A 922,746-nucleotide genomic window follows, 5' to 3' on the forward strand; every position below is an offset into this window, starting at 1 on the left:
AGGCATCCGGCTCCCCCGCGACATGGCGGGCCAGGAGTGCGGCGTCGTCGGCACTTTCCGTGGGGTTGCCCCGGGTCACGTCGTTCTCCCGCGCGAGGGTGGCCGCGGCCACCGTCCAAGCCATGGCGACCGGCCACCGTGGCGGCCGGTCGTGCCACCGTAGGCGTTCCGGGGCCCCGCCGTCACCGGGCCGTGCCGCTTGTCACTGACCGGTGAACGAGACCTCGGTGATGCCCTGCTTGTAACCGGGCTTGGAGTAGTTGTCCTGCCCGAAGTAGGGCATGGCGGTCAGCCAGATCACCAGGTAACGCGCCTGCGCCGGCTGACCGAGCTGGAACTTGGCCGTGTTGTCGCTGGTCTGGACGGTGCCCAGCTTCCGCATGGAGGACATCGACGCCGCGGAGGAGTATTCGTCGGAGGCGTAGAGCGACACCGTGGTGTGGTCGCCGCCGAACTTCAGGCCGATCTCCGCCCCGGTCACCTTCTGCGTGGAGCCGAGGTCGTAGATGAGGCCGACGCCCTTCTTGACCGAGGGCTGGAGCTCCGGGCCGTCGTCGAAGCTGTGGCTGTGCCAGTAGGTGTCCGGCTTGCCGTCGTAGGTGGCCCGGGCGTCGCCCTCGTCCTGGAAGGTGCCGTCCGGCGCGTACTCCAGGGCCCCCACGATCGGCAGCGGCTTGCCGGTGCGTTTGGCGGCGGTGCCGCCACCGCCGCTGTGCGTGGTGGGCTTCTGGTTCTGGGAGTTGGTGGTGGGCGCGCCGTTGTCGCGGTTCATCAGGGTGTCGGCGATCTGCCAACTCCCCAGCCCCAGCGCGGCGATGAGCAGCGCGGCCACCCCCCACTTCACGGCGGTGCCCGTGCGCCCGGGCAGGGCGGGCGGCGGCGGGGCCGCGGGAACCGGCCGGGCCTGCTGCGGCTGGGCCGGCCGCGCGGGCGGCTGACGGTAGCCGACCTGCGGGAACGGCGGGGCCTGCGGCTCCGGCGGCCGGATCTTGGGCAGCCCGGCGACCGCCTTGGCCAGCTCCTCCGGGGTGGTGACCGGCTTCTCCTGGCGCGACGGCGTCGCCCCGTCGTTGACCAGGGCGCGCATGGCGATGTCGGACAGGCCGCGGTGCACGCCCGCCCGTACCTGGTCGGGGGCGACCAGCCCGAGGCCCTTGGGGAGGCCGGTGAGCCCGTGGGCGTCGTCCGGATAGGGCCAGCGGGCGGTCAGCGCGGCGTAGAGCAGGGCGCCGATGGCCTCGGTGTCGGTGCGCTTGGGGCGGTCGGACTCCACGCCGCGCAGCGCGGCGGCGACCGCCAGGCCGCGGATGCGGTACTGGCCGGTCTCGGTGCGCAGCACGGCGCCCGGGTTGAGCCGCAGATGCGCCAGGCCCTCGCGGTGCGCCACCGCCATCGCCTGGGAGAGCTGGCTGACCAACTGGTAGGCCTCGTGCGGCTCCATCGGACCGGCGGCGAGCAGCGGGGTGAGTTCGGTGGCGTCGGGGAGCCATTCGTGGACGACGTAGACCAGGTCGTTCTCCTCGACCGCGTCGAGGACCTGGACGAAGCGGGGGTCGCCGAGGAGGGCCGCGGAACGGGCGGCGGCCAGCACGTTGCGGGCCCGGGGGCTGTCCGCGGGCATGACGTGGACGCCGACCGCGCGGCGCAGCTTCTCGTCGACGGCCCGCCAGCTGCTGAAGCCGGCGGCCTGGGTGAGACATTCCTCCAGCCGGTACCGCCGGGCGAGTTTGTGACCGCTGTGGAGCTCCGGCGGTTCGGTGGTGGGTGTGGCCTCGGCGCCCTCCTCGGGGTCGCTCCGGTCAGCGTCCTGCGCTCCGCTCTGGGCCGTCGCCCCGTCGACCGTGGCCCCGCCCGCGCCGGCGGTGAGCGGCGGCGCGCCGCTCTCGTTGGCCACGTCGACGGCAGCCGTGCTCCGCTCCGCCACCGTCGTTCCTGCCTCCCCATCCGTTGCACCGCTCCGGCTTCGGAGAGCCGACTCCGAAGCCAAGGACAATTGTGCCCACAGTCCGCCGCTATGCACGACACGCAGCGAGCTGCGATGGTTGCCCGTGCCCCGCACGGGCGGCCGGAAATCAGCGGCCGAGCCGGCCGCGCACCATACCCACCATCGCTGTCATCTCCTCGATCCGCATCCGCCGGGCCGCCACGTAGAAGACGACCAGCAGCACGATCCCGCCACCGACCACCGACGCCAGCGAACCGACGGCCCCGTCGCCGAGCACCGCCGTGACCCCGTAGGAGGCCGCCCAGCCCAGCGCCGCGGCCGGCACGCTCGCCCCGATCAGCCGGGCGTAGGTGCGCCGGACCCGGGCCCCGTCGAGGTCGCCGCCGAGCCGCCGGCGCAGCCGCTTGACCGCCACCCCGACGCCGATCGCGTACGCCAGACCGTACGAGGCGGCCATGCCGGTCACCGCCCAGCGGGCCGGCAGCACCACGTAGCACAGCGCCGAGGCGGAGGCGTTGACCGCGGCGACGATCACCGTGTTGTAGAACGGCGTCCGGGTGTCCTCGTAGGCGTAGAAACCGCGCAGCACCACGTACTGGATGGAGAACGGGATCAGGCCGAGGGCGAACGCCATCAGCACGTAGCCGATGTTGTGGGCGCCGGAGCCGGAGCCGGAGTACATCAGGGTGGACAGCGGGACGCCGAGCGCCAGGAAGGCGAAGGCGCACGGCACGATGGCCACCGCCGAGGTGCGCAGGCCGTAGGAGATGTCGTCGCGGACGGCGGCGGCGTCACCGTCGGAGGCCGCCCGGGCGATCCGCGGCAGGACCGCGGTCATCACCGAGACGGTGATGATGGCCTGCGGCATCTGCCACAGCTGGAGCGAGTAGTTGTAGGCGGTGATGCCGGTGCCCAGGTGGCCCTGGGCGTTGGCGGTGACGCCCGCCGCGGTGGCCAGCCGGGTGACCACCAGCAGACCGGCCTGGTTGGCGAGGACGAACAGGAACGTCCACTTGGCGAGCTTGGCCGCGTGCCCCAGGCCATGGCCGCGCCAGTCGAACCGGGGCCGGATGCGCAGCCCCGACTCGCGCAGGTACGGGATCATCGCCAGCGCCTGCACCATCAGCCCCAGCAGGGTGCCGATGCCCAGCAGCCGGACGCCCTCCGGGGGGATGGACGCCGGGTCCATGCCGGAGCTGCGGGCGCTGCCGTAGACCCAGATGAACGCGCCGAAGGCGGCGATGATCACGACGTTGTTGAGGACCGGGGTCCACATCATCGCGCCGAAGCGGCCCCGGGCGTTGAGGATCTGCCCGATGACGACGTGCACGCCCATGAAGAACATGATCGGCAGGCAGTAACGGGTGAAGGCCACCGTGACGTTGATGGTCGCCGGGTCGGTGGCCCCCGACATCATCTTCACCAGGAGCGGCGCGGCGGCCACCATCACCGTGGTGACCGCGGCCAGGCCGACCACGACGAGGGTCAGCAGCCGGTTGGCGTACGCCTCGCCGCCGTCCTCGTCCTCCTTCATGGACTTCACCAGCTGCGGGATGAAGACCGCGTTGAGCGCGCCGCCGCCGACGAGGATGTAGATCATCGTCGGCAGGGTGTTGGCCACCTGGTAGCTGTCGTTGAGGGTGGAGACGCCGATGGCGCCGGCCACCACCAGGTTGCGCAGGAAGCCGGTGATCCGGGAGACGAGGGTGCCGGCCGCCATCAGCGCGCTCGACTTCAGCAGGGCGCTCGCCTTGCCGCCGGTGCGGGCCGCCGCGGGGGCCTCGGGCTCGGCCGGCTCGGGCTCCTCGGGCTGCTGGACGTACGGCTGCTGCGGGGGCGCGTACGGCTGCTCGGCGGCGTACGGCTCGGTCGACGGATCTCCGGGGTAGTCGTACCCCGGCGCGCGGGCGGCCGAGGCGGGTTCGTCGCGGAAGAAGTGGGCGTACGGGTCGTCGGCTGCCGGGGCACCGGGGACCGGCGGGAGGTACTGGGTGGCCGCGGCGTCCTCGCCCTCGGGGGCCACGGAGGCGTGCGGCAGGTACTGGGTGGCCGCGTCGTCGCCGTAGGGCTGCTGCGGGGCCGGATAGGCCGGCGCCCCGAATCCGCCGCCGTACCCCGGCTCCGCGGGCCGTCCCTGACCACCGTACGCGTCGTGCTGCTGGGCGTACGGGTCGTGGGCGTACGGCGATGCCGGGCGGGGCCCGGGGGTCGAGCGGGGCTCGGGCGGAGGCGGCGGGGAACCGGCGCGGGCGTCGTCGTAGGACGCCGCCCGGTCCTGCTCTCCGTCGTACGGCGCGTTCGTCACTGCCCCACCTTATTGTCCGCGGCCCAGGACCTGCCCCTGGCTATCTGTCCACCTTCTCACCCGGCTCCGAGGGGCCGGCCTCACCGGCCGCGGTGTCCGGCGCCGGGTCACCCGGCTGCTCCGGCCGCGTCGGCTCGTCCCCCGCGGCGTCGTCCGGGGCCGGTGCCGGGGCGTCCCCGGTGGCCGGGGCGTCGCCGCCGCCCTCCTCCTCGGCCCGGCGCTGTGCCAGCCGCTTGCGCTGCCGGTACATCCGGACGCCGGCCAGCACCAGCAGCAGCAGGCCGCCGGCGATCACCAGCATCACGGTGTCGGTGATCGAGGTCACGTTCACCTGGAAGACCATGGCCTCGCCGTAGGGGGCGCCGTCCCTGGTGTACAGCTGGGCGGAGATCCACGCCTTGCCGTTGGCGCGGGCCGTGGTGGCGAACTTCAGCGAACGGTTGTGGCCGCCGTCGATGTCCACGTTCTGCGGCTTGCCGACCGAGAGCCGGTTGGGCTGGGCGGAGGTCAGCCGCAGCTCCAGCCCGGTGACCTGCTGGGCCAGGCTGTTCTGCACGGTGACCGGGATTATGGCGCTGCGCCCGGAGAGGGTGATCGAGTCCTTGTCGCTGATGCGCACGTCCTGCCGCAGATCGCTCAGGTACGCCGAGACGTCGTTGCGGAACGCCGCCGCCTGCGCGCCCGCACCGCGCCACTGGGTGGACATCGCCCGCAGCACCGCGTTGCCGAACGGCGTGGTGACCCGGTCCTTGCGGGAGAGGATCACCTCGAAGCCGTCCAGGGACTCCTGGACGGACTGGATCTGCTGGAAGGCGTCGGTGCCCAGCTCCTGGCCGCGCAGCGCGCCGGGGTAGGAGTCGCCGCCGGGCACCGAGCGGTTGGCACCGGGGTCGGGGGTGGCCGCGGCGGCGGCGCCGAGGCCGGCCGGCTCCACCCAGGTGCCCGAGCGCAGCGCGCCGATGGCCGCCGCCATCGCCTGGGCCTGGCCGGTGGTGGGCATGCGCTGCGGGGCGACCACGATGCTGCGCTGCCGCTGCGGCTCCTGCTCGGTGATCATCAGCGACTGGGCGAGGAACCGCTGCACGGCCGAGGTGACCGAGCCGGCACGCGTCATATCACCGGTGAACGCCTTGGACAGTCCGGCGTCGGCCACGACCGCGGTGGTGCCGCCGCCGATCGGCCGGGCGGCGGTCGGGGTGTAGTTGAGCTCCGTCTCGTGCAGGCTGTCGCTGCGGGCGATCACCTTGTCGGCGCCGGCCGCGGTCGCCACCCCGATGATCGAGGGGTCCACGGCGCCCTCCGCCGGCCAGGCGAAGTCGGTACGCGGGGTCACCCCCAGCACGGTCTGCACCGTCACCGAGGCGAGGTCCGTGGCGGCCTTGAGGTGGCCGATGGTGCCGGAGACGTCCTTGCCGTGGTGGGCGATGGCGGCGATGTCGGGGTCGCCGAAGGGGAGCGCCACCACCTCGTGGCCCTTGACCGCGGTCTGCAGCTCGTCCAGCCAGCGCTTGGCGTAGTCGCTGCCGGTGCCGGGCGTGGTCCGCTTGGGGTCGCCGTCCGCACCGAGCACCCGGTAGGGCTTGGTCATGGCGTCCACCGAGGCCAGCAGGTCGGGGTCGACCACCCAGGTGACCGGGAGGTCCTTGCCGAGCGAGACCAGCTCGTCCAGCCGTCCGCCGGGGGCCAGCTCCGAGGCGAGGTCGTCGTCGCGGAAGAGCGGCGCCTGCTGGTTGTCGCCGGGCGGGCGGATGTCCAGGTGCGGCCGGTCGATCAGCGGCCACAGGAAGGCTGTGCCGGTCTTCTGGCCGCCGCCTTGCGCGTACCAGGGCAGGAAGGTGCGCTCGATGCCGAGGACGTGGTCGTAGCCGGTGTCCCGGGTGGTCCCGGAGGCGGTGACGCCGAGCTGGTAGACACCGTCGCTCCCCAGCCCGAGCGCGCTCACCGGCACCGAGAGGGTGAACGGGACGCTGACGCCGGCCGGGATGTCGGCCAGCTTCGTGGTGTGTCCGGACACCTCGGGGCCGTCGGCGCCGGGGTTGAAGTCGTCGTCGGAGGAGGTGTCGGTGATGGCGCTGCGGCTGCCGAGCGGCCCCCCGCCGCCGACCCGGACGCCCACGTGGCCGCCGGTGATGGTCTCGTCGCCGGTGTTGGCGACGGTGCCGGAGATCTGGAGGGTGTCGCTCTTGCCCGGAACGGCGGGGGCGAGGGAGTCGATGGAGACGGCCGCCGCCGAGCCGTGGGCGGACTCGGTGCGCGACGGCGCCGCCTGCGCCCGGGAGGCGCCCGGGAGCTGCGCCGGCAGGGCCAGCAGGGCGGCCCCGAGCAGGAGCGCGGCGACCCGGCGCAGCCGACCACGGCGGACCGGCGGACGGGGGGCCGGGCCGGAGCGGGCGGCGGTGTTACCGGCGGGCAGGCAGGCGGGGAGAGAAGTGGTTCCCGGGTGCTTCGCCGCATCGCGCACGCGCTCGTCCGTCCGTCCCTCGTCGCCATCGGAAACTGCGTCCTGGCATGGTAACGATGGGCGCTGGGGCAAAGTGCTGCGGAGCCGGTACAAGATCACATCGGCGGTCGCCGTACGGGACGGCCGCCGCGGGCCCCCCGGGGGCGGCCCCTCGGGACGCAGTCGCGCGCCGGCGCGCCAGGGGCCACGTATTCTGTTCTGTTGTGCCGAACCCCACCAATGACCAGCAGACCGTGGCCCCCGCCGAAGCGAGCGCGCTCAACCAGGTGCAGCGCCGTGCCGTCGGCGAGCTGCTGAGAGTCTCGCCCGTCGCCGACGACCTGGGCCGCCGCTTCGAGCAGGCCGGCTTCCGGCTCGCGCTGGTGGGCGGCTCGGTACGCGACGCGCTGCTGGGCCGGCTCGGCAACGACCTGGACTTCACCACCGACGCCCGCCCCGAGCAGGTCCTGAAGATCCTACGGGGCTGGGCGGACGCGGTCTGGGAGGTCGGCATCGCGTTCGGCACCGTGGGCTGCCGCAAGGCCGACGCGGCCGGCAACGACTTCCAGATCGAGGTGACCACCTACCGCTCGGAGGCGTACGACCGCGACTCCCGCAAGCCCGAGGTCTCCTACGGCGACACCATCGAGGAAGACCTGGTGCGCCGGGACTTCACGGTCAACGCGATGGCCGTCTCGCTCCCCGGGATTGAGTTCGTGGACCCCCACAACGGTCTCGAGGACCTGGCCCGCCGGGTGCTGCGGACCCCGGGCACCCCGCAGGAGTCCTTCTCCGACGACCCGCTGCGCATGATGCGCGCCGCCCGCTTCGCCGCCCAGCTCGACTTCGACGTGGCCCCCGAGGTGGTGGCCGCGATGACCGAGATGGCTGACCGGATCTCGATCGTGTCGGCCGAACGGGTCCGCGACGAGCTGAACAAGCTGGTCTGCGGCGCCTACCCGCGCAAGGGCCTTCAGCTCCTGGTCGACACCGGGCTGGCCGACCGCGTCCTGCCCGAGCTGCCCGCGCTGCGTCTGGAACGCGACGAGCACCACCGGCACAAGGACGTCTACGAGCACACCCTGACCGTCCTGGAGCAGGCGATCGCGCTGGAGGAGTCCGGCCCCGACCCGGTGCTGCGGCTGGCCGCGCTGCTGCACGACATCGGCAAGCCCAAGACCCGGCGTTTCGAGCCGGACGGCCGGGTCTCCTTCCATCACCACGAGGTGGTGGGCGCCAAGCTGACCAAGGCGCGGATGACCAAGCTCAAGTACCCCAACGACGAGGTCAAGGCCGTCTCCCGGTTGGTCGAGCTGCATCTGCGGTTCCACGGGTACGGCAGCGGCGAGTGGACCGACTCGGCGGTGCGCCGTTACGTACGCGACGCCGGCCCGCTCCTGGAGCGGCTGCACAAGCTCACCCGCTCCGACTGCACCACCCGCAACAAGAAGAAGGCCGCGGCGCTGGCCCGTACCTACGACTCCCTGGAAGCGCGCATCGCGCAGCTGAAGGAGCAGGAGGAGCTGGACGCCATCCGTCCCGACCTCGACGGCAACGAGATCATGGAGATCCTCGGCGTCCCGGCCGGCCCCGTCGTCGGCAAGGCCTACAAGCACCTGCTGGAACTGCGCCTGGAGAACGGTCCGATGGCGCACGACGAGGCGGTGGCGGCGCTCAAGGAGTGGTGGGCCGGCCAGCGGTAGGCGGCCGGACGCTGCCGTGTTTCACGTGAAACACGGCAGCGTCGCCGTTTCACGTGAAACAGCGCGGGGAGATGGCGGCGGTTTCACGTGAAACACACCTCACCCGGCCCGCTCCTCCGGCTCCCACTCGGCCTGCCGCGGCTCCGCCTCCGGCGCGGCCCGCCGGGCGCCCTGCCGGACGAAGCGGGCCATGGTCACCGCCACGGCCACGTAGACGGCCGCCACCAGCAGCAGCAGCGCGGGTGAGCGGCCGTCCGGGGGGAGCAGCAGGGCGGCCAGCGCGGCGGCGGCGACGAAGGCGGCGTTGAAGGTGACGTCGTACAGGGCGAAGACCCGGCCGCGGAAGGCGTCGTCCACCTCGGCCTGGAGCACCGTGTCGGTGGCGATCTTGGCGCCCTGGGTGGCGGCGCCCAGCAGGAAGGCGGCGACGAGCATCGGCGCCGGTTCGAAGGGGAGGCCGAGACAGGGCTCCAGCACGGCCGCCGCCGCGGCGCACACCGTAATCCACCCGGTGGTGCCGCACCGTGTGGTGGCCCACGGGGTGATCACCGCCGCCGCGAAGAACCCGGCCCCCGAGACCCCCACCGCCAGCCCCAGCAGCGCCAGCCCGCCCGAGGCGTTCCCCGGCGGGCTCCAGGCGTTGCGGGCCAGCATCAGCAGCGTGACGAACAGCGCGCCGTAGGCGAACCGCAGCACCGTCATGGCGGCCAGCGCCCGGGCGGCCTGCGGACGGGCGGCGAGATGACGCAGCCCCGCGACGAGTCCGCGGACGGTGCCGGCCACCGCGCCGGCCAGCCGGGGCCGCAGCAGCTCGGGGTCGGGGCCGAGCCGGTCGGGGTCGAGCGCCCGGGCGGAGAGGCCGGCGAACAGGTAGATCACGGCCGCGAGGACCACCACGGCGGCGTCCGAACCGGGGCCGGGACGCAGCACCAGATGGACCGCGAACGCCGCCGCACCGCCGACCGTGGCCGCGATGGTGCCGACCGTCGGGCACAGCGAGTTGGCGACCACCAGCCGGTCGCCGTCGACCACCCGGGGGAGCGCCGCGGAGAGCCCGGCGAGCACGAAGCGGTTGACTGCGGTGACCGAGAGGGCCGACAGGTAGAAGAAGACGTCGGGGACGTGGACGAGGACCAGCACCGCGGTGCCGGCCGCGAGCACCGAGCGCAGCAGATTGCCGTGGAGGAGCACCTGCCGGCGGCGCCAGCGGTCCAGCAGCACACCGGTGAACGGCCCGAGCAGCGAGTACGGCAGCAGCAGCACCGCCATGGCGGCGGCGATGGCGCCCGGGGACGCCTGCTTCTCCGGGGAGAAGACCACGTACGCGGCGAGCGCCACCTGGTAGACGCCGTCGGCGAGCTGGGAGAGCAGCCGGGCCGCGAGCAGCCGCCGGAAGTCGGGAAACCGCAGCAGCGCGCGGAGATCTTCTATGACGGCCATGCGCACAGCCTCACACACGCCTCAGGCCCCCGGGGTGGAATTCCCGGGGGCCTGGACGGTCCATGCCGTCGACGGCGGCGGGCTACGGCGCCCTCGTCATGGGTTCAGCGGCCTCCCCGGCCACGCTGGACCCTGTCGGGACACCGGTCCCGGCCGTTTACGCCGACCGTGGGTCGGACGTCGCCGGCCGAGGTCAGCGCTCGACCTCGCCGCGGATGAACTTCTCGACGTTCTCGCGGGCCTCGTCGTCGAAGTACTGCACCGGCGGGGACTTCATGAAGTACGAGGAGGCGGAGAGCACCGGGCCGCCGATGCCGCGGTCCTTGGCGATCTTCGCGGCACGCAGGGCGTCGATGATGACACCGGCGGAGTTCGGGGAGTCCCAGACCTCCAGCTTGTACTCCAGGTTCAGCGGGACGTCACCGAAGGCGCGGCCCTCGAGACGCACGTAGGCCCACTTGCGGTCGTCCAGCCAGGCCACGTAGTCGGACGGGCCGATGTGGACGTTCTTCGCGCCCAGGTCCCGGTCGGGGATCTGGGAGGTGACGGCCTGGGTCTTGGAGATCTTCTTGGACTCCAGCCGGTCGCGCTCCAGCATGTTCTTGAAGTCCATGTTGCCGCCGACGTTGAGCTGCATCGTGCGGTCCAGGACGACGCCCCGGTCCTCGAAGAGCTTGGCCATCACACGGTGCGTGATGGTGGCGCCGACCTGGGACTTGATGTCGTCACCGACGATCGGCACGCCCGCCTCGGTGAACTTGTCGGCCCACTCCTTGGTACCGGCGATGAAGACCGGCAGCGCGTTGACGAAGGCGACCTTGGCGTCGATGGCGCACTGGGCGTAGAACTTGGCGGCCTCCTCGGAGCCCACCGGCAGGTAGCAGACCAGGACGTCGACCTGGCGGTCCTTGAGGATCTGCACCACGTCGACCGGCTCCTCGGCCGACTCCTCGATGGTCTCCCGGTAGTACCGGCCCAGACCGTCGAGGGTGTGACCGCGCTGGACGGTGACGCCGGACGGCGGCACGTCGCAGATCTTGATGGTGTTGTTCTCGCTGGCGCCGATGGCGTCCGCGAGGTCGAGGCCGACCTTCTTCGCGTCGACGTCGAACGCCGCGACGAACTCGACGTCCCGGACGTGGTAATCGCCGAACTGCACGTGCATCAGGCCGGGCACGCGGCTGTCCGGGTCGGCGTCCTTGTAGTACTCGACGCCCTGCACCAGCGACGCGGCGCAGTTGCCCACGCCCACGATGGCTACGCGAACCGAACCCATTCCGGTTGCTCCCTGTGTACTCGGTTACTCTGCGGCCCTGCCGGAGCCGGGCCTCAATTGGTGGTGTCGGTCGGATCCGTGTCGTCGCGACCTTGGTCGTCGGCGGGGCGGCCCTTGGCGCGGTCACGACCCGCCCGCTCCGTCTCGATCAGCTCGTTGAGCCAGCGGACTTCACGTTCCACCGACTCCATGCCGTGCCGCTGCAGTTCGAGGGTGTAGTCGTCGAGCCGCTCGCGGGTGCGCGCCAGTGAGGCACGCATCTTCTCCAGGCGTTCCTCCAGGCGGCTGCGGCGTCCTTCCAGGACCCGCATCCGTACGTCCCGTTCGGTGTGTCCGAAGAAGGCGAAGCGGACTCCGAACTGCTCGTCCTCCCAGGCCTCGGGGCCGGTCTGGGCGAGCAGGTTCTCGAAGTGTTCCTTGCCCGCCGCGGTCAGCCGGTAGACGATCTTCGCCCGTCGGCCGGCCAGCGGCGCCGCGGTCCCCGGCTCGTCAGCGGGGGGCTCCTCCACCAGCCAGCCCTGGGAGACCAGGGCCTTCAGGCAGGGGTACAGCGTCCCGTAGCTGAAGGCACGGAAGACGCCGAGCGAGGTGTTGAGCCGCTTGCGCAGCTCGTAACCGTGCATCGGTGACTCGCGGAGCAGACCCAGTACGGCGAATTCGAGCACGCCGGAACGCCTGCTCATCCTCGCCTCCTCGGGTCCCGGACTGCCCTGTGCACTTCGCCTTGCCTTCCGGGGGTGAGTGGGGCTCCCCGGGAAGACACGGCACTTATGTCGTTCTGATGTATCGATTCGATACATCGCGACGATAGAACGGCAGTCTGCATCTCGCAAGGCGGCGAGCGGTGAACGGCATCACATCCGGTGACCCCCGGGCGTCAACTGTCCGTTATGCGTAGATCGTTGGCGGACCGTGCCGTGACGCGGTGCGTACTCTGTTCGCCATGCATACCGACGGGAACCATGAGCCGCCCGCGCGCGTCATGGTCCTGGGTGCCGTGTGGCCCGGCGGGGCCGCAATCCGGGGGGACCGGAAGTCAACTGCCGCCTTCAGGCCGTGCCGCCTGACCGAGGAGTAGATGGAAGCATGAGCGAGCACCGCCGAAAGCCGCCGCAGCCGAACGGCAGCGGACGCGCCGCAGACCGGCGCGGAGCGCCGCCGCCAGGGAACGGCCACCGCGGCGCACCGCCCGGCCGGGGCGCGGACGGATACGGGACGGGCGCGCCGTCCGGGCCGGACCGCTCCTACGGCAGCGCCCCCTCCCCTGGATCCGGCCCGTCCTACGGCGGCGGTTCCCCGTACGGCTCGGCCCCGGGCGGGGAGGGCCGGGCGGCCAGACGCCGGGCCGCCGGTTCCGAGGCCGGAACGGCGAGCGAAGGGGTACCGGAACGTCCGTACGGCGGACGCGCGGAGGCCCGGCGGGCCGCCAAGGGCGGACGCCGGGCGGCGGGCGGCGCGGGTTCCCGTGGCGGCGGCGGCCGGCGGGGCACCGGTGGCGGCGGGTCCGGGCCGGGTGGACAAGGGCCGGGCGGCCAGCGTCCCAAGCGCTTCATCGACTACCCGCGGTGGGGCAAGACCGGCTGGCGCCGCTGGATGCCGTCCTGGAAGCAGGTCAGCGCGATCTGCGTCGCCTTCCTCGGCACCCTCGTCGGGCTCGTCGGCATCGCCTACGCGATGGTGGACGTCCCCAACCCCAACGCCGCCGCCAAGCAGCAGAAGAACGTCTACTACTGGGCCGACGGCTCCCGGATGGTGGTGGCCGGCGGCGGCGACTACAACCGGCAGATCGTTCCGCTGGACAAGATCTCGATCCACATGCAGAACGCGGTGATCTCCATGGAGAACGCCTCGTTCTACCACGACGCGGGCGTCGACCCACAGGGCATCCTCCGCGCCATCCTGCGCATGGCCCAGGGCGGTGAGACCCAGAGCGGTTCGACCATCACCCAGCAGTACGTGAAGAACACCTACCTCGACCAGTCGCAGACCCTGACCCGTAAGTTCAAGGAACTGCTCATCTCGGTCAAGGTCGGCGCGACGGTGGACAAGAAGGACATCCTCGCCGGCTACCTCAACACCGCGTTCTACGGCCGCGGGGCGTACGGCATCCAGGCCGCCTCGCAGGCGTACTACGGCGTGGACGCCGACAAGCTCAAGCCCGACCAGGCGGCCTTCCTCGCCGCGGTGCTCAACGGCCCCAACCTCTACGACCCGGCCGGCGGCATCGGCGACGGCGCCACCCCCGAGGAGAACACCAAGCGGGCCGTCCAGCGGTGGAACGAGGTGCTCGACCGCGAGGTCAAGACCGGCGACATGACCCAGCAGGAACGGGCGAAGTACACCAAGTTCCCGATGCCGCAGAAGCCGAAGCGCTCCACCGACAAGGCGGGCCAGATCGGCTACCTGACCGACCTGGCCAACAAGTACATCCTCAACAACACCAACATCAGCCAGCACAACCTGGACAACGGCGGCTACCAGATCCACACCACGTTCGACAAGAACAAGGTGCGCGCCCTCCAGCAGGCCGTGGACTCGGTGCGCAAGAAGAACCTCAAGCCCGACGTCCGGTCCGCCGACAAGTACGTGCAGTTCGGCGGGGCCTCGGTGGTGCCCGGGGACGGGGCGATCGTCGCCATCTACGGCGGTGAGGACTACCTGAAGCACTTCACCGACAACGCCGACTACACCGGCGCCCAGGTCGGCTCCACCTTCAAGCCGTTCGTGCTGGCGGCGGCGATGCAGGACGGGGTGCGCAACCCCTCCCTCGGCCCCGACCAGGGTCCCTCGGAGCGGACCAAGGTGTCGCTGAAGAGCATGTACACCGGCCTGAACAAGTGGAAGGTGCTCAACTACAACCGCACCGTCTGGCAGGACCCGGACGGCAAGGAGTGGTTGCAGGTCAACGACGACAACGAGTCGATCCCCACGGTGGACCTGAAGACCGCGATGGCCCAGTCGCTCAACTCCACCTACGCCCAGCTCGGCATGGACGTCGGCATGGACAAGGTGCGGCAGGCGGCGATCACCGCCGGGCTCCAGGACGACCAGAGCATGGTGTCCACCAACGGCCCCTCGTTCTCGCTCGGTGTCTCCTCGCCCAGCGCGATCCGGATGGCCGACGCCTACGGCACCTTCGCCCACGGCGGCGTCCAGGCCGACCCGTACTCGGTCACCCGGGTGGAGTACCAGGGGACGGTCAAGTACCAGCACGAGACCAAGACCAAGCAGGCGTTCGACCCGGCCATCGCCGGCAACGTCACCGACGCGCTGCAGGCCGTGGTCCAGGAGGGCACCGGCACCGCGGCCAAGGCGCTCGGCCGGCCGGCCGCGGGCAAGACCGGCACCACCGACGACAACAAGTCGGCGTGGTTCACCGGCTACACCCCGGAGCTCGCCACCTCCATCGGCATGTACCGGATGGACGACCACGCCACCAACCCGACATTCCTGAAGATGTACGGAGTCGGCGGTCTGGACAAGATCTACGGTGCTTCGTTCCCGACCCAGATCTGGACCGAGTACATGAAGGACGCGCTGGCCGGAAAGCCGGTGCAGGACTTCCCGCCGGCGTCCGCCTACGGCACCGTGGTGCACGGCCCGGGGGCCACCGAGTCGGCGCCGCCGTCCGCGCCGCCGTCCAACTCGCCGTCGGTGACCCCGAGCGCACCGCCGTCGAAGTCCCCGTCGCACTCGCCGTCCCCGTCCATCACGCCGACCCCGACCCACTCCTCCTGCGGTCTGTTCGGCTGTGAGCCGGGCGGCACCACCACCGGGACGGGCAGCAACAACGGGAACGAGAACGGCGGCCCCGGCAGCAACACCGGGACCACCAACGGAGCCGGGAACGCCGGCACCACCAGCGGCACCGGAAGCAGCCGCGGCAACGGCAACGGCGGTCCGGGCGGCAACGGCAACGGCAACGGAAACGGAGGGGGAGGCATCTTCGGCTGACCCGGTCCACCGGTGAGCCACCGATGACCTGACGACCCGTGGCCGCGAAGGGCGTACGTCCCTTCGCGGCCACGGGTTTTCCACAGGCACGACGGGTTTTCCACACCGCGCCCGGCGGCCTGACAGTCCGGTACGGCAGGATGTCCGCCATGACGACCGCGCGTAAGAACGCCGAGAGCGCAGCGGCAGCCCCGAGCACGCCGCCCACCTGGGACGACCCGGTCGCCCGGGCGGGCAGCGAACTGCTCGGCGGCCCCGCCGGGCGGCGGATGGGTGCGGTGGCCGGCCGGTGGTGGAATCCGCTGCGCGTGATCGTGCTGGCCGCCGTCGGACTGTTCGCCCTGGGCATGGTGCAGAAGCTGCCGTGCTACGACAGCGGCTGGTTCTTCGGGGCCAACGACCAGTACACGCACGCCTGCTACTCGGACATCCCGCACCTGTTCTACGCCCGTGGCTTCGCCGACGACGTGGTGCCGTACTTCGGCCACATCCCGGACAAGGTCTCGGGCGGCATGCCGTACCTGGAGTACCCGGTGCTCACCGGGCTCTTCATGGAGATCGCCTCGTGGTTCACCCCGCACGGCGCGGACCTGATACGGCGTGAGCAGATCTACTGGCTGGTCAACTCCGGGATGCTGCTGGTCTGCGCGGTCGTCACGGTGGTCGCGGTGGCCCGCACCCACCGCCGCCGTCCCTGGGACGGGCTGCTGGTCGCCCTCGCCCCCGCCGCCGCGCTCACCGCGACCGTCAACTGGGACCTGCTGGCGCTCGCCCTGACCGCCGTCGGCATGCTGCTGTGGGCCCGCCGCCGCCCGGTCGCCTCCGGGGTGCTGATCGGGCTGGCCACCGCCGCCAAGCTCTACCCGGCGCTGCTGCTCGGGCCGCTGCTGCTGCTGTGCCTGCGGGCGGGACGCATGCGGGCGTTCACCAAGGCGCTGGCCGGTGCGGTGGTCGCCTGGCTGGTGGTCAACGTGCCGGTGATGCTGGCGCACGACGCCACCGGCTTCCACATCCGCCCCGGCTGGGCCCAGTTCTACAGCTACAGCCAGACCAGGCCGGTGGACTTCGGCTCGCTATGGCTGCTGATCTCCCAGCAGACCGGCAACCCGCTGCCGGACGCCAACACCTACGCCATCGTGCTCATGCTGCTGCTGTGCGCCGGTCTGGCCTGGCTGGTGCTGTACGCGCCGCGCCGGCCCCGGTTCGCCCAGACCGCGTTCCTGGTGGTCGCCGCGTTCGTGCTGACCAACAAGGTCTACTCACCGCAGTACGTGCTGTGGCTGGTGCCGCTGGCCGCGCTGGCCCGGCCGCGCTGGCGGGACTTCCTGGTGTGGCAGGCCGGCGAGGTCATGTACTTCCTGGGCATCTGGATGTACCTGGCGTTCACCACCGGCGGCAACAACAAGGGGCTGCCCGAGGGCGGCTACGACCTGGCGATCGCGCTGCACCTGCTGGCCACCGGCTACCTGTGCGCCTGCGTGGTGCGCGACATCCTGCGGGCCGAGCACGACCCGGTACGGCAGGACGGCTCCGACGACCCCTCCGGCGGCGTGCTCGACGGCGCCCCCGACGTCTTCGTGCTCGGCACGGCGGGCGCCCGCCACGCCGCCCGTTCCTCCGGCACCGCGGTGCGCTGGGGCACCCCGCCGGACCAGGCGGCCTAGGCCCTGTCGTCAAAATCTCGCCTGCCCCGCGGCGCCTGGCACGCGCGCTCGCGGCGTTTTCGGTCGTCGGCGCAGCCCGCTGCGCTCTCCTCCCTCCGCCTTGCGATCACACGCCCCAGACGCCGCGGGGCACCGCCCTCCGGACGGCCGGCGACCTTTTGACGACAAGGCCTAGCGGTCGACCATGCGGTCCGGTTGGGTGGTGGTGTGCCGCAGGTGGGCGACGAGTTCCTCCCCCATCTGCGGCGGGGCCACGTCGCCGGGGAGGAAGAGGATGGAGACCTGCATGTGCGGCGGCTCGGCGAACCACCGCTGCTTGCCCGCCCACACGAACGGCGACAGGTTGCGGTTGACGGTCGCCAGCCCGGCCCGCGCCACGCCCTTGGCCCGCGGCATGACGCCGTGCACGGCCTTGGGCGACTCCAGGCCCACGCCGTGCGAGGTGCCGCCGGCGACGACCACCAGGTGGCCCTCGCCGGCCGCCTTCTGCTGCCGGTATCCGTAGCGCTCGCCCTTGCCGACCCGGGTGACGTCCAGCACCGCGCCGCGGTACTCCGTCGCCTGGTGGTCGCCGAGCCACAGCCGGGTGCCGATCCGGGTGCGGAACCGGGTCTGCGGGAACTGCCGCTGGAGATGGACCAGTTCGTCGGCCTTCAGATGGCTGACGAACATGGTGTGCAGCGGGAGCCCCGCCGCCCGCAGCCGCTCCATCCAGCCGTGGACCTCCTGCACCCCGTCCGAGCCGTCGGTGCGGTCCAGCGGCAGATGGATCGCGAACCCCTCCAGGCGCACGTCCTCGATGGCGCCGCGCAGCCGGCCCAGCTCCTCCGGGAGCACCCCGTGGCGCCGCATCGAGCTCATCACCTCGACGATCACCCGGGCGCCGACCAGGCCGCGCACCCCCTCCACCGAGGAGACCGAGCGGATCGCCCGGTCCGGCAGCGGCACCGGCTCCTCGCCCAGCCGGTACGGGGTGAGCACCAGCAGGTCCCCGCCGAACAGGTCCTTCATCCGGGCGGCCTCGTACGTCGTACCGACCGCGATCATGTCGGCGCCGAGCCGGGCGGTCTCCTCCGCCAGCCGCTCGTGCCCGAAGCCGTATCCGTTGCCCTTGCAGACCGGGATGATGCCGGGGAACTGGTCCACCACCGTCTTGTGGTGGGCACGCCAGCGCGCGGTGTCGACGTACAGGGTGAGCGCCATGGGCCGGTCAGGACCTTTCCGTGGATCAGGGGGAACGGTAACGGGAACGGGTCGGCTCAGCGGCGGGACATGTAGATGTCGAGCGCCTTGTGCAGCAGCTTGTTGAGCGGGAAGTCCCACTCGCCGAGGTACTCCGCGGCCTGGCCGCCGGTGCCCACCTTGAACTGGATCAGCCCGAAGAGGTGGTCGTTCTCGTCCAGCGAGTCGCTGATGCCGCGCAGGTCGTAGACGGTGGCGCCGAGCGCGTAGGCGTCGCGCAGCATCCGCCACTGCATGGCGTTGCTCGGCCGCACCTCACGCTTGTGGTTGGCCGAGGCGCCGTAGGAGTACCAGACGTGGCCGCCGACGACCAGCATGGTGGCCGCCGCCACCGCCTCGCCCTCGTGCACGGCGAAGTAGAGCCGCATGCGGTTGGGGTCCTCGGAGTTGAGGGCGGTCCACATGCGCTGGAAGTACGACAGCGGGCGCGGGCGGAAGTGGTCGCGCTCGGCGGTGATCTCGTAGAGCTGCTGCCAGATCGGGAGCTGCTCGTAGGTGCCCTGGACGACCTCGACGCCCGCCTTCTCGGCCTTCTTGATGTTGCGGCGCCACAGCTGGTTGAAGCCCTTGTGGACGTCCTCCAGGGTGCGCCCCTCCAGCGGCACCTGGAAGACGTAGCGCGGCTGGACGTCACCGAAGCCGGCGCCGCCGTCCTCGCCCTGCTGCCACCCCATCTTCCGCAGCCGGTCGGCGACCTCGAAGGCGCGCGGCTCGATGAAGGTGGCCTCGACGTCCCGCAGCCGCTTGGCGTCCGGGTCGGCGATGCCGTTCTTCACCGCGGCGGCGTCCCAGCGCCGGATGACCACCGGCGGCCCCATCTTCACCGAGAAGGCGCCCTGCCGCTTGAGGTGGGCCAGCATCGGCTGGAGCCATTCCTCCAGGTTGGGCGCGTACCAGTTGATGACCGGGCCCTCGGGGAGGTAGGCGAGGTACCGCTTGATCTTGGGCAGCTGGCGGTAGAGCACCAGACCCACGCCGACGAGCTCGCCGTTCTTGTCGAACCAGCCCAGGTTCTCCGAACGCCACTCGGCCTTCACGTCGGCCCAAGCGGGAACCTGCATGTGGCTCGCCGAGGGCAGGCTCTGGATGTAGGCCAGATGCTGCTCACGGCTGATGGTCCTCAGGGTCAGGCTCATTCGGGGCGCTCCCCATCGCTGCGGGTTCTACCGGACTTCCCGGCGAACTCTACTGCGACCGGGCGCCGGGGCGGCCTGAAGCCCTGCGCCGTGAACCCCGCCGAGCGCCGCTCCGCGCGCTACACGACGCCGCCGAACAGGCCGCCGTGGGCCATGCCGATGAAGAACCCCACGGCTGCCGCGCCGAGCCCGATGACCAGCAGGAAGCGCTCGGCGGTGGTCGCCGAGATGTACTGGCCGTAGGCGCCGGAGACGATGCCGAGCAACCCGGTCCACGAACTGACCAGGTGCAGGCCGCGGGAGAGCGAGGTGAGAGCGGCGACGGCACCGAGCACCACGGTGATCACGGTGAGGGTGTTCTCCACCGGGTGCGGCCGGCCGTCGGTGTTGAGGGTCAGAACGTGACGCTGCCGGAATTGCCGGAATGTCTGTGCCATGGGGCACCTCCGTGAGCCGACGCGGTAGCGCGCCGTAGCCTCGTGCACACCCTTGGATACAGATTGTCCCGGTTCTTCGGCGGATTTCAAGCGGGGGGACGAGTCCGGGTAGTCTGTACCGTCTGCACCGGTGTCTGCCCTTCACCCGTCGGCCGTTCCCGGCCGGATGTCAGTGGGCGGCGATACCGTTGCGACGCAATGCATGACCCTCCTGCCACGGAAACGCCGTGGCCGCTGAGTCCAAAGGAGGTGGGTTCCATAATGCGTCACTACGAGGTGATGGTCATCCTCGACCCCGATCTGGAGGAGCGCGCTGTCTCCCCCCTGATCGAGACGTTCCTCGCCGTGGTCCGTAACGGCGGCGGCAAGGTCGAGAAGGTCGACACCTGGGGCCGTCGTCGTCTCTCCTACGAGATCAACAAGAAGCCCGAGGGCATCTACTCGGTCATCGACATCAACGCCACGCCCGATGTCGTCAAGGAGCTCGACCGTCAGCTCAACCTGAACGAGTCGGTTCTGCGGACCAAGGTCCTTCGTCCGGAAACGCACTGACGCGTTAAGCGTCGGAGCTGAGTACGGCTACCGAGCAGCCAGCAGCACAGCACACCCGCCGAGAGGTCACCCACCATGGCAGGCGAGACCGTCATCACGGTCGTCGGCAACCTTGTCGACGATCCCGAGCTGCGCTTCACCCCTTCCGGTGCGGCGGTCGCGAAGTTCCGCGTCGCGTCCACCCCGCGCACCTTCGACCGGCAGACCAACGAGTGGAAGGACGGCGAGAGCCTCTTCCTGACCTGCTCGGTCTGGCGGCAGGCGGCCGAGAACGTGGCCGAGTCTCTTCAGCGCGGCATGCGCGTCATCGTGCAGGGTCGGCTGAAGCAGCGTTCCTACGAAGACCGTGAGGGCGTCAAGCGGACGGTCTACGAACTCGACGTCGACGAGGTCGGCGCCTCGCTCCGCAACGCCACGGCCAAGGTCACCAAGACCAGCGGCGGCCGGGGCGGCCAGGGCTACGGTGGTGGTCCGGGCGGCGGCCAGGGTGGCAACTGGGGCGGCCCGCAGGGCGGCTCCGGCGGCGGTGCCCCGGCCGACGACCCGTGGGCGACCGGTGCCCCGGCCGGCGGCGGCCAGGGTGGCGGTGGCGGCTGGGGCGGAAGCTCCGGCGGCGGCTACTCGGACGAGCCGCCCTTCTAAGGGCGGCAAGCGACACACTTCTTGATCACACTGGAGTACAACCATGGCGAAGCCGCCCCCGCGCAAGCCGAAGAAGAAGGTCTGCGCTTTCTGCAAGGACAAGGTCACCTACGTCGACTACAAGGACACCAACCTGCTGCGGAAGTTCATCTCCGACCGCGGCAAGATCCGTGCCCGTCGCGTGACCGGCAACTGCACGCAGCACCAGCGTGACGTCGCCACCGCCGTGAAGAACAGCCGCGAGATGGCGCTGCTGCCCTACACCTCGACTGCTCGCTGAGAGAGGGTGACCGAAGCATGAAGATCATCCTCACCAACGAGGTCAGCGGCCTCGGTGCCGCCGGCGACGTCGTGGACGTCAAGGACGGCTACGCTCGCAACTACCTGATCCCGCGGAGCTTTGCCATCCGCTGGACCAAGGGCGGCGAGAAGGACGTCGAGCAGATCCGCCGTGCGCGCCGGATCCGCGAGATCGCCACGCTGGAGCAGGCCAACGAGATCAAGGCCCAGCTGGAGAACGTCAAGGTCAAGCTGGCCACCCGGGCCGGCGAGGCCGGGCGCCTCTTCGGTTCGGTCACCCCGGCCGACATCGCTTCGGCGATCAAGGAGGCCGGTGGCCCGGCGGTCGACAAGCGTCGTGTCGCCGTCGTGTCGCCGATCAAGACCGTCGGCTCGCACCAGGTGACCGTCAACCTCCACCCGGAGGTCTCGGCCAAGCTGGACGTCGAGGTCGTCGCGGCCTGACGCCTGCCGCTCAGCCGGTAAGCCTGGGAAGGGCCGGTACCCCGCAGGGGGTACCGGCCCTTCCGGCATGCCGCACGTGCGTGTTTCACGTGAAACGGGCGGCGGGGGCTGGTGGCCGTTTCACGTGAAACAGCCGTCGGCCGGGGGTCAGCCGCCGCGGACCGCGCCGGTCACCACCCAGTGTCCGGAGCGGGCCCGTGCCCACAGGAACGCCATCCGCGACACCATGAACAGGGCCATGGCCCACCACAGCACCGTCAGCCCGCCGCCGATCGCGGGGACGGCGAGCGCGGCCGGGACGAAGACGGCCAGCGTGCCCAGCATCGCCCAGGCCAGATAGCGGCCGTCACCGGCGCCCATCAGTACGCCGTCCAGGATGAAGACCACCCCGGAGACCGGCTGGGTGACCGCCACCACCAGCAGCGCGGTCATCAGCTGGGCGCGGACCGCCGGATCGCCGGTGAACAGCGGGATGAACCACGGCCGGGCGACGGCGACCAGGGCGCCGAGGACCACCCCGGAGGCGATCCCCCACTGCACCATGCGCCGGCACGCCGCCCGGGCGCCCGCCGCGTCCTCCGCGCCCAGGTAACGGCCGATGATCGCCTGGCCCGCGATGGCTATGGCGTCCAGCGCGAAGGCGAGCAGGCTCCACAGGGTGAGGAGCACCTGGTGGGCGGCGATCTCGGTGTCGCCGAGGCGGGCCGCGACCGCGGTGGCGACCATCAGGATCGCGCGCAGGCTGAGGGTGCGGACCAGCAGCGGTACGCCCGCGGTGGCGCAGGCCCGGATACCGGCCGCGTCGGGGCGCAGCCGGGCGCCATGGCGTCGCGCGCCGCGCACCACGACGGTCAGGTACGCCGCCGCCATGGCCCACTGGGCGATCACGGTGCCCCAGGCTGAACCGGCGATGCCGAGCCCGGCGCCGTACACCAGGCCCACGTTGAGTCCGGCGTTGGCGGCGAATCCGGCGACCGCCACCACCAGCGGGGTGCGGGTGTCCTGGAGGCCGCGCAGCACGCCGGTGGCGGCCAGCACGACGAGCATCGCGGGGATGCCGAGCGCGCTGATCCGCAGATACGTCACGGCGTACCCGGTCGCCCGGCCGGAGGCACCGAAGAGCTCGGCGAGCGGTCCGGCCCCGGGCACCACCACGGCGACCACGACGGCGCTGAGCAGCAGGGCGAGCCAGATGCCGTCCATGCCCTGGCGGATGGCGGCCTGCCGGTCACCGGCGCCGATCCGGCGGGCGACGGCCGCGGTGGTGGCGTAGGCGAGGAAGACGAAGACGTTGACCGCGGTTGTCAGCAGGGAGGCGGCGACACCGAGTCCGGCGAGTTGCCGGGTACCCAGGTGGCCGACGATGGCGCTGTCGGCCATGACGAAGAGCGGTTCGGCGACCAGGGCTCCGAAGGCCGGGACGGCGAGCGCCAGGATCTCCCGGTCGTGGCGGCGCCGGACCTCCCGGGGCAGCCGTGGGGAACCCTGGGAGCGGTTGCGGGCGGGGGCCGAGGACACCCGCTTAGGATAATCGTCCACAGGTAAGGGATGCAATGGCAAAGTGGCCATTACATTCCGTGGCGCTGAGTGATCGTCTCCGCGCCGTTTGTCGCGATCTCGCGCCAAGCGGGAAAGTTTTTCTCCTACACAGCCAGTGGATGATGAAATCGCAGGTCAGGGCGGTTTCCCCAGGGTGACTGTGGCGTTGTCCACAGCGCTGTCCCCCGCACTGTGCACAGGTTTGGCGGGCTTCTCCACAGGCTGGGGGCCGTCATCCACATGGCCTGTGGATAACCATCTTGGCTGACGGCGCCGCCGGCCCTACCGTTGACCGGCACCCGCGCTGTCCTCCGGCTTCCCCGGAGCCGTCAACCGGTCCCGTCCTCGACGCGCCGGAAACTCGGCGGGGTGCCGTCCAGGTGTCAGAGGCGTGCCGTAGGAATGTGGCACGGAACCGGGGGTCCGCAGGACCGGGAGGAGGTGCGGGGGGTGAGCCAGCCCGAGCCCGTCGACGGCCACTGGAGCGAGGCTCCGCCGGCCGAGCCGCCCTTCCCCGACGGCCCCGGCGACCGGCTGCCGCCCCCTCGCTTCCGGCGCGGCGGCGACCAGCAGCGCGGCGGACGCGACCACGGCGGCCGTGACCGGGACGGCTGGGACGAGGGAGCCCGGGAGCGCGGCTGGGGCGATTCCGGCTTCGAGCGGGTCCCGCCGCAGGACATCGACGCCGAGCAGTCCGTGCTCGGCGGCATGCTGCTGTCGAAGGACGCCATCGCCGACGTGGTCGAGGTGCTCAAGGCCGGTGACTTCTACCGCCCCGCGCACGAGACCGTCTACAACGCCATCCTCGACCTCTACGCCCGTGGCGAGCCGGCCGACCCCATCACCGTCGCCGCCGAGCTGACCAAGCGCGGCGAGATCACCCGGGTCGGCGGCGCGGCCTATCTGCACACTCTCGTCAACGCCGTCCCCACGGCGGCCAACGCCGAGTACTACGCCGAGATCGTCCACGAGCGCGCGGTCCTGCGCCGCCTGGTCGAGGCCGGCACCCGCATCACCCAGATGGGTTATGCCGCCGACGGTGACGTGGACGAGATCGTCAACTCGGCGCAGGCCGAGATCTACGCGGTCACCGAGCAGCGCACCTCCGAGGACTACCTTCCGCTCAGCGAGATCATGGAGGGCGCCCTCGACGAGATCGAGGCGATCGGCTCGCGCAGCGGCCAGATGACCGGCGTGCCCACCGGCTTCACCGACCTCGACGCGCTCACCAACGGCCTCCACCCCGGCCAGATGGTCGTCATCGCGGCGCGTCCGGCGATGGGCAAGTGCCTGGCGGCCGGCAGCCGGGTGCTGGAGGCCCGCTCGGGGGAGTGGATCACCGTCGAGGAGTTCGTCCGGCGTGGCACGGCCGGCGAGGACCTCCAGGTGCTCACGCTCGGCGGCGACTGGAAGCTGCGCGCGGCCCGTCCGTCGGCGTACCACCACAACGGGGTCAAGCCGGTGCGGAAGCTGCGCACCGCGGACGGCGCCACGCTGCGGGCCACCGGCAACCATCCGATGCTCACGCTGCGCGGCTGGGTTCCGCTGGAGCGGCTGCGCCCCGGCGACCACGTCGCGGCCCCCGGCGGGCCGTCCGGCGCGGAGGGGCGGCCGGTCCCGGAGCCGGTGTGGGAGCTGATCGAGGCCGAGAAGGCCGGGCTGACCTGGGCCGAGGTCAACGAACGGGCCGGGCTGCCGGCCGGTCACGACTGGCGGCCCGGGAACCCCGTCGACCGGGCCCGCCTGCTCGACCTGGCCAAGGCGCTCGACTCGCGGGCGCTGGTGGACCTCGCCGAGTCCGACGTGCGCTGGGACCGGGTGGTCTCCAACGAGCCGGACGGCACCGAGGCGGTCTACGACCTGACGGTCGAGGGCACGCACAGCTTCGTCGCCGAGGGCCTGGTCGTCCACAACTCCACGCTCGCCCTGGACTTCGCCCGCTCCGCGTCGATCGCGCACGGCCTACCGAGCGTCTTCTTCTCGCTGGAGATGGGGCGCAACGAGATCGCCATGCGCCTGCTGTCGGCCGAGGCACGGGTGGCCCTGCACCACATGCGGTCGGGCAACATGACGGACGACGACTGGACGCGGCTGGCCCGCCGGATGCCCGAGGTCTCCGCCGGTCCCCTCTACATCGACGACTCGCCCAACCTGTCGATGATGGAGATCCGTGCCAAGTGCCGCCGCCTCAAGCAGCGCAACGACCTGCGGCTGGTCGTCATCGACTACCTCCAGCTGATGCAGTCGGGCGGCTCCCGGCGCCCCGAGAGCCGCCAGCAGGAGGTCTCGGAGATGTCCCGTAACCTCAAGCTGCTCGCCAAGGAGCTGGAAGTCCCCGTCATCGCACTCTCCCAGCTCAACCGTGGCCCCGAGCAGCGCACCGACAAGAAGCCCATGGTCTCCGACCTGCGCGAATCCGGCTCCATCGAGCAGGACGCCGACATGGTGATCCTGCTGCACCGCGAGGACGCCTACGAGAAGGAGTCCCCCCGGGCCGGCGAGGCCGACCTCATCGTCGCCAAGCACCGCAACGGCCCCACCGCCACCATCACGGTGGCCTTCCAGGGGCACTACTCCCGCTTCGTGGACATGGCCGGAAACGTCTGACCGGAGCTGTAGGTTCCCATTTCTTGTGTCCCATTCTCATTCTCTGTGTCCCGTGTCTGGCCCGTAGGACATGTAGATGAGACGTACTGGTCGAGGTGACTGAGTAGTCCGCCATCTTCCACGCGATGGCAACTGAAGAATCTAGAAAGGAGCAGGAATGGGAGTCGATGGAGTGAACGTCGAGACCGGTAGTGCCTCTCACACCCCCTCGGGGTCGCACTGGATCACAGATGAGGAGACTCAGAGGATCGCCGAGACGTTTGTGGCTGCTTCTCCCTATCTCGGTGATATCGCTTGGTCTCAAGCTCCGGTCGGGGAGAATGCGGCGTACCTGTACGGCTTTTCAGGAGAGCTGCCGGAGGACCTTGAACCAGGTGATCCGCTTCCCGAAGGCTGCCGGTGGAGCTGGCAGCTTTCCCTCACTGATCCGTCTGGGCGAGACTTCCGCCTCCACCACAACCAAGTCGTGTCAGCCATCACGAAGGTGGTGTACGAGGGAGACGGTCGGCAGGACAGCATGCGGGCTCTCCGGCTGGGGTGCATCGAGCAGTGGTACACCGAGCCGGCTGACTCCCGTCGTGCTCTGAAACTGGGCCCCGAGGCGGCTGTCACTATTTGTCAGATTGCCTTGTGGGAAAAGGTCGCCTTCCCGTACGAGGACGCGAACGGTCCGTTCGGGACGGGGCGCATGGACTTCTTCGAGGAACAGCGTTGATGGGCCCTGCCTGGCTCGCGCATAGTTTCGATGGTTCATGCGGAGGGGGCGCGTCGGCATGCCCATCGCTCCCAGTGGGCACTTCTGTGTGGGGCAGGGGCACGGTAGTTAGCGATCTCTAGTCTGATCCCGTCATCGCTCGTCCCCGCTGTTGGGGGTGGGTATGCCGCGTGTGCTTGGCGAACTCTCGATGAGCCTTCGCTATTCGGACGGGCAGGTCGACGAGGACCGGCTCTGGCCGACGACAGGCATCGATATCTTCGAGTCATCGGTGCCGTGGCGTACGTTCCGTTGGCGGCACGGCCAGAAGCACTACTCGGGTGCCTACTGGTCCTCCACGATGCGTGACCACGTTGTCTACGAGTCGCGGCTTGAGCTGACGCGCCTGCTGTACGCCGACTTCGACCGGGATGTGACGGCGGTCTTCGCCCAGCCGTTCCTTCTCTCCACCACGGTGGACGAGCGACTGCGGCGCCACGTGCCGGACTTCCTCGTTCTGCGGGAGAGGGACGTACCGCTGGTCGTCGACGTAAAGCCGCGGCACCTGCTCAGCCGGACGAAGGTGAACTTCGCGCTCGGCTGGGCCCGCGAGGTCGTTCTGAGTCGCGGCTGGGACTTCGAGGTGTGGTGTGAGCCTCCGGAGACGGAGCTGGCGAATCTGCGCTTCCTCGCCGGGTACCGGCGCGACTGGTTCTTCAACGAGGACCTGCTTGCGGAGATCCGGGAGGCAGATTTGTACGGGGCCTCGCTCGGCGAGGCGTTCCGTGCCTTTCCGCACCATCCGGAATGGAGGGTCCGGGCGGCTGTCCTGCGGCTGCTGTGGTGCCAGCACTTCGTGACGGATCTTGCTGTGCCTCTGTCCGAGCGACACGAGCTTCGGCAGGGGACGGCTGCCGTGACGGGCTCCGGCAGGTACGAACTTCCCCCGGTCGTCGTGGACGGTGAGCAGGGCATCGACGCCTCGGAGAGCGAAACGACGGTTTATGGGCGGGAGCCTCGCTCGGGAGGTCGGGTGAACGAGTCCGCGGTACGTGTCGGCGTGGGCACGAGGCTGAAGTACAACGGCGAAGTCGTCACGGTGGAGGAGATGTTCGCCTCCCCGGCCGGCAACGAGGTCCTGGTGCGCGACGGTCGGGGCCGCCGACTCCGGTTGTCACTACGGGAGGCACTCGCCTCCGGACGCGCCGGGATCATCCCGGAAGGGCCGGGGCCCGGGGCCGATGAGCCACGCGAGGCGGCCTCTGTGGTGCTGGCACAGCTCACCGACGAGGAGTTGCAGGCAGTGCGTGAGCGCGCCGCCCACATCAACGAGGTCCTCTACGGCTTCCGGTCGGGGAACGCCGAGTTCCCAGAGGAGGGGGAACCGAGAGCGCCGTACGCGGCGACAGTTCCCAAGCTGCAGCGGTACGCGGCCAAGGCCGACGAACTCGGGGTGAGCGTACGCACCATCAAACGGTGGGTTCGGGCCTTCCGGGCAGATCGGGAAGCCGGTCTCGTTCATAACAGGCCAGATCATGGTGACGGCACCATGGGCGGGCTGGGGCGGGCCGATCCGCGGTGGGTGGAGATGGCCCTGGAGATCATGGCCGAGCATGAGAAGGACTCACAGCCGACCCGGGCCAAGGTCATCCGTACCATCGGACCCCGGCTTGCCGCCCGCTATGGCGGCGGCGAGGTGAAGCTGCCGACTCGTGCGACGGCGTATCGCTGGCTCGAGGAGCTGGAGCGGCGCAAGCCGACCTTCAGGCTGAGCACGAAACGCAACCGGGACATCGCCGCAAGGCCGACGGGTGCGTACGGGAAGCTGCGGCCGACGAGGCCGGGCGAGTACCTGCTGATGGACACCACGCGGCTGGACGTCTTCGCGATGGACCCGATCACGCTGAAGTGGGTGCAGGCTGAGTTGACGGTTGCGATGGACTGGTACGACAGGTGTGTCACGGGGATCAGGGTGACCCCGGTTTCCACGCAGTCCATCGACGTCGCGGCGGTGTTGTTCCAGACCTACCGTCCCCGTCCGGCGGGCAAGGACTGGCCTGCATCGGCGGTCTGGCCCGATCACGGCATTCCCCGCACGGTCTTCGTGGAGCGTGAAGCTCTCGAAGCAGGCGGCGGAGACGATAAGGCCGGCGGAGAGAGGGGTGTCGCGGGGCCGGCCATCGTGCCGGAGACCATCGTGGTCGACCACGGCAAGCCGTTCATCAGCGAGCACGTCACTTCGGTCTGCCAGCGTCTCGGCCTGTCGATCCAACCGGCCCGTCTGCGAACGGGCCGGGACAAGGGTCCGATCGAGAGATTCTTCAAGACCCTGCGCGAAGGTCTGCTGGAGTCACTGCCCGGCTACAAGGGACCGGATGTGTTCTCGCGCGGAGAACGGCCGGAAGAGCAGGCGTTCTTCTTCCTCCACGAGCTGGAGGCGATCATCCGCGAGTGGGTGGCCTGCGTGTATCACGCGAGGCCCCACGACGGGTTGCTCGATACGTACGTGCCGGGGCTACGGCTGTCGCCGTCCGCGATGTTCGAACACGGGATCGCTCGCGCCGGATACATCGAGGTGCCGCGCGACCCGGCGCTTGGCTTCGAGTTCCTGAAGACCGAGTGGAAGCCGATCCACCACTACGGCGTCGAGATCCGCAAATGCCGGTACAACGGGGAGGGCCTTGACGGCTATCGCGGTGAGACGAGCCCGTACACGGGGGCGAAGGCCAAGGGAATGTGGCCCATCCATGTCGACCCCGACAACATCAACTACCGGCGATGAAGTTCCCGATCAGCGGTCAGGCGATCGAGCTCGCCCGGAAGCTAGCGGGTAAAAAGTACCGCTTTCCCGACGACGAGACCGCCGTCGCCGAGCTTCTGGAACGCTGGCACCTCGGCCTGGGACTGACCATGGCCGAGCGGCGCATCGCCCTGCGACAGGCCCGCGAACAGTCCGTCTTCGACCTGCCCGCCACCGAGGACGACGACATTCGCACGCTGCCGTCGGTCGCCCGGATCTTCGCCGACGCCCGCGCCCTCGACGAGGAGACCGTCGAGGGCGCGGGCGTTGACGAGGCCGAGCCCTACGAAGGCCTCGCGCCCAGCGATGACGACGAGGAGGACGAACTTGACGGCCCGGATGCGGCCGATGACTTCTACGCCGACGCCCTGGAGGACGCATGATGCCGCCCTGTCCCACCGAGCCGGCCGAAGGTACGCGTCCCCGGCTGGACAACCTCACGCTCTCCCGCAAGGAGGGGCTGAGGGCCCTGGCCGAGGCACCCCGCCGCGTCCAACCGGAGATCTTGACCCCCAAGCAGATCGCTGCCCTCGGCGAGGCGGCGCGGCTGGAGTACGACCACCTCCGCAGCGTCTGGCACGCCAACCTCGGCCCGCTCAAGACGCCGCAGCTCGAAGCACTGCATGAGGACCTGTGGGACATCATCGCCAGCAATCAGCAGGACGGAGACAAGGCCAAGGGAGCCGTCGCGGTGGACGCGTTCCCCGGACTCGGGAAGACCACGGCAGTACTGGACTTCGCCCTGAAATACCACCAGAAGGAGATCGCCCGGGCCGGAGCCTTCACCGCCTCCGGGCACGAACGGTGGCCCGTCTGCCGAGTCGGCCTCACCAGCAACATCGGCATGAAGTGAGCTGCACTGATCTTCGTGGAGTCCTTGAAGCCTGGGTTACGATCCAGGCGTAAGGAGAACCACCTGCAGTGCCAGCACCACGTAAGTACCCCGATGAACTCCGCGAGCGCGCCGTCCGCGAGGTCCGCTCGACCGGCCGCCCAGTGACGCATGTCGCCCGCGACCTCGGCATCCACAAGGAGGCCCTGCGGTCATGGGTTCGCCAGGCCGAGGCCGACGCCGGCGAGCGCGACGACCGCCTGACCAGCTCCGAGCTGGAGGAGCTGAAGCAACTCCGGAAAGAGAATGCCGAGTTGAGGCGGGCCAACGAGATTCTCAAGGCCGCCAGCGTGTTTTTTGCCCAGGAGATCGACCGTCCCCGGACGAGGCCGAGCAGGTGATCGACCACCTGCGAGACAAGGGCCTCGGGGTCGATCCCGTCTGCCGGGTGCTGGGCTTGTCTCCCTCGACGTACTTCGCGCGCAAGACGCGACCGAAGTCCGCCCGCCGGTTGCGTGATGAAGAGCTGATTCCGCTGGTCACAGCCGCGTGGGAGGACTCCGGCCGCACCTACGGCGCCCGCCGGGTCACCCGCGCGCTGGTCCGCGCCGGCCACGCGGTGGCCCGCTGCACGGTCGAGCGGCTGATGCGGGAGCTCGGGATCGAGGGCGTCATCCGCGGGCAACGTCGTCGCACCACGGTCCCCGAGCCGACCGCGCCGCGTCCGCCGGATCTGGTCAACCGGCGGTTCACCGCCGAGCGGCCGAACCAGCTGTGGTTGGCGGACCTGACCTACATCCGCACGTGGTCGGGCTGGGTCTACGTGGCGTTCGTCCTGGACGCGTACTCCCGCCGGATCGTGGGCTGGCAGGCCGCCACCCACATGCGCACGGACCTGCCGCTGGACGCACTGGAGATGGCGCTGTGGCGGCAGCAGATCAAGAAGGACGCCGGCCTCATTCATCACAGCGACCGCGGGTCGCAATACGTGTCCATTCGCTATACGGAGCGATTGGCCGAGGCCGGCGCCTCCGCGTCCGTGGGCTCCGTCGCCGATTCGTACGACAACGCGATGGCCGAGGCCTTGAATGGCACATTCAAGGCCGAACTGATCGAGCATCAGGGCCCGTGGCGGGACTTCGACGAAGTCGAGCGGGCCGTCTTCCAGTGGGTCGCGTGGTACAACGGTGAACGACTCCACTCCGCCCTCGGCTACCTGCCACCCGACGAGTACGAACAGGCGTACTGGGCGAGACCGGAGCAAGTCCCACAGACCGCTTGATCACACGATCGCGGACTCTACGAAAGTCGGGGCAGCTCAAAGGACTTCAACCGAGCCCTGCTGGAGTTCTTCGCACACCCCGGCCGCAAGAGCGGCACGGCCGCGCTGTTCGTCCAGCGTGCCCTGGACTGCGTCCTGGAATGCGAGACCAAACTACTGATCATCGACGACCTGCACTTCCTCAAGTGGCAGGACAAAAACGGCAAGGAGGTCAGCAACCACTTCAAGTACATCGCCAACGAGTTCCCGGTCACCCTCATCTTCATCGGCGTCGAACTGGGCAACCGAGGCCTGTACTCCGAGTCCGACGCCCGCGGCGACATCACCCTCGCCCAGACCGCGCGCCGCACCACCCCGCTGACCATGGACGCCTACTCGGTGCGCAACGACAAGGAACGACGACAGTGGCGCAAGCTCATGCTGGGGCTCGAACAGCGCCTCGTCCTGGCCCGAAAATATCCCGGCATGCTCGCTGACGACCTGACTGACTACCTCTACACCCGCACCACCGGCCACATCGGCTCGTTGATGACGCTCATCAACCGCGGCTGCCAGAGAGCAGCCCGCACCGGCGCCGAACTCCTTGACGAGGACCTGTTGGATCAGGTGAAACTCGATGCCGGGGCGGAGCGGGCGCGCAAGGCGCTGCAGAAGAAGTTCGAGCGCAAGCGGATGACGACCAAGCCCCGCTCCCGCACCGCGAAGACCGCGTCGGCCAAGAACTTGGCATGAGCCCCGTCCGTACGCTGCCGCTGCGTCAGGCCCCGCTCGCCGGGGAGGCCCTGGACTCCTGGATCGAGGCTCTCTCCGTGAGGCTTCGGACACCGCTGGGTGAAGTGATGCAGAGTGTAGGTCTGCCACTTCTGCGGAAGACCGGCAACCAGCTGCTCGGCATTCCGCCGGACTGGACGATCCTGTTGGGCTCGCAACAGACCGCCGCCTTGTCCGTGGCGACGGGCCTGGACGCGGCCCGACTCCGTGAAATGACGCTGCTCCACTACGACCAGCGGGCCCTGGAGATCAACCACGAGCGTCACTTCGTGAACCGCCGGGTGCTCTGGGGACGGGGCGGCGGCTCCCGCTTCTGTCCCGACTGCTTGGCGGAATCCGACGGGCGCTGGATGCTGTCCTGGCGGCTGGGCTGGTCCTTCGCCTGTCTACGCCATCGCCGGCTGCTGGCGGACAACTGTCCAGGCTGCGGGCGCGTCCCTCGTCTGCGACCCCGAAGCTCGCAATGCATTCCCAGGCCCCGGTACTGCGGGAACGCGCCCGCAATATCGGACGGTTCCTTCACCAGCGGTTGTGGCCTCGACCTCGCGCAGACGCTCACCCTCCGTCTGCCCGTCGGCCATCCGGCTATGGCCGCGCAGAGCCGCATCACGGACATCGTCGAGAGCGGCACCTCTACCTTCGGCGTCTACGCCCTCATGCCGCAGCCGGCGCCGGGCGCACTCAGCGACATCCGTGCCCTCTGCGGACGCGTGCTGTCCGACCTCTCCGCCGAGGACCTCATCCGCCGGGCCCCGTACGACATCGCCGGAGCTCACCTCCGTCCCGATGCAGGCTGCACGCTCGCCGGCCGGGCGGGGGATCGACCCGGCTTCATGGCCCCGGCCAGAGCCGTGAGCGTGGCGAGCGCCGTCACCGTCGCGCTGGGCATCCTCGACCAGCCGGACATTCACCAGGCCGGCGAGGCGATGCGGGACCTGCTCACGGATCTGCACGACGACCTTTCCGAGGTCAGCATCGGCCAGCTCAAGAACTGGGGGACCCGAGTGACCCCCGTTTTCACTGGCATCCAGCTAGTGTCCTGAGTCGTTAATTCGTGTGCAGTATGCGGCGAGAGTGCCGAGGATGTCGTCGGCGGTCTTCGTCCAGACGAGCGGCTTGGGGTTCTTGTTCCATTCGTTGATCCAGCCGCGGATGTCCCGTTCGAGTTCGACGACGCTGTGGTGGGCCGAGCGGCGGAGTTTGCGGCAGGTCAGCTCGGCGAACCAGCGCTCGACGAGGTTGAGCCAGGACGCCGAGGTGGGGGTGAAGTGCAGGTGGAAGCGGGGGTGCCGGAGCAGCCACTTCTTGACCGGCTCGGTCTTGTGGGTGGCGTAGTTGTCCAGGACCAGGTGCAGGTCCAGGTCCTTGGGTACGGCGGCGTCGATGGTCTTCAGGAAGCGGAGGAACTCCTGGTGGCGATGGCGTCGGTAGTGCTGGGCTATGACCGAGCCGGACGCGATGTCCAAGGCGGCGAACAGGCTGGTCGTGCCGTGCCGGACGTAGTCGTGCGTCATCTTCGCCGGCGTGGCCGGCGCCATCGGCAGCACCGGCTGGGTCCGGTCCAGGGCCTGTATCTGCGACTTCTCGTCCACTGCCAGGACCAGGGCGTTCTGCGGCGGGGACAGGTAAATGCCCACCACGTCGCGGACCTTGGTCACGAACTGCGGGTCGGTCGACAGCTTCCAGGTCTCCACGATGTGCGGCTTGAGGCCGAACGCCCGCCAGATCCGGGAGACAGCCGACTGCGACATCCCCACCGCCTCGGCCATCGAACGCGTCGACCAATGCGAATCTCCTGTCGGCGGCGCCTGACCGAGCGTCCTGGCGACCAGGGCCTCGACCTGCTCGTCCGTAATCTTCCGCGGCGCCCCCGAACGCGGCCGGTCCACCAGGCCCTCCAGCCGGTCCGCGGCAAACCGGGACCGCCACTTGCGCACCGTCTCCCTCGAGACACCCAGGTCATCCGCGACCTGCGCGTTCGGCCGGCCCTCCGCGCACGCCAACACGATCCTCGACCGCAGCACCAGCGCCTGAGAGGCGGTCTGCTTGCGCATCCAACCCCGCAGCACCCGGCGTTCGTGATCGGACAACTCCAGCGGCAACGGCTTCGGACCAGGCACCGCCCCACCCTACAACTGCAAGGGAACTAACGACTCGGGACACTAGTGTCCTGAGTCGTTAATTCGTGTGCAGTATGCGGCGAGAGTGCCGAGGATGTCGTCGGCGGTCTTCGTCCAGACGAACGGCTTGGGGTTCTTGTTCCATTCGTTGATCCAGCCGCGGATGTCCCGTTCGAGTTCGACGACGCTGTGGTGGGCCGAGCGGCGGAGTTTGCGGCAGGTCAGCTCGGCGAACCAGCGCTCGACGAGGTTGAGCCAGGACGCCGAGGTGGGGGTGAAGTGCAGGTGGAAGCGGGGGTGCCGGAGCAGCCACTTCTTGACCGGCTCGGTCTTGTGGGTGGCGTAGTTGTCCAGGACCAGGTGCAGGTCCAGGTCCTTGGGTACGGCGGCGTCGATGGTCTTCAGGAAGCGGAGGAACTCCTGGTGGCGATGGCGTCGGTAGTGCTGGGCTATGACCGAGCCGGACGCGATGTCCAAGGCGGCGAACAGGCTGGTCGTGCCGTGCCGGACGTAGTCGTGCGTCATCTTCGCCGGCGTGGCCGGCGCCATCGGCAGCACCGGCTGGGTCCGGTCCAGGGCCTGTATCTGCGACTTCTCGTCCACTGCCAGGACCAGGGCGTTCTGCGGCGGGGACAGGTAAATGCCCACCACGTCGCGGACCTTGGTCACGAACTGCGGGTCGGTCGACAGCTTCCAGGTCTCCACGATGTGCGGCTTGAGGCCGAACGCCCGCCAGATCCGGGAGACAGCCGACTGCGACATCCCCACCGCCTCGGCCATCGAACGCGTCGACCAATGCGAATCTCCTGTCGGCGGCGCCTGACCGAGCGTCCTGGCGACCAGGGCCTCGACCTGCTCGTCCGTAATCTTCCGCGGCGCCCCCGAACGCGGCCGGTCCACCAGGCCCTCCAGCCGGTCCGCGGCAAACCGGGACCGCCACTTGCGCACCGTCTCCCTCGAGACACCCAGGTCATCCGCGACCTGCGCGTTCGGCCGGCCCTCCGCGCACGCCAACACGATCCTCGACCGCAGCACCAGCGCCTGAGAGGCGGTCTGCTTGCGCATCCAACCCCGCAGCACCCGGCGTTCGTGATCGGACAACTCCAGCGGCAACGGCTTCGGACCAGGCACCGCCCCACCCTACAACTGCAAGGGAACTAACGACTCGGGACACTAGCCGCGGCAAAAGGCGGCCTGCGTCCCGCCAACTATCTGCGGCATCGCATGACGTCACCGGTGCCAAGGCGACCGATGGCGAACAGCGAGGACATCACACGGCGGAGCCGGAAGGTACCCAGTACCTTCTGGAACCTGTGGACCCTGCGGCTCACCCCGCCCGACGGCACCGTCCCGCGCATCCTGGCTCCCGCCCTGGCCGCCGCCCTGCTGACCGTCGACAGCCGCACCGACTTCGACACCGCCACGGAACTCATGGGATCGGTGGCCGACCGTATGGACGTCTCCCACGCCCTTCAGCGCTTGGACGATCAGCCGCAGTGGCCCCACATCGCCACCGCCCTGACCAGGCTGGCCGACTACCTCGACACCTCGGACGTCCCCATCGACTACGCGCGGCGACGCAGTCTCGACTACACCACACTGCTGCCGCCGGGACGCTGGGGTGAGATCTGCCGCCGCACCGGCACACACCCCGGAGGCGAGCGCCGAGAACAGATCATCCGCTGCCACCTCTTCCAGCGCATCAGCGGATTCCCGCCCGAATTCGCGCCTGGCGCCCCGACCCTTGGTGCGGCGTTGTTCCGTACGGAATACTTCCGCTTCCTCGCCCTGCAGAGCCCGCAGTTGGCGGAGGCACTCGATGTCGAGGCGCAGGCCTTCCTCGCCACCCGGCACATCCACGACGAGCCGGTCGCCTGGCAACCGCCCAAGGCCCTCCTGGACGGACTCGCCCTCCCCGGCCTCGACCCAGACCAAGTCGACCTACCACAACTGCATCGCCTCATCCGCCAGCGCAGGCACGCTGTCCAGTACGCGGCCGACGTCCTCGGCACTTCCGTCGAAGCCGTCCGGTACCTCCTGGGAGGACATCCCGCCCGACTGCCCCCGCCGACGACATCCCAGGGCACGGCCAGGGAAGACTACGCCAGGGCCATGCAGACCCTGCCGAAGGAACGCATGGCCCGTCTGTACCTCGACGAGCACCGTTCTCTGTCGCAGATCTCCGAGCTCACCGGCTTCTCCTACAGGGTGCTGACCCGTCTCGCCCGTGAGTACGCGATCCCGATGCGCAGGCGCGAGGATTACAAGAAGCATGCACCGGTCGAACGGGACTGGCTCTACGACCAGTACGTCGTGCACCGTCGGCTCTTGTCCGATCTCGCTCGCGAGAGGGGCATGCACACGAAGACCATGGCCGACTGGGCGCGTCACCACGAGATTCCACTTCGCCATGGCGGAGCACCCCCGGCTGCGTATCGCGCGCCGGACTGGGCTGCCCGTGTTCCGGCGGCCGTGCGGGACGCTCTGACCGCCCCCTACGCCTGGAAATGGTTGGAGATCGTCGTTGCCGCACTGCCGTACGCCACGATGAGGGAGGCAGCCCAGGCCCTCGGTGTCCACCCTTCCACGCTGATCAAGAAGATCAACGAATTCGAAAGGGAGCTGGGCCACGCCCTGATCGAACGTGCTGAACGTGGCCGAGGGATGCGACCGACCCCGTTTGGTGCCGAGGTAGCGCAGGCCGTTAGGACGGCCATCACAGGCTCCAACAGAGCGGGGCCGCTCAGTTCCCCTGCATGAGGCTCGTCTAGGCCGTTTATCAAAAGTGGATCTTGGGTTCTGAATGATCACGCTTGATGGGAAGGGGGCGAAGGCGGGGTGGCCGCCCGTCTGGCCTCGGCGGCGGCTGATCGACGGCATACGGTTTCGAGTCCGGACCGGTGTTCCCTGGCGGGATGTGCCCATCGAGTGGGGGCCGTGGGGCCGGGTCTACGACCTGTTTCGCCGGTGGCCGGGTGACGCCCCGTACGCCGGAGGCGGCCCCTGCCGGGATGGCTGGGCTGGCGTCACGACGTACATCACCGGAACACACCTGCACGGGCCGGCCGCAGTCCGGCTGCCGCACGCGGCGGCGGGGTTTGACCACTGCACGACTACGGACGGATGGTGCGGGAGAGCGCGACAGGCTGCAGCCCTCTCGCCAAGACGACCTGCATGCCTGGAGCGTGACCCGCAGGTTTCGCGCGATGGCCGTGCTGCGCGGTGGACCGAATTTGAGAGTACGTTCCACTTCTTGATCAGACGAGGACCGTTGGATACGCTCCACCGATACGGTGTGTGACGCTCAGGGAACATCCGGTGTGCAGCCACCGGTGCAGGGGGTGGGTGGGCTGTGCCTGACTCGATAGCCGTGCCGACGGGTGTCCAACCAATTAGCTTCGACGTGCACGCAGTCCGCGGGGGAAGTCCCGGCGGAGCCCGCGACGACTTCGAAACGATGATCGCTCAGCTTGCCGCCGCGACGACCCCAAACGTACGGTCCATCGCTGCCAACCCGGGCGACTGGGGTATCGACGCCTTCGCCGGAAACCTCGGCGGGGCGATCACAGTGTGGCAGTCCAAGTACTTCATGCCGGTCACCACCAAGAAGCACGTACAGCAGGTCAAAGACTCGCTCGACAACGTGCTGAAGGCAGCCGTCAAGAACGGCCACACCATCGCCAGCTGGATTCTGTGCATCCCCTCCAGCATGGACGGCCCCATGACGGCATGGTGGGACACGTGGACGAAGGCGAGGGAGAAGGAACACAGCCTCGTCATCCAACTCTGGGACGAGACCGCCCTCCGGAAGAAGCTGCTTAGCCCCGAGGGCGACGACGTGCGTCGCGGCTTCTACGAGACGTACGCTCAGGCCGTCCCTGCCCCCGTGGAGCAGCTTCGGCTGGTACTCGAAGTCGAGGACGACAAGGCAGCCGCCCTTGGCTCCGCCTTGTTCATTCGGCAGATGACTGAGGCCGGCCACGTGGAGCTGGACTCGGCCAAGAGGCAGTTTTTCAATGCCGATCTGGTGGCTCGAGAGATCGCGCACAAGGATGTTCCGGCGGAGGTGGCGGCGCTCAGTTCCGCCGATGCGACGCTCCACGGTCTATGGGAGATGCAGTTCAACGAATGCGTGGCCGAGGACGCGCTTCGGGTTCTCCATACCCGTGTCTGGCGGGACGTACGCAACGAGCACGACAAACTGCCGAAGTCGCTCCGCCTGGAGCTGGTGCACAGCTGGGGGCTGGTCCACCGGCTCGTGGACAACCGCAAAGCGGGCTGGGTCAAACACTGGCGGCAGATCGCCGCCGAGCACTCCGACGGCTGACACGCCGTCTCCTGTCCTGTCAGACCTACGAGGAGTTCGCTGTGGAAGCACACCGGCCGGTGATGATGCCGGAGGACGAGGTGACCTTCCGGCTGGCGCAGCTGCTGCTTCTTCTCGACGCTGTCGCCGAACAGGACGTGAACGGGGCGAGCCTGGAGCGCATCGGGTACTACGACTTCCTGTCGGCGAATCCCTTCCTCGTCGTTGATTCCGACGGTCGGGAGGGCAATATGCTCAGGCTGGCCGGGTTCGATCCGCGGGTGCTCTCGTACGCGTCATCCTCGCAGCGCTTCACTAGTCGACGCGAGCGCATCCAGCACGATCTCGGACTGCTCGTGGCTTACGGGTGTTGCGAGGTCCACAACCGCAACGGCGCCTTCGCCTATTCGATCAGCAACCGCGGTCGGGAAATCGGGGCTCGCTTCACCGCCACCTACGCCGCGTCGTTCACCACTGCGGCGTCCATCGTCGTGCGTCGCCTCCGCAAGCTCAGTGACAAGGCGCTGCGGGAACAGACCGCACGGTGGCTGCGACCGGATGGAGAGGGCGGGCCAGGTGCCGCGCTCCTCAGCGTGCTGGGGCCGGGACCGCAGGCACGTGACATGCCCTGGGAGGGATGACCACCATGCAGCCTCTGCCTGGCATCCGGATCCGGCGACTGCGCCTTGCTGGCGTCAGCCGGAATTATGACGTCGATTTCACGCAGGACCAGCGGGTGCGGGACCTGTCCGTGGTGGCCGGAGCATTTAGTTCGGGTAAGACCGCGGTGCTGGAGTTCATCGCCTACGGCCTCGGTGGGAAGCGCCATCCACGGCATCCTGAGGTGCTGCGAAAGGTCCGTTCCTGCCTTCTGGAAGTCGAGCTGTCCGGCGAACCGCACGTCATCGAGCGTCCGGTCGGGGAGCCATCGAAGGTCGCCTACGTACGCCGGGGGACGCTGGACAGTCCGCCGCTCTCCAAGCCTGAGAGCAGGACCATCGAGCCGGCGGGAGCGCCCGAGAGCCTCTCCGCTCTGCTGCTGGGGCACTGCAAGCTCGAAGGTGTCCAACTGCGGGAGGCCCCCTCCAGCCGTGAGTCCCGGACCGACCCCCTGAGCATCCGCGACCTCATGAACCTTGCGTTCTTGCCCAACGAGCGCATCGCCTCCAAGAACTTCCTGTTTGAGAACGAGTACATGAAGAAGCACAAGCTGAAGCAGGTGGTCGACGTCGTCTTTGGCGTTCACGACGACCGTGCTGTCGAGCTTGGGCAACGCATCAAGGAACTGGGCACCCGACTCACCCAGGCACGCTCCGAACTCGCCGCAGCACGGGCGTTCGTCGATGAGCAGGACGTTCCCACGGTCGGCGCGCTGACCGCTGAGCAATACCAAGGCGAGCTGCGGGAGCTGACCGAGCAGCTACGGGCCCTCGATGAGGCAGCGCAAGCCGGCACCACCTTCGCTGGGCGTCTGCGCCGCGAGCACCAGGAAGCTGCCCAGCGCGCCCGGCGAGCCGCTGGCGTGGTACGTGACTGCGAGACGCAACTCACCCGGATGATGCCACTACGGGCGCAGTACGCGGACGACCTTGTCAAGCTCAATATGCTGGCCGAAGCGCAGCGCCTGTTTGACCCCCTCAGCGTCACGACCTGCCCGGCGTGCCTGAATCGGCTGCCCGCCCCCCCGTCGGTCGAGAACGGCTCGTGCAGTCTGTGCAGCCACGAGCTACCCCACGGCGACGAGCACCTGACGCTCGGCACCGCCACAGCCGAGCACTCGTCGGATGAAGGGCGGTTGGATGTCGCGGCCGAGATCAGGGCCACCAAGGCCCGTTTGCAGGAGATCACTGCCTACGTTGAGGGCCTGGACAGCTCGCTCGCCACGTTGAAGCTCCAGGCGGAAGACGCCGCCATCGACGAAGAACGTGCCGCGGCCGCTGTCGACGAAGCCACTTCGCCCACCGTCACCCCGTTCCTCGCCGCTCGCGACAACCTCCAGCGCCGGCGCGAGGAAGTCCTCCGTCATCTCCAGCACGCCGAGAACGCGACGAAGCTTCAGGCTGGCCTGGAGAAGCGTGCCGCGCTCGTGGAGCGGCAGGAGGCACAGATCGAACGCCTGCGGGAGGAACGCGACCGGCTGGGAGATGCCGCACAGGACCGGGACCTGGCCGTCGGCCGAATCAGCGGCCGGTACGGCGAACTCCTGCGGCAGTGGCGCTACCCGAAACTCAGCCAGCCGGTGATTGACACGAACCTGGTTCCTCACGTACGCGGCGACTCCTACCGCGAGGCATCATCCGGCGCCCGAACGCTCCTGACCTTGGCCTGGCAGCTGGCCGTCTTCGAGGTGGCCGTCGAAACATCGGCCGCCCACCCCGGCTTCCTCATGATCGACAGCCCGCAGAAGAACCTGGGCCACGGCGCCACCCGGGACGCGGTAATCGCGGACGCGATCGCCATCGACGACTTCTACCGCCACCTGACCAGATGGCTGGGTGAAAAGGGCGCCGGTGCCCAGGTGATCATCGTCGACAACAGTCCGCCCATGCTCGTGGAGGAGAACGTCGTGGTCCGGTACAGCCGCAATGAGGACCTGCCCCCCTACGGGCTGATCGACGACGAGACCACTACAGACGAAAGCCGCCCCGAATAACCTCCTCACCCCGTCGAAGCCATTCGCCTACCCGCCCCTGCGTCTGCCGCGGCGTTGGAGATCGGCCGCCAGTAGTCTCGGGGCGCGCCCGCGCGCCCTGGTGGTGTTGTGGTCATTTGGTTGTGGATCGTCGGGTTCGCCGGCGCTGACGGTCAGTAGTCGGAAGATCAGGTAACTGAGCCCTTTCAGCTGCCACTCGACGATCCCAAGGCCTGCTTTTGATGCACGCCTAGCAGTCCCAACTCCTGTATTGAATAGTTCAGTTTGGAACGGTCGGAAACCCTGAAGACTGCCGGAGTGTGGGCTAGATCAAGCCGACCGCGGACAACGAAGCGCCCACAGCGGCATCGGGCAGAGTGTGACTATGGTCAAGGCTTTTCAGGACAGCCCCGCTGCGAGGAACTTGATCAACATGAAAAGTTGACCAGTTCCGGCACTTTGGGCACGGGCGGCCAATCAGAAACGGACGTAGGAGATGCAGTCCGTGCTCGCGATCAATCAGATACAGGCTGTCGGGCTCAAGGTCGTTGCGGCTGCTCGACATGGTGTTGGTCGGGACTACCGGGTGGTCGCCCATCATGCTCCGATAGTCCACAGTCGCAGACCCTAGCAACTGGTCCCATCGCACGTCCGTGAAGTGCGCCAGGCGTAGGTCGGCGAGAAAGCGTGCCCGGCCCAACAGCTTGAATAGATCAGCATGAGCGCTGCTCAGGGCAGCAGGAAGTTCTACCTGATCGGGGCCACGGTGGTGTGCAACGGCATTGCGCTGATCGTAGAGCCGCTTGCGCGCTGCTACGGTCTCGGAACCTGCGAGCAGGGAACCGAACTCTTGGAGAGGGTGTTCTGCAGGTAGCGTCCTCCGCTTACGCCCGCTGACGATCTCCTCAAGAACCGCAACCCATTCCCCGAACCCGGGACCTGTGCGCCCCCCTGCCAATTTCTCCCGGATAGCGCGAACGGAGCTGAGTTCAATGCCCGCCTCACGGGCGAGCGCCGAGACTATCAGGGCACTGTAGCCGCACAGGATCTCAGCCGTGGCAAGTACCGCCTCATATGCCTCCTTCGGTTCGCCGGCACTCATCCGTACTTCTACTTCTCGCCAACGCGCGGCAATCGGAAATGGGAAACGTGTACGAATCGTGTAGCTGAACTCATCCAGCTGCGTGGCAGCTTCGACTCGCAGCCGCAGTGTCTGTCCAGAAGCGATGATCCGCTCACGCGCCTGAACGACGTTGCGGTCGCGGAACGCCGACTGCAGTAGCTGAGTCGCGGCACGTTGCCAATCGCTCATCCGCTCTCGGACGATGGCCAGATCGTCCAGGGCCGCAGCTAGAGCGTCGTCCAGAAGTGGAATTTCGAGGTTGACCAGCTCGCTCCGCTTCACACGGACAAGCCCGACTGTTCCGATGGCGATCGCCCGGAGGTCCGACGAGCGCAAGAAGGCGAGAATCCACCGCACATACCCGGGATCGAGTGGCGCGCGGGCGCGCAGTACCAGCACGTTGTCACTCGCAACAGCTGGTAGGTCTGCCTCTGTAGCCACTGCGGCCCTGATACTGCCGTCCGCAGCGAGAATCTCAGTCGCGATCACGTCACCGACCTCGAGCCGCGGGAGGCTATCCGGAGGCACCACCCAACTGCTCGTCGGATCGGGGGCGGCAAGTGAACCGTCGTGTCCGATGTCGCGGGGCACCACGATGCGAATCGCTCCTGACGTGCCCGCAGGGACTTTTTCGCGTTTGAATCGGAGCCCCCCCACTTGGCTAAGGGCTGTCCCGTAAATGATCTCTGACGGGTCTGGTGGCCTGCTGGTTTCTGCGTCACCCGGCAAGGACGAGGTTGTGCAGGCGGGCGATGCCGAGCATGGCGTGCTGGACGCCGTCGCCCTTCAGCCGGCAGTCGCGAAGGATCTTCCAGCCCTTCATCCGGGCGAAGACGTGCTCTACACGGGCGCGGACTTTGCGGTGGGAGGCGTTGTGCTCCTCCTTCCATTCCGGGAGTTCGGTCTGGCCCTTCTCGCGGCGGTGCGGGATGACCAGGCCGGTGCCCCGGTAGCCGCCATCTGCGATGACCGTGGTCTTGCCGACGGCGTCTTTCGCGCCGGACAGCTCCCACGCCTTGCAGTCGTTGCGGTTGCCTGCGACTGGTCGGCCGACCGCGACGACGAGCCGGGTGTCGGCGTCGATGACGACCTGGTGGTTGGTGGAGTACCGGTAGTTCTTGGACTGCTCGGCGATGGTGTGGTCACGGGTGGGAACGAGGGTGCCGTCCACGATGAGCACGGTGTCCTTGCGGAACCGCTTGCGCTGCTGGAGCGCGAGCGCGGGCCCGAGGTGGTCGATGATGCGGTCGGCCGCCGACTTGGACACCCCGAACAGCGGGGCCAGTTGGCGCAGGGTCAGGTTCGTCCGCCAGTACGCGGCGATCAGGAGCACGCGGTCCTCCAGCGGCAGGCTCCATGGCCGACCCTTGCGCACCGGGTCCACACCCTCACGCCGGAGCGCGGTGATCAGCTTGCCGAACTGGCGCGGGCTCAGCCCAGTGAACGGGGCTATCCAGGAGGGCTCAGACGCCGTGATCACACCAGACACAGCCAGATCATCTCACCCGTGACCAGCAGTTACGGGACAGCCCTTAAATAGCGAGCCCAGCGGAGTTCCGCTGGCCTGAACGACTCCACCTGAGTCACTGCTCTGCACGGTGCCCCCGACATCTCGCCCTACCTACGGCCAGCCTATTCCAGTTGATCGCCGAGCAGGATCAATATGCCCGTGAAGCTAGGTCTGGCCAACGCCTGGGAGGACCTGGAGACGATCCCACTCCGCACGGTGTAGAGGGACCCTGCCTCTGTGTAGTCCCTGCTCCCTCGACCCCGAGCAGGGACAAGATCCTGAGACAGGACGCCATGGCCCCTGAATGAGACGTGCTGAGAATGCGCAGGTCGCTACAACGGAATGGGACATTCCGATTGAGGGCCTACAGGAGCCGACGCGGCGCGGGGAAGGTGTGAGGTACCGCTGTTTCACGTGAAACAGCGGTACCGGACCGTTTCACGTGAAACACCGCTCGCTCCGGCGGAAACCGGCTGGCAGCCGCCGGTCGAGGGGCCGTCGGTTGACCTTCAAGCGACCTGAAGCCCCACAATCGCCGCCATGGACGACACGGGAGCACTCTTCGCCATCGGTGCCTTCGCCCGGCGGGTGGGGCTCACCCCCAGCGCGCTGCGGTTCTACGACGACTGCGGGGTGCTGCGCCCCGCCGAGGTGGACGCGGTGACCGGGTACCGCTATTACGCCGCCGAGCAGGAGCCGAGGGCGGTTCTGGTGCGGCGGCTGCGGGAGGCCGGGGTGCCGCTGGTGGACGCGGCCGTGGTGCTCGACGGCCCGGCCGAGCGTGCCCGCGACGTGCTCCACGCCCATCTGCGGCGCACCCGGGAGAGCGCCGCCACCACGCAGTCGGCGATCGAGACCGTGCTGCGCGAGCTGTCCGGCGACGGCGCCCCCGGCACCCTGGTCCGGCTCGGCGGGGCCGAACTGGCGCGAGCGGTACGGCAGGTGACACCGGCGGCGGCCACGGGCGCGGCACGAGAGGGGTTTCCGGTGCTGGGCCACGTACTGCTCGACGCCGGGTACGACGAGGTGTGCCTGGTGGCCACCGACCGCTACCGGCTGGCGGTCCGCGCGCTGCGGCCCGTCTCGTTCGAGGGAGAGCCGGTGCGGCTGCTGCTCGACGCGGACCGCTTGCGTCAGATGGCGGCCTGGGCGCTGCCGCTGACCGAGGTCGTGGTCGGCACGGACGGGCGGACCGTACGGTTCGGCGGCGCCGGTGAGGAGCGCGAACTGCGCGCCGGGGAGGGAGAGTTCCCCGACTACCGGCTGGTGCTCGACGCCACGGCGCCACCACGGCACCGGGTCGTGGCCGACCGCCGAGCGCTGTGCGAAGCGCTGGTCGGCGCCGGCCGCGTGCCCGGTGCGCCGGTGACTTTGCGCGCCGGAGCCTCGGGGCTGGTGGTCGCGGGGGCGCCCGGTACCCCGGCGATCGACGTGGCGGCCGTGCGTACCGGTCCCGTCCCGTCGGTCGCCTTCGACCCTCGGGTGCTGCTCCCCGCCCTGGAGGCGAGCGTCGGCCCCGACGTCCTGCTGGAGGTCTCCACCGCCGATCAGCCCGTCGTCGTACGCTCCGCCGACCAGGGCGGCTTCACCACGCTGGTGATGCCGGTCCGCCCGGCGCCCGTCGGTGGCCCCGGCGGGTCGGCCCCCACGGCTTGAGCACCGAGACCGCGGTGAGGAACGTGTACAGGCACAGCGCCACCGAGGGCGCCGCGAGCAGGGTGCGCGCGGTGGACCCGACCGGCTTCCCGGCGGTCACCGCGTCCGCGGCCTCCCCGATGACCAGGCGCAGCGCCAACGCCGACGCCGCGGTTGCCGCGAGGGTGAGCCAGAACTTCACCACCACCCAGCGGTGCCTGGCCAGCCCCCAGCGCGTACCCAGCGCCAGCGCCACCCCGCTGACCAGCGACGACACGCTCACCACCGGCAGCAACCAGTCGGCGACGACCCGCATGGCACGGTAGGCGGCGGCCACCGTCGCCGGATCCCGCGCGGTGGCCCCGGCGATCGCCAGCGTGAGCAGGGTCAGCGTCGTCCCCAGCCAGCCGACGGAGACCACGACGTGGGCCACGAGCAGGGCGCGGCGCACCGGACGCGTGAAAGTCATGGCGTCCACGGTCGCCCGCCACGGCGTCCGGCGCGTCGCATCCGTGGAGTATCCCCCGGGCCTCCGCCGGGAGCAGCGTCGGGCCGGTTTCACGTGGAACCAAGGAGCCACCGTGCGCCACGGCCCGGTAGGTTGCCAGTCCGGCGAGGCGCGTATGACAGGGAGGGGCCGGTGGCACGGCTGCATCTGTTCGACATGGACGGCACCCTGTTGTACGGGTCGTCGGCCAACGTGGAACTCGCTCGGCAACTGGACCTGGTGGCGGACTTCGAGGCGCTGGACGCGGATTTCTCCGGCGGACTCATCGATACGGTCGAGTACGCACGGCAGGCATATCGGATGTGGCGGGATCTCACGGCGAACCAGGTCGAAATGGCGTTCGACGCCGCCCCGTGGCTGACGGGGATACGCGAGGTCTGGGCGGATATCCGCGCCCGTGGCGAATACTGTGCGGTCATCTCCCTGTCGCCGGACTTCTTCGTGTCGCGCCTGATGGGATGGGGTGCGCATGCCGCGTTCGGCGGGAGATTCCCGGAACTGCCGTTCCGCGGCAAGCCGTTGGACCCCGCCGGACTTCTCGACCCGGCGGCCAAGGTGCGCATCGCGGACGAGCTGTGCGAACGCTATGGACTGACCCGTGACGACTGCGTGGCCTACGGCGACTCGTCCTCGGACACCGCGCTGTTCAAGGCCGTTCCGGTGTCCGTCGCGGTCAACGGCGACCGGCACGTCGAGGCGCTGGCGTCCTTCCGTTATGCCGGCCGTGATCTCCGTGGGGCCTACGAACTCGCGCTCGATTGAATGCTTTACGGGGGTTGTGTATTTCGCGGTGCCCGGTATGGTCGGGGGCGATCGTTGTCCGTCGGCCCGTCAGGTGGAAACGCATGCCTATCCGGTCCAGTTCCGAAGCCGTGCGCCGATCCACCGTGACGTGAACGGGTCTGCCCCTGCCCGGCTTTCCGGTTGTCCGTCCGAAGCGTCCGTGCCCTGTGCCACGCTTTCATCCCTCCGGTGCCCGGCGAGGAACGGAAAGGCAGATCGTCCCCGCGGCGCGGAACTCGCGTATCGCGACCGTCCCGTCCCGCGGATAGCGCGGAAGAGCGGGCCTGCCATGACACGGACGCGGGGAAACCGACCGGGAGATGTGCGAGGCGAGGCAGGCGATGGACGCTCTGACCACCAGACCGGCCGACCGGGAGACCGGGTCCGGCGAGGGCCGTTCCGCACCGGCGGCCCCTCCGGCGCACCGGGGCGCCGGCCCCGGCCGCGACGAGCCGGGTGACGCGGGCGGCTGGAGCTGGTTCAGCCCCGCCCGGCCGACCGGCGCCAAGCCGGAGCCGGCCGACGGCGACGGGACCGGGCCGGAGCCGATGACCGGCGGGGAGGGTGAACCCGAGGGCGTACAGGGAGGGTCACCGGGCAGCGGGCCGCACGCCCCGGGCCGTGGCGCCACCGGTGCCTCCTGGTTCGGCGCGGCCCCCGCCAACCCGGCCGCAGCGACCCGGACGTCCGCGACCACGGTCTCGTCGGCCGCGGCCTTCTCCTCGGCCGCCCGCTCGGCCACCGCCCCGCCGCCTCCGACCCGGCCCCCGACCGCGGCCCCACCGGCCCCGGCCCCGGCTCCGTCCCGCCCGGCCACCGCGCGGGAAGACACCGACGCCGACCTCATCCGCCGCACCATGGCCGTCGTCGAGCCCATCGCCGACCGCACGACCTCGCACTTCTATGCCCTGTTGTTCCTGTCCCACCCCGAGATACGCGAGCTGTTCCCGGCCGCGATGGACGTGCAGCGGGACCGGTTGTTCACCGCGCTGGTCACCGCAGCCCGCCTGGCCGACCAGCCGCAACGGCTCACCGAATACCTCTCCCAACTCGGCCGCGGCCACCGCAAGTACGGCACCCGGCCCGAGCACTACCCGGCGGTGGGCGAAGCGCTCATCGGGGCGCTCTCCCGGTACGCCGCCGAGATGTGGAACGAGGAGGTGGAGGCCGCCTGGGTACGGGCGTACACCACCATCTCGCAGATCATGATCGACGCCGCGGCCCGCGACGAGCGCACCGCACCGGCCTGGTGGCAGGCCGAGGTGGTCGGCCACGAACTGCGTACCCCGCAGATCGCGGTGATCACCGTCCGCCCCGACCAGCCGTACCCGTTCCGGGCCGGACAGTACGTCGCCGTGGAGACGCCGTGGTGGCCCCGGGTGTGGCGGCACTACTCACCGGCCTCCGCGCCCCGCCCCGACGGGCTGCTGACCTTCCACGTCAAGGCGGTGCCGGCCGGCTGGGTCAGCACCGCGCTGGTGCACCACGCCCGGCCCGGCGACGTGATCCGGCTGGGGCCGCCGGCCGGCTCGATGGTGGTGGACCACACCAGCGACGACGGGCTGCTCTGCCTCGGCGGCGGCACCGGCATCGCACCGATCAAGGCGCTGGTGGAGGACGTGGCCGAACACGGCCGCGCCCGCCCGGTGGAGGTCTTCTACGGCGCCCGGCACGACGACGACCTCTACGACCTGGACACGATGGTCCGGCTGGCGCAGCGGCACCGCTGGCTCTCGGTGCGTCCGGTGGTCTCCGCGGGCGGGGCCGGGCTCGTCGGCGACCTGCCGGACATGGTGCGCAGACACGGACCGTGGCCCTCCTACGTCGCCTATCTGTCCGGGCCGCCGGGGATGATCCGCGGCGGCGTGGACGCCCTGGTCGCCACCGGGATGCCCACCGAGCGCATCCGCCACGACGCGCTCGACGAACTGGTCACCGGCCGAGGCCCGGGCCTGCCAGGATCACCACTCGGGAGAGAAGTTGACCCCTGACCCATACCACCCGGGCCTCCGGCCGGACCGCCCTGGCAGCGACGGGGAACACCTGGTGCAGCGGGAACTGGGCACCGTGGACCGGGCCGACCGGTTCTACCAGGACCAGGTGCGCGACCGGCTCAACGCGCGGATGCGGGAGTTCATCGGGGCCCAGGAGATGTTCTTCCTGTCCACGGCCGACCGCAACGGCGAGTGCGACTCCTCGTTCCGGGCCGGTCCCGCGGGCTTCCTGCGGGTGCTGGACGACAAGACGCTGATGTACCCCGAGTACCGCGGCAACGGCGTGATGGCCTCGCTCGGCAACATCCGGGAGAACCCGCACGTCGGCATGTTGCTCATCGACTTCGCCCGGGACCGCGTCGGGCTGCACGTCAACGGCCGCGCCCAGGTGGTCTCCGACGAGGCCGCGCGCTGCCTCCACCCCGACCTGCCGGTGGACCCGGTGCCCGGCCGCCGGGCCCGGGTGTGGGTGCGGGTCGAGGTGCTGGAGGCGTACATCCACTGCTCCAAGCACATCCCGCGGCTGGTCAAGGCGCCGCTGCGGGAGGACCCCGGGCGGACGCGGACCCCGCCCGACGGCGAGCGGGCGTGGGGCACCGACGACGTCCGACGCAAGGGCGGTGACTACTTCGGCGCGGCGGCCGAGGCCCGGGCGGAACGGGAGCGCACGGCGGCGTACCGGGCGATGTCCCTGCCCCCGCAGGCGCCGCTCCCGGACCGGCACGTCTGGCGGCGCGAGGCGGAACGGGCGCTCGCGCGGGCCTGGCAGCGGGCCCGCCCCGGCCGGCGGGACGCCGACGGACCCGGCGACGAGGACGGCGGGTTCCGCGGCTGGTTCGGCTGACCCCGGGGCGGACGGGGCCGGCTCAGCCGAGGTCGCCGGCGAGCAGCGCCCGTACCCCCTCGATGTTGGCGTCGAGGTAGGACCGCAGCGACGGCGGCACGACCTCGACCGAGGCCACCCCGGCACGGGTGAAGGGCACCCGGACCACCTCGTACTCCCCGCTGGGCTCGTCGACCTCGGGGCCGTGGCGGCGGCTGAGGTCCATCGACTCCAGGCGGCACACGAAGAAGTGCTGGACCTTCACCCCGCAGGCGCCGTCCTCGCGGACGTGCTCGACGGTGTCGACGAAGGCCGGTACGACGTCGGTGACCTTGGCGCCCAGTTCCTCGTCCACCTCGCGGTGGAGCGCGTCAACGACGGTGGCGTCCTCCGGTTCGACGCCGCCGCCGGGGGTGATCCAGTACGGGGGCTGGCCGGGCTTGGTGCGTTTGATCAGCAGCAGGTCGGCGCTGTCGAGCAGGATCGCGCGGGCGGTCCGTTTGACCACCGGCCGTGTGGTGTGGCCCCGCAGATCGGCTGGCATGCAGGGACCATGCCGCGACGCGGCCCTGGTGAAACGCGGTGGCGGGGGGCAATCGGAACACGGCCGTCCAGCCGGTGGGCGGGGCGCTCCGGCGTACGCCACCGAAGCGTTCACCACGTGGCGGCGGCGTCCAGCAACTGCCGGTGGGCCCGGTACAGATGCGGCAACGCCAGCGTGCCGGCCCGTACCACCAGGTAGTACGTGCGCAGCGGGGGCAACGCGGGCTCCACCAGCGTGGTGATCTCCCCGGCCGCCAGCGCGTCGTGGCACAGGTAGCGCGGCAGCACGGCCATGCCCGCCCCGGCGCGGACGCACTCCAGCACCCCGCGCTGATCGGGGACGATGACGGTGGCCACCGCGCTGGGGGCGCTGCCGAAGACCTCCGTCCAGTAGCCGACGAGCATCGGCAGCTCCTCCTCGTGGCCGACCACCGGGATGCCGTCCAGCTCGCCGGGTTCGCCGCGCGGGGAGCCGATGCGTCCGGCCCAGGAGGGCGCGGCCACCAGCACCTGCTCCTCGTCCCACAGCGGGGTGGCGTGCAGCAGCCGGGCGCGGGGGCGGATGGTGGCCACGGCCAGGTCGTGACGGCCGTCGGCCAGCCCGGCCAGGGCTTCGTCGCCGCCGCCGAGCGCCACGCGTAACGCCAGGCCCGGGCCGGTGAGCGGGGCGAGGGCGGGCACGATCCGCGTGGTGAGGAACTCCGGGGGGCCGGCCAGGTGCAAGGTGCGTTCCGGTGAGGCGCCGTCCAGCTCGTTCTCGGTGATCCGGTGGAGGGCGTCGAGGTGCGGGGCCACCTTGTGGGCGAGTTCGTCGGCGACCGTGGTGGCGGTGACGCCGCGCGGCAGCCGCTGGAAGAGCTGGCGGCCGAGCTGGCGTTCCAGGTTGCGTATCTGCCCGGTGACGGCGGGCTGGGAGAGGCCGAGAAGCTGAGCGGCCCTGGTGAAAGAGCCGGCCCGGTGCACCGCCAGAAAGGTGCGCAGCAGGGCCAGATCCATGGGTTCCCCTCCTTCGGGCACGCGTCGTCCGGTGGCGATTGCCCTGAGCAACACCACGTATAAATATGCCGATAGCTCGTCGGTCCAACTGTGATTGGACACTGACGCAGAGTCAACTAGCCTTGTTCATCGCGTCGCTTGCGTACGCGACCGGTGGTCGGAGCCACGAGGGGGGAGGCTCCGGCCACCGTCTTTCGGTGTTCCGGGACGGTGTCACCGCGCTTCGTCCAGCGCGCGGAGCACGTCGGCCACGATGTCCTCGGCGTCCTCCACGCCCACCGAGAAGCGGATGAACCCCGGCGACACGGCGTCCCCGCCCCAGCGGGCACGGCGTTCGGCGGTGCTGGTGACCGAGCCGAAGCTGGTGGCCTCGGCGGTCAGCCGCAGCGCGGCCAGGAAGCGTTCGGCGTGCGCCTGGTCGGGCAGCGTGAAGGAGACCACCGAGCCGAACCGGCGCATCTGCGCCGCGGCGATCCGGTGCGCCGGGTCGTCGGGCAGGCCGGGGTGGCGCAGGCCGGTGACCTCGGGGCGCTCCCGCAGCGCCGCCGCGAGGGCGAGCGCGTTGGCCGCCTGCCGGTCCACCCGGAGCTGGAGGGTGGCCAGCGAACGGTGGGCCAGCCACGCCTCCATCGGCCCGGGGACGGCGCCCACGGTCTTGCGCCACAGCCGTACCGAGTCCGCCAGCTCGGGATCGCGCGCCGTGACGTAACCGAGCAGCAGGTCCCCGTGGCCGGTGAGCGCCTTGGTGCCGCTGGCCACCGAGAAGTCGGCGCCGAGGTCGAGCGGGCGCTGCCCGAGCGGGGTGGCCAGGGTGTTGTCGACGGCGACGAGGGCCCCGGCCGCGTGTGCCGCGTCGGCGAGCCGGCGGATGTCGCACACGTCGAGCCCGGGGTTGGAGGGGGTCTCGATCCACAGCAGCCGGGCCCCGTCCAACGCGGTCAGCTGGGCGTCCCCGGCGGTCGCGGCGAGCCGCACGGTGACCCCGTAGGACTCCAGGCGCCCCTGGAGCGAACGGGTCGCCTGGTAGCAGTCGGAGGGGAGCACCACGGTGTCGCCGGAGCGGACCTGGGAGAGCAGCACCGCGGCGACCGCCGCCATGCCGGAGGCGAAGCTCACGGTCGACGCGGGGCGTTCCGGGGACTCCAGCGCGGAGACGGCCTCCTCCAGCAGGGTCCAGGTCGGGTTGTCGTCCCGCCCGTAGCCGTAGGGCGCGAGGACGTCGCCGGGCAGGTGGTAGTGGGAGACGAAGGTGGGACCGGGGAGCGAGGGCATGTGTGCCTCGGCGGGCGGCCGGCCCGCGTGCACGCTGCGGGTGCCGTCTCCTGCCGACGCCTGCGGTCCGGTCATCGCTGCCTCCTCGGGGCGGTCGTGTTTCACGTGAAACACCGGTCGGGGCCGGGGTGGCCCGTGCGGTGTTTCACGTGAAACCTTGCCCTACGCCGCCGTGCGGGGCGGAGGGGGCGTCAGTCGTCCTCGTCGGGCAGCACCATGTGCATCGCCCAGGCGACCACGCTGACGATCAGGCCGCCGATGAGCGCCGCCCAGAACCCGCTCACATGGAAGGCGAGGTGGAGCCGGCCCGCCAGCCAGGAGGTCAGCAGCAGCATCAAGGCGTTCACCACCAGCGTGAACAGCCCGAGGGTGAGGACGAACAGCGGGAAGGAGAGCACCTTCACGATCGGCTTGACCAGCCAGTTCACCACCCCGAAGACGAGCGCGACGAGCACCAGGGTGAGGACCTTGCGGCCGGTGCTCGTCCCGGTCAGGGTGATCCCGCTGATGAGCCAGACCGCCACCCCCAGCGCCACGGCGTTGGCCAGCGTCTTGACTACGAATCGCTTCATGCTGGGATGGTCGCAGAAGCGACCCCGGTGACAAGGCACCGGGCGGGAGAAGGCGAGGTAGCGGGCGCATGAAGGTGTTCCGGCTGGACGATCTTGACGCCGAGCGAGCCGCGAACGACGGTGCTTACCTGCGCTTCCTGCGCGAGCGGAACATGTCGGCGGGGCTGTACGCGCTGCCGGCCGGCGGCACCGACCCGCAGGGCCCGCACGCCCAGGACGAGATCTACCTGGTGGTGAGCGGCCGGGCGTCGATCACGGTCGGTGAGGAGACCACCCACGTGGCGCGCGGCAGCGTCGTCTACGTACCGGCGAACACCCCGCACCGTTTCCATCACATCACCGAGGATCTGCGGGTTCTCGTGGTCTTCTCGCCACCCGAGGGGTGACCCGCGGCGGCCCGCCGCCAGGGACGCGGACGCCGGTCCCTTAAGGGTCCGATCAGGGGGCTATGGGGTCCGCGGAACCTCCGCGGCGGGCGGTGCCGACCGTAAGCTCGACGACAGGGAAGCCCGCAGGGGGCGGAGGGAGTCGGACATGAGCGGCAAGGGCAACGGGAACGGGTTCTTCGACGGCGTGCCGTGGTGGGTGAAGTGGATCGCGGTGCCGGTCATCGCGGTCATCGTCTTCGGCGGGCTGATCGCCAGCCTGATCGGCTTCGTCTTCGGCCTGCTGTTCAAGGTGGTGCTCTTCGCTGCCCTCGTCGGCGGCCTGGTCTACCTGGTCAAGCGCTTCACGTCGTCGTCCTCGTCCCGGGACTGGTAGCCGCCGCCGGGACCGGCGGCGGGACGACCGTGACGGCCGTCCCGCCGTGGCCGGCAGACCGGCCGTACGGGTCACACGGTGCCGGCGTCGTCCTGGAGCGGCACCCGTTCGGCGCGCGCCGGCCTTCCGTTGGGCCTGGTCGCCGGGGTGACCGCGGTGCCCGCACCGGCGGTCTTCCCGGCGTCCTTCGCCGGGCCGGCCGCCGCGGTGTCGCCCGGGGCGTTCATCGCGGCGATCAGCTGACGGGCGAGGCCCAGTCCAGTGCCGCCCATGGTGAGCGCCTTGGCGAACATGTCCGCCATCCCGTCGGCGCCGTTGAGCAGCACCATGTGGTCCACGTTGCCGAAGGCGGCGGCGCCGGCCTTGACGATCTCCGGCCATTTCTCGGCGAGTTGCTGGGCCACCACGGCGTCCTGGTTCTCCGCCAGCGCCGTCGCCCGCGCCTTGATCGCGTCGGCCTCCGCCAGACCCTTCGCCCTGGCCGCCTCCGCCTCGGCGAGCCCCTTGGCCTTGGCGGCTTCCGCGGCGGCGAGCCCGTGGGCCTGGGCCGCGGCGGCCTCCGCCTGACCGGTGGCCCGGGTGGCGTCGGCCTTGGCCAGACCGCGCGCCTTGGTGGCCTCCGCCTCCGCGGACGCGGCGGTCTTCACCCGGGTCGCCTCCGCGGCGGCGGCCAGCTCGGTCTCCTGGGCGTTGGCCTGGGCGGCGGAGATCCGCGCGTCGCGTTCGGCCTCGGCAAGGGTGCGCTTCTCGTACGCCTTGGCGTCGGCGGGCTTGCGCACGTCGGCCTGGAGCTGCATCTCCCGGCGGTGCGCCTCCAGTTCGGCGACCCGGGTCTCCTGCACCACCACTTCCTGGCGGGCGGCGGCCTCGGCCAGCGGTCCGGCCTGCTTGGCGGCGGCTGCGGCCTTGTCCCGTTCGGCCTGGTAGCCGGCCTTGAGGATCTCGCTGTCCCGGGCCGCCTCGGCCATCAGCGCGTACGCCTGCTGCTCGGCCTCGGTGGCCAGCCGGTCGGCCTCGGCCTGGGCGATCCTGGCGTCCCGCTGGACGGCCGCGGCGTGCGGCGCGGCCAGGTTCTGGATGTATCCGGTGGGGTCCTCGATCTCGTGGATCTGGAGCGAGTCCACGATCAGCCCGAGCTTCTCCATCTCCGTGCCCGACGCGGAACGGGTCTGCGCGGTGAGCTTCTCGCGGTCCCGGATCATCTCCTCGACCGTCAACCCGCCCACGATGGACCGCAGATGACCGGCGAAGACGTTGTGGACCCGGTCGCCCATCATCTTCTGCTGGTCCAGGAAACGGCGGGCGGCGTTGGCGATCGACACCAGGTCGTCGCCGACCTTGAAGATCACCACGCCGCGGACCTTGAGCGGGATCCCCTGCTTGGTCACGCAGTCCACCAGCAGATCGGCCTCGTTGAGGTCGAGCGACAGCTTGCGGACGGCTTGCAGACCGGGGAGCACGAGCGTTCCGCGACCGGTGACGATCCGGAAGCCCAGCCCCTCCTCCAGCCCCTCGGTGCGGTGCTTGGAACCGGAGATGACCAGCGCCTCGTTGGGCTCCGCGACCCGCCAGCAGAGCTTGAAGAGCGTGATCAGAACAATGACAGCGACGAGTGCAGCACCCGCCGCGACGCCGATGACCATCGGCACCTGCCCCCTACGAACAACGGCCCCCGAGCGGGGCCGACGCGCGGCCCCCTTGTGGGACCGCGAAGGGAGTCTGCTCCCGTGCAACAACCACCGGAAGACGCTGACGCGTTGTTGTCGAAATCTTGACGTCAAGAAGACTTCGGACCGTTACCGCCTCCGGCGTTTACACCACCGCGGCGACGTAAACGGTGCGTGGCGCCTGGTACTCGACGATCACCACCGGCGTGCCGGGCTCGATGCGTTCGCCGGGGACCGCCGGATAGGCGAGGAAGTGCTCGGCGCCGCCCCGGATCCGTACCATCACCTCGCCGACCAGCCCCGGGCCGACCGTCCCCGTCACCCGTCCCTGAGACCCTTCCATGCGCGGAGCGTAGCGCGCGCGGGCCGCAAGCGCCCGCCCCGCCGGTCCCCGCTACCGGCCGCCCGGGAGGGGCCCCTGGCGTCGTGGCCGTCCCACCCGCTAGCGTGTGAGGCACCTTTGCAATCGCGGGAGCTCGGAGCACCGGGCTGAGAGGGCGCTGAAGGACGCTGCGCCGACCGCTGAACCTGTTACCGGGTAATGCCGGCGTAGGGAGTGGGTCTCATGACCATGCAGGATGCACACACGCCTGTCTCCGGGTCGTCCTCGGACAACGGCGGCGGCGAGCGGCAGATCGGCTGGCACAAGGGGTATCTCACCGGCAGCAGGCCGGACATCCGGGTGCCGGTCCGCAGGGTGCACCTCACCAACGGCCGGGACGTGACGCTGTACGACACCTCCGGCCCGTACACCGACCCCCAGGTGGAAACCGACGTGCGGCGCGGGCTGGCCCCGCTCCGCGAGAACTGGATCATCGCGCGCGGCGACACCGAGGAGTATCCGGGGCGTGCGCCGCGCCCCGAGGACGACGGCCTCAAGCACACCGCGCCGCGCGGCGGGCTGCGCAACCTCGACGCGGTCTTCCCCGGCCGTCCGCGGCTGCCCCGGCGCGGGCGCGACGGCCAGGCGGTGACCCAGCTCGCCTACGCCAAGCGGGGCGAGATCACCGCCGAGATGGAGTACGTGGCGCTGCGCGAGGGCGTGGCCCCCGAGGTGGTGCGCGAGGAGATCGCGGCCGGCCGGGCCGTACTTCCGGCCAACGTCAACCACCCGGAGATCGAGCCGATGATCATCGGCAAGCGGTTCCTGGTGAAGGTCAACGCCAACATCGGCAACTCGGCGGTCACCTCCTCCATCGAGGAGGAGGTGGAGAAGATGACGTGGGCCACCCGCTGGGGCGCCGACACCGTCATGGACCTGTCCACCGGCCGCAACATCCACACCACCCGCGAATGGGTGCTGCGCAACTCCCCGGTCCCCATCGGCACCGTCCCCCTCTACCAGGCGCTGGAGAAGGTCGACGGCAAGGCCGAGGAGCTGACCTGGGAGATCTACAAGGACACCGTCATCGAGCAGGCCGAGCAGGGCGTCGACTACATGACGGTGCACGCCGGCGTGCTGCTGCGGTACGTGCCGCTGACCGCCCGCCGCAAGACCGGCATCGTCTCGCGCGGCGGCTCCATCATGGCCGCCTGGTGCCTGGCGCACCACCAGGAGAACTTCCTCTACACCAACTTCGAGGAACTCTGCGAGATCCTGCGCGCGTACGACATCACGTACTCGCTCGGGGACGGGCTGCGCCCCGGCTCCATCGCGGACGCCAACGACGAGGCGCAGTTCGCCGAGTTGAAGACGCTGGGCGAGCTCAACCGGATCGCCAAGTCGCACGACGTGCAGACCATGATCGAGGGCCCGGGCCACGTCCCGATGCACAAGATCAAGGAGAACGTCGACCTCCAGCAGGAGGTGTGCGAGGAGGCCCCGTTCTACACCCTGGGCCCGCTCACCACGGACGTCGCCCCCGCCTACGACCACATCACCTCCGGCATCGGCGCGGCGATGATCGCCTGGTGGGGCACGGCGATGCTGTGCTACGTCACCCCCAAGGAGCACCTGGGGCTGCCGGACCGGGACGACGTCAAGACCGGCGTGATCACCTACAAGATCGCCGCCCACGCCGCCGACCTGGCCAAGGGCCACCCCGGCGCCCAGGAATGGGACGACGCCCTCTCCGACGCCCGGTTCGAGTTCCGCTGGGAGGACCAGTTCAACCTGGCCCTCGACCCGGACACCGCGCGTTCCTTCCACGACCAGACGCTCCCCGCGGAGCCGGCGAAGACCGCCCACTTCTGCTCGATGTGCGGGCCGAAATTCTGTTCGATGAAGATCTCGCAGGACATCCGGCGGGAACACGGCGCCTCGGCGGAGGAGGTCGAGGCCGGGATGGCCGAGAAGTCCAAGGAGTTCGCGGCGGCGGGGAACAGGGTGTACCTGCCGTTGGCGGACTGACGCACGCACGCGGTTCGACGGGCGCCGCTTTCGGAGGATGACCTCCGTGGGCGGCGTCCGGCGTTTTCCGGCCCGCCGCTGATCGGCCGCCGTTATATTCAGAGGTGTTGTTGGTCTTATATATCGGAGGCATGTATGAGCGTGACAACCATCGACCTGGACGATGATGCCCTGGCGAAGGCCATGCGGTTCTCCGGAGGCGCGACCAAGAAGGACGTGGTGAACGAGGCCCTCCGCGAGTACGCCGAGAGACACGAACGTGCTGCCCGGCGTGCTCGGCACATGGAGGCCGCCAAGGAATGGGACTACGAGGGCTGGCAGCAGCTCCACGACGCGGAGAAGCGGGAAACGGAGTGATCCGGTACCTCGCGGACTCCACCGCCGTGTGGCGCCTGCTGCGTGAGCAGCATCTGAACGAGGTGTGGGGAGAGGACATCGACCTGCGGGTGATCGGGTCGTGCGCTCCCCAGCGCACCGAATTCCGGCGTTCCGCCCGCAACCTCGTCCATTACGAGCAGATGGGCGAGATGTTCGCCGACCTGTACCCCGACGTGCCCCTGCCGAAGAACATGTGGGGCTGGATCGAGTCGGCTCAGTTCCGACTCGCCCGAAGCGGAGGAGCTGTCCGGGCGCTGTCCACCGTCGACCTGATGATCTGCGCCACGGCGGCTTACCACGGGTTGATCGTGCTGCACGACGACAACGACTTCGTCACCGCCGCCGGGGTGCTGACCGACGTTCTTCAACGTAGCGTCCGCGACGTTCCGCGCTAGGCGCCCGATCGTCGTGCGGTGCTTGCTTTCATGGCCCTTGAACGGGGGAGGACGGGGTTTCGGCGGCGGGGGAGTCGCCGGGGCCACCCGTGCGAGGGGTTTCTGACCGCGCCGGGATGTTGAGGCTCTGGTGCGGGATTCTCCTCGCTTAGTGTGACCGTGCGAGCGAGTGGTGGGGGTAGGGTCCTCTGCCTGCCACCACTCGCTCAGCCCTCCGCTATTTGTTGATCTTGGTCACCTGGCCGGCGCCGACCGTCCTGCCGCCTTCGCGGATGGTGAAGCGGAGCCCTTCTTCCATGGCGACCGGCTGGATGAGCTGCACGGACATCTCGGCGTTGTCCCCGGGCATGACCATCTCGGTGCCTTCCTTGAGCGTGACGACGCCCGTCACGTCCGTGGTGCGGAAGTAGAACTGGGGACGGTAGTTGTTGAAGAAGGGGGTGTGGCGGCCACCCTCGTCCTTCGACAGGATGTAGGCGGTCGCCTCGAACTCGGTGTGCGGGGTGACGGAACCCGGCTTGATGATGCACTGGCCGCGCTCGACGTCCTCGCGCTTGATGCCGCGGAGCAGCAGACCGACGTTCTCACCGGCCTGGCCCTCGTCGAGCAGCTTGCGGAACATCTCGATGCCGGTGACCGTGGTGGACGTCTTCTCCGTCTTGATGCCGATGATGTCCACGTTCTCGTTGACCCGCAGCACGCCCCGCTCGATGCGTCCGGTGACCACGGTGCCGCGGCCGGTGATCGTGAAGACGTCCTCGATCGGCATCAGGAACGGCTTGTCGACGTCGCGCTGCGGGGTCGGGATGTTCTCGTCGACGGCGTTCATGAGGTTCATGACCGACTGGCCCCACTCGGGGTCGCCCTCCAGCGCCTTCAGGGCGGAGACCTTGACGACCGGGCAGTCGTCGCCGGGGAACTCGTACTCGTTGAGCAGCTCGCGGACCTCGAGTTCGACGAGTTCGAGGATCTCCTCGTCGTCCACCATGTCGGCCTTGTTCAGGGCGACGACGATGTACGGGACGCCGGACTGGCGGGCGAGGAGCACGTGCTCCTTGGTCTGCGGCATGGGGCCGTCCGTCGCCGCGACCACGAGGATGGCGCCGTCCATCTGGGCGGCACCGGTGATCATGTTCTTGATGTAGTCCGCGTGGCCGGGGCAGTCGACATGGGCGTAGTGACGCGCCTCGGTCTGGTACTCGACGTGCGCGATGGAGATGGTGATGCCGCGCTGACGCTCCTCGGGAGCCTTGTCGATCTCGTCGAACGGCGTGAACGGGTTCAGCTCCGGGTGCGCGTCGTGCAGCACCTTGGTGATCGCCGCGGTAAGAGTGGTCTTGCCGTGGTCCACATGCCCGATGGTGCCGATGTTGACGTGCGGCTTCGTCCGCTCGAACTTCGCCTTGCCCACGCGATCCTCCTCTGGTCGGGAGCAGGACGGCCGTCCGCCTCCCGGGTTTCACTTGCGTTGACAGCACTGCGCCGGGTCCAGCGATCACCTCGCGGTGATCAGGCGAGTGCTCTGGGTCACAGTAATGGATCCGCTCACACGTCACCCGGGCGCCGTGAGTCACCTTCGTGGCCCGTCGGCGCGGCCCGGTTGACCACGGCGCCGCCACGGACCCCGGAACGGGGACGCGCCGCACCTGATGGGACGTCAGGTGCGGCGCGTCGCCCGGGAGACGGTGGTTACCGCTGACACAGGCGCGGGGTGGAGCCCACGATCCTGACGAAACGGCCCGAGATCCAGCCGGAGTTGTGGCGGCCGAGGCGGTACCAGACGTCGTTGCGGTCGACGGGGCTGCCCTTGGAACGGCAGGCCAGCTCGACCATGGTGCCGTTGCGGAAGCTGCCGAGCATCCGGCTGCCGATCCGGGACTCGTTGCGGATCCGCAGGCCCTTCTGGGCCTCCACCCGGCCCCGGTAGAGGTCCCGGCCGGTCATGGGGTCGCTCTTGCGGCCGTTCGCCGGGTCCATCCGGCGGCCGTTCATCGCCGTCTTGTCGCCCTTGGCCATCAGCTTGTCGCCCTTGGCCGTCGTCTTGTGGCCCTGCGCCATCATCTTGTGGCCGCGGGCCGGCATCCGGTGGCCGGCCGACGAGGACATACGGCCGGACATCGCGGAGTGGTGGCCGGCGGCCGGGCGGGAGACCTGGTGGCCCGCCATGGCGCCGTGCGCGTGCTTGGCCGGGTGGGCCATGGTGTTGTTGGCGCCGGGGCGCGCGTGCGGACCGGGGTGGTCGGTGGCGAAGGCGGTGCCGCCGACGGCGGCGGTGACCAGCGCCCCGCTGACGGCGGCGAGCGCGACCTTGCCGATTGTGGACTGCAGAAGCATCTGCTGCCTCCTGGGGAGGAATAGGCCCGAGGGCCATGAGGTGACGCTTGTGACGCTAGGTCCGTGACCTTCCGCGTGCAACTCATCGCCGTGCGTGACGGGCCAACGGGTGACCGCCGCACCGCCGCACCGCACCGCACCGTCGCCCCGACAGGCCGGGCGCGCCCCGGCGGACGGTCAGCGGGCGCCCGGGTCCTGCTCCCGGAAGTCGGAGCCCTCCCGGTGCTCGGAGGTGGAGAAGTCCGGGCTGGAGAAGCGCGGACTGCTGTAGTCGGGGCTGCTGAACCGGGGCGCCCCGGAGTCCGGTTCCTCATGGCCGGGACCGGTGAAGCCGGGCCGGGAGTAGCCCAGCCGGGGCGGTGGCAGCAGCCCGTCGTCCTCCTCGGCCCCGGGGTCCTCCGGCACCGGCGGCGCCCCCGCGCCGGCCAGCACCTCGCGCAGGAACGGCAGCATCCCGCGGTGCAGCAGCGCGGTGAGCCACGCCTCCCGCGCCGCTGTCAGATCCGCCTGCTCCCCGGGGCGGGCGGCCCGGGTGGCGGACGAGCTGTTGCGGACCGCCGCCAGCACGATGCTCACCGCCCCGACGACGACGCCCAGCCCGGCCACCGCCAGGAAGAGCCAGCCGGCGGTGCGCAGCGGTGCCCCTATGGCCGGCTCCGGGTCCATCGCCGCCAGCACGTAACCCACCAGCAGGAAGATGAGCCCGGCGGTGCCGGCCAGGATCGGGGTGAGGACGGCGACGGTGGGCAGGACGCCCGCGCCGGAGGTGTGGTCGCCGGCGCCGCCGCCCGCCGTGACGGGCCCGCGGTTCCCCGTGCCGCCCGCCGCCTCGGCCCGCAGCCGTGCGCGTACGGTGACGTAGCTGAGGTACTCGGCCGCGGCGCACGCCGAGATGGCCGCCGTCGCGCTCAGCGCCATGGCGCGCAACTGCCCGGTGCCGAGCCGGGTTCCGGGAACGGCGGGGTCCTCCGCCGTCATGCGCAGCGCCTCGTCGAGGACCCGCTCGAAATCCGGGACGTCCTCGGTGAGCAGGTGTGAAGCGCCTTTCATGTACATCCCCCGATGCTCCGATCTCCGGCGGTCCGGGCCGGGCCGCCCGGGCGGGCGGGGGTGCGGAACCGGAGGCGAGCCTGTGACGGACAACCCCGATGGTAGAGCGCCGGAGTGAGGCGGTGACAGAGTGTTTCCGGAAATTGGGGGCAACGCGGCTTCGGTGCGGTAAAGCCGGATCACCGACCGGGCCGGTCCCGGCCGCGTCGCGCCCGTACGGGACGGCCTCAGCCGCGCAGCGGGAGTTGGGCCACCAGCAGCCGGCCCTCCATGGTGACGCCGCCGTCCATCGCCAGCGCCAGGTCCTCGGCGTACAGATGGGGGCCGGTCACCACGGGGGCGCCGCCCTCGTTCTCCTCGTCCACCTCGCCGAGCAGGTACGGGATCGGGCTGTGGCCGTGCACGACCCGGCCGCCGCCGTAGGCGTCCAGCAGCTCGCGGGCGGCCGTCGCGCCGGATTCGCCGCGGAAGGCGAAGCGCTTGGTGAACTTGCGGAACAGCTCCCAGCACTCGTCCGCGTCCGACCGCTGGAGCACGCCGGTCACCGCGTCGTTGACCTCCTCGATGCTGGAGCCGTACTCCAGGTACGCGGTGGTGTCGGAGTGCAGCAGCAGGTGGTTGTCCTCCAGGGCGATCGCGTCGAGACGGGACATCCACGCGATGTGGTGGTCCTGGAGGCGTTCCATGTCGGTGGGCTGGCCGCCGTTGAGCCGCCAGGCGGCGAGGAAGGAGGCGGTGCCGGCCGCGGAGTTGACGGGCGTGTCGTCGAAGCGCTTGGCGCCGATCAGCAGCAGTTCGTGGTTGCCCATCAGCGCCTTGGCGTAGCCGCCGGCCGCCGCGGCCTCCGCGGAGAGCTGCATCACCAGGTCGATGACGCCGACCCCGTCCGGCCCGCGGTCGGTGAAGTCGCCCAGGAACCACAGCCTGCTCTGCCCCGCCGACCAGTGGCCCTCGGCGTCGATCAGGCCGCGCTCACGCAGCGCCGCCTTCAGCTCGTCCAGGTAGCCGTGGACGTCGCCGACCACGTACAGCGGCCCGGGCGGACCGCTGGGCTCGTGGTCGCCGACCGTGGTCAGCCGTACCGTCGGGTGGTCCTCGACGGGGCGGAGCACGGGGATGTCGTGCGCGGTGGGGGTGTACTCCGCCGGCGGCACCGTGGCCCCGGCGGGCTGCGGCGCCCCGGCCGGCGGCGTGGTGGCGGCCGGTACGTACGGCTGGTCGGGCTCCCCTGGCTGGTAGGGCTGGAACGGCACCGGGGGCACCGGTGGAACGGGGTGCTGGGCGGCCGGGACCGGGGCCGGGGCGGGCGGCTGGGGTGCGGCCGGAGGCGGCGCGGGCTGCTGCGCGCCGGGGGTTTGCGGGGGGCGCCAGCCCGCCGAGGTACTCGTCACGGGCGTTACGGGTCCTTGACCGGCCCCCTGAGTCATCGACCCCTCCACCATCGCGCCGCTGTGCACCGGTGGCGCGCCCGGCGCGGCCTGCGCCGACGCGTCCTGCGGTGTCATCCGCCCATCATAGGAACGCCGCTGTCGCCGTGCGACGCACCCGCCACCTGCCAATTGGGGCGCTGCCGACAAATCGCGCGAAAATTTCCGGCCCGGACCGCCCGAAGCGGGACCGGGAGCCGTACCCGAAGTGGGGACACGGCCCAGCGGGACGACGCATCAAGGAGATGACGGGGGACGTGGCGGGCTCACGGTGGTGCGCGGCGGGCGCCGTTGGGACGAGGCGCGCACGATCAGTTCGGTCGGCATCACCTGCTCGACCGGCTGCCGGCCGCCGCACCCCTCGATCGCGTCGATCAGCAGCTGGACGACGGCGGTCCCGATGCGCCCCGGCTTGAGCGACAGGGTGCTGATGGGCGGTTCGGTGGTGGCGTAGGCGGCCCGTTCGCTGCAGCAGACCAGCAGCAGGTCCTCGGGCACCCGCAGCCCGTAGCGGCGGGCGGCGGCCAGCAGGTCGGTGCCGTTGGGGTCGAAGAGCCCGTAGACGGCGTCCGGGCGGTCCGGGCGGGCCAGCAGCCGGTCGGCGGCGACCGCGCCGGCACACGGGTCGTGCGCGGGGTACGCCTCGTACACCGGCTCCTGGCCGACCCGCCGGCACCAGGCGAGATAGGCCGAGGTGGACAGCCGGGTGTAGGTGTCGGTGCTGGTCCCGGTGAGCAGGCCGATGCGGCGTGCGCCGGCCGCGGCGAGGTGGTCCAGGATGCCGAGGACGGCCTGCTCGTGGTCGTTGTCCACCCAGGCGTGCACCGGCAGGTTGCCCGCCGGGCGGCCGTCGCTGACCACCGGGATGCCCTGGCGCACCAGGTCGGCGACGACCGGGTCGGCGTCCGAGGGGTCGATGACCACCGTGCCGTCCAGCGCCACGTTGCTCCACACGTCGTGGCGGGAGGACGCGGGCAGGATCACCAGCGCGTACCCCCGGGCGAGGGCGGCGGAGGTGGCGGCCCGGGCCATCTCGGCGAAGTAGGCGAACTCGGTGAAGGTGAACGGTTCTTCCCCGTAGGTGGTCACCGTCAGCCCGATCAGGCCCGATCTGCCGGTGCGCAGCGTGCGCGCGGCGGCGGACGGGCGGTAGCCCAGCCGGTCGGCGACCTCGCGGACGTGACGGCGGGTGGCATCGGGCAGCCGGCCCTTGCCGTTGAGTGCGTCGGAGACAGTCGTGATCGAGACCCCGGCCGCGGCGGCCACGTCCCGGATCCCTGCGCGCTCCAACCGGCGACCGGAGGCCCGGCTCGCCTGGTGGTTACCTGCTGCTGTCATGGCGAGGCTGATAGTAGGGCTCGGGAGCGTCCGCCACAGGGGTGACAAACCGCCCTTCCGCAGTGACGTTTATGCAAGACGAAACGGGCTTTTCACCCTCACGATGCCAGGCGGTGACCCCGGATCACATGAGGTGTGGGGCATCGGCACACGGTGGAGTCGTCGGACGGTGCCGTTGCACCCCTGTCAGCACCTCACCTGTACGAGGGATGCGCGCCAGAGCGCACGCCACCAGCGCGCATCTGTGAGATTCGACCCTCCCGCTACCCGTACGCCCCCTCATAAGGTGTGGGACAAGGGGGTCGGCGGGCCACGAGCCCGTACCGGCTCCAGGGGCCGCGGGCCACGAGCCCGTGCCACCCACGGGGATGGCGGAAGGTCGAGGAGGACCTGGTGACTGAAGCACAACCGAAACTGCGTGCCGCGCTCGACGGCATCCCGGTGTACAAGCCGGGGCGGCCCGCCGTGTCGGCCGGCGGCGCGCCCGCGTACAAGCTGTCCTCCAACGAGAACCCGTATCCGCCGCTGCCCGGGGTGCTGGAGACCGCGCTGGAGACCGCGCGCTCCCTGAACCGCTACCCGGACCTGGCCTGCTCCGCCCTCACCGCGGAGCTGGCCAAGCGGTTCGACGTGCCCGAGTCGCACATCGCCACCGGCACCGGCTCGGTGGGCATCGCCCAGCAGCTCGTCCAGGCCACCGCGGGGCCCGGCGACGAAGTGGTCTACGCCTGGCGCTCCTTCGAGGCGTACCCGATCGTCACCCAGATCGCCGGGGCCACCTCGGTGCGGGTGCCGCTGACCGACGGCGAGGTGCACGACCTGGACGCGATGGCGGACGCCGTCACCGACCGCACCCGGCTGATCTTCGTGTGCAACCCCAACAACCCGACCGGCACCGCCGTCCGCCGTGCCGATCTGCTCCGCTTCCTCGACCGCGTCCCCTCCGACGTGCTGGTGGTGCTGGACGAGGCGTACCGCGAGTTCATCCGCGGCGCCGAGGTGCCGGACGGCATCGAGCTGTACCGGGAGCGGCCCAACGTCTGCGTGCTGCGCACCTTCTCCAAGGCGTACGGGCTGGCCGGGCTGCGGGTGGGCTTCGCGGTGGGCCACGAGTCGGTGGCCGCCGCGCTGCGCAAGACCGCGGTGCCGTTCGGGGTGAGCCAGCTCGCCCAGGACGCGGCGGTGGCCAGCCTGCGGTCCGAGGACGCGCTGCTGGAGCGGGTGGAGGCGCTGGTCGCCGAGCGCACCCGGGTGCGGGACGCGCTGCTGGCGCAGGGGTGGACGGTGGCGCCCACCGAGGCCAACTTCGTCTGGCTCCGGCTCGGCGACCGCACCGGTGACTTCGCCGCCGCGTGCGAGCGGGCCGGGGTCGTGGTGCGTCCCTTCCCGGACGAGGGCGTCCGCGTGACGATCGGCGAGCGGGAGGCCAACGACATCTTCGTGCGGGTGGCGGGGGAGTTCCTGAAGGGCTGACCGCCCCGAAGAGCCGACTGCTTCGAAGAGCTGACCGCTGTGGAGAGCTGACCACGCGCCGCGGGAGCCGTTCCCGCGGCGCGTGTCCGGTGTCCCGCCCGGTGCGGGCGCCGTCGGCGGTCCGGGCCTGGGGCGGAAGCCCTGCCCGGGCCGCCTTTCGCATGTCCGTTCCCGGTGTCCCCTTCGCCCTCGTGACCTGCGCGATCCGCTGTGAACGGGCTCACGTACCCCCCTGTGCGACGACTCCGGGGCCCTGAGCCATACTGGGCTTGTGAATGTGAACGCTTTCACAAGCGCGCACACTCCGTTGATCCATGTCCCAGCAGTACGCCATCGATCCGGCTGCGACAGAAGGAGACCGACGTGGACCTGGCCCTGGCGCCGGAGACTCTGGCGCGGTGGCAGTTCGGCCTCACGACCGTCTACCACTTCCTGTTCGTCCCCCTCACGATCAGCCTGTCGGCCATCACCGCGGGCTTCGAGACGGCGTGGGTGCGCACCCGCAAGGAGAAGTACTTCCACGCCACGAAGTTCTGGGGGAAGCTCTTCCTGATCAACATCGCGATGGGCGTGGTCACCGGCATCGTGCAGGAGTTCCAGTTCGGCATGAACTGGTCGGACTACTCGCGCTTCGTCGGTGACGTCTTCGGCGCCCCGCTGGCCATGGAGGCGCTGCTCGCGTTCTTCTTCGAGTCCACGTTCATCGGGCTATGGATCTTCGGCTGGGACAAGCTGCCCAGGAAGGCGCACTGCGCGTGCATCTGGATCGTCTCGCTGGGGACGGTGCTGTCGGCGTACTTCATCCTCGCCGCCAACTCCTGGATGCAGCACCCGAACGGCTACACCCTCAACCACCACACCGGCAAGGCGCAGTTGACCAGCATCTGGACGGTGCTGACCCAGAACACCGCGCTGGTGCAGGCGGCCCACACGCTCACCGCCTCCTTCCTCACCGGCGCCGCCTTCGTGGTCGGCATCGCCTCGCTCCACCTGTGGCGGGCCAAGCGGGCGCAGCGGGCCGGCCGGGAGACCGACCCGAAGAAGATCGGCGTGATGCGCAGCTCGCTGCGGACCGGACTGGTGCTCGCGGTGATCTTCGGCCTGGGCACCGCGGTCAGCGGCGACAGCCTCGGCAAGGTGATGTTCGAGCAGCAGCCGATGAAGATGGCCGCGGCCGAGGCGCTGTGGGAGACCCAGGCCCCCGCCCCCTTCTCGGTCTTCGCGGTCGGCAACGTGGCCAAGGGGCACAACACCGTCGAGCTGTCGGTGCCCGGGGTGCTCTCCTTCCTGTCGCACAGCAACTTCCACGACGCCGTGCCCGGCATCAACGACGTGGCCAAGCAGGAGGCCGCGAGGTTCGGCGGGAGCCCCAAGGACTACATCCCCAACATCTTCGTCACCTTCTGGGGATTCCGGCTCATGATCGGCTTCGGGATGTCCTCCTTCGTCGCCGGGCTGATCGGGCTGTGGACCACCCGCCGCAAGCGCTGGCTCGACCCGCGGTTCCGCACCGGGGACCACGAGGTGCCGCGGCTGATGCTGACCCGGCGGCGGGAGATGAGCGACTTCTTCACCACCTGGTCGTGGCGGATCGGCGTGTTCACCATGGGGCTGCCGCTGATCGCCAACTCCTTCGGCTGGATCTTCACCGAGATGGGACGCCAGCCCTGGGTGGTCTACGGGCTGATGAAGACCCGGAACGCCGTCTCGCCCGGGGTCGGCAGCGCCGACGTGCTCATCTCCATCGTCGTCTTCGCGGTGCTCTACGCGGTGCTCGCGATCGTCGAGGTGCGGCTGATGGCCCGTTACGCCACCGCCGGGCCCAACACCGACGAGCTGCCGCCCGTCCGCGACCCCCGGCTGCGCGGCCCCCGCGACCCCGGCGCCACCGACGGCGACGGCGGCACCGCGGACGCCGACAAGCCCCTCGCCTTCGCCTACTGACCCGCGCCACGGCAACGGGAACCGGAGCAATCGACCATGCACCTTCACGACGTCTGGTTCGTGCTGATCGCCGTCCTGTGGACCGGCTACTTCTTCCTGGAGGGGTTCGACTTCGGCATCGGCATCCTCAGCAAGCTGCTGGCCCGCGACGAACGCGAGCGCCGGGTGCTGATCAACACCATCGGCCCGGTCTGGGACGGCAACGAGGTCTGGCTGCTCACCGCGGCCGGCGCCACCTTCGCCGCCTTCCCCGACTGGTACGCCACCTTGTTCAGCGGCTTCTACCTGCCGATGCTGCTCATCCTGGTCTGCCTGATCGTGCGCGGCGTCGCCTTCGAGTACCGGGCCAAGCGGGACGACGAACGCTGGAAGCGCAACTGGGAGAACGCCATCTTCTGGGCCTCGCTGCTCCCCGCCTTCCTGTGGGGCGCCGCCTTCGCCGACATCGTGCGCGGCGTGCCGATCGACGCGTCCAAGAACTTCACCGGCGACCTCGGCGACCTGGTCAACCCCTACGCGCTCCTCGGCGGTCTGCTCACCCTGGTGGTCTTCACCTTTCACGGCGCCGTCTTCGCCGCGCTGAAGACGCTCGGCGACATCCGGATGCGGGCCCGGCGCGCCGCGGCCGGGCTGGGGCTGGCCGCGCTCGCCGTGGCGGCCGGCTTCCTGGCGTGGACGCAGGCGTCGCACGGCAACGGACGCAGCCTGATCACCGTGGTGGCCGCGCTCGTCGCACTGGCCGCCGCCTGGGCGGTGGGCCGGCGCGGGCGCGAGGGGTGGGCCTTCGCGCTCTCCGGGGTGGCCATCGCGGCCACCGTCGCCACCTTCTTCCTGGCGCTCTTCCCCAACGTGATGCCCTCCACCACCAACGCGGCCTGGAACCTGACGGTGGCCAACGCCTCCTCGGGGCCCTACACCCTCAAGGTGATGACCTGGATCGCCGGCTTCGCCACCCCGCTGGTCGTCGCCTACCAGGCGTGGACCTACTGGGTCTTCCGCAAGCGGCTGGGCACCCAGCACATCCCCGGTCCCGCCGTCCACTGAACCCCTCCTTCCCGACGGCCACCGCCGTCCTCCCGTCCCGACAACCACCCCCGCCGTTCCGCCACCCCGCGAGGCACCCATGCGACCCGTCGATCCGCGACTGCTCCGGTACGCCCGATCCACCCGCGTCTTCCTCGCCGCGACGGTGGCCCTCGGGCTCGCCGGGGCCGGCCTGGTGGTGGCGCAGGCCATGCTCATCGCCGGGATCGTGGTCGGTGCCTTCCAGCACCACGCCGGCCTCGACCGGCTCGCCGGCGACGTCGCCCGGCTGGCCGCCGTCGCGGCCGGCCGGGCGGTGGTCGGCTGGCTGACCGAGCTGGCCGCCCACCGCACCAGCGCCACGGTCAAGTCCGAACTGCGCCGCCGGCTCCTCGACCACGCCACCGCGCTCGGCCCCGGCTGGGCCGACGCCCGGCGCACCGGCGAGCTGACCACGCTGGCGCTGCGCGGCGTGGACGCGCTCGACGACTACTTCGCGCGCTACCTGCCGCAACTCGGGCTCGCCGTGGTGGTGCCCGCCGCCGTGCTGGCCAGGATCGCCACCGCCGACTGGGAATCGGCGCTGATCATCGTGGTCACGCTGCCGCTGATCCCGGTGTTCATGGCGCTGATCGGCTGGTACACCGAGGCGCGGACGAAGCGGCAGTGGCGGCTGTTGGCCCGGTTGTCCGGCCACTTCCTGGACGTGGTCTCCGGGCTGCCGACGCTGAAGGTCTTCGGCCGGGCCAAGGCGCAGGCCGCCGCGATCCGCCGGATCACCGACGACTACCGCCGGGCCACCTTGTCCACCTTGCGGGTGGCGTTCCTCTCCTCCTTCGCGCTCGAACTCCTCGCCACCATCTCGGTGGCGCTGGTCGCCGTCGGCGTCGGCTTCCGCCTGGTGGGCGGTGAACTCGACCTCTACACCGGGCTGCTGGTGCTGGTGCTGGCGCCGGAGGCGTATCTGCCGCTGCGGCAGGTGGGCGCCCAGTACCACGCGGCGGCCGAGGGGCTGGCGGCGGCGGACGAGGTCTTCGCGGTGCTGGAGACCCCGTTGCGCGAGCCGGGCCGTCAGGCGGTGCCGGACGTGCGCCGCGCGGAGCTGAGCGTGGAGCGGCTGAGCGTCACGCACCCGGGGCGCGCGGTGGCCTCGCTGCCGGAGACCACCTTCACCGTCGGCGCCGGTGAGACGGTGGCGGTCACCGGACCCTCCGGTGCGGGCAAGACCACGCTGCTCGGCGTGCTCCTCGGCTTCACCCCCGCGACCAGCGGGCGTATTCGGATAGCGGGCACGGACCTCACCTCCCTGGACCCCGACGGCTGGCGCTCCCAGATCGCCTGGGTGCCCCAGCATCCGTACCTGTTCGCCGGAACCGTCGCCGAGAACGTGCGGCTGGCCAGGCCGGACGCCACCGACGACGAGGTGCGTGAGGCGCTGCGCGACGCCCACGCCCTCGACTTCGTGACCAGCCTGCCACGCGGCACTGACACCCGGCTCGGCGAGGACGGCGCGGGGCTCTCCGCCGGGCAGCGGCAACGCCTCGCGCTGGCCCGGGCGTTCCTGGCCGACCGGCCGCTGCTGCTGCTCGACGAGCCGACGGCCGGCCTGGACGGGGAGACCGAGGGCGAGATCGTCGAAGCCGTCCGCCGGCTCGCCCGCGACCGCACGGTCGTCCTGATCGTGCACCGTCCCGCGCTGCTCGCGGTCGCCGACCGGATCGTCCGCATCAACGCCCCGGCACCGACGGGGGCCCCGGGGGACCGGTCCCTCGGCGCGGACGGTCCTGGTGCACGGGAGCGCGCGGGGGTGCCCGGAAGCGCGGAAGCGGCGCGGGACGAGGTTCACGACCGGATGTACGCGGGGGCGCGCGATGGTGTGAATGCGCCGGTATCGGTGACGGGGCCGACGGGTTCGCCGGATCCGGCGAACCGGGGCGGAGCCGGGGGCGATCGGGAGCACCCCGGGGGCGCACTGCGGCGGGTACGGCGGATGGCACGCCCCCTGCGCGCCCGCTTCCTGCTGGCGACCCTGCTCGGCGCGCTCGCCCTGGGCAGCGCCACCGGGCTGATGGCCACCTCCGGCTGGCTGATCTCCCGGGCCGCCCAGCAACCGCCGGTGCTCTACCTGATGGTGGCGGTGACCGCGACCCGCGCCTTCGGCATCGGCCGGGCGGTCTTCCGGTACGCCGAGCGGCTGGTCGCGCACGACGCCGTCTTCCGCGCCCTTGCCGATCTGCGGGCGGCCGTCTACCGGCGGCTGGAACGGCTGGCCCCGGCCGGGCTGCGTGACGTACGCCGCGGCGACCTGCTCTCCAGGCTGGTCGCGGACGTCGACTCGCTCCAGGACTACTTCCTGCGGCGGCTGCTGCCGGTCGGGGCGGCCGTGGTGGTCGGCGCCGGGGCGTCGGCGTTCCTGTGGTGGCTCCTGCCGGCCGCGGGCGCGGTGCTGGCGGCGGGCCTGCTGGTGGCGGGGGTGGCGGTGCCGGCCCTGTCGGCGGCGCTGTCCCGGCGCACCGAGGGGGAACTCGCCCCGCTCCGTGGCACGTTGTCGACGCGGGTGGTCGATCTGCTGGGCGGCGTCGCGGAGTTCACCGTCGCGGGCGCGCTGCCCCGGCGGGCGGCACGGGTGGCGGAGGCCGACCGCGGACTCACCCGGGCCGCGGCCCGTTCGGCTGCCGTGTCCGCGCTGGGCGCCGGGCTGATGGCGCTGGTCAGCGGGGTCACCGTGGCCGCCGCGGCCTGCGTGGGGGTGGCCGCCGCGCACGCCGGACGGCTGCCCGGGGTCGACCTGGCGGTGGTCGTGCTGACGCCGCTGGCCGCCTTCGAGGCGGTCGGCGGGCTGCCGCTCGCCGCGCAGTACGGCCACCGCGCCCGCCGTGCCGCGCACCGCGTCCACCAGGTTCTGGACGCCCCCGTTCCGGTGAGCGAGCCCGAGCGGCCGGCGCCGGCCCCCGAGTCCCCGTTCCCGCTGGGCGTACGGGGGTTGACGGTGCGGTACGCGGGACGGGAGCGGGCCGCGCTGGACTGCTTCGGCCTCACCCTGACGCCCGGTCGCCGGGTCGCGGTGGTGGGCGCCTCGGGGGCCGGCAAGACCACGCTGGCCCAGGCGCTGCTGCGGTTCGTGGACGCCGAACGGGGGACGTACACGCTCGGCGGTACGGAGGCGTCGCGGCTCGACGGGGACGACGTACGGCGGATGGTCGGACTGTGTGCCCAGGACGCGCACATCTTCGACAGCACGATCAGGGAGAACCTGCGCATGGCGCGTCCGGACGCGGACGACGCGCTCCTGCGTGCCGTTCTCGCGGACGCGCGCCTCCTCGGATGGGTGAATTCGCTCCCGGAGGGTTTGGACACCTTCGTGGGCGAGCACGGTGCCCGCCTCTCCGGCGGCCAACGGCAACGCCTCGCCCTGGCCCGGGCCCTGCTGGCCGGCTTCCCCGTCCTCGTCCTGGACGAGCCCGCCGAGCACCTCGACCTCGCCACCGCCGACGCGCTCACCGCCGATCTGCTGCGGGCCACAGCGACCCGCTCCGCCGAAGGGCGCGCCACCGTACTGATCACCCACCGCCTGGCCGGACTGGCCGGGGAAGGCGCGGTGGACGAGATCGTCGTGCTCGACGAGGGACGGGTGGCGCAGCGCGGCGGTTTCGCCGAACTCGCCGCGGCGGACGGCCCGTTCGCGCGGATGCTGGCGAGGGAACGCGAGGCGGAGCCGTTGCGGTCGCCGGTGGGGGTCGGTTGAGGGCGGCCCGGCCCGGCCCGGCCCGGCCCGGCCCGGTAAGGGTTGCGGGCGGGTGAACGGGGGGCGCGGGAGGGCGTGCGGGGTGGGTGGTCGGCGGGTGGGGTGTTGCTGAGGCGCACGGGGGCGTTGTGGGGGCGTACGGAGACTTGCGCGCCGGAGTGTGCGCCGGGCGTTTCCGGGGTGGCTGAGGTGGAACGTTTCGCCTCAGCCGTCGGCCCGGTCGACTCCGCCGGCCTCGTCAGCGGGCTCAGCGGGCTCAGCGGGCCAGGATCTCCTCGATGGCCTGGGCCACGCCGTCCTCCTCGTTGGCCGCCGTGTGGTGCGTGGTGGCCGCCAGCACGTCGGGGTGGGCGTTGGCGACCGCGTAGGAGGTGCCCGCCCAGCCGAGCATCTCCAGGTCGTTCGGCATGTCACCGAAGGCGACCACCTCGTCGGCGCCGATGCCGCGATCGGCGCAGCAGCGGGCCAGCGTGGTCGCCTTGCTCACCCCTCGGCCGCTGATCTCCAGCAGCGCGGACGGGCTCGACCGGGTGAACTCCGCGTGGTCACCGGCGGCGTTCCGTGCGGTGGCCAGGAAGACGTCCGGGTCGGCCGAGGCGTGCTTGGCCAGCAGCTTCAGCACCGGCTCCGCCGGGCGCGCGGCCAGCAACTCCTCCGCCGGGCCGACCATCGAGTCCGGTTCGGCCCACAGCGCGTCGTACTCGGGCTCGTACTGGAAGCTCCCGGTGCGCTCGATCGCGAAGCAGGCCCCGGGGACGGCCGTCCGCAACGTCTCGACGACCGCGCGGGCATCCTCGACACGCAGCGGGTACGCGGCCAGCAGCCGCTCCCGGTGCAGGTCGTAGACGCCGGCCCCGTTGGCGCAGATGGCCACGCCGTGGCGGGCGGTGTGCTCGGCGACCACGTCCATCCAGCGGGCCGGGCGCCCGGTGACGAAGAACACCTCGATACCGGCCTCCTCGGCCGCCGCCAGGGCGGCCACGGTGCGCGCGGAAACGGTCTTGTCGTCCCGCAGCAACGTTCCGTCCAGGTCGGTCGCGATCAGCCGGGGCTTGGGCGGCTCGGACCGCCCGGCGGCATCCCGCGGGGTGTGTCGAGGCGTCGGACAGGTCGAGGTCACGGGGACCATACTGACGCAACGAGGTGCACAGGTGTGCGGTCGGGGCGCGAGGGGGTGACCGCGCGCCGGGCGGCGCCGGGGTTTTCGCGGTGGTGCCGTAGGTGCTTCCGGGGCGGCGGGGGCGGGTGGGGTTGGGCCTGGTGGTCAGGGTGCTGGGGCTTCGGTCCGGTCCGGGAGGCGGCGCCGCGATGGCGTGCCCGTACCGTTCTCGCGGGGCGGTCACGGTGCGTATGCCGCTGTTCCGGTGCGTCACTCCGGAAGGCGTGGCCGGTCAGGGGCGTGAAGAGTGATCTTGCGCGGGGGCCGCGCCGAGGTTTTCGTGGTGGTGCCGTAGGTGCTCCCGGGGCGGCGGGGCGTGGGGGTTGGGCCCGGCGATCATGGCACTCGGGCCTCCGTTCCGGCCGCAGGAGACGGCGCCGCGTTGGCGTGCCCCGTACCGTCCTCGCGGGGCGGTCACGGTACGTATGCCGTCGTTCCCGGGCGTCACTCCGGCAGGCATGGCCGGTCAGGGGCGTGAAGCGGGTGACCGCGCGCCGGGGCCCCGAGGGTTTCCCGGTAGTGCCCCTGGGGCGCGGCGCCGGGCTCGGGGGTTATGGCGCTCGGCCTCCGTCGCGGTCCGCTGGAGACGGCTCCCCGTGCCGTCCTCGCGGGGCGGTCACGGCGCGCACGCCGCCGTTCCGGCGGCGTCACCCGGCAGGCGTGGCCGGTCAGGGGGCTGATCGCGGAGCCGTGGTCTTTTCCGCGCCGTCCGAGGGGGAACGTACGCTCGGGGGCATGCGACTGAGCACTGTGATCCTTCCCGTCCACCCCTGGCAGCGGGGGCGGGAGCTGTGGACGGGGGCCGAGCAGCTCGGGTTCCACGCCGCGTACACCTACGACCACCTGTCGTGGCGGTCGTTCCGGGACGGGCCGTGGTACGGCGCGCTGCCGACCTTGACCGCGGCCGCCGGGGTCACCTCCACTCTGCGGCTGGGCACGCTGGTCACCTCGCCGAACTTCCGGCACCCGGTGACGCTCGCCAAGGAACTGATCACCCTGGACGACATCAGCGGCGGACGGATCACGCTCGGCATCGGCGCCGGCGGCTCCGGCTTCGACGCCACCGCGCTCGGTCAGGAGGCGTGGACGCCCCGGGAGCGCGCCGACCGGTTCGGGGAGTTCCTGCCGCTGCTCGACCGGCTGCTGACCGAGGACGTGGTCTCCGCCGAGGGCACCTACTACCCGGCCCACGAGGTCCGCAACATCCCCGGCTGCGTGCAGCGCCCCCGGCTGCCGTTCGCGGTGGCGGCCACCGGTCCGCGCGGCCTGCGCCTCGCCGCCCGGTACGGCCAGGCGTGGGTGACCTACGGCGACCCGCGCGGCCCCCGCGACGTGGCCGTGGAGGACTGCCCCGGGGTGATCCGCGCCCAGCTCGGCAAGCTGGAGGCGGCCTGCGCCGAGGAAGGGCGCGACCCGGCCGGGATCGACCGCGTCCTCCTCCAGGGCTCGACCCGGGAACGCCCGCTGGAATCCGTGGACGCCTTCGTGGACTACGCCGGCCGCTACGCGGAACTGGGCATCACCGAGATCGTCCTGCACTGGCCGATCCCCGACTCGGTGTACGCCGCCGACCTGGCGGTCTTCGAGAAGATCGCCGTCGACGGTCTGGCGCAGCTGAACGGCTGACCTCCAACGGCGCCCCTCAGCGGATCCGGCTGCCGAGCCAGCGGTTCAGCGGCCCGAATATCGTCTCCTTGTACGTCTCGTCGCCGGGCAGCGGCACCACGAGCTGCTGCCGCGGCGGCCAGAAGCCCACCTTGACGTGGGCGAGGCCGCGGTAGAGCACGCTGAGGAAGGCGGGCACCGAGTCCCACGGGACGTCGTGGAACGGCACGCCCTCCACCGTGATCAGCGCGTCGCCCTCCGAGAACAGCTCGACGCTGACCCGGGGCGATCCGCCGAGTTCGCAGAACGCCTCGTGCGGGAGGCTCCCGTCGGGGTCGGTCACCGCGAACGCCCCCGCCGACAGGCGGCGCCCCGACCGGTCGGCGCCGATGTCGTGGGTGACCTCCACCTCCCGCGCGTACTCGGCGGCCACCGCGCGTACCGCTTCGACGGCCGCCTCGGTGCTGGCCAGGCGTGGTCACGTCATGGTTCCCCCTTCGTCGTGGCGCCGCCCTCAGCTTCGTGCGCCCTCGTCGTCCTCATGGTGCGGTCGCGGCCGGCGGCCCGCCGCGGCGAGGTCGTCCATGGTGCGCGCCCGTACCTCCCGTTCGGCCGCCGCCGCGATGAACGCCGCCGTGTTCCGGGCGCCCACCAGTGCCCGCACCGAACGGACCGTCCCGGCGGGCAGCGCCACCGGCACGGTGTCCGGCACCCCCGATGCCCACGGCGGACCGGCGTCCCGCGCGCCGGGCCCGGCGACGGTCGCCGGGCCCGTGACGGTCGCGGGGCCGGCGAGGGCGGCCGGCAGCGGCAGGTCACCGAGGTGGCGCTGCACCATCCGGGTCGCCAACGTCCGCATGGCGCGCGCCAGTTCGGCGTCCATCGTCTGCTGGGCCAGCGGTCGCAGTCTGCGGACCAGGCCGGCCGCCTCAGTGGCCTCGTCCTCGGTCGGCGGGTGGTCCAGGTAGCGGTGGAAGACGTGCTCGGTGGTGAACTCCAGGAAGCGTTCGGCGATGTGCTCGACCTGGCCGCGCAGCTCCCGCAGATGCCCGGAGATCGCCGACAGCGGTACCCCGGCCGCGTACAGCTCGGCCGCCGCCGCCAGCTCCAGCGGGCTCGGCACCAGGAACTCCGCCGCGTCGGCCGCCGCGCCCCCCTCCTCGGCCCCGGGCTCCGTCACGGGTTCGAGCACGCCCAGCTCGACGGCCTCGGCGATCGCCCCGTCGTCGGCGACCCCGCCGAACCGCGCTATCAGATCCGCGCGGCCGATCCTGGCCGGCCGTTCGTCCGACCAGGGCCGGTCCACCTCGCTGACCAGGCCCAGTACCCCGCCGAGCCCGGTGCCCGCGTCCCACGCCTCCAGCAGCTCCTTGATGCTGGCCAGGGTGTAGCCGCGTTCCAGCAGCTCGCCGATCTGCCGCAGCCGGGCCAGGTGCTCGGCGCCGTAGACGTTGGCCCGGCCCCGCCGCTCCGGCTTGGGCAGCAGCCCGCGGTCCTGGTAGGCGCGGATGGTGCGCACCGTGGTGCCGCTGGCGTGTGCCAGGTCCTCGATCCGGTAGTCCGGCCGCGCGGCCGGTGCGGCGGTCCGCGGCGCCCTCCCGGGAACGTTCCCGGGCACCGTGTCCTCGGCCACGACGGCCTCCTTTCCCTCGGCGCCCGAAGCCTTCCGTCGCTCCGGTGCGCCGCACTCGCCTTCGCGGCCGTCACGTCCCGGGCCGGACCGGACCGGTTCCCCGGCACCTGCCGCGGTGTCCTACGAGACGGCCGCCCGGGCCACCGCGCCGGCCGCCGCCCGCGCGGCTGGGGACGTGGCCAGGTAGGCGACGGCGTTGCGCAACGACCCCTCCTGGGAGGGATGGTACGACCGCCGCAGGTAGCGGGGGATCGCCGCGCCCAGCTCGCCCCAGGTCGGCAGCAGTCCCTTGCGGACCGCCTTGTTGTGCTCACGCAGCGTGTACCCGAGCCGGCCCCGCAACTGCGGATCGTGGCGTATGAGGTACGCCGCGCCGAACGCCCACAGCCACAGCAGCACGGGTGCGGTGACCGCCATGCCGTACACCCGGCGCAGATAACGCGGCAGGCCGCTGCCGCCGGCGTGCTGGTACATGTCGAACGCGACCGCCCGGTGCTCGACCTCCTCGGCGCCGTGCCAGCGCAGCAGGTCCAGCATGACGGCGTCGGGGTCGGCCCGGTCCAGGCCGTCGGCGCGCAGTATCCAGTCGCCGAGCACCGCGGTGAACTGCTCTATCGCCGCTATCAGCGACAGCCGGAAGCGCAGCCACTCACGCCGCGACAACGGCAGCCCGGCGGGCGGTTCGTCACCGAGCAGCACGTCGAACATCCAGTCCACGTGCCGGGTGTAGGGGTGGGTGTCCAGGCCCTGCTCGGCCAGGTGGTCCAGGACGTAGGAGTGCTGGACGCTGTGGGTGGCCTCCTGGCCCATGAACCCCTTGACGTCGCCCAGCAGTTCGGGGTCGGTGACCAGCGGCAGCGCCTCCTTGAAGACCTTGACGAACCACCGCTCACCGGCCGGCAGCAGCAGGTGCAGGACGTTGATGACATGGGTGGCGACGGGCTCGTCCGGGATCCAGTGCAGCGGGGTGTCCCGCCAGTCGAACGAGACACGGCGCGGCCTTATCGGGTACGGGGTCGGGGTGTGCATGGCGGACGGTCCTTCTCGTGTCGGGCTCGGTACCGTGCGGGCGGGCGGATCACAGCGGCGGGTCGAGCCGGGCCAGCGCCCGGATGGCGGCGGGGGAGAGCCGGGAGAGCAGCCGGGCGCCGCGGGCCTCGGGGGTGACCGGGACGACGGCGGTGTTGTCGAGCACCCCGCGCAGCAGGGCGGCGGCCACCTTCTCCGGCGGGTAGGCGCGTATGCGGTACAGCCGGGAGGACTTGGCCCGCATGCGTTCCTGCTCCTGGTCGCTGACGCCGGTGAAGCGGGTGGTGGCGGTGATGTTGGTGTCGACCAGGCCGGGGCAGACCGCGGTGACCCCGATGCCGTGCGGCGCCAGTTCGGCCCGGAGGCATTCGCTGAGCATCAGCACCGCGGCCTTGGAGGTGCTGTAGGCGGGCAGGGTGCGGGAGGGCAGGTAGGCGGCGGCCGACGCGGTGTTGACGATGTGCCCGCCCTGACCGCGTTCGGTCATCCGCTGTCCGAAGAGCCGGCAGCCGTGCAGGACGCCCCACAGGTTGACGTCGAGCACCTTGCGCCAGTCGTCGGCGGTGGTGTCCAGGAAGGAGCCGGCCAGCCCGATCCCGGCGTTGTTGACGAGCACGTCGACCACGCCGTGGCTGTCGGTTACCCGGTCGGCGAGCTTCTCCATCGCCCGCTCGTCGGAGACGTCGGTGACCTCCGCCCAGGCTTCGGGGGCGCCCAGCAGCCGGGACAGCTCGGCCGTCCTGGCGGCCCCCTCCGGGTCCCGGTCGACGGCCACGATCCGCGCGCCCGCCTCGGCGAAGGCGTACGCGGTGGCCCGGCCGATCCCGCTGCCGGCGCCGGTGACCAGGACGAGCTGTCCGGCGAACCGTTCGGCGGCGCGGGCCGTGAGCCGTTCGGCGGCCGACGTCCGGCTCCGCGCGCCGGGCCGGCCCGTGCGCCCGGCGCCGGACCCGGCCGGTGCCGTCTCCGTCGCGGCCCCGGTGGACGTCCCCTCGTGCGCATCGGCGAACTCGGCGATCCACGCGGCGAGTTGATCGGGCCGGGTGCGGGGGACCCAGTGCTTGGCGGACAGCGTCCGGCGGCGCAGCCCCGGCGCCCAGCGCTCCAGGTCGTCGTAGAGGCGTTCGGAGAGGAACAGGTCACCGGAGGGGGTGATCAGCTGCACGGGGACGTGGGCGTAGGCGTCCGGGCGCGGGCGGCGCAGCCGTTCCCGCACGTTGTCGCGGTAGAGCCAGGCGCCATGGGCCGCGTCCTGGCGCAGCGACGCGGTGGGGTAGCCGGCGTCCTCGGGGAGGCGTTCGACGCGGGCGAGCATCGCGGGCCACCGCCGCCCCAGCACGCCGCGCCACGCCAGCTCGGGGAGGACGGGGGTGTGCAGCGCGTAGACGTACCAGGAGCGGGCGCCCTGGCCGAGGAGCTGGGCGGTACGCCTCGGGGTCGGGCGGGCCACGCGTTCCTTGATCCAGTGGCCGAAGTGGTCGAGGCTCGGGCCGGACACGGAGGTGAAGGAGGCGATCCGGCCCTCGGTGCGGCGCACGGTGGCGAACTCCCAGCCCTGTACCGAGCCCCAGTCGTGGCCGACCAGGTGCACCGGGCGGTCGGGGCTGACCGCGTCGGCGACGGCGAGGAAGTCGTCGGTCAGCTTCTCCAGCCGGAACCCGCCGCGCAACGGCTCCGGCGCGCTGGACGCGCCGTGTCCGCGCACGTCGTACAGGACCACGTGGAAGCGGCCGGCGAGGCGGTCGGCCACCGGCTGCCAGACCTCCTTGCAGTCCGGGTAGCCGTGCACCAGGACCACGGTCGGCCGCGCCGGGTCCCCGTATTCGGTGACGCTCAGGTCGACCGTGCCGGAGCGTACGACGCGGTGGCGGCCGGTTGCCGGGGCCGTGGTGGACGCCTCGGTGCCGTTGTCGTGCCCGGTCATCTCTCCCCCTGTCGGACGGTGGGTCATGCGGCGGTCCCGGTGGCGGCCCGGGAGGTGGCGGAGGGGTGCGCCCGCCACCGCTTGACGTGCGGAAGGTCGTCGTCGAGCCAGAAGGCGCTCTCCGCCGGGTCGGCCGAGTCGGTGACCACGAGGATCTCCTCGAACTTGGCGCCGATGCCGCGGAAGCCCAGGTGCGGCTCGACCGCCCACAGCCCGGGGTGCGGCGGGTGGTCCGACATCCGGTAGGGGCTCCACAGCGGTGACCAGCCCTCACGGTGGCCGCGCAGGGCGTCCTTGGCCAGCCCGCGCAGGCTCTGGGTGCCGAACCCGGCGACATGCGGTGACCAGCGGCGCTGCCGTACCCGGTCGACCTTGTGGGCGATGACGCCGAACGGGTAGGCCCGGTGCCGGTTGGTGTAACCCTGCCGGGCCATCAGCCGGTCGACGTCCTCGTATATGTCGCGCAGCGAGCGGCGCTGCCGTACCTGTTCGAGTATCAGCTCGCGGTGGGCGCGCAGGTCGGCGAGGAGCCGGTCGTGCAGGGGATGGGGGCCGAGGCGGCCGGAGTAGCCGATGTCGGCGGTGAACCCGCCGTGCACGGGGGCCAGGTCGAGGATGAACGGCATGCCCGGCTCCAGCCGGCGCGCGGTGGGGAAGAACTGCGTCGGCACCTTGAAGCCGGTGAACGCGGTGCGGTCGCCGAACCAGGCGAACGGCAGGTGGAACCAGTCGCGCACTCCGCGCCGGGCCGCGCACTCGCGGAGCGCGCGGGCGGCCTCCCGCTCCGTGACGCCCGGCCGGAGCCCGGCGGCGACCTCCTCGGCGCAGGCGTACGCCAGGCGCTGCACCTCCCTGAAGCCCGTGAGCTCCGCCGCGGACACCCGTCGCGCGCCGGGTGGTGCGCTCGTGGTCGGTCGAATCCCCATCGCGCCGTCCCGTCCCCTCGGTCAGCCACTCCAGAACACTGACACCGATGAATGTGACAACGCTTCATGGCTGAGTCAAGGGGGTTGCGCGCAGCCTGTGGAAAACTCCCGTTTCGACGGCCGGTTCGACAACTCGCGCGAATTGCCCTGTGGATAACCGAAGAAGGCCCCTTTTCCGGTGCCACCCTGAAAGCGCTACGCCCCAGGGCGGCACCGACCCCTACGGGACGTGCGACCCGAGGCGTAGACGCCAACGCAACCTGGGGGTGACGACGTGGCCCTGAACGGCACCTACGGTCGGAACGTGACTGTCATCGAGACCGAGAGCCTGACCAAGCGGTACCCACGGGTGACCGCGCTGGACCGGCTGACCATGGGCATCGCCCCCGGCGTGACCGGGCTGGTGGGCGCCAACGGGGCCGGCAAGTCGACGCTGATCAAGATCCTGCTCGGGCTGGCCCCGGCCACCGAGGGCACGGCGTCCGTCCTCGGCCTCGACGTCCGCACGCACGGGGCGCAGATCAGGGCGGGCGTCGGCTACATGCCGGAGCACGACTGCCTGCCGCCGGACGTGTCGGCCACCGAGTTCGTGGTCCACATGGCCCGGATGTCGGGGCTGCCGCCCACCGTGGCGCGGGAACGCACCGCGGACACGCTGCGCCACGTCGGCCTGTACGAGGAGCGCTACCGGCCGATGGGCGGCTACTCCACCGGCATGAAGCAGCGGGTGAAGCTGGCCCAGGCGCTCGTGCACGACCCGCGGCTGGTCCTGCTGGACGAGCCCACCAACGGCCTCGACCCGGTGGGCCGGGACGAGATGCTGGGGCTGATCCGCCGGGTGTGGACGGACTTCGGCATCTCGGTGCTGGTCACCTCCCATCTGCTGGGCGAGCTGGAACGCACCAGCGACCACATCGTCGTCATCGACGGCGGCAAGCTGCTGCGCTCCTCCTCCACCCGGGAGTTCACCCAGGCCACCGCCTCCCTCGCGGTCGAGGTCACCGACAGCGACCGGCACCCGGACGGCACCCGGGCCACCCTCGACGCGCTGGTCGCGGCGGGGCTCACCGCCCAGGCCGACGGCCACCGGCTGCTGGTCGACATAGCGGACGAGTCCACCTACGACATCGTCCGGGACGCCGTCGCCGGTCTCGGGCTCGGACTGATCCGGATGGAACAGCGGCGCCACCGCATCGCCGAGCTCTTCACCGACCGGGACGCCGCCGCGCGGCCGCGCCCCATGGAAGGAGGCGGCCGGGATGCCGCATGAGTCCGTCGGCGCCACCGGGCGCCCCGCGTCCACCGCGCCCACCCCGTCGGCACCCGCGCCGGCCGACCCGCGCGGCGACTCGCGGATTCACGACATCGGCTACCGCCACTACGACGGCGAGCGGCTCGGCCGTTCCTACGTGCGGCGCTCGCTGTTCACCCAGAGTCTGCGCGGTGCCTACGGGCTGGGCCGGTCGGCCAAGTCCAAGGTGCTGCCGATGATCCTGTTCGCGGTGATGTGCGCCCCCGCGCTCGTCATCGACGCGGTGGCGATCTACACGCACATGACCAAGCTGCCGATCCAGTACACCAGTTACCCGATCTACCTCCAGGCGGTGATCGGCCTGTACCTGGCGGCGCAGGCGCCCCAGTCGGTCTCGCGCGATCTGCGGTTCAAGACGGTGCCGCTGTACTTCTCGCGGCCGATGGAGCGGGTGGACTACGTGGTCGCCAAGTTCGGGGCGATGGCGTCGGCGCTCTTCCTGCTCACCGGTGTGCCGCTGCTGATCCTGTACATCGGCGCGCTGCTGGGCAAGCTCGACTTCGGCGCGCAGACGGCCGGGTTCGGCAAGGGGCTGCTGGGGGTGGCCCTGCTGTCGCTGCTCTTCGGCGGCATAGGGCTGGTGCTGGCCGCGCTCACCCCGCGCCGCGGGTTCGGGGTGGCGGCGGTGATCGCCGTGCTCACCATCTCCTACGGCGCGGTCTCCAGCATCCAGGGGGTCGCCTTCGAGCAGGGCAACCACGCGGTCATCGGATGGCTCGGCCTGTTCTCGCCGATCACCTTGATCGGCGGGGTGCAGAGCTGGTGGCTCGGCGCGCAGTCCGAGTTCGTCGGTGGCCAGGGACCGGGCAGCGCCCTGGCCGGAACCGTCTATCTGCTCGTCGTGCTCGGCCTGATCGCCGGCTCGTTCGCCCTGCTGATGCGCCGCTACCGAAAGGTCGGGCTGGGATGACCACGATCTCCATCGACAACGTCTCGCGCTGGTTCGGCAACGTCGTCGCGGTCAACGACGTGACCATGACGATCGGCCCCGGGGTCACCGGGCTGCTCGGGCCGAACGGCGCCGGGAAGTCCACGCTCATCAACATGATGGCCGGCTTCCTGCCGCCGTCCACCGGCACCGTCACCCTGGACACCACCCCGGTCTGGCGCAACGAGCAGGCGTACCGGCACATCGGCATCGTGCCGGAACGCGAGGCGATGTACGACTTCCTCACCGGCGCCGAATTCGTGCTCGCCAACGCCGAGTTGCACGGCCTGCCCGACCCGGGCGCGGCGGCGCGCAAGGCGCTGGCGACCGTGGAGATGGAGTACGCCCAGGGCCGCCGGATCGAGACCTACAGCAAGGGCATGCGGCAGCGGGTGAAGATGGCCTCCGCCCTGGTCCACGAGCCGTCGGTACTGCTGCTGGACGAGCCGTTCAACGGGATGGACCCACGGCAGCGGCTCCAGCTGATGGACCTGCTGCGCCGGATGGGCGCCGAGGGGCGCACCGTGCTCTTCTCCTCCCACATCCTGGAGGAGGTCGAGCAACTGGCGCGCCACATCGAGGTGATCGTCGCCGGCCGGCACGCCGCCTCCGGGGACTACCGCCGGATACGCCGGCTGATGACCAACCGGCCGCACCGCTACCTGGTGCGCTCCAGCGACGACCGGGCGCTCGCCTCGGCGCTGATCGCCCACGGCTCGACCAGCGGCCTCGAACTCGACGCGGCCGAGTCGGCGTTGCGGATCCAGGCGGTGGACTTCGCGGGCTTCACCGAGCTGCTGCCCCGGGTCGCCCGGGAGCACGGCATCCGGCTCTACGAGGTCTCACCCTCCGACGAGTCGCTGGAGAGCGTCTTCTCCTACCTGGTCACCGCGTGAGCGGCCAACCGGGCCCCGCGTAAGCCACCGTCCCCACCGCTGTCACAGCCGCCATAGGGAGTGTCCGACCCATGTCCTCGGTGTATCACCCCACCGTCGCCCGGCTCACCTACCGGGCCCTGCTCGGCAGGCGCCGGGCACTGATCCTGTGCGCCCTGCCGCTCCTGCTGCTCGTCATCTCGGTGGCCGTGCGGGCCTTCAGCGGGGCCGACGACGCCACGGCACGCCAGGTGCTGGAAGGGTTCGCGCTGGCCACGATGGTGCCGTTGATCGGCGTGGTGGCCGGCACCGGCGCCATCGGGCCGGAGATCGACGACGGTTCGATCACCTACCTGATGGCCAAGCCGGTGCGGCGGCCGACGATCGTGGTGACCAAGCTGCTGGTGGCGATGGCCGTCTCGGTGGCGTTCGCCGCGATACCCACCTTCGTGGCGGGGCTGATCCTGGACGGCAACAGCCGGCACCTGGCGGTGGCCTTCGGGGTGGCGGCGGCGGTCGCCTCGCTGGCCTACAGCTCGCTGTTCCTGCTGCTGGGCGTGGTCACCCGGCACGCGGTGGTGGCCGGTCTGGTGTACGCGCTGGTGTGGGAGGCGCTGGTCGGCAGCCTGGTGCCGGGGGCCAAGACGCTCAGCGTCCAGCAGTGGGGGCTGGCCCTGGCGCAGAAGGTGGCCGACGCCGGAGCGGTCTCCTCCGACGTCGGGCTCGGTACCGGGATCACCTTGCTGGTGGCGGTCACCCTGGTGGCGGCGGGGCTGGCGGCGAACCGGCTGCGGTCGCTGACGCTGGCGGGCGAGGAGTAGGACGGGGGACTACCGGCGCCGGGGGCCGCACCGCCCCCCGGCGCCCCGCCGCCCCGTCACCTCACGCCGCCCGGGCGTTCTCCCCCCGCGCCACACCACCGGGGGCGGTGGGTCAGGAGGCCAGGGCCTTGAGGACTTCCTTGAGCACGGTCTGGTTGTAGGGCATGGAGACGTGCGGGGTGTGGTCGTTGGGGTCGATGTCCTGGAGGACGATGTTCTTGACGTAGTGGCCGTCGCCGCCGTTGAGGGCGCACGAGGTGTAGGGGGTCACCACGTCGTCGTACTGGGTGGCGATGACCGTGTAGCGGACGCCGTCGGTGGTCTCGCCGAGGTCGGCCAGTGCCTTCTGGAACGCGTGGTCGTGCTGGAGCTGGGGCCAGGCGGGGATGACGGTGCCGACGGCGCCCTGTTCGACGAGTTCCTTGGCGCCGGGGATCTGGCGGGCGAGGTTCATCAGGCCCTGGGCGGTGATGCCGTGGTTGCTGGGGGAGATGCCGATGAAGTTGCGGACCTTGGGGCCGCCGCCGAGGGCGTTGAGGTAATAGCGGGGCATCATGCCGCCCTGGGAGAAGCCGACCATGTCGACCTGTTCGGCGCCGGTGCGGCGGAGGACCTCGTCGACGAATTCGGCGAGTTGTTTCGCGGATTTCTTGATGTCGCCGAGCCCGAAGATCACCGGGTTGTTGTACTGGCCGTAGTCGAGGCGGAAGACGCGGTAGCCGTTCTGCCGCAGCAGCGGGGTGGCAGAGGTCCAGGTGTAGCCGCGGTTGCCGAAGGTGCCGTGGACCAGGACGACCGGGCGCGGGTGCTCCTTGGGCAGGGGTTTGTCCCAGTCGTCGGCGCCGCCGTCGACGTCCACGGTGGAGATGAAGCCGGCCCAGCCCGCCTGGGCGACGCTGTGCAGCCGGTGGGGGGATTCGGTGATGTCCTTGACGAGGTCTTCGCTGTTGAGCCCGGGGATCTTGGGGTTGAGCAGACTCATGGCTGTCCCCTTTCGAAGGAAGGCCGGGGGTGCCGACCGGTGCATCAGTGTTGCTTCCAGGAAAGGGGGAGTGCGATCACTCGATCGGGTAGTAAATTCACTCGATCGTGTAAGTAGTGCTCGTCAATTCGGCTCTGCCGCGTAGCCTTGTCGGCCGCGCCGCCCGGTGGCACCCGTCCGCCCGGCCGCCACGCCCGACGCCCGGACCACACATCCGCCACCCCGACCACACACCCGCGCCCGGCGGCCAGGACCACCGGGCGCGGATGCCGGACGCAGGCGCCGGCGCGGGGTTCAGCTCGGTTCCGCGACTGGCTGCGCGAACTGCGCCGCGTACAGCTTCGCGTAGGCGCCCTGCGCCGCCAGCAGGTCCTCGTGGGTGCCCTGTTCGACGATGCGGCCGGACTCCATCACCAGGATGACGTCGGCGTCCCGGATGGTGGAGAGCCGGTGGGCGATGACGAAGCTGGTGCGGCCGGTCCGCAGATGGGCCATGGCCTGCTGGATCAGCACCTCGGTGCGGGTGTCCACCGAGCTGGTGGCCTCGTCCAGGACGAGGATCGCGGGCTCGGCCAGGAACGCCCGGGCGATGGTGATCAGCTGCTTCTCACCGGCGCTGACCCCGGTGCCCTCCTCGTCGAGCACGGTGTCGTAGCCGTCCGGCAGGGTGCGGACGAACCGGTCGACGTGGGTGGCCTTGGCCGCGGCCACGATCTGCTCACGGGTGGCGCGTTCGGCGCCGTACGCGATGTTCTCCGCGATCGTGCCGCCGAAGAGCCAGGTGTCCTGGAGCACCATGCCGATGTTGGCGCGCAGTTCCTCACGGGACATCGCGGCGATGTCGGTGCCGTCCAGGGTGATCCGGCCGCCGGTGACCTCGTAGAACCGCATCAGCAGGTTGACCAGGGTGGTCTTGCCGGCGCCGGTGGGGCCGACGATGGCCACCGTCTGGCCGGGGCGCACCGACAGCGACAGGTCCTCGATGAGCGGCTTGTCCGGGTCGTAGGAGAACGAGACGCGGTCGAACTCCACCGTGCCGCGCACCGCGGCGGGGCGGGGGCCGTCCACCGGGTCGGCGCTCTGCTCCTCGGCGTCGAGGAGTTCGAAGACCCGCTCGGCGGAGGCGACCCCGGACTGCACCAGGTTGGCCATCGAGGCGACCTGGGTCAGCGGCTGGCTGAACTGCCGGGAGTACTGCACGAACGCCTGCACGTCACCGATGGACAAGGCACCCGAGGCGACCCGCAGCCCGCCGATCACGGCCACCAGCACGTAGTTGAGGTTGCCGATGAACATCATCGCCGGCTGGATGATCCCGGAGATGAACTGGGCCTTGAAACCGGCCTGGTAGAGCGCGTCGTTGTGCTCCCGGAAGGTCTCGGCGGACTCCTTGGCGCGGCCGAAGACCTTCACCAGCGCGTGGCCGGTGTACATCTCCTCGATGTGCGCGTTGAGCTTGCCGGTGACCTTCCACTGGGCGACGAACTGCGGCTGGGCGCGCTTGCCGACCCGGGTGGCCACCAGCACCGACACCGGCACGGTGAGCAGCGCGACCAGGGCGAGCAGCCAGGAGATCCAGAACATCATGGCCAGCACGCCGACGATGGTCAGCAGCGAGGTCATGATCTGGCTGAGGGTCTGCTGGAGGCTCTGGGCGATGTTGTCGATGTCGTTGGTGGCCCGGGAGAGCACCTCCCCGCGCGGCTGCTTGTCGAAGTAGCTCAGCGGCAGCCGGGCCAGCTTCTCCTCGACCTGCCGGCGCAGCCGGTGCACCGAGCGCTGGACGACGTAGGTGGATATCCGCGCCTGGCCGAAGCCGCAGGCCGCGGCGGCCAGGTAGATCACGGCCACCCACAGCAGCACGGTGCCCACGGCGCCGAATTCGATGCCGTGGCCGGGGCGCACGTGGTGCATCGAGGCGACGATGTCGGCGATCTTGCCCTGGCCGTGCGCGCGCAGGCCCGCCACGGCCTGCTCCTGGGTGGAGCCGGCGGGCAGCCGGCGGCCGATGACGCCGGCGAATATCAGGTCGGTGGCCTGCCCCAGGATCTTGGGGCCGAGCACCGACAGCGCCACGCCGACCACCGCGAGCAGCAGCGCGCCGCAGATGGCGGCCCGCTCCGGGCGGAGCGTGCCGAGCAGCCGGCGACCGGACGCCTTGAAGTTCATCGACTTCTCGAGGGACGGCCCGTTCATGAAGCGGGCGGGCCCGGTGGCGGGGGCGGGGCCCCGGCGCGGGGCGGCCTGGGTGCCCGTGCTCCCCTGTTCGCCGCCCTCGTCGGGGCCTTTGCCGGACTGCGGTCCGGGGTGCCCCCCTCGCGGCGCGGTCACGCTGCCTCCTCCTCGGTGAGCTGGGAGAGGACGATCTCCCGGTAGGTGTCGTTGCCGGCCATCAGCTCGGTGTGGGTGCCGGTGCCGACGACGCGTCCCTCGTCGAGCACGATGATCTGGTCGGCGTCGCGGATGGTGCTCACCCGCTGGGCGACGATGAGCACGGTGGCGTCGGTGGTCTCGCGGGCCAGGGCGGCGCGCAGCCGGGCGTCGGTGGCGTAGTCGAGGGCCGAGAACGAGTCGTCGAACAGGTAGATCTCGGGCTTGCGCACCAGCGCGCGGGCTATCGCCAGGCGCTGCCGCTGTCCGCCGGAGACGTTGCCGCCGCCCTGGGCGATCGGCGCGTCCAGGCCCTCCGGCAGCCGTTCGACGAACTCCCGGGCCTGCGCGATCTCCAGCGCGTGCCACAGCTCCTCGTCGGTGGCGTCCGGACGCCCGTACCGCAGGTTGGAGGCGATGGTGCCGCTGAACAGGTACGGCTTCTGCGGCACCAGGCCGACGGTCTCGGCGATCACCGCCGGGTCGAGTTCGCGTACGTCCACGCCGTCCACCAGCACCGTGCCGCTGGTGGCGTCGGAGAGCCGGGGGATCAGGCTGAGCAGGGTGGACTTGCCGCTGCCGGTGGAGCCGATGACGGCGGTGGTGCGGCCCGGCCGGGCGCTGAACGCGATGTCCTTGAGCACCGGCTCCTCGGCGCCGGGGTAACGGAACTCCACGCCACGCAGTTCGAGGTGGCCGCGGGGACCGGCGGCGTCCACCGGGCGCAGCGGGGGCACCACGCTGGTCTCGGTGGCCAGGACCTCCTGGATGCGCTCGGCGCACACCTCGGCGCGCGGGATCATCATGAACATGAAGGTGGCCATCATCACGCTCATGAGGATCTGCATCAGGTAGCTGAGGAACGCGGTGAGCGCGCCGACCTCCATGCCGCCGTCGTCGATGCGGTGTCCGCCGAACCACAGCACGGCCACGCTGGAGAGGTTCACCACCAGCATGACCAGCGGGAACATCAGCGACATCAGTCGGCCGGCGCGCAGCGAGACGTCCATCAGGTCGTCGTTGGCGACCCCGAACCGGCCGCGCTCGTGGGTGTCGCGGACGAAGGCGCGGATGACCCGGATGCCGCTGATCTGCTCGCGCAGGACGCGGTTGACCGTGTCGATACGTTCCTGCATGCCGCGGAAGAGGGGGCGCATCCGGCGCACGATCAGCGAGACGAGCACGCCGAGCACCGGCACGATCACCAGCAGCAGGGCGGAGAGCGGCACGTCCTGGTTGAGCGCCATCACGATGCCGCCGACGCACATGATCGGCGCCGAGACCATGAGGGTGAACGTCATCAGGACCAGCATCTGGACCTGCTGGACGTCGTTGGTGGTGCGGGTGATCAAGGAGGGCGCCCCGAAACGGCCGACCTCGCGGGCGGAGAAGGACTGCACCCGGTCGAAGACGGCGGCACGCACGTCCCGGCCGAGCGCCATGGCGGTACGGGCGCCGAAGAAGACGGCCCCGATCGCGCAGACGATCTGGAGAAGGGTCACCGCGATCATGAATCCGCCGGTGCGGAGGATGTACGCGGTGTCCCCCTTGACCACACCGTTGTCGATGATGTCGGCATTGAGCGTGGGCAGGTAGAGCGTCGCCAGAGTCTGGACGAGTTGCAGGAGCACCAGCAACGCCATGGGTTTCGTATAGGGCCTGAGATACGCCCGCAATAGTCGGACCAGCACACGAGAACATTACGGGTCCGGAGAGCGCCTCGCGCCGGGATTTTCCTTGGGGCGCGGGGGCTCGCGGGGGCGCGTGGGGCGCGGTTGGCACGGGTGCCGTTCTCAGCGGGGCGGCGGCATGGTTTCGTTGATACTGGAATGAGGCTGATACTGGAATGAGGCCGGCATTCACGACCGCGGGGTCGTCCGGCGTCCCGGAAAGCGGTCGCCCGACCGCTGGTGAACGACGGAAGGTAGGGGAGCCGATGCTGCGCAACGGCCTGGAACCCTGGCATTTGATCATCGTCCTGGTGGCGGCGTTCCTGCTGTTCGGCGCGAAGCGGCTGCCCGACACCGCGCGGGCGCTCGGCAAGTCGCTGCGGATTCTCAAGAGCGAGACCAAGGCGCTCAAGGAGGACTTCAAGGAGGGCGCGGCCGGTGAGTCGTCGGCGGCCGGCGGCGCCCAGGGCCCGGCCGGTACGCCGGCGGCGCAGCGCACCATCCAGGCGGCCCCCGGCGACACCGCCAGCGCCCGCCCGGTCGGCGAGAACAACGCCGCGCAGGGCTGAGGCGGCGCGGGACGGCGCGCGGCCCGGGGCACGGGGGCGGGCGCGCCCCCTGCCCGCCTCCGCGCGCGGCGGATCAGGGGGAACGGGTGAACCGGTGGGAACCTTTGTGCTTGCTGTGTCGTCCTTCCGGTAAGGCGCCGGTTCGGACGAAGGCGTACAGGTACCGCGCGGTGCGTGCGTACCGGAGCCGGAGCAGCACGACCCGTTCACCATCCAAGGAGACGCGCTCCCATGGGCGTTGGCCTCGCCAGAGACACCTCGACCCCGCGGCGGGCCGCGAGCCTGCTCGCGGCCCTGCTTCTCGCCGCCCTGACCATGGCCGGCGCCCTGCTGGCACCGCCCGCGCACGCCGCCGGTACGGGGCTGGACGCGGCGGCCGACGCGCTGAAGAAGAGCCCGGTCTACGTCGACCCGCGGGCCTCCGGCCAGCTCTCCTCGACCGACGCGGACGCGCTGGCCAAGAAGATCAAGGACGCCGGCAAGCCGGTCTTCGTGGCCGTGCTGCCCCGCACCGCGGAGTTCCCGCCCCAGACGCTCCTGCGGGACCTGCGCACCAAGGTCGGCATCGCCGGCGTCTACGCCGTCCGGCTCGGCACCGGCTTCAACGCCGGGGCCGACCCCTCCGTGATCCGGCACACCGCGCTGACCAACCTGGTCGGCGCGGTCAAGCGCAACGACGCCGCCGGCGCCGCCACCGAGCTCAACGCCTTCGTCGACCAGGCCGACCAGCAGGCCCGCGGCCACGCCCCCGACTCGTGGGGCGGCGGCTCCGGCTCCGGGGCCGGTGGCGCGATCGCCGCGGGCGTGGTCGTGGTCGCCGCGGCCGGCGGCGGCTACGCGCTGTACCGGCGCAACAAGAAGAAGAAGGAAGAGCGGCAGCGCGCCGAGCTGGAGACCGTGCGCCGGGTGGTCGATGAGGACATCACCGCCTTCGGCGAGGAACTCGACCGCCTCGACTTCAACCCCTCCGACCCGCGGGCCACCGACGCCATGCGGCAGGACTACACCCACGCGCTGGACGCCTACGACCGCGCCAAGGCGCTGATCGAGGCCGCCCGCGGTCCGGCCGATGTCCGGCCGGTGTCCGAGGCGCTGGAGGACGGCCGCTTCTCGCTGGCCACGCTCGCCGCCCGGCGCAACGGTACGCCGCTGCCGGAGCGGCGCGTCCCGTGCTTCTTCGACCCGCGGCACGGCCCCTCCGTCGCCGACGTGCAGTGGGCGCCCCCCGGCGGGGTGCCGCGTACGGTGCCGGCCTGCGCGGCCGACGCCGCCCGGCTGGCCGACGGCCACGAGCCGATGACCCGTACCGTGCAGACCGCGACCGGCCCCCAGCCGTACTGGGACGCGGGTCCGGCGTACGCCCCGTGGGCCGGCGGCTACTTCGGCGGCGGGCTGCTGCCCGGGCTGCTGGTGGGCACCCTGCTCGGCAGCGCGCTCAGCTCCCCCGCGTACGCCTACGGCGAGCCGATGGGCGGCTTCGGCGGCGGCGAGATGGGGGGCGGCCCGGAAGGCGGTGACTACACCGGCTCCGACTTCAACCCGAACGACTTCGGCGGCTTCGGCGGGGACGGCGGTTTCGGCGGCGGCTTCGGTGACGGCGGCGGGAACGACAACGGGGGCTTCGGCGGCGGCGACTGGTGACCGGCCGGGCCCGGCGCGCTTGGACGTGCCGGGCCCGGGTACCCGAGCGGCGCGGGACCCCGGCAGCCGCACGGAAGGACGCCACCGATGGCCGGCACCCCGGCATCCGCCGACGAGCGCTACGACGCCTCCCCCTTCGTGCCGTCCGGGGCCGGGCTGGACGAACTGCGGCGGGCCGCGGCCGGCTGTGAGGGGTGCCCGCTGCACCGCGACGCGACGCAGACGGTCTTCGGCGAGGGCGACCCCGCGGCCCGGGTCGTCCTCGTCGGTGAGCAACCCGGCGACCAGGAGGACCGGCGCGGCCACCCGTTCGTCGGCCCGGCCGGCAAGGTGCTCACCCGGGCGCTGGACGACGCCGGGATCGATCCGGCGCTGGCGTACGTGACCAACGCCGTCAAGCACTTCAAGTACACCCGGGCCGAACGCGGCAAGCGGCGCATCCACAAGGCGCCCAGCCTGCGCGAGACGACCGCCTGCCGGCCCTGGCTCGCCGCCGAGCTGCGGCTGGTCGACCCCGACGTGGTGGTCGCGCTCGGCGCCACCGCCGGCAAGGATCTGCTCGGCCCCTCCTTCCGCGTCACCACGCAGCGCGGCGTCCTGCTCCCGCTGCCCGCCCTCGACGGCGGCGACCCGCCCGGGGCCGAGGTCCTGGCCACCATCCACCCCTCGGCGGTCCTGCGCGCCACCGACCGCGACGAGGCCTACGCCGGCCTGGTGACCGACCTCCGCACCGCCGCCCGGGCCCTGGCCTGAGGCCGCTCCCGCAGGGCGGCCGGGCGGACGGCGCCGCCGGGTGGTGGAAGCGGACGTCGTGCCCCGCGCCCGCCCCGGGCGCGGCGAAGCGGGCGTTGCCGGCTCGCCCCGGAGCGCGCGGGCCCCGGTGGAGTGTCCGCCGCCGGCATCGCCCCCACGCGGGCGCTGCCCCCGGCCCGCGCCGGCCCCCCACGCGGGCATGACCCGACGGCACCCCCCACGGGAGCGTCCGGTTGTTGGACATGGCCTGCTCAACTTCCTTGTCAGTTGGGTAACATGAGCGTTCTCGCGCGCGGTGCGGCGCGTTCCGGTTTCTGGTGTCCGCGGGGGAGCGGGGCTGGGGCGGGCACGCCGTTCGGCTCTTTCGCCCGACGCCCATGAGGACTTGATGTCAGCAACCACCGCCACTCGTCCCCACCGGGCGCGTCCGCCGCTCGGCCGGGCGCTGCTCACGGCTCCGGTCACGGCGCTGGTCACGGCCGCCGCCTGCTACCTGGTACGGGAACTCGCCCCGGAGGACGGACGTGCCGGGGCGACCGTGGTCGCGGTGACCGCCGCCGTCCTGGTGACCGTCTGCGCCACCGCGGCCGCGTACGGGCTGCGGGCCGCCCGGCACTTCCGGGAGCAGGCCGACGAGGCCCGGCGGGAGGCCGCCGCGCTGCGCGACCGGCTCGGCGGACTGGAGACCGACGCCGCGCAGCTGGCCGCCGAGACCGTACCGGCCCTGGTCACCAAGGTGCGCGGCGGGATGTCGGCGGGGAGCGCGCTGGCCGAGGTGGAGCGCCCCGGCAACCCGACGTTCCAGCACGTCCTGCGCGTCCTCGGCGAGGAGATCGCCCGGGGCGAGCGGATGCGCACCGCCGCCATGACCGCCTGCGCCAGCGCCGCCGGGCGGGTCCAGGCGCTGGCCACCAGCATGCTCGCCGACCTGCGCGAGATGGAGATGCGCCACGGCGAGGAGGTCCTGGGCGACCTGCTCGCCCTCGACCACTCCACCGCGCAGGCGGGCCGGCTGGCGGACAGCATCGCGGTGCTGACCGGCGGACGTTCCGGCCGGCGCTGGACCAAGCCGATCGTGATGGAGTCCATCCTGCGCGGCGCGGTCGGCCGGATCAGCGCCTACCAGCGGGTGCGGCTGCACTCGGCGAGCACCGCGGCGGTGGCCGGACACGCCGCCGAGGGCGTGATGCACGCGCTCGCCGAGCTGATGGACAACGCCACCAACTTCTCCCCTCCCACCGAGGAGGTCCACGTCTACGTGGAGGAGCTGACCACCGGGGTGGTCGTCACCATCGAGGACGGCGGCCTGGCGATGAGCCCGGAGAAGCTGCGCCGGGCCGAACACGCGGTCTCCGCCGAGCGGTTGGACCTCACCACGCTCACCGGCACCCGGCTCGGGCTGCCCGTGGTCGGCTGCCTGGCCCGCAAGCACGGGCTGAAGGTGAGCTTCCGGCCCTCCTCGCGCGGCGGCACCGGGGCGGTCGTGCTCATCCCGCGCGAGCTGATCACCGAGGTGCGGCAGCGTGAACGCGTCAGCGGGACCCGGTCGCAGGCCCCCGGCGACTCCGGCACCGCACGCCCGGTGCCCGCCCGCCGCACCGCGACGGCGGCCACGCCCGAAGTCCCCGCCGCCGAGCGGACGTTGGAGCTGACCGCCGTCCCGCGGCCGGCCCCCGCACCGGAGGCGGACCCCGCGCAACCGCTGCCCAAGCGCCCCCGCGGCCGTACCCTCGCCGCCGCCCGGGCGGCGACCGCCGCGGCGGCGGAACGGCCCAAGCGGGCCCGGGCGAACGACGCCGGCGCCCGGTTCAGCGCGTTCCGCCAGGCGAGCCGGGACGCCGCCGCCGCGTCCGCCGACCGGCCGAAGGACCACCCCGGGACCCCGCCGCACGGCACCATCACGCCGCCCGGTCCGGACTCGGCGGAGCACGGCGCCCCGTGACCGTCCCCGGCGGCCGGCCGCCGACCGCTCACCGGGCGGCCCGGCCGCACCGCAGTACCACCACACCGAAAGGGAGGCAGGGGGCCGCACCGCAAGGACGCCACGCCCCCGCAACCGCGATGTCGCAGACCGAGACCCGTGACCTCGACTGGCTGCTGGAGAACCTCGTGCAGCGCACCCCCGGCACCCGGCACGCCCTGGTGCTCTCCCGGGACGGCCTGAAACTGTGCCGGACCTCCGGGCTCACCGTGGACCAGGCCGACCAGCTCGCCGCGATCGCCTCGGGCATCCAGAGCCTGGCGCACGGCGCGTCCGTGGAGTTCGGCGACGGCAGCGGCGGGGTGCGGCAGTCGATGACCGAGTTCCACGGCGGGCTGCTGTTCATCGTGGAGGCCGGCCACGGCGCCCACCTGGCGGTGGTGGCCGAGGACGACGCCGACGCCGGGGTGATCGGGCACAACATGACCGAGCTGGTGGAGCAGCTCGGCGAGTACCTGAGCACGCCGCCCCGGGTGCCCGGGGCGGACGCCCGGTCCGCGTGATGCGGCGGCGGATCGACAGCGAGGATCCGGACCGGCTGTACACCGTCACCGGCGGGCGCAGCCGTCCGGACGACGCCTTCGACCTGGTCACGCTGATCGTCAGCGAATGCGGGCCGGCGCCGGGCATGCAGTCCGAGCACGCCCGGATCCTGCGGATGTGCGAACGGCCCACCGCCGTCGTGGAGATCTCCGCGGAGCTGGGCATGCCGGTGAGCGTGGTCAAGATCCTGCTCGGTGATCTGCTCGCCACCGGGCGGATCACCGCCCGCCATCCGCAGGTGGCCACGGTGGCGCCGCCGTCCGGCACCGGCGGGACGGCCGCCGAGGCGCCGCTGCCCGACCCCGAACTGTTGAAGCAGGTGCTCGTTGGACTACAGAACCTCTGAAGCGGACGCCCGGACGGCCGCGCCCGCTCCGCCCGCGCCGACCGCCGGTACCCGGGAGCACGTTCCGCTGCGGGCCACCGCCGACACCGGCCTGAAGATCGTCATCGTCGGCGGGTTCGGGGTGGGCAAGACCACCATGGTCCGCTCGGTCAGCGAGATACGCCCGCTGAACACCGAGGAGACCATGACCCGGGCGGGCGTGGGCATCGACGAGCCGGGGGTGGGGACGAAGACCACCACCACCGTGGCCTTCGACTTCGGCCGGATCAGCCTGGACGAGCGCAACGTGCTCTACCTGTTCGGGGCGCCCGGGCAGGAACGTTTCTGGTTCCTGTGGGACCGGCTGTTCAGCGGCACCCTGGGGGCGGTCGTCCTGGTCGACACCCGGCGGCTGGCCGACTCCTGGTACGCCATCGACCGCCTGGAGCACCACGGGATGCCGTTCGTGGTGGCCCGCAACAACTTCGGCGAGCCGGCGCACTCGCTCCAGCAGGTGCGCGACGCGCTCTCGCTCGCCGACGACGTCCCGGTGGTCGACTGCGACGCGCGGGACCGGGCGTCGAGCAAGGCGGTGCTGATCGCGCTCGTCAATCACCTGTACACGCTGTCCCTGGCCCGGGAGAAGACGCCGTGACCGACCCGACCCCCGCCACCGGATGCCCGGCGCACCCGGACGCGCTGCCGCTCAGTGGTCCGCGCTACCAGCAGACCCCGGCCGAGCTGTACCGCCGGATGCGCCACGAGTACGGACCGGTGGCCCCGATCCTGCTGGACGGCGGGGTGCCGGCCTGGCTGGTGCTGGGCTACCGCGAGGTGCTCCATGTCACCGGCAACGACCAGCTCTTCGCCCGGGACTCGCGGCGCTGGCACGCCTGGTCGCGGATCCCGCCCGACTGGCCGCTGCTGCCGTTCGTGGGCTACCAGCCCTCGGTGCTCTTCACCGAGGGCGCCGAGCACCGGCGGCGGGCCGGGGCGATCAGCGAGGCGCTGTCCGGGGTGGACCAGTTCGAGCTGCGGGCGCACTGCGAACGCGTCGCCGACGAGCTGATCGACGCCTTCGCGGGCAGCGGCGAGGCCGACCTGATGGCCGATCTGGCGCACCCGCTGCCGCTGCTGGCCGCGATCTGGATGGTCGGCCTGCCCGGCGCGGCCACCCAGGACCTGGTCCGCGACCTGACCGCCTCGCTGGACGTGGTGGAGGGCGTCGACCCGGTGGCCGCCTACCAGCGGGTGCAGGACCGCATCCAGCACCTGGTGGCGCAGCGGCGGAGCGGTCCGACGGCGGACGTCACCTCGCGGATGCTGGAGCACCCGGCCGGGCTCACCGACGACGAGGTGGTCCAGGACCTGATCTCGGTGATCGCCGCCGCCCAGCAGCCCACCGCCAACTGGATCGGCAACACGCTGCGGCTGATGCTCACCGACGACCGGTTCGCCATCACCCTGTCCGGCGGGCGGCGCAGCGTCGGCCAGGCGCTCAACGAGGTGCTGTGGGAGGACACCCCGACGCAGAACTTCATCGGCCGCTGGGCGGTGCGCGACACCCAGCTCGGCGGGCGGCGCATCAAGGAGGGGGACTGCCTGGTGCTGGGCCTGGCGGCGGCCAACACCGACCCGCAGGTGCGCCCGGACGCCCACGCCGGTCCCGGCGGCAACCACGCCCACATGTCCTTCAGCCACGGCGAGCACCAATGCCCGTACCCCGCACCGGAGTTGGCCGAGGTGATCGCCCGGACGGCGGTCGAGGTGCTGCTCGACCGGCTGCCGGACGTGGTGCTGGCGGTGCCCGCCGAGAGGTTGGTGTGGCGGCCGTCGGTGTGGATGCGCGGCCTGGAGGCGCTGCCGGTGGAGTTCACCCCGTCGTACGCCGTCGGCCCCGCCCGCTAACCGGCCGCCGGGGTGAAGCGGACCCGTACCGACTCCGGGCCGCGGGTGAAGACGCCGCGTTCGACCGGGAGGTGGCCGTCGGCGAGGCGGACGTCCGGCATGGCGTCCAGCAGCAGGCCGACGCCCGTCTCGACCTCGGCCTTGGCGAGCAGCGCGCCGACGCAGAAGTGGCGGCCGAGGGCGAACGCGAGGTGGTCGGCGGCGGCCGAGAAGGCGTTGTCGGTGGCGAGGTCGGTGCGGAAGATGTCGAAGGTGTCGGGGTCGGCGTAGCGTTCCTCGTCCCGGTTGGCGGCGCCGATCAGGCAGGTGACGGTGGCGCCGGCGCGGATCACGCCGCCGCTGACCTCGACGTCCTCGGCGGCCTGCCGCATGATCATGTGCACCGGCGGGGTGTAGCGCAGCGTCTCGGCGAACGCCCGGGCGATCAGCGACCGGTCCGCGCGGACCGCGGCGAGCTGCTCGGGGTGGCGCAGCAGGTTGGCGAAGACCGAGGCGATCGCCTTGTCGGTGGTCTCGCCGCCGGCCGCCAGCAGCAGGCTGCAGAACGCCTTGACGTCCTCGTCGCTCATCCGGGTGCCGTCCACCTCGGCGGCGCACAGCGCGGAGAGCAGGTCGTCCCCGGGGTGCGCGCGGCGCTCGGCGATGACCGGCAGCAGGTAGGCGGCGAACTCCTCACGGGTACGCGCCCCGGCCGCCGCCACCTCCGGGTCGCCCGACAGGTTGCCCAGGAACGCGATGACCGAGGTGTACCAGGTGTGGAAGCGGTCGTGGTCCGCCTTGTCCAGGCCGAGCATGTCGGCGATGACGTTCACCGGGAAGCGGGTGGCGAACTGGGCCACCAGGTCGGCCTCGCCGGCCGTGCGGAAGGCGTCGATCAGCTCCCGCGCGTTGCGTTCGATCACCGGCAGGAACTTCTCCTGGAGTTCCCTGCCGCGGAACGCGGGGGCGACCAGGGCCCGCCGTACCGCGTGTTCGCGCCCGCTCATCTGGAGGATGGTGCGGCCGTGCACCGGCTCGATCTGCCACTGGTAGTTGTCGGTGGTGAACACCGGGTCCTTGAAGGCCCGGGCGACGTCCTCGTAGCGGGAGAGGATGTAGCTGCGGGTGGGCTCGTGCCAGATCAGCGGGGCCTCGCGGCGCATGACGCGGTAGGCGGGGTAGGGGTCCGCGGCGAACTCGGGCGACAGGATGTCGGCCACGTGCCGTTCCGTTGTCATGGCGCTCCCTCAACTCGTACATGCCGGTGGGCCGGACACCGCAAGGCTAAGGAGCGGTGATCGCGGCCACCAGAGGGAGATCGGGGAAAATGCGGGCCGGTCAGGCGCGGCGGGAGCGCGGCAGGGCGAGGGCGGCACCGGCGGTCGCCACCAGCAGCACGGCGGAGACGAGGACGCTGAGGTGCATGCCGTGGACGAAGGTGGCGCGCTGGGCGACCAGGGCCCCGAAGGCGGCCACCGCGAGGGCGCCACCGGTCTGCCGTCCGGCGTTGAGCACCCCGCCGGCGAGCCCGGCCCGCTCCGCGGGGACGTCCCCGAGCATGGCCGCGGTCAGCGACGGCACCGCGAAGCCCAGCCCGACGCCCATCGGCACCAGCAGCAGCGCGGTCAGCAGCCGGGGGGTGTGCGCGTCCACCGCGAGCAGCGAGAACAGCCCGGCGGCGCAGACCAGTTGGCCGATGGCGATCGGCACCCGCGGACCGAACCGGGCGGCGGCCCGGGCCGACCCCACGTTGGCCAGCGCCACCAGCGCCGTCATCGGCACGAACATCACCCCGGCGCCGACCGCGGAGAGCCCGAGCACCTGCTGGAAGAAGAGGCCGACGACGAAGACGGTGCCGTAGAAGGCGGCGTTGACGGCGAAGCCGATCAGCAGCGAGACGCCGACGGTACGGGAGCGGAACAGGCTCAGCGGCACCATCGGGTCGGCCACCTTGGCCTCGACGGCGACGAAGGCGGCCATCGCCAGCACCGCCAGCGCCAGCGAGCCGATCACCTGCGGCGAGCCGAAGCCGGCGCCGCCGCCCTCGATCACCCCGTAGGTCAGCGCGGCCAGCGCGACGACGGCGGCGAGCTGACCGGGCAGGTCGAGCGCGGCGTGGCGGCGCGGCGATGCCGGCACCCGGGCCAGCACCAGCAGCGTGACCAGGCCGACCGGCAGGTTGAGGAAGAAGATCGAGGGCCACCCCAGGGAGCTGGTGAGCGCCCCGCCCACCACCGGCCCGGCCGCGGTGGAGACGGCGCCGCCGACGGTCCACAGCGCGATCGCCCGGGCCCGCTCGGCCGCCTGCGGGTACGCCTGGCGTACCAGGGCGAGCGAGGAGGGCAGCATCACGGCCGCCGCGGTACCCTGCACGATGCGGGCGCCGATCAGCAGCGACAGCGAGGGGGCCAGGCCGCAGGCGGCGGAGGCCGCGGTGAAGACGGCGAGGCCGGCGGCGAAGACCCGGTTGGCGCCGAGCCGGTCCGACAGCGCGCCCGCCGACAGCAGCAGCGCGGCGAACATCAGGGTGTAGGCGTCGACCACCCACTGCAGGCCGGTGGTGGCGCCGCCGAGCGAGCGGCCCATGGCGGGCAGCGCCACGTTGACCGCGGAGGCGTCCAGCCCGATCACGAAGAAGCCCAGCAGCGCGGCGCCGAGGACGAGGGCGGCCGGGGGCCTGCGCGTCCCGCCGGTGCCGTCCGCCGCCGTGCCCCGCCGGGTGGCCGGGTCCGCCGCCGTGCCGCCGTGTGTGGCCGGTGTCCGTTGCAGTGTGCTGCCGCCCATCGGTGTCCTCCCGTTCCCGCCCGGCGTTTCTCACCGGGACGGCACCAGCCTCCCGGGATCCGGCCGCCGCAGACAGACCGGGAACATCCGGGGAGCGCCGTGCCGGGGTGTGGCACGGCCCCCCTGCGGGCCACCCGCGCTGGCAGACTGGAACGCATGAACGAGCAGAGCGAGTTGGGGCGTTTCCTGCGGGCGATACGGGAACGGACCCGTCCGGCCGACGTGGGCCTCCCGCCCGGCTCGGGGGTCCGCCGCACCCCCGGTCTGCGCCGCGAGGAGCTGGCGACCCTGGCCGGGGTGAGCATCGACTACTACACCCGGCTGGAGCGCGGCAGGGAGACCCGGCCCAGCCCCGCCGTCGTCCAGGCGCTCGCCGACGCGCTCCGGCTGGACGACGACGAGCGCGACTACCTCCAGGGGCTGGCCAGCCAGGCGGCGCGGCGGGCCCCGCAGCCGCGGCGGCGGGCCGCGCGCACCGTGCGCCCGACGCTCCACCTGCTGCTGGAAAGCGTCCGCCCCAACCCCGCCTACGTGGTCAGCCGCACCAACGACCTGCTGGCCGCCAACCCGGCCGGGATGCGGCTGCTGCACGGCATGGCCGACTGGCCCGCCCGGCAGCGCAACACCATCCGCTACACCTTCCTCCACCCGGCCGCCCGCACCCTGTGGCCCGACTGGGACGCCAAGGCCAAGGGGTGCGTGGCCCATCTGCGCGCGGTGGCCGGCACCGACCCCGACGACCCCGACCTCGCCGCGCTCGTCGGCGAACTCCTCGTCAAGAGCCCGGAGTTCGGCAAGCTGTGGGAACGGTACGAGGTGCGCACCATCGGCGACGGCGCCAAGCGCTTCCTCCACCCCGAGGTGGGCGACCTGACGCTCTGCCACGAGGTGGTCAACCTCAACCGCACCGACGGCCAGCGCCTGGTGATCTACCTCGCCGAGCCCGGCACCCCGGACCACGACGCGATGACCCTGCTCGACCTGGCGGTGGACGGGCTGCCGGCCGCCGACGACATGCTGGACGCGGTCACCGGGGCGCAGGACGCGCCGCACGGCGGATGAGCGCGGCCGTCCGCGTCAGGTGGACGCGGGGGGCCGCCGGCCGCGTTCCAGCAGCCGCAGCGCGCGCACGGTGACCTCGGTGGCGAACCGTTCGTCCGGGTGGGTCAGCTGGTGGCCGAAGGCCCGGTCGAGCAGGCGCAGCCGGTAGCGCACGGTCTGCGGGTGCACCCCGAGGGCGTCGGCGACCTGGGCCGCGGTGCCCCGGGTGGTCAGCCAGGTGCGCAAGGTGTCCAGCAGCCGGGCGCGCTGGGTGGGGGTGAGCCCGGTGAGCGGGGCGAGGTACTTGCGGGCGAGCTGGTCGATCAGGGCCGGGTCGCCCAGCAGCCACAGCGACAGCAGATGGTCCTCGGCGTGGACCAGCGGCGCGTCGCCGATCACCCCGGACTCGGCCAGCGCCAGGGTGTGGCGGGCCCAGCGCAGCGAGTGGGCCGCCTCGCCGAGCGCGGTGGTCAGCCCCACCGCGGCCCGGCAGCCCCGCAGCGCCGTCTCCAGCGCGGCACGGCGGCCGTCGGCCAGCGGGCCGGGGACGAGCAGGTGGGGTTCGGAGCCGGTGAGGTCGACCAGGACGTCGTGGTCGAGCGCGGTGCGGTCGGGCTGGGCGCCGGGGGCGAGCGCGACCAGGGTGACCTCGTCGGGGAGGCGCCAGCCGGCGTGGTCGGCCAGTTCGGACAGGGCGCGGCGGGAGACCGCGGGGCCGCTGAGGATGCGCCGCAGCAGCCGTCTTCGGCGGTTGTCCGGGACCTCGCCGAGTTCCGCCATGGCCTGCTGGTAGCCGGCCCGGGAGAGCTCCACCATCTCGCCGAGGTAGCCGAAGAGGGCGTCGGCGAAGGCCAGGATCACGGTGGCCGACAGGTTGTGCCGCCGCCCGACCGTCCTGGCCCGGCGTAACGCCACCTGGCAGCCGATGCGGTAGGCGGTGTGCAGGTTGTCCAGGCTGCGCCCCTCGTACGCCTCGAAGCGGCCGAACTGCTGGCAGATGTCGTCGCGCAGCGCGGTGGTGGCGGTGGGGGCGGCGATCTGGTCGACGAAGGTGGCGATGTTCTGCTCGATGCCCACCCGGATGATCCGGCCGTAGGGCCCGTCGAACAGCGGCGCGTACTCCGGCACGGCGGCGGCGATCTCGGCGGTCATCTCCCGCCACAGGCTGGGCAGTTCGGGCCGGATCATGGCGGCCAGCTCACGGGGCAACGGACCGATCGGCTCGACCCGTTCGGGGCGCCGCTTGGTCTCGGTCACACCATCCCCCCTCACGTGGCACCGGTCGGTTGTCACCGGTGTGAGGACTCCTCGCGCCATCGGCACGTCATGGCTGGCTGAAACATAGACCACCCGGCTCCGGAACGCAGCAGCCGGGAACCGAAACATTCCCCGCGGTACGCACCGGCCCCGCGCGCCCCTGACGTCCCGGGGGGTGGAAAACCACTCACTTCCGTATGACGCGCCACCGAATTCTGTTGCGCCGCTCATAAGAAAGAACTCGGTGCCCGGTTCCCCGGTCGAATCTGGAACCCGAGTATTGCGGCGCTGGGTTACCCATGCGTAACGTCGTTTTTCGCGAAGGGCAGCCGATGGGATTCGGTGCCACGTTCCAGGTAGTGAGTCGCAACCGGAATGCCACCTGCGGGTGACGCCTATTTCGGTTTGTCGGGTACGTCAGCTCCCAGGAAAGGATCAGCCCGTGCGCAAGATGACCAAGAGCGCCTTGGTGGCCGCCGCGGTGGCCGCGTCGGCGGGCCTCGCCATGTCCCCCGCCTCGGCCTCGACCACCGCGACGTGGACGGTGACCCCCGGTGGGGCGTTCACCGCGACCGCCTCGTCGCCGACCCTGACCGACAACAGCACCGGAACGCAGCTGAGTTGCACCTCGTCCGCCGCGAGCGGCACGCTGAAAAGCGGTTCCGGGCTCTCCGGCACCGGATTGGCGAGCGTCAATTCGGTGAGCTGGAACAGCTGTGTCGGCCCGCTCGGCATCACCTTCACGGTGACCGCGAAGAACACCCCGTGGTCGCTCAACGGAACCTCGTACAACTCCTCGACGGGCGTCACCACCGGCACCCTCACCGGCGTCGAGGCGCACATCAGCGGCTCCGGCTGCACCGCCGACTTCGGCAGCACCAGCGCCACCACCCCGGCCACCCTGACCGGCAGCTACTCCAACTCCACCCACACGCTGTCCATCAGCGGCGGCAACCTGACGGCGTACAACGTCTCCGGGCTGTGCCTCGGGCTGCTGAACAGCGGCGACTCCGTCACCTACCAGGCCGACTACGTTCTCAACGGGTCCCAGACCGTCACCTCGCCCTGACGTGACGGCGTCCCCGGCCCCGGTCCGCCCGCGGACCGGGGCCGGCGGTGGCCGGCCGTCCGCCGAATACGCAAGGGAATACGAGATTCCGGCCGGGATCTGTCAATCGGTGACAAGAAATCCAGCGCCACCGGATCGGTGCGCAATTCCTGCGCGCGATCACTTGTCCTGGCTTGTTACCCGACCGTAGTGTCCTGCGCCCGAAGAGATGTCCGGCCCGCTTGGCCCGGCACGACCGGCGCGGAACGGCCCGAGGAGGCCAGCGAATGACAGGTGGCGCCCTGCGGTGGTCCGACGGCGCCCGGCGGGCCCGGCGGCCGGCCGCGGTGGCCGTGGCCATCGCCCTGGCCGGGGTGCTCCCGGGCACCGGCTCGGCCGCCGGCGGCACGGAGCCGGCGCTGACGGTGGCCTACTCCTGCGCCACCCCCACGGCCACCGCCGACGCCGAGGTCACCCTCGCGCAGAGCTACCCTGCCACCGGCACCGCCGGCCACGCCATCCAACCCGGACCGCTGACCGCCCGGGTCACCCTCGGCCACGCCACCGCCGCCTGGCTGCCCGCCGGAACCGTCCAGGTCACCGCCACCGCGACGCTGACCGCCCACGTCACGCAAGGGCCCGCGCGCGCCGACGCCACCTGGCCGGGGCTGGCCGCGCCGCCCGTCACCGTCCCCGCCGACGGCGACCTGACCCTCGCCGCCACCGGTGCGGTGACCCCGGTGACGGTGGACGGCACCGGCGAGGTGGCCTTCGACGCCGGGACGCTCACCCTGGCGCTGCGCACCCAGCGGGCCGACGCCACCGCGACCACGCCCGCCTCGGTGACCGCCGCCTGCACCCCGAAGCCGGGGCAGGACACCCGGCTCGGCACCGTCCCGGTACCGCCGGCCACCGGACCCTCCGCGCCGCCGACCGCCGGCCCCTCCGGCACCCCGGCCACCCCGGCGCCCTCCGGGACCCCCGCCCCGGGCACCGCCCACCGACGGCACGCCATCGAGGTGGCCCGTCCGGCCGATGACGGCGACGGGCTGTGCCCGCCCGCGCCCACCGACCCGCCGGACCCCGCACGGCTGCCGAAGCCGCCCACCGGGGCGATCGTGCTCCCCGCCCCCGGCGCCCCGCCACTGCCGGTCACCGCCGGCTGCGCCTACGTCGCCGGCTACGCCAACGTCCGCAAACTCGACGGCGCCGCCCTCATCAACGACCCGCACCGGCACCCCGCGCTCGCCCGGGTCAGCATGGGCGTACGCCGCGTGCTGCGGCTCCACGCGCCACCGGGCGAACAGCCCTACATCGAGTACGACTCGGTGGCCGCGCTGAAGCTCCCGCCCGCCGACACCACGTTCCTGACCTACGGCTTCATGCCCACCACCGCCACCATGGAACTGGTGCCGGACGGCCCGATGACGATCGTGCAGACCGGCTACCCGTTCTTCAAGCAGCCCACCTTGACCACCATCGGCGGCTACCAGACGATCCGCCTGCGCGACGTGCGGGTCAACGGCACCCCGCTGGACGTCGGCCCCGACTGCCGCACCGTCCGCCCCGTCGACGTGGTGCTCCACGGCCGCCAGGACGCCTACCTGCCCGGCGGCGGCGACGGCAAGCCGGACTACACCATCCAGACCGGCGGACCGCTGGCCGCGAAAGACCTGGTCATCCCGGCCTTCACCGGCTGCGGGGCGCACGGCGAGAACCTCGACGCGCTCTTCACCGCCGCCATCTCCGGCTCCGGCAACTCGCTCAACTTCGTCCAGGGCCCGCTGTGCGTCCCCACCGACGACCCCAGCCAGCGGGCCTGCCCCGCGCCGCTGCCGCAACTGCCGCACCACTGACGGACAAGCCCACCGGGAGGTGAGATGGGAATCGAAGTAGTCGTCGAGGGGCTGACCAAGTCCTTCGGCAGCCAGAACGTATGGCAGGACGTCACCCTCACCCTGCCGCCCGGCGAGGTCAGCGTGATGCTCGGCCCCTCCGGCACCGGCAAGACCGTCTTCCTCAAGTCACTGATCGGGCTGCTCAAGCCGGAGCGCGGCCGGGTGCTGGTGGACGGCGTGGACATGGTGGGCGGCCGGGAACGCGACATCTACGAGGCACGCAAGAAGTTCGGCCTGATGTTCCAGGACGGCGCCCTCTTCGGGTCGATGTCGCTCTACGACAACATCGCCTTCCCGCTGCGCGAGCACACCCGCAAGACGGAGTCGGAGATCCGCCGCATCGTGATGGAACGCATCGAGACGGTCGGACTCCTCGGCGACGAGGGCAAACTGCCCGGCGAGATCTCCGGCGGCATGCGCAAACGCGCCGGCCTCGCCCGCGCCCTCGTGCTCGACCCGCAGATCATCCTGTGCGACGAACCCGACTCCGGACTCGACCCGGTGCGCACCTCGTACCTGTCGCAACTGCTGATCGACCTCAACGCGCAGACCGACGCGACGATGCTCATCGTCACCCACAACCTCGAGATCGCCGCCACCGTGCCGGACAACATGGGCATGCTCTTCCGGCGCAACCTGGTCACCTTCGGCCCCCGGGAAGCGCTGCTGACCAGCGAGGAACCGGTGGTACGGCAGTTCCTGACCGGGCACCAGGCCGGGCCGATCGGGATGTCGGAGGAGAAGGACGAGGCCACCCTCGCCGAGGAGGAGGCGAGCGGGGCCGCCGCCGGCGTCGCGCCGCGTGGCATCGTCCCGCAGTTGCAGCCCTCGCCGGGGCTGCCCGCCCGGCAGGCGGTGGTGCGGCGCCGGGCCCGGCTGCTGGCGATGTGGGACACCTTCCCGCCCGCCACCCGGGAGGCCATCGGTGCCGGGCCGGCCGCGTCCCAGGGGGGACCGGCATGAGCCGTACGGCACCCGCGCCCGCCGGGGAGGCGGCGCCGCCCCGGCCGCGCCGCCGGATACCCGGGCTCGGCGCGCTGCGGGAGTCCGGGCGGCTGTTCGCGCTGGCCGGGACGACGGTGCGGGAGGCGTTCCGCCGCCCGTTCCAGACCCGGGAGCTGATCGAGCAGTTCTGGTTCGTGGCCGCGGTGACGATCCTGCCGGCCGCGCTGGTCTCCATCCCGTTCGGCGCCGTCATCGCGCTGCAAGTGGGCTCGCTGGCCCAGCAGTTGGGGGCGCAGTCGTTCACCGGCGGGGCGAGTGTGCTGGCGGTGATCCAGCAGGCCAGCCCGCTGATCGTGGCGCTGCTGATCGCGGGCGCGGGCGGCTCGGCGATCTGCGCCGACCTCGGCTCGCGCACCATCCGCGAGGAGCTGGAGGCGATGGAGGTGATGGGCGTCTCGCCCGTCCAGCGGCTGGTGGTGCCCCGGGTGCTCGCCTGCATGCTGGTGGCCGTCCTGCTCAACGGGCTGGTGTCGGTGGTCGGCACGCTCGGCGGCTACTTCTTCAACGTCATGCTCCAGCACGGCACCCCGGGCGCCTACCTGTCGAGCTTCTCCGCCCTGGCCCAGCTCCCCGACCTGTACATCAGCGAGATCAAGGCGGTGGTCTTCGGCTTCATCGCCGGGGTGGTCGCCGCCTACCGGGGGCTCAACCCGCGCGGCGGCCCCAAGGGCGTCGGCGACGTGGTCAACCAGTCCGTGGTCATCACCTTCCTGCTGCTGTTCGTGGTGAACGTCGTGCTCACCGCGATCTACCTCCAGCTCGTGCCGCAGAAGGGGGCCTGAGGATGACCACGGCCCGCCCGAGCAGATGGCTGCACTGGCTCGACGAGACCGGCGACCACCTGCTGTTCCACCTCGCCGCCGTGGCGTGGACCCCGCGCACCCTGCGCCGCTACCTCAAGGAGATCCAGCGGCTGCTGGCCGAGGTGGTCTTCGGCACCGGGGGCCTCGGCGTCATCGGCGGCACCATCGGCGTGATGATCGGCATGACGCTGGCCACCGGCACCGTCGTCGGACTCCAGGGGTACGCGGCCATGAACCAGCTGGGCACCACCGCGTTCACCGGGTTCATCTCCGCCTACTTCAACACCCGGGAGATCGCCCCGCTGGTCGCCGGGCTCGCCCTGTCGGCCACCGTGGGCGCCGGCTTCACCGCGCAGCTCGGCGCCATGCGCATCAACGAGGAGGTGGACGCCCTCGAAAGCATGGGCGTCCGCAGCCTGCCATACCTGGTGACCACCCGGGTGGTGGCCGGGGTGGTGGCCATCGTGCCGCTGTACGGCATCGGGCTGCTCAGCTCGTACGTGGCCTCCCGGGTGGTGACGGTCTTCGTCAACGGGCAGTCGCAGGGCACCTACGACCACTACTTCAACCTGTTCCTGTCCCCGCAGGACGTGCTGCTGTCGGCGCTGAAGGTGCTGATCTTCAGCGTCATCGTGATCCTGGCCCACTGCTACTACGGCTTCCACGCCAAGGGCGGCCCGGCCGGGGTGGGGATCGCGGTGGGACGCTCGGTGCGCAACGCCATCGTGATCATCAGCGTCACCGACTTCTTCCTCAGCCTGGCGATCTGGGGCGCCACCACCACCGTCCGGGTGGCGGGATGAGCGCCCCGGCCCCGCACCGCCGGGGAGAACGCGCGGCCACGCTGCGCCGCCGCACCGCCGGGGTGGTCTTCCTGCTGGTCCCCGCGCTGCTGGCGTGGCTGGCGGTGGCCGTCTACGACAAGTCGTTCAGCGACACCGCCACCGTCACCGTGGAGACCGGCACGGCCGGCAACGAGATGCGGGTGGGCGCCGATGTGAAGCTGCGCGGCGTGGTGGTCGGCCGGGTCTCCCGGATCACCGCCGACGGCGGCGGGGCCCGGCTCACCCTCGCCCTCGACCCGGGCCGGCTGCCCGCCATCCCGGCGGACGTCTCCGCCCGGATGCTGCCCACCACCTTGTTCGGCGAACGGTACGTGGCCCTGGTGCCCGCCCCCGGCACCACCACGGCCGGCGCCCGGCTGGCGGCCGGCACCGTCATCCCGCAGGACCGCTCCGCCGACGCCGTCGAACTGCAACAGGTCCTCGACCACACCCTGCCGCTGCTCACCGCCGTCCAGCCGCAGAAGCTCGCCGCCACCTTGAACGCCGTCGCCACCGCGCTGCGCGGACGCGGCACCGAACTGGGCACCACCTTGCTGCGCCTCGACTCCTACCTGCGCGAGCTCAACCCCGAACTGCCCGCCCTCAACGCCGACTTCCACGAACTGGTGCGGGCCAGTGACGTCTACGCCGACGCCGCCCCCGACATCGTCCAGGCGCTCACCGACTTCACCACCACCAGCGGCACCCTGGCCGAACAGCGCGCCCGACTGGCCACCGTCTACGGCGCCGCCACCACCACCGCCCAGGACGTCACCACCTGGCTGCGGAACAACCGGGAGAACGTCATCCGGCTCGCCGCCGACAGCCGCGGCACCCTGGAACTCCTCGCCCGCCACGCCCCGGCCTTCCCCTGCACCCTGCACACCCTGGCCGCCTTCGTCCCCGTCATGGACACCGCCCTCGGCAAGGGCACCGACGAACCCGGGCTGCACGTCACCGTCACCACGGTGCCCTCCCGCGGCCGTTACCTGCCCGGCGCCGACACCCCGCGCTACGACGCGAGCGGCGGCCCCCGCTGCTACGCGGTGCCCTACACCGGCGACCCGGCGCCCACGGCGGTCTCGGGCAACGGCACGTCAAGCACCCTCGGGCTGCCCAACTCCCCGCAGGAGAACGAACTCGTGGACGAACTGCTGGCCCCCGGGATGAAACGCCCGGCCGCCTCGCTGCCCGACTGGAGCAGCGTGCTGGCGGGGCCGGTGTTCCGCGGCGCGGAGGTGACGGTGAAGTGACACGCCGGGGCATCACCGCACCGCTGGTCAAGTCGCTGGTCTTCATCGCGGTGACCGCGCTGGCCACCACGGCGCTGGCGCTGGGCATCGCGGGCGGACAGGTCGAGGGCACGGTGGCGTACCGGGCCCGGTTCACCGACGTCACCGGGCTGACGGTGGGCGACAGCGTACGGATCGCCGGCGTCACGGTGGGCCAGGTGGACGGCGTCGGGGTGGTCGACCACCGGATCGCCGAGGTGCGCTTCTCGGTGGCCCGCGACCACCCGCTGCCCGCCTCCGTCACCGCCGCGGTGAAATACCTCAACCTGGTCGGACAGCGCTACGTCGACCTGGGCCAGGGCAGCGGACCGGTCGGCCGCACCCTGCCGCCCGGCTCCGTCATCCCGCTGGACCGCACCAGCCCCGCCCTCGACCTCACCCAGCTGTTCAACGGGTTCCAGCCGCTCTTCCAGGGGCTGTCGCCCAGGGACGTCAACCAGCTCGCCACCGAGATCGTCCAGGTGCTCCAGGGCGAGGGCGGCACCGTGGACACCCTGATCGGCACCGTCGGCTCGCTGACCACCACCCTGGCCGCCAAGGACAAGGTGATCGGCGAGGTGATCGACAACCTCGGCGCCGTGCTGAAGACCGTCGACGACCACCGGGCCGGCTTCGACGACCTGGTCGCCACCCTGCAACAACTGGTGACCGGGTTCGCCGCCGACCGGGAACCGCTCGGCGAGTCGATCACCGCCGTCTCCCAGCTGACCACCAGCACCGCGGACCTCCTCCAGCAGGGCCGGGCCCCGCTGAAGGACTCCATCGCCCAGCTCGGCCGCCTCTCCGGGAACCTGGCCGCGGGCACCCCGCAACTGGAGGGCTTCTTGCGCAACACCCCCGCCAAGATGCGTGCCGTCGGCCGCCTCGCCAGCTACGGCTCCTGGCTCAACCTCTACCTGTGCCAGGCGAAGGTCACCGGGGTCACCACCGCCGACGGCAGCAAACCGCCCACCGGCATCCCCGTCACCCAGCCGAGGTGCCGGTCATGAGGGCCCCCTGGCGCCGCGCCGGACGGCGGCGGGGCCCGCTCTTCACGCCGCTGCGGGAACGCAACCCGGTGCTCGTCGGCGCCGCCGGACTGCTGGCGCTGGCGCTCGCCGCCACCCTGGCCTGGAACGCCGACGCGCTCCCGTTCATCGGCGGCGGCACCACCTACCACGCCGACTTCACCGAGGCCGCCGGGCTCACCCCCGGCAACGAGGTGCGGGTCGCCGGGGTGAAGGTCGGCAAGGTCACCGGGGTCGCCCTGGACGGCGCCCGGGTGGAGGTCACCTTCGAGGTGAAGGACACCTGGATCGGCGACGCCAGCACCGCCGCCATCGGCATCAAGACCCTGCTGGGCGAGAAGTACCTGGCCCTCGACCCGCTCGGGGCCGCCCCGCAGAACCCCGCCACCCGCATCCCGGTCACCCGCACCACCTCCCCGTACGACGTCACCCAGGCGCTCGGCGGACTCGGCAGGACCCTCGGCGCCCTCGACACCCGGCAGCTCGCCCGCAGCTTCCAGGCGGTCTCCGACGCCTTCCGGAACACCCCGGCCTCGGTACGCGGCGCGGTCACCGGACTGACGGCGCTCTCCCGGACCGTGGCCAGCCGCGACGCCCAGCTCGCCCGGCTGCTCGACGCCAGCAAGGACGTGACCCGCACCCTGGCCGGCGACGACGACCACGTCGAGAAGCTCATCGGCGACGGCAGCGCCCTCCTCGGCGAACTCCAGCGCCGCCGCGACGCCGTCCACGCCCTGCTCACCGGCACCCGCGACCTCGGCACCCAACTCACCGGGCTGGTACGGGAGAACGAACGGCAGCTCGCCCCCACCCTGGACGCCCTCGACCGGGTCACCTCGGTGCTCCAGGCCAACTACGCGAACCTGCAACAGGTGCTCGCGCTGGCCGGCCCCTACTACCGGCTGATCGGCAACACCCTCGGCAACGGCCGCTGGTTCGACACCTACCTGTGCGGACTGGTGCCCAAGGACTACCTGCCGCCCGGCACGCCCCCGGCCACCGGGTGCATGCCGCCGAAGCCCGCGGGCGGTGGGCGATGAGGAGGTGGACGCGCGTGTGGCGGATCCGGCGCCCGAGGCCGGGCCGATGGCGGCCGGTCGCCCTGGTCACCGCGGCCGTACTGGTGGTGGCCGGCGGCACGGCGGCCGGGCTGGCGCTGACGTCCGGGCCGCCGGACCTGCGCGTCACCGCCTGGTTCGACCACACCGTCGGCGTCTACCCCGGCTCCGACCTGCGGGTGCTCGGGGTGAAGGTGGGCACGGTGGACGCCGTGGTGCCGCAGGGCCGACGGGTCCGGGTGACGCTGACGCTCGACCACGGCGTCCCGGTGCCGGCCGGCGCCCACGCCGTGGTGGTCGCCCCCAGCGTGGTCGCCGACCGCTACATCCAGCTCACCCCGGCCTGGACCGGCGGCCCCCGGCTCGCCGACCACGCCGTCATCCCGGTCGAACGCACCGCCACCCCGGTGGAGATCGACCAGCTCTACACCAGCGTCACCGACCTCGCCGACGCCCTCGGTCCCAAGGGCGCCAACGCCACCGGCGCCCTGTCGAGACTGCTCGATGTCGGAGCCGCCAACCTCAAGGGCAACGGCAAGGCCATGGGCGAGACCATCGACCAGCTCGGCCAGGCCGCGAGCACGCTCGCCGGCCACCGCGACGACCTCTTCGCCACCCTGTCCTACCTCCAGACCTTCACCGCCATGCTGAAGAAGAACGACAGCCAGGTGCGCACCGCGGTCAGCCGCCTCGGCGACGTCAGCACCTTCCTCGCCCAGGACCGCCGCGACCTCGGCGACGCGCTGCGCCAACTGGCCACCGCGCTCGGCGAGGTGAAGGGCTTCATCCAGGACAACCGGGCCCGGCTCAGGACCAGCGTCGACAAGCTCACCCCGCTCACCCAGGCCCTGGTCGACCAGCGCGCCTCCCTCGCCGAACTCCTCGACACCGCGCCGCTCGCCGCCGACAACGCGCTGAGCGCCTACGACCCCGCGCACCGCACCCTGGACGGCCGCGGCGACCTCAACGAGCTGAGCATGGGCCCCGGCGCCAAGGCGGACACCGGCCCGCCGCTGCCACTGCCCGGCGTCGGCACCCCGCGCACCGGGGCCGCCCGATGAGGCGCCGCACGCTCACCGCCGCCGCGCTCGCCCTCGTCCTGTCCGGGGCGAGCGGCTGCTCCGCCACGCTCGGCACCGCCGGTGACCTGCCGCTGCCCGGCGGCGCCGACCTCGGCGGCCACCCGTTCCGGATCACCGCCGAGTTCACCGACGTCACCAGCCTGGTGCCGCAGGCCGCGGTCAAGGTCAACGACGTGGCCGTGGGCCGGGTGACCGGCGTCGCGGTGACCCCGGGCAGGTGGACGGCGACGGTGACCATGAAGGTCAACGGCGCGGTGCGGCTGCCTGCCAACGCCTACGCCCGGGTGGCCCAGTCCAGCCTGCTGGGCGAGAAGTACGTGGAGCTGTCCGCCCCGCCGGACGGGCGCACGGCGACGGGCCGGCTGACCGGCGGCGCCGCCATCCCGGTGTCCCGCACCGACCGGGACCCGGAGGTCGAGGAGGTCTTCGGCGCCCTGTCGATGGTGCTCAACGGCGGCGGGGTGGCCCAACTGCGCACCATCACCACCGAGTTGAACAAGGCACTGGCCGGCAACGAACCCCAGGTGCGGTCACTGCTGGGCCGGCTCGCCACCCTCACGAGCGACCTCGACGCGCACCGCGGCGAGATCACCGCCGCCCTCGACGGGGTGGACCGGCTCTCCGCCACCCTGGCCACCCGCGACCGGCAGATCGGCACCGTGCTCACCGGGCTGAGCCCCGGACTGAAGGTGCTGGACCAGCAGCGCGGCGCCCTGCTGACCATGCTCCGCTCGCTCGACGCCCTCTCCTCGGTCGCCGTGGACACCGTCAACCGGAGCAAGGACGACATGGTCGCCGACCTGACCGCGCTCGCCCCGACGCTGCGCCGACTCGCCGACGCCGGCAAGGACCTGCCCGACTCGCTCCAGGTGCTGCTGACGTATCCGTTCACCGACGAGGTGCTGCGCGGCATCAAGGGCGACTACCTCAACGTCTACCTCGACCTGACGGCCGCCCCGGGCACCCGGGTGATCCCGCCGATGGACCCGGACGACAACGTCTACCCGCAGGCTCCGGCCCGGCGCGGCGCCGCCGCGCCGCCGCTCCCGCTGCCGTCGACGGTCACCCCGGCGCCGTCCCCGTCCCCGTCCGCGTCCACATCCCCGCCCCCGTCCCCGGCGAAGTCCCCGTCCTCGTCCTCGTCCGCACCGGCGGGAGGCCACTGATGCTCACCCTCGCCGCCCGGCTGAAGAACCTGGCCTTCCTGGTGATCGCGGTGCTGGTGCTCGGCTACCTCGCCGTCCGGTACGCCGGGCTCGGCCCCTACCTGGGGATGCGCGGCTACTACGCGGTCAGGGCCGAACTGCCCAGCAGCGGCGGGCTGTTCGAGCACGCCGAGGTCACCTACCGCGGGGTGCGGGTGGGCACCGTCGGGCCGATCACGCTCACCGCGGACGGCGTGGAGGCCCAGTTGCGCATCGACGACTCGGCGCCGCCGATCCCCGCCCGGCTGCACGCCGTGGTGGCCGACCTGTCGGCCGTCGGCGAGCAGTACATCGACCTGCGGCCCACCACCGACGGCGGCCCCTACCTCGCCGACGGCGCCCGGGTCCCGGCCGCCGAGACCAGCGTCCCGGCACCGGTGACCAACCTGCTCACCAGCGTGGACAACCTGACCGCCTCCGTCCCGCTCACCTCGCTGCGCACCGTGGTCGGCGAGCTGGGCGACGCCTTCGCCGGACAGGCCGGCAACCTCCAGGCGCTGCTGGACAACGGCTCGAAGTTCGTCGCCTCCGCCGACCAGGCGCTCCCCACCGACCGGACGCTGATGCGCGACGGCGCCACCGTGCTGCGCACCCAGGCCGACGAGGGCCAGGCCATCTCCGGCTTCGCCACCGGCGCCCGGGAACTGGCCGGGCAGCTCGCCGCCTCCGACACCGACCTGCGCCGCGTCATCGCCGCCGCCCCCGAGGCGGCCGGCCAGGTCAGCGCGTTGCTGCGGGACCTCGACCCCGACCTCAGCGTGGTGCTGGCCAACCTGCTGACCACCTCCGAGGTGGCCGTCACCCGGCAGCACGGCACCGAGGAACTCCTCGTCCGGCTGCCCGCGCTGGCCGCCGCCGGCTCGACCGCCGTCACCCCCGCCGGTGCCCGCTTCGGCATGGCCGTCACCTTCTTCGCCCCGCTGCCGTGCACCGCCGGATACGCCGGGACGACCTACCGCAACGGCCTGGACGTGAGCCCGGGCCCGGCGTGGAACACCGGTGCGCGCTGCACCGCGCCGCCGGGCAGCGGGACCGACGTGCGGGGGTCGGCCAACGCCCCCTCCGGCGGCCCGGTGCCCTCGCCGGCCCGGCCCGGGTCACTGCTGCCGCACGCCGCCGGTGCCCAGGGACTGCCCGGTGCGCTGTCGTTGCCGGCGCTGCCGTCGGGCGGGCCGTCCGGCATGGCCGGGCTGCTCGGGCTCGGGGGCGGACGGTGACCCGGCGGCGGGTGGCCTGGTGGGCGGCGGGCGCGGTCGCGGTGGCGCTGTGCGCCTTCTCCGGCTGGTGGTACGCCGCCGCCCGCACCGATTCCGCGCTCTCCTACGGCACCGCCCGGGACGCCGTACTGGCCGCCGCCCGCCTCCAGATCACCCGGCTCGGCAGCGTGGACGCGGGCCATGTGGACGCCGGGCTCGGCCAGTGGCTGGACGCCACCACCGGACCGTTGCACGACCAGCTCGGCCGCACCCGGGCGAGCGACGCGGCCGGTCTGAGGAAGTCCGGCAACTCCGCCCGCACCACGGTCACCGACGCCGCCGTCACCGAACTGGACGACCGGGCCGGCACCGCCCGGGCCATCGCCACCGTCACCGTACGGATCACCCCGCGCGACGGCACGGCCACCACCGACCGCAAGCGCTTCGAGGCCGCGCTGGCCCGCACCCCCGCGGGGTGGAAACTCACCGCGCTCTCCGCCGTACCGGTCGGCGGAGGCTGACCGTGGACACCGGAGAGGAACGCGAAGGCGTGACCACCGTCGACGACCCGCCGCAGGCCCAGGCCGCCCCCGACGCCGGACGGCCCGTCCGCGTCCGATGGCGCCGCCCGCTGCTCGTCCTCGCCGCGCTGGTGGTGCTGGTCGGCTGCGGAACGCTGCTGTACGAGGGGTTCCGGCTGCGCGCGGCGCCCGCGGTGACCAACCGGGCGCTCACCGACGCCGCCGCCACCGACGCCGTGGCCGGCGAGGTCGGCGACGCCCTGGCCAAGGTGTTCTCCTACGGGCCCGACAGCACCGAGGCCACCGGCGGCACCGCCCGGGACCTGCTCGCCGGCCCCGCCGCCGACCAGTACCGGGCGCTCTTCGCCCAGGTCGCGCCACGCGTCACCGAACAACGGCTCACCCTTACCACCCACGTGGTGCGCACCGGGGTGATCCGGCTCACCGGCGACCGCGCCGACCTGCTGGCCTTCCTCGACCAGCGGGCACAGCGGCAGGGCAAGGCGGCCACCACGGCCGCGGCACAGCTCTCGGTCACCGCGCGACGCGTCGGCGGCCACTGGCGGATCACGGACCTGCGGGCCCGGTAGGGGAGGAGGAGACGGATGGGGCGATGGACGCGACGCGGCCCGCTGCCACTGGTCGCCGCGTGGCTCGCGGTGCTGGCCGCGGTGGCCGCCGGCTGGGCCGGGTGGACCTGGTACGCGGCGGCGCACGACACCTCGGCCGCCTACGCGGCCACCCGCGACCAGGCGCTGGCCGCCGGAGAACAGGCGGTGCTCAACCTCAACACCCTCGACCACGACCACATCGACCAGGGCCTGGACACCTGGGACCGTTCCACCACCGGCGACCTGCGCAGCCAACTCGCCCAGGGCCGCGCCGAGTTCACCAAGCAGGTACGCCAGGCCGGGACGACCACCTCGGCCAAGGTGCTCTCCGGCGCCCTGACCGAACTCGACGACCACGCCGGCAAGGCCACCGTCATGATCGCCCTGCGGCTGACGGTACGCACCGGCGGCGGACAGCCGGTCATCAAGGACAGCCGCATGCTCGGGGAACTGGCCCGCACCCCGCAGGGCTGGAAGCTCAGCGCCCTCGGCCAGGCGCCCACCGGCGACACCGCCGACCCTTCGGCCGCCCCGGCCACCCCGTGACCCCCTTGAGGACGTGAAGGACCGCCCCGATGTCCACCACCCGGCACGTGATCAACCGTCAACGCCGACTGGCCGCCGCCGCGACCCGCCGCCCCGCCGTCCCACCGCCCCGGCCCGTCCCTTCGGCCGCGCCGCCCGTCGCCCGTCCCGCCCGCCCGTCCCGCGCCCGGCCCGTCGTCGCCGCGCTCGCCGCCCTCACCGTGTGCCTCGGTGCCTTCGCCGGCTGGGCCGCCGGCCACGCGGGCACCCTGCGCGACACCTCCGCCACCCGCAACTCCGCCCTCACCGACGCCCCCCGCACCAGCGAGGTCAAGGGCGCCATCACCCAGGCGGTGAACACCCTCTTCTCCTACGACTACGCCGCCACCGCCAAGACCACCGACGCGGCCCGCCAACTCCTCACCGGCAAGGCCGTCCAGCAGTACGCCACCCTCTTCACCGCCGTCCGCGCCCAGGCCCCCGCCCGCAAACTCGTCCTCACCACCACCGTCACCGACGCCGGAGTCACCCGCCTGACCGGCGACCGCGCCCAACTCCTCGTCTTCGTCGACCAACGCAACACCAGCGCCGCCGCCGCGTCCTCCACCGACCAGACCGCCAGCTCCCCCGCGATGTTCACGGTCGACGCGGTCCGGCAGGACGGCAGGTGGAAGATCTCCGGTATCGACACGTTCGGCTGACCGGGGTCACTGCTGATGCGGAGGACGACTGAGCCGGATCCCCCGCCCCCGCCGACGCAGGAACTGCGCGTACGGCCCGTCCGGCGAGTTGTCCGGAAAGCCGAACTCCCGGAAATTGTCGATCGGGTCCCCGGCGAACGACATCTGGATCGCGCACTCCGTACACCACACCAACGACCGCGGCAACGGCGTCCCCGGCGCCTGCCACACCATGTCCTCGGGCTCGTACCGCTCCAGGTCGATCAACAACGTCACCAGCCGCCCCTCCTCCCCCAGGTCGCCCTCCTCCTTGCCGCACGTGTTGCAGCGAACCTGCCGCCTGTGCTTCCCCGCCATACCCCAACCACCCCGACCCGGACCCCCGTTGACCCGTCACCCTACTGAGGCGAGGTTATGCGTGGGCGGGGGGTTCATCCTGTTGGAGTAGTCCGGTGGGGACGTGCGGCAGCCGGACGGACCACCGGCCGCGCCGCAGGGTGCACATCCCGTCGGGGGTGAGGGTCGCCGTGGCTCCGTACGAGCCGGCATTCCGGCCGCGTTCCTGAACACGAGTTCGCCAACGACAACGAGCCATCGCGCGCTGCCAATTCGACCGAATGCCCTCTGTCGAAACGCCGGAACACGGCGCGAAACTGTGCGCCGAAAGCCACGAGCACCGGAGGTGTAAGTGAGTGGGACCGCCGCGCCCTGGGGCGTGACTCGCATGAAACCCTATCCGGAATCAGTCGTTCTCCCGGCTGCGACGGTCGTTCTCGATCCCACGACGCAGACTGGGCGATGGGTCGGCTCCGACGGTCTGGACGCGCCTCTTTCCGCGCGGCACAAGAGGTCCGAGACGAACAAGGAGACCAGCACCAGGACCAGTCTCGACGGCAACGCGGATCAGGGCAACGATCAGGAAGGCGACACGGATTGACGACAGCCACTCCTGTTGTCGTCGTCTCGCGGGTCGATGATGTGACAGCCGACGCGGTCACCGAGGAATTGAACCGGCGGCGCGTTCCTGTTGTACGTCTCGATCCAGGAGACTTCCCGGGGGACCTGTCCGTCGCGGCCCGTCTGGACGAGGACGGGATGCGTGGGTACGCCCGAACCCGAACGCGCGTCGCCGACCTTGATCGTGTCCGATCTGTGTACTGGCGCCGACCGCGCCCGTATACGGCTCCCTCCGGGACGGGGGAGCAGGACGCCCGCTGGGCCAGGGAAGAAGCGCGTTACGGGCTCGGGGGCGTCCTTGCCTCGCTCCCCGGGGCGCACTACGTGAACCACCCGTGGCGGAACCGGGACGCCGAGTACAAGCCCGCGCAACTCACCGTCGCGGCGCGCTGCGGCTTCAGCGTTCCGCCGACCCTGCTCACCAATGACGAGACCGCTGCCCGTGACTTCATCCGCGAACACGGATCCGTCGTCTACAAACCGCTACGGAGCACCGACTATTTCAGTGCCGACGGCCGAGCGCTCACGGTATGGGTCGAGGAAGTCGCCCCCACCGAGTTGAACGCCGGTATCGCCCACACCATGCACCTGTTCCAGAAGCGCGTACGGTCTGTCGCCGATCTCCGGGTGACAGCCGTGGGAGAAGGGGTCTTCACGGTTCGAATCGACGGTTCGCCCGGCCTGGACTGGCGGCGACACTACGACATTCTTTCGTACTCGCTCATCGAGACCCCGCCGGACCTGGCGAAGAGTGTGCGGCGGTATCTGAACGCCTTCGGACTCGTCTTCGGAGCCTTCGACTTCGGCATGGACCGGGATGGCCGTATCTGGCTGTACGAGTGCAATCCGAACGGGCAATTCGCCTGGTTTCCGGAACCGATCACCGGCAGGATCGTCACCGCCGTCGCCGACCAGCTCCAGCACGCAGGAGAGCACCGTGCCCGCTGACCCCGCCGCGCTCCGCCTCGCCCTGGCCGAGGACATCGCCACCGCCGATCCGACCCTCGACCCGGGGTGGCGCGATGCCGTGGCGGCCGTCCCCCGGGAGCTGTTTCTCGGCTCCTCGGTCTTCCGCCCCGCCGACGGCGGATGGCAACCCGTCCACCGGGCGGAGACCGGAGAAGACGAGTGGCTGCGGATGGTCTACTCCGACCGGACATGGGTCACCCAGGTCGGGGAGAAGAACGCAGCCGACGCCACCGGCCCGGTCTCCGGTAGCCCCACGTCCTCGGCCACGCTTCCTTCCCTGGTGGTACGCACGGCCCACCTCGCGCGACTGCGTCCCGGCCAGAAGGTCCTCGAAGTAGGCACCGGCACCGGCTACTCCACCGCTGTGCTGTGCCACCGGCTGGGGCCCGGCAACGTCGTCAGCATCGAGTACGACGCCGACGTGGCGGCGAGCGCCTCCGCACACCTCAAGGAGGCGGGATGCACGCCGACGCTCGTGGTCGGAGACGGCCTGCAAGGCTGCAAGGAGTACGCCGACTACGACGCGATCATCGCCACCTGCTCCGTGCGGTCCGTCCCGCCCTCGTGGTTCTGGCAACTCAACGACGGCGGTTCGATCACCACCACCATCTGCGGATGGATGCTCGCCGCCGGTCTGATCCGCCTCGTCCTCGACGACGAGGGAACCGCACACGGCCGCTTCACCGGCGACACCATCACCTACATGCTCGCCCGGCCCCACGAGCGCCCCCTGGCCCCGGTCTTCTTCCGCCTGGAAGGCGATACCCGCCGCACACGGCTGGACCCCGGCCTCCTGGAGGAATGGGCAGGTCGATTCGTCGCCCAGCTCGCGGCCCCCTCCGCGGAACTGCTGACCACCGGTTCCGGCATCGTTCTCCGCGACGTGGCCACCGGCTCGCAAGCGTGGACCCAACCCGAGGGCAAGGGGTCGACGGTGCACCAGCACGGCCCCCTCCGCCTGTGGGACCAGGTCGAGGAAGCCCTCACCCGCTGGCAGGACGCGGGAGCCCCCGCCCTGACGGAGTTCGGAATGACCGCCACCCCGTTCGACCAGAAGGTGTGGATCGGTTCCCCTCGGGGACCGAGCTGGCGGCTCCCCGTCTGACGCCGAGGCCATGGGTGCCGATCCTCGTCGGCGCGGCCAAGCGGTGCGGGCTCGCCACGTGATGCGGCCAGGGCCACGCGGGTGAGGTGGTGACGGCGATCGGCCCCCGCACCCACCCGCGGGGGCCGTCGCCTTTCCGGCCGGTGGCCTCGTCAGGGGCGGAGGCGGAGATCCGGGGAGAGGATGAGGGGCGGGTACGGTGCGCCGTCCGCTCCGACCTGGATCCCGCCTTGCAGCCCGGTCCCGTTGCACTCCAAACAGTTGCTTTCGAGCACCTGCCCGCCATGCAGGTGCATCCGCAGCCACTTCGAGCCCCGGCAGTACCAGCAGGCTCCTTCGGGCTCCGGGTCGAGGACGCGGCGGTAGGCGGTCACCTCGGACAACGCCTTCACGACGGCCCACCCGCAGTGCGCCGGCTCCTGGTGTGCCGGACGCGATACGGGCCTCACTTGGACGGCCCGTTGCAGGCCGGGCAGTTGAGGCCGCCGAGCCAACCGGTGCCGCCGCAGGTGGTGCAGTTCGTGTCGACCGAGGTACGGAAGACCTCGCTGATCTCGCGGATGAACCTCATCGTCCTCTCCTCCTGTGCCGGTGAGGAGCGGCGGGGCGGGCGCCTCGTCCGGTCCCGCCGCTCCTGGACGCGATGGTGCCCCCGTCCACGTGTCCCGCAGCCTGGGCCCGGGACGGCCATGGCCGAAGCCGGCGGGAGGTGCCCCACGCTACGAGTCATTCCATGATCAAGTCGGGCTTTCGTTCTCTTTCCGACCTACCGAGGGACACCCTGGTGACGCGGCCACGCACAAGACGCCCTCGCCCGGTCCCGGAGGACCGGGCGGGTCGTCAGTCCCCTCGCACGATGTGCTGCCGCCGCACCGGCGGGAAGGCGTAGCGGTAGTCCGGCCGTGACCGGGGGAGCACGTCGGTGAACCGCGCTCGTGGCAGTCCGTCGGTGAACGGGCTCTCCGCGCGGGAGATGAGCTGGTGCGCGGTCCGGCAGTCCCGGCAGGCGTAGTAGGAGGGGCCGACGATGGTGGAGCATCCGTTCATCGCGGCAGCGGTGCCCCCGGCAGGAGCCCGGCCGGCTCGCTGCGGCCGTCCGGCAGGATGCGTTCGCCGAAGCATGTCTCCACGCGGGCGCCGAGCGCCAGCAACCGTTTGACGAGGATCGTGCGTTTGGCCCGGTCGTGGCTGATGCGGTCCCAGTCGTGGACGAGGCACACGCGGGGGCGTTCCTTGTCGGCTGCCGCGAGGGTGCGCATCAGTCGTTCGAAGTTGGGCCGCTGGTTGAGGAGCAACGCGGCGTCGCCGGTGTCGACGAACCATCCGCCGATCTCCCACCGCTGCCGGTCGGCGTGGTCGGCGCAGACCCGGGCCCGCCGTTCCAGTACGCCCCGGGGCCCCGCCAGGTGCCGGTCGTAGACGAACGCCACCGGTGCCCGGGCGGTCACCGGACGCCTCCGCGGATCCGCGTCAGCGCGGGCTGCACCTGGTGGATGTCCGCGCGCCACTCGGTCCCGCCACCGAGGGGGCGTAGGTAGACCACGTCGGGCGGTCCGGGCAGCGTGTACGGCTCGCCGATCCCGGCGACGGTGCCGTGCAGGCCGGTGGCGGGGTCGTAGGCGGGTACGCCGTGGCGGATCCAGGGTGGGGTGCGGGGGGTCATCGGATGCCTCCGGTACGCGTGGCGGTCATCCGTGCCCGAGAGGGCTCGTCCACCGTGTGCGTAGGCGAGTCGCGGGGGTACGGGTCCTCACCGGTGGCGGGACCCGAGTCCATGACGTGCAGGAAACCCCCTGCGTTTTCGACCTCGCGGGCCACTTCGGCGTATTGCTGCGGAGTAGTCGAGATCATCGAGCGCCGCGCCGTCAGCAACGCCTTGGCGTGGCCGCTCCTGACCTGCTCGACGGCCTGCGCCAGCCCGGTACGTGCGTGGGGTGGCAGCAGCCCCGCGTGTTCCTCGATGACGTCGGCGATCTCCCACCCGAACGCCTCGGCGTAGCCCGTGCATTCCTTACGGCGGGCTGCCGTGTCCGTGGGAGGCTCGCCGCACAGATAGATCACGCAACGGAACCGCTCGACTTTCGCGGCCTTGGTCGGTACGTCCGCCTCGCCTGTCGTGATGCCCGCTGCCGCATCCGCCAGCGCGCGACGCCGCCTTAGATCGCCTTCGCTCCGATGAGCCTCGACCCGTCGCTGTCTCTGCATGCCTTCGACGCTGACCATGCGTCAATCGTGTCGGCCCGAACACGTACCGTGAAGAGACGGGGCGTAGGACCGGGCGAGATTGCCCGGCCCGCGCTCGTACGCTCCGTAGGACTCACGCGATCAAGGGCACGCCGATGAGTTCGCTGATGTTCCGCACGCGGGCCGTGGACACCTTTGCCAGGCGCTTCCCGATGACTCCGGGCAGCGCCTGATGCCTGACCCACTCCGGGGCGTCGAGTCCCACCTCGACCAACGTGTCTCCGGCCTGGTCGTACAGGCCGACTGCGCACTGGGCGAGTGCGACGTCGAGCTTGTAGCGGTTGCGGGCCACCTTCGACATGGTCGTGGGGAGCTGTTTCATGTCGGGCTGACTGGCGAGCTTGAGTGCGCGCCCGTAGTTTTTCAGCGCCACGTGGATTCCAACCGCCTCGGCCTTCGCGGAGGTTGGGCCGAAGCTGGTTCCGTACAGCTTCTCGTCCCGACCGAGCCGCGCCGCGGCGGCGTGCGCTTGAGAAATGTAGTCGTCGGCGCCACGCTCGTCCTCGCGTCGTGACGCCGCGACCGCTGCGGAGATCATCAGCCGCCCGTAGGCGATCAGTTGTGGACGGGAACTGCTGCTGAACGACGGTTCGATCGCCAGGGCCGCACGCTCGGCCACGGCCACGGCACGGGGCAACTTCGCACCACGTAGGTGAATCCATGACAGCGTGGAATCAAGCAGCGCGGACATCACCGGATCGTCGGTGTCCTTCGCGTGGTGTTTCGCCGACGTGAGAGCACTGAGCGCGAGATCGCGTTGCCCGAATCCGTTCGAGCACGAAGCAGCCACGCGGTACGTGCTGGCCAGGATCAATCCCAACTGCTTACGCTCGCGACCGGTAGCTGCGGCGTATCTGACCTGCCCTTCCATGAGGACTTTCGAGGCGTAGCTGCTCACCATCGCCGTGTCGCTCGCCCAGTACGCATTCCACGCGCGGTCGCGGGCCTCGCTCAGTTCCTCGACCGTGCTCGGCTCGTCGATGCCTTCCCACTCGCCCAGGGCGCTCTCGTGGACAGCATCGGAGAGTTGGCGCAGCGCGGCCCGGTCACCCTGGTTCATGCCTCGGCGCGGGGCCTGCTGCCCCAGGATCACCGACACGTCTGTGTTCAGCGCATGGGCGAGTTTGAGCAGTGACCCGACGGACAACTCTCCTCGGTCCTGCTCGGCTTTCTGCACCAGGGCGAGGGAAAGCCCCGCGGCGTCCGCAAGCCCCTGCTGTGTCAGATCGGAGCCTCGTAGGTGCTTGATGCGCTTACCGTTCGTAAGGTCGGCCCAGTTGCTCACGATCACCCCAGTGCGTTCGCTTCAGGCTGCTGTACTTCGATGGTAGGTCCATGCGCCCTGAAGCCTGGGGCGAATGGAACGGTCCGAAGGTTCCGACGAGCAACGCCCCTGCCGAATCCGCCTGTTTGAAGTGCACTTCCTCACCGGCGCCCTCGTGGACCACCCACGCGTAACCCGTACGGGGGGTGGTCGCCACCACGGCTGCGTACTCGGGCCGCACGCCCGCGCCGCCCGCGCTACGCTCCCAGCGCCAACTGGCCGACCACCCCGGAGGCGTAACGGTGACCACGCTTGCCGTGACCGGACACATGGATCTCACCGAGGAATCCGTACCGCTGGTGCGGGACAGCCTTCGGGGGGTCGTCGCGACGTATGCCGGGCCGGGCCTGTACGGAGTTTCGTGCATCGCTCGGGGAGCCGACTCGCTCTTCGCCGACGCCGTTCTCGCGGCCGGGGGACGCCTCGTCGTGGTGTTGCCGTCGCGGGACTACCGCCAGGCCAAGGTGAAGCCGGATCACGCCGCGCAGTTCGACCGCTTCCTGGAGGCGGCGACCGAGGTCGTCGTCATGCGGTACCCGAACGCGAACCGCGAGGCGTACGAGGCCGCCGACAAGGCGCTCCTGGCGCGGGCCGACCGGCTGGTCGCCGTGTGGGACGGCCTCTCCGCGTCGGGCAGAGGAGGAACGGCGGACGTCGTGGCGCAGGCGCGGGAGGCCGGGCTCCCGGTGGACGTCATCTGGGCGGACGGAGCGGCACGCGCCCGGGGGCTCACCGCGTGACCGAGCGGCGGATCAACATTCGTAAGCCCTACTTCGACCTGATCAAGAACGGCGTGAAGACGGTCGAGGTCCGCGTCGGCTACCCCGGCATGAGGAAGATCGCCGCAGGACAGGTACTGGTGTTCCGCTCGGGCGACGAATCGTGCCGCACCGAGGTCGTCAAGGTCGTCGAGTATCCGTCCTTCGAGGCCATGGCCGACGCGGAAGACATCGCCGCGATCGGCGGAGACATGGGCCGCGGCGAACTGCTCGCGGCCTGCCGCGACATCTACCCACCGGAGAAGGAAGCCCTCGGCGTTCTGGCCATCCATCTGCGCCGACCCACCACCTGACTCCCGCATCCGTACACCGTGGTGCGACTCGTTCGGGCGCAATGCGCCAATGCGCCCTGTCGGCGCCCCGGCTCGGCCAGTTGAATCGGCGACCGGACCGTCCAACGCGGAGAGGGAATCGTCATGGGTGAGCACGAGAAGCCGCCGCCGGACCCGAGTCAGGGAACGCCGCCGCCCGGGAACAGCGACGGGCAGGTGCCGCCTCCGCCGCCGTCCGACGGCAAGCACCGCAAGTGACGTTGGAGGAGGGGCGTCGGCGCCTGGCCGAGGCGATGGCGGACCGCGGCGCCTGGCCGGCGCGGTCTCCGTGGATCCGCCAGGCCGTCGACGCTCTGCCGCGGCACCGGTTCGCCCCCGACCGGCTGTGGGAGTGGGACGGCCACGCCTACGTCCCGGTGGATCGCGGCGTGGACGAGGAGCGGTGGGCGTGCCTGGTGTACGGGAGCGTGGACGACGCCGCGGTCACCCAGGTGACCGATGGTCTGCCGTCGTCGAGTCTGTCGTGTCAGGGCGTGGTCGTCGACATGCTGGACGCGTTGCGGCTGGAGCCCGGGCACCGGGTGCTGGAGTTGGGGGCGGGGGCGGGGTGGAACGCCGCTTTGATGGCGTGGCGGGCGGGCCGGGGGCGGGTGACGAGCGTGGAGGCGGACCCGGAGCTGGCCGCGTCGGCGCGGGCCCGGCTGGACGCTGCCGACGCCGGGGTGGCCGTCGTGGTGGGGGACGGGAACGCGGGTCGGCCGGAGAGCGTCCCGTACGACCGGGTGATCGCCACGTACGCGGTGGAGACGGTGCCGTGGGCGTGGGTGGAGCAGACCCGGCCCGGTGGGCGGATCGTGTTCCCGTGGGGACCGTTGGGGCACCTGGCGCTCACCGTGGCGGACGACGGGCGGTCCGCCGAAGGCCGGGTGCGGGGGCTGGCGCAGTTCATGCCCGCGCGCGGCAGCCGTACGGGCCGGGGGTGGAGCGAGGTCCGCGGGGACACGGCGGCGGAGGCGGAGCGGCTGGTGGAGCGGGATCTGCGGCCCCTGCGAGACGATCCGCACCTGCGGTTCGCGTTGCGCGTGGAGCTGCCCGAGGTCCGCGTCACCACGAGCGTGGACGACGACGGGGTGAACGCGTGGCTGCACGACGGCCGTTGCTCGTGGGCGGCGCTGTCCGCCATGGGCGGCGGCCGGGTCGTCGTGTACCAGGGAGGGCCGCGTCGGCTGGCGGACGAGGCCGAGCGGGTGTGGGACTGGTGGCGGGCGGCCGGCTCGCCGGAGCTGTACGAGTGGGGGATGACGGTCGAGCGCGGGCGGCAGCGCGTGTGGTGCCGGGATCCGGTGACCGGCCCGCGCAGGGTCGCGTCGCCCCGGCACGCGCCGTTGCCGCCCGGCTGACGGACGCCCGCCCCGCACCCGTGGTGCCGACACCACGACGGCCTCCACGTGTGGAACGTGGAGGCCGTCGTCGAGGCGTACCCGGGCGGGGGTCAGCGGACGCGCACCGTCACCACGTCGGAGGCGTGCAGGCGCTTGGGGTGGTGGTCCTTCTTGCTGGTCAGACCGTAGAGGACGGCGCGGAACTTCAGGTCGCCGCGGCGGGCGGAGGTGCCGTGGGCGGTGACCTTGGCGGCGCCCTTGGCGGGGGTGCTGCAGGACTCCTGGTGCCAGCCCTCGCCGAAGCCGTTCTCCTCGATGCAGAGCTGGTGCAGGAAGCCGGCGCTGTCGTCGTTGCCCTGGGCCTTGACGGTGATGGTCTTGCCGACGTGCGCGGTGTGCGGCGCGGTGATGTCGACGGTGCCCTTGGCGAACGCCGGCCCGGCGGCCAGGGCCACCGAGGCCAGACCCAGCGCACCGAGCACGGCCACCCGGCCGCCCCGCGCCTTCATCCCGCTCTTCTTCGTCCTGGTCATGGACTTTCCCTCCCGCGGATCTCCCCCCACACGGTGAGACCCGCCGTTTTCGCGAAGGCGCCCGATGCGCCTTGCTGATCACCCACACGATCAGGCCGGCCCGCCCGGTTGCGCCCCGCCCGGCGCCGTTACCGATCTACGACAAAACCCGCCTGCCAGCCACGACAGACACACCAGCCACGCTGGTCACGTGTCGGTCGACAGCCACGGCCCCGGTTCCGGTGACAGCGGAACGCTCACTCCCACTCCCACGCGATCCCGACCACCCCCGGCCGGATCTCCTCCTCCACCAGGTGGGCCGTGCCGTGCGCGTTGAGCGTCAGCTCGGTGACGGCGGCGCGGGGCGCGGAGGCCGACGGGCGGGCGAAACGACGGCAGCGCACCGGCAGCGCGGCCCGGTCGAAGGCGACCTGGAGCACGTAGTGGCCGCCGCCGAAGGTGAAACCGCGTACGTACTCGTGGCTGGGCGCCCCCGAGGCGTCGTCGAACCGGTACTCCAGCACCGCAGTGTCACCGTGCCGCAGTCTCGCGTCGAAGAGCAGCTCCGCCACCACCACCCCTGACGCGAGATGTCTGCGCACCCGGCCCAGGCGGCAGTTGGCCAGCGCGCGCACCCGTACCCGTTCCGCGTCGCACCCGGGGTCGCCGTGGTGGATGGCGAGGTAGCGGTCGACGCCGTCGCGGTGGGCGCGGACCACGTGCTGGGTGACCCGGGTGAGCAGGTCGCGCCGGGGCCCGATGGTGACCCGTTCGTACTGCATGGCGGTGTGCAGTCCGCCGTCCGGCGGTGCCTGGAGGCTCTCCAGTACGGACTCCAGCGCGGCGGCCGGTTCGAGGACGTCGCGGTAGGGGCGGGCCGGCGGGTGGCCGGCGGTGGCGCGCGGGCCGAGCAGCCGGGTCAGCGCGTGCGGTGGGAGCTCCAGCACCTCTTCGAGCGCGGCGACGGCGCGCAGCGACTCGGCGCGGTCGGGGCGGCGGACGCCGCGTTGCCAGTAGCTGAGGCTGGTCACCCCGACCCGGATGCCGCGCAGCGCGAGCCGGTGCTGCACACGGTGCAGGGCGAGGCCGCGGGCGGCGAGCGCGGTGCGCAGGGCCGCGGGGAACGGGCCGGTGCGCAGCGCCTCGGCCAACTGGGCCTCGGTGGGGCGCTGTCCGGCACGGGTGGCGCGCCGGGCGGGCACGGTGTCCGGCGAGGTTCCCGTCAAGGCTCCCGGCGGGGCGTCCGGCAAGGTGTCCTCCCGCTGTCCGGCAGGTGAATGTTCACGTCCGTATCCCCGCCGGTACCGGGTACGGCGGCGGTCACCTGGGGTTCTTCCGGTCGGCGTTCACAACGGTACGGGCGGCGTTCACATCCCGCCAGCCCCGGCCCCGGGGACGTTGACCGGTCACCGACAACGGGCCGATGCTGCTGCGCAGCGTCCGGACGCTTCTCCTCCCACGACCCTGACGAGGAAGGACGCCCCATGTCCCCGACCTTCCGCCCCCGCCCCGGCGGACGCAGACGCGGTGCCGTCGCCGCCGCGCTGCTCGCCGCCGCCCTCACCACGGGCCTGGCCACCGCGCCCGGCGCCGCCGCGTCCACCGGCTCGAAACAGCTGAACATCACCATGCAGGCGCAGACCAAGTCCAACTGGTGCTGGGCCGCCACCGGCAACACCATCGCCACCTGGTATGGCCGCGGCTACAGCCAGAACGCCTTCTGCGACGCCGCCTTCGGCTACCCCCAGGGCACCTCCTGCCCCAACGACCAGGCCACCCTCGCCGACGACCAGAACGCCTACGACTGGATGGGCATCGACCCCGGCTCCTACATCCGCGGCCGGATCGGCTACGGCACCCTCCAGTCCGAGATCGACAACAACCGCCCGGTGCAGACCCGCATCCAATGGAGCTCCGGCGGCGGCCACATGGAGGTGCTCTACGGCTACGACACCTCCAACAACTGGGTCTACTGGGGCGACCCGTGGCCCTCGGACTACCGCTACAACTGGGCCGATTACGGCTACTACGCCGGCAACGACCAGTTCACCTGGACCCACACGCTCTACGGGATAGGGGCGTGACCGCCATGCCGAGAACCCTGCGCACCACCGTGACCGCCGTCGGCGCGCTGGCGCTGGGCGCCCTGTGCGGGACGGCCGGCGCCGCCACGCCCGCGGTGCCGGCGCCGTTCACCGCCGCCCAGGCCGGCCAGGCCCGTACCGTGGTGACCGCACCGGCCACCACCGACCTGCTGACCCGGTTCTTCGCCGCCGACGCGGCCCGCCGCCACCTGCGCGTCCCGGCCGCGGCCGGCGCCGCCGCGCCGCGCACCACCGGGCCCACCGTCACCGTCTACACCCTCGGCCCCGGCTTCGTCGCCGGCCGCCCCGGCGCACCCGTGGCCGACCCCGACTTCCTCGCCACCGAGGCGGTCGCCCCGGACGGCCGCACCGCCTCGGTCTGGACGGCGCGGACCACCACCGGCTGGCGCGTGGTCAACGTCGCCACCGGCGCCGACGAGACCGACTACACCGCCCGCGCGCACGGCGACGGCACGGTCTTCCGCGAACCCCAGATCCACGCCTGGTACGTCCTACGGGCCGGCCGCGTCCTCCCCCTCAACGCCGAGGCCCGCGCCGCCGTCGGCCCCTCCGGCCGCCCCCTCGCCGACTACCAGCGCCTGGTCCACCGCGAATACGGCGACAAACTCCCCGGCTCCGCCTACGACCGAGCCGGCCTGGCCGGCGGCTTCGACGCCCGTACGTCCCCGGTGCCCCGGTCGGCCTCCGTCGCGTCGGCCGCGTCGGCCCCTTCCGCTCCGGCGTCCGGTTTCCCGGCGGCCCCGGTGGCCGCGTCGCTGGGGGTGGCGGGGTTGGGGGTGTGGAGGTGGCGTCGCCGGGCCAACGGATGACGCCGTCGAGGTGACGGCGACCAGCCCCTGCGGTGGTGTGGCGGGGGCCGGTCGCCTACCCGAGGCACATGTGATGCAGGAGCATCAACGCGGCGGCGGCGTTCGCCGCGCGTACCTCCCCTCCGGCGATCAGATCCGGAACGTCACTCAACGGCACCCACTCACGACGGGATGACTCGAAATCGTCCTCGGGCTCCCCAACGTGTTCGGCGCTGCGGGACCAGTACACGTGATGTGCCGCGTCCGCCAGGCCGTTCTGGGGTTCGAGCGTCATGAGATGACGGAGCGGGCCTGGCCGCCAGCCGGTCTCCTCCAGCATCTCCCGGGCCGCCGCGGCAGCGACGTCCTCCCCGTCCTCTACCACCCCGGCGGCCAGCTCCCACCCCCACGTGTCCGTGATGAACCGGTGCCGCCAGATGAGCAACGCCTCATCGGCCTCGTTCACGGCCGTGGCCAGGGCGACGGGACGTTGCCGGATCAGGTAGTGGTCCAGGTGACGGCCGTCCGGCAGTTCGACGTCGGCGAGGTTCACCCGCAGCCATCGGTTCTCGTACACGGTGTGTTCGCCGAGGTTCTTCCACTCCATGCCGCCGGTCTGCCTCTCTGTTCAACGAGTGTTGGTGTTCCGCCCGCGGCCGACCGGGGCCGGGTTCGTCCGTGGTCGGGCGGGGGTACGGTGCCGGTGTCGACGCCGAACGGTTGGAGCCGGTATGCCGGATGAGACCCATCCTCACATCGGTGCGCGGATGAGAGAGGTCCGCAAGCGGCGCGGGCTGACGCAGCGGGGGCTCGCGGAGGCGTCCGGTGTCTCCCTGTCCCTCATCCGGAAGCTGGAGCAGGGCGAGCGGAACGACACCCGGCTGGAGACGGCCAGGCAGCTCGCGGTCGCGCTGGGCGTACCGACGTCCCGGTTGGTGGCCGCCCACCCCGAACAGGGCGCCGATCCGGCGACGGCCGAGCGCTGGGAGTCGGTGCGGCAGGCGTTGCGTTCCCCGGAACCCACCGGCCCGGACGAACCGCCGACCGTCGAGGGTGTGCGCCGCGCCGTCGACGCGTCCGTACCGCTGTTCGCCTCCGACCGGTTCGCCGAGTTGGCGGTGATCCTGCCGGGGCTGTTGCGGGACGCCGACGTTCTCGCCGGGATCTCGCCGGAAGGCCGTTACGTACGCGGCCGGCTCCTCCATCTCACCGGTTGGCTGCTCACTCAGACCCGCCAGTTCGAAGACGCGGCCACCACGCTCACGCGAGCGCGGGACGATGCCCACGACCGGCTGGACGCCGCCGCGATGGTCAGCACGGAATGCTGGCTGCTGTTGCGGCGAGGTCGGATCGCGGACGCCCGGGGGCTGGCGATCCGGTGGGCGGACGAGGTGGAGCCGCGCATGTCCCGGGCGACGCCGGAGGAACTCGTTGCCTGGGGATGGCTCCTGCTGCGCGCTTCCGCCGCGTCGATCCGCGACAACCGGCCCGACGAGTCCGAGAACGCCCTCCGGCTCGCCACGTCCGCCGCCGTGGCCATCGGACGGGAACGCACACCGGGCGGAGACTTCCTGCGTACATTCGGACCCGTCACGGTGGCGTTCAAACGGGCGGAGACCGCGATGATCGCCGATCGGCCCGACAACGTACTCAAACTCGCCGCCGCCGTGTCCCCCAAAGGGCTGCGCCCCTCGTCCAACAACCTCAACCGTCACCGCCTCGACGTGGCCAACGCCCACGTCCGGCAACGCCAGTACGCCGAGGCGGTGGACGTGCTCAACGTGATCCGGGGCGTGGCGCCCCAATGGCTGACACACCAGCGATACGCCCGCGACATCGTCGAGCGCGTCATCACCGGGCGGCGCACGCTGACCGGTCCGATGCGCGAGCTGGCCGACGCGGTCGGCCTGCGCGTGTAACGCCCTGTGGCACTTGCCCTCCCTGGGCGCCGAAAGTGCCATTGAGCCCGGATTCGCCCAACGCTTACGGTCGGTTACCCACCGTCGATCACCGTTGTGTACGGAGCCGACCATGACTGCTCTTCCCCCACTCGCCTTCGTCTACGACCGGCATCTCTCCGGTCCCCGAGCCCAACTCGCCGTCCGGGCGCGGACCTGCGCCGACTACGCCGACCGGCGGGGCTGGGAGGTCGGCGGGTGGTTCGTGGACACCGGGGACGCGGCGTTGACGTTGAATCACCGGCCGAATTTCGAGCGGTTGATGCGGGCGCTCGTGGGGGTGGAGGAGGGGCGGGTGCGGGTGTGTCTGGTGCTGGACTGGGACCGGTTCAGCAGTGACCGGGCGAAGCGGGACATCCTGGTGCGGCGGTTGGTGGGGTTGGGGGCGCGGGTGGAGACGTGTTTCGGCGAGTGCGTCGTGCCCGGGGGCCGGGCGGGATCGGTCGTGCCGCGATGACGTGTTCGTGGTGCGCGGGGGCGGAGGACCTGGTGCTCGTCGGGTTCGAGCAGCGGGCCAACACCGCGGGGCCGTCGTACTGGGCGTGCGGTGCCTGTCGTAGCGCGTTGCGGCTGATACCGCTGGCGGAGAGCCCGTTCAGGGACGGGGTTCCGCGGACGCGGCCGGACATGGCGTGGGCGTTCCCGCCGTGGCCGCGGAGGGGCCGGGCGGGGCGGAGGAAGTGACGGCGGGCGGGCTCGGGGCGCTGACCGCGCCACCGGAGTCCGCCCGCCGGGGGCTGGGGCCGTCAGCCGATGACGTCGCCGGGGGTGGCCGAGTCCTCGGGGGAGAGGAGGTGGACCAGGCCGTCGGCGTCGTAGGAGCCGAGGACCAGGAATTCGCTGGTGAAGCCGGCGATGCGCTTGCGGCCGAGGTTGACCACGCCGATGACGAGGCGGTCCTTGAGGTCTTCGGGGCGGTAGTTGGTGATCTGGGCGCTGGTCTGGAGGATGCCGACGGGGCCGAAGTCGGCCTTGAGCTTGTAGGCGGGCTTGCGGGCCTCGGGGAACTCCTCGACCGACAGCACCCGGCCCACCCGGATGTCGGCGTCGAAGAAGCCCGTGGGGTCGCAGTCCGGCTTGCGCTGTTCGTTGGTCATGCGGCTGGTCTTCCTTGTGTCAGGGCAGGTCGAAGGGGATGTAGAGGCCGTCGAGGGCGGTGGCGCACCGGCACCGGCGCTGCTCGGGCAGGAGCGCGACGGCCTCCAGCACGATGCCACGCAGCCGCTCGATGTTGCGTGCGAACACCGCGAAGACCTCCTCCTGAGCCACGCTCTCCGCGGCGTCGATCCCCGCGTCGAAGTCGGTGACGAGGGCCAACGAGGTGTAGCACATGGCGAGTTCGCGGGCGAGTACGGCCTCGGGGTGGCCGGTCATGTTCACCAGGGACCAGCCGGCGGCGGCGAACCACCGGGACTCGGCGCGGGTGGAGAAGCGCGGGCCCTCGACGACCACCATGGTGCCGCCGTCGGTGGCGGCGGTGCCGGTGGCGGTCGCGGCCCGGACGGCGGCGGCGCGTCCGTCGGCGCAGTAGGGGTCGGCGAACTGCGCGTGCAGCGCGCCGGAGTCGAAGTAGGTCTGCACCCGGCCGCTGGTGCGGTCCACCAGTTGGTCGGGGACGACGACGCTGCCCGGCGGCAGGTCGCGGCGGAGCGAGCCGACGGCGCAGGGGGCGAGGATCTGGCGGACGCCGAGCGAGCGCAGCGCCCACAGGTTGGCCCGGTAGTTGATCCGGTGCGGGGGGAACGCGTGGTCGCGGCCGTGCCGGGGCAGGAAGGCCACCGTTCGGCCGGCCACGGTGCCCACCGAGACGACGTCGGACGGCGGGCCGTAGGGCGTGTCGACCTTCACCTCGCGGGCGTCGGCGAGCAGCGAGTAGAAGCCGCTGCCGCCGATGACGCCTATCCCGGCGGCCTGGTCGTCGTCGGGGGGCGGGGTCGGTCCGGTCATGCTGTGCCTGCCTCGTGGTGGTGGGGGCCGGTCAGGGCCGTGGCGTCCAGGGTGGTGATCCAGGGGTGGGCGGTGCCGGTGGGGGGCCGCTCGGGGGCGCGGGCCACGCCGACGGTGTGCCAGCCGGCCGCGGCGGCGGCGTCCAGTTCGGCGGTGACGTCGCTGAGGAAGACGGTGCGCTTCGCGGGGACGCCGATGGCAGCGGTGATCGCCCGGTAGGAGTCCGGTTCCTTCTTGCCGCCGGCACTGGCCAGGTCGAAGTAGCCGTCGAGCAGTACGGTCAGGTCGCCCCGGCCGCTGTGCCGGAACCAGGCGCGCTGGGCGGGTTCGGCGCCGGAGGAGTAGACGTACCGGGCGATGCCGGCCCGCCGCCACCGTTCCAGCGCGCCGGGGACGTCGGGGTAGACGTGGCCGGTGAGGGTGGCGTCGGCGTAGCCGGCCGCCCAGATGCGGGCCTGGACGGCCTTGAGCGGCGGGGCCTTGACGTCGGCGTCGCTCCAGGCGGTCAGCGCGGCCACGGCCGCCGCCTCGTCGAGCGCCGGGTCGCCCGCGAACTCCCGTACCGCCTCCAGCAGTTCGGCGTGCTCCCGGGTGCCGCGACGGGCGGCGAACCAGGGGCCGAGACGGGCCCGGGCGTAGGGGAAGAGCACATCGTGCACATGGCGGGCGGAGCCGGTGGTGCCCTCGATGTCGAGGACCACGGCGTCCGCCCGTACGGTGAGGGCGCCCGGGGTCATCCGGCCGCCGCCAGCAGGTCGTCCAGGCGGGGGAAGCGGCCGGCGATCGGGTCGCCGGTGAAGTCGCCCACCCAGCCGTCCTCCTCCTCGAAGAAGCGGATGGCGCAGAACTCGGGCACCGGGCCCATGTCGAACCAGTGCCGGGTGCCGGCCGGCACCGACAGCAGGTCGCCGGCCTCGCACACCACCGCGTACACCCGGTCGTCCAGGTGCAGGTAGAAGCAGCCGGTGCCGTGTGCGAAGAAGCGGATCTCGTTCTCGGCGTGGCGGTGCTCCTCCAGGAAGGCGCCGCGCGCGTCGGCGGCCCGCTTGCGCCATTCCTCGGTGTCCTCCGGCAGCAGCTGGGCGACGTCGACCAGGCGCAGTGCCTCGGCGGCGCAGAGCGCGTCCACCTCGGCGCGGTACCGGGCGAGCACGTCGTCGCCGGTGGTGCCCTCGGTGACCGGGCCGCGGGTCGGCCAGTGGCGCAGCCGTACCCCGCGGGCGGCGAGGGCGTCGGCGATGGCGGCCTCGTCCCGGGTGCGCAGCAGCACGGTGCCGGGGGCGTCCTCGGGCATCACCTGGAGCAGGGTCATGGCCGGTGTCTCCTCTTCGTCGCCGGGCGCGCGGTCCCGGTCATCCGGTCACCCCGGGGCCGGCGGCGTCCAGGGCGAGCTGGTGGCAGATGGCTTCCAGGCATTCGAGCCGGTTGCGGGCCTCGGCCAGGGTGGCGCCCCACACGGTGACGCCGTGGTCGGTCAGGAGCAGGGCGGGCGGGCCCTGCGGGTGGTCGGCGAGGTGGGCGGCGACGTCGCGGGCGATCCGGGTGACGTCCGGCCAGTTGGGGAAGACCGGCAGGGCGGTACGGGAGGGGTCGGCCAGGCCGAGGCCCTTGAGGAGTTCGAAGCGGGCCAGCTCCACCGTGGTGACCAGGGACCGGCCACCGTGCCGGCGGGCGACGGCGGTGGCGTAGGGGGCGTGCACGTGGATGACGGCCGCCGCGCCGGTGGCCCGGTAGACGGCGGTGTGGATCGCGGTCTCGGCGGAGGCCCGCAACGCGGTCTCCTCGGCGACCTCGTCGGTGGCGACGCGCACCGCGACCACGTCGGCGGCGGTGAGCGAGCCCTTGTCCCGGCCGCTGGCGGTGATCAGCGCCAGTCCGTCGGAGCCGGGCAGCCGCACCGACAGGTTGCCGGAGGTGCCGGGCATCCAGCCGCGTTGGTACAACTCGCGGGAGAAGGCGGCCAGTTCGGTGGCGAGGCGGCCCCGGGTGGCGTACGGGCGCACCACGGCGTGTTCGGAGACGATGGCGGTGACCAGGTCGCCCGGGGTGACGTCGAAGGCGGGGTTGTGGACGCGGGCGCCGGCCGGGGCGACCGGGGTGCCGAGCACCGAGGTGACCTCGGCGGGGTCGCGTTCCTCGACCACGATGCCGGTGCCGTCGGCGAGTTCGCGGTCCCAGGTGGACTCGGGGGCGACGACGACGAAGGGTATGCGGTGGCGGGCGGCGGCCACCGCGAGGGCGTAGGTGCCGATCTTGTTGGCCACGTCGCCGTTGGCGGCGATCCGGTCGGCGCCGACCAGGACGCAGTCGACCAGTCCGCCGGCCATCGCGGCAGGCGCGGCGGAGTCCACGCACAGCCGGTAGGGCACCTCGGCCTCGCCCAGCTCCCAGGCGGTGAGCCGGGCGCCCTGGAGGAGCGGCCGGGTCTCGTCCACCAGCACCTCCGCGATCCGGCCGCGGTCGGCCAGCTCCAGAATCGCGCCGAGCGCGGTGCCGGTGGCGGCGGTGGCCAGCCGGCCGGTGTTGCAGTGCGTCAGCACCCGCAACGGGCGGTCGGGGGTGAGGGATTCGACCAGGTCGGCGGCGCGGGTGACGGCGGCGCGGCCGGCCGCCACGTCCTGGGCCAGCAGGGCGGTGGCCTCGGCGAGGAGGGCCCGCGGCCCCTCGGGGAGCCGGGTCAGGACGTGGCGTACGGCCCAGGAGAGGTTGACGGCGGTGGGGCGGGCGGCGGCGATCCGCTCGGCGTCGGCGCGGACCGCGGCCTCGTCGAGCCCGTCCGCGGTGTGGTGCCGGTACGCGGACAGGGCGACGCCGAGGGCGCCGGCCAGCCCGATGGCGGGGGCGCCGCGGATGGCCAACGTCTTGATGGCGTCGACGAGTTGGTGGACGGTGGTCAGCCGCAGGGTGCGGTGCTCGTGCGGCAGGTAGCGCTGGTCGACGGTGAGGATGGCGCCGTCGTCCCAGGTGAGCGACGGGGTGGTGGCACGCCGGGGCATGGGGCCTCCGTGGGTCGGCGAAGGTCGCGGCGAGCGGGTGGTCATCGCTGGGCCGGCCCGTCAGCCGAACCGCACGGTGACGCACCGCCCGAGTCTATTGGTCCGTGTCCCGACGGCGCTCGCCCCGGCGGCGTCCAGCAGCGCGGCCATGCCCTCGGTGCCGAAGGACTGCGACCGGAAGCCGCCCACCCCCCGGAAGAGCACGCCGCCGTAGGCGCCCCGGACCTCCTCCAGCACGGTGATCCCGCAGGCCGTGTAGTAGGCGCGGCGCACCTCGGTGGTCCAGGGTTCGTCGTTGAAGACGGAGATCACGGCCAGCTCGCCGACCTCGCGCAGCCCGGCCACCGCCTTCTCCGGCTCGGCGAGGTTGCCGGCCAGGTTGAACGGCAGCAACTGCAACGGACGGCGGCCCGGCACCGCGGAACGCCATCCGTCGGGACACAGGATGTCGCCGACGACCCCGGCGGCCCGTCCGGTCAGCCCCTCGTCGGCGATCCGGCGTTCCAGCGCGGCGACGGCGCCGTGGCTGACGTCCACGCCCAGGTAGCCGATGCCGGCGGCGCGGGCCACCTCCAGCGAACGCCCGTCGTAGCAGCCCAGTTCCACCAGGCTGTCGCAGCCGTTGCGGGAGGCGGCGTCCAGCACCGCGAGCCCCTCCATCTGGAGGAACGACAGCAGCTCGTCCGGGAAGTGCGCGGCACGCATGATGGCCCCCGCGCCCCCGTCCCGGTAGAACGACTGCGAGTCGCGGGTGGCGGGGGCGTCGTCGGCGGTCACGGGGCTCGCTTCGACGGATGTCGCGGGTTGCAACGGATCTTCACCTTTCACTTGGCCCCGGCCGCTGTCGGGTCATCGCTGTACGGTCCGCTCCGCGGGCGCGTTCGGCGCGTCACGGCTGTGCTTTTCGGTCCGCTCCGCTGACGCGTCACGGCTGTGCTTTTCGGTCCGCTCCGCTGACGCGTCACGGCTGTGCTTTTCGGTCCGCTCCGCTGACGCGTCACGGAACAGGTCGATGGCGTCGATGTGCTTGGCGCGTGTCTCGTGGTCGCGGACGCCCATGCCTTCTTCGGGGGCGAGGCACAGGACGCCGACCTTGCCCTGGTGGACGTTGCGGTGGACGTCGTGGGCGGCCTGGCCGGTGTCTTCCAGGCGGTAGGTCCTGGAGAGGGTGGGGTGGATCTTGCCCTTGGCGATGAGGCGGTTGGCTTCCCAGGCTTCGCGGTAGTTGGCGAAGTGGGAGCCGATGATGCGCTTGAGGGACATCCACAGGTAGCGGTTGTCGTATTCGTGGTTGTAGCCGGAGGTGGAGGCGCAGGTGACGATGGTGCCGCCCTTGCGGGTGACGTAGACCGAGGCGCCGAAGGTCTCGCGGCCGGGGTGTTCGAAGACGATGTCGACGTCCTCGCCGCCGGTCAGTTCGCGGATGCGCTTGCCGAAGCGCTTCCACTCCCTGGGGTCCTGGGTGTGTTCGTCCTTCCAGAAACGGTAGTCCTCGGCGGTGCGGTCGATGACGGCTTCGGCGCCCATGGCGCGGCAGATGTCGGCCTTGGCGGGGGAGGAGACCACGCAGATGGGGGTGGCGCCGCCGGCCAGGGCGAACTGGGTGGCGTAGGAGCCCAGGCCGCCGCTGGCGCCCCAGATCAGGACGTTGTCGCCCTGCTTCATGGCGGCGCCGTTGCGGGAGACCAGCTGGCGGTAGGCGGTGGAGTTGACCAGGCCGGGGGCGGCGGCCTCCTCCCAGGTCAGATGCTTCGGCTTGGGCATCAGCTGGTTGGACTTCACCAGCGCGATCTCGGCCAGACCGCCGAAGTTGGTCTCGAACCCCCAGATCCGCTGCTCGGGGTCGAGCATCGTGTCGTCATGCCCGTCGGCCGACTCCAGCTCCACCGACAGACAGTGCGCCACCACCTCGTCCCCGGGCTTCCAGGCGTTCACCCCGGGACCGGTACGCAGCACCACCCCGGCCAGATCGGAACCGATGACGTGGTAGGGGAGGTCGTGGCGGGCGGCGAGCGGGGAGGTCCTGCCGTAGCGCTGGAGGAAGGTGAAGGTGGGCAGCGGCTCGAAGATCGCGCTCCACACGGTGTTGTAGTTGACGGAGCTGGCCATGACGGCCACCAGGGCCTCGCCCGGGCCGAGTTCGGGCACCGGCACCTCGTCGAGGTGGAGCGACTTGCGCGGGTCCTTGTCGGCGCCGGCCATCCCCTCGAACATGTCGGCCTCGTCGGCGTGGAGCGTCACCGCCCGGTAGGACTCGGGGAGTCGCAGCGCGGCGAAGTCGGCGGCCGTGGCGTCGCCCGCCCGTATCGCGTCGAGCACGTGCCTCACGCCGCGGCCTCCCCGCTGCTCGGGCGGCGGGTGAGCCGTACCCGGGCCGGGCCCGCGGCCCGCATCGTCATGCCCAGTTCCAGCGGCACCTCGGCGTCGACCGCGGCGAACTCGTAGGACTGAAGGAAGGTGGCGAGTCCGATGATGCCCTCCAGCATCGCGAAGTACTGTCCGATGCACGACCGCGGGCCGCCGCCGAACGGGAACCAGGCGTACCGTGGCCGGGCCGCCTCCAGATCGGGGGCGAACCGGTCGGGATCGAACGCGTCCGGGTTCTCCCAGTAGTCGGGGTGGCGCTGGGTCACCCAGGGGCTGACGTAGACGTCGGAGCCGCCGGGGATGTGGAAGCCGCACACCTCGCTGTCGGCCACGCTGCGGCGGCCCATGATGGCCACCGACGGATACAGCCGCATGGCCTCCTTGAACACCCTGGTCAGATAGGGCAGCCGCTCCAGGTCGGCGGCGCTCGCCGGCCGTCCGTCCAGCACCGCGTCCACCTCGGCGCGCGCCGCGTGCTGCGCGTCCGGGTGGCGGGCCAGCAGGTGGAGGCCGAAGGCGAGCGCGGTGGCCGTGGTCTCGTGGCCGGCCAGCAGGAAGACCAGCACCTGGTCCCGGACGGAGTCCGCGTCCAGCGCCGACCCGTCCTCGTCCCGGGCCCCGATCAGCAGGCTGATCATGTCGCCCGAGTCGTCGTGGCCGGCCGCGGTGCGCTCGGCGATGATGCGGTCGCAGATCGCGTACAGCTCGCGCTGGGCGGTCGCGGTGCGCCGGTTGGCCGGGGTGGGCCAGGTCCGCGGGATGCGCAGCGGTGCCACCCCGCGCCGCAGCACGCTCTCGCCGATCACCGGGAAATTGCGGCGGACCACGTCCACCGCGGATTCGATGTCGGAGCCGAAAAGAATACGGGTGACGCTGCGCAGCGCGAATTCGGCCATTTCCGGAACGACGTCCACGACGTTTCCGGAGGCGGTCGTCCAGCGGTGCGCGGTGGCCGTCGCCTCATCGTGTACGGCGCCCGCGTAGGCGTCCACCCGGCGGCGGGTGAACAGTGGCTGAATCATCCGGCGTTGCCGGATGTACTCCTCGTCCTGGCTGGTCAGCAGGCCATTTCCGATCGATTCGCGTATCTCGGTGTAGACGTCGTTCTCCTTGCGGAAGTTCGACGCCTCGGTGCCGAGTATCTGCTGCACGCCGTCGGCCGAGAACACCGCGTACAGGCTCGCCCGCAGTCCGGGTGGACCGGCCTCGAACCGGACCACGTCGCCGTGGTCCCGGCGGGCTCTGAGGTAGGCACCCAGAGTGTCGTCGCGCAGGTCGGGCAGTGATCCGAGCAGTGGATGGCCGGCGACCAACGGCGCCTGCTTGCTCATGGGGGGCTTCCTCCCTGGCCGGCCCTAAGCGGGCTCAAGGGCTTGTGGGAAAGGATTCTTGCCGTATCCCCGGGGTTTTCGCCAGTGCGGCCGGAGGGTTTTCTGATTTCTCCGGCTTGATCCGGGATGCGGTCAGCCGGGAGCCGGCCAGCGGGGTACCGGCAGCCTGGAATCAGGACTACCAGGCTGGAGGCTTTCTGGATGACCGGCGGTTTCCGGGCCATGGTGCGCGTACCGAGATTGAACTCCGAGGCGACCTGAGCAGAGGGCATCTTGAATTCATCCGAGTGGTCACCGCTGACGGCTTACCAACGGGATATATGGGTGGCGCACGCCCTTTTTCCGGAGCTTCCGCAGTTCAATCTCTTCCTGGCCCGCCGGTTCACCGGGCCGGTGGACGCGGCGCGGCTGGCTCAGTGCCTGCGGGAGGCGGCCGGCCGCAACGACGCCTTCGGGCTGCGCTTCACCGAGCGGGACGGGGTGCCGCTGCAACGCGCCGTGGCCGACCGCCCGGCGGTGGAGGTGGTCGACCTCAGCGGCGCGGCCGACCCGCGGGCGCGCTGCGAGGGGTGGATCGCCGAGGCGTACGACCGCCCCTTCCCCCTCGCCGACGGCCCGGCGTACCGGCTCGCGGTGCTCGTCGAGAGCGACACCGCAGTGCACGCCTGCGTCGTCGCCCACCACATCGTCGCCGACGCCTGGGCGCTCAACCTCTTCTTCGAGCAGGTGGCCGCCGGGTACGCCGGCGAGCCGGGCCCGGAGCCGGCCGACTACCTCGCCGTCCTCGACGACGAGCGCGGCTACCGGGAATCCGAGCGGTACGAGCGCGACCGCGAGCACTTCCGCACCGTGCTGCGGGAGATCACCCCGCCGCTGTTCACCCGGCGCGCCGACAGCGGACGGCGGCGCAGCGCCCGGCACTCCTTCACGCTGCCCAAGGACGCCGTGGAACGCATCCGGGCGCGCGGCCGGTCCCCGTTCGCCTTCATCGCCGCCGCCTTCGCCGTCTACCTCTCCCGCGTGCACCGCACCGACGACGTGGTGCTCGGCGTACCGCTGTTCAACCGGCGCGGCCAGGCGCAGCGGCGTACCGTCGGCCACTTCGCCAACACCCTTCCGCTGCCGGTGCGCGCGGCCGGGGAGCTGACCTACGCCGAGCTGGTGGCCGCGATCCAGGACGGCTCCCGCACCCTGCAACGCCACGAGCGGCTGCCCCTCGGGGAGGTGCTGCGCGACCTGCCGCCCGGCCGCCCGCGCGAGCTGTTCGACGTCACCCTCTCCTACGTCCAGCTGCCCACCCCGCGCGAGCTGCCCGGGATCCGGCAGGAGGCGTCCGGTGCCACCCGGGCGCACGACCAGGACGTGCTCGCGGTCGCCGTCACCGAGACCGACGCCACCGGGGACGTGGTGGTCGACCTCGACCACGCCCTGGACGTCTTCGACGCCGACCTGCCCGTCGCCGACCTGGCCCGGCACATCCGCAACCTGGTGCTGGCCGGGCTGGACGCCCCCGACACCCCGGTCGCCCGCATCCCGATGCTCGATGCCGCCGAGCGCGCCGGACTCGTCGAGGGCCACAACCGCACGGCCGCCGACTTCCCCGACGAGACCACCGTGCACGCCCTCTTCGCCCGGCAGGCCGCCCGCACCCCCGACCAGGTCGCGCTGCGCGCCGCCGACGGCACCACCGTGACCTACGCCCGGCTGGACGCGGACGCGAACCGGCTGGCCCGGGCGCTGCGCGCGGACGGCGTCACCACCGGCGACCGGGTGGCCGTGGTCATGGAACGCGGCGTGCCGATGATGACCGCGATCCTCGCGGTGCTCAAGGCCGGCGCCGCCTACGTGCCGGTGGACCCCGGCTACCCCGCCGAGCGGATCCGCTTCCTGCTCGCCGACAGCGCCGCCAAGGTGGTGCTCACCGGCCCCGGCACCCCCGCGCTCCCCGACGGCCTGGCGGCGGTCGTGCGCCGCGCCGACGAACCGCTCACCGGCTCCGCCGAGCCGCTGCCCGACGCGGCCGGACCCACCGACCTCGCCTACGTGCTGTACACCTCCGGCTCGACCGGGCAGCCCAAGGGCGTCATGGTCGAGCACCGCTCGGTGGTCAACCGGCTCGACTGGATGCAGCGCCGCTACCCGCTCGGCGTCGGTGACGTGCTGCTCCAGAAGACCCCGGTCTCCTTCGACGTGTCGGTGTGGGAGCTGTTCTGGTGGCCCCTGGCCGGGGCGTCGCTGGCGCTGCCCGCCCCCGGCGCGGAGAAGGACCCGCAGGAGATCCTGGCCGCGATCGACCGCCACCGGGTGACCGCCGTCCACTTCGTGCCGTCGATGTTCGCCCCCTTCCTCGACCTGCTGGAGTCCGACCCCGCGGCGCTCGCCACGGCGTCCGTGCTGCGCCGGGTCTTCTGCTCCGGCGAGGCGCTGCCGCCCGGCCAGGTGGACCGCTTCAACCGGCTGCTCGCCGCCGCCGGTACCCGGTTGGTCAACCTGTACGGGCCCACCGAGGCCACCGTGGACGTCTCGTACCACGACTGCCCCGCCGACCCCGGGCGTCCGGTGCGCCGGGTGCCGATCGGGCGGCCCATCGACAACATCCGGCTGCACGTGCTCGACCAGCACGGCAACCCCCAACCGACCGGCGTCCCCGGCGAGTTGTGCGTGGCCGGCGTCGGGGTGGCCCGCGGCTACCTGGGGCGCCCGGAGCTGACCGCCGAGAAGTTCACCGAGGACCCGTTCACCCCCGGCGGGCGGCTGTACCGCACCGGTGACCTCGCCCGCCGCCTCGCCGACGGCACCCTGGAGTACCTGGGGCGCATCGACGGCCAGGTGAAGATCCGCGGCAACCGGGTCGAGCTCGGCGAGGTCGAGCACCGGCTCGCCGCGCTCCCCGGGGTCCGCGCCGCCGTGGCGGTGGCCGTGCCCTCCCGCACCGGCGGCACCACGCTGGCCGGCGGCTACCTGGCCGACGCCCCGCTGGACCCCGCCGCGATCCGCGCCCGGCTCGCCGAGACGCTGCCGGAATACATGATCCCGGCCCGTTTCACCCGCCTGGAGGCCGTCCCGCTCACCCCCAACGGCAAGACCGACCGGGCCGCGCTGGTCCGGCTGCTCGCCGCCGACGGCGAGGCGGGCACCACCGCGTACACCGCGCCGCGCGACGCCACCGAGCGCGCCCTCGCCGAGGTCTGGCAGCAAGTGCTCGGGGTGGAGCGGGTCGGCGCCCACGACGACTGGTTCGCCCTCGGCGGCGACTCCATTCTGATGCTGCGGGTCCGCGCCGGGGCCGCCGCGCGCGGGCTGCGCGTCGCCCTGCCCGACATGGTGCGCCACCCGCGCCTTTCCGACCTCGCCGCGCACACCGGGGCGATGACGGACGGCGAGCCGGAGGCCACCGTCGCCCCCTTCGAACTGGTCGCCGGCGTCGACAAGGCACGGCTGCTGGGCCTGGGCGCCACCGACGCGTTCCCGGCCACCCGGCTCCACCTCGGCATGCTCTACCACAGCACCGAGGACGAGAACTCCACCGTCTACCACGACGTCTTCCACTACCGGCTGGCCGTCGCCTGGGACGAGGACGCCTTCCGCGCCGCGCACGACCGGCTCACCGCCCGCCACCCGGCGCTGCGTTCCTCGTTCGCCCTGGGCGGCTACTCCGAACCGCTCCAGATCGTCCACCCGCACGCCACCGGCACCCTGTCCGTCGCCGACCTGCGGGAGACGGACGACGCGGCCGGGGACGCCGCCGTCCGCGCCCACATCGAGGAACGCCGCCGGCACGCCTACGACTACGAGACGCCCGGCCTGCACCACCTGCGCGCCCACGTCCGCGCCGGAAACGTCCTCGACCTGGTGCTCAGCTTCCACCACGCGATCCTGGACGGCTGGAGCGTGGCCGGGGTGATCTCCGAACTTCTCCAGGACTACCTGCACGCCCTGGGCGCCGACGTCCCCGCGGTGGCCGGGACCGAACCGCCCTCGCCCGCCCTCCACGTCCGCGACGAACGCGCGGTGCTCGCCTCCGCCGCCGCCCGCGACCACTGGCGCGACCGGCTGGCCGGTGCCGAACTCGTCCAGCTCGACCCGTTCGTCCCCTACGAGGCCCCCGGCGACGGGGGCAGCGTGGTCCACCACATCGAGCTGCCGGACCAACTCGACGCGGCGCTGGGGCGGTTCGCCCGCGACCACGCGGTGCCGCTGCGCCTGGTGCTCTTCACCGCCCACTGCCTGACGCTGCGGCTGCTCTCCGGCCGCGAGGACGTCACCACCGGCCTGGTCACCCATGGCCGCCCCGAGGCCGTCGGCGCCGACCGGATCGCCGGCCTCTTCCTCAACACCATGCCGGTACGCCTCACCCCCGGCCAGGCCACCTGGCTCGACGCGGTCCACGACGTGGTCCGCGCCGAACGCGACGCCCACCCCTACCGCGCCTACCCGCTCAGCGCCATCCAGGACGACCGCGGCGGCGCCCCGCTGCTGGACACCGCGTTCACCTTCGTGCGGCTGCACAACCTCGAACCGCTCCTCGGCCGGACCGAACTGGACCTGCTGGAGCTGACCACCTACGAGGAGACCAACTTCGGGCTGCTGGTCAACGCCATCGTCGACCCGCGCGACGGACGCACCCGGCTGCGGCTCAACTGCGCCGGCCGCTCCTTCACCGCCGTCCAGGCCGCCCTGCTCGCCGACACCTACACCGCGATCCTGCGCCGCGTCGTCGAACACCCGGAAACGGCGGTGGACTTCGACTTCCTCGCGCCCGCCGCCGAACTGCCCGCCAACCCCGCCCCCGAACCGCTGGACGTGGTACGCCGGTTCACCGCCATGGCCGCGGCCCGGCCGGACGCGGAGGCCGTGGTCTTCGGCGACGTCCGCTGGACCTACCGGGAGTTGGACCGGGCCACCCGGCGGATCGCCGGACGCCTGCGGGACCTCGGCGTCGCCCCGGGCGCCGGCGTCGGCATCGCGCTGGACCGCTCCCCGGAGATGATCGCCACCGTCCTGGGCATCCTGCGGGCCGGCGCCGCCTGCGTGCCGCTGGACGTCAGCTACCCGCCCGAGCGCATCGCCCGCATGGTGGAACGCGCCCGGCCGTTCCGGGTCGTCGCCCACGAACGCCACGCCGCCCTGGTGCCCGACCCGGCGCTGGTGCTGCCCGTCGAGTCGATCCCGCTGCCCGGCCCGGCGGACGACGAGGCGCCCGAGGAGACCGCGCCGCTGCCGCTGGACTCCCTCGCGCTGATCCTGTTCACCTCCGGCTCCTCCGGCGAACCCAAGGGCGTCGAGCTGCCGCACCGGCTGTGGGCCAACTACACCCAGTGGCAACTGCGCGCCGAGACCAACGCGCCCGGCGCCCGCACCCTGCAGTTCGCGCCGCTCAGCTTCGACGTCTCCTTCCAGGAGATCTTCTCCACCATGGCGGCCGGCGGCACCTTGCACCTGGTCTCCGACGCCGACCGGCGCGACCCGGCCACGCTGCTGCGGATCCTGGACGAGCAGGCCATCGAGCGGTGGTTCATGCCGTTCGTCGCCCTCCAGGGCATCGCCGAGGCCTCCGAACTGCTCGGCATCCGCCCGAAGGCGTTGCGCATCCTGATCTCCTCCGGCGAGCAGCTGCGGGTCACCGAGGAGATCCGCCGGCTGTGCGCCGCCCGCCCCGGCACCCTGCTGGAGAACCAGTACGGGCCCACCGAGACCAACATCGCCAGCGCCTACCTGCTCTCCGGCGACCCGGCCGGCTGGCCCGCGCTGCCGCCGATCGGCACCGCCATCGACGGCGCCGAGATCCACGTCCTCGACGACCGGCTGCGCCCGGTGCCCACCGGCGTCCAGGGCGAGATATACCTCGGCGGAGCCTGCCTCGCCCTCGGCTACCGGGGCCGCCCCGACCTCACCGAGGAACGCTTCGTCCCGCACCCCACCCGCCCCGGGGCCCGGCTGTACCGCACCGGCGACGTCGGCCGGGTGCTGCCGGACGGCGACACGGTGTGGCTCGGCCGCGCCGACAACCAGGTCAAGGTGCGCGGCTTCAGGGTCGAGCCGGCCGAGGTGGAGATCGCCATCACCGCGCTCTGCGACGACTTCCCCGGCATCCGCGGCGCCGCCGTGGTCGCCCGCACCCGCGGCGACGGCCTCGACTCGTTCCTCGTCGGCTACCTGCTCGGCGAGGAGGGCTCGGCCGACCTGGAGGAGGTCCGCAAGCGGCTGCGGGCCGTGCTCCCCGAGTACATGGTCCCCGCCCACCTCGGCTGGCTGGAGAAGCTGCCGCTGACGCCCAGCGGCAAGCGCGACGACGCCGCGTTGCGCCGGCTGCCGCTGGACATTGGCCCGGCCGCCGACGCCATCGCCCCCCGGGACGCCTACGAGCGGGCGCTCGCCGACATCTTCGGCGAGATGCTGGCCAGCCCCGGCTTCGGGGTGCACGACGACTTCTTCGAGCACGGCGGCACCTCGCTCACCGCGATGCGGCTGGTGGTCACCATCGAGAAGCGGTTCGGGGTACGGGTGCCGCTGACCACGTTCGTGGCCGCCCCGACCGTCGCCCGGCTCGCCGAACGGCTGCGCTCCGACGAGGCGGTGGCCGCCTTCGACCCGGTGGTGCCGGTCAAGCGCGGCGCCGAGGACCGCCCGCCGCTCTTCCTCGTCCACCCGCTCGGCGGCAACGTGCTGTGCTACGTGCGCCTCGCCCGCCACCTGCCCGACGAGCAGCCGCTTTACGCCCTCCAGGCGGGCGGCGCCGAGCCGGGCACCGAACCGGTGGCCACCATGGGCGCCCTGGCCAAGAGCTACCTGGAGGCGATCCGCCGGGTGCAGCCCGAGGGCCCGTACCACCTGGGCGGCTGGTCCTTCGGCGGCTTCGTCGCCTTCGAAATGGCCAAGCAGCTCATCGCCGACGGCGGGCCCGGACAGGTCGCCTCGCTGATCCTGCTCGACTCCATCGCCCCCACCCCGGGCGACCGCCCCGACGTGGCCGAACAGGCCATGATGGAGTGGTTCTTCTGGGAGCTGATCTGGGTCGACCGCGGCGGCAGCGCCCCGGTCGAACGGATTCCGGCCGAACTGACCGGCGACGATGCCCGGTTGGACTTCATCGCCGAACGCGCGGCGGCCGTGGGCATCGTCCCCGCCGACACCGCGCGCTCCACGGTCCGCCGGATGTTCGAGGTCTACAAAACCAACTGGGCCTCGCTGCGCGACTACGAACCGGCCCCGGAGCCGGTGGACCTCACCCTGGTCAAGGCCACCGCCCCGCTGCCCGACGTGCTCAAGCCGATGCACGGCGCGGCCCGCACCCTGCACGACGCCCCGGCCAACGGCTGGGCGACCCTCACCAGCGGTCACCTGGACGTCGTCGACGTCCCCGGCGACCACCTCATGCTCCTGGACGAGCCGTACGTCGGCACCGTCGGCGAGGCCATCGCCGACGTGCTCGCCGGACGGCGCGGCGGGCGGCGCAACGACGAAGGAGCGGCGCAGTGACAGCACGCCGGGCCGGCAAGGCCATCGTGGTCGGAGCGGGGATCGGCGGCCTGACCGCCGCCGCGGCGCTGCGCCGCGTCGGGATGGACGTCGAGGTCTACGAACGCGCCCGGGAACTGCGCCCGGCCGGCGGGGCGCTGTCGTTCATGACCAACGCGGTGCTCGCGCTGCGCACCCTCGGCATCGACCTGAAGCTGGAGGAGAACGCCGAGATCCTGGAGCGGCTGCACTTCCGCACCGCCCGCGGCGGCCTGATCCGCACCCTGGAGTTCAAGGCGCTCTGCGAACGGCTCGGCGCCCCCAGCTTCGGTATCGCCCGCACCCTGCTCCAGCAACTGCTGCTGCGCGAGGTCGGCGACGACTGCCCGGTCCACCTGGGCGCCGCCGCCACCGGCTTCACCGCGCACGGCGACGGCGTCGAGGTGGCCTTCGCCGACGGCCGCCGGGCCCGCGGTGACGTGCTCATCGGCGCCGACGGCTTCAACTCGGCGATCCGCCGCCAGCTCACCGGCCCCGAACAGCCCCGCGAGAGCGGCTACCTGTGCTGGGTGGCCACCCCCGAGTTCACCCACCCCAAGGTGCCCAAGCAGTACGGCGCCCACTACTGGGGCCGCGGGAAGCGCTTCGGCATCGCCAACATCGGCGGCGGCCAAATCTACTGGTGGGGCACGAAGAACATGCCGGTGGAGCGGGCCAGGGACTGGCGCGGCACCAAGGACGAGATCGTCCACGCCTACGCCGGATGGGCAGACGAGGTGCGGGCGGCGGTGGCGGCCACCCCCATCGAGCAGATCACCGCCTTCCCGGCGCGCGACCGCCCGTTCCTGGAACGGTGGGGCACCGGCCCGGTCACCCTGCTCGGCGACGCCGCCCACCCGATGATGACCAGCCTCGGCCAGGGCGCCTGCATGGCCGTGGAGGACGCCGTCGTCCTCGCCCACCACCTCGCGGCCCGCCCGGACGACCCGCAGGCGGCGCTGCGCGGCTACGAGGCCGAACGGCGCCCCCGCACCCGCAGGATCGTCGAGGGCGCCCACGCGCTCAGCGCCCTGGAGCAGACCGAGCAGCCGCTGCGGATCCTCGGCCGCGACCTGTTCTTCCGCTTCGCGCCCGGCTCCGTGCTGGACAAGCAGAACGCCGAGTACCTCGACTTCCCCGGCGTCAGCGCCGCCGCCGACCGCACGATGGAGGTACAGCCGTGACGCCCGCCCTCGCACCGACCGTGGCCGCCCGGCCGCTCAGCCCGCTGGAGCGCTGGTACTGGGTCTGCGACCAGATCGCCCCGCTCAACGTGATCGGCCACGTCCGGCTGCGCGGCGCCCTCCCGGAGGAGCTGCTAGCCCAGGGGCTCGACGCGCTCCAGCGGCGCCACCCGCTGCTGCGCGCCGCGATCCGCGCCGACGCGGCCGGCCGCAACCCCCGCTTCGTCCCCGTCACCGGGCGCCCCATCCCGCTGCGCGTGGTGGCCGCCGACGACCCGGACACCGGCTGGCAGCGCGTCGTCGACGAGCAGGAACTCAACACCGCCGTCGACTGGCAGGGCGGACCGCTGGCCCGCGCGGTGCTGGTCACCACCGAGGCCGCCGGGAACGGGACGGCGGACGTGCACGACCTGGTGCTGACCGTGCCGCACTGCGTCGCCGACGGCACCACCGTCCTGACCCTGCTGCGGCAGTGGATCGAACTGGCCGCCGAGATCGGCGCCGCCGGCCCCGACGACCCGCCCGCCGTCTGCGCCGAACGCGCCCTGCCCGCCCCCGACACGTTGCTGCCGCCCGCCTTCCGCGGCCTGGCCGGCACCCGCCGCGTCCTCGCCCAGCAACTGTCCGACCAGGCCACCGCCCGCCGCCGCAAGCCGCGCCGGATGGAGGCCGGCCGCCGGGTGCCGTTCCGCGACCGGGCCACCCGGCTGCTCCACCGCGAACTCGGCCACGAGGCGCTCGCCGACCTGATCGCCGCCTGCCACCGCGAGCAGACCACGGTGCACGGCGCCCTCGCCGCGGCCATGGTGACGGCGGTCGCCGAGGACGCCGGCGGCCACCCAGGACCGGTGATGATCGGCTCCCCGGTCAACTTCCGCGACGACCTGGTGCCCGCGGTCACCGACCGGGAGGTGGGCACGTACGTCGCCTCGGTGCCCACCCTCGTCGACTACCGCCCCGGCGCCCCGCTGTGGCCGATGGCCCGCGCCGTCAGCCGCGACCTGGTGCGCCGCAGACAGCGCGGCGAACAGCTCGCCGCGGTCGCCGCCATGGGCCTGGTCGCCCCCAAGTCGGTCGCCAAGAGCCGCCGTTTCCTGACCTTCATGGAGAACAAGGGGCCGCTGACGCTCTGCCTGTCCAACATCGGCCGCCACGACTTCCCGGCCGCCGTCGGCCCGTGGCAGCTGTCGGAGGCCGAGTTCATCGCCGGCCTGTCGGTCAACGCCCTGTACTGCGCCACCGTCAACACCAGTCACGGCCGCATGGCGTGGAACTTCACCCACATCGACGGCGCGGTCCCCACCGAACGCGCCACCCGGATCGCCGACGCCTCGATGGACGCGGTGCTCGCCGCCGCCAAGCCGTGACGCCCGCCTGGGCCCCTCGAACCAGCAACCGCCCCACCCCGGAGGAATACGTGTCGAACTGGACGGGTCTCGTGTCGCCCAGGGGACGCTTCGTCGTCGTCACCGGAGCCTCCTCGGGGCTCGGCGAGGCCACCGCCCTGCACCTGGCCCGGGTGGGCTTCCACGTCTTCGCCGGGGTACGCCGCACGGCCGACGGCGAACGGCTGGCGGCCACCGCGGACGGCGGCCGGCTCACCCCCGTCTCCCTGGACGTGACCGACCCCGAGGCGGTGACCCGCGCGGTCGCCGAGGTCGGCGGGGCGGCCGGGGACGCCGGGCTGTGGGGGCTGGTCAACAACGCCGGGATCGCGGTGACCGCCCCGCTGGAGTGCGTACCGGCCGACCTGCTGCGCCGCCAGCTCGACACCAACGTCACCGGACAACTCGCCGTGATCCAGGGCTTCCTGCCCCTGCTGCGCACCGGCGGCGGACGCGTCGTCAACGTCACCTCGGGCCTGGGCAACGTCGCCATCCCCTACCTCGGCGCCTACGCCGCCGCACAGTTCGCCAAGGAGGCGCTGAGCGACGCGCTGCGCCGCGAACTGGCCCCGCAGGGCATCCCGGTGACCGTGATCCAGCCCGGCGCCATCATGACCCCGATCTGGGCCAAGATGTCCGCCGAGGCCGAACGCACCCTGGACGCCGCCCCGGAACCGGTGCGCGAGCTGTACCGCGACACCTTCCTGCGGTTCCTGCGCACCAACGAGAACGCGGCGCGCACCAGCCGCACCACCCCCGACGACGTGGCCCGCACGGTCTTCCGCGCCCTGGTCACCGCCCGCCCCCGGACCCGTTACGGCGTCGGCCGGGACGCCACCGGCGGGCGGCTGCTCGCCCGGCTGCTGCCCGACCGCGCCGTCGACCGGGTCTTCGGCGGCATCGTCACCCCGTCCCGCTGACCCCCGGACCCCGCAACCCTCCACGCACAGAAAGCGAGCCGTCATGGCCAACCCCGCCCCGCAGGAACTCAAGGAACTGTTCGCGCACAGCCTGCGGCTGCTGGCGGACCGGAAGATCGAGGAATGGGTCGACCTGTTCGCCGAGGACGGCGTGCTGGAGTTCCCCTACCCGGCCATCGGGTTCCCCTCGCGGATGCAGGGCCGGGAGGCGCTGCTGGCCCAGATGACGATGTTCGGCGAGCAGTTGCGGGTGGACTTCTCCGCCCCCGAGTTCTACGCCGTCACCGACGACGGGCTGCTGGTCGCCGCGTTCACCGGGGAGTGCACCCTGGTCGCCACCGGCGGGCGGTACCACCAGACGTACCTGTCCGTGGTGCGTTTCGAGGACGGCGAGATCAAGCACTTCCGTGACTTCTGGAACCCCTGGCTGGTGATGGAGGCGGCCGGCGGCGAGATCGCCTGGAAGCAGGCGCTGGCCGCGCTCGCCCAGGGCTGACCCCCGCACCCCCCTTCCCCCGTTCCGGCCCGGCACCCCACGGGTGCCGGGCCCACCGCCATCCCACCGCACCACGACCTTCGAGGGCAGGCAACGCATGACCGACCACAGCCGTGACGGCAGCCCGGCAACGACGGCGTCGGACGAGCCGATCGCCGTGATCGGCATGGCGTGCCGACTCCCCGGGGCGGACGGCCCCGAGGCGTTCTGGCGGCTGCTGCGTACCGGCACCGACGCCATCGGCGAGGTCCCCGAAGGCCGTTACGACCCCGCCGTGCTCGCCGGGCCGGACGGCGACCGCATCCGCCACGGCGGCTTCATCGACCGCCCGGAGGAGTTCGACGCCGCGTTCTTCGGCATCTCGCCCGCCGAGGCGCTCGCCATGGACCCGCAGCAGCGCCTCGTCCTCGAACTCGCCTGGGAGGCGCTGGAGGACGCCCGGATCGTCCCGGCCCGGCTGGCCGGCGCCGACACCGGTGTCTTCATCGGCGCCACCTGGGACGACTACGCCCGGCTGCTCCACGAGTACGGCCCCGGCGCCCTCGACCACTACCGCCTCACCGGCGTCAACCGCGGCCTGCTCGCCAACCGCGTCTCCTACGCCCTCGGGCTGCGCGGCCCCAGCCTCGCGCTGGACAGCGCCCAGTCCTCCTCGCTGGTGGCCGTGCACGCCGCCTGCGCCAGCCTGCGCTCCGGGGAGTCCACCCTCGCCCTGGCCGGCGGGGTCAACCTCAACCTCGTCGCCGACAGCGCCCTCGCCCTCGCCCGGCTCGGCGCGCTGGCCCCGGACGGCCGCGCCCGCGTCTTCGACGCCCACGCGGGCGGCACGGTACGCGGCGAGGGCGGCGCCGTCGTCGTCCTCAAGCCGCTGACCGCCGCGCTGGCCGACGGCGACCCGGTGTACTGCGTCATCAAGGGCAGCGCGGTCAACAACGACGGCGCCACCGACGGGATCACCACCCCCGGCCGACAGGCCCAGAGCGCCGTCCTGCGCGCCGCCTGCCGCCGCGCCGGGGTCGACCCGGCCCGCCTCCAGTACGTCGAACTGCACGGCACCGGCACCGCCGTCGGCGACCCCGTCGAGGCCCGGGCGATCGGCGCCGTCACCGCCCCCGGCCGCCCCGCCGGCCACCCGCTGCGGGTCGGCTCCGTCAAGACCAACCTCGGCCACCTCGAAGGCGCCGCCGGCATCGTCGGCCTGCTCAAGGTCGCGCTCACCATCCGCCACCGCCAACTCGTCCCCAGCCTCCACTACGACACCCCCAACCCCGCCATCGACCTCGACGCCCTCCGCCTGCGCGTCCAGACCGCCACGGAACCCTGGCCGGCCGCCGACCAGCCGCTGCTGGCCGGGGTGACATCGCTCGGCATCGGCGGCACCAACTGCCATGTGGTGCTCGGCGAGGCGCCGTCAGCGGCGGCCACGCCGGACACGCCCGCCGGGGTCCACGCCGCCGTCCCCTGGGTGATCTCCGGGCGCACCGACGCCGCCGTGCGGGCCCAGGCCGGACGGCTGGCCGAGTACGTGGCGGGGCGGGACACGGCGGGGCCGGCCGAGGTGGGGCTGGCGCTCGCCACGACGCGTACGCATTTCGAGCACCGGGCCGCCGTCGTCGGGGCGGAGCGGGACGAACTCCTCGCGGGGCTGCGCGCGTTGGCCGAGGGTACGCCGGAGCGGAACGCCGTCACGGGCCGCCGGACTAAGGGGCGGCTCGCGGTGCTCTTCGGGGGCGGCGGGAGCCAGCGGGTCGGGATGGGACGCGAACTCGCCGCCGCGTACCCGGTGTTCGCCGCCGCGTTCGACGAGGTCTGCGACCACCTCGACCGCCACCTCGACCGGCCGGTGCGGGGGTTGATCCACGCCGCGCCCGGCACCCCCGAGGCGGAGCTGCTGGACCGCACGGACTACGCGCTGCCCGCCCTGCTCGCCGTCGAGGTCGCCCTCTACCGGCTCTACGAGAGCTGGGGCGTCACCCCCGACTACCTCACCGGCCACTCCATGGGCGAGCTGGCCGCCGCCCACATCGCCGGGGTGCTGACGCTGCCGGACGTGTGCGCGCTGGCCGTCGCCCGCGCCCGGCTCATCCAGTCCCGGGCCGGCGGCGCCATGGCAGCCGTCCAGGCGGGCGAGGAGGAGATCCTCGCCCACCTCGACGAGTACGCCGACGCCGTCTCCGTCGCCGCGGTCAACTCCCCGGACGGCACCGTGATCTCCGGCGACGAGGACGCCGTGGTGGCGCTGTGCGCCCGGTGGCGGGAACGGGGCCGCAAGACCAAGCGGATCGCCGTCACCGTGGCCGGCCACTCCCCGCACATGGACGCCATCCTGGACGACTTCCGCCAGGTCGCCGCCGCCCTCGACTACGCACCGCCGACGATCCCGGTGGTCTCCAACGTCACCGGCCGGATCGCCACCGACGAGGAGCTGACCTCACCCGACTACTGGGTGCGGCACATCCGCGCCACCGTGCGGTTCGCCGACGGCATCCGCACGCTGGGCGACGCGGGCGTCACCACGTACCTGGAACTGTCGCCCTCACCGGTGCTCACCCAGGCCGTCACCACCACCCTGGAGGGACGGCAGCCGCGCCCGGTGACCGTCCCCGCGCTCCAGGCCGACCGCCCCGAGGCACACAGCGCCGTCACCGCCCTCGCCCGGCTGCACACCGCCGGCGTCACCTGGCGTCCCGACGCCCTCTTCCCGGCCGGCACCGCCCCGTGCGACCTGCCCACCTACGCCTTCCAGCGCCGCCGCTACTGGCCCGACCCGGCCGGCCGCACCCGGCACGCCACCACCGGCGCGCTCACCGCCGACCACCCCGGCGACGTCACCGGATCCGCCGACGAACCCGAGGCCACCTCGGCGCTGCGCCACCGGCTCGCCGGACTCACCGACAGCGCCGCCCACCGCCTCCTGCTCGACCTCGTCACCTCGACCGCCGCCGTCGTCCTCCAACGCCCCGACACCGAACCCCTCGACCCCGAACTCCCCTTCCGCGACCAGGGCGTCACCTCCCTGACCGCCGTCGAACTGCGCAACGCCCTGGAGACCGCCACCGGCCTCGCCCTGCCCGCGACGCTCGTCTTCGACCATCCGACGCCGTCGGCTCTGGCGGGTTTCCTGCGGGGTGAGGTGACGGGTGCGGTGGAGGCGGCCGAGGCCGTTGTGGTGGCTTCGGTGGACGAGCCGATCGCCATTGTGGGCATGGGGTGTCGTTTCCCGGGTGAGGTGTCGTCGCCGGAGGGGTTGTGGCGGCTGGTGGCCGAGGGGCGGGACGCGATTTCGGGGTTCCCGGAGAATCGTGGGTGGGATCTGGAGGGGTTGTACGATCCGGATCCGCAGCGGCGGGGGACGTCGTACACGCGGCATGGTGGTTTCCTGCATGACGCGGACCGGTTCGACGCGGAGTTCTTCGGTATCTCGCCGCGTGAGGCGTTGGCGACCGATCCGCAGCAGCGGTTGTTGCTGGAGACGGCGTGGGAGGCGGTCGAGCGGGCCGGGATCGACCCGACGACGCTGCGTGGTTCGCGTACCGGTGTCTTCGCCGGGGTGATGGCCCCCGACTACGGCCCCCGGCTGCACGAGGCCGGCTCCGGCACCGACGGATACCTGCTCACCGGCAGCGCGGGCAGCGTGGCCTCCGGCCGGATCGCGTACACGCTGGGTCTTGAGGGTCCGGCGGTGAGTGTGGACACCGCGTGTTCGTCGTCGCTGGTGGCGATGCACCTGGCGGCGCAGGCGCTACGGCAGGGCGAGTGCACCCTCGCGCTCGCCGGTGGTGTCACCGTGATGGCGACACCGGGCACCTTCGTGGAGTTCAGCAGGCAGCGCGGGCTGTCGGCGGACGGCCGCTGCAAGGCGTTCTCCGACGACGCCGACGGCACGGGGTGGGGTGAAGGCGTCGGCGTACTGCTGTTGGAACGCCTCTCCGACGCGCGGCGCAACGGTCATCGGGTGCTCGCGGTGATCCGGGGGAGTGCGGTCAATCAGGATGGTGCGTCCAACGGGTTGACGGCGCCCAATGGTCCGTCGCAGCAGCGGGTGATCCGGCAGGCGTTGGCGGCGGCCGGGTTGGACGCGGTTGATGTGGATGCGGTGGAGGCGCATGGTACGGGGACGCGTCTTGGTGATCCGATCGAGGCTCAGGCGTTGTTGGCTGCGTATGGCCAGGGGCGTGGGCGGCCGTTGTGGTTGGGGAGTGTGAAGTCGAACATCGGTCATACGCAGGCCGCCGCTGGTGTGGCGGGTGTGATCAAGATGGTGATGGCGATGCGGCATGGTGTGTTGCCGCGTACGTTGCATGTGGATGCTCCGTCGTCGCGGGTGGAGTGGTCGTCGGGTGCGGTGGAGTTGTTGACGGAGGCGGTGGCCTGGGAGCGGGAGGGGGGTCCGCGTCGGGCGGGTGTGTCGTCGTTCGGGATCAGCGGGACCAACGCGCACGTCATCATCGAGGAACCCGAGGACACCGCCGAGCAGGCCGAAACGCTCCCCGAGCCCGGTGACCGGGTCGTGCCGTGGGTGGTGTCGGCGGCCACGCCGGAGGCGTTGCGCAGGCAGGCCGCGCGGCTGCGGGACGCCCTCGGCCAGGACCCCGAGGCGGGCCCCGACGCCGTCGCCCACGCCCTCGCCACCACCCGGGCCGCCCTCGACCACCGTGCCGTCGTCGTCGGCGCCGACCGCGCCGCGCTCCTCGCCGGCCTCGACTCCCTCGCCCAGGGTGCGACCACCCCGGACGTGCGCACCGGCCAGGCCCGCCGTCCCGGGAAGACCGCCTTCGTCTTCTCGGGGCAGGGGAGTCAGCGGGTGGGGATGGGGCGTGGGTTGTACGAGGCGTTCCCGGTGTTCGCGGCGGCGTTCGACGAGGTGTGTGCGGGGTTCGAGGGGCTCGTCGACGTCCCGGTGCGGGATGTTGTGTTCGGTGATGACGCCGAGGTGTTGGATCGGACGCGGTCCACGCAGCCGGCGTTGTTCGCGGTACAGGTGGCGTTGTTCCGGTTGGTGTCGTCGTGGGGTCTGGTGCCGGATGCGGTGATCGGGCATTCGGTGGGTGAGGTGGCGGCGGCGTTCGTCGCGGGTGTGTGGTCGTTGCCGGATGCGTGTCGGTTGGTTGCGGCGCGTGGTCGGTTGATGGATGCGGCGCGCTCGGGTGGGGCGATGGCCGCGGTGCAGGGTCCGGAGTCCGAGGTGCGTTCCGCGTTGGTGGCGGGGGTGGAGGTGGCCGCGGTCAACGGGCCGGAGGCGACGGTGGTCTCGGGTGACCGGGAGGCGGTCGAGGCGCTGGTCGCGGCGTGGAAGGGGCGGGGTCGTCGGGCGTCGTTGCTGCGGGTGAGCCACGCGTTCCATTCGGCGCACATGGACGGGGTGTTGGAGGAGTTCCGTTCGGTTGTCGGGGGGTTGGGGTATGCGGAGCCTTCGGTGCCGGTGGTCTCCAACGTCACCGGTGAGGTCGCCGGGCCCGGGGTGCTGACGTCGCCGGAGTACTGGGTGCGGCACATCCGTGAGGCCGTGCGCTTCGCCGACGGGATACGCGCCCTCAACGACCAGGGCGTCACCACGTTCTTCGAGGTGGGCTTCGACGCCACGCTGACCCCGGCGGTGGCCGCCTCGGCGCCGGACGCGGGGACGGCCGCCATCGCGCTGGTGCGCCGGGACGAGCCCGAGCCCGTCTCCCTGCTGACCGCGCTCGCCGACGGCTACGTACGCGGGGCCGGCGTCGACTGGCCGGCGGTGCTGGGCCCCGGACGGCGCCGCCCGGTCGAGCTGCCCACGTACCCGTTCGCCGGGGAACGCTACTGGCTCGCGCCCTCCGCGCCGGGCGGCGACGCCACCACGCTGGGCCTGGACGACACCGGTGAGCACCCGCTGCTCGGTGCCGCCGTCTCCGCCGCCGACGGTGACAGCCTGCTGCTCACCGCGCGGTTGTCGCTGCGCACCCATCCGTGGCTGGCCGACCACACGGTGGCCGGGGCCGTGCTGCTGCCCGGCACCGCCTTCGTGGAGCTGGCCCTCCAGGCCGCCCGCCGGGCCGGCTGCGACGAGGTGGAGGAGCTGACCCTGGAAGCCCCGCTGGTGGTGCCGGAAACCGGCGCCGTACGGCTCCAGGTGGCGGTCGGCGCCCCGGACGCGGCCGGACGCCGCCCGGTGACCGTCCACTCCCGTCCCCAGGGCGCCCCCGACGACCCGCCGTGGACCCGGCACGCCACCGGTGCCCTCGCCCCCGCCGGACCCGCGCCCGCCGCCGAGGCCCCGGCCGCCTGGCCGCCCGCCGGTGCCGTACCGGTGGACCTCACCGACGCCTACCCGCGCCTGGCCGGACTCGGCTACGCCTACGGGCCGCTCTTCCAGGGGCTGACCGCGCTGTGGCGGGACGGTGCCGGGCTCTGCGCCGAGGTGCGGCTGCCGGAGGCGGCGGCGCCGGACGCGGAACGGTACGCCCTGCACCCCGCGCTCCTCGACGCGGCGCTGCACGCCCTCGTCCTCGACCCGGCCGACCAGGCGGCCACCAGGCTGCCGTTCGCCTTCACCGGGGTCAGGGTGCACGCCGTCGGCGCCACCGCGCTGCGGGTGCGGCTGACCCCGGCCGGCGGCTCGCACACCGCGCGGCTCACCCTCACCGACGGCGCCGGCCAGCCGGTGGCCTCGATCGCCTCGCTGGCGCTGCGCCCGGTCGATCCGGCCGCGCTCGCCGCCGCGCGCCGCGCCGGCCGCGCGCTGTACGCGGTGGAGTGGGTCCCGGCGCCCCCGTCCGACGGCACGACGGCGCCGGAGCTGACGTTCATCGAACCCGTCACGGCCACCGGTGACGTCCTCGCCGACACCCACTGCTCGGTGCCGGCCGCCCACGGTGCGCTGCGCGCGTGGCTGGCCGGCGACCCCGCCCCGGGGGCCCGGCTCGCCGTGGTCACCCGCGGCGCCCTGGCCGACGGCCCCGGGGCACCGGCCGCCGCCGCGGTGTGGGGCCTGGTGCGTTCCGCGCAGAGCGAGCACCCGGACCGCTTCGTGCTGGTCGACATGGCGGACGACACCGAGGTGCCGCACGACCTGGTGGCCGCCGCGGTGGCCGCCGGGGAGAGCCAACTCGTGGTGCGCGAGGGGGCGTTGTCCGTCCCCCGGCTCATCCGGCTCCCCGCCGCCGACGACCCCGACGCGCCCGCGCTCGACCCCGACGGCACCGTGCTGATCACCGGCGGCACCGGCACCCTCGGCGCGCTGGTCGCCCGCCATCTGGTGACCCGGCACGGGGTACGCCACCTGCTGCTGGTGGGACGACGTGGCCGCCAGGCCCCCGGGGCGTCCCAACTCGCCGACGAGCTGCGGGCGTTGGGCGCCTCCGTCGAGGTGGCCGCGCGCGACACCGCCGACCGGGACGCGGTGGCCGCGCTGCTCGCCTCGGTCCCCGCCGGCCGTCCGCTGACCGCCGTGGTCCACGCGGCCGGGGTGCTCGACGACGGCACGCTGGAGTCGCTGACGCCCGAACGGCTGGCCGGGGTGATGCGTCCCAAGGCGGACGCCGCCTGGCACCTGCACGAGCTGACCCGGGGGGCGGACCTGGCGGCCTTCGTGCTCTTCTCCTCGGTGGCCGGCACGCTCGGCACCGCCGGCCAGGCCAACTACGCCGCCGCCAACGCCTTCCTCGACGCGCTCGCCCGGCACCGCCGCGCCCTCGGGCTCCCGGCCACCTCGGTGGCGTGGGGTCTGTGGGCCGAGGCCAGCGGGATGACCGGGGGGCTCGGCGACGCCGACCAGGCCCGGCTGCGCCGCGCGGGCGTCGCCGCCATGCCGACCGAGCAGGGCCTCGCCGCCTTCGACGCGGCCCTCGCCGGAACCGGCCGGCCCGACCCGGTGGCGGCCCGCCTCGACCCGGCGGGGCTGCGCGCGGGCGCCGGGAACCGTCCGCTGCCGGTGCTCTTCCGCACCCTGTTCCCCGCCGCCACGCAGCGCCGCGCGGCCGACGTGCCCACCGCCGGATCCTGGGCCGACCGGATCCGCGCCCTGCCCGCCGCCGAACGCGACGCCGCCCTGCTCTCCCTGGTCCGCGCCCAGGTGGCCACCGTCCTCGGCCACGCCCGCGCCGAAGCCGTCCCCGCCGACCGGGTCTTCAACGACCTCGGCTTCGACTCGCTGACCGCCGTCGAACTACGCAACCGGCTCGCCGAGACCACCGGCCTGCGACTGCCCCCCTCCCTCCTCTTCGACCATCCGACGCCGTCGGCTCTGGCGGGTTTCCTGCGGGGTGAGGTGACGGGTGCGGTGGAGGCGGCCGAGGCCGTTGTGGTGGCTTCGGTGGACGAGCCGATCGCGATCGTGGGGATGGGCTGCCGTTTCCCGGGTGACGTCTCCTCACCCGAGGAGTTGTGGCGGCTGGTGGCCGAGGGGCGGGACGCGATCTCGGGGTTCCCGGAGAACCGTGGGTGGGATCTGGAGGGGTTGTACGATCCGGATCCGCAGCGGCAGGGGACGTCGTACACGCGGCATGGTGGTTTCCTGCATGACGCGGACCGGTTCGACGCGGAGTTCTTCGGTATCTCCCCGCGTGAGGCGTTGGCGACCGATCCGCAGCAGCGGTTGCTGCTGGAGACGGCGTGGGAGGCGATCGAGCGGGCCGGGATCGACCCGACCACGCTCCGAGGCTCACGTACCGGTGTCTTCGCCGGCGTGATGTACAACGACTACGGGTCGCGGCTCCAGCCGGCGCCGGCCGGGTTCGAGGGGTTCCTGCTGGCCGGCAACACCGGCAGCGTGGCCTCCGGCCGGGTCGCGTACACCCTCGGCCTGGAGGGTCCGGCGGTGAGTGTGGACACGGCGTGCTCGTCGTCGCTGGTGGCGATGCACCTGGCGGCGCAGGCGCTACGGCAGGGCGAGTGCACCCTGGCGCTCGCCGGTGGCGTGGCCGTGATGTCCACACCCAACACGTTCATCGAGTTCAGCAGGCAGCGCGGGCTGGCGGCGGACGGCCGCTGCAAGGCGTTCTCCGACGACGCCGACGGCACCGGCTGGGGCGAGGGCGCCGGCTTCGTCCTGCTCGAACGGCTCTCCGACGCCCGCCGCAACGGCCACCCGGTGCTCGCCGTCATCCGGGGCAGCGCGGTCAACCAGGACGGCGCCTCCAACGGGCTCACCGCGCCCAACGGCCCCTCCCAGCAACGCGTCATCCGGCAGGCCCTGGCCGCCGCCGGGCTGACCGAGGCCGACGTGGACGCCGTCGAGGCGCACGGCACCGGCACCCGCCTCGGCGACCCCATCGAGGCCCAGGCGCTGCTGGCCACCTACGGCCGCCACCACGACCCCGAGCGGCCGTTGTGGCTGGGCAGCATCAAGTCCAACATCGGCCACACCCAGGCCGCCGCGGGCGTGGCCGGCGTCATCAAGATGACGATGGCGATGCGGCACGGTGTGCTGCCGCGCACGCTGCACGCCGACACCCCCTCGTCCCGGGTGGACTGGTCCTCCGGCGCGGTCGCGCTGCTCACCGAACCGGTGCCGTGGCAGCCCGGTACCCGTCCCCGCCGCGCCGCCGTCTCCTCGTTCGGCATCAGCGGCACCAACGCCCACCTCATCCTGGAGGAACCGGCCGAGGAACCCGCCGAGCGGCCCGCGGCCAAGGCCACCGGCCCCGTCCCGCTGGTGCTGACGGCCCGCGGTGAACGGCCGCTGCGCCAACTGGGCGAGCGACTGCGGGAGGTGCTGGCCGAGGACTCCGGCGCCGACCCGGCCGCCGTCGGCCGCGCGCTCCTCACCGGCCGGAGCGTCTTCGACCACCGCGCGGTCGTCCTCACCGACGACACCACCGGTCACCTCGACGCCCTCGCTGCGCTCGCCACGGGACGCCCCCACCCGGCCCTCGTCACCGGCACGGCCCCCGCGACCGGCGGCGGCACCGTCTTCGTCTTCCCCGGCCAGGGCTCGCAGTGGACCGGCATGGCGCTCGAACTCCTCGACGCCTCCGAGGCGTTCCATGAGCGGATGCGGCAATGCGCCGACGCGCTCGCCGAGTTCACCGACTGGGACCTGTTCGAGGTGCTGCGCGGCGCCCCCGGAGCGCCCGGGTACGACCGGGTGGACGTGGTGCAGCCGGTGCTCTTCGCGGTGATGGTGTCGCTGGCCGCGCTGTGGGAGTCGGCCGGGGTCCGGCCGGACGCCGTGGTGGGCCACTCCCAGGGCGAGATCGCCGCCGCCTGCGTGGCCGGGGCGCTCACGCTGCGCGACGCCGCCCGGGTGGTCGCGCTGCGCAGCCGGGCGCTGGCCGAACTGGCCGGCACCGGCGGCATGGTCTCGGTGCCGCTCCCCGCCGAGGACGTCGAACGGCGCATCCGGCGCTGGAACGGCCGCCTCGCCGTGGCCGCCGTCAACAGCCCCGGCTCCGCCGTGGTGGCCGGCGACCCCGAGGCGCTGGACGAACTCCTCGCCGCCTGCGCCGCAGGCGGGGTACGGGCCCGCCGGATCCCGGTCGACTACGCCTCGCACTCACCGCACGTCGAGGCGATCCGCGACCGCCTGCTGGACCTGCTGGCCCCGGTGGCACCCCGCCCGGCCGACGTCCCGTTCTGCTCCGCCGTCACCGGCGCCGTCCTCGACACCACCGTCCTCGACGCCGCCTACTGGTACCGCAACCTGCGGCAACCGGTGCGCTTCGACACCGCCACCCGCGCCCTGCTGGACTCCGGCCACCGTACCTTCGTCGAGGTCAGCGCCCACCCGGTGCTCACCATGGCGGTGCAGGACACCTTCGCCGCCCACCCCGACCCGAAGGTGCCCGAGGAGGCCACCGCGCTGGGCACGCTGCGCCGCGACGACGGCGGCCCGGACCGCTTCCACGCCTCGGCCGCCGAGGGGTACGTATGCGGCCTGCCGGTCGACTGGGCCCGGCTCACCGGCGCGACCGCCCCCGGCCGCCACGTCGACCTGCCCACCTACCCGTTCCAGCACGAGTCCTACTGGCTGGAGCCGGCCCCGCGCACCGGCGACATGGCCGCGGCGGGGCTGACCACCGCCGGCCACCCGCTGCTCGGCGCCGCCGTCGACCTCGGCGACGGCCACGGCACCGTCTTCACCGGCCGCCTCGCCACCCGCACCCACCCCTGGCTCGCCGACCACGCCGTGGCCGGCACCGTGCTGCTGCCCGGCACCGCCTTCGTCGAACTCGCCCTGCACGCCGCCCGCCAGGCCGGCTGCGACCGCCTCGACGACCTCACCGTCACCGCGCCGCTGGTGTTCCCGGACGGGGCCGCGGTACGCCTGCGGATCACCGTGGACGGACCCGGCCCGGACGGCCGGCGCCACCTGACCGTCCACTCCCGCCCCGACGACGACACCCCGGACGCCCCCTGGACCCGGCACGCCACCGGCGTCCTCGCCTCCGGACCCGCGCCCGCCGCCGAGGGGACCCCGGCCGCCTGGCCGCCCCCCGGCGCCGTCCCGGTGGACCTCACCGACGCCTACCCCCGGCTCGCCGCCCGCGGCTACGCGTACGGCCCCGCCTTCCAAGGGCTGCGCGCCGCCTGGCGGACCGACGGCGAGGTGTACGCCGAGGTGACGGCGGCCACCGGCGTCGACGGCTACGGGCTCCACCCCGCCCTGCTCGACGCCGCGCTCCACCCGGTGGTGCTCGGCGCCCTCGGCGACCTGGACGACGACGTGCTGCCGTTCTCCTGGAGCGGGGTGACGCTGCACGCCGTGGGCGCCACCACGCTGTGGGTACGGCTGCGTGCCGCCGGATCCGGCACCGTCGCCGTCGACGTGGCCGACGCCACCGGCGCCCCGGTCGCCCGCGTCGAGTCGCTGGCGCTGCGCCCGCTGGACCGCGCCGCGCTGAACGAGGGCGCCCGGCCGCGGCTGCCGCTGCTCCGTCTCGCCTGGGAGGACGCCCGGCTCGGCGCCCCGGGAGCGGACCGCCCCGACCTGCTGACGGCCACCCCGGACGGCGGCGACCCGGCGCGGGCGGCGCGCACGGCGACCGCCGAGGTGCTGGCGGCGCTGCGGGAACGGGTGGCCGACCCCGACGCCGCACCGCTGGCCGTGGTCACCCGCCGCGCGGTCGTCCTCCCCGGCGACGGCCACGCCCCCGACCCGGCCGCCGCCGCGGTGTGGGGACTGGTGCGTTCCGCGCAGAGCGAGCACCCCGGCCGCTTCCTGCTGGTGGACACCGCCGACGACACCGAGCCGGCGCACGACGCGCTCGCCGCCGCCCTGGCCGCCGGAGAACCCCAACTCGCCCTGCGCGGCGGCACGTTCACCGTCCCCCGGCTCACCCGGCTCCCCGGCGCCGACGACCCCGACGCGCCCGCCCTCGACCCCGACGGCACCGTGCTGATCACCGGCGGCACCGGCACGCTCGGCCGGCTGATCGCCCGCCACCTGGTCACCCGGTACGGGGTACGGCGGCTGCTGCTGCTCAGCCGCCGTGGCGCCGAGGCGCCCGGGGCCGCCGGACTCGTCGCGGAACTGGCCGCGTCGGGCGCCGAAGCCGTGGTCGAGGCGTGCGACACCGCCGACCGCGACGCCCTCGCCGGGGTCCTCGCCCGGATCCCGGCCGGCCACCCGCTGACCGCCGTGATCCACACCGCCGGCGTCCTCGACGACGCCACCCTCGAAGCGCTCACCCCCGAACGCCTCGCGACCGTCCTGCGCCCCAAGGCGGACGCCGCCTGGCACCTGCACGAACTCACCCGAGACGCGGACCTGGCGGCCTTCGTCCTCTTCTCCTCCGCCGCCGGGGTCCTCGGCACCGCGGGCCAGGGCAACTACGCGGCGGCCAACGCCTTCCTGGACGCCCTCGCCGCGCTGCGCCACGCCCAGGGGCTCCCCGCCACCTCGATGGCGTGGGGGCTGTGGGCCGAGGCCAGCGGCATGACCGGCGCGCTCACCGGCGCCGACCAGGCCCGGCTCGGCCGCGCCGGCATCGCCCCGCTCACCGAGGAACAGGGCCTCGCCCTCTTCGACGCCGCGCTCGCCGCCCCGGAACCGCTCACCGTCCCGGCCCGGCTCGACACCGCCGCCCTGGCCCGCGCCACCGGCCCGGTCCCCGCCGTGCTCCGCGCCCTGGTACGGGTACCGGCGCTGCCCACCGCGAACGGCGCCGGCACCCCCGCCGCCGCGACCGGGCTCGCCGGACGCCTGCGCGACCTGTCCGAGGACGAGCGGCGCCGCCTGCTGCGCGACCTGGTCAGCGGCCAGGTGGCGACCGTCCTCGGCCACGCCGACCCGGACTCCGTACCGGCCGACCGCCCCTTCACCGAGCTGGGCTTCGACTCGCTGATCGCGGTCGAGCTGCGCAACCGGCTCGGCGAGGCCACCGGACTGCGGCTGCCCGCCTCGCTGGTCTTCGACCACCCGACGGTGGCGGCGCTCACCGCCTTCGTGCACGGGGAGCTGACGGGCGCGGCACCGGCCGCCGAGGCCGTTCCGGTGGTGTCGGCGGTGGACGAGCCGATCGCCATCGTGGGCATCGGCTGCCGCTTCCCCGGCGACGTCTCCTCGCCCGAGGAGCTGTGGCGCCTGGTGGCCGAGGGACACGACGCCGTCTCCGACTTCCCCGAGGACCGCGACTGGGACCTGGACGCCCTATGCCACCCCGACCCCGACCACCACGGCACCTTCTACGCCCGCCACGGCGGCTTCCTGCATGACGCCGCCCGCTTCGACGCGGAGTTCTTCGGTATCTCGCCGCGTGAGGCGTTGGCGACCGATCCGCAGCAGCGGTTGTTGCTGGAGACGGCGTGGGAGGCGGTCGAGCGGGCCGGGATCGACCCGACGACGCTCCGAGGCTCCCGTACCGGTGTCTTCGCCGGAGTGATGTACAACGACTACGGCTCCCGGGTCACCGACCCGCCGAAGGACCTGGAGGGCTACCTCGTCAACGGCAGCTCCGGCAGCGTGGCCTCGGGCCGGGTCGCGTACACCCTCGGCCTGGAGGGGCCGGCGGTGAGTGTGGACACCGCGTGTTCGTCGTCGCTGGTGGCGATGCACCTGGCGGCGCAGGCGCTACGGCAGGGTGAATGCAGCCTGGCGCTCGCCGGTGGTGTCACCGTGATGTCCACCCCGACGACCTTCATCGAGTTCAGCAGGCAGCGCGGGCTGTCGGCCGACGGCCGCTGCAAGGCGTTCGCCGAGAGCGCCGACGGCACCGGCTTCTCCGAGGGCGCCGGACTGCTGCTGTTGGAACGGTTGTCGGACGCGCGGCGTAACGGTCATCGGGTGCTCGCGGTGATCCGGGGGAGTGCGGTCAATCAGGATGGTGCGTCCAACGGGTTGACGGCGCCCAATGGTCCGTCGCAGCAGCGGGTGATCCGGCAGGCGTTGGCGGCGGCCGGGTTGGACGCGGTTGATGTGGATGCGGTGGAGGCGCATGGTACGGGGACGCGTCTTGGTGATCCGATCGAGGCTCAGGCGTTGTTGGCTGCGTATGGCCAGGGGCGTGGGCGGCCGTTGTGGTTGGGGAGTGTGAAGTCGAACATCGGTCATACGCAGGCCGCCGCTGGTGTGGCGGGTGTGATCAAGATGGTGATGGCGATGCGGCATGGTGTGTTGCCGCGTACGTTGCATGTGGATGCTCCGTCGTCGCGGGTGGAGTGGTCGTCGGGTGCGGTGGAGTTGTTGACGGAGGCGGTGGCCTGGGAGCGGGAGGGGGGTCCGCGTCGGGCGGGTGTGTCGTCGTTCGGGATCAGCGGGACCAACGCGCACGTCATCATCGAGGAACCCGAGGACACCCCGGTGGCCGTCGTCGGTACGGCGGAGGAGCCCGAGGCGCCGGTGATGTGGACGGTGTCCGCGCCCACCGAGGCCGGGCTGCGCGCCCAGGCCGCCCGGCTCGCGGAACACGCCGAGGCCCACCCCGACACCCCGGTCACCGCCACCGGCCTCGCCCTGGCCACCACCCGTACCCTCTTCGCCCATCGCGGCGCCGTCGTCGGACGCAACCACAAGGAACTGACCGACGCCCTGCGCGCCCTCGCCGAAGGCCGCACCCTCACCCACGCCGTCCACGGCACCGCCGCCGACACCCGGCTCGCCTTCGTCTTCTCGGGGCAGGGGAGTCAGCGGGTGGGGATGGGGCGTGGGTTGTACGAGGCGTTCCCGGTGTTCGCGGCGGCGTTCGACGAGGTGTGTGCGGGGTTTGACGGGCTTGTTGATCTCCCCGTGCGGGATGTGGTCTTCGGCGCGGATGCCGAGGTGTTGGATCGGACGCGGTCCACGCAGCCGGCGTTGTTCGCGGTGCAGGTGGCGTTGTTCCGGTTGGTGTCGTCGTGGGGTCTGGTGCCGGATGCGGTGGTGGGGCATTCGGTGGGTGAGGTGGCGGCGGCGTTCGTCGCGGGTGTGTGGTCGTTGCCGGATGCGTGTCGGTTGGTTGCGGCGCGTGGGCGGTTGATGGATGCGGCGCGCTCGGGTGGGGCGATGGCCGCGGTGCAGGGTCCGGAGTCCGAGGTGCGTTCCGCGTTGGTGGCGGGGGTGGAGGTGGCCGCGGTCAACGGGCCGGAGGCGACGGTGGTCTCGGGTGACCGGGAGGCGGTCGAGGCGCTGGTCGCGGCGTGGAAGGGGCGGGGTCGTCGGGCGTCGTTGCTGCGGGTGAGCCACGCCTTTCATTCGGCGCACATGGACGGGGTGTTGGAGGAGTTCCGTTCGGTTGTCGGGGGGTTGGGGTATGCGGAGCCTTCGGTGCCGGTGGTCTCCAACGTCACCGGTGAGGTCGCCGGGCCCGGGGTGCTGACGTCGCCGGAGTACTGGGTGCGGCACATCCGTGAGGCCGTGCGCTTCGCCGACGGGATACGCGCCCTCCACGACCAGGGCATCACCACCTACCTGGAGCTGTCCGGGCACCCCGTGCTCGCCCACGACATCGGGAACACGCTCCAGGAGGCGGCGCCCGGCGGACGCACCACGGTGATCGGTGCCCGGCCGACCCCGGACGGCGTGATGACCGCGCTCGCCCAGGCCCACGTGGCCGGCGTCGCGTTCGACCGCGCCGCGCTCCACCCGGCCGGTACGGTCCCGGCGGAGCTGCCCACGTACGCGTTCGGCGGCCGGCGTTACTGGCTGGCGGCCACGCCCGCCGCCACGCCGACGGCCCCGGCGGCACCGGAGGACGGCGGACACCCGCTGCTCGGCCCGGCCACCGAGCTGGCCGGCGGCGGCACCGTGCACACCGCACGGCTCTCCCGGCGGACCCACCCCGGGCTCGGCGACGCGCCGCCGGCCACCGGGACGCTGCTGCCGCCGGACGCGGTGCCCCTCGTCCTCGTCCGGCGCGAACCGCTGCGGCTGCCCGCCGAGGGCGCCCTCGACGTCCAGCTCACCCTCGGCGAACCGGACGCGGGCGGCCACCGCCCGGTGACCGTCCACTCCCGCCCGGCACCGGCGAACGGCGCGCGCTGGACGCTCCACGCCGAGGGCACCCTCGCCGCGCACCCGGCCCCGGCCGACCCGGCACCCGCCCTCCACCAGGTGGACTGGGTGCGCGTCCCCTCCGCCCGAACCGGCCAATCCGCCGAATCCGCCGAATCCGTCGAGGAGTTCACCTACCGCCCGGCCGACCCGGCCGCCCTCCACGACCTGCTGGAACGGGTACGACGCCACCTCGCCGACGGTCGCGCCCGGCTCGCCGTGGTCACCGAAGGCGCCGTCGCGGTGGGCGGCGAACCCGTCGCCGACCCGGCCGCCGCCACGGCGTGGGGGCTGGTACGGGCCGTGCAGAGCGAACACCCCGGACGCCTGGTGCTGCTCGACACCGACGCCGCGGCGGCCTCCCGGGCGGCCGTGGCGGACGCCCTGGCCACCGGCGAACCCCAGCTCGCGCTGCGTGACGGCACCGTCCACGCGCCCCGGCTGGTCCGCGCCCCGGCGGCGGCCGGCACCCCGGCGGCGTTGCGCCCCGACGGCACCGTGCTGATCACCGGCGGCACCGGCGCCCTCGGCGCGCTGGTCGCCCGCCACCTGGTGGCCCGGCACGGGGCACGCCACCTGCTGCTGGTGGGACGACGCGGACCCCAGGCCCCCGGGGCGTCCCAACTCGCCGACGAGCTGCGGGTGTTGGGCGCTTCCGTCGAGGTGGCCGCGTGCGACACCGCCGACCGTGACGCGGTGGCCGCGCTGCTCGCCTCGGTCCCCGCCGACCGTCCGCTGACCGCCGTGGTCCACGCCGCCGGGGTCCTCGACGACGCCACCGTGGAGGCGCTGACGCCCGAACGCCTCGACGCCGTACTGCGGCCCAAGGCGGACGCGGCCCGGCACCTGCACGAGCTGACCCGGGAGGCGGACCTTGCGGCCTTCGTGCTCTTCTCGTCCCTGGCCGGGGTGGTCGGCAACGCGGGCCAGGCCAACTACGCCGCCGCCAACGCCTACCTCGACGCCCTCGCGCAGCACCGGGCCGCCGAGGGGCTGCCCGGGCTCTCCCTGTCGTGGGGGCTGTGGCACGGCGACGCCGAGGGGATCGGCATGGCCGCCACGCTGAGCGGCGCCGACGCGGAACGCATGGGCCGTTCCGGGGTGGCGCCGATGGCCGCCGAGGAGGCGTTGGCGTTGTTCGACGCCGCGCTGGCGCACGGGCGAGCCCATCTGGTGCCGGCCGCGTTCGACGGCGCGGCGCTGGCGGCCCGGGCCGCCGCGGGGACGCTGCCGCCGCTGCTCACCGGCGTGGTGCCGCCGACGGCCGAGCCCGCCGGGTCCGCCCCGGAGCCGGAAACCGCACCGCGTCCCGCGCTGGACCCCGCGGCCCTCCACGACCTCGTCCTGACCACCGTCGCCGACGTCCTCGGCTTCGACTCACCGGAGGAGGTGGACACCGAGGAGGAACTGGTGGACCTCGGCATCGACTCGCTGATGGCGGTCGAACTGCGCAACCGGCTCGCCGAGGCGACCGGCGTCCAGCTCCCCGCCTCGATGGTCTACGACTTCCCCACGGTCGACGCGCTGGCCGAACGGCTTGCGGAAGGCACCGGTGACCCGGCCGCCGGCTGACGCGGAAGGGCCCGGCACCCCGGTCTCCCGGGGCACCGGGCCCTTCACGGCCGGCCGGTCGTCACCGCACGGTGCGCGACAGCCCCGGCAGCTGGCCGAGGCCGGGCAGCGACGGGACGCCCGACGCCACCCGGTCGCCCGCCGTCCGGGCACCGCGCGCACCGCCCAGGTACGTCAAGTCGTTCCTGGGCATGTGGATGACGACCTTGGCGCAGCCCAGCAGCTCCCGGTAGAGCAGCTCCACGGTGCGTACCGTGACCACGCCGTCCGACGGATGGCGCATCAGGTACTCGGCGCTGTCCGGGCCGGCCACCTCGTGCTCCTCCCACCAGCCGCGGAAGAGCGGGCTGCGCTGCGACAGATCGCGGACCAACTCGGCCACCCGGGACGTCTCGTGGGCGGTCGCCACCTCGGCACGGAACCGCGCCACCAGGTGGCGGCAGCGGTTCTCCCAGTCCACGAAGCGGTCCCGGGCCTCCTCGGCGGTGAGCATCCACACCAGGATGTTGCGCCGCTCGGCGGGCACGTCGGTGAAGTCGGCCAGCCAGTCGGCCGCCGCCCGGTTCCAGCCGAGCAGATCACCGGAATGCGAGCAGACGTAGGCCGGAATGGGATCGATGGCTGCCGTCAGATCCGTCAAAAGCAGTTGGAATTCCGGGCAACAGGCGCTTTCCGGCTCGTCGGCCGACTCCTGCGAGAGGTTGTGGAGGTATTTGCGCTCATAGGGCGTCAGACCGAGCACGGTGGCCAGATTGTCCAGGACTTCCGCCGAGGGCGAAACGTCCCGCGCCTGTTCCAGGTAGGTGTACCAGGTGGGACTGACCCCGGCGAGCACGGCGACTTCCTCGCGGCGCAGACCTGGTGTCCGGCGCCTGACTCCGCCAGGTAATCCGACGTCGACCGGCATGACCTTTTCGCGCCGCTTGCGTAGGAAGTGGGCACGTTCACGTCTGCGGGCATCGTCAACAGGCAAGGCTGCCCCCCGTAAGCATCCCGTAGCTTGGCTGCGAGTGTAAACCCCTGTGTCGATCAAGGACATGGGGCGGAGTCAATGAACCGGAGTGGTGTGTTCCTCGCCATTCCACCGTCCCGTCGCCGCGTCGTCACCGGCGTCCGGGGCGGTGTCGCGCGGGTGTCGCGGGAGTGGTGTTGTCGCTGCCCAGCAACCGTTTCCTCGGTGCGCTACGAGCGAACAGCGAGGCCGCCTACGGGCGGTGTGCCGCGTGCTACGGTCGGGCGACAAGTATCGGTGGTGGTAGGGAGGTTGACGTGGCCGCTGGTTTAACTCGGCGCCGCTTGGGCAGCCTCCCGGCTGTTCGAAAATGAGTTGGGGGTCCAGTGGCTTACCAGGACGGCCGAGTTGCGGCCGCGGCGGCTGACGAGGTGCGGGCCGACGGCGGCTCGCCCGCTTGGGCGGTCAGCGACCAGGTCTTCAACCGCCTACTGAAGGACCGGATCATATTCCTCGGCCAGGCCGTCGACGACGACATCGCCAACAAACTCACCGCCCAGTTGCTGATGCTCGCCGCCGACTCCCAAGAGGACATCTACCTCTACATCAATTCCCCCGGCGGATCGGTCACGGCGGGCATGGCGGTCTACGACACCATGCAGTACATAAAGAACGACGTGGTGACCATCGCGATGGGATTCTGCGCCTCCATGGGCCAGTTCCTGCTCACCGCGGGCACCGCGGGCAAGCGTTTCGCGCTGCCGCACACGAAGATCCTCATGCACCAGCCGTCGGCCGGACTCGCCGGTTCGGCCAGCGACATCAAGATCTACGCGGAACAGCTGATCCGCACCAAGAAGGAGATGGCCGAGCTCATCGCCGTCCACTCCGGCCAGGACGTCGAGAAGATCACCAAGGACTCCGACCGCGACCGCTGGTTCACCGCCCAGGAGGCCAAGGAATACGGCCTCATCGACGAGGTCATGACCTCGACCGTCGGCGTCCCCGGCGGCGGCGGCACCAAGACGGACTGAATCCGCACCCGACGGGAGGGACCGGCAGTGCCGCGCCAGCCAAGGTTCGCCTGGTAAGGAGCGGCGTCCGGTGCGGTGCATCGCAAGGCGCCGGATCAGCCTCGTAGTGGGCCTACTCGGCTGGTCCGGCAACGCCGCGAGGTGCCGTGCCGGGCGCCGCGACGGGGCAAACCTTGACTGGTGCGGCACTGGGTCCCTCCCGCCCGTGCGTCCGTCCTCCCTGCGTCCGCCCTCACCGCGGCCGTCCGGCCGCGGACCGCTCGCGTCCAGCGTCCCTCGTCCGGAGAGGTTGACTACCCATGGCACCGCACTCGCACCCGGCCGCGCCGCACCCGCAGGGCCCCGGGGCGCCGTTCCAGGCCCTCGCCCCGGCCGGGCACCTGATGCCGCAGGCGCGCTACGTCGTCCCGCACTTCGTGGAGCGCACCTCGCAGGGCGTGCGCGAGTACGACCCGTACGCCAAGCTCTTCGAGGAGCGCGTGGTCTTCCTGGGCACCCAGGTCGACGACACCTCGGCCAACGACATCATGGCCCAGTTGCTGTGCCTGGAGTCGACCGACCCGGACCGGGACATCTCGATCTACATCAACTCGCCCGGCGGCTCGATGACCTCGCTGATGGCGATCTACGACACCATGCAGTTCATCCGGCCGCAGATCCAGACGGTGTGCATAGGCCAGGCCAGCTCGGCCGCCGCCGTCATCCTGGCGGCCGGCACCCCCGGCAAGCGCTGCGCGCTGCCCAACGCCAAGATCCTCATCCACCAGCCGGCCAGCCAGGGCTCCGAGGGCCAGGTCTCCGACCTGGAGATCCAGGCCGCCGAGATCCTGCGGGTGCGCTCGCTGGTGGAGACCATCCTGGCCAAGCACACCGGCCGCGAGGTCGAGCAGGTCCGCGAGGACATCGAGCGGGACAACATCCTCACCGCCCAGCAGGCCATGGAGTACGGCATCGTCGACCAGGTGATCTCGCCCCGGGCCATGGCGTCCTCGGAGGTCGCCGGGCGCCATGTCTGAGCCGGCCGCCGCGACCACCGTGGACGTCGGCGGCGCCGCCGCGACCGCCGCCGCCCGCCATCGCTGGCTGGTGCTGGCCGTCATCGGGCTGGCCCAGCTGATGGTCATCCTCGACTCCACCATCGTCAACATCGCGCTGCCGTCGGCGCAGCGGTCGCTGGGGTTCTCCACCGGGAGCCGGCAGTGGATCGTCACCGCCTACGCGCTCGCCTTCGGCAGCCTGCTGCTGATCGGCGGACGCGTGGGCGACCTGTTCGGCCGCAAGGCGACGTTCGTGATCGGGCTGGCCGGCTTCGGACTCGCCTCGGCGGCCGGCGGCGCGGCCGGCGGTTTCGACACGCTGGTCACCGCCCGCGCGCTGCAAGGTGTCTTCGGCGCCCTGGTGGCCCCGTCCTGCCTGGCGCTGCTCAACACCACGTTCACCGACCCCCGGGAGCGCGGCAAGGCGTTCGGCGTCTACGGCGCCATCTCCGGCACCGGTGCCGCGGTCGGCCTGCTCCTCGGCGGCCTGCTCACCGAATACCTCTCCTGGCGCTGGTGCCTGTACGTGAACCTGGTGATCGCGGTGCCCACGCTGCTCGGCACCGCGCTGTTCATCCGGGGCAACGAGCGCGCCGCCGGCCGGGCCAGGCTCGACCTGCCGGGCAGCCTGCTGGTCTCCGCCGCGCTGTTCTGCCTGGTGTACGGGTTCGCCAACGCCCAGAGCCACTCCTGGTCCACCCCGTTGACCTGGGGCGCGCTGCTGGCCGGCGGGGTGTTGCTGGCGGTCTTCGCGGCGTGGCAGACCCGGGCGGCCAACCCCGTGCTGCCGCTGCGCATCCTGCTCGACCGGGACCGCGGCGCCTCGTTCATCGCCCTGCTGATCTCCGGTGCCGGGCTCTTCGGGGTCTCGCTCTTCCTGACGTTCTACCTCCAGCAGAACCTGGCCTACTCGCCGGTGCAGGCGGGCCTCGCCTTCCTGCCGATGAACGGCGGCATCATGATCAGCGCCATCGGGGTGGGCAACGCGCTGCTGCCCCGGCTCGGCCCCCGGGTACTCGTCCCGGCCGGCATGGCGGTGGCCGCGGCGGGGCTGGCGCTGCTCACCCCGCTGGACGCCGGCAGCTCCTACCCGCTGCACATCCTGCCGCCGCTGTTCGTCATGGGGCTGGGCATCGGGCTGATCTTCGCCCCCGCGATGAGCCTGGGCACCGCAGGGGTCGCCCCGCAGGACGCGGGGGCCGCCTCCGCCTCCATCAACGTCATGCAGCAGGTCGGCGGTTCGCTGGGGATCGCGGTCCTCTCCACCCTCGCCGCGAGCGCCACCGCCGCCCGGCTGTCCGGCCACCGCCCCACCCCGGCGCTGGTCGCCGACGCGGCGCTGCACGGCTACGCCACCGCCTACTGGTGGGCCGCCGGCTTCTTCGCCGTGGGCGTGGTGGTCACGGCGGCGCTGTACCGGGGGAGGACGGCGACGGGCTGAGTCAACCCCCGTACCCGTCAAGGGCGTCCAGTCGCGTGGGAGCGGCCGGGCGCCCTTCTCCGTCGCGGTGTGACCGCCGTCACGACGCGTCCGCGGCAGGCAACCCCGGGCGGTATACCACGCGTGTATACCCCCAACGCATAGCCCGCTGGGCCGCTACCGCGACGGACGACGGAAAGGCACGCATGTACGGCAAGGCATTCGCCCCGGAGTACCAGGGCGCCCTCAGCTCGCTGTCGGTCAACTCCTCGCTGACCCAGGTGCTGGCGGCGGGGGAGGAGCGGATGCGCGCCGCCGAACGCGACGGATCACCGGCCGAGGTGGCCCGGGCCGGGCTCGCGGTGGCGGAGGCGCACCGGCGGCTGGGCAACGTCGCCGAGGCCGACCGCGCCTGGAAGGCGGGGTACCGCGCCGCCCGTACGGCGGGCGACCGGGCCGCCATGGCCTGGGCGCTGTGGAGCGGCGGCACCCTCGCCCGGCAGCGCGGCGCCCTCCGTCTGGCCCACCGTCTCCTCGGCCTCGCCGCCGCACTGGGCGAGGCGTCCGGGGACCCCACGGTGCGCGGGTACGCCCTGGCCGGCCTCGCCGAGACCGGCCGCGTCCAGGGCGACTACGCGGCCGTCACCGCCCTGCACGAACAACTCCTGGCCGAGGCCCGCGAGCGCGGCGAGGCCCGCCACACGGTATGGGCGCTGGAGGGCATCGCCCAGATGCACCGCAACACCGGCTCGTACGACACCGCGCTGGCCATGTTCGAGGAGGCCGCCGAGATCGCCCGCCAGGGCGACGACATGCGCGGCCACGCCTGGGCCCTGCGCGGCATCGCCGACGTCGTCTCGGTCCGCGACGGCGACACCGGGCGCGCCCTGCGGCTGCTCACCGAGGCGGAATCCCTGTGCCGCCGGATGGCGCTGTCGAGCGCGCTCGCCTACAACCACAAGATGCGCGGCAACGTGCTCTACCGGGCCGGGCGCTACGAGGAGGCCCGCGCCGTCTACACCCGGGCCCTGGAGGAGTTCCGCGCCATGGGCGAGCAGCGCGGCGAGTCGCTGGCCCGCCTCGGCCTGGCCAAGACCCGCGCCCGGCTCGGCCGCGACCCGCGCGAAACCGCCGCGGAACTGGCCGAGTTGGAGCACCGGCTGAGCCGCATCGGCCTCCACCACGTCCACCGCATGGTGCGCGAGGCCTACGCCGAGCTGGACATCGCCCCCTAGCGGCGGACGGCCAGCGCGGCCCCCAGTAAGCGGGCCAGCACCGCCACCAGCGGTACGTCCTCCGGGCTGAGGTCGCCGGGGCACATGGCGTCCACGTACAGCACCCCGGAGGCGTCGTTGCCGGCCGCGGTGACGGTGACCGCGATGTAAGTCCGGTAGCCCTCGCCGACCGGCCGGAAGGCGGTCGGCAGCCGGTGGACGTCGGGGACGAAGGTGTCCTTGCGGGCGTCCATCATGGCGAACAGCTCCTTGCCGAGCGGTTCGTCCTCGCGGTAGACGGTCATCGGCGCCTCGCTCCGGCCGCCCCACAGCCCGTTGAGGCACTTCAGCTCGCGCTTGGGGGCGCTGGAACCGGGCACCGGCTCCAGCAGGCAGGCACGGGTGTCGTCGCTGCCGATGAGCTGCGCCGCGAGGGTGACGATCGCCTGCTTCATCTGCTGCTGGAGGGGGGCGCGTTCGGCCTTGGTGCTCTTGCTGACGATCTCGCCGAGGTGGTGCACGAGCGGGACGAGGACGTCCTGCATCGCCTTGCGCTGGTTCTTGGTCGCCGCGAGGGCGGCCTCCTCGGCGGTCTGGATCCCCCGCTGGGCCAGGAAGATCGCCACCAGGGTGGCGAGCGCGCCCGCGCAGGTGACCAGGACGAACGCCCAGAACGGCATGTGCATGCCGATCACCATCTGCGCCACGTACGCGAGACCGCTCAGTGCTCCCGCCGCGAGCGTCCCCCGAGTCACCCGTAAACCGGCCGCCATAGCGACGGAGCATACACGCAGAGTGAGATCTTCGGGAGGAGATGACGTTTGAAACCTTGTGCGCGCGGGTAAACGTCTTCATGAGGCTTTACGGGCGGCCCGTGACCACGCGCCCGGGCACGTCGTTGCAGAAGGGGCGGCATTCCGCTCGCGCCCCAGCCGCGTCCGGCCAACCGCGGTTCCTGCGAACCTAGTTGACGTCCCACTTAGCCGCACCTTACTGTCAGCATTGGGAGACTTATGTCAACCGAGGCGGACGGGGAATCTTCGTCGCGCGAATCCAAGCTGTGGGGGAGTCCGATCATGAGCACGGCTCACGTCAGTGCCGGAGAGGTCTGGAACGGCATAGCGTTAGACACCGATCCTCGGGTGCGGGAGTTCGCCCGGGATCCGGTCGAGTACATGGAACGGCGCGCCCAGGCGCTGCGCACCGGAAACTTCGAGGCCGTGCGGGATCAGCTCACCAAACAGCGGCACCCGTTGATCGAGAAGTTCCGGAAAGCCCTCTCCGCCAAGCGCCACAAGGCGTCCTGAGCCATCGGCGCGGCCCCCGCGACCACGGGGGCCGGCCGGGCGCCTACGCCTCGAAGCGCTTGTCCAGCACCGCGTCGAACTCGGCCAACCACGTGGTGCGGGCCGCCCGGTCAGGGGCCGTCACCTCGGCGTCGTAGCGCCGCCGTTCCGTGGTGTACACGGTGACGCCGAATCGCCGGGCGAAGCGCGGGGTGTCCACCTCCACCGCGCCGATCTCGGCCCAGCGGAACTCCGCGGTCTCCCCGTCCAGCCGGAACCGCAGCCCGGCCGGCCCGGCCGCGATCGACCCCCGGTGATCCGCCGCCTCGAACTCCACCCCGGCGTCCTCGAACGCCTCGACGGCCTCCGCCTCGGGCTCCGGCTCCGGTTCCGCGTCCGCCCGGACGGGCTCCGCGACGGCCTCCGCCGCCGTCTCCCGCCGCCCCGCCACCGGCCCGATCAGCCCGGGCACGAACGACGGATCGGTCCCCGCACCACTCAGGGCCGCCACCACATCAGTACCAGTACGCTGCTCCACGCCGGGCAGTATGGCGGATCGGGCTGTGCGCACGTCAGCCCCCGTCCGCGACCGCCCCACAAGGAGAGGGGAAAGCGATCTCGTCGGTGTTGCCGGACATCGCGACCGGGCTGGTGACCAGCGCGATCGGAGCCGGGTGCGGTTGGCTGTGGGAACGGGCCAAGGGCCGGCGGACGCCGACTCGCGACGGGGGCGCGGGCCGGCGGGGTCTCAGGATGAGGGGCTGGCCCCCGTTCGGCGGGGATTCACGCGTCGCCCGCTGCGATGCGCTCGGCACGGGTACGGGTCACCGTCAGTCGTCCGGAATCCTCGGCCGGCCACTCGCCGCGTCCGGGACGCCTCAGCCAGGTCACGCCGCGGCGGATGTCGGTGACGATGGCGCGGGTGCCGTCGTCCATGACCTCGTCGCCAACTTCGGGCAGTTGTCCGGTCGCGGTCATGACGTCACTTTCAGCTCAGCCCATACGCATTTGCCCCACGGCTTGGTGATGGAACCCAGCAGGTCGTAGCCCCACTGGTCGGCACACTCCTTCACCAGCAGCAGCCCACGGCCGCAGACTTCTTCCGGGCCGGGCGTGCGCAGTTCCGGCAGCCGACGGGGCGCGCGGTCGACCACGGCCAGGCGCACGCGGTCATCCGCAGGGCGGTCGACGGCGATCCGGACCGAGGCACCCCAGGCGTGCCGGACGGCGTTCGCCACCAGTTCGGACAGCACCAGCTCTGCCGTTTCCGCCTCGGCCTCCAATCCCCAGGCGGCCAGCGCCACCCGGGCCAGACGGCGCGCGTCCTCCGCCGTGGCCGCCTCGCGCGGCTTGGTGAGGTTGTATCCGGGGTGCCCCGAGCTGCGGGGGCGTACTTCGGTCATCGCGGTCATCGCCAGGTCTCGTCGTCGGGGGGGGCGCCCGGCCCGCCCACCTCGGGGGTTCGGGGTTGCTGGGCGGACCGGGCCGTCAACGGCCGTCCGGGGAGCGAGCACCGAACGGCCGGTAATCACTCAACCCCGCTGCGCGACGCCGGGTAAGGGAGGAGAGTGGACTGACGGTTGAACTGGTTGAACGCACTCGGGGGTTCATCGATGGGACGTCGACCGCGCACGCCGAACACCGCCCTGGCGGCCTTGATGCAGTCGGGAGGAATCGGAAACGCACAGCTCGCCCGCCGGGTGAACGCCACCGGCCGGGAACTGGGGATCACCCTGCACTACGACAAGACCTCCGTCTCGCACTGGCTTTCCGGGTCCGTGCCCAGGCCCGAGGCGCGGCCGGCGGTCGCCGAAGCGATCTCGCGGCTGCTCGGCCGCCCCGTGACGTGCGCGGAGATCGGCTGGACTGACGAGCCGGTGGCGGCCGAAGTGCGCGATGTGGTGGCGGGAGTGATCGACTTGAGTCGGGCAGACATGGACCCCTCGCGGCGCGGGGTGCTCAGGGCCGGGATGTACGCGGCGGCGCTGGTGGTGCCGCGGTTCGAGGACATGGCCGGCCGGATGGACGCGGCGCGGGCCGGGCGCACGGTGCATATCGGCCACTCCGACGTCGAGACCGTGCGCACCATGACGGAGAAGGTCGCCGACATCCTGGACCAGGTCGGCGCCGGCCATGCCCGCCCGATGGCCGCAGCTTTCCTGGTCAACACCGCCGGCCCCTTCCTGCGCGCAAGCGGCACGGACAAGGTCACCCGCCAGATGCGGGCGGCCGTCGCCGACTTCGTGTACCTCACGGGCTGGATGGCCATGTACGAAAACCAGCAGGGCCTTGGGCAGCACTACTACCTGCGTGCGCTGGAGCTGGCCGGAGCCGCCGAGGACCACGTCACCTACTGCCGCACTCTGCGCGGGATGAGCCTTCAGGCATCCCACCTCGGGCACGGCCCGAAGGCGCTTCAACTGGCGGACGCGGCGGCCGAAGCCGCCCCGGCGGCCGGCCCGCGCCTGGTGGCGTTCCTGCGCGGCCAGCAGGCCGCCGCCGCCGCGATGACCGGCAACCGGCACACCGCCACCGCCCGGCTACGCGAGGCCGAGACGGCGCTCTCCCGCGCCGACGACCGCCGGGACGCCGTGGGCGGCTACGACACCGCGGCGTTCCACTTCCACGAGGCGCACGTCCGCTGGCACCTGGGCGACCAGGCCGGGTCCATCACCGCCCTACGCCGCTCGAACGCCGCCCGCAGCCCGCTGGAGCGCCAAGGCCGGCTGCACTGCCTCGGCGTGATCGCCGAACGGCAGTTCCGCATGGGACACATCGAGGCCGCCTGCACCACCTGGGCCGCGTTTCTCGACGAGCACGTCACCCTCTCCTCCGCCCGCGGCGACGAACACCTCAAGACCATGCTCAAGGCGCTGCCCGCCCACCGCGACGTCGCTGGCGTAACGGAACTGGAAGAACGCGCCCGGCACGTCGCCACACTCAAGACAGCCTGACCCTACGCACCCATAAGCCCGCCCGCCTCCCCAGGGAAGGCGGGCGGGCGCCCGATCCGCCGCCCCGCCACCGGCCCGGTCAGCCCGGGCACGAACGACGGATCGGTCCCCGCACCACTCAGGGGCGCCACCACATCAGTACCAGTACGCTGCTCCACGCCGGGCAGTATGGCGGATCGGGCTGTGCGCACGTCAGCCCCCGTCCGCGACCGCCCCACAAGGAGAGGGGAAAGCGATCTCGTCGGTGTTGCCGGACATCGCGACCGGGCTGGTGACCAGCGCGATCGGAGCCGGGTGCGGTTGGCTGTGGGAACGGGCCAAGGGCCGGCGGACGGTCAACCGGCGGGCGGCCTTCTTCGGGGTGCGCCCCGGGGAGCACTGCCTGATCGTGCTGGGCGCCAAGCACGACGCACCGCGCGCCGCCGCCTACCGCGACGTACGCACCGTGGTCGAACTGGCCCGGCTCACCGGCGAGTTGGGGTGCGACATCACTCTCGAGACCGGGGACTTCCGCGGCGGCAACGGCGACCGCACCGAGTTCTGCGTCGGCGGACCGCTGCCGGGTGCCAACCCCCGCACCGCCGGCCACCTCGCCACCCATCTGCCCGGGGTCGTCGTCCACGGCTTCGACGCCGCCGACCCGGACCCGGCGGCCATCGAGGTCGGCGGGCGCACCTACCGGTGCCGCCGGGGCGACGAGGAGTACGCCCTGGTCGCCCGGTTCACCCCCGCCGAGTCGGCCCGCCCGGTCTTCCTGATCGCCGGCCAGACCTCCATGGCCAACCTCGCCGCCGTCCACTTCCTGCGGCGGGAGCACGCGCGGCTGGCCGGGCGGCTGTCGTCGGCTGAACGGTTCTGCGCGCTGATCAAGGTGTCCGGTGTCGGAACGTACGCGTACCACCACGCGGAACTCGAAGCGGAGGTCACCGCGGCGGCGTTCGCGCGGTGAACCGGCGCTGTCCGGCGCTCGCGCTAGGGTGCCGCGCGTGAGTCTTCACGTCGTCATAGGATTCGGGCCCGCCGGCGCGGCCACCGCGCGGTCGCTGGCCGGACAAGGGCATTCGGTAAAGGTCGTGACCAGGTCGGGCGGGAGCCCGGAACCCGGCATCGAGCACGTGGCGCTGGACGCGTCCGACAGCGAGCGGCTGATCGAGGCCGCGCGCGGCGCGACGGCGCTGTACGCGTGCGCCGCGCCGCCGTACCACCGCTGGGCGCGCCACTGGCCGCCGCTGGTCTCCTCGCTGTGCGCGGCGGCCGAGGCGACCGGGGCCGTCCTGGTCATGCTGGGCAACCTCTACGGCTACGGGCCGGTCGACGGCCCGCTGACCGAGGAGCTGCCGCTCGCCGCGAACGGCACCAAGGGACGGGTACGCGCGGCCGGCTGGGAGCGGGCACGCGAGCTGCACGACAGCGGCCGTATCAAGGCGGTCGAGGTGCGGGCCTCGGACTTCTTCGGCCCCGGCGTGACCGACGGCGGCCACTTGGCCGGACGGGTCGTGCCCCGGCTGCTGGCCGGCAAGCCGGTCTCCGTACTGGGCGACCCGGACGCCCCGCACAGCTGGACCTACCTGCCCGACGTGGCCGCCGCGCTGGTCGAGACGGCCGGCGAGGAACGGGCCTGGGGACGCGCCTGGCACGTGCCGACGCTGCCCCCGCTCTCCGTCCGGGAGATGACCGACCGGCTGGCCGCCCAGGCCGGCACCGCACCGGTCCCGGTACGCCCCATGCCGCCGGCCGCGCTCGCCGTCGCCGGGGTGTTCTCGCCCCTGATCCGTGAACTGAGGGAGATCCGCTACCAGTTCGACCGGCCCTTCGTCGTCGACTCCAGCGCCTACGAGGCCGCGTTCACGGTGCGCGCCACACCCCTGGACGAGCAGGTCGAGGCGACCGTGGACTGGTGGCGCGCGCGACTGGCCGGCGGCCGGTGACCTCCGTGACCGCGAACGACTCCCCGGCCGGCCCCGCCCCGGCCCGCCATGACGACGTCGCCGTCGTGGGGATGGCCTGCCGCTACCCCGGGGCGCGCGACGTCAACCAGTACTGGCGGCTGCTGACCGACCCGCGCCCGCAGTTCGCCGCCGTCCCCGACAGCCGCTGGCGCGCCGCGGCCTTCCTCGGCGGCCCGCGGGACGCCTCCGCGGCCTACACGGACACCATGGCCCTCCTGCCCGACGTGGGCCACTTCGACGCCGCGTACTACGGCATCCCGCCACGGCGGGCGCGCTCGATGGACCCGCAGCACCGGCTCCTGGTCGACCTGGCCCGCGAGGCGATCCAGGACGCCGGATGGGAGGCCGAGGGGTTCGACCGCGAGGAGACCTCGGTCATCACCTCGCTCACCGACAGCGGCTACCGCGAGATCAGCCTCCTGCAGATCCGGATGCGCCAGATCGCCGGCGGCGAGTTCGGCGCGGCGGCGGCCGATCCCCGGGCGCTGGAGATGGTCCGCGGGGTCGACGGGCTGCACGGCACCTCGGTCGCCGGACTCCTGCTCAACATGGGGCCCAACACCATCAGCTCCGTCTTCGACCTGCACGGCGAGAGCTACGCGCTGGACTCGGCGTGCTCCGGCGGGCTGATGGCGGTGGCCAACGCCGTCCACGCGTTGCGGGCCGGCCGCACCCGCGTCGCGCTGGCCGGCGGCGCCCAACTCGTCCTCACCCCCGACCTGTTGGTGGGGCTGTGCCGGGTCGGCGCCATCTCGCGCAGCGGCCGGTGCCTGCCGTTCGGCGCGGAGGCCGACGGGTTCGTGCTGGCCGAGGGCGCCGGCGTCCTGGTGCTGCGCCCGCTGGCCGACGCGCTGGCGGCCGGCGACCGGGTCTACGCGGTGATCCGCGGCGTGGGCACCGCCAACGACGGCACGGTACGCGGCGGTATGCACCCCGAGGCCGCCGGTCAGCTCAGGGCGCTGCGCCGGGCCTACCGGGACGCCGGCCTGCCCCCGGACTCGGTGGGCTACCTGGAGGCGCACGGCACCGGCACCACGGTGGGCGACCCGGTGGAGATCGGCGTGCTGCGCGAACTGCGCGGCGCGGACGGCGCCCCGGCCTACCTCGGCGCGGTCAAGGCGGTGGTCGGCCACTCGCTCAACGCCGCCGGGATCGCCGGACTCGTCAAGGCGGTGCTCGCCGTGCACCGGGGCGTGATACCCCCGCAGCCGGAGTTCGGCCTGGCCGATCGCGGCGCGCTGGAGGCCGCGCGGCTGACCGTACCGGTGGTGCCGGTGGCGTGGCCGCCGTCCGCCGGGCCGCGCCGGGCCGGGGTGAGCGCCTTCGGCTTCGGCGGCACCGGCGTCCACCTGGTGGTGGAGCAGTGCCCCACGGCACCGGCCCCGGCCCCGGAGCGGGGGCCACACCTGCTGGTGCTCACCGCCCGCGACCGGGCCGGACTCGCCCGCCACGCCCGGGAGTTGGCGCACGCCGTCGCCGCCGACCAGCCGTCGCCGGCCGCGGTGGCCGCCACCCTGGCCGGCCGTACGTTCCTCCCCGAACGCCTCGCCGTGGTGGCCGAGGACGCCGCCGACGCGGTCGCCAGGCTCACCGAGGCCGCCGACGCGGTGGCGGCGGGGCGCACCGGGGACCTCGGGCCGGGTCTGGTGGCCGGTACGGTGCCCTCCGGCGAGCCGCCGCGCGTCCCGGTGCCCGCGCCGGGCGAGCTGTCCGCCCAGGACCGTACGGCCGCCCTGGGGCGTCTCGCGTGGCAGGCGGTCACCGGCGCGGGGCTGCGTCCGGTGCCGGAGCGCACACCCCCGTGCACCCTGCCGCCGAGCCCGCTCGCCCCGCGCCACCACTGGGTGGTGGACGAATCCGCCCGCGAGCCCGTACACCGGCCCGCGCCGCCGGCCGGACCGGAACCGGCCGCGACCCCCGCCGGACAGGCGCCCGTCGCCACCGCCGTCCTGGAGGAGGTCGCCCGCACCGGCGTCTTCCCGCTCGCCGAACTCACCGGGGACATGGCGCTCGTGACCGACCTCGGCTTCGACTCGCTGATGCTCCAGGAGCTGGCGGTGAACCTCGGCAGGCGAATACCCGGCTTCCGCACCGACGACCTGCTCGCCCCCGGCCTGACCATCGAGGGGCTCGTCGGGCTCGCCGGCCCGCACCCTGCCGGACAGTTCCCGGCCGCCGGTGAGCCGCTGCCCGGACCGGCCCCCGCGCGCTGGGATGCGGGCAGCGCGCGCGTCGACGACTTCCCGGAGGTGCGCCGGTTCGAGGAACGGCTGGCGGCGATCAACGGCAGCGGCGCCGACTTCCCGTACTTCCGGGTCCACCAGGGCACCATCCGCGACACCACGGTGATCGGCGACCGGTCCTACCTCTCCTTCGGCAGCTACAACTACCTCGGGCTCTCCGGCCACCCCGCGGTCACCGAGGCCGCGCACCGGGCGGTGGACCGGTACGGCACCTCCGTCTCGGCCAGCCGGGTGCTCTCCGGCGAGCGGGAGCTGACCGTACGCCTGGAGCGGGCGCTGGCCGGATTCCTCGGCGTGCAGGACTGCCTGACGCTGGTGAGCGGCCACGCCACCAACGTGACCGTGGTCGGACACCTCGTCGGCCCCGGGGACCTGGTGGTGCACGACGCGCTCGCGCACGACAGCATCCTCCAGGGCTGCGTGCTCTCCGGGGCCGCCCGGCGCCCCTTCGCCCACCACGACATCGGGCAGCTCGAACACATGCTGCGGCTCAACCGCTCCCGGTTCCGGCGGGTGCTGATCGCCGTCGAGGGCGCGTACAGCATGGACGGCGACCTGGTCGACCTGCCCGCCGTGGTGGAGCTGAAGAAGCGGTACGGCGCCCTGCTCATGGTCGACGAGGCGCACAGCATCGGCACCGTGGGCGAACTCGGCCGTGGCGTCGGCGAGTTCCACGGCGTCGACCGGGCCGACGTGGACGTGTGGATGGGCACCCTGTCCAAGGCGTTCGCCAGTTGCGGCGGATACCTCGGCGGGTCGGCCCGGATGGTGCGGTGGCTGCGGCACACGCTGCCGGGGTTCGTCTACAGCGTCGGCCTCACCCCGGCCAACGCCGCCGCCGCGCTCGCCGCCACCGAGCTGATCACCGCGGAACCGCAGCGGGTCCGCGCCCTGCGGCGCAACGCCGAGCTGTTCCTGCGCCTGGCCACCGAGGCCGGCCTGCCGACCGGCACCAGCGCCCACACCCCGATCGTGCCGTGCGTCATCGGCGACTCGGCGAAGACCCTGCACGTCGCCGACCGGCTCTACGCCCGGGGTGTCATCGCCGACCCGATCTTCCACCCCGCGGTCGAGGAGGGCCTGGCCCGGCTGCGGTTCTTCATCACCAGCGAACACCGCGAGGACGACATCCGACGGGCCGTGGCGGTGCTGGCCGAGGAGGTGGCGGCGGTCCGGGGGTGAGGGGCGCACGTCAGATCAGGGTGCGTTCGATCCGGCTGAGCATGGCGTCGCCGTCGGTCCGCGCGGCGCCGGTGGCCTCGCCGTCCGACGCCGTCCGCTGCCGTCCGGCGCCGCCGACCCGTTGGGAGAGCAGGTAGGCGATGATCTCCGCCTCCTGTTCCTGCACGTCGTCGTAGGTGGCGCGGAGCAGCATGTCGCGGACCAGGTCGGGGTCGAGGTTGGGGAAGAGGAGGCGGGCGCTCGCCTCGTCCAGCCAACCCGCCCCGCGATGGCAGCAGATGATGTGGCCCAGCTCGTGCAAGATGATGTGCTCCTGATGCGCGCTGGTGGTGTTGGCGTCGTAGAAGATCAGGTCCTCGTCGCGTGCGGCGACCCACATGCCGCACGGGTACGACGCGGGCATCTGCATCGGCACCAGCGTGATCGGGCGCCCCCGTACCTCACCGAGATAACGGCAGAGTTCGGCCACGTCGGCCACCTGGGGCAGGCCCAGCTCGGCGATGCGCCGGGCGCCGGCCTTGCGGAGCTTCTTGAGCCGGCTGCGGCGGTCGTGGTCGGCTGACCGCCCGGTCCGGCCGCCCTTCACTCCGCCTCCGGGGGGTCGGTGACGGGGGGCAGGCCCTGCATCTGCCGGTACTGGTCCATGATGGCCGTGATGGCCTGGAGGTTCTCCGACTTCATGCCGGCCGCGCGCATCGCCACCGCGCGCACCCCGGCCTGCCGCAGCGCCTCGATGGCGGCGACCTCGCTGAGCACCGACTCGGCGACCTTGTCGTCGAAGAAGTAGGCGACCGACACCCCGAAGAAACGCGCCAGGGCGGCCAGCAGGTCCGGTGAGGGGTTGGAGCGCTTGCCCGTCCGCAACTGCGACAAGTACACACCGCCGACCCGCAGATCGGGGTTGGCCCGCTTCAGCTCCTCGGCCACCTCGGCGTTGGTCCAGTGCTTGCCCTTGGGGCGCACCGTCTTGAAGAGGTTGTCCAGACGAACTGCCAGCATGGGCCGGTCGTCGGTGTCGGACATCGCCGGTCTCCCTCCCGTCACCTCCCAGACTTGCTGTCGGCTAATTCGCAGTCTCGCAGATTAGCGGGCAGTTGACAATCAGCCCGGACTCCGCCACCGTGGACCTCGTCGTTAGCTGACAGCTAACTCTGCTCACGGGGGGAGCCGAGTTGGCTGTTGGCCGACGACCTGGACCGGCCCCCGGGGAGGGCGGCACGGGACAGTCGGGCCGGGGCCGTCAACGCCCGGCCGAGCAGTGAACAACGGGGGAAATCACGGGGGAAACGGGGGAACGCATCCCGCCCGGTCCGACGGGGGCGGACCGGGCGGGATCCCTCAACCCGCCTTGGCCAGCCGCCGGTACGCGGACGCCACCTTGGTCAGCCAGGCGACCTCCGCGGTGAAGTTGTCCGGGTCACGGTCGTCGAAGTCGCCGACGTCCTTGTTGTGGTCCGGGATGGTCCCGGCCCGCTTGGCGTGCAGGGCCTGCCGGATCTGCGCCGCCTCGGCCAGCGCCTGCCGCGACTCCTCGCTCGTCCCCGCCCCGTCCGCGCCGGCCCCGGCGCCCGCGGCCGTACGGTCGATGTACGGGCGCAGGTCCCGCCATCCGTCCCGTATCTCGATCACCCGCCGGTGCAGCCGGTAGTCGAGGTCCGACACCGACGCCCCCGGCGGCTCCAGCACGATGTCCGGGGACGACTCGTACAGGTCCCGCCAGAGCGGGTAGAGCGACCGGTACGCACGGTAACTACGCGCCCAGTGCAGCAGTTTGGCCGCCGACGCGCCCCAGGAGGGGATGGTCAGACTGAGCGAGAGCACCACGATCCCCAGCGCGCTGAAGACCGACGCGGCGAGCTGCCACCCGCCGATGTCGACCCCGCACGCGGCGGTGACGATGTTGACCGTCCTGGCCAGGCAGTAGAGGAAGAGGATCACCGCGGCCACCGACAGCAGCCGCAACGCCTGCCGCAGTGACGCCTTGCCGGCCATCCGCGCGTAGGGGCCGCACTGGCGGAAGATGGTCACGCACGGGACCGCCTGGGAGACGATGAAGACCAGGAGGTAGATGAGGACCAGCGGCTGTCCGCTGCCGGTGTTGAAGTCCGACGCCGGCCGCCCGGTGCCGTCGGCGACGAAGAAGAGCGCGGCCAGCAGCGCGTCGAGGGCGACCCCGGTGACGAGCCAGTAGCGGGTCTTCCGTACCGCCTCGGCACCGTCGACCGCCCAGTGCAGCAGGATGATCTGCGCGCTGACGCAGAAGGCCACCGCCGCCAGGTGCATCAGCAGGATGGCGAGGTTGCCGACGCCCAGGAAGCTCCCGCTCCCCATGGCGACGGCACCCATCGTGAAGGTGAGGCACTGGAACGCCAAGGTGATCACCAGCGTGCGGTAGGCGCTCTCCCGCCAACTGCGCCGCACCTGGCACAGCCGGTAGCCGAGCGCGGCGTACGAGGTGAGCGCCTCGATGACGAAGCAGAGTGTTCTGGTGGTGTTCACGGCCTGAATTCTCCGCCGGTGTCACGCCACGCCGTGCGGCGGGCGGCTATTCGGCGTCCTCGCCGGCCGGGACGGTGAGCCCGATGCCCTCGGCCGCCACGGCGATGGCGTAGTCGAAGAACGCCGACTCGTCCCGGACGCTGTCGTGGGTACGGCTGAAGACCTGGAAGATCAGCAGCCCGATGAGGTTGCTCCACAGCACGATGCCGCGCTCGATGATGTCCGAGAACGGGGCCTCGGGCACCCCGCCGAAGAGCTGCACGGCCTCCGGCAGCAGCAGCGGAGGCCCGGGCACGGCACGCCGCGGCGGGGTCAGCTCCCCGCCCTCCAGCGCCGCCCGCACGATGGCGGCGAGCACCGCGGGGGTACGCGAGGCGGCCGGCACGGTCTCCTGCGGGGCGTGGTACCCCGGCACCGGAGAGCCGTAGATCAGCGTGAACTCCTCGGTGTGCTCGAACGACCAGCTGCGCAGCGCCCGGGTGACCGCCAGCAGCCGCGCCCCCGCCGACGCGCCCGCCTCCCGGGCCGCCTCGTCCGCCCGCTCCATCGCGGCCCCCGAGGCGTTGTACGCGTCGATCACCAGCGCGGTCAGCAGATCGTCCCGGTGCGGGAAGACCGCCTCCACCTCGGCGACGGCGACGCCGCGCTCCCGCGCGACGGCCTCCAGCGTCAGCCCCGCCGCGCCGGCCTTCCCCAGCACCCCCCGGGCAGCTTCCTTGACGCCGCCCGGCAGCCCGTCCTTCGCATCACTGGCACTCGTTCCGGAAACATCCATGGCCGAACGGTACCGGTCGGGGTCGAACGGCAGGTTGCGGGCGGTGGTCGCCCGGAGTCGGGGACGGCGTGATCCGGCCACGGGCGCATCGTGGCGGCGCCCGGCGCGGGGTGGAGGACGCGCGTGGTCGGGGAGCGGTGCCCGGCGAACGGCGGACGCGCGGGGACCGGCCCCGCTTCGTGTCGTCGCCGCTCCGGAACCGAGGCCTCGCGGCCGTACGTCAGCTGGAGCCGGCGCTGCCCGCCGATTCGGCGGCGCGGCGGTATTCGGCGTTGATGCGCTGCGCTTCCTCGAGCTGGTCCTCGAGGATGACGATGCGGCACGCGGCCTCGATCGGGGTGCCCTTGTCGACGAGTTCGCGGGCGCGGGCGGCGATCCGCAGTTGGTAGCGGGAGTACCGGCGGTGTCCCCCCTCCGAGCGGAGCGGAGTGATCAGACGAGCCTCGCCGATGGCTCGGAGGAAGGCCGGGGTGGTGCCGAGCATCTCGGCCGCGCGGCCCATCGTGTACGCGGGGTAGTCATCATCGTCCAGGCGGTCGTTCAGGGGGTTGTCCGATGTCATGTCACCTCACTGTGCAACGCGTCGAGGGGCCCTGGTGCCGTACGGCACCAGGGCCCCGAAGGAAATTCAACACCATCTGTCGGCTCTACCACCGTGCCGACCTCTTGTTTCCGCTACCCGGGCCGCGTGCTTCCGGGGCCCAGGGGTTCCTGATGGCGTTCGCTCCTCCGTTCCTCTCCGCCAGTTCATGTCTGGCGAAGCTCCTTCGACCGTGTCTACGAGAAGCAGCGTACCCACGCCAGCAGCAAAAGTCTACAGTCGCAACGGTAGATTTCACTCTCCTGGTGGGCGAGGAATCCTTCCGCGGTCAGCCCGCACCGGTGCCGGAGGCCCGCCGCCCGCCGAGGGCACGACCGCTTCGGCCCCGGGGACGGTACGGCCACGGGCGGGCGGCATAAGCTCTGCTGTCATGTCGAACCCTGATGAGCTGCTCGTCGCCCTCTCCGCCGCGGTGGAGTCCGAGCGAAGCAATCAGATGTCGCTGACCGTGGTCGTCGGCGGCGCCGTCCTCACCGGCCGACTGGCGCCGGAGGCCGTGTGGAGGGAGCGGGTGGCGGAGGTCCTGAAGGACTCGGACCGTCTCGGCGCGTTCGCGGACGTCTTCGCCCGCGGTCCGCGCGGGCACCGGCCCGGTGGCGAGGCCCCCACGCATCTGCACTTCCACCTCGCCCGGATCCTCCAGGGCAGCCTCGGGATCCCGGAGACCGGCGGCATGTACCGGGTCGCGATCAAGGACGTCAGCGCGTGGACGGTGGGTGATCTCAGCTACTCCGACCGGTGAGGCCCCGCCGTCCCGCCCGGCGGCCTCCGGACGGACGGCGACACAGCGGTGGGGGCCCCGCCGACACGCGTCGGCAGGGCCCCCACCGGGGTCCCGAAGCGGTTCGCCGCCCGCCCTCACACCTCCACGGAGGCGACCTCGGGGCGGTCGTGGCAGGTGAAGCCCAGGCGCGTCATGGCCCGCGTGACCTCGCCGGCGGTGAAGTCACGCGGGTCCTGCCGCGTGAGGACCTGGCCCACCTGCTTGACCGGGTAGCAGCGGCGGCCGATGGTCACGGACTCCCCCGTGACCGGTTCGGGCCTGACGCCCTTCATCGAGGCCAGCACCCCGGCCCTGCTCAGCTCGAACGGGTACCGGGCGATGACACAGCGCATGATGCCTCACAAGGGGAGAAGTCACGGGGAACAGCACGAGAAGACGGGTACGACCGGAAGCCGGCCGTACCCACCGCCGCCGGAGCGGGCGCCGGACGAGGGAAGCGATCCGCCGAGGACGTCCCGCCAAGGGACCCGGTCCCGACGGCCGTCACGGCCCCGGCAGGCCACCAGGGCTCCCGGGACCGCGCGGGACTCACGCGGCCGAGTCGTTCGGCCGCCGCTGCGCGCCGCGGCGCACCCCCGCGCCGGCGGGGCGTCCCCGGCCGGCGCGGCCCCGGGGGTTCCGGGACGGCGACGCTGCGCGGCGGGGACGTTCCGCGGCGGGCCCGGTGATGACCACCGGGACCCCGGAGGGCGCCTGGGCACCGGTGATGCGGCTCAGCTCCGCCTCGCCCGAGCGGACCGGGGTGATGCGCGGGGTGATGCCGGCCGAAGCCATCAGCCGGGTCATGTCGCGGCGCTGACGGGGGGTGACCAGGGTGACGACGCTGCCGGACTCCCCGGCGCGGGCCGTACGGCCGCCCCGGTGCAGGTAGTCCTTGTGGTCGCTGGGCGGATCCACGTTGACGACCAGGTCGAGGCTGTCGACGTGGATGCCGCGGGCGGCGACGTTGGTGGCCACCAGGACGGTGACGTGACCGTCCTTGAACTGCGCCAGGGTCCGGGTGCGTTGCGGCTGGGTCCGGCCGCCGTGCAGGGCCGCGGCGCGGACACCGCTGTTCAGCAGGTGCTTGGTCAGCCGGTCCACGGCGTGCTTGGTGTCCAGGAACATGATGACCCGGCCGTCCCGGGCCGCGATCTCCGTGGTCGTGCGGTCCTTGTCCGCGTCGTGCACATGGAGCACGTGGTGTTCCATCGTGGTGACGGCACCGGCCGACGGGTCGACGGAGTGGACCACCGGGTCGGTCAGGTAGCGGCGGACCAGCAGGTCGACGTTGCGGTCCAGGGTGGCCGAGAACAACAACCGCTGGCCGTCCGGGCGCACCTGGGCGAGCAGGGCGGTGACCTGGGGCATGAAGCCCATGTCGGTCATCTGGTCGGCCTCGTCGAGAACCGTGGTGGCGACGTCGGCGAGCAGGCAGTCGCCCCGGTCGATGAGGTCCTTGAGGCGGCCGGGCGTCGCGACGACCACCTCCGCGCCGCTCCGCAGCGCGCCGGCCTGCCTGCCGATGGACATCCCGCCGACGACGGTGGCGAGCCGCAGGCGCACGGAACGGGCGTACGGCGCCAGCGCGTCGGTGACCTGCTGGGCCAGCTCACGGGTGGGGACGAGGATCAGCGCCAGCGGCCGGCGGGGCTCGGCACGCCGTCCGGCGGTACGGGCCAGTACGGCGAGGCCGAAGGCGAGGGTCTTGCCCGACCCGGTGCGGCCCCGGCCGAGCACATCCCGTCCGGCCAGGGCGTTCGGCAAGGTCGCCGCCTGGATCGGGAACGGAACGGCCACCCCTTCATGGCCGAGCGTGGCCAGCAACGGGGCCGGCATGGCCAGATCGGCGAACGACTCGACAGCGGGCAGCGCGGGCGTGACCGTCTTCGGCAGGGCGAACTCGCCCCGCCCCGGCGGCCGGTTTCCGTGACCGGCGGAACGGCGCGGAACGCTGGAACGGTCGTACGCGCCATTGCCGCGGGCGCGGGTGGTACGGGTGCGGTTCATGCGGAACCTTCCTTGATGCGGGCTCGATGCGGGCGCGTATCAAGGGATTTCCGCAGCGGAACGAGCGGCGCAGGGAATCGCGAGAAACGGGCCGGAAACGACGGGGCGGAATCGCCCCGGGAATGAAGCGAGCTGGGGCCCGCACCCCAAGGTGCGGGCCCCAGCTGCGACGTGCGTATCAGTGCCGGTGCGTCAGGCAGGCACGATGTTCTCGGCCGTCGGGCCCTTCTGGCCCTGCGCGATGTCGAACGACACCTTCTGGCCTTCCATCAGCTCGCGGAAGCCCTGGGCAGCGATGTTCGAGTAGTGCGCGAAGACGTCGGCGCCGCCGCCGTCCTGCTCGATGAAGCCGAAGCCCTTTTCCGCGTTGAACCACTTCACGGTGCCACTAGCCATGTCATTTCTCCTTCGGGAGGCGGTGTCGAGAATTCGCTCCGTGCGAACCCTGAGTCGCCGTGATGATTACCCCGTCGGGAATGAACCTTCTGGCAACCACACCTGCAACTGACATCGACAGTAGCACGCTACGCTCGCCCCTGCACGGTCGGTAATTACACTCCGGCCACCGGCCGAGAAATACTCGCCGCCGCCCCGGCTGAAATCTCATTCGGCGAGAACAGATATTGCTCCCTGTGGGTGTGGATTTTCGGTGGCGCGACCGTCTGTCCGGCGGCCGCGGCGGTCTGTAGCGTCGGGGTCATGATCTCTGGTGACGACGGGGCCCCGAGCGGTGCGGCGGAGTTCACTGCGGAGACGGCGGGGGAATCCTTGCACGAGGCGTGCCGGGGTGCGGGCCTCGACTGCGGGGGCGCGAAGCTGCTGCGTCTGGGGTCCAACGCCGTGTACCGGCTGGCATCGTCTCCCGCCATCGTCCGGGTGGCGCGCGATCCGGACAGCGCCGCCGGGATGGAACGGGCGGTCCGGGTGGCGCGGTGGCTGGAGTCGGAGGGCTTCCCCGCCACGCGGGTTCTGCCCGGTGTCCGGCAGCCGGTGACCGCCGCCGGCCGGGTGGTCACCTTCTGGGAGAGCGCCCAGGACGCCGAGGAGTACGGCACCGTGAAGGAGCTGGCGGAGTTGCTGCGTCGGCTTCACCGGCTGGAGCAGCCGAAGTCCCTCGGGCTGCCGTACTTCGACCCTTTCGCCAAGGTGGGGACGTACTTCGCCGGGCTCGACGGAGTCGGTGACGAGAACCGCGCCTTCCTCGCCGAACGCGCGGCCGGGCTTGGCAAGGCATACGACCGGCTGGACTTCGTCCTCCCGTTCGGGCTGATCCACGGGGACGCCAACATAGGGAACCTGCTGCGCGACCGTGACGGACAGGCGATCCTGATCGATCTGGACGGCTTCGCCGTCGCCCCGCGTGAGTGGGATCTGATCCTGACGGCGATGTACTACGACCGGTACGGCTGGCACACCCGCACCGAGTACGAGGCGTTCGTCCATCACTACGGCTTCGACGTGATGAACTGGCCCGGCTATCCCGTTCTCGCCGACCTGCGCGAATTGATGATGGTGCTCTGGATGGGGCAGCAGGTTTCCACGGACACCAAGTCGGCGGAGGAGTTCGCCAGGCGGGTTACCGCGTTGCGTACCGGTGGCAGCCGAAAGGACTGGCGGCCGTTCTGAGCCGTCTAGCGCCGCATGCGCTTCTCGGTGGCGGCCCACAGCCGGTGGTCCGCCACCTGCTCGTGGAAGTCTCGGACAGCGGCGCAGTCGCCGACGGAATCGAGGTGGCCGCGGAACTCGGCGAGATACGCCACGCAGCGTGCCGACCGTAGCTGTTCGCCCAGGTCGAGGGCGTCCAGGGCCACGCGGCACGCTTCTTCGGGATCTTTGGCGTGCAGGTGGGCGTCGGCGAGCACCATGGTGGCGAAGAAGTCGCTGCGGACGTGGCTGCCGCTCATGGCGTTCTCGGCGTAGGCGACGGCCTGACGGGCGCTGCGCACGTCACGGAAGCAGTGGGCGGCTTCGGCGGCGAGTTCGGCCTCGTCGAAGTACGTGATCCACTCGGGTTCGTCGTCACTGTTGCGGCTCTCCAGGTGCTTGGCGGCCTGGGCGAGTGCCGCCTCGCATCCGCGCCGGTCTCCTGTACGGGCCAGGGCGCGGGCTTCCATGGCGTGGAACTGTGCGCGAAGGGTCGGGGTGGCCACCCCCGAGATACCCATGAGCGCGGCGCGGGCCAGCGTCGCGGCGTGGACGAACTCGCCGACGAAGGTGGCCTGATGGCTCATGGCCGACAGGATGCTTCCGGCGAGGCGGCGGTCGTTGCCGTCCTGGGCGAACCGGAGGGCTTGGAGGAAGTACCGCTGCGCGAGTCCGTGGTGGCAGGCGTCGTAGGACATCCAGCCGGCCAGGAGCGTGCACTCGGCCACGGTCGAGAACAGGGCCCGGCCCACCGACTCCGTGTACGTCCCTTTGAGCAGCGGCGCCACGTCCTGGCTGAGGTACTGGATGACCGACTGCCGTGCGTGCTCTCCCCCGAACCGGTCGTCGAGCTGGGCGAACATGTCGCTGGTCGACTTGACCACGGTCACATCACCAAGGCCGACACGTGGTGCCTCGGGGCCCCGCGCGGAGGGGAAGGACGCTTCCGGGGCGACCAGCCAGCGCAGTGACGCCTCGCTCCAGGCGTGCTCGGACGGTCCGGCCTCAAGCAGTGGTTCGTAGCCGTTGAGGTCGGCCCGCCACAACCGGTCCACACCGGCGATCGCCGTATCCGGGCTTGCCGGATAGCTGGTGTCCAGCAGTGCCGCGTCCTGCCCGGTCAGGTGCTTCAACCCGAGCGCGGCAGCGGTGAGTCCGAACGCCTCGCACAACAGCGGCCCGTAGAACTCCTCCGGTGCGCTGTGGCCGTTCTCCCAGCTCGCGATCCGGCGCTTCACGCTTGAATCGGCGGGCAGCGTCCGGCCGTGTCGTCCCGCGATGCGGCGCAGCTCGATGGCGAGCCTCGGCTGGCTCCAACCGCGTCTCTTGCGGGCGTCCCGTAGGAGGGTGCCGCACGACTGCGCGGGTTTCGTCGCGATCACCATCCGGACCACCGCCCGTAGTGCCCTTACGGATCCGAATGTACCGATCACCGTGAGGAGTTGGCGGGGATTCGCTTCTGATCAGATGCCGACGGGGGATGACGCGCCTGAGCGACGGTCGTCATCCCCCGTCATCTGTCGTCATCTGCCCAGGTCACAGGCGGGCGCTTGATTCTTGAAGCCCGACGGCCGACCGGGCTGTCGGGCAGTCGAGCGAGAGGGACGACATGCACAGGATGACGAGGCGGGGCGTCCAGTGGCTGTCCGCCGCCGCCGACGACCCGGAGGCGTGCCGCGCATGCTGGGCGGACGATCCGCGCCTGCCGTACCCGCTGGCAACCGGCACGTTCTTCGACGTGGTGGTGATCGACCAGCGTCTCGGGATAGAGACGTTCGGTCAACTCGACCGGCACAAGATGCCGGTGGGGCCGGTCTTCATGGACTGGGGCGCCACGTGCGTGGGCTTCTTCCTGCCCCACCGGTCCCGCGAGCGATTCGCCCGCTTCCTGGCGCGCGAGACGGACGACCCGCCCGAATACCGGTACCTGGACGAGGGTTCCTCCGTGGTCGTGCCGGGCCCGATGCCCATGCCGACAGACCGGCACCAGTGGCTTCGTGCCCCGATCGGACGACCGGAGGTCTCCCCGCTGCGCGCGGTCGCCCTGGCCGTGATGTCCGTGGCCGCCGCCGAGTTGATCGCCGCCGCCGACCGCTACGGCCGCGATCACCCCAACGTGGAAGCCGCCTACGCCGAGGAATGGAAGCGGGTGAACGGCCATGCACTCCGATGACGCACCCAGCGACACGGCCCACTGGTCCCCGCTGGAAACCAATGAGTGGTACGCGGCCCGCAACGCCACCACGACCCTCCGGGACGTCCTGACCGCGGCCGGCATGGCACGCGAATTCCCCTGCCTGCGCGCCGAACTGAACGCCTTCGGGCAAGGGCTGATCGAACTGGGCCGGGTATCCCCATCGACCGCCGAACGCCTGGCGGAACTGCTGCGCCGGGCAATTGCCTGCATCCGCGACCCGCATGACACGGCGGACGGCTGCGGCCGCACGACCGACTGACGCAGGCACACGGGCTGAACAACGTGACCGATCCACGCACTCCGATCCGGCGGGTGATTCACCAGCTCCACGACCTCCGCACGCTGCTGAACCCGCACCGCACCTACCTGCCCGTGCGCGACTACCTGGAGCGCTTCGACGAGGCCGTCAGGTTCAGAATGCTGTTGCTCGCCGACATCGTCACGTCGTCCCGGGGAGGTACGCCGGTATGAGGCCCACACCTGCCGATCCGGCCGCTCGGAACGCCTACCTCGCCGAGGGCAACGCGACGCAGGCACGCAAGCGCGTCGCCGCCGACGTCCTGCTGCGTGATCCGAACGGTCGGGTGCTGCTGGTCAGACCGACGTACAAGCCCGGATGGGACCTGCCGGGCGGGATGGCCGAGGCCAACGAACCGCCGCATGACGCGGCGACACGCGAGCTGAGGGAGGAGCTCGGCCTCGCCGTGACGCTCCGAGACGTGCTGGTCATCGACTGGGTCGCTCCCCATGGGCCCTGGGACGACCAGATCTCCTTCATCTTCGATGCCGGCACCCTCGGCGAGGACCAGGCAGCCGGCATACGACCGCGTGACGACGAAGTCGCCGAGGTGGCTTTCCTCTTCCCGGAACGAGCCGGTGAACTCCTGCCGTCACGGCTACGCGACCGCTTCCATGCCGCGTTGCGGGCCCTGGCGGACGGACGCCCGAGGTACCTGCACGATGCGCAGCCGATCCGGTGAGCCCGGCCTGACGCCCAACGTGGCCAGACAACACACAAGGCCCAGGTCAACGACCTGGGCCTTCGCTATGGAGCGGGTGACGGGAATCGAACCCGCGCTCTGAGCTTGGGAAGCTCATGTTCTACCATTAAACTACACCCGCGGAATCGACGACGCCCCTGGAGGCGTCGCGTTGTCGCTCACTGTACCTCATGCGGAGCCCCCGGTGCATGCGCCGGGGGCGTTGGTGTGGGTGGGGGAAGGGCGGGGCGGGAGGGGGGTGTTGGGGGTGGTGGGGCGTACGGTGGGGGACGCGCCTTCCGGGGTCCGTGAGGGTGGTGTGGATCATCCCCTAATGTGGCTTTTGTCGTTGACGTGGATGGGTGGTCGACGACGGACCTCGTGGGCGGAGAGAAGGGGAGCGATGGAGCGCACCGTCGTTCGTTGTGCCGATGGGCATCTGTTCAGCACCACTGTGTTCCCGTTGCAGCGGTTGGGCGCCGAGCGGCTCGGGCCCGGGCGGTTGATCCGGTGCCCGCGTTGCGCGCGGCTGCGGCATGCCGTGCCGGTCCAGGGGGCCGGGCAGGCGCACGGGTAGCGAGGAGTGCGGAAGGGCGCGGGTGCCGTCCCGGGATCGGGGCGGGCCCGCGGTTCCCGTCGCGCCACGTATCCTCGACACGTGCTTCTCTCTGACAAGGACATCCGGGCCGAGATCGATTCCGGGCGGGTCAGGATCGACCCGTTCGACGAGTCGATGATCCAGCCGTCCAGCATCGACGTGCGACTCGACCGCTTCTTCCGGGTGTTCGAGAACCACCGTTACCCCCACATCGACCCCGCCGTCGAGCAGCCCGATCTGACGCGGCTGGTCGAGCCGGACGGGGACGACGCGTTCATCCTGCACCCGGGCGAGTTCGTGCTCGCCTCCACCTACGAGGTGATCTCGCTCCCCGAGGACGTGGCCTCGCGACTGGAGGGCAAGAGCTCGCTGGGCCGGCTCGGGCTGCTGACCCACTCGACGGCCGGCTTCATCGACCCCGGGTTCTCCGGACACGTCACGCTGGAGCTGTCCAACGTGGCCACCCTGCCGATCAAGCTGTGGCCCGGGATGAAGATCGGGCAGCTGTGCCTGTTCCGGCTGACCTCGGCGGCCGAGTTCCCGTACGGCTCCGGGCGGTACGGCTCCCGCTACCAGGGGCAGCGCGGGCCGACGCCGTCCCGTTCCTACCTCAACTTCCACCGCACCGAGGTGTGACCCCGCGCGCCAGGGCCCCGCACCGAGGTCTTCGCACCACGTGACCGACAGGAACCACCACACCGCCATGACCACTGCCGCCGAAGACCGGGAAAACCTGACCTACCCCCTGTTCGGGCAGGCGGTGCGCGAGCTCGCGCAGACCGTCGCCGACGACGGGTTCGAACCGGACATCATCCTGTCCATCGCCCGTGGCGGCCTGTTCGTGGCCGGCGCGCTCGGCTACGCGCTGGACGTGAAGAACCTGCACGTGATGAATGTCGAGTTCTACGCCGGGGTCGGGGAGACGCTCGACATGCCGGTGATGCTGCCGCCGGTGCCCAACGTGGTGGACCTCAGCGAGAAGAAGGTGCTGGTCGCCGACGACGTCGCCGACACCGGCAAGACGCTCAAGCTGGTGCACGACTTCTGCGCCGGGCACGTGGCCGACGTTCGGTGCGCGGTGATCTACGAGAAGCCGCAGTCGCTGGTGAAGTGCGAGTACGTCTGGAAGCGCACCGACCGGTGGATCAACTTCCCGTGGTCGGTCGAGCCGCCGGTGGTGCGCCGCGCGGGCCAGGTGCTCGACGCCTGAGCGGGGTCCCGCGGACCAACGCGGTGGGGCCGGGTCGGAGATCTCCGACCCGGCCCCACCGCGTTCGCGGCACCGTCGCCTACAGCACCGGCAGCTTGAAGAGCACCAGCAGCGCCACCAGTTGAACCGAGGCCGCGCCCAGTGCCTTGGGCCACGGCAGGTCGTGCGACCGGCTGACCATCGAGGTCAGCAGCGCGCCGCAGGCCAGCCAGGTGAGCCAGCCGAGGACCTGGACGAAGCCGTTGGCACCGCCGAGGAAGACGGCGAACACCAGCCGCGGGGCGTCGGTGAGCGAGGTGATCAGCATGGCCAGCCCGATGGTGGGCGCCCAGCCGCCGTCACCGCCGAACTGGCGGGCCAGCGCGTGCGTGACCGCACCGGTCATCAACGCGCTCATCACCACGGCGACCGCGGTGATCACCACCCACGGGATGCTGTTGGAGAACGCCGAGTCGAGCACGTCCTTGCGGGCGCTGTCGAAGCCGAAGACGGCCAGCATCCCGTAGACGAACGTGACGATCAGCGCCGGGCCCCACATCTGGTGGTCGCGCATCTGCCAGAAGGTGCGCCCCGGGCGCAGCACGATGCCGGCCAGCAGCTCCCGCCAGCGCAGCCTGGGGCCGGCCGGCGGGGCGCTGGTCTGGCCCGCGCGGTAGGTGGCCACCTGGCCGTCGTCGTACCCGGGGCCGTGGGCGTCCCCGTACCCCGCCGGCGGGTAGCCGGGGGCCTCGTCGACGGCGAAGGTACGGGTGTGGCCCGCGGCGTCGTCGTAGCGGGGATCGCGGCCGTAGCCGGCGGGGGCGCCGAAGTACTCCGGCTCGCCGACCGGGCCTGGCGGCGGCATGACGGGCGCGGCAGGGCGCTGCCCGGGGTACGGCGGCTGCCCGCCGTCGTTCTGCTGCGCGGAACGTCCGCCTGCGGCGCGTCCGCGTCCGATCCTGAATCCAGCCACGTCCTCGAAACTACCCGCTGCCGGGGCGCGGTACGGCGGGGCCCGGGGCTCGGGGCCGGTTTGCCGCCAAGCTGTGACACGCCCGGGCGAACCACCACGAGCGCCCCCGGGGACGCCGACGGCCGGTGCCCCCCTGACCTTCGGGCACCGGCCGCCGTGTTCACGGGTGGGTCACTTCGCCGGTTCGGGCTCCGGCTCGACCGCCGTCTCGGGGTCCCCGGCCGGGTCGGCGGGGGTCTTGACGGACTCCAGCAGCAGCTGGGCGACGTCGACGACCTGGATCGACTCCTTGGCCTTGCCTTCGTTCTTCTTGCCGTTGACCGAGTCGGTCAGCATGACGAGGCAGAACGGGCAGGCGGTGGAGACGATGTCGGGGTTGAGCGAGAGGGCCTCGTCGACGCGCTCGTTGTTGATGCGCTTGCCGATGCGCTCCTCCATCCACATCCGGGCGCCGCCGGCGCCGCAGCAGAAGCCGCGTTCCTTGTGGCGGTGCATCTCCTCGTTGCGCAGGCCGGGCACCTTGGCGATGATCTCGCGCGGCGGGGTGTAGACCTTGTTGTGGCGGCCGAGGTAGCACGGGTCGTGGTAGGTGATCAGGCCCTCGACGGGGGTGACCGGGATCAGCTTGCCCTCGTCGACCAGGTGCTGGAGCAGCTGGGTGTGGTGGATGACCTCGTACTCGCCGCCGAGCTGCGGGTACTCGTTGGCGATGGTGTTGAAGCAGTGCGGGCAGGTGGCGACGATCTTCTTCGCCGCCTTCGGCTTCCTGGTCGACTCGTCCTCGTCGTCCTCGCCGAAGGCCATGTTGAGCATGGCGACGTTCTCGGCGCCGAGCTGCTGGAAGAGGAACTCGTTGCCCAGGCGGCGGGCGGAGTCGCCGGTGCAGTTCTCCTCGCCGCCCATGATGGCGAACTTCACGCCCGCGATGTGCAGGAGTTCGGCGAAGGCCTTGGTGGTCTTCTTGGCCCGGTCCTCCAGGGCGCCGGCGCAGCCGACCCAGTACAGGTACTCGACCTCGGTGAGGTCCTCGACGTCCTCGCCGACGACCGGCACCTCGAAGTCGACCTCCTTGACCCACGCCAGGCGCTGCTTCTTCGGCAGGCCCCAGGGGTTCCCCTTCTTCTCCAGGTTCTTGAGCATCGTGCCCGCCTCGGACGGGAACGAGGACTCGATCATGACCTGGTAGCGGCGCATGTCGATGATGTGGTCGACGTGCTCGATGTCGACCGGGCACTGCTCGACGCAGGCGCCGCAGGTGGTGCAGGACCACAGGACGTCGGGGTCGATGACGCCGTTCTCCTCGGCGGTGCCGATCAGCGGGCGCTCGGCCTCGGCCAGCGCCGCGGCGGGCACCTGGGCGAGCTGCTCCTCGCTCGCCTTCTCCTCGCCCTCCGCCGACTTGCCGCCGCCGGCCAGCAGGTACGGGGCCTTGGCGTGGGCGTGGTCGCGCAGCGACATGATCAGCAGCTTGGGCGAGAGCGGCTTGCCGGTGTTCCACGCCGGGCACTGCGACTGGCAACGGCCGCACTCGGTGCAGGTGGAGAAGTCGAGGATGCCCTTCCAGGAGAAGTGCTCGACCTGGGAGACGCCGAACTGGTCGTCCTCGCCCGGGTCCTCGAAGTCGATCGGCTTGCCGCCGGAGGTCATCGGCTGGAGGGCGCCGAGGGAGGTCCCACCGTCCGCGTCGCGCTTGAACCAGATGTTCGGGAACGCCAGGAAGCGGTGCCAGGCCACGCCCATGTCGGTCTTCAGGGCGACCGTGATCATCCAGATGAAGGAGGTCGCGATCTTCAGGCCGGCGAAGAAGTAGGTGAGGTTGTGGAGCGTGGCGACGCTCATGCCCTTCAGCCACGCGACGACCGGGTACGAGATGAAGAAGGATGCCTCGTAGCCGTTCACGTGGTGCTGGGCGCCCTCCAGGGCGTGCAGCATGAAGATGCAGACGCCGACGATGAGGATGACGGCCTCGACGAAGTACGCCTGGCCGAAGTTGGAGCCGGCGAAGCGGGACTTGCGGCCCGGGGCGCGCGGGTGGCTCAGCTGCCGGATGACGATCAGGACGAGGATGCCGATCGTCGTCATCGTGCCGAGGAACTCGACGAAGACGTTGTACGGCGCCCAGTCGCCGATGACCGGCAGGAGCCAGTCGGCCTTGAACAGCTGCCCGATGGCGTTGACGATCGTCAGCAGCAGGGAGAAGAAGCCCACGGCCACGAACCAGTGCGCCACACCGACGACGCCCCAGCGGTTCATCCGGGTGTGGCCGAGGAACTCCCTGGCCACGGTGACGGTGCGCTGGACGGGGTCGTTGGTCCGGGTCCCGGCGGGGACCGGCTGGCCGAGCCGCATGAACTGGTAGATCTGGAGGAGAGCGCGGCCGAACAGTGCCACGCCGACCACGATCAGGACCAGCGACACGATGATCGCGGCGAGTTGCATGGGGGCTCCTCGGGCCTGCGAGAGCGGAGGCTCACTAACGATTACTAAGCAGTAACTTATGTGGTCTTCCGAGATTACCCGTTATCCACAGCCTCATACAGCCGGGACGGCGGTGATCTGTGTCGCTGGCAGGAGGGTGACAGGGGGCCCGGCCGGCGGGGAGGAGGGGGGTGGCGGACCGGCCCGGGGCGTACTTATGCGTTTCTTACTCGCAGACAAGTTGAGTCGGCCGGACTCATGTCAGTTGACGCCCTCCGGATCGTCCGGCACTCTTGAGTCAGTTCCACTCAAGTTGGCTGGAGGATCTAACCATGGCACGTGCGGTCGGCATCGACCTGGGCACGACGAACTCCGTCGTCAGTGTTCTCGAAGGCGGTGAGCCCACCGTCATCACCAACGCCGAGGGCGCCAGGACCACGCCGTCCGTCGTCGCCTTCGCCAAGAACGGTGAGGTGCTCGTCGGCGAGGTCGCCAAGCGCCAGGCGGTCACCAACGTCGAGCGCACCATCCGGTCGGTCAAGCGCCACATGGGCACCGACTGGAAGATCGGCATCGACGACAAGAACTTCAACCCGCAGCAGATCAGCGCGTTCATCCTGCAGAAGCTGAAGCGGGACGCCGAGGCGTACCTGGGTGAGAAGGTCACCGACGCGGTGATCACCGTCCCGGCCTACTTCAACGACTCCGAGCGCCAGGCCACCAAGGAGGCCGGTGAGATCGCGGGCCTCAACGTCCTGCGCATCGTCAACGAGCCGACCGCCGCCGCCCTCGCCTACGGCCTGGAGAAGGACGACCAGACCATCCTCGTCTTCGACCTCGGCGGCGGCACCTTCGACGTGTCGCTGCTGGAGATCGGCGACGGCGTGGTCGAGGTGAAGGCCACCAACGGTGACAACCACCTCGGTGGTGACGACTGGGACCAGCGCATCGTCGACTACCTGGTCAAGCAGTTCCAGTCCGGGCACGGTGTCGACCTGTCCAAGGACAAGATGGCCCTCCAGCGGCTGCGCGAGGCCGCCGAGAAGGCGAAGATCGAGCTGTCCTCGTCCTCCGAGACCTCGATCAACCTGCCGTACATCACCGCCTCCGCCGAGGGGCCGCTGCACCTGGACGAGAAGCTCACCCGCTCGCAGTTCCAGCAGCTCACCGCGGACCTGCTGGAGCGGTGCAAGGTGCCGTTCCACAACGTGATCAAGGACGCGGGCATCCAGCTCTCCGAGATCGACCACGTGGTGCTGGTCGGCGGCTCCACCCGGATGCCGGCCGTGGCCGAGCTGGTCCGCGAGCTGACCGGCGGCAAGGACCCCAACAAGGGCGTCAACCCGGACGAGGTCGTGGCCATCGGCGCCTCGCTCCAGGCCGGTGTCCTCAAGGGCGAGGTCAAGGACGTCCTGCTGCTCGACGTCACCCCGCTGTCCCTGGGCATCGAGACCAAGGGCGGCATCATGACCAAGCTGATCGAGCGCAACACCACGATCCCGACCAAGCGCTCGGAGATCTTCACCACCGCCGAGGACAACCAGCCGTCGGTGCAGATCCAGGTCTACCAGGGCGAGCGCGAGATCGCCGCGTACAACAAGAAGCTCGGCATGTTCGAGCTGACCGGCCTGCCGCCGGCGCCGCGCGGCGTCCCGCAGGTCGAGGTCACCTTCGACATCGACGCCAACGGCATCATGCACGTCTCCGCCAAGGACCTCGGCACCGGCAAGGAGCAGCGCATGACGGTCACCGGCGGCTCGGCGCTGCCCAAGGACGACATCGACCGCATGATGCGCGAGGCCGAGCAGTACGCGGAGGAGGACCACAAGCGCCGCGAGGCCGCCGAGACCCGCAACCAGGCCGAGCAGCTGGTCTACCAGACCGAGAAGTTCCTCAAGGACAACGAGGACAAGGTGCCCGCCGAGGTCAAGACCGAGGTCGAGGCCGCGGTCGCCGACCTGAAGGAGAAGCTCAAGGGCGAGGACACCGCCGCGATCCGCGAGGCCACCGAGAAGGTCGCCGCGGTCAGCCAGAAGGTCGGCCAGGCGATGTACGCCGACAGCCAGGCCGCGGGTGCCGCCGCCGGTGCCGGTGCGGCCGGCGGTGAGAAGGTCAACATGTCCAAGGACGACGACGTGGTGGACGCCGAGATCGTCGACGAGGACAAGAAGGATGGTGCCGCGTGACGGAGGAGTCGCAGGGCTTCGCCCAGGAGCCCTCTGACGTCCCCGCCGACGCCGAGGCCGCCGCTGCCGACGACGCGGCGCAGGCCGCCGGACCCGCCGACCAGGCGGGCCCGGCGGCCCCGGCCGAGGGGTCGGGCGGAGGACGGGACAAGGAGCTGGAGACGGTCCGCGGGCAGCTCGCCGAGCGCACCGCCGATCTGCAGCGCCTCCAGGCCGAGTACCAGAACTACCGGCGCCGGGTGGAGCGGGACCGGGTGTCGGTCCGCGAGGTCGCCGTCGCCAACCTGCTCGGCGAACTGCTGCCGGTGCTCGACGACATCGGCCGCGCCCGGGACCACGGCGAGCTGGTCGGCGGCTTCAAGTCGGTCGGCGAGTCGCTGGAGACGGTCGTCGCCAAGCTGGGGCTGCAGCAGTTCGGCAAGGAGGGCGAGCCCTTCGACCCGCTGGTGCACGAGGCGCTGATGCACAGCTACTCGCCGGACGTCACCGAGACCACGTGCGTGCAGATCCTGCAGCCGGGGTACCGGATCGGCGAACGCACCATCCGGCCCGCCCGGGTCGCGGTCGCCGAGCCGCAGCCGGGCAGCCAGCCGAAGGAGTCGGCCAAGGAGGCCGCGGAGAAGTCGCCGGACGGCAAGCCGGGGGACGAGGAGAACGGTGGCCCGGAGCAGGGCTGACGCGGGGCGGCCGGCGCTCGTCGGAGGAGAGGAGGGACGCCGGGGATGAGCACCAAGGACTTCCTGGAGAAGGACTACTACAAGGTCCTCGGCGTGCCCAAGGACGCCACCGAGGCCGAGATCAAGAAGGCGTACCGCAAGCTGGCCCGGGAGAACCACCCGGACGCCAACAAGGGCGACGCCAAGGCGGAGGAGCGCTTCAAGGAGATCTCCGAGGCCGCGGACGTCCTGTCGGACGCCAAGCGCCGCAAGGAGTACGACGACGCGCGGGCGCTCTTCGGCAACGGAGGCTTCCGTGGTCCGGGCGGCGCCGGCGGTCCGGGCGGCTTCAACTTCGACCTCGGTGACCTGTTCGGCGGGGGCGGCCAGGGGGGCGGCGGCTTCGGCGGCGGCCTCGGGGACGTCTTCGGCGGGCTCTTCGGCGGCCGGGGCGGGCCCACCCGTACCCAGCCGCGGCGCGGCCAGGACATCGAGACCGAGGTGACGCTGAGCTTCACCGAGGCGGTGCACGGCGAGACGGTCCCGGTGCGGCTGTCCAGCCAGTCGCCGTGCAAGGCGTGTTCGGGCACCGGCGACAAGAACGGCACGCCGCGGGTGTGCCCGACCTGCGTCGGCACCGGACAGGTCTCGCGCGGTGGCGGTGGCGGCTTCTCGCTGACCGATCCGTGCGTGGACTGCAAGGGGCGCGGGCTCATCGCCCAGGACCCGTGCGAGGTGTGCAAGGGCAGCGGGCGCGCCCGCAGTTCGCGCACCATGCAGGCGCGGATCCCGGCCGGGGTCACCGACGGCCAGCGGGTCCGGCTGCGCGGCAAGGGCGCCCCGGGCGAACGCGGCGGCCCGGCCGGCGACCTCTACGTGGTCGTGCACGTCCAGCCCCACCCGGTCTTCGGCCGCCGGGGCGACAACCTCACGGTCACCGTGCCGGTCACCTTCCCGGAGGCCGCGCTCGGCGGGGAGATCAAGGTGCCCACCCTCGGCGGGCCCCCGGTCACCCTGCGGCTGCCCCCGGGCACCCCCAACGGGCGTACGCTGCGCGCCCGCGGCAAGGGCGCCACCCGCAAGGACGGCACTCGCGGAGACCTGCTGGTCACCGTCGAGGTCCAGGTACCGTCGGACGTCGAGGGCAAGGCGCTCGACGCACTGGAGGCGTATCGCGAGGCGACCGCGGACCTCGATCCGCGGGCGGAGCTGTTCAAGGCCGCGAAGGGAGCATGAGATGGACGGCCGGGGCGCACGACGCAACCCGTACGAGCTGACGGACGAATCGCCGGTGTACGTGATCTCGGTGGCGGCCCAGCTCTCCGGGCTGCATCCGCAGACGCTGCGTCAGTACGACCGCCTCGGTCTGGTCTCCCCCGACCGTACCGCCGGCCGGGGCCGCCGCTACTCGGCCCGGGACATCCAACTCCTGCGCCAGGTCCAGCAGTTGAGCCAGGACGAGGGGATCAACCTCGCCGGGATCAAGCGCATCATCGAGCTGGAGAACCAGGTCGCCGCGCTCCAGGCGCGGATCGCCGAGCTGGAGGCCACGCTGGACGGCGCCGCCGCGGCCATGCGCCAGCGGGAGGCCGCGGTGCACGCCTCGTACCGCCGTGACCTCGTGCCCTACCAGGACGTGCAGCAGACCAGCGCGCTGGTGGTGTGGCGGCCCAAGCGTTCCGAGTGACGCCCGCCACCGACGCGCAGGGACGTTTCACCGCGGGTCCGGCATCCGTCACGGGTGCCGGACCCGCGGTGTCTCGGGGGACGTTCATTCCGGTGGCCACAGTGCGGAGCGCAGTTCGCGGGCCCAGAACAGGTCGGCGGCGCGGGCCAGCCGGGTCTCGGGGGCGTACAGCTCGAACAGGTGCCAGGCGCCGGGCAGGTTGCGCGTGGTGACCGCGACGCCGGCGTCCATCAGGCGGCGGGCGTGGTCCAGGGCCTCGTCCCGGGCCGGGTCGAGGTCGCACACCAGCAGCGAGGTGGCGGGCAGGCCGGTCAGGTCGGCGGCGCGGGCCGGGGCGGCGTAGGCGTCCGGGGCGGCGCCGTCCAGGTAGTGGTCCCAGACGGCGCGTACCGTCGCGGAGTTGAACAGCCGCGGATCGGTGGCATGGCGGGCGGAGTCGGTGGCCTGCCGGTCGTCGAGTAGCGGGATGCGCAGCGCCTGGTGGGCCAGGGCGGGGCCGCCCCGGTCGCGGGCCATCAGGGCCACCGCGGCGCTCAGGCAGGCGCCCGCGGACTTGCCGGTGACCGCGATCCGCGCCGGGTCGACGCCGAGGAAGGCGGCGTTGCCGGCCACCCAGCGCAGCGCCAGGTAGCAGTCGTCGACCCCGGCCGGGTACGGGTGCTCGGGGGCGAGGCGGTATTCCACCGCGACGGCGACCGCCCCCACCTCCTGACAGATCATCAGGGCGATGCGGTCCTGACCGGGGCGGGAGCGCCCGTAGGCGAAGGCGCCGCTGTGGAAGTGGAGCACCGCGGGCAGCGGCGGCCCGGCGGGACCGGCCGGCGGGCGGTAGACCTCCAGGGTGAGCGGGGTGCCGTCGCCGCGCCGCACGATGAGGCGTTCGGTGCGCACCCCCGGCACGCGGGGCAGCGGCCGGGCGGTCTGGGCGGCGAGGAACCGGGCCCGGGTGACCTCGATGTCGGGGAAGTCGGCGGGGCGTTCGGGCAGGACGTCGAGGACGGGGGCGAGTTCGGGGTGGACCGGGAGGAGTTGGTGCACGGTGGCCTCACAAACCCGCGGGCCGGGGTGGCTGCCGGTAGACGGCGGGGTGTCACGGGCGCGGACGCGGTGGCCCCTGCGGCGGCGGCTCGCGGGACCGCCGGATCGCCCGGGGTCCGCCCGTTCGGCTCCGGTGGCCGTCAGGGGCGCCGGTGCGGGTACGGCGGGGTGCGCCCGCCGGGGCCGGGGTGCCGTGGCGTTCGCCGTGCCGACGGCGCGTCCGGCCGGCGTGGGCGGACCGGTGCCGTACGCCCCCGCGCCGCACGCTCCCCGACGGCACGCAAGGGCGGACCTGCCGGGTTGGTACCCCGCCCGGCGGCCCCGCACGCGTGCGGGAGGGTCAGCGGACGGGTGAACGCAGGTTGCCCAGGGCGGAGGTGAGGGCGATCTCGATGACGACGCGGTCGGGGTTGACGCGCGGCGGGCGGTAGCGCTCGGCGTACCGGCGTTCGGCCTCGGCCACCGCGGCCGGGTCGGCGTTGACGGTGGCGACCCCCTCCAGGGTGGCCCACCGCGCCCGGTCGACCTGGCAGACGGCGACCCGGGCCCCGTCCGGCCCGGCCGCGAGCACGTTGCGCACCTTGGTGCTCGACTTGGCGGCGATCACCCGGGCGAGGCCGGCGTCTGGGTCGTAGGTGACGCCCACCGGGACGACGTGCGGGGTGCCGTCCGGTCGGGGCGTGGTGAGGGTGCACAGGTGGTACTCGCGCCAGAACGCCAGGTACTCGGGGGAGGGCCGCAACGGATCGATCGCCATGCTCCGACCGTACCGGGCGGCCGGGGCGGGGGCCGCCCTCCCCCGGGGCCCCTCTCTGGGGGGTCCTTCGCCAGGTCCCTCTCCCGGATAAAGGTTGAGCGGAATAGACTCAACTTGTCTTACGCTGAATGTGGCAGGACAGCAGGAGACCCACCGAGGAGGTCCGGGCAGCAGTGAACGCAGAGCTGACCAACAAGAGCCAGGAGGCGCTGAGCGCCGCCAACAGCCGCGCGGTCTCGGCGGGCCACGCGGACCTGACCCCCGCACATCTGCTCACGGCCTTGCTGGAGGCGCCGGAGAACGACAACCTCAAGGACCTGGTGACCGCCGTGGGCGCCGACCCCGAGGCGCTGCGCAAGTCGGCCTCCGCCCAGCTCGACGCGTTGCCCAGGGTGCAGGGGGCCACCGTCGCCCCGCCGCAGCCCTCGCGCGACATGCTCGCCGTGCTCGCCGACGCCTCGCAGCGCGCCCGGGAGCTGGGCGACGCCTACGTCTCCACCGAGCACCTGCTGATCGGGCTCGCCGCCAAGGGCGGTAGCGTCGCGGAACTGCTGGACCGGCAGGGCGCCGGCGCCGCCCGGCTGCTGGACGCCTTCGAATCCGCCCGTGGAGGCACCCGCGTGACCACCCCCGACCCCGAGGCGACCTACAAGGCGCTGGAGAAGTACGGCACCGACTTCACCGCCGTGGCCCGGGAGGGCAAGCTCGACCCGGTGATCGGCCGGGACAACGAGATCCGCCGGGTGGTCCAGGTGCTCTCCCGGCGCACCAAGAACAACCCGGTGCTCATCGGCGAACCCGGCGTCGGCAAGACCGCCGTGGTGGAGGGGCTGGCCCAGCGCATCGTCAAGGGCGACGTCCCCGGCTCGCTCAAGGACAAGCGGGTGGTCGCCCTCGACCTCGGCGCCATGGTGGCCGGCGCCAAGTACCGCGGCGAGTTCGAGGAACGCCTCAAGGCCGTCCTCAACGAGATCAAGGAGAGCGACGGCCGCGTCATCACCTTCATCGACGAGCTGCACACCGTGGTCGGCGCGGGCGCCGGCGGCGACTCGGCGATGGACGCGGGCAACATGCTCAAGCCGATGCTGGCCCGCGGCGAGTTGCGCATGGTCGGCGCCACCACGCTGGACGAGTACCGCGAACGCATCGAGAAGGACCCTGCGTTGGAGCGCCGCTTCCAGCAGGTGCTGGTGGCCGAGCCCACCGTCGAGGACACGGTGGCCATCCTGCGCGGCCTCAAGCCCCGTTACGAGGCCCACCACGAGGTGCGCATCGCCGACTCCGCGCTGGTGGCCGCGGCCACCCTCTCGCACCGCTACATCACCTCGCGCTTCCTGCCCGACAAGGCGATCGACCTGGTGGACGAGGCGGCCTCCCGGCTGCACATGGAGATCGACTCCTCGCCGGTGGAGATCGACGAGCTCCAGCGCTCGGTGGACCGGCTGCGGATGGAGGAGGAGTCGCTGCTGGCGATCTCCGGCGCCAAGGACAAGAAGGCCGACAAGCAGCTGGAGAAGGAGGAGGCGCTCGCCCCGGACGCCCGGGAACGCCTGGAGGCGCTGCGCCGGGCCCGCGCCGAGAAGGAGGAGGAGCTGCGCGGCCTGACCGCCCGCTGGAACAAGGAACGGGAGGTCCACAACCGGGTCGGCGAGCTGAAGAAGCGCCTCGACGAGTTGGAGAGCGAATACCAGCGCGCCGAGCTGAAGGCCCCCGAGACCGGCGACTGGGTCACCCCCGGCCGGATCCGCACCGAGCAGATCCCGCAGGCCGAGAAGGAGCTGGCCGAGGCGATCGAGGCCCAGCGGGCGCTGGAGGGCATGGTCAGCGAGGAGGTCACCGCCGACGACATCGCCGCGGTGGTCGCCGCCTGGACCGGCATCCCGGCCGGCCGGATGCTGGAGGGCGAGAGCCGCAAGCTGTTGCGCATGGAGGAGGAGCTGGGCCGCCGGCTGATCGGCCAGGGCGAGGCGGTGCGGGCGGTCTCCGACGCGGTACGCCGCTCCCGCAGCGGCATCGCCGACCCCGACCGGCCCACCGGCTCGTTCCTCTTCCTCGGCCCCACCGGCGTCGGCAAGACCGAGCTGGCCAAGGCGCTGGCCGACTTCCTCTTCGACGACGAGCGCGCCATGGTCCGCATCGACATGAGCGAGTACGGCGAGAAGCACTCGGTGGCCCGGCTGGTCGGCGCTCCCCCCGGCTACGTGGGGTACGAGGAGGGCGGCCAGCTCACCGAGGCGGTCCGCCGCCGCCCCTACACCGTGGTGCTGCTGGACGAGGTGGAGAAGGCCCACCCCGAGGTCTTCGACGTGCTGCTCCAGGTGCTGGACGACGGCCGGCTCACCGACGGCCAGGGGCGCACGGTGGACTTCCGCAACGCCATCCTGATCCTCACCTCCAACCTCGGCTCGCAGTTCCTGGTGGACCCGCAGCTGACCGAGGCCCGGCGGCGCGAGGGCGTGCTGGAGACGGTACGGGCCTCGTTCAAGCCGGAGTTCCTCAACCGCCTCGACGACATCGTGGTCTTCTCCGCGCTCAGCGAGGAGGAGCTGCGGCAGATCGCCCGGCTCCAGATCGACCGGCTGCGCGGCCGGCTGCGGGAGCGCCGGCTGGAGCTGGAGGTCACCGACGCCGCCCTGGGCTGGCTGGCCCGGGAGGGCAACGACCCGGTCTACGGCGCCCGGCCGCTGCGCCGGCTGGTGCAGACGGCCATCGGCGACCGGCTGGCCCGGGAGATCCTCGGCGGCGAGGTGCGCGACGGCGACACGGTGCGGGTCGACGTGGCCGGCGCCGGCGCGGAGGCCGGGGCGGCCGGGCTCACGGTGACCCCGGTGCGCTGAGCGCGCCGCGCGGGCCGTCCCGGTGCGGGGGACGGCCCGATGGCCGGGTCGGGCTTGCCAGACCCGGGCGGCCATGGGGGAGGATGGCGGTGAATCGTCCGAAGGGAACCACACAGGTGAGCATCGACCCGTCCTCGATCCCGAACTTCGGCGGCAGTCCCGCCAACCAGCCGCCCGCCGGGCCGCCCGGAGGCGGTGTGGTGCGCCCCGACCAGGACCTGGTCAAGCAGCTCCTCGAACAGATGGAGCTGAAGTACGTCGTCGACGAGGAGGGCGACCTCGCCGCCCCCTGGGAGGACTTCCGCACCTACTTCATGTTCCGCGGTGAGGGCGACCAGCAGGTCTTCGCGGTGCGGACGTTCTACGACCGGCCCTACCCGATCGACGACAAGGGCAAGCTGCTGGAGATCGTCGACGGCTGGAACCGCCAGACGCTGTGGCCCAAGGTCTACACCCACACCCACGACGACGGCTCGGTGCGGCTGATCGGCGAGGCGCAGATGCTGCTGGGTCTCGGGGTCGGCCTGGAGCACTTCGTCTCCTCCACGGTGAGCTGGGTGCGCGCCTGCATCGAGTTCGACCGGTACGTGGCCGACCAGCTCGGCCTGGAGAAGTCCGCCGAGGAGGGCGAGGGCCCGGAGGCGGACGCGGACGGCGAGTGACCGCGTGACGAGGGCCCGGGACGCGTACGTCGTCCCGGGCCTTCGGCGTCCGCGGCCTACAGCGCCATCGGCGCGATGGCCAGCAGATAGGTGCCGTAGAAGCAGGTGATCCCGGCGAGGGAGACCACGGCCACCGCGGCCGTCCGCGGCCGGGCCCGGGCCAGCGCGATGGCGGCCGGGATCAGCAGCGGGAAGGCCGGCATCAGGAACCGCGGCTTGCACTGGAAGAAGCCGGCGCCGCCGATGCCGATCAGCATCAGCACCGCGCAGTAGGCCAGCAGCGCCACCGGGATGCGGTCGGTGATGCACAGCGCGAAGAGGATCACCGCGGCGGCCACGATGCCGGCCGCCACGTAGTAGGCGAAGTAGTCGGTGCCGGTCACCAGGTGCTTGAAGAAGCGCAGCGCGGACCAGCCGAAGTCGTACCGCGACCCCCAGCGGGCCTGCACCTTGAAGTAGCCCTTGAGGTCACCGGTCTGCCACCCGACCCACAGCACGTAGCCGAACCAGCCGCAGGGCGCGATCACCGCGCCGGCCCAGGCCCGCCAGTTGACCGGTTTGCCCGCCCGGTGGCGGCGCCAGGCGTCCATCAGTACCCCGGCGCAGACCCCGGCGGCCACCGCGACCCCGTTGGGCCGGGTGCAGCCGGCCAGGGCGGCGAGCGTGCCGGCGTAGAGCCACCGCTTGGTGAGCACCGCGTAGAGCGACCAGGCGGCGAAGGCCGTCATCACCGGCTCGGTGTAGGCCATCGTCTGGATGACGGCGTGCGGCAGCAGCCCGTAGAGCAGCACCAGCGCGGTGCCGACCCGGCGGCCGTAGAGGCGGGCGCCGATCAGGAAGATCGCCCAGGCGGAGAGCAGGGTGGCGACCCAGGCGACCAGGATCGCCATGTTGATGGTGCCGATCGGCACCACGGTGGACAGCGCCCGGACCACCGTCGGGTACAGCGGGAAGAACGCCAGGTCGTTGTAGAGCACGGTGTGCTGGGTCGCCGAGGGGATCAGCGTGCCGTAGCCGTACTCGGCGATGCGGTGGTACCAGCGGCCGTCCCACGCCAGCCCCAGGATGCTGCGCGGGTGCTGTCCGGCGTACCAGGCGTAGGCCGACAGGCACAGCAGCCCGGAGAGGCGTACCGCGGCGTAGAGCGCCAGGGCCGGCGCCGCCTTGCGCAGGGAGGCGACGGCCCGTTCCCGGCGGGTGCGCGGCGCCGGACCCGTGGCCGGTTTTCCGGACGTGGGACGAGGAGGGGTCGAGACCGGCTCGGCCGTATACACCTGTTCCGCTCCTCCCGGGGCGACCGTTCATCGGCGACCGTATGTGGCTGTGACGACCAGCGTGAATGAGACTGGCCTTGCGCGCATTGTCGGACCATACGGAGCCGTTGTACCGAGCAGCGCCGCAATCCACCCCCACGAGTGAAAGACGGCGTAAAGCGGGAGATGGTTGCTTCGTGTCCGGCGGGTTCCACATGCGGTTCCGTTCAGGAGCGTAGCCGCTTCAACCGGGAGATCGCATCGTGCAGGACTTCTGTTCGCTTGCAGAACGCGAACCGTACGAACGAAGTTCCCGCTTCCTTCGCGTCGTAGAAGACCTCGTTCGGGATGGCCACCACCCCGCAGCGGGCCGGAAGTTCCCGGCAGAACGCGACGCCGTCGGTTGCTCCGAGCGGGCGGATGTCGGTGGTGACGAAGTAGGTGCCGGCCGGTCGGAACACCTCGAAGCCGGCCTCCGCCAGCCCGCTGGCCAGCAGATCGCGCTTGGCCCGGAGATCGGCGGTGAAGCCGGTGAAATACTCGTCCGGCAACCGCAGCGCGGCGGCCACCGCGTATTGGAACGGCCCGGACGACACGTAGGTCAGGAATTGTTTCGCCGTTCGCACCGCGTTCACCAGATCGGGTGAGGACGTTACCCAGCCGACCTTCCAGCCGGTGAACGAAAACGTCTTGCCGGCCGAGGAGACGGTCACCGTACGCTCCCGCATGCCGGGGAATCCGGCCAGCGGCAGGTGTTCGCCCTCGAACACCAGGTGTTCGTAGACCTCGTCGGTGATCACCAGCAGATCGCGCTCGACCGCGAGGGCGGCGACGGCGGAGAGCTCCTCGCGGGTGAGGACGGTGCCGGTGGGGTTGTGCGGGGTGTTGAGCAGCAGCAGCCGGGTGCGGTCGGTGACGGCGGCGCGCAATTCGTCCAGGTCGAGCCGGAAGCGGCCGTCGGACGGGCGCAGGGTGACCGGCACCCGGGTGCCGCCGGCCATCGCGATGCAGGCCGCGTAGCTGTCGTAGTAGGGCTCCAGCGCGATCACCTCGTCGCCCGGTTCGACCAGGGCCAGCAGCGCGGCGGCGATCGCCTCGGTGGCGCCGGCGGTCACCAGCACCTCGGTGTCCGGGTCGTAGCCGAGCGCGTAGCGGCGCCGCTGGTGCTCGGCGATGGCGGTGCGCAGTTCGGGCACGCCGGGGCCGGGCGGGTACTGGTTGCCCCGGCCGTCGCGCAGCGCGCGCACCGCGGCCTCCCTGACCTCCTCGGGGCCGTCGGTGTCGGGGAAGCCCTGACCGAGGTTGACCGAGCCGGTCGCGGTGGCCAGCGCGGACATCTCGGCGAAGATCGTCGTGCCGAAGCCGGCCAGGCGCCGGTTCAGCAGCGGGCGTGGTGAGGGTGTCATGCCCGCCATCCTCCGCGGAACCTCTGGAGTTGCTCAACTCCCCTTTGCGGGCGGCCGGGAACGGGCATCAAGGAGGGGCTACGACGGAGCGCCTCGCTTCGGGGGACACAAGAAGGTGAGGTGGCGGTATGCCGATCCTCGCGGGAACGGTCATCCTCGCGTGCATCGCGGTGCTGGTGGTGGGGGGCGTGGTCAGCGCCTCGCGGCCGGGGACGCGCCCGCGCCCGCCGCGGGGCCGGCGGCCGGCGCGCGGCAGGGCCACCGCGGTCGGCGGGCGGCGGACCGGGGACGACGGCGCGCAGGGGGCGGGTACCAGCTGGTGGGCCGGGGACGCCGGCGGCGGCCACCACCACGGGCACCACGGCGGCGGCCACCACGGCGGGGGCCATCACGGTTGCGGCGGCCATTCCTCCTGCGGAAGTTCGTGCGGCGGGTGATAAACCGGCGCGCGGACGCACCCGCGTTTTCCGGTTGTCCGACGGCGGCGCCGTGGGCAATCGCCGCTCGCCCGCGCGAGCGGTCGTATGCCGCCGCTCATGCCGCCCCGCATATGCGCCCGGCCTGCGACGGGGCGTGAACCGGCGGCGGGGTGTGAACACCTGACCGCTTACCTGCCCGTGCGGATGTAAGGCGGGTACGAATGGGTAAAAACGCTGTGGCCCCAACACAATTCGTGATTTCGTATTCCCGGACCCCCCGTGGACACGAGCCGGCGGACGTTCCCTACGGGTCCGTCCTCCACCGCCCCCACACGAGCGTGAGACGTCACGGCGGCGCGCGGGGGCAACGGGGGCGGGCCGGCCACCCACCACTGCGTGCTTGCGGAGCCGACCCATGCTCACCACCATCGAAACCGCCTACACCGACACCCGGGCCGGGGATCTGGCCTGGCGCCTGGGCAAGAAGCCGTTGCCCGCGCTGGCCGTCCTCGACCTCGCTCTCGACCTCGGCCCGTCCGGGTCCCGCCGGGCGCCCCACCGCCCCGCCGTGATCCAGGTGCAGATGCGCCTGCTCGGCGCCTCCCACCAGGTGCTGCTGGACGCGCCGGGCGGCGGCTGTTCGGAGACCGTCGCCTGCCTGCCCGGCAGCCGCACCCCGCTGCCGCTGGGCGTGGCCGAGCGGGTGGGGGACTGGGAGTACGAGTTCGCCGCGCGGGTGGAGACCCTCTCGCGCGGTTCCTTCGCCGGCCGGGCGCAGGAGCTGCTGGCGCTCGTCGCCGACCACCCGCACGGCCTGGCCGGCCGTTTCCCCGGCGACCCGCACGCCTTCACCGCGCTGCTCGTCCAGCGCGCCCCGGACCGTCCCGGCGAGGTCCACTGGCGCACCTGGCACGCCTATCCGCAGGAAGGGCGGCTGGTGGCGACCCGGTCGCGGGTGACCGGGCTGCGGTGAGCGTCCGCGCCACCGACGCCCCGTCGGGTGCGGCCCGGGACGGCTTCGGCATGTCTGTTCTCGCAGGCACTGGGTAGGCTCCAGGACCATGGAGCATGAGGCGTTCGTCCCGTTCCCCCTGGAGACCGTGCGGCTGGCGCTGGGTGAGCCCGACCGGGTGGCGCGGTGCGTGTCCGGGCTGCAGCTCGACGTCGACCCGCCGGCCGGATCCGCCGGCACGCTCACCGGACGCCTCCGGCTGCGCATCGGCAACTCCACCATCACCTACCGGGGCAACGTACGCATCGCCGAGTGCGACGGCGGCTTCGAGATCGAGGGCGAGGGCGTGGAGGCCCGCGGTTCCGGCACGGTCAAGGCCGCCCTGGTGATCGGGGTGGAGCCGGCCGAGGACGGCACCCGGCTCGGCTTCTCCGGCGCCGTCCAGGCCGAGGGGCGGCTCACCGAGTACGACGCCGACACCGTGGACGCCGCCGGACGCCGCCTCCTCGACCGCTTCGTCGCCGACCTCGTCACCGACCTGGAGGCCGAGCCGCCCGCCGTCCCCTCCGCCGCCGCCGAGCAGCCCTCGGTCACCTTGCCGGAGGAGACCGTGGACGAGGCCGACGACACCCTGCTGCCGGGCGAGGAGGAGGGGCTGGACGTCGTCGAGTTCGAGGTGCCCGGGATCGAGGTGCCGGAGAACGTGGCCGGGCTGGAGGAGGGCACCGGGCTCGGCGCGCAGGCCCACTCCGCGGAGGCGGCGCACGCCCGCCGCACCATGATCGGGCGCAGCGCGGAGGAGGTGGACCACGCCCCGCCGCGCGGTCGCTACGCCCCGGTTCCGGCGCCGCCGGCCACGTCGGCCACCGCGACCCTGCGCTGGGCGGCCCCGGCCGCCGCGGCGCTGGTGGCCTCGGCGGTTGTGGTGGGCCGGGTGCTGCGCAGACGGCGGTGACGACACCGCCGGTCGGTCGCCGGATGGCGGGCGGGCGCGGGTAGATTCGGCGCCATGAGCGAGAACCCGCGCGAGACCACGCCCAGCAGCGACGACGTCGGCCCGGCCGAGCCCGGCGGCCCCGAGGCCGGGGTGGTGCTCACCGCGGGCGAGGCGGAGGCCGTGGTGCTGCCCGAGAACGGCTGCCGGATCGGGAGTCTGCGGATCGCCGGCACCGAACTGCTGCGGCAGGGCGCGCGGTACGGCTCGTTCCCGATGGTGCCGTGGTGCGGGCGGACCGGGTACGGGCGCTTCCGCAACGGCGGCGTCGTCCACGAACTGCCGGCCAACGCCGCCCCGCACGCCATCCACGGCACCGGCCGCGACACCGTCTGGCGGCAGAACCCCGGCACCACCGACCGGGCCGTCTCCTTCTGCTACGACCTGACCGACCCCTGGCCCTACCCCGGCCGGGTGACCCAGGTGTTCGAACTGGGCGAGTCCGAGCTGCGGATCACCATGTCGGTGGAGGCCACCGAGGACTCCTTCCCGGCGCAGGCCGGCTGGCACCCGTGGTTCCTGCGCAACCTCGGCCGGGGCGGCGAGGATGTCACCGTCGACTTCCGTGCCGCCTGGCAGGAGGAGCGCGGCGCCGACCACCTGCCCACCGGCAACCGGATCGAGCCGCTCCGCGGCCCCTGGGACGACTGCTTCGGGATGCCCGACGGGGTGGACGTCGCCCTGACCTGGCCGGGTGAGCTGCGGCTGCGGCTGACCAGCCCGGCCGAGTGGGTGGTGGTCTACGACGAGCAGCCGGAGGCCGTTTGCGTCGAGCCGCAGTCCGGGCCGCCCAACGGGCTCAACACCGCGCCCCGCCTGGTGACCCCCATCGACCCGCTGGAGGTCACCACGGTCTGGCGCTGGGAACGCCTCGGTTAGTCTCGTGCCCATGACCAACCCCCGTGACGCCCTGCTGGAACAGATCAAGACCAAGGCCGTGGTGCACGGCAGGGTGACCCTCTCCTCCGGCAAGGAGGCCGACTACTACGTCGACCTGCGCCGCATCACGCTCGACGGCCAGGCGGCCCCGCTGGTGGGCCAGGTCATGCTCGACCTCACCGAGGGCCTGGAGTACGACGCCGTGGGCGGGCTGACGCTGGGCGCCGACCCGGTGGCCACCGCGATGCTGCACGCCGCCGCCGCGCGCGGGCGTGCGCTGGACGCCTTCGTGGTGCGCAAGGCGGGCAAGGCGCACGGCCTCCAGCGCCGGATCGAGGGGCCGGACGTCGCGGGCCGCCGGGTGCTGGCGGTCGAGGACACCTCCACCACCGGCGGCTCGGTGCTCACCGCCGTCGAGGCGCTGCGCGAGGCGGGCGCCGAGGTGGTCGGGGTGGCCGTCATCGTCGAGCGCGGCGCCGCCCCGGCGATCGAGGCGGCCGGGCTCCCCTACTACCAGGCGTACGGCCTCTCCGACCTCGGTCTGGACTGATCGTCACACCGCGGGTTGCGCGGACTTTTCCGGACGGGTGGCTGTTTCACGTGAAACAGCCACCCTTCGCGGTTATATGCGTCGGGCGGAGTGGGGGAGGCCGTACCGAGTCTGCGAAGATGAGGACGACGACGACGTCAGGCCACGTCAGTACGGACCGCACACCACAAGGAGCGGACAGATGCCCATCGCAACCCCCGAGATCTACAACGAGATGCTCGACCGGGCGAAGGCCGGCAAGTTCGCCTACCCGGCGATCAACGTGACCTCGTCGCAGACGCTCCACGCGGCGCTGCGCGGTCTCGCCGAGGCGGAGAGCGACGGCATCATCCAGATCTCCACCGGTGGCGCCGAGTTCCTGGGCGGTCAGTACAACAAGGACATGGTCACCGGCGCGGTCGCGCTGGCCGAGTTCGCGCACGTCGTCGCCGACAAGTACCCGGTCCACGTGGCGCTCCACACCGACCACTGCCCCAAGGACAAGCTGGACGGCTACGTCCGCCCGCTGCTGAAGATCTCGCAGGACCGGGTGGCCGCCGGCCGCAACCCGCTGTTCCAGTCGCACATGTGGGACGGCTCCGCCGAGACCCTCGCCGACAACCTCGCCATCGCCCAGGAACTGCTCGCCGAGGCGGTCAAGGCCAAGATCATCCTGGAGATGGAGATCACGCCGACCGGCGGCGAGGAGGACGGCGTCTCGCACGAGATCAACGACGAGCTGTACACCACCGTCGAGGACGCCATGCGCACCGCCGAGGCCGTCGGCCTGGGCGAGAAGGGCCGCTACCTGCTGGCCGCCTCCTTCGGCAACGTGCACGGCGTCTACAAGCCGGGCAACGTCGTGCTCCGCCCCGGCCTGCTCAAGGACCTCCAGGTCGCGGTCGGCGAGAAGTACGGCAAGGCCAGCCCGTTCGACTTCGTCTTCCACGGCGGCTCCGGCTCCACCGTCGAGGAGATCAACGAGGCGCTGGAGAACGGCGTCGTCAAGATGAACATCGACACCGACACCCAGTACGCGTTCACCCGCCCGGTGGCGGCGCACATGTTCACCCACTACGACGGCGTGCTCAAGGTGGACGGCGAGGTCGGCAACAAGAAGACCTACGACCCGCGCACCTGGGGCAAGGCCGCCGAGGCCGGCATGGCCGCCCGCGTCACCGTGGCCGCCCAGAACCTGCGCTCGGCCGGCAACAAGCTGAAGTAGGCACCGCCCGCTGTACGGGGACCCGGTGGCCGCCCGGCCGCCGGGTCCTTCGCGTTCCCGGGGAACGGGCAGACTGGTGACCATGGCCATTCACGAGAACCTGCTCGGGGGACCGCCCCCGACCCATCTGCCCGACGACCCCGGTCCGCGCGAACTGCTCGCCTCCGGCGCCGCGCCCTCCGAGGTGGCCGCCCAGTACCCGGCGTCCTCGCTGGCCTGGGCCCAGCTCGCCGACGACGCCTTCGCGGGCGGCCGGGTGGTCGAGTCCTACGCCTACGCCCGTACCGGCTACCACCGCGGCCTGGACGCGCTGCGCCGCAACGGCTGGAAGGGCCACGGTCCGGTGCCGTGGGAGCACGAGCCCAACCGCGGCTTCCTGCGCGCCCTGCACGCACTTGCCCGCGCCGCCGGCGCCATCGGCGAGCAGAAGGAGTACGAACGCTGCACCGCCTTCCTGCGGGACTCCTCGCCGACCGCGGCCGACACCCTGAGCTGACCGGCCCTCCGCGTCCGTCACGAGGCGGCACCGGCCTCTTGCGGCAGCGCCGGGCCACGCAGAGGATCTTTGCGTGGCCCGGCCACCCCGGGCCGTGAGGAGGAGACAGCGATGGAACGATCGCCGTACGAAGGGCACGACGAAGCCGGGCCGGAGAACCCGAACCTGGACTTCAAGGGCACCACCCCGTACGAGGACTACGTCAAGGCCGACGTCCTCACCCATCTCCAGCAGCCGCTCTCCGACGACCCGGGCGAGATGGTCTTCCTGGTGACCACCCAGGTGATGGAGTTGTGGTTCACCGTGCTCGTCCACGAGTGGGAGACCGCCTCGGCCGCGCTGCGCCGGGACGACCTGCCCGCCGCGCTCGCCGCCCTGGCCCGCAGCCGCCACGAACTGGAGGCGCTCAACGCCTCCTGGCGCCCGCTGGCCCATCTGACGCCGGCCCAGTTCAACTCCTACCGGGGGGCGCTCGGTGAGGGGTCGGGCTTCCAGTCGGCGATGTACCGGCGGCTGGAGTTCCTGCTCGGCGAGAAGTCCGCGTCCATGCTGGTGCCGCACCGCGGCTCGCCGCGCAACCACGACGAGCTGGCCAAGGCGCTGCACGAGCCCAGCCTCTACGACGAGGTGCTGCGCTTCCTCGCCCGCCGCGGCTACGACATCCCCGAGCGCGCCGACCTCTCGCAGCGCTACGAGCCCCACCCGGCGGTCGAACGCGCCTGGCAGGAGATCTACTCCGGGCCCCAGGACAGCGAACTGGTCACGCTGGGCGAGGCGTTGACCGAGGTGGCCGAGCTGGTGTGGCGGTGGCGCAACGACCACCTGGTGGCCACCCGGCGGGCGATGGGCGCCAAGACCGGCACCGGCGGCTCGGCGGGCGTGGCCTGGCTGGAGAAGCGGGCGTCCAAGGAGGTCTTCCCCGAGCTGTGGACGGCCCGCAGCCATGTCTGAGACGACGACCCCGGCCACCGCCGCCGCCCTCGACGACCGGGCCGCCGCGCTCGACGCCGCCGACCCGCTGGCCGCGCTGCGCGAGCGCTTCGTCCTCGACGACACCGTCTACCTGGACGGCAACTCCCTCGGCGCGCTGCCGAAGAACGTGGCCGGCCGCCTCGCCGAGGTGGTGGAGGACGAGTGGGGCCGGCTGCGGATCCGTTCGTGGGACGAGAGCGGCTGGTGGACGGCGCCGGAACGGGTCGGCGAGCGGATCGCGCCGCTGGTCGGCGCCGCCCCCGGGCAGATCGTGGTGGGCGACTCCACCAGCGTCAACGTCTTCAAGGCGGTCGTCGCCGCGACCCGGCTGGCCGGCCCCGGGCGCGACGAGGTGCTGGTGGACGCGGCCACCTTCCCCACCGACGGCTACGTCGCCGCGTCGGCGGCCCGGCTGACCGGGCACACGGTACGCCCGGTGGCCGCCGGGGAGATGGCCGCGGCGGCCGGGGCGCGCACCGCGGCGCTCCTGGTCAACCACGTCGACTACCGCACCGGGGAACTCGCCGACCTGCCCGGCATCACGGCCGCCGCGCACGCCGCCGGGGCGGTCGCGGTGTGGGACCTGTGCCACAGCGCGGGCGCCCTGCCGGTCGGGCTGGACGAGCACGGGGTGGACCTGGCGGTCGGCTGCACCTACAAGTACCTCAACGGCGGCCCGGGCGCGCCCGCGTTCCTCTACCTGGCGCGGCGGATCCAGGACCGTTTCGACTCGCCGCTGCCCGGCTGGAACTCGCACACCGACCCGTTCGCCATGCGCCCCGGGTACGAGGCCGCCCCCGGCGCGGTACGCGGCCGGGTGGGGACCCCGGAGATCCTCTCGCTGCTCGCTCTGGAGGCGGCGCTGGAGGTGTGGGAGGGGGTGGACGTCGCCCAGGTGCGCGCCAAAAGCCTGGCGCTGACCGACTTCTTCCTGGAGTGCGTGGCCGCCCTGGTGCCGGACGGACGGCTGGAGCCGGTGACCCCGGCCGAGCACGCCCGGCGCGGCAGTCAGGTCTCGTTGCGCTGCGCGGACGCCGGCGCGGTGATGGCGGCGCTGATCGAGCGGGGGGTGGTCGGCGACTTCCGGCGGCCGGACGTGCTGCGGTTCGGTTTCACCCCGCTGTACACGGGCTTCGCCGACGTGCTGCGGGCGGCCCGCGTCCTCGCGGACACCGTGCGGTGACCCCGCGGCAGGAGGAGGCGGCGCTGCTGGGGCTCGCCCCGGTCGCGCCGCACGCCACCCGCCGTTACGGCCCGCACCCCTCCCAGGTGGTCGACTACTACCGCCCCGACCCGGACGACCCCGGGGCCGGCCGGCTCACCGTGCTGCACGGCGGCTTCTGGCGCGAGGCGTACGACCGCGCGCATCTGTCGGCGACCGCCGCCGCGCTGGCCCGCCGTGGCTTCGCGGTGGCGCTCGCCGAGTACCGGCGGGTGGGCGGGGGCGGTGGCGTGCCGGGGACGTTCGAGGACGTGGCGGCCGTGGTGCGGACGGCGTGGCCGGGCGAGCCCCACGTGCTGCTCGGCCACTCCGCCGGGGGCCAGCTCGCGCTGTGGGCGGCGGTACGGGCGGGGCGGGCGGAACGGGTGGCCGGGGTGGTGGCCGTCGCCCCGGTGGCCGACCTCGGCGAGGCGCACCGCCTGCGGCTGAGCCGGGACGCGGTCGCCGGACTCCTCGCCCCGGCCGGCCCCGGCGACCCCGGGGTGGCGGCCCGCTACGACCCCGTCCGCCTGCCGTCCCCTCCCGTTCCGGTCGTCCTGCTGCACGGCACCGCCGACCCCGACGTCCCGCCCGTCCTCTCCCGCCACTACGCCGCCACCCACGACGCCGTGCTCCACGAGCTGCCCGGCGCCGGCCATTACGCGGCGCTGCTGCCCGGCTCCCCGCAGTTCGAGCGCCTGGTGTCCGTGCTGCGTGAACTGGCGGCGTCGGCCTCATAGCTGACGGTACGTCAGAAAACGTCGCGGCGGCGCAGGGCGGTCAGGGAGGCCGCGGTCAGGGCGAGGGAGGCGAGGGTGAGCCAGAGGTAGGGGGCGGGCGGGACGGGGACGGGGGAGGGGAGACGGGGGAGGTGGGTGAAGGGGGAGAGGTCCATCGCCCAGCGCGGGGCGCCGAGTACCGGGCCGAGCTGGCCGAGGAGCAGGGCCCCGGCCGGCACCGCCCAGGCCGCCTGCGCGGCGCGCGGGACCGCCCCGGCCAGCAGCGCCGCCACCGCACCGGCCACCCAGACCGCCGGCACCTCGGCGAGCGCCGCCGCCAGCAGCCGGGGCACCCCGGACCCGTACGCCAGCCCGGTGGCCACCCCGCCGACGGCCAGCGCGACGGCGGGTCCGGCCATGGCGAACGCCAGATGGCTCAGCGCCCAGCGGACCCGTCCCACCGCGCCCGCCAGCACCGGTTCGGCCCGCCCCGACGTCTCCTCGGCGCGGATCCGCAGCACCGCCTGCACCGCCTGGACGGCGGCCACCAGTCCGAGCAGCCCGGTCATGGCGGACAGGTAGGCGTCGTCCAGCCGCCGGGTGCCGCCGAGGGCGCGGATCAGGTCGCCCACCCGCGCGTTGCCCTCGATAAGACCCGCGGCACCGGAGGCGGCCCCGCCCGCCAGCGCGCCGGTGACCGCGAACGCCACCGTCCACCCCGCCAGCGCCCCGCGGTGCAGCCGCCACGCCAGCCCCAGCGGACCGCGTAGCCACCGCCCGGCCACCGGCGCCCCGGGTCGGTCCCCGAGCAGCCCGGCCCCCAGGTCGCGGCGGGCCGCCAGCCGGAAGGCCACCGCCGTCAGCACCCCGGCGAAGGCGGCCATGGCGGCGAAGAGCCACCACCGCTCGGCGGCGAACGGACGCGCGTACGCCGTCCAGCCCAGCGGTGACCACCAGCCCAGCGCGTCGCCGCGCGCGTCACCGGCGACCCGCAGCAGGAACGCCGCGCCGAGCACCGCACCGCCCACGCCCCGGGCGAGCCGGCCACCCCGGGCGAGCTGCGCGGCCACCGCCGCCACCGCGGCGAACATCACCGCCGCCCCGCCCAGCGCACCCCCCAGCGCCAGCGACCCCGCCGCGCCCTGCCCGAGCGCCACCAGCGCGGCGAAGACCGCCACCGCCAGGGCCCCGGCCGCGGCGCACCCGGCCAGCAGGGCGGCGGTCAGCGGCGCGTACCGGCCGACCGCCCCGGCGGCCAGCAGCTCCAGTCGGCCGCTCTCCTCCTCGTCCCGGGTGTGCCGGACGACGATCAGCACGCCCATCAGCCCGGCGAGCGCGGCGCCGAGCGAGCCCATGCGCCAGGCGGTCAGGCCGCCGGTGGTGGCCGGGTCGAGGACGGGGCCGTAGAGCGCGCGCAGCGTGCCGTCGGTGGCGACGGTGCGGGCGAACGAGGCCCGGGCGGCCGGGGTGGGGTAGAGCCGGCGCAGGGAGACGGCGGTGCCGGCCACCGAGGCGGTCAGGGCGTAGACCCAGACGGCGGCCATCACCCGGTCGCGCCGCAGCGCCGCGCGCAGCAGCGTCCCGGTGCCGGTCCAGGCGGTGTCGCGGGCGCTCATCGCACCGGCTCCGCGGCGGCCGGGACGGGGGCGTAGTGGCGCAGGAACAGCTCCTCCAGGGTGGGTGGCCGGCTGGTGAGGGCGCGGACCCCCGCCCGGGTGAGGTGGCGCAGCACCTCGTCGAGCCGGTCGGCGTCCACCTGGAGGGCGACCCGGTGGCCGTCGACGGCGAGGTCGTGGACGCCGGGCAGGGCGGCGAGCCCGTCGGGCGGCGCGGCGAGTTCGGCGGTGAGCGAGGTGCGGGTCAGATGGCGCAGCTCGGCCAGGGTGCCGCTCTCCACGCTACGCCCGGCCCGCACGATGCTGACCCGGTCGCAGAGCGCCTCCACCTCGCTGAGGACGTGGCTGGAGAGGAGGACGGTGCGTCCGGCGTCGCGGGCCTCGCGCACGCAGGCGACGAAGACCTCCTCCATCAGCGGGTCGAGGCCGGAGGTGGGCTCGTCCAGGACGAGGAGTTCGGCGTCGGAGGCGAAGGCGGCGACCAGGGCGACCTTCTGGCGGTTGCCCTTGGAGTAGCCGCGGCTCCTCTTCGCCGGGTCGAGGCCGAACCGGTCGAGGAGTTCGCGGACCCGCTCCGGGCGCGGCCGGCCCCGCAGCCGTCCCAGCAGGCCGATCACCTCGCCGCCGGTCAGGCCGGGCCACAGCGTGACGTCGCCGGGGACGTAGGCCAGGCGCCGGTGCAGGCGTACCGCGTCCCGCCAGGGGTCGCCGCCGAGCAGCGCGACCCGGCCGCGGTCGGCGCGCAGCAGGCCGAGCAGGATCCGGATGGTGGTGGACTTCCCGGCGCCGTTGGGCCCGAGGAACCCGTGCACCTCGCCGGTGCGGACGGTGAGGTCCAGCCCGTCGAGGGCGCGGCTGCGGCCGAACGACTTGCGGAGCCCGGCGGCGTCGATCGCGAGGGTCATGACGCGAACGTACGCCGATTTCACAAATTTGTGAAGTTAGTGGAATGCGGCCCGTATAGTGATCGCATGGCGGAGCAGCGGGACGAAACGGCGGCGGACCGGTTCGTGGAGCGGTTCGCGGCCGAGCTGACCCAGGCGGGGATGCAGCGGATGTCCTCCCGGGTCTTCGCCGCGCTGCTGGCCAGCGACTCGGGCATGCTCACCTCCGCCGAGCTGGGCGAACGGCTGCGGATCAGCCCGGCCGCGGTCTCCGGCGCGGTCCGCTACCTCGCCCAGGTCGGCCTCATCAGCCGGGAACGCGAACCCGGCTCCCGGCGCGAGCGCTACCGGGTCCACCCCGACCAGTGGTACGAGACGTTCCTGCGCCGCGACCAGATGCTCACCCGCTGGGAGAGCACGCTGTGGGAGGGGGCCGAGGCGCTCGGGCCCGGCACCCCGGCCGGGGAACGGATCGCCGAGACCGCCGAGTTCTTCGCCTTCCTCCAGCAGGAGATCGCCGCCTCCATGGACCGCTGGCGGGAGCAGCGGGAACGCGGCGCCGCCGGTCAGCCCGCCGGGTGGGGCACCGTCAGCCGCCAGGCGGCCGGCTCCACGGTCCAGGTGCGGCGGCGCACCGGGCCGGCCGGGGAGTCGTCGGCCCGGTAGCGGAAGTCGCGGCCGGAGACGGTGACCGCGCGGGCCCGCACCCGTACCGGCCGTTCGTCGTGCGGGCGGTGGACGAGGACCTCGGCGAGGCCGTCCGCCGGAACCCGCACCGAGACCTCGTGCAGCGGACGGTCAAGATCGGTCAGGACGACGCCGTCGGCCTCCACCCGCAGCCGGTGGACGCCGTCCGGGGCGGGGCGGGCGGGCAGCGGACCGGTCAGCGCGCGCAGCAGGGTGCGCGCCCCCCGGCCCGGCCAGCGCCCCGGGCCGGCCGGACGGTCCGGCTGCGGGCCGGGGATGCGCAGCCCGCTGAGCACGATGCCGCCGCTGTCGTCCACCAGCAGGTCGACCGGGCGCTCGGCGCCGTCCAGCACCGCCCGCGCCGCCGCCACCGCCGACTGCGGCACCCCCAGCGCCCGGGCCACCGCCAGCCGGGGCCGCTGCCCCACCGGGACCAGCGACAACGGCGCCTCGCCCAGCGCCCGCTGCCGGTGCAGTATCCGCACCGTGTGCAGCAGGGCGCGGTCGTCGCCGACCACCACGGGGTGACGTCGGCCACGATGGGCCAGCACCCTGCGCAGTTCCTCGCCGGACTCGGGAAGACAGATCTTCAGCGAAGGCGCCCCGGCCCGCAGGACGTCCTGCGCGATCCGTACGGATTCGCCGTCCGTCGTACGGGCCGCCGGGTCGATGACCACGAGCAGCGGGTACCCCCGCGGTGTCGGGGGAGGATGTCCGGCCGAGGCTTGAGCCGACACCTTGGTCCTTCCTCGGGTAAAATCTCGGTGCAAGAGCCCCTTGCGCCTTTGCGCCAGGGGCTTCGTCTATTCCGGGGCACCGGTTCGACGGCTCTTACGCACGTTGGACATGCCCCGGACGGAAGGGGTGTACGCCTGTGCCCGCACTTGTGCTGCTCGGTGCTCAGTGGGGTGACGAGGGCAAGGGGAAGGCCACCGACCTGCTCGGTGGCTCAGTGGACTACGTGGTGCGTTACCAGGGCGGCAACAACGCCGGCCACACGGTCGTCGTCGGCGACCAGAAGTACGCACTCCACCTGCTCCCTTCCGGGATCCTGTCGCCGGGATGCACGCCGGTGATCGGCAACGGTGTCGTCGTCGACCCCAAGGTCCTGCTCTCCGAGCTGAGCGGGCTCCAGAAGCGGGGCGTCGACACGTCCAAGCTGCTGATCAGCGGTAACGCCCATCTGATCACCCCGTACCACCAGACCATCGACAAGGTGACGGAGCGCTTCCTCGGCAAGCGGAAGATCGGCACCACCGGCCGCGGCATCGGTCCGGCCTACGCCGACAAGATCAACCGGGTCGGCATCCGAGTCCAGGACCTGTTCGACGAGTCGATCCTGCGCCAGAAGGTGGAGGCCGCGCTCAACGACAAGAACCAGATCCTGGTCAAGATCTTCAACCGCCGCGCCATCCAGGCCGACCAGGTGGTCGAGGAGTACCTGGAGTACGCGGAGCAGATCAAGGACTACGTGACCGACACCGCGCTGGTGCTCAACAAGGCGCTCGACGAGGACAAGGTCGTGCTCCTCGAAGGCGGCCAGGGCACCCTGCTCGACGTGGACCACGGCACGTACCCCTTCGTGACCTCCTCCAACCCGACCGCGGGCGGCGCCTGCACCGGGGCCGGCATCGGCCCGACCCGGATCACCCGCAGCATCGGCATCCTCAAGGCGTACACCACGCGGGTGGGCGCGGGGCCGTTCCCGACCGAGCTGTTCGACGAGGACGGCGACAAGCTGCGCACCATCGGCGGCGAGCGCGGCGTGACCACCGGCCGGGACCGCCGCTGCGGCTGGTTCGACGCCGTCATCGCCCGCTACGCCACCCGGGTCAACGGGCTGACCGACTTCTTCCTCACCAAGCTCGACGTCCTCACCGGCTGGGAGGAGATCCCGGTCTGCGTGGCCTACGAGATCGACGGCAGGCGGGTCGAGGAACTCCCGTACAGCCAGACCGACTTCCACCACGCCAAGCCCGTCTACGAGACGCTGCCCGGCTGGTCCGAGGACATCAGCAAGGCCAAGTCCTTCGACGAACTGCCGAAGAACGCGCGGGCCTACGTCAAGGCGCTGGAGGAGATGTCCGGCGCCCCGATCTCCGCGATCGGCGTCGGCCCGGGCCGGGACGAGACCATCGAGATCAACTCGTTCCTGTGAGCCTGATGAGCCGCTGAGCCGCCGAGGGCTCCTACGCCCCGGCGGCCGGTCCTTCGCGACGGCCGCCGGGGCGTTCCCGTTCCACCGGTCAGCCGGAGATCCGGACGTAGGTGCGGGCGTCGGAGGTGTCGCCGCCGAGGAAGTCACGGGTGAGCTGGTCGCCGGAGACGGTCAGCTCGGAGGCGCCGCCCGGGGCGCAGCCGGCCGCGGAGTGGGCGGTGTCCACCACCGACGGGCCCACGACGAGCTTGCCGTCGGCGGAGAACAGGTCGGCGTAGGCCTCGCAGTGCTTGCCGGCGGCCGGCGTGTCGGAGGTGCCGGGGTTCGCCTTGGGCTTGGTGGACGCCTTGGGGGTGGCCTTGGCGGTCTTCTTGGCGGAGGCGTCGGCGGACGGCTTCGGCTTGGTGGTGGCCTTGCCGCTCGGGGAGGGCTTGACGGTGGTGTCGGCGACCAGGGTGACCACCGGAGCGCCGAAGTCGCCCTGCCGGATGGTGATCGTCTGGGTGTACCCGGAGCCCAGCGACCGCTGCCAGGTGCCCAGGAACTGCTGCGGCACGCTGATCGGGCCGGACTTGCGCAGCACCGCGCTGTGGCCGCCGGCGCTCCAGGTCAGCGAGCCGTCGGAGGCGGTGGCCAGGGTCTGCGCACCACCGCCGCCGCACCCGGAGGCGCTGGGCACGCCGCCGGTCACCCGGGCGTCCAGCTTCACCCCGGTGGCCGCCGCCGCCACCAGCTTCGCGTCGCCCTCGCACTGCGCGTCCGCGTCCACGCTGTAGCTGTGCACCACCACCTGGCCCACGTCACCGGCCTTGATCACCAGCCGCAGCCGGCTGCCCTGCCAGATGCCGACGTACCCGGCCGGCATCGAACGGCCCGGCGTCGCCGACGTGCTGGGGGCGGAGGAGGTCGCGGGGGCGGAGGAGGCGACGGCCACCGGACGCGTCGAGCCGCCGGAGCCGGACACCAGGGCCCAGGTCGCGCCGCCGGCGACGACCAGCGCCCCGGCCGCGCAGGCGGCGATCACCGGCGGTTTCATCCGGCGCCGGGGCCGCGGGGCGGCGGGCTCGGCGGGGGCGGGCGCCGGACGGGTGGGCGCCTCGGCGAGCCCGGCGGCCTGCGGTGGCCGCCAGCCGCCCCGGCCCTCGGTGCCCGGACGTCCGGCGCCCGCGGTGGCGGGGGCCGGCCCCGGGTAGCCGTAGGCGCCGGCCGGCTGCGCGGGCGGACCGCCCTGGCCCGCCCCGAACGCCTGCGGCACCGGCGCGGCCAGCCCGTAGGAGGTGGGCGCCGGATCACCGGGACGCGGCGTGCCGAACGGCGGCGCCCCGTACGGCGGAGTGGCGGCCACCGCGTGCGGGCCCGGGGTGCTGTACGGGGTCGTCGCGGCCCGCCCGGCGGTGTCGCCGAAGGCGGCCGGCGGGCCGAAGCCGGCCTGGGGGGCGGCCGGCGGCTCGGCGTTGAGCAGCGAGACCGCGTGCCGGCCGAGCTGGGCCAGCAGCGGCGCGGGCAGCCACGGCTCCCCGGCCGGCTCGGCGGCGGCCTCCATGGCCTCGCTGCGGGCGAGCACGTCGTCCACCGAGGGCCGCTCGCCGCTGCTCTTGGCCAGGCAGTCGGCGATCAGCTCGGCCAGCGGTCCGGTCAGCCCGCTCAGGTCGGGCTCGTCGTGCGCGATGCGGTAGAGCACCGCGTGCACCCCGCCGCCGGAGTCGCCGAACGGCAGCCGCCCGGTCGCCGCGTACGCCAGCACCGCGCCCAGGCAGAACACGTCGGCCGCGGTCGTCAGATGCTGCCCCAGCACCTGCTCCGGGGACATCCAGCCGGGGGAGCCGACCACCATGCCGGTGCTGGTCAGCCCCTCACCGGTGGCGGCGTCCAGGGCGCGGGCGATGCCGAAGTCGATCACCCGGGGGCCGTCGATGGTGAGCAGGATGTTGGAGGGCTTCAGGTCGCGGTGGAGCAGCCCGGCGCCGTGGATGGCGCGCAGCGCGTGCGCCAGCCGGCCCGCCAGCACCGTCACCGAACGCTCCGGCAGCGGCCCGTGGTCGCGTCCCACCACCACGTCGAGCGCGGGGCCGGCCACGTACCCGGTGGCCACCCAGGGCGCGGCGGTCTCGGTGTCGGCGTCGAGCACCGGCGCCGTCCACTCGCCGCCGACCCGGCGGGCCGCCTGCACCTCCTGGCGGAAGCGGTTGCGGAACTCGTCGCGTTCGGCCAGCTCCGGTCGGACCAGCTTCACCGCGACCGTCCGGCCGCCCTCGGAGCGGGCCAGATAGACCCGGCCCATGCCGCCGGTGCCCAGCAGCCCCAACAGCCGGTAGGGGCCGATCCGTTGCGGGTCGTCGGGCGTCAGGCTCTGCATGCGACGTTCGCTCCTCCGGGTGATGACGAGCTTTGAGCATATGGGCGGAGCCCCGTCGCCCCCACGGGCGGGCACGGCTTTCCCCGGTATGCGGCGGTACGCGAGAGCCCGACACAGTGTCGGCGAAAGCGGCCCACGGCATACACCCTGCACATTCCGGGGCCGCCGGGTGGTCCCTACGCTGACCGCATGACGACTGCCAGCCCCTCGCCCGCCGCCCCCGACCCGCAGCGCGGCGCCGCCGTCAAGGCCGCCGACCGCGCCCACGTCTTCCACTCCTGGTCCGCGCAGGAACTCATCGACCCGCTGGCGGTCGCCGGGGCCGAGGGCAGCTGGTTCTGGGACTACGACGGCAACCGCTACCTGGACTTCGCCTCCCAGCTGGTCAACACCAACATCGGCCACCAGCACCCCAAGGTGGTCGCCGCCATCCAGGAGCAGGCCGGCCGGCTCGCCACCCTCGCCCCCGGCTTCGCGGTGGACGTCCGCTCCGAGGCCGCCCGGCTCATCGCCGAGCTGACCCCGGGCGACCTGGACAAGGTCTTCTTCACCAACGGCGGCGCCGAGGCGGTGGAGAACGCGGTGCGGATGGCCCGGCTGCACACCGGCCGCCACAAGGTGCTCTCCGCCTACCGCTCGTACCACGGCGCCACCGCCGCCGCGATCAACCTCACCGGCGACCCGCGCCGCTGGCCCTCCGACACCGGCGCGGCCGGCGTCGTCCACTTCTGGGGGCCGTGCGCCTACCGTTCCGCGTTCCACGCCGCCGACGAGGCGCAGGAGTGCGAGCGGGCGCTGGCCCACCTGGCGGACGTGATCGCCTTCGAGGGGCCGCAGACCATCGCGGCGATCGTGCTGGAGACCGTGGTCGGCACCGCCGGCGTCCTGATCCCGCCGGCCGGCTACCTGGCCGGGGTGCGCGAGCTGTGCGACCGGTACGGGATCGTCTTCGTCCTCGACGAGGTGATGGCCGGCTTCGGGCGCACCGGCCGCTGGTTCGCCGCCGACCACTGGGGCGTCGTCCCCGACCTGCTGACCTTCGCCAAGGGCGTCAACTCCGGGTACGTGCCGCTGGGCGGCGTCGCCATCAGCGAGAAGATCGCGGCCACCTTCGCCACCCGCGCCTACCCCGGCGGGCTCACCTACTCCGGCCACCCGCTGGCCTGCGCCGCCGCCGTCGCCACCATCACCGCCATGCGCGAGGAACGGATCGTGGAGCACGCCGCCGAGATCGGCGAGCGGGTGCTCGGCCCGGGCCTGCGGGAGATCGCCGAGCGCCACCCCTGCGTCGGCGAGGTACGCGGCCTGGGCGTCTTCTGGGCGCTGGACCTGGTCAAGGACAAGGAGACCAGGGAACCGCTGGTCCCCTACAACGCGGCCGGCGCCGACAACGCCCCGATGGCCGACTTCGCCGCCGCCTGCAAGCGGCGCGGACTGTGGCCGTTCGTGAACATGAACCGCACCCACGTCGTGCCGCCGTGCACCATCACCGAGGCCGAGGCGAAGGAGGGGCTGGCCGTCCTCGACGAGGCGCTCTCCGCGGCCGACGCCCACTGCCGCTGACCGGCCCTGGGCCATCCGCCTTCGGTCGCGTAGGTTGTCCGGGACCAAACATGGACCGTCCGTACCGGAACGGTCCCGGAACAGTGGTTCGCGGGAGGCGGAGATGCCGGGCAGCACGCCGGTACGGCGCAGCAGTCTGCGGCAGCAGATCGCCGACGCGCTGCGCGACGAGGTGCTGACCGGCCGGCTGCCCTCGGGCCGGCGCTTCACCGTCAAGGAGATAGCCGACCTGTACGGGGTCTCGGCCACCCCGGTCCGCGAGGCCCTGGTCGACCTCGCCGCCCAGGGCCTGCTGGAGGTCGAGCACCACCGGGGCTTCCAGGTACGGGAGTTCACCCACGCCGACTACCGCGGTCTGGTGGAGGCCCGGATCCTGGTCACCGAGGGGATCTTCCGCCGGCTCACCGACCGCGGCCTGGCCGCCTTCCCGCCCGAGGCGATGGCCTCGGTACGCCGCCGGGCCGAGGCCGCGGTCAGCGCGGTACGCGCCGGGGCGCTGGACGTCCTCATCGGCTGCGACCAGCGCTTCTGGCGGGAACTGGCGCTGCTCGCCGAGAACTCCCACATCAGCGAGTTCCTGGAACGCCTGCGCGCCCAGTCCTGGGTCTTCGCCGTGCCCTTCCTGCGCGCCGAACGCGACCTGTCCCAGGTCTGCTGGACCGGCCACGTCGTCCTCGCCGACGCCATCCGCGACGGCGACGCCGAAGCCACCCGCCGCCTCGTCTCCGCCTACAACGAGCACGCGCTCACCCTGATCGACCGGCTGACCGACCGGGGGTAGGCCCACCTGACCCGGAGCCGTGGTGGTGACTACCCTGGTCATCCCTTCGACTGCGACCCGCTGGAGCGCCCGTGGCCTGTGATCTGTGGCTGGTGCCGTTGGTGGATGTGCTCTGCCACAGTCCCGACAACCCGTTCGCCGAGGAGATCGCGGCGTACGACAAGGCGCTGGGCGCGGCGGGGTTGCCGCCGGTGCCGGTGCACGGCTACATGCCGGGGCTGACCGGGGACGTCGCGCCGGTCGCCGGGTTCGACTACGACGCGCTGCACTTCCTGCGCCGGGCCTACATGCTGCTGCTGTGCGGTCTGGAGGTGACGCCGGTGGGTGAACTCGGCGGAGACTACGAGCAGTTGCTGGAGATGTTCGAGACGGCCGCCCGGCAGTCGCACCTGGTGTGGCACTACGACCACGCCGGCGCCTACCTGCCGCTGGACTTCCCGGCGCCGCTGGCCGACGACGAACTCCTCGCCGGGGGCGGCCCGTTGGGCTCCAGCCACGGACTGCTGCGCGAACTGCAGGCGGTGGCCCCGGCGATCGGCATCGACCCGGCCAACCCGCCGGCCCCGCCCGCCCCGCCGGACCGGCCCACCGAGCTGGACGAGCCGGCCCGCACCCCGTACGACGGCAGCCCGTTCGCCCGGGAGCGGCACGTGTGGCTGGGGCTGCACCGGGCGGCCACCCGGAGCCTGGCCCAGGGCTCGATGATCATGTTCAGCTGACCGGCGCCGGCGGTCCGCCGGTCAGCGCGGCGGGCCCTCCGGGGGGCGCTGCCGCGGCATGCTGGGCCGGCCGCCGGGCGGCAGCGGGAACCGGCTGGGCCCCGAGCCCTCCGGCCGCCGGGCCCAGCCGGTCAGCGACTGGGTGTACAGCGGCCCGCTGCCGGCCCCGAACTCCACCAACCACTCCGCGGTCTCGCCGCGCACCAGGTCCGAGACGTCCTCGCAGAACCGCCGCAGCACCGCCAGGCAGCGCTCGGCCGCCTCGCTCGCGGTGCCCTCGGTGGGCCCCAGCACCTCCCGTACGCTCTCCGACGCCCAGTCGAAGCGCAGCGCCTCCAGCCGCCGCTGCACGGCCTGCGCGGTCGCCACGTCCCGCATCCAGCCCGACGAGAGGCCGAACCAGCGGTCCACGCCGACGCAGACCACGGCCGCCAGCAGCCCGAGGTAGCCCCAGCCGGCCAGCGCCCCGGGCACGTCGGTCAGGCGCAGCGCGGGCAGAGCCACCCCGCCGGCCGCGCCGAGCACCGCCCCGCCGCGCAGCACCCGCGCCCAGCGCCGTTTCCACACCCGGTCGGCCAGGTACCAGTCGGCGGTGCGCACCGCGGTGCCCTCGGCCCAGCGGTACAGCTCGTCCAGGCGCACCGCGGGGTCGCCCCAGTCGCCCACCGGGAACGGCGCGGTGCGCAGGTCCTCCCGGCGCTCCCGGTGCGGCCGGGGCGGACGTCCGCGGCGGTAGAGACCGCCGGCGCGGCCCGGCACCGGGCGGCCGAACCACGCCGGCACCCCCGGACGGCCCAAGGCCCCCGGGACGTGCCCTGGCGGGCTCTCCTCCCGAGGCGCCCCCTCGGGGTGCTTGTCCGGTTGGCTCACCCGCGCACTTCCTCTCCCACCCGTCGCCACCGCCGAAGGCGCCCCGCGGCCGCTGCCGGAGCGCGCCGCCGGGCCCACCCCCGTGGGTTCGAAGCCCACTTCTTACCGCCGAACGGCTGACCCCCGCGGACCCGATCCGGGCCAAACCCGCTGAATGTGCCCCGTCAGCGGCCTGACCCCGGGCCCGCGGGCCACTCGAAAGAGTGACCCGAGTGGCCGCCGGGGGTCACCTGGCCCGGCGGGGGCGGCGGGAGCGGGCCGTAGGCTAGGTTCCCGTGAAGGTCCTCGTTATCGGCGGTGGCGCCCGCGAACACGCCCTGTGCCGCTCCCTGTCCCTCGACCCCGACGTCACCGCGCTGCACTGCGCCCCCGGCAACGCCGGGATCGGCGAGGTCGCCGAGTTGCATCCGGTGGAGATCCTGGACGGCGCCGCCGTCGCCGACCTGGCCGTCCGGCTCGGCGCCGACCTGGTCGTCGTCGGCCCGGAGGCCCCCCTGGTGGCCGGCGTCGCCGACGCGGTACGGGACCGGGGCATCGCCTGCTTCGGCCCGTCGGCGCGGGCGGCGCAGCTGGAGGGGTCCAAGGCGTTCGCCAAGGACGTGATGGCGGCGGCCGGGGTGCCGACCGCCCGCGCCTACGTGTGCGCCACCCCCGAGGAGGTCGACGCGGCGCTCGACGCGTTCGGCCCGCCGTACGTGGTCAAGGACGACGGCCTGGCGGCCGGCAAGGGCGTGGTGGTGACCGAGGACCTGGCCGCCGCCCGGGCCCACGCGCTCGCCTGCGACCAGGTGGTGATCGAGGAGTACCTGGACGGCCCCGAGGTCTCGCTCTTCGCGGTGACCGACGGCGAGACCGTGGTGCCGCTCCAGCCCGCCCAGGACTTCAAGCGGGCGCTCGACGACGACCAGGGCCCCAACACCGGTGGCATGGGCGCCTACTCGCCGCTGCCGTGGGCCGGCCCGGCGCTCGTCGAGGAGGTCACCGCCACCGTCCTGCAGCCCACCGTGGACGAGCTGCGGCGGCGCGGCACGCCCTTCGCCGGGCTGCTCTACGCGGGGCTGGCGATCACCTCGCGCGGGGTGCGGGTGATCGAGTTCAACGCGCGCTTCGGCGACCCGGAGACCCAGGTGGTGCTGGCCCGGCTGAAGACCCCGCTGGCCGGGGTGCTGGCGGCGGCGGCCACCGGACGCCTGGCGGAGCTGCCGCCGCTGCGGTGGCGTGACGAGGCCGCGGTGACCGTGGTGATCGCCGCGCACAACTACCCCGGCGCCCCGCGCACCGGCGACCCGATCGAGGGACTGGCGGACGTGGCGGCCGGCCCCGACCACACCTACGTCCTGCACGCGGGCACCCGGACGGACGAGGACGGGCGGGTGGTGAGCGCCGGAGGCCGGGTGCTCTCCGTAACGGCGCACGGTCAGGATTTGGCCATTGCTCGGGAGCGGGCGTACACCGGGGTTGGCCGGATCCGGCTGGCCGGCTCCCACCACCGCGGCGACATCGCCCGCAAGGCCGCCGAGGACGCGCAGACCCCGGCCGACGCCCGCTGACCCCTCGAACACCCTCGAACAACCGGTATCGAACGGTGGAAACCGGGCGGGAGCCGGGCACCCCGCCCAGCGCCCGTCCGGCGCCGTGCGTTGCCCAAAGCCATTCCATCGAGTGACCGCTTGGCCATACGGCTGACGCGGCACCCCGGCCCAACTATGGTGCGGCGCAAGCGGACTGCGGCCGGCGCCGCGCCATTGGGGCAACTGGCCGTACGGACATTGCGATGTCGGTGGCGGGTGCCAGAGTGGGGGGACGGGACACCGCCGTCGGCCGGTGTCCGCCGTCGTCTCAGGTATGGGGGTGAACAGCTCGGTGGCCGGTGCAGACGCAGCTCGTTCCCGCGCCCTCGCGGTGCTCCGCATCCGCGGTGCCGCGCTGGCGGTCGCCCTCCTGCCCGCCGCGGTCGCCGTCGTGCTGCTGGTCGCCGGTGCCACCGGGCGGATCGGCGGTGACGGCTGGGACGCGGTGCGGTGGGCCGTGGTGGCCGGCGCGCTGGCGGTCCTGGTGCTCGCCTTCGGGGTGGCCGCCGTCATCGTCCGCGCCCGCCCGGCCGTCAGCCCCACCGTCGAGGTCACCGAGGAGGCCGCGCCCGAGCTCTACCGCATGGTGCGCGACCTGGCCGGACGCCTGGAGGTGCCGGCCCCCTCGGCCATAGCGCTCACCCCCGACTGCGACAGCTGGCTGGAGGACCGCAGCCACCGCAGCCGCCGCCGGCCCCCGCGTCCGGACGGCGGCGCCCGCGCCCCGCGCCCGCACCGCCGCGTCCCCGACGCCCCGGTGCTCGTCATCGGCTCGCCCTTCATGTGGTGGATGCGCGTCGCCGAGCTGCGCGCCCTGCTCGCCCCCGTGGTGGCCGGCACCGGACCCGCCGCCGACCCCGACATAGCCGCCGCCCGCCGGTTCCTGCGCGGGCTGGACGCGGCCGTGGCGGTGGCCGCCTCCGGCCGCCGGACGGGCCCCGGGCACGGCGGGCCGCGGCTGCGTGGCCTCGCCCGCCTGGCGCGCCGTCCGGCGCTCGCGTTCGTCGGCTGGGTGGCCCGGCTGCTGCTGCGCCGCTGCCGCGGCCACGCCGCCGAGATGGAGCGCGCGGTGGCCGCCGCCGCCTCGGAGCGGGCCCAGGCGGTCGACTACGGGCTGCGGATCGTCGCCCAGGAGCAGGTCGGGCTGGCCTACGCGGGCTGGGACCGGCTGCTGACCCGGGTGGCGCTGCCCGCCTGGCGGATGGGGCGCTGGCCCTCCCAGCTGGACGCCGGCGTGGTGGCCGCGCTCACCGAGCTGTCCCGGCGCGACCGGCTCGCCGAGGGGTTCGAGACCCGGCTCGGCGAGCGCCCCGCGTGCGACCTGCTGGAGGAGCCCGGCGCCATCGACGCAGCCGCCTCGCTGCTGGCCGCCCGGCTCTTCCACGGCGGCCCGAACCGCCCCGGCCGCCCCTGGTCACCGGTGGCCTGGGAGTCCTACCCCGAGCAGGTCGTCGACCGCATCTGGCGCAGCGACGCCGCCCGGCTCCACCGGGTGCTCGACGAGCTGGCCCCGGTGCCCGACGGCGGTCCGGCCGAGACGGCGGGCGGCCCCGGCCCGGCCAAGGCGACCCTGGCCCGGGTGCTCGACCGGCTCGCCCAGGGCGGCAGTGACGAACTCGCCGCGCGGATCAGCGCCCACCAGGAACGCGAGGTCCACGACGGCCCCGGCGACCCGGCCGGAGATCCGCTCGGCGCCGCCCCCGCCGAGTCCGCCGCGGGCCCCGCCGACCCCGTTCCGCTGCCGGTGCCCACCTCCATACCCGCCGGGCCGGTGGGCCCCGAGGGCGATCCGCCCACCCCGGTCTACCAGTTGCTGCCGCCGCGCACCGGGCGGGAGCTGCTCACCGACCACGTCACCGCGATGGTGTGCTGCGCCGCCGTGGACACCGCCGGCGCCGCCCCCGGCCTCGACTGGCTGGACGGGCCGACGCTGCTGGTCGGCGGGGTCCGCAAGGCCGATCTGGCCTGGCCGGTGCTGCGCCTGGTGGAGAACGGCGACCCGGGGCCGCTGCGCGCCTGGCTGGCCACGGTGGGGGTGCGACTGGAGACACCGGTGCGCCTGGCGTGAGGGGCGCGCGCCCGGGCGCACCCCGGTGCCCCCGCCGGGCCACCCGTCCCACCGCATGTTTTCGTACCGGTCACCGATGACCGGATACGCATCATCCGGAGGGATTCTGTTCCGAAAAATAGCCACTAAGGGTGACGGTGACAGCGCAATGTGTGATGTCCTGGAAATGCACCGGCGCCCACCGAAGCGACCGTCGGACGACCACGCGCCGAGGGCGGGGGAGGGATACTCGTGGGAACGGACCAGATCCGCCGCTGGGACTCCGGCGCACTCGCACACGCCGTGACCGACCCCTTCGGCCAGGGCCCGCTGCCCTGGCTGCGCGGACGCGAACAGTACCTGGACGACGGCCAGTTGCTGCCCTGGTACGCCGGACGTTCCCTGCCCGACGACGGCGCCGACCGGCTGCCGGGCCAGCGCGCCGGACGCCGCCGCCGCTCCACCGGGCTGCGCAACGCCGACGACGTGGGCCTGCAGATCAAGGGGTTCACCTCCGGCGGCTCGGTGACCCCGGGCGGCTCGGTCGACTTCCACGTCACCGTCGACCCGCCGCAGGACTTCGTGGTCGACATCTACCGGATCGGCCACTACGGCGGCGACGGCGCCAACTACATCACCAGCAGCCCGCGGCTCTCCGGCGTCGTCCAGTCCGGGCCGCTCACCGCCGGCCGCACCGTCTCCTGCCACCACTGGTGGCTCTCCTGGCGCCTCCAGGTCCCCTCCTACTGGAGCACCGGCGCCTACGTGGCCGTCCTCACCACCCCCGACGGCTACCGCAGCCACATCCCGTTCACCGTGCGCGACCTGCCTCCCGACCCGCCCCGCGACCCGGCCGTGCGGCAGCCCCCCGACTACGAGGCCGACCTGCTGCTCCTGCTGCCCGACGTCACCTGGCAGGCGTACAACCTCTACCCCGAGGACGGGCGCACCGGTGCCAGCCTCTACCACGCCTGGGACGAGGAGGGGCGGCTGCTCGGCGAGGAGGCCGCCGCGGTCACCGTCTGCTACGACCGCCCGTACGCCGGCGCCGGGCTGCCGCTCCACGTCGGCCACGCCTACGACTTCATCCGCTGGGCCGAACGCTACGGCTACGACCTGGCCTACGCCGACGCCCGCGACCTGCACGCCGGACGCGTCGACCCCACCCGCTACCGGGGCCTGGTCTTCCCCGGCCACGACGAGTACTGGTCGGTGCCGATGCGCCGGGCCGTCGAGCGCGCCCGGGACCATGGCACCTCGCTGGTCTTCCTCTCCGCCAACACCATGTACTGGCAGGTCGAGTTGAGCCCCTCCGCCAGCGGCGCCCCGGACCGGCTGCTCACCTGCCGCAAGCGCCGCAGCGACGCCCGCGGGCGCACCGCGCTCTGGCGTGACATGGGCGAGCCGGAGCAGCTGGTGCTCGGCGTGCAGTACGCGGGCCGGGTCCCCGAGCCCTCCCCGCTGGTCGTCCGCAACGCCGACCACTGGCTGTGGGAGGCCAGCGGGGCCGGCGAGGGCGACGAGCTGCCCGGCCTGGTGGCGGGCGAGGCGGACCGTTACTTCCCGCGCACCGCGCTGCCGGCGTACACCGCGCGAAGACTCCTCGCCCACTCGCCCTACCTGGACTCCACCGGCGTCCGCCAGCACCAGGAGACCTCGCTGTACCGGGCGCCCAGCGGCGCGTACGTCTTCGCCTCCGGCACCTTCGCCTGGTCGCCGGCGCTCGACCGGCCCGGCCACGTCGACCCCCGGATCCAGCGGGCCACAGCCAATCTGCTGGACCGTATCTGCAAGCGCGACTGACCCCGCCGCACGCGGCCGGTGCGGCCATCGGGGAGAATCGGGGCAGCTGGGTCAACCTACGTGGAGGAAGCGTGTCCGGATTCGTGGAAAAGCCCGAGCCGGTGTCGGTGCCGGGTCTGGTGCATCTGCACACCGGCAAGGTGCGCGAGCTGTACCGGGACGGGCAGGGCCGCCTGGTGATGGTGGCCAGCGACCGGATGTCCGCCTTCGACTGGGTGCTGCCCACCGTCATCCCGGACAAGGGGCGCATCCTCACCCAGCTGTCGCTGTGGTGGTTCGAGCAACTCGCCGACCTGGTGCCCAGCCACGTGATCTCCACCGAGCTGCCCGAGGGCGCCCCCGCCGACTGGGCCGGGCGCACCATGGTGTGCCGTTCGCTGGAGATGATCCCGGTCGAGTGCGTGGCCCGCGGCTACCTGACCGGCTCCGGGCTCGCCGAGTACCGGCGCGACCGCACGGTGTGCGGGCTGGCGCTGCCCGAGGGGCTCACCGACGGCTCCGAGTTGCCCGCCCCGATCTTCACCCCGGCCACCAAGGCGGAGGTCGGCGAGCACGACGAGAACGTCTCCTACGAGGAGGTGGCCCGGCGGCACGGCGCCGAGACCGCGGCCGAGCTGCGCCGGGTCACCCTGGACGTCTACGCCCGCGGCCGGGACATCGCCCGGGAACGCGGCATCCTGCTGGCGGACACCAAGTTCGAATTCGGCCGCGCGGACGGCGAGTTGGTCATCGCCGACGAGGTGCTCACCCCCGACTCGTCCCGGTTCTGGCCCGCCGACCAGTGGCAGCCGGGGCGCGCCCAGCCCTCCTACGACAAGCAGTTCGTCCGCGACTGGCTCACCTCCCCGGCCTCCGGCTGGGACCGGGCCGGCGAGCAGCCCCCGCCGCCGCTCCCCGCCGAGGTCGTCGAGCGCACCCGGGCCAAGTACGTCGAGGCCTACGAGCGGCTGACCGGCACCCCTTGGGCCTGACCCGCCGCCCGCCCCGGACACGTCCCCCGCGCCCCCCGGCCGCGACGGGCCGGGGGACGCGGTACGGGTCTCAGGCGGCCGGCAGGTTCTCCGGGCGCGGGGAGCCGGCGCCGCCGGGGGAGCCGAAGCGCACCCCCTTGGCCTCCTTGCCCACCGCGCTCAGCACGATCACCACCACCAGCGTCGGGAAGACGGTGGCCATCAGCGCCGTCGGATAGCTGTACGCCTTCGCCAGCGCCTCCTGGATCGGCAGGTTGAGGGCGGCGATCAGGTTGCCGAGCTGGTAGGTGACCCCCGGGTAGAAACCGCGGATGGCGTCCGGGCTCAGCTCGTTCAGGTGCGCCGGGATCACGCCCCAGGCGCCCTGCACGCACACCTGCATCAGGAACGAGCTGAACGCCAGCCAGCCCGCCGTGGTGGACAGGGCGAAGATCGGCACCACCAGGATGCCCGCGCCGGCCGAGATCATGATGATCCGGCGCCGCCCGAGCCGCTCCGAGTAGGCGCCCAGCACCGTGCCGCCGACCATCGCCCCGATGTTGTAGACGACGGCGATCAGGATCGCGGTGTCCGGGGAGAGCCCGAGCCCCTTCTTGATGAAGGTCGGGTAGACGTCCTGGGTGCCGTGGGACATCCAGTTGAAGGCGGTCATCAGCAGCACCAGGTAGCCGAAGCGGCGCAGCACGGCCGGGTTGCGGAGGACCGCCCGCACCGGGGTGTCGGTCAGCCGCACCGCCCGTTCCCACACCTCGCTCTCCCCGACCCGGCTGCGTACCCACAGCGCGACCAGCGCCGGCACCAGGCTGAAGGCGAACAGGCCGCGCCAGCCGAAGGCCGGCTCGATCACCAGGAAGGCCACCGCCGCCAGCAGATAGCCCAGCGAGTAGCCGCCCTGGAGGACGCCGGACCAGAAGCCGCGCTTCTCGGCCGGGATCTTCTCCATCGCCAGCGCCGCGCCCAGCCCCCACTCGCCGCCCATCCCGATCCCGTACAGCAGGCGCAGCACCAGCAGCACGGTGTAGTTGGGGGCGAAGGCGCAGGCGAAGCCGACCACCGAGTAGAAGAGCACGTCCACCATGAGCGGCACGCGCCGGCCGCGTTTGTCCGCCCACAGCCCGAAGACGAAGGCCCCGACCGGGCGCATGATCAGCGTCGCCGTGGTCAGGAACGCCATGTCGGTCAGTGAGACCTTGAACTCGTCGGCGATCTCGCTGTAGACGAGGACGACGAGGAAGTAGTCGAAGGCGTCCATCGCCCAGCCCAGGAAGGCCGCGACGAACGCGTTGCGCTGGTCCTTGGTCAGGCCGCGCGCTTGCTCCCGTACCGTACTCAGCATCTGCGGAACCTACGGCCGGGCCGGTTGGCTGTCAACGGTCGTGATCATGACCGGGGAACGCGGAAGGGCCCGGCCCCCTCACGGGGACCGGACCCTTCCGGCACGGAGCGGACGACGAGGCTCGAACTCGCGACCTCAACCTTGGCAAGGTTGCGCTCTACCAACTGAGCTACGTCCGCGTGCGCGGTGCGCTGCTGTGCCCCATCATAGCCAACCGCGGCGGCGTGCGGCACGGACGGCCGCGTGCCGGTTCTCGGCGCCCAGCTTCGCGGTGGCCGAGGAGAGGTAGTTGCGGACCGTCCCCGGGGACAGGCAGGCCCGCGCGGCGATCTCCGCGACCGGGGCGCCGTCGGCCGCCAGCGTCAGCAGCTCGGCCTCCCGGGCGGTGAGCGGCGACTCCCCGGCGCTGATCGCGTCGGCCGCCAACTCCGAGTCCACGTACCGCCCTCCGCCGTGCACGGTGCGGATGATCTCGGCGAGCCGCTGGGCGGAGACGGTCTTGGGCACGAAGCCGCGCACCCCGGCCGCCAGCGCCCGCTTCAGGTGGCCGGGGCGCCCGTGGCCGGTGACGATCATGACCCGGCACTCCGGCACCTCGGCGCGCAGCGATGTGGCCACTGTCACACCGTCCGCCCCCGGCATCTCCAGGTCGAGTACGGCGACGTCCGGCCGGTGGGCCCGGGCCATGGCGAGCGCCTCGGGGCCGGAGGCGGCCTCGGCCACCACCCGCAGATCGTCCTCGAAGGAGAGCAGCGCCGCCAGCGCCCCCCGGATCAGGTGCTCGTCGTCGGCGAGCAGCACCCGTACCGTCCCGGTCACGAGGTCACCGCCGGCTCCACCGGGTCCGTGGCGGGGCGGGACGCCTCGTCCGCCGCCGTACCGGACGGCCACGGCACCGTCGCCGTCAGCCGGAAGCCGTCCGGGGCGCAGGGGCGGGCGGCGAGCGTGCCGTCCAGGGCCGCCAGCCGCTCGCGCAGCCCGGCCAGCCCGCTGCCCGAACCGGGCGGGCGGGCGGCGTCCACCCCGTCGTTCTCCATGGTCAGCACGGCCGGACCGGGCGGCCCCGCGCGCAGGCCGATGACGCAGGTCCGGGCGTCCCCGTGGCGCAGCACGTTGGTGGTCCCCTCCCGCACCACCCAGGCCAGCGCCGACTGGACCACCGGGGGCAGCGCCGTGCCGTCGTCCCCCTCGATCCGGGCGGCCACCCCGGCGGCCCGCAGCACCGACAGGGCGCCGGTCAGCTCCGAGCGGAGGCCGGCCGTGCGGTAGCCGCGCACCACCTCCCGCACCTCCGCCTGCGACTCCTGCGCGATCCGCTGCACCTCGACCATCTGCTCCACCGCCTCCGGGCGCCCCCGGCGGGCGAGTTGGACGGCCAGCTCGCCCTTGAGCGCGATCACCGCGAGGTTGCGCCCGAGCACGTCGTGCAGGTCCCGCCCGAACCGCAGCCGTTCCTCGGCGACCGCCAGCCGCGCCTGCGCCTCCCGGGCCGCCGCCAACTCCCGCACCACCGAGACCACCCAGGCCGAGCAGCGGACCGTGGCCGCCGTGGAGGCGGTGGAGAACGCCCCCACCAGCAGGCTGACGACGACCCCGTAGACGTTGAGCCCCAGCCCGGCCAGCAGCACCGCGACGCAGACCGTGGGGACCGCCGCGATCACGGCCACCGTCCGCCGCCGGGCCACCAGCAGCGCGTACGAGCCGGTGAGGACGGACGTCACGAAGGACAGGCCGGCCGGGAGGAGGTAGACCGCGACCAGCAGCCCGGTGCCGGCCAGCGCGCCGAACCCGGCCAGCAGCAGCGCGGTGACCACGCCCAGCGCGCACACCGGCCACGGGTGCGGCCGGGGCGCGGTGGCCGCCAGCCGCCGCGTCATCGCCTGCCCGGTCACCACGACGGCCAGCACGCACTGAGCCACCGTCAGCGGCACCAACAGCCAGGGGAGTACGGAGTCCCACCGGCGGCCGATACCGGGGAGCGCCAGTACCAGTTCCGAGCAGCCGAAGACCACGTAGGTGGCGTTGACCGACTTCCTGGTGTACGACTCCACCCGTTCCGCGCTGCTGCGCCGCTGCCGCCGCACCCCGGCCCCCTCCACGCGCCCGTCCGCTCCGCCGCCGTCCCGTCGACCACCGTCCGGCCCAAGCGTCCCGCGTGGCAAGGGGGTACGGCGGTGCGCGGTGTCATCGGCGCGGATGACATTTGTCACCGGAACCCCGGGCGAATAGCCGTAGGGCCCGATCCGGAAGGATCAGGCCCTACGTTGTGGAGCGGACGACGAGGCTCGAACTCGCGACCTCAACCTTGGCAAGGTTGCGCTCTACCAACTGAGCTACGTCCGCAGGTTGCCCCCGAGCGGCTCTCACCGCCCGGTGCGCTGACCACTCTACCTGATCGATGGACCCGGTAGGGCTGTCGGAGCGGGTGACAGGAATTGCACACTGCGCCTCCCCTTTGGAAAAGGGGCGCTCTGCTACTGAGCTACACCCGCGCGGTTCGGTTGCCCGGCCCTTCGGCCTCGCCCCCGGCGCGCTCCAGACTTTAGCGGATCACCGGGGGTGGTTGTCCAATCGGCTTCCGGGGCCCTCGCCGCGCCCCCGACCAGGGGCGCCGCGAGGGCGGGCGGCGGCTCAACTCGCCGCTTCGAACGCCTCGTAGACCTTCTTGGGGATCCGGCCGCGCGGGGGCACGTCCATGCCGTTGGAGCGGGCCCAGGCGCGCACCGCCGCCGGGTCGGGGGCGACCGAGGTGCGCTGGTACGCCTTCCCGGAACGGCTGCGGCGCCGGCCGGCCTTGAGGTAAGGCGTCAGCGCATTGCGCAGCTTGTCCGCGTTGGCGGCGGAGAGATCGATCTCGTACGCCTTCCCGTCGAGGCCGAAAGCGATCGTTTCCGTGGCCTCGCCGCCGTCGATGTCGTCGGAGAGTGTGACCACCACGCGCTGCGCCATGGATATCGGTCCTTTCGTTCGGCAACGGCCGGGCGACGGATGGCCAACCGCATCCGCCGAGCCGTTCTGACGTGCGGCAATGTGCCAGAGTCCGCGGGCCCAAGTCAATGGTCCGGTATTTCTTCGGGAGAACGATTACAGGCCGCGACCGTGAGTTATTTCCCAACGGTGCCGGAACGTAATCGGAACCTTGAGGTTTTCCTCGCGTTTTTCCTGGCAGGTTAGCCCGGTCGATGCATAACCGTGATGGGGTGACCGGCATATCTATGCGCGTAGATTCTCCGGCCGGGTACGCTGAAGGCACCTCACGCACCACACCACCGGGAGTGCCAGTGGCACGCGTCGTAGTCGACGTCATGCTCAAGCCGGAGATCCTCGACCCCCAGGGCCAAGCGGTGCAGCGCGCGCTTCCGCGCCTGGGCTTCGAGGGGATCTCCGACGTTCGTCAGGGCAAGCGCTTCGAACTCGAAGTGGAAGGGGCGGTCGACGACGACGCCCTGGCCCGCATCCACGCGTTGGCCGAAACGTTCCTCGCCAACACCGTGATCGAGGACTTCGTCGTAAGGGTCGAATCGTGACCCACCCGTCGCCCGCCACCACCCTCGACGGAGGCCCTACGGGCCGCGGTGCCAAGCGGATCGGTGTCGTCACCTTCCCCGGCACCCTGGACGACCGGGACGCGCTGCGGGCGGTCCGGGTCGCGGGTGCCGAACCGGTGCCGCTGTGGCACCGGGAGAAGGACCTGCGGCAGGTCGACGCGGTGATCCTGCCCGGCGGCTTCTCCTACGGCGACTACCTGCGGGCCGGGGCCATCTCCCGGTTCTCGCCGATCATGGAGAAGGTCATCGAGGGCGCCCGTGAGGGGCTGCCGGTACTCGGCATCTGCAACGGCTTCCAGGTGCTCACCGAGAGTCACCTGCTGCCCGGCGCGATGCTGCGCAACAACCACCTGCACTTCGTCTGCCGCGACCAGAGGCTGCGGGTGGAGAACGCGGAGACCGCCTGGACCTCCGAGTTCACCGCGGGCCAGGAGATCCGCATCCCGCTGAAGAACATCGACGGCCGCTACACCGCCGACCGGCGCACCCTGGAGGAGCTGGAGGCCGAGGGCCGGGTGGTCTTCCGCTACCTCACCGACGGCGACCCCGCCGACGGGTACGGCAACCCCAACGGCTCGCTCGACGACATCGCCGGCATCACCAACGAGGCGGGCAACGTCGTCGGCCTCATGCCCCACCCCGAGCACGCCGTGGAACCGCTGGTCGGCACCGGCGGCACCGACGGCCTCGGGTTCTTCACCTCGATCCTGAGGAAGCTGGTCAGCGCATGACCCTGGACACCACCAAGCACGCAGCCCAGACCCCGGACACCGCGCTGCCCTGGGCCGAACTCGGGCTCAAGCCGGACGAGTACGAGCGCATCGTGGACATCCTGGGCCGCCGGCCCACCGGTGCCGAACTCGCCATGTACTCGGTGATGTGGTCCGAGCACTGCTCGTACAAGTCCAGCAAGGTGCACCTGAAGCAGTTCGGCGAGAAGGCGCCGGACAGCTCGGCCATGCTGGTGGGCATCGGCGAGAACGCCGGCGTGGTCGACGTCGGCCAGGGGTACGCGGTCACCTTCAAGGTCGAGTCGCACAACCACCCCTCCTACATCGAGCCGTACCAGGGCGCGGCCACCGGGGTGGGCGGCATCGTCCGTGACATCCTGGCGATGGGCGCCCGTCCGGTGGCCGTGATGGACCCGCTGCGGTTCGGCGCCGCCGACCACCCCGACACCAAGCGGGTGCTGCCCGGCGTGGTGGCCGGCATCGGCGGCTACGGCAACTGCCTGGGCCTGCCCAACATCGGCGGCGAAGTGGTCTTCGACCCCTGCTACCAGGGCAACCCGCTGGTCAACGCGCTCTGCGTGGGCGTGATGCGGCACGAGGACATCCACCTGGCCAAGGCGTCGGGACCGGGCAACAAGGTGATCCTGTACGGCGCCCGCACCGGCGGCGACGGCATCGGCGGCGTCTCGGTGCTCGCCTCCGAGACCTTCTCCGACAGCGGCCCGGCCAAGCGCCCCGCGGTGCAGGTCGGCGACCCGTTCCAGGAGAAGCTGCTCATCGAGTGCACCCTGGAGATCTTCGCCGAGAAGCTGGTGGTGGGCATCCAGGACCTCGGCGGGGCCGGGCTGTCCTGCGCCACCAGCGAGCTGGCCTCGGCCGGCTCCGGCGGCATGCGCGTCGAGCTGGACCGGGTGCCGCTGCGCGACTCCTCGCTCTCCCCCGAGGAGATCCTGATGAGTGAGTCGCAGGAGCGGATGTGCGCCGTCGTGGCGCCGGAGAACGTCGACCGCTTCCTGGAGATCTGCGAGAAGTGGGACGTCATCGCCACCGTCATCGGTGAGGTCACCGACGGCGACCGGCTGGAGATCTACTGGCACGGCGAGCAGATCGTGGACGTCCCGCCGCGCACCGTCGCCCACGAGGGCCCGGTCTACCACCGGCCCTACCAGCGCCCGAGCTGGCAGGACGACCTCCAGGCGGACGACCCGGCGAAGCTTGCGCGTCCGGCCACCGGGGACGAACTGCGCGCCGCCGTACTGGAGTTGATCTCCTCGCCCAACCAGGCGTCCAAGTCCTGGATCACCGACCAGTACGACCGCTTCGTGCTCGGCAACACCGTCCTCGCCCAGCCCGAGGACGCCGGCATGGTCCGCATCGACGAGGAGACCAACCTCGGCGTGGCGGTGGCCACCGACGGCAACGGCCGGTACGCCAAGCTCGACCCGTACACCGGCGCGCAGCTCGCGCTGGCGGAGGCGTACCGCAACGTCGCCGCCACCGGGGCCCGGCCGCTGGCGGTCTCCGACTGCCTCAACTTCGGCTCGCCGGAGGACCCGGCGGTGATGTGGCAGTTCGCCGAGGCCACCCGGGGGCTCGCGGACGGCTGCCAGGCGCTGGGCACCCCGGTCACCGGGGGCAACGTCTCGCTGTACAACCAGACCGGCGAGACGGCCATCCACCCGACGCCGGTGGTGGCGGTGCTCGGGGTGATCGACGACGTCACCCGGCGCACCCCGGTCGCCTTCGCCGAGGAGGGGCAGCTGATCTACCTGCTCGGCGAGACCCGCGACGAACTCGGCGGCTCGGCCTGGGCCCAGGTCGCCCACGGCCACCTCGGCGGGCTGCCGCCGGCGGTGGACCTGGAGCGGGAGAAGCTGCTCGCCGAGATCCTCATCTCCGGCTCCCGGGACGGCATGATCGACGCCGCCCACGACCTGTCCGACGGCGGGCTGGTGCAGGCGCTGGCCGAGTCGTGCCTCAAGGGCGGCAAGGGCGCCCGGATCGTGCTCCCGGAGGGCGCCGACCCGTTCGTGACGCTCTTCTCGGAGTCGGCGGGGCGGGCGGTGGTCGCCGTGCCGCGCAGCGAGGAGCTGCGCTTCACCGACATGTGCGCCGCGCGCGGGCTGCCGGCCGCCCGGATCGGCGTGGTGGACGGCGACACCCTCGACGTGCAGGGCCAGTTCGCCATCCCGCTGGCCGAGCTGCGCCAGGCCCACGAGGCCACCGTCCCGGCGCTGCTGGCGTAAGGCCACGGCCGCCACGGCCCCGTACCCCACGCGCACGCGCCGGGGTACGGGGCCGTGGCGCGTCGGTAAGGTCGGCGGCATGGCGACGACGGCTCGGCGCAAGGCGCGTTCGTACGATCCGCGGCGGACCCGGGGGGCGCTGACCGCGCAGACCGCTGCGGTGCTCACGGCGGCCCGCGGGCTCACCCCCGGGCAGCTCGACGCGCCCTGCGGCCTGCCCGGCTGGGACGTGCGCGACCTGCTGGCGCACCTCGCGGCGCAGATCGACGCCGTGCCGGCCGCGCTGGCGCTGCCCGCGCCGCCGCCCGGCACCCCCGTCACCGACGTCACCGGCCTGCCCGCCTCGCCGCCGGCCCCGGCGGGTTCCGCCGCGCGCACGGCCGACCCGGTGGCCGCCGTCGAGGCCGCCGCCGCCCGGCTGGAGCCGGTGCTGGACGAGGCGGTGCGCGCCGACCGGATCGTCCCCCACCCCGGCGGCGCCGTGCGCGCCCTGGACCTCACCGTGACCCGGCTGCTCGAACTCGTCGTCCACGGCGACGACCTGGCCCGGGCCACCGGCGTCGACGTGCCGCCGGACCGGCAGGCGCTGGCCGCCGCCGTACGGCTGCTGGCCGACGCGCTGGCCGCCCGCGCCCCGGGCAACTCCGTGGAGCTGCGGGTGCCGCCGTTCGCCGCCGTACAGGCCGTTCCCGGGCCCCGGCACACCCGTGGCACCCCGCCGAACGTGGTGGAGACCGACCCGCTGACCTGGCTGCGGGTGGCGACCGGACGGGAGAGCTGGGCGGCGGCCTGCGAGCGGGCGGCGATCAGCGCCAGTGGCGAACGCGCGGATCTGTCCGGTTTCCTGCCGCTTCTCACGTGACCGCTGCCACCACGCACCTGGGGCCGGGGGCACCGGCGGGGCCAGTAGACTCGTACTCGTGCCACGTGGCGACGGACGACTCAACCACGATCTCCTTCCCGGCGAGAAGGGCCCCCAGGACGCTTGCGGTGTCTTCGGTGTCTGGGCTCCGGGTGAAGAGGTCGCCAAGCTCACCTACTTCGGGCTGTACGCCCTGCAGCACCGCGGACAGGAGTCCGCGGGCATCGCAGTGAGCAACGGCTCCCAGATTCTGGTCTTCAAGGACATGGGACTGGTCTCCCAGGTCTTCGACGAGACCTCGCTCAGCTCCCTCCAGGGCCACATCGCGGTGGGCCATGCCCGCTACTCCACCACCGGTGCCTCGGTGTGGGAGAACGCCCAGCCCACCTTCCGGGCGACCGCGAACGGCTCCATCGCGCTGGGCCACAACGGCAACCTGGTCAACACCGCGGAACTGGCCGAGCTGGTCGCGGCCCTCCCGCAGGGCGACGGCCGGGCCACCAACGTGGCGGCCACCAACGACACCGACCTGGTGACCGCGCTGCTGGCCGGCCAGGCCGACGAGGACGGCAAGCCGCTCTCCGTCGAGGAGGCCGCGGCGCGGGTGCTCCCGCAGGTCAAGGGGGCCTTCTGCCTGGTCTTCATGGACGAGCACACGCTCTACGCGGCGCGTGACCCGCAGGGCATCCGGCCGCTGGTGCTGGGCCGGCTGGAACGCGGCTGGGTGGTCGCCTCCGAGACCGCCGCGCTCGACATCGTCGGCGCCTCGTTCGTCCGGGAGATCGAGCCCGGCGAGCTGATCGCCGTCGACGAGAACGGCCTGCGCACCTCCCGGTTCGCCGAGGCCCGCCCCAAGGGCTGCGTCTTCGAGTACGTGTACCTGGCCCGCCCGGACACCGACATCGCGGGGCGCAACGTCTACCTCTCCCGGGTCGAGATGGGCCGCCGGCTGGCCAAGGAGGCCCCCGCCGACGCCGACCTGGTGATACCCACCCCGGAGTCCGGCACCCCGGCCGCCGTCGGCTACGCGGAGGCCAGCGGCATCCCGTACGGCTCCGGCCTGGTGAAGAACTCCTACGTCGGCCGGACCTTCATCCAGCCCTCGCAGACCATCCGGCAGCTCGGCATCCGGCTCAAGCTCAACCCGCTCAAGGAGGTCATCCGCGGCAAGCGGCTGGTGGTGGTGGACGACTCCATCGTCCGCGGCAACACCCAGCGCGCCCTGGTGCGGATGCTCCGCGAGGCCGGCGCCGCCGAGGTGCACGTGCGGATCTCCTCGCCGCCGGTGAAGTGGCCGTGCTTCTTCGGCATCGACTTCGCCACCCGGGCCGAGCTGATCGCCAACGGGATGTCGGTCGAGGAGATCGGCAAGTCGCTCGGCGCCGACTCGCTGGCCTACATCTCCATCGACGGCATGGTGGAGGCGACCACGATCGCCAAGCCCGACCTGTGCCGGGCCTGCTTCGACGGCGAATACCCGATGGAACTGCCCGACCCGGAGCTGCTGGGCAAGCAGTTGCTGGAGACCGAACTGGCCGGCGGTCCGGACGCGGCCAACGCGCTGCGCCGCCCGTAACCCCGCGCGCTGTCGTACATCACTACCGAAAGATCCCAGCCATGTCTGAGACCACGAGCACCGGTGCGAGCTATGCCGCGGCGGGTGTCGACATCGAGGCGGGCGACCACGCCGTCGAGCTGATGAAGGAGTGGGTGGCCAAGGCCACCCGCCCCGAGGTCGTCGGCGGCCTGGGCGGCTTCGCCGGTCTCTTCGACGCCTCGGCGCTCAAGCGCTACCAGCGTCCGCTGCTGGCCTCCGCCACCGACGGGGTGGGCACCAAGGTCGACGTCGCCCGCCGGATGGGGGTCTACGACACCATCGGCCACGACCTGGTCGGCATGGTCGTGGACGACCTGGTGGTGTGCGGCGCCGAGCCGCTGTTCATGACCGACTACGTGTGCGTCGGCAAGGTCCACCCGGAGCGGGTGGCCGCCATCGTCAAGGGCATCGCCGAGGGGTGCTCGCTGGCCGGCTGCGCGCTGGTGGGCGGCGAGACGGCGGAGCACCCGGGGCTGCTCGGCCCGGAGGAGTTCGACGTGGCCGGGGCGGGCACCGGCGTGGTCGAGGCCGACCGGCTGCTCGGTGCCGACCTCATCCGTACTGGTGACGTGGTGATCGCCATGGAGTCCTCCGGACTTCACTCGAACGGGTACTCGCTCGTGCGGCACGTGGTCTTCGACCGGGCCGGCTGGGCGCTCGACCGCGAGGTACCGGAGCTGGGCCGCACCCTCGGCGAGGAACTGCTGGAGCCGACCCGGATCTACGCGCTGGACTGCCTGGCGCTCACCCGCACCACCGAGGTGCACGCCTTCGCGCACATCACCGGCGGCGGACTCGCCAACAACCTCGCCCGGGTGATCCCGGACCACCTGCACGCCACGGTGGACCGCGGCAGCTGGGCGCCGGCCCCGGTCTTCGGCCTGGTCGGCTCGCTCGGCGAGGTCAGCCGGCCGGAGCTGGAGAAGACCCTCAACATGGGCGTCGGCATGATCGCGGTGGTGCCCACCGGTTCGGTGGACGCGGCGCTGACCACGCTGGCCGACCGCGGGGTGGGCGCCTGGGTGGCCGGTGAGATCACCGACCGCGGCGACCGCGCCGAGGCCGTGACGCTGACCGGGGGGTACGCCGGGTAACCGGGGGCACGCACGACGAAACCCGGTCCGGGCAGGCCCCGGACCGGGTGAGCGAGACGCGGTGAAAGACGGAAGCGTCAAGCGCGACGACGTTGCGAAGAGTGGTGCTGGCTCTCCTCGTCCTCGTCGTCCTCGTCGTTGTAGAGATCCGCGTACCGTGCGTACGGGTCGTCGTTCAGCTCATCGTCTTCCACGTGCTCCGGCTTCGCCGGCTGCGTCGACGATGCGCCCAGCTCCTCGGCCAGACGTGCAAGATCAGTACCGCCGCTGTTGTACTTCAGCTGGCGGGCGACCTTTGTCTGCTTGGCCTTGGCCCGGCCGCGCCCCATGGCTCGACCCCCTCAACGGCGGGGCTCAACGGCCCCGAGTCTTGACACGCGTTCATGAAGTGGAACGGTCTTCAACCACCGAAGACCGGTCCGTAGGGCTTCAACGGTACCTGCTTCTGTGGCCGCACGGTACGCCGCCCGCACGACGCGCGTCGAAGCAGGGGCCGTAAACGCCCCCGTCCTAGCTGGTCAGCCCTGATTTTACCTTCTTCTGTGCACGGATCGCCGCCGGGGCGTGGTACGGGTCGCACTTCGCCGGGTGCACGGCGCGGGCACGGACCGCCACCACGGTCCCCCGGACGGCCGACCCTCAGCCGGCCAGCGCCGCCGGACCGTCCTGCACACCCCCCGCGGCCAGCCACGATTGCGCCGGGGTGCGCTCGGCCATGCGCGTTTCGGCCAGCCGGTCGGCGGCGACCGCGGGGGGCACGCCGTCGGCCGCGGCCCGTTCGAAAATGGCCAGGGTGGTGTCGTAGATCCGGGCCGCCTTCGCCTTGGCGCGCTCGAAGTCGAAGCCGTGCAGCTCGTCGGCGACCTGGATCACCCCGCCGGCGTTGACCACGTAGTCGGGGGCGTAGAGGATGCCGCGATCGGCGAGGTCCTTCTCCACCCCGGGGTGGGCGAGCTGGTTGTTGGCGGCACCGCAGACCACCGAGGCGGTCAGCTGCGGGACGGTCTCGTCGTCGAGGGCGCCGCCGAGGGCGCAGGGCGCGTACACGTCGAGGCCGGCGCGGATCAGGGCGGTGGTGTCGGCGACCGCCTCGACCTCGGGGTGGCGCTCGCGGATCGCGGCCACGGCCTCGGCGCGCACGTCGGTGACGACCACCCGGGCGCCGTCCGCCAGCAGGTGCTCCACCAGGTGGTGGCCGACCTTGCCGACCCCGGCGACGCCGACCCGGCGACCGCTGAGGGTGGGCTCCCCCCAGCGGGTGGCGGCGCTGGCCCGCATGCCCTGGAAGACGCCGAACGCGGTGAGCACCGAGGAGTCGCCGGCGCCGCCGCCGGCCACCGAACGCCCGGTGGTCCAGCGGTTCTCGGTGGCGACCACGTCCATGTCGGCGACGTAGGTGCCGACGTCGCAGGCGGTGACGTACCGGCCGCCGAGGGAGGCGACGAAACGGCCGTAGGCGCGCAGCAGTTCGTCGGTCTTGTCGCTGACCGGGTCGCCGATGATGACGGCCTTGCCGCCGCCGTGGTCCAGGCCGGCGAGGGCGTTCTTGTAGCTCATGCCGCGGGCGAGGTTGAGGGCGTCCTCCACGGCCTCGTCCTCGGAGGCGTAGGGGAAGAAGCGGGTGCCGCCGAGCGCGGGGCCCAGGGCGGTGGAGTGGATGGCGATCACGGCCTTCAGGCCGGTGGAGCGGTCCTGGCAGAGCACGACCTGCTCGTGTCCCCCCTGTTCCGATCGGAACAGCTTGGAGACCACGGAGTTCGTCTGACGTACGTCGGTCACGGTGGTGACTCCCGAGGTCGGTGGTGACCCTCCGGATGGGTGGGGAGGGCTCGATGACGAAAGCGTAGAGCCAGCGGTGCCCGCGAACCACGGCGTGTCGTGGATCAGTACCTTGTGGGTGACATCGTCCGGTGACCGGGGGCGGCAGACGCACACCGCGGCGGCGTGGGACGATGCGCGTACAGGCGGCGACGGAGCGATGGGCCGACGCGCCCGCTGGGCGGGCGAGGAGGGGCACGCGCCGGCGGGAGCACGAGGGAGCGGGTGTCGGTCTTGGCTTCGGTGGTGGTCCCGTACACGGCGTACCTGCGCGTCTACGAGCCGTTGTCGGCCTTCCCCGAGCCCGAGCGCACGCACTGGAAGCGGTACGCGGCGGCCGGCGCGGCCCCGACCGCCCAGGACGAGCTGCGGCAGTCGCTCGCCGGGCTGCTGCCGGTGCCGCCGGTGGCGGTGCCGGTGCACGAGAGCCGGGACGCCTTCGTGGCGGTGGTGGACGACGTCACGCACATCTGCCCGTGGCGTACCCGGTTGCGCGGCTGGCTGGCGCTGGAGCGGCTGGCCGAGGAGTTCCCGGCGCCGGTGCTGGACGCGGTGCTGCCGCCGGTGGTGCGCCGGCAGGCGGAGGCCGACTTCGAGCAGTGGCGGGCCGCGCACCCGGACGACCGGCCGTGGATCCGCACCGCGACCTGGCACGTGCCGGTGCGGTGGTTCGCGCTCTTCGACGACTCCGAGCGGGTGTTCGAGCCCGGGGGACCGGTCGCGGTGGAGGATTCCTCCAGTGAAGGCGATCGCAAGCGGCGTACCGAGCCGGTGATGCGGTACCGCACGGCGATGGTGCAGGCCCGCCGACGGGTGGCGCGCACCCTGCGGGTGCTGCGGGACACCCTGGAGGAGGGGCCGCTCATCGACGGCCTGGTGGACGTCGGGCGCTGGCTGGAGGAGTTCCACCCCCGGTCGCTGGTGGAGCTGGACTACGGCGGCCTGGTCCATGTGATCCCGGAGGGCGGGCTGGCGGCGGACCACAGCGCCGCGGAGGTCGCCGAGGGCGTGGCGGCGCTGCGGGAGGGCGACGGCGCCCGGGCCGGGGAGGCGTACGGGCGGCTCACCGAGCGCTGGCGCCGGGTGCGGGAACTCCAGTTCGCCAACTGACACGATCGAGCCAATCTCGCGCCACCGATGCATTCCGGCCACCGGTCGGTGGGCCGTCCACGGTGCGGATGGCCGGCCGGACCGCGCGCCGCGTATGAGTACCCTTACCGAACGCTGATGCCCAGGCCAGAACCTTGGCCACTATCCAGGCCAACGTGTCAAGCGTGACGCAGAGCACGTTTCCGGACTCTTGCCCTTATAGCCATTGCTCGTGTCAAAATAGGACAACGGGTCCAGGAATGGCTCGTTCCGCCCGAGGTGGGGCGGAATGCCCGACATTGCTGCTCTTGAGGCGTCTGGGGTCGCGTGATCGGTCTGTGACTGATCGTCACGCCTGCGTGACTGTCCGTTATGACACGGTCCATCGGCTTCCGTCGAGCTTGAACACCTGAGAGGGCAATTCCATCGGTTTGGCCGACGCGGCTGGACGGATGGTGTAGTTGTAGTGCCGAGGACAAGCCGTTCGTCCTATTACCGACTCGGCTCGCGTCCGCCATTTCGGGCAACGCGGGTCAAGGTGCAGAATTTAGAGGAAAGAACCGTGATGGTTCGGTTCTCCCGAGGAGGCCGCTCATGACCGCTCGCACCCCTGATGCCGAGCCGCTGCTGACCCCCGCTGAGGTCGCCACCATGTTCCGCGTGGACCCGAAGACCGTCACGCGCTGGGCCAAGGCCGGCAAGCTCACGTCCATCCGCACCCTCGGTGGCCACCGCCGCTACCGCGAGGCGGAGGTTCGTGCCCTGCTCGCGGGCATCCCGCAGCAGCGCGCGGAGAGCTGAACGACCTCGTCCTACGGGTGATTCCGGGTCCCCCAGCCCGGTTCCGCCCCTTTTCCCGCAACACTTCCAGCCCCCCGCTCCGGTCGGGGGCTGTGGCAGATCGCGTCGGACTCCGCCGGGTCCGGCGCGATTTTCATTGCCCGGAACGGCTGCCGGGTCCGCCCACACGGGCCCCGCGAGGGCCCCGCAGACGGCCCTGTGTGCCCTTCCAGGCCCCCCGCACGGCCCCGACGGCCCCTCAAGGCCCGAGGGGCCGTTGTGCGTTCATGTGCGGAGGTGTCCGGCCGTGCCGCCCGCCGGGGTGTTCCGGGGGGTATGGGAGCGGCGGTGCAATTGCACATATTAAATTGAGGCCCCCTGGCAAGGGCGGAAGTTCCACCGGCCTGCCAATATTTTGGGTGACTCCCGTCACACGCATCACTCTTGCCGCCCGAAGTAGGCGTGCGGTAGAGGGGGTTGGCGCCTCGCGGGGGCGCCGGGCCGCGGAACGTCCGGCCGCCTCAAGTCCCCGCCGGGCGTGGGGTGTTGGGGTCGCGCGGCTCCATCGCCAGCCGCAGCAGACGGTGGCAGACGGGGCAGTGGCGGGTCAGGTGGCCGCGTCCGGCTATGGCCGCCAGATGGGCGCGCAGCAGCGCCCGGGTCTCATGCCTGTCGCGCTCCGGCACCTCGCCCCACCGCCTTCCGGCTCGGCCGTTGTGCCAGGGGTACCGGGGCCGCGCCCCGCCCGTCAAGACGGTACCCACGGGTATGCCCCGCTGCGTCCGGAGTGCACGGTTCCAGCGCGCCCGCCGCACACCCCGGCGTGCGCCCGTCGCACGGTGCCCCCCGCGGGGCCCCGGACCCTGGACCCCCGGAGCCCACCCGGGAACGACGAAGGCCCGGCATCCTCACCTTCCGTTCTAGTGGTCGTCGCAACACCCCAGTTCAGGGGATGCTGCGATGGACTTCAAGATCCGGGAGATCCGGACGGTGGCTCAGGGGCCCAAGAAGCTGCTGCGTGAGCGGGAGGCATACTCCCAACTCATGCAGCAGGGCCTGAGCAACAAAGAGGCGTGCCGGATCGTCGGTATCAACGAGAAGACCGGCCGGCGATGGCGGAACGGCCGCAGCGCGGACCGCCGGCAGAAGGCGGCGCCACCGATCCACGCGGTGGTGCCGCCTTCTGGTCCGTCCCGGTACCTGCGCGAGGACGACCGGATCTACATCGCCGACCGGCTGCGGGAGAAGGCCACGGTTCGGGCGATCGCGGCCGAGCTGGGCCGCAGCCCGTCGACCGTCAGCCGCGAGATCCGCCGCAACCGGCATCCGGGCAACGGCCAGTACCGACCACACGCAGCCCAGGCCCGTGCCGATGCCCGCCGGCCCCGCCCCAAGCCGGGGAAGATCAGCCAGAACCCCGAACTGCGGCGCTTCATCCAGGATCGCCTGCATCTACGGTGGAGCCCCGAGCAGATCTGCCAGGCTCTGCGGGCACAGTTCCCCCAGCGGCCGGAGATGCACGTGGTCCACGAGACGGTCTACCAGGCCCTCTATGTCCAGGGCCGGGGAGAGCTGCGCCGCGAGCTGGCCCGCGCCCTGCGGACCGGCCGCGCCCGGCGCAAGCCTCGCCGCCAGGCCCAGCAGCGCCAACCGCGGTTCTCCACTCCCATGGTGATGATCAGCGAACGGCCCGCCGAGGCGGAAGACCGGGCCGTGCCCGGCCACTGGGAGGGCGACCTCATCATCGGCAAGGACGGAGCCTCCGCCATCGGCACCCTGGTCGAACGAGCCACCCGCTACGTCATGCTCCTGCACCTGCCCGACGGCCGCAGCGCCGAGCACGTCCGTGACGCCCTGACTGACACCGTCCAGACGCTGCCCGCCCACCTGGTGCGCTCGCTGACCTGGGACCAAGGCGCGGAGATGGCCGCGCACGGCGCGTTCACCATCGCCACCGACATCCCGGTCTACTTCTGCGATCCGGCCAGCCCCTGGCAGCGCGGCTCCAACGAGAACACCAACGGCCTGCTGCGGCAGTACTTCCCCAAGGGCACCGACCTGTCCGTCCACACCCGCGAGCACCTGGACGCCGTCGCTGCCGAACTCAACGGCCGCCCACGCAAAACGCTCGGCTGGGAAACCCCAGCCGAGCGCCTGCATAAACTGCTCGCGGCCTGATCAACACGACCACGTGTTGCGACGACCCCTAGAAACCGCCCACCGGATGCCGGGCCTTCACCAACGTGCGGTCCTGACGGGATTTGAACCCGCGGCCTCCACCTTGACAGGGTGGCGAGCACTCCAAACTGCTCCACAGGACCAGGCGGGGGGCTTTGGGGCCCTCCTTGCGCTGCGTGGACGACTCTACAGCAGGTCAGGCCCTCAGGTCGAACCCGCCCCGGGGACCCCGCGACGCACGCCCGGCGCTCACGGCCAGGCCGCGTCGATCGCCTTGAGGATCCGCTTGTCCGAGACCGGGTAGGCGGTGCCCAGGGCGTGGGCGAAGTAGCTCACCCGCAACTCCTCGATCATCCAGCGGATCTCCCGCACCTCGGCCGGGACGGGGCGCCCCTCGGGGAAGGCGGCCAGCAGCTGCGCGTACTCGTCCCGCATCTCGTGGACCTTCTCCATCCGCGCCCGGTCCCGCTGCGCGCCGGAGGGCATCTGCTGGAGCCGGCGGTCCGCCGCGACCAGGTAGCGCAGCAGGTCCGGCAGGCGCCGTACCCCCGCGGCGGTGACGAACCCGGGGTGGATCAGCGCCGCCAACTGCTCCTTGACGTCGGTGAGGTTGGGCACCAGCACCAGGCTCGTGGTGGCCTTCAGCCGGCGCTCGCAGGAGTGCCAGGCCGCCAGCACCCGCTGCACCGCCGAGACGGTCTCCAGCGTCGCGTCGGTGATGTCGGCGCGCACCGAGTCGAAGAGCTTGCGGAACCCCTCCTCGTCCCACGCCGGGCCGCCGTGCGCCGCGATGAGCCGGTCGGCCGCCGCGGTCAGGCAGTCCTCGAAGAGCGCCTGGACGCTGCCGTGCGGGCTGCGGGAGAGCGCCAGCTTCTCGGCGTTGCCCATCCGGTCCTGCGCGAACTTGGCCGGATTCGACGGCAACCCGAGCAGGATCAGCCGCCGGGTACCGCGCCACATCGCCTCGGACTGCTCGATCGCGGTGTCGAAGAGGCGCACGGCGACCGAGGCGCCCTCGTCCACCAGCGCCGGGTACGCCTTGACCGGCTGGCCGCCGCGGCGTACCTCGAAGGTGCGCGGCAGCGTGCCGACGGTCCACGCGGTGAGCCCGCCGCGCTGCTCGATGCCGACCGATCCGGCGGCCTTGGTGATCGCCTCCCGGGTCCTGGGCTTGAGCCGCAGCTTGAGCGCCTCCAGGTCCTTGTCCTCGGCGATCTTGCGCTTGCGCTCGTCGACCACCCGGAAGGTGGGCTTGAGGTGGTCGGGGACCTTGGACCGGTCGAAGTCCTCCGGGGCCACCGAGGTGCCGCCCATCCGGTGCAGCTCCCGGGCGAGCGCGGTGGTCAGCGGCTCGGGGCCGGCGGCCACCCGGTCCAGGAACGCCCTGGCGAAGTTGGGCGCCGGCACGTAGTTGCGGCGGATCGGCTTGGGCAGTGACCGGATCAGCTCGGTGACCAGGTCCTCCCGCAGCCCCGGGATCTGCCAGTCGAAGCCGTCCGGGGTGACCTGGTTGAGCACCTGGAGCGGGATGTGCACGGTGACCCCGTCCGCGTCCGCGCCCGGCTCGAACTGGTAGGTCACCTTGAACTTCAGCGCGCCCTGCCGCCAGGAGTCGGGGTAGTCGGCCTTGGTGACCGCCTCCGCCGATTCGTTGATCAGCATCGACTGCTCGAAGTTGAGCAGCTCGGGGGCCTCCCGGCGCTTGTGCTTCCACCACGAGTCGAAGTGGGCGCCGGAGACGACGTGTTCGGGGATGCGCTCGTCGTAGAAGTCGAAGAGCGCCTCGTCGTCCACCAGGATGTCGCGGCGGCGCGCCCGGTGCTCCAGCTCCTCGACCTCCTGGAGGAGCTTGCGGTTGTCGTGGAAGAACTGGTGGTGGGTGCGCCAGTCGCCCTCGACCAGGGCGTTGCGGATGAACAGGTCGCGGGAGACCTCGGGGTCGATGCGGCCGTAGTTCACCTTGCGCTGGGCGACGACCGGGACGCCGTAGAGGGTGACCCGTTCGTAGGCCATCACGGCGGCCTGCTTCTGCTCCCAGTGCGGTTCGCTGTAGGTGCGCTTGAGCAGGTGCTGGGCGAGCGGCTCGATCCACTCCGGCTCGATGCGCGCGTTGACCCGGGCCCACAGCCGGGAGGTCTCCACCAGCTCGGCCGACATGATCCAGCGCGGCGGCTTCTTGAAGAGCGCGGAGCCGGGGAAGACGGCGAACTTCGCGCTGCGGGCGCCCAGGTACTCGTTCTTCTCCGTGTCCTTGAGCCCCACGTGCGACAACAGCCCGGCCAGCAGCGCGGTGTGGATGTGCTGCGGGTCGGCGTCGGCGTCGTTGATGTGGACGCCCATGGACTTCACGACCGTGCGCAACTGGCTGTAGATGTCCTGCCATTCGCGTATCCGCAGGTAGTTGAGGTACTCGCTGCGGCACATCCGGCGGAACGCGGAGGAGGAGAGCGCCTTCTGCTGCTCGCGCAGGTAACGCCACAGGTTGAGGTAGGCGAGGAAGTCGCTGTTCTCGTCCTTGAAGCGGGCGTGCTGCTGGTCGGCCTGCTGCTGCTTGTCGGAGGGGCGTTCGCGCGGGTCCTGGATGGAGAGCGCCGCGGCGATCACCATCACCTCGCGTACGCAGCCGTTGCGGTCGGCCTCCAGCACCATGCGGGCCAGCCGCGGGTCGACCGGGAGCTGGGCGAGCTTGCGGCCGAGCGGGGTGAGCCGCTTGCGGGCGTCCTTCTCCTTCGGGTCGAGCGCGCCGAGTTCCTCCAGGAGCTGGACGCCGTCCTTGATGTTGCGGCTGTCCGGCGGGTCGATGAACGGGAAGCGGGAGATGTCGCCGAGGCCGGCCGCGGTCATCTGGAGGATCACCGAGGCCAGGTTGGTGCGCAGGATCTCGGCGTCGGTGAACTCCGGGCGGGCCAGGAAGTCGTCCTCGGAGTACAGCCGGACGCAGATGCCGTCGCTGGTCCGGCCGCAGCGGCCCTTGCGCTGGTTGGCGCTGGCCTGGCTGACCGGTTCGATCGGCAGCCGCTGCACCTTGGTGCGGTGGCTGTAGCGGGAGATGCGGGCGAAGCCGGGGTCGATGACGTACCGGATGCCGGGGACGGTCAGCGAGGTCTCGGCGACGTTGGTGGCGAGCACGATGCGGCGGCCGGTGTGGGGCTGGAAGACCCGGTGCTGCTCGGCGTGGGTCAGCCGCGCGTACAGCGGCAGCACCTCGGTGAACGGCAGCTTCTTCTTCTCCAGCGCGTCGGCGGTGTCCCGGATCTCCCGTTCCCCGGAGAGGAAGACCAGGATGTCGCCGGGGCCCTCGGCCCGGAGTTCGTCGACGGCGTCGCAGATCGCGGTGATCTGGTCGCGGTCGGGGTCCTCGGAGCCCTCCTCCAGCAGCGGGCGGTAGCGCACCTCGACCGGGTAGGTACGCCCGCTGACCTCGACGATCGGGGCGCTGGGCGGGGTGGCGCCACCGCCGCCGTCCGGGCCGACGACGGCGAAGCGGCCGAAGTGCCGGGCGAAGCGCTCGGGGTCGATGGTGGCCGAGGTGATGACGACCTTGAGGTCCGGGCGGCGGGGGAGGAGCTGGGCCAGGTAGCCGAGGAGGAAGTCGATGTTGAGGCTGCGCTCGTGGGCCTCGTCGATGATGATCGTGTCGTAGGCGCGCAGCTCGCGGTCGGTCTGGATCTCGGCGAGCATGATGCCGTCGGTCATCAGCTTGACCAGGGTGGACTCGCTCACCTGGTCGGTGAAGCGGACCTTCCAGCCCACCACGTCGCCGAGCTGGGTGCCCAGCTCCTCGGCGATCCGCTCGGCCACGGTGCGGGCGGCGATCCGGCGCGGCTGGGTGTGGCCGATCAGCCCCTTGACGCCACGCCCCAGCTCCAGGCAGATCTTGGGGATCTGGGTGGTCTTGCCGGAGCCGGTCTCGCCCGCCACGATGACCACCTGGTGGTCGCGGATGGCGGCGAGGATGTCGTCCTTCTTCTGGCTGACCGGCAGCGACTCGGGGTAGCGGATCTCGGGCACGGCGGCCCGGCGCAGCGCGATCCGGCGCTCGGCCTCGGTGATCCGCTCGTCGATCTCCGCGAGCACCGCCGCGCGGGCTTCCGGCTTGCGGACCTTGCGGACGCCGTCGAGGCGGCGGCCGAGACGCTGCTGGTCGAGCAGGGTCAGTTCGGACAGGCGCGCCAGCAGGGCGGCCAGGGCGGGGGCAGGCGCAGTGGACATACGGACCCCAGGATCTCACCTGCGGCACGGCGGCGGCGAATAGCTTTTCCGCGCCCGCCGCGCGGTGGCGCCCCGGGCGGACGGGATGCGAAGCCGCGCCACGTACGTATGGTGATCGTATGAGTGCGGAGCGGGACGGAGGCGCCGCCGACGGCGCGGACCGGCACGGGGCCCACGCCCGGCGCCGCGCGTTCCGCGACCGCCGGGCCGCCTTCCGCCGGTCCCCGTTTCTCCCGGCCACCGTGCTGACGCTGCTGGTGGCCGCGGCGGCCGGGCTCTTCGCCGGCTCCTACACCTACGCCATGGCCAACCCCACCCCGCACCGCATCCCCACCGCCATCGCCGGGGCGCCCGCCTCCGACAGCGCCCATCTGCGCTTCGTCCAGGGGATGGAGAAGGCGCTCGGCGCCTCGCTGCAACTGCGCGTCTACCCCACCTACCGGCGGGCCCAGGAGGCGCTCGCGCAGCAACGGGAGTTCGCGATCCTGCGCAACCGCCCGGCCGGCGTCGAGCTGGACGTGGCCGGCGCCTCCGGGGCCTCGGTGGCGCAACTGCTCGCCGAGACCGCGCCGAAGGTCGGGGCGGCCACCGGGGTGACGGTCGCGGTGCGGGACGTCATCCCGTTGCAGCAGGGCGATCCGCGCGGCCTGGCGCTGTTCTACGTCTCGCTCGCCGCGGTGATCCTCGGCTTCGTCGGCGCCATCCAGCTCAGCGTGCACGCCAAGGCGCTCAACCCGGCCGAGCGGATCGCCTTCACGGTGGCCTACGCGCTGCTCGGCGGGTTCACCATCGCCGCGGTGGTCGACTGGGTGCTCGGCGCGCTGCGGCTGCCGTTCACCGAGTCGTGGCTGATCCTGGCGCTGACCATGTTCACCTCGGGGATGGTCTTCACCATGTTCAACACCCTGATCGGACGCTGGGCGATGCTGCCGACCTGGGGACTGATGGTGCTGCTGGGCAACCCCTCCTCGGGCGGCGCGGTCTCCTGGCCGCTGCTGCCCTCGCCGCTGGGCACGATCGGCCGCTGGCTGCCCCCGGGTGCCTCGGTCAACGCCCAGCACACCGCCGTCTACTTCCGCGGACACCAGCACTTCTTCCCGTTCGGGGTGCTGCTGGCATGGGCGGCGGTCTCCTGCGCCGTCTTCTGGGTCTGGCGCCACCGCCACCCGGGCGGCCGTACGGTGCTGCGCGCCCACGCCGCGTGACCCGGGCCGGAGAACGACGAAGACCCCGCCGGAGCGGGGTCTTCGTCGCGCGGTGGCTGGGGCCGGGGTCGAACCGGCGACCTATCGCTTTTCAGGCGATCGCTCGTACCAACTGAGCTACCCAGCCGCAGCGGTCCTGACGGGATTTGAACCCGCGGCCTCCACCTTGACAGGGTGGCGAGCACTCCAAACTGCTCCACAGGACCAAGCTTGTGCGAAACCTAGTCTCGCACATGGTGGTGCGTGCCCCCAACGGGATTCGAACCCGTGCTACCGCCTTGAAAGGGCGGCGTCCTGGGCCACTAGACGATGAGGGCTGATGGCCCGCCTATGGCGTGTTTCTCGCCGTCGGGGACGTGAGAAGCATATGGGATGCGCGGGGGTATCGCCAAAACGGTTGTCCGCGCCCGCGTCGGGACGGCCGCCCCTGGTCACCCCCAGCCCAGCTCGTGCAACCGGTGGTCCTCGATGCCGAAGTGGTGGGCGACCTCGTGCACCACGGTGGTGGCCACCTCGTGCACCGCCTCGTCGCGGTTGCGGCACAGGCGCAGGGTGGGCCCCGCGTAGACGGTGATGCGGTCGGGGAGCACCCCGGCGTACCACTCGCCGCGTTCGGTCAGCGGGATGCCCTCGTACAGCCCCAGCAGCTCCGGGGTGGCCGGGTCGGGCTCGTCCTCCACGAAGACGGCCACGTTGTCCATGATCCGGGTCAGCTCCGCGGGGATCAGGTCCAGCGCGTCACCGACCAGTTCCTCGAACTCCTCGCGTGACATCTGCACCCGGTCATTGTCCCCGCGCGGCGGCTCAGCCCGCCAGCCACGCCCCGGCGAACGCCGCCGCCAGCCCCACCGCCACGCTCCCCGCCACGTTGGCCACCGCGTACCGCCCGGCGCCCTCCTTGGCCAGCCGCAGCGTCTCGTACGAGAACGTGGAGTACGTGGTCAGCGCCCCGCACAGCCCGGTGCCCAGCAGCAGCTGGAGGTGGGAGGAGGCGGCGCCCGCGGCGGCGGCGCCGGTGAGCAGGCCCAGCACCAGGCAGCCGGCCATGTTGACGGTGAAGGTGCCCCACGGGAAGAGCGAGTCGTGGCGGGACTGCACCGTCCGGTCGGTCAGGTAGCGCAGCGGGGCGCCCACCATCGCGCCGACGATCACCAGCAGCCAGTTCACCGGGGCTCCTTCGGGCCGCGTCCGACGTAACGGACGACCTCGCAGTCGTCCAGGATCACCAGGCCCTCGGCGACCAGCTCGTCCAGCTGGGGCAGGAAGGCCCGCACCCGTTCCTCGGTGTCCACGATCACCACGGCCACCGGCAGGTCCTCGCTGAGCGACAGCAGCCGGGAGGTGTGGATCAGCGAGGAGGCGCCGAACCCCTCGATGCCGCGGAAGACCGAGGCGCCGGCCAGCCCGGCGGCGTGCGCGCGGTGCACGATCTCGCTGTGCAGCGGCTTGTGGTGCCAGGTGTCGTTCTCCCCGATGAAGATCGTCACCCGCAGTGCCGGACCGGTCGGCCTCATCGCATCCTCGCCCTCATCACGCCCCGGGTGGCGGCGGCGGCGAGGGCGACGCCCAGCAGCGCCGCCGTCACGGTGCCCGCCAGGTAGAGCACGGCCGCCCGCACTTGATGGTGGGTCAGCAGGCGCTGGGTGTCCACGGCGAAGGTGGAGAAGGTGGTGAAGCCGCCGAGGACGCCGGTGCCGAAGAACGGGCGCACCAGGCGGTGGGCCGGGCGCACCTCGGTGATCACCACCATGAAGACGCCGATCACCGCGCAGCCGAGCGCGTTGACCACCAGCGTGGTCCACGGGAAGGCACCGGGCGCGGTGGGCCACAGCAGCCCGGCGCCGTACCGGGCGCAGGCGCCGAGCGCGCCGCCGACCGAGACGACGGCGACCACCGCGGACTGCCCGCGCAGCGGGGAAGGGCGCCGGGGCCCGGGCGCCGGGCGCGGTCCCGCCCCGGCCCCGGCTCCGGTCGAGCCGCCCGTCAGGTGCGTTCCGGCCGTGTCCACTCGTGCCTCGCCTCCTACTCGTACCGCCGCTCCGTGCGCCCGTGGCCTGGACCACGGCAGCGTTGCGGGAACGTTCCGTCACAAGTAGGGACCGTTGGCGGTGAGGACCGCGATTCCTTGCGCGGCGAGCCCCACCGCCGCGCGGGCCGAAGCGCCGCTGCCCCCAACTGTAGTGGGGCGGGCGGCACGGGGCTCCCCGAGGCCCGGCGCGTTCGACCGCTGCCTGGGCGTGTCCTGACCGGGGGCGGGGGCGTTGGGAAGGTGTGAGCGAGCCAAACTCCCGGCGGGACGCGCGGGTACGCCGTGCCGTCGCCGCGCTGCCGATCGCCTTCGTGCTCGCCGGGGCCACGGGGTGCATGCGGTTCTCCGAGCCGGCGGCGCCGCGGCCGTCGGGGTCGGCGAGCGCGGTCCCGGCCGCGGTGAAGGACCGTACGGTGCCGCAGGGCGGCGTGCTCCGGGGCCGCGGGACGCTGCCGGGGGCGCCCGCCTCCGGAGCCGCGCCGCAGCCGGGCCACCCCGCGCCCTCCGCCTCCGCCGCCGGCCACGCCGGGGACGGCCGTTCCGCGCCGCCGGCCCCGCCGGCCGGCCCGCGCCGTCCCGAGCCCCGCCCGCCCCAGTCGGGCCGCCCCGCGCCGCCCGCCTCCCCGCCGCCCGCCTCGGCCCCCGCGCCCGTACCGTCCACCGCCCCCGCGCCGCCCCCGCCGAGCCCGAGCCAGGCGCCCCCGTCGCCGGCCCAGCCACAGGCGCAGTCGCACGCCGGAGCGGCGTGATTTTGCGCTTTCGGGGCTGGTGCGTATCCTGGTAGATCGTTTGATCCCATTGCCCGGCGCCGCATAGAGCGCCGCGTGGCGCGTTCCTTTTCTCCTGTGGCTGACCGCATCGAGGCGGTCGTATGCGAATCCGCGGAGCTGGCGCGTGCCCAGTCCTCCGAGAGGTTCAGCTTCAGCATGGCTTTTGACATCGCCGACCGTTCCGGCCTGCCCGTGACCGACGAGACGACCGACGTGACGACCGACGTGACCGTCGTCACCGACGAGACCACCGCCCCCGTCACCGACGACACCACCACCGGCGGCAACGGTGAGGCCCCCGAGGCCCCGGCCGCCGACACCGTGACCTTCGCCGACCTCGGCCTGGCCGAGCAGGTCGTGCGCAAGCTCGCGCAGAACGGCGTGACCACCCCGTTCCCGATCCAGGCCGCCACCATCCCGGACGCGCTGGCCGGCAAGGACATCCTCGGCCGCGGCCGTACCGGCTCCGGCAAGACGCTCTCGTTCGGCCTGCCGCTGCTGACCACGCTGGCCGGCGGCCGTACCGAGGCCAAGCGCCCGCGCGGCGTGATCCTCACCCCCACCCGCGAGCTGGCCATGCAGGTCTCCGACGCGCTCCAGCCGTACGGCGACGTCCTGGGCCTGAAGCTCAAGGTGGTCTGCGGCGGCACCTCGATGTCCAACCAGATCTACGCCCTGGAGCGTGGCGTGGACATCCTGGTGGCCACCCCGGGCCGGCTGCGCGACCTGATCGACCGCGGCGCCTGCGCGCTCGACGCGGTGAAGATCGCGGTGCTGGACGAGGCCGACCAGATGGCCGACATGGGCTTCCTGCCCGAGGTCACCGAGATCCTCGACCTGATCCCGCCGGGCGGCCAGCGGCTGCTGTTCTCCGCCACGCTGGAGAACGAGATCGACACCCTGGTCAAGCGGTACCTGGTCGACCCGGTCACCCACGAGGTGGACCCGTCGGCGGGCGCGGTCACCACCATGACCCACCACGTGCTCGTGGTGAAGCCCAAGGACAAGGCGCCGGTCACCGCGGCCATCGCGGCCCGCAAGGGGCGCACCATCATCTTCGTCCGCACCCAGATGGGCGCCGACCGGGTCGCCCAGCAGCTCGTCGAGGCGGGCGTGCGGGCCGACGCGCTGCACGGCGGCATGACGCAGGGCGCCCGCACCCGCACGCTGGCCGACTTCAAGGACGGGTACGTCAACGTCCTGGTCGCCACCGACGTGGCCGCCCGAGGCATCCACGTGGACGGCATCGACCTGGTGCTCAACGTGGACCCGGCCGGCGACCACAAGGACTACCTGCACCGTTCGGGCCGCACCGCGCGGGCCGGCCGCAGCGGCACCGTGGTCTCCCTCGCCCTGCCGCACCAGCGCAAGCAGATCTTCCGGCTGATGGAGGACGCGGGCGTCGAGGCGAGCCGGCACGTCGTCGGCGGCGCCGGCGCCTTCGACGAGGACGTGGCCCGGATCACCGGCGCCCGCTCCCTCACCGAGGTGCAGGCGGACGCGGCGGTGAACGCGGCCCAGCAGGCTGAGCGCGAGGTGGTCCAACTCACCCGAGAGCTGGAGCGCGTTCAGCGGCAGGCGGCCGAACTCCGCGAGGAGGCCGACCGGTTGACCGCCCGTGCCGCCCGCGAACGCGGCGAGGTCCCGCAGGACGCCCCGGCCGCCCCGGTCGCTCAGGCCGCCGACGAGGCCCCCGCCGCCGTCACCGAGCCCGTCTCCGCCGAGGCCGCGACCGTCGCCGCCCCCGCCGCCGCCCCGTCCCGCACCACGGACGAGCCGCGCGAGCGCGGGTCGTACGAGCGCCGGCCCGAGCGCCGTCCGTACGACCGGGACCGCCGTGACGACCGTCGCCCGTTCGACCGTGACCGTCGTGACGACCGTCGTCCCTTCGACCGCGACCGCCGTGACGACCGCCCGTCGTTCAGCCGGGACCGGGACCGGGACCGCCGTGACGACCGTCGTGACGACCGCCGTCCGTTCGACCGTGACCGTCGTGACGACCGTCGTCCCTTCGACCGCGACCGCCGTGACGACCGCCCGTCGTTCAACCGGGACCGGGACCGGGACCGCCGTGACGACCGTCGTGACGACCGCCGTCCGTTCGACCGCGAGCGCCGTGACGACCGTCCGTCCTTCAACCGCGATCGGCGTGAACACCGCGGCAGCGACCGTCCGTTCAACCGTGACCGTCGTGACGAGCGTCCGGCCTTCGGCCGGGACCGGGACGCGGACCGCCGTCCGTACGGCCGCCGCGACGACCACCGGGGCGGCTCCTCGTTCGGCCCGGGCAGCCGTGGCCACGACCGGCGGGCCGACAAGCCCCGCTGGAAGCGGAACGGCTGATCCCACCCTTCGGGCCCGTCCGGCGCACCTCGCGCCGGGCGGGCCCGTTCGCGTACCGGGGCGCGCCCGGGGGCATGGACGCCGGGCGGCGAGGGAATCGCTGTGGGCATGACAGACGATCAGGGTGGCGGCGGGCCGGTCTCGGACGAGGAGCGGCTACGGCAGCTCGGATACACCCAGGTGCTGGCGCGGCGGATGACCGCGTTCGCCAACTTCGCGGTCTCCTTCACCATCATCTCGGTGCTCTCCGGCTGCCTCACCCTCTACGGCTTCGGGCTGACCACCGGCGGCCCGGCCATGCTGATCTGGGGCTGGGTGGCGGTCGGCGCGATGACGCTGGTGGTCGGGGCGGCCATGGCGGAGGTCTGCTCGGCGTACCCGACCTCGGCGGGGCTCTACTTCTGGGCGCACCGGCTGGCGCCGCCCCGCTCGGCCGCCGCGTACGCCTGGTTCACCGGCTGGTTCAACGTGCTCGGCCAGGTCGCCGTCACCGCCGGGATCGACTTCGGCGCGGCGAGCTTCCTGGGCGCCTACCTCAACCTCCAGTTCGGTTTCACGGTCACCCCGGCGCGGGTGGTCGGGCTGTTCGCGGTGATCCTGCTGGCCCACGGGGTGGTCAACACCTTCGGGGTGCGGCTGGTCGCGCTGCTCAACACGGTGAGCGTGTGGTGGCACGTGCTGGGGGTGGCGGTGATCGCCGGCGCGCTCACCTTCGTCCCGTCCCGCCACCAGTCGGCCGCCTTCGTCTTCACCCGTTTCGTCAACCTCACCGGCTGGCACAGCGGTTTCTACGTCGGGCTGCTGAGCCTGCTGGTGGCGCAGTACACGTTCACCGGGTACGACGCCTCGGCGCACATGACGGAGGAGACCCGGGACGCCTCGGTGGCCGGCCCGCGCGGCATCGTGCGCTCCATCTGGCTGTCCTGGATCGCCGGACTGGTGCTGCTGCTCGGCTTCACCTTCGCCATCCAGTCGTACCAGGGCACGCTCACCACGCGGACCGGCGTGCCGCCGGCCCAGATCCTACTGGACGCGGTCGGGGCGACCGGCGGCAAACTCCTGCTGCTGGTGGTCATCGGCGCCCAGCTCTTCTGCGGGATGGCGTCGGTCACCGCCAACAGCCGCATGATCTACGCCTTCTCGCGCGACGGCGCCCTGCCGTTCTCCGCCGTCTGGCACCGGATCAACCCGCGTACCCGCACCCCCACCAACGCGGTCTGGCTGGCCGCCCTCGGCGCGCTGGCGCTCGGCCTGCCGTACCTGATCAACTCCACCGCCTACGCGGCGGTGACCTCGATCGCCACCATCGGCCTGTGCCTGTCCTACGTCATCCCCACCTACCTCCGGCTGCGCCAGGGCTCCCGCTTCGAACGCGGCCCGTGGCACCTGGGCCGCTGGTCCACCCCGGTCGGCGCGGTGGCGGTGGGCTGGGTGACGGTGATCACCGTCCTGTTCATGCTCCCCCAGTCGAGCCCGGTCACCCCCGAGACGTTCAACTACGCCCCGCTGGCGGTCCTGGCCGTCCTCGGCTTCGCCACCACCTGGTGGATCGCCTCCGCCCGCCACTGGTTCCTGCGCCGCGACACCCCCGCCCCCGTCCCCCGAGCGCCCCACACGAGCGACCAGAACCCCCTATGAGATCGAACGCGACGCCCCACCCCGGCTATGCTGCGGTGTGCGGGCCATTAGCTCAATTGGCAGAGCAGTGGACTTTTAATCCATTGGTTCAGGGTTCGAGCCCCTGATGGCCCACCGATCTTGACCGGGGTCGCCTGGTGTGACCTGGGTCGGAGCGTTTCCGGGCGCGTGCGGGTCGCGGTTGGTGCCGCCCCGCTGGAGGTGCGCTGTCGGTACGAGGGTGTCAGGCGCCCTCGTACTCCCAGGCCCGCCCGGTCTGCCGGTACTCCTCCACCGGAATGATGCGCTCGGCTCCGTCGCGTTCGGCGGGCAGATCGAAGGCGCGGGCCGGTTCGGCGAGGATCCCGGCGCCGCCCTGGACGACGCCGAGGTCTCGCATGCGCTGGCTGGGCCGTACGTCAGTCATGTGAGGTCCTCTTCACCGGGTGTCGCGTTCGGGGCCGGGTGAACTGCCGGGGCCGGAACGATCTCGATCTCGATGGCCAGGGCGCCGAGCGCTTCCTTTTCGGGCGGGTAGATCGCCCGGATGTTGGCGAGCTGCTCGTCGCGGCCGGCGGTCGGGTTGACGTTCGCGGGCCCTTCACCGTCGAGCAGCGCTTCGAAGCCGTCGTACGCCGTGACCCGCTTCACGCGGACGTCGCACGTCTCGTCGGTGCCCTTGATCCGGAAACGGATCACATCCTCGGCCGCCAGGTCTTCGAGATGCGGGTACCGCACCCGTACCTCGATCGTCTTGCGGCCGGTGGCTACCAGGTCGAAGTACCGGCGGTAGAGGTTGAGCTCGTGGATCCGAGCGGCGGTTTCCGTCATGGGGAGGGGACGCTCCTGGTGGCTGGCGCGGTCATCAGACGGCCGATTTCTGCGGCCGAGTACGAGCGGAAGAAATGCCGGGGGTCGCTGAGCAGTACCTCGGCCGTGGCGAGCAGCCGCTCGACGTACTCGGACAACGATCCGGACCATGTACGGGTGTCGAGCATCCACGGCGCGGCGCCGTCGGGCAAGGACGCGTGTCCTTGCCCGATGAGGGACTTGGAGAGCTTGGCGCCGGTGTCGGTGACGACCTGCGGGCAGAACAACCGAGCGGGAAGCCGGTCGCCGACGGTCCCGACGGCCTGAAGGGCGCCGTCGACGAGCTGCGAGCCGAACACCCAGTCACCGCCCTTGACCATCACGTACAGCGTGTCGAAGGTGCTGGTGAGCGCGAGTTCCTTGACCAGGTTCCGGTACAGGGTCGCCAGGCCGAGGTACCCGCCCCCTGTCGGCTCGACGGCGACCTCGTACGGTCCGTGGTGGAGGCAGACCGCGCTGATCTCGGCGCGCTCGACGCCGACCGGGTGTACGCGCGTGCGCTCGGCGTACTTCTCGGCCCATCCGCAACCTGGCCGCGGGCAGGGGACACGGACGTGTGGAACCCCGGTGGAGGGAGCCAGCCACCAGCGGGCCGCGTCGAGTCGGGGCAGCACGCGCAACCAGGTGCGTCGGTAGTGCTCGTCGGCCTGCTGACGTGAGTACGTCTCGATGCGGTACGGGATACGCAAGTTCTCGGACAGCTCGGCGAACAGGGGCCGGTAGAGGGCGTCCACCTGCTCGGTCACGGCCCGCTCGCCGAGTGCCTGCGCGTAAGCGCGCTGGTACCGGTGACCGGTGACGGCGTCGGTGACGACCTCGCGCGGGGCGTTGTCGAGAGCGCCGAACACGACCTCGACAGGAACGCCGAAACGGTGCCGGATGCGTTCCGCGGTGGCGAACGTGAGGGACTGGACGAGCGAGGTACCGATGTGCGGGGCGCCGTTGATCTGGGTCCCCACCACGAACACGACACGTTCGGGCATCGCGGCGTGGATGCGGGGGGCGAGGACGTCCTCGGCGTTGATCAGCGCGTTGGCGAGCACGGTGCTCGGCGAGACAGGGTGAACGGTCACCGATCGGTCTCCTCGGTCAGGTGGACGGAACTTCGGCGAGATGCTGAGCAGTGATCGTGAACTCGATCCACACGACTTTCCCGCGCGGTGCGCGTGGCCTCACCCCCCACTCGTCCGCGAGTGTTTCCACCAGGAGCAGGCCGCGCCCCGTGGGGTCCTGCGTGTTCGGGTGGCGTGGGCGTGGGCGCCGACGGCTTGTGTCGTGCACCTCCACGCGCAGTCGTCCGCCGTCCATTCCAGCCTTGACGAGAAAGTGGTCGTCGGCCCGTAGCCCATGCCGTACGGCGTTCGTGGCGAGTTCCGTCAGGCAGAGCAACACGTCGTCGGAGCGGTCGATGACGTGCCATTGAGCGAGGGCGTGTCGCACCAGTGAACGGGCCGCGGGCACGGAGACGTCGGTGCGCGGAAAACGTCCGGTCACGGGTGCCGTCCGTGAGCGCGCTGCCGAAGGGGCGTCGCCGGGCATCGCCGGTGGGCTACCGTCGGTGTCGTTCCCCATCGGTGCAACTCCCTTGCGCCCGTGACTGGTTACTGCACTCAGGCAACTGCTGTCGTGAGCGCGGGGGTACCGTCAGGAGGGGTCTCGAAGGGTGTCACTTCCGCTACCGCCCGTGCCGAGGGGTAAGAGGTCGACATGAAAGAGCCGAACACGGATCTCGCGCAAGCGCTTCAGCGATCCGGGTTGAGCAACAAGGAGCTGGCGCGTCGCATCAAAGCCGCAGCTCAGGCGTGGGGTGAGCCGCACGTCAACCCGAACGCGACCGCCGTGCGGCGCTGGCTCGACGGCCAGGAACCGCGTCCGCCGGTGCCCGACATCCTCGCCGATGTCTTCTCGGCGCACTTCGGATACCGGGTCACAACGTACGATCTCGGCCTCGGCAGGAGCCGGAGCGCTGATCGTTCGCTCGTTTACAACACGTCGTACGCCGTTACCGTGGAAGCTGTCGCCGACTTGGGGAGAGCGGACGTGGACCGTCGAAAGTTCTTGGCAGCGGCGCCCTTCGCCGCGGTGGCAGCCGTCGGGCCCTCCCGCGACTGGCTGCTCAACACCCTTGACCAGCAACCCGAGCCGGGGCCGCGGGTGCGCCTGGAAGACGTCGCTTCGGTCCGGAACATGTTCGGCGAGTTCCAGAAGATGGACGTCCTCCAGGGCGGTGGCTCCGGGCGGCTCGTCCTCGCCGAGTACATGAACCAGCACGTCTACCCGCTGCTTCGCCGCACCCACACCGAGGAGGTGCGGCGGGCGCTGTGCGAGGCCGCCGCCGAGCAGACGTATCTGCTCGGTTGGATGGCGTACGACAACGGCGAGCACGGTACGGCGCAGCGGTACCTGATCCAGTCTCTGCGGCTCGCCGAAGAGTCACGGAATCCGGCGCTCGGCGCGCATGTCCTGGCGGGCCTGGCCGACCAGGCGACTCTCCTGGGCAACCCCGAGGAAGGACGTCGCCTCGCGCAGGCCGGACGCGCCGGCCTCGGCCCGCGGACATCCGCGGCCTGCCTGGCCGACCTGTGGGCACTGGAGGCGCGCGCACTGGCCAGGCTGGGGGACAGGAGCGGGGCCACGCACGCGGTGGCCCAGTCGGAGGCGGCGTACACCCGGGTGCGCGTCGAGGAGGAACAGGAGTGGGCCGCCTTCATCGACCCCGCCTACCTCCACGGCGAACACGCCAACACCTTCCGCGACCTGGGCCAGGCCGCGATCGCGGAACAGCACGCCCGCCGGTCGATCGACCACGCCCGTCGGCAGCGACGCGCCCGGCGCGGCGCGATGTCCCACGCCGCCCTCGCCGCCTCCCACCTCCAACGGCGGGACCTGGAAGCCGCGCACGCCGCCGGACTGCGGACGCTCGCCTTGTCGAAGCAGGTCAAGAGCTCGCGCTGTGTCGAGGCCGTACAGGATCTCCAGCGGCGCATGAAGCCCTTCGGCCGGCACCGTCTCGTCGCCGACTTCACCGAACGCGCCCGCGAACTCGTCGCTTCCTAATGCTGTTGTCAAGCAGCCGTAGTCACTGGAGGTGCGACTTGATAGCACCGTCGGTCACGGATCAGGGCCCACAGAACGTTGACGCGTCGGCGGGCGAGGGCGAGCACAGCTTGGACATGCTTCTTCCCCTCGGCGCGTTTGCGGTCGTAAAACGCCCTCGAGTTCGGGTCGTACCGGACGCTGACGAGCGCGGAGGTGTAGAAGACGCGCTGAAGTCTTCGGTGATAGACGGCAGGCCGGTGGAGGTTGCCGCTGACCTTGCCCGAGTCGCGGGGTGCGGGAGCGACGCCGGCGAAGGCCGCCAGGGCGTCCGGGGAGTCGAAACCGTCCAGACTGCCGCCGACGGCGGCAAGGAACTCCGCACCGAGCACGGTGCCGATGCCCGGGACGCTCTGCACTATGTCAGCGAGTTCGTGCTCGCGAAACCGGCCCTCGATGAGCTTGTCCATCTCGGAGATCTGCTCGTTGAGGGCCATCACCTCCTCGGCCAGGGTGTGGACCAGCCGCGCGATGGTCTTCTCCCCGGGGACGGCCGTGTGCTGGCGCTCGGCTGCCTCGACGACTGCTTCGGCGAGGGCTCTGGCGTTTCGGACCTTGCGGTTGGCCAGCCATTTGGTCAGCCGCGTGACGCCGGCGCGGCGGATCGCGGCCGGGGTCTGGTAGCCCGTCAGCAGCTTGAGCGGGCCGGTGTTGGTCAGGTCCAGGGCCCGTTCCAGGGCAGGGAACATGCCCAGCAGCGTGCCGCGCAGGCGGTTCACCGAGCGGGTGCGGTCCTCGACGAGGTCGCCGCGGCGGCCGGTCAGCAGCCGCAGTTCGATGGCGGCTTCGTCGCCGGGGCGGACGGGCCGCAGGTCGCGGCGCATCCTGGCCTGGTCGGCGATCACGTAGGCGTCGCGGGCGTCGGTCTTGCCCTCTCCGCGGTAGCCATCGGAGGCCCGGTTCACCAGTCGGCCGGGGATGTAGAGGATCTCCTGGCCGTGGCTGACCAGCAGGGCCAGCAGCAGCGCGGGTTCCCCGCCGGTCATGTCGATGGCCCAGGTGACCTGACGGCCGTCGGCCAGGTCCAGGACGTCGCCGATCAGCTTCAGCAGCTCGGGCTCGTCGTTGGCGACCCGCCGCGACAACAGGGTCTTGCCGTCTGCGTCCAGTGCGAGGCCGTGATGGTGGCCCTTGCCGCTGTCGATCCCCGCCCATATCCGGCTCATCGTGCTCCTGACGTGCGTGTTCGTTCTGTTCGTGCCACGGACGACCTCGCCGGCATTGCTCTACTCAGCGACTTGTTCGCCGCCTGACGGCCACCGAGCGTGTCGTCCCCTCGGCTCCGCGAGCCGGACGGAGGACGATGGCCGGGGGAAAGGGGAGAGATGACAGTCAGCGAGCCCCGGACGTCCGGCGCCGCAAAGGGCACCGGAGTGGCCGTCCTCATCACCAACAGCCAGGGCGAGTACCTGCTGCACCTGCGCGACGACATCGAAGGGATCTGCTGGCCCGGCTACTGGGCGCTGGTGGGCGGAAGTCCCGAACCCGGCGAGCCGTTGGCGGACGCCATCGCGCGGGAGTTGAAGGAGGAGACCGGACTCACCATCGCGCTGGAGGAGTTCGCCACCGTTGCGCAGCGGGGTGCCGAGGACCTCGGCAAAGGTCCCATCGCCGTCTATCAGGGGCATTGGGACGGTGACGCCCACGCCCTCCCGCTCACCGAGGGCGTCATGCTGCATTGGTTTCCGGTGACGACGATTCCCCGGCTTCGGGTTCCGCCGTGGTGCCGGGAAGTGATCGGCCTCCATCGGGCGCGTTGACCGCCGGGCGCACTCCTCGGCGTAACGGGTCGATCACACCCACCCCCCGGGTGGTTCGCCCGTGTCAGGCTGCGTCTGGCGGATGTGTCGTGAATGTGTGGGGGTGGGTCGTGGGTGGGGCGCGGATATCGGGGGGTTCGGGGCGGCGGGGGAAGAAGGTCGCGTGGGGGGTGGGGGGCGCGGTGGGGGTGTTGGTGGTGGTCGGGGTGATCGGGAACGCCGTCGATCCGCGGCCGGACAAGGTGGTGGACGCGGGGCCGGCGGTGGCGTCGCCGTCGCCGACGCCGTCGGGGGAGTTACCGGTGCTGACGGGGCGGATGCTGACCGACGCGCGGCTGGCGGCGCGGGAGGCGGGGTTCACGCGGCTGGTCACGCATGACGCGACGGGTGCCCGGCGCGGGCAGGGGAGCGCGGCGGACTGGAAGGTGTGCTTCCAGCGGCCGGTGCCGGGGCAGGCGCGTACCGACGCCGCCGTCGATCTGGCCGTCGTGCTCGCCACCGAGCGCTGCCCCACCGCCGACGGCCGCCCGGCCCCGGTCCGTACCCGCGCCACGCCGCCCGTGGTCGGGACCCCGGCGGCCCCGTCGCAGTCACCGACACCGACACCGACCGACGACGGCACGGGCGACGACAGCGGCCCCACCGCCGCGTGCAACGACGGCACCCTCTCCTACGCCGTCCACCACCAGGGCGCCTGCTCGCACCACCACGGCGTCGCCGAGTGGTACCGCTGAGGGGCTACCGAGGTCAGCCCTGTTCCTCGTCGAGCCGGAAGCCCACCTTCAGCGCCACCTGGTAGTGCTCGATCCGGCCGTTCTCCAGTTGGCCGCGTACCTGGAGGACCTCGAACCAGTCGAGGTTGCGCAGGGTCCGCGCGGCGCGCTGGACGGCGTTGCGGATCGCGGCGTCGACGCCTTCGTGCGACGAGCCGACGATCTCGGTCACCCGGTAGACGTGTTCGGACATCGGGCCTCCGTAAGTTGTGGGGGGGCGGATGTCACCTTGCCCCGGTTCGTCCCGTTCCGCATGTGCAAGCGGGGCAGTGTGCGGGGTTGGCCGGGGAACCACCGAGAACCACCGATTCGCAGCCCCACCGTGCGACAATGCGACCGCGTCGGCGGGGCCACGCCGGTCCGCCGGACGCCGGGGCACCCCGAACACGGCCGCCGGACGCCAGTGCCGCATCAGCCGAGGTTCGCCCCGTCGCGACGCCCGGCAACGCCGCGAGGCACCGCACCGGACGCCGTTCCTTACCGGGCAAACCTTGGCTGACGCGGCACTAGGGAGAGCACGTGGGGGAGACCACCCCGGGCATCGTGACCCGGCGCAGGAACACGGAGCTGGCGCTGACCGTCCTCGCCGTGCTGCTCGGCGTGGCCGGATCCGCCACCGCCGGGCTCGCCCTCGACGGCCGGGTGCCGGCCCGGCTGCCCACCGCCGCCGCCGTCCTCGGCGCCCTCGCGCTCGCCGCCCACCTCGCCGTCCGCCGCTTCGCCCGCTACGCCGATCCGCTGATCCTGCCGCTCGCGGTGGTGCTCTCGGCCCTCGGGGTGATGCTCATCGCCCGGCTGGACCCCAGCTACGCGATGGCCTACGGCTCCCCGCCCAAGGCGCCCAACCAGGTGATGTGGCTGGCCGTCGCCGGGGTCGGCTTCATCGCCGTGGTCGCCCTGCTGCGCCACCACCGGCTGCTCCAGCGGTACTCGTACGTGACGATGGCCGGCGCGCTGGTGCTGCTGATGGCCCCGGCCTTCTTCCCCGGGGACGTCTACGGCGCCAAGCGGTGGATCCGGCTGCCGGGGATGACCGTGGAGCCGGACGAGTTCGTCAAGCTCGCCATCACCGTCTTCTTCGCGGCCTATCTGATGGCCAACCGGGACGCGCTGGCGCTGGTGGGGCGCCGGGTGTGGGGGCTGAGCCTGCCGCGGGGCCGCAACCTGGGGCCGGTGCTGGCGATCTGGGCGGTCAGCCTGCTGGTGCTGGTCTTCGAACGCGACCTGGGCACCTCGCTGATCTTCTTCGGGATCTTCGTGATCATGCTCTACGTGGCCACCGAACGCACCGGCTGGGTCGTCTTCGGCCTGCTGATGGCGGCGGGCGGGGCCGTGGTGGTCGGCTCGCTCGAACCCCATGTGCACGGCCGGGTGGTGGCGTGGCTGCACCCGATGGCCGCCCTGCTGCCGCAGAACCAGGCCAGGGGGATGAGCCAGCAGGCCGCGCAGGCGCTCTTCAGCTTCGGCAGCGGCGGGGTGCTCGGCACCGGGCTGGGCCACGGCCACCCGTGGCTGATCGGCTTCGCCGGCCAGTCCGACTTCATCCTCACCACGGTCGGCGAGGAGCTGGGGCTGGCCGGGGTGACCGCCGTGCTGATGCTCTACGTCCTGCTGGTGGAACGGGCGGTGCGCACCGCGCTGGTGCTCACCGACCCGTTCGGCAAGCTGCTGGCGGCCGGGCTCGCCACCTCGCTGGCGCTCCAGGTCTTCGTGGTGGCCGGTGGGGTCACCGGGCTGATCCCGCTGACCGGCAAGGCGCTGCCGTTCCTGGCCGCCGGCGGCTCCTCGATGGTCTCCAACTGGCTGCTGGTGGCCATCCTGGTCAAGCTGAGCGACGCCGCCGGGCGCACCCGGTACGCCGACGCCGTGCCCCGCCCGGTCAGTGCCGCGGAGGCGCTGACCGCTGCGGTGCCGAGAGTTGTTGGCTGAGCCAGCCGAACGCGGCCGGGTACTCGCTCGTCCAGGTGCCGTAGTTGTGGCCGCCGGTGGGCACCAGGACGACCTTGACCCGTACCGGCCCGCCGGCCGCGACCTGCTGGAACTGGGTGAGGTAACGCGGCGGGCTGAACCGGTCCTGGCGTGAGGTGGCCAGGAAGATCCCGACGTCGGCGGTGGAGTGGCGGACCAGGTAGGTGGGGGCGTTGGCCTCCCGCACCGCACGGTCCGGGAGCACCGAGGGGTCTCCGGTGAGCCGGTCGGGGTCGAGCGCCGCCCCCGCCCCGAAGACCCCCGGGTACTGCAACGGCAGCTTGGCCGCGCAGTAGCCGCCGGTGGAGAACCCCAGCACGCCCCACGCCTTGGGACCGGGCAGGGTGCGGAACTTGTGCCGGATCAGCTCGGGCACGTCGGACGCCAGCCAGGTGGCCACCTTGCGGTCCGGCAGGTCGGTGCAGTCGGTGTCCACCCCACCCGGGTTGATCGCCGGCATCGCCAGGATGAACGGGTGCGAGGTGCCCGCCTCCATCAGCTGCTGGACGTCACCGGGCACCCCGCCGTGCTCCAGCCAGGACTGCGGCGACCCGGGGACGCCGTGCGCGAGGAGCAGCACGGGGAAGCGGGTGTCGCGGTAGCGCGGGTCGTCGTACTGCGGCGGGGTCCACACGATGACCTCGCCGGAGAGCTTGGAGTGCGGTCCGTGGACGTAGGTGTCGAGCAGGCCGTTGCCGGTGCGGTTGAACTTGGCCCGGGACGGCGGCGGGCCCGGCATGGCCACCGTGTTGGCGTTCTTGTCGGTGCCCAGCAGGTCGTCCCACGAGGCGTACAGGCCGTAGCTGGTGTTGATCCACACGGCGACCACGGAGATCGCGGTGAGCTGGCACAGCCCGATCATCACCAGCCGCGCCGCCAGGCGCACCACCCGTGGCCCCGGCACCCGGGCCCACAGCACCAGCGTGCCGACGACCATCAGGACCGTCGCGGCGATCAGTACGGCCAGGAACGGCGTTCCGGTGAGGCTCACGCGACGGACTCCCGCGGACTCGAAGGGCGTCCGCTCCATCCGCGGGACCCTTGGTTTCATCGGCTGAACTACAGCGAGGATCCAGCATCACCAGGCACCTGGGCAACAAAACCGGGGAAATGTAACGAACCTGGGCGTTGGTAGTGCGTATTTCGCAATACGGTCGGCGCAACCGCCGCCCGAGGCCCCCGGGCCTACCGGAGAAGACGACGTGGCGGCCCGAGACGTTGCGCCCCGACCGGTCCCGTTCGTCCGCCGCCCCGGTCCCGCCGCCCCCGGTCCCGTCGTCCGGCCCGTCCCGCCCTTCGCCCGCCCGGCCCAGCCGGACGGGACGCCCCGCGCCCCGGGTGGCAGCGTCGGAACCACCCCGTCCGCCGCAGCCCCGCACCGTGAGGAGGCCCCGGCATGAAGCCCAGTGGCCGCGTACGGTCGGTGCTGCTGTGCCTGCTGGTGTGGGCGGCCGTGACGGCGGCGCCCGGGGCCGCCGCGCCCGGGGCCGACCCGGTGGGGCCGTGCGCGCTGCCGCGGACCGACGCCTGGCTCTCCGAGGGGGTCACGCCCTGGGACGACGCCCATGTGCGCCCGCTGGGCACGGTGCGGGCCGCGATGGTCTTCGTCCGCTTCCCCGACCACGTACCCCGGCGGGCGCCGCGGCAGGTCGAGTCGGCGTACCTGCCCTCGGTGCCCAAGTTCTACCTCGACGCCTCCTACGGCAAGGCCCGGCTGGCGATCGACCCGGTCGAGCGGTGGATCACGCTGCCCAGGACGGCCGCCGGGTACGGCATCCACCGCGGCACGCCGTACGACCGTACGGTGGCGTACCTGCGGGACACCGTACGGGCGGCGCACCGGGCCGGGGTGGGCTTCCCCGGCGACCGGCTGCTCTACGTGGTCGCCGACCCGGACGCCCCCGGGGTGGACCACGACGCCACCGCCGCCGTCACCCTCGCCGCCCGCGACACGCTCGCGGTGGACGGCACCCGCATCCGCAACGTCGCCCTCATCTGGGAGGCGGCCACCCCGGACCGCAACGTCGTCGCCCACGAGACCGGCCACCTGTTCGGCCTGCCCGACCTGTACGTCCAGCCGCAAGGGGCGGGCGGCGACTGGGACTCCATGGTCGGCGACTGGGACCTGATGGGCGACCAGCGGGCGGCGGCACCGGAGTTCCTGGCCTGGAACAAGTGGAAGTTCGGCTGGTTCGACCCCGGCCAGGTGGAATGCGTGGCCGCCCCCGGCGTCAGCCGGCACACCCTGACGCCCACCGAAGTCACCGGCGGCACCAAGCTCGTCGTGGTCGCCCACGGCCCCACCGACGCGTACGCGATCGAGGCCCGCAGCCCGTACGGCAACGACCGCGGGCTGTGCGCGCCCGGCGTGCTCGTCTACCACGTGCGCACCACCGTGGACTCCACCCTCGGCCCGATCGACGTGCGCAACGCCCACCCCGGCACCGTGGCCGCCGACCTCCCGGCCACCGCCGACGGCCCCTCCGGGGTGCCCGGGGTGCCCCGCAGGTGCGCCCGGGTCCAGGAGCCCTCGATGGCCCGGGCCACCCTCCAACCCGGCGAGAGCTACACCGCCGACGGCGGCGCGCTGAAGGTCACGGTGGTCGCCGAGCGCCCCGACGGCGACTACCTGGTGGACGTCACCGCCGGCCCGCCCGCCCCGCCGCCGGGCCGGGGTGGCGGGCCCGTGGCGCGTTGACCGATGCCGTGACGGGCCATCAACTCCCGTGGGAGAATCGGCGCGTCGTTGACCCGCGAGGGGACGGGGGAACGCAGTGGGAGACGATGTCGTCATCACGGTGAGCGGGGTCAAGGCCCCGGACACCGAACTGGCCGCCCTGGAAACCTGGCTCCGCTCCGAGGACGAACTCAAGCAGAGCGTCAAACGGGAGGAACGCACCCCGCAGGAGGCCATGGGCATCGCCTACGACCTCCTCGTCCAGATCGGCGGCGAGGCGGTCTTCGCCACCGCCATGGTGCTGCTGCGCTCCATCCGCAACTTCCGCGGCAACCGGCACTCCCAGCGCGGCGGCGACGGCTTCACCGTCACCCTGCGGCTGCCCGAGCGCGACCTGGAACTCGTGCTGCGCTCCGGCGACGACCTGACCACCCGGGACCTGGAGGAGTACGGCCGCCGCATCGAACGCGCCCTGACCGGCGGCGACGGCGACGGCCGGGGCGAGGACCCGCCGCGGTCCGGCACGACGCGACCGGCGCGGCCCACGGAGTAGGCGGTGGCCTACGAGCCCAACGCCTCCCGCTCGCGGGCGGTGCTCATCGGCGTCTACGCCTACGAGCACCGGGCGGACTTCGCCAACCTGCCCTCGGTGCGCACCAACGTCCGCAAGCTCCACGAGGTGCTCACCGACCGCACCCTGGGGCGGATGCTGCGCACCACCGTCGAGGCGCCGCGCGAGTCGTGCACCCGCGACGAGGCGTTGCGGCTGATACGCACCTCCGCCGCGCAGGCCACCGACCTGCTGCTGGTCTACTTCGCCGGCCACGGCTACATGGACGTCCTGGGCGACGAGCTGTACCTGATGACCCGCGAGTCGTCCCGGCGGACCGCCCGCACCACCGGCATCCCCTACACCGGCCTCCTCGCCGAACTGGCCCGGTCCCGTGCCGAACGGGTCGTCCTCATCCTGGACTGCTGCTGCTCCGGCAACGCGAAGCTCGAATCCCTCGACGACCGGAAGTTCTCGCTGCTGGTCTCCTCCCGGCCGCGCAGCATCATCTACGGCGGCGACGGCATCGCCCCGACCCCGTTCACCGCCGCCCTGCTCAAGCTGCTGACCACCGGCACCCACGAGGACGGCTCGGTCACCGTGCAGAGCCTGGGCCAGGGGCTGAAGGAGATCGCCGAGGCCGAGGCGGCGGCCATCGACCCGGACGCCGACTACGACCCGTGGGTGCCGCGCGAGGTCTCCAGCGGCGGGGCGGGCGACACCGTGCTGTCGGCGGCCCGCCACCACCACGCCGAACCGTGGTGGCGGGCCGCCGCGTCACGCGCCGGGCAGCGGCTGCGGCGCGTCATCGGCTACCTGGGCTTCTGCTGGAAGACGTGGGCCTGGGGGCCGGGCCAGCCGTGGTGGCACCGGCTGCTGGCCGGCGTGGTGATCACGGCGGCGCTGGCCGGCCTCGGGATGGGCGTGCTGACCGCCACCCGCCCCGAACCGCTGTGCCCCACCCCGCTGGAACTGCGGGCGCTCACCTCACCGGAGACCCGCGACGCGCTGGCCGCGGTGGCCGACGCCTTCCGGACCAGCCAGGAGGACCTGCGCCCGCTGGGCGGACGCCCGGCCGGCTGCTACCAGATCAACGTCACCGTGCAGGCCGCCCCCAGCGACCAGACGGTGGCCGCCTTCTCCGACTCGGCGGCCTGGGCCGAGCCCCAACTCGCCTGCCCGCAGCCCGGATCGACCGCCTCCCCCTGCCCGGAACCGCTGCGGGACGTCGGCCCCCACCCCGATGTGTGGCTGCCCGCCTCGGCCACCGAGTACCAGCGGGTGGCCGACGCCGTGCGCCGCCCGGAGTCCGCGGTGAGCCTCGGCGTACCGTTCACCGTCGCCCGTTCGCCCGCCGTCCTCGCCGTCTCCCGCCGGGACGGGCTGACCGGCCGCGCCAGGGCCGGGGAGACCGACGCCGATCTGGTACGGGCCGCCACCGCCCAGGGGTTCACGGTGCGCGGCGCCGCCCCGCTCTCCTCCGACACCGCCCTCGTCCACGCCCTCCACCTGCCCGCCGGCACCGGCACCGACGACCCCGCGCCACGCGGCGACGACACCGCCGTCATCTGCGACGCCGCCACCGCCACCGGACAGCGGCGGGCGCTGCTGATCACCGAGGCCGAGGCGGCGGCGCTCTTCGACCCCACCATGCCCGGCCGCCCCTCCTGCCTCGGCCAGTACGCCGACCCGTACACCGCCTACTACCCCCGGGACGTCCCCGGGCTCGACCTGACCTTCGTACCGGTGACCTGGCGCGACGCGCACGCCGACACCGCGCAGCGCACCGAGGCGGTACGCCGCTTCGCGCAGTGGCTGCGCTCCCCGGACGGTCTGCGGGAACTGGGCCGGGAGGGGTTCCGCGGCGCCGACCCGAAGGCGCGGCCCACCACCGCCCCGCTGCTGCGCGACGTCTTCGTCCGCGACCCCGGCCCGCCGCCCCCACCGCCCCCGGCCGCCGACGTCGACGCCCTGGTCCGCCGCTACGGGCAACCCGGCGGCCGGCGCGACGTGCTCTTCGCGGTGGACGTCTCCACCTCGTCCTACTCCGGCAGCCGGGCCGCCACCATCAGGTCCGTGCTCTCGGCGGCCGTCGGCGGCCTCGCCGCGGACGACCGGTACGGCATCGCCGCGATCCCCGGCTCGACCGGAACCGACGGCCACCCGGCCGCCCCGCTGCCGCTGGGCACCCACCCCGCGGCCGACGCGCACCGGGCCATCGGCGCGCTGACCGCGGTCGACGACGACGCGCCGATCGCCGCCGCCCTGACCGGCTGGTCCGACCAACTCGCCCGGGACCACGCCGGGTTGCCACTGCTCGTCCTGATCACCGACGACGAGGACAGCCGCGGCATCAGCCGGCCGCCGCGCGGCGACGTCCCCGTGGTCGTCGTCTCCACCGAGGAGTTCGGCTGCAAGCTCGACTTCAACATCGAGCTGACCCGCGCCAAGGGCGCCTGCCTGGACGCCTCGCAGGACCTGCCGGGCCGGATCGGCCGCACCATCGCCCAGCTCACCGCCACGGGAGGCACCGGATGAGCCGCGTCCCGACGACCCGCCGCCGGGGCCGCCTCGCCGGGCTGCTGCTCGCCGCGGCGCTCGCCCTGCCCGCCGGATGCGGCTCGGGCCCGTCCGCCGCGCCGCCCCGCCCGCTGGACGACGGCCGGCCCCTCGTGGTGGCCAGCGGCGCCGACCTGACCACCGGTTCCGGCGCCGGGATACGCAGCCACCTGATCGACCGGTGGAACGCCGACCCGCACCACCGCAAGGCGGTCCTGGTGGAGCTGCCCTGGGCCGCCGACGGCCAGCACAGCGAACTCGTCGGCGCCCTCCAGTCCGGCGCCGCCGACTACGACGTGGTCAACCTCGACATCACCTGGATACCCGAGTTCGCCGCCGCCGGACTGATCCGCCCGCTGCCGGACACCATGGTGGACTCCGGCTTCCTGCCCGCCGCGGCGGCCACCAGCCGCTGGCAGGGCCGCACCTACGCCGTACCGTTCAACTCCGACGTCGGCCTGCTCTACTACCGCACCGCAGACCTGGCGGAGGTCGGCCTGAAACCGGCCGACCTCGGCGGCTACGCCTCCGTCGGCGACCTGCTCTCGGTGATCAACCAGCACGGCCGCCCGATCTACACCACCCAACTGCGCGAGTACGAAGGGCTCACCGTCAACACCCTGGAGGCGTTCTGGGACGCCGGGGCCGACCTGGTCGACGCCAAGGGGCGCTACATCGGCACCGACAACGGGCTGCGCAAGGGGCTGGAGGCGCTGCGCGGCCTCGGCGTCGGCGGCACCACCGACCAGCGGTCGCTCGACGCCGACGAGTCCGACTCGCTGGCCATGTTCGTCCAGGGCAAGCAGGGCGCGGGCATGCTGATGCGCAACTGGCCGTACGCCTTCAACCGGCTCGACGCCGGCCTGCCGCCCGGCACCGGTTTCGGGGTGACCCGGCTGCCCGGCGTCGCCGCGCTGGGCGGGCAGAGCCTCGCGGTCACCACCGGCAGCGACCACCCCGACGACGCGCGGGAACTGATCCGCTTCCTCACCGGCGACAGCAGCGAACGCGCCCTGCTGGACGCCGGACTCCCCGCCGCCCGTACCTCCGCGTACGACCCGCGCGGGATCACCTGCGGCACCCCCAGCACGTCCTCGGTCGAGGTCGACCGGCAGGGCGGCAAGGAGCGTTCGGCCGTCACCGCGGCGGTACGGCGGCGGTGGACCGAGGTGCTGTGGTGCGCGCTGCGGCAGGCGCGGGCACGGCCCGCCTCGACGCACTACGTCCCCTTCAGCCGGGTACTGCAACGCGAGGCCCACCGCTTCCTGCTCAACCCCACCGGCACCGCCGAACAGCAGGCCGTCGACGACCTCCCCGGCGAACTGGGCAAGGCGCTCGGCGGTCGATGAGTGATGCCCCGGTGGCCCACGGTGAGCCAAAGGGGGGATTCGGGCGAACGGCTTGGATTCAAACCCCGAGTCTATTAACGTTCGATAACGCAACGCGGTCGGAAACGTCACCGACTCGGTGGCACCGTGCGCCGTCGCCGAATCCCGCGCGCTCACCGCGCCGTGGGAACCGGGGAACCACCTTCTGGGGTGAATCGGGCTGATCAGAGGCGACTCTGACGGCCCGTAGGAGACCTTCCTGCTCCGAACCCGTCAGCTAACCCGGTAGGCGGAAGGAAGGAAAGGAGTGCGCCAGCAGTGGCGTCGATGGAGCCTGCCGTAGCGGAACCCGCCCAGGACGAACCGGCGGTGACCCCGGACCCGGTCCCGGTCCCGGGTCCCGGGGACGGTGATCGGGGGCGGCACCGGCTGCCCAAGCAACGTACGGTCTCCCGTGGTTCGACGGTGCTCGGCGTGGCGGCGATGGCCGCCGTGGGCGCCGGCGGCGTCGCGGCGGCCCAGGGCAAGTCCCCGGTGCCCGTCTCCGTCCCCGACCTCGTGCCGGAGGGCGTCAAGCAGGCGTTCACCGGCGAGTCCGCGGAGCAGTCCGCGCAGCCGGCCGCCGCCGACGAGCCGGTGGCCGTCGCCGACCCCGGCGAGGCGCTGCGCAACCGCATCCTCGCCCAGGTCGACCAGCAGAAGTCCGCCGCCGAGCGGGCCGAACTGGAGAAGCGGGCGGCGGCCGAGGCCAAGGAGGCCGCGGCCCGCCGGGTGCGGGAGGAGGCCGAGGCCAAGCGCCAGGCGGTCGCCGAGGCCGCGCGGAAGGCCGAGGCGGAACGTATCGCCAAGCTGGCCAGGAGCTACGTCAAGCCGGTCGCCTCCTACACCCCCAGCTCCCACTTCGGCGAGGTCAGCTCGTTGTGGGCCACCACCCACACCGGCCAGGACTTCGCCGCCCCCACCGGTACGCCCGTGACGGCCGTCCACTCCGGCACCATCACCTCGGCCGGCTGGGCCGGCTCCTACGGCTACCGCATCGTGCTGCGCCTCGACGACGGCACCGAACTGTGGTTCTGCCACCTGTCCTCGATGGTGCGCACCTCCGGCCAGGTCACCACCGGCGACGTGATCGGCCGCGTCGGCGCCACCGGCAACGTCACCGGCCCCCACCTCCACCTGGAGGTCCGCCCGGACGGCGGCGCCCCGATCGACCCGGTGGGATGGCTGGCGGAGCGTGGCCTGACGGTGTGAGGGCGCGCGGCGCGGCGGTGTCCTGACAGGGGCGCGGGTTGCCGCGTCCTGCCGCCGTGTGCGGGGGCTCGTCGCGGCGTGGCCGTCGTAACGGGCGTGCCCGTCGTGGCCGGGCGTCCCGGAATCCCGCCGTGTGAGGCATGCCGTGGCGGACGCCCCGTTCCCCCGCCGCGTATGAAGCCGTCGGCGGCCCTGGTGCCTTCCCCCGACGCCAGGGCCGCCGGCCTCATCCGGCCGTACGGACGGTCACGCCTTGCGGTCGGCGACCAGCCAGGAGGTGACGGCGACCGCGCCGGCCACGGTGAAGACCGCCGGCCAGGCGCCGACCTTCTTCGCCAGCGGGTGGGAGCCGGCGAAGGCGGCGGTGTAGAGACCGGTCAGCGCGGCGGCCTTGCCGGTACCGGCCTGGCGCTGCCACTGACGGGCCGCCACCGTGCCGGCCGCGGCCAGTGCCACCCCGCCGAGCTGCCGCTTCTTCGTCCAGCGCGCCACCCCGTACCCCCCGACGAGCCCGCTCGCCGCGACGACAGCACCCGGAATCTTGGCCATGGCCACACCTTCCATTTCCACTGGAAATTCTTAGGGTGAGGCTAACTCCCGGCGCTCGACGTGTTCATACCAGGTCCGGGTCGGTGATCTGTTCGGCGTAGTACGTGGCGAGCGGCTGCGGCCCCACGTACTGCTGGCACGCGCACGGCCGCGACTCGTAACTGAGCGGCTTGCGCTCCCGGTCCCACGCCGCGGGCACCTCCACCGTCTCGTGGCACCTGCCCTGCTTGTCGTGTTTCGCCAGGTGATGCGTACAGCCGCACACCGGCTCCGGAGCCTTCCCCGCCGCCTCGATCTCCGCCCTCCTGCGCTCCTCGAACGCCAACCGCTCCATCCGCCTGCTGTGCCGGGTCCGCAACGCCCCGCGCACCCACCCACCCCCCATCACGGCCACCCACACAACCGCCCACCACGGCACCCCCGAGACATGCATCCCCGTTCCCCCGTCTTCCCCGCTGTTGTGTTCTCCCTGTGGTCAGTGCAGTATCGCAGCGGCTTCCCCGTCAGCGGAGCCCCCCGCCCCGCACCGCCGCGACGAACGCGTCCCACGCCTGACGGCTGAAGGTGAGGACGGGGCCGTTCGGGTCCTTGGAGTCCCGGACGGCCACCGGGCCGTGGCTGTCGGCCACTTCGACACAGTTACCGCCGGTGCCGTTGCTGTAGGAGGACTTGAACCAGGTCACTGTGGCTTCGGAGGGCGAGGTGGAGGTGCGCATCACGGCTCCTGCTGGGCGGCGCTTCAGCTCAGTGTGTCTTCCCGGATGGCGTCCAGGAAGTCGGCCCATGCTCCCGGCGCGAACGTGAGCACAGGGCCTTCGGGGTCCTTGGAGTCTCGGACGGCCATCCCCTCCGTGAGGACGGCGGCCTCGACGCATTCGGTACCGGATCCGCCGCTGTAGGAGGACTTGAACCAGGTGGTGGTGGCTTCGGAGGAAGAGGTTGGGCGGCGCATCACAACTCCCGCTCGGCTTGTCGGATCAGGGTGATGGATGATTCGGGATCGAGTGCCCGCGCTTTGAGGTAGATGAAGGCGCGTCGGTAGCGATCCAACTCCGCCTCCGTCTCAAGGAACAGCGCTCCGGCGAGGGTGTCGAGGTAGACGACATCCAGCGACGGCTCGGCTCCGCCGAGGACCACGAAGCTACCGCTGGCCGACGCGTGCGCGCCAGTGGAGAACGGCAAGACCTGAACGGTGACGTGCGGACTGTCCGCGCACGCCGACAGGTGGGCCAACTGCTCGCGCATGACCCCGCCACCACCTACAACTCGGCGGATCACGGACTCGTCCAGAACGGCCCAGATGTGAGGCGGTCGCGGTCTCCTGAACAGCTCTTGGCGTCTCATGCGGATGCCGACCATGCGCTCCACTTCCGCGTCCGGCACGCTTCTCTCCGACGCGCGGTGCACCGCCTCGGCATAGCGTCGGGTCTGGAGCAGGCCGGGGACGTACATGGTGGCGAACTGATCCTCACGCGTGGCTTCGTTTTCCAGGGTGAGCATGAGGTTCATCCACTCCGGGATGGTGTCGGTGTACGGGGTCCACCAGCCTTGCAGCTTCGCGTCCTTCGCCATCTGGACGATGGCTGTGCGTTCCGCCTCGCTCGCTCCGTACTCACGGCACAGGGCGTCAACGACGAGCCACTTCACCGGGCCCTCAGTCGTCTCGTAGCGGCTGACCGTGGCCTTCGACACGCCCACGAGACGACCGGCCTCCTCAAGGGTCATCCCCTTCCGGGTGCGCAGCTTCCGCATCGTCGCGCCGAGCTGGCGCCGACGGGTCGTTGGTCCATTCCGCATGGCGTTCGTCCTTTGGTCAGCGCGTACGTGGGAGGAAGACGCTTGGTCGCTCAAGAGGCTATTGGCTGACGGGAGTTGAGAGGCGTGAGGTTCACTCGATCGATTCGGGCTGAGAAGTTACATTCGGCAACTTCTCCCTGCCATACTCGACCGCGAAGAGCGATGGGTGCGGCGCGCTCTGTAACCGTCGATGGCCGAGTGAGAGGACATACACCCATGTGCCTCCGACAAGAAGAACCTCCACGTCAGCAGTGCGTCCTTCCTTTCCGTGCGACCCCGAGAGCCGTGGGCGAGCTGCGTCGAGTCGTCCGCGCCCAACTCGGCGCCTGGGGCCTGGGGAACCTCGCCGACCTGGCGGAGTTGGCCCTCTCCGAACTCGCGACCAACGTCGTTCGGCACGTCGGCGACGGCACGCCTGCCGCGTGCACGCTGGAGGCCCACCACGACCGCGTGCGTCTCACCATGCATGACGTCAGCGCGACGCTTCCGGCCCAGCGGCAAGCCACGGTCTTGGACGAGAACGGTCGCGGGCTCGACCTGGTCGCGGCCGTATCAAACGCGTGGGGAGCGTCCCCCGGCCCGGCCGGCAAGAGCATCTGGTGCGAGTTGGCGGACTGGACGAGCCCGGAAGACCGCATGCTGCGCCGCCGTATCCAGCGGGCGTCTCGCGTGGTGGAGTCATACCGGCGGGAGTACAACAGCGACCGCCACCTGCTCGCTCACGTCCCAACCGCGGAGGAGACCACGACCGCCCTGATCTCTGACCTGCTCCGCTGGCTCGACGCTCAGGGAGGAGACCCCCGAGAGGTGGTGGAGCAGGCATGCATCCACCACTTCGGGAGGTTTGAGAAGGGTTGGTAGCCCTAGGCGAGAACCGTCAACTCGCGTTCATCGCCGAGTAGGACCAGACGTCAGCGGGAAGCTCGTGGCGTAGTCTCCACACGACGCCCATCGGCTTGCTGCCTTCATGGGTGACGTACTCGGCAGGGCCTAGAAGCATCCACGGCTGAGGGCCGCCTATGTCGGTCTTCTTGTAGCGACGGATGAAGAGCAGGACGTCTGTTCCCCGCTCCCGGTGTTCTCTGTAGCGCAGGCCGGTCGGCGACTCGCTCGACGTCCGGTTCTGGGACTCCCAGTGGAAGAGGGACTCACTCATCGCGTAGTCCTTGTAGCGCGTTTGCGGGGAGAAATCCTTTTCGTTCTTCTCGTGCGTGATCAGTAGAGCGTCTGTTTGCACGTTTTCACACCAACAGACGCCCGCTTGGAAGTGCCCGGGAAGGTAACTTCCGAGGGACGCTTGCCCGAGGGCCGGAAGAATCTCTTCACGGCTGTAGTAGGCATGCACGGTCAGCGGCAGAGGGTGGTTCATACCCAGCAAGGGCACGGGTACATGCTCGGCGTGCTCCAACGCGTACGAAAGTACCTGTGTCACCTCGTCTCGGAAGGCCGCGTGTGGGCGCAGGGCGTCGAGTCCTTCGCGGTAGCTGGTGAACCCGCCGCCGAGCGGCCAGATCGAGAAGAAGAGCATGCGGGCAAAAGCCTGATCTCGCTCGTTCAAGTCGTCGTACCCAGGCGCGTCGTCCGCGAGGATCCGCTGGTAGGCGTCGACTCGGGCAGGGTCGCTGGCGTGCAGGAAGGCAGGCACGCGCCGGAGCAGTGCGGCTTCTCCCTCCGGGGCGGGGGAAGGCAGGAGGTTTGCTGTGCGCAGCAAGCCGGTCCACGAGTTGTCTTTGCCTCGGTAGAGATCCTTGATCTCCCGGGTGCTCTCTTCGAGGTATCCGGCAAGTCGCAGCTTGCCGTAACTACGGACCTCGCGTACGAGTTGTCTCGCATTAACCCGGAGTTGACTCCGGATGTTGTTGAGGATCTCATCCTTGGCTTTCGGCTCAAGGATGATCTGGCAGCCGGACGGGAGTTGTGGAAAGTCTCGCTCGATGTTGTCCAACAAGCGATTGCGAGTAAAGCTTGTCAATGCTTGGAAGGGTTCCTCGAAGCGGAATTCCTTCCGGTGGTGTCCGATGAAATCAAGGACGGTGAGCACTGCCTTGCCTTCGCTACGCCGCAAGCCTCGTCCGAGCTGCTGAAGGAAGACGGTGGCGCTGGAAGTCGGCCGTAGCAGCAACAGTGTATCGACGTCCGGAATGTCGAGTCCTTCATTGAAGAGATCGACGGAGAAGATCACCTGAAGGTTGCCGTTCTTGAGCTCTTCAAGTGCTGCCTTTCGCTTCTCCTTGGGTGTTTCTCCTGACAGTGCTACGGCGTTGAGGCCTGCTTTGCGGAAGTAGTCGGCCATGAAGTGCGCGTGTGGTACGGAGACGCAGAAGCCCAGTGCACGCATGGAGCCAGGGTCTGCGATCTTGTCCTTGACCGCCTGCACCACAAGGCGGGCTCGGGCGTCGTTGCCGGTGAACAGGTTGTCCAGGGCGCCGGGGTCGTAGGAACCGCGCTTCCATTCGATCGCCGTCATGTCCGTGTTGTCGGCGATACCGAAGTAGTGGAAGGGACAGAGGAGATCGTTCTCCAAGGCTTCCCAGAGCCGCATTTCTGCGGCGATGCGACCGCCGAAGAACTCGTCCTGAATATTGCGGCCATCGGTTCTTTCAGGAGTCGCTGTCAGGCCCAGGAGTTCCATCGGTGTGAAGTGATCCACGATCTGACGATAGGTGCGGGCCGTGCCGTGATGGAACTCGTCGATGACGACCACGTCGAAGTGGTCTGGCGCTAGGTTCAGGACGCGATTGGTGAGTGACTGGACGCTGGCGAATACGTGTGTCCACTCGGTAGGCGCTTCACCGTCCGCCAAGAGTTCCCCGAAATTGGCATCGATCAGCACATCCTGGTAAGTGCGTAGCGACTGCTCCAGGATCTCCTTGCGATGGGCGACGAAGAGCAGCTTGAGGTCACGTCCGTGTTTGGCTCGTAGGCGCTTGTAATCAAGAGCGGCCATGACCGTCTTGCCTGTCCCCGTGGCGGCGACGAGAAGATTGCGGTGCAGCTTGTGGATCTCCCGCTCGACCTCTAGACGCTCCAACATGTCGCGTTGGTGTGGGAACGGACGGATTTCCAGGCCGGAGAGGGTGATGCGTCGGGTGGCGCTTGCTCCGCTCAACGGTCTCCCGGCCGCAGTGAGTGCCTCGTCGAGGCGCTGGGCATCCCGATCGGGGTCGTAGGGCTCGAAGGCCGGTTCGCTCCAGTAAGAGTCGAAGGTGGCCTCGAATTTCTTCAGCACGGCGGGGGTGGCTACGGATGACAGCCGTACGTTCCACTCCAAGCCGTCAAGCAGGGCCGCCCGGGACAGATTGGAACTGCCTACGTAGGCGGTGTGGTAGCCCGTATCGCGCCGGAAGAGCCATGCCTTGGCGTGTAGGCGGGTGGAGCGCAACTCATAGTTGATCTTCACCTCGGCGCCGAACTCGCGGACGAGGCGGTCAAGGGCACGGCGTTCCGTTGCGCCCATGTAGGTCGTGGTGATGACCCGTACGGGCACACCACGGGACTTGGCCGCCTGGAGTGACCGTTCCAGCACACGCAACCCGTGCCATTTGACGAAGGCGCAGAGCAGGTCGATGCGGTCGGCGGTGGCCAGTTCGGCCCGCAACTCGTAACCGAGGTTGGGGTCCTCCGGCGCGTTGGTGATCAGCGCTGTCTCGGATAGGGGGGTGGCCGGACGGATGGCGTAGACGCCTGGGGCCTCCTGCTCAGCGAGCGCGAGGAGTTGGCGTGGCCCGTCGGCGACCGGATCGATCCACTCTTCGGCGCCCTTTATGGTGCTCAGTGAGTGCAACACCGCGTTGGCTGCGGTGACTTGGTCCTCTGGGTCCAAGTGTCGGATGACGTTCTGTACCGTGTCGCCGATGTGGCGGGAGAGTACGTGCGGCGACGACTCTTTGGTCACCACTTCGTCGACGGCATGCCATCCCTTGCCGTTCAGTTCCTTGATGCGTTTGGCAAGCTGGCTGGTGATGATCTGCTCGTAGAGCCCCGCCACCGGCTTGCCGTCTCGCTGTACCGCGTCCGTCACAGCAGCCCCCCTGCTTCGCGTCGTGTGCTCAATTTCTAGCAGGGGCCACCGACAAGCAGCATGCGGTGGCGAGCCGTCGAGACGCGTTCCAGCACCGGGAAGCCGCGCTCACCGACCATACGGCCCCGCCCCCGGCCCCCACCCCTGCCCCGGCACCCCACCCTGCCCCGGGAACGGCCCCTGCCCACCCGGCGGGGGACCGTACGGACCCGAGCCGTACGGACCCGAGCCGTACGTGGCTGGACCCGGCCCATACGGACCCGGACCCGGCCCATACGGAGCCGGACCCACCCCATACGGGCCCTGGGCCGGCCACTGCGGGGGCATCGGGGGATGGACGGCGTAGGCGGCTTGGACGAGGACGGGCTGGGCCAGGGCTTTGCGTTGCCACATGTGGTGGAGGAGTTCCTGCTCGCGGAGGGCGAAGTCGGGATCGACGGTGCCGCGGGCGGCGCGGGCGCGGAGGAAGGCGAGGGAGGTGGCGAAGGACTCGTACTCGCGGACGGCGCGGGCGTCGGCGGGGCCGCGGGCGCGCAGGGCCATGTCGCGGGCGAGTTTGCGGGCGCGCAGGGAGGACAGGGCGAGGGGTTCGAGGGGGGAGAGCCAGCCGGCCATGGCGTAGGCGGGCAGTTGGGTGCGTATGGTCTTCAGTTCGTTGCCGCGGGACCAGACCGCGAGCCATATCAGCAGGCCGAAGACGGGCACCATGAACGCCGCGTAGACCACGAGGAAGCCGAACGGGCCGAGGGTGGACGAGCCGTTCCATATGCCGTGCATGGTCATGGCGAGCAGCCAGCCGCCGAGCGGGGCGAGCCAGCGGCGTATCTGGCCCCGGCGGGCGGCGGCGGCGATGCCGAAGCCGATCCCGGTCATCGAGGTGAACAGCGGGTGGGCGAACGGGGACATCACGACGCGGATGAAGAACGTGCCCAGCAGGGTGACCGCCGGGGCGCCGGTGTGGCCGGCCGCCTGGTCGTGGCCGAAGGCGGAGCCGAGGTAGAGGATGTTCTCGGTGAACGCGAAACCGGTGGCCGTGGTCCCGGCGAGGACCACGCCGTCGACGATGCCCTGGAAGTCCCGGCGGCGGAAGAGGAAGAGCAGCAGCACCGCGGTGCCCTTGCAGCTCTCCTCGACCAGTGGGGCCACGAAGGTCGCCCCCCAGGCGTCGCTCTGCCTGGGGGTGGCGGTGAACGTCGTGGCCAGCAGGTGTTCGGCGTAGCTGTTGGCCAGGATGGCGATGAGGGTCGCCGCGCAGGCGCCCCAGGCGAAGGCGAAGACCAGGTGGCGGAAGGGCTGCGGTTCGACGCGGTCGATCCAGCGGAACGTCAGGATCAGCAACGGCACCGGAAGCACCGCCAGCGCCAGGCCGACCCCGAGGCCCGCGGTGCCCGTCTGGCGGCGCACGATCGCCAGGATCAGCAGCCCGCACAGCGCGAGCAGCACGGCCATCGCGCCCACCCGCACCGCCTTGGACTCCCAGAACGCCCGGCGCGGCTTGTAACGCCACCGCGAGGGCAGGGTGAACCGCGGCTCGGGGTCGTACGAGGGGACCTCCGGTCCGCCGGGCGCCTGCCCGTCCGGCACGTCACCGGTGACGGCGGCTGCGGGGGCGGGCGGCTGGGGGCCGAAGGCTCCGGGCGGGGCGGACGGTCTCGGCGGTTCGGACGGGCCGGACGGATGCGACTGCGAGAACACCCGTCGAGCGTAAGGCCGGTGGACGGTCCGCGCGACGAGACCCCGGGTACGCCGGCGCACTCCGGTCACCCCCGCCGGCGGGCCGGGGACGTCAGCGGCGGACGAAGATCACGTCGTGGACGACGTGGCCCTTGGCCAGGCCCTGGCGTTCGAACTTGGTCATCGGGCGCCAGTCGGGGCGCGGGGCGAAACCGTCGTGCGCGTTGCGCAGCGCGGGCTCGGCGGAGAGCACGTCCAGCATCTGCTCGGCGTACGGCTCCCAGTCGGTGGCGCAGTGGACGACGGCGCCGGGCGCGAGCCGGGAGACGGCCAGGCGCACGAAGTCGGGCTGGATGAGCCGGCGCTTGTGGTGGCGGGCCTTGGGCCAGGGGTCCGGGAAGTAGACACGCAGCCCGGCGAGGGAGTCCGGCGGCAGCATGTCGCGCAGCAGGATCACCGCGTCGCCGTTGGCCACCCGGACGTTGTCGAGCCCGTCGCGTTCCGCGAGGTGCAGCAGGTTGCCCTGGCCGGGGGTGTGCACGTCCACCGCGAGGATCCCGGTGGACGGATCGGCGGCGGCCATCCGCGCGGTGGCGTCGCCCATGCCGAAGCCGATCTCCAGCACCACGGGGATCCCGGTGCCGCCGAAGAGCGCGGTCAGGTCGAGCGGGGTGCCGTCGATGTCCACGCCCCAGGCCGGCCACAGCCGGTTGATGGCGTCCGCCTGGGCCCCGGTGACCCGGCCGCGCCGCGGGTGGAAGCTGCGGATGCGCCGCTCATGGTGGGAGCCCGCCGGATCCGCGGCCGGCCCGTCCGGGAACATCGGCGCGCCGGCGGTGCGTGACCTGTTGCCGTCCGCCGTGGTGTCGGTCGCCGTGGGGGAAGTGGACATGGGGTCCAAGTCTACGGGCCCGTGCGGGTACGCCCGGCGGCGCGGTCGAGGCGGCGCGGGGCCGGTGGGGGACGCTTCGGGCGAGGGCTCCGGCGTCGGCGCCCGGGGTGTCAGCGGCTGGCGACGCTCGGGCGGGGCGCGCCGGTGAGGGATCCCAGCGCCCGGGAGGCTATCTCGCGGCCGATGGGGAGGGCGGCGGTGGCGGCGGGGGAGGGGGCGTTGAGGACGTGGACGAAGGGGCCGGAGCCGGTGAGGAGGAAGTCGTCGACGAGGGTGCCGTCGGCGAGGACGGCCTGGGCGCGGACGCCGGAGGGGGCGGGGCGCAGGTCGTCGGGGGTGACGTCGGGGAGCAGGCGGCGTACGGCGGCGGTGAAGGCGCGCTTGGACAGCGAGCGGTGGATCTCGTCGACCTCGTACCGCCAGTGGCGGCGGGCGATCCGCCAGGTGCCGGGGAAGGCGGCGGTGCCGGCCAGGTCGCGCAGGTCGACGTCGCGCCAGCGGTATCCCTCGCGGGCGAGCGCGGGGACGGCGTTGGGGCCGATGTGCACCGTGCCGTCCACACCCCGGGTGAGGTGGACGCCGAGGAACGGGAAGGCCGGGTCGGGCACCGGGTAGACCAGGCCGCGCACCAGGTGCCGGCGGGCCGGGGCCAGCGCGTAGAACTCCCCGCGGAACGGCACGATCCGCATGCCCGGGTCGGTGCCGGCCAGCCGGGCCACCCGGTCGCAGTGGAGGCCGGCGCAGTTGACCAGCACCCGGGCCCGTATCTCGGCGGGGCCGGTGCCGACCACCACGCGGCCGGCGTGCCGGGTGATCGAGCGCACCTCGCACCCGTACCGCACCCGCGCGCCGGCCTCCTCGGCGAGGCGGGCCAGGGTGCGGGCGACGGCGGTGAAGTCGGCGACGCCGGTGGTGCCGACGTGGATGGCGGCGACCCCGCGGACGTGCGGCTCGTATTCGGCGATCTGGGACGGGACGAGTTCGCGCACGGGTATGCCGTTCTCCCGGCCGCGCTGCACCAGGGCGTGGAGCCGGGGCAGCTCGGCGCGGTCGGTGGCGACGATCAGCTTGCCGGTGACCTCGTGGGCGATGCCGTGCTCGGCGCAGAAATCGACCATCTCGGCGGCGCCGCGCACCGCGTAGCGGGCCTTGAGGGAGCCCGGGCGGTAGTAGACGCCGCTGTGGATCACCCCGCTGTTGCGCCCGGTCTGGTGGCGGGCCGGGGCGGGCTCCTTCTCCAGCACGGTGACCCGGGTGCCGGGGGCGGCCCGGGTGATCGCGTACGCCGTGGACAGGCCGACGATCCCCCCGCCGACCACCACCACGTCGCACTCGTGCGCCATCGGGCACCTCCCCGGGTCCAGTACCGCCGCCGACCATCCCCATCATGGACTGGCCCACTGACAACGGCCCCAAACCCGTTTCCCGGCGGCATCCCGGCCGGGCGGACTACGCCGGGGCGGCCAGCAGCGGCCTGGCCCGCTCGCGCAGCTCCACCACGCACGGCTCGTTCCCGTACCGTTCCAGCCGGTGCAGCAGGTCGCGGACGTACTCGGTGGTGCGGGCCGAGGAGATGCGGCCGGCCACCTCGACGGCCCGGGCGCCGGCCGCGCAGGCGGCGTCCAGGTTGCCGGACTCCAGCTCGGCGACGGCGGAGACCACCAGGCGCAGCCCGTGCGAGCGGACGAAGTCCTCGGTGGGGCGGGCCAGCGCGGTCTCGGTGAAGCGCCGGACCTGCCGGGGGACGCGCAGGTCGCGGTAGCACTCGGCGGCGTCGGCGGCGAGCCGGTCGTAGGAGTAGAAGCCGAGCCAGGCCGGGTCCTGGTCGCCGTCGCGGGAGCGCTCCAGCCAGCTCTCGGCGGCCGACAGCGCGGCGGCGCAGGCGGCGGCGTCCCCGGCCTTGGCGTGCGCGCGCGCCTCGACCATGTGGAAGAAGCTCAGGGTGCGCGCGGTGGCCAGGCCCCGGTTGCGTTCCACGGCGGCCTGGGCGAGGTCGACGCCCTCGTCCGCGAAGCCGCGGTAGATCGCCTGGAGGCTCATCGAGGCGAGGACGTAACCGCCCAGCGGAAGGTCGGCGGCGGCCCGGGCCAGCCGCAGCGCCTGGATGTAGTAGCGCTGGGCGGCCTCCTGCTGGCCGGTGTCGAAGGCCATCCAGCCGGCCAGCCGGGTCAGCTCGGCGGTGGCGCCGAAGAGCGCGCGGCCCACGTCGTCGCTGTACGAGCCGAGCAGCAGCGGTGCCGCCTCCACCCGCAGGCACTCCGGGACCATGCCCGAACGCCAGTCTCCGCCGCCGTACTTGGAGTCCCAGCGGCGGGCGTCGTCGGCCGCCTCGCGCAGCTTGGTGACGTCGGAGTGGCCCACCCGGACGGCCCCCGGCCCGGTCGGCTCGCGGGCGACCGAACCGTCCGCGGGGGTGATCAGCCAGCGGGACGCCGGGGTGGCGTAGGCGGTCACCGCGAAGGAGCCGGTGAGGAAGTCGCGGCGGCCCGCGAGGTCGAGCCGCCACAGATCGGTGGCGCTCTTGACCGCCTCGCCCACGTCGCGCGGGAAGGCCAGCCCCACCTCGGGCGTGGGATCGGCGTCGGCGAGGCCGATCTCGTGCAACGGCACCGGGCGGCCCAGCTTGCTGCCGATCGCCGCCGCGATCAGATGGGGCGCGGCCCCCTGCGGCACCATGCCCTTGGCGACCCAGCGGGCGACCGAGGTCTTGTCGTACCGGAGGGTGAGCCCGCGCTGGGCGCCGAGATCGTTCACCCGCCGGGCGAGACCGGCGTTGCTCATGCCGGCCAGGGCGAGCATGGTGCCGAGCTTCTCGTTCGGCCCGCGGTGTTCTCTGGGCATGCGCACTCCTCGTCGCGCTCGCCGGCCCGTCCGCCGCGGGCCGCGGCTCGATCCGATCGCTCCGACCGGCTGCCCTGTGCGGCCGGCAGCATCGGCCGGCCGTCGGTCGCCCCCCAGGGGCCGTGGCCGAGCCCCGAGCCGTCGGGACGTCCGCTCCTCGGGTAAACCCAGCGTAGTTCGCCGCATCCCGACCGTTAAGAGGCCGTGTTTCGGATGGCGAGATTCCTGCCAACCGAACGATCGCCGGCCGCATCGCAAAAGCCCCGGTACGGCGGGTCGGGTGGGTACTGGTGTACGTGCTACCGGTCCGTGTGGCCGTGCGCCCGGCCGTGCGCTCTGTGCCGTGCGGGACGTCGGCGCTTGAGTGGAGGGCGTGGGTCGGCCCCCGTCGAAACTGCGGCTTCGGACAATTCGGCGGAGGCCAGGGGACACCGTCGCCTCATTCCCCGCGGGCGGCGGATCCGGTCCGGGGGGCGTGCCGACGCCCCCCGGACCGATGAGTCGGACCGGATGCCGATGGCCGGTGGACGCGGTATCACTTTGGCGTGAAACCGCCGGTTTAGGGCTCCGGTTCGTGGCGTACCGCCCGTTTCCGGACCGTCGGAGGGGGAGGCCCGGCCCGGGCGGTACGCCACCCGACGCACCGCAAAGCCCCTGAGAACGGACGAAACAGTCCGTACGGGATGAGGCATTTGGCATACGGCACTTGGCATACCGCGAACAGGGATGTATGCCGTATTCCGCCGCATAATGTCCGATCCTTCCCTCGCACCGGCACACCGCCCGCCGCTCGCCGCCCGTCCGCCCCCGAAGCCGCGTGGCAGCATGGTGCCTTTACGGCGCGGCAGTTCACGGGCGCCGGGCCAGTTGCCCATGGCCGGTGGAGGCTGCGATGCGGTGGTTGGTGGGATGGGGCGGCGCCCCCGGGCGGCCGTCGGACGCCACCCCGTTCGCCGCGCCCCGGGACGTCGTCCCGATCGGCGCCCTGCCGCTGTGGGCGGGGCCCGACCCGCTGTGGGCGGTGGGCGACTGGCGGTCGGACGAGATCCGGGTGGTGGCCCGCGGCGACCGCCACGCCGCCGCCGGAGGCGGTGGACGGTACGGGGACCGGGTCGCGCGGCTGGCGGTGTTCGGCCGCTGCGCCGCCTCCGACGACCAGCTGCGCGCCGCGCTCGGCGCGGCCCGCGGCGGCGCCCTGCGCCACCTGACCGCGTGGCCCGGCAGCTACACCGTCGTCCTCCAGACCGGACGCCGGATCACCGTGCTCGGCGACCTGGCCGGCGCCCGCCCCGTCTTCCACACCCCGTGGGCCGGCGGCACCGCCTACGCCACCGCCGCCCTGCCCCTGGCCGACCTGGCCGGCTCCACCCTCGACACCGGCCACCTCGCCGCCCGGCTGGCCTGCCCCGACGCCCCCGAGGCGCTGCGCGACGGCACCCCCTACACCGGCGTACGCCGCCTGCCGCCCGGACACGCGCTGACCCTGCGGGCGGGCGGCGCCCCGCAGATCACCGGCTACGAACCCGCCGCCTCCCTCGCCCTCGGCGCCCCGCACGACGGCACCGACCCGGACGCGGCCGTCGCCGGGGTGCGCGAGGCGCTCGTCGGGGCGGTACGCGCCCGGCTCACCGCCCCCCGCCACCCGCCCGGCCCGGACGACCCGCCCGCCCCCGGCGTCGGCGCCGACCTCTCCGGCGGCAGCGCCTCCGGCACCGTCGCGCTGCTCGCCGCCGGACTGCCCGGACCCCTGGGGGCGCCGCCCGGCGACGGCCACCGGCTGCTCGCGGTCACCTTCAACGACCTTGCAGGAACGGCCGGTTGGGGCCCCGACGTACGCGCCGCCGAACTCGACCGGGCCCGCCGCATGGCCGCCGACCCCCGGCTGCGCCACGTGGTGGTGGCCGGCGGCGCCGAGGCGCTGCCCTACGCCGGGCTGGCGGCCGGGCCGCTCACCGACGAACCCGGCCCGGCGCTGATCACCGCCGCCCGCCACCGCGCCCGCCTCGCGGCCGGCGGCGCCGACCACCTCACCGGGCACGGCGCCCGCCACGTCCTCGACGGCCACCCCGCCCGCCTCGCCGACCTGCTGCTCGACCGGCACCGGCGGCATCTGCTGCGTCCGGTGACCGCGCTGGCCCGCGCCGAGGGCGCCCCGGCCCGGGCGGCGTTCGTCCCGCTGACCGTCTACCGGGCCGCCCGGCGGCTCGCCCGCACCAGCCGTCAACAGGGTGTGGAGGACGCGGCGGCCCGGCTGCTGCAACGCCGCTTCGACGACGACCCGGCCGGCAGCGGCGTCGCTGCCTCGGTGGCCGCGCTCACCTGGTGCCGCCCCGGCCCCGCCGCGCGCTGGCTGACCGGCGACGCGCTGGCCGAAGTATCGATTCGTCTCCAGGACGCCGCCGCCCGCCCCGGCGCGTCCGGCCGCCCCGGGGAACGCCGCGCCCGCGCCGCCCTCGCCCGCGCCGCCGCCGACCACCGGATCTACGAGCAGGCCGTCGAGGTACGCGGCCAGCGGCTGCACGCGCCGTTCCTGGACAACGAGGTGGTGCGGGCGGCGCTGGCGCTGCCGGAGACTCTGCGGGTGCGGCCGGGGGCGCGCACCTCGGTCCTGCGCGCGGTGCTCGCCGGCTCCGGGGTCCGCGACCTGCCCCCCGGCTGGGGCGCCCCCTCCTACCCGGCCGGCGGCCCGGCCCTGCGCACCGGACTGCGCGTCGCCCTCGACGAGGTTCTCGACCTCTTCCAGGCCCCCCTGCTGGCCGAGGCGGGCCTGGTGGACGCCTCCGTCGTGCGCCACGCGCTCCGCGCGGCGGCACACGGCGCGCCCATCGCCCTGGAGGGGCTGGCGGACGTGGTGGCCACCGAGGTCTGGCTGCGGCGGTTGGCCGCGCGGCGCGGCTCCTGCTGGCAGGGCCCCGCCTCGCCGAAGGCGAGGCTCGGCCGAGCAACGTTCCCCTCCACGGCCGAGCCGGCCATGACCCCCTGGCCGGTCCGCCCGTCCTAGACCGCCGGGGTGACCCCGGCAGCCCTGGTGTGGTGGGGGTGCCCCCGGATTCCCGCGGTGTGCGGCTGGCGTTGGCCTTGGCGTGGTGGCCGGTTCGCCCGTTTCAGGGTGCGGGGGTGCCTCCGGCGGGCCCGGGGTGGTGGGGGTGCCCCCGGATCCCCGCGGTGCCCGCGCTGGCGTTGGCCTTGCCGTGGTGGCCGGGTTCGCCGGATTCGGGTGCTCGGGCGCACCGCTTCCCTCCTGCCCGGTGGGGGGTGGGGGTGGGTTTTGGTTTGGTTCGGCACGGGGTGGGTTCGCCTATTGCCGGTGCGGGGTCGGGGGCGCGCCGGGGGTGACTCCTCGCTCCCCGTATCCGCCAAGGCTTGGCTCCGGCTGTTGGGTCGCTGCGGGGACACCCCCGGCACACCCCCTTCTGTCCGGTTGGCGGGTGCCTCTCTTCGCGGGTGGGGGTGAGTGAGGAGGTTGGGGTGACCCCGGTCTTTTTCTCACCCCCTCCGTGCCGCAGCGCGGAACGAGACCGGACGGGGGCGTGCAGGGGTGTCCCCGCAGCGACCCAGCAGCCGGAGCCAAGCCTTGGCGGATACGCGGAGCGAGGAGTCACCCCGGAGGGCCCCCGGACCCCAGGCAGACAGTGCGCACCCCGCGCTATACGCCTACAGCCACGGGTGGGCGGGGGGAAACACTGGACGCCAGCCACGACGAAACGGAAACGGGCGCACCCCGGGGAGGTAATGGCTGACCGCCAGCGCGAGCGAACCCTCACCCCGGAGGGCCCCCGGACCCCAGACGGACAGTGCGCATCCCGCACTGTACGAACACAGCCACGGGTGGGCGGGGGGAAACATCCGTGACGCCAGCCACGACGAAAGGGAAACGGGGGCACCCCGAGGAGGTAATGGCTGACCGCCACGACGACCGCACGGCGACAATGGCTCTCGTGCGATACCTCATCCTCGGCGTCACCGCCCTCCGCCCCGCCGGGGACGCCCCCCTCGGGGGGAACGAGTCTCCTCCCGCGTCGGGATCGGGGGCACCGGGACCCCTCGGGGCGAACGAGTCTCCTCCCGCGTCCGGATCGGGGGCGCCCGGACCCCTCGGGGGGAGCGAGACTCCTTCCTCGGCCGGTCCGGGGGCGCCCGGGTCTCTCGGGGGGACGGGGGAGCCCGACGGGGTCGGGGGGGCCGGTGTTTTGCGGGGGGCGCGGTTGCGGGCGCTGCTCGCTGCGCTCGCGTTGCGCCCGGGACGCTTCGTCCCCGTCGAGTCCCTCGTCTCGGACGTATGGGGCGACACCGACCCCCCGGCCGACGCGGTCGGCGCCCTCCAGGCACTCGTCGGCCGGCTACGCCGGACCCTCGGGCGCGACGCGGTGCGTTCCGGCCCCGCCGGATACGCCCTCGACGCCACCCCGGACGACGTCGACCTGCACGTCTTCGAGCGCCTGGCGCGCGCCGCCGGCCAGGCGCTGGACGCCGGCGACGCGCCGACCGCGGCCCGTACCGCGGAACGGGCGCTCGCCCTGTGGCGCGGTCCCGCCCTCGCCGACCTGCCCGACCGCTCCGCCGCCGCCCGCGTCGAGGCGCTGCGGCTGACCGTCGCGCACCGCCGCAACGACGCCTGGCTCGCCCTCGGCCGCGCCGCCGACGTCGTCCCGTACGCCGAGGAACTCGTCGCCGCGCATCCGCTCAACGAGACGTTCCGCGCGCAGCTCATCCGCGCCCTGCGGGACGCCGGGCGGCCGGCCGACGCGCTCGCCGGGTACGAGGACGCCCGCCGGACGCTCTCCGAACGCCTCGGCGCCGACCCCGGCCCCGAACTGCTCGGGCTGCACGCCGAGTTGCTGGCCGGCGCCCCGGCCCCGCCGCCGCCGGCGGTGGCCCCCGAGCCGCCCGGCGCGACCAACCTGCGTCCGCGCCTGACGAGTTTCGTCGGGCGCCAGGACGACCTGCGGGCGATCCGCGCCGCGCTCGCCGGCCACCGCCTGGTGACCCTCACCGGCACCGGGGGCGCCGGCAAGACGCGGCTGGCGGAACGGACCGGCTCCGCGCTGCTGGACGCGTACCCGGACGGGGTGTGGGTGGCAGAGCTGGCCCCGGTGGAGGAGCCCGGCGGCGTACCGCGGGCGGTGCTCAACGCGCTGGGGCGCAGCGACACCACCGTCTTCCCGGCCGCCGGACGCGAGCCGGCCGACCCCACCGCGCGGCTGCTGGAGCACTGCGCGCACCGCCGGACGCTGCTGGTGCTGGACAACTGCGAGCACCTGATCGGCGCCGCCGCCGAACTCGCCGAGGCGCTGCTCACCCGCTGCCCCGGGGTCACCGTGCTGGCCACCAGCCGGGAGCCGCTGGGGGTGCCGGGCGAAGTGGTCTGCCCGGTCGGCCCGTTGCCGCATCCGGTGGCCATCCGGCTGTTCGCCGAACGGGCCGAGGCGGTACGTCCCGGCTTCGCCGCCGACCCAGACGCCGACCCAGACGGCGACCCAGACGCCGACCCAGACGCCGACGCGGACCGGGAGGCGGTGGACGAGATCTGCCGCCGCCTGGACGGGCTGCCGCTGGCCATCGAACTCGCCGCGGCCCGCCTCCGTATCCTGACGCCCCGTCAGATCGCGGACCGGCTCGACGACCGCTTCCGGCTGCTGACCGGCGGCAGCCGCACCGTACTGCCCCGCCAGCAGACGCTGCGCGCGGTGGTCGACTGGAGCTGGGAACTGCTCACCCGGCGGGAACGCACCGTGCTGCGGCGGCTCGCGGTCTTCTCCGGCGGCTGCACGCTGGCCGCCGCCGAAGCGGTCTGCGCCGACGGCGAGGAGGTGACCGGGGCCGAGGTGCTCGACCTGATCGGCTCGCTGGTCGACAAGTCGCTGGTGGTCGCCGACCCGCTGCCGGACGGCACCCGGTTCCGGCTGCTGGAGACCATCGAGGAGTACGCGGCCGAACGCGCCGCCGAGCACCCGGCCGACCGGCAGGCCACCGCCGCCCGCCACACCGCCTGCTACCGCGCCCTCGTCGAGTCCACCGCCCCCCGGCTGCGCACCGCCGACCAGCTCGCCCGGCTCGACACCCTGGAAACCGAGATGGACAACGTGCGGGCCGCGCTGGGCCGCGCGGTCTCCGCCGGGGACGAAGCGACCGCGCTGGCCTTCACCGGCTCGCTCGGCTGGTTCTGGTGGCTGCGCGACTACCGCGAGGAGAGCGTCACCTGGCTGACCCGGGTCGCCGCCCTCGCCGAGGTGCCGGAGGACGAGGACGACCCGATGTTCTGGCCGCGGACGGACCTGCGGCTGACACTGTTCCTCCTCGCCTCCGACCGCGGGCACGTCCCCGGCATGAGCGACGAGGAGGCGCACGAGGCCGCCCGGCGGTTCCAGGCGGTCTACGGCCGCCCCGGCCCGCAGGCCGCCCGCTTCCCCGGACTGCTGTGGCCGTTCGCCGTCCTCCACATCGACGATCGGCACGACATGGGGGACCTCATCGGTGACGTGGTCGCCAACTGCCGTGCGTACGGCGGCGACTGGGAACTCGCCTGCGCGCTGGTCTTCCGTACCCACGTGACCGCCGACTCGCCCGGCGGCCTGACCGGGGCGGCGGCCGACTGGGCCGAACTCGACCGGCTCACCGCCCGCGTCGGCGACCGCTGGCTGCGCGCCCAGGTGCACGGCGCCGGTGCCGACGTGGCGCTCCACCGCGGCGAGTACGCCACCGCGCGCACCGAGTACGAGGCGGCGCTGCGGCTCTGCGCCGAACTGGGCGCGCACGGCGAGGTCGCGTCCCTGACGGCGCGGATGGGGGAGCTGTCCACCCGGCAGGGCGACGACGCCACGGCGACCGAACTGCTGGACCGGGCCGAACAGGCCGTCGAACGGTACGGCATCGGGGACAGCCGCACGTACATCCGGTGCGTCCGCAGCGGGATCGCGCTGCGCGCCGGCGACGTGGCGGGCGCCCGCGCGCTGTGCGACCTCGCCCGGGAGGACGCCGGCCGGGGCACGCCGCCGGCGCTCCTCACCGCGGTGCTGCGCGGCATCGAGGCCGAGATCCTGGTGGCCGAGGAACGGCCGGCCGAGGCGCTGCGGGCGGTCGGCGAGGCGGTACGGACGGTGGCGCCCGGGCACTGTCCGGACACCGTGCTCGCCTGGCTGGCCGAGGGCGGCGCCGGGGCGCTGCTCGCCCTCGGACGCCCCGGCCCCGCCGCCCGGCTGCTCGGCGCCGCCGACACGCTCCGCGGGGAGCTGCCCCGTTCGGTGCCGGAGGAACGTTCCGTCGCGCGCACCCGGCGCGGCGCCCGCGCGGCGCTGGGCGAGCCGGCGTACGCCGAGGCGCACGCCGGCGGCGTCCCGCTGGACATGGCCGGGGTGGCCGAAACCCTCCGACGGGAGGCCGGGTCAGCGGCAGTTGATGCGTGACGCCGCCCAGTCGGCCATGTCCACCATGCCCTCCCCGTCGGCGCGGGCCACCACCAGCCGCAGCGTGCGGTGCCCGGTGAGGTCGGCGTGGACCGGCACCGCGCCGGAACCGCCGTCCGCCACCCGCGAGGCGTACAGCAGCGACTGGTCGCCGTAGACGAGGAAGCGCACCGCGCCCAGCCCCATCGACAGCCGGTCGAGCCCGGCCACCGCGTCGAAGGAGGTGCACGCGCGGTTGAGGTCGATCAGGACGGACGAGGGCGCGTGCACGATGGCCAGCCCGTCGCGCTGCCACATCCAGCCGGACTCCGAGGGGCGCACGGTCGGCGCGTCGGCCCCCGAACCGGACCCGGCGTACGCGAGCCGCTCCACCGCGAAGACGACCGGCGCCGGGGTTCGGGGCGGGGTGGGCCGGGGCCGCGGTGAGGGCGGCGCCGGCGTCGGTGACATCGGGGGCGATGCGCTGGGGCGCGGCTCCGCACGGTGCGACGGAACGGGACGCGCGACCGCCTGGCGGACCGGCGGCCGGGTCACCGGAACCGCGAGCCGCGCGGGGGCGGACGCGGACGGACCGGCCGGGATGGCCGGGGCGGACCCGGCCGGACGGGTCACCGGCGCCGCCACGGACGGCCGGGCCTGCGGCTTCGGGACCGGCCCGGACCCGCCGAGCAACCCCACCGCCAACGCCGCCCCGGCCGCCGCCACCACCAGCCCCCCCGCGATCCCCGCCTTGGCCCCCCCGCCCAACCCCCCGACACCCCCGGTGGTTCCGCTTGCCCCGGCGCTCCCGGTCGCGCCGGTGGCAGTGGTGGTTCCGGCGGTGCCGGTCGCGCCGGTGGCAGCGGCGGTTCCGGCTGTCCCGGCGGCGCCGGTCGCGCCGGTTGCGGCGGCGGCGCCGTGGGCTCCCGCGGCCCCTGCGGCGGCTCCGGTGCTTCCGGTGGCCCCCGCCGTACTCGCCGCACCGGCGATGCCGTGGGCACCCGCAGCGCTCCCGGCCGCGCCATGGGAGATCGCGCTGCTTCCGGCGGCTCCGGCCGCGCCGGTGGTCCCGGTGACACCGGCGATGCCGTGGGCTCCGGCGACGGCTCCGGTGCTTCCGGTTGCTCCCGTGGCCCCGGCAGTCGCCGCCGTACTGGCTGCTCCAGCGGTACTGGCGGCCCCGGAAGCACCTGCTGCACCGGAAGCTCCCACGGCCCCGGCGGTCCCCACCGTGCTGGCTGCCCCACTGGCCCCGGCGGTCCCGGAAGCACCCACCACACCGGAGGCTCCGGCGGCTCCAGCGATGCCATGCGAACCCGCGACGGCTCCGGCGGCACCGGTGCTCCCGGCTGTTCCGGCGGCCCCGGCGGCACCGGACGCTCCCGCCGTGCCGGACGCCCCGGCCACCCCGGCGGCGCCGTGGGCCCCCGCGACGGCTCCGGCGGCTCCAGTCGCACTGGACGCTCCGGCGGCACCGGCGGCTCCGTGCGCCCCGGCAACGGCTCCGGCGGTCCCGGTTGCTCCTCCCGTCCCCGTCGCGGTGGCTCCTGCGGCACTGGCCGCCCCCGCGCTCCCGGAAGCTCCCGCCGCACCGGCGACGCCGTGGGAGCCCGCAACGGCCCCCGCGCTCCCGGCGCTTCCGGCTGCTCCGGCGGTACCCGCGGCCCCGCCGGCCCCGGCCGCCCCCACCACACCCGACGATCCGGCAGCACCAGACGCACCGGCGGCGGCCGTCGCACCGGAAACCCCCGCGGCACCCCCGGTTCCAGCGGCGCCCGCCGCACCCGCCGCCCCAGACGCTCCGGCCACGCCCGCGGCCCCGGTCGCCCCGGAAACCCCTGCGGCTCCAGCGGCTCCCGCCGCCCCGGAAGCACCCACAACGCCCGTGGCCCCGGCCGCACCCGCGGCCCCCGCCGCACCGGCCCCCGCCGCCCCGGCGGCTCCCGCCACCCCCGCCGCGGCCCCCTTCACCACCCCCACCCCCGCGAACCACCCGATCACGGCAACCGGAAGCACGCTCTTCAGGCGGGCGTTGAGGTCCGCCAGGTCGGCGGCTGCCGCGCGGCAGCGGGGGCAGTCGGCGAGGTGTTTGCGGAGTTCGCGGTCGGCGCGGAGGCGGAGGGCGCCGCGGGCGTGGGCGCCGAGGCGGTCGGCGTAGCGGGCGCAGGCGCCGCCGGCGGTGAGTGAGGCGTTGACGTGTGCCTGGAGGTAGGCCTGGCGCAGCCCTTCGCGGGCGCGGTGGGCGAGGACGGCGGTGGCGTTGGCGGTCAGTCCGAGCAGGGGGGCGACCTCGCTGGGCGATTCGTCCTCGACGGCCGTGTGCCACAGCACCGCCTGCCATCGTTCCGGCAGGGTGCGGAACGCCTGGACGGCGAGGGAGCGTTCGGCCTGCCGCATGGCGCGGACGTCCGCGCCCGGCACCGTGGTGCCCGCCGCCGCCACCGAGAACGTGGCGAAGTCTTCGACCAGTTGCTCCCGTTTGGCGGTGCCGGCCCAGGAGGCCGCGACCCGTCGCACGGTGGTGAGGAGATACGCCCGCACCGCCGACTCCGGTCCGCTGCCGCCGCGTACCGCCTGGAGCGTGCGGGCGAAGACCTCGCCGGTCAGATCCTCGGCGGTGTGCGCGTCCCGGCAGCAGCCACGGGCGTACCGGCGTACGGCGTCGGCGTGCCGCCGGTACAGCTCCTCGTACGCGCTGTCGTCCCCGCCGCGCACCCGGGCCACCAGGTCGGCGTCGGACACCGTGCCGTCGGGGTGCTCGCGCTGCGCCGGGACCAAGCCGTCGACCAGGCCGTCGGCCAAGCCGTCCGCGTCGTCTCCCGGAGTCCGACCGGGCTCCTCAACGCCCATCCGACCCGCCCCCGCCCGCACCCAAGCACCCGACCACCGGCACAGGTTGGCACAGCGACCGCGTCCCCGCGCCCCCTGTGCGGGAGAACCACCCGTCCGGGGTGACTTCCCCGCAACGGCACCCCGGACCTACCCGGGAGAGTGGTATTCAGGGCACGCGATTGACGACGGGGCCGGACCCCACGAGCGGTACGGGGCTCAGGCCCGCACCGCCGGACGGGACCGCAGCCCGTCCAGCAGGATCTCCAGCAACCGGGCCGAGGCCGCCGCCTGCTGGGCCGGATCGGGCAGCGCCGGCGCCGGCGTCGCGATCACCAGCAGCACGTCGGTGACGGCCACGTCGGCACGCAACTCGCCCGCCGTCCGCGCCCGTTCGACCAGCTGGCCCACCACCGACAGCAGCGCGGCCACCCCGGCGTCGTCGTGCTCCGGCCCCAGCGGCGCGGCCGGCCGCCGGCCGAGCGGGAGGGACGGATCGGCCTGCGGCGCCTCCCGCTGCTGCGGCACCCGGGCCGCCGCCGTACCGTTGGCCGCCGCCACCGGCTCCGCGTCCACCCGCAGCACCTGCGGCGGCAGCAGCCGCCCGGCCCCGGACGCCGCCGAGGTCCGCAGGAAGCGGGAGAGCGCGGCCCACGGATCGTCCTCCTGACCCAGCGCCGCCCGCGCCTGCTCGGTCAGCCGCGCCGTCTCCTCCGCCGCGATCCGCCGCACCAGCACGTCCTTGCTGGGGAACCGCCGGTAGACGGTGCCCACCCCGACCCGGGCCCGCCGCGCCACGTCCTCCATCGGCGCCCCGTAACCCAGCTCGCCGAAGACCTCGCGCGCGGCCCGCAGCACGTGTTCCAGATTCCGCTGGGCGTCCACCCGCAGCGGCGCCGTACGGGTCCCGACGGGCCGCGTGCCGAAGACCGGCCGCTCCCCGTTGGTGCCGATGGCCGCCGCGGTCGCCCACTGAGGGTCCTGAATGTGCATGTACGTATCCCCCGGTTGTGACGTCTCCCCCCGGAGACTCCCCGCCCCACCTGAAGGCCGATGTGGTCCGACGCCCCTGGGCGGACGGACGCACTCCGGCGGAGTACGAACATAGTTGAGCGCGAGTCAAGAATGAAGGGGGTGAATCCACCCCGATTCCCCTCGATCGGAGTACGTCCCGGTCCGGGTGGGTACGCGCCCACATTTGAGCCCCGCTCCGGCCGCGTGCGCCGGGGGCCGCGCGGGGACGACGGGACGGACGGGAACCCCGAGGCACTGTGGACAAACGTCCCGCCGTGGGGCGTCATGGTGGGGTGAAGGAGCCCGCACGGATTCTCGTGGTCGGCGGCGGATACGTCGGCATGTACACCGCGCTGCGCCTCCAGCGGAAACTGGCGCGCGAGCTGCGGGACGGCAGCGTGGAGATCCTGGTGGTCTCCGCCGACCCCTACATGACGTACCAGCCGTTCCTTCCCGAGGCCGCGGCGGGCTCGATCGCGCCCGCGCACGTCGTGGTGCCGCTGCGCCGGGTGCTGCCGCGGTGCACCGTCGTGGTCGGCGACGCCCGCCGGATCGACCACGCCCGGCGCACGGCCTGGGTCTCCACCCTGGCCACCCGCAGCGAGGGCGGCGGCGACCTGGAGATCGGCTACGACGAACTGGTGCTCGCCCCCGGCTCGGTCTCCCGCACCCTGCCCGTCCCCGGCCTGGCCGACCACGGCATCGGCTTCAAGACCGTCGAGGAGGCCGTCGGGCTGCGCAACCACGTCCTCGCCCAGCTCGACCTCGCCTCCTCCACGCGGGACGTCGAGGTGCGCGACGCCGCGCTCACCTTCGTCTTCGTCGGCGGCGGCTTCGCCGGGGTGCAGGCGCTGGGGGAGCTGGCGGACATGGCCGGGTACGCCACCCGTTACTTCCACAACGTCGCCGCCGACGACCTGCGCTGGGTGCTGGTCGAGGCGGCCGACCGCATCCTGCCCGAGGTCGGCGAGGACATGGGCCGCTGGACGGTACGCCAACTGCGCGGCCGGGGCGTCGACGTACGGCTGGAGACCCGCCTGGAGAACTGCGAGAAACGCGTCGCCAGCCTCAGCGACGGCGCCCGCTTCCCCACCCGCACCCTGGTGTGGACCGCGGGCGTCAAACCCCACCCGGTGGTCGCCGCCACCGACCTGCCGCGCGACACCGCCGGCCGGCTGCGGGTCACCGCCACCCTGCGGCTGGCGGAGACCGAACACGCCTGGGCGGCCGGGGACGCCGCCGCCGTACCCGACCTCACCGCCGGTCACCCCGGCGCGGTCTGCCCGGCCACCGCCCAGCACGCGGTACGCCAGGCGAGGACGCTCGCCGACAACCTGGCCGCCACCCTGCGCGGCCGGGAACCGGCCGAATACCGCCACCGGGCGGCCGGTGCCGTCGCCTCGCTCGGCCTCCACAAGGGCGTGGGCCATCTGTACGGCCGTCAGCTCAAGGGCTACCCTGCGTGGCTCATGCACCGCGTCTACCACCTGCGCCGGGTGCCCACGGTGAACCGCAAGGCCCGGGTCCTCGCCGACTGGACCCTGGCCGCCCTCTTCAAACGGGAGATCGCCGCCCTGGGGTCGTACGAGAACCCGCGTGCCGCGTTCGAGCTGGCGGCGGGCGGCGAGAGACATCCGGAGGGCTGACCGGCCGACCCGGTGGCCGCCACGCCTCCGGCCGGGTGCCCGGCGCCGGTGCCGACTGGGCGCGCGCCCGGGGCGCCACTACGCTCCGAACGGTGACGCTGTGACCGCACGTACCCCCCCGTGCGCGAAGAGTGACACATTTGTACGGGATGTCCTGCCGCGGACCTCTCCCGGACAACCGGAACCGCATGTTCAACTGAGCCCGCCGAACCGTCCCCCGTCCGATTGACTCCGCCCGCCCTCCGTGACCACCCTCCCTCGACGGCCCACGACCCCCCCTTCCGACCGGCCGGACCCCGAGCCACCCGGTACGACAGCACGAGGCATCAATTCTGTGAATCTGACGCGCTGGAGCGCCCGGCTCCCCGGAACACAGCGACGCGCCGCCGCCAAGTCGCCGGCCACCCCGTCGCCCGCCACCGGTTCCGTCCCCGCCGCCCGCGGCACCTCGCCCGACCGGCCCGGCGGCCCCGGGCAGCTCTCCGTCCACGACGTCCTGGGCCGCGTGCCCGCCCTGATCGCCGTCACCCACGGCCCCGACCACCGCCTCGCCTACGTCAACGACGCCTACACGGACGTCTTCGGCCCGCGCACCGCCGGCGAACCCGCCTGCGACGCCCTGCCCGAACTCGCCGAACTCGGCCTGCTGCCGCTGATGGACCAGGTGCACCGCAGCGGCCGGCCCCGCACCGTCAAGGCCCGCAAGGTCACCTGGGTACCGCACGCCGACGGCGAGGCCCGCGGCTCCGGCGCCGAAACCGGCCGCGCCGCCCTCGGCCGGGGCCGCCCCGGCGCCGAACGCCACGGCTACTTCACCTTCACCTGCACCCCGCTGGAGAACGGCGCCGACGGCGGGGTCCTGGTCTTCGCCGCCGACGTCACCGACCAGGTGCGCTCCGCCGAACGCCTGCGGGCCGGCGAACGCCTCCAGCGCGAGGCCGCGGTCACCCTGCAACGCAGCCTGCTCCCGCAGGAACTCGAACAGCCAGACGACCTCCGGGTGGCCGCCACCTACCAGCCCGGCGGCACCGACGCGGCCGTCGGTGGCGACTGGTACGACGTCATCACCCTCGGCGCCGGCCGCACCGCCCTGGTCATCGGCGACGTGATGGGCCGCGGCGTACGCGCCGCCGCCGTCATGGGCCAACTACGCACCGCGGTACGGGCCTACGCCCGGCTCGACCTGCCGCCGCACGAGGTGATCCAACTCCTCGACGGCCTCGCCGCCGAGATCGACGCCACCCAGATCGCCACCTGCGTCTACGCCGTCCACGACCCCAGCGAGGGCCGCCTGACCTACGCCTCCGCCGGCCACCTGCCGATCCTGGTACGCGACCCGGACGGCACCGTGCACCGCACCGAGGGGCCCACCGGACCACCCCTGGGCACCGGCGGCTGGCTGCACACCTCCGGCTCGCTGCCGCTGGAACCCGGCGCCACCGCCGTCCTCTACACCGACGGCCTGGTCGAACGGCGCGACGCCGACATCGACGAGGGCGTCACCGCCCTGGAACGCGCCCTGGCCGGCGCCACCGGCACCCCGCAGGTCATCTGCGACCGGCTGCTGCGCGCGCTCGGCGTCACCGCCGACCACGACGACGACGTGGCCGTCCTCGTCCTCCAGCACCCCCGCCGCGGCGGCGCCGAGGCCGAACTCTTCCGCAACGCCACCCTCGAACTCCTCGGCGGCGTCGAAGCCGCCCCACGCGCCCGCGCCTTCGCCACCGGCGTCCTCGCCTCCTGGCGGTTCCCGGTGGAACTGCGCGACCTCGGGGTGCTCGCCGCCAGTGAGCTGGTGGCCAACTCGTTGCAGCACGGGACGCCCCCCATGCGGTTGCGGCTCCGCCGCACCGACCGGCGCCTGATCATCGAGGTCACCGACGGGGACGACCACCTCCCCCGGCGCCGCCGCGCCGACCCGGCCGACGAGGCGGGCCGGGGGATCGCGATCGTCGCCACGATCGCCTCGGGGTGGGGGTCACGGCGGACGCCGGGGGGTGGGAAGACCGTCTGGTGCGAGTTCGCCCTCCCGCGGGGATAGCCCCCTCCACCCCGTTCCAGGTTGCCGGGGCTCCCCCGGCGACCCCGGGGTGCCGGGGTGGTCCCCGTTCCCCCTGCCCGGTGGGGGGTGGGGGTGGGTTTTGGTTTGGTTCGGCACGGGGTGGGTTCGCCTATTGCCGGTGCGGGGTCGGGGGCGCGCCGGGGGTGACTCCTCGCTCCCCGTATCCGCCAAGGCTTGGCTCCGGCTATTGGGTCGCTGCGGGGACACCCCCGGCACACCCCCTTCTGTCCGTTCGCGGGTTCCTCTCTTCGCGGGTGGGGGTGAGATAGGAGGTTGGGGTCACCCCGATCTCCTTCTTACCCACCCCCGTGCCGCAGCGCGGAACGAAGCAGAACGGGGGCGTGCAGGGGTGTCCCCGCAGCGACCCAACAGCCGGAGCGCAACTGTGGCGGATACGCGGAGCGAGGAGTCACCCCGGAGGGCCCCCGGAAACCCAGGAAGACAGTGCGCATCCCGCACTAAGGGCTGTCCCGTAACTGCTGGTCACGGGTGAGATGATCTGGCTGTGTCTGGTGTGATCACGGCGTCTGAGCCCTCCTGGATAGCCCCGTTCACTGGGCTGAGCCCGCGCCAGTTCGGCAAGCTGATCACCGCGCTCCGGCGTGAGGGTGTGGACCCGGTGCGCAAGGGTCGGCCATGGAGCCTGCCGCTGGAGGACCGCGTGCTCCTGATCGCCGCGTACTGGCGGACGAACCTGACCCTGCGCCAACTGGCCCCGCTGTTCGGGGTGTCCAAGTCGGCGGCCGACCGCATCATCGACCACCTCGGGCCCGCGCTCGCGCTCCAGCAGCGCAAGCGGTTCCGCAAGGACACCGTGCTCATCATGGACGGCACCCTCGTTCCCACCCGTGACCACACCATCGCCGAGCAGTCCAAGAACTACCGGTACTCCACCAACCACCAGGTCGTCATCGACGCCGACACCCGGCTCGTCGTCGCGGTCGGCCGACCAGTCGCAGGCAACCGCAACGACTGCAAGGCGTGGGAGCTGTCCGGCGCGAAAGACGCCGTCGGCAAGACCACGGTCATCGCAGATGGCGGCTACCGGGGCACCGGCCTGGTCATCCCGCACCGCCGCGAGAAGGGCCAGACCGAACTCCCGGAATGGAAGGAGGAGCACAACGCCTCCCACCGCAAAGTCCGCGCCCGTGTAGAGCACGTCTTCGCCCGGATGAAGGGCTGGAAGATCCTTCGCGACTGCCGGCTGAAGGGCGACGGCGTCCAGCACGCCATGCTCGGCATCGCCCGCCTGCACAACCTCGTCCTTGCCGGGTGACGCAGAAACCAGCAGGCCACCAGACCCGTCAGAGATCATTTACGGGACAGCCCTTAGACGAATACAGCCACGGGTGGGCGGGGGGGGAACAGTCTGTGACGCCAGCCACGACGAGACGGGGGATCGGGGGAACCCCGGGGAGGTAATGGCTGGCGCAGCCGCGAGGGGAACCCTACGCGGGGCTGGTGATGGGCTCCGGGCGGGACGGCACCGTACCGCGCGGCGGAAGGTCCTGCGCCGCCGACAACCGCTTACCGAGCCGCAAGGCCAACGCCGTGATCCCTAGCGAGCACACGAGCAACAGCACGATGTACGCCCCGTACAGCCCCGCTCCGGCCAGCGCACCGCCGACCGCCGGGCCGACCGCCAGCGCGAGCTGCTTCACCAGCGCGAACGCGGAGTTGTACTGCCCGACCATGCGTGCCGGCGCGAGGTCCGCGACCAGCGGGGCCATCGTCGGCGACAGCAGCGCCTCGCCGAGCCCGAACAGGGCGTACGTCGAGATGATCGCCCCCGTCGCCCACGCCCGGTGACCGTGGATGAGGCCGGAGACCCCGGCCGCGGCCCACGCGACCGTCCACAGCAGGCCGACCGCGGCGATCACCCGGCTGCGGCGGCGCCGCTCGACCGGGCCGAGGACGACGAACTGGGCGATCACGATCACCGCGGTGTTGGCCGCCAGCGCGACACCCAGCGTGGCCGGACGGATCCGGGTGACCTCGGTGGCGAACGCGGAGAGGCCGGACTCGAACTGGCCGTAGCAGGCGAAGAACATCACCGCGCCCAGCACGCACAGCTGCACCATGGCCCGGTCCGCGAGGAGCGCCCGCCAGCCGCGGGTGGCCTTCTCCGCCGGGGCGTCGGCGATGTCCTCGATCGTCGCGGTACGTGGCAGCCGAACGGTGGCCACCACCGCGGCCAGCACCAGGAACATCGCCGCCTCGATGGCGAACAGCCGGGTGAACGAGGACGGGTGGGCGGTGTCCACGATGAGCCCGCCGAGCAGTCCGCCGATGCCGAGCCCCAGGTTGTTGAGGAAGAACTGGGTGGCGAAGGCGCGCGACCGGGTGGCGGTGCTGGAGCACCAGACGATGAGCGTGGCCAGCGCCGGCTGGATCACCGCGATCCCGGCACCGAGCACCGCCGAGCACAGGACCGCCATCGGCGCGTCGCTCGACAGCCCGAAGCCGAACGAGCCGACGGCGGAGACCACCGCGCCGACGAGGACCACCGGCACCGGCCCCCGCCGGTCGATGGTCCGGCCGGTGAACGGCAGGACGACGAGCGCCGCGGCGGCGAAGGCCGACAGCACCACTCCCGCGGTGCCGGCCCCCAGCCCGCGCACTTGGGCCACGTAGACGAAGAGGAACGGAACGGTGAATCCGTTGCCGAACGCGCTCAACGCGTTACCCAGCTGGATCCGGCGCAGCGCTGCGCCCATCGCGGTGGTCACACTCACCTACCTAGGTCGGGCACCCGGGCATCCCCGGACGTCCCGGGGCGGGTGCGGATGGAGTACGGGTCTGAAGACTTCAGGCGTAAACTTCGAAACTAAAATATACACACCCGAAGACTTAAGAGCGAACGAGTTTCGTGCGATACTCGACACATGACCTCAGCGGACGACACGGCCGCAGTGCCGAACGAGATCGACCTCGACGAGCAGATCGCGATCTACCAGCGCGAGTTCCCCGAGGTGGACCCGCGCATCGAGAAGGTCGTGTCGGCGCTCCAGCGCCTGAGCCGGCGCATGAACGTCTCCTACGGGCGCCAGGTCGCCGAGCTCGGCATCAGCAACGCCGAGTGGGAGGTGCTCAAGGCGCTCGTCCTGGTCGGCAAGCCCTATCGGCTCGGCCCCGGCGACCTCGCCAAGCGCCTGTGCCTCACCCCGGCCGCGATGACCCACCGCATCGACCGGATGGTCGCCGAAGGGCTCGTCACCCGGGAACGGGACGAGAACAACCGCGTCCGCGTCATCGTCGAGCTGACCGACGAAGGACGCGGCAAGTGGCTCGACGCCATGCGCATGGCCGCCGGCTTCGAGGCCGAACTCCTCCAGGACCTCTCCTCCGAGGAGCTCGCCGGCCTCGGCGACATGCTCAGCCGACTGCTCCAACGCCTGGATCCCGACGGCAGTTGACACCGGCCCCACCGGTCCGTACTGTTCTCCGAGTTGTCCGACGTGAGCGCCGACCTCGGTCGGTCCCCGGACAGCCATTCCGCAGAACACACCCGACGGGTAACCGTGGCCTCGGCTGCGCGCGCTTCGTCGTGTGCGTTTTCGAAATGGGAACCGGAATTCGCTCGATTAGACCGAGCGGCCAAGGATCCGCTAAAGTCTCACTCGTCGGAACGGCCGCCAGGCCGGAAAGACAAAACCCCGCCAGCGGGGATCGGATCCGAAAGGATCTGATAAGCTGGAGACAACGAAGGGAAAGCCCGGAGGGGCCGGAAACGGCAACGAAGGAAGCTTCCGTTCCTTGAGAACTCAACAGCGTGCCAAAAGTCAACGCCAGATATGTTGATACCCCGTCCGCCGGGCCTGACGGCCTGGATGGATGAGGTTCCTTTGAAGAAAACACAGCGAGGACGCTGTGCACGGACCGGATTATTCCTCCGGCCCGTGCCGCTCTCGTGACTGTGTCACCGGGATAGCCCGGAAGCATTCACGGAGAGTTTGATCCTGGCTCAGGACGAACGCTGGCGGCGTGCTTAACACATGCAAGTCGAACGATGAAGCCCTTCGGGGTGGATTAGTGGCGAACGGGTGAGTAACACGTGGGCAATCTGCCCTGCACTCTGGGATAACTCCGGGAAACCGGGGCTAATACCGGATACGATCCTGGGGCGCATGCCCTGGGGTGGAAAGTTCCGGCGGTGCAGGATGAGCCCGCGGCCTATCAGCTTGTTGGTGGGGTAATGGCCTACCAAGGCGACGACGGGTAGCCGGCCTGAGAGGGCGACCGGCCACACTGGGACTGAGACACGGCCCAGACTCCTACGGGAGGCAGCAGTGGGGAATATTGCACAATGGGCGAAAGCCTGATGCAGCGACGCCGCGTGAGGGATGACGGCCTTCGGGTTGTAAACCTCTTTCAGCAGGGAAGAAGCGCAAGTGACGGTACCTGCAGAAGAAGCACCGGCTAACTACGTGCCAGCAGCCGCGGTAATACGTAGGGTGCGAGCGTTGTCCGGAATTATTGGGCGTAAAGAGCTCGTAGGCGGCTTGTCGCGTCGGATGTGAAAGCCCGGGGCTCAACCCCGGGTCTGCATTCGATACGGGCAGGCTAGAGTTCGGTAGGGGAGATCGGAATTCCTGGTGTAGCGGTGAAATGCGCAGATATCAGGAGGAACACCGGTGGCGAAGGCGGATCTCTGGGCCGATACTGACGCTGAGGAGCGAAAGCGTGGGGAGCGAACAGGATTAGATACCCTGGTAGTCCACGCCGTAAACGTTGGGAACTAGGTGTGGGCGACATTCCACGTTGTCCGTGCCGCAGCTAACGCATTAAGTTCCCCGCCTGGGGAGTACGGCCGCAAGGCTAAAACTCAAAGGAATTGACGGGGGCCCGCACAAGAGGCGGAGCATGTGGCTTAATTCGACGCAACGCGAAGAACCTTACCAAGGCTTGACATACACCGGAAACATCCAGAGATGGGTGCCCCCTTGTGGTCGGTGTACAGGTGGTGCATGGCTGTCGTCAGCTCGTGTCGTGAGATGTTGGGTTAAGTCCCGCAACGAGCGCAACCCTTGTCCTGTGTTGCCAGCATGCCCTTCGGGGTGATGGGGACTCACGGGAGACTGCCGGGGTCAACTCGGAGGAAGGTGGGGACGACGTCAAGTCATCATGCCCCTTATGTCTTGGGCTGCACACGTGCTACAATGGCCGGTACAATGAGCTGCGATGCCGTGAGGTGGAGCGAATCTCAAAAAGCCGGTCTCAGTTCGGATTGGGGTCTGCAACTCGACCCCATGAAGTCGGAGTCTCTAGTAATCGCAGATCAGCATTGCTGCGGTGAATACGTTCCCGGGCCTTGTACACACCGCCCGTCACGTCACGAAAGTCGGTAACACCCGAAGCCGGTGGCCCAACCCCTTGTGGGAGGGAGCTGTCGAAGGTGGGACTGGCGATTGGGACGAAGTCGTAACAAGGTAGCCGTACCGGAAGGTGCGGCTGGATCACCTCCTTTCTAAGGAGCACATGGCCGGATGCGAGCGAGTGTCTCGCACGGTTGCTCATGGGTGGAACGTTGACTATTCGGCATGGCCTTGTGATGGGCACTAGTACTGCTTCGGCATGGAACGTGGTCCTTGAGCGGGGTGGTGTCGGGCACGCTGTTGGGTCCTGAGGGAACGATGAGTCCCCTCGGACATGAAGACCGGTCTCGCCGAAGGCGCCGTGAGGTGTTGGGTGTGGGGGATGGGTCGTTGCTTGAGAACTGCATAGTGGACGCGAGCATCTGTGGCCAAGTTTTTAAGGGCGCACGGTGGATGCCTTGGCACCAGGAACCGATGAAGGACGTGGGAGGCCGCGATAGGCCCCGGGGAGCTGTCAACCGAGCTGTGATCCGGGGGTGTCCGAATGGGGAAACCCGGCAGTCGTCATGGGCTGTCACCTACTGCTGAACACATAGGCAGTGTGGAGGGAACGCGGGGAAGTGAAACATCTCAGTACCCGCAGGAAGAGAAAACAACCGTGATTCCGGGAGTAGTGGCGAGCGAAACCGGATGAGGCCAAACCGTTTGTGTGTGATACCCGGCAGGGGTTGCGCAGGCGGGGTTGTGGGAGCTTTCTTGACCGGTCTGCCGGCCGGTCGGCGAGTTATAAACCGTTGGTGTAGGCGAAGGGCATGCGAAAGGCCCGGCGTAGAGGGTAAGACCCCCGTAGTCGAAACATCAGCGGCTTGCTTGAGAGCCACCCAAGTAGCACGGGGCCCGAGAAATCCCGTGTGAATCTGGCGGGACCACCCGCTAAGCCTAAATATTCCCTGGTGACCGATAGCGGATAGTACCGTGAGGGAATGGTGAAAAGTACCGCGGGAGCGGAGTGAAATAGTACCTGAAACCGTGTGCCTACAAGCCGTGGGAGCGTCGCCGTCAGCTTGCTTGGCGGTCGTGACTGCGTGCCTTTTGAAGAATGAGCCTGCGAGTTTGCGGTGCGTGGCGAGGTTAACCCGTGTGGGGTAGCCGTAGCGAAAGCGAGTCCGAACAGGGCGAGTCAGTCGCGCGCTCAAGACCCGAAGCGGAGTGATCTAGCCATGGGCAGGGTGAAGCGGAGGTAAGACTTCGTGGAGGCCCGAACCCACCAGGGTTGAAAACCTGGGGGATGACCTGTGGTTAGGGGTGAAAGGCCAATCAAACTCCGTGATAGCTGGTTCTCCCCGAAATGCATTTAGGTGCAGCGTCGTGTGTTTCTTGCCGGAGGTAGAGCACTGGATAGGCGATGGGCCCTACCGGGTTACTGACCTTAGCCAAACTCCGAATGCCGGTAAGTGAGAGCGCGGCAGTGAGACTGTGGGGGATAAGCTCCATGGTCGAGAGGGAAACAGCCCAGAGCATCGACTAAGGCCCCTAAGCGTGTGCTAAGTGGGAAAGGATGTGGAGTCGCAGAGACAACCAGGAGGTTGGCTTAGAAGCAGCCATCCTTGAAAGAGTGCGTAATAGCTCACTGGTCAAGTGATTCCGCGCCGACAATGTAGCGGGGCTCAAGTACACCGCCGAAGTCGTGTCACTCACACAATACCTCCAACGAGGGTGTGGGTGGGTAGGGGAGCGTCGTGTGCCGGGTGAAGCAGCGCCGGAAGGTAGTTGTGGACGGTTCACGAGTGAGAATGCAGGCATGAGTAGCGATACAAGAGTGGGAAACTCTTGCGCCGATTGACTAAGGGTTCCTGGGTCAAGCTGATCTGCCCAGGGTAAGTCGGGACCTAAGGCGAGGCCGACAGGCGTAGTCGATGGACAACCGGTTGATATTCCGGTACCCGTGGCAGTGCGCCAACGCTGAATCCTCGAATGCTAAGGCCGTGAAGCCGCCTCTGATCTCTTCGGAGTGAGGGGGAGTGGTGGAGCCGCCGGTCCAACGTGGTAGTAGGTGAGCGATGGGGTGACGCAGGAAGGTAGTCCAGCCCGGGCGGTGGTTGTCCCGGGGTAAGGGTGTAGGACGTCATGCAGGCAAATCCGTATGACACATAGTCTGAGACCTGATGCCGAGCCGATTGTGGTGAAGTGGATGATCCTATGCTGTCGAGAAAAGCCTCTAGTGAGTGCTGTTGCGGCCCGTACCCTAAACCGACTCAGGTGGTCAGGTAGAGAATACCGAGGCGTTCGGGTGAACTATGGTTAAGGAACTCGGCAAAATGCCCCCGTAACTTCGGGAGAAGGGGGGCCATTCCTGGTGATCCGTCGTGCACGGTGAGCTGGGGGTGGCCGCAGAGACCAGCGAGAAGCGACTGTTTACTAAAAACACAGGTCCGTGCGAAGCCGTAAGGCGATGTATACGGACTGACGCCTGCCCGGTGCTGGAACGTTAAGGGGACCGGTTAGCTCTGATTCGTCAGGGCGAAGCTGAGAACTTAAGCGCCAGTAAACGGCGGTGGTAACTATAACCATCCTAAGGTAGCGAAATTCCTTGTCGGGTAAGTTCCGACCTGCACGAATGGCGTAACGACTTCTCGACTGTCTCAACCATAGGCCCGGTGAAATTGCATTACGAGTAAAGATGCTCGTTTCGCGCAGCAGGACGGAAAGACCCCGGGACCTTTACTACAGTTTGATATTGGTGTTCGGTTCGGCTTGTGTAGGATAGGTGGGAGACTGTGAAGCTCAGGCGCCAGCTTGGGTGGAGTCGTTGTTGAAATACCACTCTGGTCGTGCTGGATGTCTAACCTGGGTCCGTGATCCGGATCAGGGACAGTGTCTGATGGGTAGTTTAACTGGGGCGGTTGCCTCCTAAAGGGTAACGGAGGCGCCCAAAGGTTCCCTCAGCCTGGTTGGCAATCAGGTGTTGAGTGTAAGTGCACAAGGGAGCTTGACTGTGAGACTGACGGGTCGAGCAGGAGCGAAAGCTGGGACTAGTGATCCGGCGGTGGCTTGTGGAAGCGCCGTCGCTCAACGGATAAAAGGTACCCCGGGGATAACAGGCTGATCTTCCCCAAGAGTCCATATCGACGGGATGGTTTGGCACCTCGATGTCGGCTCGTCGCATCCTGGGGCTGGAGTCGGTCCCAAGGGTTGGGCTGTTCGCCCATTAAAGCGGTACGCGAGCTGGGTTTAGAACGTCGTGAGACAGTTCGGTCCCTATCCGCTGTGCGCGTAGGAGTCTTGAGAAGGGCTGTCCCTAGTACGAGAGGACCGGGACGGACGGACCTCTGGTGTGCCAGTTGTTCTGCCAAGGGCATGGCTGGTTGGCTACGTTCGGGAGGGATAACCGCTGAAAGCATCTAAGCGGGAAGCCTGCTTCGAGATGAGGGCTCCCACCCACTTGATGGGGTAAGGCTCCCAGTAGACGACTGGGTTGATAGGCCGGATATGGAAGCCAGGTGACTGGTGGAGTTGACCGGTACTAATAGGCCGAGGGCTTGTCCATAGGTTGCTCGCGTCCACTGTGTAGGTTCTGAGGTAACGAAAAACCGTCACAATCCCCGTGTAGGGTGTGTTGTGTGGTCTGGTTGTTTACTTCATAGTGTTTCGGTGGTTATAGCGTTAGGGAAACGCCCGGTTACATTCCGAACCCGGAAGCTAAGCCTTTCAGCGCCGATGGTACTGCGGGGGGGACCCCGTGGGAGAGTAGGACGCCGCCGAACAATTTGTGGGCCGTTGGCCCGTACCGTGTGTCATCCGGTACGGGCCAACGGCCTTTTCGCGTTCACCACCCTCCCTAACCGGTCGCGCGGGCCCTACCCTGCTCGTCCATGGACGCAACGTTGCGGCACGGGCGGGTCTCGCTCGCGGTCAGCTTCTTCGTGCAGGGCGCGGTCTTCGCGCTCCTGGTCACGCGGATCCCTGCTGTGCAGGATCGTTACGGCATCTCCGATGCCCTGCTCCCGGTGTTCCTGGCCGCCGTTCCCGTACTCGCCGGCGTCGGCAGCGTCACCACCGAACACCTCGTCAAACGCGTACGTCCCAGCGTGGTGTTGCGGTGCGTCCAGCCGGCCGTGTGCCTGGCGCTGGTGGCGGCCGGGTCGGGGGACGCGCTGTGGGAGTGCGCGGTGGCGCTGGCGCTCTTCGGGGTGACCGTCGGAGCCCTCGACGCGTCGATGAACATGCTCGGGGTGAGCCTGCAACGGGCGTACGGGCGCAGCATCATGCTGGGCTTCCACGCCGCGTACAGCCTGGGCGGGATCGTGGGGGCGTCGCTGGCGTGGGCGGGGGCGCACTGGCATCTGTCGCTGGCGATGCTCTATGGGCCCACCGTGACCGTGCTCATCCCGGTGGCCGTGGTCGCCGGCTTCCGGTTCGTCGACCACGCGGGGGCGGCGGACCCGGGCGGGGCGGGGCCGGCCGTGTCGTTCCGGCTGCTGCTGCCGCTGTGCCTGGTGATGGCGTTCGCCTACATCGGCGACTCGACGGTCTCCAACTGGAGCGCCAAGTACCTCCACGACACGCTGCGCAGCTCCGAGCAGCTGGCCACCGTTCCGTACAACGTCTACATGGTGACCACGCTGCTCGGGCGGGCGGTGGGGGACTTCGGGGTGCGGCGGTTCGGGGCGGCGGCGGTGGTGCGGTTCGGGGCGGTGGTCGCCGCGGGCGGGTTCGTGGTGGTGGCGGTGGCGCCGGACGCGTGGGCCGGGATGGCGGGGTTCACGGTGCTGGGGCTCGGGCTGTGCGTCGTGGTGCCGCAGACGTTCGCCGCGGCCGGGCGGGTCTTCCCGCACGCCTCGGACACCGCGATCGCCCGGCTCAACGTCTTCAACTACGTGGGTTTCCTGGTCGGATCACCGCTGGTCGGGGCGATCGGGGACGCGTGGAGCTACCGCGGGGCGATGCTGGTGCCGATGGTGTTGGTGCTGGTGACACTCGCCTATGCGAAGTCGTTCACGGCACAACCGGACCGATACGGTGTCGGGCATGAGCGGGCGCGCGCAGTTGATGTGGGATGACGCGGTGACGGGCTACGATTTCGGGCCCGGCCACCCGATGGACCCGGTGCGGCTGGCGCTCACCAGGTCGTTGGTGGAGGCGTTCGGGCTGACCGCGAGGGTGCCCGTGGTGGCGGCGCCGCCGGCCGGTGAGTCCACGCTGCGGCTGGTGCACCGGGCCGACTACATCGAGGCGGTGCGCCGGGCCTCGCTCGATCCGGCCGGCGCCGACGGCTCGTACGGGCTCGGTACGGTCGACGATCCGGCGTTCGCCGGGATGCACGAGGTCTCCGCGCTGATCGCCGGCCAGTCGGTGGGGGCGGCCGAGGCGGTCTGGCAGGGGCGGGTGGCGCACGCGGTGAACTTCGCCGGCGGGCTCCACCACGCGATGCCCGGGAGCGCGTCGGGGTTCTGCGTGTACAACGACGCGGCGCTGGCGGTGGCCCGGCTGCTGGAGCTGGGCGCGCGGCGGGTGGTCTACGTGGACGTGGACGTCCACCACGGCGACGGGGTGCAGACCGCGTTCTGGGACGATCCGCGGGTGCTCACCATCTCGTTGCACGAGCACCCGGCGACGCTCTTCCCGATGACCGGCTGGCCGGAGGAGACCGGCGGGCCGGGGGCGGAGGGGAGCGCCGTCAACGTGGCGCTGCCGGCCGGCACCACGGACGACGGCTGGCTGCGGGCGTTCCACGCGGTCGTACCGGACTTGGTGGCCGCGTTCCGTCCGGAGGTGGTGGTGAGCCAGCACGGCGCGGACACGCATGTGGAGGATCCGCTGGCGCACCTGGCGGTGAGCCTGGACGCGCAGCGGGCGGTCGCCGAGGCGGTGCACGAGCTGGCGCACGAGCACGCGCGGGGGCGCTGGGTGGCGCTCGGCGGCGGCGGTTACGAGGTGGTGGAGGTGGTGCCGCGCAGCTGGACGCACCTGGTGGCGGTGGCCGCGGGCGCCCCGATCGATCCGGCGCGGGAGACACCCGAGGAGTGGCGGCACGAGGTGTACGCGCGGACCCGGCGGGCGGCGCCGTCGCGGATGACGGACGGGCGCACCCCTCAGCTGCGGCCCTTCGACGACCTGGGGTACGACCCGGCGGACCGGCTGGACCAGGCGGTGCTGGCGACGCGGCGGGCGGTCTTCCCGGCGCACGGGCTGCTGCCGTAGCGGTGGGTGTCCCCTTCCGAGGGGGATTTGACGGTTTGCCGACCCCGGCGGGTGGCGAGGCGTCAGGATCTGGGTGTGCTGACTGCCGGCGCGTTGCGCGCCCACCTGCTGGCGGCCCGGCTGGCCGGGCCGGTGGCCACGCCGCGGGAGAAGAGCCTGCGCAGCTACCGGATGTTCGCGGCGGGGGATCCGCGTTACCTCATCGGGCTGGAGCCGGAAGGGTGTTGGACGCCGATGGCGGTGCTGCGGCTGATGGCCCGGCGGTGCGGGGTGTCGCCGGATCCGGGGCACACGGCGGGGCCGGACGCGATCGATCCGGACCGTACGGTGGCCGCGCTGGAGGCGTTCGCGGACCGGCTGGCGGTAGCGGCGGGGCGGCGGGTCCCGGTGCTGCTGGGTACCGGGCATCCGCAGCGGCTCCTGGGGTTCTACGCCGTTTTGGCGGCCACGTTGTCGGCGGCGGGGTGTCCTGTCCTCACCCCCGCGTATGGTCGATGTATCGACATTTCGACCCGGTTCGGGCTACGTACCCACACCCTGGACTACGTACGGGGGGTGGCGGTGGTGCGGCCGGTGGAGGGGGGCGGGCTGCCCGGTGCGCACTGCCATTCGCCGCTTCCGGTACGGGTCGCGCTGGCCGAGGCGGCGGCCCGTGGCGGACCCCTTCCGGGGCTGGTGATCGGGGACCACGGATGGGTCTGCGGCGCAGGTCAGCTGGGGATCGAGGCGATCGGGCTGGGGGACGTCAACGACCCGGCGATCTTCGTGGGGGAGGCCGAGGGACGGCTCGCGGTGGCCGTTCCGGTCGACGACGCCGCGCGCTCGGACTACTACGGTCCGCTTACTCGCTATGTACTCAATCGGGCGTGTCTGTCACAGTAGGCGACCGAACGATACTCCTCTTCCCCACTTGCCTCACCCGCACCTAACCTGGTGGCAGCGCACGTGGATGCAGCAGTCGCCGGAGGGGAAGCCGGCGGCCGGCATGTGCGGAAGGTGCAGGTGTTGTCATGGCAGCTGACCAGAGGCCTCTCAACGAGGTCGTGTTCCTGACCGTGGCCGAGGTGGCCACGGTGATGCGCGTCTCCAAGATGACCGTGTACCGGCTGGTGCACAGCGGTCATCTGCCCGCGATCCGGGTCGGCCGGTCCTTCCGGGTGCCCGAGCAGGCCGTCCACGACTACCTGAGGGAGTCCTACGTGGGGGTGGAATCGGCGTAGCCGGCACCCTGGATTACGTCCCTCGCGCGGCGCCGGGTAGTCTAGGCCGACGTAGGTCGTGTGGGCTCGGACGCCCCGCACCGAGTGATTCCAATCATGAGCGAGGGTTGTCGTGGGCTCTGTCATCAAGAAGCGCCGCAAGCGCATGGCGAAGAAGAAGCACCGCAAGCTGCTCAAGCGCACGCGGGTGCAGCGCCGTAACAAGAAGTAGCCGGTCGCCCCGTTCCACGGGGCCGATCGCGGACGGGCCCGAGGGTCCGTCGCTCTGCCCGCCCGCCGCCGGTTCTCCGGCGGCGGGCGGGCAGTGGTGTTTCGGCGGGCCGAACGGGCGAGTGGACCGCGCCGCCCGCCGCCTGGACATCACGGTGTGACACCGAGCGGGTACGGTGGCCGGGACAGCCGGGCGGGAAGGAAGGTCCGAACGTGGGCAAGGTCGTGCTCGTCACGGGAGTGGCCCGCCGTCTGACCGGTCGCTTCGTCCGCCGGATCCAACGTGAGCCGGGCGTCGACCGGGTGATCGGGGTGGACGCCGAACCGCCCGGACATCCGCTGGGCGAGGCCGAGTTCGTCCGGCTGGACATCCGCCAGCCGGCGATCGGCAAGGTGCTCGCCGAGCACGACGTGGACACCGTGGTCCACATGGACGTCAACGGCACCCCGCTGGGGCGCGGCCGGGGCGGCCGGGCGACGGTGAAGGAGACCAACGTCATCGGCACCATGCAGCTCCTGGGTGCCTGCCAGAAGTCGCCGACCGTCGGCCGCCTGGTGGTGAAGTCCACCACCAACGTCTACGGTTCCGCGCCGCGCGACCCGGCGGTGCTCACCGAGGCCATGCAGCCCAAGTCGCTGCCGAGCGGCGGCTTCGCCAAGGACGCCGTCGAGGTCGAGGGGTACGTACGCGGGTTCGCCCGGCGGCGGCCGGACGTGGCGGTGGCGGTGCTGCGGTTCGCCAACATCCTGGGGCCGGGCGCCGACTCGCCGCTGGCCGAGTACTTTTCGCTGCCGGTGCTGCCCACCGTCCTCGGGTACGACCCGCGGCTGCAGTTCGTGCACGAGGACGACGTGGCCGAGGTACTGCGGGTGGCGGCGCTGGACCCGGCGCCGGGCACCCTCAACAGCGGTACGTTCAACGTGGCCGGGGCCGGGGTGCTGCTGCTGTCGCAGGCCGCGCGGCGGCTGGGCAAGCCGATGGTGCCGGTGCTGCTGCCCGCGGTCACCTGGGTGGGGCAGGCGCTGCGCGGGGTGGGCGTCACCGATTTCTCCCCGGAGCAGGTCCGGTTGCTGACCCATGGCCGGGTGGTCGACACCACGCAGATGCGCGAGACGCTCGGTTTCCGGCCCCGTTACACCACGTCGGAGACGTTCGCCGACTTCGCCAGGGCGCGCGGCCCCGGTCTGCTGCCGCCGGACCGGCTCGCCCGTGCCGTCGACCGGCTGGCCGGCGCGCTGGCCGTACCCCGTCTTCCCTAGGCTGACGAAGAGGAGCCCAACCATGGCGGATGCCAAGGTGATCCCGTTGGACGAGGACACCCGGGCGCGGCGCGGCACGCGTACCGGTGCCCGGCCGGCCCAGGGGCGCCGCAAGGCCGCGGTGCCGGGGTCGGCGCGGCTGGCGGCGGTGGGCGACGACACCGACGCGGGCCAGGAGGAGCCGCGGTCCGTGCCGCCGGCCGGGGAACGCGCCGGCGCGAGCGGGGTGACCGGGACGCTGGGCGGGGTGGCCGAGCGGCTGCTGGGCGGCGACTGGGACCGCAGGGTGGCCGGCGGGCTGGCGTTCCTGCGCCGCCGGATCACCGGGGAGTACGAGGTCGACGACTTCGGCTACGACCAGGAGCTCACCGACCAGGTGCTGATGTCGTTGCTCCGGCCGCTGTTCGAGAAGTACTTCCGGGTCGAGGTGCGCGGGATCGAGAACATCCCGGCCGAGGGCGGGGCGCTGGTGGTGGGCAACCACTCCGGCACGCTTCCGCTGGACGCGCTGATGGCCCAGGTGGCGGTGCACGACCACCATCCGGCGGGGCGTCATCTGCGGCTGCTCGCCGCGGACCTGGTGTTCGTGCTGCCGGTCGTCAACGAGCTGGCGCGCAAGGCCGGTCACACGCTGGCGTGCGCGGAGGACGCGCAGACGCTGCTGGAACGCGGTGAGATCGTCGGGGTGATGCCGGAGGGCTTCAAGGGGCTGGGCAAGCCGTTCGGGGAGCGGTACAAGCTCCAGCGGTTCGGGCGCGGCGGGTTCGTCTCGACGGCGTTGCGGACCGGGGTGCCGATCGTGCCGTGTTCGATCGTGGGCGCCGAGGAGATCTACCCGATGGTGGGCAACGCCAGGACGCTGGCGCGGCTGCTGGGGTTCCCGTACTTCCCGCTGACGCCGACGTTTCCGTGGCTGGGGCCGCTGGGGATGGTGCCGTTGCCGACGAAGTGGACGATCCAGTTCGGCGAGCCGATCCGGACGGACGGGTACGCCCCGGAGGCGGCGGACGATCCGATGCTGGTGTTCAACCTGACCGACCAGGTTCGAGAAACGATTCAGCACACGCTGTACAAGCTGTTGGTGCAGCGGCGGTCGGTGTTCTTCTGAGGTGTGCGCCCCCGGTGCCGGCACCGGGCGTGGACCCGGTGCCGGCTTTCCGTACGGCTACTTGGTGCCGTGGTCGGTGTCGCCGCCGAGGCCGAGGCCGGGCAGGAGGCCGGGGAGCAGGGGCGGAACGGTGATGTCGGGCTGGGACTTGCCGTCGCCGCCGCTGGGTGAGGCGGGTTGGCCGGGGGGCGGGTTGAGCAGCCCGGAGCCGCCGATGAGGCCGTCGCCGGAGGTGTCGGAGGCCGACGGGGTGGCGCCGCCCTTGCCGTGACGGGCGGTCTTGTCGTGGCCGGGGGTGTCGGAGGCGGAGGCGGAACGGCTGCCGGGGTCGCCGTGGCCGGGGGTGCCGGTGCCCGTGGCGGAACCGTGGCCGGGGCGGGTTTTGCGCCCGGGGTGCTCGGTGGGCTGCGCGGCCAGCATCCCCTTGAGCGGGGCGACGTCCTGCTCTATGGCGTCGAAGACCGAGCTGACCTTGGCGCCGACATCGGAGAGCTGGGCCGGCAGTTGGGGCCTGAGCCGGCGCCAGGCGACGCCGTGGGACTCGGAGAACGCGTTGAGCACCTGGATCGGCTGGAGGGAGCCGTCCCGCTGGTAGGCGCCGCTGAGCAGGGAGTGGCCCTCGGCGGCCTCCCGTTCCATGCCGGACAGGGCGCGGCGGACCTCGCGTACCGAGTCCTGGTCGAGCGGTCCGGAACGGCCGCGTTCCAGCAGGCGCCGGGCCTCCTGGAGCCGGGTGGAGGCCATGTCGAGCAGGACGGAGCCGCGATCGGCGTCGTCGGAGGCCATGTCGAGGCGGAGGTCCTCCATGCCGCGTTTGAGGCCGTAGAGGGTGTCGCCGGGCAGCGCGTCGGTGCTGGCGGCGGCGACCCCGCTGAAGGCGCCGGCCGCCACGCCGACGGTGAGGCCGCCGGCCGCGAGCCGCCTGGACCACCGGGACCGTGGCCGCAGCCCCCGCGGCCGGTGGCGGTCGGACTCGCCGTCGCGCTGTTCGGGGACGCGGCCGGAGGTGTCGAGGGTGCCGTCGGCGAGGGCGGCCTCCATGGCCGCGATGAGTTGGGCCCGTTGGACGGTCTTGACCTCGGGATCGAGCCCGGGGCGCGGCAGTTGGGCGAGGGCGTCGGCCACGGCGACCATGCGGTCCTGCCCGGGGTCGGCGGCGCGTTCCGCGGCGCGGCCGGGGGGTGGGCCGGAACGGTCCGGACGGCCGCCGGGGCCGGACCGCGGACCGGGCCGTGGGCCCGGCTCGCCGGAGCCCTCCGCTGTGCGGGCCCCGCCCTCGGGTTCGGCTGTGGGCTCCTGGCCGGCCGTGGAGTCCAGGGCCTGGGCGAAGGCGTTCGCCCGCCGGTGCGCCGTCGCCTGTCCGATCACGGGCGGCACCTCCTCTCGTCAGATCTTCCGACTCCCCGCGCTACCCGTAGGGTTGCGCACCCCGCGCACTTCCACTCGATCGAGTGATTCGTTGTGAACGGACTGCGACCACGGAGAGTCTCCACACCACGCAACGAGTGGCGTGCCGAGAGGGTTACGCGATCACCGCCGGGTATCCGGGCGCTCACCCTGCGTCCACCAGCGCACTCGTGGCCGCGGCCGGGGCTGTCGCCGCCGCGGCCGTCGTCCCCGCCGAGGTCATCGGGCGTCGTCGGGCAGCAGGCGCGCGAGGGTGCGCACCGCCCGGTATTGCAGGGTCTTGATGGCGCCCTCGTTCTTGCCCATGATCCGCGCGGTCTCGGCGACCGACAGGCCCTGGAGGAAGCGGAGGGTGACGCACTCCTGCTGCTGCGGGTTGAGCTTGCGGACCGCCTGGAGCAGCGCCTCGTTGGAGAGCGACTCCAGGACCGACTCCTCGGGGCTGCGCTCGACCTCGTTGGCGTCGAGCATCTCCCCGGTGGTCACCTCCAGCCGGAAGCGGCTGGACTTGAAGTGGTCGGCGACCAGGTTGCGGGCGATGGTGACCAGCCAGGCGCCGAAGTCGCGGCCCTGCCAGGTGAAGGTGCCGATGCGGCGCAGCGCGCGCAGAAAGGTCTCGCTGGTCAGGTCCTCGGCGGTGGCCTTACCGCCGACCCGGTAGTAGATGTACCGGTAGACGGTGTCCGAGTAGTGGTCGTAGAGGCGGCCGAACGCCTCCGTCTCGCCCGCCTGGGCCCGTTCGACCAGCTCCATCATGCGCAGGCTGTCGCTGTCGGCGGGGGGGCGCCGGGACGGTGCCGTGCCGGGGCCGGCGGCCTGCGTGGCGCGCTGCGCCGGGCCGCTGGGCCGGGTGGCTCGGCGGCCGACCGCGGAGGTGCCGCCGACGGCCATGGCGTATGCGGGTACGGATGCGGCGTACGCGGGGACGGCGTACGCGGGGAGGACCAGGCGCAGGCGGTGGGCCACCTGAGCGCGCAGCGTGGCCAGACCTGAGGCGTCAACCCCGACGAGTGGGTACACGGGACTCCCAGAGGCAGAACTTCCATCACGTGCAGTTCGGGACCGTTCACCCGCCATAGGGACGTGTGGGTACCGGTGTGCGTCTGAGGAGAATAACGCTTCGTACAGACGACACTACACCGAGTTGCTGAATTCGCCGGTTGCGTCCACTCGGTGTCGGTTTGACGACCGATCAAGTGCCGTTTCTAGTGCGGGAGTTGACCGGACATGCACCTTGTATGTCCGAGTTGAGGGCGTGTTGTGACGATCCGGTCAAGATGCGGCTGAGCTGGGCGGAGCGGGGTAGGAACGATGGATGCGCCCGGCGCGCCGGGGGCGCGGGGTGGTCACGGAGGGTGTTCGTACGGCCGTACGGGGGGCGTACGCGGGCGCGCACGGCGCGCGGGGCCGCCGGGGCGGCGGAGGGGTCAGCGGCGGCGGCGGTGGAGGGCTGCGGCAGCCGCGGCGCCGCCGGCGACGGCGCCCACGCCCGCGGCGGCGGGCAGCCCGATGCGGGCCGCCTTGCGGCCGGTGCGGTAGTCGCGCAGCCGCCAGTCGTGCTCGCGCGCGTACTTGCGCAGCGCGGCGTCCGGGTTGATCGCGTACGGGTGGCCCACCAGCGAGAGCATCGGGATGTCGTTGGCCGAGTCGCTGTAGGCGGCGCAGCGCGACAGGTCGAGGTCCTGGGCGGCGGCGAGCGCCTTGACCGCCTCGGCCTTGGCCGGGCCGTGCAGCGGCTCGCCGACCAGGCGGCCGGTGTAGACCCCGCCCACCGACTCGGCCACGGTGCCCAGCGCGCCGGTGAGCCCGAGCCGGCGGGCGATGATGGTGGCCGTCTCCACCGGGGCGGCGGTCACCAGCCAGACGCGCTGGCCGGCGTCGAGGTGGGCCTGGGCCAGCGCCCGGGTGCCCGGCCAGATCTTGCCCGCCATGTACTCGTCGTAGATCTCCTCGCCGATGGACATCAGTTCCTCGACGCGGTGGCCCTTGACGATGGACAGGGCGCTGTCCCGGGCGTCCTGCATGTGGCCGGGGTCCTCCAGGCCGGCCAGCCGGAACCAGGTCTGCTGCCAGGCGAAGCGGACCAGGTCGCGCTTGCTGAAGAAGTGGCGCTTGTACAGCCCGCGGCCGAAGTGGAAGAGGGCGGCGCCCTGCATCACGGTGTTGTCGAGGTCGAAGAAGGCGGCGGCGCGTTCGTCGCCGGCCACCGGGAATCGTTCCTGCACGGCCCGCTCGGGGCGGGCCGGCGGCTCGGTGACGGCGGTGGCGGGGGCGGCCAGCGCGGCCTCGGCGGAGGCCTCGCCGGCCAGGACGCTGCGGGGGCTCGCCGAGGTCCGGCCTGGCATGAACCGGCCCCACCGGCGGACGGTCCCCAGGGGGTTCCAACCGGGGTGGTGTCCGGGCGACGGGTGAGCCATACCGCGAGCATAGTCACTTGCCCGGCCGCCTCGGCCGCGGGCCGGAGCCGGGGGTGTGAACTCTTGCCGACGCCTTTCCGACGGCCCCGTACGCCCGGGTGCCGCGAGGCCGGCCGGGGCCCGGCCCGGCGCCTGGCCGCGGCCGGGCACAATGGGCGGAATGAGCCCGCTTCTCGGCCGCCGCGCCCGCCCCAACCCCGCCGACCGTGTGGTCACGTTGATCGGCAAACCCGACTGCCATCTGTGCGACGACGCCCGCGCGGTGGTGCGCAAGGTGGCCGGTGAACTCGGGGCGCGGGTGGAGGAGCGGTACATCACCGAGGACCCGGAGCTGCACCGGAAGTACTGGGAGCAGATCCCGGTGGTGCTGATCGACGGGGAGCAGCACGACTTCTGGCGGGTCAGCGAGGAACGGCTGCGCAAGGCGCTCGGCGGCTGATCGGCCGGCCGGGTGACCGGCGCGTGGCGGTCCGCGGTTGAACGGCGGGCGGGGCGGGGCACCGGTTCCCGTTTCCGTCCGCTTCCTCACGCTCGCGCATTCGATTACCATCGAGGGGTTTTTGTGCGTCGGGGGCATAGGCAGGGCAGGTGACGTGGTGTCCCCGGGGCAGGTGAGGGGGGCTCTTGGCGCCTCCGGGCTGATCCCCGGCGGTACCGGGGCGCGCGGGTACGCGGTGGTCGACGTGGAGGCCACCGGGTCGAGTTCGCGGCGCCACCGGGTGGTGGAGCTGGCCGTGGTGCTGCTGGATCCGGCGTTGCGCACGCAGGGCGAGTTCAGCACGCTGGTCGACCCCGAGGGGCCGGTCGGGCCCACCCACATCCACGGCATCGAGGCGGCCGACCTGCTGGCCGCGCCCCGGTTCGGACAGATCGCGCCCCGGCTGCTGGGGCTGCTGCGCGGACGGGTGCTGGCCGGCCACAACGTCGGCTGCGACCGGGCGTTCCTGGCCGCCGAGTACGGGCGGCTGGGGGTGACGCTGCCCGCGGTGCCCGAGGTGTGCACGATGCGCCTGGCCGAGCGGCGGCTCGCCCGGACCGGCGGGCTGTCGCTGCGGGCCTGCGCCGAGGCGGCCGGGCTGCCCGGCTGGGAGTCGCACACCGCGCTGGGTGACGCCCGCACCACCGCCCGGCTGCTGGCCCGGTGTCTGCCGGAGGGGGCGGCCGGGGCGGTCGAGGAGGCGGCGGCGATCGAGTGGCCGGTGCTGCCGTGCCCGGCGCCGGCTCCGGCCCGCTGGGTCGGGCGTGACGCCCTTCCGCGGGCCGTCGAGGGGAACGATCAGGGCCGCCGAATGGTTTCGTATGCCGGAAATGGGGGTGCGTGATGCCCATCACTTCCCGGGGACAAAGCGGACACCATCTTTGTGCACGCGTTCACAAAGACATAGCCTGGCATGGACGGGGCGGTCCCAACGGTGGTCGCCCGCAGCCCAGCTCTACCCGCAGGAGCATCGTGGCAACTGGCCGAACTCACCGACCGGCGACCCGGAGCCGAGGGATCCCCGAGGCCACCGTCGCCAGGCTTCCGCTGTACCTGCGGGCGCTCACCGCTCTGTCGGAGCGGTCCGTACCCACGGTCTCCTCGGAGGAACTCGCCGCCGCGGCGGGGGTCAACTCCGCGAAGCTGCGCAAGGACTTCAGCTACCTCGGGTCGTACGGCACCCGGGGCGTCGGGTACGACGTCGAGTACCTCGTGTACCAGATCTCCCGTGAGCTCGGCCTGACCCAGGACTGGCCCGTGGTGATCGTCGGTATCGGTAACCTCGGCGCGGCGCTCGCCAACTACGGCGGTTTCGCCTCCCGCGGCTTCCGGGTCGCGGCGCTGATAGACGCGGACCCGGCGCTCTCCGGGCGGATGGTGGCCGGGCTGCCGGTGCGCCACACCGACGAGCTGGAGGCGATCGTCGCCGACAACCAGGTGTCGATCGGCGTGATCGCCACCCCGGCCGGCGCCGCCCAGGAGGTGTGCGACCGGCTGGTGGCCGCCGGGGTCACCTCGATCCTCAACTTCGCCCCGACCGTGCTCGCGGTGCCGGACGGCGTCGACGTCCGCAAGGTCGACCTGTCGATAGAGCTGCAGATCCTCGCCTTCCACGAGCAGCGCAAGGCCGGTGAGGAACTCGACGGCGCGGTCGCCGCCACCCGCCGCCCGCTGCCGAAGGCCGACGGCGCCCCCGCCGCCCGGCCCGCGGGGGACGAGCGCCCTGGACCTGACGGGGACCTGCCCGCCGTGATGCCGGCATGAGTCTGCTCGTCGTCGGGCTCAGTCACCGCAGCGCACCCGTGAGCGTCCTGGAGCGCGCCGCGCTGACCACGGACGCCAAGGCCAAGCTGCTCCAGGACACGCTGGCCGCCGAACCGGCCGCCGAGGCCGCGGTGCTGGGCACCTGCAACCGCATCGAGCTCTACGCCGAGGTGGACAAGTTCCACGCCGGCGTCGCCGAGCTGTCCACGCTGCTCGCGCTGCACAGCGGCGTCGCGCTGGAGGAGCTGACCCCGCACCTGTACGTCCACTACGAGGACCGGGCGGTGCACCACCTGTTCTCGGTGGCGTGCGGGCTGGACTCCATGGTGGTGGGCGAGGGCCAGATCCTCGGCCAGATCAAGGACGCGCTCGGGCTCGGCCAGGAGCTGCACACCGCGGGACGCAACCTCAACGACCTGTTCCAGCAGGCGCTGCGGGTGGGCAAGCGGGCGCACAGCGAGACCGGGATCGACAAGGCCGGGCAGTCGCTGGTCACCTTCGGGCTGGCCGAGCTGACCCGGGTCACCGGTGAGCTGCCCGGCAAGCGTGCCCTGGTGGTGGGCGCGGGCTCGATGTCGTCGCTGGCGGCGGCGACGCTGGCGCGCGCCGGGGTGAGCGAGCTGGTGGTGGCCAACCGCACGCTGGAGCGCGCCGAGCGGCTGGCGCAGTCGCTGGGCGGACGCGCGGTGCCGTTCTCCGCCGTGCCGCACGAGCTGGCCGCCGCCGACGTGGTGGTCTCGTGCACCGGCGCGACCGGCCTGGTGCTGGACGCCGAGACGGTCACCGCGGCGCTGGCGCAGCGTGCCGCCGCCGGTCCGCTGGGCCTGCTGGACCTGGCGATGCCGCGGGACGTGGACGGTGCCGTGCACGAGCTGCCCGGCGCCCACCTGGTGGACATCGAGGACCTCGCCGCGGCCTCCGCGGACGCCCCGATGGCCGCCGACGTGGACGCGGTGCGCCGGATCGTGGCCGCCGAGGTCACCGCGTTCGGCGCGGCCCAGCGGGCGGCCCGGATCACCCCGACCGTGGTGGCGCTGCGCACCATGGCGGCCGACGTGGTCAGCGCGGAGCTGGCCCGGCTGGACGGCCGCCTCCCCGATCTGGACGACAAGGAGCGCGCGGAGATCACCCAGACCGTGCGCCGGGTCGTCGACAAGCTCCTGCACGCGCCCACCGTGCGGGTCAAGCAGCTCGCGGGGGAACCCGGCGGCGCCGGGTACGCCGACGCGCTGCGTGAACTGTTCGACCTCGACCCGCAGGCGGTGGCCGCCGTGAGCCGGGCCGATTCCGTGGGCACGCAAGACTCGAATCGAGGCAAGAAATGACCGCGACGCGCAGCGCGCAGGCGCTGCGGCTGGGCACTCGGCGCAGCAAGCTGGCGATGGCCCAGTCGGGCATGGTCGCCGACCAGGTGGCCCGGGTGACCGGCCGCCCGGTGGAGCTGGTGGAGATCACCACCTACGGCGACACCTCCCGGGAGGCGCTGGCGCAGATCGGCGGCACCGGGGTGTTCGTCTCGGCGCTGCGCGAGGCGCTGCTGGCCGGGGAGATCGACTTCGCCGTCCACTCGTTGAAGGACCTGCCGACCGCCGCCCCGAAGGGGCTGCTGCTGGCCGCCGTCCCGGTCCGTGAGGACCCCCGGGACGCGCTGGTGGCCAGGGACGGGCTGACCTTCGCCGGGCTGCCGGAGGGCGCCCGGGTCGGTACCGGCTCGCCGCGCCGGATGGCCCAGCTCAACGCGTGGGCGCGGGCGCTGGGCCGGCGTATCGAGACCGTGCCGATCCGCGGCAACGTCGACACCCGGATCGGGTACGTCACCTCCGGTGAGCTGGACGCCGTGGTGCTGGCGGCGGCCGGGCTGAGCCGGCTGGGCCGGCTGGACGTGGTCACCGAGTACCTGGCCACCGACGAGGTGCTGCCCGCTCCCGGCCAGGGAGCGCTGGCCGTCGAATGCGCCGCGGGTGACGCGGGGCTGGCGGCGCTGCTCGGCGAGCTCGACGACCCGGTGACCCGGGCCGCCGTGACCGCCGAGCGATCCCTGCTCGCCGCCCTGGAGGCCGGCTGTTCCGCCCCGGTGGGCGCGCTGGCCGAGCCGGGGGTCCCCGGTGACGGGGACGACGAGTCCGTAACCGAGCTGCGCCTGCGCGGTGTCGTCGGCACGACCGACGGCAGCGAGCTGGTGCAGATGTCCGCCACCGGCACCCTGTCGGCATCCCTGGACGAGGCCGCGGCGCTGGGCCGCTGGCTCGCCGAGGACATGCTGGCCAAGGGCGCGTCCGGTCTGATGGGGGAGCGAGCACGATGAGCCCCACCGCCACGCACAAGCCTGCCGCAGGGCACGTCACCTTCCTGGGTGCCGGGCCCGGTGACCCCGGGCTGTTGACACTGCGCGCCGTGGAGGCGCTGGCCGACGCGGATGTGCTGGTCGCCGACCCGCGGGTGCTCGACGTGGTGCGCAGGCACGCGCCCGCCGCGACGGAGGCACCGGAACTGACCGCGCTGGACGGCACCTCGGGCGCCGCCGCGCACGCCTCCAAGCTTGTCATGGCGTCCGCGAGCAACGGCAAGCGGGTGGTCCGCGCGGTCGCCGGCGACCCCGGGCTGGACGGCGGCGCCGCCGAGGAGATGCTGGCCTGCGCCAAGGCCGGTATCCCGTTCGAGGTGGTGCCGGGTATCGCCAACGCCGTCGGGGTGCCCGCGTACGCGGGGGTGCCGATCGGCGGTGACGTGCGGTTCCTGGACGGCACGACGGCGGACGCGCGCTGCTGGGCGGAGGCGGGCGCCTCCGACGCGACCCTGGTGGTCAGCACCACGCTGGAGGCGGTGGCCGGACACGCGGCCGAGCTGATCGCGGCCGGCCGCAAGCCGGACACCTTGCTGACCGTCACGGTGGCGGGCACCACGACCCGGCAGCGGACCTGGACCGCCACGCTGGCCACGATCGCCGCCGAGCTGAAGGCCACCAAGGCGTTGCCGGCCGCCGAGCCGGGGCAGGCGGCGATAGCCGTGGTCGGGGAGCGGGCGCTGGCCGACCGCGACCACCTGTCGTGGTTCGAGACCAAGCCGCTGTTCGGCTGGCGGGTGCTGGTGCCGCGCACCAAGGAGCAGGCCGCCTCCCTCTCCGACCAGCTGCGTTCCTACGGCGCGGTGCCGCACGAGGTGCCGACCATCGCGGTGGAGCCGCCGCGTACCCCGCAGCAGATGGAGCGGGCGGTCAAGGGTCTGGTGACCGGGCGGTACGAGTGGATCGCCTTCACCTCGGTCAACGCCGTCAAGGCGGTGCGGGAGAAGTTCGAGGAGTACGGGCTGGACGCCCGGGCGTTCGCCGGGATCAAGGTGGCCGCGGTCGGCGAGCAGACCGCCAAGGCGCTGGTGGACTTCGGCGTCAAGCCGGACCTGGTGCCCTCCGGTGAGCAGTCGGCGGCCGGGCTGCTGGAGGACTGGCCGCCGTACGACCCGGTGTTCGACCCGATCGACCGGGTGTTCCTGCCGCGCGCCGACATCGCCACCGAGACGCTGGTGGCCGGCCTGATCGAGCTGGGCTGGGAGGTGGACGACGTGACCGCGTACCGGACGGTGCGCGCCTCGCCGCCGCCGGCCGAGACCCGGGAGGCGATCAAGGGCGGCGGGTTCGACGCCGTGCTGTTCACCTCTTCGAGTACGGTGCGCAACCTGGTCGGCATCGCCGGCAAGCCGCACAACGTCACGGTGATCGCCTGCATCGGCCCGGCCACCGCGAAGACGGCCGAGGAGCACGGGCTGCGGGTGGACGTGATGGCGCCGGAGCCGTCGGTGCACGCGCTCGCCGAGGCGCTGGCAGACTTCGGCCGGGCGCGCCGGGCGGCGGCGGTGGAGGCCGGCGACCCGGTGACCCGGCCCAGTGAGCGCCGTCCCGGCGCACGGAGGAGGGCCCGCGGATGAGTGGGAACGAAGCACCGGTGGTCCGGCCGCGGCGGCTGCGGACCACCCCGGCGATGCGCCGGATGGTGGCGGAGACGCGGCTGCACCCGGCCGATCTGATCCTGCCCGCCTTCGTGCGGGAGGGCATCGACGAGCCGGTGGCCATCGGTTCGATGCCGGGGGTGTACCAGCACACCCGGGACTCGCTGCGCAAGGCGGCGGCCGAGGCGGTGGCGGCCGGGGTGGGCGGCATCATGCTCTTCGGGGTGCCGCTGCACAAGGACGCGACCGGCTCCCAGGGCACCGACCCGGACGGCATCCTCCAGGTGGCGATCAGGGACGTGAAGGCCGAGGTCGGCGACGACCTGGTGATCATGTCCGATCTGTGTCTGGACGAGTTCACCGACCACGGTCACTGCGGGGTGCTGGACGAGCGCGGCCGGGTGGACAACGACGCCACGCTGGAGCGGTACGCGCAGATGGCCCGGGTCCAGGCGGACGCGGGGGTGCACGTGGTGGGCCCCAGCGGCATGATGGACGGCCAGGTACGGGTGGTCCGCGCCGCGCTGGACGCCGCCGGCCACCAGGACGTGTCGATCCTGGCGTACACCGCCAAGTACGCGTCGGCGTTCTACGGCCCGTTCCGCGAGGCGGTCAACTCCTCGCTGCGCGGGGACCGTAAGACGTACCAGCAGGATCCGGCCAATGCGCGCGAGTCGCTGCGCGAGCTGGAGCTGGACCTGGCCGAGGGCGCCGACATGGTGATGGTCAAGCCCGCCCTGCCGTATCTGGACATTCTGCGGCAGATCGCCGACGCGGTGGACGTGCCGGTGGCGGCGTACCAGATCTCCGGCGAGTACGCGATGGTGGAGGCGGCGGCGGCCAACGGCTGGATCGACCGGGACCGGGCGATCATGGAGACGCTGACCGGGATCCGGCGGGCCGGCGCGGGCATGGTGCTGACCTACTGGGCGACCGAGGCGGCGCTGCGGTTGCGTCGCGGGGAGTGAGGGAACCTCCCGGTTCCCCGATGTGAGGGCGGACGGGCAAGGCCGTGGGTACGCACGGCCGGCCCGTCCGCCCTTTTGTGCGTCCACGCGCCGTGGGGGTCGGCGGGAAACCGCCACCGGCCGCCGCGAGGGCGGGTGACATCCGGCCACCCCGTTAACGGAATACGTCAACTCACCTTTACAGTACGGGAGTTGTAAGGACGTTCGACGGGGGAAGCGCGTGACGTACGCCCGTGGCTGGAGGAGCGCAGCGCGATGACGACGACGGCGAAGTCGCCGGCCCTTGCCGAGCCGATCGCGCGTGGCAGCCGCCGGTGCAACCGGTGCGGCTGCCTGCTCAGCGCGTACAACACCGACGAGCACTGCGGGGCCTGCGCCCGGGCCGCGCTCCCGCCGGCCGAGGGCACCCCGCGGGTGCCGCCCCGGGTGTGGGCCGACCCGGAGGTCAGGGAGGCGCTGGCCGCCTGGAACTTCGGCCAGGTCAGCCGCCTGGTACGGCAGCGCGGTTCGATACGGCAGGAGGACGTGGCCCAGCTGACCGGGCTCAGCCAGGGGTTCTTGTCCATGCTGGAGTCCGGGGCGCGCCGGCTGACCAGCATCGACCGGATCGTGGACTTCCTGGACGGGCTGGCGGTGCCGGCGGATCTGGTGCGGGTGCCGCGGCGCCGCCCGGTACCGCGCAGCGCGGTGGTCCCGGCGCAGCCCGGCCCGTCGGCCGTCGAGGGGCGGCGCGCGGAGCCGGAGGGGCAGTGGACGGCCGAGCAGGCGGTGGCGGCGCTGGCCGAGGCGACCGCGGCTGCCAGCGGCCCCGGCGCCGGTCCGCGTCCGCCGGACGTGGCCGCGGTGGCCCGCCGATGGGCCACCGCGCCCCCCGGCCGACTGGTCAGCAAGGGGCCGGCCGGGGTGGAGGTGCCGCCGGAACTGCTGGACCAGCTCCAGGCCACCACCGATCTGCTGCGCCGGATGGACGGCGAGTACGGCGGCGGCGGCCTCGCCCAGGCCGGCACCGCCCATCTCGCCGTCGTGGTGGGCCTGTTGCGCAACGGGCAGTACGGGCCGGAGGCCGGGCAGCGGCTGGCGGTGGTGGCCGCCGACGCGGCCGGGCAGGCGGGCTGGTACCAACTGGACGCCGGTCGGCCGGGCCCCGGCCAGCGGCTGATGGCGGCCGGACTGCGGGTCGCGCACGCCGGCGGGGACACCCGGACCGGCGCCGGCATCCTGGCGCACCTGGCGGTGAGCGCCTACGCGGTGGGCCGTCCGCAGGCGACCGTGGAGGCGGCCCGCACCGGCCGGGAACGCACCGCGGAACTGGACGCGCCGGCGCTCCACGTGCTGCTGCTCACCTGGGAGGCGCGCGGCCACGCCAAGCTCGGCCGGCGCCGCGAGGCGCTGCGCGCGCTCGGGCTCGCCGCCGAACTGTGCATCCGCGGACGCGGCCCGGACGACCCGCCGGCGCTGGCCGAACCGGCGGAGGGCGACATCCACGCCCAGGCCGGCAGCTGCCACCTGGACCTCGGCGACCACCAGCAGGCGGCGGCCTCGCTGCTGCTGGCCGTCGAGAAACTGCGCCCGGCGCAGGTGCGGGCCCGCGCCGTGGCACTGGCTCGCGCCGCGGTCGCCCGACTGCGGCTCGGGGACCGCGTCGGGGCGCGGGAACCTGCCGCACGGGCGCGGGAGTTGGCGGTCCGCGTGAGGTCGGCATGCCTGGACGAATTGCTGCGGGCGCTCCCAGAGGGGTAGCGCTCACGCTGGCGTCAGCCACGGACTCCTCGGGGTGCGCCCGATTCCGCTTCGTCGTGATTGGCGTCACTGATGTTCCCCCCGCCCACCCGTGGCTGTATTCGCATAGCGCGGGGTGCGCACTGTCTGCCTGGGTTCCCGGGGGCCCTCCGGGGTGACTCCTCGCTCCGCGTATCCGCCACGGTTGCGCTCCGGCTGCTGGGTCGCTGCGAGGACACCCCTGCACGCCCCCGTTCTGTTGCGTTCCGCGCTGCGGCACGGGGTGGGTGAGAAAAAGATCGGGGTGACCCCAACCTCCTATCTCACCCTCTCCCGCGAAGAGAGGCACCCGCGCGACGGCGGGAGGGGGTGTGTCGGGGGTGTCCCCGCAGCGACCCAGCAGCCGGAGCGCAACCGTGGCGGATACGGGGAGCGAGGAGTCACCCCCGGCGCGCCCCGACCCCATACCGGGCATAGGCGAAGCCCACCCCGTGCCGAACCAGACCAAAACCCCACCACCCACCCACCAACCCGCGCCCGCCGGAGGCACCCCGGCACCCCGAACCGGGCGAACCGGTCATCACGCAAGGCTGGCGGCGGCCCGGGCGCCGCGGGGATCCGGGGTTACCCCCGCCACCACGGGGCCGACGGGGCAACCCCGGCGCCCTGAAACGGGCGAACCCGGCCACGGAGCAATGGCTGACCGCAAGCGCGGGCGAACCCGTAGACTGGGGGTCTTTGCAGGGCCGGGTGACGCGGACGGGAGGGTGGACGGTGGCCTCATCAGGGGGCGCGGAGTTCGCCGATCCGCCCGCCGATCTGTTGCAGGAAGCCGCCGCCGCGTTCGGGCTGCTCGCCTCACCGGCCCGGCTGCACATCGTGTGGGTGCTGGCGCAGGGCGAGTGCGACGTGACCGGGCTCGCCGAGCGGGTCGGTGGCGCGTTGCCGGCGGTCAGCCAGCATCTGGCCAAGTTGAAGCTGGCCGGTCTGGTGCGCTCCCGGCGCGAGGGGCGGCGGCAGGTGTACCTGGTGGACGACCCCGACGTGGTGACCATCGTGCGGCTGATGGTCGGCCAGCTCGCCGATCGCCGTTCCGGGCGGCCGGAGCGCCTGCGTGGCCTCGGCGCGTAGCGCCGCGGAGCCGGGCGGGCCCAAGGTGCCGCCGGACGCCGGGCTCACCCCGTTGGAGGTGCTGCGGCGGCTGGATTCCCGGCCGCGCGGGCTGCTGGAGTCGGAGGCGGCCGAGCGGCTGGCCCGGTACGGCGAGAACACGGTGGCGGCGGCCCGCCCGGCCTCCTGGGCACGGCGGCTGCTGCGTACCGCGCGTGATCCGTTCACCGCGGTGCTGCTGGTGCTCGGGGTGGTCTCGGCGGCGGTGGGCGCGTGGGGCACCGCGGCGGTCATCGGCACGCTGGTGGCGGTCAGTTGTGTGCTGCGGTCGGCGGGGGAGTACCGGGCGGACCGGTCGGCGGCGGCGCTGCGGGAGCTGGTGGCGGGCACCTCGACGGTGCAGCGGCGGGCCGCCGAGGGGGCGGCGCCGCTCGCCCGTGAGGTGCCGGTGGAGCAGGTGGTGCCGGGGGACGTGGTGCGGCTGGGCCCCGGTGACCTCGTCCCGGCCGATCTGCGGCTGCTGCGGGCCGACGGGCTCACCGTCCACCAGGCGGCGCTGACCGGGGAGTCGGCGCCGGTGCCCAAGTACGTGCCGGCCGGGGCGCCCGCCGGCGGGGTGTCGCTGTTCGAGCAGCCGCAGTTGTGTTTCGCCGGGACCAGCGTGGTGGCCGGCACCGGTACCGGTGTGGTGACGGCGACCGGCGCGGACACCCGGTTCGCCGCGGCGCAGCCGCCGGAGGGCAGGCGGTCGGGGGCCTTCGACGCCTGCGTCAACAGCATCTCGTGGACGCTGATCCGGTTCATGCTGCTGGCCGCGCCGCTGGTGCTGGCCACCGGGGCGCTGATGCGCGGCCGGGGGCTGGAGATCTGGCCGTTCGCGGTGGCGGTGGCGGTGGGGCTCACCCCGGAGATGCTGCCGGTGGTGGTGACCACGGCGCTGGTGCGCGGCGCGACCGAGCTGGCGCGCCGGGGCCGGGTGATCCTGCGGCGGCTGCCCGCCCTGCACGACCTGGGCGCGATGGACGTGCTGTGCACCGACAAGACCGGCACGCTCACCCAGGAGACGCTCAGTGTGGAGTGCTCGCTGGGCCCGGACGGGCGGCCGGATCCGGCGGTGCTGCGCTGGGCGGCCGTCAACAGCCTGTGGACGGTGCGGCTGGCCGAGCTGCCGGTGCCGGATCCGCTGGACGAGGCGATCTGGCGGGCGGCCGAGGACGTCGGCGAGGCGGCCGGGGTCGAGGTGATCCCGTTCGACCCGGTGCGCCGGCTGGCCACCGCGGTGGTGACGGTGCCGGCCCGGCCCGGCCGCCACACGCTGGTGGTCAAGGGCGCGGTCGAGGACGTGGTGGAGCGCTGCGTGATGGACGCGCGGGCGCGGGCGCGGGTGCTGGGCCTCGCCGAACAGCTGGCCGGGCAGGGGCTGCGACTGCTGGCGGTGGCCACCGCCGACCGGGCGGCCCGGGCCCGCCGCTACACCCCGGCCGACGAGCGCGGGCTGACCTTCACCGGACTCGTGGGGATCAGGGACACCCCCGCGCCCACCGCCGCCGCGGCGCTGGCCGCGCTCGCCCGCCGCGGGGTCAAGGTCACCGTGCTCACCGGCGACCACCCCGGCACCGCCGCCCGGGCCTGCCGTGACCTGGGGCTCGACCCGGGCGAGGTGGTCACCGGGGAGCGGATCGACGCGCTGGACGACGCGGCGCTGGCCGAGGTGGCGACCGCCACCACCGTCTTCGCCCGGTGCACCCCGGCGCACAAGGCGCGGATCGTCGGCGCGCTGCGCCGCGCCGGGCGCACGGTGGGCTTCCTGGGCGACGGGGTCAACGACGTGCCGGCGCTGCACGCGGCCGACGTCGGGCTGTGCCCGCGCGGCGCGGTGGACGTCACCCGGCAGGCGGCCGACGTGGTGCTGGCGGAGAAGGACCTGACCGCGATCGATCTGGCGGTGGGGCTGGGCCGGCGCAGCACCGCCAACATCGCCACGTATCTGCGGGTGGCGGTCTCCTCCAACCTGGGCAACGTGCTGTCGATGCTGGTGGCCGGGGTGCTGGTGCCGTTCCTGCCGATGCTGCCGGCGCAGGTGCTGGTGCAGAACCTGTGCTTCGACGCGGCGCAGGCGTCGTTCGCGGTGGACCGCCCGGATCCGGCGATGTGCCGTCGTCCGCTGCTGCTGCGCCCGCGCGCGTTCACCCGGTACGTGGCCGTCTTCGGGCTGCTCAACTCGGCGGCGGACGTGGCCACCTTCGCGGTGCTCTCGGCGGTGGCCGGGGGTGAACAGGCCTTCCACACCGGGTGGTTCACCGAGAACCTGATGACGCAGGGGCTGGTGATGCTGATGCTGCGCACCGGACGCGGGCGGGTGCCGCGTCCGGTGCGGCTGGCGGCGGCCGTGCTGGCCGCCGCCGGGCTGCTGCTGCCGCTGTCGCCGCTGGCCGGGGCGCTGGGGATGCGTCCGCTGCCGGTCCTCTACCACCTGCTGCTGGCGGGGGTGCTGGCGGCGTACGCGGGGGCGTTGCTGCTGGCGCGCCGGTCGGCGGTGGGCCGGGCCGGCGCCGGTCAGCCGTAGGAGATGTTGGAGCAGGGGTTCTCGTCGGCGGAGCGGGCCTGCTTGGCATCGTCGGCCGGGAGCGCGCTGGGCGGGGCGGAGGACGGCGTGCCGCCGGTGTCGCTGGTGCCGGCCTGCTGGGCGTAGTCCTGGCCGACCACGAGGTTGATCCCGGAGGTGGCGGTCTGCCGCAGCTGGGCGCCGGGGAAGAGCTTGGCGAGGTTCTGGGCGGCTGCCAGCCGGCCGGCGCCGTACTGGACCTCGGTGACGGCGTGGTCGCGGGTGTGGGCGTCGCCGGTGCCGGTGACGGTGAAGTCGGCGCCGCGCAGCTTCTCGGCGGCCTTGCCGGCCAGGCCGGTGGTGAAGGTGCCGTTGTAGACGGCGACGGCGGTGCCGGAGCCGTCGACGTGGGCGTCGGCCTGGGCGGTGGAGGCGGACGCGGAGGGCTTCTTCTTGCCGCCGCTGGCGTCCTTGCCGTCGAGCGTGCGGTCGGCGCGCAGGGTGGCCCACAACGTGTCGACGTCGGGGTGGACCAGGGCCACGCGCTTGCCGAGGTAACGCCAGGGGGCGGTGATGAACTGGATGTTGTGCAGGTCGATGTCCTTCATCGACATGGCGAAGGACATCAGCTTCTCCGCGGAGCCGAGGCCGGGGTCGACGGTCATCGACTTGGTGGCCGCGTCGGCCAGCGGCAGCAGGGTGGTGGGGCTGAGCCCCTGGCCCTTGACCTTCTTGATCAGCTGGGAGAGGAACGCCTGCTGGCGCTTCATCCGGCCGATGTCGGAGTTGTCGCCGATGCCGTGCCGCAGCCGTACGTAGTCCAGCGCCTTCTGGCCGGAGACGTTCTGCTCGCCCTTGGGCAGGACCAGGGAGCCCCGGTGGCCGAGGTTGGGGTTCATGTCGCCCTGGTAGATGTTGTTGGGCACGCAGACCTCGACGCCGTTCACGGCGGAGGTCATCGCGGCGAACCCCTTGAAGTCGACCACCATGGTGTGGTCCACCCGCAGCCCGGTCAGCTTCTCCACCGTGTTCTGGGTGCACGCGGGGTTGCCGACGGTGGAATTGCCCTGCGTGAAGGCGGAGTTGAACATCGCCGAGGGCTGCTCGGCGGTCCACTTGCCGTCCGGCAGCAGGCAGGGCGGGATGTCGACCAGGGAGTCACGGGGTATGGAGACGCCGACCGCGTGCTTCCCGTCGGAGTAGACGTGCAGCAGGATGGTGGTGTCGGAGTGGGCGACGTCGCCGGCGGCGCCGCCGAGCGCGTCGTTGCCGTTGGCGCGCGAGTCCGACCCGATGAGCAGGATGTTCTGGCCCGCGGTGTCCATCGGGCGGTCCTTGCTCAGGCCCTTGCCGTCGAAGGTCTTGATGTTGCCGTTGAGCTTGAGGTAGACCGCGCCCACCCCGGCCACCAGCAGTACGGCGACCGACAAGGTGATCACCGCGGCCTTGCGGCCCCGTCGTTTGCGCTTGCGACCGCGCGCGGGTGGCTGCGGGTCACGCTGCCGCGCGGCACGGCGGCCGGATTCGCGGTCGTCGCGGCGGCGGCTGCCGCCCTGCCGTCCGTCCCGCCCCCCGGTCACTGCGCCATGGCTGCCTGTCATGTTCACACCCTTGTCTCCACGACTTCCTGGTGGGAAGACGATCGGTCCGGGCTTTTGGTTCGCCACTTGCGCAAGGGCCCAAGTACGCGGACAAGCCCCCCGGAACGGTATCCGGGGGGCCTGAGAAACCTTCTTAGAGCCGCTCGGGCGTCCGGATGCCGAGCAGCGCCATCCCTTGGTGCAGCGTACGGGCGGTGAGGTCGCAGAGGAACAGCCGGTTCTCCACGAGCTGCGGCGACTCCGCCTTCAGCACCGGGCACTGGTCGTAGAAGGTGGTGTACGCCGACGCCAGCGCGTACAGGTACGACGCCAGCTTGTGCGGCTCGTAGCTCTCGGCGACCGCGGCGAGCGTCTCGCCGAACTCGTCCAGCAGCAGCCCCAGGGTCCGCTCGGCCGGGGCCAGCGGCAGCTCGGGGTGGGCCACCGGACGCGCCTCGCCGGCCTTGCGCAGGATCGAGCGGATGCGGGCGTAGGCGTACTGGAGGTAGACGCTGGTGTCGCCGTTGAGCGAGACCATCCGGTCCAGGTCGAAGACGTAGTCCCGGCCGAGGGAGGTCGACAGGTCGGCGTACTTGATGGCGCCGATGCCCACCTCGGCGGCGCGCTCGGCGACCTCGGCGTCGGTCAGCTCCTGGCTCTTGGCGCGGATCACCGCGGCGGCCCGCTCCACCGCCTCGTCCAGCAGGTCGACCAGGCGGAAGCTCTCGCCCTCGCGGGTCTTGAACGGCCGGCCGTCCTTGCCGAGCACGGTGCCGAACGGCAGGTGGCGCACGGTGACCTCGTCGGTGAGCCAGCCGGCCCGCCGGGCGGTGGCGAAGACCATCCGGAAGTGGAGCGCCTGGCGGGCGTCGACCACGTACAGCAGGGTGTCGGCGGCCAGTTCGCCGGTGCGGTTGCGGATCGCCGACAGGTCGGTGGCCGCGTAGCCGAAGCCGCCGTCGGCCTTGCGCACGATCAGCGGGACCGGCTCGCCGTCCTTGCCCTTGATGTCGTCGAAGAAGACGCACAGCGCGCCGTTGGAGCGGACCGCGACGCCGGACTTCTCCAGCAGCTCGCAGGTCTCGACGAGCATGTCGTTGTAGGCGCTCTCGCCGACGATGTCCTCGTCGCGGATGGCGATGTCGAGCTTGTCGTAGACCGAGTTGAAGTAGATCTTCGACTCGTCGACGATCTTGTGCCACAGCGCCAGCGTCTCCGGGTCGCCGGCCTGGAGGTCGACCACCCGGCGGCGGGCCCGCTCCTTGAACTCCGGGTCGGCGTCGAAGACCGCGCGGGACGCCTTGTACAGCCGGTTCAGCCGGGACATGGCGCCCTCGCCGCTGTCGCTGTCGGCGGGGTGGTCCAGCTCGTGCGGGTGCTCGATCAGGTACTGGATGAGCATCCCGAACTGGGTGCCCCAGTCGCCGATGTGGTGGCGGCGGACCACCGTCTCGCCGGAGAACTCCAGGATCTTGGCGATGGCGTCGCCGATCACCGAGGAGCGCAGGTGGCCGACGTGCATCTCCTTGGCCACGTTGGGCTGCGCGTAGTCGATCACGGTGCGCCCCGGCTCGGCCTTGACGGCCACGCCCAGCCGGTCGTCGGCGGCGCGGGCGGCGAGCCGGGTGGTGATCGCGGCGTCGGCCACGGTCAGGTTGAGGAAGCCGGGGCCGGAGACCTCGACCTCGGCGAGGACGTCGTCGGCCGGCAGGTGCCCGACCACCTCGGCGGCCAGCTCCCGCGGGTTGGCCTTGGCCTTCTTGGCGATCCCCAGCACCCCGTTGGCCTGGAAGTCCGCCCGGTCGCTACGTCGCAGCAGCGGGTCGGCGCCGGCCGCCGAGGGGCTCGCCGCGGCCAGGGCCGCGGAGACGCGCTGCTGGAGCGAGGCGGTGAGCGAGGGGACCGAGGTCATGGATTGCCGTTCCAGTCGAGGGGAAGGGTCTGATCCCCCCGAGTATCCCATGCCACCCACGGCCCGCCCGGGCCCACGGCCGGTGGCGTCCGGACACCGTCCGGGGATGGGACAATCGAGGGGTGCCCTGCCTTGATAGGGATCCAAGGAAGGAAGTAGAGACTGTGGCTGCCAGCACCGAGGCCGACTGGGTCGCCCGTTTCGCGGATGAGGTCATCGCGGAGGCGGAACGGCGGGCGCCCGGCCAGAAAATCATCTGTGCCTCGGGGATCAGCCCGTCCGGCCCGATCCACCTGGGCAACCTGCGCGAGATCATGGTCCCGCACCTGGTCGCCGACGAGATCAAGCGGCGCGGCATCGACTGCGAGCACATCCTGTCCTGGGACGACTTCGACCGTTACCGCAAGGTGCCGGCCGGCTACGACCCGTCCTACGCCGACCACATCGGCAAGCCGCTGACCTCGGTGCCGGCCCCGGCCGGGTCCCCGTACGCGAGCTGGTCCGACCACTTCAAGGCACCGTTCCGCGCCGCCCTGGCCGAGCTGGGCGTCGAGGTCACCGAGATCAGCCAGACCGAGCAGTACACCGCGGGCACCTACCGGGACCGCGTCCTGCTGGCCATGCGCGAGCGCCACCGCATCGACGAGGTGCTCGGCCGCTACCGCACCAAGAAGAAGCAGGCCGAGGAGCAGGACGACGAGGAGACCGGCACCGCCGCCGACTACTACCCGTACAAGCCCTACTGCGCCGTCTGCGACCGCGACCTGACCACCGTCACCTCCTACGACGAGGAGACCACCGAGCTGGCGTACACCTGCGTGTGCGGCCACGCCGAGACGGTGCGCCTCGCCGAGTTCGACCGGGGCAAGCTGGTGTGGAAGGTCGACTGGCCGATGCGCTGGGCCTTCAAGGGCGTGATGTTCGAGCCCTCCGGCGTGGACCACCAGTCGCCGGGTTCGTCGTGGATGGTCGGCCAGCAGCTGGTGCGCGAGATCTTCGGCGCCGAGCCGCCGATCGGCCCGATGTACGCCTTCGTGGGCATCAGCGGCATGGCCAAGATGTCCAGCTCCAAGGGTGGCGTGCCGACCGCCGAGGACGCGCTGCGGATCATGGAGCCGCAGCTGCTGCGCTGGCTGTACGCCCGCCGCCGGCCCAACCAGGCGTTCAACATCTCCTTCGACCAGGAGATCAGCCGCACCTACGACGAGTGGGACGCGCTGGAGCGCAAGATCGAGTCGGGCACCGCCGCCCCGGTGGACGTGGCCGTGCACTCCCGGGCCGCCCGCACCGCCGCCGGTGAGCTGCCCACCACGCCGCGCAAGCTCCCGTACCGCACGCTCGCCTCGGTGGTCGACATCACCACCGGCGACGAGGAGCAGACGCTGCGCATCCTGCGCGACTTCACCATCGAGGACCCGGTCTCCTCGCTGGAGGAGACCCGGCCGCGGCTGGACAAGGCGTCGGCGTGGGTCTCCACCCACGTCGAGGAGGACCAGCGCACCCGGGTGCGTACCGAGCCGGACCGCGAGACGCTGGCGGCGCTCGGCGACACCGACCGCGAGGCGCTCAAGCTGCTGGTCGAGGGGTTGGACGAGCACTGGTCGCTGGACGGGCTGACCACCTTGGTCTACGGCGTGCCCAAGGTGCAGGCCGGGCTGACGCCGGACGCCAAGCCCACCCCCGAACTCAAGGCGGCGCAGCGGTCGTTCTTCGCCCTGCTGTACCAGCTGCTGGTGGGCCGGGACACCGGTCCGCGGCTGCCCACGCTGCTGCTCGCGGTTGGCGCCGACCGGGTGCGCAAGCTGCTGGCCACCGGCTGAGCCGGATGACGTGACGACGAAGGCCGTCCCCCCGCGAGGGGGGGACGGCCTTCGTCGTCGTCGCGGGTCCGTCAGTGGCTGGAGGCGGAGGCGGACGGCTTGGACTTGGCGGGGGCCGAGGCGGAGGCGGAGGGGGTGGCCTTGGCGGCGGCGAGGGAGGCGACGGCCTGCTTGGCGGCGTCCTGGGCGTCCTGGTTCATCTCGTCGGCCTTGGGCTTGTCGTCGCCCTCCAGGCCGGCGCCGGAGAAATCCACGGTGACCACGGCGTTGGCGCTGCGCACCACCACGGTCGCGTAGTGGTAGTCGGTGTCGTCCTTGGTGGCGTCCCAGGTGAGCAGGGTGGCCTCGTCACCGAGTCCGGAGACCTGGCCGGTCTTGGCGCCGGAGGGCTTGTCGACGTTCTGCACGGCGAGCCGGTAGGCGTTCTTCGCCTGGTCCTCGCCGGAGGCGGCGCCCGGGATGGAGTCGAAGCGCTGGAGGGAGTCGTCGAGGAAGCGGAACTGGTAGCCGTCCAGACCGGTCCAGGAGCAGCCGCCGCGGGTCTTGGGGTCGGATGAGGTGACGGCCTTGCCGGAGGCGTCCTTGGCGCTGGGCACCATCTGCTTGACGGTGTCCTGGGAGATCGCCTTGCACGCGTCGGGCAGCGCGGCGTACTTGTCCGCGGGCAGGCTCGCGGTGGGGGAGGACGAGGGGGCGGACGGCGCCCCGGAGGCGCCCTTGGACGCGTCGTGAGCGCTGCCGGAGCCCGAGGAGCATGCCGTCAGGAGCGCCACCGGTACGGTCGCGCAGGCGAGCAGTCGGGCGAGTCGCTGGGCTGAGCTGTGCATCGGTTCCTCTGTCGTCGTGGGGCGGTTGGTGCGTGACGCGCGACCGTCCCGGCCGCAGACACAAAGCGCCACAATACGTGCCGTTGGGCAGGGCTTCACTCAGCTCATTCGTCGATCTTGTCGTCGATCTCCCGCGCCACCTGGGCCGCCCCGGTCTGCAGGTCGGCGCTGGGCGGCAGCACCGACTTCTGCCCGGACCACTGCGAGAAGACCACGGTGACCAGGACGTTGGCGTCCTGGAAGACCACGGTGACATCGCGGTGGACGCCGGAGTCGCGGGTGGTGAGCACATCGGTGAGGAAGGCGGCGTCGCCGATGCCGTCGAGCCTGCGCGGCGCGCTGGTGTCGTCCGCGCCACCCGGTCCGGAGTCGGTGGGATCGGCCGAGTCGGTGGGGTCGGCGGAGCCGGTGGCGGACGGGGTGGCCGGTGTGGCCGAACTCTCCTCGGTCCGCGGCCTCGAACCGCTCGGGGTGGACCCCGGGGTGGCGGTGGGGCGGCCGGTCGGCGAGGACGGGGCGGTGGTCGGGGTGTCCACGGGGACGTGGGCGGCGGTGGCCCGCTGGGCGTACTGCTGGGCGGCCCGGTCGTCGTCGCTGACCGCCGGGTCGTAGGAGACCACCCGTTCCAGGTCGATGGTGAGGAAGCGGTTGCCGTCGGCCACCGGGCCGCTCCAGCGGCAGCCGACCCGGCGGTCGGTGTCGTAGGTCACCGCGGCGTCGCCGGAGTAGTCCGAGGAGTGCGGCAGCAGGGCGTGGAGCGTCTGGCCGCCGACGGTGCCGCACGGCTCGGGCAGCCCGCTGAACTTCCCCGGCGGCACGGGGGAACTCTGCGTGCCGTGCGCGCCCTGCCCGGCGCTGTCGGTGCCGCCACCGGAGCCCGTCGAGCCGGAACATCCGCCGAGCGCGCCGAGCGCGGTGAGTGAGAGCACCCCCGCGAGCGCGCCTTTGGTCAGGGCCCGCGCCGTCTGCCGTCCGGGCGCCCGCCTTGGCTCCACTGACCTGGCCCCTTTCGAAAACATGTTGCCGCCGCCGGGCGGCCGGTGGACACAATGTCTACCGCAGACACCGGCGTCGTCGCCGGTCGCGTGAAGTGATTGCGGCGGTTGGCCCGTCATTCTCTTTTCGCCCGGATTCCCGGGGAATTCACTGTTGTCCGAAACGTCCGTCCGTCTGCCTGTCGTTCGCCTGTTGGAGGGGGAGAATGCCGATGTCCGCGGATGAGTCCGCACCTTACGTGGTCTCCGGCGGCCGGGTGCCGATCCGGATGTGGACCGACCCGGCCTCGGTGGAGGACGTGGCGCTGCGGCAACTGCGCGACACCGCCACGCTGCCGTGGATCGAGGGGCTGGCCGTGATGCCCGACGTGCACTACGGCAAGGGGGCCACCGTCGGCTCGGTGATCGCCATGCGGGACGCGGTCTGCCCGGCCGCGGTCGGGGTGGACATCGGGTGCGGGATGAGCGCGGTGAAGACCTCGCTGACCGCGAACGACCTGCCCGGTGACCTGTCCCGGCTGCGGTCGCGGATCGAGCGGACGATCCCGGTGGGCCGCGGGATGCACGACGACCCGGTCGACCCGCGGGGGCTGCACGGCTTCCCGGCCGCCGGGTGGGAGGAGTTCTGGCGGCGCTTCGACGCGCTGGCGTCCGCCGTCCACCCCCGTCAGGAACGGGCCGCCAAGCAGCTGGGCACCCTGGGCTCGGGCAACCACTTCATCGAGGTGTGCCTGGACACCGAGGGGGCGGTGTGGCTGATGCTCCACTCCGGCTCGCGCAACATCGGCAAGGAGCTGGCCGAGTACCACATCGGCGAGGCGCAGCGGCTGCCGCACAACCAGGGCCTGGTCGACCGGGACCTGGCGGTCTTCCTGGCCGGCACCCCGCAGATGGCCGCCTACCGGCGCGACCTGTTCTGGGCGCAGGAGTACGCCCGGCACAACCGGGCGCTGATGATGGCGCTCTTCCAGGACGTGATCCGCAAGGAGTTCAAGAAGGCCGCCGTGACCTTCGAGCCGGTGATCTCCTGCCACCACAATTACGTCAGTGAAGAACGTTACGACGGTGTCGAGCTGCTGGTGACCCGCAAGGGCGCGATCCGGGCCGGCGCCGGGGACCTGGGCATCATCCCCGGCTCCATGGGCACCGGCTCCTACATCGTGCGCGGACTGGGCAACCCCGCCTCGTTCAACTCCGCCTCGCACGGCGCCGGCCGCCGGATGAGCCGGAACGCGGCCAAGCGGCGCTTCACCGAGGCCGACCTCGCCGAGCAGACCCGGGGCGTGGAGTGCCGCAAGGACTCCGGGGTGGTCGACGAGATCCCCGGCGCCTACAAGCCCATCGAGCACGTGGTGGAGCAGCAGCGGGACCTGGTCGAGGTGGTGGCCAAGCTGAAGCAGGTGGTCTGCGTCAAGGGCTGACACACCGTCAGCTCTCGCGGTGCACCTTGTAGTTGGACGCCTGGGCGCGCGGACGGACCACCAGCAGGTCGATGTTGACGTGGGCGGGGCGGGTCACCGCCCACACCACGGTGTCGGCCACGTCGTCGGCGCTCAGCGGCTCGGCCACGCCCGCGTAGACGGCCGCCGCCCGCTCCTGGTCGCCGCGGAACCGGGTGAGCGCGAACTCCTCGGTGCGCACCATCCCGGGGGCGATCTCGATCACCCGTACCGGCTGCCCGCACAGCTCCAGCCGGAGCGTCTCGGCGATGACGTGGGCGCCGTGCTTGGCCGCCACGTAACCGCCGCCGCCCTCGTAGGTGGCGAGCCCCGCGGTGGACGACATGACCACCACGTCGCCCGCCCGTCGCCCGCCACCACCCTCAACGGAGGCGCTGCGCGCCGCATTGTCCGCCGCCCGTCGCCCGCCACCACCCTCAACGGAGGCGCTGCGCGCCGCATTGTCCGCCGCCCGTCCGTCCGCGCCGGCGGCGGTGAGCGCGGGCAGCAGGGCCTGGGTGACGTTGAGCACCCCGAGCACGTTGACCTCGTACATGGTGCGCCAGTCGGCCGGGTCGGCGGTGGCCACCGGGTCGATGCCCAACGCGCCGCCGGCGTTGTTGACCAGCACGTCGCAGCGGTCGAGGCCGGCCGCGAACTCGTCCACCGCGGCCCGGTCGGTGACGTCCAGCGCGCGGGCCACCGCCTGGTGGCCGACCGCGGTCAGTTCGGCGGCGAGCGCCTCGATGCGGTCGGCGCGGCGCGCGGCGAGCACCACCCGGTAGCCGGCCTCGGCCAGCCGCCTGGCGGTGGCGGCCCCGATGCCGCTGCTCGCTCCGGTGACCACTGCGGTGCGGGTGGTGCTCATGGTGTCCCGTCTCCTCCGGCGTCGAGTGTTGGGTGCACCCTAACCGCGCCGGTCACCGGCGGCGGGGCCAAGCGGGTCACGGTGTTTGCGCCATCGGGCGGACAATCCTCACATGTGTGTGATTCCGCGGTGGCGTTCGTCAACGATGGCTGCGGCCGACCCTCCCGACCGCGTCCTTCGCGCCTCGCTCCCGGGCTGCGGAACGACGCGCCGCGCCCCCTGCCGTACGCCTTGCGGCAGGGGGGTGGGCCGGCGCGTCAACGGCCGTACGGCGGCGGATCGTTACGGCCACACCAGGCAGTACATCTGATGACCGGTCTCGTAGCAGCGCTGCGCGAAGTCCTGCCATTCGTGGAGCATCCGGTAGATCACGAAGGCGTCCCGCGGTCCCCGGCGGTCGGGAACGGTGGACCAGATGAAGGCGGCGGCGCCCAATTCCTCCTCGCCGGCCTTGCGCAGCGGTTCGACGACGTTGGACGGGAGTTTGACGACCGCGTAGTCGGGGTGGAGGACGACCAGTTCCAGCGGCGGGACCTTCGCCAGCGGTATCCCCTGGATGCCGGTGAGCACCATCGCCGCCATGGTTTCCGGTTTGACCTTGGTGAACATGCCGTTGCCGAGCTCGTCACCGCCGAGTTCCTCGGGGCGCATGGAGATCGGCACGCGGGCCGCCGTGGCGCCGTCGGGCGCGCCGAAGTACTTGTAGGTCACCCCCACTCGGCCACCCCTGTTTCCACCCTCTGCGGCTCGCGGACGCCCGGCCCGTGCGGGTCGGCGTCTCCTGCCGGTGGGGCGGGCGTGCTCGGGGTTGTGGTCGCCCGCCCCTTCGCCCAGTTCGCCACCTGGCTGCATTTCACTACCCGACCATTCGCAGTCCCAACCGCGCAACCCGATCATCGTCTCAGATGCAGGGTCGAGACCTGATCACGCAACGCCTTTCCCCGACGCCCGCCCCCACGAAACGTCCGAGGCTGATGAGACCATGTATATGTGAGCAATCGTTTCCCGTTTGAAGCCCCAGTTTCGCAGAGTCTCTACGACCGGGCCGCCGCCGTGACCCCGGGTGGCGTGAACTCTCCGGTACGGGCCTTCCGTGCCGTGGGTGGAACGCCGCGGTTCATGGTGTCCGGTAAGGGTCCGTACCTTACCGATGCGGATGGCCGTGAATATGTGGATTTGGTGTGCTCGTGGGGTCCGATGATCCTCGGGCACGCCCACCCGGTGGTCACCGAGGCGGTGCAGGCGGCGGTGGCCCGCGGCACCTCCTTCGGCACCCCGGGCGCCGGTGAGGTGGAGCTGGCCGAGGAGATCACGGCCCGGGTGGCCCCGGTGGAGCAGGTGCGGCTGGTCTCGTCGGGCACCGAGGCGACGATGTCGGCGATCCGGCTGGCCCGCGGCTACACCGGCCGCTCGAAGGTGGTCAAGTTCGCCGGGTGCTACCACGGTCATGTGGACGCGCTGCTGGCCGCCGCCGGTTCCGGGGTGGCCACCTTCGCGCTGCCGGACACCCCCGGGGTGACCGGGGCGCAGGCGGGCGACACCATCGTGCTGCCCTACAACGACCTGGCGGCGGTGCGGGAGGCGTTCGCCGCCCACCCCGGGGAGATCGCCTGCGTGATCACCGAGGCGTCGGCCGGCAACATGGGCGTGGTGCCGCCGCTGCCCGGCTTCAACCAGGGGCTGGCCGACCTGTGCCGGGAGTACGGCGCGCTCTACATCTCCGACGAGGTCATGACCGGCTTCCGGGTCTCCAGGGCTGGCTGGTACGGGATCGACGGGGTGACCCCCGATCTGATGACCTTCGGCAAGGTGATGGGCGGCGGCTTCCCGGCGGCGGCGTTCGGCGGCCGGGCCGACGTGATGGCCCAGCTCGCCCCGGCCGGGCCGGTCTACCAGGCGGGGACGCTCTCCGGTAACCCGGTGGCCACCGCGGCCGGCGTCGCCCAGCTGCGGCTGCTGGACGACGCGGCGTACGCCACCGTCGACCGGGTCGCGGCGGAGGTCTCCCGGCTGGTGGGTGAGGCGCTCACCAAGGAGGGCGTGGCCCACCGGGTGCAGACGGCGGGCAACATGTTCTCGGTCTTCTTCACCGAGGCGCCGGTGACCGACTACGCCGGGGCCAAGGCGGCCGAGGCGTACCGTTTCACCCCGTTCTTCCACTCGATGCTGGCGCAGGGCGTCTACCTGCCGCCGTCGGCCTTCGAGTCGTGGTTCGTCTCCACCGCCCACGACGACGCGGCGGTCGAACGGATCGCCGCGGCGCTCCCGGCCGCCGCCAAGGCCGCCGCCCAGGCGGAGGAGGGCCGATGACCGCGGGCGACAACGAGCTGACCGTCGTCCACCTGATGCGCCACGGTGAGGTGGAGAACCCCACCGGCGTGCTCTACGGGCGGCTGCCCGGCTACCACCTGTCCGAACTCGGCCGCCAGATGGCCGAACGCGTCGCCGAACACCTCGCCGACCGCGACATCCGGTACGTGGTCGCCTCCCCGCTGGAACGGGCCCAGGAGACCGCGGCGCCGATCGCCAAGGCGCACGGGCTGGAGGTGGCCTCGGACGAGCGGCTGATCGAGGCGGAGAACGTCTTCGAGGGCAAGACGTTCGGCGTGGGCGACGGGGCGCTGCGCAAGCCGGGCAACTGGCGGCACCTGACCAATCCGTTCCGGCCGAGCTGGGGTGAGCCCTACATCGAGCAGGTGGTCCGGATGATGGCGGCGCTCGGCGCCGCCCGCGACGCGGCCCGCGGCCACGAGGCGGTCTGCGTCAGCCACCAACTGCCCATCTGGATCGTCCGCAGCTTCGTCGAACGCCGCCGCCTGTGGCACGACCCGCGCAAGCGCCAGTGCACCCTGGCGAGCCTGACCAGCTTCACCTACCGCGGCGACAAGATCGTCTCGGTCGGCTACAGCGAACCGGCCCGGGACCTGGTGCCGGCGCATCTGCTGGCGGGGGCGAAGAGGAAGGGTGGGGCGAAGGGCTTCGGAGCGTGACCGCTGGGCGCTGAGCCAAAGCCCGGGTCCCGCCCCCGCCGGCCGGCCGCCCCCGGGCGAGGTGCCCCCGGTGGATCCCCGCCCCCCGCGTTGCCCGGCCGTTCCCTGGCCCAACGCCACCCCGCCGGTGTCGCGGGTTGGGGTGCTCCCGGTGGGCCCTGGCCCATTGGGGGGCCTCGGCCGGCCCAGCTGCCCCTGGTTCCGGCCCCCGGTTGCCTGGCGGTTCCCTGGCTCCGGCCCAACGGCCGCCCCGGCTGCCCGGCCACTCCCCGGCCCCGTCCGCCCCGCAGGCCTTGCAGGATCGAGGTGCCCCGGCGGACTCCCGCCCGGGCCCAACCGTCCTGGCCTACCCGGCGTTCCCTGGCGGGTCGGCTGCTCGCCGTCCGGGGCGGGGGGCATACGGACACGGGTCCTGGCGGCGGTATCGGGCCCTGGTCCGTGCCGGACGGCCCGGGGGTCCCGGACCGGGGCCGTCCCTGACGCACCGTCAGTTATCGGCCCGCCTCCCCGGGGCTCCTTCGGGGGCGTTCGGGCTGCGCGTTGTGATGTGCGTCACTCGGGGGATCTTGGCTGGAAAGGGAAGGGTGGCGGAAAGGCGCGGGGGGAGGGGTGAGCTGCGGGGGTGGGGGTCAGTCGGATGGCGCTGAGGGGGCGTCATCGCGGTGGAAGTGGACGAATCCGTACATAAACTGGTCGGACCGCTTCGGAACCCGAGGCAATTCGGCCGCGTCTTAGGTCGCGTGTGCGAGTTCGGCCGGGCCGGCGTCCTGGCCTCGTACACGCCGAGGCGTGGACCAGGACCAGAAGTAGACGACCGCGGATGGCGGGGACTGTATGCGTGCGATGACCCGAAGGAGCTTGCTCACGGCGACCGCGGGGGCCGCGATGGGCACCGTGGCCGGGTGCGGCGGGGGGAGCGGAGGCTCCCGGCCCAACGCCGCGCCCCCGGCCGCCTCGGTCTCCCAGGGGGCCACCGCCCAGCCCACCGGCACCCCGATAGGCGACGGCTCCACCGCCGACACCGGCCCGCAGCCGTTCCAGCCCGAGGCCGAACGGCTCGCCCCCGGCCAGACGCCGCCGCAGTTCGTCATCTTCTCCTGGGACGGCGCCGGCGAACTCGACAACGGCCTGTTCGCCCGGTTCCGCAAGCTCGCCCAGGACCACGACGCGAAGATGACGTTCTTCCTCTCCGGGCTGTACGTCCTGCCGGAGTCGAAGAAGCACCTGTACCGTCCGCCGAACAACCCGATAGGCGCATCGGCCATCGGCTACTTCAGCGACAAGCACATACGGATGACCCTGGAGCAGGTACGGCTCGCCTGGCTCGAAGGGCACGAGATAGGCACCCACTTCAACGGGCACTTCTGCGACGGGCACGGCTCGGTCGGCAACTGGACCCCGGCACAGTGGGAGAGCGAGACCCGGCAGGCCGTGGAGTTCGTCACCCGCTGGCGGACCAACACCGGCTTCACCGACCTCCCGCCGCTCCCCTTCGACTACCACAAGGAACTCAAGGGCGGACGCACCCCGTGTCTGCTCGGCCAGAAGAACTGGCTGCCCACGGCGAAGAAGCTCGGCTTCCGCTACGACGCCAGCTCCTCCGGCGGCCTGCAGATATGGCCCGGCAAGCTGCACGACGTATGGGACCTGCCGTTGCAGTCCATACCCTTCCCGGGCCGCAAGTTCGAGGTCCTCTCGATGGACTTCAACATGATGTTCAACCAGTCGGGCAACGCCACCAAGAGCGACCCGCGCAACTACCCCGCCTGGCGTGAACAGGCCGCCCAGGCGTACATCGCCGGCTTCCACCGGGCCTACGAGACCAACCGCGCCCCGCTGTTCATCGGCAACCACCTGGAGCAGTGGAACGGCGGCATCTACATGGACGCCGTCGAGCAGGCCCTCAAGCACATCGCCTCCCTCGGCAAGCGCGACGTGCGCCTGGTCTCCTTCAAGCAGTTCGTCAACTGGCTCGACGTCCAGGACCCCCGTCTGGTGGCCAAGCTGCGCACCCTCAACGTCGGCGAGCGGCCCAAGGAGGGCTGGAAGGCGTTCACCGCCGCGGTGTGAGCCGGCGGCTCGCCGGTGGCACGTTCTTCCAGGTCGCGGGGGACGCGCCGGGCCAGGGCGGGGGGTGCCCGAGGGCACGGGGACGGCCATGCGAAACTTTTCACATGAGTCTGACGCGCGCCCCGCACCCGCGCCCGCACCGCCGTGCCGCGGCGGCCCTGGCCGTCGGCGCGGCCCTGGCAGTGACCCTGGCCGGCTGCGGCTCCGACGGGTCGTCCTCGGGCGGGTCGCAGACGAAGTTCGTCGCCGGCACCGGCCAGATCAGCACCCTGGCGGCGGCCAACCGCCCGGCCGCACCGGACATCTCCGGCACGACGGTCGACGGGTCGCAGCTGTCGCTGAACTCGTTCAAGGGCAAGGTCGTCGTCCTCAACGTGTGGGGATCGTGGTGCGACCCGTGCCGCGCCGAAGCCCCCAACTTGGCCAAGGTCGCCAAGGCCACCGCGGCCGAGGGCGTCCAGTTCGTCGGGATCAACACCCGCGACTACGACACCGCGCAGGCCCGCAGCTTCGAACGCGGCTTCGGGATCACCTACCCGAGCCTGTACGACCCGGACGGCAAGCTGCTGGGCAAGTTCCCGCGCGGCAGCCTGCCCCCGCAGTCCATCCCCACCACCTTGATCATCGACCGCCACGGCCGGATCGCGGTGCGGGCGCTCAAGGCGCTGGGCGAGGACGAACTGCGCAAGGCGCTCGACCCGATCGTCGCGGAGAAGTGACGTGATCGCCCTGGCCGCCGCCGACGTCAACCGGACCGTGCTGTCCGGAGCGCTGCTGCTGGCGATCCCGGTCGCCCTCCTCGGCGGTCTGGTCTCCTTCTTCTCGCCATGCGTGCTGCCGCTGGTGCCCGGCTACCTCTCCTACGTCACCGGGGTCTCCGGCGCCGACCTCGGCAACGCCCGGCGCGGCCGGATGGCGCTCGGCGGCTCGCTGTTCGTCCTCGGCTTCACCGCGGTCTTCGTCTCCGGCGGGGCGCTCTTCGGCTTCTTCGGGTCCACCCTCCAAGCGCACCGGGACGTGATCACGCGTGTCCTGGGCGGCCTCACCATCGTGCTGGGGCTGGCGTTCATGGGCGCGCTGCCCGGGGTGTTCCAGCGGGAGCTGCGGGTGCACAAGCGCCCCTCGATCGGACTGGTCGGCGCACCGCTGCTCGGCGTCCTCTTCGGGCTGGGGTGGACGCCGTGCCTGGGGCCGACGCTGGCGTCGGTGGAGGCGCTCTCCGCCTACCAGGCGAGCGCGGCGCGCGGCGCGCTGCTCACCGCGGCGTACTGTGTCGGGCTCGGCCTGCCGTTCATCCTGGCGGCGGTGGCGTTCCGGCGGGCGCTGGGCGCGTTCTCGTTCGTCAAGCGGCACTACGCCTGGGTGATGCGGATCGGCGGCGGCATGCTCGTCCTGGTGGGCGTGCTGCTGATCACGGGGGCCTGGGACCGGGTGGTCTACCAGATGCAGATCTGGTCCAGCAGCTTCAACGTGGGGATCTGATCCATGCGCAGCACCGGAACCGGCGGCGGGGCCTCCCAGGTCACCGAGGCCGCCGACGCCTCGGCGGAGTCGGCCGCCGAGGCGATCAGCACCGCGCCGCGTGAGGAGGAGCCCGGCGCCGGCGAGGTGACCATGCCCAAGCTGGGCGTCATCGGCTGGGTGCGCTGGATGTGGCGGCAGCTCACCTCGATGCGGGTGGCGCTGATCCTGCTCTTCCTGCTGTCGCTGGCGGCGATCCCCGGCTCGCTGGTGCCGCAGGAGAGCAGCGACCCGGTCAAGGTCAACGACTTCCTGGCCAAACACACCACGCTGGGCCCGATCTACGACAAGCTGGGGCTCTTCCACGTCTACGGCTCGGTGTGGTTCTCGGCGATCTACATCCTGCTGTTCGTCTCGCTGGCCGGCTGCATCGTGCCGCGTTCCTGGCAGTTCGTGGGCCAGCTGCGGTCGGCGCCGCCGCGTGCCCCGCGCAAGCTGGACCGGATGCCGGCGTACGCCACCTGGACCACCGAGGCCGATCCGGACGAGGTCCTCCAGGCGGCCCGCAAGGCGCTGCGGGGCCGCCGTTACCGGGTGGCGCCGGAGAACGGCGACTCGGTGGCCGCCGAACGCGGTTACCTGCGCGAGGCCGGCAACCTGCTCTTCCACATCGCCCTGTTCGGGCTGCTGATCGCGTTCGCGGTGGGCACCTTGTGGAAGTCGGACGGCAACAAGCTGGTGGTGCAGGGCGGCGGCTTCACCGACAACCTCACCCAGTTCGACGACTTCCGGCACGGCGCCCTGTTCGACCCGGGCGACCTGGCGCCGTTCGGCTTCAAGCTCGACGCCTTCCACGCCACGTACGCCCCCTCCGGCCCCAACCGGGGCACCCCGCGCACCTTCCGCGCCGACGTGACCTACTCCGGCGCCGACGGCGTGCCGCACCGGACCTCGGTGCGCGTCAACGAGCCGCTGGAGATCGAGGGCAACAAGGTCTACGTCACCGGCCACGGCTACGCCCCCGTGGTGACCGTCCGGGACGGGCGGGGCGACGTGGCCTACAAGGGCCCGGTGCCGTTCCTGACGATGGGCGACGGCGGGATCACCTCGCAGGGCGTGATCAAGGTGCCGGACGCCTTCGGCAAGGACGGCCGCAAGGACCAGCTCGGCTTCTCCGGGCTCTTCACCCCGACCTTCGCGCTGGACGCCAAGAACGGCCCGCACTCCTCGTTCCCGGCGCTCGACTTCCCCGTGCTGGTGCTCACCGCCTACCACGGCGACCTGGGGATGGACGCCGGGCTGCCCCAGAACGTCTACCAGCTGGACACCGCCGGCAAGCGGCTCACCCAGTTCAAGCAGGCCAACGGCGAGCCGCTGCGGCAGTTCCTGCGGCCCGGGGACACCATGGCGCTGCCCGGCGGCGCCGGCTCGCTCACCTTCGACCGGATCGACCAGTGGGCCAACTTCGAGATCGTCCACCAGCCCGGCAACGGGCTCGCCCTCGCCAGCGCGGTGTGCATGCTCGCCGGACTGGCCGGCTCGCTGTTCATCCAGCGCCGCCGGGTGTGGGTGCGGGCCCGCCAGGACGACGACGGGCGCACCGTCGTCGAACTCGCCGGCCTCGGCCGCAGCGAGTCCCCCAAGCTCGGCGAGGAACTGGCGGTACTGGTCGACCGGGTGCACGCCGCGGCGCCCACCGCCCCCGAACCGCCCCCGCCGCCGGCCGGACCGGAAGAACCCCTGCCCACGAAGGACCGCTCGGACAAGGAGCACGCGTGACCATCGCTGCCGCGGTCAACGACAACGTCGCCAGCATCAGCAACTACCTGCTCTACTCCGCGATGGCCGTCTACACGCTGGCCTTCCTCGCGCACATCGCGGAATGGACCTTCGGCAGCCGCAGCCGGGTCGGCCGCACCGCGGCGGCGCTGTCGGCCACGCCCGCCACCACCACCACCGCCCCGGCCGTACGGGTGGCCCGGCGCGGCGGCGGCACCGCGGTGCTGGAGCGCCCCAAGGTCGTCACCCGGGACGTCTCGGCCGACCGCGGGGTCGGCGACGGCGACGGGGCGGCCGGCAAGAGCGAGCGCGGTGAGCTGTACGGCCGGATCGCCATCTCGCTGACCACCCTGGCCTGGCTGCTCCACCTCGGCGCGGTCACCGCCCGCGGCATCTCGGTGGGCCGGGCGCCCTGGGGCAACCTGTACGAGTTCTCGGTCACCCTGGCGCTGGTGGCGATCACCCTGTACCTGGGGCTGCTGGCGCTGCGCAAGAACGTCCGCTGGGCCGGGCTCTTCCTGGTGACCACCGTGCTGCTGTCGCTGGGGCTGGCGGTCAACAACCTCTACGCCGCCGACGACCAGCTGGTGCCGGCGCTCCACTCCTACTGGCTGTGGATCCACGTCAGCTGCGCCATCATCTGCGGCGGCGCCTTCCACGTGGGCGCCATCGCCACGGTGCTCTACCTGTTCCGGGACCGCTACGAGGCGGCGCTGGCCGACGGGCGGGACGGCGGCAGGTTCGCCTCCATGCTGAGCCGGCTGCCGGCCGCGGCGACGCTGGACAAGTTCTCGTACCGGATCAACGCGGCGATCTTCCCGCTGTGGACGTTCACCATCATCGCCGGCTCCATCTGGGCCGAGTCGGCGTGGGGCCGCTACTGGGGCTGGGACCCCACCGAGACCTGGTCGTTCATCACCTGGGTGGCGTACGCCTGCTACCTGCACGCCCGGGCCACCGTGGGGTGGAAGGGGCGCAAGGCGGCCTACCTGGCGCTGATCGCCTTCGGGTGCTTCCTGTTCAACTACTACTGCGTCAACATCTTCATCGTCGGCAAGCACTCGTACGCGGGGCTGTGACCGGCACGGGCGGTTGACGGCGCGGACGGGCCGGGGCGGACGGCGCCCCGGCCCGTCGGCGTACCGGGTCAGCGGCGCCTGCGGCTGCCGGGCTCCTGGCGCGGCGGGGTCTGCCCGGCGCCGGGGAACGCCGGCTTGGGCAGGTGGTCGACGTCCCACTCGGCGGTGGTCAGCTCGCGGCCGGTGTCGTGCGGCAGCGCCGGCGGCTTCGCGGCGGGGGCGCCGAAGCCGAACGCCGAGGTGAGGTCGCCGAAGGTACGGCGGCGCCACTGGCTGATGTTGGGCTCGGCGACCCCGGTGACGCGTTCGAGGAACCGCAGCACCGAGGTGTGGTCGAAGCGCTCCCCGGCCACCCAGCCGCCCACCGTCCACGGCGAGACGATGATGCACGGCACCCGGAAGCCGGCGCCGATCGGCAGCCCGTCCACGTACTCGTCCGGGGTGCCCGGCGGCGCCACCGGCGGCGGGACGTGGTCGAACAGGCCGTCGTTCTCGTCGTAGTTGAGGATGAACGCGGTCTTCGCCCACAGCGCGGGGTTGGCCGCGATCGCCTCGATCTTGGCGGCCACGAAGTCGGCGCCGGCCGCGGGCAGGTGGTCGGGGTGCTCGGACTGGTGGCTGGTGGGGATGAGCCAGGAGACGGTGGGCAGCCGGCCGGCCCGGGCGTCCTCCTCGAAGGCGCCCTCGGGCTGGGCGGCCAGGCCCCGGTCGTGCAGCGGGTCGCCGGGGCCGGCGTCGGCGAAGGGCTGGAAGTTCTCCAGCATGTTGCACCCGTAGTTGTCCTCCTGCTGGTACACCCGCCAGCTCACCCCGGCGGCCTCCAGCCGTTCGGCGTAGGTGGTCCACCGGTAGGGCGAGGGGGCCGAGTTGCCGGTCACCGGGCCGCCGTGGGTGCCGTCCGGGTCGATGGTGCCGGTCATCCAGTACAGCCGGTTGGGCCAGGTGGGCCCGAGGACCGAGCAGAAGTAGTTGTCGCAGATGGTGAAGGTCTCGGCGAGGGCGAACTGGAAGGGGATGTCGTCGCGGGTGTGGTAGCCCATCACGTAGGGGCCGGCCGCCCCGTCGGCCCTGCGGTGGGCCGGCAGCCAGCGGTCCATCCGCCCGCCGTTCCACGCCTCGTGCTGCACCTCCCAGGCGTGGCTGGTGGAGGGGATCGCCTGGGCGCTGGTGCTCTTGGTGTCGAGGTGGAACGGGAGCAGGTAGCCGTCCGGGTGTTCCTCGTCGGGCTGGTGGAAGACCGAGCGCCCGGTGGCGAGCGTGAGCGCCTGCGGGTCGGAGAAGCCGCGCACCCCGCTCAGCGTGCCGAAGTAATGGTCGAACGAACGGTTCTCCTGCATCAGCAGGACGACGTGTTCGACGTCGGCGAGCGAGCCGCGCCGGGGCGGTCCGGCGGCCACCGCCCGGCGCACGCTGGGCGGCAGCAGCGTCAGCGCGGCGGCGCTCGCCGCGGAGCCGAGGAGTCTGCGCCGGGTCAGGTCGGGCATGGGAAGTCCCCTCTCCCTGGATGTCCACGCATCGCGCTCGCCGCCGACTCTCCTGCCGTCCGCGGAGCGCGGGGAGGAGGTTTTGTCTGAACGATCCAACAATTGACCGTGTACGGCTAGTTTCGCCGTGTCCGGCGTGTCATCGGCACGCGACGGGTGAGCGCTTCGCGGGAGCGGGGTGAGGGGACGTCAGGAGGCGGCCGGCGGGGTGTCCTCCGGGCCGGTGCCGCGCTCCTTGCGGCGCAGTTCCTCCTCGCGGCGGCGCAGGTCGGCCTCCCAGTCCTTGAGCATCGCCTCGTCCCTGGCGCCCGCGGCCTTGAGCGAGCGGAGGAACTCGGGGTTGTCGTCCGGGGCGACCCAGTGCGCCGGCTCGGCCGGCCGGCCGCCGGCCGCGGGGCCGCCGCCCGGGAGCCGTCCGGACCGCGGGCGGCCCGCGGCGAGCCAGGCCACCGGGCCGACCAATACCTCGCCGAAGAGCAGGATCACCAGCACCCACACCGCCTTGGGCAGGTTGCGCACCTGCTCCTCCGGGGTGTTGAGGCAGTCGATGAACGCGTAGATCCACAGCGCCAGCACCAGCAGGAAGGGCAGATACCTCAGCATCGCGACGCGGTCCCCCAAGTCGGCGGCGGGCCAGCCAGGCCCCGTGACGCCACCAGGGTAGTGGCAGCCCCGAAGAGGCCATGACGGATACTGGAACGCATGGCTTACGACGATCTCCGCTCGTTCCTGCGGGCGCTGGAACGGGACGGCGACCTCAAGCGGGTCAAGGCCGAGGTCGATCCGTACCTCGAAGTCGGCGAGATCGTCGACCGGGTCAACAAGGCCGGCGGCCCGGCGCTGCTCTTCGAGAACGTCCGCGGCTCGGCGATGCCGCTGGCCATGAACGTCTACGGCACCGACCGGCGGCTGCTGAAGGCGCTGGGGCTGCCCTCCTACGACGCCATCGGGGAGAAGATCGCCGGGCTGCTCAAGCCGGAGCTGCCGCACGGCTTCACCGGGGTGCGGGAGGCCTTCGGCAAGCTGGCCGGGATGGCCCACGTACCGCCGCGGAAGGTCAAGGCGGAGCAGGCCCCGGTGCAGGAGGTCGTCCTCACCGGCGACGAGGTGGACCTGGAGGCGCTGCCGGCGCTCTTCACCTGGCCGCAGGACGGCGGCTCCTTCTTCAACCTCGGCCTCACCCACACCAAGGACCCGGTCACCGGGGCGCGCAACCTGGGGCTCTACCGGCTCCAGCGGCACGACAAGCGCACCATCGGCATGCACTGGCAGATCCACAAGGACAGCCGCAACCACTACCAGAGCGCGCAGCGCCGCGGCGAGCGGCTGCCGGTGGCGATCGCCTTCGGCTGCCCGCCGGCGGTCACCTACGCGTCCACCGCGCCGCTGCCCGGGGACATCGACGAGTACCTGTTCGCCGGCTTCCTGCAGGGCAAGCGGGTGGAGATGGTGGACTGCAGGACGGTGCCGCTCCAGGTTCCGGCCGCCGCCGAGGTGGTGTTGGAGGGGTGGCTGGAGCCGGGCCGGATGCTCCCGGAGGGGCCGTTCGGCGACCACACCGGCTTCTACACCCCGCAGGAGCCGTTCCCGGCGCTGACCATCGACTGCGTCACCATGCGCCGCCGGCCGCTGCTCCAGTCCATCGTGGTGGGCCGGCCGCCGACCGAGGACGGGCCGCTGGGCCGGGCCACCGAGCGGTTCTTCCTGCCGCTGCTGAAGGTCATCATCCCGGACATCGTCGACTACCACCTGCCGGAGGCGGGCGGCTTCCACAACTGCGCGATCGTCTCGATCGACAAGAAGTACCCCAAGCACGCCCAGAAGGTGATGCACGCCATCTGGGGCGCCCACCTGATGTCGCTGACCAAGCTGATCGTCGTGGTCGACGCCGACTGTGACGTGCACAACTACCACGAGGTCGCCTGGCGGGCGTTCGGCAACACCGACTACGCCCGCGACCTGACCGTCGTCGAGGGACCGGTCGACCACCTCGACCACGCCTCGTACCAGCAGTTCTGGGGCGGCAAGGCAGGCATCGACGCGACCCGCAAACTGCCCGAGGAGGGCTACACCCGGGGCGGCGGCTGGCCGGAGATGGTGGTCTCCGACCCGGCCACCGCCGACCGGGTGACACGTCGCTGGAAGGAGTACGGGCTGTGAGTGTGAGCGCTACCGACGGGGCCGGACCGGCCGTGACCCGGGGCGGGAGGGCCCGGTGAGCGCGGAATCGGCCGCCCCCGGACTGCTCGGCCCGGACCCCGCGCCGCCCGGCCGGATCCGCGCCTTCCTGCGGCTGGTGATGATCGAGCACTCGGTCTTCGCCCTGCCCTTCGCCTACACCGCCGCGCTCACCGCCATGCAGCGCCAGACCTCCTCCGTCCACTGGTGGCAGCTGCTGCTGGTGACGGTGGCCATGGTGGGCCTGCGGACCTTCGCGATGGCCGCCAACCGCATCATCGACCGGGAGATCGACGCCCGTAACCCGCGCACGGCGGGGCGCGAGCTGGTCACCGGGGCCGTCTCGGTGCGCACCGCGTGGACCGGCGCGCTCGTCGCCGTGGTCTTCTTCCTCGGCGCCGCCGCGCTGCTCAACCCGTTGTGCCTGGCGCTGGCGCCGATCGCGGTGGTGCCGATGGTGGTCTACCCGTACGGCAAGCGGTTCACCGACTTCCCGCACGCCATCCTCGGGCTCGCCCAGGCGATGGGGCCGGTCGGGGCGTGGGTGGCGGTCACCGGTACGTGGTCGTGGCAGGCGGTGATACTGGGCCTGGCGGTGGGCGTGTGGATCGGCGGCTTCGACCTGATCTACGCCTGCCAGGACGTGGCCGCCGACCGCTCGCACGGGGTGCGTTCGGTGCCGGCCCGCTTCGGGGTGGCCGGCGCGCTCTACGGCGCCCGGGTCAGCGCGGTGGTCACCACCGGGCTGCTGGTGTGGTTCGGGCTGGCCACCGGGGCCGGGCTGTTCTGGTGGATCGGCCTGGTGATCGTGGCCGCCGCCTTCTGTTACGAGCACTCCATCGTCACCCCGCGCGACCTGTCCCGGCTCAACCGGGCGTTCTTCACCGTCAACGGGGTCATCGGCATCGCCCTGTTCGTCTGCGCCCTGCTGGACCTGCTGGTCCGCGGGCTGGGGGTGTAGCGGCGTGACGGACGGCGGCCGGGTGCGCCGGCCCTGGGTGGTCGGGGTCTCCGGGGCCTCCGGCACCCCGTACGCGGCGTCGGTGCTGCGCGCCCTGCTCGACGCCGGCCACGACGTCGACCTGGTGGTCAGCCGCGCGGCCCGGCTCACCGTGCTCGACGAGACCGGGCACGCCTTCCGCGACGCCCACTGGCGCGAGGACCTCACCCGGTGGCTCGCGCGCGGCGCGGACGGCACGCCGGACGCCTTCGACCCGGACGTCGGCCGGGTACGCCACTGGTCCCCCGGCGACCTGGCGGCCGGCCCCTCCTCCGGGTCGTACCCGGCGCGCGGGATGCTGATCGTGCCGGCCAGCACCGCGTGCGTGGCCGGGGTGGCCCTCGGGCTCTCCAAGGACCTGCTGCAACGGGCGGCGAGCGTCACCCTCAAGGAGCGCCGCCCGCTGGTGGTCGCGGTCCGCGAGACCCCGCTGAACGGGCCGACCCTGCGCCACCTGGTCGGGCTGGACGAGGCCGGCGCCGTGGTCTGCCCGGTCTCCCCGGCGTTCTACGGGGGCGCGGTGACCGCGCAGGACCTGGTGGACTTCGTGGCCGGCCGGGTGCTGGACGCGGTGGGGGTCAAGCACTCCCTCTACCGGCGGTGGGGCGGGGAACTGGGCGGCGGAGCCCGCAATGTCAACACCACGCCCCCGGTGCCTTAGATTCGTTCCGTAAGCGGCAGATCGCAGAAGGAATGGAAGGCTCCAGGCACATGGACGCGGTGGACAGGCAGCTCATCCAGGCTCTGCGGGAGAACGGCAGGGCGTCCTACGCGGAGCTGGGCCGGCTCGTCGGGCTCTCCGGGCCCAGCGTCACCGACCGGATCAACCGCCTGGAGCAGGCCGGGGTGATCACCGGCTACCGCGCCACCGTCAACCCGGCGGCGCTCGGCCTGGGCGCCACCGCCCTGGTCGGCATCCAGCTCAGCGACGCCGCCGACCACGAGGACGTGGCCCAGCGGATGCGCGACCTCGCCGAGATCGAGGACTGCTGGTTCATCGCCGGCGACGACTCCTACATGCTCAAGGTGCGGGTACGCGACGTGGACGGCCTGGAGCACACCATCCGCCGGCTCTCCGGCATCAGCGGCGTGGCCCGTACCCGTACCACCGTGGTGCTCTCCACCAAATGGGAGAACCGGGTCGGGGAGCTCCCGGAACAGGCATAGGGGGCGAGATCACCCGCCGAACCGGGGAGTAGTCTCGATCCGTTCGACGATGAAGGAGGCGGCATGGACGCTGGGCTCAAGCGGGAGCTGGAGGAGAAGGTCTACGCGGGGGAGCGGTTGTCCCGTGAGGACGGGATCGCTCTCTACGAGTCCGACGACCTGGCGTGGCTGGGTGGTCTCGCGCACCATGTCCGTACCCGGATGAACGGTGACGTGGTCCACTTCAACGTCAACCGCCACCTGAACATGACGAATGTGTGCACGGCGTCGTGTGCGTACTGCTCGTTCCAGCGCAAGCCGGGGGAGAAGGACGCGTACACGATGCGGATCGAGGAGGCGGTGCGGCTGGCGAAGGCCATGGAGGCCGACAGCCTGACCGAGCTGCACATCGTCAACGGGCTGCATCCGACGCTGCCGTGGCGGTACTACCCGCGGTCGCTGCGGGCGTTGAAGGAGGCGTTGCCGCAGGTGGCGCTGAAGGCGTTCACGGCGACCGAGATCCATCACTTCGAGACGATCTCGGGGCTGAGCGCGTCGGAGATCCTGGACGAGCTGATCGACGCGGGGCTGGAGTCGCTGACCGGCGGCGGGGCGGAGATCTTCGACTGGGAGGTGCGCCAGCACATCGTCGATCACCGCACGCACTGGGAGGACTGGTCGCGCATCCACCGGATGGCGCACGCCAAGGGCCTCAAGACCCCGGCGACGATGCTGTACGGGCACATCGAGGAGCCGCGCCACCGGGTGGACCACGTGCTGCGGCTGCGGGAGCTGCAGGACGAGACCGGGGGGTTCCAGGTCTTCATCCCGCTGCGTTACCAGCACGACTTCGTGGACATGAAGGACGGCAAGGTCCGCAACCGTCTCCAGGCGCGCACCACGATGGCCACCGGTGCGGAGGCGCTGAAGACGTTCGCCGTCTCGCGGCTGCTGTTCGACAACGTGCCGCACGTGAAGGTGTTCTGGGTGATGCACGGGCTGTCGACGGCGCAGCTGGCGCTCAACCACGGCGCCGACGACATGGACGGCTCGGTGGTCGAGTACAAGATCACCCACGACGCGGACAACTACGGCACGCCGAACAAGCTGACGCGTGAGGACCTGCTGGAGCTGATCCGGGACGCCGGGTTCCGTCCGGTGGAACGCAACACGCGGTACGAGGTGATCCGGGAGTACCCGGGCCCGGACCCGGACCGCCGTGAGCAGCCGCAGGCCATGCGCGTCTGACCCGGCACGGGCCGACCCCGGCACGGCGGGCCCCGGGGACCGTGCTTCACTGGTGTGGTACGCCGCAAACCGGAACGAAAGAGTGGAACGCCGTGAGCTGGAAGCCGAGTCCCATGCTCCGCTACACCGGGCTGCGCTTCGGCCTGTTCGTGGTCAGCTTCGTGGTGATCTGGGGCCTGGTGCGGCTGCGGGTCCTGCCGGCCGGGCTGGGCGACTCCAACTACCTGTGGGTGCTGCTGCTCGCGCTGGTCGTCTCCGGCCTGCTCAGCTTCGTGCTGCTGCGCGGCGCCCGGGAGAAGGCGTCGGTGCAGATCTCGCGGCGGGTGGACCAGGCCAAGCAGGCGTGGGACACCAAGGCGGGCGACGAGGACGCCGCCGACGACGCGGCCCGCTCGGCGTGACCTCCTCTCCGCACGTGTGACGCTCATCACTTGACATCGAGGCGCCCCGCCGGGAATGAGCAAGTCCCGGTGGGGCGTTGGCGTATCTCGTCAGCTTCAACCCAAAGAAAGCCTTTGGGTTGGTCAAAGCACGAGTGTTAGCGTGAATTCATGTCCACTTCAGCCGTCCCTGCCCGCGACCGCCGTCGAATACCCAGCGTCCCGTTCTGGGTGCAGATCCTGCTGGGGCTCGTCTGTGGCGCCCTGCTCGGCTGGCTCGCGCACAGCCAGGACATCCACTGGCTCGGTGCCACGCTGGACAAGATCGGCCACCTCTTCGTGCAGCTGCTGAAGCTGGCGGTGGCGCCGCTGGTCTTCTTCGCGATCGTGGTCTCCATCACCAACCTGCGCAACGTCTCCAACGCGGCGCGGCTGGCCACCCGTACGCTGCTGTGGTTCATGGCCACCTCGCTGATCGCGGTGGTCATCGGACTCGCCCTCGGCCTGATCACCCACCCCGGCTCCGGCACCGGGCTGACCGCCGCCGACGGCGCCAAGCCGCAGCACACCGGCTCCTGGCTGGACTTCATCACCGGCATCCTGCCGACCGACGTCATCACGCCGTTCACCCAGCTCAACGTCCTCCAGATCGTCTTCATGGCGGCCGTCGTCGGCATCGCCTCGCTCCAACTGGGCGACAAGGCCAAGCCGTTCCTGAGCCTGAGCAACTCCATCCTCGCGCTGCTCCAGAAGGCGCTGTGGTGGGTGATCCGGCTCGCCCCGCTCGGCTCGCTGGGCCTGATCGGCAACGCCATCAACACCTACGGCTGGAACCTGATCAAGCAGTATGCGACGTTCACGGTCGACATCTACGTCGGCTGCGCGCTCGTCCTCTTCGGCGTCTACCCGCTGCTGCTGGCCACCGTCGCCAAGGTGAACCCGGTGCGCTTCTACCGCGGTGCCTGGCCCGCCGTCCAGCTCGCCTTCGTCTCGCGTTCCTCGGTGGGCACCATGCCGCTGACCCAGCGGGTCACCGAGCGGCTGGGCGTGCCCCGCGAGTACGCCTCGTTCGCGGTGCCGTTCGGAGCCACCACGAAGATGGACGGCTGCGCCTCGATCTACCCGGCGCTGGCCGCGATCTTCATCGCCGAGGTCTTCGGCGTCCACCTCCAGCTCCGCGACTACCTGCTGATCGTCTTCGTCTCGGTGATCGGCTCCGCCGCCACCGCCGGCCTCACCGGCGCCACCGTGATGCTGACGCTCACCCTGTCCACCCTGGGCCTGCCGCTGGCCGGCGTCGGTCTGCTGCTGGCGATCGACCCCATCCTCGACATGATGCGTACCGCCACCAACGTCGCCGGCCAGGCCGTCATCCCCGTCATGGTCGCCTCCCGCGAAGGCATCCTCGACCGCCAGGCGTTCGACCACGCCCACGCGTCCCCGCTGGACGAGGACGAGGAGACCCCCGCGAGGGAGCCGGTCGCCGCGGCGGCGTGACGCGTCGCGCCATGCGAAGGGGCCCGTCCCGTGAGTGACGGGCCCCTTCGGTCTTGCGCGGGTCAGCCCGCCGGGGGCTCGCCGTGTTCTAGGTACCGGGGACGGGCGTCCGCCCGGGCGGCCACGGCCTGCTTGACCCGACGGCCCAGCCGGGGGATCAGCAACTCGTCGACGTTTTCGACGGGGTGGAACTCGGCGGCCAGCACCTCGTCCGGCGCCAGCTCGATCGCGCCCACTTCCTCCGGCCGCAACCGGCCACCGTCGAAGACGTAGAGGATCTTGTCGCCCTCGGCGGGGTTCGGGGCCCAGTCCACGACGAGGAGGTCACCGATGGCGGGGGAGATGCCCAGCTCCTCCCGGACCTCCCGACGGCACGCCGCGAGAGGGGACTCACCGGCCTCGACGTAGCCGCCCGGGATCTCCCAGAGCGGCTTGTACGACGGGCGGACCAACAGCACGTGGCTGCGTACGTCGAAGAACAACACCCCGGCGGCGACGCGTGGGTGAGCCATCCGCTGCTCGTGGTCGTTGTCGGCCATGGGGGAACACTACTGATCGGGTCGCGTGTCCGGGACAGCCGAAGTCCACTGATCGCAGGCCGCTGTCGGCCTTCGCATGTGAGACTCGTCACGGCAGAGTGACGAGAGGGTGACGATGCGTGGCATGACCGACCATCTCGCTTTCGGCAAGCGGGTGCGCTTCTACCGTGAGCGCCGAGGTCTGCACCAGTGGCAGCTCGGGGAACTGCTGAACCGGTCCGAGGACTGGGTGTACCGCGTCGAGGCCGGACGCATCCCGGTGAACAACGTGCGGATGCTCGCCGACCTGGCGGACGCACTCCGTGTTCGTCTCGAAGATCTCCAGGGAACACCGGCCCTGCTGGGGGACCGCGACGATCACAAGGGGAGTGTCCCGGCGATCCGTGCGGCGTTGATGAAATCCCGCGGACTGTCCGGGGCGCTTGTCGACGGAAGGGAGCCGCCGCAACCTGGACGCGTGGCGTTCGAGATGGAGCGGGCTTGGGACCTCTACCAGTCTTCGCAGTACGCCCGGCTCGCTGCGGTCCTTCCCGGTCTCCTGGTCGACGCCCGGTCAGCGGCCCGCAAGCACGTTGGGGCGCAACGGACCGAAGCGTTGCGGCTGTTCGCCTTGGCGCTGCACGTGGCAGCGGTCTTCCTGCGCAAGCTCGGTGAGACCAATCTAGCCTGGACCGCCGTGGACCAGGGCGACATCGCCGCGAGCGAGACCGGGGACCCGGTGGTCGTTCTGGCGCTTCGTCGCGGTGTGGCTCATGTCCAGCTCGGCGCCGGGCTGGCGGAGGAAGCGGTGGGCGTCACGCTGGACGCGACGAATGACCTGGCGCCCGGCTGGTGGGAGTCCTCGCGGCCGGCCTTGTCGGTGTACGGCACGCTTTTCCTCAACGGCGCCGTGGCTGCGGCGCGGATGCGGGACCGGGCGCTGACCGGTGAGATGCTCGACAGAGCACAGCGGGCGGCAGACCGGCTCGGCGCCGACGGCAACGAGATGTGGACCTCGTTCGGCCCCGCGAACGTCGGGATCCACCGCTTGGCGACAGCGCTGGAATTGGGGGACATCCAGGCGGCGGCAGACATGGCTCCCCGGGTCCGGGCCGCTGGATTGCCCCTTGAGCGCCGGGCACGTCTGAGTCTCGATGTCGCTCGCGCTTACGGTGAGGCCGGGCACACGGACGAAGCCGTGGACCACTTGAAGCGCGCGTTCAGGACGGCTCCGGAGCAGATCCGTGCCCACGAGTTCGCCCGCGACCTCGCCCGGCGCCTTCACCGGCGCACCCGTCGGCGCGATGCCCAGGAACTGGCGGTACGACTCGGCGCCATCACTTGACGGGCTGCCTCGTTCCGTGGCCGGACCCGGAAATTTCTTCCGGGTCCGCCCTGGTTTCGGGCCCTACGGTCGGTCCATGGCGGCAACCGATCACCACACGCCAACCGAGGCCACCTCGCGCTGGGCACGGCATGCGCGTTGCGTGGGCCACGCCCGTGCCGAACTGCGGACGGCTCTCACCCGATGGGGGCTGTCGGCTATCGAGGACCGGGCGCTTGTGGTGCTGTCCGAGTTGCTGACCAACGCTGTGCGCCACGCGCGTGTCTCCCCGGGGCGGGAGATCGAGACACGGTTCGTGCGCGTGGGCGACGGAGTGCGTATCGAGGTGCACGACGCGGACGACCGATGGCCCGTGGCGCGGGAGATGGGGGCGGATGCGCCGGGGGGACGTGGGCTGCTGCTGGTCGCCGCGCTCGCCGACGTGTGGGATGTCGCGCCGCGCGAGGGTGTGGGGAAGGTGGTGTGGGCGGAGGTGAGGGTGCCTGGCGCGACGTGACGGGGCGGAACGTCATGGCGTCCGCTGCGCCGCCGCGGCGGCCATGGCTTTGAGCGCGCCCAGTTCCGAGGGGTAACGCGGAACGGTGACGGCGCAGATCATCTGGGCGACGAAGAAACCGGCGAAGGCGGGCATGACGGGGGCGGCGATGATCAGGAGGGCGCGTCCGGTGACCGCCAGGCTCCGGCCGCGACGGGCTCGTTCACGCTTGATCCGCCACGCGTCTTCCGGGGTGGGCGGATCGGCGATCTCCTTCCGGTACTGCCGACGGGCCGCGATCCATCCCCACGGCAGCGTCACGCAGGTGGCGGCGATCTCCGCCCAGTCCCAGTACGGGCGGAGCCATGGCGGCAGAGCCGACCTGAACCCCTGGTAGAGGCTGAACGCGATGAAGCAGAAGAAGGCGGTGAAGAGCAGGATGAACAGGGCGATCGACGCGCGACGTAGCCAGTAGCGGACGCCGCGCCGGTACCAGGTGGTTCCGACGACGGGCAGGCGTGGAACCGGCGGGTCGGGAGTTGTTGGTGATGCCATGCCGGGCATGACTACCTTGCCTTGGATGGTCGTCATTGCCGGGGGCCTCGGCGGCGACCCCGGTGTTCGGACGGCGGAGTCGGCCGGTGGGTTCGTTGGTCAGGTTTCTCCTCCTCCGCCGCTTCGGCCATGGCTCGGCGCGCGCCGGCTTCCCAGGTGTATTCGGGGACCGTTGTCGTGGCGACCATGTAGCCGACGATCCAGGCGCCCAAGGCGGGTACGGCGGGTAGGGCGAGAATGACCAGGCCGCGTCCGCCGACGGCTTGGGCCGTGTGTCCTCCTACTCGCCTTCTGATCCAGGCTTGCTTGGGGGTCGGGGGGGCGAGCAACTGCTTCCGGTACTGACGACGGGCCACGATCCACCCGTGTACGAAGGCCACGAGGGAGAGGGCGCACTGGGACCAGTCCCACCAGGGCCGTACGGACGGTGGCAGCTCGGACCGGAAACCGCGGTACAGGTTCACCGTTCCGAAGCAGACGAACGCCACCCCGACCATGACGAGCGCGCCCATCCGGGCACGGTGGAACCAGTAGAGCGCCCCGTGCTCGTACCAAGAGGTACCGAAGTACGGAAGCGAAGGGATGGCTTCGTCAGAAGAGGCTTGTGATGCCATGCCAGACCTCCTTACCGAGCCTCAGGTAGTCGTCCCCCGTCTGCGAGGCCACCTGGTCCACGCCGTGCAGAATGCCGCCGACCACGCCGTGGTCGTGGATGTCCTCGCTCCAGTTCTCGTGCAGGGAGTGGTCGATCAGGCCCGTCGCCCCGATGGCGACAAGTCCGCCGACCCCGGCCACCGCCAGGGCCGGAGGGTCCGCCGCGAACGCGGCAAGGATTCCGCCGGTGATCGCCGATCCGGCCGCCAGGCCGCCTACGTTGGCTCCTTCGTCCACGACCAGGGCGTGCGTCCATGACCAGCCCTTTTCGTGGTCCTGGCGGGCTTCGAGGATGCCGCAGGCGCCGGCGGCGGCGACGTCGACGACGGGGAGGTCCTTGAGGAAGTCGGGGACTTTGTACAGGCCCTCGCCGAGGCGCAGGGCCGAGGCGGCGTCCTTCACGGACGTGCTCAAAGCGGCGTCGAAGGGCAGAGTGGTGGTGTGGCGTTCGGCGAGCGCGATCTCGCCCTTGAGGGATTCCACCTCGGCCACGGCGTCCCGGTACGCGGTCTTGGCGGCCCAGTCCTTGGGGAACGGACGGCCTTCTGCCTTGAGCGCCTTGCGTTCGGCGCGCAGCGCCTTCTTCGCGTCGGTTTCCGCCTTCTCCGCGTCGTCGAGCAGGGCGCGGGCGGCCGTGCCGTGCCGTCCGGCCTTGTCGGCCGCCGCCGAGTAGAGCCCGCGCAGGTAGTCGCCGAGGGTGATGCCGTCGCCGGCCGGGATGTCGGTGATGGCCGCGTACAGACGCCTCAGCCGGTCCGCCGCGTCCAGCCTCGCCCGCTGTGCGACCTGGAGCACCTCCTGCCGCACCGCGTCGTACTCCCGCAGTGCGGACACCTTGGCGTTGTCGGAGGCCGACGGGGGGTCGGAGACGGTGAAGGTGGCGGGGACGCCCTTGGCGGTCATGGGGATGCCGGCGCGGGCGGCGACGTCTTCGGCGTTCTTCAGGGCGGTCTCGGCGGCGGAGAGGTGGTCGGCGAGGGTGCCGAGGATCTCGCCGGCGGAGGCGACGAGGTCGGAGAAGGCGCCGGCGGTGAGGGCGTCCTGGCTCCAGGTGGCGCGGAACCGGGTCGCCGCCTCGCCGTGCCAGCCGGTGTCCGAGGTGAGCGAATCAACGGTCTCGGTAAGGGGTTTGACGACCCCTTCGAGATGCGGCTTGGCGTTCTTCCAGGTCTCGCCCATCGTGCGCAGGCCGCCGATGTCGCCGCCGATCCAGCTGTCGTTCACCGGTGGCCGTCCCCGTGCATCAGGTCGTCGAAGAGTTGGTGGGTGTCGTCGTCCTGCCGCTGGTAGGCGTCGTGGGCGTGGTGCACCTGGTCGCCGTGGGATCGCAGGCGGTCGGCGAAGGCGGTGTGCAGGGCGCGGATGAGGTCGGAAACCTCCCTGATGGCGTCGTTGAGCCCGGGGTCGCCGCCGTCGGCGAGGGCGGGGGAGACGTGGGGCGTCAGGCCGCGGTAGTCGTCGGCGGCGCGGTGGAAGGCGTCACCGGTGGCCTTGAGGTCGCCGAGTACGGCCTTGAGGTCGGCGGTCACGGCCGGCCCACCTCCTGGGCGTAGGCCCGCAGGTCCTCGGTGCGCCAGGTGCGTATCCCGGGGGCGACGGACGGATCGAGCCGGACCTTGGGCAGCCCGGCGTCGCGCACCGCCTCGGTGAACGGGCCTATGGAGCAGGCGACCCAGGGCTGGGCGGGGCCGAGGGCGTCGACCAGCTTGCGCAGGGTGGTGAAGGCCACCGGCACCGGTGTCGTCCCCGCGTGCTCCAGCAGTTCCACGGCTATGCGCGGCGCGCCGTCGGCGGGGTATCGCGGGTGGGCCGGTACGAAGACCGGGGTGTGGTAGGCGGGCACACCGTCGGCGGGGCCGGGTGCGGCGGCGGCGCCGGCCAGGCGGCCCACGATGTCCGGTTCGGGAGCGTCCATGCTTCGTCCCCCCTCGGTGAAGCGCTCCGGATGGCTGACACCGTACCGGCCGCCACTGACAACGGTGCCACCGGGAGCGGATCGTAGGGTTGCGTACCGAGGGGCCGTTTTCCGGATGGCCGGGCTGACGAGGCTTGCGGGGGTTTGCGGGTGGTGACCAGAGGCAAGAGGGTGCCGCGGCGGATCCGGGAGCAGCAGATGCTGGACGCGGCCGTGGTGACCTTCGCGCGGCGGGGGTACCGGGCCGCGTCCATGGACGAGATCGCGGAGCTGGCCGGGGTCTCCAAGCCGCTGGTGTACCTGTATCTGGAGTCCAAGGAAGCCCTGTTCAGCGCCTGCATCCGGCGGGAGGCGACCGCGTTGGGGGAGGCGGTACGGGCCGCGGTGGACCCGGCGGCGGCGCCGGACCGCCAACTGTGGTGCGGGCTGCGGGCGTTCTTCACGCATGTCGCGGAGCATCCGGACGGCTGGGTGGTGCTGCACGAGCAGGCCCGCGCCCAGGGGGAGCCGTTCGCCGCCGAGTGGTCGGCGCTGCGCGACGGGATCACCGAGTTCGTCACGGCCGCGATCGCGGCGGCGGCCCGGGAGGCGGGGTGCGGTCCGGAACTGGCCGGCGACGAGGTGGCCGGGGTGGCCCACGCGCTGGTGGGCGCCGCCGAGTCGCTGGCCGGGTGGGCCGGTTCGCGGCCGGGGCAGACGGGCCGGGAGACCGCGGCGACGCTGATGGACTTCGCCTGGTCCGGGCTGGACAACCTCATGCGGGGCCGTCGTTGGCAGCCGCCGCCGAACCCGTGAGGTGAAGCCGCCCCGGCACCCCGCCGGGCCCGTTCGCCCGCACCTCGAACCGGCCGTTGTCAGTGGCGTATGTCACGGTGGATGGCAGCAGGACGGGTGCCGTGAAGCGCACCTGGACGCGGACGGGGCCCGGGTCGTCGCCGAGTTCGGCCACGCACCGGGCGAGGGTCCACATCCCGTGGGCGATGGCGCGCGGGAAGCCGAAGGCACGGGCGGTGAGGGGGTGCAGATGGATGGGGTTGTAGTCGCCGGACACCCTGGCGTGCCGGCGGCCGAGCGAGGCCGGCAGATGCCAGGTCGCGGCGGCGGGCAGCGGGGTCTCCTCGGGCTGCTCCTGTGGTGGCTGCGGCTGCTCGGTCCGGCGGTGGCGGGCCAGGTACGTGCTCTCGTCGCGCCACGCCGTCCGGCCGTCCTTGCGGGCCTCGGTGACCACGACGACCTCGGTGCCGCGCCGGTGCGGGCGCAACGCGGCGGCGTGGACGGTGAGTTGGAGCGGGTCGGCGGCGTGCAGCGGTTCGTACCGGACGATCTCGGTGGCGGTGTGGACGAGGCCGAGCAGCGGCAACGGGAAGTCCCGCCGGGCCATCAGACGGGCGGCGAGCGGGAAGCCGAGGACGTGCGGATAGGTCAGCGGCAGCGGATCGGCCCGCGCGAATCCGCACACCCGGGCATACGCCGACACCCGGGCCGCGTCCACGGTGAGCCGCGGCACGGTCACCCCGTCGCGCGCCGGCCCGTCCAGCACGGGGGTCTCCCGCGGTACGCGCTTGCCCAGTGACGCCAACGCTCCGCCGGCCAGCACCAACGGCAGTCGTGGCGCGGCGGACAGGGTACGGATGGCCATGGTGCCGGTCCTTTCACGGGAGGGGAGGCTTGCGGCGCCCGCCGGTACGGGTCCGGGTGCCCGGTCCGGCCGGGGTGCGCCGGGGGTACGTGGTGGCCGGTGCGCGGACGGTGGCGCCCGGTCGGGTCCGGGGCCGTCGGGGTCCGTGCCCGGCGGGTGCCCGGCTCCCCGCCGGCGGCCGGGGGTGCCGGAGCGCGTTCGGGGTGGCCGGCGGTCCGGGGCGCCGGGGGTCCGGGGCTGACGGCGGCTCACGGGGCTGACGACGCTTACGGCGCTGAGGGCGCTGACGGGGGTCACGCGCCCAGGAGGCTCTGGCCGCAGACGCGGACCGTCTGGCCGGTCACCGGGGCGGAGTCGGGGGCGGCGAGCCAGGCGACGGTTTCGGCGACGTCGGCCGGGAGGCCGCCCTGGGCGAGGGAGTTCATGCGGCGGCCGGCCTCGCGGACGAGCAGGGGGACGGCCGCGGTCATCCGGGTCTCGATGAAGCCGGGGGCGACGGCGTTGACGGTGATGCCCCGGGCGGCGGTGCGCGGGGCGAGGGCGCGGACGAAGCCGATGATCCCGGCCTTGGATGCGGCGTAGTTGGTCTGGCCGGTGTTGCCGGCGATCCCGGCGATGGAGGCGGTGGCGACGATCCGGCCGCCGGAACGGAGGGTGCCGTTGTCGAGGAGGTGACCGGTGGTGCGCAGCACGCTGCCCAGGTTGACGTCGACGACCTCGGTGAAGCGGTCGGCGGGCATGTTGGCGAGTCTGCGGTCGCGGGTGATGCCGGCGTTGTGGACGAGGACGTCGAGGCCGTCGGGGAGGGCGGCGGCGATCGTGGCGCCGGCGTCCGGGGCGGTGATGTCGCAGGTCAGGGCGGTGCCGTCGAGTCGGTCGGCGACCTCGCGCAGGGCGGTGGCGGCGGCCGGGACGTCGAGGCAGAGGACGTGGGCGCCGTCCCGGGCGAGGGTTTCGGCGACGGCGGCGCCGATGCCGCGGGCGGCGCCGGTGACCAGCGCGGTGCGGCCGGCGAGCGGCCGGTCCGGGTCGTCCGGCGCGGACGCCGGGGCGGGGGCGCCGGGGCCGACGGTGATCACCTGGCCGCTGACGTAGGCCGACCTGGGGGACAGCAGGAAGCGCAGCGTGGACCCGGCCGCCGCGGGCCCGGCCCCGTCGGCGAGGCGGACGAGCTGCACGGTGACGCCGCGTCCGATCTCCTTGCCGAGCGAGCGGACGAACCCCTCCAGCGCCTGCTGGGCGGCGGCCTGGCCGGGGTCGTCACCGGGCACCGTGCCGAGCACGACGATCCGGCCGCCGGTGGTGACCGAGCGGACCACCGGGTGGAGCGCGGTGTGCACCCCGGCCAGCGCGGCGGGGTCGGCCACCCCGGTGGCGTCCACCACCACGGCGGCGCACGCGGGGCCGGGGCCGTCCAGCACCGGCAGCCCGGTGGCCTCCACCACGGTGCGCAGCGCGGCGGTGTGCGGACCGGCCCCGGCGGTCCGCAGCAGCACCGGACCTTCCAGGGTGGGGCGCTCCGCCGACCACCGGCGCAGCGGGACGGGCCGGGGCAGACCGAGGCGGCGGGTGAGGAAGCGGCCGGGGGCGGTACCGGTGAGACGAAGGTAGCGATCGGCCATTGGCCTTCTCCTTACTCTGGAGTAAGTTTACCGCCGGTAAGGCTACTGACGCCCCGGCCCCGGGCCAAGGAGACGACAGGAGAAGCCCATGCTCACCGCTGGCCGTGTCGCGGTGCTCGGCGGCAACCGCGTCCCGTTCGCCCGTTCCGACGGCCCGTTCGCGACCGCGTCCAACCAGGAGTTGCTGGGGGCGGCGCTGGGCGGGCTGATCGAGCGGTACGGGCTGGCCGGCACCCGTCCCGGCGAGTTCGTGGCCGGCGCCGTCCTCAAGCACAGCCGGGACTTCAACCTCGCCAGGGAGACGGTGCTGGGCAGCGCGCTCGACCCGGCCACCCCGGCGTACGACGTGCAACAGGCGTGCGGCACCGGGCTGCAGAGCGTCGTCGCGGTCGCCAACAAGATCGCCCTGGGTCAGCTCGACTGGGGCATCGCCGGGGGTTCCGACACCGCCAGCGACGCGCCGCTCGGCGTCAACGACGAGTTGCGCCGGCTGCTGCTGGCCGCCCGCCGCGCCGCCTCCTGGCCGGCCCGGGCGCGGCTGCTGGCCCGGGTGCGCCCGCGCCACCTGGTGCCGGAGATCCCGCGCAACGCCGAACCGCGTACCGGGCTCTCCATGGGCGAGCACGCCGCGCTGACCGCCCGGCGCTGGGGCATCGGCCGCCGGGAGCAGGACGAACTGGCCGCCGCCAGCCACCGCAACCTCGCCGCCGCCTACGACCGCGGCTTCTTCGACACCCTCGTCACCCCCTACCGCGGTCTCGCCCGCGACCAGAACCTGCGGCCCGGCTCGACCCCGGAGAAGCTGGCCGCGCTGCGCCCGGTCTTCGGGCTGGACGCCCCCGACGCCACCATGACCGCGGGCAACTCCACCCCGCTGACCGACGGCGCCGCCGTCGTGCTCCTGGCCGGCGAGGAGTGGGCCGCCGCGCACGGCCTGGAACCGCTGGCGTACCTCACGTACACGCGGACGGCCGCGGTGGACTTCGCCGGCGGCGAGGAGGGGCTGCTGATGGCCCCGGCGTACGCGGTGCCCAGGATGCTGCGCCGGGCCGGGCTCACCCTGCGCGACTTCGATCTGTACGAGATCCACGAGGCGTTCGCCTCCCAGGTGCTGGCGACCCTGGCGGCCTGGGAGGACCCGCGGTTCTGCGCCACCCGGCTGGGCCTGCCCGCGCCGCTGGGCACCGTGGACCGCTCCCGGCTCAACGTGGCCGGCTCCTCGCTGGCCACCGGCCACCCGTTCGCCGCGACCGGCGCGCGGATCGTCGCCACCCTGGCCACCCTGCTCGCCGAACGCGGAGGTCCCGGCCGCGGCCTGATCTCCATCTGCGCGGCGGGCGGCCAGGGCGTCACCGCGATCCTCGAACGCCCCTGACGTACCCCCACGCCCCGACACACCACCGACCGGCACCGCACCACCGCCTACGACCCTGGAGCCGCCGATGTCCCGCGTCGTGTCACCACCACCACAACCCACGTCCGTAGAACCGGAGTTGACCTACGAGAACGGGCGGGTCGTCCAGGCCGCCGCGGCGCCCCTGGTGCCGGAGGCGTCCGGCAGCCTCGCCGACATACCGTTCGACAACGCCCGTGAGGCCCCCGACGAGACCGTGCTGAGCCGCAAGGACACCGCGGGCCAGTGGCGGCCGGTGACCGCCGCCGCCTTCCGGGACGAGGTGCTGGCGCTGGCCAAGGGGCTGGTCACGGCCGGGATCCAGCCCGGCGACCGGCTCGCGATCATGTCCCGTACCCGCTACGAGTGGACCCTGCTGGACTTCGCCGCCTGGGCCGCCGGGGCGATCACGGTCCCGGTCTACCCGACCTCCTCGGCCGCCCAGACCGCGTGGATCCTGGCCGACTCCGGCGCCGTGGCCTGCGTGGTCGAGGGCGTGGAGCACACCCGGCTGGTCACCTCGGTGCGCGGACAGGTGCCCGGGCTGCGCGAGGTGTGGCAGCTCGACACCGGGGCGCTCGGGCAACTCGTCACCGCCGGGCGGGCGGTGGACGACGAGGAGGTGACCCGGCGGCGGGCCGCGCTCACCCCGCGCACCATCGCCACCCTCGTCTACACCTCCGGCACCACCGGCGTGCCCAAGGGGTGCGTGCTCACCCACGGCAACTTCTTCGCCGAGGTGGACAACGCCGTCGAGCTGCTGCACCCGGTCTTCAGGTCGGTGAGCACCGAGCCGGCCTCCACGCTGCTGTTCCTGCCGCTGTCGCACGTCCTCGGCCGGATGGTCGCCATCGGCTGCCTGCGGGCCCGGGTGCGGCTGGGGCACGCGCCGAGCATCGCCACCGAGGACCTGCTGGCCGACCTCGCCGGCTTCCGGCCGACGTTCCTGGTGGCCATCCCGTACGTGCTGGAGAAGGTCTACAACACCGGCCGGGCCACCGCGGAGGCGATGGGCCGGGCCGCCTCCTTCGACCGGGCCGCGGCGGTCGCCCGGGCCTACGGCGAGGCGCTGCTGGCCCGGCGGGACGGCACCGGGCCCGGCCCCTCGCTCGCCCTGCGGGCCGGCCACGCGCTCTACGACCCGCTGGTCTACCGGCGCATCCGGGCCGCGCTCGGCGGCAAGGTGCGGTACGCCATCTGCGGCGGCTCGCCGCTCGGCCGCAGGCTGGCCGCCTTCTACGCCGGCGCCGGGGTGGAGGTCTTCGAGGGGTACGGGCTCACCGAGACCACGGCGGCGGCCACCGTCACCCCGCCGTTGCGCCCCCGCCTCGGCACGGTCGGCCGCCCGATGCCGGGCACCGCCGTGCGGATCGCCGAGGACGGCGAGGTGCTGCTCCGCGGCGGCCAGGTCTTCGGCGGCTACTGGGAGGGCGGCCGGGTGCGCCCGGCGTTCGACGGCGAGTGGTTCCCCAGCGGCGACCTCGGCGCGCTGGACGACGGCGGCTACCTGACCATCACCGGGCGGAAGAAGGAGCTGATCATCACGGCCGGCGGCAAGAACGTGGCCCCGGCGCCGCTGGAGGACCGGCTGCGCGCCCACCCGCTGGTCGGCCAGTGCATGGTGGTCGGCGACAACCGCCCCTACGTCGCCGCCCTGCTCACCCTGGAGCCGGACGGGCTGGCGCACTGGCGGCGGATGCGCGGGAAGACCGAGGTCCCGCTCGCCCGGCTCGTCACCGACCCCGAACTCCTCGCCGAACTCCAGCACGCGGTGGACGACGCCAACTCCCTTGTCTCACGCGCCGAGTCGATCCGCCGCTTCGCCGTCCTGCCGGTCGACTTCACGGAGGAGCGCGGCCACCTGACCCCGTCGCTCAAACTGCGGCGGGCGGCGATCGCGGAGGACTTCGCACGGGAGATCGAGGCGCTGTACGCGCGGAGTTGACGTACCGTCGGCGCGCCCGGGCCCCGCGTGCGGCCCGCCGGACGCAGGCAGGGGCCCCTGCGCATGACGCGCGGGGCCCCTTGGGTACTGCGAACTCGGTTACTACGGCGATCCAGGCGCCAGGCGCCCGGCCACATCCGTCAGACGGGGGTGACGTTCTCCGCCTGCGGGCCCTTCGGACCCTGGGTGACGTCGAAGTTCACCTGCTGGTTCTCCTCGAGGGAGCGGAAGCCGGCGGCGTTGATCGCGGAGTAGTGGACGAAGACGTCGGGGCCACCGCCGTCCTGGGCGATGAAGCCGAAGCCCTTTTCAGCGTTGAACCACTTCACGGTTCCGGTAGCCATAAAGCCCTCCTTGGGCCAAGGGTCGCCCTGCTCCAGAACCTGCAAAGAAGTCTGAAAATTACAAAAGCCTGCGGCGTTACATGCTCCGCAGGCTCTGTACTGCAAGGAAACCAAACTGCAACTTGCGATTGAGCGTAGCACGGGGAGGTGGGCAGCGGAAGGGATCTCAAGATCCGGTGTCGAGCCCCGTGCGAACGCCGCGCGGCGGCGCCCGGCGGCCCCGGGGAAAGATCCCCACGGGCCGGGTCTAGCCTCCTGATGTGGACAATTCTGCGCTTACAGCCCGCCAGGACAGCCGGCCGGGCCGCCCCCGGGTGGGCCACATCCAGTTCCTCAACTGCCTCCCCCTCTACTGGGGCCTCGCCCGAACAGGGACGTTGCTCGACCTGGAGTTGACGAAGGACACCCCGGAAAAACTGAGCGAGCGGCTGGTCGCCGGCGACCTGGACATCTCGCCGATCACGCTGGTGGAATTCCTCCGCAACGCCGACGACCTGGTCGCCCTGCCGGACATCGCGGTGGGCTGCGACGGGCCGGTGATGTCGTGCGTGATCGTCAGCCAGCTCCCGCTGGACCGGCTGGACGGCGAACGCGTGGCGCTCGGCTCCACCTCGCGCACCTCGGTGCGCCTCGCGCAACTGCTGCTCGCCGAGGAGTACGGGGTGCGACCGGACTACTACACCTGCCCCCCGGACCTCGGGGTGATGATGCAGGAGGCGCGGGCGGCCGTGCTCATCGGTGACGCGGCGCTGCGCGCCCGGCTGCACGACGGCCCCCGGCTCGGCCTGGCCGTCCACGACCTGGGCGAGATGTGGAAGCGGTGGACCGGGCTGCCGTTCGTCTTCGCCGTCTGGGCGGCCCGCCGCGACTTCCTCGCCGCCCGCCCGGACACCGTCCACGAGGTGCACAAGGCGTTCCTCGCCTCCCGCGACCTCTCCCTGGAGGAGGTCGCCAAGGCCGCCGAGCAGGCCGCCCGCTGGGAGACCTTCGACGCCGAGACGCTGGAGCGCTACTTCACCACGCTCGACTTCTCGCTGGGCGGGTCCCAGCTCGCGGGCATCGCCGAGTTCGCCCGCCGGGTCGGCCCCACCACCGGCTTCCCGCCGGACGTCGCCGTGGAGCTGTACCGCCCCGACGGACACCTGGGGTAACCGTTCCGCCACCGTGCGCGCGGCGGGCCGTCCGGACCCGCCGCGCGCACCGCGTCACAGCGACGTCAGCGGCACCTGGACGGTCCGTACCTCACCGTCGCCCAGGTGGAGCAGGCCGCGGCCGGGGACGACCGGGTTGCCCACCGAGCCGCGCTGGAGGCGCACCCCGATCAGGTCGGCGTCCGACAGGTTCTGCGGGGAGAGCAGCAGACCACGGCGGGCCTTGCGGATCTCCACCTGCCAGCCGGAGAAGCCGCCGCAGATGTCCTCGGCGTCACCGGCGATCACGATGCCCACGTCCTTGCCGGTGGAGCGGCGCACCACCGAGGCGAGGACGTCACCGGCGTCGCACTGGCGCAGCAGCTCGGCGTCGTCCACCAGGATCACCGCCGGCCCCTGCACCCGGTCGAGCACCTCCTGCATCCCGGCGGCCGGGATGTCCTCGTCGGCGAAGTAGCCGATCACCCCGGGGGCGTGCTTGAGCTTGCGCAGCGGCGACTGGCGGCGCGGGGCGGCCAGGATCACCTGGGTGCCCATGGACAGCAGCGAGCGGGTCATGGTCAGCAGCGTGGTGCTGCGCCCGGAGCGCGGCGGGCCGGCGATCACGAACGCCGGGCTGCCGGCCGCCAGGTCCGGGCCGAGGGCGAGCAGCTGGTCGCCGCCGACCGCGGTCATCGCCCACAGCGGGCTGTGCGTCTCGGGGGCGGAGCCGTCGCGCAGGTCCCACGCCTCCTCGAAGCTGATCCGCTGCGGCAGCACGTCCACCCGGAACGGCAGGCGGGCCCGCGGCACGTCGGCCCAGCGCCCCTTGGCCCACTGGCCGATGGTGGCCAGCGCCGCCGACTGGGCCTGGCCGCTGCGGTCGTCGGTGAGCAGCGCCACGTGCGTCTCCACCGCGCCCTGCGCCCGGAAACCGCGGCCGGGCGGCATCCGGGCCGGCACCTTGCGCGGGTTGAGGCCGATCAGCGACAGGTCGGAGGCCTCGCTGAGCTGGAAGGTCATCTTGTTCTCGGTCAGCGTGGAGATCCGGCCGAGCAGCACCGTACGGTCACCGGAGATGATCAGGTGGATGCCGACCGAGGCGCCCTCGCGCATCAGCTGGAAGACCGTGTCGGTCAGCGCGCCGGAGTTCAGCTCGCCCAGCGAGGGCATGAACCCTTCCCAGCGGTCCAGGAAGAGCACGATGTGCGGCAGCCGGTCGGCCTCGGCCACGCCCCGGCGCTGCTCGTTGATGTCGGTGAAGCCGCGCTCGCCGAGGAGCGCCATGCGCCGCTGCGCCTCGGCCGAGAGGTTGCCGAGCAGCCGCACCGCGCGGTCGGTCTCGTTGGCCCGGACCACCGCGCCGCAGTGCGGCAGCGAACCCAGCGCCAGCAGCGCGCCGTTGCCACAGTCGAGCGCGTACATGTGCACATCGGCCGGGGAGTTGGCGCGGGCCAGCGAGCCGGCCATGGTGCGCAGCGTCTGCGACCGCCCGGTGCGCGGTGAGCCGGCCACCAGCATGTGGCCGAAGGTCGGCAGCTCGATCATGCTGGTGCGGCGGGCCTGCTGGGCCGGGAGGTCGTCGACCGCGTACGGCGCCGGGAGCAGCCCGTCCGGGGAGAGCCGGCGCGGCGGCTCCAGGTCGTCCACGGTCAGCGACTCGGGCAGCGCGGGCAGCCAGGGGCTGTGCTGGGCCGGAATGGCGAGCTGCTGGTTGGCCTCGATGACGGCGTCCACCAGCACCGCGAGGTCGGTCAGCAGGTCGTCGTCGTCCGTCTTGGGGCCGGCCGGGCGCTCCGGGGCGGGGCGGCCGAGCGCGTCCCACCCCACCGCGGCGGTGAACGGCGCCGGGGCCTTGGTGGCCACCTGTCCCGGACGGCGGCCACCGACCCGGCCGGACTGGAACGGCAGCAGCGAGGAGGCGCCCAGGCGCACGTAGGCGCGGCCCGGGGTGGACTTGGCGATGTGGCCGGCGTCGGGCGCGTCGATGACGTCGGTGGACTCCGAGGCGTCGGTGACGCGCAGCGCGATCCGCAGGTTGGTGTTGGCCCGGATCTCCGGCGAGACCACGCCGGACGGGCGCTGGGTGGCCAGGATCAGGTGGATGCCGAGCGAACGGCCCCGCTGGGCGATGTTGACCAGACCGGTGACGAAGTCGGGCAGCTCCCGCGCCATGGAGGCGAACTCGTCGATGACGATCAGGAGCCGGGGCATCGGCGCGAGCGCGGGGTTGGTGCGCATCGCGATGATGTAGTCCTCCAGGTCCTTGGTGCCCGCGGCGGCCAGGATGTGCTCCCGGCGGCGCAGTTCGGCACCGAGCGACTCCAGGGCGCGTTCGACGAGGTGGGTGTCGAGGTCGGTGACCATGCCGACGGTGTGCGGCAGCTTGACGCAGTCCTTGAACGCCGAGCCGCCCTTGTAGTCGACGAGCACGAAGGTCATCGCGTCCGGCCGGTTGGCGACCGCCAGCGAGGCCACGATGGTCTGGAGCAGTTCCGACTTGCCGGAACCGGTGGTGCCCGCCACCAGGCCGTGCGGGCCGTCGCGGACCAGGTCGATGGCGAAGGCGCCGTCGAAGGAGGCGCCGACGACCGCGGTGGTGCTGCGTCCGCCCATGGACCAGCGGGCGGTGATCGCCTGCGCGGTGGGCGGCTCCAGGTCGATCACGTCCAGCAGGCGGCAGGCGTCCGGCAACGCCGCGCCCTCGTCGCCGCTGACGTCCCGGATGGGCGCGATGGCCCGGGCGACCTGCTCGCACCACCGCGGGGTGACGCAGTCCGGGCGGACCCCGGTGACCTGGTCCTGGCCGGCCACGGCGACGGTGAGCAGCCCGTGGTAGTCCTCCTCGACCAGCGCCCGGCACTCCTCGGGCAGCAGGCGGCGGTCGGCGTCGAGGCAGATCAGATGGATGCCGACGCGGGGGCCGTCACGCAGGATCTGGGTGAGGCCGGGCAGCGCGCGCAGCCGCCGGGAGCCGTCGAGGACGACGAGGACGGTGGGGCCGCCCCAGCGCTGGTTGTCGGCGACCCCGGCCTCGCGGGCGGCGTCCTGGCGGGCGGTGACCTGGGCGAGGAGTTCGCTGATGCGCCGGGCCACGCTGTCGGAGTCGGTGCCGATCAGGGAGATCGCCGACTGGCCCTCCCGGGCCCGGGCGTGCGGCAGCCAGCGCACCCACTCCCAGCTCTCCCGGCCGCTGGGGTCGGTGAGCACGCAGATCTGGAGGTCGGCGGGGGAGTGCAGGACGGCGGCCTGGGCGAGCAGCCAGCGGCCTATCGCGCGCGGCAGTTCGCCGCGGCCGGCGATGCCGACCACCCCGTGCGCCGGCAGGGAGACGGCCACCGGGACGTCGGTCAGCATGCGCGGCGCGGTGCGCTTGTGCTCCTCCTGCGCGGGGTCGGAGACCTCGACCTCGGAGGGCAGGGTGCCGGTGCCCATCCGCAGCAGGCCGTAGTCGCCGTCGGCGCGGCGGCGTTCCCACAGCCGCTGGCCCGGGCCGGTCGCGGTGACCAGCACCTCGGCCGGGTCGGGGCAGGCGTCGCGGCGGGCGCCGGTCTCGGCGGCGACGGCCTTGCGGGCCTGCCGCTCGATGGAGTCCTTGTGCTTCTCGTAGTCCGCGAGCGTCTTGCGGAACGAGGTCTTGCCGTGCTTCCGGTCGTTGACGTAGTTGGCGATCATGGTGATCGGGGACAGCAGCGCCATGAACAGGAAGCGCGGCTGATGCATCATCATCGCCATGGTGACCGAGCCGACCAGCGGCACCAGCGCCATCACCCACGGCAGCGGCCGGGAGTCGGACTGCTTGGGCTTGGCCGGCAGGGTGAACTTGGTGGGCCGGGGCGGCGGGGTGATCCGCGGCGGCCGGTTGTAGTCGAGCCCGGTGCCGTCGTCGGACGGCTTGAGCGCGGCGTCCGGGAACGAGGGGTGCTGGAGCTCCAGCAGGCTCTGGCCGACCGCGATCACGCTGCGCCGCCGCCACGGGGTGGGCCCGGTGAGCGGGGCGCCGTCCATGGTGACGGCGGCCTCCGCCCCGGGGTGGACGGTGACGCCGCCGCCGATGGCCACCTCGACCTCGACGGCGGAGGCCGGCAGCGCCGGGTCGGCCAGCCGGATCCACGCCTCCGGACCGCTGCCGATCACGGCGACCCCGGGGCCGAGCCGGTGCACCGCGCCCGCGTCGGGGCCGCCGGCCACCCGCACCTCCACGGTGCCCTGGGCGTCCGGGGCCGGGGCGGCGGAGGGGGCGGCCAGCGAGACCAGCGCGCCGTCACGGACCGGTGAGGCGTCCAGGCTGACCGCGGGGTCGAGCCGGAAGCCGTTGATGTGCAAGGCGGGCGGGGCGCCGGTGGCCGGGTCGGCCGGGTGGCCGAGGTGACGGGCTATCTCCGCCGCGAGCGCGCCGACCGGCGCCGCCGGATCCGCGTGGACCAGCACGTCCGCTCGGTCGTCGCGGACCGGGTCGATGACGCTGAGCTGGAGTTCCACTGGCCGTCCCCCTGGCGTGGCGGTGATGAGTCGTGCGGTGGCCACCATGATGCCCGACGGCCGCGGCTCAGGTCGCGGTGCGTCCGGCAGGGCTGGTGAGCAAAGCGTGAACATCGCGTCCGGAGCGTGGGCAATTGGCCGGTACTGGGCGGGAACGCAGGGTGCGACGGCTGTCGCGTCGCCCGTAAGCTGTGGCTTCGCGCGGGAGTTCGTACTGCTGCGTTTGGGAAACCAGGAGCCACGGGGGTAGGCCCTGAGGCGTGACTTGAGAGGTATGCCGGTATGGGAGCGAACGTAAACGTCACGTACCAGGACATGCGGGATGCTGCGAAGCACCTGGTGAACGGTCAGCACGAGATCGAGCACAAGCTCCAGGACATGAAGAAGTACATCGACAACCTGGTGAGCAACGGCTACGTCACCGACCGCTCGTCGAAGCAGTTCGAGCAGTCCTACACCGAGTTCAACCACGGTGCGACGCAGACCATCCAGGGCCTGGAGGGCATGGCGAAGTTCCTGGAGAACGCCGCCCAGGCGTTCGCCGACGCGGACGACCAGCTCGCGCGGGGCATCTGATCCGGCGCCCGACGGTCCGGCGCCGCTGACGCGGGGTCTTCCGGACCGGGGCACGGACGAGGAGCGGGGCCGGGGGATCACCCCCGGCCCCGCTTCGTTCCGTCAGCCGTGTGGACGTCGTCAGCCGTGCGGGCGGCAGATCGTCTTGGCCGGGGCGTAGCCGATCTGACCGTTGCTCAGCGCGATCACCGAGGCCACCGTGTAGCAGACGCCGGGCTTGACCGCCTCGGGGTTGGTGAAGACCACCTGGGTCTGCCCCTTGGGCGCCTGCGCCAGCCCCACCTGCTTCTCGCCGGCGGACGCCTGGACGAAGTAGGTGGTCACCGTGTCCGGGTTCTTCGGCGCCTTCCAGCTCACCCGCACCTTGCCGCCGCTCGCGTCCTCCGTCACCGCCTGCGGCATCAGCGCGGGCAGCTTGTCGGGGGCGACCTCCTGGGCGGAGGGGGCGACCCCGCCGGGCAGGTTGATGGAACCGCCGCCGGAGGAGGCGGACGCGGACGCCGAGGGGGCGGCGGAGGCGGAGGGGCCGGCCACCGTCTTCTTCTTGGCCTCGTCCTTGCGCAGCAGCAGCGTCATGGTGGTGGCCGCCCCGGCGAAGACCACGACCGCGGTGCCGGCCGCGATCAGCTTGCGCCGGTTGCGCCGCTTCTCGGCGGCCTGGGCCTCGGCGCCGAGCCGGGCCGCCTCGGCCTGCTCCTCGGGGGTGACGTCGTCGGCCGGGTCCCAGCCGGGGAGCATCGGTTCGGGGGCGGGCTCCGGCTCCAGCGCGGGCACCCGTCCGGCGAGCCCGGGCGGCAGCAGCATCCGCAGCACCCGGTGCACCTCGCTGAGCGGCGGGCGCCCCTCGGGGTTGACCGACATCATGCGGCGGATCAGGTCGAGCAGCGGCTCGGGGGCGTCCGGCCGGTTGGGACGCGGCAGTTCGCCGCGGAGCACCTCGTTGTAGAGCGCCGCCCACGAGGTGCTGCCCGCCTCGGCGTACGCGGGCAGGCCGTTGAGGAGCGCGTACAGCGTGGCGCCCAGGCTGTAGACGTCGGCGGCCGGACCCGGCTTCTCCCAGCCGAACAGCTCGCGCGAGGAGTACATCGGGTCGAAGATGGCGCCGATCTGCGGGGCCGAGCGCTGCACCACCCGGGCCACGCCGTGGTCGGCCAGGAGCGCGTCCCCGGCGTCGTCGAAGAGCACGTTGGCCGGGCGCACGTCCAGGTGGAGCACGCCGCGCCGGTGCGAGGAGGCCAGCGCCAGGGCGAGGCGCACCCCGATGACGAGCACCTCCTCCACCGGGAACGGGCCGGAGTTGACCAGCTTGGCCTGGGCGTTGCCGCCCCGGCAGAACTGCTGGATGAGGTACGGGCGGTGCTCCCCGGTGAACCCGGCGTCCTCCACCAGCACCGAGCACGGGTGGTTGGCGGCGGCGCCGGCCGACAGCAGTTCGGCGTGGGTGGCCAGCCGGGCGCCCTCCTCGGCCACGGTCAGGTGGAGCAGCTTGACGGCGACCTCCTGCCCGGTGGCCTCCTCGCGGCAGAGCAGCACGGTGCTGTGGCGTCCGGTGCCGGCCCGGCGCAGCAACTGGTAGCCGTGCGGGGTCTCCACGTGGTGCGGGGTGTCGGTGTCGGTGGGGATGGGGCTGAAGACCCCGCCCCCGGAGGAGGTCGCGGCGGGCGCGGGGGGCGCCGCCTCGGTACCGGCGCCCGGTACGCCGTACGCGGGGGTGCCGGAGTGGGCGGGGCCGGGGTAGCCGTAACCGCCTACCCCGTAGCCGGGGTCGCTGCCCGGGGCGGGGTAGCCGTAGCCGCCGCCCGCGAAGTTGCCGCCGGCGCCCAGGCTGCCGCCCCCGCCGGTGCCGACGCCCGCGCCGAGGCTGCCGCCCGGTCGGCCGAAGCCGCCGTTGCCGCCGTAGCTCGCGCCGCCCGGACCGGCGTGGGGACCCGGACCGGCCGCCCCGCCGGGTCCGGTCCCGCCGCCCGCGCCCGCGGCGCCGCCCGCGTCGTTCCGGCCCCATCCCGGCGTCCGGTTCACTGACCCTCCCGTGCCTTGCGTTCTTCTCCCGTTGCCACGGTGTCGCCGGATCCACCCGCCGGTGGTTCCGGGAGGCCCGCCGCCGGTGGAACCGGGCGGCGCGGGGCCGTTCGCCGTGATGCCTCAACGTATCGCGCCCGCCTGGTGGTGTGGCGGGCCGTGCGGGGTCAACGACTTGTTCGGTACACGATCGGAATCCGCCCCCGGCACGGCGGGAACCCAGGTCACCGGCGCCGGAACGCACGGCGGATTCCGGATGTGCCGATCTTTCGCGGATCCTGTACGGGATTCGCGTCGGCGCTCGCCGGGACGGCGGACGAAAGCGGTACGAGGGGCTGGCGTACGCTGGGCTGGTCCGACGCGAACCCCTCCGGAAGGGACCCCCGGTGCCCGACAACGCCGTGCTGCGATCCGTCCTCGACCGCGCTGCCGGCGGGGGGCGGATCTCCCCGGAAGAAGCGCTCGACCTGTACCGTTCCGCGCCGTTGCACGCGCTGGGCGCGGCGGCGGACGCGGCCCGCCGGCGGCGTTACGCCGGCGTGGAGCACATCGCCACGTACATCATCGAGCGGAACATCAACTACACCAACGTGTGTGTGACGGCGTGCCGGTTCTGCGCGTTCTACGCGGCGCCGAAGGACACCGACAAGGGGTGGACGCGGGATCTGGACGACATCCTGCGGCGGTGTGCCGAGACGGTGGAGCTGGGCGGCACGCAGATCATGTTCCAGGGCGGTCACCACCCCGACTACGGGGTGGAGTACTACGAGGAGCACTTCGCGGCGATCAAGGCGGCCTTCCCGCAGTTGGTCATCCATTCGCTGGGCGCTTCCGAGGTGGAGCACATGGCGCGGATCTCCAAGGTGGGCGTCGAGGAGGCGATCACGCGGCTGAAGGCGGCCGGGCTGGACTCGTTCGCGGGGGCGGGGGCGGAGCTGCTGCCGGAGCGTCCGCGCAAGGCGATCGCGCCGCTGAAGGAGTCCGGCGAGCGGTGGCTGGAGATCATGGAGACCGCGCACCGGCTGGGTCTGGAATCCACCTCCACGATGCTGATGGGCACCGGGGAGACCAACGCGGAGCGGATCGAGCACCTGCGGATGATCCGTGAGGTGCAGGACCGCACCGGGGGGTTCCGGGCCTTCATCCCGTACACCTACCAGCCGGAGAACAACCACCTGCGGGGGCGGACGCAGGCGACGGTCTTCGAGTACCTGCGGATGATCGCGGTGGCGCGGCTCTTCCTGGACAACGTCGCGCACATCCAGGGGTCGTGGCTGACGGTGGGCAAGGAGGCCGGCCAGCTGTCGCTGCACTACGGGGCGGACGACCTGGGGTCGGTGATGCTGGAGGAGAACGTGGTCTCCTCGGCCGGCGCGCGCCACCGGTCCAACCGGATGGAGCTGCTGCACCTGATCCGTACCGCCGGCCGCGTCCCGGCGCAGCGCTCGACCACCTACGAGCACCTGGTCGTCCACGACGACCCGGCCAACGACCCGGTCGACGACCACGTGGTCTCCCACCTGTCCTCCACCGCCATCGACGCGGGGATGGCGCACCCCGAACTCAAGCTCATCGACGCCCAGTAGGACGCCGGTTGCTGACGATCCACGCGGCGCCGCTGGTGGTGCCGCTCGGCGGCCGGGAGCCGTTGGCCGACGGCGCGGTGGCGGTGGACGGCGACCGGATCACCGCCGTCGGCCCGTTCGGCGAGGTCGCGGCCAAGTGGCCGGCGGCCCGGGTGCGCCGCTGGCCCGGCGCGCTCACCCCGGGACTGGTCAACCGGTACGGGCCCGAGCTGCTGGAGGGCGCCTACCACCCGGATCCGCGCGAGGCCGGGGAGTTGGGCACCGAGCCGCTCACCGGCGCCGCTTTTGCCGCCCTCGACTTGACCGACGCGCGGTGGGGGGCGAGCGCCCGGCGCGGGCTGCAACGGATGCTGCGGCACGGCGCGACCGCGGTGGCCGGACCCTTCGCCCGGGCCACCGTCCGGCTGGCGGTGGCGCGTTCGGGGCTGACGGTGGTGGCCCGCGGCGAGGAGCCGGAGGGGCGGCCGGCGCTGGACCCGCTGGACCCGGCGGCGCTGGAGCAGGCCGCGGCCGGGGTGCTGGCGCCCGGCGCCCGGGCCGATCTGGCCGCCTTCGCCGAGGTGGTGCCCGGCGCCTGCGTGGCCACCGTGCTCGGCGGGCGGCTGGCGTTCCGGCGCGTCTGACCGACGGCGTCCCCCCGGAGCAGGGCGTTGCCCGGGTAGTGACATATTGGATCCGTGACCCGAGCCTCCCTGGACAAGCAGCCGTCGGACGTCGCCGCCATGTTCGACGACGTGGCCGCCAAGTACGACCTCACCAACGACGTGCTCTCGCTGGGCCAGGCGAGGCTGTGGCGCAAGGCGGTCGCCAAGGCGGTGCAGGCGCGTCCGGGCGAGCGGGTGCTCGACCTGGCGGCCGGCACCGGCACCTCGTCGCTGCCGTTCCTGGACGCCGGGGCGGCCGTCGTGCCGTGCGACTTCTCCGTCGGGATGCTGCGCGAGGGCAAGCGGCGCCACCCCGGTCTGCCGCTCACCGCGGGCGACGCCACCCGGCTGCCGTTCCGGGACGGCGTGTTCGACGCGGTCACCATCTCCTTCGGGCTGCGCAACGTCCAGGACACCGAGGCGGCGCTGGCCGAGATGCTGCGGGTGACCAGGCCCGGCGGCCGGGTGGTCGTCTGCGAGTTCAGCCGCCCGACCTGGCGCCCGTTCCGTACCGTCTACACCGAGTACCTGATGCGCGCCCTGCCGCCGGTGGCCACCGCGGTCAGCAGCAACCCGGACGCCTACGTCTACCTCGCCGAGTCCATCCGCGCCTGGCCGGACCAGCCGGGGCTGGCCGCCCTGATGGCCCGGGTCGGCTGGGAGAAGGTTGCCTGGCGCAATCTGACCGGTGGCGTGGTGGCGCTGCACCGCGCCGTCCGGCCGCGGGGCTGACCGCGGGCCCGCGGGCACCGGGCAGCCGAGACAGTCACTCAGCGGCCGGCCGTGGGGCCGGCCGACCGCCGATGAAGGGAAGAACCCGACCGTGAGCGAGACCACCGCAGCGTCGGAGCGCAGCGCTGACGTGATCGTGGTCGGGGCCGGTCCGGCCGGCTCGACCACCGCCTACTACCTGGCCAAGGCCGGACTCGACGTCCTGCTGCTGGAGAAGACCGCGTTCCCGCGCGAGAAGGTGTGCGGCGACGGCCTCACCCCGCGGGCGACCAAGCAGCTGGTGCAGATGGGCATCGACGTCTCCGAGGAGGCCGGCTGGCTGCGCAACAAGGGCCTGCGGATCATCGCCGGCGGGATGCGGCTCCAGCTCGACTGGCCGGAGCTGGCCTCGTTCCCCGACTACGGGCTGGTGCGCAAGCGCGACGACTTCGACGAGCAGCTGGCCCGGCAGGCGCAGAAGGCCGGCGCCCGGCTGTACGAGCGGTGCAACGTCTCGGCGCCGCTGACCGACCCGCGCACCGGGCGGATCACCGGGGTGGAGGCCAAGCTGGGCGAGGAGAAGACCCCGGTCACCTTCCACGCCCCGCTGGTGGTCGCGGCGGACGGCAACTCCACCCGGCTGTCGCTGGCGATGGGGCTCCACCGGCGCGAGGACCGGCCGATGGGCGTCGCGGTGCGCACCTACTTCACCTCCCCGCGCCACGACGACGACTACCTGGAGTCGTGGCTGGAGCTGTGGGACCGGCGCGGCGGGCAGGAGAAGCTGCTGCCCGGTTACGGCTGGGTCTTCGGCATGGGCGACGGCACCTCCAACGTGGGCCTGGGCGTGCTCAACTCCTCGCCGGCCTTCAAGGAGCTGGACTGGCGCGAGGTGCTCAAGGCGTGGTGCGCCTCGATGCCGGAGGAGTGGGGTTACACCCCGGAGAACATGACCTGCCCGATCCGTGGCGCCGCGCTGCCGATGGCCTTCAACCGCCAGCCGCACTACACCCGCGGCCTGCTGCTGGTGGGCGACGCCGGCGGCCTCGTCAACCCCTTCAACGGCGAGGGCATCGCCTACGCGATGGAATCCGGCCAGATCGCCGCCGACGTCATCGTGCAGGCCCACTCCCGGGCCACCGAGGCCGGCCGTGAGCTGGCGCTCCAGCGCTACCCGCGGGTGCTCAAGGACACCTACGGCGGCTACTACACGCTGGGCCGCGCCTTCGTGCAGCTCATCAGCAACCCGAAGATCATGAAGCTGGCCGCCCACCGCGGTCTGACCCACCCGGTGCTGATGCGTTTCACCCTCAAGCTGCTGGCCAACCTGACCGACCCGACCGGCGGCGACGCGATGGACCGCATCATCAACGGCCTGAGCAAGGTGGCCCCGAGGGCCTGACCCCGCCCCGCCCGCACCCACGCGGCGTGCTCCGCCCCGGTGGCCGGATCACGCCGCGTACGGGTGTGCGGTACGGGTACGCGTACCGGCGGATGTCCCGGAGTCGGCCGGGTTCTGCCACAGCACCGTAACGGGGGATGACAAGCGCATGGTCATGGCGCACGGTCGATGGAAGGGGACAGTGAGCGACCGTAGCGACCGTACGGAGGAGAGGCATCATGCGTACCCGTAACGCCCGGCGTTCTGTGGCGGCTGCCGCGATGGTGGCCGCGGGGCTGGCGCTCACCGCGTGCTCCACGGGGACCACGGCGTCCTCGGGGGCGTCGGTGCCCGGGTCGTCCGGCTCCTCGGCCCCCGGGTCCTCGTCCGCCCCGGCGTCCTCCGGCACCTCCGGATCCTCCGCCGCGTCCTCCGGCGTCCACGCGCAGACCGAGGGGCGCAGCGGGGCCATCGGGCCGTGTGCGACGAGCCGGCTACGGGTGGCCCAGCGGGACGCGAGCGTGGGCGCCGGCCAGTACTACTCCAAGCTGGTCTTCACCAACGTCTCCGGCACCACCTGCACCCTGACCGGCTTCCCGGGGGTCTCCTACGTCAAGGGCGGCGGCGTCCAGTCCGGCAACCCGGCCCAGCGCACCGGTGGCGACGTCCGCACCGTCACCCTGCCCCCGCACGGCACCGCGGTGGCCACGCTGCACGACGCCAACGGTGTCGGCGGCTACGACCCGAAGGAGTGCCAGCTCTCGGCGGCCGAGGGCCTGCGGATCTACCCGCCGAACCAGAAGGCCGCGCTCTTCCTGCCGTGGAAGACCCAGCACTGCGCGGGCCCGGGCGTCCACTCGCTGAGCATCACCTCGGTCCAGCAGGGCTGACCCCGTCACCCGGCGGCGTACTCGAACCACACCGTCTTCCCGCGTCCCGCTCCGTACCGGCACACCCCCCACTCCGTGGCGCACCCGTGGATCAACGCGAGCCCGCGCCCCGATTCGGCCTCCGGCCCGGGCGTGCGGGCTTGCGGCATCCCCCGCGCCTCGTCGTGCACCAGCACCCGCAGCCTGCGGTCCACCCACTCGCCGAACAACGTGATCGGCGTCCCGCACCCGCTCGCCCGGCACGCGTTGACCGCGTTTGTCACCGCCTCCGAGGTCAGCAACGCGGCGGTGTCCGCCAACTCCTCCCGCCGCGCGGTGGTCAGCATCGTCGTCACGGCGTGCCGTGCCGCCCGCACCCAGGCCGGGTCGGGCGGGAAGACCAGGGAGAACTCCGTTGCGGGCATGGGGGATCGCCTCCGGCGCGGGATGTGGTGACGCTCGGTCAGGTGGAGATGACGGACGCACGCGGCGATAGCACTTGCAACCTCACCGGCAGGCTTGCTCCCAACGAGTGGACCGCGGCCCCGTCCGCCCGGCAGACTGCGCCTGATCCAAGGAGGCGTATGCCATGGGGCTGAGGGCCAACCCGACGCAACGGCAACGACGTTTGGGCGCCGAGCTGCGCAGGCTCCGCGAGACCAGCGGCATGTCCGCCACGGACGCGGGCGCCCTCGCCGGGCTCGGTCGCGCACACATGAGCCACATCGAGATGGGCCGCACCGCGATCCCGGAAGAGAAACTGCGCCTGCTGGCTCACGCCTACGGTTGCAAAAGTCCTGAGCTTGTTGACGCCCTGGTGGAGATGGCCCAGTCCACCGGGAAGGGCTGGTGGACGGAGTTCCGCGACACGTTGGCGCCCACGACGCTCGATTTCGCGGAGCTGGAAGCCTCGGCCGAGGTGATCAAGACGTTCACCCTGATCTACGTCCCTGGGTTGTTGCAAACCGAGGAGTACATGCGGGCGCTGTTCGAGATCGGGGTTCCCGAGGCGGACCGGCATTACATCGAGCGCGGTGTGGAGTTCCGCCTACGGCGTGGGCGGCTCTTGCTTGAGGAGGAGCCGCCGCAGTATTACGCGGTGGTTCACGAGGCCGCTCTCCACATGACCGGCGTGGGTCGGGACGTGCTCGTCCGACAGATCGAGCACCTGCTGGAGCTGGCCCAGCTGCCGCACGTGAACATCCAGATCATCCCGTTTCGGGAACGCCTTGCCCTGGCGTCGGAGTCGCAGTTCAGCATCTACGAACCGGCGGTTCCTCAACTCGGTACGATCCACTTGGAGAGTCCCGCCGCGACGCTGTTCCTCACAGAGCCACATCAACTCACCCGGTACAACGAGGACTTCGACAATCTGCGACAGAGTGCATTGCCACCGCTCGACCCGAAGACCGATATCGGTGCGTACTCAAGGCGTGATTCCCTGGGGTTCGTCCAGCACATGCTCTACACACTGTGAAAGGCCGCACGTGTCCGAACTGACCTGGCAGAAGTCGTCCTTCAGTAATGGCCAAGGTACTCCTGACTGCGTAGAGCTGGCCGCGGGCCGATCCGGTACCGTCCACCTCCGTGAGAGCGACGACCCCACGACCGTGCTCACCGCGGACGCGGCCGGGCTCGCTGCCTTGCTCAAGGAGATCAAATCCGGCACGTTCGGATGATTCCGCCCGAACGGAACTTTCGGAGGATCGTCATGACGCTGACCTGGCAGAAGTCGAGCTTCAGCGGAGGCAGCGGCTCGGGGGAATGCGTAGAGCTGGCCGCAGGCCGATCCGGCACCGTTCACCTCCGCGAGAGCGACAACCCCACGACTGTCCTCACCGCCGACGCGGCCGGGCTCGCTGCCTTGCTCAAGGAGATCAAGTCCGGGGGGTTCGACCGGGCGGGCTGAACCGACCCCCGCCCGTACCGGATGCGAACGGCCGCCATCCCTGCCGGGACGGCGGCCGTTCACGCGTGGGGGGCTCAGGCGACGCGGACCGCGCCGGTGGGCTGGGAGTAGGACAGCGGGCGCTCGACGACGCCGCTGCTCGGGTTCTGGGCGCCGATGAAGTTGCCGCCGCCGACGTAGACGGCGACGTGGTAGGCGCTGCCGGCGCCGCCCCAGTAGAGGATGTCGCCGGGCTGGAGGGCGTCGAGGGAGACCTGGGTGCCCGCGGTGGACTGGTCCTCGGAGACCCGCGGGAGGTCCACGCCGATGGTCCGGAAGGCGGCCTGGACGAGGCCGGAGCAGTCGTAGGCGGTGGGGCCGGTGGCGCCCATCACGTAGGCCTTGCCGAGCTGGGCCTGGAGGAAGCTGATGACGCTCGCGACGCTGCCGCCGGCGGAGGGGCGGGGGCGTCGGTGGAGGCGAGCCCCAGCGAGGTGCGCTCGGCGGAGCGGGAGGCGGCCTGGGACTCGGCGCGGGCGGCGGCCTGCTTGGCCTCGGCGGCCTTGGCGGCGGCGGCCCGGGCGGCCTCGTCGCTCGCCTTGCGCTGCTCGGCGGTGCGCTCCGCCTCGGTGGCGGCCTGGTCGTGCTCGGCCTGGAGCTGGTACGTGACGACGGCCTGAGCGGTGGCGTCGGCGGCACGGAGCTCGGACAGGTCGAGGGTCTGGGTGACCTCGTTGGTGCCGTTGTCACGGGCACCGGCGGCCTGGGCCGGGGAGGCGGCACCGGTCAGGGCGACGGCGCCGATCACGCCGCCGGCGACACCGGCTCGTCTCACCCAGCTCGGCGGCATATGTCGGGCATGCCGCCGGGTGCGTATCGCGGTACTCGCCTCGGCGGTCGGGGTCTGCGTTGGGGACATGGCAGATATGGCTATCAGCAAATCTTGGTTGCGTACAAAAAACGTAAGATGCGCCACAGTTGGCGGGGACCCGTCGCCATCGCCCTTTTCCGATCTTGTTCCGCACGGCGGTACGCGGATTTTCCCGGGGCGCGACGAGGTGAAGCGGAGGCGTTGACTCCGCCCGCTCGTGAGCGCGTTCACGTGGCGTTCGCCCAAGGTCAGTCGCACGGTGGCGACTTCACCCGGTCAGGTGGCGGCAGTTGTACGAGCCGCCGTACGCCCGATGCGCTATATCACGTGTGCCTACCTCTTGCCAAGTTTGCGTGGCCTGCGATGAGTTGATAATGAGACAGCCGTGGCGACCGGCCCGGATGTGAACGGAAATGACGTCTGGTGATCATCCGAGTGCTTCGAGTATGAAGATCTCCGCTCATCCGACTGCATGATCCTTCGTCAGGTGGCAAAGATCACAAAGGCGTTGGCGTCGCCCGTGTCGCAGATCACAGACCGGGGGGCATAGGATGCAGGCGGTTCGGGCTTGTGAACTGCCTCACATGGGTGCGATCTTCGTGTCGCATCTGGGGCGTCATCGGTCCCTACCGGTCCGTCATGGGACGGAAACGCCCATGTCGGTAAACGTCCGTCACGTCAGTCAACGCCGACTGGAAGGAGCGGAGGACGGTGAACGCGTACGCGCCCATCCTCGTGCTCGGCGGCCTCGCCGCGGGGTTCGCGATCTTCTCCGTGATCATGGCGTCGCTCACCGGCCCGAAGCGCTACAACCGGGCCAAGCTCGACGCGTACGAATGCGGCATCGAGCCGACCCCGCAGCCGGCCGGCGGCGGGCGTTTCCCGATCAAGTACTACCTGACGGCGATGCTCTTCATCGTCTTCGACATCGAGATCGTCTTCCTCTATCCGTGGGCGGTCAGCTTCGACTCCCTCGGCCTCTTCGGTCTCGTCGAAATGCTGCTGTTCGTCCTCACCGCTTTCGTCGCCTATGCCTACGTCTGGCGCCGCGGCGGCCTGGAGTGGGATTGATTGAGCGCGCGACAATAGATACGAACCCGGGCATTTGAGACAGGGGCAATCGCTATGGGTATCGAGGAGAAGCTGCCGAGCGGCTTTCTGCTCACCACCGTCGAGCAGGCCGCGGGGTGGGTGCGCAAGGCGTCGGTCTTCCCGGCGACCTTCGGCCTCGCGTGCTGCGCGATCGAGATGATGACCGCAGGCGCCGGCCGGTACGACATGGCCCGCTTCGGCATGGAGGTCTTCCGCGGCTCGCCGCGCCAGGCCGACCTGATGATCGTCGCGGGGCGGGTCAGCCAGAAGATGGCGCCGGTGCTGCGCCAGGTCTACGACCAGATGCCCAACCCCAAGTGGGTGATCTCCATGGGCGTCTGCGCCTCCAGCGGTGGCATGTTCAACAACTACGCGATCGTCCAGGGCGTCGACCACATCGTGCCGGTCGACATCTACCTGCCCGGCTGCCCGCCCCGCCCCGAGATGCTGCTCGACGCCATCCTCAAGCTGCACGACAAGATCCAGCACGAGAAGCTCGGCGTCCACCGCGAGCGGGCGGCCCGCGAGGCGGAGGAGGCGGCCCTCAAGGCGCTCCCGACGATCGAGATGAAGGGGCTGCTGCGATGACCGACCCCCGGAACAACGGCGTCAACCCCGACAAGGACGTCAACGCCGGCAACCTGCCCGGCCAGCGCGGCGACCAGGGCGAGGTCATCGGGGTGCGGCGCGGCATGTTCGGCGCCGGCGGCGGCGGGGACACCTCCGGCTACGGCGGCCTGGTGCGCACCGTACGGCTGCCCGGGGCGGCGAGCCGGCCCTACGGCGGCTGGTTCGACGAGGTCGCCGACGAACTCGAAGGCGCCCTCGACGAGCAGGGCCTGGTGCCGGAGAACGCGATCGAGAAGACCGTGGTCGACCGCGGCGAGATCACCTTCCACATCGCCCGCGAACACCTGCCCAGGGTGGCCCGCACCCTCCGCGACGACCCGGCGCTCCGCTTCGAACTGTGCACCGGGGTCAGCGGCGTTCACTACCCCGGCGACAAGGGGCGTGAGCTGCACGCCGTCTACCACCTGCGCTCCATCACCCACAACCGGCTGATCCGGCTGGAGGTCTCCTGCCCGGACGGCGACCCCCACGTGCCCTCCATCGTCGAGGTCTACCCGACCAACGACTGGCACGAGCGGGAGACGTACGACTTCTTCGGCATCGTCTTCGACGGCCACCCGGCGCTGACCCGGATCATGATGCCCGACGACTGGCAGGGCCATCCGCAGCGCAAGGACTACCCGCTCGGCGGCATCCCCGTCGAGTACAAGGGCGCCCAGATCCCGGCTCCCGACCAGCGGAGGTCGTACTCGTAATGGCCACTCCACACGCACCCGCCCCGGCCGAGGAACGGCAGACCACCGAGGGCCGCGTCTTCACCGTCACCGGCGGTGACTGGGACGAACTCGCCGAAACCGTCGGCAAGGCCGACGACGAGCGCATCGTCGTCAACATGGGGCCCCAGCACCCGTCCACCCACGGCGTGCTCCGGCTGATCCTGGAGATCGACGGCGAGACGGTCACCGAGGCCCGCTGCGGCATCGGCTACCTGCACACCGGCATCGAGAAGAACATGGAGTACCGGACGTGGACGCAGGGCACCACGTTCGTCACCCGCATGGACTACCTCACGCCGCTGTTCAACGAGACCGCCTACTGCCTGGCGGTGGAGAAACTCCTCGGCATCGAGGACGCCGTCCCGGAACGGGCCCGGATCATCCGGGTGATGATGATGGAGCTCAACCGGATCTCCTCGCACCTGGTGGCCATCGCCACCGGCGGCATGGAACTGGGCGCCACCACCATCATGATCTACGGCTTCCGGGACCGTGAGCTGATCCTGGACGCCTTCGAGCTGATCACCGGGCTGCGGATGAACCACGCCTACGTCCGCCCCGGCGGCCTCGCCCAGGACCTGCCGCCCGGCGCGGTGGACGCGGTGCGCGAGGTGGTCAAGAAGTTCCGCAAGAACCTCCCCGAGTACGACAAGCTCGCCACCGGCAACCCGGTCTTCAAGGGCCGGATGCGGGACGTCGGCTACCTCGACCTGGCCGGCTGCATGGCGCTGGGCGCCACCGGCCCCATCCTGCGCGCCGCCGGCCTCCCGCACGACCTGCGCAAGGCCCAGCCCTACTGCGGTTACGACAGCTACGACTTCGAGGTCCCGACCGCCGACAGCTGCGACTCCTACGGCCGCTTCCTGGTCCGGATCGAGGAGATGCGGCAGAGCCTGCGCATCGTCGAGCAGTGCCTGGACCGGCTCCAGCCCGGCCCGGTCATGGTGGCCGACAAGAAGATCGCCTGGCCCGCCCAGCTCGCCCTCGGCCCGGACGGCCTGGGCAACTCGCTGGACCACATCAAGAAGATCATGGGCACCTCCATGGAAGCCCTGATCCACCACTTCAAGCTGGTCACCGAGGGCTTCCGGGTGCCCCCGGGCCAGGCGTACGTGGCGGTGGAATCCGCCAAGGGCGAGCTGGGCGCGCACGTCGTCAGCGACGGCGGCACCCGTCCGCACCGGGTGCACTTCCGCGACCCGTCCTTCACCAACCTCCAGACCATGGCGGCGATGTGCGAAGGCGGCATGGTCGCCGACGTCATCGTCGCGGTGGCCTCCATCGACCCCGTGATGGGAGGCGTCGACCGGTGACAGACATCAGTTTGGGCATGCCGCGGATGCCCGCTCCCGACTACCCGGCCGACGTTCGCGAACGCCTGGAGGCAGACGCGCGGGAGGTGATCGCGCGCTACCCGGACCCGCGTTCCGCGCTGCTGCCGCTGCTCCACCTCGTCCAGGCCGAGGAGGGCCACGTCACCCGCACCGGCGTCCGGTTCTGCGCCGAACTGCTCGGGCTGACCACCGCCGAGGTCACCGCGGTCGCCACCTTCTACACCATGTACCGCCGCGAACCCGGCGGCGAGTACCACGTCGGGGTGTGCACCAACACGCTGTGCGCGGTGCTCGGCGGGGACGCCGTCTTCGCCGCGCTGGAGGAACACCTCGGCGTCGGCAACCACGGCACCACCGAGGACGGCAAGGTCACCCTGGAACGCATCGAGTGCAACGCGGCCTGCGACTACGCCCCGGTGCTGATGGTCAACTGGGAGTTCTTCGACAACCAGACGCCCGCCTCGGCCCGGCGGCTCGTGGACGACCTGCGGGCCGGACGCGAGGTCACCCCGACCCGCGGCGCCCCGCTGTGCACCTTCAAGGAGACCGCCCGGATCCTGGCCGGCTTCCCCGACGAGCGCCCCGGCGCGGTGGCGTCCGGCGGCAGCGCCGGCCCCGCCTCGCTCGCCGGACTGCGGCTGGCCAAGGGCGAGGAGACGGCCGCCCGCGGCGGGTCCGTCGTCCCGCCGCGTGATGCCGAGGAGGGGGAGTGATGAGCGTGGCGACCGAAGACGGCGGCACCACCCGGCCCGGCTCCGGAACCGAGACCACCCCGGAGAAGCTGCTCACCCCGGTGCTGTCGGCGTTCTGGGACGACCCGGAGAGCTGGACCCTGGAGTCCTACCGCCGGCACGACGGGTACGAGGGCCTGCGCAAGGCGCTCGCCATGCCGCCGGACGACGTGATCGCCCTGGTCAAGGAGGCCGGACTGCGCGGCCGTGGCGGCGCGGGCTTCCCCACCGGGATGAAATGGCAGTTCATCCCGCAAGGCGACGGCAAGCCGCACTACCTGGTGGTCAACGCCGACGAGTCCGAGCCGGGCACCTGCAAGGACATCCCGCTGCTGCACGCCAACCCGCACGCGCTCATCGAGGGCATCGTGATCGCCTGCCACGCGATCCGCTCCCACCACGCCTTCGTCTACCTGCGCGGCGAGGTCGTCCCCGTACTGCGCAGGCTCCACCACGCGGTGGCCGAGGCGTACGCGGCCGGCTACCTCGGCGCCAACATCCAGGGCAGCGGGTTCGACCTGGAGGTCACCGTGCACGCCGGCGCGGGCGCATACATCTGCGGCGAGGAGACCGCGCTGCTCGACTCGCTGGAGGGCCGTCGTGGCCAGCCCAGGCTGCGTCCTCCCTTCCCCGCCGTCGCGGGTCTGTACGCCTGCCCCACCGTGGTGAACAACGTCGAGTCGATCGCCTCGGTTCCCGCCATCGTGCACCGCGGCAAGGACTGGTTCCGTTCGATGGGCAGCGAGAAGTCGCCCGGGTTCACGCTCTACTCGCTCTCCGGCCACGTCGCCCGCCCCGGCCAGTACGAGGCGCCGCTCGGCGTCACGCTGCGCCAACTCCTCGACATCAGCGGCGGGATGCGCCCCGGCCACCGGCTGAAGTTCTGGACCCCGGGCGGCTCCTCCACCCCGCTGCTCACCGATGAACACCTCGACGTGCCGCTGGACTACGAGGGCGTGGGCGCCGCCGGATCCATGCTGGGCACCAAGGCGTTGCAGTGCTTCGACGAGACCACCTGCGTGGTCCGCGCGGTCACCCGCTGGACGGAGTTCTACGCCCACGAGTCCTGCGGCAAGTGCACCCCGTGCCGGGAGGGCACGTATTGGCTGGTGCAACTGCTGCGGGACATCGAAGCGGGCAAGGGGAACCCGGCCGACCTCGACAAGCTCGCCGACATCGCCGACAACATCAACGGCAAGTCGTTCTGCGCGCTCGGCGACGGCGCCGCCAGCCCCATCTTCTCCTCCCTGAAGTACTTCCGCGCCGAGTACGAGGAGCACCTCGACGGCCGGGGCTGCCCGTTCGACCCGGCCCGGTCCACCGCCTGGGCCGACTCCGCTCACCTGGAGGTGAACGCGTGACCGTGACGACTGGCGTGGCCGCCGGTGGCGGACCGGCCGCGGTGCCGCCGGAGCAGCTGGTCACCGTCACCATCGACGGCATCCAGCTCTCCGTACCCAAGGGCACCCTGGTGATCCGGGCCGCCGAACTGGTCGGGGTGGAGATCCCGCGGTTCTGCGACCACCCGCTGCTCGACCCGGTGGGCGCCTGCCGGCAGTGCATCGTGGAGGTGGAGGGCCAGCGCAAGCCGATGGCCTCGTGCACCATCACCTGCACCGACGGCATGGTGGTCCGCACCCAGCTCACCTCCCCGGTGGCCGAGAAGGCGCAGCGCGGGGTGATGGAGCTGCTGCTGATCAACCACCCGCTGGACTGCCCGGTGTGCGACAAGGGCGGCGAATGCCCGTTGCAGAACCAGGCGATGTCCGCCGGCCAGGCCGACACCCGCTTCGAGGGACGCAAACGCACCTACGCCAAGCCGGTCCCGATCTCCCCGCAGATCCTGCTGGACCGCGAGCGGTGCGTGCTGTGCGCCCGGTGCACCCGCTTCTCCCAGCAGGTCGCCGGCGACCCCATGATCGAGCTGCTGGAACGCGGCGCGCTGGAGCAGGTGGGGATCGGCGAGGGCGACCCGTTCGAGTCCTACTTCTCCGGCAACACCATCCAGATCTGCCCGGTGGGCGCGCTGACCTCGGTGGCGTACCGGTTCCGCTCCCGTCCGTTCGACCTGGTCTCCACCCCCGGCGCGTGCGAACACTGCGCCAGCGGCTGCGCGATCCGCACCGACCACCGGCGCGGCAAGGTGATGCGTCGGCTGGCCGCCGACGACCCCGAGGTCAACGAGGAGTGGAGCTGCGACAAGGGGCGCTTCGCCTTCCGCTACGCCCAGCGCCCGGACCGCATCACGCACCCGCTGGTACGCGACGCGGACACCGGTGAGCTGCGGCCGGCGAGCTGGCCGGAGGCGCTGGACGTGGCGGCCCGGGGGCTGGCCGCGGCGCGCGGCCGGGCCGGGGTGCTCCCCGGCGGCCGGCTCACCGTCGAGGACGCCTACGCGTACGCCAAGTTCGCCCGGGTGGTGCTCGACACCAACGACGTCGACTTCCGGGCCCGGACGCACAGCGCCGAGGAGGCCGACTTCCTCGCCGCCCACGTCGCCGGCCGCGGCCACGACCTGGACGGCACCGGGGTGACCTACCGGGCGCTGGAGAAGGCCCCCGCCGTGCTGCTGGCCGGGCTGGAGGCCGAGGAGGAGTCGCCCATCGTCTTCCTGCGGCTGCGCAAGGCCCACCGCAAGCACGGCCTGCGGCTGTACGCGCTCGCCACCCACGTCACCCCGGGGCTGGCCAAGGCGGGCGGCACGCTGCTGCCGGCCGCCCCCGGCACCGAGGCCGAGTGGCTGGACGCGCTCGCCGCCGGGGTGGGCCTGGACGAGGTGGGCGGCGAGGCCGCCGAGGCGCTGCGCCAGGACGGCGCGGTGCTGCTGGTCGGCGAACGCCTGGCCGCCGTGGCCGGCGGGCTGACCGCGGCGGTGCGGTGCGCCCGGGCCACCGGCGCCCGGGTGGCGTGGATCCCGCGCCGGGCCGGGGAGCGCGGAGCGGTGGAGGCCGGGGCGCTGCCGGATCTGCTGCCCGGCGGCCGTCCGGTGACCGACCCGCGGGCCCGCGCCGAGACGGCCGGGGTGTGGCGGGTCGGCGGGCTGCCGGAGCGGGCCGGCCGGGACACCGGGGCGATCGTCGACGCGGCGGCCCGGGGCGAGCTGGCCGCGCTGCTGGTCGGCGGGGTCGAGGTGGCCGACCTGCCGGATCCGGCGCGGGCCCGGGAGGCGCTCGACCAGGTCGGCTTCCTGGTCAGCCTGGAGCTGCGCCCCAGCGAGGTCACCGAACGCGCCGACGTGGTGCTGCCGGTGGCGGCGACCGCGGAGAAGGCCGGCACCTATCTGGACTGGGAGGGGCGGGCCCGTTCCTTCGAAGCCGCCCTCAAGCCCGACCAGATGGCGGTGCGTCACCTTCTCGGCGACGCCCGGGTGCTCCACCTGATCGCCGACGCGATGGCGGACGCCGGGCCCGGGCTGGGGCTGCCGGACGTCCGCTCCGTCCGGGCCGAGCTGGACCGGCTCGCCCCCTGGCAGGGCGCCCGCCCCGAGGTCCCGGCGCGCCCGCACCGGCCGCTGCCCCGGCCGGACCGTGGCGAGGCGGTCCTCGCCGGCCACCGGCTCCTGCTGGACCAGGGGCGCCTCCAGGACGGCGACGAGGCGCTGGCCGCCACCCGCCACCCGGCGGTGGCCCGGCTCTCGGCGGCCACCGCGGAGGCCGCCGGGGTCAAGGACGGCGACCCGCTGGCCGTCACCGGCCCGGCCGGCACCGTGACGCTGCCGCTGGCGGTCACCGAGATGCCCGACCGGGTGGTGTGGCTGCCGTTGAACTCGGTGGGCGGCGGGGTCCACGGCGACCTCGGCGCGGTACCGGGCGAACTGGTCCGGATCGGTGCCGCCGGCGCCGACGGCACGGAGGTGGAACGGTGATCGACGCAGCGACCGTGCCCCTGGGCGCGGCGACCGTGCGCCTGGCGGCGGAGAACCTCTCGTACTTCGGCCGCGATCCGTGGTGGCTGGTGGTCCTCAAGGCCGTTTTCTGCTTCGCGTTCGCGATGGTGACCGTGCTCTTCTCCATCGTCTGGGAGCGCAAGGTCGTCGCCTGGATGCAACTGCGCATCGGCCCCAACCGGCACGGCCCCTGGGGGATGCTCCAGTCGCTGGCGGACGGCGTGAAGCTGATGCTCAAGGAGGACGTCGTCGTCCGCGGCGCCGACAAGGTGGTCTACATCCTGGCGCCGGTGGTCGCCGCGATCCCGGCCTTCATGGCGTTCGCGGTGATCCCGTTCGGCCCGGCCGACAACGAGATCTCGGTCTTCGGGGTGCGCACCCCGATGCAGCTGACCGACCTGCCGGTCGGCATCCTGTACGTGCTGGCCACCGCGTCCATCGGGATCTACGGCATCGTGCTGGCCGGCTGGTCGTCCGGCTCGACCTACCCGCTGCTGGGCGGGTTGCGCTCCACGGCCCAGATGATCTCGTACGAGCTGGCCATGGGCGTGTCGTTCGCCGCGGTCTTCCTCTACTCGCACTCGATGTCGACCTCGCAGATCGTCGCCGCCCAGCACGACCGCTGGTTCATCGCGCTGCTGCCGGTGTCGTTCCTGATCTACATCGTGGCGATGGTCGGCGAGACCAACCGGGCGCCGTTCGACCTGCCGGAGGCCGAGGGCGAGCTGGTCGGCGGCTTCAACACCGAGTACTCGTCGATCAAGTTCGCGATGTTCATGCTCGCCGAGTACGTCAACATGGTGACCGTCTCCGCGGTGGCGACCACGCTCTTCCTGGGCGGCTGGCGGGCGCCGTGGCCGATCTCCGGGTTCTGGGCGGGGGCCAACCACGGCTGGTGGCCGCTGCTGTGGTTCACCATCAAGATCCAGCTGCTGCTCTTCGTCTTCATCTGGCTGCGCGGCACGCTGCCCCGGATGCGCTACGACCAGTTCATGAAGCTGGGCTGGAAGGTGCTGATCCCGGTCTCGCTGGCCTGGCTGATGCTGGTGGCCGCGGTACGGGCGCTGCGCGACGAGAACTACGACTTCCAGCGCATCGTGCTCTACGTGGGCGGCGCGGTCCTCGCCGTGCTGCTGCTCTCCCTGGTGGCCGACGTCTTCCGGGACCGGGGACGGCGGCGGGCCCCGGCGGGCGGCGCGGCGGGGACGGCCGGCGAGCCGTTCGACCCGATGGCCGGCGGCTTCCCGGTGCCGCCGCTGCCCGGCCAGACGCTGCCCCCGGTGCCCCGGCGACGGCCGCGCGGCGCGGGCCAGTTGATTGTCAGTGGCGGCCCCGATACTGACAGTGACGGTAAGGAGGCCGGTGATGCCTGACAACACCTCGCGGGACGGGGCCGAGCAGCCCCGCTCCGGCTGGGAGAACCCGGTGGCCGGCTTCGGCGTGACCTTCAAGGCCATGTTCAAGAAGCGGCTCACCGAGCAGTACCCGGAGTACAAGAAGCCCACGGCGCCCCGCTTCCACGGCCGCCACCAGCTCAACCGCCACCCCGACGGGCTGGAGAAGTGCGTCGGCTGCGAGTTGTGCGCCTGGGCCTGCCCGGCCGACGCCATCTACGTCGAGGGCGCCGACAACACCGACGAGGAGCGCTACTCGCCGGGCGAGCGCTACGGCCGCGTCTACCAGATCAACTACGCCCGCTGCATCCTGTGCGGCCTGTGCATCGAGGCGTGCCCCACCCGCGCGCTCACCATGACCAACGAGTACGAACTGGCCGACCGCACCCGCGAGTCGCTCATCTACACCAAGGAAGAACTCCTCGCCGGCCTCACCGAGGGCATGGTCGACACCCCGCACGCCATCTACCCCGGCGCCGACGAGCAGGACTACTACCTCGGCCGGATCACCGGCGCCGCCCCCGGCACCGAGCGCCAGCCGGTCCTGTCCAAGGGGGAGAAGCCGGCCGAGGAGGTCACCGCCGAGGAGACGGCGGCGGCCGGCCCGGAGGCCACGGCGCACCCGAGGGGGGCGGTCCGATGACGACATCCACCGGCGAGGCGGTCCAGTTCTGGCTGCTCGGCGTGGTCGCGGTGCTCGGCGCGCTGGGCACCGTGACGATGCGGAAGGCGGTGCACAGCGCGCTCTGCCTGGCCGGCACGATGATCGTGCTGGCCGTCTTCTACCTCGCCCAGGGCGCCTACTTCCTGGGCATCGTGCAGGTGGTGGTCTACACCGGCGCGATCATGATGCTCTTCCTCTTCGTGGTCATGCTGGTCGGCATCACCGCCGCCGACTCCCTGAAGGAGACGATCAAGGGCCAGCGGTGGGCCGCCGCGCTGTGCGGGCTGGGCTTCGGCATCCTGCTGATCGCCGGCCTCGGCAACGCCGGGGTGCGCCAGTTCAAGGGGCTCGGCCAGGCCAACGCGGGCGGCAACGTGGAGGGGCTGGCCAAGCTGGTCTTCACCACCTACGTCTGGGCCTTCGAGATCACCGGCGCCCTGCTGATCACCGCGGCGGTCGGCGCCATGGTCCTCACCCACCGGGAGCGCACCGAGCACGCGGCCACCCAGCGCGAACTCTCCGAGCGCAGGGTCCGCGAGGGCGCCCCCGTCACCCCGCTGCCCGCCCCCGGCGTCTACGCCCGGCACAACGCGGTGGACATCCCCGGCCTGCTGCCCGACGGCACCCCCTCCGAGCTGTCCGTCAACCCCACGCTGCGCGCCCGCGGCCAGATCCGCGACGTCAGCCGCGAACCACTCGCCGGAATCGCCGAGTTGGAGCAGCGCTCGGAGGACGACCTGGAGCGCGAGGCGGAGTCGGTGACGGAACCGGAGGCGAGCGAACGGGCCGCGCGCGAGCGGGCCCGCGACCACGAGAACGGGGCGGCCAAGTGAACCCAGCCAACTACCTGTACCTGTCGGCCCTGCTGTTCACCATCGGCGCCGCCGGGGTGCTGATCCGGCGCAACGCCATCATCGTCTTCATGTGCGTCGAGCTGATGCTCAACGCCTGCAACCTGGCCTTCGTCACCTTCTCCCGGCTGCACGGCAACCTCGACGGGCAGGTCTTCGCCTTCTTCACCATGGTCGTCGCGGCGGCGGAGGTGGTCGTCGGCCTCGCGATCATCGTGACGTTCTTCCGGTCCCGCCACTCGGCCTCGGTCGACGACGCCAGCCTGATGAAGCTGTGAGATAGGGGCAGTTGACGTGGATCACCTCATCGGAGCCCTGGTCGGGGCTCCACTTCTCGGCGCCGCCCTCCTGCTCGTCGGCGGGCGGCGGCTGGACCGGACGGGCCATCTGATCGGCTCGGCGCTGGCGGCCGTCTCGTTCGTGATCGGCGTGGTGCTCTTCGCCGGGATGCTGGGCCGCTCCGGCTCCGCGCGGACGATGACCTCGCACCTGTTCAGCTGGGTGCCGGTGGGCGGCTTCCGGGCCGACGTGGCCTTCCAGCTCGACCAGTTGTCGATGACGTTCGTGCTGCTGATCACCGGTGTGGGCACGCTGATCCACATCTACTCGATCGGCTACATGGCCCACGACGACAACCGCCGCCGGTTCTTCGGCTACCTCAACCTCTTCCTCGCGGCGATGCTGCTGCTCGTCCTCGCCGACAACTACCTGCTGCTGTACGTCGGCTGGGAGGGCGTGGGCCTCGCCTCCTACCTGCTGATCGGGTTCTGGCAGCACAAGCCGTCGGCGGCGACCGCGGCCAAGAAGGCGTTCATCGTCAACCGGGTCGGTGACGTGGGGCTGTCGATCGCGGTGATGCTGCTCTTCGCCTGGTTCGGCACCTTCTCCTTCGGCCCGGTGTTCGCGCACACCGGCTCGGCGTCCGAGGGCAAGCTCACCGCGATCGGGCTGATGCTGCTGCTCGCGGCGTGCGGCAAGTCGGCGCAGGTGCCGTTGCAGTCCTGGCTGGGGGACGCGATGGAGGGCCCGACCCCGGTCTCCGCGCTGATCCACGCGGCCACCATGGTGACCGCCGGGGTCTACCTGATCACGCGGTCGGCCGCGGTCTTCGACGGCGCCCCCACCGCCCAGCTCGCGGTCACCGTGGTGGGCGCGGTCACCCTGATCTTCGGTGCCGTGGTCGGGTGCGCCAAGGACGACATCAAGAAGGCGCTGGCCGGCTCCACGATGTCGCAGATCGGGTACATGATCCTGGCCGCCGGCCTCGGCCCGGTCGGCTACGTCTTCGCCATCATGCACCTGGTCACCCACGGCTTCTTCAAGGCGGGGCTCTTCCTCGGCGCCGGTTCCGTGATGCACGGGATGAACGACGAGGTGGACATGCGCAAGTTCGGCGCGCTGCGCAGGTACATGCCGGTCACCTACGTCACCTTCGGCCTGGGCTACCTGGCCATCATCGGCTTCCCCGGCCTCTCCGGCTTCTGGTCCAAGGACAAGATCATCGAGGCGGCGTTCGCCAAGGGCGGCACCGAGGGGTGGATCCTGGGCGCGGTCGCGCTGCTGGGCGCCGGGATCACCGCGTTCTACATGACCCGGGTCATGCTGATGACGTTCTTCGGTGAGAAGCGCTGGCAGCCGGCGCCCGACCCGGACCGCGCGGCCAGTGTCGAGCCCGGCGTCGAGGCCCACCCCGGTGAGCTGCCGCATCCGCACGAGTCGCCCAAGGTGATGACGGTCCCGATGATCGTGCTGGCCCTCGGGTCGGTCTTCGCGGGCGGGCTGTTCAGCATCAACTCGGCGTTCCTCAACTGGCTGCGGCCGGTCACCGGCCACGCCGAGGGGCACCCGCCGGTCGCCTCCTGGGTGGTCACGGTGGCCACCTTGGTGGTGCTGGCGATCGGCGTGGGGCTGGCCTGGCAGGCGTACGGGCGGCGGCCGGTGCCCGCGGTGGCGCCGCGCGGCTCGCTGCTCACCCGCGCCGCCCGCCGCGACCTGCTCCAGGACGACTTCAACCACGTCGTCCTCGTCCGCGGCGGTGAACACCTCACCCGCAGCCTGGTCTACCTCGACCACTCGGTGGTGGACGGGGTGGTCAACGGGGCGGCGGCCGGCGTCGGCGGGCTCTCCGGCCGGCTGCGCCGGGTGCAGAACGGCTTTGCCCGCTCCTACGCGGTCTCGATGCTCGGCGGTACGGCGCTGGTCGTTGCCGCGACCTTGCTGATGAGGGCGGTCTGATAGCGATGTCGTTTCCTCTGCTGACAGTGACGGCCGCGGTGCCCGCGGTCGGCGCGGTGGCCACCGCCGCCGTCCCGGCCGCCCGGCGCACCGCCGCCAAATGGGTGGCGCTGGCCTTCGCGCTGGTGACGCTGGCGTTGGCCGCGGTGGACACCGCCCGGTTCACCCCCGGCGGCCCGCGCTACCAGCTCACCGAGTCGCACGCGTGGATCCCGTCGTTCGGGGTCCGCTACGAGCTGGGTGTGGACGGCATCGCGGTGATGCTGACGCTGCTGACCGCGGTGCTCGTCCCGGTGGTGATGGCGGCCGGCTGGCACGACGCGGATCGTCCCTCCTCGCCCGCCTTCGGCGAGGAGGGTCCCTATCGGGGCCGGTACCACTGGAGGCCGGTGCAGGGCTTCTTCGCGCTGATCCTGCTGGTCGAGGCGATGGTGGTGATCTCCTTCGAGTCCACCGACGTCTTCCTGTTCTACCTGTTCTTCGAAGCCATGCTGATCCCGATGTACTTCCTCATCGGCGGCTTCGGCGACCGGGCGGGCAGTCGCGGGGCGGAGGAGCAGGCGGCCCAGCGGTCCTACGCGGCGGTGAAGTTCCTGCTGTACAACCTGGCCGGCGGGCTGGTGATGCTGGCTGCGGTGATCGGGCTGTACGCGGTCACCGCCCACCAGCTGGGCAGCGGCACCTTCTCGCTCACCGAGATCCTGCGGGCCCGCGCCGAGGGGCGGCTCCAGTTCTCCACCACCGCGGAGCGCTGGATCTTCCTGGGGTTCTTCTTCGCCTTCGCGGTCAAGGCGCCGCTGTGGCCGCTGCACACCTGGCTGCCCAACGCGATGGGGGAGTCCACCGCCCCGGTGGCGGTGCTGATCACCGCCGTGGTGGACAAGGTGGGCACCTTCGCGATGCTCCGCTACTGCCTCCAGCTCTTCCCCGGCGCCAGCACCTGGGCCACCCCGGTCGTCCTGGCGCTGGCGGCCGTCGGCATCCTGTACGGGGCGCTGCTGGCGGTGGGCCAGCGGGACATCAAACGGCTGGTCGCCTTCGCCTCCATCTCCCACTTCGGCTTCATCATCCTGGGCATCTTCGCGATGACCTCGCAGGGCCAGAGCGGCGCCGCGCTCTACATGGTCAACCACGGCATCTCCACGGCGGCCTGGCTGCTGGTGGCCGGGTTCCTGATCAGCCGGCGCGGCTCCCGGCTCATCGCCGACTACGGCGGGGTGCAGAAGGTGGCGCCGGTGCTGGCGGGCACCTTCCTGGTGGGCGGGCTGGCCACCCTCTCGCTGCCGGGACTCGCCCCGTTCGTCAGCGAGTTCCTGGTGCTGGTGGGCACCTTCACCCGGTACCCGGCGCTGGGCGTGGTGGCCACCGTGGGCATCGTCTTCGCCGCGCTCTACGTCCTCGTACTCCACCAGCGCACCATGACCGGGCCGGTCAAGGAGGAGGTGGCCGCGATCAAGGACCTGGGGGTGCGTGAGCTGGTGGTGGTGGCGCCGCTGATCGCGCTGCTGCTCTTCCTCGGGGTCTTCCCCAAGCCGGTCACCGACGTGATCAACCCGGCGGTGCGGGACACCCTCTCGGACGTCCACCGCACCGACCCGGCGCCGCAGATCAACGCCGTAGCGAAGGAGGCCGCCAAGTGACAGCGGCGATGACACCGGCGCTCGTCCACAGCCTGTGGACGAGCGCGGCGGCCCCGGCCGCGACCGAGAAGCTGCCGACCCCGAGGATCGAGTACGCCCAGCTCGCCCCGGTGCTGATCGTCTTCGCCGCGGCGGTGATCGGGGTGCTGGTGGAGGCGTTCGTGCCGCGCCGGGCCCGTCCGCTCGCCCAACTCGCGGTCACCGTCGTCGGGTTGGCGGCGGCCTTCGCCGGGGTGGTCGCCCTGGCCGCCGACGGGTACGCGGGCGGCAAGGCGCACGTGGCGGCGATGGGCGCGATCGCGGTGGACGGCCCGGCGCTCTTCCTCCAGGGCACCATCCTGCTGGTGGCGCTGGTGGCCGCGTTCACCTTCGCCGAGCGCCGGCTCGACCCGGCCGCGCACGGCGTCGCGGTGGACTCCTTCGCCGCCCAGGGCTCCGCCGTCCCCGGCAGCGAGCAGGAGAAGCGGGCGGTACGCGCCGGCTTCACCACCACCGAGGTCTTCCCGCTGCTGCTCTTCGCGGTCGGCGGCATGCTGGTCTTCCCGGCCGCCGACGACCTGCTGACCCTCTTCGTGGCGCTGGAGGTCTTCTCCCTCCCGCTGTACCTGCTGTGCGCGCTGGCCCGCCGCCGGCGGCTGATGTCCCAGGAGGCGGCGGTCAAGTACTTCCTGCTGGGCGCGTTCTCCTCGGCGATCCTGCTCTTCGGCATCGCGCTGCTGTACGGCTACGCGGGCACGGTGAGCTTCGGCGGCATCGCGGACGTGGTCTCCGGCACCGCCCGGCTCACCCCGGCGCTGGCCAACACCACGGCCAACGACGCGCTGCTGCTGATCGGCGGCGCGATGGTCGTGGTCGGGCTGCTGTTCAAGGTGGGCGCGGTCCCCTTCCACATGTGGACGCCGGACGTCTACCAGGGGGCGCCGACCCCGGTCACCGGGTTCATGGCGGCGGCCACCAAGGTGGCGGCCTTCGGCGCGCTGCTGCGGCTGCTGTACGTGGTGCTGCCCGGGCTGCGCTGGGACTGGCGGCCGGTGATGTGGGGGGTGGCGATCGTCACCATGCTGGTCGGCGCGGTGGTGGCGGTCACCCAGACGGACGTCAAGCGGCTGCTGGCGTACTCCTCGATCGCGCACGCCGGGTTCATCCTCGCCGGTGTCATCGCGGTCTCGCCGGACGGCGTCTCCTCGGTGATGTTCTACCTGGGGGCCTACTCGTTCGTGACGCTGGGCGCGTTCGCCGTGGTGACGCTGGTGCGGGACGCGGCCGGTGAGGCGACCCACCTGTCCCGCTGGGCGGGTCTGGGGCGGCGTTCCCCGCTGGTGGCGGCGGTCTTCGCGGTCTTCCTGCTGGCCTTCGCGGGGATCCCGCTGACCGCCGGGTTCTCGGGGAAGTTCGCGGTGTTCAAGGCGGCGGCGCAGGGTGGCGCGGTGCCGCTGGTGGTGGTCGGCGTGGTGGCCTCGGCGATCGCCGCGTTCTTCTACATCCGGGTGATCGTGCTGATGTTCTTCAGCGAGCCCAGGCCCGGCGGCCCGTCGGTGGCCGTGCCCAGTCCGCTGACCTCCACGGCGATCGCGCTGGGGGTGGCGATGACGCTGGTGCTCGGGGTGGCGCCGCAGTACTTCCTGGACCTGGCGGGCAAGGCGTCGGTGTTCGTCCGCTGACCGGGGGGGGCGTCGTCCGGCCGCGTCCGTCCTTTGATCACCAAAGAGTGGGTCATGTCGGAAAAGCCTTGCCCCGGGCGGGTGTTCGTCAGTAGCTTTCGGTGCGGGTAGGACCGCGAGGAGTCAGTCCCCATGAACCCAGTCGTGGTGATCGGCGCCGGGCCGTACGGCCTGTCGGCCGCCGCGCATCTGAAGGGTCGCCGGATGCCGGTGCGGATCTTCGGTACGCCGTTGTCCCGCTGGTGCACGGCGATGCCGCGCGGGATGACGCTGGCCTCGGCCCCGGCCGCGTCGACGATATCGGCACCCGTGTGGGGGCACCGGCTGTCGGACTTCCTCGCCGCGTCGGGAGAGCCGCCGCTGGACGGCCCGCGCGACACCGTCCCGTTGGAGACGTACGAGCGGTACGGGCGGTGGTTCGCGCGGCGGCTGGTGCCCGAGGTCGAGCGGGCCCGGGTGGTCGCCGTGGACCGGCGGGACGGCGAGTTCCGGTTGCGGCTGGACACCGGGGAGGAGCTGACCGCCCCGGCGGTCGTGGTGGCCGCCGGGCTGGCCGGCGCCGCGTACGTCCCCGGGGCGCTGCGCGTCCTCGCCGCGGGCGGCCCGTCCGCCACGGCACCGGTGTCGCACAGCTCGCACCACCGGGACCCGGCGGCGCTGGCCGGCCGCGAGGTGGCCGTGGTGGGCGCGGGCCAGTCGGCGCTGGAGTACGCGGTGCTGCTGAGCGAGGCGGGGGCCACCGTGCGGCTGCTGCCGCGGCGGGCGGCCCGGGTGCGGTTCGAGCCGCCGCCGGACGCCGCGGGGGTTCCGGGGTCACCGCTGGGCCCGGCCTGGTCGCGGTACGCGGTCAGCCGGCTGCCGGGCCCCGCGGGCGTCCGCCGGCTGCCGGAACGGGCGCGGCTGCTGCTGGAGCGCACCGTGCCCGGCCCGTGCGGGGCGTGGTGGCTGCGGGACCGTTTCCGCGGCCGGGTGCCGGTCACCGAGGGGCGGGTCACCGGCGCCGCCCTCGACCCCGGTTCGGGGCGGGTGGTGCTGGCCACCGTCGCCCCGGACGGACGGCCCGGACGGGTCGCCGCCGACCATGTGATCGCGGCCACCGGGTACCGGATCGACGTGGACGCCTGGTCGTTCCTGAGCCCCGGGCTGCGGGCCGCGATCGCCCGTACCGGTGGCTCGCCGCGGTTGGACGCCGGGTTCGGCTCCTCGGTGCCGGGGCTCTTCTTCACCGGACCGCCCGCGGCGGCCACGTTCGGGCCGTTGCTGCGGCATCTGGCCGGCACCGGATACGCCTCGCCCCGGCTGGCGGAAGCGGTGGTCGCGTCGCGCCGGCCGGTTCACCTGACGGGGGAGCCGGGGGTCACCCGGGCGACACCGGGGCGACACCTGTGATTCGCGGGCGAACACGGATGCCCCCGTAGTGATCCATAGGGGACCGGATACGCTGCAACTATTGGCACAGAGCCTTGCCGGGGGCTCGGGGCCACGTGACCCAATCAGCGACAGGAGTTCCCCTCGTGACCGTCGTCGGGCCCTTCGGGCTGAGCGTGCGCGACCAGGACCTCGATACCGACATCCGTGCGGGCCTGGCGGACGTCGAGGAGGGCCTGCTGGAGGCCACCAAGTGCGACGTTCCGTTCATCAACGGGGCGGCTCAGCACTTGGTACGGGCGGGTGGCAAGCGGTTCCGGCCGCTGCTGGTGCTGCTGGCGGCGCAGTTCGGCGACCCGCACGCCCCCGGGGTGGTCCCGTCGGCCGTGGTGGTGGAGCTGACCCACCTGGCCACGCTGTACCACGACGACGTGATGGACGAGGCCACCGTGCGCCGCGGGGTGCCCAGCGCCAACGCCCGCTGGAGCAACTCGGTGGCGGTGCTCACCGGTGACTTCCTGTTCGCCCGCGCCTCGCACACCCTGGCCGACCTGGGTCCGGAGGCGGTACGCATCCAGGCCGAGGCGTTCGAGCGGCTGGTCACCGGTCAGATCCTGGAGACCGCCGGGCCCCGGGAGGGCCAGGACCCGATCGAGCACTACCTGGAGGTGCTCGCCGGCAAGACCGGTTCGCTGATCGCGGTGGCCGGGCGGTTCGGCGCGATGATGTCGGGCGCCCACGAGACGGTGGTGCACACCCTCACCCAGTACGGGGAGCGGATCGGCGTGGCGTTCCAGCTCGCCGACGACCTGCTGGACATCGCCAGCGACAGCCACGAGTCCGGCAAGACCCCCGGCACCGATCTGCGCGAGGGCATCGCCACGCTGCCCGTGCTCCACCTGCGGTCCCGGGTGGCCAAGGCGGGCGCGGCGGCCGACCCGGCCGACCGCCACCTGGTCGAGCTGCTCGACAGCGACCTGTCCGACGACGAACGGCACGCCGAGGCGCTGCGGCTGCTGCGCGCCCACCCGGCGATGGAGCAGGCCCGCCGGGACACCCTGCGGTACGCGGACGCGGCGCGCGCCTCGCTCGCGCCGCTGCCGGAGTGCGCCGCCAAGCAGGCGCTGGCGGCGCTGTGCGACGCGGTGGTGCACCGCGCGGGGTGATCCGCCCCCGGGCCGGCCTCCGGCCCGCCGCCCGGACCACCTCCCGACCGGCCCCGACGCGGGATCACCGCGGCCGGCCCCGTTCCGGTGACCCTGAGAACCCTCGCCCACCGTCATACCGGCGGAGTACCCGGGGTTGATCCCATGGGTTGATGTGATGCGGTGCCACGTTTGGTGTGATGAACACACGATCCATAGGGGCTCGGGCCACAATGGGCCCGAGGTGGACGTGTGCGAGCGGTCCCACGCGCCGTCGGACCGCCGCCAACGACGGAGGTAGGCAATGGCACCGATCCAACCGCCGCAGCCCGGTGAGGACTTCGGGGGGAACGCGGACTTCGCGGAGGACGCCGGGCTCGGCCGCCGCCGCAAGCTGGTGCGCTACGGCGTACCGGTCGCGGTGGCGGGGGTGGCGGCGGCCACCATCGGCCTGGGCACCGCGCTGGCCACCACCGGCGGGGGCCCCGCGCTGCCGCATGTGACGGCCGAACAGCTGCTGGCCAAGGTGGCCGGCTCCGACGTGCAGACCGTCTCCGGCTCGGTGAAGATCAGCACCGACTTCGGCCTGCCGGCCGGGATCGACGGGCTCGCCGGCAACCTCGGCGGCGCCACCGGCGGCAGCCCCTTCGGCTCCGGTGCCGTCCAGGGCCACGGCGCCAAGGGCGGCGACGGGTCGGCCGCCGACCCCACGACGCGGCTGACCGGGCTGCTCACCGGCGACCACACGCTGCGGGTGGCCGCCGACGGCCCGGACCGCCAGCGGCTGTCCATCGTCGAGGGCACCTCCGAGTACACCCTCGTCCACAACGGCACCCAGGTGTGGGGGTACGACAGCGCCGGCAACGCGGTCTTCCACGCCACCGAGCCGGCCGGGGCCCGGGAACGGCACGCCAAGGGCGCCCCCGACGACCGGCTGCCGGCCACCCCGCAGGAGGCCGCCCGGCAGATCCTCAAGGCGGTCGGCCCGACCACCTCCGTCTCGGTGGGCGACACCGCCGAGGTCGCCGGGCGCAGCGCCTACCAGCTGGTGATCCGGCCCAAGCAGGCCGACACCACGGTGGACTCGGTGCGGATCGCGGTGGACGCGCACAACGGCGCCCCGCTGCGGTTCACCCTCACCCCCAAGGGCAGCGCCAAGGCCGCCGTCGACATCGGCTACACCAAGGTGGACTTCGGCAAGCCGGCCGCGAGCACCTTCGAGTTCACCGTGCCCAAGGGCGCCAAGGTGACCGAGGGCGGCGCGGCGCACGAGGGCGGCAAGGCGCCGGGGGACAAGCTGCCGCACGGCGCGTTCCGCCCGGGCCACGGCCACCGCGACGGGTCCGGCCTCAACACGCTCGGCACCGGCTGGGACACCGTGGTCAAGCTCGACGGTGCCCCCGGCGCCCTGCCCCACGGCGGCGGCGCCCCCGGCAAGGCGGGCGGCGGCCTCGACCTGCTGGGCAGCCTCGGCCACCGGGTCACCGGCGCCTTCGGCTCCGGCACCGTGATCAACACCCGGCTGGTCAACGTCCTCATCACCGACAAGGGCGCGGTCTACGCCGGCGCGGTGACCCAGGACGCCCTGGTCAAGGCGGCCGGCTCGGCCGCGAAGTAGGAGGGGTCCGGCAGATGGACGGGGCGCCCGGCGCGGTGATCGCCACGCGCGGTCTGACCAAGCGCTTCCGCGGCGGGCGCCTCGCTGTCGACGGACTGGACCTGACCGTTCCGCGCGGCAGCGTCTTCGGCTTCCTCGGGCCCAACGGCTCGGGGAAGACCACCACCATCCGGATGCTGCTCGGCCTGGTCGGGGCCGACGCGGGGGCCGTCCGGCTGCTGGGCGAGCCGATGCCGCACGCCGCCCGCCGGGTGCTGCCCAAGGTGGGCGCCCTGATCGAGGGGCCCGCGCTCTACCCGCATCTGACCGGCCGGGAGAACCTGCTGCGGTACGACAGCGCCGACCCCACCGCGGACCCGGCCACCCGGCGGGACCGGGTCTCCGCCGCGCTGGACCGGGTCGGGCTGACCGCGGCGGCCGGCCGCCGGGCCCGCGCCTACTCGCTGGGCATGAAGCAGCGCCTCGGCCTCGCCGCCGCCCTGCTGCGCCCCCGCGAACTGCTGGTGCTCGACGAGCCCACCAACGGCCTCGACCCGCAGGGGATGCGGGAGATCCGTTCCCTGGTACGGGAGTTGGCGGCCGACGGCACCACCGTCTTCCTCTCCTCCCACCTGCTGGACGAGATCGAGCAGCTGTGCAGCCACGTGGCCGTGATGTCCCGGGGCCGGCTGATGGTGCAGGGCACCGTGGCGGAGCTGTCGGCCGGCGCCCGCGACCGGCTCACGGTGACCACACCGGACGAGGCCGAGGCGGTGGCGGTGCTGGGGGAGCACGCGGTCACCGGGGTGACCGCCGAGAACGGCCGGGTCACCGGCGAACTCCCGCCCGACCCACCGGACTTGGCGGCGATCAACGCCGCCCTGGTCGCCGCCGGGGTGCGGGTACGCGGCTTCGGGGCCGAACGCGCCTCGCTGGAGGAGGCGTTCGTGGCGCTCACCGGGGAGGGGTTCGATGTCGCGGGGTGAGACGGCGGTCCGGCCGGGCCCGCTGTGGTCGCTGGGGCTGCTCCGCAGCGAACTGGGGGCCGTGCTGCGCCGCCGCCGCACCCTGGTGCTGCTCGCCGTGCTGGCGGCGGTGCCGGTGCTGGTCGGGGTGGCCGTCAAGGCGCAGACCCACGGCGGCCACGGCGGCGGCCCGGCGTTCATCGCCGAGGTGACCGGCAACGGGCTCTTCCTGGTGTTCACCTCGCTCGCGGTGACGCTGCCGTTCTTCCTGCCGATGGCGGTCGGGGTGGTGGCCGGGGACGCGGTGGCCGGCGAGGCGAGCGCGGGGACCTTGCGCTACCTGCTGGTGGCCCCGGCCGGGCGCACCCGGCTGCTGGTGGTGAAGTTCGTCTCGGTGCTGGTCTTCTGCGCGGTGGCCACCGCCGTGGTGGCCCTCTTCGCGCTGCTGGCCGGGGCCGTGCTCTTCCCGCTCGGCGACGTCACGCTGATCTCGGGCACCACCGTGCCGTTCACCGACGGGCTGCTGCGGGCCGCGCTGATCGCCGCCGTGGTGGCGCTCTCGCTGACCGGGGTCGCCGCCCTCGGGCTCTTCGTCTCCACCGTCACCGACAGCGGCATCGCGGCCATGGCCACCACGGTCGGGGTGGTGATCACCGCGCAGATCATGGACGGCGTTCCGCAACTGCACGCCGTCCAGCCGTACCTCTTCCCGCACTACTGGTTCAGCTTCGCCGATCTGCTGCGCTCGCCGGTGCCGTGGGACGGGCTCCGGCGCGACCTGGGGTCGCAGGCGCTGTACGTGGCGGTGTTCGGGTCGGCGGCGTGGGCGCGGCTGACCACGCGGGACGTGACCGCCTGACGGTGCGTCAGTCCGGTTCGGGGGTGCGCCCGGCGGCCAGCGCCTCGACGGCCCGTTCGACGTCGAACGGCAGGATGGTCACCGCCACGTCGGGCAGCTCCTCGACCGCCTTGGCGATCTGGTCGCCGGTGCCCCGGTGCAGGATCCGGCCGAGCACCGGGGCGTAGGTGCGCCGGGGCACCAGCAGGGTGAGCGCGGTCTGGCCGTCCTCGGTGGTCCGGGCGGCGAGGTCGACCACGGCCCGGCGCAGCCTGCGGTCGGGGCATTCGACCACCTCCAGCGGAACCGTGGTGCCCGCGGTCTCCTCCCAGCTCTCCATCAGCGGCCGGGCGTGGCCCTCGTCCACCATGAAGTGCACGGCGCGCAGCTCGTCCGGGCGGAGCCGGTGGGCGTACCGCAGCGCCTTGACGGTGGCCAGGTCGAGGCTGTCGACCAGGACGTAGACGATGTGCCGGCGCCAGGACGGCCGGTCGGCGCCGGGCACCGGCATCGCCTCCAGCGCCGCCGACTCCGAGCGGTACTGGCGGTTGATGCGGATCAGCGCCCACACCCCCAGCGGGAAGACGATCACCACCAGCCAGGCGCCCTCGGTGAACTTGGTGACCGCGAAGATCAGCACCACCAGCGCCGAGGCGATGGTCGCGGCCACGTTGACCGCCAGCTTCCACGGCCGCCCCGGCTCCTGGCGCCGCAGGTGGTAGGCGGTCAGCCCGGAGGCGGCCATGGTGAACCCGGTGAAGACCCCGATGGCGTAGAGCGCCACCAGCCGGTCGACGTTGCCCTCGGTGACCACCAGCAGCGCCAGCGCGAGCGCGGTCAGCACCACGATGCCGTTGGAGAACGCCAGCCGGTGCCCGCGCCGGGTCAGCTGGCGCGGCAGGAAGCTGTCCTCGGCGACGAAGCTGGCCAGGAACGGGAAGCCGCTGAACGGGGTGTTGGCACCGGTGTAGAGGATCAGCGCGGTGGCGAGCTGGACGTAGACCAGACCGGCGGTGCCCACCCAGCCGTCGCCGAAGAGCAGATGGGCCTCCTGCGCGATGACCGTGGGGTTGCCGCCGGCGTACGGCAGCGCGTGGGTGAAGTGGGCCAGCGCGGAGACGGCGAGCACCATCACGGCCAGCGCGCAGCTCATCGCCACCAGCGTGCGGCGGGCGTTGACCCCCTGCGGTTCGCGGAACGCCGAGACGCTGTTGGAGATCGCCTCCAGGCCGGTCAGCGAGGAGCCGCCGTTGGCGAAGGCGCGCAGCACGATGAAGACGCCGGCGCCGTAGAAGACGCCCCCGCCCGGGGTGCCGGAGGTGAGGGCGCCGGGGGCCCGCAGGTCGGCGTGGGGCAGGTGGCCGTGGAGCACGAAGCGCACCGCGCCGACGATCAGCATCAGCGCGACCGCGGCCATGAACAGGTAGGCCGGCATCGCGAAGGTCCGTCCCGCCTCCCGGATGCCGCGCAGGTTGCCGTACATCAGCACCAGCACCACGGCCACGCCCAGCGGGGTCTTGTAGTGGGCGAGCCCGGTGAAGCCGCCGCCGGCCAGGTGGGCCAGGGAGATCAGGGCGTCGGTGCCGGCCGCGGTCTGCACCGCCACGGTGACGATGTAGTCGATCAGCAGCGCCACCGCCGCGATCTGCGCGACGTTGGGCCCGAAGTTCTCCCGGGCCACCACGTAGGAGCCGCCGGCCCGGGTGTAGACGGTGACCACGTCCCGGTACGACAGGGTGAGCAGCAGCAGGACGAACATGATCGCCCCGGTGAGCGGCATCAGCAGCGAGAACGCGGCCGTGCCGATGACGGGGACGAGGATGCGCAGCATCTCCTCCGGGCCGTAGGCGGTGGAGGACATGCAGTCCGAGGCGAGCACCCCCAGGGCCAGCGGGTTGGAGAGCTTCTCCTGTCTGAGCTGCTCGGTGATGAGCGGCGGGCCGAGCAGCAGGCGCTTGAGGCGGTAGGTGTACCGGTCCCGGGTGAAGGTGGTCTCGGAGGCGGCCATGTACCAGTCATACGGGTGCCCGGCGGCTACGTCGGGGAGACGCAGCGGCCGGGCACCCGTACGGCCGGGGCCTGCCGGGCGTCAGCCGACGACCGTCCAGGTGTCGCCGCCGGCCAGCAGCGCGGCGAGGTCGCCCTTGCCCTGGCGGTCCACGGCCGTGTCGAGCTGGTCGGCCATGGCGGTGTCGTACACCGGGCGTGCCACGTCGCGCAGCACCCCGACGGGGGTGTGGTGGAGGGTGTCGGGGTCGGCGAGCCGGGAGAGGGCGAAGGCGGTGGTGGGCGAGGCGGCGTGGGCGTCGTGCACCAGCACGTCGGCCTCGTTGGCCGCGGTGACCTCGACGACCTTCAGGTCACCGGTGGCCGGGTCGCGGACCACGCCCTTGCCGCCGTCGGCGCCGAAGCGGATCGGCTGACCGTGCTCCAGCCGGATCAGCGCGTCCTGGGCGGCGGTCTTGTCCTTGAGGGCGTCGAAGGCGCCGTCGTTGAAGATGTTGCAGTTCTGGTAGATCTCGACCAGCGCGGTGCCGGGGTGGGCGGCGGCCTGGCGCAGCACCGAGGTGAGGTGCTTGCGGTCGGAGTCGATGGTGCGGGCGACGAAGGACGCCTCGGCGCCCAGCGCCAGGGAGACCGGGTTGAACGGCGCGTCCAGCGAGCCCATCGGCGTCGACTTGGTGACCTTGCCGACCTCGGAGGTGGGCGAGTACTGGCCCTTGGTCAGCCCGTAGATGCGGTTGTTGAACAGCAGGATCTTCAGGTTGACGTTGCGGCGCAGCGCGTGGATCAGGTGGTTGCCGCCGATGGACAGGGCGTCGCCGTCGCCGGTGACCACCCATACGCTCAGGTCGCGGCGGCTGGTGGCCAGACCGGTGGCGATCGCCGGGGCGCGGCCGTGGATGGAGTGCATCCCGTAGGTGTTCATGTAGTACGGGAAGCGGGAGCTGCAGCCGATGCCGGAGACGAAGACGACGTTCTCCCGGGCCAGGCCCAGCTCGGGCATGAACCCCTGGACGGCGGCGAGGATCGCGTAGTCGCCGCAGCCGGGGCACCAGCGGACCTCCTGGTCCGACTTGTAGTCCTTGGCGGACTGCTTGACCTCCGACTTGGGCACCAGCGACAGCGCCGGCAGGCCGGCGGCGGGCGGGTGGCCGATGGCGGGTGCCTCAGACATGCGCGCTCTCCTGCGTGGACGTGGCGGTGATCTCGGCGGTGATGGCGCCGGCGAGCTGCTCGGCCTTGAACGGCAGACCGGTGACCTGGGTGTGGGAGCGGGCGTCCACCAGGTACTTCGCCCGCAGCAGGTGGGCCAGCTGACCGAGGTTCATCTCCGGCACGATCACCTTGTCGTAACGGCGCAGCACCTCACCGAGGTTGGCCGGGAACGGGTTGAGGTGGCGCAGGTGGACCTGGGCGACCGGGTGGCCCTCACGGCGTACCCGGCGCACCGCGGCGGTGATCGGCCCGTAGGTCGAGCCCCAGCCGACCACCAGCGTGGTGGCGTCGCCGTCGGGGTCGTCCACGGTGACGTCGGGGACGTCGACGCCGTCCACCTTGGCCTGCCGGGTGCGCACCATCAGGTCGTGGTTGCGCGGGTCGTAGGAGATGTTGCCGGAGCCGTCCTGCTTCTCGATGCCGCCGATGCGGTGTTCGAGGCCGGGGGTGCCGGGGACGGCCCAGGGACGGGCGAGGGTGTGCGGGTCGCGCTGGTAGGGCCAGAAGGCCTTGGTGCCGTCGGCCAGTTCGTGGTTGGGCTCGGTGGCGAAGCGCACCCGCAGGTCGGGCAGGTCGGTGATCTCCGGGATCCGCCAGGGTTCGGAGCCGTTGGCCAGGTAGCCGTCGGAGAGCAGGAAGACCGGGGTGCGATAGGTCAGCGCGATCCGGGCCGCCTCCAGCGCCGCGTCGAAGCAGTCGCCGGGGGTGGCCGGGGCGACGATCGGCACCGGGGCCTCACCGTTGCGCCCGTACATCGCCTGGAGCAGGTCGGCCTGCTCGGTCTTGGTGGGCAGCCCGGTCGACGGTCCGCCGCGCTGGATGTCGACGATCAGCAGCGGCAGCTCCAGGCTGACCGCCAGGCCGATGGTCTCCGACTTCAGCGCCACGCCGGGGCCGGAGGTGGTGGTCACCGCGAGCGAGCCGCCGAACGCGGCGCCCAGCGCGGCGCCGATGCCGGCGATCTCGTCCTCGGCCTGGAAGGTGCGCACCCGGAAGTTCTTGTGCTTCGACAGCTCGTGCAGGATGTCCGAGGCCGGGGTGATCGGGTACGACCCCAGGAAGAGCGGCAGGTCGGACTGGACGGAGGCGGCCACCAGCCCGTACGCCAGCGCCAGGTTCCCCGAGATGTTGCGGTAGGTGCCGGCCGGGAAGGCGGCGCCGGCCGGGGCGACCTCGTAGACCGAGGCGAACTCCTCGGTGGTCTCCCCGAAGTTCCACCCGGCGCGGAACGCGGCGATGTTGGCCTCGGCGATCTGCGGCTTCCTGGCGAACTTCGACCGCAGGAAGGACTCGGTGCCCTGGGTGGGCCGGTGGTACATCCACGACAGCAGGCCCAGCGCGAACATGTTCTTGCTGCGCTCGGCCTCCTTGCGGGTGAGCCCGAACTCCTTGAGGGCCTCCACGGTCAGCGTGGTCAGCGGCACCGGGTGCACCGCGTAGCCGTCCAGCGAGCCGTCTTCCAGCGGGCTGGCCGGGTACCCCACCTTGGCCAGCGCGCGGGGGGTGAACTCGTCGGTGTTGACGATGATCTCCGCGCCGCGCGGCAGGTCGGCGACGTTGGCCTTGAGCGCCGCCGGGTTCATGGCGACCAGCACGTCGGGGGCGTCGCCGGGGGTGAGGATGTCGTGGTCGGCGAAGTGCACCTGGAACGACGACACGCCCGGCAGCGTGCCGGCCGGCGCCCGGATCTCGGCGGGGAAGTTGGGCAGCGTCGACAAGTCGTTGCCGAACGAAGCGGTCTCCGAGGTGAACCGGTCGCCGGTCAACTGCATACCGTCACCGGAGTCGCCCGCGAACCGGATGACCACCCGGTCCAGACGCCTGATTTCCTTGCTCGGCACCGTGCGCGCTTCGCCGGCCACGGCCTGCTCGGCTGTTCTACTGACCTGGCTGGTCACTGAAGTGGACCTCCCTCGGGGCGGCGGCTCGCGGAGAACGCCTCGGCCGTTACCGTTGGTAGCACCGGCCATGGTACGGGGGTGAGGGTCACCTTACCGGGGTGTCCCGCATGGCGGGCGGCCGCGCTGTGCCGGCCTGCCCGATCCGCGTCGCCGCGCGTCGCCGCCATGAACCCGGTCACCCCCCGAACCCCTTTCGTCCCCAACCTTGGTCGAACGCCGGCCCGACCGGTTTTATTTCCGTCCTCCGCGCCGCGGACTTCCTCGTCCAGCCGCCACGGTGTCAACAATCAGGAGTTCAAGTAGGTGAGAACGGCCAGGACACGTCGGTGATCTCCGTCACTCGGCGCCAGCCCGAGCTTGAGGAAGATGTTGCCGACGTGCTTCTCCACCGCGCCGTCGGAGATCACCAGCTGCTTGGCGACGGCCGAGTTGGTGCGCCCCTCGGCCATCAGCGCCAGCACCTCGCGCTCCCGTGGCGTCAGCCCGGCCAGCACGTCCTGCTTGCGGCTGCGGCCGAGCAGCTGGGCGACGACCTCCGGGTCGAGCGCGGTGCCGCCGGCCGCCACCCGCACCACCGCGTCCACGAACTCCCGCACGTCGGCCACCCGGTCCTTGAGCAGGTAGCCCACGCCCCGGGTCGACCCGGCCAGCAGCTCGGTGGCGTACTCGCTCTCGACGTACTGGGAGAGCACCAGTACCCCGATCGAGGGATGGTCGCGGCGCAGGCTGACGGCGGCGCGCACGCCCTCGTCGGTGTGGGTGGGCGGCATCCGCACGTCGGCCACGACCACGTCCGGCGGTACGCCGTCGGCGGCCAGTTCGCCGACCACCTTCAGCAGCGCGTCGGCGTCGCCGACCCCGGCCACCACCTCGTGCCCCCGGTCGGTGAGCAGCCGGGTCAGCCCCTCCCGGAGCAGCACCGAATCCTCGGCGATGACCACCCGCACCCTGTCCTCCACGAGCCGCAGCCCCCAGTCCCGTCGCGTCGTCGCGCCCGGCGTCCGCCGGCCACCACCACAGCATCCCAGCATCGGCGCCGCGGGTGCCGGGGCGACGCCGGTGCGGGGACGGACTGGGGCGCACGCGTGCGCGTCACGAGCGCCAGGGCAGCTCCGCGGTGATCCGGGTGGGGCCGCCCGCCGGCGAGTCGACCGTCAGCACGCCGTCCATCGAGTCCAGCCGCGCGGCGAGCCCGGCCAGCCCCGCACCGGCGCCGGGCCGGGCGCCGCCGTGGCCGTCGTCGGTGACCTGGACCAGCATCCGGTCGCCGGAGCGCCACACCTCTACTCCGGCGGTGCGGGCGCCGCTGTGCCGCCCGACGTTGTCCAGCAGTTCGGAGACGGTGAAGTAGGCGATGCCCTCGATGGCCGGCGCGGGGCGGGCGGGCAGGTCCACGGCGACGGTGACCGGCACCGGGCAGCGGGCGGCCACCGCGGACAGCGCCGGGCCCAGGCCGCGGTCGGTGAGGATCGCCGGGTGGATGCCGCGGGCCAGGTCACGCAGTTCCTGCAGGGCGGTCTTCACCTCGCCGTGCGCCGACTCCACCAGCCGCACCGCCGCCCGCGGATCGTCCCGCACCACCTCCTTGGCCTGCCCCAGCTCCATGGCGAGGGCGACCAGCCGGGCCTGGGCACCGTCGTGCAGGGCCCGCTCGATCCGGCGCAGATCGGCCGCCGCGGTGTCCACCACCACGCCCCGGTCCGACTCCAACTCCCGCACCCGGCTGACCCGTTCCGACGGCCCGAGCAGCCCGCGCACCAGCAGCGCCTCCACCGACGCCAGCCCGCGCACCACCCACGGCCAGGCCAGCGTCAGCAGCAGCCCGACGGCCGCGGTCGCCGCCAGCTCCGCCGACCCCGACAGGTACACCGCGTGGCCCCGGCCGTCCCCGTACAGCTGGATGCCGGGCTGGTCGACGTAGGCCGGGAAGACCCACCGCCACAGCGGGTAGGACAGCATCGACCAGCACACCGTCGTCCACACCGTGGCGACCGTGAAGGTGAAGACGCCCCAGGGCAGGCGCAGCAGGCAGTACAGGGCGTGCCGCCAGGAGGCGCCGGAGCGGAAGAGGCCGCCCACCCAGGCCATCAGCCCGCCGGGGCGCCGCCGTACCGGCTCCGGCTCGGCCACCTCGGCCCGCAGCAGCGTGCGGGCCCGCAGCCGTTCCAGCACCCCGATGCCGCGGCAGCCGGCCAGCATCGCGGCGAGCACCGGCACCCCGAGGAAGGTGACCAGCAGCCCGGCGCCGAGCGTGGTCATGGTGACCATGTAGCAGAAGCCGACGATGCCCATCGGCAGGTTGAGCAGCAGGTGGAGCAGTTCGCGCCAGGTACGGGCCTCGACGGGGGCGCGCAGCGCGGCGGGCAGCCGGCGCTGGTGCGGCCGGGGGTCGGTCAGGGCGGTCGCCATCGTGGGGTGTCCGTTTCTCGTCGGGTCGGCGGGGCCGGGCCGGGTGGTCACCGGTCGCGCCAGGGGAGTTCGGCGGTGACCGTGGTGGGGCCGCCCGCGGGGGAGTCGACCACCAGGACGCCGTCGACCGCGTCGAGGCGTTCGGCGAGGCCGGCCAGGCCCGAGCCGGTGCCGGTGGAGGCGCCGCCGCGGCCGTCGTCGCGCACCTGGAGCATCAGCCGGCCCCCGGCACGCCACACCTCCACGCCGGCGGTACGGGCGCCGCTGTGCTTGCTGACGTTGGTGAGCAGCTCGGAGACGGTGAAGTAGGCGATGCCCTCGATGGCCGGCACCGGCCGGGTGGGCAGCTCCACGGAGACGGCGACCGGCACCGTGCACCGGCCGGCCACGGCGGACAGCGCCGGGCCCAGACCGCGGTCGGTGAGGATCGCCGGGTGGATGCCGCGGGCCAGGTCACGCAGCTCCTGGAGGGCCTGCTTCACCTCGCCGTGGGCGGCGTCCACCATCCGGGCCGCCTCGTCCGGGTCCTCCAGCAGCTTCTCCTTGGCCAGCCCCAGCTCCATGGCGAGGGCGACCAACCGGGCCTGGGCGCCGTCGTGCAGGTCGCGTTCGATGCGCCGCAGATCGGCCGCCGCGGTGTCCACCACCGTGCCGCGGTCGGACTCCAGCTCGGCGATGCGCCGCTCCAGCGCGTCGGAGGGGGAGAGCAGGGCGCGCGCCATCGCCCGGTCGACGTTGGCCAGCCCGCGCGCCACGTACGGCAGCACCGTCCCGCCGATCACCAGCAGCACCAGCGTCAGGACGAAGGTGACCACCCCCCACGGCAGCCGGAGGAAGAAGTAGAGCGCGTGCCGCCAGGCCACCGGGTCCTTCAGCGAGGCCCACAGCCACTCGAAGAAGCCCAGGGTGCCCCGGCGCCACCGGCGCGGCGGATCGATCGCCACGCCGAGCAGCCTGCGCACCCGGGACCGCTCCCAGCGCCCCAGCGCCCGGCAGCCGCTGAGCCCGGCGGCCAGCAGCGGCAGCCCGACCACCGTCATCGACAGCCCGAGGCCGGCCACGAGCACCACGACCACGTAGACGAAGCCGAAGACGCCCAGCGGCAGGTCGAGCAGGAGGTGGCCGATCTCGCGCCAGGTGACGCGGTCGAAGGAACGGGCGCGGGGCAGCGCGCGGTCGGCGGACCGGACGCGTCCCGGGGCGGCCTCCAGGGCGCCCGTCGCCGCGCCGGGGGGCGTACGGAGCGCGGGGGCGGCCGGGTCGTCGTGGGGCGGGCGCTTGCTCATGGGACCAAGCCTGCCGGGCCCGCCGAGGGGGGCGCCATGGGGGCCGTGGGTGGACCGGGGGTGGGGTTTTCCCTACATTCCGCGGGCCGGGACGCCCGTCCCGCCGCCGCGCTCCGGCCACCGCACGGGCGGTGCGGCGCCATGCGCCCGCGTCGCCGTTCCCGGGCAGGCCATAGACTCCGTTGCGTACAGATCGTCCACCGGAATGTCCCACGACACCGCGTCCCACCAGGTGGACGGCGACCGTCCCGCAGGACGGACAAGCCGTCACCGGAGCGGGTACGGGACGTAAGACGGACGTAAAGAGACCACGGCAGACTACGCAGGACCTACGAGGAACGAGGGGCGGACGTGCTGGAGGCGACCGTGCCGGGCGTGCCGACGGCGTCGGCCGCGCCGGCCGTCCGGGAGGCGTGGGCGGCACCGGCCGGCGGACACCCGGGGCCGGTGGGCCCCGCCGTGGAGCAGGCGGCCGGCTACTTCCAGGCCTACTCGCTGGTCGGCCTGGTGGCCGTGGTCGGCGTGCTCTTCGTGGCGGCGGCCTTCGCCGCCGGCCACCTGCTGCGCCCGGTGGTGCCGACCCGCGAGAAGATGCTCACCTACGAGTGCGGCGTCGACCCGGTCGGCGAGGGCTGGGCGCACACCCAGATCCGCTACTACGTCTACTCGTTCCTGTACGTGATCTTCGCGGTCGACGCGATCTACCTGTTCCCCTGGGCGACGGTCTTCGCCGCCCCCGGGTTCGGCGGCACGACGCTGGTGGAGATGTTCGTCTTCATCGGCTTCCTCGCCGTCGGCCTGCTGTACGCGTGGAAGAAGGGCGTCCTGGAATGGACGTGACGGCAACGACCCAACCCCTGCCCGAGCCCCGGCGGCTGGGCACGCTGGCCCGGCTGGCGCCCGAGCCGATGAAGGTGATCCTCAACTGGGGCCGCCGCTACAGCCTGTGGGTCTTCAACTTCGGCCTCGCCTGCTGCGCGATCGAGTTCATCGCGGCCTCCATGGCCCGCCACGACTTCATCCGGCTCGGCGTGATCCCGTTCGCCCCGGGGCCGCGCCAGGCCGACCTGATGGTGGTCTCCGGCACGGTCACCGACAAGATGGCCCCGGCCGTCAAGCGCCTGTACGAGCAGATGCCGGAGCCGAAGTACGTCATCTCCTTCGGCGCCTGCTCCAACTGCGGCGGCCCCTACTGGGACTCGTACTCGGTCACCAAGGGCGTCGACCAGATCATCCCGGTCGACGTCTACGTCCCCGGCTGCCCGCCGCGTCCGGAGGCGCTGCTCCAGGGCATCCTCAAGCTCCAGGAGAAGATCGCCCGCGAATCGCTCGGCGAGCGGTACGGGACCGGGGCGGCGCGGCCGTCGGCACGGGCGCTGCGCAGCGGCCTGGTGACGCCGCCGCCGGCCCCGGCCGGGGAGGACCACCGGTGACCTCCTTCGACCGGCTGCCGGAGGGCGCCGCGGAGATCTTCGGCGAGGGCGCCACCGCGCACCACGCCTACGACCTGCTCACCGTGGACGTGCCCGCCACCGCCTGGACCGACGCGCTGCGCACCGCCCGCGACGAACTGGGCTGCACCTACTTCGACTGGCTCAGCGCGGTCGACGAACCCGGTACCGGCTTCACCGTGTGCGCCCACGTCGCCGCGCTGCCCGGGCCGGGCGGCGGAACGGTCCGCGCGCTGCTGCTGCGTACCACCGTCCCCCACGACAACCCCGAACTGCCCACCGCCACCGGCGTCTACGCCGGGGCCGGCTGGCACGAGCGGGAGACCCACGAGATGTTCGGCGTCGTCTTCACCGGCCACCCGCACCTGGTGCCGCTGCTGCTCCCCGAGGGGTTCGAGGGGCACCCGCTGCGCAAGGACTTCGTGCTCGCGGCGCGGGTGGCCAAGGCGTGGCCGGGGGCGAAGGAGCCGGGGGAGTCCGACCACGGCGGCCCCAAGCGCCGCCAGATGCTGCCGCCCGGCGTGCCCGACCCCAACGAGTGGGGGCCGCTCAAGGGCCAGCTCCCGCCCGCCCCGGCCCGCGCCCCCCGGGCCGCCGCGGCCGGCGGCGAACGCCCGGCGCGCCGCACCCGCACGGCCGGCGAGGCCACCCCGGCGCCGCGCCGCGCCCGCTCGGTGAGCGAGGGCTCGGCGACCCAGCGCGCCGCCGCCCCCGGTGACGCCGAGCGCCCCGCCCCCCGCAAGCGCACCCCCGACGCCCCCTGGCAGCGCCCCGAGCCGCCGGAACAGCCGGAGCGCACCGACCCGGAGCGCACCGACCCGGCCGGCGAGAAGGGGGACGACGCGTGAGCGGGACGCTCGACATCGTGCTGCGGCTGATCGCCGTGCTCGTCGCCTTCCTGGTGCTGCCGCTGGTCGTCGGCCAGACCGAGCACAAGGTCATGGCCCACATGCAGGGCCGGCTCGGCCCGATGTACGCCGGCGGCTTCCACGGCTGGGCCCAACTCGTCGCCGACGGCGTGAAGTTCGCGCAGAAGGAGGACGTCGTCCCGGCCGACGCCGACCGGCGGATCTTCCAACTCGCCCCGGCCGTCGCCCTGCTGCCCTACCTGCTGGTGCTGATCGCCATCCCGGTCGGCCCGCACGGCTTCGTGGGCACCGCGCCGGACGCCGGGCTCTTCTTCGTCCTCGCCGTGATGGGCGTCGGCGTGCTCGGCTCGCTGATGGCGGGGTGGGCCTCGGCCAACAAGTTCTCGCTGCTCGGCGGTTTGCGCACGGCCGCCCAGCTGATGGCGTACGAGCTGCCGATGCTGCTGGCCGCGGGTTCGGTGGCGATGGCCGCCGGCACCGTGTCGCTCACCGGGATCCTCGGCGCCTTCCACTGGTGGTGGATCCCCTGGCAACTGGTGGGCGGCGTGGTCTTCTTCGTGGCCGGCCTCGCCGAGCTGCAGCGCCCGCCGTTCGACATGCCGGTCGCCGACTCCGAGATCATCTTCGGCGCGTACACCGAGTACACCGGGCTGCGGTTCGCCTTCTTCCTGCTCGCCGAGTACGCGGGCATCGTGGTGCTCTCCGCGCTGACCAGCGTGCTCTTCCTCGGCGGCTGGCACGGCCCGTGGTCCGGCGGCCTGGGCTGGCTGTGGACGCTGGTCAAGACCGGGCTGCTGGCCTTCGTGGTCATCTGGCTGCGGGTGACCTATCCCCGGTTGCGCGAGGACCAGTTGCAAAAGCTCGCCTGGACGGTGCTCATCCCGCTGTCCCTGGCCCAGATCGCGCTCACCGGCGTCGTCAAGGTGGTGATCTCATGAGTCCCGTGCCCGGCCACGGCCTGGCCAAGGGCCTGGCCGTCACCCTGCGGACGATGACCCGCCGGTCCGTCACCGCGCAGTACCCGGACGCGCAGCCCGAACTGCCGCCGCGCACCCGCGGCGTGATCGGGCTGTTCGAGGAGAACTGCACGGTCTGCATGCTGTGCGCCCGCGAGTGCCCGGACTGGTGCATCTACATCGACTCGCACAAGGAGACCGTCCCGCCCGCCGCCCCTGGCGGCCGGGAGCGCAGCCGCAACGTCCTCGACCGGTTCGCGATCGACTTCTCGCTCTGCATGTACTGCGGTATCTGCATCGAGGTGTGTCCTTTCGACGCGCTCTTCTGGTCACCGGAGTTCGAGTACGCCGAGACCGACATCCGCGAGCTGACCCACGAGCGGGACAAGCTGCGCGAGTGGATGTGGACCGTCCCCGCGCCGCCCCCGCTCGATGCGGGCGCGGAGGAGCCCAAGGAGATCGCCGCCGCCCGCAAGACCGCGGAGAAGCTGGCCGCGGCCGAGCAGGCCGGGCAGGCCGGGCAGGCCGAGGAGACGGGACCGGCCGGCCAGGCCGATCCGGGGCGTACGGAGGGGGACGCGTGAGCCTCGCCGCCGCCCACCCCGGGTTCCTCTCCCCGAACGGGGTCGAGATCACCTTCGTGCTCGTCGGACTCGCCACCCTCGGCGCCGCGCTGGTCACCGTGACCACCCGGCAGCTGGTGCACGCCGCGCTGTGGCTGGTGGTGACGCTCGGCGGACTCGCGGTGGAGTACCTGCTGCTCACCGCGGAGTTCATCGCCTGGGTGCAGGTGCTGATCTACGTCGGTTCGGTCGTCGTCCTCCTGCTGTTCGGGCTGATGCTCACCAGGGCGCCGATCGGCCGGTCACCGGACGCCGACTCCGGCAACCGGTGGGCCGCGCTCACCGTGGCCGTGGCCGCCGCGGCCACCTTGGTGTGGGTCGTGACCGACGCCTTCCGCGCCACCTGGATCGACGTCGGCACCGCGGTGCAGGGCTCGACCAAGGTGACCGGCGCCGTGCTCTTCCGGCACTGGGTGCTGCCGTTCGAGGCGCTCTCGGTGCTGCTGCTCGCCGCGCTGGTCGGCGCCATCGTGCTCTCCCGGGGCAAGGGGATCGCCCTCGCCCCGCGGCGCGCCCCGGCCCGTTCCGAGGAGAACTGAGCCGATGCACCTCGTCTACCCCGCCGTACTCGCCGCCCTCCTGTTCTGCGCCGGCCTGTACGGCGTACTCGCCCGGCGCAACGCGATCCTGGTCCTGATGTCCGTCGAGCTGATGCTCAACGCGGTCAACCTCAACCTCGTGGCCTTCGACGTCTGGCTGCGCGACACGCTCCACGCCGGCCAGGCGCTCACCCTGTTCACCATCACCATCGCCGCCGCGGAGATCGGCATCGGCCTGGCGATCGTGCTGCTCGTCCACCGCAACCGCGGCACCTCGGACGTGGACAAGCTGACCGGCCTGGCCGACACCGGCGACGAACCCGATGCCGACTCCGCTGCCGCCAGCATCCCAGCCACCACTGACAATCCGGCCGACACCGCCGCCGACCAGGCACTTCACGCCAGGGGGCAGTCCGCGTGACCCTGACGACCCTCGCCGTCCTCGTCCCCGTCCTGCCGTTCCTCGGCGCCGTGGCGGGCCTGCTGCTGGGCCGCCGCGCGCCCGGCTTCGTCCGGCCGCTCGCCGTCCTGCCGACGCTGGCCGCCTTCGCGCTGGCGGTCACCGTCGCCGTACGCCAGGGCACCGGACCGGCCACCGACGCGGGCACCCGGCTCACCCCGACCGGCTCGGTGCCGATCGACCTCGCCCTCCACCTCGACGGCTTCGCCGTGCTCATCGCCGTCCTGGTCGGCCTGGTCGCCTCCGCGGTGCAGATCTACTCCACCGGCTACCTGCGCGACGACCCGCGCTACCCCTCCTACGCGGCGCTGGTCTCGCTGTTCACCGCGGCCATGCTGCTGGTGGTCTACTCCGGCGACCTGATGGTGCTCCTGGTGGGCTGGGAGGTGATGGGCATCTGCTCGTACTTCCTGGTCGGCCACTACTGGGAGACCCCGCAGGCCCGTTCCGCCTCGCTCAAGGCGTTCCTCGTCACCAAGCTGGGCGACCTGCCGTTCCTCATCGGGATCTTCGCGCTGGCCGCCTCCGCCGGGACGTTCCGGATCAACGGCGTGCTGACGGCCGCCGCGGCCGGGCAGATCCACCACCCGACGCTGATCGCGTTGCTGCTGCTCGGCGGGGTGGCCGGCAAGTCGGCGCAGTTCCCGCTGCACACCTGGCTGCCGGACGCGATGGCCGGCCCGACCCCGGTCTCGGCGCTGATCCACGCCGCCACCATGGTCGCGGCCGGGGTCTACTTCGTCGCCCGGCTGCTGCCGTTCTTTCTGCTGTCGCAGGCCGCGCTGGCCGTGCTGGCGGTGATGGCCGCGGTCACCATGATCGGCTCCGCGCTGGCCGCGCTGGCGCAGGACGACATCAAGCGGGTGCTCGCCTACTCCACCATCGGCCAGCTTGGCTACATGACCGGCGCGCTCGCCGTCGGCGACCGGGACGCGGCCGTCTTCCACCTGCTCACCCACGGCGCCTTCAAGGCCCTGCTCTTCCTCGGCGCCGGCGCGCTGATCCACGCGGCCGGCACCAACTCGCTGGCCGCGATGTCCCGGATGCGCACGCTGCGCGACCGGGTGCCGGACGCGATGTGGACCATGGGCATCGGGCTGGCCGCGCTCGCCGCGCTGCCGCCGTTCTCCGGCTTCTTCTCCAAGGAGGCCGTGCTGCGCGCCGCCGAGCACGCCTCGTCCGGCCACGCCGCCCACGTGCCGTCCGCGGTGGGCTGGCTGGTGCTGGTGGCCGGGCTGGTCACCGCGCTGCTGACGGCCGCGTACGCCACGCGGGCGTTCCTGCTGGCCTACCGCGGCGAGGGCCCCTCGGCGCCGGACGGGCACCGCGTCCCCGTCGTGATGAACGCCGTCCTGTGGGTGCTCGCCATCCCCGCCCTCGGCCTCGGGGTGACCGTACGCGTCCTCCCCGACTGGTTCGACGGCACCGAACTCACCCCGACCCTGGCCACCTCCGTGCTCGGCGTGGGGCTCGCGCTGATCGGCGTGGTCGTCACCTACGCGGCGTGGCGGGCCGCCGCCGCCCGCCGGGTGCCGATGGGCGCCGTGGCCGTACCCCCCCGGCCCGAGGCGGAAGAGCCCGCGGCCACCGAGGCCACCGCCATCGCCGCGCACGAACGCGTCTACGGCGACATCGCCGAGGCGCCCGACCCGGCCGACCCCGGACGGCTGCTGCTCGGCCCGCTGCACCGCGCCGCCGCGCACGGCTTCCACCTCGACCGGGCCTACTCCGCCCTCTTCGTGCGGCCGGTCCTCGGCGCCGCCGGCCTGGTGCGCTTCCTCGACCGCGAGGTCGTCGAGACGTACGTGAGCGGCGCCAGCGGACTGCCCAAGCTGCTGGGCGCGGCCGTACGCCGGGCGCAGACCGGCAACGTGCAGACCTACCTCAGCGCACTGCTCGCCGGCGCCGTCGTCCTCGCCGTCCTCGTCGCCGTCGGAGCGTGAGCCGTGAACGACACCGTCCTCAGTTACCTGCTCCTGGCCGCGCTCGTGCTCCCGCTGCTCGGCGCGGCGGGCGCCCTCCTCCCACCCCCGCCCGGGCTCAAGGGGCGCGACCCGGACCAGGCCGTGCTGCGCCACGGCGTCAGTGTCACCGGCGTGGTGCTGGCGCTCACGATCGCCCTGGCCGTCGGGTTCGACCACGGCCACCCGGCGCGTATGCAGGCCACCACCGACGTCAGCTGGATCCCGGCGCTGCACATCCGGATCCACCTCGGGGTGGACGGGGTCTCGCTCCCGCTGGTGGTGCTCACCGCGCTGCTCACCTTCCTGTGCGCGCTGCACGCCTACTTCAAGCGGCCCGAGGGCCCGGCGCCCAAGGCGTTCGTGGCGCTCCTGCTGCTGCTGGAGGCGGGCACGCTGGGCACCTTCGCCGTGCTCGACCTGATGCTGTTCTTCCTGGCCTTCGAGACGGTGCTGATCCCGATGTACTTCCTGATCGCCCGCTGGGGCGGCCAGGGCAGGCAGCGGGCCGCGTTCCGCTTCATCCTGTACACGCTGCTGGGCTCGGTCGTGATGCTGCTGGGCCTCCTGCTGATCGGGTTCAAGGCGGGCACCTTCGACATGGTGGCACTCGCCACCGACAACTCCGCCCTCGGTCACGGCACCCAGGTGGTCGCGGCGCTGGCGATCGGCCTGGGGCTCGCGGTCAAGGCCCCGATGTGGCCGCTGCACAGCTGGCTCCCGGACGCCCACACCGCGGCCCCCACGACCGGCTCGGTGCTGCTGGCCGGCGTCCTGCTGAAGATGGGCACCTACGGATTCGTCCGCATCGTGCTGCCGATCACCCCGCAGGGCGCCCACACCTTCGCGCCCTACCTGGCGGCCTTCGCGGTGGTGGGCGTCATCTACGGGTCGCTGGCCTGCCTGGCGCTGGCCCGCCGGGGCGCGCGCGGCGACCTCAAGCGGCTGATCGCCTACTCCTCCGTCGGCCACATGGGGTTCGTGCTGCTCGGCATCGCCACCCTGACCCCGACCGGGGTCAACGGGGCGCTCTTCGCCAACATCGCCCACGGCCTCATCACCGGCCTGCTGTTCTTCCTGGTCGGCGCCGTCAAGGAGCGGTACGGCAGCACCGATCTGGACCAGTTGGCCGGGGCGAACGGCGCCGCGCTGTACGGGGCGGCGCCCCGGCTCGGCGGGCTGCTCGCCTTCGGCGCGGTGGCCTCGCTGGGGCTGCCGGGGCTCGGCGGGTTCTGGGGCGAGATGCTGGCGATGTTCGGCGCCTTCCACCCGGCCGCGGGGCTGAACCGCCCGGCCTATCTGACCTTCATGGCGCTCGCCGCCTTCGGCACCCTGCTCACCGCCGGTTACCTGCTGGTCGTGGTGCGCCGGGTGTGCATGGGGGAGCGCCCCGCCGCCGGTGACACCCTGCCCGACGTGCGGGGGTACGAGTTCGCCGCGTGGACGCCGCTGGTGGCGCTGACCGTGGTGGCCGGCCTGTGGCCCGCCGTGCTGCTGGGCCTGACCGACCCGGCCGTCCGTACCCTGCTGGGAGCCCGTTCATGACCGACCTCGCCCACGGCAGCGCCCAGGTCCTCGCCCAAGGGCTGGTGCAGACCGTCGACTGGGCCGCCGTCGCCCCGCCGCTGATCACCGCGGTGGTCGCCCTGGTGGTGCTCGTCGCCGATCTGTTCCTCGGCGAGGCGCGCAAGGTGTGGCTGGGCCGCATCGCCGTCGGCGGCCTGGCGCTCGCCGGGCTGTCGCTGCTGCCGCTGACCGCCGGCGACCGCGCCACGTTCTGCCTCACCGGCACCACCGCGCACGGCTGCTCCTACGTCGCCGACCACTTCACGCTGGTCGTCCAGTTGCTGGTGCTGGGCGCCGCGCTGGTCACCGCGCTGATGTCGGCGCACCTGGCGGACCGGATGCCGGCCGGGGAGTTCTGGTTCCTGCTGCTGTCCTCGGCGGCCGGCGCCGCGCTGCTGCCCGCCTCGCGGGACCTGGCCACCTTGGTGGTGGCGCTGGAGGTGGTCTCGCTGCCCTCGTTCGCGCTGGTGGGTCTGGAGCGCGGGGACCGGCTGGCGGGCGAGGCGGCGCTGAAGTTCTTCCTGTCCTCGGTGACCGCGACCGCCGTGATGCTGCTGGGCGTCAGCTTCGTCTACGCGGCCACCGGCAGCATGCATCTGAACGCGGTCGCGGCCGGCCTCGGCCACGTCCCCGGCCAGCTCGGCACGCTGGCCAAGGCGGGCGTGGCGCTCACCCTGGTCGGCTTCGCCTTCAAGCTCGCGGTCGCCCCCTTCCACTTCTGGGTGCCCGACACCTACGCCGGCGCCCCGCTGCCGGTGGCCGCGTACCTGTCCGTGGTGGGCAAGGCCGCCGGGTTCTCCGGGCTGGTGCTGGTCACGGTGATCGCGTTCAGGCCGTACGCGCACGTGTGGGGGCCGGCGCTGGCGGTGCTGGCCGCGCTGACGATGACGGTGGGCAACGTGGCCGCGCTGCGGCAGCGGGCGTCGCACCCGCGCAGTGCGGTGCGCCTGCTGGCCTGGTCGTCGGTGGGGCAGGCGGGGTATCTGCTGGTGCCGCTGGCCGCCGCCGGGTACGTGGCCGATCCGCGCCGCCAGATCGGCGCCACGGTGGCGTACGCGCTGATGTACGCGGTGGTGAACCTGGGCGCGTTCGCGGTGGCCGCGCTGGTGACGCGCTCCCGCGCGCTGGGCCGGATCTCCGATTACCGGGGGCTGTACGCGCGCCGTCCGCTCGCCGCGCTGGCGCTGGCGTTCTTCCTGCTGTGCCTGGCCGGACTGCCGCCCGGGGTGATCGGGCTCTTCGCCAAGGTGGTCGTCTTCGCCTCCGCGGTCGACGCCGGCCTGGGCTGGCTGGCCGTGGTGATGGCCGTCAACGTCGTCGTGGCCCTGTACTACTACCTGCGGTGGACGGCGGCTCTCTTCGCCCGTCCGGAGGAGGCCGGGCCCGCGGAGAAGCCGGCCGGGGCGGTGCCGGTGTCCCTGGCCGCGGCGATCGCGGTGGCCGCGGTGGCGGGCGTCGGGCTGTCGGGGGCGCCGCAACTGGTGTTGAGGTTCGCCGCCTCCTCGCTGTTCTGAGATCACCGCAGGTCAGGGTGGGTACGCGGGGCTCCGGGGAACCCGGCGGCGCCGCGTGGCGTTGTCGGGTACGGGAGGTTCCACTCACAGGTGCGCAAACGCGCCGGGGGTGGAAGCTGCTGGAAGTTCCCCGCCGCACGTCTTGGAGGGCGTACCGTGCACCGCCGGCACAACGGGCTGAAGACCGCCGTACTCCTCGGGGGACTGTCCGCGCTCATCATCGTCATCGGCAGCTTCTTCGGCCGGACCGGCCTGGTCGTCGCCGTCCTGGTGGCGCTGGGCACCAACGCCTACGCGTACTGGAACAGCGACAAGCTGGCGCTGCGGGCCATGCGGGCCCGCCCGGTCAGCGAGTTCGAGGCCCCCGGGCTCTACCGGATGGTCCGCGAGCTGTCGACGGCCGCGCGGCAGCCCATGCCGAGGCTGTACATATCGCCGACCGAGGCCCCCAACGCCTTCGCCACCGGCCGCAACCCGCGCAACGCCGCGGTCTGCTGCACCGAGGGCATCCTGCGGCTGCTCGACGAACGCGAGCTGCGCGGGGTGATCGGCCACGAGCTGAGCCACGTCTACAACCGCGACATCCTGATCTCCTCGGTAGCCGGCGCGCTCGCCTCGGTGGTGATGTTCCTGGTGAACTTCGCCTGGCTGATCCCGTTCGGCCGGGACGAGGACGAGGAGGGGCCGGGCCTCGTCGGCACGCTGCTGATGCTGATCATCGGCCCGCTGGCGGCCTCGCTGATCCAGCTGGCGGTCTCCCGTTCGCGGGAGTACGAGGCCGACGCCTCCGGCGCCCGGCTGACCGGCGATCCGCTGGCGCTCGCCTCGGCGCTGCGCAAGCTGGAGACGGGCACCCAGCAGCTCCCGTTGCCGCCGGAGCCGCGGCTGGAGACCACCAGCCACCTGATGATCGCCAACCCGTTCCGGGCCGGCGACGCCTCCAAGCTGTTCTCCACCCACCCGCCGATGGCCGACCGCATCGCGCGGCTGGAGGAGCTGGCCGGCTACCGCCGCTGAGCCCACGTCCCCGGCGCCCGGTCAGCGGCCGGCGAACCCCTGGCCGGAGGGGACGACCTCGCGGCCGAGCGGCGTCAGCGAGATCGGGATCAGCTTGAGGTTGGCCCAGCCGAACGGGATCCCGATGATCGAGACGAAGAGCGGGATGCTGGTGATCAGGTGCCCCAGGGCGAGCCACCAGCCGGCGAAGACGAACCAGATGACGTTGCCGACGGCCGAGCCCACCCCGGCGTCCCGCCGCTCCACCGTCGTCCATCCGAACGGCCACAGCACGAAGCCGGCGATGCGCAGCGACGCGATGCCGAACGGGATGGTGACCACGAAGACGAAACAGATGACCGCCGCGACCACGTACCCCAGGGCCATCCACAGACCGCAGAAGACCAGCCACAAGACATTCAGGATGAATTTCACAATGTCTCCCTCCCGGGGAGACAAGCTACCGGTCGCGGGCGCCGCCGGTCCCGGCCCGGCCGCCGCTGCCGCCGGTTCGGTACGGGACGGTGACAGTGGTGACCGGACCGGGGCGCCGGCCCCGGTCCGGTCGGCGCCCGCGACGGGCACGCCGCGTCAGCGGTAGTTGACGAACTGCACCGCGAAGTCGAGGTCCTTGCCCTTGATCAGGGCGATGACGGCCTGGAGGTCGTCCCGGCTCTTGGAGGTGACCCGCAGCTCTTCGCCCTGCACCTGCGCCTTGACGCCCTTGGGGCCCTCGTCGCGGATGATCTTGGCGATCTTCTTGGCGTTCTCCTGGGAGATCCCTTCCTGGATGCTCGCGGAGATCCGGTACTCCTTGCCGGACGCCTGCGGCTCACCCGCGTCCAGCGCCTTCAGCGAGATGCCGCGCTTGACGAGCTTGCTCTCGAAGACGTCCAGCACCGCCTTGACCCGCTCCTCGGAGTTGGCCCGCATCTCGATCTTCTCGCCCGACCACTGGATCGAGGCACCCACGTTCTTGAAGTCGTAGCGCTGCGAGATCTCACGGGCCGCCTGGTTGAGGGCGTTGTCGATCTCTTGCCGCTCGACCTTCGAGACGATGTCGAAACTGGAGTCGGCCATCTTCAGTTGGCTCCTTGCGTCGGGTGCGTCAGGGGGTACGGGCCCGGCCCGGCCTGGGACCGCGTACCCGCAAGCGTAGTCACCGATCCCGTCCCGGACCGTGATCAACCAGGTGGCGGAGCACCCCCCGGCATCGGGTATCGTTTACCTCGTTGCCACGGAGACCCCGCCACGAGCGGCCTTCGGGGCGGCAACCCCGGCGGTGTGCCCGAGCGGCCAAAGGGAGCAGACTGTAAATCTGTCGGCTATGCCTACCCAGGTTCGAATCCTGGCGCCGCCACCCTTGAGGGAACCCCCTCCGAACTGCGGAAACGCAGCACGGAGGGGGTCTCTTTACATTCGAACACGCAGATTCGAACAATGGTCGAAAAGGGTGGCTTGTCTCACCTGGTCTCAGGTGCGTCCCGTACCTGATCAGCGCGTGTCCCCCAGGTGTCCCCCGGGGGAGACGCCCTCTGAGTGCCATTCCCGCAGGCCAGCCTCGATCTGACGGTTCGCTCGGTCTTGGGCCTGCGCCAGAACCTTTGCGTAGACCCGCAGGAGTACGGCCACGGAGTGCCCGGCCCTACGCGCCACCTCCATGGGGTCGACGCCGGAGAAGAGCCAGAAAGAGACCCCGGCACACCGCAGGTCGTACGGTCGGCGGGCAAGCGGCGACGCCACCTCGGAGGGAGACAGAGCAGCGCTCCGGGCTTCCGCCCAAACCTCGCCGTATCCCGTGTCCTGAATCACACCGCCACGGTTCGTGCGGAACAGACGGCCATCCGGTGCCGCCCCGTATCGCTCGACGTGCCAACGGAGCATCGAGACGAAGTGCGGCGGGATCGGCACCACCCGCGAGTCCCGGGCCGCTCGGGCTTTGAGGTGGCGCTCTTGGTGAGCCCGGTTGTCGTCCGTCCAGTCGTGGCCGGCATGGACGATGCCACCACGAAGCGTGAGGTGGCCCCACCCGTGCTTGGGCAGGTGGCACTGTGACGCCTTGAGGCCCACGGCTTCGGCGGGGCGCATGGCGGCGTAGTAGAGGCATCCGAAGAAGGCTTCAAGATGTGCCCCGCGCTCCCCCTGAGCGCGTACCGCTTCGAGCAGTTCCCGCACTTGACGTGGGTTGGCGACACTCGCCGGGTCAACTTCTTCGGTGGACTTCGGGGCCGTCCACTTCACCGTGGTCAGGGGGTTCACGGGGACCGTGAAGTACCGTCGCTCGACTGCGAGTCCGAGAACGTCGCTCAGGCAGGCTCGCTTGCGGCGGGCAGTACGCCCTGCGGCGGTTGAGCCGTCGAGCAGCGTCGATAGGGCGTCCAGCGCCGTGCGGAGCGTCTCGGGGTCTTCCAGGGTCGAGATGGCCACGGAGTTCTCCTCCACCCAGCGAAGAGCGTCGGCCACTTCGGCGGGGGGCTCTTTGTCCCAGCGGCTCTTGTTGTACGCCCAGCTGTACAGGGCCCTACGCAGCACTTGGGGCGCCGGGCGGCCGGCCGTGGTCTTGACCAGCACGGGCGTGATGGTGGCGAGAGCGTCGGCGTCGTTGCGGCGGGACTTCGCCGGAAGGCGGTCCCACCTGCGATCGACGTATGCACGGGTGTGCTCGTACCAGGTCACGGAGCCGTTCAGCGCGCGGAGTTCGGATGCGGGCAGACCCGTTTCCACGTCGAACTGCTCGCCCTTGCGGAGCGCGGACATCAGCTCGGATCGCCGGCCGTCCGCCTGCGCTTTGACGGTGTAGCTCTTCGAGTGCTTCTGAGGGCCCACGACCCACCGGACGCGATAGGGCTTCGGGCGGTCGCGGCGAGTTTCGATGCTGTAGACGCGAACGTCGTACGTGAAGGGCATTGCTCTCCAGGCAGCGGATGGGCCCGCCCTGGGGAGGGCGGGCCCGATGGGGTGTGCGGGTCAGGCGGCGTGTTCGGTGCAGCTCTCCCACCACGCGTCCAGGTCGGCGCGGCTGACACGGACCTGGCCGTTGGGGAGCTTGCGGAGCTTGGGGCCCTTGCCGCGGGCGCGCATCCGGTAGAAGGCGGCGCGGCTCATGCCGATCTCTTCGAGGACTTCGGGGAGCTTGAGCATCTTGGTGTTGACCATTCGATGGCTCCTCAACAGGCGTCTTCTCTTGCACGGGCCCGTCTGTCCGAGGTGCGGATTTCTGCGTCACCGCGTCACCTGCGTCATCCACCGCCTTGATCTGCGGATTCGGGTGACGCGGGGCGTAGCGGGTCTGTCACTGGTGACGCAGGCTGTCCGTCGTCGGTGACGCGGGTGACGCAGGGTGACGCAGCCACTGGCCGCCTGCGTCACCGCTTTAGTGGCTGGTCAGGGGCTACTTGACGATCTTGGGTGACGGAGGTGACGCGGCGACTCTCTACTTCGGACAGGAGGGGGTGTCTGTGGTGCGCCGTCGCCGAACAGCAAGAAGAGCACGCGGGGCCGGGTGCTCTTCTTGCTTGTGTGGTGGCTGGACTGCCGGTCAGAACGTCGGTTGTTGCTCGTGAGGTGGGGGCGTGGCCGGCGGTCGGGTCATTTCGATGTAGCGGGCGGCGTTGGTGCGGCCCCAGTCGATGAGGACGCCGCGGGCGGCGAGGGTGGGTTGGAGGCGCTTGAGGCGGTCGGAGAGCACCTTGCCGGTGGTCGGCCAACCCTTGGGCAGGGGACGGCACTCCTCGCCGCTGTAGAGGCTGGTGAGGCAGTGCAGCCACTCGGCCGAGGCCATCCGCTGTTCTGCACCCACCTCCAGGCCGGAGGCGTGCTTCAACACCGTCTGCGCCAGCAGGTCGCCCTCGATCACGTCGTCGTTGAGGTCGTCCAGGCTGGCCCGGTAGGCAGCCAGCGCCCCGAGGCCGGTGGCCGCGTCAAGCTGGGCGCACAGGTGGGCGAAGTCGGCCATGCGCAGGTCAGTGGGGATGTCCGCCTGTGCTGCGCGGACCTTGACCGTGAGATCGAGCAGGGACCCGAGGATGACCGGCAGCGCCTCTTCGTACTCCGCCCACAGCTCCGCTTCGGTGCGGCGGGTGCGGGGCCGCTCCAGACGCAGCGGCAGCAGCCGTTCGGCAAGGTCCGGACGGATCACACCCACATCGATGCCGGTCAGCAGCAGGGGGCGGCGGTAGCGGGCGCGGAACACGTCCCCGTCGGTGAACAGAGCGCGCTTGACGTTCTCGGCGCCGGTGACGATGCAGCACATGGCGTCGGACAGGTCCGGGGTCATGTGGGAGAGGTTGTCCAGGGCGGTGACCCATCCGGCCGCCACCGCAGCGATCAGGTTTTCCTCATCCTTCGGGGCCCGGCGCAGGTCCCCGCTCATGCCCTCGACGACCCGCACGAGCATCCGGCCGCCGGTGGACTTGCCGGCGCCCTGAGGCCCGGTGAGGAACGGCGCGGGGACGGGCACGGACGGACCGAGGCAGCCGATGAGCCAGGCGATGGCCAGGCACTCGGTCTCGGCCGTGGCGAAGTTGCACAGCCTGAGCAGGGCATCGATGCCCTTGCCGTCGGTGTTCTTGGCTGGCAGGGGCAGTTCCCCGGTGAGCTGGGTGCGGCGCCAGCACACCTCGCGCGGGTCGGGAACGGCGATGTCCCACCCGGTGGGGTGGATGCGGACGGACTGTCCGTCGCTGCGCCCGAGGTCCAGCCACGTTGCTCCGTCGAATCCGGGGGCGACGCGGATGTGCACGGGCTGCACGTCCTCGGTCAGCGCCAAGGCTTCGATCAAGTCCAGGGCCTCCTTGAGGGCGGTGCCGTTGAACACTCCCACTCCGTCGCGGTAGAGACCGACCATGAGTTCTTGTCGGTGGCTGCCCGTGGTGCCCTGGGAGCGGATCGGGCGGGCCACGGGGTGGCCGTTCTTCTGCGCGTACACCGTCCCGTCGGCGGTGCGGAAGTACCGGAAGTGCGCTTGGGCGTAGTCGGTGATGACCTCGCGGGCGGGGTTCTTGTCGTCGTCCGCCATGGTCACAGTCCCAGCGTGGCGCGGGCGTTGGTCCACGCTTCGGTGCAGTGCCGGAGCGTTTCCCCCTTGGTCTGCGCGGCGGTGAACAGCCGTGCAATGTGGGCGTCGGTGAGGCAGCCGCACCGGCCGTGGACGGACAGCACGGCAAGGAACGTGCGGTACACCGTGGTGTGGATCGCGCTGGGGGCGGCGGTGATGCGCTGTTCGGCCATGGTGATGCCGCGTTCCAGGTAGGCGGGAGTGCGGTGCGGGCACTCCCCGCCCCCGGCGGGCGCGGTGACGGAGTGCGGTGCCGGCCGGACCGAGGCTGGCGCCTTGATGCCCAGGGCGCGGACCGTGTCCGGCAGGTCGGCCATGGCGCCGGTGCCGGGGCCGAGGTAGCGGGCGTAGGCCATGGTCGACTTGATGTCGACGCCGGGCCGGACCGCGTTGCGGGACGTCATGGCGCCCCGGTAGATCCAGTGCTCACCGCGCGTCGTCGGCACGATCCGGGTGGCGGGCAGGGCGGCACGGGCCCAGGCGACGGCCGCGGGGTCATCGAGGTCCACGACGGTCAGGCCGGCGCCGCCGGGGTGGTAGGCGACGGCCGCCGCCTGGCGCCACGCCGCCGCCCAGGCCGCGGAGGTGAGGATGCGGGGGTCGGTGGTGGCGGCGGCCCAGCCGTGGCACGGCGCCGGGCACCGGCAGGGGCCCGCCGATTTCATGGTCGGGCGTCCGCCGCACGCGCCGTGCGCGCAGAACGGGCAGTTGCCCACCGGCAGCTTCCCGGCCCGCAGGGGCAGCACGGGCACGCCCGCTAGGGCCAGGGCCAGCGCGGTCCGCAGGTGTCCTGGTGCTTCGCTCTGGGGTTTGGGTCGCCGGATGGGGGCGGGTTGGGCCATGCTGGAGTCTCCTCTCCTGGATGGGTGAGGGACCGGAGGCGGCGGACTGTCCTTGGCCGGTTGGCCGCCGCCTCCGGGCAGAGAAGGTCGTCAGGCTGTGATCGTGGTCGCGGCGCGGGTGTCGAGGACGGCGGCGACGCGGGCGCCGATCCACTGGGCGACGTTGCAGCTCACGGCGTTTCCGGCCTGCATGGTCTGCTCGCCCTTGTTGCCGTGGACGATGTAGTCGGCCGGGAAGCGCTGGGCGAGGAGCTGTTCGCGCGGCTGGATCATGCGGAAGTAGCAGTCCTCCACCGCCGGGGCGGCCCGCAGTAGCCCGGCGGAATCCCTGGTGCCGAGGGTGTGCAGCGGCTCGCCCGTCGTCTTGGGAGCCGCGTTCCGGTAGGGGATCACCAAGCCGTGGTGGTTGCCCTGCGCGGAGATGGTGGCCAGCGGCCGGGCCACGGGTTCGGCGCTGCCGTTACGCCGGTACTCCACGACGAACGGGGACGCCACCAGGGCTTCGAAGCCCTTGGGGTTGGCCATCCGGGTGCGCATCGGCTCGGCCGTGGTGGTGGCGGTGGTGTTCCACCCGCCGCCGACCGGCACCAGCAGCCCGTCACCGATCTTGGCGGTGCGGGAGGGCAGCGGAGCGACGTCGGCGGGAACCGGGCGGCCGTCGTGTCCGCCGTGGTTGACCGTGACGAGGGTCCGCCGGGTGGGGAAGAGCCGCAGCCCGGTACGGATGCGCTCCATGGTGCTCGCGGCCAGCGGCCGGGCCCGGTCCCCGATGCGCTCGCCGGTGTTGGTCCAGTCGATGATGTCCGCGGCCGGACGCACGTAGGGTTCCACGACGGCATGGCGGCATGAGCGGTTGGGGCAGCGGTAGTCGTACTGCTGCTTGTACTTGCCGACCCTGCGCCCGTTGCGCCAGGTCTGCACTGCCGCGACGTCCTGCTCGCAGCTCGGGCACCAGGCCAGCGGCGTGGGCTTCAGGTCGGGCAGCGTGATGCCGTGGCGGGTGAAGACGATGTAGATGCGGTCACGCCACTGCGGTGCGTGCGCGTTGCCGGGGCCGCCGACGTGGGCGGAGGAGACGGAGACAACCTGCGAGTTGTAGCCCAGCTTCTCCATGCCGGTGCGCCACCAGTCGAACAGCTCCCAGTCGGCGGCGAACTCCACGACGTTCTCGCACAGCACGGCGGCATAGCGGTGGACCTCGGTGGCGCGGATGACGTCGTAGGCCGTGGCCCTGGTGCGCTCCCACGCCGCGTCCGGCACGCTGCCGTACTCCAAGAGGGAGAGCTGTCCCTTGGTGCGGCGGCGCCCTCCGGCCGGGCTGATCTCCGTGCAGATAGGGGACGCCCACAGGATGTCGGTCTTGGGCAGGCGCCGCATGTCGTAGTTGTTGACGTCCGCGCACAGGTGGTCGGCGTCCCGGTGGTTCGCGGCGTGGGTTTCGATCGCTCGTTGCCAGTGGTTGGCGGCCAGCCGCAGCTCGAACCCGGCGGCAACCAGTCCGGTGGAGGATCCGCCAGCGCCGCAGAAGATGTCGGTGAACGTCAGGCTCACGCGTGCTCCTTCGCTGGATGGGAATGAGGCGAGCTGCCCGACAGCGGACTGTCCTTGGCCGGTTGGCCGCTGTCGGGCAGGTGTGGACGGTGCCGAACTGTCCGGCTCCCCTTGGCGCTCAGCGCTGCTGAGCGCCGCGGGCAGCCGTCAGGCGGTGCGGCGGCGCGAGGCCAGGTCAATGACGTTCGCGGCCAGCTCCACGGTGGACGGGCGCAGGGGCAAGACGGGTGCTGGCGCGGTGGTCGATTCGGCGGGAATGACGACGGGCTCACCGGGTGGGGGCGGCGGGGGCGACGTCGGCCGGGCGGTGGCCGCGCGCTGGTCGCGCAGTTCGGCGAAGACGGCGCGTTCGGCGGCGGCTTGCTGCTGGCCGCGGCGCCACAGCACCGCGTGGACGGGCAGGGCGACGGCGGCCGGACCGAACAGGACGGTCGCGGCGATGAGTTGGGCGTCCATGCGGGGCTCCTGTCAGTGGCCGAGGCTGGCGAGGGTGTGGGCCACGTCGGTGGTGAGGCGGGTGATCGGGCCGGCGGCGCCGGTGGAGGCGAGGAAGAACCCGAACATCACGGCGACGAAGGCGCCGCCGAAGCCGAGGGAGCGGGAGCGGAGGAGGAACGCGAGGAAGACTCCGAACAGGACGACAGCGGAGATCGTGATGAGCACAGTGGACTCCGGGACGGGAACGAGGCGGGGTCAGCGGGTGCCGTCGTGGTGGATACGGGCGGCGAGGTTGAACAGGTGGCGGCCGACGCGGATGCGGATGCCGTGGCCGTCGCAGCGGCGGCAGTGCTTGCCGCGGCGGGGGCGGCCCTTGCGGTCGTAGGTGAGCCGGTAGCCGAGTCCGCGGCACTTGCGGCAGTTGCCGAACGGGCTCGCCGCACATAGCAGGGCGTAACCGAGTGTGACGGCGAGGAGGAGGGTGATAGCGAGGGCGGTGAGGGTCATCGAGGGGCCTTCCTGGCGGGTTCATGGGGTTTCCGCAGGTGGGCCGCTATCCGCTAGCGGCCTGATCAAGGCAGGTTTGGGGTGCTAGCGGGGCCGCTAACGTTAGCGGGGTGTGCCGCTAGCGCTAGCGGCCCCGGGCGGTCAGCCCACGTCCCGCTTTCCGTCACGCTCCGCGATCGCGGTGGTGATGTGGGAGCGGTCGATGCCGCGCCGGTTGACGACCTTGCCGTCCACCCGGCGGCCGACCTGGATGGTGGAGATGCCGTGCGGTTTGAGCGCGGCGGCCAGGGCTTCGGGGTCCCAGCCGTCGTAGACCTCCGGCCGCAGCTCGGCCAGGCGCGCGACCACCGTCTCGGACCACACCTTGGGTTCCTTGGCGGGGGTGACGGCGAGGATGTCGGCGAGCAGGTCATAGGCGGGGCCGGTGACGGCCTCGGGGGCTTCACCGAGTGCGTAGCCGGACAGCAGTCCACGCTTCTCGCGCACGCTGCGGGCACGGGCGGCGATGGCGGCGGCGCCGGGGGCGTCCACGAACGCGCCGTAGACGATCCGGGCGTCCGCTCCCTCGCCGACGAAGTAGTGAATGCCCTTGTCACCCCAGGTGAACATGGTCGCCCGCACCCCGCGCTTGTAGGCGGACGTGCCCAGGACCATGTCGTTCTCGGTCTGGCCCATGACCTTCAGGCACCAGCGGGCGCCGGCGTTCGCGGAGATGCCGGTGGGCAGCGACTTGGCGTCGGGGCGCTGGGTGGCCAGCAGCATCACGATCCCCGTGGCCGGACCGCGCTTGACCAGGTCGGTGGCGATCTCCTCGAACTCCTTGCCGTGCTCGGGATGCTCGAAGAGCACCTGGCACTCGTCCACCCCGACCACGATCGGGTGCAGACCGAGCGAGCGCTTGTCGGCGAGCTGGCTGGTCACCTTGGACTCGGGGCAGATGTCCCGGGGCAGGGAGCGGATCACCTTGGTGCGGCGCCGCAGTTCCTCGCGCAGCGTGCGGAAGTCGGCCAGCACGTACCCGATCGTCTCGTCGTCGTCGCCGGCGGCGTGGCGGTGGGAGACAGCGTTGCCGACCGGGTCGAGGTCGCCGGTGCCCTTCATGTCGTAGGTGTGCAGCTCCGCCCGCGGATCCAGTGCCGCGATCAGCAGCAGCAGCCGCAACAGGAAGGTCTTGCCCATGCGCGGGATCGCGCCGATGATCCCGGCGATGTACATCAGCGTGACCTCGACCCAGCGTCCGCGCTGGTCGGTGCCGTAGGCGACGGGCTTGAACAGGTCCACCGTCCCGGACTTGGCCAGCGGCCATGCGGGCTTCTTGGCCTTGGCCAGGTCTTGGTCTCCGACCCACAGCACCAGGTGACCGGTGTGCTCGTCCGGCACCGCCTCGGGCCACACGCAGCCCAGCGGGCGGCGCAGACCCGAGGCAAGCCGGTCCCGGCGCTCGATCACGTCGGTGACGGTCACGCCGAAGGGCAGGTCGCCTTCCGCGCGCCACCCGGGGCCGTCGCGGGTGATCGGGGCGGTGAACTCGAACCCGCCCCGCCCCTTGCTCTGCGCCGAGTTGATGGCCGGGATGCCCAGCGCGCCCAGCGCCCGCAGCACGATGTCACTGGTCAGCTTGGTGGCCTTGGGCAGCTCCACCGCACGGTGGATGACCGGGTCATCGGCCTTGCGGCCGGCCGACCCCAGCGCCAGCACGACCGCGGTCACGGACACGGCTTGCAGCCAGCCGGGGGCCAGCACGTACAGGGCCAGGGCGGCGCCGATGCCGACGAACAGGGCCAGCACCGCTACCAGGGTGCGCATGCGCACCCGGCCGTCCCGCTGCCGCGACAGCCGCAGGTACTCCCCGGCGTCCTCGCGGCGCACGGCGGCGAGCCGGACCGGTTCGCCCTCGCTGTCGGCCATCCAGCGCAGCGTGCCGCCGACGAACTTCGCCGCACCGGTGGGAGCTTGGAGGGTCAGGCGGGCGGCGTAGACCGGGGCGCGCAGCGCGTGGTACCCGGCGGCGTGCCCGTAGTGCCGGGCCACCCACCCGGCAGCGGTCTTCAGCTCCGCGGGGGACTTCATCCACGGCGGTACCACCGGGCGCCGCTTCGCGGCCAGCAGGCGGCTCATGTAGCCGGGCCCCGTATCGGCCGGGACCGGCTGGTCAACCATCACCGGCACAGCCGGATCCGCCTCGGCGCCGTCCGCCGGTCCGGTGGCGGGTGCGGTGGCCGCCTCGGTACGGGCGGCACGTGCCTTGCCGAGGTCCACCACCTCACCACCACCCGGGGCGGGGGTCATTTCGGCTTCGAGCCGGTTGAACAGCTCGCTTTCATCGTCATGGTTCACTGAGGGTCTTCCTTCCACCAGGTTGGGAGAAGGCGGGCCCGGCCGCTGGCCGTCCAAAGCGGCGGCCGGGCCCGCGTCAGCAGCGCGGTGCGCTGCGGGTCAGAACAGGGATTTCTGGGAGTCGGCCGCCGTGGCGGCGCGGGCGCGGGTGGCAGCGGCCTGAAGGTGCTGCCAGCACACCGGGCACCACGCGCGCAGCTCGCCGGGCGGAACGGTGACCGCTTGGTGGTCCGGCACGCGCCGGGGCGGGGCGGCGATCAGGTGGGCCCGGTCGGTGTGGGGTGCCTGGCAGGTCCCGCCGGTGCGGCGGTGGGCGCTGCCGCATTCGCCGGCGCACTGGCAGACCCAGCCGGCCCGGGTCATCACGGTGGTGTAGAGGTCCGTGGCGATGATCGGGCCGCGGGTCATGCCGCCTCACCCATCGCGTCAGGCGGGGCGGATTCGCCGCCGTCGGCTTTGGCTTCCTGGTAGCGGGCGGCGACCCACCCGACGGACCAGCCGGTCAGTTCCGCAGTCTCACGCACGGACCGGCCGGTGTTCACGCCCTCGCGGGCGGCGGCCCGCGCCTCGTGCTCGGGCATCTTCACCACGGCGACGGTGGTGTTCACCGGCCGGGGCTCGGTGCCGTTCACGGGCGCGGCTGTGGCGTTCACCGGCCCGGGTTCCGAGGCGTTCACCGGGCGGGACTTCGGGGTGTTCACGGGCTCCCGGCGAGGGGCGGCCCCGTCGTGTTCACGCGGCGAGCGGGCGGCGTTGCGCCGCTGCTCCCGTTCCCGCTCGCGGCGTTGGTCTTCCTCGCGGCGGCGGGCGTCGGCGGCTTCGCGTGCCTCACGGGCCATGCGCGCTTCGTGTTCGCGGCGTTCACGTTCCTGGGCGGCTTCCCACTCGCGGCGTTCACGCTCGATCCGCTCGGCGTGTTCACGCTCGGCGTGTTCACGCTGTTCACGCATCGCCCGTTCCCGGTCCCGCTCTTCGCGGGTCCGGCGTTCACGGGCTTCGCGTTCGTCGCGTTCACGCTGCTGGGCTTCGGCGCGTTCGGCGTCCAGCCGGGCCAGTGCGCGGGCGATGGCCCGGCGGTAGGCGAGGCTGGTCTCGGAGGTGACGATGAGCAGCAGCGGGGCGACGGAGTGGACGGCGACGCCGACCCCGTCACCGGCGAGGGCGGAGTTGCCGACGTTCAGCAGCAGGGTCATGGTGCCGGTCATCCAGCGCAGCGTGACCGGCCACCAGCCGCCGTGTCCGCCGAGCCGGGCCAGGACCGCGTCGAGGCGGACGACGATGACCACCGCGGCGTCCACGACGACGGGCAGGATCGGCGAGGTCCACCGCCAGGCGGCCGGGGTGTGGCCGGCCGCCAGCGGGGTGACCGTCAGCACGCTGTAGAGCATCGCGCCGAAGACGATCAGCCATGTGCCCGCGCTCAACGTCCGCTCCGCCGCCCGGATACTGTCCGGTGACTTCAGGACGGGCACGGCCACCTCCCGAACCGCCCAGCCGGCGCTGCTTCGTCGCGCAGTGCGGCCACGACCGGCCCGGCCAGGCGGTTGACCGCGTCGGCCACCGCCGCCACGGCGGACTTGGCGTCCGCCACCAGCCCGGGACCACCGGTGTGTGCGGGGGTGGGCAGGTTCCATGTGTCGTCCACCGGCAGGCGGATCACCGTGGTGGTCAGCAGCGCCGGGCGGTCGCCGTCCGGCTCCCACCAGTAGCGGTACGGCTCCTCGCCGGGCGCCAGGTCCCGGTCCCAGTCACGCCACCGGCCCGGGACCGCCCGGTCGGCCACCAGCGCACGGCGGCCGAGAGGAACGTGGACGTCGACGGTGAGGTGCCCGTATTCCGACCATGCCGGGGTGACGGCGCGGATGTCGGGGCGCAGGCGTACGTACCCGGGCGACATCACCGGCGCGGTGGCGATCGGCCACACCGCCGCGGCGAAGTCCTCCGCCGGCAGCGGCGTCCCGTCCTCGTGCAGCCGGGCGCAGCGGTCGCGCAGGTACGCGCCGAACCGGGAGCGGCCGTCCGAGGCGTTGCGCCGGTCGTACGCGTCGTCAACAGCCGCGAGCAGAGCGGGGGTCCAGGTGACGCTCATGCTGCCCCCTCGCTGTCCGCGTCGGGGCCGCACACGCAGTCCTCGGGCGCCGCGCCCTGGCCGATCCGGCAGGCGCATACGGTGCCCAGCGGGCCGATCTGGTCGGGGTTGAGGCAGTGGTCGCACGTGCCCTCGGCCCACTCCTCGGACTCCTGGGCGTAGTCGTCGTCCCAGTCGTCGTCCGGCCAGGGGCCGTCGTAACCGTCGAAGTAGCCGGTCATCGCGCGTCCCTCCGGCGTTCGGCGCCGCGGCGGCCGGCGCGGCGGCCGTGGACGGTGGGCAGGGCGGGCACGGTGACGTCGGCGACGCACCAGCCGCCGCCGTTCTGCTTGGCCCGGTACATCGCCTCATCGGCCCGCCGCAGGGCGATGCCGAGGTCGGGCGTGGTCAGCTCGGCGCAGTGGTAGGCGCCGACCGAGGCACGCATGGGCAGCACACGACCGGCGAAGGGAACCGGTTCGGTGAGCAGCAGGTGCAGTGCCCGGAGGCGGTCCGGCAGGTCGCCGGGCCGGGGCAGGGTGACGACGGCGGCGAACTCGTCCCCGCCAAGCCGCCCGACCACCCCGTCCAGGGGCGTGCACCAGTCGGCGAGCCGGTGGCCGGCCGCGGCCAGGGCCGCGTCCCCGGCGGCGTGGCCGTGGGTGTCGTTGAGGGCTTTGAAGCGGTCCAGGTCCACGAGCAGCACCACGGCGTGGGGGTGGCGGAGGTGGCGGCGGGCGCGGGCGGTGAAGGCGTCCCGGGTCGGCAGGCTGGTGACCGGGTCGCGGCGGGCGGCGGACAGGCGGCGCCACATCCAGGTGCCGTGCACGGACCAGCCGGCCGCGAGCGGCGCGGCGGCGAGCAGGACGTTCATGCCGCCTCCGTCCGCGCCGGGCGGCGGAGGGTGGCCGGCCGCGGGAGGGCGACCACGTTGACCACGTCGGGGGCCCGGGTCTCGATCAGCTCGGCGACCATGCGGGTCGTGCGGTCGAACAGGGCCGGATCGTCGGCGAGGATGTCGCGGGCCGCGTCCAGACGCGCCGCACGTTCCTCGGGGGACTCGCCGTCCTCCGGGCCGAGCCACAGGTCGAGTGGTGTGCCGAGGGCGAGTTCGATCAGTTCGTCATCGGTGGCCACCTCGTGGCGCCCGATGAGGTTTCGCATGGACATGCGCTTCTCCTGCTGGATGGGGAGGGAAGCGCCGGGCGGCGGACTGTCCTTGGCCGGGTGGCCGCCGCCCGGCGCGGGTCACAGGGTGGTGATGAGCACGGCGGCGACCAGGAGCCACAGGTGGTGGAAGGACTGGTCGAGGGCGTAGGCGCCGGTGCCGAGGTGGGCTGCGGGCTTGCCGTCGGCGGTGGTCGGGTGCGCGGGGTGGGCCGGGGTGCCGAGCCGGTAGAACTCGGACTGCCCGGTGACCTTGGCCAGCCACGCGAGCGTGGTGCGGCGATCGGCCCACCAGTGCGTCACTGCATCCACCCCGAGTCCGGCCACCAGGCCGAAAGCCGACAGGCGCAGCCCCAGCGCAGCGGCTACGGGGAGCAGAAGGACGACCTTGGTGAGGGTCAGGGTGGCGACGTGCCGGGCGTCGGCGAGGCGGCCCGCCCACCCCGGGCGGCACTTGGCCGCGGACTGGGCGGAGGTTTGCACCCAGTGGTCACCCACGCTGTGGGCGACGTACAGGGCGATGAAGACAGCGGCGAAGGTTGTGGCATCCATTTGCGGAGTCCTTACGACGTGGGGCGGGGGCAACCGGGTGGCGCAAGGGCGGGTCAGTGGGTGCGGACGCGGCCGGAGAGGCTGTTGGCGCTCACCCGCAGGTGACCGGTGCGGGAGAGGTGGATGTCTCCGGAGACGCTGTGGGCGGTCAGTGCTCCGCGGGCGGCGTCCGTGGCCTGCGTGGTCACGTCGCCGGAGGTGGTGTTCAGCTCGGCGCGCTGTCCGTCGTACTGGACGATGCGGATGTCCCCGGAGACGCTGTGGACGGTGACCGCCTTCGACACGCGGCCGACCGACACGTCACCGGACGTGGTCCGGGCCGCGAGCGTCCGCACGCTGTCCGCGCGCAGGTCACCGGACAGGGAGCGGAACTCCAGTGAGTCCACCTCGCCGTAGGCGCAGGCGTCGGCAGAGGTGGAGACCACGGCCAGAGACGATCCGGTCGGCAGGCTGACGATGGCCTCGATCGGGCTGACCGTCTCCATCACGCCGGTACCGCCGCCGGTGATGATCCGGCCGTTGACGACCGTGAGGCCGGTGACCGACCCGTAGACGGTGCCCATGGTCTGCGTGACCCGGTTGCCCCGGGCGCTTTGCATCATCACGTTGGCGGGGATCGCGGGGACCTCGATGGCCAGCGCCTGGCCGTTCTGGTTGCTGCGGGCCCGGTTGACCGCGTCGGCGGCCGGACCGGAGGAGTCGTCCGTCCGCACGACCACGCGGGCGGTCGTGAGGTTGTCGAGGACCTGCACGTGGACGTTGCCCATCGGCAGGTCCAGTCCGAGGACGACCGGGCCGGCGGACTGGGAGACGAAGGTGCGCTCGGTCATTGCGGATCTCCTGATTGACGAGGAACGAAAGGGCTGAGGTGGTCGCGGCTTCGGCGAGAGGCGAACACCTCGGGATGACCCCGTGCGCCGCGATGCGGGAGGGGTGAGTGCCTTGGCCCGGTGGCCAGCGGGGCGGTTCGATCAGTGGCCGGTCACAGCGGCGTGCGGGTGGGGACGCGGAGGCCGTACCGGCAGCGGCGGCTTCGTCCGCTCATGCTCGGAACCGGTCATCACCGACCACCCCTTGCCGCCGCGTCGTTCTCGCTGCGACGGTTGGCGTCCTTGACCTTCTCCGACAGGTCTTCACGTTCCTGATCTGTCATGCTCAGCAACACGGCGCCTCCAACACAGGTGCCTGTCACGCGGCGCCCGGGGGGCATAGACCCCGGGCGCCGCTTTGCTTGGGCCGGCCGGTGTGGCCGGAGTGCCCCGGGCCGGCGTCGAACCGGCGTCGTCGCGGCCCCCGCGTGGTGGCGGGGCCGGGGCTTGGGCTGGGGGGTCATACCTGGCGGGCGGCCTCGGCGACGAGGCGGTCGGTGGCCGCGATTGCTGCGGTGCGGGCGGTGGTCAGGGCGTCGCGGTCGGGGGCGTGGCGCAGGGCGTAGGTGGCCTGCGCGGCCTCGGTGGCCACGGGGGCAAGATCGGGGGCGAGGATGGCGACGGTGGCCAGGGGCGCGGTGATGGCGGCGCGGGTGGCGTGGCTGTCGGCCCGCGCGGTGCGGTACTCCTCGTCCGCCGCGCCGGACAGCCGTAAGTCCTCGCGGACCCACATCGCCCGGCGGTGGTCGGCGAGTGCGGCGGTGAGCTGGGCGACGGCGGCGACCACGTCCCGGCGCCGCTCGGTGGCGCGATCCTCGCTGCGGGCGGAGCGGGCGGCGCGCTGCTGGAGAACGTAGGCGGTCACCGAGCCGAGCAGGGTCCCGGCCACGGCGATGACGGACTCGATCATGTGATCCTCCTGAACAGCGAGTGCTGCGGGTTCGAGCAACCCACAGCCCGCGCCGCACCGGCCGGTGCCGGGGCGGCGGGGACTGTGCGTGCTCGACGCAGGCGCGGCGTCGGCCCCGTCCGGCCATGCGGACGGAGCGGCGCCGCGCACCTGCCCGGTGGCAGGCTCCCGGCGGAACAGTGGTGGTGCCGGGCGGTGACTCGATGGGCGTAGCCGCCGTGGTGGTCAGGTACGGCGGCGCCTAACGCGTTCGTCGGCGATGCATTGGACCTCCCATTGGCCGAGGTGAGCGAGGGTGAAGGCCGCGTGAGCGCTCGAAGCGTGGCGGCCGTGGTCTTCCTGCGACATCGTCCGTTTCGGCTCTCACGCGCAACGTGAGGGAGTGCCTAGTCCGTCCGTGGCGACATTCGGAAGCTGTGTCGCCGCGGTCTTATCCACCGACCGGTCATCGCGGGGAGTCGCCCCCGCTCGGGATTCGGTGTCTCAGTGCCAGTGCACTCACGAGCCTGCGAAGTTCGGTTCCGCGCTCGTGGACCGCTGTCCAGGTTTTTCGCACCGGGTCTGACAGCCGACGGGCTGTGTCTGCCGCTCCCCTCTGACCTGACGGCCAAAGGGTGGTGCTGACTAGACGTCACCAAACCAACGCAACTCGCTTACTTCCAACTCGCGTTGGATGGCGGCGTGGGATAAGACTGCACTGCGGCGGTGGGCGACGTCAAGCATCCATCGCGCTTTGGATCGGTCCGTCTTACGTTGCTTCTTGCTCCGCAGGTCAGAACGTGAGAACGTCGGGAGCATGCCGAACGTCGGGAAGTACGCGGAGCTGGCTGAACGACTAGCCCAGCTCATCGAGGATGACTACTCGCCTGGCCAGCAGTTCCTCACCAACCCAGAGATTGCGAAGCGCTACAGCGTCAGCGGCAACACCGCCAGTCGCGCCGTGCAGGCGCTCAAGGAACGCGGACTGCTCTCCGGCAAAGTGGGCGGTAAGACCTGGGTGCGGGTCGCACCGGTCCGCCACCTGCGGAGCAACGAGATGTACCACCGAGAGAAGCAGCGCGTCCGCCTGGGAGAAGAGGAGCGGCGGACGTGGGGGATCTCCGAGGACAGCACCAAGATGGCAGTCACCGAAATCGCCGAGAACTCGGTGGACTTCGCCATCGTGACCCCGCCGGCGGATGTCGCCGAATTGTTGGGCCTCACCTCCGGCCAGAAGGTGCTGCGACGCAGCTACAGGCGCCGCAACCACCGCGGTGAGGGGGCCAGCACCTCGGTCTCGTACCTGCCGTACGACCTGGTGTCGCGCAACCCTGAGATCCTGGACCCGACGACCGAGCCTTGGCCCGGCGGAACTCAGCACCAGCTCTACACGGTAGGCGTCGAGGTCGACCGGATCGAGGACCGGGTCACTGCTGAGATGCCGACCGAGAGGGAAGTTGAAGAACAGGACATCCCGCCCGGGGTGCCGATGATCCGCGTCCGGAAGATCACATACGACACGAGTGACCGGGTGGTCGAAGTGACCGACATCCCGTTCCCGGCCGACCGCATCGAACTGCAATTCGTGACCCGATTGGAGCGTTGGGCGTAATGCCGATCATTTCTGTGATCACGCCGGTCTTCGACGGCGGGGACGCCTACCTGGCGGATACCTACGAGTCGGTGGCCTCCCAGCGGCTCCCCGACGGCTGGTCTCTCCAGTGGTGTGTCCAGGAGGACGGCAAGACCGGCAAGCCGCTCAACCGACTACCGGACCTGCCGTGGATCTCCAAGGACGCTGGACGGTGTGGGGGAGCCGCACGTGCTCGGACTCTCGCCCTGCCCCGCGCCGAGGGGTTGCTAGTCCGTACCCTGGACGCGGACGACCTGTTCCCGGACGAGCACACCCTGGCGCGGGACATCGAGGCTCTCGCCGCCAGCCCTGACCTGGGGTGGACCGTCGCTCCCGCGCTCGATCTCTACCCGGACGGGCGACTCGTCCCCGGCCCCAACGATCCGCCTCCCGGCCGCCTCCCCGCCGGCTTCCTTGCCGATGGCTTGCGAGCGGGCTCCCTACCCGTCATGGGGACCACGGCGACGATCTACAAGGAGCTAGTCCTGGCACACGGTGGCTGGCCGGCGATCCCCGCATTTGAGGATGTCGGTCCCCTGCTGGCGGCCGAGGCGGTTGTCGATGGGTGGATGCAGGAGAAGCCCGGCGAGATCTACCGGAAGCACCCAGGCCAGTCCACCGAAGAGCCGGAGTACAAGGACGACGCCGAAAGGGCCACGCGCATCGGAATCGTGCTCAGCCGCGCTGATGCGATCCGTAGCCTTGGCTGGAGGTGGCAGCCGAGGGAGCCCGTGACGGTCTAGACCGGAGCGGCGGGACTGAACGGTCCTAGCTATGTGGGAAGGGGCGGCCCCTCTCGGACTCGAAGAGGGGCCGCCCCTTCACGCTGCCTCTGCCACCCTCGGCGACACAGACTCGCGGTATGTTCTGCTGATGTTCAGTCAGATCGTGACCCTGATAGGGGTAGTTGTAGGCGCCCTGACCTCCTACTTAGCCACTACCGCGGCTGAGCGGGTCAGACATCGTCGCAAGCTGGAAACCCGCTGGGACAAGCGGAAGCTGAGCACTTACATCGAGTACGTCACCCTGGTGAAAGCGGCACAGGGAGCCGCTAAGCAGGCGTGGGAGAACCCCGAAGTCCGAGCCGAGGCGCTCGCCAGGATGGAAGCGGCGGAACGGAAGCGGTCTCTCGCCTTTGAGGCGTTGGTCCTCCTGGCGCATCCTCGCGCCGTTGTCGCGGCACACGAAGTGAACCGGGTCCTGTGGCAGGCTCTGGAGGCTGCGCGCCAACCCACCGAAGAGCCCCCGCCAACGGACCTGTTGATAGAGGCGATGAACCTCCTTCATGAGGAGACGAGGCGGGATCTAGGCGTCTCCAGCGACACCCCCTGAGCCGCCACGGCGACCGCCCGAGGATCCATGAGAACCATGATCGTTCCCCATGCGTCCCCCAGTAGGCCAACCTGCCGATAAAGACGCAGCTCGGGGCGCATGAAGGCGGCCCCCTGTAAATCTGTCGGCTATGCCTACCCAGGTTCGAATCCTGGCGCCGCCACACGGGAACTGAGGCCCCTCATCCACGGAGACGTGAATGAGGGGCCTCAGTTGTTGTCCGGGCGGATCGCGGTGGGCGGCCCGTCCGACTCCGTTCCGCCGCCCTGTGGTGGCTGTGACGGGACGGCCCCCGAGGGCCCGAGGGCCCGGTCGGGGTCCGTGCCGGGTCACGCGGCGAGGGCCACCCCCGTGCCCGGTGCGACGCCCGGGTAGGCATCGACGGCCAGGTTGAGCTGGCTCTGCATGTACCAGGTGTTCAGGCCGAAGACGAACGCGAGAAGCCAGCATGCCGCCGGGCTGCACGTCACGGTCAGCCCGGCCGCCCGCTGTGCGTTGGCGATGGCCTTGCCGGTGTTGTGGTACGAGACGAGGGGGGCGATGACGGTCCAGCTCAGGAAGATCAGGACCAGTACGCTGCCGGCCGGGCTGAGCACCCGTCGCCTGTCGAACTCGTGCATCTCCTTGTGGATCTTGTAGTACCAGACCAGGTGGTAGATCCCGAGAGTGATGAGGGGCAGGCCGATCCACACGGCGACGGAACCCCGGCGCTTCATGGCCAGGCCGGTCGGCCGGCCCACGACGGGGGCACCTGCGGGGTGGCCCGGCGGGAACGCGTTGCCGGTCGGGCCTGAGGCGTACGGGTCGTGCGCAGCGGGCGGCTGTGCGTTGTGCATGCGGTGTGCTCCATCGTGACTTGTAGCGGTTCGGGGCTCGGCCCCGGTGGAGCAGCGTGGCAGGAACATGATGGGAACGGGTGCGAAGTTGCTGGTCTGTGACCGGAAGGGCGGGCAACGGTGACCGTCCTTGAGCGCCGATCGCTGTCCCGGTTCTTTTCGCGGGCGGCCGGAGGGAGTTGACGGGCCGTCCGGGCCGCGGCGGAACGGTTCCCGGGCGGCGCCGACCCCGTGCTTCGAACGTCCCCGTGCGTCGAACGATCCCGTGCTTCGAACCGCCCGCGCCCGCCCAGGTCTGTGACACCCGCCCGCGGCGTGCGCACTCCCGACGAGCGTGCACACCGCCTCGCGCGCCGCCGCGTGCCGGACCCGCCACCGGTCCGACGCGCCCTCGGCCACGCCCGGGTCCGCCGGCCGGTCCTCGGGTTCCTCACGAGAGCCTACGCTGAGCGGTCATGCCGAACCTGATCTCCGTCGTCACGGCCGTTCACGCGCCCGGGGCCCGGTATCTGCCGGATGCCTACGCGTCGTTGTGCGAGCAGGAGCTGCCGGACGGGTGGCGGTGGGAGTGGGTCGTCCAGGAGGACGGGGAGACCGGCGCCGTCGCGCCGTACGTGCCCGACGACCCGCGGGTCAGCTTCGGGCAGGGGCGCCCGGGGCGGGCCGGGGTCGCCCGCACGATGGCGCTCTCCCGGGTGCGGGGCGCGTACGTGAAGGTGCTGGACGCCGACGACATGCTCACCCCCGGCGCCCTCGCCCGCGACCTGCGCGCGCTGGACCGCAACCCGGGGGTCGCCTGGGCCGTCTCCCGCGTCCTGGACCTGCTCCCGGACGGCTCCACGGCCGCCTTCGACCAGGACCCGCCGGAAGGCGTCGTCGAGCGCGGTGCCGTCCTCGACCACTGGACGTCGCACGGGTACCGGCTCCCCGTCCACCCCGCCACCCTCTTCGTCCGGCGCGACCTGCTGCTCGCCCTCGGCGGCTGGATGGCGCTGCCGGCCTCCGAGGACACCGGCCTCCTCCTCGCCCTGAACGCGGTGAGCCGGGGCTGGTTCACCGCGCGGACCGGCCTGCTGTACCGCAAGTGGCCGGGCCAGGTGACGAGCCAGGCAGCACACGCGGACGAGGCGGAACGCAACGCCCGTAAGGCCGTCGTGGAGGCGCGGGCGAGGGCGCTGGGGGAGCTGGGCGGATGGCGGTTCGACGCCCGCCCCTGATCGCCGCGCGCGGGGGCCGACGAGGGCCCGCGGACGGGTAGCTGACGGAGCATCAGATCAAGGCGTACCCTCGGAGGTCCACACGCTGCCGCGTTCCGGAGGTGTCGGACTCATGGATGACGGGACGGGTCTGCCGGTGCCGCTCGACGGACCGCCGCGCTATGTGGCCGTGTTCCGCCGGGCCGGGGGTGACTGGGTGGTCGCCGCCCAGTCGCCGGGACGGGGGCCGGTGGAGTACGCGGTCGCGGCGATGACGCGGACGGTACGGGCGCGGGGCCAGGCGCCGTGGGCCGAGGTGTGGGGGCCGGACGACGAGGGGCGGGGGTGGCGGCGGCTGCGGACGGTACGGGGGCGGCCCGGGCCGGCCGCGGCCTCCGGGGAACCCGGTCAGCCGCGGCCGAGCGCCAGCGCGCGCGACGAACGCCTGCGGGACCGCCGCCACCAGGTGCTCCTCACGGCGCTGGCGGCGGCCGGCCTCACCGACCTGGAACCGGCGGACACCTCGGCCGTCACCCACCTGACCGAGGTCGCCGACGAGGACGACCTGCGCCGGATCGCCCACTGGCTCGCGTCGGCGACCGCCTCGGGTCAGCGCGCCGCTGGGGAGCAGGCGTAGAGCGACTGCGCCGTGACGTCCGGTGCGCCGGGGGACGGGAACGACTGCGCCGTGGCGTTCACCGCGCCGTAGGACGCCGGGGGCACCTTGGCGCACGCGGCGCGCACCCAGGACGTGATCGCCGCGGCCGGACCGCCGGAGCCCCGGGTCGTACCGCCCAGCAGCACGTACCGCACCTGGCCGGAGCGCACCAGCTGCCGGAAACCGTCGGCCGTGGGGAACGGCGCGCGCCCGGAGAAGCCGCCGACCGGGAGCACGTCGGCGCCGGCGCCGAGGATGTAGGGCGAGGCGGCGCTCCAGCTGGTGGTGGCCAGGACGTAACGGGCCGATCCGCGGTGCGCCGTGGCGTAGTCGAGGACCCCGCGCTGCTCGGCGGTGAGGCGGCCGGATCCGGAGCCGAAGCCGCCGAAGCCGCCCCCGCCGCCGTGCCGACCGTCGGACCACGGCACCCGCGCGCCGCGCCCGGCCGCCCGGACCACCCCGCCACCGTGGCCGCCGCCGGAGGGGCCCACCGCGCCCATGCCGGAGCCGTGGTAACCGGGGGTGAGCACCTGTACCGCCCAGGCGCCCGGCGCCAGCAGCAGCGCGCAGAACGCGGCGAGCAACCCGGCGAGCGCCGTACGGCTGCGCGCGGTCACCCGCCCACCGGGCCGGGCCACCACCAGCAGCACGACCGCGAGCACGCCGGCCACCCCCACCACGGGCGCCAGCCACGGCAGGAAGGACGGGAAGCGCGCGGCCAGCGAGACCGCCCACGCCGTGGTGGCCGCCACCGCGGCCGGCAACGCCCAGGTCCGGGGGCCGCCCGCGCGGTACGCCCGCCACAGCAGCGTCACCCCGCCGCCGGTGAGCGCGGCGAGCGGCACCGCGACCACGCCCATGTAGTACGTGTGGCCGCCGACGCTGCCCGCGCTGAACACCAGGAAGTAGGTGGCCAGCCACACCCCCCACAGCACGAAGCCGGCCCGGGCCCGGTCGGTACGCGGGCTGCCGCGCCGCCACAGCAGCCCGCAGACGACGGCGATCGCGGCGAACGGGTAGAGCCAGCCGGTCTGCGAGGCGAGGGCGGAGCCGAACATCTTCGACCAGCCGTCCTGGCCCTCGCCGCCCCAGCCGCCGCCCTGCGGGGCCCGCTGGGCGGCGCCGTTCAGGGCGTGCGCGCCGGCGTGCACGCCCAGGGACGTACCCCGGTCGCGCGCCCCCGCGTCATGGCCGGAGTCGCGCGCCCCGTGCCGGAACGTTCCGGCGTCGAAGGCCCGCTGCCCGGACGGCTCCTGGCCGGACCCCTGGGGACCCCCCTGGCCGTGGCCGCCGCCGTGGCCCCCGCCCTGCGTCGCGCTGACGCTGCCGGTCGAGGCGGCGCTGATGCCCAGCGAGGAGAAACGGTTCAGGAAGTTGTAGCCGATCACCATGCTGAAGGCGGAGTTGTCGGTGGTGCCGTCGACGTACGGGCGGTCCTGGGCCGGGGTCAGCGTGACGGCGATCATCCAGGAGAGCGAGACGGCGGTCGTCACCACGGCGGCGAGCCCGAGGTGGGCCAGCCGGCGGCGCAGCGCGGTCGGCGCGGAGAGCAGGTGGACGGCGGCGAGCGCGGGGAGCACCGCCCACGCCTCCAGCATCTTCGCCTGGAACCCGAGGCCGACCCAGAACCCGGCCAGCAGCAGCGGACGCAGCCGTCCGGTCCGGGCGGCGCGCTGGGTGGCGTCGGCGGCCAGCAGCACGCACAGGGTGAACATCGGGTCCTCCACCGCGGTGCGGAAGAGGCCGACCGCCACCGGGGTCAGCAGGAAGGCGGCGGAGGCGATCAGGGCCGCGTTCACCCCGGCCCAGCGGCGCACCACGCGGTGGAGCACCGCCACGCTCGCCACGCCTTCGAGCACCTGCGGCAGCACCAGCGTCCACGGGTGGAAACCCAGGATCCGGGCGGAAATCGCCTGCGGCCACAGGAATCCCGGCAATTTGTCCAGGGTGATGGAATTACCCGGGTCGAAGGAGCCGAAGAAGAACGCCTTCCAGTTCTCCGTCATGCTGCGGGCGGCGTTCGCGTAGAACGTGTGGTATTCGCTGTGGTTGATCCCCCAGGCGTACAGGAGCGCGGCGAGCGCCAGGATCACCAGCAGCGCCGGACGGGCGTACCCGGGGTCGCCGGGGCGCGACCGCCAGGGTGCGCGCCGGGCCGCCGGGCCGGAGGCCGGAACGGGGACTGTCGTTGCCATACCCGGCAGTCTTCGGCACGCGGAACGCGACTCCGCACCGGAAGCGTTCCGTTCAAGGAATTTCTCATCCGTCCCGGAGGAATTCTTTAACGTGCCTGGGGCGTTCTTGGCCGGCCCTGGTCCTGCGCATTACCCGGCGGCGGACCGGAACGCCCGCCGCCGGGGGCGCGCGTCAGCCGGACACCGCCGCCACGGCCCGCTCCACCGGCGTCCCGCCGCCGATCAGCTCCAGGGTGCGGCCGGCCGTGCCCGGGGCGTCGAGCAGGGCGGCGAGGACGGCGGCCACGTCGTCGCGGGTGACCTCGCCGCGCCCGGTGTGCTCGGCGAGGGCCACGGTGCCGGTGCCGGGGTCGTCGGTGAGCCGGCCGGGCCGCAGGATCGTCCACTCCAGCGCGGTACGGGCCCGTACCTCGGCGTCGGCCGCCCCCTTGGCCTTGAGGTACTCGGCGAAGACCGGGTCGGTGCCGGGCGGGGGCGGGGTGTCGGCGCCCATCGAGGAGACGACGAGGTACCGACGTACGCCGGCGCGTTCGGCCGCGTCCGCGCAGAGGACGGCGGCGGCGTGGTCCACGGTGTGCTTGCGGGCGACGCCGCTGCCCGGCCCGGCCCCGGCGGCGAAGACGACCGCGTCGGCCCCGGCGAACGCCCCGGCCACCTGGTCGACGGAGGCCGACTCCAGGTCGAGCACGACCGGTTCGGCGCCGTTGGCCCGCAGCGCCTCGGCCTGTTCCGGTCTGCGGACGATGCCGCTCACCTCGTCGCCGCGTGCCGCGAGCAGCCGTTCCAGGCGCTGGGCGATCTGTCCGTGTCCTCCGGCGATGACGATGCGCATACCGCCGACCGTACGCTGTCGTACGCGCCCCCGCGCGCCGGTCGCCGACGACGCGGGGGCCCTACGCGGGCGAACCGCCGGAACGCGACTGGCGCGGCAGGTCGAGCCCGACCGCCGAGGAGCAGTCGGCGTACTCGCGCACCGCGCTGGTCCGCGAGACCACCCGGCCGCGGTGGACGACGATCCTGCTGTACGCCAGCGACAGCGCCGCGTCCACCCGGCTGCCGCGCACCGCGAGCAGCTCGGCGGGGAAACCGGCCTCCACCCGCACCTCGGGCAGCCCGAGCACGGCCCGGGCGACGGTGCTCACCGCGTCGTAGGCGGCCCCCGGCGGGCATCCGGCGTGCGCGGCGAGCAGGAAGGCGGCCTCCAGCGGGTCGCCGCGGCCGACCGGGTTGGCGGTGTCGCGCAGCGCGCCGCTGCCCGCGGTGACCCGCACCCCGGCGGCGCGCAGGGTCCGTACCAGGCCGGCCGCGGGGTGTCCGCGTTCCAGCGCGCCGCAACCGCCCTGCGGCAGGCAGACCACCGCGACCCCGGCCGCCGCGAGCTGGCCCGCGACCCGGCGCACCGTCTCGGCGGGGTACCCGGCCAGGGCGTCGCACGGACCGATGGCCACCCCGGGGCGCAGCCCGCCGGACATCGCGGCCAGCCGGGCGAGCCGGGCCGGGTCGGCACCGGTGGTGTGCAGGTCGACCGGGCAGCCGGACTCGGCGGCCACCCCCAGCACGGCCTCCACGTACCCGGTCGGGTCCGGGTCGAGGTCGGGGCAGCCGCCGACCACCCCGGCGCCCATCTTGACCGCGTCCCGCAGCATCGCCAGGCCGTCCGCGCCCGCCACCCCGGTCAGCAGCCGGGGCATGGCCACCGCGGTGACGTCCACCAGCCCGCGCAGGCTGCGGCGGGCCTGCAGGACGGCCTCCAGGGCGTTGAGTTCCTGCACGTCGCCGACGCGTACGTGGGTGCGCAGCGCGGTGGCGCCGTGGCCGAGCTGGAGCAGGGCGGCCTCGGTGACCCGGCGGCGCAGTTCCTCGCAGGTGTCCGAGGGCGGGCCGTCGTGGCCGGCGGTGAGGGCGGTGTCGAGGTGGGCGTGGGGTTCGGCGGGGGCCGGCAGCAGCAGGTAGCCGTCGAGGTCGACGCGGCGCCCGGCCGACCGCTGTTCCGGCGGACCCAGGCTGCCCGCGGTGCCCACCGCCTCGATCCGGCCGCCGCCGAGCCTGACGTCCACCACCCGCCCGTCCCGCAGCCGGGCGCCGGTCAGCAGCAGCGTGGACGCCGGCCCGCCGCCGTCGGAAGCGGGCTGCCTCGGCTGCTGCGGCAGGCTCTCGGTCATCGTGACTCCTCCGCAAGATCACGTACGCACGAGCCTATGGCGCCAGGGGCGGCGGGCCGGGGAGGAGGGCAATAGTCGTACCGGAGTGCCGCGCCCGGCGTCCCGCTGCCGGTCCCCTCCCGTGCCCAGGGGGCCGGGGCATCGGCCGGGCGCTCGTTGCCCGAGAAGCCGTCCCCGGACGGGGTGCCGGGAGTGCCCGGGCCACGGCCTGCCGCCCGTGCCCGGGGGCCTCGGCGAGACCCCTGCTGCCCGTGCCCGGGCGCCGTCGCTCCGGCGGGGATCGATCAGGTACCGGTAGGGGTCGCCGATCGGCCGGGGGCGGCGGGCGTGTGCGAGGCCCCGTGCTCTGTCCGCGCCCGGGGGAGCCGGCGCCTCGGCGGGAACCCTGCGGCCCGGCCGCCCGGCCCCCGGTCGGCGCCGCGGGCCCGGCGCGAAACGGGCCCCCGGGGGAGTCGGACAAGGGGGCCCGATACGGATTTCACGGATCGGGGGCGGAGCGTGTAATGTCTTCCTCGCTCGCCCCAATAGCTCAGTCGGCAGAGCGTCTCCATGGTAAGGAGAAGGTCTACGGTTCGATTCCGTATTGGGGCTCGGATGTAGAGGTAACCTCGTCTTCGGACGGGGTTGCCCTTCATCGCGGCGGTGTAGCTCAGTCGGTAGAGCAAGCGGCTCATAATCGCTGTGTCACCGGTTCAAGTCCGGTCACCGCTACTCTGTGTAGCCGATTGCGGGATCGGTCCTTCGATCGGCTACTCTTGCTGCGTTCATCAAACCTGTCCGTCAAGGAGCACTCACGTGGCTGCCACCGACGTCCGCCCGAAGATCACGCTGGCCTGCGTGGAGTGCAAGGAGCGGAACTACATCACCAAGAAGAACCGGCGTAACGACCCGGACCGTCTTGAGCTCAAGAAGCACTGCCCGCGCTGCAACTCGCACACCGCGCACCGCGAGACGCGCTGACACCAGGCCCGATCGCAAGGCCGCCCCCGACCGTTGGGGGCGGCCTTGCGTCGTTTCGTCGTACCCCACTCCCTTTTCCGGAGGTGCCGATGCCGCTCGACCAGTCCTTCGTCGGGCGTACGTACCCGCCCACCGAGCCCTACGAGGTGGGCCGCGAGAAGATCCGGGAGTTCGCCGAGGCGATCGGCGACGCCAACCCCGCGTACACCGACGTCGCGGCGGCCAAGGCGCTCGGCCACGCGGAGGCGGTCGCACCGCCGACCTTCCCGTTCCTGATCACGTACCGGGCCGCCGCCCAGGTGGTCGACGACCCCGACCTCGGGCTCGACTACAGCCGGGTCGTCCACGGTGACCAGAAGTTCACCTACATCCGCCCGGTGCGCGCCGGCGACCGGCTCTCGGTCACGGTGACCATCGACGCGATCAAGTCGATGGCCGGCAACGACCTGCTGACCGTCCGCGGCGACGTCCACGACGCCGACGGCGACCACGTGGTGACCGCGACGATGATGCTCGTCGCCCGCGCCCCCGAGGAGGACTGACCGATGGCCGCGCAGGTGAGGTACGAGGACGTGGCGGCCGGCGCCGAACTGCCGGTGCTCACCACCCGGGTGACCCGCGACACGCTGGTGCGGTACGCGGGCGCCTCCGGCGACTTCAACCCGATCCACTGGAACGAGAGGTTCGCCAAGGAGGTCGGGCTGCCGGACGTGATCGCGCACGGCATGTTCACCATGGCCACCGCGATCCGCGCGGTCACCGACTGGGCCGGCGACCCCGGCGCGGTGGTCGAGTACGGGGTGCGCTTCACCAAGCCGGTCGTCGTCCCCAACGACGACCAGGGCGCCGAGATCGAGGTACGCGGCAAGGTCGCCGCCAAGCTCGACGACGAGGCGCGTACCGTGCGGGTCGACCTGACCGTCACCTCCGGCGGCCAGAAGGTGCTGGGCATGTCCCGCGCGGTGGTGAAGCTCGCCTGACCGGCAGGTGGCCTTAGTCACCCGGGCCCGGCGACGGACGGCCCGGCGGACACGACCTCCTAAGCTGAACCCCGTGCAGCTCACCCACGACGCCCCGCTCGCCCCCCTGACCACCTTCCGGCTCGGCGGCCCCGCCCGGCGCCTGGTGACGGCGACCACCGACGCCGAAGTGGTGGAGGCCGTCCGGGAGGCCGACGCGACCGGCACCCCGCTGCTGGTGATCGGCGGCGGCAGCAACCTCGTCATCGCCGACGAGGGGTTCGACGGCACCGCGCTGCGCATCGCCACCCGCGGCGTCGCGCTGGACGGCACGCAGCTGGAGCTGGCCGCCGGCGAGCCGTGGCACGACGCCGTCGACCGCACCGTGGAGGCCGGGCTCGCCGGGATCGAGTGCCTGGCCGGCATCCCCGGCTCGGCGGGGGCCACCCCGATCCAGAACGTGGGAGCCTACGGCCAGGAGGTCGCCACCACCATCACCGAGGTGATCGCCTACGACCGGACGGCCGGCGAGACCGTCCGGCTGGCCGGCGGTGACTGCCGCTTCACCTACCGCAACAGCGTCTTCAAGGCGGAGAGCGGCCGGTACGTGGTGCTCCGGGTGCGCTACCGGCTCCAGGACGCCGACGGCCTCTCCGCGCCGGTGCGGTACGCCGAGGTGGCCCGGGCGCTCGGGGTGGCGGTCGGGGACCGGGTGCCGGTGGCCACCGCCCGCGACACCGTGCTGAAGCTGCGCACCGGCAAGGGCATGGTGCTCGACCCGGAGGACCACGACACCTGGTCCGCGGGGTCGTTCTTCACCAACCCGGTGCTCGACGACGCCGCCTTCACCGCCTTCCTGGACCGGGTGCGCGACCGGCTCGGCCCCGACGTCCAGCCCCCGGCCTACCCGGCCGGCGAGGGGTCCACCAAGACCTCGGCCGCCTGGCTGATCGACAAGGCCGGGTTCACCAAGGGGTACGGTGAGGGCCCGGCCCGCATCTCCACCAAGCACACCCTGGCGCTGACCAACCGGGGCCACGCCACCACCGCCGACCTGCTCTCCCTCGCCCGCGAGGTGCGCGACGGGGTCCACGCGGCCTTCGGCGTGACGCTGGTCAATGAACCGGTGATGGTCGGAACCCGTCTGTAACAACGGGTGAATCCACAGGGGCAAAGGACCCCATGGCCCCTCCCCGGTGCCCGTACACCAAAAGCTCATGACATTCTCATCCCTACGCCGAAAGGCGGGCAGATGGGGAGGACAGTCGTGCGGAAGACGGAGACGGCTGCCATGGAAAGGCAGGACGCCGCACAGGTGGGACGGATCGGACGCTGGCCGGTGCGCTGGCACCACGCGCTGCTCACCGTGTGGACGGTGGTCTGGTTCTTCGTGGCCGAGCGCCACGGCGGCGTTTCCTGGCACTACCTGCGCGAGGGCGAGCAGCTGCTTTTCGGGCAGAGCGGCGGCGGAGGGCTCGCGCTCTACGCCAACCACCCGGAGCTGCAGATCGGCCCGGTCAGCTTCCTGGTCGCGGGGTTGTTCGCACCCTTCCCCGCCGCGCTGGGCGAGAAACTCGCCGAGGCGTTCATGTCGGGGCTCGGGCTGTGGATGCTGGTCCTGATCGGCCGCGCCGCCGCCGACCACTACCTGGGCACCGGCACCAACCACCGGCGCCTCCAGCAGCGGGTGCTCATCGCCGGCGCCGCCTTCATCCCGATGTGGGTGGAGGTCTCGGCACGCTTCGCCCACCTCGACGACGTGATGGCGCTGTTCTTCACCACGTTCGCGGTGCGCGCGGTGGTACGCGGGCAGGCCACCGCCACCGGGGTCTTCCTCGCCCTGGCGGTGGACTCCAAGCCGTGGGCGGTGGCCTTCCTGCCGCTGCTGCTCACCCTGCCGCGCCGCACCTGGCTGCGCTCGGCGCTGTGGACGGTGGGGCTGGTGGCCATCGCCTGGCTGCCGTTCTACGTCGGCAACGGCAACACCATGGCCGCCGCCCACTTCACCATCCCCAACCAGGCAGCCTCCTCGCTGCGCTGGTTCGGGGTGACCGACCCGGCCACCCCGTGGTGGGACCGGCCCGCCCAGATGGCGCTGGGCCTGGGGCTGGGCACCCTCGCCGTGCACCGCGGGCGCTGGCCGGCGGTGATCCTGGTCGCCGCCGACGCCCGCATCCTGCTCGACCCCAGCGTCTACACGTACTACAGCGCCTCGGTGCTGCTGGGCACCCTGATCTGGGACGCCATCGGGCAGCGCAGGCTGGTGCCGTGGGTGAGCTGGATCGCGCTGATCTCGCTGTACGGCAGCGCGCTGATCGTCCCGTCGGACTCGGCGCGGGGGCTGATCCGGCTCGCCTTCGCGGTCGGCTCGGCGGCGTACGTGCTGCTGTGGCCGATGCGCGCGCCCCGCAGCGGGGGCCGGCGCCGGCACCGCTTCGTACCGCACCAGCGCCGCCGGGACCCCGACCCCGTCTACCCGCTGTACGACCTGCCCGCCCCCGGCGACGGCAAGGCCTAGGCCAGGGGCGTCACGACGCCAGCCAGTCGTCGATCCCGGCCAGCAGCCGCCGCCGCACCGGCTCCGGGGCGCGGGAACCCCGTACCGACTGGCGGGCCAGCTCGGCCAGCTCCTCGTCGCTGAAGCCGTGCGCCTGCCGGGCCAGCTCGTACTGGGCGGCCAGCCGGGAGCCGAACAGCAGCGGGTCGTCGGCGCCCAGCGCCATCGGCACCCCGGCCTCGAACAGGGTGCGCAGCGGAACGTCCTCGGGCTTCTCGTAGACGCCCAGCGCCACGTTGGACGCCGGGCAGACCTCGCAGGTGATCCGCTGCTCGGCGAGGCGGGCCAGCAGCGCCGGGTCCTCGGCGGCCCGCACCCCGTGGCCGACCCGGGCGGCGTGCAGGTCGTCCAGGCAGTCGCGGACGCTGCCGGGGCCGGCGAGTTCACCGCCGTGCGGGGCGGCCAGCAGCCCGCCGTCCCGGGCGATGGCGAAGGCCCGGTCGAAGTCGCGGGCGAGGCCGCGCCGCTCGTCGTTGGAGAGCCCGAAGCCGACCACCCCGCGGTCGGCGTACCGCACCGCGAGCCGGGCCAGGGTGCGGGCGTCCAGCGGGTGACGGGTGCGGTTGGCGGCGACCACCACCGCCATCCCGACCCCGGTCAGCCGGCTCGCCTCGTCCACCGCGTCCAGGATGATCTCCAGCGCCGGGATGAGCCCGCCCAGCCGCGGGGCGTACGAGGTCGGGTCCACCTGGATCTCCAGCCACCCCGAGCCGTCCTCGACCTCCTCCTCGGCGGCCTCGCGGACCAGCCGGCGGATGTCCTCGGGGGTACGCAGCACCGAGCGGGCGATGTCGTACAGCCGCTGGAAGCGGAACCAGCCGCGCTCGTCGGTGGCCCGCAGCTTCGGCGGCTCGCCCGAGGTGAGCGCCTCCGGCAGGTGGACGCCGTAGGTCTCGGCCAGCTCCAGCAGCGTGCTGGTGCGCATCGAACCGGTGAAGTGCAGGTGGAGGTGGGCCTTGGGAAGCAGATGTACATCGCGCGCCATCCCAAGATCCTGCTACAGCCAAGCCCCCGCCGGAACCGGTTTGCGCGACCGGGTCTTCCGAACGGGGGCTTGCCCGCAAGCGTGAGCGGACCGGCGGGTCAGTCGCGCGCCTCCGCCAGCAGCTTCTGGATCCGCGAGACGCCCTCGACCAAATCCTCGTCGCCGAGCGCGTACGACAGCCGCAGGTAACCCGGGGTGCCGAAGGCCTCACCCGGCACCACCGCGACCTCGGCCTCCTCCAGGATCAGCGCGGCCAGCTCCACGGTGTCCTTCGGGCGCTTGCCGCGGATCTCCTTGCCGAGCAGCGCCTTGACCGACGGGTAGGCGTAGAAGGCGCCCTCCGGCTCCGGGCAGAGCACGCCGTCGATCTCGTTGAGCATCCGCACCATGGTGCGCCGCCGCCGGTCGAAGGCGGCGCGCATGGTGGCCACCGCCTCCAGGCCGCCGGAGACCGCGGCCAGCGCCGCCGCCTGGGCCACGTTGGAGACGTTGGAGGTGGCGTGCGACTGGAGGTTGGTCGCCGCCTTGATCACGTCCTTGGGGCCGATCACCCAGCCGACCCGCCAGCCGGTCATGGCGTACGTCTTGGCGACGCCGTTGACCACGACGCACTTGTCCCGCAGCTCGGGGACGACCACCGGCAGCGAGGTGAACTCGGCGTCCCCGTAGACCAGGTGCTCGTAGATCTCGTCGGTGAGGACCCACAGGCCCTTCTCCGCGGCCCAGCGGCCGATCTCGGTGACCTGCTCGCGGGTGTAGACCGCGCCGGTGGGGTTGGACGGCGAGACGAAGAGCAGCACCTTGGTGTGCGGGGTCAGCGCCGCTTCCAGCTGCTCGACCGAGACCCGGTAGCCGGTGGTCTCGTCCGCCACGACCTCCACCGGCACGCCGCCCGCCAGCCGGATCGACTCGGGGTAGGTGGTCCAGTACGGGGCCGGGACGATGACCTCGTCGCCCGGGTCGAGGATGGCGGCGAACGCCTCGTAGATCGCCTGCTTGCCGCCGTTGGTCACCAGCACCTGGGAGGCTTCGACCTGGTAGCCGGAGTCACGCAGCGTCTTGGCGGCGATGGCCTCCTTCAGCTCCGGGAGGCCGCCGGCCGGGGTGTAGCGGTGGTACTTGGGGTCGCGGCAGGCCGCCACCGCCGCCTCGACGATGTAGTCGGGGGTGGGGAAGTCGGGCTCACCGGCCCCGAAGCCGATGACCGGGCGGCCGGCCGCCTTGAGCGCCTTGGCCTTCGCGTCCACCGCGAGGGTGGCGGATTCGGAGATCGAGCCGATGCGGGCCGAGACCCGCCGTTCGGTAGGGGACTGGACGGGGGGAGTAGCTGCGGTCATGACTGCCATCGTCGCAGACCCGGCGGGGCCCCGGCACGGGGGTTTGTCCAGGTGTCCCACGCCGGAGTGGCCCAGGTCGTTCGACGCCCGGCCGGGAAACCCGTACACTCATGCCTCGTTGGTCCTCGACGGCGGATCAGTGCTGCGTGCCCTGTGCGACGGTTCTGATGCGGTAGGTTGGGGTAAACCAAAGGGTCGTAGCTCAAGTGGTAGAGCACTGGTCTCCAAAACCAGCGGTTGGGGGTTCAAGTCCCTCCGGCCCTGCTACACGCATCATCACCGCGGGTGCGTGCACGCGTACGTTGTGAACTGCCGTAAGAAAGCACCACCGCCGTGCGGCTCGACCGGGCGCGGCACGGCCGAGACCCGGATTCAGGTGAGGACGAGTGACGGAAGCCTTGGGCTCCACCGCGACGCCTGAAAGTGGTCGACCCGAGAACGAGGCCGACGAGGCGCTCGACGCGAGGGCGAAGAAGAAGCGCGGCGGAAAGCGCGGCAAGAAGGGCCCCTTCGCCCGGATCGGACTCTTCTACCGGCAGATCATCGCGGAGCTGCGGAAGGTCGTCTGGCCCGCCCGCAACGACCTCATGTCGTACACCACCGTGGTGATCGTCTTCGTCGCGGTCATGATCGGTATCGTGACCGTGGTCGACTGGGGATTCTCCTCGCTGCTGAAGTACGTCTTCGGCTGAGACCCCGCCAAGGGCGCCCGCCACCGCGGTCGCCCGAGCGCATCGTTCCACCCCTTGAAGCCAGGAAGAAGCAGCCATCGTGTCTGACCCGAACCTGTACGACGCCGACGAGACCGCCGCGGCGGCCGACGAGGCTGCGGCGAGCGCAGAATCGGTCGAGGCCCAGGGCGACGACACCGAGCGCGACACCGCCGCGGCGGCCGAGGAGACCGCGGCTGCGGAGACCACCGAGGAGGCCGCGGAGGACGAGGCCGCCGAGGAGACCGGGGCCGAGGACGCCGAGGCCGGGACCGAGGGCGTCGAGACCGAGGGCGTCGAGACCGAGGGCGTCGAGACCGAGGCCGTCGAGGAGGCCGAGGAGCCGGCCGCCCCCGCCGTCGACCCGGTGACCGCGTTCCGCGAGGAGCTGCGCACCCTGCCCGGCGACTGGTACGTGATCCACACCTACGCCGGTTACGAGAACCGCGTGAAGGCCAACCTGGAGCAGCGCGCCGTCTCGCTCAACGTCGAGGACTACATCTTCCAGGCCGAGGTGCCGCAGGAGGAGGTCGTCCAGATCAAGAACGGCGACCGGCGCACCGTCAAGCAGAACAAGCTCCCCGGCTACGTGCTCGTCCGCATGGACCTGACCAACGAGTCGTGGGGCGTGGTCCGCAACACCCCGGGTGTCACCGGCTTCGTCGGCAACGCCTACGACCCGTACCCGCTCACCCTGGACGAGGTCGTCAAGATGCTCGCCCCGGAGGTCGAGGAGCAGGCCGCGGCGGGCGCCGAGGGCGGCGAGGCCGCGCCGAAGAAGAAGGTCGAGGTCCAGGTGCTGGACTTCGAGGTCGGCGACTCGGTGACGGTGACCGACGGTCCCTTCGCCACCCTCCAGGCGACCATCAACGAGATCAACCCCGACTCCAAGAAGGTCAAGGGCCTGGTGGAGATCTTCGGCCGGGAGACCCCGGTGGAGCTCTCCTTCGACCAGATCCAGAAGAACTGACCACGGTTCTTCCCACCGCTTCCGTCCAGGTCAGCCCGGCGCTCGCAGCCGGTCTGACCTGCTCGGTTTCAGGCCGCGCGGCGGTACCCGTTATCGTTGTGCGGTATGCCTGCCGGCGGGTGCGTGCCGCCTGCCCGCGGGTGTGAACACTCTCGACTCAGGACCCGGAGAGAGCACATGCCTCCCAAGAAGAAGAAGGTCACGGGGCTGATCAAGCTCCAGATCCAGGCCGGTGCCGCCAACCCGGCCCCGCCGGTCGGTCCGGCGCTGGGTCAGCACGGCGTCAACATCATGGAGTTCTGCAAGGCCTACAACGCCGCGACCGAGTCGCAGCGTGGCATGGTCGTGCCGGTGGAGATCACGGTCTACGAGGACCGTTCCTTCACCTTCGTGACCAAGACTCCGCCGGCCGCGAAGCTGATCCTCAAGGCCGCCGGCGTCGAGAAGGGCTCCGGCGAGCCGCACTCGAAGAAGGTCGCCAAGATCACCCGCGACCAGGTCCGGGAGATCGCCACCACCAAGATGCCCGACCTGAACGCCAACGACCTGGACGCCGCCGAGAAGATCATCGCCGGCACCGCCCGTTCCATGGGCATCACGGTCGAGGGCTGACGACCGACCTTTCGAGGTGGGAGGGCCACGCGCCGGCCCGTACCACGACTCCACACAGACTCACGTAGGAGCAGTAGTGAAGCGCAGCAAGTCCTTCCGGGCTGCGGAGGCCAAGGTCGACCGGGAGCGTCAGTACGCCCCGCTCGAGGCCGTCCGTCTCGCCAAGGAGACCTCCACCGCCAAGTTCGACGCCACCGTCGAGGTGGCCATGCGTCTGGGTGTCGACCCGCGCAAGGCCGACCAGATGGTGCGTGGCACCGTCAACCTTCCGCACGGCACCGGCAAGACCGCCCGGGTCCTGGTCTTCGCGACCGGTGACCGTGCTGCGGCTGCGGAGGCCGCCGGCGCCGACATCGTCGGCTCCGACGAACTGATCGACGAGGTCGCCAAGGGCCGCCTGGACTTCGACGCCGTCGTCGCCACCCCGGACCTGATGGGCAAGGTCGGCCGCCTCGGCCGCGTGCTCGGTCCGCGTGGTCTGATGCCGAACCCGAAGACCGGCACCGTCACTCCGGACGTGGCCAAGGCCGTGACCGACATCAAGGGCGGCAAGATCGAGTTCCGTGTCGACAAGCACGCGAACCTCCACTTCATCATCGGCAAGGCCTCCTTCGGCGAGCAGCAGCTGGTGGAGAACTACGCCGCGGCGCTGGAGGAGATCCTGCGTCTGAAGCCGTCCGCCGCCAAGGGCCGGTACATCAAGAAGGCCGCCATCACCACCACGATGGGCCCCGGCATCCCGGTCGACCCCAACCGCACCCGGAACCTCCTCGTCGAGGAAGACCCGGCCGCGGTCTGACGCCCGGCATCCCGGAAGGCCGGTCCCCGCATCGCGCGGGGGCCGGCCTTTCGCCGTGGTGTCCGTGGTGTGCGTTACGTTGCTGCCCTCTCAAAGTGAACAGGGGCGGGAACGATGGCACAGGCAGGACGGGGCAGGGTGGCGGGGCGCACGGCCGGTGCGGTGGCCGTGGTGGCCGCGCTGGCGACGCTGACGGCGTGCGGGGGCGGCACCAAGTCCGCCGCGGGCTCTGGGCAGTCGTCCACGGCGACCCCGGCACCGATCGGGGCCTCCGCGATGGACGTGCTGATGAAGGTCGCGGACCGGATGGACCGAGCCCATTCGGTGAAGGTCGTGGGGACGATCGGCCAGGGCGCCGGCTCCCCGGGTATCTCCAGCACGGGGGCGTTCGACTGGTCCGACGGGATGACCGGTGAGGTCGACCTGGTGCCCGGCAGCCCGCTCGCCAAGCTGGGGATGCTCGGCTACCGCTACACCCCCGACGCGATGTACACGCACTACGGGAGCGAGTTCGCACGGCACACCGGTGGCCGGCACTGGCTGAAGTTCGACTACGCGACGCTCGCCAAGGTGAGCGCACAGGGCGCGATGGTGCGCCAGCTGCTCCAGAACAACAACCCGGTGCAGTCGGTGAAGCTGCTGATCGCCGGAGGCGACGTGAAGAAGGTCGGCACCGAGTCGTTGTACGGCGTGACCGCGACCCATTACGCGGGCGTGGTCGACGCGGACAAGCTCGTCGGTCAGCAGGCCCGCGGGCTCGATCCGAAGCAGTTGAAGCTGTTCAAGGACAACCTGGCCGAGGCCGGCGTCACCAGCGAGACCATCGACCTGTGGGTGGACTCGCACGACCTGCCGGTGAAGAAGAGGGAAGAGCTGGACTCCGCGGGTGGCCGCATGGTCTCGACGGTCGACTACTCCGACTACGGTGTCGCCGTCGATGCCCAGGCGCCGCCCGCCTCCGACACCGTCGACTCCTCCGAGCTGCCGGAGAACCCCGGTGACACCGGCGCCCCGGGCGCCAGCCGACTGGCCTGACGGTTACGCCCCACCCGTCCCCCGGGCGGCGATTTGCCTCGTCGCCCGGGGGTCCCGTACGCTTCCGGGGAAGCCAGAGACCGCTGGTCGTCGCTGTGCCGTTTTGTGGGCGCGGCGGCCGAAGGATCCGCTAACCGCGGGCGACCTGCGCAGGTGACATCGGAGAAGCTCCCGGACGCATTGTGTCCGGTCGAGCCACGCCCCGTGCGCCTGCGCCGGGGCGTTTCGTATGTGTCAAGCCTCCTCCTTCGCGTCCTTGCGGTCCGCAATCACCCGGAAGGAGGCCGAGGCTCATGGCGAGGCCCGACAAGGCTGCCGCGGTTGCCGAGCTGACGGACAAGTTCCGCAGCGCGAACGCCGCAGTGGTCACGGCGTACACCGGCCTGAGCGTGGCGCAGCTCAAGGATCTGCGCCGTGCTCTCGGTGAGAACGCCCAGTACCGCGTTGCGAAGAACACGCTGACCAAGATCGCGGCCAACGAGGCCGGGATCAGCTCGCTCGACGACCTGCTCAACGGGTCGACGGCGCTCGCCTTCGTCACCGGTGACCCGGTGGAGGCGGCGAAGGGCCTGCGTGACTTCGCCAAGGACAACCCCGCGCTGGTCATCAAGGGCGGTGTCCTCGAGGGCAAGGCGCTGTCCGCCGAAGAGATCACCAAGCTCGCGGACCTCGAGTCCCGCGAGGTGCTGCTCGCCAAGCTGGCGGGTGCCATGAAGGCCAAGCAGTCCCAGGCTGCCGCGCTCTTCCAGGCCCTGCCGTCGAAGTTCGTCCGCACCGCGGAGGCGCTTCGGGTCAAGGTCGAGCAGGGCGGTGCCGGTACGCCGGCTCCCGCCGAGGCCGAGTCCGCCGAGTAATCACCCGGTTCTCGGTCGCAGCGGGCCAGCGCAAGCCCGCCACAACCAAGCGAAAACCCCGGCACCTGCCGAATTAGTGGAAGGACCGCCACCATGGCGAAGCTGACCCAGGAAGAGCTGCTGGAGCAGTTCGAGGGCATGACCCTGATCGAGCTGTCCGAGTTCGTGAAGGCCTTCGAGGAGAAGTTCGACGTCACCGCCGCCGCCCCGGCCGCCGTCGTCGCCGCCGGTGCCCCGGGTGCCCCGGCCGCCGCCGAGGTCGAGGAGAAGGACGAGTTCGACGTCATCCTCACCTCCGCCGGTGACAAGAAGATCCAGGTCATCAAGGTCGTGCGTGAGCTGACCTCGCTGGGCCTGAAGGAGGCCAAGGACCTGGTCGACGGTGCGCCGAAGCCGCTGCTCGAGAAGGTCAACAAGGAGGCCGCGGACAAGGCGAAGGAGGCCCTGGAGGCCGCCGGCGCCGGTGTCGAGGTCAAGTAAGACCCTTCGCGGGGTCCCGGTACCCCGTACGGGCCGTCCAGGCCCGGCACGGCCGTGTGTCGTGCGTGCCCCTTTCGAGGGGCTGATCAGCCGCAGGGCGGCCACCCGTTCGGGTGGTCGCCCTGCGGTCTTCGCGCCGTGGGGACCCGGCTGCACGCCGTTGTCGGTGGCGGCGGGTATGGTGATCTTCGCTGGTTCGGCGACCCCTCCGGCCGGGAGCGTGTGAGCATCCGCGCGGGGCGGGACCCTTGACGAACCGCACGCAGCGCGCAATTCTCGGGGAGTTCCCTCGCGAGGCAGGGGGGACGTCGTGGCGCCGATCCGAGCGGCTGACGGAGTCGAGGCATGGATCGCCCGCGATGCGGGAATGACTGAGGTCGGGCGCAGGACAGGAAGCCGGGGCTCGGCCGAGGCCGGGCCTACCGCATGACGAGGGGGAGATGATTCGGGTTCCGAATCACTGCTCTGGACATCAGTGTGCCGAGTGGCTACACTGACCCTTTGCGCTGCCTGTTAGCTGCTGCCTGGCCCGTCACCAGGGGCAAGCCCACATCTGAGCATGGCTGAGGGAGATGGCCCGGTCCCGGGGCATCGGCCATGAGCGTGCTCAGGGGCGGACCGGTACGCGCGTAGTGAGTCCGAGCCCTCGGAAGGACCCCCTCTTGGCCGCCTCGCGCAACGCCTCGACTGCCAATACGAACAACGGCGCAAGCACCGCCCCGCTGCGCATCTCCTTTGCGAAGATCAAGGAGCCGCTTGAGGTTCCGAACCTTCTCGCGCTGCAAACCGAGAGCTTCGATTGGCTGCTCGGCAACGCCGCTTGGAAGGCTCGTGTCGAGGCGGCGCTGGAAAGCGGGCAGGATGTGCCCACGAAGTCCGGTCTGGAGGAGATCTTCGAGGAGATCTCCCCGATCGAGGACTTCTCCGGGTCGATGTCGCTGACCTTCCGCGACCACCGCTTCGAGCCCCCGAAGAACTCGATCGACGAGTGCAAGGAGCGCGACTTCACGTACGCCGCCCCGCTCTTCGTCACCGCCGAGTTCACCAACAACGAGACCGGCGAGATCAAGTCCCAGACGGTCTTCATGGGCGACTTCCCGCTCATGACCAACAAGGGCACCTTCGTCATCAACGGCACCGAGCGTGTCGTGGTCTCGCAGCTCGTGCGGTCGCCGGGTGTCTACTTCGACAGCACCATCGACAAGACCTCCGACAAGGACATCTTCTCCGCCAAGATCATCCCGTCCCGGGGTGCCTGGCTGGAGATGGAGATCGACAAGCGCGACATGGTCGGTGTGCGCATCGACCGCAAGCGCAAGCAGTCCGTCACCGTGCTCCTGAAGGCTCTGGGCTGGACCAACGACCAGATCCTGGAGGAGTTCGGCGAGTACGAGTCGATGCGCGCCACCCTGGAGAAGGACCACACCCAGGGCCAGGACGACGCGCTGCTCGACATCTACCGCAAGCTGCGCCCGGGCGAGCCGCCGACGCGTGAGGCCGCGCAGACGCTGCTGGAGAACCTGTACTTCAACCCGAAGCGCTACGACCTCGCCAAGGTCGGCCGCTACAAGGTCAACAAGAAGCTCGGCAGCGACGCGCCGCTGGACGCCGGCGTGCTCACCGTCGAGGACGTCATCGCCACCATCAAGTACCTGGTCAAGCTGCACGCCGGCGAGACCGAGACGGTCGGCGACAACGGCCGCCCGCTGATGGTCGAGACCGATGACATCGACCACTTCGGCAACCGCCGCATCCGCAGCGTCGGCGAGCTGATCCAGAACCAGGTCCGTACGGGTCTCGCCCGTATGGAGCGCGTCGTGCGCGAGCGCATGACCACCCAGGACGTCGAGGCGATCACGCCGCAGACCCTGATCAACATCCGGCCGGTCGTCGCCTCCATCAAGGAGTTCTTCGGCACCAGCCAGCTGTCCCAGTTCATGGACCAGACCAACCCGCTGTCGGGTCTGACCCACAAGCGCCGGCTCAACGCGCTGGGCCCGGGTGGTCTCTCCCGTGAGCGGGCCGGTCTGGACGTGCGTGACGTGCACCCGTCGCACTACGGCCGCATGTGCCCGATCGAGACGCCGGAAGGCCCGAACATCGGTCTGATCGGCTCGCTCGCCTCGTACGGCCGGATCAACGCGTTCGGCTTCATCGAGACCCCGTACCGCCGGGTCGTCGAGGGCCGGGTCACCGAGGACGTGCACTACCTGACCGCGGACGAGGAGGACCGCTTCCTCATCGCGCAGGCCAACGCGCCGCTCACCGAGGAGGGCACCTTCGCCGAGGCCCGTGTGCTGGTCCGCCGCCGTGGCGGCGAGGTCGACCTCGTCCCCTCGCAGGACGTGGACTACATGGACGTCTCGCCGCGCCAGATGGTGTCGGTGGCCACCGCCATGATCCCGTTCCTGGAGCACGACGACGCCAACCGCGCGCTCATGGGCTCCAACATGATGCGCCAGGCGGTGCCGCTGCTGAAGGCGGAGTCGCCGCTGGTCGGCACCGGCATCGAGTACCGCGCCGCGGTCGACGCCGGTGACGTCATCACCGCCGAGAAGGACGGCGTGGTCCAGGAGGTCTCCGCGGACTACGTCACGGTGGCCAACGACGACGGCACCTACACCACCTACCGGGTCGCCAAGTTCAACCGCTCCAACCAGGGCACCTCCTTCAACCAGAAGGTGGTCGTGGACGAGGGCGCCCGGGTCGTCGCCGGCCAGGTGCTCGCCGACGGCCCCTCCACCGAGCGGGGCGAGATGGCCCTCGGCAAGAACCTGCTGGTCGCGTTCATGCCGTGGGAGGGCCACAACTACGAGGACGCGATCATCCTGTCGCAGCGCCTCGTCCAGGACGACGTCCTCTCCTCGATCCACATCGAGGAGCACGAGGTCGACGCCCGGGACACCAAGCTCGGCCCCGAGGAGATCACCCGGGACATCCCGAACGTCTCCGAGGAGGTCCTCGCCGACCTCGACGAGCGCGGCATCATCCGCATCGGTGCCGAGGTCGTGGCCGGCGACATCCTGGTCGGCAAGGTCACCCCGAAGGGTGAGACCGAGCTGACCCCGGAGGAGCGGCTGCTGCGCGCGATCTTCGGTGAGAAGGCCCGTGAGGTCCGTGACACCTCGCTGAAGGTGCCGCACGGTGAGACCGGCAAGGTCATCGGCGTGCGCGTCTTCGACCGCGAGGAGGGCGACGAGCTGCCGCCGGGCGTCAACCAGCTGGTCCGCGTCTACGTGGCCCAGAAGCGCAAGATCACCGACGGTGACAAGCTCGCCGGCCGCCACGGCAACAAGGGCGTCATCTCCAAGATCCTCCCCGTCGAGGACATGCCGTTCCTGGAGGACGGCACCCCGGTCGACATCATCCTCAACCCGCTCGGCGTCCCCTCCCGGATGAACCCGGGCCAGGTCCTGGAGATCCACCTGGGCTGGCTCGCCAAGCAGGGCTGGGACGTCTCCGGCATCGCCGACGAATGGGCCCGCCGTCTGGAGGGCATCGGCGCCGGCCAGGTCGAGCCGGGCACCAACGTCGCCACCCCGGTGTTCGACGGCGCCCGGGAGGACGAGATCGCCGGCCTGTTCGAGTCGACGATCCCCAACCGCGACGGCGATCGCATGGTCCTGCCCTCGGGCAAGGCCCGGCTCTTCGACGGCCGCTCCGGCGAGCCGTTCCCGGAGCCGATCTCCGTCGGGTACATGTACATCCTGAAGCTGCACCACCTGGTGGACGACAAGCTGCACGCCCGCTCCACCGGTCCGTACTCGATGATCACCCAGCAGCCGCTGGGTGGTAAGGCCCAGTTCGGTGGTCAGCGCTTCGGTGAGATGGAGGTGTGGGCGCTGGAGGCGTACGGCGCCGCCTACGCCCTCCAGGAACTGCTGACGATCAAGTCCGACGACGTCCTCGGTCGCGTGAAGGTCTACGAGGCCATCGTCAAGGGCGAGAACATCCCCGAACCGGGCATCCCGGAGTCCTTCAAGGTGCTCATCAAGGAGATGCAGTCGCTCTGCCTCAACGTGGAGGTGCTCTCCTCGGACGGCATGTCCATCGAGATGCGCGACACCGACGAGGATGTCTTCCGCGCGGCGGAGGAGCTCGGTATCGACCTGTCCCGGCGCGAGCCGAGCAGCGTCGAAGAGGTCTGACGGGCCCTCCCGCCGCCGTACCCCGCCGCCTCGGCGGCGGGCCGGCGGCGGGAGGTGACCCAGCCCCGGCGAGGGGCCGGACCCCGACAGACCATGTTTGACTTTCGACCCCGAAAGAGGGATTGACGACCAGTGCTCGACGTCAACTTCTTCGACGAGCTGCGGATCGGCCTGGCCACCGCGGACGACATCCGTCAGTGGTCGCACGGCGAGGTTAAGAAGCCGGAGACCATCAACTACCGCACCCTCAAGCCGGAAAAGGACGGGCTCTTCTGCGAGAAGATCTTCGGCCCCACCCGGGACTGGGAGTGCTACTGCGGTAAGTACAAGCGGGTCCGCTTCAAGGGCATCATCTGCGAGCGGTGCGGCGTCGAGGTGACCCGTGCCAAGGTGCGCCGTGAGCGGATGGGCCACATCGAGCTGGCCGCCCCGGTGACCCACATCTGGTACTTCAAGGGCGTCCCGTCCCGCCTGGGCTACCTGCTCGACCTGGCGCCGAAGGACCTGGAGAAGGTCATCTACTTCGCCGCCTACATGATCACGTGGGTGGACGAGGAGCGCCGCACCCGTGACCTGCCGTCGCTGGAGGCGCACGTCTCCGTCGAGCGGCAGCAGATCGAGCAGCGCCGCGACGCGGACATCGAGGCCCGGCAGAAGAAGCTCGAGGCCGACCTCGCCGAGCTGGAGGCGGAGGGCGCCAAGACCGACGCCCGCCGCAAGGTCCGCGACGGCGCCGAGCGGGAGATGAAGCAGCTGCGCGACCGCGCCCAGCGCGAGATCGACCGCCTCGACGAGGTGTGGAGCCGCTTCAAGTCGCTCAAGGTCCAGGACCTGGAGGGCGACGAGCTGCTCTACCGCGAGCTGCGCGACCGCTTCGGCACCTACTTCCAGGGCGGCATGGGCGCCGCGGCGCTCCAGAAGCGCCTGGAGTCCTTCGACCTGGAGGAGGAGGCCGCCAAGCTCCGCGAGATCATCCGCACCGGCAAGGGCCAGAAGAAGACCCGTGCGCTCAAGCGCCTCAAGGTCGTCTCCGCCTTCCTGCAGACCCGCAACAGCCCGATGGGCATGGTGCTCGACTGCGTCCCGGTGATCCCGCCGGACCTGCGGCCGATGGTCCAGCTCGACGGTGGCCGCTTCGCCACCTCCGACCTGAACGACCTGTACCGCCGGGTGATCAACCGGAACAACCGCCTCAAGCGTCTGCTGGACCTCGGTGCCCCCGAGATCATCGTGAACAACGAGAAGCGGATGCTCCAGGAGGCCGTCGACGCGCTCTTCGACAACGGCCGCCGTGGCCGCCCGGTGACGGGCCCCGGCAACCGTCCGCTGAAGTCGCTCTCCGACATGCTCAAGGGCAAGCAGGGCCGCTTCCGGCAGAACCTGCTCGGCAAGCGCGTCGACTACTCCGCCCGTTCGGTGATCGTCGTCGGCCCGCAGCTCAAGCTGCACCAGTGCGGTCTGCCCAAGGCCATGGCGCTGGAGCTCTTCAAGCCGTTCGTGATGAAGCGCCTGGTGGACCTCAACCACGCGCAGAACATCAAGTCGGCCAAGCGCATGGTCGAGCGCGGCCGTACGGTCGTGTACGACGTGCTGGAAGAGGTCATCGCCGAGCACCCGGTGCTGCTCAACCGGGCGCCGACGCTGCACCGCCTGGGCATCCAGGCGTTCGAGCCGCAGCTGGTCGAAGGCAAGGCCATCCAGATCCACCCGCTGGTGTGCACCGCGTTCAACGCGGACTTCGACGGCGACCAGATGGCGGTGCACCTGCCGCTGTCCGCGGAGGCGCAGGCCGAGGCCCGCATCCTGATGCTGTCCTCGAACAACATCCTCAAGCCCGCCGACGGCCGTCCGGTGACGATGCCGACGCAGGACATGGTCCTGGGTCTGTTCTTCCTCACCACGGACTCCGACGAGCGCGAGGTGCGCGGCGAGGGCCGGGCGTTCGGCTCGGTGGCCGAGGCGATCATGGCCTTCGACGCCCGCGAGCTGACCCTCCAGGCGAAGGTGGACATCCGCTTCCCGGCGGGCACCGTGCCGCCGCGCGGCTGGACGGCGCCGGAGCCGGCCGAGGGCGAGGAGCCCTGGCAGCCCGGTGACGCGTTCCGGCTGCGGACCACCCTGGGCCGCGCGCTCTTCAACGAGCTGCTGCCCGAGGACTACCCGTTCGTCGACTACTCGGTGGGCAAGAAGCAGCTCTCCGAGATCGTCAACGACCTGGCCGAGCGGTACCCCAAGGTCGTCGTGGCGGCGACCCTGGACAACCTGAAGTCGGCCGGTTTCCACTGGGCGACCCGCTCCGGCGTCACCGTCGCCATCTCGGACGTCGTGGTCCCCGAGGCCAAGAAGACGATCCTGGAGGGCTACGAGGCGCAGGACGAGAAGGTCCAGAAGCAGTACGAGCGCGGCCTGATCACGAAGGAAGAGCGGTCCCAGGAGCTGATCGCGATCTGGACCAAGGCGACCAACGAGGTCGCCGAGGCCATGAACGACAACTTCCCGAAGACCAACCCGATCTTCATGATGGTCGACTCGGGCGCGCGCGGAAACATGATGCAGATGCGTCAGATCGCGGGTATGCGTGGTCTGGTGTCGAACGCGAAGAACGAGACCATCCCGCGGCCGATCAAGGCGTCGTTCCGCGAGGGCCTCACCGTGCTGGAGTACTTCATCTCCACCCACGGTGCCCGTAAGGGTCTCGCCGACACCGCGCTGCGTACCGCCGACTCGGGTTACCTGACCCGTCGTCTGGTGGACGTCTCGCAGGACGTCATCATCCGCGAGCTGGACTGCGGCACCGACCGCGGCCTGAAGCTGGAGATCGGCGAGCGGGGCGCGGACGGCGTGCTGCGCAAGTCCGGCGGCGTCGAGACCAGCGTGTACGCGCGCAGCCTGGCCGAGGACATCGTGGTCGACGGCAAGGTGCTGGCCCCGGCCGGCACCGACCTCGGCGACGTGCTCATCGACCAGCTGATCGCGCACGGCGTGCAGACCGTCAAGGTCCGCTCGATCCTCACCTGCGAGTCCGCGGTGGGCACCTGCGCGATGTGCTACGGCCGTTCGCTGGCCACCGGCAAGCTGGTGGACATCGGCGAGGCGGTCGGCATCATCGCCGCCCAGTCCATCGGTGAGCCCGGCACCCAGCTGACGATGCGTACCTTCCACACCGGTGGTGTGGCCGGTGACGACATCACCAAGGGTCTGCCGCGTGTCGTCGAGCTCTTCGAGGCCCGTACCCCCAAGGGTGTGGCCCCGATCAGCGAGGCGGCCGGCCGGGTCCGCATCGAGGAGACCGAGAAGACCCGCAAGATCGTCATCACCCCGGACGACGGCAGCGACGAGATCGCCTACGGCGTCTCCAAGCGCGCCCGTCTGCTGGTGGACGAGGGCGACCACGTCGAGGTCGGCCAGAAGCTGATGGCCGGTACCGAGAACCCGCACGACGTGCTGCGGATCCTCGGCCAGCGGGCCGTCCAGATCCACCTGCTCGGCGAGGTCCAGAAGGTCTTCACCTCGCAGGGTGTGTCGATCCACGACAAGCACATCGAGATCATCATCCGGCAGATGCTGCGCCGGGTGACGATCATCGAGTCCGGCGACGCCGAGCTGCTGCCGGGCGAGCTGGTCGAGCGCGGTCGCTTCGAGCAGGAGAACCGCCGGGTCGTCTCCGAGGGCGGTCACCCCGCCTCCGGCCGTCCGCAGCTGATGGGTATCACCAAGGCGTCGCTGGCGACCGAGTCGTGGCTGTCCGCGGCCTCGTTCCAGGAGACCACCCGGGTGCTCACCGACGCGGCGATCCACGCCAAGTCGGACGCGCTGCTCGGCCTGAAGGAGAACGTCATCCTCGGTAAGCTCATCCCGGCCGGTACGGGTCTGTCCCGCTACCGCAACATCCGGGTGGAGCCGACCGAGGAGGCCAAGGCCGCGATGTACTCGGCCGTCGGCTACGACGACATCGACTACTCGCCGTTCGGCACCGGCTCCGGCCAGGCGGTCCCGCTGGAGGACTACGACTACGGTCCGTACAACGCCTGAGCCCGACCGCTCGCGTGAAGCCGCAGGGCGGCCGTCCCCCCAACGGGACGGCCGCCCTGCGGCGTTGGACGGCGCGCGGGGGAGACGTCTTCCCAGCGGGCCGCGCGGCGGTTACCGTGGGCTCAGCGACCTGGGGGCCCGGCGTGTCGTTCGCGTGTGCATTTGTTTTGACCGCAGCCCATACGCTAGGTACGCTCTGACCTTGTGCCTGGGGTGTCCCCGGGTCCTTGCGTGCGCGCCTTCAGCCTTCCGGCGGCTGGCGACCAGCGCGGGGCGCCGAGACTGCGACATCCGCATGATGTGAGCCGAGCCCGTTCCGCGGGTACCTGCCAAAGGCTCCGACACACCCGACCGCGTGGGTCGGGGAACGTGCCGGTGGCCGGGGCGCCCGGCCGTGCAGGATCCCCAGGTTAGCTTTATCGAGATCGGCACACAGAAACCGGAGAAACGGTGCCTACGATCCAGCAGCTGGTCCGCAAGGGCCGGCAGGACAAGGTCGAGAAGAACAAGACGCCCGCGCTCAAGGGTTCCCCGCAGCGCCGGGGCGTCTGCACGCGTGTGTACACGACCACCCCGAAGAAGCCGAACTCGGCCCTGCGTAAGGTCGCGCGTGTGCGTCTGACCAGCGGGATCGAGGTCACCGCTTACATTCCGGGTGAGGGCCACAACCTGCAGGAGCACTCCATCGTGCTCGTGCGCGGCGGTCGTGTGAAGGACCTGCCGGGCGTTCGCTACAAGATCATCCGCGGTTCGCTGGACACCCAGGGTGTCAAGAACCGCAAGCAGGCCCGCAGCCGCTACGGCGCCAAGAAGGAGAAGTAAGACATGCCTCGTAAGGGCCCTGCCCCGAAGCGGCCGGTCATCATCGACCCGGTCTACAACTCTCCGCTTGTCACCTCGCTGGTCAACAAGGTCCTGCTGAACGGCAAGCGCTCCACCGCCGAGCGCATCGTCTACGGCGCCCTGGAGGGGCTGCGCGAGAAGACCGGCACCGACCCGGTCATCACGCTCAAGCGCGCCCTGGAGAACGTCAAGCCGACCCTCGAGGTCCGCAGCCGCCGTGTCGGTGGCGCGACCTACCAGGTGCCGGTCGAGGTCCGTCCGGCCCGCTCCTCCACGCTGGCGCTGCGCTGGCTGGTCGGCTACTCGCGTGCCCGCCGTGAGAAGACCATGACCGAGCGGCTGATGAACGAGCTGCTCGACGCCTCGAACGGTCTTGGCGCCTCCGTCAAGCGCCGCGAGGACACCCACAAGATGGCCGAGTCCAACAAGGCCTTCGCGCACTACCGCTGGTAGTCGCTACCCCCATCGAGAACCGAGAGAAGACTGAGCCATATGGCCACCACTTCACTTGACCTGGCCAAGGTCCGCAACATCGGGATCATGGCCCACATCGACGCGGGCAAGACGACGACCACCGAGCGGATCCTGTTCTACACCGGCGTGAGCTACAAGATCGGTGAGGTCCACGACGGCGCTGCCACGATGGACTGGATGGAGCAGGAGCAGGAGCGCGGCATCACCATCACGTCGGCCGCGACGACCTGTCACTGGAACGTCGACGACGTCGACCACACCATCAACATCATCGACACCCCGGGCCACGTCGACTTCACCGTCGAGGTGGAGCGTTCGCTGCGCGTGCTCGACGGTGCCGTGACGGTCTTCGACGGTGTGGCCGGCGTGGAGCCGCAGTCCGAGACGGTGTGGCGTCAGGCCGACCGTTACGGCGTGCCGCGGATCTGCTTCGTCAACAAGCTGGACCGCACCGGCGCCGAGTTCCACCGCTGCGTCGACATGATCTCGGACCGCCTGGGCGCGACCCCGATCGTGATGCAGCTGCCGATCGGCACCGAGGCCGACTTCAAGGGCGTCGTGGACCTGGTCCGCATGAAGGCGCTGGTGTGGTCGGCCGAGGCGGCCAAGGGCGAGATGTACGACGTCGTCGACATCCCGGACACCCACGCCGAGGCCGCCGAGGAGTGGCGCGGCAAGCTCCTGGAGTCCGTCGCCGAGAACGACGAGGAGATGATGGAGCTGTACCTGGAGGGCCAGGAGCCTTCCGAGGAGCAGCTGACCGCGGCCGTGCGCCGCATCACCATCAACTCCGGCAAGGGCGACGGCACCACCGTCACCCCGGTGTTCTGCGGCACCGCGTTCAAGAACAAGGGCGTGCAGCCCCTGCTCGACGCGGTCGTGAAGTACCTGCCCTCCCCGCTGGACGTCGAGGCCATCGAGGGCCACGCGGTCGGCGACCCGGAGCAGGTCGTCAAGCGGAAGCCGTCCGACGACGAGCCGCTGTCGGCCCTGGCGTTCAAGATCATGAGCGACCCGCACCTGGGCAAGCTCACCTTCGTCCGGGTCTACTCCGGGCGTCTTGAGGCCGGTACGCAGGTGCAGAACTCCGTCAAGGGCAAGAAGGAGCGCATCGGCAAGATCTACCGGATGCACGCGAACAAGCGTGAGGAGATCGAGTCGGTGGGTGCCGGTGACATCGTCGCCGTCATGGGTCTGAAGCAGACCACCACCGGTGAGACCCTCTGCGACGCGGCCAACCCGGTGATCCTGGAGTCGATGGAGTTCCCGGCGCCGGTCATCCAGGTCGCCATCGAGCCCAAGTCCAAGGGCGACCAGGAGAAGCTGGGTGTCGCCATCCAGCGCCTGGCCGAGGAGGACCCGTCCTTCCAGGTCTCCACGCACGAGGAGACCGGCCAGACCATCATCGCGGGCATGGGCGAGCTCCACCTGGACGTGCTCGTGGACCGCATGAAGCGCGAGTTCAAGGTCGAGGCCAACGTCGGCAAGCCGCAGGTCGCCTACCGCGAGACCATTCGCAAGGCGGTCGAGAAGGTCGACTACACGCACAAGAAGCAGACTGGTGGTTCCGGCCAGTTCGGCAAGGTGCAGATCTCGATCGAGCCGCTCGAGGGCGACGGCTACGAGTTCGTGAACCAGGTGACCGGTGGTCGCATCCCCAAGGAGTACATCCCCTCGGTGGACGCGGGCTGCCAGGAGGCGATGGAGTTCGGCGTGCTCGCCGGCTACCCGCTCACCGGTGTCCGGGTCAAGCTCCTCGACGGTGCCTACCACGACGTGGACTCCTCCGAGCTCGCCTTCAAGATCGCCGGTTCGATGGCGTTCAAGGAGGCCGCGCGGAAGGCCAGCCCGGCGCTGCTGGAGCCGATGATGAAGGTCGAGGTGACCACGCCCGAGGACTACATGGGTGACGTCATCGGCGACCTGAACTCGCGGCGCGGCCAGATCCAGTCCATGGAGGACCGTTCCGGGGCGAAGCTCGTCACGGGCCTGGTCCCGCTGTCGGAGATGTTCGGTTACGTCGGCGACCTGCGCAGCAAGACGTCCGGCCGGGCCAGCTACTCCATGCAGTTCGACTCCTACGCCGAGGTTCCCAAGAACGTGGCCGAGGAGATCATCGCGAAGGCCAAGGGCGAGTAACGCTGTTCTGAAGGCGTGGCTCAAGCCTTAGGCTTGACACTAGGCAGTACGGGGCATTCCGCCGCAAACCGTAAGGTGGTGGCGGATGCCCCGGCGGCCGGTAACCCAATCCGCGGGTTGGCACTTGTAAGGCCCTTCGGGGTCCTCACCAACCCGGCAAGTTGAACTGGCGCCATCGAGTGGCGTTACAGAACCAGTCCACAGGAGGACCCCAGTGGCGAAGGCGAAGTTCGAGCGGACTAAGCCGCACGTCAACATCGGCACCATCGGCCACGTGGACCACGGTAAGACGACCCTTACCGCGGCCATCACCAAGGTGCTGCACGACGCGTACCCGGACATCAACCCGTTCACCCCGTTCGACGAGATCGACAAGGCGCCGGAAGAGCGTCAGCGCGGTATCACCATCTCCATCGCGCACGTCGAGTACCAGACCGAGGCGCGTCACTACGCCCACGTGGACTGCCCGGGCCACGCGGACTACATCAAGAACATGATCACCGGTGCGGCGCAGATGGACGGCGCCATCCTGGTGGTCGCCGCCACTGACGGCCCGATGCCGCAGACCAAGGAGCACGTGCTCCTGGCCCGCCAGGCCGGTGTTCCGTACATCGTCGTCGCCCTGAACAAGGCCGACATGGTGGACGACGAGGAGATCCTGGAGCTCGTCGAGCTCGAGGTCCGTGAGCTCCTCAACGAGTACGAGTTCCCGGGTGACGACGCTCCGGTCGTCCGCGTCTCCGCGCTGAAGGCGCTGGAGGGCGACAAGGAGTGGGGCGAGAAGCTCCTCGGTCTGATGCACACCATCGACGAGGCCATCCCGACCCCGCAGCGTGACGTCGACAAGCCGTTCCTGATGCCGATCGAGGACGTCTTCACGATCACCGGCCGCGGCACCGTGGTCACCGGTCGTATCGAGCGCGGTGTCCTCAAGGTCAACGAGACCGTCGACATCATCGGCATCAAGGACACCAAGACCAGCACCACGGTCACCGGTATCGAGATGTTCCGCAAGCTGCTCGACGAGGGCCAGGCCGGTGAGAACGTCGGTCTGCTGCTCCGCGGCATCAAGCGCGAGGACGTCGAGCGCGGCCAGTGCATCATCAAGCCGGGTTCGGTCACTCCGCACACCGAGTTCGAGGCGACGGCCTACATCCTGTCGAAGGACGAGGGTGGCCGCCACACCCCGTTCTTCAACAACTACCGTCCGCAGTTCTACTTCCGGACGACCGACGTCACCGGCGTGGTGACCCTCCCCGAGGGCACCGAGATGGTCATGCCGGGCGACAACAGCTCCATGACGGTCTCGCTGATCCAGCCGGTCGCCATGGAGGAGGGCCTGCGCTTCACCATCCGCGAGGGTGGTCGTACCGTGGGTGCCGGCCAGGTCACCAAGATCATCAAGTAACACCCCGCCGGTCCGGGTCCGCCCTCGGGCGGACCCGGTCGGTACGGAACGGGCCCGTGCGTCATTCGACGCGCGGGCCCGTTCCGCGTTCTCCGGCGGGTGCGTTCAGTGGACGGCGGCGCGCAGCGCGGCGGCGCGGTCGGTGCGTTCCCAGGTGAACTCGGGGAGTTCGCGGCCGAAGTGGCCGTAGGCGGCGGTGCCGGCGTAGACCGGGCGCAGCAGGTCGAGGTCGCGGACGATGGCGGCCGGGCGCAGGTCGAAGACCTCGGTGACGGCGCGGCCGATGCGGGCCACCGGGACGGTCTCGGTGCCGAAGGTCTCCACGGCCAGCCCGACCGGGGCGGCTTCGCCGATGGCGTAGGCGATCTGGATCTCGCAGCGGGAGGCGAGGCCGGCGGCGACCACGTTCTTGGCGACCCAGCGCATGGCGTAGGCGGCGGAGCGGTCCACCTTGGAGGGGTCCTTGCCGGAGAAGGCGCCGCCGCCGTGGCGGGCCATGCCGCCGTAGGTGTCGATGACGATCTTGCGGCCGGTGACCCCGGCGTCGCCCAGCGGGCCGCCGGTCTCGAAGCGCCCGGTGGGGTTGACCAGCAGCCGGTAGCCGTCGATGTCGAGCTGGACCCCGGACTCGATGAGCGCCTTCAGCTCGGCCTCCACCACGAACTGGCTGATCTCCGGGGCGAGCAGGGTGTCGAGGTCGATGTGGGCGGCGTGCTGCGCGGAGACCACCACGGTGTCCAGCCGGGCCGCGCGGTCGCCCTGGTAGGCGATGGTGACCTGGGTCTTGCCGTCGGGGCGCAGGTACGGCAGCGTGCCGTCCTTGCGTACCGCGGTGAGGCGTTGGGCCAGCCGGTGCGCCAGGGTGATCGGCAGCGGCATCAGCTCGGGGGTCTCGGCGCACGCGTAGCCGAACATCAGCCCCTGGTCGCCGGCGCCCTGAGCGGCGACGGCGTCGTCGCTCGCGGTACGGGACCGGGTGGCCAGCGAGAGGCAGACTCCGCAGGAGGCGCCGTCGAACCCCTTGGCGGAGGTGTCGTAGCCGATGTCCAGGATGGCCGCGCGGACCACCGAGGGCAGGGCGGGGCGGGCGGTGGTGGCGACCTCGCCGGCCAGCCGGACCTGGCCGGTGGTGATCAGGGTCTCCACGGCGACCCGGGCGGCGGGGTCCTCGGTGAGCAGGGCGTCGAGCACGGTGTCGCTGATCCGGTCGGCCACCTTGTCGGGGTGGCCCTCGGTCACGGACTCCGAGGTGAACAGCCGCTCGGTCATGATGTGTCGTCTCCGGGTCGGATGGGTCAGGCGGGGAGCAGCCGGCCGGCGACGACCTCGGCCATGGCGGGCCGGTGCTCCTCGATGAAGAAGTGGCCGCCCGGGTAGACGTGCATGTCGAACTCGCCCTTGGTGTGCGCCGCCCAGCCGCGGGCCTCGGCGAGCGAGGTCTCCGGGTCGCGGTCGCCGGCCAGCACCGTGATCGGGCAGTCGACGGTGGCGTCGGGGCCGGCCAGGTAGCCGCCGGCCACCTGGTAGTCGGCCCGGATCACCGGGAGGAAGATGCGCAGCAGATCGGGGTTGTCGAGGATGGCGGCGTCGGTGCCGCTGAGCTTGCGCAGTTCGGCGACGACGTCCTCGTCGCCGGGGACGCGCTCCCACACCGCGGGCAGCCGTACCGTCGGGGCGCGGCGGGCCGAGCAGAACAGGGCGGCCGGGCGCAGGCCCTGCTCCCGTTCGAGCCGCCGGGCCACCTCGAAGGCGACCGCGGCCCCCATGCTGTGGCCGAAGAGCGCGAACCTCCCCGTCAGGTTGGTGTGCAGGACGGCGGCGACGGCGTCGGCCAGCTCCTCGACGCTGCGGGCGGGCGGCTCCCAACGGCGGTCCTGGCGCCCCGGGTACTGCACCGCGAGCACCTCGACGCCGGGCGAGAGCAGCTTGGAGAACGGGAAGTACGCGGAGGCCGAGCCGCCCGCGTGCGGAAAGCACACCAGGGTCGCGGCGGCCTCGGGGGCCGGGTGGAACCGGCGGATCCACACGTCGTAGTCGTCGTGGTGGTCGGTCAAGGCGGGGTCCACTCCCTGCGGTGTCGGGGCCGGGGCAAGGCCGCGCGGCGCCCGCCCCGCCGCCGGGCCGGGCCGCCGCCGCGCCCAGGCTAGGGTCCTGCTGACGGATCTCCGTGGGAGAAGGAGCGGCGTCCGGTGCGTGCTCTCGGTGTGCCGGCCGGAAGCCCTCGTACTGGGCGTACCTGGGCTTTCGGCCGGTGCGGCGAGAGGGCGTGCCGGGCGTCGCGACGCCGCGGAGATCCGTCAGAAGGACCCTAGGCAGGCGCGACGGCGGTGCGAACCCGTACCGTCCCCTATTGGCGCCCGGCCACCCGGACGGTCACGCCTGCCGGGCCACGTCGAGGCCGAGGCTGGTGGGGAGTTGTTCGCGGTGTTTGATGCGGAACTTGCGGTAGACGCGGGTCAGGTGCTGTTCGACGGTGCTCACCGTGATGAAGAGCTTGGCGGCCACCTCGCGGTTGGTGAACCCCTGGGCGGCCAGCGAGGCGACGCGGCGTTCGGCGTCGGTGAGGGGGTCGGCGTCCTGGTCGGTGGGGAGGGTCGGGGCCGGGCGGGCGGAGGCGGGCAGCAGGGAGCGCTGGATCTGCTCGGCGCCGCATTCCTGGGCGAGCCGCCAGGCCCGCCGGATGAGTTGCCGGGCCTCGGTGCCGTTGCCGAGCTGCTGCTGGGTGTGGCCGAGGTCGGCCAGGACGCGGGTCATGGTGTAACGGTCGCCGGCGGTCCGGGCGGCGGTCAGCGCCTCGGACAGCTGCCGTGGCCGCCGGTCGGACGGGCGGGCGGCGGCCAGCAGCCGCAGCGCCGCGGCCCGGGTGCGCCAGGCCGCGGCGCCGGTACGGGCCAGCTCCTCGGTGAGCAGCGCCACCGCCCGCTCCGGCTTGCCGAACCGCAGCCACACCTCGGCGGCCCCGGAGCGCCACGGCACCAGCCCGGGGCAGTCCACCCGCCAGGCCGTCATGTCCTCGCCGCAGGACAGGAAGCAGGCCAGCGCCGACTGGTACTGCTCCACGGCGAGGTGGTGCAGTCCGCGGGCGTAGCGGTGGTGGAGCCCGAACCGGGTGCGGCCGGTGCCCTCCGGCAGCGGCTGCTCGATCACCTCGGCCGCGGCGTCGTGGCGGCCCATCGCGGTGTACGTCTCGATCAGCGTGGCCAGCGGCAGCGCCACGCCCACGCCCCAGCCGTGGGTGGGCATCAGGGTGAGCGCGTCGCGGGCCTGGCGCAGCGCGCCCGGCAGGTCCCCGCGGCGCAGCCCGATCAGCGCCTGGGTGGAGGTGAACAGCGCGTCCCAGGCCGGGGTGTGGTGCTTGCCGGACTGGGTGAGCAGCCGGTCGAGCCCGGTCTCGGCGGCGTCCAGCCGGTCGAGGTAGACCAGCGCGTGCAGCGCCGACATCGGCAGTTCGAGGGACTGCTCGCTGAGCCGGACCCGCTGGAGGACGTGCTCGGCGCCGGTGACGACGGCGTCGGCGTCGCCGCCGCGCAGCGCCGTGTACAGGGCGCGGCCGGCGTGCAGATGGAGGGTGTCGGTGGGGGCGACGGGGGGCACCGGCACCGGCGGGTTGGGGCCGAGCGGGCCGGACATCCGGGCCAGGGCGCCGGGGTAGGTGGTGGCCAGCCGCAGCCAGGTGGTGAGCAGTTCGCCCGGGTACTCGGGGTCGGCGTCCTCGGCGGGCAGCCGGCCGGTGCCGGAGACCGCCTCCTCCTCCAGCCCCCACCACAGGAAGGTGCGGATCAGCCGGAGCATCATCACCGAGGGCAGGGTGCCCTCGCGGGCCGCGGTGGCCAGTGATTCCAGCTGGAGCGCGGTGGCCTTGGGGTCGAGCCGCCAGGTGATGTTGGCGGCGGCGGACAGGTCGGCCAGGCGCTGCTGGTCGTCGTCGGAGCCGCAGCGGCTGGCCAGTTCCAGGCAGCCGGCCGCGAGGACGGCCTTGCCGTCGCCGAGGTACTGGTCGGCGGCGGCGCGCAGCAGCGGGGCCTCCCACGGTTCGCGCAACGGGCCGCATTCCAGGAGGTGTTCGGCGACCGCCGTGGCCGGTGCGCCGCTGGTGCGCAGCAACCGGGCGGCGTGGCTGCGCAGTTCGTTGGCGGTGGCCCGGGGCAGGTCGTGCAGGACGGCGGTGCGCAGCGCGGGGTGGCGGAAGCGGCCGTCGTCCAGCAGGCCGGAGTCGGTGAGCAGCCGCAGCACCTCCTCGGTGGTGCGCGGGCCGACCCCGACCAGGTCGCTCAGGAGCGGCACCGGGGTGGCCCGGTCGAGCAGGGCGACGCCGTGCGCCACCCGCACGCTGTCCGGGCCGCTGCGGCGTACGCAGGCGAGCGCGGCGTGCTGGAAGGCGTCGGCGGGGTGCGGGCGGGGGAAGCCGGGGGCGTCGTCGTGCGCCAGGGTGTCGTTGAGCAGCGCGCGCAGCAGCAGCGGGTTGCCGCCGCTGACCGCGTTGAACTCGCCGGCGAACCGGTCGGCGGCCTTGGCGCCCAGGGCCTGGGCGACCATCCCGGCGACGCCCGCGGGGCTGAGCACGCCCAGCATGACGCGCAGGATGCGCGGCTGGTACTGGAGCTCGCCGAAGAAGGTGCGTCCGCCCGGGTCGTGCAGGTTGTCGGTGACCGCCAGGGCGATGGCCGAGGAACGGAAGCGCCGGATGAGGTAGAGCAGGCACTGCAGCGAGGCCGGGTCGGCGTGGTGGACGTCGTCGATGCCGATGAACAGCGGCTGCCGGGCGGCCAGTTCGGTGGCGGTCCGGTGAACGTGGCGCAGAACGCTGGGCGGTACCACCGGGTGTTCGTCCGGGGTTTCCGGGGCGGAATCGGCGGAGAAGTTCCCGGCGGCCGGCGGGGCGAGCGGGCCGAGGTCGGGAAAAATCTGTTCCAGGAGTGCGTAGGGGAAAGACCGCTCCATGGGTCCGGCGAGGGCGTTCAGCACCCGGAAGCCGTTGTTCGCGGCCGATTCGCCCAACGCGTGCAGGAGTTCCGTCTTTCCGGTGGCCGTACTGCCGCGAATGACCGCAACGCTTCCTTCGTGCTTCGCGCATTCCGTGAGCATGGTGTTCAATCGGGATATCGCGGCGTCACGGTCGAATAGCACCTGAAGCTCCCCGTTCCCCTGTGCCGAGGCGGTGGTGGCGGCAGGACGTCCCCGGAACCGATCGTGCCCGGTCCACCGTCGTCATCTGCGAGGACGGCCGTCGCGGCCCGCCCCCACCCCTCTGAGTGACTGATTCCCACCCTAGTGGAGAGTCGTTCCCGCGGCGAAGTGACGCGAATCATGGTGTATATGACGCCGATGCGCGGAACGGAGTGCCGTCGGGAGCCGTCCGGCGAGGTCGTGCGGGGTGGCGGCCAACCCCGGCGGCCCCCTATCCGCGGTGGGCGAACATAGGGGTACCCGGGGTGGCGGGTGCGGTGTGCAATGACCCGATGGGTGCCGATTTGCAAAACCCCGGCGGCCGTGCCGGGAAGATCGCGGAGGCGGTACCGGACGGTGTCGCGGAGGGGCGGTCCCCGGGGAATCCGCCGGGATTTCCGGGGGTGCCGTGGGCGGTGCGCCGGGTGGACCGGTCGGTGGCCGCGGAGGTCGCCGGACGGTGGCCGGGCGCCGGCGAGGTGCGGGTGTGGGCGGTTCGCCTGAACTCATGGCAGGACGATCCCGATGCGCTCTACACGGTGCTTTCGGACGAGGAGCGGAAACGAGCCGATTCTTTCGTCTTCGCCCGGCACCGGCGGCAGTTCGTGATCAGCCACGCTTTTGTGCGCCGGGTGTTGTCCTGGTACGTCCCGGCTCGTCCGGACGAGTTCCGGTTCGGTGCCGGGCGGTACGGGAAGCCGGTGGTGGCCGGGCCTCCGGCGGGAATTGGTTTGGAATTCAACCTCTCGCATTGCGCGGAGCTGGCGCTGCTGGCCCTGGCCGCCGGGCCGGTCGGGGTGGACGTGGAGGGGTTCCGGGCGGACCTGGCCGGGCCCGCGGTGGCCGGCCACTTCCACCCCGAGGAGCGGCGCGAGCTCGACGCCCTGCCGCCGGACGCCCGGGCCGCCGCCGTCCAGCGCTGCTGGACCCGCAAGGAGGCCGTGGTCAAGGCGGCCGGCACCGGGCTCGCCACCCCGCTGGACTCGTTCCGGGTGCCGCTGGGGGCCGCCGCTGCCGCCCCGGTCGCCGCGGCCGGCCGCACCTGGTACCTGACCCATCTGGAGCCGCCGGCCGAGGCGGTGGGCGCCGTCGCGGTGGCGTTCCGCCCGGCCGGGGTGCGCGCCACGCTGCTGACCGGGCCGCTCTTCCCGCAAGTGCCGCGTCGGCCAGGGCTTGCCCGGTGAGGAGCGGCGTCCGGCGCGGTGCGTCGCGAGGCGCCGGATCGGCCTCGTCCCCTGCCCCGCGGGGGAACCCCCGGGGCCTGCTCGGTCGGTCCGGCGACGCCGCGAGGCGCCGTGCCGGGCGCCGCGACGGGGTGAACCCCGGCCGACGCGGCACCGGCCCCCGGGGTACGGGTGGCGGCCGGCCCCTACCGGGGTGGGCGACGCCCTCGGCGCGGGGGCAACAAGGGGCGGTAGGGGTCCCGTCCGGCGCCGGCCCTCTGGTCGAATACGGCGCGGGGTAACGGCTGGAAACACCGCCTCCGCACGGTGGCCAGGGTGATGCCTGAAGGGGACGTTCATGGGATTCCGGGAAGTGCGCCTGGCGTTGCCGCAGATGGCGGTCGGCGGGCTCTCCGAGAATTGGCTCTTCAAGGAAATCGGCGATTTCCACTGGGAATTGCTGGCCGAGCACTTCGGGCGCCCGGTGACGGAGCTGACGGATCCGTCCGGCGACCGGGCGCTGCCGGTGTTCGTCCGTATCCGGGTGTCCGCCGGGCAGCCGCTGAGCGCGTTCCGCGAGGGCGACCGGCTCCGGCTGGCCGGTGAGCTGGCCCGGGTGGACGACGGCGCCTACGTCAGCGACGTGGAGTGCCGGAGCGGCGGCGCGGTGCTCACCGCCCGGCTGATGACGGTCTTCGCCAAGCCGGCCGCCGCCGGGGCGCTGGTGCCGGTCCGCCCGGCGGCCCCCGAGGGGACGGCGGTGCCGGCGGCCGACGCCGGACAGGCCGAATTCCACCGGGAGTTCATGGCGGCCCGGCGGGCGGACCCGGCCCGTCCGCTGCCGGACGGCGACGGCGGACCCGGCGGCGGCGAGCCGCTGTTCACCCACACCTACCGGCTCAACCCCTACTACGACCTCAACGGCGCCGGGCTGCTGTACTTCGCCTCCTACCCGCACATCCACGACCACTGCGAACGCCTCCACCTGCGGCGCGCGCTGGCCGCCGCGGGCGTGGCCGAGGGCACCGCGGAGTGGGCCAGGGCCGCCGCCACCGCCGAGCGGGACGTGGTCTACCTCGGCAACTGCGGCCCCGACGACGCGGTGGTCTTCCGGCTGGACGCCGCGCGGGCCGAGGGCACCCGGCTGCGGCTCACGGCGACGCTGCTGCGCGAGTCCGACGGCGCCCCGCTGGCCCGGGTCCGCACCGTCAAGGAGGTCACCGACCCGGCGGTCGCGGCGGCGCTGGCCGGCGCGGCACTGGACCGGGACACCGGCACCGCGGCCCCGGCGCCCGCGCCCCGTCCGGCACCGGAGGCACCACGGGCGGAGGACGACGCGGACCCGGCGGCCGACGCGGCGCTCGCGGAGGCGCTGGCCCCCGTCATGGCCGACGCGCTCGGCGTGCCGCGCGACCGGCTCGACCACGGCACCGACCTGCGCACCCTCGGGCTGGACAGCTTCTCCCTGACCGCCTTCGCCCAGCAGGCCGCCGAACGGCTGGAGCGTGAGGTGGACCCGTCCCGGCTCTTCCAGGCGTTCACGCTCGCCGACATCGCGCGGGTGGTGGCCGGCCGCCCGGCCCCGGGGACGCCACCCGCCGCGCCCCGCCCGGCAGTTGAGGACGCCGGGGACGACGCCGAAGCGATCGCCGTGATCGGCATGGCCGGCCGCTTCCCGGGCGCCGACTCGGTGGCCGAGCTGTGGCGGGTCCTCGCCGAGGGGCGGGAGACGGTCGGGGAGGTGCCGGCCGACCGCTGGGACACCGAGGCGCAGCGCCGGCTGCCGGACGCCCCCGTGCAGCGCGGCGGCTTCCTGCGCGACATCCGCCGCTTCGACCACGCCTTCTTCCGGATCTCCCGGCGGGAGGCCGAGCTGATCGACCCCCAGCAGCGGCTCTTCCTGGAGGTGGCCTGGGAGGCGTTCGAGGACGCCGGGCACGACGTGACCGCGTTGCGCGGCAGCCGCACCGGGGTGTTCGTCGGCGTCTGCCACAGCGACTACGCCGCCGTACTGCGCGACCGGCTCACCGGCACCGAGCCGCACCGGGCGGTCGCCACCTCGCCGTCGGTGGTCGCCAACCGGGTCAGCTACGCGTTCGGCTTCCACGGCGCCAGCGTGGCGGTGGACACCATGTGCTCCTCCTCGCTGGTGGCGGTGGAGCAGGCGGTGAACGCGCTGCGGTCGGGCGGCTGCGAGCAGGCGCTGGTCGGCGGCGTCAACGTGATCTGCGACCCCGGCCAGCACCAGGCGTACGCCAGGACCGGGGCGCTCAGCCCGGACGGCCGGTGCAAGACGTTCGACGAGAGCGCCGACGGCTACGCGCGCGCCGAAGGGGTCTGCGCGCTGGTGCTCAAGCCGCTGAGCAAGGCCCGCGCCGACGGCGACCGGGTCCACGCGGTGATCAAGGGCGTGGCCGTCAACCACGGCGGCCAGGCCCAGTCGCTGACCGCGCCCAACGCCGACGCCCAGGCCGAACTGCTCAAGCGGGCCTACCGCTCGGCCGGGATCGATCCGGCGACCGTGGGCTACCTGGAGGCGCACGGCACCGGCACCCGGCTCGGCGACCCGATCGAGGTCGCCGGGATCACCGCCGCCTTCACCGAGCTGTACCGGGAGCGCGACACGCCGCTGCCGGACGGGGCCGGCTGCGCGCTGGGGTCGGTCAAGACCAACATCGGCCACCTGGAGGCGGCGGCCGGCCTGGCCGGGATGATCAAGGTGCTGCTGGCGATGGGCCACGGGGTGCTCCCGGCCACCCGCAACGTCGACCGGCTCAACCCGATGATCCGGCTGGACGGCACCCCGCTGCGCGTCCAGCGCGAGACGGCCCCGTGGCCGCGGCTGACCGACGCGTCGGGACGTCCGCTGCCGCGCCGGGCCGGCGTCAGCTCGTTCGGCATGGGCGGCACCAACGCCCATGTGGTGCTGGAGGAGTTCACCGAGGAGCCGGCGGCGTGGGCCGGGGCGGCGGACGGGCCGTGCGTGGTGCCGCTGTCCGCGCGGGACGCCGGTGCGCTGCGGGACGCGGTGCGCGCGCTGCTGGAGTTCCTGGCGGACGAGCCGGCCCCGTCGCTGCCGGAGATCGCGTACACCTTGCAGACCGGGCGGGCGGCGATGGCCGAACGCCTCGCGGTGGTCGCCGGTTCGGTGGCCGGGCTGCGGGAGCGGCTGCGGGCGTTCCTGGACGGATCGGCCGGGGAACCGGCGGACGACGGCGGCCTCGGCGAGGTGGCCCGGCGGTGGGCGGCCGGCGGCGAGGTGGAGTGGGCCGCGCTGTGGCCAGGGCGGCGCCCGCGTCCGGTGTCGCTGCCCACGTACCCGTTCCGCCGCGACCGGCACTGGGTGGGGGAGCGGGGCACCGGCGGCGGGGCGCGGGAGGCGTTCGTGGTGCCGAGGTGGCGTCCGTCGGCCGTGCCGCAGACCGCCGCGCCGGAGCCCGGGGCCTACCTGGTCCTGGTCAACGAGGCGTCCGAGGCGGCGGCGGACCGGCTCTTCGCCGGGGTGCCCGGGTGCCGGGCGCTGGTGGTGCGCGCCGACCGGATCCCCGGCGGACCGGAGGCGCTGGAGACCGTCCTGGCCGCGCACGGCGGGCTCGCCGCCGGGGAACGCCTGGCCGCGGTGGTCGACCTGGCCGACTGGTGGCCGGCCGGCGCCCCGGCCGCCGACACCTTCCGGCTCCGCTTCCCGCTGCTGCGCCAGGTGCTCGCCGGCCACCGGCTGCCCTCGCTGACCGTGCTGCGGATCACCCGGGGGACGGTGCCCGGCGAGGCCGCGGGGCTGTACCGGGCGCTCCCCGCCGAACTGCGCACGGTGCGCGCCCGGACGGTCGAGGTCGACTTCGGCCCGGACCGGGCGGACCGGCTCGCCGCGGTGGCCGCCGCCGAACTCGCCGCCGACGACCGCCGGCCCCGGGTACGCCACCGCGCCGGGACGCGCGAGTACGCGGCGCTGGACCTCCTGACCGCCGAGGAGACCGCCGCACCCGGCACCGCCACCGGCGGGCTGGACGCCATCGCCGCGGGCACCGTGGTGATCACCGGCGGCACCGGGGAGATCGGCCTGGCGCTCGCCACCGAACTCCACCGCCGCGGCGCCCGCCATCTGCTGCTGCTCGGCCGCACCCGGCTGCCCGCCCGCGCCAGGTGGGCGGCGCTCGCCGCCGACCCGGCCACCGAGCCCCGGCTGCGGCGGCGCCTGGCGGCCCTGGCCCGACTCGACGCGGCCGGAGCCTCGTTGGAGGTACGCGCCCACGCGCTGAGCGACGCGCCCTCGCTGCGCCGGCTGCTGACCGGCGCGGCGGAGCGGGGCGGAGCGCTCACCGCGGTCTTCCACTGCGCCGGGGCGATGGCCGACAGCCGCTCGCTGCTGGCCAAGCCGGCCGACGAGGTGCGGCGGGTGCTCGACGCCAAGGTGCGCGGGGTCCGCACGCTGTGGGCGGCGCTGGCGGACCAGCCGCCGCTGGACCTGGTGCTCTTCTCCTCGGTCTCCGCCGCGGTGCCCCGGCTGGGCGCCTCCTACGCGGACTACGCGGCGGCCAACGCCTACCTGGACGACTTCGCCGCCGTCCACGACACGGACGGCGGCCACCGGGTGCGTTCCCTCCAGTGGCCGGTGTGGCGCGACACCGGGCTGGGCCGGGACCGCGGCGAGGCGGTGGCCGGGCTCGGCATCCCGGAGCTGCCGGTGGACGGCGCGCTGCGGCTGCTCGACGACGCGCTGCGGATCGGCGGCCACCCGGTGATGCTGCCGTGCCGGATCGAGCCGGACGCGGTCGACCTGGCCGAACTCTCCCGTTCCCCGCTGCCGCCCGCCGCCGCGCCGGTGCCGCCACGGCCCCGTACCGAAGCGCCCCCCGCCGCCGTACCCGACGTCGGCCGGATCACCCGGGTCTTCGCCCGCACCCTGCGCACCACCGCCGACCAGCTGGCCGCCGACGTCTCCTTCGCCGACCTCGGCGTGGACTCGCTGCTCATGGCGGAACTGGTGCGGGAGCTGGAGGCCGACCTCGGCCGCCCGGTGGACCCCACGCTGCTCCAGGAGCACCCGACCATCGGCGAGCTGGCGGCCGAGCTGGCGCCCGAGGGGGCCGCGTCCGCCCCGGTGGCGGCGCCGGCGGCGGTCCCGGCCGCCGCGCCGGCGGTCCCCGGCGGCCCGGTGCCCGTCGCCGTCATCGGCATGGGGTGCCGCTTCCCCGGCGCCGCCTCGCCGGACGCGTTCTGGCGCGCCCTGGTACGCGGCGAGGACCACGTCACCGAGGTGCCGCCGGACCGCTGGGACGCCGCCGCGCTCTACTCGCCCGTACCGCAGCCGGGGCGCAGCATCAGCAAGTGGGGCGGGTTCATCGAGGACGCGGCCGACTTCGACCCGGCGTACTTCGGCTTCGACGGGGAGACCGCGCGCCACCTGGACCCGCTGGTGCGCAAGGCGCTGGAGGTGACCGCCGAGGCGCTGCTCGACGCCGGCTACCGGACCGAGGAGGTCAAGGGCCGCCGGGTCGGGGTCTACCTGGGCACCCGGACCGCCAACTACCGCGAGTACCTGCGCCCGCTGCCCCGGGAGGCCATCGTCGGGCTGGGCCAGAACTTCGTGGCCGCCCACGTCTCCCACCACTTCGACCTGACCGGCCCCAACCTCGTGGTGGACAGCGCCTGTTCGTCCTCCCTGGTCGGCGTCCACCTGGCGTGCCAGAGCCTGGCGCTGGGCGAGTCGGAGATGGCGCTGGCCGGCGGGGTGGACCTGCTGCTGGACGAGGAGCCGTACCTGCTGCTGAGCCAGGGCAAGGCGCTGTCGCCCACCGGACGCTGCCGTACCTTCGACGAGGCCGCCGACGGCTTCGTGCCCGGCGAGGGCGCCGGGGTGCTGGTGCTCAAGCGGCTCGCCGACGCCGAACGCGACGGCGACCGGATTCTCGCCGTCATCGAATCGTCCGCGGTCAACAACGACGGCCGCACGATGGGGTACACCACGCCCAGCGCCCGCGCCCAGCGGGAGCTGATCCAGCGGGCGCTGGACGCCGCCCGGATCGACCCGCGCGGCATCGGCTACGTCGAGACGCACGGCACCGGCACGATGATCGGCGACCCGATCGAACTCCAGGCGCTCACCGCGGCGTACGCCCGGCACACCGCCGAGCGCGGGTTCTGCGGGGTGGGCAGCGTGAAGTCCAACATCGGCCACCTGCTGAGCGCGGCCGGGGTCGCCGGGCTGATGAAGGTGGTGCTCACCCTGCGCCACCAGCAGATCCCGCCGACGCTGCACTGCGCGCGGCCCAACCCGCGGTTCGCCTTCCCCGAGTCGCCGTTCCGCCCCGTCACCGAGCTGACGGACCTCACCGCCGGGCCGGCGCTGGAGCGGGCCGCGGTCAGCTCGTTCGGCTTCGGCGGGACCAACGCCCATCTGATCGTGGCGCGCGGCACCGCCGGGACGGGGTCCGCCGCGTCCGTCCGGCAGCCGCTGCCGCCGCCGGTGTACCACCGGAAGCGCATCTGGGCGCTTCCCCGGCCCTCCCTGACCGACCGGCCCGCGGGCCGCTCGGCGCGGCTCGATCTGACATTCCTGCCAACCGGTTGAACGTGGAACCAGGAAGAGACCCCGTGGAAGCGCACCTGCCCATTCGCTCCCGTCTGACCCTCACCAGCGCCAACCCGCTCGTCGCGGACCACCGGGTGCACGGTGTCCGCACGCTGCCCGGCGTGACCTTCCTCGACATCGTCCACCGGCTGCTGGCGGCGCGCGGCATCGACCCGGCCACCAGCGAGCTGCGCGACATCCTGTTCACCGAACCGGTGGTCACCACCGAGGAGTTCGACCGGGAGATCGAGGTCGAGGTGGCCCCGCACGGCGACCACCACCAGGTCACCGCGCGCAGCCGCGACCTCCGCGACGGCCGCCCCACCGGCGCCGGCTGGCACCGCCACCTCCAGGCCCGGCTCCGCCTCGACGTGCCCTTCCCCGCCGCCGACCTGGCGCTGGACGAGGTACGCCGCCGGGCGGCGCGCCAGGAGGACGTGGAACGGGTCTACACCCTCGGGCGGGCCGCCGAGATCCGGCACTACCCGTTCATGAAGGCGCTCGGCACCATCCACCACCACGACGGCGGCGTCCTGGCCGACCTGGCGCTGGGGGAGGAGGCCCGCGCCGGCCACCAGGACTTCCTGCTCCACCCGGCGCTGCTGGACGCCTCCACCATGCAGAGCTACGCGCTGGCGTTCACCGGTGAGGAGAGCGACCCCCGGCCGCTGATCCCGTTCCACATCGCCTCGTTCCGCGCGGCCGGTCCGCTCGGCGACGCCTGCGTGGCCGACCTGCGGGTGACCGACCCGGTGGCGCGCGCGGCCGACGTGCTCCACGTGGACATCGGGCTGCACGACGCGCGCGGCCGGCTGGTGGCCCGGTTCGAACGGCTGGCGCTGAAGCGGATCAGGTCGCGGGAGCTGATCACCCGGCTGACCCGCCCGGAGGAGCGCCCCGCCGCGCCCGAGCCCCCGGCCCCGCCCGTGGTCCCCGCCGCGGCCCCGGAGCCCGCCGCCGGCGACCACCTGGAGCTGGTCCGCGGCCAGGTGGTGGCGGCGGTACGGGAGGTGCTCGGCGACCCGGGCGCGGCGGTGGAGACCGACCGCGGCTTCTACGAACTCGGCCTGGAATCGGTCCACTTGCTGGGTCTGGTGCGGGCCCTGGAGGAGCGGTGGGGGATCGAGCTGTACCCCACGCTGCTGTTCGAGTACACCACCGTGGACAGCGTCGCCGAGCACCTGGCCGGCAAGGTCCCGGTCGCCGCGAGCGCCGCCGCCCCGGAGCCCGCCCCGGCCCCCGTACCGGACGCGGACGCCGACGCCGCCGGGACGCTGTGCTTCGCGGGGGAGTGGTCCCCCGCGCGGGCCGCCCCCGCCGCCCCCGCGCCGGCCGGTCCGCTGCTCGTCCTCGACGAGGACGACGACCTCGCCGGGGCGCTCGCCGCCACCGCCGACGTCGTCCTGGCGCTGCCCGGCACCGGCTTTAGGCGGCTGCGCCCGGGGGTCTACGAGGTGCGGCCCGACGCGGTCGAGGACCACCGGCGGCTCCTGGCCGACCTGGCCGCCGAGGGCCGCGCGCCCCGGGCCGTGGTGCACCGGCGGCCGGCCCCGGACCCGGCCGGGCTGCCGGAGGCGGTCGAGCACGCCTGCGTGGCGCTGCTGACCGCGTGCCGGGCGCTGCTGGAGACCCCGGGCGAGGACCCGCTGCCGCTGCTGCACCTGGCCGCCGCCGCCACCCCGGCCGCCGCCACCGTCCCCGGCGCGCTGGCCGGCCTGGCGGCGACGGTCCGCATCGAGCAGCCCCGGCTGCGGCCCACCGTGGTCGAGCTGGCCGGCCCGGCGGACCTGGCCGAGGTGGTCTCGCGCGAACTGGCCGACACCACCGAGGCGTGGGTGCGCCACGAGGACGGGCGGCGCCTGGTGCGCCGTTACCGCGAGCTGCAACTGGACGGCGCGGCGGGGGAGTTGCCGCTGCGCGAGGGCGGGGTCTACCTGGTCGGCGGCGGCAGCGGCGGCCTCGCCCGGCTCTTCGCCGCCCGGCTGGCCGGCACGCCCGGCGCCCGGGTGGTGCTCTTCGGCCGCTCCGAGCCCGACGAGGCCACCACCGCCGCACTGCGTGCCCTGGGACGTGACGGCTCCCGGGTGGAGTACGTGCGCGCCGACGTCACCGACGCCGCCCAGGTGGCCCGGCTGGTCGCCGACGTCCGCGCCCGGTACGGCGCCGTGCACGGTGTCGTCCACGCCGCCGGGGTGCTGCGCGACGCCCTGGTGCGCCACAAGACCGCCGACGAGGTACGGGACGTGCTCGCCCCCAAGGTGCGCGGCGCGGTCCACCTCGACGAGGCCACCGCGGCCGAACCGCTGGACTTCTTCGCCCTGTTCTCCTCCGTCACCGGCACCGTCGGCAACGCCGGGCAGGCCGACTACGCGGCGGCCAACGCGTTCCTGCACGCCTACGCCCGGCACCGCGCGGCGGCCGGACGCCCCGGGCGCACCCTGGCGCTGGGCTGGCCGCTGTGGGCGGACGGCGGGATGCGCACCGACGCGGCCACCGAGGCGTACTTCCGGCGGCACGGCCAGACCCCGCTGACCCAGGGGCCCGGGACGGCGGCGTTCCTCGCGGCGCTGCGCCACGGCGGCGAGGAGTTCGTCCTCTTCCACGGCGACCGGGAACGGGTGCTGCGCTCGCTGGACCCGGCGGTGCCCGGCGCCCCGTTCACGCTGCGCATGGCCGAAGCCCACCGCGCCCCGGCGGCCCCGGCCGCCGCCCCCGTCCCCGCCGCCGACCGCGACATCGCCGTGATCGGCCTGGCCGGCCGCTACCCGATGGCCGCCGACGTCGACCGGCTGTGGGAGAACCTGCTGGCCGGACGGGACTGCGTGACCGAGATCCCGGACGACCGCTGGCCGCGGGAGGGCTTCTTCCACCCGGAGCGCAACACCCCGGGGCGCTCGTACAGCCGGTGGGGCGGCTTCCTGGCCGACGCCGACCGCTTCGACCCGCACTTCTTCCAGATCACCCCGCGCGAGGCGGAGTCGATGGACCCGCAGGAACGGCTCTTCCTGGAGACCGTCTGGCACACCATGGAGGACGCCGGATACACCCGGGAACGGCTGGCCGGCGGGCGGGTCGGGGTCTTCGCCGGGGTGATGTTCAACCAGTACCAGATGCTGGGCCTGGACGCCCCCGGACAACTGCCGATGCTGCCGACCTCGTTCTCCTCGTCGGTGGCCAACCGGGTGTCGTACTTCTTCGACTTCCACGGGCCGAGCCTGGCGCTGGACACCATGTGCTCGTCCTCGCTGACCGCGATCCACCTGGCCTGCCAGAGCCTGCTGTCCGGCGAGTGCGACACGGCCTTCGCCGGCGGCGTCAACGTGGCCGCCCACCCGTACAAGTACCTGTACCTGAGCCAGGCCGGGTTCGTCTCCGGCGACGGGCGGTGCCGCAGCTTCGGCGAGGGCGGGGACGGCTACGTGCCCGGCGAGGGCGTGGGCGCCGTGCTGCTCAAGCCGCTGGCGAAGGCGCTGGCCGACGGCGACCGGATCCACGGCGTCATCAAGGGCAGCGCGGTCAACCACGGCGGCCGGTCCGGCGGTTACACGGTGCCCAACCCGGCCGCCCAGGCGGAACTGGTCCGCGAGGCGCTGGAGCGCGCCGGGGTCACCCCGGACGGCATCGGCTACCTGGAGGCGCATGGCACCGGCACCGCGCTGGGCGACCCCATCGAACTGACCGCCCTGGACCGGGCCTTCGGCGCCGCCGGGACCGGCACCGCGCCGGTGCCGATCGGCTCGGTCAAGTCCAACGTCGGCCACCTGGAGCCGGCCGCCGGGATCGCCGGGCTCACCAAGGTGCTGCTCCAGATGCGCCACCGCACGCTGGCCCCCTCGCTGCACGCCGAACCCCTCAACCCCAAGGTGGACTGGGCCGGTTCGCGGTTCCGGGTGCAGCGGGCGGCCGAACCGTGGCAGCCGCGGACCCGTCCCGACGGCACCCGCGAACCGCTGCGCGCCGGGATCAGCGCCTTCGGGGCGGGCGGCGCCAACGGCCACCTGATCGTCGAGGAGCCCCCGGCCGCCGCCGAAGAGCCGTCCACCGCGCGGGCCACGGGCCCGTACGTGGTCGTGCTCTCGGCCCGCAAGAAGGAGAACCTGCGCCGGCTGGCCGAACGCCACCTGGAACGGCTCACCGCGCCCGGTGCCGGCTCCGCCGCCTCCGACGTGCTGCCGCGCCTGCGGACGCTCGCCGCCGAGCTGTTCGGGCTCGCCGGACCGGTGCTCGACGCCGGGGTGACCCTGGACGAGTGGGGGCTGGACGCGGCCGACCTGCGCCGCTTCGAGCTGGAGATCGGCGAGCGGCTGGCCGGTGAGGCGCCCCGGCTCGACCTCGGCTCGACGCTGGAGGAGATCGCCGGCCGGCTGGCCGCCTCCGGTGCCCCCGGTGGCGTCGCCCCCGGCACGCCCTCGCTCGCCGAGATCGCCTGGACCACCCAGACCGGCCGCGACGCCCTGGAGGAACGGCTCGCCCTGGTGGTGGCCGACCGCGGCCAACTCGCCGCCGCACTGCGGGCGTTCCTGGACGGCCGCGAGGACCCGGCCCGCGTCCACCACGGCACCGTCAAGCGTCCGGTGACCGGCCGGGAGAGCGAGGTGCGGCGGGCGCTCGCCGAGCGGGACGCGACCGCGCTGGCCCGGCTGTGGACCGCCGGCGCACCGGTGGAGTGGCGGGCGCTGTACCCGCAGGGCACCCCGCGCCGGGTCGCGCTGCCGTCGTACCCGTTCACCCGGCGCCGCTGCTGGGTGCGGACGGCGGGCGAGGCCGCGCCGGAGCGGCCCGGCGCGGAGTTCACGTACACCGCCGCCTGGCGGCCGGTGCCGGACGCCGGGGCGGGAACGGCCGTGCCGGGCGGGCCGGTGCTGGTGCTCCACCCGGCGGCCGGCCGTCCGCTGGCCGAGGCGCTGGCCGCACGGCACGCCGGGGACCGGGTGGTCCTGGCCGAGCTGGGCACCCGCACGGTCCGCCACGGCGCCGGACGGTGGCAGGTGGACGCCGCCGACCCGGCCGGGTTCGCCGCGCTGCGGGACGAACTGGCCGGGGTGCGCACCGTCTACGTGCTCGGCGGTCTGGCCGGCCACGACCCGGGTGCCGCCACCGGGGGCCTCGCCGAGCTGGACCGGCGCGAGGCGGCCGGGGTGCGGGCGCTCTTCCACTGCGTCCAGCGGCTCGCGGTGCCGCTGGCCGGCGGGCGGGACCTCGCCTGGCGGATCGTGACCTGCGGCGTGTGGTCGGTGGCCGGGGAAGAGGTGGCCGACCCGTACGCGGCCGGGCTGTCCGGGATGGCCCGGGTGCTGGAGAACGAGTACCCCGACTGGCACGCGCCGGTGATCGACCTGCCGGCCCCGCTGCCGGACGCGGACGACGCCGGGGCGTGGGCGCGCGTCGCCGATCTCGTCGCCGGGACCGCGGGGCGCGGCACGCGGATCGCGGTGCGCGACGGGGTGGCGTACCGGCAGGAACTGCGCCCGGTGACGCTGCCGGAGCCGGCCGCCGAGCGGTTCCGCACCGGCGGCACCTACGTGGTGGTCGGCGGCGCCGGCGGCATCGGGCTGGAGTTCGCCCGCCGCCTGGCGCACGACCACGACGCCCGGGTCGCGCTGATCGGCCGCAGCCCGCTGGACGAGGAACGGCGCGCCCGGATCGCCGAGGCCGACCCGGACGGCGGACGACTGCTGTACGTCCAGGCGGACGCCGCCGACCCGGCCGCGCTGCGCGCCGGACTCGCCCGCATCCACGCCGCGTTCGGCCCGGTGCACGGCGTGATCCACTCGGCGCTGGCCAACACCAGCGGCCTGCTGCGCAACCTGGGCGAGGCCGAACTGCGGGCCTGCCTGGCCGCCAAGTCCCAGGTGGCGGTGGCACTCGCCGAGGTCTTCGGCGGTGAACCGCTCGACTTCCTGCTGCTGTTCTCCTCGGTGCAGTCCTTCCTCGGCACCCCCGGCCTGGCCAACTACGCGGCCGGCTCCACCTTCCTGGACGCCTACGCCCAGGCGCTCGACCAGCGCGTGCCCTACCCGGTGCGCAGCGTCAACTGGGGCTACTGGGGCACCGTCGGCGCGGTCTCCGGCGAGAAGTGGCGCACCACGCTGACCCGGCAGGGGTTCTTGTCGATCACGCCGCGCGAGGGATGGCGCACCGTGCTGCGGGCGCTGCGCGGCGACCCGGCGCAGGTGCTGGCGCTGCCGGCCGAGGCGCCGCTGCTGGAACGCCTCGGGCTGGCCGCCGCGGAGCCCCCTTCCGCAGAGCTGCCCGGCACGGCGCTCGCCCGGCGCGCGGCGGCTCCGGTGACCGACGGCTCCCCGGCCATCGGCGACTACCACGCCCTGGAACGGGCCACCGCCCGCGTCGCGGCCGGCCGGCTGCTGCGCGTCCTCGACACGATGGGCGCCTGGCCGGCCACCCCCGACGCGGCCGACGCGGACACCATCGCCCAGCGCACCGGCGTCGTCCCCCGCTACCGCCGGCTGCTCGACGAGATCCTGGTGATCCTGCGCGACGCCGGCCAGGTACGCCAGGACCAGGGCCGGTTCACCCCCGACCCCGGCGCGCTGGACGCCTGCCGCCGCGCCGACCACACCGCGGAACTGGACCGGCTGGCCGACGGATCGGGGCCGCTGGACGTCTTCCCCCGGCTCCTCGCCCTGTGCCTGGGCCGCTACCCCGAGCTGCTGCGCGGCGAACTCCTCGCCACCGACCTGCTCTTCCCCGCCTCCGGCATGTCGCTGATGGAGGGCGTCTACAAGGGCAACCCGATCAGCGACCTGTACAACGACACGCTGGGCGCCGCCGTGCTGGCGTACGTCACCGCGCGCGTGCCGCACCTGGCGCCGGGCGAGAAGATCCGCCTGCTGGAGGTGGGCGCCGGCACCGGAGGCACCTCGGCCGGGCTGCTGACGGCGCTCGACCCGTACGCCGACCACCTCGACTACTGCTACACCGACCTGTCGGCCGCCTTCCTCGACCACGGCCGCCGCGCCTACGCCGAGGGCCGTCCGTACCTGCGCTTCAAGCGGCTCGACGCGGGCCGCCCGCTGACCGCCCAGGGCTTCGAGGCCGGCGGCTACGACCTGGTGGTCGCCGCCAACGTCCTCCACACCACCCGGGACGTCGAACGCACGGTCGGCGGCGTCAAGGCGGCGCTGCGCCCCGGCGGCTGGCTGGTGCTCAACGAACTCACCACGGTGACCGCGCAGATGACGCTCACCATGGGCCTGTTCGACGGCTGGTGGCAGCACGACGACGCGCACCGCCGGCTCCCCGGCTCCCCGCTGCTCGACGCCCCCGGCTGGCACCGGCTGCTGACCGGGCTGGGGTACGAGGACGTGGTGGCGCTGCCGGAGGAGGCGGCGCGCGGGCTCAACTTCCAGCACGTGGTGGTGGCCCGCGGCGACGGCGCGGCGGTGCCGGAGCCGGCCGGCGCGCCCGGGGCGGCCGAGGTGTCCGCCGCCGAGGCGGTCAGTGCCGACGCGGCCGGGGACGACGCCGTCACCCGTTTCCGGCACGAGCTGACCCGGCTCACCTCGCAGACCTCCGGCATCGCGCTGGAGGACCTCGACCCCGACCAGGACCTGGGCTCCTTCGGCTTCGACTCGATCAGCTACACGCTGCTGGCCGGACGCCTCAACGAGACCTTCGGCCTGGGGATCACCCCGACCGTCTTCTACGAGACGGCCACCTTGCGGGCGCTGATCGACAAGCTCGCCGCCGACCACCCCGAGGTGCTGCGCGCCCGCTACGGCGACCGCCCGGGCCCGCAGGCCCCCGCCCCCGTTCCCGTACCGTCGCCGTCGCCGTCGCCGGAGCGGCCGGAACGGGCGGAGCGGCCGGACGGGGACGACGCGGTGGTCGTCGTCGGCATGGCCGGACTGCTGCCCGGCAGCGACGACCTGGACGACTTCTGGCGCCATCTGGTGGCCGGCGACGACCTGGTCACCGCGATCCCGGCGGACCGCCCGGCCGCGTTGCGGGCGCTGCCCCACCGGGGCGGCTTCGTCGACGGGGTGGACCGCTTCGACCCGCTGTTCTTCGGCATCTCGCCGCGCGAGGCGGAGGGCATGGACCCGCAGCAGCGGCTGCTGCTCCAGACCGTCTGGGCGGCGCTGGAGGACGCCGGCATCGCCCCCGGCACCCTGGCCGGATCCGACACCGGGCTGTTCATCGGCGCCGGTTCCACCGACTACCAGGAGCTCCAACTGGCCGCGGGCGTCGAGCCGGACGCCTTCGGGGCCACCGCCAACACCCACTCCATCCTGGTCAACCGCGTCTCCCACCTGCTCGACCTGCACGGCCCCAGCGAGCCGGTCAACACCGCCTGCTCCAGCTCGCTGGTGGCGCTGCACCGGGCGGCCGAGGCGATCCGGAGCGGCGCCTGCGAGGTCGCCGTGGCCGGCGGCATCAACGTCATCCTCTCCCCCCACAACTACCTGCTGCTCGACCGCACGGGCATGCTCAGCCCGGACGGCGCCTGCAAGACCTTCGACGCCTCGGCCGACGGCTTCGTCCGCGGCGAGGGCGTCGGCCTGGTGGTGCTCACCAGCGCCCGGCGGGCGGCCCGGGCCGGCCACCGGGTACGCGGCCGGCTGCTGGGCAGCGCGGTCAACCACGGCGGCCGGGCCCGCTCGCTCACCGCCCCCAACCCGGCCAGCCAGGCGAAGATGCTGGTGGCCGCCTACCGGCGGGCCGGGGTGGACCCGACCACCGTCGGCTACCTGGAGACCCACGGCACCGGCACCTCGCTGGGCGACTCGGTCGAGGTCAGCGGGTTGAAGACGGCCTTCGCCGAGCTGCTGCGGGAGGCCGGGACGACACCGCCGGCCGAGCCGTGGTGCGCCCTGGGCGCGGTGAAGACCACCATCGGCCACCTGGAGTCGGCGGCCGGCATCGCCGGAGTGCTCAAGGTGCTGCTCGCCATGGAGCACGGCACGCTGCCGCCCTCCCCGCACGTCCGCGAGGTCAACCCCTACCTCCAGCTCGACGGCAGCCCCTTCCACCTGCTCGGCGAGGCCACCGCCTGGCCCCGGCGGCGGGACGGCGGCGGCCGGGAGATCCCGCGCCGGGCCGGGGTCAGCTCCTTCGGGTACGGCGGGGTCAACGCCCACGTGGTGCTGGAGGAGCCGCGGCCGGTGGCCGACGGCGGTCAACAGCCGCCCGCCGTACCGGTGTTCCCGCTGTCCGCCCGTACCCCTGGGGCGCTGCGCCGCCGGGCCGCCGACCTCGCCGCACACCTGGCGGACGCCGCCGCGCCGGCCCTGGCCGACGTGGCGTACACCCTCCAGACCGGCCGGGACCCCATGGAGCACCGGCTGGCCGTGGTGGCCCGCGACACCGCCGCGCTGACGGCCGCGCTCACCCGGTTCGCCGCCGACGGCACCGCCGACCCGGCCGCCGGGGTCTTCACCGGCGAGGCCGTCCCCGGCGACCCGCCGGCCGCGCGGGGCACCGCCCCCGAGGAACTGGCCGGTGCCTGGGCCGCCGGGGCCCGGGTCGACTGGGCGGCGCGGTACGCCGGGCACCCGGCGCGGCTGGTGCCGTTGCCGACGTATCCGTTCGAGACGACGCGGTACTGGTTCGAGGAGCCGCCCGCCCCGGCGGCCGAGCTGGCCGCGCCCGGCGCCGTTCCGTCGTACGTACCGGGGTGGACGCCGCTGGAGGGCGCGCTGCCGGAGCCGGAGGCGGTGGACGGGCCGGTGTGGCTGGCCGGCACCGAGGAGTCGGCGGCGACGGCGGACGCGCTGGCCCGGCTGCTGGCGCCGCGCCAGGTGGTGCGGGTGCGGCTGGACGGGCCGGACCCGGTGGACTTCGACGCGCTACCGGCGCCGGGCGCGGTGTACTTCCTCGGCGGGGTGCGGCGGCCCGCGATCGGCGGGGTGCTGGAGCAGACCGCCGAGCTGGCGGCCGGTGAGGCCACCGGGGTGCTCGCCGCGTTCCGGCTGGTCAGGTCGGTGCTGGGCCGCCCCGGTGCCGGGCGCGGGCTGACCTTGACGCTGGTCACCAGCGACGCCTGCCCGGTCGCCGGCCGCCCGGTGCGCAACCCGTACCAGGCGCAGCTGTGGGGGTTCGCCCGCGCGGTGCGCCACGAGTGCGCCGCGTGGCGGGTGGCCGTGGCCGACCTGGACTGGGACGAGACGGTACGGGACCCGCACGGCGCGGCCCGCCGGGTGCTGGCGGCCTCCGCCGTGCCCGGCGGCGAACTCGCGGTGCGCGACGGGCGGGCCCACCGCCCCCTCCTGCGCCCGGCGGCCCGGCCGGACGCGCCCCGCGACCGGTTCCGGGAGAACGGCCTGTACCTGATCACCGGCGGCGCCGGGGACATCGGCTCGGACGTCGCCGGGCACCTGGTGCGGCGGTACGGCGCCCGGGTGGCGCTGCTCGGCCGGGGCCCGCTGGACGCCGGCCGGCGCGCCCGGCTCGCGGTGCTCGACCCGGGCGGCGAGCGCGCCCGTTACTTCCAGGGCGACGCGGCCGACCCGGCCCGGCTGCGGGCGGTGGCCGACGAGGCGGCGGCCTGGGCCGGGCGCCCGGTGGACGGCGTCCTGCACGCCGCCAACGTGCTGCGCGACCAGGCGCTGCACACCGCGGACGAGGCCCGGTTCCGGGAGGGTCTGGAGTCCAAGACCCGCACCACGGCCGCGCTCGTGGAGGCGTTCGGCGACCGGCGCCTCGACTTCCTGCTGGTCTTCTCCTCCGTGCAGTCGTTCCTGGGCAACCCCGGGCAGAGCGGCTACGCGGCGGCGTGCACGTTCCAGGACGCCTACGCCCACGCGCTGGCCGGCCGGCTGCCGTACCCGGTGCGGGTCGTCGACTGGGGCGTGTGGGGCTCCTCCGCGCTGGCCGAGCGCCACCGCGAACGGATGGAGCAGGCCGGCGTCATACCGATCCCGCCCTCTTCGGGGCTGCAAGCGATGACCGATGTCCTCGGCCAGGAGGTAGTGCAAGTGGCGGTGGTTTCCGGGAACGAGAGGTTCCTGGCCGCGCTCGGCGTGGCGGACCGGACGAGTACGCCGCAGGCGGCCCCGGCCCAGGCCCCGGCCGGCCGGACGGACCCGGACGGGCCGTGGTGGGCCGAGCGGCTGCGGGCGGACGTGCACGCGCTGGTGTGCGAGGCGGCCAAGGCCGGGCCCGAACTCCTGCGCCCGGACGCCCAGTTGAGCCGATTCGGCTTCGACTCGATCGCGTACACCCGGCTCAGCCACACCTTCAACGACGCCTTCGGGCTGGAGGTGACGCCCGCGTTCTTCTTCGGCGTGGCCACCTCCGACGAGCTGGCGGAGAAGACCGCGCGCAGCCATCCGGACGAGCTGACGGCGCACTACGGCGGGCAGGACCCGGCCGCCGCCGAACCGGCGCCGACGACCGTGGAACCGGCGGCCGTTCCGCAGACGCCCGCCCCGGCTCCCGCCGCCCCGGCGCCCCGCGCGCTGCCCGACGACGACGCCGTCGCCGTGGTCGGCATGGCCGGACGCATGCCGCAGTCGGACGACCTGGCCGAGTTCTGGGCCCATCTGACGGCCGGCGACGACCTGGTGACCGAGATCCCGCCGGACCGCTGGAACTGGCGGGACATCTACGGCGAGCCCGCCGACGGCGAGTTCCGGACGGTCGTCAAGTGGGGCGGCTTCATGCGCGGGGTCGACGAGTTCGACCCGATGTTCTTCGGCATCTCGCCGCGTGAGGCGGAGGCGATGGACCCGCAGCACCGGCTCTTCCTCCAGGCCGTGTGGTCCTGCCTGGACGACGCGGCGATCCGCCCGTCCGCGCTGGCCGGCACCGACACCGGGGTCTTCCTGGGCGCCTGCACCTACGACTACTTCGAGGTGCAGCACGCCCTGGGCACCCCGCTGGACGGCTACAACTCCACCGGCCGGGCGCACGCGGTGATGGCCAACCGGGTCTCCTACCTGCTGGACCTGCGCGGGCCCAGCGAGACGGTGGACACCGCCTGCTCCTCCTCGCTGGTGGCGCTGCACCGCGCGGTGGAGGCGATCCGGCACGGCGACTGCGAACTCGCCTTCGCCGGCGGGGTCCAGCTGCTCGCCTCGCCCACCCTCTTCGTCGACATGAGCCAGGCCGACATGCTCAGCCCCAACGGCCGCTGCCGCACCTTCGACGCCGCGGCCGACGGGATCGCGCGCGGCGAGGGGGTCGGCGTCGTCCTCCTCAAGCGGCTCTCCGCGGCGATCGCCGACGGGGACGTCATCCACGGGGTGATCCGCGGCAGCGCCGTCAACCACGGCGGGCGCACCAACTCGCTGACCGCCCCCAACCCCGAGGCGCAGGCCGCCGTGGTCGTCAAGGCCCACCGGCGGGCCGGGACCGACCCGCGCACGGTCACCTACGTGGAGACCCACGGCACCGGCACCGCGCTCGGCGACCCGGTGGAGATCGACGGCCTGAAGTCGGCCTTCGCCACGCTCTACCGGGACTGGGGGGTGACCGGGGAGCCCGCGGCGCACTGCGCGCTGGGCGCGGTGAAGAGCAACACCGGCCACCTGGAGGCCGCGGCCGGCATGGCCGGGCTGCTCAAGCTGCTGCTGGCGATGAGGTACGGCACGCTGCCGAAGAACCTCCACCTGGAGACCGTCAACCCGTACCTGCGGCTGGACGGCAGCCCGTTCCATCTGCTGGACGAGGCCCGGCCGTGGCTCCGGCCGCGGGACGAGCGGGGCGCGCCGGTGCCGCGGCGCGGCGCGGTCAGCTCGTTCGGCATCGGCGGGGTCAACGCCCACGTGGTGGTCGAGGAATACCTGCCCGAGCCGTCGGACGCGGCGGCGCGGGAGGGCGGCCCCGGGGTCTTCGTCCTCTCCGCCCGCGACGCCGACCGGCTGCGCGAGTACGCCGCCAGGTTCCAGGCGTGGCTGGCCGAACCCCCCGCCCACGTCGGCCTCGACGCGGTCACCCGCACCGTGCAGACCGGCCGCGAGGCCATGGCGCACCGGCTGGCGATCGTCGCCGACGGCCTGGCCGACCTGCGGACCAAGCTCACCCGATGGCTCGACGGCGAGCAGGACGTGGCCGGGGTGGTGACCGGTACCGCCGGTGAGCCCGGCGGCGCGGCGCAGGCGCTGCTCGACGGTCCGGAGGGCCGCGAGTACGTGCGCATGGTGGTCGCCGTCCGCAAGTGGGACAAGCTCGCCCGGCTGTGGACCGCCGGGGTGGACCTGGACTGGTCGGCGCTGTGGACGGGCCGCGAGGCGCCGCGCCGGGTGCCGCTGCCCGCGTACGCGTTCGCCCGCGAGCGGTACTGGGTACGTCCCGGCGCCCGGTTCGACCACGCGCAGGCCGCGGGGCTGACGGCGGCGCCCCCCGAGCCCGTGACGGCACCCGATCCGGTACCGGCGCCCGAACCGGTGACGGCACCTGAACCCGCACCGGCCCCGGCGCCCGCTCCGGGGGCCGCCACCGGGTACGCCGGACCCTCCGGGACCGCCCCGGTCGTCCTGCCGGACGAGGACGCGCCCGTGGTGCCGGCCGGGGAGCTGACCGGGCTGGAGGAGCGGATCACCGGGCTGCTCGCGCGTCACCTCGGGGTGGAGCGCGGACGGCTGGCCCCGGAGCGGAGCCTGGTGGAGTACGGGGTGGACTCCCTCGGCCTGCGCAGGCTCGCGCGGGCGCTCAACGCGGAGTTCGGCATCCGGATCCCGGCGCGGTTCTTCACCACCAACGGCTCGGTACGCGGGATCGCCCGCAAGCTGGCCGAGGCGTTCCCGGCGGAGCTGGGCGGCACCGTGCCGCAGGCGGCGCCAAAGGAGGACGGCGCGGACGTCCGGTCGTTGCTGGCGGGGTTGCGGGACGGCCGGCTCGACGTGGCCGGCGCGCTCCAGGAGCTGGAGAAGGGGACGCTGCGATGAACGCCGTCGTCAAGGAGGTCCTCGCGGCGGTCGCCGACGGCACGCTCACCGAGGAGCAGGCGCTGCCGCTGCTGCGCCGGCTCGCCCCGGAGCCCGCCACGGCCCCGGAGCCGGCGCCCGCCGACGCCGCGCCCACCGGCCCGTACCCGCTCAGCCGGGGCCAGGCCGCGCTGTGGGCGATCCACCTGGCCGCGCCGGAGGGCGCCGCCTACAACCTGCCGATGGCGCTGCGGCTGCGCCCCGACGTCGACCTCGACGTGCTGCGCCGCGCGGTGGAGGCGGTGGTCGAACGCAACCCGGGGCTGCGGATCAACGTGCGCTCCGGGCCGGACGGCCCCGAGCAGCGGATCGCCGAGCGCGCCTGGACCGTGACCGACCTCGACCTCGGCCCGCTCACCGAGCAGGAGCTGACCGAACGGATCCGCGGCCTGGTCCGCGTCCCGTTCGACCTGGAGCGCGACCCGCTGTACCGGGTGTACTTCCTGCGCGGTCCGGCGTCCGGGCCGCTGATGCTGCTGCTGTTCCACCACCTGATCACCGACGGCGTCTCCAGCCATCTGATGCTGCGCGACATCGTCGCCGGGTACGCCTCGCTGACCCGCGACGGCACCCTGCCGGAGCCCGAACGGCGCACCCCGTACGCCGAGTTCGTGCGGTGGCAGCGCCGGATGCTGGCCGGGCCGGAGGGCGCGGAGCACCGGGCGTACTGGAGCCGTGAGCTGGCCGGGGCCGGCACCGCGCCGGTGCTCGACCGGATCGCCGACCACCGGCGCGGCGGCGCCCCGTCGTTCCTGGGCCGCAGCGTCCAGTTCGAGCTGGACCCGGACGCCTGGCAGGCGGTGCGCGGCGCCGCCCGGGAGTTGGGGCTCACCCCGTTCAGCGTGGTGCACGCCGCCTTCGTGGCGCTGCTGCACCGGCACACCGGCGTCACCGACATCCCGGTGTCGGTGCCCACCGACGGCCGCGCCGACCAGCGGTTCGACCGCACCCTGGGCTACCTGATCAACCCGGTGGTGCTGCGCACCGGGTGCACCGCGGACACCACCGCCCGGCAGCTGATCGAGTCCGTCCACGACCGGCTGCTGGCCGCCGAGGACCACAGCGCCTACCCGTTCGCCGCGGTCGTGGACGACCTGCGGCGCGGCGGCCACCCGGAGACCTCCTTCGACATCGGCTTCTACCTCCAGCAGGGGGTCGGCCGCGACCTGGACATGGACGCCGGGCAGACGCTCTTCACCGACGCGCTGGCGATCACCCAGGAGGGCGAGTCCGACCTGGTGATGGAGGTCGTGGTCCGCGGCGACCGGGCGCTGGTCCACCTCAAGTACGACCCCGAGCTGTTCGAGCGGGCCACCGTCGAGCGGCTGGCCGGCCACTACCGGCTGCTGCTGGACCGCATGATCCGCCAACCCGACCGGCCGATCGGCGAGTTCGAGCTGCGCACCGCGGACGAGCGGGAACTCGTGCGGCGCGCCAACGACACCACGGCCGGCCACCCCTGCCACCTGACCGCCGTCGACCTGGTCCTCGCCCAGGCCGCCCGCACCCCCGGCCACCCGGCGCTGGCCGACGCCGAGGAGACCATCGACTACGCCACGCTCGCGCACCGCGTCGAACTGCTCGCCGCCCGCCTGCGGGAGCGCGGGGTGGGCCGCGGCTCGCTGGTCGGGGTGGCGGCACGGCGGCGGGCCGGGCTGGTGGTGGCGCTGCTCGCGGTGCACCGGGCCGGGGCCGCGTACGTGCCGCTCGACCCCGCCTTCCCGGCGGCCCGGCTGGCGTACATCGCCGAGGACGCGGGGCTGGCCGTGGTGGTGACCGACAAGTCCTCCGCCGACCGCCTCCCGGCCACCGGAGCCGCGCCGGTGGTGCTGGACGACGTCGACTGGACCGCCGCCGCCCCGCCGGCCCCGCCCGCCCGCCGCCACCCCGAGGGCACCGTCAACCCGGACCCGGCCTACGTGCTCTACACCTCCGGGTCGACCGGGGAGCCCAAGGGCGTCGAGGTCGGCCACGGCGCGCTGGTCAACTTCCTGTGCGCGATGGCGGAACGCCCCGGGTGCACGGCGGACGACCGGCTGCTGGCGCTGACCACGGTGAGCTTCGACATCGCCGCCCTCGAACTGCTGCTGCCGCTGACCCGCGGCGGCACCGTGGAGATCGCCCCGGAGGAGGTGGCCAGGGACGGCATCGCGCTGGCCGAACGGCTCGCCGCGGCGCCGGTCACCATGGTGCAGGCCACCCCGGCCACCTGGCAGATGCTGCTGTCGGCGGGGTGGACCGGGCGGCCGGGGCTGCGGGTGCTGTGCGGCGGCGAGGCGCTCACCCGGGACCTCGCCGACAAGCTGCTCGCCCGCGCCGACGAGGTGTGGAACATGTACGGGCCCACCGAGACGACCATCTGGTCCTCGGTGGAGCGGGTGCGCCGGCACCGCCCGATCGGGGTCGGCACCCCGGTCGACAACACCCGCCTCCACGTGCTGGACGGCGACGGACGGCCCGTCCCGTTCGGCGCCGTGGGCGAGTTGTACATCGCCGGGCACGGGGTGGCCCTCGGCTACCGCGGGCGTACCGCGCTCACCGAGGAGAAGTTCCCCGACGGCGCCTTCCTCGGCGAGTCCGGCCGGGTCTTCCGCACCGGGGACGCCGCCCGCCACCTGCCGGACGGCCGCCTGGCGCTGCTCGGACGCCTCGACCGCCAGGTCAAGCTGCGCGGCTTCCGCATCGAACTGCGCGAGATCGAGGCCGCCGCGCGCCGCAGCGACCTGGTCGAGGAGGCCCGGGTGCTGCTGCGCGAGGACGTCGCCGGCCACCAGGCGCTGGTCGGCTTCGTGCGGCCGCCCGCCGGGCGCCCCGTACCGGCCGACCTGGCCGCGCGGGTGCGCGCCGAGCTTGCCGAGTGGCTGCCCGGCTACATGGTCCCGGCCCGGGTGGTGCCGCTGGAGTCGTTCCCGCAGACCCCCAACGCCAAGATCGACACCGGTCCGTTGCAGCGGCTGGAGCTGGACGAGATCGTGCGCCGCCACGGCCACCCGGCCGCCCGGCAGCCCGAGCCGGAACCGCCGGCGGCGGACGGCGTGGCCGGCCCGGCCGCCGACGCGGACGCCGCCGACCCGGCCGGGGAGCTGCGCACCCGGCTGCGCGGCTGGGTGGCCGAGATCGCCGGGGTGCCGGAGGAGGAGGTCGCCACCGGGGAGCCCATCGGCGACTACGGCTTCGACTCGATCCGCTTCACCCGGCTCAGCGCCCTGCTGCGCGACCGGCTCGGCGTGACCGTGGCGCCCACCGTCTTCTACGGCCACCCCACGGTGGACGCGCTCACCGCCCACCTGCTGCGGCGCTTCCCCGACGAGCTGGCGGCCGTACCCCGGCCCCGTACCGCCGCGCGGGTCACCGCGCCCGTCGCCACCGCCGCCGCCCCGGCGCCGGCTCCGGCGAGCGGCTACGAACCGGTGGCCGTCGTCGGCATCGGCGGCCGGCTGCCGGAGTCGGAGACGCTGGAGGAGTTCTGGGACCACCTGGCCGCCGGACGCGACCTGGTGCGCCCCTACCCGCTCGAACGCGGCTTCTCCCGCGCCCTGTTCGGGCGGTACGCGGACGGCGACCCGGCGGCGTTCTCCGGCTCGTACGTCAAGGACGTGGCCGCCTTCGACGCCGCGCTCTTCCGCATCTCGCCGCGCGAGGCGGCCCAGATGGACCCGCAGCACCGGCTGCTGCTGCACGCCGCCCGGCAGGCGATGGAGGACTCCGGCACCGCGCCGGGCGCCCTGTCCGCCACCCGCACCGGCGTCTTCGTCGGGATCAGCGGCGCCGACTACTTCAGCCTGCTCGGCCACGAGCGCCGCAGCGACGACCACTTCCTGATCGGCAACGTGGCCTCGGTGGCCGCCAACCGCATCTCCCACCTGTTCAACCTGCACGGCCCCAGCACCATCTACGACACCGCCTGCTCCAGCTCGCTGGTGGCCGTCCACCGGGCGGTCCGGGCGCTGCAACGCGGCGACTGCGACGCGGCGCTGGCCGGCGGGGCCAACCTGCTGCTGTCGCCGTACGGCTTCCTGGGCCTGCGCCGGGCCGGGATGCTCAGCCCGGACGGCCGCTGCAAGACGTTCGACGCGCGCGCCGACGGCTACGGGCGCGGCGAGGGCGTCGTCCTGCTGATGCTCAAGCGGCTGGCGCGGGCACGGGCCGACGGCGACCCGGTGCACGGCGTGATCATCGGCTCGGCGGAGAACCACGGCGGCCGGACGCACTCGCTGACCGTGCCCAACCCACGGGCCCAGACCGACGTCGTCTTCCGCGCCCACGACGCGGCCGGCGTCCCGCCGGAGTCGATCGGCTACATCGAGGCGCACGGCACCGGCACCGAACTCGGCGACCCGATCGAGGTGGACGGGCTCAAGGACGCCTTCGCCCGGCTGCTGGAACGCAAGGCCCCGACGACGGGCGAGCCGAGGATCGCGCTCGGCTCGGTGAAGACCAACATCGGCCACCTGGAGGCGGCGGCCGGGGTGGCCGGGGTGGTCAAGGTGCTGCTGGCGATGAAGCACCGGACGCTGCCCGGCCTGGTCCACCTGACCAGGCCCAACCCGATGCTCGACTTCGACGGCAGCCCCTTTCGCCTCCAGACCCGCACCACCGCCTGGGAGCCGTGGTGCGACGACGGCGGCACCGCCCACCCCCGGCGGGCGGGCGTCAGTTCTTTCGGTATGGGCGGCAGCAACGTGCACGTGGTGCTCGAAGAGGCAGAGGAACGGTAGATGGAGCAGAAGCAGACGACCTCTGCGCGCGGTGACGTCCTGGTGCTGTCGGCGTCCGGCCCGCGGCAACTGGCGCAGTACGCCGACGCCGTGGCCCGCTGGATCACCGCCCGCCCGGCCGAGGAACCCCCGGCCGCGCGGCGCACGCTGCGCCGGCTGACGTACACCTTGCAGACCGGCCGCGAGGAGATGCGGGAACGGCTGGCCGTGGTGGTCACCTCCCTCCCGCAGGCGGCCGAACGGCTGGCCGCGTTCGCCGCCGACCCGGACGGCGGCCACGGCGTCCTGCGCGGCACGGTGACCGCCCGCCCCGACGACGGGGCGGCGGACGCCGCCGACCCCGCCGCGCTCGCCGCCCACTGGGTACGCGGCGGCACGGTCGACTGGTCCGCCCTCCACGACGGCGACCGCCCCGCGCGGCTGTCGCTGCCCACCCCGCCCTACGACGCCCGTCCGTACTGGGTGGCGGAACCGGACGCCGTCGCCGGGCTGTCGGCCCCCGTCGGCCATCCGCTGGCCGGGGCGCCGGACGCGGACGGGACCGCGTTCTCGGTGACGCTCACCGGCGCCGAGTTCTTCCTGCGTGACCACGCCTTCGGGGAGCTGAAGGTGTTGCCGGCGGTGGCGGCGCTGGAGTTCGCCGTGGTCAACGCCGCGCGTACCGGGCGGGGTCCGGTGCGCGGCGTCGGGGACGTGATGTGGTCGCGGCCGGTGGTGGTGGCCGGGGAGCCGGTCGAGGTGACGTTGGGGCTGACGGCCACGGAGGAGGGCGCCGACTACGAGGTCCGCCGGGGCGGCGAGGTGTGCTCGGCGGGGCGGATCGGGTTCGGTGAGCCGGTGCCGCCGGTGGCCGGCGAGGACGTGCTCGACCTGGCCGCGATCCGTGCCCGCTGCCCGCGTCCGGTGACCGGTGAGGAGTGCTACGCGCTCTTCGACCGGCTCGGCGGCGGTTACGGGCCGAGTTTCCGTCCGCTGCGCTCGCTGGTGTGCGGTGACGCCGAGGTGCTGGCCCGGATCGAGGCCCCCGAGGCGGTCGGCCTGCCGCCCGCGACGTTCACCCTGCACCCGTCGGTGCTCGACGGCATGCTCCAGGCCGCGCTGTGGACCAAGGCCGACCCGGACGCCGTACGGGAGCGTGAACTGCCGTTCGCGCTGCGCGAGTTGGAGGTGTACGGGCCGCCGCCGGCGGCCGGCTGGGCGCACGCCGTGCCGTCGGCCGGCGGCGCCGGGCACGACCTGACCCTCACCGACGACGAGGGGCGGGTGGCGCTGCGCATCCGCGGGCTGCTCACCCGCGCGGTCGGCCAGGGGCACGCGCTGCGCCCCGGGCAGGAGCCGGCCGCCGGGACGTTCGCGTTCGAGGAGGTGTGGTCGGCGGCGCCGGTGACCGCCCCGGCCGCGGTGGACGGCGGCACGCTGGTGATCACCGCCGAGCCGGACCCGGCGGCACTGGCGCCCGGCGCCGAGGTGCTGGCCGTCACCCCCGGCACCGGTTCCGGGGTGACCGCCGGAGGCCGCCGGGTGGCGCTGGAGGGGGCCGGCGACTGGGCGGCGCTCTTCGCCGACCTGGCCCGCGACGGCCGCCTGCCCGCCCTCGTGGTGTGGGACGGCGTCACCGTCCCGGCCGCCGACGGCCCGCCCGAGGCCACCGCGCTGCGGCTGACCGCGCTCTTCCAGGGCTGGTCCGCCGCGCGCACCGGACGCCCGGTGCGGCTGCTGCACCTGTACCCGGAGACCGGCGGCACCGACGACGCGGTGGCCGCCGCGCTGGACGGCCTGGCCCGCACCATCGCCAACGAGCAGCCCGACTTCCTGGCCTGCGCGGTCGCCGTACCGCCCGGCCCGGTCGCGGTACGGGCGCGCGCGGTGGCCGAGGAGTCCGGGGCGCCCGAGCACGAGTTCGCCGTGCGGTACCGGGACAGCGGCCGTCAGGTGCGCCGGTGGCGCGCGGTGGCCGGCTTCGGCGAGGGGACGGTCGCGGCGCCGGAGGTGCGGCGGGACGGTACCTACCTGGTCACCGGCGGCCTCGGCGGCCTCGGCAGGCTGCTGGTGGGCCACCTCGCGGCCGGCGCGCCCGGGGCCCGGTTCGTGCTGGCCGGACGCTCCCCGCTGGACGCGGCGGGCCAGGCCGGGCTGGCCGCGCTGCGGGAGACCGGGGCCGAGGTGGAGTACCGGGTGGCCCGGCTCGGCGAACCCGGCGCCGCCGAGGAGCTGGTCACCGGCGTCCTCGCCGACCACGGCGGGCTGCACGGCGTCTGGCACCTGGCCGGCACCACCCGCGACGGCTTCCTGCTGGGCAAGGACCCCGCCGAGCTGACCGAGGTGCTGGCCCCCAAGGTGCGCGGCACCCTCGAACTCGACCGGGCCACCGCCGGGTTGCCGCTCGACTTCTTCGTGCTGTTCTCCTCGATGTCCGGCGCCGCCGGATCCCCGGGCCAGGCCGACTACGCCTACGCCAACCGTTTCCTGGACGCCTTCGCCGCCCGGCGCGAGGAGCTGCGCCGCCAGGGCCGCCGCGCCGGGCGCACCCGGTCGCTGCTGTGGTCGCTGTGGGCGGACGGCGGCATCCGGATGCGGATGGACGCCGCCGCCCAGGAACGCGCCGCCGGCCAGGTGGGGCTGCGCGCCTTCCCGGCCGAGGTGGGCTTGCGCGCGCTGGACGCCGCCCTCGGCCACGACGGCGACCACCTGCTGCTCGCCCACGGCGACGGGGAGAAGCTGGCCCGGCTGCTGGAGTCCGCCGCCCGCCGCCCGCTGCCGCGCGCCACCGCACCGGCCGCGCCCGCCCCGCGAGGCCCCGGAGCCGGCGACGACCTCCAGGCGCGCGCCGAGGAACGCCTCAAGGAGATCCTGGCCGGCGCCTTCGGCATGCCCGCCGAGGAGATCGACCCGGACACCGCGTTCCAGGAGTACGGGATCGACTCCATCCTGATCATGGACCTCAACCGCACCCTGGAGGAGCACTTCGGCCCGCTGCCCAAGACGCTCTTCTTCGAGTACCGCGAACTGCGATCGCTGGCGGGCTGGTTCGCCGGCCACCACGCGGACCGGCTGGCCCCGCCGAGCCCGGCCGCCACCCCGGCGCCCGTCGCCGTCCCCGCAGCCGCGGCCGACCCCGCCCCGGCACCCGTTCCCGCCCCGGCGCCCGCCGACGAGCCGGTCGCCATCATCGGGGTCAGCGCCCGCTTCGCCGGCTCCGACGACCTGGACGCCTTCTGGGAGAACCTGCGCGCGGCGCGCGACCTGATCACCGAGATCCCCGCCGACCGCTGGGACTGGCGCGACTACGACCAGGCCACCGAGGCCGACCGGGAGGCGGTCTACAGCCGCTGGGGCAGCTTCCTGGAGCGCATCGACGCCTTCGACCCGCTGTTCTTCGGCATCTCCCCGCGCGAGGCGGCCATCCTCGACCCGCAGGAACGCCTCTTCCTCCAGACCGCCTGGCACACCCTGGAGGACGCCGGCTACACCCGGGCCGCGCTGCACGGCAGCCGCGTCGGGGTCTACGTGGGCGCGATGTACTCGCTGTACCAGCTCTACGAGGCCGACAACGGGCGGATCGCCGCCTCCTCCTACGCCGCGATCGCCAACCGCGTCTCGTACACCATGGGCTTCGACGGGCCCAGCATCGCGGTGGACACCATGTGCTCCTCCACGCTGAGCGCCATCCACCTGGCCATCGCCGACCTGCGCTCCGGCCAGGCCGAGGTGGCGCTGGCCGGCGGGGTCAACCTCCATGTGCACCCGTACAAGTACCGCTTCCTCGGCCAGGGCCGGTTCACCTCCAGCGACGGGCGGTGCCGCAGCTTCGGCGAGGGCGGGGACGGCTACGTGCCCGGCGAGGGCGTCGGCGCGGTGCTGCTCAAGCCGCTGTCGAAGGCGCTGGCCGACGGCGACCACGTCTACGCCACCATCCTGGGCAGCGGCGTCAACCACGGCGGGCGCACCAACGGCTTCACGGTGCCCAACCCGACGGCGCAGGGCGAGCTGATCGGCGAGGCGGTGCGGGCGGCCGGCATCGACCTGGGCTCGGTCTCCTACGTCGAGGCGCACGGCACCGGCACCGCGCTCGGCGACCCGGTGGAGATCCGCGGCCTGACCAGGGCCTTCGAGGCGGCCTCGGCGGCCCCGGGCAGCGTGCCGATCGGCTCGGTCAAGTCCAACCTGGGCCACCTGGAGTCGGCGGCCGGGATGGCCGCGCTCTGCAAGGTGCTGGTCCAGCTCGAACACCGCACGCTGGTGCCGTCCATCCACTCCGAGGTGCTCAACCCCAACATCGACTGGCAGACCTCGCCCTTCCGGGTGCAGCGCGAACTCGCCGAGTGGCGCTCGCCGGACGGCGGTCCGCTGCGCGCCGGGATCAGCTCGTTCGGCGCCGGCGGGGCCAACGCCCACCTGGTGGTCGAGGAGCACCGCGCCGCCCCGTCCCGGCAGGGCACCGGCGGCCGGCAGCTCTTCCCGTTCTCCGCCAAGACCCCGGAACGGCTGCGCGAACTCGCCCGCCGCTTCGCCGGCTTCCTCACCGCCCACCCCGGCACCGACCCGGCCGCGGTGGCGTACACCCTCCAGACCGGCCGCGAGCCGCTGGACGACCGGCTCGCCGTGGTCGCCACCACCACCGCCGAACTGGCCGCCGCGCTGGCCGCGTTCGCCGACGGCGGCCCGCTGCCGGCCGGCTGCCACCAGGGCAGCGCGCGCGGCACGGCCCGCGAGCGCGGCGCCCGGGCGGCGAAGGACGCGGTGCGCTCGGCCGCCGAACGCCGGGACGTGGACACCCTCGCCGAGCTGTGGGTAGGCGGCGGCGCCCCCGAGTGGCGGCTGCTGCACGAGACCGTGCCCGGCCGGATACCGCTGCCCGGCTACCCGTTCGAGACGATGCGCTGCTGGATCACCGACGGCGACACCCCGGCGCACCGCAGGACCGGCGGCGCCGCGCCGGCCGGGGCGCCGGACGGCGGCCACCCGCTGCTCGGCCCGGTGGACGCGGCCCGCACCCTGGACGCCACCTTGGCCTTCGCCACCGTGCTCACCCCCGGCCACCCGCTCATCCGCGACCACCAGGTGCACGGCACCCACCTGCTGCCCGGCGTCGCCGCGCTGGAGCTGGCGGTGGCCGCCGCCGCCACCGCCGGGCTGACCCACCCGTGCGTCCTGCGTGACGTGCGCTGGCTGCGCCCGCTGACGGTGACCGACGGGGAACGGCGCGCCTGGCTGGAGGTGCGCCGCGACGGCGCCGCCCTCGGCTTCGCGCTGCGCGGCCCGGACGCGGCCGGCGAGACGGTCTTCGCCGAGGGCACCGCGGAACCGCTCACCGGCGGCGCGGCGGACGCGGTGGTGGCGACCGGCCCGATCCGCGACCGCTGCCCGAACCGGCACGAAGGCGACCGGCTCTACGCCGACTTCGAGGCGGCCGGGCTCGGCTACGGCCCCGGGCTGCGCGCCGTGGAGTGGATCGCGGCCGGCGACGGCGAGGCGCTGACCCGGCTGGTGGTCCCGGCCGCCGCCGACCCCGCGCTCACCGGGTGCGTGCTCCACCCCGCGGTGCTCGACGGCGCCCTGCACACCTTCGCGGTGCTGCGCGACCGCACCTCGGGGCGGGCCATGGTGCCCTACGCGGTCGGCGCGGTGGAGGTGCTGCGCCCCGCCCCGGCCAGCGGCTACGCCCACGTCCGCGCGTGCGGGCCGGACCGTTACGAGATCACGCTGCTGGACGACGACGGCCGGGTGTGCGTGCGGCTGCGGGAGTTCGCGCTGCGGCCGGCCCCCGCCGCCGCGGCCCCGGACCCCGCCCCGGCCGCCGGGGTGGACGGCATGGCGTTCGCGCCGCGCTGGACCCCGGTCACCGAACCGGCGGCGGAGGCGACCGGCGCGGCCGGCGACACCTGGATCGTCCACGACGACCTGGCCGCGCCGCTCGCCCGGGAACTGGCCGCCCGCTGCCCCGGCCGGGCGCTGCTGCTCCAGGCCGGCGACCTCCAGTCACCGGCCGGGCTGGCCGACCCGGCGACGGTCTGGTTCGTCTCCGGAGGCCCCCGGCCGGGCGCCCGCCACGACGACGCGCGGGCGCTAGAGGAGAGCCAGGAACGCGGCGTGCTGGCGCTGTTCGGCCTCGTCAAGCTGCTGCTGGAACGCGGCCTCACGTCCCGTCCGCTGCGCCTCACGGTGGTCACCGAGGACGTGCTCGCCGTCCCCGGCCACCCGGTGCGCGACCCGTTCGCGGGCAGCCTGCACGGGCTGGCGCAGTCGCTGGCCCACGAGTGCCCCAACTGGCGGGTGACGGTGCTCGACCGGGCCGGCGGCGAGGAGCCGGGCGCGGCGGCCGGGCGGCTGTCCGCCCTGGCGGCGGCCGGCGGGCTGCTGGCGCTGCGCGCGGGCACCGCCCACCGCCGCCGGCTGGTGCCGGTGGACGCCACCGCCGCCCCGGCCCGCCCGATCCGCCACGGCGGCGTCTACCTGGTGCTCGGCGGCGCCGGCGGCATCGGCCTGGAGCTGACCGACTGGCTGGTGCGCACCTTCGACGCCCGGGTGGTACTGGTCGGCCGCAGCGCCCTGGACGGCGACCGGCTCGCCCGGCTGCGGCGCATCGACGCCGACGGCTCCCGGGTGACGTACGAACGCGCCGACGCCGGTGACCCGGCCCAACTGGCCGCCGTGGTGGGCCGGATCACCGCCGCCCACGGCGCGCTGCACGGCGCCTTCCACTCCACGATCGTGCTGCGCGACCAGTCGCTGGCCAACATGTCGGAGCAGACGTTCCGGGCGGCGCTGGAGGCCAAGACCCGCACCAGTGTGGCGCTGGCGGCGGCGGTGGCCGGGGTGCCGCTGGACTTCGTGATGTTCTTCTCCTCCGCGGTGGCCCTGTCCGGCAGCGCCGGGCAGAGCAACTACGCGGCCGGCTCCACCTTCGAGGACGCCTTCGCGCACCACCTGGACGCGGTGCTCGACGCCCGGGTCCGGGTCGTCAACTGGGGCTACTGGGGCACCGTCGGCATCGTGGCGCAGGACCACTACCGGGAACGGCTCGCCCGCAGCGGCATCTTCTCGATCACCCCGGCGGAGGGCATGGCGGCCGTGGACCACGTACTCGGACACGACGAGCGGCAGGTGGTGGTCACCAAGGCCACCCGCGCGGTACTGGAGGCGGCCGGCGTGGACTTCTCCGGCAACGACTCCTCCGGCAACGACTTCTCCGGCGACCGTTCCGGCGCGGCGGCCACCCCCGCCCGTCCCTCCGCGGCCTTCGCCGCCGTCGACGCGCTCGCCGCCGAACCGCCGGTGGACGGCCTGCTGCCGCCCGCCGAGGAGGCCGAACTCGACCGCGTCCTGCTCGACTGGCTCCACCTGCTCTTCCAGCAGCAGGGCGTCTTCCGCGACGCCGCCGAGCGGTGGACCGAGGAGGCGCTCGCCGCCCGGCTCGGCGTGCTCGGCAAGCAGCGGCGGCTCTTCGCCGAGCTGTTGCGGGTGCTCACCGAGGGCGGCCGGCTGCGGCAGGACCCGGACGGCGCCTTCGCCACGACGGCCCGCCCGGCCGCCGCCGATCCCGAGGCCGACCTGGTCGCCCTGTGCGACCGCACCGAGGCGCTGGGCCACTTCGACCGGCTGCTGCGGCCGTGCATGCACCACCTGTTCCCGGTGATGCGCGGCGAGACCCGGGCCACCGACGTGATGTTCCCCGGCGGCTCCACCGCACTGGTCGAAGGGGCCTACCGGGGCAGCCCGGTGGTGGACCGGGCCAACGTGCTCGTCACCTCCGCCGTCGGACGCCACCTGGAGCACCTGCGCGACCAGGACCCGTCGCGCACCCTGTCGGTGCTGGAGGTGGGCGCCGGCACCGGCGGCACCACGGCCAGTGTCCTCCCCGCGATCGCCCGCACCGGCGCCGACGTGCGGTACGTCTACACCGACCTGTCCAAGGCGTTCCTCCAGCACGGCCGGGAACGCTTCGCCGAGCGCTACCCGTTCCTGGAGTTCCGCACGCTGGACGCCGGACGGGACCCGGCGGCCCAGGGCTTCGAGCCCGGCGGCTACGACGTGGTGGTCGCCGCCAACGTGCTGCACGCCACCGACGACCTGCTGCGCACCCTCGGCAACGTCAAGTCGCTGCTGCGGCCGGGCGGTTGGCTGGTGCTCAACGAGGCGAGCAAGAACGTGGTCACCGCCACCCTCACCTTCGGGCTGCTGGACGGCTGGTGGCTCAACAAGGACGCCCACCTGCGGCTGCCCGGCTCACCGCTGCTCTCCGGCGACGGCTGGGAACGGGTGCTGGCCATGGCCGGCTTCGCGCACAGCCGGGCCGTCCCGGCCGACCGGGGTTCCGCCCAGTGCGTGGTGGTCGCCGAGACCACCGACGCCGCCCGGCCCGCCCCGGCGCCGGCCCCGGCCCCCGCCGCCGCGCCGCCCGCGTCCGTCCCCGCCCCGGCCGCCACCGCCCCCGCCCCGGCGGACGACGGCGACGCGCTGCGCCGGGCCGTCGAGGCGTACGTCAAGCGCGCCTTCCACGAGGTCCTGGAGGTCCCGGAGGACCGGCTCTTCCCCGAGGTCACCTTCGAGAGCTTCGGCATCGACTCGCTGACCATGCCGCGCGTCATCGACCTGCTCAAGCCGGAGACCGGCGCCCTGCCCGCCACCCTGCTCTTCGAGTACCCGACCATCGGGGAGCTGGTGGACCACTTCGTGGCCGAGTACGGGGACGTGCTGCGCGCCGCGCTGCTGCCCGCGCCGGACGAGACGGCCCCGGCCCCGGCGACCGCCGCCGCACCGGTGACCGCGCCGGTCACCGCGCCGGTGACCGTCACGGCGCCCGCGCCCGTACCCGTACCCGCCGCGGCCGAACACCCCGGCGGCTGGAGGAAGATCGCGGTCATCGGGGTGGCCGGCCGCTACCCGATGGCCGCCGACCTGGAGGAGTTCTGGGCCAACCTGCGTGACGGCCGCGACTGCGTCACCGAGGTCCCGGCCGGCCGCTGGGACTGGCGCCACTACACCGAGGTGGACGGCGTCAAGGTCAGCCGCTGGGGCGGGTTCCTCGACGGCGTCGACGAGTTCGACCCGCGGTTCTTCCAGATGACCCGCACCGAGGCCGAGCTGACCGACCCGCAGGAACGCCTCTTCCTCCAGACCGCCTGGCACGCCCTGGAGGACGCCGGCTACCCCCGCGCCCGGCTGCGCGGCGCCCGGGTCGGCGTCTACGTGGGCGTGATGTACGGCCAGTACCAGCTGTACGAGACCGCTTCCGGGCTGGCCGGCAGCATGGGGTACGCCTCCATCGCCAACCGGGTCTCCTACGCCTTCGACTTCCAGGGGCCGAGCCTGGCGGTGGACACCATGTGCTCCTCCTCGCTGACCTCCCTGCACCTCGCCTGCGAGGCGCTGATGCTCGGCGACGCCGACTACGCGCTGGCCGGCGGGGTCAACCTGGCGGTGCACCCGCGCAAGTACACCCAGCTCGCGGCGGGCGGCTTCACCTCCTCCGACGGCCGCTGCCGCAGCTTCGGCGACGGCGGCGACGGCATGGTGCCCGGCGAGGGCGTGGGCGCCGTACTCCTCAAGCCGCTGGAGGCGGCCGAGCGGGACGGCGACCGGATCCTCGGCGTGATCCTGGGCAGCGCGGTCAACCACGGCGGCAAGACCGGTGGTTTCGCGGTGCCCAACCCGGTCGCCCAGGGCAACGTCATCGGCCAGGCGCTCCAGCGCGCCGGGGCCGCGGCGGAGACGCTGTCGTACCTGGAGGCGCACGGCACCGGCACCGCGCTCGGCGACCCGACCGAGATGGCCGGGCTGGTCCGGGCGGTCGGCCGGCGCGCCGCCGGTGCCCCGCCGATCGCGCTGGGCTCGCTCAAGTCGTCCGTCGGCCACCTGGAGTCGGCGGCCGGCATCGCCGCGGTCACCAAGGTGCTGCTCCAGCTCCGCCACCGCGAACTGGTGCCCTCGCTCCACGCCGAACGGCTCAACCCGAAGATCGACTGGTCCGACGTGCCGTTCCGGCTCCAGCGCACGGCGGCGCCGTGGCGGTCGCCGGACGGCGGTCCGCTGCGCGCCGGCGTCAGCGCCTTCGGGGCCGGCGGCTCCAACGCCCACCTGATCCTGGAGGAGTACCCGCGCCCCGCGGCCCCGGCCCCGGTGGCCGACCCCGGCACCGCCCGGCTCTTCCTGCTCTCGGCACGGGACGAGGAACGGCTGCGGGCGAGCGCCGCCCGGCTGCACGCCTTCCTCACCCGGAACGGCGGTACGGGCGCGGCCGGTTCCGCCGCCCTCGCCGCCGAACTCGCCGAACTCGCCGGGGTCCCCGGCACCACCACCGACGAGCCCGTGGCCGACCTCGGCCTGGACCTGCTGGCGGTGCTGCGCCTGGTGGAACGGGTCGCCGAACGCCACGGGCTCGACCCCGACCGGGCGGGCCCCGGCGTGCTCCACGAGGAGATGACGCTCGGCCGGATCGCCGCCCTGCTCGCCGGCTCCGACGCGGTCACCGACCCGGTCGACCCCGACCGGCTGGCCTGGACCCTCCAGGTGGGCCGCGAGGCGATGCCGGAACGGTGGGCGCTGGTCGCCACGGACACCGCGGAACTGGCCGCCGCGCTGGGCCGGTTCGCCTCCGGCGAGCCCGTCCCGGCCGCCCGCCGGGGCCGCGCCGCCGCCGACACCTGGCTGCGCCCCGCCCCGCGTCCGGTGCCCACCCCGGTCACCCGCGCCACCCTCGACGACCTCGCCGCCCGCTGGGTCGAAGGCACCGGGTTCGACTGGTCCGCCCTCCACCCCACCCGCCCCCGCCCCCTCTCCCTCCCGGGCTACCCCTTCGCCCGGGAGCGCTGCTGGATCCCGGCGCTTGACCTGCCGGTGGCGGGCGGGTCGTCGTCGGCCGGGGCGGGATCCCGGCCGGGGGTGGGCGGGTTGTCGTCCGGTGAGGCCGGGCCTCGCCCGGTGGTGACCGGCGGAACGCCTGCCGGTGGCCCGGCGGCCGAGGCCGGTTCCCCTCCGGCGGCGGCCGGGGCGCGGGGCACGGCCGTCGCGTCGTCCGTCTCCCGGGCGGACGGGAGCGGGGAGCCGCCGGCTTCGGTGGGGGAGCGGGTGCTCGCGTTGTTGGCGGGGTTGACGGGGTACGGGGAGGCGGAGCTGGACCCGGGGGTGACGTTCCACGCGCACGGGCTGGACTCGTTGAGCCTGATCAGGTTCGCGGACCAGGCGGCGCGGGAGTTCGGGGTGACGGTGACGCCGGACATGTTGCTGGAGGCGGCGACGCCGCGGGCGTTGAGCGAGTTGTTGTGGCGGGAGTACGGCGTCGGGGCGGCCGAGGCGCCGCAGGCGCGGGCCGAAGCCGTGGTGGAGCGGCGGGACGCGGCGGACGGCGCGGACGATCCGGTGGTGGTCGTCGGCATGGCCGGCATCCTGCCGCGGTCGCCCGACCTGGACGCGTTCTGGACCCATGTGGAACGCGGTGACGACCTGATCACCGAGGTCCCGGCCGACCGCTGGGACTGGCGGGCGTTCCACGGCGACCCGTCCGAGGGCCAGGACCGCACCACGGTCAACCGGGGCGGGTTCATGCCCGGCATCGACGAGTTCGACCCGCTGTTCTTCGGCATCTCGCCGCGTGAGGCGGCCTGGATGGACCCCCGGCAGCGGCTGCTGCTGCGTACCGTGTGGAGCGCGATCGAGGACGCCGGGATCGACCCCGGCTCGCTGGCCGGCACCCGCACCGGGCTCTTCGTCGGGGTGGGTTCGGCCGAGTACGCGGAGCTGATCCAGCGCTCCGGGGTGAAGGCCGACGCCTACGCCTCGACCGGGCTGACCCCCTCGATGCTCGCCAACCGGATCTCGTACCAGCTCGACCTGCGCGGGCCGAGCGAACCGGTGGACACCGCGTGCTCCAGTTCCCTGGTGGCGCTCCACCGGGGCGTGGAGGCGCTCCAACTGGGCCACTGCGACACGGTGATCGTGGGCGGGGTCAGCGTGATGCTGTCGCCGGTGACGTTCTCCTCGCTGGAACGGGCCGGGATGCTCGCCCCGGACGGGGTGGGCCGAGCGTTCGACAAGGACGCGAGCGGTTACGTCCGCGGCGAGGGCGTGGGCGCGGTGGTGCTCAAGCGGCGCAGCGCCGCGCTGGCCGACGGCGACCCGATCCACGCGGTGCTGCGCGGCACCGCCGTCAACCACGGCGGCCGGGCCAACTCGCTGACCGCGCCCAACCCGGCCGCGCAGGCCGAGGTGATCGTCGCCGCCCACCAGGTGGCACAGGTGGACCCGCGCACCATCGGCTACGTGGAGACCCACGGCACCGGCACCGTCATCGGCGACCCCGCCGAGGTCACCGGGTTGCGGCGGGCCTTCGGCGAGCTGTACGAGCGGTGGGGGCTGCCGGCGCCGGAACGCCCGCACTGCGCGCTGACCGCGCTGAAGAACGTCATCGGCCACCTGGAACCGGCCGCCGGGATCTCCGCCCTGCTGCGCGCGCTGCTGGCGCTGCGGCACCGCCGGATCCCCGGCAACCCCAACGTGCGGGAGCTCAACGGCTATCTGCGCCTGGAGGGTTCGCCGTTCCACGTGCCCCGCGAGGCGGCCGACTGGGCCCGGCCGCTCGGCCCGGACGGACGGGAGCTGCCGCGCCGGGCCGGCATCAGCTCATTCGGCTATGGAGGAGTGAACGCGCACGTGGTGCTGGAGGAGTACACGGCCGAGGAGCCGCCCGCCGGGCCGGGACCGGTGGTCTTCACGCTGTCGGCCAAGGACCCCGAGCGGCTGCGGGCGTACGCGCGCTCGTTCGTCGAGGCGGCACCGGCCTGGCGGGACGATCCGGCCGGCACCGCCTACACCCTCCAGGCGGGCCGGGCGGCCTTCGCCGAGCGGCTGGCGTTCACCGCCGCCGACGGGCGGGAGGCCGAGGCCAAGCTCACCGCGTGGCTGGCCGGCCACGCCGAGGGGGTCTTCACCGGCCGGGTCGAACGCGGCACCCGCGCCCCGCACGTCGACGCCGGGGAGAGCGACCCGGGCACGCTGGCGGCGGCCTGGGTGGCCGGGGCCGAGATCGACTGGCGGCGGCTGTACGCGGCGGTGCCGCGCCGCCGTTCGCTGCCGGCCTACCCGTTCGCCGCCGAGCGCCACTGGTTCCCGGCCGGGGACGCCGCCCCGCGTTCCCCGCAGGCGGCCCCCGTGCTCCCGGACGACCTGGCGCTCTTCGTCCCCGAGTGGCGGCCGGCCGAGGTGCCGGCGGCCGGGGAGGCGCGCGGCACGCTGCTCGCGCTCTGCGCCGACGACGCGTTGGCCGCCCGGCTGCCGGCCGGCACCGTGGTGGTACGTCCCGGCGCCGGCTTCCGGGAGACCGAACCGGGCCGTGCCTACGAGGTGGACCCGGGGCGTGCGGAGGACCACCTGGCGCTGGTGCGCGCGCTGCGCGCGCACGGGGTGCGGGTGGCCCGGATCGCCCATCTGTGGCCGCTGGCCGGGGCCGGGTTCGCCGAACGCGTCACGCACGGCCCGGAGGCGCTGTACGCGCTGCTCAAGGCGGTGCTCGCGGTGGACGCCGGGGCGCTGGAACGCGTCCAGGTGGCCGTCCGGGAGACCGGGGCGCCGGCGCTCGCCGAGGCGTGGGGCGCGTTCGCCGGGTCGCTGCGGGCGATCGCGCCGGGCACCGCGTTCTCGGCGGTCCGGTTCGCCGGCGCCGCCGCCGACCGGGCGCTGCTCGCCGAACTCGCGGCCGGGCGGCTGGACGCGGCCGTGGTCCGCCACGACGAGCGGGGCGTCCGCCACGTCCAGCGGCAGCGGCGGCTGACCGCGCCGGAGGCCGGTGCGGGGACGCGGACCCCGCTGCGGCGGCACGGCGTCTACCTGGTCACCGGCGGCATGGGCGGCCTCGGGCTGCTGCTCGCCCGTACCCTCGCCACCCGCCACCAGGCCCGGCTGCTGCTGACGGGGCGTTCCCCGCTGGACGCGGCCAAGGAGGAGCGGCTGGCCGAGCTGGGCCGGCTGGGCGCCGAGGCCGAGTACCGGCAGACCGACGTGACCGACCCGGTGCGCACCGCCGAGGTGGTCGCCGAGGCCCGGGGACGCTGGGGCCGGCTGGACGGGGTCTTCCACCTGGCCGGCACCGCGGGCACCCGTCCGCTGCCGGACAAGGAACTGCCCGAGTTCCGCGCCCAGTTGCGGGTGCGGACCGAGGGCGCCCGGGTGCTGGACGAGGCCACCCGGGACGAGGCGCTCGACCTGTTCGTGCTCTACTCCTCCACCTCCGGCCACCTCGGCGACTACGGCCTGGTGGACTACGGCTTCGGCGCCCGCTTCCTCGACGGTTTCGCCGAGGAACGGGAGGCGCTGCGGCGGGCCGGGGAGCGCCGGGGCCGCACGGTCGCCGTCGCCTGGCCGATGTGGCGGGACGGCGGGATGCACGTGGCCGCCGACGACGAGGCGCGCTACCTGGCCGGGACCGGCCTGCGCTACCTGGAGACCGCCGAGGGCGAGCGCGTCCTCGACCTGGCGCTGTCCGGCGGCCACCCCCGGCTGATGGCGGTGCCCGGCGACCCCGAGCGGGTGGAGCGGCTGGTGGCCGACGCCGCCCTCGGCGAACGCGACCGTCCCCGCCCGCCCCGCCCCGCGACCCCGCCGGAGCCGGTGGCCGTCCCCCAGGCCGCCGACGACGAGGCCGGGTTGACCCTCGCCGTCGTGCGCGAACTGCGCCGGATGCTCTCCGCCGTCCTCGGCATGGACGCCGGCACGCTCGACGCCGACGCCGGGTTCGGCGAGTACGGGCTGGACTCCTTCGGGCTGAAGATGCTCGCCCAGGAACTCGGCGAGGCGTACGCCATCGACCTGGCGACCACCACGCTGTTCTCCGCCAACACCATCGGCAAGCTCGCCGCGCACCTGGTGGACGAGTACGGCGCCGAGCTGCGGGCCGTGCACGGGACGACGCCGGCGCCGCGCGCGGAACCGCGTCCGACGTCCGTACCCGCCTCCGTACCGGCGCCCGAACCGGCGCCCGCCCCGGCGTCCGCGGCCGTTCCCGACGACGACGCGATCGCCGTCGTCGGGATGAGCGGGCGCTTCCCCGGCTCGCCCGACCTGGACGCGTTCTGGGACCACCTGGCGGCCGGGCACGACCTGATCGGCGAGGTACCCGGTGAGCGGTGGGACTGGCGGGAGGTGGCCGAGCGCTTCCCGGGCACCCCGCGCTGGGGCGGCTTCCTGGACGACGTCGACCGCTTCGACCCGCTGTTCTTCAAGATCTCCCCGCTGGAGGCGGAGGTCATGGACCCGCAGCACCGGCTCTTCCTGGAGGAGACCTGGAAGGCGCTGGAGGACGCCGGCTGCCGGGCCGACACCCTCGCCGGCCGCCCGGTCAGCGTCTTCGTGGGCACCCAGTTCACCGACTACGAGTCGATGGTGCTCGGCGGCGGCGAGGTCAACGCCTACTCCGGCGCCGGGCTGGCCCGCACCATGCTCGCCAACCGCATCTCCTACCTGCTGGACCTGCGCGGCCCCAGCGAGAGCATCGACACCGCGTGCTCCAGCTCGCTGGTGGCCATCCACCGGGCGGTGCGCTCGCTGCGTTCCGGTGAGAGCGAACTGGCCATCGCCGGCGGGGTGAGCCTGGTGCTCTCCCCGCAGACCGTGGTCAGCGCCCACCAGCTCGGCGTGCTCTCCCCGGACGGCCGCTGCAAGACGCTGGACCGCGGCGCCAACGGCTACGTCAAGGGCGAGGGCGTCGCCGCCCTGGTGCTCAAGCCGCTGGCCCGCGCCCTCGCCGACGGCGACCGGGTGCACGGCGTGATCCGCGGCAGCGCCGTCAACCACGGCGGCCACGCCACCTCGCTGACCGCCCCCAACCCCGCCGCCCAGGCCGATCTGCTGGTCGCCGCCTACCGGGACGCCAAGGTGCCCCTGGAGACCGTCTCCTACCTGGAGATGCACGGCACCGGCACCGAACTGGGCGACCCGGTCGAGGTGGACGCCATCCGGCAGGCGTACCGGCGGCTCGCCGGGGACCGGCCGGGCACCCCGGTGGGCCTGGGCACCGTCAAGAGCAACATCGGCCACCTGGAGCCGGCCGCCGGGGTGGCCGGGGTGGTCAAGGTGCTGCTGGCGATGGCCCACCGCACCCTGCCCGCCACGCTCCACCTGGAGCGGCTCAACCCGCTGGTGCGGCTGGACGGCACCCCGTTCGCGCCGGTGCTCGCCGCCCGCGACTGGGCGCCGGCCGACGCCTCCGGCGCGCCGCTGCCGCGCCGGGCCGGGGTCAGCTCGTTCGGCTTCGGCGGGGTCAACGCCCACGTGGTGCTGGAGGAGGCCCCGGCCCGCCCGGCGGAACCGGCGGCCGGGTCCGCGACCGGGCGGCAGGTGTTCGTCCTGTCCGCCCGCGACACCGAGCGGCTGCGCGAGTACGCCGCCCGCACGGCCGCACTCCTCGACCGGAACCCGGACGCGGACCTCGCCGGGCTGGCCCACACCGCGCAGACCGGCCGGGTGCCGATGGCCGTCCGGCTGGCGGCCGTGGTGGACGACCGGGCCCAACTGCGCGACGCGCTGGCCGCGTTCGCGGCGAGCGGCGAACCGGGCACGCTGGTGACCGGCACCGCGCGCGACCGGGACGGCGGCGAACACACCTGGCTGGCCGCCCCCGAGGGCCGCGAGTACCTGCGCCGGATCGTGCGCGAGGGCGACCTGGAGCAGGTGGCCCGGCTGTGGGTGTCCGGCGTGGACGTCGACTGGGACGCGCTGCGCGCCGGCGGACCGGTGCGCCGGGCGGAGCTGCCGACCTACCCGTTCGCCCGGGAACGCCACTGGCTGCCGCAGGCCACCCCGGCGACGGCCGGGGAACGCGAGGTGCTGCTGGCCAAGTCCTGGCGCCCGGACGGCGCGGCGGACGAGGCCGGCGACCCGTCGGCCGTGCTCGCCGCCGAGCGGCTGCTGGTGCTGACGGGCCCGGCCACCGAGGCGCCGGCCCGGGCCGCGTTCGGGGCGGACGCCGTGGTGGTCACGGTGGACGAGGATCAGGACGCCGACCCGGAGGCGGGGGAGCGGATCGCCCGCCGGGTGCTCACCGACGACGCCCGGTTCACCGCCGTCGTCGACCTGGTGGACGCCGACGAGCCGGGCGACCGGGTACGGGAGAGCTGGGCGCGGGTGGTGCTGGCGCAGGAGCTGGTGGCCCGGTTCCGTACCGCCGGCCTGTGCTACCTGCACGTCACGCGGGGGCTGACCACGTTCCGGGCGGAGCGGCCGAGCCTGCGCGGCGCGGCCTTCGCCGGGCTGGTGCGCACGCTGCCCGCCGAGTACCGGGGGATGCGCGCCCGCACCGTCGACCTGGACGGCGCCCCGCTCACCGCCGACCGGCTGCGCCGCGTGGTCGCCGTCGAGCTGGCCGCCCCCGGCACCGACACCGAGGCGTGCCTGCGCGACGGGGTGCGTCATCTGCCGGTGCTGGAGGAGGTGGCGGCCCCCACCGGGTCCCCCACCGGGTCCGCCGCCGACTGGCGTGCCGGGCTGGCCGGCCGGGTGGTGCTGATCACCGGCGGCACCGGGGCGCTGGGCCGCGCGATCGCCGCCGAACTGATCGACGCGGGCGCCGACCGGCTGGTGCTGATGGGCCGCCGCCCGCTGCCGGAGCGGTCGCGCTGGACGGAGACCGCCGCCGACCCCGGCACCGACCCGGAGCTGGCCGCGCGGCTGCGCGAACTGCTGGCGCTGGAACGGCCCGGGGTGCGCATCGAGGTGGTGGCCGGACGGCTGGACGACGCTCAGTGGCTGCGCGGGACGCTGGCCGCGGTGCGCGCGGAGCACGGGCCGATCCACGGTGTCGTGCACGCCGCCGGGCTGGGGCTCACCGCCAACCCGGCGTTCGTCGGCAAGCGGGTCGCCGAGATGCGTACCGTGCTGGAGCCCAAGGTCGCCGGGTTGCGGGAGTTGAGCGCGGCGTGCGCGGACGACCCGCTGCGCTTCTTCGTGCTGTGCTCCTCGGTATCCGGGGAGGTCCCGGTGCTCGGCGCGGGCATCAGCGACTACGCGCTGGCCAACTCGTTCCTCGACCGCTTCGCCGCCTACCAGGCCGCCACCGGACGCGACTGCTTCCGGTCGTTGCAGTGGCCGAGCTGGCGGTCGATGGGCATGCCGGAGGTGACCACCGACGCCTATCTGGGCCTGGGGCTGCGCTCGTTGGCGACCCCGGCCGGGCTGCGGCTGCTGGACCGGGCGATGGCGGTGACCGGGCACCCGGTGCTGATGCCGGCCGTGGTGGACGCGGCCGGGTTCGACGCCGGCCGGCTGCTCACGGTGCCGGCGGCGCCCCGTACCGCGCAGCCGCCGAAGCCGGCCACGGCCACCGCTCCGGCACCGGCACCGGCACCGGCACCGGCACCGGACCCGGCCCCGGCTCCGCGCGGGGACGACGGCGCCCTGCTGGAGCGGCTCACCACGGTCTTCTCCCGGCAGTTGCGGCTGGCCGCCTCGGCGATCGACGCCGACGCCAACTTCGCCGACCTGGGCGTGGACTCCATCATGATCGCCCAGTTGCTGGTCGCGGTGGAGCGCGAGGCGGGGATCACCGTGGAGCCGTCCGCGTTCCTGGAGCACCCCACGATGCGCCGGCTCGCCGCCCATCTGCGCGACGAGGGCGCCACGGCGGCCCCGGCCGGGTCGGAAGGGCCCCCGGCGGCCGAGCAGACCACCCCGGCCGGGGAGACCGCCCCCACCGGGGCGGACGAACCCGCGCCCGCCCCGACCGCCGGCGCACCCGGCGGTGACCGCATCGCCGTCATCGGCCTCGCCTGCCACTTCCCCGGCGCCCCCGACCAGGAGGCGTTCTGGCGCAACCTGGCGTCCGGCACCGACTCCGTCACCGAGGTGCCCGCCGGGCGCTGGGACGTCGCACGCCACTACGCCGCGACGTACCAGCCGGGCAAGAGCGTCAGCAAGTGGGGCGGGTTCCTGGACGCCGTCGAGGAGTTCGACCCCGGGCACTTCCGCATCGAGGAGGACGCGGCGGCACAGGTCGATCCGCTGGTGCGGCAGTTCCTGGAGGTCAGCGCGGAGTGCCTGCGGGACGCGGGGATCGAGCGGGAGGAGATCGCCGGCCGCCGGGTCGGGGTCTTCGCCGGCGCCCGCACCTCCACCTTCGGCGCCCACCACACCGCGCCCGGCCGGGACAGCATCAGCGGCATGGCGCAGAACTTCATCGCCGCCCACGTCGCCCACTTCCTCGACGTCCACGGCCCCAACATGGTGGTGGACTCGGCGTGTTCGTCCTCGCTGGTCGGCGTCCACCTGGCGGCGCAGAGCCTGCGGGCCGGGGAGTGCGAGATGGCGCTGGCCGGCGGGGTGGAGATCCTGCTGGACGAGATCCCGTTCGTGGGGATGAGCGAGGGGCGGGCGCTGTCGCCCACCGGCCGCTGCCACACCTTCGACGAGCGGGCCGACGGCATCGTGCTCGGCGAGGGCGCCGGCGTGCTGCTGCTCAAGCGGCTCGACGACGCGCTGCGCGACGGCGACCGCGTCCACGCCGTCATCGAGGGCAGCGCGGTCAACAACGACGGCCGCACCATGGGCATCACCACCCCCAACCCGGACGCCCAGCGCGACGTGATCGCCCGCGCGCTGGACGCGGCCGGGGTGGACGCCGCCTCGATCTCCTACGTCGAGGCGCACGGCACCGGCACGATGATCGGCGACCCGATGGAACTGCGGGCGCTGACCGATGTGTTCCGCCGCTCCACCGACGAGACCGGCTACTGCGGCGTGGGCAGCGTCAAGACCAACATCGGCCACCTGCTGAGCGCCGCCGGGATCGCCGGACTGATCAAGGTGATCCTCGCCATCCGCCACGGCCAGCTGCCGCCCACCCTGCACTGCGAGACGGTCAACCCCCGGTTCCGGTTCGAGGACTCGCCGCTGTATCCGGTGCGGGCGCTCCAGCAGTGGCCCGGCCGGGACGGGGTGCGCCGGGCGGGCGTCAGCTCGTTCGGCTTCGGCGGCACCAACGCCCACGTGGTGGTGCGCGACCTCGACCCGGCGGTGCGGGAACGGTTCCCCGCGCGCCGCGAGCCGCTGCCGCCGATCACGTACCGGCGCCGCCGCCACTGGTTCCCCGCCCCGGCCCCGGCGGACCCGGTCCAGGTCGTCGCCGACCCCGCCCCGGCCGCCGCCGACGAGCCGGTCACCCCCTTCCTTGAGCTGCGCTTTTAAAAGAGGACGAGTCGTGAGCAACGCAACGCAACGCCTGGACGGGCTGAAGTGCACCGTGCTGGTCCGCGCCACCGACCCGGTGATGCGCGACCACACGGTGCACGGCACGAGCATCCTCCCCGGGGTCTCGTTCCTCGATCTGATCCACCGGATCCTGCGGTCGAAGGGCGTGCCCACCGAGACGGCCGAGCTGCGGCGCATCCTGTTCAAGCAGGCGGTGGCCGCGGGCGAGGACTTCGACACCGAACTGCGGTTCCTGTTCACCGCCGAACCCGGCCGCCACCGCGTCACCGTGCGCGGCGTCCCGGTGTTCCGGGACGGCGGCCACGGCGAGCCGGCCGACGTGCTGGAGTGCGAACTCCACCTCGGCGAGGCGTTCCCGGTGCGCACCGTGGACCTGGCCGCGCTGCTTGCCCGGGCCACCCGCACCGCCGACATCGGCGAGCTGTACCGGCAGGTGCGGGCGGCCGGCATCGTGCACGGCGAGTTCATGCGCGGCCTGGGCACGCTGCACGTGGCCGACGGGGAACTCCTCGCCGACCTGTCGCTCAGCCGCCCGGCCCGCGCCTACCTGGACCACTTCGAACTCCACCCGGCCTGCCTGGACTCGGCCACGCTGCTGCCGACCCAGTTCGCCGAGGAGGTCGCCCGTACCCTCGGGGAGACCGCGCCGGGGGACCGCAAGCCGTACATCCCCATCTACATCGAGTCGTTCCGGGCCCGGCGGCGGCTGGACGGCGACAACCGGGTGCACGCCCGGCCGCCCCGCTACGCCGGCCGCGACGCCGACCTCAACCGCTGCGACCTGGACTTCTACGACGCCGACGGCGTGCTCCAGATGTGGCTGCACGGCCTGACCTCCAAGCGGGTCCGGCGCAGCGCGCTGATCACCCAGCTCACCAGCGTCGCCCCGGCCTCCGCCGAGGAACCCCCGGCGGTGACCGCCCCGGCCCCGGCCGCCGACGGCGACGCCGGCCCCGAGGGACTGCGGCGGCTGATCCGCGGGCTCCTCGCCGGCCACCTGGACACCACGGCCGACCAGGTCGACCCCGAACGCGGCTTCTACGAACTCGGCCTGGAATCCACCGCGTTGCTCGCCGTGGTCAAGGAGCTGGAGAACGCGCTCGGCGCCGAGCTGTACCCGACGCTGCTGTTCGAACACAACACGGTGGAAAGCCTCGCCGCCCATCTGCACGACACCGTCGGCGCGACGCTCCCGGCCGCCCCGGCCCCCGTCCCCGCCGAGCCGGAAACCGGTGGCGCCGCCGCCCCCGACCTGCTCTTCCTCGCCGGACACTGGGAACCGGCGGACCCGCCCGCCCCGCACCCGGGGACGACCGGCGGGGTCCGCCTCGTCGTCGACCCGGCGGGACGGCTCGCCGGGGCGGACCACGCGCCCGGCACCGCCGTCACCGTCGGCCACGGCCCGGCGTTCGCCGAGGACGGCACCGGCGGGTACCGGCTCGACCCGGCCTCCCCGGACGACTGGCGGCGCCTGGTGGAACGGCTGGCCGAGGAGGACGCCGTCCCGGCCGAGGTGGTGTGGTGCCCCGCCGAGGTCACCGGCGACGGTGTGCTGGAGCGCGAGTTCACCGCGTTGCTGCACTTCGCCGCCGCCGTGCTGCGCCGCCCCGGCGGCCGGGTGCTGCGGCTGGTGTACTGCCTGCCGGTGCCGGACGGCGAGCGGGGGTTCACCCCGCTGGAGGCGCTGAGCGGCATGTTCAAGAGCCTGCGCCTGGAACACCCCGGGACGCGCTGCAAGCTGCTGCGGCTGGACGCGGTGGACGCCGGGGCGCTCCCCGGTGTGCTCGCCGAACTGGCCGACGACACGGCGGTCGACGTGGCCCACCGCGCCGGGCGCCGCCTGGTCCGCCGCTACCGGGAGACCCCGGCGCCCACCGGGAAGCCGGTGGCCGCCCCCCGCGACGGCGGCGTCTACCTGATCACCGGCGGCCTCGGCGGGGTCGGCCTGGCCTTCGCCCGCCACCTGGCCGCCCGCCACCGCGCCCGGCTCGTGCTGTGCGGACGCTCCCCGCTGGACGCCGAGGGCGAGCGGCGGATCGCCGAGCTGACCGCGCTCGGCGCCGAGGTGCTCCACCACCGCGCCGACGTCGCCGACGCCGCGCAGACCACCGCCCTGGCCGCCGCCGCCCGCCGCCGCTTCGGCCGGATCGACGGGATCGTGCACGCCGCCGGGGTGCTGCGCGACGGCATGGCGGCCGGGAAGACGGCGGCCGACGCGGGCGCCGTCCTGGCCGCCAAGGTGGCCGGCACCGCCCACCTGGACCGGGCCACCGCCGAAGACCGGCTCGACTTCTTCGTGCTGTGCTCGTCCACCGCCGCCGCCTGGGGCAACGCCGGGCAGACCGACTACGCCTGCGCCAACGCCTTCCTGGACGCCTTCGCGGCCGGCCGGGCCCGCGCGGTGGCCGCCGGGGAACGCCACGGCCACACCGTCTCCATCGGCTGGCCCGCCTGGCGGGACGGCGGCATGGGGCTCACCGACACCGCCGCCGCCGCGCTGCGCGCCATGGGCCTGGAACCGCTGGACGAGGCCACCGGGACCGCCGTGCTCCGCGCCGCGCTGGCCGCCCCGGCGCCGCACGTGGTCGCCCTGGCCGGCCGCCGCGCCGACATCCTGGCCGCGTTCCGGCAGCACGCGGCCGGCTTCCAGCAGATGGCCCTCGACCCGGCACCGCGGGCCACCCCGGCCGCCGAAGCCGCCGTCACCCGCGAGCCCGCCCCCGACGACGACGCCATCGCCATCGTCGGCATCAGCGGGCGCTACCCCATGGCCGAGGACCTCGACCGCTTCTGGGAGAACCTGCGCACCGGCCGCGACTGCGTCACCGAGGTCCCGCCCGGCCGCTGGGACCACGACGCGATCTACGCGCCGGACAAGGGCGTCCCGGGGCGCACCTACGGCCGCTGGGGCGGATTCCTGGACGGCATCGACGAGTTCGACCCGCTGTTCTTCCACATCTCGCCCAACGAGGCCGCCGTCATCGACCCGCAGGAACGCCTCTTCCTCCAGACCGTCTGGCACACCTTCGAGGACGCCGGACACGCCCCGGCCGCCTGGCAGGGCCGCCCGGTCGGGGTCTACGTCGGCGTGATGTACAACCAGTACCAGCTCTACGGGGTCCGCGCGCCGGAGGAGCCGGCCGGTCTGGTGCCGTCCTCGTTCAACGCGGCCATCGCCAACCGGGTGTCGTACTTCTTCGACCTGCGCGGCCCCAGCGTCGCGCTGGACACCATGTGCTCCTCCTCGCTCACCGCGATCCACCAGGCGTGCGAGTCGATCCTGCGCGGCGAGTGCGAGGCGGCCGTGGCGGGCGGGGTCAACCTGTCGGTGCACCCCAACAAGTACCTGCTGCTGGGCCAGTCGTCGTTCCTCTCCACCGACGGGCGCTGCCGCGCCTTCGGCACCGGCGGCGACGGCTACGTGCCCGGCGAGGGCGTCGGCGCGGTGCTGCTGCGCCCGCTGGCCGACGCGCTGCGCGACGGCGACCAGGTGTACGCGGTGATCCGGGGCCGTTCGGTCAACCACGGCGGGCGCACCGGCGGCTTCTCGGTGCCCAACCCGCAGGCGCAGGCCCAGCTGATGGTGGACGCGTTCCGCCGCTCGGGCACCGACCCGGCCACCGTCGGCTACGTCGAGGCGCACGGCACCGGCACCTCGCTGGGCGACCCGATCGAGGTCGCCGGGCTGGAGAAGGCGTTCGCCGAACTCGGCGCGGGCGACGTCCGGGTCCCGGTCGGCTCGGTCAAGTCCAACGTGGGCCACCTGGAGTCGGCGGCCGGCATCGCCGCGGTCACCAAGGTGGTGCTCCAGCTCAAGCACCGCGAGCTGGTGCCCTCGCTGCACGCGGACGACCTCAACCCGGCGGTCGACTGGGCCCGTTCGCCGTTCCACGTGCAACGGGAGCTGGCGCCGTGGGAGCCGGTGGCGCCCGGGGTGCCGCTGCGGGCGGGCATCAGCTCGTTCGGCGCGGGCGGTGCCAACGCCCACCTGATCCTGGAGGGGTACCCGGCGCCGGCCGGCCCCGCCGCACCGCCGCCGGCCCGCGAGCGGCTGTACGTGTTCTCGGCGAAGAACGAGGACCGGCTGCGCGCGGTGGTGGAACGCTTCCTCGCCCACCTCGACCGCCACCGCACCGGCGACGGCCGCCCGGCCGCCGCCCCCACCGCCCGGCGCCTGGCCGAACTGCTGGCCGAGGTGGTCGGCGTCACCGCCGACCCGGCCGCCGACGAGACGCTCACCGGACTCGGCCTGGAATACCCCGAGTTGACCGCCTTCCGGCAGCGGATCGAGGAGGAGACCGGACGCGACCTGCCCGCCGACGTGGTGGACGGCGAGGCCACGCTGCGTTCGCTGGCGGCCCGGCTGCCCGGGCCCGCCGACGCCGCCCCGGCCCCGGCCGCGCTCGACCCCGACGCCGTCGCCCACACCCTGCGCTCCGGCCGCGACGCCATGGACGAACGCCTCGCCGTGGTCGCCACCGGCCTGGACGACCTGGCGCAGCGGCTCACCGGACACCTGGCCGGCGGTACGCCGCACGGCGTCCACCGGGGCCGGCGCCGCCGCTCCGGACCGTGGCCGGCCGAACGGGAACTCGCCGGGGCCGCCGAACGCGGCGACCTCGACCGGCTGGCCGCCGCCTGGGTCATCGGCGCCCGGAGCGACTTCACGGCGCTCACCCCCGGCCCGCGGCCACGCCGCGTCTCGCTGCCCGGCTACCCCTTCGAGCGCACCCGCTGCTGGATCGCCCCGGCCCGGCCCGGCCGCGCCACGCTGACCGAACTCCCCTCCGGCGCCGCCCTGTTCACCACCGACCTGTCCACGCGCACCCAGCCCTGGCTCGCCGATCACGTGGTGGCCGACCGGGTGCTGCTGCCGGGGACCGCGTTCGTGGCGGCGGTCTCGGCGGCGGCGGAACGGCTCGGGCTCGGCGCCGTCGCGGAGTTGACGCTCTCGGCGCCGCTGGTGCTGGCGGAGGAGGGCGGCACCGTGCGGCTGGCGGTGACGGTCGAGGCGGCGGCGGAGAACGGCGAGCGCCGGTTCACCGTCGACGCGCGGCCGGCCGTCGCGGACGCCGACACGCCGTGGACCCGGCACGCCACCGGAGCCCTCGCCCCCGCCCCCGCCCCCGCCGACGCCGGCCCGGCCCCGGCCACCTGGCCGCCGTCCGGCGCCGAACCCGTGGCGGCCGACGGCTTCTACGCCCGGCTCGCCGAGGCCGGCATGGCCTACGGGCCCGCGTTCCAGGGGCTGCGCGCCGCCTGGCGGCTCGGTGACGAGGTGTACGCGGAGGTGGCACTGGCGTCCGACGGCGCCGCAGACGCCGACGCCCACCCGGTGCACCCCGCGCTGTTCGACGCGGCGCTGCACGCCGTCGCGCACGGCGCGTTCGTCTCCGCGCCGGACCGGCCGCACCTGCCGTTCAGCTGGAACGGCGTCACGCTGCATCCCGCCGCCCGGGGCGCCACCGCGCTGCGGGTGCGGATCGCCCCGGCGGGCCGGGACGCGGTCGCCGTGCACGCCTGGGACGCCGCCGGGGCCCCGGCCGTCACGGTCGGCTCGTTGGCCCTGCGGGCGGCGGCGGACGGTACGGAACGGGGCGGCGGTTCGCTGTTCCGGGTGGAGTGGCACGAGGCGCCGGCCGGAGCCGTCGTCCCGCCGTCGCGCTGCGCGGTGCTCGGGCCGGACGGGCTCGGGGTGGCCGCCGCGCTGACCGCCGCCGGGGCCGCCGTCGAGGCGTACGACGACCTCACCGCGGTCACCGGACGCCCCCCCGGAGCTGGTCTTCGTCCCCGTCGGACCGCACGGCGACGCCGACGACCCGGTCGCCGCCGCGCACACCGCCACCCGGCGGGCGCTGGAGCTGCTGCGTGCCTGGCCGGCCGAACCGCGCTTCGCCGCGAGCCGCCTGGTGTTCGTCACGCGTGGTGCGGTGGCGGTGGGTGGTGAGGCGGTGTCGGATCCGGCGGGTGCGGCGGTGTGGGGTCTGGTGCGTTCGGCGCAGTCGGAGCATCCGGGCCGGTTCGTGCTGTTGGACGGTGAGGCTCGTCCTGATGCGCTGGCGTGCGGTGAGGGTCAGGTGGCGGTGCGGGGCGGTGTGGTGTGGGTGCCGCGGTTGTCTCGTGTGGTGGTGTCGTCGTCGGCTGGTGGTGTGTGGCCGGGTTCGGGGTCGGTGTTGGTGACGGGTGCGTCGGGGGTGCTGGGTGGGTTGGTGGCCTGGCATCTGGTGGTGGCGCACGGGGTGCGGGAGTTGGTGTTGGTGAGCCGGGGCGGGGTGGCTTCGGGGTTGGTGGGGGAGTTGTCGGGGTTGGGGGCCCGGGTGGTGTCGGTGGCGTGTGATGTGGCCGATCGGGAGCAGGTGCGTGAGCTGTTCGCCGAGTGGCCGGGGGAGCGTCCGTTGAGTGCTGTCGTGCACGCCGCGGGTGTGCTCGACGACGGAGTGGTCGCCGACCTGACGCCGGAGCGGCTTGAGGCGGTGTTGCGTCCGAAGGTCGATGCGGCGTGGTATCTGCACGAGTTCACCCGGGACCTTTCGGCGTTTGTGGTGTTCTCGTCGGTGGCGGGTGTGCTCGGTGGTCCGGGTCAGGCCAACTACGCGGCGGGGAACGCGTTTTTGGACGCGTTGGCGTCGTCGCGGAGGGCGGAGGGGTTGCCCGCGGTGTCGTTGGCGTGGGGGTTGTGGGAGGCCGGTGGCGGGATGGGTGCGGGGCTGGACGAGGCCGCCCGCGCCCGCATGGCCCGCGGCGGGGTCGGCGCCCTCACGGCCGAGGAGGGGCTGCGGCTGCTGGACGCCGCCGTGCGGGCGGACGAGGCACACCTCGTCCCGGCCCGGCTCGACCTCGACCGGCTGCGGGGCGGGGCGCCCGGCACCGTTCCGGCGCTGCTGAGCGGTCCGCCACGGCGCACCGCCCCGGCCCCCGCCCCGGCGGCGGACGGCGGCACGCTGCGCGACCGGCTGGCCGCGCTCACCCCGGAGGCGGCCACCGCCGAACTCTCCGTCCTGGTCCGCCGCGAGGCCGCCGCCGTCCTGGGATACCCCGGGCCGGAAGCGGTCGAGGGCGACCGGCCCTTCACCGAGCTGGGGTTCGACTCGCTCACGGCGGTCGAGTTCCGCAACCGCGTGGACACCGCCACCGGGCTGCGCCTGCCCGCCTCGCTGACCTTCGACCACCCGACCCCGGCCGCGCTCACCGAGCACCTGGCGGCCGAACTCGCGGGCACCGGCGACAAGGACACCGAGGTGCTGCGGGTCTTCGCCGAACTCGACCGGCTGGAGGGCCGGCTCACCGGACTCGCAGCCGACGAGACGGTCGGCGGCCGGCTCGCCGCCCGGCTGCGCGAGGTCGCCGCCCGGCTGCCCGGCGGCGGGACGTACGTGCCCGCGACCGGCCCGGACGACGCCCCGGCCGGAGCGCCGGACGACGTCTGGGACCAGCTCGGCGGGGCCGGCGACGACGAGGTGTTCGCCTTCATCGACCGCCAGCTCGGCGACGCCTGACCGGTCCCCGCCCCCGCCCCCGTTCCCGTTCCACGGATCCACCGCCCCCGCTCGACGCTTGAGGAGCGACACCACCCCATGCACACCGAGGACAAGCTCCGCGACTACCTCAAGCGGGTCAGCGCCGAACTGGAGAAGACCCGCAGGTCCCTGAAGGAGAGCGAGGAGCGCCACCGCGAGTCGGTCGCCGTCGTCGGCATGGCCTGCCGCTACCCGGGCGGGGTCACCTCGCCCGAGGAGCTGTGGGAGCTGGTGGCCGGCGGGACGGACGCGGTGGGGCCGTTCCCGGCGGACCGGGGGTGGGACCTGGCGGCGCTGGGCGACCCGGAGGGGCCGGACGCCTCGGCCACCGGCGAGGGCGGCTTCCTGCGGGACGCGGCCGGGTTCGACGCCGCGTTCTTCGCCATGTCGCCCAAGGAGGCGCTGGCCACCGATCCGCAGCAGCGGCTCTTCCTGGAGACGGCGTGGGAGGCGGTGGAACGCGCCGGGGTCGACCCGCGCACCCTGCGCGGCAGCCGCACCGGGGTCTTCGCCGGGGTGATGTACCACGACTACCCGGGCGGCAGCGCGGCCGGCAGCGTGGTCTCCGGCCGGGTCGCCTACGCCCTCGGCCTGGAGGGGCCCGCGGTCAGCGTGGACACCGCCTGCTCGTCGTCGCTGGTGGCGCTGCACGAGGCGGTGCACGCGCTGCGCCGGGGCGAGTGCTCGATGGCGCTGGCCGGCGGGGTGACGGTGATGGCCACCCCGGGCACCTTCGTGGAGTTCAGCCGGCAGCGCGGGCTCGCCCCGGACGGCCGCTGCAAGTCGTTCGCGGAGGAGGCCGACGGCACCGGATGGGCCGAGGGCGTCGGGGTGCTGGTGGTGGAACGCCTCGCCGACGCGCGCCGCAACGGCCACCCGGTGCTCGCGGTGGTCCGCGGCAGCGCGGTCAACCAGGACGGCGCCTCCAACGGGCTCACCGCGCCCAGCGGTCCGGCCCAGCGGCGGGTCATCCGGGACGCGCTGCTGGACGCCGGGCTCACCACCGCGCAGGTGGACGTGGTGGAGGCGCACGGCACCGGCACCCGGCTCGGCGACCCCATCGAGGCGCAGGCGCTGCTGGCCACCTACGGCCAGGACCGGCCCGCCGGGCGGCCGTTGTGGCTGGGGTCCGTCAAGTCCAACTTCGGGCACAGCCAGGCCGCCGCCGGGGTGGCCGGCGTGATCAAGATGATCATGGCGATGCGGCACGCCACGCTCCCCGCCACGCTGCACGCCACCACGCCCACCTCGCACGTCGACTGGTCGGCCGGGGACGTCCGGCTGATCACCGCGAACCGCCCGTGGCCGGCCGGGGACGCGCCGCGGCGGGCGGCGGTCTCCGCGTTCGGCGTCAGCGGCACCAACGCCCACGTGATCGTGGAGGAGGCCGGCCCCGCGCAGCCGCCCGCCGGGGCGCCGGAGGGCACCGCCCCGCTGCGCGGCGTACCGCTGCCGTGGGTGCTCTCCGGCCGCACCCCGGCCGCGCTGCGCGCCCAGGCAGCCCGGCTGCGCGACCGCCTCGACCAGCGGCCCGCCGTACGCCCGCTGGACGTGGCCTACTCGCTGGCCACCACCCGTACCCCCTTCGAACACCGGGCGGTGCTCCTCGGCCGGAGCGAGGACCAACTTCGCGCCGCACTTGCCGAGTTGGCCGACCGGGACGAACCGGCCGGACCCGGGATCGTCACCGGTACGGCCCCCGCGTCCGGCGGCGGCCAGGCGGCCTTCGTGGTCGCGGCGGACGCCGGGGCTTCCGGGGACGCCACCGCAGCGGCCGGACTGCTGGAGCGGGCACCGGCGTTCGCCGCCCGGATCGCCGCGTGCGAGCGGGCCGTCGAACGGCAGGCCGGCTGGTCGCTCACCGCGGTGCTGCGCGGCGACCCCGGCGCCCCCGACCCGGCCCGTCCGGACGTCGCCCGGCTGGTGGCGTTGGCCCACGCGCTCGCCCTGGGCGACCTGTGGCGGGCGCACGGCGTCACCCCGGCCGCCCTGCTCGCCGCCGACCCGGTCTCGGTGGCGGTCGCCGAATGCCTGGCCGGCCGGATCTCGGTGCCCGACGCGGTGCGCGCGGTCGCCACCGAACGCCCGGTCCGCCCCGACCCGGGGATCCCCGGCCCGGCGGTGCACCGGGTGGCGGACGAGGCGACGCTGCGTACGCTGCTGGGCCGGGACGTCACCGTGTTCGTGGCCGTCGGCTCCGGCACGGCGCTGCCGGAACGGGTCCGCGCCACGCTCGCCGCGACCGGCGGCACCGCGACCGTGGTCGCCCCCGCGCGCGACGGCGCCGACCCGGCCGCGCACTTCGCCACCGCGCTCGCCCAGGCGTTCACCGGCGGCGCCGTCCCCGACTGGCAGGCGGTCTTCACCGGCACCGGCGCCCGCCGGGTCGAACTGCCCACCTACGCCTTCCAGCACGAGCGGTACTGGCTCGCCGGGCCCTCCGGTGGCACCGGATCCGGCACCGCCGGACACCCGCTGGCGGGCGCGGCGCTGCCGCTCGCCGACACCGACGGGGTGCTGCTCACCGGCGGCCTGTCGCTCGCCACCCACCCCTGGCTCGCCGACCACGCCGTGCGCGGCACCGTGCTGCTGCCCGGCACCGCGTTCGTGGAACTGGCGCTGCACGCCGGACGCGAGACCGGCTGCCCGCTGCTGGCCGAGCTGACCCTGGAGGCGCCGCTGGTGCTCGACGCGGACGGCGAGGTGACCCTCCAGGCGGCCGTGGGCGCCCCCGACGACCAGGGCCGCCGCCCGCTCACCGTGCACTCCCGGCCGGCCGGCGCCCCCGCCGCGCTGCCCTGGACCCGGCACGCCACCGGGCTGCTCGACCCCGCCGAACCCCCGGTGCCCGCCACCGCCCCGGCGTGGCCCCCCGCCGATGCCGAACCGCTGCGCCCCGAGGACGTCTACGCCGCCATGGACGCCGCCGGGCTCGGCTACGGCCCGGCGTTCCGCGCGGTACGCGGGGTGTGGCGGCGCGACGGCGAACTCCTCGCCGAGGTGGCGCTCACCGAGGAGGCGGGCGGCGCCGAGGGGTTCGCCCTCCACCCCGCGCTGCTCGACGCCGCGCTGCACCCGCTCGCCCTCGGACTGCCCGGCTTCGGCGACCCGGCCGCGCCCGCCCGGCCGAGGCTGCCGTTCGCCTGGCGCGGGGTCGCCGCGCACGCGGTCGGCGCCACCACGCTGCGGGTACGGCTGACGGCGGTCAAGGACGCCGTACGGGCCGAGCTGTACGACACCGCCGGGGCACCGGTGGCCGCCGTGGAGTCGCTGGTGGTCCGGGAACTGCCCGAGGGCTCGCTGCGGGAACTGCCGCTGCACCGCGTCACCTGGACCCCGGCACCGCAGGCCCCGGCGGCGCCGAGGGCCGTGCGGTGGGCGCTGCTCGGGGAGGACGGCATCGGGCTGGCCGACGCGCTCACCGCGGCCGGCGCCACCGTCGAGCGACGCGCCGAGACCGACGCGTTCCCCGCCGACGTCGACGCGGTGGCCGTCTGCTTTCCGCCGCGCCCCGCCGGGGAGACCCCCGAGGCCGCCCGGCACGCCGCGGCCCGCGCCCTCGAACTGGCCCGGCGCCGGCTCGCCGACGACCACCCCGCCCCGCTGGTGTTCGTCACGCGTGGTGCGGTGGCGGTGGGTGGTGAGGCGGTGTCGGATCCGGCGGGTGCGGCGGTGTGGGGTCTGGTGCGTTCGGCGCAGTCGGAGCATCCGGGCCGGTTCGTGCTGTTGGACGGTGAGGCTCGTCCTGATGCGCTGGCGTGCGGTGAGGGTCAGGTGGCGGTGCGGGGCGGTGTGGTGTGGGTGCCGCGGTTGTCTCGTGTGGTGGTGTCGTCGTCGGCTGGTGGTGTGTGGCCGGGTTCGGGGTCGGTGTTGGTGACGGGTGCGTCGGGGGTGCTGGGTGGGTTGGTGGCCCGGCATCTGGTGGTGGCGCACGGGGTGCGGGAGTTGGTGTTGGTGAGCCGGGGCGGGGTGGCTCCGGCCTTGGTGGGGGAGTTGTCGGGGTTGGGGGCCCGGGTGGTGTCGGTGGCGTGTGATGTGGCCGATCGGGAGCAGGTGCGTGGTCTGCTGGCGCGGTGGCCGGGGGAGCGCCCGCTGAGTGCTGTCGTGCACGCCGCCGGTGTGCTGGACGATGCCTTGCTGACGTCGTTGACGCCGGAGCGGCTTGAGGCGGTGTTGCGTCCGAAGGTCGATGCGGCGTGGTATCTGCACGAGTTCACCCGGGACCTTTCGGCGTTCGTGGTGTTCTCGTCGGTGGCGGGTGTGCTCGGTGGTCCGGGTCAGGCCAACTACGCGGCGGGGAACGCGTTTTTGGACGCGTTGGCGTCGTCGCGGAGGGCGGAGGGGTTGCCCGCGGTGTCGTTGGCGTGGGGGTTGTGGGAGGCCGGTGGCGGGATGGGTGCGGGGCTGGACGAGGCCGCCCGCGCCCGCATGGCCCGCGGCGGCTTCCTCCCGCTGACCGCCGAGGACGGGCTCGCGCTGCTGGACGCCGCCCTGGCGACCGACGAGGCCGCCCTCGTCCCGGTACGCCTCGATCCGACGGCCCTCGACGCGCAGGCCACGCGGGGGCAACTCCCGCCGTTGCTCGCCGAGTTGGCCGGACGCCCGGCCCGCCGCCCGGTCCGCGCCGCGGCCACCACCGAGGGGCCCGCCCTCGCCGAACGGCTCGCCCCGCTGACCGGGCCGGAACGCGAACGCGCCCTGCTCGACCTGGTGCGCTCCGCCACCGCCGCCGTCCTCGGCTTCGACTCGCCCGACCCCGTCGACCCCGGCCGCACCTTCCAGGACCTCGGCGTCGGCTCCCTCAGCTCCGTCGAACTACGCAACCGCCTCGCCGCCGACACCGGCCTCACCCTCCCCTCCACCCTCGTCTTCGACCACCCCACACCCACCGAAGCCGCCGCCCACCTCCACTCCCTCCTCCCCGAACCGTCCACCGCCCCACCCCCGTCCACCCCGACCCCGGAAACCGCCCCACCCCCCGCCGACCCCGTCGTGATCGTTGGCATGGCCTGCCGCCTGCCCGACGGCACGGCGGCCCTGGAGCGCCTGCGGCGCCTGTTGCCGGCCGACACCGCGACGCCCCCGGCTGACGGTGGCTCCGACTCCGGTGCGTTCGCCGCTGGGGGCGTGAGCGAGGGGACCGCCCGTGCCCTCGGCTCGCGGCAGCCCGTTCCGCGGGCGGACGGGGGCTTCGACACCGACGCCTTCGCCGTTCTCGGCGTCACCGAGGAGACCGCCCGCGCCCTCGACGCGCGGCAGCGGATGCTGCTGGAGGTCGTCTGGCACGCGTTGGAGGACGCGGGGATCGTTCCCGGCGCGCTGGTGGGGGCGGCGGCCGGGGTGTTCGGGGTGCGGGAGGGGCATGGCGGGGGCGGGGACGCGGTCGCGGCCGTGTGGGGGTTGGCCGGGCCGGTGGTCACGGTGGACGCGGGCGGCACCGAGGCGCCGGCCGCCCTTCACCTGGCCGTGCGGGCGCTGCGGGACGGGACCTGCGGCCTCGCGCTCGTCACCGGGGCCGCCGCCGGGGCCGCCGGTGTCCTGGTGCTCGAACGCCTCTCCGACGCGCGCCGCGACGGCCACCGGGTCCACGCCGTGGTGCGCGGCAGCGCGGTCGGCACCGGCGACCGGCCGGCCGCCGACGCGCTCGCCGACGCGCGGCTCACCCCGGACCAGGTGGACGCCGCCTGGACGGACGACGCCGCCGAACTCGGCGCGCTGCGCGAGGCGTTGGGGACCGGACGGGCCGCCGGGCTCACCGCGGTGATCGCCGCCGTCCTCGCGCTCGACCCGGAACGCCCCGTGCCGCGACGGCGGATCGGGGTGAGCGTGTCGGCCGGCACGGGCCGCGGCGCCCATGTCGTCGTGGAGGGGCCCCCGCGTCCGTCGGAGGCGGCCACCACGGGGGGACGCCCGGTGCCCGCGGTCGTGCCGTGCGTGGTGTCGGCGGCCACCCCGGAGGCGGTGCGTACCCAGGCCGCCCGCCTGCTCGCGTGCCTCGATGACGGCGCCCCGGCCCCGGCCGCGTTCGCCCGCGCGCTGGCCACCACCCGTACCGCCTTCCGGCACCGTGCCGCCGTCGTGGTGCGCGACATCGGGGAGCTGCGCCGCGCGCTGGCCCGGATCGCCGCCGGGGACGAGGCGCCCGAGGTGCTGACCGGCACCGCCGACGGCGCCCCGCTCGACCTGTGCTTCACCGCGCACCACGGTGTGCGTCCGGTCGTCGGACGCGCCCTGTACCGCACGTTCCGCGTCTTCGCCGAAGCCTTCGACGAGGCGGCCGACCACCTCGACGCCCATCTCGACCGGCCGCTGCGCGACATCGTCTGGTACGAGCCCGAGCTGCTCGCCGAGCCCCGTTACGGCCACCCGGCGCTCTTCGCCGTCCAGGTCGCCGTCCTGCGGCTGCTGGAGCAGTGGGGGGTGCGCCCGGACCGGGTCACCGGTGACGGGGCCGGGCTGCCGGCCGCCGTGCACGCGGCCGGACTGGTCCCGGTGGCCGACGCCGCCGCGCTGGCGGTGGCCCACGGCGCCCTGGCGGCCGGCGGCGACCCCGGGGAGTTCGAGCGGACGGTCGGGAAGGTCACGTTCGGCGAGCCCCGCGTGCCGGTGGTCCGCGCCGCCGACGGGGCCGTGGTCACCTCGGACCAGGCCGCCACGGCCGCGTTCTGGACGGCCGGCGCCGACCGTCCCGCGGCGCCCGCGCCCGGCCGCACCGTGCTCCACGCCGGGGCGTACGGGCTCTCCTGCACCGGACCGGACGGCGCCGCCGACCCCGAGCCGGCCGGACCGCCCGCCCCCACCGCCGAACTGCGCGCCGCCTTCCGCGCCCTGGCCCGCGCCCACATCCACGGCACCGGTGCCGACTGGGCCGCGGTGACCGAGGGCTGGGGCGGCGAACCGGTGGCGCTGCCCACGTACCCGTTCCGGAACGCCCTGGCCGAGGCGCCGACGGGCGGCCAACTCCCGGACGGGCTGGACGCGTTGGGGCTGCGCGGCGACGAGCCGCTGGAGGAGGCGCTGCCGGTGCTCACCGCGTGGTGGCGGAGCCGGACCGGTACGGCGGGCTGGTCGCCGCAGCCCGAGCCGTCCGCGCCGGCGTCGGCCGGCCGGTGGCTGGTGGCGGTGGCGCCGCCCGCCGCCGGCGACGACGCCGGGGAGCTGGCCGAACCGCTGCTCGGCGCGCTGCTGCGGCACGGCGCCGAGGTGCTGCCGTTCACCGTGGACCCGGCGGACGGGGACGTGGCCGCGCACGCCGCGCGGCTGACCGCGCTGACCGGGGACCGGGGACCGCTGGCGGGCGTCCTGTCCTGCCTGGCCGCACGCCCTGGCACCGCCGCCGACGCCACCACGCTGCTGACCGGTGCCGTACGCCAGGCCGGGGTGACCGCGCCGGTGTGGTCGGTGACCTGGGGCGCGGTGCCGGTGGAGCCCGGCGAGCGGGCCGACGGACGCCAGGCGGCGCTGTGGGGCGGCGGCGGCTTCGTCGACCTGCCCCCGGCGCCGGACGAACGCGCCCGCGCCCGGCTGTGCGCGGTGCTGGCCACCGGTGACGCCCGGCACGCCTGGGCGGTGCGCGCCCGCGGGGTCCTCCGCCGCGACACCACCACCGGATGACCCCTTTGCCGACGACTCGCGACACCCCAAGGACGGAGCAGATGGACACACAGCTGTGGCAGATGAGCGCGACCGCGCTGGCCGCCGCGGTCACCGCCGGAGACGTGGCCGCCACCGAGGTGGTCGAGGCCCACCTCGCCCGCATCGACGAGGTCAACCCGGCGGTGAACGCCGTCACCGGGCTCCTCGCCGACCGGGCGCGGCAGGCCGCGAAGGAGACCGACCGGCGCCGTGCCGCGGGCGAACGGCTGGGTCCGCTGGCCGGTGTGCCGTTCACGGTCAAGGACAACATCCACGTCGCCGGTTCCCCCACCACCCAGGGCGTTCCGGCGTTCAAGGAGCTGATCGCCCCCGCCGACTCGCCCCCGGTCGACCGGCTCCGCGCGGCCGGCGCGATCCCCATCGCCCGTACCAACATGCCCGACATGGGCATGCGCGGCATGCACACCCGCAGCGGCACCCACGGCGACACCGTCAACCCGTGGAACCCCGCGCTGACCCCGGGCGGCACCAGCGGCGGTGACGCGGTCGCGGTCGCCACCGGGCTGGCCCCGCTGGGGCTCGCCAACGACTGGGAGGGGTCCAACCGCATCCCGGCGCAGTTCTGCGGGGTCACCGGAATGCGCCCCAGCTACGGGCGGTACGCCTCCGACAACCGGCTCGCCGGGCGGGAGCCGCAGCTCAGCTCGATGCTCTTCCCCGTCGACGGCCCGCTCGCCCGTACCGTGGCCGACCTGCGGGCGGTGCACGGGGTGCTGGCCGGGGCCGACCCCCGGGACCCGCGGACCGTGCCGGCCCCCGCGTTCGGGCCGGCCCCGCAGGCACCGGTACGGGTCGGGGTCGCCGCCGACCCCGGCGGGCTGGGCGTCCACCCCGACGTGCGGGCCGCCGTGGAGGCCGCCGCGCGGGCCCTCGCCGACGCCGGCCACCCGGTGGAGGAGGTCACGCTGCCGCACTTCGAGGAGGCGTGGGACGCCTACGCCCGGTTGGTGATGACCGACTACAGCCTGACCTGGGAGGTGGTGCGGACGCTGATGCCGGAGGACGGCTGCCGGTTCCTGGAGATGTCCATGGAGCGCAAGCCCCCGGTGGATCTGGCCGGATACGTGAAGCTGACCGGCGTCCGGCTCGGGGCGCAGCGGGCCTGGGCGGCGTTCCAGCGGGAGTACCCGCTGGTCCTCGGGCCGGTGTTCACCGAGCCGCCGGTCGAGCCGGGGCTGGAGTCGCGCGGTCCGGCCGAGTTGGACCGGGTGTGGACCGCGCAGCGGCTGTGCTCGGTGACGACCTTCCTGGGCATACCGGCGGTCGCGGTGCCCACCGGGGTGGTCGCCGGCGTGCCGCAGGGCGTGCAGGTGATCGGCCCGGCCCACCGCGAGGACCTGTGCCTGGACGCCGCCGGGGAGATCGAGGCCCGGCTGGGCACCCTCACCCCGATCGACCCGCGCGGCTGAACGCGGACGGGCGCCGGCGGCCGTCCAGGCCGCCGGCGCCCCGACTCCGGGAAAGCGGCGCTCAGTCCAGCAGCACCGGCAGCCGCTGCACCCCCAGCAGGAACCGCGGCGCCACCTCGTCGCCCGCCACCGCCAGCCGCAGCTTCGGGAAGCGCCCGAACAGCTCCCGCATCGCGATCTCCACCTCGGTCATGGCCAGCGTGGACCCCGGGCAGAAGTGGGGGCCGCGGCTGAACCCCAGGTGCGGGTTGGGGGTCCGGGTGACGTCCAGCACCAGCGGGTCGGGGAACTCCGCCGGGTCCCGGTTGGCCGCCGCCAGCACCACCAGCACCCCCTCACCGGGCGCCACGGTGACCCCGCCGACCTCGACCGGCTCGGTGGCGAAGCGGCGGAAGGCGTGCTTGACCGGGGCGGCGTGCCGCATCACCTCGGCCAGCGCCACCGACCAGGTGGTCCGCCCGGAACGGATCAGCGCCAGCTGGTCGGGGCGGTCCAGCAGGGTGAGCACGGTGAGCGCGATCAGCTGGCGCACCGAGTCGTGGCCGGCCTGGATCACCAGGATGGCCAGCGCGGCCAGTTCGTCGTCGGTGAGGCGTCCGCCGTCCTCGTCGCGGGTCCTGATCAGCTCGGATATCAGGTCGTCGGTGGGGCGCCGGCGCCGCTGCGCGATAAGGTCGCGGGTCACCTCGACCATGCCGCGCAGCGCCGGCGCGAGCTGGTCGGCCGGGGGCGGCACCGGTCCGTTGAACGTCTGCGCCCAGCGCAGCCACTGCTCGCGGTGGACCTCGTCCACCCCGATCAGCTCCGAGACCACCCGGATCGGCAGCGGGTCGGCCAACGCCGCCACCAGGTCGTTCTCGGCGGCCGGGTCCATGGCGTCGAGGAGTTCGCCGACCAGCGACTCGATGAACGGGCGCATGGTGCGCACCCGCCGGGCGGAGAACGCCAGGGTCACCAGCGGGCGCACCCGGTCGTGGTCGGCGCGGTCCATGGACAGCAGCATCGAGTCGAAGAGCGAGACCAGGTCCTCGGGCATGCCCCGGGCCCGCAGCCCCCGGGCGTGCGAATCACCCGGCGGGCGGCTGGTGAACCGTGGGTCGGTCAGCACCTGCTTGGCGTCCTCGTACCCGGTGACGATCCACGCCTGCGAGCCGTCGAAGGAACGGCCCCGGCAGATCGGACGGGGACCGGCCAGCCAGCGCCGGCCCGCCTCGGGGTCGGTGATGAAGGCCACGTCGGACAGGTCGTACTCGCTCAGCTCCGGCGAGGGTCGGGTCACGGACACCGCCTACCGTCCTTCCAGGATCACGCCGGCCCCGGCCATCACGCGCCGGCCCACCTCGTCGGCGTGCCGGTCCCGCCAGGACTCCAGGCCGGTGCCGCGCAGCCACTGGTTGCACGCGCCGAGCGCGGGGCCGCAGGCCACCTGGTAGTCCATCTCATGGCCGGCCTCGCCGGTCACCGCCAGCCGGGCGGCACGGTCGCAGTACCAGCGGAAGACCAGCGCCATCCGCCGCTTGGGGTCCGGCTCCGGCTCGCCGGCCGGGGCCTGGGCGCGCAGCCGCGCGTAGACGGAGTCGAAGGGTTCGCCGAAGTACCGTTCCTCGACGTGGGCGCGCACCCGGGGGTCGACGCGCTGCCAGTCGTCGTGGGTGCGCCACAGGTCGTACAGCTTGTTGGCGCGCGCGTGGAAGAGCACGCCCTTCTTCATCACCCGTGCCCGGCCGCCGAGTTCGAACAGGTCGCCGTAGGGGGCGTAGGTGGTGTCGTGCACGTCGAGCGCCTGGAGCAGGTCCTTGGCGCGGTCGCCGACGCCGCTCTCGGCGGTGCACACGTTGACCGAGCCGGTGAGGACGAAGTCGGCGCCGAGCAGGAAGGCCGCGGCGGCGGTCTCCGGGGTGCCGATGCCGCCGCCGGCCCCGACCCGGGGCGCGGTGACCGCGGGGCGTTCCCGGGCCGCCTCGTCCCGCAGCCGGCGCACGCTGGGCAGCAGCGCGGCGAGCACCCCCATGTCGGTGTAGCCGCCGGCGTCGCCGACCGCGCACACGTCGTCCGCCATCGCCAACAGCGGGGCCGCCGCGGCCTCCTCGGCGGTGATCGCGCCCTGGCCCAGCAGGCGTTCGACGATCCGCGGCGGCGGTGGCGCGAAGAACAGCCGGGCCACGTCCGGCCGGGTCACCTTGGCCAGCAGCTTGTGCGGGGCGCGCGCCCGGCCGTCGGTCACCTTGGCGCCGCGCAGCCGGTAGCGCACCAGCGCCGGGGTGATCTGCACGTAGGTGGAGGCCTCCAGGAAGCGCACCCCGCCGCCCAGCGCCGCGTCCACCACGGCGTCCTCCGCGCCGGAGCCGAACGGGCTGTAGGTGAGGTTGACCCCGAAGGGGCCGTCGCCGCCGAGGAGTTCCCGGGTCCGCCGCACCGCCCGCTCGACCTCGGCGGCGGGCAGCCCGGCGGTGCCGAGGAACGCCAGGAAGCCGGCGCCTGCCATCCGGGCCACGAACTCGGGCGACGTGATGCCGTGGTGCATGCCGCCGGCCACGTAGGCGTAGGAGACGCCGTACGCCTCGCGGAACGCGGCCGAACCCAGGGTGCGGGCGCCGCGCGACGCCGAGGGCGCCGCCACCGGGGCGGCCGGGCGCTCCGGCTCGGCGGGCAGCAGCGGGGTGGCCTCCGCCTCGATGCGGGCCACCAGCTTGGTGAGCACCGTGCCCGGCCCGAGTTCCCGTACGTCCAGCTCGCCCTGGCCCATCAGGTAGCGGACGCTGTCGGTCCAGCGCACCGGGCCGTCGATCTGCCGGCGCAGCTTGTCCTTGACGTCGGCGGCGTCCCGGTACGGCCGCGCGTCCACGTTGGCGATCACCGGGATCTTGGGCGGGTGGAAGTCGAACCCGTCCAGGAAGCGGCCGAACTCCTCGGCGGCGGCGGCCATGTAGCGGCTGTGGAACGGCGCGCTGACGTTGAGCGGCACGCACCGCGCCCCGGCCTCGGTGAACAGCGGCAGCGCCTGCTCCACCACCTCCTTGGGGCCGGCGATCACGGTCTGGGTGGGGGCGTTGTAGTTGGCGACGTCGAGCGCGTCGAGGCCGCCGTCGGCGAGCACCTTGCGGACCAGCTCCACGTCGCAGCCGGCCACCGCCGCCATGGTGCCGCCGCTCGCCCGGCTCATCAGCTCGCCGCGCTTGGCGACCAGGCGCAGCCCGGTGGCGAAGTCGTAGACCCCGGCGGCGAAGAGCGCCACGTACTCGCCCAGGCTGTGCCCGAGCGCGTAGTCCGGCAGCCGGCCGCCCTCCTGGAGCGCGGCCAGGTGGGACAGGGCGCCGACCACGTAGAGCGCGGGCTGGGTGAACTCGGTCTGCTTCAGCCGCCGTTCGGGGTCCTCGACGCACAGCGTGCGGATCGAGTGGCCCAGCACCCGGTCGGCGGTCGCGGTCAGCTCGGGGAACCGGTCGAACAGCTCCTTGCCCATGCCCTTGACCTGCGATCCCTGGCCGGGGAACAGGTGGACGCGCAACGGCGGCGCGGTCCTTCGCGTCATCTGCGGCCCCTCGGAGGTCGGCGGTACGGGAGACGGGGACGGTGCGGGAGGCGGTGCCGGGGCGGCGGGGGCGCGGTACGCCAGCGCCTTCTCCAGCAGCGCCCCGTCGTGCGAGAACGGCGACAGCAGCGGCAGCGCCCGCACCGTCGCCCCGGCCGGCGCGGCGCCGTTGACCAGGTTGGCCATGGAACCGGACGGGCCCAGGTCCAGGCACAGGTCGCGGTCCTCGCGCAGCAGCCGGTCCACCAGCGGACGCAGGTCGAACGGGCGCCGCATCACCTGCCAGATGTGGTCCACGTCCAGCTCGCTCACCTCGCCGCCGGTGGTGCCGGACAGCAGCGGCACCCGCGGCGGACGCAGCCGCAACCGGGCCACCTGCGCGGTGAACTCCTCGCGCACCGCCTCGATGTGCGAGGAGTGGAAGGCGAACGGCACCGGCAGCCGCTGGAAGAGCACGCCCTGCCCGGTCAGCCACTCCTCGGCCCGGTCCAGCTCGTGCGCGGCGCCGGCCAGCACGAAGTTGGCCGCCGAGTTGACCGCGGCCAGCTCCAGCCGCTCGTGCAGCACCGGCGTGCGGTGCAGCAGCGACGGCTCGGCCAGCACCGCCAGCATCCCGCCGGGCGGACACCGTTCCTCGAAGATGCGCACCTGGCGCACGAGCAGCGTCAGGCACTCGTGCACGTCGACCGCCTCGGCCACCGCCGCCGCGGCCACCTCGCCGAGGCTGGCCCCCAGCACCAGGTCGGGGCGGAGCCCGTGCGCCGCCAGCGACCGGGCCAGCGCGTACTCGATCATGAAGATGCCGGGCTGGCTGTCGCGGAACCGGTCGAACGGCTCGTCCAGCCGCAGCCCGGTGCCGTAGATCCGGTCGAGCACCGAGTCGCCGCGTTCCGCGCGGACCACGCCGTCCAGCTCCAGCAGGGTCGCGCGGAACACCTCGTCGTGCTCGTACAGCCAGCGCCCCATGTGGTGGTACTGGGACCCCTGGCCGGCGAACATGAAGACGTTGCGACGCGTCATGGCGCCAGCCCCTGCACCTTCCGGGCGACGTGGTGGCGGTAGCTGTCCGGCAGCGCGGTGAGCGCCGGGACCAGCCCGGCCTTCTTCAGCAGCCGGGTGCGGCGCGACTCGGGGAACCCGGCGAACTTTGCGCCGAAGATCGCCTTGCGGGCCTCCTCGCCCAGCACCCGGGCCGGCAGCGGCATCCGCTTGGCGTCGAACGCGCGGCGGAAGTGGCTGCCCGGCGTCATCCGGCGGCGGATCGCGGTGCGCACCTCGGCCGAGATGTCCCGCTCGTGGACCCACTCCAGCGGCCCGGACTCCTTCTTCAGCCGGGTCAGCAGCTCGTAGCGGCCGGTGGTGAAGGTGTCGATGTGGGTCAGCCAGCCGCCCGGCTTGAGCACCCGGGCCACCTCGGCGAGGAACCGCTCGAAGTCCGGGTAGGTGTGGGAGCTCTCGATGTTGACGACCACGTCCAGCGAGTCGTCCTCGAACGGCAGGTTCTCCGCGTCGCCGTGGACGAAGGTCAGCCCCCCGCTGCGGGACAGCCGCGCCTTCGCCCGGTCGATCGCCGCGGTGGACAGGTCCAGGCCGGTCAGCTCGGCCCCCGGGACCAGCCGGGACAGGAAGTTGAGCCCCTCGCCCAGGCCGCACCCCACCTCCAGCACCGACTTGCCGGCGTACTCGTCCAGGCCCAGCGGGACCTCCCGCAGCGCCAGGAAGTACAGCTGCTCGGAGAAGCCGTCGGTGTCGTACCGGGCGAAGCCGGGGATCACCTCGCGGATCTCGGCCAGCACCGCGTCGTCGTGCATCCCCCAGTTCCAGATGTCGCCCTTGGCCGACCCGGCGGCCGCCATGTCGTAGACGGACGAGGTGGCGTTCTTGAACCGCTCGCCGAGCGCCTTGCCCGGACCGTTGCCGTCCGGGCTGGAGTTGATCGCTCTGAGACCCTCGGTGAACTCGGTGAAGACCTTGGACGTGCTCATCTCTTCCTCTCGCGGGCGTTGCGTGACGGCGTGGCATCCGGCGTCGCCGCCGGGACGGACCCGGGACGCGGTGGCGTCCCGGCCGGGTCCGGCGTCATCTCCGGCCCAGGACGGCCGGAAGGAGTGCGGCCTGGTACGGGGTGGGCGCGTGCCGCGCCGCCCCGGCCGCCGGCGCGGGGACGGGGGCGGCCGGGGCCGGCCCGTCCGGGCGCGGTGCGCGGCCCAGGGTGTACAGGGCGCCCAGCGAGGCGAGCACCGAGGCGCGCTCCGCGTGGCGGCGGCTGGAGAACAGGGCGCGGCCGGTGACCCCGGCGTGCTCCAGGCACTGGCGCACCGGGCTGGAGAGCACCGGGTGGCCGCTGATCTCCAGGAAGACGCCGTGCCCGCGCCGGCGCAGCGCCGCGACGACATCGGCGAAGCGCACCGGCTCACGCAGGTTGCGCATCCAGTACCCGGCGGTCAGCTCCGGCCCGGCCAGCCGCTCCAGGGTGACCGTGGAGTACATCGGCACGGTGGCGGGGCCGGGGCGCAGTCCGTCGAGGGCGGCGAACAGGTCGTCGCGCAGCCCGTCGACGTAGTGGCTGTGCGAGGCGACGGTGGACCGGATGAGCTTGGCGTAGACGTCCTCGTCCTCCAGCCGCCGGGTGATCTCCTCCAGCGACCCGGCGTCCCCGGCGAGCACGCACAGCGCCGGGGAGTTGACCCCGGCCACGCTCACCCGGCCGCCGGTCGAGTCCGCCAGCTCCGCCGCCGACGCCGGGTCCAGCTCCACCACCGCGAGCGCCCCCTGGCCGGTGATCCGGCGCAGCAGCGCGCTGCGGCGGCAGGCGATCGTCGCCGCGTCCGCCAGCGACAGCGCGCCCGACACGTGGGCGGCGGCGATCTCGCCCATGCTGTGCCCCACCACGGCGTCCGGCTCGACGCCCCACGCCTGCCACATCCGGGCCAGCGCCACCTGCACGGTGAAGAGCACCGGTTGCAGCACGTCGATCTCGCCCAGCCGGGAGCGCGCCTCGTCGCGCAGCAACTCCTCGCGCACCGACCACGGCACATGGCGGCCCACCGCCGCGTCGCACCGCTCCACCGCCGCCCGGAACGCCGGTTCGGTACGCAGCAGTTCCCGGCCCATGCCCAGCCACTGGTGGCCCTGGCCGGCGAAGACGAAGACGAGCCCGCGCTCGTCCGCCGGAAGGTCGGGCGGGTCGAGCGTCAACTCGTCGAGTTTCTCCACGAGTTCGGCGTGGGTACGGGCGACGGCGGCGGCCCGGTACGGGTGTTCCCCCGCGTTGGCGTGGGCGGCGGCGGCCAGCCCGGCGAGCGCGGGGACGCCCGGCTGCCCGTGCGCCCCGGCGGCGGCGAGCGCGCGGTGCTCGGCCACGAGGGCGGCCAGTTCGGCGCGGGAGGGGGCGGAGAACAGCAGCAGGTGCGGCTCGGCGTCCTCGGTGTTCGCGGTGGCCTTGGCGGCCGGGGGCGCGGCGAGCACCAGGCGGGTGGTGGTGCCGTCGGCCCCCGAGGCGTCCAGCGCCAGCGGCCACGGCGCGCGGGCGCCGTCCGGCCAGCGGGTGCCCAGGACGTCGGCGAGCCGGGCGAGCCCGGCCAGCGGGCCGTCCTCCGGGCCGACGGAGGCGGTGGGCGCCGGTTCGGCCGGGTCGGCCACGACCGCGAGCACCGGGTCGCCCGCGGCCACCGCCACGCTCAGCCGCTTCAGCAGCAACGCGGCGGCACCGTCGCCGTGGCCCACCACGGCCAGCGCCGCCGCGCACTCGCCCAGCCGCACCGCCTGCCAGGCCAGCCGCACCGTCAGCAACGACGGCACCCGCTCGGCGTCCACCGTGCGGCACGGGCCGGCCGCCTCGACCGCCCGGGCCAGCTGTACGGCGTCGGACACCCCGGCGCCCGGGGCCAGCGCCGCGAAGACCCCGGCGGCCGGATCGCGGGCCGCCTGCGCGAGGGCGTCACCGGCCGCGGCGAGCAGCGCGTCCGGCTCCGTACCGGAGCCCGCGGCGCCGGAGGGCCGGTATCCGCGACCGACGACAGCCACCGGATCGAGCGACATGGTCACCCCTGGTCACCTTTCGTCCAACGCCCGGACGGCGCGCCCCGGGCCTGCCGGCCCACGCTAGGAACCCGCCACCGCCCCAGGGAACCCGTGGCACCCCCTACGCCCCCGCCCCCGAGGAACCCATGGCCCGCGCCCGGCCGGGGGAACGAGGGCGGCCCGCCGGGTCGTTCCTGTCCACCGGGCGCCGGGGAACGAGGCTCGCGGCCCGGTGCGCCCGCGATGTGGTCGGCACGCCCGAGGGCCTGTGCTCGGGGCCGCGCCCCGCCGGGGGCGTTCCCGTGGGCCGCGCCTCGGGCCGTGCGGTGCGCCCGATACCCGTTCCGCCGGGCGGGCGACGGCGCGCCCGGGGCCACGCGGGCGGCCCCTCGCCCGTGCGCAGCGCCCGCCCCGGCGGCTGTGTCCCGCGCGGCGTGGTCCGTACGCCCGGGGTGCGTCCCACCAGGCCGTTCCGGTCCCCGGGGGCCGGAGGAACGGGGGCCACGGCCCGGCCGTGCGGGGCGACGGTGTCCGGCGCGGGGCCGCATGCCCGGAGGTAGGTTCCACCAGCGCCGTTCCGTCGCCCCGTCGCCGGGGCCGGGCGAGCGGCGCGCCCCGTTGCCTGTGGTCCGCACGCCCGGAGGGCGTCCCACCAGGGCCGTTCCCGTCGCGCGGGGGAGACGGGGGCACCCCTCGGCCCAGCGGGCGTGTCCGGGGCCGCTACCCGGCGGGGCGACGAGGGCCCGCCCCCGACCGCACCCCCAGGCGGAGCCGTCCCCCGTCGGGGAGGCCGGCGACCGGGCAAATAGGGGGTGGGGGCACCGGGGGGATAGGGGGCTGGGCGGGGGGCGGGTCTGGGGGCGGGGGGTGGATGTGACGGGTTCCGGGGCGGGGGAGGGCGCGACTAGCGTGCTGGACGCGCGCCCCCCGACCCCGTGCGGCCCGCCGGCCCGGGGTGCCCGGCAGCGGAGGCGGCCGTGCCGCGGCGCGACCCCACCGCGCGGATCCGACGCCACCGGCCCGAGCCGGTGGTCCCCTGGAAAGAAGGTCCGATGGAACCGGAGACCACCGAAGCACCGCTGCCGTTCCCGTTCGCCCCGGCACCCGCCGTCTGCCTGCCCTCCCCGGCGCTGGCCGAGGTCCGCGAGACATGCCCGGTGACCCGGGTACGGCTGCCGGACGGCACCCAGGCGTGGCTGGTGACCCGGCACGCCGACGTCCGCCAGGTGCTGATGGACCCCAGGTTCAGCAACCGGGTGGTGGCCGCCCGCCCCGAGGTGGCCGAGAGCGAGCACGGCGCGCTGATCAGCCAGTCGCTGATCGGCATGGACCCGCCGGAACACACCCGCATCCGGCGCCTGGTGACCCGCGCCTTCAGCGCCCGCCGGGTGGAACGGCTGCGCCCCCGGGTGGCCGAGCTGGTGGACGGGCTCATCGACGCCCTGGAGGAACTGCCGCGCCCGGTGGACGTGGTGCGCCACTTCGCCGTTCCGCTGCCCACCACGGTCATCTGCGAGATGCTCGGCGTCCCGGAGGCCGACCGCGCCGCCTTCCAGGAGTGGTCCAACGCGCTGGTGGTCGACTGGCTGCGGGACGAGGGCGAACGCAACGCGGCCACCGCGGCGCTGCGCGGCTACTTCACCGAGCTGATCGCCGCCAAGCGCGCCGAGCCCGGCGACGACCTGATGACCGAGCTGATCGCCGCCCGCGAGGAGGGCAACAAGCTCTCCGAGAGCGAACTGGTGGCCCAGTGCATCGGGTTGCTCAGCGCCGGCAACGACACCACCGCCAGCCTGATCGCCATGTTCCTGATGACGCTGCTGCGCCGCCCGGACGAACTGGCCCGGCTGCGCGCCGAACCGGCGGAGATCCCGCGTGCCGTGGAGGAGCTGCTGCGGTACGTCCCGCTGGCCATGTCCGGCGCCGGCGGGCCGCGGCTGACCACCGAGGAGGTCGAGCTGGGCGGGGTGACCATCCCGCCCGGCAAGCTCGTGCTGCCGGCCATCGCCGCGGCCAACCGGGACCCGGAGGTCTTCGCCGACCCCGAACGGCTCGACCTGGACCGGACGGACAACCAGCACCTGGGGTTCGGCGCCGGGATCCACTTCTGCCTGGGCGCCCAGCTCGCCCGGGTGGAGTTGCAGGAGGCGCTGGCCGGGCTGCTGCGCCGGCTGCCGGGGCTGCGGCTCGCGGTGCCGGAGGAGGAGCTGCGGATGAAGCCGGCCTCGGCGATCAGCGGGCTGGAGGCGCTGCCGGTCGAGTGGTGAGCGCCGGCGGTCAGCGGCCGGCGCCGGTCTCCCCGGCGTCCGGCCCGGCCGCGGCCAGGCTGGCCCACGAACGCATCAGCAGCGCCACCATGTCCACCGCCGTGCGGTCCCCGACCGTTCCGGCCTCGTCGGTGCCCTGGCCCAGGATCTGCTGGATCAGCAGGCCGTCCTCCAGGCAGTGCACGATCAGCGCGAGCAGCCGGGGGTCGGCGGGCGGGGCGACGCCGCGCCGGGCCAGCTCCCGGACCACGCTCTCGCCGATCGCCTCGCGTACCAGGCGCTCCCGCTCGGCGAGCAGCGGGCGCAGCTCTGGGTTGCGCAGCGCGTGCAGGAACAGCTCCAGCCGCAGCGAGAGCCACTGCGGCTGGTGGCGGGCGCGGGCCCGGTTCCATTCGTGCAGCAGCTGGAGCATCTCCTCGAACGACCCGGCCTCGCGGGCCATCTCGCGTACCTCGTGCAGTTCCTGCACGGTGCGCTGCCGCAGCAGTTCGAGCACGAGTTCGTTCTTGTCGCCGAAGTTGCCGTAGAAGGCGCCGCGGCTGTAACCGGCGCGTTCGGCGATCTGCTCCACCGAGGTGCCGCCCACCCCGCGTTCGGCGAAGAGCCCGGCCGCCGCGGCCACCAACTCCTCGCGGGTGCGCCGGCGGCTCTCCTCACGTGTCAGGCGCTTGCGCGTCACCACACCTCCAACTCCCCGGCGGACCCTAGCCGTTTGTGCGTTCAGATACAGACCTGTATACGTAGACGAAAGTGTATGTGGGCTGCCTTCCGGGGCCCGAGGAGTCGAGGAGCACGGCGATGAGCACTACGGTCCCGGCCGATCCGGCCGCCCCCGAGGCGCTGCCCCGGCGCCGGTTACACCTGCTGCTGGCCGCGCTGATGCTGGGCATGCTGCTGGCCGCGCTGGACCAGACGATCGTGGGCACCGCGCTGCCGACCATCGCGGGCAAGCTCGGCGGCATGCGCGAGTACTCCTGGGTGGTCACCGTCTACCTGCTCGCCACCACGGCCACCACGCCGCTGTACGGCAAGGTCTCCGACCTGTACGGGCGCCGGCCGGTCTTCCTGTTCTCGATCGGCACGTTCCTGGCCGGCTCGCTGCTGGCCGGGATGGCGCAGAACATGACCGAGCTGATCGCCACCCGGGGCATCCAGGGGGTGGGCGGCGGCGGCCTGATCACCCTGGCGCTCACCATCGTCTCGGACGTCGTACCGCCCCGGGAACGCGGGCGCTACCAGGGCCTGTTCGGCGCCGTCTTCGGGATCTCCAGCATCGCCGGGCCCCTGCTGGGCGGCTACTTCGCCCAGTCCGACTGGCGGCTGATCTTCTACCTCAACATCCCGCTCGGCCTGGTCGCCGCCGCCTTCGCCTGGCGGCTGCTGACCTGGGTGCCGCACCGGCGGCGCAGCCACCGGGTCGACTACCTCGGCGCCTTCCTGCTGGTGGCCGCGGTCTCCTGCCTGCTGCTGGCGACCTCCTGGGGCGGCCAGGAGTACCCGTGGGGCTCGGCACCGGTCGTCGCCCTGTTCGCGGCGGGCGCGGTGCTCGCGGTGGTCTTCGTGCTGGCCGAGACCCGGGCCGCCGAACCGATCCTGCCGCTGCGGCTGTTCACCCTGCGCACGGTGACGCTGGCGTGCCTGGCCACCTTCGTCCTCGGCTGCGCGCTCTTCGGCTCGATCATCTACGTCCCGATGTACCTCCAGGTGGTCAAGGGGGCGTCGCCCACCGCGAGCGGGCTTCAGATGCTGCCGATGATGGGCGGGATGATCGTCACCTCCACCCTGTCCGGCCGGCTGATCAGCCGCGTCGGCCGCTACAAGTGGTTCCTGGTGACCGGATCGGTCCTGATCGCCGCCGGGCTGGCGCTGCTGGGACGGCTGGAGACCGGCACCTCGGTGTGGTGGGCCGGGCTCTTCCTGGCGGTGCTCGGGGTGGGCGCCGGGCTGCTGATGCAGCCGCTGGTGCTCGCCGTGCAGAACGCCGTCGACCTGCGCGACCTGGGCATCGCCACCGCCACCTCGACGTTCTCCCAGTCGCTCGGCGGTTCGTTCGGCACCGCGGTGCTCGGCGCGGTGCTCTCCACCCGGCTCGCCGAGGCGCTGACGGCCCGGCTGCGGGCGCTGCCCGGTGGTGGCGGATCCGGGGCCGGCGGCGGATCCGGGCCGGGTACGCTGCTGAAGGACCCGGCCGCCATCGGCCGGCTGCCCGAGGCGGTGCGCTCCGCGGTCCAGCACGCCTTCACCGACGCGCTCCACGTGCTCTTCGGCACCGGCGCCGCCGTCGCGGTGGTGATGGTCGTGATGACGCTCCTGCTGCCCGACACCCCGCTGCGCGGCACGCCTGCGGCGCCCCCGCCCGCTCCGGAGCGCGTCCCCGGGCAGCCGGCGGCCGGCCCGGCCGGCCCCTGAGGCGCGGTCGGCCGGACGTGGCGGCGGGTCCGGGCGGGCCCGCCGCGCGCGCACGCCGCGGCGTGATTGGCGCCGGTTCCGGCCCTTGTGGCACACTGTCCAAGTTGCTCGGATGAGTGTCGATGCTGCGCGCCTCCCGTCGGGAGGACCGGAAGCGAGTCCCACGGTACTCGTCGCCCCTTCTCAGGGGCGGAAGTACGGGAATCTTCCGGGAAGCGTGAGCACGACGCCCACCCAGGCACTCGGCGGACGACCTCCCCACCTCCCCCTCCCCGGGGTCTTCCCTGTGGAGATTTGCGAGAGGGAGCGCGACACGCCCGACCGCGTGGGTCGGGGAAGCGACGCTTCCGCCGGGTCCAGAGCGTTACGAGAGACAGGACTACGGAGTAGCCATGGCGGGACAGAAGATCCGCATCCGGCTCAAGGCCTACGACCACGAGGTCATCGACTCCTCGGCGAAGAAGATCGTCGAGACGGTGACGCGTACTGGTGCGCAGGTCGCGGGCCCGGTGCCGCTGCCCACTGAGAAGAACGTGTACTGCGTCATCAAGTCGCCGCACAAGTACAAGGACTCGCGCGAGCACTTCGAGATGCGTACGCACAAGCGCCTCATCGACATCCTCGACCCCACGCCGAAGACCGTCGACTCGCTGATGCGTCTCGACCTGCCGGCCGGCGTCGACATCGAGATCAAGCTCTGAGGTGACGCGCGAGATGGCTAAGCAGATTAAGGGCGTCCTGGGCGAGAAGCTCGGCATGACCCAGGTCTGGGACGAGAACAACCGTGTCGTTCCGGTGACCGTCGTCAAGGCCGGGCCCTGTGTCGTCACCCAGGTCCGTACCGCCGACAGCGACGGCTACTCGGCCGTTCAGATCGCCTTCGGTGAGATCGACCCGCGCAAGGTGAACAAGCCCCTCAAGGGCCACTTCTCCAAGGCCGACGTGACCCCGCGCCGCCACCTGGTCGAGATCCGCACCTCCGACGCCAGCGAGTACACGCTCGGCCAGGAGATCGCCGCGGACGTCTTCGAAGCGGGTGTGAAGGTCGACGTCACCGGCAAGAGCAAGGGCAAGGGCTTCGCCGGTGTCATGAAGCGCCACAACTTCGGTGGCCTCGGCGCCGGCCACGGCACCCAGCGCAAGCACCGCTCGCCGGGTTCCATCGGCGGCTGCGCCACCCCGGGTCGCGTGTTCAAGGGCCTGCGCATGGCGGGCCGCATGGGCAACGAGCGGGTCACCACCCAGAACCTGACCGTCCACGCCGTTGACGCGGAGAAGGGCCTGCTGCTCATCAAGGGCGCGGTTCCTGGTCCGAACGGCGGCCTCGTCCTGGTCCGTACCGCGGCCAAGGGGGCCTGAGGTAACCGATGAGCACCATTGACATCCTTTCGCCGGCTGGCGACAAGGCCGGGACCGTCGAGCTCCCCGCGGAGATCTTCGACGCCAAGGTCAGCGTTCCGCTGATCCACCAGGTCGTCGTCGCCCAGCTCGCGGCTGCCCGTCAGGGCACGCACAAGACCAAGACCCGCGGCGAGGTCCGTGGCGGTGGCAAGAAGCCGTACCGCCAGAAGGGCACCGGCCGCGCCCGCCAGGGTTCGACCCGCGCGCCGCAGTTCGCCGGCGGTGGCGTCGTGCACGGCCCGGTCCCGCGCGACTACTCGCAGCGGACCCCCAAGAAGATGATCAAGGCTGCCCTCCGTGGCGCCCTGACCGACCGTGCCCGCCACGACCGCGTCCACGTGGTGACCGGCGTCGTCGAGGGTTCGGCCCCGTCGACCAAGTCCGCCAAGGCGCTGCTGGGCAAGATCAGCGACCGCAAGAACGTCCTCCTGGTCGTCGAGCGGGCCGACGAGGTCGCGTGGCTCTCCGCCCGCAACCTGCCCCAGGTCCACATCCTGGAGGCCGGTCAGCTCAACGCTTACGACGTCCTCGTCTCCGACGACGTGGTCTTCACCAAGGACGCCTTCGACCGCTTCACCGGTGCCGGCGCCGCCGAATCCGAAGGGAGCGCCGCCTGATGACTGAGGCGACCGTTGCCACCAGCAAGACCTTCACGGACCCCCGTGACGTTCTGCTCAAGCCGGTGGTTTCCGAGAAGAGCTACGCGCTGCTCGACGAGAACAAGTACACCTTCATCGTCGACCCGCGTGCCAACAAGACCCAGATCAAGCAGGCCGTCGAGACGGTCTTCTCGGTCAAGGTCACCGGGGTCAACACGATCAACCGGCAGGGCAAGCGCAAGCGCACCCGCACCGGTTTCGGCAAGCGCAAGGACACCAAGCGCGCCATCGTGACCCTCGCCGAGGGCGACCGTATCGACATCTTCGGCGGCCCGGTCTCCTAACGGAGTCCGGACCGTCCGATATCGGACGAGGACTGAGAAATGGGTATCCGCAAGTACAAGCCGACGACCCCGGGCCGTCGTGGCTCATCCGTCGCCGACTTCGTCGAGATCACGCGGTCCACGCCGGAGAAGTCGCTGGTCCGCCCGCTGCACAGCAAGGGCGGCCGTAACAACGCCGGTCGTGTGACCGTTCGCCACCAGGGCGGTGGCCACAAGCGCGCCTACCGCGTGATCGACTTCCGTCGTCACGACAAGGACGGCGTGCCGGCCAAGGTCGCGCACATCGAGTACGACCCCAACCGCACCGCGCGCATCGCGCTCCTGCACTACGCGGACGGCGAGAAGCGCTACATCCTCGCCCCGGCCCGCCTGAACCAGGGCGACCGGATCGAGAACGGCCCCGGCGCCGACATCAAGCCGGGCAACAACCTCCCGCTGCGGAACATCCCGGTGGGTACCGTGATCCACGCCATCGAGCTGCGCCCCGGCGGCGGAGCGAAGATCGCCCGGTCCGCCGGCTCTTCGGTCCAGCTGCTGGCCAAGGAGGGCTCCTACGCCCACCTGCGCATGCCCTCCGGCGAGGTCCGGCTGGTCGACATCCGCTGCCGCGCCACCGTCGGCGAGGTCGGCAACGCCGAGCAGTCGAACATCAACTGGGGCAAGGCCGGCCGTATGCGCTGGAAGGGCGTCCGCCCGACCGTTCGTGGTGTCGCGATGAACCCGGTGGACCACCCGCACGGTGGTGGTGAGGGCAAGACCTCCGGTGGCCGCCACCCGGTCAGCCCGTGGGGTCAGAAGGAAGGACGGACTCGCCGGCCGAAGAAGGCCAGCGACAAGCTCATCGTCCGCCGCCGCAAGACGAACAAGAAGCGCTAGGAGCAGGTTTAGATGCCGCGCAGTCTGAAGAAGGGGCCGTTCGTCGACGACCACCTCATCAAGAAGGTGGACACGCAGAACGAAGCCGGCACCAAGAACGTCATCAAGACCTGGTCCCGTCGCTCGATGATCGTCCCGGCCATGCTGGGCCACACCATCGCGGTGCACAACGGCAAGACCCACATTCCGGTGTTCGTCACCGAGTCGATGGTCGGCCACAAGCTCGGCGAGTTCGCGCCGACCCGCACCTTCCGCGGCCACGAGAAGGACGACCGTAAGTCGCGTCGTCGCTGATCTGCGGAAAGAGCGAAGACTATGACTGACACCGAAGGGACAACCATGGAAGCCAGGGCCCAGGCGCGGTACATCCGCGTCACGCCCATGAAGGCCCGCCGCGTGGTGGACCTCATCCGTGGCCTCGACGCCACGGAGGCTCAGGCGGTCCTGCGATTCGCTCCGCAGGCCGCGAGCGTGCCGGTCGGCAAGGTGCTGGACAGCGCCATCGCCAACGCCGCGCACAACTACAACCACACCGACGCCGGCTCGCTTTACGTGAGCGAGGCGTACGTGGACGAGGGCCCGACCCTGAAGCGGTTCCGCCCGCGTGCCCAGGGCCGTGCCTACCGGATCCGCAAGCGCACCAGCCACATCACCGTGGTCGTCGCCAGCAAGGAAGGGACCCGGTAATGGGCCAGAAGGTTAACCCGCACGGGTTCCGGCTCGGTGTGACCACGGACTTCAAGTCCCGCTGGTACGCCGACAAGCTGTACAAGGACTACGTCAAGGAAGACGTCGCCATCCGCCGGATGATGACGCAGGGCATGGAGCGGGCCGGCATCTCCAAGGTGGAGATCGAGCGCACCCGCGACCGCGTCCGCGTCGACATCCACACCGCCCGGCCGGGCATCGTCATCGGCCGCCGCGGCGCGGAGGCCGACCGCATCCGTGGCGACCTGGAGAAGCTCACCGGCAAGCAGGTGCAGCTCAACATCCTCGAGGTCAAGAACCCGGAGACCGACGCTCAGCTGGTGGCCCAGGCCGTCGCCGAGCAGCTCGCCTCCCGCGTCTCCTTCCGTCGTGCCATGCGCAAGAGCATGCAGGGCACCATGAAGGCCGGCGCCAAGGGCATCAAGATCCAGTGCGGTGGCCGTCTCGGCGGCGCCGAGATGTCCCGGTCGGAGTTCTACCGCGAGGGCCGGGTTCCGCTGCACACCCTGCGGGCCAACGTGGACTACGGCTTCTTCGAGGCCAAGACCACCTTCGGCCGCATCGGCGTCAAGGTGTGGATCTACAAGGGCGACGTGAAGAACCTCGCCGAGGTCCGCGCCGAAGGTGCCGCCGCCCGCGCCGGCAACCGCCCGGCCCGTGGTGGCAACGAGCGTCCGCAGCGCCGCGGTGGCGAGCGCGGCGGCCGTGGCCGTCGTCCTCAGTCGGCTGAGGCCCAGGCTCCCAAGGCCGAGGCTCCCGCCGTCGAGGCTCCGGCCGCGGAGACCCCCGGAACGGAGGCCTGACCCCCATGCTGATCCCTCGTAGGGTCAAGCACCGCAAGCAGCACCACCCGAAGCGCTCCGGCATGGCCAAGGGCGGCACCGAGCTGGCGTTCGGTGAGTTCGGGATCCAGGCCGTCACCCCGGCCTACGTGACCAACCGGCAGATCGAGTCCGCTCGTATCGCCATCACGCGTCACATCCGCCGTGGCGGCAAGGTGTGGATCAACATCTACCCGGACCGTCCGCTGACCAAGAAGCCCGCCGAGACCCGCATGGGTTCCGGTAAGGGTTCGCCCGAGTGGTGGGTCGCGAACGTCAAGCCCGGTCGGGTGATGTTCGAGCTGTCTTTCCCGAACGAGAAGGTTGCCCGGGAGGCGCTGACCCGCGCTGCCCACAAGCTTCCGATGAAGTGCCGGATCGTCCGGCGCGAGGCAGGTGAGTCGTGATGGCGGCCGGTACCAAGGCGACCGAGCTGCGCGAGCTGGGTGACGAGGAACTCCTCGGCAAGCTCCGCGAGGCCAAGGAGGAGCTGTTCAACCTCCGCTTCCAGGCGGCCACCGGACAGCTTGAGAACAACAGCCGGCTCAAGGTCGTCCGCAAGGACATCGCCCGGATCTACACCCTGATGCGGGAGCGCGAGCTCGGCATCGAGACGGTGGAGAGCGCCTGATGAGCGAGAAGAATGTGACTGAGGCAAAGCAGGAGCGCGGCTTCCGCAAGACCCGTGAGGGTCTGGTCGTCAGCGACAAGATGGACAAGACCGTCGTCGTCGCCGTCGAGGACCGCGTCAAGCACGCGCTGTACGGCAAGGTCATCCGCCGTACCAACAAGCTCAAGGCGCACGACGAGCAGAACGCCGCGGGTGTCGGCGACCGCGTCCTCCTGATGGAGACCCGGCCGCTGTCCGCGACCAAGCGCTGGCGCGTCGTCGAGATCCTCGAGAAGGCCAAGTAATCCCTGAGGGAGCCTTCCCTCAGGACCGTTCCGTCAGGCTCGGTGTGGGAGCCGCGTTCCGCGGCTCCCCGCCGGGAACCGACGCGACAATCAGGAGATAGACGTGATCCAGCAGGAGTCGCGGCTGCGGGTCGCCGACAACACTGGTGCCAAGGAGATCCTTTGCATCCGTGTTCTCGGTGGCTCCGGTCGCCGCTACGCGGGAATCGGTGACGTCATCGTCGCCACTGTCAAGGACGCGATCCCCGGTGGCAACGTGAAGAAGGGCGAGGTCGTCAAGGCGGTCGTCGTCCGGACCGTCAAGGAGCGGCGCCGGCCCGACGGCTCGTACATCCGCTTCGACGAGAACGCCGCCGTCATCCTCAAGAACGACGGCGAGCCCCGCGGTACCCGCATCTTCGGTCCCGTGGGCCGGGAGCTGCGCGAGAAGAAGTTCATGAAGATCATCTCGCTGGCGCCGGAGGTGCTGTAACCGATGAAGATCAAGAAGGGCGACCTGGTTCAGGTCATCACCGGCAAGGACAAGGGCAAGCAGGGCAAGGTCATCCAGGCCTTCCCGCGCGAGGACCGCGTCCTGGTCGAGGGTGTCAACCGGGTCAAGAAGCACACCAAGGTCGGCCAGACCGCGCGTGGGTCGAAGACCGGCGGCATTGTGACCACCGAGGCCCCCATCCACGTCAGCAACGTGTCGCTGGTCGTGGAGAAGGACGGCAAGAAGGTCGTCACCCGCGTCGGCTACCGCTTCGACGAGGAAGGCAACAAGATCCGCGTTGCCAAGCGGACCGGTGAGGACATCTGATGACTGCCACCACCACCACGCCGCGCCTCAAGCAGCGCTACCGCGAGGAGATCGCGGGCAAGCTGCGTGACGAGTTCGGCTACGAGAACGTCATGCAGATCCCGGGTCTGACCAAGATCGTGGTCAACATGGGTGTCGGCGACGCCGCTCGCGACTCCAAGCTGATCGAGGGCGCCATCCGCGACCTCGCCACGATTACCGGCCAGAAGCCCGCGGTCACCAAGGCCCGCAAGTCCATCGCGCAGTTCAAGCTCCGCGAGGGCCAGCCGATCGGTGCCCACGTCACCCTGCGCGGTGACCGCATGTGGGAGTTCCTGGACCGCCTGCTGTCGCTCGCGCTGCCGCGCATCCGCGACTTCCGCGGTCTGTCGCCGAAGCAGTTCGACGGCCGTGGCAACTACACCTTCGGTCTCACCGAGCAGGTCATGTTCCACGAGATCGACCAGGACAAGATCGACCGCGTCCGGGGTATGGACATCACCGTGGTGACCACGGCGACCAACGACGACGAGGGCCGCGCCCTCCTGCGTCACCTCGGCTTCCCGTTCAAGGAGGCGTGAGCCGTGGCGAAGAAGGCTCTCATTGCCAAGGCCGCCCGCAAGCCGAAGTTCAGCGTGCGTGCCTACACCCGCTGCCAGCGCTGCGGTCGTCCGCACTCCGTGTACCGCAAGTTCGGCCTGTGCCGCGTGTGCCTTCGTGAGATGGCGCACCGCGGTGAGCTGCCGGGCGTGACCAAGAGCTCCTGGTAACCACCCGGCGCTCCCGGCACGGATGGACGGCGGGCGGCCCGACCCCTCGGCTCGCGTAGAGTAGAGGGGTTGGGCGCCCGCCGCCCATGGCCGCCCGCGGGCTTTCGTCCCGCTGTGAACAAACGACTACGCCGTAGGTCCCCGCGCCCACCCGTCCCCACTGAGTTGGGGGAGAGGGACGCGCAGACAGGAAACCGCGGCGAGAGAGGCCACAGGCCATCATGACCATGACCGACCCCATCGCAGACATGCTCACGCGTCTGCGGAACGCGAACTCGGCCTACCACGACGACGTCGTGATGCCGTACAGCAAGATCAAGTCGCACATCGCGGAAATCCTCCAGCAGGAGGGTTACATCGCGGGCTGGAAGGTCGAGGACGCCGAGGTCGGCAAGAACCTCCACCTCAACCTGAAGTTCGGCCCCAACCGCGAGCGCTCGATCGCCGGCATCAAGCGGATCAGCAAGCCGGGTCTGCGGGTCTACGCAAAGTCCACCAACCTGCCGAAGGTGCTCGGCGGCCTGGGCGTGGCGATCATCTCCACGTCGCAGGGTCTGCTCACCGGCCAGCAGGCCGCCAAGAAGGGCGTGGGCGGGGAAGTCCTCGCCTACGTCTGGTAACTCGGGAAACGGAGGTAAAGCCATGTCGCGTATTGGACGGCTGCCCATCCAGGTTCCCGCCGGCGTGGACGTCACCATCGATGGCCGTACGGTCCAGGTGAAGGGTCCCAAGGGCACCCTCTCCCACACCGTTGCTGCGCCCATCGAGATCGCCAAGGGCGAGGACGGCGCGCTCGTCGTCTCCCGCCCGAATGATGAGCGTCAGTCGAAGGCTCTGCACGGCCTGTCGCGCACGCTGGTGGCGAACATGATCACCGGCGTGACCGCGGGCTACAGCAAGGCCCTCGAGATCAGCGGTGTCGGCTACCGCGTCCAGGCCAAGGGCTCCAACCTGGAGTTCGCCCTGGGCTACAGCCACCCGATCCTGGTCGAGGCCCCGGAGGGCATCACCTTCAAGGTGGAGTCCCCCACCAAGTTCAGCGTCGAGGGCATCGACAAGCAGAAGGTCGGCGAGGTCGCCGCGAACATCCGCAAGCTGCGCAAGCCCGACCCGTACAAGGCCAAGGGCGTGAAGTACGCGGGCGAGGTCATCCGCCGCAAGGTCGGAAAGGCTGGTAAGTAAGCCATGGCATACGGTGTGAAGATCGCGAAGGGCAACGCCTACAAGGGCGCCGCTCGCAAGCGCCGTCACATCCGCGTCCGCAAGCGCATCACGGGCACCGCGGAGCGTCCGCGTCTGGTCGTGACCCGGTCCAACCGGGGCATCGTGGCGCAGGTCATCGACGACACCAAGGGCCACACGCTCGCGTCCGCGTCGTTCCTCGACTCCTCGATCCGGGGTGGCGAGGGCGACAAGACCGCTCAGGCCAAGAAGGTCGGTGCGCTCGTCGCCGAGCGGGCCAAGGCCGCGGGTATCGAGAAGGTCGTCTTCGACCGCGGTGGCAACCAGTTCGCAGGGCGCATCGCCGCCCTGGCGGAGGCCGCCCGCGAGTCCGGGCTCGACTTCTGAGCCGGTTCCGTAGCGGACGTCAACGAGAGAGGTAATTCCAATGGCTGGACCCCAGCGCCGCGGTGGCGGCGCCGGTGGCGGCGAGCGGCGGGACCGGAAGGACCGGCGCGACGGCGGCGCCGCGGCTGAGAAGACCGCGTACGTCGAGCGCGTTGTCGCCATCAACCGTGTCGCCAAGGTAGTCAAGGGTGGTCGTCGCTTCAGCTTCACCGCGCTGGTCGTGGTGGGCGACGGTGACGGTCAGGTGGGTGTCGGTTACGGCAAGGCCAAGGAGGTGCCGGCCGCCATCGCCAAGGGTGTGGAGGAGGCCAAGAAGCACTTCTTCCGGGTCCCCCGTATCCAGGGCACCATCCCGCACCCGATCCAGGGCGAGAAGGCCGCGGGCGTCGTGCTGCTCAAGCCGGCGTCCCCCGGTACCGGTGTGATCGCCGGTGGCCCGGTGCGCGCCGTGCTGGAGTGCGCGGGCATCCACGACGTGCTGAGCAAGTCGCTCGGCTCGTCCAACCCGATCAACATCGTGCACGCCACGGTGGCCGCGCTCCAGGGGCTGCAGCGCCCCGAGGAGATCGCCGCCCGTCGTGGTCTGCCGCTGGAGGACGTGGCCCCCGCCGCTCTGCTGCGGGCGCGTGCAGGGGCGGTGGCCTGACATGGCGCGCCTGAAGATCACGCAGACCAAGTCCTACATCGGCAGCAAGCAGAACCACCGTGACACCCTGCGTTCGCTCGGGCTCAAGCGCCTGAACGACGTGGTCGTCAAGGAGGACCGCCCGGAGATCCGCGGCATGGCGCACACCGTGCGTCACCTCGTCACGGTCGAGGAGGTCGACTGACATGGCGGAGTCCAAGCCGCTGAAGGTCCACAACCTCCGTCCGGCCCCGGGCGCCAAGACCGCCAAGACCCGCGTGGGTCGTGGTGAGGCGTCCAAGGGCAAGACGGCCGGTCGTGGTACCAAGGGCACCAAGGCCCGTTACCAGGTTCCGGAGCGCTTCGAGGGTGGGCAGATGCCGCTGCACATGCGGCTGCCCAAGCTGAAGGGCTTCAAGAACCCGTTCCGGACCGAGTACCAGGTTGTCAACCTCGACAAGCTGGCCGCGCTCTACCCCGAGGGCGGCGAGGTCACCGTCGAGGACCTGGTGGCCAAGGGTGCGGTCCGCAAGCACCAGCTCGTCAAGGTGCTCGGCACCGGCGAGGTCACCGTGGCGCTGCAGGTGACGGTGGACGCCGTCTCCGGCTCCGCCAAGGAGAAGATCGCCGCCGCCGGCGGCAGCGTCACCGAGCTCGCCAAGGCTTGATGGCTTGAAGTACCGACAACCGGGGATGCCCACACTTTGGTGGAGGGCATCCCCGGTTGGTCATTCCTCGGGGGGCTTCCTCGCCGGTAAGGTGGCGAGGAGTGGCGGTATGCACGCGGCACGGTCCGCGGGGGTACCTGCCCACCCCCGTACCAGTCGACCTCTCACGACCGTCACCTTCCGCGTCCCGCGGGAGGCGCAGGAGGCACCGTGCTCACCGCGTTCGCCCGGGCGTTCAAGACGCCCGACCTGCGGAAGAAGCTGCTGTTCACGCTGGGCATCCTCGTGCTCTTCCGGCTGGGTCAGAACGTCCCGCTGCCCGGGGTGGACTACCGGAACGTCGCTCAGTGCATCAAGGAGGCCGGCGGCAACGGCGGCCTCTTCGGCATGATCAACCTGTTCAGCGGCGGAGCCCTGCTGCAGCTCACCATCTTCGCGCTGGGGATCATGCCGTACATCACGGCGAGCATCATCCTCCAGCTGCTGACGGTGGTGATTCCGCGCCTGGAGGCCCTGAAGAAGGAGGGCCAGGCCGGGCAGACGAAGATCACCCAGTACACCCGTTACCTGACGCTGGCGCTCGGCGTGCTCCAGGGCACCGGCCTGGTGGCCACGGCCCAGAGCGGCACGCTCTTCCGTACCTGCGCGGTCGGTAACCAGGTGGTCCCGGACACCTCGATCTTCCGCACCACCGTCATGGTGATCACCATGACCGCCGGCACCGTGATGATCATGTGGCTCGGCGAGCTCATCACCGACCGCGGCATCGGCAACGGCATGTCGATCCTGATGTTCACCTCGATCGCGGCCGGCTTCCCGGGCTCGCTGTGGTCGATCAAGAAGTCCGGCAAGATCGTCAGCGGCTGGGGCGAGTTCTTCATCGTCATCGCGATCGGCCTGGCCATGGTCTGCCTGGTGGTCTTCGTCGAGCAGGCCCAGCGGCGGATCCCGGTCCAGTACGCCAAGCGGATGATCGGGCGCCGGTCCTACGGCGGCACCTCGACCTACATCCCGCTCAAGGTCAACCAGGCCGGTGTGATCCCGGTCATCTTCGCTTCGTCGCTGCTCTACATCCCGGCCCTGATCGTCCAGTTCAGCGGGAACTCCACGGCGGGCTGGGCGCGCTGGATCAGCACCAACCTCACCAAGGGCGACCACCCGTTCTACCTGACGCTCTACTTCCTGCTGATCGTCTTCTTCGCCTTCTTCTACGTGGCCATTTCCTTCAACCCCGAGGAAGTTGCCGACAACATGAAGAAGTATGGTGGCTTCATCCCGGGCATCCGGGCTGGTCGACCCACGGCGGAGTACCTGGGCTACGTGCTCAACCGGATCACCTGGCCGGGCTCCCTCTACCTCGGGCTGATCGCCCTCGTGCCCACGGTGGCGATCGCGCTGTTCAACGGAACGCAGAACTTCCCGTTCGGCGGTACGAGCATCCTCATCATCGTGGGCGTCGGCCTGGAGACCGTGAAGCAGATCGAGAGCCAGCTCCAGCAGCGCAACTACGAAGGGTTCCTCCGCTGATGAGAATCGTCCTCGTCGGGCCGCCTGGCGCTGGTAAGGGCACACAGGCCCAGTACCTCGCCAAGAACCTGTCGATCCCGCACATCTCCACCGGCGACCTCTTCCGTGCCAACATCAGCCAGGGCACGGCGCTCGGCAAGCAGGCGCAGGAGTACATGAACGCCGGCCAGCTCGTGCCGGACGCGGTGACCATCGGCATGGCGACCGACCGTCTGCAGCAGCCGGACGCCGAGGGCGGCTTCCTCCTCGACGGCTTCCCGCGCAACCTCGGTCAGGCCGAGGCGCTCGACGGCTACCTGGCCGACAAGGGCGTCAAGCTCGACGCGGTGCTCGACCTGGAGGTGCCGGAGGACGAGGTGGTCAAGCGGATCGCCGGCCGCCGGATCTGCCGCAACGACTCCAGCCACGTCTTCCACGTCTCGTACACCCCGCCGAAGGCGGCCGGCGTGTGCGACAAGTGCGGCGGCGAGCTGTACCAGCGCGACGACGACAGCGAGGACACCGTCCGCAAGCGGCTGGAGGTCTACCACAGCGAGACCGAGCCGATCATCGACTTCTACAAGGCGCAGGAGCTGGTGGTGACCATCTCCGCGCTGGGTACGGTCGAAGAGGTGACCCGGCGGGCCATGGAGGCCCTGGGGCGCCCGGCGGCCTGACCTCATCCGAGCAGGGCCGGCAGACGGCCGCGGCGCCCGAGTTGGCGCCGCGGCCGTACTGTTGCTGTATCCCCGCAAACACCCGGAACGACGAAGGGCGCAAGCCGATGGTGGAGATCAAGACCCCGGACCAGATCGCGAAGATGCGTGCCGCGGGGCTGGTCGTGGCGGCGATCCATCAGGCGTGCCGCGACGCGGCGGTGCCCGGCGCCACCACCAAGGACCTGGACGAGGTCGCCGCCAAGGTGATCTCCGACCACGGCGCCAAGCCCAACTTCCTGGGGTACGGCGGCTTCCCCGGCAACATCTGCACCTCGGTCAACGACGTCGTGGTGCACGGCATCCCGGACCGCGAAACGGTGCTGAGGTCCGGCGACATCATCTCCGTGGACGCCGGCGCCATCGTGGACGGCTGGCACGCGGACGCGGCGATCACCGTCTTCGTCGGCGAGGGCCACGCCCCCGAGGTGCACGAGCTGAGCCGGGTCACCGAGGAGTCGATGTGGGCCGGGATCGCGGCGTTCCGCAACGGCGACCGGCTGGTCGACATCTCCCGTGCCATCGAGACCTACATCCGCCGCCAGCCGCGTCCGGCCACCGGCAAGTACGGCATCGTCGAGGAGTACGGCGGCCACGGCATCGGCACCCAGATGCACATGGACCCGCACCTGCTGAACTACGTCTCCCGCAAGCGGGGCCGCGGCCCGAAGCTGGTGCCGGGGATGTGCCTGGCGATCGAGCCGATGGTCACGCTGGGCACCCCGCACACCCATGTGCTGGAGGACGACTGGACGGTCAAGACCGACGACGGCTCGTGGGCCTGCCACTGGGAGCACTCGGTGGCGCTGACCGAGGAGGGTCCGCTGGTGCTCACCGCGGTCGACGGCGGTAAGGCCAAGCTCGCCGCGCTGGGCGTCACGGCCGCCCCGGACCCGCTGGGCTGAGCCGGCGCTGACCCGTCCGGCGGTGCCTGCTCGGACACCGCCGACCCGGATTCGTCTTTCCCGATGGGCTGACGTAGACTGATGCGTCGGCTCACGTATGCCCGCACGTCGTCGCCGGGAAGCGCGTCTTCCCCGAGCGCGAGGTGAGCACCCGCGAGCCGATCAAGGTAGCCGATCTCGAAAGGCGAAGCGTGCCCAAGAAGCAAGGGGCCATCGAAATCGAGGGCACCGTGATCGAGTCTCTGCCGAACGCCATGTTCAAGGTGGAGCTCCAGAACGGGCACAAGGTCCTCGCGCACATCAGCGGCAAGATGCGGATGCACTACATCCGCATCCTTCCCGACGACCGGGTCGTGGTGGAGCTGTCTCCGTACGATCTGACGCGCGGACGGATCGTCTACCGCTACAAGTAGATCTCAGCCGCTGCTGCCGCTCCGTGCGGCGTTGCGGCGCGACCCGGAGAACCTCACATCCCATGAAGGTCAAGCCGAGCGTCAAGAAGATCTGCGACAAGTGCAAGGTGATCCGCCGCCACGGCCGGGTCATGGTGATCTGCGACAACCTGCGCCACAAGCAGCGCCAGGGCTGATCGCACCACCGACCTGCACTTCCGCGGTTTCTTCGCGCGACGCAGCGTAACAACGTACATACGCAGTCACCCGACCCCTCGCGCAGGCGCGGGGACGACACCCCCGGTCGGAGGCCGGGGACCCGGCTCGTAAGCCTTTTCACGAGTCTTACGGGAACGGTGCTGCGGAAGACCTCCGAATAGCAACCAGGAGCCAGTTCCATGGCACGCCTCTCCGGCGTTGACCTCCCGCGTGAGAAGCGCATCGAGGTCGCTCTGACCTACGTCTTCGGCATCGGACGTACCCGTGCCCAGGAGACCCTGAAGAACACCGGTGTCAACCCGGACACCCGCGTCCGCGACCTTGCCGAGGAAGACCTCGTCAAGATCAGCAAGTGGGTGGACGAGAACTACACCACCGAAGGTGACCTCCGCCGCGAGATCCAGGCGGACATCCGCCGCAAGGTCGAGATCGGCTGCTACCAGGGTCTGCGGCACCGTCGCGGCCTGCCGGTGCACGGTCAGCGCACCCACACCAACGCCCGCACCCGCAAGGGCCCGCGTCGCGCCATCGCCGGCAAGAAGAAGCCGGGCAAGAAGTAGTCCGAAGCAGGACGCTGCAAGCGGTCCGTGCTGTAGGACCGACCACCTCCACGGGAGTACATAACCTATGCCTCCGAAGGGCCGTCAGGCCGGCGCCAAGAAGGTGCGCCGCAAGGAGAAGAAGAACGTCGCCCACGGGCACGCTCACATCAAGAGCACGTTCAACAACACCATCGTCTCGATCACCGACCCCACCGGGAACGTGATCTCCTGGGCCTCGGCCGGCCACGTCGGCTTCAAGGGCTCGCGCAAGTCCACCCCGTTCGCCGCGCAGATGGCCGCCGAGTCGGCCGCCCGCCGCGCGCAGGAGCACGGGATGCGCAAGGTCGACGTGTTCGTCAAGGGCCCCGGTTCCGGCCGGGAGACCGCGATCCGCTCGCTCCAGGCCACCGGCCTCGAGGTGGGTTCGATCCAGGACGTCACCCCGACCCCGCACAACGGCTGCCGCCCGCCGAAGCGCCGCCGCGTCTGACCAGCTGAAGTAGGAGAACCAAGACAATGGCGCGTTACACCGGGGCCGACTGCAAGCGTTGCCGTCGGGAGAAGCAGAAGCTCTTCCTCAAGGGGAGCAAGTGCGAGAGCGCGAAGTGCCCGATCGAGATCCGTCCTTACCCCCCGGGTGAGCACGGTCGCGGGCGCACCAAGGACAGCGAGTACCTGCTGCAGAAGCGTGAGAAGCAGAAGTGCGCGCGTATCTACGGTGTCCTTGAGAAGCAGTTCCGCGGGTACTACGAGGAGGCGAACAGGAAGTCCGGCAAGACCGGTGAGAACCTGCTCCGCATCCTGGAGTCCCGTCTGGACAACGTGGTCTACCGGGCCGGCTTCGCCAAGTCCCGCGACCACGCCCGTCAGCTGGTCCGCCACGGTCACATCACCGTGAACGGCCGCAAGACCGACATCCCGTCGGCTCGGGTCGCCCCGAACGACATCATCGAGGTCCGCCCCTCGTCCCGGCAGCTCACCCCCTTCCAGGTGGCCGCCGCCGAGGCCGGCGAGAAGACGGTTCCGGCCTGGCTGGAGTCGATCCCGTCGAAGCTGCGGATCCTCGTCCACTCGCTGCCCGAGCGCCAGGTGATCGACACCCAGGTGCAGGAGCAGCTGATCGTCGAGCTCTACTCGAAGTAAGGCCGGCACTGCTCCCGCACCCGGGGGTCCGGGGGTCGTCCCCCGGAAGACAGGGGCCAGGAGCAGCTGACCGTCGAGCTCTACTCGAAGTAAGGGCTGAGTGACGATACGGGCGGTACGGCCCAGCACGGGTCGTACCGCCCGTACCCTTGTCAGTACAGCGGGCGTCAAATAGCGGGCGCCCACGACTGAAGGACCGAAAACCATGCTGATCGCTCAGCGTCCCTCGTTGACCGAAGAGGTCGTCGACGAGTACCGCTCCCGGTTCGTGATCGAGCCGCTGGAGCCGGGCTTCGGCTACACCCTCGGCAACTCCCTGCGTCGTACCCTGCTCTCCTCGATCCCCGGTGCCGCGGTCACCAGCATCCGGATCGACGGCGTTCTGCACGAGTTCACCACCGTGCCGGGCGTCAAGGAGGACGTGACCGACCTCATCCTCAACATCAAGCAGCTCGTCGTCTCCTCCGAGCACGACGAGCCGGTGGTCATGTACCTGCGCAAGCAGGGCCCCGGCGTGGTGACCGCCGCCGACATCGCCCCGCCGGCCGGTGTCGAGGTGCACAACCCGGACCTGGTGCTCGCCACGCTCAACGGCAAGGGCAAGCTGGAGATGGAGCTGACCGTCGAGCGCGGTCGCGGCTACGTCTCCGCGGTGCAGAACAAGCAGCAGGGCCAGGAGATCGGCCGGATCCCGGTCGACTCCATCTACTCGCCGGTGCTCAAGGTCACCTACAAGGTCGAGGCGACCCGTGTCGAGCAGCGCACCGACTTCGACAAGCTGATCGTCGACGTCGAGACCAAGCAGGCCATGCGGCCGCGGGACGCGATGGCCTCGGCGGGCAAGACCCTGGTCGAGCTGTTCGGCCTGGCCCGTGAGCTCAACGTGGACGCCGAGGGCATCGACATGGGTCCGTCCCCGACGGACGCCGCGCTCGCCGCGGACCTGGCGCTGCCGATCGAGGAGCTGGAGCTCACCGTCCGCTCCTACAACTGCCTCAAGCGCGAGGGCATCCACTCCGTGGGTGAGCTCGTCGCGCGCAGCGAGGCCGACCTGCTCGACATCCGCAACTTCGGTGCGAAGTCGATCGACGAGGTCAAGGCGAAGCTGGCCGGCATGGGCCTGGCCCTGAAGGACAGCCCGCCCGGATTCGACCCGACCGCCGCCGCCGACGCGTTCGGCGCGGACGACGACGACGCCGGCTTCGTCGAGACCGAGCAGTACTGATCCGCGAGCGGTACTGAGACTGCCCGCAGGCGTCCGCCCGCGGGGCCCTGACACCGGTACCTGATACGGCCGGTGCAGATAGAAGGAGAAACCCATGCCGAAGCCCACCAAGGGCGCCCGTCTGGGCGGCAGCGCGGCCCACGAGAAGCTGCTGCTGGCGAACCTCGCCAAGTCGCTCTTCGAGCACGGCCGGATCACCACCACCGAGGCCAAGGCGCGCCGGCTGCGCCCGGTCGCGGAGAAGCTGATCACCAAGGCGAAGAAGGGCGACCTGCACAACCGTCGCCTGGTGCTGGAGGTCATCACCGACAAGAGCGTCGTCCACACGCTCTTCACGGAGATCGCCCCCCGGTACGAGAACCGCCCGGGTGGTTACACCCGCATCACCAAGATCGGCAACCGTCGTGGCGACAACGCCCCGATGGCCGTGATCGAGCTGGTCGAGGCGCTGACCGTGGCACAGCAGGCCACCGGTGAGGCGGAGGCCGCGACCAAGCGCGCGGTGAAGGAGGCCGAGGAGGCCAAGGCCGCCGAGGCGACCGAGGCTCCGGCCGAGGAGGCCGCGCAGGAGTCGAAGGACGCCTGAGCGTCGCCACCGAGGTGACCTGCGGGCCCGCATCCAGCCGTTGGCTGGGTGCGGGCCCGTTCGGCATGGAAGGGAACATGGGGTGAACGGGAACGACGAGGTGGGCCCCGGGCTGGTGCGGGTCCGGCTGGACCTGTCCTACGACGGGACGGACTTCTCCGGGTGGGCCCGGCAACGGGAGCGGCGCACGGTCCAGGGCGAGCTGGAGTCGGCGATCACCACCGTGCTGCGGCTGCCGGAGCCGGTGGAGCTGACGGTGGCCGGGCGCACCGACGCCGGGGTGCACGCCCGCGGCCAGGTGGCCCACGTCGACCTGCCCGAGGAGGTCTGGGAGCGGGAGGGGGGCCGGCTGCTGCGGCGGCTGGCCGGACGGCTGCCGTGGGACGTGCGGGTGTGGCGGGTCGGTGTCGCGCCGCCCGGGTTCAACGCCCGTTTCTCGGCGATCTGGCGCCGGTACGCCTACCGGGTGGCCGACCACCCCGGCGGCGTCGACCCGCTGCTGCGCGGCCATGTGCTCTGGCACGACCGCCCGGTGGACGTGGACCTGATGAACGAGGCGGCCCGGCTGCTGACGGGGGAGCACGACTTCGCCGCGTACTGCAAGAAGCGGGAGGGCGCCACCACCATCCGTACCCTGCTGGAGCTGTCCTGGGAGCGGGACGCGCAGGGGGTGGCGGTGGCCACGGTGCGGGCCGACGCGTTCTGCCACAACATGGTGCGCGCGCTGGTGGGGGCGCTGCTGCTGGTGGGTGACGGGCACCGGCCGGTGGGCTTCCCGGGCGAGGTGCTGGCGGGCCGGGTGCGCCACTCGGCGGTCAACGTGGTGCGTCCGCACGGGCTGACCCTGGAGGAGGTCGGCTACCCGGCCGACGAGTTGCTCGCGGCGCGGGCGGCCGAGGCCCGCAACATGCGGACGCTGCCGGGCTGCCGGCCCTGACCCTCAGCCCTTTGGCCGGTCAGCCCGCCGGGGCGGTGGCCGCCTGGTCCCGGCCGCGCTGCACGATGCGGTTGAAGGCGAAGGCGGCGACGTCGGCGGCGGCGCCCTTGGTCTGCGGGTCGTCGGCGGTGACCGGGTGGCCGTCGGTGAGGCCGGCGATGGTGAAGTAGGCGTAGCGGCCGACCGCGTTGGCGGTGGTCTGGCAGGCGGTGGCGTGGCAGAACGCCGGGGTGCCGCCGCCGGCCAGCGGCTGGACGTACCCCTGGTAGTCGTTCTTGGCCCGGTCGGCGGCGGCGCCGCTGTCGAAGACGGCGACGCCGACGGTGACGGCGACCCCGTCGCGGGTGTAGGTGGCGCGCAGCAGCTCGCGGCAGCCGTTGTGGGCGAGGACGTCGCCGAGGCCGCCGGAGGTCAGCGTGTAGCAGGTGTCGGTGGCGTCGGTGGCGGTGCGGGTGTAGGCGCGGCCCTTGAAGTCCAGCCGGGCGCCGGCGAAGAGGCCGTCCGGGGTGAGCGGCGCGGTGTCCTTCTTGGCGCTGGAGATGATGGTCAGCGGGTTGGGCGGGGGCGGCGGGGTGACGTCGGAGAAGGACGGGGTGGGCTGCGCCGGCGTGGTGGGCCGGGCGAGCGTGGGGCCGGGGGCCGGGCGCTTGTGGCCGGTGACGATCACGGCGGTGGCGACGACGGCCCCGATCACCACGGCGGCCAGCGCCCCGCCGCCGTACAGCAGCACCTTGCGCCTGCGGTCGCCGGCCTCGGCGCGCTCGGCCAGCGCCGACCAGTCGGGCTCGCCGGGGTGGGTGGGGCCGACGTCGGCGAGCGGGGTGGCCGGCGGCGTCCAGGCGGGCGCGCTCCGGCCCTGCTCCGGCGTGCCGGGGTGGGCCTCGGGCGGATATCCGTAACCCGTCCGGGGGGTCTGCGGGTAGCCGGGTTGCGCGGGCTGCTGGGGCTGTGGATAACCGTACCCGGGCTGCTGCGGCTGCGGCTGCGGATAGCCGTAGCCGGGGGGCGGGGTGGCCGCGCGGAACGGCAGCGTGGGCTGGCCGGGCTTGGGCACGGGCTGCTGCTCGCCGCCCTGCTCGGGGCCCGGTGGCTGCTGGGGCTGCTGGCGACCGTCCGTCATGGCGCGCATACTATCGGCCCGGCCGACACCGGCCGAGGCCTGTGGAAAACCGGTTTCGGCGCACCGCGCGGCCAGGTGACAATCCGGCCATGGGACATGTGGAAGCGGCACACCTGGAGTACTACCTGCCGGACGGCCGGGTGCTGCTCGGCGATGTCTCCTTCCGGGTCGGGGAGGGCGCCACGGCCGCCCTGGTCGGGGCGAACGGGGCGGGCAAGACGACGCTGCTGAGGCTGATCGCGGGGGAGCTGGCGCCGGACGGGGGGACGGTCACGGTCAGCGGCGGGCTCGGCGTGATGCCGCAGTTCATCGGCTCGGTGCGGGACGACCGTACGGTGCGCGACCTGCTGGTGTCGGTGGCCCGGCCGCGGATCCGGCAGGCCGCCGGGGCGGTCGACGCGGCCGAGCTGGCGATCATGGCGCAGGACGACGAGCCCGCCCAGCTCGCCTACGCCCAGGCCCTCAGCGACTGGGCCGAGGCCGGGGGCTACGAGGCCGAGACGGTGTGGGACATGTGCACCACCGCCGCGCTCGGCGTGCCCTACGAGCGGGCCCAGTGGCGTGAGGTACGCACCCTGTCCGGCGGCGAGCAGAAGCGCCTGGTGCTGGAGGCGCTGCTGCGCGGCCCGGACGAGGTGCTGCTGCTGGACGAGCCCGACAACTACCTGGACGTGCCCGGCAAGCGGTGGCTGGAGGAGGCGCTGCGGCTGAGCCGTAAGACGGTGCTCTTCGTCAGCCACGACCGGGAGCTGCTGGCCCGCGCGGCGGACCGGATCATCAGCGTGGAGCCGGGCGCGGACGGCGCCGACGTGTGGGTGCACGGCGGCGGCTTCGCCACGTACCACGAGGCGCGGCGGGAGCGGTTCGCCCGCTTCGAGGAGCTGCGCCGCCGCTGGGACGACAAGCACGCCCAGCTCAAGCGGTTGGTGCTCACCTTGCGCCAACAGGCGGCGAACAGCGCGGACATGGCCTCGCGCTACCACGCGGCGCGCACCAGGCTGCGGAAGTTCGAGGAGGCCGGGGCGCCGCAGGAGCCGCCGCGGGAGCAGAAGATCACCATGCGGCTGAACGGCGGGCGCACCGCGCTGCGGGCGATCACCTGCGCCTCCCTGGAGCTGACCGGGCTGATGAAACCGTTCGACCTGGAGGTCTTCTTCGGCGAACGGGTGGCGGTGCTGGGCTCCAACGGCTCGGGCAAGTCGCACTTCCTGCGGCTGCTGGCCGGGGAGGAGGTGGCCCACACCGGGCGGTGGCGGCTGGGTTCCCGGGTGGTCCCGGGCCACTTCGCCCAAACCCACGCTCACCCGGAACTCTTCGGCCGCACCCTGGTGGACATCCTGTGGGGCGAGCACGCGCTGGACCGGGGCAAGGCGATGTCCGCGCTGCGCCGTTACGAGTTGCAGGGCCAGGGCGACCAGCGCTTCGACCAGCTCTCCGGCGGCCAGCAGGCGCGGTTGCAGATCCTGCTGCTGGAGCTGGCCGGGGCGACCGCGCTGCTGCTCGACGAGCCCACCGACAACCTCGACCTGGTCAGCGCGGAGGCGTTGCAGACGGGGCTGGAGGCGTTCGAGGGCACCGTGCTGGCGGTCACCCACGACCGCTGGTTCGCCCGCTCCTTCGACCGCTTCCTCGTCTTCGGCCAGGACGGCCTGGTACGGGAGGTGCCGGAGCCGGTGTGGGACGAGCCGAGGGTCGACCGGACGCGCTGATCCGCGGCGGGCGGCGCGCGGCGTCCGGCGACCCGGCCCGTGTCGAAAGGCGGCGCTCGCCGTGGTTGGCCCTTAGCATCCACGTGTGAATTCGGGCAAATCTGACGATTCAGGAGTTACCGCTTGGCTTGTCCGGCGGGCCTCCTGGCCCGCGCAGGCGGCGGCCCTCGCGCTGGTCCTCGTCGCCGTCTTCGAGGTCTACCGCCGCAGCGGCCTGGACGGCATGGACAACCGGTTCGTGATCAGAGCGGCCCGCGCGCTGCTGGACGGCGGTTCGCCCTACGCCGACCGGCGCTTCCTCTACCTGCCCAGCAGTGTGCTGGCCGCGGTGCCCGAGGCGCTGCTGCCGCGCGGGGTGCTGCGCCCGCTGGTGCCCGCGGCCACCGCCGCCGCGGTGCTCACCGGCTGGTGGTGCGCGCTGCGGATCTTCGAGGTCTCGCCGCGCAGCAGGCTCGGGGTGCTGGTGGCCGGGGGGCTGGTCTACTTCGCCCCGTTCCGCAGCCTGGTGCTGCTGGGCAACTGGACGGCGTTCTCCGCGGCGGCGCTGCCGCTGGCGCTGCTGCTGGCGGTGCGCTCGCGGTGGACGGCGGCGGGCGCCGTGGTGGGCACCGCGATCGCGCTCAAGCCGATGCTGGTGCCGGTGACCCTGCTGTTCCTGATGGCCCGGCGGCCCCGGGCGCTGGCGCTGGCGGCCGGGGTGCCGGTGGTCTCCTCGCTGGCGGCGGCGCTGGTGATGCCCAACCCCACGTTCTTCTTCACCCGCACCCTGCCCTTCCTGCTGCACGGCCAGGACGCCTACGCCCGCCCCTTCGACGCCTCGCTGGTGGCGATCCTGCCGCGGCTGGGGGTGCCGCAGTCCGCCGCGCTGCTGGCCGCCGCCGCGGCGTCCGGCGCCGGGGTGTGGTGCGCCTGGCGGCGGTGGACGGGGGCGGGCGCCGGGCTGCCCGGCCTCCAGCCGTCGCCGGTCCCCGGCACCGCCCGGTGGACCGCCGGCGGCGGCCGGGGACACCTCACCGAGCGGCTGCGGCTGGCGGAGACCGCCACCATGCTGATGCTCAGCGCCTTCCTGGTCTCCCGGCCCTCATTCGAGCACTACTCGCTGGTGGTGCTGCCGCTGCTGCTGGCCTCGGTGGTGGTCCCCGGCTCGGTGGCGCGCACCCCGTGGTTCTGGCTCACGCTGCTGCCGCAGGTGCCGGTGATCCAGTGGCCGCTGCTGCGCCCGGTGACCCGGCGGGCGTACAAGGACGCGCTGATGCTGTGCGGGCTGGCGGTGGTGCTGGCGTGGACGTGCGTGCGCGGACGCCGTGTGCTGGTGCCCGAACAGGGCGGTGCGGCCGACCCGCGTCCGGCCGGTTCCCGGGCCACGCTGTAGGCTCGCGCGGCGGGACCGCGCGCCGGGCCGAAGGGGTGTTTTTGACCCGGCCGGTGGTGCCCGGGTATTCTGCGAGTTCGTTATGCGTATTGGCTTGCTCGATCTCACGTGAGAGGCCGCTACGCCGGTCCACCGGGCCGATGACCAGCGATCGTCCGCGGTTTGCGTCACCGTGGGGGGTCAAGGCTGTCGTGATCGTCTGGGTGGCCTTGTCAGGACCCGTCCCCTGAGCCCACCTGGGTGCGGGGCGACCCCACTACTGAAGAAGCAAAGGCTACGACCGTGCGTACGTACAGCCCCAAGCCCGGCGACGTCCAGCGCCAGTGGCACGTCATTGACGCGCAGGACGTCGTCCTCGGCCGTCTGGCCTCCCAGGCCGCGTCCCTCCTCCGGGGCAAGCACAAGCCGGTGTACGCGCCTCACGTCGACACCGGTGACTTCGTCATCATCATCAACGCCGACAAGGTGCACCTGTCCGGCAACAAGCGGACCCAGAAGATGGCCTACCGCCACTCCGGCTACCCGGGTGGTCTGCGGTCGGTCCGCTACGACGAGCTGCTGGAGAAGAACCCGGAGAAGGCCGTCGAGAAGGCGGTCAAGGGCATGCTCCCGAAGAACACCCTGGGCCGTCAGATGCTCTCCAAGCTGAAGGTCTACGCCGGCGCCGAGCACCCGCACGGTGCCCAGCAGCCGGTTCCGTTCGAGATCACGCAGGTTTCGCAGGGCTAGTCCCGGCCACCAGCTACTAGAGAAAGCATCTGAGGAGAATCGTGGCTGAGACCACCGCTGAGGCCCCCCTCGCCGAGGGCGAGGAGCTGACCGAGTACACCACCGAGAGCACCGACATCCCCGAGGGCGAGTACACCTCGGAGTCGCTGGCCTCCCGCTTCGGCGAGCCGCAGCCGGCCGCCGGCACCGGCCGCCGCAAGGAGTCGGTCGCCCGCGTCCGGATCGTCCCGGGCACCGGCAAGTGGAAGATCAACGGGCGCACCCTTGAGGGCTACTTCCCCAACAAGGTGCACCAGCAGGAAGTCAACGAGCCGTTCAAGATCCTTGAGCTCGAAGGCCGTTACGACGTCATCGCCCGCATCAGCGGCGGCGGCGTCTCCGGCCAGGCCGGCGCGCTGCGCCTCGGCGTGGCCCGTGCCCTCAACGAGGCCGACGTCGACAACAACCGTCCGGTCCTGAAGAAGGCCGGCTTCCTGACCCGTGACGCTCGCGAGATCGAGCGGAAGAAGGCGGGTCTGAAGAAGGCCCGTAAGGCGCCGCAGTACAGCAAGCGCTGATCCGCGCCCTGGCGAAAGGCCCCGGAGGCACTCTGTGCGCCTCCGGGGTTTCTCGTTACGGGGCAAGGCTCGAACGGGGGGCCAAGCGGGGGCCAGCTTTCTCGTCATCTCGGAGGAACCACAGTGGGACGACTCTTCGGCACGGACGGAGTGCGCGGTGTCGCCAACGCCGACCTGACCGCCGAGCTCGCGCTCGGGCTGTCGGTGGCGGCGGCGCATGTGCTGGCGGAAGAAGAGGAGTCCGGGCGAAGCCCGGTCGGCCAGGGGCGGTGGCCGGGCGACGGGCGGGCATTTGAGGGCCGTCGGCCGGTGGCCGTGGTCGGACGCGATCCCCGGGCGTCCGGAGAGTTCCTGGAGGCCGCCGTGGTGGCCGGACTGGCCAGCGCCGGCGTGGACGTGCTGCGGGTCGGCGTGCTGCCCACCCCGGCGGTGGCCTACCTGACCGGCGCGCTCGGCGCCGACCTCGGCGTGATGCTCTCCGCCAGCCACAACCCGATGCCCGACAACGGCATCAAGTTCTTCGCCCGCGGCGGCCACAAGCTCGCCGACGAGCTGGAGGACCGCATCGAGGAGACCTACCGCGGCCACGCCTCCGGCGAGCCGTGGGACCGCCCCACCGGCGTCGGCGTGGGCCGGGTCCGCGACTACGGCCAGGGGCTGGAGACCTACGTCGACCACCTGGTGGGCGCCCTGCCCAACCGGCTCGACGGGCTCAAGGTCGTCGTCGACGCCGCGCACGGCGCCGCCTCCCGGGTCTCCCCGGAGGCGTTCACCCGCGCCGGGGCCGAGGTGATCACCATCGGCGCCGATCCGGACGGCCTCAACATCAACGACCAGTGCGGCTCCACCCACCTGGCGGCGCTGCGGGCCGCCGTCGTCGAACACGGCGCCCACCTCGGCGTCGCCCACGACGGCGACGCCGACCGCTGCCTGGCGGTGGACGCGACCGGCCGCGAGGTCGACGGCGACCACATCCTGGCCATCCTGGCGCTCGCCATGCGCGAGGCCGGCACGCTGCGGGAGAACACCGTGGTGGCCACCGTGATGTCCAACCTCGGCTTCAAGCTCGCCATGGAACGCGAGGGCATCGAGATGGTGCAGACCGCGGTCGGCGACCGGTACGTCCTGGAGTCGATGAAGGCCAAGGGGTACGCGCTCGGCGGCGAGCAGTCCGGCCACGTGATCATCCTCGACCACGCCACCACCGGCGACGGCACCCTCACCGGGCTGATGCTCGCCGCCCGGGTCGCCGCCACCGGACGCACCCTGGCCGAACTCGCCTCCGTCATGGAGCAGTTGCCGCAGGTGCTGGTGAACGTCCCGGACGTGGACAAGACCCGGGTCGGCGCCGAACCCGAGCTGACCCGCGCGGTCCAGGACGCCGAACGCGAACTCGGCACCACCGGACGGGTGTTGCTGCGCCCCTCCGGCACCGAGCCGCTGGTCCGCGTGATGGTCGAGGCCGCCGACATCGAACACGCCCGCGCGGTGGCCGGCCGCCTCGCGGACGTCGTCAAGTCGACCCTGGGCTGAACGGGGCCGTGACGAGGGCGCCTTGGCGGGCGCCCTCCCTCGTTCACAGCTTGCGCAGGGAGAGCCGCTGCACCTTGTGGTCCGGCCCCTTGCGCAGCACCAGGGTGGCCCGGCCGCGGGTGGGGGCCACGTTCTGCTCCAGGTTGGGGCGGTTGATGGTCCGCCAGAGCATCCGGGCGTACTCCAGCGCCTCCGCCTCCGGCACCTGGGTGTACTTGCGGAAGTACGAGTCGGGGTTCTGGAACGCGGTCTGCCGCAGCATGCCGAACCGGCCCAGGTACCAGCGCTCGATGTCCTCGGTACGGGCGTCGACGTAGACGCTGAAGTCGAAGTAGTCGGCCAGGCCCACCCGGGTCAGGCCGTCCTTGCCGGGCAGCGCCGGCTGGAGGACGTTGAGGCCCTCCACGATCAGGATGTCGGGACGGCGCACCGCCAGCCGCTCGCCCGGCACGATGTCGTAGATCAGGTGGGAGTAGACCGGCGCGGTCACCTCGTCCTTGCCCGCCTTGACGTCGGCGACGAACCGGGTCAGCGCCCGGCGGTCGTAGGACTCCGGGAAACCCTTGCGGGACATCAGACCGCGCCGCTGCAACTCGACGTTGGGCAGCAGGAACCCGTCGGTGGTCACCAGCTCCACCCGGGGATGCTCCGGCCAGCGGGCCAGCAGCGCCTTGAGGATGCGCGCGGTGGTCGACTTGCCCACCGCCACGCTGCCGGCCACCCCGATCACGAACGGGGTGCCGCTCTGCGCGCCGTGCCCGGTACGGGCGTCACCGAGGAAGGTGTTGAGCGCCCCGCGCAGCCTCGTGGTGGCCCCCACGTAGAGGTTGAGCAGCCGGGAGAGCGGCAGATAGACGTCGCGGACCTCGTCGAGGTCGACCACGTCGCCGAGGCCGCGCAGCCGCTCGACCTCCTCGGCGGTCAGCGGCAGTGGGGTACGTTCCCGCAGCGCGCTCCACTCGGCCCTGGTCAGGTCGAGATAGGGGCTCGCGTCGCGGCGGCGGTCGCTCGTCGTGGTCGAAGACACGCGGTCCATTGTGCGACCGCGTTACACGGCGTTCACGCCCGGGGGTGCACCGAGTGCCACACGTATGGCACCCGGTCCGCGATCTCATGGGCGCCGAACGGGTGCCGGGTGTGCCGGGCGGCCAGACCGTGCAGGTAGGCGCCGACCGAGCCGGCGTCCCGGGCGGAGAGCCCGGCGGCCAGCAGCGACCCGGTGAGCCCGGACAGGACGTCGCCGCTGCCCGCGGTGGCCAGCCACGCCGTCCCGGTCGGGTTGACCCGCGCCGGCGCCCCCTCCTCGGCCACCAGCGTGGTGGACCCCTTGAGCAGCACGGTCGCCCGGTACGCCGCGGCCAGCCGCCGTACGTGGCTCAGGCGGGCCCGTTCGACCTCCTCGCGGGCCACGTCCAGCAGCGCCGCCGCCTCGCCCGCGTGCGGGGTGAGCAGGGTCGGCGCCCGGCGGGCCCGCACCCGCTCCCGGTCGGCCAGGCGCAGGGCGTCGGCGTCGATCAGCACCGGGACGTCGCAGGCGAGCACCTCGTCCACGGACTGCCGGGCCAGGTGGTCGTCGCCGAGGCCGGGTCCGATCACCCACGCCTGCACCCGGCCGGCCTTGGCGGGCGGACCCGCCGACACCAGCGTCTCCGGGTAGCGCCCGATCACCGCGTCCCCGGCCGGGCCGACGTACCGCACCGCCCCCGCCCCGCCGCGCAGCGCGCCCCCGACCGCCAGCACCGCGGCGCCCGGGTAACGCTGCGAGCCGGCCACGACGCCGACCACCCCGCGGCGGTACTTGTCGCTCTCCCCGCGGGGCACCGGCAGCAGCCGCGCCACGTCCTCGTGCTGCAACGCCTCCAGCTCCGGCTCCGGCAGATACGGCCCCAGCCCGATGTCGACCAGGCGCAGCGCGCCGGCGTACTCGGCGGCGGGGTCGACGAGCAGCCCCGGCTTGTAGGTGCCGAAGGTGACGGTGGCGTCGGCGCGGAACGCCTCGCCGGGGGTCTCGCCGGTGTCGGCGTCGACGCCGCTGGGGAGGTCGACGGCGACGACCACGGCACCGGACGCGCTCGCCGCGCGGGCCGCGTGGGCCAACTCCGCGGCGCGGGGCCGCAGTCCGCCCTTGCCGCCGATGCCGGTGATCCCGTCGAGGACGAGGTCGGCGCGGGCGAGCGCCGCCGGCGCGTGATCCGGGCCGGTGATCCGGCCGCCGGCGCGGCGCAACGCGGCGAGGCCGTCGGGGTGGGCCCGGTCGGGGTCGAGGGTCACCGCGGTGACCCCGGCGCCCCGCCCGGCCAGCCGGGCGCCGGCGTACAGCGCGTCCCCGCCGTTGTCCCCGCTGCCGGCCAGCACCACGACCCGCCTGCCGTACACCCCGCCGTCCAGCACCCCCCCACACGCCGCGGCCAGCCCCGCCGCGGCCCGCCGCATCAGGGTGCCGGGCGGAAGAGTGGCCATGAGGGCGGCCTCGGCGGAGCGAACGCTGTCGACGGCGTGAGCGTGACGCATGTGTTTCCTTCCGGGGGCGTTGAGGTCGTTCCCGGTCCGTAGTCTTCCCCCCGATCCCGCTCCGCTCGCCCCGACGCCGGCCCCGCACTCCTCGGGGTGCCCCCGGTTCCGGCTTCGTCGTGGCTGGCGTCACGGATGTTTCCCCCCGCCCACCCGTGGCTGTATTCGTCTAGTGCGGGGTGCGCACTGTCTGCCTGGGTTTCCGGGGGCCCTCCGGGGTAAGGGTTCGCTCGCGCTGGCGGTCAGCCATTACCCCCTCAGGGTTCGCCCGTTTCCGCTTCGTCGTGGCTGAGGTCACAGATTGTTTCCCCCCGCCCACCCGTGGCTGTATTCGTCTAGTGCGAGGTGCGCACTGTCTGCCTGGGTTTCCGGGGGCCCTCCGGGGTGACTCCTCGCTCCGCGTTTCGTTGTCGGCTTTCCGCCGGTCCACCGGGTCGCTGCGGGGACACCCCTGCACGCCCCCGTTCTGTTGTGTTCCGCGCTGCGGCACGGAGGGGGTGAGAAGGAGATCGGGGTGACCCCAACCTCCTCACTCACCCTCCCCCGCGAAGAGAGGCACCCGCGAACGGACAGAAGGGGGTGTGCCCGGGCGAAAGCCGACAACGAAACCTGGAGCGAGGAGTCACCCCCGGCGCGCCCCCGACCCCGCACGACGCACAGGCGAAGCCACCCCGTGCCGAACCAAACCAAAACCCCACCAACCCCCCACCGGGCAGGGGCGAACGGGGGCCACCCCGGCATCCTGAAACGGGCGAACCGGGCCACGGAGTAATGGCTGACCGCCAGCGCGAGCGGGCCCTCAGGACTCGGCGATGACGACCGCCGAGGCGATGCCGGCGTCGTGGCTGAGGGAGACGTGCCAGGCGGCGACGCCGAGTTCGGCGGCGCGGGCGGCCACCGTGCCGGTGACGTGGAGGCGGGGCCGGCCGGAGGGGTCGGAGCGGATCTCGGCGTCGGTCCAGCGCAGGCCGGCCGGCGCGCCGAGCGCCTTGGCCACGGCCTCCTTCGCCGCGAACCGGGCGGCGAGCGACGCGGCCCCGCGTGGCTCGCCGCCGGGGAGGACCCGTTCGGCGGGGGTGAAGAGACGTTCCGCCAGCGCGGGGGTGCGCTCCAGCGAGGCGGCGAAGCGGGCGACGTCCGCCACGTCGATCCCGACACCGATGATCACGCGGCCGTCACCCCCCGCCGCGCCGCCCGCCGGGCGTCCCTCATTCGACGGTGACCGACTTCGCCAGGTTGCGCGGCTGGTCGACCTCGTTGCCCCGGGCGGTGGCCAGCTCGCAGGCGAAGACCTGGAGCGGCACGGTGGCCACCAGCGGCTGGAGCAGGGTGGGGGTGGCCGGGATGCGGATCAGGTGGTCGGCGTAGGGGACCACCGCCTCGTCCCCCTCCTCGGCGATCACGATGGTGCGGGCGCCACGGGCCCGGATCTCCTGGATGTTGGAGACGATCTTGTCGTGCAGCACGTCCCGGCCGCGCGGCGACGGCACCACGACGACGACCGGCAGGTCCTCCTCGATCAGCGCGATCGGACCGTGCTTGAGCTCGCCGGCCGCGAAGCCCTCGGCGTGCATGTAGGCCAGCTCCTTGAGCTTGAGCGCGCCCTCCAGGGCCACCGGGTAGCCCACGTGCCGGCCGAGGAAGAGGACGGTGTTCTTGTCCTTGAGCGAGCGGGCCAGCTCCCGTACCGGCTCCATGGTCTCCAGCACCTGGTCGACCTGCTTGGCGATGTCGGAGAGCTCACGGATCTGGGAGTGGATCTCGTCGCCCCACTTGGTGCCGCGCACCTGGCCGAGGTAGAGCGCGACCAGGTAGCAGGCGACGAGCTGGGTGAGGAACGCCTTGGTGGAGGCGACGGCGACCTCGGGGCCGGCGTGCGTGTAGAGCACGGCGTCGGACTCGCGCGGGATCGTCGAGCCGTTGGTGTTGCAGATGGCGAGCACCTTGGAGCCCTGCTCCCGGGCGTGCCGCAGCGCCATCAGGGTGTCCATGGTCTCGCCGGACTGGCTGATGGCGATGACCAGGGTGCGCGGGTCCAGGATCGGGTCGCGGTAGCGGAACTCGCTGGCCAGCTCCACCTCGCAGGGGATCCGGGTCCAGTGCTCGATGGCGTACTTGGCGATCATGCCGGCGTGGAACGCGGTGCCGCAGGCCACGATCACGATCTTGTCGGTCTCGCGCAGCGCCGAGGCGTCGATGCGGACCTCGTCCAGGGTGAGCCGGCCGTTGCCGTCGATCCGGCCCAGCAGGGTGTCGGCGACCGCCTTGGGCTGCTCGGCGATCTCCTTGAGCATGAAGTAGTCGTAGCCGCCCTTCTCGGCGGCGGAGGCGTCCCAGTCCACGTGGTACTCGCGGACCTCGCCGGGGTTGCCGTCGAAGTCGGTGACGGTGACCCCGTCCCGGCGCAGCTCGACGACCTGGTCCTGGCCCAGCTCCACGGCGTTCCGGGTGTGCGCGATGAACGCGGCGACGTCCGAGGCGAGGAAGGTCTCGCCGTCGCCGACCCCGACGACCAGCGGGGAGTTGCGGCGGGCGCCGACCACCACGTCCGGGGCGTCGGCGTCCACCGCCACCAGCGTGAAGGCGCCGTTGAGGCGGCGGCACACCTGACGCATCGCCTCGGCCAGGTCGCCGGTGGAGGAGAACGCCTCGGCCAGCAGGTGGGAGACGACCTCGGTGTCGGTCTCGGACAGCAGCTCGTGGCCGCGCTCGGCCAGCTCGGCGCGGAGCTCGGCGAAGTTCTCGATGATGCCGTTGTGGACGACGGCGACCCGGCCGGCGTTGTCCAGGTGCGGGTGGGCGTTGGCGTCCGTGGGGCCGCCGTGGGTGGCCCAGCGGGTGTGGCCGATGCCGGCGGTACCGGCCGGCAGCGGGCGCTCGGCCAGCTCCTTCTCCAGGTTGGCGAGCTTGCCCGCCTTCTTGGCGGCGGCCAGCCCGCCGTCGGCGAGCACCGCGACCCCGGCCGAGTCGTAGCCCCGGTACTCCAGGCGCTTGAGACCGGCGATGACCACGTCGAGGGCGTTCTGGCTGCCCACGTATCCAACGATTCCGCACATGGGGGCCAGCTTAGGTGCACCGCGGACGGGCCGTTGCCACCGCCCGTCCGGCGGGGTCGAATGCCGCCCTTAGGGGGATTGGTGCCCGGCGAAGGGGTGGACCGGCGGCGTGCGGCGCGGTCGGCGGGGCCCGGCTGGCTACGTGTGGGCCGTGTCGGAGGCCGCGCGAGGTGCTCGCGCTTTCGTCGTCGGGAAGGCCGGTGCGATGACTGCTTGGAGAACGAAGAGGGGCCGGGTGGGACTGCTCGCGGCGGTGGCGGTGCTCCCGCTGGCGCTGAGCGGTACGGCCGCGGGGCACGGGCCGGGGCATCCGCCGGGCCACGGCGCCGGCCGCGCGGAGGTGTCCGGCGCGGCAGCGGGGCACGGCCACGGCCACGGCCGCCCGAAGGACCGCCGCCGTACCGTGCCGCCGGTGCCCGCCGGGCGCGGTACGGCCGGCGTGCCGCTGGGGCAGCTGGTGCCGGGCATCCCGCTGCCGCCCGGGGTCGGCGACACGCCCGACCAGGTCTACTCCCCGCCCCGGGTGCTCCGGGGCCACCCGGCGCCCCCGGACCGGCACGGCCCGGAGCCCACGGCGGCGCAGCTCGCGGCGGCCGAGCGGGTGGAGTACGTCCCGGCGGACGACGCCGCCGCGGTGCACCGCGGGGTGCGCCCGTACTGCTCGCCGCACACCGGCCCGTACCAGCGCGAGGTGGAGCGCTTCCTGGGCCTGACGCCGTCCCGGGGCCGGCAGACCCCCGTCACCTGCGAGGCGATCCGCCGGTACCAGCAGGACCACCGGATCCGTCCGGCCATCGGCTTCGCCGGGCCGGTGACCTGGGGGATCATGCAGGACGAGGAGGCCGAGGAACGCGGCGCCGACGAGACGCAGCGCGAGCTGCTGGCCCACTCGCGCTGCCCGGCCGGCCCCTACCGGATCGCCTGCGTCGACCAGAACAGGCAGGTGATGTGGGTGCAGCGCAACCACCGGGTGGTCTTCGGCCCGGTACGGGTGCGCACCGGTCGGCCGTCCACCCGCACCCGCAACGGCCTGCACCGCGTCTACCTGCGGCACCGCCACTGGACGTCGACGATCTACCACACCCCGATGCCGTACGCGCAGTTCTTCGACGGCGGCATCGCGTTCCACGGCGTCTACGAGTCGATCTACGCCCCGCCCGGCAGCTACGGCTGCGTCAACATGCGCCTGAAGGATGCCAAGCGGCTGTGGCGCGTGCTCCACATGCGCGACCGCGTCTACGTGTGGGGCCACAAGCCGGCCTGATCCGCGTCAGGTAGGTCACGGCGCGCCCGGGCGGCGGCCTGAGACACTGGCGGGGATGAACGAGGACGAGGCACCCGGCACCACGGCGCGCACGTGGGCCGAGATCGATCTGGCGGCCCTGCGGGCCAACGTGGGCGCGCTGCGGTCCCGGCTGACGGGCGGCGCCGCGCTGATGGCCGTGGTCAAGGCGGACGCGTACGGGCACGGCATGGTCCCGTGCGCCCGCGCGGCCCGGGCGGCCGGGGCCGAGTGGCTGGGCACGGCGACCCCGCAGGAGGCCCTGGCGCTGCGCGCGGCCGGGGTCGACGGGCGGGTGCTGTGCTGGCTGTGGACGCCCGGCGGCCCATGGCGCGAGGCGATCGAGGCCGACGTCGACGTGACGGTGAGCGGGATGTGGGCGCTGCGGGAGGTCACCGCCGCCGCCCGGGCCGCCGGCCGCCCGGCCCGGGTGCAGCTCAAGGCCGACACCGGGCTGGGCCGCAACGGCTGCCAGCCGCACGACTGGCCGGAGCTGGTGGCCGCGGCCCGCGCCGCCGAACGGGACGGGCTGCTGCGGGTCACCGGGGTGTGGTCGCACTTCGCCTGCGCCGACGAGCCCGGCCACCCGTCCATCGCCGCCCAGCTGACCGCCTTCCGGCAGGCGCTGGCCACCGCCGAGGCGGCCGGCCTCGACCCCGAGGTGCGCCACATCGCCAACTCGCCGGCCACCCTGACGCTCCCGGAGTCCCACTTCGACCTGGTGCGCACGGGGGTGTCGATGTACGGCATCTCGCCGGTGCCGCAGCTCGCCGGGCCCGCCGAGTACGGGCTGCGGCCGGTGATGACGCTGCTGGCGAACGTCGCCTCGGTCAAGCGGGTCCCCGGCGGCCACGGCGTCTCCTACGGCCATCTGTACACCACGCCGGGCCAGACCACGCTGGCGCTGATCCCGGCCGGGTACGCGGACGGCATCCCGCGGCACGCCTCGGGCACCGGTCCGGTGCTGGTGGCCGGCAAGTGGCGGACGGTGGCCGGCCGGGTGGCCATGGACCAGTTCGTGGTCGACCTCGGCGGGGACACCGCGCGTACCGGTGAACGGGCGGTGCTCTTCGGCCCCGGCGACCGGGGCGAGCCGACCGCCGAGGACTGGGCGCGGGCCGCGGGCACCATCGCGTACGAGATCGTCACCCGGATCGGCCCCCGGGTGCCGCGCGTCCACCTCGGCGCGGACGACGGGCCCGTGGGGCGGTAGCCGTGGCACGGGGTGGTGGCGCGGCCGACGGCACCGGTGGCGCGGCGCGCACCGCGGGGCTGCTCGGCGCGGCGATCGGGGTGCTCGCGGCGGGCGCGGCGGCCGGTGTCGCGGTAGAACGGATGACCGTGGGACGCGGCATACGACGCAAGGCACGGCTCGCGCTCGACGCGGCGGGTCCCTACGGCACGCTGCGCGGTGAGCCGGGCACCACCCGCGCCGAGGACGGCACCGAGCTGTACTACGAGGTGGAGGAGGCCGCCGCGCCGGCCGGCAACGGCGCCGCACCGCTGACCGTGGTCTTCAGCCACGGCTACTGCCTCAACCAGGACTCCTGGCACTTCCAGCGGCTGGCGCTGCGCGGGCTGGTCCGGGCGGTCTACTGGGACCAGCGCAGCCACGGGCGTTCCGGGCGCGGGGCCGCGCAGCGCGCCGGGGAGGCGGCCACCATCGACCAGCTCGGCCGCGATCTGAAGGCGGTCATCGACGCGGCGGCGCCGCACGGCCCGCTGGTGCTCGCCGGTCACTCGATGGGCGGCATGACGGTGATGGCGCTGGCCGAGCAGTTTCCCGAGCTGATCGCGGAGCGGGTGGCCGGGGTCTTCTTCGCGGGGACGTCGGCGGGGAAGCTGGCCGCGGTGACGCTGGGGCTGCCGGCCGCGGGCGCCAAGGCGTTCCGGGTGCTGGCCCCGGGGGTGCTGCGGGCGCTGGGCAGCCAGGCGGCGCTGGTGGAACGCGGCCGGCGGGCCACCGCCGACCTGTTCGCCGGGATCGTCAAGCGCTACTCGTTCGCCTCCGAGGTCGACCCGGGGGTCGCCAGGCTCGCCGAGCGGATGATCGAGTCGACGCCGATCGACGTGGTCGCCGAGTTCTACCCGGCCTTCACCGAGCACGAGAAGATCGAGGCGCTGGTGGTGCTGGACGGGCTCCCGGCGCTGGTGGTCGCCGGTGACAAGGACCTGCTCACCCCGCTCGAACACAGCGAGGCGATCGTCGAGAAGCTCCCCGGGGCCCGGCTGGTGGTGGTCCCCGAGGCGGGCCACCTGGCGCTGCTGGAGTACCCGGAGCTGGTCAACGCCGAGCTGGCGGCGCTGCTGGTGGAGGCCGCCGGGACGGTCGGTGCGCCGCTGCCGGAGGCCGTCCGCGAGCTGGCCCGGCACGACGGCACCGGCGGGACGGACGACGACCCCGCGGCGGACGCCCCGGCCGAGGGACGTTGACGTCCCCCCGGGTGGGCCGGGGCTCGACGCGTCCGGCCTTTGGGGGCGGACGGCGGCGTCCGCGTAGCATCCGTAGGCATGGGTACGACTCAGGACGCTTCGCAGGCCCCGGTACAGGTGCGGATGGTGCTCGGCACCGCCGAGGAGACGCGGGAGCTGGGCCGGCGGCTCGCCGCGCTGCTGCGCCCCGGGGACCTGGTGGTGCTCAGCGGTGAGCTGGGCGCGGGCAAGACCACGCTGACCCGGGGCATCGGTGAGGGGCTGGGGGTGCGCGGCGCGGTGACCTCGCCCACGTTCGTGATCGCCCGGGTCCACCCGTCGCTGACCGGCGGGCCGGCGCTGGTGCACGTGGACGCCTACCGGCTCGGCGGCGGCCTGGACGAGATGGAGGACCTCGACCTGGACGTGTCGCTCACCGAGTCCGTGGTGGTCGTGGAGTGGGGTGAGGGCAAGGTCGAGGAGCTGACCGACGAGCGGCTGCACATCACCATCCACCGCGGCCTGGGCGAGGACAACGACGACGGGCGGCAGATCGTGCTGACCGGGGTGGGCCCGCGCTGGGCCGGTGGCGAACTGGCCGCGGCGACGGCACCCCGCTGACCTTCGCCCAACGATCCCTCGCCAATTCCGTCAACATTCCGACAGGGCGTCGGGAAAATGTTGCGTCGGCGGTACCAGGCGTGTTCTGCTGGAGGTAATGAGCGGTTAGGGCTGCCTAACTTACGACTTGCCCGACTCGTCCGTACCAGGAGGCGCACATGTCGGCCGACGGCCGCGCCGAAACGGCGCCCGAGGTGTTCCGTGACCCGGCGGCCCCGCCGCGGGGCGAGGAGTCGATGCCGCCGATGAGCGTGCTCCTCGCCGCCGGCGCGGCGGCCGAGGCGGTGTGCACCCCGCCGAGCCCGCCCGAGCCGGATGCCGATCCGCAGGACGGCCCCGACCCGGAGCGCCCGTCGCGTCAACGCGACGCCGCGTAGTCCCTCACTCGTTCGGCGCAATCGCTACGGGGTCACCACGACGGTCGCGCCCTTGGGCGCGAAGGGCCACATGGCGTCGCCGTCGGCGGTGCGCTCCCGGATGCCGCCGGTCTTGATCCCCGGGTTCTGCGCGGTCGGCAGCGAGCCGTCCACCGCGGCGCTGAAGCCGATGTTCCGCCCCTCGACCACGTCGAAGACGATCAGGTGCTCGATGGCCACCTTGTCCGAGCCGGTCGTCTGGGGGGCGCGGTACGTGACGTGGTACGTGCCCGGGGCGGGGGCCAGTGTTCCCGGTACGACCGGGAACGTGCGGGCCACGTGCCCGTCGGCCTCGACCAGCCAGACCCGCTTGCCGGCCAGCGAGTACACGACGCGCTTGCCGCTGCCGGAGTCGGCCGGCACCGCCGGGGTCCGCGGCGCGGGCGGCTTGCTCGGCGCGGTGCTCGGCTTCGCCTGCGCCGAGGTCGCCGGATGCGCCCGCCCGGTGTGGTCCGGCGCCGCCGACGCCTGCCAGGCGAGCACGCCGACGCCGGCGAGAGCCGCTGCGGTGAGCCCGGTGACGATGGTGCCGGAGGCGATCCTTGCCATGCGGTGACGTTAGCACTTGGCTTCGCCGCTCAAACGTCCGATCACCCCGCTCTCCCTGGCCCCCCACCGGGGCGGGGGTGCCCCCGCACCCCCGACGCTCGCGCGGCCCGAGCCGGCCCCCTGCCCGGTGGGTGGTTGGTGGGGTTTTGGTTTGGTTCGGCACCGGGGTGGTTCGCCTACTGCCGGTACGGGGTCGGGGGCGCGCCGGGGGTGACTCCTCGCTCCCCGTATCCGCCACAGCTTGGCTCCGCCCCGCTGGGTCGCTGCGGGGACACCCCCGGCACACCCCCTTGTGCCGTCGTGCGGGTGCCTCTCTTCGCGGGTGGGGGTGAGTGAGGAGGTTGGGGTGACCCCGGTCTTTTTCTCACCCCCTCCGTGCCGCAGCGCGGAACGAGACCGGACGGGGGCGTGCAGGGGTGTCCCCGCAGCGACCCAGCAGCCGGAGCCAAGCCTTGGCGGATACGCGGAGCGAGGAGTCACCCCGGAGGGCCCCCGGAAACCCAGGCAGACAGTGCGCATCCCGCGCTGTACGAACACAGCCACGGGTGGGCGGGGGGAAGCATCAGTGACGCCAGCCACGACGAGACGGGGGATCGGGCGCGCCCGGGGGAGGCAATGGCTGACCGCCAGCGCGAGCGAACCCTCACCCCGGAGGGCCCCCGGGAACCCAGGCAGACAGTGCGCACCCCGCGCTGTACGAACACAGCCACGGGTGGGCGGGGGGAAACAGCTGTGACGTCAGCCACGACGAGAGCGGGACCGGGGGCACCCCGAGGGGTCCGTGGCTGACGGGGAGCACCCCCACAGCCTTAGGCTGTGGGGGTGCTTCTACTCGCTTTGGACACCGCCACCCCCGCCGTCACCGCCGCCCTCCACGACGACACCACCCTCCTCGCCGAGCACACCGTCGTCGACGCCCGCCGCCACGGCGAACTGCTGCTGCCGGTGGTGGACCAGGTGCTGCGCGACGCCGGGGTGAAGCTGGACGCGGTGACCGATGTCGTGGTGGGCGCCGGGCCGGGCCCGTACACCGGGCTGCGGGTCGGGCTGGTGACCGCCACGTCGTTCGGGGACGCGCTGGGCGTACCCGTGCACGGCGTGTGCACCCTGGACGCCATCGCGTACGCCGCCGGCCGGGCCGGGCTGACCGAGGGGCCGTTCACCGTGGCCACCGACGCCCGGCGCAAGGAGGTCTACTGGGCGCGGTACGCCTCGCCGCTGGAGCGGATCGGCGAGCCGGCCGTGGACCGGCCCGCCGAGATCGCCGAGCGGGTGGCCGGGGTGCCCGCGGTGGGCGCCGGGGCCGCGCTCTACCCGGAGGTCTTCGGCGACGTCCGCGAGCCCGCGCACGTCTCGGCGGGGGCGCTCGCCGCGCTGGCCGCCGAACGCCTCGCCGCGCACGGCACATTCCTGCCGCCGCTCCCGCTCTACCTGCGCCGGCCGGACGCCCAGGTCCCGGCCGGGTACAAGGCGGTGCTCCCCAAGTGACCGCCGCACCGCTCCTGCGCGAGATGCGCTGGTGGGACCTGGACGCGGTGACGGAGCTGGAGAACGATCTCTTCCCGGACGACGCCTGGTCCCGCGGGATGTTCTGGTCGGAGCTGGCCGACGCCCGTCATCCGGCGGCCACCCGGCACTACGTGGTCGCCGAGGAGCCCGACGGCCGGATCACCGGTTACGCGGGGCTGGCGGCGGTGGCCGGCACCGGTGACGTACAGACCATCGCGGTGGCCCGCGACCGCTGGGGCTCCGGCCTCGGCGCGCGGCTGCTGACCGAGCTGCTGCGGCAGGCCACCGCTTTCGAGTGCCGTGAGGTACTCCTGGAGGTACGGGTGGACAACACCCGTGCGCAACGCCTCTACGAGCGCTTCGGCTTCGAGCCGATCGGCTTCCGGCGCGGCTACTACCAGCCGGGCAACGTGGACGCCCTCGTGATGCGCCTGACCCTCGCGCCCGGTGGCGACGCCGCCGCTGGCGCCTCCGAACCCGTACAAGGACTGACCCATGGCTGACGAACCCCTCGTCCTCGGCATCGAGACCTCCTGCGACGAGACCGGGGTGGGCATCGTGCGCGGCCACACGCTGCTCGCCGACGCGGTGGCCTCCAGCGTCGACGAGCACGCCCGCTTCGGCGGCGTCGTCCCGGAGGTGGCCAGCCGGGCCCATCTGGAGGCGATGGTCCCCACCATCCAGCGGGCGCTGAAGGACGCCGGGGTCACCGCGCGCGACCTGGACGGGATCGCGGTGACCGCGGGCCCGGGCCTGGCCGGCGCGCTGCTGGTCGGCGTCTCGGCGGCCAAGGCGTACGCGTACGCGCTGGGCAAGCCGCTGTACGGGGTCAACCACCTGGCCTCGCACATCTGCGTCGACCAGCTGGAGCACGGCCCGCTGCCGGAGCCGACCATGGCGCTGCTGGTCTCCGGCGGCCACTCCTCGCTGCTGCTCGCCCCCGACATCACCGCCGACGTCCGTCCGATGGGGTCGACCATCGACGACGCGGCCGGGGAGGCGTTCGACAAGGTGGCGCGGGTGCTGGGGCTCGGCTTCCCGGGCGGCCCGGTGATCGACCGGTACGCGCGGGAGGGCGACCCGGAGGCGATCAGGTTCCCGCGCGGGCTGACCGGGCCGCGTGATCCCCTGTACGACTTCTCGTTCTCGGGCCTGAAGACCGCGGTGGCGCGCTGGGTGGAGGCCAGGCGGGCGGCCGGCGAGGAGGTTCCGGTGGCGGACGTCGCCGCCTCGTTCCAGGAGGCGGTCACCGACGTGCTGACCCGCAAGGCGATCCGGGCCTGCAAGGACAACGGCGTCGACCACCTGATGATCGGCGGCGGCGTGGCGGCCAACTCGCGGCTGCGCGCCATGGCCGAGGAGCGCTGCGCGGACGCCGGGATCAGGCTGCGGGTGCCGCGTCCCAAGCTGTGCACGGACAACGGCGCGATGGTGGCCGCGCTCGGCGCCGAGATGGTGGCCCGCGGCCGGCGCCCCTCGGACTGGGAGCTGCCCGCCGACTCCTCGCTGCCGGTCACCGAGCCGCACGTCCCCGGCCACGCGCACGATCACGACCACGTGCACGAGGTGAGCAAGGACAACCTGTACGCATGACGGTCGCGCTGATGTGGGAGGCCCGGGCCGCCGAGGGGCGCGGCCCGGAGCTGCTGGCGTGGGCGCGCGGGCGGCGTCCGGCGGGGCGTCCGCTGCGCCACGAGGTCTTCGCCGCGCCGGACGACCGGGTGCTGGTGATCACCTGGTGGCCCGGCGGTTACGCCGCCGAGGTGCCCGAACTCCCCGAGCCGCCGGGCGAGTTGGTGCGCCGCGCGGTGCACCGGTGGCGTTTCGAGTCGCTCGGGCCGGTGGTGGCGCCGGAGGGCTCCGGGGCGGGTGAGGTCGGCTAGGTTCCCCCGTTCGGAGGGATTGGCGGCGACCGGCTCCTGCGCGGCGGCCGTGCTCCGTACGCTGACCGGGGCTGCTGCCTACCCCAGGGGGTGCGGATGGGCGACACGGAGCGCGAGCGGGCACTGCGGAAGCGGGCCGACGTCCTCGCCGCGGCCCTGGTGGTCCTGGGGTGCACCCCGGAGCGGGCCGAGGACGCCACCGTCGACCTCGCCGTGCAGCACGCCACGCTGCTGGCCGCCGCCCTGGCCCCGTACGGGGAGGACGCCCCCGACCCGGACACCGTCTACGGCGGCCCCGCGGTCTTCGCGCTCGCCGCGCAGAACGTGCACGGGCGCCCGGTCCACCGCCACATGCCGGTCCACGACCACCTGATCAGCCTGCTCGCGGTCGCCGCCGACCACGTACGCGCCCTCTTCGGCGCCGACGGCGACGGCCACCCGCAGCCCAGGCTGCTGCTGGCCACCCGGGGCTTCCTGCACGCGCTGATCGGCACCGCCGGACGCACCGCCCAGCACCTGCGTTCCGCCTACATGGGCCCCACCGGGCGGCAGGCGCCGTCGGGCGCGGAGACCATCTCGTACGCGGTGGACGGCGACGTACTGGCCCGGGCGGCGGCCGACGCGGCGCACGCCGCCGAACGGCTGCGGACGGAGCTGGACCGGCTCACCTGACGCCTGATGGAACACCTGTTCCCCGGATTGGTCCGGACCGCTAGAGTGGCGCCCTCCTTTTCAGGATCAGTGGGGGCACAATTGAACATTCTCCGGCGCCGCGGACTCGCGGCGCTCACCACCGCGGTCGCGTTGACCGCGGGCACCACCGCGCTGGCCGTCCCGGCGGCGTCGGCGGCCAGCACGCCGTCCGACGGCCTGATCGCCATGGACAACGGCAACGGCATCCTCACCGTCCAGCCGGACGGCGGCGGCCTGCGGTCCCTGGGGGGCGGACTGCGGCAGCCGGCCTGGTCACCGGACGGCAGCCGGCTCGTCTCCGACGACGTGACCGGGCTGAGCACCCAGCGCTACGACGGCACCGGCTCGTACGCCCTGCCGTCGGCCACCGGCGCCTTCCAGGACCCGGCGTACTGGTACGCCGCGCAGGACGTGGTCTTCAGCTCGGCCGGGCGCCTGATGGCCCAGCGTTCGGACGGCACCACCACCGCGTGGCAGGTGCTCTCCGCGGCCCACGAGCCGTCGGGCGTCTGCGACGACCACCCGGCCGCCGAATACCGGCACGGCTACCTGTACTTCGCCCGCCACACCGGGCGTTCCGGCAACGGGTGCGCGGGCGCCTCGGCCATCTGGAAGTACGACCCGGCGACCCGCGCGGTCACCAAGGTGGCCGACAACGCCGACCAGCCGGCCGTCTCGTCCGACGGCGGCAAGCTCGCCTTCGTCCGCACCGTGGCCGGCCACCGCCAGGTCTTCACGGCCCGCGCCGACGGCTCCGGCGCCCGCCGGCTCACCACCGGCGACACCGACCACACCGATCCCGACTGGGCGCCGACCGGCACCCGGCTGGTGATGGAGGCGACCTCGGCCACCACGCACGACGTGGTGATCACCGACGCCGCCGGCACCACGACCACCACGGTGTACGGCAACGGCTACCACCCCAAGTGGCAGCCGTTGCGCACCGATCACGTGATGCGGGTGTGGGGGAACAACGCCTCGGCCACCGCGATCGCCGGCTCCCGGTTCAACTGGGCTGGGCCACCGTCGGCCACCCCGAGGCGGGTCTGCTGCCGGCCACGGCGGCGGTGCTGATCAGCGGCGCCAACTCGGTCTACGCCCCGCTGGCGCCCGCGCTGGCGGCACGCAAGGGCGGCCCGGTGCTGCTGACCTCCAAGGGCGGCCTGGACGCCCCGGTGCGGGCGGAGCTGAAGCGGATGCTGCCGCGCGGCCGGACGGTCTACCTGATCGGCGGCACCGACGTGCTGAGCCAGGCGGTGGCCACCAAGGCCGCCTCGCTGGGCTACACCGTCAAGCGGCTCGCGGACTCCTCCCGGTACGGCACCTCGGTGGCGGTCGCCAAGGCGAGCACCAGCAGCCCGCGTGACGTCTTCCTGGCCACCGGCACCGACTACCACTCCGCCCTCGCGGCGGCCGGGGCGGCGGGCGCGGGCGGCGAGACGGGCGGTGTGGTGCTGCTGACCGACGACTCCACCATGACCACGTCGGTCTCCGCCTACCTGGCCCGCCTCGACCCCGCCAAGGTCCGGCTGATCCCGGTCGGCGGCACCGCCAAGAACGCGCTGCTGCGGGCGTACCAGGCCGGGCACATGCCCAGGTGGCCGCACCGGATCCAGTACTACCCGGTGATCGGCTCCTCCAGCGCCGACACCTCGGTGCGCCTGGCCCGCATGTGGTGGCGCGGCCCGGTCCAGCCCTCCCTGGCGAGCGTCAACAGCTGGCAGGACGGGGTGACCGCGTTCTCCTCCGGCGGGCTGTACGGCCCGGTGGTGTGGACGGACTCCGCACGGCTGACCGCCGTCGACGCCCGGTACCTCAGCGACGTCTCGGCGTCCGCGCGGAGCGTCGTCGTCTACGGCGGCACCCCGTCGGTCGCGCAGAACGTGGTCACCACCGTCGGCAACGCCATCGCCACCCCCGGCCACTGGGCCTACGAGCCGTGGGCCGGCGGGATCGCGCCCAAGGCGGCGTTCGCCCTGAGCACCGCGGGGTCCGCCCCGGCCGCGCCGGCGGTACGGGAACCGGGTACGGCCGACGGCGGCCCGGGCACCCCGGTGACCACCACCCGCTGACCTGACGTACCGTCAGTTCGTGGTGACCGGGGCGCCGATGAGCATGGCCGGCGCCCCGGCCACCCGGGTCAGCAGCACGGTGGCCGCGTTGGGCCCCCGCGGCTTGACCCGGCGCCGGACCTCCTCCGGTTCCACCGCCGACCCGCGCTTCTTCACCGTCAGCGTCCCCACCTCCCGTTCCCGCAGCAGCGCCTTGAGCCGCTTGAGGTTGAACGGCAGCGTGTCACTGATCGCGTAGGCGGTGGCGTACGGGGTGGGGCGCAGCTCGTCGGCGGTGACGTACGCGATCGTCCCGTCGATCAGCCGGCCGCCGACCTGTTGCGCCACCTCGGCCACCAGATGGGCGCGGATCACGGCGCCGTCCGGCTCGTACACGTAGCCGCCCACCGGGCCGACCGGCGGATCGGGCAGCCCGGTGCCGGTCAGCGTGGCGCCTCGCGGCAGCAGCGTCGCGCTGCGCGCCCCGGGCCGGGTGCCGAACCAGAGCACCGCCTCCTTGACGTCGCCGCGGTCGGAGACCCACTGCGCCTCGGCGTCGTCCGGCACCGCCTCGTGCGGCACGCCCGGCGCGATCTTCAACGCCGCGAACGACGTCGTACGGGCCGCCTCGACCGCCCACGACAGCGGCGGCGAGTACGCCTCCGGGTCGAAGATCCGGCCCCGTCCACCCCGGCGCGCCGGGTCCACGAAGACCGCGTCGTACCCGGCGGTGTCCACCTCGGTGACGTCCGCGCAGCGCACCTCGATACGGTCGGCGAGCCCCAGCGCCTCGGCGTTGGCCCGGGCCACCGCGCAGGTCAGCGGGGACCGGTCGACCGCCAGCACCTCGATCCCGGCGCGGGCCAGCGCGATGGCGTCGCCGCCGATCCCGGCGCACAGGTCGGCCACCCGGCCCACCCCGAGCCGGGCGAACCGCGCCGCCCGGTGCTCGGCGACCGTGGTCCGCGTCGCCTGCTCCACCCCGTCGGGCGTGAAGTACATCCGGTCCGCGTCCGCCCCGAACTTGGCCGCCGCGCGCCGCCGCAGCCGCGCCTGGGTCAGCGCCGCGGAGACCAACTCCGCCGGGTGCTCGCGCCGCAACCGCGTCGCCACCGCCAACTCCCCGGCCTCCTCGTACCCCCCCAGCCCCGCGAGCAGCGCCTGCCCCTCGTCCGTCAGCAGCCCGGCGAACGCCTCCGTCTCCATGCCCCCATTCTGCGCGGTTGCCCGGGCGGTGCGGCGCCGGCCCGGTCGCCCGGGGTTCCGGGGGCCAGGGGCGGAGTCCTGGCGGGGGCGGAAACGTCCCCGAGTCTCGCGCCACGCGAGGCTCTGGTTGGCACTCCGCTTGACCGAGTGCTAGCCGCGTCCTAGTCTCGGCGTTGGCACTCTCCACCGGGGAGTGCCAAGACACCGCGACGGGCAGGTCCGGCACCCGCGACGACGGGCCTACCAGGTCGCCACCCCAATACAGACACTCCCGTGAGCTCTCCGAAGGGGGAGGTCGGATCGTGACGACCGCCAGCACCAAGGTTGCCATCAAGCCGCTTGAGGACCGCGTTGTGGTCCAGCCGCTCGAGGCCGAGCAGACCACTGCCTCCGGCCTGGTCATCCCGGACACCGCGAAGGAGAAGCCCCAGGAGGGCGTCATCCTCGCCGTCGGCCCGGGCCGCTTCGAGGAGGGCAAGCGCCTCCCGCTCGACGTCAAGGTCGGCGATGTCGTGCTCTACAGCAAGTACGGCGGCACCGAGGTGAAGTACAACGGCGAGGAGTACCTCGTCCTCTCGGCCCGCGACGTTCTCGCGATCGTCGAGAAGTAATCCGGGAATTCGGCACGGCACGTCCCCGTCGCCCGGGGACGGCCGTCACCCGGCTCTACTCATACGCAGCCGTGAACCCCCGCCCCGGGTTTCCGTGTCCCGTCGGACCGTTTCCGTGTCCCGTTGGACCGGGGCCCGGGGCGTGGGCTTTTGACGAGGAACAGACGAGGTAGCACGAGTCATGGCCAAGATCCTGAAGTTCAACGAGGACGCTCGGCGCGCCCTGGAGCGCGGTGTCAACAAGCTCGCCGACACGGTGAAGGTGACGATCGGCCCCAAGGGCCGCAACGTCGTCATCGACAAGAAGTTCGGCGCCCCGACCATCACCAACGACGGTGTCACCATCGCCCGCGAGGTGGAGATCGAGGACCGCTACGAGAACCTCGGCGCCCAGCTGGTGAAGGAGGTGGCGACCAAGACCAACGACATCGCGGGTGACGGCACCACCACCGCCACCGTGCTGGCCCAGGCGCTGGTCCGCGAGGGTCTGCGCAACGTCGCCGCCGGCGCCTCCCCGTCCGCCCTCAAGCGCGGCATCGACGCGGCCGTCAAGGCCGTCGCCGACGAGCTGATCGCCACCGCCCGGCCGATCGACTCCAAGTCCGACATCGCCGCCGTGGCCGCGCTCTCCGCGCAGGACAAGCAGGTCGGCGAGTTGATCGCCGAGGCGATGGACAAGGTCGGCAAGGACGGCGTCATCACCGTCGAGGAGTCCAACACCTTCGGTCTGGAGCTCGACTTCACCGAGGGCATGGCGTTCGACAAGGGCTACCTGTCGCCGTACTTCGTGACCGACCAGGAGCGGATGGAAGCGGTCCTGGAGGACCCGTACATCCTCATCCACCAGGGCAAGATCTCGGCCATCGCCGACCTGCTGCCGCTGCTGGAGAAGGTCATCCAGGCCGGCTCCTCCAAGCCGCTGCTGATCATCGCCGAGGACGTCGAGGGCGAGGCCCTGTCCACCCTGGTGGTCAACAAGATCCGCGGCACCTTCAACGCGGTCGCGGTCAAGGCCCCCGGCTTCGGCGACCGCCGCAAGGCGATGCTCGGCGACATGGCGGTCCTCACCGGCGCCACCGTGGTCGCCGAGGAGGTCGGCCTCAAGCTCGACCAGGTCGGCCTCGACGTGCTGGGCTCCGCCCGCCGCGTGACCGTCACCAAGGACGACACCACCATCGTCGAGGGCGCCGGCAAGTCCGAGGACGTGACCGGCCGGGTCGCCCAGATCAAGGCCGAGATCGAGACCACCGACTCCGACTGGGACCGCGAGAAGCTCCAGGAGCGCCTCGCCAAGCTGGCCGGCGGCGTGTGCGTGATCAAGGTCGGCGCCGCCACCGAGGTGGAGCTGAAGGAGAAGAAGCACCGCCTGGAGGACGCCATCTCCGCGACCCGCGCCGCGGTCGAGGAGGGCATCGTCTCCGGTGGCGGTTCCGCGCTGGTGCACGCCGGCAAGGTGCTCGCCGACTCGCTGGGCAAGGAGGGCGACGAGGCCACCGGTGTCACCGTGGTCCGCAACGCCGTCGTCGAGCCGCTGCGCTGGATCGCCGAGAACGCCGGCCTGGAGGGCTACGTCATCACCTCCAAGGTCGCCGAACTGGAGAAGGGCCACGGCTTCAACGCCGCCACCGGCGAGTACGGCGACCTGGTCAAGGCCGGCGTCATCGACCCGGTGAAGGTCACCCGCTCCGCGCTGGAGAACGCCGCCTCCATCGCCTCGCTGCTGCTGACCACCGAGACCCTGGTGGTCGAGAAGCCGGCCGAGGAGGAGTCCGCCGCCGCGGGTCACGGCCACAGCCACGGCCACTCCCACTGACGGGACCCCGTCCGGCGTCGACCTGACGCCCGCGCTCCACCGGCGAGGCCCGGCACCCCTTCAGGGGCGCCGGGCCTCGCCCATCACGTCCCGGGCCCGCACCCCCGGCCCCCACGCGGCCGGCCGCCCGACGACGTGCGGGGCGCGGGGTCGACCCGGCCCGCCCCGCGCGGTTCCGCCCGCGTGGTCGGTCCGGTCGGTCAGGACGATCGGTCCGGTCATCTCGCCCCGGCGGGGCCGGTCAGGACGATCGGAACGGTCGGTCGCCCCGGATCGATCCGGTTCCCACCGGCCGGTCATCTCGGCCCGGCGGGGCCGGTCAGGCCGGTCAGCAGGGCGATGGCCGATGGCTGCCGCTCGGGGACGCGTGGTCGCGGCGGATCCGTTCGCGTTCCCGTTTCCGGCGCCGGCGCTTCGCGGGAGCCGTCCGGCGGCCGGTCGCGAGTGGCCGGACGGCGCTGCGGTACGTGGTCGCGCTCCGGCTCAGTGGGCCCCGTAGCGGCGGCCGGCTTCGCTGGACACCTGGCCGATCGCGCCGCTGGGGATGAGCTTGGTCAGCGCCACCGCCGTCTTGTACCGCAGGTCGGGGACGCTGACGACCCGGCCGCGCGCCAGATCACGGATGGCCGCCGCCACCAGCTTGTCCGCGTCCAGCCAGGCCCACCCCGGGATGCTGCCGGTGTCCATCCCGGCGCGCTCGTGGAACTCGGTGCGCACGAACCCCGGGCACAGCGCCATCAACCGCACGCCCGACCCCGCCAGGTCGTGCGCCACGCCCTCGGTGAAGCGCACCACCCACGCCTTGCTCGCCGAGTACGTACCGCGCGGCACGAACGCGGCCACCGACGCCACGTTGATCACAAAGCCCCGGCCACGCTCCCGCATCGCCTTCGTCGCGGCCGAGGTCAGCCGCAGCACCGCCTCGCAGTGCACCTTCAGCATCGTCAACTCGTCGGCGAGCGGCGCCTCCAGGAAGGTGCCCCTGTTGCCGAACCCGGCGTTGTTCACCAGGACGTCGACCGGCCGTTCCGGATCGCCCAGCCTCGACTCGACCGCGGCGATCCCCTTGTCCGTGGCGAGGTCGGCGGTGAGCACGTCCACCGCGACGCCGTGCCGGCGCCGCAACTCCGCTGCCTGTTCCTCCAGTCGTTCGGTGTTGCGGGCGACGAGCACCAGGTCGTGCCCGTCGCTCGCCAGCCGCCGCGCGAACGCGGCGCCGATACCCGCAGTAGCTCCGGTGATGAGTGAGGTCGTCATGGACGAAGGCTACGCATCCCGCGCCACCGCCCGCCGCTCCAACCGCTTCCGCACCGATGCGGCGTGCTCGGGGTTGAGCGCTTCGCCCGCCGCGAGCACCCGGGGCAGCAGCTCCGGCTCACCGCTCAGCGCCCGCAGCACCAACGCCACCGTGACCTCGTGCTCCGGCCGGTGCTCCACCGTCACCTGGTCACCCGCGCGCACCTCGCCCGGCCGGACCACCCGCAGATACGCCCCCGGCCGTGCGGCCTGCGTGAACCGCTTCACCCACCCCGGCTCCTCCAGCCATTCCTGGAACGTCCGGCACGGAATCCGGGGCGAGGTCACCTCCAGCAGCACGTCCGGACCGACCCGCCACCTCTCCCCGACCAGCGCGCCGTTGACGTCCAGGCCGGCCACGGTGAAGTTCTCCCCGAACGATCCGTTGGCCAGCGGCTTGCCCAACTCCCTTTCCCAGTGGTCGAGATCCTCCCTCGCGTAGGCGTACACGGCCTGGTGGTCGCCGCCGTGGAACCGCTTGTCGCCGATCCGGTCCCCGGCGAGCCCGCTGTCCGCCGTCCCCTGCGGCCCGGGAGCCACGATCTTCACCATGGTGTCGATGGGCCGCTTGTCGATACCGGTGAATTCGGCGTCGGTGTAGTCGACGACCTTGGGCACGGCGATGTTCACGGAAAGCAGTTCAGGCATGGGCCGACCTTAGAGCCCCCACCTCGGCCGAGCGAGATCTTTACGCGGTGCCTCGCGGCCGGTGGGCCGGGGCACGCAGGGCGTTCAGCAACAGGTCGACGTCGTCAGCCGAGTTGTAGAGGTGGAAGGAGGCCCGCAGGTGGCCGGCCCGGTCGGAGACCACGATCCCGGCGCGGGCGAGGTCGTCCGCCCGGTGGCCCAGCCCCGGCACCGAGACGATGGGTGAGCCGCCGTCACCCACCGGGCGGTGCCCCAGCTCGGCCAGTCCGGCGCGGTAGCGGTCGGCGAGGGCCAGGTTGTGGGCGCCGATGGCGTCGACGCCTATCTCCTCCAGCAGGGTCAGCGACTGCTCGGCGCCTATGCAGGACAGGTAGGCCGGCGAGGTGTCGAACCGGCGGGCCGCGGCGGGGAACGCGGTGACCGGTCCGTAGCACGACCCGTAGGGGTCCTCTGCCGCGTACCACCCCGAGAGCAGCGGCGGCAGCTCCTCGGCAGCCGCTTCGCTCACGGTGAGGAAAGAGACGCCGCGCGGGGCCAGGAGCCACTTGAAGGCGCCGCACACCAGGTAGTCGACCTCGCCCGCGTGGACCGGCTGCCAGCCCACCGAATGCGTGGCGTCCACCAGGGTCCGCGTGCCGTGGGTAGCCGCCGCCGACCGGATGGCCGCGAGGTCGGCGACGCGCCCGTCGGCGGACTGCACCGAGCTGACCGCCACCAGCGCGGTGCCCGGCCGTATCTCGTCCGCCAGGCATTCCAGCGGGGCGCTGCGCACCTTCAGGTCGCGGCGTATCACGAAGGGGGTGATGAGGGAGGAGAAGTCGTCGTCGGCGTGGAGCACCTCGGCACCGGCGGGGAGCGACATGGCGATCAGACCGGCGTGGACCGAGACCGCCGGGCCGATCGCCACCCTGTCGGCCGTCACCCCGGCCAGTCGGGCGAACGCCTCCCGCGACGCCGTCACCGCCGGCTCCCACGCGGAGAACTCCGCGACCGGCCAGCCGTCCAGGGCGCGCCGGAGCGCGTCGGTGGCCCGGGCCGGGGCCAGCCCGGTGGACGCGGTGTTGAGGTAGACCGGCGGGTGCCGGCGCGCCGGCGGTGTCGTCCGATCCGCCTGCGCATATGTCGTCTGCGGCGCGAACTCGCCGCCCCCCAAGCTCTTCATGCGAACTAGCGTGCACCCCGTTCGAACTCAAAGTCCATAGCTAATTTCTCGCCTTCATCCCTAAGGGTGACTTATGATCGAAGGGTGATAGAAGCACGCCATCTCCGGGTACTGCGAGCGGTCTCCAGGACGGGTTCGTTCTCCGCCGCCGCTCGGGAGCTCGGCTGCACCCAGCCCGCCGTCAGCCAGCAGATGAAGGCCCTCGAACTCTCGGTGGGCACGCCCCTGATCGTCCGGGTGGGCCGGGAGATGCGGCTCACCGAGGCGGGCGAGGCGCTGACCCGGCACGCCACCGGGATCCTGGCCGGGCTCACCGCGGCGGAGGAGGAGGTGGCCGCGATCGCCGGGCTGCGGGCCGGGCGGGTCCGGCTCGCCTCGTTCCCCTCCGGCAGCTCCACCCTGGTCCCGGCCGCGGTGGCCGCGATGCGGGCCGCCCACCCCGGTACGCAGGTCTCGCTGGAGGAGGCCGAGCCACCGGAGTCGGTGGAAATGCTCCGTTCGGGTGATTGCGAAATCGCCCTGGCGTTCCGTTACCTGGATATGCCCGGCGGGGAGGGTGAGTGGGACGACCTGGTCGTCCGGCCGCTGCTCACCGATCGCCTGGTGGGTCTGGTCCCGGCTTCGCATCCGCTGGCACAGGCCGCGCCGCGGGGTCACGCGGTCGGTGTCGGCGACCTGGCGGACGAGCAGTGGATCGCGGGCTGCCCGCGATGCCGCCGCCACCTCGTCGCCGTCTGCGAGAACGCCGGGTTCACGCCGCGCATCGACTTCGCCACCGACGACTACCCGGCCGTCGCCGGCCTGGTCGGAGCCGGTCTCGGGGTCGCCATGCTGCCGGAGCTCGCGTTGGAGTCCGTACGTCCGAAGGGGGTGACGATCGTCGAGGTGGAGCCCGTGGTGCGCCGCGAGATCGTCGCGCTCACCCTGCCCGACCTGGAGCCGGTGCCGGCCGTGCACGCCATGCTCGACCGCCTCGCGGAGGCCGCCGGCCCGCTGAGGTCGCTGAGCGGTGCGGTGGCGTCCTGAGGGATGTGCGCGCCCGCGGACGTGGCGGGTGCCGTGGCGTTCCCGGAGGGCTCGGAGGCGTGCCGCGGTGAGCCCGTCCGCCGTGGCGGCTCGTGCGGGGGAGGGGCCGGGGCGGCCGGCGGGCTCGTGACGCCGGGGCGGGCGCGGTGTCGGTGAGGCGCCCGAGGGCGCGGCGAGTGGACGACCGGGGCCCGTCGGGAAGCCGGGACGGCCAGGGCGGTGGATGGCAGCGGGGGGCGGCCGTTTCTCCGTCGCGGGAGGTGACGGGGTGCCAGGGGTGAAGTGGGCGTTTGGTTGACGCTTCACCCGTTCGCGTAAGCGCCGTTCCGCCGTGGAGGGGCGGGGCGCGGTTACGTTGCGTGGGCGCGGCCATGCGGTCGACGGGGGGTGAGTGGGGCGCGCGTGGGGGCGGGTGGGGTGTGCAGGAGCGCGTACCGGAAGGGAGCGCCGGTGGGTAGTGGGGACCGACCGCCCGGGGTGAAGGTCCGGGAGGGGATGCAGAAACGATTCTGCCGGAGTATCGGTTGCCGGAGTGTCAGTTGCCGGGGCTGCTGATCAACCGGTTCCGGGACCGGCCCATCATCTCCTCGCGTTCGTCCTCGGTCAGTCCGCCCCAGACGCCGTACGGCTCACGTACCGCCAGCGCGTGCGCCGCGCACGCCGCGCGGACCGGGCAGCGCATGCACACCTCCTTCGCGGCGGCCTCGCGCGAGCTGCGGGCCGCGCCGCGCTCGCCCTCGGGGTGGAAGAACAGTGAGCTGTCGACGCCGCGACATGCGGCGACGAGCTGCCAGTCCCACAGATCGGCGTTGGGGCCAGGGAGGCGGGAGAAGTCTGCCATTGCTCATCCCCTTGAGAGGTCTGCCGGCGGGCCGTGCCGCCTGCGGCCGTCCACGATCGTGTCCAACTGGATGTAAATATGACTCATGGCAAATCTAGCCTCAACACCCCCGAGCGGTAAAAAAAGCCGCTAAACAGTTCAAATACCGACATAGGTGAGCGTTGGCCACGGGAGGGGGCGCTCGGCGTCCGGCAGGCGGGGGGTGGGGGAGGGGGATCGCGGTGCGGGTTGTGCGCCGCGAGTGCTCCCGAGTGAGACGTGGTGCACCCCTTGGCGCCCGATGTAGCTGATCCGTGTCGGTCCGATCACGTAGAGTGTCGATGACGGCTGCCAGACTCCGTAACTCTTTCGAGTGAGCGTCGTTGAGAGTGCGGAGGTGGTTGGACGGCGAGAGAAGCCGGGCGGGTGCCCGGCGCCGTCAGGCCCACCGGTGATGATTCGTACCAGCCTGGAGGCTCAACGTGACGCGGATCTGCTGCGGAGGGCGGTCATGACATCCGTCCTCGTCTGCGACGACTCCCCGCTTGCCCGAGAGGCGCTTCGCCGCGCGGTCGCGACCGTGCCCGGTGTGGAGCGCGTAACGACGGCGGCCAACGGCGAGGAAGTCCTCCGCCGCTGGGGCGCCGATCGCTCCGACCTCATTCTCATGGACGTCCGGATGCCCGGTCTCGGCGGTGTCGAGACCGTACGGCGGCTGCTGTCGGCCGACCCCGGCGCCCGCATCATCATGCTCACCGTGGCGGAGGACCTCGACGGCGTCGCGCTCGCGGTGGCCGCCGGCGCCCGTGGCTACCTGCACAAGGACGCCTCGCGTGCCGAACTGCGGGCCACCGTCACCCAGGCGCTGGCCGACCCGACGTGGCGGCTGGCCCCGCGCAGACTGCGGTCGGCGGAGATGGGCGCCGCGCCGACGCTGACCGCGCGGGAGATCCAGGTGCTCGAAGGCATGAGCCACGGCCGGTCCAACGCGGAGATCGGGCGCGAGCTGTTCCTTTCCGAGGACACCGTCAAGACCCACGCGCGGCGGCTGTTCAAGAAGCTCGGCGCGTCCGACCGGGCGCACGCCGTGGCGCTCGGTTTCCGCTGGGGCCTCGTCCGCTGAGGCCGTGCCGTGCGTTGGAGAGGACGGTGGGGACGCCCCGCCCGGCCCGGGCCGTGCCCGTCCGGTGCGGGTCGGACCGGTGACGGCCCGGCCTGCTCCGCGGTCCGGTCCGCCGGACCGGCCGACGGCCGGACACGGCCCGGGCCGGGCGGCGTGTCCAGGGCACCCGCCGGAACGCCCGCGCACGAACCGGCGCCACGACGGCCGCCGGTCACCGGGCCCCGGCCGCCCGCCCGTCGTCCGCCGGACCGCTGGTCACCCGCCGGTCGGCGACCCGGTCCTCCGCTCCGCGAACACCCGCCTCCCGGCCACCGGCCCGCCCCCTGCCGGCACGGTCGCCGGAACGCGGGCCGTCGGCATGGTGGCCGCCGGGCCGGAGCGCCTGGTCGCCGTCGGGTCGGCGGCGGCCGGGTACGAGGTGGGTCTCACGGCCGGTCGACGTCCCCGGGACGCCACCGGCCGCGAACGTCCCGGCGGGCACGGTCACGGTCACGAGCAAGGGCACGGGCACCGGCTCCGTACCGCGTCGGCGAGAGCCGTCGGCCGGCGGGCACGGCGTTCCGGGACCGGCCCCCAGCGTGACCCCGGCCGCGAAATTGGTCACACGGCCGGGCCCCGGAAGGCGTGCGCGACGGGGATCTCGCGGACACCGGGGCACCCTCGGGCGGGCGGCGGCGACGGCGGTCCCGGCGCGGTGAGGCACGGCGGCCCCAGGGGCCAGGTCCGGCACCCGACCCGCCAGGTCCGCGGGGCACGCGGGGTGTCCGCGGGACGTTCCCGGGCAGCGGTTCGGAAGACCGCCTGGTCGCCGGGGTGCGGGCCGGGCGGAGGCGGCCCGGCGGGGCGGTGCGCGACGGGACCGGCCACCGCGGAAGTTCCGGATGTCCGCGCGAGGCCGCATGCTTGAGGTATGGACTTCCTCGGGGACCCACCAGAGGGGCAGTGTTCAACGCTCCCGTCGTGTATGCCGACGGGCGACAGACGGGCGGGGCGGAGTACCGAGCTTCCGCTCGGGGTGGTGGCGGGCTTGCCGGCCTCGGAGGCCAAGGGCGCGGGTGAATCGGAGGCCGACGGTGACGGGGAGCGGATGCGTGGGATGACGGCGGCGAGCACATCCGCGTCCGGCGCGGCCACCACGTCCGGGCGTGCGGCGATCGCCCGGGCCACGGCGGCGTACGCCTCCGCCGGGGCCGGCGCGCCGGCCCGGGCCGAGGGCGCTCCGCGTCCGGGGCCGGCCGCCGAGTACGAGTACGCGCCGCGCCAGTCCGCCGGTCGTCCGGCCGCCGCCTCCTACCCGGGCGGCCAGGGCGTGCGCGCGGTCGCGGCGGCGCCGTCCGGTGCGACGCTGCACGCCACGGGGGTGCAGACCACCACCGTGCTCGGTGCCGTGGCGCGGCCGGCCCACCCGGTGCCGGCCGCGGCGCAGGCCCCGGGACGTGGCGGACAGCCGCTGCGGAGTGGCCCTCCGTATAACGCTTCGATGCACAAGTCGGGACGCGGTGCGACGGACCGCGGGGCGACCATGCACCATGGACCGGTGCGTGACGACGAGACCTCGGCCATCGGTGCCCTCGTACGCCGCGCTGTGGAGGGCGACGAACAGGCCACGCACGATCTGCTGGCCCACGTCCACCCGCTGGCCCTGCGGTACTGCCGGACGAGGTTGTCGCGGCTGCCGGGTGACGCCCGCCACTTTGTGGACGACCTCGCGCAGGAGGTCTGCCTGGCGGTGTTGTGCGCGCTGCCGCGCTACCGCGACCAGGGGCGCCCGTTCGAGGCGTTCGTGTTCGCCATCGCTTCCCACAAGGTGGCCGACCTGCAGCGTTCGGCGATGCGGGGGCCCGGTTCGACCGCCGTTCCGTCGGAGGATCTGCCGGAGAAGCCGGACGACTCGCTCGGGCCGGAGGAACGAGCGCTGCTGAGCAGCGACGCCGAATGGGCGCGGGAACTGCTGGCGAACCTGCCGGCCACCCAGCGCGAGCTGGTGCTGCTGCGGGTCGCGGTGGGGCTGACGGCGGAGGAGACCGGCCAGGTGCTGGGGATGTCCCCGGGCGCGGTACGGGTGGCCCAGCACCGCGCGTTGAGCCGGTTGCGGGCGCTGGCCGCCCAGGCGCACGGGCTGCCCGCGGACGACGCGCGGGGGCTGAGCGCCTAGGGTCCGTTCCGAGGGCTCGCCCCGGGCACGGCGGGTACGTCGTTCCCCGGGCGGGCCCTCGTCACGTTCGAACGGGTCGGATGTTCCACGATCGGGTGACGGAGTTGTCCACAGCCCGTGGTTTGTGCACAACCACAAACACGAGGGCGAAAGGTACTCGTTCCAGGCCAGTAGCATGGGATGCCACGCCGGGCAAGAGCATTGGGGAAGGTGTCATGACCGCCAACACCGACGGAGTGGCCGAGACGGTAGCCGAGAAGTTCGGGTATCTCGGACTTACCTACGACGACGTGCTGCTGCTGCCGGGCGCGTCGGACGTGGTGCCGAACCAGGTCGACACCGCGTCCCGGATCACCCGCAACATCCGGTTGAACATCCCGCTGCTGTCCGCCGCGATGGACAAGGTCACCGAGGCCCGGATGGCCATCGCGATGGCCCGCCAGGGCGGCGTGGGCGTGCTCCACCGCAACCTGTCGATCGAGGACCAGGTCAACCAGGTCGACCTGGTCAAGCGCTCCGAGTCCGGCATGGTCACCGACCCGATCACGGTGCACCCCGACGCCACGCTGGCCGAGGCCGACGCGCTGTGCGCCAAGTTCCGGATCAGCGGTGTGCCGGTCACCGACCCGGCCGGCAAGCTGCTCGGCATCGTCACCAACCGCGACATGGCCTTCGAGCTGGACCGCAGCCGCCAGGTCCGCGAGGTCATGACGCCGATGCCACTGGTCACCGGGAAGGTCGGCATCTCCCGGGACGACGCGATCGAGCTGCTGCGCCGCCACAAGATCGAGAAGCTGCCGCTCGTCGACGACGAGGGCCGGCTCAAGGGCCTGATCACGGTCAAGGACTTCGTGAAGGCCGAGAAGTACCCGAACGCGGCCAAGGACGCGGAGGGCCGGCTGCTGGTCGGTGCCGCCGTCGGCGTCGGCGACGAGGCGTTCGTACGGGCCCAGGCGCTGGTCGAGGCCGGTGCCGACTTCCTGGTGATCGACAGCGCGCACGGTCACAGCCGCGGCATCCTCGACATGGTCGCCAAGGTCAAGGCCAACCTGAAGACCGAGGTGGTGGCGGGCAACGTGGCCACCCGGGACGGCGCCCAGGCGCTGATCGACGCCGGCGCCGACGGCGTCAAGGTGGGCGTGGGCCCCGGTTCCATCTGCACCACCCGGGTGGTCGCCGGGGTCGGCGCGCCGCAGGTCACCGCGATCTACGAGGCGTCGCTCGCGGCCGGCCCGGCGGGCGTCCCGCTGATCGGCGACGGCGGCCTGCAGTACTCCGGTGACATCGCCAAGGCCATCGCGGCCGGTGCCGACACCGTGATGCTGGGCAGCCTGCTGGCCGGCTGCGAGGAGTCCCCGGGCGAGCTGCTGTTCATCAACGGCAAGCAGTTCAAGACCTACCGCGGCATGGGCTCGCTCGGCGCGATGCAGGGGCGTGGCCAGGGCAGGTCCTACTCCAAGGACCGCTACTTCCAGGACAACGTGCTCTCCGAGGACAAGCTGGTTCCCGAGGGCATCGAGGGCCAGGTGCCCTACCGGGGTCCGCTGGCGGCCGTCGCCCACCAGCTCATCGGCGGCCTGCGTTCCTCGATGGGGTACGTGGGCGCGGCCACCGTTCCGGAGCTGAAGGAGAAGGGGCGCTTCGTCCGCATCACCGCGGCCGGGCTGAAGGAGAGCCACCCGCACGACATCCAGATGACCACCGAGGCGCCCAACTACCACACGCGCTGAGCGGCGCCCGGCCCGTGCCGCCACCCCGCCCGTGCCGCCGCCCGGCCGGCGCGGCGGCGCCCCCGGTACCGGATACGGGGCGGGGGCGCCCGGCGGGGGCTGCGGGATACTGGGAGGGCAGGCCACGAAGAAAGGCGAACAGTGACTGAGATCGAGATCGGGCGGGGCAAGCGCGGGCGCAGGGCTTACGCATTCGACGACATCGCCGTCGTCCCGAGCCGGCGTACCCGGGACCCGAAGGAGGTCTCGATCGCCTGGCAGATCGACGCCTACCGCTTCGAGTTGCCGTTCCTGGCCGCCCCGATGGACTCCGTGGTCTCGCCGGAGACGGCGATCCGCATCGGCAAGCTCGGCGGTCTCGGGGTGCTCAACCTTGAGGGCCTGTGGACCCGGTACGACGACCCGGAGCCGCTGCTGGCGGAGATCGCGGAGCTGGACGACGTCTCGGCCACCCGCCGCCTCCAGGAGATCTACGCCGCGCCGATCCGTGAGGAGCTGATCGGGCAGCGGCTGGCCGAGGTGCGCGAGGCGGGTGTGGTCACCGCCGCCGCGCTCTCCCCGCAGCGCACCGCGCAGTTCTCCAAGGCCGTGGTGGACGCGGGTGTCGACATCTTCGTGATCCGGGGCACCACGGTCTCCGCGGAGCACGTCTCGGGTTCGCACGAGCCGCTCAACCTCAAGCAGTTCATCTACGAGCTCGACGTCCCGGTGATCGTCGGCGGCTGCGCCACGTACACCGCGGCGCTGCACCTGATGCGTACCGGTGCCGCCGGTGTGCTGGTCGGGTTCGGTGGCGGGGCCGCGCACACCACCCGGAGCGTGCTCGGCATCCAGGTGCCGATGGCGACCGCGGTGGCGGACGTGGCGGCGGCGCGGCGCGACTACATGGACGAGTCCGGTGGTCGTTACGTGCACGTCATCGCGGACGGCGGTTTCGGTTCCAGCGGTGACCTGCCGAAGGCGATCGCGTGCGGTGCGGACGCGGTGATGATGGGTTCGCCGCTGGCCCGCGCGACGGACGCGCCCGGCCGCGGGTTCCACTGGGGCATGGAGGCGGTCCACGAGGAGCTGCCGCGCGGCAAGCGGATGAACCTGGGGTCGGTCGGCACCACCGAGGAGGTCCTGCTGGGCCCGTCGCACGCGCCCGACGGTTCGATGAACTTCTTCGGTGCGCTGCGCCGCGCGATGGCGACCACGGGTTACTCGGAGCTGAAGGAGTTCCAGCGGGTCGAGGTCACGGTGGCGCCGTCCGTCGCCCACCGCTGACCCGCGGGGCACGCTCTCCGGAACGACGTGGGGGCCCGGGACGAAACGTTCGTCCCGGGCCCCTTTTCCGTTGCCGCGCCGGGCCGTTGGCCGGATGCGGCAGGTCAGGCGGAGTTGCCGGTACGCCGGGTGACGACGAAGCCCTCGACGCCGGCGATGGCGAAGAAGAGGATGTCCTTGGCGTCGGCGAAGTCGTTCTTCCACACGTCGACCAGCGTGGTGAAGCGGCTGAAGAAGATGTCGGCGAAGGAGACGCCGGCGTGGCCGCTGACGCTCCAGGCGATGCCGACGAGCTGGCCGAACCAGACGGCGGCCAGGGAGATGACCACGCCCAGCACGGGCAGCACCGGGTTGCGGCCACCGGCCTTGCCCATCGCGGCGCCCACGAGGAGGCCGACCACCAGGGCCACGTAGCCGACCTCGTGGTCGGTGAAGCGCAGGATGGCGGCGTAGATCACCACGGCGACCACGGCGGCGCCGAGGCCGGCCAGGATGCCGGGGCCGGTGCGGTCGGGACGCCGGGGGACGGCGGCGACCGGCGGGGCGCCGTACCCGCCGGGCGGAGGGTAGGCGCCGGGCGGCGGCAGCGTGCCGCCTCGCTGCGGAACCGCGCCCGCCTGCGGAACCCCACTCGCCTGCGGAGCCGGAGCCGGAGCCGGAGCCTGGGCGGCCGGTACGGTCGCGTATCCGGCCGAGGCGTCGGGCGCGGGCTGGGGCGGCGGCGGAGCGCCGTGCGGGCCGTTGGCGGCGGGCCGGGGCCAGGGCCGGCTCATGAAGAGGTTCCCCCGGGAGGGTGAAAGGAAGCCGAAGGCCAACAGCCAGCACTGACATGGCCTCAACAGAGATATGACGGAGGCGGCTGACGGGGTGTGGCGGGACGAGGCGGCGGATGGCGTGGGCACGTTCCGTACGCCACGCGCCCTCCGAGCGGCGAATACGCCCGACTATGGCAATAATCACATCTTATGGCGCAGAAGAAGTCGTTTTCCGGTCGTGACATGGGCATCGATCTGGGCACCGCGAACACCCTGGTCTACGTACGCGGGGCGGGAATCGTCCTCAACGAGCCTTCCGTGGTGGCGGTCAACGCGGTCAGCGGGGAGGTGATCAGCGTCGGGGCGGAGGCCAAGTCCACGATCGGCCGTACCCCCTCGCACATCGTGGCGGTGCGCCCGTTGCGGGACGGGGTGATCGCCGATTTCGAGATCGCGGAACGGATGTTGTCGCATTTCATCCGCAAGGTGTCCGGACGTGGACGGTTCGCCCGGCCACGGGTCGTCATCTGCGTGCCGTCCGGGATCACCGGGGTGGAACGGCGGGCGGTCGTCGAGGCCGCGACCTCGGCGGGCGCGCGTCAGGTCCATCTGGTCGACGAGCCGATGGCGGCGGCGATCGGGGCCGGGCTGCCGGTGAGCCGGCCGACCGGCTCGATGGTGGTCGACATCGGCGGCGGCACCACCGAGGTGGCGGTGGTCTCGCTCGGCGGTCTGGTGGCGGCCCGTTCGGTACGGGTGGCCGGCGACGCGATCGACGCGGCGATCATCCAGTACGTCAAGCGGGAGCACGCGCTGGCGATCGGTGAACGTACCGCCGAGGAGGTGAAGATGACGATCGGTTCGGCGACCGACGTGCCGGAGGACTACTGGCCGCCGCAGGACGCGGTCGCCGCCACCACGACCTCCTCGGTCACCATGCTCGACCCGGCCGCCGACCCCGTGCCCGACCCGGCCCTCGACCGGGAACTCGACCGTCGGCTCGACCGGGAACTCGGCCGCCGTCCCGGTGGCGGGGCGGACGACTCCGTGGCGGGCGGGCTCGACGAGGCGACCGCGGTCGGCCTGCTGCCGCCGCCCGCCGCGGTGGGCGCGGGGGCCCGGCGGCGTTGCCGGATCCGTGGCCGGGACCACGTCAGCGGCCTGCCGAAGACCCTCGACCTCGACTCCGACCAGGTGCGCCGGGCCATGGCCGACCCCGTGGACGCGATCGTCGCCGCCGTCCGGCACACCCTGGACGAATGCCCGCCGGAACTGGCCGGCGACATCATGGACCGGGGGATCGTCCTCACCGGCGGCGGCGCGCTGCTGCGCGGGCTCGACGTACGGCTCGGCGGCGAGCTGAACATGCCGGTGGTGGTGGCCGACGACCCGATGGACTGCGTGGCGCTGGGGACCGGCCGGTGCGTGGAGAACTTCGACGCCCTCAAGCGCGTCCTGGACGCCCAGCCGCATCCGTACTCACCCGTCAGGGGCTGAGCCGGCTTCGCGGCGGCCGTCGTGACGCCGGTACGGGACGCGACCGGGCGGCGCCCCGCGCGCAGGCGGCGCGTTGCCCGTGCCGTGTGCGCCGTGCTGGCCCTGCTCACCACCCCCGCCCCGTCGGCCGCGCCCGGGGCCGGGAGCGTCGTGCTCACCGGGGTCACCCCGGCCGTGCCGGGGCCGGACGACACGGTGAGCGTGACGGGGGCCGTGGTGGGCGGCGGGCAGCGGGCGCCGGGACGGGTGGGGGTGCGGGTGGACGGGGGCGCGGTGGTGGCCGGGCACTCGGTGGCGGTGACGACGCCGGGCGCGGGGGAGCGGGTGCCGTTCACGGTGAGGGTGCCGGTGTCGGCGCTGGGGCTGCCGGGGACGGCCGGGGTGCACCGGCTGACGGTGACGTTGGCCGGGGCGGACGGCGGCGTGCTGGCGGAGACGGGGACGGAGTTGCCGTGGGCGCCGCCGGGGTCGAACGTGCCGGCGCTGCGGACCGCCGTGTTCTGGCCGGTCGCCGACCGCCCGCACATGCAGGCCGTCTCACTCGGCGAGGGGCAGGCGGCGCAGCCGGTCTTCCGGGACGACGCGCTCGCCACCGACCTGGGCACCGCGGGACGCCTCGGCCGGGTGGTGGCGGCGGGCCGCGGGCTGGACGTCACCTGGACGGTGGACCCGGGGCTGCTGGACGAGGCCGCCGCGATGAGCCGTGGCTACCGGGTGGCCGACCGGCCCGACGGCGCCGATCCGCGGCAGAGCCGGGAGGGCACCGGCGCGGACACCGCGGACGCCTGGCTGAGGACGGCCGCCGACGCCGTGCGGGGCCGTACCGTCGACGCGCTGCCGTACGCCGACCCCGACCTCGCCTCGTTGGCGCACCGGGAGCGGCAGGGCGTGGCGGGGCCGCCGTCCGGGGTGCTCGCCGGTGCGACGACGGCGGCCGGTCCGGCGGTCGCGGACGCGCTGCGCACCAAGGCCGCGGCCGTGGTGGCGTGGCCGTACCGGGGCGCGTTGGACAGCTCGGTGACGGCGCTCGCCGGGCGGCTGGGGCTGCGGACGGTGCTGGCGTCCGGGCGGGGGCTGGGCACCGGCAGCGGGCAGCCGAGGGCCTCCCTCGCGGGCGGTACGACGGTGTGGGTCGGCGATCCGGCGACCGACACCACGCTCACCCGGGACCTGGGCGGCGAGGGCGGGGTGGTGTCGGGGCGTCAGGAACTCCTGGGCGATCTGCTCAGGGCGGCGCTGCGGGGGCCCGGGGGGCCGGGCGGGGTCGTGGTGCTGCCGCCGCGGCGGATGCCGGGGGAGGTGGCGGAGGCGCTGGCGGGGGCGTTGCGGGCGGCGCAAGGGGCGGGGTGGCTGGCGTTGTCGGGGCCGGAGGCGGTGGCGTCGGGCGGTCCGGAGACCTCGGTGGCGGGCTTCGGCCGGGCGTCCGCGGGGTCCGCCGGGGAGTTGCCGGCCGCGGTGCTGTCCACGGTGCGCGCGACCGGGCCGGATCTGGCGACGCTGACCCGGGTGCTCGCCGACCCGACCCGCACCACGGACGCGGTGCACCGGGCGATGCTGCGGGCGCTGTCCACCGGCTGGCGCGGCGATCCGCACGGGGCCGAGGGGTACGCGTCGGGGCTGGAGGACTACCTGGACCGTTCGATCGCCTCGGTGCGGCTGCTGCCGCGCAGCGGGGCGGTGACGGTGACCGGGGGGTCGGCGTCGTTGCCGGTGACGGTGTCCAACGGGTTGCAGCAGCCGCTCGCCGGGCTGGTCCTGCGGGTGACCTCCGGCGCCGTGGACCGGCTCACCGTCGGCCGCCGGGACACCCCGGTCACCGTCCCGGCCGCCGCCAGCCACACCGAACGCGTACGCGTCTCCGCCCTCCGCAACGGCCCCGCCGACCTCACCGCCCGCCTGATCACCGCCCCCGACGGCAAACCCTGGGGCGCCCCCGTCACCGTGAAGGTCGAGGTCAACAAGGTCTCCCTGGCCGCCGTCGCCGTCGTCCTGGCCGCGGTGGCGGCCCTGGCCCTGGCCGGCGCCCTGAGAATGCGCCGGGCGCGCCGCCGGAGGGGCTGAGCGGGTCCCCGGGCGCGACGTGCGGTCGTCGGGCGCGCCGCCGGGGCGGAACGGCGAGGAACCGGGCCGGGGCGGGGCGCGGCTGGGAGGGGGTCACAGGCGGGCGGCGGTGCCGGTGGGGGTGGCGCCTCGGGTGTCCAGGAGGAGTTGCGCCTTGACCGCGAGTCCTTGCAGGTCGTAGGTGCGGTGGTGCTGGAGGAGGACGGTCAGGTCGGCGTCGGCGGCGGCTTCCCACAGGGAGTCGGCGCGCGGCACGGGGCGGTCGTGGAGGCGCCATTCGGGGACGTACGGGTCGTGGTAGCCGAGGGTGGCGCCCAGGTCGAGCAGGCGGGCGCCGATCTCGCGGGCCGGGGCGCCCTCCTGGTCGCCGAGGTCGGCCTTGTAGGTGACGCCGAGCAGCAGGATCCGGGCGCCGCGCACGGACTTGCCGTGTTCGTTGAGGAGCGCGGCGCAGCGCTGCACGACGTAGCGCGGCATCCGGGAGTTGACCTGCCGGGCCAGGTCGGCCATGCGCAGCGGGAGAGCGGGGCCGGCCGGCGGTACGTCGTGGCCGCCGACGCCGGGGCCGGGGCGGAAGGGCTGGAAGCCGAACGGCTTGGTCTCGGCGCACCGGATCACGTCCCACACGTCGATGCCGGACTCGTGGCAGAAGACCGCCATCTCGTTGACGAGTGCGATGTTGACGTGCCGGTAGACGGCCTCCAGGAGTTTGGCCGCCTCCGCCTCGCGGGGGCCGCGGGCCCGCACGACGCGGTCGGTGATGCGGCCGTAGAAAGCCGCGGCGGCCTCCGTGCAGGCCGGGGTGAGGCCGCCGATGACCTTGGGGGTGTTGGCGATGACCCGGTCGCGGCGGCCGGGGTCGGCGCGGTGCGGGGAGTAGGCGAGGTGGAAGTCGCGGCCGGCCCGCAGCCCGGATCCGTTCTCCAGGATCGGGCGCAGCACGTCCTCGGTGGTGCCGGGGGCGGCGGTGGACTCCAGCACGACGGTGGTGTGGGGGCGCAGGTGGGCGGCGAGAGTGCGGGCGGCCTCGGTGACCGCGGTGAGGTCGGGGGCGAGGTCGGCGCCGGGCGGGGTGGGGGCGCAGATGACGGCGGTGCGGGCGCGGCCGAGGACGGCGGGGTCGCCGGTGGCGCGGAAGCCGGCGGCGAGCATGCGGCGGATGTCGGCGGCGGCGAGCCATTCGACCGGGGAGCGTCCGGCGTTGACGCCGTCGGTCACCGCCGGGTCGGTGTCGTAGCCGATGACGCCGATCCCGGCGGCGGTGGCGGCCTGGGCGAGCGGCAGTCCGACGTGGCGTAGTCCGATGACGGCGAGGTCTGCGGGCATGGAGCGGTTCCCCTCCTTTACGTCCCGGAAAGCCCGGATGAAGGCATTTAAGGCTAAGCGGAAATATGACTGTTATTCAGGATTGGGGGCGTGAGGTGTCCAGGGGCGTGGCGCCGACCGCCGGGCACACACCGGGCTGTCCGCACGGGCAAGCGCTTCCCCACGGACGGGCAACCGGCCCCCCGAACGCCCGCCCGGGCTGGCAGGGTGCCCGGATGGCCGTCACCATCGAAGGGACCGGGCCGGCAGCGACGGCAGGCGGAGGTGGCACGGGTGAGGACGGCACCACTGGGCCCGCAGCAGCGCACCCAGGCGCTGGCGCGGATGGCCGAACAGGAACTGGACGTACTGGTGGTCGGGGGCGGGGTGGTCGGTGCCGGTACGGCGCTGGACTCGGTGACCCGGGGGCTGTCGACGGGGCTGGTCGAGGCGCGGGACTGGGCCTCGGGTACCTCCAGCAGGTCGAGCAAGCTCATCCACGGCGGCCTGCGCTACCTGGAGATGCTGGACTTCGCGCTGGTCCGCGAGGCGCTGAAGGAACGCGGCCTGCTGCTCCAGCGGCTCGCCCCGCACCTGGTGCACCCGGTGCCGTTCCTGTATCCGCTCACCCGCCGCGGCTGGGAGCGGCTGTACGCCGGCTCCGGGGTCGCGCTCTACGACACCATGGCGTTCTCCTCCGGGCACGGCCGCGGGCTGCCGCACCACCGCCATCTGACCCGCCGCCACGCGCTGCGGGTGGCGCCCTGTCTGCGCAAGGACGCGCTGGTCGGCGCGTTGCAGTACTACGACGGCCAGGTGGACGACGCCCGTTTCGTCACCACCTTGGTGCGGACCGCGGCCTCCTACGGCGCGCAGACGGCCAACCGGGCGCGGGTCGTCGGCTTCCTGCGCGAGGGGGAACGGGTGGTCGGCGCCCGGGTGCTCGACGCCGAGCAGGGCGGGGAGTACGAGGTGCGGGCGCGGCAGGTGGTCAACGCCACCGGGGTGTGGACGGACGAGACGCAGGCGCTGGTCGGCGAGCGCGGCCAGTTCCACGTCCGGGCGTCCAAGGGGATCCACCTGGTGGTGCCCAAGGACCGTATCCACTCCACCACCGGGCTCATCCTGCGCACCGAGAAGAGCGTGCTCTTCGTGATCCCGTGGGGCCGGCACTGGATCGTCGGCACCACCGACACCGACTGGAACCTGGACAAGGCCCACCCGGCGGCCTCCAGCGCCGACATCGACTACCTGCTGGAGCACGTCAACTCGGTGCTGGCGGTGCCGTTGACCCGGGACGACGTGGAGGGCGTCTACGCCGGGCTGCGGCCGTTGCTGGCCGGCGAGTCGGAGGCCACCAGCCAGCTCTCCCGGGAGCACACGGTGGCCCACGCCGCGCCCGGCCTGGTGGTCGTGGCGGGCGGCAAGTACACCACGTACCGGGTGATGGCCAAGGACGCGGTGGACGCGGCGGTGCACGGGCTGGACGGCCGGGTCGCCGCGTGCTGCACCGAGGACGTCCCGCTGGCCGGGGCGGTGGGGTATCCGGCGCTGTGGAACGCCCGGGCCCGCCTCGCCGCGCGCGCCGGGCTCCACGTGGCCCGGGTCGAACACCTGCTGAACCGGTACGGTTCACTCGTCGACGAGGTGCTCGAACTGATCGCGGCCGACGCCTCGTTGGGCGAGCCGCTCACCGGCGCCGAGGACTATCTGCGGGCCGAGGTGGTCTACGCCGCCTCCCACGAGGGCGCCCGCCACCTCGACGACGTGCTCACCCGGCGCACCCGGATCTCCATCGAGACCTTCGACCGGGGCACCCGGTGCGCCCGGCAGGCGGCGGAGTTGATGGCCCCGGTGCTCGGCTGGGACGGTGAACGTACACGAAGAGAAGTCGAACATTACGAGAAACGGGTCGAGGCGGAACGGGAATCGCAACGGCAGCCGGACGATCTGACCGCGGACGCGGCCAGGTTGGGGGCGCCGGATATCGTTCCGCATTGAGCGTGACGCGTTGACGGGGGCGGGAAGGGGCGCGAGGTGTCCGATCAGGGGCGGCTGGTCGCCGGACGATACCGGCTGGCCGAATTGATAGGCCGCGGTGGCATGGGCGCCGTCTGGCGTGCGGAGGACGAACTGCTGGGGCGCCAGGTGGCGGTGAAGAAGCTACGGGTGCCGCCCAACCTCCATGACGACGAGCGGGAGCGGCTGTACGAGCGCACCCGCCGTGAGGCGCGCAGCGCCGCCCGCATCACCCACCCCAACGTGGTGGTGGTGCACGACGTGTGCGAGGACGAGGGGCTGCCGTGCATCGTCATGGAGTACGTCCCCGCCCGCACCCTGGGCGACGTGCTCAAGGAGGACGGCCCGGTGACGCCGCGTGAGGCGGCCCGGATCGGCCGCGGCATGGTGGCCGCGCTGCGTGCCGCGCACCGCGCCGGGGTGCTCCACCGGGACGTCAAGCCCGCCAACGTCCTGCTGACCGGGGACGGCGCGGACGAGGACGGCGGCTGGCCCGGCGGCCGGGTCGTCCTGACCGACTTCGGCATCGCCTCCGCCACCGGTACCTCCACGCTCACCCGTACCGGGGAACTCATCGGTTCCTTCGACTACCTGGCCCCCGAGCGGATCACCGGCGGCACCCCCGGCCCGGCGAGTGATCTGTGGGCGCTGGGGGCCACGCTCTACCAGGCGGTGGAGGGCGAGGCGCCGTTCCACCGGGACACCCCGATAGAGACCGCGTACGCCATCGCCGCCGACCCGGCGCCGCGCCCGCGGCGGGCCGGGGCGCTCGCCCCGCTGATCGAGTCGCTGCTGGCCAAGGACCCCGAGCAGCGGATGTCCGCCGAGGAGGTCGAGCGGCTGCTGGTCGCCTCGGTGGAGACGGTCACGGCCGCCGCGAAGCCCAGGGACACCGCCACCGCCCGGCTGGGCACCTGGCGGCCCCCCGCGGCGGCGGCGCCGTCCGCCGCCGCGCCCACCGTGTCCGGCTGGGCGGAGCAGGCCGCGCCGCAGCCGTCCGGCGCGCTCGTCAACGGCCATCCCGCGCCGGTCAACGGCCACCCGGCGCCCGTCGCCGAGCCCCCGCCGGCCGACGCCCCCACCGGCTCCACCGTGCCCGTCGCGCCCGGCCCCGGCGCGGTGGCCACCGCACCGGCCCCGCCCGGCCACCCCGGCGCGCCCGGGCTCGCCGACCCCACGGCCACCACGCCGACCGCGGTCCCCGGGCACGCCGCCGGGCACGCCGCCCGGCCGCGGCGGCGCGGGCTGCGGGTGGCCGCCTGGTGCGCCACCGCCGTGGTGGTGGTCGCCGCGGCGGTCGTCGGCACGCTGCTGACCCGGGAGGGCGGGAAGGCGTCGGCGGACGGCCGGGACACCATCGCTCCGCAGCCGTCCGGCGCCGGCCGCCCGACCCGGCCGGCCTCCGACGTCCCGGTCGCGCCGCCCGGATACCGGATCGCCCACGACCCGGCCGGGTTCTCCATGGCCGTCCCCAAGGGGTGGCCGCGCACCGTCAAGTCCAACGGCGACGTCGACTACCTCAACGTGGCCGAGCACTGCGAACTGATGGTCAGCACCGAGGACTTCGCCTGGCCCAGCCCCATCGACCACTGGCGCCAGCTGGAGAAGAACCTCCGGGCCAAGAACAACGGCTACAGCCTGCTGCGGATGAACCCCACCCAGGTCACCTTCGGCGGCACCACCATGCCCGCCGCCATCTGGGAGTGGACCTGGCAGGGCGACGAGGTGCTGCCCGACGGCAGGCACCGGGTGTACCACGCGATCGATCTCGGCTTCGGCAAGGAGGGCGGCACCGAGTACGCCCTGTACCTGTCGGCGCCGGACGCGGAGTGGTCGAAGTGGCTGCCGGTGTTCACCGCGGCCCGGACGACGTTCCGGCCCGCCCGCTGACCACACCGGTTCACCCGGTTCCGTCCGTGATGTCCCGCCGGGTCCGGTACCGGAGGCCCGGGGCAGGGCCACGGCTGTCCCCGGGACAGGGGATGATGGGGGAGGGCAGACGCGACCCGACCCGCGCCGCCCGACGGACCGTCATATCGATCTGCTAAGGACGTTGATGACCCAGGCGCAAGGCACCACCGGCCGTCTCCTCGCCGACCGCTACCGCCTCGGCGAGGTCCTCGGGCGCGGTGGCATGGGCACGGTGTGGCGGGCGGTCGACGAGACTCTGGGCCGTACCGTCGCGGTCAAGGAGCTGCGCTTCCCCGGCAACGTGGACGAGGACGAGAAGCGCCGGCTGATCACCCGTACGCTGCGGGAGGCCAAGGCCACCGCCCGGATCCGGGCCACCGGCGCGGTCACCGTCTACGACGTGGTCGAGGAGGACGATCGGCCGTGGATCGTGATGGAGCTGGTCGAGGGGCGCTCGCTCTCCGACGCCGTCCGGACCGACGGTCCGCTGCCGCCCAGACGCGCGGCCGAGGTCGGACTGGCCGTGCTGGACGTGCTGCGGGCCGCCCACCGCGAGGGCATCCTGCACCGGGACGTCAAGCCGTCCAACGTGCTGATCGCCGACGACGGCCGGGTGGTCCTCACCGACTTCGGCATCGCCCAGGTCGAGGGCGACCCGTCGGTCACCTCCACCGGCATGCTGGTCGGCGCCCCCTCGTACATCTCGCCGGAACGCGCCCGCGGCCAGAAGCCCGGCCCGCCGGCCGACCTGTGGTCGCTGGGCGCGCTGCTGTACGCGGTGGTCGAGGGGCGCCCGCCGTACGACAAGGGGTCGGCGATCGCCACCCTGACGGCGGTGATGACCGAGCCGCTGGAGCCGCCGAAGACCTCCGGGCCGCTGGCCGACGCCATCGCCGGGCTGCTGGTGAAGGACCCGGCCAAGCGGCTGGACGACGCCGGGGTGCGCAAGCTGCTCGTCGCCGCCGAGAGCGCCCCGGACGTCCCGGCCGCCGAGGTGACCCGGCCGGTCGCGTTCGCCGCCGATCCGCAGCCGGTGCCCACCGACTCCGGGCTGCCGCCCGCCTCCCGGCCGGTGGCCGCCCCGGGGTCCGGCGCGGCCGGTTCGGGGCTGACCTCAGGTCAGAGCGCCAAGCTGCTGGGCGCGTTGCGGTCGGCGCGGTCCGCGGCGGCCCGGCCGGAGCCGGAGCCGCGGCTGAAGCCGGTCGCCCCGACCGCGCCGCTGGCCCGGGTACGGGCGCCGCTGACCGACGTGGTGCCGCGGCGCACCCTGGTGATCGTGGTGACCGTGGTCGTCCTCGCGGTGCTGGGCGCGGTCCTCGGGGTGGCGCTCGCCTCCTCGGCCGACGGGCAGAAGGACAAGGGCGCCTCGCATGCGGCCGGCGCCCCGTCGGCCGCCCCGGGTACGGCGGCGGACGGCGCCGAGGGCAAGGACGCCCCGCTGGCGGCGGCGCCGTCCGCGTGGCACTCGGCGGCGCCGGGCGGTGTGCCGGCCGGGTGGCGGCTCCACCGGGACGGCGAGTTCCGCTTCAGCATGGCGCTGCCGGCCGGCTGGCACCGGATCGGCACCGCCGGGGACCACTCGGGGGCCGTCTTCGCCGCCTCCGACCGCTCCTACCCGCGGGTGCAGGTCGACTGGAGCCCGACCCCGGGGAAGGACGCCGCGGCGGCCTGGCGCGGCCTGGAGGGCGCGGTGCGCGCGAGCAGCCCCGGCTACCACGGGCTGGGCATCCGCCCGGTGCGCTACCAGCACTTCGCCACCGCCGCCGACTGGCAGTTCACCCGCACCGAGGGCGGCACCACGATGCGGGTGCTGGACCGCGGCTTCGCCGACTCGCGCTCCGGCTACGCGGTGATGTTCTCCTGCCCGGCGCAGCGGTGGGACGACGCCTCCTGCGCCTCGCTGCGGCGGACCTTCTTCGAGACCTTCGAAGCCACCGGCTGACCGGAGCCGGGCACGTATCGTCAAAGGACGCGGACCGCCCGCCGACCGGAACCGGCCGGCGGCGGGCCGCGGCGGTGGCGCGGCGGGGGGACGCGCGGGGAGGGAGAAGCCGTGGACGAGTACGGCGAGCGGGTGCTGGCCGGACGTTACCGGCTGCCATGGACCTCCGGTGAGCCCGAGCCGCCCGGCATCCGCGCGTTCGACACCTACAGCGGCCAGGAGGTGCTGCTGCGCGAGGTGCCGCTGCCGGAGGTGGTGACCGGGGAGATCGACGGGCGGGCCGCGTCCGGCGACGGCGAGCCGCCCGGCGGCCCGGTGGCCCGGCGGGCGCTGGCCGCCGCCCGGGCCGCCGCCGCGCTCCCCGACCACCCCGCGCTGACCCAGGTCTTCGACGTGCTGATCGAGGACGGCAGCCTGTGGATCGTCTCCGAGCCCGTCCCCGGCCGCCCGGTCGCCGCCCTCCTCGCCGACCGCCGGCTGACCCCGTACCGGGCCGCCGAGGTCGCCGCCGACGTGCTGCGGGCGCTGCGCGCGCTGCACGCCCAGGGGTGGACGCACCGCAACGTCACCGCGCACACCGTGCTCGTCTGCGACGACGGCCGGGCGATGCTGGACGGCCTGGCGCTGGGCGCGGCCGAGGAGGCGCTGTGCGGGTACGACCCGGTGCCGCGGGCGGTCTCCGCCGGGCACGGTACGCCGCCGGGTCCGGCCTCGCGCCCCGCCAGGGAACGGGCCCGGCAGGCCCGGCTGGCGGTGGTCGGCCCGGTCACCGAGCGGTGGGCGCCGGAGCAGGCGGCCGGGGCGTTCGGCGACGAGCCGCCGCCGGTGGGGCCGGCGGCGGACCTGTGGGCGCTGGGCGCGCTGCTCTTCCGCTGTGTGCACGGGCACGCGCCCTACCCCGAGGAGGGCGCCGCCGAGCTGGCGCGGCTGGTGTGCGCCGGGCCGCCGGGGCTCGCCGAGGAGTGCGGGCCGCTGCGGCCGGTGGTGGAGGCGCTGCTGCGGGCCGACCCCGACCAGCGCCCGTCCGCCGGTGAACTGCGCGCCCGGCTGGAGGTGTTGGTCCGCTCGGCGCCCGAGCCGGGGGTGGGCAGCCGCACCCTCCAGGTGCCGGCCGATCCGCACCTGCTGCCGGTGGTGCGCCGCCGCGGCGAGCTGGTGCGGCCGGCCCGGCGGCGGACGCGGACGCCGGTCGTCGTCCCGCCCCCGGCGCCGCGCGGCCGGCCCGCCGGCAGCCCCCGGCGGCTGGGGTTCGTCCTGGTGGGGCTGATATTCCTGCTGCTGGCCGGGGCCGTGCTCTACGCGCTGTTCCTCCTCCCGCACGACACGGCCGGCGCCCAGGGACGGCGTCCGGGCGGGGCCGCCGCCGGCCGCATGGCGAGCACCGGGGCCGCCACCCCGTCCGAGGGCTCCGCCGGCGACCGGCCCACCCCCAGCGACCTGGCCACGATGCCGCCGCTGGGCGCGGGCTTCACCCTGCGCGAGGATCCGGCGGGCTTCGCCGTCGCCGTCCACGACGGCTGGACCCGCAGCGTGCGCGGCGCCGAGGTGGTCTACGCGCCCGGCGACGACGCCCTGCGGCTGATCGTGGTGGAGGGGCGGGACACCGCGGCCTCGTACGGCGCCGATCCGTTCGGCTACCAGTTGCGTGACGAGCCCGAACTGGCCGGATTCCGGGCGAGTTCCTGGTCGTCCTCGGCGGGGCTGAGGACGCTGGAGACGGGCGGCGGCAGCGCGGCCGAGGGCGAGTTCACCTACCGTGATCCGGACAGCGGTGCCGCGCGGTACGTCCGCAACCTCGCGGTGCTGCGCGCGGGGCGTTACGACGTGGTCCTGGTGACCGGCCCCGACGAGGCGCGCGAGACGGTCTCGGAGTGCTTCGAGCAGGCCGCCGCCACCTACCGCGCCGACGGCTGAGTCCCGTTCCGGCGAGCGGCGCCGGGCAGTTCGCGCGCGTACCGTGGGAAGGGACTCCTGCCGCCGTCGGCACGCGAGGAGGCCGCCATGGCTGCCGTCCGTCCGGACCACGCCGATGTGATCGTGGTGGGGCTCGGCCCCGGCGGGGAGGAGACGGCGGGCCGGCTCGCCGACGCCGGGCTGGAGGTGGTCGGCGTCGAGGAACGCGTGGTGGGCGGCGAGTGCGCGGGCGCGGGCTGTCTGCCGTCGCGGATCCTGGCGCGGGCGGCCGGACTTCTGGCCGAGGGGCGCCGCATCCCCGGGCACGCCGGGACGGCGATGGTCCACCCCGAGTGGCGGCAGGCGGCGCGCGCGGTGCGAGCGGCCACCGGCGGGCCGGACGCGGGACCGGCGGCGGACCGGCTGGCCGGGCGCGGGGTGCGGGTGCTGCGCGGCACCGGCTGCCTGACCGGGCCGGACGAGGTCACGGTGGCCGACGCGGACGGCGCCGAGACGGTGCTGCGGGCCCGGCGGGCGGTGGTGCTGGCGGTCGGCGGCGAGCCGGTGGTGCCGCCGCTGCCGGGGCTGGCGGCGACCCCGTACTGGACGAGCCGGGAGGCGATGGCGGCGGCCGAGGCGCCGCGTTCCCTGCTGGTGCTCGGGGCCGGCCCCACCGGGCTCGAAGTCGGCCAGGCGTTCAGCCGGTTCGGCACCGCGGTCACCGTGGTGGAGGCGGCGCCGAGGCTGCTGCCCGCGGAGGAGCCGGAGGTCCACGAGCTGCTGCTGAAGGCGCTCACCGAGGACGGCCTGGAGGTGCACACCGGGGTGCGGGCGGTCGCGGTGGGCCACACGCCCGGCGCCGGCTTCACCGTGGACTGCGACCGCGGTGAGCGGCTGACCGCGGAGCGGCTGCTGGTCGCCGTCGGGCGGCGCACCGATCTGGCCCGGCTGGGCGCGATGGCCCTCGGGGTGGACCCGGACGCGTCCGCGCTGCCGGTGGACGACCGACTGCGGGTGGTCCCGCCGGGTGGCGGGCGGCCGGGGGTGTGGGCGCTGGGCGATGCCACCGGCAAGGGCTCGTACGCCCATGTCGCCCGGCACCAGGCGGACATCGTGGTGCGCGGCGTGCTGGGCCGGGGCGGTCCGGTGGCCGCCTACCACGCGGTGCCCCGGGTGACCTTCACCGATCCGCAGATCGGCGCGGTGGGGCTCACCGAGGCCGGGGCGCGCGCCGCGGGGCGTGCGGTCCGTACCGGGTACGCCGACCGGGCGCGGACCGCCCGCGGCGGCCACGGGGCGGGCGGTGAGGGCTTCGTCAAGGTGGTGGCCGACGTGGGCGCCGGGGCACTGGTCGGGGCGACCACGGCGGGTCCGTGCGGGGCGGAGACGCTGGGGGCGCTGGCGGTGGCGGTGCACGCGCGGGTGCCGCTGGAGGTGCTGCGGCAGCAGATGTGGGCGCATCCGACGGATCAGGAGGCGGTGGGTGAGGCGTTGCGGGGGGTGGAGTGGTGAGCGCGGGGCGCGTTCGGCCGGTCGCGCGCGGGTGTTGGGGGCGTGCGCGCCGGGGTGCGCGTCATTCGCGCCAGTGTTCACTGGCACAGTTGTGGACGACCGGTGAAAAGCGGTTACCGCCGGGTATCCAAAAGGGCGTCACCGCCGTAATCTCGCGCCCATGACCCAGCCGCAGCAGACGCCGAAGACTACGCCCGCCGCCGGTGAGGTGCCGGGCAACCCCGTCGCACCGGCCGGCAGCCGGCGGGCCGCCGACGTGGTGACCCCCGCCCTGGTCGCGCGGCTGACCCGCGGGGTGCCCGGCAGCGGCCGTACCGCCAACCACACGCCGTTCACCGGCGAGAAGCTCGCCGACCTGCCGGAGGCCACCGTCGCGGAGGTCGCCGAGGCGTTCGCCGAGGCCCGGGCGGCCCAGCGGGCCTGGGCCGCGCTGCCGGTCCGCCGCCGAGCCGAGGTGCTGCTGCGCTTCCACGACCTGGTGCTGCGCCGCCAGTCCGAGGTGCTCGACCTGATCCAGCTGGAGACCGGCAAGGCCCGGCTGCACGCGCACGAGGAGGTGCAGGCGGTCGCGGTGGCCGCCCGCCACTACGGCCGCAAGGCCCCCGAATACCTGCGCACCAGGCGTCACACCGGCGTCATCCCCACCCTCACCAAGGTCACCGAGGCCCGGGTGGCGCGCGGCGTGGTCGGCCAGATCGCGCCGTGGAACTACCCGTTCGAACTCTCCGTCGGCGACGCGCTGCCCGCCTTCGCGGCCGGCAACGCGGTGGTGATGAAGCCCGACACCGAGACCGCGCTGACCGCGCTGTGGGCCCGCGAACAGCTCATCGAGGCCGGGCTGCCGCCCGCGGTGTGGCAGGTGGTGCTCGGCGAGGGCCCGGTGGTGGGCCCCGCGGTGGTCGAGCACGCCGACTACGTGTCGTTCACCGGCTCCACCCGCACCGGCCGGGACGTCGCCCGGCGGGCCGCCGCCCGCCTGGTGGGGTGCTCCCTCGAACTCGGCGGCAAGAACGCCATGCTGGTGCTGCGCGACGCCGACCTGGACCGGGCCGCCGAGGGCGCGGTACGGGCCTGCTTCGCCTCCGCCGGGCAGCTGTGCATCTCCATCGAGCGGCTCTACGTCCACTCCTCGGTCGCCGAGCCGTTCCTGGAGAAGTTCGCCGCCCGCACCCGGGCGCTGCGCCTGGGGTCATGCCTGGCCTACGGCGCCGACATGGGATCGCTCGTCGGCGAGCGGCAGTTGGAGACCGTCGACCGGCACGTGCGGGAGGCGGTGGACAAGGGCGCCCGGGTGCTGGCCGGCGGCCGTCCCCGCCCCGACGTCGGCCCGCTGTTCTACGAGCCCACCATCCTCGACGGCGTCGAGCCGCCGATGGCCGTGTGCACCGAGGAGACCTTCGGCCCGGTCGTCTCCGTCTACCGGTTCGACGACGAGGAGCAGGCGGTCGAACGCGCCAACGCCACGCCGTACGGCCTCAACTCCAGCGTGTGGACGAAGGACGTCGCCCGGGGCCGCGCCGTCGCCGCCCGGCTGCGCACCGGCACCGTCAACGTCAACGAGGGCTACGCCGCCGCCTACGGCAGCGTCAAGGCGCCGATGGGCGGCATGGGCGATTCCGGGCTCGGCCGCCGGCACGGCGCCGAGGGCATCGTGAAGTACACCGAGGCGCAGACCGTGGCCGTCCAGCGGGTGATGCCGCTCGGCTCGGCGTTCGGCCTGGACGACGAGAAGTACGCGGCCCTGCTCAACCGGGGCCTGCGGCTGATGAAGACGCTGCGGCTGCGCTGACCGGGCCGCGGCGCCCACCCCACCGAGACGGGAGGAACGTTCGCGTGTCCGAGGAACCGCACGGGCAGGGGCCGGCCGCCGCCGGCGAGGACCCGAGCCATCAGGCGCGCCCCGACGACGGCCACGACGGGGACGACCGCTACGACTACGACGTGATCGTCGTCGGCTCCGGGTTCGGCGGGTCGGTCGCCGCGCTGCGGCTGACCGAGAAGGGGTACCGGGTCGGGGTGCTGGAGGCCGGCCGCCGGTTCGCCCGCGGAACGCTGCCGAAGAACTCCTGGCGGGTGCGCGACTACCTGTGGGCGCCCGCCCTCGGGCTCTACGGCATCCAGCGGATCCACCTGCTGGGCAACGTCCTGGTGCTGGCCGGCGCCGGGGTGGGCGGCGGCTCGCTCAACTACGCCAACACCCTCTACGTCCCGCCGGAACCGTTCTTCACCGACCGCCAGTGGGGGGAGATCACCGACTGGCGCGAGGAGTTGGCGCCCTACTACGACCAGGCCAGACGGATGCTGGGGGTGCGGCTCAACCCGACGATGACCCCTTCCGACGTCCATCTGAAGGCGGCGGCCGAGCGGATGGGGGTGGGCGAAACGTTCCATCTGGCGCCGGTCGGGGTCTTCTTCGGCGACGGCGAGGACGCCGACGGCACGGTGACCGCCCGCCCCGGCGAGGAGGTGCCCGACCCCTACTTCGGCGGCGCGGGACCGGCCCGGCGCGCCTGCGTCCAGTGCGGCGAGTGCATGACCGGCTGCCGCCACGGCGCCAAGAACACGCTCACCGAGAACTACCTGTACCTCGCCGAGCGGGCCGGCGCCGTCATCCACCCGATGACCACCGTCGTCGGGGTCACCGAGGACGGCTCCGGCGGCCATCTGGTGGCCACCGTCCCCACCGACCGGCGGCGCGGCACCCGGCCCAGCGTGCTGCGGGCCCGTCAGGTCGTCCTCGCGGCCGGCACCTACGGCACCCAGACGCTGCTGCACGCCATGCGCGACCGGGGCGACCTGCCGCGCCTGTCGCCCCGGCTCGGCGAGCTGACCCGCACCAACTCCGAGGCGCTGGTGGGCGCCCAGACCGACGACCGCCGCTACCGCGCGGCGCACGGCGAGCCCCGGGCCGACTTCACCCGGGGCGTCGCCATCACCTCCTCCATCCACCCCAACGACACCACGCACATCGAGCCGGTCCGCTACGGCAAGGGCTCCAACGCCATGGGCGCGCTCTCCGTGCTCCAGGTCCCGTACGGCGGACGGGCGCCGCGCTGGGCGCAGTTCCTCGCCCACAGCGCCAAACACCCCTGGCTGGCGCTGCGTTCACTGTCCAACCGGCGCTGGTCGGAACGGACCATCATCGGCCTGGTGATGCAGACCGCCGACAACTCGCTGACCACGTACCGCCGGCGCAAGGGCCCCGGCAAGGGACTTCTGACGGCACGTCAGGGACATGGGGCGCCCAACCCCACCCACATACCCGAGGGCGCCGAGGCGGCCCGGGTGCTCGCCGAGGAGATCAACGGCTTCCCCGGCAGCAGCATCGGCGAGATCGCGGACATCCCCATGACCGCCCACTTCCTCGGCGGCTGCCCCATCGGCGCCGACCCCGACCACGGCGTCATCGACCCCTACCACCGGCTCCACGGCCACCCCGGCATCCACGTGGTGGACGGCTCCGCGGTCTCCGCCAACCTCGGCGTCAACCCCTCCCTGACCATCACGGCCCAGGCGGAACGGGCGATGGCGCTGTGGCCCAACAAGGGCGACCACGACCCCCGCCCCGCCCAGGGCACCCCCTACCAGCGCGTCGCCCCGGTGACCCCGCGCCGCCCCGCGGTGCCGAAGGAGGCGTTCGCCGCGCTGGTCCTGCCGGTCCCCAAGGTGCCGGCGCGGCCGGAGGGGTGACGGTGGTGGCCCCGCCGGTACGGGGCGGGGCCACCACCGGCCACCGGCTCAGCGGCCCGCGGTGCGGCCCAGGGTGACGGTGCCGTACGCCTGGCCCACCAGTTGCACCGGCCGGCTGTCCTGGTCGGTGAAGGCCGCGAAGTTCGCCTGCATCTCGCCGGTGCGCGGAGCGGACGAGGCCGCCTCGACGAACCGCAACTGGTAGGTGTGCAGGTCGCCGGTGGTCATCCCGGCCGGGATGGCGGGCAGCTCCCAGGTGTAGGCGCCGTCGGTCGCCGGCACCGTCACCCACGTGCCGTTCTCGTACGCCTGCAGGCTCACCGTGGGCATGGTGAACGGGTCCACCGGCGGGCAGAAGTTGATCCTGGTGCTCAGGGTGCCGGTGAAGTGGCTGTCGCGGTCGGCCGCCACGGTCAGCGAGAACGCCACCGGACGCGTGGGGGTGAGCGGCGCGGTCGCCGAGGAGAGCCCGCCGATGGTGTCGGTGACGGTCCCCTCCTGCGCGGAGACCGGCTTCACCGCGGCGTGCGAGCCGGACGACGCGGCCGGGACGGGCGCCGCGACCGCGGCGGGCACGGCGCAGACCCCGGTGACGACGGCAGCGGCGGCGGCAGCCGCACCCACCAGGCGGATACGGTGACCGGAAGACGAAGACATCATTTCCCCCCACGGGATGATCGGCGCAGAAGGCCCGTTGCCGCGCGACTGGTCCATGATCGCCCCGGAACATGCCTCATCCGGTCCCGGAATCGTCACTTCCGCGCAATAAACGACCGTCTCCATCACGGGCGCGACGGGCGAAGGCCCGCGTCCCCCTCTTCCGTTCTAGTGGTCGTCGCAACACCCCAGTTCAGGGGATGCTGCGATGGACTTCAAGATCCGGGAGATCCGGACGGTGGCTCAGGGGCCCAAGAAGCTGCTGCGTGAGCGGGAGGCATACTCCCAACTCATGCAGCAGGGCCTGAGCAACAAAGAGGCGTGCCGGATCGTCGGTATCAACGAGAAGACCGGCCGGCGATGGCGGAACGGCCGCAGCGCGGACCGCCGGCAGAAGGCGGCGCCACCGATCCACGCGGTGGTGCCGCCTTCTGGTCCGTCCCGGTACCTGCGCGAGGACGACCGGATCTACATCGCCGACCGGCTGCGGGAGAAGGCCACGGTTCGGGCGATCGCGGCCGAGCTGGGCCGCAGCCCGTCGACCGTCAGCCGCGAGATCCGCCGCAACCGGCATCCGGGCAACGGCCAGTACCGACCACACGCAGCCCAGGCCCGTGCCGATGCCCGCCGGCCCCGCCCCAAGCCGGGGAAGATCAGCCAGAACCCCGAACTGCGGCGCTTCATCCAGGATCGCCTGCATCTACGGTGGAGCCCCGAGCAGATCTGCCAGGCTCTGCGGGCACAGTTCCCCCAGCGGCCGGAGATGCACGTGGTCCACGAGACGGTCTACCAGGCCCTCTATGTCCAGGGCCGGGGAGAGCTGCGCCGCGAGCTGGCCCGCGCCCTGCGGACCGGCCGCGCCCGGCGCAAGCCTCGCCGCCAGGCCCAGCAGCGCCAACCGCGGTTCTCCACTCCCATGGTGATGATCAGCGAACGGCCCGCCGAGGCGGAAGACCGGGCCGTGCCCGGCCACTGGGAGGGCGACCTCATCATCGGCAAGGACGGAGCCTCCGCCATCGGCACCCTGGTCGAACGAGCCACCCGCTACGTCATGCTCCTGCACCTGCCCGACGGCCGCAGCGCCGAGCACGTCCGTGACGCCCTGACTGACACCGTCCAGACGCTGCCCGCCCACCTGGTGCGCTCGCTGACCTGGGACCAAGGCGCGGAGATGGCCGCGCACGGCGCGTTCACCATCGCCACCGACATCCCGGTCTACTTCTGCGATCCGGCCAGCCCCTGGCAGCGCGGCTCCAACGAGAACACCAACGGCCTGCTGCGGCAGTACTTCCCCAAGGGCACCGACCTGTCCGTCCACACCCGCGAGCACCTGGACGCCGTCGCTGCCGAACTCAACGGCCGCCCACGCAAAACGCTCGGCTGGGAAACCCCAGCCGAGCGCCTGCATAAACTGCTCGCGGCCTGATCAACACGACCACGTGTTGCGACGACCCCTAGAAACCGCCTTGCGGACGCGGGCCTTCGGGCGCGGGTGTGGCGGGAGGGTCAGGCGGAGGCGCGGCGGGAGCGGCGGCGGACCAGGACGATCGCGGCGGCACCGATCACCACGGCCGCGGCGCCGGCCGCGGCGATCTGCGGCAGCTGGGAGGGCGAACCGGTCTCGGCGAGCGTGCCGGTGGCCGGCAGCTCCTTGACCCCGCCGGTCTGCGGCCGGATCTTCGCCGGCGGCTTGGCGGTCGGGTTCGGCCTGGCCTGCCCCGTTCCGCCGGCCGGCTTGCTGCCCGCGGCGAGCACGGTGAAGTCGTACTCGGCGTACGACTGGTGCACGCAGTTCTTCGCGGTGTCCAGGTAGGCGCCGAAGCCGATCGCCGTGGCGGCCCCGGCCGGCGCCTTGGCGTCGACGGTCACCCGCATCGGGATGTCCACCTTCTTGTGCGCGCCCAGCGAGGTCTGGCTGAACGCGATGCCGGTGGTGTGCGTCTGCTGCTCGACCGAGAGCCAGGAGTGGCTGCCGGCGTCGAAGAACTGCAGGTGCGTGTGGGTGAGCAGCCAGTCCTTCTCGTTCTGGCTGGTGGAGAGGTTGTCCACCACGGTGAACCACTTCACCTCGCCCAGCGGGTTGTCGCTGGGGTTGGCGGCGGTGAGCGTGAAGGCGTGCCAGCCGCTGCCCGCGACGACCTTGCCGGGCAGACCGGTGACGGCGAGCTGGAGCGCGGAGTCCGGGTCCTGCTGGCCGCCGGAGGCGTCGCACGGGGTCGGGGTGGCCGCGGGGGTGGCCGGCGCGGAGGTGGTGGCCTGGCCGCCGGTGGCCGGACGGCCGTTGCCGGGGGCGGTGCCGTCGCCGTGGCCGCTGTGCCCGGCGGGGGCTTCCCCGGCGCCGGTGCCCTTGCCGTCGTCCGTGCCGGTGCCGTTGGGGCCGGTGACGGTGGTGGAGGCGGTGGGGGTCGGGCCGGTGGCGGTGCCGGCGTGCTCGTCGGCGGCGCCGGCGGACGCGGTGGCCGTGGGGGCGGCGGGACCGTCGGCGTAGGCCGCGGCGGCCGTCGACAGGGCGACCGGTGCTATGGCAGCGGTCGTCGCGGCCGCGACCAGGGCACGGCGGAGCTTCATGGTGACCTCTTCAGGGTCGAGACCTGGTCAGGTCTGAGAAGGGGGGGCGGCCGTCGCGGTGGGGGGCGCGCGGTGCGGCGCGCTGATCGTAGAGCCCGCGGCCGATGGCGCGCCGACCGGTGCCCGGCGACGGGGGGCGCAGAACGCGCGAACCGGGCAGTTGCCCAGGCGCCGCCGGTAACTTACGTGAAGAAGATCACAGACCCGGCCGCTCTCACTCGATCGAGGGGCGGACGGCCGCGCGGGCCGTGCCGGGTGGGTAGGGTCGTGCGTACGACGCTCGCAGAGCGGCCGGCCCCGGGCGTCCCCGGGACCGACCGCCTCTTTACTGTCGCGGCCGGACCGCTGTCCCCTGCTGTCCGGCCACTGTCACCGGGGCGAGGTCCCACGACGTGCAACCCAGGCACGCCTCATCGCCCCGGTGTCTCCACCTAGCTGCGCCTAGGTGGTCTCCACGCGTGGATCGATCCCTACTTGCAATCCCGACCGTGCCTGGCTGGAACGGACACCTGGCCCAACGAACACCGCGCGCGACGGGTCACGCGCCGTACGGGTGATGTCGGCCCCGGCGGGCCGACGGCACCCGCCGCGGGGAACCTCACACCCGGCCCCGGCACAGCTCCAGCAGCGTCATCGCCAGCGCGGTGCCGGGCTTGCCGAGCCGTTCGTGGTAGCGGCCGATGATCTCCATCTCGCGGGTGAGGCTGACCCGCCGGCCGCCGGAGGCGATGCGGGCCCGCTGGATCGCCGCCGAGACCGCCATCCGTTCCTCGACCAGCGCGAGGATGCGCTCGTCGAGGTCGTCGATGCGGTCCCGGGCGCCGCCGATCAGCGCGGCGGCCTCCTCGGTACGGGCACCGGTCGCCTCGGTGCCCGGGGTCTGGACGCTCATGGTGGTCTCTCCTCGGGGGGATCCGCCCCGTACGGCCCGAGGAGCGGCGGCCGGACGAAAACGACCAGCGCCCCGGACCGAGCCGGTCCGGGGCGCTGGGGGTGAGGTCTGAAGGTGTTCAGACAGCACGACCATGGCAGCCGGACCAGCCGGTGCCATAGGTAAAGGAGAAGCGCGTGCCGTTGAACATGCGCCCATTATGCCCGACCCGGGCGGGCGCGGCCAGCGTTCCGGCCGGTCCCGGCGGCCGAGCCGGCCGGTTCGTTTCGTACCAACGGTAGAATTGGCCTCCGATCCCTTGTAGCAACAGCCGGAAGGCCGTCCGTGGCAGCAGCGACCCCCGCCCCTCCCGACACTGTTCTGGTCGTCGACTTCGGTGCGCAGTACGCCCAGCTCATCGCCCGCCGCGTCCGTGAGGCCCGGGTGTACAGCGAGATCGTGCCCAGCACCATGCCGGTCGCCGAGATCCTCGCCAAGAAGCCGAAGGCGATCATCCTCTCCGGCGGCCCCTCGTCGGTGTACGAGGAGGGCGCCCCGAAGCTCGACCGCGCGCTGTTCGAGGCGGGCGTCCCCGTCTTCGGCATGTGCTACGGCTTCCAGCTGATGGCCCAGTCGCTCGGCGGCACCGTGGACAACAACGGCGCCCGTGAGTACGGCGGCACCCCGCTGCACGTCTCGCGCCCCGGCTCGACGCTCTTCCAGGGCACGCCCGAGGAGCAGTCGGTGTGGATGTCGCACGGTGACGCCTGCTCGGCCGCGCCCGAGGGCTTCACGGTGACGGCCTCCACCGACGCCGTCCCGGTCGCCGCCTTCGAGTGCGACGAGCGGCGGCTGTACGGGGTGCAGTACCACCCCGAGGTCATGCACTCCACCCACGGCCAGCAGGTGCTGGAGCACTTCCTGTACCGCGGGGCGGGTCTGGAGCCGACCTGGACCACGCACAACGTGGTCGAGGAGCAGGTCGCCGCCATCCGGGAGCAGGTCGGGGACAAGCGGGTCATCTGCGGGCTGTCCGGCGGCGTGGACTCCGCGGTCGCCGCGGCCCTGGTGCAGAAGGCCGTGGGCGACCAGCTGACCTGCGTCTTCGTCGACCACGGGCTGCTGCGCAAGGGCGAGGGCGAGCAGGTCGAGAAGGACTTCGTGGCCGCCACCGGCGTCCAGCTGAAGGTCGTCGACGCGCAGGAGCGGTTCCTGGCCGCGCTCGCCGGGAAGACCGACCCGGAGGAGAAGCGGAAGATCATCGGCCGGGAGTTCATCCGGGTCTTCGAGCAGGCCGCCGCCGAGGTGGTCGCCGAGGCCGGTGCGCACGGGGAGTCCGTGGAGTTCCTGGTCCAGGGCACGCTCTACCCGGACGTGGTGGAGTCCGGCGGCGGCACCGGCACCGCCAACATCAAGTCGCACCACAACGTCGGCGGCCTGCCGGAGGACCTCCAGTTCCGGCTGGTCGAGCCGCTGCGCAAGCTCTTCAAGGACGAGGTGCGCAAGGTCGGCGAGGAGCTGGGGCTGCCCGCCGAGATCGTCTGGCGCCAGCCGTTCCCCGGCCCGGGCCTGGGCATCCGGATCATCGGCGAGGTCACCCGCGACCGGCTCGACCTGCTGCGGGACGCCGACGCCATCGCCCGCGAGGAGCTGACCGCGGCCGGTCTCGACCGCGAGATCTGGCAGTGCCCGGTGGTCCTGCTCGCCGACGTCCGCTCGGTCGGCGTCCAGGGCGACGGCCGTACCTACGGCCACCCGGTCGTGCTGCGCCCGGTCTCCTCCGAGGACGCGATGACCGCCGACTGGTCCCGCCTCCCCTACGACGTCCTGGCCCGCATCTCCACCCGCATCACCAACGAGGTCCGCGACGTCAACCGCGTCGTCCTCGACGTCACCAGCAAGCCCCCGGGCACCATCGAGTGGGAGTAGCCCTCTCGAACATGTCAACGGCCGCGCCGCCACCCGCACTTTCGGGTGGCGGCGCGGCCGTTTCCGCCGGGTACGCTCTTCATACGGTGCAGGATCCCGTCCATGGGAGGAACCATGACTGCCGAGTCGCTGCCCGCCACCGCCTCGCCGTGGCCCGAGCCTCCGCGTGACGGCTACACCGTGGACGATCTGTTCACCCTGCCCGACCTCCCGCCGCACACCGAGTTGATCGACGGGCGTTTGGTCTTCGTGAGTCCGCAGCGGCGTTTCCACACCTTGACGATGTTGTTGCTGGACAACGGTCTACGCCGGACGATTCCCGAAGACTTCCGGGTACGGCGGGAGATGGCGGTCGTGTTGAGCAAGCGCACTGTGCTGGAGCCCGATCTGGTCGTGGTACGGGCGGAGGCGGACGCCGATCTCGACCAGACCCGATATGAGGCCAACGACGTACTCATCGCCGTCGAGGTCGTCTCCCCAGACTCCGAGGCTCGTGACCGGGACACCAAGCCGCACAAATACGCGCAAGCCGGAATCCCGCACTTCTGGCGGGTCGAGAAGACCGGCGACAAGAAGCACCCGGCCGTCTACGTCTACGAACTCGACCCGACGACCAGGACCTACGTCGTCACCGGCATCCACCGCGACCACCTCAAGCTCGACGTCCCCTTCACCGTCGACATCGACCTCACCGAGATCGACCGGCTGTAGCCGTCCTCGCTCTGGCCATCTCCGGTACCTGGGGGTAACTTCCGCGCATGACGGAAGCAGGGACGCCGAGGAGGCCGCCGGGGGCGATACCCGTGGAGCGGCTGGAGTTCGAGATGCCGCCGCGGTTCGGGGGGGACGTGGTGGCCGAGCGGCGGTACCGGAAGGAGCGGCTGGCGGCGGCGTTGCGGTTGTTCGGGCGGTTCGGGTTCGAGGAGGGGGTGGCCGGGCACGTCACGGCGCGGGATCCGGAGTTCACGGACCATTTCTGGGTCAACCCGTTCGGGATGTCGTTCCGGCACGTGACGGTGGGCGACCTGATCCTGGTCAACGAGGACGGGCAGGTCGTGGAGGGGCGCTACCACGTCAACCAGGCGGCGTTCGCCATCCATTCACAGGTGCACCGGGCGCGGCCGGACGTGGTGGCGGCGGCGCACAGTCACTCCACGTACGGGCGGGCGCTGGCGGCGTTGGGGGAGCTGCTGGAGCCGATCACCCAGGACGTGTGCGCGTTCTACGAGGACCACGCGCTCTTCGACGACTACACCGGGGTCGTGGTCGACACCGAGGAGGGGCGCCGGATCGCCGAGGCGCTCGGGCCGCACAAGGCCGTCATCCTGCGCAACCACGGTCTGCTCACCGTCGGTGACTCGGTGGACGCCGCCGCCTGGTGGTTCATCACCATGGAACGCTCCTGCCAGGTGCAGCTCGCGGCCAAGGCGGCCGGCAAGCCGGTGGCGATCTCCCACGAGAACGCGGTACGCACCCGCGACCAGCTCGGCAACGACCTCGTCGCCTGGATCAACTACCAGCCGCTCCATCAGCAGACCGTGCGCGCCGAGCCCGATCTGCTGCGCTGACGCGGGGTGGCGCACGGGAGTTACCATGCCCGCACCGAGTGATTCGCGCCTTTCGCGCGGAATCGGGCAGGTGTTGGCAGATGATCACGCTGAGCACGCAGTCCCTCGCCGCCGACTACTTCATCGTCGGACCGCTGCTGATGGGCATCGGCTTCATCGGCGCCATGGCGTTCGTGGGGATCTTCTACGGGGTGATGCACCGCGGCCGGCCGCGGTGGGCGCCGCGCGGTCCGGCGGCGGCACCGCAGCCGCGGTCCGGGAGCTGGCGCACCGCGGAGGAGTACCGCACCCGGCGGGTCGCCGAGGACCACGGCCCCGGCCACGACGGCATGGCACCCGTGGGGTACGAGGCGTCCCGCCCCGAGCCGCCGCCGGAGGTGCCGCGCGACGGCCGGCGCCGCATGCCCTACGAGCTGCGGGACACCTACCCCGGCCGGTGCGCCGAGGCGGTGCCCCCGCAGGCCGGACCGCTCCCGGGCAGCTCCGAGGCCGGCCGCTGACGCCCGGGGGCTCAGCCGTCGTCGCGGGCCCGGTGCTCGCGCACCGCCCCGGTCACCGCCCCGGTGACGGCGGCCAGCGCCATGCCGCCGAGCACCACGGGCACCAGCAAGGTCACCCGGGGGTGCCACGCGCCGGCGACGTCGAGGGCGAAGCCGGCGGCCACGGCCAGGAAGACCAGGCCGGCCACGAGCGTGCCGGTCCGCAAGGGACGACGGGACTCACGACGACTGGTCACGGACGACCTCCACCTCTCCCGTGCCCACGTGCAGCGTGAGCTGGACCGTACCCGACGACGCGGTGCCCGCCGCCGGACCGAGCAGGGCGGAACGTTCCACCCAGGGGCCGCCCGACACCCGCTGGTCGCCGGGGAGGCGGACGTCACCGAGGCCGACCTTGGCGGAGACCTCGACGGTGGCGTCCTTCGGCACCAGGACCCGCAGGCGTCCGGCGCCCACGTCGGCGCCGGCGTCGAGCGTCCGGCCGCCGAGGCGCACCCCGGTCAGGTCCAGTTCGGCCTGTCCGGTGCCGAGTTGGTAGTGCGGCTGGACCTGGGTCGCGTCCGCCGGGCGCCAGACCACGTCGTGCCAGTCGGTGCCGACCGACTTGGGCAGGACCGCGGCCCCGGCCAGCAGGGCGCAGGTGATCAGCGCCCAGGTGATGGTGCCGCCCCCCGAGCGGCCGAGGAAGGCGCCGGCCACCAGGCCGAGCCCGAAGACCGCGAGGGCGGCGACCAGTCCGGCCTCCAGCGTGGTGCCGAGCGGATGGTGCGGCCAGGTGAGCGTCATCACCAGCGCCGCCACCGCCACGGCCAGGGAGAACGTGGCCAGCCCCAGCCCGGTGCCCGGCCGGCGTTCCCGGGGCGCGGGACGCGGGGGCGGCGTCCAGACGGGCGGCTGCGCGGCGGTGGTGCCCGGCGGGGTCTCCTTCTCCAGGTTCACCGGCGGGGTGGCCGAGGCGTCCTCCGGTCCCCACAGGTAGCCGGTGGTGCCGCGGGGCTCGCGCCACCAGGAGGGGCCGGCCGTGGTGGGCGGCGGCTGGGGGGCCGGGGGCGCGACGGGGGAGGCGGCCGAGGCCGCGGTCTCGCCGCCCTCCGGCCCGGTGGGCGCCGCCGCGCGCCGCCGCCGCGACCAGTACACGGCCGCCGCGGTCACCGCCAGCAGGCAGAGCGAGAACGACTGGGTGTCGCCGTTGTCCAGGGTGGACAGGAAGAAGCCGGTGCCGGCCAGGGTGAGCAGCAGCGCGGTGAGCACGGCGCCGTCGATCCGCCCGGTGAGCAGCCGGTGCAGCTCGGTCTCGTCCTCGCCCTCCAGCGGGATCAGCAGCCAGCCGATGCCGTAGACGATCAGCCCGATGCCGCCGGTGAGGGCGAGGATCGACAGGACGACGCGGAAGATCACCGGGTCCATGCCGAAGTAGCGGCCGGCGCCGCCGCACACCCCGCCCAGGACCTTCTGGCGGGTGCTGCGCCGCAGGGTCGGGGCCGGCGGCGCGGCCTGCTCGGCCGGGCCCCCGGCGCGCCGCGGGCCGGTGCCGGGCGGGGGCGTCGCCCGGTCGCCGCCCGGGTGGCCGCCCAAGTCACCGGGCCCGTCGCCGGGCCGGCCGGCGTGCGGGGTGTGGTCGTCGTGCGTCATGGCTCCATGGTGACCGCCCGGCCACCCCGGCCGGTATCGGTGACGACCCTGGTCGAACCCTGATTACGCGGGCCGCCGGAGGGTGGCGAGGCCGGGGACCGGCCCCGGGGGTTCTCAGGGGCGTACCCTGATGCCTGCCCGCCCGCTGTCGTGTGACGATCGGATCATGTCAGCCAGTACCGCGCCCGCCGGGTCCGTCCACGGCGAGTTGGACGACGCCCCGCCACGGCTCTACCGGAGTTCGGAAGGGCGCATGATCGGCGGGGTGGCCCGCGGTCTCGCCGGACACCTCGGACTGCCGGTCGCCTGGGTACGGCTGGCCTTCGTGCTGCTGGCCACCATCGGCGGTCTCGGGGTGCCGTTGTACGCGGCGTTCTGGTTCGTCGTTCCGCTGGGGGTCGGCGGGGTCGCCGAGACGCGGCCGGGCGCGCTGCGCGCCACGCCGTCCGGGCGGCGGGTGGACCGGGGCCACGTGCTGGCGCTGCTGGTGATGGCGGCCGGGTTCTTCGTCCTGCTGCGCAACCTGCGGATGGGCGACGCCGCGTACGTGTGGCCGACGCTGCTGAGCGCGGCCGGGGTCACCCTGGTGTGGCGGCAGGCCGACAACGCCCGGCGGGCCCGCTGGGTGGAGATGAGCCGCAGCAAGCGGTGGCTGCCGGTGGCGCGCGGCGCGGCCGGGGTGATCCTGATGGCCGCCGGGTTCACCAGCTTCCTGGTGGTCCGCGGCTCGATCGGCAACCTCGGCACCGTCCTGCAGGCGTCCCTCGCCGTGATCGTCGGCATCGCCCTGCTCACCGGCCCCTACGTGGTGCGGATGACCCAGGACCTCTCCGCCGAGCGCCGCGAGCGGATACGGGCCCAGGAACGCGCCGAGGTCGCCGCCCACGTGCACGACTCCGTGCTGCACACCCTCACCCTGATCCAGCGCCGCGCCGACGACCCGCGCGAGGTGGCCCGGCTGGCCCGGGCCCAGGAACGCGAACTGCGCGCCTGGCTCTACCGCCCCGAGGGCACCGGCCGCGAGGACGAGCCGGCCACCCTGGCCGAGGCTGTCCGCCGGGCCGCCGCCGGGGTGGAGGACCAGCACGGGGTCCCGGTGGAGGTGGTCTGCGTCGGCGACTGCCCGCTCGACGGGACGCTGGGCGCCCTGATCCAGGCGGCGCGTGAGGCGATGGTGAACGCGGCCAAGTACGGTGGCGACGAACCCGTCCAGGTGTACGCCGAGGCCGAGGAGGAGAAGGTCTTCGTCTCGGTGCGGGACCGCGGTCCCGGCTTCGACCTCGACCAGGTTCCGGACGACCGGATGGGCGTACGCGAGTCGATCATCGGCCGGATGAAGCGCAACGGCGGCGAGGCGCGGCTGCGCGCCGCGCCGGGCGGGGGGACCGAAGTGGAACTGGAGATGGGAAGGTCGGCGGGATGAGCGACGAGGCGCAGACCCCGAGGCGGGTACGGGTGGTGCTGGTGGACGACCACCGGATGTTCCGTACCGGTGTCCAGGCCGAGATCGGCGACACCGGGGCCACCGGGGTGGAGGTCGTGGGGGAGGCCGCCGACGTCGACCAGGCGGTGGCGGTGGTCACCGGCACCCGGCCGGACGTGGTCCTGCTCGACGTGCACCTGCCGGGCGGCGGCGGGGTGGAGGTGCTGCGGCGCTGCGCCACGCTGAGCGCGGACCCGGAGCGGCCGGTGCGGTTCCTGGCGCTGTCGGTCTCGGACGCGGCCGAGGACGTGATCGGGGTGATCCGCGGCGGCGCCCGCGGCTACGTCACCAAGACGATCACCGGCCCCGACCTGGTCGACTCGATCTTCCGGGTGGCCGACGGGGACGCCGTCTTCTCGCCGCGGCTGGCCGGGTTCGTGCTCGACGCCTTCGCCTCCACCGACGCGCCGCCGGTCGACGAGGACCTCGACCGGCTCACCCAGCGTGAGCGGGAGGTGCTGCGGCTGATCGCCCGGGGCTACGCCTACAAGGAGATCGCCAAGCAGCTGTTCATCTCGGTGAAGACGGTGGAGTCCCATGTCTCCGCGGTGCTGCGGAAGTTGCAGCTGTCCAACCGGCACGAGCTGACCCGCTGGGCGGCGGCGCGTCGGCTGGTCTGAGCCGGGCGCCGGTCAGGCCGGGCGCACCGCGCCGCTGAGCGGGTGCTCGTCCACCGGGGCCAGCCGCACGTGGGAGCCGGGGTGCGGGGCGTGGATCATCCGGCCGTGGCCCACGTAGAGGCCGACGTGGCGCACGCCGTGGAAGAAGACCAGGTCGCCGGGGCGGAGCCGGTCGCGGGTCACCGGGGTTCCGGCGGAGATCTGGGTGTAGGTGGTGCGCGGAAGGGCGACCCCGGCGGCCCGCCAGGCGGCCTGGGTCAGCCCGGAGCAGTCGTAGCCGTCCGGTCCGGTGCCGCCCCACCGGTAGGCCTTGCCGAGCTGCGCGTAGGCGTAGGCGACGGCCTGGGCGGCGGCGGTGGTGGCGGCCGTGTCGGGGGCGGTGACCGCCTCCGGGGCGCGGTGGTGCGGGGCGGGCACCGCGTGGCCGTCGGCGGCGGCCGCGGTGGCGGTGGCCGCGCCGGCCATGGCGAGGGTGGCGGCGGTACGGGCCACCAGACGGCTTCCGGCGCCGTTGAGCAGCCACTGCTTGGGTTTTCGGTGCGAGGGCACGGCGATGACGCTCCGTTTCCAGCCGGGTTCTGGTGGGTGATGGGGCTGGTGAGGGACGGTAGACGCCGGGGTAACGGGTAGGGAGGTGAACGACCGGGAGTGGCGGTAAGGGATCGTCCCCGTATCGCCCGGTGACCGTGGGTGAACGGATGCCGGGCGGACGGATGCCGAGCGGGACCGGACGGAGCGTTCCGGTCCGGGGCGGCGGTCACCGGTGGTAAGGACGGCCCCGCGCCGTCCGTTTCCCGGGGCCGTACCCGCGTCAAGATCCCGGACGGGGGCCGCATACGCTCGCCGTCATGGACGTACTCATTCACCTCTTCGTCGGCCTGCACATCATCGGCATCGCCGCGCTGCTCGGCGGCTTCCTGACCCAGATGAAGGCGTTGGGCCGCGGGGAAGCCCGGATCGTCCCGGCGATGCTGCACGGCGCGCTGACCATGCTGGTCACCGGCATCGTGCTGATGGGGCTCAACGAGGCCCAGCACTACCACCTGAACTACGTGAAGTTCGGGGTGAAGATCGCCGTCCTGGTGGTGATCCTGGGCCTGGTCTACGTCAAGCGGGACGAGGAGCGGGTGCCCAAGGGCGTCGTCGGCGCGGTCGGCGGGCTGACCATGGCCAACATCTTCATCGCGGTGCTGTGGACGTGATCCGCCGCGAGGGGTGAACGAAACGAGGGGCGCGGGCCGGACGGTCCGCGCCCCTTGTCGTGTCCGCGCGCCCGCGGACTACGCCGGGCGCACCGCGCCGTAGATCGGCATCTCGGTGACCGGGGCTATCTTCACCACGGTGCCGGTGTGCGGGGCGTGGATCATCTGGCCGCCGCCGATGTACAGGCCGACGTGGCTGATGTCGCCGTAGAAGAAGACCAGGTCACCGGGTTGCAGCTCGGAGGTGGAGACCCGGGTGCCGGCCTTGACCTGGTCCCAGGTGGTGCGCGGCAGGGAGACCCCGGCGGCCTGCCAGGCGGCCTGGGTCAGCCCGGAGCAGTCGAAGGAGTTGGGCCCGGTGGCGCCCCACACGTAGGGCTTGCCGAGCTGCTCCCGGGCGAAGGCGATCGCCTTGGCGGCCCGGGTGGAGGCCGAGCCGTCGCGCCAGCCGCCGGCCGGGGTGCCGGAGGTCCCCGAGGCGTCCGAGGACGAGCCGGACTGGTCGTGCTGCTGCTGGGCGGCGAGGCGGGCGGCGGCGCGCTCCGCCTCGGCCTCCTTCTGCTTCTCCAGCGCCGCGAGCCGCGCCTTCTCCTGCGCCGTGAGGCTGTTGAGCAGGTTCTGCGCCTCGGTGAGCTTCTGCTGCACCGCCCGCTTCTGGTCGGCCAGTTCGCGCTGGGCGTCGCTGAGCGACTGGAGGCTCTTGGCGGCCTCGGCGCGCTTGCGGGCCGCGGTGACCTGCTGGGTCTCGAACCGGGCGACGACCTGCCGCCGCTTGGCCGTCTCCCGGGACATCAGGTGCGTCTGGTCGAAGTACTGCTGCGGGTCGTCGGCGAGGAAGAACTGCGCGGTCTGGCCGAGGCCGCCGGTGCGGTACTGGGCGGCGGCGAACTGGCCGAGCGCCCGCCGTGACTCGTTGATCTGCTGCGCGCCGCGGGCCATCTGGTCGAGGAGCTGGTCGGCCTTGCGGCGCTGGGCTGCGGTGGACTCCGCGGCCTGGTTGTACCGCTGGGTGGCGACCTCGGCCTGGTGGTTGAGCGAGTCGACCTGGCGCTGCACGTCCTCGATGGAGGGCTGCGGCGGCTTGGCGGGGGCGGCCGTCGCCGTCTCGCTCAGCAGGGTCATGGTGGCCAGGGCGGCCGAGGTGATCCCGATCGCGGCCCGCGGCCCGGCGCCGGCGAGCGTTCGGGACAGGGGCGTACGGGGCTTGCGGTGCGACGCCAACGCGGGCGCTCCTTCCGTGGACCGCCTACCGGGTTAGCTGTCGGGTTCGGGCTTCGGAAGGCCGCCCTACGGCCCTCGCGCACGGTTACGCGCCGGCCGATTCACCCCAAGTCCTGCGTGTGGTTCCCCGGTTCCGGCCACGCCGGACTCAGCGGAGGCGTACCGTCTCGACGCCTTCGCCGAGTTGGGGACGGCCGCCTGATCGAGCACGCTAGCGAACGCGTGTGGCTGATGTGAAGGCCGGGACGTGATTTCTCCGAAACCGTTCTGTGATCTTTGGCACCCGGCCCACCGCCGCCTCCGGCCGGACCCACGGAGCGGGCCCGCGCTGTCGGTGCCGCCGCATAGACTCGTACGACGATGAGCAGCCTCTTCGACGACAGCTTCCTGGCCGACCTCGGACCCGCCGGCGAGGAGCCCCCGCCACCGCCGGACCCGGAGCACGAGCACGCGCCGGAAGAGCTGCCGGACGACCTGTTCGGCGGCAGGTACGACGCGCCCCTGCCCCGGGACGCCCACTACCGCGACGGGGCGCCGCGCCCGGTGGTCGACCCGGCCACGCTGCTGGAGGGCCTCAACGAGCAGCAGCGCGCCGCCGTCGTCCACTCCGGCTCCCCGCTGCTCATCGTCGCCGGGGCCGGCTCGGGCAAGACCCGGGTGCTCACCCACCGCATCGCCCACCTGCTGGCCGCCCGCCATGTCCACCCGGGCCAGATCCTGGCGATCACCTTCACCAACAAGGCCGCCGGGGAGATGAAGGAGCGCGTCGAGCAGCTCGTCGGCCCCCGGTCGGCCGCGATGTGGGTCTCCACGTTCCACAGCGCGTGCGTGCGCATCCTGCGCCGCGAGGGCAGGAAGCTCGGCTTCACCTCCAGCTTCTCGATCTACGACGCCGCCGACTCGCGGCGGCTGATGGCGCTGGTCTGCCGCGATCTCGACCTGGACCCCAAGCAGTTCCCGCCCAAGTCGTTCAGCGCCCAGGTCTCCAACCTCAAGAACGAGCTGATCGACGAGGAGACCTTCGCCGCCCGCGCGGAGAACCCGTTCGAGAAGAAGCTGGCCGAGGCGTACGCGCTCTACCAGGCGCGGCTGCGCGAGGCCAACGCCCTCGACTTCGACGACATCATCATGACCACCGTCCACCTGCTCCAGGCGTTCCCGGACGTCGCCGAGCACTACCGCCGCCGCTTCCGGCACGTGCTGGTGGACGAGTACCAGGACACCAACCACGCGCAGTACACGCTCGTACGCGAACTGGTGGGCCCCGCCTCCGGCACCGCCACCGGCGAGGGCCCCCGCGAGGGCGACGGCCCGGCCGAACTGTGCGTGGTGGGCGACGCCGACCAGTCGATCTACGCCTTCCGCGGCGCCACCATCCGCAACATCCTCCAGTTCGAGGAGGACTACCCGACGGCGACGACGATCCTGCTGGAGCAGAACTACCGCTCCTCGCAGACGATCCTGTCCGCCGCCAACGCGGTGATCGAGCGCAACACCGGCCGCCGCCCGAAGAACCTGTGGACCGAGGCCGGCGACGGCCCGCGGATCACCGGCTACGTCGCCGACACCGAACACGACGAGGCGCAGTTCGTCGCCGAGGAGATCGACCGGCTCACCGACGCCGGCGACGCCCGCCCCGGCGACGTGGCGGTCTTCTACCGCACCAACGCCCAGTCCCGGGTCTTCGAGGAGATCTTCATCCGCGTCGGCCTGCCCTACAAGGTCGTCGGCGGGGTGCGCTTCTACGAGCGCAAGGAGGTCCGCGACATCCTGGCCTACCTGCGGGTGCTGGCCAACCCGGAGGACGCGGTCTCGCTGCGCCGGATTCTGAACGTGCCCAAGCGCGGCATCGGCGACCGCGCCGAGGCGATGATCGAGGCGCTCGGGCTGCGCGAGAAGATCACCTTCCCGCAGGCGCTGCGCCGGGTGGACGACGCCTACGGCATGGCGGCCCGCTCCGCCAACGCCGTCCGCCGGTTCAACGAGCTGATGGACGAGTTGCGTACCGTCGCCGAGTCCGGCACCGGCCCGGCCACCGTCCTCGAAGCCGTCCTGGAGCGCACCGGCTACCTCGCCGAACTCCAGGCGTCCAGCGACCCGCAGGACGAGACCCGGGTGGAGAACCTCCAGGAACTCGCGGCGGTGGCCCTGGAGTTCGAGCAGGAGCAGCCCGAGGGGGGCCTCGCGGACTTCCTGGAGCAGGTCGCGCTGGTGGCCGACTCCGACCAGATCCCGGACGAGGACGAGGGCGAGGGCAACGGCGTGATCACGCTGATGACCCTGCACACCGCCAAGGGCCTGGAGTTCCCGGTGGTCTTCCTGACCGGCATGGAGGACGGCGTCTTCCCGCACATGCGCGCGCTCGGCCAGACCAAGGAGCTGGAGGAGGAGCGCCGCCTCGCCTACGTGGGCATCACCCGGGCCCGCGAGCGGCTGTACGTGACGCGGTCGGCGATGCGCAGCGCCTGGGGCCAGCCCTCGTACAACCCGCCGTCGCGCTTCCTGGAGGAGATCCCGGAGAAGCTGCTCCACTGGAAGCGCACCGGCGGCTCGACGCCCTCGGCCCTGGTCTCCAGCGCCTCCTCGGTGCTCGGCTCCGGCCGGGGCGGCGGCGCCAAGGCGGGCCCCTCCGGCTTCGCCACCCGCCGGGCCAAGGAGCGGCCGGTGGTCGCGCTCTCGGTGGGCGACCGGGTCACCCACGACACCTTCGGCCTGGGCACCGTGGTCTCCGTCAAGGGCAGCGGTGACAACGCCGAGGCGACGGTGGACTTCGGCGAGGAGAAGCCGAAGCGGCTGCTGCTGCGGTACGCGCCGGTGGAGAAGCTGTAGCGGCGCCGCCTCAGCGCGGGTCGATGCCGTGCTCCAGCAGCCAGGGCAGCGGGTCCACCGGGGCGCCGCCGCCCGGCCGCACCTCGAAGTGCAGATGCGGGCCCGTGGTGTTGCCGGTGTTGCCGGAGTAGGCGATGACCGTCCCGGCCTGCACCCGTCCGCCCCGGATGCGGGTGCCCGACAGGTGGCAGTACCAGGTCTCGGTGCCGTCGGGCGCCGTCACCATGGCCATGTTGCCGTAGGCCGGGTTCCACTGGGTGCGCACGGTGCCGTCGGTGACGGCCATGACGGGGGTGCCCTCGGAGACCGGGAAGTCGATCCCGGTGTGCACCGACATCCAGTGCTCGCCGGACTGGCCGAAGTAGGCGCTCAGCCCGCGCTGGGTGACCGGCAGCGCGAACTTGGGGCGCAGCGCCTCCTTGCGCCTGGCTTCCTCCTCCTTGCGCTTGGCCTCGGCGGCCTGCCGCTGCTTGAGGTCGAGCCGCTGCTGGGCCCGTCCGGCGCGGGCCGCGAAGTCGTCGGCGTTCCGGGTCAGCCCGGAGAGCTGCTGGTCGAACCGGGTCTGGACGACGGGGACGGGCGCGTCGGGCGCGGCCTGGGCCGCCGGCGCGGCGTCCTGTTCGGCGGCCACGCTGGTCACGGCCGCCGCCGCCACGCCCATGACGGCGACCGACGGCACGGCGATGGTGAGCATCGCGGAGCGCTTCACCGCCGCCGTGGACCGCGCCGCCCGCCCCGGCCGCCCGCCCCGGCGACGCCGGCCGGCCCGCGGGGCACCGGGGACGGCGGACCCGGTGGCGGGGGGCTGCGCGGTGTGGAGGTCTTCGGTGCGCAAGCCGTCGGTGCGGAAGTCGTCGGTGCGGTAGTCGTCGCCGAGGGATTCCGCGGCGAGGGTCTCCTCGGTGACCTCCTCCGGGAGGAAGGCCGTCCGCGCGTGGCCGCCGTAGGGGTGGTCCGCGAAGAGGTGGTCCGGCACGGTGTACGCGTGCGTCCCGCCGTACGGTTCGCAGCCGCCGTCGGGCGCGGGGTATGCGGTGTGCTCCTCGTACCCGCCGTATACATGGTGGCCGAAGGTGTCGGCCCAGGGGTCGTAGGGCGTGCCGTAGGCGGTGGCGAGGCCGTGGTACGTGTTCGTCGCGTACCCGTCGTACCCGTACCCGTACCCGTAGCCGTAGGTGCTGTGGTCGGCGCTCGCTCCGGTGAGCCCCGACGGGTGACGATCGTCCACCGCCCAACGTCTCTTTCGCCTCGGCAGCACGGGAATTGCCCGGGACTCTATCCCCCGTTACCGGACGGCGACAATCTCGGCGTGTTTTCGGGCAGGCGCGCGAGGGAAGCGCGGTCGAATCAGGCGGCGTCGGCGGTCCCGGCGGCCTCCTCGGCGTGCTGCAACGCCTCCCGCACCCCGGCCGCGATCCGGCGGCTGAACAGCAGCGACAGGTGTCCGACGGCGTGCACGGGGACGTCGCCGGCGGTCAGGTCCGGGTGGTCGAGCCGGGCGGTCTCGGCGGGGACCATGATCCGGTCGAGATCACTCCAGAAGGCGATGAAGCGGGTGGCGCAACCGGGCGCGGGTTCGGCGAGTTCGGCCAGGAGTTCGGAGCCGGGGCGCATCTGCCGCACGATGGGGTGGGTGTCGGCGAACGGCGCGACGCGGGTGCCGTTGTGCGGGGTGCCGAGGGTGACCAGGGTGCGGACCCGGGCGTCCCCGCCGAGCCGTTGCACGTAGTACCGCGCTATCAGCCCGCCGAGACTGTGCCCCACGATGTCGATCCGGGCGTGCCCGGACTGCTCGCACAGCGACTCCACCTGCCGGCCGAGCACGGCCGCGGCCTGCCGTATGTCGGGGGTCAGCGGCGAGTAGTTGACCGCGTGCACCCGCTGCCAGCCGTGCCGGCGCAGGCTGCGGCGGAGCGGCAGGAAGATCGAACGGTTGTCGACGAAGCCGTGCAGGAGGAGGACGGGCGGCCGGGCGTCGGCGGCGGCCCGCGGCACGGCGGCGCGGCGGGCGGGCCGGCGGGCGGTGAACGGTACGGTCGCGGCGGCCTCGACGGCCGTGGACGCGGCGGACCCGGGCGCGAGGGGTAACGGCTCCTGGCGCAGCCCGGTGGGGTAGAGCAGCACATGCCCGGCGATGACCGCGAGTTCGAGCCCGAGCGCGCGCAGTACGGCGCCGTACCGGGGCAGGGCGTCGGCGAGCACCCCGGACAGCGGTGCGGTGACGGATCCGGTGGCGGTCGACGCGCCCATGACTACCTCCCCGTCGCGGCTCACGGGTGGACAGCGCGGCCAGTATGCCCCGGTGGGCGGCCGTGCGAGTGCTGACGTGTGCGGGGCCGGCGTCGTCCGGCGTCGTCCGGTGCCGTCCCGGGCGGCCACGGGGCGGCCGGGCCGCCGTGCACGACGCCGTGCGTCCCACGGCACGGCGGCAGGGCGGCGAGGCGGCCCGGCCGGGGCTTTTCCGGGATCACGTACGGCCCGCGCGCCCCGGGTACGACCACGCGCCGCTCGGCGGAGCGGTGGAGGTACGCGGTGGTGGGCCGAACGTCTTACGAACGTGTCCCACGTGTGATTTCCCCCTCCCTGACTCCCGTGAAACTGCCGTCTGCGCGATGCTGGCGATAACGTTCGTTCACGCTTACGCCCGACAGCAGCGATGGCACGGCATGGAGGCAGTGATGGGTGTGTCCGGTCCGATCCGCGTGGTGGTGGCCAAGCCGGGTCTCGACGGCCACGATCGCGGGGCCAAGGTCATCGCGCGGGCGCTGCGCGACGCGGGCATGGAGGTCATCTACACCGGCCTCCACCAGACCCCCGAGCAGATCGTGGACACCGCGATCCAGGAGGACGCCGACGCGATCGGCATGTCCATCCTGTCCGGCGCCCACATGACGCTCTTCGCCAAGGTCCTGGAACTCCTCACCGAGCGCGACGCCCGCGACATCCAGGTCTTCGGCGGCGGCATCATCCCCGAGGCCGACATCCCGCCGCTGAAGGAACTCGGCGTCGCCGCGATCTTCACCCCCGGCACCACCACCGGCGACGTGGTCGACTGGGTCCGCGCCAACGTCCGCCAGCCCGCCGAAGCGTGACCCCACCGGGCCGCACCCCGATGCGGCCCGGCGAGCGACGAGTCCCGCCCCGTCCGGGGCGGGGGCCCCTGTTCGGCCGCACCTGGCCTGGCGTGGCTCCGCCCCTGTCCGGTTTCCGCCCGGCGGCTTGGCTGGGCCGCGTGACGCTGCCCCGTTCGGCTTCGCCCGGACTGCTGGGCCCGTCGCGTCCGGCTCGGGCCGCGCCCGTTTGGGGTCGCCCGGTCTGCATGGGTGCGCCCGGCTTGCTGGGTCCGGGGGCTCAGCCCGCCGGGGTGGCGTTGGCTCGCCCCTGACCGGCTCCGTCGGCCCCGCCCCGCCCGGGGCTCAGCTCGGGGCGGGTGGAGGGGCGAGTTCGGAGAGCATCGCCGCGCGGAGGCGGAGGGTGCTGACGAGGCGTTGGAAGGCTTCGGTCCAGTAGGCGGTGGCGCCGGGGGAGCCGTCGGGGGGGTCTTCGGGGGTGGCGGTCAGGGGGGTCAGGCGGTTGGCCTGGGCGGGGTCGAGGCAGCGTTCGGCCAGGCCCATGACGCCGCTGAAGCTCCACGGGTAGCTGCCCGCCTCGCGGGCGATCTCGAGGGCGTCGACCACGGCGCGGCCCAGCGGTTCGGCCCACGGCACCGCGCAGGCGCCGAGCATCTGGAACGCCTCGGAGAGCCCGTGGGAGTCGATGAAGCGGGCGACCCATGCCGCCCGTTCGTCCTCCGGCAGGACCGACAGCAGCTTGGCCGGGTCGCCCATCGAGGCGACCACGCCCGCCGGGCCGGGCGGCGGCCCGAGCAGTGCCCGCGCCCAGCCGGGGTCGCGCTGCCGTACCGCCGCCCGGCACCAGGCGGCGTGCAGATCCGGCTGCCAGTCGTCGTCCACCGGCAGCGCGGTGATCTCCTCCGGGCGCAGTCCGCCGAAGACCCGGGTCCACACCGCCAGCGGCGCCGCCTCCACCAACTGCCCGAACCACCAGGCGCGTTCGCCGCGGCCGGACGGCGGAACGGGGCTCACCCCGTCACGTTCCATCGCCGCGTCGCAGGCATGCGGCGCGGCCACGGCTATGTGCGGACCGCTCGCGCCGTGGCGCAGGAAGACGCAGCGCACCGCCCGTTCGCCCATCCGGGCGGCCAGCGCCGAGCCGGGCAGGGCGGCCAGCAGCTCGGCCGCGGTGGCGCGTACGGTGCGGCTGCGGTCGGCGAGCGCCTGCTCCAGGAAGTCCTCGTCGGCCAGGCTCAGCCCGGTGCGCAGCGAGTCGGCGAACATCAGCCGGTCCTCGGCGCGTTCCCGCTGCCAGGTGGTGCGCAGCAGGGCGAGGCCGGCCGCCGGGTCGGTGGTGCGCAACCCGCTGAGCAGGGCGACGCGTTCGGCGAAGAGCCCTTCCTCCCACAGTCGCCGGGTGGCCCGCGGGTCGGCGGCGGCGTCCCCGGCGGCGCTGCGGTTGGCGGCGCGCAGCGCGAACCGCCAGTCGGGGTTGAGCTCGGCCAGCCACAGGGCCCGTGGTCCGGCGAGGGTGAGCGCGTCGGGGCGCAGGTCGGTACGGGCCCGGGCGGCGTCCAGCAGCGCGGGCAGCGCTTCCTCGGGGGCGCGGTAGCCGTACGCGTTGGCCGCCGCCAGCCACTGCGGCAGCAGTTCGCCGAGGCTGGGCGCGGTGCCGCGGCGGCCGGCGGACGGACCGGCGCCGGACCGTTCGCTCAGCAGCGCCGCGAGCCTGCCCCGGGCGGCCTGCGGCACCACCGGCCGGGTGTCCCGGACGGCGGGCCGCGGTCGTACGGCCGCGCGCACCGGACGCGCCCCGGCCCGCCGCCGCACCGCGGCCACCGCCGCCGCGTCCAGCAGCGCCACCGCCGGATCGTCCGCCCCGGCGGCCAACCCCGCGGGTATCCGCCGGTCGGTGCCGACGAGCGCGGCGGAGACCAGCTCGGCCCAGGAGGGCGTGGCCGGCGCCGGGGCGCGTTCGCGGCCGGTCACAGCGCCACCGCCTCGGGACGTGCCGGGTCGTGGGCCACCCAGGTGGTCAGCGGGGCGAAGCCGTGGTGGCCCAGGGTGCCGAAGACGGTGACCGGATCGCCGCCGGAGACGGCGGGCAGTCGCCACAGGGAGGGCCGGCCGATCCGGCGGCGGTCCACCGGGAGCGCCCAGGCGCCGCCCGCGTCGGCCAGCTGCCAGCCGGTCTCGCACGGCACCGGGACCACACCGGCCAGCACCACCGGCCACTCCTCCAGCCACGGATCGGCACGCACCGCCTCCCCGTACGCGTCCAGCGCCGCCTCCACCCCGATGCCGGGGGGTACCGGGCCGGGGCCCGGGGCGCCGTGGCGTGGGCCGAGGGCGGCGCGCAGCCGTATCGCGCCGGGGTGGTAGGCGAGTTCGGCGTCGAGCACCGCGCCGACCGGCAGCGACACCTCGGGCGGGCGGCCCCGGGCGCCGTAGGAGAGCAGCAGGGCGGGGCGTTCGCCGTCCAGGCCGTGCAGCCAGATCCGGCGGGTCGTCAGCCGTTCGTCGCCCGAGTCGTGCTGGGCGAGGACGAGCCAGCGGTCGCGCACGGTGCGGCCGGCGAGCAGCCCGGCCGCCTCGACGGTGAAGCCGACGCGGGACCGGACGGTGGCGGCCAGCGGCCCGGGCAGCGCGTCGCCACGCAGACAGCCGCGGGCGAGGAGGTGGAGCAGGCCGCTCTCCTCCAGCATCCGGGAGGGCCACTCGGTGCCGGTGTGCGGTATGGCGGCCAACTCCCGTACCCGGGCGGCGAGTCCGGGCGCCTGGGCGTCGACCATGCGGGCGGCGATCTCGTCCCAGACGCGGCCGTCCCGGGCGTCGGGCGCGGCCAGTCCGGCGCGCAGCCGGTCGGCGAGGCGCTGTTCCAGCTCGGCGGCGCCCGCGGCGACCCGGTGGGCCCGCCGTTCGGCGCGGCGGCGGGCGGCCTGCGGATCGGCGCGGGCCGTACGGGGGCCGGCGGGGCGGGGCTCCGGGCGGGCGGCGAGCCATGGTGTCACCCATTCGGGTGGTTCGGCGGCGGGGACGTCCGTACCGGCGTCGCGCGCCCACAGCGACAGCAGGGCGAGGGCGTGTTCGCACGGTGCCTCGCGGCTGCGGCACGTGCAGTGGAACGCCGGTCCGGACAGGTCGGCGACGGTCTCGTACGGCGGGCCGGAGCCGTCCGCGCACCGTCCCCACACCGTGCCGCCGGCCCCGGGCGCCCGGTCGTCCGACGGTGGCGACCAACCCGTGCCGGACCAGGGCCCCGGCTTCCCGAGCCGGTCGCCCACGGTGCGTGAGGCGGCGTCGGGAGCGAGCGCGAGCACCCGCTCCACCGGCCACCGCGATGGGGTCTCCTCCATGCCCCTCACGCTACGAGCGGCCACTGACAATGGCCCCGGCAACTGCCCTGACCTGCAAGGACATTGGCGGGCAGGGCGATTGTCAGTGGCGTGGTGCAAGGTGGATGGCATCCGCGGTCCGCAGGGGTCGGGCGGAACGCGGCCGTGCTTGCGCCATGTCCGCCGAATCGTGCCGTGCCGCCGGTGAAGTGCCGCCGCCCGCGAGGGAGTCGGCCGTCCGCCGCCGTATCCCGTGACCGCGAACCGTCTCCATTGCCACTTCCGATCCGCGTTCCGTCCACTCGTTCTCGCTGGGGGAGCCATGACCGAACAGGCCCTGCGGCCACACGCCGAGGACGCCTTCGCCGAGGAGCTGAAGGCGCTCGCCGCCGCCGACGACCGGCCGCGTCCGCCGCGCTGGAACCTGTCGCCCTGGGCCGTGGCGAAGTACCTGCTCGGCGGCACGCTGCCGGACGGCACCGTGATCACCCCGAAGTACACCGGTCCCCGGCGCGTCGTCGAGGTGGCCGTCAGCACGCTCGCCACCGACCGGGCGCTGCTGCTGCTCGGCGTGCCCGGCACCGCCAAGACGTGGGTCTCCGAACACCTCGCGGCGGCGGTCAGCGGTGACTCCACGCTGCTGGTGCAGGGCACCGCGGGCACCCCGGAGGAGGCGATCCGCTACGGCTGGAACTACGCCCAGTTGCTGGCCGAAGGCCCGTCCCGGAAGGCCCTGGTACCGGGACCGGTCATGCGGGCCATGGCCGACGGCCGGCTCGCGCGCGTCGAGGAGCTGACCCGGATCCCCGCCGACGTGCAGGACACGCTGATCACTGTGCTCTCCGAGAAGACACTGCCGATACCGGAGTTGGGCGAGGAGGTGATGGCGGTGCGCGGGTTCAACCTGATCGCCACCGCCAACGACCGCGACCGCGGGGTCAACGAGCTGTCCAGCGCCCTGCGCCGGCGGTTCAACACCGTGGTCCTGCCACTGCCCGCAACCGTCGAGGAGGAGGTCTCCATCGTCACCCGCCGGGTCGCGCAGATCGGCCGCGGCATCGACCTGCCGCCGGTGCCGGAGGGGGCGGACGAGATCCGGCGCGTCGTCACCGTCTTCCGCGAGCTGCGCGAAGGGGTCACCGCCGACGGGCGCACCCGGGTCAAGTCGCCCTCCGGCACGCTCTCCACCGCCGAGGCCATCTCCGTGGTCACCGGTGGCCTCGCCCTGGCGGCCCACTTCGGCGACGGTGTGCTGCGCCCCGCGGACATCGCGGCGGGGATGCTCGGCGCGGTGGTCCGCGACCCGGCGGCCGACCGGCTGGTCTGGCGGGAATACCTGGAGTCGGTGGTGCGGGAGCGGGAGGGCTGGCAGGACTTCTACCGGGCGTGCCGGGAGGTGACGTCGGCATGACCGCCCGGACGCGCCCCGCGGACCCGCCGCCCGCCCCGGCCGGCTCCCCGTTGCTGCTCGGGGTGCGCCACCACGGGCCCGGGTCGGCGCGCGGGGTGCGGGCGGCGCTGGAACGCCACCGGCCGGCGGTGGTGCTGGTCGAGGGGCCGCGCGAGGCGGACGCGGTGGTGGAGCTGGCCGGGGCGGAGGGCATGCGGCCACCGGTGGCGTTGCTGGCGCACGCGGTGGACGACCCGGCGGTGGCGGCGTTCTGGCCGTTCGCGGAGTTCTCACCGGAGTGGCAGGCGATCCGCTGGGCGGTGGAGCGGCGGGTTCCGGTGCGCTTCATCGACCTGCCGGCCGCGCACACCCTGGCGTTGCGGCAGGCGCCGCCGGAGGAGGACGGCGTACGGGCGGACCCGCTCGCCGTGCTGGCCCGCACCGCCGGGTACGACGACCCGGAGCGCTGGTGGGAGGACGCGGTGGAGCACCGGGCGGGGGACGGTGACGTCACGGCGGCGTTCGCGGCGGTGGCCGAGGCGATGACGGTGCTGCGGGGGTCGCCGGGGGAGGGGGACCCGGGGGGTGTGGAGGCCGCCCGGGAGGCCCACATGCGGCTGCGGATCCGGGAGGCGGTGCGGGAGTTCGGGCACGCGGCGGTGGTCTGCGGGGCGTGGCACGTACCGGCGCTGGCCCGGGCGCGTCCGGTGACCGCCGACCGGCAGGCGGTGCGGGGGCTGCCGAAGGTGCGGGCCGCGATCACCTGGGTGCCGTGGACCCATCGGCGGCTGACCCGGAGCAGCGGTTACGGCGCCGGGATCGACTCCCCGGGGTGGTACGCGCATCTGTTCCGGCACGCGGGGCGGGAGCCGGGCGCCGTGCTCGCGGGGTGGCTGACCACGGTGGCCGGGCTGTTGCGGGAGGAGGACCTGCCGGTCTCCACGGCGCACGTGATCGAGGCGGTGCGGCTGGCGGAGACGCTCGCGGCGCTGCGCGGGCGCCCGTTGGCGGGGCTGGCGGAGAGCCTGGACGCGGCGCGGGCGGTGCTGTGCGAGGGGTCCGAGGTGCCGCTGGCGCTCGTGCGGGAGCGGCTGGTGGTCGGCGAGGCGCTGGGCCAGGTGCCGCCCGAGGCGCCGGCGGTGCCGCTCGCCCGCGACCTCGCCCGACTGCAAAGGGCGTTGAGGCTGCGTCCGGAGGCGGCCGAGCGCCGGCTCGACCTCGATCTGCGCAACGACACCGACGCGCGGCGCAGCCGGCTGCTGCACCGGCTCGCCCTGCTCGGCGTCGACTGGGGGCACCCGGATACGTCCCGCACCGGCGGCACGGGCACGTTCCGGGAGAGCTGGCGGCTGCGCTGGGAGCCGGAGTCGGCGGTGCGGGTGGCCGAGGCGGGCGTGTGGGGCACCACGGTACGGGCCGCGGCGACCGCGAAGACGCAGGACGCGGCGGGGTCGGCGGCCACCCTCGCCGAGGTCACCGCGCTCGCCGAACGCTGCCTGCCGGCCGGGCTGCCGGAGGCGCTGCGCACGGTGACACGGGCCCTCGCCGACAAGGCGGCGCTCGACACGGACGTCTCCCAACTGGCCCAGGCGCTGCCCGCGTTGGTGCGCTCGGTGCGCTACGGGGACGTGCGGGACACCGACGCGGCGGCGTTGCGGGAGGTCGCCGAGGGGATCGCGCTGCGGGTGTGCGTGGGGCTGCCGCCGGCCTGCGCGGGGCTGGACGAGTCGGGGGCCACGGTGATGCGCGGGCACCTGGACGCGGTGCACGCGGCGGTCGGGCTGCTCGGCGGTGCCGGGCCGGGGGAGCGGTGGGCGGCCACGCTCGGCGTGCTGGCCCGGCGGGACGCGGCGGTCTCCGGGCTGATCCGCGGCCGGGCGGTCCGCCTGCTGCTGGACGACGGGAGGCTCACCGCGCCGGAGGCGGAACGGCTGATGGCCCTGGCCCTGTCGCCCGGCACCCCGCACCGTGACGCGGCGGCCTTGATCGACGGCTTCCTGGCCGACGGCGGCATGCTCCTGGTCCACGACGAACGGCTGCTGGGCCTGGTCGACCGGTGGCTGACGGCGGTCCCGAAGGAGGCGTTCACCGACGTGCTGCCGCTGGTACGGCGGACGTTCGGGCGGTTCGAGGCCGGGGTGCGGCGGTCGGTGGGGGAGCTGGTGCGCCGCGGCACCGGCGGCGGCGCGGCGCGCGCGGCCGGGCCGGCGGAGGGCCTGCCGGGGTTCGCCCCTGAGCTGGACGCGGCCCGCGCCGACGCCGTACTGCCGGTGCTGCGGCTGCTGTTGGGACACCGGGAGGAGGGGGTGACGGCGTGAGCGGGGCGGCGGAGGAGACCGTGGACGGGGAGCGGCTGCGGCGCTGGCGGATGGTGCTCGGCGGGGGCGCGGCGGACGGCACGGGGCGGCTGCTCACCGGGCGGGACGCGGAGATGGACCGGACGCTGGCGGCGTTGTACGGCGGGCCGCAGGAGGCCGGCGGGCCGCCGGGCGACCGGGGAGCCGGGCTCGGGGCCTCGGCGCCCCGGGTGGCCCGCTGGCTCGGTGACGTCCGCCGGTACTTCCCGGCCTCCGTGGTCCAGGTGATGCAGCGGGACGCCATCGACCGGCTCGGGCTGTCCGCGCTGTTGCTGGAGCCGGAGATGCTGGAGGCGGTCGAGGCCGACGTGCACCTGGTCGGCACCCTGGTCTCGTTGCACCACGCGATGCCGGAGACCACCCGGCGCACCGCGCGGCTGGTGGTGGGCAAGGTGGTGCGGGAGCTGGAGGCGCGGCTGGCGGGCCGCACCCGGGCCGTGCTGGGCGGGGCGCTCGACCGCTCGGCGCGGGTGGCACGGCCCCGCCACCGCGACATCGACTGGCACCGGACGATACGCGCCAACCTCGGCACCTACCTGCCCGAGCACCGCACGGTGGTGCCGGAGCGGCTGGTGGGCCACGGGCGGGCGGCGCGCGGGGTGCGCAAGGAGGTGGTGCTCTGCGTCGACCAGTCGGGCTCGATGGCGGCGTCGGTGGTGTACGCGTCGGTCTTCGGCGCCGTGCTCGCCTCGATGCGGTCGGTCGCCACCCGGCTGGTGGTCTTCGACACCGCCGTCGCCGACCTCACCGACCAGCTCGACGACCCGGTCGACGTGCTCTTCGGCGTGCGCCTCGGTGGCGGTACGGACATCAACCGGGCGCTCGCCCACTGCCAGTCGCTGATCGGCCGTCCCGCCGAGACGGTGGTGGTGCTCATCAGCGACCTGTTCGAGGGCGGCATACGGGAGGAGATGCTGCGCCGGGTGGCGGCGATGACGGGGGCGGGGGTGCGGTTCGTGGTGCTGCCGGCGCTCTCCGACGAGGGCGCGCCCGCGTACGACCGGCGGAACGCGGCGGCGCTGGCCGCGTTGGGGGTGCCGGTGTTCGCCTGCACGCCCGACCTGTTCCCGGAGGTGATGGCGGCGGCGATCGAGAAACGGCCGTTGCCGATACCCGACATGGCGTCGCATCAGGCATAAGGCGCCGTAACGGTGGCAAGGCGGGAAGGGGGGTTGCGGTGCCCCCGGTCGGCCGTGCGAGGATCCATCCGTCACCCGGAACGTGTGTCGATCCGTACGGGAAGGTCCCCCCACCTTGTCATCCGTGGCTCATGCCCTGCCTGCCGCCGTCGTGCCGTCGCGCACCACGGTCGCGGTGCGGCGCGCGCTGCGGGTGACGATGCTGCTCGGCGGATTCCTGGCGGTCGCCTTCCTCTTCGCGGGCAGGGCGCACGCCGACACACCGAGGGTGCCGGGTGTTCCCGGCGCGCACACCGCGGCGCGGTCCACCACGCCGCACCGGGCGGCCACCGGCAAGGCCCTTGCCGCCGCAGCGAGTTCGGCGGCGGACCGCGGCGAGATCCCGGGCGTGGCCCGGGGTGCCGTGGACGGTGGGTCCGGCCTCGACGCCACCGGGGTCCCCGGTGACGTCGCGCGGATGGCGGTGGTCCGCCCGGTCGGCACGCTGGACGACGCGTTGGAACCGGGCCGGGTCATCGGTGCCGTACGGCAGGTGGCCGGCCGTCTCGTGCCGGTCGCGGCCGGTCCGTCGGCCGGTGCGCCGGGCGGCGGTCACCACGTGGTGGCGGGCTCCCGTGCCGGTCACGGCGGTGCCACGGCCACGCGGCGTACCGCGTCTCCGGCGGCCGACGTTGCGCCGACGACGACCGGTGGCGGCCACGCGGCGTACGCCGTGAGCGGGGCGCACACCGGCGTCCAGGTGGCGCACCGGCGGCCCGCGCACGCTCCGGCGGCGCCCGCCGGACACCAGGAGCACCCTGGCGAGAGTGACGGCGTCCACCACGACGGTGGCGCCCACGCCACGTTGCCCGCGTCCGGCGCGCGGCTCCCGTTGAACGCGGTCGCGATCCGCGCCGCGCACGGTTCGTCGCCCCTCCAGCGGCCGGCGAACGTCTCCGTCCAGCCCGACTAGGCGGTCCCACGGCGACGCCCGGTGCGCGAGGCACGGGCGTGGCAGGACGCCTCCGGCTGTGGACGTGAGCGACCCCGGCGGGCCGTCGAGCCCCCGTACGTGTTCCCGCGTTCCGCGCAACTGACCGGTGTACGGGCCGTGTTGCCCGCATCCGACAGTGCGCGCCCGGCGTAGGCGTCGCGCCGCCCCGTTTCCTCTCGCGTGCCCGGCCGAGCCGTACACGTCCCGAAGAGAATCCGAAGAGAGAAAAGGTCCCCTCATGCGTACGAGCATTCGCCGTGCCGTTGTCGTCGTCGCCGCCGCTTCCGGGGTGTGGGCGCTCGGGAGCGTCGCCGCCAACGCGGCCACGCTGCCCGTGGTGCCCGGCACCGGCCAGGCCGTCGGCCGGGTCACCGGCGAGGTCACCGGCACGGCGGCCCGGCTGGCCTCCGTCGCCGGCCCGGTGAACGTCACCCACACCGTCGGCGCCGTGCGGGACAAGCTGCCCGTCGTCGGTTCGCCGACCGGCAGCGGACCGGTCGAGCACCCGATGACCACGGCGGCGCGGCCGGTGACCGGCGGGAACGTCCACCGGACCGGCGCCGTCCCGTCCGTGCGCCGGCTCGCCGAGGCGGCGCACGGCGTCGGTGCCGGCGCCGTGACCGGTGCGGTCGAGCACGTCGGTACGGTGCCCGCGGCCCCGGCCGGGCCCGCGCTGCCGTCCTCGGGCCTGCCGTCCGTCCCCTCCGTCCCGTCCGCGCCCTCCGTCCCGGCTCCGGGCGACGCCACCGATCTGTCCAACGGGATCCTCGCCGCCGGCACCCGGTTGGACGCGCTGACCAAGGCGGGCCCGCTCGCCAGGAAGGCCGTCGCCGGGACGCTCCCGGTGGCCCGGGGCGCCGTCGCCGGTGCCGGCAGCGTGGCGCGGGACGAGTCGGGGCAGGCCCGGCCGTTCGCCACCGGAGTCGTGCGGCAGGCCCGGCCGCTGACCGGCGCGGTCACTGGATGCGCCCAGGGCGTGGTCGCCCAGACCCTGCCCTTCGCGCACAACGCCGTGGCCGGCGCCGTCAACGGGGCCGTCCGGGTCGCGACCACCACGGTGAACGGGGTGCGCGTCGCGGTGACGCCGGTGGAGGCGGCCGGTTCGCTGCCGACGCTGCCGACCGGCGTCCCGTCGCTGCCGGGCACCGGCTCCCTGTCGGCCCTGCCGACCCTGCCGACCGGCGCCCTCGGCATCTGACCGACCGGGCCTCCATGGACCGCCGGGCGGTCCGGACGTGGTGCGTTCCCCGCCATCCCCCGCACCACTCCGGGCCGCCCGGCCTTCGGCCGCTCCGGGGCGCGACAGAGGGGCGCGACACACCCGCTCAGGTGTTTGTGACCGTTCTCACCGCGCTCGTGTGACGTTGGATTTAGACCCTCGCAGCGGGCAGGGATAACCTGCGATGCGGACATGCCGCGTACTTGGACGACGTGTGCGCCCTCTTCCCCGGATCGCGTCACCACGCCGTAGCCACTGGGTCACGGCACGCCCGCGCACACAAAAAACCCGCGATCACCAGACTGCGATTAAGAGAAGCAAAGGGACGGACGCGCGTGGACCTGTTCGAGTACCAAGCGAGGGATCTCTTCGCCAAGCACGATGTACCGGTGCTGAGCGGTGAAGTCATCGACACGCCGGAGGCCGCGCGCGAGGTTGCCGAGCGTCTCGGCGGCCGTGTGGTCGTCAAGGCGCAGGTCAAGACCGGTGGCCGCGGCAAGGCCGGCGGCGTGAAGCTGGCCGACGGCCCGGACGACGCGGTGGAGAAGGCCGGCGCCATCCTGGGCATGGACATCAAGGGCCACACGGTCCACAAGGTGATGCTGGCCCAGACCGCGGACATCGTGGACGAGTACTACGTCTCGTTCCTGCTGGACCGTGCCAACCGGACGTTCCTCGCCATGGCCTCCGTCGAGGGCGGCATGGAGATCGAGGAGGTGGCCGCCACCAAGCCGGAGGCGCTCGCCAAGGTCCCGGTGGACGCCAAGGAGGGCGTGACCGACGCCAAGGCCCGCGAGATCGTCGAGGCCGCCAAGTTCCCGGCCGAGGTCGCCGACCAGGTCGCCGAGGTCCTCAAGAAGCTGTGGACCGTCTTCATCAAGGAAGACGCCCTGCTGGTCGAGGTCAACCCGCTGGCGAAGACCGGTGACGGCACGGTGCTGGCGATCGACGGCAAGGTGTCGCTGGACGCCAACGCCGCCTTCCGGCAGCCGGACCACGCCGAGCTGGAGGACAAGGCTTCCGCCAACCCGCTGGAGGCCGCCGCCAAGGCCAAGGGCCTCAACTACGTCAAGCTCGACGGCGAGGTCGGCATCATCGGCAACGGCGCGGGCCTGGTCATGTCGACCCTGGACGTCGTCGCCTACGCCGGCGAGAAGCACGGCAACGTCAAGCCGGCCAACTTCCTGGACATCGGCGGCGGCGCCTCCGCCGAGGTGATGGCCAACGGTCTGGAGATCATCCTGGGCGACCCGGCCGTCAAGTCGGTCTTCGTCAACGTCTTCGGCGGCATCACCGCGTGCGACGCGGTCGCCAACGGCATCGTCCAGGCCCTGGAGCTGCTCAAGTCCAAGGGCGAGGACGTCAACAAGCCGCTGGTCGTGCGTCTGGACGGCAACAACGCCGAGCTGGGCCGCAAGATCCTCACCGACGCCAACCACCCGCTGGTGCAGCAGGTGGACACCATGGATGACGCGGCGGACCGCGCCGCCGAGCTGGCTGCTAAGTAAAGGACGAGGTAACCGACACCATGGCTATCTTCCTCACCAAGGAATCCAAGGTCATCGTCCAGGGCATGACCGGCTCCGAGGGCCAGAAGCACACCCGCCGGATGCTCGCCTCCGGCACCAACATCGTCGGCGGTGTCAACCCGCGCAAGGCCGGCCAGAAGGTCGACTTCGACGGCACCGAGGTACCGGTCTTCGGCACGGTCAAGGAGGCCATCGAGGCCACCGGCGCCGACGTGACCGTCATCTTCGTCCCGGAGAAGTTCACCAAGGACGCGGTCGTCGAGGCCATCGACGCCGAGATCCCGCTGGCCGTCGTGATCACCGAGGGCATCGCGGTCCACGACACCGCCTACTTCTGGGCGCACGCCCAGTCCAAGGGCAACAAGACCCGGATCATCGGCCCCAACTGCCCGGGCCTGATCACCCCGGGTCAGTCGAACGCCGGCATCATCCCGTCCGACATCACCAAGCCGGGCCGCATCGGCCTGGTGTCGAAGTCGGGCACGCTGACCTACCAGATGATGTACGAGCTGCGTGACATCGGCTTCAGCTCCTGCGTCGGCATCGGTGGCGACCCGATCATCGGGACCACGCACATCGACTGCCTCAAGGCGTTCCAGGAGGACCCGGAGACCGACCTCATCGTGATGATCGGTGAGATCGGCGGCGACGCCGAGGAGCGCGCGGCGGCCTACATCAAGGAGCACGTGACCAAGCCGGTCGTCGGCTACGTCGCGGGCTTCACCGCCCCCGAGGGCAAGACGATGGGCCACGCGGGCGCGATCGTCTCCGGTTCGTCGGGCACCGCCCAGGCGAAGAAGGAGGCCCTGGAGGCGGCCGGCGTCAAGGTCGGCAAGACCCCGAGCGAGACCGCGCGTCTCGCCCGCGCCGCCCTGGCCGGCTGACACCAGGCCGACCCACCGCGGCAGAGCGCACGAGCCCGGTTCCGGATCCCCGGAGCCGGGCTCGCGGCTTTCCCGCCGTCTTCGCGCGGATCCGGAGCGGGCGGCGACACGGCCCGGCGTCCGACCTGACGTTCCATCACCTTATGTCCGTTAATTGGCATGATGCGGTGATGTGACCTATGCGGGTGAGCGTTTCCCCCGGCGTACGCGGCGGCGGGGCGGACCGGGGCGCCGGGCGCCGGAGATGACCGCGGCGGCCTTCAGCGGCGCGGTGGCCGCGGTGCTCGGGCTCGGCGCGGTGGTGGTGCTGGTGCTGCTGGTGTGGAGCACGTCGCCGTACCCGGAACGCGGTCCGGACGGGGCGCTGCACGTGGCGGCGGCGTTGTGGCTGCTGGCGCACGGCGTCCGGCTGCTGCGCACCGACGCGTTGACCGGGGCCGCCGCGCCGATCGCGGTGACGCCGCTGCTGTTGTCGCTGCCGCTGGCCTGGCTGCTGTACCGCACGGCCGGCCACGCGGTGCTGCGGCAGGAGGAACGCGGTTTCCTCGGGGTCGTCCGGCCCATCGGACCGGTCGCGGTGACCTGCTGGTTCGCCGCCGGATACCTGGCGGTGGCCGCCGCCGTGGTGCCGTGGACCGGCGGCGGGCCGCTGCGCGCCGTGCCGCTCTCCGCGCTGCTGAGGCTCCCGCCGGCCGCCTGCGCGGTGGTCGTCGCCGGCGCCTGGTCGGCCTGCGGACGGCCGTCGAGCGTACGGCTGGTGGCCCGGCTGCCGTACGGGGTGCGGCGGACGGCGGCGCGGCTGCGGATCCCGTACGGCGGGCTGCGGGTGGCGTTGCGCTGCGCGGCGGGGGAACGGCGGTGCTGGCCGGCGGGGGCGCGCTGCTGAGCGTGGGTTCGCTGGTGTGGCACGGGCAGGCCGCGCTGGACTCGCTGCTGCGGCTGGCGGGTTCGTTCTCCGGACGGTTCGCGGTGTCGCTGCTGGCGGTGGCGTTGCTGCCGGACGCGGCGGTGTGGGGTGCGGCGTACGCGCTGGGGCCGGGGTTCGCGTTCGGGGCGCACGGGTGGGCGGGGCCGGGCGGGGTGTACGGGTATCCGCCGCTGCCGCCGGACTTCCCGCTGCTCGCGGCGGTGCCGGCGGCGGGCGGACGGGGACACGGCGCCGGGCTCGGCTGGCTGGCCGTGGTGGTGCCGGTGGCGGCCGGGCTGGTGATGGCCCGGTCGGCGGCCCGGGCGGCGCGGGAACGCGGCTGGACGGCGGCGCGCACCGCCGTGGTCACCGCGCTCGCCGCGCTGTGCGGTGCCGTCGCGGTCGCGTCGGCCGCGGCGCTGGCCTCCGGCCCGATGGGGGTCGCCGCACTCTCCCGGTTCGGCCCGGACCCGCTGCTCACCGGCGCCGCCGCGCTGGCCTGGCTGGCCGCGGTGGCGGTCCCCGGAGCGCTCGCCGCCCGCTGGCACGCCGCCCGCCGCGCCCCCACCCGCCGTTCCCCCGCCGTCCCGCCACCCACCCCGGGCCCGCCCCCCCGGCGTCCCCCACGTCCGCCCGCTCTCCCCCCCGGGGCGAGAGCGAGCCCGCGCGATAGCGCCCCGGGCGGTGTGGTCGTGGTGTGCCGTGAGTGTGCCGGTCGCCGAGCGGGCCCTCGGCGGGGCCCGCGAACTCCCGCGCGGGGGTGGCCGGTTCGCGGTGGCGGCGCGGAGCGGGCGGCGGACTGGCGTGTGAGGTGGGCGCGTTGCCGCGTCGCCGTTCGGCGGGGCCACCGCGAACGCCCGGGCGTGAGCGGTCCGTTGGCGACGTGGGGCCGCCGCCGGCCCCGGGGCGTACGGGGGTTGCGCGCTCGCCGTCGCCGTCGGTGGGACTCGCGGCGTCCCGTGCGCGTGCCGGTTGCCGAGCGGCGCCGCCCCAAGCCCCGTGGGGGATGCGCTCCGGCCGACAGGGCGCCTCCCGGCCATGGGCGCCGGGGGCTTCGTTCCCGCGCTCAGTCGCGGTTGCCGAGCATGGGGCGGATCTGCTCGGGGAGGAGGGCGGTGCAGGCTTGGCGGTCGGGTTGGGTGAGGGCGTCGTCGACGCAGGTGAAGTAGTCGCGGTAGGCGAGTTGGAAGGTGAAGGTGAGGGCGACGATCGCGAGGGCGACGGAGCCGGCGACGATGCCGCTGACGGCGGCGGTGTACTGCGGGCGTTGCTGGGCGGGGTGGGGGCCGGGGGTCTCGGGGCGGGGTTTGGCCTTGCCGCGCAGGGCGCTGATGCCCCAGTAGAGGGCGAGCGCGCCGAGCAGCAGACCGATCTCGGGCACGCTGAACAGGCCGAAGAACAGCCCCCACATCCCGCACAGCAGGGCGTAGCGGGCCCGGCGCTGCACGGGGTCGGTGATGTCGAAACGGGGGCCGGGGGCGCCGGGGCCGGGGCCGGAGGGGCCGCCGGGGCGCTCCGGGCGGTCGGGGCGGCCGAAGCCGCCGGGGTGGGGGCCGGGCTGCTGCGGGCTCCAGCGGTCACCGCCGGGACCGGGGCCGGGACCGGGGCCGGGACCGGGGCCGGGGCCAGGGGAGCCCTCCGGGCCGCCGCCCTCCTGGCCGCGCGGCTGCCAGGGCCGGTCGGCGGCGCCCTTGGGCGGCGGCGCGAACGGGTTGTCCTCCTGCTGTTCACGCAGGACCGGGCCGGGGACCGCCCCTTCGTGGCGCGTGGTGGTGATGCGGCCGTTGCTCATGGTTGGAAGCGCCATCCCCTTGCCGTCGGCTCCTCGTGCGTCGCTCTCCGCCGGTACGCCCGCCACACCGCGCGGGCGGCTGTCGTCGACGGCGGACGTCTGATGGTCAGACGCTACCCGTCGCGCCCGCCACCGTCCCTGCGGGGGCCGGTCGCCGTGCCGGTATCGTTGCTGACGGTCGGCGCCTTCGTAGGGTTCCCTGGATGTTGGGTACCCACCGATTCGTACGACCGCACAAATCGCTCGGTCCCGCGAGAAAGAACCCCGCCGTGATCCCCCCGGATTCCGACCTTCCGCCCGACTCTGTCCCCGCCCGACCGACGCCCGGCAGCCCCGGCCGGAGCGGCGGTGGCCCGGCACGCCTCGTCGTCCTCGTCTCCGGCTCCGGCACCAACCTCCAGGCGCTGCTGGACGCCATCGCCGACGACCCCGGTTACGGGGCGCGGGTGGTGGCGGTCGGCGCCGACCGGGACGGCATCGCGGGGCTCGACCGGGCCCGCGCCGCCGGGCTGCCGGTCTTCGTCTGCCGGGTGGGCGACCATCCGGACCGGGCCGCCTGGGACCGCGCGCTGGCCGACGCGGTCGCCGCGTACCAGCCCGACCTGGTGGTCTCCGCCGGGTTCATGAAGATCGTCGGACCGGAGTTCCTGGCCCGGTTCGGCGGGCGCTTCGTCAACACCCACCCCGCCCTGCTGCCCAGCTTCCCCGGCGCCCACGGCGTACGGGACGCGCTCGCCTACGGGGTCAAGGTCACCGGCTGCACCGTCCACTTCGTCGACGACGGCGTCGACACCGGACCGATCATCGCCCAGGGCGTGGTCGAGGTCCGCACCGAGGACGACGAGGCCACGCTGCACGAGCGCATCAAGGAAGTCGAGCGACGGCTGCTCGTCGAGGTCGTGGGCCGGCTCGCCCGCGACGGCTACCGCATCGAGGGAAGAAAGGTCATCGTCCCGTGACGACCGAAGGTACGACCGTGGGCAACGCGCCCGAAGCCACCGCCGCCGGCGAGGACACCAGGCGGCCGGTGCGCCGCGCACTGGTCAGCGTCTACGACAAGACCGGGCTGACGGAGCTGGCCCAGGGGCTGCACGCGGCCGGCGTGGAGATCGTCTCCACCGGGTCGACGGCCGCCCGGATCGCCGAGGCCGGGGTGCCGGTCATCCCGGTGCAGGAGCTGACCGGCTTCCCCGAGTGCCTGGACGGCCGGGTCAAGACGCTGCACCCCAAGATCCACGCCGGGATCCTCGCCGACCTGCGGCTGGACGACCACCGCGGCCAGCTCGCCGAGCTGGGCGTGGCCCCGTTCGAGCTGGTGGTGGTCAACCTCTACCCGTTCCGCGAGACGGTGGCCTCCGGCGCCACCCCGGACGAGTGCGTCGAGCAGATCGACATCGGCGGCCCCTCCATGGTCCGCGCCGCCGCCAAGAACCACCCCTCGGTGGCCGTGGTGGTCAACCCCGGGCGCTACGCCGACGTACTGGCCGCGGTCACCGCGGGCGGCTTCGACCTGGCGGCCCGCAAGCGGCTGGCCGCCGAGGCGTTCGCGCACACCGCCGCCTACGACGTGGCCGTGGCCAACTGGTTCGCCGGCGAGTACGCCCCGGACGCCGAGGGCGCGGGCTTCCCCGAGTTCACCGGCGCCGCCTTCTCCCGCGCCCGGGTGCTGCGGTACGGCGAGAACCCGCACCAGAGCGCCGCCCTCTACACCGACGGCTCGCCCGGACTGGCCCAGGCCGAGCAGGTGCACGGCAAGGAGATGTCCTACAACAACTACGTCGACACCGAGGCCGCGCGCCGGGCCGCCTACGACCACCAGGACCCCTGCGTGGCCATCATCAAGCACGCCAACCCGTGCGGCATCGCGGTCGGCGCCGACGTCGCCGAGGCGCACCGCAAGGCGCACGCCTGCGACCCGGTCTCCGCCTACGGTGGTGTGATCGCGGTCAACCGGCCGGTGAGCGTGGCCCTGGCCGAGCAGGTCGCCGACATCTTCACCGAGGTGGTCATCGCGCCCGGTTTCGAGGAGGGCGCGCTGGAGGTGCTCACCCGCAAGAAGAACCTGCGGGTGCTGCGCTGCGCCGAAGAGCCGTGCGAGCGGCGGGAGTTCCGGCGGATCGAGGGCGGTCTGCTGGTGCAGGCCAAGGACCGCTTCCAGGCCGACGGCGACGACCCGGCCACCTGGACGCTCGCCACCGGTGACGCGCTGGACGCGGCGGCCCTGGCCGACCTCGCCTTCGCCTGGCGGGCCTGCCGCGCGGTGAAGTCCAACGCCATCCTGCTCGCCAAGGACGGGGCCACCGTCGGCGTCGGCATGGGCCAGGTCAACCGGGTCGACTCGGCCCGGCTCGCGGTGCAGCGCGCCGGGGCGGAGCGGGCGGCCGGCTCCTACGCCGCCTCCGACGCGTTCTTCCCGTTCCCCGACGGGCTGGAGGTGCTGGCCGAGGCCGGGATCAAGGCCGTTGCGCAGCCGGGCGGTTCGATCCGCGACGACCAGGTGATCGAGGCCGCGCGCAAGGCGGGGATCACCATGTACCTGACGGGCACCCGGCACTTCTTCCACTGAGCCGCCGCCAACGCGCGAGGCCGCACCCCCGGTTCGGGGTGCGGCCTCGTCGCCGTGGCATGACGGCTCAGTAGCGCGGACGCTTGAACCACGCGGCGGTCGACGACTGGAGCATCGAGGCGAGCAGGAAGCCGCCGAGGGCCAGCCCAGTCACGCCGAAGAGGGCACCGCCGGCACCCCGCGCGAAGTTGCCCAGCGCGCCCAGGAGCAGCAGGCACGAGTAGACGATCGTGGTGATCCGGATGCCGTTGCCGCCCTTGCCGAACCGGGCGCCCAGGAAGATCAGCAGGCCGGCGAGGGCGGCCATGACGAGCGCGATCACGATGCCGATCCCGGCCATCGCGCTGCCGGCGCCCTCGACGTCGGTGCCGCTGGTGGCGCCCTTGGCCACGGCGAAGAGCACGGCCACGCCGATCGCCCCGAGGATCTGGAGGCCGCCGAGGACGAACAGGATGACCCGGGCGGCCTGGGCTATGCCCGGCATCTGCATCGGCACCTGGCCGGCCACCCCCGGGTAACCGGCGTAGCCGGGGTAACCGGGCTGCTGGGGGTAGCCGTACTGCGGCTGGCCCTGCTGGGGGTAGCCGTACTGCGGCTGCTGACCCTGCTGCGGCTGACCGTAGCCGGGCTGCTGCTGGCCGTACGGGTCCTGAGGACCGGGCGGGTAACTCACGTGGTGTCCTTCGAGCGGAGAAGTTGGGACGTGTCCGGACCGCTCGGGTCAGGACGAACACGCGATACCCCCGTGACCCCCCGCGGTCTTCAGTCACATCGTCCTAGGCGGCACCTGTGATGTCCAGACGAGACCGCCGGGCACGGCCGGGGGCGGCGCGGGCGGCGCCGATTGGTTCGCCACGGGGCCGATCCGCGAGGATGGGGCCATGACCGCCCAGATTCTCGATGGCAAGGCCACCGCCGCCGCGATCAAGTCCGAGCTCGCCGTCCGCGTCGAGGCGCTGAAGGCCCGGGGCATCACCCCCGGCCTCGGCACCATCCTGGTCGGGGACGACCCGGGCAGCCACATCTACGTCGCGGGCAAGCACCGCGACTGCGCCCAGATCGGCATCGCCTCCATCCAGCGTGAACTCCCCGCGAGCGCCACGCAGGAGGAGATCGAGGCGGTCGTCCGGGAACTCAACGACAACCCCGCCTGCACCGGCTACATCGTCCAACTCCCGCTGCCCAAGGGCGTGGACACCAACCGGGTGCTGGAACTGATGGACCCGGCCAAGGACGCCGACGGGCTCCACCCGACGAGCCTGGGCCGGCTGGTGCTGGGCCAGCGGGCGCCGCTGCCGTGCACCCCCAACGGCGTCATCAAGCTGCTGCGCCGCCACGACGTGCCGCTCGCCGGCGCCCACGTGGTCGTGGTCGGCCGGGGCATCACCGTCGGCCGGTCGCTGCCGCTGCTGCTCACCCGGCGCAGCGAGAACGCGACCGTCACCCAGTGCCACACCGGCACCCGTGATCTGCCCGCGCTGCTGCGCCAGGCCGACATCGTGGTCGCCGCGGCCGGCGTGCCGCACCTGATCAAGCCGGAGGACGTCAAGCCGGGCGCGGCCGTGCTCGACGTGGGCGTCAGCCGGGACGAGAACGGCAAGATCCTCGGCGACGTCCACCCCGGGGTGCGCGAGGTGGCCGGCTGGCTGTCGCCCAACCCGGGCGGGGTGGGCCCGATGACCCGGGCGATGCTGCTGGCCAACGTGGTGGAGGCGGCGGAGCTGGCCGGGGCGGGCGCCGCCGGCGCGGGCCATGCCGGCTGACGCGCCGAAGCCGGAACGGCCCGCCTCCGGCGGCAGCCGGCGCTTCCCCGAGCACACCACCGGCACCTCCCGGCCGGAGGGCGGCGGCCGGGCGGCCGGCGGCACCCACTCCGCCCCGGCCCGGCAGTGGCCGCTGCTGACGGTGGTCGCCGGGGTGGCGCTGGGGCTGCTGATCACCGCGGCCGGGGAGTTCCGGGCCGGGCTGATCGTGGTGGGGGCCGCGCTGCTGTTCGGCGCGGCGCTGCGGTGGCTGCTGCCGTCGGTGGGGATGCTGGCGGTACGCAGCCGGTTCACCGACCTGATCACCTACGGGGTGCTGGGGGTGGCCGTGGTGCTGCTGGCGCTGATGGCCCCGCCGCGGCCGATCGTGCACATCCCGCTGCTGGACGACATCGTCCGGTTCGCCGTGCGCTGAACCCCGCCGCCGTTCCCGGTGCGGGGCGGGCGGGACGGCCGGGGTGGCCGAGGAAGGCGGGAACTGTCCGCTCCCCGTGGGTAGTGACATTGAGGACGCGACGGACTGCGGACAGTCGCCGTCGCCGGCCCCGACCCGGCCGGCGACCGCCCGCACCGGACGTGGCCGCCGGGGAGGAGACCGCACCGGGACGGGGAGGGACATGGCACGCTGGCAGCCGCTTCCGGAGGAGCTGGCGCCCGAGTTACGCCGTCTGACGCTGCACCTGCGCCGGCTCACCGACCGCACCGGGCTGAGCCTGGCCGCGCTCGGCGCCACCACGGCGTACGACCCCGCCCAGTGGGACCGTTACCTCAACGCGGCCGACCTCGTACCGCGGCAGGCGGTGCACGCCCTCGTCGCGCTGGCCGGCGCCGACCCGGACCGGGTGTCGGCGCTGTGGGAGGCGGCGGCGTGGCAGGCGCTCACCGGCGCCCGCCCCCGCACGGCCGACCAGCCGCGTACCGTGCGCCGGGCCCGGTCCGCCGCCCCGGCCGTGGTCACCGCCACCGCCCGCCGCGTCCCGGCCCCGCGGACCCCGGCGGACGGGGCGCCCCGGACGGCCGGGCGCCCGGGGAAGGCACCCAGTGCCGCATCCCGGGCGCCGGGCGGCCCGCCGGCGGCGTGCGGACGCGGCGGAGGCGTGGTTTTCGGCCACCGGGAGGCGTGGTGGGTGCGGGCCGGGGGCGGTACGGCCGGCGGCGCCGATCTCACCACGGCGCTGCGCGCGGAACGCCGCGCCCGGCACCGCCGCGCGCTGCTGGCCGCCCTGGTGGCCATCGCCGTCCTCGGGCTCGGACTCGCCAGCGGGCTCGCCCTGTTGCGGGGCGGCGCGGCGAAGACACCACCGGTGCGCTGCCGCCCCGCCGCCCGCTGCGACGGCACGGCGGCGCCGTCCCCGACGTCAACGGCCGTCTCCCGCCGCTCACCCGGTCGGCGCTGAACGCGGGCCGGCGCCCCGGATCCGCCGCCGCCGGACGGGGCCGAGGACAACACCACGTGGGACCGCCCGCCCGCCCCGCGCGACGGCCGGGCCGGCCTCCCGCCGCTCACCTGCCCGGGCTAACCCCTGAGTGCGCAATCGGCGTTTCCGGGGAACCACCCAAGCGGCACGCCACGTTCCCCACAGCAGGGGCAACCCGGGGCAGGGGAGGGGACATGACCCGAATCCGTCGACTTCCGGAGGAACGGGACGGGGCGCTACGGAAGTTGGCACACACTGTCCGACGGCTCGCACGGCATGACGGCGGCGGAACGCACCCCGCCCGTGGCGAGCGCCCCCGCCGGCCCGTCCCGCCGCCGGCCGAGGTGAGCGAACGTCACGACCGCGCCGCCGACGACGACCGCGTCCCCGGTGCCGTCGTGCCCGGGGTCCGCGACGCGGGCGGCCCCCGTCCGGACGGCACCCATCACGCGGCGGCCGACCCCGACGCGTTCACCCCGGCCCGGCGGCCGGTGACCGGTCCGGCGCCGCCCGGCGCGGCCGGGGAGCCGGCCCCCGGGGAGGGCACCTTCCACCTCTTCGGCGGCCCCGGTGCGGACGGCCCCTCGGCCACCGTGGTGCCCGGTCCGCAGAAGGCGGCGGTGCTCTTCGTGACCGGGCTGGCCGCCGCGCTGGTGGTGCTGATCGGCGCCGTCGTCTGCTTCGGCATCGGCCGTCCCGCCCCGGCGCCGCCCGCCGTCCCGCCGCCGGTGACCGCCGTGCCCGCCTCCGTGCCGGCCCCCTCCCCGTCGTCCTCGCCGTCCCTCACCCGCCTGCCCGGCCGCCCCGCCCACCACACGGCCCTGGGCGGCTGACCGCCTCGCGGGGCGTGTACTCCGTCCCGGCACGGCTGTCCGCGTAGTGGGACGGACCACACCGACCCGGGGATTTCCGCGGCGTCCCGTCCGATAGCCTGACGGCGGTTGTCTCGGTATCGAGAGAACCGGATCAGGGGCCGGGGACGCCCACCGTCCTGGGGACCGGGGGTATCCCCCCGCAAACCACAGCGCAGGAGATCGCAATGACCCGCACTCCCGTCAACGTCACCGTCACCGGTGCGGCCGGCCAGATCGGCTACGCACTGCTCTTCCGCATCGCCTCCGGCCAGCTCCTCGGCGCCGACGTCCCGGTGAAGCTGCGCCTGCTGGAGATCCCGCAGGGCCTCAAGGCCGCCGAGGGCACCGCCATGGAGCTCGACGACTGCGCCTTCCCGCTGCTGCGCGGCATCGACATCTCCGACGACCCGAACGTCGCCTTCGCCGGTGCCAACGTGGCGCTGCTGGTGGGCGCCCGGCCGCGGACCAAGGGCATGGAGCGGGGCGACCTGCTGGAGGCCAACGGCGGCATCTTCAAGCCGCAGGGCAAGGCGATCAACGACCACGCCGCCGACGACATCAAGGTGCTGGTGGTCGGCAACCCGGCCAACACCAACGCCCTGATCGCCCAGGCCGCCGCGCCGGACGTACCGGCCGAGCGCTTCACCGCGATGACCCGCCTGGACCACAACCGCGCGGTCACCCAGCTGGCGAAGAAGCTGGGCGCCTCCGTCGAGGACGTCAAGAAGCTGACGATCTGGGGCAACCACTCCGCCACCCAGTACCCGGACGTCTTCCACGCCGAGGTCGCCGGCCGCAACGCCGCCGAGGCCGTCAACGACGAGAAGTGGCTGGCCGAGGAGTTCATCCCGACCGTCGCCAAGCGCGGTGCCGCCATCATCGAGGCGCGCGGCGCCTCCTCCGCCGCGTCGGCCGCCAACGCCGCCATCGACCACGTCCACACCTGGGTCAACGGCACCGCCGAGGGCGACTGGACCTCCATGGGCGTCGTCTCCGACGGCTCCTACGGGGTGCCCGAGGGCCTGATCTCCTCGTTCCCGGTGACCACCAAGGACGGCACGTTCGAGATCGTGCAGGGCCTGGAGATCAACGAGTTCTCCCGCACCCGCATCGACGCCTCCGTCAAGGAGCTGGAGGAGGAGCGCGCCGCGGTGCGTCAGCTCGGCCTTCTCTGACATAGCGTCAGCTTCTCGGTCCGGGTCCGCACGGCGGGTCCGGACCGAGGCGTTTTCCGGACCGTCGCGCACAGCTGTGACGCGCCCCCTACAATGAGCCACCCGCGGCGGGAGAAGCCCCGCCGACGTGGGAGTTGCCTTGGGGGGGGACCATGGGCGCCGAGGGTTACGTACCCGGAGGCCGGACGACACAGTGGCAGACGCCGGTTCCGCCGCCCGCCCCGCCGTTCGTCCCCGGACCACCGCCGTCCGCCGCGCCCCGGGTCCCCGGGAGCACCCCGGCCACCAGCGAGGCCACCCGGCTGCTGTGCGCCGGCGTCTACCTCGACCACGTCTTCCGGGACCGGGTCATCGAGGAACTGGCCGAGCACGAACACCGGCCGGTGGCACCGTCGTTGGGGATCGACGCGGTGCCGGTGCTGGCGCACGCGCTGCGCGCCCGGCGCCGGGACGTGTTGACCGCGCTGGCGCTGCTGGCGGTGTGGGTGGGCTTCCCGCTGCTGTCCGCGCTGGTGTCGGCCTCCGCGACGAGCTTCGACCCGTTCTCCGGGCTGCTGCCGCTGGGGCTGTCGGGGCTGCTGTCGGTGATCGGCGCGTCGCTGTACGGGTGGGTGTGCCTGGCGTTGTGGGCGGCGTGCAAGGTCGCCGGTCGCCGGGTCGGCGGATGGGCGACCGACGGCACGCGCAACGCGGTGGGCCCGGGCCGCCGCAGGTTCGGCGCGGCGCTGACCTTCTCGGCCCGGATGTTCGCGGTCTACTACTGGATCGTGGCGGTGGCCTCGCTGTTCGCGTTGCAGTTCGGCATGGTCGTGCTGCCGCTGCTGGTGGCCGCGGTGACCGACTGGCCGCGGCGGTGGACGGCCCGTACGTTCCGCACCGAGCTGCGGCCCGAGGTGTTCGCGGCGCGGCCGAGGCCCCCGATGCCGCCCTCGCCCCGTTACCAACGCATCGTCGAGGCGATCGACCGCGAGCAGTACTCCCCGCTGACCGTCTACGACCCCTTCCGGCCGTTCATCGGGGCGGGCGTGCTCACCTACGGGCCGTGGTCGTTCGTGCTGGAGCTCAAGCGCAGGAAGGACGGTCGGGCGGCCGACGGCGGCGACATGACGAGCCGTCAGATCCTGGATCTCGTCAAGCCGCAGCTCGAACGCCTCCGGGTGTCCGCGGGCACCTCACGGGACCGGCTGCGGGAGCTGGAGGTCGAGGAGTGCGTCTTCCTGCCGGCCGGGGTCTCCCGGGAGCGGCTGGCCACCGAGTACCGCCCCGAGTCCGTCGCACGCCACCTGGCCGAGGCGGTCGAGGAGGGCGGCGAGGCACGCCGGCTCTTCCTGCGCGTCCGGGTCGGCGCCTGGCACGAGCAGGTGGTCACCACGGTGCTGGTGCGGGTGCACACCCAAGGCGGCATGCTGGTGCTGGAGTTCGTGCCGCACGTACTGCCGCCGGTGCGCCGGGACTTCCGGCAGGCCGACGCGATCGCGGCCGGCCGTGACGACGGCTTCGCGCGGGTGGCGCTGCGCGCCCTCGTCGCCTCCCCGACCGCCAACGTCGAGGCCGGGATCTCCGCGCTGCGGGTGCTGCGTGACGCGCTGCGGGCGTGGCTCACCAACCCCAGCGAGCGCTACCCGGAGGGCCCGGTGGTCTCGGTACGGGAGCTGGGCAGCGGCGACGCCATGCAGCTCTTCCAGGATCTCGACGTCAGCCGCTACGTCAAGACGATCCAGGACCGCGTGGTCAACGGCGTCCGGGAGGCGCTGCGTTCGCGCGGGTACGAGACGGGCGAGTTCGAGCAGCAGGTCGTCAACGTCAACGGCAACGGGGTCTTCATCGGCGGCTCCATGAGCGGCGGGGCGATCGCCACCGGGGCGCAGGCCACCGCCCGGCACACCGAGGGCACCGGCCGCGACCAGGAGAAGCCGTAGCCGCGCCGGGCGCGGCCGGGAACGGGGAGGACGAGGAGAACATGGGTCGAGGCAGCGGCACCGGAGGCGACGGCACCCCGGGCGAGGAGCCGCCGGCCGCCACCGGCGGTGTGGTGATCGGCGGCAGCATGACCGGCGGGGCCGTCGCCTCCGGCGCCAGGTCGTCGGCGCGCGACGCGAGCCGGCGTGACACGGCGGTCCCGGTCGAGTCGCTGCCGGCCCCGGCCGCCCCGGCGGTACCCGCCGCGCCCGGCCAGGTGTACGTGGCCGGCCACGTCACCGGCGGCGCGGTGGCGGCCGGCGAGGACAGCGAGGCGGTCCACGAGGCGACCACCACCGACGCCGCCCACCGCGAACTGCTGGCCGCCGTCACGCTGCTGCGCGAGCACCTGGCGAGCTTCGCCCGCACCGACGACGTGGCGGCCGTCGACGCCGAACTCGCCGTCGTCCAGGACGAGATCGGCACCACCGGCCGGGCCGACACCGGGCGGCTGCGGTGGCTGCGGGACCGGCTGACGGCCGCCGGCACCGTGCTGGCCGCGCTCTCCTCGGCGGCGACCGTGGCCCAGGCGATCCAAGCGCTGGCCGGCTGAGATGGCCGAGGGTGAGGGGGAGGAGTACTGGGACGCCGAACTCCAGGCGTGGGCGGTGCGTCCGTCGTCCGGGCCGAAGACCCAGGCGTCCGGCGGGCCCGCGTTCGTCCCGGGGCAGTCGCTGTACGCCCCGGGGCCGCCGACGGTGCCCACACCGGTGACCGGGACGGCCGGGGCGACCGGGGCGCGGCGGCCACGGGTCTGGTACGCGGCGGCCGGGGTGGTGGTCTGCGTGGGCCTGGCGTCGGCCGGCTGGCTGCTGCTGGGCTCCGGCGGCCCGCACGGCGGCCACGGCACGGGCACCGCGCCCGGTGCCGTCAGCGCGTCGGCACCGCAGGAGACCGCCGGGTCCCCGACGCCCGGTGCCGCGACGTCCGACGCGCCCACCCCGTCCGCCCCGGCCGCCGGATACACACACGTCGAGGACCCGTTGGGGTTCGCCCTCGACGTACCGAGCGGGTGGACGCGGCGGGAGCAGCCGGCGAGCGACGGCGGGCAGGTCTTCTACAGTGCGGACGGCGACGACCACCTGGTCCAGGTCGGCGTGGTGCACGGGCAGAGCCAGACCCCGTACGAGACGTTCCAGACGATGCAGCGGGAGCTGGCCGCCCAACGCGACGGCTACCAGCTGCACCGGCTGGCCCGGGTGGACGGCGACCCGAACGGGCCGGTGGAGATCGAGTTCTCCTACAACAGCCCCGACCACGGCCCCCGGCATGTGATCGACCGGGGCTTCACCGGGGCCGACGGCACCTTCTACGCGATCCTGGTGGCGGGCCCGGAGGACGAGTGGGACGCCTCCCTGGAGCGCTACCGCACCGTGGTCGCCTCCTTCTGCGCCGACGGCGTCTGCCCGAGCACAAGCCCCTGACCGGCGATTACGCAACCCCTCCGGGCCGAAAGTGAGAGGGAACACTTTCGGCGCGGAAAACGGCATACCCCCGACCCTTCGGGGCACGGCTCCCGGTTGCCGTCGGCGACCCGCGGGCGGCAATCGGGCAAGAAGGGCGAAACGTGCCGGTAGTCGGGACCAGTCATGTCGAGACCATCCATGTGGACGGGGTGTGGCGCGCCGCGGAATCGGGCGCGCGCCGGGAGATCACCGACCCCGCCGACGCGACCACGCTGACTGAGGTCGCCGAGGGCGGGGCCGCCGACGCGGACGCCGCGGTGGCCGCCGCCCGCCGCGCCTTCGACCACGGTCCGTGGCCGGCCACCCCGGTCGCCGACCGGGCCGCGCTGCTGCGCAGGGTCGCCGACCTGCTCCAGCGCGACCGCGAGGAGATCGCCCGCACCGAGAGCCGCGACACCGGCAAGACACTCGCCGAAGGACGCGTCGACGTCGACGACGTCACAGGCGCCTTCCGCTACTTCGCCGACCTGGCCGCGAGCACCGACGGCGGACGCGTGGTGGACGCCGGCAGCCCCACCGTGCACAGCGTCGTGGTCCACGAACCGGTCGGCGTCTGCGCGCTGATCACCCCGTGGAACTATCCGCTGCTCCAGGCGAGTTGGAAGATCGCCCCGGCGCTCGCGGCCGGCAACACCTTCGTGGTCAAGCCCAGCGAGATCACCCCGCTGTCCACCGTCCACCTGATCCGGCTGCTCGCCGAGGCCGGGCTGCCGGACGGGGTGGCCAACCTCGTCACCGGCCCCGGCGACCCGGTCGGCGCGCGCCTCGCCGAACACCCCGGCGTCGACCTGGTCTCCTTCACCGGCGGCCTGGCCAGCGGCACCCGGGTGATGGCCGCCGCCGCCCCCACCGTCAAGAAGGTCGCCCTCGAACTCGGCGGCAAGAACCCCAACGTGGTCTTCGCCGACGCCTGCGCCACCGACGAGGGCTTCGACACCGCGGTCGACCAGGCGCTCAACGCCGCCTTCATCCACAGCGGCCAGGTCTGCTCGGCCGGCTCCCGGCTGATCATCGAGGAGTCGGTCCGCGACCGCTTCGTCGCCGAACTCGCCCGCCGCGCCGAACGCGTCAAGCTCGGCCGCGGCACCGAGGACGGCGTCGAATGCGGCCCCCTGGTCTCCGCCGCCCAACTCGCCAAGACCGAGGAGTACGTCGCCTCCGCCCTCGCCGAGGGCGCCACCCTGCGCTGCGGCGGCGAACGCCCCAAGCCCTCCGACACCCTCCCGGCCACCGGCTACTTCTACCGCCCGACCGTGCTCGACCACTGCCACGGCGGCATGCGGGTGGTACGCGAGGAGGTCTTCGGTCCCGTCCTGACCGTGGAGACCTTCCGCACCGAGGACGAGGCGGTCGCGCTCGCCAACGACACCGAGTACGGGCTCGCCGGAGCCGTGTGGACGGCGGACGCCGGACGCGCCCGGCGGGTCGCCGCCCGGCTGCGCCACGGCACCGTGTGGATCAACGACTACCACCCCTACCTGCCGCAGGCGGAATGGGGCGGCTTCGGCAAGTCCGGCACCGGCCGCGAACTCGGCCCGGCCGGCCTCGACGAGTACCGCGAGGCCAAGCACGTCTACCAGAACCTGGCGCCGGCCCCGGTCCGCTGGTTCGCCGGCTGACCCGCGCCCCGCACCCCTCCCTTCCGCGGAACAGCCCTTCCGCCATCCCCTCATCCCCCACCCCGAGGAGTACCTCCATGCCCGCGTCCACCCGGTTCGACCACCACGACACCGTCTACGACTACGTGATCGTCGGCGGCGGCACCGCGGGGTCGGTGATCGCCTCCCGGCTGACCGAGGACCCCGCCGTGCGGGTGGCCGTGATCGAGGGCGGACCGTCGGACGTGGACCGCCCCGAGGTGCTCACCCTGCGGCGCTGGCTCGGACTGCTCGGCGGCGAGCTGGACTACGACTACCCCACCACCGAACAGCCGCGCGGCAACTCCCACATCCGGCACAGCCGGGCCCGGGTACTCGGCGGCTGCTCCTCGCACAACACGCTGATCAGCTTCAAGCCGCTGCCGTCGGACTGGGCGGAGTGGGTGGCCGCCGGCGCCGACGGGTGGGACGCGCAGGCCATGGAGCCCTACTTCACCAAGCTGCGCAACAACATCGTCCCGGTGGACGAGAAGGACCGCAACGCCATCGCCCGCGACTTCGTGGACGCCGCCCAGCAGGCGCTCGGCGTACCGCGCGTCGAGGGGTTCAACGCCCGCCCGTTCCACGAGGGCGTCGGCTTCTTCGACCTGGCCTACCACCCCGAGGACAACAAGCGCTCCTCCGCCTCGGTGGCCTACCTCCACCCGTTCCTGGACCGCCCCAACCTCCACATCATGCTGGAGACCTGGGCCGGCCGGCTGGAGATGGACGGCAACCGGGCCACCGGGGTGCGGGTACGCACCAAGGACGGCGAGGAGCTGCTGATCGAGGCCACCCGCGAGGTGGTGGTCTGCGCCGGCGCGGTGGACACCCCGAGGCTGCTGCTCCACTCCGGCATCGGCCCCAAGGAGGACCTGTCGGAGCTGGGCATCCCCGTGGTGCACGACCTGCCCGGGGTCGGGGAGAACCTGCTCGACCACCCCGAGTCGGTGATCGTCTGGGAGACCGACGGGCCGATCCCGGAGAACTCCGCGATGGACTCCGACGCCGGGCTCTTCGTCCGCCGTGACCCCGCCTCGCCCGGCCCCGACCTGATGTTCCACTTCTACCAGATCCCGTTCACCGACAACCCCGAACGCCTCGGCTACCTCAAGCCCGAGCACGGGGTGTCGATGACCCCCAACATCCCCAAGCCGCGCAGTCGCGGCCGGCTCTACCTGACCAGCGCCGACCCCTCCGTCAAACCGGCCCTGGACTTCCGCTACTTCACCGACCCCGAGGACTACGACGCCCGCACCCTGGTCGACGGCATCCGCATCGCCCGCGAGATCGCCCGCACCCAGCCGCTGGCCGGCTGGCTGGGGCGCGAGGTCTGCCCCGGACCGGAGGTCACCTCGGACGAGGAGCTGTCGGAGTACGCCCGCAAGGTGGCGCACACCGTCTACCACCCGGCCGGCACCTGCCGCATCGGCGCCGCCGACGACGAACTCGCCGTCGTCGACCCGAGGTTGAGGATTCGCGGCCTGGAGGGCGTCCGCATCGCCGACGCCTCGGTCTTCCCGACCATCCCGTCCGTCAACCCCATGATCGGCGTACTGATGGTGGGGGAGAAGGCCGCCGAGATGATCGCCGCCGACCAGCAGGACGGTGACGCCGCATGACCGCCGTGAGCGCCGCCACCGCCACCGCCCCCGACGCGCCGCTGCGCCGCCGTCCGCCGAGCACCCCGGTCTTCCAGGTACGCGACCTGTGGAAGGTCTTCGGCCCCAAGGCCGACCGGGTGCCCGGCTCCCCGGAGGCCGACCTCGACGCCGCCGAACTGCGCCGCCGCACCGGCTGCACGGTGGCCGTCCGCGACGTGTCGTTCGACGTCCACCCCGGCGAGGTCTTCGTCGTGATGGGGCTGTCCGGCTCGGGCAAGTCCACCCTGGTGCGCTGCCTGACCCGGCTGATCGAGCCGACCGACGGACGGATCGCCATCGACGGCGAGGACGTCCGCGGCATGGACCGCGGCACCCTGCGGCAACTGCGCCGGCACCGGGCCGCCATGGTCTTCCAGCACTTCGGGCTGCTGCCGCACCGCACCGTGCTGGACAACGTCGCCTACGGCCTGGAGATCCAGGGCCGGGGCCGCTCCGAACGGCGCCGCAGGGCCGCCGAGATGGTGGCCAAGGTGGGCCTGGCCGGGCTGGAGGGACGCCGCCCCGGCCAGCTCTCCGGCGGCCAGCAGCAGCGCGTCGGCCTCGCCCGGGCGCTCGCCGCCGACCCCGAAGTCCTCCTGTTCGACGAGCCGTTCAGCGCCCTCGACCCGCTCATCCGCCGCGACATGCAGGAAGAGGTCGTCCGCCTGCACCGCGAGGAGGGGCGCACCATGGTCTTCATCACCCACGACCTGTCCGAGGCGCTGCGCATCGGCGACCGGATCGCCCTGATGCGCGACGGCCGCATCGTGCAGTGCGGCACCCCCGAGGAGATCGTCGGCTCCCCGGCCGACGACTACGTCCGCGACTTCGTCCGCGACGTGCCGCGCGAACAGGTCCTCACGGTACGCAACGCGATGCGCCCGGTCCGCGACGGCGAGGCCGGATCCGGCCCGGCGCTCGCCCCCGGCACGCTGGTGCGCGACGCCATCGAGTCGGTCGCCCGCACCGGCCTCCCCGCCCGGGTCGTCGAGGAGGGCCGCTGCCTGGGCGTGGTCGACCACGCCACGCTGCTGGCCGTGGTGGCCGGCGTCGCCGGGAGGGCCGCCGCATGACCACGCTGACCGCCCTCCCCCGGCAGACCACCGGGCTCCGACATACCGTGCTGCGCCACCCGGCCTCCCGCAAACTCGCCGTGATCGCCGTCCTCGCGGCGGCCGTCACCGGCACCGGGCTCGCCCTCGGCGGCCCCTCCTGGACCGCCGGCGCCTGGCCGCACGCGCTCACCGTCGACGTCTCGCACCCGCTGAAGGCGGCCAGCGACTGGATCGTCGACAACCGCGACACCCACCCGCTCTTCCTCTACTTCTTCGGCTGGATCAGCTACGCCGTGGTGGAGTCGGTGCGCGCCGTCTACCTGCTGCTGCTCGCCCTCGGCTGGGCCGGGGTCACGGTCGCCGCCGGGCTGCTGTCGTGGCGGGTGGCCGGGGTACGGGTCGCGGTCACCGCGGTGGTCTCCTTCGCGGTGTGCGGGGCGCTGGGCATGTGGGTGCCGACCATGCAGACGCTGGCGCTGATGGTGGTCGCGGTGGCCGCCTCGGTGGCGGTCGGCGCGCTGCTGGGGCTGGCCGGCGGGGTCTCCGACACCGCGTTCCGGGCGCTGCGGCCGGTGCTGGACACCATGCAGGTGCTGCCCGCCTTCGCCTATCTGCTGCCGGTGGTGCTGGTCTTCGGCATCGGGGTGCCCGCCGCGGTGCTGGCCACCGTGGTCTACGCGGCCCCGCCGATGGCCCGGCTCACCGCGCTCGGGCTGCGCGGCGCCGACCCCGGCGTGCTGGAGGCGGTCACCTCGCTGGGCGCCACCGCCCGGCAGCGCCTGCTGACCGCCCGGCTGCCGCTGGCCCGCCGGGAACTGCTGCTCGGCCTCAACCAGACGATCATGATGGCGCTCTCCATGGCCGTGATCGCCTCGGTGATCGGCGCCGGCGGCCTCGGCGACCGGGTCTACCAGGCGCTGTCCACCGTGGACGTGGGCAACGCGCTCGCCGCGGGCATCCCGATCGTGCTGCTCGCGGTCGTCCTGGACCGCACCACCGCCGCCGCCGGCCACCGTACCGAACGCGGCACGTCCGGCCGGCGCGCCCTGCTCACCGCGCTCGCCGCGCTGGCCGCCACCGTCCTGGCCGCCCTCGCCGGGCGCCTGGCGCACTCCGCCGTCTGGCCCGACGCCTGGCACCTGGCCATCGCCGCGCCCGTCAACGACGCGGTGAACTGGATGACCGGCCACCTGTACTCCGGCGTCCCGGTGATCGGCGGCACCGCCGACTGGGCGGCCGGCTTCACCTCCTGGGTGCTCGACCCGCTGCGTTCCGGGCTGCAAGGGCTGCCGTGGTGGTCGGTGCTGCTGATCACCGGCGCCCTCGCCTGGCTGATCGGCACCTGGCGCACCGCGCTGACCGCGGTAGCCGCGCTGGCCGTCATCGGCGTGCTGGGCGTGTGGGACCTGTCGATGGACACGCTCTCCCAGGTGCTCGCCGCCGTCGCGGTGACGCTGGTGGTCGGGGTGGCCGTCGGCATCGCGGCGACCCGCAGCAAGCGGCTGGACGCGGCGCTGCGTCCGGTGCTGGACGTCTTCCAGACCATGCCGCAGTTCGTCTACCTGATCCCGGTGGTCGCGCTCTTCGGCGCGGGCCGGGCCCCGGCGGTCGCCGCCGCCGTGGTCTACGCGCTCCCCGCGGTGGTACGGATCACCGCGCAGGGCGTCAAGCAGGTCGACCCCGGCGTGCTGGAGGCGGCGCGGTCGCTCGGCGCCACCCCGGGACAGCGCCTGCGGCAGGTCCAACTCCCGCTCGCCAGGCCCGCGTTGCTGCTCGCCGTCAACCAGGGCGTGGTCCTCGTGCTGGCCGTCGTCATCATCGGCGGCATGGTCGGCGGCGGCGCCCTCGGCTACAACGTCGTCTTCGGCCTCGCCCAGGGCGACCTGGCCACCGGCCTGGTGGCGGGGGCGGCCATCGTCTGCCTGGGGCTGGCGCTGGACCGGGTGACGCAGCCGGCGCCCGGTGCGTCGTCCGCCGAGCGGAAGGGGCGCTGACCATGAGGACCGCCACCAAGCTCACCGCCGCCGTGCTCGCCGCCGTCGCGGTCGCCACCGCGAGCGGCTGCGGCGCCGCCGACATGACCAAGCAGGCCTCCCCCTACGCCGCCGCCCAGGGCGCCCACTCCGTCACGCTCTCCGTGCAGTCGTGGGTGGGTTCCCAGGCCAACGTGGCCGTGGCGAGCTACCTGCTGGAGCACGAACTCGGCTACCACGTCGACACCGTCCAGGTCGACGAGGTCCCCGCCTGGGACGCGCTCAGCCAGGGCCGCGTCGACGCCATCCTGGAGGACTGGGGCCACCCCGACCAGGAGAAGCGGTACGTCGACGACAAGCACACCATCGTCCCCGCCGGCGCCGAAGGGGTCACCGGTCACATCGGCTGGTGGGTACCGAAGTACTTCGCCGACCAGCACCCCGACGTCCTCGACTGGCACAACCTCGACAAGTACGCCGCACTGCTGCGCACCTCCGAGAGCGGCGCCGAGGGCCAACTCCTGGACGGCTCGCCCAGCTACGTCACCAACGACAAGGCGCTGGTGAAGAACCTCCACCTGGACTACCAGCCGGTCTTCGCCGGCTCCGAGGCGGCCCAGATCACCCAGCTCAAGCAGTACGCCAAGGAGAAGAAGCCGTTCCTCACCTACTGGTACGAACCCCAGTGGCTCTTCAATGAGATCCCGTTCGAGGAGGTGAAACTGCCGCCCCACACCCCCGCCTGTGACCGCAAGGCCCCCGAGGACATCGACTGCGCCTACCCCACCACCGCGCTGCGCAAGTACCTCAACGCGGGCTTCGCCCGGCACGGCGGCAAGGCGGCGCGGTTCCTGGAGAACTTCCACTGGACCAAGGAGCAGCAGAACGAGGTGGCCCAGCTCATCGCGGAGCGGAAGCTGTCGCCGGACGAGGCGGCGAAGCGGTGGGTGGAGTCACACCGTTCGGTGTGGAGGGCGTGGATTCCGCGTTAGGCATTGGGGCAGGCCCACCCGGCGTGGTGTGATGGCGGCCGTGAGCCGAGCCGTCGAGGAGACCAACCGCCGGATGCTGAGGGCCCGGGACGCCATGGACCGCGCGTACGCGCAGCCCTTGGACGTCCCGGCCCTGGCCCGGATCGCCCACGTGTCCCCGGCGCATTTCGCCCGCACCTTCCGCGCCACGTTCGGCGAGACCCCGCACCGCTACCTCCAGCGCCGCCGGGTGGAACGCGCGATGTTCCTGCTGCGGGAGACCGACCGCGGCGTCACCGACATCTGCTTCGAGGTCGGCTTCGGCAGCCCGGGGACGTTCAGCCGGACCTTCCGCGACATCGTCGGCCGCTCGCCGCGCGAATACCGGAAGGAATCGGTGCCCATCCGCGTGCCGACCTGCTTCGCCATGGCCTGGACCCGGCCGAGCGGCTGAGCGCGAACACCCCTCGCGCATCGAGCAGTTCTGGATAAGTTTCCGCGCCGCCCGCCCCGTAGCGTTACCCCCATGTTCAACACCATCACGCACTCGCAGATATACGTCCTCGACCAGGACGAGGCCCTCGACTTCTACGTCGGCAAGCTCGGTCTGGAGGTCGCCGCCGACGTCGACCTCGGCTTCATGCGCTGGCTGACCGTCCGCGTCCCCGGCGAGGAGCGCGAGATCCTGCTGGAGAAGCCGGGCCCGCCCGCGTGCTCCGAGGAGACCGCCGCGCAGATCCGCGACCTGGTGACCAAGGGCGCGATGGGCGGCTGGGTCATCCTCCGCACCGACGACTGCCGCAAGACCTACGAGACGCTGCTGGCCAAGGGCGTGGAGTTCACCGAGGAGCCGACCGAGCGGCCGTACGGGATCGACTGCGGGCTGCGGGACCCGTTCGGGAACCGGCTGAGGATCGGCCAGCCGAAGGGCTGAGCGCCGGGGCGAGGGCGGCACGGAATTGACCTGGCTGCGGGACGGTCAAGTGGACCACGCGGCCGGTCCACCCGCTCCGTACGCTGAGGCCATGACCACGACGCCCTCCCACGACACCACCGACCCCCTCGTCCCCGCCCCGCCCCGCCGGCTCGACCTCGGCAAGCACGCCCCCGACTTCTACGAGGCGATGTCCGCCCTCCACAAGGCGGCCTCCACGGGCCTCGACCCGGTGATCGAGGAACTGGTCAAGATCCGCGCCTCCCAGCTCAACGGCTGCGCCTTCTGCGTCGACAAGCACACCCACGAGGCCCGCCGCATCGGCCTGCCCGAGCAGAAGCTCTACGCCATACCCGTCTGGCGCGAAACCCCCTTCTTCACCGCCCGCGAACGCGCCGCCCTCGCCCTCGCCGAAGCCGTCACCCACCTCGACCCCCACCACGGCGTCCCCGACCCCGTCTACGACGAAGCCGCCCGCCTCTTCCCCGAACCCGAACTCACCCGCCTCATCGCCATGTGCGTCACCATCAACGCCTGGAACCGCATCGGCGTGACGTGCCGGATGTCGCCGGGGCGGCGTAGGGAGGGGTGAGGTGAGGTCACGCCGACGACGCGATCGCACGGTTCCCACGAGTGCGGTGGTTGCTGCGTTCTCCTTGCTGACCGCCGGTTGCGGCGGCGCGGCGGATCACCCCGGGAGGGCGGCGGGGCCACGGGCCGACGCCGCCCACGCCCGGGCGGGTTTGGCGGCGGTACTGGACCGGACCTTCGGGGCGATTCGTCCACCGCTCCGGTACAAGGAGTCGTCCCCGACCGTGACCCGGCTGAACAACGTGCTGGGGCGTCCCGACGGGACGGCCGTGCTGGCTCAGGACCGGTACGTCATGACGAAGGTGTCGCAGGCCAAGCGCGGCGCCTTGCTGGGTGTGGTGGAGCGGAGCTGGAAGCGGTTCGGTTACCGCATCGAGTCCGTCAACCCGAGCAAGATCGTTCCCGCGATCTTCGCCGTGACGCCGGACGGGTACGGCGTGAACATCCAGGTCGGCGTGGAGGGAAACGTGTCGTTCGAGGTGGGCAGCCCGTCGTTCCCGTACTCCGAGGATTCCGAGGCCTACGACAGCGGCGGGCTGGAGCCGGACACGATGCCGGACGTGGACGATCCCTTCTGGTCGCGGTGAGAGGGGTCGTCGCCCGGCCCGGCCCTGGGTACGGCCGGTCGTGAGTTTCTGGATTCGGACGGGTTCGCCGGAGGCCCGGGACGTCCCCGGCGTCGTGGACAACATGGCGGAAGCCGTGGCGGAGATGTACCCGGTCGACACCGAGCGCCTGGTCCTGTCGTGGAACGGTGTGCCGGTGTCGCTGGTGTACTGCGAGGACGTGCAGGTCATGGTGGACGACATCGCCATGATGCTGGCGAGGCTGGCGGAGCGGCCGGACGCGCCGGTGTACGTTCGCTGGGGGCCGTCCGCGTTCCAGGCGGAGTGGCGGATCGCCCGGGACGGCACCGACCTGGTCGTCGACTCCCGCTGGGAGATCGTCGACCACGGCCCCGAGGACCTGCTGAGCGCCCGCGCCCGGCTGGTGGTACCGGAGGCGGATTTCCGCGAGGAATGGCTGAAGGTGTTGCGGCTCCTCGTGGACGACATCACCGCGCGGTCCGTCGCCATGGAGGACACGCTCATTTTCGACCAGGTCCGCGCGGTCCTGGCACCGGCCAGGAGGTGGGGCGTTCAGAACACCGCGTCCGCCAGCCGGTCGATCTGGTCGGCATCCGACGACCAGCAGTAGAGCATGACCTCGTCCGCGCCGATGGCGAAGAAGGCGTCGGTGGTTTCGCGGATGCGCTCGGGGGTGGTGAGAAGGCCCTCGGCCATGTGGCCGGCGCGGCCGGTGAAGGCGTAGTAGTCGCGGATGTTGTGCCGGGCGTGGGCCAGGGTGCCGGCCGGGCCGAGGGCGACGTTCAGTTGGGCGACGAGGCGGGGGCGGCCGGGCCGGGCGTGTTTTTCCCAGGCGGCCTCGACGTCGCGGAAGAGGCCGGTCATGAGGTGGGGCGGCAGGGCGGCGCCGAGGAAGCCGTCGCCGAAGCGGGCGACGCGTTCGAGCGCGGCGGGGGCGAAGCCGCCGAAGAGGACTTCGGGGCCGCCGGGCGTCGCGGGGCGCGGGCCGATGGGGCCGACGCCGTCCCCGTACGGCTCGCCGGACCAGACGCGGCGCAGCAGGGCCATCTGCCCGTCGAGGCGGCGTCCCCGGCGGTGGATGTCGACGCCCGCGGCCAGGCAGTCGTCCTCCCGGCCGCCGACACCGATGCCGAGCGTGAAACGGCCGCCGGAGATACGGTCGAGGGTCGCGGTCTGCTTGGCCAGCATCGCCGTGTTGTGCACCGGCGCGATCAGCACCTCGGTCTGGACGCGGATACGGGACGTGGCACCGGCGAGACCCGCCAGCGTGACGAGCGGTTCGGGGTTGCCGTACACGAGCCGGTCCAGCAGCCCGAGGGTGCTGAACGGTCCCGCGTCGGCACGCCGTGCCCAGCTCAGCAGCGCGGCGGGGTCGTCGATGGGGAGGCCGAGGCCGATCTTCATGGGGAGGATCCTCGGGAGGGCATGCCAGATTAAGGTGCCGCCCCTCCATGGCTCCGCGCGACGTCGCGCGGGCTCGCTCCCGTTCTGCGGCTGTGGTTCGAGAGAGCGTGATCGTCGAAGTGCGGCGACGGTAGCGTGCCGCGTGCGGACCGGGCAACGGGGTTTCGACACGGGGTGGTGCCGTCCGCCCCGGGCCCGGTGCGGACGGCTAATCGGCTCGCGGGGTCCAGCGCCGGGCGCTCCGCACGGCCATGGAGCCTCCGGCCCAGGTGATGAGGGCCGCCATGGCGAGACTGGCGGCGAGCATGACGCCGTAGAGGGTGACGGGCCATTCGGCGCTCTGCTCCCCGTTGGTCGCCGGTATGGCGAGGAACGCTTCGAGCAGGACGCCGGCGACCCCGGCCAGCAGCACCGGGACGCCGAGTGACCACAGCGCGGTGCGCCGTACGAAGCGGGTGTTGCCGGAGAGCACGCTGAGCGGGGCCATCGCCGTGCCGAAGCGGAGGAATTCGGAGAAGGCGGCCAGCCCCATGGCCGTCAGCAGGGCGAGCGCACCGGCCGCGCCGAAGAAGGTGAGCCAGCGTGCCTGGTAGCCCAGCTCGAACGAGGTGCCACCGGCCTCTCCGAGCGTGCGCACGCTGGCGGTGAGGTCGAGTCTTTGGTGGATGGCGCCCTTGACCCGGGAGATGTCCATCTGGCGGTTCTCGTCGGTGAAGACGGCCAGCCACAAGGTGCCTTCGCTGCCGAGTTTCGTGAGGTCGCCGGTGCGCACCGTGGCCGGGGTCGGCCCGTACCACTGGTAGCTGACCTGGCGCAGCCGTGCGTCGAGGTAGCCGTAGGCGACGTCCTGGCTGTGACCGGCGGCGGGGCAGTCGAGCCGGAGGGCCTTCAGGTCGGGGCAGGGTGCCTGGACGATCCGGTGCCCGGCGGGGCCCGGGCCGAGGGAGACCACGTGCGTCCCGGAAGGGAGCGCGGCGCGGAACTCCGGCCCGAGCCTGGCCGAGGGGGACGCCTGGAGGATGAGCATGGTCCGGCTGCGGGGTGAGTGCAGCAGCGTGAGGTTTCCGGAGCGGTTGCTGGTCATGCTGGACAGGATCTGGGTCTGGCCGACCACCCCGATCGCGACGACCAGCGCGGTCACCAGGCGGACGGCCGCACCCGGCCGGGCGGCGGCCCGCCGGGCGGCGACGAGCCCCGCGCCCCCGCCGTTCCTCCGTGCCCGCTCGGCCAACGGACGGGCGGCGCGCGTCCCCCACCAGGCGAGCAGGCCGGGCAGGGTGACGAGTACCCCCAGCGTCGCGGCGCAGTACACCGGGGCCGCCAGGCTGTTGCCGGCGAAGAGGGTGCCGGAGAACCAGGCGAGCAGCGCGAACGCCGGACACATGCCCACGCACAGCAGGCGCAGCAGCCCTCCGCGGTGTGAACCGGGCCGTGTCGACGCGGACTTCGCCCTCCGCAGCGGACGGAGCACGACCACGAGAGCCAGCGTGAGGAGGGGGGCCAGGAGTACGGCCGCCACGAGCCGGGGCCACGCCTGGCGCATGTCGGCGGCGGCCAGGGTGTAGTCGATCCACGGCAGCCGGACGTTCCAGACCGTCGAGGCCGCCACGATCAGGCCACCGAGCACGGTGCCGTATCCGATCGGGAGGGCCGCCTCGCCCCACTCCATCCAGAGGCGTGCCGCACGGCCGGCGCCGAGCGCTTCCACCAGGGCGGCGCGGCGGTCGCGTCCGGCCGAGCCCATCCGGATCGCGGCACCCGCCAGGACGAGCGCGGGACCGGCGAAGAGGACGGCGATCATCGCGAGCAACTGCCCCGCCGGACGGATGATCGTCAGGTCCCCGAAGCCGCCTTCCTCGTGCCGTCCGTAACCGGAGATGCCCACCCACCCGTCGGTGCTCGCGGCCATGGCGTCGGTGGGGCGCACGTACGCCAGCCGTTCCCCCGGCGAGGCGAGCCCCGACTCGCCGATGGTTCCCGCGACCTGGCCGTACCGGTGGGTGAAATCCTCGGCGGGCGAACCGTCGCGCAACGCCGGTGACAGGTAGACCTTGCCCGGGGCGGGCCAGCGGGTCAGACCCGGCGGCAGCGGCGCGTCATGCGTCACGGGGGCGACGGCCACGACGTAGAACTGGCGCCCCTGGTAGGAGTCCCAGTAGCTGGTCCACCGCGCCCGTACGTCGGCGGGGCGCGCCGCGGGCACCGGCTCGCGGGCGTCCGCCCGCACCTGGCGCGCGTCGTACGTCGCCGACGTCGCGACGAAAGCCGATCCGGCGAGAACGAGGACGGCCACGGCACACAGCAGGGCGACCGAGCGGGCTCGCCCCCCTTCCGCCGCACGTCCCGCCGCCCGGCCTATCCGCAGCATCTGCCACCACAACGAGCCGCGCATCACCCGGCACCCCCGGGTACGAGCTCACCGGCGCGCAGCCGCAGCACCCGGTCGGCCCGCGCCGCCACCGTCGCGTCGTGGGTGACCACGACCAGCGCGCACCCGTGCTCCTTCGGCGCCGCGAAGAGCAGCGCCGCGATCTGCGCCCGCGACTCCTCGTCCAGCGAACCGGTGGGTTCGTCGGCCAGCAGCAGATCCGGCGCGCCCATCAACGCCCGTGCCACCGCGACACGTTGCCGCTCACCGCCCGACAACTCCGCCGTCGTCACCGCGCCGAGACCGGCCAGCCCGACCGCGTCCAGCAACTCACCGGCGCGCGCGTACGCCGTCCTGCCGGGCGATCCGCCCAGCAGACCCGCCAACGCGACGTTCTCCACCGGCTTCAGCTCCGGAAGCAACTCGCCGAACTGGAACACCATCCCGACGTGCGCACGGCGAAACGCGGCCAGCTTGCCCCCACGTAATGCCGCCACATCCTGGCCGGCCACGAGAATACGTCCGGAATCGGGTCTGACCAGTCCGAGCAGCAGGGACAGCAACGTGCTTTTCCCCGCGCCGGAAGGCCCCATGACGGCGACCGACTCACCGGCCCGTACGGACAGGCCGACATGGTTCAGCAACTGGCGTCCGGCGATCTCGTACGTCAGGTCTTCGACTTCAACCGGCATTACGCCAGCCATTGCGGTGGGGCCTTTCTTTCCGGTGGGGTACGGCGAACCGCCGGGCCGGTGGCCGCGCGACGCAGCCCCGATCCCGGCGGAGTCCGGCCTGGTCAGCCGTGGGAGTGGTTGTCCGTCCACCACGCGCTGCAGTCGTCGGGCTGCAGCGACAGGGACGTGCGGGTCCGGTTGTCCCTTCCTTGGCTTCCTGGGAATGTGGCCTGTCGGCCGGTTTCCTTCGGCCGCGCAAGTGACCAGCAAAATAAGGCGTGGCGAGCATCAGAATCTAGCATTCCTGTAAGTGAAGCGCCGTGTTATTGATCTGATGCATGGCAGGTGAATGGCTGATTTTCCTCTTCTTCTCCGTCACGTCATGTGCGATACGGACAGGCGAGGTCGTCGGGCACCCGACCCTAAGGGCTGTCCCGTAAATGATCTCTGACGGGTCTGGTGGCCTGCTGGTTTCTGCGTCACCCGGCAAGGACGAGGTTGTGCAGGCGGGCGATGCCGAGCATGGCGTGCTGGACGCCGTCGCCCTTCAGCCGGCAGTCGCGAAGGATCTTCCAGCCCTTCATCCGGGCGAAGACGTGCTCTACACGGGCGCGGACTTTGCGGTGGGAGGCGTTGTGCTCCTCCTTCCATTCCGGGAGTTCGGTCTGGCCCTTCTCGCGGCGGTGCGGGATGACCAGGCCGGTGCCCCGGTAGCCGCCATCTGCGATGACCGTGGTCTTGCCGACGGCGTCTTTCGCGCCGGACAGCTCCCACGCCTTGCAGTCGTTGCGGTTGCCTGCGACTGGTCGGCCGACCGCGACGACGAGCCGGGTGTCGGCGTCGATGACGACCTGGTGGTTGGTGGAGTACCGGTAGTTCTTGGACTGCTCGGCGATGGTGTGGTCACGGGTGGGAACGAGGGTGCCGTCCATGATGAGCACGGTGTCCTTGCGGAACCGCTTGCGCTGCTGGAGCGCGAGCGCGGGCCCGAGGTGGTCGATGATGCGGTCGGCCGCCGACTTGGACACCCCGAACAGCGGGGCCAGTTGGCGCAGGGTCAGGTTCGTCCGCCAGTACGCGGCGATCAGGAGCACGCGGTCCTCCAGCGGCAGGCTCCATGGCCGACCCTTGCGCACCGGGTCCACACCCTCACGCCGGAGCGCGGTGATCAGCTTGCCGAACTGGCGCGGGCTCAGCCCAGTGAACGGGGCTATCCAGGAGGGCTCAGACGCCGTGATCACACCAGACACAGCCAGATCATCTCACCCGTGACCAGCAGTTACGGGACAGCCCTTAGCTTGTCACGAGACCGGGTCCGGATCGCCGGCACATGTCCGCCTCTCCCTCGTCCACTGCACAGGTCGCACGTCCCCATGGCTCACGGTGGTCAGCGACTACCATGCGGCCATGATCAGGGCTGCCGTGTTCGATGTCGGCCCCGCCCGCGCCGTGCACCGCGGCGCCGACCGGGACAGGCCCGCAGACGGCCGAGCCCGACGGCGAGCAGGCCGCCGGGCGCCCCCCTCCGCCGGGCCGGTCCCGGACGGCTCGGCGGGCATCGCCCCGCACGGGGTCTACGCCGAGGTACGCGCCATCCACGACGAAGTCAGGCCCGTCTCGGCCAAGTTGGGCGCCGGGCCGCAGCACGCTGCGCAGATCGCCGACCGCGAGACCCCCTTGCGGATCCTGGAGCGCGCCCGCTGGCCGCTCCCGTCCATCGGTGCCCTGTGCGGCATCGCCGGGGTGATCGCCAGCGTGATCGCCATCTACCACCACTGACTACGCCCCGCCCCTCCCTGGTTCTCCGCTAGGGCGGGCGCCCGGGAAGGGGTGGTCGGCAGGGCCAGGCCCGAAGGCCACGCCGCAGACAGCGCGTGACACGGCCCTGCTGGTCAGCAGGTCCCCCACAAGAGGAGAACGCCCTCATGGTATCCGCCTGCCTACGCCTGAAGCCGCCCCCGGGGCGCTCGATGGCACCCGGCCTGTGGAAGGGCTGCACGACCTTAAAGCGCGTGGTGGCGACGCTGCGAGCAGTACGCCCGTGGCGACGTCTGATGCACTGAGCAGTAGAAACGCAAAAAACGAGCCTTGGACGAACGTTGCGAACCCGACATTCAGGGCGTTCCATGCAGATGGCATGGGATCGGATATGTAAATGCCTGCAATGTCCAAACCATCGGACCGATTCAGTAGGCGAAGAGGAACCAGGGAAACCGGCCTATTTTTCGATGACCGCCAGGCTTCCCAAGGTACCTATCGAGCACAATCCAGCCATCGACTTAAGAGCATGCAGCACGCATGAGCCATTTCCAGCCATCTCCTCAGCAGGCCCTTTACTGGGAAACGTTGAACGCCGAAGATCTTCTGCGGAAGGTCAATCCCGATTCAACTAGAAGGAGGATGTGGTCTTTATGAAGACCCTCGGCAGATCAATCGCCCTCATCGGTGCGGCTGCGGCATTGTCCGCTGGAGCCTTCATTTCGCCAGCCACTGCGGCAGCTCCCCAGCAGCAGGCGCCCGCGTTCCTGGGGCACCCGAAGGCATGGGGCGAGGTGACTTTCACCATCAACCCTTCTTCGAAGACGATGTCTCCGCAGAGGGCCACTGAAAGTGTCGGCGGTGGAACATGGGAATACGGCTCCGGCATTGACGGCGGCAGCAAGTCATGCTGGTCCAATTACGTACACCCGTCGCTGCGTCACTCGGCGACGGCGACCATCGCCAACGCCGTGGACAAGGAGTACGCCGACGCCGGTAGCTGGGCGGACGCATACGTCACCGCCGGCCTCAGCTACACCTGCAAGGCGTACTGGGCGACGTACTAAGGGCTAGGCTCTCCGTCGTCGTGGTCCCGGCCGGTCCGTGGTTCTCCGGAGGCCTTGCCGGGACCTCGCCCTCTCAACAGGGGGTCCGGAGACTCCCTCGACTGAAGGGGACGTAGAGCAGCAGTCGGTACCTGAGTCCGGACGCCGCTTCGGCGGAGCAGCACAACGGATATTTGGTGCCGGAGTCGCCGTGTCGGCAGCAGTAGGCGTCCCCGCAGGCCCGGTGATCATCGGTCGGTCAAGTTGCGCCAAAAGCGGCTGCTGGCTCGCGATGACGGCTATCATCCCCTTGGACGAGGGTGGTGTCCAGTAGCGCGCTGGTGTCAATTGCCCGGTTCGTCCGCCTGGTCACCGAAAAGGGAAACTTCAAGCATCGTGCACTCTTCGCGATCCCGTATCTTGGCGTCTGTGGCCGCGCTGGCAGTTGGCGCGGTCCTCGGGGTTCTCGGCCCACTTCTCAACATAGCTGGCGGCCCGACAGGCCATGTGGCAAGTCTCGTCCTGTCCGCCGGATGGGCCTGGGCCGCACTGGCTTTCTGTGTCGGCCTCACACGGAGATCCAAAATGGAGTCCGCCATCCTGGCCCCCGCATCTCTGATCATCGCGGTGATCGCATACTACGCGACCAAAATTACGCAAGGAGACTACCTAGCGTACGACCATGCCGACCCTTCCGGGAAGACAACGTATATCGACTGGGCCGACGCACTATCAAAGGCGGCGGTCTGGTGCTTAGTCGCTTGCATTCTCGGCTCTCTCTTGGGACTGGCCGGTAATTTGGCGCGGAGGCACGGTATTCGCGGCCTACCTTTCCGAGTGCTGGTTCCGCTGGTGGCTATCGTTGACACGTCGATGCGACTCCGTTTCGATGCCCCCCTGCAAGGGGCAATCCCGACGACGACGTGGAACGTTATCCGCTTCGCTGCTGTGGCCGTCATCGTCATCCTCGCAGGGCACACAGTGATCACCACCCGATCCGCCGAACGGACGCACAGGTAAAGCCAACCTCGACATCGACGCGCGGCGTAGCCTTCCGCAGCCAGCCAGGCTCGTCGCAACGCTCTGGAAGCGAAGGCACAGCCGCCGGCACACATAGACGGCGGCAGCGATCAACGCGACAAAACATCTGTCTGGCCGGGCGGCAGCGAAGTGGGTTGGTATTGACGCAACCACCGTCAAGCGGTCCAGCGCCGTCCTCGCCGCCAACAGCCCTAGTGTCCTGAGTCGTTAATTCGTGTGCAGTATGCGGCGAGAGTGCCGAGGATGTCGTCGGCGGTCTTCGTCCAGACGAACGGCTTGGGGTTCTTGTTCCATTCGTTGATCCAGCCGCGGATGTCCCGTTCGAGTTCGACGACGCTGTGGTGGGCCGAGCGGCGGAGTTTGCGGCAGGTCAGCTCGGCGAACCAGCGCTCGACGAGGTTGAGCCAGGACGCCGAGGTGGGGGTGAAGTGCAGGTGGAAGCGGGGGTGCCGGAGCAGCCACTTCTTGACCGGCTCGGTCTTGTGGGTGGCGTAGTTGTCCAGGACCAGGTGCAGGTCCAGGTCCTTGGGTACGGCGGCGTCGATGGTCTTCAGGAAGCGGAGGAACTCCTGGTGGCGATGGCGTCGGTAGTGCTGGGCTATGACCGAGCCGGACGCGATGTCCAAGGCGGCGAACAGGCTGGTCGTGCCGTGCCGGACGTAGTCGTGCGTCATCTTCGCCGGCGTGGCCGGCGCCATCGGCAGCACCGGCTGGGTCCGGTCCAGGGCCTGTATCTGCGACTTCTCGTCCACTGCCAGGACCAGGGCGTTCTGCGGCGGGGACAGGTAAATGCCCACCACGTCGCGGACCTTGGTCACGAACTGCGGGTCGGTCGACAGCTTCCAGGTCTCCACGATGTGCGGCTTGAGGCCGAACGCCCGCCAGATCCGGGAGACAGCCGACTGCGACATCCCCACCGCCTCGGCCATCGAACGCGTCGACCAATGCGAATCTCCTGTCGGCGGCGCCTGACCGAGCGTCCTGGCGACCAGGGCCTCGACCTGCTCGTCCGTAATCTTCCGCGGCGCCCCCGAACGCGGCCGGTCCACCAGGCCCTCCAGCCGGTCCGCGGCAAACCGGGACCGCCACTTGCGCACCGTCTCCCTCGAGACACCCAGGTCATCCGCGACCTGCGCGTTCGGTCGGCCCTCCGCGCACGCCAACACGATCCTCGACCGCAGCACCAGCGCCTGAGAGGCGGTCTGCTTGCGCATCCAACCCCGCAGCACCCGGCGTTCGTGATCGGACAACTCCAGCGGCAACGGCTTCGGACCAGGCACCGCCCCACCCTACAACTGCAAGGGAACTAACGACTCGGGACACTAGGAACCATTCCTACCTGCGCCCCCGCCCGGTCCTGCGGGACCGAGCGGGGGCGTTTCTGCGTGGCCACGTTGACCAGGGCGTCGCTCGTAGGCCGAATTCCCGAATCCCCGGCTCAGCCTCCTGCGACGGCACCGGCCGGCCTTCCGCCGAGCAGCGGCGCCCGGAACGGCGTCGGCCCCCGCGGGTGGGTGCGGGGGCCGATCACCGTTCCCCCGGCTGGCTCCGGGGGTACCGTTCTGGGTGTCGAGGCCAGAACGGAGTTCAGTATGCCGGATGCCCTGGATGATCGGGCGGGGATCGGGCGGCGCATCGCGCAGGCCCGCAAGACACGGGGGCTGACACAGACCGAGCTAGCTCGGCGTATCCCTTGCTCGAAGTCCCTCATTGCCCAGGTCGAAACAGGCCACAAGCCAGCCAGCCCCTCACTCACCGCCGGGGCTGCTCGCGCCCTCGGCATCCGCCTGGAACAACTCACCGGGCAGCCCTATGACGACGCACGACAAGGCCGCGTCCACGACACCATCCCGCACATCCGCCGATCCCTGCTCTCCTGGGACCTTCCCGGCGAGGACTTGCCCGCCCGTCCGTTCGACGACCTCGCCGCCGACGTAGCCAGGGCCTCGCAGCTCGGTCGCAAGGCGCGATACATGCAACTCGGGCAAATGCTGCCGTCGCTGCTCGACGAACTGTGCACTGCCTGCCACGCCGCTGACGGCCGCGAGCAGCAACGGCTGTTCGGGCTTTTGTCGGAGGCGTACACCGGAGTCACCGCGATCGCCTATGCGTTGGGCGAGTTCGACCTTCGGTCGTTGGGCATGGACCGGGTGCAATGGGCCGCCCAAATGTCTGGTGATCCGCTGCGCGTGGCGCGTACCCAGTGGCAGCGGTCCACGCTGTTCTTGCAGGCCGCCGCCTACGACCGCGGTATGCGGCTGCTCGATCGGCTCCGCGGCGACCTCGGCGACGACATCGCACGTATGGAACCGGCGATGCTCTCGGTGTACGGCGCCGTACACCTGCGGTCGGCCATGTTCGCGGCCCGCGCTTCCAACGCCCAGGCCGCGCGGGACCACATCGCTGCGGCGCGCGATACCGCCCGAGTGTTGGGCGCTGACGCGAACCACTATGGGCTGGAGTTCGGGCCAACGAACGTGGACATCCACGCCTTGGGCATGGCAGTGGAGTTGTACGACGGGGCCGGGGTCGCTCGCTTGGCGGAGTCGACTCGGCTGCCGCCGGATATCGCGCCAGTGCGGGCAGGGCGTTGGTACATGGATCTTGCCAAGGGGTGGCTGGACTACGGCCAGCGTGACAGAGCCGTTGCGGCGATTGCGGCGGCCCGGAAGGTGTCGCCGGAGCAGGCGCGGAATCATCCCCAGGTACGGGAAACGGTGCGCACGCTCATTGAGTTGGAGAGGTACCGGAAGGATTCGCTGGTCGGGCTGGCTCACTGGCTGGGTATCATGTGAAGTTTCACAGCTCGTGAAACTCGAAGCGCTCCACAGCGGGCAATCTGTGAGTTATCGATCACAGACCGTTGATGGAGCCGACTTTGAGGAGCCCTCAGCCCACTCTCGCGTTCGTCTACGACCGATGCTGCACCTCGGACACGACGGAGCTGGAGCGTCGCCTGAAAGCGTGCGGTGAGTACGTCGTCGCGCAGGGCTGGGGCTTCGGCGGCTGGTGGCGCGACACCGGCGACCAGGCCCTGGTCAACGACCACCGACCCGCATTCGACACCCTGCTGCGCACGATGCGCGCCGCGGAAGGCTGCCAGCGGGTGTGCCTGGTCTACGACTGGCACCGCCTCAGCCACGACCTCGGCAAGCGGACCATCCTGGTCCGCCGTCTGCTCGGGCTCGGTGCCACGGTCGAGACGTGCTTCGGCGAACGGATGACCCCCGACGGCCGCCACGAGCCGCTCGGCTCCCTGTCCGGCATGCCGCTGACATGACCGGACGCTGCGGCTGGTGCCGCGAACCGAGGAACGACCTCGTCGCTGTCGGCTTCCACCCGGCGACGTCCGCCGGCGGCGTCAGCGTCTATGCCTGCGCCGGCTGCGTGGCCGCGCGCCAGCTCCTCCCGCTCGCCGAACACCCGGTGGAGACCGACGGAACCCCGCGAATTCGGCCCAGCACCACCACGACGACCCGCACGGGCCAGTAGCCCCTGCCGCGGGGTCGAACGGACCTCTGCGGCAGGTAGACCCCACACCGGCCGGACGTCTGGACAGCAACCCCGGCCGACGTGGGCGCGTGCACGACGGCCGCGGGGACGAACCCCGTACCCGGCGCGACACGGGAGCGATCCTGTGCGCGACATTCCCGGCGTGGCCCACGCCGACCCCGAGGAAGAGCCCGGCGACGGGGGCAGCCCCGGCCCGGACGTGGACGACGGCAGGGGCGGCGCCCCCAGCCCCGGCCACTGACCACGACGGCCCCCACGCACCCGGCGTGGGGGCATGCTCGGCACCGTGCCCGTGCCCGGACGGTCCGGCGGCGACCCGGACCTGTGGGCCGCGGCCACCACGCACCTGCCCGTCACCGAGGCCGCCCGCGCCGACGGACCACCGCGCTGGTTCATCTGCGCGGGCGCCGGAAGCCGCATCACCCGCGCTCCCCGCACACTCGACGTCCGCGTCGTGGCCTGGTCGCTCACGAACGGACGCGGCTTCACCCTCAACGGGACCTACTTCGGCCACGACAACGGCCACATCGGACGCCTGTGCTTCGGCGAACCGACCCTCACCGCACGCGCCCACGCGGTGCTCACCTGACGAGCCCGCACGAACCCGAACGAGCCCGCACGTTCTCTCCATGGCGCACGGACGCGCCGTCGCACGTCACAAACCCGGCGACGCCGACGATCGGCCTCGGGATACTGGGTGCCCATGGATGAGGTCGAGGTCGTCGTCGCCCATTCCGAGCGGGCGACTCTGCGCGTCGGTGATGTGTTCCTGAAGGTGGACGCGGATCAGGCGCGTATCGATACCGAGGTCGAGGCGATGGCGTTGGTGCCGGTCCCGACGCCGGAGGTTCTGTGGCGCAAGCCGCCGGTGCTCGCGATCTCCGCGGTGAGGGGGACGGCGCTGGGTCGCCTCGGTGAGCCGTCGACCGCGTCCCCGGCGGCGTGGGCCGCGGCGGGTGCCACCGTCCGGAGGGTGCACGACGCACCGTTGCCGCCGTGGCCCGGGCGGGCCGGCCGGGGTGTTGAGGAGTTGGCGGCGAATCTCGACGGTGAGTGTGAGTGGCTGGCGGCCAACGGCGTCCTGCCCGCCGAGTTGGTCACCCGGAACCGCCAGGTCGCCCAGGCGGCGTTCCGGCCGTGGGCTCCGGTGTTCACGCACGGCGACTTGCAGATCGCTCACGTGTTCGTCGACGGTGACGAGGTCACGGGCATCATCGACTGGTCCGAGGCGGGTCAGGGCGATGCCCTGTACGACCTCGCCACCTTGACGCTGGGACACGAGGAGCACCTCGGCGATGTCGTCGCCGGTTACGGCACCGACGTCGACCTCGACGTGATCCGCGCGTGGTGGTCGTTGCGAAGCCTGCTGGGGGTTCGCTGGCTGATCGAGCACGGCTTCGACCCGTCCGCTCCGGGATGTGAGGTCGACGTGCTGAAATCCCGGATGTGACGCCGCGCGGGCCGGACCGGCAACTCCGATCCATTATCGGGTGGTTCAACGCTGCGAGGTGTCGCCCTCGGTGGGGATTTGCTCGGGCAAGGTCTTCGATAACGCACGCCCGCCGGAAGGGCGTGGTGTGAACAAGGTCGGATAACGACAGCGGGATTAGAGGCAGGGGGAGAAGGGGCGGAAAGGGAAAGGGGGTTCGCGGAGGAGGACCCAGACGCGTTTGCCGGTGTCGGTGGGGGTGGCACCCCAGGCGTCGGCGAGGGTGGAGATGAGGAAGAGGCCGCGGCCGGATTCGGAGAGGGAGTCGGGGGCGGCGCGGAGGACGGGGAGGGCGGGAGAATAGTCGGAGACGGCGGCGAGAACGGTGTTGGGCGTCGATTCGAGCACGAGTTCGCATTCGGGGCTCTCGACGTGCCGGTGGACGTTGGCCAGTATCTCCGTGACGCACATGGCGGCGGTGTCCGCGAGGGTGGGGTGACCCCAGAGGCCCAGGTGGGACGTGATGAGTTGACGGACCGTGGCGAAGAGGGCCGGGTCCGCCAACAGGCGCAGGACGTAGCGCTGTTCGGCGAGGGCGGCGGGCCCTGTCATCACCTCGGGTGGAGATTCCGGCTTCATGCTTCCACATTCCCCAAGTCTGGCTAAGGGCTGTCCCGTAACTGCTGGTCACGGGTGAGATGATCTTGCTGTGTCTGGTGTGATCACGGCGTCTGAGCCCTCCTGGATAGCCCCGTTCACTGGGCTGAGCCCGCGCCAGTTCGGCAAGCTGATCACCGCGCTCCGGCGTGAGGGTGTGGACCCGGTGCGCAAGGGTCGGCCATGGAGCCTGCCGCTGGAGGACCGCGTGCTCCTGATCGCCGCGTACTGGCGGACGAACCTGACCCTGCGCCAACTGGCCCCGCTGTTCGGGGTGTCCAAGTCGGCGGCCGACCGCATCATCGACCACCTCGGGCCCGCGCTCGCGCTCCAGCAGCGCAAGCGGTTCCGCAAGGACACCGTGCTCATCGTGGACGGCACCCTCGTTCCCACCCGTGACCACACCATCGCCGAGCAGTCCAAGAACTACCGGTACTCCACCAACCACCAGGTCGTCATCGACGCCGACACCCGGCTCGTCGTCGCGGTCGGCCGACCAGTCGCAGGCAACCGCAACGACTGCAAGGCGTGGGAGCTGTCCGGCGCGAAAGACGCCGTCGGCAAGACCACGGTCATCGCAGATGGCGGCTACCGGGGCACCGGCCTGGTCATCCCGCACCGCCGCGAGAAGGGCCAGACCGAACTCCCGGAATGGAAGGAGGAGCACAACGCCTCCCACCGCAAAGTCCGCGCCCGTGTAGAGCACGTCTTCGCCCGGATGAAGGGCTGGAAGATCCTTCGCGACTGCCGGCTGAAGGGCGACGGCGTCCAGCACGCCATGCTCGGCATCGCCCGCCTGCACAACCTCGTCCTTGCCGGGTGACGCAGAAACCAGCAGGCCACCAGACCCGTCAGAGATCATTTACGGGACAGCCCTTAGCCTGACCAGACACAAAGCGTTCCCACAAGTCGCTGTGGAGGAACGGGTCGGGGAGGGTGATGGTTATGGCGAATGTAGAAGGTTCCGACAACATGCGGATGTACGGGGCCCTCGTGCGTCACCTGCGCACCAGGCAGAAGATCTCACTGGAACGTCTCGCCGCCCACTGCGGCTACTCCAAGTCTCTCGTCGCCGCGATCGAGACCGGGATCCGCATGCCCAGCATGTATTTCATCCGCAAGGCCGCCGAAATCCTCGGCGAAGACGCGCTGCTCATGGAGCTGGCCGAGCATCTGTCGCGGGACACCTACCCGCACTGGTTCCTGGACTACCTTGATCTGGAACGCCGTGCTCGCGCCATCCATTCGTACCAGGCCCACGTGCTTCCGGGTCTGCTGCAGACCGAAGAGACCGCGCGTGCGGTCCTGTCCGCCTACCGGCCGGTCATCGACGACAAGGACATCGAGGAACGAGTCGCCGGTCGCATGGCCCGGCAAACGATCTTCGACCGCAAGCCGACCCCGGTCCTGAGCTTCGTGCTCGAACTGATCACCATCACTCGGCCCATTGGCGGGCCCGAAGTCCATCGGGCGCAACTGGAACGGTTGTTGTTCGATGCGCAGCGACGAAATGTCGAGATCCAGATCATGCCGCCGGATCGGGAGACGCACTCCGCGCTCGACGGCCCCTTCACGCTGATCGAGACCTACGACAACCGTCGCCTCGCCTACGTCGAAGGTCAGCACGGCAGCCGTCTCATCGAAGATCCGCTGACCGTCAGCGACATGGACGCACGGTATGGGATCATCCGCGCACAGGCTTTCAGTCCCGAAGAGTCCTTGCGTCTCATCGAACAGGTGGCAAAGGAACTATGAGCACTGACCTCGTGTGGTTCAAGTCCAGCTACAGCGGCAACCAGGGCGGCAACTGCGTCGAAATCGCCCTGGACTGGCGGAAGTCGAGCTACAGCGGCAACCAGGGCGGGGACTGCGTCGAGGTGGCCTCCTGCCCCTCCGTGGTGCATGTGCGGGACTCGAAGGACAAGAGTGGGCCGACGTTGACGTTCGCGCCGGAGGAGTGGTCGGCGTTCGTGGCGTTCGCGGCCGACGTGACGGTAGAGTAATCGTCCGATCACGGACCGAAAGCGGCCCTCAGAGGTGCGCCAACACCGCCTGAGGGCCTCACCGCCAAGTGCTTAAAACTCAGAGGAGCACCTGGGATGTTCAGGCATGCTATCGCGCCTGCGCGTTTCTTCTCGCAGACGCCGAACGACCTCATTCGTCATCCACGGTTGACCGGGTGTGCGGTCCGGTTGCTTCAGTGGGCGTTGTCGTTGCCGGAGGGGTCCCGCGAGACGATCACGTCGATCGCGGAGAAGATGCCGGAGGGGCGGACGACGGTCCGTAATGCCCGGCGTCAGTTGGAGGCGGAGGGGTATCTGCACACGCGGCGCCGTCAGGATCCGGTGACGGGGCGGTGGACGACCCAAGTGCTCGTCAGCAACGTGCCGTTGCGGGAGCCGGAGGCGGTCGAGGCCGCGTTCGGGCAGGTGGCGCCGGGTGACCGTGGGCCGACGGTCGGTGCGCCGGCCGTTCGCGCCGTCGGCACGTCCACCAAGGTGGAGAAGAACGAGGAGAAGACCCCCAACCCGCCCGACCGGGAGGCCGACCAGGACGTCCCGCCTGAGCGCGGGCGGGCCGCCGCGTTGCTGGCGCGGCTCGGTGAGCGTGAGCCCCGGTTGCGGCTGGGGGCGCCGGAAGCGGTGCGGTTGGCGCCGTTGGCGGCGGCCGTGTTGGCCGGGGGAGTGCCGGAGAGTGTGTTGGGGGAGACGTTGGCGGCCGGGTTGCCGCCGGTGGTGCATGCCCCGGCCGCGTTCCTTACGCACCGATTGAAGGCCAAACTTACTCATGAGGGTGAGGAACGTCCCCGACGGTTGCCGTGCGGGCCGTTGCCGGAGTGTGAGGCGTGCCGGGATCCGTTGCCACGCGGGTCGTCGGCCGGGCGGTGTCGGCGGTGTACGGCGGCGGGCGGATACCGCTCAGTAGCATGGCCGCTTCATGCATCGTCGCTACGGAGCTAGGAGCAGCCATGCCGGATGAGCGAGCGGCCGTGACCGATGGCAGACGGATCGCGTTCCGGGGGGCGGCGTGTGCCGCGGGTGTGGCGGGGCTGGTGGGGACGACGGCGCAGAGCCTGAGTCAGCCGGGGCCGGCGGAGTTCTGGATCTACTTCACGTTCCAGAGCAACCTGTTGCTGGCGGTGTTCTTCGGGGTGCTCGTCGGGCGTGAGGTGCGCGGGGCGGGGGAGCCGGGGCCGTTCCTGCGCGGGGCGAAGGGCGCGGTGACGCTGTACATCCTGATCACCGGGTTGGTGTTCAACCTGTTGCTGGCGAATCCGGCGAGCCCGTTCTACACCGTGCAGAAGGATTCGCACTATTTGTGGTACAGCGTGCTGCTGCATGTGGTGGCGCCGGTGATGGCGTTGCTGGACTGGTTGATGTTCGGGCCGCGCGGGAGCCTGCGGTGGCGGCATGCGGCGATGTGGCTGGCGTACCCGTTGGCGTATCTGGCGTTCGCGCTGATCAGGGGCGCGGTGGTGACGACGGGGACGTTGTACCCGTACCCGTTCCTCGACGTGGCGAAGTCGGGGTACGGGCAGGTGACGGTGAACTGCTGCGCGCTGGCGGTGGCGTTCTGGCTGCTGGGCGTCGGGCTGGTGGCGCTGGACCGGCGGGCGGCGGGGCGGGGCGGGGACGAGGTGGCGGTGGCCGAGGACGTCCCCGCGCCGACGGCGGTCAGTCGGCGGCGTTGAACGCGCGGGCCAGGGCGAGGCTGTCCTCGAACGCCAGATAGCGCGTGATCAGGCCGTTCTCGACCACGAAGTGGAAGGCGAACGGCGAGGCGAAGATCTTGCCGGTGGACTTGACGAGCTGTTCCATGTCGCCGAGGGCCACCGCGTGGACGCCGTCGGCCACGATGTGGCGGCAGGTGAAGTGCTTGGTCTCCAGGTGTCCACGCAGCTCCGTGTAGAACTGCCCGGCCTCCTCGCGGGTGGTGCGCCTGCCGACCCAGGGCACCGCGTCGGAGCCGTAGATGTACCAGTCGATCCGCTCGGCGAACAGGTCGCCCACGGTCTCCGGTTCGCCGTCGCGGACGCGGCGGAAGAACTCCTCGACGACGGCGCGGGTCTCGGCGGTGTCGCTCATGGCGTCCTCTCCGTTCAGGTCTTCTCGGCCATGCGGGATCAGCTCGCTCGCTCGTCCTTGATCCACGGCGAGTGGGCGGCGCAGCCTATTCCCCACCGGGACGTACTGCCGTACACCACTCGGTGGAGTGGTGGAGATTCACGCGGGTTGACGAGTGGGGTGGGGGCGTTGCCATCACGGGGGTGATGGCGGGGCGGAATTTCCGTCCGGAAAGCGGGAATTCGGTGGTGGGGGCGGAAATTCGGCGCGTTATTCCGTCGTTTCCACGGGGTGCGTTGTGCTCGCTTCGGCGCCGCCCTCGCCGAAGCGGGCCAGGGCGAGCGCGCCCAGGACGGCCAGGGCGTAACCGGCGATCGCCAGGCCGCCGAGTCCCTCGCGGGTGCGGTCGCCGAGCGCGAGCACGCCGACCAGGGCCGGGCCGATCGTCTCGCCGATCACCATCCCGGCGGTGGCCGTGGTGACCGAGCCGCGTTGCAGCGCCGTGGTCAGCAGCAGGAACGCGGCGCCGCCGCCGACGAGCACGGCGTACGTCGCCGGGTTGGCCAGCAGGCCGTGCACCGTGAACGACGGGATCAGCCGCACCGCGACCGTCACCACCCCGAAGCCCAGGCCCGCGCCGAGGCCGAGCGCGGCGGCCCGGGCCCGTTCCGGCAGCCTGCCCGCGGCCACCCCGCCCAGCAGGATCACCACCGACGCGCCGAGCACGCCCCAGCGCAGCGTCGTGTCGCCCGCGCCGTGGCCCTCGGCGCCGGACGCCACCGCCAGCGCGCCGAGCCCGACGCAGACCACGGCCACCGCGCCCCACTCCGCCCGGCCCAGCCGGGTGTCCAGCATCCACGACGCGACCACCGCCGTCACCGCCAGGCTCGCGGCGAGCGCCGCCCCGACCGCGTAGATCGGCACCGACCGCAGCGCCACGATCTCCAGCGCGAACCCGGCGCCGTCCAGCCCGAGGCCCAGCACGTACCACCCCTGCCGTACGGCTCGCATCAGCAGCCCGACGTCCACCCCTCCGCTGTCCCCGGCGCGGGTTGCCCGGCGCGCGGCGACGGCTTGGAAGACGGATGCGGTGCCGAAGCAGAGGGCGGCGCCGAGGGCAGAGAGGAGTCCGAGTAGCACGCGTTGGAGCGTAATCGCTCGCGCTGGCGCTCAGCGGGTTCGCTCGCGCTGGCGGTCAGCGGGTTCGCTCGCGCTGGCGGTCAGCCATTACGTGGTGGCCGGTGCCCCCGGGTCCCCGCTGCGCGCGGCTGGGGCCTGCCATGTCGTGGTGGCCGTTTCCGCCCGTTTCAGGATGCCGGGGTGGCCCCGGTGGGCCCGGGGTGGTGGGGGAAACCCCGGTTCCCTGCTGGGCGCGGTTGCGCGAGCCACTGTCGTGGTGGCCGTTTCCGCCCGTTTCAGGATGCCGGGTGGCCCCGGCGGGCCCGGGGTGGTGGGGCAACCCCGGTTCCCCGTCTGAGCGCGGCGGCGCGAGCCACTGTCGTGGTGGCCGGTTGCGCCCGGTCCCGGGGCCCGGGGTGGCCCCGGCGGCCCGTCGGGGTGGGCGGGTGGGTGGGAGCGTCCTGGCCGGTGGGTGGGGGGTGGGGTTTTGGTTTGGTTCGGCACTGGGTGCGGTCGCCTACGGTGCGTTGGGGGTCGGGGGCGCGCCGGGGGTGACTCCTCGCTCCCCGTATCCGCCATAGTTGCGCTCCGGCTATTGGGTCGCTGCGGGGACACCCCCGGCACACCCCCTTGTGCCGTCGTGCGTGTGCCTCTCTTCGCGGGTGGGGGTGAGTGAGGAGGTTGGGGTGACCCCGGTCTTTTTCTCACCCCCTCCGTGCCGCAGCGCGGAACGATGCGGAACGGGGGCGTGCAGGGGTGTCCCCGCAGCGACCCAGTAGCCGGAGCCCAGCCTTGGCGGATACGGGGAGCGAGGAGTCACCCCGGAGGGCCCCCGGACCCAAGGCAGACAGTGCGCATCCCGCACTGTACGAACACAGCCACGGGTGGGCGGGGGGAAACATTCAGTGACGCCAGCCACGACGGAACCGGGACCGGGGGAACCCCCAGGAGGTAATGGCTGACGGCCGGCGTCAGCGGAGGCGTGCGATGCTGTACGTGCTGTGAGCAGCCAGAAGAGTCGGGAGTGCGGCGGCGGGATGACGGTTAGCGGGCGGGTACGGGATTGGGTGGCGGCGGTCTGGGACCGATTCTCCGCATCGGATCCAGGGTTGCTGCGTCTGATGGCCGGGTTGCGCACGGTGGGCGCGATCGCGCTGACGCTGTTCGCGCTGGCGTTGCTGGACACGCCGGTGAACCACCTCGTCGCGGGCGCGATGGCGGCCATGGCCGCGACGTTCGCGATCAGCGAGCGTCGGGTGAGCGGGCAGGCGATCACGCTGGCGCTCGGCTGGCCGACCGCGTTGGCCGCGATGACGCTGGGCGCGGTGCTCAACGGTGACCGGATCGCCGGTGACGTGTTCTTCGTGGTGCTGATCGCGGGCGCGGTGTACGCCCGCAGGTTCGGCGATCGGGGGACCGCGCTCGGGGTGATCGGCTTTCAGGTCTACTTCATCTCGCTGTTCGTGCGGGCGCGTCCGGCCGGGTTGTGGTCGCTGTTCGTGACGTTGTCGGTGGCGTTCGCGTGTGCCGCGTTCGTACGGTTCGCGGTGGTGCCGGCCACGCCGGAAGGGGCGTTGGTGCGGTTGCGCCGGGCGTTCCGGGCGCGGTTGGCGCAGGTGGTGGACACCCAGCGGGAGCTGGTGGACATCGAGCCGGAGCGGCTGGAGAAGGGCGTCGCGCAGTTGCGGCGGGACACCGCGCGGCTGCACGAGTGCGCGCTGATGATCCAGGGCCGGCTGGAGGACGGTACGCGGGACGAGGCCGCGGCGGCGCTGGTGCAGCGCCGGATCGCGGACGCCGAGATCGCGGCGGAGCGGCTGGGGGTGCTGCTGCTCAAGGCGCGTTCGTACGAGGGCGCCGACACGCTCACGTTGCACCTGCCGGACGTGGCGCTGGCGGCCTCGTCGACGCCGGTGCGGCGGGAGGACGAGACGACGCGGCTGCTCCGGCGCGACCTGGGGTCGCTGCATCTGCTGATCACCCGCCTGGCACCGGAGGACCGGGGCGCCGGGGTGGCCGTGCTGCGCAACCGGCTGCTGAGCTACCGCGACGAGGACAACCTGCCGCGGGCCTCCCTCGCCGTCCAGGACGTCTTCCGGGGCATCGGCGAGCTGGCCCGCGCGGTGCTGGGCCTGCGGCTGGCCTTCGACGGGCCGCAGGACGAGTCGGACGACACGCCCGAGACGACCAGGTCGCGCGAGGAGTTCGAGGCGGAGGACGCCTCGATGAGCGCCACCCGTGAGGAGCCGGAGGCCGAGGAGGAGCCCAAGGGGCTGAACCGGCCGACGACCCGGGCGGCGTTCCAGGTGGCCGTCGGCTCCACGCTGGCGATCGTGGGCGGGGAGTTCCTGTCCGCGCAGCGCTGGTACTGGGCGGTGCTCACCTGCTGGGTGGTCTTCCTCAACACCACGTCCACCGGCGAGATCCTGGTCAAGGGGTACCGGCGGCTGATCGGTACGGTCGCCGGGGTGGTCGCGGGTGTGCTGCTGGCCGGGCTGGTGGGTCACCACACGTGGACGGCGTTCGCGCTGGCGCTGCTGTGCGTGTTCGGGATGTTCTTCACCGCGCCGTTGTCGTACGCGCTGATGTCGTTCTTCGTCACGGCGATGCTGGGGTTGCTGTACACGTTGCTGAACACGTACAGCCTCGCGGTGCTGGTTCTGCGGATCGAGGAGACGGCGCTGGGGGCGTCGTGCGGGATCATCGCCGCGTTCCTGGTGCTGCCGGTGCGTACGCATCACCACACGGACCAGCAGTTGCGGGAGGTGCTGACCCGGCTGCGGGAGGTCGCCTCGGCGGCGGTGGACCAGCTCAGCGGTGGGACCGCGGGTGATCTGCTCGACCTGTCGCGGGAGTTGGACACCGCGCTGGACGATCTGCGGCGTTCCACGCGGCCGTTGACGCATCCGATCACGCCGTTGCGGGTGCGCAGGCGTACGGCGCGCTATCTGGTCGGGCTGCTGGAAACGTGCGCGTACCACGCCCGGGCGCTGGCGGCCACGGCCGAACTCGTCCCCTACAGCAAGCGGATAGCGGCCGATCCGCGGCTGAAGCGGGCCGGCGAACGCATCGAACGCAACCTCGGCGTCCTCATCGCCCACCTCGGCGACGAGCGCGCCGAGGGCGAGGTGGAGTCCGGCGCGAGCATCGCCGCGATGCTGGAGAGCGGCAGCACGGAGGTGATCCGTCCGGGGACGGTCACCTTCCGCGTGCTGCGGCACCTGCAGCGGCTGGACGAGGGCGTGGCGGGGCTGGCGCGGCCGTTGTGCGTGCCGGTGGCGAGGGGCGACCGCCCGGCCGAACGCCACGTGGCGTAACCGTCCCACGGAACGGGAGCCGGGGCCGGGGCTCAGCCCCGTTGCCCCTGGCCCCTCCGGGCCGGGGAACCTCCGGCCCCCCGGCCCCCTCCCCGGCCCGCCGCGCTCAGGACTCCAGCGTCTCGCGGAGGCGGGCCAGGCCCCAGTCGAGGTCTTCCTTGGAGATGACCAGGGGTGGGGCGATGCGGATGGTGGAGCCGTGGGTGTCCTTGACGAGGACGCCGTGGTCGAGGAGGCGTTCGGAGAGTTGGCGGCCGGTGCCGTGGCCGGGGGAGATGTCGATGCCGGCCCACAGGCCGCGACCGCGTACGGCGTCGATGGCGCCGCCGCCGACGAGGGAGTTGAGTTCGGCGTGGAGGTGGTCGCCGAGGGCGGCGGCGTGTTCCTGGTATTCGCCGGTGCGGAGCATGGCGATGACTTCGAGGGCGACGGCGCAGGCGAGGGGGTTGCCGCCGAAGGTGGAGCCGTGTTCGCCGGGGCGGTAGACGCCGAGCACCTCGTCGGAGGAGACGACGGCGGAGACGGGGACGACGCCGCCGCCGAGGGCCTTGCCGAGGACGTACATGTCGGGGACGACGCCCTCGTGTTCGCAGGCGAAGGTGCGGCCGGTGCGGCCGAGGCCGGACTGGATCTCGTCGGCGATCAGCAGTACGCCGCGCTCGGCGGTGAGCCGCCGGACCTCGGGCAGGTAGCCCGGCGGCGGTACCCGGACCCCCGACTCGCCCTGGATCGGCTCCAGCAGCACCGCGACCGTCCCGTCGGTCAGCGCGGCCCGCAGCGCGGCGATGTCGCCGTAGGGGACGACGTCGAAGCCGGGGGTGTAGGGGCCGAAGTCGGCGCGGGCCTCGGGGTCGGTGGAGAAGCTGACGATGGTGGTGGTGCGGCCGTGGAAGTTGTCGGCGGCCACCACGATCCTGGCCTGCCCGTCGGGCACGCCCTTGACCCGGTAACCCCACTTGCGGGCGGTCTTGACGGCGGTCTCCACCGCCTCGGCGCCAGTGTTCATGGGCAGCACCCGTTCCATGCCGCACAGGTCGGCCAACTCCGCGCAGAACGCGGCGAAACGGTCGTGGTGGAAGGCGCGGGAGGTGAGGGTGACCCGGTCGAGCTGGGCCTTGGCGGCGGCGATCAGCCGCGGGTTGCGGTGGCCGAAGTTGAGCGCCGAGTACCCGGCGAGCAGGTCGAGGTAGCGGCGTCCCTCGACGTCGGTCATCCAGGCGCCCTCCGCGGAGGAGACGACGACCGGCAACGGGTGGTAGTTGTGGGCGCTGTGCTCGTCCGCGCGCCTGATCAGCTCCGCGGTGGTGTGGTGCGAGGTCACCGGTGCACTCCGATCGTCGGGCCGTCGCCGCGCGCCGCCGGGCACCGTCGGACAGCGGGTGTTGCCGACGAACGCGGCTTTGATCTCTCTTTCTATCGCCGCGCGTCCGGTTCGTGAAGAGAACGTCCGGTACCGCCGCGCGGGCGCCCCGCCCCGGCTAGAGTGGAACGGCGTACACCGCGACTGGCGCAGCGGGGAGGCCACCCCGAGGGAGCGGTACGCGGCCGTGCCCCGCGCGGCCCTCACGCGGTGCCGCCCGCCTGGGCACCGGGTCCGTTCCGCCCGACGACGACCCGGAGGCCGCCATGCCGCTGCCGCTCGACCACCCCGCCCTCGCCGCCACCGACCCCGAACTCGCCGCGCTCGTCGCCGCCGAGGAACGGCTCCAGGCCGACACGCTGCGCATGATCCCGTCCGAGAACTACGTCTCGCAGGCCGTGCTGGAGGCCACCGGCACTGTACTGACCAACAAGTACAGCGAGGGCTACCCCGGGCGCCGCTACTACGAGGGCCAGCAGAACATCGACCCGGTCGAGACGCTCGCCGTCGAACGTGCCAAGGCGCTCTTCGGCGCCGACCACGCCAACGTCCAGCCCTACTCCGGCTCCCCGGCCAACCTCGCGGTCTACCTGGCGTTCGCCGAGCCCGGGGAGACCGTGATGGGCATGTCCCTGCCGATGGGCGGCCATCTGACGCACGGCTGGGGCGTGTCGGCCACCGGACGCTGGTTCCGCGGCGTGCAGTACGGGGTACGGCGGGACACCGGGCGGATCGACTTCGACGAGGTCCGCGAACTGGCCCGCAAGGAACGCCCCAAGGTGATCTTCTGCGGCGGCACCGCGGTGCCGCGCACCATCGACTTCGCCGCCTTCGCCGAGATCGCCCGCGAGGTGGACGCCGTCCTGGTCGCCGACATCGCGCACATCGCCGGGCTGGTGGCCGGCGGCGCCCACCCGTCCCCGGTGCCCCACGTGGACGTGGTCTCCACCACCACCCACAAGACGCTGCGCGGACCGCGCGGGGCCATGCTGATGTGCCGCGAGGAGCACGCCAAGGCGCTCGACAAGGCGGTCTTCCCCGGCCTCCAGGGCGGCCCGCACAACCACACCACCGCCGCGATCGCCGTCGCGCTGCGGGAGGCCGCCCGCCCGGACTTCCGTACCTACGCCCACCAGGTGGTGGCCAACGCCAAGGCGCTCGCCGCCGCCCTGCTGGAACGCGGCTTCGACCTGGTCTCCGGCGGCACCGACAACCACCTGGTGCTGATCGACCTCACCGGCAAGGACGTCCCCGGCAAGACCGCCGCCAAGGCCCTGGACCGGGCCGGGATCGTGGTCAACTACAACACCGTCCCGTTCGACCCGCGCAAGCCCTTCGACCCCTCCGGCATCCGCATCGGCACCCCCTCGCTCACCTCGCGCGGGCTCACCGAGGCGCACATGCCGCAGGTCGCCGCGTGGCTGGAGCGCGGTGTGAGCGCCGCGCACAAGGGCGAGGAGGCGGCGCTGGCCACCATCCGCGCCGAGGTCGCCGACCTGCTGAGCGGCTACCCGGCGCCCGGTCTGCCCACCGCCTGACCGGCAGCACCCGAGCCCGGTCCGCCCGCCCTCCGACCAGCGCGGGGGCGCGCGGGCCGAGGCCCGGCGCGGTGCGGCGCGCCGGGGGCGGCCGGGGCGCCATGGCGTGTCGGAGCGGGGCGCGGACCTGAGAGAATGGGGCCATGGCCTACGACCCCCGTCCTCGTGTGCTCTCCGGCATCCAGCCCACCGCGGGCTCGTTCCACCTCGGCAACTACCTGGGCGCGGTACGGCAGTGGGTCGCGCTCCAGGACACGCACGACGCCTTCTACATGGTCGTGGACCTGCACGCGATCACCGTGCCGCAGGACCCGGCCGAACTGCGCGCCAACACCCGGCTGGCCGCCGCCCAGCTGCTGGCCGCCGGGCTCGACCCCGACCGGTGCACCCTGTTCGTGCAGAGCCATGTGCCCGAGCACGCCCAGCTCGGCTGGGTGATGAACTGCCTCACCGGCTTCGGCGAGGCGTCCCGGATGACGCAGTTCAAGGACAAGTCGGCCAAGCAGGGCGCCGACCGCACCACCGTCGGCCTGTTCACCTACCCGGTCCTCCAGGTCGCCGACATCCTGCTCTACCAGGCCAACGCGGTGCCGGTCGGCGAGGACCAGCGCCAGCACGTCGAGCTCACCCGCGACCTCGCGGTCCGGTTCAACACCCGGTTCGGCACCGCCGACGACCCGACCTTCATCGTCCCCGAGCCGTACATCGTCAAGGAGACGGCGAAGATCTACGACCTCCAGGACCCGGCGGTCAAGATGAGCAAGTCGGCCTCCTCGCCCAAGGGCCTGGTCAACCTGCTGGACGAGCCGAAGGCCTCGGCCAAGAAGTTCAAGAGCGCGGTCACCGACACCGACACCGTGATCCGCTTCGACCCCGAGGTCAAGCCGGGGGTCAGCAACCTGCTGACGATCTACGCCACGCTCACCCAGACCTCCGTCCCCGAGCTGGAGGAACGGTACGCGGGCAAGGGGTACGGCGCCCTCAAGACCGACCTCGCCGAGGTCTTCGTGGAGTGGGTCACCCCGTTCCGCGACCGCACCCAGGAATACCTGGGCGACCCGGAGACGTTGGACTCGATCCTGGCGAAGGGCGCCGAGAAGGCCCGCGCGGTCGCGGCGGAGACCCTGGCCACGGTCTACGACCGGATCGGATTCGTCCCCGCCAAGCACTGACGGCGGGCCCCGGCCGGCGGTACCGTCCCGGTCCACCGGCCGGACGCCCCGCACCACCCACACCCTCACAGGCGGCGCGCGGCCGGCGCCGTCCGACCACGTCCGGGAGGCAGCCACGAAAGGGGAGAGCGCAGTGGAGACCTGCACGATCGGCGTGTCGATCGCGGTGCCGGAGCCGCACGGCAGCCTGCTTCAGCGGTGCCGGGCCGGTTTCGGCGACCCGGCCGCCCACGCCATCCCCTCCCACATCACGCTGCTGCCGCCCACCGAGGTCACCCCGGCCGAGCTGCCCGCCTTCCGCGAGCACCTGGCCAAGGTTGCCGAGGCCGGCCGGCCCTTCCGGCTCCGGCTGGACGGCACCGGCACCTTCCGGCCGCTGTCCCCGGTGGTCTTCGTCCGGCTCACCCGGGGCACCGCCGAATGCACCCGGCTCCAGGAACTCGTCCGCTCCGGCCCCGTCGCCCGCGACCTCCAGTTCCCCTACCACCCGCACGTCACCATCGCCCACGGCACCCCCGAGGAGGCGATGGACCGGGCCGAGCGGGAGCTGGCCCGCTTCCGCGCCGAGTGGACGGTGGGTGGCTTCAGCCTGTACGAGCAGGGCGGGGACGGGGTGTGGCGGATGATGTGCGAATACCCGTTCGGCCCCTGGCCGAACGGCGGCGTCCCGCAACAACCGGGCCGGCCGACCGCGGTGGCGTTTCCGCATTCGTAGCGGCCGGGCGCCGGCCGGGTGGGTGCAGGTGTGCGGGCGGTTACTCAGGGTAGGCGTCGATCATGGATTGGTTGACGCGGCTGCCGGGGGTCGGGCCGTGGGTGGGGCGGGGGATGCGGACGCACGCGTGGCGGGCGTTCGAGCACGCGCAGCGGGCGCAGTGGGGGCGGTTGGCGGCGGCGATCACGTTCAGCAGTTTCATCGCGCTGTTCCCGCTGATCACGCTGGGGGCGGCGATCGGCGCGGCGGTGCTGACCGACGGGCAGTTGCACACCCTTGAGCACAAGCTCAACCAGCAGATCCCCGGGCTCTCCCAGCAGGTCGACATCGCCGGGCTGGCCGCCAACGCCGGGACCGTGGGCCTGATCGCGGCCGCGGCGCTGCTGCTCACCGGTGTCGGGTGGATCGGTCAGCTCCGCGGCTGCCTGCGGGCGGTGTGGGAACGGGACGACGAGGGACAGAACCCGCTGGTGCGCAAGGGCCTCGACGCCCTGATCCTGGTCGGCCTCGGGCTGGTCGGCGCCGCCTCCCTGGGCGGCTCCGCCTACGCCACCAGCGCGGTGGGCCGCTCCGCCCAGTACGCCGGGGTCAGCGGGGCCGGCGTCGGCGGCGTCCTGCTGACCGCCGTCGGCTTCCTGCTCGGCGTGCTCGCCGACTTCCTGCTCCTGGCCTACCTGCTCACCTGGCTGCCCGGCGTCCACCCCGGCCGCCACCAGGTGGTGGTGGCCGGACTCCTCGGCGCGGTCGGCTTCGAACTGCTCAAACTGCTGCTCAGCGGCTATCTGCAAGGGGTGGCCGGACGCTCGCTCTACGGCGCCTTCGGCACCCCGGTCGCCCTGCTGCTGTGGATCAACTTCATGGCCAAGCTGCTGCTGTACTGCGCCGCCTGGACCGCCACCCCGCGCCGCCGCGCCCTCCTGCCGGATCCGCCGCCCGGCAGCGAACGGCTGCCTACGACTCCCGCTGATCCCGGCGACGCCCCGCTGCCTGGGCCGGCCACCGCTTCCGTACCACCGCTGCCAGCGCGCCCAGCACCACCAGCGCCCCCGCGGTGATCCCGGCCGCCGTCCACATCCCGGAGGAGCCGGAGCGGGCGGACGCCGCCGCCGCCGCGTCGCCGTGCGCCGAGGCACCGGCCCCGCCGTGGGCGCCCTGCTGCTGGGCGCTGTGCGGTGCCACCAGGGTGCCCACCGGCTTGACCTTGCCGGCCGCCGCGAAACCCCAGTCGAGCAGTTCGGCCGCCTCGTGGTAGACCTCGTCCACCCCGGGCTCCGGATGCATCACGGTGACCAGCAGCTTCACCCCGTCGTGGTCGGCGACCCCGGTGAAGGTGTTGCCGGCGTTGGTGGTGTAGCCGTTCTTCACCCCGGCCAGCCCCGGGTAGGGCGGCAGGCCGCCGGCCGGGTCGCCGGTGAGCAGCCGGTTGGTGTTCTGGATGACGGAGGTGTCGCGTTCCCGCTTCTCCCCGGCGGCGGGCGCCTTGGAGTCCTCGGCACCGGCGGCTTCCCGGCCGTCCTTCTTCTTCGGCTTCTTCCAGTCCCCGGGGAACTCGGCGCGCGCGGTCGAGCAGTAGTCGCGGAAGTCCGCGTTCTGCAACCCCGCGCGGGCGAAGAGCGACAGGTCGTACGCCGAGGAGACCTGGCCCGGCATGTCGTAGCCGTCCGGGCTGACCACGTGGGTATCGTCGGCCTGGAGGTCTTCGGCCTTCGCCTGCATCTCGGAGACGGTCTTCGGCACGCCGCCGTTCATCGCGGCCAGCACGTGCACGGCGTCGTTGCCCGAACGCAGGAAGACACCCCGCCACAGGTCGTGCACGGTGTACGGCAGGTTCTCCTTTATGCCCACCACGCTGCTGCCCTCGCCCACCCCGGCCAGCTCCTCGGCGCGCACGGTGTGGGTGACGTCCTTGCCGAACTTGGGGATCAGGGTGTCGGCGAAGAGCATCTTCAACGTGGACGCCGGGGCCAGCCGCCAGTGCGCGTTGTGCGCCGCCAGCACCTCGCCGGTCTCGGCGTCCGAGACGATCCAGGACCGCGCGGTCAGCTTCGCCGGCAGCCTCGGCACCCCGTCCGCGTACCGCACCTGGGTGCCCGGGCGGCCCAGCAGCTCGCCGCCGACCGTCGACATCCGGGCCGGCGGCTGAGCGGGCCGGCTCCCGTCCGCGGCGGCCTCGGCCGTGGCCGCGGGCAGCAGCACGGCGCCGCCCACGGCGGCGGCGCACAACGACAGTGCGGGACGGCGCAAGGCCGGACGAAAACGGGGCACCCGCCGAAAGTACAGGGCCCCGGCGGACGAGCGGGCAATTCCGGCCGCCGCCGAGGACGTGAGGATGGCAACAGGCGAGGAACGCAACCGTCCGCCCCCTGCCACCCGTCTTGCCCGACCGGCGTCGGATACTTGAGCCATGGCATCGCAATCCGGCCCCGTGAGGCTCAGCCGCCGCGTCTCCTGGTTCCTCGTCGCCTTCGGCGTGTGGAGCTGGTGCATCTGGATCACTTTCGTCAAGAACCTGTGGGCCGACGGCAGCGGCCTCGCCTTCGACCACGGCCACCCCACCGCGTACTTCTGGGTGCATCTGCTGCTCGCGGTGGTGTCCTTCCTGCTGGGTACGGCCATCGGCGTGCTGGGGCTGCGGGGACTGCGGGCGCTGCGGAACGGGACGTCGGACCGGCCCGCCGCCTCCGCCTGACCGACAGGCTCGCCCGGCCACCGCGCCACCGCACGCCGAAGGGGCCCGCCGGAGCGAATCCGGCGGGCCCCTTCGGCGTTTCGCTGCGGGGTGGCGCGAGGCTCAGAAGCGGCGCGTGATCAGCGCCCGCTTCACCTCCTGGATCGCCTTGGTCACCTCGATGCCACGCGGGCAGGCGTCCGTGCAGTTGAACGTGGTCCGGCAGCGCCAGACGCCGTCCCGGTCGTTGAGGATCTCCAGCCGCTGCTCGGCGGCCTCGTCACGCGAGTCGAAGATGAAACGGTGCGCGTTGACGATGGCGGCCGGACCGAAGTACTGGCCGTCGTTCCAGAACACCGGGCACGACGTGGTGCACGCCGCGCACAGGATGCACTTGGTGGTGTCGTCGAAGCGCTCGCGCTCCTCGGCCGACTGCAGGCGCTCGCGGGTCGGCTCGTTCCCCTTGGTGATCAGGAACGGCATGACGTCACGGTACGCCTGGAAGAACGGCTCCATGTCGACCACGAGGTCCTTCAGGACCGTCAGCCCCTTGATCGGCTCGACCGTGATCGGCTTCTCCGGGTTGATGTCCTTCAGCAGCGTCTTGCAGGCCAGCCGGTTGCGGCCGTTGATCCGCATGGCGTCCGAACCGCAGATGCCGTGCGCGCAGGAACGGCGGAACGTCAGCGTGCCGTCCAGCTCCCACTTGATCTTGTGGAGGGCGTCCAGGACACGCTCCTTGGGGTCCATCTCGAGCTGGTAGTCCACCCAGGTCGCCTCCGCGGAGACCTCCGGGTTGAACCGCCGTACCCGCATGGTGACCGTGATCCGCGCGAAAGCGGAGCTCTCGGCGGCGTCCAGCGCAGCGGAGTGGTTGCTTTCCACCGTGGCGGTGCTCATCAGTACTTACGCTCCATCGGCTGGTAGCGGGTCTGCACGACCGGCTTGTAGTCGAGGCGGATCGACTCGTTGCCGTCCTCGCCAACCTCGCGGTACGCCATGGTGTGCCGCATGAAGTTGACGTCGTCGCGGTTGGGGAAGTCCTCGCGGTAGTGACCGCCGCGGGACTCCTTGCGGGCCAGCGCGGAGACGGCCAGCACCTCGGCCAGGTCGAGCAGGTTGCCCAGCTCGATGGCCTCCAGCAGGTCGGTGTTGAACCGCTTGCCCTTGTCCTGGACGCTGACGTTCTTGTACCGCTGCTTGAGCTCGGCGATGTCCTCCACCGCCTGCTTGAGCGTCTGCTCGGTGCGGAAGACCATCGCGTTGGCGTCCATGGTCTCCTGGAGCGCCTTGCGGATCTCGGTGACCCGCTCGTTGCCGGTGGCCGAGCGCAGCGACTCGACCTGCTCGGTGACGAGGGACGCCGGGTCCTCCGGGAGCGGCACGTAGTCGGCGGTCGAGGCGTAGTCGGCGGCGGCGATGCCGGCCCGCTTGCCGAAGACGTTGATGTCCAGCAGCGAGTTGGTGCCCAGCCGGTTGGCGCCGTGCACCGAGACGCAGGCGACCTCGCCGGCCGCGTACAGCCCCGGCACCACGTCGGTGTTGTTGGCCAGCACCTCACCGCGCACGTTGGTGGGGATGCCACCCATCGCGTAGTGCGCGGTCGGCTGGATCGGCACCGGGTCGGTGTACGGCTCGATGCCCAGGTAGGTACGGGCGAACTCGGTGATGTCCGGCAGCTTGGCGTCGAGCTGCTCCGGCGGCAGGTGGGTCAGGTCGAGGTAGACGTGGTCGCCCTCGGGACCGCAGCCGCGGCCCTCGCGGATCTCGGTGTAGATGGCGCGGGAGACCACGTCACGCGAGGCGAGGTCCTTCATGACCGGCGCGTACTTCTCCATGAAGCGCTCGCCGTCCTTGTTGCGCAGGATGCCGCCCTCACCGCGGGCGCCCTCGGTGAGCAGGATGCCCATGCGCCAGATGCCGGTCGGGTGGAACTGGAAGAACTCCATGTCCTCCAGCGGCAGGCCGCGCCGCCACGCCACCGCCTGGCCGTCACCGGTCAGGGTGTGCGCGTTGGAGGTCACCTTGAAGAACTTGCCGCAGCCACCGGAGGCGAAGACGACCGCCTTGGCCTGGAAGACGTGGATCTCGCCGGTGGCCAGCTCGTAGGCGACCACACCGGCGGTGCGCTTGACGCCGTCCACCTCGTTGAGCAGCAGGTCGAGGACGTAGAACTCGTTGAAGAACTCCACGCCCTCCTTGACGCAGTTCTGGTACAGCGTCTGGAGGATCATGTGGCCGGTGCGGTCCGCCGCGTAGCAGGAGCGGCGCACCGCGGCCTCACCGTGGTTGCGGGTGTGGCCGCCGAACCGGCGCTGGTCGATCAGGCCCTTGGGGGTCCGGTTGAACGGCAGGCCCATCTTCTCCAGGTCGAGGACGGAGTCGATGGCCTCCTTCGCCAGGATCTCGGCGGCGTCCTGGTCGACCAGGTAGTCACCGCCCTTGATCGTGTCGAAGGTGTGCCACTCCCAGTTGTCCTCCTCGACGTTGGCGAGGGCCGCGGCCATACCGCCCTGGGCGGCGCCGGTGTGGGAGCGGGTCGGGTAGAGCTTGGTCAGCACGGCGGTGCGGCTGCGCTTGGTCGACTCGATGGCCGCGCGCATGCCGGCGCCGCCGGCGCCGACGATGACGGTGTCGTACTTGTGGATCTGCATGGTCGCGTCAGCCCCGGGTCTACTGGATGTTCGGGTCGAAGGTGAAGATCACCAGCGTGCCGAGGAAAACGGTGAAGACGGTTGCCGTGTACAGCAGCCCCTTCAGCCACATGCGGGTGGACTCCCGCTCGGCGTAGTCGTTGATGACCGTCCGCAGGCCGTTGGCGCCGTGCAGCATGGCCAGCCACAGCATGGCCAGGTCCCACAGCTGCCAGAACGGGTTGGCCCAGCGGCCGGCCACGAAGGCGAAGCCGATCTTGCTCACGCCGCCGTCCAGCACCAGCTGGATCAGCAGGTGCCCGAGGACCAGGACCACCAGGACGATGCCGGACAGCCGCATGAACAGCCAGCCGTACATCTCGAAGTTGGTGCGGGTCGCCCGCGGGCTGCGCTTGCTACGGGCACGCGCCGGCTCGATGACGGGCGCGGGGTTCTCCGGGCTGTGGGCGCCCGTGCTGGTGGAGGTCAGCTCCACCGAGTCGACAGAGGTCTCGGCAGACATGGCTCAGCTCCCGAACAGCAGACGGATGGAGTGCTGGAGCACCGGGTAGAAGGCGCCCGCCATCAGCACCACCCAGATGCCGACGACGGTCCACAGCATCTGGCGCTGGTACTTGGGGCCCTTGGCCCAGAAGTCCACCGCCACGACGCGCAGACCGTTCAGGGCGTGGAAGAGGATGGCCGCGACGAGGCCGTACTCCAGCAGGTTGACGACGGGGTTCTTGTACGTCGAGACGACGGTGTCGTACGCCTGCGGGGAGACACGGACGAGAGCGGTGTCGAGGACGTGCACGAACAGGAAGAAGAAGATGAGGACGCCGGTGACTCGGTGAGCCACCCAGGACCACATACCTTCCCGGCCGCGGTACAGCGTTCCAGCCGGCACGGAAATACCCTCCGGTTACGGGACTAGGGACCTGCCGGCTTCTCTGTCGGGCGGGCCCGGCCGGGTATGGTCCACCGGCCCTGGCCATCGTAGCGACGCCTTGTCGGTGGTTGTCGCCGGGGTCGCTCATGTGTGATCGATCCCGCACGCCCGGGTTAACGGGCGGCCCCGCGAAAGGTGGTGGGGCGGGCATGAGAGGCGGCCGGAGTCGCCTCCCCCCACAGGAGCTTCCCCGGCCGCGCTCTCGCGACGCGGGCCGTTCTCCACGTCGCTCGTCGGTTACAGCGCCATCGGCCCCGAAAACGTCACACTCATCCCTTGGGGGCGGGTCTTCGCCGGGCCTTGGGGCGGTTGCCGGGGCGGGGGAGCCGGGCGGGCGCCGTCGGGCGACTCGGCTGATCCGTCTGGATCAGGCATGATGTGGGCCGTGGTGGGGGCGGAGAGCGATGTGGACGATGCCCGGCTGACGGCTGCGGTGGCCGACGCGCAACGCGGCGACGAGGCGGCCTTCCGTACCGTCTACCGCGCTGTCCAGCCCCGCCTGCTGGCCTATGCGCGCACCCTGGTCGGGGAGGCGGACGCCGAGGACGTCGCCTCCGAGACCTGGTTGCAGATCGCCCGGGACCTCGGCAGGTTCAGCGGGGACGCGGACCGGTTCCGCGGTTGGTCGGCCACCATCGCGCGCAACCGTGCCCTCGACCACGTCCGGCGGCTCGGCCGGCGACCGCTGATCGGCGGCGACGAGACCGTGCTGCTGGGCGTCGCGGGGCGCGCGGACACCGCCGGGGAGGCGCTGGAGGCGCTCGCCACCGACCGGGCCATGGCGCTCATCGCCCAGTTGCCGCAGGACCAGGCCGAGGCCGTGGTGCTGCGCGCGGTCGTCGGGCTGGACGCCAAGGGCGCGGCCGAGGTGCTGGGCAAGCGGCCGGGCGCGGTGCGTACCGCCGCCCACCGGGGGCTGCGGCGGCTGGCGGAACTGCTGCGTTCCCCGGCCGCGTCATCGGACGGTGTGACGTTTGCGTGCGCGCCGACGCAGAAGGACGTGAGATGAGCGGAAGCCGCCATGACTGGCTGGACGAGGACACCGCCGAGCGTCTGCTGCGCGGTGAGCCGGTCGACCCCGGCGAGCGGCGCGAGGGCGGCCCGGCGGGCGACGAGGCGGGCTCCGGCGCAGGCCGGGACGGTGCGGAGGACCCCGCCGCGGTATCCGCCGCCCACGACATAGGGCCGCCGCCCGACGGGCTGCCCGGTCTGGCCGGCCTGCTCGCCGCGGCGGCGTCCGCACCGATCTCGGCGGAACGCGAGGAGGCCGCGCTGGCCGCGTTCCGGGCGGCGTCGGCGACGTACGGCGCGGCGAAGGCCGGCGGCCTCGCGGCGGACGGTTCTTCGGCGGACGGTCTTTCGGCCGGTGGTGCGCGGGTGACGCGGCTCGGCGCCGCGCGCTGGGGACGGCTGCGTGCCCTGCCCGGTCCGGCCAAGGTCGCGGCGGCTGCGGCCTTCGCGGCGACGGCCCTGGTCGGCGGGGTCGCGGCGGCGGCCGGTGCCGGGGTGATCCCGTCGCCGTTCACCATGACGAGTGACAGCCCGTCGCCGCGGTCGTCCGACGGCACGGGAAGCCCGGTGCCGGGCGGGACGACGGGGCTGCCGGACGGCCCCGGCCCCTCCGGCGCGACCGCGGGCACGCCGATCTCGCCGGGGGCGACCCCGGGCGCGCCCGGTGCCACGCCGGGCGGCACCCCCGGTACGTCCGGTGGCGGCTCCTCGACGCAGCCGTCCGGCGGCACCGGCCAGGGCTCCGGGACGGACGACGGCGGCGCGGGCGCCCCCGGCGACGCCGCCGACGTGGACAAGCTCTGCCGGATCTACCTCGCCGCCGAGAACGGCACCGACGGCCAGACGCAGAGCAAGACATGGCAATGGCTCTCCCGCACGGCCGGCAACGGCAAGGCCGTCGACGCCTACTGCCGCCGCCGACTGGGCCAGGGCGGCTCGGGCAACTCCGGCCCCGGCAACGGCGGTTCCGGCTTCGGCCCGGGCAACGGCCAGGGCCAGGGCGGCAACGGCCGGGGGAACGGCGGCGGTAACGGCAACGGAAACGGCGGGGGCAACGGGAACGGCGGCGGTAACGGGAACGGCGGTGGCGGGAACGGCAACGGCAACGGCGGGGGCAACGGCCACGGCCACGGTTCCGGCGGCGAGGGCTCCGGAGGTGACGGTTCCGGCGGCGACGGTTCCGACGGCCCAGGCCACGGCCACCACTTCTTCCCGCGGTTCCCCTCCAGCCGATTAGGAGAGGGCCGGTGGATGCCGGTTGTGCCGGGTGTGCGGGGGTTGCCGGGCTGGGTGTGAGGCCGACGGGGGCGTGGCCGCCGCGCGGGCGGGTCGAGGCGGCTTCCCGGCAGCGGTGACGACCGCATGGTCGAACTGTGGCCGCCGCGGCGGTGAGCCGTGGGTGGTGCCGGGTGAGGGGTGGGCCGGGCGGTCGAGGGGGCTGCTGTTTGGGCCTCGGGGGCGGGGTGCGGGGTCGGCGATGTCGTCGGCGAGCCGGTCGAGGCCGGCGTGGTGCTGGAAGGCGCCGACCACGATCCCGGCGATGAGCATGGCCTGCGCCACCACCAGACCGGCCCCGGCGAGCCCCGGGGCCACCGTCGCGGCGAGGAGGGCGCGGGTGGATCGGGCGTACCGGAGCAGTCGCGGGTGACGTTGGGCACGGGGTGGGCCGGGCGGTCGAGGCGGGGGCTGAGGTTCGGTCCCGGGAGCGGGGTGGGGGGCCGGTGGTTGGTCCCCGGTCGGTGGGCGGGGCGGCGTCGGGGGCGCGGCGCCGGGGTCGAGGGTCCGGGGGCTGCTGTCCGTTCCTCTGGGTCGGGCGCGGGGCCGGTGGCCGGTCCCGGGCCGGCGACCGGGCAGTCGCCGAGTGGTCCCGTACCGAACAGTCCGGGGGCGGCTGTAACACTTTTCGCGCCCCCGGCGCAGAGACTTACGGGCCGACTGGTCATCGGCCCGCGGACGTGCCGGTTCCCCCGTTACCGGCCGAGAGTCCGCGCCTGACGCGGGCGGGGTGTTTTCCCCCCCACCCCGCCCGCGTCCACAAGGCTTACGTTCCCCGTTGTTCACCCCTGGTGCGTGAGTGACGCCACTTCCGGCGGGCATGCTGAGTCCAGGCCGACCCGCCCGCGTTGTGAGCAAGGTCCCAGCCCGCCGCCCTCCACGGCTCGCACGGCCGCCACTACAGTCCGTGGCGGGAACAGTTGCTACCTCGCGGTAACCGGCGCGGTCGGCGAGCGGACAGGACGCGGGCGGCGACGCAAGCGGGTAACTCTCAGCCGTAAAACTCACAGCGGAAGGCGTGGAGCATGGGGCGCGAGTCGGGCGGCAAGCGGGTGAGCGAGTCCGGGCTGCCGGTCGAACCGGTCTACGGTCCTGAGGATCTGGCGGACTGGGACCCGGTGGCCAAGCTCGGGGAGCCGGGCGGCTATCCGTTCACCCGGGGCGTGTACCCCACGATGTACACCGGCCGGCCGTGGACCATGCGGCAGTACGCCGGGTTCGGCACGGCGAGCGAGTCCAACGCGCGGTACAAGCAGCTGATCGCCAACGGCACGATGGGCCTCTCGGTGGCGTTCGACCTGCCGACGCAGATGGGGCACGACTCGGACGCCCCGATCGCGCACGGCGAGGTCGGCAAGGTGGGCGTGGCGATCGACTCCGTCGACGACATGCGGGTGCTCTTCGACGGGATCCCGCTCGACAAGGTCTCCACGTCGATGACGATCAACGCCCCGGCCGCGCTGCTCCTCCTGCTCTACCAACTGGTCGCCGAGGAGCAGGGGGTGCCGGCCGACAAGCTCACCGGCACGATCCAGAACGACGTGCTCAAGGAGTACATCGCCCGCGGCACCTACATCTTCCCGCCCAAGCCCAGTCTGCGGCTGATCGCGGACATCTTCGCCTACTGCAAGGCGGAGATCCCCAAGTGGAACACGATCTCGATCTCCGGCTACCACATGGCCGAGGCGGGGGCGAGCCCGGCGCAGGAGATCGCGTTCACCCTCGCCGACGGCATCGAGTACGTGCGGACCGCGATCGCCGCCGGGATGGACGTGGACGACTTCGCGCCGCGGCTGTCGTTCTTCTTCGTGGCGCGGACCACGATCCTGGAGGAGGTCGCCAAGTTCCGCGCGGCCCGGCGGATCTGGGCCCGGGTGATGCGCGAGGAGTTCGGGGCGAAGAACCCCAAGTCGCAGATGCTGCGGTTCCACACCCAGACCGCCGGCGTCCAACTGACCGCCCAACAGCCCGAGGTGAACCTGGTGCGGGTGGCCATACAGGGTCTGGGCGCGGTACTCGGCGGCACCCAGTCGCTGCACACCAACTCCTTCGACGAGGCGATCGCCCTGCCGACCGAGAAGTCGGCGCGGCTGGCGCTCCGTACGCAGCAGGTGCTGGCGTACGAGACCGACGTGACCGCCACCGTCGACCCGTTCGCCGGCTCCTACGTCATCGAGAAGATGACCGACGAACTGGAGGAGGCCGCGGTCGCCCTGATGCGCAAGGTCGAGGAGTACGGGGGCGCCGTCGACGCCATCGAACACGGCTTCCAGAAGAACGAGATCGAGCGCAACGCCTACCGCATCGCCCAGGAGACCGACGCCGGCGAGCGGGTGGTCGTCGGCGTCAACCGGTTCAAGCTGGACGAGGAGGAGCCCTACGAACCGCTCCGCGTCGATCCGGCGATCGAGGCCCAGCAGGCCGAACGCCTCGCCAAGCTGCGCGCCGACCGCGACCAGGCCGCGGTGGACGCCGCGCTCACCGCCCTGCGCCAGGCCGCCTCGGGCAGCGACAACGTGCTCTATCCGATGCGGGAAGCGCTCCGCGCCCGCGCCACCGTGGGCGAGGTCTGCAACACCCTCCGCGACGTCTGGGGCGCCTACGTCCCCGCCGACGCGTTCTGACCCGTAGCGCCGGGCCGCACCGTCCCGGTGGGAGACCACGGCACGGCGACCGCTGCCGTGGCGGACCTGCTCGGGGTGAGGGAGCCCGCTTCGGGCGAGGAAGGACCACTCCAGGTGCGGGAGGCGGCCTCCGCCCGCCCCGGAGACGGTTCCGGCCCCGAGGCCATCCCGGTGCCCACGTTCCCATCGTGACCTCGGTGCCCCGGTTCCGGGGCGGTCCGGGGGCAACGGGGGCGGCCTCGGGTGCGGGAGGTCGGGTCCGGAAGGTGACCTCGGGTCCGAGGGCCCGGTGCGGGGGTGGTCGCGGGGTCCGTAGGCGACCCCCGGTCCGGCGACTCCCCGGCCGCGCCCCCGTTCCCGTTGCGCCCCGGCGCCAGGACCGCTCCCGCGCCCGCTCCCGCGCCGCGACCGCTCCCGGTCGGAGCCTGCCAGCGCCGGGCCCGCTCCCTCGGGGCGGAAGCCTCGGCCTCGTGAACCGCCCCGCACCGGCCTGCTCCCGGCGAGGGAGACCGCTCCCCGTACCGGAGTCCGCCCGCGCCCAGCCCGCTCCCGGAGCCGAAGCCCTCCGCCCCAACGAACCGTCCCGCACCGGCCCGCTCCCGGCGAGGGAACCCGCGGGCAACCGTGGCTGACCCGCGCCACCGGTCCTTACCCGGACACCCTCACCGGCGCGCGCCCCAGCAACTCGGCGAAGGCGTCCGCCACCGGGGCCGGGGTGTCGGCGGCGGCGGAGACGTAGCCGTCGGGGCGGACGAGGAAGAAGCCGGTGCCGTAGGCGGTGCGTATCTCGTCGCCGTCGGCGTGGCAGAGGTGGGCCAGGGCGGGGTCGAGGGCGGGCGGCGGTTGCTCGGTGCCCACGGCGAGGAGGGTGAAGTGGGGGCCGCGGAAGGCGTCGAAGAGGCGCAGCGGGCGGCCGTCGGTGGTGTGGCCGTGGGCGTCGGGGGCGCGGTCGCCGGCGTGCAGGGCGTCGTCGGGGAGCCCGGTGCGGTGTTCACGGCTCAGTGGGCCGCCGCGGTAGCCGACGCCGAGTTGGCGGGTCTCCGCGTCGCGGCGCATCGACGCGGGGCCGACGGTGGTGCGTACCGCGGTGTGCAGCCGGGTGCTGATGCGCAGAACTCCGGCGGCGACCGGCAGCCGTTCGTCCTGGTAGCTGTCGAGCAGCGCGTCGGGGACGCCGTGGCGCAGCACCAGGCCGAGCTTCCAGCCGAGGTTGTAGGCGTCCTGGACACCGGTGTTGAGCCCTTGGCCGCCGGCCGGGGAGTGGACGTGGGCGGCGTCCCCGGCGAGCAGCACGCGGCCGGCCCGGAAGCGGTCGGCGAGCGCGGCGCGGGGGCGGAAGTCGGAGGCCCACAGAACGTCGGTGACCTGGTCCGCGGAGAAGTGGGTGCGGGCGGCGAGCGCCTCGCGGACCCCCTGCGGGGAGGTGTCGGGGTGTTCCCCGTCGCGTTCGTACCGCACCACCAGCTGGAAGGTGTCGGTCCCGGCCAGCGGGCAGAGCATCGCCAGGCCGCCGTCGGCCTCGGGCCACACGTGCCAGTTGTCGCGGGGGACGCCCTCGACGCGGACGTCGGCCACGAGCACGGGGCTGGGGTCGACGCTCTCGCCGGTCATGCCGATGCCCAGCGCGTGGCGCACGGTGCTGCGACCGCCGTCGGCGGCCACGAGATAGGCGGCGCGGACCGTGCCGGTGGCGCCGTCGGGGCCGGTGAGGGTGGCCACGACGCCGTCCGGCTCCTGACGCAGGGCGGTCAGGGCGGTGCCGAACTCCACGGATCCGCCCAGCTCGCGCAGGCGGTCGTGGAGGATCTCCTGGGTGCGCCACTGCGGCACCATCCAGGGCAGGCCGTGGGGGACGTGCGGGCTGGGCGGCACGGCCTCCATGAAGTCCCACTCGGTGACCCGGACGCCCCCTTCCCACTTGGCCATCCGCGGGTAGGGGCCGCCGGCCGCGTGGACGGCGTCGACGATCCCGAGGTCGTCGAAGACCTCCTGGGTACGCGGCTGCAACCCCTTGCCCCGGGAGCCGGGGAAGAGCCGGCCGGCCCGCTCGACCAGCCGGTGGGCGACCCCGCGGCGGGCGAGGTCGCAGGCGAGCGTGAGCCCGGTGGGCCCCGCTCCGACGATGAGGACCTCGGTGTCCGTGCTGTTCGTGACCGTCATGACGCCCCTCCTTAACGGCGTTAAATTCACTCTGGACAAGGTTCCTTAACGGCGTTAAATTGTCAAGTGGGCGGCAGCGACCTGCGAAGATGGAAAGGTGGTGACGCGACTTGACCGACTGACCGTGGTGGAGACCGCGCTGCGGCTGCTCAACGAGACGGGCCTGGAGGGGCTGACGCTCCGTCGGATCGCGACCGAGCTGGACGTCAAGGCCCCCGCCCTCTACTGGCACTTCGCCGGCAAGCAGGCCCTGCTCGACGAGATGGCCACCCGGATCTTCCAGGGGATCATGGACGCCGTGCAGTCGGCGGACGACTGGCCCGGATCGGCCCGGTGGCAGGACCTGCTGGCCGAGGCGATGCGGGCGCTGCGAGGCACGCTGCTCTCCTACCGGGACGGTGCCAAGGTGTTCAGCGGCACCCGGTACACCGGCACCGAGTACGCCGGCCCGCTGGACCGGATGCTCGGCGCCCTGGTGGAGCGGGGGTTCACGGTGCGCACGGCCGGGCGCGCCTGGTTCACCGCCTACGCCTACACCATCGGCTTCGTGATCGAGGAGCAGGCCGTGATGCCGCTGCCCGGAGAACGCGACCCGTTCTACGACATCGGCGAGCGCGCCGCACGGCTGGCGGACTACCCGTACGTCGCCGCCGTGGGCACGGAGCTCTTCGACGACTACGACAGCGGCTACGAGGCCGGACTGGCCGTCACCATAGCCGGGATCGAGGCCAGGCTGGCCCCGGGCGCCGTCACGGAACGGCCGACAGGGACCGTCTGAGCCGAGGGGCCGACGGGCGCTCCACCACCACGTGCAGCACCCAGGCCAGCAGCAGCATCACGGCGACCGTCACCGCCAGCACCACCGGCGCCGGCAGCCGCAGCCCGTGGTGGAGCAGACGCACCACCACCCAGCCCAGATGCTCGTGCACCAGGTAGAACGGGTAGGTCAGCGCACCCGCGAAGGTCAGCCCGCGCACCTGGACCCGGGCCAGCGGGGTCAGGGTGACCGCGGCCACCGCGGCGAAGGCCAGGGTCACCAGGGCGATCACGGCGAGCTGGGAGCGGTGGTGGAAGGCGGCGGCGTGGGCCGGCTGCACCAGCTCACGCACCGCGTAGTGCTGGCCCAGCAGCCAGCCGGCGGCGACCACGGCCCACCCGGCCGCGTGGTGGCCGAAGCGGTACACCAGATACAGGCCCATCCCGCCGACGAAGAAGGGAGCGTACTCAGGCATCAGCACCTGGCGCAGCAACGCGTCGTGGGAGGCGTCCGCCAGCACCGCGCCCGCCGTCCACAGCACGCAGAACACCATCACTCGGCCCCGCGTCGCCCCGCCGCCGCGCCACAGCACACACAACGCGAACAGCAGGTAGAAGCGTGCCTCCGCCCACAGCGTCCAGCACACCCCGAGCACCCGGTGGGCGCCCACCGGCATCTGGAGCATCGTCAGATTAGTGAGGAGGTCACTGGGCGACACCGGATGGTAGGCCACCCACGGCAACGCGAAGACCGCGGTGACCAGGAGCACCGCGGCCCAGTAGGCGGGCAGCAACCGGGCCGCCCGGGACGCGGCGAACGCCCGCGGCCCACGGCCCCAGCCGCTCATGCAGATCACGAACCCGCTGATGACGAAGAAGAGTTGGACCCCGAGACACCCGTAGGAGGCCGGACCCGCAAGTCCCGGGAACAGCCGGGAGGGGGAGGCGCCCCAGGCCCGGGCGATGTCCCCGCCGCGCCCGGCGTAGTGGTAGCCGCAGACCGCCAGCGCGGCCACCAGCCGCAGCCCGTCCAGCGCCCGCAGCCGGGCGGGGCGGCCCGGCGCCGTCCGTCGTGGTGCCGTGCCGTCGGCGAGGGCGGCCACCGGTGCCGCGGTCACGCCGGCCTCACCCGGCGCCGGATCGCCCGCGCCCGGCGCACCAGCCGGCGCGCGAGGGCGTTGCGTGGCAGGAACGCCAGCCGCGCCGGGACGCCACCGGGCAACGCCAGCGATGCCAGCCGGCGGCGCTTGAAGTACCGGGCCCGCAACGGCGGCGGACACGCGGCCAGGCAGCTCACCGCGTCGTCCCGCAGCCCCGGGAGGGCCGACGGCTGCATGCAGTAGCCGACCGCCCGCACCAGCGAGACCAGTCCGGCGGTGCCCGGCGGCGGGTACGCGGCGCCGTCCGCGTCGTCCAGCGGCGGCAGCAGCGCGTCCACCAGGGTCACCGGGACGCGGTTGCTGTTCTGGTACGGCGTCAGCCGTTCCAGCAGCGCGGCGGTGCCGGTGCGGGCGACCGGCAGGCCGAAGAGGGAGGAGGCGGTCATCAGCGCGGTGGAGAAGCAGCCGGCCACCAGTTCCGGGCGGGTGGCGGTGAAGAGCACCTCGGCGAGCACCGGGGTGTCCACCACCCGTAGCTCGACGCCGAGTTCGGCGGCCTCCTTCTCCAGCGGGCGCGTCCAGTGCGCCGGGGCCGACGGGTGCGGCTTGAAGACCACGGTGCGGTGGCCGCGTGCCGCCACGCCGCGCAGCATCCGCAGGTGGAGGTGTTCCTCCTCCCGCGCGGTGAGGATGCCCAGCGCGGACAGGTACTGGCCCAGCAGCAGCGCGGCGCCCGTCGGAACGCCGGAGGGCGGCGCCGCGGCGGCCAGTTGGGAGAGCACCGCCGAGAACGCCTCGGACGGCACCACCACCGGCGGCACCCCGTACTCGGTCAGCAGCAACGGGGTCAGCCCCGGCACCAGGTCGAGGTGGAGCAGGGCACGGATCCGGGTGGCCACCAGCGGATCGAGCTTGTTGCGGGTCGGGCCGTAACTCATCAGCCCGTCCGCGTAGACCTCCACCGGCGCGTCGGGGAAGAGCCGCACCAGCGCCAGCGCCGGCTCCACCTGGATCGACTCCACCACCAGCGACACCTCGTCGGCGCCGAGGTCCCACAGCGAGCGCAGATGGCGTTCCCACAACGGCACGTCCTCCGGGCGCGGCGACCAGCCGCCCGGATGGAACGGGAAGACCGCCCCGTTCCACGAGACCACCTGGTCGAAGCGGTCCCGCAGCGCGCCGAAACCCGGGGCGGCGTCCGGGCCCGGCGTGGTCTCCGGCACCGCCGCGTTGTTGCTGACCACCAGCAGCCGGCGGTCGGCGGCCGGCAGGCACCCCGCGTCCAGCGCGGCGGCGAGCGTCGCCACCCCGTAGAGCGTCGAGGCGAGCAGGATCTGGGTGCGGGCCATCAGACGGCCGCCCCCGCGGTGCGGGCCGCGGCGCCGGGACGGGGCACCCGCCCGAAGACCGCCGGCCCGCGCAGCGGCGCCGGACGGCGCAACCGGCGCAGCACCGCCGCCCGTTCCAGGTCCATCGCGTCCAGCGCCGAGTCCACCAGGTCCTGCGGCATCCGGCGCAGCGCCCGCGCGCTCGACGACCGCAGCCGGCGCGCCACATGGGGCTGGAAGCGGTCCTGGCCGGCCAGATGGTGGGAGATGATCGCGCAGTAGGTGCGCACCGCCTTCGGCAGCAGCTCGTCGGCGCGCGGATCGGCGGCGGTGTCGGCGAGCACCTGGTCGAAGGCGCGGATGAAGTCGAGCTGGCGCACGTCGCCGATCTGGGTCAGCGAGGTCGCCACCCCGCGCCGGTAGAAGACGCCCAGCAGCCCCAGCACGGCGAAGGAGTCCGCCTCCCGGTGCAGCCGCCAGATCCACGGCCGGTCCTCCGCGGTCCGCAGCCCGTCGGTGAAGTGCAGCAGCCCGGCCTCCTTGAGCCTGCGGTGGTACATCCCCGCCCAGGCGTACGGATAGTCCACGCAGGTGGCCCGGTCGGCCGGGAGGATCGCCGCACGCGGCGGGAGCACCACGTTCCGCAGCCCGTGCGGCACCCGGTGCACCACCCGTTCCCGGCCGGTAGCCTGGACGTGGTCGGTGCGCACGAAGTCGCACCCCAGCCGCTCGATCGCCGCCAGCAGCCGGGGCAGATATCCCGGGGCCAGCCAGTCGTCCCCGTCCAGGAACGCCAGGTACTCGCCCTCGGCGGCGTCCAGACCGCTGTTGCGCGCGGTCGCCAGCCCCGCGTTGGCCCGGTGCCGGATCAGCCGCGCCCCGGGCAGCCCGCCGCCGAGCGCCGCGTGCTCCAGGATCTCCGGCGTCCGGTCGGTGGAACAGTCGTCCACCAGCACGAATTCAAAATCCGAACGCGCATTCAGGGCCAGACTTCGCAGCATGTCCTGAGCGAATTCCTGCACGTTGTAGAACGGCACGATGACGGAGAGCTTGACCACCCGCCGAACGTTAGGACGCCCGCCGCCATCCGGGATTGCCGGGCGTGTACCGAGAAGTGAACGAAGCGCGGCAAAGCCGTGAACCACCAAGCGGCACAAGGGTCGTGCGCCGTCCGTCGGCACGCTGTTAACCATTTGTTGCCACCTCGTACGCCCGACGCTCCGATTCGATTCCTACGGTCTGCGTCGTGCCGACAAGTGCCCCTCCGGAAAAGCCACGCGACGCCGAGGAAAACCGGCCCGGCCCGCACCGGATCACCGTGCTCGCGGATTCCGACACCCGCTGGAAATGGGGTGCCGCCACCGCCCGCCGGATCGCCCCGGACACCCTGCCCGAAGGGCTGCTGCTGCGCGGCCGGGCCACCCCGACCGCCCGCCAGCTCGACGAAGTCGGCCTCGCCGCCGAGGGGTTGCGCGAGGTCACCGCCGCCGGTTTCCTCACCGCCGTGGCCACCACCGACGCCGAGGTGATCGTCCTCGCCTGCGTCGGCGGCACCGTCCAGGCCATGCTCCACGGCCTCGCCCACGCCTGGCGCGGACGGGCCCGGCGCCCCGTGGTGGTCACCGGCTACGTCGGCGTGGTCTACGAGAAGCTCACCGACGGACTCCTCCTGCGGCACGGCGCCGACCTGGTGCTCGCCAACAGCCCGTACGACGCGGCCCGGTTCCGTGCCGTCTACGAAGGCGTCGGCGCCGACCCCGGCAGCGTGGTCACCGGCGCCCTGCCGTTCCTCGGCGGCGCCCCGCACACCCCGCGCCCGGACGGCCCGCGCACCGTCGTCCTCGCCGTCCAGCCCTCCGTACCCGAAAGCCGCGAGGACCGCCGCTACCTGCTGCGCCGCGCCGCCGACCACGCCCGACGGCACACCGGACGCCAGGTGATCGTCAAACTCCGCAGCAAACCCGGCGAACACACCACCCACATCGAGGAACACCCCTACCCCAAGCTCGCCGCCGGCCTCGCCACGCCGCCCAACCTGCGCTTCGCCTACGGGCCCATGGCCGACGTCCTCGACGAGGCCGACCTGCTGGTGACCGTCAGCTCCACCGCCGCCCTGGAGGCGATCCACCGCGGCATCCCCACCGCGGTCCTCACCGACCTCGGCGTCCGCGAAGCCCTCGGCAACCATCACTTCCTCGGCTCCGGCTGCCTGGCCTCCTGGGACCAACTCGACGCCGGGGCGCTGCCGTCGGCCGACGCCGCCTGGGCCGCCCGGCACGGCGCCCTCCCCGGCCCCGACCCGTACGCGACCGTGCGCCGCCGCGTCACCGAACTGGCCGGCGGCGAACTCCCGCCGCTGCGGCCCTACTACACGGCCGCCACCGCGCCCGGCTACCTGCCCGCGCTCCTCGCCCGCCACCACCTCGACGCCAAGGGCGAACCACTGCCCGGCAGCGCACCCGGCCAGGCACCCGTCGGCCGGCTGCGCGGCACCGTCCACCGCCTGGTACGCGACGCCGCCCGCGGCGCCTACCGGCACGGGGTCCAGCACGTGGCCCCGCTCATCCGCCGCTGGGGGCAACTGTGACCGAACGACCCGTACTCGCCGTCATCCCCGCCCGCGGCGGATCCAAGGGCGTCCCCGGCAAGAACCTCGCCCCGGTCGGCGGCGTACCGCTGATCACCCGGGCGATCCGCGCCTGCCACGGCGCCCGCCGGGTCACCGCCGTCGTGGTCAGCACCGACGACGCCGCCATCGCCGCCGCCGCCCGCGCGGCCGGCGCCGAGACCGTGGCCCGCCCCGCCCACCTGGCCGGCGACACCGCGCGCAGCGAGGACGCCGTGCTGCACGCCCTGGCCGCCTACGAGGACGGCCACCACGTCACCGTCCCCGTCGTCCTGCTCGTCCAGTGCACCAGCCCGTTCGTCACGGCCGCCGAGATCGACGCGGTGACCGCCGCCGTCACCGAGGACGGCGCCGACACCGCGCTGACCGTCGCCCCCTTCCACGGCTTCCTGTGGCGGGCCGGCCCGGACGGCGGCCACGGCGTCAACCACGACCGCGCCACCCGGCCGCGCCGCCAGGACCGCCCCGAGGACCTGCTGGAGACCGGCGCCGCCTACGCCATGCGCAGCGACGGACTGCGCGCCGCCGGCCACCGCTTCTTCGGCCGCACCGCCCTGGTGCGCACCGACCCCGCCCGGGTCCTGGAGATCGACGACCCCGCCGACCTCGGCCGCGCCCGGGCGCTGGCCGACCTCCTCGACCCCACGCCCCAGCACATCTGACCCGCCCCGCGAAAGGAACCGTCCCCGTGACCTCGACCGCCCCCCGCCCGCGCGCCATCGGCGACCGGCAGGTCGGCCCCGGCCGGCCCGTCTACATCACCGGCGAGATCGGCATCAACCACAACGGCGACCTGGAGAACGCCTACCGGCTGATCGACGCCGCCGCCGAAGCGGGCTGCGACGCGGTGAAGTTCCAGAAGCGCACCCCCGAGATCTGCACCCCCCGCGACCAGTGGGACCTCGAACGCGACACCCCCTGGGGACGCATGACCTACCTGGACTACCGGCACCGGGTGGAGTTCGGCGAGCCGGAGTACCGCGCCATCGACGCCTACTGCCGCAAGACGGGCATCGACTGGTTCGCCTCGCCCTGGGACGTCCCCAGCGTCGAGTTCCTGGAGGCCTTCGCGCCGCCCGCGCACAAGGTGGCCTCCGCCTGCCTGACCGACGACGAACTGCTGCGCGCCCTGCGGGCCACCGGACGCACCGTGATCCTCTCCACCGGCATGTCCACCCCCCAGCAGATCCGGCACGCCGTCGAGGTCCTCGGCAGCGAGAACATCGTGCTGTGCCACGCCACCTCCACGTACCCGGCCAAGCACGAGGAGCTCAACCTGCGGATGATCCACACCCTCCAGGCCGAGTACCCCAACGTGCCGATCGGCTACTCCGGCCACGAGGTCGGCCTGCAGACCACGCTGGCCGCGGTCGCCCTCGGCGCCTGCTTCGTGGAACGCCACATCACCCTGGACCGCGCCATGTGGGGCTCCGACCAGGCCGCCTCCGTCGAGGTCCCCGGACTCCAGCGGCTCGTCCGCGACATCCGCATCGTGGAACGCGCCCTCGGCGACGGCGTCAAGCGGGTCTACGAGGGCGAACTGGCCCCCATGCGCAAGCTGCGCCGGGTCCCCGGGGCGGTCGCCGAGGCGGAGGCCCGGGCCGCCGACGCGGACCGAGAGCCGGTCACGGCGTGAACGGTGCGGACGCGACCGCGCCCGCCGGCCCGCCGCGGGACCCGGCGGACGGCCCGGCCGCGGACACCCTCGCCCTGGTCGAATCCCCGGTCCAGATCCTCAACCTCCTCGAATGGGTCCACGAACGGCGCACGGCCGGCGAGGACGACCGGGTCACCGCCGTCGTCCTGCCGCCCCGCGACCCGATGAGCCGGGGCCAGATCCGCCGGATGGCCGAACTCGCCAGGGACGAGGGGCTCGCGCTGCGCTGGTGCGAACCGCGTACCGCCACCGCCGGGCCGCTGCGCACCCTGACCGCGCTCGCCCCGGCCCTGGTGCGGGCCGGCCGGCTCGTCCTCGGCGACCCGTTCTCCCGGCTCGTCCAGGCGCTGCTGCCGCTGAGCCGGGCCCGGGAGATCACGGTGATCGACGACGGCACGGCCACCTTGGAGTTCGTCGCGCTGCTCGGCAGCGGCCGGCGGCTGGTGCGCTGGCACCGGGGCGGCGGCGGAGCCCTCGGCGCCGCCTTCGGGCCGGTGGCCGCGCTCGCCGGACGGCGGCTGACGGCGGGCCGGGGACGCCGCGTCGAACTGTTCACCACCATGCCGGTGACCGCCCCCGAAGGCACCACCCTGCGCGCCAACACCCTGCGCTGGACCCGCGAACGCCACGGCCCCCCGGCGATCCGCCCCGGCGCCGACCTGATCGGCACCTCCCTGGTGGAGACCGGCGTGGTCGACCCCGACCGCTACCTCGCCGCCGTCGCCGCGCTCACCGCCGCGCACGGCGCCACCCGCTACTTCGCGCACCGCAGGGAACGCGAGGACAAACTGCGCCGCCTGTCCGCCGTCACCGGACTGGAGATCGTCCGCCCCGACCTGCCGCTGGAACTGGTCGCCCGGCGCGGCCCGATCGGCGCCCGGCTGCTCAGCTTCCCCTCCACCGTGGTCCACACCCTCCCGCTGGCGCTGGCCGGCACCGGGGTCACCGTCGCCGTCTGCGACATCGACCCCGCCTGGCTGGCCGACGGCGCCGCCGAACGCGCCCACACCTTCCTGACCGGCATCACCCGGGCCGCCCGCACCCGGCACGGCCTGCCCGCCGTCACCCCGGCCGGCCCGCCCCCGGCCCTGCCGTTCCCCCGGGCGGTGACCTGGTGACCCCGGCCGGCGGCACCCCGACGCTCACCACGCCGCCCCGTCCCGCGCCTCCCGCCGGAACCCTGGCCGAACTGGCCCGGCGGCACGGGCTCACCCCGGCCGTGCGGCGCCCCACCCCGGCCGAGTACGCCCGGCAGCTGTGGCAGCGGCGCCACTTCACCGTCGCCTACGCCCGCGCCCGGCTCACCGCGCTGTACGCCACCGCCCGGCTCGGCCAGGTCTGGCACCTGCTCACCCCGCTGTTCAACGTGGGCGTCTACTGGCTCGTCTTCGGCGTCCTGCTGGACAAGAAGGCGGGCACCGGCGGCAACTACATCGCCTTCCTCTCCGTCGGCGTGTTCGTCTTCACCTACTCCCGCGAATCGATCGCCACCGGAACCTGGTCGATCTCCAACCGCCTCGAACTGATCAGAGCCGTACGGTTCCCCCGGGCCTGCCTGCCCATCGCCGCCACCTTGGTGCAACTCCAGCAACTGGTGCTCTCCATGGGCATCGTCGTCGCCATCGTGCTGGCCACCGGCGAACCGTTCACCTGGCGCTGGCTGCTGCTGATCCCCGCGCTCACCGCGCAGACCCTCTTCAACCTCGGCTGCGCCATGCTCATGGCCCGCGTCGGCGCCCGCAACCACGACATCGGCGAACTCGTCCCGTTCCTGCTGCGCACCTGGATGTACACCTGCGGCGTCTTCTACAGCATCGCCAAGGTCACCGCCCACGCCCCGCACCTGGTCCGCCTCTGCCTGGAGGCCAATCCCGGCGCCGTCTACATCGAACTCGCCCGGCACGCCCTGCTCGGCTCCTACGGCCGGCTCACCCCGCACGCCTGGCCGCTGGCCGCCGGCTGGGCGCTGCTCGCCCTCGTCGCCGGCGCCGCCGCCTGCTGGCAGGCCGAGGACCGGTACGGACGCGGCTGACCACCGCGCACTGTGACCGGCCCACGACACCCCGTTCAACCCCACGCCACCCGTGATCCACCTTCCGCTCACCGCCGTCGGCTTGCCTTGGCCCATGGGGAGCGCACCGCGGAAAACCGCACGGATCGCGGTACTCGCGGACACCGGACTCGGCAGCGACGCACGGGCCTACCGGGTCGCGCGATCGGCCGCCGAGGACGGCTACGAGGTCTCACTCATCGGCCGCGCCGACGGCCACTGGCCGCCCGCACCGCCCGGCGTCACCGTGCACGCCGTCGAGGTCGCCGAGACCCTCCACCGCCACCGGCTGCGCCGGCCACGCCCCGGACTGCGCTGGCCCCTGGCCTACCGCTGCGCCGAGGCGTACCGCTACCGCCTGGCCCAACTCGCCTTACGCGACCACGCGTTGCGCACCCGCTCCGCCGAACTCGGCGTCCTGTACCGCCCGCTGGCCCGGCAGGCCGCCGCCCGCACCGCCCACGCGCTGCTGCGGCTGTGGCACGCCGCCCGCCGCGGCTGGACGCTGGCCCGCGCCGCCCAGTACCGGGCCGCGGTACGCCGCCGCGCCACCCCCGACCGCTTCCTCGACAACGCCGCCACCGCACTGGCCCGGCTCCTCCTCGGCCGGCGCGCCTGGCGGCGGCTGGACCCGCTGCTGCTCGACCTGGAGACCGCCTACGGTCCGCTGCTCGACGCGCTGCGCCCGCACCTGGTGCACGCCCGGGGCCGCCGCGTCCTCGGCGTCGCGCTGCGCGCCCAGGTCCGCGCGGCGGCGGCCGGACACAGCCTGAAGGTGGTCTGGGACGCCGACGAATGCGCGGCGCTCACCCCCGCCCCCTCCCGCCGGGCCGCCGCCGCCCGGGACGCCGACGAACGCGCCCACGCGCCCGGCGCCGACGCCGTCGTCACCGTCGGCGACGCCTACGCCGACCACCTGCGCCTGCGCCACCGCCTCCCCGAGGCCCCCGCCGTCGTCCTCGACTCGCCCCCGTACACCGCGGGCACCCCCGCCCCGGGACCGGACGGCGGGGTACGCGCCCGCTGCCACCTCGGCCCCGACGTCCCCCTGCTGGTGCACAGCGGCGGCACCGCCCCCGAACGCGGCCTGCTCACCGCCGTCGAAGCGCTCCCCAAGCTCTACGACCTGCACGCCGCCTTCGTCGTCCCCGACCCCGGCGCCCCGCACGTCCGCGAGCTGACCGAACGCGCCGCCCGGCTCGGCGTGGCGAGCCGGCTGCACGTGCTGGAATACGTCCCCGCGCCCGACGTCCCCGCCTTCCTCGCCTCCGCCGACATCGGGGTGGCCCCCGTCCACCACCTGCCGCACCACGAAGTCACGCTCCCCGCCCGCTACTTGGAGTACGCCCACGCCAGGCTCCCGGTGGTGGTCAGCGACGTACGGGCGATGGCCGCGGCCACCTTGGAACTGGGCAACGGAGAGGTGTTCCGGGCCGGTGACACCGCCGACTTCGTCCGCGCGGTGGGCGCCGTCCTCACCAACCGGCCGCGCTACCGCAAGGCGTACGAACGCTCCCCGGAACTGCTGCGCCAGTGGTCCTGGCAGACCCAGTCCGCCGAGCTGATGGCGCTCTACCGGCGGCTGCTGGCCGGCGACCGCGGGCTGTGAGCGCCGGGTGGTGCGCGCCCCGCGGCACGGCGCCGGCGCGCGTGGAGATGACGAAGTCGCCTCGGATGCGGCCCCGCTCAGGCCGTTGCCGAGCGTGGGCTCGCTCGTTGGTCCACCATAGAGCGTGAGGGCAAAAAGAGCGTCATACCCTGCGGCATGCGGGGTATGCGTCGCAGGGGTGATTTTCTTCCCCGAAGCGGGCTCGATTTTCCACGACGACACAGCGGGGAGTGGCCATGAGTTCTAGTCTGTCGGGGGTGGACCACTCACTATCCGGGTCCGGCACCCTGTCCGACGAGCGTTACGACGAACTTGTCGCCTTCCGCCGTGACTTGCACATGCACCCAGAGATCTCCCGTGAGGAATTCCGTACCACCGCGGCCATCTGGTCCCGGCTGGAGAAGGCCGGGCTGCGCCCCCGTGAGGTGCCCTGCGGCACCGGCCTGATCTGCGACATCGGGGACGCGGACGGCCCCCGGCTGGCGCTGCGGGCCGACATCGACGCGCTGCCACTGCCCGACACCAAGAACGTCCCCTACCGCTCCACCGAACCCGGCCGCGCGCACGCCTGCGGCCACGACGTGCACACCACCTGCGTCCTCGGCGCCGGCCTCGTCCTCGCCGACCTGGCCAGGGAAGGGCGGCTGGCCACCCCGGTACGGCTGATCTTCCAGCCGGCCGAGGAGATCATGCCCGGCGGCGCGCTCGACATGGTCAAGGCCGACGTCCTCGACGGCGTCGGGCGCATCCTCGCCGTGCACTGCGACCCCAAGGTCGAGGTCGGCCGGATCGGACTGCGCACCGGCTCGATCACCTCCGCCTGCGACCGGCTGGAGCTCTCCATGGACGGCCCGGGCGGCCACACCGCCCGCCCGCACCTGACCACCGACCTGGTGATGGCCACCGCCAAGATGGCCACCGAACTCCCCGCGGTCCTCGCCCGCCGCATCGACCCGCGCGGCGGGCTGTCGCTGGTGTGGGGACGCATCGAATCCGGTCACGCACCCAACGTCATCCCCCAGCACGCCGAGCTGGAGGGCACCGTGCGCTGCCTCGACCTGGCCGCCTGGCACGAGGCTCCCGACCTCATCCACGAGATCGTCGACCAGATCTCCTCGATGTACCGGGCCAAGTGGGAGGTCACCTACCAGCGCGGCGTCCCCCCGGTGGTGAACGACGCCGACTCGGCGGAACTGCTGCGCGACGCGATGACCGCCCGCTTCGGCGCCCACTGCGTCGAGGACACCGAGCAGAGCCTCGGCGGCGAGGACTTCTCCTGGTACCTCGAACACGTCCCCGGCGCCCTCGCCCGCCTCGGGGTCCGCCCCGTCGGGGACCCGGTGGTCCGCGACCTCCACCGCGGCGACTTCGACGCGGACGAGCAAGCCATCCGCGTCGGCGCCGAACTCTTCGTCCAAGCGGTCCAACTCTCCTGACGGTTCGCTCGCGCTGGCGCTCAGCCATCACTCCGTGGCCCGGTTCGCCCGTTTCAGGTTTCCGGGGTGGCCCCCGTTCGCCCCTGCCCGGTGGGTGGTTGGGGTGGGTTTTTGGTTTGGTTCGGCACCGGGTGGGTTCGCCTACTGCCGGTACGGGATCGGGGGCGCGCCGGGGGTGACTCCTCGCTCCAGGTATCCCCCAAGGTCGCGCTCCGGCTATTGGGTCGCTGCGGGGACACCCCCGGCACACCCCCTTCTGTCCGGTTGGCGGGTGCCTCTCTTCGCGGAGGGAGGGGTAAGGAGGAGGTTGGGGTGACCCCGGTCTTTTTCTCACCCCCTCCGTGCCGCAGCGCGGAACGATGCGGAACGGGGGCGTGCAGGGGTGTCCCCGCAGCGACCCAGCAGCCGGAGCGCAACCGTGGCGGATACGCGGAGCGAGGAGTCACCCCGGAGGGCCCCCGGACCCAAGGCAGACAGTGCGCGCCCCGCGCTATGCGAACACAGCCACGGGTGGGCGGGGGGAAACATCCGTGACGTCAGCCACGACGAGAGCGGGACCGGGGGCCCCCCGGGGAGGTAATGGCTGACCGCCAGCGCGAGCGAACCCTCACCCCGGAGGGCCCCCGGAAACCCAGGCAGACAGTGCGCACCCGCACTGTACGAACACAGCCACGGGTGGCGGGGGGGGGAAACGACTGGACGTCAGCCACGACGAAGCGGAAACGGGCGCACCCCGAGGAGGTAATGGCTGACGGCCAGCGCCAGCGAACCCGCTGACGGCCAGCGCCAGCGGACCCGCTTTCGAATCGGTAACAGGTTCACAACCCCCCTTTACCTGACATCTACGCGCGTTAAGCTGCCGCAGAACCAGCGCCGGACGGGGCGCTAGATGGATTGAAGGGGTACCCCTCGTGCGCCGGGTAACCACGCTCACCGCCGCCGGCATCGCCACCGCGGCACTCGCCCTCACCGCCACCGCGTGTGGCGCCAGCTCCACCGACTCGACCGGCTCGTCGTCCTCCTCGGGCGGCGCCGGGATGAAGGTCGGCGTCGCCTACGACGTCGGCGGTCGCGGCGACCACTCGTTCAACGACTCCGCCGCCCGCGGCCTGGACAAGGCCACCAAGGAGTTCGGCGGCACGCCGAAGGAGCTGACCGCCAAGACCACGGACACCGAGTCCGACCGCGAGCAGCACCTGTCGGACCTCGCGTCGGCCGGTTACAACCCGGTGGTCGCGGTGGGCTTCGCCTACGCCGACGCCATCAAGGCGGTCGCGCCGAAGTTCCCGAAGACCAACTTCGGCATCGTCGACTCGGTCGTCCCCGGCTCCAACGTGGACAGCATGACCTTCGCCAGCCCGGAGAGCTCCTACCTGGCGGGCGTGGCCGCGGCGCTGAAGTCCAAGACCGGCCACGTCGGCTTCATCGGCGGTGTGGACAACGCCCTGATCAAGGGCTTCCAGGCGGGCTTCGAGCAGGGCGTGAAGGACACCAAGCCGGCCGACAAGGTCACCGTGCAGTACCTGAGCACCGGCTCCGACATCTCCGGCTTCAGCAGCCCCGACAAGGGCAAGAGCGCGGCCAACGGCATGCTCTCCCAGGGCATCGACGTGATCTACACCGCGGCCGGCAGCTCCGGCTCCGGCGCCATCGAGGCCGTCCACGGCAAGGCCGGCGCCTGGGCCATCGGCGTCGACTCCGACCAGTACCAGGATCCGGGCCTGGCCGCCTACAAGTCCTCGATCCTGACCTCCGCGGTCAAGAACGTCGACCTCGCGGTGTACGAGCTGATCAAGAGCGTGCACGACAAGAAGCCGATCAGCGGCAACCGTACCTACGGCCTCGCCGAGGGCGGCGTCTCGCTGGCCACCAGCGGCGGCTACATCACCGACATCCAGGCGCAGCTCGACGCGGCCCGGAAGAAGATCGTCAACGGCCAGGTCAAGGTCAAGTCGACCCCGTGACCCGGCGGTAGCCGACACCACCATCCGTAGCGGGCCCGACGGGGAGGGCGACACCCCCTCCGGCGGGCCCTGCTACGCGTCAGGTATCCATGCCCAGCAGGGCCGCTACGCGCGTAGAGGTCCGAATTTCCGGACCACGCGGTACCTTCCACCCACGCCCGGCTCCTTCACCGCCCGGCTCCTTCGGCCCGAGGAGAGTGCGCCATCAGCCCCGCAAGCCCGCCGCCCGCCGTACAACTCACCGGGATCACCAAGCGGTTCCCCGGAGTTGTCGCCAATCACGACATCAACCTCACGGTCCACCGCGGCACCGTCCACGCCCTGTGCGGCGAGAACGGCGCCGGCAAGTCGACCCTGATGAAGATCCTCTACGGCATGCAGAAGCCGGACGAGGGCACCATCGCCGTCGACGGCCAACAGGTCTCCTTCCACCATCCCGGCGACGCCATCGACCGCGGCATCGGCATGGTCCACCAGCACTTCATGCTGGCCGACAACCTCACCGTGCTGGAGAACGTCGTCCTCGGCAGCGAGAAGCTGCACGGCATCGGCGCCAAGGCGCGCGCGAAGATCCTGGAGATATCCGACGCCTACGGCCTCGGGGTGCGCCCGGACGTCCTGGTGGAGGACCTCGGGGTGGCCGACCGGCAGCGGGTGGAGATCCTCAAGGTCCTCTACCGCGGCGCCCGCACCCTGATCCTCGACGAGCCCACCGCCGTCCTCGTCCCGCAGGAGGTCGACGCGCTCTTCGACAACCTGCGCGGGCTGAAGGCCGAGGGGCTCACCGTCATCTTCATCTCGCACAAGCTCGGCGAGGTCCTCTCGGTCGCCGACGAGATCACCGTGATCCGCCGCGGCACCACCGTCGGCTCGGCCGACCCCAAGACGATCACCCCCAAGCAGCTCGCCGAGCTGATGGTGGGCAGCGAGCTGCCGTCCCCGGAGACCCGCGAGTCCACCGTCACCGACGTGCCGGTGCTCACCGTCGAAGGGCTCCACCTGACCGCGCCCGACGCGGACGGCGTCGACCGCACCGTGCTCGACCAGGTCTCCTTCACCATCCACAAGGGCGAGGTCCTCGGCCTCGCCGGGGTGGAGGGCAACGGCCAGGCCGAACTGGTCGAGGCGATCATGGGCATGCGCAGCCCCGACTCCGGCACCGTCACCCTGGACGGCACCGACATCTCCCGCGCCGCCACCCGCAAGCGCCGGGAGAACGGCATCGGCTACATCCCCGAGGACCGCCACCGGCACGGCCTGCTGCTGGAGGCCCCGCTGTGGGAGAACCGCATCCTCGGCCACGTCACCGAACGCCCCAACAGCAAGGGCGCCCTGCTCGACCCGGCCGCCGCCCGCCGCGACACCGAGCGGATCGTCGCCGAGTACGACGTGCGCACCCCCGGCATCGACGTCACCGCCGCCTCGCTGTCCGGCGGCAACCAGCAAAAGCTCATCGTCGGCCGGGAGATGAGCCACCAGCCGAAGATCCTCATCGCCGCCCACCCGACCCGCGGCGTGGACGTCGGCGCGCAGGCGCAGATCTGGGACCAGATCCGGGCCGCCCGCCGGGAGGGCCTGGCGGTGCTGCTGATCTCCGCGGACCTGGACGAGCTGATCGGGCTCTCCGACACCCTGCGGGTGATGTTCCGCGGCCGGCTGGTCGCCGACGCCGACCCGGCCACCATCACCCCCGAAGAACTCGGCTCGGCCATGACCGGCGCCGCGGCCGGCCATCTGGAACACGACGAGGAACCGCAGGGCGGGGAAGACCGATGAAAAAGATCGACAAAGAGCGGGTGGCGCTCGGCATCGCCGCCCCCGTACTGGCGGTCGTGGCCGCCTTCGTGGTCACCTCGCTGGTGCTGCTGGCCACCGGCAAGGAACCGTTCCGCGCCTTCCAGATCATGTTCGACTACGGCTTCAAGAGCGACAGCCAGGTCTACATCCTCAACAAGGCGACCACGTACTACCTGGCCGGGCTCGCGGTGGCCATCGGCTTCCGGATGAACCTGTTCAACATCGGCGTGGACGGCCAGTACCGGCTCGCCGCGTTCATGGCGGCCGTGGTCGGCGGCTCGGTCAGCCTGCCCGGCATCCTCCAGGTGCCGCTGATCATCGTGGTGGCCATGCTGGTCGGCGCGATGTGGGCGGGGATCGCAGGGCTGCTCAAGGTCTCCCGCGGGGTCAGCGAGGTGATCGCCACGATCATGCTCAACTCGATCGCCACCGCGGTCATCAGCTACCTGCTCCAGCCCGGCCGCCTGGCCCACCTGGACTCCAACACCAACAGCGTGCACACCACCGTGCTCCCCAAGTCCGGCTGGTTCTTCAGCATCACGCCCAACCCGCAGGCCGGCTCCATCGAGGGCTTCATCGTCATCGCCGCGCTGGCCGGGCTGGTCTACTGGTTCGTCCTCTCCCGCACCCGGTTCGGCTTCGACCTGCGCACCGTCGGCCAGTCCGAGTCGGCCGCCCACGCCGGGGGCGTCAACGTCAAGCGCATGGTGGTGACCAGCATGGTCATCTCCGGCGCGGTGGCCGGCCTGGTCGGCATGCCCGCACTGCTCAACGAGGCCCACCAGTACAGCACCGAGTTCCCCACCGGCATCGGCTTCACCGGCATCGCCATCGCGCTGCTCGGCCGCAACCAGCCGGTCGGCATCGCCATCGGCGCCCTGCTGTGGGGCTTCCTCGACCGCACCTCCAACTGGCTGGAGTTCAACGGCTACGACAAGGAGATCGTCGGCGTGATGCAGGGCGTCATCGTCCTGTCCGTGGTCATCGCCTACGAACTCGTCCGCCGCTACGGCATCCGCCGCCAGCAGCGCAAGGTCGGCGAGGAACTCGCCGCCGCGGCCCGTACCAACCCGCGTCAGGAAGAGGTGGCGGCATGAGCGCCACGGCAACCACCACCACCGCGCCCAAGAGCGCCCAGGGCCGGGCCAAGCGGACCCGGCTGACCACCCCCGTCATCCTGCTGATCGTGGCCGGCGCGCTGCTCGCCCTGTCGGCGGTACGGGCGCTCACCGGCGCCCAGGACGTCACCTCCTCCGGCCAGGTGGCCGGCGCCCTCCAGATGGCCGTGCCGATCGGCATGGCGGGCCTGGCCGGCCTGTGGTCGGAACGGGCCGGCGTGGTCAACATCGGCCTGGAAGGCATGATGATCCTCGGCACCTTCTTCGGTGCCTGGATCGGCTGGCAGTACGGCCCATGGGCCGGGCTGGTCGCCGGTGTGATCGGCGGCGCGGCCGGCGGCCTGCTGCACGCGGTGGCCACCGTCACCTTCGGGGTGGACCACATCGTCTCCGGTGTCGCCATCACCCTGCTCGCCCAGGGCGCCACCCAGTACCTGGCCAAGCTGTGGTTCAACACCGGCGCCGCCGCTGCCAAGGGCGGCAACCCCAAGCAGTCGCCGCCGGTGCACGCGGTCCCCTCGATCACCGTCCCCGGCCTGTCGAGCGGGCTGGAGGCGATCGAGAAGCACCACTGGTTCCTCGTCTCCGACCTGGCCGGCCTGATCGGCGGCCTGGTCACCGGGTTGTCCTGGTGGACGGTGATCGCCGCGCTGCTCTTCGTCGCCACCTTCTTCGTGCTGTGGCGCACCCCGTTCGGGCTGCGGCTGCGCTCCTGCGGTGAGGCGCCGGTGGCCGCCGAGTCGCTCGGCGTGGACGTGTACCGCTACAAGTACGCCGCGGTCGTCCTCTCCGGCGCCCTGGCCGGCTTCGGCGGCGCGTTCCTCGCCATGGTGCCGTCGCACATCTACAACGAGGGGCAGACCGGCGGACGCGGTTACATCGGTCTCGCCGCCATGATCTTCGGCAACTGGCGGCCCGGCGGGCTCGCCATGGGCGCCGGACTCTTCGGCTACACCGACAGCCTCCAACTGCGCAACGGCGGCCCGGCCGCCCACGCGCTGCTGCTCCTGCTGGTGATCCTGCTCGCCCTCCTGGCGGGCTGGAAGGTGTACCGGAAGAGCTACCCGCAGGGCGTGCTCAGCGCCGTCGCCGCCGCGCTGCTGCTGTTCTGGTTCCTGATGACCGACACCATCCCGGACGAGTTCGTCAGCGCCACCCCGTACGTGACCACGCTGCTGGTGCTCGCGCTGTCCGCGCAACGGCTGCGGATGCCGAAGATGGGCGGCAAGCCGTACCGGAAGGGGCAGGGCAAGTGACCGACGTCGACTGGCCGGCGCTGCGCCGGGCGGCCCGGGACGCCATGACCCGGGCCTACGCCCCCTACTCCGGCTTCCCCGTCGGCGCCGCCGCGCTGGCCGACGACGGCCGCACCGTGGTCGGCTGCAACGTGGAGAACGCCGCCTACGGGGTGGCCCTGTGCGCCGAATGCGGCCTGGTCTCCGCGCTGCACGCCTCCGGCGGCGGCCGGCTGACCGCGTTCACCTGCTGCGACCGGACCGGCGCGGTGCTGATGCCGTGCGGCCGGTGCCGGCAGCTGCTGTGGGAGCACGGCGGCCCGGAACTGCTGGTGGACACCGCCTCCGGGATCCGCCCGATGCGCGAGCTGCTCCCCGACGCCTTCGGCGCCGAAGACCTCAACCGCTGAACCACGTTAGGAAGGCGATCCGAACGATGGACGTCATCTCCGTCATCCGCACCAAGCGCGACCGCGGCCGGCTGACCGACGAGCAGATCGACTGGGTGATCGACGCCTACACCCGCGGCGAGGTCGCCGACGAGCAGATGTCGGCGCTGGCCATGGCCATCCTGCTCAACGGCATGGACCGGGCCGAGATCGCGCGCTGGACGGCGGCGATGATCGCCTCCGGCGAGCGGATGGAGTTCTCCTCGCTGCCCCGGCCCACCGCCGACAAGCACTCCACCGGCGGCGTCGGCGACAAGATCACGCTGCCGCTGGCCCCGCTGGTGGCCGCGTGCGGCGCCGCCGTACCGCAGCTGTCCGGCCGCGGCCTCGGCCACACCGGCGGCACCCTGGACAAGCTGGAGTCGATCCCCGGCTGGCGGGCGCTGCTGTCCAACGACGAGATGATGGGCGTCCTGCGTGACGTGGGCGCCGTCATCTGCGCGGCCGGCGACGGACTGGCCCCGGCCGACAAGAAGCTCTACGCGCTGCGCGACGTCACCGGCACCGTCGAGGCGATCCCGCTGATCGCCAGCTCCATCATGAGCAAGAAGATCGCCGAGGGCACCGGCTCGCTGGTGCTCGACGTCAAGGTGGGCAGCGGCGCCTTCATGAAGACCGTGGCCGACGCGCGCGAGCTGGCCACCACCATGGTGGGCCTCGGCACCGACCACGGGGTGCGCACCGTCGCGCTGCTGACCGACATGTCGACCCCGCTCGGCCTGACCGCGGGCAACGCGCTGGAGGTCCGCGAGTCGGTCGAGGTGCTGGCCGGCGGCGGCCCCGCCGACGTCGTCGAACTCACCCTGGCGCTCGCCCGCGAGATGCTGGACGCGGCCGGGCTGCCCGACGCCGACCCGGCCAAGGCGCTGCGCGACGGCACCGCGATGGACCACTGGCGCCGCATGATCAGCGCGCAGGGCGGCGACCCCGACGCGCCGCTGCCGGTGGCCCGCGAACGCCACGTGGTCACCGCCCCCGCCACCGGCGTCCTCACCGGGCTGGACGCCTACGCCGTCGGCGTCGCCGCCTGGCGGCTGGGCGCCGGCCGCTCCCGCAAGGAGGACCCGGTCCAGGCCGGCGCCGGCGTCGAACTCCACGCCAAGCCCGGCGACCAGGTCACCGCCGGCCGGCCGCTGCTCACCCTGCACACCGACACCCCCGAGCGCTTCGACTACGCCCTCCAGGCGCTCGACGGCGCCGTCACCGTCGCCCCGGCCGGCACCCCCTTCACCCCGCGCCCGATCGTGCTGGAGCGGATCGGCTGATCATCGCCTCACTCGGAGACGAATGAACGGGACCGGTAGCTGAGTGCCGGTCCCGTTCGGCATGCTGGGATCGGTGACGTAACCGAAGAGGAGCACACCATGAGCGCACTCGCCGTCGAGCACGGGCCCGGTAGCGGCAACGGCTGGGACGAGGTCGTCCGGATCTGGGAGGAGACGGACGCGCCCGAGGGCTGCAAGGTGGAGATCATCGAGGGGATCGTCACCGTGGCACCATCGCCGTCGAACGAACACAACGACATCGCCGAGCGCCTGCACGGGCTGCTCTACAGGAGCATTCCGGCAGACCGCGACTGGGGCATCTATCAGACGCAGAGCATCAGCGTCCCGGAGCGCGTCGGGCTCTTCATCCCCGATCTGCTGGTTCTTCCGCGAGCGGTGCTACGGCAACCCGGCAACGTCGTGCCCGCCGGTGCCGCCGAGCTCGTCGTCGAGATCACCTCACGGCGCAACGCCAACCACGACCGCGTCGACAAGCTGCACGGATACGCATCGGCGGAGGTACCGTTCTACCTCTTGCTGGATCCCTGGCACTCCGGGCGACCGACGGCCACGCTGCACGGCGAGCCGAGGAAGGGCAAGTACACCGTCCTCGACGTCGTGAAGTTCGGCGACCCCCTCCACCTCCCCGCCCCCTTCGACCTCACCATCGACACCTCCGTCTTCCCCCTCACCTGACCGGCACCGCGGCCCGCCGCTCCCGCAAGGTCGCCCCGGCCGGCACCCCCTTCACCCCGCGCCCGATCGTGCTGGAGCGGATCGGCTGATCATCGCCTCACTCGGACGAATGAACGGGACCGGTAGCTGAGTGCCGGTCCCGTTCGGCATGCTGGAATTCCGGCGTACGCACTGAGGAGACCACCATGAGCGCACTCCCCGTCGATCCCCTGCCGGGCGACGGCTACAGCTGGGACGAGCTGGTCCGCCTCTGGGAGACGATGGACCATCCCGAGGGCTGCAAGGTGGAGATCATCGCAGGGAGTATCACGGTGACGCCATCGCCGGCCAACCAGCACCACAGCATCACCTTCAAGCTGCTGCGGGCACTGCTCGCGGGCATCCCACCCGACCGGGGTGTCTACACCACGCTCGCCGTCGCCATCCCGGGTTACGGCGTCTACATCCCGGACCTGGTCGTCGTGCCGGAGGCCGTGGTGGACGAGACACCGGGGAACTACCTTCCGGCGGGGCAGGCCGAGTTGGTCGTCGAGGTCACGCCGCCGTCGAACGCCGGACGCGACCGGATGACGAAGCTCGCCGGTTACGCGCTCGGCGGCATCCCCCTCTATCTGCTGATCGACCGCTGGGCGTCCGGGGGGCCCACCATCACGCTGTTCGGGGAACCCGGCGACCGTGTCTACAAGACCCTGCAGACGGTCAAGTTCGGCGACCCCCTCCACCTCCCCGCCCCCTTCGACCTCACCATCGACACCTCCGTCTTCCCCCTCACCTGACCGGCACCGCGGCCCGCCGCTCCCGCAGCGCCCCGTAGAGCGTCACGCCGGCCGCGCAGGCCATCGCGGCCAGGCCCACCAGCACGGTGGCCGGCCATCCCGCGCCGTGGTAGGCGGCGGCGCCCACCGTTCCGCCGACGCTGTTGCCGATGTAGTAGGCCGTCAGGTACAGCGCGGACGCCTGGGCCCGGGCGGCCGTGGCGGTGTGGCCGACGGCGCCGGAGGCGACCGCGTGGCCGACGAAGAAGCCCGCGGTGATCAGCACCAGGCCGCCGAGAACGGCCGCCAGCGCGTCGCAGAAGGTCAGCAGCAGCCCCGCGGCGACGGCGGCGGTGCCCACGTGGAGCGCGCCACGCCGGCCGAGCCGGGAGACCAGGCGCCCGGCCGCGGCGGAGCTGGCCGTACCCACCAGGTAGACCAGGAAGATCGAGCCGACCAGCCCCTCCGGCAGCCGGAACGGGGCGGCGGTGAGCCGGTAGCCGAGCACGGTGTACACCGAGCCGAAGACCGCCATGAATAGCATCCCCAGCAGATACAGCCGCACCAGCAGCGGATTGCCCAGGTGGCCGCCGACCGTACGGGCCAGTGCGCGCGGGCTGATCCGGGCCGGGGTGAAGCACCGCGCGGGCGGCACCAGCAGCCGGAACGCCACCGCGCACGCCAGCGACAGCACCCCCAGCACCAGCAGCGCCACCCGCCACCCGGCGAACTGGGCGACGAACCCGGCGATCACTCGCGACGCCATCCCGCCGATGCTGTTGCCCGCCACGTAGAGACCGATCGCCGAGGCGATCGCCTTCGTGGAGACCTCCTCGGCCAGGTACGCCATCGCGGTGGCCGGCAGCCCGGCCAGCGCCACGCCCTGGAGCGTACGCAAGGCCACCAGCACCGCCAGGTTGGGCGACCACGGCACCGCCAGCCCGATCAGCGCCGCGCAGAACACCGACGCCGCCATCACCGGGGTGCGCCCGAACCGTTCGGACAGGGCGCTCAGCGGGATCAGCGCCACCGCCAGCCCCGCCGTGGTCATCGACACCGTCAGACTCGCCTGCGCCGGGGTCACCCGCAGCTCGTCGGAGATCACCGGCAGCAGCCCCTGGGTGGAGTACAGCAGCAGGAACGTCGCCGTACCGGCGGCGAAGAGCGCCACGATGGCGCGTCGGTAGGCGGGGGTGCCGGGCAGCAGCTTGGCGTCGGCGTCCACGGCGGGGACGGACGCCCGGGTATCGGCGGGTGACATGTGCTCGACGCTACGGCGGTGATATTGATGCGTCCAATGCATCGAACGCCGATAATCGATGCTGTGGAGCATCAGCGGAGGTCAGCGGCGGGTGGTTCGTCCCACCGTAGGAAAGAAGACCACTTCCGGCGGTCGGACGGCCCGGGAGCCGGCCCCGGCTGGGCGGAGCTGCTGGCGCCGCGGCTCGCCCAGTTCGCCGCCGTCGCCCGCCACGAACACGTCACCCGCGCCGCCGCCGAACTCGGTGTCCCGCAGTCCACCCTCAGCCGGGCCGTCGCCCGCCTGGAGGCCGACCTCGGGGTCACCCTGCTCGCCCGGCACGGCCGCACCGTCTCCCTGACCACCGCCGGCCGCACCTTCCTGCGCTCGGTGGAAGGCGCCCTGGACGGCGTGGAACGCGCCGCCGAGGCGGTACGGGCCGACGCCGACCCGGCCACCGGGCTGGTCGCCTTCGGCTTCCTGCACACCCTGGGCCCGGAGACGGTGCCCAGCCTGCTGCGCGAGTTCCGCGCCGACCACCCCGGGGTGCGCTTCCAACTCGTGCAGAACTACGGCGAGGCGATGCTGGAACGGCTGCGGGCCGGCGAACTCGACCTGTGCCTGACCGCGCCGCTGCCGGACGCCCCCGACCTCGTCGTCCGCCCGCTGGACGAGCAGCGGCTGCGGCTGGTCGTCCCCGAGCACCACCGGCTGGCCGGCCGGCGCCGGGTCCGCCTCGCCGAGGCCGCCGACGAGCTCTTCGTCACCCTCGAACCCGGCTACGGGCTGCGCCGGATCACCGACGACCTGTGCCGGAAGGCCGGGTTCACCCCGCGGGTGGCGTTCGAGGGCGAGGAGGCGGAGACGCTGCGCGGTCTGGTGGCCGCCGGGCTCGGCGTGGCGCTGCTCCCGCCGCCGCTGCTGCCCCGCCCCGGGGTGGCGGAACTGGCGGTCACCGCGCCCCGCGCCGCCCGCCAGATCGGCGTCGCCTGGCTCGCCGGCCACCACGACACCCGTCCCGTCGCCGCGTTCAAACGCTTCCTGCTCGCCCGGAGGGGAAGACTCCTGCCGAGGTGACCGGCCACGTGGGGAGGCAGCCGATGGAAGCCGGATGGACCAGGTCCAGCCACAGCCTCAACGAGGACTCCTACTGCGTGGAGGTGGCCATCGGCGAGCGGACCGTGCGGGTGCGCGACTCCAAGGACCCGACGGGGCCGCGGCTGACGTTCGGGCACGCCGCGTGGGCGGCGTTCCTGGACTTCCTCGTCACCCGCCCCCGAAGCCGGACGCCAGGGGCATGCGCAGGCCCAGTGGGGGAGGGGCGGCCAGGGCGTCGGTGACGGGGCGGGACAGGGCGTGGCCGCAGACCGTGCCCAGGGCGAAGTCGGCGGCGAGGGCGAAGACCTCGGGGCGGTGGTGGTGGAGTCCGTGGCCGTCGGTGTGCACCTCGAAGCGGCACACGTCCGGGTTGATCTTCTTGGCGCGCTCGGCGAACCGGAAGGAGGTGTCCGGGTCGCACGCGGCGTCGTCGGTGCCGTGCACCAACAGCACGTGGCGTCCGGCCAGTTGGCGCACCGGATCCGGCTCCTCGCCCGGCGGCAGCCAGGGGGCGACGGCGACCACCGAGGCCACCGCGGGGTGACCGGCGGCCTGGAGCGCGGCCCGGGCGCCCATGTCCACCCCGACCAGGCACACCGGTACGTCCCCGTAGCGGCGCACTACCTCGTCGGCGGCCCAGACCGCGTCGGCGACCGGGTGGGCGTGGCCGCCGTTCCAGCCGCGGAAGCGGTAGCGCACCAGGTGCGCGGCGAGCCCTTCGCCCCGGCCGGCCCGGGCCAGCCGCCGGGCCAGCGGATAGGCCGCCGCGGCCGACCACGACGAACCGCGCCGGGTGCCCACCGCACGCCCGGCGGGCAGCACCAGCACCGCGGCCCGGACCGTCTCCGCGTCCGCGGCTCCCACCGCCCGTCCCAGCCGCGCCCCACGCACCGGTAAAGCTTGCGAAGCCATGGCAGAACCTTGGCAGAAGCCGCGGTGTGCCCGGCCTGTCGAACAGGTCAATCTTCGGTATCGGATCGGACCGTTCCGCCGTGACCCATGCGATCTACGCGCGTAGGCGCTAGCATCGCGCAATGCAGAGCCAGAATCAGCCCACCCCCGTCCCCGGCGCGGCCAGTTCCGGCGCGCCCGTACCGTCCTCGGTCGGCGCGGTGCCGCCGGGTGCCGTCACCGCCGGAGTCGCCGACGGCACCTTCGCCACCCCGGACCGCATCCGGCGGGCCCCCAAGGTCCTCCTCCACGACCACCTCGACGGCGGGCTGCGCCCCGCCACCATCGTCGAGCTCGCCCGCGACGCCGGCTACACCGAGCTGCCCGAGACCGACCCGGAGCGCCTCGGCGTCTGGTTCCGGGAGGCCGCCGACTCCGGTTCGCTCCCGCGCTACCTGGAGACCTTCGCCCACACCTGCGCGGTGATGCAGACCCGCGAGGCGCTGTTCCGGGTGGCCGCCGAGTGCGCCGAGGACCTCGCCGCCGACGGCGTGGTCTACGCCGAGATCCGGTACGCCCCAGAACAGCACCTGGACGGCGGGCTCACCCTGGAACAGGTCGTCGAGGCCGTCAACGACGGCTTCCGGGAGGGCGAACGCCGCGCGCTGGCGGCCGGCCACCGCATCCGGGTGGGCGCGCTGCTGACCGCCATGCGGCACGCCGCCCGCTCCCTGGAGATCGCCGAACTCGCCAACCGCTACCGTGACCTGGGCGTCGTCGGCTTCGACATCGCCGGCGCCGAGGCCGGCTTCCCCCCCACCCGCCACCTGGACGCCTTCGAGTACCTCAAGCGGGAGAACAACCACTTCACCATCCACGCCGGCGAGGCGTTCGGCCTGCCGTCGATCTGGCAGGCCCTCCAGTGGTGCGGCGCCGACCGGCTCGGCCACGGGGTCCGCCTCATCGACGACATCCAGGTCGCCGAGGACGGCACCGTCAAGCTCGGCCGGCTCGCCGCCTACGTCCGCGACAAGCGCGTCCCGCTGGAGCTGTGCCCGACCTCCAACCTCCAGACCGGCGCCGCTCCCAGCTACGCCGAGCACCCGATCGGACTGCTGCGCCGGCTCCATTTCCGGGTGACCGTGAACACCGACAACCGGCTCATGAGCGGCACCAGCATGAGCCGCGAATTCGGCCACCTGGTCGACACGTTCGGGTACACCCTGGACGACATGCAGTGGTTCACCGTCAATGCGATGAAGTCCGCGTTCATTCCTTTCGATGAACGTCTGGCGATGATCAACGACGTCATCAAGCCGGGTTACGCCGAGCTGAAGGCGGAGTGGCTCTTCCGGCAGGCCGCCGCGGGCACCGGTGTGGCCAGCGGATCCGAGGCCCCGCGGGGCTGAACGGGGCCCGCCGGACAGGGGTGCGGGCGCGGTCGGAACCCGGCGGCGACGCGGGGTGGCCGACCGCGCCCACCTGTTTGCCTCGCCGCTCCGGCCTGGCTAGCGTCTGCGGACGGTGACCTCACGACAGCCTTTCGTGAGCACGTGTGCCGCTCCCGTGGAAAACCCTGGGGATTCCACGGCTCGGGCGGGCTGACAGGTTCCGGAATTCCGCGGTAACGGCCGTGCGCCATCGCGGGGCCGACACAAGCCACCCCTTTGAGGATGTAATTCGATGAAGACGGGAACCATCAAGACCCTCGGTGCCGCCGCGCTCGGCGTGGCCTTCGCGGCGACCGCCGCGGGCTCGGCGAACGCCGCCCCGCTGCCGCTGCCGGCCGCCGACCCGAGCTCGGTGCTGAACACCGCCACGAAGGTCCTCCCGGTGGAGAAGCTCACCGGGGCCGTCCCCGGCGCGGCCGAGGGCACCCAGGCGGTCAGGAACGTCATCGGCGGCACCCACACCGGTCCGCTCGGCCCCAGCACCCTGCTCGGCGGCCTGCCCACCGGCGCGCTCGGCCCGCTCAGCGCCCTCGGCGGCCTCCCCGGCGGCCTGGGCCACTGATCCGCCGCCACGAACGACAACGGGCCGGACCCCCGCGGGGGTGACCGGCCCGTTCGCCGTCCTGCCGCCGGGTCAGTACGCCGGGTACCGCTCCTCCTCCGGGAGCAGCACCCACAGCGCCAGGTAGACCAGGAACTGCGGGCCGGGCAGCAGGCAGGAGAGCACGAAGATCACCCGCATGGTGCGCGGCGAGACGCCGAAACGCCGGGCGAGACCCGCGCACACCCCGGCGATCATCCGGCCGTGACGGGGACGTACGAGTGCGGCGGCCATGGACAAGCAACTCCTTCGGCGACCTCGGGTACACGGTGCGGTCGCACCACCCGGCCGGACCACCCGGCCGATGACTCCACCGTAGAAGCGCCCGCCCGCCCCGGCCGTCGCCCTACGGTGCCACCCCGACCCTGGAAATCGTCGGGGTCGCACCCTGACCGACGCCACCCGGCGCGCCCGGGGCCCGCTCCGCGCCGCCGTCCGGCCGCCGCCGGCCACGCCGCCGCAGCCGGGCCCGCACCGCCGGCACCACCAGCAGATGCGCCACCGCCACGCCCACCGTGTTGAGCAGCACCGTGTCCACGTCGAAGACCTGCCCGGCCGGTCCGGTCCGCACTATGGCCAGCGCCAGCGAGAGCATCATCGCGGCGAAGACGGTACGGGCGAAGGAGACCGCCGCCGGGACGTCCACCCGCCCGCCGGACAGCGGCAGCAGCACCCCCAGCGGCGCCAGCATCGCCAGGCCCCCGCCGAGGTGGAACAGCGCCGACGTGCCCCCCAGGGCGAGATCGGCGCGGATGGTCTGGAAGGGGACGAAGTTGCCGGCCGCCACCCATCCGGCGGACGCGGGCTGGGTGGTCAGCCAGCACACGACCGTCAGATGCAGTGCGGTGAGCGCCAGGCCCAACGGGCGCGCCCAGGGGTTCGTCGGTCGCGGCTGCACAACGGGAAGGACGCCCGGTACCGGACCACGGTTCCCGGCCGTCCTCACGGCTGCCCCGACTCTGACTCCGACGGCGACGCGGACGGGGTCGAGGCGGACGGCGGCAGCGGCTGGGTGCGCAGCGCGTCGTCACAGCGGTAGCGCTCCACCCGGTGGTGCGGATCCGGCCCGCCGAGCACCACCGAACGGTCACCGGCCCCGGCGGCCGTCCCGGCGAACGTGCACACCAACTGGCCCACCGCGTACGACGGCAGGTCGTCCGGATCCTGGCTGAGCCGCAGCGCCTCCGGCGGATCGCCGTCGGCCGGGCCGCGCACCGCCAGCCCACCGGGCACCTCCGAGGTGAAGCCGCCGTGCTCCTCGGCCGGGTCCGGCTTGCGCTCCAGCTCGGCCAGGAGCAGCCGCGCGGTGGCCAGCCGGTCACCGCCCGGCCGGGCCACCACCCGCTGCACCGGGGAGACCCGCTGGCTGCACACCAGGTAGACGGCGGCCGTCGTGGTGCCCGGCCGCGCCGTCGCGGTGGCCGCCGCCTCCGGCACCGCGCACGACACCCGGGAGGGCGCCGCGCCCGCGTCCACCGGCACCGAGGTCGCGCGGATGCCGCAGCCGGCCGCCACGGTGCCCAGCAGCAGCGCGGCCCCGGCCGCCCGCCAGCCACGGCGCGTGAGGCCCGCCGTCCCCGCCGTGTGGTCCACTGCCGGTCTCACCGGTCACCTTCCTCGGATTCCGACTCGGGGTCGGCGGACTCGTCCGGCGGCATGGGCAGCCGCAGGGTGAAGACCGCGCCGCCCTCCGGCCGGTTGGCGGCGGTGATGGTGCCGCCGTGGATCAGCGCGTTCTCCCGCGCGATGGAGAGCCCCAGCCCGCTGCCCTCGGAGCGGGCCCGCGACGCGTCGGCCTTGTAGAACCGGTCGAAGACGTGCGGCAGCACGTCCTCCGGGATGCCCGGCCCGTTGTCGGCCACCTCGACCACCAGCTCACCCGGGCCGTCCGCCGGACGCTCGGTACGCACCGTCACCCGCACCGGGGAGCCGCCGTGCTTGAGGGCGTTGCCGATCAGGTTGGCCAGGATCACGTCGAGCCGGCGCGGATCGAGGCGCACCAGGATGCCGCGCGGCGCGTCCAGCTCCACCGCGTCCAGCCAGGCGCGCGCGTCGATGCACGCGGTCACCATGTCGGCCACGTCCACCTCGTCGAGCCGGAGCTTGGCGGTGCCCGCGTCGAACCGGGTCACCTCCATCAGGTTCTCCACCAGATCGCCCAGCCGCCGCGTCTCGGTCACCACCAGCCGCACCGCCGGGGCGATCATCGGATCGAGGGCGTCCGCCTCGTCCTCCAGCACCTCGGTCACCGCGGTGATCGCGGTCAGCGGGGTCCGCAGCTCGTGCGACATGTCGGCGACGAACCGCCGCGAGGCCGCCTCCCGGGTGCTCAACTCCTCCACCCGGCGCTGCAACGCCTCCGCCGTGCTGTTGAACGTCCGCGACAGCTCGGCCAGTTCGTCGGTGCCCGACACCCGCAGCCGGGTGTCGAGCCGCCCCTCGCCGAGTCTGCGCGCCGCGTCCCCCAGCCGCTGCACCGGCCGCAGCACCGTGCCGGCCGCCGCCTGCGCCAGCAGCGCGGCGCCGATCAGCGCCAGCGCCGTGGCGATCCCCAACGACCAGGCCAGCGACGACAGGTCGGACCGCTCGGCGTCGAGCGACTTGTACATGTAGCCGGTCGGCCCGTTGCCGATCATCTTGGCGCCGCCCACCAGGAACGGCCGGCCGCCGACCGTGGTGCGCTGCCAGTACAGGTGGTACCCGGCCCGGTTCTCAGCCGTGAGCGGACGCACCTTGGCGACCGCCTTCTGCAACGCCTCGGGCACCTCGTCCAGCGTGAACAGGTCACGGTCGGAGGTGGCCGCGCACTGGTTGCCGTCCGCGTCGGTGGAGATCAGCAGCACCTCGTAGCCCTGGGTGCCGGCCGCCATCCGGTTGGCCGCCTGCTGCAACTCGTCGCAGGGCGGATCGACCGGCAGCGAACCCACGTTGCGGCTCATCGACGCCCGGAAGTCGTCCAGCGCCGCGTTCTGCGCCCGGGTCAGCACCGCGTCGCGGTTGAGCCAGTAGGCGATCCCGGAGGCCGACACCGCCGCGGTCAGCGCCACCGCGGCGAAGACCGCCACCAGCCGCAGCCGCAGACTGCCGAACCGCAGGCCCACCAGCGCGGCCCGCAGCCGCCCCGCCCGCGCCGCATCGCTCACTGCGGAGCGTCCAGCCGGTAACCCACGCCGCGCACGGTACGGATCAGCTTCGGCGAGGACGGCACGTCCTCCACCTTGGCCCGCAGCCGCTGCACACACGCGTCGACCAGCCGCGAATCGCCCAGGTAATCGTGCTCCCACACCAGGCGCAGCAACTGCTGGCGGGAGAGCGCCTGCCCCGGGCGGCGGCTCAGCTCCAGCAGCAGCCGCAGCTCGGTCGGGGTCAGCTGGAGATCCTCGCCGTCCTTGGTCACCGTCATCGCCGAGCGGTCGATCACGATCGAGCCGAACGCCACCGAGTCGGTGCTGTCCCGCTCGCCGCGGCGCAGCACGGCCCGGATGCGCGCGTCCAGCACCCGTGGCTGGATCGGCTTGACCACGTAGTCGTCGGCGCCCGACTCCAGCCCGACGACGACATCGATGTCGTCGCTGCGGGCGGTGAGCAGGATGATCGGCAACTGGTCGGTACGGCGGATGCGGCGGCACACCTCGAACCCGTCGATCCCCGGCAGCATCACGTCCAGCACGATCAGGTCCGGACGCTGTTCGCGCAGGCGGTCCAGACCCTCCTCGCCGGACGCGGCGGCCACCACGCGGTGGCCCTGCCGGGTCAGGGCCAGTTCGAGGCCCGTGCGGATGGCGTCGTCGTCCTCGATAAGCAACAGGAAGGGCACGAAGGTCATTGTGGCCTACGCCGTACGGGGGTGAGCGGGCGCCCATGGCCGCCGGACCCCCGTCCACCCTGCACCGACGCCCGTCCGCCCGGTCACCGGCGCGCCACGGACCCCGGGACGCTGTGACGCGGCTGTGACACTCGCCGGACAGCGCGATGAAACTGGTCCGCCAGTCTGGTGACACAACGGCGGGGCCACCCCGCCGGAACGACCGACCAGCCGAAAACCGTCACCAGCCGGTTCCGTCCCCGGGGGCACGAGATGAGCGCCATGCACACCACCACCTCCGCCACCGACATCGTGCGGCGGCGTCCGCACAGCGACGGGCGGACCGGGGCGGCCCCGGCCCTCTCCGCCGCCCAGGCCCCGGCCCGCGGACGTGTCCGCGGCACCGCGCGGCCGGTACCGGGGACGGCGCTGCGCAACCGGGCCGGCCTGATGACCGCGATCGACGGCGGCGCCGCACCCCGGCCCGCGATCCCGCGCCCCGCGCCGGCCCCGGACAACGCCGCCGAGGCCGACTTCACCGCCTACGTCACCGAGCGCCGCGCCGCCCTGTACGCCACCGCCTACCACCTCACCGGCGACCGCCACGAGGCCGAGGACCTGCTGCAGAACGCGCTCTTCTCCACCTACCGGGCCTGGGACCGGATCAGCGACAAGGCGGCCGTCGGCGGCTACCTGCGCCGCACCATGACCAACCTGCACATCAGCGCCTGGCGCCGCCGCAAGCTCAACGAGTACCCCACCGAGGAGCTGCCGGAGACCGCCGGCGACGCCGACGCGATGCGCGGCACCGAACTGCGCGCCGTGCTGTGGCAGGCGCTCGCCAAGCTGCCGGAGCCGCAGCGCACCATGCTCGTCCTGCGCTACTACGAGGGCCGCACCGACCCGGAGATCGCCGACATCCTCGGCATCAGCATCGGCACCGTCAAGAGCAGCATCTGGCGCTCGCTGCGCCGGCTCCGCGACGACGAGGTGCTCAGCCAGGGCCGCGACTTCAGCGAGGCCTTCGGCGAGCTGGTCGCCTGACGGCCACGACGAACGGGCCCGGGGGGACGGGGTGGACGAGGGGCGGGACCAGGCGGCCGGGGGGGGGGCTCGCGGTCCCGCCCCTTCCCTTATGCCTTCGTGAACCCGGGGGTCAGGCCGGGGCCGCGGCGCGCTCCTCGGCGGCCCCGGCGTCCGCCACCGCGGCTATCCGGGCCAGCGCCTGAGCACCGTCGCAGGCCCGCGCGCCCAGCGCCGTCTGACGGGCCACGATCGGCCCCTCGGCGCGCATCAGCCGCCAGCCGCGCCGCACCAGGTACGGCACCGACTTGCGCCCCTCGCGCAGATCACGCCGGAACCGCCGCCACGCCGTCACCGCCGGCCGCCCCCGCAGGCACAACGCCTCGCCCAGCAGCCCCAGCTCCCGGCACCGCCCGACCAGCTCGGCGGCGAAGATCCCCTCCGCCACGAAGGCCGGCGCCGCCACCGGGCCGAACGCGCGGTGACCGGTGACCGCGCTGGCCGCGATGTCGTACACCGGCACCCGTACCGCGGCGCCCCGGGCCAGCGCCTCGATGGCGTCCAGCGCGGCCCGCGCGTCCCAGGAGGCGGGCGAGTCCCAGTCGGGGCCGCCCCCGGGCAGTTGGGGGAGCGTCGGGTCGCCGGCCGGCTTGTAGAAGTCGTCGAGCGCCAGCACCGGCAGCCCGGTGCGCGCCGCGAGCGAGGACTTGCCCGAGCCCGACGGCCCGGTGAGCAGGATGACGAGCGCGGCAGGGCGCGCGGGATCAGCGGAGGTCACGGAAGACCAGTGTGAACGACGTCCGGCCGCGGTGTGAACGGGCGGGGCGCGCCGGGTCCGCCGACAACGCGCCGAACCGGACGGAAGTGGACGCACCGGAATCATTCAACTACGCTGCGTGGCTCCGTGCTTGTGTCCGCAGTCCTGCGCTCGCAGTCCGCACCACCGGGTAGGTCGCCATGTCACTTCGCTCACGTCGCGCCATGCTGCGCACCGCGCTCGCCCTGTCGGCCCTGGGCACCGCGCTCACCGCCGGAACGGCGACGGCTACGGCGGCCCCGGCCGAAGTCCCCGGCGCCGGCGACGTGGTCGGCGGCACCCTGCACGGCCTGGAGAGCGGCGTGGCCCCCGTCACCCACCTCCAGCTCGACCCGCTGGCCCGCACCACCGTGGACCCGCTCACCAACGGCGTCGCCACCAAGGCGGCCGGATTCCGGCCGCTCGGCACCACCACGGTCACCAAGCCGCTCACCGACGGCGCCTCCCTCTCCGAGCTGCCGCTGCTCGGCCAGGTGGCCAAGGCGCTCCCCGGCGGCCGGTGAAACCGGTGTGCGGCGCGCCCTGGACGGAGGACGCGCCGCACCCGGAGGTCACACCCCGGTCGGGTGCCAGACCGTCTTGGTCTCGGTGAACGCCAGCATCCGGCCGGTGCCCGGGTCGGCGGCCCAGTCGGTCCCGCCGGCCGCCGGGCGCAGCACCCGCTTGAGGTTGTCGGCCGCCGCGACCTCCAGTTCCCTGGCCAGCTCGGCGTCGGCGCCGGTCAGGTCGATGGCGTTGACGTCGGCGTGCGAGGCCAGGTGCGGCGCGATCTCGGCCGCCTTGCCGGAGAGCAGGTTGACCACGCCGCCGGGCAGGTCCGAGGTGGCCAGCACCTCACCCAGCGACAGCGCGGGCAGCGGGGACCGCTCGCTGGTGACCACCACCGCGGTGTTGCCGGTGGCGATCACCGGGGCGATCACCGAGACCAGCCCCAGGAACGAGGAGCGCCGCGGCGCCAGCACCGCCACCACCCCGGTCGGCTCCACCGTGGAGAGGTTGAAGAACGGCCCGGCCACCGGGTTGGCGCCACCGGCCAGTTGACCGATCTTGTCGGTCCACCCCGCGTACCACACCCAGCGGTCGACGGCGGCGTCCACCAGCGCCGCGGCCTCGTCCCGCGAGACCCCCTCGGCGGCGGCCACCTCGGCGGCGAACTGCTCACGGCGCCCTTCGAGCATCTCGGCGACCCGGTACAGGATCTGACCGCGGTTGTACGCGGTCGCCCCCGACCAGCCCGGGAACGCCTTACGGGCGGCCACCACGGCGTCCCGTCCGTCCTTGCGGGACGCCAGCGGCGCGTTGGCCAGCCACGTGCCCTCAGCGTCGGTCACCTCGTACACCCGCCCGCTCTCGGAACGGGGGAACTTGCCCCCGACGAACAGCTTGTAGGTCTTGAAGACGCTCAACCGCGTACCAGCAGCACTCATTCTTCACTCGCCTTCGGCTTCGACGGGGCGAGGTACGCCTCCAGACCGTGCCGGCCGCCCTCGCGGCCGTAGCCCGACTCCTTGTAGCCGCCGAACGGCGACGTCGGGTCGAACTTGTTGAACGTGTTGGCCCACACCACCCCGGCCCGGAGCTTGTCGGCCATCCACAGGATGCGCGACCCCTTCTCCGTCCAGATGCCCGCCGACAGCCCGTACGGGGTGTTGTTGGCCTTCTCCACGGCCTCGGCGGGGGTACGGAAGGTCAGCACCGACAGCACCGGGCCGAAGATCTCCTCGCGGGCGATCCGGTGCGCCTGGGTGACCCCGGTGAACAGGGTCGGCGCGAACCAGTAGCCGCTGTCCGGGAGTTCGCACGCCGGCGACCAGCGCTCGGCGCCCTCCTCCTCGCCGGACCGCGCCAGCTCGGTGATCCGGGCCAGCTGCTCGGCGGAGTTGACGGCGCCGATGTCGGTGTTCTTGTCCAGCGGGTCGCCCACCCGCAAGGTGGCCATCCGCCGCTTGAGCGCGTCCAGCAGCTCGTCGGCGACCGACTCCTGGACCAGCAGCCGGGAACCGGCGCAGCACACATGGCCCTGGTTGAAGAAGATCCCGTTGACGATCCCCTCGACCGCCTGGTCGATCGGCGCGTCGTCGAAGACGATGTTGGCCGCCTTGCCGCCCAGCTCCAGGGTGACCTTCTTGCCGGTCCCGGCGACGGTACGGGCGATCGCCTTGCCGACCTCGGTGGAACCGGTGAAGGCCACCTTGTCCACGCCCGGGTGGGCCACCAGCGCGGCACCGGTGGCGCCGTCCCCGGTGACGATGTTGACCACGCCCTTGGGCAGCCCGGCCTGACGGCAGATGTCCGCGAAGAACAGCGCCGACAGCGGGGTCGTCTCGGCCGGCTTGAGCACCACGGTGTTGCCGCAGGCCAGCGCCGGGGCGATCTTCCACGCCAGCATCAGCAGCGGGAAGTTCCACGGGATGACCTGGCCGGCCACGCCCAGCGGACGCGGGTTCTCCCCGAAGCCGGCGTAGGAGAGCTTGTCGGCCCACCCCGCGTAGTAGAAGAAGTGCGCGGCGACCAGCGGCAGGTCGGTGTCGCGGGACTCGCGGATCGGCTTGCCGTTGTCCAGCGTCTCCAGCACCGCCAGCTCACGCGAGCGCTCCTGGACGATCCGGGCGATCCGGAACAGGTACTTGGCGCGCTCCCGGCCCGGCAGCGCCGACCAGCTCTCGAACGCCTTGCGGGCGGCGCGCACCGCCCGGTCCACGTCCTCGGCGCCGCCCCGGGTGTACTCGGCGAGCACCTCCTCGGTGGCGGGGGAGACCGTCTTGTCGAGGATCCCCTGGGCGCCCTCGGTGAACTCGCCGTCGATGAAGAGCCCGTAGGACGGCGCGATGTCGACCACCGCGCGCGATTCCGGGGCGGGCGCGTACTCGAATGCCATGGGTCAGTCCACCGTTACGTAGTCGGGACCGGAGTACCGGCCACTGCTCAGCTTCTGACGCTGCATCAGCAGATCGTTCAGCAGGCTGGAGGCGCCGAACCGGAACCACTCGGGGGTCAGCCAGTCCTCGCCCAGCGTCTCGTTGACCGCCACCAGGTACTTGACGGCGTCCTTGGTGGTACGGATGCCACCGGCCGGCTTCACCCCGACCTGGGTGCCGGTGGCGGCCCGGAAGTCGCGGACCGCCTCCAGCATCAGCAGCGTGTTGGGCAGCGTGGCGTTCACCGCCACCTTGCCGGTGGAGGTCTTGATGAAGTCGGCGCCCGCCAGCATCGCCAGCCACGAGCAGCGGCGGATGTTGTCGTAGGTGGCCAGCTCGCCGTTCTCGAAGATCACCTTCAGGTGGGCGGCGGTGCCGTCCGGGCGGACGCACGCCTCGCGCACCGCGGTGATCTCCTCGAAGACCTGGAGGTAACGGCCGGAGAGGAAGGCGCCCCGGTCGATGACCATGTCGATCTCGTCGGCGCCCGCGGCCACCGCGTCGGCGGTGTCGGCGAGCTTGACCGGGAGTGCGGCGCGGCCGGCCGGGAAGGCGGTGGCGACCGACGCCACGTTGACCGCCGTGCCGGCCAGCGCCTCCTTGGCGACGTGCACCATGTCCGGGTACACGCAGACCGCGGCGACCCGGGGGACGGTACGGTCGGTGGGGTCCGGATGGACGGCCTTGGCCGCCAGCGCCCGCACCTTGCCGGGCGTGTCGGCGCCTTCCAGGGTGGTCAGGTCGATCATGGAGATCGCCAAGTCGATGGCGTACGCCTTCGAGGTGGTCTTGATCGATCGGCTGCCGAGCATCGCGGCGCGGGCTTCCAGCCCGACCGCGTCGACGCCCGGCAGGCCGTGCAGGAAGCGCCGCAACGCCGCGTCGGAGCGGGTCACCTCGGCCATGGCGGCCGGCCGGCCCGCGGCGTCGTTGCCGTGCGCGCGTGGGGTGGGCCCAGGATTCAGCATGGTCACCAGCCGAGCATATCTACGCGCGTAGCGGCGCGCCACCCCCACGCTCGCGCTGGCGGTCAGCGGGTTCGCTCGCGCTGGCGGTCAGCCATTACTCCGCGGCCCGGTTCGCCCGTTTCAGGATGCCGGGGTGGCCCCCGTTCGCCCCTGTCCGGTGGGGGGTGGGGGTGGGTTTTGGTTTGGTTCGGCACGGGGTGCGTACGCCTACGGTGCGTTGGGGGTCGGGGGCGCGCCGGGGGTGACTCCTCGCTCCAGGTATCCGCCACAGCTTGGCTCCGGCTACTGGGTCGCTGCGGGGACACCCCCGGCACACCCCCTCCTGTCCGTTCGCGGGTGCCTCTCTTCGCGGGGGAGGGTGAGATAGGAGGTTGGGGTCACCCCGATCTCCTTTCTCACCCCCTCCGTGCCGCAGCGCGGAACGAGACCGGACGGGGGCGTGCAGGGGTGTCCCCGCAGCGACCCAGCAGCCGGAGCGCAACCGTGGCGGATACGGGGAGCGAGGAGTCACCCCGGAGGGCCCCGGAAACCAAGGAAGACAGTGCGCATCCCGCACTGTACGAACACAGCCACGGGTGGGCGGGGGGAAACATCCGTGACCTCAGCGACGACGAAAGGGAAACGGGCGCACCCCGGGGAGGTGATGGCTGGCGACGGCGCGAGCGAACCCGCTGGCCGCCAGCGGGAGCGTCTACGCGCGTAGGCGATTACCCGTTACCCTCGTCCGCGTGAACACGCATATCTCCGGAGACCCCTACGCCGCCGCCGACGCCGCCGCCGCCCGCCTGCGCGAGCTGACCGGCGTCGAGGCCCACGACGTCGCCCTCGTCATGGGTTCCGGCTGGGTCCCCGCCGCCGACGCGCTCGGTACGCCCGAGCACGAATTCCCCGTCACCGAGCTCCCCGGCTTCCCGCCGCCCGCCGTCGCCGGTCACGCCGGCACCATCCGTTCCGTGCGGATCGGCGAGAAGCGTGCCCTGATCTTCCTCGGGCGCACCCACCTGTACGAGGGCCGCGGCGTGGCCAGCGTCGTGCACGGCGTGCGCACCGCGGTCGCCGGCGGCTGCAAGACCGTCGTCCTGACCAACGGCTGCGGCGGCCTGCGCCCCGACTACCGTCCCGGCCAGCCCGTCCTGATCAGCGACCACATCAACATGACGGCCACCTCGCCGATCGTGGGCGCCAACTTCGTCGACCTCACCGACCTGTACTCGCCGCGGCTGCGGGCGCTGTGCAAGGAGGTCGACGAGACCCTCGCCGAGGGCGTCTACGTCCAGCTCCCCGGCCCGCACTACGAGACCCCGGCCGAGATCGGCATGGTCCGGGCGATCGGCGGGGACCTGGTGGGCATGTCCACCACGCTGGAGGCGATCGCCGCCCGTGAGGCCGGTGCCGAGGTCCTGGGGATCTCGCTGGTCACCAACCTCGCCGCGGGCATGACCGGCGAGCCGCTCAACCACCAGGAAGTGCTGGAGGCCGGCCGCGACTCCGCCACCCGGATGGGCAGCCTGCTCGCCCAGGTGCTCGGCCGTATCTGACCGATCCGCTAGGAGAGTCCAGGAGAGTCGCTGATGGGAAACGACACGCTCGCACAGGCCCGCGCCTGGCTGACCGAGGACCCGGACCCGCAGACCCGGGCGGAGCTGGCCGCGTTGGTCGACGGCGCGGCGGCCGGTTCGCCGGAGGACCGGGCGGAGATCGCCCAGCGGTTCTCCGGCACCCTCCAGTTCGGCACCGCGGGGCTCCGCGGTGAGCTGGGCGCCGGGCCCATGCGGATGAACCGGGCCGTGGTGATCCGCGCCGCGGCCGGGCTCGCCGCCTACCTCGAGGACGTGTACCTCAAGGACGCGTCCCGGTCCGACGGCCTGGTGGTGATCGGCTACGACGCCCGCCACAAGTCGTACGACTTCGCCCGCGACACCGCCGCCGTGATGGTCGGCGCCGGGCTGCGCGCCGCGCTGCTGCCGCGTCCGCTGCCCACCCCCGTCCTCGCCTTCGCCATCCGGCACCTGGGCGCGGCGGCCGGCGTGATGGTGACCGCCAGCCACAACCCGCCCCGGGACAACGGCTACAAGGTCTACCTGGGCGACGGCTCGCAGATCGTGCCGCCCGCCGACTCCGGCATCGCCGAGCGCATCGCGGCGGTCGGCGCGCTGGCCGGCGTACCGCTGGCCGAGGACGGCTGGCAGGTGCTGGACGACTCCGTGCTCGACGCCTACCTGGACCGCGCCGCCCGCGTGGTCACCCCGGACGGCGCCCGGGACGTCTCCGTGGTCTACACCCCGCTGCACGGCGTGGGCCGCGAGGCGCTGACCGCCGCGTTCGCCCGGGCCGGCTTCCCGGCCCCCGAGGTCGTCCCCGAACAGGCCGACCCCGACCCGGACTTCCCGACCGTGGCCTTCCCCAACCCGGAGGAGCCCGGGGCGATGGACCTGGCGTTCGCCCACGCCCGGCGCACCGGTCCGGACATCGTGATCGCCAACGACCCGGACGCCGACCGCTGTGCGGTGGCCGTCCCCGACCCGTCGGCGCGGTCCGGCTGGCGGATGCTGCGCGGCGACGAGGTCGGCGCGCTGCTGGCCACCTTCGTGGTCAGCCACCACAAGGCGGGCGTGCTCGCCGCCTCCATCGTCTCCTCCTCGCTGCTGTCGAAGATCGCCGAGGCGGCCGGGCTGCCCTACGAGGACACCCTGACCGGCTTCAAGTGGATCGCCCGCGTACCGGGCCTGCGCTACGGCTACGAGGAGGCCCTGGGCTACTGCGTGGACCCGGAGGGCGTACGGGACAAGGACGGCGTCACGGCGGCGCTGGCGGTGGCCGAACTGGCGGCCACCCTCAAGCACAAGGGCCGGACCCTCACCGACCTGCTGGACGACATCGCCGTGGAGCACGGGCTGCACGCGACCGACCAGCTCTCGGTCCGGGTCGCCGACCTCACCCTGATCGCGGACGCCATGGCCCGGCTGCGGCAGCGGCCCCCGGCCACGCTGGCGGGGCTCACCGTCACCTCGGCGGAGGACCTGAGCGAGGGCAGCGACCGGCTGCCGCCCACCGACGGCCTGCGCTACCACCTCGCGGGCGACGACCGGGTCTCCGGCGCCCGGGTCATCGTCCGGCCCAGCGGCACCGAGCCCAAGCTCAAGTGCTACCTGGAGGTCGTGGTGCCGGTCACCGGCCAGGACGGGCTGCCGGCCGCCCGGACGCTGGCCGCCGGGGTGCTCGCCGAGGTCAAGAAGGACCTGGCCGCCGCCGCGGGCATCTGACCGTGACGCGGAACGGCGGTGGGCCGGGGGTTCGCCCCCGGCCCACCGCCGTTCTCCGTGGTCGCGGCGGTACGCTCAGCCGGTCGCCAGCAGCACGGCCAGCGCGATCGCGCCGGCCACCGCCGGGGCGATGATCTCGTACGCCCACCGCACCCGCACCGGCCCCTGGGCCGCCTCCTCCGGGCCGTGGCGCTCGGCCAGCTCCCGCAAGGTGACGATCGCCTGGTCGGACGGGGCCCGTACGACGCCGTCGGCCAGGCCGCCGTGGACGTGACCGGGCACCCCCGCCGTACCCCGGCCGGTGCGGCGCAACGCGCGCTTGCGGGCCCGCAACGAGACCGGGACCGACCACAACTGGTACGTACGGCCGCCCGCGACCACCTCGCTGGAGTACCGCGCCCGGACCGACTCGACCGCCGACCACGGGATCGTGATCGTCCGGAACGGGTTGCGCACCAGCATCCGGGTGGCCCCGGCCAGCACCACCGGGCGGACGGTGAAGGCGATCACCAGCGGCGCCCCCAGCAGCAGCCCGGCCAGGGCGAGCCACGGGGTGCGCCCGGTGCCGCGGATCAGCGCGTCGACCACCATCCACACCCCGATGGCCAGCAGCAGCACCCCGCCGGTCACCCCGAGCGGTGACCGGTACCGGCGGTCCGCGTAGGCGGGCCGGGGGGCCGAGGGCGCAGGGTTCGTCATGCGGACGATTGTGCCCGACGGTCCCCGGGGGACCTACTCGGGTCCGCCGTCGGCCGGCGCCGGGGCGTTGGCGGAGGCCGGCGCCAGGTCGGTGGCGTCGAGCGCGGGACGCAGCGCCCGGGCCAGCTCGTTGCCGTCCCCGACGGCCCAGAAGTGCAGGAAGAACATCCTGGGCTGCTCGTCCAGCATGTGGTTGTGGAGTTCGACCAGCCGGATGCCGTGCTTGCGCAGCGCGCGGACGACCGGCTGCACCTCGTCGGCGCGGAGGACGAAGTCGCCGTTGATGGCGGCCTGCTTCTTGCCGATCGCCTGGAACTTGATGGCGGTGTTGACCCCGATCGGCCCGGGCAGGACGTGGCCGTGGCTGAGGATCCGGTCGCGCCGGGAGAGGAAGAACTTGTAGATCCGCCCCTCGGCGACCCCCTTGCGCCCCAGCTCCCTGTCGATCGTCGTGGTGTCGAGGTCGATGGGCCTGGTCTCCGCGGGGGGCGGTACGGCGATGGGGTTGCCGCTGACCTCCAGCACCGTCTTGAGCTTGCGGGCCAGGGTGACCGGGTCGCCCATCGCGTGGAAGTGCGTCCACCAGATGGCGGGCTGCTCGTCCGGCAGGTGCTTGTGGAGCGCGGTCTGGTCGATCCCGGCGGCCTGGAGGGCGTCGCTGGCCTTGTCGACCTCGTCCCCGGTGAGGACCAGGTCGCCCATGAGCATGGTGCCGTCGCAGTACCGGACGAACGCGGCGCTGCCGGCCAGCGCCAGCGAGGACAGGACGGTGACCCCGTGGCTGGTCACCTTCAGATCGCGGCGCGGCAGCGAGACGCCGAAGGCGACGTCCTCCCGGGTGGTGCCGGTACGGCCGAGCGCCTCGGCGACGCCCTTCCAGTCGGCGTCCTTGGTGCGTTCGGGGTACTGGACGTGGGGGCAGTGCGCCCGATGACGGTGCGCTCCGCGCGGGGCGGGCGGGCCGGGGTGTCCGTCACCGGCGCTGGTACCGGTGCCCGCGCCTTGGGCGGCGCAGGCGGTCAGGGTCACGGCGCAGGTGGTGAGTGCGACGGAGGCACGCAGCCGGTGGCCGTTGCGTCCGGAGCGGATGGCAGGCATGTCAACCCTCGGTGTCCAGGTAAGCGCCGGTGTCGTTTGCGCCCACGTCACGTCGTACGGGTTTCGCCATTCCCGTTCCGCCGACGAGTTCCCGGCCCGGACCCCCCTTCCACCCCGTTGGCCTCAGCCATTACGTCCTCGGGGTTCGCCCGTTCCCCTTTCGTCGTGGCTGGCGTCACGGATGTTTCCCCCCGCCCACCCGTGGCTGTGTTCGCATAGCGCGGGGCGCGCACTGTCTGCCTTGGGTCCGGGGGCCCTCCGGGGTGACTCCTCGCTCCGCGTATCCGCCACGGTTGCGCTCCGGCTGCTGGGTCGCTGCGGGGACACCCCTGCACGCCCCCGTTCCGCATCGTTCCGCGCTGCGGCACGGAGGGGGTGAGAAAAAGACCGGGGTCACCCCAACCTCCTCCTTACCCCTCCCTCCGCGAAGAGAGGCACCCGCCAACCGGACAGAAGGGGGTGTGCCGGGGGTGTCCCCGCAGCGACCCAATAGCCGGAGCGCGACCTTGGGGGATACCTGGAGCGAGGAGTCACCCCCGGCGCGCCCCCGATCCCGTACCGGCAGTAGGCGAACCCACCCGGTGCCGAACCAAACCAAAAACCCACCCCAACCACCCACCGGGCAGGGGCGAACGGGGGCCACCCCGGAAACCTGAAACGGGCGAACCGGGCCACGGAGTAATGGCTGACCGCCAGCGCGAGCGAACCCGTGGCGGCCTAACAGGGGCGCTTCCGCAGCGCCATCACATAGTCGTGCGGCGCCCCCGCCGACTCCGCCGCGTCGGCGATCTCACCGAGGTAGCGCGCCGACGGCAGTCCGCCTTCGTAGTCGTTGAGCACGAAGGCCCACGCCGTCACCTCCCCGTCCAGCGTGTGCACCCGCACCATCGTGCGGCGGTAGACACCCAGCGGGACGCCTTCCCAGCGGTCGAGGGAGGCCTCGTCGCGCGGGGCGATGTCGTAGAGGCCCACGAAGACCTGGTGCAGCGGGTCCTCGACGAGCGTCGCCAGCGCGCCTTCCCAGCCCATCTGCTCCCCGCCGAAGGTCAGCCGCCAGCCGTCCAGCCAGCCGGTGCCGCGCAGCGGGGAGTGCGGGGCGCGGCGGCTCATCAGCCGGGCGTCGAGGTTTCCTGCGTACGCGGCGTAGAGCGACATGCCCGACAGCGTACGGGAGCCGGGTGTGCGGCCCGGGGCGGGGCGGCGGCCCCGGTCGCCCGCTGTACGGGTCGTACGGGACAATGGAGCACGTGACTCGGATCGTGATCATCGGTGGCGGACCCGGCGGATACGAGGCGGCGCTGGTCGCGGCCCAGCTCGGCGGGGAGGTGACCGTCGTGGATTGCGACGGTCTGGGCGGAGCGTCCGTGCTGACGGACTGCGTGCCGTCGAAGACGTTGATCGCCACGGCCGAGGTGATGACGACGTTCGACTCCTCCTACGAGGAGCTGGGCATCACCGTGGCCCACGAGAACCCCTCGGCGGACGAGCGCCACCGGGTGCACGGCGTGGACCTGGGCAAGGTCAACCGCCGGGTGAAGCGGCTGGCGCTGGCCCAGTCGCACGACATCACCGCGTCGGTCACCCGGGCCGGGGCGCGGGTGCTGCGCGGGCGCGGCCGGGTCGAGCCGACGCAGGCGCCGGACGGTTCCCGGGCGGTGACCGTCACCATGGCCGACGGCACCACCGACACCCTCACCGCCGACGCCGTGCTGATAGCCACCGGCGCCCACCCCCGGGAGATCCCGGACGCGCTGCCGGACGGCGAGCGGATCCTCAACTGGACGCAGGTGTACGACCTGGAGGAGCTGCCCGAGGAGCTGATCGTGGTGGGCTCCGGCGTCACCGGCGCGGAGTTCGCCGGGGCGTACCAGGCGCTGGGTTCCAAGGTCACGCTGGTCTCCTCGCGCGACCGGGTGCTGCCGGGGGAGGACCCGGACGCCGCCGCGGTGCTGGAGGACGTCTTCCGGCGCCGGGGCATGAACGTGATGGCGCGGTCCCGGGCCGCCGCGGCCAAGCGGATCGGCGACCGGGTGGAGGTCACGCTGGCCGACGGCCGGGTGATCAGCGGTACCCACTGCCTGATGGCGGTCGGCTCGATCCCCAACACCGCCGGGATCGGCCTGGAGGAGGCCGGGGTGCGGCTGAAGGAGTCCGGGCACATCTGGACCGACCGGGTTTCGCGGACCACGGCGCCGGGCATCTACGCGGCCGGGGACTGCACCGGGGTGCTGGCGCTGGCCTCGGTGGCGGCGATGCAGGGCCGGATCGCGATGTACCACTTCCTGGGCGACGCGGTGGCGCCGCTGGACCTGAAGACCGTCTCGGCCAACGTGTTCACCGACCCGGAGATCGCCACCGTCGGCTACTCGCAGGCCGACGTGGACAACGGCACCATCGACGCGCGGATGGTGAAGCTGCCGCTGCTGCGCAACCCGCGGGCGAAGATGCAGGGCATCCGGGACGGCTTCGTGAAGCTCTTCTGCCGCCCGGGCACCGGGATCGTGGTGGGCGGCGTGGTGGTGGCGCCGCGGGCCAGCGAGCTGATCCACCCGATCTCGATCGCGGTGGACAACAACCTGACCGTGGAACAGATCGCCAACGCGTTCACCGTCTATCCGTCCCTGTCGGGTTCGGTCGCCGAGGTGGCCCGGCAGCTGCACAACCGGAAGACGGCGCAGGGGCGCTGAGGGATGCGCCCGGGCGCGGTGCGGCGCGCCCCTCATAGCACTCTTTGCCACTGTGCGTGAACAACTTCCGTTTATTGGTGCAAACTGCTGAAACAAGACGGTCGTTGGCGTTACTGTCAGTTTCGTGTTCGCAGCAGAACGTCGTCAGTTGATCCTCGAAATGGTGCGGGCGAACGGGGCGGTCTCGCTCCGGGAGCTCGCCCGTGTCGTCCAGACCTCCGAAGTGACCGTGCGGCGGGACGTGCGGGCGCTGGAGGCCGAGGGGCTGCTCGACCGCCGGCACGGCGGTGCGGTGCTGCCCGGCGGCTTCACCCGCGAGTCCGGCTTCCCGCAGAAGGCCCACCTCGCCACCGCGGAGAAGACGGCCATCGCCGATCTGGCCGCCGGGCTCGTCGAGGAGGGGCAGGCCATCGTGGTCGGCGCCGGGACGACCACGCAGGAGCTGGCCCGCCGGCTCGCCCGGGTGCCGGGGCTCACCGTGGTCACCAACTCGCTGCTGGTGGCGCAGGCGCTGGCGCACGCCAACCGGGTCGAAGTGGTGATGACCGGGGGCACGCTGCGCGGTTCCAACTACGCGCTGGTGGGCAGCGGGGCCGAGCAGTCGTTGCAGGGTCTGCGGGTCTCGCGGGCGTTCCTGTCCGGCAGCGGGCTCACCGCCGAGCGCGGGCTGTCCACCTCCAACATGCTCTCCGCCAGCGTGGACCGGGCGCTGGTGCAGGCCGCCGCCGAGGTGGTGGTCCTCGCCGACCACACCAAGCTGGGCATCGACACCATGTTCCAGACGGTCCCGGCGGACGTGATCACCCATCTGGTCACCGACGAGCCGCCGTTGGGCGACGACCGGGCCGCCGCCGAACTCCAGGCGCTGGCCGACTGCGGGGTACGGGTGACCACGGCGCCGGTGCCGGGTTCCGACGGCGCCGAGAGCGGCGGCGGACGCCCGCGCCGGGACGTCCCCGTACCCGGGCCGCGGCGCCACCACCCGCCGGCGCCCGCGCTGCGCGGTACCGTCCCCGGCGACCACCAGCCGGGCCGGGTCACCGACCTGGCGCCGCGCCGTCGTTAGGACGTCTCCCGGGCCCGCAGGCCGTCGACGGCCAGGGCCAGCAGCCGGTCGGCGAGTCCGGGGTCGTCCGGGTCGGCCTCGGCGGCCAGGCCGATGGCGTGGCAGAGCCGGAGCAGGTCGGGGATGTCCGCGTCCGGGCGGACCCCGCCGACGTCCCGGGCGCGTTCCAGTAGGGTGCCGCCGGCCTGCCGCAGCGGGGCCTGGCAGGAGTCCAGGCCGGCCGCGCCGGTGGCCATCAGGGCCTTGCCGAGCCCGCGGTAGGCCGTCGAGTGGGTGATGACGGCGCGCAGCCAGACGGCGAGGGCGTCGACGGGGTCGGGGCGGCCGGCGAGTTCACCGGCGAGGGAGACCAGGGCGTCCACCTCGCCGGTGAAGACCGCCGCCATCAGCGCGGTGCGGTCGGGGAAGTGGCGGTAGAGGGTGCCGATGCCGACCCCGGCGCGGCGGGCGATCTCCTCCAGGGGCGCGTCGCTGCCCTGGGCCAGGAAGGCGGCCTTGGCCTCGGTGAGGAGTCGCTGGTAGTTGCGTCGCGCGTCCGCGCGCATGGTGCGCGGTGCGGTTCCGCTCCTGGTCGCCATCGTGGGCCCTTCCTCGTGCGGCGATGCGTTCCGGCCTCCCCCCGGTTCCCCGTCAAGAATCGCACCGCCCGCGGCCGGTCGTCCCGCGACGCGAACGGGCCCGGCCGAACGGCCGGGCCCGTCGTGGCGGATGAGGCCGCGTCAGTCCTTGATCTCGCAGATGGCGGCGCCGGAGGAGACCGAGGAGCCGACCTCGGCGGTGAGCCCCTTGACGGTGCCGCTGCGGTGCGCGTTGAGCGGCTGCTCCATCTTCATGGCCTCCAGGACGACGATCAGGTCGCCCTCGTCGACCTGCTGGCCCTCCTCGACGGCCACCTTGACGATGGTGCCCTGCATCGGCGAGGCGAGGGTGTCGCCGGAGGCGGCGGGGCCGGACTTCTTGGCGGTCTTGCGACGCGGCGCCTTCTTGGAGCCGCCCGGCGCCGCGACCGTGCCCATGCCCAGCGACGCCGGCAGCGTCACCTCCAGCCGCTTGCCGCCGACCTCGACGACCACGGTCTCCCGGGCGCCCTCGCCCTCGTCCTCGTCGGCCACCGCGCCGCCGGTGAACGGCGGGATGGTGTTGTCGAACTCGGTCTCGATCCACCGGGTGTGGACGGTGAACGGCCCCTCGGAGCCGTGCACCTCGGGGGCGAACGCCGGGTCGGTGACGACCGCGCGGTGGAACGGGACGGCGGTGGCCATGCCCTCGACCTGGAACTCGGCCAGCGCCCGGCGGGCCCGCTCCAGCGCCTGCTTGCGGGTGGCGCCGGTGACGATCAGTTTGGCCAGCAGCGAGTCCCACGCGGGGCCGATGACGCTGCCGGCCTCCACGCCCGCGTCCAGCCGCACGCCGGGGCCGGAGGGGGCGTCGAAGCGGGTCACGGTGCCGGGGGCGGGCAGGAAGTTGCGGCCCGGGTCCTCGCCGTTGATGCGGAACTCGAAGGAGTGGCCGCGCAACGCCGGGTCGTCGTAGCCCAGTTCCTCACCGTCGGCGATCCGGAACATCTCGCGGACCAGGTCGATGCCGGAGACCTCCTCGGTGACCGGGTGCTCGACCTGGAGCCGGGTGTTGACCTCCAGGAAGGAGATGGTGCCGTCCTGGCCGACGAGGAACTCGCAGGTACCGGCGCCGACATAGCCGGCCTCGCGCAGGATCGCCTTGGACGCCCGGTACAACTCGGCGACCTGGCCGTCGGTCAGGAACGGCGCCGGGGCCTCCTCGACGAGCTTCTGGTGGCGGCGCTGGAGGGAGCAGTCACGGGTGGAGACGACGACCACGTTGCCGTGCTGGTCGGCCAGGCACTGGGTCTCCACGTGGCGCGGCCGGTCCAGGTAGCGCTCGACGAAGCACTCGCCGCGGCCGAAGGCGGCCACCGCCTCGCGTACCGCGGAGTCGTAGAGCTCGGGCACCTCTTCGAGGGTGCGGGCGACCTTCAGGCCGCGTCCGCCACCGCCGAAGGCGGCCTTGATGGCGATGGGCAGGCCGTGCTCCTCGGCGAAGGCCACGACCTCCTCGGCGCCGGAGACGGGGTCGGGCGTACCGGCCACCAGCGGGGCGCCGGCGCGCTGGGCGATGTGCCGGGCCGCGACCTTGTCGCCGAGGTCGCGGATGGCCTGCGGCGGCGGGCCGATCCAGATCAGCCCGGCGTCGAGCACGGCCTGGGCGAACTCGGCGTTCTCCGACAGGAAGCCGTAGCCCGGGTGGACGGCGTCCGCGCCGGAATCCTCGGCGGCCTTCAGCACCTTGGCGATGTCCAGGTAACTGGTGGCAGGGGTATCGCCGCCGAGCGCGAACGCCTCGTCGGCCGCGCGGACGTGCAGCGCGTCCCGGTCCGGATCGGCGTAGACCGCCACGCTGGCGATCCCGGCGTCCTGGCAGGCACGAGCGACGCGGACGGCGATTTCGCCGCGGTTGGCGATGAGCACCTTGCGCACGATGGCTCCCTCCTTGAAACAAGGCGAGTTTAGGGACTGCCGACACGTCATGCCGAGCCACCCCTATGGGTGAGCTTCCCCACACGCAGTGTGGCGCGACGCTCTCGGAAAACGCCGGATGCCTTGTCGCTCCACGGTACGCCGCTCGTCGCGGCGTTACCGGCAGCTTGCCCCGGCTGGCCGCCCGGTCCACCCGCCACGGGGTGGCATGGGGGAATCTTTGTGGGGTTCCCACTAGATGAGGGCGAAAAGTTTGCCGGGTGGCGGTCCTCGTACGAGTGAAGCGCGCAGGGGTCTTGTCGGCTCCCTTACCCATGAGTAGCGTCCTGGATGTCGATACCTGCGGTAACCAGGAGGGGGCGGCGGGCCGATGCGCAGAGGGGTGGCGGCGCTCGCCGCGGTGCTGCTGGTCGTCGAGGCGTGCGGGGTCGGGTTCGTCAACCTGGCGCTCGGTTACGCGGTGCGCCACCAGTCGATGTCGCTGGCCGGGCTGAAGCCCTCGGCCATGTCGGCCGGGGCGTGGGCGGCCGGGGCGCTGCTCGTCGTCCTCCTGCTCGGCTGCGCCGTGGTGGCGGTGGTCACCGCGGTGCGCGACCGGGCCCCGGGGCGCTTCGGACGGCTCGCGCTGATCCTCGCCGCGGTGCTCAACGGGGCGCTGGGCGCCGCCGCCGCGGGCATCGTCGGCTGGCTCTCCTTCGCCGTGGTGATGGTGATCCTCGGCGCCGTGGTGCTCACCCTGATCAACTACGGGCCGGGCGGCGCCGCCCCGGCCGTCGCACCGGAACCGGCGCCGCCCGCCACGCCCTGATCAGGCCCACAACTCCGTGATCCGCACGTCCAGTTCGGCCAGGAGCGTGCGCAGCAACGGCAGCGACAGCCCGATCACGTTCCCCGGGTCGCCGTCGATCCCCTCGACGAACGGCGCCGACCGGCCGTCCAGGGTGAACGCCCCGGCCACGTGGAGCGGTTCACCGCTGGCCACGTAGGCGTCGATCTCGGCGTCGTCCGGGGTGCCGAAGCGGACCGTGGTGGACGCGGTGCGCGAGACCTGCTTGCCGGTGACGGTGTCGATCACGCAGTGGCCGGTACGCAGCACCCCGCTGCGGCCCCGCATGGCGTGCCAGCGGGCGGTGGCGTCGGCGGCGTCCCGCGGCTTGCCCAGCGCCCGGCCGTCCAGCTCCAGCACCGAGTCGCACCCGATCACCAGCGCGTCCTCGGTGAGGCCGGCGGCGACCGCGGCGGCCTTGGCCTCGGCGAGGACACGGGCGAGTTCGGCCGGGGTGTCGGCGGTGATCGCGTCCTCGTCCACCCCGCTGACCACGACGCGCGGGGCGAGTCCGGCCTGCCGCAGCAGTCCGAGGCGGGCGGGGGAGGCGGAGGCGAGCACGAGAACACGGTCGGTGGTCATGGCCCCCAAGGGTAGCCAGCCGCGCCCCCGTTCCCGGCGGCCGGCCGGGGTCACCCCGGCCAGGCCACCAGCAGGATCAGCAACGGCGCCAGCACCGCGATCACCAGAACCACCCGCCGCAGCGCCTGTTGAGCGCGCCGCAACTCCTCGGGCGGCTCTTCGGACGGGTCGGACCACAGCACACCAATGATCCTGAACCGCCCAGCTCCGGCGCGCCTGAGTACGCGTACTCAAACCCGGCGGAACGACCGGTCAGACCGGCCAGTACGTGGTGCGCCAGGCGGCCGGAGCGGGGCGCGGCACCCGGCGCAGCAGCACCCCGCGCGCCGGGTCGGCCCACGCGCCGGCGCGCCCCGCGCCGTCCCGCGCCGGCGCCGCTACCGCCCGCGCCTGGACCACCGCCAGCGCGGCGGCCAACTCCTCCGGGGTCGGGTTGCCCCGTACGACCTTGATCATGAAGACGGCCTTCCTGCGCGGGGATACGTCCGGATCACAGCGGGATGTTGCCGTGCTTCTTCGGCGGCAGCGTCTCGCGCTTGTTGCGCAGCGTGCGCAGCGCCTTGACGATGTGGGCGCGGGTCTCGGACGGCGGGATGACCGCGTCGACGTAGCCGCGCTCGGCCGCCACGTACGGGTTGAGCAGGGTGTCCTCGTACTCGGCGATCAGCTCCTGGCGCAGCGGGTCGGGGTCCTCGGCCTCGGCGAGCGTGCGGCGGTGCAGGATGTTGACCGCGCCCTGCGCGCCCATGACCGCGATCTGGCCGGTCGGCCAGGCCAGGTTGAGGTCGGCGCCCAGGTGCTTGGAGCCCATCACGTCGTACGCGCCGCCGTACGCCTTGCGGGTGATCACGGTGATCAGCGGGACGGTGGCCTCGGCGTAGGCGTAGATCAGCTTGGCGCCGCGCCGGATGATGCCGTTCCACTCCTGGTCGGTGCCGGGCAGGAAGCCGGGCACGTCCACGAAGGTCAGCACCGGGATGTTGAAGCTGTCGCAGGTGCGCACGAAGCGCGCGGCCTTCTCGCTGGCGTCGATGTCCAGGCAGCCGGCGAACTGCATCGGCTGGTTGCCCACCACGCCCACCGGACGCCCCTCCACCCGGCCGAAACCGGTGAGGATGTTGGGGGCGAAGAGCGCCTGCGTCTCCAGGAACTCCCCGTCGTCCAGGACGTGTTCGAAGACCCGGCGCATGTCGTACGGCTGGTTGGCGGAGTCCGGGACGATGGTGTCCAGCTCCAGGTCCTCGTCGGTGACCGCCAGGTCGGCCTCCTCGTCGAAGGCCGGCGGCTCGGAGAGGTTGTTGGAGGGCAGGTAGGACAGCAGCGCCTTGACGTACTCGACGGCGTCCTTCTCGTCGGCCGCCATGTGGTGGGCGTTGCCGGAACGGGTGCTGTGGCTGCGGGCCCCGCCCAGCTCCTCGAAGCCCACGTCCTCACCGGTGACCGTCTTGATCACGTCCGGACCGGTGATGAACATGTGCGAGGTCTGGTCGACCATCACCACGAAGTCGGTGATCGCCGGCGAGTAGACGGCGCCGCCCGCGCACGGCCCCATGATCAGCGAGATCTGCGGGATCACCCCGGAGGCGTGGGTGTTGCGGCGGAAGATCTCCCCGTACATCCCCAGCGAGGTGACGCCCTCCTGGATGCGGGCGCCGCCGGAGTCGTTGATGCCGATCACCGGGCAGCCGGTCTTCAGCGCCCAGTCCATCACCTTGACGATCTTCTCGCCGAAGACCTCGCCCAGCGCACCGCCGAAGACCGTGAAGTCCTGCGAGAAGACCGCCACCGGACGGCCGTCCACGGTGCCGTAACCGGTGACCACGCCGTCGCCGTAGGGGCGGTTGTGCTCCATGCCGAAGTTGGTCGAGCGGTGCCGGGCGAATTCGTCCAGCTCCACGAAGGACCCCTCGTCCAGCAGCAGTTCGATCCGCTCCCGGGCGGTCAGCTTGCCCTTGGCGTGCTGCTTCTCGACCGCCCGCGCGGAGCCCGCGTGCGTGGCCTCCTCGATCCGGCGGCGCAGATCCGCCAGCTTCCCCGCGGTGGTGTGGATGTCGGTCTCGGCCATGTCGGGCGGCTCTCCTGGGGTGGGGGCTCGGACGTGACTGGTGAGTAACGCTGTTCGTAGCGTAGTGGGACGGTACGGGGGTCGACACTGCGGCGTTGGCCACAATCACCCGGGCCCGAGCGCCGTAGGGTGCCGTCATGACCTCCGCCAACCGCTGGTCCGACCTGGAACGACCGCCGCTGGACGCCACCGCGCTGCGCCGCGCGCTGCTGGTCCCCGGCGGGCTGTGGACCGCCCTGGACGTGGTCGACCGCACCGGTTCGACCAACTCCGACCTCGCCGCCCGGGCCCGGGAGGGCGCCGCCGAGGGCACCGTGCTCGTCGCCGAGGAGCAGTCGGCCGCCCGTGGCCGGCTCGACCGGCGGTGGAGCGCCCCGCCCCGCTCCGGGCTCTTCCTGTCGGTGCTGCTGCGCCCGGCCGGCGTCCCGGCCGACCGCTGGGGGTGGCTGCCGCTGCTCGCCGGGGTCGCCACCGCCACCGCGGTCTCCCGCACCGCCGGGGTGGACACGGCGCTCAAATGGCCCAACGACCTGCTGGTCACCGTCGGCGGCGAGGAACGCAAGACCGCCGGCATCCTGGCCGAACGGGTCGGCGCGGACGGCGTCGTGATCGGCATCGGCCTCAACGTCACCCTCCGCGCCGAGGAACTGCCGGTGCCCACCGCCGGCTCCCTCGCGCTGGCCGGCGCCCCCGTCACCGACCGCGACCCGATCCTGCGGGCCGTGCTGCGTTCGCTCGCCGAGTGGTACGGACGCTGGCGGGAGGCCGACGGCGACCCGCACCCCTGCCGGCTCCAGGAGGCGTACGCGGCCGGCTGCGCCACCCTGGGCCGCGCCGTACGCGCCGAACTGCCCGGCGGACGCGAGCTGACCGGCGAGGCGGTCGCGGTGGACGCCGAGGGCCGGCTGGTGATCGACAGCGACGGGCGCCAGGAGGCGGTCGGGGCCGGTGACGTGGTCCACGTCCGCCCGGCCGGGGCGGCCGGCGGCAACCGCCGGTGAGCGTGAGCCAGAGCACACTGCCGTATCGTTGATCCGACGTTCTCCGGGTCCGTCCCGGGACCCCAGTGTGATCGGAAGGGCAGTGGTCGGAGCCTTGCGGCAGACCCCGGCCGGAGCGGGCCGCGGCGTGCGGTGCGGACCTCCGGCGCGGCGGCGTACGGTCCCCGGCGCGGCGCGCCGCCGCGCCCGGGGGCAGGCAGGGGGCGAGCGGTGAGCGCGGAAGACGAGGAGTTCCGTCCGATGGGCGCCGGATCCGCGGCGGAGGGCGCGCCGTCCGCCGCTCCCGGCGACGCCGTGGTCTACGGCCCCGCGCTGCCGCCGGAGGACGACGAACCGGGCGAGGGCGAGGAACCCGGGGCCGGCGAGGACCCGCTGGCGCTGCGCCTGGAACACCTGATCCTGGGCGCCGAACGCCGCTACACCCCCTTCCAGGCGGCGCGCAGCGCGGGCGTGCCGATGGAGCTGGCCTCCCGCTTCTGGCGGGCCATGGGGTTCGCCGACATCGGGCAGGCCAAGGCGCTCACCGAGGCCGACGTGCTCGCGCTGCGCCGGCTGTCGGGCCTGGTCGAGGCCGGACTGCTCAGCGAGTCGATGGCCGTCCAGGTGGCCCGGTCCACCGGCCAGACCACCGCCCGGCTCGCCGACTGGCAGACCGACTCCTTCCTCGAAGGGCTCACCGAGCCCCCGGAACCCGGCATGACCCGCGCCGAGGTCGCCTACCCGCTGGTGGAGCTGCTCCTGCCGGAGCTGGAGGAGTTCCTGATCTACGTGTGGCGCCGCCAGCTCGCCGCCGCCACCAGCCGGGTCGCCCAGGCCGACGACGCCGAGGCGGTCAACCGCCGGCTCGCCGTCGGCTTCGCCGACCTGGTCGGCTTCACCCGGCTGACCCGGCGGCTGGAGGAGGAGGAACTCGGCGAGCTGGTCGAGGCGTTCGAGACCACCTCCGCCGACCTGGTGGCCGCGCACGGCGGCCGGCTCATCAAGACCCTGGGCGACGAGGTGCTCTACGTGGCCGACGACCCCGGGGTCGCCGCGGAGATCGCGCTGCGCCTGATCGAGACGATGACCGGGGACGAGACGATGCCGGCGCTGCGGGTCGGGATGGCGTTCGGCACGGTCACCACGCGGATGGGCGACGTCTTCGGCACCACCGTCAACCTCGCCAGCCGGCTCACCTCGATAGCGCCACGGGACGCCGTGCTGGTCGACCCGGAGCTGGCCGACGCGCTGCGGGCCTCCGGTGACGCCCCGGTCTCGGAGGGCGACGCCGGCGAGGACGAGAAGTACCGCTTCGCCCTCCAGCCGATGTGGCGCCGCCCGGTGCGCGGCCTCGGCGTGGTCGAGCCCTGGCTGCTGAGCCGGCGCGGCTGAGCGTGGCCCTTTCCGTGGACGCCGGTGCCCTGCGATGATCCGTTAACGATCGTTGACGTATCTCGGGCGGGAACGGAGCGTGAGCACGATGGCGGAGGCCACGGCGGCGGAGGAACGGTTCGGCGAGTGGGTCGCGGTACGGCGCCACGGCGACGGCGGCCACGTCGCCGAACTGGTGCTGGACCGGGTCAAGGCGATGAACGCGGTCTCCACCGAGATGGCCCGGTGCGTGACCGCCGCCTGCCAGGCGGTCGCCGCCGACCACGGGGTACGGGCGGTGGTGCTCTCCTCCACCCACGACCGGGCCTTCTGCGTCGGAGCCGACCTGAAGGAACGCAACTCCTTCAGCGACGCCGACCTCGGCCGGCAGCGCCCGGTCACCCGCGCGGCCTACACCGCCGTGCTCGACCTGCCGGTGCCGGCGATCGCCGCCGTCCACGGCTTCGCCCTCGGCGGCGGCTTCGAGCTGGCGCTCTCCTGCGACGTGATCGTGGCCGACCCCACCGCGGTGGTGGGGCTCCCGGAGGTCTCGGTGGGCGTGATCCCCGGCGGCGGCGGCACCCAACTCCTGCCGCGCCGGGTCGGCGCCGCCAAGGCCGCCGAACTGATCTTCACCGCCCGCCGGGTCGCCGCGGTGGAGGCCCACGCGCTCGGCCTGATCGACGTCCTCACCGACCCGGGCCTGGCCCGCGAGGAGGCGCTGGCGCTGGCCGGACGGATCGCGGCCAACTCGCCCGTCGGACTGCGCGCGGCCAAGCGGGCCCTGCGGTTGGGGCAGGGGCTGGGCCTGCGGGAGGGGCTCGAGGTGGAGGACGGGGCGTGGCGTGAGGTCGCCTTCTCGGCGGACCGGGCGGAGGGGGTGGCGGCGTTCAACGAGAAGAGGCGGCCGGTGTGGCCCTCCTGAGGGTTCGCTCGCGCGGGTTCGCTCGCGCTGACGTCAGCCATTACGTCCTCGGGGTGCCCCCGCTCCCGGTTTCGTCGTGGCTGGCGTCAGCCATTACGTCCTCGGGGTGCGCCCGATTCCGCTTCGTCGTGGCTGGCGTCACTGATGTTTCCCCCCGCCCACCCGTGGCTGTGTTCGTACAGTGCGGGATGCGCACTGTCTGCCTTGGGTCCGGGGGCCCTCCGGGGTGACTCCTCGCTCCGCGTATCCGCCACGGTTGCGCTCCGGCTGCTGGGTCGCTGCGGGGACACCCCTGCACGCCCCCGTCCGGTCTCGTTCCGCGCTGCGGCACGGAGGGGGTGAGAAAGGAGATCGGGGTGACCCCAACCTCCTATCTCACCCTCCCCCGCGAAGAGAGGCACCCGCGAACGGACAGGAGGGGGTGTGCCGGGGGTGTCCCCACAGCGACCCAGTAGCCGGAGCCAAGCTGTGGCGGATACCTGGAGCGAGGAGTCACCCCCGGCGCGCCCCCGACCCCCAACGCACCGAAGGCGTACGCACCCCGTGCCGAACCAAACCAAAACCCCACCCCCCACCCACCGGCCAGGACGCTCCCACCCACCCGCCCACCACGGCGTGGCCGGACCAGCCGCGGGCAGCGGGGATCCGGGGGTACCGGCCACCAGGTGATGGCTGACCGCCAGCGCGAGCGAAGCGGTGGAGCGCTTAGCCTGATCGCATGGGTGACCGGGAGATCGGGGGCGACGCGCGGTTGATGGCCGTGGTCGCGCTCGCCCGGGCGGTGGCGGCGGCGCAGACGCCGGTGGACGCGGCCCGGGCCGCGGCGGGCCATGTGCGCGAGGCGCTGGGGGCCTCGTTCGCCGCGGTGTCGGTGTGGGAACGCGAGCGCGGTCTGCTGAGGGTGCTGGTCAACGACGGGCGGCTCGCGCCGGGGGAGGAGCGGTTCCCGGCCGACGAGACGTATCCGGTGCACGACTTCCCGGAGGTGGTCGAGTACCTGCACGGCGAGTGGGCCGGCGGTGGCGAGCCGCACGCGTGGGTGGAGACCGCCGACGGCCGCGGCACCGGCCCGTACCCGCACCAGCGGGTGGCCGCGCTGCGGCGGCGCGGCCGGGGGTGCTGCGTGGTCGCCCCGATCGTGCTGCACGGCCGCGCCTGGGGCGAGCTGTACATCGCGCGGGAGCTGGACGAGCCGGTGTTCGGCCGGGCCGACGCGGAGTTCGCCACCGTGCTGTCCGCGGTGATCGCCGCCGGGGTCGCCCAGACCGAGCGGCTGGAAGAGGTCCGGCGGCTGGCGTTCACCGATCCGCTGACCGGGCTGGCCAACCGGCGCGCGGTCGACGCCCGGCTGGACGAGGCGCTGGAACGCCACCGTACCGAGGGCACCGAGGTCTTCCTGGTGGTGTGCGACCTCAACGGCCTCAAGCGGGTCAACGACACCCTCGGCCACGAGGTGGGCGACAAGCTGCTGGTGGGGTTCGGCTCGGTGCTGTCGTTGTGCGGGGCGATGCTGCCGGGGAGCCTGGCCGCGCGGCTGGGCGGCGACGAGTTCTGCCTGCTGGCCGAGGGGTGCGCGGCGTCGGAGGTGGAACGGGCCGCGGAGGAGTTGTGCGTGCGGGCACGCTGGCTGGGGCTGGGCGACGGGGTGGCGGTCGGGGTGGCCTCGACCGACGCGGACGCCGGGCCGGTGCGGTCGGCGCGGCGGTTGTTCCGGCTGGCGGACGCGGCGCAGTACCAGGCGAAGGCGGAGCGCTCGGCCAAGCCGGTGATCGCCGGACGGGCCGTCGCCGAGCTGGCCGACGCGCCGCCGGGGCCGCCTCCGGAGCCGGGGGAGCGGCGGACGTTCCGGGGCCGCCGGTAAGGGGCGCCGCCCGGTCCCACCCCGTGACAGATGGAGATTCAGTCTTTAGGGTTCGTGAATATGGATATGCAGACTGTGGTCCTGGGCTCCTCCGGGACGAGCGCGGACGACGTACTGGCGGTGGCGCGGGGCGCGGCACGGGTCGAACTCGCCCCCGAGGCGCTGGCGGAGATCGCCGCCTCGCGTGCGGTCGTCGACGCGCTGGCCGCCAAGCCCGAGCCCGTCTACGGGGTCTCCACCGGCTTCGGCGCCCTCGCCGTGATGCACATCAGCCCCGAACTGCGAGCCCAGCTCCAGCGTTCCATCGTGCGTTCGCACGCGGCCGGCATGGGGCCGCGGGTGGAGCGCGAGGTGGTGCGGGCGCTGATGTTCCTGCGGCTGAAGACGCTGGCCTCGGGGCGGACCGGGGTGCGTCCGCTGGTCGCCGAGACCATGGCGGCCATCCTCAACGCCGGGATCACCCCGGTGGTCCACGAGTACGGCTCGCTGGGCTGCTCCGGCGATCTGGCACCGTTGTCGCACTGCGCGCTCACCCTGATGGGCGAGGGCGAGGCGGAGGGCCCGGACGGAGTGGTGCGCCCCTCGGCCGAACTCCTCGCCGAGGCCGGCATCGCCCCGGTCGAGCTGCGCGAGAAGGAGGGGCTGGCGCTGCTCAACGGCACCGACGGCATGCTCGGCATGCTGCTGATGGCCTGCGCCGACCTCGCGGGGCTGTACACCGCCGCCGACATCACCGCGGCGCTGTCGCTGGAGGCGCTGCTCGGCACCGACCGGGTGCTCGCCCCGGAGCTGCACGCCATCCGCCCGCACCCGGGCCAGGCCGCCAGTGCGGAGAACATGCGCCGGGTGCTGGCCGGCTCCGGGCTGACCGGCCACCACCAGGACGAGGCGCCGCGGGTGCAGGACGCGTACTCGATCCGCTGCGCCCCCCAGGTGGCCGGCGCCGGCCGGGACACCCTCGCCCACGCCCTGCTGGTCGCCGAGCGCGAGCTGGCCGCCGCGGTGGACAACCCGGTGGTCCTCCCGGACGGGCGGGTGGAGTCCAACGGCAACTTCCACGGCGCCCCGGTCGCCTACGTGCTCGACTTCCTCGCCATCGCCGCCGCCGACCTCGGTTCGATAGCCGAGCGCCGTACCGACCGGCTGCTGGACAAGAACCGTTCGCACGGCCTGCCGCCGTTCCTCGCCGACGACCCGGGCGTCGACTCCGGGCTGATGATCGCCCAGTACACGCAGGCCGCCCTGGTCGGCGAGAACAAGCGGCTGGCGGTGCCGGCCTCGGCCGACTCCATCCCGTCCTCGGCGATGCAGGAGGACCACGTCTCCATGGGCTGGTCGGCCGCCCGCAAGCTGCGGCAGGCGGTGGACAACCTCGGCCGGGTGCTCGCGGTCGAACTGGTCGCCGCCACCCGGGCGATCGAGCTGCGCGAGCAGTCCAGCCCGGTGCTCACCGCGGCCCCGGCCACCCGCGCCGTCGTCGAGGCGGCCCGTGCGGCGGGCGTCGAGGGGCCGGGACGGGACCGTTTCCTCGCCCCCGACCTGGCGGCGGCCGAGCGGTTCGTCCGCTCCGGGGCCCTGGTCGCCGCGGCCGAGTCGGTCACCGGCCCGCTGGCCTGAGCCCGTCCGGGTCCGCCCGGCTCAGTACGACGGCAGGGCGCGGCGCCGCGCGTACACCAGCAGCGCCGCGCCCATGCCGAGGAAGACCGTCCCGCCGATCACGTACGGGGTGGTGTCGACGCCGCCGGTGTCGGCGAGCCGCGGGCCGGTGACGGCCTGGACGGCGGGGGTGTGCCGCACCGTCGTGTGGTGGACGGGGGCGGCCGGGGGCGCCGGGGTGTGGCCGGCGCTCGCCGCGGCCGTGGGCGTCAGGCAGAGCGCGGCCACCAGGGCGGCCGAAGCGGAGGCGGTGGTGGTGAGCGAGCGGCGCGCGGCCATGGAACCCCCTTGCGGACACGGCGACTTCACCGTGGTCCCCGATGGTAGTGAGGCCCGGCCACGGTACGGAAGCCGGGCAGGAGGCGGCCCTGGCCGCCGCCGTCCGCGGCTGCCGAACCGGTGACGGCCCGCCCCCGCGTTCCGCCGTGTCCGGCCACCACACGACCCGGGGCGCCTACGCTCCGTCACATGAGCACCGAGAACACGCAGGACGAGGCGACCTCCCGGTACGTACGCCTCCAGGTCGAGCTGATCGTCGAACTCACCGACACCGAGGCGCTCACCAGCGCCGCGCTGGACCAGATCGGCGAGGACGAGTACATGCCCGAAGACGAACGCGGCCACGCCGAGGACGCCGTGCGGCGCGACGAGGCGGAGGCGCTGGCCTATCTCGTCGACCCGTTCGACCTGGTCACCTCGGTGCCCGGGATCGAACTGGTCCAGGCGTCCTGGAGCAGCGCGCACACCGACTACGACCCCGACGACGAGGAGTGGGACCTGTACGAGGAGGACGAGGCCGCCGACGAGGACGGCTGACCGGCCCTGCCGTGATCCGCCCGGCGGCGGCACCCCTTCCCCGGCGCCGCCGCCCGGGCACCCCACAAGATCCACACAAGCGGAGCGTGGCATTTCTCACACCCTGTCCCGTCCCGGAACCGGACCTAAGGCGACAGACGTTGCTCATCGGTACGAGATGCTGGACGGATGGAGAAACGCGTGAAGTCCCCGGAAACCGGTACCGGTACCTCCTGTGAGCGCCGCCGAGGACCTCTGGTGCGGCGCGGTCTCGCCGCCGCTTCCGTACTCCTGGGCGGCACGCTGCTGCTCACCGCGTGCGGCGGCTCCGGCTCGGCCGGGGCGTCGGACAAGTCCAAGCAGGCGGCGGCCGACGCCGCGGCGGCCAAGGACGCCTCCGACGCCCAGATAAAGATCACCCCCGGTGACAAGGCCACCAACGTCGGCATCAACAACGACGCCAAGGTCGCCGTCACCGGCGGGACGCTCACCAAGGTCACCATGACCGAGGTCAACTCCGGCAAGCCGGTCTCCGGCGCGATATCCGCCGACGGCCGCAACTGGCAGCCCTCCGGCCCGCTCGACCGCGCCACCGCCTACCGGATCGCCGCCGCCGCCAAGGACGCCAAGGGCCGCGCCGCCACCGCCAACTCGACGTTCACCACGGTCTCCCCGGCGCACAGCTTCATCGCCTACTACACCCCGGACAACGGCACCACGGTCGGCGTCGGCATGCCGGTCTCCATCAACTTCGACAAGGCCATCTCCGACAAGAAGGCCGTCCAGTCGCACATCCAGGTGACCTCCAGCAGCGGCCAGCAGGCCGTCGGCCACTGGTTCGGCGCCAACCGCCTCGACTTCCGGCCCCAGGACTACTGGAAGGCCGGCTCCACGGTCACCCTCAAGCTCGACCTGGACAACGTGCAGGGCGCGCCCGGCGTCACCGGCGTGCAGAGCAAGACCGTCACCTTCCACGTCGGCCGCGCCCAGGTCTCCACGGTCGACGTGAACACCCAGACCATGACGGTCACCCGGGACGGCAAGGTCGTCCGCACCATCCCGGTCTCCACCGGCAGCCCCGAACACACCACGTACAACGGGCAGATGGTGATCTCCGAGAAGTACCTCCAGACCCGCATGGACGGCTCCACGGTGGGCTTCGGCGGCGAGTACGACATCAAGGACGTGCCGCACGCCATGCGGCTGTCCACCTCCGGCACCTTCATCCACGGCAACTACTGGTCGTCCAAGTCGGTCTTCGGCAGCACCGCCACCAGCCACGGCTGCATCGGCCTCAGCGACGTCCAGGGCGCCGGCGACTCCAGCACAGACGCCGCCTGGTTCTACAACAACTCCGAGATCGGCGACGTCGTCGTGGTGAAGAACTCCAACGACCACACGATCGCCCCGGACAACGGCCTCAACGGCTGGAACATGTCCTGGAGCCAGTGGGTGGCCGGCAGCGCCGTCTCCTCCTGACCCCGCCAGGCCCCACGGGCCCCGGCGTCCTGTCCGGGACGCCGGGGCCCTGGTGTTCCGCCGCGCGTCGCGTCGGCGGTTCTCATCCGCGCCTCATGTCGGATTCAGCGGGTTTTGACGTGGGTTGCCTAGGCTCCCCGCCGGTGAGGTGGCCGGAGGGCGAGGGGTGGCGGTGTTCTTCACGTGCTTGCTGGGTGAGGTGCGGCGGCGCGGGTGGGGGGTGGTGTCGCTGGCGGTGGGGATCGCGTGCGGGGTCGCGGTGGCCGTGGTCGTCACGGCGGTGGGGACCGGCGTGGAGCGGGCGCGGGACGGGGTGGTCGCGTCGTCGTACGGGCGCGGTACGGATCTGACGGTCAGCGGTGCGCCGGGGCGGACGGTGACGGGCGCGGCGCGGTTCGCCGGCGGGCAGCGGATCACGGTGGCCGGCCGGGGACCGCTCGGCGCCGGCGTGGTGGCCGCCGTGGCCGGCCGGTCCGGGGTCGCCGCGGCGGCCGGCGGGCTCACCCTGCGGGTCACCCCGGTGGACGGCGCACCGCACCGCGCCACCGCCTCCGCCACCGCCGGGGAACTCGACGGCCGCCACGGCTACGGCGGTTACGGCGGCTACCGCGGCCGGAACGGCACCGGCGACTACCGGGTCGACGGGGTGGACCTCACCGCGCCCGCGCTCGGCCCGCTCACCGCCGCCACCGTCACCGACGGCACCGGCTTCACCCGGGCCCAGGCCGACGCCGCCGTCGCCGTGGTCGACACCGGGTACGCCCGCCGGGCCGGCCTGCGCGTCGGCCGGACCCTGACCATCGGCGGCACGGACTTCCGGGTGATCGCCACCGTCACCGCCGCCCCGGGCGCCGCCGCCGACGTCTACCTGCCGTTGCGACAGGCCCAGCGGCTCGCCGGGGCCCAGGACCGGGTCACCACCGTCTACGTCCGCACCACGCCCGGCACACGGGCGGAGACCGTCCGTACCGCGATCCGGCGCGGCGTCCCGGGCACCACCGTGACCACGGCGGCGGGGCTGGCCCGGAACGTCTCGGGTTCGCTGCCGGTCGCGGCCGGCGTGGCGGAGGCGCTCGGCCGGTGGCCGGCGATCGTGGCGGTGGCCGCCGGCACCGTTCTCGGCGCCTCGCTGACCCGGGCCTCGGTGGGGCGCCGGGAGGCGGAACTGGCGGAGCTGGGCGTGCTGGGCTGGCCGCGGTGGCGGATCGCCGCGCAGGTGGCCGGGGAAGCGGTGACCGGCGGGGCGCTGGGCGGGGTGCTCGGCGCCGCGCTGGGTTACGGGGCGGCCCGGCTCGTCCAGGCGGTGGGCCCGGCGCTCACCGCCCGTCCGGCGGGCGGACACACGTCGCGGGTGGCGCTGTGCGCGCCGGTGGGCGTTCCGCTGCTGCTGGCCGCGGTCGCGCTGGCGGTCGGCGGCGGGCTGGTCGCGGGCGCCGTGGGGGCCGGCCGGGCGGTGCGATGTACCGGCTGAGCGGGGTGGGCAAACGGTACGGGGACGGTACGGCCGCGGTGACCGCGCTGACCGGGATCGACCTGGAGATCGGCGCCGGGGAGCGACTCGTCGTGCAGGGGCCGCCGGGGGGCGGCAAGACCACGTTGCTGCGGCTGCTGGGCGGGCTGGAACGCCCCACCGAGGGCCGTGTCCTCCTCGACGGCGTCGACCTGGGGTCGCTCGGCGACCGCGCGCTGACCCGGTTGCGGGCGCGGCGCATCGGCTTCGTCCCCCGTCGGCCCGTTCTGGTGGCCACCCTCACCGTCCAGCAGAACGTGGAGGCGGCGCTCGTCCCCCTCGGCCTCAAGGGCGCGCACCGCCGCCGGACGGCCGCCGAGGTGCTGGACGCGGTGGGCCTCGCCGACCTGCGGTCCGCCCCGCCCGGCCGCCTCGACCCGGAACAACGCCAACGCGCCGCGCTCGCCCGCGCGTTGGCCAAGGACCCCGCCGTCCTCCTCGCCGACGACCCCACCGGCGACCTCCCCGCCCCCGACCGCGCCCCCGTCATGTCCCACCTCCACCACGCCTGGCGCGACCGCGGCCTCACCCTCGTCCTGGTCACCCACGACACGGCCGTGACCTCGTCGGCGCGTCGGGTGGGGACGCTGCGTGGGGGACGCCTGGCGCTCGACGCCCGGCGGACGGCTACGCGTTGACGGCGGTGCGTGCTTCGCCCCGGAACACCTGCGTCGTGTGCCACTGCACGTACGCGCCCGCCACCCGGTCGCTTCCCGGCTGCGGGCCCCACAGACCGCGCCCGGCCAGCGCCACCACCTGGCCGCGTGCCACCTCACCGCGCGCGATGAACCGCCGCGACACGGTGATCCGCAACTCCTCGGTGAGCCCGAGCACGCCCTTGTCGAAGAGCTTGTGGTGCAGCGAGCACAGGCACAGCCCGTTGGCCACCTCGTCCGGGCCGCCGAAGGCCCACCACCGCACGTGGGCCGCCTCCACCCCGACCGCCGAGCCGTCCAGCATGCCGCCGTAACCGCAGAACGCGCACCGGTACTCGTACGACTCCAGGATCTCCCGCCGTACCGCCGGATCCCGTCGCCGCAACTCCGCCTGGAGCGCGCCACGTTGGCGGACGACGGCGGAATCCAGATCCAGCCCGACGGCCTCGCAGATGTCGGCGTGCAGGGACGGGGCGAAGTTGGCGTCCAGCAGCAGCCGCGCCGCCCGGTCCAGCAACCCCGGCTCCGCGGCCAGCGCCCGCCGCAGCCCCGGCGCCAGCCGCCCCGTCGCCCCGCTCTCCCGCAACACCCGCGCCCCGGCCCCCGGACTCCCCGGCCCCGCGTTCGTCCACACCTCCCACACCTGCGGATCACTGCCGAGGTGATGGAACGGGTACGTCGCACTCGTCGGCCGGGCCGGCCCGAAATCCCGCAACAACCGCCCCAACTCCCCCTCGATCTCACCGAACCTCAGCCCCGCCGCCTCCCCCTCCCGCTGATACCGCCCCAACGCGTACAGCAACAACAACGGCTTGTGCGCCGCCCGTTCCCCGTTGCGCGACCACTGCCGCACACCACCGAGCCGGTCCAGCCATTCCTCCGTCGTGGGCATGAGCACATGATGGCGTGGGCTGTGGCATGGCCTGGGGCACCGCTTACAGAGCCGCCCTCGTCCATCCCTCCAGGCACATCACCAACTGCCCCGCTCGAACCCGGCGGATCCGGGGATCGCCGTACCGCACCCCTCCGACCTCCGTCACGACCGGAAGCGGCCCGCCGGGGCCGTACAGCGCGCCGTGCACGCCCACCGGCGCGCAAGCGCTCACCCGCAGGGCGACGCACCCGGCGCGCAGCCGGGGGCAGACGCGGAGCGAGCGGGCGGCGCACGACAGGCAGACCGGTGGGTGCGTCGTGGTGAGGGGGCGCGGCCAGGAGTCCGGGGCGGCCGGGTCCTCGGTGATCAGCCACAGCACACCCTCGGCGTCACGGTCCGCCGGGCGGGCGCATACCTGGCACAGCAGTCTGCGCATCGCTCGCCGCTGCCGGAGCGCGTGCACCGTGCCGAACTCCGGCCGCCCCCGGCCGGGACTCGACGGCACGCGGGTCCACAGCACGCCGTCGGCGTCACGGTCGTAGGGATGCTCGTCCGCGTAACCGATCCGGTCGCCGCGCGAGATGACCAATGGGCCCGCAGCCCGCTCCGAGCTCCAGGCCGTGATGTATGGCACCAGGCTGCCTGGGTGTGCTTCGACGCATTCGGCCTTTACGGTCTCCATGGTTTCAAACTGGCCTCACCGAAAGGACGAATCTCCCCTTCTGCGCGGACAGTTGAGGCATCTCGGCGGTAGCGTGGAAAACGCCCAAACGTCCCGGGAGAAGCCTTGAACACGTCCTTACGCTCTGCTATGGCTGACGCCGGTTTGACCGCACGCCAGTTGGCGATGCGCGTAGGGGTGTCGAACAAGACGGTCGAACGCTGGATCGCCGATGACGAACTGATCCCGCACGCCCGGAACCGGGAAGACGCCGCAGCCGCGTTGGGAGTTGAGGCAGCCATGTTGTGGCCCAAGGCCATCCGGAACGCTCTCAGGACGAGCGCCGATCAGGAGATCATCGGCAGTTACCCGTATCGCTCGGCGTGCCCTTCGTCGGTGTGGGGGGAGTTGACGCGGGGGGCGGGGCGGGACGTCCTCTTCGCCGGGTACACCAATTACTTTCTGTGGATCGACCAGCCGGCCTTCGCGGAGACGTTGCGGCGGAAGGCGGAGGCCGGGTGCCGGGTGCGGTTTCTGCTGGGTGATCCGGACGGTGAGGTGACACGGCGCCGGGAGGAGGTCGAGGACGTGGCCCTCTCGGTGTCCACCAGGATCCGCGTCACCCTTGAGCACCTGGCGAAGCTCGGCCCCGCGGCCGGGGTGGAGGCCCGGTTCTCCGACGCGTCGGACGCGATGAACCACGTGTCGCTGTCGGTCTTCCGGTTCGACGACGAGGCGCTGGTCACCCCGCACCTGGCGCGCGGCGTCGGCCACGACTCCCCGTTGCTCCACCTGCGGCGCCGGGGACCGGACGGCATGTTCGACCGCTTCGCCGGGCACGCCGAGGAGCTGTGGGAGCGGGGGCGCCCGGTCTGACGCCCCGGCGCCGCTCCACCCGTCACCGGGGCGGGATCGACAGCGCGGCGTGCGCCTCGTCCAGGATCCTGCCGATCTCGCGGGCGGCGCGCCGAGCCTGGGAGGCGCCGCCCGTCGCCGCCGTGTCCTCCCAGTGGCGAAGTTCCGCCGCCAGGTGAGGCCGGCGCTGGATGTGGACGTAGACGGACCACTGGGCGACGAACCTGCGCAGCGGCGCGAGGTCGGACCCTTGCCGGGACTGGTCGGCCGCCTGGTCCAGTTCACGGGTGAAGGCGGGCAGGGCCGCCGGTGCGATCCGGTTGAGGGCCTGACGCAGTGCGCCGACATCGGCGGAACTCATCGCCGCCCGGAACCTCACCCCTCCGCCCGGGCCACCCCCACCGGGCAGCTCACGCCCGTGCCTCCGATGCCGCAGTAGCCCGCCGGGTTCTTGTCGAGGTACTGCTGGTGGTGGTCCTCGGCGGGGTGGAAGGGGGCGGCAGGGGCGATCTCGGTGGTGATGGGGCCGTGGCCAGCGGCGGTGAGGACGCGCTGGTAGGCGTCGCGGGAGGCGGTGGCGGCGGCGGACTGGGCGGGGGAGTGGGTGTAGATCGCGGAGCGGTACTGGGTGCCGACGTCGTTGCCCTGGCGGAAGCCCTGGGTGGGGTCGTGGGACTCCCAGAAGACCTTCAGGAGCTGCTCGTAGGAGACCTCGGCCGGGTCGAAGACGACGCGGACGGCCTCGGTGTGGCCGGTCAGCCCGGTGCACACCTCCTCGTACGTCGGGTTGGGGGTGTGGCCGCCCTGGTAGCCGACGAGGGTGGTCCACACCCCCGGGGTCTGCCAGAAGCGCCGCTCGGCACCCCAGAAGCAGCCGAGGCCGAAGTCGGCCACCTCCAGGCCGTCGGGGTAGGGGCCGAGCAGTGGGTGGCCGAGGACGGTGTGGCGGTCGGTGACGGTGAAGGCGGGACGGTCGCGGCCGGGCAGCGCCTCCTCGGCGGTGGGCAGCTGCGTCTTGTGACGGGCGAAGAACATCGGCCTTACTCCTGTCGGCTCAGGGCACACCGCGCGGGCGCCGGGCGTCGTTCATCAGAACGTATCCGTGCGACCAGGGATTCCGTTCCGGCGGCGGGCGCGCGGAGCATTACCCTCGGCGTCATGAGCGACGCGCACACCCACGGTCAGCACAGCTTCGAGACCCTCGCCATCCACGCGGGGCAGCCGGCCGATCCGGCGACCGGAGCCGTGGTCACACCCATCTACCAGGTCTCCACCTTCAAACAGGACGGTGTCGGGGGCCTGCGTGGCGGTTACGAGTACAGCCGGTCGGCCAACCCGACCCGCACCGCGCTGGAGGAGAACCTCGCCGCGCTCGAAGGCGGCCGGCGCGGCCTCGCCTTCGCCTCCGGGCTCGCCGCGGAGGACTGCCTGCTGCGTACCCTGCTGCGCCCCGGCGATCACGTGGTGATCCCCAACGACGCCTACGGCGGCACGTTCCGGCTGTTCAGCAAGGTCGCCGAGAACTGGGGGGTGCGCTGGTCGGTGGCGGACACCACCGACCCGGCCGCGGTCCGCGCCGAGGTGCGTCCTCAGACCAAGGCGATCTGGGTGGAGACGCCCAGCAACCCGCTGCTCGGCATCACCGACATCGCGGCGCTCGCCGAGGTGGCCCGGGCCACCGGGGTCCGCCTGGTGGTCGACAACACCTTCGCCAGCCCCTACCTCCAGCAGCCGCTCGCGCTCGGCGCCGACGTCGTGGTGCACTCCACCACCAAGTACATGGGCGGCCACTCCGACGTGGTCGGCGGCGCCCTGGTGACCACCGACGCCGAACTCGGCGAGCGGCTGGCCTACCACCAGAACGCGATGGGTGCCATCGCCGGCCCGTTCGACGCCTGGCTGGTGATGCGGGGCGTCAAGACGCTGGCGGTGCGCATGGACCGGCACAGCGCCAACGCCGCCCGGATCGCCGAGATGCTCACCGCCCACCCGAAGGTGACCCAGGTCTACTACCCGGGGCTGCCGGAGCACCCGGGGCACGAGGTCGCGGCCAAGCAGATGCGGGCGTTCGGCGGGATGATCTCGTTCCGGGTGGCCGGCGGCGAGGAGGCGGCGCTGCGCGTCTGCGACCGGGCCGAGCTGTTCACCCTGGGCGAGTCGCTCGGCGGGGTCGAGTCGCTGATCGAGCACCCGGGGCGGATGACGCACGCCTCGGTGGCCGGTTCGGCGCTGGAGGTCCCGGCCGACCTGGTGCGGCTGTCGGTGGGCATCGAGGCGGTGGACGACCTGCTGGCCGACCTCACCGAGGCGCTGGCCTGACGCAGGGGCACGCCGGGGCCGGTGTCCCTCAGGGCGCCGGCACCGGCAGCGGCTGCGCCGCCGGCCAGAGGCGGACGGCCAGCACGGCCGCGGTGACGGCGGCGGCCAGCAGCAGCGTCCAGCAGACCAGGCGGACCGCCCGGCGCAGCCGCACCAGCCGGCGGCCGTGGGCGAGGGCGCGGGCGGTCAGGTCGGGCGGGACGGGGCGCGGGTCGGCCGCCAGGAGCCGCCGCACCTCGGTCTCCTTGCGGTCCGGCGGGGCCTGCGGCACCCCGGGCGGTTCGGGGACGGCCGCCGCCCCGCTCACCGGGTGCTCCGTACGGCGGCCAGCGCCCGCAGGCACAGGGTGCGCACCTTCTCCGGCGGCAGCCCGAGGTGGGCGGCGGTCTGTTCGGCGGGGAGCCCCTCGTACAGCTGGAGGACGAGGGCGAGACGCTGGGCGGGCGGCAGCGGGGCGAGGAGTCCGCGGCGCGGCCGGCGGTAGCGGCGGGCGCGGCGGCCGAAGCGGGCGGCCAGCTCCTGGCGGGTGCGCACGTACGGGTCGTCGCCGCGCAGCCGGAACCAGTCGGCGTAGGTACGGGCCAGCGCGGCGATCAGCAGCCGCTCGCCGTCCGCGGGGTCGCCGGCGAGCAGGGTGGCGAGGTGCAGCAGCCGTCCGGCCGCGCCGGCGGTGAACGCCGCGAACTCGCGGTCCCTGCGACGGCGCCGGGCCTGACGACGCGTACCCACCATGGCTTCCCCCGGTACGGCCCCGGCACGGCACTGACTGCCCGCTATGGGACGCCACCGGGCAGGCGCCGGTCAAGGGCCGTGCGGAACCGGGTCGTTGGGGGTCAGCGCTCTTCACGCGGCCCGGCGTTGTGGTAGTCGGACAGCGCCGCGTTGAACCGGGCCAGCAGCGTGCAGAACATCTCGCGTTCGTCCTCGCTCCAGTCGTCGGTCACCACCGCCATCAGCTTGCGGCGGGAGGCGCGTACCTCCTCCAGCCGGGCCCGGCCGCGCGGGGAGAGCGCGAGCACCACGGCCCGGCCGTCCTCGGGGTGCGAGGTCCGCTTGACCAGGCCGGACTCCACGAGCGGCGCGACCTGCCGGGTCACCGTGGAGGAGTCGATGCCCATGCCTTCGGCGAGCGCCTTAACCCCCATGGCGCCCTCCCGGTCCAGCCGGTTGAGCAGCAGGTAGGCGGCGCGGTCCATGGAGTTGCGGGCCTTGCCGACGCCACCGAGCCGGGTCTGCTCCGCCCGGCGGGCGAAGAGCGCGACCTCGTGCTGGAGGCGCTCGTAGAGTGCGGTGGTCGTCAGGTCAACGGAGGTCGGCATGTCGGAAGGGTACGCGGCCGGGCGCTGCCCCGTACCCCAGCCGCCCAAACGCGGCACACGAGTGGGCGGAGCGCGCGTTTCGCCGGATGAATCCCGTATCGACGCAAGCATCCGAACTGTCAGACTTGCCGCATGGCAGTCAGCACACCCGGCGCCACCGGCACCGTCACCCTCGACGACGTACGCGCCGCGCTGCGGACGCTGGCCGGGGTGGCCCGGGTCACCGCGCTGGAGGGCAGCCGGCACCTGAGCGCGCTGGTCGGCGCCCCGGTGTACTTCAAGTGCGAGAACCTGCAACGCACCGGGTCGTTCAAGGTGCGCGGCGCCTACGTGCGCATCGCCCGGCTGTCGGCGGCGGAGCGGGCGGCCGGGGTGGTCGCGGCGAGCGCCGGCAACCACGCGCAGGGGGTGGCGCTGGCCGCCACGCTGCTCGGGGTGCGGGCCACCGTGTTCATGCCGGAGGAGACCCCGTTGCCGAAGGTGGCGGCCACCCGTGAGTACGGCGCCGAGGTGCGGCTGCACGGGCAGGTGGTGGACGAGTCGCTGCGTGCCGCCCAGCGGTACGCGGCGCACACCGGCGCGGTGCTGATCCACCCCTTCGACCACCCGGACGTGGTGGCCGGGCAGGGCACGGTGGGGCTGGAGATCCTGCGGCAGTGCCCGGAGGTGGCCACGATCGTGGTGGGCATGGGCGGCGGCGGGCTGGCGGCCGGGATCGCGGTGGCCGTCAAGGCGGTGCGCCCGGCGGTGCGGGTGGTGGGGGTGCAGGCGGAGGGGGCGGCGTGCTATCCGCCGTCGCTGGCGGCCGGGCGCCCGCTGGCGCTGGACGCGCCGGTGACCATGGCCGACGGCATGCGGGTGGCGCGCCCCGGGGACATCCCGTTCCGGATCGTCGGCGAGCTGGTGGACGAGATCCGCACGGTGACCGAGGACGCGCTCTCCCGGGCGCTGCTGCTCTGCCTGGAGCGGGCCAAGCTGGTGGTGGAGCCGGCCGGGGCCAGTCCGGTGGCGGCGGTGCTGGCGGATCCGTCGGCGTTCGCGGGGCCGGTGGTCGCGGTGCTCTCCGGGGGCAACGTGGACCCGTTGCTGATGCAGCGCGTCCTCACCCACGGCATGGCGGCGGCCGGGCGCTACCTGTCGCTGCGGCTGCGGCTGGCGGACCGCCCGGGCGCGCTGGCGCTGCTGCTGGCGGTGCTCTCCGAGGCGGGCGCCAACGTGCTCGACGTGGGCCACGTGCGCACCGACCCCCACCTCGGCCTCACCGAGGTCGAAGTGGAGCTCCACCTGGAGACCAAGGGGCCGGAGCACTGCTCGCTGGTGGTCCAGGCGCTGGAGCAGGCCGGCTACCGGGTGACGTGCTGAGCGCGGCGGCGGTGGCGTAGCCGGGGTACGCACGGGGACGTACGCCGTCGATGCGGGGCCGGCCTGCGCGGCTTGACGCGATATATCGCGTGACGCCATACTCACGATGCATCGCATTACGTGCAGCGTGCAAGCAACCCATCGCTCACCCAACGGGAGACCTCAATGGCAGCCGCCATCCACGCCGAAGGGCTGGTGAAGACCTTCGGCGGAGTACGGGCCCTGGACGGCGTCGACCTCGACGTACCGGAGGGCACCGTGCTCGGCCTGCTCGGGCCCAACGGCGCGGGGAAGACCACCACCGTCCGGGTGCTGACCACCTTGCTGCGGCCGGACAGCGGCCGGGCCATGGTGGCCGGGATCGACGTCCTGGCACACCCCAACGAGGTGCGCCGCTCCATCGGCCTGTCCGGCCAGTTCGCCGCCGTCGACGAATACCTCACCGGCCGGGAGAACCTCCGGATGGTCGGACGGCTCTACCAGATGCCGTCCCGCGCGGCCAAGGCCCGCGCCGACGAACTGCTGGAACGTTTCAACCTCGCCGACGCCGCCGACCGCCCGGCCAAGACCTACTCCGGCGGCATGCGGCGGCGCCTGGACCTGGCCGCCGCGCTGGTGGTCCGGCCGCCGGTGATGTTCATGGACGAGCCCACCACCGGCCTCGACCCCCGCAACCGGCAGCAACTGTGGGAGGTGATCAAGGAGTTGGTGGCCGGCGGCACCACCTTGCTGCTGACCACCCAGTACCTGGAGGAGGCCGACCACCTCGCCCACGACATCGCCGTGGTCGACCACGGCCGGGTCATCGCCCGCGGCACCTCCGACCAGCTCAAGGCGCGCACCGGCGGCGAACGCGTCGAGGTCGTGGTGCACGACGCGGAACTGCTGCCGACCGCCGCCGAGGTGATGAACGGCTTCGCCAAGGCCGCCGCCACCGTGGAGACCCACACCCGGCGGATCACCGCCCCCGTCACCGGCGGCGCCAAGCTCCTCGCCGAGGTCATCCGCGAACTCGACACCCGGGGCATAGAGATCGACGACATCGGACTGCGCCGCCCCACCCTGGACGACGTCTTCCTGTCGCTCACCGGCCACGCGGCCGACGAGGCGGCCCGGCCCGAGGAGGCGGCCAAGTGACCACCATGACCAGCACCAGCCTCGCCCCCCGCGCCCGCGGCGGCCCGGTCCAGGCGGTCCGCGACTCGCTCGTGATCGCCCAGCGGAACATCATCCGCATGCTCCGGATCCCCGAGATGGTCATCTTCGGGCTGATCCAGCCGATCATGTTCGTGGTGCTCTTCACCTACGTCTTCGGCGGGTCCATACGGGTCGGCGGCTCGCTCTCCCAGCAGAGCTACCGCGAGTTCCTGATGGCGGGGATCTTCGCGCAGACGGTCACCTTCGCCACCGCTGGCGCGGGCGCGGGCATCGCCGACGACATGCACAAGGGGCTGATCGACCGCTTCCGTTCCCTGCCCATGTCACGCGGCGCGGTGCTCACCGGACGCACCCTCGCCGACCTGGTGCAGACGGCGCTCACCCTGGTGGTGCTCGCGGGCGTCGCCCTGCTCGTCGGCTGGCGCACCCACGAGAACATCGGCAAGGTGCTCGGCGGCTTCGGGCTGCTGCTCCTGCTGGGGTACGCCTTCTCGTGGATCGGCGCGCTGATCGGGCTCTCGGTGCGCACCCCGGAGGCGGCCACCTCCGGCGGACTGATCTGGCTGTTCCCGCTGACGTTCATCTCCAACGCCTTCGTGGACTCCAACAACCTGCCGGCGTTCTTCCGGTACATCGCCGAGTGGAACCCGTTCAGCACCACCGTCCAGGCGAGCCGTGAGCTGTTCGGCAACCTGCCGCCCGGCTTCCGGACCCCGGACGCCTGGCCCATGCAGCACGCGGTCTGGGCCTCGGTGCTGTGGTCCGTGCTGATCCTGGTGGTCTTCCGCACCCTGGCGGTGCGCAAGTACCGCTCGGCCTCCGCCTGACCGTACGCGCGACGCCCCCGGACCGGTGACGGTTTCCGGGGGCGTCGCGGCACGGGTACGCGGGGCGCGGGCTCAGCCCTCGTACGGCCGGGTCTGGAGGATCTTCACGGTGGCCTTGCCGCCGTTGGGCATCTCGTAGCTGGCCTCGTCGCCGGCCTTCTTGCCGTTGACGGCGCTGCCCAGCGGCGACTGCGGCGAGTAGGTGTCCAGCTTGTCGGAGACGTACTCGCGCGAGCCCAGCAGGAACGTCAGGGTGTCGTCCGGGTCACCGTCGAAGGCGATCGTGACCACCATGCCGGGAGCGACCACCCCGTTGTCCGCCGGGGCCTCGCCGACCTTGGCGTGCTGGAGCAGGTGGGTCAGCTGGACGATGCGCGCCTCCAGCTTGCCCTGGTCCTCGCGTGCCGCGTGGTAGCCGGCGTTCTCCTTGAGGTCACCTTCCTGGCGGGCTTCCTCGATCTTGGCCACGATCTCGGCGCGTTTGGGACCCGACAGGTCTTCCAGCTCGGCCTTGAGCTGGTCATACGCCTCCTGGGTCAGCCAGGTGACGTTGTCGCTGGTCTGGGTCACAGGTGCTCCTCGTCGGTACTCGGGTTGCTGTTCTCGGCCACCCTGCCGGGGCGGCGTGCTTCGGGCGGTGTCCGGCGCCGGGCGCACCGGAGCCAGATGTGCTGAACGCCCTTCCGGCATGCTTGCGCCATATCGGAGGGGCGAAACCACGAGCGTAACAATTCCCGCGCTCAGGGGGGAGACAGCCGGCGCGCGGACGTCGTCAAAACCGGCCGCGGGCGCCCGCCCGGCCGCCGGTCAGCGCCCGCCGGCCGCCTTGCAGCTCAGCAGCTCCGCGGTGGTGCCGCGGGCGGTGGTGCGGATCGTCACATCGGCCTCGACGCGGGTGCCGGGGCCGGAGACGGTGACGTCCTTGCGACCCACCTCGGTCTGGTCGGCCGACTGCGAACGCAGCGTGCACACGGCGCTCTGCCCGGCGTCCTTGACGACCTCCAGATGGGCGTCGACCCGCGTGTCGGAGACGACCCGGAAGGTGACGACCTGGCCGCTGACGTCGTTGGCCGACATGTACCACCAGCCGCCCACCCCGAGCGCGACCACCAGCAGGCCGCCGAGCACCGTGCCGAGCACCCTGAGCGTGCGGTCCTTCGCCTGGTCGGCGGAGCGCCCGTAGCGCCCCCGGGGCGCCCGTCCGTAACGCCCCTCCGGCACCCGGTCGCGCACCGCGCTCATGCTCGTACCTCCTGGGGCTGACCCGCACGGGATTAATTCACCGCCCCGCGTCGGTCACTATAGAGGGCGTCCGCAGACGCACCGACACCACTCCCGCTAATTGCGTAAGGACCTTGTCTTGACCGATCAGCTACGACTGATGGCCGTACACGCGCACCCGGACGACGAGTCCAGCAAGGGCGCGGCGACGATGGCGAAGTACGTGTCCGAAGGCGTCGACGTGCTGGTGGCCACCTGCACGGGCGGAGAACGGGGCTCCATCCTCAACCCCAAGCTCCAGGGCGACGCCTACATCGAGGCCAACATCCACGAGGTCCGCCGCAAGGAGATGGACGAGGCGCGGCAGATCCTCGGCGTCAAGCAGGCGTGGCTGGGCTTCGTCGACTCCGGGCTGCCCGAGGGCGACCCGCTGCCCCCGCTGCCCGAGGGGTGCTTCGCCCTGCAGGACGTGGACGAGGCCGCCGGGGCCCTGGTCAAGCTGATCCGCGAGTTCCGGCCGCACGTGATCACCACGTACGACGAGAACGGCGGTTATCCGCACCCCGACCACATCATGACCCACAAGATCTCGATGGTGGCCTTCGACGCGGCCGGCGACCCGGAGCGCTACCCGGAGGCCGGCGAGGCGTGGACGCCGCTGAAGCTCTACTACAACCAGGGCTTCAACCGGCCGCGCACCGTGGCGCTGCACGAGGCGCTGCTCGCCCGCGGCCTGGAGTCGCCCTACGGCGAGTGGCTCAAGCGCTGGGACGACATGGACCGGCCCGAGCGGCAGATCACCACCTTCGTGCCGTGCGCCGACTTCTTCGAGATCCGGGACAAGGCGCTGATCGCCCACGCCACCCAGATCGACCCGGACGGCTTCTGGTTCCACGTGCCGATGGACCTCCAGAAGGAGGTCTGGCCCACCGAGGACTACGAGCTGGCGCGCTCCCGGGTCGATACCTCGCTGCCCGAATCCGACCTCTTCGCGGGCATCCGCGCGGCCGGGTAGACAATGGAGGGCGTGAACGCATCCCTCGTCCTCGCCGCCACGCCCCTGGTGACCCTCGCCGACTTCGACAAGAACAAGGTCACACCCGGTCTGCTGGGCTTCGTGATCTTCGCGGCGCTCGGTGCCGCCACATGGTTCCTGATGAAGAGCATGAGCAAGCAGTTCAAGAAGGTGACCTTCGAGGAGGAGCCGGAGCCGGCCCGGGCCCCGGCGGAGCCGTCGTCGGACGGCGCCTCCTCCACCGACGGCTGACGTCCCGGCGACGGCCGGCACCGACGGCTTCCCGCCGCGGTGCCGGCCGTGCCGTGGTTCAGCCGCGGTTCAGCTCGTGGCCGGCCTCCTGGCTGCGCAGCATCCAGTGGCCGGGTGCCACCCGGCGGCGCTCGGCGGCCCGGTGGTCGCACGCGTGCCGCATCCGCATGGCCGCCGAGCGGTGCTCCAGGTCGGTGCGGCCCAGCTCCCGCGCGGTCCCCGTCACCGTCAGCAGCCGCCCGCCGGGGGCGCACCGGAAGCTGTCGGCGCGCAGGGTCATCCGCATGTGGCCGATCTGCCCGGTGACGGTACGGATCGGGCGCACCGCGCGCCCCATGGCCTCACTCTCCGGCATCAGCCGCAGCGTGCGGCCGGCCCGCTCGGCCAGCTCCACCACGATGACCGGCCGCTCACCGCCCCGGACGGTGGCGATGCCGTGGTACGCCCGTCCGCCGCGGAACGTCGCGTCGAACGCGTACGGCGCCCCCTTCAGATAGGAGGCGCCACTGCCGCACACCACCCGCTCGGCGGCGTGGGCGCCCGGCGCGGCGAGCGGGAACATGGCGATGGCGGCGGCGGTGGCGGTCAGGGCGACCGCCACCCGCGAGACTGTTCGCATGGGGACTCCTCGTGGGGGGATGACGATGTGTCATCATCTGATTACCCGATCATCTGGGCAGCCCCTACCGGTTCACTCCGGACGGTGACTGCGGTGCGCCCGCCCGGCCGCAGGGGGTGCGGAGTGGGGGGGCGGGCCGGGGAGATGGCTTGGCCGTGGTGTCCGGAGGCGTTGGAGGAGGCTCGGCGCCGGGGGGGGGTGCCGGTGTTGCTGAGCGTAGGGTCTCGCTGTCAGGTCAGATGGTGCCGAGGTCCACAGTGACGGAGAAGGGCGCGGCAGCCTTGATCGCGCCGGTGAACATCTCGCCGTCCCGGTAGACCTTGGTGGCGGGGTCTAGGACGTAGGTGTAGATGATCGGGACACCGGTCGCGGCCTGTTCGACGCGCCAGTAGAAGGGGATGCCTGCCTTGGCGTACTGGTCCACCTTGACGATCCGGTCGGTCGTCTCCGAACCGGGCGACACGACCTCTACCACCAGCAACACGTGTTCGGGGCGGGTGGGCGTGAGGTCGATGGTCTCCGCGCGGTAGACGACGACGTCCGGACGGCGGTTGGTGAGCGGGACGTCCTGCAGGCGGACGTCGAAGTCCGTGTCGGCGTTCCAGTCCGGGCCCGCGGCGGCGTCCAGGGCATTGGCCAGGATCCGGGCCAGCCGGTTGTGCCGCTTGGAGGCGCTCGGGCTCACGACGACCATCCCGTCCACGATCTCGATGCCGGCGCACTGCTCCTCGGACCAGGAGTCGTACTGTTCCGCGCTGATCTGCGTATGCATCCACGCGGGCGCCACCATCTCGGCGGTCATGGTGTACCTCCTTCGAGGAGCCCCGACGGTCCAGCGCTGCTGTGCTCAGCGTACTGTCCTGTTCAACCTGCCACGGCTACCGCTGCCGCAGGCAGTTGCGCCAAGCGAGGCAGGGCCCGTACGGACCGCCCTGCCCGGGGCGGGCGTTGTGAGAGGCTGGCCGATATGAACCGGTTGGCTGGCTCGACCTCGCCCTACCTCCTCCAGCACGCGGACAACCCGGTCGACTGGTGGCCGTGGTGTCCGGAGGCGTTCGAGGAGGCTCGTCGCCGGGGGGTGCCGGTGTTGCTGAGCGTGGGGTATTCCAGTTGTCACTGGTGCCAATGACCGCTCCGTAGTCATCCGGTAACAGAACGAGCATTTTGCGCCGTCGAGTCTCCTCGAACACCTCAGGCCTCAAGGCCGTCAGTCGACTGGCTTCTCAGCCTGCTGAAGCAGATAAGGCGAGGTCACGCCAGCTACAGGGTTCGCGCGAGACAGCTTCTCACACTGTCCCGATCACCAAGCATGGAACCCGCGCCCCTCCTGCTGCTTGGCCGATCTCCGCTCATGCGCCATCACGTGGTGGATGGGGCCGCCCGGGATCGGGCGCGCGTCACGAGAGAGGGAGCCGCGCCGTATCGGACAGCACCGAGGCGATCCACAACTGGCTTGCCGAACTCGCCGCTCCGGCGCCCGTAGCCGGGTGATCGACCTGGGCTGCGGGCTGCCGGACCCACGCTTGCGGCACTCAGTCCGTCCCGGACTCCGTAGTGATCGGTAGGGTCGGGGAGTTCATACAAGTACGTTCGATCCTATTGTCCTGGCTCCCAGTCCCGAGTAGCGCCGAGATGCTTGCCAATTTCGCCGCGGACCAGGCAGGTGACAGAGCGAGCTGCTCCTCGACCCAGGCGTCGATCTTCTCGTCACCGCTTGCGCTCACCGCGGGTGATGCATCAGGGCGTTGATGTGATAGGCGGCTCATACTCCATTTTCTGGACAGAGGCGGTCGGGGTCCACGAAATGCAGTCCTGGGCGCCCCACGGCTGAGGGTCATGCGTCGATGCCGTTGTCGCCATTCATCGCGTCTGCGAGCACCTTCAGCGATTCGGGGTCCGTGGGTGCGGAGCGGCGGTATTGCGGGTGGTCGAGGTCCATCTGGAGCGCTGCATGTTGGGGGGCCGCATACCGGGTGCGGTCGGACCAGGCAATGGCTTGGTGGCTGAGGCGGGCGGCGGCGACGGCGAGGTGTTCGCGCTGGTAGTCGGGCTTGGTGCACATGGGCGTGATTTCGCGGGTGCTCATGGCGTACCAGGGTGCGTTAAGTTCGTTTTCCTTGCGCTCGTCGGCGTTCTCGGAGGCGTTGCCCGGTTCGGCGCGCCAGCGGGTCTTGTACTGGCCGTGGCGCTTCTTGCCGTAGTTGCGCGGTTCGGTGTAGAGGAACCAGGGGTGGCCTTCGGGGCGTTCGGCCGGGTAGTACAGGTCGCTGGACGTTTTGAGGGTTTTCTCCTTGCCGTTCTTCAGTTTCTCTGTCACGTAGGCGAGACGGGGCATCTCCTCTTGGTCGCAGTTGAGGCGGATGATGCTCACCGGAGTGGCGTGGGCCGGAAGTCCGGTGCTGGGGAGCCATAGGCGCGAGTCGGTGGCGTCGGGCTGCTTGCCTTGCTTGTTGTTGTTGAGGCCGGGCCACATCCTGCGGCAGGCTTTGCCGTCGATGATGAGGGCGTAGGGGAGGTCGTCGAGTTCGTCGGCGAGGTCGTGCAGGGCGAGTTTGACGTCGTGGCCGGCCTGGGTCCAGCGCTGGATCTCGTTGTCGCCGTCAGCTCGGTGGAGGGGGTAGTTGGCGGCGTGGAAGCGGGCCTGGGCGGTGGGGTAAGGCTCCCAGACCGGGCTGAGGTTGCTCCAGCCAAGCATCCGCCAGGCGCCTTCTGGAGTGTCCGGCGGGATGATCACGCTGGCGGTGACGATCCGCTTGGGCTCGCCGCGGAACCTTCGGTCGGTGGCCTGCTTGCGGATGTGGACGCCGCACCAGGCGATGCGGGGGATCGGATAGGGGTCGTCCGGGCCGTAGAGCGCTTCCTCGAAGCGGGCGTCGATGATGCCGCAGGAGCGGTAGAGGTCGAGGAGTCCCATGTAGACGCGGTGGTCGTCGTACGGCTTCTTCGGGACGGTGAGGAGCTGGTCGCCCGTGGCGCCGTCGCGCTGGCGGCCGACGAGGTACTGGCTGGGGACGAGCGTGGCAGCGAGGGCGCGCCTGGTCTGGAATTTCGCGTCGTTGTCCTCCAAGGCCCTCTGCACCTCGGAGGACTTCAGCTGCTTGTGTTCCTCCCCGGCGATGGGCTTCTCGGTTTCGCACCAGGCGGCCAGCATGATGCCCGGTTCGCTGTAGGCGTCGATCACGGCGCGGGTGTCGGCGGCCCGGGTTGCGGCCGGACCGTGGGCCAGAAGGTCCTTGGCGTAGTGGAAGATCGCTTCCACGCCGGGCGCCAGCGCAATGCGCTCGCCGTCCACGCTGCGGTCGATGTCGGACGGGTCGAGGCCGTAGGAGTGCGCCAGCCCGTGAAGCATGCGCATCCGGGTCGGTGCCTCGTAGTACAGGCACAGAATCCGTAGCGTCTTGTAGCCGGCTGCTTCGATAGAGCGCTGGATGCTGGCGGGGTCCGGCAGGCCGACGAGGTCGATGTACCGGTTGTCCTTCTTGCGGGCGGCCTTCTCCGAGGCCGAGATGGTCTCGAAGGGGCGTGGCGAGAAGACGCTGCCCTTGGACTTGAGCTCCAGCAGGCGGGCGGTGCCGCCGAAGGCGCGTTCGATCTGGTCGCGGAGCAACTCCAGGTGATAGAGGCCGGCGCCGGTGCCGACGGCGTACCACTTCGGCGGAGTGGGTACGACGGGGCGGACGGTTCCGGGCGCCGGGGTCAGGAGGGTGGGGCGTTTTCCGTTCTCGTCGCGGGTGTTCCACAGATCCCGCTCCCGCTGGACGCGGCTCTCCACCGCGTTGAGGGCGGTACGGTCGGCGTCCAGCTTTGCGAGGATCTCCATGGCGTAGGTGTTGGCCTGCCGCAGGCCCCGGCCGTCCAGGGTTACCTTCAGCAGCGGTCGGCTGGCTCCTTGGTCGACGAGGGCGGTGCGGGAGAAGATCAGGGCGTTGTTGACGCGCCGCACGTGGGCGTCAGTGTTGATGATCGGGTGGTCGACCGCGGTGTAGGTGGCCATCTTGACGGTCATCCTGGACATGGCGTACTGGAGCCTGCTGGGGCTCGCGTCCGTGGGCCAGTCCCGGGTGAGGTCGTCGGCTTTGATGGGGTGCCCGCGGCCGGCGAAGACCGGGCCGATGGGGTGGTCCCAGGCGACGAGGCTTCCGTCGTTGGCCGGCCGGTAGTGCACCTCGGCCCGGGCGCCCTCGCCCTCGGCGGGCTGCCAGTCGACGATCCGTTCCTTGGTCTCGCCCTTCTTGTCGATGTACTTCTCCGTGACGCCTTCCATCTTCTGGTCGATCAGCGGTACGGCGGCGAGGCGCTTGGCGATGTGCCACTTCACGGCTTCGTACGCCCAGTTGGGAGGGTTGACCACGCCTTCGTCCCCGGTGGCGAGGATGTGCTCGGCCAGCGGCAGGCGGCGTGCCGGGGTGGCGGCGATCAGCGTGGCGAGGCGGGAGTCGACCTGGAAGGGAATCTCGTCGAGGGGGATCTTCCGGACGATTCCTTCCAGGAATGTGAAGACCTTCGCCAGGGTCTTGGGCGTGATCTCGGTGAGGCTCACCATGTACCGCAGGTGCTTGTCGAGGTGGACGTAGCCGTCGGCGAGTTGCTGCAGTACGGTCACGACGATGGAGTAGGGGACGAGGAAGGCGTCTTCCTCGCGCTGGTCGCGGATCGCCTTGGCGTTCGCGCGGGCTGTCTTCTGCAGGCCGCGCCATTCGTTGCGCGTGTCGTCGTCGCACTCCCAGACAAACGCCTCCATGCCCTTCAGGAGGTCGGTGGTGCAGTGGATTGCCGTGGTGTGCGCGGTCAGATCGCGCTCGGCGGCACGTCGCCCCATTCCGCGGTCCCCTTCTCTGTCGTCGTCCTGGGTGGGTTGGTTGGCTACTGGCTTGGACGGTGCTATAGGTCGGCGTCGGGCACACCCGCGTACGACAGAAACGCCTGCAGGGCCTGGCCGTAGAGCTCGTTCATGATCCGCTTCTGCTCCCGTGTCCAGTTGCCGTGGATCCGCTGGATGATGCTGGCCAGGTCGGAGCTGAACTTCGTGTCGTGCAGGGAGTGGTCGACGATGTGGAGGGTCATGTCCGTCTCGCCTCGGCGTGCGCGGCCGGCGAGCTGCACGAGTTGGACGAGCATGCCCGCGATGAGTTCCTCCTGCAGTTCGTGGGCCATCTGCGAGAACCGCGACGGTGAGTGCAGGATGCGCCGCAGCTGGCGCCACGATGCGTCGCGGGCTTTCTCGATCGCCAGCAGCGGATCGGCGCAACCGCCTGATGGAAGGGCGTTGATGCCGGCTGCGTTGACCGAGCCGTGGATCCACTCGGTGTCCTCGATGCTCAGGACCGGTCGCACGCACAGGAAGATCTCGCTGACGGCGGAGCGGGTACCGACGACGATGTTCAGGCCCCGGGCAATCACGGCCAGTGGGGCGATGAGGATCTCGCCGTGTTTGGGGAAGGCCTCAAGTTCCTCGCGCACCATGCGGCGGACGTGGGAGGGCAGGTGCTGTTCGTAGTCCCGTTTGTGGAAGTCCTTGACCAGCAGGCAGATGCGGTGGCGAAGACCCTCGGCCTGCGCGAGGCCGTGAGCGAGATAAGCGCACTGTTCGTAGGAGTTGGCGGTCAGAATCACCCGCGCCCGGTCCTCGTCCCGCCTTTCGTTTCGCTCTTCCAGGCGCCGCAGCCGTCGGTCCAGGTGCTGCTCGTACAGCAGCCGGCCGAGGTCCCGTAGAACCGCGGGTTTCTTGTCTGCCCAGATGCCGCCTACGCGCAGAGCCTCGCGCTCATCGCCGGAGTTCGGGTCGATGACGGGGGTGGCACGGGTGACGATGGAGCGCGGCCTGGTATCGGGCAGCCACCATTTCACCGGGGCGTGGACGTGCTCCTGGACGGCCTGGGGGAAGTAGGCGGTGGCGGACAGCCCGAGCACCGGGCGTTGGACACCGGCGACCATGAGGGCCGTGAGTCCGCCGAGTTCGGAGACGAAGGTGTGGGGGTCGCCTTCAAAGCAGCGAGAGAGCAGTTCGGCCTCGCTCTCCTTGGCTTCGAGGCCACGGATCTGGTAGCCGCTGATGGAGCGCCCGAGCGTGGAGAGCGGGTACAGGACGGTCACTGTGCTCTTGTGAAGCCCGTCGAGGATCTTGCGGACGGAGGCCAGGTCGAGGTGGCTCAGCGCGGAGGCCTGGCGGCGCAGGTTGTCCAGGCTGACGTCGAGATCGCGGAGGATGGTGCGGGTGGCGAGGAGGTTCACCACCGCGGCCCGGTCGTTGGCGACGGGGACGGCTTCGCTCAGCAGACCGTGGAGTGCCTGCTGGACGAGGGAGAGGAAGTTCTCACTGCGGGGCGAGGTCAGCGCGGCCAAGGCTCGTTGCAGGGCGCCCCAGTCCGCCGAGGCGGGGTGGTCGGTGCTGTCGGCCGGTTCGGGCGCGTTCCACCGCTCGGGCATGATGTCTTCGAGGAAGCGGAAGAGCTGCGGGGGAACCGCGTCGGCGCTGGGCGCCAGGTCGGGGAAGAGCAGTTGGAGGATCTCGCGGTCGCGGGAATGGGTCAGACGCCATCCGTCATTGTCGCGCCCGGCGGCGCCCCACCCCTCGGCCTCGTTGCCGGGATTGAGCTTCAGGGCGCGAGAGCAGAGCCACAGCAGCAGGAACTCCGCCATCAAGCGGGCGTGGCTGACCGGGGACAGGATCTGTTCCTGGTTCTCGCTTGGCAGCCGCTTGGCGTCCTGGTCGATCTCCCGCAGGGCGCTGTCCCGCTTGCGGGAGGCCAGCACGACGGAGGAGGTGCAGCGGCCGATCGCGGTCTTCTGGAAGGCGTCGACCTCATCCACGATTAGTGCGTCGAACGAGCGCAGTGCCAGTTCCAGGGCGCTCACGCCAGCGGTGCCGCGGGCCTGGCCGCGCCACTCGTGCCCGTCGATGACGGCTCCGACCCGCAGGGCGCCGTCCAGGAGGTTGGCGTGGTTGGTGACCACGATGTCTGCCTCGGCCGCCTCGTAGACGGGGCGGAACTTGTCGCACACCGGGAGGTAGGGGCAGGCGTGCCGCTTGGCGCTGTCCGCTGCCGGCGCGATGAGCGTCAGGCAGTTTTCCTCCCCAGGCGGATAAAGGTCAGGCGGGTCCATGAGGACGCGCTGCGCGCACCCGTAGGCAAGGTGGGCGATGTCACGTTGTCCTCGCAGGTTCCACTCGGTGATCTTGGCCGAGGGGGTCAGCGCGGCGTAGTCCATGGCCCGCTTGTGCATGCTGGCGGCCGACATCAGCGGCACGCAGGTGGCCAACTTGTCGAGCTTCCCGGTTTCGTAGAGCCAACCGAGGTCGTTGTTGATGTCCCAGGCCATGTTGAGCGTGGCGCGCACATCGGTGAGCGCGATGGCTAACCGATACCCGTGGAGGACCGCCCAGGAGGCCATGACGCGTACGAGCACCGTCTTGCCACTGCCGGTCGGCGCGTTGAGCACCTGCAGCAAGCCAGACAGCAGGTCCAGCTCGGAGAGCTCACCACTGGCGCTGCTCTTGAGGTCGCTGAGGAACTTCTTCAGCACCGTGTGCAGGTAAGCCACCGACTCGTCGCGTTCTGACAGCCACTGCGCGACTTCCAACAGCTCCTCCACGGGCGCCGAGATCCGCTCGCATGCCGGCGCGGTCACCAGCCGCGGAAGCGCCTCGTGCCCGGGTGCCTTCTCGAACAGTGGGGTAGCAGGGAACTCGATCTCCCGGCTGGTGACCCCGTGCTCCTGGCCCAGGTAGGTGGTCCTGGTCTTCCACACGCCCGGCCCGGCGAACTCAGCGGCCTTGGGCCGCTTCCCCGGTGTGAAGAACCGCCCGGTCAGGCGTTCGGCATGGCCGAGGAAGTCACCCCCGATCTTCAGCAGCGCGGCTTCCGCCGCGAAAGGATCACCGCCGACCAGGGTGACTGTGCCACCCGACCTGTCATATCCGTCACCCTCCGGAGCGAGCTTGCCCACGAACGCCAGGACGGCCGACTTGAACGCCTTCGGGTTGCACCACTCGGCCGGCATCAGCTGCCCCACTTGGCGGACCACGCGTCGCTCGGCGAGCGTCAGCATCGGCCACTGGTCCCACGCCTGCGGCTTGCGGGCGGCGAAGTACGCCGCGTCCCTGAAGGAGGCCACTACGTTGCCATCGGCGTCCTTGCGCCTCATGCAGTGCGAGGCCAAGGCGAGGGCTCCGATCAGGCCGGCCTCCGCACCGGTCAGTTCTCCGTTCACGCCCGTCCCTCCCGGACCGACGCCAGTACCTCGTCCACGAAGCCGCTCGCGGTGATCGCCCGCATTCCGTAGCGGCGGCACACCGGATCGAGCGTCTGCACCTGTTCGTCCCGATGGTCGGGCACCACCAGCCACTTGGCGTCGCCCTTGTCGCCCGCGTCCATGTCCAGCTTGTCGACCAGGTGGTTGACGAAGGTGTAGTCCTTGAAGTCGGCCGGGAATGCGGTCTTTCGCCTCGGACCGTTGTCGTTAGCGACGTGCAGGTCGATGCGGTCGCCGTCGACCCACAGCTCAGCCCGCCAACCTGTGCCCTTGAGATGGTGGTTGAGGACACGGTGAAGCCTCAGTTCCGGCAGCCCGGGCACACAAGTGCTCCGCCACACCGACCTCACCAGCGCCTTATGGCCCTCGACGGGCTGAGCCTGCGGCACCTCGGGGACGCAGCCTGTCCACAGCTCACCCTGTCGTCCCTGCGGAACGTGACACTCGAACACGGGATGCAGCACGGGAGGTTCGGCCTCGGACGGTTGGAACAGGTAGGTTGCGCCGGTCTGCTCATGCCAGGGATAGAGGCACCAGGCCCTGCCCTGCTCCCGTCCGTCTGCTCGGGCTAACGAGACTTTCATCGGCCATCTGCACGCCGGGCAGGGGAACCACCACCCGCGGTAGCGCGCGTGCTGAGGCACCGGCCGGTAGAAGTCGATCGCCCGGGTCGGGAGCTCCAGGTCAGCGAGGGCCGGTCGGTCGCTGACGGCGGTGGCCGTTTCCTTCTCCAGCACCACGGGGTGCTCGATCAGGTTCGTGCGGTGCCTCTCGTAGTAGGGCCCCTTGATGGCACTGAACACCGACTCCTGGCTGTGCTCGTCGTCGAGGGCCGTGAACGTGACCCGCCCGGCGAACCTGCCCACCTTCTTCGCGGCCCGGATGACCCGCTCGGCCTCCAGCCGAAAGTCGAAGGCATCCCCCGGCGCTACCCCGTCCACATCGAGGAACCGAAGCCCGTCCAGGCTGCCTGGATCCGCCCACTCGGGCATCAGGCCCGTCATGGAACCCGCTTCTGCACCGGTCAGCCTTTCCAGAAGATCGGTGAACCTGACACGGTGCCCCGGGCCAGCGGCGGCCATCAGCGCTCCTTGGGCTTCCATGAGGCGCTCCAGTCGGCCGGGGCCGCTCAAGTCCTCTCGCGTGAGAGCGTCCCCGCACACCGCGAAGGCCATCGCCGCACTGAGCAACGCCTCCGTCTGGCGGAACTGCTCCGTGCCGCTTGCCTGTTCGCTGTCCACGTCGGAACGCTACGTGGCCTCGACAAACGAACTGCCCTGTTCCTCGGAGGTATTCACTCGATCGAGTGGTTTAGGTCAGAAGCCTCAACCTCCGGGTACAGCTTCTGATATGCGCCAAGGTAGTCCTTCACATGCTGTCGGCCGCTGTCGGTCAGGAACCAGAAGTACGGGCCGCTGTCCACGCCGTCCGGATGACGCAGAACGATGAATCCTCGGCTGGGGTGGTGGCCATCCGGGCTCCGCCCAACAGCCAGGGCGTGCGGGGCCCGCCCCGCCAACGATCCGTCCAGACCGACCCCGTCGGCGCGGGCGACGCGCACGAGGACACTCCACAGCCAGCGGGACAGCAGCGGGGCCGGCGCTCCTGTGCTGCTTGGAACCTTCAGGGCCGCTCGTGCGACGCCTCGTCCGCGGCGTGTCACCTCAACCAGAGTTCGGGCGACCTCACCGACGCCGTCGATGTACACGCGGTCCCGGTAGGTGGTGACCAGGCCGCGTCGCCGCAACGCGGCGACCGACGAGCCCACTCCTGGATCGCGCACACCCTCTTGCCGTAGCCGCTCCTGAAGCCTAGTTAGCCCGACTAGTTCCTTTGGCGCGTGGAGCGCGAGGGGCATTCTTCGCCACTCGCGCGCAGCACTGCGGACGCCGCCCATCGCGTGGCTCCGCCGTTGCAGTAGTTCCTCCTCCTGGTCCTGCCAGAAGAGACAGGTCAGGTAGATGCGCTGGCGCTCGTTCAGCCCTTCCCACAGTGCCAGCGGTCCGGACGTCTCTTCACTGCTAGCCGCCCTCCTAGGAAGGACCGGCACAGTCCCGTCCGCCGGCCGACTGCGACGCCAGGCATCCAGCAGCACCCGCTCAGGTACTCCGTACACCCGAGCCAGGGCACGCGCTACTCTCCCGGCCACCTCCGGGGACTCTCCATCCCACCCCGGAACGGTCTGTCCGAGCTCCAGCGCCCGGAGCTTCCTGGCGTCGAAGCCCAAGCTCCGAGCCCATGCTTTCTCGGCCACCGCGGCAGCGGCCTGACCTACATCCAGCCCGGCGTCCCGGCGAAGATCGGAAAGCGTCTCCGTTCCGCGTAGCCTGCCGCACAACTCCTGCGCGTCGCACCGCAGGACAGCCAGCAAACGCCCGAACGACCGATCACCAGGAGCACTCCGCCCCGCCAGCCAGTACTGCACGGCCCGCTCGGAGACGCCGACGGCCCTCGCCAGCTCGGCCGTGCCCAGGCCGCGCAGCTCGATGTACCTCGCCAGCGCGGACGGAGAGAACATGGCCTCGGTCATGTGCCCAGGTAACGGTAAGAGCGCGGTCCCGGGCAACCGCGGAACAGGGACCAACTGTGTGACCCTGGTGCCGATTTTCCCGCTCCCCCGAAAGCAACCGTCCTGTCAGTCTCGCGGGTGCCCTGAGACGGAAAGAGCTTCGTTGACGACGTCGAGGAGCGCGCAGGGATGCCATGCGCGGGCTGCGAAACGGGGCTCGTTGGCACCAGGGAGACCGTGGTCAATGTCCCAGGACGTCGTGGATGATGATCAACGCTGCCGGAGGCCGATGGCCTGGCCTGGGCGACCTTGTGCTTGTCGCTCCAGAATGTCGGGTAGGGCGCCGTAAGGTGTGTCGTCGTTGGAGAACAGTTCCCAAAAGAATCGCCCTATGCTGTTGCTGGAATCGGGAGCCAAAGCATCCGAGCGTGGGGCGAGTCGGTAGGCCGGCCATCCACCGAGACGTCGATAGCCAATGTGCGGCCGATCTTTCCGTGCGTCAGACCCACGGTCAGGTTCGTGAACCGCGCAGAATCTGGTGAACGCGGCTCCGACTGACGCCGAGAACCTCCTGAAGTTCCTCGATAGTTGCCCCGGCCTGTCGGAGTGCTCGCGCCTTCTCGGCTCGCTGAGCGAGAAGCGCAGCATGCTCCTCTTCATTCGCGCGAAGCCGCGCGGCGATGGCTTGCGCTTCCCTGAGAAAGCCGACTCTGGCTTCGGTGCGCTCGAGAGCTGACATGGTGAGGATCGTAACAGCAGCCGGCTGTACGCTATCGTGCAGCATGCTGGACATTTTTGGGTATAGCGCTGTACACTTTACGGTGTCGTGCTGCCAGGTAGGCTGGTGCCCTTCGGGAGGACTCCTTGCATCGTGGTCGACTGGCTAGGCGCTCGCGGGGCCATGGATGACAGTGCTACGTCGGGGCGGTGTGCCCTTCGATGTCTCCATCGGTACCGTGCGCGGCAGGCAACTACCTGATGCGCGGCGATCAAGAAAATCGGCGAGGCTCGCACTGACCATTGCTGGCCGGACGGCATGCTGTCGGGGGTTGCGTCTACCATCCCGGTCGGGGAGACGTGAGACCTGAGGTACTCGTCGCGCTTGCGCGCCTACGCCCCGAGTGTCACCAGGATGGGGCCGCCGGCCCCGTAGGAGGAGAAAAGAGTGACCCTGGCGCCCGAAGCTCGCCATGCGAAGCCAGACACCCCGCGCAACTTGTCGATGGTGGGCATCAGCGCTCTGGAGGATTGGGAGCAAAGCCTTTCTCCAGCGACCGCCAGAGTCATTACTGGTGACGCTCGCGATACGGGCCTACCGGACGACTCCGTGGACCTGATCGTTACCTCGCCGCCCTATTGGCAGAAGCGCGACTACGAGCACCAGGACCAGATTGGGCAAGAGTCGACTCCGCAGGCTTATGTCGAATCCATGATGGAATGCCTGGACGAATGGAAGCGAGTTCTCCGGCCCACTGGCTCCATCTTCCTCAACGTGGGCGATACGTACTATAATCGCTCTCTTATGGGCATTCCCGGCCTCTTGGAGTTCGATGCCGTACAGCGCGGGTGGCTGATTCGAAACCGCATCATCTGGACCAAGGACGGAGGCATGCCCGAGCCGGCCAAGAATCGTCTAGCGAACCGGCACGAGTACATTATCCACCTTGCGCTCAAGCCGAATTATTACTACGACCTCTTCGGCTATGCAGAGTACATGGGCAATGGTGCCAACCCTGGCGACGTTTGGAAGATCAACCCCGAACGTAACATGGGCAGCCATCTCGCCCCATATCCTCAGGAACTGGTGCGGCGGTCCATCATGCTTGGCTGCCCCCCTCAAGTGTGCCTGACTTGCAACAAGCCTCGAACCAGGGTGTTCGAACGAACCCGGGAACTCGATCCCAATCGCCCTCAGGCCAAGAGGGCGATGGAACTCGCAGATGCAGCCCGGCTCACCGACGACCATATCCGTGCGATCCAGGCGACAGGTGTTTCTGACGTCGGCAAAGCCACCAAGTTCCAGAACGGCACCGGCCGCAACTCTAAGGAGGTACAGCGCCTCGCTGCCGAAGCGAAGGCTGCGCTCGGTGGCTATTTCCGAGAGTTCACTTTCGCCAAAAAGGTCACCACTGGCTGGACCGACTGTGGTCACGGCACGCCTGCACGAGGCATCGTGCTTGATCCGTTTATGGGGACCGGTACGACGCTGAAGACTGCGCAAGAAATGGGTCGGGATGCGGTCGGTGTCGACCTCCTCCCTCTCATGGAGGAGAGGGAGGTTCCGGCGCCTAGGACTTCTGCGAAGTGATCAGATCGCTAAGCTGCTTGGCCATCTCCTCCAGCTCAGCCTCCAGATCGTCGGCACCCAGGTCGACCCGGTATTGCGCGACGATCGTAGATCCGATCCTCCCGGCAATGTAAAGTCCCTTTTTTGAGTCTGCGCGGCACGGATGGATAGTCATGGCAACGGGACTCCTGTAGCGGTGCCCATAGAGGACGACCTGCTCGACTTCCGAACGCTCGGCGTAGCCCTTGACGTTGGAGTATTTCACGTCAGCGACCAGTGGGTGGGTGCCGTCACTCAAACGGAACACGATGTCAGGATTTGCCTCTGGGGCCTTTCCAGGCGCGGTAGGTTTCTCGTGGGCTGGCAGATCCTCCCTCTCCGTATCAAGCAGATCCTCGTAAAGCTTCACCTTGCCCGGTTTTTGATTTCCATCGAGCACGGACAATATCGTGTGATTGCTCATAGCCTTCTGGAGGCTCACTCTGATGAATTCTTCAAAGAGGTCCTCGGTTTTGACCAGAAGCGACGGCATGCTGAGATTGCCGGTGTGATCATCGAGGTTGATTCCTCGTCCGGTCAGGACCGCGACCGCGAGTTCGAGAGCGGGCCGGTAGTAGGCACGCGTCTCCGGCAATGGCGCGTCGCCCCGTACTTGCGGGTCGTGGAGACTAAAAGGCCGGACTTCCAGCTTGACCTCTTGGAGAACGCGCATCGACTCTGCAAGTCGAGCGATTCTTTGGCGAACGCCTTTCTGGCGAGGTATCCTGCTGTATCGAGCGTGTAGCAATGCTACAGCGCTCTTCAGGCACCTGTTGGGTGCATTATCAGCGGTCCGCTCGAACCACGAAAACTCTGCCTTGTGATTGATGCCTCGCGACGCATATCGCAACATGGACGAAGTCGTGTTGACGCGTCCGTGCGGATATGAACCAGCGTCGGTGCGATGGTGATAGGTGCGGTGTAGCCCGTTTAGGCTAACCGTATCCAGGGCAGCGAGCAGAGCGTCCGCCATGACATCAAGCAACCAGTCACTCGCTTGGTCAGCAAGTTGGTAATCGCGTAGAGCTGGCAGCATTGTCGGTACATAGCCGCAGACCGTCACCATGTGTGTGAGATTGCGAAGAGGGAAACGTGGGCGGACCTGGATGGCGATGCGATCAGTGAGAGGAATGAGTCCCGAGACGCCTTTCGCGGACAACCGAAAGCCCTTGTCCACGAAGTCGGCCTGGACGTACTTATTAAGCACTTGAGGGAAGAGTGCCAGCCGTCCGCTCGGTCCGAGTACGTCTTCTGGAGCGACGTCAATCGGCCCATACTCTTTGCAGGGAATGATGACGAGGTTCGGCTCAGTCGGCCGGTTTAGCGGGACAACCGTCATGGTGATGCTGTCTCGTCAGCAGTTGGCACTTCTTGGTCAGCAGGGCTAGCGAAGATATCGGCCCAACCGTTCATTATCTCGATCCGAGTCTCCGGGTCGTACTTGAAGGCCCTCTCCACATGGTGCTTCAACTGGTAGTCCCAAACCTCCTGCAGAGTCTCGGGGTCGACAACGTCAGCAAAGTAGGCATGCCCAATGGCTGCGGCCGGCGTCTGAGCACTTCGGGCGTTGATCTTGCTGAACCACCCGAGGAGGCGTCGCTGGACAGTCTCATCCAGGAATCCGTTGCGGTTGAGGAGTTCCTCTAGCAGGTCACGACGGGGTGGCATGTCGACCTTTGCGAATCGGCGCTCGAATGCGGCGTCGACCTCATCCACCCCACGGTCGAGCGGATTCATCGTGGCGATCAGGTAAAGGTTCAGAGGGATGGAGCACGGTTTCCCTGACGGAAGTACAAAGTTCTGCCCGCGCTTTGAACGCTCGATGTAGGTCAGAGCCTCGCCGAAGACCCGGCCGACGTCGGCTCGGGACAATTCATCGATGACAATCACGTAATCGGTATCAGGGTGCTTGTTAGCTTCCCTGACGAGGCGGAGAAATACTCCATCGCGCGGCTCGAATCCACTGGCGTCTTCCTTTGGCCTGTATCCCTCGATGAAGTCTTCAAACTGATAGGAGGCATGGAACTGGATGTCGGCGCGACGGTCGTCGTGGCCCTCCGTGATCTTGTCCGCGACTTGTCCCGCAAGCCATGACTTACTCGTGCCGGGAGGCCCAGACAAGATTACGCCACCGAACCGCCTGAGCAGCCGCAGGATCGTCTTTAGACGCGGGTCATCCGAGTGCAATAGCGGGGCATCCGGGGCGCTCGAACCGTGCGATATCTGAGCTCGGTGTTCATATCCGATGTCCAAGTCATCAGCGGACAGTTCACGCACGTCCTTGATGAGAGTGACGTCAGTCATCGGAGCCCTCCTCGTCGGGCGGGGTGCTCTGGCCTGCGGTAAGAGTGAATGGTTCGAACCAGTCCCCGGAGAACGAGGTCGGCTCCTCGTCCTCAAAGAGCACACCGAAGTCGGTGCCTTCCTCGAACCTGAATTCCTTTTTGAACGCAGTGACCAACTCGTTGTACCCGCCATCGCCCTCGAAGGCGAATGCGTAGTTGCGCAGGTAGTAGGCAGCCAGTGCCCACGCCGGGACCTTCTTTCCTTTCAGCAACCGCTCAAGGGCCTGCTGGGCGTGGTCGATGGGGAGTGCGTATCCTTCGCCTTTCGCATCGAGCATGAATGCTGATGTTGCCCTTATCGACTTAGGCGCGTAACTGCCAGCCAGGTTCTTGTTGTACCAGTACCCGGCCTCATCCTTCCGCTTTACTGAACTGAACGGTCGATAATGCGGCTTTGTTGGTGGGCCTCCCGGCATCCGAAGGAGGTCGCTGACATCCTTCCAGTTCGGACTTAAGTCCGTCAGTGAGCCCGAGGTGACCCCCAACTTTCGCAGGTGCAAGTAAGCCGGAAAATGCTCGTGGATATGTTGCGCCTTCAGCGTGCGGATCCCAGCTTTCACTGCCGCTCTCGTGAGTACACGCAAGCCCTCTCCAACGACCGTGAGCTGTTGCACCTGCTCTGGTAGGTCATCGAGCCCCTGTGGGGGCTGCTCTTCCGACTCTGTCACGCGGGCCAACTTATCGAAGACGCAGACTCATGGTCGAGAGCTACAGCTGAGCTTCCGAGCGCGTGCGGCCCTCGCGGTGGACGGAGCGAGTCAGGCCAGCTCGCTCCCAGCGGCCCACCCCGCCCGGCCTCGGCTCCGATCGCGCTGCCACTGCCTGAACCGGGCTGGCGCAGACTCGCTACATCAGCAACCCTGTCAAGCCCGGCAGGGCCATGCCCTGAGTCTGGAAGGTTCACGCGACCGCTGAGGTTCTGGCCTCAACCACTCGATGGGATCCCGCGAAGCGGGCCGCGGCTCAGTACGGATCGTGCGACGATGACGGTATGAACCGACTCGCGAACGCGACGTCGCCCTACCTGCTCCAGCACGCTTCCAATCCGGTGGATTGGTGGCCATGGGGAGAGGAGGCGATGAATGAAGCTAAGCGGCGGGACGTACCCATCCTTCTTTCGGTGGGCTATGCGTCCTGCCACTTATGCTTCTACGAGTTTACTGGTGTCATGTGATGGCGCGGGAATCGTTCGAGGACGAGGTGGTGGCGGCCTTCCTCAACGAGCACTTCGTGGCTGTGAAGGTGGACCGCGAGGAGCGGCCGGACGTGGACGCGGTGTACATGGATGCGGTGGTGGCGGCCACCGGGCAGGGGGGCTGGCCGATGACGGTCTTCCTGACGCCGGAGGGGGAGCCGTTCTACTTCGGTACGTACTTCCCGCCCGCGCCGCGCCCCGGGATGCCCGGCTTCCGGCAGGTGCTGGAGGGGGTCGCCGCCGCGTGGCGGGATCGCCGGGAGGAGGTCGGCGAGGCGGCGGCGAAGATCGTCCGGGATCTGCTCGGCCGGCAGTTCGAGTACGGCGGGGCCAACCCGCCCGGCGAGGCGGATCTGCACACCGCGCTGATGGTGCTCACCCGCGGGTACGACGCGGTGCACGCCGGGTTCGGCGACGCGCCGAAGTTCCCGCCCTCGATGGTGCTGGAGTTCCTGCTGCGCCACCACGCCCGCACCGGTTCCGAGGCCGCGTTGCAGATGGCCCGGGACACCTGCGAGGCGATGGCCCGCGGCGGCATCTACGACCAGCTCGGCGGCGGCTTCGCCCGCTACGCGGTGGACCGCACCTGGACCGTGCCGCACTTCGAGAAGATGCTCTACGACAACGCCCTGCTCATCCGGGTCTACGCCCATCTGTGGCGGGCCACCGGATCGGACCTGGCGCGCCGGATCGCCCTGGAGACCGCCGACTTCCTGGTCCGCGAACTCCGCACCGAGCAGGGCGGTTTCGCCTCCGCGCTGGACGCCGACAGCGACACCCCCGACGGCGGCCACGCCGAGGGCGCCTACTACGTGTGGACGCCCGCGCAGCTGCGGGAGGTCCTCGGGGAGGACGACGCGCTCGCCGCGCAGCGCTGGTTTGGCGTCACCGAGGAGGGCACCTTCGAGGCGGGCGCCTCCGTACTGCGGCTCGCCGACGGGGAGTTGACCGACGCCACCCGGATCGACGACATCCGGGCCCGGCTGCTGGCCGCCCGCGAACGGCGACCGCTGCCCGGCCGGGACGACAAGGTGGTCACCGCCTGGAACGGCCTGGCGATCGCCGCGCTCGCCGAGACGGGGGCCTACTTCGAGCGTCCGGACCTGGTGCAGGCCGCGCTGGACGCCGCCGACCTGCTGGTCCGCGTCCACCTCGACGCCCACGGCCGCCTGGTGCGCACCTCCCGGGACGGCGTCCCCGGCACCGGCGCCGGGGTGCTGGAGGACTACGCCGACCTCGCCGAGGGGTTCCTCACCCTGGCCGGGGTGACCGGCGAGGGCACCTGGGTGGAGTTCGCCGGGCTGCTGCTCGACACCGTGCTGCGCCACTTCTCCGCCGAGGACGGCACGCTCTACGACACCGCCGACGACGCCGAGGAGCTGATCCGCCGCCCGCAGGACCCCACCGACAACGCCACGCCCTCCGGGTGCAGCGCGGCGGCCGGCGCCCTGCTGTCGTACGCCGCGTACACCGGGAGCGATCGCCATCGGCGGGCGGCGGAAGGGGCGTTGGGGGTGGCCGGGGCGCTGGCCGCGCGGGCGCCGCGGTTCATCGGCTGGGGGCTGGCGGTCGCCGAGGCGGCGCTGGACGGCCCGCGGGAGACCGCCGTGGTCGGCCCCGCCGAGGATCCGGCCACCACCGCCCTGCACCGCGCCGCGCTGCTGGCCCCGGCCCCCGGTGCCGTGGTGGCCGTGGGCGCGCCCGGCAGCGAGGAGTTCGCGCTGCTGCGGGAGCGCGGGCTGCTGGACGGCCGCCCGGCGGCGTACGTGTGCCGGGGGTTCGTGTGCGACGCGCCGACGGACCGGCCGGACGAGGTGGTCGCGAAGCTGCGGTGAGCCCCGGTCAGCGGCTCAGGTGGCCGCTGAGCACCTCCAGCGCCCGGTCGACGAGGGCGGCCAGGTCTTCCCGGCCGTCGCACTCCGACCAGTGCAGGACGGTCTCCGCCCAGGCGCCGAGCAGGGCGCCGGTGACCACCCGCAGCTCGAAGTCGTCCGGGGAGCGGCCGGCGCGTTCGGCGAGCACGGTCACCAGCTGGCGGGCGGAGCCGGCCGTCGCCTCGCCCATCCGGGCCCGCAGCCCCGGGATCTGACGGGCGAGCCGCAGCCGGTGCAGCAGCTCTTCGCGGTCGTCCGCGGTCATCCGCCGCAGCGGTTGCACGACCGCGTGGCGCAGTGAGGCCACCGGGCTCTCCCCGGCGGGGCGGTCCCGCAGCTCATCGGCGACCGGGTCGTACTCGTCGGTGAGGACGACGTCCTCCTTGGCCGGGAAGTAGCGGAAGAACGTGCTGGGGGAGACCTCGGCGGCGGCGGCGATCTGCTCGATGGTGGTGGCCTCGTACCCCTGCCGTTCGAAGAGCCGGAAGGCGGCCTGCCGGATGGCCCGGCGGGTCTTGAGCTTCTTGCGTTCGCGCAGGCCGGTCGGGGCGGCGGCGGGGGAGGTCGGTGCGGGGGCCATGGGACGTATTGTCGGCCATGGCGGGGCCGCCGGGCGGCCGGTGGACGGCCGCCCGGCGGCGGGGTTCACGCGTGCGTGTAGGCCACCAGCGAGATTCCCACGTAGTGGACGATGAACGCGGCCAGCGTGAGCGTGTGGAAGACCTCGTGGAAGCCGAACCAGCGCGGGGACGGGTTGGGGCGCTTGATCCCGTAGATGACGCCGCCGGCGCTGTAGAGCAGGCCGCCGACGCTGACGCAGACCAGCACGGCCACCCCGCCGGTACGCAGGAAGTCCGGCAGGAAGAAGACCGCTGCCCAGCCCAGCGCCAGGTAGCACGGGGTGTACAGCCAGCGTGGGGCGCCGACCCAGAAGACCCGGAACGCTATCCCGGCCAGCGCGCCGGCCCAGATGAACCACAGCAGCGCGGTGGCCGTGCCGCTGGGCAGCAGCAGGATGGCCAGCGGGGTGTAGGTGCCGGCGATGATCAGGAAGATGTTGGCGTGGTCCAGCCGGCGCAGCACGGCGGAGACCCGCGGCGTCCAGTTGCCGCGGTGGTACAGCGCGCTGACGCCGAACAGCAGGCAGGCGGAGAGCGTGTAGACGGCGCACGCCACACGTCCGCGCGGGCTGTCGGCCAGGGCGGTCAAGACCACCCCCGCGAAGAGGGTGGCCGGGAACATCCCGGCGTGCAGCCAACCGCGCAACTTCGGTTTGACGGGGGCGGGCAGGTGGAGTCTCGATGCCACGCCCCGGTCAGCGGCGGGGGGCTCTTCGACGGCGGTCATGGTGGTCATGCTAGCTACGGAACCGTAAGTTACGGCTAAGTAATAAATCGGGTTGGAAGTGGTAATGCTCACCCCTTCCGGGGTGGACAGATCACCCGAACAACGCGGACACTCATATGAGTGCGGTCGGCACCGGATGAGCGGCCATGAAGCATCCGGGTCGCAGCCCCCAAGGGGCCCAACAACCCTCGACATCTTCACGCCCGGATCTGTGCGTTCCGGGCGGAACGGAGCGATCGTGGCGCGCAGCAATGCGGCTCCCACCAAACACCAGGACCTGATCGCCTGGGTCGACGACATAGCGGCCCTCACCCAGCCCGACCAGGTGGTCTGGTGCGACGGTTCGGAGCAGGAGTACCAGCGTCTGTGCGACGAACTCGTCGCCAAGGGGACCTTCAAGCGGCTCGATCCGGTCAAGCGTCCCAACTCGTACTACGCCGCCTCCGACCCCAGCGACGTGGCCCGCGTCGAGGACCGGACGTTCATCTGCTCCGCGAAGGAGGAGGACGCCGGCCCGACCAACCACTGGAAGGACCCCGCCGAGATGCGGGAGATCTTTACTGGTGGCAAGGGGCTCTTCCGGGGGTCGATGCGGGGCCGGACGATGTACGTCGTCCCGTTCTGCATGGGTCCGCTGGGCTCGCCGCTGTCCGCGCTCGGCGTCGAGATCACCGACTCCGCCTACGTCGCCGTCTCCATGCGCACCATGACGCGCATGGGACAGGCGGTGCTGGACGAACTCGGGGAGGACGGCTTCTTCGTCAAGGCGGTCCACACCCTCGGCGCCCCGCTGGAGCCCGGCCAGGCCGACGTGCCGTGGCCGTGCAACTCCACCAAGTACATCTCGCACTTCCCCGAGTCACGGGAGATCTGGTCGTACGGCTCCGGCTACGGCGGCAACGCCCTGCTGGGCAAGAAGTGCTACGCCCTGCGCATCGCCTCGGTCATGGCCCGGGACGAGGGCTGGCTCGCGGAGCACATGCTCGTCCTCAAGCTCACCCCGCCCAAGGGGCAGCCGAAGTACGTCGCCGCCGCCTTCCCCAGCGCCTGCGGCAAGACCAACCTGGCCATGCTGGAGCCGACGATCCCGGGCTGGACCGTGGAGACCATCGGCGACGACATCGCCTGGATGAGGTTCGGCGAGGACGGCCGGCTGTACGCCATCAACCCGGAGGCCGGCTTCTTCGGCGTCGCCCCCGGCACCGGCGAACACACCAACGCCAACGCCATGAAGACCCTGTGGGGCAACTCGGTCTTCACCAACGTCGCCCTCACCGACGACGGCGACGTGTGGTGGGAGGGGATGACCGAGGAGACCCCGGCCCACCTGACGGACTGGAAGGGCAACGACTGGACGCCCGGGTCGGACACCCCGGCCGCCCACCCCAACGCCCGCTTCACCGTCCCGGCCGCCCAGTGCCCGACGATCGCGCCGGAGTGGGAGGACCCCCGGGGCGTGCCGATCTCGGCGATCCTCTTCGGCGGACGACGGGCCAGCGCGGTGCCGCTGGTCACCGAGTCCTTCGACTGGCAGCACGGGGTCTTCCTCGGCGCCAACGTGGCCTCCGAGAAGACCGCCGCCGCCGAGGGCAAGGTCGGCGAGCTGCGCCGCGACCCCTTCGCCATGCTGCCGTTCTGCGGCTACAACATGGGCGACTACTTCGCCCACTGGGTGCGCGTCGGCCAGGAGCACGACGCGGCGAAGCTGCCGAAGATCTACTACGTCAACTGGTTCCGCAAGGACGCCGACGGCCGGTTCGTGTGGCCGGGCTTCGGCGAGAACAGCCGGGTGCTCAAGTGGGTCGTCGAGCGGCTGAACGGCGAGGCCGAGGGCGTCGAGACCCCGATCGGCGTGCTGCCGACCCGTGCGGCGCTGGACACCAAGGGCCTCCAGATCGACGACGCCGACCTCGACCTGCTGCTCTCGGTCGACCCCGAGGTGTGGCGGGAGGAGGCCGCGCTGATCCCGCAGCACCTGGAGACCTTCGGCGACCACACGCCCAAGGAGCTGTGGGACGAGTACCGGGCGCTGGTCGAGCGGCTCGGCTGACGTCTACGACGAAGGGGGTGCGGGGCGATCGCCCCGCACCCCCTTCCGCGTCGGGCGTCAGTGCTGGGCGTAACCGGACAGGAAGGTGCCGATCCGCTCGATGGCGTCGGTGAGGTCCTCCGCGCGCGGCAGGGTGACGATCCGGAAGTGGTCGGGCTCCGGCCAGTTGAACCCGGTGCCGTGCACGATCATGATCTTCTCGGCGCGCAGCAGGTCGAGGACCATCTGCCGGTCGTCCTTGATCTTGTAGACCGACGGGTCCAGCCGCGGGAAGGCGTACAGGGCGCCCTTGGGCTTGACGCAGGCGATGCCGGGGATCGCGGTGAGCGCCTGGTAGGCGGCGTCCCGCTGGGCGCGCAGCCGGCCGCCGGGGAGCACCAGCTTGTCGATCGACTGGTGGCCGCCGAGCGCGGTGGCGATGGCGTGCTGGGCCGGCATGTTGGCGCACAGCCGCATGTTGGCCAGGATCGTCAGCCCCTCGATGTAGCTGGCCGCGTGCGTCTTCGGGCCGCACACCGCGAGCCAGCCGCTGCGGTAGCCGGCCACCCGGTACGCCTTGGAGAGCCCGTTGAAGGTCAGCGTCAGCAGGTCGGGGGCGATGGCGGCGGTGGGGGTGTGGGTGGCGTCGTCGTAGAGGATCTTGTCGTAGATCTCGTCCGAGCAGACCACCAGGGAGTGGCGGCGGGCGATCTCGGTCAGCCCGCGCAGCAGCTCGTCGTCGTAGACCGCGCCGGTCGGGTTGTTGGGGTTGATGATGACGATCGCCTTGGTGCGGTCGGTCACCTTGCGCTCGATGTCGGCGAGGTCCGGCATCCAGTCGGCCTGCTCGTCGCAGCGGTAGTGGACCGCGGTGCCGCCGGCCAGCGAGACCGAGGCCGTCCACAGCGGGTAGTCGGGGGCCGGGACGAGCACCTCGTCGCCGTCGTCCAGCAGCGCCTGCATCGACATCTGGATCAGCTCCGAGACGCCGTTGCCCAGGTAGATGTCCTCGACGTCGAGCGCGATGCCTTTGGTCTGGTAGTGCTGCATCACCGCGCGCCGGGCCGACAGCAGCCCCTTGGCGTCCCCGTAGCCGTGGGCGTCGCCCAGGCTGCGCAGCATGTCCTCCAGGATCTCCGGCGGGCACTCGAAGCCGAACGGCGCCGGGTTCCCCGTGTTGAGCTTCAGAATGCGGTGACCCGCCGCCTCCAGGCGCATCGCCTCCTCAAGCACCGGACCACGGATCTCGTAACAGACGTTGGCGAGCTTGCTCGACTGGATCACCTGCATGGCGACACCCTAAGGGCGCCCGGAGCGGCCCGCCCGGTGTTTTTCACCACGTCCGCGTACCGAGCGCCCCGCCAGGACGTCGGTGCGGACCCCGTCGTCGATCACGAAACGGCCGTCGATCAGCACGTACGGGATGCCGGTCGGCGGGGTGCGGGGACGGTCGAAGGTGGCCGCGTCGCCCACCGTGGCCGGGTCGAAGAGCACCAGGTCGGCGCGGTGACCGGGGCGGATCAGACCGCGGTCGGCCAGGCCCAGGCGGGCGGCCGGGCGGCCGGTCAGATGGGCCACGCACTCCGCCAGCGACAGCACGCCCAGCTCGCGTACGTACCGGCCGAGGAACCGGGGGAACGTCCCGTACGCCCGCGGGTGTGGTTTGTCACCCGTGAGGATGGCGTCGCTGCCGCCGGTGTGGACCCGGTGGCGCATGATCGCCCGGACGTTCTCCTCGTCGCCCACGTGCTGGAGGACGACGGTGCCGAGGGAGTCGGCGATCAGCAGGGCGCGGGCGGTGGCGAACGGGGGCTCGCCGCGCTCGCGCGCCGCCTGCTCGATCGTGCGCCCCACGAAGGCCCCGGCGAGCGCCGGGTCGGCGACCCCGGAGACCTCCACGGCCGCCCAGTCCACCGGCACCCCGTGGCAGCCGTCGGACCCTTGGACCTCCAGCGCGTGCCGGATCCGCCGCGCGGTGGCGTCGTCCCGCAACCTGGCCAGCGTCGCCGCCGGGCCGCCGGACGTCGCCCAGCTCGGCAGCAGCGCGGCGAGCGTGGTGCACCCCGGCAGGTACGGATAGGTGTCCAGGGTGATGTCGGCGCCCTCGGCGAGCGCGTCGTCCAGCAACGCCAGCAACTCGGGCGCCCGGCCCTTGTTGACCTGGAAGTTCATCGTGGCGTGCGCCAGGTGCAACGGGCAGCCGGCCCGCCGGGAGACGGCGATCATCTCCCGGTAGGCGTCGAGCGCGCCGGAGCCGTAACTGCGGTGGTGCGGGCAGTAGTAGCCGCCGTACCCGGCCACCACCCGGCACAACTCGGTCAGTTCGGCCGCCGAGGCGTACATCCCCGGCGTGTACGTCAGCCCCGACGACATCCCCACCGCGCCCTCCGCCATGCCCTGGGCGACCAGCCGCTTCATGTGCGCCAGCTCGGCCTCGGTGGCGGGACGGTCCTCCCAGCCCACCGTGAGCGCGCGGACCGTCCCCTGCGGAACGAGGTACGCGGCGTTGACCGCGACGCCCTCGTCGAGCCGGTCGAGGTACTCGCCCACCGAACGCCAGGTGAACGCGACGTCGGAGCCGTCGCCGTTCCACCCGGTGATCTGGGCCCGGATGCCGTCCAGCGTGGCGTCGTCCACCGGAGCGTACGACAGGCCGTCCTGGCCGAGGACTTCCAGGGTGACGCCCTGGGCGGTCTTGGCGAGGTGGGCGGGGTCGCGCAGCAGGGCGAGGTCGCTGTGGGCGTGCATGTCGATGAACCCCGGCGCGACCACCAGCCCGTCGGCGTCCAGTGTCCGCCGCCCCGCCGACCTCGTGCGGTCGGCTCCGCCGAGGGGGCGGATCTCGGTTATCCGGCCGTCTTCCACGCCGAGGTCGGCGTGGTACGGCGTACCGCCCGTGCCGTCCACCACGAGGGCGTGGCGGATGAGTAGGTCCATCCCTGACCCCTTTCGCTCACGTTGCCGTCCACCCCGGACTCTTCGGGGTGCCCCCGATCCCCCGTCTCGTCGTGGCTGACGTCACAGCTGTTTCCCCCCGCCCACCCGTGGCTGTACGCGTATAGCGCGGGGTGCGCTCTGTCTTCCTGGGTTTCCGGGGGCCCTCCGGGGTGACTCCTCGCTCCGCGTATCCGCCAAGGCTGGGCTCCGGCTGCTGGGTCGCTGCGGGGACACCCCTGCACGCCCCCGTTCCGCATCGTTCCGCGCTGCGGCACGGGGTGGGTGAGAAAAAGACCGGGGTCACCCCAACCTCCTCCTTACCCCTCCCTCCGCGAAGAGAGGCACCCGCACGACGGCCGGAGGGGGTGTGTCGGGGGTGTCCCCGCAGCGACCCAGCGGGGCGGGGGAAAGCCGACAGCGAAACCTGGAGCGAGGAGTCACCCCCGGCGCGCCCCCGACCCCGTACCGGCAATAGGCGAACCCACCCGGTGCCGAACCCAACCAAAACCCCACCAACCACCCACCGGACAGGGGCGAACGGGGCCACCCCGGCAACCCGAACCGGGCGAACCGGCCACCACTGCATGGCCGGCCCAGCCGTGGGCCACGGGGATGCGGGGGCACCCCCGCCACACCGGGCCCGCCGGAGGCGACCCCGCATCCTGGAACGGGCGAACCGGGCCACGGAGTAATGGCTGACCACCAGCGTGTAGCGAACCCTCAGAAGAAGGTGCGGACATAGTCCGTCACCGCGTGGTCCGCGTCGACCAGGGGGATCGCCTGCCATTTGTCGAAGGCGGTGCAGGGGTGGGAGATGCCGAGGGCGACCCAGTCGCCGATGTCGAGGGGGGTGGTGGGGGCGAGGGAGAGGAAGGTGTGCTGGTCGGCGAGGGCGGTGACGGTGAGGCCGGTGGCGGGGCGGGGGTGGGGGAGTCGGGGGAGCGGATGAGGCGGGGGAGGGGGAGGTCGAGGTCGTGGGGGAGGTCGCGCTTGCCGGCGTTGAGGTAGGCGCGGCCGGGTTCGGGGCGGGAGACGACCTGGGCCCACAGCAGGAGCGCGGAGCGCAGCCCGTCCTCGGGGAGGCGGTGGTGGTACGGGGTGACCTGCCGGTAGTGGCCGTCGTCGTGGGTGACGTAGGCACCGGAGCGCAGGAGTTTCAGCGAGGGCAGGGAGAAGCCGTCCGCGGCGGCGAACGCCTCGGCGACCACGTCGAACCAGGCGCTGCCGCCCGCGCTGACCACGATCTCGTCCGCCCCGGCGAAGCGTCCCGCCGCGTCGAACCGGCGGGCGAGGCCGACGAGCCGGTCCAGCCAGGCCCGTACCGTCTGCGGGGTGCGATCCGGTATCCCGCCCTCGTAGCCGGCCACGCCGGTCAGCCGCAGGTGGCGGGAGGCGGCGACGGCGTCGGCGACCTGGTCGGCGGTGGCCTGGTCGCGTACCCCGGTCCGGCCGCCGGCGACGCCGAGTTCGACGACGACGTCGAGCGGGTGGGTGAGCGCGGCGTCCATCAGTTCCACGCCGCGTACCGAGTCGACGTAGACGATCACGCGGAAGCCGGGGTCGGCGGCGAGTTCGGCGGAGAGCCAGGCGAGGGCGGTGGCGTCGACGACCTCGTTGGCGAGGAAGACGCGGGGGACGCCGAAGGCGCGGCAGACGCGGACCTGGGCGGGGGTGGCCGCGGTGATCCCCCAGGCGCCGAGGGCGAGTTGGCGGGCGAAGAGCTGCGGGGCCATGGAGGTCTTGCCGTGCGGGGCGAAGGCCAGCCCGTGGCGGGCGGTGAAGCCGGCGAGGCGGGCCAGGTTGTGGTCGAGGGCGGCGGAGTCGAGGGTGAGCAGCGGGGTGGTGAAGCCGCCGGTGAACAACGGGCGGCGTTCGGCGGCGAGTTGGCCGAAGGTGTACCCCTCGGCGTCCGGCGGCAGGCCCTTGAAGCGGTGGTCGACGCGTTCCCCGGCGAGCCGGGCGACGGCCGGTGGGGTGACCTCCATACGGCCTCCAATTGCAGTATGTGCAACGGCCATTGCGGTGTTTGCTTCAGGGTGTCTAACATCCCGGCCGACGCCAGGTCAACGAAGGGAGCGGAGGAGCGATGCCGACCGCCGCGCGGTTCGACGTGGTGTGCCTGGGCGAGTCCATGGTCACCTTCGTGCCCGGACGGCCGGGCCGGCTGTCCGAGGCGTCGGTCTTCCACCGCGGCATCGGCGGCGCGGAGTCCAACGTCGCCTGCTACCTGGCCCGTACAGGCCATCGCGTCCGGTGGATCAGCCGGGTCGGCGCGGACGGCTTCGGCGACCACCTGGTCGCCGAGATCGCCGCCGCCGGGGTGGACGTCGGCGCGGTCCGCCAGGACCCGGCGCGCCCCACCGGGGTCTACTTCAAGGAGCCGCGGCCGGAGGGCACCGCGGTGCTCTACTACCGGGCCGGCTCGGCCGCCGCCGCGATGTCGCGGGAGAACGTGGACGAGGCCGCCGTGGGCTCCGGGCGGCTGCTCCACCTGTCCGGGATCACCGCCGCGCTCTCGGCCTCCTGCCGGGAGCTGATGACCGCGCTCACCCGGCGTTCCCCGGGCCGTCCGGCGGTCTCCTTCGACGTCAACTTCCGCCCGGCGCTGTGGCGTTCGCGGGACACCGGGCTGCTGGCCGAACTCGCCCGCGGCTGCGACATCGTCTTCGTGGGCGAGGACGAGGCGGCGGCGGCCTGGGGGGTGCGCGGGGCGGACGCGGTGCGGGCGGCGCTGCCGGAGCCGGCGGTGCTCGTGGTCAAGCAGGGCGACCGCGGCGCCACCGTCTACCGCGCCGGTCAGGAGGGCGTCTTCGCCCCGGCGCTCGCGGTGGACGTGGTGGAGCCGATCGGGGCCGGCGACGCCTTCGCGGCCGGGTTCCTCGCCGCGACGCTGGCCGGCCGGCCGGACGCCGAGCGGCTGCGGTACGGCCACGTGATGGCCGCCGCCGCGCTCACCGTCGCCGGCGACCTGGGCCCCCCGCCGCCCGGGCCGGTGGCCGACGCCCTCGTGGCGTTGGACGCGCGGGCGTGGGGCAGACTGCGCCTCGGGCCCGGGTGGACCGGTGACCGGGCCGTCCGGCAGGTGGAGGTACCCCGATGAGCCAGACCGTCGACCGCGCCCTGAGCATCCTTCCGCTGCTCGCCGAGGGGCCGGCCAACCTCGAACAGGTGGCCACCCGGCTGGACGTGCACAAGTCCACCGCGCTGCGGCTGTTGCGCACCCTGCGCGAACACGGCATGGTCTACCGCCAGCGGGACCAGCGCTACCGCCTCGGCGCCCGGCTGTTCGCCCTGGCGCAGCAGGCCATGGAGACCATCGACATCCGCGAGATCGCCCACCCGCACCTGGCGGCCCTCGGCGAGCGCTGCGGCCACACCGTGCACCTCGCGGTACGGGAGGACGGGGAGGTGATCTACGTGGACAAGGTGGAGAGCCGCTACCCGGTGCGGATGTACTCGCGGATCGGCAAGCCGGTGGCGCTCACGGTGGCCGCGTGCGCCAAGGTGCTCCTGGCCGACCTGCCCGACGCCGAGCGGCGCGCGCTCGCCGAACGCCTCGACTACCCGTCCTACACCGCCCGTTCCACCCCGAACGCCGCCGCCTTCCTCGCCGAGCTGGCCACCGTGCGCGAGCAGGGGTGGGCGAGCGACCTCGGCGGCCACGAGGAGTCCATCAACTGTGTCGGGGCGCCGATCCGGGGCACCGACGGCCGGGTCGTCGCGGCCGTCTCCCTCTCGGCGCCCAACGTCGTCGTCCCGGCCGAGGAACTGCTGCGGCTGCGCCCGCTGCTGCTGCGCACCGCTGAGGCGGTCAGCCGCGAGTACTCCGGCCGGACGCCCGTCAAGGAGGACCACGCATGAACGAGGAGCGCTCATGACCGACAAGATCGCGATCACCCCGGCCACCCACACCGCGCCGCCCGCGAAGTTCTCGCACGGGGTGCGCAAGGGCAACATCCTCCAGGTCGCCGGGCAGGTCGGCTTCCGCCCGGCGTCGGCGGGCGAGGAACCCGTCCCGGCCGGCCCGACCTTGCGCGAGCAGACCCTGCAGACCCTGGCCAACGTCCGGTCGGTCCTCGAAGAGGGCGGCGCCACCTGGGAGGACGTGGTGATGGTCCGCGTCTACCTCACCGATCCGGGCAGCTTCGAGGAGTTCAACCGGGTGTACGACGAGTACTTCGCCGACCTCAAGGGCGCCCCCGCCGCCCGTACCACCGTCTACGTGGGGCTCCCCGGCGACCTGCTGGTCGAGATGGACGCCCTCGCCGTCCTCGGCTGACCGCCCCCGTCCCGCCCCTCGACCCCTCAAGGCCCTTGCGACACACCCTCGTCCAGCGCGCACGCGGACCGCCGCGTGGCGCCCACCCCTGCCCGCGAACGTGGAGTCCCCATGGCCGCCGCTCCCGCCGCCCCGCCGCACACCGGCGGGGTCCTCGCCCTGATCCCCGGTACGCCGGGGCTGCTGACGGTCGCCGCCCTCGGCGTCGTGCTGCTGCTCGTCCTCATCATCAAGGTGCGGCTGCAACCCTTCGTCGCCCTCCTGGTGGTCTCGGTGGCGGTCGGGCTGGGTGCCGGGCTGAGCGTCACCGAGCTGTTCGGCACGGTGCAGCGCTCGTCCGCGGTGAGCCTGATCGAGTCGGGGATGGGCGGCATCCTCGGCCACATCGCCGTCATCATCGGGCTGGGCACCATGCTCGGGGCGATCCTGGAGGTCTCCGGCGGCGCGGAGGTGCTCAGCGGGCGGCTGCTGGCGCTCTTCGGGGAGGAGCGCGCGCCGCTGGCGATGGGGCTGACCGGACTGCTCTTCGGCATCCCGGTCTTCTTCGACGTCGGGATCTTCGTGCTGGCCCCGCTGGTGTACGCGGCGGTGCGGCGCGGCGGCAGGTCGGTGCTGCGGTACGCGCTGCCGCTGCTGGCCGGGCTGTCGATGACGCACGCCTTCCTGCCGCCGCACCCCGGCCCGGTGGCCGCGGCCGGGCTCCTCCACGTCCAGCTCGGCTGGGTGATCCTGATGGGCGCGGTGTGCGGGATACCCGCGGTGCTGGCGGCCTGGGGTTACGCGGCGTGGATCGGTGAGCGGATCTTCGTCCCGTTGCCGCGGGAGATGGCGGAGGCGTCGGCCGAGTCGCGGGCGGCGGTGGTGGCCGAGCGGCGGGCGGCGGGGGTACGGACACCGGAGGAGTCGGTGGCGCTCACGGTGGTGCTCGCCGTCATCGGCACCCCGCTGCTGCTGATCCTGGCGGCCACGTTCTCCTCGGTGGCGCTGGGGGAGGGCGCCGTCAGGTCCGCGCTGGAGTTCTTCGGCCATCCCTTCGTCGCGCTGACCATCGCGCTGCTGCTGGCCTACTGGCTGCTGGGGGTCAGGCGTGGCTGGAGCCGGGGGAGCCTGGAGGCGGTCTCCACCTCCTCGCTGGGGCCGGTCGGCAACATCCTGCTGGTCGTCGGGGCCGGCGGGGTCTTCGGCGCGGTCCTGGGGGGCAGCGGGGTGGCCGACGCGCTGGCCCGGACCTTCCACGACGTGGGGCTGCCGGTGATCGTGCTGGCGTGGCTGATCAGCGTGGTGCTGCGGGTGGCGCAGGGGTCGGCGACGGTGGCGATCGTGACCACGGCGGGCATCGTGCGGCCGATGGTGGAGCACGCCCGTTACAGCCAGCCGCAGTTGGCGCTGGTCATCGTCGCGGTGTCGGCCGGGTCGATCTTCGCCTCGCACGTCAACGACGGCGGCTTCTGGATGGTCGCCAAGTACTTCGGGATCGGCGAGCGGGAGACGCTGGCCTCCTGGACGGTGCTGGAGTCGGTGCTGTCGGTGGCCGGATTCGCGATGGCGGGACTGGTCGCGCTGGTGGTATGAGGCGGCGGCCCGCGCTCTTCTCCGCGGGACACCCGGGCTTGATAATGCTCACGTCAAGTCCGGGGTCGTCGCCCCGGACCCCTTCCGGCAACGGAGAGGATCCCCCCGCATGACATCCCCTCTCATCGGCGCGTTGACCGCGGGCGCCCTGGCCGCCGCGGGCCTGCTCGGCACCACCGCCGCGCCGGCGCACGCGGCGCCCCCGGCCGCCTCCGCCCACGCCGTCACCCCGCACGCGGTCACCTTCGCCGGCACCGTGGCGCTGAGCGACTGCTCCGGCTCCGTCATCCGCACCGCCACCTCCGCCGACACCGACCCGGCCCTGGTCATGACCAACGGCCACTGTCTGGAGACGGGCATGCCGGGCGCCGGCGAGGTCATCACCGACCAGCCCTCCAGCAGAAGCTTCACCCTGCTCAACGCCTCCGGCGGCGCGGCGGGCACACTGCGCGCCACCAAGGTCTCCTACGCCACCATGACCGACACCGACATCACCCTCTACCAGCTCAGCAGCACCTACGCGCAGATACGCCAGCGCTACCACATCGAGGCGCTCACCCTGTCGTCCGCGCACCCGGTGCAGGGCGAGGCCATCGAGGTGGTCTCCGGCTACTGGAAGCGCACCTACAGCTGCGCCGTCGACGGCTTCGTCTACCGGCTGCGCGAGGGCGACTGGACCTGGAAGGACTCGGTCCGCTACACCCCGTCCTGCGACACCATCGGCGGCACCTCCGGCTCGCCCGTCGTCGACCCGGCCACCGGCCAGGTGGTCGCCGTCAACAACACCGGCAACGAGGACGGCGAGCAGTGCACCGTGGACAACCCCTGCGAGGTGGACAGCGGCGGCAACGTCACCGTCCACCAGGGCACCAACTACGCCGAGGAGACCTATGAGATAGCCGCCTGCGTGGCGGCCGGCAACCGGATCGACCTCACCCTGCCCGGCTGCACGCTGCCCAGGCCCTGACCGCGCCGCGGACAGGGAACCGGCCAGTACGCGCACCCGCGTACCGGCCGGCTCGTCGCCCGTCGGGCGGTGTCACGGCATGGCGTGCACGTGGGTGCCCACGCCGTTGGCGAAGGAGTTGCCGGCCGACGCGTCCCAGTTGGTCGACCAGGTCATCGCGCCGCGCAGGGACGGCCAGGTGGTGGCGGGCTTGAAGGAGCCGCAGCCGGTGCCCTTGGTCAGGCAGTCCAGCGCGTTGTCGACCACGGTCGGCGAGACGTAGCCGCTGCCCGCCGCGCTGCTGGAGGCCGGGACCCCGATGCCCACCTGGGACGGGTCGAGGCCGGCCTGGATGGCGGTGCAGGCCAGCGAGGTGATGAAGTCCACGCTGCCCTGGGAGTAGACGTTGCCGTCACAGCCGTTCATCGAACCCGAGTTGTAGTACTGGGTGTTGACGACGGTGAGGATGTCCTTGACCTTCAGCGCGGTGGCCAGGTAGTCGCTGGAGGACGAGAGCATGTCGATGGTCTGCGGTGCCATGGTGACCACCAGACCGGAGCCCGCCTTGGCCGACAGCGCGTGCAGCGCCTGGCTCATGTAGGTGGGGTTGATGCCGTTCTCCAGGTCGATGTCGACACCGTTGAAGCCGTAGTTCTGCATCAACGTGTAGACGCTGTCGGCGAAGTTGGCGGCCGAGGCGCTGTCGCCCACCGAGATGGTGCCGTTCTGGCCGCCGACCGAGACGATCACCTTCTTGCCGGCCGCCTGCTTGGCCTTGATGTCGGCCTTGAACTGGGCGTCGCTGTAGTTCAGGCACGAGTCGAGGGAGAAGTCGACGGCGCCCGGGGTGGTGGTGGCGTTGGCGAAGGCCACCGCGATGATGTCGTACTGGCTGTTGACGTCGCTGAGCTTCTGCACGGTGGCGCCGTTGCAGAAGTCCTGCCAGTAGCCGGTGACGGCGTGCTTGGGCAGACCGGTGTTGCCGGGCGGCGGGGTGGGTGTGGGTGTCGGGGTCGGCGTGGGTGTGGGCGTCGGCGTGGGGGTCGGCGTCGGCGTCGGGGTGCCGCCGCTGCCCGCCGGGCCGGTGAGCGACACGTCGTCCGCGTCGTACGCCGGCTGCCCGTACCAGCCGTGCAGGTAGACGGTGACCGAGCGGGTCGAGGCGCCGGTGGTGAAGGTCGTCGTCAGCTGCTGGTACGAGGTGGCCGACGGGGTCCAGGTGGAGACGTCCGTGGTGCCGGTGCCGCTCGCGCCGAGGTAGACGTAGGAGCCCTGGACCCAGGCGCTGAGCGTGTACGAGGAGTTGGGCTGCACGCTGACGACCTGGGAGCACTGGGCGTCGTCGCTGCCGGCCGGGGTGGCCTGGAGGGCGGCGTTCCCGCTGTGCACCGGCGAGGAGACGACGGTGCCGGAACCGGCCGAACACGACCAGGTGCCCAGCCCCGACTCGAACCCGGGGTCGACCAGCAGGTTGGCGTCGGCCGCGTGGGCCGTCATGGTGAGCCCCAGTCCCAGGCCGCCGCCGACCAGGGCGGTGGCGGTGAGGACGGGCAGGGTGTGGCGCAGCCGTCTGCGGAACGGTGCAGAATGGCGTGAACCTGACATACAAGCCTCCGAGGGGGGACGCCGGCGCGTCGGGAGGGTGAACGGTTTGGTACGGACCAAAGTGGTCCAGACCAGTGTCGGGTGTCAATAGACCGGACACGACCGGATCCGCCGCCGCCCGGCCCGCCCGCCCGGGTCCCGCCCGTTGCCCGCGAAGCCGCTGACCGCCGGGGAAAACCTGGATAGGCTGCGCAGCGTCATAGCGCGAACGCGGTACGCGAGGTTCTCCCGCGGGCGGACGTGCCTGCGTGGGTGACAGGGCGTCCCGGGCGGACGCCCGGCCCCCGTCAGGGCCGCCGGAAGCGGTGGGACGGTGGAGGGTTGGCCATGTCGACCGTCATAGGCGTCACCAGCGACGGCCTGCTGCTGCCCGGCTCCGGGCAGCCGGCCGCGCCCGCCGTCGTCCTGCCCGGCGCCGACGCCCGCCCGCTCGACCGGCAGCTCGCCGAGGTGGCCGCCGTGCTGGAGAACGCCGGCTACCTGGTGGTGCTCGTCCCCGACTGGGCACCGCCGGTCCAGCGGTTACGGCTGCGGCGGATCCGGGCGCTGCTGGAGTGCGACCGCGTCGCGCTGGTGCCCACCGCCCTGCCGCCGCTGGCGGTCGCCGTACTCGCCGCCCAGTTACGCCAGATCGCCCGCTACGACCTCGGCCCCGGCGTCATCGCCTCGGCCGCCGGACTCCTCGGCCACTACCTGTACGCCGGCGCCGTACTCGGCAGCCTCGCCCGGCTCGACCGGGTCCCCGTCGCCCTCCCCGCCCACCTGGCCTCCTGGATGCCCGGCGTGTGGTTCGCGGTGCTCGCCGCCCCCGAGCGGCGGCTGGTCAAGGTCACCGAGGACGCCCGGCTGCCCGGCCCGTCCTTCGCCACCGGGCTCACCCTCGCCGCCGACGCCCCCGGCACGCCCGGCGCCGACTGGGTACGCAACCGGCTCGCCGCCGACTGGCGCTGCGGCCAACTCACCGAGACCGCCCGCCCGTCGGACTCGGCACACTGGTGGGGGACGTCCCGGTCGGCGGAGTTCACCGCCCACATCACCGACGTCGGCGTGCTGTGCCGGCTGGTCGCCGCCGCCCACCGGGAACCGTGCCGCTGGTGCGGCCTGGAACTCCTCGGCGACCGCTGCGCGTTCTGCGCCACCGGCAACCTCCCGCTGCCGCGCCGGACCGCCCCCGCCACCTGACCGGCGTCCCGCCGCCCCCCGTCCGCCTCGACCGAAAGCCCTCCGGATGAACTCACGTCAGCGACGCGGTGCGATCCTCCTGGTGTTCTCCGCGCTCTGTGCGCTCGCCGCCTTCCTCGGCGTGCTCGCCTTCGTCGACGACGTGGACGCCAAGGTGGGCCCGCAGGTCACCGCCTACCAGGCCAAGGAGGACATCGCCGCCTACCGGACGCTCGACCCCGGCCAGTTCACCACCGTCGCCATGCCGCGCCGCTGGCTGCCGGCCACCGCCGTCACCGACCTGCGCCGGGTGACCGGACGCATCGCCGCCGTCCCGTTGCGCAAGGGCTCGCTCCTCCAGGCCGACATGGTCGCCGACCAACCCGCGCTCGCCCCCGGACAACAGGAGCTGGCCATCATGATCGACGCCGCCACCGGCGTCCCCGGCGAGATCCACCCCGGCGACAGCGTCAACATCTACGCCACCTTCCCCGGCAACCAGCAGCAGGGCGGCAGGAACGAGTCCCGCATCATCGTCACCGGCGCCCGGGTGCTCAAGATCGGACGGCAGACCCCGATCAGCCAGACCAGCGACCAGACCGACGCCCGGGCCACCCGGCAGGCGGTGCCCGTCGCCTTCGCGCTGACCACCCTGGACGCCCAACGCGTCGCCTACGCCGAGTCGTTCGCCACCCACGTCCGCCTCGCGCTGACCGCCCCCGGCAGCCCCGCGCCGGTGCCCTCCGCGGAGCGCACCTACACCCTCGAAGGCGACCGGTGAGGACGGCATGACCATCCGCATCCTGCCCGCCGTCGCCGACCCGGAGGCCGCCCGCGCCGTCGCCGCGCTCACCGGCCGCCTCCCGGAGGCCGAACCCGCCGCGCCCGCCGCCGACTCCACCACCCTTCTCGACACCCTCGGCCGCCTCGCCGCCCAGGGCGTCGACCACCTCCCCGAGGTCGTCGTCGTCCACCAGGCCATCGGACCGCTGCCCGCGCTCGAACTCGTCCGCGAGGTGGCGCTGCGCCACCCGGCGGTCGGCGTGGTGCTGCTCACCGCCGACCAGGGGCCCGCCGCGTACTCCGCCGCGATGGACGCCGGCGCCCGGGGCGTGGCCGGCCTCCCGCTCTCCCAGGCCGAACTCGACCACCGGGTACGGGCCGCCGCCGCCTGGGCCACCGGGGTCCGCCGCCACCTCGGCGCCGGCGACGGGGCGACCGCCGGACCCGGCGGCACCGTGGTCACCGTCAGCGGTGCCAAGGGCGGCGTCGGCGCCACCACCGCCGCCGTCCAACTCGCCCTCGCCGCCCGGGCCGCCGGCCACCCCACCGCCCTGGCCGACATGGACCTCCAGACCGGGGACGTCGCCTCCTACCTCGACGTACGCTTCCGCCGCTCCATCGCCGACCTCGCCGGGATCGCCGACCTCTCCCCGCGCGTGCTGGACGACGCCATGTTCCGCCACGACAGCGGCCTCGCCCTGCTGCTCTGCCCGGCCGAGGGCGAACAGGGCGAGACCGTCACCGACCGGGCCGCCCGGCAGATCGTCACCGCGCTGCGCGCCCGCTACGACACCGTGGTGATCGACTGCGGCAGCCAGCTCACCGGCGCCGGAGCCGTCGCCGTCGAAATGGCCGACACCGCGCTGCTGGTCACCACCCCCGACGTGGTCGCGGTACGGGCCGCCAAACGCACCGTACGGCTGTGGGACCGGCTGCGGATCCGCAAGCCCCAGGAGACCGTGACGGTGGTCAACCGCCACACCCGGCACACCGAGATCCAGCCCGCGCTGATCGAACGCATCACCGGCACCCGGGTCGCCCGCACCGCCGTACCCGCCGGCTACAAGGAACTCCAGCCCTGCGCCGACAGCGGCCGGATGCACGAACTCGACCCACGCGGCGCCGTCCGCCAGGCCCTGTGGTCCCTGGCCGCCGAAACCGGCCTCGTCCCCACGGACCCCCGATGACCGGCGAGGACCGCACGGCGCCACGGACGACGGCGCGCCGTACGCCGCGGGACTCCGGGCAGATCAGCGTCGAGCTGCTCGGGATCGCGCCGTTGATCCTGCTGGTGCTGCTGCTGGTGTGGCAGTTCGTGCTGGTCGGGTACACGTGGACGCTGGCCGGGGAGGCGGCGGACCGGGCGGCGCGGGTGGCGGCGGTGGGCGGGGACGCGGAGGGGGCGGCGCGGGAGGCGTTGCCGGGGGCGTGGGCGAGGGGAGCGCGGGTCGGGGTGGGCGGGGACGGGGAGTTGGTGCGGGCGGACGTGGCGGTACCGGTGCCGGTGCTGCTGCCGGGGCTGGGCGCGCTGTTCACCGTGCACGGCACGGCCGGCGCGGCCAGGGAGCGGCCGTGAGGGGGCCGGGCCGCCGGGACCGGGGCTCCGCCTCGGTGGAGTTCCTCGGCTTCCTGCCCGTCCTGCTGCTGGTCGCCCTCGCCGGCGTGCAGCTCGGCCTCGCCGCGTACACCGCCGCGCAGGCCGGCACCGCCGCCCGCGCGGCGGCCCGCACCGGCGACCCCGGCGCCGCCCGCGCCGCGGTCAGCGGCTGGCTCTCCCCCCAGGTCCGCGCCGACTACGGCGACGGCTGGGTCCGCATGACGGTCACCGTGCCGGTGCCCTCCGTCCTGCCCGGCATCCGCTTCGTCGACCCGGTGACGCGCAGCGCCACCATGCCCAGGGACTGATCGCCATGAGCAGCCTGCGAGCCCGCATCGCCGCCCCCGAGGAGACCTCCGGGCACCACCAGGAGACCCGGCTGGTCGCCGCCTACCGGGCCAAACTCCTGGAGGAGATCGACCTCGCCGAGATGTCCGCGCTGGCCATGGCCGACCGCCGGGCCCGGCTGGAACGCGTCCTGGGCCACCTCATCAGCCGCGAGGGCCCGGTGCTCTCCACCCGCGAACGCGACCGGCTGATCCGCCGCGTGGTCGACGAGGCGCTCGGCCTGGGCGTCCTCGAACCGCTGCTGGAGGACGCCTCGGTCACCGAGATCATGGTCAACGGCCCCGACCACGTCTACGTGGAACGGGCCGGCCGGGTCGAGCAGGTGGCCGTCCGCTTCGCCAGCGACGAGCAGCTGATGCAGACCATCGAACGCATCGTCTCCGCCGTCAACCGCCGGGTGGACGAGTCCACGCCCATGGTCGACGCGCGGCTGCCCACCGGCGAACGCGTCAACGTGATCATCCCGCCGCTGGCGCTCACCGGACCCACCCTCACCATCCGCCGCTTCCCGCGCACCTACACCCTCGGCGAGCTGCTGGAACTGCGCTCGCTCGACGAGCACACCGTGATGCTGCTGGCCGCGATGGTGCGCGCCCGGTTCAACGTGATCGTCTCCGGGGCCACCGGATCCGGCAAGACCACGCTGCTCAACGCGCTGTCCGGACTGATCCCCGAGGGCGAGCGGATCATCACCGTGGAGGACGCCGCCGAACTCCAGCTCCAGCAGGAACACGTCGTCCGGCTGGAGACCCGGCCGCCCAACATCGAGGGCAAGGGCCGGATCACCGTACGCGACCTGGTCCGCAACTGCCTGCGGATGCGCCCGGACCGGATCATCGTCGGCGAGGTACGCGGCGGCGAGACCCTCGACATGCTCCAGGCGATGTCCACCGGCCACGACGGCTCCCTCGCCACCGTGCACGCCAACTCCGCCGAGGACGCGCTGACCCGGTTGCAGACCCTGGCCTCGATGAGCGAGGTACGGGTGCCCTTCGAGGCGCTGCACGACCAGATCAACAGCGCGGTCGACGTCATCGTGCAACTGGCCCGCGGCGCCGACGGGGCCCGCCGGGTCGGGGAGGTCGCGGTGCTCTCCTCACGCGGCCGGGAACCCTTCCGGCTCGCCACGGTCAGCCGCTTCCGGCCCGCCCCGGCCGGGGCCGACGGCACGGTGCCCGGCGCCTTCGAACACCACCGGCTGCCCCGCCGGACCGCCGAACGGCTCGCGCTGGCCGGCGAATCCTTACCGGCCGCCTTCGGGGTGGCCGCCGACGACCACCTCCTCATCTCGCGAAAGGCCGAATGACCATGGAGACGACGGGCTGGGCAGCACTCGGCGCCACCCTGGCCGCCGGTGTCCTCGCCATCGCCGGGCTGCGTACCTGGACCACCGGCCGGGCCCGCCGGCGCGAGCTGCTGGAACGGCTGGCCGACACCGCCGCCCCGGCCGGGCCGCCCGGCCGCCGGGCCCGGTTCGCCCGTACCGGCGCCGCGGTGCGCCGCACCCGGGCCGGGCGGGCGCTGGAGCGGCGGCTGGCCGCCACCGGACTGACCGTCACCGTGGGCGAGTTCACCGTGGCGGTGGCCGCGGCGGTGACCGGGACCTGGGTGGTGGCGGCCACCGCGCTCGCCCCGTTCTTCGGCCCGCTCGCCGCCCTGGCGGCCCTGTGGTCGGCGCACGCCTTCCTCAACTGGCGGCGGCAGAAGCGCATCGAGCGCTTCATCGGCCAACTCCCCGAACTCTCCCGGCTGCTGGCCAACGGCTCCTCGGCGGGGCTGGCGCTGCGCACCGCGATCGGCATGGCCGCCGAGGAGATGGAGGCGCCGGCCGGCGAGGAACTGGCCAAGGTCGCCGACGCGCTCGCCCTCGGCCACCCGCTGGAGGACGCCCTCACCGAGCTGAAGGAACGGCTGCCCTCCCGTGAACTGGCCGTCCTGGTCACCACGTTGATCCTGGCCGGGCGGACCGGCGGCACCCTGGTGGAATCGCTGCGCAACCTCACCGAGACCCTGGAGGAACGCAAGGAGACCCGCCGCGAGGTGCGCACCACCCTCTCCCAGGTCACCGTCACCGCCTACGCCGTCCCCGCGATCGGCGTCGGCGCCCTGCTGCTGCTCGACAAGATGGCCCCCGGCTCGCTGGAGACCATGACCGGGACCTTCCTCGGCCAGGCCGCCGTGGTGGTGGCGTTCGCGCTCTACGGGGTGGGCTTCGTGCTGATCCGCCGGATGGCGAGGATCGATGTCTGACCGCCCGATGGCGTTGCTGGTCGCGGCCCTGGCGGCGGTGGCGGTGGCCGGGGCCAGGGCCGGCCTCGCGCTGCTGCGCCGCCCGCCCCGGCTCCCCGCCGACCTCGCGGTCGCCCTGGAGGTCGGCGCCACCCGCACCACCCGGGTCGGCTCGCTGGTCGACCGGCTCGGCATGCGGTACGCGCCGCTGGTGCTGCGGGCGATGGGCCCGGCCCGGGTGGCGAAGGTACGCCGCCGGCTCGACCTGGCCGGCAACCCCGGCGGCCTGACCGTCGACCGCTACGCCGCCCGCCGCGCGGTCTACGGCGCCCTCGGCCTGACCGGCGCCGTGGTCTGCGCCGCACGCGGCCGGTTCCTCCTCGTCCCGCCGCTGCTCGCCTTCGCGCTGTGGTGGACGGACCTGGGCATCTGGCTGGCGGTCCGGCAGCGCAAGGAGGAGATCGAACGCACCCTCGCCGACTTCCTCGACGTCCTGGCGGTGGTGGTCGGCGCCGGACTCGGCTTCCGGCAGGCGCTCGAACGCGTCGCCGACAACCACCGGGGACCGTGGGCCGACGAGATCCGCATCACCCTGCGCCAACTCGACCTGGGCGTCGGCCGCCGCCAGGCCTTCGACGAACTGCGCCGGCGCAACGGCTCCGACCAGGTCGCCCAGTTCACCACCGCGTTGCAGCAGGGCGAGGAACTCGGCGCCCCGATCGCCGAGACGCTCATCCGGATCGCCAAGGACATGCGGCGCACCGACGCCCAGAACGCCCGCCGCCGGGCCGCCCGGGCGGTGCCCAGGTCCACCCTGGTGATCACCACGCTGATGGTCCCGGCCACCATGATCCTGCTGCTCGCCGGGTTCTTCCTGGGCAACCACATCGGCTTCGGGCAGGTCATCGGCGAGTGACGGATCCGGCCCGCGCGCTCGACGTCTCCGCCCTCCAGGCGCTGTGCCGCCAGGTGTTCGGGTTCCGCCTGGCGGTGCTCGCGCTCGCCTCGCCGGTGGCGCTGGTACGGGTCGGCCCGGGCGCCGCGGCCTGGGCCACCGGATCGGCGGTGGTCATCACCTTCATGGGCAGCTACCTGCTCTTCCGCGACTGGGAACGCTTCGGCCCGCTGCTGCTGCGCCACCCCGCGCTGCTCGCGGTGGACTCGCTCTTCGCCGCCGTGCTGCTCACCGCCGGCACCGTGCACAGCCCGCTGGCGTACGTGACGGTGTGCACCCCGCTGCTGGCCGGGCTCGTGTACGGGCGGCGCGGGGCGCTGCTGTTCACCGCGTTGCAGATCGCGGTGCTCGGCGCCGTGGTGGCGCTGGACGGACCGGGCGGACGGCTGGACGGCGTGCTGCTGCTGCCCGGCTTCTGCGTGGTCGCCGGGGTCGCCGGGGTCACCCTGCGCCGGCTGATGCTGGGGTTCGGCGAGGCCACCCGGGCGCTCACCCGGACCCGGGCGCGGCTGGCGGCGGCCGAGGCGGTGGCCGCCGAACGGGCCCGGCTCGCCCGGGAGATGCACGACTCGGTGGCCAAGACGCTGCACGGGGTCACCCTGGCCGCCGAGGCGCTGGCCGCCTGCGCCGACCGGCTCGACCCCGCCGCCCTGCGCGACCGGGCCGACCTCGTGGCCCGTTCCGCCCGCCGCGCCGCCGACGAGTCCCGCGCGCTCCTGGCCGGACTGCGCCGCGATCCCGACGACGGCCCGCTGGAGCGCCGACTCGCCGGGGCGGTGGCCGAGTTCACCGACCGCGCCGGACTGCCCGTGGTCCTCGTCCCGCCTTCCGGTCCGTTGCCGGAGCTGCCCGCACCGGTCGTCCGCCATCTGGTCGCCATCGTCCGGGAGGCCCTGGAGAACGCCCACCGGCACGCCGGGGCCGGCCACGCCGAGGTGGCCGCCGCAGTGGTGGACGGCGCGGTGCGGATCACGGTGCGGGACGACGGGCGGGGGCTGCCCGCGCACGCCACCGTGGCCGACTGGCGGGCGCGGGGCCGCTTCGGGGTGGTCGGCATGGTCGAGCGGGCCGAAGCGGTGGGCGCCCGGATCACCATCGGCCCGGCCCGCGACCGGACCGGCACCGAGGTCCGCGTCGACCTGCCGGCCACCACCGCGTCCCGACCGTCACCCTCCCGGAGGTCCCCATGACGACGCCAGGCACCCTGCCCCGGCCGCTGCGGGTGGTCGTGGCCGACGACAACCCCGTGGTGCGGGCCGGACTCGGCGCGCTGCTCACCGCCCGCCCCGGCATCGAGGTGGTCGCCGAGGCCGCCGACGGCCGCCAGGCGTACGAGGCCGCCGCCGCGCACCGGCCCGACCTGGTGCTGCTCGACGTCCGGATGCCCGGCACGGACGGGCTGGCCGCGCTGCCCGGGCTGGCCCGCATCGCCCCGGTGCTGATGCTCACCTGGCGCGGCGAGCCCGGCACCGTACGGGAGGCGATCCGGCGCGGCGCCGGCGGATACCTGGTGCATGGCGAGTTCACCGCCGACCAGTTGGTGGCCGCGGTGCGGGACACCTCCGCCGGGCGGGCGGCGCTGACCACGAGCGCGGCGACCGCGCTGCTGGCCGAGGTGCGCGGCGGGACCGGGGAGCCGGAGCCGGACCGGGCCCGGTTCCGGCTCAGCCGCCGCGAGGCGGAGGTGATGGAGCTGATCGCCGGCGGCCTGAACAACCGGCAGATCGCCGCCGCCTGCTTCATCAGCGAGAAGACCGTCAAGAACCACGTCAACCGGATCTTCGGCAAGCTGCACGCGGACAGCCGCAGCCAGGCCGTCGCCCGCTGGCTGGGCACCGCCCGCTGACCCCGACCGGCCCGCCTGGGCCCGCGATTGGGCCCCCGGGCCCTGTCCCGCGCCCGGCGCCGGGCCGTACCGTCCGGCCGTCGCCGCAGGCAGCCACGAGGAGGGGTTCCCGTGCCGAAGCGCTTCGCCGGCCAGGCCGCCACCACCGGCCACGGACGGCCGCGGGCCGCGGTCCGCCGCCTGGCCGCCCGCGCCGCCCGCCACGACCGGGGCCAGACGTCGGTGGAATACCTGGGGATCATCGCGGTGGTGGTGCTCATCGTCGCCGCGATCGCCGGCACCGGCATCGGCCACCAGATCTACTCGGCCATCGTCGCCGAGATCGCCAAGGTCACCGGCTGAGCCCCGTGCGCCGTCGTCCCGGGCCGCGGTGGTACGCCGCGGTGCTCCGCCGGGCCGGCGACGACCGGGGGCAGGCGCTGCCGGTGTACGTCACCGCCATCGGCGCGCTGCTCGTCCTGGCCTTCGCCTACGTCGCCGTCGGCCGGGCCGCCGTGGTCGCCGGCGGTGCCCGTACCGCGGCCGACGCCGCCGCCCTGGGCGCCGCCTCCGCCACCCGGGACCAACTGCGCGACGCCGTCGCGCGGATCGTGACGGGCGGCCACGGCGATCTCGGCGCCGTGCTGGACGGCCGGTGGCCCGGGCTCCCCGACCCGTGCGAGGCGGCCGGGGCGTTCGCCGGACGCAACGGCGCGCACCTGACCGCGTGCCAGGTGGACGGCGCCCGGTACACCGTCTCCGTCGAGACCGACGCGGACGTGGGGCACACCCTCGTCCCCGGCACCGAGGGCCACCGCGGACACGCCGGGGCCACCGCCGAACTCACGCCGCGCTGCGGTCTTTCGGCCACTTCGCCGGGGACGCCGGGGACGCCGGGGACGCTCCACTGCGACGGCGGCGACTTCCCGCTCGACCCGGCGCACCCGGGGACGCTGCCGTCGGCGGCCGACCTGTTCGCCGTACGACTGATCCGCTGACGACGACCGAGGGGCCGCAGATGAGGATGGGGAGGACCCGGCGGACCGGCCGCGCCGGGGAGCGCCGGGCGGCGACCGTGGCGGTGTCCGCGGCGTTCACCGTGCTCGCCGTGGTCGCCTTCGCGGCGGTGGGGTGCGGCGGCCCGGCCGGCGGTTCCCCGGCGCCCCCGGGCACCTCCGCCCCGGCTCCCGGGTCCTCCGGCGCCCGGGGCACGGCCGCCGGGGGCCGGCAGCCGCTCGCCACCATCAAGGGCACCGGCGGCGTGGTGGTCACCATCGACTCGGCCACCCGCGACCCCGGCGGCTTCGTCACCGTCACCGGCCAGGTGCGCAACACCGGCACCGAGCCGTTCACCGGCACCTCGGCGTGGCGCGGCGACGAGGAGGAACTCCAGAAGAACGGCGGCTCGCTGGCGGGTGCCACCCTCGTCGACACACTCGGCCGCAAGCGGTACTACGTGCTGCGGGACACCGAGGGGCGCTGCCTGTGCACCACCGGTCTGGACGTGATCCGGGCCGGGGCGAGCCTGCCGGTCTACGCGCAGTTCCCGGCGCCGCCGGCCACCACCACCCAGGTGGACTTCGACCTGCCGACGCTGCCGCCCGCCTCGATCGTGCTGGGCCGGTGAACCCCGTCGTGCGCCCCGCCGTCCCGCTGGCGGTGGCCGCCGCGCTGCTGTGCTGCTGCGCCGCCGCCCCGGCACCGCCGTCCCCGGCCGGGACGCCGCCCCCGCCGGTGCGGGTCGACCCGCGCGCCCCCGGGCTCCGGCTGACCCCGGGCGCCACCCTCGCCCCGCCCAAGGTGCTCGACGTCAAGACCGTGGTGGAGGACTCCAACGGCGACGAACGCCGCGCCGACACCAGCGTGGCCGTCACCTTCTCCCTCCAGACCGAGGTGGTCTTCGACAAGGACAGCGCGAGCCTGGGCCCGCGGGCGAGCGCCCGGATCCAGGCCGTCGCCGACGAGATCACCCGGCAGAACGCCAAGACCGTGCGGGTCTTCGGTTTCACCGACGACCTCGGCACCCACGAGCACGGCCTGGAGCTGTCCAAGCGCCGCGCCGAGGCGGTCTACGCGCTGCTCGCCCGCGACCTCGCCCCCGACCCGGGGCTGACGTTCGAGGTACGCGGGTACGCCGAGCAGTACCCGGTGGCCGACAACGCCACCGAGGACGGCCGCCGCAAGAACCGCCGGGTGGAGATCACCTTCCCCAAGAGCACCGGCTGACCCGGCCCCGTCCGGCACCCGTCCGCCACCCCGGGGCTCACCGTGGCTCCGGGGTGATCCGCACCACCGCGCCGGGGCGCAGCCCCCAGCCGGCCATCGCGCCCGCCGGGGCCTCCAGCACGTGCCGGGCGCGCAGCCGTGGCCGGCCCAGCCGCCCCGGCCGCATGGTGCGCACCGCCAGCACCCGCAGGCCCCGGTCCAGGTAGGCCACGTCGATGGCGAACCGCATCCGGAAGGTGTGCACCCCGGAGGCCGGGGTGAGCAGCAGCGCCCCGGCGAGCCCGTCCTGGCCCAGCAGCCCGCGGGTGCGGGCCCGGTAGGAGGCGGCGATCTCCAGCGGCACCACGGCCCGCTCGGCCGGCGCCCCGCCCCCGTCCCCGCTTCCGTGCGCCCCGCCGTCCGCCGGTCCGGTCACCCGCAGCGTTCCGCGTCCGTCCGACCACCGCCGTGCCATCGCCGTGCCTCCCCGTCGCCGTACCGGGCAGAGTACGGCCGGTCCCGGAGCGTGCACAGGGTGTGTGCGACGGGCCGTACGGTGGCCGGGCGACCACCGAGCGTCAACATTCGTCCATACTTTCACCCCTCTCCGTAGCGAGTCGGTGGTGTCGGAGGGGGCCGGTTCGGCGCGGAGCGCGCTACAGTGAAAGTCCCCCCCTCGGGCCGATCCGCATCCCACCCCGCGGATCGGCCCGTTTCTCTTCCCCCGCCCGCCCGGCCCCCCGGCGCCCGCCGTACCCCCGGGGTTCACCCGGCCGTCCCGGTGGCGCAACGCGGCGGGGTGACACTGGGCACCCCGGCGGCGCGGGGCGCGCGCGGGTAACGTGGGAGCGCGGACAGCGCGATAGCCATGCCGCGCCCTGATGGCCTGTGTGAGGGTGAGTGTGAACAGCTCGATCGGCACAACGAAGCGGTGGCGCGCGCTGGTCGGCGCCGGGGTCGTCCTGCTGCTCGGCCCGGCCGCGGCCGGCTGCGGGGTGGGCCACGGCGCACCGGACAGCTGGACGTACCTCAACGCCCACGGCATCGCCCTCGCCCACCCCAAGGGGTGGCGGGAGATGAGCGGCGCCCGGCTGCCGCACGGGATGCTCGGCGAGGCCGTCCTGGTCCAGCACGGCGACACCGTCGGCCGGGTCGAGGTGCTCACCGGCGCCGACAAGCGGCGGCCCAAGGGCGTGAAGGTCAAGAACAGCGCCGAGTTCAAGCTCGGCGGCAAGCCCGCGGCCCAGGTCTCCTACGTCTACCGGCCCAAGCCGGACGGCCCCCGGCTGCGGGTGATGGACGTCACCGCGCACACCGCGCACGGCACCCCGGTGCTCATCCGGATCAGCGGCATCCCCGGCGAGGTGACCCAGGACACCATGAACCGGATCGCCGACAGCATCCAGGTCGGCACCATCGGCAAGGGCAACATCCTCAAGACCTGAGAAAGCCGGGGCGCCGCGCCGGTAGCGTCGGCGCCGTGCATGGCGTCGGCGCGCACGTGTTCCCGGCGGCGGCGACCGGATGGGGGGCGCTCGCCGGCCTCGTCCTGCCCCGCGCCGTCCACCGCCTCTCCGTCCCGCCCGGCGAGCCCTGGCGCCCCGGGTTGCGCCCCGGCGCGCGCGGCTGGCTCGGCCCCGGCCCGGGGCGACGGGCGACGGCGGTCACCACGGCGCTGACGGCGGCCGGTTGCGGCGCGGTGGCCCAAGTGGCGGGCGTACGGCCGGAGTCGGCGGTCTGGCTGCTGCTGGTGCCGCTGGGCGTCCTGCTGGCCCGGGTCGATCTCGCCGTCCACCGGCTGCCGGACGTCCTCACCCTCCCGGCCGCGGCCGGCACCGCCGCGCTGCTCGGGGTGGCGGCGCTCCTCCCCGGCCACGCGGGCAGCTGGCCGCGCGCGCTGCTGGGCGGGGCGCTGCTCGGCGCCGGCTACCTGGTGCTGCTGGCGGTCAACCCGGGCGGAATGGGCTGGGGGGACGTGAAGTTGGCGCCCACCTGCGGGATGGCGCTGGCCTGGTACGGCTGGCCGGCCCTGGTGGGCGGGGTCTGCCTGGGGTTCGGACTCGGCGCGGTGGTGGCGCTCGGGCTGCTGCTGACCGGGCGGGCGGGCCGGCGGTCGGCCGTCAGCTTCGGGCCGTTCATGCTGCTGGGCACGTTGGGCGGGGTGCTGCTGGCGCGGTGACGCGCTCAGGCGCGCCGGGCGCGTTCGTACAGCGCCCGCGCCTCGGCGCCGAACACCGAGGAGTAGACCGCCGCCGGGCCGGGTCCGCGGCCGTCGGTCCAGCCGTCGGCGTCCACCCCGACCTGCACCCCGCCCCCGGTGGCCGTGTCCAGCCCGCGTATCCACGGGCCGCCGCTGGCGCCCTCGGTGAAGCCGCAGTGCGGCAGCGTCGCGCCGCGCCCGGCCGCCGGATCGGCCGCCGCCCGGTGCGCGCAGTACCGCAGCGTCTCCCCGTCGTACGGCGGCGCCGCCGGGAACCCCAGCGCCGTCACCGGTCCGTCGACCGCGCCGAAGGCGACCGGGAAGGCGCCCACCACGTCCTGCACATGGCGGCCGGTCACCGGATCGCGGGCCAGCGCGGCGAAGGCCACGTCGTGGTCGGCGTCCTCGCGGCGCCGCCAGGCCCGGTCGGTGAAGGCCCGGCGCAGCCGGTAGGTGCCGTAGGGGCGGGCGCCGTGGCGGTAACCGGGGACGAACTCCGCCCAGTCGGCGGCGCCGCCGTACTCCGACCGGTACAGGCAGTGCGCCGCGGTGCTGATCAGGTCCCGGCTGGCGGCGTCGACCACGGTGGCCGAACACGCCGCCGTCTGCCCGGCCGGCAGCCGCGGGAAGTGGACGAAGAGCCGCCCCACCGCGCGCACCGCCTCCGGCCGCCCCGGCCACTGGGCACCACTGGCCGGCGGCGGCGGCGCGGCCCGTACCGGAACGACCGCCACCGCCGCCGAGACCAGCGCGCCGACGAGGCCACGTATCACGGCCATACCGGCACCGTAGGGCGCGGCCCCGGGCGCCGCACGCCGCGCTCACCCGGACGGGGGCGCCACGGCCGGACCGGGCGGTACCGGGGCCGCCCCGGCGCCGCGCGCGGTACTCTCGCTGCCGCACCCCCGCGAGCGCCCCGCCGGCCTTCCCGAATCGTGGTCCGGGCGCCGCCCGCAGTATCGTGACGGCGGGGTGCCGTATTGCACGAGGGGCTGGAACAGCATGAAACTGCGCGACCTGGTCTATGGCCTGTACGCACGCCGGGTCGAGTCCCACCTGGACACCGAGCAGGTCCCCAAGCACATCGGGGTCATCCTCGACGGCAACCGCCGCTGGGCCCGGGCCGCCGGGGGCACCCCCGCCGAGGGCCACCGGGCCGGCGCCGACAAGATCGCCGAGATGCTGGGCTGGTGCGAGGAGACCGGGGTCGAGGTGGTCACCCTGTGGCTGCTGTCCACCGACAACCTCGGCCGGCCCGCCGAGGAGCTCGACCCGCTGCTGAGGATCATCGAGGGCGCGGTCAGCGGGCTGGCCTCGACCGGGCGTTGGCGGGTGCACCACGTGGGCACCCTGGACCTGCTGCCGGCCGGCACCCAGCGCGTGCTCAAGGAGGCCGAGGAGGCCACCGTCGACGTGGCCGGCCTGCTGGTCAACGTCGCCGTCGGCTACGGCGGCCGGCAGGAGATCGCCGACGCGGTCCGCTCCCTCCTGCTCGACCACGCCTCGCGCGGCACCTCGGTGGAGGACATCGCCGAGGTCCTCGACATCGACCACATCGCCGAACACCTCTACACCCGCGGCCAGCCCGACCCGGACCTGATCATCCGCACCTCCGGCGAGCAGCGGCTGTCCGGCTTCATGCTCTGGCAGAGCGCCCACTCCGAGTACTACTTCTGCGAGGTCTTCTGGCCCGCCTTCCGCAAGGTGGACTTCCTGCGGGCGCTGCGTGACTACGCCGCGCGCCACCGCCGTTACGGCGGCTGAGGGATCTTCGCCGCAGGGGCGGACGAAACCGGACGGGCGGACCGGGCGGCGCCTGGTCGTCGCATACGCAACCACCTTCGAGGGAATATCCCTTGCGAGGCCGGCACCCGTGCCATGGGCGTCGCCTCTACGGGCGGCACGGTGCCGCCCGACCGGGAGGCCCCTTGCACACGGACGTCCTGTCAACCGGCGACGCGTGCCGCGGCATGACGCAGGGCCGCGGTCGGCCCTCGGCCCCACTCCCGGCCCTCATCCGCGCGGCGCCCGTCACTTCCCGCGGCGCCGTCGCGCCCCGACCTCTTTCGAGGGGGTTCGTCCACCCGTGGTGACCAGCAAGAACCGCCGGGAGCACGACCGGCGCACCTATGTCCTCGACACCAGCGTGCTGCTGGCCGATCCGCAGGCCATCACCCGGTTCGACGAGCACGAAGTCGTGCTCCCCGTCGTGGTGGTGACGGAGCTTGAGGCCAAGCGCCACCACCCCGAGCTGGGTTACTTCGCCCGCCAGGCGCTCCGGCTGCTCGACGAGTACCGCATCCGGTACGGGCGGCTGGACGCGCCGGTGCCGATCGGCGAGATCGGCGGCACGCTCCGGGTCGAGCTCAACCACTCGGACCCCGCCATCCTGCCGCCGGGCATGCTCACCCAGGCCGGCGGCAGGCTCGGCGACAACGACTCCCGGATCCTGGCGGTGGCCCGCAACCTCCAGGCCGAGGGGTACGACGTCACCGTGGTCTCCAAGGACCTGCCGCTGCGCGTGAAGGCGTCGTCGGTGGGGCTGCTCGCCGAGGAGTACCGGGCCGAACTGGCCATCACCTCCGGCTGGACGGGCATGGCGGAGCTGGCGGTGGGCGCGGACGGGATCGACGCGCTCTTCGCCGAGGAGGTCGCCGACCTGCCCGACGCGGCCGGACTGCCGGTCCACACCGGCCTGGTGCTCTCCTCCGAGCGCGGCAAGGCGCTGGGCCGGGTCACCGCGGACGGCAGGGTGCGGCTGGTGCGCGGTGACCGGGAGGCGTTCGGGCTGCACGGCCGCAGCGCCGAGCAGCGGATCGCCCTGGACCTGCTGCTCGACCCGGAGGTGGGGATCGTCTCGCTCGGCGGCCGGGCGGGCACCGGCAAGTCGGCGCTGGCGCTGTGCGCGGGGCTGGAGGCGGTGCTGGAACGGCGTCAGCACCGCAAGGTGATGGTGTTCCGCCCGCTGTACGCGGTCGGCGGCCAGGAGTTGGGCTACCTGCCGGGCACCGAGGCCGAGAAGATGTCCCCGTGGGCGCAGGCGGTCTTCGACACGCTCTCCGCGGTGACCTCGTCGGACGTCATCGAGGAGGTGGTGGAGCGGGGCATGCTGGAGGTGCTGCCGCTCACCCACATCCGGGGCCGCTCGCTGCACGACGCGTTCGTCATCGTGGACGAGGCCCAATCACTCGAACGGAACGTCCTGTTGACGGTGCTCTCCCGGATCGGCGCCGGCTCCCGGGTGGTCCTCACCCACGACGTGGCCCAGCGTGACAACCTGCGGGTGGGCCGGTACGACGGGGTGGTGGCCGTGGTGGAGAAGCTCAAGGGACACCCGCTCTTCGCCCATGTGACGCTCACCCGTTCCGAGCGCTCACCGATCGCCGCGCTGGTGACCGAGATGCTGGAGGATGTCCAACTCTAGCCGGTTCAGGCGGGTTTGAGGCAAGAGGGCTGCTGCGCCGCGTGGGCGCAGCAGCCTAGCCATGTCGGCGGCGGGAGTGGGGCGCTTTCCGTGAATCGGCCGCCTCAAACGCCGTGTGACCTTTGACACGTGGCGGGGAATTGCGTCCGCGCGGCGCGGTCGGGCAGGGTGTGAGGCTGTCAGGCCCCGCTCACGGCACACCGGCACCCTCCGTGGTGTGCCACCCCAAGGCCCCACAGCCGCCGGGCTGTCCAGCCCGACAACTGAAGAGCGCCGCCGTGAGCCGCCCAGAACCACGCGGACCCCGAGCGTTCGGGGGTCTGTCCGGGCCAGTGCCTCCCGTGACCAGCCGGACCCCGGTCCGGACCAAGGGGAGGCCCGTGTCAGGGGCACGATTGCGTCCGCGCGGTCACCACGCGGGCGATGCTGGAAGGAAACCGTGTGAGCCGGATCTCCGTCCGGGGAATCGCCGTCGCGTCAGCCACCGCGGTGACCACCGTCGGTGCCGTCGTGGGCGTTGCCTCAGGCAGCGAGCCGACCGCCGTCGCCGCGCAGCCCGTCGCCGATGTGACGCCGCTGGACACCATCGACGCCGGCCAGCAGGCCAACGCGCAGGTCGCCTCGCTCACCGAGCAGGTGCAGTCGCAGCAGGCCGCCGCCGACGCCTCGGCCAAGCAGGCCGCCGCCGAAGCCGCCCGCAAGCAGGCCGCCGCCGACGCCGCCAAGAAGAAGGCGGACGCCGAGGCCGCGGCCAAGGCCAAGGCGGAGCACGAGAAGGAGCAGGCCGCCAGCCGCGACGAGCAGCGTTCGTCGCTCGGCTCGGTCAGCACCCTCAGCGCCGGTGACTACTCGGTGGCGGGCATCCAGGCGCTCGCCCGGCAGATCATCGGTGACGACACGCAGTACCAGTGCTTCTCCAACATCGTCTCGCGGGAGAGCGGCTGGGACTACAAGGCGGTCAACGCCTCCTCGGGCGCCTACGGTCTCGTCCAGGCGCTGCCCGGCTCCAAGATGGCCTCCGCGGGCGCCGACTGGCAGACCAACCCGGCCACCCAGATCAAGTGGGGCCTGAGCTACATGAACTCCAGCTACCACAGCCCCTGTGGCGCCTGGCAGTTCTGGCAGGCCAACAGCTGGTACTAGGCCCTGTCGTCAAAACCTCGCCTGCCCCGCGGGGTCTTTTGACGACAGAGCCTGGGCCGCCACAAGCACCTTCCGAGCCCGAAGCCCCCGCCGGTCGTATCCGGCGGGGGCTTCCGGCTTCCGGCTTTCAAGATCGGGCTCCACGTCCGGCGCCGTGCCCGGGTAACGTCGTCCTTCTTCACAGTCCACCACGATGGAGCAGCGCTCAGTCCAGCGCAGGGATGAGGAAGGCAATGCCGAACAAGGGGGTCCCCCCGCGGCGCTGGGGGAGCCAGTGGGGTGCCGGGCTGGCCGCGGGGCTCGGCAAGCTCAGCAGCCGTCTCGACGAGCACCGGGCGGAGGACGCCGCGGAGCCGCCGGCCCAGGCGCCGGCCGTCGAGGCGGCGCCCGAGGTCCACGTGCCGCCGCCGCCCGCGTACGCCCCCGCGGTCCGCGCCCCCCGCCAGCCGTCGGCCGCGGTGCCCTGGGGGGTGCGGGTCGCCGCCGAGGTGGCCTGGCGGTTCCTGGTGCTGGCCGGCGCCCTCTACCTGCTGATGCGGGCGATCAGCTCGGTGCAGCTGGTGGTGCTCTCGTTCGCCGCCTCACTGCTGATCACCGCGCTGCTCCAGCCGACGGTGGCCCGGCTCAAGCGGATGGGGATGCCCCGCGGGCCGGCCACCGCGGTGGCCTTCATCACCGGTTTCGTGGTGATGGGCCTGGTCGGCTGGTTCGTGGTGTGGCAGGTGATGGAGAACACCGACACGCTCTCCAACCGCGTCCAGGCCGGCATCGGCGAGCTGAAGTCGTGGCTGCTGCACTCGCCGCTGCACGTCACCGAGAACCAGATCAACCAGGTCACCAAGAACCTCCAGCACGCCATCGGCACCAACGCCGAGCAGATCACCTCCGCCGGGCTGGAGGGGGTGACCGTGGTGATCGACCTGTTCACCGGGATATTCCTGGCGATGTTCTGCACCCTGTTCCTGCTCTACGACGGCGCGGGGGTGTGGAAGTGGCTGCTCAAGCTCTTCCCGCGGGACGCCCGGGACGGCATCGCGGGCGCCGGTCCGCGTGCCTGGCGCACGCTCACCCTGTACGTGCGCGGCACGGTGATCGTGGCCTTCATCGACGCGGTCTGCATCGGCGTCGGCATCTTCTTCCTGGGCGTGCCGATGGCGGTGCCGCTGGCCGTGGTGATCTTCCTGGGGTCGTTCGTGCCGCTGGTGGGCGCGGTGGCCTCGGGCGCGCTGGCGATGATCGTGGCGCTGGTGAGCGAGGGTCCGTTCACCATGCTGATGGTGCTGGCGGTGGTGTTGGCGGTGCAGCAGATCGAGGGCCACATCCTCCAGCCGTTCATCCTGGGCCGGGCGGTGCGGGTGCATCCGCTGGCGGTGGTGCTCTCGGTGGCCTCCGGGTCGCTGATCGCCGGGATCGGCGGCGCGGTGGTGGCGGTGCCGCTGGTGGCGGTGACCAACACGGTGGTGGGCTATCTGCGCCAGCACAGCCGGGAGGTGGCGCTGCGCACCGCGCTCGCCGCGAGCACCGCCGAGCCCTCCGGATCCTCCGAGCCTCAGGCGCGGGACGAGCGGGACGAGCGGGACGCGCCGGGGCCGTCCTCGTCCGCCGTGGCCACCGCGGAGCCGGCGGCCGAGGAGGGCTGAGCCCCCGCCCGGGAGCGCCGGAGCTCCGGGAACGACGAAGCGGGGTACGGGACCGAAGTCCCGTACCCCGCTTCGGGGTTGGCGCCGTTCAGCGGGCGCCGGGCGGGCCCGCCGTCAGGCGAGCACCTCCTCGGCGTCCAGCGTGGTGCCGACGGCCTGCACGACCGCGGCGATCTTGAACGCCTCCTGGACGACCTCGCGCTCCACGCCGGCCTTGCGGAGCACCTGCTCGTGCGAGTCGAGGCACATCCCGCAGCCGTTGATCGCGGAGACCGCGAACGACCACAGCTCGAAGTCGGTCTTGTCCACGCCCGGGTTGCCGATGACGTTCATCCGCAGGCCCGCGCGGAGCGTGCCGTACTCCGGGTCCGACAGCAGGTGCCGGGTGCGGTAGAAGACGTTGTTCATCGCCATGACGGCCGCGGCGGCCTTGGCGGCGGTGTACGCCTCCGGCGACAGGTTGGCCTTGGCCTCCGGCTCCAGCTCGCGCAGCACACGCGGGCTGCGCGAGGCGATCGCGCAGGCCAGCACGGTGCCCCACAGCTGCTGCTGGGTGAGGGCCTCGTTGTTGCCGATGACCGAGCCGAGGTTGAGCTTGAGGTCCTTGGCGTAGTCCGGCAGCGCGGACTTCAGCTCATCGAGGGCCACGGTCACTCACCGGCCAGCAGCTTGACCGGGTCCAGGGTCTCGTCGCCCTTGCTCCAGTTGCACGGGCACAGCTCGTCGGTCTGGAGGGCGTCGAGGACCCGCAGGACCTCCTTGGGGTTACGGCCCACGGAACCGGCGGTCACCATGGTGAACTGGATCTCGTTGTTGGGGTCGACGACGAAGACCGCGCGCTGGGCGTAGCCGTCCGCGCCCTCGACGCCCAGCGCCCGCATCAGCTCGTGCTTGGGGTCGGCCAGCATCGGGAAGGGCAGGTCGGCCAGGTCCTTGTGGTCCCGGCGCCAGGCGTGGTGGACGAACTCCGAGTCGCCGGAGACGCCGATGATCTGCGCGTCGCGGTCGGCGAACTCGTCGTTCAGCTTGCCGAACGCCGCGATCTCGGTCGGGCAGACGAAGGTGAAGTCCTTCGGCCAGAAGAAGACCACCGACCAACCCTTGGCGAACTGCTCGGAGCTGTACTCCTTGATCTCCAGCTTGTCGGCGGACGGGCCTTCCACGCCCATGAGCTGGTAGGCGGGGAACTGGTCACCAACAGTGAGCACTGCGTGCCTCCGTGTTTCTTGCGGGTTGGACCCGTCCACCGTGCCACAGAGGCATTGATATAGAGAAATAGCCGCTCCGGGGTAATCTGATAAGAACTTCCGATCAACGCCCTGTGACCCCGCCCGGCCCGGAGCCGGAGCCGCCAAGGAGACGGTAACCCCATGCGCCAGCCCACCCTCGCGCAGCTGCGGGCCTTCGCCGCGGTCGCCGAGCACCTGCACTTCCGGGACGCCGCCGCGGCCACCGGCACCAGCCAGCCGGCGCTCTCCGGCGCGGTGGCCGCGCTGGAGGAGACGCTGGGGGTCCGGCTGCTGGAACGTACCACCCGGCGGGTGCTGCTCACCCCGGCCGGGGAACGGCTGGCCGGCCGGGCCCGTACCGTGCTGGCGGCGGTCGGGGCGCTGCTGGAGGAGGCCAAGGCGGTCCGCGCGCCGTTCACCGGACCGCTGCGGCTGGGCGTGATCCCCACCGTCGCCCCCTACCTGCTGCCCATCGTGCTGCGCCTGGTGCACGACCGCTACCCGGCGCTCGACCTCCAGGTGCACGAGGAGCAGACCGCCTCGCTGGTCGACGGCCTCACTGCCGGCCGGCTCGACCTGCTGCTGCTCGCGGTGCCGGTCGAGGCCCCGGGCGTCACCGAACTCCCGCTGTTCGACGAGGACTTCGTGCTGGTGATGCCGGAGGGCCACCGGCTGGCCGGACGCGGCGACATCCCGCGTGAGGAGCTGCGCGAGCTGGACCTGCTGCTGCTGGAGGAGGGCCACTGCCTGCGCGACCAGGCGCTGGACGTCTGCCGTGAGGCCGGCCGGGACGCCTCCCACCCGGTGACCACCAGCGCCGCCGGGCTGTCCACCCTGGTCCAGCTGGTGGCCGGCGGCCTCGGGGTCACCCTGCTGCCGCGGACCGCGGTACGGGTGGAGACCGCCCGCGGCGGCCACCTGGCCACCGGCTACTTCCGCGATCCGGCGCCGGCCCGCCGGATCGCGCTGGTGCGGCGGAGCACGGCGGCCCGGGCCGAGGAGTTCGAGGCCTTCGCCGCCGCGCTGCGCGAGGCGCTGCGCCCGCTGCCGGTGCGCATCGCCGGGTGACCTGCGCGGGTCACTCGGTGCGCAGCCCCTCCGGGCGCATCATCCGCCACAGCGGCGGCAGCGACAGCGCGGTCACCGCGGCCACCACCGCCGCGCCGGCCGCGGTGAGCTGCGCGACGACGGACCAGTCGTAGCCCACCGGCACCCGCACCAGCCGCAGCAGCAGCGCGCCCAGCCCCAGCCCGGCCGCCACCGCCAGCGCGAGCCCCAGCACCATCGGCACCGCCGCCTGCCACAGCACCGACAGCGCCAGCGTGCCGCGCCGGGTGCCGAACGCCACCAGCACCGCCAGCAACCGCCGGCGCTCCCGCAACTGTTCCACCAGCGACACCAGCAGACTGGCCCCGATCACCAGCAGCGTCGCGACCGCCCCGATCCGCATGGCGTGCTCGATACGGGCGTAGGTGCTGTCGGTACGGGTCGCGCTGAGCACCATCGTCGGGTCGGTGGGGTCCAGCCGGACGCCGGTGTTGCGGACCCGGTCCGCGGCGTCCGGGTCGTGCGGGTCGAGCCGCATCATGACCATCGCCCGCGGCTCGGCCAGGTCGCCCGGGCTGAGCGCGCCGGGGGTGGCGAAGAGGCCCTCGCGGGAGCCGTCGGCCGTCGTGACGGCGGTGACCTGGCGGGTGCCGGCCGGGATCCGCCACGGTCGCGGGGGCCCGGTGACGTGCTCGCCGGGGCCGACGGTGTTCAGGTCCAGGGTGCGCCCGGGGCGGGCCAGCGCGGTCAGGGCGGTCGCCGGGTCCTCCCCGGTGTGGTCGGTCCGCGGATCGGTGACCACGAAGACGTCGCCGTCCCGGCAGGCGCCGATCCGGGCGATCTGCCGCAGCGTGCCGCAGTCGGCCACGCCCACCGGCACCTGCGGCACCCCGTCGGCCGTGCGGCGCGCGCCGACCACGGCCGCCGCCGACTCGGTGGTGCCGACCAGCGAGGCGACGCCCGCCGTGGTGCGGAACGCGGTGATCACCTGGCGGGCCTGGACCCCGTCGCGTACCTGGACCGACGCCTGGATCCGGCCGCGCGCCGGGTCGTGGTCGGCCTCGGTGACGTAGCGGTTCTCCACCGCGTGGAAGAGCGTCTGCACGGCGATGGCACCGGCCACCGCCACGGTGATCCCGGCGACCGTGCGGGCCGCCGCGCCGCTGCTCAACTGGAGCCGCCGGGTCGCCAGTTGCCACGGCACCGGGCCGCCGCCGAGGCGCCGTACCACCGCCTCGACCAGCCAGGGCAGCAGCGTGGTGCCGCCGGCCAGGACGAGCACCGCGCCACCGGCGACGGCGTAGCGGTTGACGGACGAGGAGGAGCCCACCGCGGCCTGACCCGCCATCGGCAGCAGCACCAGCAGACCCGCCACCGGCAGCACCAGCCGCCACCACAGCCGCCGCCGCCTCGGCGTGGCCTGCCGCATCAGCCCCAGCGGCTCGATGGCCACCCCGCGCAGCGCCAGCAGCGTCACCCCCACCGACGCCGCCGGCACCCCCACCGCGACCAGCGCGGTCAGCCCCGGACCCGGCATGATGTCGGCCGGGAAGACGTTGAGGTCCAGCAGCGAGATGCCGGTGAGGAACTCCCGGACGACCAGGAAGAGTCCGGCGCCCAGCACCAGTCCGAGCAGTGCCCCGGACAGCGCCTCCCCGGCCGCCGTCCGCCGGGTCATCGCGGCGTCCGCGCCCACCAGCCGCAGCGCCGCCAGCCGCCGGTCGCGCCGCTCACCGCCGAACCGCACGGCGGTGGCGATGAAGACCCCCACCGGCAGCAGCAGCACCACCAGAACGATGACCACCAGCACCAGCAGCACCGGGTCCTGCCGCTGCTGCTGTTCCCGCTGGCCGAAGTGGTCGATCCGCCGCACACCGCCGAAGAACGGCCCGGTGTTGCGGTATCCGGCGTAGTAGGTGACATCGCGCGGCCCGGTCAGCCCCGCGTCACCGATGGTGCCGACCACCCGGTAGGGCAGCCGTTGGCGCAGCAGCGCGTTGCCGGGGTCGGCGAGCATCCGCCGCAGCTCGGGGGAGGCCACCATCTCGCCGGGCGCGGGGATCCGGTCCACCCCCGGCGGCAGCGGCGGCCGGGAGCCGTCCGGCCGCAGCAGCGTGCCGTGCACCGAGGTGTCGCGGAAGGTGGTGTTCGCCTGGATCACCGTCATGGTGGTGTCGGACGCCTTCACGTCCTCGCCCTGGGTGACCGGCGGGGAGACGGCGGCCTCGCGCTCGAAGCGGGCGGCGTACATGGCCGGCGCGGCGGCGGCGAAGAGCAGCACCATCACCCCGAGCGCCACGCCGATCCCGGTGAGCGCGGTGCGGGTCCACCCCTCCTTGCCGCCGCTGACGGCGAGCCGGGCGCCCAGCAGCAGGTCCCGGCTCCAGCGGGTCGACGCGCTCATGCGGCCGGCTCCAGATCCCGGCAGCGGCCGTCGCGCACCACGACCTCGCGGTCGGAGTACGCGGCGACCCGGGCCTCGTGGGTGACCAGGACGACGGCGGTGCCGTTCTCCCGGGCGGCGGCGGTCAGCAGTCCCATCACGCGTTCTCCGTTGAGCGAGTCGAGGGCGCCGGTGGGTTCGTCGGCGAAGAGCAGCCGGGGGCCGGTGACCAGCGCCCTGGCCACCGCGACCCGCTGGCCCTGGCCGCCGGAGACCTCGCCGGGGCGCTTGGCGGTCACCTGCTCGACCTCCAGCCGGGCCAGCCACTCGCGGGAGCGTTCCTCGGCGGCCCGGCGCCCGGTCCCGGCCAGCCGCAGCGGTAGCGCCACGTTCTCCAGGCAGGTCAACTCCGGGACGAGCTGGCCGAATTGGAAGACGAAGCCGAACTCCCCGCGGCGCAGCGCGCTGCGTTGGCCGTCGCTCATCGCGGACAGCTCCCGGTCGCGGTAGAAGACCTGGCCGGCGTCGGGGCGGACGATCCCGGCCAGGCAGTGCAACAGCGTGGACTTGCCGGAGCCGGAGGGGCCCATCACGGCGACCACCTCACCGGCGCGGAGGGAGAACTCCGCGTTCTCCAGCGCCCGGGTGGGGCCGTAGGACTTGGCCAGCGCGGTGGCGCGCAGCAGCGGTGCGGTCATCGTCGTATCTCCCTCGCGAGCTGGTCGAGCCGGGCGGCGGTCAGCTCCAGCCAGCGCAGATCGGCCTCCAGGTGGAACAGCGCGTGGTCGCAGACGAGCTGGTCGGCGAGGTCGCCGCCGGTCTTGCGGCGGGTCAGCTCGCGCATCAGCCGCAGATGCTCGGCGCGCTGGGTGTCGAGCACCTCGTGGGCGCCGCGTCCGGTGAGCAGCGCCAGCACCACTTTGTGGTACAGGGTGCTCTGCAGGTACGGTTCGGGCTTCTCCGGCTGGGCGAGCCAGCGGGCGATGTCGGTGATCCCGGCGTCGGTGATGGCGTACCGCTTGCGTTCCGGACCGCCGCCCGGCTCGATGCCGTCGACCTCCACGAGCCCGTGCTTCAGCAGCCGGGCCAGCGTGGAGTACACCTGCCCGTAGGCGAGCGGACGGTCGTGCCCGAAGCGCTGGTCGAAGGCGCGCTTGAGGTCGTACCCGTGGCGTGGGCCGGACTCCAGGAGCCCGAGGAAGGTGTGGCCGATGGACATACCGGCGACTCTACACCACGCGTATACACCGCGTGTATAGATCATCGGGGGCCACCCCGGACGGATGGCGCCGGGCGGCGTCACTCGTCCGGGTGGCTCTCCTTGGGGGGCCGGCCGGGGCGGCGGACGGGGCGGACGCCGCCGGGCATCCGGCCGCCCTCGGCGAGCGCACGCCGCAGCAGGAACTCGATCTGCGCGTTGGTGCTGCGCAGCTCGTCCGCCGCCCAGCGGGCGATGGCGTCGTGGACCGCCGGGTCCAGCCGCAGCAGCACCTTCTTTCGCTCGCCGCGGGGGGCGGGCCCGCGCGGCGGGTCGGGGTGCTCGTCGGTCACTGGTAGAGGGTGCCCGTGTTGAGGACCGGCTGGGCCGCGCGGTCGCCGCACAGCACCACCAGCAGGTTGCTGACCATGGCCGCCTTGCGCTCCTCGTCGAGGTCGACCAGGCCCTGCTCGGCGATCCGGTTCAGGGCGCTCTCGACCATGCCGACCGCGCCGTCCACGATGGTCTGCCGGGCGGCGACGATCGCCCCGGCCTGCTGGCGCTGGAGCATCGCCGAGGCGATCTCCGGGGCGTAGGCCAGGTGCGTGAAGCGGGACTCGATGATCCGCACCCCCGCCGACACCACCCGCGCCGCGATCTCCGCGGAGAGCTGCTCGGTGATCGCCTCGGCGTTCTCCCGCAGCGACAACTCGTCCGCGCCGTGCGCGTCGTAGGCGTAGTTGGTGGCGATGTGGCGGACCGCGGTGTCGGTCTGGATGGAGACGAAGTCCACGAAGCTGTCCACCTCGAAGACGGCCTGCGCGGTGTCCTCCACCTGCCAGACCACCACGCAGGCGATCTCGATCGGGTTGCCGTAGGCGTCGTTGACCTTGAGCACGTCGGTCTCGTGGTTGCGCAGCCGGGTGGAGATGCGGCGGCGCGAGGTGAACGGGTTCACCCAGCGCAGCCCGTCCTGCCGGATGGTGCCCTGGTAGCGCCCGAAGAGCTGGCAGACCCGGGCCTCGCCGGGGGCGACCTGGGTGAGCCCGGCCAGCGTGATCAGATCGGCGACGATCACCACCGCGCCGATGAGCACGAGCGCGACGGACGTGGCCGACGAGCCGGACGAGGACATCCCGGCGCCGACCGCGACCAGCGCGATGCCGCCCGCCAGCGCGACCAGGGCCAGCAGCAGGAAGGGGAGCCCCGGCATGCCCAGGGCGCGCCGCTCGGTGATCCGCGGCGCCGGCATCTCGGGCGTGCCGAGGGGGTCGGTGGCTATCGGGTCGGACATGGCTTCCCCGTCTCTCCGGCGCTCTCGACCGGACGCTCGTGGTGCGTGGAGACGCTGTCGTGCGTCTAGCAAAGTGTTAGCACATTTTTTGGTTGCGGGGCAGGGACGTGGGCCTTCTCACGTGCCGAAATTGTGCGACTTTTGCCAAATAAAGAGAGGTTCGGGTGCTAGCTTCAACGGTCGCGCTTCGGTAAGAGCAGCGTGGACGAAGATCGCCAGGCGGGGTGAGGAGAGGCCGTACGTGGGCACCAGAAGCAAGGCCGGGTCACGCAGAGCCGACGCGGCCGGCGGCAAGCCGCGCCGCCGGCTGCTCAAGTGGTCGCTGGGCAGCGTCCTCGGTCTCGTCCTGCTCGGCATGGCCGCCTTCGCGGCGCTCTACCTGTACGTCGACATACCCAAGGCCAACGCGGCGGCCATGGCCCAGGCCAACATCTACAAGACGGCCGACGGCAAGGTGATCGCCCGCACCGGCCAGGTCAACCGGGAACGTGTCCCGCTCAGCCAGATACCCCAGCCCGTCCAGCATGCCTTCGTGGCCGCGGAGAACAAGACGTTCTACAGCGACAGCGGCGTCGACCTCAAGGGCATGACCCGCGCCCTGTACAACACCGTCTCCGGCCACGGCAAGCAGGGCGGCTCGACCATCACCCAGCAGTACGTCAAGAACTTCTACCTCAACCAGAACCAGACGGTCTCCCGCAAGCTCAAGGAGCTGTTCATCTCCCTCAAGGTCGACCGGGAGATGAGCAAGGACCAGATCCTCGAGGGCTACCTCAACACCGTCTTCTTCGGCCGCCGCGCCTACGGCATCCAGGCCGCCGCCCAGGCGTACTACGGCGTCGACGTCTCCAAGCTCACCGTCGCCCAGGGCGCCTACCTCGCCACCCTCGTCCAGGCGCCGGGCGAGTACGACATGGCCACCGCCACCCCCGAGGGCAAGCGGCTGGCCACCCAGCGCTGGAACTACGTGCTCGACAACATGGTCCAGATGCACTGGCTGGACCCGGCCCAGCGGGCGAGGACCGCCTTCGCGCAGCCGCACGCCCCCAAGGGCACCCCGGGGCTGACCGGCCAGACCGGCTACTTCGTGGAGCTGGCCAACAAGCAGCTCACCTCCAGCGGCGCCGTCGACGCCGACGAACTCGCGGCCGGCGGCTGGACGATCACCCTGACGATAGACCCGGCCAAGCAGAAGGACCTGGAACAGGCGGTCAAGACCGAGCTGACCGACCAGCTCGACCCGGCGCAGCGCAAGGCCGACGCCGACGTCCAGGCCGGCGCCGTCTCGGTGGACCCGCGCAACGGCCAGGTGGTCGCCCTCTACGGCGGCGCCGGCTACCCCAAGCAGTGGATCTCCAACGCCACCCGCACCGACTACCAGGTGGCCTCCACCTTCAAGCCGCTGGTGCTCGCCGCCGCGCTGGAGAACGGCGCCTCCACCCAGGACGGCCGCCGGATCACCGCCGACACCGTCTACGACGGCACCAACCGCCGCCCGGTGCAAGGCACTCCGACGCCGTTCGCGCCGCCCAACGAGGACCAGGTCAGCTACGGCCCGATCACCGTGCAGAAGGCCATGGACCAGTCGGTCAACTCGGTCTTCGCGCAGATGGCCGTGGACGTCGGCCTGAACAAGGTCGCCGACACCGCCGTCAAGCTCGGCATGCCCGCCGACACCGCGGGGCTGCGGGACGGCCCGGCGATCGCGCTGGGCACCATGGGCGCCAGCCCGTTGCAGATGGCGGGCATCTACGCCACCTTCGACGACCACGGCCGCAAGGTCACCCCGAGCATCGTGAAGTCCGCGGTGCGCGGCGGCACCCCGGTCCAGCTGAAGAACCCCGTCGGCGACCAGGCGGTCAGCCGCTCCACCGCCGACACCCTCACCTCGGTGCTGACCGGCGTGGTCAACTCCGGCACCGGTACCTCCGCGCACCAGGACAGCCAGGTGGCGGGGAAGACCGGCACCTCGGACAACAACAAGTCGGCCTGGTTCACCGGCTACACCCCGAACCTGGTCACCTCGGTGGGGCTCTTCGCCCAGGACGCCAAGAACGGCTCGCAGTCCACGCTGCGCGGCCTGGCCGGCGGCGGCCGGGTCAACGGTGGCGGCCTGCCCGCGCAGATCTGGGGGAGCTACACCCGGGCCGCGCTGGAGGGCACCGACGCCCAGCAGTTCGACCTCCAGACCGACCAGGGCGCCGCGCTGCAACCGGACACCCCCGTCGGCTCGGCCCCGCCGGCCACCTCCTCGGCGCCCCCGTCGACGCCGCCGTCGGCGCCCGCCTCGCACGCCGCTTCCGCCCCGCCGGTGCCCGGCTCCGGCAGCAGCGACGCCCCGTCCCACGGCAACCATGGCGGCGGCTCGCACCAGCCGGGCGGCGGCCCCGGCGGAACCGGCGGCCACACCCAGGCGCCGCCCCCGGTGCAGCCGACCGTGCCCCCGCCGCCGACCGGCAACGCCCAGCAGCCGCCCGGCGACGGCGGCCAGGGCCAGGGCTGACCCCGGCCGGACCACCGCGACCCCGCCCCGCTTGAGAAGGGGGCGGGGTCGTGGCGTTCCGGACGGCGTCTCACCCCGCGGGCGGCAGCGGCAGCTCGAACCAGACGACCTTGCCGGCGCTCAGCCGCGTCGCCCCCCAGCGCTGGGCCACCCGGTTGACCAGGAACAGGCCGCGCCCGTTCTCGTCCTGCGGCTGGGCGTGGCGCATCCGCGGCAGCTGCGGGGCGTCGTCGCCGACCTCCACCCGCAGCACGTCGGTGCGGAGCAGACGCAGCGTGATCGGCCGTTCGGCGTGCCGAACCGCGTTGGTCACCACCTCGCTGACCAGCAGCTCGACCGCCTCGGCCAGATCGTCCAGGGCCCAGCGGTGCAGGGCGCGGCGCACCAGGCGGCGGGCGCGTCCGGCGGTCTGCGGATGCGGCTCCAGGAACCAGTAGGCGACGTCGCTGGGGGCTATGCCGTCGAACCGGGCCGCCAGCAGCGCGATGTCGTCGTCCCGGTCCCCGGGACCGAGGATGTCCAGCACCTCGTCGCACAGCGGCTCCAGCGGCGGCGGGCAGACTATGGAGCCCACGGTGCGCAGCCGCTCCCGCAGCCGTTCGATGCCCTCCCACACGTCCCGGGTGCGCGACTCCACCAGGCCGTCGGTGTACAGCAGCAAGGTGGCGCCGGCCGGGGCGGGCAGCTCCACCGCCTCGAACGGCACCCCGCCCACCCCGATCGGGGCGCCGGGCGGGACCCGCAGCACCTCGGTGCGGCCGTCGCCGTGCAGCAGGACCGGCGGCGGATGGCCGGCGTTGGCCACCACCAGCCGGTGGGCGATCGGGTCGTAGACCGCGTAGACGCAGGTGGCCATCCGGTCGTGGCCGAGCCGCTGGGCCTGCTCGTCGAGGTGGTAGAGGACCTCCTGCGGCGGCAGGTCGAGCCCGGCCAGGGTCTGCACGGTGGTGCGCAACTGGCCCATGATCGCGGCCGATTGCATGGAGTGGCCCATCACGTCCCCGACCACCAGCGCCACCCGGGAGCCGGGCAGCGGGATGGCGTCGTACCAGTCGCCGCCGACCCGGGCGGTCTCCGCGGCGGGCAGGTAACGGCTGGCCAGCCGGACGCCGGTGGGCTGCGGCAGCGAGTCGGGGAGCATGGCGCGCTGGAGCGAGTCGGCGATGTCCGCCTCGCGGCCGTAGAGCACCGCCTTGTCGACCCCGAGCGCGGTGTGGGTGGCCAGCTGGGCGGCGACCAGCAGATCGGCCGGGTCGAACGCGGCCCGGTTGGGGCGGCGCAGCAGCACCACCGCGCCGATCACCCGGCGCCGGCCGCGCAGCGGGGCCAGGATCGCCCGCCGGCCGCCCGGCACCGTGGCGCCGACCAGTTCGGTCAGGGCCTGCGCCACCTGGGGTCCGGTGGCGAACAGCGGGCGCACCCCGCGCAGCACCTCGGCCAGCGGACCGTCCATCCGCACCTCGGTGGTCTCGGCGGCGCCGCTGACCTCGGGGGCCGGCATCAGCGGCAGCAGCGGACCGTCCTGGGCGTGGCCGGTGGTGTCGGTGTCGTCGGCGATGCGGTCGGTCCGGCGCAGCCGCAGCACCAGCGGCTCCACCGGCCGCTCGTCGCCCACCGGCAGCGGGTCGCGCAGGTAGACCAGGATCGCGTCGGAGAAGGTGGGCACCACCGAACGGCACAGCCCCAGCACGATCTCGTCCAGGTCGATGCCGCGGGCGATGCGCCGGGTGGCGGCGCCGATGTACCGCAGCCGCTCGGTGTCGTGCGGCTCCTCACCCTCCGGGCGCGGCCGAGGCGGATCGGCGGGCCCTTGGGCGCCCGGGCGCGCCACGGCCGGCTCCGGCGGCACCGGCAGCGCGGCCGGCACCGGGCCGGGCGCGGGACGGGTACGCCCGTCCGGCGGGTCGCTCAGCGGACGCGGGCCGGCCGCCTCCGACGCGGGGTCGCGCGGATCGTCGTGGCCGCCCGGCTCGTCGGCGGGCGAGGCGGCCTGCGCCGGCACGGGGCGGTGGACCCCGAGCGGGTCGGGCACCGCGGCCGGGGCGCCGCCCGGCAGCCGGGTGCGTGCCTCCGCGGCCGGAGCGGTACGCGGGCGTGCCGCGGCGCCGCTCGGCGCGATTGTCTCCTGGGCCGCCCGACGGGGGGGCGCGGTGCTCCGTCACGCTAGGGGTTCCATCCGTATCCGTCCGTGCGCCGCAGGCGATCTGGGTAGCCGGTCAGGCGAGCCGTCGGCAGTTCAGGAAGAGCTGTTCCTCCGGCGGCACGTCGGTGCTCGCCGGCGCGTACGCGTATGACGTCTCCTCGACGATCTCGAAGCCCGCGCCGCGCACGACCCGGCGCAAATCGTCCCGCAAGTATCCGGATACCCGAATCGCGTTTCCCAGGAACGGAATCACGACATCGTCCACATCGGCCTCCACCATGGAAAGCGCCAGCAACCCGCCGGGCACCAGGAGGTCATGAATGGCGGTCAGCGCCTCGGTGATCTCCGCGCGCGGCAGCATCAGCAGGGAGAAGAACGCGGCGACGGCGTCGTAGCGGCCGGTGCCGCCGAGGGCGGCGGCGCCCGCGGCGCCGGGGGCCAGATCGGCGATGTCGAGCCGGTGGAACGTGGCCTGCGGCACCTGGCGCCGGGCCAGTTCGACCATGCCGGCCGACAGGTCGACGCCGGTCACGTCGAGCCCGGCCGCGGCGAGCTGGCCGGCGGTGGGCAGGCCGGTGCCGCAGCCGAGGTCGAGCACCCGGGCGCCGGCCGGCAGCGACTCGATCAGCCAGCGCCCCGCGGCCAGTTGGCCCTCCTTGTGCGGGAACGCCTCGTCGTACCGGTCGCCGATGGCGTCGAACGCCTCGGCCTGGCCGGTGCGGTCCCGCCGCCGGTCCTCGGTGCGGGGGACCCCTGTCTCGTCGTAGCGGCCGGTTGTCACGGAGCCCCCTGACTGAGCGTCAAGCTTTGGTTGCTGCTTGCGTTTTCGCCGATGTTGCGGAGGACGATCCTACGTACCGGGGGGAGGGGCACATCAAGGGGCTTACGGATTTCCCGGCGGCCGGCCGTGGTCCCACGGGAGCCGGTCCCACCCGACCGGGAGCGCCGGAACCGTCCAGGACGGGTCCGGACGCCAGCGCGGCCAGCCGTCCCGGAACGGCGGACCCCACCGTTCGATCACGGAGACCGCGCGCTCCCCGGCCCGCCGCACCCCGGCCGCCGCCGCCTCGTCCAGCAGTCCGTCGGCGAGCGCCTGGGCGAACTCGTCCTCGTCCCGCCACTCCCAGCCGCCGTCCGGGGCCACCACGATGTCCAGGAAGTGGTCCTGCGAGTCGACCCCGCCGGGCCAACGGCGCAGCGGCTCCTCCAGGTTGACGTACCAGTTCTTGAACTCCCAGTCGGGGTGCCAGAAGAGCCACACCGACCACGGCTCGCCGGGCCGGGCCAGCTTGAGCACCCCGGTGCCGTGCCACGGGTCGACCCTGGTCGCCCGGGGCTTGCGGTACCGGGTGGCGAGCGGTTCGGCGTGCACCGGGGTGCCGTCGGCGAGCACCGGGCGCACGCACGGCGTGCCCGGCGCCATCCAGACCGCGAGCAGCCCGGGGTCGTCACGGACCACGGTGACCGGGCGCGCGATGTGCACCTGCCGGTCGTAACGGGCACCGTTGCCCCGGTAGCGCCACAGGATCTGCGCCCCCGGCGCCCAGCGTCCGCCCGCGGCCGGGCCGGGGACGGAACCGGCCGCGGGCACCCGGGCGGCGGCCGGCACGGGTGGTGTCTCGGCTGTCATCGTCTTCCTTCGCCTCCGGGGCCTTCGGTCCGATGCCGACACTCCTCGACGCCGCGCTCGCCCGTTCCTCGCTCGCTCGGTCTCGTCGCTTTCGGCATCGGCGGCCCCTTCGTGACCGGATCCTACGGAGCGCCGTCACGGCCGGGTCATCCGCAGCACGTCGAGCGCCTCGTCCAGTTGCTCCTCGGTGATCAGCCCCCGTTCCACATAACCGGAGTCCAGCACCACCTCACGGATCGTCCGCCGCTCGGCCAGCGACCGCTTGGCCACCTTGGCCGCCTCCTCATAACCCAGGTAACGGTTGAGCGGGGTGACCACCGAGGGGGAGGACTCGGCGTACTCCCTGGCCCGTTCGGCGTTGGCGGTGATGCCGGCCACCGTGCGGTCGGCCAGCAGCCGGGAGACGTTGGCCAGCAGCCGGACGGACTCCAGCACGTTCTTGGCGATCACCGGCAGCATCACGTTGAGTTCGAAGTTGCCGGCCGCGCCGGCCACCGCGATGGTGGCGTCGTTCCCGGTGACCTGGGCGGCCACCATCAGCACCGCCTCCGGGATCACCGGGTTGACCTTGCCGGGCATGATGGACGAACCCGGTTGCAGATCGGGCAGGTTGATCTCGGCGAGGCCGGTGCGCGGCCCGGAGGCCATCCACCGCAGATCGTTAGCGATCTTCGTCAGGCCCACCGCGATCGTCCGCAGCTGGCCCGAGGTCTCCACCACCGCGTCCCGCGCGCCCTGCGCCTCGAAGTGGTTGCGCGCCTCGGTCAGCGGCAGCCCGGTGGCCCGGGCCACCTCGGCGATGACCGCCGGGGCGAAACCGGGCGGGGTGTTGATCCCGGTGCCCACCGCGGTGCCGCCCAGCGGCAGCTCGGCCAGGCGCGGCAGCGCCGACTCCAGCCGCTCGATCCCGTACCGCACCTGCGCCGCGTAACCGCCGAACTCCTGGCCGAGGGTGACCGGCGTGGCGTCCATCAGGTGCGTGCGGCCGGACTTGACCACCTCGGCGAACTCGGCCGACTTCGCCTCCAGCGCGGCGGCCAGGTGGTCCAGGGCCGGGATCAGGTCGCGGGTGACCGCGGAGGCGGCGGCGATGTGCAGCGAGGAGGGGAAGACGTCGTTGGACGACTGGCTGGCGTTGACCTCGTCGTTGGGGTGGACCGGGCGGCGCAGCCGCTCGGCGGCGAGGGTGGCGATCACCTCGTTGGCGTTCATGTTGGACGAGGTGCCCGAGCCGGTCTGGAAGACGTCGACCGGGAAGTGGTCGTCCCAGCGGCCCTCGGCGACCTCGCCGGCCGCCTGCACGATCGCCTCGGCGACCTCCTTGTCCACCACGCCGAGTTCGGCGTTGACCTTGGCGGCGGCGGCCTTGATCCGGGCCAGCGCCTCGATGTGGGCGCGCTCCAGCCGGCCGCCGCTGATCGGGAAGTTCTCCACGGCGCGCTGGGTCTGCGCCCGCCACTTGGCGTGCGCCGGGACGCGCACCTCGCCCATCGAGTCGTGCTCGATCCGGTATTCGTCACTCATACCTATGACAGTGCCCGGGGCCACCGAAGTGTTCCCGGGCACCGTCTCATTCGCTCGAAAGGGTGTACGACACGCCGTCAGCGGGTCATGAGGAACGCACCGGGATGCTGGTGAACGTCGGGGACGGCGCCGGGTCGGTGAAGAAGTCGTTGCCCTTGTCGTCCACCACGATGAACGCCGGGAAGTCCGCCACCTCGATCTTCCACACCGCCTCCATGCCCAGCTCCTCGTACTCCAGGACCTCGACCTTCTTGATGCAGTCCTGGGCGAGGCGGGCGGCCGGGCCGCCGATGGAGCCGAGGTAGAAGCCACCGTGGGCGTGGCAGGCGTCGGTGACCTGCTTGCTGCGGTTGCCCTTGGCGAGCATCACCTTCGAGCCCCCCGCCGCCTGGAACTGCTCGACGTAGGAGTCCATGCGGCCGGCCGTGGTCGGGCCGAAGGAACCGGAGGCGTACCCCTCGGGGGTCTTCGCCGGGCCGGCGTAGTACACCGGGTGGTCCTTGAGGTACTGCGGCATCTCCTCGCCCGCGTCCAGCCGTTCCTTGATCTTGGCGTGCGCGATGTCGCGCGCCACGACCAGCGGACCGGTCAGCGACAGACGGGTCTTGACCGGGTACTTGGTCAGCTCGGCGAGGATCGACTCCATCGGCTGGTTGAGGTCGATCCTCACCACGTCGCCCTCGTCGAGGTGCTCGTCGGTGGTGTCGGGCAGGAAGCGCGCCGGGTCGGTCTCCAGCTGCTCCAGGAAGACGCCCTCGGCGGTGATCTTGGCGACCGCCTGGCGGTCGGCGGAGCAGGAGACCGCGATGGCCACCGGGCAGGAGGCGCCGTGCCGGGGCAGCCGCACCACGCGGACGTCGTGGCAGAAGTACTTGCCGCCGAACTGGGCGCCGATGCCGATCTTCTGGGTCAGTTCGAAGACCTTCTCCTCCAGCTCGGTGTCACGGAAGCCGTGGCCGAGCGGGGAGCCCTCGGTGGGCAGGTTGTCCAGGTAGTGCGCGGAGGCGTACTTCGCGGTCTTCAGCGCGTACTCGGCGCTGGTGCCGCCGACCACGATCGCCAGGTGGTACGGCGGGCAGGCGGCCGTGCCCAGCGAACGGATCTTCTCCTCCAGGAACCTCATCATGGACGCCTCGTTGAGGACGGCCTTGGTCTCCTGGTACAGGAAGGACTTGTTGGCGCTGCCGCCGCCCTTGGCCATGAAGAGGAACTTGTAGGCGCCGCCGTCGGTGGCGTACAGCTCGATCTGCGCGGGCAGGTTGGAGCCGGTGTTCCTCTCCTCCCACATGGTCAGCGGCGCCATCTGGGAGTAGCGCAGGTTGAGCTTGGTGTACGCGTCGTAGACGCCGCGGGAGAGCGCCTCCTCGTCGCCCCCCTCGGTCAGCACGTTCTGGCCGCGCTTGCCCATCACGATCGCGGTGCCGGTGTCCTGGCACATCGGCAGCACGCCGGCCGCCGCGATGTTGGCGTTCTTCAGCAGGTCCAGGGCGACGAACTTGTCGTTGGCGGACGCCTCGGGGTCGTCGACGATCCGGCGCAGCTGGGCCAGGTGGGCCGGGCGCAGGTAGTGCTGGATGTCGTGGATCGCCTCCTCGGCCAGCTTGCGCAGCGCCTCCGGCTCCACCTTGAGGAACGTCCGCCCGCCGGCCTCGAACGTGCTCACGCCCTCGGAGGTCACCAGCCGGTACGGCGTGGTGTCCTCGCCCTGGGGAAGCAGATCCGTATAGGCGAATTCAGGCATCGCAAGTCCTCACTCGGCGGCGTCGACGAAGGCGTGACAAGCGTAGAACGTTCCGGGACGGGCCGAGCCGTGAGCTCCCCCACCTCCGCCCGGGACCCGGAACTGGTCACGATCTATCGCGTTTGGCTATCGTGGTCGCCGTGGACGAGTCGCCGCTCCAGAAGCCGTCGCTCATCAAGCGAACCCAACAGCCGGCCGGCACCGACGCGGAGGCCGCGCTGCGCGCCTCCGACGCGGACCGCGACCGGATCGCCGAGATCCTGCGGGAGGCCCTCGCGGAGGGCCGGCTGACCGCCGAGGAACACTCCGAACGCCTCGACGCCGCCTACGCCGCCCGGACCGTCGGCGAGCTGGCCCCGCTCGTCCGCGATCTGCCGGCACACCCGGCCGACCGGACGCCGCGCCCGGAGCCCGCCGGGTATCCGCCGGCCGCCCCCGCCGGTGAGGCCGACACCCAGAACCTCGTCGCGGTCTTCGGCGGCTCCGTCCGCAAGGGCCGCTGGCGGGTGGGGCGGCGCACCAACGCCTTCGCCTGCTTCGGCGGGATCGAGATCGACCTGACCGAGGCCGTCTTCGAGCAGCGGGAGGTCGTCGTCAACGTGGTCGCGGTCTTCGGCGGCGTGGAGATCAAGGTGCCGGAGAACGTCACGCTGCGCGGCACCGGCAGCGGCGTCTTCGGCGGCTTCGACGTCCGCACCCACGAGTCGACCGACCCCGACGCCCCCGTGGTGGTCGTCTCCGGCGTCGCGCTCTTCGGCGGGGTGGAGGCCAAACCGCGCCGCGGCAAGCGGCTGCGCGCCTGGACGCGCGGTCAACTCGACGGCTGACGGCGGCAGTTGACGGCCACCGGGCGAGTACGGGCGCGTACTCTCCGCATGAACCAGCGCACAGCGGGTAAGGCTTCCGCATCGTCTCTCGCACGGCTGGGCGGGGAAGGGTCACGGCAAGGACAGCCGTGCGCAGCGACGGGCAAGGGTGACACAACGCCGAAGCCGTCGTCAGGAGTACCCCGTGCTGCAACCGATCGAGACCGCGAAGGACGGGCTTGCGTCCCCGCTTCGTCACCCCCGGGACCTGGCCGGTCCCTGGCACGCCGAGGCCGCATGCCGGCGTGACGAGGCCGGGATGTTCTTCGCGCCGTCGAAGGAGCCGACCGCCGCGCGGTTGTCCCGGGAGGAGGCCGCGAAGAGGGTCTGCGCGCGGTGCCCGGTCATGCTCGAATGCCGGGAGCACGCGCTGCTGCAACCGGAACCGTACGGCGTGTGGGGCGGGCTGACCGCGGCCGAACGCCGGGTGGTGCTCGCCCGGCGGCGGCGGCGGGACGCCGAACTCCAGCGCGCCTCCCGGATCGCCGCGGCCGGCTGAGCCGCGCGCCGCGCCTGCGTCACCACGGGACCGGGGCCCCGCCGTCACGGCGGGGCCCCGGTCCCGTTACGCCGTCGTGGGACGGCGGCGGTTCAGCGGGCGCGGTCGAAGTCGATGGCGCTGTAGGCGCGCAGCTTCGACAGCCGGTGGGAGGAGTCGATCTGCCGGATGGTGCCCGACTTGGAGCGCATCACCAGCGACGAGGTGGTGGCGGTCTCCGCCTTGTAGCGCACCCCGCGCAGCAGCTCGCCGTCGGTGATCCCGGTGGCCACGAAGAACACGTTGTCGCCGCGGACCAGGTCGTCGGTGGAGAGCACCCGGTCCAGGTCGTGGCCGGCGTCCAGGGCCCGCTGCCGCTCGGCGTCGTCCTTGGGCCACAGCTTGCCCTGGATCACCCCGCCCAGGCACTTGATGGCGCACGCGGTGATGATCCCCTCCGGGGTGCCGCCGATGCCCAGCAGCAGGTCGACACCGGTGCCCTCGCGGGCCGCCATGATGGCGCCGGCCACGTCCCCGTCCGCGATGAACTTGATCCGGGCGCCGGTCTCCCGGATCTCCTTGACCAGGCCCTCGTGGCGCGGCCGGTCCAGGACGACCACGGTGACGTCCTCCGGCGAGGACTTCTTGGCCTTGGCCACCCGGCGGATGTTCACCGACGGCGGCGCGGTGATGTCCACGTAGTCGGCCGCCTCCGGGCCGGTGACCAGCTTGTCCATGTAGAAGACGGCGGACGGGTCGTACATCGAGCCGCGTTCGGCCACCGCCAGCACCGAGACCGCGTTGGGCATGCCCTTGGCGGTGAGCGTGGTGCCGTCCACCGGGTCGACGGCCACGTCGCACTCGGGTCCGGTGCCGTCGCCGACGCGCTCGCCGTTGTAGAGCATCGGCGCCTCGTCCTTCTCGCCTTCGCCGATCACGACGACGCCGTTCATCGAGACGGTGTGCACCAGGGTGCGCATGGCCTTCACCGCGGCGCCGTCCGCGCCGTTCTTGTCGCCACGGCCGACCCAGCGGCCGGCGGCCATCGCGGCGGCCTCGGTCACCCGGACGAGTTCCAGGGCCAGGTTGCGGTCGGGAGCCTCCGGGCTCACTTCGAGCTGGGACGGCAGGTGGTGCTCGGTCATCGGAGCGCACCTTTCTGTACGGCGACGGCCGGAAATATGAGGGTCCTGTGACTGTATCGGTCGCGCTCCCGGCTGAGCAGGGCGCCTGTCACATGAGCGGCACAACCACGCCACCGGCGGCGTGCGGCCGACCCCTGCGCGGCGCCGCCACGGCCATGGGGGACGATGGAGGCGTGGCTAGCATGCGCGGAAAGCAGACGGTACGGGACATGGTGCTGTCGTTGGCGGCGATCGGGGTGGTCGTCGCCGCTATCTACCTGTTCGTCCCGCACTCGGGTGAGGACCCCGTCAAGACGGTGAGCTACAACGTGGAGCTGGGGCAGGCCCGGCGTGCCGCGCCCTACCCGGTGGCGGCCCCGGACGGACTCGGCGGGAAGTGGCGCCCCACCTCGGTGCACTACGACGCCGCCGACCCCAGGGCCACCACCTGGCACCTGGGCTTCATCGACCCGGAGAACGAGTACGTGGCCGTCGAGCAGAGCAACGGCGACCCGGACAAGTTCATCGCCGCCACCACCGTGCAGTCCGGCAAGGACGGCTCGCAGCAGGTGTCCGGCGTCACCTGGGACCGCTACGACGGCGGTCGCTACCGCGCCCTGGTGCGCCACGGCCACGGGGTGACCACGCTGGTCACCGGGACGGCGCCGTACGGCCAGCTGGCGAGGATGGCGGCGGCGCTGCGGACGTCCTGACGGCACGGGGCGCGCGGCCACCTGCCGCGCGCCCCGTTCCGTCCGGCCGGCTCAGACGGTGGTGACGACCTCGTCGTAGGCGAGCCGCGGGCCGCGCGGGCGGAACGCGTCCGGGCCCGGCTTGCCGATGTTGACCACGGCCAGCACGGAGTGGTCGCCGTCGGCGAAGAACTCCTTGGCGACCCCGTCGGCGTCGAACCCGGTCATCGGGCCGGCGGCGAGCCCGGCGGCGCGCACACCGAGGATGAAGTAGCCGACCTGGAGCGTGGCGTTGAACGCGGCGGAGCGCTCACGCACCGCGCGCTCGGCGAAGAAGACGTCCTTGGCCTGCGGGAACGCCGGGAACTGGGTGGGCAGTTCGGTGGTGAACTCGTGGTCCGCGGCCAGGACCGCCACCAGCGGCGCGGCGGCCGTCTTGGCCTGGTTGCCCTCGGACATGTGGCGGACCAGCCGCTCGCGGGCCTCGGCGGAGCGGACCAGCACCACCCGCAGCGGCTGCTGGTTGAAGGCGGTCGGCGCGTACTTGACCAGGTCGTACACGGCCCGTATCTGCTCGTCGTCCACCGGCTCGTCGGTGAAGGAGTTGGCCGTGCGGGCGGCGCGGAAGAGCAGGTCCTGGGCGGCGTCGTCGAGTGCGAGAGTCATGTGGTGAACCTTCGGGTCGGGCAGGAGGCGGACGCGCCGCTGCGGCGCGTCCCGGGCACTCTATCCAACTTAGATGAAAGTTCAACAATTCCGGCGTCGTGCGGTGACCTCGCTCACGCGCCGCCAGGGCGCCCCGGTCACGCCTCGGCGGCCGGGGCGTTCTCCGCGGGCGTGGCCGGCTCCTCCTCGGCCAGCGCCGCGTCCAGCCGGCGGCGGGCGCCCTCCAGCCAGTGGCGGCACACCTTGGCCAGCTCCTCGCCGCGTTCCCACAGGGCCAGGGATTCCTCCAGCGTCGAGCCCCCGGCCTCCAGCCGCCGCACCACGTCGACCAGCTCGTCGCGCGCCTGCTCGTACCCCAGCGTGTCCTGATCTGCCATGCGGCAAGCGTAGGCGCCGGGTACGACACCACGGTGCCGCGCATCCGGCCAGGCGGGAGGGGACGGGGCGGTCAGGCCGGATCCGCCGTCACCCGTACCGCGAACTCGCCGTCGGCGACCCGGGCGCGCAGCCGCTCCGCCTCGGCGACCTCCTCCGGCGCCCGCACCACCGCCCCGTCCGCCCGCTGGAGCACCGCGTACCCCCGGCGCAGCGTGGCGGCGGGGGAGAGCGCCACCACCCGGGCCCGGGTGTGCTCCAGATCGGCGTCGGCCCGGTCCAGCAGGTGGCCCAGGGTGCGCCGGGCCCGGTGCAGCAGCCCCGCCACCGCCTCCTCCCGCTCCGCCACCATCCGGTAGGGGTCGGCCATCCACGGCCGGCTCAGCACCGAGGCGAGCCCGCGCTCCTCACGGTCGAGCAGATGCGTCACGCAGCGCAGCGCCCGCTCCTCCAACTGCCGCACCCGCGCCAGCTCTTCGCCGACGTCCGGCACGACCTTCTTCGCCGCGTCGGTCGGGGTGGAGGCGCGCAGATCGGCCACCAGGTCCAGCAGCGGCGAGTCCGGCTCGTGCCCGATGGCCGAGACCACCGGGGTACGGCAGTCGGCGACCGCGCGCACCAGGCGCTCGTCGGAGAAGGGCAGCAGATCCTCCACGCTGCCGCCGCCGCGCGCCACGATGATCACGTCCACCTCGGGGCGCGCGTCCAGCTCCTTCACCGCGTCGATCACCCGGGCCACCGCCTGGGTGCCCTGGACGGGGACGTTGCGCACCTCGAAGCGGACGGCGGGCCAGCGGTGCCGGGCGTTCTCCAGCACGTCGCGCTCGGCGGCCGAGGCACGGCCGCAGACCAGCCCGATGAGCTGCGGCAGGAACGGCAGCCGCTTCTTGCGGTCGGCGGCGAAGAGCCCCTCGGCGGCCAGCGACCGCTTCAACCGCTCCAGCCGCGCCAGGAGTTCACCGACGCCCACCGGACGTATCTCCGTCGCCCGCAGCGACAACTGCCCCCGCGGCGCGTACCACTCGGGCTTGGCGAAGACCACCACCCGGGCCCCCTCGGAGACCACGTCCGCCACCGCGTCGAAGACCGCCCGGAAACACGTCACGCCGATCGACACGTCCCGCGACGGATCCCGCAGCGTCAGGAAGACCACCCCGGCCCCCGGCCGCCGCGACAACTGGGTGATCTGCCCCTCGACCCACACCGCCCCCAGCCGGTCGATCCACCTCCCGATCAGCCGCGACACCTCACCGACCGGGACCGGCGCTTCCGCTGACGTGTTCAGTGCCATACCGCGACCATAGCCGCCGCTTCGGACAATCCCTCCCGGACGACGGCCCGCGATCCAGGACGTATTCGAACGCATCGCCGAGGCTGGCGCGTCACGCGTCCCGCGCGCGGATCGGCGCGGGTGCGCACCTACTTTGGTGGCGTGGACCAACCCCGTACGCGCACCCCGAACACCTCCCGCGCCCCCGGCGGTCGGCCCAGGCTGCCGAGGCCCGCCGTCGCCCGAGGACGCCAGGGGAACCGGCCCGCCACCACCCCCGCCCCCCGGACGGCGGAGGAGGAACGGGCCACCGTCTACGGCACCCGGCGCCGGACCCCGCTGCCCCGGGCGGCCGTCGCCGCGCTCGCCCGCGCCGCCCGACCCAAGGCCCGGCTGACCGGCTTCGGCACCGGCGTCCTCATCACCGCGCTCACCCTGCTCGGCGGCGCCGCCGACGCACTGCTCTCCGACGGCCCCGGAATCTTCTGCGGCCTGCTGTTCACCACCGCGAGCCTGCTCGGCGCGCTGTGGGTACGCCCGGCCGACCTCGCCGCCGCGCCGGTCAGCGCCCCGATCGCGTTCGCGCTCACCCTCGCCGTCACCGGACCCGGCGCCGGGGAAGGGGTGCTCGGCCACCTCATGGGCATGGTGACCTCGCTGGCCACCCACACCGGCTGGCTCTACACCGGCACGCTGCTGGCCGCCGCGGTGACCGCGACCCGCAAGCTCCTGCCGGCCCGGGGCGGCCCGGCCCGCTGAGCCCCCGGCGTCAGGCCGTGCCGGTCCCCGCGCCCGCGTGCTCGGCCGCCGCCTCCATCGCGGCCCCGACGATCCCGGCCTCGTTGTGCAACCGCGCCGGGACGATCTTCGCGCGCACCCCCCTGAGCAGCGGCAGGAACTTCTCCGCCTTGCGGCTGACCCCGCCGCCGAGCACCAGCAGCTCGGGCGAGAACAACTTCTCCACCTCGGCCAGGTACTCCTCGACCCGCGCCGCCCACTGCGGCCAGCTCATGCCGTGGTCGTCCTTGACCCGCGCGGCGGCCCGCTTCTCCGCGTCGTGGCCGTGCAGCTCAAGATGGCCCAGCTCGGTGTTGGGCAGCAGCCGGCCCCGGTGGAAGACCGCGCTGCCGATGCCGGTGCCGAAGGTGAGCACGATGACGGTGCCGTCGTGGCCCCGGCCCGCCCCGAACCGCATCTCGGCCAGTCCGGCGGCGTCCGCGTCGTTGCGCACCGTGACCGGCACGCCCAGCGCCTCGGAGAGCAGCGCCCGCGCGTCCACGTCCACCCAGTCGGGGTGCATGTTGGCCGCGGTACGGGTGACCCCGTCCGTGACGACACCGGGGAAGGTCACCCCGACCGGTCCCGACCAGCCGAAATGCCCGACGACCTGACGCACCCCGGCCACCACGGCGGCCGGCTCGGACGGATGCGGGGTCAGCACCTTGAACCGTTCCCCCGCCAGCTCGCCCCGGCCGAGATCGACCGGGGCGCCCTTGATCCCGGAGCCGCCGATGTCCACACCGAAGACAGTCATGGGCCTACGCTACGGCCCCGGGAACGGCGGCACCCGGCGAAACGATCATTCCGTGGCGGGAAGCGGTCCCGCGGGCGGGGTCACTCCGCGGCGGCGGTCTCCGCCCGCAGATCCCGGCGCAGCTCCTTGGGGAGCGAGAACTGGATGCTCTCCTCGGCGGCCCGGATGATCTCCACGTCCGCGTAACCGCGCTCGGCCAGCCACTCCAGCACGCCCTGCACCAGCACCTCCGGCACCGAGGCGCCCGAGGTGACGCCGACCGTGGTGACCCCCTCCAGCCACGCCTCGTCGATCTCGTCGGCGAAGTCCACCAGGTGGGCGTCGCCGGCCCCGGCCTGGAGGGCGACCTCCACCAGCCGCTTGGAGTTGGAGGAGTTGCGCGAGCCGACCACGATCACCAGCTCGGCGTCGGCGCCCATCCGCTTGACCGCCAGCTGGCGGTTCTGGGTGGCGTAGCAGATGTCGTCGCTGGGCGGGCTGACCAGGGCCGGGAAACGCTCCTGGAGCTTCTCCACCGTCTCCATGGTCTCGTCCACCGACAGCGTGGTCTGGGAGAGCCACACCAGCTTGTTCTCGTCCCGCACCCGCACCGAGGCCACGTCCTCCGGGCCGTCCACCAGGTGGATGCGGTCCGGCGCCTCGCCCATCGTGCCGATGACCTCCTCGTGGCCCTCGTGCCCGATCAGCAGGATGTCGTAGTCCTCGCGGGCGAACCGCTGGGCCTCCTTGTGCACCTTGGTCACCAGCGGGCAGGTGGCGTCGATGGAGGCGAGCTTGCGCTGCGCGGCCTCCTCGTGGACCACCGGCGCGACGCCGTGCGCCGAGAAGATCACGATGGAGCCCTCCGGCACCTCCTCCGTCTCGTCGACGAAGATCGCGCCCTTCTTCTCCAGCGTCCGCACCACGTACTTGTTGTGGACGATCTCCTTGCGCACGTAGATCGGTGCCCCGTACTGCTCCAGGGCCTTCTCGACGGTGATCACGGCTCGGTCCACGCCCGCGCAGTAACCACGGGGAGCGGCGAGCAGGACCCGACGGGCAGTTGTGGCAGTCATAACCCCATCGTACGGAAGGCCCGCCCCGGGCAACGGCGGCGCCGGGGGTGGTCGAACCGGGGCGCCGCGGGGGAAGAGAGGAGACCGGGGGCACGGCGGGGGCGACGCGGGCGGAAGGAGAACGACCAGATGGCGACGACGAGGGACCCGGCCCCCGCCACCGGCCACCCGGCCGGGGCGCTCCACCGCACCCTGGGCCTGCGCGACCTGGTGGTCTACGGGCTGCTGTTCATCGCCCCGATGGCCCCGGTCGGCGTGTTCGGCGCGCTGGACGCCGCCTCGCACGGCGCGGTCGCCCTGGTGTACGTGGCGGCCACGGTGGCGATGGGGTTCACCGCGTACTCCTACGCCCAGATGGTGCGGGTGGTGCCGCAGGCCGGCTCGGTCTTCGCGTACGCCCGCGCCGGGCTGGGGTCCGGCGCCGGGTTCGTGGCGGGCTGGATGGCGCTCCTGGACTACCTGCTGATCCCGGCGGTCGCCTACCTCTTCTGCGGCATCGCGCTGCACGCGCTGGTACCCGCCGTCTCCCAGTGGGTCTTCACCGCCGCCGCCGTGGTGGCCACCACCGCGCTCAACCTCGCCGGGGTGCGCACCGCCGCGCTCGTCGGCTTCCTGGTGCTCGCGCTGGAGATCGCGGTGCTGCTGGTCTTCGTGGCCGCCGCCTGCGTGGTCCTGGTCTGGCACGGCGCCACCCGTGGCTGGGCCTCCCCGTTCACCGGCCAGGCCTCGGCCGGCGGCTTCTCGGCCCCGGCCGTGGTGTCGGCGGTGTCGGTGGCGGTGCTGTCGTACCTGGGGTTCGACGCGATCGCGGCGTTCGCGGAGGAGGCGTCGGGGGGAGGGGAGGCGTCCGGTGGCGGGGACGGTGCCGGGGCCGGCCGGGTCGCCCGGGCGCTGCTGTTCTGCCTGGCGCTGGCCGGGGTGCTCTTCATGGCGCAGACGTATCTGGTCTCGCTGCTCACCCCGGAGCCGGCGGCCGTCCTCGCCGCGCAGCCGGCCCGGCAGGGCGCGGCCTTCTACGACGCCGTGGAATCCGGCGTGGGCCACTGGCTCCACCAGCTCGTCGCGGTCAGCAAGGCGATCGGGGCGGCGTTCGCGGCGCTGGCCGGCCAGGCGGCGGCCGGCCGGCTGCTCTTCGCCATGGCCCGGGACCGCCGGCTGCCCCCGGCGCTGGCCAAGGTCGGCGCACGCAGCGGCGTACCGGGGCGGGCGCTGCTGGTCGCCGCGGTCGTCACGCTGGTCGCCGCGGTGTGGGCGGCCCGCCGCGCGGACGGCCTGGACCGGCTGGTGTCGGTGGTGAACATGGGCGCGCTCACCGCCTTCGCGCTGCTGCACCTGTCGGTGGTCGGCTGGTTCGCGGTACGCGGCCGGGGCCCCGCCTTCCGCTGGTGGAAGCACGTCCTGGTGCCGCTGCTGGGCCTGGCGGTGACGGTCGCCGTGATCGCCCGCGCCTCCCGGCCCGCGCAGTGGGTGGGGCTGGGCTGGCTGGCGGTGGGGCTGGTGGTGCTGGCGGGCCAGCGGGTGGCGCGGGCGCGGGGGAGGGCGGTGCGGTGAGGTCAGGGGTCGCGTGGCGTACGGGGCCGTGGGGTGCGGCGCGGGCCGCTTAGACTGGGGGATCGGTCCGCAACGGGCCGGTCATTTTCTCCGTCCTCGCCCCGGGAAGTCGCCACGTGTCGCTCACGATCGGAATCGTCGGCCTGCCGAACGTCGGCAAGTCGACCCTGTTCAACGCCCTGACCAAGAACGACGTACTGGCGGCCAACTACCCGTTCGCCACGATCGAGCCCAACGTCGGCGTCGTGGGCGTTCCCGACCCCCGTCTGACCAAGCTCGCCGAGATCTTCGACTCGCAGCGGGTCCTCCCCGCCACCGTGGACTTCGTCGACATCGCCGGCATCGTGCGCGGCGCCAGCGAGGGCGAGGGCCTGGGCAACAAGTTCCTGGCGAACATCCGTGAGTCGGACGCCATCTGCCAGGTCATCCGGGCCTTCAAGGACGAGAACGTCGTCCACGTGGACGGCAAGGTCTCGCCCAAGGACGACATCGAGACGATCAACACCGAGCTGATCCTCGCCGACCTGCAGACCATCGAGAAGGTCCTGCCGCGGCTGACCAAGGAAGCCCGCCTGCAGAAGGACAAGGCCGCCGTCCTCGCCGCGGTCGAAGCGGCCCGGACCGTCCTGGAGGAAGGCCGCACCCTCTTCTCGGCCGGCATCACCAAGGGCACCGACACCGGCGTCCTCCTCCACGACCTCCACCTGCTGACCACCAAGCCGTTCCTGTACGTGTTCAACGTCGACGAGGAAGAACTCGTCGACGAGGACTTCAAGAACGAGCAGCGCGCCCTGGTCGCCCCCGCCGAGGCGATCTTCCTCAACGCCAAGATCGAATCCGAGCTGATCGAACTCGACGACGACGAGGCCCTCGAACTCCTCCAGTCCATGGGCCAGGACGAACCCGGCCTCGCCACCCTCGCCCGCGTCGGCTTCGAAACCCTCGGCCTGCAGACCTACCTCACCGCCGGCCCCAAGGAAGCCCGCGCCTGGACGATCAAGAAGGGCGCCACCGCCCCCGAGGCCGCCGGCGTCATCCACACCGACTTCCAGAAGGGCTTCATCAAGGCCGAGATCGTCTCCTTCGACGACCTCGTAGCCTGCGGCTCCATCCCCGAAGCCCGCGCCAAGGGCAAGGCCCGCATGGAAGGCAAGGACTACGTCATGCAGGACGGGGACGTGGTGGAGTTCCGGTTCAACGTCTAATACGTCTGGCGAAAGGCCGTCTGACCTGCGACGGAGCGGGTTGGGCGGCCTTTGCGGTCCGCACAGAGTCCGCAGCGTGCTGACTTCGATCAGCGCTCGGGGGAGCGGCTACGCCGCTTCATCGACCTGCGGCTGGGCATCGGCGGACTGGTCCGCGTACGCCTTGTCGACGGCGGCCCGGGTCCGCTCCTCGGAGTCGGGCCACAGGTGGGTGTAGATGTTCAGCGTCATGGCCGCGTTGGTGTGGCCAAGTCGCTCGGAGACCGTCTTCACGGACTCGCCGTGCTTGATCAGCAGGCTGGCGTAGTGATGCCGGAGGGCGTGAGGTCCGGTGCCTTTCGGTATGCCGGCCTTCGCGCAGGCGGGCCGCCAGGACCCGTCCATGAAGTGCGTGTAGACCACGGGTCCGCCTTGCGGCGCCGTGAAGATCCAGCCCTCGGGCCCATCGGCGGGGAAGTCCCGCAGGTGGGCCTTCATCGCATCCACCGCCATGCGGGGGAGCGGGACCGTGCGGTGCGAGCGATCGGTCTTGGGCGGGCAGACGTACACGCCGTGCTTGGCGGTCTGCTGGATCTGCTGCTCGACCGAGACGGTCGCGTGCAGCAGGTCCACGTGCTGGAGCTGGAGGCCGAACAACTCGCCGGGGCGGAGCCCGGTGGCCGCGCCGAGCAGCACGAGGCCCTTATAGCGGGCGGGTATCTCTTCGGACAGCGTCCGTACCTGCTCGACGGCCAGGGGCACGATCTTCTTCCGTGGTACCGAGGGCAGTTTCGCCTCGGCGCAGGGGTTGTGGGGGATCATCCGGTCACGAACGGCCGCCCGGAAGACGGCGTTGACCGTGTTGAAAACCGTCCGTGAGGTGCTGGCGGCCAGCCCGTGCGTGGTGGTGAGGCCGGTGACCCAGCTCTGTACGTCGCCGGGCTTGATGGCGCCGAGTGCCCGCTTCTCCCAGGCCGGGTAGACGTAGCAGCGCAGGTGCTGGGCCACCGCCTTGGCCGTGGAAGGCCGGTGCGGCTGGATGGCCCGCCATTCCTCCGCGTACTCCTTGAAGGGCTTCTTCGCCGATCGAGGGTCAACGTACTGACCGGTGACCAGGCTGGCAGTGACCTCGTCGATCCACCGCTGGGCGTCGATCTTCCGCTCGAAGTGGCGGGCATGCTCCTTGCCGTCGAGGTCGCGGTAGCGGGCCCGCCATTTGCCGTTGGGGCGCTTCTGGATGTTGGCCAAGTGGCCTCTCCTTCGTGTCGGTTGTCAGTAGTGGCCGCCGTCCTCGATGTCACCGCTGAGGGTGCGAGCGTCCCGCTCGTCACCCATGAGGCGGAGGCACTGCTCGTGGATCGCCCGCGAGCTGTCGGGGTGGGCCTTGATGTGGTCGGCGATGGCGACCACGGCGTGGTGCAGGCGGTCGCGCGCGTCTCGGGCCTCGTAGAACGCTTCGACGGCCTCTTGGACGAGGCGCCGGCTGTCGATGTCGAGCCCCTCCAGGGGCGGGGACATCAGTTCTTCGAGAGGAAGCTCGAAGACGCGTGAGAAGGCGAGGGCCTCGTCGAGGTTGATGCGCCGACGGGGGGTGCCGTTCTCGATGCGCCAGACCGCTGTCTGGTTCATCTTGACGCCGGCTCTGGTCACCCGCTCGGCCAGCTCGGTCGTGCTCCACCCTCTGACCTCGCGCTCCAAGGCCACGCGCGCGGCCACGTTCCCTTCGCTGTAGAGCAGCGGTACTTCGCCGCCCTCGGGCCTGTCGCCTGCCATCACGCCTCCATCGTCACCTTCGCTATCCCAATTGAAACATGGGCTTCCCGATTTGGTTAACCGCCGATCTCGAGGTACAACTCTATGCAGGTCGAATCGCCACCTAGTCGAATGGGAATGCATGCGATACCTGACCACTGCCGAGGTCGCCGAGCGCTACCGCACAGCAGAGAGCACCGTCCGCTACTGGCGCCACATCGGAAAGGGGCCGCGCGGCATCAAGGTCGGCAAGCGGGTCCTGTACCCCGAGGCCGAGCTGCTGCGGTACGAGCGCACGCTGATCGACGGCCAGGACGAATGGGACCTGGCCTCGTGAGCCACCGACAGGCCCAGACACAGCAACGGCCCCCGGCGCGCCAACGCCGAGGGCCGGAGATTCCCCTGCACGTCGCCCATCCCTGAACGAACGAACCGGTGAAGGTCGGGACCTTGCCCGTCCCGTCCCTCACCTGAGAGGAACGTCGATGGAGGACTCTACGTCCCCCTCCACCTCGAACACATCCCACAAGGTCGTCTGGCCTACCGCTGCGGTCCCCGGCCAGGGCGTCCCCTGGCGCAACGGGGACCGAAGCGGGGACCGAAAGGAGTCACGGTCCCCGGCTGCACCCGCCAGCGGCGATACTCCGACGGGCGTTCCGGTCGGGGACCGAAATTTCCCCAGCACGGAGCATGCGCAGGTCAGCGTCTTGGGGACCGGTCCCGCCGGAGCGGAAGCCGGGGACCGGGTGGAGACTTTCGGTCCGCCGGTCCCCGAACCCGGTCCCCGAATTTCGGGCGAGTACGGCGCGCCCCGAGCCGATGGTGAGAGCCACGGTCCCCACGAATCTGCGGGGACCGTGGTCCCCGACGGCGGATCGGGGACCGGGGACCGCGCTGGTACGGGCGGCGAGACGGCCGACGAGGGAGCCGCGCTGCTGGACGACCTGCACGCGGCGATCGGCCGGTACGTGGTGCTGCCGAGCGGCGAGGCATTGACCGCGGTCACCCTGTGGGTGGCGGCCTCCCATATCCAGCCCGCCCTCCAGCATGCGCCGCGCCTGACGGTGGTGGGGCCGACCAAGGGGTGCGGCAAGTCCCGGGTCTTGGACGTGCTCCACGAGACCGTGTCCCGGCCGATGATGACGGTGAACACCTCGCCGGCGGTGGTCTTCCGGATCATCGGCGAGGACCCGCCGACGCTGCTGGTGGACGAGGCTGACACCATCTTCGGCCCCAAGGCCGGTGACAAGGAGGACCTCCGGGGCCTGCTGAACGCCGGACACCAGCGCAACCGCCCCGCCTGGCGGATCTCCGGCCCGGAACACAAGCCGACCGCGTTCCCGACCTTCGCCATGGCCGCGCTGGCAGGCATCGGCGACCTGCCGGACACGATCATGGACCGTGCCGTCGTGCTCCGCATGCAGAAGCGCAAGCCCGGCGAGAAGGTCGCTCCCTTCCGCTCCCGGCACTCCGTCCCGGAACTGAACGCGCTGCGCGACAGGCTGGCCGCATGGCTGACCCCACTACGCGGGACAGCGCACCGCCTGGTGCCACCGATGCCGGTCGAGGACCGCGCCGCCGATACGTGGGAGCCGCTGGTGATCGTCGCCGACCTCGCCGGCGGCCACTGGCCCGTCCAAGCCCGTGCGGCCTGCCTGGCGATGACCAGGAACGAGGTGGTCCATGACGAGCAGACGACGCTGAAGACCCGGTTGCTCCGGGACATCCGCCGTGTCTTCGAGCACCAGGGCGACACGGAGGCGCTGCGCAGCCACGACCTGCTCGCCGCCCTCGTCCAGGACGCCGAGGCGCCGTGGGGCGAGTACGGGACGAAGGGCCTGAACGCCTACCACCTGGCCAACCTGCTGCGCGACTTCGGCATCAGCCCGGCCAACCACCGCTTCGAGAACGGCCGACAGGCCAAGGCGTATGCCCGCAACCAGTTCCTCGACGCCTGGGCCCGCTACTGCCCCGACCCCGCCCAACCGGCCCCCGCAGCCAACGAGGCCACGCTCGCACGTCGAGCCCAGGGCAAGCCACCGGCCCCTCCCTCGGGGACGTTGCCCATCGGCCCGCCAGGCGGGCCTGCCGGCCCCAGGTCCACTCGCTGACACCAGCTCCGTATCAATCCGTCGCATCCGTCCCCGCGCAGGTCAGCGCGGGGACGGACTTCCTCGCCGATACGGATCACTCCGTACCTTCGACCGCCTCCGTACCTGTCCTGACCAGCTACGGGACGGATGCAACGGACGTGACGAAGCCCCACCCCACACGACCACCGGAGCACCACCATGCCCGAACCGAGCACCGACAACTCCCCCACCCGCCGCCGCAAGGGATTCTTCGGCCTGACCCGCCGATCAGCAGCAAGCTGGAGCGAACGAGCCTCTAACGAGGCTTCGTCCGCGCTTGCCCCCGCCCCAGGGGTGGCGGAGGAGAAGGCCGAGCGCCAGGGGGCGCCCGAGCCGGAGGGGGTCATAGCCGACTCCGCCGACCTCCGCACCCAGCCGCCGACCGACGTCCAACCGCCCATCGAGCAGCCCTCCTGGCGAGATCCCGATGCCCCCGCCCTGCCCGCACTGATGAACCGCAAGCGCACCGTGGAGAAGCGCGACCAGGAGAAGACCATCCGCTTCACGCGGACCGCAGTCGGCGTGATCAGCGCCGCCGCTCACCAGCGCGGGCAGAAGTTCGCCGGATTCGTCGGCGACGCCGCCCTCGCCGTCGCCCTGGGCAAGGCAGGACTCGTCGGCAGCCCGGAGGACGACCCGGTCCGCCCGCTGATCGAGGCCGTCGAGGCACATACGGTCGCGCTGAACCGCATCGGCGGCAACCTCAACCAGATCACCGCAGCCATCCACCGAGGAACCGTGCCCGAACGCGCCGAGGCAGTGCTGGACCGCGTCGAGCAAGCGGCCGAGAACAGCTACCGACTGAGCGACCAGCTCCTGACGGAAGGCACCGCGCATGGTTCCTGACGTCTCCACCGGATCCGACACACGCGGACTGATCGTCTACCTCTTCGGCCCCGGCCGCCGAGACGAACACACCGACGCTCACATCGTCGCCGCCTGGGACATGGCCGGCGCCGCCGACCCCGGCCGCGACCCCGAGGCCAGCTACACCCTGCTGGCCAAGCGCCTCGACCACCACGTCGACCTGCGCACCCGCGAGCTGGGCGGCAAGAAACCACCTCAGTACGTCTGGCACTGCCCGGTCCGCACCGCGCCCGGCGATCGCTACCTCACCGACACCGAGTGGGCCGAGGTAGCCCGCCGCATCGTTCACGCCACTGGCATCGCCCCCGAAGGCGACGAGAAGGCATGCCGGTGGATCGCGGTGCGTCACGCCGACGACCACATCCACATCATGGCCACCACCGTCCGCGCCGACGGCCGCCGCCCGCGCACCCACCACGACGGACAGCGCGCCCAGGCCGAGTGCCGCAAGATCGAGGCCGAGTTCGGCCTGCGCCGCCTGAAGTCCGGCGACCTCACCGCGCCCCGCACCCCCACCGGCGCCGAACGCGCCAAGGCCGAGCGCCAGGGCCAGACGGTCACGGCACGGCACTGGCTGCGCGAGCAGGCGTACGCGGTCGCCGCTGCCGTACGAACCGAAGCCGACTACATCACCGTGCTGCAGTCCCTGGGCATCAAGGTCAAGACCCGCCTCGGCCCGGAGACCGGCGACGTGATCGGCTACAGCCTCGCCGCCCCCGGCGACACCAACGCGGCCGGCGAACCCGTCTGGTACGGCGGCTCCAAACTCGCCCGCGACCTCTCCATCAACCGCCTACGCGAACGCCTCCCCGACCAGAAGGTGGCCGACCACCCGCGGTATGTGGCGGACCCCGCCGACCCATGGCGGCACACCACCACCGCCATACACGCGGCACGCACTGTCCTCGACTCCGATGACGATGCCGCCGCCCAGGGCCACCTGGCCGCCTTCGGCGACGCCCTGTGCAACATCGCCAGCACCACGACCAGCCCACACCGGGCGGAACTACGGGCAGCGGCCATGGCGTTCAACCGCGCCCGCCGTTCCGCCACCCGTGCCGACCACCAGGCCGCCACCGCCCTGCTCAAGGCCGCCAAGGAACTTGCCTACGCCTCCAACGAGCCGGGCGGACTCGCGATCGCCCTGCTCTTCGCCACCGTGCACCTGGCCCGCGCCGCCGCCAAGTGGCACGAACAGCGCGGCCACGAACAGCAGGCGGCGGCAGCCGAGGAAGCCTTCCGCCACCTCCAGGCGGGCTACCGACAGGCCGCCACACCCGTCTTGGCCGACTTGGCCCGCCGCGCACCACGAGCCGCAACCGCCCGCCGCTTCGAGCAAGACGTGCGCGCGGCCCTCCCCGACCACGCCGACCGGATCCTCGCCGACCCCACTTGGACCGCCCTGACCACAACCCTCGCCCAGGCCGAGACCGCCGGCCACAACCCCCGACGTCTCCTGGCGGAGGTGGGCACCCAGCGGGAACTCGACAGCGCGGAGCGCCCCGCCGAGGTCCTCAACTGGCGCATCACGGCTCAGCCGAACCGGCGGGCTCAAGCGGCTCGCAGCCGAAGCACCATCAGTGGAACGTCGTCCATGTCCGCCACGCCACACACTCCGGCCACCCCAGTGGCTACGAGGCCCGAAGAGCGCAGTCGGCACCGCTGATCTCCGGTCAGATGCCCTTGCTGCGCGTGGTGGCGGGGCATCGGGTCGGAGACAACGGCAAGCGCGGCACCATCCACCAGACCGGGACGGCATGGAAGACCAGCTGGGCGCGCTCGGCCTGGTCCTGAACGCCGTGGTGCTCTGGACGACCCGGTACATCGACGCCGCCGTCGCCCAGCTTCACGCCGAGGGGCCCGAGATCTGGGACGAGGGCATCGCGCGGATGTCCTGCTCAAGCACCGTAACCTCAATCCGCTGGGCAGCTACAGCTTCGCCGTGTGCTGCGGTCGTTGCGCGACCCGGACGCGCCCGGGCTCGATGAAAATTGAACGGTCTTGGCCACCGTCCGCGAGCACCCCTCCCAGTGCGCGGCGCGGCCGCAGCCCGCGGTGCCCCCAGATATGGTGGCGGCCGCCCGATCATTGGCCGGGCGGCCGCAAGCCTGCGGTGATCTGTCAGCGCTTCTTGTACCAGCTGGTGACAGCCTCCACGATGTAGCTGATGTTCTGCTGGCGCATCACCGGCGCGTACGCGCCGACCTCGAAAGACTCCGAGGTCTTCGGATCCTTTCGCCAGATCGACACCTCTTCCACCGGCGCCCCCATGGCGGGGGCGAGGCTGCGGAAGTGGGCCGTGATGGCCTCGGTCTCGACGCCGTCCGAACGCAGGTTGTGGAACACCGCCGCGAGGACGCGGAGCATGCCGACCGATCCGAGGAGCGAGTTCTCACGCAGCGCCTGCGGAGAGAGAGTGCCCTCGGCGACGGCGGTGAGGTCCGGGAAGGCTTCGGTGATGCAGTCGAGGAAGTCGAGGACGGCGGCGACGACCTCGTTGTCTTCGAGTGCGGCCTCCTTGGCCTTGCTCGTGCGGCCGGTCCCGAACATCACACCCCGGCTGACGTCGGCGACATGCTTGGCCCCGATCAGGTTCGGGTTCGTCTTGGTCATGCGGTCCTGCTCCATGTCCACGCGCCCCTTCAGGAGAGCGTGACGGATGACGTGGTCGAGAGTGCGATTGGCGACCTTCGAGGAGTCAAACCGGGACTTGACCGCAGCCGAGATGCCGCGGGCGTTGTCGGCGACGTCCACGAACATCTGCCGGGCGAGCGCCCCGTCCTTCTCCGCGTAGATGTCCACACCGATGGACTCCGCCCGCAGCCGCTCCAGCTCTCCGACGAACTTGGCCTTCTGCGTGTTCAGCTTCTCCACCCGGTCGGACTTGAGGCCGCCCTTGGCCAGGGCCCGGTCAATGCCTTGGATCTCGTGTGCCACTCGTTTGATCTCAAGGTCCACGCCGAGGAGCCGATGCTGACCGTCGATGGTCAGCATGAGAGACAGGCCGGAGTCGGTCCACGGGATCGTCAGATAGCCGATCTCCCCATTCGAGCCCTTCAGGGGATCGAAGGTGCAGCCGCCGGCGTCACGGACCAGGAGGGCCGGAGCCACCCACCGGGGGTTCGCGAGGTACAGCCCGAACTCCTTGGCGTGGCGCAGGTTGACGCGCCGATTGTCCTCGTCCGGGTCCTCGGGGTCCGGCAGCGGGAACAGGGTGGTCAGGTCAGTGAGGGGGATGCGGACGCTGTAGACGTCCCGGCCACCCTGGATGGAGTGCATCGCGAGGTAGGTGGACTCTCGCTTCACGCCGCTGAGGCGGCGAGGGTCAACGGACATCTCCATACCTAGTAACTCCTTAACTCGCACAACTAGAAGTTGATGTGACGGCTAAGAAGTTACATGCGCCGACAAGATCATGTGATGGCATTTAAGAAGTGGCGGACTGTCTTCCGGAACAAGGTGGCGGCGAACCTCGGTGAGTCAGCAGAAGATCGACCTCAACGGCGCAACTCCCTGCTGTGGAAGGCCGAAGCCGCCGCAAGCTGCCATCCCGTTCCAGAAGCTGAACGGCGTCCAGGCGCAAGCAGGGCCCACAGCGCACCTTGGTGGCCTCGGTGCTCGTGGCAGCGAGGGCACCAGTCGTCAGACGGCGCGGGCTGTGGGTAACTGCGCGACCCACGTTGCCACCTCAGTCAGATGCTCGGGCTGCAGCCCGAGGTGGGGAGCGGGCTGAACGAGGAGAGTCGCCGTTCCCTTGGCGGTGCGCTCCGCCGCCCAGGCGTGGTCGAGGCCAGTGAAGTCGTCGTCGATCCAGACGGCGGGGGCGTCGCCCAGCCAGGCGTCGACGTGGTCACGCTTCCACAGGTAGCCGTTGGGGTGGCTGGTGGTGATCTGCGGACGCGGGAGATCGACGTACGGCAGGGTTGGAAGGCCGAGGAGCGGGCCGATGAGGGTGGTGGCGTCCCGGCGCCAGCTGGTGCACCAGACCGGGGTGACCAGGCCGGTGCGGATGACGTCCATGAGCAGGCGGCCGTGGTCGGGGTTGAGCCAGACGGTGACCGGGTTGTCGGCGCTGCGGCCGGCGGGGACGACGACGTGGCGGGCGTGCGTGGCCGGGGTCGAGCCGTGCTCGTCGGGGAAGGGTATGAGGACGCCGTCGATGTCGAGGAGCAGGTAGGGCGGGCGCATCGGTTCCTCCGGGGGAAGCCGGGGCGGGTGGCTGGTCAGAGCTTGCGGGCGCGGATCAGCAGGGTGGTGGGCCAGTGGCCCATGCGGGGGTCGTGGAACTCCTGGGCAGAGGTGAGCCAGAAGCCCGCCCGGCTGAGGTGTCTCTCCCAGCGGTCGGTGTCGAACTCCCATCGGGCGATGGGGAGCCGGGTGCGGTCGGGCAGGGTGACGAAGTCGCGGCGGGGCCGGTCGTCGCCCGAGGGGCTTCGGCCACCACGCTGCGGGTGGGGGACGGAGAAGGCGAGCACTCGTCCGAGCGTGAGGCGCTGCGCGATGGCTGGCAGCAGAAGCTCAGGGGCGACGAGGCCGATGGCCCCGAAGACGGAGTAGATCGCGTCGAACTGCTCGTCGGAGGCGTGCAGGTAGTGCAGGGCGTGACCGGCGACGAAGGTGAGGTTGTTCAGCCGTCCGTAATGGGAGCGGGCGCGGCGGACCTGGAGGCCGACCAGGTCGACGCCGGTGGCACGGGCGCCATGGCGGGTGGCGAGGTGGGCGGCGTTGTGGCCAGGGCCGCAACCGAGTTCCAGGAGTCGCTTGCCGCGCAGGTCGGGGCCGAGGACGTCGGCGCCGGGACCTTGGCCGGGTCTCGTCGTCCACTCCATCCGGGCGGGTACTGCCAGAGGTTCGGCGAGTCCGGCGGCGGTGCGTTGGAGGGCGTGGGCGTGCCAGGGGGATGCCTGGGCGAGCACGTCAGATCTCCAGGAGGTGGAGGACGTCGGTGAGGTGGCGGCGGACGGCCTTGATGTAGGCGGGGTCGGTTGCCGGGTCGTTGATCCAGCGGATGGCCTGCTCCATGAACCACTCGACGGCCCACATGCGGTGCCAGCCCAGGGCCCAGTTCTCGGCGGTGAGCCCGCCGCGCGGAGCGAGGGCGTCGGGGGTGCCGCCGGCGGTGACGTACTGCTCCAGGAAGACGCGCAGGCGCACGGGGTGCGGGGGATCGATGGTTCCGTGCCAGCTGGCGAGGTCGAGCAGGCCGGGACCCGTGAAGGCGCGGGCGAAGTCGAGCAGCCGCCAGCCGCGCTCGCCGATGTGGAGGCTGGTGGGGTGGAACTCGGAGTGCACCCAGCCGAACGGTTCCAGCGGCGCTCCGGCCGAGCGGGCCTCGGCGGCCTGGGCGATTCGGTCGAGCGCGTCCGCGACGTCGTCGGCGTCCTGCCACCGGTCGCCCTTGCGCAGCCGTTCGAGATGCTCCAGCGACCTGGCCGGCAGCGTGCGCAGCCGGTCCTGGTCGAGGACGGGCAAGGATGGAGCCGTACGGGTGCCGTGCAGGACCACGGCCGCGGCGACGCCGTCGAGGTCGTCGGCCTCGCGTACGGAGGGTCCGAGGTCCTCCATAAGCATGCCGAGCCAGCCGTCCAGGACGGCGGAGGCGTGGACCTGGGGGACGGGTACGCCGAGGGTGTGGGCCAGGCGGAGGGCCTGGTCCTCGCTGTCGAAGGGCTTCTTGGCGTACTTGAAGATCGCCGTGGTGCCGTCGGGGAAGGTGACGCGCTCGACTCCGGACATGGACCACACGCGTACCTCCTCCCGTACGGCAGTGGTCTGGCCGGCCATGGTGAGCAGGTTGTCGAGGAGTTCGGCGCTGGGGTTTGTGGTCACGGGAGGGCTCCGGGGAGGGGTGGTGGCGTCCGGGGCGGGCGAGGGATGCCGGCCCGCCCCGGAGCCTGATCGGGAGGTGGGTTACGCGGCGGGGTTCACGCGGTGGGCGTAGACCTGCTCGATCCAGCTCGCCTTGAACGCGGCGAGGTCGTCGCGGAAGTTGGCCATCGAGGCACCGTAGGGCGCGACCACGCCGCCGGACTGGTCCGGCACGGACTGACAGCCGTGCACGAGCCGGCCGCCGAGCGCGGCGTGGGCCTTGATGGACTCGATCCGGCGGTGCTCGTTGAACCAGCCGCCGTGGTAGACCTCGTCGAGCATCCCGCCCGTCTCGTCGTCGAGGTCGAAGACGACGGAGGTGGCGGCGGGGAAGAACCAGCACGGGCCGACGTTGGAGATGTGCCCGTCCAGCTCGACCTTGTTGAGCGCCATGAGCGTGGCGGCCTCGCGGAGCATCCGCAGGTGGTCGGCGGTGATCTGCGGCAGGCCGAGGCCGGCCAGGTGCTCCTCGCGGAACAGGTACGCGTACACCTCGTACGCGGTGGCCAGGACGCGGGCGGCGTCGGACGTGGACTCGCTGTGCTGCTTGATGAAGTCGAGCGCGAGCTGCTCGACCGCGCTCTCGGTCGTCTCGTCCACGTTGAGGAGCTGGGACTTGACGAGCTCCCAGTCGGCGACGAGCCAGGTGTTCGACTCGAAGCGGAAGAAGTACTTGGCCGGGTCGATCGTGATGCGTCGGCCGTCGACCTGGATGCCGGGCAGGCGGCTCCAGCGCGGGTCGAACGCCTCGGGCAGCTCGACCGTGATGGCCGTGGTGTCGATGGTGGTCACCGTGTCTCCGTCTCTGATCGGCCGGGTTCGGGCACAGGAATGCCCGAGCCTGGTGTGGGCGTACGGAACTTCGGGGTGCCGCCCGGACCAAGGGGGAGCCTGGATCACGGTCGCGCCGTTCCGGGCAGCTGCTGATAAGTGAACCGGTGGTCACGCTCAGTGGGTACGGTGGAAGGCAGTTGAAGCGGTATACGCGGTTTACAGCTCCAGGACGGAGGCGATCGTGGCGGCGCAGAGAGAACCCAACTCCCGTCTGCGCGATGCCATCGACGCGGTCGGCTGCACCTACGAGGCTCTCGCCAGAGATGTGCGGCGCATCGCCGCCGAGAACGGCGAGATCCTCCAGACCAACAAGTCGGCCATCTCGCATTGGGTGAACGGCACCCGTGCCCCGTCCGGCCGGGTAGGTCAGTACCTGGCCGAGGCGCTGTCCCGCCGAGCGGGGCGCACGGTCACCCAGACCGAGATCGGTCTCCAGGCCAGCGATGACGAAGCGCCGGCGGAATCCGACCCTGTCCTCGCCGCCACCGACCTGGGCCGCGCCGATGTCGAGCGCCGCCGCTTCCTCGCCATCGCGGCCTTCACCACCGCCGGCGTCGCCATGCCGCTCGGATACGACCACGAAGCCACCGCCCGCATGCTCCGCGCCCGCACTGGTACGTCCCTGGTCGGGGCGGAGGACGTGGACGTCGTACGCCAGATCACCGCGGCCTTCAGCGCCGCCGACGAGCGCCTCGGCGGCGGGCACGGCCTGACCACCGTCACCGCGTACCTCGCCGACACCGCCGCTCCCATGCTGCGCGGACGCTTCCCCAGCGAAGCCTTACGCCGGACCGCCTTCGGCGCCGTCGCTGAACTCGCCTACCTCGCAGGGTGGAAGCACCACGACCTCGGCCAGGAAGGCGCCGCCCAGCGCTACTACCAGGTCGGCTACAAGCTCGCCTGCGAAGCCGACCCCCACGGCCACGCAGCCTGGATGATGCGCGCCCTCGCCCACCAGGCCCTGAGCCTCAAACAGCCCCACCACTGCGTCGACCTCGTCGAAGGCGCCCTCCGCACTGGTCTCGGCCACGTCGACGGCCAGACCGAGGCGCTCCTCCACATCACCCACGCCCGCGCCTACGCCGCCACCGACGAGAACCCGTCGGCCGCACGCGCGCTGCTCGCCGCCGAGGACGCCCTCCTCCGCGACGACGGCCCCCAGCCCAGCTACTCCCGCGTCAGCGGTCCCGCCGCGGGCACCGTGGCCAGCCACACCGCCCGCACCCTGACCGACCTCGCCGACCACATCGGCACCGAACAGCAGCACCGCGACGCCCTCACCCGCTGGGACCCGGAGAAGTACAAGCGCGTCCACGCCCTCACTCACGCCTACCTCGGCGACAGCCTCGCGGCCCAGGCCCGCGCCGACGAAGCCGTCGCCGCCTGGACTCAGGCCCTGGTCCTGATGGAGGGCATGACCTCCATCAGGACCCGCAAGGCGATCACCTCGATCCGCTCCACGCTCGCGGTCTACCAGCGGCGCAAGGTGCCCGGTGCCGCCGATCTCGCCCGCCGCGCCCGCGAGGCCCTCGCCTAACATGCCCAACAACCCGCCCGACGAAGGGAAGACCGTGGTTCAGCCGAAGACCGACGACCAGCCGAAGGCCCTCAAGCCGGCGCTCGAATCGATGACCCTGCTGGTCGCGGCCGTCATCGTCCACGACAAGGCCACCAACCGCGTCGTCCTCCTCCAACGCAGCGAGAACGCGAAGTTCGCCCAGGGCATGTGGGACCTGCCTGTCGGCAAGAGCGAGCCGGGCGAGCCCATCACGGAGACGGCAGTCCGCGAGCTGTACGAGGAAACCGGCCTCACGGTGAAGCCCGAGTCCCTCAGGGTCGCCCACATCATCCACGGCGCCTGGGGCGTCGAGGCCCCCAACGGCTTCCTGACGGTCGTCTTCGCCGCCCATGAATGGACCGGTGAACCCGAGAACCGCGAACCCCGCAAGCACTCCCGGGTCTGCTGGGTTGATGCCAACGCCATCCCCGAAGCCTTCGTGGACACCACCGCGAGTGCTCTGAAGCACTACCTGGAACGAGGGGCCACAGTCTCCCTGGCTGGCTGGTGAGCGTTGTGCGCAGGGCCGGGGTATTCATGCGCTGTGCACGACAGCGAGGGGCATTCGGGTCCTGAGCGAACCTTGCTCGGGGGCTTCCGCCGTCCTGACAGCCAGGCGCGTGAGAAGTAGAGTGTGAAGTGTGGACATGGTTGAGCGGGGCCCCCTCTTCGAGCGCGTGGTAGTGGACGACGTGCCGTTGCCTGATGCGCCTCTCGTCAGAGTCATCGGACAGCTACGCTTTGGCACGTTGTCGGTGCTCGCCTCAGGCAACGATGCCGCCCAAGCCTTCATGAAGGAATTGTCCGGGGACTACCCCTTCGTCGAGCAGGGGTTCGAGCAGACGATGCTCTTCACGCCCGGGCAGCCGATGAAGCAAGCGGAGGCGGGAAGTATCTGGCGACTGCGCTCTGCTGATCAAAGCAGTGTTGTGGCGCTGACTAATGGTGCCCTCACCTTGGAGACCACCGCCTACCAGGGTCGCACCGAATTCTGTCGAGAACTCACACGGCTGGGCAGTCTGCTCGAGTCTGTTACGCGCCTGCCATCGTTCAGTCGAATCGCTGTGCGGTACACCAATCGTCTGGTTGGTGAGACCACGCTGAGTAGTCTGTCGTCTCTCGTCCATCCAGAGCTCGTGGGTCTCGTGGGAGCGCCGCTGGGGGGCGGGGCTCAGCTCACCTTTGCCCTGTCGCAAGCCCTCCTCGCGCTGAACGATGGCAAGCTGCTGGTTCAATTTGGCCGTCTCCCAGAGAACGGCACGATCGACCCCACACTCCCGGCGGTCGCCGAGCCCAGCTGGCTACTGGATCTTGACTCGTACGGGGAGTTCCCTGACCCGCGGAGCGCCCTTCCGGCCGAGGCTGAGCAAATTTCGCGTGCTGCGGTTGCGTGTGCCGAGCGGGCCCACACATTCTTCCGGTGGGCAGTTACGGAGGAGTTCCTGACCCATTTCGGTGGCCGACCGTGACAAGTGCTGCGCTCATGTCCCCTCCAGGCCCCTACGTGGCCACCTCGGCTCAGGTCGAGCCTGCCCACGAGGAGGCCCAAGGGGGCGCCCCGCGAATCACTCGTGTGTGGATAACGGGTCCGATGGCAGTGGCTTGTCTGAGTGCCAGCATGACTCTTGGAAGTCTGGCAGTTCCTGCCTCGGCGACGACACCCTTGGAAGCGCGGACGGCGACTCCTCAGGTGCGCCTCATCCGAGGTGCTGCTGGTGAACGGGCGCCGTCACGGGAAGGGCTGGGCACACCCTATTCGCCGGTCAAAACCGTCGCCGAATCCGTGACTTACCTCCATGATCAAACAGGCTTGACCTGGGAACAGCTTGGGAAGCTGTTCGGAGTGAGCCGGCGGGCTGTGCACATGTGGGCGGCGGGCAAGCGGATGAACGCCAGGAACGTGCAGCTGTTGGGCGAGCTCCTGCGCCTCGTTCGCGCAGCCCCAGTCGAGTCCCCCGATGCTCGTAGGATGTGGCTATTCGCGCCTGAGGGTGACGGTGTGAGTCCAATTGAGCGATTCTTGGCGGAGCATCGTCGTCCGGGGCCCCCGCTTTCAGGTTCTGGGTACACGCCGGCGGGGCTGTTGGGGATCAGCGACGAGTGACAGGGGCGGACGCACGATGACGGAGCCGTCGATGGATTCCTCAGGGCCTGCAGGACAGTTCTTGTCTCAGATGGCGACATCAGCGGAGTCGGCGCGAGTGAATCTTGATGGCTTCCAGCAGGCTGATGTATTGAAGACCGAGCGCATACCACTGCTCGGCCCTGAGGGTGAGGTGCATTGGCACCCCACCCCCCAAGGTGTTGTTCTCATCAGCCAGACGTGCGACATCGTGCAGCCTACGAAGGCATACCTGCAGGTGGCGCCCGTGGTCAGGCTGCAACCGCAGCAGGTAAAGCCTGCTGCTAAGGGCGCGATGCCGCGGTATGTCGCTGTGCCGGCCGTAGGCGTCGACGCCTTCGCTGACCTTGACCATGTAGCCACCGTGTCTAAGGAGCATGTAGCGCTGCTGGTTCCTGAGCGCGGCGTCGAGACCACGCAGGATCTGCGCAGGTTTGGGATGCGTGTCGGCCGTCGGTTCGCTCGTTTCGGGTTCCCCGACGAGGTGGCGTATTGGCTCAACCCGCTGAAGGACCAGGTCGTCAGTAAGGCGGGAAACGTCAGCAGCCCTCTCGGCCGCGTGCTCGATGAAATGGTCGAGTCTCTGAGACTGGAATGCGACCCGGGTTGGGAGAGCGGGGCGCCGTACCAACTCAAGCTTCTAGTCCTAGTCAAGGCTGGCTTGCTCCCGGCGCTCGATGAAGGGGAGATCCCGTCCGTGCCGCTAGCGTTGTCGCAGTGGTTGTACGACGAGGGTGGCAAGATCATGCGGAAGCCAGCGCAGGTGGCAGAGCGGATTCTGGGCATGTCCGACTCCGTTGATCGCTACGAGCGGCAGTGGCTTTGGGAGGCGTTCGCGGAGTCTCTGGCTGCCGTATGCCGGCCGAAGGCTTCTGCCCCACCGGAGGCTCATGACGCGGTTGTCGATGGCGAGATCGGTGCGGAGGTCGCCACCGTCCAGGAAGTCAGCTACGAGCGCATCCTCCGTAGCGAGGAGATCGATGTCGAGCATTTGTCTCCGCCGTTGCCGCGCTAGTCATGAGCTGGGCGGCTGGCGGACTTCCTGTCGTGAGCGGGATCTTGTCTCGTCTCTGTTCGATGAGCCAGTCCGCAGGGAGTCCGCGGGACGGTCGTAATCACCCGTCGGAGACCAACGCAATCAACGGAGAAGGTGCTGGTCAGAGCCCTGGGTAGGGCTCCGCCGCAGGTCAGGGTCAGGCTGCAGACGTTCCGGTTCAACGTGTGAGCGGGTGAAACAACGCCACGTTGCTGAGGTGGCAAACAGGCAGATCAGAAGGGGCCGGACTCGCAGGAGTCCGGCCCCTTCCCGATGTCCAGACTGCTCAGGCGCCGTAGACGGTTGAGCGATGCCCGACATGCACGACCCACACCACCAGCTCACCATTGTCGATCGTGTAGATCACGCGGTAGTCGCCGACCCGTAGGCGGCGCCGGTCGGGCTGGGAGACGAGAGCAGTGGTGTTGAATCCCAGCGGGTCGCTCTCCAGCTCGGTCAGCTTGGCCAGAATGCGGAGAGCCATGTCGCGCGGGACCTTGCGGAGTTCGGCCTGAGCCTCGGGTCGGAAGACGGTGCGGTACTCACTCACTGCGCGCCAGCGTCTCCCTCATGATGTCCTCGATCGGGACGCCGGGTGTCGGGTTGGCCATGCGCTCATCGATGATTCGGTTGATCTCGCGCTCTTCCCACTCCTGGTACTTCCGGAGCACTTCGATGGACACCACGGCAGCCACCTGCTTGCCTCGGCGCGTGATCACCGTGGGCACGTCGTCGCGGTCAGCCCGCTCCACGACCTCGGCGAGGTGTGCCCGGACATCGCGGATGGACTCCATGGGCAGCGGTTGTGTCATGCGCTCAAGAGTACCGGGTGTCTCAGGTGTACACAACGGTTGTTGTCGCGCTCCGAGGCGCGGGGTGGGCCGGCCCCGTGCTGTTGGGCTGGCGCAGCGCGAGCGTCACCCGGTAAAGACGCCTCACTGACAGCAATGTTGCTAACATTGACGTTAGTAACATCGGCAGAGGTTGGTAGGCATGGTGGACTTCGTAGGCCGTCGGCAGGAGCTGGCGACGCTGGAGCGAGAGCTGCGGAAGGTCGCGGCAGGGGTTGGCGGGGAGCGGCCCGGTCGGTGCGTGATGTTGCGCGGGCGGCGGCGGGTGGGCAAGTCGCGACTGGTCGAGCGGTTCGCGGAGCGCTCCGGGGCCCCGTTCCTGTTCTATGCGGCGACCGGTGCGTCCCCCAGGGATGATCTGGCGCGGCTGGCGCGGGACGCTCAGGCGTCCACGCTGCCGTTGGCGGGGCTGGTGGCCGCCGCGCGGCCGGAGAGTTGGGATGCCGCGTTCGATGTGCTGGCCGCGGCGCTGCCTGCCGACCGGGCGAGCGTGCTGGTCATCGATGAGGTGCCGTACCTGATGGATGACGCCGGCGCCTTTGAGGGGATGCTGCAGCGGGCCTGGGACCGGGTGCTGGAGACCAAGCCGGTGCTGCTGGTCCTCATCGGCTCCGATCTGTCGATGATGGAGGCGCTGAACAGTTACGGGAGACCCTTCCATCAGCGCGGCCGGGAGATGGTGCTGGGACCACTCAACCCCGCCGAGGTGGGCAGGATGCTCGGGCTCGATCCGGCGGAAGCCTTCGATGCCGCGCTGGTGACTGGCGGGTTGCCGCTGATCTGCGCCGAGTGGCCGCGCGGCGCGGGGTTGTGGGACTTCCTCGGTGAGGCGTTGAGTGATCCGGTCTCGGCCCTGCTCGTGTCGGCCGAGCGCTCGCTGGCCGCCGAATTCCCGCCGCAGGCCCAGGCGCGTAGGGTGCTGGCGGCCATCGGCAGTGGCGAGCGGACCTTCACCAACATCGCCCGTGCGGCCGGCGGAATCGGGGCCACGCCACTGCAGCGAGCGCTGGAGTTGCTCATCGACAAGCGGATCGTCGCCGCGGAGCTGCCCGTGTCGCTGCGTCCGTCCAAGGACCGCCGCTACCGGGTGTCGGATCCCTACCTGCGTTTCTGGCTGCACCTGCTCGGACCGTCCATGGAGGAGATCGAGCGAGGGCGGGGCGATCTGACCCTGGCGCGTATCAGGGAGAACTGGACCAGCTGGCGCGGCCGGGCGATCGAGCCGCTCATCCGCGAGGCGCTTGCCCGGATACTGCCCGACGACCGGCTCCCCGCAGCCCCTGCGGTGGGCGGCTACTGGACCCGCACCAACGACGTCGAGATCGACATCGTCGGGGCGGACCGCGCCCCCGTCGCCAAGGAACTGCTCTTCGTCGGCTCCATCAAGTGGCTGGAGCAGTCCCCCTTCGACCGGCACGACCTGGCCGCTCTCCATCGCCACCGGGCCGCTCTCGCCGACGGACCCGTTCCGGTCGTGGCGGTGTCGCGGAGCGGCGTGGACGCTCCGGGCCTTGATGCCGCATACGGCCCCGGCGATTTGCTCACCGCCTGGCCGTTGTGAGTGGCGGGGGCGCGGGATGGCCACGTCACCCTCTGAGCTT

Annotated in this window: 766 protein-coding genes, 13 tRNA genes, 3 rRNA genes, 11 pseudogenes and 2 riboswitches (1 of these 795 cut by a window edge); of the genes and pseudogenes, 486 read left to right on the forward strand and 307 right to left on the reverse strand. The window is 72.6% G+C overall.

Translation table 11 applies throughout. The features are described from left to right. The 4 genes from sigM to SCATT_RS14730 all read right to left on the reverse strand — a co-directional run. Positions 1 to 124 carry the beginning of an RNA polymerase sigma factor SigM gene (gene sigM / locus SCATT_RS14715; RefSeq protein WP_014143866.1) on the reverse strand. 611 nt of this gene lie to the left of the window's left edge, so 124 of the gene's 735 nt are visible here — the first part of the coding sequence; the start codon lies at positions 122 to 124; its stop codon lies off the left edge, out of view. A gap of 78 nt (positions 125 to 202) precedes the next feature. Next, entirely contained in the window at positions 203 to 1,924 is a 1,722-nt protein-coding gene (locus SCATT_RS14720) for a protein kinase family protein (protein ID WP_014143867.1), read from the reverse strand. Positions 1,925 to 2,072: 148 nt separating this feature from the next. Next, the gene (murJ, locus tag SCATT_RS14725; protein ID WP_014143868.1) at positions 2,073 to 4,250 is read right to left on the reverse strand and encodes a murein biosynthesis integral membrane protein MurJ; all 2,178 of its coding nucleotides are present in this window, start codon (positions 4,248 to 4,250) and stop codon (positions 2,073 to 2,075) included. Between the two features lie 40 nt (positions 4,251 to 4,290). Beyond that, positions 4,291 to 6,711 (reverse strand): DUF6049 family protein, encoded by a 2,421-nt coding sequence (locus SCATT_RS14730; RefSeq protein WP_014143869.1) that lies wholly within the window; start codon positions 6,709 to 6,711, stop codon positions 4,291 to 4,293. Positions 6,712 to 6,944: 233 nt separating this feature from the next. On the opposite strand from SCATT_RS14730, the gene SCATT_RS14735 reads away from it, so the two are divergent. Then, positions 6,945 to 8,393, forward strand: coding sequence for a CCA tRNA nucleotidyltransferase (locus SCATT_RS14735; protein ID WP_014143870.1), 1,449 nt, complete (start codon positions 6,945 to 6,947; stop codon positions 8,391 to 8,393). 99 nt (positions 8,394 to 8,492) lie between these two features. Here the strand turns inward: SCATT_RS14735 and SCATT_RS14740 are convergent, their stop codons facing one another. From SCATT_RS14740 to SCATT_RS14750, 3 genes are all read right to left on the reverse strand, one after another. Beyond that, a complete protein-coding gene (locus SCATT_RS14740; protein ID WP_014143871.1) occupies positions 8,493 to 9,833 on the reverse strand; it encodes an MFS transporter in 1,341 nt (446 codons plus the stop codon). A gap of 193 nt (positions 9,834 to 10,026) precedes the next feature. After that, positions 10,027 to 11,109, reverse strand: a complete 1,083-nt coding sequence (locus SCATT_RS14745; protein WP_014143872.1) for an inositol-3-phosphate synthase — start codon at positions 11,107 to 11,109, stop codon at positions 10,027 to 10,029. Between the two features lie 53 nt (positions 11,110 to 11,162). Then, on the reverse strand, positions 11,163 to 11,792 hold the full coding sequence (locus SCATT_RS14750; protein WP_014143873.1) for a PadR family transcriptional regulator: 630 nt from the start codon (positions 11,790 to 11,792) through the stop codon (positions 11,163 to 11,165). Between the two features lie 403 nt (positions 11,793 to 12,195). Between SCATT_RS14750 and SCATT_RS14755 the strand changes: the two genes are divergently transcribed. Together SCATT_RS14755 and SCATT_RS14760 are read left to right on the forward strand one after the other, a co-directional pair. Continuing rightward, the gene (locus SCATT_RS14755) at positions 12,196 to 15,063 is read left to right on the forward strand and encodes a transglycosylase domain-containing protein (protein WP_014143874.1); all 2,868 of its coding nucleotides are present in this window, start codon (positions 12,196 to 12,198) and stop codon (positions 15,061 to 15,063) included. Between the two features lie 149 nt (positions 15,064 to 15,212). Further along, entirely contained in the window at positions 15,213 to 16,727 is a 1,515-nt protein-coding gene (locus tag SCATT_RS14760) for a glycosyltransferase family 87 protein (RefSeq protein WP_014143875.1), read from the forward strand. A 171-nt stretch (positions 16,728 to 16,898) separates the two neighbouring features. Here SCATT_RS14760 and SCATT_RS14765 read toward each other — a convergent pair whose 3' ends face one another. The 3 genes from SCATT_RS14765 to SCATT_RS14775 form a co-directional block, all read right to left on the reverse strand. Continuing rightward, positions 16,899 to 17,930 (reverse strand): alanine racemase, encoded by a 1,032-nt coding sequence (locus tag SCATT_RS14765; protein ID WP_014143876.1) that lies wholly within the window; start codon positions 17,928 to 17,930, stop codon positions 16,899 to 16,901. A 56-nt stretch (positions 17,931 to 17,986) separates the two neighbouring features. Beyond that, positions 17,987 to 19,105 (reverse strand): lipid II:glycine glycyltransferase FemX, encoded by a 1,119-nt coding sequence (locus SCATT_RS14770; RefSeq protein ID WP_014143877.1) that lies wholly within the window; start codon positions 19,103 to 19,105, stop codon positions 17,987 to 17,989. Positions 19,106 to 19,224: 119 nt separating this feature from the next. Then, positions 19,225 to 19,542, reverse strand: coding sequence for a hypothetical protein (locus SCATT_RS14775; protein WP_014143878.1), 318 nt, complete (start codon positions 19,540 to 19,542; stop codon positions 19,225 to 19,227). A gap of 261 nt (positions 19,543 to 19,803) precedes the next feature. Here SCATT_RS14775 and rpsF point away from each other — a divergent pair, with 261 nt between their 5' ends. From rpsF to rplI, 4 genes are all read left to right on the forward strand, one after another. Then, positions 19,804 to 20,094, forward strand: coding sequence for a 30S ribosomal protein S6 (gene rpsF / locus SCATT_RS14780; protein ID WP_014143879.1), 291 nt, complete (start codon positions 19,804 to 19,806; stop codon positions 20,092 to 20,094). A 75-nt stretch (positions 20,095 to 20,169) separates the two neighbouring features. Beyond that, positions 20,170 to 20,736 carry a single-stranded DNA-binding protein gene (locus SCATT_RS14785; protein ID WP_014143880.1) on the forward strand — a complete coding sequence of 189 codons (567 nt, stop codon included), beginning with the start codon at positions 20,170 to 20,172 and terminating at the stop codon, positions 20,734 to 20,736. A gap of 43 nt (positions 20,737 to 20,779) precedes the next feature. Next, on the forward strand, positions 20,780 to 21,016 hold the full coding sequence (rpsR, locus tag SCATT_RS14790; RefSeq protein WP_014143881.1) for a 30S ribosomal protein S18: 237 nt from the start codon (positions 20,780 to 20,782) through the stop codon (positions 21,014 to 21,016). Between the two features lie 17 nt (positions 21,017 to 21,033). Next, positions 21,034 to 21,480, forward strand: coding sequence for a 50S ribosomal protein L9 (gene rplI / locus SCATT_RS14795; protein WP_014143882.1), 447 nt, complete (start codon positions 21,034 to 21,036; stop codon positions 21,478 to 21,480). Positions 21,481 to 21,627: 147 nt separating this feature from the next. Here the strand turns inward: rplI and SCATT_RS14800 are convergent, their stop codons facing one another. Continuing rightward, positions 21,628 to 22,998, reverse strand: a complete 1,371-nt coding sequence (locus tag SCATT_RS14800; RefSeq protein WP_014143883.1) for an MATE family efflux transporter — start codon at positions 22,996 to 22,998, stop codon at positions 21,628 to 21,630. Positions 22,999 to 23,469: 471 nt separating this feature from the next. Between SCATT_RS14800 and dnaB the strand changes: the two genes are divergently transcribed. The 10 genes and pseudogenes from dnaB (at position 23,470) to SCATT_RS14845 (ending at position 33,048) form a co-directional block, all read left to right on the forward strand. Continuing rightward, complete coding sequence (gene dnaB / locus SCATT_RS14805; RefSeq protein WP_014628109.1) at positions 23,470 to 25,626, forward strand: replicative DNA helicase; 2,157 nt, start codon at positions 23,470 to 23,472, stop codon at positions 25,624 to 25,626. A gap of 172 nt (positions 25,627 to 25,798) precedes the next feature. Then, positions 25,799 to 26,341: a hypothetical protein gene (locus tag SCATT_RS39550; protein WP_231905093.1), complete on the forward strand. Its 543-nt coding sequence runs from the start codon at positions 25,799 to 25,801 to the stop codon at positions 26,339 to 26,341. Between the two features lie 163 nt (positions 26,342 to 26,504). Then, positions 26,505 to 29,102 (forward strand): TnsA-like heteromeric transposase endonuclease subunit, encoded by a 2,598-nt coding sequence (locus tag SCATT_RS14815; protein ID WP_014143886.1) that lies wholly within the window; start codon positions 26,505 to 26,507, stop codon positions 29,100 to 29,102. After that, complete coding sequence (locus tag SCATT_RS39555) at positions 29,099 to 29,503, forward strand: hypothetical protein (RefSeq protein ID WP_014143887.1); 405 nt, start codon at positions 29,099 to 29,101, stop codon at positions 29,501 to 29,503. The genes SCATT_RS14815 and SCATT_RS39555 overlap by 4 nt, the downstream gene beginning before the upstream one ends. Further along, positions 29,500 to 29,973 carry a hypothetical protein gene (locus SCATT_RS14820; RefSeq protein ID WP_014143888.1) on the forward strand — a complete coding sequence of 158 codons (474 nt, stop codon included), beginning with the start codon at positions 29,500 to 29,502 and terminating at the stop codon, positions 29,971 to 29,973. Before SCATT_RS39555 ends, SCATT_RS14820 begins: the two co-directional genes overlap by 4 nt. Before the next feature lie 68 nt (positions 29,974 to 30,041). Next, positions 30,042 to 30,221 (forward strand): annotated as a pseudogene (locus SCATT_RS39560) (transposase); the annotation flags it as partial. Then, positions 30,167 to 31,234, forward strand: a complete 1,068-nt coding sequence (locus SCATT_RS14830) for an IS3 family transposase (RefSeq protein ID WP_014142133.1) — start codon at positions 30,167 to 30,169, stop codon at positions 31,232 to 31,234. The pseudogene SCATT_RS39560 and the gene SCATT_RS14830, both read left to right, overlap by 55 nt. A gap of 60 nt (positions 31,235 to 31,294) precedes the next feature. Beyond that, positions 31,295 to 31,453, forward strand: a pseudogene (locus SCATT_RS39010) (ATP-binding protein); the annotation flags it as partial. 144 nt (positions 31,454 to 31,597) lie between these two features. Next, entirely contained in the window at positions 31,598 to 31,966 is a 369-nt protein-coding gene (locus tag SCATT_RS39015; protein ID WP_014143890.1) for a hypothetical protein, read from the forward strand. Next, positions 31,963 to 33,048 carry a TniQ family protein gene (locus SCATT_RS14845; RefSeq protein WP_014143891.1) on the forward strand — a complete coding sequence of 362 codons (1,086 nt, stop codon included), beginning with the start codon at positions 31,963 to 31,965 and terminating at the stop codon, positions 33,046 to 33,048. Before SCATT_RS39015 ends, SCATT_RS14845 begins: the two co-directional genes overlap by 4 nt. Here SCATT_RS14845 and SCATT_RS14850 read toward each other — a convergent pair. Both SCATT_RS14850 and SCATT_RS14855 read right to left on the reverse strand, forming a co-directional pair. Further along, a complete protein-coding gene (locus SCATT_RS14850; protein WP_014143892.1) occupies positions 33,037 to 34,125 on the reverse strand; it encodes an IS630 family transposase in 1,089 nt (362 codons plus the stop codon). The genes SCATT_RS14845 and SCATT_RS14850 overlap by 12 nt on opposite strands. Before the next feature lie 42 nt (positions 34,126 to 34,167). After that, positions 34,168 to 35,256, reverse strand: a complete 1,089-nt coding sequence (locus SCATT_RS14855) for an IS630 family transposase (protein ID WP_014143893.1) — start codon at positions 35,254 to 35,256, stop codon at positions 34,168 to 34,170. Between the two features lie 120 nt (positions 35,257 to 35,376). On the opposite strand from SCATT_RS14855, the gene SCATT_RS14860 reads away from it, so the two are divergent. The 5 genes from SCATT_RS14860 to SCATT_RS14875 all read left to right on the forward strand — a co-directional run bounded on the left by SCATT_RS14860 (position 35,377) and on the right by SCATT_RS14875 (position 41,084). Continuing rightward, the gene (locus SCATT_RS14860; RefSeq protein WP_014143894.1) at positions 35,377 to 36,885 is read left to right on the forward strand and encodes a helix-turn-helix domain-containing protein; all 1,509 of its coding nucleotides are present in this window, start codon (positions 35,377 to 35,379) and stop codon (positions 36,883 to 36,885) included. Between the two features lie 43 nt (positions 36,886 to 36,928). Continuing rightward, positions 36,929 to 37,426, forward strand: coding sequence for a transposase (locus SCATT_RS39565; RefSeq protein WP_231905094.1), 498 nt, complete (start codon positions 36,929 to 36,931; stop codon positions 37,424 to 37,426). Between the two features lie 156 nt (positions 37,427 to 37,582). Next, the gene (locus SCATT_RS14865) at positions 37,583 to 38,452 is read left to right on the forward strand and encodes a hypothetical protein (RefSeq protein WP_014143895.1); all 870 of its coding nucleotides are present in this window, start codon (positions 37,583 to 37,585) and stop codon (positions 38,450 to 38,452) included. 41 nt (positions 38,453 to 38,493) lie between these two features. After that, positions 38,494 to 39,072, forward strand: coding sequence for an ABC-three component system middle component 2 (locus SCATT_RS14870; protein WP_014143896.1), 579 nt, complete (start codon positions 38,494 to 38,496; stop codon positions 39,070 to 39,072). Continuing rightward, entirely contained in the window at positions 39,069 to 41,084 is a 2,016-nt protein-coding gene (locus SCATT_RS14875; RefSeq protein WP_014143897.1) for a hypothetical protein, read from the forward strand. The genes SCATT_RS14870 and SCATT_RS14875 overlap by 4 nt, the downstream gene beginning before the upstream one ends. Before the next feature lie 304 nt (positions 41,085 to 41,388). On the opposite strand, the gene SCATT_RS36465 is transcribed toward SCATT_RS14875, so the two are convergent. Continuing rightward, on the reverse strand, positions 41,389 to 42,675 hold the full coding sequence (locus SCATT_RS36465) for a restriction endonuclease subunit S domain-containing protein (RefSeq protein WP_193789278.1): 1,287 nt from the start codon (positions 42,673 to 42,675) through the stop codon (positions 41,389 to 41,391). Between the two features lie 229 nt (positions 42,676 to 42,904). Then, positions 42,905 to 43,675 (reverse strand): IS5/IS1182 family transposase, encoded by a 771-nt coding sequence (locus tag SCATT_RS14880; RefSeq protein WP_014626964.1) that lies wholly within the window; start codon positions 43,673 to 43,675, stop codon positions 42,905 to 42,907. A gap of 561 nt (positions 43,676 to 44,236) precedes the next feature. Here SCATT_RS14880 and SCATT_RS14885 point away from each other — a divergent pair. Then, on the forward strand, positions 44,237 to 45,352 hold the full coding sequence (locus SCATT_RS14885) for a MerR family transcriptional regulator (protein WP_014143899.1): 1,116 nt from the start codon (positions 44,237 to 44,239) through the stop codon (positions 45,350 to 45,352). Here SCATT_RS14885 and SCATT_RS14890 read toward each other — a convergent pair. After that, positions 45,282 to 45,800: a hypothetical protein gene (locus SCATT_RS14890; RefSeq protein ID WP_014143900.1), complete on the reverse strand. Its 519-nt coding sequence runs from the start codon at positions 45,798 to 45,800 to the stop codon at positions 45,282 to 45,284. The genes SCATT_RS14885 and SCATT_RS14890 overlap by 71 nt on opposite strands. Before the next feature lie 171 nt (positions 45,801 to 45,971). On the opposite strand from SCATT_RS14890, the gene SCATT_RS14895 reads away from it, so the two are divergent. The 3 genes from SCATT_RS14895 to SCATT_RS14905 all read left to right on the forward strand — a co-directional run bounded on the left by SCATT_RS14895 (position 45,972) and on the right by SCATT_RS14905 (position 49,460). Next, a complete protein-coding gene (locus tag SCATT_RS14895) occupies positions 45,972 to 46,601 on the forward strand; it encodes an HAD family hydrolase (RefSeq protein ID WP_014143901.1) in 630 nt (209 codons plus the stop codon). A 362-nt stretch (positions 46,602 to 46,963) separates the two neighbouring features. Then, positions 46,964 to 48,613 carry a globin domain-containing protein gene (locus tag SCATT_RS14900; RefSeq protein WP_014143902.1) on the forward strand — a complete coding sequence of 550 codons (1,650 nt, stop codon included), beginning with the start codon at positions 46,964 to 46,966 and terminating at the stop codon, positions 48,611 to 48,613. A 55-nt stretch (positions 48,614 to 48,668) separates the two neighbouring features. Then, on the forward strand, positions 48,669 to 49,460 hold the full coding sequence (locus tag SCATT_RS14905; RefSeq protein WP_014143903.1) for a pyridoxamine 5'-phosphate oxidase family protein: 792 nt from the start codon (positions 48,669 to 48,671) through the stop codon (positions 49,458 to 49,460). 22 nt (positions 49,461 to 49,482) lie between these two features. Here SCATT_RS14905 and SCATT_RS14910 read toward each other — a convergent pair whose 3' ends face one another. The 4 genes from SCATT_RS14910 to SCATT_RS14925 all read right to left on the reverse strand — a co-directional run bounded on the left by SCATT_RS14910 (position 49,483) and on the right by SCATT_RS14925 (position 52,822). After that, positions 49,483 to 49,983, reverse strand: a complete 501-nt coding sequence (locus SCATT_RS14910; RefSeq protein ID WP_014143904.1) for an NUDIX domain-containing protein — start codon at positions 49,981 to 49,983, stop codon at positions 49,483 to 49,485. Positions 49,984 to 50,093: 110 nt separating this feature from the next. Then, the gene (locus SCATT_RS14915) at positions 50,094 to 50,978 is read right to left on the reverse strand and encodes a LysR family transcriptional regulator (RefSeq protein WP_014143905.1); all 885 of its coding nucleotides are present in this window, start codon (positions 50,976 to 50,978) and stop codon (positions 50,094 to 50,096) included. A 213-nt stretch (positions 50,979 to 51,191) separates the two neighbouring features. After that, positions 51,192 to 52,325, reverse strand: a complete 1,134-nt coding sequence (locus SCATT_RS14920; protein WP_014143906.1) for a cystathionine gamma-lyase — start codon at positions 52,323 to 52,325, stop codon at positions 51,192 to 51,194. A 116-nt stretch (positions 52,326 to 52,441) separates the two neighbouring features. Next, the gene (locus SCATT_RS14925) at positions 52,442 to 52,822 is read right to left on the reverse strand and encodes a phage holin family protein (RefSeq protein ID WP_014143907.1); all 381 of its coding nucleotides are present in this window, start codon (positions 52,820 to 52,822) and stop codon (positions 52,442 to 52,444) included. Between the two features lie 68 nt (positions 52,823 to 52,890). Between SCATT_RS14925 and SCATT_RS14930 the strand changes: the two genes are divergently transcribed. Together SCATT_RS14930 and SCATT_RS14935 are read left to right on the forward strand one after the other, a co-directional pair. Beyond that, positions 52,891 to 53,208 carry a cupin domain-containing protein gene (locus SCATT_RS14930; protein ID WP_014143908.1) on the forward strand — a complete coding sequence of 106 codons (318 nt, stop codon included), beginning with the start codon at positions 52,891 to 52,893 and terminating at the stop codon, positions 53,206 to 53,208. Between the two features lie 148 nt (positions 53,209 to 53,356). Then, entirely contained in the window at positions 53,357 to 53,584 is a 228-nt protein-coding gene (locus SCATT_RS14935; protein ID WP_014143909.1) for a DUF5326 family protein, read from the forward strand. Positions 53,585 to 53,655: 71 nt separating this feature from the next. Here the strand turns inward: SCATT_RS14935 and SCATT_RS14940 are convergent, their stop codons facing one another. Beyond that, the gene (locus SCATT_RS14940) at positions 53,656 to 55,227 is read right to left on the reverse strand and encodes an SPFH domain-containing protein (protein WP_014143910.1); all 1,572 of its coding nucleotides are present in this window, start codon (positions 55,225 to 55,227) and stop codon (positions 53,656 to 53,658) included. 169 nt (positions 55,228 to 55,396) lie between these two features. After that, the gene (locus SCATT_RS38605; RefSeq protein ID WP_041824761.1) at positions 55,397 to 55,594 is read right to left on the reverse strand and encodes a hypothetical protein; all 198 of its coding nucleotides are present in this window, start codon (positions 55,592 to 55,594) and stop codon (positions 55,397 to 55,399) included. A gap of 222 nt (positions 55,595 to 55,816) precedes the next feature. Here SCATT_RS38605 and thiC point away from each other — a divergent pair, with 222 nt between their 5' ends. The 3 genes from thiC to SCATT_RS14960 all read left to right on the forward strand — a co-directional run bounded on the left by thiC (position 55,817) and on the right by SCATT_RS14960 (position 58,374). Continuing rightward, positions 55,817 to 57,601, forward strand: coding sequence for a phosphomethylpyrimidine synthase ThiC (thiC, locus tag SCATT_RS14950; protein WP_014143912.1), 1,785 nt, complete (start codon positions 55,817 to 55,819; stop codon positions 57,599 to 57,601). A gap of 135 nt (positions 57,602 to 57,736) precedes the next feature. Continuing rightward, complete coding sequence (locus SCATT_RS14955) at positions 57,737 to 57,958, forward strand: type II toxin-antitoxin system VapB family antitoxin (protein ID WP_014143913.1); 222 nt, start codon at positions 57,737 to 57,739, stop codon at positions 57,956 to 57,958. Next, the gene (locus SCATT_RS14960) at positions 57,955 to 58,374 is read left to right on the forward strand and encodes a PIN domain-containing protein (RefSeq protein WP_014143914.1); all 420 of its coding nucleotides are present in this window, start codon (positions 57,955 to 57,957) and stop codon (positions 58,372 to 58,374) included. The genes SCATT_RS14955 and SCATT_RS14960 overlap by 4 nt, the downstream gene beginning before the upstream one ends. A 217-nt stretch (positions 58,375 to 58,591) precedes the next feature. Here the strand turns inward: SCATT_RS14960 and tuf (SCATT_RS14965) are convergent, their stop codons facing one another. The 5 genes from tuf (SCATT_RS14965) to SCATT_RS14985 all read right to left on the reverse strand — a co-directional run bounded on the left by tuf (SCATT_RS14965) (position 58,592) and on the right by SCATT_RS14985 (position 64,523). Beyond that, on the reverse strand, positions 58,592 to 59,785 hold the full coding sequence (tuf, locus tag SCATT_RS14965; RefSeq protein ID WP_014143915.1) for an elongation factor Tu: 1,194 nt from the start codon (positions 59,783 to 59,785) through the stop codon (positions 58,592 to 58,594). A gap of 278 nt (positions 59,786 to 60,063) precedes the next feature. Next, entirely contained in the window at positions 60,064 to 60,708 is a 645-nt protein-coding gene (locus tag SCATT_RS14970) for an SH3 domain-containing protein (RefSeq protein WP_014143916.1), read from the reverse strand. Between the two features lie 177 nt (positions 60,709 to 60,885). Continuing rightward, positions 60,886 to 61,758, reverse strand: a complete 873-nt coding sequence (locus SCATT_RS14975) for a hypothetical protein (protein ID WP_014143917.1) — start codon at positions 61,756 to 61,758, stop codon at positions 60,886 to 60,888. Between the two features lie 227 nt (positions 61,759 to 61,985). Further along, positions 61,986 to 63,200 carry a metallophosphoesterase gene (locus SCATT_RS14980; protein WP_065762375.1) on the reverse strand — a complete coding sequence of 405 codons (1,215 nt, stop codon included), beginning with the start codon at positions 63,198 to 63,200 and terminating at the stop codon, positions 61,986 to 61,988. Between the two features lie 222 nt (positions 63,201 to 63,422). Continuing rightward, the gene (locus SCATT_RS14985; protein ID WP_078590750.1) at positions 63,423 to 64,523 is read right to left on the reverse strand and encodes a LacI family DNA-binding transcriptional regulator; all 1,101 of its coding nucleotides are present in this window, start codon (positions 64,521 to 64,523) and stop codon (positions 63,423 to 63,425) included. Positions 64,524 to 64,916: 393 nt separating this feature from the next. Here SCATT_RS14985 and hisC point away from each other — a divergent pair, with 393 nt between their 5' ends. From hisC to cydD, 4 genes are all read left to right on the forward strand, one after another. Beyond that, a complete protein-coding gene (gene hisC, locus SCATT_RS14990) occupies positions 64,917 to 65,996 on the forward strand; it encodes a histidinol-phosphate transaminase (protein WP_014143920.1) in 1,080 nt (359 codons plus the stop codon). Positions 65,997 to 66,359: 363 nt separating this feature from the next. Next, complete coding sequence (locus SCATT_RS14995) at positions 66,360 to 67,940, forward strand: cytochrome ubiquinol oxidase subunit I (protein ID WP_014143921.1); 1,581 nt, start codon at positions 66,360 to 66,362, stop codon at positions 67,938 to 67,940. A 36-nt stretch (positions 67,941 to 67,976) separates the two neighbouring features. Further along, positions 67,977 to 68,984: a cytochrome d ubiquinol oxidase subunit II gene (gene cydB, locus SCATT_RS15000; protein ID WP_014143922.1), complete on the forward strand. Its 1,008-nt coding sequence runs from the start codon at positions 67,977 to 67,979 to the stop codon at positions 68,982 to 68,984. Between the two features lie 79 nt (positions 68,985 to 69,063). Continuing rightward, the gene (gene cydD, locus SCATT_RS15005) at positions 69,064 to 72,708 is read left to right on the forward strand and encodes a thiol reductant ABC exporter subunit CydD (RefSeq protein ID WP_014143923.1); all 3,645 of its coding nucleotides are present in this window, start codon (positions 69,064 to 69,066) and stop codon (positions 72,706 to 72,708) included. 256 nt (positions 72,709 to 72,964) lie between these two features. Here the strand turns inward: cydD and SCATT_RS15010 are convergent, their stop codons facing one another. Next, positions 72,965 to 73,837, reverse strand: coding sequence for a Cof-type HAD-IIB family hydrolase (locus tag SCATT_RS15010; protein WP_202446677.1), 873 nt, complete (start codon positions 73,835 to 73,837; stop codon positions 72,965 to 72,967). A 765-nt stretch (positions 73,838 to 74,602) separates the two neighbouring features. Here SCATT_RS15010 and SCATT_RS15015 point away from each other — a divergent pair. Continuing rightward, positions 74,603 to 75,493 (forward strand): LLM class flavin-dependent oxidoreductase, encoded by an 891-nt coding sequence (locus SCATT_RS15015; RefSeq protein WP_014143925.1) that lies wholly within the window; start codon positions 74,603 to 74,605, stop codon positions 75,491 to 75,493. Between the two features lie 16 nt (positions 75,494 to 75,509). Here SCATT_RS15015 and SCATT_RS15020 read toward each other — a convergent pair whose 3' ends face one another. From SCATT_RS15020 to SCATT_RS15040, 5 genes are all read right to left on the reverse strand, one after another. After that, on the reverse strand, positions 75,510 to 75,905 hold the full coding sequence (locus tag SCATT_RS15020; protein ID WP_014143926.1) for a hypothetical protein: 396 nt from the start codon (positions 75,903 to 75,905) through the stop codon (positions 75,510 to 75,512). An 81-nt stretch (positions 75,906 to 75,986) separates the two neighbouring features. Beyond that, entirely contained in the window at positions 75,987 to 77,105 is a 1,119-nt protein-coding gene (locus tag SCATT_RS15025) for a MerR family transcriptional regulator (protein ID WP_014143927.1), read from the reverse strand. A gap of 120 nt (positions 77,106 to 77,225) precedes the next feature. Next, positions 77,226 to 78,134, reverse strand: coding sequence for a metal-dependent hydrolase (locus SCATT_RS15030; RefSeq protein ID WP_014143928.1), 909 nt, complete (start codon positions 78,132 to 78,134; stop codon positions 77,226 to 77,228). Positions 78,135 to 78,183: 49 nt separating this feature from the next. Next, positions 78,184 to 80,058, reverse strand: a complete 1,875-nt coding sequence (locus SCATT_RS15035; protein ID WP_014143929.1) for an SDR family oxidoreductase — start codon at positions 80,056 to 80,058, stop codon at positions 78,184 to 78,186. Positions 80,059 to 80,081: 23 nt separating this feature from the next. Beyond that, positions 80,082 to 80,984: a M24 family metallopeptidase gene (locus tag SCATT_RS15040; RefSeq protein WP_042507574.1), complete on the reverse strand. Its 903-nt coding sequence runs from the start codon at positions 80,982 to 80,984 to the stop codon at positions 80,082 to 80,084. Between the two features lie 304 nt (positions 80,985 to 81,288). Between SCATT_RS15040 and SCATT_RS15045 the strand changes: the two genes are divergently transcribed. The 4 genes from SCATT_RS15045 to SCATT_RS15060 all read left to right on the forward strand — a co-directional run bounded on the left by SCATT_RS15045 (position 81,289) and on the right by SCATT_RS15060 (position 84,920). Continuing rightward, the gene (locus tag SCATT_RS15045) at positions 81,289 to 82,254 is read left to right on the forward strand and encodes an ABC transporter ATP-binding protein (RefSeq protein ID WP_173405639.1); all 966 of its coding nucleotides are present in this window, start codon (positions 81,289 to 81,291) and stop codon (positions 82,252 to 82,254) included. Beyond that, entirely contained in the window at positions 82,244 to 83,206 is a 963-nt protein-coding gene (locus SCATT_RS15050) for an ABC transporter permease subunit (RefSeq protein ID WP_014143932.1), read from the forward strand. The genes SCATT_RS15045 and SCATT_RS15050 overlap by 11 nt, the downstream gene beginning before the upstream one ends. Continuing rightward, entirely contained in the window at positions 83,203 to 84,120 is a 918-nt protein-coding gene (locus tag SCATT_RS15055) for an ABC transporter ATP-binding protein (protein WP_014143933.1), read from the forward strand. The genes SCATT_RS15050 and SCATT_RS15055 overlap by 4 nt, the downstream gene beginning before the upstream one ends. Before the next feature lie 71 nt (positions 84,121 to 84,191). After that, a complete protein-coding gene (locus tag SCATT_RS15060; protein WP_014143934.1) occupies positions 84,192 to 84,920 on the forward strand; it encodes an ABC transporter permease subunit in 729 nt (242 codons plus the stop codon). Positions 84,921 to 85,032: 112 nt separating this feature from the next. On the opposite strand, the gene SCATT_RS15065 is transcribed toward SCATT_RS15060, so the two are convergent. The 3 genes from SCATT_RS15065 to SCATT_RS15075 form a co-directional block, all read right to left on the reverse strand. Then, complete coding sequence (locus SCATT_RS15065) at positions 85,033 to 85,902, reverse strand: alpha/beta fold hydrolase (RefSeq protein ID WP_014143935.1); 870 nt, start codon at positions 85,900 to 85,902, stop codon at positions 85,033 to 85,035. Positions 85,903 to 86,196: 294 nt separating this feature from the next. Then, positions 86,197 to 88,233 (reverse strand): ABC transporter ATP-binding protein, encoded by a 2,037-nt coding sequence (locus SCATT_RS15070; RefSeq protein WP_014143936.1) that lies wholly within the window; start codon positions 88,231 to 88,233, stop codon positions 86,197 to 86,199. Next, positions 88,230 to 89,963 carry an ABC transporter ATP-binding protein gene (locus tag SCATT_RS15075; RefSeq protein WP_078590752.1) on the reverse strand — a complete coding sequence of 578 codons (1,734 nt, stop codon included), beginning with the start codon at positions 89,961 to 89,963 and terminating at the stop codon, positions 88,230 to 88,232. Before SCATT_RS15075 ends, SCATT_RS15070 begins: the two co-directional genes overlap by 4 nt. Before the next feature lie 245 nt (positions 89,964 to 90,208). Here SCATT_RS15075 and tatA point away from each other — a divergent pair, with 245 nt between their 5' ends. The 8 genes from tatA to SCATT_RS15115 all read left to right on the forward strand — a co-directional run bounded on the left by tatA (position 90,209) and on the right by SCATT_RS15115 (position 97,662). Then, complete coding sequence (tatA, locus tag SCATT_RS15080) at positions 90,209 to 90,511, forward strand: Sec-independent protein translocase subunit TatA (protein WP_014143938.1); 303 nt, start codon at positions 90,209 to 90,211, stop codon at positions 90,509 to 90,511. 231 nt (positions 90,512 to 90,742) lie between these two features. After that, positions 90,743 to 92,152 carry a hypothetical protein gene (locus SCATT_RS15085; protein WP_014143939.1) on the forward strand — a complete coding sequence of 470 codons (1,410 nt, stop codon included), beginning with the start codon at positions 90,743 to 90,745 and terminating at the stop codon, positions 92,150 to 92,152. Positions 92,153 to 92,239: 87 nt separating this feature from the next. Further along, positions 92,240 to 92,905 (forward strand): UdgX family uracil-DNA binding protein, encoded by a 666-nt coding sequence (locus tag SCATT_RS15090; protein WP_014143940.1) that lies wholly within the window; start codon positions 92,240 to 92,242, stop codon positions 92,903 to 92,905. Between the two features lie 388 nt (positions 92,906 to 93,293). Then, positions 93,294 to 94,847 carry a sensor histidine kinase gene (locus SCATT_RS15095; protein WP_014143941.1) on the forward strand — a complete coding sequence of 518 codons (1,554 nt, stop codon included), beginning with the start codon at positions 93,294 to 93,296 and terminating at the stop codon, positions 94,845 to 94,847. Positions 94,848 to 94,966: 119 nt separating this feature from the next. Continuing rightward, the gene (locus SCATT_RS15100; protein WP_014143942.1) at positions 94,967 to 95,389 is read left to right on the forward strand and encodes a roadblock/LC7 domain-containing protein; all 423 of its coding nucleotides are present in this window, start codon (positions 94,967 to 94,969) and stop codon (positions 95,387 to 95,389) included. Next, complete coding sequence (locus SCATT_RS15105) at positions 95,386 to 95,775, forward strand: DUF742 domain-containing protein (protein WP_014628122.1); 390 nt, start codon at positions 95,386 to 95,388, stop codon at positions 95,773 to 95,775. The genes SCATT_RS15100 and SCATT_RS15105 overlap by 4 nt, the downstream gene beginning before the upstream one ends. Continuing rightward, the gene (locus tag SCATT_RS15110; protein ID WP_014143944.1) at positions 95,756 to 96,409 is read left to right on the forward strand and encodes a GTP-binding protein; all 654 of its coding nucleotides are present in this window, start codon (positions 95,756 to 95,758) and stop codon (positions 96,407 to 96,409) included. The genes SCATT_RS15105 and SCATT_RS15110 overlap by 20 nt, the downstream gene beginning before the upstream one ends. Then, positions 96,406 to 97,662, forward strand: a complete 1,257-nt coding sequence (locus SCATT_RS15115) for a cytochrome P450 (protein ID WP_014143945.1) — start codon at positions 96,406 to 96,408, stop codon at positions 97,660 to 97,662. The genes SCATT_RS15110 and SCATT_RS15115 overlap by 4 nt, the downstream gene beginning before the upstream one ends. Here the strand turns inward: SCATT_RS15115 and SCATT_RS15120 are convergent. Further along, positions 97,659 to 98,879 carry a cytochrome P450 gene (locus SCATT_RS15120; RefSeq protein ID WP_014628123.1) on the reverse strand — a complete coding sequence of 407 codons (1,221 nt, stop codon included), beginning with the start codon at positions 98,877 to 98,879 and terminating at the stop codon, positions 97,659 to 97,661. The genes SCATT_RS15115 and SCATT_RS15120 overlap by 4 nt on opposite strands. A gap of 100 nt (positions 98,880 to 98,979) precedes the next feature. Then, positions 98,980 to 100,425 carry an MFS transporter gene (locus tag SCATT_RS15125; RefSeq protein WP_014143947.1) on the reverse strand — a complete coding sequence of 482 codons (1,446 nt, stop codon included), beginning with the start codon at positions 100,423 to 100,425 and terminating at the stop codon, positions 98,980 to 98,982. 156 nt (positions 100,426 to 100,581) lie between these two features. Here SCATT_RS15125 and SCATT_RS15130 point away from each other — a divergent pair, with 156 nt between their 5' ends. Continuing rightward, on the forward strand, positions 100,582 to 101,487 hold the full coding sequence (locus tag SCATT_RS15130; protein ID WP_014143948.1) for a helix-turn-helix transcriptional regulator: 906 nt from the start codon (positions 100,582 to 100,584) through the stop codon (positions 101,485 to 101,487). Positions 101,488 to 101,502: 15 nt separating this feature from the next. Here the strand turns inward: SCATT_RS15130 and SCATT_RS15135 are convergent, their stop codons facing one another. Continuing rightward, positions 101,503 to 102,723: a helix-turn-helix domain-containing protein gene (locus SCATT_RS15135; protein WP_014143949.1), complete on the reverse strand. Its 1,221-nt coding sequence runs from the start codon at positions 102,721 to 102,723 to the stop codon at positions 101,503 to 101,505. Positions 102,724 to 103,158: 435 nt separating this feature from the next. Then, entirely contained in the window at positions 103,159 to 103,485 is a 327-nt protein-coding gene (locus SCATT_RS39570) for a hypothetical protein (RefSeq protein WP_231905095.1), read from the reverse strand. Between SCATT_RS39570 and SCATT_RS39575 the strand changes: the two genes are divergently transcribed. From SCATT_RS39575 to SCATT_RS15210, 15 genes are all read left to right on the forward strand, one after another. Further along, positions 103,469 to 103,792: a hypothetical protein gene (locus tag SCATT_RS39575; protein WP_231905096.1), complete on the forward strand. Its 324-nt coding sequence runs from the start codon at positions 103,469 to 103,471 to the stop codon at positions 103,790 to 103,792. The genes SCATT_RS39570 and SCATT_RS39575 overlap by 17 nt on opposite strands. A gap of 266 nt (positions 103,793 to 104,058) precedes the next feature. Continuing rightward, positions 104,059 to 105,627: a DUF6801 domain-containing protein gene (locus tag SCATT_RS15145; RefSeq protein ID WP_014143952.1), complete on the forward strand. Its 1,569-nt coding sequence runs from the start codon at positions 104,059 to 104,061 to the stop codon at positions 105,625 to 105,627. Positions 105,628 to 105,651: 24 nt separating this feature from the next. Then, positions 105,652 to 106,632, forward strand: a complete 981-nt coding sequence (locus SCATT_RS15150) for an ABC transporter ATP-binding protein (RefSeq protein ID WP_014143953.1) — start codon at positions 105,652 to 105,654, stop codon at positions 106,630 to 106,632. Next, complete coding sequence (locus tag SCATT_RS15155) at positions 106,629 to 107,456, forward strand: MlaE family ABC transporter permease (RefSeq protein WP_014143954.1); 828 nt, start codon at positions 106,629 to 106,631, stop codon at positions 107,454 to 107,456. Before SCATT_RS15150 ends, SCATT_RS15155 begins: the two co-directional genes overlap by 4 nt. A gap of 2 nt (positions 107,457 to 107,458) precedes the next feature. Next, positions 107,459 to 108,280 (forward strand): MlaE family ABC transporter permease, encoded by an 822-nt coding sequence (locus SCATT_RS15160; protein ID WP_014143955.1) that lies wholly within the window; start codon positions 107,459 to 107,461, stop codon positions 108,278 to 108,280. Continuing rightward, positions 108,277 to 109,554: an MCE family protein gene (locus tag SCATT_RS15165; RefSeq protein WP_014143956.1), complete on the forward strand. Its 1,278-nt coding sequence runs from the start codon at positions 108,277 to 108,279 to the stop codon at positions 109,552 to 109,554. Before SCATT_RS15160 ends, SCATT_RS15165 begins: the two co-directional genes overlap by 4 nt. After that, positions 109,551 to 110,582, forward strand: a complete 1,032-nt coding sequence (locus tag SCATT_RS15170) for an MCE family protein (RefSeq protein WP_014143957.1) — start codon at positions 109,551 to 109,553, stop codon at positions 110,580 to 110,582. Before SCATT_RS15165 ends, SCATT_RS15170 begins: the two co-directional genes overlap by 4 nt. After that, positions 110,579 to 111,640 carry an MCE family protein gene (locus tag SCATT_RS15175; RefSeq protein ID WP_014143958.1) on the forward strand — a complete coding sequence of 354 codons (1,062 nt, stop codon included), beginning with the start codon at positions 110,579 to 110,581 and terminating at the stop codon, positions 111,638 to 111,640. The genes SCATT_RS15170 and SCATT_RS15175 overlap by 4 nt, the downstream gene beginning before the upstream one ends. Then, a complete protein-coding gene (locus SCATT_RS15180; protein WP_014143959.1) occupies positions 111,637 to 112,719 on the forward strand; it encodes an MCE family protein in 1,083 nt (360 codons plus the stop codon). Before SCATT_RS15175 ends, SCATT_RS15180 begins: the two co-directional genes overlap by 4 nt. Continuing rightward, on the forward strand, positions 112,716 to 113,906 hold the full coding sequence (locus SCATT_RS15185; protein ID WP_014143960.1) for an MCE family protein: 1,191 nt from the start codon (positions 112,716 to 112,718) through the stop codon (positions 113,904 to 113,906). The genes SCATT_RS15180 and SCATT_RS15185 overlap by 4 nt, the downstream gene beginning before the upstream one ends. Next, entirely contained in the window at positions 113,906 to 115,162 is a 1,257-nt protein-coding gene (locus tag SCATT_RS15190) for an MCE family protein (RefSeq protein WP_014143961.1), read from the forward strand. The genes SCATT_RS15185 and SCATT_RS15190 overlap by 1 nt, the downstream gene beginning before the upstream one ends. Then, positions 115,159 to 115,662, forward strand: coding sequence for a hypothetical protein (locus SCATT_RS15195; RefSeq protein ID WP_014143962.1), 504 nt, complete (start codon positions 115,159 to 115,161; stop codon positions 115,660 to 115,662). Before SCATT_RS15190 ends, SCATT_RS15195 begins: the two co-directional genes overlap by 4 nt. Positions 115,663 to 115,664: 2 nt before the next feature. Further along, positions 115,665 to 116,252: a nuclear transport factor 2 family protein gene (locus SCATT_RS15200; protein ID WP_014143963.1), complete on the forward strand. Its 588-nt coding sequence runs from the start codon at positions 115,665 to 115,667 to the stop codon at positions 116,250 to 116,252. A 15-nt stretch (positions 116,253 to 116,267) separates the two neighbouring features. Then, entirely contained in the window at positions 116,268 to 116,819 is a 552-nt protein-coding gene (locus tag SCATT_RS15205) for a hypothetical protein (protein WP_014143964.1), read from the forward strand. 29 nt (positions 116,820 to 116,848) lie between these two features. Next, positions 116,849 to 117,499 (forward strand): hypothetical protein, encoded by a 651-nt coding sequence (locus SCATT_RS15210; RefSeq protein WP_014143965.1) that lies wholly within the window; start codon positions 116,849 to 116,851, stop codon positions 117,497 to 117,499. A 6-nt stretch (positions 117,500 to 117,505) separates the two neighbouring features. On the opposite strand, the gene SCATT_RS15215 is transcribed toward SCATT_RS15210, so the two are convergent. Continuing rightward, the gene (locus SCATT_RS15215; protein ID WP_014143966.1) at positions 117,506 to 117,835 is read right to left on the reverse strand and encodes a hypothetical protein; all 330 of its coding nucleotides are present in this window, start codon (positions 117,833 to 117,835) and stop codon (positions 117,506 to 117,508) included. A 367-nt stretch (positions 117,836 to 118,202) separates the two neighbouring features. Here SCATT_RS15215 and SCATT_RS36470 point away from each other — a divergent pair, with 367 nt between their 5' ends. Genes SCATT_RS36470 through tgmC form a run of 3 tightly spaced genes read left to right on the forward strand, consistent with a single transcriptional unit; the run spans position 118,203 to position 120,509 of the window. After that, positions 118,203 to 118,415: a putative ATP-grasp-modified RiPP gene (locus SCATT_RS36470; RefSeq protein ID WP_014628126.1), complete on the forward strand. Its 213-nt coding sequence runs from the start codon at positions 118,203 to 118,205 to the stop codon at positions 118,413 to 118,415. Beyond that, positions 118,412 to 119,383 carry an ATP-grasp ribosomal peptide maturase gene (tgmB, locus tag SCATT_RS36475; protein WP_078590754.1) on the forward strand — a complete coding sequence of 324 codons (972 nt, stop codon included), beginning with the start codon at positions 118,412 to 118,414 and terminating at the stop codon, positions 119,381 to 119,383. The genes SCATT_RS36470 and tgmB overlap by 4 nt, the downstream gene beginning before the upstream one ends. Then, positions 119,373 to 120,509, forward strand: coding sequence for an ATP-grasp peptide maturase system methyltransferase (gene tgmC / locus SCATT_RS15225; protein ID WP_014143970.1), 1,137 nt, complete (start codon positions 119,373 to 119,375; stop codon positions 120,507 to 120,509). Before tgmB ends, tgmC begins: the two co-directional genes overlap by 11 nt. 152 nt (positions 120,510 to 120,661) lie before the next feature. Here tgmC and SCATT_RS15230 read toward each other — a convergent pair whose 3' ends face one another. The 7 genes from SCATT_RS15230 to SCATT_RS15255 form a co-directional block, all read right to left on the reverse strand. Continuing rightward, positions 120,662 to 120,901, reverse strand: a complete 240-nt coding sequence (locus SCATT_RS15230; protein WP_014143972.1) for a hypothetical protein — start codon at positions 120,899 to 120,901, stop codon at positions 120,662 to 120,664. 53 nt (positions 120,902 to 120,954) lie between these two features. Continuing rightward, on the reverse strand, positions 120,955 to 121,080 hold the full coding sequence (locus tag SCATT_RS40345; protein ID WP_014628127.1) for a hypothetical protein: 126 nt from the start codon (positions 121,078 to 121,080) through the stop codon (positions 120,955 to 120,957). A 269-nt stretch (positions 121,081 to 121,349) separates the two neighbouring features. Then, positions 121,350 to 121,556: a hypothetical protein gene (locus tag SCATT_RS15235; RefSeq protein ID WP_014143973.1), complete on the reverse strand. Its 207-nt coding sequence runs from the start codon at positions 121,554 to 121,556 to the stop codon at positions 121,350 to 121,352. Next, a complete protein-coding gene (locus SCATT_RS15240) occupies positions 121,553 to 121,957 on the reverse strand; it encodes a recombinase family protein (RefSeq protein ID WP_014143974.1) in 405 nt (134 codons plus the stop codon). Before SCATT_RS15240 ends, SCATT_RS15235 begins: the two co-directional genes overlap by 4 nt. Beyond that, the gene (locus tag SCATT_RS15245; protein WP_014143975.1) at positions 121,954 to 122,172 is read right to left on the reverse strand and encodes a hypothetical protein; all 219 of its coding nucleotides are present in this window, start codon (positions 122,170 to 122,172) and stop codon (positions 121,954 to 121,956) included. The genes SCATT_RS15240 and SCATT_RS15245 overlap by 4 nt, the downstream gene beginning before the upstream one ends. Then, entirely contained in the window at positions 122,169 to 122,732 is a 564-nt protein-coding gene (locus SCATT_RS15250) for a recombinase family protein (RefSeq protein WP_014143976.1), read from the reverse strand. Before SCATT_RS15250 ends, SCATT_RS15245 begins: the two co-directional genes overlap by 4 nt. Positions 122,733 to 122,826: 94 nt before the next feature. Further along, positions 122,827 to 124,038 carry a helix-turn-helix domain-containing protein gene (locus tag SCATT_RS15255; RefSeq protein ID WP_014628128.1) on the reverse strand — a complete coding sequence of 404 codons (1,212 nt, stop codon included), beginning with the start codon at positions 124,036 to 124,038 and terminating at the stop codon, positions 122,827 to 122,829. 281 nt (positions 124,039 to 124,319) lie between these two features. Between SCATT_RS15255 and SCATT_RS15260 the strand changes: the two genes are divergently transcribed. The 3 genes from SCATT_RS15260 to SCATT_RS15270 all read left to right on the forward strand — a co-directional run bounded on the left by SCATT_RS15260 (position 124,320) and on the right by SCATT_RS15270 (position 126,528). Then, positions 124,320 to 124,817, forward strand: coding sequence for a hypothetical protein (locus SCATT_RS15260; protein WP_041824765.1), 498 nt, complete (start codon positions 124,320 to 124,322; stop codon positions 124,815 to 124,817). Further along, the gene (locus SCATT_RS15265) at positions 124,814 to 125,149 is read left to right on the forward strand and encodes an ASCH domain-containing protein (protein ID WP_014143980.1); all 336 of its coding nucleotides are present in this window, start codon (positions 124,814 to 124,816) and stop codon (positions 125,147 to 125,149) included. The genes SCATT_RS15260 and SCATT_RS15265 overlap by 4 nt, the downstream gene beginning before the upstream one ends. A 233-nt stretch (positions 125,150 to 125,382) precedes the next feature. After that, a complete protein-coding gene (locus tag SCATT_RS15270; protein ID WP_014143981.1) occupies positions 125,383 to 126,528 on the forward strand; it encodes a methyltransferase domain-containing protein in 1,146 nt (381 codons plus the stop codon). 92 nt (positions 126,529 to 126,620) lie between these two features. Here SCATT_RS15270 and SCATT_RS15275 read toward each other — a convergent pair whose 3' ends face one another. Beyond that, a complete protein-coding gene (locus tag SCATT_RS15275; protein ID WP_014628133.1) occupies positions 126,621 to 127,043 on the reverse strand; it encodes a hypothetical protein in 423 nt (140 codons plus the stop codon). 236 nt (positions 127,044 to 127,279) lie between these two features. Then, positions 127,280 to 128,224 carry a hypothetical protein gene (locus SCATT_RS15280; RefSeq protein ID WP_014628134.1) on the reverse strand — a complete coding sequence of 315 codons (945 nt, stop codon included), beginning with the start codon at positions 128,222 to 128,224 and terminating at the stop codon, positions 127,280 to 127,282. A 282-nt stretch (positions 128,225 to 128,506) separates the two neighbouring features. Here SCATT_RS15280 and SCATT_RS15285 point away from each other — a divergent pair, with 282 nt between their 5' ends. Both SCATT_RS15285 and SCATT_RS15290 read left to right on the forward strand, forming a co-directional pair. Continuing rightward, entirely contained in the window at positions 128,507 to 129,106 is a 600-nt protein-coding gene (locus tag SCATT_RS15285; protein WP_014143984.1) for a papain-like cysteine protease family protein, read from the forward strand. Positions 129,107 to 129,111: 5 nt separating this feature from the next. After that, complete coding sequence (locus SCATT_RS15290) at positions 129,112 to 129,936, forward strand: hypothetical protein (protein ID WP_202446678.1); 825 nt, start codon at positions 129,112 to 129,114, stop codon at positions 129,934 to 129,936. 55 nt (positions 129,937 to 129,991) lie between these two features. Here SCATT_RS15290 and SCATT_RS15295 read toward each other — a convergent pair whose 3' ends face one another. Beyond that, complete coding sequence (locus tag SCATT_RS15295; RefSeq protein WP_014143986.1) at positions 129,992 to 130,522, reverse strand: NUDIX hydrolase; 531 nt, start codon at positions 130,520 to 130,522, stop codon at positions 129,992 to 129,994. A 124-nt stretch (positions 130,523 to 130,646) separates the two neighbouring features. Between SCATT_RS15295 and SCATT_RS15300 the strand changes: the two genes are divergently transcribed. Both SCATT_RS15300 and SCATT_RS15305 read left to right on the forward strand, forming a co-directional pair. After that, positions 130,647 to 131,834: a helix-turn-helix domain-containing protein gene (locus SCATT_RS15300; protein ID WP_014143987.1), complete on the forward strand. Its 1,188-nt coding sequence runs from the start codon at positions 130,647 to 130,649 to the stop codon at positions 131,832 to 131,834. A 112-nt stretch (positions 131,835 to 131,946) separates the two neighbouring features. Beyond that, complete coding sequence (locus SCATT_RS15305; RefSeq protein WP_014143988.1) at positions 131,947 to 132,330, forward strand: recombinase family protein; 384 nt, start codon at positions 131,947 to 131,949, stop codon at positions 132,328 to 132,330. 289 nt (positions 132,331 to 132,619) lie between these two features. On the opposite strand, the gene SCATT_RS15315 is transcribed toward SCATT_RS15305, so the two are convergent. The 8 genes from SCATT_RS15315 to SCATT_RS15350 all read right to left on the reverse strand — a co-directional run bounded on the left by SCATT_RS15315 (position 132,620) and on the right by SCATT_RS15350 (position 140,514). Continuing rightward, positions 132,620 to 132,970, reverse strand: a complete 351-nt coding sequence (locus tag SCATT_RS15315) for a tRNA-binding protein (RefSeq protein WP_014143989.1) — start codon at positions 132,968 to 132,970, stop codon at positions 132,620 to 132,622. Between the two features lie 19 nt (positions 132,971 to 132,989). Next, entirely contained in the window at positions 132,990 to 133,820 is an 831-nt protein-coding gene (locus SCATT_RS15320) for an S-methyl-5'-thioadenosine phosphorylase (RefSeq protein WP_014143990.1), read from the reverse strand. After that, positions 133,817 to 134,557, reverse strand: coding sequence for an acireductone synthase (gene mtnC, locus SCATT_RS15325; protein ID WP_014143991.1), 741 nt, complete (start codon positions 134,555 to 134,557; stop codon positions 133,817 to 133,819). Before mtnC ends, SCATT_RS15320 begins: the two co-directional genes overlap by 4 nt. After that, positions 134,554 to 135,132 (reverse strand): 1,2-dihydroxy-3-keto-5-methylthiopentene dioxygenase, encoded by a 579-nt coding sequence (locus tag SCATT_RS15330; RefSeq protein ID WP_014143992.1) that lies wholly within the window; start codon positions 135,130 to 135,132, stop codon positions 134,554 to 134,556. The genes mtnC and SCATT_RS15330 overlap by 4 nt, the downstream gene beginning before the upstream one ends. 40 nt (positions 135,133 to 135,172) lie before the next feature. Next, positions 135,173 to 136,816 (reverse strand): bifunctional S-methyl-5-thioribose-1-phosphate isomerase/methylthioribulose 1-phosphate dehydratase, encoded by a 1,644-nt coding sequence (locus SCATT_RS15335; RefSeq protein ID WP_014143993.1) that lies wholly within the window; start codon positions 136,814 to 136,816, stop codon positions 135,173 to 135,175. Between the two features lie 60 nt (positions 136,817 to 136,876). After that, complete coding sequence (locus tag SCATT_RS15340) at positions 136,877 to 137,593, reverse strand: class I SAM-dependent methyltransferase (protein ID WP_014143994.1); 717 nt, start codon at positions 137,591 to 137,593, stop codon at positions 136,877 to 136,879. Positions 137,594 to 137,665: 72 nt separating this feature from the next. Then, positions 137,666 to 139,144 carry a crotonyl-CoA carboxylase/reductase gene (gene ccrA / locus SCATT_RS15345; RefSeq protein ID WP_014143995.1) on the reverse strand — a complete coding sequence of 493 codons (1,479 nt, stop codon included), beginning with the start codon at positions 139,142 to 139,144 and terminating at the stop codon, positions 137,666 to 137,668. Beyond that, entirely contained in the window at positions 139,141 to 140,514 is a 1,374-nt protein-coding gene (locus SCATT_RS15350) for a cytochrome P450 (RefSeq protein ID WP_014143996.1), read from the reverse strand. Before SCATT_RS15350 ends, ccrA begins: the two co-directional genes overlap by 4 nt. A gap of 273 nt (positions 140,515 to 140,787) precedes the next feature. Here SCATT_RS15350 and SCATT_RS15355 point away from each other — a divergent pair, with 273 nt between their 5' ends. From SCATT_RS15355 to SCATT_RS15380, 6 genes are all read left to right on the forward strand, one after another. Then, on the forward strand, positions 140,788 to 147,993 hold the full coding sequence (locus SCATT_RS15355) for a non-ribosomal peptide synthetase (RefSeq protein ID WP_173405640.1): 7,206 nt from the start codon (positions 140,788 to 140,790) through the stop codon (positions 147,991 to 147,993). Further along, positions 147,990 to 149,195 carry an FAD-dependent oxidoreductase gene (locus SCATT_RS15360; protein WP_014143998.1) on the forward strand — a complete coding sequence of 402 codons (1,206 nt, stop codon included), beginning with the start codon at positions 147,990 to 147,992 and terminating at the stop codon, positions 149,193 to 149,195. Before SCATT_RS15355 ends, SCATT_RS15360 begins: the two co-directional genes overlap by 4 nt. Next, on the forward strand, positions 149,192 to 150,562 hold the full coding sequence (locus SCATT_RS15365) for a phthiocerol/phthiodiolone dimycocerosyl transferase family protein (protein ID WP_014143999.1): 1,371 nt from the start codon (positions 149,192 to 149,194) through the stop codon (positions 150,560 to 150,562). Before SCATT_RS15360 ends, SCATT_RS15365 begins: the two co-directional genes overlap by 4 nt. Positions 150,563 to 150,612: 50 nt before the next feature. After that, positions 150,613 to 151,500, forward strand: a complete 888-nt coding sequence (locus tag SCATT_RS15370; RefSeq protein ID WP_014144000.1) for an SDR family oxidoreductase — start codon at positions 150,613 to 150,615, stop codon at positions 151,498 to 151,500. A gap of 43 nt (positions 151,501 to 151,543) precedes the next feature. Beyond that, entirely contained in the window at positions 151,544 to 151,996 is a 453-nt protein-coding gene (locus tag SCATT_RS15375) for a nuclear transport factor 2 family protein (protein WP_014144001.1), read from the forward strand. A gap of 97 nt (positions 151,997 to 152,093) precedes the next feature. Next, entirely contained in the window at positions 152,094 to 169,946 is a 17,853-nt protein-coding gene (locus SCATT_RS15380; protein WP_014144002.1) for a type I polyketide synthase, read from the forward strand. Positions 169,947 to 170,007: 61 nt separating this feature from the next. Here SCATT_RS15380 and SCATT_RS15385 read toward each other — a convergent pair whose 3' ends face one another. Beyond that, entirely contained in the window at positions 170,008 to 170,985 is a 978-nt protein-coding gene (locus tag SCATT_RS15385; protein ID WP_265736686.1) for a helix-turn-helix transcriptional regulator, read from the reverse strand. 344 nt (positions 170,986 to 171,329) lie between these two features. On the opposite strand from SCATT_RS15385, the gene SCATT_RS15390 reads away from it, so the two are divergent. The 4 genes from SCATT_RS15390 to SCATT_RS15405 all read left to right on the forward strand — a co-directional run bounded on the left by SCATT_RS15390 (position 171,330) and on the right by SCATT_RS15405 (position 175,624). Continuing rightward, positions 171,330 to 171,932, forward strand: coding sequence for an ATP-dependent Clp protease proteolytic subunit (locus SCATT_RS15390; protein ID WP_041824772.1), 603 nt, complete (start codon positions 171,330 to 171,332; stop codon positions 171,930 to 171,932). Positions 171,933 to 172,315: 383 nt separating this feature from the next. Continuing rightward, complete coding sequence (locus tag SCATT_RS15395; RefSeq protein ID WP_042507661.1) at positions 172,316 to 172,948, forward strand: ATP-dependent Clp protease proteolytic subunit; 633 nt, start codon at positions 172,316 to 172,318, stop codon at positions 172,946 to 172,948. Then, positions 172,941 to 174,410, forward strand: a complete 1,470-nt coding sequence (locus SCATT_RS15400) for an MFS transporter (RefSeq protein ID WP_014144006.1) — start codon at positions 172,941 to 172,943, stop codon at positions 174,408 to 174,410. Before SCATT_RS15395 ends, SCATT_RS15400 begins: the two co-directional genes overlap by 8 nt. A 185-nt stretch (positions 174,411 to 174,595) precedes the next feature. Beyond that, on the forward strand, positions 174,596 to 175,624 hold the full coding sequence (locus tag SCATT_RS15405) for a tetratricopeptide repeat protein (RefSeq protein WP_014144007.1): 1,029 nt from the start codon (positions 174,596 to 174,598) through the stop codon (positions 175,622 to 175,624). Here SCATT_RS15405 and SCATT_RS15410 read toward each other — a convergent pair. Further along, positions 175,621 to 176,376 carry a hypothetical protein gene (locus SCATT_RS15410; RefSeq protein ID WP_157894834.1) on the reverse strand — a complete coding sequence of 252 codons (756 nt, stop codon included), beginning with the start codon at positions 176,374 to 176,376 and terminating at the stop codon, positions 175,621 to 175,623. The genes SCATT_RS15405 and SCATT_RS15410 overlap by 4 nt on opposite strands. A gap of 303 nt (positions 176,377 to 176,679) precedes the next feature. Here SCATT_RS15410 and SCATT_RS38610 point away from each other — a divergent pair, with 303 nt between their 5' ends. Then, positions 176,680 to 176,910, forward strand: a complete 231-nt coding sequence (locus tag SCATT_RS38610) for a hypothetical protein (protein ID WP_014628138.1) — start codon at positions 176,680 to 176,682, stop codon at positions 176,908 to 176,910. 43 nt (positions 176,911 to 176,953) lie between these two features. Here SCATT_RS38610 and SCATT_RS15415 read toward each other — a convergent pair whose 3' ends face one another. The 3 genes from SCATT_RS15415 to SCATT_RS15425 all read right to left on the reverse strand — a co-directional run bounded on the left by SCATT_RS15415 (position 176,954) and on the right by SCATT_RS15425 (position 178,301). Continuing rightward, positions 176,954 to 177,427 carry a hypothetical protein gene (locus SCATT_RS15415; protein ID WP_041824775.1) on the reverse strand — a complete coding sequence of 158 codons (474 nt, stop codon included), beginning with the start codon at positions 177,425 to 177,427 and terminating at the stop codon, positions 176,954 to 176,956. A 245-nt stretch (positions 177,428 to 177,672) separates the two neighbouring features. Beyond that, on the reverse strand, positions 177,673 to 177,867 hold the full coding sequence (locus tag SCATT_RS15420) for a hypothetical protein (RefSeq protein WP_014144010.1): 195 nt from the start codon (positions 177,865 to 177,867) through the stop codon (positions 177,673 to 177,675). Next, positions 177,864 to 178,301 (reverse strand): ATP-binding protein, encoded by a 438-nt coding sequence (locus tag SCATT_RS15425; RefSeq protein WP_014144011.1) that lies wholly within the window; start codon positions 178,299 to 178,301, stop codon positions 177,864 to 177,866. The genes SCATT_RS15420 and SCATT_RS15425 overlap by 4 nt, the downstream gene beginning before the upstream one ends. Positions 178,302 to 178,502: 201 nt before the next feature. Here SCATT_RS15425 and SCATT_RS15430 point away from each other — a divergent pair, with 201 nt between their 5' ends. The 4 genes from SCATT_RS15430 (at position 178,503) to SCATT_RS15445 (ending at position 185,217) form a co-directional block, all read left to right on the forward strand. Then, on the forward strand, positions 178,503 to 179,843 hold the full coding sequence (locus SCATT_RS15430; RefSeq protein ID WP_014144012.1) for a hypothetical protein: 1,341 nt from the start codon (positions 178,503 to 178,505) through the stop codon (positions 179,841 to 179,843). Positions 179,844 to 180,087: 244 nt separating this feature from the next. Further along, complete coding sequence (locus SCATT_RS15435; RefSeq protein WP_014144013.1) at positions 180,088 to 180,792, forward strand: hypothetical protein; 705 nt, start codon at positions 180,088 to 180,090, stop codon at positions 180,790 to 180,792. A 37-nt stretch (positions 180,793 to 180,829) separates the two neighbouring features. Beyond that, complete coding sequence (locus SCATT_RS15440) at positions 180,830 to 181,771, forward strand: NAD-dependent epimerase/dehydratase family protein (RefSeq protein ID WP_014144014.1); 942 nt, start codon at positions 180,830 to 180,832, stop codon at positions 181,769 to 181,771. Positions 181,772 to 181,776: 5 nt separating this feature from the next. After that, on the forward strand, positions 181,777 to 185,217 hold the full coding sequence (locus SCATT_RS15445; protein WP_014628140.1) for an aminotransferase class I/II-fold pyridoxal phosphate-dependent enzyme: 3,441 nt from the start codon (positions 181,777 to 181,779) through the stop codon (positions 185,215 to 185,217). A 10-nt stretch (positions 185,218 to 185,227) separates the two neighbouring features. Here SCATT_RS15445 and SCATT_RS15450 read toward each other — a convergent pair whose 3' ends face one another. The 5 genes from SCATT_RS15450 to SCATT_RS15470 all read right to left on the reverse strand — a co-directional run bounded on the left by SCATT_RS15450 (position 185,228) and on the right by SCATT_RS15470 (position 189,053). Next, complete coding sequence (locus SCATT_RS15450) at positions 185,228 to 185,803, reverse strand: toxin (protein WP_014144016.1); 576 nt, start codon at positions 185,801 to 185,803, stop codon at positions 185,228 to 185,230. After that, positions 185,800 to 186,240 (reverse strand): helix-turn-helix domain-containing protein, encoded by a 441-nt coding sequence (locus SCATT_RS15455; protein ID WP_014144017.1) that lies wholly within the window; start codon positions 186,238 to 186,240, stop codon positions 185,800 to 185,802. Before SCATT_RS15455 ends, SCATT_RS15450 begins: the two co-directional genes overlap by 4 nt. 315 nt (positions 186,241 to 186,555) lie before the next feature. Then, complete coding sequence (locus tag SCATT_RS15460) at positions 186,556 to 187,716, reverse strand: MAB_1171c family putative transporter (RefSeq protein ID WP_014144018.1); 1,161 nt, start codon at positions 187,714 to 187,716, stop codon at positions 186,556 to 186,558. Between the two features lie 46 nt (positions 187,717 to 187,762). Next, positions 187,763 to 188,572 (reverse strand): TetR/AcrR family transcriptional regulator, encoded by an 810-nt coding sequence (locus SCATT_RS15465; RefSeq protein ID WP_014144019.1) that lies wholly within the window; start codon positions 188,570 to 188,572, stop codon positions 187,763 to 187,765. Positions 188,573 to 188,711: 139 nt separating this feature from the next. Continuing rightward, positions 188,712 to 189,053: a helix-turn-helix domain-containing protein gene (locus tag SCATT_RS15470; protein ID WP_014144020.1), complete on the reverse strand. Its 342-nt coding sequence runs from the start codon at positions 189,051 to 189,053 to the stop codon at positions 188,712 to 188,714. A gap of 409 nt (positions 189,054 to 189,462) precedes the next feature. Between SCATT_RS15470 and SCATT_RS15475 the strand changes: the two genes are divergently transcribed. After that, on the forward strand, positions 189,463 to 189,834 hold the full coding sequence (locus SCATT_RS15475; protein WP_014144022.1) for a hypothetical protein: 372 nt from the start codon (positions 189,463 to 189,465) through the stop codon (positions 189,832 to 189,834). Positions 189,835 to 189,950: 116 nt separating this feature from the next. On the opposite strand, the gene SCATT_RS15480 is transcribed toward SCATT_RS15475, so the two are convergent. The 3 genes from SCATT_RS15480 to SCATT_RS15490 form a co-directional block, all read right to left on the reverse strand. Continuing rightward, on the reverse strand, positions 189,951 to 190,208 hold the full coding sequence (locus SCATT_RS15480; RefSeq protein WP_014144023.1) for an SCO5918 family protein: 258 nt from the start codon (positions 190,206 to 190,208) through the stop codon (positions 189,951 to 189,953). 196 nt (positions 190,209 to 190,404) lie between these two features. Further along, on the reverse strand, positions 190,405 to 191,865 hold the full coding sequence (locus SCATT_RS15485) for a DEAD/DEAH box helicase (protein WP_014144024.1): 1,461 nt from the start codon (positions 191,863 to 191,865) through the stop codon (positions 190,405 to 190,407). A gap of 192 nt (positions 191,866 to 192,057) precedes the next feature. Further along, positions 192,058 to 192,261, reverse strand: coding sequence for a cold-shock protein (locus SCATT_RS15490; protein ID WP_014144025.1), 204 nt, complete (start codon positions 192,259 to 192,261; stop codon positions 192,058 to 192,060). A gap of 303 nt (positions 192,262 to 192,564) precedes the next feature. On the opposite strand from SCATT_RS15490, the gene SCATT_RS15495 reads away from it, so the two are divergent. Further along, the gene (locus SCATT_RS15495; RefSeq protein WP_014144026.1) at positions 192,565 to 193,491 is read left to right on the forward strand and encodes a phosphotransferase family protein; all 927 of its coding nucleotides are present in this window, start codon (positions 192,565 to 192,567) and stop codon (positions 193,489 to 193,491) included. A gap of 5 nt (positions 193,492 to 193,496) precedes the next feature. On the opposite strand, the gene SCATT_RS15500 is transcribed toward SCATT_RS15495, so the two are convergent. Continuing rightward, the gene (locus SCATT_RS15500; RefSeq protein ID WP_014144027.1) at positions 193,497 to 194,894 is read right to left on the reverse strand and encodes a helix-turn-helix domain-containing protein; all 1,398 of its coding nucleotides are present in this window, start codon (positions 194,892 to 194,894) and stop codon (positions 193,497 to 193,499) included. A 233-nt stretch (positions 194,895 to 195,127) separates the two neighbouring features. Here SCATT_RS15500 and SCATT_RS15505 point away from each other — a divergent pair, with 233 nt between their 5' ends. Genes SCATT_RS15505 through SCATT_RS15520 form a run of 4 tightly spaced genes read left to right on the forward strand, consistent with a single transcriptional unit; the run spans position 195,128 to position 196,686 of the window. Beyond that, positions 195,128 to 195,682: a bifunctional DNA primase/polymerase gene (locus tag SCATT_RS15505; RefSeq protein ID WP_322972941.1), complete on the forward strand. Its 555-nt coding sequence runs from the start codon at positions 195,128 to 195,130 to the stop codon at positions 195,680 to 195,682. Next, positions 195,669 to 195,965, forward strand: a complete 297-nt coding sequence (locus SCATT_RS15510) for a hypothetical protein (protein ID WP_014144029.1) — start codon at positions 195,669 to 195,671, stop codon at positions 195,963 to 195,965. The genes SCATT_RS15505 and SCATT_RS15510 overlap by 14 nt, the downstream gene beginning before the upstream one ends. 53 nt (positions 195,966 to 196,018) lie before the next feature. Then, a complete protein-coding gene (locus tag SCATT_RS15515; RefSeq protein WP_231905097.1) occupies positions 196,019 to 196,177 on the forward strand; it encodes a hypothetical protein in 159 nt (52 codons plus the stop codon). Next, entirely contained in the window at positions 196,174 to 196,686 is a 513-nt protein-coding gene (locus SCATT_RS15520; protein ID WP_014144031.1) for an NUDIX domain-containing protein, read from the forward strand. Before SCATT_RS15515 ends, SCATT_RS15520 begins: the two co-directional genes overlap by 4 nt. A gap of 68 nt (positions 196,687 to 196,754) precedes the next feature. On the opposite strand, the gene SCATT_RS15525 is transcribed toward SCATT_RS15520, so the two are convergent. Next, positions 196,755 to 196,828: transfer RNA gene (locus tag SCATT_RS15525), tRNA-Gly, on the reverse strand. 516 nt (positions 196,829 to 197,344) lie between these two features. On the opposite strand from SCATT_RS15525, the gene dcd reads away from it, so the two are divergent. Together dcd and SCATT_RS15535 are read left to right on the forward strand one after the other, a co-directional pair. Further along, entirely contained in the window at positions 197,345 to 197,920 is a 576-nt protein-coding gene (dcd, locus tag SCATT_RS15530) for a dCTP deaminase (RefSeq protein WP_014144033.1), read from the forward strand. A 67-nt stretch (positions 197,921 to 197,987) separates the two neighbouring features. Continuing rightward, a complete protein-coding gene (locus SCATT_RS15535; RefSeq protein ID WP_014144034.1) occupies positions 197,988 to 198,494 on the forward strand; it encodes a phosphoribosyltransferase in 507 nt (168 codons plus the stop codon). Between the two features lie 79 nt (positions 198,495 to 198,573). Here SCATT_RS15535 and SCATT_RS15540 read toward each other — a convergent pair whose 3' ends face one another. Beyond that, positions 198,574 to 199,446: a Yip1 family protein gene (locus tag SCATT_RS15540; RefSeq protein WP_014628143.1), complete on the reverse strand. Its 873-nt coding sequence runs from the start codon at positions 199,444 to 199,446 to the stop codon at positions 198,574 to 198,576. A gap of 171 nt (positions 199,447 to 199,617) precedes the next feature. Continuing rightward, complete coding sequence (locus tag SCATT_RS15545) at positions 199,618 to 201,885, reverse strand: (Fe-S)-binding protein (protein ID WP_014144036.1); 2,268 nt, start codon at positions 201,883 to 201,885, stop codon at positions 199,618 to 199,620. Positions 201,886 to 202,196: 311 nt separating this feature from the next. On the opposite strand from SCATT_RS15545, the gene dnaK reads away from it, so the two are divergent. From dnaK to SCATT_RS15565, 4 genes are read left to right on the forward strand one after another with little or no spacing between them, the layout of a single operon-like run. Beyond that, positions 202,197 to 204,050, forward strand: a complete 1,854-nt coding sequence (gene dnaK / locus SCATT_RS15550; protein WP_014144038.1) for a molecular chaperone DnaK — start codon at positions 202,197 to 202,199, stop codon at positions 204,048 to 204,050. Continuing rightward, positions 204,047 to 204,727 carry a nucleotide exchange factor GrpE gene (grpE, locus tag SCATT_RS15555; RefSeq protein WP_014144039.1) on the forward strand — a complete coding sequence of 227 codons (681 nt, stop codon included), beginning with the start codon at positions 204,047 to 204,049 and terminating at the stop codon, positions 204,725 to 204,727. The genes dnaK and grpE overlap by 4 nt, the downstream gene beginning before the upstream one ends. 45 nt (positions 204,728 to 204,772) lie before the next feature. Next, on the forward strand, positions 204,773 to 205,942 hold the full coding sequence (gene dnaJ / locus SCATT_RS15560) for a molecular chaperone DnaJ (RefSeq protein ID WP_014144040.1): 1,170 nt from the start codon (positions 204,773 to 204,775) through the stop codon (positions 205,940 to 205,942). 1 nt (position 205,943) lies between these two features. Next, on the forward strand, positions 205,944 to 206,393 hold the full coding sequence (locus SCATT_RS15565) for a heat shock protein transcriptional repressor HspR (RefSeq protein WP_014144041.1): 450 nt from the start codon (positions 205,944 to 205,946) through the stop codon (positions 206,391 to 206,393). An 84-nt stretch (positions 206,394 to 206,477) separates the two neighbouring features. On the opposite strand, the gene SCATT_RS15570 is transcribed toward SCATT_RS15565, so the two are convergent. Together SCATT_RS15570 and SCATT_RS15580 are read right to left on the reverse strand one after the other, a co-directional pair. Continuing rightward, positions 206,478 to 207,431 carry an alpha/beta hydrolase gene (locus SCATT_RS15570; RefSeq protein WP_014144042.1) on the reverse strand — a complete coding sequence of 318 codons (954 nt, stop codon included), beginning with the start codon at positions 207,429 to 207,431 and terminating at the stop codon, positions 206,478 to 206,480. 340 nt (positions 207,432 to 207,771) lie between these two features. After that, positions 207,772 to 208,188, reverse strand: a complete 417-nt coding sequence (locus SCATT_RS15580; RefSeq protein WP_014144043.1) for a pyridoxamine 5'-phosphate oxidase family protein — start codon at positions 208,186 to 208,188, stop codon at positions 207,772 to 207,774. A gap of 173 nt (positions 208,189 to 208,361) precedes the next feature. On the opposite strand from SCATT_RS15580, the gene SCATT_RS15585 reads away from it, so the two are divergent. Both SCATT_RS15585 and SCATT_RS15590 read left to right on the forward strand, forming a co-directional pair. After that, the gene (locus SCATT_RS15585) at positions 208,362 to 211,025 is read left to right on the forward strand and encodes an ATP-dependent Clp protease ATP-binding subunit (RefSeq protein ID WP_014144044.1); all 2,664 of its coding nucleotides are present in this window, start codon (positions 208,362 to 208,364) and stop codon (positions 211,023 to 211,025) included. A 116-nt stretch (positions 211,026 to 211,141) separates the two neighbouring features. Continuing rightward, positions 211,142 to 211,687 carry a type III secretion system chaperone family protein gene (locus SCATT_RS15590; RefSeq protein WP_014144045.1) on the forward strand — a complete coding sequence of 182 codons (546 nt, stop codon included), beginning with the start codon at positions 211,142 to 211,144 and terminating at the stop codon, positions 211,685 to 211,687. 56 nt (positions 211,688 to 211,743) lie between these two features. Here the strand turns inward: SCATT_RS15590 and SCATT_RS15595 are convergent, their stop codons facing one another. Together SCATT_RS15595 and SCATT_RS15600 are read right to left on the reverse strand one after the other, a co-directional pair. Further along, the gene (locus SCATT_RS15595) at positions 211,744 to 212,961 is read right to left on the reverse strand and encodes a glycosyltransferase family 39 protein (RefSeq protein ID WP_014144046.1); all 1,218 of its coding nucleotides are present in this window, start codon (positions 212,959 to 212,961) and stop codon (positions 211,744 to 211,746) included. 206 nt (positions 212,962 to 213,167) lie between these two features. Next, positions 213,168 to 214,355 (reverse strand): pyridoxal phosphate-dependent aminotransferase, encoded by a 1,188-nt coding sequence (locus SCATT_RS15600; RefSeq protein ID WP_173405641.1) that lies wholly within the window; start codon positions 214,353 to 214,355, stop codon positions 213,168 to 213,170. A gap of 825 nt (positions 214,356 to 215,180) precedes the next feature. Here SCATT_RS15600 and SCATT_RS15610 point away from each other — a divergent pair. The 9 genes from SCATT_RS15610 to SCATT_RS15650 all read left to right on the forward strand — a co-directional run bounded on the left by SCATT_RS15610 (position 215,181) and on the right by SCATT_RS15650 (position 222,753). After that, on the forward strand, positions 215,181 to 215,738 hold the full coding sequence (locus SCATT_RS15610; protein WP_014144049.1) for a DUF2617 family protein: 558 nt from the start codon (positions 215,181 to 215,183) through the stop codon (positions 215,736 to 215,738). A gap of 88 nt (positions 215,739 to 215,826) precedes the next feature. Continuing rightward, complete coding sequence (locus SCATT_RS15615; RefSeq protein WP_014144050.1) at positions 215,827 to 216,672, forward strand: SRPBCC domain-containing protein; 846 nt, start codon at positions 215,827 to 215,829, stop codon at positions 216,670 to 216,672. A 54-nt stretch (positions 216,673 to 216,726) separates the two neighbouring features. Beyond that, positions 216,727 to 217,590: an aldose epimerase family protein gene (locus SCATT_RS15620; RefSeq protein ID WP_014144051.1), complete on the forward strand. Its 864-nt coding sequence runs from the start codon at positions 216,727 to 216,729 to the stop codon at positions 217,588 to 217,590. Between the two features lie 10 nt (positions 217,591 to 217,600). Further along, positions 217,601 to 218,140, forward strand: a complete 540-nt coding sequence (gene pyrE / locus SCATT_RS15625; protein WP_014144052.1) for an orotate phosphoribosyltransferase — start codon at positions 217,601 to 217,603, stop codon at positions 218,138 to 218,140. Positions 218,141 to 218,321: 181 nt separating this feature from the next. Beyond that, positions 218,322 to 219,344: a class II fructose-bisphosphate aldolase gene (fbaA, locus tag SCATT_RS15630; protein WP_014144053.1), complete on the forward strand. Its 1,023-nt coding sequence runs from the start codon at positions 218,322 to 218,324 to the stop codon at positions 219,342 to 219,344. A gap of 82 nt (positions 219,345 to 219,426) precedes the next feature. Beyond that, the gene (locus SCATT_RS15635) at positions 219,427 to 219,840 is read left to right on the forward strand and encodes a DUF3151 domain-containing protein (protein WP_014144054.1); all 414 of its coding nucleotides are present in this window, start codon (positions 219,427 to 219,429) and stop codon (positions 219,838 to 219,840) included. Positions 219,841 to 219,951: 111 nt separating this feature from the next. After that, positions 219,952 to 220,791 (forward strand): tryptophan 2,3-dioxygenase family protein, encoded by an 840-nt coding sequence (locus SCATT_RS15640; protein WP_014144055.1) that lies wholly within the window; start codon positions 219,952 to 219,954, stop codon positions 220,789 to 220,791. Next, positions 220,784 to 221,995 carry a kynureninase gene (kynU, locus tag SCATT_RS15645; protein ID WP_014144056.1) on the forward strand — a complete coding sequence of 404 codons (1,212 nt, stop codon included), beginning with the start codon at positions 220,784 to 220,786 and terminating at the stop codon, positions 221,993 to 221,995. Before SCATT_RS15640 ends, kynU begins: the two co-directional genes overlap by 8 nt. Beyond that, a complete protein-coding gene (locus tag SCATT_RS15650) occupies positions 221,992 to 222,753 on the forward strand; it encodes an alpha/beta hydrolase (protein WP_014144057.1) in 762 nt (253 codons plus the stop codon). Before kynU ends, SCATT_RS15650 begins: the two co-directional genes overlap by 4 nt. Positions 222,754 to 222,764: 11 nt before the next feature. On the opposite strand, the gene SCATT_RS15655 is transcribed toward SCATT_RS15650, so the two are convergent. Both SCATT_RS15655 and SCATT_RS15660 read right to left on the reverse strand, forming a co-directional pair. Further along, the gene (locus tag SCATT_RS15655) at positions 222,765 to 224,348 is read right to left on the reverse strand and encodes an ABC transporter permease (protein ID WP_014144058.1); all 1,584 of its coding nucleotides are present in this window, start codon (positions 224,346 to 224,348) and stop codon (positions 222,765 to 222,767) included. After that, entirely contained in the window at positions 224,345 to 225,253 is a 909-nt protein-coding gene (locus SCATT_RS15660) for an ABC transporter ATP-binding protein (protein WP_014144059.1), read from the reverse strand. Before SCATT_RS15660 ends, SCATT_RS15655 begins: the two co-directional genes overlap by 4 nt. A gap of 66 nt (positions 225,254 to 225,319) precedes the next feature. Between SCATT_RS15660 and SCATT_RS15665 the strand changes: the two genes are divergently transcribed. Then, positions 225,320 to 225,898 carry a GbsR/MarR family transcriptional regulator gene (locus tag SCATT_RS15665; protein ID WP_014144060.1) on the forward strand — a complete coding sequence of 193 codons (579 nt, stop codon included), beginning with the start codon at positions 225,320 to 225,322 and terminating at the stop codon, positions 225,896 to 225,898. Here SCATT_RS15665 and SCATT_RS15670 read toward each other — a convergent pair. Further along, positions 225,799 to 226,596, reverse strand: a complete 798-nt coding sequence (locus SCATT_RS15670; RefSeq protein ID WP_014628146.1) for a diacylglycerol kinase family protein — start codon at positions 226,594 to 226,596, stop codon at positions 225,799 to 225,801. The two genes, SCATT_RS15665 and SCATT_RS15670, sit on opposite strands and share 100 nt — an antisense overlap. A gap of 197 nt (positions 226,597 to 226,793) precedes the next feature. Between SCATT_RS15670 and SCATT_RS15675 the strand changes: the two genes are divergently transcribed. Further along, complete coding sequence (locus SCATT_RS15675; RefSeq protein ID WP_014144062.1) at positions 226,794 to 228,077, forward strand: adenylosuccinate synthase; 1,284 nt, start codon at positions 226,794 to 226,796, stop codon at positions 228,075 to 228,077. 88 nt (positions 228,078 to 228,165) lie between these two features. Here SCATT_RS15675 and SCATT_RS15680 read toward each other — a convergent pair whose 3' ends face one another. Continuing rightward, positions 228,166 to 230,433 (reverse strand): serine/threonine-protein kinase, encoded by a 2,268-nt coding sequence (locus tag SCATT_RS15680; RefSeq protein WP_014144063.1) that lies wholly within the window; start codon positions 230,431 to 230,433, stop codon positions 228,166 to 228,168. A 189-nt stretch (positions 230,434 to 230,622) separates the two neighbouring features. Between SCATT_RS15680 and SCATT_RS15685 the strand changes: the two genes are divergently transcribed. The 3 genes from SCATT_RS15685 to SCATT_RS15695 all read left to right on the forward strand — a co-directional run bounded on the left by SCATT_RS15685 (position 230,623) and on the right by SCATT_RS15695 (position 233,496). Next, complete coding sequence (locus SCATT_RS15685; protein WP_014144064.1) at positions 230,623 to 231,996, forward strand: aspartate aminotransferase family protein; 1,374 nt, start codon at positions 230,623 to 230,625, stop codon at positions 231,994 to 231,996. A gap of 103 nt (positions 231,997 to 232,099) precedes the next feature. Then, positions 232,100 to 232,777 carry a GntR family transcriptional regulator gene (locus SCATT_RS15690; RefSeq protein WP_014144065.1) on the forward strand — a complete coding sequence of 226 codons (678 nt, stop codon included), beginning with the start codon at positions 232,100 to 232,102 and terminating at the stop codon, positions 232,775 to 232,777. A gap of 71 nt (positions 232,778 to 232,848) precedes the next feature. Next, on the forward strand, positions 232,849 to 233,496 hold the full coding sequence (locus SCATT_RS15695) for a hypothetical protein (RefSeq protein ID WP_014144066.1): 648 nt from the start codon (positions 232,849 to 232,851) through the stop codon (positions 233,494 to 233,496). Between the two features lie 21 nt (positions 233,497 to 233,517). Here the strand turns inward: SCATT_RS15695 and SCATT_RS15700 are convergent, their stop codons facing one another. Then, positions 233,518 to 234,366: an SLATT domain-containing protein gene (locus SCATT_RS15700; RefSeq protein WP_014144067.1), complete on the reverse strand. Its 849-nt coding sequence runs from the start codon at positions 234,364 to 234,366 to the stop codon at positions 233,518 to 233,520. 275 nt (positions 234,367 to 234,641) lie between these two features. On the opposite strand from SCATT_RS15700, the gene purD reads away from it, so the two are divergent. From purD to SCATT_RS15720, 4 genes are all read left to right on the forward strand, one after another. Then, the gene (gene purD / locus SCATT_RS15705; protein ID WP_014144069.1) at positions 234,642 to 235,916 is read left to right on the forward strand and encodes a phosphoribosylamine--glycine ligase; all 1,275 of its coding nucleotides are present in this window, start codon (positions 234,642 to 234,644) and stop codon (positions 235,914 to 235,916) included. Positions 235,917 to 236,211: 295 nt separating this feature from the next. Further along, entirely contained in the window at positions 236,212 to 238,005 is a 1,794-nt protein-coding gene (locus tag SCATT_RS15710) for a membrane protein (protein ID WP_014144070.1), read from the forward strand. Positions 238,006 to 238,236: 231 nt separating this feature from the next. Beyond that, positions 238,237 to 239,787 carry a N,N-dimethylformamidase beta subunit family domain-containing protein gene (locus SCATT_RS15715; protein WP_014144071.1) on the forward strand — a complete coding sequence of 517 codons (1,551 nt, stop codon included), beginning with the start codon at positions 238,237 to 238,239 and terminating at the stop codon, positions 239,785 to 239,787. A 71-nt stretch (positions 239,788 to 239,858) separates the two neighbouring features. Next, positions 239,859 to 240,758, forward strand: coding sequence for a phosphoribosylaminoimidazolesuccinocarboxamide synthase (locus tag SCATT_RS15720; RefSeq protein ID WP_014144072.1), 900 nt, complete (start codon positions 239,859 to 239,861; stop codon positions 240,756 to 240,758). A gap of 70 nt (positions 240,759 to 240,828) precedes the next feature. On the opposite strand, the gene SCATT_RS15725 is transcribed toward SCATT_RS15720, so the two are convergent. The 7 genes from SCATT_RS15725 to SCATT_RS15755 all read right to left on the reverse strand — a co-directional run bounded on the left by SCATT_RS15725 (position 240,829) and on the right by SCATT_RS15755 (position 245,043). After that, on the reverse strand, positions 240,829 to 242,094 hold the full coding sequence (locus SCATT_RS15725) for an MFS transporter (RefSeq protein WP_014144073.1): 1,266 nt from the start codon (positions 242,092 to 242,094) through the stop codon (positions 240,829 to 240,831). Positions 242,095 to 242,200: 106 nt separating this feature from the next. After that, positions 242,201 to 242,273: transfer RNA gene (locus SCATT_RS15730), tRNA-Gly, on the reverse strand. Positions 242,274 to 242,298: 25 nt separating this feature from the next. Next, positions 242,299 to 242,913, reverse strand: a complete 615-nt coding sequence (locus SCATT_RS15735; protein ID WP_014144074.1) for a response regulator transcription factor — start codon at positions 242,911 to 242,913, stop codon at positions 242,299 to 242,301. Then, positions 242,910 to 244,193 (reverse strand): sensor histidine kinase, encoded by a 1,284-nt coding sequence (locus SCATT_RS15740; RefSeq protein WP_014144075.1) that lies wholly within the window; start codon positions 244,191 to 244,193, stop codon positions 242,910 to 242,912. Before SCATT_RS15740 ends, SCATT_RS15735 begins: the two co-directional genes overlap by 4 nt. 168 nt (positions 244,194 to 244,361) lie before the next feature. Further along, positions 244,362 to 244,437, reverse strand: a tRNA-Gly gene (locus SCATT_RS15745). A gap of 77 nt (positions 244,438 to 244,514) precedes the next feature. Next, a tRNA-Gly gene (locus SCATT_RS15750) sits at positions 244,515 to 244,586 on the reverse strand. 139 nt (positions 244,587 to 244,725) lie between these two features. After that, positions 244,726 to 245,043: a histone-like nucleoid-structuring protein Lsr2 gene (locus tag SCATT_RS15755; RefSeq protein WP_014144076.1), complete on the reverse strand. Its 318-nt coding sequence runs from the start codon at positions 245,041 to 245,043 to the stop codon at positions 244,726 to 244,728. A 332-nt stretch (positions 245,044 to 245,375) separates the two neighbouring features. Here SCATT_RS15755 and purS point away from each other — a divergent pair, with 332 nt between their 5' ends. The 6 genes from purS to purM all read left to right on the forward strand — a co-directional run bounded on the left by purS (position 245,376) and on the right by purM (position 252,172). Next, entirely contained in the window at positions 245,376 to 245,621 is a 246-nt protein-coding gene (purS, locus tag SCATT_RS15760; RefSeq protein ID WP_014628150.1) for a phosphoribosylformylglycinamidine synthase subunit PurS, read from the forward strand. Next, positions 245,618 to 246,373: a phosphoribosylformylglycinamidine synthase subunit PurQ gene (gene purQ, locus SCATT_RS15765; protein ID WP_014144078.1), complete on the forward strand. Its 756-nt coding sequence runs from the start codon at positions 245,618 to 245,620 to the stop codon at positions 246,371 to 246,373. Before purS ends, purQ begins: the two co-directional genes overlap by 4 nt. Next, a complete protein-coding gene (purL, locus tag SCATT_RS15770; RefSeq protein ID WP_014144079.1) occupies positions 246,370 to 248,619 on the forward strand; it encodes a phosphoribosylformylglycinamidine synthase subunit PurL in 2,250 nt (749 codons plus the stop codon). Before purQ ends, purL begins: the two co-directional genes overlap by 4 nt. A gap of 79 nt (positions 248,620 to 248,698) precedes the next feature. Then, positions 248,699 to 249,481, forward strand: coding sequence for a sterol carrier family protein (locus SCATT_RS15775; protein WP_014144080.1), 783 nt, complete (start codon positions 248,699 to 248,701; stop codon positions 249,479 to 249,481). 58 nt (positions 249,482 to 249,539) lie between these two features. Continuing rightward, a complete protein-coding gene (gene purF / locus SCATT_RS15780) occupies positions 249,540 to 251,057 on the forward strand; it encodes an amidophosphoribosyltransferase (RefSeq protein ID WP_014144081.1) in 1,518 nt (505 codons plus the stop codon). Between the two features lie 41 nt (positions 251,058 to 251,098). Next, on the forward strand, positions 251,099 to 252,172 hold the full coding sequence (gene purM / locus SCATT_RS15785) for a phosphoribosylformylglycinamidine cyclo-ligase (protein ID WP_014144082.1): 1,074 nt from the start codon (positions 251,099 to 251,101) through the stop codon (positions 252,170 to 252,172). 77 nt (positions 252,173 to 252,249) lie between these two features. Here purM and SCATT_RS15790 read toward each other — a convergent pair whose 3' ends face one another. Next, complete coding sequence (locus SCATT_RS15790; protein WP_014144083.1) at positions 252,250 to 252,501, reverse strand: DUF3073 domain-containing protein; 252 nt, start codon at positions 252,499 to 252,501, stop codon at positions 252,250 to 252,252. 310 nt (positions 252,502 to 252,811) lie between these two features. Beyond that, entirely contained in the window at positions 252,812 to 253,951 is a 1,140-nt protein-coding gene (locus SCATT_RS15795) for a Leu/Phe/Val dehydrogenase (protein WP_014144085.1), read from the reverse strand. A gap of 264 nt (positions 253,952 to 254,215) precedes the next feature. Between SCATT_RS15795 and SCATT_RS15800 the strand changes: the two genes are divergently transcribed. Further along, positions 254,216 to 255,100: a hypothetical protein gene (locus SCATT_RS15800; protein WP_014144086.1), complete on the forward strand. Its 885-nt coding sequence runs from the start codon at positions 254,216 to 254,218 to the stop codon at positions 255,098 to 255,100. Between the two features lie 573 nt (positions 255,101 to 255,673). Then, on the forward strand, positions 255,674 to 255,880 hold the full coding sequence (bldC, locus tag SCATT_RS15805) for a developmental transcriptional regulator BldC (protein WP_014144087.1): 207 nt from the start codon (positions 255,674 to 255,676) through the stop codon (positions 255,878 to 255,880). A 500-nt stretch (positions 255,881 to 256,380) separates the two neighbouring features. Here bldC and SCATT_RS39020 read toward each other — a convergent pair whose 3' ends face one another. Continuing rightward, positions 256,381 to 256,545, reverse strand: a complete 165-nt coding sequence (locus SCATT_RS39020) for a DUF6274 family protein (protein ID WP_014144088.1) — start codon at positions 256,543 to 256,545, stop codon at positions 256,381 to 256,383. 358 nt (positions 256,546 to 256,903) lie between these two features. Between SCATT_RS39020 and SCATT_RS15810 the strand changes: the two genes are divergently transcribed. After that, positions 256,904 to 258,037: an IS30 family transposase gene (locus tag SCATT_RS15810; protein ID WP_407696650.1), complete on the forward strand. Its 1,134-nt coding sequence runs from the start codon at positions 256,904 to 256,906 to the stop codon at positions 258,035 to 258,037. Between the two features lie 68 nt (positions 258,038 to 258,105). Here the strand turns inward: SCATT_RS15810 and SCATT_RS15815 are convergent. Beyond that, a tRNA-Asp gene (locus SCATT_RS15815) sits at positions 258,106 to 258,180 on the reverse strand. 106 nt (positions 258,181 to 258,286) lie between these two features. Beyond that, the gene (hrpA, locus tag SCATT_RS15820) at positions 258,287 to 262,249 is read right to left on the reverse strand and encodes an ATP-dependent RNA helicase HrpA (RefSeq protein WP_014144090.1); all 3,963 of its coding nucleotides are present in this window, start codon (positions 262,247 to 262,249) and stop codon (positions 258,287 to 258,289) included. A gap of 119 nt (positions 262,250 to 262,368) precedes the next feature. On the opposite strand from hrpA, the gene SCATT_RS15825 reads away from it, so the two are divergent. Continuing rightward, positions 262,369 to 263,454: an ABC-2 transporter permease gene (locus SCATT_RS15825; protein ID WP_014144091.1), complete on the forward strand. Its 1,086-nt coding sequence runs from the start codon at positions 262,369 to 262,371 to the stop codon at positions 263,452 to 263,454. Positions 263,455 to 263,507: 53 nt separating this feature from the next. Here SCATT_RS15825 and SCATT_RS15830 read toward each other — a convergent pair. From SCATT_RS15830 to crcB (SCATT_RS15860), 7 genes are all read right to left on the reverse strand, one after another. Beyond that, positions 263,508 to 263,581: transfer RNA gene (locus SCATT_RS15830), tRNA-Phe, on the reverse strand. 4 nt (positions 263,582 to 263,585) lie between these two features. After that, positions 263,586 to 263,660 (reverse strand) — tRNA-Asp (locus SCATT_RS15835). Positions 263,661 to 263,698: 38 nt separating this feature from the next. Then, positions 263,699 to 263,771, reverse strand: a tRNA-Glu gene (locus tag SCATT_RS15840). 114 nt (positions 263,772 to 263,885) lie between these two features. Further along, positions 263,886 to 264,227 (reverse strand): metallopeptidase family protein, encoded by a 342-nt coding sequence (locus SCATT_RS15845; RefSeq protein WP_041824785.1) that lies wholly within the window; start codon positions 264,225 to 264,227, stop codon positions 263,886 to 263,888. Positions 264,228 to 264,258: 31 nt separating this feature from the next. Then, on the reverse strand, positions 264,259 to 264,621 hold the full coding sequence (gene crcB, locus SCATT_RS15850) for a fluoride efflux transporter CrcB (RefSeq protein WP_014144093.1): 363 nt from the start codon (positions 264,619 to 264,621) through the stop codon (positions 264,259 to 264,261). Further along, a complete protein-coding gene (locus tag SCATT_RS15855) occupies positions 264,618 to 264,968 on the reverse strand; it encodes a DUF190 domain-containing protein (RefSeq protein WP_014144094.1) in 351 nt (116 codons plus the stop codon). The genes crcB (SCATT_RS15850) and SCATT_RS15855 overlap by 4 nt, the downstream gene beginning before the upstream one ends. Then, on the reverse strand, positions 264,965 to 265,462 hold the full coding sequence (crcB, locus tag SCATT_RS15860) for a fluoride efflux transporter CrcB (protein WP_014144095.1): 498 nt from the start codon (positions 265,460 to 265,462) through the stop codon (positions 264,965 to 264,967). The genes SCATT_RS15855 and crcB (SCATT_RS15860) overlap by 4 nt, the downstream gene beginning before the upstream one ends. A 263-nt stretch (positions 265,463 to 265,725) precedes the next feature. On the opposite strand from crcB (SCATT_RS15860), the gene SCATT_RS35680 reads away from it, so the two are divergent. From SCATT_RS35680 to SCATT_RS15880, 4 genes are all read left to right on the forward strand, one after another. Next, positions 265,726 to 266,232: a hypothetical protein gene (locus SCATT_RS35680; protein WP_050990284.1), complete on the forward strand. Its 507-nt coding sequence runs from the start codon at positions 265,726 to 265,728 to the stop codon at positions 266,230 to 266,232. A 177-nt stretch (positions 266,233 to 266,409) separates the two neighbouring features. Beyond that, entirely contained in the window at positions 266,410 to 268,596 is a 2,187-nt protein-coding gene (locus SCATT_RS15870; RefSeq protein ID WP_014628152.1) for a DEAD/DEAH box helicase, read from the forward strand. Between the two features lie 108 nt (positions 268,597 to 268,704). Then, entirely contained in the window at positions 268,705 to 270,234 is a 1,530-nt protein-coding gene (locus tag SCATT_RS15875) for an amino acid permease (RefSeq protein WP_041824789.1), read from the forward strand. 41 nt (positions 270,235 to 270,275) lie between these two features. After that, a tRNA-Lys gene (locus SCATT_RS15880) sits at positions 270,276 to 270,348 on the forward strand. A 109-nt stretch (positions 270,349 to 270,457) separates the two neighbouring features. On the opposite strand, the gene SCATT_RS15885 is transcribed toward SCATT_RS15880, so the two are convergent. From SCATT_RS15885 to SCATT_RS36485, 4 genes are read right to left on the reverse strand one after another with little or no spacing between them, the layout of a single operon-like run. After that, entirely contained in the window at positions 270,458 to 270,640 is a 183-nt protein-coding gene (locus tag SCATT_RS15885; protein ID WP_014144099.1) for a hypothetical protein, read from the reverse strand. Continuing rightward, complete coding sequence (locus tag SCATT_RS15890) at positions 270,637 to 271,044, reverse strand: ASCH domain-containing protein (RefSeq protein ID WP_014144100.1); 408 nt, start codon at positions 271,042 to 271,044, stop codon at positions 270,637 to 270,639. Before SCATT_RS15890 ends, SCATT_RS15885 begins: the two co-directional genes overlap by 4 nt. Then, positions 271,041 to 272,156 carry a hypothetical protein gene (locus SCATT_RS15895; RefSeq protein WP_014628153.1) on the reverse strand — a complete coding sequence of 372 codons (1,116 nt, stop codon included), beginning with the start codon at positions 272,154 to 272,156 and terminating at the stop codon, positions 271,041 to 271,043. The genes SCATT_RS15890 and SCATT_RS15895 overlap by 4 nt, the downstream gene beginning before the upstream one ends. Positions 272,157 to 272,172: 16 nt before the next feature. Further along, positions 272,173 to 272,577: an ATP-binding protein gene (locus tag SCATT_RS36485; protein ID WP_014628154.1), complete on the reverse strand. Its 405-nt coding sequence runs from the start codon at positions 272,575 to 272,577 to the stop codon at positions 272,173 to 272,175. 213 nt (positions 272,578 to 272,790) lie between these two features. On the opposite strand from SCATT_RS36485, the gene SCATT_RS15900 reads away from it, so the two are divergent. Next, a complete protein-coding gene (locus SCATT_RS15900) occupies positions 272,791 to 274,140 on the forward strand; it encodes a hypothetical protein (protein WP_014144103.1) in 1,350 nt (449 codons plus the stop codon). A gap of 8 nt (positions 274,141 to 274,148) precedes the next feature. Here SCATT_RS15900 and SCATT_RS15905 read toward each other — a convergent pair whose 3' ends face one another. After that, complete coding sequence (locus tag SCATT_RS15905; RefSeq protein ID WP_014143566.1) at positions 274,149 to 275,345, reverse strand: IS110 family RNA-guided transposase; 1,197 nt, start codon at positions 275,343 to 275,345, stop codon at positions 274,149 to 274,151. Between the two features lie 159 nt (positions 275,346 to 275,504). Between SCATT_RS15905 and SCATT_RS15910 the strand changes: the two genes are divergently transcribed. Both SCATT_RS15910 and SCATT_RS15915 read left to right on the forward strand, forming a co-directional pair. Then, positions 275,505 to 275,939, forward strand: a complete 435-nt coding sequence (locus SCATT_RS15910; protein ID WP_014628155.1) for an NUDIX domain-containing protein — start codon at positions 275,505 to 275,507, stop codon at positions 275,937 to 275,939. A 170-nt stretch (positions 275,940 to 276,109) separates the two neighbouring features. Then, positions 276,110 to 276,673 carry a DUF3761 domain-containing protein gene (locus tag SCATT_RS15915; RefSeq protein ID WP_014144105.1) on the forward strand — a complete coding sequence of 188 codons (564 nt, stop codon included), beginning with the start codon at positions 276,110 to 276,112 and terminating at the stop codon, positions 276,671 to 276,673. A gap of 13 nt (positions 276,674 to 276,686) precedes the next feature. Here the strand turns inward: SCATT_RS15915 and SCATT_RS15920 are convergent, their stop codons facing one another. Beyond that, positions 276,687 to 276,905 carry a dodecin gene (locus SCATT_RS15920; protein ID WP_014144106.1) on the reverse strand — a complete coding sequence of 73 codons (219 nt, stop codon included), beginning with the start codon at positions 276,903 to 276,905 and terminating at the stop codon, positions 276,687 to 276,689. A 326-nt stretch (positions 276,906 to 277,231) separates the two neighbouring features. Between SCATT_RS15920 and SCATT_RS15925 the strand changes: the two genes are divergently transcribed. After that, positions 277,232 to 278,641: an FtsW/RodA/SpoVE family cell cycle protein gene (locus SCATT_RS15925; protein ID WP_014144107.1), complete on the forward strand. Its 1,410-nt coding sequence runs from the start codon at positions 277,232 to 277,234 to the stop codon at positions 278,639 to 278,641. On the opposite strand, the gene SCATT_RS15930 is transcribed toward SCATT_RS15925, so the two are convergent. Further along, a complete protein-coding gene (locus SCATT_RS15930) occupies positions 278,592 to 279,671 on the reverse strand; it encodes an alpha/beta hydrolase (protein ID WP_014628156.1) in 1,080 nt (359 codons plus the stop codon). The genes SCATT_RS15925 and SCATT_RS15930 overlap by 50 nt on opposite strands. A gap of 405 nt (positions 279,672 to 280,076) precedes the next feature. Here SCATT_RS15930 and SCATT_RS15935 point away from each other — a divergent pair, with 405 nt between their 5' ends. From SCATT_RS15935 to SCATT_RS15955, 5 genes are all read left to right on the forward strand, one after another. Further along, positions 280,077 to 281,378: a M6 family metalloprotease domain-containing protein gene (locus SCATT_RS15935; protein WP_014144109.1), complete on the forward strand. Its 1,302-nt coding sequence runs from the start codon at positions 280,077 to 280,079 to the stop codon at positions 281,376 to 281,378. A gap of 76 nt (positions 281,379 to 281,454) precedes the next feature. Beyond that, on the forward strand, positions 281,455 to 281,910 hold the full coding sequence (locus SCATT_RS15940) for an effector-associated constant component EACC1 (protein ID WP_014144110.1): 456 nt from the start codon (positions 281,455 to 281,457) through the stop codon (positions 281,908 to 281,910). Between the two features lie 3 nt (positions 281,911 to 281,913). Further along, complete coding sequence (locus SCATT_RS15945; RefSeq protein WP_014144111.1) at positions 281,914 to 284,445, forward strand: caspase, EACC1-associated type; 2,532 nt, start codon at positions 281,914 to 281,916, stop codon at positions 284,443 to 284,445. Continuing rightward, the gene (locus SCATT_RS15950; RefSeq protein WP_014144112.1) at positions 284,442 to 285,815 is read left to right on the forward strand and encodes an extracellular solute-binding protein; all 1,374 of its coding nucleotides are present in this window, start codon (positions 284,442 to 284,444) and stop codon (positions 285,813 to 285,815) included. The genes SCATT_RS15945 and SCATT_RS15950 overlap by 4 nt, the downstream gene beginning before the upstream one ends. 125 nt (positions 285,816 to 285,940) lie before the next feature. Further along, a riboswitch (cyclic di-AMP (ydaO/yuaA leader) is annotated at positions 285,941 to 286,101 on the forward strand. 11 nt (positions 286,102 to 286,112) lie between these two features. Next, positions 286,113 to 287,045 carry a M23 family metallopeptidase gene (locus SCATT_RS15955; protein ID WP_014144113.1) on the forward strand — a complete coding sequence of 311 codons (933 nt, stop codon included), beginning with the start codon at positions 286,113 to 286,115 and terminating at the stop codon, positions 287,043 to 287,045. 246 nt (positions 287,046 to 287,291) lie between these two features. Here SCATT_RS15955 and SCATT_RS15960 read toward each other — a convergent pair whose 3' ends face one another. The 5 genes from SCATT_RS15960 to SCATT_RS15980 all read right to left on the reverse strand — a co-directional run bounded on the left by SCATT_RS15960 (position 287,292) and on the right by SCATT_RS15980 (position 289,391). Continuing rightward, positions 287,292 to 287,594 (reverse strand): hypothetical protein, encoded by a 303-nt coding sequence (locus tag SCATT_RS15960; protein ID WP_014144114.1) that lies wholly within the window; start codon positions 287,592 to 287,594, stop codon positions 287,292 to 287,294. A 64-nt stretch (positions 287,595 to 287,658) separates the two neighbouring features. Next, the gene (locus SCATT_RS15965) at positions 287,659 to 287,979 is read right to left on the reverse strand and encodes a hypothetical protein (protein ID WP_231905098.1); all 321 of its coding nucleotides are present in this window, start codon (positions 287,977 to 287,979) and stop codon (positions 287,659 to 287,661) included. 118 nt (positions 287,980 to 288,097) lie between these two features. Beyond that, on the reverse strand, positions 288,098 to 288,310 hold the full coding sequence (locus SCATT_RS15970) for a DUF397 domain-containing protein (protein ID WP_014144116.1): 213 nt from the start codon (positions 288,308 to 288,310) through the stop codon (positions 288,098 to 288,100). Between the two features lie 23 nt (positions 288,311 to 288,333). Continuing rightward, positions 288,334 to 288,546: a DUF397 domain-containing protein gene (locus tag SCATT_RS15975; RefSeq protein WP_014144117.1), complete on the reverse strand. Its 213-nt coding sequence runs from the start codon at positions 288,544 to 288,546 to the stop codon at positions 288,334 to 288,336. Further along, a complete protein-coding gene (locus SCATT_RS15980; protein WP_014144118.1) occupies positions 288,546 to 289,391 on the reverse strand; it encodes a helix-turn-helix domain-containing protein in 846 nt (281 codons plus the stop codon). Before SCATT_RS15980 ends, SCATT_RS15975 begins: the two co-directional genes overlap by 1 nt. Positions 289,392 to 289,607: 216 nt before the next feature. On the opposite strand from SCATT_RS15980, the gene SCATT_RS15985 reads away from it, so the two are divergent. Beyond that, positions 289,608 to 290,252, forward strand: a complete 645-nt coding sequence (locus SCATT_RS15985) for an ATP-binding protein (RefSeq protein ID WP_322972942.1) — start codon at positions 289,608 to 289,610, stop codon at positions 290,250 to 290,252. A gap of 16 nt (positions 290,253 to 290,268) precedes the next feature. Here the strand turns inward: SCATT_RS15985 and SCATT_RS15990 are convergent, their stop codons facing one another. The 5 genes from SCATT_RS15990 to SCATT_RS16010 all read right to left on the reverse strand — a co-directional run bounded on the left by SCATT_RS15990 (position 290,269) and on the right by SCATT_RS16010 (position 298,819). Continuing rightward, on the reverse strand, positions 290,269 to 293,412 hold the full coding sequence (locus tag SCATT_RS15990) for a DUF3427 domain-containing protein (protein ID WP_014144120.1): 3,144 nt from the start codon (positions 293,410 to 293,412) through the stop codon (positions 290,269 to 290,271). A gap of 108 nt (positions 293,413 to 293,520) precedes the next feature. Further along, positions 293,521 to 294,996: a PrsW family intramembrane metalloprotease gene (locus SCATT_RS15995; protein WP_014144121.1), complete on the reverse strand. Its 1,476-nt coding sequence runs from the start codon at positions 294,994 to 294,996 to the stop codon at positions 293,521 to 293,523. Positions 294,997 to 295,198: 202 nt separating this feature from the next. After that, entirely contained in the window at positions 295,199 to 295,978 is a 780-nt protein-coding gene (gene trmB, locus SCATT_RS16000; RefSeq protein ID WP_014144122.1) for a tRNA (guanosine(46)-N7)-methyltransferase TrmB, read from the reverse strand. Between the two features lie 110 nt (positions 295,979 to 296,088). After that, the gene (gene lhgO, locus SCATT_RS16005) at positions 296,089 to 297,321 is read right to left on the reverse strand and encodes an L-2-hydroxyglutarate oxidase (protein WP_014144123.1); all 1,233 of its coding nucleotides are present in this window, start codon (positions 297,319 to 297,321) and stop codon (positions 296,089 to 296,091) included. 106 nt (positions 297,322 to 297,427) lie between these two features. Then, on the reverse strand, positions 297,428 to 298,819 hold the full coding sequence (locus tag SCATT_RS16010) for a hypothetical protein (protein WP_014144124.1): 1,392 nt from the start codon (positions 298,817 to 298,819) through the stop codon (positions 297,428 to 297,430). 892 nt (positions 298,820 to 299,711) lie between these two features. Between SCATT_RS16010 and SCATT_RS16015 the strand changes: the two genes are divergently transcribed. Further along, positions 299,712 to 301,820: an asparagine synthase-related protein gene (locus tag SCATT_RS16015; RefSeq protein ID WP_014144125.1), complete on the forward strand. Its 2,109-nt coding sequence runs from the start codon at positions 299,712 to 299,714 to the stop codon at positions 301,818 to 301,820. A 1,204-nt stretch (positions 301,821 to 303,024) separates the two neighbouring features. Continuing rightward, positions 303,025 to 306,222: a BTAD domain-containing putative transcriptional regulator gene (locus tag SCATT_RS16020; RefSeq protein WP_014144126.1), complete on the forward strand. Its 3,198-nt coding sequence runs from the start codon at positions 303,025 to 303,027 to the stop codon at positions 306,220 to 306,222. Here the strand turns inward: SCATT_RS16020 and SCATT_RS38615 are convergent. Next, the gene (locus tag SCATT_RS38615; protein WP_014628162.1) at positions 306,202 to 309,003 is read right to left on the reverse strand and encodes a sigma-70 family RNA polymerase sigma factor; all 2,802 of its coding nucleotides are present in this window, start codon (positions 309,001 to 309,003) and stop codon (positions 306,202 to 306,204) included. The two genes, SCATT_RS16020 and SCATT_RS38615, sit on opposite strands and share 21 nt — an antisense overlap. A 246-nt stretch (positions 309,004 to 309,249) precedes the next feature. After that, positions 309,250 to 310,023, reverse strand: coding sequence for a TetR/AcrR family transcriptional regulator (locus SCATT_RS16035; RefSeq protein WP_014144129.1), 774 nt, complete (start codon positions 310,021 to 310,023; stop codon positions 309,250 to 309,252). A 314-nt stretch (positions 310,024 to 310,337) separates the two neighbouring features. On the opposite strand from SCATT_RS16035, the gene SCATT_RS16040 reads away from it, so the two are divergent. The 3 genes from SCATT_RS16040 to SCATT_RS16050 all read left to right on the forward strand — a co-directional run bounded on the left by SCATT_RS16040 (position 310,338) and on the right by SCATT_RS16050 (position 315,028). Continuing rightward, positions 310,338 to 311,690 (forward strand): NAD(P)/FAD-dependent oxidoreductase, encoded by a 1,353-nt coding sequence (locus SCATT_RS16040; protein ID WP_265736687.1) that lies wholly within the window; start codon positions 310,338 to 310,340, stop codon positions 311,688 to 311,690. A 334-nt stretch (positions 311,691 to 312,024) separates the two neighbouring features. Continuing rightward, complete coding sequence (locus tag SCATT_RS16045) at positions 312,025 to 313,731, forward strand: ATP-binding SpoIIE family protein phosphatase (RefSeq protein ID WP_014144131.1); 1,707 nt, start codon at positions 312,025 to 312,027, stop codon at positions 313,729 to 313,731. Positions 313,732 to 314,257: 526 nt separating this feature from the next. Beyond that, positions 314,258 to 315,028 (forward strand): IS5/IS1182 family transposase, encoded by a 771-nt coding sequence (locus tag SCATT_RS16050; RefSeq protein ID WP_014627237.1) that lies wholly within the window; start codon positions 314,258 to 314,260, stop codon positions 315,026 to 315,028. 172 nt (positions 315,029 to 315,200) lie between these two features. Here the strand turns inward: SCATT_RS16050 and SCATT_RS16055 are convergent, their stop codons facing one another. Further along, positions 315,201 to 316,481, reverse strand: a complete 1,281-nt coding sequence (locus SCATT_RS16055) for an MFS transporter (RefSeq protein WP_014144132.1) — start codon at positions 316,479 to 316,481, stop codon at positions 315,201 to 315,203. 156 nt (positions 316,482 to 316,637) lie between these two features. Between SCATT_RS16055 and SCATT_RS16060 the strand changes: the two genes are divergently transcribed. The 11 genes from SCATT_RS16060 to SCATT_RS16105 all read left to right on the forward strand — a co-directional run bounded on the left by SCATT_RS16060 (position 316,638) and on the right by SCATT_RS16105 (position 329,066). Further along, entirely contained in the window at positions 316,638 to 317,168 is a 531-nt protein-coding gene (locus tag SCATT_RS16060; protein ID WP_014144133.1) for a MarR family winged helix-turn-helix transcriptional regulator, read from the forward strand. A gap of 525 nt (positions 317,169 to 317,693) precedes the next feature. Next, positions 317,694 to 319,219 (forward strand): 16S ribosomal RNA (locus SCATT_RS16065). Between the two features lie 274 nt (positions 319,220 to 319,493). After that, positions 319,494 to 322,614 (forward strand): 23S ribosomal RNA (locus SCATT_RS16070). 100 nt (positions 322,615 to 322,714) lie between these two features. Continuing rightward, positions 322,715 to 322,831 (forward strand): 5S ribosomal RNA (rrf, locus tag SCATT_RS16075). The 16S, 23S and 5S rRNA genes sit together here, the layout of an rRNA operon. Before the next feature lie 108 nt (positions 322,832 to 322,939). Then, the gene (locus tag SCATT_RS16080; RefSeq protein ID WP_014144134.1) at positions 322,940 to 324,127 is read left to right on the forward strand and encodes an MFS transporter; all 1,188 of its coding nucleotides are present in this window, start codon (positions 322,940 to 322,942) and stop codon (positions 324,125 to 324,127) included. After that, positions 324,096 to 325,268 carry an acetoin utilization protein AcuC gene (locus tag SCATT_RS16085; protein WP_014144135.1) on the forward strand — a complete coding sequence of 391 codons (1,173 nt, stop codon included), beginning with the start codon at positions 324,096 to 324,098 and terminating at the stop codon, positions 325,266 to 325,268. The genes SCATT_RS16080 and SCATT_RS16085 overlap by 32 nt, the downstream gene beginning before the upstream one ends. 75 nt (positions 325,269 to 325,343) lie before the next feature. Beyond that, positions 325,344 to 326,150 carry a phosphatase gene (locus SCATT_RS16090; RefSeq protein WP_014144136.1) on the forward strand — a complete coding sequence of 269 codons (807 nt, stop codon included), beginning with the start codon at positions 325,344 to 325,346 and terminating at the stop codon, positions 326,148 to 326,150. 128 nt (positions 326,151 to 326,278) lie between these two features. Beyond that, positions 326,279 to 326,488, forward strand: coding sequence for a helix-turn-helix domain-containing protein (locus SCATT_RS16095; RefSeq protein WP_014144137.1), 210 nt, complete (start codon positions 326,279 to 326,281; stop codon positions 326,486 to 326,488). A 112-nt stretch (positions 326,489 to 326,600) separates the two neighbouring features. Next, complete coding sequence (locus tag SCATT_RS36515; protein ID WP_003948845.1) at positions 326,601 to 326,699, forward strand: 30S ribosomal protein bS22; 99 nt, start codon at positions 326,601 to 326,603, stop codon at positions 326,697 to 326,699. A 212-nt stretch (positions 326,700 to 326,911) separates the two neighbouring features. Then, positions 326,912 to 327,958 (forward strand): NAD-dependent epimerase/dehydratase family protein, encoded by a 1,047-nt coding sequence (locus SCATT_RS16100; RefSeq protein WP_014144138.1) that lies wholly within the window; start codon positions 326,912 to 326,914, stop codon positions 327,956 to 327,958. A 22-nt stretch (positions 327,959 to 327,980) separates the two neighbouring features. Beyond that, the gene (locus tag SCATT_RS16105; protein WP_014144139.1) at positions 327,981 to 329,066 is read left to right on the forward strand and encodes a lysophospholipid acyltransferase family protein; all 1,086 of its coding nucleotides are present in this window, start codon (positions 327,981 to 327,983) and stop codon (positions 329,064 to 329,066) included. A gap of 57 nt (positions 329,067 to 329,123) precedes the next feature. Here SCATT_RS16105 and SCATT_RS16110 read toward each other — a convergent pair whose 3' ends face one another. From SCATT_RS16110 to SCATT_RS16120, 3 genes are all read right to left on the reverse strand, one after another. Then, positions 329,124 to 330,434 carry a DUF5667 domain-containing protein gene (locus SCATT_RS16110; protein ID WP_014144140.1) on the reverse strand — a complete coding sequence of 437 codons (1,311 nt, stop codon included), beginning with the start codon at positions 330,432 to 330,434 and terminating at the stop codon, positions 329,124 to 329,126. Between the two features lie 258 nt (positions 330,435 to 330,692). Continuing rightward, positions 330,693 to 331,493 (reverse strand): ECF subfamily RNA polymerase sigma factor, BldN family, encoded by an 801-nt coding sequence (locus tag SCATT_RS16115; protein ID WP_014628168.1) that lies wholly within the window; start codon positions 331,491 to 331,493, stop codon positions 330,693 to 330,695. Positions 331,494 to 331,900: 407 nt separating this feature from the next. Further along, positions 331,901 to 332,818: an HAD family hydrolase gene (locus tag SCATT_RS16120; protein ID WP_014144142.1), complete on the reverse strand. Its 918-nt coding sequence runs from the start codon at positions 332,816 to 332,818 to the stop codon at positions 331,901 to 331,903. A 223-nt stretch (positions 332,819 to 333,041) separates the two neighbouring features. On the opposite strand from SCATT_RS16120, the gene SCATT_RS16125 reads away from it, so the two are divergent. The 10 genes from SCATT_RS16125 to mgtA all read left to right on the forward strand — a co-directional run bounded on the left by SCATT_RS16125 (position 333,042) and on the right by mgtA (position 345,437). After that, positions 333,042 to 333,329 (forward strand): glutaredoxin family protein, encoded by a 288-nt coding sequence (locus tag SCATT_RS16125; protein ID WP_014628169.1) that lies wholly within the window; start codon positions 333,042 to 333,044, stop codon positions 333,327 to 333,329. 172 nt (positions 333,330 to 333,501) lie between these two features. Next, positions 333,502 to 334,212: a 3'-5' exonuclease gene (locus SCATT_RS16130; RefSeq protein WP_231905100.1), complete on the forward strand. Its 711-nt coding sequence runs from the start codon at positions 333,502 to 333,504 to the stop codon at positions 334,210 to 334,212. A gap of 128 nt (positions 334,213 to 334,340) precedes the next feature. After that, positions 334,341 to 335,132, forward strand: a complete 792-nt coding sequence (locus SCATT_RS16135) for a redox-sensing transcriptional repressor Rex (protein ID WP_014144145.1) — start codon at positions 334,341 to 334,343, stop codon at positions 335,130 to 335,132. Next, complete coding sequence (locus tag SCATT_RS16140; protein ID WP_014144146.1) at positions 335,129 to 336,457, forward strand: glutamyl-tRNA reductase; 1,329 nt, start codon at positions 335,129 to 335,131, stop codon at positions 336,455 to 336,457. The genes SCATT_RS16135 and SCATT_RS16140 overlap by 4 nt, the downstream gene beginning before the upstream one ends. Continuing rightward, positions 336,454 to 337,437: a hydroxymethylbilane synthase gene (gene hemC / locus SCATT_RS16145; protein ID WP_014144147.1), complete on the forward strand. Its 984-nt coding sequence runs from the start codon at positions 336,454 to 336,456 to the stop codon at positions 337,435 to 337,437. The genes SCATT_RS16140 and hemC overlap by 4 nt, the downstream gene beginning before the upstream one ends. After that, entirely contained in the window at positions 337,434 to 339,053 is a 1,620-nt protein-coding gene (locus SCATT_RS16150) for a bifunctional uroporphyrinogen-III C-methyltransferase/uroporphyrinogen-III synthase (RefSeq protein WP_014144148.1), read from the forward strand. The genes hemC and SCATT_RS16150 overlap by 4 nt, the downstream gene beginning before the upstream one ends. Next, positions 339,050 to 340,042, forward strand: coding sequence for a porphobilinogen synthase (gene hemB, locus SCATT_RS16155; RefSeq protein ID WP_014144149.1), 993 nt, complete (start codon positions 339,050 to 339,052; stop codon positions 340,040 to 340,042). Before SCATT_RS16150 ends, hemB begins: the two co-directional genes overlap by 4 nt. A gap of 255 nt (positions 340,043 to 340,297) precedes the next feature. Beyond that, positions 340,298 to 341,782, forward strand: a complete 1,485-nt coding sequence (locus tag SCATT_RS16160; RefSeq protein WP_014144150.1) for a helix-turn-helix domain-containing protein — start codon at positions 340,298 to 340,300, stop codon at positions 341,780 to 341,782. A gap of 753 nt (positions 341,783 to 342,535) precedes the next feature. Next, positions 342,536 to 342,892: an ArsR/SmtB family transcription factor gene (locus tag SCATT_RS16165; RefSeq protein WP_014144151.1), complete on the forward strand. Its 357-nt coding sequence runs from the start codon at positions 342,536 to 342,538 to the stop codon at positions 342,890 to 342,892. Then, complete coding sequence (gene mgtA / locus SCATT_RS16170; protein ID WP_014144152.1) at positions 342,876 to 345,437, forward strand: magnesium-translocating P-type ATPase; 2,562 nt, start codon at positions 342,876 to 342,878, stop codon at positions 345,435 to 345,437. Before SCATT_RS16165 ends, mgtA begins: the two co-directional genes overlap by 17 nt. Here mgtA and SCATT_RS16175 read toward each other — a convergent pair. Together SCATT_RS16175 and argS are read right to left on the reverse strand one after the other, a co-directional pair. Continuing rightward, positions 345,428 to 347,017, reverse strand: coding sequence for an LCP family protein (locus SCATT_RS16175; RefSeq protein ID WP_078590764.1), 1,590 nt, complete (start codon positions 347,015 to 347,017; stop codon positions 345,428 to 345,430). The two genes, mgtA and SCATT_RS16175, sit on opposite strands and share 10 nt — an antisense overlap. Positions 347,018 to 347,150: 133 nt before the next feature. Beyond that, positions 347,151 to 348,908, reverse strand: coding sequence for an arginine--tRNA ligase (gene argS / locus SCATT_RS16180; protein ID WP_014144154.1), 1,758 nt, complete (start codon positions 348,906 to 348,908; stop codon positions 347,151 to 347,153). Positions 348,909 to 349,072: 164 nt separating this feature from the next. Between argS and lysS the strand changes: the two genes are divergently transcribed. After that, a complete protein-coding gene (gene lysS, locus SCATT_RS16185) occupies positions 349,073 to 350,728 on the forward strand; it encodes a lysine--tRNA ligase (RefSeq protein ID WP_014144155.1) in 1,656 nt (551 codons plus the stop codon). A gap of 71 nt (positions 350,729 to 350,799) precedes the next feature. Here lysS and SCATT_RS16190 read toward each other — a convergent pair whose 3' ends face one another. Beyond that, a complete protein-coding gene (locus SCATT_RS16190; protein ID WP_014144156.1) occupies positions 350,800 to 351,555 on the reverse strand; it encodes a hypothetical protein in 756 nt (251 codons plus the stop codon). 104 nt (positions 351,556 to 351,659) lie between these two features. Beyond that, a complete protein-coding gene (locus SCATT_RS16195; protein WP_014628174.1) occupies positions 351,660 to 352,484 on the reverse strand; it encodes a hypothetical protein in 825 nt (274 codons plus the stop codon). A gap of 278 nt (positions 352,485 to 352,762) precedes the next feature. Here SCATT_RS16195 and SCATT_RS16200 point away from each other — a divergent pair, with 278 nt between their 5' ends. Beyond that, positions 352,763 to 353,971: an RtcB family protein gene (locus SCATT_RS16200; protein WP_014144158.1), complete on the forward strand. Its 1,209-nt coding sequence runs from the start codon at positions 352,763 to 352,765 to the stop codon at positions 353,969 to 353,971. 7 nt (positions 353,972 to 353,978) lie between these two features. Here the strand turns inward: SCATT_RS16200 and SCATT_RS16205 are convergent, their stop codons facing one another. Both SCATT_RS16205 and SCATT_RS16210 read right to left on the reverse strand, forming a co-directional pair. Further along, positions 353,979 to 354,857: an SDR family NAD(P)-dependent oxidoreductase gene (locus SCATT_RS16205; RefSeq protein ID WP_014144159.1), complete on the reverse strand. Its 879-nt coding sequence runs from the start codon at positions 354,855 to 354,857 to the stop codon at positions 353,979 to 353,981. Positions 354,858 to 355,139: 282 nt separating this feature from the next. After that, on the reverse strand, positions 355,140 to 355,709 hold the full coding sequence (locus SCATT_RS16210; RefSeq protein WP_202446686.1) for a hypothetical protein: 570 nt from the start codon (positions 355,707 to 355,709) through the stop codon (positions 355,140 to 355,142). A gap of 138 nt (positions 355,710 to 355,847) precedes the next feature. On the opposite strand from SCATT_RS16210, the gene hemL reads away from it, so the two are divergent. The 7 genes from hemL to ccsB all read left to right on the forward strand — a co-directional run bounded on the left by hemL (position 355,848) and on the right by ccsB (position 364,236). Continuing rightward, on the forward strand, positions 355,848 to 357,167 hold the full coding sequence (gene hemL, locus SCATT_RS16215; protein WP_065762370.1) for a glutamate-1-semialdehyde 2,1-aminomutase: 1,320 nt from the start codon (positions 355,848 to 355,850) through the stop codon (positions 357,165 to 357,167). Beyond that, positions 357,164 to 357,847, forward strand: a complete 684-nt coding sequence (locus SCATT_RS16220) for a histidine phosphatase family protein (protein WP_014144162.1) — start codon at positions 357,164 to 357,166, stop codon at positions 357,845 to 357,847. The genes hemL and SCATT_RS16220 overlap by 4 nt, the downstream gene beginning before the upstream one ends. 834 nt (positions 357,848 to 358,681) lie before the next feature. Then, a complete protein-coding gene (locus SCATT_RS16225; protein ID WP_014144163.1) occupies positions 358,682 to 359,917 on the forward strand; it encodes a polysaccharide deacetylase family protein in 1,236 nt (411 codons plus the stop codon). Positions 359,918 to 360,021: 104 nt separating this feature from the next. Further along, positions 360,022 to 360,636: a TlpA family protein disulfide reductase gene (locus SCATT_RS16230; protein WP_014144164.1), complete on the forward strand. Its 615-nt coding sequence runs from the start codon at positions 360,022 to 360,024 to the stop codon at positions 360,634 to 360,636. Position 360,637: 1 nt separating this feature from the next. Then, positions 360,638 to 361,399 (forward strand): cytochrome c biogenesis CcdA family protein, encoded by a 762-nt coding sequence (locus SCATT_RS16235; RefSeq protein WP_014144165.1) that lies wholly within the window; start codon positions 360,638 to 360,640, stop codon positions 361,397 to 361,399. 3 nt (positions 361,400 to 361,402) lie between these two features. Further along, on the forward strand, positions 361,403 to 363,157 hold the full coding sequence (gene resB, locus SCATT_RS16240) for a cytochrome c biogenesis protein ResB (RefSeq protein ID WP_014144166.1): 1,755 nt from the start codon (positions 361,403 to 361,405) through the stop codon (positions 363,155 to 363,157). Beyond that, positions 363,154 to 364,236, forward strand: coding sequence for a c-type cytochrome biogenesis protein CcsB (gene ccsB, locus SCATT_RS16245; protein ID WP_014144167.1), 1,083 nt, complete (start codon positions 363,154 to 363,156; stop codon positions 364,234 to 364,236). The genes resB and ccsB overlap by 4 nt, the downstream gene beginning before the upstream one ends. A gap of 68 nt (positions 364,237 to 364,304) precedes the next feature. Here ccsB and SCATT_RS16250 read toward each other — a convergent pair whose 3' ends face one another. Then, a complete protein-coding gene (locus SCATT_RS16250) occupies positions 364,305 to 365,720 on the reverse strand; it encodes an alkaline phosphatase family protein (protein ID WP_014144168.1) in 1,416 nt (471 codons plus the stop codon). A gap of 189 nt (positions 365,721 to 365,909) precedes the next feature. Further along, entirely contained in the window at positions 365,910 to 366,323 is a 414-nt protein-coding gene (locus tag SCATT_RS16255; protein ID WP_014144169.1) for a PLD nuclease N-terminal domain-containing protein, read from the reverse strand. 99 nt (positions 366,324 to 366,422) lie between these two features. On the opposite strand from SCATT_RS16255, the gene SCATT_RS16260 reads away from it, so the two are divergent. The 7 genes from SCATT_RS16260 (at position 366,423) to SCATT_RS16290 (ending at position 373,169) form a co-directional block, all read left to right on the forward strand. Next, positions 366,423 to 367,880 carry a menaquinone biosynthesis decarboxylase gene (locus tag SCATT_RS16260; protein ID WP_014144170.1) on the forward strand — a complete coding sequence of 486 codons (1,458 nt, stop codon included), beginning with the start codon at positions 366,423 to 366,425 and terminating at the stop codon, positions 367,878 to 367,880. Between the two features lie 55 nt (positions 367,881 to 367,935). Then, on the forward strand, positions 367,936 to 368,859 hold the full coding sequence (gene mqnP, locus SCATT_RS16265) for a menaquinone biosynthesis prenyltransferase MqnP (RefSeq protein ID WP_014144171.1): 924 nt from the start codon (positions 367,936 to 367,938) through the stop codon (positions 368,857 to 368,859). 4 nt (positions 368,860 to 368,863) lie between these two features. Further along, entirely contained in the window at positions 368,864 to 369,559 is a 696-nt protein-coding gene (locus SCATT_RS16270) for a UbiX family flavin prenyltransferase (protein ID WP_014144172.1), read from the forward strand. A 50-nt stretch (positions 369,560 to 369,609) separates the two neighbouring features. Next, positions 369,610 to 370,065, forward strand: coding sequence for an Lrp/AsnC family transcriptional regulator (locus tag SCATT_RS16275; RefSeq protein WP_014144173.1), 456 nt, complete (start codon positions 369,610 to 369,612; stop codon positions 370,063 to 370,065). A 63-nt stretch (positions 370,066 to 370,128) separates the two neighbouring features. Then, a complete protein-coding gene (gene mqnE, locus SCATT_RS16280) occupies positions 370,129 to 371,292 on the forward strand; it encodes an aminofutalosine synthase MqnE (RefSeq protein ID WP_014628179.1) in 1,164 nt (387 codons plus the stop codon). A 113-nt stretch (positions 371,293 to 371,405) separates the two neighbouring features. Then, on the forward strand, positions 371,406 to 371,693 hold the full coding sequence (locus tag SCATT_RS16285; RefSeq protein WP_014144175.1) for a DUF4229 domain-containing protein: 288 nt from the start codon (positions 371,406 to 371,408) through the stop codon (positions 371,691 to 371,693). A gap of 150 nt (positions 371,694 to 371,843) precedes the next feature. Continuing rightward, complete coding sequence (locus tag SCATT_RS16290; RefSeq protein ID WP_014628180.1) at positions 371,844 to 373,169, forward strand: dicarboxylate/amino acid:cation symporter; 1,326 nt, start codon at positions 371,844 to 371,846, stop codon at positions 373,167 to 373,169. Between the two features lie 62 nt (positions 373,170 to 373,231). Here SCATT_RS16290 and SCATT_RS16295 read toward each other — a convergent pair whose 3' ends face one another. After that, on the reverse strand, positions 373,232 to 373,708 hold the full coding sequence (locus tag SCATT_RS16295; RefSeq protein ID WP_014144177.1) for an NUDIX domain-containing protein: 477 nt from the start codon (positions 373,706 to 373,708) through the stop codon (positions 373,232 to 373,234). A gap of 124 nt (positions 373,709 to 373,832) precedes the next feature. Between SCATT_RS16295 and SCATT_RS16300 the strand changes: the two genes are divergently transcribed. Both SCATT_RS16300 and SCATT_RS16305 read left to right on the forward strand, forming a co-directional pair. Continuing rightward, the gene (locus SCATT_RS16300) at positions 373,833 to 375,032 is read left to right on the forward strand and encodes a helix-turn-helix domain-containing protein (RefSeq protein ID WP_231905102.1); all 1,200 of its coding nucleotides are present in this window, start codon (positions 373,833 to 373,835) and stop codon (positions 375,030 to 375,032) included. A gap of 76 nt (positions 375,033 to 375,108) precedes the next feature. After that, entirely contained in the window at positions 375,109 to 375,528 is a 420-nt protein-coding gene (locus SCATT_RS16305; protein WP_014144179.1) for an ATP-binding protein, read from the forward strand. Between the two features lie 12 nt (positions 375,529 to 375,540). Here the strand turns inward: SCATT_RS16305 and SCATT_RS16310 are convergent, their stop codons facing one another. From SCATT_RS16310 to SCATT_RS16325, 4 genes are all read right to left on the reverse strand, one after another. After that, entirely contained in the window at positions 375,541 to 376,098 is a 558-nt protein-coding gene (locus SCATT_RS16310; RefSeq protein WP_014628182.1) for a hypothetical protein, read from the reverse strand. A gap of 555 nt (positions 376,099 to 376,653) precedes the next feature. Continuing rightward, positions 376,654 to 377,940, reverse strand: a complete 1,287-nt coding sequence (locus SCATT_RS16315; protein WP_014144182.1) for a WXG100 family type VII secretion target — start codon at positions 377,938 to 377,940, stop codon at positions 376,654 to 376,656. Then, positions 377,937 to 378,245, reverse strand: a complete 309-nt coding sequence (locus SCATT_RS16320) for a DUF6317 family protein (protein ID WP_014144183.1) — start codon at positions 378,243 to 378,245, stop codon at positions 377,937 to 377,939. Before SCATT_RS16320 ends, SCATT_RS16315 begins: the two co-directional genes overlap by 4 nt. Continuing rightward, positions 378,242 to 378,631, reverse strand: a complete 390-nt coding sequence (locus SCATT_RS16325; protein ID WP_014144184.1) for an SAV_915 family protein — start codon at positions 378,629 to 378,631, stop codon at positions 378,242 to 378,244. The genes SCATT_RS16320 and SCATT_RS16325 overlap by 4 nt, the downstream gene beginning before the upstream one ends. 198 nt (positions 378,632 to 378,829) lie before the next feature. Between SCATT_RS16325 and SCATT_RS16330 the strand changes: the two genes are divergently transcribed. After that, positions 378,830 to 379,426: a TetR/AcrR family transcriptional regulator gene (locus tag SCATT_RS16330; RefSeq protein WP_202447474.1), complete on the forward strand. Its 597-nt coding sequence runs from the start codon at positions 378,830 to 378,832 to the stop codon at positions 379,424 to 379,426. Here the strand turns inward: SCATT_RS16330 and SCATT_RS16335 are convergent. Continuing rightward, positions 379,386 to 380,270: a MaoC family dehydratase gene (locus SCATT_RS16335; RefSeq protein ID WP_014144186.1), complete on the reverse strand. Its 885-nt coding sequence runs from the start codon at positions 380,268 to 380,270 to the stop codon at positions 379,386 to 379,388. The genes SCATT_RS16330 and SCATT_RS16335 overlap by 41 nt on opposite strands. 293 nt (positions 380,271 to 380,563) lie before the next feature. Beyond that, entirely contained in the window at positions 380,564 to 381,892 is a 1,329-nt protein-coding gene (locus tag SCATT_RS16340; protein WP_014144187.1) for a 3-oxoacyl-ACP reductase, read from the reverse strand. Positions 381,893 to 381,980: 88 nt separating this feature from the next. On the opposite strand from SCATT_RS16340, the gene SCATT_RS16345 reads away from it, so the two are divergent. Next, on the forward strand, positions 381,981 to 383,267 hold the full coding sequence (locus tag SCATT_RS16345; protein WP_014144188.1) for an acetyl-CoA C-acetyltransferase: 1,287 nt from the start codon (positions 381,981 to 381,983) through the stop codon (positions 383,265 to 383,267). A gap of 67 nt (positions 383,268 to 383,334) precedes the next feature. Further along, the gene (locus SCATT_RS16350; RefSeq protein WP_014628183.1) at positions 383,335 to 385,230 is read left to right on the forward strand and encodes an AMP-dependent synthetase/ligase; all 1,896 of its coding nucleotides are present in this window, start codon (positions 383,335 to 383,337) and stop codon (positions 385,228 to 385,230) included. Between the two features lie 140 nt (positions 385,231 to 385,370). Here SCATT_RS16350 and SCATT_RS16355 read toward each other — a convergent pair whose 3' ends face one another. Continuing rightward, complete coding sequence (locus SCATT_RS16355) at positions 385,371 to 385,574, reverse strand: cold-shock protein (RefSeq protein WP_014144190.1); 204 nt, start codon at positions 385,572 to 385,574, stop codon at positions 385,371 to 385,373. Between the two features lie 260 nt (positions 385,575 to 385,834). Between SCATT_RS16355 and SCATT_RS16360 the strand changes: the two genes are divergently transcribed. After that, the gene (locus SCATT_RS16360; RefSeq protein WP_041824799.1) at positions 385,835 to 386,725 is read left to right on the forward strand and encodes a menaquinone biosynthetic enzyme MqnA/MqnD family protein; all 891 of its coding nucleotides are present in this window, start codon (positions 385,835 to 385,837) and stop codon (positions 386,723 to 386,725) included. A 54-nt stretch (positions 386,726 to 386,779) separates the two neighbouring features. Here the strand turns inward: SCATT_RS16360 and SCATT_RS16365 are convergent, their stop codons facing one another. Continuing rightward, on the reverse strand, positions 386,780 to 391,186 hold the full coding sequence (locus SCATT_RS16365; RefSeq protein ID WP_014144192.1) for an FtsK/SpoIIIE domain-containing protein: 4,407 nt from the start codon (positions 391,184 to 391,186) through the stop codon (positions 386,780 to 386,782). A 282-nt stretch (positions 391,187 to 391,468) separates the two neighbouring features. Between SCATT_RS16365 and SCATT_RS16370 the strand changes: the two genes are divergently transcribed. Then, positions 391,469 to 391,762, forward strand: coding sequence for a WXG100 family type VII secretion target (locus SCATT_RS16370; RefSeq protein WP_014144193.1), 294 nt, complete (start codon positions 391,469 to 391,471; stop codon positions 391,760 to 391,762). A gap of 120 nt (positions 391,763 to 391,882) precedes the next feature. On the opposite strand, the gene SCATT_RS16375 is transcribed toward SCATT_RS16370, so the two are convergent. Next, positions 391,883 to 393,781 carry a serine/threonine-protein kinase gene (locus SCATT_RS16375; RefSeq protein WP_014144194.1) on the reverse strand — a complete coding sequence of 633 codons (1,899 nt, stop codon included), beginning with the start codon at positions 393,779 to 393,781 and terminating at the stop codon, positions 391,883 to 391,885. 386 nt (positions 393,782 to 394,167) lie between these two features. On the opposite strand from SCATT_RS16375, the gene mqnC reads away from it, so the two are divergent. The 5 genes from mqnC (at position 394,168) to SCATT_RS39025 (ending at position 398,993) form a co-directional block, all read left to right on the forward strand. Next, positions 394,168 to 395,367 carry a cyclic dehypoxanthinyl futalosine synthase gene (gene mqnC, locus SCATT_RS16380; protein ID WP_014144195.1) on the forward strand — a complete coding sequence of 400 codons (1,200 nt, stop codon included), beginning with the start codon at positions 394,168 to 394,170 and terminating at the stop codon, positions 395,365 to 395,367. Between the two features lie 8 nt (positions 395,368 to 395,375). After that, positions 395,376 to 395,990 carry an amidohydrolase family protein gene (locus SCATT_RS16385; protein ID WP_014144196.1) on the forward strand — a complete coding sequence of 205 codons (615 nt, stop codon included), beginning with the start codon at positions 395,376 to 395,378 and terminating at the stop codon, positions 395,988 to 395,990. A gap of 54 nt (positions 395,991 to 396,044) precedes the next feature. Further along, positions 396,045 to 396,743: a demethylmenaquinone methyltransferase gene (locus tag SCATT_RS16390; RefSeq protein WP_014144197.1), complete on the forward strand. Its 699-nt coding sequence runs from the start codon at positions 396,045 to 396,047 to the stop codon at positions 396,741 to 396,743. A 91-nt stretch (positions 396,744 to 396,834) separates the two neighbouring features. Beyond that, entirely contained in the window at positions 396,835 to 398,124 is a 1,290-nt protein-coding gene (locus SCATT_RS16395) for a geranylgeranyl reductase family protein (protein ID WP_014144198.1), read from the forward strand. Between the two features lie 218 nt (positions 398,125 to 398,342). Further along, the gene (locus tag SCATT_RS39025; RefSeq protein WP_014144200.1) at positions 398,343 to 398,993 is read left to right on the forward strand and encodes a DUF4232 domain-containing protein; all 651 of its coding nucleotides are present in this window, start codon (positions 398,343 to 398,345) and stop codon (positions 398,991 to 398,993) included. Positions 398,994 to 398,998: 5 nt separating this feature from the next. On the opposite strand, the gene SCATT_RS16405 is transcribed toward SCATT_RS39025, so the two are convergent. After that, positions 398,999 to 399,397, reverse strand: coding sequence for an ATP-binding protein (locus tag SCATT_RS16405; RefSeq protein ID WP_014144201.1), 399 nt, complete (start codon positions 399,395 to 399,397; stop codon positions 398,999 to 399,001). Positions 399,398 to 399,561: 164 nt separating this feature from the next. Here SCATT_RS16405 and SCATT_RS16410 point away from each other — a divergent pair, with 164 nt between their 5' ends. From SCATT_RS16410 to SCATT_RS16415, 3 genes are read left to right on the forward strand one after another with little or no spacing between them, the layout of a single operon-like run. Then, positions 399,562 to 400,449 (forward strand): helix-turn-helix domain-containing protein, encoded by an 888-nt coding sequence (locus SCATT_RS16410; protein ID WP_014144202.1) that lies wholly within the window; start codon positions 399,562 to 399,564, stop codon positions 400,447 to 400,449. Between the two features lie 10 nt (positions 400,450 to 400,459). Then, on the forward strand, positions 400,460 to 400,651 hold the full coding sequence (locus SCATT_RS36530; protein ID WP_014628186.1) for a DUF397 domain-containing protein: 192 nt from the start codon (positions 400,460 to 400,462) through the stop codon (positions 400,649 to 400,651). Between the two features lie 32 nt (positions 400,652 to 400,683). Then, a complete protein-coding gene (locus tag SCATT_RS16415; protein WP_014144203.1) occupies positions 400,684 to 400,881 on the forward strand; it encodes a DUF397 domain-containing protein in 198 nt (65 codons plus the stop codon). 74 nt (positions 400,882 to 400,955) lie between these two features. Here the strand turns inward: SCATT_RS16415 and SCATT_RS16420 are convergent. Further along, a pseudogene (locus SCATT_RS16420) lies at positions 400,956 to 401,710 on the reverse strand (C40 family peptidase). 732 nt (positions 401,711 to 402,442) lie between these two features. Between SCATT_RS16420 and SCATT_RS16425 the strand changes: the two are divergent. From SCATT_RS16425 to SCATT_RS16515, 19 genes are all read left to right on the forward strand, one after another. Further along, positions 402,443 to 402,802, forward strand: coding sequence for an NADH-quinone oxidoreductase subunit A (locus tag SCATT_RS16425; protein ID WP_014144205.1), 360 nt, complete (start codon positions 402,443 to 402,445; stop codon positions 402,800 to 402,802). A 54-nt stretch (positions 402,803 to 402,856) separates the two neighbouring features. After that, positions 402,857 to 403,411, forward strand: coding sequence for a NuoB/complex I 20 kDa subunit family protein (locus tag SCATT_RS16430; RefSeq protein WP_014144206.1), 555 nt, complete (start codon positions 402,857 to 402,859; stop codon positions 403,409 to 403,411). Continuing rightward, on the forward strand, positions 403,408 to 404,148 hold the full coding sequence (locus SCATT_RS16435) for an NADH-quinone oxidoreductase subunit C (protein WP_014144207.1): 741 nt from the start codon (positions 403,408 to 403,410) through the stop codon (positions 404,146 to 404,148). Before SCATT_RS16430 ends, SCATT_RS16435 begins: the two co-directional genes overlap by 4 nt. After that, positions 404,148 to 405,482: an NADH-quinone oxidoreductase subunit D gene (locus SCATT_RS16440; RefSeq protein WP_014144208.1), complete on the forward strand. Its 1,335-nt coding sequence runs from the start codon at positions 404,148 to 404,150 to the stop codon at positions 405,480 to 405,482. Before SCATT_RS16435 ends, SCATT_RS16440 begins: the two co-directional genes overlap by 1 nt. Before the next feature lie 17 nt (positions 405,483 to 405,499). Beyond that, positions 405,500 to 406,216: an NADH-quinone oxidoreductase subunit NuoE gene (gene nuoE, locus SCATT_RS16445; RefSeq protein WP_014144209.1), complete on the forward strand. Its 717-nt coding sequence runs from the start codon at positions 405,500 to 405,502 to the stop codon at positions 406,214 to 406,216. Beyond that, complete coding sequence (nuoF, locus tag SCATT_RS16450; protein WP_014144210.1) at positions 406,216 to 407,595, forward strand: NADH-quinone oxidoreductase subunit NuoF; 1,380 nt, start codon at positions 406,216 to 406,218, stop codon at positions 407,593 to 407,595. The genes nuoE and nuoF overlap by 1 nt, the downstream gene beginning before the upstream one ends. Continuing rightward, complete coding sequence (locus SCATT_RS16455) at positions 407,592 to 410,099, forward strand: NADH-quinone oxidoreductase subunit G (RefSeq protein ID WP_014144211.1); 2,508 nt, start codon at positions 407,592 to 407,594, stop codon at positions 410,097 to 410,099. Before nuoF ends, SCATT_RS16455 begins: the two co-directional genes overlap by 4 nt. After that, on the forward strand, positions 410,096 to 411,493 hold the full coding sequence (gene nuoH / locus SCATT_RS16460; RefSeq protein WP_014144212.1) for an NADH-quinone oxidoreductase subunit NuoH: 1,398 nt from the start codon (positions 410,096 to 410,098) through the stop codon (positions 411,491 to 411,493). The genes SCATT_RS16455 and nuoH overlap by 4 nt, the downstream gene beginning before the upstream one ends. Beyond that, positions 411,486 to 412,157 (forward strand): NADH-quinone oxidoreductase subunit NuoI, encoded by a 672-nt coding sequence (gene nuoI, locus SCATT_RS16465; RefSeq protein WP_014628191.1) that lies wholly within the window; start codon positions 411,486 to 411,488, stop codon positions 412,155 to 412,157. Before nuoH ends, nuoI begins: the two co-directional genes overlap by 8 nt. Beyond that, positions 412,154 to 413,011, forward strand: coding sequence for an NADH-quinone oxidoreductase subunit J (locus tag SCATT_RS16470; RefSeq protein ID WP_014144214.1), 858 nt, complete (start codon positions 412,154 to 412,156; stop codon positions 413,009 to 413,011). Before nuoI ends, SCATT_RS16470 begins: the two co-directional genes overlap by 4 nt. After that, a complete protein-coding gene (gene nuoK / locus SCATT_RS16475) occupies positions 413,008 to 413,307 on the forward strand; it encodes an NADH-quinone oxidoreductase subunit NuoK (RefSeq protein ID WP_014144215.1) in 300 nt (99 codons plus the stop codon). The genes SCATT_RS16470 and nuoK (SCATT_RS16475) overlap by 4 nt, the downstream gene beginning before the upstream one ends. A gap of 16 nt (positions 413,308 to 413,323) precedes the next feature. After that, on the forward strand, positions 413,324 to 415,264 hold the full coding sequence (nuoL, locus tag SCATT_RS16480; protein WP_014144216.1) for an NADH-quinone oxidoreductase subunit L: 1,941 nt from the start codon (positions 413,324 to 413,326) through the stop codon (positions 415,262 to 415,264). 5 nt (positions 415,265 to 415,269) lie between these two features. Then, positions 415,270 to 416,904, forward strand: coding sequence for an NADH-quinone oxidoreductase subunit M (locus SCATT_RS16485; protein ID WP_014144217.1), 1,635 nt, complete (start codon positions 415,270 to 415,272; stop codon positions 416,902 to 416,904). 8 nt (positions 416,905 to 416,912) lie between these two features. After that, entirely contained in the window at positions 416,913 to 418,565 is a 1,653-nt protein-coding gene (gene nuoN, locus SCATT_RS16490; protein WP_014144218.1) for an NADH-quinone oxidoreductase subunit NuoN, read from the forward strand. A 132-nt stretch (positions 418,566 to 418,697) separates the two neighbouring features. After that, entirely contained in the window at positions 418,698 to 419,954 is a 1,257-nt protein-coding gene (locus tag SCATT_RS16495; protein ID WP_014144219.1) for an NAD(P)-binding domain-containing protein, read from the forward strand. Positions 419,955 to 420,079: 125 nt separating this feature from the next. Continuing rightward, a complete protein-coding gene (locus tag SCATT_RS16500; protein ID WP_014144220.1) occupies positions 420,080 to 421,099 on the forward strand; it encodes a polyprenyl synthetase family protein in 1,020 nt (339 codons plus the stop codon). A gap of 283 nt (positions 421,100 to 421,382) precedes the next feature. Beyond that, entirely contained in the window at positions 421,383 to 422,696 is a 1,314-nt protein-coding gene (locus SCATT_RS16505) for a LolA family protein (protein ID WP_014144221.1), read from the forward strand. A gap of 14 nt (positions 422,697 to 422,710) precedes the next feature. Further along, on the forward strand, positions 422,711 to 423,661 hold the full coding sequence (locus SCATT_RS16510) for an ABC transporter ATP-binding protein (protein ID WP_014144222.1): 951 nt from the start codon (positions 422,711 to 422,713) through the stop codon (positions 423,659 to 423,661). Then, positions 423,648 to 424,499 carry an ABC transporter permease gene (locus SCATT_RS16515; RefSeq protein WP_014144223.1) on the forward strand — a complete coding sequence of 284 codons (852 nt, stop codon included), beginning with the start codon at positions 423,648 to 423,650 and terminating at the stop codon, positions 424,497 to 424,499. Before SCATT_RS16510 ends, SCATT_RS16515 begins: the two co-directional genes overlap by 14 nt. Positions 424,500 to 424,506: 7 nt before the next feature. On the opposite strand, the gene SCATT_RS16520 is transcribed toward SCATT_RS16515, so the two are convergent. The 6 genes from SCATT_RS16520 to SCATT_RS16545 all read right to left on the reverse strand — a co-directional run bounded on the left by SCATT_RS16520 (position 424,507) and on the right by SCATT_RS16545 (position 433,293). After that, a complete protein-coding gene (locus SCATT_RS16520) occupies positions 424,507 to 426,486 on the reverse strand; it encodes an APC family permease (RefSeq protein WP_014144224.1) in 1,980 nt (659 codons plus the stop codon). Positions 426,487 to 426,567: 81 nt separating this feature from the next. Beyond that, positions 426,568 to 427,656, reverse strand: coding sequence for a 2-oxoacid:ferredoxin oxidoreductase subunit beta (locus tag SCATT_RS16525; RefSeq protein ID WP_014144225.1), 1,089 nt, complete (start codon positions 427,654 to 427,656; stop codon positions 426,568 to 426,570). Next, entirely contained in the window at positions 427,649 to 429,595 is a 1,947-nt protein-coding gene (locus SCATT_RS16530; RefSeq protein ID WP_014144226.1) for a 2-oxoacid:acceptor oxidoreductase subunit alpha, read from the reverse strand. The genes SCATT_RS16525 and SCATT_RS16530 overlap by 8 nt, the downstream gene beginning before the upstream one ends. A 290-nt stretch (positions 429,596 to 429,885) precedes the next feature. Next, positions 429,886 to 430,545: a response regulator transcription factor gene (locus tag SCATT_RS16535; RefSeq protein WP_041824806.1), complete on the reverse strand. Its 660-nt coding sequence runs from the start codon at positions 430,543 to 430,545 to the stop codon at positions 429,886 to 429,888. Between the two features lie 145 nt (positions 430,546 to 430,690). Then, positions 430,691 to 432,007, reverse strand: a complete 1,317-nt coding sequence (locus tag SCATT_RS16540) for a sensor histidine kinase (RefSeq protein WP_014144228.1) — start codon at positions 432,005 to 432,007, stop codon at positions 430,691 to 430,693. A gap of 47 nt (positions 432,008 to 432,054) precedes the next feature. Beyond that, entirely contained in the window at positions 432,055 to 433,293 is a 1,239-nt protein-coding gene (locus SCATT_RS16545) for a sensor histidine kinase (RefSeq protein ID WP_014144229.1), read from the reverse strand. Positions 433,294 to 433,740: 447 nt separating this feature from the next. Between SCATT_RS16545 and SCATT_RS16550 the strand changes: the two genes are divergently transcribed. The 11 genes from SCATT_RS16550 to htpX all read left to right on the forward strand — a co-directional run bounded on the left by SCATT_RS16550 (position 433,741) and on the right by htpX (position 444,249). Next, positions 433,741 to 434,133 (forward strand): NADH-quinone oxidoreductase subunit A, encoded by a 393-nt coding sequence (locus SCATT_RS16550; protein WP_173405726.1) that lies wholly within the window; start codon positions 433,741 to 433,743, stop codon positions 434,131 to 434,133. Continuing rightward, a complete protein-coding gene (locus SCATT_RS16555) occupies positions 434,124 to 434,726 on the forward strand; it encodes an NADH-quinone oxidoreductase subunit B (RefSeq protein WP_173405642.1) in 603 nt (200 codons plus the stop codon). The genes SCATT_RS16550 and SCATT_RS16555 overlap by 10 nt, the downstream gene beginning before the upstream one ends. Next, positions 434,723 to 435,592 carry an NADH-quinone oxidoreductase subunit C gene (locus tag SCATT_RS16560; RefSeq protein WP_014144232.1) on the forward strand — a complete coding sequence of 290 codons (870 nt, stop codon included), beginning with the start codon at positions 434,723 to 434,725 and terminating at the stop codon, positions 435,590 to 435,592. Before SCATT_RS16555 ends, SCATT_RS16560 begins: the two co-directional genes overlap by 4 nt. Continuing rightward, entirely contained in the window at positions 435,589 to 436,551 is a 963-nt protein-coding gene (locus SCATT_RS16565; RefSeq protein WP_014144233.1) for a complex I subunit 1/NuoH family protein, read from the forward strand. Before SCATT_RS16560 ends, SCATT_RS16565 begins: the two co-directional genes overlap by 4 nt. Then, positions 436,548 to 437,153 (forward strand): NuoI/complex I 23 kDa subunit family protein, encoded by a 606-nt coding sequence (locus tag SCATT_RS16570; protein WP_014144234.1) that lies wholly within the window; start codon positions 436,548 to 436,550, stop codon positions 437,151 to 437,153. The genes SCATT_RS16565 and SCATT_RS16570 overlap by 4 nt, the downstream gene beginning before the upstream one ends. Next, positions 437,150 to 437,731 (forward strand): NADH-quinone oxidoreductase subunit J family protein, encoded by a 582-nt coding sequence (locus SCATT_RS16575; protein WP_014144235.1) that lies wholly within the window; start codon positions 437,150 to 437,152, stop codon positions 437,729 to 437,731. Before SCATT_RS16570 ends, SCATT_RS16575 begins: the two co-directional genes overlap by 4 nt. A gap of 4 nt (positions 437,732 to 437,735) precedes the next feature. After that, positions 437,736 to 438,152 carry an NADH-quinone oxidoreductase subunit NuoK gene (gene nuoK / locus SCATT_RS16580; protein ID WP_014144236.1) on the forward strand — a complete coding sequence of 139 codons (417 nt, stop codon included), beginning with the start codon at positions 437,736 to 437,738 and terminating at the stop codon, positions 438,150 to 438,152. Continuing rightward, positions 438,149 to 440,134: an NADH-quinone oxidoreductase subunit 5 family protein gene (locus SCATT_RS16585; protein WP_014144237.1), complete on the forward strand. Its 1,986-nt coding sequence runs from the start codon at positions 438,149 to 438,151 to the stop codon at positions 440,132 to 440,134. The genes nuoK (SCATT_RS16580) and SCATT_RS16585 overlap by 4 nt, the downstream gene beginning before the upstream one ends. Positions 440,135 to 440,137: 3 nt before the next feature. Continuing rightward, positions 440,138 to 441,697 (forward strand): complex I subunit 4 family protein, encoded by a 1,560-nt coding sequence (locus tag SCATT_RS16590; RefSeq protein ID WP_014144238.1) that lies wholly within the window; start codon positions 440,138 to 440,140, stop codon positions 441,695 to 441,697. Then, positions 441,694 to 443,232 (forward strand): NADH-quinone oxidoreductase subunit N, encoded by a 1,539-nt coding sequence (locus SCATT_RS16595; RefSeq protein WP_014144239.1) that lies wholly within the window; start codon positions 441,694 to 441,696, stop codon positions 443,230 to 443,232. The genes SCATT_RS16590 and SCATT_RS16595 overlap by 4 nt, the downstream gene beginning before the upstream one ends. A 156-nt stretch (positions 443,233 to 443,388) precedes the next feature. Beyond that, complete coding sequence (gene htpX, locus SCATT_RS16600; RefSeq protein WP_014144240.1) at positions 443,389 to 444,249, forward strand: zinc metalloprotease HtpX; 861 nt, start codon at positions 443,389 to 443,391, stop codon at positions 444,247 to 444,249. Positions 444,250 to 444,270: 21 nt separating this feature from the next. Here htpX and SCATT_RS16605 read toward each other — a convergent pair whose 3' ends face one another. Together SCATT_RS16605 and SCATT_RS16610 are read right to left on the reverse strand one after the other, a co-directional pair. Continuing rightward, positions 444,271 to 444,663 carry a YccF domain-containing protein gene (locus SCATT_RS16605; RefSeq protein WP_014144241.1) on the reverse strand — a complete coding sequence of 131 codons (393 nt, stop codon included), beginning with the start codon at positions 444,661 to 444,663 and terminating at the stop codon, positions 444,271 to 444,273. Between the two features lie 156 nt (positions 444,664 to 444,819). Continuing rightward, entirely contained in the window at positions 444,820 to 445,308 is a 489-nt protein-coding gene (locus SCATT_RS16610) for a YajQ family cyclic di-GMP-binding protein (protein ID WP_014144243.1), read from the reverse strand. A 198-nt stretch (positions 445,309 to 445,506) separates the two neighbouring features. Between SCATT_RS16610 and SCATT_RS16615 the strand changes: the two genes are divergently transcribed. Further along, a tRNA-Tyr gene (locus tag SCATT_RS16615) sits at positions 445,507 to 445,588 on the forward strand. Positions 445,589 to 445,722: 134 nt separating this feature from the next. Here SCATT_RS16615 and SCATT_RS16620 read toward each other — a convergent pair. From SCATT_RS16620 to SCATT_RS16705, 18 genes are all read right to left on the reverse strand, one after another. Next, a complete protein-coding gene (locus SCATT_RS16620) occupies positions 445,723 to 447,135 on the reverse strand; it encodes a tyrosine-type recombinase/integrase (RefSeq protein WP_014144245.1) in 1,413 nt (470 codons plus the stop codon). 60 nt (positions 447,136 to 447,195) lie between these two features. Further along, positions 447,196 to 447,384 (reverse strand): helix-turn-helix transcriptional regulator, encoded by a 189-nt coding sequence (locus SCATT_RS16625; protein WP_014144246.1) that lies wholly within the window; start codon positions 447,382 to 447,384, stop codon positions 447,196 to 447,198. A 382-nt stretch (positions 447,385 to 447,766) separates the two neighbouring features. After that, on the reverse strand, positions 447,767 to 449,245 hold the full coding sequence (locus SCATT_RS16630) for a hypothetical protein (protein ID WP_041824810.1): 1,479 nt from the start codon (positions 449,243 to 449,245) through the stop codon (positions 447,767 to 447,769). Between the two features lie 2 nt (positions 449,246 to 449,247). After that, on the reverse strand, positions 449,248 to 450,126 hold the full coding sequence (locus SCATT_RS16635) for a bifunctional DNA primase/polymerase (protein ID WP_014144248.1): 879 nt from the start codon (positions 450,124 to 450,126) through the stop codon (positions 449,248 to 449,250). A gap of 90 nt (positions 450,127 to 450,216) precedes the next feature. Then, on the reverse strand, positions 450,217 to 451,677 hold the full coding sequence (locus tag SCATT_RS16640) for a DNA cytosine methyltransferase (protein ID WP_014144249.1): 1,461 nt from the start codon (positions 451,675 to 451,677) through the stop codon (positions 450,217 to 450,219). 147 nt (positions 451,678 to 451,824) lie between these two features. Continuing rightward, positions 451,825 to 452,133, reverse strand: coding sequence for a hypothetical protein (locus tag SCATT_RS16645; RefSeq protein ID WP_014144250.1), 309 nt, complete (start codon positions 452,131 to 452,133; stop codon positions 451,825 to 451,827). A 12-nt stretch (positions 452,134 to 452,145) separates the two neighbouring features. Continuing rightward, positions 452,146 to 452,340: a hypothetical protein gene (locus SCATT_RS16650; protein WP_014144251.1), complete on the reverse strand. Its 195-nt coding sequence runs from the start codon at positions 452,338 to 452,340 to the stop codon at positions 452,146 to 452,148. A 30-nt stretch (positions 452,341 to 452,370) separates the two neighbouring features. Further along, positions 452,371 to 452,622 (reverse strand): hypothetical protein, encoded by a 252-nt coding sequence (locus tag SCATT_RS16655; protein ID WP_014144252.1) that lies wholly within the window; start codon positions 452,620 to 452,622, stop codon positions 452,371 to 452,373. A gap of 141 nt (positions 452,623 to 452,763) precedes the next feature. Then, on the reverse strand, positions 452,764 to 454,959 hold the full coding sequence (locus SCATT_RS16660; RefSeq protein WP_014144253.1) for a cell division protein FtsK: 2,196 nt from the start codon (positions 454,957 to 454,959) through the stop codon (positions 452,764 to 452,766). A gap of 99 nt (positions 454,960 to 455,058) precedes the next feature. After that, positions 455,059 to 455,367, reverse strand: a complete 309-nt coding sequence (locus SCATT_RS16665; protein WP_014144254.1) for a hypothetical protein — start codon at positions 455,365 to 455,367, stop codon at positions 455,059 to 455,061. Further along, positions 455,364 to 456,383, reverse strand: coding sequence for a hypothetical protein (locus tag SCATT_RS16670; RefSeq protein ID WP_014144255.1), 1,020 nt, complete (start codon positions 456,381 to 456,383; stop codon positions 455,364 to 455,366). The genes SCATT_RS16665 and SCATT_RS16670 overlap by 4 nt, the downstream gene beginning before the upstream one ends. Positions 456,384 to 456,418: 35 nt before the next feature. After that, the gene (locus SCATT_RS16675) at positions 456,419 to 457,048 is read right to left on the reverse strand and encodes a hypothetical protein (RefSeq protein ID WP_014628202.1); all 630 of its coding nucleotides are present in this window, start codon (positions 457,046 to 457,048) and stop codon (positions 456,419 to 456,421) included. Next, entirely contained in the window at positions 457,045 to 457,269 is a 225-nt protein-coding gene (locus SCATT_RS16680; protein WP_014144257.1) for a hypothetical protein, read from the reverse strand. Before SCATT_RS16680 ends, SCATT_RS16675 begins: the two co-directional genes overlap by 4 nt. Next, positions 457,266 to 457,901 carry a GGDEF domain-containing protein gene (locus tag SCATT_RS16685; protein ID WP_014144258.1) on the reverse strand — a complete coding sequence of 212 codons (636 nt, stop codon included), beginning with the start codon at positions 457,899 to 457,901 and terminating at the stop codon, positions 457,266 to 457,268. Before SCATT_RS16685 ends, SCATT_RS16680 begins: the two co-directional genes overlap by 4 nt. Then, positions 457,898 to 458,197, reverse strand: coding sequence for a hypothetical protein (locus tag SCATT_RS16690; RefSeq protein ID WP_014144259.1), 300 nt, complete (start codon positions 458,195 to 458,197; stop codon positions 457,898 to 457,900). The genes SCATT_RS16685 and SCATT_RS16690 overlap by 4 nt, the downstream gene beginning before the upstream one ends. Before the next feature lie 78 nt (positions 458,198 to 458,275). After that, a complete protein-coding gene (locus SCATT_RS16695; RefSeq protein WP_014144260.1) occupies positions 458,276 to 458,746 on the reverse strand; it encodes a DUF3307 domain-containing protein in 471 nt (156 codons plus the stop codon). A 53-nt stretch (positions 458,747 to 458,799) separates the two neighbouring features. After that, the gene (locus SCATT_RS16700; RefSeq protein ID WP_014144261.1) at positions 458,800 to 459,576 is read right to left on the reverse strand and encodes a DUF4097 family beta strand repeat-containing protein; all 777 of its coding nucleotides are present in this window, start codon (positions 459,574 to 459,576) and stop codon (positions 458,800 to 458,802) included. A gap of 499 nt (positions 459,577 to 460,075) precedes the next feature. After that, complete coding sequence (locus tag SCATT_RS16705) at positions 460,076 to 460,525, reverse strand: hypothetical protein (protein WP_014144262.1); 450 nt, start codon at positions 460,523 to 460,525, stop codon at positions 460,076 to 460,078. Between the two features lie 796 nt (positions 460,526 to 461,321). On the opposite strand from SCATT_RS16705, the gene SCATT_RS16710 reads away from it, so the two are divergent. From SCATT_RS16710 to SCATT_RS16720, 3 genes are all read left to right on the forward strand, one after another. Then, positions 461,322 to 462,116, forward strand: coding sequence for a GntR family transcriptional regulator (locus tag SCATT_RS16710; RefSeq protein ID WP_014144264.1), 795 nt, complete (start codon positions 461,322 to 461,324; stop codon positions 462,114 to 462,116). Then, entirely contained in the window at positions 462,116 to 462,880 is a 765-nt protein-coding gene (locus tag SCATT_RS16715) for a glycosyltransferase family 2 protein (protein ID WP_014144265.1), read from the forward strand. The genes SCATT_RS16710 and SCATT_RS16715 overlap by 1 nt, the downstream gene beginning before the upstream one ends. Before the next feature lie 130 nt (positions 462,881 to 463,010). Next, positions 463,011 to 463,469, forward strand: coding sequence for a hypothetical protein (locus SCATT_RS16720; protein ID WP_041825136.1), 459 nt, complete (start codon positions 463,011 to 463,013; stop codon positions 463,467 to 463,469). 329 nt (positions 463,470 to 463,798) lie between these two features. On the opposite strand, the gene SCATT_RS16725 is transcribed toward SCATT_RS16720, so the two are convergent. After that, the gene (locus SCATT_RS16725) at positions 463,799 to 464,209 is read right to left on the reverse strand and encodes a DUF4234 domain-containing protein (RefSeq protein WP_014144267.1); all 411 of its coding nucleotides are present in this window, start codon (positions 464,207 to 464,209) and stop codon (positions 463,799 to 463,801) included. 551 nt (positions 464,210 to 464,760) lie between these two features. Between SCATT_RS16725 and SCATT_RS16730 the strand changes: the two genes are divergently transcribed. Then, positions 464,761 to 465,522, forward strand: a complete 762-nt coding sequence (locus tag SCATT_RS16730; protein WP_014144268.1) for a glycosyltransferase family 2 protein — start codon at positions 464,761 to 464,763, stop codon at positions 465,520 to 465,522. Positions 465,523 to 465,634: 112 nt separating this feature from the next. Further along, positions 465,635 to 466,138: a hypothetical protein gene (locus SCATT_RS16735; RefSeq protein ID WP_014144269.1), complete on the forward strand. Its 504-nt coding sequence runs from the start codon at positions 465,635 to 465,637 to the stop codon at positions 466,136 to 466,138. Here SCATT_RS16735 and SCATT_RS16740 read toward each other — a convergent pair. The 3 genes from SCATT_RS16740 to SCATT_RS16750 form a co-directional block, all read right to left on the reverse strand. Further along, positions 466,111 to 468,354: an ArnT family glycosyltransferase gene (locus SCATT_RS16740; RefSeq protein WP_014144270.1), complete on the reverse strand. Its 2,244-nt coding sequence runs from the start codon at positions 468,352 to 468,354 to the stop codon at positions 466,111 to 466,113. The two genes, SCATT_RS16735 and SCATT_RS16740, sit on opposite strands and share 28 nt — an antisense overlap. A gap of 172 nt (positions 468,355 to 468,526) precedes the next feature. Further along, on the reverse strand, positions 468,527 to 469,186 hold the full coding sequence (locus tag SCATT_RS16745) for an NAD(P)H-binding protein (RefSeq protein ID WP_014144271.1): 660 nt from the start codon (positions 469,184 to 469,186) through the stop codon (positions 468,527 to 468,529). Positions 469,187 to 469,247: 61 nt separating this feature from the next. Continuing rightward, the gene (locus tag SCATT_RS16750) at positions 469,248 to 470,516 is read right to left on the reverse strand and encodes an amidohydrolase family protein (protein WP_014144272.1); all 1,269 of its coding nucleotides are present in this window, start codon (positions 470,514 to 470,516) and stop codon (positions 469,248 to 469,250) included. Positions 470,517 to 471,034: 518 nt separating this feature from the next. Between SCATT_RS16750 and SCATT_RS16755 the strand changes: the two genes are divergently transcribed. The 7 genes from SCATT_RS16755 to SCATT_RS16785 all read left to right on the forward strand — a co-directional run bounded on the left by SCATT_RS16755 (position 471,035) and on the right by SCATT_RS16785 (position 474,953). Then, a tRNA-Thr gene (locus SCATT_RS16755) sits at positions 471,035 to 471,107 on the forward strand. Positions 471,108 to 471,154: 47 nt separating this feature from the next. Next, positions 471,155 to 471,227: transfer RNA gene (locus SCATT_RS16760), tRNA-Met, on the forward strand. A gap of 84 nt (positions 471,228 to 471,311) precedes the next feature. Further along, a complete protein-coding gene (rpmG, locus tag SCATT_RS16765) occupies positions 471,312 to 471,476 on the forward strand; it encodes a 50S ribosomal protein L33 (RefSeq protein ID WP_014144273.1) in 165 nt (54 codons plus the stop codon). Positions 471,477 to 471,565: 89 nt separating this feature from the next. Continuing rightward, on the forward strand, positions 471,566 to 472,018 hold the full coding sequence (locus SCATT_RS16770) for a MaoC family dehydratase N-terminal domain-containing protein (RefSeq protein WP_014144274.1): 453 nt from the start codon (positions 471,566 to 471,568) through the stop codon (positions 472,016 to 472,018). Between the two features lie 3 nt (positions 472,019 to 472,021). Continuing rightward, positions 472,022 to 472,456 (forward strand): MaoC family dehydratase, encoded by a 435-nt coding sequence (locus SCATT_RS16775; protein WP_014144275.1) that lies wholly within the window; start codon positions 472,022 to 472,024, stop codon positions 472,454 to 472,456. Positions 472,457 to 472,529: 73 nt separating this feature from the next. After that, positions 472,530 to 473,585, forward strand: a complete 1,056-nt coding sequence (locus tag SCATT_RS16780; RefSeq protein WP_014144276.1) for a UDP-N-acetylmuramate dehydrogenase — start codon at positions 472,530 to 472,532, stop codon at positions 473,583 to 473,585. A 117-nt stretch (positions 473,586 to 473,702) separates the two neighbouring features. After that, a complete protein-coding gene (locus SCATT_RS16785) occupies positions 473,703 to 474,953 on the forward strand; it encodes a hypothetical protein (RefSeq protein ID WP_014144277.1) in 1,251 nt (416 codons plus the stop codon). A 10-nt stretch (positions 474,954 to 474,963) separates the two neighbouring features. On the opposite strand, the gene SCATT_RS16790 is transcribed toward SCATT_RS16785, so the two are convergent. Continuing rightward, positions 474,964 to 475,977 carry an adenosine deaminase gene (locus SCATT_RS16790; RefSeq protein WP_014144278.1) on the reverse strand — a complete coding sequence of 338 codons (1,014 nt, stop codon included), beginning with the start codon at positions 475,975 to 475,977 and terminating at the stop codon, positions 474,964 to 474,966. Positions 475,978 to 476,075: 98 nt separating this feature from the next. Continuing rightward, positions 476,076 to 477,314, reverse strand: a complete 1,239-nt coding sequence (locus SCATT_RS16795) for a pyridoxal phosphate-dependent aminotransferase (protein WP_014144279.1) — start codon at positions 477,312 to 477,314, stop codon at positions 476,076 to 476,078. A gap of 191 nt (positions 477,315 to 477,505) precedes the next feature. Here SCATT_RS16795 and SCATT_RS16800 point away from each other — a divergent pair. The 14 genes from SCATT_RS16800 (at position 477,506) to tuf (SCATT_RS16865) (ending at position 495,818) form a co-directional block, all read left to right on the forward strand. Next, positions 477,506 to 477,578, forward strand: a tRNA-Trp gene (locus SCATT_RS16800). 122 nt (positions 477,579 to 477,700) lie between these two features. Then, positions 477,701 to 478,006, forward strand: coding sequence for a preprotein translocase subunit SecE (gene secE, locus SCATT_RS16805; RefSeq protein ID WP_014144280.1), 306 nt, complete (start codon positions 477,701 to 477,703; stop codon positions 478,004 to 478,006). 79 nt (positions 478,007 to 478,085) lie between these two features. Then, entirely contained in the window at positions 478,086 to 478,994 is a 909-nt protein-coding gene (gene nusG, locus SCATT_RS16810; protein WP_014144281.1) for a transcription termination/antitermination protein NusG, read from the forward strand. Positions 478,995 to 479,171: 177 nt separating this feature from the next. Further along, positions 479,172 to 479,606: a 50S ribosomal protein L11 gene (gene rplK / locus SCATT_RS16815; RefSeq protein WP_014144282.1), complete on the forward strand. Its 435-nt coding sequence runs from the start codon at positions 479,172 to 479,174 to the stop codon at positions 479,604 to 479,606. Positions 479,607 to 479,682: 76 nt separating this feature from the next. Beyond that, positions 479,683 to 480,405 carry a 50S ribosomal protein L1 gene (gene rplA / locus SCATT_RS16820; RefSeq protein ID WP_014144283.1) on the forward strand — a complete coding sequence of 241 codons (723 nt, stop codon included), beginning with the start codon at positions 479,683 to 479,685 and terminating at the stop codon, positions 480,403 to 480,405. A 114-nt stretch (positions 480,406 to 480,519) separates the two neighbouring features. Beyond that, on the forward strand, positions 480,520 to 481,440 hold the full coding sequence (locus SCATT_RS16825; RefSeq protein WP_202446692.1) for a hypothetical protein: 921 nt from the start codon (positions 480,520 to 480,522) through the stop codon (positions 481,438 to 481,440). A 293-nt stretch (positions 481,441 to 481,733) separates the two neighbouring features. Continuing rightward, the gene (rplJ, locus tag SCATT_RS16830) at positions 481,734 to 482,294 is read left to right on the forward strand and encodes a 50S ribosomal protein L10 (protein ID WP_014144285.1); all 561 of its coding nucleotides are present in this window, start codon (positions 481,734 to 481,736) and stop codon (positions 482,292 to 482,294) included. A 93-nt stretch (positions 482,295 to 482,387) separates the two neighbouring features. After that, positions 482,388 to 482,774: a 50S ribosomal protein L7/L12 gene (gene rplL / locus SCATT_RS16835; RefSeq protein WP_014144286.1), complete on the forward strand. Its 387-nt coding sequence runs from the start codon at positions 482,388 to 482,390 to the stop codon at positions 482,772 to 482,774. 662 nt (positions 482,775 to 483,436) lie between these two features. Next, the gene (gene rpoB / locus SCATT_RS16840; protein ID WP_014144287.1) at positions 483,437 to 486,922 is read left to right on the forward strand and encodes a DNA-directed RNA polymerase subunit beta; all 3,486 of its coding nucleotides are present in this window, start codon (positions 483,437 to 483,439) and stop codon (positions 486,920 to 486,922) included. A 132-nt stretch (positions 486,923 to 487,054) separates the two neighbouring features. Further along, positions 487,055 to 490,954 carry a DNA-directed RNA polymerase subunit beta' gene (locus SCATT_RS16845; protein ID WP_014144288.1) on the forward strand — a complete coding sequence of 1,300 codons (3,900 nt, stop codon included), beginning with the start codon at positions 487,055 to 487,057 and terminating at the stop codon, positions 490,952 to 490,954. 450 nt (positions 490,955 to 491,404) lie between these two features. After that, positions 491,405 to 491,776 (forward strand): 30S ribosomal protein S12, encoded by a 372-nt coding sequence (gene rpsL / locus SCATT_RS16850; RefSeq protein WP_014144289.1) that lies wholly within the window; start codon positions 491,405 to 491,407, stop codon positions 491,774 to 491,776. A 3-nt stretch (positions 491,777 to 491,779) separates the two neighbouring features. After that, positions 491,780 to 492,250 (forward strand): 30S ribosomal protein S7, encoded by a 471-nt coding sequence (gene rpsG, locus SCATT_RS16855; protein ID WP_014144290.1) that lies wholly within the window; start codon positions 491,780 to 491,782, stop codon positions 492,248 to 492,250. Between the two features lie 39 nt (positions 492,251 to 492,289). Further along, on the forward strand, positions 492,290 to 494,410 hold the full coding sequence (gene fusA / locus SCATT_RS16860; protein ID WP_014144291.1) for an elongation factor G: 2,121 nt from the start codon (positions 492,290 to 492,292) through the stop codon (positions 494,408 to 494,410). Positions 494,411 to 494,624: 214 nt separating this feature from the next. Beyond that, complete coding sequence (gene tuf / locus SCATT_RS16865; RefSeq protein ID WP_014144292.1) at positions 494,625 to 495,818, forward strand: elongation factor Tu; 1,194 nt, start codon at positions 494,625 to 494,627, stop codon at positions 495,816 to 495,818. Between the two features lie 105 nt (positions 495,819 to 495,923). On the opposite strand, the gene metK is transcribed toward tuf (SCATT_RS16865), so the two are convergent. The 3 genes from metK to SCATT_RS16880 all read right to left on the reverse strand — a co-directional run bounded on the left by metK (position 495,924) and on the right by SCATT_RS16880 (position 500,945). Then, positions 495,924 to 497,087, reverse strand: a complete 1,164-nt coding sequence (metK, locus tag SCATT_RS16870) for a methionine adenosyltransferase (RefSeq protein WP_014144293.1) — start codon at positions 497,085 to 497,087, stop codon at positions 495,924 to 495,926. Positions 497,088 to 497,113: 26 nt separating this feature from the next. Further along, on the reverse strand, positions 497,114 to 497,872 hold the full coding sequence (locus tag SCATT_RS16875) for a thioesterase II family protein (protein WP_014144294.1): 759 nt from the start codon (positions 497,870 to 497,872) through the stop codon (positions 497,114 to 497,116). A gap of 319 nt (positions 497,873 to 498,191) precedes the next feature. Next, positions 498,192 to 500,945, reverse strand: coding sequence for an AAA family ATPase (locus tag SCATT_RS16880; RefSeq protein ID WP_265736688.1), 2,754 nt, complete (start codon positions 500,943 to 500,945; stop codon positions 498,192 to 498,194). A gap of 443 nt (positions 500,946 to 501,388) precedes the next feature. Here SCATT_RS16880 and SCATT_RS16885 point away from each other — a divergent pair, with 443 nt between their 5' ends. The 9 genes from SCATT_RS16885 to SCATT_RS16920 all read left to right on the forward strand — a co-directional run bounded on the left by SCATT_RS16885 (position 501,389) and on the right by SCATT_RS16920 (position 564,097). Further along, the gene (locus tag SCATT_RS16885) at positions 501,389 to 502,168 is read left to right on the forward strand and encodes a 4'-phosphopantetheinyl transferase family protein (RefSeq protein ID WP_014144296.1); all 780 of its coding nucleotides are present in this window, start codon (positions 501,389 to 501,391) and stop codon (positions 502,166 to 502,168) included. A gap of 337 nt (positions 502,169 to 502,505) precedes the next feature. After that, positions 502,506 to 508,718 (forward strand): beta-ketoacyl synthase N-terminal-like domain-containing protein, encoded by a 6,213-nt coding sequence (locus SCATT_RS16890; RefSeq protein ID WP_014144297.1) that lies wholly within the window; start codon positions 502,506 to 502,508, stop codon positions 508,716 to 508,718. A gap of 23 nt (positions 508,719 to 508,741) precedes the next feature. After that, positions 508,742 to 522,568, forward strand: a complete 13,827-nt coding sequence (locus SCATT_RS40350) for an SDR family NAD(P)-dependent oxidoreductase (RefSeq protein WP_014144298.1) — start codon at positions 508,742 to 508,744, stop codon at positions 522,566 to 522,568. Further along, positions 522,565 to 527,325: a non-ribosomal peptide synthetase gene (locus SCATT_RS16900; protein WP_014144299.1), complete on the forward strand. Its 4,761-nt coding sequence runs from the start codon at positions 522,565 to 522,567 to the stop codon at positions 527,323 to 527,325. Before SCATT_RS40350 ends, SCATT_RS16900 begins: the two co-directional genes overlap by 4 nt. Continuing rightward, positions 527,326 to 547,491, forward strand: a complete 20,166-nt coding sequence (locus tag SCATT_RS40355) for an SDR family NAD(P)-dependent oxidoreductase (RefSeq protein WP_014144300.1) — start codon at positions 527,326 to 527,328, stop codon at positions 547,489 to 547,491. Positions 547,492 to 547,504: 13 nt separating this feature from the next. After that, positions 547,505 to 553,462 carry an SDR family NAD(P)-dependent oxidoreductase gene (locus SCATT_RS36545; protein ID WP_014628208.1) on the forward strand — a complete coding sequence of 1,986 codons (5,958 nt, stop codon included), beginning with the start codon at positions 547,505 to 547,507 and terminating at the stop codon, positions 553,460 to 553,462. Continuing rightward, complete coding sequence (locus tag SCATT_RS37705) at positions 553,380 to 555,011, forward strand: type I polyketide synthase (RefSeq protein ID WP_410176204.1); 1,632 nt, start codon at positions 553,380 to 553,382, stop codon at positions 555,009 to 555,011. The genes SCATT_RS36545 and SCATT_RS37705 overlap by 83 nt, the downstream gene beginning before the upstream one ends. 78 nt (positions 555,012 to 555,089) lie before the next feature. Beyond that, complete coding sequence (locus tag SCATT_RS40360) at positions 555,090 to 562,646, forward strand: type I polyketide synthase (protein WP_014144302.1); 7,557 nt, start codon at positions 555,090 to 555,092, stop codon at positions 562,644 to 562,646. A 41-nt stretch (positions 562,647 to 562,687) separates the two neighbouring features. Continuing rightward, positions 562,688 to 564,097, forward strand: a complete 1,410-nt coding sequence (locus SCATT_RS16920; protein WP_014144303.1) for an amidase — start codon at positions 562,688 to 562,690, stop codon at positions 564,095 to 564,097. A 61-nt stretch (positions 564,098 to 564,158) separates the two neighbouring features. Here SCATT_RS16920 and SCATT_RS16925 read toward each other — a convergent pair whose 3' ends face one another. From SCATT_RS16925 to SCATT_RS16940, 4 genes are all read right to left on the reverse strand, one after another. Continuing rightward, the gene (locus SCATT_RS16925) at positions 564,159 to 565,382 is read right to left on the reverse strand and encodes a cytochrome P450 family protein (RefSeq protein WP_014144304.1); all 1,224 of its coding nucleotides are present in this window, start codon (positions 565,380 to 565,382) and stop codon (positions 564,159 to 564,161) included. Between the two features lie 3 nt (positions 565,383 to 565,385). Beyond that, a complete protein-coding gene (fabD, locus tag SCATT_RS16930; protein WP_014144305.1) occupies positions 565,386 to 568,649 on the reverse strand; it encodes an ACP S-malonyltransferase in 3,264 nt (1,087 codons plus the stop codon). Beyond that, on the reverse strand, positions 568,646 to 569,614 hold the full coding sequence (locus SCATT_RS16935; protein WP_014144306.1) for a class I SAM-dependent methyltransferase: 969 nt from the start codon (positions 569,612 to 569,614) through the stop codon (positions 568,646 to 568,648). The genes fabD and SCATT_RS16935 overlap by 4 nt, the downstream gene beginning before the upstream one ends. Positions 569,615 to 569,708: 94 nt before the next feature. Beyond that, positions 569,709 to 571,670: an acyltransferase domain-containing protein gene (locus SCATT_RS16940; RefSeq protein WP_202447499.1), complete on the reverse strand. Its 1,962-nt coding sequence runs from the start codon at positions 571,668 to 571,670 to the stop codon at positions 569,709 to 569,711. Positions 571,671 to 572,704: 1,034 nt separating this feature from the next. Between SCATT_RS16940 and SCATT_RS16945 the strand changes: the two genes are divergently transcribed. Next, the gene (locus SCATT_RS16945; protein WP_014144309.1) at positions 572,705 to 573,919 is read left to right on the forward strand and encodes a cytochrome P450; all 1,215 of its coding nucleotides are present in this window, start codon (positions 572,705 to 572,707) and stop codon (positions 573,917 to 573,919) included. A gap of 10 nt (positions 573,920 to 573,929) precedes the next feature. On the opposite strand, the gene SCATT_RS16950 is transcribed toward SCATT_RS16945, so the two are convergent. Continuing rightward, entirely contained in the window at positions 573,930 to 574,598 is a 669-nt protein-coding gene (locus SCATT_RS16950; protein WP_231905110.1) for a TetR/AcrR family transcriptional regulator, read from the reverse strand. A gap of 119 nt (positions 574,599 to 574,717) precedes the next feature. On the opposite strand from SCATT_RS16950, the gene SCATT_RS16955 reads away from it, so the two are divergent. From SCATT_RS16955 to truA, 33 genes are all read left to right on the forward strand, one after another. After that, positions 574,718 to 576,328, forward strand: a complete 1,611-nt coding sequence (locus SCATT_RS16955; RefSeq protein WP_014144311.1) for an MDR family MFS transporter — start codon at positions 574,718 to 574,720, stop codon at positions 576,326 to 576,328. A 392-nt stretch (positions 576,329 to 576,720) separates the two neighbouring features. Beyond that, the gene (gene rpsJ, locus SCATT_RS16960; RefSeq protein ID WP_014144312.1) at positions 576,721 to 577,029 is read left to right on the forward strand and encodes a 30S ribosomal protein S10; all 309 of its coding nucleotides are present in this window, start codon (positions 576,721 to 576,723) and stop codon (positions 577,027 to 577,029) included. A gap of 13 nt (positions 577,030 to 577,042) precedes the next feature. Continuing rightward, positions 577,043 to 577,687: a 50S ribosomal protein L3 gene (gene rplC, locus SCATT_RS16965; protein ID WP_014628214.1), complete on the forward strand. Its 645-nt coding sequence runs from the start codon at positions 577,043 to 577,045 to the stop codon at positions 577,685 to 577,687. An 8-nt stretch (positions 577,688 to 577,695) separates the two neighbouring features. Continuing rightward, positions 577,696 to 578,346 carry a 50S ribosomal protein L4 gene (rplD, locus tag SCATT_RS16970; protein ID WP_014144314.1) on the forward strand — a complete coding sequence of 217 codons (651 nt, stop codon included), beginning with the start codon at positions 577,696 to 577,698 and terminating at the stop codon, positions 578,344 to 578,346. After that, entirely contained in the window at positions 578,346 to 578,672 is a 327-nt protein-coding gene (gene rplW, locus SCATT_RS16975; protein WP_014144315.1) for a 50S ribosomal protein L23, read from the forward strand. Before rplD ends, rplW begins: the two co-directional genes overlap by 1 nt. Before the next feature lie 39 nt (positions 578,673 to 578,711). Next, on the forward strand, positions 578,712 to 579,548 hold the full coding sequence (rplB, locus tag SCATT_RS16980; protein ID WP_014144316.1) for a 50S ribosomal protein L2: 837 nt from the start codon (positions 578,712 to 578,714) through the stop codon (positions 579,546 to 579,548). A 12-nt stretch (positions 579,549 to 579,560) separates the two neighbouring features. Continuing rightward, entirely contained in the window at positions 579,561 to 579,842 is a 282-nt protein-coding gene (gene rpsS, locus SCATT_RS16985) for a 30S ribosomal protein S19 (RefSeq protein ID WP_014144317.1), read from the forward strand. 45 nt (positions 579,843 to 579,887) lie between these two features. Next, the gene (gene rplV / locus SCATT_RS16990; protein WP_014144318.1) at positions 579,888 to 580,235 is read left to right on the forward strand and encodes a 50S ribosomal protein L22; all 348 of its coding nucleotides are present in this window, start codon (positions 579,888 to 579,890) and stop codon (positions 580,233 to 580,235) included. Further along, a complete protein-coding gene (rpsC, locus tag SCATT_RS16995) occupies positions 580,235 to 581,059 on the forward strand; it encodes a 30S ribosomal protein S3 (protein WP_014144319.1) in 825 nt (274 codons plus the stop codon). Before rplV ends, rpsC begins: the two co-directional genes overlap by 1 nt. 5 nt (positions 581,060 to 581,064) lie before the next feature. Continuing rightward, positions 581,065 to 581,484, forward strand: a complete 420-nt coding sequence (gene rplP, locus SCATT_RS17000; protein WP_014144320.1) for a 50S ribosomal protein L16 — start codon at positions 581,065 to 581,067, stop codon at positions 581,482 to 581,484. Continuing rightward, positions 581,484 to 581,708, forward strand: coding sequence for a 50S ribosomal protein L29 (gene rpmC, locus SCATT_RS17005; protein WP_014144321.1), 225 nt, complete (start codon positions 581,484 to 581,486; stop codon positions 581,706 to 581,708). Before rplP ends, rpmC begins: the two co-directional genes overlap by 1 nt. Further along, complete coding sequence (gene rpsQ / locus SCATT_RS17010) at positions 581,708 to 581,992, forward strand: 30S ribosomal protein S17 (protein WP_014144322.1); 285 nt, start codon at positions 581,708 to 581,710, stop codon at positions 581,990 to 581,992. Before rpmC ends, rpsQ begins: the two co-directional genes overlap by 1 nt. A 103-nt stretch (positions 581,993 to 582,095) precedes the next feature. Further along, entirely contained in the window at positions 582,096 to 582,464 is a 369-nt protein-coding gene (gene rplN, locus SCATT_RS17015; RefSeq protein ID WP_014144323.1) for a 50S ribosomal protein L14, read from the forward strand. 3 nt (positions 582,465 to 582,467) lie between these two features. Beyond that, the gene (rplX, locus tag SCATT_RS17020; RefSeq protein ID WP_014144324.1) at positions 582,468 to 582,791 is read left to right on the forward strand and encodes a 50S ribosomal protein L24; all 324 of its coding nucleotides are present in this window, start codon (positions 582,468 to 582,470) and stop codon (positions 582,789 to 582,791) included. After that, entirely contained in the window at positions 582,791 to 583,351 is a 561-nt protein-coding gene (gene rplE, locus SCATT_RS17025) for a 50S ribosomal protein L5 (protein WP_014144325.1), read from the forward strand. Before rplX ends, rplE begins: the two co-directional genes overlap by 1 nt. Positions 583,352 to 583,354: 3 nt before the next feature. Beyond that, the gene (locus SCATT_RS17030; RefSeq protein WP_014144326.1) at positions 583,355 to 583,540 is read left to right on the forward strand and encodes a type Z 30S ribosomal protein S14; all 186 of its coding nucleotides are present in this window, start codon (positions 583,355 to 583,357) and stop codon (positions 583,538 to 583,540) included. A gap of 221 nt (positions 583,541 to 583,761) precedes the next feature. Further along, positions 583,762 to 584,160, forward strand: a complete 399-nt coding sequence (gene rpsH, locus SCATT_RS17035; protein WP_014144327.1) for a 30S ribosomal protein S8 — start codon at positions 583,762 to 583,764, stop codon at positions 584,158 to 584,160. Positions 584,161 to 584,182: 22 nt separating this feature from the next. Continuing rightward, the gene (rplF, locus tag SCATT_RS17040; protein ID WP_014144328.1) at positions 584,183 to 584,722 is read left to right on the forward strand and encodes a 50S ribosomal protein L6; all 540 of its coding nucleotides are present in this window, start codon (positions 584,183 to 584,185) and stop codon (positions 584,720 to 584,722) included. A 3-nt stretch (positions 584,723 to 584,725) separates the two neighbouring features. Continuing rightward, positions 584,726 to 585,109, forward strand: a complete 384-nt coding sequence (gene rplR / locus SCATT_RS17045) for a 50S ribosomal protein L18 (RefSeq protein ID WP_014144329.1) — start codon at positions 584,726 to 584,728, stop codon at positions 585,107 to 585,109. Positions 585,110 to 585,149: 40 nt separating this feature from the next. After that, entirely contained in the window at positions 585,150 to 585,755 is a 606-nt protein-coding gene (gene rpsE, locus SCATT_RS17050; RefSeq protein WP_014144330.1) for a 30S ribosomal protein S5, read from the forward strand. A 1-nt stretch (position 585,756) separates the two neighbouring features. After that, positions 585,757 to 585,939, forward strand: a complete 183-nt coding sequence (rpmD, locus tag SCATT_RS17055) for a 50S ribosomal protein L30 (RefSeq protein WP_014144331.1) — start codon at positions 585,757 to 585,759, stop codon at positions 585,937 to 585,939. A 1-nt stretch (position 585,940) separates the two neighbouring features. Further along, positions 585,941 to 586,402, forward strand: a complete 462-nt coding sequence (gene rplO / locus SCATT_RS17060; RefSeq protein ID WP_014144332.1) for a 50S ribosomal protein L15 — start codon at positions 585,941 to 585,943, stop codon at positions 586,400 to 586,402. A 210-nt stretch (positions 586,403 to 586,612) separates the two neighbouring features. After that, on the forward strand, positions 586,613 to 587,929 hold the full coding sequence (gene secY, locus SCATT_RS17065; RefSeq protein ID WP_014144333.1) for a preprotein translocase subunit SecY: 1,317 nt from the start codon (positions 586,613 to 586,615) through the stop codon (positions 587,927 to 587,929). Then, positions 587,929 to 588,585 carry an adenylate kinase gene (locus SCATT_RS17070; protein WP_014144334.1) on the forward strand — a complete coding sequence of 219 codons (657 nt, stop codon included), beginning with the start codon at positions 587,929 to 587,931 and terminating at the stop codon, positions 588,583 to 588,585. The genes secY and SCATT_RS17070 overlap by 1 nt, the downstream gene beginning before the upstream one ends. A 107-nt stretch (positions 588,586 to 588,692) precedes the next feature. Next, positions 588,693 to 589,529: a type I methionyl aminopeptidase gene (gene map, locus SCATT_RS17075; protein ID WP_014144335.1), complete on the forward strand. Its 837-nt coding sequence runs from the start codon at positions 588,693 to 588,695 to the stop codon at positions 589,527 to 589,529. Positions 589,530 to 589,720: 191 nt separating this feature from the next. Next, on the forward strand, positions 589,721 to 589,942 hold the full coding sequence (gene infA / locus SCATT_RS17080; RefSeq protein WP_014144336.1) for a translation initiation factor IF-1: 222 nt from the start codon (positions 589,721 to 589,723) through the stop codon (positions 589,940 to 589,942). Between the two features lie 62 nt (positions 589,943 to 590,004). Beyond that, positions 590,005 to 590,118, forward strand: a complete 114-nt coding sequence (gene rpmJ, locus SCATT_RS17085; RefSeq protein ID WP_003956441.1) for a 50S ribosomal protein L36 — start codon at positions 590,005 to 590,007, stop codon at positions 590,116 to 590,118. 201 nt (positions 590,119 to 590,319) lie between these two features. Continuing rightward, positions 590,320 to 590,700 carry a 30S ribosomal protein S13 gene (gene rpsM, locus SCATT_RS17090; protein WP_014144337.1) on the forward strand — a complete coding sequence of 127 codons (381 nt, stop codon included), beginning with the start codon at positions 590,320 to 590,322 and terminating at the stop codon, positions 590,698 to 590,700. A 67-nt stretch (positions 590,701 to 590,767) separates the two neighbouring features. Continuing rightward, positions 590,768 to 591,172 (forward strand): 30S ribosomal protein S11, encoded by a 405-nt coding sequence (rpsK, locus tag SCATT_RS17095; protein WP_014144338.1) that lies wholly within the window; start codon positions 590,768 to 590,770, stop codon positions 591,170 to 591,172. Between the two features lie 26 nt (positions 591,173 to 591,198). Further along, a complete protein-coding gene (gene rpsD, locus SCATT_RS17100; protein ID WP_014144339.1) occupies positions 591,199 to 591,825 on the forward strand; it encodes a 30S ribosomal protein S4 in 627 nt (208 codons plus the stop codon). 205 nt (positions 591,826 to 592,030) lie between these two features. Continuing rightward, complete coding sequence (locus SCATT_RS17105; RefSeq protein ID WP_014144340.1) at positions 592,031 to 593,050, forward strand: DNA-directed RNA polymerase subunit alpha; 1,020 nt, start codon at positions 592,031 to 592,033, stop codon at positions 593,048 to 593,050. Between the two features lie 94 nt (positions 593,051 to 593,144). Next, positions 593,145 to 593,636 carry a 50S ribosomal protein L17 gene (gene rplQ, locus SCATT_RS17110; protein ID WP_014144341.1) on the forward strand — a complete coding sequence of 164 codons (492 nt, stop codon included), beginning with the start codon at positions 593,145 to 593,147 and terminating at the stop codon, positions 593,634 to 593,636. Between the two features lie 82 nt (positions 593,637 to 593,718). Next, positions 593,719 to 594,573, forward strand: a complete 855-nt coding sequence (truA, locus tag SCATT_RS17115) for a tRNA pseudouridine(38-40) synthase TruA (protein WP_014144342.1) — start codon at positions 593,719 to 593,721, stop codon at positions 594,571 to 594,573. A 19-nt stretch (positions 594,574 to 594,592) separates the two neighbouring features. On the opposite strand, the gene SCATT_RS17120 is transcribed toward truA, so the two are convergent. Then, positions 594,593 to 595,693 (reverse strand): hypothetical protein, encoded by a 1,101-nt coding sequence (locus tag SCATT_RS17120; protein ID WP_014144343.1) that lies wholly within the window; start codon positions 595,691 to 595,693, stop codon positions 594,593 to 594,595. An 89-nt stretch (positions 595,694 to 595,782) separates the two neighbouring features. On the opposite strand from SCATT_RS17120, the gene SCATT_RS17125 reads away from it, so the two are divergent. The 5 genes from SCATT_RS17125 to glmM all read left to right on the forward strand — a co-directional run bounded on the left by SCATT_RS17125 (position 595,783) and on the right by glmM (position 601,593). Beyond that, complete coding sequence (locus SCATT_RS17125; RefSeq protein WP_014144344.1) at positions 595,783 to 597,402, forward strand: ABC-F family ATP-binding cassette domain-containing protein; 1,620 nt, start codon at positions 595,783 to 595,785, stop codon at positions 597,400 to 597,402. 85 nt (positions 597,403 to 597,487) lie between these two features. Then, complete coding sequence (locus SCATT_RS17130) at positions 597,488 to 598,774, forward strand: glycosyltransferase family 87 protein (protein WP_014144345.1); 1,287 nt, start codon at positions 597,488 to 597,490, stop codon at positions 598,772 to 598,774. Positions 598,775 to 599,056: 282 nt separating this feature from the next. Next, positions 599,057 to 599,503, forward strand: a complete 447-nt coding sequence (gene rplM, locus SCATT_RS17135) for a 50S ribosomal protein L13 (RefSeq protein WP_014144346.1) — start codon at positions 599,057 to 599,059, stop codon at positions 599,501 to 599,503. A gap of 41 nt (positions 599,504 to 599,544) precedes the next feature. Further along, the gene (gene rpsI, locus SCATT_RS17140; RefSeq protein ID WP_014144347.1) at positions 599,545 to 600,060 is read left to right on the forward strand and encodes a 30S ribosomal protein S9; all 516 of its coding nucleotides are present in this window, start codon (positions 599,545 to 599,547) and stop codon (positions 600,058 to 600,060) included. Between the two features lie 123 nt (positions 600,061 to 600,183). Continuing rightward, positions 600,184 to 601,593, forward strand: a complete 1,410-nt coding sequence (glmM, locus tag SCATT_RS17145) for a phosphoglucosamine mutase (RefSeq protein ID WP_014144348.1) — start codon at positions 600,184 to 600,186, stop codon at positions 601,591 to 601,593. 43 nt (positions 601,594 to 601,636) lie between these two features. Here the strand turns inward: glmM and coaA are convergent, their stop codons facing one another. From coaA to glmS, 4 genes are all read right to left on the reverse strand, one after another. Further along, positions 601,637 to 602,629, reverse strand: coding sequence for a type I pantothenate kinase (coaA, locus tag SCATT_RS17150; protein WP_014144349.1), 993 nt, complete (start codon positions 602,627 to 602,629; stop codon positions 601,637 to 601,639). Between the two features lie 23 nt (positions 602,630 to 602,652). After that, positions 602,653 to 604,104: a bifunctional ADP-dependent NAD(P)H-hydrate dehydratase/NAD(P)H-hydrate epimerase gene (locus tag SCATT_RS17155; protein ID WP_014144350.1), complete on the reverse strand. Its 1,452-nt coding sequence runs from the start codon at positions 604,102 to 604,104 to the stop codon at positions 602,653 to 602,655. A gap of 799 nt (positions 604,105 to 604,903) precedes the next feature. Then, positions 604,904 to 605,272, reverse strand: a complete 369-nt coding sequence (locus SCATT_RS17160; protein WP_014144351.1) for a holo-ACP synthase — start codon at positions 605,270 to 605,272, stop codon at positions 604,904 to 604,906. 40 nt (positions 605,273 to 605,312) lie between these two features. Further along, entirely contained in the window at positions 605,313 to 607,160 is a 1,848-nt protein-coding gene (glmS, locus tag SCATT_RS17165; RefSeq protein ID WP_014144352.1) for a glutamine--fructose-6-phosphate transaminase (isomerizing), read from the reverse strand. A 235-nt stretch (positions 607,161 to 607,395) separates the two neighbouring features. Between glmS and SCATT_RS17170 the strand changes: the two genes are divergently transcribed. From SCATT_RS17170 to SCATT_RS17190, 5 genes are all read left to right on the forward strand, one after another. Beyond that, on the forward strand, positions 607,396 to 608,424 hold the full coding sequence (locus tag SCATT_RS17170; protein WP_014144353.1) for a L,D-transpeptidase: 1,029 nt from the start codon (positions 607,396 to 607,398) through the stop codon (positions 608,422 to 608,424). Between the two features lie 55 nt (positions 608,425 to 608,479). Next, a complete protein-coding gene (alr, locus tag SCATT_RS17175; RefSeq protein ID WP_014144354.1) occupies positions 608,480 to 609,655 on the forward strand; it encodes an alanine racemase in 1,176 nt (391 codons plus the stop codon). Between the two features lie 2 nt (positions 609,656 to 609,657). After that, positions 609,658 to 610,875 (forward strand): alpha/beta fold hydrolase, encoded by a 1,218-nt coding sequence (locus SCATT_RS17180; protein ID WP_014144355.1) that lies wholly within the window; start codon positions 609,658 to 609,660, stop codon positions 610,873 to 610,875. 78 nt (positions 610,876 to 610,953) lie between these two features. Further along, positions 610,954 to 611,475: a tRNA (adenosine(37)-N6)-threonylcarbamoyltransferase complex ATPase subunit type 1 TsaE gene (gene tsaE, locus SCATT_RS17185; RefSeq protein ID WP_014144356.1), complete on the forward strand. Its 522-nt coding sequence runs from the start codon at positions 610,954 to 610,956 to the stop codon at positions 611,473 to 611,475. 158 nt (positions 611,476 to 611,633) lie between these two features. Then, the gene (locus SCATT_RS17190) at positions 611,634 to 611,852 is read left to right on the forward strand and encodes a hypothetical protein (RefSeq protein ID WP_014144357.1); all 219 of its coding nucleotides are present in this window, start codon (positions 611,634 to 611,636) and stop codon (positions 611,850 to 611,852) included. A gap of 24 nt (positions 611,853 to 611,876) precedes the next feature. Here the strand turns inward: SCATT_RS17190 and SCATT_RS17195 are convergent, their stop codons facing one another. Continuing rightward, entirely contained in the window at positions 611,877 to 612,440 is a 564-nt protein-coding gene (locus SCATT_RS17195; RefSeq protein WP_014144358.1) for a L,D-transpeptidase, read from the reverse strand. Between the two features lie 822 nt (positions 612,441 to 613,262). Here SCATT_RS17195 and tsaB point away from each other — a divergent pair. The 7 genes from tsaB (at position 613,263) to SCATT_RS17230 (ending at position 618,597) form a co-directional block, all read left to right on the forward strand. Further along, on the forward strand, positions 613,263 to 613,928 hold the full coding sequence (tsaB, locus tag SCATT_RS17200; RefSeq protein WP_014144361.1) for a tRNA (adenosine(37)-N6)-threonylcarbamoyltransferase complex dimerization subunit type 1 TsaB: 666 nt from the start codon (positions 613,263 to 613,265) through the stop codon (positions 613,926 to 613,928). A 23-nt stretch (positions 613,929 to 613,951) separates the two neighbouring features. Then, positions 613,952 to 614,452, forward strand: a complete 501-nt coding sequence (gene rimI, locus SCATT_RS17205) for a ribosomal protein S18-alanine N-acetyltransferase (RefSeq protein WP_173405728.1) — start codon at positions 613,952 to 613,954, stop codon at positions 614,450 to 614,452. Further along, the gene (gene tsaD / locus SCATT_RS17210; RefSeq protein ID WP_014144363.1) at positions 614,445 to 615,542 is read left to right on the forward strand and encodes a tRNA (adenosine(37)-N6)-threonylcarbamoyltransferase complex transferase subunit TsaD; all 1,098 of its coding nucleotides are present in this window, start codon (positions 614,445 to 614,447) and stop codon (positions 615,540 to 615,542) included. The genes rimI and tsaD overlap by 8 nt, the downstream gene beginning before the upstream one ends. Continuing rightward, entirely contained in the window at positions 615,539 to 615,832 is a 294-nt protein-coding gene (locus tag SCATT_RS17215) for a hypothetical protein (protein WP_014144364.1), read from the forward strand. Before tsaD ends, SCATT_RS17215 begins: the two co-directional genes overlap by 4 nt. Positions 615,833 to 615,928: 96 nt before the next feature. Then, a complete protein-coding gene (locus tag SCATT_RS17220; protein WP_014144365.1) occupies positions 615,929 to 616,504 on the forward strand; it encodes a hypothetical protein in 576 nt (191 codons plus the stop codon). Positions 616,505 to 616,585: 81 nt separating this feature from the next. Beyond that, entirely contained in the window at positions 616,586 to 617,599 is a 1,014-nt protein-coding gene (locus tag SCATT_RS17225; RefSeq protein WP_014144366.1) for a TolB family protein, read from the forward strand. Next, positions 617,488 to 618,597, forward strand: a complete 1,110-nt coding sequence (locus SCATT_RS17230) for a cell wall-binding repeat-containing protein (RefSeq protein ID WP_231905113.1) — start codon at positions 617,488 to 617,490, stop codon at positions 618,595 to 618,597. Before SCATT_RS17225 ends, SCATT_RS17230 begins: the two co-directional genes overlap by 112 nt. Positions 618,598 to 618,609: 12 nt before the next feature. On the opposite strand, the gene SCATT_RS17235 is transcribed toward SCATT_RS17230, so the two are convergent. After that, positions 618,610 to 619,782: a class I SAM-dependent methyltransferase gene (locus tag SCATT_RS17235; RefSeq protein WP_014144368.1), complete on the reverse strand. Its 1,173-nt coding sequence runs from the start codon at positions 619,780 to 619,782 to the stop codon at positions 618,610 to 618,612. A 302-nt stretch (positions 619,783 to 620,084) separates the two neighbouring features. Between SCATT_RS17235 and groES the strand changes: the two genes are divergently transcribed. Continuing rightward, positions 620,085 to 620,393 (forward strand): co-chaperone GroES, encoded by a 309-nt coding sequence (gene groES, locus SCATT_RS17240; RefSeq protein ID WP_014144369.1) that lies wholly within the window; start codon positions 620,085 to 620,087, stop codon positions 620,391 to 620,393. A 181-nt stretch (positions 620,394 to 620,574) separates the two neighbouring features. Beyond that, a complete protein-coding gene (gene groL / locus SCATT_RS17245; RefSeq protein ID WP_014144370.1) occupies positions 620,575 to 622,206 on the forward strand; it encodes a chaperonin GroEL in 1,632 nt (543 codons plus the stop codon). 483 nt (positions 622,207 to 622,689) lie between these two features. Here the strand turns inward: groL and SCATT_RS17255 are convergent, their stop codons facing one another. From SCATT_RS17255 to SCATT_RS17265, 3 genes are read right to left on the reverse strand one after another with little or no spacing between them, the layout of a single operon-like run. Further along, entirely contained in the window at positions 622,690 to 623,463 is a 774-nt protein-coding gene (locus SCATT_RS17255; RefSeq protein WP_014144372.1) for an SDR family NAD(P)-dependent oxidoreductase, read from the reverse strand. A gap of 9 nt (positions 623,464 to 623,472) precedes the next feature. Further along, positions 623,473 to 624,150 carry an MOSC domain-containing protein gene (locus tag SCATT_RS17260; protein WP_014144373.1) on the reverse strand — a complete coding sequence of 226 codons (678 nt, stop codon included), beginning with the start codon at positions 624,148 to 624,150 and terminating at the stop codon, positions 623,473 to 623,475. 40 nt (positions 624,151 to 624,190) lie between these two features. After that, the gene (locus tag SCATT_RS17265) at positions 624,191 to 625,312 is read right to left on the reverse strand and encodes an aminotransferase class V-fold PLP-dependent enzyme (RefSeq protein WP_014144374.1); all 1,122 of its coding nucleotides are present in this window, start codon (positions 625,310 to 625,312) and stop codon (positions 624,191 to 624,193) included. An 84-nt stretch (positions 625,313 to 625,396) separates the two neighbouring features. On the opposite strand from SCATT_RS17265, the gene SCATT_RS17270 reads away from it, so the two are divergent. Further along, positions 625,397 to 626,338 (forward strand): LysR family transcriptional regulator, encoded by a 942-nt coding sequence (locus SCATT_RS17270; RefSeq protein ID WP_014144375.1) that lies wholly within the window; start codon positions 625,397 to 625,399, stop codon positions 626,336 to 626,338. A 535-nt stretch (positions 626,339 to 626,873) separates the two neighbouring features. Here the strand turns inward: SCATT_RS17270 and SCATT_RS17275 are convergent. Further along, positions 626,874 to 627,179 (reverse strand): WhiB family transcriptional regulator, encoded by a 306-nt coding sequence (locus SCATT_RS17275; protein ID WP_014144376.1) that lies wholly within the window; start codon positions 627,177 to 627,179, stop codon positions 626,874 to 626,876. Between the two features lie 490 nt (positions 627,180 to 627,669). On the opposite strand from SCATT_RS17275, the gene SCATT_RS17280 reads away from it, so the two are divergent. After that, entirely contained in the window at positions 627,670 to 628,281 is a 612-nt protein-coding gene (locus SCATT_RS17280; protein ID WP_003948568.1) for a response regulator transcription factor, read from the forward strand. A gap of 211 nt (positions 628,282 to 628,492) precedes the next feature. Here the strand turns inward: SCATT_RS17280 and SCATT_RS17285 are convergent, their stop codons facing one another. Continuing rightward, on the reverse strand, positions 628,493 to 628,786 hold the full coding sequence (locus tag SCATT_RS17285) for a hypothetical protein (protein WP_014144378.1): 294 nt from the start codon (positions 628,784 to 628,786) through the stop codon (positions 628,493 to 628,495). A 1,032-nt stretch (positions 628,787 to 629,818) separates the two neighbouring features. Here SCATT_RS17285 and SCATT_RS17290 point away from each other — a divergent pair. The 3 genes from SCATT_RS17290 (at position 629,819) to SCATT_RS17300 (ending at position 633,432) form a co-directional block, all read left to right on the forward strand. Continuing rightward, positions 629,819 to 630,436: a sigma-70 family RNA polymerase sigma factor gene (locus SCATT_RS17290; RefSeq protein ID WP_041825138.1), complete on the forward strand. Its 618-nt coding sequence runs from the start codon at positions 629,819 to 629,821 to the stop codon at positions 630,434 to 630,436. A 215-nt stretch (positions 630,437 to 630,651) separates the two neighbouring features. Beyond that, the gene (guaB, locus tag SCATT_RS17295) at positions 630,652 to 632,166 is read left to right on the forward strand and encodes an IMP dehydrogenase (RefSeq protein WP_014144380.1); all 1,515 of its coding nucleotides are present in this window, start codon (positions 630,652 to 630,654) and stop codon (positions 632,164 to 632,166) included. Between the two features lie 141 nt (positions 632,167 to 632,307). Next, positions 632,308 to 633,432 (forward strand): GuaB3 family IMP dehydrogenase-related protein, encoded by a 1,125-nt coding sequence (locus tag SCATT_RS17300; RefSeq protein WP_014144381.1) that lies wholly within the window; start codon positions 632,308 to 632,310, stop codon positions 633,430 to 633,432. A 104-nt stretch (positions 633,433 to 633,536) separates the two neighbouring features. Here the strand turns inward: SCATT_RS17300 and SCATT_RS17305 are convergent, their stop codons facing one another. Continuing rightward, entirely contained in the window at positions 633,537 to 634,205 is a 669-nt protein-coding gene (locus tag SCATT_RS17305) for a hypothetical protein (protein WP_014144382.1), read from the reverse strand. A gap of 192 nt (positions 634,206 to 634,397) precedes the next feature. Here SCATT_RS17305 and SCATT_RS17310 point away from each other — a divergent pair, with 192 nt between their 5' ends. Then, a complete protein-coding gene (locus SCATT_RS17310) occupies positions 634,398 to 635,684 on the forward strand; it encodes a rod shape-determining protein (RefSeq protein WP_014144384.1) in 1,287 nt (428 codons plus the stop codon). Positions 635,685 to 635,777: 93 nt separating this feature from the next. Continuing rightward, entirely contained in the window at positions 635,778 to 637,745 is a 1,968-nt protein-coding gene (locus SCATT_RS17315) for a DUF6049 family protein (protein ID WP_014144385.1), read from the forward strand. A 93-nt stretch (positions 637,746 to 637,838) separates the two neighbouring features. Here SCATT_RS17315 and SCATT_RS17320 read toward each other — a convergent pair whose 3' ends face one another. Continuing rightward, positions 637,839 to 639,071 carry a nucleotide sugar dehydrogenase gene (locus SCATT_RS17320; RefSeq protein ID WP_014144386.1) on the reverse strand — a complete coding sequence of 411 codons (1,233 nt, stop codon included), beginning with the start codon at positions 639,069 to 639,071 and terminating at the stop codon, positions 637,839 to 637,841. 273 nt (positions 639,072 to 639,344) lie between these two features. Here SCATT_RS17320 and SCATT_RS17325 point away from each other — a divergent pair, with 273 nt between their 5' ends. From SCATT_RS17325 to SCATT_RS17355, 7 genes are all read left to right on the forward strand, one after another. Further along, positions 639,345 to 641,051, forward strand: coding sequence for a glycerol-3-phosphate dehydrogenase/oxidase (locus SCATT_RS17325; protein ID WP_014144387.1), 1,707 nt, complete (start codon positions 639,345 to 639,347; stop codon positions 641,049 to 641,051). Positions 641,052 to 641,087: 36 nt separating this feature from the next. After that, positions 641,088 to 642,959, forward strand: a complete 1,872-nt coding sequence (locus SCATT_RS17330) for a serine/threonine-protein kinase (RefSeq protein WP_014144388.1) — start codon at positions 641,088 to 641,090, stop codon at positions 642,957 to 642,959. 166 nt (positions 642,960 to 643,125) lie between these two features. Then, the gene (locus SCATT_RS17335; protein WP_014144389.1) at positions 643,126 to 644,922 is read left to right on the forward strand and encodes a serine/threonine-protein kinase; all 1,797 of its coding nucleotides are present in this window, start codon (positions 643,126 to 643,128) and stop codon (positions 644,920 to 644,922) included. 111 nt (positions 644,923 to 645,033) lie between these two features. Further along, on the forward strand, positions 645,034 to 646,836 hold the full coding sequence (locus SCATT_RS17340) for a protein kinase family protein (RefSeq protein ID WP_014144390.1): 1,803 nt from the start codon (positions 645,034 to 645,036) through the stop codon (positions 646,834 to 646,836). Positions 646,837 to 646,923: 87 nt separating this feature from the next. Then, positions 646,924 to 648,327, forward strand: coding sequence for a dihydrolipoyl dehydrogenase family protein (locus tag SCATT_RS17345; RefSeq protein WP_014144391.1), 1,404 nt, complete (start codon positions 646,924 to 646,926; stop codon positions 648,325 to 648,327). A 160-nt stretch (positions 648,328 to 648,487) separates the two neighbouring features. Next, the gene (locus SCATT_RS17350) at positions 648,488 to 650,116 is read left to right on the forward strand and encodes a succinic semialdehyde dehydrogenase (RefSeq protein ID WP_014144392.1); all 1,629 of its coding nucleotides are present in this window, start codon (positions 648,488 to 648,490) and stop codon (positions 650,114 to 650,116) included. A gap of 44 nt (positions 650,117 to 650,160) precedes the next feature. After that, positions 650,161 to 652,017 (forward strand): GMC oxidoreductase, encoded by a 1,857-nt coding sequence (locus SCATT_RS17355; protein ID WP_014144393.1) that lies wholly within the window; start codon positions 650,161 to 650,163, stop codon positions 652,015 to 652,017. 48 nt (positions 652,018 to 652,065) lie between these two features. Here SCATT_RS17355 and SCATT_RS17360 read toward each other — a convergent pair whose 3' ends face one another. Then, positions 652,066 to 652,641, reverse strand: a complete 576-nt coding sequence (locus SCATT_RS17360; RefSeq protein ID WP_106433131.1) for a hypothetical protein — start codon at positions 652,639 to 652,641, stop codon at positions 652,066 to 652,068. A 325-nt stretch (positions 652,642 to 652,966) separates the two neighbouring features. Between SCATT_RS17360 and SCATT_RS17365 the strand changes: the two genes are divergently transcribed. Further along, positions 652,967 to 654,100: an IS30 family transposase gene (locus tag SCATT_RS17365; protein ID WP_407696650.1), complete on the forward strand. Its 1,134-nt coding sequence runs from the start codon at positions 652,967 to 652,969 to the stop codon at positions 654,098 to 654,100. A gap of 80 nt (positions 654,101 to 654,180) precedes the next feature. On the opposite strand, the gene SCATT_RS17370 is transcribed toward SCATT_RS17365, so the two are convergent. Then, complete coding sequence (locus SCATT_RS17370) at positions 654,181 to 655,242, reverse strand: LAETG motif-containing sortase-dependent surface protein (RefSeq protein ID WP_014144396.1); 1,062 nt, start codon at positions 655,240 to 655,242, stop codon at positions 654,181 to 654,183. Between the two features lie 598 nt (positions 655,243 to 655,840). Beyond that, positions 655,841 to 656,134: a chorismate mutase gene (locus SCATT_RS17375; protein ID WP_014144397.1), complete on the reverse strand. Its 294-nt coding sequence runs from the start codon at positions 656,132 to 656,134 to the stop codon at positions 655,841 to 655,843. A gap of 324 nt (positions 656,135 to 656,458) precedes the next feature. On the opposite strand from SCATT_RS17375, the gene guaA reads away from it, so the two are divergent. From guaA to SCATT_RS17395, 4 genes are all read left to right on the forward strand, one after another. Then, positions 656,459 to 658,042, forward strand: coding sequence for a glutamine-hydrolyzing GMP synthase (gene guaA, locus SCATT_RS17380; protein WP_014144399.1), 1,584 nt, complete (start codon positions 656,459 to 656,461; stop codon positions 658,040 to 658,042). Positions 658,043 to 658,156: 114 nt separating this feature from the next. Then, on the forward strand, positions 658,157 to 658,753 hold the full coding sequence (locus tag SCATT_RS17385; RefSeq protein ID WP_014144400.1) for a Uma2 family endonuclease: 597 nt from the start codon (positions 658,157 to 658,159) through the stop codon (positions 658,751 to 658,753). A 47-nt stretch (positions 658,754 to 658,800) separates the two neighbouring features. Then, positions 658,801 to 659,610 (forward strand): class II aldolase/adducin family protein, encoded by an 810-nt coding sequence (locus tag SCATT_RS17390; RefSeq protein WP_173405643.1) that lies wholly within the window; start codon positions 658,801 to 658,803, stop codon positions 659,608 to 659,610. An 80-nt stretch (positions 659,611 to 659,690) separates the two neighbouring features. Further along, on the forward strand, positions 659,691 to 660,110 hold the full coding sequence (locus tag SCATT_RS17395; RefSeq protein WP_014144402.1) for a hypothetical protein: 420 nt from the start codon (positions 659,691 to 659,693) through the stop codon (positions 660,108 to 660,110). 11 nt (positions 660,111 to 660,121) lie between these two features. Here SCATT_RS17395 and SCATT_RS17400 read toward each other — a convergent pair whose 3' ends face one another. Then, complete coding sequence (locus SCATT_RS17400; RefSeq protein ID WP_157894835.1) at positions 660,122 to 660,346, reverse strand: hypothetical protein; 225 nt, start codon at positions 660,344 to 660,346, stop codon at positions 660,122 to 660,124. Continuing rightward, positions 660,330 to 661,742, reverse strand: a complete 1,413-nt coding sequence (locus tag SCATT_RS17405) for a PspC domain-containing protein (protein ID WP_014144404.1) — start codon at positions 661,740 to 661,742, stop codon at positions 660,330 to 660,332. The genes SCATT_RS17400 and SCATT_RS17405 overlap by 17 nt, the downstream gene beginning before the upstream one ends. Positions 661,743 to 661,908: 166 nt before the next feature. Here SCATT_RS17405 and SCATT_RS17410 point away from each other — a divergent pair, with 166 nt between their 5' ends. Next, positions 661,909 to 663,165, forward strand: coding sequence for an ATP-binding protein (locus SCATT_RS17410; RefSeq protein ID WP_014628231.1), 1,257 nt, complete (start codon positions 661,909 to 661,911; stop codon positions 663,163 to 663,165). Continuing rightward, on the forward strand, positions 663,162 to 663,845 hold the full coding sequence (locus SCATT_RS17415) for a LuxR C-terminal-related transcriptional regulator (protein WP_014144406.1): 684 nt from the start codon (positions 663,162 to 663,164) through the stop codon (positions 663,843 to 663,845). The genes SCATT_RS17410 and SCATT_RS17415 overlap by 4 nt, the downstream gene beginning before the upstream one ends. Positions 663,846 to 663,857: 12 nt before the next feature. Here the strand turns inward: SCATT_RS17415 and SCATT_RS40765 are convergent. Further along, positions 663,858 to 664,331 (reverse strand): annotated as a pseudogene (locus tag SCATT_RS40765) (C40 family peptidase); the annotation flags it as partial. Between the two features lie 362 nt (positions 664,332 to 664,693). On the opposite strand from SCATT_RS40765, the gene SCATT_RS17425 reads away from it, so the two are divergent. After that, on the forward strand, positions 664,694 to 665,047 hold the full coding sequence (locus SCATT_RS17425) for a hypothetical protein (RefSeq protein ID WP_014144408.1): 354 nt from the start codon (positions 664,694 to 664,696) through the stop codon (positions 665,045 to 665,047). 78 nt (positions 665,048 to 665,125) lie between these two features. On the opposite strand, the gene SCATT_RS17430 is transcribed toward SCATT_RS17425, so the two are convergent. Continuing rightward, entirely contained in the window at positions 665,126 to 666,268 is a 1,143-nt protein-coding gene (locus tag SCATT_RS17430) for a C40 family peptidase (protein WP_014144409.1), read from the reverse strand. Between the two features lie 7 nt (positions 666,269 to 666,275). Beyond that, positions 666,276 to 666,432: riboswitch (cyclic di-AMP (ydaO/yuaA leader) on the reverse strand. Positions 666,433 to 666,628: 196 nt separating this feature from the next. Here SCATT_RS17430 and pcrA point away from each other — a divergent pair. Continuing rightward, positions 666,629 to 669,097 (forward strand): DNA helicase PcrA, encoded by a 2,469-nt coding sequence (gene pcrA / locus SCATT_RS17435; RefSeq protein ID WP_014144410.1) that lies wholly within the window; start codon positions 666,629 to 666,631, stop codon positions 669,095 to 669,097. A 10-nt stretch (positions 669,098 to 669,107) separates the two neighbouring features. On the opposite strand, the pseudogene SCATT_RS36565 reads toward pcrA, so the two are convergent. Then, positions 669,108 to 669,812 (reverse strand): annotated as a pseudogene (locus SCATT_RS36565) (M23 family metallopeptidase); the annotation flags it as partial. A 632-nt stretch (positions 669,813 to 670,444) separates the two neighbouring features. Continuing rightward, positions 670,445 to 671,347 carry a lipase family alpha/beta hydrolase gene (locus tag SCATT_RS17445; RefSeq protein WP_014144412.1) on the reverse strand — a complete coding sequence of 301 codons (903 nt, stop codon included), beginning with the start codon at positions 671,345 to 671,347 and terminating at the stop codon, positions 670,445 to 670,447. 428 nt (positions 671,348 to 671,775) lie between these two features. On the opposite strand from SCATT_RS17445, the gene SCATT_RS17450 reads away from it, so the two are divergent. Then, positions 671,776 to 672,189 carry a cobalamin B12-binding domain-containing protein gene (locus SCATT_RS17450; RefSeq protein ID WP_014144413.1) on the forward strand — a complete coding sequence of 138 codons (414 nt, stop codon included), beginning with the start codon at positions 671,776 to 671,778 and terminating at the stop codon, positions 672,187 to 672,189. A gap of 324 nt (positions 672,190 to 672,513) precedes the next feature. On the opposite strand, the gene SCATT_RS17455 is transcribed toward SCATT_RS17450, so the two are convergent. Further along, positions 672,514 to 674,139: a DUF5691 domain-containing protein gene (locus SCATT_RS17455; protein ID WP_014144414.1), complete on the reverse strand. Its 1,626-nt coding sequence runs from the start codon at positions 674,137 to 674,139 to the stop codon at positions 672,514 to 672,516. Continuing rightward, on the reverse strand, positions 674,136 to 675,506 hold the full coding sequence (locus SCATT_RS17460) for a hypothetical protein (protein ID WP_014144415.1): 1,371 nt from the start codon (positions 675,504 to 675,506) through the stop codon (positions 674,136 to 674,138). Before SCATT_RS17460 ends, SCATT_RS17455 begins: the two co-directional genes overlap by 4 nt. A 301-nt stretch (positions 675,507 to 675,807) precedes the next feature. Here SCATT_RS17460 and SCATT_RS17465 point away from each other — a divergent pair, with 301 nt between their 5' ends. The 9 genes and pseudogenes from SCATT_RS17465 (at position 675,808) to SCATT_RS40775 (ending at position 687,052) form a co-directional block, all read left to right on the forward strand. Next, a complete protein-coding gene (locus SCATT_RS17465) occupies positions 675,808 to 676,896 on the forward strand; it encodes an ATP-binding protein (protein WP_014144417.1) in 1,089 nt (362 codons plus the stop codon). Continuing rightward, positions 676,893 to 679,193, forward strand: coding sequence for a DUF5682 family protein (locus SCATT_RS17470; protein ID WP_014144418.1), 2,301 nt, complete (start codon positions 676,893 to 676,895; stop codon positions 679,191 to 679,193). The genes SCATT_RS17465 and SCATT_RS17470 overlap by 4 nt, the downstream gene beginning before the upstream one ends. 50 nt (positions 679,194 to 679,243) lie before the next feature. Continuing rightward, positions 679,244 to 680,371, forward strand: coding sequence for a VWA domain-containing protein (locus tag SCATT_RS17475; RefSeq protein ID WP_202447519.1), 1,128 nt, complete (start codon positions 679,244 to 679,246; stop codon positions 680,369 to 680,371). 124 nt (positions 680,372 to 680,495) lie between these two features. Continuing rightward, positions 680,496 to 681,323: a hypothetical protein gene (locus tag SCATT_RS17480; protein WP_231905114.1), complete on the forward strand. Its 828-nt coding sequence runs from the start codon at positions 680,496 to 680,498 to the stop codon at positions 681,321 to 681,323. Positions 681,324 to 681,582: 259 nt separating this feature from the next. Next, positions 681,583 to 682,542 (forward strand): hypothetical protein, encoded by a 960-nt coding sequence (locus SCATT_RS17485; RefSeq protein ID WP_014144421.1) that lies wholly within the window; start codon positions 681,583 to 681,585, stop codon positions 682,540 to 682,542. Positions 682,543 to 682,898: 356 nt separating this feature from the next. Continuing rightward, positions 682,899 to 684,071 carry an ADP-forming succinate--CoA ligase subunit beta gene (gene sucC / locus SCATT_RS17490; protein ID WP_014144422.1) on the forward strand — a complete coding sequence of 391 codons (1,173 nt, stop codon included), beginning with the start codon at positions 682,899 to 682,901 and terminating at the stop codon, positions 684,069 to 684,071. Between the two features lie 20 nt (positions 684,072 to 684,091). Next, complete coding sequence (gene sucD / locus SCATT_RS17495; RefSeq protein WP_014144423.1) at positions 684,092 to 684,976, forward strand: succinate--CoA ligase subunit alpha; 885 nt, start codon at positions 684,092 to 684,094, stop codon at positions 684,974 to 684,976. Positions 684,977 to 685,220: 244 nt separating this feature from the next. Continuing rightward, positions 685,221 to 685,423: pseudogene (locus tag SCATT_RS40770) on the forward strand (DUF6350 family protein); the annotation flags it as partial. Then, entirely contained in the window at positions 685,361 to 687,052 is a 1,692-nt protein-coding gene (locus tag SCATT_RS40775) for a cell division protein PerM (protein WP_410176205.1), read from the forward strand. The pseudogene SCATT_RS40770 and the gene SCATT_RS40775, both read left to right, overlap by 63 nt. Here SCATT_RS40775 and SCATT_RS17505 read toward each other — a convergent pair. Next, complete coding sequence (locus tag SCATT_RS17505; protein ID WP_014628234.1) at positions 686,950 to 687,690, reverse strand: hypothetical protein; 741 nt, start codon at positions 687,688 to 687,690, stop codon at positions 686,950 to 686,952. The genes SCATT_RS40775 and SCATT_RS17505 overlap by 103 nt on opposite strands. A gap of 254 nt (positions 687,691 to 687,944) precedes the next feature. Between SCATT_RS17505 and purN the strand changes: the two genes are divergently transcribed. Then, entirely contained in the window at positions 687,945 to 688,634 is a 690-nt protein-coding gene (gene purN / locus SCATT_RS17510) for a phosphoribosylglycinamide formyltransferase (protein WP_014144427.1), read from the forward strand. After that, positions 688,631 to 690,241, forward strand: coding sequence for a bifunctional phosphoribosylaminoimidazolecarboxamide formyltransferase/IMP cyclohydrolase (gene purH / locus SCATT_RS17515; RefSeq protein WP_014144428.1), 1,611 nt, complete (start codon positions 688,631 to 688,633; stop codon positions 690,239 to 690,241). Before purN ends, purH begins: the two co-directional genes overlap by 4 nt. Before the next feature lie 67 nt (positions 690,242 to 690,308). On the opposite strand, the gene SCATT_RS17520 is transcribed toward purH, so the two are convergent. After that, positions 690,309 to 690,914 carry a hypothetical protein gene (locus SCATT_RS17520; protein ID WP_014144429.1) on the reverse strand — a complete coding sequence of 202 codons (606 nt, stop codon included), beginning with the start codon at positions 690,912 to 690,914 and terminating at the stop codon, positions 690,309 to 690,311. A gap of 208 nt (positions 690,915 to 691,122) precedes the next feature. On the opposite strand from SCATT_RS17520, the gene SCATT_RS17525 reads away from it, so the two are divergent. From SCATT_RS17525 to SCATT_RS17610, 18 genes are all read left to right on the forward strand, one after another. Continuing rightward, complete coding sequence (locus SCATT_RS17525) at positions 691,123 to 692,004, forward strand: bifunctional methylenetetrahydrofolate dehydrogenase/methenyltetrahydrofolate cyclohydrolase (protein ID WP_014144430.1); 882 nt, start codon at positions 691,123 to 691,125, stop codon at positions 692,002 to 692,004. Then, positions 691,994 to 692,419, forward strand: coding sequence for a DUF3017 domain-containing protein (locus tag SCATT_RS17530; protein ID WP_014144431.1), 426 nt, complete (start codon positions 691,994 to 691,996; stop codon positions 692,417 to 692,419). The genes SCATT_RS17525 and SCATT_RS17530 overlap by 11 nt, the downstream gene beginning before the upstream one ends. Before the next feature lie 202 nt (positions 692,420 to 692,621). Next, the gene (locus SCATT_RS40365) at positions 692,622 to 693,401 is read left to right on the forward strand and encodes a helix-turn-helix domain-containing protein (RefSeq protein WP_014144432.1); all 780 of its coding nucleotides are present in this window, start codon (positions 692,622 to 692,624) and stop codon (positions 693,399 to 693,401) included. Between the two features lie 365 nt (positions 693,402 to 693,766). After that, positions 693,767 to 694,255 carry a hypothetical protein gene (locus SCATT_RS17540; RefSeq protein WP_014144433.1) on the forward strand — a complete coding sequence of 163 codons (489 nt, stop codon included), beginning with the start codon at positions 693,767 to 693,769 and terminating at the stop codon, positions 694,253 to 694,255. 206 nt (positions 694,256 to 694,461) lie between these two features. Continuing rightward, entirely contained in the window at positions 694,462 to 695,451 is a 990-nt protein-coding gene (locus tag SCATT_RS17545) for a malate dehydrogenase (RefSeq protein ID WP_014144434.1), read from the forward strand. 152 nt (positions 695,452 to 695,603) lie between these two features. Then, entirely contained in the window at positions 695,604 to 697,370 is a 1,767-nt protein-coding gene (locus SCATT_RS17550) for a hypothetical protein (RefSeq protein ID WP_014144435.1), read from the forward strand. Between the two features lie 41 nt (positions 697,371 to 697,411). Next, positions 697,412 to 697,963 carry a hypothetical protein gene (locus SCATT_RS17555; RefSeq protein WP_014144436.1) on the forward strand — a complete coding sequence of 184 codons (552 nt, stop codon included), beginning with the start codon at positions 697,412 to 697,414 and terminating at the stop codon, positions 697,961 to 697,963. A gap of 1 nt (position 697,964) precedes the next feature. Continuing rightward, a complete protein-coding gene (locus tag SCATT_RS17560; RefSeq protein ID WP_014144437.1) occupies positions 697,965 to 698,834 on the forward strand; it encodes a hypothetical protein in 870 nt (289 codons plus the stop codon). A 143-nt stretch (positions 698,835 to 698,977) separates the two neighbouring features. Next, entirely contained in the window at positions 698,978 to 700,495 is a 1,518-nt protein-coding gene (locus SCATT_RS17565; RefSeq protein ID WP_014144438.1) for an aldehyde dehydrogenase family protein, read from the forward strand. 77 nt (positions 700,496 to 700,572) lie between these two features. Next, positions 700,573 to 702,135 carry a GMC family oxidoreductase gene (locus SCATT_RS17570; RefSeq protein ID WP_014144439.1) on the forward strand — a complete coding sequence of 521 codons (1,563 nt, stop codon included), beginning with the start codon at positions 700,573 to 700,575 and terminating at the stop codon, positions 702,133 to 702,135. After that, a complete protein-coding gene (locus SCATT_RS17575; protein WP_014144440.1) occupies positions 702,132 to 703,229 on the forward strand; it encodes a quaternary amine ABC transporter ATP-binding protein in 1,098 nt (365 codons plus the stop codon). Before SCATT_RS17570 ends, SCATT_RS17575 begins: the two co-directional genes overlap by 4 nt. Beyond that, positions 703,226 to 705,205, forward strand: coding sequence for an ABC transporter permease (locus SCATT_RS17580; protein WP_014144441.1), 1,980 nt, complete (start codon positions 703,226 to 703,228; stop codon positions 705,203 to 705,205). Before SCATT_RS17575 ends, SCATT_RS17580 begins: the two co-directional genes overlap by 4 nt. A 2-nt stretch (positions 705,206 to 705,207) precedes the next feature. Beyond that, on the forward strand, positions 705,208 to 706,176 hold the full coding sequence (locus SCATT_RS17585; RefSeq protein WP_014144442.1) for an ABC transporter substrate-binding protein: 969 nt from the start codon (positions 705,208 to 705,210) through the stop codon (positions 706,174 to 706,176). A 31-nt stretch (positions 706,177 to 706,207) separates the two neighbouring features. Further along, entirely contained in the window at positions 706,208 to 706,609 is a 402-nt protein-coding gene (locus SCATT_RS17590) for a helix-turn-helix domain-containing protein (RefSeq protein WP_014144443.1), read from the forward strand. Positions 706,610 to 706,681: 72 nt separating this feature from the next. Further along, positions 706,682 to 707,089 (forward strand): VOC family protein, encoded by a 408-nt coding sequence (locus SCATT_RS17595; protein WP_014144444.1) that lies wholly within the window; start codon positions 706,682 to 706,684, stop codon positions 707,087 to 707,089. A gap of 91 nt (positions 707,090 to 707,180) precedes the next feature. Beyond that, entirely contained in the window at positions 707,181 to 707,681 is a 501-nt protein-coding gene (locus SCATT_RS17600) for a carboxymuconolactone decarboxylase family protein (RefSeq protein WP_014144445.1), read from the forward strand. Positions 707,682 to 707,904: 223 nt separating this feature from the next. Next, positions 707,905 to 708,267, forward strand: coding sequence for a hypothetical protein (locus SCATT_RS17605; RefSeq protein WP_014144446.1), 363 nt, complete (start codon positions 707,905 to 707,907; stop codon positions 708,265 to 708,267). Between the two features lie 40 nt (positions 708,268 to 708,307). Then, positions 708,308 to 708,877 (forward strand): hypothetical protein, encoded by a 570-nt coding sequence (locus tag SCATT_RS17610; RefSeq protein ID WP_157894836.1) that lies wholly within the window; start codon positions 708,308 to 708,310, stop codon positions 708,875 to 708,877. Here the strand turns inward: SCATT_RS17610 and SCATT_RS17615 are convergent. The 4 genes from SCATT_RS17615 to SCATT_RS17630 form a co-directional block, all read right to left on the reverse strand. Further along, complete coding sequence (locus tag SCATT_RS17615) at positions 708,820 to 709,671, reverse strand: LLM class flavin-dependent oxidoreductase (RefSeq protein ID WP_014144448.1); 852 nt, start codon at positions 709,669 to 709,671, stop codon at positions 708,820 to 708,822. The two genes, SCATT_RS17610 and SCATT_RS17615, sit on opposite strands and share 58 nt — an antisense overlap. A gap of 208 nt (positions 709,672 to 709,879) precedes the next feature. Further along, positions 709,880 to 712,063, reverse strand: coding sequence for a hypothetical protein (locus tag SCATT_RS17620; RefSeq protein WP_014144449.1), 2,184 nt, complete (start codon positions 712,061 to 712,063; stop codon positions 709,880 to 709,882). Beyond that, positions 712,063 to 712,731 (reverse strand): ABC transporter ATP-binding protein, encoded by a 669-nt coding sequence (locus SCATT_RS17625; protein WP_014144450.1) that lies wholly within the window; start codon positions 712,729 to 712,731, stop codon positions 712,063 to 712,065. The genes SCATT_RS17620 and SCATT_RS17625 overlap by 1 nt, the downstream gene beginning before the upstream one ends. A 461-nt stretch (positions 712,732 to 713,192) precedes the next feature. Then, a complete protein-coding gene (locus tag SCATT_RS17630) occupies positions 713,193 to 713,963 on the reverse strand; it encodes an IS5/IS1182 family transposase (protein WP_014627237.1) in 771 nt (256 codons plus the stop codon). A 157-nt stretch (positions 713,964 to 714,120) separates the two neighbouring features. On the opposite strand from SCATT_RS17630, the gene SCATT_RS39655 reads away from it, so the two are divergent. The 3 genes from SCATT_RS39655 (at position 714,121) to SCATT_RS38020 (ending at position 716,537) form a co-directional block, all read left to right on the forward strand. Further along, a complete protein-coding gene (locus tag SCATT_RS39655; protein WP_014144452.1) occupies positions 714,121 to 714,492 on the forward strand; it encodes a hypothetical protein in 372 nt (123 codons plus the stop codon). 632 nt (positions 714,493 to 715,124) lie between these two features. Then, positions 715,125 to 715,538: a lactococcin 972 family bacteriocin gene (locus SCATT_RS37715; RefSeq protein ID WP_157894837.1), complete on the forward strand. Its 414-nt coding sequence runs from the start codon at positions 715,125 to 715,127 to the stop codon at positions 715,536 to 715,538. A gap of 375 nt (positions 715,539 to 715,913) precedes the next feature. Then, positions 715,914 to 716,537 carry a DUF6518 family protein gene (locus SCATT_RS38020; RefSeq protein ID WP_265736689.1) on the forward strand — a complete coding sequence of 208 codons (624 nt, stop codon included), beginning with the start codon at positions 715,914 to 715,916 and terminating at the stop codon, positions 716,535 to 716,537. 212 nt (positions 716,538 to 716,749) lie between these two features. Here SCATT_RS38020 and SCATT_RS17650 read toward each other — a convergent pair whose 3' ends face one another. After that, positions 716,750 to 717,838: an IS630 family transposase gene (locus tag SCATT_RS17650; protein ID WP_014143893.1), complete on the reverse strand. Its 1,089-nt coding sequence runs from the start codon at positions 717,836 to 717,838 to the stop codon at positions 716,750 to 716,752. Between the two features lie 312 nt (positions 717,839 to 718,150). Between SCATT_RS17650 and SCATT_RS17655 the strand changes: the two genes are divergently transcribed. From SCATT_RS17655 to SCATT_RS17675, 5 genes are all read left to right on the forward strand, one after another. Then, positions 718,151 to 719,353 (forward strand): helix-turn-helix domain-containing protein, encoded by a 1,203-nt coding sequence (locus tag SCATT_RS17655; protein WP_014144456.1) that lies wholly within the window; start codon positions 718,151 to 718,153, stop codon positions 719,351 to 719,353. An 83-nt stretch (positions 719,354 to 719,436) separates the two neighbouring features. Then, positions 719,437 to 719,838 carry a recombinase family protein gene (locus SCATT_RS17660; RefSeq protein WP_014144457.1) on the forward strand — a complete coding sequence of 134 codons (402 nt, stop codon included), beginning with the start codon at positions 719,437 to 719,439 and terminating at the stop codon, positions 719,836 to 719,838. Beyond that, positions 719,835 to 720,050, forward strand: a complete 216-nt coding sequence (locus SCATT_RS17665) for a hypothetical protein (protein ID WP_014144458.1) — start codon at positions 719,835 to 719,837, stop codon at positions 720,048 to 720,050. Before SCATT_RS17660 ends, SCATT_RS17665 begins: the two co-directional genes overlap by 4 nt. Before the next feature lie 307 nt (positions 720,051 to 720,357). Next, a complete protein-coding gene (locus SCATT_RS17670; RefSeq protein WP_231905116.1) occupies positions 720,358 to 720,660 on the forward strand; it encodes a hypothetical protein in 303 nt (100 codons plus the stop codon). Between the two features lie 114 nt (positions 720,661 to 720,774). Further along, positions 720,775 to 721,521, forward strand: a complete 747-nt coding sequence (locus tag SCATT_RS17675; RefSeq protein WP_014144460.1) for a phosphotransferase family protein — start codon at positions 720,775 to 720,777, stop codon at positions 721,519 to 721,521. A 156-nt stretch (positions 721,522 to 721,677) separates the two neighbouring features. Here the strand turns inward: SCATT_RS17675 and SCATT_RS17680 are convergent, their stop codons facing one another. Further along, a complete protein-coding gene (locus SCATT_RS17680) occupies positions 721,678 to 722,139 on the reverse strand; it encodes an ATP-binding protein (protein WP_014144461.1) in 462 nt (153 codons plus the stop codon). Between the two features lie 70 nt (positions 722,140 to 722,209). Between SCATT_RS17680 and SCATT_RS17685 the strand changes: the two genes are divergently transcribed. From SCATT_RS17685 to SCATT_RS17705, 5 genes are all read left to right on the forward strand, one after another. Next, positions 722,210 to 722,980, forward strand: coding sequence for an IS5/IS1182 family transposase (locus tag SCATT_RS17685; protein WP_014626964.1), 771 nt, complete (start codon positions 722,210 to 722,212; stop codon positions 722,978 to 722,980). Positions 722,981 to 723,102: 122 nt separating this feature from the next. Continuing rightward, positions 723,103 to 723,912 carry a helix-turn-helix domain-containing protein gene (locus SCATT_RS17690; protein WP_014628245.1) on the forward strand — a complete coding sequence of 270 codons (810 nt, stop codon included), beginning with the start codon at positions 723,103 to 723,105 and terminating at the stop codon, positions 723,910 to 723,912. After that, positions 723,909 to 724,160 (forward strand): DUF397 domain-containing protein, encoded by a 252-nt coding sequence (locus tag SCATT_RS17695; protein ID WP_014144463.1) that lies wholly within the window; start codon positions 723,909 to 723,911, stop codon positions 724,158 to 724,160. Before SCATT_RS17690 ends, SCATT_RS17695 begins: the two co-directional genes overlap by 4 nt. Before the next feature lie 96 nt (positions 724,161 to 724,256). Beyond that, on the forward strand, positions 724,257 to 725,117 hold the full coding sequence (locus SCATT_RS17700) for a helix-turn-helix domain-containing protein (protein ID WP_014144464.1): 861 nt from the start codon (positions 724,257 to 724,259) through the stop codon (positions 725,115 to 725,117). An 8-nt stretch (positions 725,118 to 725,125) separates the two neighbouring features. Beyond that, complete coding sequence (locus SCATT_RS17705) at positions 725,126 to 725,848, forward strand: Pr6Pr family membrane protein (RefSeq protein ID WP_014144465.1); 723 nt, start codon at positions 725,126 to 725,128, stop codon at positions 725,846 to 725,848. Here SCATT_RS17705 and SCATT_RS17710 read toward each other — a convergent pair. Together SCATT_RS17710 and SCATT_RS17715 are read right to left on the reverse strand one after the other, a co-directional pair. Next, entirely contained in the window at positions 725,832 to 726,242 is a 411-nt protein-coding gene (locus SCATT_RS17710) for a nuclear transport factor 2 family protein (RefSeq protein WP_014144466.1), read from the reverse strand. The genes SCATT_RS17705 and SCATT_RS17710 overlap by 17 nt on opposite strands. 249 nt (positions 726,243 to 726,491) lie before the next feature. Beyond that, a complete protein-coding gene (locus SCATT_RS17715; RefSeq protein WP_014144467.1) occupies positions 726,492 to 727,361 on the reverse strand; it encodes a hypothetical protein in 870 nt (289 codons plus the stop codon). A gap of 1,016 nt (positions 727,362 to 728,377) precedes the next feature. Here SCATT_RS17715 and SCATT_RS17720 point away from each other — a divergent pair. Further along, positions 728,378 to 730,657, forward strand: a complete 2,280-nt coding sequence (locus tag SCATT_RS17720) for an FUSC family protein (protein WP_173405731.1) — start codon at positions 728,378 to 728,380, stop codon at positions 730,655 to 730,657. Between the two features lie 106 nt (positions 730,658 to 730,763). Here the strand turns inward: SCATT_RS17720 and rocD are convergent, their stop codons facing one another. After that, positions 730,764 to 731,978, reverse strand: coding sequence for an ornithine--oxo-acid transaminase (rocD, locus tag SCATT_RS17725; RefSeq protein WP_014144469.1), 1,215 nt, complete (start codon positions 731,976 to 731,978; stop codon positions 730,764 to 730,766). A gap of 305 nt (positions 731,979 to 732,283) precedes the next feature. Between rocD and SCATT_RS17730 the strand changes: the two genes are divergently transcribed. The 4 genes from SCATT_RS17730 (at position 732,284) to SCATT_RS17745 (ending at position 736,497) form a co-directional block, all read left to right on the forward strand. Then, positions 732,284 to 733,555, forward strand: a complete 1,272-nt coding sequence (locus SCATT_RS17730) for a serine hydroxymethyltransferase (RefSeq protein WP_014144470.1) — start codon at positions 732,284 to 732,286, stop codon at positions 733,553 to 733,555. Between the two features lie 143 nt (positions 733,556 to 733,698). Continuing rightward, positions 733,699 to 734,727 carry a tryptophan--tRNA ligase gene (gene trpS, locus SCATT_RS17735; protein ID WP_014144471.1) on the forward strand — a complete coding sequence of 343 codons (1,029 nt, stop codon included), beginning with the start codon at positions 733,699 to 733,701 and terminating at the stop codon, positions 734,725 to 734,727. Between the two features lie 133 nt (positions 734,728 to 734,860). After that, positions 734,861 to 735,442, forward strand: a complete 582-nt coding sequence (locus SCATT_RS17740; RefSeq protein ID WP_014144472.1) for a 2'-5' RNA ligase family protein — start codon at positions 734,861 to 734,863, stop codon at positions 735,440 to 735,442. Positions 735,443 to 735,504: 62 nt separating this feature from the next. Further along, positions 735,505 to 736,497: a YihY/virulence factor BrkB family protein gene (locus SCATT_RS17745; RefSeq protein ID WP_014144473.1), complete on the forward strand. Its 993-nt coding sequence runs from the start codon at positions 735,505 to 735,507 to the stop codon at positions 736,495 to 736,497. On the opposite strand, the gene SCATT_RS17750 is transcribed toward SCATT_RS17745, so the two are convergent. After that, entirely contained in the window at positions 736,394 to 737,650 is a 1,257-nt protein-coding gene (locus tag SCATT_RS17750; protein WP_014144474.1) for a D-alanyl-D-alanine carboxypeptidase family protein, read from the reverse strand. The genes SCATT_RS17745 and SCATT_RS17750 overlap by 104 nt on opposite strands. A 217-nt stretch (positions 737,651 to 737,867) precedes the next feature. Between SCATT_RS17750 and SCATT_RS17755 the strand changes: the two genes are divergently transcribed. Beyond that, positions 737,868 to 738,131: an SCO4848 family membrane protein gene (locus SCATT_RS17755; RefSeq protein ID WP_014628253.1), complete on the forward strand. Its 264-nt coding sequence runs from the start codon at positions 737,868 to 737,870 to the stop codon at positions 738,129 to 738,131. Positions 738,132 to 738,233: 102 nt separating this feature from the next. Here the strand turns inward: SCATT_RS17755 and SCATT_RS17760 are convergent, their stop codons facing one another. The 4 genes from SCATT_RS17760 to sdhC are packed head-to-tail and all read right to left on the reverse strand — an operon-like array spanning position 738,234 to position 741,650. Continuing rightward, positions 738,234 to 739,010 (reverse strand): succinate dehydrogenase iron-sulfur subunit, encoded by a 777-nt coding sequence (locus SCATT_RS17760; protein WP_014144477.1) that lies wholly within the window; start codon positions 739,008 to 739,010, stop codon positions 738,234 to 738,236. After that, complete coding sequence (sdhA, locus tag SCATT_RS17765) at positions 739,010 to 740,764, reverse strand: succinate dehydrogenase flavoprotein subunit (RefSeq protein WP_014144478.1); 1,755 nt, start codon at positions 740,762 to 740,764, stop codon at positions 739,010 to 739,012. Before sdhA ends, SCATT_RS17760 begins: the two co-directional genes overlap by 1 nt. A 19-nt stretch (positions 740,765 to 740,783) precedes the next feature. Beyond that, complete coding sequence (locus SCATT_RS17770; RefSeq protein ID WP_014144479.1) at positions 740,784 to 741,266, reverse strand: succinate dehydrogenase hydrophobic membrane anchor subunit; 483 nt, start codon at positions 741,264 to 741,266, stop codon at positions 740,784 to 740,786. 3 nt (positions 741,267 to 741,269) lie between these two features. After that, entirely contained in the window at positions 741,270 to 741,650 is a 381-nt protein-coding gene (sdhC, locus tag SCATT_RS17775) for a succinate dehydrogenase, cytochrome b556 subunit (protein WP_041824837.1), read from the reverse strand. Positions 741,651 to 742,065: 415 nt separating this feature from the next. On the opposite strand from sdhC, the gene SCATT_RS17780 reads away from it, so the two are divergent. From SCATT_RS17780 to SCATT_RS17790, 3 genes are all read left to right on the forward strand, one after another. After that, positions 742,066 to 742,701 carry an RNA polymerase sigma factor gene (locus tag SCATT_RS17780; protein ID WP_014144481.1) on the forward strand — a complete coding sequence of 212 codons (636 nt, stop codon included), beginning with the start codon at positions 742,066 to 742,068 and terminating at the stop codon, positions 742,699 to 742,701. Continuing rightward, positions 742,698 to 743,999 (forward strand): hypothetical protein, encoded by a 1,302-nt coding sequence (locus tag SCATT_RS17785; RefSeq protein WP_014144482.1) that lies wholly within the window; start codon positions 742,698 to 742,700, stop codon positions 743,997 to 743,999. The genes SCATT_RS17780 and SCATT_RS17785 overlap by 4 nt, the downstream gene beginning before the upstream one ends. A gap of 1,004 nt (positions 744,000 to 745,003) precedes the next feature. Further along, positions 745,004 to 746,602: an acyl-CoA mutase large subunit family protein gene (locus tag SCATT_RS17790; RefSeq protein WP_014144483.1), complete on the forward strand. Its 1,599-nt coding sequence runs from the start codon at positions 745,004 to 745,006 to the stop codon at positions 746,600 to 746,602. A gap of 648 nt (positions 746,603 to 747,250) precedes the next feature. Here SCATT_RS17790 and SCATT_RS17795 read toward each other — a convergent pair. Beyond that, the gene (locus SCATT_RS17795; RefSeq protein ID WP_014144484.1) at positions 747,251 to 748,762 is read right to left on the reverse strand and encodes an FAD-dependent monooxygenase; all 1,512 of its coding nucleotides are present in this window, start codon (positions 748,760 to 748,762) and stop codon (positions 747,251 to 747,253) included. A 97-nt stretch (positions 748,763 to 748,859) separates the two neighbouring features. On the opposite strand from SCATT_RS17795, the gene SCATT_RS17800 reads away from it, so the two are divergent. Further along, positions 748,860 to 749,540, forward strand: a complete 681-nt coding sequence (locus SCATT_RS17800; RefSeq protein ID WP_014144486.1) for a TetR/AcrR family transcriptional regulator C-terminal domain-containing protein — start codon at positions 748,860 to 748,862, stop codon at positions 749,538 to 749,540. Here SCATT_RS17800 and SCATT_RS17805 read toward each other — a convergent pair. The 3 genes from SCATT_RS17805 to SCATT_RS17815 are packed head-to-tail and all read right to left on the reverse strand — an operon-like array spanning position 749,512 to position 753,004. Continuing rightward, positions 749,512 to 750,636 carry an acyltransferase family protein gene (locus SCATT_RS17805; RefSeq protein ID WP_014144487.1) on the reverse strand — a complete coding sequence of 375 codons (1,125 nt, stop codon included), beginning with the start codon at positions 750,634 to 750,636 and terminating at the stop codon, positions 749,512 to 749,514. The genes SCATT_RS17800 and SCATT_RS17805 overlap by 29 nt on opposite strands. Then, the gene (locus tag SCATT_RS17810) at positions 750,633 to 751,967 is read right to left on the reverse strand and encodes a polysialyltransferase family glycosyltransferase (RefSeq protein WP_014144488.1); all 1,335 of its coding nucleotides are present in this window, start codon (positions 751,965 to 751,967) and stop codon (positions 750,633 to 750,635) included. The genes SCATT_RS17805 and SCATT_RS17810 overlap by 4 nt, the downstream gene beginning before the upstream one ends. Then, the gene (locus SCATT_RS17815) at positions 751,967 to 753,004 is read right to left on the reverse strand and encodes a glycosyltransferase family 2 protein (protein ID WP_014144489.1); all 1,038 of its coding nucleotides are present in this window, start codon (positions 753,002 to 753,004) and stop codon (positions 751,967 to 751,969) included. The genes SCATT_RS17810 and SCATT_RS17815 overlap by 1 nt, the downstream gene beginning before the upstream one ends. 260 nt (positions 753,005 to 753,264) lie before the next feature. Between SCATT_RS17815 and SCATT_RS39660 the strand changes: the two genes are divergently transcribed. The 15 genes and pseudogenes from SCATT_RS39660 (at position 753,265) to SCATT_RS17890 (ending at position 770,624) form a co-directional block, all read left to right on the forward strand. Next, positions 753,265 to 754,533: a DUF6716 putative glycosyltransferase gene (locus SCATT_RS39660; RefSeq protein ID WP_014144490.1), complete on the forward strand. Its 1,269-nt coding sequence runs from the start codon at positions 753,265 to 753,267 to the stop codon at positions 754,531 to 754,533. Further along, positions 754,518 to 755,213, forward strand: a pseudogene (locus SCATT_RS39665) (acylneuraminate cytidylyltransferase family protein); the annotation flags it as partial. The gene SCATT_RS39660 and the pseudogene SCATT_RS39665, both read left to right, overlap by 16 nt. A 47-nt stretch (positions 755,214 to 755,260) precedes the next feature. Next, positions 755,261 to 756,208, forward strand: coding sequence for an N-acetylneuraminate synthase family protein (locus SCATT_RS17830; protein WP_014144492.1), 948 nt, complete (start codon positions 755,261 to 755,263; stop codon positions 756,206 to 756,208). Continuing rightward, positions 756,205 to 757,347: a hypothetical protein gene (locus SCATT_RS17835; RefSeq protein WP_014144493.1), complete on the forward strand. Its 1,143-nt coding sequence runs from the start codon at positions 756,205 to 756,207 to the stop codon at positions 757,345 to 757,347. The genes SCATT_RS17830 and SCATT_RS17835 overlap by 4 nt, the downstream gene beginning before the upstream one ends. After that, positions 757,344 to 758,261 (forward strand): ABC transporter permease, encoded by a 918-nt coding sequence (locus SCATT_RS17840; RefSeq protein ID WP_014144494.1) that lies wholly within the window; start codon positions 757,344 to 757,346, stop codon positions 758,259 to 758,261. Before SCATT_RS17835 ends, SCATT_RS17840 begins: the two co-directional genes overlap by 4 nt. 94 nt (positions 758,262 to 758,355) lie before the next feature. Next, positions 758,356 to 759,888, forward strand: a complete 1,533-nt coding sequence (locus SCATT_RS17845) for a glycosyltransferase family 4 protein (RefSeq protein ID WP_014144495.1) — start codon at positions 758,356 to 758,358, stop codon at positions 759,886 to 759,888. A 236-nt stretch (positions 759,889 to 760,124) separates the two neighbouring features. After that, on the forward strand, positions 760,125 to 761,324 hold the full coding sequence (locus tag SCATT_RS17850; RefSeq protein WP_014144496.1) for an amidohydrolase: 1,200 nt from the start codon (positions 760,125 to 760,127) through the stop codon (positions 761,322 to 761,324). 911 nt (positions 761,325 to 762,235) lie between these two features. Continuing rightward, positions 762,236 to 763,288 (forward strand): BMP family lipoprotein, encoded by a 1,053-nt coding sequence (locus tag SCATT_RS17855; RefSeq protein WP_014144498.1) that lies wholly within the window; start codon positions 762,236 to 762,238, stop codon positions 763,286 to 763,288. A 204-nt stretch (positions 763,289 to 763,492) separates the two neighbouring features. Continuing rightward, on the forward strand, positions 763,493 to 765,064 hold the full coding sequence (locus SCATT_RS17860) for an ABC transporter ATP-binding protein (protein WP_078590773.1): 1,572 nt from the start codon (positions 763,493 to 763,495) through the stop codon (positions 765,062 to 765,064). Next, complete coding sequence (locus tag SCATT_RS17865; RefSeq protein WP_014144500.1) at positions 765,061 to 766,182, forward strand: ABC transporter permease; 1,122 nt, start codon at positions 765,061 to 765,063, stop codon at positions 766,180 to 766,182. Before SCATT_RS17860 ends, SCATT_RS17865 begins: the two co-directional genes overlap by 4 nt. After that, positions 766,179 to 767,459: an ABC transporter permease gene (locus SCATT_RS39670; RefSeq protein ID WP_014144501.1), complete on the forward strand. Its 1,281-nt coding sequence runs from the start codon at positions 766,179 to 766,181 to the stop codon at positions 767,457 to 767,459. Before SCATT_RS17865 ends, SCATT_RS39670 begins: the two co-directional genes overlap by 4 nt. Further along, on the forward strand, positions 767,456 to 767,848 hold the full coding sequence (locus SCATT_RS17875) for a cytidine deaminase (RefSeq protein ID WP_014144502.1): 393 nt from the start codon (positions 767,456 to 767,458) through the stop codon (positions 767,846 to 767,848). The genes SCATT_RS39670 and SCATT_RS17875 overlap by 4 nt, the downstream gene beginning before the upstream one ends. A 26-nt stretch (positions 767,849 to 767,874) precedes the next feature. After that, positions 767,875 to 769,152 carry a thymidine phosphorylase gene (locus SCATT_RS17880; protein ID WP_014144503.1) on the forward strand — a complete coding sequence of 426 codons (1,278 nt, stop codon included), beginning with the start codon at positions 767,875 to 767,877 and terminating at the stop codon, positions 769,150 to 769,152. A 99-nt stretch (positions 769,153 to 769,251) separates the two neighbouring features. After that, the gene (locus tag SCATT_RS17885) at positions 769,252 to 769,848 is read left to right on the forward strand and encodes a Uma2 family endonuclease (RefSeq protein ID WP_014144504.1); all 597 of its coding nucleotides are present in this window, start codon (positions 769,252 to 769,254) and stop codon (positions 769,846 to 769,848) included. Positions 769,849 to 770,033: 185 nt separating this feature from the next. Beyond that, on the forward strand, positions 770,034 to 770,624 hold the full coding sequence (locus SCATT_RS17890; RefSeq protein WP_014144505.1) for a Uma2 family endonuclease: 591 nt from the start codon (positions 770,034 to 770,036) through the stop codon (positions 770,622 to 770,624). Here SCATT_RS17890 and SCATT_RS17895 read toward each other — a convergent pair. Next, positions 770,617 to 771,864 carry an MFS transporter gene (locus tag SCATT_RS17895; RefSeq protein WP_014144506.1) on the reverse strand — a complete coding sequence of 416 codons (1,248 nt, stop codon included), beginning with the start codon at positions 771,862 to 771,864 and terminating at the stop codon, positions 770,617 to 770,619. The genes SCATT_RS17890 and SCATT_RS17895 overlap by 8 nt on opposite strands. A 168-nt stretch (positions 771,865 to 772,032) precedes the next feature. On the opposite strand from SCATT_RS17895, the gene SCATT_RS17900 reads away from it, so the two are divergent. Both SCATT_RS17900 and SCATT_RS36600 read left to right on the forward strand, forming a co-directional pair. Next, positions 772,033 to 772,920: a LysR family transcriptional regulator gene (locus SCATT_RS17900; RefSeq protein ID WP_041825145.1), complete on the forward strand. Its 888-nt coding sequence runs from the start codon at positions 772,033 to 772,035 to the stop codon at positions 772,918 to 772,920. Between the two features lie 23 nt (positions 772,921 to 772,943). Then, on the forward strand, positions 772,944 to 773,183 hold the full coding sequence (locus tag SCATT_RS36600; RefSeq protein ID WP_157894838.1) for a DUF397 domain-containing protein: 240 nt from the start codon (positions 772,944 to 772,946) through the stop codon (positions 773,181 to 773,183). On the opposite strand, the gene SCATT_RS17905 is transcribed toward SCATT_RS36600, so the two are convergent. Then, on the reverse strand, positions 773,110 to 773,853 hold the full coding sequence (locus SCATT_RS17905; RefSeq protein ID WP_041824840.1) for an alpha/beta hydrolase family protein: 744 nt from the start codon (positions 773,851 to 773,853) through the stop codon (positions 773,110 to 773,112). The genes SCATT_RS36600 and SCATT_RS17905 overlap by 74 nt on opposite strands. Positions 773,854 to 773,975: 122 nt before the next feature. Here SCATT_RS17905 and SCATT_RS17910 point away from each other — a divergent pair, with 122 nt between their 5' ends. Both SCATT_RS17910 and SCATT_RS17915 read left to right on the forward strand, forming a co-directional pair. Continuing rightward, positions 773,976 to 775,241 carry an adenosine deaminase gene (locus tag SCATT_RS17910; RefSeq protein ID WP_014144510.1) on the forward strand — a complete coding sequence of 422 codons (1,266 nt, stop codon included), beginning with the start codon at positions 773,976 to 773,978 and terminating at the stop codon, positions 775,239 to 775,241. 274 nt (positions 775,242 to 775,515) lie between these two features. Then, positions 775,516 to 775,845, forward strand: coding sequence for a hypothetical protein (locus SCATT_RS17915; RefSeq protein WP_014144511.1), 330 nt, complete (start codon positions 775,516 to 775,518; stop codon positions 775,843 to 775,845). A gap of 72 nt (positions 775,846 to 775,917) precedes the next feature. Here the strand turns inward: SCATT_RS17915 and SCATT_RS17920 are convergent, their stop codons facing one another. The 5 genes from SCATT_RS17920 to SCATT_RS17940 all read right to left on the reverse strand — a co-directional run bounded on the left by SCATT_RS17920 (position 775,918) and on the right by SCATT_RS17940 (position 779,701). Beyond that, entirely contained in the window at positions 775,918 to 776,118 is a 201-nt protein-coding gene (locus tag SCATT_RS17920) for a PspC domain-containing protein (RefSeq protein WP_014144512.1), read from the reverse strand. 112 nt (positions 776,119 to 776,230) lie between these two features. After that, positions 776,231 to 776,746: a VanZ family protein gene (locus SCATT_RS17925; RefSeq protein ID WP_014144513.1), complete on the reverse strand. Its 516-nt coding sequence runs from the start codon at positions 776,744 to 776,746 to the stop codon at positions 776,231 to 776,233. A gap of 80 nt (positions 776,747 to 776,826) precedes the next feature. Further along, positions 776,827 to 777,489 (reverse strand): hypothetical protein, encoded by a 663-nt coding sequence (locus tag SCATT_RS17930; protein WP_014144514.1) that lies wholly within the window; start codon positions 777,487 to 777,489, stop codon positions 776,827 to 776,829. Next, positions 777,486 to 779,027 carry a sensor histidine kinase gene (locus tag SCATT_RS17935; protein ID WP_014144515.1) on the reverse strand — a complete coding sequence of 514 codons (1,542 nt, stop codon included), beginning with the start codon at positions 779,025 to 779,027 and terminating at the stop codon, positions 777,486 to 777,488. Before SCATT_RS17935 ends, SCATT_RS17930 begins: the two co-directional genes overlap by 4 nt. Beyond that, on the reverse strand, positions 779,024 to 779,701 hold the full coding sequence (locus tag SCATT_RS17940) for a response regulator transcription factor (RefSeq protein WP_173405644.1): 678 nt from the start codon (positions 779,699 to 779,701) through the stop codon (positions 779,024 to 779,026). Before SCATT_RS17940 ends, SCATT_RS17935 begins: the two co-directional genes overlap by 4 nt. 261 nt (positions 779,702 to 779,962) lie before the next feature. Between SCATT_RS17940 and SCATT_RS17945 the strand changes: the two genes are divergently transcribed. Beyond that, on the forward strand, positions 779,963 to 780,733 hold the full coding sequence (locus SCATT_RS17945) for a SigE family RNA polymerase sigma factor (RefSeq protein ID WP_407696619.1): 771 nt from the start codon (positions 779,963 to 779,965) through the stop codon (positions 780,731 to 780,733). Between the two features lie 112 nt (positions 780,734 to 780,845). Here the strand turns inward: SCATT_RS17945 and SCATT_RS17950 are convergent, their stop codons facing one another. After that, a complete protein-coding gene (locus tag SCATT_RS17950) occupies positions 780,846 to 781,490 on the reverse strand; it encodes a uridine kinase family protein (protein WP_014144518.1) in 645 nt (214 codons plus the stop codon). A gap of 179 nt (positions 781,491 to 781,669) precedes the next feature. On the opposite strand from SCATT_RS17950, the gene SCATT_RS17955 reads away from it, so the two are divergent. Beyond that, positions 781,670 to 782,032: a hypothetical protein gene (locus SCATT_RS17955; protein WP_014628265.1), complete on the forward strand. Its 363-nt coding sequence runs from the start codon at positions 781,670 to 781,672 to the stop codon at positions 782,030 to 782,032. 48 nt (positions 782,033 to 782,080) lie between these two features. Here SCATT_RS17955 and SCATT_RS17960 read toward each other — a convergent pair whose 3' ends face one another. Genes SCATT_RS17960 through deoC form a run of 3 tightly spaced genes read right to left on the reverse strand, consistent with a single transcriptional unit; the run spans position 782,081 to position 785,415 of the window. Then, positions 782,081 to 782,956 carry an aldehyde dehydrogenase family protein gene (locus SCATT_RS17960; RefSeq protein ID WP_014628266.1) on the reverse strand — a complete coding sequence of 292 codons (876 nt, stop codon included), beginning with the start codon at positions 782,954 to 782,956 and terminating at the stop codon, positions 782,081 to 782,083. Then, the gene (locus tag SCATT_RS17965; RefSeq protein ID WP_014144521.1) at positions 782,953 to 784,407 is read right to left on the reverse strand and encodes an aldehyde dehydrogenase family protein; all 1,455 of its coding nucleotides are present in this window, start codon (positions 784,405 to 784,407) and stop codon (positions 782,953 to 782,955) included. The genes SCATT_RS17960 and SCATT_RS17965 overlap by 4 nt, the downstream gene beginning before the upstream one ends. A gap of 3 nt (positions 784,408 to 784,410) precedes the next feature. Next, on the reverse strand, positions 784,411 to 785,415 hold the full coding sequence (gene deoC / locus SCATT_RS17970; protein ID WP_014144523.1) for a deoxyribose-phosphate aldolase: 1,005 nt from the start codon (positions 785,413 to 785,415) through the stop codon (positions 784,411 to 784,413). Positions 785,416 to 786,143: 728 nt separating this feature from the next. On the opposite strand from deoC, the gene SCATT_RS17975 reads away from it, so the two are divergent. Both SCATT_RS17975 and SCATT_RS17980 read left to right on the forward strand, forming a co-directional pair. Further along, on the forward strand, positions 786,144 to 786,953 hold the full coding sequence (locus tag SCATT_RS17975; RefSeq protein ID WP_014144524.1) for a purine-nucleoside phosphorylase: 810 nt from the start codon (positions 786,144 to 786,146) through the stop codon (positions 786,951 to 786,953). A 33-nt stretch (positions 786,954 to 786,986) separates the two neighbouring features. Continuing rightward, complete coding sequence (locus tag SCATT_RS17980; RefSeq protein ID WP_014144525.1) at positions 786,987 to 788,678, forward strand: phospho-sugar mutase; 1,692 nt, start codon at positions 786,987 to 786,989, stop codon at positions 788,676 to 788,678. A gap of 75 nt (positions 788,679 to 788,753) precedes the next feature. On the opposite strand, the gene SCATT_RS17985 is transcribed toward SCATT_RS17980, so the two are convergent. The 3 genes from SCATT_RS17985 to SCATT_RS17995 form a co-directional block, all read right to left on the reverse strand. After that, positions 788,754 to 789,377: a PH domain-containing protein gene (locus SCATT_RS17985; RefSeq protein WP_014144526.1), complete on the reverse strand. Its 624-nt coding sequence runs from the start codon at positions 789,375 to 789,377 to the stop codon at positions 788,754 to 788,756. A 33-nt stretch (positions 789,378 to 789,410) separates the two neighbouring features. Beyond that, positions 789,411 to 790,475 (reverse strand): DUF1259 domain-containing protein, encoded by a 1,065-nt coding sequence (locus tag SCATT_RS17990; protein WP_014144527.1) that lies wholly within the window; start codon positions 790,473 to 790,475, stop codon positions 789,411 to 789,413. A 717-nt stretch (positions 790,476 to 791,192) separates the two neighbouring features. Continuing rightward, complete coding sequence (locus tag SCATT_RS17995) at positions 791,193 to 791,630, reverse strand: gamma-glutamylcyclotransferase (RefSeq protein WP_014144528.1); 438 nt, start codon at positions 791,628 to 791,630, stop codon at positions 791,193 to 791,195. An 83-nt stretch (positions 791,631 to 791,713) separates the two neighbouring features. On the opposite strand from SCATT_RS17995, the gene SCATT_RS18000 reads away from it, so the two are divergent. Together SCATT_RS18000 and SCATT_RS18005 are read left to right on the forward strand one after the other, a co-directional pair. Continuing rightward, entirely contained in the window at positions 791,714 to 793,162 is a 1,449-nt protein-coding gene (locus SCATT_RS18000; RefSeq protein WP_014144529.1) for an NAD(P)H-quinone dehydrogenase, read from the forward strand. Positions 793,163 to 793,286: 124 nt separating this feature from the next. Next, on the forward strand, positions 793,287 to 794,228 hold the full coding sequence (locus SCATT_RS18005) for a DeoR/GlpR family DNA-binding transcription regulator (RefSeq protein WP_078590779.1): 942 nt from the start codon (positions 793,287 to 793,289) through the stop codon (positions 794,226 to 794,228). Here the strand turns inward: SCATT_RS18005 and SCATT_RS18010 are convergent. Both SCATT_RS18010 and SCATT_RS18015 read right to left on the reverse strand, forming a co-directional pair. Continuing rightward, positions 794,225 to 794,806 carry a TetR/AcrR family transcriptional regulator gene (locus SCATT_RS18010; protein ID WP_014144531.1) on the reverse strand — a complete coding sequence of 194 codons (582 nt, stop codon included), beginning with the start codon at positions 794,804 to 794,806 and terminating at the stop codon, positions 794,225 to 794,227. The genes SCATT_RS18005 and SCATT_RS18010 overlap by 4 nt on opposite strands. Positions 794,807 to 794,947: 141 nt before the next feature. Beyond that, positions 794,948 to 796,723, reverse strand: coding sequence for an acetyl/propionyl/methylcrotonyl-CoA carboxylase subunit alpha (locus tag SCATT_RS18015; protein WP_014144532.1), 1,776 nt, complete (start codon positions 796,721 to 796,723; stop codon positions 794,948 to 794,950). 370 nt (positions 796,724 to 797,093) lie between these two features. Between SCATT_RS18015 and SCATT_RS18020 the strand changes: the two genes are divergently transcribed. After that, positions 797,094 to 797,531, forward strand: coding sequence for a hypothetical protein (locus tag SCATT_RS18020; RefSeq protein WP_014144533.1), 438 nt, complete (start codon positions 797,094 to 797,096; stop codon positions 797,529 to 797,531). Here SCATT_RS18020 and SCATT_RS18025 read toward each other — a convergent pair whose 3' ends face one another. From SCATT_RS18025 to SCATT_RS18035, 4 genes are all read right to left on the reverse strand, one after another. Next, on the reverse strand, positions 797,532 to 798,131 hold the full coding sequence (locus SCATT_RS18025) for a nucleoside triphosphate pyrophosphatase (protein WP_014144534.1): 600 nt from the start codon (positions 798,129 to 798,131) through the stop codon (positions 797,532 to 797,534). It lies immediately after the preceding gene. Positions 798,132 to 798,181: 50 nt separating this feature from the next. Continuing rightward, complete coding sequence (gene mmpB, locus SCATT_RS40370; RefSeq protein WP_014144535.1) at positions 798,182 to 798,313, reverse strand: morphogenic membrane protein MmpB; 132 nt, start codon at positions 798,311 to 798,313, stop codon at positions 798,182 to 798,184. A 70-nt stretch (positions 798,314 to 798,383) separates the two neighbouring features. Then, entirely contained in the window at positions 798,384 to 798,587 is a 204-nt protein-coding gene (locus tag SCATT_RS18030) for an acyl-CoA carboxylase epsilon subunit (RefSeq protein WP_014144536.1), read from the reverse strand. A gap of 34 nt (positions 798,588 to 798,621) precedes the next feature. Continuing rightward, the gene (locus tag SCATT_RS18035) at positions 798,622 to 800,196 is read right to left on the reverse strand and encodes an acyl-CoA carboxylase subunit beta (protein WP_014144537.1); all 1,575 of its coding nucleotides are present in this window, start codon (positions 800,194 to 800,196) and stop codon (positions 798,622 to 798,624) included. A 137-nt stretch (positions 800,197 to 800,333) separates the two neighbouring features. Between SCATT_RS18035 and SCATT_RS18040 the strand changes: the two genes are divergently transcribed. The 5 genes from SCATT_RS18040 (at position 800,334) to hutH (ending at position 806,950) form a co-directional block, all read left to right on the forward strand. Beyond that, complete coding sequence (locus SCATT_RS18040; RefSeq protein ID WP_014144538.1) at positions 800,334 to 801,197, forward strand: biotin--[acetyl-CoA-carboxylase] ligase; 864 nt, start codon at positions 800,334 to 800,336, stop codon at positions 801,195 to 801,197. Positions 801,198 to 801,437: 240 nt separating this feature from the next. Further along, positions 801,438 to 802,568, forward strand: coding sequence for an adenylate/guanylate cyclase domain-containing protein (locus SCATT_RS18045; protein ID WP_014628273.1), 1,131 nt, complete (start codon positions 801,438 to 801,440; stop codon positions 802,566 to 802,568). An 88-nt stretch (positions 802,569 to 802,656) separates the two neighbouring features. Then, entirely contained in the window at positions 802,657 to 803,472 is an 816-nt protein-coding gene (locus SCATT_RS18050; protein ID WP_014144540.1) for an enoyl-CoA hydratase/isomerase family protein, read from the forward strand. 718 nt (positions 803,473 to 804,190) lie between these two features. Next, a complete protein-coding gene (locus SCATT_RS18055; RefSeq protein ID WP_014144541.1) occupies positions 804,191 to 805,333 on the forward strand; it encodes a GGDEF domain-containing protein in 1,143 nt (380 codons plus the stop codon). Between the two features lie 60 nt (positions 805,334 to 805,393). Beyond that, complete coding sequence (gene hutH, locus SCATT_RS18060) at positions 805,394 to 806,950, forward strand: histidine ammonia-lyase (protein WP_041824844.1); 1,557 nt, start codon at positions 805,394 to 805,396, stop codon at positions 806,948 to 806,950. 21 nt (positions 806,951 to 806,971) lie between these two features. Here the strand turns inward: hutH and SCATT_RS18065 are convergent, their stop codons facing one another. Beyond that, a complete protein-coding gene (locus SCATT_RS18065) occupies positions 806,972 to 807,268 on the reverse strand; it encodes an LAETG motif-containing sortase-dependent surface protein (RefSeq protein ID WP_014144543.1) in 297 nt (98 codons plus the stop codon). A 189-nt stretch (positions 807,269 to 807,457) separates the two neighbouring features. Here SCATT_RS18065 and SCATT_RS18070 point away from each other — a divergent pair, with 189 nt between their 5' ends. The 4 genes from SCATT_RS18070 (at position 807,458) to SCATT_RS18085 (ending at position 811,411) form a co-directional block, all read left to right on the forward strand. Beyond that, complete coding sequence (locus SCATT_RS18070; protein ID WP_014144544.1) at positions 807,458 to 807,805, forward strand: hypothetical protein; 348 nt, start codon at positions 807,458 to 807,460, stop codon at positions 807,803 to 807,805. Positions 807,806 to 808,042: 237 nt separating this feature from the next. Next, entirely contained in the window at positions 808,043 to 809,263 is a 1,221-nt protein-coding gene (locus tag SCATT_RS18075) for a L,D-transpeptidase (protein ID WP_014144545.1), read from the forward strand. Positions 809,264 to 809,435: 172 nt separating this feature from the next. Continuing rightward, a complete protein-coding gene (locus tag SCATT_RS18080) occupies positions 809,436 to 810,734 on the forward strand; it encodes an ABC transporter permease (protein WP_231905118.1) in 1,299 nt (432 codons plus the stop codon). Next, complete coding sequence (locus SCATT_RS18085; protein WP_041824847.1) at positions 810,722 to 811,411, forward strand: ATP-binding cassette domain-containing protein; 690 nt, start codon at positions 810,722 to 810,724, stop codon at positions 811,409 to 811,411. Before SCATT_RS18080 ends, SCATT_RS18085 begins: the two co-directional genes overlap by 13 nt. Here the strand turns inward: SCATT_RS18085 and SCATT_RS18090 are convergent. Together SCATT_RS18090 and SCATT_RS18095 are read right to left on the reverse strand one after the other, a co-directional pair. Then, on the reverse strand, positions 811,401 to 812,321 hold the full coding sequence (locus SCATT_RS18090; RefSeq protein ID WP_014144548.1) for a phosphorothioated DNA-binding restriction endonuclease: 921 nt from the start codon (positions 812,319 to 812,321) through the stop codon (positions 811,401 to 811,403). The genes SCATT_RS18085 and SCATT_RS18090 overlap by 11 nt on opposite strands. A 43-nt stretch (positions 812,322 to 812,364) precedes the next feature. After that, positions 812,365 to 812,985 (reverse strand): hypothetical protein, encoded by a 621-nt coding sequence (locus tag SCATT_RS18095; protein ID WP_014628278.1) that lies wholly within the window; start codon positions 812,983 to 812,985, stop codon positions 812,365 to 812,367. A gap of 129 nt (positions 812,986 to 813,114) precedes the next feature. Here SCATT_RS18095 and SCATT_RS18100 point away from each other — a divergent pair, with 129 nt between their 5' ends. Next, positions 813,115 to 813,840 carry a DUF5919 domain-containing protein gene (locus SCATT_RS18100; RefSeq protein WP_014144550.1) on the forward strand — a complete coding sequence of 242 codons (726 nt, stop codon included), beginning with the start codon at positions 813,115 to 813,117 and terminating at the stop codon, positions 813,838 to 813,840. A gap of 22 nt (positions 813,841 to 813,862) precedes the next feature. Here SCATT_RS18100 and SCATT_RS18105 read toward each other — a convergent pair whose 3' ends face one another. After that, positions 813,863 to 814,180 (reverse strand): DUF6247 family protein, encoded by a 318-nt coding sequence (locus tag SCATT_RS18105; protein WP_014628280.1) that lies wholly within the window; start codon positions 814,178 to 814,180, stop codon positions 813,863 to 813,865. A 14-nt stretch (positions 814,181 to 814,194) separates the two neighbouring features. Further along, on the reverse strand, positions 814,195 to 814,854 hold the full coding sequence (msrA, locus tag SCATT_RS18110; protein WP_014144552.1) for a peptide-methionine (S)-S-oxide reductase MsrA: 660 nt from the start codon (positions 814,852 to 814,854) through the stop codon (positions 814,195 to 814,197). Between the two features lie 123 nt (positions 814,855 to 814,977). On the opposite strand from msrA, the gene SCATT_RS18115 reads away from it, so the two are divergent. Next, positions 814,978 to 816,138, forward strand: a complete 1,161-nt coding sequence (locus SCATT_RS18115; protein ID WP_014144553.1) for a cystathionine gamma-synthase — start codon at positions 814,978 to 814,980, stop codon at positions 816,136 to 816,138. A gap of 28 nt (positions 816,139 to 816,166) precedes the next feature. On the opposite strand, the gene SCATT_RS18120 is transcribed toward SCATT_RS18115, so the two are convergent. The 3 genes from SCATT_RS18120 to SCATT_RS18130 all read right to left on the reverse strand — a co-directional run bounded on the left by SCATT_RS18120 (position 816,167) and on the right by SCATT_RS18130 (position 817,457). Next, entirely contained in the window at positions 816,167 to 816,445 is a 279-nt protein-coding gene (locus SCATT_RS18120; RefSeq protein WP_014144554.1) for a hypothetical protein, read from the reverse strand. Then, entirely contained in the window at positions 816,442 to 816,870 is a 429-nt protein-coding gene (locus SCATT_RS18125) for a sigma factor-like helix-turn-helix DNA-binding protein (protein WP_014144555.1), read from the reverse strand. Before SCATT_RS18125 ends, SCATT_RS18120 begins: the two co-directional genes overlap by 4 nt. Positions 816,871 to 816,971: 101 nt before the next feature. Continuing rightward, positions 816,972 to 817,457, reverse strand: coding sequence for a MarR family winged helix-turn-helix transcriptional regulator (locus tag SCATT_RS18130; RefSeq protein ID WP_014144556.1), 486 nt, complete (start codon positions 817,455 to 817,457; stop codon positions 816,972 to 816,974). A gap of 132 nt (positions 817,458 to 817,589) precedes the next feature. Here SCATT_RS18130 and ilvA point away from each other — a divergent pair, with 132 nt between their 5' ends. The 3 genes from ilvA to SCATT_RS18145 all read left to right on the forward strand — a co-directional run bounded on the left by ilvA (position 817,590) and on the right by SCATT_RS18145 (position 820,804). Then, positions 817,590 to 818,819 carry a threonine ammonia-lyase gene (gene ilvA, locus SCATT_RS18135; protein ID WP_014144557.1) on the forward strand — a complete coding sequence of 410 codons (1,230 nt, stop codon included), beginning with the start codon at positions 817,590 to 817,592 and terminating at the stop codon, positions 818,817 to 818,819. Between the two features lie 165 nt (positions 818,820 to 818,984). Further along, positions 818,985 to 819,956 (forward strand): daunorubicin resistance protein DrrA family ABC transporter ATP-binding protein, encoded by a 972-nt coding sequence (locus tag SCATT_RS18140; RefSeq protein ID WP_014144558.1) that lies wholly within the window; start codon positions 818,985 to 818,987, stop codon positions 819,954 to 819,956. 5 nt (positions 819,957 to 819,961) lie between these two features. After that, positions 819,962 to 820,804, forward strand: coding sequence for an ABC transporter permease (locus SCATT_RS18145; protein ID WP_014144559.1), 843 nt, complete (start codon positions 819,962 to 819,964; stop codon positions 820,802 to 820,804). 72 nt (positions 820,805 to 820,876) lie between these two features. Here the strand turns inward: SCATT_RS18145 and greA are convergent, their stop codons facing one another. Both greA and SCATT_RS18155 read right to left on the reverse strand, forming a co-directional pair. Then, the gene (greA, locus tag SCATT_RS18150; RefSeq protein WP_014144560.1) at positions 820,877 to 821,374 is read right to left on the reverse strand and encodes a transcription elongation factor GreA; all 498 of its coding nucleotides are present in this window, start codon (positions 821,372 to 821,374) and stop codon (positions 820,877 to 820,879) included. Positions 821,375 to 821,611: 237 nt separating this feature from the next. After that, entirely contained in the window at positions 821,612 to 822,046 is a 435-nt protein-coding gene (locus SCATT_RS18155; protein ID WP_014144561.1) for a DUF4307 domain-containing protein, read from the reverse strand. A gap of 118 nt (positions 822,047 to 822,164) precedes the next feature. Between SCATT_RS18155 and mca the strand changes: the two genes are divergently transcribed. Next, positions 822,165 to 823,040 (forward strand): mycothiol conjugate amidase Mca, encoded by an 876-nt coding sequence (gene mca / locus SCATT_RS18160; RefSeq protein ID WP_014144562.1) that lies wholly within the window; start codon positions 822,165 to 822,167, stop codon positions 823,038 to 823,040. 3 nt (positions 823,041 to 823,043) lie between these two features. Continuing rightward, entirely contained in the window at positions 823,044 to 823,292 is a 249-nt protein-coding gene (locus SCATT_RS18165; RefSeq protein WP_014144563.1) for a hypothetical protein, read from the forward strand. A 58-nt stretch (positions 823,293 to 823,350) separates the two neighbouring features. Here the strand turns inward: SCATT_RS18165 and SCATT_RS18170 are convergent, their stop codons facing one another. Together SCATT_RS18170 and SCATT_RS18175 are read right to left on the reverse strand one after the other, a co-directional pair. Then, complete coding sequence (locus SCATT_RS18170; protein WP_014144564.1) at positions 823,351 to 823,911, reverse strand: hypothetical protein; 561 nt, start codon at positions 823,909 to 823,911, stop codon at positions 823,351 to 823,353. A gap of 235 nt (positions 823,912 to 824,146) precedes the next feature. Continuing rightward, a complete protein-coding gene (locus SCATT_RS18175; protein WP_014144565.1) occupies positions 824,147 to 824,713 on the reverse strand; it encodes a Uma2 family endonuclease in 567 nt (188 codons plus the stop codon). 165 nt (positions 824,714 to 824,878) lie between these two features. Between SCATT_RS18175 and SCATT_RS36625 the strand changes: the two are divergent. Beyond that, a pseudogene (locus tag SCATT_RS36625) lies at positions 824,879 to 825,034 on the forward strand (DUF255 domain-containing protein); the annotation flags it as partial. Between the two features lie 711 nt (positions 825,035 to 825,745). Here the strand turns inward: SCATT_RS36625 and SCATT_RS18180 are convergent. The 5 genes from SCATT_RS18180 to SCATT_RS38630 form a co-directional block, all read right to left on the reverse strand. After that, positions 825,746 to 828,730 carry an RNaseH domain-containing protein gene (locus SCATT_RS18180; RefSeq protein ID WP_014144567.1) on the reverse strand — a complete coding sequence of 995 codons (2,985 nt, stop codon included), beginning with the start codon at positions 828,728 to 828,730 and terminating at the stop codon, positions 825,746 to 825,748. Between the two features lie 62 nt (positions 828,731 to 828,792). Further along, complete coding sequence (locus SCATT_RS18185; protein ID WP_014144568.1) at positions 828,793 to 832,122, reverse strand: ATP-dependent DNA helicase; 3,330 nt, start codon at positions 832,120 to 832,122, stop codon at positions 828,793 to 828,795. Continuing rightward, a complete protein-coding gene (locus SCATT_RS18190; protein WP_014144569.1) occupies positions 832,119 to 833,405 on the reverse strand; it encodes a restriction endonuclease-related protein in 1,287 nt (428 codons plus the stop codon). The genes SCATT_RS18185 and SCATT_RS18190 overlap by 4 nt, the downstream gene beginning before the upstream one ends. A 53-nt stretch (positions 833,406 to 833,458) precedes the next feature. Beyond that, complete coding sequence (locus SCATT_RS18195; RefSeq protein WP_014144570.1) at positions 833,459 to 834,694, reverse strand: helix-turn-helix transcriptional regulator; 1,236 nt, start codon at positions 834,692 to 834,694, stop codon at positions 833,459 to 833,461. 490 nt (positions 834,695 to 835,184) lie between these two features. After that, on the reverse strand, positions 835,185 to 835,412 hold the full coding sequence (locus SCATT_RS38630; protein WP_158693798.1) for a helix-turn-helix domain-containing protein: 228 nt from the start codon (positions 835,410 to 835,412) through the stop codon (positions 835,185 to 835,187). Positions 835,413 to 835,838: 426 nt separating this feature from the next. Between SCATT_RS38630 and SCATT_RS18205 the strand changes: the two genes are divergently transcribed. Next, positions 835,839 to 836,981 carry a DNA-methyltransferase gene (locus SCATT_RS18205; RefSeq protein WP_014144573.1) on the forward strand — a complete coding sequence of 381 codons (1,143 nt, stop codon included), beginning with the start codon at positions 835,839 to 835,841 and terminating at the stop codon, positions 836,979 to 836,981. On the opposite strand, the gene SCATT_RS18210 is transcribed toward SCATT_RS18205, so the two are convergent. The 3 genes from SCATT_RS18210 to SCATT_RS39675 are packed head-to-tail and all read right to left on the reverse strand — an operon-like array spanning position 836,962 to position 840,012. After that, the gene (locus tag SCATT_RS18210) at positions 836,962 to 838,338 is read right to left on the reverse strand and encodes an McrC family protein (protein WP_014144574.1); all 1,377 of its coding nucleotides are present in this window, start codon (positions 838,336 to 838,338) and stop codon (positions 836,962 to 836,964) included. The two genes, SCATT_RS18205 and SCATT_RS18210, sit on opposite strands and share 20 nt — an antisense overlap. Continuing rightward, on the reverse strand, positions 838,335 to 839,303 hold the full coding sequence (locus tag SCATT_RS18215) for an McrB family protein (RefSeq protein ID WP_014628286.1): 969 nt from the start codon (positions 839,301 to 839,303) through the stop codon (positions 838,335 to 838,337). Before SCATT_RS18215 ends, SCATT_RS18210 begins: the two co-directional genes overlap by 4 nt. Then, positions 839,296 to 840,012: a hypothetical protein gene (locus SCATT_RS39675; RefSeq protein WP_231905120.1), complete on the reverse strand. Its 717-nt coding sequence runs from the start codon at positions 840,010 to 840,012 to the stop codon at positions 839,296 to 839,298. The genes SCATT_RS18215 and SCATT_RS39675 overlap by 8 nt, the downstream gene beginning before the upstream one ends. A 323-nt stretch (positions 840,013 to 840,335) precedes the next feature. On the opposite strand from SCATT_RS39675, the pseudogene SCATT_RS18225 reads away from it, so the two are divergent. Then, positions 840,336 to 842,374: pseudogene (locus tag SCATT_RS18225) on the forward strand (thioredoxin domain-containing protein). A 7-nt stretch (positions 842,375 to 842,381) separates the two neighbouring features. On the opposite strand, the gene SCATT_RS18230 reads toward SCATT_RS18225, so the two are convergent. Beyond that, positions 842,382 to 842,993: an acyl-CoA-like ligand-binding transcription factor gene (locus SCATT_RS18230; RefSeq protein WP_014144578.1), complete on the reverse strand. Its 612-nt coding sequence runs from the start codon at positions 842,991 to 842,993 to the stop codon at positions 842,382 to 842,384. 65 nt (positions 842,994 to 843,058) lie between these two features. Continuing rightward, on the reverse strand, positions 843,059 to 843,769 hold the full coding sequence (gene trhA / locus SCATT_RS18235) for a PAQR family membrane homeostasis protein TrhA (protein WP_014628288.1): 711 nt from the start codon (positions 843,767 to 843,769) through the stop codon (positions 843,059 to 843,061). Between the two features lie 229 nt (positions 843,770 to 843,998). Here trhA and SCATT_RS18240 point away from each other — a divergent pair, with 229 nt between their 5' ends. Further along, complete coding sequence (locus SCATT_RS18240; protein WP_014144580.1) at positions 843,999 to 845,810, forward strand: phosphoenolpyruvate carboxykinase (GTP); 1,812 nt, start codon at positions 843,999 to 844,001, stop codon at positions 845,808 to 845,810. Positions 845,811 to 845,867: 57 nt separating this feature from the next. Here SCATT_RS18240 and SCATT_RS18245 read toward each other — a convergent pair whose 3' ends face one another. The 3 genes and pseudogenes from SCATT_RS18245 to SCATT_RS40375 form a co-directional block, all read right to left on the reverse strand. Further along, positions 845,868 to 847,079 carry a pyridoxal phosphate-dependent aminotransferase gene (locus SCATT_RS18245; RefSeq protein WP_014144581.1) on the reverse strand — a complete coding sequence of 404 codons (1,212 nt, stop codon included), beginning with the start codon at positions 847,077 to 847,079 and terminating at the stop codon, positions 845,868 to 845,870. A 9-nt stretch (positions 847,080 to 847,088) separates the two neighbouring features. Continuing rightward, positions 847,089 to 848,726 carry an N-acyl-D-amino-acid deacylase family protein gene (locus tag SCATT_RS18250; RefSeq protein WP_014144582.1) on the reverse strand — a complete coding sequence of 546 codons (1,638 nt, stop codon included), beginning with the start codon at positions 848,724 to 848,726 and terminating at the stop codon, positions 847,089 to 847,091. Between the two features lie 720 nt (positions 848,727 to 849,446). Continuing rightward, positions 849,447 to 850,711, reverse strand: a pseudogene (locus tag SCATT_RS40375) (alanine racemase). A 101-nt stretch (positions 850,712 to 850,812) separates the two neighbouring features. On the opposite strand from SCATT_RS40375, the gene SCATT_RS18260 reads away from it, so the two are divergent. The 5 genes from SCATT_RS18260 (at position 850,813) to SCATT_RS18280 (ending at position 855,544) form a co-directional block, all read left to right on the forward strand. Beyond that, positions 850,813 to 851,826 (forward strand): sugar kinase, encoded by a 1,014-nt coding sequence (locus tag SCATT_RS18260; RefSeq protein WP_014144584.1) that lies wholly within the window; start codon positions 850,813 to 850,815, stop codon positions 851,824 to 851,826. Beyond that, positions 851,823 to 852,587 carry an IclR family transcriptional regulator gene (locus SCATT_RS18265; RefSeq protein ID WP_014144585.1) on the forward strand — a complete coding sequence of 255 codons (765 nt, stop codon included), beginning with the start codon at positions 851,823 to 851,825 and terminating at the stop codon, positions 852,585 to 852,587. Before SCATT_RS18260 ends, SCATT_RS18265 begins: the two co-directional genes overlap by 4 nt. 13 nt (positions 852,588 to 852,600) lie before the next feature. Further along, entirely contained in the window at positions 852,601 to 853,005 is a 405-nt protein-coding gene (locus tag SCATT_RS18270; protein WP_014144586.1) for a RidA family protein, read from the forward strand. 111 nt (positions 853,006 to 853,116) lie between these two features. Next, positions 853,117 to 854,577 carry a GntP family permease gene (locus tag SCATT_RS18275; RefSeq protein WP_014144587.1) on the forward strand — a complete coding sequence of 487 codons (1,461 nt, stop codon included), beginning with the start codon at positions 853,117 to 853,119 and terminating at the stop codon, positions 854,575 to 854,577. Positions 854,578 to 854,686: 109 nt separating this feature from the next. Beyond that, positions 854,687 to 855,544: a S1 family peptidase gene (locus tag SCATT_RS18280; protein ID WP_014144588.1), complete on the forward strand. Its 858-nt coding sequence runs from the start codon at positions 854,687 to 854,689 to the stop codon at positions 855,542 to 855,544. 72 nt (positions 855,545 to 855,616) lie between these two features. Here the strand turns inward: SCATT_RS18280 and SCATT_RS18285 are convergent, their stop codons facing one another. Continuing rightward, positions 855,617 to 857,128, reverse strand: coding sequence for a chitinase (locus tag SCATT_RS18285; protein ID WP_014144589.1), 1,512 nt, complete (start codon positions 857,126 to 857,128; stop codon positions 855,617 to 855,619). Positions 857,129 to 857,455: 327 nt separating this feature from the next. Here SCATT_RS18285 and SCATT_RS18290 point away from each other — a divergent pair, with 327 nt between their 5' ends. The 14 genes from SCATT_RS18290 (at position 857,456) to SCATT_RS18355 (ending at position 868,252) form a co-directional block, all read left to right on the forward strand. Continuing rightward, a complete protein-coding gene (locus SCATT_RS18290) occupies positions 857,456 to 858,310 on the forward strand; it encodes a hypothetical protein (RefSeq protein WP_014144590.1) in 855 nt (284 codons plus the stop codon). Positions 858,311 to 858,356: 46 nt separating this feature from the next. Next, entirely contained in the window at positions 858,357 to 859,070 is a 714-nt protein-coding gene (cpaB, locus tag SCATT_RS18295) for a Flp pilus assembly protein CpaB (protein WP_014144591.1), read from the forward strand. Between the two features lie 7 nt (positions 859,071 to 859,077). Next, positions 859,078 to 860,259, forward strand: a complete 1,182-nt coding sequence (locus SCATT_RS18300; protein ID WP_014144592.1) for an AAA family ATPase — start codon at positions 859,078 to 859,080, stop codon at positions 860,257 to 860,259. Then, complete coding sequence (locus SCATT_RS18305; protein WP_014144593.1) at positions 860,256 to 860,648, forward strand: TadE/TadG family type IV pilus assembly protein; 393 nt, start codon at positions 860,256 to 860,258, stop codon at positions 860,646 to 860,648. Before SCATT_RS18300 ends, SCATT_RS18305 begins: the two co-directional genes overlap by 4 nt. Next, positions 860,645 to 860,977: a TadE/TadG family type IV pilus assembly protein gene (locus SCATT_RS18310; RefSeq protein WP_014144594.1), complete on the forward strand. Its 333-nt coding sequence runs from the start codon at positions 860,645 to 860,647 to the stop codon at positions 860,975 to 860,977. Before SCATT_RS18305 ends, SCATT_RS18310 begins: the two co-directional genes overlap by 4 nt. Positions 860,978 to 860,982: 5 nt before the next feature. After that, complete coding sequence (locus tag SCATT_RS18315) at positions 860,983 to 862,323, forward strand: CpaF family protein (RefSeq protein WP_014144595.1); 1,341 nt, start codon at positions 860,983 to 860,985, stop codon at positions 862,321 to 862,323. Then, a complete protein-coding gene (locus SCATT_RS18320; protein WP_014144596.1) occupies positions 862,320 to 863,267 on the forward strand; it encodes a type II secretion system F family protein in 948 nt (315 codons plus the stop codon). Before SCATT_RS18315 ends, SCATT_RS18320 begins: the two co-directional genes overlap by 4 nt. A 7-nt stretch (positions 863,268 to 863,274) precedes the next feature. Continuing rightward, positions 863,275 to 864,162, forward strand: a complete 888-nt coding sequence (locus tag SCATT_RS18325) for a DUF5936 domain-containing protein (RefSeq protein ID WP_014144597.1) — start codon at positions 863,275 to 863,277, stop codon at positions 864,160 to 864,162. Next, positions 864,159 to 865,391 (forward strand): sensor histidine kinase, encoded by a 1,233-nt coding sequence (locus SCATT_RS18330; protein WP_014144598.1) that lies wholly within the window; start codon positions 864,159 to 864,161, stop codon positions 865,389 to 865,391. The genes SCATT_RS18325 and SCATT_RS18330 overlap by 4 nt, the downstream gene beginning before the upstream one ends. Then, positions 865,388 to 866,047 (forward strand): response regulator transcription factor, encoded by a 660-nt coding sequence (locus SCATT_RS18335; protein WP_014144599.1) that lies wholly within the window; start codon positions 865,388 to 865,390, stop codon positions 866,045 to 866,047. The genes SCATT_RS18330 and SCATT_RS18335 overlap by 4 nt, the downstream gene beginning before the upstream one ends. Before the next feature lie 111 nt (positions 866,048 to 866,158). Continuing rightward, positions 866,159 to 866,389: a hypothetical protein gene (locus SCATT_RS18340; RefSeq protein WP_014144600.1), complete on the forward strand. Its 231-nt coding sequence runs from the start codon at positions 866,159 to 866,161 to the stop codon at positions 866,387 to 866,389. A gap of 5 nt (positions 866,390 to 866,394) precedes the next feature. Next, entirely contained in the window at positions 866,395 to 867,024 is a 630-nt protein-coding gene (locus tag SCATT_RS38635; RefSeq protein WP_014144601.1) for a hypothetical protein, read from the forward strand. 20 nt (positions 867,025 to 867,044) lie between these two features. Beyond that, positions 867,045 to 867,653, forward strand: coding sequence for a hypothetical protein (locus SCATT_RS18350; protein ID WP_014628292.1), 609 nt, complete (start codon positions 867,045 to 867,047; stop codon positions 867,651 to 867,653). Next, on the forward strand, positions 867,650 to 868,252 hold the full coding sequence (locus tag SCATT_RS18355) for an OmpA family protein (RefSeq protein WP_014144603.1): 603 nt from the start codon (positions 867,650 to 867,652) through the stop codon (positions 868,250 to 868,252). Before SCATT_RS18350 ends, SCATT_RS18355 begins: the two co-directional genes overlap by 4 nt. Positions 868,253 to 868,289: 37 nt before the next feature. Here SCATT_RS18355 and SCATT_RS18360 read toward each other — a convergent pair whose 3' ends face one another. After that, positions 868,290 to 868,706 carry a DUF192 domain-containing protein gene (locus SCATT_RS18360; RefSeq protein ID WP_014144604.1) on the reverse strand — a complete coding sequence of 139 codons (417 nt, stop codon included), beginning with the start codon at positions 868,704 to 868,706 and terminating at the stop codon, positions 868,290 to 868,292. Between the two features lie 427 nt (positions 868,707 to 869,133). Here SCATT_RS18360 and SCATT_RS18365 point away from each other — a divergent pair, with 427 nt between their 5' ends. After that, positions 869,134 to 869,676 carry a hypothetical protein gene (locus tag SCATT_RS18365; protein WP_014144605.1) on the forward strand — a complete coding sequence of 181 codons (543 nt, stop codon included), beginning with the start codon at positions 869,134 to 869,136 and terminating at the stop codon, positions 869,674 to 869,676. Between the two features lie 35 nt (positions 869,677 to 869,711). Beyond that, positions 869,712 to 870,410 (forward strand): prepilin peptidase, encoded by a 699-nt coding sequence (locus SCATT_RS18370; protein ID WP_014144606.1) that lies wholly within the window; start codon positions 869,712 to 869,714, stop codon positions 870,408 to 870,410. A gap of 5 nt (positions 870,411 to 870,415) precedes the next feature. Here the strand turns inward: SCATT_RS18370 and SCATT_RS18375 are convergent, their stop codons facing one another. Next, positions 870,416 to 871,210 (reverse strand): trypsin-like serine peptidase, encoded by a 795-nt coding sequence (locus tag SCATT_RS18375; RefSeq protein ID WP_014144607.1) that lies wholly within the window; start codon positions 871,208 to 871,210, stop codon positions 870,416 to 870,418. A gap of 223 nt (positions 871,211 to 871,433) precedes the next feature. On the opposite strand from SCATT_RS18375, the gene SCATT_RS18380 reads away from it, so the two are divergent. The 4 genes from SCATT_RS18380 to SCATT_RS18395 all read left to right on the forward strand — a co-directional run bounded on the left by SCATT_RS18380 (position 871,434) and on the right by SCATT_RS18395 (position 876,638). Beyond that, a complete protein-coding gene (locus SCATT_RS18380; RefSeq protein WP_014144608.1) occupies positions 871,434 to 872,195 on the forward strand; it encodes an isoprenyl transferase in 762 nt (253 codons plus the stop codon). Between the two features lie 322 nt (positions 872,196 to 872,517). Further along, positions 872,518 to 873,855 (forward strand): PhoH family protein, encoded by a 1,338-nt coding sequence (locus SCATT_RS18385; protein WP_014144609.1) that lies wholly within the window; start codon positions 872,518 to 872,520, stop codon positions 873,853 to 873,855. Between the two features lie 441 nt (positions 873,856 to 874,296). Continuing rightward, the gene (locus tag SCATT_RS18390) at positions 874,297 to 874,998 is read left to right on the forward strand and encodes an aggregation-promoting factor C-terminal-like domain-containing protein (protein WP_014144610.1); all 702 of its coding nucleotides are present in this window, start codon (positions 874,297 to 874,299) and stop codon (positions 874,996 to 874,998) included. Positions 874,999 to 875,231: 233 nt separating this feature from the next. Beyond that, on the forward strand, positions 875,232 to 876,638 hold the full coding sequence (locus tag SCATT_RS18395; protein WP_014144612.1) for an AI-2E family transporter: 1,407 nt from the start codon (positions 875,232 to 875,234) through the stop codon (positions 876,636 to 876,638). A 114-nt stretch (positions 876,639 to 876,752) separates the two neighbouring features. Here SCATT_RS18395 and SCATT_RS18400 read toward each other — a convergent pair whose 3' ends face one another. Beyond that, positions 876,753 to 877,286 (reverse strand): alkyl hydroperoxide reductase, encoded by a 534-nt coding sequence (locus SCATT_RS18400; protein WP_014628294.1) that lies wholly within the window; start codon positions 877,284 to 877,286, stop codon positions 876,753 to 876,755. 2 nt (positions 877,287 to 877,288) lie between these two features. Beyond that, positions 877,289 to 877,846, reverse strand: coding sequence for a peroxiredoxin (locus SCATT_RS18405; RefSeq protein ID WP_014144614.1), 558 nt, complete (start codon positions 877,844 to 877,846; stop codon positions 877,289 to 877,291). Positions 877,847 to 878,008: 162 nt separating this feature from the next. Between SCATT_RS18405 and SCATT_RS18410 the strand changes: the two genes are divergently transcribed. Continuing rightward, entirely contained in the window at positions 878,009 to 878,935 is a 927-nt protein-coding gene (locus SCATT_RS18410; RefSeq protein WP_014144615.1) for a LysR substrate-binding domain-containing protein, read from the forward strand. A gap of 10 nt (positions 878,936 to 878,945) precedes the next feature. On the opposite strand, the gene SCATT_RS18415 is transcribed toward SCATT_RS18410, so the two are convergent. The 5 genes from SCATT_RS18415 to SCATT_RS18435 all read right to left on the reverse strand — a co-directional run bounded on the left by SCATT_RS18415 (position 878,946) and on the right by SCATT_RS18435 (position 883,789). After that, complete coding sequence (locus tag SCATT_RS18415) at positions 878,946 to 881,318, reverse strand: FtsX-like permease family protein (RefSeq protein WP_014144616.1); 2,373 nt, start codon at positions 881,316 to 881,318, stop codon at positions 878,946 to 878,948. Further along, positions 881,315 to 881,995, reverse strand: a complete 681-nt coding sequence (locus SCATT_RS18420) for an ABC transporter ATP-binding protein (protein ID WP_014144617.1) — start codon at positions 881,993 to 881,995, stop codon at positions 881,315 to 881,317. The genes SCATT_RS18415 and SCATT_RS18420 overlap by 4 nt, the downstream gene beginning before the upstream one ends. Then, complete coding sequence (locus tag SCATT_RS18425; RefSeq protein WP_014144618.1) at positions 881,992 to 882,516, reverse strand: PadR family transcriptional regulator; 525 nt, start codon at positions 882,514 to 882,516, stop codon at positions 881,992 to 881,994. The genes SCATT_RS18420 and SCATT_RS18425 overlap by 4 nt, the downstream gene beginning before the upstream one ends. An 80-nt stretch (positions 882,517 to 882,596) precedes the next feature. Further along, complete coding sequence (locus tag SCATT_RS18430) at positions 882,597 to 882,848, reverse strand: type II toxin-antitoxin system antitoxin (protein ID WP_014144619.1); 252 nt, start codon at positions 882,846 to 882,848, stop codon at positions 882,597 to 882,599. Beyond that, on the reverse strand, positions 882,845 to 883,789 hold the full coding sequence (locus tag SCATT_RS18435) for an SPFH domain-containing protein (RefSeq protein ID WP_014144620.1): 945 nt from the start codon (positions 883,787 to 883,789) through the stop codon (positions 882,845 to 882,847). Before SCATT_RS18435 ends, SCATT_RS18430 begins: the two co-directional genes overlap by 4 nt. A 241-nt stretch (positions 883,790 to 884,030) precedes the next feature. Between SCATT_RS18435 and SCATT_RS18440 the strand changes: the two genes are divergently transcribed. Continuing rightward, positions 884,031 to 886,292, forward strand: a complete 2,262-nt coding sequence (locus SCATT_RS18440; protein WP_014144621.1) for a transglycosylase domain-containing protein — start codon at positions 884,031 to 884,033, stop codon at positions 886,290 to 886,292. A 70-nt stretch (positions 886,293 to 886,362) separates the two neighbouring features. Here the strand turns inward: SCATT_RS18440 and SCATT_RS18445 are convergent, their stop codons facing one another. From SCATT_RS18445 to SCATT_RS18465, 5 genes are all read right to left on the reverse strand, one after another. Continuing rightward, positions 886,363 to 888,324, reverse strand: a complete 1,962-nt coding sequence (locus tag SCATT_RS18445) for a SpoIIE family protein phosphatase (protein ID WP_239013313.1) — start codon at positions 888,322 to 888,324, stop codon at positions 886,363 to 886,365. Between the two features lie 184 nt (positions 888,325 to 888,508). After that, complete coding sequence (locus SCATT_RS18450) at positions 888,509 to 889,216, reverse strand: class I SAM-dependent DNA methyltransferase (protein ID WP_014144623.1); 708 nt, start codon at positions 889,214 to 889,216, stop codon at positions 888,509 to 888,511. Between the two features lie 102 nt (positions 889,217 to 889,318). Continuing rightward, positions 889,319 to 890,065, reverse strand: a complete 747-nt coding sequence (fomD, locus tag SCATT_RS18455; protein WP_014628298.1) for a cytidylyl-2-hydroxypropylphosphonate hydrolase — start codon at positions 890,063 to 890,065, stop codon at positions 889,319 to 889,321. A gap of 135 nt (positions 890,066 to 890,200) precedes the next feature. Further along, positions 890,201 to 891,589, reverse strand: coding sequence for a class II fumarate hydratase (locus tag SCATT_RS18460; RefSeq protein WP_041824857.1), 1,389 nt, complete (start codon positions 891,587 to 891,589; stop codon positions 890,201 to 890,203). Between the two features lie 85 nt (positions 891,590 to 891,674). Then, complete coding sequence (locus SCATT_RS18465) at positions 891,675 to 893,330, reverse strand: fumarate hydratase (protein WP_014144626.1); 1,656 nt, start codon at positions 893,328 to 893,330, stop codon at positions 891,675 to 891,677. A 131-nt stretch (positions 893,331 to 893,461) separates the two neighbouring features. Here SCATT_RS18465 and SCATT_RS18470 point away from each other — a divergent pair, with 131 nt between their 5' ends. Further along, a complete protein-coding gene (locus SCATT_RS18470) occupies positions 893,462 to 894,157 on the forward strand; it encodes a DUF1707 SHOCT-like domain-containing protein (RefSeq protein ID WP_014628300.1) in 696 nt (231 codons plus the stop codon). A gap of 184 nt (positions 894,158 to 894,341) precedes the next feature. Continuing rightward, the gene (locus SCATT_RS18475; protein WP_014144628.1) at positions 894,342 to 894,695 is read left to right on the forward strand and encodes a WhiB family transcriptional regulator; all 354 of its coding nucleotides are present in this window, start codon (positions 894,342 to 894,344) and stop codon (positions 894,693 to 894,695) included. 92 nt (positions 894,696 to 894,787) lie between these two features. On the opposite strand, the gene glpX is transcribed toward SCATT_RS18475, so the two are convergent. Then, entirely contained in the window at positions 894,788 to 895,819 is a 1,032-nt protein-coding gene (glpX, locus tag SCATT_RS18480; protein ID WP_014144629.1) for a class II fructose-bisphosphatase, read from the reverse strand. Positions 895,820 to 896,001: 182 nt separating this feature from the next. On the opposite strand from glpX, the gene SCATT_RS18485 reads away from it, so the two are divergent. Continuing rightward, positions 896,002 to 896,511, forward strand: coding sequence for a DUF4245 domain-containing protein (locus tag SCATT_RS18485; RefSeq protein ID WP_014144630.1), 510 nt, complete (start codon positions 896,002 to 896,004; stop codon positions 896,509 to 896,511). Positions 896,512 to 896,562: 51 nt separating this feature from the next. Here the strand turns inward: SCATT_RS18485 and SCATT_RS18490 are convergent, their stop codons facing one another. The 3 genes from SCATT_RS18490 to xseA all read right to left on the reverse strand — a co-directional run bounded on the left by SCATT_RS18490 (position 896,563) and on the right by xseA (position 898,822). Continuing rightward, positions 896,563 to 897,156 (reverse strand): malonic semialdehyde reductase, encoded by a 594-nt coding sequence (locus SCATT_RS18490; RefSeq protein WP_014144631.1) that lies wholly within the window; start codon positions 897,154 to 897,156, stop codon positions 896,563 to 896,565. 137 nt (positions 897,157 to 897,293) lie between these two features. Next, a complete protein-coding gene (locus tag SCATT_RS18495; RefSeq protein WP_014144632.1) occupies positions 897,294 to 897,533 on the reverse strand; it encodes an exodeoxyribonuclease VII small subunit in 240 nt (79 codons plus the stop codon). Positions 897,534 to 897,604: 71 nt separating this feature from the next. Beyond that, a complete protein-coding gene (gene xseA / locus SCATT_RS18500) occupies positions 897,605 to 898,822 on the reverse strand; it encodes an exodeoxyribonuclease VII large subunit (RefSeq protein ID WP_014144633.1) in 1,218 nt (405 codons plus the stop codon). Positions 898,823 to 898,963: 141 nt separating this feature from the next. Here xseA and SCATT_RS18505 point away from each other — a divergent pair, with 141 nt between their 5' ends. Continuing rightward, on the forward strand, positions 898,964 to 899,560 hold the full coding sequence (locus tag SCATT_RS18505) for a DUF6542 domain-containing protein (RefSeq protein WP_014144634.1): 597 nt from the start codon (positions 898,964 to 898,966) through the stop codon (positions 899,558 to 899,560). 10 nt (positions 899,561 to 899,570) lie between these two features. On the opposite strand, the gene ppgK is transcribed toward SCATT_RS18505, so the two are convergent. Both ppgK and SCATT_RS18515 read right to left on the reverse strand, forming a co-directional pair. After that, positions 899,571 to 900,335: a polyphosphate--glucose phosphotransferase gene (gene ppgK, locus SCATT_RS18510; protein ID WP_014144635.1), complete on the reverse strand. Its 765-nt coding sequence runs from the start codon at positions 900,333 to 900,335 to the stop codon at positions 899,571 to 899,573. Between the two features lie 80 nt (positions 900,336 to 900,415). Then, entirely contained in the window at positions 900,416 to 901,390 is a 975-nt protein-coding gene (locus tag SCATT_RS18515; RefSeq protein ID WP_078590785.1) for a 4-hydroxy-3-methylbut-2-enyl diphosphate reductase, read from the reverse strand. Positions 901,391 to 901,519: 129 nt separating this feature from the next. Here SCATT_RS18515 and SCATT_RS18520 point away from each other — a divergent pair, with 129 nt between their 5' ends. Both SCATT_RS18520 and ychF read left to right on the forward strand, forming a co-directional pair. Next, positions 901,520 to 902,941, forward strand: coding sequence for an APC family permease (locus tag SCATT_RS18520; RefSeq protein WP_014144637.1), 1,422 nt, complete (start codon positions 901,520 to 901,522; stop codon positions 902,939 to 902,941). Between the two features lie 116 nt (positions 902,942 to 903,057). Beyond that, the gene (gene ychF, locus SCATT_RS18525) at positions 903,058 to 904,146 is read left to right on the forward strand and encodes a redox-regulated ATPase YchF (RefSeq protein WP_014144638.1); all 1,089 of its coding nucleotides are present in this window, start codon (positions 903,058 to 903,060) and stop codon (positions 904,144 to 904,146) included. Between the two features lie 108 nt (positions 904,147 to 904,254). Here ychF and SCATT_RS18530 read toward each other — a convergent pair whose 3' ends face one another. Beyond that, entirely contained in the window at positions 904,255 to 905,373 is a 1,119-nt protein-coding gene (locus SCATT_RS18530; protein WP_014144639.1) for a tyrosine-type recombinase/integrase, read from the reverse strand. Positions 905,374 to 905,397: 24 nt separating this feature from the next. Further along, the gene (locus SCATT_RS18535) at positions 905,398 to 905,898 is read right to left on the reverse strand and encodes a helix-turn-helix transcriptional regulator (protein WP_014144640.1); all 501 of its coding nucleotides are present in this window, start codon (positions 905,896 to 905,898) and stop codon (positions 905,398 to 905,400) included. Positions 905,899 to 906,019: 121 nt separating this feature from the next. On the opposite strand from SCATT_RS18535, the gene SCATT_RS18540 reads away from it, so the two are divergent. The 5 genes and pseudogenes from SCATT_RS18540 to SCATT_RS18560 form a co-directional block, all read left to right on the forward strand. Then, positions 906,020 to 906,214: a helix-turn-helix transcriptional regulator gene (locus SCATT_RS18540; RefSeq protein WP_014144641.1), complete on the forward strand. Its 195-nt coding sequence runs from the start codon at positions 906,020 to 906,022 to the stop codon at positions 906,212 to 906,214. A 520-nt stretch (positions 906,215 to 906,734) separates the two neighbouring features. Beyond that, entirely contained in the window at positions 906,735 to 907,988 is a 1,254-nt protein-coding gene (locus SCATT_RS18545) for a DUF3631 domain-containing protein (protein ID WP_014144643.1), read from the forward strand. Positions 907,989 to 908,303: 315 nt separating this feature from the next. After that, positions 908,304 to 908,855 carry a hypothetical protein gene (locus tag SCATT_RS18550; RefSeq protein ID WP_014144644.1) on the forward strand — a complete coding sequence of 184 codons (552 nt, stop codon included), beginning with the start codon at positions 908,304 to 908,306 and terminating at the stop codon, positions 908,853 to 908,855. Then, the gene (locus SCATT_RS18555) at positions 908,845 to 910,542 is read left to right on the forward strand and encodes a relaxase/mobilization nuclease domain-containing protein (protein ID WP_014144645.1); all 1,698 of its coding nucleotides are present in this window, start codon (positions 908,845 to 908,847) and stop codon (positions 910,540 to 910,542) included. Before SCATT_RS18550 ends, SCATT_RS18555 begins: the two co-directional genes overlap by 11 nt. Positions 910,543 to 910,595: 53 nt before the next feature. Next, positions 910,596 to 910,871, forward strand: a pseudogene (locus SCATT_RS18560) (Tn3 family transposase); the annotation flags it as partial. Between the two features lie 126 nt (positions 910,872 to 910,997). Here the strand turns inward: SCATT_RS18560 and SCATT_RS18565 are convergent. From SCATT_RS18565 to SCATT_RS18585, 5 genes are all read right to left on the reverse strand, one after another. Beyond that, positions 910,998 to 912,218, reverse strand: coding sequence for a DNA sulfur modification protein DndB (locus SCATT_RS18565; RefSeq protein WP_014144647.1), 1,221 nt, complete (start codon positions 912,216 to 912,218; stop codon positions 910,998 to 911,000). Positions 912,219 to 912,518: 300 nt separating this feature from the next. After that, entirely contained in the window at positions 912,519 to 913,064 is a 546-nt protein-coding gene (locus tag SCATT_RS18570; RefSeq protein WP_014144648.1) for an HAD domain-containing protein, read from the reverse strand. A 35-nt stretch (positions 913,065 to 913,099) separates the two neighbouring features. Further along, on the reverse strand, positions 913,100 to 913,792 hold the full coding sequence (locus SCATT_RS18575) for a class I SAM-dependent methyltransferase (protein WP_014144649.1): 693 nt from the start codon (positions 913,790 to 913,792) through the stop codon (positions 913,100 to 913,102). A 1-nt stretch (position 913,793) separates the two neighbouring features. Then, entirely contained in the window at positions 913,794 to 914,705 is a 912-nt protein-coding gene (locus SCATT_RS18580) for a phosphotransferase family protein (RefSeq protein WP_014144650.1), read from the reverse strand. A gap of 81 nt (positions 914,706 to 914,786) precedes the next feature. Continuing rightward, complete coding sequence (locus SCATT_RS18585; protein WP_014144651.1) at positions 914,787 to 915,536, reverse strand: hypothetical protein; 750 nt, start codon at positions 915,534 to 915,536, stop codon at positions 914,787 to 914,789. Positions 915,537 to 915,759: 223 nt separating this feature from the next. Between SCATT_RS18585 and SCATT_RS18590 the strand changes: the two genes are divergently transcribed. The 4 genes from SCATT_RS18590 (at position 915,760) to SCATT_RS18605 (ending at position 920,273) form a co-directional block, all read left to right on the forward strand. Then, on the forward strand, positions 915,760 to 917,115 hold the full coding sequence (locus SCATT_RS18590; RefSeq protein WP_014144652.1) for a hypothetical protein: 1,356 nt from the start codon (positions 915,760 to 915,762) through the stop codon (positions 917,113 to 917,115). A 1-nt stretch (position 917,116) separates the two neighbouring features. Further along, positions 917,117 to 917,647, forward strand: coding sequence for an NUDIX domain-containing protein (locus tag SCATT_RS18595; RefSeq protein WP_014144653.1), 531 nt, complete (start codon positions 917,117 to 917,119; stop codon positions 917,645 to 917,647). Between the two features lie 136 nt (positions 917,648 to 917,783). Then, on the forward strand, positions 917,784 to 918,605 hold the full coding sequence (locus SCATT_RS18600) for a TIGR04255 family protein (RefSeq protein ID WP_041824861.1): 822 nt from the start codon (positions 917,784 to 917,786) through the stop codon (positions 918,603 to 918,605). A 705-nt stretch (positions 918,606 to 919,310) separates the two neighbouring features. Continuing rightward, positions 919,311 to 920,273 carry a hypothetical protein gene (locus tag SCATT_RS18605; RefSeq protein ID WP_157894840.1) on the forward strand — a complete coding sequence of 321 codons (963 nt, stop codon included), beginning with the start codon at positions 919,311 to 919,313 and terminating at the stop codon, positions 920,271 to 920,273. A gap of 307 nt (positions 920,274 to 920,580) precedes the next feature. On the opposite strand, the gene SCATT_RS18610 is transcribed toward SCATT_RS18605, so the two are convergent. Both SCATT_RS18610 and SCATT_RS18615 read right to left on the reverse strand, forming a co-directional pair. Further along, complete coding sequence (locus SCATT_RS18610) at positions 920,581 to 920,844, reverse strand: type II toxin-antitoxin system RelE family toxin (protein ID WP_014144656.1); 264 nt, start codon at positions 920,842 to 920,844, stop codon at positions 920,581 to 920,583. Next, complete coding sequence (locus SCATT_RS18615) at positions 920,837 to 921,106, reverse strand: type II toxin-antitoxin system Phd/YefM family antitoxin (protein ID WP_014628308.1); 270 nt, start codon at positions 921,104 to 921,106, stop codon at positions 920,837 to 920,839. The genes SCATT_RS18610 and SCATT_RS18615 overlap by 8 nt, the downstream gene beginning before the upstream one ends. 181 nt (positions 921,107 to 921,287) lie before the next feature. On the opposite strand from SCATT_RS18615, the gene SCATT_RS18620 reads away from it, so the two are divergent. Continuing rightward, positions 921,288 to 922,706 carry an ATP-binding protein gene (locus SCATT_RS18620; protein WP_014144658.1) on the forward strand — a complete coding sequence of 473 codons (1,419 nt, stop codon included), beginning with the start codon at positions 921,288 to 921,290 and terminating at the stop codon, positions 922,704 to 922,706. The last annotated feature ends 40 nt before the right edge of the window (positions 922,707 to 922,746 follow it).

This window comes from Streptantibioticus cattleyicolor NRRL 8057 = DSM 46488, assembly GCF_000240165.1.
Classification (GTDB): Bacteria; Actinomycetota; Actinomycetes; order Streptomycetales; family Streptomycetaceae; genus Streptantibioticus; species Streptantibioticus cattleyicolor.

Coding starts and splice junctions, on each gene's coding strand:
- SCATT_RS14740 (WP_014143871.1), bottom strand. CDS start 9,833: ATGGCCGTCATAGAAGATCTCCGCGCGCTGCTGCGGTTTCCCGACTTC.
- SCATT_RS14745 (WP_014143872.1), bottom strand. CDS start 11,109: ATGGGTTCGGTTCGCGTAGCCATCGTGGGCGTGGGCAACTGCGCCGCG.
- SCATT_RS14750 (WP_014143873.1), bottom strand. CDS start 11,792: ATGAGCAGGCGTTCCGGCGTGCTCGAATTCGCCGTACTGGGTCTGCTC.
- SCATT_RS14755 (WP_014143874.1), top strand. CDS start 12,196: ATGAGCGAGCACCGCCGAAAGCCGCCGCAGCCGAACGGCAGCGGACGC.
- SCATT_RS14760 (WP_014143875.1), top strand. CDS start 15,213: ATGACGACCGCGCGTAAGAACGCCGAGAGCGCAGCGGCAGCCCCGAGC.
- SCATT_RS14765 (WP_014143876.1), bottom strand. CDS start 17,930: ATGGCGCTCACCCTGTACGTCGACACCGCGCGCTGGCGTGCCCACCAC.
- SCATT_RS14770 (WP_014143877.1), bottom strand. CDS start 19,105: ATGAGCCTGACCCTGAGGACCATCAGCCGTGAGCAGCATCTGGCCTAC.
- SCATT_RS14775 (WP_014143878.1), bottom strand. CDS start 19,542: ATGGCACAGACATTCCGGCAATTCCGGCAGCGTCACGTTCTGACCCTC.
- rpsF (WP_014143879.1), top strand. CDS start 19,804: ATGCGTCACTACGAGGTGATGGTCATCCTCGACCCCGATCTGGAGGAG.
- SCATT_RS14785 (WP_014143880.1), top strand. CDS start 20,170: ATGGCAGGCGAGACCGTCATCACGGTCGTCGGCAACCTTGTCGACGAT.
- rpsR (WP_014143881.1), top strand. CDS start 20,780: ATGGCGAAGCCGCCCCCGCGCAAGCCGAAGAAGAAGGTCTGCGCTTTC.
- rplI (WP_014143882.1), top strand. CDS start 21,034: ATGAAGATCATCCTCACCAACGAGGTCAGCGGCCTCGGTGCCGCCGGC.
- SCATT_RS14815 (WP_014143886.1), top strand. CDS start 26,505: ATGCCGCGTGTGCTTGGCGAACTCTCGATGAGCCTTCGCTATTCGGAC.
- SCATT_RS39555 (WP_014143887.1), top strand. CDS start 29,099: ATGAAGTTCCCGATCAGCGGTCAGGCGATCGAGCTCGCCCGGAAGCTA.
- SCATT_RS14820 (WP_014143888.1), top strand. CDS start 29,500: ATGATGCCGCCCTGTCCCACCGAGCCGGCCGAAGGTACGCGTCCCCGG.
- SCATT_RS14830 (WP_014142133.1), top strand. CDS start 30,167: ATGGGTTCGCCAGGCCGAGGCCGACGCCGGCGAGCGCGACGACCGCCT.
- SCATT_RS39015 (WP_014143890.1), top strand. CDS start 31,598: ATGGACGCCTACTCGGTGCGCAACGACAAGGAACGACGACAGTGGCGC.
- SCATT_RS14845 (WP_014143891.1), top strand. CDS start 31,963: ATGAGCCCCGTCCGTACGCTGCCGCTGCGTCAGGCCCCGCTCGCCGGG.
- SCATT_RS14860 (WP_014143894.1), top strand. CDS start 35,377: ATGGCGAACAGCGAGGACATCACACGGCGGAGCCGGAAGGTACCCAGT.
- SCATT_RS39565 (WP_231905094.1), top strand. CDS start 36,929: ATGATCACGCTTGATGGGAAGGGGGCGAAGGCGGGGTGGCCGCCCGTC.
- SCATT_RS14865 (WP_014143895.1), top strand. CDS start 37,583: ATGATCGCTCAGCTTGCCGCCGCGACGACCCCAAACGTACGGTCCATC.
- SCATT_RS14875 (WP_014143897.1), top strand. CDS start 39,069: ATGACCACCATGCAGCCTCTGCCTGGCATCCGGATCCGGCGACTGCGC.
- SCATT_RS14885 (WP_014143899.1), top strand. CDS start 44,237: ATGGACGACACGGGAGCACTCTTCGCCATCGGTGCCTTCGCCCGGCGG.
- SCATT_RS14890 (WP_014143900.1), bottom strand. CDS start 45,800: ATGACTTTCACGCGTCCGGTGCGCCGCGCCCTGCTCGTGGCCCACGTC.
- SCATT_RS14900 (WP_014143902.1), top strand. CDS start 46,964: ATGGACGCTCTGACCACCAGACCGGCCGACCGGGAGACCGGGTCCGGC.
- SCATT_RS14910 (WP_014143904.1), bottom strand. CDS start 49,983: ATGCCAGCCGATCTGCGGGGCCACACCACACGGCCGGTGGTCAAACGG.
- SCATT_RS14915 (WP_014143905.1), bottom strand. CDS start 50,978: ATGGATCTGGCCCTGCTGCGCACCTTTCTGGCGGTGCACCGGGCCGGC.
- SCATT_RS14920 (WP_014143906.1), bottom strand. CDS start 52,325: ATGACCGGACCGCAGGCGTCGGCAGGAGACGGCACCCGCAGCGTGCAC.
- SCATT_RS14925 (WP_014143907.1), bottom strand. CDS start 52,822: ATGAAGCGATTCGTAGTCAAGACGCTGGCCAACGCCGTGGCGCTGGGG.
- SCATT_RS14930 (WP_014143908.1), top strand. CDS start 52,891: ATGAAGGTGTTCCGGCTGGACGATCTTGACGCCGAGCGAGCCGCGAAC.
- SCATT_RS14935 (WP_014143909.1), top strand. CDS start 53,357: ATGAGCGGCAAGGGCAACGGGAACGGGTTCTTCGACGGCGTGCCGTGG.
- SCATT_RS14940 (WP_014143910.1), bottom strand. CDS start 55,227: ATGGTCATCGGCGTCGCGGCGGGTGCTGCACTCGTCGCTGTCATTGTT.
- SCATT_RS38605 (WP_041824761.1), bottom strand. CDS start 55,594: ATGGAAGGGTCTCAGGGACGGGTGACGGGGACGGTCGGCCCGGGGCTG.
- thiC (WP_014143912.1), top strand. CDS start 55,817: ATGACCATGCAGGATGCACACACGCCTGTCTCCGGGTCGTCCTCGGAC.
- SCATT_RS14955 (WP_014143913.1), top strand. CDS start 57,737: ATGAGCGTGACAACCATCGACCTGGACGATGATGCCCTGGCGAAGGCC.
- SCATT_RS14970 (WP_014143916.1), bottom strand. CDS start 60,708: ATGCTTCTGCAGTCCACAATCGGCAAGGTCGCGCTCGCCGCCGTCAGC.
- SCATT_RS14975 (WP_014143917.1), bottom strand. CDS start 61,758: ATGAAAGGCGCTTCACACCTGCTCACCGAGGACGTCCCGGATTTCGAG.
- SCATT_RS14980 (WP_065762375.1), bottom strand. CDS start 63,200: ATGGTGGAGGGGTCGATGACTCAGGGGGCCGGTCAAGGACCCGTAACG.
- SCATT_RS14985 (WP_078590750.1), bottom strand. CDS start 64,523: ATGACAGCAGCAGGTAACCACCAGGCGAGCCGGGCCTCCGGTCGCCGG.
- cydB (WP_014143922.1), top strand. CDS start 67,977: ATGCACCTTCACGACGTCTGGTTCGTGCTGATCGCCGTCCTGTGGACC.
- cydD (WP_014143923.1), top strand. CDS start 69,064: ATGCGACCCGTCGATCCGCGACTGCTCCGGTACGCCCGATCCACCCGC.
- SCATT_RS15010 (WP_202446677.1), bottom strand. CDS start 73,837: ATGGTCCCCGTGACCTCGACCTGTCCGACGCCTCGACACACCCCGCGG.
- SCATT_RS15015 (WP_014143925.1), top strand. CDS start 74,603: ATGCGACTGAGCACTGTGATCCTTCCCGTCCACCCCTGGCAGCGGGGG.
- SCATT_RS15030 (WP_014143928.1), bottom strand. CDS start 78,134: ATGCACACCCCGACCCCGTACCCGATAAGGCCGCGCCGTGTCTCGTTC.
- SCATT_RS15035 (WP_014143929.1), bottom strand. CDS start 80,058: ATGACCGGGCACGACAACGGCACCGAGGCGTCCACCACGGCCCCGGCA.
- SCATT_RS15040 (WP_042507574.1), bottom strand. CDS start 80,984: ATGGGGATTCGACCGACCACGAGCGCACCACCCGGCGCGCGACGGGTG.
- SCATT_RS15050 (WP_014143932.1), top strand. CDS start 82,244: ATGCCGCATGAGTCCGTCGGCGCCACCGGGCGCCCCGCGTCCACCGCG.
- SCATT_RS15055 (WP_014143933.1), top strand. CDS start 83,203: ATGACCACGATCTCCATCGACAACGTCTCGCGCTGGTTCGGCAACGTC.
- SCATT_RS15060 (WP_014143934.1), top strand. CDS start 84,192: ATGTCCTCGGTGTATCACCCCACCGTCGCCCGGCTCACCTACCGGGCC.
- SCATT_RS15065 (WP_014143935.1), bottom strand. CDS start 85,902: ATGAGTCTGCTCAACCCCAAGATCCCCGGGCTCAACAGCGAAGACCTC.
- tatA (WP_014143938.1), top strand. CDS start 90,209: ATGCTGCGCAACGGCCTGGAACCCTGGCATTTGATCATCGTCCTGGTG.
- SCATT_RS15085 (WP_014143939.1), top strand. CDS start 90,743: ATGGGCGTTGGCCTCGCCAGAGACACCTCGACCCCGCGGCGGGCCGCG.
- SCATT_RS15090 (WP_014143940.1), top strand. CDS start 92,240: ATGGCCGGCACCCCGGCATCCGCCGACGAGCGCTACGACGCCTCCCCC.
- SCATT_RS15095 (WP_014143941.1), top strand. CDS start 93,294: ATGTCAGCAACCACCGCCACTCGTCCCCACCGGGCGCGTCCGCCGCTC.
- SCATT_RS15100 (WP_014143942.1), top strand. CDS start 94,967: ATGTCGCAGACCGAGACCCGTGACCTCGACTGGCTGCTGGAGAACCTC.
- SCATT_RS15120 (WP_014628123.1), bottom strand. CDS start 98,879: ATGACAACGGAACGGCACGTGGCCGACATCCTGTCGCCCGAGTTCGCC.
- SCATT_RS15125 (WP_014143947.1), bottom strand. CDS start 100,425: ATGGGCGGCAGCACACTGCAACGGACACCGGCCACACACGGCGGCACG.
- SCATT_RS15130 (WP_014143948.1), top strand. CDS start 100,582: ATGAACGAGCAGAGCGAGTTGGGGCGTTTCCTGCGGGCGATACGGGAA.
- SCATT_RS15145 (WP_014143952.1), top strand. CDS start 104,059: ATGACAGGTGGCGCCCTGCGGTGGTCCGACGGCGCCCGGCGGGCCCGG.
- SCATT_RS15150 (WP_014143953.1), top strand. CDS start 105,652: ATGGGAATCGAAGTAGTCGTCGAGGGGCTGACCAAGTCCTTCGGCAGC.
- SCATT_RS15155 (WP_014143954.1), top strand. CDS start 106,629: ATGAGCCGTACGGCACCCGCGCCCGCCGGGGAGGCGGCGCCGCCCCGG.
- SCATT_RS15160 (WP_014143955.1), top strand. CDS start 107,459: ATGACCACGGCCCGCCCGAGCAGATGGCTGCACTGGCTCGACGAGACC.
- SCATT_RS15165 (WP_014143956.1), top strand. CDS start 108,277: ATGAGCGCCCCGGCCCCGCACCGCCGGGGAGAACGCGCGGCCACGCTG.
- SCATT_RS15175 (WP_014143958.1), top strand. CDS start 110,579: ATGAGGGCCCCCTGGCGCCGCGCCGGACGGCGGCGGGGCCCGCTCTTC.
- SCATT_RS15180 (WP_014143959.1), top strand. CDS start 111,637: ATGAGGAGGTGGACGCGCGTGTGGCGGATCCGGCGCCCGAGGCCGGGC.
- SCATT_RS15185 (WP_014143960.1), top strand. CDS start 112,716: ATGAGGCGCCGCACGCTCACCGCCGCCGCGCTCGCCCTCGTCCTGTCC.
- SCATT_RS15190 (WP_014143961.1), top strand. CDS start 113,906: ATGCTCACCCTCGCCGCCCGGCTGAAGAACCTGGCCTTCCTGGTGATC.
- SCATT_RS15205 (WP_014143964.1), top strand. CDS start 116,268: ATGGGGCGATGGACGCGACGCGGCCCGCTGCCACTGGTCGCCGCGTGG.
- SCATT_RS15210 (WP_014143965.1), top strand. CDS start 116,849: ATGTCCACCACCCGGCACGTGATCAACCGTCAACGCCGACTGGCCGCC.
- SCATT_RS15215 (WP_014143966.1), bottom strand. CDS start 117,835: ATGGCGGGGAAGCACAGGCGGCAGGTTCGCTGCAACACGTGCGGCAAG.
- SCATT_RS36470 (WP_014628126.1), top strand. CDS start 118,203: ATGAAACCCTATCCGGAATCAGTCGTTCTCCCGGCTGCGACGGTCGTT.
- SCATT_RS40345 (WP_014628127.1), bottom strand. CDS start 121,080: ATGAGGTTCATCCGCGAGATCAGCGAGGTCTTCCGTACCTCGGTCGAC.
- SCATT_RS15235 (WP_014143973.1), bottom strand. CDS start 121,556: ATGAACGGATGCTCCACCATCGTCGGCCCCTCCTACTACGCCTGCCGG.
- SCATT_RS15245 (WP_014143975.1), bottom strand. CDS start 122,172: ATGACCCCCCGCACCCCACCCTGGATCCGCCACGGCGTACCCGCCTAC.
- SCATT_RS15250 (WP_014143976.1), bottom strand. CDS start 122,732: ATGGTCAGCGTCGAAGGCATGCAGAGACAGCGACGGGTCGAGGCTCAT.
- SCATT_RS15275 (WP_014628133.1), bottom strand. CDS start 127,043: ATGACCAGGACGAAGAAGAGCGGGATGAAGGCGCGGGGCGGCCGGGTG.
- SCATT_RS15285 (WP_014143984.1), top strand. CDS start 128,507: ATGTCCCCGACCTTCCGCCCCCGCCCCGGCGGACGCAGACGCGGTGCC.
- SCATT_RS15290 (WP_202446678.1), top strand. CDS start 129,112: ATGCCGAGAACCCTGCGCACCACCGTGACCGCCGTCGGCGCGCTGGCG.
- SCATT_RS15295 (WP_014143986.1), bottom strand. CDS start 130,522: ATGGAGTGGAAGAACCTCGGCGAACACACCGTGTACGAGAACCGATGG.
- SCATT_RS15300 (WP_014143987.1), top strand. CDS start 130,647: ATGCCGGATGAGACCCATCCTCACATCGGTGCGCGGATGAGAGAGGTC.
- SCATT_RS15305 (WP_014143988.1), top strand. CDS start 131,947: ATGACTGCTCTTCCCCCACTCGCCTTCGTCTACGACCGGCATCTCTCC.
- SCATT_RS15315 (WP_014143989.1), bottom strand. CDS start 132,970: ATGACCAACGAACAGCGCAAGCCGGACTGCGACCCCACGGGCTTCTTC.
- SCATT_RS15320 (WP_014143990.1), bottom strand. CDS start 133,820: ATGACCGGACCGACCCCGCCCCCCGACGACGACCAGGCCGCCGGGATA.
- mtnC (WP_014143991.1), bottom strand. CDS start 134,557: ATGACCCCGGGCGCCCTCACCGTACGGGCGGACGCCGTGGTCCTCGAC.
- SCATT_RS15330 (WP_014143992.1), bottom strand. CDS start 135,132: ATGACCCTGCTCCAGGTGATGCCCGAGGACGCCCCCGGCACCGTGCTG.
- SCATT_RS15335 (WP_014143993.1), bottom strand. CDS start 136,816: ATGCCCCGGCGTGCCACCACCCCGTCGCTCACCTGGGACGACGGCGCC.
- SCATT_RS15350 (WP_014143996.1), bottom strand. CDS start 140,514: ATGAGCAAGCAGGCGCCGTTGGTCGCCGGCCATCCACTGCTCGGATCA.
- SCATT_RS15375 (WP_014144001.1), top strand. CDS start 151,544: ATGGCCAACCCCGCCCCGCAGGAACTCAAGGAACTGTTCGCGCACAGC.
- SCATT_RS15380 (WP_014144002.1), top strand. CDS start 152,094: ATGACCGACCACAGCCGTGACGGCAGCCCGGCAACGACGGCGTCGGAC.
- SCATT_RS15385 (WP_265736686.1), bottom strand. CDS start 170,985: ATGTCCTTGATCGACACAGGGGTTTACACTCGCAGCCAAGCTACGGGA.
- SCATT_RS15395 (WP_042507661.1), top strand. CDS start 172,316: ATGCCGCAGGCGCGCTACGTCGTCCCGCACTTCGTGGAGCGCACCTCG.
- SCATT_RS15400 (WP_014144006.1), top strand. CDS start 172,941: ATGTCTGAGCCGGCCGCCGCGACCACCGTGGACGTCGGCGGCGCCGCC.
- SCATT_RS15405 (WP_014144007.1), top strand. CDS start 174,596: ATGTACGGCAAGGCATTCGCCCCGGAGTACCAGGGCGCCCTCAGCTCG.
- SCATT_RS15410 (WP_157894834.1), bottom strand. CDS start 176,376: ATGGCGGCCGGTTTACGGGTGACTCGGGGGACGCTCGCGGCGGGAGCA.
- SCATT_RS38610 (WP_014628138.1), top strand. CDS start 176,680: ATGAGCACGGCTCACGTCAGTGCCGGAGAGGTCTGGAACGGCATAGCG.
- SCATT_RS15420 (WP_014144010.1), bottom strand. CDS start 177,867: ATGACCGCGACCGGACAACTGCCCGAAGTTGGCGACGAGGTCATGGAC.
- SCATT_RS15425 (WP_014144011.1), bottom strand. CDS start 178,301: ATGACCGCGATGACCGAAGTACGCCCCCGCAGCTCGGGGCACCCCGGA.
- SCATT_RS15430 (WP_014144012.1), top strand. CDS start 178,503: ATGGGACGTCGACCGCGCACGCCGAACACCGCCCTGGCGGCCTTGATG.
- SCATT_RS15455 (WP_014144017.1), bottom strand. CDS start 186,240: ATGTCCGACACCGACGACCGGCCCATGCTGGCAGTTCGTCTGGACAAC.
- SCATT_RS15470 (WP_014144020.1), bottom strand. CDS start 189,053: ATGACATCGGACAACCCCCTGAACGACCGCCTGGACGATGATGACTAC.
- SCATT_RS15475 (WP_014144022.1), top strand. CDS start 189,463: ATGTCGAACCCTGATGAGCTGCTCGTCGCCCTCTCCGCCGCGGTGGAG.
- SCATT_RS15480 (WP_014144023.1), bottom strand. CDS start 190,208: ATGCGCTGTGTCATCGCCCGGTACCCGTTCGAGCTGAGCAGGGCCGGG.
- SCATT_RS15485 (WP_014144024.1), bottom strand. CDS start 191,865: ATGAACCGCACCCGTACCACCCGCGCCCGCGGCAATGGCGCGTACGAC.
- SCATT_RS15490 (WP_014144025.1), bottom strand. CDS start 192,261: ATGGCTAGTGGCACCGTGAAGTGGTTCAACGCGGAAAAGGGCTTCGGC.
- SCATT_RS15495 (WP_014144026.1), top strand. CDS start 192,565: ATGATCTCTGGTGACGACGGGGCCCCGAGCGGTGCGGCGGAGTTCACT.
- SCATT_RS15500 (WP_014144027.1), bottom strand. CDS start 194,894: ATGGTGATCGCGACGAAACCCGCGCAGTCGTGCGGCACCCTCCTACGG.
- SCATT_RS15505 (WP_322972941.1), top strand. CDS start 195,128: ATGACGAGGCGGGGCGTCCAGTGGCTGTCCGCCGCCGCCGACGACCCG.
- SCATT_RS15510 (WP_014144029.1), top strand. CDS start 195,669: ATGCACTCCGATGACGCACCCAGCGACACGGCCCACTGGTCCCCGCTG.
- SCATT_RS15520 (WP_014144031.1), top strand. CDS start 196,174: ATGAGGCCCACACCTGCCGATCCGGCCGCTCGGAACGCCTACCTCGCC.
- SCATT_RS15535 (WP_014144034.1), top strand. CDS start 197,988: ATGACCACTGCCGCCGAAGACCGGGAAAACCTGACCTACCCCCTGTTC.
- SCATT_RS15545 (WP_014144036.1), bottom strand. CDS start 201,885: ATGCAACTCGCCGCGATCATCGTGTCGCTGGTCCTGATCGTGGTCGGC.
- dnaK (WP_014144038.1), top strand. CDS start 202,197: ATGGCACGTGCGGTCGGCATCGACCTGGGCACGACGAACTCCGTCGTC.
- dnaJ (WP_014144040.1), top strand. CDS start 204,773: ATGAGCACCAAGGACTTCCTGGAGAAGGACTACTACAAGGTCCTCGGC.
- SCATT_RS15565 (WP_014144041.1), top strand. CDS start 205,944: ATGGACGGCCGGGGCGCACGACGCAACCCGTACGAGCTGACGGACGAA.
- SCATT_RS15580 (WP_014144043.1), bottom strand. CDS start 208,188: ATGGCGATCGATCCGTTGCGGCCCTCCCCCGAGTACCTGGCGTTCTGG.
- SCATT_RS15600 (WP_173405641.1), bottom strand. CDS start 214,355: ATGGCGGGCATGACACCCTCACCACGCCCGCTGCTGAACCGGCGCCTG.
- SCATT_RS15610 (WP_014144049.1), top strand. CDS start 215,181: ATGCTCACCACCATCGAAACCGCCTACACCGACACCCGGGCCGGGGAT.
- SCATT_RS15615 (WP_014144050.1), top strand. CDS start 215,827: ATGGAGCATGAGGCGTTCGTCCCGTTCCCCCTGGAGACCGTGCGGCTG.
- SCATT_RS15620 (WP_014144051.1), top strand. CDS start 216,727: ATGAGCGAGAACCCGCGCGAGACCACGCCCAGCAGCGACGACGTCGGC.
- pyrE (WP_014144052.1), top strand. CDS start 217,601: ATGACCAACCCCCGTGACGCCCTGCTGGAACAGATCAAGACCAAGGCC.
- fbaA (WP_014144053.1), top strand. CDS start 218,322: ATGCCCATCGCAACCCCCGAGATCTACAACGAGATGCTCGACCGGGCG.
- SCATT_RS15635 (WP_014144054.1), top strand. CDS start 219,427: ATGGCCATTCACGAGAACCTGCTCGGGGGACCGCCCCCGACCCATCTG.
- SCATT_RS15640 (WP_014144055.1), top strand. CDS start 219,952: ATGGAACGATCGCCGTACGAAGGGCACGACGAAGCCGGGCCGGAGAAC.
- kynU (WP_014144056.1), top strand. CDS start 220,784: ATGTCTGAGACGACGACCCCGGCCACCGCCGCCGCCCTCGACGACCGG.
- SCATT_RS15655 (WP_014144058.1), bottom strand. CDS start 224,348: ATGAGCGCCCGCGACACCGCCTGGACCGGCACCGGGACGCTGCTGCGC.
- SCATT_RS15660 (WP_014144059.1), bottom strand. CDS start 225,253: ATGACCCTCGCGATCGACGCCGCCGGGCTCCGCAAGTCGTTCGGCCGC.
- SCATT_RS15665 (WP_014144060.1), top strand. CDS start 225,320: ATGGCGGAGCAGCGGGACGAAACGGCGGCGGACCGGTTCGTGGAGCGG.
- SCATT_RS15680 (WP_014144063.1), bottom strand. CDS start 230,433: ATGCAGAGCCTGACGCCCGACGACCCGCAACGGATCGGCCCCTACCGG.
- SCATT_RS15685 (WP_014144064.1), top strand. CDS start 230,623: ATGACGACTGCCAGCCCCTCGCCCGCCGCCCCCGACCCGCAGCGCGGC.
- SCATT_RS15690 (WP_014144065.1), top strand. CDS start 232,100: ATGCCGGGCAGCACGCCGGTACGGCGCAGCAGTCTGCGGCAGCAGATC.
- SCATT_RS15710 (WP_014144070.1), top strand. CDS start 236,212: ATGGGGGTGAACAGCTCGGTGGCCGGTGCAGACGCAGCTCGTTCCCGC.
- SCATT_RS15725 (WP_014144073.1), bottom strand. CDS start 242,094: ATGCTGAGTACGGTACGGGAGCAAGCGCGCGGCCTGACCAAGGACCAG.
- SCATT_RS15755 (WP_014144076.1), bottom strand. CDS start 245,043: ATGGCGCAGCGCGTGGTGGTCACACTCTCCGACGACATCGACGGCGGC.
- purL (WP_014144079.1), top strand. CDS start 246,370: ATGACCCTGGACACCACCAAGCACGCAGCCCAGACCCCGGACACCGCG.
- SCATT_RS15775 (WP_014144080.1), top strand. CDS start 248,699: ATGGCGACGACGGCTCGGCGCAAGGCGCGTTCGTACGATCCGCGGCGG.
- purM (WP_014144082.1), top strand. CDS start 251,099: ATGTCTGAGACCACGAGCACCGGTGCGAGCTATGCCGCGGCGGGTGTC.
- SCATT_RS15790 (WP_014144083.1), bottom strand. CDS start 252,501: ATGGGGCGCGGCCGGGCCAAGGCCAAGCAGACAAAGGTCGCCCGCCAG.
- bldC (WP_014144087.1), top strand. CDS start 255,674: ATGACCGCTCGCACCCCTGATGCCGAGCCGCTGCTGACCCCCGCTGAG.
- SCATT_RS15810 (WP_407696650.1), top strand. CDS start 256,904: ATGCAGCAGGGCCTGAGCAACAAAGAGGCGTGCCGGATCGTCGGTATC.
- hrpA (WP_014144090.1), bottom strand. CDS start 262,249: ATGTCCACTGCGCCTGCCCCCGCCCTGGCCGCCCTGCTGGCGCGCCTG.
- SCATT_RS15825 (WP_014144091.1), top strand. CDS start 262,369: ATGAGTGCGGAGCGGGACGGAGGCGCCGCCGACGGCGCGGACCGGCAC.
- SCATT_RS15845 (WP_041824785.1), bottom strand. CDS start 264,227: ATGTCACGCGAGGAGTTCGAGGAACTGGTCGGTGACGCGCTGGACCTG.
- SCATT_RS15855 (WP_014144094.1), bottom strand. CDS start 264,968: ATGAGGCCGACCGGTCCGGCACTGCGGGTGACGATCTTCATCGGGGAG.
- SCATT_RS15870 (WP_014628152.1), top strand. CDS start 266,410: ATGGCTTTTGACATCGCCGACCGTTCCGGCCTGCCCGTGACCGACGAG.
- SCATT_RS15875 (WP_041824789.1), top strand. CDS start 268,705: ATGACAGACGATCAGGGTGGCGGCGGGCCGGTCTCGGACGAGGAGCGG.
- SCATT_RS15885 (WP_014144099.1), bottom strand. CDS start 270,640: ATGACTGACGTACGGCCCAGCCAGCGCATGCGAGACCTCGGCGTCGTC.
- SCATT_RS15890 (WP_014144100.1), bottom strand. CDS start 271,044: ATGACGGAAACCGCCGCTCGGATCCACGAGCTCAACCTCTACCGCCGG.
- SCATT_RS15900 (WP_014144103.1), top strand. CDS start 272,791: ATGAAAGAGCCGAACACGGATCTCGCGCAAGCGCTTCAGCGATCCGGG.
- SCATT_RS15905 (WP_014143566.1), bottom strand. CDS start 275,345: ATGAGCCGGATATGGGCGGGGATCGACAGCGGCAAGGGCCACCATCAC.
- SCATT_RS15910 (WP_014628155.1), top strand. CDS start 275,505: ATGACAGTCAGCGAGCCCCGGACGTCCGGCGCCGCAAAGGGCACCGGA.
- SCATT_RS15920 (WP_014144106.1), bottom strand. CDS start 276,905: ATGTCCGAACACGTCTACCGGGTGACCGAGATCGTCGGCTCGTCGCAC.
- SCATT_RS15935 (WP_014144109.1), top strand. CDS start 280,077: ATGAAGCCCAGTGGCCGCGTACGGTCGGTGCTGCTGTGCCTGCTGGTG.
- SCATT_RS15950 (WP_014144112.1), top strand. CDS start 284,442: ATGAGCCGCGTCCCGACGACCCGCCGCCGGGGCCGCCTCGCCGGGCTG.
- SCATT_RS15960 (WP_014144114.1), bottom strand. CDS start 287,594: ATGGCCAAGATTCCGGGTGCTGTCGTCGCGGCGAGCGGGCTCGTCGGG.
- SCATT_RS15965 (WP_231905098.1), bottom strand. CDS start 287,979: ATGGGGGGTGGGTGGGTGCGCGGGGCGTTGCGGACCCGGCACAGCAGG.
- SCATT_RS15970 (WP_014144116.1), bottom strand. CDS start 288,310: ATGCGCACCTCCACCTCGCCCTCCGAAGCCACAGTGACCTGGTTCAAG.
- SCATT_RS15975 (WP_014144117.1), bottom strand. CDS start 288,546: ATGCGCCGCCCAACCTCTTCCTCCGAAGCCACCACCACCTGGTTCAAG.
- SCATT_RS15980 (WP_014144118.1), bottom strand. CDS start 289,391: ATGCGGAATGGACCAACGACCCGTCGGCGCCAGCTCGGCGCGACGATG.
- SCATT_RS15985 (WP_322972942.1), top strand. CDS start 289,608: ATGTGCCTCCGACAAGAAGAACCTCCACGTCAGCAGTGCGTCCTTCCT.
- trmB (WP_014144122.1), bottom strand. CDS start 295,978: ATGTCCACTTCCCCCACGGCGACCGACACCACGGCGGACGGCAACAGG.
- lhgO (WP_014144123.1), bottom strand. CDS start 297,321: ATGGCGCACGAGTGCGACGTGGTGGTGGTCGGCGGGGGGATCGTCGGC.
- SCATT_RS16010 (WP_014144124.1), bottom strand. CDS start 298,819: ATGCCCAGAGAACACCGCGGGCCGAACGAGAAGCTCGGCACCATGCTC.
- SCATT_RS16015 (WP_014144125.1), top strand. CDS start 299,712: ATGCGGTGGTTGGTGGGATGGGGCGGCGCCCCCGGGCGGCCGTCGGAC.
- SCATT_RS16035 (WP_014144129.1), bottom strand. CDS start 310,023: ATGCACATTCAGGACCCTCAGTGGGCGACCGCGGCGGCCATCGGCACC.
- SCATT_RS16060 (WP_014144133.1), top strand. CDS start 316,638: ATGACCTCAGCGGACGACACGGCCGCAGTGCCGAACGAGATCGACCTC.
- SCATT_RS16080 (WP_014144134.1), top strand. CDS start 322,940: ATGGACGCAACGTTGCGGCACGGGCGGGTCTCGCTCGCGGTCAGCTTC.
- SCATT_RS16085 (WP_014144135.1), top strand. CDS start 324,096: ATGAGCGGGCGCGCGCAGTTGATGTGGGATGACGCGGTGACGGGCTAC.
- SCATT_RS16095 (WP_014144137.1), top strand. CDS start 326,279: ATGGCAGCTGACCAGAGGCCTCTCAACGAGGTCGTGTTCCTGACCGTG.
- SCATT_RS16105 (WP_014144139.1), top strand. CDS start 327,981: ATGGCGGATGCCAAGGTGATCCCGTTGGACGAGGACACCCGGGCGCGG.
- SCATT_RS16120 (WP_014144142.1), bottom strand. CDS start 332,818: ATGCCAGGCCGGACCTCGGCGAGCCCCCGCAGCGTCCTGGCCGGCGAG.
- SCATT_RS16125 (WP_014628169.1), top strand. CDS start 333,042: ATGGGCGGAATGAGCCCGCTTCTCGGCCGCCGCGCCCGCCCCAACCCC.
- SCATT_RS16140 (WP_014144146.1), top strand. CDS start 335,129: ATGAGTCTGCTCGTCGTCGGGCTCAGTCACCGCAGCGCACCCGTGAGC.
- hemC (WP_014144147.1), top strand. CDS start 336,454: ATGACCGCGACGCGCAGCGCGCAGGCGCTGCGGCTGGGCACTCGGCGC.
- SCATT_RS16150 (WP_014144148.1), top strand. CDS start 337,434: ATGAGCCCCACCGCCACGCACAAGCCTGCCGCAGGGCACGTCACCTTC.
- hemB (WP_014144149.1), top strand. CDS start 339,050: ATGAGTGGGAACGAAGCACCGGTGGTCCGGCCGCGGCGGCTGCGGACC.
- SCATT_RS16160 (WP_014144150.1), top strand. CDS start 340,298: ATGACGACGACGGCGAAGTCGCCGGCCCTTGCCGAGCCGATCGCGCGT.
- SCATT_RS16175 (WP_078590764.1), bottom strand. CDS start 347,017: ATGACAGGCAGCCATGGCGCAGTGACCGGGGGGCGGGACGGACGGCAG.
- argS (WP_014144154.1), bottom strand. CDS start 348,908: ATGACCTCGGTCCCCTCGCTCACCGCCTCGCTCCAGCAGCGCGTCTCC.
- SCATT_RS16190 (WP_014144156.1), bottom strand. CDS start 351,555: ATGCACAGCTCAGCCCAGCGACTCGCCCGACTGCTCGCCTGCGCGACC.
- SCATT_RS16200 (WP_014144158.1), top strand. CDS start 352,763: ATGTCCGCGGATGAGTCCGCACCTTACGTGGTCTCCGGCGGCCGGGTG.
- SCATT_RS16205 (WP_014144159.1), bottom strand. CDS start 354,857: ATGAGCACCACCCGCACCGCAGTGGTCACCGGAGCGAGCAGCGGCATC.
- SCATT_RS16210 (WP_202446686.1), bottom strand. CDS start 355,709: ATGCAGCCAGGTGGCGAACTGGGCGAAGGGGCGGGCGACCACAACCCC.
- SCATT_RS16220 (WP_014144162.1), top strand. CDS start 357,164: ATGACCGCGGGCGACAACGAGCTGACCGTCGTCCACCTGATGCGCCAC.
- SCATT_RS16225 (WP_014144163.1), top strand. CDS start 358,682: ATGCGTGCGATGACCCGAAGGAGCTTGCTCACGGCGACCGCGGGGGCC.
- SCATT_RS16230 (WP_014144164.1), top strand. CDS start 360,022: ATGAGTCTGACGCGCGCCCCGCACCCGCGCCCGCACCGCCGTGCCGCG.
- resB (WP_014144166.1), top strand. CDS start 361,403: ATGCGCAGCACCGGAACCGGCGGCGGGGCCTCCCAGGTCACCGAGGCC.
- SCATT_RS16250 (WP_014144168.1), bottom strand. CDS start 365,720: ATGCCCGACCTGACCCGGCGCAGACTCCTCGGCTCCGCGGCGAGCGCC.
- SCATT_RS16255 (WP_014144169.1), bottom strand. CDS start 366,323: ATGCTGAGGTATCTGCCCTTCCTGCTGGTGCTGGCGCTGTGGATCTAC.
- SCATT_RS16260 (WP_014144170.1), top strand. CDS start 366,423: ATGGCTTACGACGATCTCCGCTCGTTCCTGCGGGCGCTGGAACGGGAC.
- SCATT_RS16275 (WP_014144173.1), top strand. CDS start 369,610: ATGGACGCGGTGGACAGGCAGCTCATCCAGGCTCTGCGGGAGAACGGC.
- mqnE (WP_014628179.1), top strand. CDS start 370,129: ATGGACGCTGGGCTCAAGCGGGAGCTGGAGGAGAAGGTCTACGCGGGG.
- SCATT_RS16285 (WP_014144175.1), top strand. CDS start 371,406: ATGCTCCGCTACACCGGGCTGCGCTTCGGCCTGTTCGTGGTCAGCTTC.
- SCATT_RS16290 (WP_014628180.1), top strand. CDS start 371,844: ATGTCCACTTCAGCCGTCCCTGCCCGCGACCGCCGTCGAATACCCAGC.
- SCATT_RS16295 (WP_014144177.1), bottom strand. CDS start 373,708: ATGGCCGACAACGACCACGAGCAGCGGATGGCTCACCCACGCGTCGCC.
- SCATT_RS16300 (WP_231905102.1), top strand. CDS start 373,833: ATGACCGACCATCTCGCTTTCGGCAAGCGGGTGCGCTTCTACCGTGAG.
- SCATT_RS16305 (WP_014144179.1), top strand. CDS start 375,109: ATGGCGGCAACCGATCACCACACGCCAACCGAGGCCACCTCGCGCTGG.
- SCATT_RS16310 (WP_014628182.1), bottom strand. CDS start 376,098: ATGACGACCATCCAAGGCAAGGTAGTCATGCCCGGCATGGCATCACCA.
- SCATT_RS16325 (WP_014144184.1), bottom strand. CDS start 378,631: ATGGACGCTCCCGAACCGGACATCGTGGGCCGCCTGGCCGGCGCCGCC.
- SCATT_RS16330 (WP_202447474.1), top strand. CDS start 378,830: ATGCTGGACGCGGCCGTGGTGACCTTCGCGCGGCGGGGGTACCGGGCC.
- SCATT_RS16335 (WP_014144186.1), bottom strand. CDS start 380,270: ATGGCCATCCGTACCCTGTCCGCCGCGCCACGACTGCCGTTGGTGCTG.
- SCATT_RS16340 (WP_014144187.1), bottom strand. CDS start 381,892: ATGGCCGATCGCTACCTTCGTCTCACCGGTACCGCCCCCGGCCGCTTC.
- SCATT_RS16345 (WP_014144188.1), top strand. CDS start 381,981: ATGCTCACCGCTGGCCGTGTCGCGGTGCTCGGCGGCAACCGCGTCCCG.
- SCATT_RS16350 (WP_014628183.1), top strand. CDS start 383,335: ATGTCCCGCGTCGTGTCACCACCACCACAACCCACGTCCGTAGAACCG.
- SCATT_RS16355 (WP_014144190.1), bottom strand. CDS start 385,574: ATGGCTACCGGAACCGTGAAGTGGTTCAACGCTGAAAAGGGCTTCGGC.
- SCATT_RS16370 (WP_014144193.1), top strand. CDS start 391,469: ATGGGAGCGAACGTAAACGTCACGTACCAGGACATGCGGGATGCTGCG.
- SCATT_RS39025 (WP_014144200.1), top strand. CDS start 398,343: ATGCGTACCCGTAACGCCCGGCGTTCTGTGGCGGCTGCCGCGATGGTG.
- SCATT_RS16405 (WP_014144201.1), bottom strand. CDS start 399,397: ATGCCCGCAACGGAGTTCTCCCTGGTCTTCCCGCCCGACCCGGCCTGG.
- SCATT_RS16410 (WP_014144202.1), top strand. CDS start 399,562: ATGGGGCTGAGGGCCAACCCGACGCAACGGCAACGACGTTTGGGCGCC.
- SCATT_RS16415 (WP_014144203.1), top strand. CDS start 400,684: ATGACGCTGACCTGGCAGAAGTCGAGCTTCAGCGGAGGCAGCGGCTCG.
- SCATT_RS16430 (WP_014144206.1), top strand. CDS start 402,857: ATGGGTATCGAGGAGAAGCTGCCGAGCGGCTTTCTGCTCACCACCGTC.
- SCATT_RS16435 (WP_014144207.1), top strand. CDS start 403,408: ATGACCGACCCCCGGAACAACGGCGTCAACCCCGACAAGGACGTCAAC.
- SCATT_RS16440 (WP_014144208.1), top strand. CDS start 404,148: ATGGCCACTCCACACGCACCCGCCCCGGCCGAGGAACGGCAGACCACC.
- nuoE (WP_014144209.1), top strand. CDS start 405,500: ATGCCGCGGATGCCCGCTCCCGACTACCCGGCCGACGTTCGCGAACGC.
- nuoF (WP_014144210.1), top strand. CDS start 406,216: ATGAGCGTGGCGACCGAAGACGGCGGCACCACCCGGCCCGGCTCCGGA.
- nuoI (WP_014628191.1), top strand. CDS start 411,486: ATGCCTGACAACACCTCGCGGGACGGGGCCGAGCAGCCCCGCTCCGGC.
- SCATT_RS16470 (WP_014144214.1), top strand. CDS start 412,154: ATGACGACATCCACCGGCGAGGCGGTCCAGTTCTGGCTGCTCGGCGTG.
- SCATT_RS16485 (WP_014144217.1), top strand. CDS start 415,270: ATGTCGTTTCCTCTGCTGACAGTGACGGCCGCGGTGCCCGCGGTCGGC.
- nuoN (WP_014144218.1), top strand. CDS start 416,913: ATGACACCGGCGCTCGTCCACAGCCTGTGGACGAGCGCGGCGGCCCCG.
- SCATT_RS16495 (WP_014144219.1), top strand. CDS start 418,698: ATGAACCCAGTCGTGGTGATCGGCGCCGGGCCGTACGGCCTGTCGGCC.
- SCATT_RS16505 (WP_014144221.1), top strand. CDS start 421,383: ATGGCACCGATCCAACCGCCGCAGCCCGGTGAGGACTTCGGGGGGAAC.
- SCATT_RS16510 (WP_014144222.1), top strand. CDS start 422,711: ATGGACGGGGCGCCCGGCGCGGTGATCGCCACGCGCGGTCTGACCAAG.
- SCATT_RS16515 (WP_014144223.1), top strand. CDS start 423,648: ATGTCGCGGGGTGAGACGGCGGTCCGGCCGGGCCCGCTGTGGTCGCTG.
- SCATT_RS16520 (WP_014144224.1), bottom strand. CDS start 426,486: ATGGCCGCCTCCGAGACCACCTTCACCCGGGACCGGTACACCTACCGC.
- SCATT_RS16525 (WP_014144225.1), bottom strand. CDS start 427,656: ATGTCTGAGGCACCCGCCATCGGCCACCCGCCCGCCGCCGGCCTGCCG.
- SCATT_RS16540 (WP_014144228.1), bottom strand. CDS start 432,007: ATGGCGACCGCCCTGACCGACCCCCGGCCGCACCAGCGCCGGCTGCCC.
- SCATT_RS16545 (WP_014144229.1), bottom strand. CDS start 433,293: ATGAGCAAGCGCCCGCCCCACGACGACCCGGCCGCCCCCGCGCTCCGT.
- SCATT_RS16555 (WP_173405642.1), top strand. CDS start 434,124: ATGGACGTGACGGCAACGACCCAACCCCTGCCCGAGCCCCGGCGGCTG.
- SCATT_RS16570 (WP_014144234.1), top strand. CDS start 436,548: ATGAGTCCCGTGCCCGGCCACGGCCTGGCCAAGGGCCTGGCCGTCACC.
- nuoK (WP_014144236.1), top strand. CDS start 437,736: ATGCACCTCGTCTACCCCGCCGTACTCGCCGCCCTCCTGTTCTGCGCC.
- SCATT_RS16595 (WP_014144239.1), top strand. CDS start 441,694: ATGACCGACCTCGCCCACGGCAGCGCCCAGGTCCTCGCCCAAGGGCTG.
- SCATT_RS16610 (WP_014144243.1), bottom strand. CDS start 445,308: ATGGCCGACTCCAGTTTCGACATCGTCTCGAAGGTCGAGCGGCAAGAG.
- SCATT_RS16620 (WP_014144245.1), bottom strand. CDS start 447,135: ATGCCCTTCACGTACGACGTTCGCGTCTACAGCATCGAAACTCGCCGC.
- SCATT_RS16625 (WP_014144246.1), bottom strand. CDS start 447,384: ATGGTCAACACCAAGATGCTCAAGCTCCCCGAAGTCCTCGAAGAGATC.
- SCATT_RS16630 (WP_041824810.1), bottom strand. CDS start 449,245: ATGGCGGACGACGACAAGAACCCCGCCCGCGAGGTCATCACCGACTAC.
- SCATT_RS16635 (WP_014144248.1), bottom strand. CDS start 450,126: ATGGCCCAACCCGCCCCCATCCGGCGACCCAAACCCCAGAGCGAAGCA.
- SCATT_RS16645 (WP_014144250.1), bottom strand. CDS start 452,133: ATGGACGCCCAACTCATCGCCGCGACCGTCCTGTTCGGTCCGGCCGCC.
- SCATT_RS16655 (WP_014144252.1), bottom strand. CDS start 452,622: ATGACCCTCACCGCCCTCGCTATCACCCTCCTCCTCGCCGTCACACTC.
- SCATT_RS16665 (WP_014144254.1), bottom strand. CDS start 455,367: ATGACCCGCGGCCCGATCATCGCCACGGACCTCTACACCACCGTGATG.
- SCATT_RS16675 (WP_014628202.1), bottom strand. CDS start 457,048: ATGAGCGTCACCTGGACCCCCGCTCTGCTCGCGGCTGTTGACGACGCG.
- SCATT_RS16680 (WP_014144257.1), bottom strand. CDS start 457,269: ATGACCGGCTACTTCGACGGTTACGACGGCCCCTGGCCGGACGACGAC.
- SCATT_RS16685 (WP_014144258.1), bottom strand. CDS start 457,901: ATGAACGTCCTGCTCGCCGCCGCGCCGCTCGCGGCCGGCTGGTCCGTG.
- SCATT_RS16690 (WP_014144259.1), bottom strand. CDS start 458,197: ATGTCCATGCGAAACCTCATCGGGCGCCACGAGGTGGCCACCGATGAC.
- SCATT_RS16695 (WP_014144260.1), bottom strand. CDS start 458,746: ATGGATGCCACAACCTTCGCCGCTGTCTTCATCGCCCTGTACGTCGCC.
- SCATT_RS16700 (WP_014144261.1), bottom strand. CDS start 459,576: ATGACCGAGCGCACCTTCGTCTCCCAGTCCGCCGGCCCGGTCGTCCTC.
- SCATT_RS16705 (WP_014144262.1), bottom strand. CDS start 460,525: ATGATCGAGTCCGTCATCGCCGTGGCCGGGACCCTGCTCGGCTCGGTG.
- SCATT_RS16710 (WP_014144264.1), top strand. CDS start 461,322: ATGCCGAACGTCGGGAAGTACGCGGAGCTGGCTGAACGACTAGCCCAG.
- SCATT_RS16715 (WP_014144265.1), top strand. CDS start 462,116: ATGCCGATCATTTCTGTGATCACGCCGGTCTTCGACGGCGGGGACGCC.
- SCATT_RS16720 (WP_041825136.1), top strand. CDS start 463,011: ATGTTCAGTCAGATCGTGACCCTGATAGGGGTAGTTGTAGGCGCCCTG.
- SCATT_RS16730 (WP_014144268.1), top strand. CDS start 464,761: ATGCCGAACCTGATCTCCGTCGTCACGGCCGTTCACGCGCCCGGGGCC.
- SCATT_RS16735 (WP_014144269.1), top strand. CDS start 465,635: ATGGATGACGGGACGGGTCTGCCGGTGCCGCTCGACGGACCGCCGCGC.
- SCATT_RS16740 (WP_014144270.1), bottom strand. CDS start 468,354: ATGGCAACGACAGTCCCCGTTCCGGCCTCCGGCCCGGCGGCCCGGCGC.
- SCATT_RS16745 (WP_014144271.1), bottom strand. CDS start 469,186: ATGCGCATCGTCATCGCCGGAGGACACGGACAGATCGCCCAGCGCCTG.
- SCATT_RS16750 (WP_014144272.1), bottom strand. CDS start 470,516: ATGACCGAGAGCCTGCCGCAGCAGCCGAGGCAGCCCGCTTCCGACGGC.
- SCATT_RS16770 (WP_014144274.1), top strand. CDS start 471,566: ATGCCGCTCGACCAGTCCTTCGTCGGGCGTACGTACCCGCCCACCGAG.
- SCATT_RS16775 (WP_014144275.1), top strand. CDS start 472,022: ATGGCCGCGCAGGTGAGGTACGAGGACGTGGCGGCCGGCGCCGAACTG.
- SCATT_RS16790 (WP_014144278.1), bottom strand. CDS start 475,977: ATGGCGCGCGATGTACATCTGCTTCCCAAGGCCCACCTCCACCTGCAC.
- SCATT_RS16795 (WP_014144279.1), bottom strand. CDS start 477,314: ATGACCGCAGCTACTCCCCCCGTCCAGTCCCCTACCGAACGGCGGGTC.
- rplK (WP_014144282.1), top strand. CDS start 479,172: ATGCCTCCCAAGAAGAAGAAGGTCACGGGGCTGATCAAGCTCCAGATC.
- SCATT_RS16825 (WP_202446692.1), top strand. CDS start 480,520: ATGGCACAGGCAGGACGGGGCAGGGTGGCGGGGCGCACGGCCGGTGCG.
- rplJ (WP_014144285.1), top strand. CDS start 481,734: ATGGCGAGGCCCGACAAGGCTGCCGCGGTTGCCGAGCTGACGGACAAG.
- rplL (WP_014144286.1), top strand. CDS start 482,388: ATGGCGAAGCTGACCCAGGAAGAGCTGCTGGAGCAGTTCGAGGGCATG.
- rpsG (WP_014144290.1), top strand. CDS start 491,780: ATGCCTCGTAAGGGCCCTGCCCCGAAGCGGCCGGTCATCATCGACCCG.
- fusA (WP_014144291.1), top strand. CDS start 492,290: ATGGCCACCACTTCACTTGACCTGGCCAAGGTCCGCAACATCGGGATC.
- metK (WP_014144293.1), bottom strand. CDS start 497,087: ATGACCGAGCGGCTGTTCACCTCGGAGTCCGTGACCGAGGGCCACCCC.
- SCATT_RS16890 (WP_014144297.1), top strand. CDS start 502,506: ATGGGATTCCGGGAAGTGCGCCTGGCGTTGCCGCAGATGGCGGTCGGC.
- SCATT_RS16900 (WP_014144299.1), top strand. CDS start 522,565: ATGAACGCCGTCGTCAAGGAGGTCCTCGCGGCGGTCGCCGACGGCACG.
- SCATT_RS40355 (WP_014144300.1), top strand. CDS start 527,326: ATGGAGCAGAAGCAGACGACCTCTGCGCGCGGTGACGTCCTGGTGCTG.
- SCATT_RS40360 (WP_014144302.1), top strand. CDS start 555,090: ATGCACACCGAGGACAAGCTCCGCGACTACCTCAAGCGGGTCAGCGCC.
- SCATT_RS16920 (WP_014144303.1), top strand. CDS start 562,688: ATGGACACACAGCTGTGGCAGATGAGCGCGACCGCGCTGGCCGCCGCG.
- fabD (WP_014144305.1), bottom strand. CDS start 568,649: ATGACGCGTCGCAACGTCTTCATGTTCGCCGGCCAGGGGTCCCAGTAC.
- SCATT_RS16935 (WP_014144306.1), bottom strand. CDS start 569,614: ATGAGCACGTCCAAGGTCTTCACCGAGTTCACCGAGGGTCTCAGAGCG.
- SCATT_RS16940 (WP_202447499.1), bottom strand. CDS start 571,670: ATGTCGCTCGATCCGGTGGCTGTCGTCGGTCGCGGATACCGGCCCTCC.
- SCATT_RS16945 (WP_014144309.1), top strand. CDS start 572,705: ATGGAACCGGAGACCACCGAAGCACCGCTGCCGTTCCCGTTCGCCCCG.
- SCATT_RS16955 (WP_014144311.1), top strand. CDS start 574,718: ATGAGCACTACGGTCCCGGCCGATCCGGCCGCCCCCGAGGCGCTGCCC.
- rpsJ (WP_014144312.1), top strand. CDS start 576,721: ATGGCGGGACAGAAGATCCGCATCCGGCTCAAGGCCTACGACCACGAG.
- rplC (WP_014628214.1), top strand. CDS start 577,043: ATGGCTAAGCAGATTAAGGGCGTCCTGGGCGAGAAGCTCGGCATGACC.
- rplD (WP_014144314.1), top strand. CDS start 577,696: ATGAGCACCATTGACATCCTTTCGCCGGCTGGCGACAAGGCCGGGACC.
- rplW (WP_014144315.1), top strand. CDS start 578,346: ATGACTGAGGCGACCGTTGCCACCAGCAAGACCTTCACGGACCCCCGT.
- rplB (WP_014144316.1), top strand. CDS start 578,712: ATGGGTATCCGCAAGTACAAGCCGACGACCCCGGGCCGTCGTGGCTCA.
- rpsS (WP_014144317.1), top strand. CDS start 579,561: ATGCCGCGCAGTCTGAAGAAGGGGCCGTTCGTCGACGACCACCTCATC.
- rplV (WP_014144318.1), top strand. CDS start 579,888: ATGGAAGCCAGGGCCCAGGCGCGGTACATCCGCGTCACGCCCATGAAG.
- rpsC (WP_014144319.1), top strand. CDS start 580,235: ATGGGCCAGAAGGTTAACCCGCACGGGTTCCGGCTCGGTGTGACCACG.
- rplP (WP_014144320.1), top strand. CDS start 581,065: ATGCTGATCCCTCGTAGGGTCAAGCACCGCAAGCAGCACCACCCGAAG.
- rpmC (WP_014144321.1), top strand. CDS start 581,484: ATGGCGGCCGGTACCAAGGCGACCGAGCTGCGCGAGCTGGGTGACGAG.
- rpsQ (WP_014144322.1), top strand. CDS start 581,708: ATGAGCGAGAAGAATGTGACTGAGGCAAAGCAGGAGCGCGGCTTCCGC.
- rplX (WP_014144324.1), top strand. CDS start 582,468: ATGAAGATCAAGAAGGGCGACCTGGTTCAGGTCATCACCGGCAAGGAC.
- rplE (WP_014144325.1), top strand. CDS start 582,791: ATGACTGCCACCACCACCACGCCGCGCCTCAAGCAGCGCTACCGCGAG.
- rpsH (WP_014144327.1), top strand. CDS start 583,762: ATGACCATGACCGACCCCATCGCAGACATGCTCACGCGTCTGCGGAAC.
- rplF (WP_014144328.1), top strand. CDS start 584,183: ATGTCGCGTATTGGACGGCTGCCCATCCAGGTTCCCGCCGGCGTGGAC.
- rplR (WP_014144329.1), top strand. CDS start 584,726: ATGGCATACGGTGTGAAGATCGCGAAGGGCAACGCCTACAAGGGCGCC.
- rpsE (WP_014144330.1), top strand. CDS start 585,150: ATGGCTGGACCCCAGCGCCGCGGTGGCGGCGCCGGTGGCGGCGAGCGG.
- rpmD (WP_014144331.1), top strand. CDS start 585,757: ATGGCGCGCCTGAAGATCACGCAGACCAAGTCCTACATCGGCAGCAAG.
- rplO (WP_014144332.1), top strand. CDS start 585,941: ATGGCGGAGTCCAAGCCGCTGAAGGTCCACAACCTCCGTCCGGCCCCG.
- SCATT_RS17070 (WP_014144334.1), top strand. CDS start 587,929: ATGAGAATCGTCCTCGTCGGGCCGCCTGGCGCTGGTAAGGGCACACAG.
- map (WP_014144335.1), top strand. CDS start 588,693: ATGGTGGAGATCAAGACCCCGGACCAGATCGCGAAGATGCGTGCCGCG.
- rpmJ (WP_003956441.1), top strand. CDS start 590,005: ATGAAGGTCAAGCCGAGCGTCAAGAAGATCTGCGACAAGTGCAAGGTG.
- rpsM (WP_014144337.1), top strand. CDS start 590,320: ATGGCACGCCTCTCCGGCGTTGACCTCCCGCGTGAGAAGCGCATCGAG.
- rpsK (WP_014144338.1), top strand. CDS start 590,768: ATGCCTCCGAAGGGCCGTCAGGCCGGCGCCAAGAAGGTGCGCCGCAAG.
- rpsD (WP_014144339.1), top strand. CDS start 591,199: ATGGCGCGTTACACCGGGGCCGACTGCAAGCGTTGCCGTCGGGAGAAG.
- SCATT_RS17105 (WP_014144340.1), top strand. CDS start 592,031: ATGCTGATCGCTCAGCGTCCCTCGTTGACCGAAGAGGTCGTCGACGAG.
- rplQ (WP_014144341.1), top strand. CDS start 593,145: ATGCCGAAGCCCACCAAGGGCGCCCGTCTGGGCGGCAGCGCGGCCCAC.
- SCATT_RS17120 (WP_014144343.1), bottom strand. CDS start 595,693: ATGACGGACGGTCGCCAGCAGCCCCAGCAGCCACCGGGCCCCGAGCAG.
- SCATT_RS17125 (WP_014144344.1), top strand. CDS start 595,783: ATGGGACATGTGGAAGCGGCACACCTGGAGTACTACCTGCCGGACGGC.
- coaA (WP_014144349.1), bottom strand. CDS start 602,629: ATGGACCGCGTGTCTTCGACCACGACGAGCGACCGCCGCCGCGACGCG.
- SCATT_RS17155 (WP_014144350.1), bottom strand. CDS start 604,104: ATGCGTCACGCTCACGCCGTCGACAGCGTTCGCTCCGCCGAGGCCGCC.
- glmS (WP_014144352.1), bottom strand. CDS start 607,160: ATGTGCGGAATCGTTGGATACGTGGGCAGCCAGAACGCCCTCGACGTG.
- alr (WP_014144354.1), top strand. CDS start 608,480: ATGAACGAGGACGAGGCACCCGGCACCACGGCGCGCACGTGGGCCGAG.
- tsaE (WP_014144356.1), top strand. CDS start 610,954: ATGGGTACGACTCAGGACGCTTCGCAGGCCCCGGTACAGGTGCGGATG.
- SCATT_RS17190 (WP_014144357.1), top strand. CDS start 611,634: ATGTCGGCCGACGGCCGCGCCGAAACGGCGCCCGAGGTGTTCCGTGAC.
- SCATT_RS17195 (WP_014144358.1), bottom strand. CDS start 612,440: ATGGCAAGGATCGCCTCCGGCACCATCGTCACCGGGCTCACCGCAGCG.
- rimI (WP_173405728.1), top strand. CDS start 613,952: ATGCGCTGGTGGGACCTGGACGCGGTGACGGAGCTGGAGAACGATCTC.
- tsaD (WP_014144363.1), top strand. CDS start 614,445: ATGGCTGACGAACCCCTCGTCCTCGGCATCGAGACCTCCTGCGACGAG.
- SCATT_RS17215 (WP_014144364.1), top strand. CDS start 615,539: ATGACGGTCGCGCTGATGTGGGAGGCCCGGGCCGCCGAGGGGCGCGGC.
- SCATT_RS17220 (WP_014144365.1), top strand. CDS start 615,929: ATGGGCGACACGGAGCGCGAGCGGGCACTGCGGAAGCGGGCCGACGTC.
- SCATT_RS17235 (WP_014144368.1), bottom strand. CDS start 619,782: ATGGAGACGGAGGCGTTCGCCGGGCTGCTGACGGACGAGGGGCAGGCG.
- groL (WP_014144370.1), top strand. CDS start 620,575: ATGGCCAAGATCCTGAAGTTCAACGAGGACGCTCGGCGCGCCCTGGAG.
- SCATT_RS17255 (WP_014144372.1), bottom strand. CDS start 623,463: ATGACGACCTCACTCATCACCGGAGCTACTGCGGGTATCGGCGCCGCG.
- SCATT_RS17260 (WP_014144373.1), bottom strand. CDS start 624,150: ATGCCTGAACTGCTTTCCGTGAACATCGCCGTGCCCAAGGTCGTCGAC.
- SCATT_RS17265 (WP_014144374.1), bottom strand. CDS start 625,312: ATGAAGAGCTTGGGGGGCGGCGAGTTCGCGCCGCAGACGACATATGCG.
- SCATT_RS17275 (WP_014144376.1), bottom strand. CDS start 627,179: ATGGCAGACTTCTCCCGCCTCCCTGGCCCCAACGCCGATCTGTGGGAC.
- SCATT_RS17280 (WP_003948568.1), top strand. CDS start 627,670: ATGACATCCGTCCTCGTCTGCGACGACTCCCCGCTTGCCCGAGAGGCG.
- guaB (WP_014144380.1), top strand. CDS start 630,652: ATGACCGCCAACACCGACGGAGTGGCCGAGACGGTAGCCGAGAAGTTC.
- SCATT_RS17305 (WP_014144382.1), bottom strand. CDS start 634,205: ATGAGCCGGCCCTGGCCCCGGCCCGCCGCCAACGGCCCGCACGGCGCT.
- SCATT_RS17310 (WP_014144384.1), top strand. CDS start 634,398: ATGGCGCAGAAGAAGTCGTTTTCCGGTCGTGACATGGGCATCGATCTG.
- SCATT_RS17320 (WP_014144386.1), bottom strand. CDS start 639,071: ATGCCCGCAGACCTCGCCGTCATCGGACTACGCCACGTCGGACTGCCG.
- SCATT_RS17335 (WP_014144389.1), top strand. CDS start 643,126: ATGACCCAGGCGCAAGGCACCACCGGCCGTCTCCTCGCCGACCGCTAC.
- SCATT_RS17345 (WP_014144391.1), top strand. CDS start 646,924: ATGGCTGCCGTCCGTCCGGACCACGCCGATGTGATCGTGGTGGGGCTC.
- SCATT_RS17350 (WP_014144392.1), top strand. CDS start 648,488: ATGACCCAGCCGCAGCAGACGCCGAAGACTACGCCCGCCGCCGGTGAG.
- SCATT_RS17365 (WP_407696650.1), top strand. CDS start 652,967: ATGCAGCAGGGCCTGAGCAACAAAGAGGCGTGCCGGATCGTCGGTATC.
- SCATT_RS17370 (WP_014144396.1), bottom strand. CDS start 655,242: ATGAAGCTCCGCCGTGCCCTGGTCGCGGCCGCGACGACCGCTGCCATA.
- SCATT_RS17375 (WP_014144397.1), bottom strand. CDS start 656,134: ATGAGCGTCCAGACCCCGGGCACCGAGGCGACCGGTGCCCGTACCGAG.
- SCATT_RS17385 (WP_014144400.1), top strand. CDS start 658,157: ATGACTGCCGAGTCGCTGCCCGCCACCGCCTCGCCGTGGCCCGAGCCT.
- SCATT_RS17390 (WP_173405643.1), top strand. CDS start 658,801: ATGACGGAAGCAGGGACGCCGAGGAGGCCGCCGGGGGCGATACCCGTG.
- SCATT_RS17395 (WP_014144402.1), top strand. CDS start 659,691: ATGATCACGCTGAGCACGCAGTCCCTCGCCGCCGACTACTTCATCGTC.
- SCATT_RS17405 (WP_014144404.1), bottom strand. CDS start 661,742: ATGACGCACGACGACCACACCCCGCACGCCGGCCGGCCCGGCGACGGG.
- SCATT_RS17410 (WP_014628231.1), top strand. CDS start 661,909: ATGTCAGCCAGTACCGCGCCCGCCGGGTCCGTCCACGGCGAGTTGGAC.
- SCATT_RS17415 (WP_014144406.1), top strand. CDS start 663,162: ATGAGCGACGAGGCGCAGACCCCGAGGCGGGTACGGGTGGTGCTGGTG.
- SCATT_RS17425 (WP_014144408.1), top strand. CDS start 664,694: ATGGACGTACTCATTCACCTCTTCGTCGGCCTGCACATCATCGGCATC.
- pcrA (WP_014144410.1), top strand. CDS start 666,629: ATGAGCAGCCTCTTCGACGACAGCTTCCTGGCCGACCTCGGACCCGCC.
- SCATT_RS17445 (WP_014144412.1), bottom strand. CDS start 671,347: ATGGGCGCGTCGACCGCCACCGGATCCGTCACCGCACCGCTGTCCGGG.
- SCATT_RS17450 (WP_014144413.1), top strand. CDS start 671,776: ATGGGTGTGTCCGGTCCGATCCGCGTGGTGGTGGCCAAGCCGGGTCTC.
- SCATT_RS17460 (WP_014144415.1), bottom strand. CDS start 675,506: ATGGAGGAGACCCCATCGCGGTGGCCGGTGGAGCGGGTGCTCGCGCTC.
- SCATT_RS17465 (WP_014144417.1), top strand. CDS start 675,808: ATGACCGAACAGGCCCTGCGGCCACACGCCGAGGACGCCTTCGCCGAG.
- SCATT_RS17470 (WP_014144418.1), top strand. CDS start 676,893: ATGACCGCCCGGACGCGCCCCGCGGACCCGCCGCCCGCCCCGGCCGGC.
- SCATT_RS17475 (WP_202447519.1), top strand. CDS start 679,244: ATGGTGCTCGGCGGGGGCGCGGCGGACGGCACGGGGCGGCTGCTCACC.
- SCATT_RS17485 (WP_014144421.1), top strand. CDS start 681,583: ATGCGTACGAGCATTCGCCGTGCCGTTGTCGTCGTCGCCGCCGCTTCC.
- sucD (WP_014144423.1), top strand. CDS start 684,092: ATGGCTATCTTCCTCACCAAGGAATCCAAGGTCATCGTCCAGGGCATG.
- SCATT_RS17505 (WP_014628234.1), bottom strand. CDS start 687,690: ATGGCGCTTCCAACCATGAGCAACGGCCGCATCACCACCACGCGCCAC.
- SCATT_RS17525 (WP_014144430.1), top strand. CDS start 691,123: ATGACCGCCCAGATTCTCGATGGCAAGGCCACCGCCGCCGCGATCAAG.
- SCATT_RS17530 (WP_014144431.1), top strand. CDS start 691,994: ATGCCGGCTGACGCGCCGAAGCCGGAACGGCCCGCCTCCGGCGGCAGC.
- SCATT_RS40365 (WP_014144432.1), top strand. CDS start 692,622: ATGGCACGCTGGCAGCCGCTTCCGGAGGAGCTGGCGCCCGAGTTACGC.
- SCATT_RS17545 (WP_014144434.1), top strand. CDS start 694,462: ATGACCCGCACTCCCGTCAACGTCACCGTCACCGGTGCGGCCGGCCAG.
- SCATT_RS17550 (WP_014144435.1), top strand. CDS start 695,604: ATGGGCGCCGAGGGTTACGTACCCGGAGGCCGGACGACACAGTGGCAG.
- SCATT_RS17555 (WP_014144436.1), top strand. CDS start 697,412: ATGGGTCGAGGCAGCGGCACCGGAGGCGACGGCACCCCGGGCGAGGAG.
- SCATT_RS17560 (WP_014144437.1), top strand. CDS start 697,965: ATGGCCGAGGGTGAGGGGGAGGAGTACTGGGACGCCGAACTCCAGGCG.
- SCATT_RS17570 (WP_014144439.1), top strand. CDS start 700,573: ATGCCCGCGTCCACCCGGTTCGACCACCACGACACCGTCTACGACTAC.
- SCATT_RS17575 (WP_014144440.1), top strand. CDS start 702,132: ATGACCGCCGTGAGCGCCGCCACCGCCACCGCCCCCGACGCGCCGCTG.
- SCATT_RS17580 (WP_014144441.1), top strand. CDS start 703,226: ATGACCACGCTGACCGCCCTCCCCCGGCAGACCACCGGGCTCCGACAT.
- SCATT_RS17585 (WP_014144442.1), top strand. CDS start 705,208: ATGAGGACCGCCACCAAGCTCACCGCCGCCGTGCTCGCCGCCGTCGCG.
- SCATT_RS17590 (WP_014144443.1), top strand. CDS start 706,208: ATGGCGGCCGTGAGCCGAGCCGTCGAGGAGACCAACCGCCGGATGCTG.
- SCATT_RS17595 (WP_014144444.1), top strand. CDS start 706,682: ATGTTCAACACCATCACGCACTCGCAGATATACGTCCTCGACCAGGAC.
- SCATT_RS17600 (WP_014144445.1), top strand. CDS start 707,181: ATGACCACGACGCCCTCCCACGACACCACCGACCCCCTCGTCCCCGCC.
- SCATT_RS17615 (WP_014144448.1), bottom strand. CDS start 709,671: ATGAAGATCGGCCTCGGCCTCCCCATCGACGACCCCGCCGCGCTGCTG.
- SCATT_RS17620 (WP_014144449.1), bottom strand. CDS start 712,063: ATGCGCGGCTCGTTGTGGTGGCAGATGCTGCGGATAGGCCGGGCGGCG.
- SCATT_RS17625 (WP_014144450.1), bottom strand. CDS start 712,731: ATGCCGGTTGAAGTCGAAGACCTGACGTACGAGATCGCCGGACGCCAG.
- SCATT_RS39655 (WP_014144452.1), top strand. CDS start 714,121: ATGATCAGGGCTGCCGTGTTCGATGTCGGCCCCGCCCGCGCCGTGCAC.
- SCATT_RS37715 (WP_157894837.1), top strand. CDS start 715,125: ATGAAGACCCTCGGCAGATCAATCGCCCTCATCGGTGCGGCTGCGGCA.
- SCATT_RS17655 (WP_014144456.1), top strand. CDS start 718,151: ATGCCGGATGCCCTGGATGATCGGGCGGGGATCGGGCGGCGCATCGCG.
- SCATT_RS17665 (WP_014144458.1), top strand. CDS start 719,835: ATGACCGGACGCTGCGGCTGGTGCCGCGAACCGAGGAACGACCTCGTC.
- SCATT_RS17675 (WP_014144460.1), top strand. CDS start 720,775: ATGGATGAGGTCGAGGTCGTCGTCGCCCATTCCGAGCGGGCGACTCTG.
- SCATT_RS17680 (WP_014144461.1), bottom strand. CDS start 722,139: ATGAAGCCGGAATCTCCACCCGAGGTGATGACAGGGCCCGCCGCCCTC.
- SCATT_RS17690 (WP_014628245.1), top strand. CDS start 723,103: ATGGCGAATGTAGAAGGTTCCGACAACATGCGGATGTACGGGGCCCTC.
- SCATT_RS17695 (WP_014144463.1), top strand. CDS start 723,909: ATGAGCACTGACCTCGTGTGGTTCAAGTCCAGCTACAGCGGCAACCAG.
- SCATT_RS17700 (WP_014144464.1), top strand. CDS start 724,257: ATGTTCAGGCATGCTATCGCGCCTGCGCGTTTCTTCTCGCAGACGCCG.
- SCATT_RS17705 (WP_014144465.1), top strand. CDS start 725,126: ATGCCGGATGAGCGAGCGGCCGTGACCGATGGCAGACGGATCGCGTTC.
- SCATT_RS17710 (WP_014144466.1), bottom strand. CDS start 726,242: ATGAGCGACACCGCCGAGACCCGCGCCGTCGTCGAGGAGTTCTTCCGC.
- SCATT_RS17720 (WP_173405731.1), top strand. CDS start 728,378: ATGACGGTTAGCGGGCGGGTACGGGATTGGGTGGCGGCGGTCTGGGAC.
- SCATT_RS17730 (WP_014144470.1), top strand. CDS start 732,284: ATGCCGCTGCCGCTCGACCACCCCGCCCTCGCCGCCACCGACCCCGAA.
- trpS (WP_014144471.1), top strand. CDS start 733,699: ATGGCCTACGACCCCCGTCCTCGTGTGCTCTCCGGCATCCAGCCCACC.
- SCATT_RS17745 (WP_014144473.1), top strand. CDS start 735,505: ATGGATTGGTTGACGCGGCTGCCGGGGGTCGGGCCGTGGGTGGGGCGG.
- SCATT_RS17760 (WP_014144477.1), bottom strand. CDS start 739,010: ATGAGCACCGCCACGGTGGAAAGCAACCACTCCGCTGCGCTGGACGCC.
- sdhA (WP_014144478.1), bottom strand. CDS start 740,764: ATGCAGATCCACAAGTACGACACCGTCATCGTCGGCGCCGGCGGCGCC.
- SCATT_RS17770 (WP_014144479.1), bottom strand. CDS start 741,266: ATGTCTGCCGAGACCTCTGTCGACTCGGTGGAGCTGACCTCCACCAGC.
- SCATT_RS17780 (WP_014144481.1), top strand. CDS start 742,066: ATGATGTGGGCCGTGGTGGGGGCGGAGAGCGATGTGGACGATGCCCGG.
- SCATT_RS17785 (WP_014144482.1), top strand. CDS start 742,698: ATGAGCGGAAGCCGCCATGACTGGCTGGACGAGGACACCGCCGAGCGT.
- SCATT_RS17790 (WP_014144483.1), top strand. CDS start 745,004: ATGGGGCGCGAGTCGGGCGGCAAGCGGGTGAGCGAGTCCGGGCTGCCG.
- SCATT_RS17795 (WP_014144484.1), bottom strand. CDS start 748,762: ATGACGGTCACGAACAGCACGGACACCGAGGTCCTCATCGTCGGAGCG.
- SCATT_RS17810 (WP_014144488.1), bottom strand. CDS start 751,967: ATGGCCCGCACCCAGATCCTGCTCGCCTCGACGCTCTACGGGGTGGCG.
- SCATT_RS17845 (WP_014144495.1), top strand. CDS start 758,356: ATGGGGAGCGCACCGCGGAAAACCGCACGGATCGCGGTACTCGCGGAC.
- SCATT_RS17850 (WP_014144496.1), top strand. CDS start 760,125: ATGAGTTCTAGTCTGTCGGGGGTGGACCACTCACTATCCGGGTCCGGC.
- SCATT_RS17865 (WP_014144500.1), top strand. CDS start 765,061: ATGAAAAAGATCGACAAAGAGCGGGTGGCGCTCGGCATCGCCGCCCCC.
- SCATT_RS39670 (WP_014144501.1), top strand. CDS start 766,179: ATGAGCGCCACGGCAACCACCACCACCGCGCCCAAGAGCGCCCAGGGC.
- SCATT_RS17880 (WP_014144503.1), top strand. CDS start 767,875: ATGGACGTCATCTCCGTCATCCGCACCAAGCGCGACCGCGGCCGGCTG.
- SCATT_RS17885 (WP_014144504.1), top strand. CDS start 769,252: ATGAGCGCACTCGCCGTCGAGCACGGGCCCGGTAGCGGCAACGGCTGG.
- SCATT_RS17890 (WP_014144505.1), top strand. CDS start 770,034: ATGAGCGCACTCCCCGTCGATCCCCTGCCGGGCGACGGCTACAGCTGG.
- SCATT_RS17895 (WP_014144506.1), bottom strand. CDS start 771,864: ATGTCACCCGCCGATACCCGGGCGTCCGTCCCCGCCGTGGACGCCGAC.
- SCATT_RS36600 (WP_157894838.1), top strand. CDS start 772,944: ATGGAAGCCGGATGGACCAGGTCCAGCCACAGCCTCAACGAGGACTCC.
- SCATT_RS17905 (WP_041824840.1), bottom strand. CDS start 773,853: ATGGCTTCGCAAGCTTTACCGGTGCGTGGGGCGCGGCTGGGACGGGCG.
- SCATT_RS17910 (WP_014144510.1), top strand. CDS start 773,976: ATGCAGAGCCAGAATCAGCCCACCCCCGTCCCCGGCGCGGCCAGTTCC.
- SCATT_RS17915 (WP_014144511.1), top strand. CDS start 775,516: ATGAAGACGGGAACCATCAAGACCCTCGGTGCCGCCGCGCTCGGCGTG.
- SCATT_RS17920 (WP_014144512.1), bottom strand. CDS start 776,118: ATGGCCGCCGCACTCGTACGTCCCCGTCACGGCCGGATGATCGCCGGG.
- SCATT_RS17945 (WP_407696619.1), top strand. CDS start 779,963: ATGAGCGCCATGCACACCACCACCTCCGCCACCGACATCGTGCGGCGG.
- SCATT_RS17955 (WP_014628265.1), top strand. CDS start 781,670: ATGTCACTTCGCTCACGTCGCGCCATGCTGCGCACCGCGCTCGCCCTG.
- SCATT_RS17960 (WP_014628266.1), bottom strand. CDS start 782,956: ATGAGTGCTGCTGGTACGCGGTTGAGCGTCTTCAAGACCTACAAGCTG.
- SCATT_RS17965 (WP_014144521.1), bottom strand. CDS start 784,407: ATGGCATTCGAGTACGCGCCCGCCCCGGAATCGCGCGCGGTGGTCGAC.
- deoC (WP_014144523.1), bottom strand. CDS start 785,415: ATGCTGAATCCTGGGCCCACCCCACGCGCGCACGGCAACGACGCCGCG.
- SCATT_RS17980 (WP_014144525.1), top strand. CDS start 786,987: ATGGGAAACGACACGCTCGCACAGGCCCGCGCCTGGCTGACCGAGGAC.
- SCATT_RS17985 (WP_014144526.1), bottom strand. CDS start 789,377: ATGACGAACCCTGCGCCCTCGGCCCCCCGGCCCGCCTACGCGGACCGC.
- SCATT_RS17990 (WP_014144527.1), bottom strand. CDS start 790,475: ATGCCTGCCATCCGCTCCGGACGCAACGGCCACCGGCTGCGTGCCTCC.
- SCATT_RS17995 (WP_014144528.1), bottom strand. CDS start 791,630: ATGTCGCTCTACGCCGCGTACGCAGGAAACCTCGACGCCCGGCTGATG.
- SCATT_RS18000 (WP_014144529.1), top strand. CDS start 791,714: ATGGAGCACGTGACTCGGATCGTGATCATCGGTGGCGGACCCGGCGGA.
- SCATT_RS18010 (WP_014144531.1), bottom strand. CDS start 794,806: ATGGCGACCAGGAGCGGAACCGCACCGCGCACCATGCGCGCGGACGCG.
- SCATT_RS18020 (WP_014144533.1), top strand. CDS start 797,094: ATGCGCAGAGGGGTGGCGGCGCTCGCCGCGGTGCTGCTGGTCGTCGAG.
- SCATT_RS18025 (WP_014144534.1), bottom strand. CDS start 798,131: ATGACCACCGACCGTGTTCTCGTGCTCGCCTCCGCCTCCCCCGCCCGC.
- SCATT_RS18030 (WP_014144536.1), bottom strand. CDS start 798,587: ATGATCAAGGTCGTACGGGGCAACCCGACCCCGGAGGAGTTGGCCGCC.
- SCATT_RS18035 (WP_014144537.1), bottom strand. CDS start 800,196: ATGGCCGAGACCGACATCCACACCACCGCGGGGAAGCTGGCGGATCTG.
- SCATT_RS18040 (WP_014144538.1), top strand. CDS start 800,334: ATGACCTCCGCCAACCGCTGGTCCGACCTGGAACGACCGCCGCTGGAC.
- SCATT_RS18045 (WP_014628273.1), top strand. CDS start 801,438: ATGGGCGCCGGATCCGCGGCGGAGGGCGCGCCGTCCGCCGCTCCCGGC.
- SCATT_RS18050 (WP_014144540.1), top strand. CDS start 802,657: ATGGCGGAGGCCACGGCGGCGGAGGAACGGTTCGGCGAGTGGGTCGCG.
- SCATT_RS18055 (WP_014144541.1), top strand. CDS start 804,191: ATGGGTGACCGGGAGATCGGGGGCGACGCGCGGTTGATGGCCGTGGTC.
- hutH (WP_041824844.1), top strand. CDS start 805,394: ATGGATATGCAGACTGTGGTCCTGGGCTCCTCCGGGACGAGCGCGGAC.
- SCATT_RS18065 (WP_014144543.1), bottom strand. CDS start 807,268: ATGGCCGCGCGCCGCTCGCTCACCACCACCGCCTCCGCTTCGGCCGCC.
- SCATT_RS18070 (WP_014144544.1), top strand. CDS start 807,458: ATGAGCACCGAGAACACGCAGGACGAGGCGACCTCCCGGTACGTACGC.
- SCATT_RS18085 (WP_041824847.1), top strand. CDS start 810,722: ATGTACCGGCTGAGCGGGGTGGGCAAACGGTACGGGGACGGTACGGCC.
- SCATT_RS18090 (WP_014144548.1), bottom strand. CDS start 812,321: ATGCCCACGACGGAGGAATGGCTGGACCGGCTCGGTGGTGTGCGGCAG.
- SCATT_RS18095 (WP_014628278.1), bottom strand. CDS start 812,985: ATGGAGACCGTAAAGGCCGAATGCGTCGAAGCACACCCAGGCAGCCTG.
- SCATT_RS18100 (WP_014144550.1), top strand. CDS start 813,115: ATGGCTGACGCCGGTTTGACCGCACGCCAGTTGGCGATGCGCGTAGGG.
- SCATT_RS18105 (WP_014628280.1), bottom strand. CDS start 814,180: ATGAGTTCCGCCGATGTCGGCGCACTGCGTCAGGCCCTCAACCGGATC.
- msrA (WP_014144552.1), bottom strand. CDS start 814,854: ATGTTCTTCGCCCGTCACAAGACGCAGCTGCCCACCGCCGAGGAGGCG.
- SCATT_RS18115 (WP_014144553.1), top strand. CDS start 814,978: ATGAGCGACGCGCACACCCACGGTCAGCACAGCTTCGAGACCCTCGCC.
- SCATT_RS18125 (WP_014144555.1), bottom strand. CDS start 816,870: ATGGTGGGTACGCGTCGTCAGGCCCGGCGCCGTCGCAGGGACCGCGAG.
- SCATT_RS18130 (WP_014144556.1), bottom strand. CDS start 817,457: ATGCCGACCTCCGTTGACCTGACGACCACCGCACTCTACGAGCGCCTC.
- ilvA (WP_014144557.1), top strand. CDS start 817,590: ATGGCAGTCAGCACACCCGGCGCCACCGGCACCGTCACCCTCGACGAC.
- SCATT_RS18140 (WP_014144558.1), top strand. CDS start 818,985: ATGGCAGCCGCCATCCACGCCGAAGGGCTGGTGAAGACCTTCGGCGGA.
- SCATT_RS18145 (WP_014144559.1), top strand. CDS start 819,962: ATGACCAGCACCAGCCTCGCCCCCCGCGCCCGCGGCGGCCCGGTCCAG.
- SCATT_RS18155 (WP_014144561.1), bottom strand. CDS start 822,046: ATGAGCGCGGTGCGCGACCGGGTGCCGGAGGGGCGTTACGGACGGGCG.
- SCATT_RS18165 (WP_014144563.1), top strand. CDS start 823,044: ATGGAGGGCGTGAACGCATCCCTCGTCCTCGCCGCCACGCCCCTGGTG.
- SCATT_RS18170 (WP_014144564.1), bottom strand. CDS start 823,911: ATGCGAACAGTCTCGCGGGTGGCGGTCGCCCTGACCGCCACCGCCGCC.
- SCATT_RS18175 (WP_014144565.1), bottom strand. CDS start 824,713: ATGACCGCCGAGATGGTGGCGCCCGCGTGGATGCATACGCAGATCAGC.
- SCATT_RS18180 (WP_014144567.1), bottom strand. CDS start 828,730: ATGGGGCGACGTGCCGCCGAGCGCGATCTGACCGCGCACACCACGGCA.
- SCATT_RS18195 (WP_014144570.1), bottom strand. CDS start 834,694: ATGACCGAGGCCATGTTCTCTCCGTCCGCGCTGGCGAGGTACATCGAG.
- SCATT_RS38630 (WP_158693798.1), bottom strand. CDS start 835,412: ATGTCAGCTCTCGAGCGCACCGAAGCCAGAGTCGGCTTTCTCAGGGAA.
- SCATT_RS18210 (WP_014144574.1), bottom strand. CDS start 838,338: ATGACGGTTGTCCCGCTAAACCGGCCGACTGAGCCGAACCTCGTCATC.
- SCATT_RS18215 (WP_014628286.1), bottom strand. CDS start 839,303: ATGACTGACGTCACTCTCATCAAGGACGTGCGTGAACTGTCCGCTGAT.
- SCATT_RS18230 (WP_014144578.1), bottom strand. CDS start 842,993: ATGGCCCCCGCACCGACCTCCCCCGCCGCCGCCCCGACCGGCCTGCGC.
- trhA (WP_014628288.1), bottom strand. CDS start 843,769: ATGACCACCATGACCGCCGTCGAAGAGCCCCCCGCCGCTGACCGGGGC.
- SCATT_RS18245 (WP_014144581.1), bottom strand. CDS start 847,079: ATGCAGGTGATCCAGTCGAGCAAGCTCGCCAACGTCTGTTACGAGATC.
- SCATT_RS18250 (WP_014144582.1), bottom strand. CDS start 848,726: ATGGACCTACTCATCCGCCACGCCCTCGTGGTGGACGGCACGGGCGGT.
- SCATT_RS18260 (WP_014144584.1), top strand. CDS start 850,813: ATGCCGACCGCCGCGCGGTTCGACGTGGTGTGCCTGGGCGAGTCCATG.
- SCATT_RS18265 (WP_014144585.1), top strand. CDS start 851,823: ATGAGCCAGACCGTCGACCGCGCCCTGAGCATCCTTCCGCTGCTCGCC.
- SCATT_RS18270 (WP_014144586.1), top strand. CDS start 852,601: ATGACCGACAAGATCGCGATCACCCCGGCCACCCACACCGCGCCGCCC.
- SCATT_RS18275 (WP_014144587.1), top strand. CDS start 853,117: ATGGCCGCCGCTCCCGCCGCCCCGCCGCACACCGGCGGGGTCCTCGCC.
- SCATT_RS18280 (WP_014144588.1), top strand. CDS start 854,687: ATGACATCCCCTCTCATCGGCGCGTTGACCGCGGGCGCCCTGGCCGCC.
- SCATT_RS18285 (WP_014144589.1), bottom strand. CDS start 857,128: ATGTCAGGTTCACGCCATTCTGCACCGTTCCGCAGACGGCTGCGCCAC.
- SCATT_RS18290 (WP_014144590.1), top strand. CDS start 857,456: ATGTCGACCGTCATAGGCGTCACCAGCGACGGCCTGCTGCTGCCCGGC.
- cpaB (WP_014144591.1), top strand. CDS start 858,357: ATGAACTCACGTCAGCGACGCGGTGCGATCCTCCTGGTGTTCTCCGCG.
- SCATT_RS18300 (WP_014144592.1), top strand. CDS start 859,078: ATGACCATCCGCATCCTGCCCGCCGTCGCCGACCCGGAGGCCGCCCGC.
- SCATT_RS18305 (WP_014144593.1), top strand. CDS start 860,256: ATGACCGGCGAGGACCGCACGGCGCCACGGACGACGGCGCGCCGTACG.
- SCATT_RS18315 (WP_014144595.1), top strand. CDS start 860,983: ATGAGCAGCCTGCGAGCCCGCATCGCCGCCCCCGAGGAGACCTCCGGG.
- SCATT_RS18320 (WP_014144596.1), top strand. CDS start 862,320: ATGACCATGGAGACGACGGGCTGGGCAGCACTCGGCGCCACCCTGGCC.
- SCATT_RS18325 (WP_014144597.1), top strand. CDS start 863,275: ATGGCGTTGCTGGTCGCGGCCCTGGCGGCGGTGGCGGTGGCCGGGGCC.
- SCATT_RS18335 (WP_014144599.1), top strand. CDS start 865,388: ATGACGACGCCAGGCACCCTGCCCCGGCCGCTGCGGGTGGTCGTGGCC.
- SCATT_RS18350 (WP_014628292.1), top strand. CDS start 867,045: ATGAGGATGGGGAGGACCCGGCGGACCGGCCGCGCCGGGGAGCGCCGG.
- SCATT_RS18360 (WP_014144604.1), bottom strand. CDS start 868,706: ATGGCACGGCGGTGGTCGGACGGACGCGGAACGCTGCGGGTGACCGGA.
- SCATT_RS18375 (WP_014144607.1), bottom strand. CDS start 871,210: ATGGCCGTGATACGTGGCCTCGTCGGCGCGCTGGTCTCGGCGGCGGTG.
- SCATT_RS18380 (WP_014144608.1), top strand. CDS start 871,434: ATGAAACTGCGCGACCTGGTCTATGGCCTGTACGCACGCCGGGTCGAG.
- SCATT_RS18395 (WP_014144612.1), top strand. CDS start 875,232: ATGCCGAACAAGGGGGTCCCCCCGCGGCGCTGGGGGAGCCAGTGGGGT.
- SCATT_RS18410 (WP_014144615.1), top strand. CDS start 878,009: ATGCGCCAGCCCACCCTCGCGCAGCTGCGGGCCTTCGCCGCGGTCGCC.
- SCATT_RS18415 (WP_014144616.1), bottom strand. CDS start 881,318: ATGAGCGCGTCGACCCGCTGGAGCCGGGACCTGCTGCTGGGCGCCCGG.
- SCATT_RS18420 (WP_014144617.1), bottom strand. CDS start 881,995: ATGACCGCACCGCTGCTGCGCGCCACCGCGCTGGCCAAGTCCTACGGC.
- SCATT_RS18425 (WP_014144618.1), bottom strand. CDS start 882,516: ATGTCCATCGGCCACACCTTCCTCGGGCTCCTGGAGTCCGGCCCACGC.
- SCATT_RS18435 (WP_014144620.1), bottom strand. CDS start 883,789: ATGTCCGACCCGATAGCCACCGACCCCCTCGGCACGCCCGAGATGCCG.
- fomD (WP_014628298.1), bottom strand. CDS start 890,065: ATGACAGCCGAGACACCACCCGTGCCGGCCGCCGCCCGGGTGCCCGCG.
- SCATT_RS18460 (WP_041824857.1), bottom strand. CDS start 891,589: ATGAGTGACGAATACCGGATCGAGCACGACTCGATGGGCGAGGTGCGC.
- SCATT_RS18465 (WP_014144626.1), bottom strand. CDS start 893,330: ATGCCTGAATTCGCCTATACGGATCTGCTTCCCCAGGGCGAGGACACC.
- glpX (WP_014144629.1), bottom strand. CDS start 895,819: ATGACCGAGCACCACCTGCCGTCCCAGCTCGAAGTGAGCCCGGAGGCT.
- SCATT_RS18485 (WP_014144630.1), top strand. CDS start 896,002: ATGCGCGGAAAGCAGACGGTACGGGACATGGTGCTGTCGTTGGCGGCG.
- SCATT_RS18490 (WP_014144631.1), bottom strand. CDS start 897,156: ATGACTCTCGCACTCGACGACGCCGCCCAGGACCTGCTCTTCCGCGCC.
- SCATT_RS18495 (WP_014144632.1), bottom strand. CDS start 897,533: ATGGCAGATCAGGACACGCTGGGGTACGAGCAGGCGCGCGACGAGCTG.
- xseA (WP_014144633.1), bottom strand. CDS start 898,822: ATGGCACTGAACACGTCAGCGGAAGCGCCGGTCCCGGTCGGTGAGGTG.
- ppgK (WP_014144635.1), bottom strand. CDS start 900,335: ATGACTGTCTTCGGTGTGGACATCGGCGGCTCCGGGATCAAGGGCGCC.
- SCATT_RS18515 (WP_078590785.1), bottom strand. CDS start 901,390: ATGACTGCCACAACTGCCCGTCGGGTCCTGCTCGCCGCTCCCCGTGGT.
- SCATT_RS18520 (WP_014144637.1), top strand. CDS start 901,520: ATGGCGACGACGAGGGACCCGGCCCCCGCCACCGGCCACCCGGCCGGG.
- SCATT_RS18535 (WP_014144640.1), bottom strand. CDS start 905,898: ATGGCAGGCGACAGGCCCGAGGGCGGCGAAGTACCGCTGCTCTACAGC.
- SCATT_RS18540 (WP_014144641.1), top strand. CDS start 906,020: ATGCGATACCTGACCACTGCCGAGGTCGCCGAGCGCTACCGCACAGCA.
- SCATT_RS18555 (WP_014144645.1), top strand. CDS start 908,845: ATGGTTCCTGACGTCTCCACCGGATCCGACACACGCGGACTGATCGTC.
- SCATT_RS18565 (WP_014144647.1), bottom strand. CDS start 912,218: ATGGAGATGTCCGTTGACCCTCGCCGCCTCAGCGGCGTGAAGCGAGAG.
- SCATT_RS18570 (WP_014144648.1), bottom strand. CDS start 913,064: ATGCGCCCGCCCTACCTGCTCCTCGACATCGACGGCGTCCTCATACCC.
- SCATT_RS18595 (WP_014144653.1), top strand. CDS start 917,117: ATGCCCAACAACCCGCCCGACGAAGGGAAGACCGTGGTTCAGCCGAAG.
- SCATT_RS18600 (WP_041824861.1), top strand. CDS start 917,784: ATGGTTGAGCGGGGCCCCCTCTTCGAGCGCGTGGTAGTGGACGACGTG.
- SCATT_RS18605 (WP_157894840.1), top strand. CDS start 919,311: ATGGCGACATCAGCGGAGTCGGCGCGAGTGAATCTTGATGGCTTCCAG.
- SCATT_RS18615 (WP_014628308.1), bottom strand. CDS start 921,106: ATGACACAACCGCTGCCCATGGAGTCCATCCGCGATGTCCGGGCACAC.
- SCATT_RS18620 (WP_014144658.1), top strand. CDS start 921,288: ATGGTGGACTTCGTAGGCCGTCGGCAGGAGCTGGCGACGCTGGAGCGA.